Origin of the sequence: Candidatus Poriferisodalis sp. (genome assembly GCF_965198245.1) — a bacterium.
Lineage (GTDB): Bacteria > Actinomycetota > Acidimicrobiia > Acidimicrobiales > Poriferisodalaceae > Poriferisodalis.
In genome coordinates this window covers 2,008,005-2,930,750 of record NZ_OZ240249.1, presented here as the reverse complement: position 1 = coordinate 2,930,750, position 922,746 = coordinate 2,008,005, and the positions used below count along the sequence as shown (strand labels likewise).

Below are 922,746 nucleotides of genomic sequence, written 5' to 3'. Positions count from 1 at the left end.
TGGACATCCGCCTGGTGCCCGCTGGCAGCATCGTGCCGATGTTCGGGTAAGCGCCGGTGTCGCCCACCAGCCGGACCCGTAGCCCGGTGAATGTGCCGTCGTCCCGCACGCCCAACTCGGCGTACTGCACCTGAGCACGGCTGTGCGCCAGCGTGGTCATGTCTTCGCTGCGTCCCGGCGTCCAGGTGACCGGGCGGCCCAGCCGATCCGCCAGCGCTGCCACCACCGTGTGCTCGTGGTAGAGGCCGGCCTTGGCGCCGAAGCCGCCGCCGACATGGGGGGCGATGACGCGCAGCCGCTGCGGCTCCCATCCGAGCGCGCCGGCAAGCTGCATCTTGGTGAGGTGAGGCATCTGAGTCGCGCAGTACACGGTCATGCGACCGTCATCGCCCGGCACGGCGGCGCACGAGTTCGGCTCCAACGGAACCGCGGCCAGTTTCTGGTTCACGTAGCGGCCCCGGACAACGTGGGATGCCCCGTCGAGCGGATCGATGCCAGGCGGGTCGGTGATCTCGGTGGCGACGTTGTTCGGCCGCTCGTCGAAGAGCGCCGGAGCGCCGGGAGCAAGCGCAGCCTCGGCGTCTGCGGCTGCGGGCAGCGGCTCGTAGTCGACCGCAACGAGCTCGGCGGCATCGGTGGCTTCGGCGAGGGACTCGGCCACGACGACGGCCACCGCTTCGCCCACGAAGCGCACCTTGCCGGTCGCCAGCGGGGGGCGGGCGAACTCGTCGGCAACCTTCACGAAGCCGTGGTGGGGGGCAACGCCCAGCTCCGCTTCGGTAAACACTGCAACGACCCCTGGGGCGGTTTCAGACTCGCTTGCATCGATGTCGCCGATGTGCGCGTGTGCGACGGGGGAGCGGACGAATACCGCATGGCACATGCCGTTGGCCGTGTGGTCATAGACGTAGCGCCCGCCGACCGTGAGCAGCTCAGGGTCTTCGGTTCGTCGAACTTCGTTGCCCAGGATCGATCCAGCCATGGGCGGCGAGGCTAGCCACGACCTCGCAAGCCCGGCCGGGATCTCTAGCTCGTTACGCTGCCGCGGTGACCAGCGGCGACGTGTACACCCACGGCCACCAGCCCACTGTCGTGGCCCAGCATGCACGGAGGACCGCGGAGGACTGCGCGGCGTTCGCACGCCACGTCATCCATGCAGACTCGCAGGTTCTGGACGTGGGCTGCGGTCCGGCCTCGATCACCGTCGGTCTTGCCCGCTGGGCAGCGCATGGTCACGTCACCGGCGTCGAGGTAGGCGAGGAGATTCTGGCTACTGCTGCCGAATCGGTCACCGACGCCGGCATCGGCAATGTGACGCTGACCGAAGCGTCGGTGTACGAGCTGCCGTATGCCGATGGCACGTTCGACGTGGCCTATGCGCATCAGGTGATGCAGCACCTGTCGGACCCCGTCGCCGCGCTGTCGGAGATGGCTCGGGTGGTGCGCCCCGGCGGCTGGGTGGCAGTGCGCGACTCCGACTACTCCACGATGCGGGGCTACCCGTCCAGCACCGAGATCACACGCTGGCGGGAGGTGTACCGGAAAGTTTGCCGCCATAACGGGGCTGAGCCCGACGCAGGCCGTCACCTGTTCTCGTGGTTCCGTGCCGCAGGCTTGGCGAACGTGCAGATGTCGGCATCGGTGTGGCAGTTCTGGACCCCCGAGACTCGCCAGAACTGGGGCTATTCGTGGGCCGATCGCTGCCTGCGCACGAGCTTTGCCCGCCAGGCCGTCGAATACGGCTATGCGACGTCCGACGAGATGGAACAGATCGCCGCCGGCTGGCGAACGTGGGCGGACGATCCCGACGGCTACTTCCACTTCATTCACTGCGAGGTGCTGGCTCAGGTCAGCTGATTGCGACGCCATCTGCTCCCCGAATCAGGCGTCGGGGTCCAGTTCCTGCGCGTAGGGCGGGTCGGCACCCGGGCGGGTGCACGTGATGGCGGCAGCTGCGGCGGCACGTTCCGCTATGGCTTGCCATTTCCGCAATTCAAGAGAGGCGAACGCGGTCCGGTCGGCCCTGAGCAGGTTCCAGAGAGAGACCAGCACCGAGCCCACGAATGAGTCGCCGGCGCCGACCGTGTCGACAACTTCAACGGGCGGGGCCGACATGTCGAGCTTGCCTTCAGCCGTGTACACGGTGACGCCGTGGCGGCCGCGGGTCACGATCACCGTTGCGACTCGCCCAGCGAGCAACTCTGCGGCGCAATCGTCAGCTGCACGCCTGGGCCAGATCCACTCCAAGTCCTCGTCCGAGGAGCGGTAGAGATCAGTGACGCTCAGCCACCGTTGGTGAAAGTGATCCCAGCGGCCCCGGTCACCGATGATGGCGGGCCGGACATTGGGATCGAGCGAGACGAGGCCGTCGTGACGCTCGGCGAGCGAGGCAAGCACCTCAGCGGTGCGGCCTCGGAACATGCCCAGCGTGCCTCCGTGCAGGATGTGCGGACCAGCACCCAGCACAGCCAAGTCCGCAGCTTCGAGCGCCGTGTCGGCAGTGTTCTCGCCTTCGAAACGGAATGACGGGCCCGCTGCAAGGCTGATGATCGCCCTCGCCGTCGGTTCGGGGCCGCGCTCGCAGCCACGCAGGTCGACGCCGTTGCTCTTCAGGTGATTCCAGATGTGCTCGCCCGATGCATCGGTGGACACCCGGCCCACGAACGCACTCGGCGCCCCCAGACGAGCTGCCGCTATCGCTGCGTTCATGGGCCCCCCGCCCGGCACGGAACGGGCGTCATCTCCGTCGAGGACATCGACGAGCGCTTCGCCGCAGCACACGATCACTGAGCAGCCTCCATCGCAGCAGTCCCGTTTGCGCCAGCAATGAAGAGGCGCGGGCTAGCCGCGAGACTGTCCGCCATGCCTGACGCCATTCCCGACAACTATCCCGATCTCGTCGACCGGGCAGCGGAACTGTTCGGCGAGTCCGAAGCAGTACGGGACGGCGACATGTCGCTGAGCTTCGCAGACATCAAGCGGCTGTCCGACGAATGCGCAGCAGCGCTGGTGGCATCGGCTCTCGAGCCCGGCGACACGGTGGGCATCTGGGCGCCGAACGCCTGGGAATGGGTGATCGCTTCGATGGGGACGCTGCGCGCCGGCGGTGTGCTCGTGCCCGTGAACACCCGCTTCAAGGGACGCGAAGCCGCCTTCGTGCTGAGCAAGTCCAAGATCAAGGTGCTGTTCACCGTGGCCGGATTCCTCGGCTACGACTACGTGAAGGATCTCCACGAGGCGGCCGACGGGGGTCACACGGTCCCGTCGCTGGCAGACGTTGTCGTGCTGCGCGGTGACGCACCGACGGGCACGATCTCGTACGCGGAATTTGCGTCACGAGCCACGGCAGAGGCCGCAGACGAGGTGGCATGCCGATGCGCGGCGGCCTCGGGCGAGGACCTCGGATTGGTGATGTTCACCTCCGGCACCACCGGCCTGCCCAAGGGCGTGCTGGTGCATCAGGCACCGGTGCTGCGGAACTTCGCCCAGTACGCGGCCGAGCTCGGCATGCGCCAAGGCGACCGGATGCTGGTGGTGAACCCGTTTTTCCACGCGTTCGGCTTCTCGGCGGGGATCACGCCGTGCATCATGCGCGGCGCCACCATCCACCCCCATCCCGTCTTCGACGTCGAATCGGTGCTGCAGCGCGTCCAGGACGAGCGGATCACGATCCTGCCGGGGCCGCCCGCCATCCTCCAGTCGCTCATCAACTTCGCGGGTCTCGACGAGTACGACACTTCCAGCCTGCGTTCGTCGCTCACCGGCGCCGCAGCCATCCCCGTGGAGACGGTGGTGGCGATGCGTGAGCGGCTCGGCTTCGAGACCGTGCTGACGGGCTACGGCATGACCGAGACCCATGGACTGGCGGCGATCTGCGCTTCGGACGATCCGCCCGAATTGGTGGCCACCACCAGCGGCCGGGCGCTTGACGGCGTCGAGCTGCGGATCATCGACGACGAGGGTCGGGATCTGCCCATCGGGCAGCCGGGAGAGATCCTGGTGCGCGGGTACAACGTCATGCAGGGCTATCTCGATGATCCCGTCGCCACCGCCGAAGCGATCGACGAAGACGGCTGGCTGCACACCGGCGACATCTGCGTGATGAACGAGCAGGGCTATATCGACGTCACCGACCGCAAGAAGGACATGTTCATCAGTGGCGGCTTCAACGTGTATCCCGCCGAGATCGAGAAAGTGATGGCCGAGCATCCGCAGATCGGCCAGGTGGCGGTTGTCGGCGTGCCCGACGAACGCCTTGGCGAGGTCGGAGCGGCGTTCGTGGTGCCGTCACCCGCCGGTGTGCCAGAAGCAGATGCGCTGCGTGCGTGGTGTCGTGCGCAGATGGCCAACTACAGGGTGCCCCGCTACTTCTGGAACGTCGAGGCGCTGCCGCTGAACCCATCGAACAAGGTGCTCAAGAACGAGCTGCGGGAAGAAGCTGCCGAGCGCCTCGGCACCTAGCTCGACAGCAGCCCGGGCCTGGCGCAGCAGTATCTCGCGCCCGTTGCGGACGGCGGAGAAGCCCTCTGCTCCGGGGATCCAGCTGGTCCCAACCTCGCAGAGTTCTTCTCCGCCGTCCGCAACTCGTGCCGCCGTCCGCAACTCGTGCCGCCGTCCGCAACTCGTGCCGTCGTGCGGGACGGTTCGTCGCCGTAGCGACGGTTTGGCCGCTTGCTATTGCAGGCGCTGGGCTGCGGTGATGAGGCGGGCCAGTTCTGCCACGTCGGCGTCGCCTCGAAAGTCGCGGGTCAGGGATTCTGCTTCCCTGCGCAGGGTGCGTATGGACGGGTCGTCGGTGAACCAGCTCTGGCGCAGGACCTCTGCGAACTCGGCAGCCACGGCGGCCAGCCTGAAATGCCGGTCAGTGTCGTCGAAGCTGCGGTGTGCGTCGTTTGTCCTGATCGTCTCGGACACTTCTGTGATCGCTTCGCTGGCGGGGCGTTCGTATCGCAGTGTGACTTTGACGAGTGTCTCATTGCTGCGCCGGCTCCTGCTCTCGGGATCGACCAGCGTCAGCTCATACAGCGCCGTGGCGCTCTGAGAGATGGCGACCTCGCCGGCGTCAACAGCGTCGTTGCGGAAGTCTCGATCGGCCACGTCGCGGTTCTCGAAGCCCAGCAGCCGGTAGGCGACCACCGTGTCGGGGTTGAAGATCACCTGGACCTTGGCGTCGCGTGCGGCAGTCGAGACGAACGACGTCACGTCCCCGCCGAGCAGGCGCCACGCTTCGTCGTGGTCGTCGATGTAGTGATACGAACCATCGGCACGGTTCGCCAGCTGCTCCATCAGCTCGTCGTTGAACGGGCCGAGGCCGACGCCGATCGTGGACAGGCCGATGTCGGAGCGCTCGCCCAGTTGCCGGAGGATCCGGTCGGTCTCGGTCGCGCCGACATTGGCGACACCGTCGGAGAACAGCAGCACCAGCACGTTTCGCCCCGCGGCGGCTTCGCTGTCTGCCATCCGATAGCCGGTCGAGAGTCCGGCCGCAACGTTGGTGCTGCCGTTGGGGCGCACGTCTCGCTGGATGCGGCGGATCAGGTCGTCGTAGCTCCTGCCGACTGCGCCGGGTCGGGCGACGATGCGGGCATGGTTCGCATAGGCCACAACACCCACCCGGGTCTCGGGCTCCAGCCCTCCCAGCAGCAGGTCGACGGCGTCGTAGACCAGCTCGATGCGCCGGGTCCTGTCGTTGCTGGTGCCGATCTCTTGGTTCATCGAGCCCGAGCTGTCCAGAACCAGGATGATGCTGTCGGGTCGCAGGGCATCCGACACCACGTGCGGTGCCTGAACGCCCACCCGCAGCAGCAGATCGCCGCTGTCCGCGAACGGCGATGGCGCGGCGTCCACGCTGATCGTGAACTCGTCGATCTCGTCGTCGTAGCCGCCGTCGAAGTAGTTGACGAACTCCTCGACCCGGACTGCTTCGAACGGCGGCAGCTGGCCGCCGTCGAGGAAGTTGCGGGCGATTGTGTACGAGGCGGTGTCCACGTCGAGCGCAAACGTCGAGAACGGGTCGTCGGCGGTGTCGACAAACGGGTTGATGCCGTAATCGACGAACGTGTCGGGTTCGGCGCGTCGCCGTTGCGTTGGCTGATACGGCTCGTGCTCCGGCTCGGCTGACTGCGAGGACTCGTTCTGAGTGCGGCCTCCGCTTGAGGACTGACTCGACGAGGTGTCGTCGGACCCGCCGGCCACAGCCGCCTCGATGACGTCTTCCGAAGCAGCACCGCCGAGCGAAGACTGCTCTTCCTCGTCGTCAGCCTCGTCCATTTGTTCATCCGCTCTGCTAGATGAACTTGCCGTCACGGGTGTGGCGCGATAGTCAGAATCAGTCTGAGCTTCGTCGGCGGTTGCGTCACCTGCGTCGTCGCTAGCCGTGCAGGCCGCCGCCAGCAAGCACAGCGCTGCCAATGCGACAGCAATCCGCCAAGCGGCTTTGCCGGCACTGCGGCAAGTGCGTTTCGGTGTGCGGGTCTTCAACATTCTGTCCCCCTTGTGTCGGATGCCTTCAGCCGCATTCGCCCTGCAGCACTGCCGCTGGAAGTGCGACTTGGTGACCCGACGCCGGTGTGGGGGACTGCGTTCCGTCAATTTCAGATGAGCAACGGTCTTGTCACCGGAACGCAATTTGTGACAGCCGGCTGACACACAAGCGCATCAATACACAGCGTTTGAGGGCGCGCAGTCGCGCCGAGCGAGTCTCTTGCGTTGTGACGGAATCTGGCGACTCCGGGGAGAAACTCCGCGCGGCTCAGTCCTGTTTGGATTTGCCGGCGGCCTTCTTGTTTTTCTTCCAGGCGCGGACCTCGGCGAGGGCGTCAGGACCGTCGATGTCGGCGACCGAACGCGGCTGACGGTCTGCGAATGGGCCGGCCACGGCCTTCCACCCGCGGGGCGCCACACCGAAGCGCTTCGCCAGAATCGCCACGAAAATCTTGGCCTTCTCATCTCCGTAGCCGGGAAGGGCCCGCAAGCGGTCGAACAGCGCTTTGCCGCTGCGCACGTCGGCCCAGACGGCACGGGCATCGCCGTCGTGGTGCTCGACGATGTGACGAGCCAGATCGCCGCAGCGGCGGGCCATCGATCCCGGGAAGCGGTGCAGCGCGGGCTTTTGCTTGAAAGCGGCTTCCAGTTCGTCAGGTTCCATGGCGGCAATGGCCGCGACCGAGTAGCGATCACCGAGACGCTCGGCCAGCCGGGCGGGGCCTTTGAAGGCCCATTCCATGGGGATCTGCTGGTCGAGCATCATCGCCAGCAGCAGCGAGAACGGGTCGTCCAGCACCAGCTGATCAGCCTCGACATCACCCGTGACCGCCAGCGTTCCTTGTTCCGAACCGGTGCCGCTCGCCATAGCGCCGCACGCTACCGCGACAACGTCCGTCGCTCTTGCCGTGCGCACATTGCCAAGGACACCGTCACCGTGTCCAAGGAATGCACGGCGACCAGGTCGTTGGCAATCGCAGCAGGGTCCCGGTTCTGTGCTGCGTTGACGAGTTGTGGTCGGTACTGGTTCTCGTATCAGGCCACGCCGCCAGTGTGATGAGCGACTCTCGAAGCTGTCACACCATGCGCCTACGTTGGATGCGGAACGCATCTGCAGGAGGCCACGAAATGAACGACGACGGTAGAGAACCCGAGTCGACCGTTTCTCGGGAATCCAGTCAGTTCGGAGGACTCTCGTCACTTCAGCAGGAATACGCAATCGCTCAGATGTGGAAAACAGCAGTCGACGGTGCGCCGGACGACGCCGATCGACCTACGAGAGTGCTGACAGCGAGCGACTTCGAACGCCACAACTGGGACTTACAGCCCCTCAGCAAGCCAATGCCAATTCCGCCGCCGGACCGTGTGTGGGCGAGCGCTGAACTGGCTCGTATCGCCTGCGGCTACATGGCCTCGATGATGGAGGAGAAATGGCACGCACTCGTGGACGGGGATCGTTTGCGGTTCCACCGCAGCTGGACTGGCTACGGCATCTACGAGGCCAGGTTCGAACCAAGTGAGGGCGGAGCGGTGATCGTTGGCGCCGCAGTCGAAGGAGACCCGGAGCGTTATTCCCGCTACGACAATGTGACCGAGTCCCAAATGCTCGAATTCCTCATCGACAACTGGTTGCTTGAGCAGCCCGGTAGGTGGCCAGATCTGTGGACGAGCGGGACTGCCGACGCACGGCCGTCTCGGGAGCCGACCGAGGCCGACCCTGAGGTATGGCAGCTGGCCAAGGTAGAGGTGACCTTCGGGGACATCGCTGACGAGAGGGCCGATGCGGTGATCTGCCCGACCAGTCCCGCATTGTCTGGAAGCGGAGGAGCGTCGCGGGCGATTCACCGGGCAGCTGGTCCCCGACTGCGGGAGTATCTGAAAGAGCTTGAAGGTTGCGAGCCTGGCCAGGCGATTGCAACTCCCGGTTTCGACATGGCGGTGCCGTGGATAATTCACACAGTCGGGCCACGTTGGCGCGGAGGGGCTCACAACGAGGCGCATGTGCTGGCCTCGTGCTACCGGGAGTCACTCGCTCGCGCCGATGAAGTCGGGGCGTCAGTCGTGGCTACTCCCGCTGTAGCCACGGGCCGATACGGATATCCCATGCGGGCTGCGGCAGGGACCGCCGTGGGAGTACTCGGGTTCACGCTGACTCATGTCGATACCGCCCGTATCGTTTGTTACAGCGTGCCTTCACTCAAGGACCACCGTGCAGCTTTGGCACAACAGAACGAATGAGACATAGCCGTCGGGCGAAGGCAGGGTGATGGATCTCAGTGACATCGAGACGGGGGCGCGACTTACGGGTGTCGTGGCCAATAGCGACGTCACCGTCGTGGCCGTTCAGATGCACGGAACGGTGTCAGCCACGTTGACCTACCGCACCGCGGACGGCCTTCTCGGGGAACGGCTTGTCACAGCGGCCGATCTGGTCGACATTCGCGAGGCGGCCGAGAGCCATTGGTCGTTTGATGCGGACGGGGTGATGTTCAAGCTGGCCTCAGAAGCCCGTCGCATGCAGATGGCCCATCTCGCCGACCCGTTCGCGGCCGTGGACACCTCCAACATCGACCCGTACCCGCACCAGATCGATGCCGTCTACAACCGGCTGCTCGCCCTCAAGCCGTTGCGCTTCTTGCTGGCCGACGACCCAGGCGCCGGCAAGACGATCATGTCGGGGCTGCTCATCCGCGAGCTGATGTTGCGCGGGGACGTGACCCGGTGCCTCATCGTTGCGCCGGGAAGCTTGGTCGAGCAGTGGCAGGACGAACTGTGGGACAAGTTCGGCCTCAGCTTCGATCTGATGTCTCGCGAGAGCGTCGAGGCGTCGCGCACCGGCAACCCGTTCGTCGAGCGGAACCTGCTCATCGCCCGTGTCGACCAAGTGGCTCGCTCTGACGAGTTGAGGGATCGCTTGAAGGCGTCCGAATGGGATCTCGTGATCGTCGACGAGGCCCACAAGATGTCTGCGCACCGCTACGGCGACGTGCTGCGCCGCACCAAGCGCTTCGAGGTCGGCGAGGTGCTGCGCGAGTGCACACGTCACTTCTTGCTGCTGACCGCTACGCCCCACAACGGTAAGAATGAGGACTTCCTCGCGTTCATGACGCTGATCGATCCCGAGAGGTTCGAGGGGCGCCTGCGGGCCACGGACGGCAGCGGGGCACCCAGCGAGGTGCCCGACGTCAGCGACGTGATGCGTCGGCTGGTGAAGGAGAACCTGCGGACCTTCGAGGGCAAGCCGCTCTTCCCGAAGCGGTATGCCCAGAGTCTGCAATTCGAGTTGTCCGGGCCCGAGAGCGAGCTGTACGAAGCGGTCACCTCCTACGTCCGTGAGGAGATGAATCGGGCCGCGCGCATGACGGCCGAAGGCGACGCTCAGCGCGGTGTGATCGTCGGCTTTGCGCTCGCAGGCCTACAGCGCCGACTCGCGTCCTCGCCTGCGGCCATCTACCACTCGCTGCGGCGCCGGCGCGATCGCCTCGCCAACCAAGCAGCGGAACTTCGACAGCTCGCTGCCACCGGGGCACCAATTCCGGTGCCCGAGCTTCCCAAGGGAGTCCGTATTGCTGATCTTGAGGACTTCGACTTCGATGACTTCGACGAGGCCGAGCTTGCCGAGTTGGAGAATCTGACCGTCGACGCCGCAACGGCAGCAGCCACTGCCGACGAACTCGAAGCCGAAGTGCGAACCTTGGATCGGCTGGTGGACTTGGCTGACGGTGTTCGGAATAGCGGTGTTGATGCGAAGTGGACTCGCTTGCGGGATCTGCTGCGTGCCGAGCAATTCGGTGCCGGAACGTCCAGCACGGCAGATGACGGCGAGGTTGACGCTCGCAAGCTGATTGTGTTCTCCGAGCATCGGGACACGCTCGACTATGTGTCCGGCCGCATTGCGGCCGAACTCGGCAGGCCGGAGGCGGTGGTCACCATCCATGGCGGCCTGAAGCGCCAGGACCGTCGAGTCACTCAGGACCGCTTCCGCGTCGATCCGACGGTGTCAGTGCTTGTCGCTACCGATGCCGCAGGTGAAGGCGTCAATTTGCAGGTCGCCAACATGATGGTCAACTACGACCTGCCGTGGAACCCGAACCGCATCGAGCAGCGCTTCGGGCGCATCCACCGGATCGGCCAGCGCCGGCCGTGTCATTTGTGGAATCTGGTGGCGCACGAGACACGTGAGGGCCAGGTTTTCCAGCGGCTCTTCGCCAAGATCGAGCAGCAGCGCGAGGTATACGGCGATCAGGTGTACGACGTGCTGGGCGACGCTCAGATCAACGTGTCGCTTCGGGAATTGCTGATGAAGGCCATCCAGGCCGACACCGACCCAGCCTATGCAGAGTGGATGAACACCATCATCGACGGCGAGATCGGCGAGCAGCTCCGTGAAGTGCTGGAAGAGCGAGCGCTCGTCGCCGGCATGGCCGATGCCGGGGCGAACGACGAGGTACGCCGCCGCATGGAAGAGGCCCGCGCCCGCAAGCTGCAGCCGTGGTTCGTGCACGACTTCTTCACTCAGGCGTTGCAGCTGTACGGGGGGCGGATCTCTGGCCGCGAGCGCGGTCGGTACGAGATCACGCGGGTGCCGGCCTCGGTGAGGGCACAAGCCGATCCATCGCTGGGCCCCGTCCACGACCGCTACGCCCGGGTGACCTTCGACAAGGACTGCATGCAGCCCGACGCCGAGTCCGCCCGTAAGGCGGGTGGCTCTGGCGACCGAGCCGAACTGATCTCACCGGGCAGCGCGCTGCTGTCGGCAGTGGCTTCCAAGGTGCTCGACGACCACGGTGACGCGATGCACCGCGGCACCGTCCTGGTGGACACCGGCGACCCCTCGATCGAGCCAAGACTGCTCGTCTACTTGGACCATGTGGTCACCGATGGTCGGATGGTGAACGGCGCCCGTCAGGTGGTGTCACGCCGGTTCCAATACGTGGAAGTCGACCGGGAAGGCGCGGCCCGCGACCCCGGCGCTGAGCCCTACCTGGGCTACGAGTCGCTGACCGCTGAACAGAAAGCACAGCTTGCCGGCGACTTGGACACCGCATGGGCGGGCCAAGCGGCCGAATCGGTGGCGCGTGATTGGGCGATCGAGCACCTCGCCGGGCCACATTTTCAGTCGGTGGCGGCTGTGGTACAAGACCGAGTCGACCGCGTGAGCGAGGCGGTGCGGGTGCGTCTGGAGTCCGAGATTCGCTACTGGGATCGACGCACGAACGAAATCAAGGCACAGGAGATAGCGGGCGGCAAGCCAAGGCTGAATTCGGGGCGAGCGCGAGCACGGGCCGACGAGCTGGCATCGCGACTGCTGCGCCGACGTGCCGAGCTCGACTCAGAAGCCGACTTGCACAGCAGCCCTCCCACCGTCGTCGCCGCAGCGGTGGTTGTACCGCAAGGACTGCTGGACCAGCTTGCGGGGGTGCCGCCAGACCCGGCTGCCGCAGCTGACAAGGCCGAGACCGACCGGCGTGCGGTGGCTGCGGTCATGGCTGCAGAGCGAGCACTGGGCCGCCTCCCGACCGAGCAGGAGCATGCGAACCCAGGTTTCGACGTGATGTCAGTCGACCCGGACACCGGCGACCACTACTTCATCGAAGTGAAGGGTCACCTACCCCGCACGGACGAGATTCACGTCAGCGCCCGCCAAGTACGCCAAGCCCAGAACGACCCGGACCGTTGGCGGCTCGCAGTGGTCTCGGTGCCCGACGACTCGAATGCCGAGCCCCAGGTCCACTACCTGGTCAGGCCCTTCGCCGACGCGAACATGCCATCCGCTATGACGAAAGTGGCGCTGAAAGTAGCGGCGCTCCTCGCAGACGCCGGTCCACCCCGCTGATCGGAACGGCCGCTCTCGGTCGAGAAAAAGAAAGACCCGGCACCGCCGCCGAAGCGGTTGGCACCAGATGGGCATCAACGAGCAGATGCGCTGGAACACAGCGTTCCGAGCATCACCATGATTCGCGAGACCGCTCGGCGGCTGCTACTGCCTATGTGCTTGGCCGAGCGGCCACGCGGCCGTAGCGTTCTTCGGCTTCAGCGGCGGTAGTGCCGAGTATCTCGCCGATTCGCTCCCATGAGGTGCCTTCGTCGCGAGCCCAGCAGACGGCTTCGGCGATCTGTTGCCGACTGACATCAGTGGGCGCCTCAATGATCCGCTCGGCTCGCACGGCGAGGTCCAAGTAGACCTCATGTCGGAGGCCTCCCAGTTCGCCCAGCCAGTCGATGGAGTGGAAGTACTCGCAGATCTCATCTGCGTACTCGCCATTGTCGTCCTGTGCCCATGCGGTGAAGTCCGGCTTCGTCATAACGGCCTCAAGTACTGCTGTCGAGCGAACATGGCGTGCAGGATGAAGTTGGTATCGGAGTCAGGATCGTAGCGAAAGCCTACTTCGAGCAGTTCGCCGTCACGTTTGGCACCGGTGATCATGATGAATCCGTCGTCTTGATGCTCGATGGTCATGGCGTTGCGGTAGGCGTGCAGGATGTCCTCGTCGTCGATCCGGTGACGGCGCGCCGCCTCGGTGACACTCACGCGGGGGCTTGGCGAATCCATCTGGGCGGGACCGTACGATTCGGGTCGCCGCCACTCAACTGATTTTCCACCCTTTTCCTTGCTTCCAGCATGCGACCGACGCCGATCGCTGTGCGGCGCTGGCGTTCGTGCAGCGAAGCGATGTGGAGGTTCGCAACTGGTACCGCACAGCGCGCAACGCAGCCGACCGCTCGGAGGCCCACCTCAAGGTGTGGGCCGCATGCGATATCCGCAGTGGTCGCCGGTGGCAGGCTTACGCTCGGGCGATGGCTCGACCCAAGTCCCGACATGGCGGGCGCGTGACGCTCAAGGGCACTCGCCCGAACCCGCGCGGCGGCAAACCCCGGCTCGATGCAGAGACCCGCTACGGGCTCGAACTGTTGGAGGCCAGCGCAGCCGGTCTCGCCCGTCGTTGTTCCGAAGCCGACGAGGCCGACGCTTGGGCCTCCGTCGTGCAGGATTTTGTCGCCTTTCCGAGATCGCCGGAAGGTCTCCAGCCTGCGCTGCTGCTCGCCCACGCCCGAGAGGCCGGAGGAGCGGCTGGCGCTGCCTTGACGTCTGCGCTTGCCGCCTACGGACCGGCGCGGTCGCGGACGGCGGCCCGTCGGCAGCTGGATCAGATGAAGTCGTCGGGCGATGTGCCGCCGTGGGCTGCCGAGATCGGATGTGCAACCCCGATTGAAGCTTTCCTGCGGCGAGACGAATGGGGAGAGGAATGCGAGATCACGATCCACTTTCGGCGCCCGGACGGCAGCCTCCACGGATTGCTTGTCGACATCAATTGGTTCATGTGCGGGGCGGCACGCGGCTTCGATCTCGTGTCCGAGCGTGACCTCGTGATCTGGCGTGCCGACTTGGAGCCGGATGAGCGTGGCAGTTCAGCGGTAGAGCCGGTGAGCTTGGCCGACGCCCGAGCGCTGTGCATGCGGGCGCTGGACATCTACACATCCCTCATTTCCAGCGACGAGTTGGAGATGCTCGAAGACGGGCTCGACTTCGAGGGGATGCACTTGAGTTTTGTCGCCGACCATCGGCTCGACCTGCTGCCCGAAGGTGGCACCGACGCTGCGCTCTTCCCCGCAGAGCCTCCCGACCGCAGCGCTGCGCTGGAAGAATTCAGGCGTGCAGCCCGCCCCGCAGGCGAAGGCGATGACGAATTTTCGGCCCTGATCTCAGGGTTGCAGGTGTTCGCTTCGCTGTGCCGCGACGGCGATGTCCTGCACTGGAACCCATGCAGGGTCGATGCCTTCATGGAGGGCTTCGTTGCGGACTACAGCCCTGCAGACGTTCCGGTGCGTCCGGAGTTTGACGAGTCGCGCCCCGAAGTTTTCGACCGAGTCTTCATGTCCACTGTCGAATCGGCGTTCCCGCGCTGGCTGCGATTCGCCGCCGAGCATTGCGAGCCGAGCAACGAAAACCTAGAAGAGAATCTGCACGCAGCTGCCGAAGGGTTCGAGGACTGGCGAATAGCGGTTCGTGAATACGAAAGGACTCAGATCGGCGCGCCCGAGCTGTGGTTGCCTCGCTCGGCCTGAGCTGCGACGAAACGGGGCCGGCGCCGAAGATTGGCCCAGCGGGCGCGCAATGCATATCGCTATGCTGATTGCATGGCACAGTTCGTGACTCGCATCGACGATGCGGTTGCCGGCCAGATCGACGAACTGGTGGCAGCGGGAGCGGTCGAATCTCGCTCAGACGCGGTCCGGCGCGGCCTCACGGCCCTCATCGACGTGCATCGGCGCAAGCGCATCGGCGATGCCATCGTGGAGGGCTACCGGCGTCATCCTCAAAGCGAGCAGGACGTGGGGTGGGCAGACGCGGCCACGGCAGCGATGATCGCTGAAGAGCCGTGGTGATGCCCGCTCAGGGCGAGGTGTGGTGGGCCGAGGCCAACGACAAGCGCCGCCCGGTGTTGGTCGTTACTCGCAGCGACGCTGTACCGGTGCTGACGTGGATCGTCGTCGCCCCGGTCACGCGCACGGTGCGCTCGATTCCGACTGAGCTCCGGCTCGGCCCCGACGAGGGGATGGCGTTCGAGTGCGCGGCGTCGTTCGACAACCTGCAGCCGATCCGACGTTCGTTCCTCACCGAGCGAATCGGTGCCATCGGATGGCGGCGCATCGAAGTCTGCGACGCGCTCGCGGCACTCGCCGACTGCTAGCAGCGGTTGGCCAGCGCATACGCCCCGGATGTCGAGCGGCATGGCGTGTGGCTACGTCGCGACGGTTCGGTCCGGCGTGTCGGAGAGCATTCTCGTGGCGTCGGTTGTGGACGACGCGTGGGATAGCACGTCTGGGCTCTCGTAGCGCTGCTGGGCTTCGGCGGCGGAGGTGCCGAGCAATTCCGCGATGCGCTCCCATGAGGTGCCTTCGTCTCGCGCCCAGCAGACGGCTTCGGCGATCTGGTTGCGGCTGGCCTCGGTCGGCTTCTCGATGGTGCGTTCGGCTCGCACTGCGAGTTCGAGGTACGTCTCATGGCGGGGACCGGGCAGGCGGCCCAGCCAGTCGAACGAGTGGAAGTACTCGCAGATCTCGTCAGCGCGCGTCGCGAAGCCTTCCTCAGTCCAGTTCGCGAAGTCGGGCTGTTCTATCGCCATGTCAGCCTGTGCACGTATCGGACCTGTGCAGGCATTTCATGGTCGATGCGGATCCCTTGTCTCTCCTCATCGTTCGAGATCCTCAACTCGGTGGGGAATTCGTCTACCCGGACCGATTGAGGGACTCTTCGTACGCCTGCAGGGTGAGAGCGTCGAAGCAGACGAAGTGAATCTCACGGACCTTGGTCGGTGTCGAGCGCACGGTTTTGACAGCGATCTCGGCAGCGGAAGTCCTCGGGTATCCGTGGGCACCCGTCGCGATTGCAGGAATGGCGACCCTCTCGGCGCCGACTTCGTCGGCGCGGGCAAGTGACTCCCGGTAGCACGACTCGAGCAGCACCGCCTCGCCGTACGATCCGCCTCGCCATTGGGGACCCACGGTGTGAATGGCCCACTGCGAGGCCAGTCGAAAGCCCGGCGAGATCTTGGCGCGACCCAACTCGCATCCGCCGACCGTTTGGCAATACGCCCGCAGCTCAGGACCTGCTGCTCTATGGGTGGCGGCATCGACACCACCCCCGCCGAGCAGGTTTGCGCTGGCTGGATTGACGATGGCGTCGACGCGCTCGGCCGTGATGTCCCCGAGCACCGCTTCGAGCAGGGGCTTGCTCTGGATCGGGACCGGCAGCAACGGCGGCATGGGCTCACCGGAAACGTGTGCGATGAGATTGCGGAGCCGCTCGCGCTCGCCCAGGTCGGAATCACGGTTGTAGACGTCAGGGTCGCACTCGATCCGAGCCGAGGTGATCATGAACCAGGTCTCCTTCGCTGCAAAGGTGACCTCGTAGATGCCCAGGCCTGTCCAGCCGCGATGCAGGTAGAGGCAGTCGCCTTCCATGGAGGCGAACCACCTGGCATTTATGTCCACCGGGACATAGCCCATGGCGATCGTCTGCATCTCGGCGCCCGACAGCAGCATCTGCGGGGGCGGTATCGGCACCGGTTGCCGGATGGGCGCCACATCGTTCCAATCACGCCGCGTGGCCGCATCCTCCGACGGACCGCCCGGCCCCCACAGGGCTCTGCTGAACAAACTCAATCCGTCCTGTGACATGCCACCAAGGTAGGTACAGGGTGTCACAAGCTGTCTGGCCGGCAAGCGGACTTGCCGGCCGCTGCCTTCCCTAGGCTCTCGCAGGTGCCGGCCACATCGCTCACCGACTTCATCGCCGGAGGCCTCCTCGGCGTGGCGGCCGGTGATGCGCTCGGCGCCACAGTCGAATTCATGTCAGCGGCCGAAATCCAGCGGCGACACGGTGTTCATCGGGACATCGTGGGTGGTGGGGCATTCGGCTGGCGTCCAGGCCAGGGAACCGACGACACAGATCTCACCTGGGCCGTCGTCGCGGGCTATCTCAAAACAGGCGGCTCGGACAGCCTCGAGGCGATCGCACAGGAGTTTCTGAAGTGGTTCGACTCCGATCCACCTGATGTAGGCAACACCACCCGCCAAGCGCTGCTGCAACTGCGCCACGACGGCGATCCGGCGATCAGCGGCCTCACGTCGGAGCGTTCCTGCGGCAATGGGTCGCTGATGCGGGCACTTCCGACGGCTCTGGTGCGCAGCGATTCCACGGTTCGCCAGGCCGAGAGCGCTCAGATCTCCGCGGTCACCCACGCTCACAGGCGATGTGTAGACAGCTGTGTGGCGTACAACGAGATCGCGGCAGCACTCTTGGACGGGTGCACCGCGGTTGATGCCATCGGCGCCGCCCATGAACTCGATCTCGATGTGGAAGTCCGTCGGGCTCTCGATATTCCTGCGACCTCGGACGTTGAGCAGCTTGGTACGGGCGGGTACGTAATCGACAGCTTGGCTTGTGCAGTGTGGGCGATCCAGCAGTCTCAATCGCTGGAATCGGTGCTCGTCAGCCTTGTCAACCGAGGCGATGATGCCGACACGACCGGCGCCATCGCGGGCGGCCTGCTCGGGGTTCAGCACGGCGTCGACGCCATTCCCAAGCGCTGGCGCGACAAGCTTGAGTACGCCGATCAGATGTGCAGCGCCGCTGCCGAGTTCGCCCGAATGCGATCTGCAACGTAGCGACGCTTCCGGTTGACGACGCTGCTGCGTGCTCGGTCATCGGGCATGTTCGCTATACGGACGACGGCTGGCTGTACCTGCGGCCAATTGGCGACTGGCGGGCCGTGGCAGAGGTTCCGAGCATTTTCCCAGCACGATCCCAGGTGCTGCCGTTCTCTCGCGCCTCTGCGCCGAAGGGGTGCAGGCGCTCATCGGCCGTTCCTTCGACACGCAGCGTGTGTGGCGTGCCGAGCCACAGTCGGTACTCCGCTCCGGACGTCCACTCGCTGAGCTCCAGCGAGTGGACGTAGGCGCACACCTCATCAGCGCGCGTTCCCAATTCCTCGTCAAACCGGTTCTCGAAGTCGGGATACACGGAACTCATCTCGGCTCCTACAGCGGTAGACCTCGGCGGCGGGCCTCGGCTTGGCGGTCGGCAATGCCTGCCTGGCGCTCGTAGTCGCGGGCCAAACCCTCGAAGATTGCTTTCGTGCGGGGCCATTCCTGGTACTTGCGACTCTGTGCCCGATAGCTGTCGACCAGTTCGCGCTCTTGTGCGCCGCCGTCGGTGATGCCGCGGGTTGTGACGCCGCGCCGGTTGTAGATCGCCATCGAGATGCCGCTGTCGATGTCATCGGATTCCAAGCGTTCGACTAGATCGCGCACTGCCCTGGACGGCCAGTCGCCATTCGGATCGCCGGGGCTCGACGTAAGGGCTGTGCCGATTTGTTGGTCGCCGATGTCCAACCGGTCGATCTCGGCAAGGCGCGCTCGGGCACGCTCGACCCACAGTTTGAGAGATGCTGCGTCCATAATCCCCTCGAGCGCCGCCTCTGTGGTGCACCCGGCACTGCCGGTGGCTGCATCCGCGGTGGCACTGATGTCATCGGTGTCAGTCAAGTTCGGAAGGAAGTGGCCTTCAGGCCATTCGCGCAGCACATGCCACGCGTTGAGGGCGAGACGCTGTTCCTCCTCGTCCGGCAGGGTTTCGTCGCCTGCCGAAGTGCTGGCAGGCTTGAACGCCCACTCGACGAGCTGAATGAATAACTCGGGGTCGCTCGCCATCCCTCGGTACAGGTTCGAAGCGGTGAAGCCCGGTTCGTCCTGCAGCAGCGGGTAGTACTGCCATTCCAAGAGTGCAACCCGGCTGGCACCGAGCTGTTCGCGGTGCTTGTCGATCACCTTGAGCAGCTTGGTCAATTCCCAGAGCTCCATGACGTTGTACGTGTCGTCAGCGTCTGAGTGCTTGACCCGCAGCGACAGGAATTCGGCGACCTCTTCGGCAAACGCTGGCTCGGCTGTGTGGTCAAGCGAGGGCCTATGCAGGAGATCGCCCGCCAAGTCGAAGCGGCCAGCGGTTCGCAACCGGCGCGACAGCTCCAACAGTTCGTCGAGATCATCCGGCCAGTCGAGTTCGAAGGAGGTGACGCGCGACCAGTACTCGGCGGCGACATCGGGCCCGAACCGGTCGATGCGCTTCCATGCTTGCGCTGTGCGCGGCGGTGACCTCAGCAGGTCTGCCACAACTCGCGGCGACGGCTGCACGTCGGTGACCAGTCGATCGATGCCGTCCCACCCAAGGGCGCTAAAGCGGGTGTTGAAGTAGCCGAAGGCTGCCCGAGTCATTGCATCAGGCGAGTTTTCCATCGACGTGAGCACTTCTGTGTCGAGTGCGGGATTGCACACCGCGAGGGTCTTGCCGACTTGGTACGGATGCTTCATTGCTTCGGCGAACTCGAGCACCCCGCTCGGACCGCTGGCCAACAGCACGGCGCGAACGGCAGCCTCTTGTAGAGGCCGTGCCGCTTCCTCGATGGCCTCGTGCCCGGCGTCCGCGGCCGTGCCGTCGATGTGCCTCGGCCAGGTATCGAACAGATACCCGTACGCAGCCCCAGGATCCTCAGGCCTCAGATGCTCCAGCACTCGGTCGAAGGGTTCCAGCTCCGTCTCCGAGAGAGCCCACCAGGTGTCGTGGAATTGACGGTGGCGTACGAGAGTCTCGCGAAGCACCGGCCACACGCCGGATTTGAACTGCTCGGTCGGGTCTTCTGCCGCGATCGGGCCCAGCGTCGTCGAAGCATTGGCTCGAGCCGCTGTTGGAAGGCCGCTGAGCTTTGAGAGAAGGTCGATCCAGCGACTGGCATCGGTGCCTGCGTTGTCTACGAGCAAATCCGCGACTGCCTCAACCGTGTCCCAGCGCTCGCGCCTCGACATAGCAGAGCGCGGCGAGCGCCAATCGCGGAACCGGGGGTGCGGACCGTCGAACTGTGTGTCGTGGCTGCGGGGCAACATCGACAGCATGAGTTTCCAAGCGACCGAGTTGTGTGATCGCACCAGCATCCGAATCGCATCGAGCCGCATCTCAGGTTCGGCCGACGTGTGTGGCATCCACGGGCACATGATGGAAGCGAGGCTGTTGGCGGGTCGGTTCATGTAGCTGCCACCGGGGTCGATCTCGGCCAGGCGGGCCAGAACGTCCATCGCGGAGAGGAGGTGGTCGGGCGACCAGGCGACGATCTCCAAGGCGCGCAAGATCGTCAAGTGCGGCGACGCCGGCTTGCTGCTGAACATGTCGTCGTCGCTGTCGGCGAACATCGCCGCTGCGAAGGCATGCGACTTGGCAAGACAGGAGCGCAGCAATTCCAGCACCGCAACGGGCGCAGCTTCGGCAAACAACGGCAGCACCTCCGCGACGGCAGACCACGTGTTCGGTGTCGTGTCCTCGTTGGCCGCCCTCAGCGTTTGCCAGACCACGCTCTCGGCCCATTCGGTCGCCGCAGCGCTGCTCATCGGTACGTCGGACGGCCTGCTGCACGCCAGCGCTAGTGCTGTTGCGATCCCTCGCTTGATCTGAGACGAGTACTCGGCTGTGACGCCTTCGATCCGGGCGTTGAACGCTTCGGTGTCGGACATTTGCCGTAGCGGATCGGCTGCCGTCAGAACCTTCTGCGCGGTCTGGGTGAACGCAGCGAGGTCGGCGGGGGCGAGATGATCGCGCACCAGTGTCCACGAGTCGCCGGGCGAGACCGTGTGCCACAGATCGCCAGTGCGCAGCATGGGAGCATCGCCCGTGTCCAACCGAGTCAACGCTTCAATGACTTCTTCGTAGGGAATGCCTACGACTTGTTCCACCGCCCGATGGTCGCCCTCGCGGGCCTCGTTCCAGCCGCCCAGCAGCAGGCACCGGCGCAGTGACGCATCCGGACCGTCGCTCGCCCACCTCGGCGCATGCAGCCCGGATTGCTTCGCCAGATGCCGACGCAGTGCCATCAGGCTCATCCGAGCCATGGCACCGAGTTGGTAGGCGTCCGAGCCTGTTCCTTCGGCTGCCTCGAGGTGTTTGGTAACGACTTCGCCGTCGACCGGTTCGAGAACAATCTCGGCCTGTGAGCTGCCCGGCAGCGGCACCACCATCAAATGCCGACTGTCCGCAGGCAGACGCTGAGCGAAGTCGCTCGATGGAACAACCATCGCCGCCTTGGGCTGTTCTGGCCCGACGCCGGCTGACGCATCAAGGGATTCGGCGGCGAACAGCTGGCGTGCAGCATCGTCGCTGTCGACGAACAGCATGTCGCCGCATGTATCCGTAGGCTCGCCGTTGAGCAGTGCGGCGGCCACGAAGGCAAGAATCTCGTTACGGTGCACCTGCCCACCGACGGTGATGATCCCGCATCCGCGCTGACACCGCTCGCGCAAGACTTCCGCCGACTTGTAGCGCCCTGCGAGCACGATGGCCGAATCCAGTGGAACCGTCGTCGATTCGAGCCAGTCTCGCCACCATCCCGAGAGCAAACTGATGCCAGCAGTCGGCTTGCCGATCTGTTCCCTCATCCAAACGGTCGTCACTACGGCGCACGAGAGCCAGTCTTCGAGGTTGTCGACGTTCAGGCCTCTGACTCGGTCGAAGTCATCGTCGCCCGTGCGCTCAGACTCGAATGACCGCCGCTTGGTCCACGGGGCGCACGCGGCCGCCACGTATGCAATCTCGGCGCGTTGGCCGGTTGTCGAGCTCTTGACTCGCTTCTCGTAGTCGTCACTGGCTTTCTTCTTGAGGCCGTCCTGTTGCGTCGTGAGCTCCCACACCGATTTGCCGACTGGAACGAAGCGGTTTCCGCGGGCGCATCTCACGACCCCGTCTAAGCCAGACAGCGCCACCCCAGTACCCGCAGGCATGTCGATCCACTCGGCTGACGGCTCGGTCTCGGCGATGAGGCTGCGAACCAGCCGCGGGAACTCCTTTTCCGCGCTTCCGGACTTCGCCCATTGGATCAGGTCATCCCGACTCACCCTCAACGATTCCGGCACGGTCGGTACGAGATGGACGGGAGGCTTCATCGCTCGCGCCAAGTCGCGCGCGAGCCCGCAGTCCTCTTCGGAGCAAAGCGAGAGCAACTCGCTTCCGCGAAGTGACTCCGCTATTCGCCCGAGATCACGGACTCGATTGGCCGGACGGGGGCGTCGGGCAGCGAATTCGTTGAGGCTCTCACCCGATGCGAGCGAATTTCGAAGCTCCGACAGGTCGTCCACGACGTGAGCAAACGCCTCCCGCAGTTCAGCTGCGGTCACCCTCTCCAGTTCGCTGCTGAGCTCACCGTCGCTTCGAAGTCTCACCTCCTCGGCAATCTGATCAAGCCAGCTTCGCCGTGCGACGTCGTCCTGCAGTTCTCCGAACGCGCTCAGCCGCGCGCCGGCAGCCGCCAGGACGCGGTCGCGAGCATCGTCACCGTCGGAGGCCGAAACTATTCGAAGCCCCGTTATCCAAGCGTTCTCGAAGTCGTAGAAGGTTGTCGCCTGCGCGATACCTGCCAGCGCAGCCTTGAGTCCTGAGCGCGCCGAGTCATCCGGGGGTTCGACGACGATGTCGATGGCGCTCATGATGCCTCCCAATCGTAAGAGGTGACAGCCTCAGACCGAACGCTGATTTCGGCTGTCTCGAACGTTTCCTGAGCTATCGCGAGGCCGTCCGCTCCCGGCCGGTAGTGGCCGCTCATGTCATTGAGCGCCGAAACAACGATCTCGGACCCGTGGAACTCCACGCTGAACTCGCCGGCCGCAAGTACAGGACCTCCATTGGCGAGCACGGCGTGCGAGATGTTCTCGCCGTGCTGTCGACGAGGCGCCGCTACGAGCCTGCCATCGGTCAAGACGACGAAGATCATGCGGACTCCTGCAGCTGCTAGGGCCGTGAAGGCAGAGCCGGGAACCTCGACCAGGACAACGCCGGCTTGGCGCGCCGCCTCCAGCTCTTGCTCCAACTGCCGTGGGTATCGGTTGCGGTACGGGGGTGACAAAGCGTCGCTGCTGCCTTCACGGCTTCTCGATTCGACTGCACTCCAGGAAATATGAAAGATAATGAAATTGCATATACGGCGTGGGTGCCGGATCGTGGCATCTGCTGGCAACTCTGACCGGTGGCGTCACTGGCTACCGTGACGGTCCGTGACAGGCGCCGCATACAAGCCGAAGCTGATTGAGGTGGCGCTGCCGCTGGCGGCGATCAACGCTGAGGCTGCTCGGGAGAAGTCGATTCGGCATGGGCACCCGTCGACGCTGCACCTGTGGTGGGCGCGACGGCCGCTGGCTGCGGCTCGAGCGGTGATCTGGGCATCGCTGGTGGATGATCCGTCGGCCGAGGGGTACCGGGACCCGGGTGGCAACTTGCTGCTGACCGCGGATGCACAGGAGGCTGAGCGGCAGCGGCTGTTTCGGATCTTGGAACGGCTGGTCAAATGGGAGAACTCCAACGACGCCGATGTGCTTGCGGTTGCCCGAGCCGAGATCGACCGGGCGTTCCCAGAGGGACCTCCGCCGATCTTGGATCCTTTTGCTGGTGGCGGGGCGATTCCGCTGGAGGCTCAGCGGCTTGGGTTGACGGCTCTGGCGGGGGACCTGAACCCGGTTGCGGTGCTCATCAACAAGGCGATGATCGAAATCCCGCCTCGATTCGCCGGCCTGCCGCCGGTACATCTCGATGTTGACAAGAGCCTGACCACCTGGGAGCGGGCACAGGGGCTGGCGGCGGACGTGGAAGCGTACGGACGCTGGATGCGCGACGAGGCTGAACGGCGAATTGGGCACCTCTACCCGGATGCCATCGGCCCCGACGGCGAGAAGCTGACACCAATTGCGTGGATCTGGGCGCGGACGGTGGAATCGCCCGATCCGAGCTGGTCGGGCCATGTGCCGCTTGTGGCGTCGTGGACACTCTCCAAAAAGAAGGGCAAACCGACCGTCTGGATCGAGCCGTTCATCGACCGAGAGAGACAGACAATCAGCTACGGCATCCGCGAAGGTAGTGAGCCGAGTCAAGAACGCACCGTGAACCGAGGCAACGGAATATGCCTCGCTACTGGAGCTGCGATACCTGTGGAGCGCATTCGATCAGCAGGACGTCATGGCTTGCTGGGCGCCCAGTTGATAGCCGTAGTCGTGGAAGGCCCAGCTGGAAGGTTGTATTGCCCTACTTCGGAGAAGCAAGCTGCAGCTGCACAAGTCCCACTGCCCGATGCTGTTCCAAGGAGTGGGTTGGACCCGTATCCGCGCAGTATTTCGATCGATCTGTACGGCCTCGACGAGTGGTGGAAGCTGTTTACACCTCGTCAGCTCACGGCGTTAACTACTTTTTCGGACCTGCTGTGTGACGTCGCTGCCAAAGTGCTGGCCGATGCAATCGCTGCTGTTATGGCCGACGACGAGACTCGGCTGCGGGATGGCGGCCGAGGAGCGATTGCATACGCCGATGCCGTCGTGACCTACTTGGCGTTTGTGATCGACAAGTGCGCTGATTACTGGTCGACGATCTGCACTTGGCACAACAGTGGCGAGAAGATGCGCAACACCTTCGGGCGGCAAGCGATTCAGATGACGTGGGATTTTGCGGAAGGCAACCCGTTTTCGTCATCCACGGGAAACTGGATGGGGATGGTCAACTGGATAGTCAAGGCGATCTCACACCTCCCTGCAACGAACAGCGGAGCAAACGGAATCGCCACAGAGTGGCCGCATGGCGTGAATATTGCAGGCCAGGACCCGTCAGGCGAATGGAAGGAGGTAGCGGTACAGCGGGATGCCCGCACTCGCGTCGGAGAGCTGGCGGGCGTAGCCGTCTCGACTGATCCTCCGTACTACGACAATGTCGGCTACGCCAACTTGTCTGACTTTTTCTATGTCTGGCTTCGCAAGAATCTGGCGGATGTGTGGCCGGACGAGTGCTCGACGCTGCTGACACCGAAAGCGGATGAGTTGATAGCGAACCGCCACCGGGCCGGATCGAAAGAACAGGCCGCCGAGCATTTTGAGTCGGGTATGGCGGCTTTCATGGCAGCGCTGGCTGCCAAGACGAATGGTGATGTGCCGGCGACTGTGTACTACGCCTATAAGGCCACCGAGTCGGCCGACGGCGAGGTACGCAGTACCGGCTGGGATACCTTCCTGCAGGCGATCATCGACGCCGGCTTGCAGGTCACGGCGACATGGCCGATGCGAACCGAACTTGCCAATCGCCTTGTCGCGTCGGGCACCAATGCGTTGTCGTCGTCGATCGTTTTGACGTGTCGATCTCTACCGGCTCACGCGCCAATGGCGACGCGTGGGGAGTTCATCGCGGCGCTGCGGACCGAGTTGCCCGAAGCCGTGCGCATCCTGCAGTCCGGCAACATCGCCCCAGTCGACATGGCGCAGTCCACGATCGGACCGGGGATCAAGGTGTTCTCCCGGTACGCCAAGGTGGTTGAGGCTGACGGGACGGCGATGCGTGTGTCGGCGGCGCTGTCGATCATCAACGATGTGCTGGGTGAGGTGCTGGACGGCGAAGAAGCCGAATTGGACCGCGACACGCGGTTCGCACTGACCTGGTTCGCCGAGCACCAGTACGAACCGGGGTCCTCTGGCGATGCGGAGAGCGTGGCCAAGGCCAAGAACACGTCGCTTCAGGGGCTTGACGAGTCGGGCATCGGAGAGGCGCACGGTGGCAAGTTTCGGCTCTACCGGCGTGACGAACTCGAGCAGTCATGGTCACCTGCCGAGGACGACCGCTTCACCATCTGGGAGGCCCTGCAGTACTTGGTTGCTGCCTTGGAGCGCTCCGAGTCCGAGACCGCGGACCTGCTCCACACGCTCGGCGGCAACGGCGACCGAGCACGCCAGCTCGCCTACCTGCTGTACCAGAAGGCCAACGACAACGGCTGGGCCGCCGAGGCCAACGCCTACAACAGCCTCATCACTGCCTGGCCCAGCTTGCGGGAGGGTGCCCTCGCAGCCGCCGCTCGCGCCATCGCTCCTGCCCAGCAGGAGCTGCTGTGATCGCGGATGCGTCTGCACTGATGGCGGCGCGCCAGCAGGCGAGTGGTGGTGCCCTGGGTGCCCTGTGCCGATGTCACACCGTCGTGGTTGGGTAAGCGCATGAGTGCGGGCATCCTTCAGCACGCGTGGCCTAGTCCGTCGAGCATTGCTTCAGATGCTGCAACGCAGGCGCACGGTGTCTCAAAGCTCCGTCGGAGCCGAACCGCCTCAGTGTTGGCTGCGCCCGAAGTAGCTTGGCCGGCCAAGCCGTTCGGTAGCCGGGTGTGGCGGAGCTGATCGAGATGGGGCAAGTCGCATGAGCAGCGAGATCGTCCTTGCAGACTTCTTCTCGGGTTGCGGGGGGACCGCGCGAGGCTTCGCCGATGCCGGGGTGCGACCTGCGTTCGCCACGGACTGGGACGAGGAAGCTGTCCAGACATTCAAACTGAACTCTCCCGACGTGAAGACCGTCCAGCGTGACATCCGGCATCTCGGACCCCATGAGGTCGAGTCGGAGGCGCGCCAGATCGGAGAGCACTCCGCCAGCCATGTTGACAAGGCGCGCGGGTCAGGCAGCAGCATCCCGATCGAGCCATCCGAGGCACGGCTCTGCGGTGATGATGTTGCGGCAAGGAACGCGGCATGACTGGGTTCCGAGCCAGTGCGCGAGCGGTCGACATGCTTGGCAGGCAGCAGATCGCCAACCTGCCGACTGCGTTGAGCGAGTTATTCAAGAACGCGCACGACGCGTACGCCACATACGTCATCGCCGACTACCACCGCAAGCTCGACACGCTCGTGGTGAGCGATGACGGCGTAGGCATGGACCTTGCGACGTTTCAGGGGTCGTGGCTGACGATCGCCACGGAGTCCAAGCTGGAGCGCTCGCACATGGCCAAGCCACCGGGTATGCAGCCGAGAGTGCAACTCGGCGAGAAGGGCATCGGCCGTTTCGCCATCGGGGCGCTAGGCAGTCAAGTGCTAGTGGCATCGAAGCGGAGCGGCTACCCGGCGATCGCCGCGTTTGTGAATTGGCAGATGTTCGAGCTGCCGGGCATCGACCTCGACGAAGTGCCAGTGGGCCTGATCGAGCTAGATGCGGATGAGTTCACCGACGCTGACGTTCGTCGCCTCAAGGCCCCCCTGTGCGAGGCGGTGGAGCGTTTTCGGGGCAAGGACGGCTCGGGGACTTGGCAACGACAGCTTGACGACATTCGTTCGACGATTGACGCGCTGCCTGACGATCCACGCCGAGACATTCCAGGCTTGGACATACTCGGTGCGAACGGCACGACTTTTGTTATCTCGCCCGTATCGGACGAGCTCTCGGCCGAATTCGAGTCCCAGGGATCGAACGAGGCCTCCTTGTTCGACCGGACGCTGCACGGCTTCACCGATGACTGGCTCGGAAGCCCGACGACACCCGAGTTCTCAGTTGATTTCGTGGAACATCGCGGCGGGGGTGACAGCGAGAGTCGGCTCGATCCCGGTGATTTCTTTGAATCGCCTGACTTCGGCCGGGCGGATCACCACATACGGGGCGAATTCGATAAGGCCGGCAACTTCGCAGGCACCATCAGGGTCTTCGGTGAAGACGCAACCGGATTCGAGATCCCTTGCCCCGATGCCTCGCCACCGCGATGCGGGCCGTTCACATTTGAGGTCGGGGTCGTGCAAGGCATGGCCAGCGAGTCGATGCTCGATCCCGAAGCGTTCCGGGTCATGAACGCCAAGTTGCGCAAGCTTGGCGGCTTGTACGTCTACAAGGACGGGATTCGGGTGCAGCCGTACGGCAGGCCTGACGTGGACTACCTCGAGATCGAAGAGCGACGATCACTCGGGGCTGGCTACTACTTCTTCTCCTATCGGCGGATGTTCGGGGCCATCTGCCTCTCCAGCCAGCGAAATCCCGGATTGCGCGAGAAAGCAGGCAGGGAGGGTTTCGCCGGCGGCCGCGCCTACTCCGACTACCGGCGGCTGCTTGTGAACCTCCTCGTGGAACTCGCCGCCCGGTACTTCCGCTCCAATGCACCCGAAGTCGGCGCCTACGAGCGCGGCCGGGAGCGTCTCGTGAGAGAAGACCGGTTGCGCAAAGAACGCGACAGGCTGGCCGGTGCCGGCCGACGGAGGCTCAGGGGCCAGCTTGTTGCCGCGGAACGGCACTTCGACGCTACGGACATCGGCGACGAGGCTGCGGGCATCGTGGATGCCCTGCGTGCCGGCCTCGATGCTGCGGAACGCCTGCAACCAGCGACGAGACAAGTGAATGATGCCAAGCGGGCGCTCCAGCGGCTTGTCGAACCGCTGGCTTTCGACGAGCCCGAGGGGTTCGCCCCGACGGACGCGATGCGTCGAGACATGGCTCAGGTTGAGCGCGTGATCTCCGATGTTGAAAAGTCACACATCCAGCCTGCACTGCGAACCGTCGACGAACTAGCTGCGGCGGCCGAGGCCCGGCTCGCGGCCAAGGAGTTGGACGAACGCGAGCGCAGGGAATTTGTCCGGGAGCGCATTGGCTCCGTGCAAAGCCGCGTGCGTGAGGCGGAGAGCGAAGGGACGAGTGCCCTGGCTGCAATCAGCAGCAGTGTGAGGTCTGTTCTCGACGGTCTGCGGACCGACTTCGAACAGCGATTGCGGGCCTTGGCCGAGCCGAGCGCATCGGACGGTCGAGGCTGGATCGAGGAGCAGGCCGAATTCGAGCGAGAGCTCGACTTGCTGGGGGCCGATGCGAGCAGGGCATTCATGAGGGTCGCGAATCTTGTTCGCTCCAGCGGGGCTGTGTTCGACGTTGGCACGCCGACGCCGACCGAGCTCGCTGCTGCGGCGGATGCTGAGATCGTGGAGCTTCGAGAACAAGCAGATGCGCAATTGGAATTCGTGCAGCTGGGCAAGGCGCTGGCTGTGGTGGACCACGAGTTCAGCCAGACGGTGGCCAGCATCCGCAGAGATGTGCGGCGGGTGGGCTCGTGGGCCAAGAAGAACCCGCAGCTCGGCGGTCTCTACGAGGACCTGCGGCGCGACTTCGACCATCTCGACAGCTACCTCACTCTGCTGACTCCGATGCAGCGACGAATTAGACGCACCAAGACGACCATCAAGGGCAGCGACATTTCACGATTCCTCGGCGAGCTGTTCTACGAGCGAATGCGCGTCGCCGAGGTCACCCTCGCGCCCAGCCGTGGTTTTCAGGCCCTCAAGATCGAGGGGTACGCATCGACGTTCTATCCCGTGTTCGTCAATCTCGTGGACAACAGCCTGTATTGGATCGAGCAAGCCGCGCCAGGTGTGTCCGGCGTGATCGAACTCGAATGCGAGGGCGACACGGTTATCTATCGAGATAGCGGCCCAGGCATCGCCGACGACATTGCCGACCGTGTGTTCGACTTCGGCTTCACCACACGACCGGGCGGCAGCGGCCTCGGTCTTGCCATCGCTAGCCAAGTGCTCGACCGGGCGGGCTGGTTGATCAGTCTCGGCGATTGCCGCAATGGTGCTGAGTTCCTGATAGGCCCCCGACAGCCTCCGCGATGACCGCCATCAGTGACTACTTCCGAACTGCGCTGCTGATCGACGACCGCGTGGCCGCCGACTACGGGCCGCTCGAGCGACTTCAGAACCGATTCGTCGAAGACACGGGCAGGGACCCGGCACTGGGCCTCGTTGCGCCACCTGAGGAAGACGAGACACCGGTTCAACCAGCGCAACTGGTTCGCGCGTTCCTTGCATCCGGTGTGGTGTGCAGTGTGCTCGAAGCCGCCGACAGCGAGACGGTGCTGGTGCAGCAGGTTCTGCAAGGCGCGCAGATAGCGGACCTGCTGATACTCGACTGGCTCATCGATGGCGACGACTCGGCGACCGTCGAAGCCATTGACGCGGTAGCCACGCAGTATCCCGAACGTCTCACCGTCATCGTGGTGTTCACCGGAGCGCACAGCCTCAGCGGTGTCGTTCAGCGTCTCATCGATGCAGCCGAATTCGAAAGCGTGGATGACTGCATAGTCCGGCGGGAACACACGGTCGTACTCGTCTTCGGCAAGCCAGGTCCGCAACTGACTGGCGGGGAGGACCGACGGCAGCCCGACGTCGACTACGAGCGGCTGCCGAGAATGATCCGCGACGACCTTGAGTTGGTCTTCAAGGGGCTCATGCCTGAGTTCGCATTCAGCGGCATCAACGCTCTGCGCGAATCGGCACCGCGGATCCTTGCAACCTTCAACTCAGAACTGGACGCGGGTGCCTTGATCCATCGCGCGCTTCTGCCGGACCCCGACGAAGCAGCGGCGCAGTTCATTCGCTTGTTGAGCGGTGACATGGAGCTTGCGCTGCGCGATGCAGAGATGTCCAGCATCTGGGATATCGATGCTTCGTCGGATCCGCTTGCGAGAGCGACCGCATCTGGCGACGCAGGGCCGCTGGCAGCGAAGCTGCGACGTTCGCCGAGAGTTGCCGTTGGTCTCCAGAAGCTCAATGACGACGAACTGGTTCGCCAGGCGATCTCGCAGGGACTCGCCGGGACTGGGCTTGGCGATTCGGCGGTCACGGAGGCATCTGCCGACTTGGCGGCGGCGATGACTGACGCCGGGCCGTCCAACGAGAAACTTGCAGTTCTCATCGACTCGAACGGTTTTGGCGGCGCGCCGCCCCGGCTTGAGCTTGGCGTTGTTCTCAGACGTGAGCCAACGGCAGAGGAACTTCAGCAGGCTGGTCACGATGCCGGCCAGCACATGTGGCTGTGCGTTCAGCCCGTATGCGACAGCGTGCGGTTGCGGGAGCCGCGAGCGTTCCCGCTTGTTCCAGTCCTCGTGGACGCCGACACACCCAAGGCGATGATCTGCCCTCCTGATGGCGCGCCTACTGGCATCTCGTTCGTCACGCATCTGCATCAGCTGGAACAAGTGCGATTCGCGCCGAACATCGCTGAAGCGGTAGTCGCTCAGGGCAGTCCGCCGAACTGGCACTTCACCGACGAGGACGGCATTCGCTATCGCGTGGTCACTCGCTTGAGATCCGACCTAGCGGCTCAGGTGGTCCACACTCTTGGCTCGGCCGCCACACGCATCGGGACTGACCAGTCAGAGTGGCTGCGGCGAAGAGCGCGGTCGTAGGCCGGATTCGATTCGAGGACTCTTTCCGGCCAATTGAGCCGAGCGTCACAGTTTGATGCGGTGTGTCTCTGCCGAGGGGTTTCGGCGACAACGACGAATCGGGAGCGGAACGCGAGTCATAGCGTGTCGGCGTAGACGTTTTCTTGGTGCCAGGCCAGATAGGTGCTGTTGGGCGCGGCACGGCTGGGTGACCGTAGCTTCGACCGCAGCGCATTGCCGAAGTTGTGGTCAACGCCAGCATCGAGTGCCAAGCTGCGCTGCAAAGGCCCTGCTCGATGCACTCGCAGGCCGCCGTTGACCGTGATCAGGCCGACATCGAACGCAGCATCGTGCATCGGGCACGAGGCGATTCCGTTTGCAGCGTCCAGCCGCTCAGCGTTGTTAGAAACCGCCCACGGCTTGATGTGGGATGCGATCAGGAGCTTTTGACGCGGCAGCGAGCGGGGTGCGAAATCGCAAAATGCGCACTGGTGTCCGTAGTTCTCGAGCACATTCCTTGCGAATCGATGCTGTCCGAGTCGGATCTTCTGCTCTGCAACACGGAAAGTCTGTGCGTCATCTGTTGCCAACTGCCTCGCTCTGATCTGGGCGGCAACAGTTTCCACCGCCTCCATCAGAGGACCATGCGGCAAGTTGTCCTGGCAGAGCATCAAGGCGGTACCTGCCGTGTCGCGATCGACGAAGTCGGGCAGACGATCGGGGCCAATGCCCATCTGTCTGGCTGCCCGCACTACGCACTCGTAAAGCGCGGTGAAGTGGACCGGGTCCGCAGCCATCGCGTCGTAGAACGGCACGTCGCTAGCGGCACCGTTCGGACGTGAGTTGTCGAGATTCAGCATCTTGATGTTGATTGATCGCGTCGATCGATTGAACAATTCCGCTAGGTACGCGACTTCCTTTGGAATCAGGTGAATGTTGCGCCCGCCGAAGCGATGGGGATCGACGATGCGGAACAAGGCGCAGCACAGGACAACCTCAACCGAGTTGTACGGTTCCTGCGGCGATCGATGGACCCGCTGCAAGATGCGTCCCCACTGCCCACGTGCCTCGTCATCGGTCAATTCCAGAAGCGCTGCCAGCGAAGGCATGCGACGATGTTAAGCCTGCGACCCGCAGAGGTTGCTGGCAGTCAGGGTCTCCGGTGAGGGGAACCTTCGGTGCGCGACGACCGGTTCACGGTCTGGGAGGCGCTGCTGTACCTCGTTGGCGCCCTGTGTCCCTCCGAGTTCGAGGCCGCGGACTTGCTCCACACTTTCGGCGGCAACGGCGACCGGGCTCGCCAGCTCGCCTACTTGCTCTACCAGAAGGCCGACGACAAGGGCTCGGCTGCCGAGGCCAACGCCTGCAACAGCCTCATCGCCGCGTGGCCCAGCCTGCGCAAGGGCGCCCTCGCGGCGGCAGCCCGCTCCGCAGGGCCGTCTCAGCAGCAGTTGCTCTGATCGCTGCCAGAGCCGGTGCCGGGCCGAGGTGAGCGTGCCGGTTTGCGAGCCGGTCGATGTCGTCGCAGGCTGCGTCGTATGGCCTGTCGTGGGCAAGCATCTCATCACCATTGGCATTCACGTGACACCGCTCTGGTGAGATTCCCATGACGAAGTCTCCAGCCGCAGAGGGGGATCACCATGAACCGATCGCGAACCACCGCAGGTAGCGGACTTCAGGGATTGGGGGGCTGACCGTGGCTGCTGCAGTTGCCTTCCTCTTGCTGGCCCTCATCGGTGGCTGCCTCTTGTACCTGGTCATCAGCATCGCTCGGTGGCTGGGCGGGAGTCACGAGCCGACGTACGTCGTATTCGTCGAGGACGGTTCCGAAGTCCTCGACGATCCGGATGGAGGCGAACTGCAAATCGTTCCTGACAATGTGATTCAACTGCGGCTACCAGAGCGCCGGTCGCCGTACGTTGCCGCTCGCCTTCCGGGCTGATGCTTGTCACACCCCCCTGCTGAGATCGCGCTCGCAAGCACCCGATCTCGGAACCAGGAGACGATATGAGCCGCCGACGCACCGGACCGCAGGCAGCCGGCCCGATCTGCTTCGCGATCGCGCCGCGGGTAGGTCGCCGATGCGAAGCTACCGATGTCCATGCGGACCTGAGCGTGGCGTCCCGTGACGAACTTGCCGAGAGCGAGCTGGAGGCAGCACAGACGTGGGCAGCGCTGATCGAGACCCGCAGCAAACTGGCCTCGTGCAAGCGCGACCTCGACGAAGCCATGCGGGCGAACGATCAGCTTGTCAACCGTATCAGGCGGCTGCGCGGCCGAGTTGTCGAGCAGCACCACGAGTGCCGCCGAATGGGCGCCTTGCTTGCGGCCTCGAACACTGCGGCCGACTCAGCCGAACAGAACCGCGGGATCGCTGTCTACGCACTCACATCGGTCCGACGCGAACGAGATGAACTGGTCGCCGAGAACCGCCGGTTGCGCGCAGAGGCAATTGCGACCGTCTCGGAAGGTCACGACATCGGCACTGCGGGCAGCGAGGACCTGAAGCCGAGTCACACGGCCGAGACCGGTGATGCTGCCGAGCTGCGAATGCGTGTCGCAAATGCCGAACGGCGCACAGTGGAGGCTCTGCAACTTGTGCGCAGCACTCCCGATGGCAACCGGGTCCGCAGTGTCGCCGCGGCTATCGAAGCCGCCCAACAACACCTGCCGACGCTCAGCATTCCCCAAGCCGTAGCCGAGAATGCTGGCAGCACGCTCGACCAGTCAGGGCGTCGCGCCGCCCGAGGCAAGGCGGTGATGCGCGTGTTGCTCGCCCTTCACGCGTACGCGCTTGACGCCCATCGTGAGGGCGACTTCAAGCACTGGTGTGAGCGCCGTGGCCATGAGCACGCATGCAGCGCGAACCGTGTGGCGATGGGCGAATCAGAGTCCGTGACCAACGGGGAGAGATTCTGCAGGTCTCGGCAGCTCCCGGTCGACCAAGTGCTCGATCCGTCTGGTGCACGGCTGATGCCGGCTCACGTCAAGATTGACCAAGGGCCGACGGCGCCACGGCTGCATTTTCTCGACGACACACGAGGTGAGACCGGCAAGATCCACATCGGATACATCGGCCCGCACCTGCCGACCGCCACCGATCCGACGTGAGCCCCATGAGAATTGCCGCCTGCGGCAGCCCCACGCGTGCTACACGAGAGCAGCCTGCCGGACGACGATCACGGCGGGAGTCCGCGAACGCACCGGCATTCGCATCACAACGTTGCGACGCCATGCACGCGAGCCCATGCCGGGCCTCGAAAAGGGAGACAAGGATGGACCGCCGCCAAACACGTTCGGTGCCAGCGACGGCATCGCTCGCACTCATCGGGGAGTGTGACTGATGGCTCGAAAGCGGCGAAGCCCCCGCAGCCGAGTCACCCCCAAGGGCACCCGCCCCCAGGATGTGCCGCGGCTTCGGCAGATCGAATCCGAGACGCAACTTCATCTGCGCATGCTCGGCGAAGACGCTCTGCGTTTCTCCGAGGAGTTGAGCGACATCGACGAGGCCGATGTGCATGTGTCTCGCTTGATCGGCTGTGGCATCGCCACGGACTGGAATCGCGATGGCGTCAGCGCCGGGGCCGCAATGACGCATGCGAGATCCAACCCAGGCCCAGCTGGCGCAGTCATCGCGGCGGCGCTCGCCTCCTACGGGCCGCACGGCATTCGGGACAAGGCTCGTGGCGTGCTCGATCGCCATGTCGCCGACGGGGTCGCGGTGCCTGAGTGGGCAACGAAGCTGGGTATGGCTGAACCGGTGCGTGCCGTGAAGATCCGAGATGAATGGGACGAGCACTGGCAGTTGTTCATCGAGTACGCCCGGCCCGACGGATCGCGCCATGAGCTGTCGTTCGGCGTGCACCCGTTCTGCCTCGGTGTGCTCTTTGGCTTCTCGTTGCAGCCGGCGATCGCGGACAAGGACCGGAATCTTGAACCAGGTCATTCGCTGGAGGAGCTCACCTTGGCGCACGCGCGGACGATTCTCGAACCCGGACTTGAGCAGTTCGACCAGGCGCTGCGCGATCTAGCGGCGAGCGAAGGATGGGATGGCGACTGGGACGATGCCGACTGGGACGATGCCGAAATGCGCTCGCTTGTCGGCCAGCGGATGCAACTGCTGCCGGCCGGCGCGCAAGACGGTGATGTCGGCGGTGCTGATGCCGACCTCGACATCTTGGGCATCGTCGAATTCGTAGCTCAGCCGCTTGCATTGGGCGAGCACGTACAAGAACTCAGCGACCTCATGAGTTCCATGGCAACTTTCTCGCAGGTGTGCAGGGACCGCGATATGTACCACTGGACGCCGCTGAGAGTCGAGACGTTCGTGGCACTGTGGCTGCCTTCGCATGGCTGGATGTGCGACGAGTGCCAAGAGACGCATGAACACCCGCCTTACGAAGAGTGGTTCTCCACGGTCGAGTCGGCGTTTCCGCGCTGGTTGCGCTTTGTCGCGCAGCGCCACCACAGCAGCGAAGAGTGGCTCGAACCAAATTTGGCTGCAGCCCGTTCGTCCCTGCGGATGATGCGGCTCCAAGCCATCGGATCTCTTGGGTGCCTCAGAGTTGGTGCTGGCGCAGCCGGTTGAGGAGAACCGGCCGAATTCAGCCGAATCTTGCCTCGGCGGCTTCCGCCGTCATGTCAAGCAGTTCGCCGATGCGGCCCCAGGATGATCCGACGCTTCGTGCGTCGGCGACCAGCGTGCGGATCCGGTCGTGATCGGGGTTCCCCGTGGCCGCGGCGCGCTGCGCCGCGCACATCAGCCAATAGTCGGCGGCGGGATACACCGGATACTGCGACAGGTCCACCGATTCGAAGTAATCGGCGATTTCCTCGCAGTTGGCGACCATTTCTTCGACTGACATCTGCTGGAGGGTCTTGTCCATTGAGCTACCTCAGAAACCGTGGGCGAACCAGCATTGCGTGGAATATAACCACCGAGTCCGTGTCCACATCGTATCTGACGCCCAATTCGTAGGTGTCTGCCTCAACAGAGCCAAGCGGTTTTGCCCTGCACACACCTTGGGCCGTATCAGGTGTCGTAGCGCGCATGAATGACGTTTCTGGCCGAGCCGCAGACGCGACAGACACGAGGTGCTGCCTGCGGGCGCCGCACAGCCCGACATTGCAGTGGAATGATGTGGCGGCAGGTGAGTGCCGGTCGTCAGGAGGAGCGCAACCGATGGTGATGGCGAACGCTGAACGGGTATCGAAGGCGCTCGACCTGCTGGGCGACGGTCTTCGCCCCGAGTGCGAGCAGACCTGGCGAGGCTTTTACGGCGACGACTGGCTCGAAGTTCTCAGACGCCACATGGACGAACGCCGCGGTGATGCGTCCACCGCGGATGTGGCGTTCGTGCTGCGCGGCATGAAGGCCACGTGGAACGAGATCTTCGGACATGGCTTCTCTCCGTCGATCCGGTCGCTGGTGTTCGAGGTTGCCGATGCTCGCAACAACTGGGCGCACAGGCAGCAATTCACCACTGACGACACGGCGCGGGCCCTCGACTCCATGGAGCGATTGCTTGAGGCATTCGGAAATAGCGACGAGCGGCAGAAGATTCGCGGGCTGCGTCGCGACCTCATGCGGCAGATGTTCGACGAGGAATCACGCGCCGAGCGGCGCCGCACAGCAGCAAAGCCCACCGAGGGTCAGCCGTTGGCCGGCCTGACGCCATGGCGAGAGATCATCACGCCTCACGCCGATGTGGCGACAGGTCGTTTCAATCAGGCGGAGTTTGCTGCCGACCTGTACGAGGTCTCCCAGGGACGCGCCGACGACGAGTACCAAGACCCCGAGGACTTCTTCGCCCGGACGTACCTCACCGCTGGGCTGCGGGACTTGCTGGTCGGGGCGACCCGTCGACTCTCCGGCGGCGATGGCGATCCGGTCATCGAGCTGCAGACCAATTTCGGCGGCGGCAAGACCCACAGCATGATCGCGCTGTACCACCTCGCTTCCGGTATTGCTGCGACGAGTCTGCCGGGCGTCTCGGAGATGCTGGCCGAAGCCGAGCTCGAGCTGCCTGCGGAGGTCAACCGGGCCGTGCTCGTGGGACAGGTCATGTCGGTGTCCCAGCCCAAGCAGGTCAGCCCTGGAACGGCGTTGAACACCATGTGGGGACACCTCGCCTACCAGCTGGGAGGGCAGGAGGGCTACGAACTGGTCCGCACTGATGACGAGGCCGGCACCAACCCGGGCGAGTCGCTGCGCGAGCTGTTTCGGCGCTATGGCCCCGCGGTCGTGCTCATCGATGAGTGGGTGGCGTATGCACGTCAGCTGCCCGACGCCGGGCCCGAGGGTCGGAGGGTTGCGGCGGGCGACTTCGACACGCAGTTCACCTTCGCCCAAGCTCTTACCGAGGCAGCGGCGGCTGCGAACAACGTCGTGGTGCTCATCACGATCCCGGCATCTGACATCGAGACCGGCGGGCCGCGAGGACTCACGGCGCTGGAACGGCTGAAGAACGTCGTTGCCCGCACCGCGACCCAGTGGCAGCCGGCTACGGCAGATGAGTCGTTCGAGATCGTGCGACGGCGGCTCTTCGACCCCATCGCTCCCGATAAAGCACGAGTGCGCGATGGCGTCATCCGCGCCTTCTGCGAGATGTACCGCGATGCGGCCGGCGACTTCCCCTCTGGCACTGGAGAGGCTGATTACCGGCGGCGGATGGAGCTGTCGTACCCGATTCACCCCGAGCTGTTCGACCGGCTCTTCGAGGACTGGTCGGCGCTGGACAAGTTCCAGCGCACCCGTGGCGTGCTGCGGCTCATGGCCACCGCCATCTCTCAGCTGTGGCAGCGCGGCGACCAATCGCTGCTGATCATGCCCGGCAACCTGCCCATGGACTCAGGCACGGTGGCCAGCGAGCTGAAGAAGTACCTCGAGGAGGGCTGGGATCCGGTCATCAAATCCGACGTGGACGGCCCCAACGCGTTGCCGCTTCGCATCGACAGCGACTTCCCCCACTTCGGCCGGCTGTCTGCGACCCGCCGTGCGGCCCGCACCGTGTACATGGGCTCAGCCCCCCGTCCCGAGGGCAAGAAGGGCGTGGACGTCAAGTCCGTCGTTCTGGGGTGCGTGCAGCCGGGCGAGCCCGTGGCGCAGTTCGCCGACGCGCTGCGGCGCCTGTCGGACCGGGCCACGCACCTCTACCTCGACGGCTCGCAGTACTGGTACTCGCTGGTCCCCAACGTCACACGCATCGCAGGGGATCGAGCGGCCTCGAACTTCAGCGACCTCGACGCTGACGACGAGGTGCGGACCCGGATTGCCGGCCAGCGTGACCGGGGGGACTTCGTTGCAATGCATCCGTTCGCAGCGGGACCGGGCGACGTGCCCGACAACGACGACGGTACGCACCTGGTCGTACTGGCACCCGAAGCGACTCACTCCGCGGGCGATGAGAACTCGTCGGCAGTGAAGCTGGCGGCGCGCATTCTTGCCCAGCGCGACGCAGGTCCGAGACTGAACCAGAACCTGCTGGTGTTCGTCGCGGCCGCGGCGAACCGGCTGGCTGAGGTGCGTGTTGCTGCCCGCTCGTTCTTGGCGTGGCAGTCGATCGTCGACGGTCACGAATCGCTGGATCTCACAGCGCAGCAGAAGCGCCAAGCCGACAGCAAGCTCGCAGATGTCTCCAAACAGGTCGACAGCCTGATTGCCGAGACATTCACCCAGGTGCTCGTTCCGTCCCGCGCACCGGGTACGGCTGACATCGTCTGGCAGACAACGAAGGCATCCACCGCCGGTGACCTTGGCGAGCGGGTCAGCCGCAAGCTGGCCAGCGAGGAGAAGCTGATTGCCCGCTACGCCGGTGTGCGCATCCGCATGGATATCGACCGTTCCAACTTGTGGTCTGAGCGAGGCGACATCGCTGTCGGGGAACTGTGGGACGCCTATGCGCGCTTCCCGTACATGCCCCGCCTAAAGTCTCGGGACGTCCTCGAGCACGCCGTCAGCGACGGTGCCGCCAATCTCAACTGGCAGCAAGAAACGTTCGCGTATGCCGAGGCACACGACGGCAATAGCTGGGTCGATCTCCGCACCGCTGAGCACGTTGATCCGACAGTCGGTGGCCTGCTCATCCATCCCAACCATGTGCCGTTACCGGAGCCGACCCTGCCTGTCACCGGCGAGAGGAACGGCGGCGATCCACCTGAACCCGAGCCACCGCCTGAGGGCGATCCACCTGATCACCAACCGCCTGCAGACCTGGAGTTGGCGCCGGCGCAGTTCTACGCGCACTTTCAGCTAGATGCAGTCCGCGGCATCAAGCAGCTCAGTGACATCCTTGACCACGTCGCCGCCCACCTGGGCCCCAACCTTGAACTTGCGCTGGAAGTCCGAGCAGAAAACGCCGACGGCTATGACGACTCAACCCGCAGAACCGTGAGTGAGAACGCCCAAAACCTCAACGCCCAAGCCGCCGAGTTCGAATAGCGACACTGATGCGCGATCGCGGCGAGCAGAATGCCGCTCGTGGACGATTGCATCTTCTGCAAGATCGCGGCCAGTGCCGAGCCGAGCCACGTGGTCTTTGAGGACGAGAGTCATCTCGGGTTCTTGGACATCTTTCCGAACACCGAGGGTTTCAGCGTCTTGATCACGAAGGAGCATCACCCGAGCGACGTCGCGAGAGCGGATGCTGAGGTGGTCTCCGAGCTGATGAAGGCAGCGCGCCTCGTGGTTGCCAAGATCGCTCGTGCCTACGACGATGTCGACCGCTGCGCCGTAGTGATCGAGGGAATGATGATCGACCACCTCCATGCCAAGGTCATACCGATGCACGAGACAGCGGGCCGGCGGCCTGACCCCGGCGACGAGATGACCGCCCGGGGAGATCAATTCTTCGAGGCGTACCCCGGCTACATCACCACCAAGATCATGAATCGGCAGGCTGACGAGGACCACCTGGCTGCGGTGGCCGCGAAGATCAACGCGGCGGAGTGCCCTTAGTTGGATCCTGCGCCGACTGCAAGAGCACCCTGTGAACTGAGCGACCCATAGATTTGTGGTCCATGGGTATCGCGATTCCATTTCCGGAGACGCTGCCACGGGGCTACGAATGGCTCGATGATGAGCCGGCGTTCGATCCCGACCGGCATCTGCAGCTCGAAACGCCCGCCGAGGTGCTCATGCTGGCTGACCTCGGCTACGGCGACGCTGAGATTGCCACGAAGGCCACACCGGTGGCGCTGTCGTCGCCGTTCCGGATGCTGAGCGACGAGGGCGCGGCCGTCATGCTGGACACGGCCCGGCGCCTGCGGTGCTTCGCCCGACCGGCAGGGGAACGGATCGAGCGGACGGTGCGCGGCGGCTGCTACCGCTCACGCTGGCTGCGCGACCTGTGCCTCAGCCCCGAGGTGACAGCGCATCTCGAAGCGATCTACGGCATCGAGATTGCCCCGCACCCGATGCCGGTTCATCTCGGCCACCTCAACTACGAGCCGTCACAGATCGACAGTCCCATCGATAAGTGGCATCACGACACGCTGCCCCTCGACTACGTACTCGCAGTGACCGACCCCGCCGAGGTCGCCGGCGGCCGCTTGGAGTGGTTCCGGGGCACCAAGCACGAGGCTGCGGAACTTGCCGGCGCAGGCCAACAGATACCGGCAAACCGCACCGTCGCTCCCGAATTCCCGGGGCCCGGATACGCCGTCGCGCTGCACGGTGACATGGTTGTGCACCGGGCAGGGCCGCTCTCCGAGATGTGCGAGCGCGTCTCGATGGTGAACGGTTACGTGTCGCTCGACGCCACTGTCGACGAGCAGAGCCGCACCTCCAACCTCATTGACGTCGACGACCACGAAGTGCTCTGGACCGAGTGGGCCAAGTTCGCTGCGTGGCGGACGCAGGGGCGCTTGGCTCGCCTCGTTGAGGGGCTGGAATTCACCTCCGACCCCGACATCGTCATTGCTGAGCTGGAGCACGCGATCGGCGACGCGCAGCGAGCGATGGACGAGATGCGCGCCCGCGAGCGCGGCCTGCACCACTACGGCGACTGATCACCCCTCCACTCGGTCCCCGGCCAGGTCGCCGTTTGGGTCATCGGGCCGTGGCCGTGGCCTGACGGTGGCGCGGAATCAACGGCGGATTTGCGATGCTGGCACGATGCAGACGCAAATGCTCATCGGAGGCAGCTGGCTGGCTGGAGACTCAGCAAGCCGGTTTGACGTGCTCGACCCCGCCACGGGTGACGTCGCGGCAAGCGTTGCGGCGGGAACGCCAGCAGACGCAGCAGCCGCATGCGATGCGGCAGCCGCTGCGCAGCCGGGTTGGGCCGCTGAGCCGCCGCGGGTCCGCTCGGAGATCCTGCGGGAATCCCACCGCATCCTCGTTGAGCACACCGACGAGCTGGCCGATCTGATCACGCTCGAGAACGGCAAGCCCCGCGCCGACGCAGCGGGCGAGGTGGCCTACGCCGCGGAGTTCTTCCGCTGGAACGCCGAAGAGGCGGTCCGCATTCACGGCTCGATCAGCGTCGCCCCCTCCGGTGCCAACCGGATCATCACCCGGCACCCACCGGTCGGCGTCGTGGCGATGATCACGCCGTGGAACTTCCCGGCGGCGATGATCACCCGCAAGCTGGCCCCGGCGCTGGCGGCCGGCAACACCGTGGTCATCAAGCCGCCGCGCGAAGCCCCGCTGACCTCGCTGCGAGTTGCCGAGCTGCTGGCCGAGGCCGGCGTGCCGCCTGGTGTCGTCAACTTGGTGCCGACGTCGAACTCCGGTGCCTGGCTCGATGCCGTCGTCGACCACCGCGCCGTGCGAATGCTCTCGTTCACCGGCTCAACCGAGGTCGGCCGGGTATTGCTGAAGCGCTGCGCCGACCGGGTGCTCAAGGTGGTGATGGAGCTCGGCGGCAACGCGCCGTTTGTCGTGTTCGCTGATGCCGATCTCGAAGCTGCCACCGCTGGCGCCATGGTCGCGAAGATGCGCCACTCGGCCGAGACCTGCACCGCCGCGAACCGGTTCTTTGTCGAAGCGTCGGTGCATGATGAGTTCGTCGAGCGACTGGCGACAGCCATGGGCGATGTGAAGGTTGGCAACGGCCGTGACCCCGGTGTGGGCTGCGGGCCGATGATCAATGCCGCGTCAGTGGACAACATCGATCGGCTCGTGCGCGCGGCGATCGACGGAGGAGCGCAAGCGGTCACCGGCGGCCGGGCGATTGACGGCCCGGGTTTCTTCTACGAGCCGACCGTGCTCGGCGGCGTCGACCCCGCCGCGCCTATCACCCGGGAGGAGATTTTCGGACCGGTCGCGCCCATCTCCAGCTTCACCGACACCGACCAGATGATCGCCGCCGCAAACGACACCGAGATGGGCCTCATCGGCTACGTCTACACCCAGGACCTGGCCAAGGGTCTGGCGGTCAGCGAGCGCATCGAGGCCGGCATGATCGGCCTGAACCGCGGCGCCGTTTCCGACCCTGCAGCGCCCTTCGGCGGCATGAAGCAGTCAGGCCTCGGCCGCGAAGGCGCCAGCGAGGGCATTTACGAGTTCTGCGAAACCCAGTACATCGCCGCCGAGTGGTAGCCGCGATTAACCGCGCCTAGTGCGCGGCGCGGGAGTCTCAGTCCAGGAAGCTGGGGTCGCGCTCGAGGACCTTGTCGTAGATCGGCTGGTAGCTGAACCAGCCACCCAGTGGGCTGCCGACCTGCGTGGCGGTGAGCTTGGCCGATTCGTGGGGGATCGAGATCGGCGTGCCCGCAGCCTCGGCCAGAAGCTGGCTCTGGCAGGTGCGCTCCATGGTGATGAACCACCACGCCGCCTCCTCGACCGTGTGACCGACCGTGAGCAGCCCGTGGTTCTGCAGGATGACTGCCTTGCAGCTGCCGAGCGCCCGACCAATGCGCTTGCCTTCTGACGTGTCGAGCACCACGCCGGTGAAGTCGTCGAACAGGGTGTGGTCTTCGTAGAACGCGCACGCGTCCTGGGTGAGCGGGTCGAGCAGACGGCCCAGGCTGGACCACGTCTTGCCGTAGAGCGAGTGGGTATGGGCCGCCGCGATCACGTCGGGCCGCGCCTTGTGCACTTCGCTGTGAATGGCGAATGCCGCCTGGTTCAGCGGGTAGCGCCCCTCCACGATGTTGCCGTCGTGGTCGACGAGCAGCAGATCCGACACCTTGATCTGGCCGAACCCCACGCCGAAGGGATTCACCCAGAAGTGGTCGGTCAGTTCGGGGTCTCGGGCGGTCACGTGCCCGGCCACGCCCTCTTCGAAGCCGAACAGCGAGAACGCCCGATACACCGACGCCAACCGCTCCTTGCGGTGTTGCCGCTCGGCCTCGACCGTGTCGAACGTCGGCGCTTGGGGGATCGGAATCTCCGTGAAGGGGTTCGCGGCGGTGTCGCAAGTTGTCGTAGTCACAGGGGAAATCGTAGAGCGCGCAGTTCCCGGCGACCTGAGGACCGGGCCACCTACAGTCATCCCGATGAACAGCGCCGACGGTGCCCGAAGCAGTGATTCGCCGGTTCGATGCCTCGATGGGGTCCGTGTTGTCGAGCTGACCACGGGCATCGCCGGTCCGTACGCAGCGCGCCTTCTCGCCGATCAGAGCGCCGATGTGGTGAAGGTGGAACCGCCGAGCGGGGACCCTTACCGCAGCGACCCGGGCTTTCACGCCGTGAGCCGCAACAAGCGCTCGGTGGTTCCTCAGGGCGTCGAATGGGAGCGCGCAGCTCTGACGGGCTGCATCAGCGGACCGCCGGCGTCGCTGCCCGGCATCCTGCGGCCGACAGCTGCATCTCTCGCTGCGCCAATGCTCAGCGAACTGCTGGGTGGCGCCGATGTGGTCTTCGCTCCCGACGGGCCTACCGCGGCCGCCGCCCGCAACGTCGCAGCGGGAGCAGTGATCATCTCATGTCCGACGTGGGGCGACAGCGGGCCCTATGCGACCCGCGCCGGCACCCCATCCCAGGTAGCTGCGGTCACAGGCATCGGCTGGAACCAGATCAGCTACTCCGAAGGACCCGTCGAGCTGGTGGTGCCGCTCGCTTCCTATGGGGCCGGAATGCTGGGCGCGATGGCCGCTGCCGCAGGCCTGTACGCCAGGCGAGCCCACGGGGCGGCGCCCACCTACACCGTGTCGGAGGTGTCCGGCTCAGGTGGCATGCAGATCGGCGACTTCGAGATGCCGGAGATGGCCGGCTTGGATCGCGACGGCTCGTGCCCGCTCGGCTCAGCGGGACGGCTGCCCGTCTACCGGCTGTTCCGCGCCGCCGACAATCGGTGGATGTTCGTTGCGTGCGGAACACTGCCCTTCTACGTGGCGATGCTGCGAGCCATCGGCCGGGAAGACCTGCTGGGAGACGAGCGATTCCCCAACCCGCCGTGGGGTTTGCTCGACCTTGAGCCGCTGGCGGAGATCACGCCGATTCTCGAGGACGCGTTCGCCGCACGCCCGCTCGACGAGTGGCTGGAGATCTTCGGTGCGTACGACGTGCCGTGTCAGCCGACGCAGACCCGTGAGGAATTCATGGCGTCCCCGCTGGCGGCTGCCAACGGACTTGCGACCACCGTGGAGCACCCCGATCTGGGGACAGTGCGAACCCCGCCGCAGCCGATGTGGATCGACAGGTGCGACGCTGTCGAATTGCAGCCGGCCCCACGCCTGGCCGAGCACACCGGCGAGGTTCAAGCCGAGGTCGAAGCTGGCGCATGGGCCGCCCAACCGGGTCCCGACCTATCGGCAACGAGCGACGCGCCGTTGGCGGGCGTGAAGGCCGTCGATCTCAGTTCGTTCATCGCGGGACCTGTCATCACCCGCCATCTTGCGATGCTGGGCGCGGAAGTCACCAAGATCGAGCAGCCCGGCGGCGACCCGTTCCGCATTCTCGGCCCGTACTTCAACGGCTGGAACCAGTCCAAGCGCTCGGTCTGCCTCAACCTCAAAGACGCTGCCGACAACGCCGTCATGGCACAGCTCGTCGCCGATGCCGACGTCATCGTCGAGAACTTCCGTCCCGGTGTGGCCGAACGGCTCGGATGCTCCGACGAACAGCTGCGCCGGATCCGTCCCGATGCCGTGCTGGTCAAGAGCCCGGGCTACGGCCGGGACGAGTCAATGGCAGAGGTGGCGGCGTTCGACCCGCTGCTGCAGGCGCTGGGCGGGATCATGGCCGCGCAGGGGGGCACCGATGAACCGGTCTTCCTGACTGTCCCAGTGCACGACGCCGCCACGCCGATGATCGCCGCGTTCGGCGTGCTGTGCTCGCTGTACCGGCGATTGGCCGACGGCGAGGGCCGGACGGTGCGCACGTCGCTCACCCAGACCGTCATGGCGGCCCAAGCTGCCGAGTTCGTGTCCTATGACGGACGCCCCGAGACCGAGCTGGGCGGTATGGACTACCGGGGCGCCGGCCCCGACCGCACCTACGTGGAAGTGCCGGACGCCGACGGGCCCGGGTGGGTCTGGCACGAGGCGACGCCCGAGGGCACGAGCGATTTGCCCGCAGAGCGACGGGGCTTTGTGGGGTCTGAGGTCGCGTTCGCTAACGGCCACGTAGTCGATCTCCCCGAAACCGAATGGGGACCCATGACCCAGGTCGGCTCGCTCATCGGCGGCATCGACGTGCCGATGGGCCGCGCCCCATTCCTCGACGAGCACCGTGCCGAGATCCACGACGAGCTCACGTCACGGCGGACCGGCGGCGCCCAGCCTGCACCGGTCGACTGACAGGCTCTTGGCAAGGCTCGAAGTCCAGAACCAGCGTCGCTACGGTGACGCCATGAGCACCGCGCGACTCGCCTCAGAGGATCTCCCGATGCTGCGTGGGACGGCGACCTTCACCGCCGACCTGCCGATTCCCGACGGCTGCCTCCACGCCGTGTTCGTGCGTTCAAACGTGGCCCACGGCGAGCTGCGCAGCGTGGACCTGAGCGAAGCCGAACGAGCACCCGGAGTGTTAGCGGTATTGGATGCCCCGGCGCTGGGGCTCGCCCCGCTCGAGTACTACCGGGCCACCACTATGGGCGGGCAGATGGCCCGGCCGCTGCTGGCCCAGGACCGAGTGCGTCTTGTCGGCGAGCCGGTTGCGGTGGTGCTGGCCGATACGCCGGCCCATGCTCTCGATGCCGCCGAGCTGGTCGCCGTCGAGATTGACGAGCTGCCAGCAGTCATCGATGTCGAGCAGGCGGCAGCAGACCAAGTCCTGCTGTATCCCGATGCAGGCACCAACGTGGTGCGCCCGCTGGATCCTCCCGACGGCGGCGGGTTCCTGAGCGCACCCAGCGAGCTCGACGATCCAGCGGCCCCGGCGGCTGAGCCCGGCGAAGACCCCTGCGCCGGTGCTCACTGCGTGGTGGAGCTCACCTGCGAGAACGACCGGGTCACCTCGCTGCCTATCGAGCCGTGCGCGATCATGGCAACGCCGTTCGACCTGATCCGGGGAACACCGCTGGCGCAGGGCGCGTCGCCCGACTGCGAGCTCGACATCTGGAGCACAGGTCAGGGCGTGCACAGCGCGCCGTACTTGTACCGCCGCCTGCTCGGAGTGCCCGTGTCGGCGGTACGGGTTCGGGAGCCTGATGTCGGCGGCGGATTCGGCGGCCGCGGCGATCCCATGCCGGAGTTCTTCGTGGTGGCGCGGGCTGCACAGCAGCTGGAACTCCCCGTGCGCTGGGTGCAGAGCCGGCAGGAGCAATTCGTCTCGATGCCGTACGGCCGCGGCCAGCGTCATCGCATCCGGATGGGCTTCGACGCCGACGGACGGATCATCGGGATCGACGTGATCATGTGGTGCGACGCCGGCGCGTACCCGCACATGGCACCGATGCTGACCGAGGCCAGCTACCGCCAGAGCACGGGCCTGTACCGGGTGCCGCGGCTGCGCTACCGCTACGGCTCGGCGGTGACCAATGCCCCTCCGACCGGGGCGTACCGCGGCGCCGGCCAGCCGGAAGTCAACGCAGCTCTCGAGCGAGCCATCGACGCCGGTGCCCGCAAGCTCGGCCTCGATCCCGCCGAGGTGCGCCGTGGAAACCTGCTGCGCGCCGATGAGCTGCCCTATGACACCGGAACCGGCATCACCATCGACAGCGGCGACCCTCACCGGTCATTCGACACGGCGCAGCAGCTCATTGACGCATCCCGCTGGCAGGCACTCGCCGCCGAGCGCCGGATCGCCGGGGATCGCTCGGCGCTCATCGGCGTCGGCTACGGCTGCTACAGCCAGACCGCTGGCAGCGGCGATGACCCCGACTACGCCTCGCTGGAGCTTGGTGCCGACGGCAGCGTGCTGGTCACCTGCGGAAGCCACGGTCACGGCCAGGGTCATCACAGCCTGTGGGCGCAGATCACGAGCGCAAGGGTCGGGATCGCCCCTGGTGCGGTGCGTGTCAACGATGCCGACTCGGCGACATCGTTCGGCGGAGTCACCGGCGGCTCGCGGACCGCGTCCGTGCTGGGCAGCCAGATTGCTGACGCCGCGACCGAGCTTCGCTCTCGCATCTGCGAGGTTGCAGGCGAACTGCTCGAAGCCAGCCCTGACGACATCAGCCTCACACCCGACGGAGCGCACGTCGCCGGAGTCCCGTCCCGGCTGACCAGCTGGACCGACATCGCAGCAGCCGCTCCGGAGGGCATCAGTGCCACCGCCGATGAGCAGCGAAGCGGCCCGACGCATCCATATGGCACCCACGCTGCTGCTGTTGAAGTCGACGCCGAGACCGGTCGTGTCACGTTGCTGGCGTTCGCAGCGGTCGATGACTGCGGCCGCATGCTGCACGAGGCCTCGGTGGAAGGCCAGCAGCACGGGGGAGCCGTTGCGGGCATCTCGCAGGCGCTCATGGAAGCCGGCCAATGGGATGCCGACGGCACGCCGCGCACCACCACGCTGATGGACTACCTCATCCCGGCCGCCCCAGACGTGCCACCCATTGACACAGCCCGGCTCGCCATACCGACCGACCGCAACGAGCTCGGCACCCGCGGCATCGGCGAGAACGGTGCCATCGCCGCCCCGCCGGCCGTGCAGAACGCGGTCATTGACGCGCTTGCCCACCTCGGCGTGACGCACATCGATATCCCGGTCACACCCCAGCGCGTCTGGGAGGCCGTCAACGCAGCCGAGGCCTCCGCAGGCTGACCGTCTGGTGCCCAGTCTCAGGCGTCGGGTGGCGCCGACGTTCGCGTGCTGAATACTTGAGTTTCCGCACACCGCCCCGGAGGCACCCATGGTCGAGCCGGACTTCCTGCACTTTGACACGCTGGCGCTGCACGCCGGCCAGCGGCCCGACCCGACCACCGGTGCTCGAGCCGTGCCGATCTACCAGACGACCTCGTACAGCTTCACCGACACCACCCAGGCCGCCAGCCTGTTCAACCTCGAGATCCCCGGTCACATCTACAGCCGCATCTCCAACCCCACGGTGGCGGTGCTGGAGGAGCGGATCGCAGCCCTCGAAGGGGGAGTCGGCGCCGTCTGCACGGCCAGCGGCATGGCGGCGTTCCACCTTGCGTGCGCCACCATCGCCTCGGCGGGCGACCACATCGTGGCCAGCCGCAACATCTACGGCGGCACGCACAACATCCTGAGCCTGACGCTGCCCCGCTTCGGCATCACCACGACGTTCGTGGATCCGCGCGACCTTGACGCGTGGCGTGCAGCTATCCAGCCCAACACCAAGGTGCTGTTCGCTGAGACGCTGGGCAATCCCAACATCGAGGTGCTCGACGTGTCGGCCGTAGCCGAAGCAGCCCATGAGGCAGCTCTGCCGCTGATGCTCGACGCGACATTCACGACGCCGCACCTGATGCGGCCCATTGAACTGGGTGCCGACATCGTGATGCACAGCGCCACGAAGTTCCTCGGCGGGCACGGCGTTGCCATCGGCGGCGTCGTGGTCGACGGCGGGCGCTTCGACTGGGCCGCTTCGGGAAAGTTCCCGACCCTCAGCGAGCCGTACGCGGGCTATCACGGCATCGCGTTCACCGACGAATACGGGCCTCAGGCGCTCTCGATGCGGGCCCGGGCCGAAGGCCTGCGCGACTTCGGTGCCGCGATGAGCCCGGCCACGGCGTTTTACCTCCTGCAGGGGGTAGAGACGCTGCCGATCCGGATGGACCGTCACGTTGCCAACACCGAAGCGGTGGTCGAATTTCTGGTCTCTCACGACGCAGTCAGCTGGGTGAGCCACCCGTCGGTGCCGACACATCCCGACTACGAACTCGCCAAGCGCCTGTTGCCCAAGGGGGCAGGAGCGATCCTGAGCTTCGGCATCGAAGGCGGGCGCGAAGCGGGCCGAAGGTTCATTGAGGCAGTGCGACTGGCGTCACACCTCGCCAACGTCGGAGATGCCAAGACGCTCGTGATCCATCCCGCGAGCACCACCCACCAGCAGATGAGCGCCGAAGACCTTGCCGCTGCCGGGGTCGGCGAGGACCTGGTGCGCCTGTCGATCGGCCTGGAGCACCCCGGCGACATCATCTCGGACCTGTCCCGCGCCCTGCGGGCCTCGCAGAAGGGCTGAACGCGTACGGTCGACGACGCGTCTAGAGCCGTAAGTCGTCGTAGAGGTTGGTGGCGACGTAGGCCAAGTCGGCTGGCGTTCCGTTGCGGGCCACCTGCCGCAGCATGTCCACCAGCGTTCTGTCGTCCTTGACAACGCGCCGGGCGTGCTCCGCATACTTGGTCAATTGCTCGGTGGTCATTCCCGTGGACTGCGCGCGTGGACCGGAGCGGGATGGGCGAATATCGCGATCGCGATCGGTTGACTCGGGCATGGCGCGCGGAGAACGATTCGCGACAGACGACTGCACATCGCCGAACGCCTTGCGCTGCCGCGAGACTTCGTCCGAAGATCGACTCTGAAGCGATCTTTCCTCGGTAGCGTCGCGCGCCTTGGGAGGAATCCTTTCGGCACGAGCCTCATTCCTGCGGTCCACGATGCAATTCCCTGCTGCCTGCTTCGGCGGTGTCGGGCGAGACTTGACGAGCAATGTTTGGTTGAAGCAAGTCTTAACCCAACGCCATGCAAAATCGCGGCGAGATGACCAGTAGGGGTCGCCGTCAATCTCGCTGACAGGACCGAGTCCTTCGATGGCAAGGCCATGCTCGTTACGCACCAGCGCGTCCGCTTGCGTGGACGGTGCCGACCATCGCAATAGGTCGGGGTAGGTGTGTCCTGGTCGGGGTTGGCCTGCGGCCAGTGCACGCAAGCGGGCTGCCTCGTCGATCAGAAGACCGGAATCTAGTGGCGCTTGCGGCGGCTCTAGTGCCCTGTCACCCGCACCGAGCAGCGCACCGGCCATCGATGCGATGGTGTCAGTATCGGTTCCCAGCGCGTTGGCGGCAATGACGCTCCCGTTAAACGCGTCATCTGCAATCGCCGCGAGAGCAGCCGCCGCGACGGTCGTCAGAACTCCGCTACCTGCTCGCTGCTTCTCCCTCAGACCGAGATCTCGACAGACCCGCTCGTAGGCATCGTGAGCATTATCTGCGTCTCGTACTGCCGAGCGCGACGTGCTGATGGCATCCACGATCTCACGAACAGCGGCATCCCAGCCTTGGCAAAGAGTCTGACCAGACGTGGCCTCCCACTGGTCAACCCAAAACACGCCGAGGAACTCGTGTCTCTCGATCGTCTGCGCTGAGCCTTCGAGGCTCGTGGCGATGTCTTGAGCTGTGTCGAGGCTTGGCGCATCTCCAGTCATAAGGCAGTGAGCCAGCAAGACGGCATGGAAGCACGCGCCCACGAGTGCCCGCGGGTGGCCATGCGTGCAAACGCTGTCCTCGATGACTGGGACCAAGTAGTCGCGTTCGATCAACCGCTCCGAAGCCCATACATGCGGTTGTATGCGCATGGCGGCACCGTTGCCACCGGCATCAGTCCAGCCCTTGAAGGTGTTGGTGTACCAATGCACGCGAGGGTTCGCGAGGTTCTTTGACGCCGCTTTGGACGCGCGTCCACCTCCGAGGGCATACGAGGGCCATGTGGGCAGCTCCACATTGGCGAACGTCTCGGTGTCAAAGCCACGGTCGCTGAGCGAGCGGCAGACTGCCAGCCGTAACTGTGTGTCGTCCGACCAGCACCCAGCCGGGAGCTGCACCTCCACGCCGCTTCTGCCCCCGACGCGTCGGGACCACGGCATCAGCCTGTCCAGCGTTTCACCGCGAGTCCGGCGCCGCAACAAGCGCTCATCGGCCAATTCGCTGATGAAGCCCAGTGCATCTCCATACGCCGCCCACAGCATTGAGTTGCGCGTTCTGCGAGAGCGCTCATCTTCTCGCGGGCCCAAGTCGAGTGTGCCTGTTGGGCTTCGAGACTCGGTCGAGGCTGCAGGACCTTCTTCCCCGAGCGGCAACGACGGTGTGCATTCAGTCGTGCTCATCGGAACGCTCCCGGGTCACACCTGATGCTAGGGCTCAGCGGCCCCAGGCTCAGGGCGGCGTGAACGCGATCGCCGACATCATCGTCAGGAACGATGACCGTTTGGAGGCCGTCGAGAGCCAGCGAGTGGGGATACAACACCTCAGCCTGTGGATCGGTCGGCACAGCGGACGCGTGCCCATGGCGATGGTGGACATCGCCGTAGTACCCCCAGGGGACGCTGGCGGCGAACATTTGTCTGAAGCCTCGTAGTCCGGTGGCGCGGTGAACATTGGGGTATGCATTGTTTGTCGTGGTGAATACGACGCCTGGGTCACCGAGCACCTTCGGCTCGAAGCTGAGAATGACCCAGTCCTCGTTTGGATGCCACTCTTCTGAGGCCTTCCTAAACAGGCGTGTATTGATGCCAGTCACGGAGAGATTGATGTAGTCATGCCATGACGCGTCGCGACTGCGGTCCGCGGCGTTGGGCTGATATACGAATTCAACCAATTCTTCGGCAGACAGGTAGCTACGGCCCTTTACGTCCATCGTTGTCAGGATGCCGACGAGCCCCGAGTAGCGCGTGAAGTGGACGATGTCAGCAATATCCCGGTCCAGCGCCTCATCGACGACGGCCGGGAAGCATGCCGCCTGCTGTACTTCCGATGCCGTTTGTGGACGGTCCTCCGGTGCCCACTCGCTGCCGCTCACAACTCCACCCGCTCGTAGGTCGCTGGGTCGAGCAATCGAATCAAGGTGGACTCTTCGCCTGGCTTGTATCCGAGCATGACCGACTTGCGGGCCCTGCCGACAGCCATCGCCAACATCCGCCGCAACTGCTCTAAATCGCCGTCACCGTCCTCTGGGCCGTGGGGCGTCACCCGTTGGCTGAGACCCGGAATCAGCACGTGGTCGAATTCGAGACCCTTTGCTGAGTGCATCGTGCACAGTGCGACGTTCTCGTGGCCAGTCGGCCACTCTGATTCTCGCGTCAGCTCGCAGTAGGCGATACCGCGCGCCGTGAGTACCCGCCGTGCTTCGTCAAACCATCCACCGCCGCGAGCCTTGAGCACTGCTGTTGTCTCGGTACGGAGGTCAGCGTTGTGTAGCAACCGGTCCAGCATGAAGGAGAACTGGGCGTTGTACGTGCCGACAGTCACTAGTGGTTTGGCACCCTCGACGGTGCAGGCGGCGAAATCTGGTAGCGCTCCGTCGTCCTCAACATCCAGATCCGCGACTAGCGGCAGCGCGAAACGAGCAATTGCTGCGGTATTGCGGTAATTGCGCGTGAGCTTGTGAGAGATACCTCGCGCGTCGATGCCGACCTCCGGCCAAGCGAGATAGCGCGGGTAGATGCGTTGTATCGCATCAAGGACAAACGTGGTGCTGTGGTCGTCACTCAGGTGGTGCAAGATCGCCCGTACTTGGTTGTTGGAGAAATCTTGTGCCTCATCGACAATGACGATGTCGTAGCGATGCTTCGGGAGTACAGATGCAGTGAGCAGGGCGAGATCGTTCCAGTCGACGAGACTCTGTCTTTTCTTAGCTGCGTCATATGAGGCGATAGGTCCGTCAAGCAAGGCCTGTCGGCGAGGCCTGTCAACTCTGGGAGCCCTACCTCGGCCAACGCGCCGTGCGTCCAGATAGTCATTCAGCTGGCCAGGCGGGAATCTGCCGAGCACGTATTCGATTTCGTCAATAAAGAAGTCGTGTTGGGCGCTGATGCCCAGATCGTCGAGGCCGAGGCTCAGCATCTCTCGAACCTCCGCGCGTTCGAGCACGGACACTCGTCCCGCGAGTTCCCACGACCAGGCACCGAACGTGGAGATCTCTAGTTGGAGCGCATCGTCGCCGTTGTCGGCCTTCCGGGCGAGCTCTTCGATGTATCCCCGAAGCGTGCGATTGAAGGTCAGCACGAGCACTCGAACTGGTTCTTCGGCACTCTCCCGTCGCCGACGGCGGAGCCGCGCCTCCGTCTGAAGACGGAGTTGGAGCAGTGCTGTGGATGTCTTGCCGCTACCCGCTGCACCCCGGATGATTCTGAATCCGGGCCTATTGTCAGCCACGATCTTCCGCTGCTCGGGCGTCGGGTTGAAATCTGGCAAGACACGCATGGCGAGCCCTTAACACGTTGCCGACACCATGGCTTGGCACCATGGGTTTATGAATGTAGCGCCAGCATCGGCGCCATCAGGGGATAGCGTCATCCCTCGGCCAGTCCTGGCCAGAAGGTCATATGTGACGGAACGACGACTGCGCATCTCGCTGCTGCTGCTATTTCTCGCAGGCAGCTGTTCGACAGACGAAGCCGTAGACCTTGGGGCGTCGCCCGAGACCTCGCCAAGCACCACCATCGCCGTTGCCACAGGTGGGCTGGGGGGGCAGCCAAGCTGCGGAGCCAACGACATCGTTCGTGGCGGTGTCGGCCGGATACTCGCATTCGTGCGGGCTGCGCGTCGACGAGAAGGTGATTTGCTGGGGGTCCAATCACTTTGGGCAGGCCGACGTGCCATCGGGTTTGTTCACGGCTGTATCGGCGGGTGGTGCGCATTCGTGTGCTGTGCGCATCGACATGACTCTGGCCTGCTGGGGCTCCGATTCTCACGGGAGCACGAACGCGCTGTCGTCGTGAGCGACTCAAAGTCGTTCGCACGGCCGAGACTCCCGAATAGTTCGAGACCCAGCCAGAAATCCTTGCGTTCACAGTCCCGGCCGAAGTGGACTCTGCCGTCGCTCGCGTGTCGACAGCGCCTACATCGAGAACGGCGCCCCGTCCCGCTGTCGCTCACGTCAAAGACTACGAACTATCTCACCCGAGGCCCAACGACGAAAGGTCACGCCACCTAGACGAACCAGCGAGCCCCATAGGGCCGAAGCTTGCTCCGGATTGGCAACGCGAGAACAAGAACTCAATGCGCTGTAGCGTCATGCTGCTTTGGAGGTTCGGGTTAGGAACTCAAGCCAAAGGGAGCTCCTTATGTTTGAGTTCGCGGTTCGGGGAAACTCCGTCGGCGTGGCCACTGGGGGAGTGATCCCAGATGCGGCGTCGGCGACTGAGGCGCCCGTGGTGCTGCTCGTGCACGGCGCCGGCATGAACCGCACTGTGTGGCAGCTGCAGACTCGCTGGCTGGCCCATCACGGCTACACGCCGCTGGCCATCGACCTCCCAGGTCACGGCGACAGCGACGGCGAACCGCTGGGCTCGGTCGCAGAGATGGCCGGCTGGCTCGGGGACGCCGTCACCGTTGTGTGCGAGCAGTTCAGTTGCAAGGAGGTCCGGCTGGTGGGCCATTCGATGGGCTCGCTCATCTGCACCGAAGCCGCTGCGGCGGATCAGGACAGCATTGCCCGGCTGGTCCTGATGGGCACCGCAGCGGCAATGCCGGTGCATCCGGCGCTGCTGGGTGCCGCTGAGAAGAACGAGCTCTTGGCGCCCGAGCTCATGACCGCATGGGGACACGGCAACCGGGCGCACGTCGCCACCAACCCCACGCCTGGACTGTGGATGGTCGGCGGCGGGGTTGCGTTGCTGCAGCGGGCCGATGACGGCGTGATCCATGCCGACCTGTCAGCGTGTGCCGCATATGAGGCCGGAGACGCTGCCGCACGAGTGACCTGCCCGGTGACCGTCATCGTCGGCAGCGAGGACAAGATGACCCCGCCTCGGGCAGCCGCCCCCCTGATTGCCGACTTCGAGAACGTCGACGTCGTCCACCTCGCTGGCGCCGGCCACATGATGATGAACGAGGACCCCGCCGCGGTCCGCGCGGCCCTCGCCGCAGCACTCACCTAACCAGCTCGGTCGTGCGCGTTCTGGGCTGTGTCGGTCGTGCGCGCTCCGCGCGCGGCTGCCATCATGTTGCGGCGGCATCCCGAATCGAGCAGCCGCGAGAGGAGCCAGACATGGCAGTCGAGCGATTTCCCGTGGAGGCCTCGCACATCCTGATGTTCGCGAGGTCGATCGGCGACACGAATCCGATCTATAGCGACCCCGAGTACGCGGCTGGCACCGAGGTCGGCTCGATAATCGCGCCGCCTACTTTCGCGCAGTCCAGTGCGCAGTTCGATCCCGACTATTTCTTGCGCCCCAAGCCCGACAAGAAGTGGTTCGGCAGCGGCCGCACGGCCTCGGGCACGCTCGTGCGCGACTTGTCTGAGGCAGATGGCACCGACGTCGCCGACGAGCGTGAGGACGACAAGCAGTCGGGTGCGGCTGCGGGCGGCCTGCATGCAGAGCAGCACTTCACCTACCACCGGCACCTGCGGCCGGGTGACGTGCTGCACACGGTCAACTACGAGGGCGAGAAGTGGGAGAAGCAGTCCAAGCGGGCTGGCATTCTCAAGTTCTCCGAGGCCGTCACCGAGTACCGCGACGAGGACGACGAGCTGGTCATCACGGCCAAGGGCGTCGGCGTCGTCACCGAGAAGGTCATCGACGGCTAGGTCGGAGATGACCCATCAAACGCGGATCGACAACTAGCGGTTCGCTGGAACCCACTACCCAGAAAGGCCCACAGACATGGCACTCAGCGCATCGCAGCTCAACGTCGGCGACAGCTACTCCGAGCAGCTCGTCGATGACCTCACTCGCACCCAGATCGTCCAGTACGCGGGAGCGTCCGGCGACTACAACCCTGTCCACACCGACGAGAAGTTCGTCACCGAGGTGGCCGGCTACCCGACGGTGTTCGCCCACGGCATGCTCACCATGGGCATGACCGGCCGCATGGTCACCAACTTCGTGGGCGACGGCCGCCTCACCTACTACGGCGTGCGGTTCACCAGCCAGGTGTGGCCCGGTGACTCGCTCACCGCCACGGCGGAGGTGACTGAGATTCGTGACGAGGACGGCCAGAAAATGGTCGACCTCACCATCACCACAACCAATCAGGACGATCGTCCCGTTCTCACCGGCCAGGCCACCGCCCGCCTCGACGACTGATCAAGTCCGGCGCGGGCAGATCGCGCCTGCGACCTCATTGTGCTACAATGTAGAACATGGCTGAAGTCGGCATCCGGGCGCTCAAGCAGAATGCCTCCGAGGTCGTGGCGCGGGTAGCCGCAGGCGAAGAGATCACCGTGACGAACCGTGGCCTGCCGGTGGCAAAGATCATTCCGATCCGCGGGTCGCGCCTCGGGGAGATGATCGCCGCGGGTAGCGCCCGGCCGGGCAAGGGGAATCTCGCCGACTTGCCTCCGCCCCAGCCAGGACCCAGCCTCTCAGCGGAGATCTTGCGAATGCGAGCCGACGAGCGGTACTGAGCAGTTGCCCCACTACTTCGACTCATCGGCATTGGTCAAGCTCGTCGTCGTGGAGGCAGAGTCGGATGCTCTGCGGACATGGCTCGCCGACGCACACTGGCCCGGCGTCACGAGCGACATCACGATTACCGAGGTGCTGCGCGCCATCCGGCGTGTACAAATTGACCGCTTGGTCGAAGCTCGTCAAGTCTTGGCCCAGGTCACGTTCGTGGCTGTCACCCCGGAGATCTGTGAGCGAGCTGCGTTTCTTGACCCTCTGCTCTTGCGCAGCGCGGATGCGATTCACCTTGCCACTGCGCTCGATCTTGCCGACGACCTCGACGAGTTCGTCACCTACGACGAGCGGCTAGCGGATGCCGCCCGAGCCGCAGGCGTAGCAACGCACTCGCCGGGCTAGCCCTTCGCCCTTCCGGCGAAGCCGAACAGCTTGCCGGCGACCTGCAGCTATTGTCGCATATGTATGTACATCTCTCATTCTTCGGCATGCACGTAGGAGGGTCGTCATCATGAAGCGGCGAAGCAGAACAGCTCCGGACGATCTGACCGAACCGTCCATGGTCGGGCACAAGGCCACTCGCATGCGGGTGACAGCGGTGCTGTGCGTTGTGGTGCTGTGCGTTGCGACACTTGTCGTGGCGACACCGACGCAGGTCCACGCTCAGTCCGATCCCTTGACGGAAGAGGAAACCGATTACGTGACGGGTGCGCCCACCTGCTGCATGTACATGTGGGGTGACACGTGGATCTGGCTGACTTGGGTGAACGCCTCTTCTCACGACAAGCACGGCAATGAGATCACCTATGCCGAGGTTCGGTACATCCGAGAGGATGTGGAGGACAAGTCAGACGAGAACTGGACGGTCGTGAGGGCCGAGACGGACTGGCAGCACGAAGTCACCGGCTTGGAGTTCGAAGTCGTGTACCGGTACCAGATTCGAGCGGGCAGCGTTGCCGGCGTCAGCCCGTGGAGTGATTCGCTCATCGAGGGTGCCCGGACACGCCCGTCGCCGATCTACCAGCCGTCGCTGACGGTCGGCGACGGGTCGCTGGTCGTTTCGTGGGCTCAGCTGCCGGATTCGGACGACATCGACTACGTCGGCTATGAGGTCTACTGGACCAGGACCGACACCCCATTGAAGTACCGGACATGGGCTTGGCCCACGAGCGGGTTCATCTCGAGTCCCGATGAGTGCCATGCCTCAGAGCGGATGAGCTACATCATCACCGGTTTGGACAACGGCCATTCGTACGATGTCCTGGTTCGAGCGAAGAGCAGTTGGGGAGACTGGAGCACGCCCTTCCTCGAGTATGAGCAGTCCTCGAGTGCGACCCCCTATGCCAGCGCCGGAACCCCAGAGCCCATCGCTGCCTTTGCGTCGTGCGATCTGCCACCGCCGGTCATGTCGAGGCAGAGCGTGAGTCTGTACCTGAATCCGGCATTCCTGCGAACGGGGGACGACCCGGTGCCAGATTCGTCACCGTCTGAGGATGTGGCCCCGAATCCTGACTCGACTCCGGATCCCGATCCCGATTCGGGCTCCGATCCGAATCCGGACCCCGATGCAGACCCGGACGAAGAACAGCCGCTGACGGCTGAGTTCGTTGCGGATACGGTGCCGAGGGCACACACCGGCAGCGGGAAATTCACGGTGAGGATTCAATTCAGCGAGGCGATCCGGGTGAGCTACAAGACGCTGCGAGACAATTTGCTCGCAGTAACCAACGGCGCGGTTCGCAAGTTCAAGCGGGTGGACGGGCGCAGCGACCTGTGGGAGATCCACATCAGGCCGAACTCCACTGCCGACGTGACACTCACCCTGCCGGCCGCGACGGACTGCACCAAGACTGGGAAGAGCTACACCCAGGCATGCACGGCAGATGGAACGCCGTTGTCCCATGACGTCACCCTCACCATTCCCGGGCCATCGAGCGGCAGCGCGAGCGTCGGCACGGCGAGTGTCAGGCGCTGGGGTTGAGTTTCGGTGCTGGCAGCCGGTGCTGAGTTCGTGCTGGATGGACGCTGTGCTAGCTCTTCGCCCGCTGGGCGCTGTGCTAGCCCTTCGCCCTTCCGGCGAAGCCGAACAGCTTGCCGGCGACCTTGCGGATCTGGATCTCTTCTGATCCCTCGGTGATCCGGTACCGGCGGTGGTGCCGGTAGATGTGCTCGAAGGGCATGTGGCGCCCGTAGCCGTTGCCGCCGCAGCTCTGCATGGACCGGTCAGCTGCGTCGCAGCAGAACCGGTTGCCGCGGTAGTTGCACATAGCCACCTTGTCGGTGATCTCCATGTGGTCGACGCCTTCGTCCATCTCCCAGGCAGTCTTCCAGATGAGCGCCCGGACCATCTCGGCCTCGGTGTACAGCTCGGCCAGCGGGAACTGGATGGCCTGGTTCTGCGCCAGCGGCTTGCCGAACGTGGTGCGGTTCTTCACATAGTCGACTGCCACGTCGATGCAGTGCAGGCCAGCGCCCACTGACGAGGCCGCCTGGCGGATCCGGTTCTCGTGCACGAACAGCTGCGCTGTCTGCAGGCCGCGGCCCTCTGACCCCAGGATGTCGTCGTTGTGGACCCGCACGTCGGTCAGGCGCACGTGGGCGTGGTCGGTGGGCATGTTGAAGGTCCACATGAACTTCTCGACCCCGAAGCCCGGCGTGTCGACCGGGACGATGAAGCAGGTGATGCCGTGCCCCTCGCCGGGATTCCCCGACGTGCGGGCGAAGATGTAGTCGTGGGTGGCGTGGTGCAGCCCGGTGTTCCAGTATTTCTCGCCGTTGATGACCCACTCGTCGCCGTCGCGCTCCGCGGTGGTCTCCATCCAAGTGGCATCTGAGCCATGCAGCGGCTCGGTCAGGCCGAAGCCGATGCGGGCTTGACCCTCGAGCATCTTGGGAATCCAGTAGTCCTGCTGCTGGGGTGACCCGTAGCGCTCCATCATCAGCACGGTCGGGAAGTTGCCGATGATCGAGCTCTCGTTCTGCAGGTCGTTGTGCAGACCGAGACCGCGGCGGGCCAGGTGCTCCCGGATGATCGCCATGCCCAAGTTGGTCCCGTCGCTGCCGCCGAAGCGCTCGGGCAGGTGCCAGCGCAAGAAGCCTGCCTTGTCGGCCTTCTTGCGCATGCGGACCAGCAGGCCCTCCCACTCCGCGTTCGGCAGGCCGTCGCGTTCCCAGTCGGTGCGCGAGTCCTCCCGGCGGTGGTCGAAGAAGCGGATGTTGTCGTCTTCGTTCTCGATGGGCTTGATGACGTCGGTGATGAACGTGTCCAGGTCGTCGAGCAGCTGCGCGATGTCTGCAGGGATCGTGAAGTCCATGCGCGGCAAGCTACCGGCCACCCGCGAACCCCGCCGGGCCGTGTGCGAGGATGGGACTCGGGAGGCCGAGATGAGTTCCGCATTCGAGAAGATCATGGACGGCCTGAGGGAGGCAGAGGCCTATCTCGAGGGAGAGCGCGCTGGTTTCCGGGTCAGCGAAGTCAAGGTTCCCGAACCCGACGAGCGCGACGGGGAATCGACAGAACAATGACGATGTCGGTTCTGGTGTGGTCGGACTACCTGTGACCGTGGTGCCATCTGGCACGGGCCCGGGCGGCTCGACTGGCTGAACGTCACGACCTCGAAATCACCTGGCTGGCCTACGAGATCCATCCCGAGGTGCCGGCGGAGGGCATCGAGCTCCGTTCAGGGTTCGACCGGGTGGCCGCGCTTGCCGAGGCTGAGGGCATCCGCTTCGTGTCACCCAAGCGCCTGCGCAACAGTGCCAACGCGCACCAGGCCGCGCTGGCGGTCGAGCACGCAGACCCCGACGCTGCCGAGCGTTACCACGATCGGCTCTACGCCGCCTACTGGGAGGACGAACTCGACGTCACCGACCCTGAAGTGCTGGTCACCTTGGCGGCCGATGTGGCTATCGACCCTGACGTGCTGCGGCGCGTTGTCACCAACGACGAGCTATTGCCTGCCCTGCGGGCGTCGATGGCTCGTGCGAACGAGTGGGGTATCAGCGCGACGCCCAGCTGGCTGTTTGACGGGCGGCTCGTCATTCCAGGAGCGCAGGACGACGATTTCATGGCCGACGTCATCGGGCGCCTGCGCGAGCGGCCTGCCCCTGGCACGAACTGAGGTTGCCTCGCAGGTTTCCGCGGCGACGGAGGCCCCGATTCGTCAGCCGTCGGACCCGGCGCCCGCCGTGGGCGGCGGGATTACCGGGAAACCGTGGGATTTCCAGCCGGCCATGCCCCCATCGAGGTCCGTGGCGTTGCCGAATCCCAGGTCCTGCAGGCGAGCGGCGGCGAGGCTGGAGCTGTAACCCTCATTGCACACGATGACCAAGCGGTCGTCGAAGTCGGCTGCTGTGCCCTCGGCGAAACCTGATGCGCCGTCGATGCGCCACTCGAGCACCAAGGGGTCGATGGGCTCGGAGCCCTCGATGATGCCGTTGGCCTCGCGCTGGTCCCGCGATCGGATGTCAATGACGCGCAGCCGGCCGGTGCCGACGGAAGCCCCAGCCTCCAGCAGCACGGCAAGCTCATCAGGCGAGACCCGGTCCAGCCCGGCGCGTGCCTCCGCGAGCAGGTCGTGGACCGTCTTGCGCTGTGGTTCAGGCACAGTTCAACGCTCCCAACGCCGCCGTGCCCCGCAAGCCTAAGAGGCTAGGCCGATAGGCGAAGCCGTGGCCCGAGCGGCCCCCCAGCGTTGCGAACAAGAGCGGGAAGCAACAGGCGCCGCGGCGAGAAGGCCCACCTATTCGCGCATCCCTTCAGGTTCAGGGGCTGTCGATGAACTCGACCCAGTTTCCGTCGGGATCTTCGACCATCCCGACCACCACGCCGGGCCGCGCTTCGAGCCGGCGCCAGATGATGTTGGCCCCGGCCTCCTCGCAAGCGGTCATCACTTCTTCGAAGTTGCCGACGTTGAAGGTGAAATAGCGCAGGCCGGTGGCGCCGGTGATGCCGCCCGTGGCACCGGCAGGCACGTCAGCGACGGGCACCACAAGTTTCAGCATGCTCTTGTTCGCCCACAGTCGGTGCATCTGGGCGATGCCCACCTTCTCCATGTTCAGCGTCTGCTCGAACTCGAGCCCGAGCACATCGCGATAGAACGCGAGCATCTCGTCGCCGTTGCTGGTGACGATGCCGAGGTCGAAGCCTTCCTTGGTCGGTTGCAGTGCCACGTTGCCCCTTGTCTTTCTGCCTGGTTTGGCGGGTGTAGTTGGCGGTTCTCTGGCGTGCGGGCCGGTCTCGTGTCCTCAGTCGTAACTGACGCCGAGGCCGGCACGAGCGTCGGTCTGGATGCCGTACGTCGGGATTGGGTAACGCAGCCCGTTGCGGGACAGCGCCTCCATGCCTTCGACCGCAACGACGAGATCTTCCGGTGTGAGAGCAATCAAGAGCTCGTCCTCCATCACACCGCCGTAGCGGCGCTCGGCGAAGCAGGGAATCGACACGCTCGGCTCTCCTGTGTGCAGCGCCCGGCCCCACGAGTCAGCGCACGCTGACTCGCCGACGCAGCCCCATTCCATCTTCTTGTAGCCACGCCACTGCAGGCCGTTGATGAGGATGATCATCTGGGCGGGCGTGGCATAGATCATGCAGACGTCGGGCGGGTTGAGTCGTTTCGACGACAGCGGTGCAACCACCATCGCCTCGTAGGTGCCATAGGGCACGCAGTCCATGGCGTGCTGGTGCTCGGAGGCATCCTCCAGCGTCTCGAACCACACGCCGGCCATGCGGTCGCCCGACAGCCATTTGTCGTCTTGGGGATGCAGCCCGATGACGGCGCCGCACTGGGCGCCGACGAGGTCGTCCATGGTCACGCCGACCGTCCAGTTGAGCCGGCAGGCCATGCCCACGATCTGGTCGGTGGTGTGGATGGCGTTCGGGCGGCGCACCCGCGGCACGGCCTCCATATCGGCCGTGGTCTCGAAGAGCTTCATGCCGATCGGAGTGGTGCGCAGCCGCAGCACAGCCTGCAGGCGTGCAAGCAAATCGTCCCAGTCGATCGACTCGGTACGCACGTGCGCTGCGGTTTCGGTCGTTGCGTCGGCCACATCGGTCTGGGTCACGGCTGCCCCCTCAGGTATGGCTGGCCTGTTGCTTCCCGATTCTCAGGCCAGCCGGATTCGCAAGGTCACGCTAGTTCGGCGACCACGAGCGTGAGCCGCCGTCAGCGCTGGCTCTGCGGCCGGGGCAGCCATGGCTCGCAGCGTCAAGCGTTGGTGATCGGGTTGATCCAGCTCAGTTCGGCAAATCTCGCGAAGTCGGAATCTGCTGAGACGATTGCCAAGCCATGTTCGATGCACAGTGCAGCGAGCGCCGCGTCGGGAATGAGGTTTGCGCTGAGGTGCAACTCGCGTACGAGCCGCCCGAGGATGTCGCGATGCCCTTGGCCGGGATCAGGAATCCATGCGCTTGGTGCGTCCAGCCAGGCTTCGACAAAGGCCCATGCCGCTGTGGGCGAGAGCGGATTGGCTACCGCTCGGGGATTGGTGACGATCCTCAGAAACCCGGTTAGAGACTGCCACGGAAGCCCGACACGACGCGGTCCGTTCAGCGCCTCTTCGAGCCACGGTCTCGCTACTTCGTGGAAGGGACTGTGCTCGTCGACTGCATAGAGCAGGACGTTGGCATCGACGAGCACCGGCAGCTACCTGGTATGGGGACCTTCGAGCAGGTCGATGGCCTCGGCCACGTTGCTCACGTCGATACGGATGCCGAGCGGGTGGGTCTTCTGGACGAAGGGCTCGCTCGCCGATTCAGCCGCTAACCCTCGGCGAACGAGATGGTTGACGGCCTCGGACACCCCCATGCCGGTTTCCCGGCGCAATCGGGCAAGTGCTTGCGCCGCGTCCTCATCGAATTCGACGGTCGTGCGCATGCAAGAAAGCTAACACGTCAGTGTGAGAAGTTCAGCATGCACGTGTACAGGCCGGGGCACCACTCTGGGGGCCGACTCCGGAATCGGCGAGAGCAGCGGTACTAGCGTGGCGCGCCGGCTCACCGCTGGCGGGCCGGATCGGAGCGGGCGACTACCCGTCGATGCGAAGGAGCATTCGCGACATGGCAGAGGGACTGAGGGTCGAGCGGGATGGGCGCGTCGGGCTGGTGATCATGGATCGCCCGCCCCATAACTTCCTGAGCTACCGCCAGGTGCACGACATCGCCGATGCGCTGGTCGAGCTGGAAGACGACATGGGCATCGGCTGCGCGGTGCTGGCCGCCGAGGGTCGCTCGTTCTGCGCAGGTGCCGACCTGGGCGGCGAGGGCGTCGGCGGTGGTGCCGAAGAGAAGGTCGGCGGCAATGCAACGCTGCAGCTGTACCAAGGCTCGGGGCGGCTGTTCGACGTGACGCTGCCCATCGTTGGGGCGATCCACGGTCCCGCCATCGGAGGCGGTCTGGGACTGGCGATGGTGCCCGACATCCGCATCACCTGCCCCGAGGCTCGGTTTTGCGCCAACTTTGCATCGCTCGGCATCCACCAGGGCTTCGGCATGAGCGTGACGATGCCGGCCCTGCTGGGCCCTGAACGCGCTGCCAAGGTGCTGCTGGGCGCCAAGCGGTACAAGGGCGATGAGGCAGTCGAGCTAGGTCTCGCCGACGAGTGCGTGCCTGCTGATCAGGTACGCGACCGCGCCATCGAAATCGCTGGCGAGATTGCTGCGAACGCCCCGCTGGCCGTACGGGCCATCAAGGCCACGCTGCGACTCGGCCTCGGCGACCGCGTCCGCGAGATCACACAGCGCGAGGCCGCGGAGCAACTGCGCCTCTCGGGCACACAAGACGCCCGCGAAGGCATGGCGGCCGTCTCCGAGCGCCGCCTCGGCAACTTCCAGGGCCGCTAGAGCTCCCGACGGCGCCTCATCGCGCCTTGAGATCCAGCGGGGGTTGCTGGGCGCGCCATGATGAATGACATGCGAGTCGCGATCACGGGCATTCGTGGGCTGATCGGCGGAGCGCTTGCAGCGAGCCTGCGGGCTGACGGCCACGAGGTCGTCGGGGTGTCCCGAAGTCCCGGTCCAGCGCCCGTCGAAGGCAGCGAGAACGAAGCCGCCGGGCAAACGGTCGTCTGGAACGTGGCCGAAGAAACCATCGACGCGGCCGCGCTCGAAGGGCTCGACGCCATTGTCCACCTGGCGGGGGAGAGCATCGGCGGGCGGTGGACCGACAAACGCAAGGCCGACATCATGTCGAGCCGCGTCGAGTCCACCAAGCTGCTGGCAGACACCGTCGGCAAGCTCGATGCCAAGCCGTCGGTGTTCGTCTGCGGCTCTGCTGTCGGGTTCTACGGGAACCGGGGCGAGGAGGAGCTGACCGAGTGGTCGCTGCCCGGTAACGGCTTCCTGACCGAAGTCTGCAAGCGCTGGGAACGCGCCGCGGTGCCGATCGGTGACGCCGGGGTGCGACTCGTTCGCATTCGCACAGGTCTCGTCGTGGGGCGCGGAGCGCCGGCGATTGAACGCATGGCGCGCATCACCCGACTCTGTGCCGGAGGGCCGCTGGGCACCGGTCGCCAGTGGTGGAGCTGGATCAGCCTCGACGACGAGGTCCGCGCCATCCGGCATCTCATCGACAGCGACGTGAGCGGTGCATTCAACCTGACAGCACCCAACCCGGTCCGCCAGCAGGGCTTCCAGCGGGCGCTGAGCTCGGCCCTGCGCCGCCCTTCGTTCATGCCCGCGCCGCCGTTCGCCATCCGGGCTGCGCTGGGGGAGATGGGTCAAGCACTGCTGCTCGACTCGACCCGAGTGCTCCCCGACGCTCTCACCGAGGACGGATTCCGCTTCGAGCATCCCGAACTGGCCGGCGCACTCGCGGAGGCGCTCTAGCCGCGACAAACAAGCTGCCGAGCGAACTCCGGCGTCCTAGCGTGGCCGCCATGACCCAAGGCAGTGGCTCGGACGGCGGTGTCTCAGCGGGCGTGCTCGGCGTGACTATCCGGCGTGACAGGTGGGGCATCGCTCACGCCGAGGCCTCGACGGCCGATGAGGCATTCGCGGCACAGGGCTGGGTGGCGGCCGACGACCGGATCTGGCAGATGGAATGGGACCGGCGCCGGGCGATGGGGCGCTGGTCCGAGGTCGTCGGCATGGCCGGAGCGCGCGAGGACGCCTTCTTCCGCCGGCTCGGGCTCGCCGCGATCGCGCAATCCGACTACGCCGCGCTTGAATCCCGCACCCGAGCGATGTGCGAGGCCTACACCGAGGGCGTGAACCGTTGGCTCGTCGACCATGCAGATGCGCTTCCAGCCGAGTTCGAGCACCACCCAGCGCCGCCAGAGCCGTGGGAACCGTGGCATTGCGTAGCGGTGTACAAGCTGCGCCACATCTTCATGGGAACGCTGACTCGCAAGCTATGGCGGGGGCGGATCATGGCTCAGGCGGGCCCTGAGGCCGTGATCGCCACGGTGGGGGACATCGAGGCTGACTCGGCAATGGTTCCCGGCGACGGGCTTCGTCCCGATCTGCTTGAGGATGCAGCGAGGGTGCTCGACGCGAGCGCAGCCGACATGGCGGCGCTTGCGGCGGCCATGGATTCGGACGGGGCGTCCAATTCGTGGGCGCTCAGCGGCGAGCGCACTGCGAGCGGCAAGCCGCTGCTCGCCGGCGATCCGCACCGCGGCATCGAATTCCCGAATGTGTACCACCAGTGTCACCTGCGCTGCGACGAGTTTGATGCGATTGGCATGGGCTTCCCAGGCGTACCCGGCTTCCCGCACTTTGGGCACAACGCGGAGGTGGCCTGGGGCATCACGCATGGCATGTGCGACGACACCGATGTGTTCGTGGAGCGCTTTGCCGCAGGCTCCTCGCTGGGGGAGCCGTGGCGCACCGAGGAGCTCCACATCCGTGGCGAGGGCACCGTCGAGGTTCTCTGCGGTTCCACGCCCAGGGGGCCGGTGGTGCTCGGCGACCCCGCCGATGGCATCGCGCTGTCATTGCAGTGGACCGGCATGTTCGGCCCTGACACGACGCTGGATGCCCTGTGGCCGATGCTCGTTGCAGGCTCGACGGCTGAGCTGATCGAGGCCGTCCGGCTGTGGGTGCTGCCCGTCAACAACCTGCTGGCGGCCGACCGCTGTGGCGCGGTCGCTTTCAAGATTCGCGGTCGTGTCATCGAGCGCCCGCCGGCGAGCCGCTGGACGCCCGTACCCGGCACCGACGAGTTCGCGTGGGACGGCCTGGCACCGGTGCCATTTGAGGACCTGCCGCAGTGGATCGATCCTGAGCGGGGCTACCTGGTGACCGCCAACAACCGGACGGCCGATGGCGGCCCGTACATCTCGCTGGACTTCGCCGGCCCGAGCCGGCACGACCGCATCTGCGAACTGCTGGCGCCCATGACCGGCGTCACCGTCGCTGACATGAGCGCCATCCACGCCGATGTGACGTCGCTTGTGGCCCCTAGAGTGCTCGGCCTGATCACCGAGTACGCGGTCGAGTGCGGCCACGAGCTCTCACACACGCTGCTCGACATGCTGGCCGAGTGGGATCAGCGCGTGACTGCTGACTCGGCTCCCGCAACCATCTATGCGGTCGTCAAGCGCCGGCTGATCGAAGCCATCGCCGAGCGGCTCGGCATCGCCGGGGCCGAGCTGGGTGCCGGCGGGTGGCCTCCTGCCGCCGAGGCCAGTCGCATGGCCGCGGGCGCCGCGATTCGCATGCTCTGCGAGCGGAACCTCGACGTGGTGCCCGGGCTGGACAACCCCATCTCGTTGCGGATGGCGTTCAGCGCTTGTGTGGACGAGACCGCCGCCGAGCTGACCCAGCGGCTCGGCGACGACCCGCAGTCGTGGAAATGGGAACGGGTTCACCGCATGGCCTCGTCGCACCCGCTCGCATCAGCACTCGCTGCTGCGCGGGATCTGCACCCGCCGATCGACGGCTGTGCGGGTGACGGCGACACCGTGCGTCAGGGCGGGACGGCACCCGAGACAGGGGAGCGGGCCATTCATGGCTCGGTCGCACGGTATGCATTCGATCTCGATGACTGGGACAACTCTGGTTGGGTGGTCCCCCATGGCGTGTCGGGCGTGCGCGGCAGCGGCCACGACCTCGACCAGCGCCAAGCGTGGCTCAACTGCGAGCTGGTCCCGATGGCGTACAGCGCTGCAGCGGTGGAGTCGGTCACCGCCGATGTCCGCGAGATCTAGGCGGGGACCAGAGCGCGGCCCGATCGCGCAACAGAGCGAGCAATGTCGATGAGCTCCACACCTGCTGCTGGCAGCTTTGTCCGCAGGCACCAGATGTCGCCCGAAGCCGCGGCGTACAAGGCCCGGCGCAAGCCGTCGGTGCCGATCCAGATGCCCGATCTGACCGACCATGCTGCGGTCGCGAACTGGCGGGCTGCGACCAATGCGCTGTGGGGCGAAGACGACGATCCTGCGGTGCCTCACCGGCGAGAGGTCATCGGCGGCATCGCATGCCTGGTCGCCGGTCCACCGCCCCGCGCGGGCGCGCCGATCGTGGTCTATGCACACGGCGGCGGCTACGTGCTGGGCAGCGCGTCCGTCGCCATAACGATCACCGCCCGCTTGGCCCGGACCCTGCGTGTCGTCTCGGTCGACTACCGCCAGCCGCCCGAGTGCTCGTTCCCCGCAGCGCTGGACGACGTCCTGGCCGTATATCTCGCGCTCGCCGCCGGTGACACCCCGGTGGCGCTCGCTGGCGACTCATCCGGGGGAGCGCTCGCGCTCAGCGCTGCGGTGACGGCGGCCGCTCGAGGCCTGCGGCCCGCAGCGATCGCTCTGTTCAGCCCCCTGCTGGACCACGTTTCTGTGCCCGGCAGCCCGCTTGCCGACGACGAGGGACGCCGCCTCATCGATTACTACACCGGCGACGCCGACCCTGCCGATCCTCGCCTGTCGCCGCTGCGTGCCGAGCTCGGTGGGCTGCCGCCCGTGCTCATTCAAGCGGCGGCCGACGAGCCGCTCGCAGCCCAAGCCCGCGAACTGCTGCACCGGGCCGCCATTGCCGGTGTCGACATCACTCTCGATCTCTGGGAGGGCATGTGGCACACCTGGCACTACCACGCGCTGCCAGAAGCCGACCAAGCGCTCGCGGAAGCTGCCGCCTTCCTGGCGGCGACGCCCGGTAGCCGTCGAAGCTGAGGTGCGAATCGTCAAGACCGGCAGACACCGCGGTGAATGTTGCCGGGGGTGTCGTCGGGTGGGGATGTCTCGGTTGCGGTGCTGGTTCCTGCGGTGGTGTCTCCGCTGGCGCGTCGTCCCACGAGCTGCGCGGTCACCCAGCAAGCAGCACCGCCGAGCCGTGTCATGTCGCGACCGGTGATCAGCGGCTGGCGCCGATCTCGATCGGGAGCTCGGTCTGCTCGTTCCCGTCGTCGAACACTGCGACGATCCGGAGCTTGCCGCCGAGGCGGGCGATGTAGCTTCGCAGAGTCGAGACCCTGATGTCATCACCTCGCTCGAGCTGGGAGACCGCGGACTGAGAGATCCCAAGAGCAGCTCCGAGGTCGGTTTGCGACCGATCAAGCGCCCGGCGAAGCTCGTAGAGTCCGATCTCGTTGAGCGTCTCGTCGCGCAGCGCTGCGAGGCGCTCGACCGCACCGGGGCGCGACGCGATCTGGTCGTGGAGCATGCGGTAGCTAGTAGTCGACGGCATGGCTTGGATCCTTTCTGGTTTCAACTGTCATCGTCGATGGGGCCTTGTTCGGCCAGTGCCGTGAGGTGGCGGTCGTAGAGGTCGTCGGCTGCGGGGATCGCCGTTCGGTACCAGTCCTTCCAGAGTCCGCTCTTGTCGCCTCCGAGCAACAAGATGGCGTGACGACGGGGATCGAAAGCGAACAACACTCGAAGAGCGCCGCCTCGCGATGCACGCAGCTCTTTCATGTTGGCGTGGCGGGAGGCCTTGATCTCACCAACGACCGGGCGCTTGAGACCCGGCCCAACCTCGGCCAGCAACATGACGCGATCGTCGAGCGCTTCCTGTTGCGCTTCGGTCAGCCCGAGCCACCAATGTTCAAACTCATCGGCGTATTCGACTTCCCACACGCCAATGAGTATAAGAAACATCTTCTATAAGAGCAAGCTTCTATCGCTGCCTTGCCACGAACCTGCCCTACTGAACGTCGCCTCAATGAACTGCGTTCTGATGAGCCGTCGATACGTCAGGGAGCGACGTTCAGCCCTGTAGATGGGCGGCAACCGCCGCCACGACGGCCGCCGGCTGCTCGTAGGGGAGCATGTGTCCGGCGCCGTCAACGAGCTCGACACTGGCGTCAGGCAATGCCCCTTGCCACGCGTCGGCGTATGCCGGTGGGATCAGCCGATCCTGACGTCCCCACACCAGCAAGGTCGGGACCGTCACCCGGTAGGCCCGTTCTGAAAACCTGCGGTTGGGAATAGGGAACAGGATCTTGCCGGCCATGCCCTGCTGGCGGGCCCGGGCCACCATGAACCGCGTCAGCGTGGCGTTGTCGGAGAAGTCGGCGCCGCCCGTCAGCACTTCCTCGCCCACATTGGGGTCGGCGAAGAGCACTTCGGCGAGCTGGTAGGGGAGCATCGCGAAGATGTCGGGGATCGGGTGGTCGCCCAGCCACATCCCCGCGGGGCACAGCAGGGCCATGCGCCCCACCGACTGGGGTGCCAGCGCTGCCATCTCCGCAGCGATCATGCCGCCCATCGAGTGGCCCATCAGGTGCAGGCCGCTGGCTGCGCCCGCGGAGAGCAGGCCCATCTCGGTGGCCACGTCCCAGCCGTGCAGCGCGAAATCGGCCATGTCCGACAGGCGGTCCTCGTCGCCGTGCTCGCTCCAGGCGGGCCACACCGGCGCCACTACTCGTAGCCCAGCCGCCGCCAAGCCGTCGAGCACGGGCTCGCCCTGCAGCCAGCCACCGGCACCGTGCAGCGCCAGCACGGTCGCCGTCGCAGACGTGCTTCCGTTCGCAGCGTCGTCGCTGGCCGGTTCGTAGATGCGCACAGGAGCGGTCACCGAACGCCGTGTCGTCACCACGACCTCGTCAAAGGTCGATGCAGTTGCCGTCACGGTGGTGCTCATGCCACAGGGCCGTTGGGCATCTCGGGGTAGCGCCGGGCGTCGGCCATGGTGTCCTCGGGACGCACCCGCTCGGCCATGGGCTTGCACCACCAGTCCTCGGCATCGGCGAACTCGTCGCCCCAGATGTCCCGCAGCCCACCCATCACCTTCTCGGCGAACAGCTGGCTCGAGTAGCGGGTCTTCCAGTCGGGCATGTTCCCCATGTGCAGCAGGCAGAACACGGTGCCGACGCGCAGCCGCTTGATCATGTCCTCCATGCGCTCGCGCACCGTGTCGGGCGAGCCTGCAATCACATAGCCGCCCTCAACCAGGTCCTTCCAGGTCAGCCGCTTGAACAGCGCCTGGTTCTCCTTGCGGAACTGGTCGAGCTTGCCGGCCTGGATGGTCTTGACCGTCCGGTAGCCGGGCGGGTCGGCAAAACCGGGGAACACATGGAGGCAGCGGTTGAAGAAGTACAGCATGTGCTCGCTGTAGAGCTCCTCGGCCTCGGCGTCGGTGGCCGCCGTGCAGATGATCTGGGCAAAGCCGGCCCGACCGGGCGTCTCGCTCTTGTCCATCTCCGAAACCCGGTTCCAGTACCCGTCCATGAGGGTCTGGCCCGCCAGGTAACCGTTGAAACTCAGGTACGAGTAGTTGTAGTCGTGCTCAAGGCAGAAGTCCCACGTCTCGATCGAACCGCCGCCGGGGATGTAGATCGGCGGATGCGGCTGCTGGATCGGCTTGGGCCAGCAGTTCACGTAGCGCAACTGGGTGTACTTGCCGTCGAAGGCGAACACGTCCGGGTTGGTCCACGCCTCCATGATGAGGTCGTGTGCCTCGTAGTACTTCTCTCGGGTCAGCGCGGGGATCTGGCCATAGGTGAAGTTGGTGTCCATCGGGGTGCCCACCGGGAAACCCGCCACCAGCCGGCCGCCGCTGAGGCAGTCGAGCATCGCGAACTCTTCGGCCACCCGGTGCGGCGGGTTGTACAGCGCGATCGAGTTGCCGATCACGCATATGGCGGCCTGTGACGTCCGTCGCGCCAAGCCTGCAGCGATGATGTTGGGGCTCGGCATGATGCCGTAGGCGTTCTGGTGATGCTCGTTGACGCCGATGCCGTCGAAGCCGAGCTCGTCGGCGAACTCGAGCTGGTCCATGTACTCGTGATAGACGCCGTTGGCCCGCTCAGGATCGAACAGCGACCCGTCGATGTCGACCCACACAGACCGGTGCTCGGTCTTGAAGTCGTCGGGCAGGTCGGGCCAGGGCATCAAGTTGAACCAGCAGAACTTCACGGTCATGTGGGGTTACCTCCGTTCGCGGTGATGGCTCACCGCGCTGGCACAATCCGCAAACCTTACGGGGAAGGTTCGCGCGGAAGGCCGAGCACCCGCTCACCGATGATGTTCCGCTGGATCTCGCTGGTGCCACCCGCGATGCGCATCCCCGGCGCGTACAAGAATGCTTCGGTCTCGGTCCCAGCGAGCATGGCGTCGGCACCACGCAGGCCGGCACCTATCTCCACTTCGTCGTAGCCGAGTTCGCTGTTCGCCAGCTTTGCCACTGGAGCCATGCGCGGATCAGCGCCGTGCAGTTCCATGAGCGCGGCCAAGGCGCTCCCGCGGGCGAGCAGATCGGCAAGCGACTGCCTCCCCAGTGGTCCAGTTTCGCCGGCAGCGGTGATCATCTTCGAGAGGCGCTTGCGGAGGCTGATGACACCCGAGGCGCCCGCACCGCCCCGCTCGTCTTCGAGCACCGCCATCGCGACGCCCCAGCCGCCGCCGCGTTCGCCGAGCAATGCGTCGGCAGGCATCGAGACGTCGTCGAAGAACACCTCGCAGAATTCGCGGTCACCGGTCATCTGCTGGATCGGTCGCACCTCGACGCCGGGCAACTTCATGTCGAGCAGGAAGAAGCTGATGCCGCGGTGCTTGGGGGCATCTGGCTCAGTGCGCGCCATCAAGATGCCGTACTCGGCGAATTGCGCATTCGACGACCACACCTTCTGCCCATTCAGCACGAACCGGTTGCCGTCGGGCACCGCGGAGGTCCCGAGCCCGCCGAGGTCAGATCCGGCGCCGGGCTCGCTGAACAGCTGGCACCACAGCATCTCGCCGGTCAAGGTGGGACGCAGGAATTGCTCGCGTTGGCGGTCGGTACCGGTGCGCATGATGGCCTCGCCGGCCAGCACGATTCCTTGCAGATTCAAGTACGGCGCGACGGCCGCACGCTCGCATTCCTCCCTCCATACGCCGGTGTGGTCTCGGCTCAGCCCGCGGCCGCCACAGGCAGCGGGCCAGTGCAGCCCGGCCCAGCCGCCGTCATAGCAATACCTCTGCCAGCGGCGTGCGCGTTCGTGCAGTGCTGGCACGAGGATGGCTCCGTAGGCAGGGCAGGCTTCACCGGCGTCAACGGCCTCGCTCAGGAACTGCACGGCCCCAGCGCGGAAGGCGTCGAGACTCGTCTCGGTCCCCATTTCCTCAGATCCGGTCTCCATTGACGTCACGGTAGCCGTGAGGTGCCACCGCGGTCCTAACATCGCCCCCATGGGTGACCTGAGCCACACTGACCCCGCACTGACGAACCAGACGGTCGATCTGCTCCAGCAGATGATCCGGAACGCTTGCGTCAACGACGGCACCGTCGCTTCCGGTTCCGAAGTGCGCAACAGCGACCTCTTGCAGACCTACCTCGAAGGCCCGGGTGTCCAGGTCGAGCGCTTCGAGTCGGAGCCGGGGCGTCGTTCGATGGTCGCTCGCATCGAGGGCACGGACCCGGCAGCACCGAAGCTCTGCCTGATGGGACACACCGACGTGGTGCCCGTCAATCCCGACGGCTGGAGCCGGGATCCCTTCGGCGGCGAACTGGTGGACGGCGAAGTGTGGGGACGTGGAGCCGTCGACATGCTGAATCTCACCTCATCGATGGCGGTGGCCTTCCGCCACATTGCCGAGAGCGGCTTCCGTCCGAAGGGCGACCTGATCTACTTCGGGGTGGCCGACGAGGAGGCCGGTGGCACCTACGGCGCAAAGTGGATGGCCGAGCACCACTGGGATGCCATCGCCTGCGACTACGTGCTCACCGAATTCGGCGGCATGCCCACCCACACGCCTCAGGGGACCAAGCTCACGCTCGCGGCAGGCGAGAAGGGCCTGGGATGGCGACGGCTGACGGTACGCGGCACGCCGGGGCACGGCTCGATGCCTCTCGGCACCGACAATGCGCTGCTCAAGGCAGCCGAGATTGTCCGCCGCATCGGGGAGTACCGGCCGGCGCCGCGCCTCACCGAGATGTGGCAGCACCATGTTTCGACACTGACCGTCGACGACGAGACTCGAGAGGCACTCGGTGACCCGGCCCGTGTCTACGACGCCGTTGCCGGAATGTCGTCGCCGGGGCTGGCGCGCCACCTGCATGCATGCAGCCATACGACGTTCAGCCCCAACGTCGTGGCCGGCGGCAACAAGACGAACATCATCCCCGACCGGGTCGAAATGGAGATCGACATCCGCACGGCTCCGGGCGATCCCACCTCGGTTGACGAGCACCTGCGGGCGGCGCTCGGCGATCTGTTCGACGAAGTCGAGATCGAGCACCTGCACGACGATCCAGCAAGTTTCTCGCCGACGAACACGCCCATGTGGCAGTTGCTCGGCGAGCTCATGGCCAAGGCACATCCGGGTGCGCCCCTCATCCCCTCATTGATTGTCGGTGCAACCGATGCCCGTTTCTTCCGCCACAAGGGCGCCGTGGCCTATGGGGCGGGCTTGTTCAGCGACCGTGTGAACTCCAACGACTTCATGCTGCGCTTCCATGGCAACGACGAGCGCGTCGACATCGACTCGCTGGCGCTCACGACGCAGCTGTGGATCGACGTTGTCAAGAATCTGGGCGACGCCGTCGCCAGTTGAGACGATCCGCTGGCTCGGGTTGCCGGAGCGCAGGTGCGCTCAGCCCGTGCAGGCCACCCGGGGCTCGATGTGCGGCAGGCGGCCGGCTCGCAGTGAGATGACCACGCCTTCCTCGTTGACCTCCCACACGACTCGCTTGTCGATGTCGGGAGCGTCGACCGGCACGTACTGGATCGCCGAGAGCCCGGGCCCGTCTTCGATCCGGTCGCCGAAGGCCTCGACGATCTCGCTCCGGGTGGAGCCGATGCCGTAGCCCGAGATGGTCGTGATCGGTCCGGACCCGATGTCGACCCGCACGATCTCGGAGTTGACGGCGAGGAACCGGACACCCTCGGGACCGTTCTGGACGGTGTAGTAGCGACAGGCATCGCTGCCGCCCGGCACTGCAATCATCAGCGCGCCGGAGGCTTCACGGGCGTCGTCGAGGGTGTGGCCGAACTGTACGGGTCCCAGTCCTGCTGTCGAGAGCTTCGACTCGGCGGTCACGCTGGGACCTGACGGTTCCTCTTCGGCCATGTCGTCATCAGCAGCGGTGGTGGTCGGCGCGGCGGTGATGACCGTGGTGGTATCGGTCCCTGTGTCGGGCATAGACCCGTCGTCAGCTGCAGTAGTCGTGGTCGCATCGGTGCTGTCGTCGCTGAGCAAACCGCAGGCGCTGACCAGCAGCGCAGCAGCCAGGGCTGCGGCGAGCGCACGCCAGCGAACGGTGTTGCCTCCGAAGCGGGAGTCGAGTTGGTGCACGGCAGTCGCCCTTCGCAGAAGATTCGGCATCTAGTCGAGAGTACCGAAGCCAAGACAGGGGCGCGGAGACAACTGCGGGCCGGCAGGGGCGGGCCTAAGCTCAGCGACCGGGAACAGGTACGACAAGGGGAGCGCGCGATGTCGCACGACACAGTCATTCGCGGCGGCTTGGTGGTGGACGGGACTGGCGCCGACGCCAAGGTTGCCGACGTTGCTATCGACGGCGAACGGATCACAGCGGTCGGTGAGGTGCCCGATTCCGGGCGCACCGAGATCGATGCTGCCGGCAAGGTCGTCACGCCCGGATTCGTGGACATTCACACTCACCTCGACGCCCAGCTGGCGTGGGACCCCATTGGCTCGAGCTCGTGCTGGCACGGCGTTACCTCGGTGGTGATGGGCAATTGCGGGGTCACGTTCGCTCCGGTGAAGACCTCCGACATCGAATACATCGCCGAGGTCATGGAGTCGGTCGAGGACATCCCGAAGCAGTCGATCATGCAGGGTTTGCCCTGGGACTGGCGCTCTTACGGCGAGTACCTCTCCTTCCTGGACGGCATCGGAAAGGGCATCAATGTGGGCGGCATGGTCGGTCACGTCGCGGTCCGCTGGCACACGATGGGCCCTGACAGCCTCGAAGAGCATCCTGCTTCGCAGTCGCAGGTCGCCGCGATGTGCGAGCTGGTGGACGAGGCGATGGGCTCGGGCGCCCTGGGGTTCTCGACGTCGCGCACGTTGCTGCATCGCACGCCCGACGGTCGTCCGATCCCGGGTACGTTCGCTGACGACAACGAGTTGTACGCGTTCGGCGATGTCTTGGGCCGCCACGGCCGGGGCGTGTTCGAATCAGCTCCCCGCTTCGAGGCCGCCGGCCCGGACTTTGCCGGCGGTCGCCATGAGATCGAGGTGCTCGGCGAGATCACCCGGCGCAGCGGTCAGCCGTGCACCTTCGGCCTGGTGTACTCCGCCCGCAAACCCGAGATGAGCGATCTGGTGCTCGGCTACGTCGCCGACCAGAACGCGGCGGGCGCGAACCTGCGGCCGCAGACCACCTGCCGCGCCATCGGCGTCGTCTTGGGAATCGCGCACCGCACGCCGTGGGACCGCGCCGGTGACACCTGGCGTTCGTTGCGCCACCTCAGCGTCGCCGAGCGACTCGCGGCAATCCGTGACCCCGCCACGCGTGCAGCACTGGTTGCCGAGGCAAACTCGTCGGACGAGAACTCCACCGGTATGGCGAACTCGCTGGTGGACCTGAGCCGCCTCTACCTGCTCGATGCCGTCAATCCGAATTACCGGATCGGACCCGATGACACGCTCGACGCTCAGGCTGCCGCCGCAGGGGTGTCCCCGGTGGAGTTGTTCCTGGATGCGACGGATCGCTCCGACGGCACTGTGATGCTGAGCCTGCCGGTGCTGAACCAGGACTTCGACGCGATCGAGCGGCTGCTGAGCCACCCCTCCATCGTCATGGGTCTCGCGGATGCGGGAGCCCATGTCGGTCAGATCATGGACTCCAGCCAGCCCACGTTCTTCCTGAGCCACTGGGTGCGCGACAACGGGTTCTTTTCCCTTCCCGAAGGAGTGCGCCGGATCACCTCGGACACTGCGGACCTGTTCGGGCTGGCCGACCGGGGTCGGCTCGAATCCGGCCGGTTCGCCGACGTCAACATCATCGACCTCGATCGGCTGTCGTTGTCAGGACCCCAGTACGTCTACGACTTCCCGGGCGGTGCGGGTCGGTACATCCAGCGCGGAGCCGGCTATGAGGCCACACTCGTGAACGGCCAGATGTTCATGCGCGACGGCGAGCACACCGGTGCGCTCGCCGGACGCACGCTCCGCTCCACCGACTGACGGCAAGCGCTCGGGCCTCGAGGCTTGCCGGGCGCGCTTGGATAGCGTCGCAGCCTCATGGCATCTGCACCTCCAATGAACATCAACACCGATGCGATCTGGCGTGTCACCCTTGACACGTCCAAGGGTCGCATCGTCATGGATCTCGACCCGCAGCTGGCGCCGGCCACGGTGAACAACTTCGTCAACCTGGCCCAGGACGGCTACTACACCGGGCTGACGTTCCATCGCGTCGTTCCAGACTTCGTCATCCAGGGCGGCTGCCCCGAGGGGTCCGGGCGCGGGGGCCCGGGATACCGCTTCGCCGACGAACCGGTGAAGGGCGACTACACGCTGGGTGCGGTGGCAATGGCCAATTCCGGTCCTGACACGAACGGCAGCCAGTTCTTCATCTGCATCGACGACTGCCGCGCCAAGCTGCAGCCCGCCTACAACCTCTTCGGCTATGTGACCGAGGGCATGGACGTTGCGCTGGGCATCGCCGTGGGCGACACGATGGACACCGTGACGGTGGAGGCACTGCCTCGCTCGTGAGTAGCGTGGTCGCAGCGGCGTCTGCGAGGAGGATTCAGATGAGCGGCAACCAAACGAATGACACAGTGCTGTACGAGGTTGACGACGGCGTGGCAATCGTCACGCTGAACCGTCCCGAACGCCTGAATGCCTGGACGGGTGAGCTAGGCACCGGCTACTTCGACGCTCTGGACCGGGCGGCAGCCGATTCCGATGTGCGCGCAGTCGTGGTCACGGGCGCAGGCCGAGGTTTCTGCGCCGGGGCCGACATGGACAGCCTGCAGGGAATCAGCAGCGGCCAAGGAGAAGGCACCGGCGGTGGGGACGCGCCGCGCTTGCGTGCCGAGCGTCACGACTATGCCCTGACTATTCCCAAGCCGGTTGTGGCGGCGATCAATGGAGCATGCGCTGGGCTGGGCTTCGTCCACGCCATGATGTGCGATGTTCGCTTCGCCGCCGAGGGAGCCAAGTTCACCAGTGCGTTCGCCCGTCGAGGCCTCATTGCCGAGCACGGTGTGGCGTGGATGCTGCCGCGGGTGGTCGGTCCGTCCCATGCGCTGGACATCCTCATGTCCGGTCGGGTCTTCCTTGCCCCCGAAGCCAAGGAGATGGGCGTTGTCAGCAAGGTGGTGCCTGCGGCGGACCTGTTGTCAACGGCTGTCAGCTATGCCCGCGATCTCGGTCGTTACAGCGCGCCGTGGTCGATGGCGCAGATCAAGCGTCAGGTGTGGGGCCAGCTTGACCAGGCAAGTAACGAGGCGCTCGAGGAGTCGAACGCCCTCATGCGCGAATCGCTCCGACGCACCGACTTCAAGGAAGGCGTCCAGAGCTTCGTCGAGCAGCGCGATCCGAACTTCGAGCCAGTCGTCGCCGACAGCTAGGCGAACGCCGTGAGGCGGCCATGAACGACACGCTGGTCGCATTCGCTGTCCTGGCGTGGCTGGCGTACCTGGCCAGCCGCTTGCTGGCACGCCACAATCTGCCTGAGCTGGTCGCGTTTCTCATCGTCGGCGCCCTGCTCGGCCCCTCGGGTCCGCCGTTTATCCGTCTGATCGACGAGCCGTCGTTGATCGCGCTGCGTCCGGTCACGGAGGTGGCGCTGGCGGTCCTCATGTTCGTGATCGGCGAGCGCGTGTCGGTGCGTGCGCTGCGGGCTGCGCGGTGGACGCTCACGACCGGTGTCATACAGTTCGCCTTGAGCGCAATAGCGGTGTACTGGGTGACAAGCAGGCTCGGAGCAGACCGTTCGGTGGCGCTGGTGCTCGGTGCGCTCGCCGGTGCTGGCGCGCCGATGACCATCGCGCACATCGTGAGTTCCGTACGGGCGCGGGGCAGCTATCCCACCGGCATCGTCGGAACGCACGCGGTGTCCGATGCGCTGGCGACGACCACATTTGCCGCAGTTCTCCCGATTGCGCTGCTGCTTTCCGACGAAGCCGCCGACATCGGCAGCGCTCTCATCAACTTCGTGCAGCTCGGTATCGGCGGTGCCGTGCTGGGCCTCATTCTCGGCTGGTTCATCTCGCGGCTCGGATTCCAGATCGAGACTTCCGGCGAGCTGCTGCTGTTTGTGCTGGTGCACGTCGTCATCGGGTGGACCATCGCGGGCTGGCTGGACATCTCGTTGCCGCTGGCGGCACTGGTTGCGGGAGCGACCGCAGCAACGGTGTCGCCGCAGTCGTTCTCAGTGAGGTTGTTCCGGACCATCAAGACCGTCGAACAGCCGCTGTACCTGCTGTTCTTCGCTCTCGCGGGTGCCTCCATCCACCTCGCCGATGTGCCCAAGGTTGGCGTTGTCGGCATCGCATACGTCGTCGTGCGCGTGGCAGCGAAGATCGTCGGCGGTTTGACTGGTGGCTTGGTGGGCGGCCTCGGCTGGCGCAGGTCGCTGCGGCTGGGTGTCAACCTGACACCTCAGGCGGGTGTTGCGGTGGGCTTGGCAGTCATTGCATCCGAGCGTCTCGGCGCCCCGGGCGCAGAGGCCGCGACGGTGGTGCTGGGCGCCGTCGTGTTGTTCGAACTGGTCGGACCACTGCTAGTTGCCCGCGACTTGCGTGGCTGGTCGTCCGAAGAAGACGAGAACGGGTCCGTTCCAGAGCAGTTCGAGCTGCCAGCCCGCGTCTTGGTCGCTGCACCTGTACCGGTGGAGTTGCCCGAGTGGCTGATCGACCAGGCGGCTCGATGGCGTTCGTCGCTGGTCGTGCTGATGCCGGGAGAGCGTGACGAGCCGCACGCAGCCAAGATCGGGGAGCGATGCGGCAGCAGCGATGTCGACTTCGAATTCCGTTCGCTGCGCAACGAGAGCTTCACGGGCGCAGTGGTGCGTTCACGCAGCCAGCATCATGCAGATCTTGTCGTACTGTTCACTCCGCGACCACCGGCGGGCGCCTCGCGCCTGGTGCTCCTGCCTTCCGAGCGGATCGCCCGCCAGATGTCTGTGCCGGTGTTGACCTTTCCGCTGAATCTGCCTGAATCCGACGAGCCGCCGCGACCTCGACGGCTGCCGTGGCAGAGCCCGGGGCGAAGCGAATGAGCCAGGGGGCCGACGCTCCACCGCGCGGAGATCCTCCCAACGCCAGCGAGTCGCTCGTGGGGGTGGTGCGCGACATCGCTGCTGCTGCGGGAGCACTCACGCTGCGCTGGTTCGGCCAGCGCGACCTCGGAGTCTCCTGGAAACGGGACGGGACGGAGGTGACCGAAGCCGACCAGGCGGCCGAACGTCTCGTCCGGGAGCGGATCGCCCAGCAGTTCCCCGGTGATGCGATCTTCGGCGAGGAGCAAGGCGGTGCAATCCGACCCGATGGGCGGACCTGGATCGTCGACCCCATCGACGGAACCCGTGGCTTCGTGCGAGGCGTTCCGCTGTACGCGACGCTTGTGGCGCTGGTGGACCCCTACGGCCCGCTGGTCGGTGTGATCGACCTTCCCGCGATGGGGTCGACGCTTGCCGCTGGCCGCGGCACTGGTTGCTGGCTCGACGATCATCGCTGCGTGGTGAGCGATCACCCGGTGCTGCGAGGTGCCATGATCAACACCTCCAGCTACGAGACCTTCGAGCCTTCCCAATTCGAGGCATTGCGCGCCGGGGGCGCGATGATGCGCACATGGGGCGACGCCTACGGCTACTTCCTGGTCGCGACCGGACAGGCTGAGGCCATGATTGACCCGGTGTGCGAGACTTGGGATCTGGCGCCGATGCCGGTGATCATGTCCGAGGCGGGCGGGATCTTCACCGATGTCGAAGGTCGGCCCGAGTATCGCAACCGCAACGGGATCGCCACCAACGGGCTGCTGCACGCAACCGTCGTGGCTGCCATGGAGGCCCACCACGGGAGTGCTCATGGCGAATGATGCCCGGCGTCGAAGGGAGCTTCAACTGCCCGAGCGCGATCGCATGCCGCGCTGGGTGCCACGTGCAATCGGCTTGATGATGGCCGCTGTCGTGGGATTGGCCACAGCAGCGTGGCTGCTCGAGAAGCTGCAAACCCTGTTGGTGGTCCTGCTCGTGTCGATGTTCCTGTCGTTTGCGATGGAGCCGGCGGTGAACTGGCTGGCACGTCGAGGCTGGCGCCGGGGGTTCGGCACAGCGGCCGTCTTCTTGGTGTTCGTGCTGGCGGTTGCCGGCTTCACCGCAGCGATGGCGTCGGTGCTGGCCGATCAGATCACCACGCTCATCGACGCCGCTCCCGGCTACCTGTCCCAAATTGAGAACTGGGCGGACGAGCAATTCGGCATCCAGATCAACACCGACGAGCTCGCGGCTGAGTTCACTGAAGGCGGAAGCGCTGCATCCCTGCTCGGCGATGTGGCCGGCAACCTCGTGTCGGTCGGTTCGGCATTGGTGAACGTCGCGGTGCAGCTGCTCACCATCGTCCTGTTCACCTTCTACTTGGTGGCCGATGGGCCGCGGCTGCGCCGCCTTCTGTGCTCGGCGCTGGACCCGGTGCGACAGGCGATGGTCCTGCGTGGCTGGGAGCTTGCCATCGACAAGACGGGCGGGTACATCTATTCGCGCACCCTGCTCGCCGTCGCAGCTTTCCTGCTCCACTGGGGCGCTTTCGCCATCATCGGTGTGCCGTTCCCGGCGCCGCTGGCCATGTGGGTGGGCGTGCTGTCGCAGTTCGTGCCGGTCGTCGGCACTTACTTGGCGGGTCTGCTTCCCTTGCTTATCGCGCTGCTCGATGATCCGATCACCGCTCTGTGGGTCGCGATCGTGGTGCTTGCGTACCAGCAGATCGAGAACTACCTGTTGGCGCCCCGAGTCACCGCCCACACGATGAACATTCATCCTGCGGTGGCCTTCGGTTCAGTCCTGGCGGGCGCTGCTTTGCTGGGCTCGGTCGGCGCGCTGCTGGCGGTGCCGGCGGCCGCGACGATCCAGGCCTTCGTGTCGACCTACATCAAGCGACATGAACTCATCGAATCAGAGTTGTTCGAGACGCACGACGATGAGCCGGACGAGTCCGACGAGGCTGATGAACCCACCGGCGCGAACGGTCCGGAAACGGCTGACGGTGCCGGCAACACAGCAGGAAACGCCGGAGCGTCCACTGGGTCCGACTCGCCCGCCGCCGGCTGAGGTGAGCGCGCCGGGCGTGACTCGCTCAGATGTGTCCCGGGGGCGGCTGCGGCCAAGGCGCCACGTAGTCCAATGGATCGACTGCAGCACCGCCCAGCCGCATCTCGAAGTGCAGGTGCGGGCCGGTGACTGCACCGGTCGAACCAAGTCGTCCCACTCTGTCGCCAGCTTCCACGTAGTCGCCCTCACGTACGTGGATGCCGCTCAGGTGCGTGTACACCGTCGCGACCCGCGCTCCGTGATCGATGATGACTGTGCGCCCGTACGCGGCGTAGTTCCCCGCCGCCATGACGGTCCCCATGCCCGCAGCCAGGACCGAGACCCGCCAGCGCCGCTCCCGGTCGACGAGATCGACCCCGGTATGGGGCAGCCAGCGTCTGCGTACCGGATGGTAGCGACGGCCGAATTCCGAAGTCACGACCGGGTCCGCAAGCGGCATGCGCAATTCGCCGAAGACCGGGATCCGGAGCGGCTCGCAGCCCTGCGTCGCGGTGATGATGGTGGCGATCCAGTCGTCGTAGATGAGTGCGCCTTCGATGGCGGGCCCCAAGTAAGGAGGCGTCGGGAGAGCTGGTTCGGGAAAGCATGCGTTCAGGTGCAGGTTGACCGGCGGCCCCTCGACGGGAACGTCCGTCGCGTGGGCAGCCGGGCCGCCAGCGAGGGCGAACCCGCCAAACGCGAGCACGACAGCTGCTGCTGCGCGTCTCATCGGCATGTGCGATCGACGTACGCGCTGCAGCGGCTGACTCACGCTGCGCCTCCCCCCAGCAGGCGCCCCGGGAAAGAACCAAGCCTATTTCGCCCGTGTGGCCCATGCCGACGGACCGTTCGCGAGCAGGGCTAGACCGATGACGATCCTCGTCGACGAGGCCCGTTGGCCGTGGCGAGGCCGGCGATGGGCCCACCTCGTTTCCGACAAGAGCTACGAAGAACTGCATCAGTTCGCTGCACTCATCGGCAAGCGTCGCGCCGCATTTCAGGGCGACCACTACGACGTCGACGAAGCCGAACGGGAAGTGGCGTTACGAGCTGGCGCCGTTGCCGTGAGCAGTCGCGAATTGGTTTCACGCCTGCGTGCAGCGGGACTGCGTCAGCGAGGACCGCGACGGGTCATTGACAGCGCTTGACGCCGTCAGAACACTTCGAGGTGTTCCATCACGGCGTCGATGAATCCGAAGTTCTTCGGCGTCGCGAAATGGTCGCAGCCACGCAACTCGGTGTATGAGGCGTCCGACAACGCTCCGAGCAGCGGATCTGCGGGTCCAGCGAAGTCTTCGCTGCCGAGGACCACCCGCACCGGATGGGTGATCCGTGCGAACTGTTCGGGTCCGAGCGGTGCGTGCTTGCGGCGCATGAACGCTGCCAGCGCCTGGCCGTCCTGATCGGGTTCGGCGGCATAGCGGGCGAAGGTCTGTGCGTGAACGTCATCGGCTTCGGCTTCGCCGGCAACACCCCGTGCAATGCGTTCGGCCTGCTCGAGGTCTTGGGAGAACAGGTTCCGGCCGACTCCCGAGACGACAAGGCGGCCGAAGCGTTCAGCTGCCATCGCCGCCATGGCGAGCAGCGTGCGTGATCCCATCGAGAAGCCCACGCCATCGACAGCTTGACCGCCGACCTCGTCGGCGAGTCGTTCGACCAGCTTGGCCTCCATGTCGGCATACCCGGCCGGGTCGTGGTGTTTGGGTGCCGAGCCGTGGCCTGGCAGGTCCCACGCGATCACTTCGCGACCGCCCTCGTGCAGCAGATCCATGATGCCGGTCGGCTGCCAGGTGCTCGCAACCGAGCCCGTGAAGCCGTGGAGCAGGAGCACGGGGTTCGCCATGGCGAGAAGTCTGCCAGAACTGCGTTTATCGTCCGAGGACATATGAGCACCACCACCGCACCGCCCATCCGGATCGCCAACTGCAGCGGCTTCTTCGGAGACCGACTCGCCGCTGCGCGCGAAATGGTCTCCGATGGCCCCATCGATGCCCTGACGGGTGACTGGCTGGCCGAGTTGACCATGCTGATCCTGTCGCGCATCGCAGCCAAGCGACCCGGCAGCGGCTACGCCCGCACCTTCGTCACCCAGATGGAGGAGGTCATGGGCACGTGCCTGGATCGTGGCATCAAGGTGGTGTCCAATGCCGGTGGCCTGAATCCCTCGGGCTGCGCCGACGCAGTGGCCGAGGTTGCGGACCGGCTGGGCCTCAACCCGTCAATCGCCTACGTGGATGGCGATGACCTCACCCACCGGCTCGCCGAGCTCATTGAGGCGGGCAACGACTTCGCCCACCTCGACACAGGTCAGCCACTCGGCGAACTGGCGTCCCGGATCGTGACCGCGAATGCGTACATCGGCTGCTGGGGCATCGTCGAGGCGCTCAACCAAGGGGCAGACATCGTCGTTACGGGCCGCGCTACTGACGCAGCTGTGGTGGCAGGACCGGCCGCGTGGCACCACGGATGGACTCGTGACGACTGGGACGCGTTGGCCGGTGCCATCGTTGCGGGGCACGTCATCGAGTGCGGCGGGCAAGCCACCGGCGGCAACTACAGCTTCTTCACCGAAATCGCCGACATGACTTACCCGGGGTTCCCGTGGGTCGAAGTGGCAGCGGACGGCTCCAGTGTGATCGGCAAGCACGCAGGCACTGGCGGGGAGGTCTCCGTCGGCACGATCACCTCGCAGCTGCTCTACGAGATCCAGAGCGAACGGTACCTCAATCCCGATGTGGTGAGCCGTTTCGACACGATCGAGCTGGCTCAGCTTGGGCGAGACCGGGTGCGCATCAGCGGCGTCCGCGGTGAGCCCGCGCCGCCGACGCTCAAAGTGGCGATGAACTACCAGGGCGGCTATCGCAACCAGATCTCGATCGGGCTGACTGGCCTGGACATCGAGGAAAAGGCAGGGCTCATCGAGCGGCAGTTTTGGCATGCCTGCCCCTACAGCCCCGACGACTACGAGACCGTGGTGCGCAAGTTCCTGCCGACGCACAAGGCAGACCCCAGCACCAACGAGGAAGCCGTCGCCGTCTACAAGATCATCGTGAAGGACCCTGACGAACGCAAGGTCGGCCGGGCATTCTCGAATGCGGGCACCGAGATCGGTCTGTGTTCCATTCCCGGGATGTTCGGCACCGGAGGCGGCCCAGGGCCGGGCCAGCCATTCGGGGTGTACTGGCCCGCGCTCATCGACGCGGAGTTGGTTCCCATGGAGGTGGTGGTGGACGGCCGCCGAACCGTGGTGGACAGCACCCCGCCCGATGTCCGGTTCACCGGTGACGAGGTGGCACCCGTCGTGCGCGTCGAGCCTCCAGGCGGGCCGACACGGCCGCTGCCGCTCGGCACGCTGTACGGCACCCGGTCCGGCGACAAGGGGCCAAATGCGAACTTGGGCATCTTTGCCCGCTCGGCGGAGGCCTACTGGTGGCTCTCGGATTTCCTGACCGTCGAGCGACTCGCGGAACTCATGGGTGAGGCCGCCGAGCACCGGGTGGATCGCTACGACCTGCCCAACATCTGGAGCCTCAACTTCATCTTCCACGGACTGCTGGAAGAAGGGGTGGCCGCCTCGACCCGGCAGGATCCCCAAGCCAAGGCGCTCGGGGAGTACCTGCGCGCCAAGATCGTCGACATTCCTGAAGCGCTGCTGGTTTAGGCCGTTGACGCCGTAGCAGGGCCCGTCAGCCGTGCCTAATGGCCTTGAAGGTCCTGTAAGGACAGACGCGGGCCGTGGCGTGGGGGTGCTCCGGCAGACTTGGCCAGTCCCTGCACACGGGCGCGCTGACCGCTGTAGGGCTCGAGCAACTCCAGCATCCGGTCGTCGCCGCCGCGCCGTTCGCCGGCAATGTGCCAGGTGACGTAGCTGGGAATCTGGTAGTCGCCGATGATCACCGAGTCGGGGTCGCCATGGCAGAGCAGCACCACGATGGACGCCGTCCACGGACCGATGCCGCGAACGGTCTGCAACCGATCTCGGGCCGCATCCGGGGCGAGCTGGGTCGCTCTTTCGAGCGCCCTGGCTTTGCGAGCGAACGCGATAATCGCCTCGGCGCGGCGGCGCTCGATGTCAAAGCGATGGAACTCGTGGTACGCGAGTGATGCCACCAGTTCTGGAGTCGGCGGCAATCGCAGCGTCTCAGGGGCCGGCCCGGGAGGGCGCCGCCCCCAGCGGCGCAGGATGCCCTGCCACGAGTTGCGGGCATTGAGCCCGGGCACCTTTTGGCCGCAGACCGTCGGGACTACGTGTTCCCAGACCGTGCCGGTAGCCGTGAGCCGTCGCAGGGGCCAGCGGCGAACCCAGCCAGCCACGATGCTGTCCGCAGGAACGAGCGCTGCAGGGTCGTCGAGGGCGCCGAGCAGCGCCGGCACGCCCGACGAGGCGGCGTTGGCTCCCGGACCCCACCCGGCCACGTCCACAGCACGTTCCGAACGAGTGATGCGCAGTGTGGCTTCGCCTTCAGGTGTGTCCTGCGCGCGCCAGATGTCGGGCCCGTCGTACAGCACCGGCCCCAGTGCGCCCTTGCCGCCGACGCGCCCGAGCGCCTTGCCGATGTCCAATTCGAAGTCGAACTCGAAGCGCTTCTTGAGGTCAGGCGCCCGAAGAGCTCCTGCAGCAGCAGTGCTGGCGCCAGACCGCATCACAACCTTGTTCTAGGCGATGGGCTCCGCAATCACGGGGTTTGTCAACGTGCCGATGCCCTCGATCGTGATCGACACCTCGTCGCCGGGCTTCAGCATGCGCAGCGGATCGAAGAAGAGGCCGACACCGGCTGGGGTTCCGGTGGCGATGATCGTGCCCGGGTCGAGCGTGAATGCCGTCGACAGATGCTCGACGATTTGGTAGCAGTCGAAGATGAGATCGTCGGTCTTGGCGTCCTGGCGGACTTCGCCGCTTACCTCGGTGACCAGGCGACACGAGTGAGGGTCGATCGAGTCGCTGGTCACCAACCACGGGCCACACGGTCCGTGGGTATCCCACGACTTGCCCATCATCATCGTCGGGCTCGCGCGCTGCCAGTCCCGCACGCTGACGTCGTTCATGATCGTGTAGCCGGCGATGTAATCGGGCGCATCGGCCGCCGAAACAGCCCGTGCGGTGCGGCCAATGACCATAGCGAGCTCGCCCTCGTAGTCGACCATGTTCGGCGCCGCTGCCGGGAGGTGGATGGGGTCACCTGGGCCGACGATGCACTTGTAGTGCTTGTTGAAGATGATGGGCACTGACGGAGGCTCCCAGCCACTCTCGGCGGCGTGCGCTCTGTAGTTGAGACCGACCGCGAGGATTGCGGGCGGATGCCCTACCGGGGACAGGAGATCTGCGTCGTCGAGCGGCGTCACCCCTCCTGTGGCCAGTACTCCCACCGCTCCCACCAGATCGCCACCCGATGCGTCGAGCAGTGACGGCAGATCGGTGTGCTCGGTCTGCAGCGTCGCCAATCCGTCCTCGGTCACGATGGCCAGCCTTGGCTGGCCATCCACAAGATGTCGTGCAATTCGCATGCGCCGACGCTAACGCGGGGGCGCATGTTGGATGCAATGCCGACACTGTTGCGGGGCGCCTGTCGGATGCAGCGCTGGCGCTCGGCATTGTGCAAGACGCTCGACAGTGGCACTCTGGCGATCCATGGCTCGCCATGGCGCCGGGGGCTCGGCCCCCGGCGTACTCGACTCTGTGCTGGATCCCGTCACGGGACTCCCAGATGTGCGCGTCTTCGCCGTGTTGCTCGACCGGAAGCTGGCGCTGGCTCGGCGGGCTCTCCAGCCGCTCTCGGTGGTGTTCTTCGAAGTGGACGGCTTCGAACAGCTCAGCGACACGCAGGCCCGGGTGGCCCAACGGCTCGCTGCCCGCTTGGTACGGGGCACGCTGCGTGAGTCAGACAGTGTCTGCCACTGCACCGGGGGGATCCTGGCTGCCGTCCTTGATGACACTCCTCACGGTGGAGCGGTCTGGGCTGCCGACCGGGTTCGACGCGAGGTAGCGGCTCGCTCGTACCACACCGGCATCACGCTCTCGATGGGCGTGGCGAGTTATCCCACGCACGCGCTGGAAGCCGCAGACCTGCGCGATCGCGCCTACGCGGCGCTGTTCGTTGCCCGATCTCTCGGCCCCTCCCGGCTTGAGGTGGCCGAATCACTGCGCCGGTAGCCCATGGTGCCCGAACACCGCTCAGCGGCCCGTCGTGGACCAATGCCACGGCTCTGACGCCAGGTTGTACAAGCCGTAACGATGCGCATTTGCCGCGAGCCACTTGAAACAGCGACTAGTGCGTGTGATGGCGGCGCCCGCCGTCGCGCAGGTGAAGTCCACGGCCAATCCGAACTCGTGCGCTGAGGTTGTCGGCCGCGCCACGGGCGGGTTGCACGAGAACGAGGGCAAGAGCGACAGCTGCAACCAGTAGTCGGCGGCACTGCGAGCCGGCAGCGGGCAATGTTCCCGGCGCAAGCCGATCTGCACGGCCGTGGAGCGCCAGCCCCATCCGCGCAAGATGATGCCGTCGCGTCGTGCTGCGGTGAGCAGCTCACGTAGCGAGCCGGCGAGGCACGTATGTACTTCGATTCCGCGAACGAACACGATCTCGTCCGACGACGCCACTTCGGTGACCGCATCGCACGCCCGGAATGGCTCATCCACCGAGCTGGCGTCACCGATGCCGCCGTGAAGCGACAGCTGCAAGGCTTGAGGCCGGAGGTTTCCCACCGTCATGTCGCCGAGCGTGCGGGCGATGCCGCTGCCTGCACGTGCGCTGACCGCCAGTGCGGAGGCTGGATCCCAGAAGACGAGGCTCGCAGGCTGCGCGCCGCGGGCATTCCTCGAAGTGGCCGCAGCGGCTAGGCATCCTCGCCGCGCGGCGTGCCGGGCCAAAGACCCCAGATGCACCACGGTGTCGCCGTCGAGCCAGAACCCAGCGGTCGCCAACCGGATGTCCGGTGCGTCGGCAACGATGGCCGCAGCGACCCACAGGGCAGTTACGTGGCAGGGTCGAGTCGATTGGCTCGTGCGGTGGCGCATCTGTGCGGCAGCTAGGCGCGCCGCGGCAGCAGTCCTGGGATGGATGCCTGCTGGTCGCCATTGGGCGGTCTCGAACGCGGCAGTCAGCAGATCGAACGCAGTGATGGGCGTTCCCTCGGTCCGTGCGAATGCCTCGAGTTCCAGCGCGCCATAGGGCGCCGGACCGAGTGAGGGCAGCTGGAGTGACGTTGCCGCGGGGCAGGAGAGCGCCTCCGGTGCGAATCCGCCGACGATGCAGGGGACGTTGTCGTCCAGCATCCCGGCGAGGTGGCCCTCGAACGCATCCACTGTCGGGAGATCGCGGCGGCTGGCGTGCGCAACGAGCCGCGACACCCACCGATGGTCGCTCGTCGGCTTGGGAGGCACCTCGGAAATCGAGATGCCATTCAGGTTCGGCTCGACCCGGTCGTGCGTGAAGAAGTAGGCGACACCGATGTCGAGCGTCGCTTGAGCAAAATCGACACGTACCAAGTTGGCAGAGCCGTCTTGCGCTTCAGGCGATGGCTGCCCGCCGGCGGCAGTTGCAGTGGGCGAAATCGCGAGCAGCGCAGCGAGTGCGGCGACACCAGCCACGACCCAACAGTGACGTCTGACGGAGAATCGCGGGCGGTCGCTGGTGTTGACGGAATTCGTGACCTTTGGCGTGCGCGACATTCCCATGAGATCCCTCAGTGCCCCAATCCGTGTGGTGCAGCGATCGCCATGTCGTCAATGCCTCACCGACATGATGCCCAACGGGGTTGCAGTGGCTGACTACCCGGCCAGGTGCCGCTGTCGCTGCGAGGGCCGCGTAGCCTCGGATGGCGTGCACGACCGCAACCGTGTGTTGCGAATGCTGACGGTGTTCGGAGTTGGCGTGCTGCTGGGTGTCACGGCGACGGCGGTGTGGTTGCAACGCACCCAGACGGCTTCCACCGAGACTGTCGTCGCAGGGGCCGCCGCCGATGAGCCTCCTGATCTTGCGACGTCGGACGCGACCGCACCGTCGACATTCGTGCGGCGCGACGGCATGTATCTCGTGGGCTCTGATCTGGCACCGGGTCGGTACGTGACGCGTGGCACTGGCGCTGCCTGCTATTTCGCCGTCACCTCGGACCTGAGCGGATCGCTGCGATCGGTAGTCACGACGTACTTCGGTGACGCCTTCGGCCGCAGGGTCGAGCTGGCTGACGGCCAGTACTTCGAGACCGACGAATGCGGTCGCTGGACGCGCGAAGCGGTGCCCACAGCAGAGGAAGATCAGTAGCCCGCAACCGAACCGGTGAGCGCCCGAGGGTCGGCAGCGCCGGCGAGCACACCGTCGTGCACCTCGATGAGATGCGCGTGCCCGAAGGAGTTGTCGTGAGGGCCGTCGGTGCCGACGTGGTGGCCACGCTGTCGCAAGTCGGTGAGCCCGTTGGCACTCGCCCAGGCTGCGTGCCCCTCGATGCGCAATTCGAGGTTGCCGGGTTCGGCCCACGTGTCGAAGCCTGTTCCTGCGGCCGCTCCCCAGCGCCAGCGCCCTGAACCGATCGAGGCCGCAGGTTCGGAACCGAGACACAGCGAGCGGGCCAGTACCTGCAGCAGCACCTGCGGCTGGGCGTCGCCACCCATCGTCCCCACGACCGAGCGCAGAGAACCGTCGGCGCGCTGGACGACGGCTGGGGCGAGGGTGTGAGGGGGACGGCGCCCAGGTCGGTACTCGGCGGGATGGCCCTCGGTGAGATTGAATCCGATACCCCGGTTGTGCAGGCTGATCCGGTGTGTCGGCGTCCACAGCCCCACACCCCAGCCCCCCGCATTCGACTGGATCAGCGAGACGCCCATGCGGTCGGCATCCACGGCCGCGAGGTACATCGTGTCGCCGGTCCCGGTCCCGGCGCCGAGTGGCGCCACAGTGTCGGGCGAGATCGCTGCACGGCGCGGTGCGAGCCGGTCGGGCGCAATCAATGCGGCCCCGTCAGCGGTGTCTGAGAGCACCGCGGGCCGATCCCAGCCCGCCTGCTTGGCTGCCTCGGCCAGCAGATGGGCGAACAGCGGATCGTCGGGGTCAGGGGGGAGGTTCAGTCCCGAGGCGATCCACGCGCCCGCGAGCGTGAGGTAGCCCTGCGAGTTGGGCGGCACGGTCCAGATGCTGTGCTCCCAGGCATCCGCGCCGAGCGGCGTCACCCAGTCGGCTTGCGAGCGGGCCAAGTCCGCTGCGGTGTACTCGCCACAGCCCAGTTCGATGAGATCCCGACCGAAGTCACCTTCGTAGTAGGCCTCCCGGCCGCCTTCGGTGATCCCACTCAGCGCCCTCGCGACTCCGGGCCGGGTGATGAGTTCCCCTGGCTGGCTCTGGGGCAGGTAGTCCTCGGAGTTCGCGACGCCGTCGAGCAATGTGGCGGCGTCCGCGCCATGAGGCGAGAGGGGAAAGCCGTCACTCGCGAGGTCGACGGCAGGAGCCAGCACATCGCCCAAGGGCGCTTCCCCGAACCGTTCGTGCAGGCTGACCCACCCGTCGACGCACCCGGGAATGGGGACACTTCGGATGTCGGAGCTAAAGCGCATCCGCGTGCGCCCCTGCGCCCGAAGCGCATCTGGATCGGCACCGCTCCCGGCTCGACCGCTTGCATTGAGCGCTGCCGGCGCCTCGCCGTGGGTGTGGTGGACCAGCGCCCACAGGTCGCCGCCCATGCCGCACATGTGCTGCGTGGTGACCGCGAGCACGGCGGAGGCGGCCACCGCAGCGTCGGCCGCTGAGCCTCCGGCACGCAGCAGCGATACTCCGGCTTCGCTCGCGAGGTGGTCGACGCTGCACACCATGCCGCTGCGGGCGTAGCGGGTGGCGAAGGGAACCTGCGGTCGGGAGCGGCTCATGGATCGAACGGTAGACCCACCCAGCGACACATGCGTCCGAACTGACTGGTCTTCGCTGCGGGTCTGTCAGGGCAGCAGTACATGGGGGTTCAGCAGGCCCTCTGGGTCGAGCGCTCGCTTGATGGCGCTGAACGCCGCCAGCTCGGCCTCGGTGCGGTTGAGGTGCAGTTGTCCGAGCTTGGCGGTGCCGATGCCGTGCTCGGCCGAGATGCTCCCGCCGAGTTCGGCGACATAGCGCAGCACTGCATCGTCCACCTCCTCGGCAGGTTCAGCCCCGCCGGGGCCGAGCACGTTGACGTGTACGTTGCCGTCCCCGAGGTGGCCGAACAGCAGCGGCTGAGCGTCGGAGTCGGCCATCCGGACGACGTCGGCGACGCCGTCCACGAACTCGGCGAGACGAGCCGCCGGCAGCGTCACGTCCAGCTTGTGAGGGATGCCGGCCGCCGAGATCGCTTCGGTGACGTTCTCGCGGAATGCCCACAGCCGCTGGCGTGCAGGAGGGTCGAGCGCCACGGCCGCATCGATGAGCAGATCGGCGATCTCATCCACGGCAGTGCCGAGCTCGTCGCTGGGATCGGTGCGCGCCGCGGCCTCGGCGATCAGCCACGCCGCGCCGCTGGCGTTTCTGCTGCCGCTGGAAAGGCTGCCGACAGGAGGATCCACGCCTAGGTGGGCCGACACGAGCGCCATTGCCGAGTCGAAAACGGCTTCCAGCGCGTGCAGCGAACCGACGCTACGGCGCAGCGCTGCGGCGGCGGCGACAGCGTCCTGGGCGGTCTCGAAGGCCAGCAGGGCGGTCGCACGCTCGGGCTGCAGGGGATGCAATCGCAGCCGCACTCTCGTGATGACGCCCAACGTGCCCTCACTGCCCGCCAGCAGGCTTCCGAGGTCGTAGCCGGTGTTGTCCTTTTCCAGGCCTGCCAGATGGCTCACGATCGTGCCGTCGGCGAGCACTGCTTCGATGCCGACAACCTGGGCACGCATGGCCCCATAACGCAGCACGTTGATGCCTCCGGCGTTGGTGGCAACCATGCCGCCGATCGTCGCCGACTCGCGCGCAGCGAGGTCCACGCCGACGCTGAGTCCGGCCGCTGCCGCATGGATTTGGGCATCGGCCAGGGTCACTCCGGCGCCCACGGTCACCTGGGACGCGAGCTCGTCCACTGCCTCGCAGACGTCAAGACGCCGCATCGAGAGCACGGCTTCGCCTGCGAGCGGCACGCTGCCGCCCACGAGTCCGGTGTTACCGCCCTGGGGCACCACGGCGATGCGGGCAGCTGCCAAGACTCCCATTGCGGCGGCCGTTTCGGCGGTGTCAGCGGGACGCACCACCAGCGGCGTCGAGCCGGCGAAACGGCGAGTCCAGTCGATGGAATAACTCGCGGTGATCTCCGGGTCGCTCAGGACGTGCGCCCTGCCCACGATCCCCGTGAGTTCGTCAACGACAGCCGGGTCGATCGCGACGGTGCTCATGCTCCGAAGCTCATGACTCGAACCTCATGAACCGGCGCTCATGGCCCAGTCCCGCCGCCGCTCTCGGGCCGGTTTCGTCGCTCTGCCATGACCTCGAGCAGCACCCTCGGCTCGTCGGTCATGATGCCGTCGACACCGATGTCGAGCAGGCGGTCCATCTCGGCGGGATCGTCGATGGTCCACACGTGCACGGTCAGTCCGGCCCGGTGCGCATAGTCGACTAGGCGGCGGGTCGCGAGCGGGATGGGGCCCTGCCGCAGCGGGATCGAAGCGATGCGGCCACGGAACGGCCGGCTGTCCAGCAGGCGGTTCCGCGACCCGAGCCGCGGCCTGGATCGGGTCTGAATGCCTACTGCGCTGAGCGCCGCGAGGCGTGCGATCTCACGGGGACTGAAGCTCAAGCACACCGCGTCACCGAAGGCTTGGTTCAGACGGGCCAGCCTGGCGTCGGAGAACGAGCCCACACACACCCGGTCCAGCACGCCGGGCCGTCGCAGAGCTTCGATCAGCGGTTCGACAGCGGCATCGGCCTTGGGATCGATGCTGATGCGCACATCATCGAATGCGTCGAGCAGCTCCTCGAGTCTGGGGATCGGTTCGCCGCCGACACGGGCCTGTGACACCTCGCTCCAGGGCATCTCCGAGATGCGTCCGTCACGGTCCGAGGTCAGCGAGAGCACATCGTCGTGAAAGACCGCGAGCACTCCGTCGGACGTCGCCTGCACATCGGTCTCGAGGTAGCGGTACCCGAGCCCGACTGCGCCCTCGAATGCGGCCATAGTGTTCTGCGGCCACACGGCACTGCCGCCGCGGTGGGCGATAGGCACCGGACCCGGTTCATCCAGGTACGGATGATGCGACGTCACAGCGCAAGTATCGCTTCTCGGCTTGTTGGTACATGGGCAGTGCAATGCCGCCGGTACCGTCATGCCGATGTCTGACGGCGAGACTGGGGCCCAGAATCAGTCAGGCGATCATGTGTCGCCGGCAGATGCCTTCGCCACGTGGGCAGCCAGCGAACCGGTGCCGCTCGACCGGGCCGCGCTGAGCATTGCTGCCCATTGCCGCACAGAAGGGGTCGACGAAGCTGCGGCATTGGCCGAGTTGGACCGTCTCGGCGCCGCGGTACGCGAGCCCACGCCTGACGCCGTCGTCGATCTGCTCTTCGACGAGGAAGGGTTCGGCCCGAATCGGGGCCGCTTCGCAGATCCGGCGAACAGCTACCTCGACCTCGTGGTCTCGCGGAGGCTCGGGATACCGATCACACTGGCCGTGGTCACCATCGAGGTGGCCCGCCGCGCCGGTGTCGTGCTGCACGGTGTCGGCATGCCAGGCCATTTCCTGGTCGGCACCCCGGATCCGGAGGTATTCATCGACGCGTTCGACGGCCGCTTCATCGACCACGCTGGTGCCGCGGAGATCTTCACCCGCTTCGAGCCACGGCAGCCGTTCGACACTTCGTTCCTCCAGCTGACACCGCCGGGGGAGATCTTGCTGCGAATGCTGAACAACCTGCGGACGCTGCATATTCGTCAACCCGATGCGCCGTCACTTGTGGCTGTGCTGGAACTCCTGACGCGGCTGCCCGGGTGCCCGCTCGACGAGTTCATGCGGCTGGGCCAAGCGCTGGCAACGCTGGGACGGCCCGACGAGGGTGCCCGGACCCTGGAAGCAGCAGCGCAGCGATTCGGCGGAAGCGATGCCGAACACCTCAACAACGCGGCAGTGCGCCTCTGGGCCCAGCTGAATTAGGGGCAGCGATGGCGCGGCGCGCTGAGTTGACGTGAGCGCCAAGAAAGGCGGCTACAAGCCGATGGCCAGGTCGGGGCGGCCTCGAAGGTGGGTGCGCTCGTTGACCGAGAGCACGCTGCGATGGCCGCGGCTCGAGGCGAAGACCCGTGTCACCGACGTGTAGTCGACGTCGAAGCGCAGGAACGTCTCGGTGCGCAAGCCGAGGCAGCGGGCAAGGTAAGCGTTCACGACGCCACCGTGGCAGGCCACGGCCACACGCTGGCTGCGATGATCAGCGACGATCTCGTCGACGGCGCCGTTGACCGTCGCTACGAAGAGGGCCGACCGTTCCGCATCGCCGAACGAGCCGCTCACCAGCTCGTTCCACCTCGCACGGTCGGTCTCCTTCAGCACTTCCATCGGGACATATGCGGGGGAGTCGCGGTCGAACTCGCTCAGGCCGTCGCGTACCGCCGGCATCAGACCGGTGGCGGCGCCGATGGCCTCGGCAGTCTCCAGCGCTCGGAGCATTGGGCTGCTGTACAGGGCATCGATCCCCATCTCCGCCAGCCACCCAGCGACGGCGCCAGCCTGCTGCCGGCCGACTTGCGACAGCGGCGGATCTGCGGGCCGCCCGTCGTGGCGCACGACACGTTCCGGCTGGCCGTGGCGGACGAAGACGAGTTCCACGGCGGGTGACCCTATTGGGCCGCGGGGAGTCCCGTTGCAGGGCGGCTTGGCCGGAGCGGTACCGTGGTGTCACATGGCAAGACGGACCAAGATCATCGCCAGCGTCGGACCAGCCTGCAGCGACGAGGCGACCATGCAGGCCCTGATCGAGGCGGGCGTCGATGTATGGCGTCTCAGCTTGGCCCACGGCACGCTCGACGAGCAAGTCGCGACGTTCCAGCGGCTGCGTAAGGTCTCGCAGGAATCCGGACGGTACATCGGGATCCTGGTGGATCTTCCGGGCCCCAAGGTCCGCTGCATGCCGTTCCCTGAGGGCGGCTGCGAGGTCGCCCAGGACGCCGTGCTGTCTCTGGGCATCGAAGGCGACGCCAGCACTGCTGACCGGCTGGTCGTCGACTACGAGGGCCTGCTGACCGACGTGGGCCCAGGCGATCAGTTGTCCTTCGGCGACGGCAACGTCGTGCTGATGGTCGAGGATCGTGCTTCCAACGCTCTCAAGACCCGCGTTCTGCACGGCGGCCATCTCGAAGGCCGGCCGGGCTTGCACGTCGACTCGTCCAAATTGCGCATGAGCACGCCGACCCCGCACGATCTGATGCTGTCCGACACGTTCGTCGACTTGGGCACCGACATGGTCGCACTGTCGTTCGTCCGCTCCGCTTACGACATGCGGCGCCTGGGCGTCGAACCGCACCCGCGCGGCCCGCTGCTGGTGGCCAAGATCGAGACCAACGCAGCCGTGGAGAACCTCGATGGGATCATCGAGGCGTCCTCGGCGGTCATGGTGGCCCGCGGCGATCTGGGCGCGGAGTGCAACATCGAGGAATTGCCGCATCTGCAGAAGCGGATCATCGAGGCCTGCGTCGCGCACGGCCGACCGGCCATCACGGCAACGCAGATGCTGGAGTCGCTGCTGCACTCGCCTGTGCCGACCCGTGCCGAGGCCTCCGACATCGCCAACGCGGTGTTCGACGGAACGTCTGCGGTGATGCTGAGCGGCGAGACAGCGATCGGTCACGATCCGGTGAACGCCGTGCGGACCATGGCGCGCATCACCGAGCGAGCCGACGAGCGCTTTGACTATGAGGCTTGGTGGAACCGGCTGCTGTCGGTGCGCCGGCGCGACGATCGCGCCGCCGACTACATGCGCGTGACTGACGGCATCACCCAGGCGGCGTCGAGACTCGCGACCGAGCTGGGCGCCCAGGCGATCATCTGCCTGAGCCGGTCGGGTTTCACCGCACGCAGCATGGCCAGATTCCGCCCTTCGATGCCGCTGCTGGGGCTTACGCCCGAACCCCGAACGGCGATGCAGCTCTCGCTGTCATGGGGGACCCGGCCGCTAGTTTTCGGCGAACGCCTGACGCCGGCCGAATCGGCGCTCGAAGCTGTGCACGCAGCGGTACGAACCGGGATGGTGCGCAGCGGCGACATGGTGGTGGTGGTCTCGGGTACGAGCCCTGAGTCTCACGCCACTGACAACCTGCGCGCCATGCGCGTGCCCTGAGGCTGAGCCCCGGGCCCGAGCGGCCCGTGAGCGAAGCGAACAAGAGCGGAAGACAAGAAGGTCGGCGACGACGGGCTACACGAAGCCGAGGTCGATGTCGAGGTCGACACGGCCCGAATCGATCGGGTCCAGTTTGATGCGGTCCGGCCCGCACAGCGGATTCTGTGGAATCTGCACCGTTCGTCCGAAGACGTCGCACGAGCAGGTTTCTTGACAGTCCCGCAACCCCGACCACTGCACGGCCAGCACTGCAGCGGCGCCGACGAGCACCACCGAGATGAGCACGGCCAGCACAAACCGCCGAATCAACCGCAGAGCCACGATTGCTCCGACCACCAGCGAGGCGATGCCGCCGGCGAGCGCGATGCTCAGACGGTCGGCATCGAGCCATTCGGGCAGCACCCAAACAGAGAGTACGCAGCCTTCCCACGGCGCACGGGGACCGCTTCCGACCCAATCTTGACTCAGTCCCGACGCAGTCCCGGACCAGTCTCAGGGCGCTCAGTAGAGTCCAACTGAGTTCGTTGACGCTCGCGAGGATCGCGCCATGGCTGCCACCCCCATCGACCTGCGCCCCGGCGGTCTGCCCGAGACGGTTCTGGACCCAGCTCCGCCGGCGGCTGCGGCGGCGTGGGAAGCAGCCATGGGACAGCCATTGGCCGAGCGGGGTGCCGCCCTCGCAACGGTTGCGGCCCGCTGGCCGCGGCTGCTGGAGGCCTGGGCGGAGCTGGGCCGTTGCGCTGCGAGCGAGGGCCGCCATGTCGAGGCGTATGCCTATTGCCGGGTGGGGTATCACCGCGGCTTGGACGCGCTGCGGGCAGCTGGGTGGCGGGGCAGTGGCTATGTGCGCTGGGCGGAGCCCGCCAATCGTGGCTTCCTGTGGTCGTTGCTGGGCCTGGGTCGCTCCGCCGCTGCCATCGGCGAACGAGATGAGGCCGACAGATGTGCCGGGTTCCTGGTCCAGCTTGACCCCGGTGGTGAGCCGCCCATAGGTGAGTGGCCGCAGGCGTGAGCCCTGCCGGCGTTGTGCTGTGCGGCGGAGCCTCTACGCGCATGGGCAGCGACAAGTCCACTCTTGAGGTGGCGGGCCGACCGCTCGCCCTGTGGGTTGCGCAGGCACTGCGAGCTGCCGGCGCGCACCCAGTCGTTGCACAGGGCGGCAATCCGCCGCCGCCGCTGGTGGCCGAAGCCGACAGCATGCCGGGAGCGGGCCCGCTTGGGGGTCTCGTCGATTCGCTCGAACGCCACGGCGATGTTCTTGTGTGCCCGACCGACGTGCCGACGGTGCCGCCCGACCTGCTGGTCGCTCTTGTCGAGCTCGCTCTCCAGACGGGCGCGCCGGTTGTTCTGGCGCGGAGCGACCGGCTCGAGCCGCTGATCGGCCACTACGCCCGCGAGTCGCTTCCGGCACTGCGGGCGGGCCTGAGGGCCGGTGCCCGCGGACCCAAGGCCGTCCTCGACAGCACGAGCGTGCCAACCGTGCCGGTCGCAGCGGCCGACGTGTTGAACGTGAACACACTTGCAGATCTCGCCACCGCCGAGGCGATCCTGGCCGCTCGATCGGCGACCGGGTCCCAAGCATCATGAGCAGTCACGTATGGGTGGACTCCCAGGCTGCGTTCGAGGCGCTGATTGCCGACCTTCTGGCGACTGAGCGCATCGGCGTGGACACCGAGTTTCATCGCGAGCGCAGCTACCGGCCCCAGCTTGCTCTGGTACAGGTCGCATTTGATGACCAGGTCGCCCTTGTCGATCCCACAGCGATCGATATTGCGGCCTTGGGTTCCGTGCTGGCTTCCGATGCGGTGATCGTGATGCACTCCTGCGCACAGGACATCGAGGTGCTGTCCCAAGAGTGCGGTGCCATTCCGGCGAGGCTCTTCGATACCCAGGTTGCCGCAGGATTCCTGGGCATGAGCACCCCGTCGCTGGCTGCGCTGACTGAACGCCTCCTCGGAGTGCGATTGACCAAGGGCGACCGCCTGGCCGACTGGTTCCAACGACCGCTGCGAACGGCGCAGCGACGCTACGCGGCCGACGACGTGGCTTACCTAGCACGGCTTCATGACGAGCTTCACTCCCGCCTGACGGAGCGAGGTCGGTGGCAGTGGGCGCTTGACGAGTGCGAGATGTGGCGCCGCCCGCCCGCTCGGCCCCCGGACCCCGAACAGGCGTGGACCCGCATCAAGGGCGCACGCCAGCTCCGCGGCTCTCAGCGTGCGGTGGCGTACCGGCTGGCTGCGTGGCGGGAGCGAACCGCCAGCGATCGCGACCTTCCGGTGCGCTTCGTTTTGTCGGACATGGCACTGCTGTCCATTGCGCAACGGTCACCTGCGAGCGTTCGTGAGCTGCAAGGACTGCGCGGCGTGGACGGCAACCAGCTCCGTGGGGCGGCCGGTGATCGGATCATCGCCGAGGTGAAGCGCGGTCTGGACATAGCACCGGGCGACATCCCCGCCAGTGCGCTGGGCGGGGGACCAAACGTGGATGCTGCACTGCAGCCAGCGGTTCCCTTGGTTGCCGCCTGGGTGGACGAGGTTGCACGCTCTCGTGGCATCGACCGCAGTTTGCTGGCCACTCGCTCCGATATCGCTGCGTTGCTCGCGGGCGACCCAGCGTCCCGCCTCGGGACTGGCTGGCGGACCGAAGCGGTGGGCGATGGGATCCGGTCATTGCTGGCTGGAGAGGCCGCGTTGGCCTTCGATCCGTCGGCGGGTCTGCAGCTCGAACCTCGGCGGGGCGGAGGTGCCTGAGCACTGGGTATGCCACGCAGTGAGGTGCCTTGGACGGTAGGGTGACAGGGCACTTCGTAGAACACAGGTGCCTCATCCGGCGCGGATGTAGGCACATGCCGAAGCAGTCGAAGCAGGCAAGCGAGGCCTCGCAGTCGAGCACGAGGAGCCAGCCGGTGAAGAAGGGTCGACATCGCCGCTATGAGGAGGCTCGCAAATTCCAGCGGGCCACAGCGGAGCGTTTCACCGTCGAGGACTACGACTTCGATAACTCGGACCGTTTCGGCGTGGAGTTCGATGATGAGGATTCGGCTCCCGATGACCAGTACGGCCATCTCGCCGACAAGTACGACGACTATTCGGACCTCGAAGCCAAGTACGCCGACTTCGATTCCAGCGACGACGAAGAAGCTCCGCAGCGCGAGAACGCCTGAAATACAGCGCCGCTGCCGTATCTCGTCGCCAGCGGTGCCTTCGGGGCGGCACGCATCGCGGACTGGTTCAGCTGCGTTGACGAACGGCCGGATGGGGAAGCAGCTGGGCGGAATCGACGCGCTCGTCTAGATCGGAGCACAGCTCGGAGTAGATGACGTCCCCGCAGATGGCCGTCAGCTCGTCGCGTAGGACTTGGTACACAGGCCGGCTGCCGACATGGGCCTGTGCTTGCGATGTGCACCACCACGACACGTCGGTGTCGGGCCCGCCCCAGTCCCGTAGCTCCCATTCCCGCACCATCGTGTAGACGTGGCCGGTGACGGTCTCGTGGTCCTCGCGGCGGAGCGGGGCCTGCCAACAGATCTCGGGCTTGGTGTCCATCGGCCGCCGACCGGTCCGCTGCGCCAGCAGGTGGAATGCGCAGCCGGTGCCGGCGGGATAGCCGGCCCGGTTGGCGAACACGCACGCCCCGTCCACCACGCGGGTACGCCACCAGCCCTCGCCGTCCTGCCAGAGAGCTTCGCCGGGATCGCAGTGAAGCTGCCAGATCTCGGCGTCCAGCTCGGCGATCATCGAGCGGACGTGCGCGAGGTCATCATCACTGGTCACATACGCGCCATGGGTGCAGCAGCCCAGGGCGAGCTCTGGGGCCGGTTCGGGGTCGATGCCCGGGCAGCCAGCGCCGTAGATGCACGTCCAGGTGCTGGCGAGGAAGGTCACGTCGAACAGCCACGTGCGGTGCTCGTGCGGATCCTCCAGCGAGAGCCACTCTCGCGCGTCGCCGCTGGGGCTCCCGCTGTTCGGGCCCGGTCCGATATCGGCGTTGGCGATTTCGGAAGCCATCGGCGGCGAGCCTATGAGGCCGAGCGGGGAGCGAGGCCTTGGCCCGAGCGGCCCGTGAGCGCAGCGAACAAGAGCGGGAAGCAAGGGCGGGCCGATATGCCCACTCGGCCCGCTCTGCCTTTCGGGTACGGTCACGCCGTGGCTCCAGCGGACGATGAGGCGGCGGACGCGGCCCTGCTGGCCGACCTGCGCGGTGTGCTCGGCGACCGGGCACGCGACAACGACTTCGAGCGCGGCCTGTACCGGCGCGACGGCTCGATCGAAGGCAGCCCCCCAGCCATCGTCTGCCTGCCGGACAGCGCCGCAGAGGTCGCAGAGATCGTGCGCATCTGCCGGCATCACGAGCGGGCCTTTCTGGCTCGCGGCTCGGGAACCGGTCTGGCCGGGGGAGCGGTGCCCGTGGGCAGCCCGGTGGTGATCGCCACCACCAAGATGGATCGCATCGTCGAGGTCGACACCGACAACCGTGTCGCCTGGGTAGAGCCGGGGGTGTTGAACCTCGATCTGTCCCGCGCCCTGGCGCCGCTGGGATTCCATTTCGCTCCTGATCCGTCCAGTCAGCAGGTCTGCTCGATCGGCGGGAACATCGCCAACAACTCGGGCGGGCCGCACTGCCTGGCGTACGGGGTGACGACGGCCCACATCGCCGCCCTCGAGGTGGTGCTGCCCTCGGGCGAGACCACCACCTTCGGCGGGGTGGACGCGGAGCCGACCGGACTCGACCTGCGCGGGCTCTTCGTGGGCTCGGAGGGCACCATGGGCATCGCAACCAGGGCGGCGGTGCGACTCACGCCGAACGCGCCGTCGGTGCGCACGCTGCTCCTCGACTTCGAGGACGTCAGCGAGGGCTCGGCAGCTGTCAGTGCGATCATCGCCGCAGGGCTCGTGCCCTCCGCGCTGGAGATGATGGACCAGCGAGCCATCGAGATCGTCGAGGCATTCGCTCACGCCGGGTACCCGACCGAGGCCGCGGCTGTCCTGCTGGTCGAGCTGGACGGTTTGCCGGGCGGTGTCGAGGCGGGCGTGGAGATCATTCGCGAGGTGGCCCAGCGGCACCACGCCGGCCATGTGCGTGTTGCGGCCGACGACACGGAGCGGGCGTTGCTGTGGAAGGGTCGCAAGAACGCCTTCGGCGCCGTTGCGCGGATCAAGCCCGACTACTACCTGCACGACACCGTGGTACCCCGCTCCCGGCTCACCGAGGTGCTCGAGCAGGTGTACCGGATCGCCGACGCGTACGACCTGATTGCGGTCAACGTATTCCATGCCGGCGACGGGAACCTGCACCCGATCCTGGCCTTCGACCGGCGCCAGCCCGGCGTCGCCGAGCGTGTGAAGGCCGCAGGGCGGGACATCATCGCGGCATCCATAGCCGCGGGCGGGGTGCTCAGCGGCGAGCATGGTATTGGTCTGGAGAAGCGGGACTACATGGGGATGCTGTTCAGCGCCCACGACATGTACACCCAGGACCTGGTGCGTGAGACGTTCGACCCCGACGGCTTCGCCAATCCGCTGAAGGTGATACCGACAGGCTCGCGCTGCAGCGATTCGTTCCGCCAGCACGTGCCAGAAGGTGCCTGGGTGTGAGCGCGCAGAGCTCCATCGCCGGTGCGTCGCCGACAACAGGATCGAGCACCCGCCCGGCTGAGGTTGGTGCCAGCCTCGCGGCGAACATCGCGCCCGAAGTCACAGCATTCGCCCGCGAGGTCGGCGACAGCGATCCGGTCACGGTGGTGGGTGCCCGCACGCATACCCGAGTCGGCGGTGAATCGGCAGCCGGCACGCGTGAGGTGCGGGCGCCAGCGGGCGTCTGGGAGCACGAGCCGTCTGAAATGACGGTGCGCTGCGGTGCCGGCACACCCGTTGGCGAGCTGGCTGCGCACCTCGCACACCGCGGCCAGATGGTCCCGCTCGACCCCGCCGACGATGCAGCAACCGTCGGCGGCGTGCTGGCCTGCGGGTTCAGCGGCCACCGGCGGCTGCGCTACGGGCACGTCCGGGATCTGGTGCTGCAGACACGCCACGTCGATGCCGCCGGCAAGGTCGTCACCGCCGGCGGGCCCACGGTGAAGAACGTCTCCGGCTACGACCTGCCCCGCCTGTTGGTGGGATCGCTGGGAACGCTTGGCTGCTTGGCCGAGGTGATCCTGCGCACCTTGCCGGTACCGCCCGCGGCGCAATGGCTGGTGGGCGCCGGCGATCCGTTCGCGGCGTTCGACCTGCTGTACCGGCCCAGCAGTGTCCTGTGGGACAGCACGCGTACCTGGATCTTGCTGGAGGGCGACCCGAGCGACATCGCCGCCGAGACCGCCAAGGTCGAGCCGCTGGGCTTCGGCCCCGCAGATGGGGGGCCGTCGATTCCCGGAACGGGGCGCGAGTCGATGAAACCGTCGGAACTGCGTGCGCTCGCCGGCACTCCGGGAGGGTGGATCGCCGAGGTCGGCGTGGGGCTGGTGCACCGACCCGAGTCGGTTGCTGCAGGAACGGTAGTGCCGACCAACGCAGCGCTGATGACTGAGCTGAAGCGGAAGCTGGACCCTGCGGGCCGGCTCAATCCCGGCCGGAGTGCCTGGTGAGCCCAGTGAACAGATTTGCGCTGCAGCTCGATATCGACAGCGACACGCTTGCCTCGTGCGTTGCCTGCGGCATGTGCCTGCCGCACTGCCCGACCTACCGGGTGACGGGGGAGGAGTCGGCATCGCCGCGTGGACGCATTGCCCTGATGCGTGATGTCGTCGAGCGGGGCGAAGCCGACGCTGCCTTCGTGGAGTTCATGGACGCCTGTATCCAGTGCCGCGGCTGCGAGACGGCCTGCCCCGCAGGCGTGCACTACGGCCACATGATGGAGGTCACCCGCGAAGCGCTCGCGTCCCAGACTCGCTACCAGCCACGGCTGCGACGGGCTGCCTACCGGGTACTGGGCATGCCACGCCTGCTCACGGCGGGTTCCCGACTGCTGGCGCTCGCTCAGCGGCTCGGCCTGCTGCGGCTGGTGAAACTGCTCGGCCGCAGCCGTGCTGCGGCGCGTGGGCTCGGCCGGATCGGGGCGCTTCGATCGCTCGCGACAGCAGTTAACGCGCTGCCGACAGTGCCGTTGCACCAGCGACCGCTCCGAGCGAGCGGCGATGACGTCTGGCTGCTCACCGGCTGCGTCATGGACGCATGGATGCGTGACACGCACCGGGCTGCCCAGGCAGTCATCGAGGCAACTGGTGCTGGAGTTGCGCTGCCGCCGGCCGGAGCCGCGTGCTGCGGGGCGCTGCACACCCATGCAGGACTGCGCACCGAGGCTCGCCGCCTCGCGCGGCGGGTGATGGCGGCGATGCCCGGAGAGGCCCCGATCCTGGTCGACTCGGCGGGCTGCGGAGCTGCCATGAAGGAGTACGGGCACCTGCTGGGCACCCCCGAAGCCCGACACTTCGCTGCGCGTGTCTTCGACGTTCACGAGTGGCTGGCCTCGCGCATCGACGAGCTGCCAGCCGGTTCGGAGAGGCCGCAGGATGCGCGCGGCACAACGCGTGTCGCAGTGCAGGACCCCTGTCACCTGCGGCATGTGCAGCAGGCGCACCTGCCGGTGCGCACCGTGCTCGGCCGCTACGTGGAGATTGCCGAGCTCGACGACGACGGCCTGTGCTGCGGCGCTGGCGGGGCGTACTCACAGCAGCACCCTGACATTGCCGCTGCTGTCCGTCAGCGCAAGGTGGCTGCCATCGGGCGCACTGGGGCAGCCGAGGTTGCCAGCGCCAATCCGGGATGCACCCTGCACCTGCGTGCTGCGGGCCTCGTTGTTCGCCACCCGCTCGAGATCGTGGCCGAGCACCTCGCTGTGAACACGGGTACGCGGGCATGAACGACGAGATCACGGAGCTCGCAGATCGCCTCGACGACACCGCTGAACGGCTCGCCGAGCTGTCCATCGAGCTACTGCAGGGTGCCCTTGCAGATGCCGACACCTCCGAGGCGCGTTCCCGGCTCGAGCGCAGCGTCACCCGCGCCCGCCGGGCCACGATCAAGGCAGCATCGATTCTGCGTGAATCCACGGGCGCATCGGATTCCTTCGACGAATAGCAGCCGCTCGCGGAGCCCTGCGTTCAGATTCCGCCCGAGATGCGATACAGCTCGCCGATGAGGTCGTCATAGCGGCCGATGGCCAGGGTCACGGCGTAGGCAGCGCCGACAATGGCGCCCGCAATGGCGACCGGTCGCCGATCCAGCGCTCTGCCGATCGCGGGCACGCCGTACGGTGCGATCGCGATGAGCAGCACCGGCAGCAGCGCCCCGACCATGTACACCAGCATCAACCCGAAGGTGCGTGCGCCCGAGGTGGCGGCGTTGTTGAGGATGTCTCCGAGACGTGCCCCGACGCAGGGACGCCACAGCCAGCCAGCCAGCGCCCCGCCGACGATGCCTGCGCCGGTCGCGTACGGCGAGGAGTGACTCTGCGCCCGCCACGCCGCTACGTAGGTGCCTGCGGCGAGCAGCCCCGCGATCACGACAGCAGCGCCACGCGCCGAGACGGACCAGTGGCCAGCCGCCGGGGCCCATGCCAGCAGCGCGGCGCCCACCACGTAGTACAGCGCCACCGTGAGCCGGGCTTGCCGGGCGACCAGCACCAGGGCCACCCCTGGCGCGAGAACGGTCAGCGTGCACGCCCAAGTGATCACCCCGATGCCCTCGGTGAGGGTCTCGATAAGCGTGCCCACGGCGGTCGGCCCGCCGATCAGGTCTCGGCGAGGAGCCGCTCGACCGTCTCGTACAGCTCGCGGTAGGTGTGTGCGCCGTCGCCCCGGCGGTCGAAACGGATCTGGTTGTCGCTGTCGATCACGTAGACGCGCGGCCAGTAAGCAGTGGGCCCTTCCTGCCAAACGTGAAAGTTGTACTTGCGAGTGTCGAGCGCGATCGGCCAGACCACACCGAGCTCGGCGGCAGCCTCGATGATGTTGTCGACGTTGGCCTCATAGGCGAACTCGGGGGAGTGAACCCCCACGACTTCGACGCCACGATCCCGGAAGTCGGCATGGAGCTGTCCCAGCGCGTCCAGCGTCTTCTTGCAGTTCCGGCAACCAAACGTCCAGAACTGCACCACCGTGATGGAATTCTGCTCGCGGATCTCCTCCAGCGAGGTGGCGTCGGTGTTGAGCCAGCCATCCAACTTGCTGAGGGTGAAGGCGGTGCCCAGCACCGGGATCGGCTCAGGGAGCACCGTTGTCGTGGGGATCGCCGTGCTTGCGGGCACCTCTGGCGCATCGCCGCCCGTGCTGGTCGGCGGTGCAGCGACCTGCGCGTCCCCTGCGGTGGTCGCGGGTGGGACGGTTGGGGTGCTGGCGGTCTCGGTTAGCTCGGGTGTGGTGTCGGGGTCGCCGATCGCGGCCCAGACGATCAGCGCGACTCCGGCGAGCAGGATGCCGAGCGCGAGGTAGCGCCCAATTGAGGACTTCATACCAAGGCGCAGCGTACGCCTCGCCCCGGCAGCGGCGTCAGCGGGTTGGAGACGATCTCATCCACAACCTCGCGCAGTCGCTAGACGCGACTGCTGCGCTGACTACGCAGTCGCTAGACGCGACTGCCGAGCGATTCGAGCGGGATGAGTTTGCGGTCGGTGGCGTTGTCGGTGGGCCGGAGCACGCGGCTGTGCACCACGGGTGCGCCGTCGGCGTTCTCGTAGCCGGTGAGGCGCTGGCGGGTGCGGCGTCCGAGAGGCTCTGCAATGTTGCGGAAGTCCTGCTCGGTGAGGCCTTGGCCGTGTTGGGCTCCCGCGGCTCGCGAGATGTTCTCGTCCATCAGCGTCCCGCCCATGTCATTGGCACCCGCCCGCAAGATCTGCTGGGCCCCAGGTGGACCGATCTTCACCCACGACACCTGGATGTTGTCGATGAGTCCCCGGTAGGCGATGCGTGGCACGGCGTGCATCAGCAAGGTCTCCCGGAACGTCGGGCCGCGGCGGGCACCCTTGCGCAGGTAGATGGGGCTGGCCATGTGCACGAAGGGCAGCGGGACCCACTCGGTGAAGCCGCCGGTGCGCTTTTGCAGCTCGCGTGTGGCCACGATGTGGTTCGCCCAGTGCTCGGGCTGCTCGATTGACCCGAACATGATGGTGATGTTCGAGTGCAGGCCCACTGCGTGCGCCGCCTCGTGGCACTCGAGCCACTCGGCGGTGTTGATCTTGTCGGGGCACAGCACTGCTCGCACCGAATCGTCGAGGATCTCGGCCGCGGTGCCCGGCAATGACTTCAGCCCCGCTTCTTTCAGCCGCATGAGGTAGTCCACGAGCGACTCGCCGAGCCGCTTGGCCCCTTCGATGACCTCGAGGGCGGTGAAGCCGTGCAGGTGCATGTCGGGCACGACATCGTGAATGGCTCGGCAGACGTCGATGTAGTAGTCGCCGTCGAAGCTCGGGTGAATGCCGCCCTGCAGGGTCACCTCGGTGGCGCCCAGCTCGGCCGCCTCGATCACGCGCTCCTGGATGTCGGCCAGCGTCAGCATGTAGGGCGTGCCCCGCAGATTCAGCGAGAGGGGGCCCTTGGAGAAGCCGCAGAACTTGCACTTGAACGTGCAGACGTTCGTGTAGTTGATGTTGCGGTTGTGCACCCAGGTGACGATGTCGCCCACGGCCTCGCGGCGCAACTCGTCAGCGACCTCGCCGACGGCGACAACCTCGGGGCCGCGTGCCCCGAACAGCGTGACGATCTCTTCGTGACCGACCTGCTGGCCGGCCATCACACCGTCGAGCACCTCGCGCACGGCACCGCGGGCATACGACGGGCCGTCCATGATGGTCGTGGGCAGGTGGCTGGCGCCGCCGGAGTACCACTGGGTGGAGTTCTCGTCGGCCGCCAGCACATCGGCACCGGAACCGGCGTTAAGGTTCTCCATCGTCCGCTCGGGCATCTGGCTGCCTGGATCGTCGCGGCCAAGGCCCTCTGCGTCGGAACGGTCCATGACTCCGAATCGGTTGCCGTCGGACAGCCAGCGCCCGGGTTGCAGTGCGAACTCCGGATAGATCGTGAGCCGGGGAGCGAGCGTGAAACGCCGAGCCTCGGTGACCTCCCCCAGGCGGTCAAGCGCTGGCCAGGGCCGCTCGGGGTTTACGTGGTCGGCGGTGATCGGCGAGACGCCGCCCCAGTCGTCGATGCCGACCTCCAGCAGGCCCCCGAAGTCGTCGGACAGGTTCGGCGGGGCCTGCAGGTGAACGTCAGCAGGCAGGATCAGCCGTGCCAAAGCGATGGCCTGCGCGTACTCGTCGGGCGGGCACGCGGGCATGTTGTGCATGGAGGTTCCCGCCTTGGGCAGGAAGTTCTGGACGATCACTTCCTGGATGTGGCCCCAGCGGGCGTGGCTCGCAGCGATGGCCTCGAGTGCCGCCAGCCGGTCGGCCAGCGATTCGCCGATGCCGACGAGAATCCCGGTGGTGTAGGGGATGGCCAGTTCGCCGGCTGCTTCGAGTGTGGCCAAGCGCCGGGCAGGCTCCTTGTCGGGCGAGCCCCGGTGGCAGTCGAGGTGCGGGTTCAGCGACTCCAGCATCATCCCCTGGCTGGGCGCGACCTCGCGCAGCGCCGCCAGCTCGTTCGCCGTCATCGCCCCGGGATTGGCATGGGGGAGCAGACCGGTCTCGTCACGGACGAGCCGGCACATCTCGACCAGGTAGTGGACGGTGGAGTCCCAGCCGTGGGAGGCCAGCCAGTCCGCCGCTGCGGGGTAGCGCAGCTCGGGACGTTCGCCGAGGGTGAACAGCGCCTCGTGGCAGCCTGCCCGGGCGCCGCTGGCGGCTATTTCCAGCACCTGTTCCGGTGTGAGGTACGGCGAGTCGAGCCGCGCTGGGGGCTGGGCGAACGTGCAGTAGCCGCACTTGTCGCGGCACAGCATCGTCAGCGGGATGAACACCTTCGGGCTGTAGGTGACCCGTGTGCCGAACGTACGGTCACGCACCTCGCCAGCGCGCTCCGCCAGCTCAGCGAGCGGCAGTTCTGCCAGTGCCAGCGATGCCGCCGTCGGCTGCGGCGGCGCAACGACCCCATTGGTCGCTGCGTCGTCGACACCGTGCGATGGATCGATGATGGTCACAGGGACCCTCCGTTCGTGGGCTGGAGTTCGATGGCTCGGGCGCGCGGTGCATCGGAGTGCTGCTCGCCGTGAGATTCGTCACCGAGATGGGCACGGCTGCGAATGCGCGTCGGGTTGACCGGCTCGTCGCACGCAGGGCACCGGGTGGCGATTTCGAGTGCGGTGCCGCAGTCGGCATGCACGAGCACCGTGGGGGCGTCCCCGTCCTGACACCACCGGTCACCCCATGCCATGAGAGCGAGCAGGCTGTTCGACAGGTCGAGCCCTTTGGGCGTCAGGACGTAGTCGTAGCGAACCGGACGGTGCTGGTAGGGCACCTTGGCGACAACGCCGGCATCGGTGAGGCGGCTCAGCCGGTCCGCCAGCATGTTGCGGGCGATGCCCAGGTCATGCTGCATGGCGCTGAAGCGGCGCACGCCGCGGAACAGGTCACGAAGGATGAGCAGCGTCCATCGATCGCCCACGATGTCAAGGGTTGCCTGGATGGAGCAGGCGGGTTGGCCCGACGGGAGCGCTGTCACGGCCGCGCACACTACGGCAGTCAGTTTCGGTTTGCAACTGACTGGCTTGTATCAGGCGAGCGAGTCTGCCCGGCGAGCCGTCAGGCGAGCGAGTCTGCTTTGGCCACGAGCGACACCAGCAGTTCGTCGAAGCTCTTGGTGAACGCCGCGACGCCTTGTGCCTCAAGCGTGTCGGCGACGCCGTCGAGGTCGACGCCATTCGATGTCACGGCCTCGAGCACGTAGCGGGCTGCGGATTGGTCGGCGTCGATAGTGCGACGGAGCTTCCCGTGATCGCAGAAGGCATCCAACGTGGCATCGGGCATGGTGTTGACCGTGTTCGGGCCGATGAGCTCGTCGACATACAGCGTGTCGGGATACGCCGGATTCTTCGTGCTCGTCGAGGCCCACAGCGGACGCTGGACTTGTGCTCCGAGCGCCGCGAGCCGTTCCCAACGTGGTCCACTGAAGATTTCGCCGAAGCGACCGTACGCGGCCTGCGCCTGTGCGACTGCAGTGCGGCCGCGCAGCCCGAGCGCGCTGGTAGTCCCGACCGCATCGAGGAGACGATCGACCTCGGTGTCGGTCCGGCTCACGAAGAACGAGGCCACGCTGGCCACTCCCGAGAGGTCGGTGAGGCCGGCAGCGACACGGTCTTCGAGGCCAGCCACGTACGCCTCGGCCACCTGCTCGTACCGGGCCACGGAGAAGATCAGCGTCACGTTGATGCTGTAGCCCTCGGCGATCATCTGGCGGATAGAGGGGAGGCCCTCCACGGTTCCGGGGATCTTCACCATCAGGTTCGGCCAAGCGATGCCTTGGTGCAGTTCCCGAGCGGCCTTGGTGGTGGCCTCCGTGTCGTGCGCGAGCGATGGATTCACCTCGACCGACACGAAGCCATCCGTGCCGCCCGAGGCCGCATGCACCGGTTCAAGTGCCCGCAGCGCGCCGCGAATGTCGCTGGTCACCAGCTGCCAGTAGGCATCGTCCACCGAGGTCCCTCCGCACACGAGGTCACCGAACTGCTCGTCGTAGTCGTCCGATGACTCGATGGCCTTCTGGAAGATCGACGGATTCGACGTCAGGCCGCGGATGCCCCGTTCCACCCAGGCTTCGAGCTCGCCGCCGGTGATCCATCCGCGGCGGAGATTGTCGAGCCAGGGGCTTTGCCCGCATTCGGAGTACAGCCCCGAGAGCCGCCCGTCGGTAGTACTGCCGTTGCCGCCTTCGGTCATGGGGATCCTTCTGTGAACATTCCTTCTGTTGTGTCTACAGCAGCTTGCGGGCCGCGTCGGCGATGGACGGTGCCGTGAAGCCGAAGTGGGCCATCAAGTCGCTGCCCGGCGCGCTGGCACCGAAGCGATTCATTGACACGGTGGCATCGGCGTAGCGGTCCCAGCCCATGGGAGACCCGGCCTCGACACCCAACACCGGGACGCCGTGAGAGAACACTGACGCGCGGTACTGGGTGTCTTGAGCCTCGAAGAGATCCCAGCTGGGCATCGACACCACCGAGCTGGCGATGCCATCCGCGGCGAGCAGCGCCGCAGCCTCGGTGCAGCACTGCACCTCGCTGCCGGTGCCGGCCAGGATGACCGCAGGGGCCGGGGTGTCGATGAGGACATAGGCGCCTCGGGCGACCTGCGAAGCGCGCTCGGTGCCGTCGAGCACCCCGACGTTCTGGCGGGTCAGCACCAGCGCAGTCGGGCCGTCTCGCTCAACTGCGATCTGCCATGCCTGGGAGGTCTCGTTGGCGTCGGCGGGCCTGATCACGCACAGACCCGGAATGGCACGTAGGGACGCGAGGTGCTCGATGGGCTGGTGGGTGGGTCCGTCCTCGCCCAGACCGATCGAATCGTGTGTCCAGACGAAGACCGTCTTGGCGCCGCTCAGTGCCGCCAGCCGCACAGCCGGCCGCATGTAGTCGCTGAAGACCAGGAAGGTGCCGACGACCGGCAACACGCCTCCGTGCAGTGCCATGCCGTTGGCGACTGCGCCCATGGCGTGCTCGCGGACGCCGAAATAGAGCTTGCGTCCGCCTGGATTCGCAGCCGACAGCACCTCGGCGGTCACGTCGGTGCCGGTGTTGCCGGTCAGATCGGCCCCGCCGCTGATGAGGGAGGGCACAGTGTCCATGGACGCGTCGAAGACACGGTTGGCAGCGACCCGGGTCGCCATCTGCGTGCCGGCCTCGAAGGTCGGAAGCTCGGACAGGCGGCCGCCCAGGGCCCCGGCCGACCACAGCGCGTCGAGCCAGTCGCGGTCGTGCCCGCTCGCCGCGAGCCGGGCTTCCCATTCGAGACGCTCAGCGGCGCCCCGCGCACCGGCGGCCAGGTAGGCCTGCGTCACGTCGTCGTCCACTACGAAAGCGGCTTCGGGATCCATATCCATGGCCTGCTTGGCGGCGGCAATCTCGTCGGCGTCGGTAATAGCGCCATGCGCAGCCGACGTGTCCGATGCGGTGGGCATCGGGTAGCCGATGTGGCTTCGGACGATGACCATCGATGGCCGGTCGCTGACCAGCATTGCCTCGCGCAGCGCCCGCTCGAGCCCGTCCACATCCTCGGCCGCCTCTTTGAGGTCGTTCACGTGCCAGCCGTACGCCTCGAAGCGGCGGGCGGCGGCGTCGCTGAGAGCCAGATCGGTGCTGCCGTCGATGGTGATGTGATTGTCGTCGTACACCGCTACGAGGCGTCCGAGCTGTTGGTGACCCGCCAGCGATGCCGCCTCATGGCTGATGCCCTCCATCAGGTCGCCGTCGCTGACGATGACGAAGGTGCGGTGGTCCACCAGGTCTGCACCCAGCCGGGAGCGGAGGCCGCGCTCGGCCAGCGCCATCCCGACGGCATTGGCGAATCCCTGACCCAATGGCCCAGTGGTGACCTCCACACCGGGAGTGAGTCCACGCTCGGGGTGCCCGGGCGTGATCGAGCCCAGTTGTCGGAAGTCGCGGATGTCCTCCAGCGTGACGCCGTAGCCCACCAGGTGAGCCATGGCGTAGACGAGCATCGAGGCGTGGCCCGCCGACAGGATGAACCGGTCGCGGTCGGGCCAGTCGGGTTCGGAGGCGTCGTAGCGCAGGATGCGGCTGAACAGCACATGGGCCAGCGGCGCCAGCGCCATGGCCGTGCCCGTGTGACCGCTGCGGGCACGCATCACAGCGTCCATCGCCAGCGCTCGGATGGTGTTGATCTGCCGGGCTTCCAATGCTGCATTCATGACGATGCGCTCACGATCTGATGCTCACCCTGTTCATGTGGTTGCCCGATGGCTTGACGTATCGTCGCTGTCGGCAAACAGCGCCATCGAGGCCGTGAATCCATGCACGTACGAGCGTGCGCCGACGGGGCCGATCTCGCCTGCGCAGAACATGCCGGCAACTTCGGCGGACGTGTGCTCGGCGAGGACAGACGCGTCATGATGCGGAGTCTCGAACAGATGGGTGCCGCGCCCGTTGCAGGTGAACAGCAGTGCGCTCTGCGTCTGTGGCGAATGCTCGAGCGCTGCGCGCAGGTCTTCGTCGGCAGTGCGTGCGTCGCGAACGTGGAACTGCACGGTCGCTCCGATCGGCGCCTCGTCGCCGATGGCGATGGCGCCGCTTTCGCGGTCCGCTCCGAGCACGCCGCGGATCAAGAAGTCGCCGGAGCCGAACTCGACCTTGCGCTCGTCGGTGACTCGACCGACATGCAGGCCCCGCTGCACCAGCCGCTGGTCGGTCGGGTCAAGCTTCGAGAACATCTGCTGGAGTCGCTCGAAGGGGGGCAGGCCGCCGAGCGACCGGACGACGTTTCCTTCGGCCTCGGTGATGATGTACGGCTGACCGATGGGCCGGCAGCCCTGAGAGACCAGGTGTGTGACTGTGGCGCTGCCGCCCACGATCAGCGCTGCGGCGCCAGAGCGGTGAACACCGCCATCGGCAACGATGCGGTTGCCGCCCGGCATGGGTGCCCCCGAGGACAATCCGCCGAGCACGCTCACGTGCGGCCAGCGCTGCGCCCAGTGAGCGAGCGCCGCATCGACGGGGTACGAGTACGGGTCGGCCAGGACGATCATTGAGGGATCGCCGGTGGCGTGCACCGAGTCCAGTGCGGCTGCGAGCGCCTCATCGTCGGCGGTCGGATCGGGCACCCCGCTCAGCCAGACCGCACGAGCTCGTGGTCCCTCGCCCGAACCCAGGCTGCCGACCCACAGCACCGCGGCGGTCTCTTCCTCGATCTCGCGCTCACCTGCGGCCACCGAGCAGGCGGTGGTGCCGATGAACGCACCAGGGCTGAGCAGCTCTCCGACCGCCGCAGCAATCTCGTCGGTGTTCGCCATGTGTTCACCCGAGGTGAACAGCAGCGCTACATCGGGCTGCACACCGAGCGATTCGAGTACGCGGCCGACGATCTCACCGGTCGCCACGCCGGGATCGGAGTGCTGCGACAGCCCGACAGTGAACGGCATTGCTGTCCGGGCCGCCTAGCCGCTTTGCTCTGCAGGCGTGCCGGTCCAGCCGCCTGCGGCGGGCGGTGCCTCGCTGGAGGCCGAGGCATCGTCTGCCGGCGGGTTCATCGTCAAGGGCACCACGACCACTTCGCCTTGGTCAATGCGGCAATGGGCCTCGATGGTGGATGGCTCGTCGAAGGTGAGATCGGCCTGGACGAGGTTGTAGCCGAACTTGCCGGGCTCGACGCTGAGCGGTTGCACGTTGCGCGCTATCTGCTCGCCGCCGCGCAGGAACCGCACTTCGAGCGCCGCCAGCCCGGCGTGGGCAGCGGGGCAGCGCACGAGCACGAGCATGTGCGGGGTGATGGTGACCGGGAACGGGCTCGGGGCGGCCATCGAGAAGTGAACGCCGGCGAGATCGATGCGTGCGGCACCGCCCGCCGCCTGGCGCATGTCGAAGTGCTCGATGAACAGCGCGGACATGATCTGCACGTTCAGGATCGTAGGCGTGCCGCACGGCCGGGACGCGAACGCACAATGCGCGCACTGGCACAATCTCGTGAAGGCCTGACGCGGGCTGCGCTCGATGCGCCGCCGTAGATTGCGCCCCATGGCACACAGCGCAAGATTCGACGGCACCTATGCACCGAGCACGTGGGACTGGGTGGCGGACCAGGCAGCGGCGTACGAGTCATCGGCGGGCACCGAGGCGAACACGTTGCGCGACACAGGCTTGCCGATCATCGTGATGACGACCGTCGGGCACAAAACCGGCTTGGTACGCAAGGTTCCGCTGATGCGAGTCGAGCACGAAGGCGAGTACGCGATCGTCGGTTCCAAGGGCGGCGCACGGGCGCATCCGGGTTGGTACCACAACCTGATGGCCGAACCCGCGGTGCTCATCCAGGATGGTCCTGAGCCGTTCGAGACGACGGTCCGGCTCATCTCTGGCGCCGAGCGAGATGCCTGGTGGGAGCGGTGTGTGGCCGCCTTCGCGCCCTACGCCGAGTACCAGGCCAAGACCGATCGCGAGATTCCCGTCTTCATCACCGCAGCGCGCGATTGACCCGCCTGTCCGCCGGGGCCGGCCAGATCTGGGGGTGCTGGCGCTCTAGCGCTTCAGCAGCTGGCGGTAGACGGCGGCAGCGCGTTCGAGCTCGGCGATCTCGACCCACTCGACGGCCTGGTGAGCCTGGTCGATGGAGCCTGGACCGAACACCACGATCTGATCGGCCACCTCGCCGTATCGCAGTGCATTCGTGCCGAAGTCCGCGACAGCCGGCCCATGTCCTGACATCTCGGCGAGCGCCGTCACCAGGTCGCTCCCTGGGGCCTGGAAGAACGCGTTGCTGCCGAACCCGTTCGCCAAGTGCACTTTGACACGGGCCGGTAGCGCTGCGGCACGTATCAGCTCCGTGAGACGGGTGGATTCCTCCTCGTAGTCCTCCCTGTCGGCGATCCGCCGCCCGACGTACAGCTCACAGTGGTCGGGCACGATGTTGCGTGCCCGACCCCCGCTCATCTCGTTGACCGACGCGGTGCCGGCACCCAGTGCGCCGACCTCGCGCTGGTTCGCCAGCCGTTCCTGTTCAGCATCGATCGCGGCCACGATGCGTGCGCCAGCCGAGAGTGCGTTGATGCCGAGGTGGGGCTTGGACGAGTGCGCTGCACGGCCCTCCACCTCGACTTCGAGGCCGAGACCGCCCTTGTGGCCGTACACCGGTGCGCACATTGTCGGCTCGGCGACCACGATCTGCTCGCGGCGTTCACCGCGTTCGAGCAGCCGGTCGCGGTAGGCGGACGCGCCGGCCAGACCGCCGCCTTCCTCGGAGATGGTGCCGACCAGCTCGACGGTGGACATCGGCTGCACTCCGGCGGCGGTCATCTCGCCCATCACGGCGAGCACGACGGCCATGGTCGCCTTGGTATCGACGGCGCCTCGGCCCCAGACGCGTCCCTCGGTGATGCGGCCGTCGAAGGGGTCGCCTTCGGAGTGCTCGACGCCGACAGTGTCGAGGTGCACGTCGACGGCGAGCATCCGCTCGGTGCGGCCGGTGAAGCGGGCGTACACGTTGGGCCGTCCCGGCTCGATCTCGTCCAGCTCGACCTCTGCGCCGAGGGCCTCGGCTCGTTGCGCCACCCAGTTGGCCATGTCGGCTTCTGCGACGGTGCCCGAGCGCGGACCGTGATGCATCGGGTTGACGCTAGGGATGCGCACCATCTCGCTCAGCAGCTCCGCCATCGACTGGCCCGTTGCTGTGCCGCCAGTGGTGCCTGTCGCCGTGCCGTCGTTCATGAGTCACCCCTTCGTGGCGGAGCGTACGCGCAGCGCAATCGCGGCGCAGCGAACCCGGCCTTCCCGTGGAGGTTTATTGCGGGGCGAATCGGGGGACCAAAGCCGTACCGTTAGGGCCCATGTCGAACAGTCCTGCCTCGACTGGCTCAGGCGACGACGCCTCGCCGCCTGCGGGCGCGCCAGCCGCCAGCGGTGCGCGTGTGCTGGCAGAGCTGCCGACCGGCGAACGGGTGGGCATCGCCTTCTCTGGGGGGCTCGACACCTCTGCGGCGGTGGCGTGGATGGCCGAGCGCGGCGCGCTCCTGTGCGCCTACACGGCCGACCTCGGCCAGTACGACGAGCCAGACCTGTCGGGCGTGCCGCAGCGGGCGCTCGACTACGGCGCGCATGCGGCGCGCTTGGTGGACTGCCGGGCCGAGCTCGTGCGAGAGGGTCTGATGGCGCTGCAATGCGGCGCGTTCCATATCTCCACGGCGGGCCGCACGTATTTCAACACGACGCCGCTGGGGCGTGCGGTGACCGGCACGATGCTGGTGGCTGCCATGGCCGAAGACGGCGTGGACATCTGGGGCGACGGCTCGACGTACAAGGGCAACGACATCGAGCGCTTCTACCGCTACGGCCTGCTCGTCAATGCCGGGTTGCGCATCTACAAGCCGTGGCTGGACTCGGCGTTCGTGGACGAGCTTGGCGGCCGTGCCGGCATGAGCGAGTTCCTGGTGTCGCGCGGCCTGCCGTACCGGGATCCCACCGAGAAGGCGTACTCCACCGATGCGAACATCTGGGGCGCCACCCACGAGGCGAAGCGCCTGGAGGACCTGGCCACCTCGATGGAGATCGTCTCGCCGATCATGGGCGTGGCCCATTGGGACCCCGCGACCGACATCGAGCCTGAAGACGTGACCGTCCGGTTCGAGGCCGGCTGGCCGGTGGTAATCGGCGGGCGGACCTTCGCTGCGGGGGGTGCCCCCGGCAGCGACCACGTTGCCCTGGTGCTCGAAGCCAACGCCGTAGGCGGGCGTCACGGCCTCGGCATGAGCGATCAGATCGAGAACCGTGTGATCGAAGCCAAGTCGCGGGGCATCTACGAAGCCCCGGGCATGGCGCTGCTGCACATTGCCTATGAGCGCCTGCTGTCCGCGATTCACAACGAAGCCACGCTGGAGAACTACCGAACGATGGGGCGTCGACTGGGACGGCTGCTCTATGAGGGGCGCTGGTTCGACCCCCAGGCGCTCATGCTGCGCGACTCGCTGCTGCGCTGGGTGGGCTCGGGTGTAACCGGTGAAGTCACACTGAGGCTGCGCCGCGGCGACGACTACTCGGTGCTCGACACCACCGGGCCCGCGCTGACCTACGAACCCGACCGGCTCTCGATGGAGCGCGTCGAAGATGCTGCGTTCGGACCTGCGGACCGCATCGGGCAGCTCACGATGGCGAACCTGGACATTGCCGACAGCCGTGCAAAGCTCGCCGCCTACCGGGAGTCGGGCCGGCTCGGACCTGGCGGTCTGGCCGAACTCGACTCCTGAGCGCTGCGGCGCCCGTGCGCGTCAGCCTGATGAGCCGGAGCGGAAGCTGTCGAGAATCTCGTTGAAGGTCGCGCTGGGTCGCATGGCGGCCTCGGCCGACGCGGGGTCTGGCAGGTAACAGCCGCCGAGGTCGACCGGGGTGCCCTGGCAGTCGACGAGCTCGGCGATGATCGAGCCCTCGTTGGCAGCGAGAGCCGCAGCGAGGGGGGCGAACTGCTCGGCCAGCGCAGCGTCGGTGCCTTGGCGGGCCATCTCGTCTGCCCAGTGCTTGGCCAGGTGGAAGTGGCTGGCGCGGTTGTCGGGCTCGTTCACCCGGCGGCTGGGCGCCCGGCCCTCAGCGAGCCAAGTGCCGATTGCCGCATCGAGCGTGTCGGCAATCAGCTGCGCGGCGGCGTTCCCGGCGACACGGGCGAGGTGCTCGAGCGACACCGCCAATGCCAGGAATTCGCCCAGGCTGTCCCAGCGCAAGTGGTTCTCGGCAACCATCTGTTGCACGTGCTTGGGTGCCGAGCCCCCGGCGCCGGTTTCGAACAGGCCGCCGCCGGCCATGAGCGGAACGACCGACAGCATCTTGGCCGAGGTGCCTAATTCCAGGATCGGGAACAGGTCGGTGTTGTAGTCGCGCAGGACGTTGCCGGTGACCGAGATGGTGTCGGTGCCGCGACGGATGCGCTCCAGCGAGAAACGGCAGGCGTCGGCCGGTGCCAGCGTGTGGATGTCGAGCTCGCCGATTGACGCATCGGCAGCCTGTCGCTGCGCCATGCGGGCATTGACCTTGGCTAGGAGCTGCGCATCGTGTGGTCGTTCGGCGTCCAGCCAGAACACCACGGCAGCCCCACTGAGCTGCCCCCGCTCGATAGCCAAGTCCACCCAGTTCGCTATTGCCGCGTCCTTGGTGGTGCACATGCGCCAGATGTCGCCTTGCGCCACGGTGTGGCTCATGAGCACCTCGCCGGACTCGGACACGACGCGCATGGTGCCGGGGGCGTCGACTTCGTAGGTCTTGTCGTGGCTGCCGTATTCTTCGGCCTTCTGGGCCATGAGGCCGACATTTGGCACCGAGCCCATCGTCGTGGGGTCGTACGCGCCGTGGGTGCGGCAGTCGTCGATGACTGCTTGGTACACGCCTGCGTAGCTCGAGTCGGGAATGACTGCCTTGGTGTCCTGCTGGTTGCCCTCGGCGTTCCACATCTGGCCCGACGCCCGGATCATCGCCGGCATGGAGGCGTCGACAATCACGTCGCTGGGCACGTGCAGGTTGGTGATGCCGCGGTCTGAGTCGACCATCGCCAGGCCGGGGCGCTCGTCGAACACAGCGGCGATGTCGGCCCCGATTGCCTCGCGCTGTGCCGCAGGCAGCGATTCCACGGCGGCCAGCACGTTGGCCCAGCCGTCGTCGGGGTCGGCACCCGCCGCGGCCAGCGTGTCGCCGTGCCGCTCGAACACCGGCGCGAAGAACGCGCGCACGGCGTGGCCGAAGACAATGGGGTCCGAGACCTTCATCATCGTGGCCTTGAGGTGCAGCGAGAACAGCACCCCCGCGGCGCCGGCTTCGGCGATCTGGACATCCAGGAATTCGCGCAGAGCGGTGACGGACATGAAAGTGGAGTCGGCAACCTCGCCCGCATCCACGGGAACCTTGCGCATCAGCCGCACGTTGCCATCGCCATCGACGTGCTCGATGCTCAGCGAGCCGGCACCGGAGACCGTCACCGACTGCTCGTTGGAGCGGAAGTCGCCGCTCGACATCGTTGAGACGTGAGTCCGACTGCTGGGTGACCAGTCGCCCATCGAGTGCGGGTACTGCCGGGCGTATTCCTTGACGGCCCGGGGTGCGCGGCGGTCCGAGTTGCCCTCTCGCAGCACCGGGTTCACCGCCGAGCCCTTGATGCGGTCATAGCGCTTTCGGATCTCGCGCTCGGGGGCGTCCGCGGGGTCATCGGGAAAGTCGGGCACCGCGTAGCCCGCCGATTGCAGCTCGGCGATTGCGGCCTTCAGCTGGGGGACCGAGGCGGAGATGTTCGGCAGCTTGATGATGTTGGCGTCGCGATGCTGGGTCCACCCGCCGAGTTCGGCAAGCGCATCACTGATTCGTTGGTGAGGCTCAAGGATGTCCCCGAAGACGGCAATGATCCGGCCAGCGAGCGAGATGTCGCGCGTCTCGACATCGACACCGGCGGCATCGGTGAAGACCTTGATGATCGGCAGCAGCGAATACGTGGCCAGCGCCGGCGCCTCGTCTGTGTGGGTGTAAACGATCTTCGATGTTGAGTTCTGCGGTGAGGTGGACATCGACATAGCGATGCGACGCTACCGCCCGCCTCTGACCCCTCGCCCGGAGGGCGAGATCAGCCCAGTGCCCGGAGGGTACGAGCAGCTCAGCCGGCTGCGTGCGCAGCGGCGGAGCTTCCTGCCAAGCGACCAAACACAGCACCGGCCGACAGCCCCGAGCCGCCGGGATAGTTGCCGTAGAAGAGGCCGCCGACCAGCTCGCCAGCGGCATAGAGGCCGCTAATGGGGTGCAGGTCGGTATCCAGCACGCAGCCGGTGCCGTCGATACGCAGGCCGCCGAAGGTGAACGTCAACCCGCAGGTCACCCGGAAAGCCGTAAAGGGCGGCGTTTCCAGCGGCATCGCCCAGTTCGTCTTGTCCGGACTGAGGCCCGTCGTGCGACGGCCGTCGAGCACGTTGGGGTCGAACGGGACGCTGCGGTCGACGGCTGCATTGAACTCAGCGATGGTGGCCATGGCCGATTCGGTGTCGACGTCTTCCATGCGCTCGCAGAGCTCCGTGATACTGCCGGCGGTGACCTTGGTGACCTGCCGGATGCGGTACTCGTCGTGCAACAGGTGATCGGTGCTGGCGTCGAAGACCTGCCACGCCGAATGCCCGGGCTGGGCCAGGATTTCCCGGCCGTAGCGGGCGTAGGTGTAGTTGCGGAAGTCGGCGCCCTCGTCCACGAAGCGCTTGCCGTGCTGGTTCAGAACGATCCCGAACGGGTAGCTGTGCTTCTGGAATCCGTCACCGACGGCCAGGTCTCCGAATTCGGGGGCGTTGTAATCCCACGCCACCGCGTGGGCGCCACTCCAGTTGCCGTACGGCATGGCGCCCGCGTCGAGCGCCATCGCGATGCCGTCGCCGGTGTTGAAGCGGGTACCGCGCACCTTGGCGAGATCCCACCCCGGTCCGAGATAGCGGGTGCGCCACTCAGCGTTGGCCTGGAACCCGCCTGCAGCGAGCACAACGGCACTGCACGCGACCTCGACCATGCGGCCCTGTCGCCGGATTCGCAGGCCGCGCACGGCGCCGCCTTCGTCGAGCACCAGTGACCGCCCCGCTGCCTCGTGCCACAGGTCGATGCCGTTGCGATACAGCGCCGCACGCAGCGACTCGACGAGTCCCTCGCCGCCGCCCACCGACTCGACCGTGAGGCCACCCCAGAACTTGAAGCGCCCGTCCACCTTGAAGGCCTGACGTCCCCAGATCGGCGCGAACCTCACGCCGTGGCTCGCCATCCACAACAGGGTCTCCTTGCTGCGGGTGACCAGCGTGTGCGCCAGGTCGGGATCGCATCGGTAGTCGGTGATGCGGCCCAGATCGGCGTAGAACTCGTCTTCGGTGTAGGTGCCGAAGTCGGTCATCTCGACTTCGGCATCGGTGAGGTCGGGCATCAGTGCGCGCAGGTCGGCGATGCCGTCGTAGGCGAAGCGGATCGCACCGGCAGTGAAGCGGCTGTTGCCGCCAGCTTCGGCCTCGGGCGCCCGTTCGAGCACCAGCACCCTGGCACCTCCCTCGTGTGCCCCAAGCGCGGCGCACATGGCGGCATTGCCGGCCCCGACCACCACGACGTCGAAGTGCTGCGGGTGCTCGGGCGTCGGCGCGGCATCTGACTGACTCACGTCGGGCGAGCCTATGTGCGCTAGCGGAGCCGCGATGGTCCCCGCCAGGTCCCACCGATCTCGACTCTGTGCACAGATGCCGCTTCGGACGGCACACGCCGATGGCAAACTCTGTCATCGCGATGCTACGTTGCGTTCGTGGCAACGATGAACGTGTCCCTGCCTGCCGAGCTGAAGCAGTACGTCGATGAGCGGACGAGTTGTGGCAGATACGGCTCGAATAGCGAGTACCTGCGAGAGCTCATCCGCCACGACCAGGCCCGCGAGAACCTTCGGGAGATGCTGCTCGAGGGTGCCCGATCGCCGATTGCAGCCCGAGCCGACAAGCAGTTCTTCGCCGATATGCGACAGCGATTCGGCATCGGTGAAGTGGCTGATGGGGGAGATGAACAAGCGCAATCGGCAACCGAATCGCGTAGGCACGTGGAGTAGTGCCCAAACCGGTTGACGTTGGGCGACGCTGCCTCAGCGACATCGAGAGCGCCGCCGACTACTACCTGCCCCATGGCGGGGACGCTGTCGCCGATGAATTCCTGACGGCCGTCGAGGATGCGCTCGACTACATCGGCGACAATCCACAGGCGGGGTCGCTCAGGTGGTCGTACGAACTCGGATTGCCTGAGGTACGGCATTGGCCGCTTGAAAGATTCGCCTACTTGATTTTCTACGTCGATCAACAGGACCACGTGCGTGCGTGGAGGCTGCTCGATGCGCGGCGCGACATCGCGATGGAGCTGCAGGTACAGGATTGAGGTCGTGACCACCAGTCGGCGCCTCTGAGTTGCTGGCGACCTACGCTGCCGCGATGAGCGAAACCCGCACAACCAGTGACGCTGCGACCGCCGACGTTACCGCCGATCAGCCCGTCGTGATCAACCATGAACGCCTGGCTGGATTCATCGCTGAGATCTTCCGGCATACCACGTGCTCGGACGCCGAAGCCGAGCGCATCGGCCGCAGCCTCGTGGGCGCGAACCTTGCCGGCCACGACAGCCACGGGGTCATCCGCTCAGCGCTCTACGTCGAGCTGCTGGCCAACGGCGTCCAGCTCGCCGACCAGCAGATCAAGGTGCTGATCGACTCGGGTTCGCTGCTGCTGGTGGACGGTCAGTACGGCATGGGCCAGACCGTCGGGCCGGCAGCTGTAGCGCTCGGCATCGAGCGTTGCAAGGAGTTGGGCACGGCCATCGTGGGGCTGCGCAACGCCGGGCATCTCGGACGCATCGGCGAGTACGCCGAGATGGCCGCAGCCGAGGGCCTCGTGTCGGTGCACTTCGTCAACGTGGCCAACAGCCGCCTGGTTGCCCCGTTCGGCGCCAAAGAGCGCCGCATGGGCACCAACCCATGCGCCTACGGCGCCCCGGTGGCTGGCAGGCGACCAGTCATCCACGACTTCGCCACCTCGGTCGTGGCCGAGGGCAAGGCCATGGTCGCGCTGCACGGCGGTCCTGCGGTGCCGGAGAACGCGTTGGTGTCTGCCGAAGGCGAGATCACCGGTGACCCACGGGTGCTCTACAGCTTCGCCGACGGCCAGCGCCCCAATTCGATGGACGGTCCCGGGGCGCTGCGGGCGATGGGGGAGCACAAGGGCTCGGGCATCTCGGTCATGTGCGAGTTGCTGGCGGGCGCTCTGACCGGAACAGGCACCGCAGGGCCCCGCCGCGTCAGGTTCGCCAACGGCATGCTCTCGGTGTATGTCGACCCGGCTCAGATCGATGCTGCTGTCGGCGAGACCGACGACGGCTACAACGGCATCGCGGCCGACTATCTCGACTGGTTCGGTGAGGCCGCGGCGATCAACACCGATCAGCCGGTGAAGCTGCCCGGCGACGTCGAGCACGAACGGCGTCTGCACCGCAAGTCCAACGGCATCACGCTGCCCGCTGAGACGTGGGAGAGCATCTGCGGGGGTGCTCGCGCAGCTGGCGTGCCCAAGGCGACGATCGCCGCTGCCAGCGGCAACTGAGCGCAGCCGGTTTCGAGCCGCGGCTCACTACTCGTCGAGGGTGGGGCCCTGGCCCTGCACTCGGGTCTGACGCATGTAGCGGCGCCAACGGTCGGCGTCGTAGCCGACACCTCGGTGCAGCATGCAGCGGTTGTCGTAGATGACCGTGTCGCCCGAGCTCCAGCGATGCGAGTACACGCCTTCGGGTCGGGTTGCACCCGCGTTCAGTTCGTCGATCAGCCGGCGGCTGTCGATTCCCGACCATCCGACGATGGATCGGGCGTGAGACCCGACGTAGTAGTTCTTGGCGCCGTTGCTCGGATTGGTCCGCACGAGCCGCTGGGGGATCGGCGGCAGCGATGCGGCGTGATTGGGGTCGACCGGGGCCACCTGGGTGCGGCTGAAGACGTAGTCGTGCAGCACCTGGAGTTCGTCGATCTCGGCTTGGAGTGACGGGTCCAGACGGGCGTACGCCGCCCGCTGGCTGGCGTACTCGGTCTCGCCGCCCTCGCCGGGCACTTCATAGGCATGCAGGATCGACACATACGACGGCACGAGCCGGAACGACGAGTCCGAGTGCCAGAGGTTGTTGCCCTTCTGGTTCCGGGTCAGCGGATCTGACTCGTCTCGCTTCGTCTCAGCGTCGACCACGTTGCCGATCGTGCCGAAGTAGACGACCTCACCGGTCTTGCCGAAGACGACGTGATTGGGCTCGGGCTCGCCGAGGCACCGGGTGAGCGCGAATTGCGCCTCGTCGGTCATCTCTTGTTCTGGGAAATGCAAGAGCGAGTGCGTGTCGATGGCTTCGCGCAGCGCGGCGGTCGCCTCGTCGTCGAAGTCCGCGCTCAGGTCGATGCCGGTGACCGTGGCGCCGAAATCGGGATGGATCGGCTCAATCGTCAGCATTGGCTCAGCTCTCGTAGCGGGCCAGCGAGCCGCCCTCGGCCGCCAGCCGCTCCAACAGCGGGCTCGGCGTCCAGTGGTCGCCTCCCAGCGTCTGGTCGTAGTGGCGGATGCGATCCAGCACCTCGCCGAGGCCGATCTCGTCGGCCCAATACATGGGGCCGCCGGTGTACATCGGCCAGCCGTAGCCGTTGATCCAGGTGACGTCGACGTCGCTGCCCCGCAAGGCAATGCCCTCGTCGAGAATCTTGGCGCCCTCGTTGACGATCGGATACAGACACCGCTCCCCGATCTCGGCGTCGGTCACCTCACGCAGCGTCACTCCCCGTTCGGAGGCGAAGTCGCGGATCATCTGGGTGACCTCTGGGTCGGGGGTCGATGCCCGGGTGTCGGGGTCGTAGATGTAATAGCCCCGGCCGTTCTTCTGGCCCCGCCGGCCCGATTCGCACAGGACCTCGCGCACAGTCGAGCTCGACGAGGTGTCGGGGTTCCAGCCCACGTCGAGACCGGCCAGGTCGCGCATGGCGAACGGACCCATCGGGAAACCGAAGTCGTAGACGACCTTGTCGACCTGGGCGGGCGTTGCGCCTTCGAGCAGCATCTGGTCGGCCTCGACGCCGCGCATGAACAGCATCCGGTTGCCGATGAAGCCATGGCACACGCCGCACAGCACCGGCGTCTTGCCGATGCGCTTGCCGATCGACATGGCAGTGGCGATCGCCGTGCGCGAGGTGGCATCGCCCCGCACGACTTCGAGCATCCGCATGACGTTGGCGGGAGAGAAGAAGTGCATGCCGACGACGTCTTGGGGCCGCGACGTGGCCGAGGCGATCTCGTTGACGTTGAGCGCCGAGGTGTTGGTGGCGAGCACGGCCCCGGGCTTGCAGATGTCGTCGAGCTGGGCGAACACGTCCTTCTTGAGTGACATGTTCTCGAACACGGCCTCGATCATGAGGTCGCAATCGGCGAAGTCGCCCATGTCGGTGGAGCCCCGCAGTAGGTCCATCCGGGTCTGCACGTCGTCGGAGGAAATGCCCCCACGGGCAGCGGTCCGCTCGTAGTTGCGCCGGACCACAGCGAGGCCACGCTCCAGGCTCGCCTCGTCGCGTTCGACGAGGGTGACTGGGATACCGATGTTGGCGAAGTTCATGGCGATGCCGCCGCCCATCGTCCCAGCTCCGAGAATGCCGACACGGGCGATGTCGACCTGGGATGTGTCACGCGGCACGTCGGGCACCTTCTGTGCCGCACGCTCGGCGAAGAAGTAGTACTGCTGCGCATTGGCCTGCGAGCTGCCCATCAACTCGCCGAAAATGCGCGCCTCCGCCGCCAGGCCAGCCTCGAAGTCGCCACTGGCAGCCGTGGAGACCGCTGCTTCGACGCAGCGGATGATCCGCTCGGGCGCTTCGAAGCCGCGTGTCCTGCGGGCGATCGAGGCCCGGAACGCGGCGAACTGCTCGGTGCCGAAGCCTTCGAGGCGTTCGTTGCGGTCACGGATGCGAGGCCGGGGCATGTTCTCTGCGGCGGCACGCCGAGCGAACGCCACGGCACCGGCTTCGAGATCGGCCAGCGAGTCGCCCACGATCTCGTTGATCAGGCCGCACTCAAGCGCCTCGGAAGCGCCGATGGGGTCGCCGCTGACCATCATCTCGAGCGCCCGTTGCGGGCCGGTGATGCGAGGCAAGCGTTGCGTGCCGCCGCCCCCAGGCAGCAAGCCCAGCTTCACCTCGGGCAGGCCGAACTGGGCCGAGCTGATCGCCACCCGAAAGTGAGCGCACAGCGCCACTTCGAGCCCGCCGCCGAGCGAGGTGCCATGAATCGCAGCCACGACGGGCTTGCTGCAATTCTCCATGGCCTCCTGGCCGGGTACGAGAGCGGGCGGCTTGGGCGGCTGGGAGAACTCGGTGATGTCCGCGCCGGCTATGAAGGTCCGCCCGTCGCAGATGAGCACGATGGCCGAGGCGTCGCTGGACTCGGCAGCGGCCATGCCGTCGATGAGGCCTTGGCGCACGTGGTAGCTCAGCACATTGACCGGCGGGTTGTTGACGATGAGCAACGCCACGTCGTCGCGGCGCTCGAGTCGGACCGACTCGGTGATCTGGCCCTCGGCAGTTTGACTCTGGTCCTGCTGTGTCATGGGCCGCAGCGTACGCAACGACGGCCCGGCAGTTTCGAGCCACAGGCGTCCGCCTCGCAGAATTCGCCCCTGTGCGATCTCGGCCTGGCGATACGCTTCGAATGTCGGGAGCGCCTGTCCCGCTCGAGCCATACCGAATGGAGTTCTGGTGACCACCAAGCCCGACCCGTTCACGGTCCCATTCGGGACCATCTTCTGTGACTGGATGACGACGGCGCGAGCCGACGACGGGCCGTACGTGTATGGCGGTGCCGCAGAACCGTTCGGCGACTTCACGATCAGCCCCGCGGCGCACGTGCTCCACTACGGGAGCGCCATCTTCGAAGGCCTGAAGGCACATCGGCAAGTGGACGGGTCGCTGGCGATCTTCCAGCTGGACCGCCATGTGAACCGCATGGTGTCCAGCGCGGCTCGGCTGCGCCTGCCCGAGATCGACGGCGTGACGTTGCGCCAGATGATCATCGACGCGGTCGAAGCCAATGCCAGCGAGGTGCCGGACCCGCCCGGCTCGCTCTACATCCGACCGACGCTCATCGGTACCGAACCCGACATCGGCGCTGCTGCCCGCCCGACGCGAAGCGCGCTGCTCTATGTCGTCAATTGCCCGGTAGGCGACTATTTCACTGGCGGTATGCGACCGCTGACGCTGTTGGTGGAAACGTCGACGCCGCGCACCGTGCCGCAGTTCGGCATGGTGAAGTGCGGCGGCAACTACGCCATGGCGCTCGCTCCCACGCTTGACGCCATGGCAGGAAACGAGGCCATCGACCAGATGCTGTTCGCCACCGGAGGCGACATAACCGAGACGGGGGCCTCCAACTTCTTCTTGGCCGATGACGAGCGAGTCGTGACGCGGCACCTCGACGAGTCGTTTCTGCACGGCGTGACGCGGGTGTCGGTGATTGAGCTCGCAGCCTCGCTGGGCTACCAGATCGAGGAGCGATTCATCGACCCCGACGAATTGGTCGAATGGGCCGAGCGCGGTGAAGCATTCCTGTCTGGTACCGCCGCGATCTTGGCCCCGGTGGGGACCATCCTGTATGAGGGCAAGACGCTCACTGTGGGTGACCGGGAGCCGGGACGCAACACGATGCGGTTACGTCAGGCATTGGTTGACATCCAGATCGGCGCAGCGCCGGATCCGTTCGGCTGGCGCACGCCCGTGAAGGGCTGAAGCAGCCGCCTTTCAATTCAGGCACGGTGGCCGATGGCCGGGCGCGGGTGCGCGAACATGACGGTGACGGGGCCGAATCGCTTGGCAGCGGAGGCGCAATGTCTGATCACAGCGCCGCTGACGAGAGTGGCCGCATAGTGTCCTGGACCGCCATGGAAGATGGCACGGCCGAGGACTACGAGCAGTTGATGCCGTGGCACTATGCACACACCCGCTCAGGGCTGGTCGACAACCTGCTCGACATCCTGCAGTGCCTGCGCGGCCCCACACTGGGGTATCAGATCGACCGCTACGACCACAGTCTCCAATCGGCAACGAGGGTGTTGCGCAATGGCGAGTCGACTGACTTGGCGGTGGCGGCCCTGTTGCACGACATCGGTGATTCATTCGCGCCGGAAAACCACAGTGCGGCGGCGGCGGCAGTCCTACAGCCCTACGTCGACGAGCGAACCCACTGGGTGGTGGCCCACCACGGCCTGTTTCAGGGCTACCACTACTTCCACCATTTCGGCGGCAACCGTGATGCTCGCGAGCAGTACCGGGGCTCGCCGCACTACGAGGCCTGTCTGGACTTCTGCGAGAACTACGACCAGAACTGCTTCGACCCGAACTACCCCAACCTGCCGATCGAGGAGTTCCGGCCCTTGCTTGACGAGGTCTTCAGCCGCCCTTCAACGGTTCCCGCCACCGCCCCGCTGCCCCGTTGAGATTGCCCCGCTGGCTCCGCCGTGGCTATCGCGCATGTTTCCGCGACGAGCAACTGAGCCTCATTGAAGGCCACAACATGCGAGTCCCAGATCGCGCTATAGATTATTCCCGAGACGTATTATAATTAGCTCACAAAGTGCGCTATAGAATATACCCGAAGTGCACTACGAAGGTCACGATACTGTGTCTGACAATGCTACGAGGCTCACGATGCCGGGCTACCGGCCCCGTGTGGCCGACCGGCAGATCGACGGCACTCTCCGGCGACGCGGGGCGGTTCTGATAGAGGGCGCCCGTGGCTGCGGCAAGACGTGGGCCGGCCGCAACCATGCTCGCAGCGAAGCCCGGTTTGACGATGAGGTCATGCGCCTGCTTGCAGCAGCCGATCCGTCAGCGGTGCTCGGCGGAGGGGTACCGCGTCTGCTGGATGAGTGGCAGAACGCTCCGGACATCTGGCATCCGGTCAGGCGCGAGTGCGATGACCGTGCGCAGCCGGGGCAGTTCATACTGACTGGATCGGCGAACCCCGCCGATGATCTGACTCGGCATACCGGTACGGGCCGAGTCGGCCGGGTCTTGATGAGGACCATGTCGCTGTACGAGTTGGGGGTCTCCACTGGTGCGATCTCGCTGCGTGAGCTGTTCGAGGACGAGGCGAAATCGTCGTTGCCCAATGCCGAGGTACGGCTGATCGATGTAGTGGGTCACCTGGCCACGGGCGGGTGGCCTGGCAGTCTCACGCTGGACGACGAGCAGGCTCGCCTCGCCGTGGGGGACTACATCAATGAGATCGTCCGAGTGGACGTCTCTCGGGCCAGCGGGGTGCGGCACAATCCGGTGGCGGTGCGCCGACTGTTGCGCTCGCTGGCTCGCAACGTGGCGACTGAGGCCGCCGAAGCGAAGCTGGCAGCGGACATGGACGGCGAGATGCCCGGCCGCAATACCGTCGGGGCGTACTTGGATGCACTGCGGCGCATCTTCGTTGTGGAGGATCAGCCGGCATGGTCGGTGAGGCTGCGATCCCGGGCGTCGCTGCGCAAGCAGGCCAAGCGGCACTTCGTCGATCCGTCGCTGGCCGTATCGCTGCTGCGCGCCTCACCAGAGCGACTGCTGGCTGATGCGCAGACGCTCGGGTTGCTCTTTGAGTCGATGGTGGTTCGAGATCTGCGGGTGTTCGGCGCGCCCGAGGGCAGCGAGGTGTTCCACTACCGCGATGACACTGGACTCGAGATCGATGCGATCGTCGAACGTGACGACGGCGCTTGGATCGCTGTAGAGGTGAAGCTGAGCCCTTCTGCGGAGGTCGTAGACCGAGCGGCCACGTCGCTGTTGCGACTGCGGGACAAGATCGCCTCACACCGCCTCGGCGACATGGCCGGCCTCGTGGTGATGACTACCGTCGGCGCCGCCTATCGCCGCTCCGACGGCGTTCAAGTCGTCCCGATCACCCTCCTAGGCCCCTAGCGGATAGGGGCTTGACGTCGCCGACCCCTGTGGCTCACCACAGGGTGGCTACGGGGAATTCCGCAAATGACCGGTCGGCGGTCACCAGCGTCAACGATTCGATCTCAGCCTGCGCCGCAAGCATCCGGTCGAAGGGATCCTTGTGCGCTGATGCGTAGGCACCGGCGCGCTGGGCGTGCGCGAACGTGATGTGCAGGTGGTTGTAGTCGGCTGCCAAGATCAGCTGATCGAGTCGCGACGCGATTGCTCCAAGCCCGTCAAGCCGGCCGAGGCGATGCTTGGTCGAAATCTCCCAGGCGCTCGCGGCGCTCACGACAATCCTCGCCTCAGGGTCCAAAACAGCAGTCCGGGCCGTCGCAGAGAGCGCCGGGTCGTCTGCTAGGCACCACAGCAGGGCATGGGTGTCGAGCAGGAGTTCGTTCACTCTCCCTCCCACGCAGCGAGTTCGTCGTCGGGGAGGGGATCGAAGAACTCGGGCGGCACGTCGAGGCCGCGGAGCAGGCCAATTCGACGCCCTGTTTGTTCCGGTTCGAGCGGCACAAGGCGCGCACATGGCTTGCCGGCTCGCGCAAGGATGATCTCCTCGCCTGCTTCTACCCGGTTGAGCAGTTTGGAGAGGTGGGTCTTGGCTTCATGGACGTTGACGGGTTCAGACATCGGGTTCCTTCTCTCGGTGCGGCGCTCGATTAGCTTAGTCCACTGACTTAGCTAATCAGCCGGATTCCGAATTGCACTCACCGTGGCGAGTTCGGCAGGTTCACCACCGTTGCGGTTCCGACGTGCGCATAGCGCCCCGGTGTGCATGTGAGGACGATTACTTGGCAGTGCTCTCCGGCTGTGGCTATGGCTGCCCCCATGCGCTGCAGCCGGGACGGGTCACTCCATCCCAGCGCATCGTCGATGACGACCGGTGCGCCGTCTCCGTCCGGGCTCACGATCGCTGCGCACGCCAATCGGGCGAGTATCCCCAACTGTTCCCGAGTGCCGGTGCTGAGCTGATCGACATCGAGGGCGATGCCATCAAGCGTGCGCCGAGCAATACCCAGTTGCTCGTCGAGTTCCACCTCGAACGTCGAGTCGAAAACGATTCGCCCGAATTTCTCGATGCGCTCCTTGAATGGAGCGACATACCGCTGCCGGGCTTCCTGTCGTCGGTTGCCAAACGTCTCGTAGAGGAGTTCGGCAGCGAGTGCCCTTCGTTCGAGGCTCTCGTGGTCACGCTCGAGAAATCGCAGCTCGGTCATGGCGTTGTCGTGCTGGGTGTACAGACCCATCTCGCCTCGAGCCTCCAGCCCGCCGCGCAGTTCGTGCTGCCGACTGCTGTTCTCGGCGAGTTCGGTGGCCATGCGCCGCACGGCGTTACCGGCATTAGTGAGTTGGGCCTCGATGGAGTCGGGGTCCTCTGCCTGCAATCTCGTCTGAACGGATCGTGCTGCTTCCTCGGTTTCTGCGACGGCTTCGTCGGCTTGTGCGAGCGCCACCGCAAGGTCTTCGTCGCTGACTTGTGACCGGGCTGTGGTGAGGCGTTCGCCAGCCTGATCGCGCCCCTCTCGTCCCGACTGCAGCTTGCCGGCCAGCTCTGCTGCGTCCAGCTGAGCTCGAGTGAGTGCCGCGCTTGCGCTCGTGGCTGCCTCGGTGCAGGACTCGAGTTCTGCACTGCGATCCTCGACAGCGGTCTCGAGTTTGGCGACCAAGGCTGCCGCTTCCCGTAGGCCCGCGGGAAGCGGAGGCTGCGACTGCCTGCTTGCGTTGAATTCCTCGATGCGCCCCGAATGCCGATTCGCCATGCGCTTGAGCTCTTCCGCAGTCAGGTCGCGCAGGTTCTCCGTGATGGTCTCGCGGGCATCGTCGCGATCCCGCAGCGCGGATTCCTTCCTGTCATTGGCGGCGCGTGCCGATGCCAGATCGGGAACATTGCCTTCGTCGCAGAGCCGTTGGAGCTCTCGCCGAGCCGCATCGAGTTCCCGGGCGGTTTCTGCAGACCCCTTGCCGGCCAGCACGAGCACCGTCGCACTGTCGTCGATTCTCAGCTCGGCTGCATCGCTGACGGAGACTGCAAGCTGCTGGCCCGCAGCAAGGTCATGTCCCGTCCCGTCCACCTGTACGGCGACGGCGCGCAACGCGGTGGTCGTGACCCCGGCGGCGGCGTTATTGGCCGACGCTTCGGCTCGTACTACAGCGATGTGGGCTTGATCGATGCTCTCGACGAGATCGCCGTCGACACAGATGTTCTCAAGGACGGATTCGGCGCCTGCCAGACGGACTTGAGCATCGTCGATGCGTCCGAGGCGTTCACCGAATTGAGCGACTTCGATCACTCGGCGGTGATGGTCACGGTCGTCACATGCCTGTTTGTGCGCGGCGATTGCTTGATCCAGGGCCTCTTGGGCCGCGTCGCGGCTGCCCTCGGCGTCGGTGACCCGCTGGTCCGCGGCGTTCAATGCGGGAGCTGTCTCTTCGAGCTTGACGTCCAGTGCCGCTAGCGCCTCCTTCTGGCGATCGAGATCGGAGACCAATTCGGTGCGACGAGCGGCCTCGGCCTGTCGCTGGTTGCGTTCGCTCAACGCCGCGCCATGTGCCGCCTCCCGCTGTTGCGCCGCATGCGCCAATTGCTCGACGTGTCTCCAACGCTCGGCCAGTTCAATCTCGAACTCTTGGGCTGACTGATGTTCGTCCTCGAGCTGTCTATGACGCTCGACGAGACCGGAGAGCGTGTCGGCGTCAGCTTGGATCTGGTTCAGGGCCGCTTCGAGTTCCCCGACCCGATCCCGTGCGGCGCGGACCCTGCCCTCCAAGTCCGCACGTTCCTTGGACACCCGACCCGTTGCGGTCCAGTAGCGACCACGCTCGGTTTCGATGCGGTCCCACAGGGCATCGTCGTCACCCGTCGGGCCGTCGCCGCCTGCAGCATGGTCGAGTGCGGTGCCGAGGGAGCGAACGTCGAGCGACGGCAGGCGCAACTCGGTGCCTTGGTGCACTCTCAGGGCCTCCCACAGACTCCAATCGAGCGTCTCGTCGAGCATTTGGCGTACCCGCTCATGGGCTTCACGTCCCGTGAGCGACTCGGACCGGGGTTCGGTGACAGCGAGGGTTGTCTCAGGACGTCGCCTCCAGCGTTTGCGATAGACGAAGCGGTAGTCGCCAGATGACAGCTCCGCTTCGGCCTCTGGGCCGACATCTCTGCCAACGGGTTGGATCGACCGAATACGGGCCTTGTTGGACGAATCCAGCTCGCTGAGGAGTAGGTCGAGGGCTTCGAAAATGCTGGTCTTGCCGATCTCATTGTCACCTTCGACGATCGTCACGCCGTCATCTGCGAACTCCAGCTCGCAGTCGCCGATGCCGCGATAGTTGTGGAGCCGAATTCGATGAACTCTCATTGGGCCGTTCCTGAGAGGCGATGCAGCAACGCCAACCCGTCCCGGGCCGCGAGCGCTTCCTGATCGTCACCGGAACTCGCAAGATCTCGCAGATCGCACAGCCCTTCGTGCGCGAATCCTGAGAGACCGAGGACCTCGAAGTCGGCATCATCAGGTAGGACGACAAGGTCCGTGCGCCGCTCCCAAGGCTCGAAGGCGGCGAGCAAGTCGGTTTGCAACTCGAGTAGTCGATCGAGGCGGGCTCTCTGAGCGACCGAAACCTGCCCGACCGCAGACAGCTTCACGATTGTGCGTTCTTTGTCCTCGAGGGAGGCGAGCCATTCCTCCAATGCGTCGATGTCAGCATCTGACGCCAAGTGAGACTCGTGCCGCTCGAAGGTCCAGGTACCGACTCGATGCGGCCTCACCTCGATGTGGCCCGGTTCGAGTTCTACGACGAGCACGTTGCCGGGGTCGATCTCGTCGTAGTCAGTGGGTTCCGGTGCGCCGGAGTACCAGACGCGGCTGCTGGTGCCTTCGTCCGTTGTGGAGTGGCGGTCGCCGAGCGCGACATAGTGGATCTCTCCGGCCTCAATGCGCTCTTCCAGACGGGCGAGCGTGATGAGCGCCGGGTTGTCAGCGTCCGGTGAACGAGAGTCGAGGGCACCGTGGCCGGCAATGATTCGCAACGCTTCGGTCGGCTCTTGCAGCGTGCACGCCTGATCCACCAGATCGCGGAGCGGACGCTTGGAAGTCAACGGAGCGGCCACCAACTCGACGCCTTCGCCCACTGGGACGGGCTGCGGGCTCTCCAATACGACGACGTTTGCCGGTTGGTGCTCACGGAACCTGCGTGATCGGTAGATCGACGCGGCGTCGAGCGGATCGTGATTGCCTGGCAGGAGGTAGAAGGTCACCTGCGGAGTGGAGGCCATTGCGTCCAGTGCCCGAACGAGTACCTGCCGGTCGATCTGGTTGGATTCGAACACGTCGCCGCACACCAGGACAAACCCGCAACCCTCTTCGGCTGCGAGTTCGCCGATACGCCGCACCGCATCGAGCCGCGCTCCGCTGAACCGCGGCTGCGCCTCTCCGCTAAGAAAATGGCGCGTCATCCCGAGCTGCCAGTCGGCTGTGTGAATGAACTTCATGGCACGCCACACTACGCAAGGGATGTCACGGTCATGCCCTGAATTTGGATCCGGCGGTCAGGTGTGAACCGGCGGGGCGTAGCCATCGGCTACGGGCTGTGGCCGTTCCCACGGTGGATGATGCGGGTGCAGTGGTGTACTGGTGTTCGGCCCGATGTTGGCCCACTGAGTGTTGTTCGGGGCAGCGGGTTGTGCCGGATGCTCGGGCAGGCCGGGGTTGCGCTTGCCCGGAATGTTGCTATGGGCTGCGGGCGGTGGCTGGTGCTCGGGCAGGCGGCCCAGAGTTGTCGTGCTCGGGTGGCAGCAGGCGGGGTCGGCCGTCGGGTGGGGTGTGGATGTGGCGGTCGTGTTGGTGGAGGTCTGTGTGGCAGTCCCAGCACATCGATGCCAGGTTCGGCACTTCGGTGAGGCCGCCGTTTTCGTAGTAGTCGATGTGGTGAGCTTGGGTGTGCTCGCTGGTCAGCTCGCAGCCGATGCAGCCCCCATCGCGCACGGCCAGGATGAGCCGTTGGGCGTCGCTGGCGTTGCGAGCGCGGCCCAGGGCCAGGTCGGACCAGTCTGCTTTGAACATCGCGGGCAGCACCTTCGCGTCGACGCCGTGCTCAGCGAGCATCCGCGCTGACAGCGGCGTGCCGTCATCGAGACGGGGGTTGGCGAGCCGGTCGTTCACAGTGTCGTAATCGGCGATGATCACCAAGCTCGTGTTCGCCCGCCGCACCTTGGCCGTGCCGGCGATGAGGTCGCTGATCGCATCGGCGGTGAGCTGCCGCCGCGTCGGCTCGGTGTCGCTGCTGAGGCTGCCGTCGGCGTCGATGCCGACACCGCCGGTGCCGCTGGCGTCATCTTGGGCGCGGCGCCGCAGCGATCGCACCATGGCTTGGATCGTCGCGTTGACGTGCCGGCCGGTGATGAAATCGAACGTGACCCACAGATGCCACATGCCGTCAGTGCCCAGCCGCATCGATCCCGAGCGCTCGGCGCGCTGCAACTCCAGCTCGGCGTCGATCGGGCCGAGACCCTTCGCTGCGGCCTCGGCCTCGAGATCCGCGTACACCTGCTGGCTCACATAAGCGAACGGGTGACGAGCAACCGTGTCAGAGGGATACGCCCGGCACAGCTCCAAGAAATCCGCCTCGCTGCGACGATGCTTCTTCGGGGTCTCGCGGGCGATTACTCGTGCATGAGACAGCTGGATCTCACCCTCTGCCAACGCGTCGAGTGTGTCGGTCATGTCGTGCTCGACGAGGCTCTCTGCCAACCGGGCTTCTGAGCGAGCCTGCGGTGAGTTCATCCGGGTCAGCTCACGCAGCACATGCGCAGCGCCCTGAGCCCCATTGCGAGACGTCAGCTCCCCCAATGCAGCCAGATACTCAGCCTCGACGCGAGCACGCTCCGCGACCAAACGCACCACACGGTCCTTCAGATCGAGATTGCTCAGCACCGCCAGATCGACATCGGCAACGCCGTCGGGCGCAATCGTGGCCTCGCCGGCTCCACACCTAGCGTCGGCAGCGGCCTCGGCTGAACCGGATGCGTGTGCAGCTGATCCGTTGCCGTAACTGCGATGCGCAGGCGGGTCGATGAACATAGGGAAAGCATACACTCGTATGCCACCAAATGCGAACGTTCGCGCGCACCAATTTCGGCAAACTTCAGGAATCGCGGCGAGAATTCCGGCCACTGCAGATTCGCGGTTGCTTGATTCCGCGATACGCCGATTCGTGCGCCAGATCAGTCAGGGTGACCGCAGCGAACTCATGAAGAGTGCGGTGTGGCCAGAGTTGGTTCGCATGCTGATGGGTCAGGACGATCTGGGTGGAAGAACCAGGAGTCAGTGACTCCGCTCGCAGGTCTGTGTCGGGAATTCGAGCCTTCTAGGCGGCGCCGCGACCTCGCCAGATCTGGCTGACTGAGTCGCCTATGCGAACCGTGCCGGGTTGGATGACTCGGCAGTTGACGCCACGCAGGCGCAGATCAGGTCCCTCGCCGGTGTTCACGAACCGCAAGGCCTCGCGACCGAAGCGTGCTGCGTACTTGGCGCACCCGGCGTGCGGCTCAACAGCCACCTCAAGCACTGCATCGCCGACAGAAAGCTGCGTGCCTGCCGGAAGCGCTTCGTGGCTGATGTCGAGGTCTGCGTAGATCTGGTCGCCCGCCAGCGGCCAGCGTTCGATCGGACCAATGATCGCTGCCGCGACGCGGGAATTCATGATGGTGATCTGCATGTTGGGGTGCGGACCCCCGTCGGCCGACAGCGAGGTCCCGCGCTGGTTCCAGGTGTCACCCTCGATGCCCTCGTCAGCATTGATGCGGGCCTCGCTCAGCACCTCGCGGGCATCTTCGCCGGGGCGGCGGACGATGAGCTGGATCGTGCCGGCACCAGAGGGCGCCTCGCGAATGTGCGGTAGCGCTGCTTCCAGCTCCCCGGTGCTGCGATGGCGAGCCTCGTCGTTGTGGGCAACCGGGTCGGCTGTGGCGGTTTCCGTTGATGGGTTCATGAAGAGCTGCCTCACAGCGTGATCGTCGGTTTCGGGCATGTCATGCCGTCACCAGCGGGAATTATCGCGGCGCATCCGGCTGCGAGGAAATGAATTCCAGCTGCAGGTCGCGTGCGGTGGCCTCCGGGCTGCGATCCTCGGGGTCGCCGAACCCGCCGCCGCCGGGGAATTCCACAAGCAGGCGGCGGTCGCCGGGGATCACCGAGCGGCCCTTGGCACGCACCTCAGTGCCGTCGTCGAGCGACAGTCGGCCCAGCGCACCTGGCCCACCGCCATGGCGGCCACGGGCTGGATACACCGTCCGCTCGTACGTGGCGCTGATCGCGAAATCCCGCCCCTGGCGGTTCTCAAGCTCGATGATCTGGCCCAGCCCGCCCCGGTACTTGCCCGACCCGCCCGAATCGGTGCGGAACTCTTTGCGCCAGAACACCAGCGGCGAGCCGATCTCGTTCACCTCGACGGGCATGTTGCGCACTCCGCTGGGGAATGCCGTGGCCGACAAGCCGTCCGCTTTCGGGCGTGCCCCGGCGCCGCCGGAATGGAAGCTCATGAGGATGTACCGCTCCAGCTTGCGCCGATTGGACTCGTCGCCGGATTGTCCGACCGTCGTCTGGGAGCGATTCGTTGCGCCGACTCCGGTGTCGGGCTGCCACATGCCGGTGCCGAGCAGGTTCCACAGCGACGACGTGCCCTCGGCGGGCACCCGTTCGGGCACAACCTGGCTCAGGCAGCCGAACACGGCGTCGGGAAGCAGTTGACCCATGACGTGGCGCACGTTCACTGCCGCCGGATGGGGTGCATTGAGAATGCAACCCTCAGGCGCTCGGACCCGAACCGCATCCAGTGACCCTGTGTTGTTCGGGATGTCGGATCCGATGATGCATCGCACGCCGAACGACGTGTAGGCGTCGGTGTAGGCCATCGGCACGTTGATGCCCCAGCTGGACTGGGGTCCTGTACCGGCGAAGTCCACCTCGATGCCGTCATCGGTGACGGTCAGGGAGCACACGATGTCAATGGGTTCCTCCATGCCGTCGACCCGCATGGTCGAATTCCAAGTGCCTCCCGGCAGCTCGCCGATGGCGTCGAGCATTGCCCGGTTCGACGACGAGATGACGTGTTCGGCCAGTTCGTCAAGGTCGGCCATGCCGTACTCATTCATCATCGAGATCAAACGGGCCGCACCGGTCTCGTTGCAGGCGGCCAGCGAGTGGATGTCGCCGATGACCTGTACGGGATCGCGCACATTGGCCTCGATGATCGCCACCACGGTGGGATCGAAGACGCCGTCGGTGGCGAACTTCAGGATCGGCAGGTACAGGCCCTCGTGGTACACCTCTTTCGAATCGGTGGTGAAGCCGGCCCCGCCGATGTCCACGACGTGGCTGGTGCAGGCGAACAGCGCCACCAGCTCGCCGTTGCGGAACGCCGGCGTGACCACCACGATGTCGAAGAGGTGGCCGGTGCCCTTCCAGGGATCGTTCGTGAGGAAGATGTCGCCCGGGCGCATCTCCGAAGCGGGAAAGCGGTCCAGGAAGTGCAGGACCGAGTACGCCATGGAGTTGACGTGGCCCGGTGTGCCGGTGACCGACTGCGCGAGCATCCGGCCCTGCGGGTCGAAGATCCCTGCAGACAGGTCGCCTGCTTCGCGAGTTGACGTGCTGAAGGCAGCACGGACCAGCGCTCGCGCCTGTTCCTCGGTAACCGAGATGAGGCGGTTCCACTGCACTGCCAGCCGCACAGCGTCGAGAGCGGCTGCTCCGGCGGCTCGGCTCGTGCCCTCAGAAGTTGTCGCAGCTTCGCCCAGCCGGCGAGTGCCATTCGATGCTGAACCGATTGTGATCCGCAGATGTCCACCCGAAGTGACCGTCGACACGAATCCCTCCGGCACCACCGTGGTGGTCTGGTCCTCGGTGATCAGTGCAGGACCGAACAGCCAGTCGCCTTCTCGCAGCACATCCCGCTCGTAGACGCCATGGGCGACGGCTCGACCAGTGTTGGTGTCGGTGACGAGCGTGGTTGTTGGCGAAGCGACCGGTTCAGCAGCGACCTCGGGGTGCAGCGATGCGGCCTCGGCTTGTGGCGTGCGAACTTCCAGCAGCCAGCTGAGCACCTCGATTTCGAGGTTGCCGATGTGGCGGGTGTAGAGCTGCTGGTAGGCCTTGGTGAAGGCCGTCCGCAGCTGGCTGCGCAGTTCGGCGTCACTGGGGTTGGCCACGTCCTCGAACAGCAGCGCGGCGGCGTCGACCTCGACCGTGATCTCGTGGCCTTGGCCCCGGTAACGCATGAGGGCGCGCACGTGCGTGGTGGTCTCGGCGTCGGGCGCAGCAGCCCGCACGATCGCGTTGGCTTCGTCGGCCATGTCGCCCAGCAGTTCTGCCAGGCTCGTCGCAGTCAGCTCGCTGACGCGGGCATGGCGCGTGCGGACCGATTCGTGGGCCACCGGTGCCCGCAGGAAGCCGATGGCCGAGCCCACGCCGGCCCCGGCCGGCACCACGATGTCGTCGATGCCGAGCTTGGCGGCCACCCGGGCAGCGTGCAGTGGGGCCGCACCGCCGAAGGCGATCAGCGTGCCGCTGCTGATGTCGCAGCCCTGATCGGCAGCGTGAACGCGGCCGGCATTCGACATGTTCTCGTCGACGACTTCGGTGATGCCGATCGCAGCGAACGTCGTCTGCAGTCCAGCCGGTTCAGCCAACACAGCAGTGAGCGCCTTGGCAGAAGCGTCAGGGTCGAACCTGAGCGTGCCGCCGGCGAAGCGTTCGCCCAGCAGCCTGCCCAGCACGGCGTCAGCGTCGGTCACGGTGGGTTCGGTCCCGCCGCGTCCGTAGGCCGCCGGCCCCGGTTCTGATCCGGCACTGGCTGGGCCGACGGTGATGCGGCCGAGTGCGTCCAGGCTTGCGATCGAGCCGCCCCCGGCGCCGATCTCGACCATCTCGATCACCGGCAGGCGCAACGGCAATCCGCTGCCCGCCAGGAACCGGTACTCGCGGCCGATCTCGAATTCGCGGTTCGTGCGGGGATGGCCGGACTCGACGATGCACAGCTTTGCCGTGGTGCCGCCCATATCGAAGCTGAGCGCCCGCTCGCAGTCGAGGCCCCGGGCTATTTCCGACGCGAGGATCGCGCCGCCTGCCGGTCCGCTCTCGATGAGCCGGACCGGGAGGCGCAGCGCCTCGGCGAGCGTTCCCAGCCCGCCGCCGGAGGTCATCAGGCAGAGCTCGCAGCCCAGGCCCAGCGCTGCCAGCCGCTCATCCAGGTCGGTCAGGTAGCGCCGCATGAGCGGCGCGATGTAGGCGTTGGCGCACGCTGTGGAGAAGCGTTCGTACTCGCGGATCTCGGGGCAGACCTCGCTGGACAGGGTGACGCTCACCTCTGGCCAGCACTCCGCCAGGATCTCCGCGGTGCGTTCCTCGTGGCGGGAGTCGAGATACGAATGCAGGTAGCCGACCGCCACGCTGGTGACGCCATCGGCTGCCAGCGATTCGGCAGCGGCCCGGACAGCATTCTCGTCCAACGCCAGCAGCACGCTCCCGTCGGCAGCCAGTCGTTCGGGGATGCCGATACGCCGGTGCCGCGGCACGAGCGGTTCGGGCCGGCGCATGTATAGGTCGTATTGCTCGAACCGGTTCTCGTGAGCCATCTCGACCGAGTCGCGAATGCCTTGGGTCGTCAGCAGCGCCGTGCGTGCGCCGCGGCGCTCGATGAGTGCGTTGGTGGCGAGCGTGGTGCCGTGGATGAACACGCCCACCTCCGCGGGTGTGACACCCGCCTCGCTCAGGACGGCCTCGACACCGGTGAGCACGGCATCGGCGGGCGACTCTGGCGTGGTCAGTACCTTCACCGTGTGCAGCGCTGGATGCGCGCCTGCGCCACCGTCGACCTCCAGCGCGATGTCGGTGAAGGTCCCGCCGATGTCGGCTGCGAGCCGCACGCGTGCGCCTGCCATCGACCCAGCGTAGGCGAGCCGCATTCGGTCGCCGCTAGTAGCTGCGGGGTACCGTGCAGGTGTGGCGAGTGGCGACCAGCGGGCCGGCAGGCCGCCCCCAGGAGCCGGTGCCGGACTCCGTGTCGGCATCGTGCGAGCAACCTGGAATCCCGACATCGTCGATCGGCTGTCGGACGGCGTCGGGCGGGGCCTCGATGAGCTGGGGATAACCGAGGTAACCCAAGTGACCGTGCCTGGGTGTTTCGAAATCCCGCTGGCGGCGAAGCTGCTCGCTGAGGCCGGCCAAGTCGACGCGATCGTCACTATCGGTGCGGTCATCCGCGGTGAGACCACGCACTACGAACTCGTCAGCGAAGGTGCCGCGCAGGGCGTCATGGCAGTTCAGCTCGATACGGGCATCCCGGTCGGCTTCGGCCTCGTCACGGTCGAGAACATCGAACAAGCCCTCGAGCGCAGCGAAGGCCCCGGAGGCCACAACGTGGGCGAGGACGCGGCCTACGTGGCTGTCACGATGGCCCTGCTCGACCGCAACGTCGCAGCCGACGGGGACTGATTGGCGCGGCCTCTAGGCCGGGTCGGGGCGCATGCGCACGAGCACCTTGCCGACGGCTTCTCGTTCATCCAGCAGCCGGTACGCCTCTGCAGCCTGCTCGAACGGCAGTACCTGCCCGATCGGCGGCCGCACGGCGCCCGTGGCGATCATGTCGAGAAGACGTTCATGGATGCGGGCCGGGATTGTGGGGTCAGCGGCCACGGCTTCGCCCCAGGCGGCGCCGATCAGGCTCACGTTGCGCAACAGCAGCCGGTTCACCTTGACGGTCGGGATCTCGCCGGCTGCGAAGCCCACCACGACCAGCCGGCCGAAGCGCGCCAAGGCCCGGATCCCGTCCAGGAAGCGGTCGCCTCCGACGGGATCGTAGGTCATGTCAACGCCACGTCCGCCGGTGAGCTCACGCACTTCGTCCTTCCAGGTGTCGCTGATGAGCACGATGTGGTCGGCGCCAGCGGCCGTGGCGATCTCGCCCTTCGCTTCAGTCGAGACCAGACCGATGACCGGCCCTGCGCCGACCGCCTTGGCCACCTGGATGCCCGAAGTGCCGACGCCGCCAGAGGCGCCCAGCACCAGCACGGATTCGCCCTCGCGCAGGCCGGCCCGGTCGATCATGCAGAACACTGCCGTCTGGTAGTTCATGACCAGCGCGGCGCCTTGCGCGAATGACAGCTCCGAAGGCAGCGCGAACAGGTCACGGGGCCGGGAGGCCACGACTTCGGCGAGGCAGCCGTTCGACCACACGCAGACTCGATCACCGGCGGCAAAGCCCGACCCGGCGGGCGTTGAACGCACTACGCCTGACGCCTCGATTCCTGGCCGGAAGGGCGGATCAGGCCGGTACTGGTAGAGCCCTTGGCTCTGCAGCAGGTCGGGGAATGACACCCCGCCGCAGACGATGTCGACGATCACCGACGCGCCGTCGGGATCGGCCTCCGGTTCAGGAGCGTCGACAACAGCGACGCCGGCGGGGCCGGTCAGGGACTGCACTTCCAATGCACGCATGGCGACACGATTGCACAACGAGCGCCTGCGCCGCCTCTCAGGAGCAGATCGCGGGCCGCTGGTACTGTTGGCCTCGAATTGGCGACCAGGCGCGGCAGCGCCGATGGGGGAGAGCGATGCGGTACTACTCGTGTGACTCGCACGTGGTCGAGGCGGCCGAGATCTACGCAGGGCTGACCGATCGGTTCGGCGACCGGGCACCGTTCATCAGCAAGGGCTACAACGACAAGCCGGGCACCTGGTTGGTTCTGCCGGGCGGCATCCGTCCGGTGCCGGTGGGCCGGCTCGGCATAGCGGGCGCGAGCCTGTCCGATCCGGCAACCCATGCCCGCATCGAGCTGGGCTACGACGGCTTCAACCCCGGCGTGATGGATCCGACGGCGCGCCTCGACGAACAGGCTCAGGACGGGATCGTGGGCGAGGTCATGTACCCCAGCCTGTCGATGTTCACGTTCGCAATCCCTGACGACGAGGTGCGAGACGCCGCGTTCCGGAACCACAACGACTGGGTGCTCAACTATTGCTCGGTGGATCGCAACCGCCTCATTGGCGTCGGCTGCCTGCCGTTGCCAGACGTGGAACGGGCAATCGCAGAGATCGATCGCTCGGCCGAGCTCGGCGTGCGCGGGTTTGCCATCCCCGCTCACATCGACCCAGCCAAGCCCTACTGCCATCCCGACTTCGACCCCTTCTGGGCCCGCACCCAGGAGTTTGGCGTGCCGCTCACCATGCACATCTTCACGGGGTCAAACCTCGAGGGCGGGATGCCCGAGCACTGGGGCACACCAGGCGGCCACCTGAAGGGCTACACGCTGGCCCACACGACCATCGCCAACACGATGATCGACCTCATCTGCGGTGGCGTCGTCGAGCGATTCCCCGAACTGCGCTTCGTATGCGCCGAGTACGAGACCGGCTGGGTGGGCCACTTCAAGCAGCGTCTCGACCACGCTGCGTACCGCACCCCGTGGGAGGTGTCCGACGAGCTCACCATGAAGCCGTCGGAGTACTTCGACCGGAACTTCTGGGTCACCTTCGAAGACGACGTCGAAGGCATCGCCACCCGGCACTCGATCGGCGTCAGCAACCTGCTGTGGGGCAACGACTACCCCCACCACGACTCGATCTGGCCGAATTCGCGGCCAATCCTCGACGAGATTCTCTCGGGCGTTCCCGACGACGAAACCGAACAGATGGTCTGGAGCAACGTCATCGAGCTCTACGGGCTCGATCCAGACGCTCTCCCCGCAGCTGCCTGAGCCTGAGCTGCTCGCGGCTGCGCCGCCTGTGCTTGTTGCTCGCGGCTGCGCCGCCTGTGCTTGTTGCTCGCGGCTACGCCGCGACGAGCGGTTCGAGGTGAGCGCGGATGGCCTCTGCCACCCGTTCGCCGTCTTCCATGGGGCCGAAGTGGCTGAGCTCGGCGAACGCCTCGAGGCGCCCATTGCCGAGAGCTTCGGCGATGGGCTGTGCCACTTGGGGCGGGATCTGGTTCCACTGGGCAACCGAATCGCCACGAGCCACCACCGTCGGGCATGTCACTGTGGCGAAATCGCTGTAGTCGATGGGCACGCCCGCCTCGTAGATGCGTGCCTCGGTATCACCTGAGCACGACAGCCGGACGGCATCGTCGCCTGAGGGGTACGTGCCGATCTCGACGTATGCCCGCACCGCCTCGGGCTCGCAGCGCGAGAACGGGGGTTTCGAGACGAAGCGCTCGTACGCCTCGTCGACGGTCGCGAAGCGAATGCGGCGTCGCCGTGACGCCACCACAAGCTCGTGATCGGAATCAGGCATCGGAAAGCCCTCGGACACGAGCACCGGTTCGTAGAGATACAGCCCCCGGTAAGTGCCCGGCTGGCGCAGCTCGGCGAGCAGGAGACTGGCTGCCCCCAAGGAGTGACCCACTGCCAGCATCGGCTCGCCGCCCAAGGCGTTGACTGCGGCCAGTACCTCGTCGACGAAGCGCGGTCGCTTGACCGACATGGCGTCATGCTGCGGCCGCGAAGCGCCGTGGCCGCGGAAGTCAAGTCCCCAGCAGTGGAACGTGTCGCGCAGATGTGGCACCACCGTCGCCCACATGCCGGCGTTGAGGCCATTGCCATGAGTCATCAGCAGCGGTACCCCGTGCCCGCCGAGGTCGTGCAGCACGGCATGCTCGCCGTCGGAGGTGGTCAGCCGCAGCATCGCCGGGGCACATTACTGGCCTGGCTGTGGATTGTCTCAACGATCGGGTAGCCGTTGCCGCTGCCAGCGTCGCTGTGCTGCAGGCATACTTTCGTCATGGCGAACTTCACACGCGGCTCCGTGGACATCCACTACGACGAGTACGGCTCCGGCTTCCCGCTGTTGCTCATAGCCCCAGGCGGGATGCGTTCGGCAGCTTCGTTCTGGGAATCGACCCCTTGGAATCCGATCACTCAGCTGGCCGACCAGTACCGGGTCATCGCAATGGATCAACGAAATGCCGGCCGTTCGACTGCCCCGATCTCGGCGGAAGACGGTTGGGCGACCTACACCGAAGACCAGCTGGCGCTCATGGATCACCTCGGCTGCGAGCAGTGCCACCTGGCAGGAATGTGCATCGGCGGCCCCTACATCATGGGGCTGATCGGAGCAGCGCCTGAACGGGTTGCCAGCGCCACGCTGTTCCAGACCATCGGGCTCGACGAGAACCGCCACGCCTTCTATGACATGTTCGACGACTGGGCAGCTGCCATCCGCGATGCGCATCCCGACGTTGACGAGGCGGCTTGGAACCAGTTCCGGTCGAACATGTACGACGGCGACAACTTCCTGTTCAACGTGGACCGGGACTTCGTGGCCACCGCGCAGACGCCGCTTCTGGTGCTGCTCGGCAACGACCTGTATCACCCGGAGTCGTCGTCGCGGATCGTTCACGATGTCGCGCCGAACTCGACACTGATCGAGGACTGGATGGAAGGAAGCGGGCGGGCTGCTGCGATGAAGCAATTCGCCGCATTCCTGGCCGACCACACTCCCTGAGCGGACCGAGAGCATGAGCGGATAGGCACTGCCTCCTCCGCAGCGGTCGCAGCGCGTTAGCTTGCGCGCATGACTCCCGCAGCCAACACAGAAAGCTCTCCCAGCACCGATCACCGGCTTGACGGCAAGGTGGCGGTGGTCACCGGGGCGAGCCGTGGCATTGGCGAAGCCAGCGCCCGAGCGCTGGACGCCGCCGGTGCCCGGGTGGTGCTGACCGGGCGGACCACTACGGATCTCGACCGCGTGGCGGCCGTGCTGCGCCATGACCCGGTCACCCTGACCGCCGATCTCGCGCCGGCAGGCGCTGGCACCGACTTGGCTCGTCGCATCCTCAACGAGGTCGACGGCGTGGATGTGCTTGTCAACAATGCGGGCATTCCCATGCGGCGCACGCCCGCACAGCTCACCGAAGCCGATTTCGACCTGGTGTTCTCGATCAACGTGCGGTCCTTGGTGATGCTGAGCACCGGCCTGGCACCGTCGATGATCGCTCGTGGCGGCGGTTCGGTCATCAACATCAGCTCGGTGGCCGGCGTGCACGGTCCGCTCGGCCGTGTTGCCTATGCCGGCACCAAGGGCGCCGTCGACGCCATGACTCGGGCCCTCGCCGCCGATTGGGGCCCTGACGGCATCCGGGTGAACTCGATTGCACCTGGTCTGATCGCCACGGCCATCTGGGAAGAGGCACGCAACAACGTGCCGGGCCTCGTCGAGGACCTTGCCGGCCAGGTAGCGCTCAAGCGCTGGGGCTTCGGCGGCGACATCGCGGACGTCGTGCTGTTCTTCGCGTCCGATGCTTCCCGTTACGTCACCGGCGAGACGCTCGTGGTGGACGGTGGTCTGGCCCGGGTGACCGCAACGAACGCTCCGCCGGCGCTGCCCGAACTCGAAGACTGACAGGCACCCATACGCGCAGAGGGTGCCGAACCGGAGTCCGGCACCCTCTGTTGTGCGCCTGCGCCGTCAGCCCTGACGGGCGACGGCTGCGTTCAGTTGTCTACGCAGCGGCGCGTGCTGCGTCGAGCCAGGCATCGACCGTGCCCCGATTGTTGGCGATCCAGTCAGTAGCCAGATCGGCCGGAGCGGCACCTTCGCCCTGCTCCACGTTGGCCAGCGACACCTCGATCACCGACAGCTGCACTGCTTCGAGCAGCGCTGCCGCCGCCGGGTTGGCGGCGAGGAAGTCGTTGTTAGCAGTGACGAGGATGTCAGCGGCGATCCAGCCGATCTTGCACTGGCCGGTCTCCTGATCCGCTGCCGACGGGCACTGGTCGGGACCGATGGCCGCATAACCGCCTTCGCCGGTGCCACGTTGGTCGTACTCCTCGCCGCCCTCAGTACCGGTCGGGTTGGAGTCGTCCAGGATCTCGTTGACGCCCATCCAGTAGACGTTGTCGCCCGGCCGCAGCTGGGTGATGTACGCGGAGGGGGTCCAGGTGTAGGCCACCATCGGGACGCCCTCATTGGCCGCATCGACAGCCTGGGCGAACATGGCGTCATACCCGGCGATCGTCTGGTTGAGGTTGTCCCAGCCAGAGAAGGCGATCTGCGCTGTGATGATGTTGTCGCAGGTCCACGACTCGGGGCAGCCGAAGATGTCGGCAATGCCGTTGCCCGGCACCGGGTCGGTCGCGTCGAATGCGGCGAGCGCATCGGCGTTCTCGTTCAGCTGATCCATGGTGTAGACGCCGAACTCGTCCGCGAACGACTTGGTGACCAGGAAGCCTTGCAGGCCGCCTGCGATCATCTCTTCGCCGACGATGCTCAGGTGATCACCGACGAGCGAGCCGTCAGGCAATTCGCCGGCCAGCCACGCGAGGTGGCCCGGGTACCAGCTGTTGGCCCAGAAGTCCATCTGGTCCTCGGCCATGGCGATGTAGCCGTTGTTCGGCCCGAGCTCGAGATCGGCCGGATCGGACACCGTGTAGCCGAGTTCCTGCAGCAGTTGCCGGTAGAGCTCAGCCTGGAAGTAACCGGTGCTCCAGTTGGCCCGGCCCATGGTGACGCTGACACCCTCACCAGGCGTCATCGACATCTCGTCGGCCATGTCGTCGTCGGCCATGTCGTCGTCGGCCATGTCGTCGTCGGCCATGTCGTCGTCGGCCATGTCGTCGTCGGCCATGTCGTCGTCGGCCATGTCGTCGTCGGCCATGTCGTCGTCGGCCATGTCGTCGTCGGCGGGTGCGGCGGGTGCCTCTGTCTCTGCAGTGGCAGTGCCATCACCGTCGTCATCACTGCCGCACGCGGCAGCGAATAGCGCGAATGCTGCTAGTAGCAACAGCAGCTTGGTCAATCGTTTCGTTTTCATTTCGGAGATCCTCCCTGATCTGCGACAGATTGCGTCACGCGGCGCACCGTGTTGCGACCACGCATGTGCGGTGCCGTTCGCCCGGCTCGACGAGGGCTCCTTGAATGGCAGCGTAGTCGGGGTGCTGGCGCGCCCTAAACCCTAGACCGCGCATACATGTTCGGATTACGTTGCACGTTTCGGCTCAGCAATTAGCCGGTGTTGGCGGGGATATCGCCGTAGATCTTGTTCCGCTCGAACTCTGACAGGGTTCCCCGGGTCGTGGCGAAGATGGTTACGCCCGCTGTCAGGACGAACACCGAGCCGACGCCGGAAACGAAGTTGGTGTCGGCAACGCGCACAATCGTCACGATCCATGCCAGCGTCACCACTGCGATGCCGAGACCGGTGCCGGCTACGAGCGTGCTCCATCGATAGCGGAATGACTCGTCGATGCCGAGCAGCCCTATGGCGGGAACCGACAGCACGAGCGCAGCCACACCCGCGATCAACATCCAGATGCCGAAGCCGGCGCCTTCGGACTCGAAGCCATCGTGAATGACGTCGCCAGTGCGCTTCGCCGTGGCGATCGTGCTGGCAATATCGGCCGACGCCGCAGTCTCGTCCTTGCGGGCGTCGCTCTCTTTCTTGCGCCACTCGCGTTCGAGCTCGACGTCGCCCGCCGCAGCGGCTTCGTCTCCAGCCACCCGAGCCGCGGCCGCCCGCTGGGCAGCATCTGTGCCAAAGGCCTTGATAGCGTCGATTTCCGCCTGCAATTCGTCGTCGATGACGGATTCGGTTCGGGTGTCGAAGCTCCAACCTGAGTAGCCGCCCATCACCAGCAGCACCACGGCGAACGAGCCGCCGAGCAAGCGGCCCCAGCTCACGTTGGCGGGCAAGGGTCGACGGGCACTCATCGGCGCACGCCACACCCAGGCGCATGCGCCGATGCTCGCAACGAGCGCGCCGATGACACAGAGGTAGACGCCGGCGCCAGCGCTGTAGATGCCGAGTTCCTGCACATTGTCTGGAGGGCGCGCCAGCATGTACGCGGCCGATACGACGAGCGATGCCAGCGAGAACACCACGGCACCGTGAGCGGACAACCAGCGAGATCCCCGGCCCGGCCGCACGAGCGTGTTGAGGGCCCCGAACAGCGCCGCAATCATCATCAACGCAATGAAGATGCCAAACCACGAGCCGCCGGAGGCCGAGACACCGTTGAAGCTGTTGGACGCGAACGAGGTGCTGCCATCGCAGATCAGGTCGCTCCCGCTGGGCGCCAGCGGGTCAAGGGCTCGCAATTCGATCCAGTTGCCGGAGCACTGCTCTGTTCGCAGATCGACATCGGAGGTGCGGGCATAGGCAGACACCAAGCCGGCATCGACGTTCCACGGCAGCAGGAGTGCGACGAGTGCGGCGACAGCGCCAAGTGCAGTGACCATCACGGCGGTCCGCTCGCCGCCGCTCGCATCCACGAAGGCTTCGTCCGGCGTCTCGGGTTCAGGTTCGGGCCTGGCGCCGGTCGAACTGGCCGCTTCTGCTTCAATCAGCAGCTTCTCGGGAGTCCTGCGATTCCTCCATGCGTGTGTGATGCGGCTGAGCAGGTTTCCGGATTCGCCCGCCTCAGGCTGGCTCAGCCGGTCGAGCACGACCGCAACGAGGAAGAACGCAAGACCACACGAGCCGGCCTGCGCCAGATCGAGGTTGGAGATGGCCTGGAAGAGGCAACGGCCGAGACCGCCCGCACCCATGATCGCGGCGATGCCGAGCATCGAGATGGCCAGCAGCAGCGTCTGGTTGAGACCCGTCATGATCGCCGGACGCGCCAACGGCAGCTGCACATCGGCCAGGACGCGCCACTCCGGCGCGCCGTAGGCGCGGGACGCTTCCACCACGTCCTCGGGCACCTGCCTGATGCCGAGGTTCGTCAGCCGGATCAACGGCGGCAAAGCGAACGTCATCGTGACCATCGTCGCGGAGACGAATCCGACGCCGAAGAAGAAGATGAACGGCAGCATGTAGACGAACGAGTGGACGACTTGCATCGCGTCGAGGACGGGTCGCACCACCTTCCAGGCACCATCGACCCGACCGCAGAGAACGCCGACGGGTATCCCGATGACCACGCAGAGCAGCACGGCGACGCCGATGAAGCCGATCGTCAAGGCCGTCTCTCGCCAGAGCTGCTCGCCGAGCAGGCCACAGATCATCAAGCCCAGGAATGACAGGAGTCCGACCTGGAAATTCCGCACGAGCCATCCGAGCAGGAACACTGCGATGCACACCGTCAGCCACGACATCTGCAGCAGCCATTCGTCGACGATGATGTGCAAGAGCTTGGCGAAGGGCCATTCGATTGCTTCGAGGGTGGCCTTCATGTTGTTGTCCACCCAGAACACCACTTGCTCGACCCAGTCGCCGACGGGGATACCCCAATTGTCGAGCACGGTGTTCTGCCGGATCTGCGCGACGACTCCCGACGTTTGATTGACGAGTTCCCCTTCGCTGTCGACAATGGCGTCGCGTAACTTGATTCTCTGGCCGTCGACGGTGTACGGGTGGGTGCCTGAGCTAACAATTGCCTCGGAGCGCAGGCGGTACCACCCCACGGCGACTAGGCCGACAAGACCTCCCGCTGCCAGTCCGTAGCGACGCCCGATAGCGCCCCCGAACAGCAGCAGCGCGGGGATGATGAAGACCGCCAGCAGGATCGCCCACTCGATGCCCGTCGTGAGCCAATCGGCAAGCCGATCGCCCGCTTCGGGACTGGTGACGACGTCGATGAAGCCGTCGACGAAGTGGCCGCTCTCGTCGTCGGCCTGCGCGAACAGTGCAGCGGCGCTCACATGAACACCTCCCGCTCGAAGCCTTCTATGAGCTGCTCGACTCTGCCCATCTCCTCCATGATCAGGCGGGGATCCAGATTGCCGACGAGCTTGCCGTCTTCGTCGACGACGGCAATGGAGAGACCGCGGCCCGCTGATGCATAGAGCTCATTGAGCGTGGCGTCAGGGTTGCACTGGTCGAAATCGGACCGCAGCGCCTTGGCGAGATCGTTGCTGCCCATGCCGCGGGCACGCAGACCGTCGGCTGCCGTCAGCAGCGAAGTCGGTTTGCCGGACGAGTCGCAACAGAAGCGGCCCGCGATGTCACTGCAGAGTGTGAGCGCATCGCTGAGCGACATGTCTGCCGGTATCGGCCGTGGCTCGGACATCACCTCATGTGCCTTGATGACACGCCCTTGGTCGACGTCCTGAACGAACTCGGCTACGTAACCGGTGGCGGGCTCGGTGAGGATTTCCTCGGGCGTGCCGATCTGCACGACCGCCCCGTCCTTCATGATGCAGACCCGGTCACCGATGCGCAGTGCCTCGTTGAGGTCGTGGGTGATGAACAGGATCGTCTTGTGGACCTCGTCCTGGATCTCCATCATCTCGTCCTGCATTTGGCGCCGGATGAGCGGGTCGAGAGCGCTGAACGCCTCGTCCATGAGCAGGATGTCCGGGTCTGAGGCCAGCGCCCGTGCGAGGCCCACACGCTGCTGCATGCCGCCTGACAGCTGGGCGGGCCGGTGTTCGGCGAACGCAGCGAGGCCCACCAGCGACAATGCGCGCATAGCGGCATCGTTCCGCTCGGATCGGTCGACCTTCTGCACCTTGAGGCCGTAGCCGACGTTGTCGATCACGCTGCGGTGCGGAAAGAGGGCGAAGTGCTGAAAAACCATGCCCATTTTTTCCCGCCGGAACTCCTGCAGGTCGGTTCCGTCGAGCTTTTGCACGTCGGTGCCGTCGACGATCACCTCGCCATGAGTGACGTCGTGGAGCTTGTTCACCGTCCGGATGGCGGTCGACTTGCCTGAACCGGACAGACCCATCACTACGAATATCTCGCCACGGTTGATCGAGAAGCTCACGTCGGTGAGCCCGACGACATGGCCCGAGAGCCGTTGCACATCGTTCTTGGGAACGCCAGAACGGGCCAACTCGAACGCGCGGCCTCTCGGCTGCGGCCCGAAGATCTTGTACACCTCGTTCAGGCGGATGATCTCGTCGTCCGCAACGGAGCCGTTGGCTGCGTCGTCGCTCATAGGTTCCTCCTGCTGTATCGGGTGACACGTTAGGCGCGCCGCGGGTACTGGTAGGCAATCCGCGCGCGTCTGGCTGGAAGGGGTGGGCGGAGCGCAGCTGCCCCCTCATGTCCGTCGAAGGAGGTGACCTGTGCGAACCAATGCCTGTGGGGCACCGGGTCGGCGTGCTCGCGGCACTGGTGGGAGTTCGCTCTTCGGGTGAGGCTGTGCGAACCTATGACCGTGACGCGCCTTGGGTTCCTGTTGGACAGCGGAGCGTGCATTGGCTGCCATGCGTGCACGGTGGCGTGCAAGAGCGAGCACGACGTGCCGCTCGGTGTCAACCGGACGTGGGTCAACTACGTCGAGACCGGCGAGTTCCCCCACACACAGCGGCATTTCGCCGTGATGCGCTGCAATCACTGCGACGATGCCCCCTGCATCTCGATCTGCCCGACCGGTGCCCTGTTCCGGGCATCGAACGGCGTGGTGGACTTCGACGACTCCCGCTGCATCGGATGCAAGGGCTGTATGAATGCGTGCCCCTATGACGCGCTGTACATCTCGCCCGAGACGGGTACGGCGCACAAGTGCAATTTCTGCCAGCATCGGCTCGAGGTCGGGCTAGAGCCTTCATGCGTGTCGGTCTGTCCGACGCGCGCCATCACGGTTGTGGATCACGACGATCCCGCTGACCCCACCGCAGAGCGAATTCGCCGGGAACACTTGCCGGTCCGCGCTCCCGAGCGCCGAACGTTGCCGAAGGTGCATTACGCGGGCACGGTGCCCGAAGCCCTCGATCCACTGGCACGCCCCGTGGCCGAAGACGGGCTGATCTGGTCGGATTGGACCGGCAGCGCAACCTGGCCATCGAAATCAGCATCGAGCCCGGCATCGAGCCCGGCGACACGGACGGCGTACACGGTGCCTCACGCTGAGCCGTGGGGGGCCAAGGTCGCTGGTTACTTGGTCACCAAGGGTGTGGCAGCAGGCGTGATGCTCTGGGCCGCCGCTGCTGCGCTGCTGGGCTGGGACGACCGAGCGGCCGTCGCCACGGGGCCAGCCGCGATAGCGCTCGTCGCGCTGGCGGTGACCGGCGTGCTGCTGATCGCCGACCTGAAGCGGCCAGAGCGCTTCTGGTACCTGTTCGCCAAGGGACGGCTTCGCAGCTGGATCACGGCGGGTGCGTGGGTGATCATGGCCGATGCAGCGTTGGTGACGCTGTGGGGCGTCGCGGGCTTGTGGGGCGACTCGACCTGGTTCGTCGTGCTGATCGGCCCGACAGCGGTGTGCTCGCTGCTGACCGCTGCCTACACCGCGTTGTTGCTGCATCAATGCCGCGGCCGTCCGATGTGGGCGGACCGGCCAGTGCTGGTGCTCATCGCTCGACTGACCGGCGAAGCCGTGCTGGGCGGCGGTGCAGTCTGGGGTTCCTACCTCGCCCTGCGAGCCAACGTCGTCGCATTCGCATGGACCCCGGTCATCGCCGCCGCGCTGCTGGCGTGGCTGTGGCGACACGACCGTGAGTACCTGCGTGCCGCACAGACAGCGCCGCTGTCATGACGGATCGCCCCGCCGCCGACACCGCCGGGTCCCCCCGCAGCGGTCCCGAAGGCATCGGGCTCAGCCCGGCGCCGCCGCACGAGCAATGGCATCACTGGACCGAGCTCGACGCAGCCTCCTGGCCCGAGCGCATCGAGCGCAACTACACGCTGGTGCCCACCACCTGCTTCAACTGCGAGGCAGCGTGCGGGCTGGTCGCCTATATCGACCGGGACACCGACGAGGTCGTTCGATTCGAAGGGAACCCCGAACACCCCGCATCGCGGGGACGCAATTGCGCCAAGGGGCCAGCCACGATCAACCAGGTCCACGACACCGAGCGGATCCTGTACCCGCTGCGTCGAACCGGCGAGCGCGGCGGGGGAGGCTGGGAACGCGTCAGCTGGGAGGAGGCCTTGACCGAGATTGCGGCGCGCATCCGCACAGCCATCGTCGAGGACCGACGGGACGAGATCATGTATCACGTCGGCCGACCCGGCGAGGACGGCTACACCGAGCGGGTGCTGACTGCATGGGGCATCGACGGCCACAACAGCCACACCAACGTGTGCTCCTCCAGCGCCCGCGTTGGCTATACGACCTGGATGGGGCATGACCGCCCCTCATCGGACTTTGCCAATGCCGAGGTCATCTTCCTCATCTCGAGCCATCTCGAGGCCGGGCACTACTTCAATCCGCATGCCCAGCGCATCATCGAGGCCCAGCAGCGGGGTGCCACGGTCATCTGTGTCGATCCGAGGCTGTCGAACACCGGAGCCAAGGCCAATCACTGGCTGCCGGCGTGGCCTGGTACTGAACCGGTTCTGCTGCTGAGCCTGGCCCACCTCCTGCTGGAGGCTGGCACATGGGACCGTGCGTTTGTCCACCGCTGGACGAACTGGCAGACCTACCTGGCCAAGACTCGACCCGATCTTCCGCCGACATTCGAGTCGGTCGAGGTGGCCCTGCGCGACGCCTATGCCCGTTACACCCCGGAGCGCGCGGCACACCTGTGCGGGGTGGACGCCGGCGAACTGCGCGAGATCGCCGCGGCGATCGGAGGGGCGTTCGGTCGCTTCGCGTCTTACAACTGGCGGGCCGCCGGGGCGGGCAACCTCGGCGGATGGCAGACGGCGCGCTGCCTGTTCTTGCTCAACGTGCTCACCGGATCAGTCGGCACCGTGGGGGGCACTACTGGGGCGGGCTGGCACAAGATGAAGCCGGCACCGCCGCTGCGGCCGCCGCCGGTCGGGCACTGGAACGAGCTGTCCTGGCCGCCTGAGTACCCGCTCAGCCATCACGAGATGTCGATCCTGCTGCCGCACTTCCTGCGCGAGGGCAGGGGCCGGCTCGACACGTACTTCACCCGCGTCTACAACCCGGTGTGGACGAACCCTGACGGGTTCAGCTGGCTGGAAGCCTTGAGTGATCCTGAGCGCGTGGGCTGCCACGTCTCGCTCACGCCGACCTGGTCGGAAACAGCGTGGTTCGCCGACTACGTGCTGCCGATGGGTGTCGGCTCGGAGCGCCACGATCTGGCGTCATTCGAGACCCACGCGGGCCAGTGGCTGGGCTTTCGCCAGCCGGTCATGCGCCGGTATGCCGAACTGCGGGGCAAAGACGTCGGCCCCGACAGCCGAACGCACGAGTTCAACCCAGGCGAGGTCTGGGAGGAGAACGAGTTCTGGATTGACCTGTCGTGGCGGATCGATCCGGACGGCTCGCTCGGCATCCGCCGGTGGTTCGAGAGCCCGTCCCGGCCGGGCGAGCCCATCAGCATCGACGAGTACTACGAGGCAATCTTCACCGACGAGGTGCCGGGCTTGGCCGACGACGCCGCTGCCGCGGGACAGAGCCCGCTTGAGTTCATGCGGGACCGGGGCGCCTACGCCGTTCGAGGTGATCCCTATGGTCACCATGAGCGCATCGTTCAGCCCTCGCAGCTCGCTGGCACCGTGCTCGGTGACGATGCCGTCTACCGGCCCCAGCACGACACAATCCGTGATGTGAACACCTCGCTGCCCCCGCTCGGGGATGGCTCAGTGGCGGTGCAGGTTGCGGGAGCGGCCCGTCACGGATTCCCGACGCCCTCTCGAAAGCTCGAGCTGTACTCGACGACCCTGGCCGATTGGGGCTGGCCCGAGCATGCGACACCCGGCTGGATTCCCAGTCATGTCCACTGGCAGCAGCTGGATCTGGCAGGCACTGAGCGGATTCTGTTGCCGACCTTCCGCATCCCGACGCTCATACACACCCGGTCTGCGAACTCCAAGTGGCTGTCAGAAATCAGTCATCGACATCCGCTGTGGATCCACCCCTCGGATGCCGAAGCCCTGGGAATCGAAGTCGGTGGGCTCGTGCGGATCACCACCCGCATCGGCCATTTCGTCATCTCGGCGTGGCGGACCGAGGGGATCCGCCCCGGCGTGGTAGCAGCATCGCACCACATGGGTCGCTGGCGGCTCGATCCTGCCGCTGGCTCTGGTGGCTCGGGCACCAATGGTGATGGCGCGAGACCGAGGTCGTGGGCCGGTGGCCCTGCAGAGATTGACCGGCAGGGCACCGTATGGCGGATGCGCCGCACGGGTTCGATGGCGCCGTTTGCCTCCTCCGATCCCGACACCGAGCGGGTGTGGTGGAACGACACGGGAGTGCACCAGAACCTGACGTTCTCGGTGCAGCCCGACCCCATCTCGGGCATGCAGTGCTGGCACCAGCGGGTGCATGTGGGACCGGCCGAAGCCGATGATCGCTACGGCGATGTCGTGGTTGACACGGCTCGCGCCCGGGCCGCCTACGAAGAGTGGCTCGCAATGACACGACCGGCCCCCGGTCCGGGAGGGCTCCGCCGCCCGCTGTGGCTGTCACGCCCACTCAAGCCGCGCGCTGAGGCCTACCGCTTCGACGCCTGAGCCAAGACGAGGGGCAGAGTCGGGGAGTGTGCTCAGCTCGGCTTGTGGGCCTTACGAGAACCCGCTTCCCAATCCTCCATTTCTGGTGTGTCGGTGAGGGTGCCGAGGACGTTCAGCTGCGGGGCTTCACGCAGTGACCGTTTCAGCTCGGCAAAGCCCGGGAAGCGGGCCAGCTCGATGACGGCATTCCACAGCGGCACTGCCTGTTCGTCGGAGGGAACTCGCGAGATCACCGGGCCGAAGAACGACAAACCGTCGGGTGGTTCAAAGGTGATGATCGGCGTGCCGACATCGCGGCCGGTGCGACTGAGCGCCAGCTCGGTCTCGGTGGAGATCTCGGCGTCCCAGGAGTCATCGTCGACCGCAAACGCGTATTCCGTGGGCAGCCCGGCGGTTGCCAGTGTCTCCGCGGTGTGCTCCGCGGTGCCGATGCGATCCCGCAGGCCCGAGCCCTTGGGCATCTCCCAGTAATGCTGGCCCATCGCGTCATACAGCGGACCCATCTGATCGCGGCCCAGCTCTGCTCGCACCTTGGCGGCCACTCGCAGCATCCGCAGACCTGCGGTATGTCCCTGCTCGTACCCCGGCGGGAACTCAGTGGCGTAATCGCGGTGCTGATTCAGGACGCGCAACGAGATGAAGCGCCAGTCCACGGAGTAGCCGGTCTGAGCGATTACCTTCTCCACCCAGCGCGAGGTGATCCAGGCGAACGGGCAGACCGGATCCCAGAAGAACTCAAGATCGGGGGATTGCTCGGCAGCCAGGGCGGCGTCTGTAGTACTCATGCGCGCATGGCTAGCACACACGTCTCGCAGACATGAGTGGACCCGACGGCGGCATCCCGGCACCCGACATGGTCGGTGTGGCCGACGGTGTCGAGCTTGCGCTGCACTGCCTCGGCGGAGCCGGACCGCCGCTGCTATTCGTGCATGCGACTGGTTTCAACGGCTGTTCTTATGGTCCGTTCACGGACCGGCTGGCCGAGCACTTCACGGTGTGGGCGCCCGACCTTCGAGCGCACGGCTGGAGCCCGCCGCCCGCGGGCAGGGACTTCCTGTGGACCACGCTGGCGCGTGACCTCCTGTCAATCATCGACCATCTCGGTATCGCTCCGGGCGAACTGGACTGTGTCGGACACTCCATCGGCGCGGCAACACTGCTGCTGGCTGACGCCCAGCGACCCGGCACCATCCGGCGCATGTATGGCTACGAGCCTGTGGTGTGGCGTGCCCCCGAAGTGTTCGGGCCCGGCGAGAACCCCTTGATCGCGGTCACCACAAATCGCCGGGAAGTCTTTTCCTCACGTGGCGAGGCCTTCGAGCGGTTCGCCTCCCGGCCACCATTCGGCGGGGTGCGGGCCGACGCACTGCACAGCTACATCACAAACGGATTCGAAGACCTGCCGGATGGGACCGTGCGGCTGCGCTGCCGTGCGGCCGACGAGGCGGCGACCTACGACGGCGAATGGACGTCGACGACAACGCGTCTGGCGGGCAGTGAAACGGACGTTGTCATCGGCAAGGGGCTGGAAATGACCTTCGAAGACATCGGCGTCCCTGCCCATGAGGTGCTGGCAAATTCGCGCCTGATCACCTATTCGGGCCTGGGCCATTTCGGGCCCTTCGAAGCACCCGATGTCGTCGCGGCCGATGCGCTTGCGACCGTGCTCGGTCAACCTCGGGTTGACAGGCAGTCCGAAACGAACTCGATCAAGTAACCGGCGATCTTTTCGGGCTGGTCGCGGTGGGCGACATGGCCGCAGTCATCGAGAATGTGCCCGTTTGCACTGTTCATCTGCTGGGTGATGGTCCATACCTGGGCCTCCGTGCCGTACTGATCGCCGTCTCCTTGCAGGACCAGCACCTCGCAAGCGATGCGCTCGAGCAGCGGCCGAATGTCCCAGTGGCGGAACTCATCGGTCAGCCAGACATCGCGCCAGCGCTCGAATGCGAGCCGTGGATCGTCGTGATGGCGGGCGAGTCCGGAAATGACCTTGTCGCGCTCGGTGTCAAGGGCGCGGATGCCCTCAATGCAGATCTCTTCGATGAACGTGTGCGGTGCGATGACGGCCACACCGAGTGGCGTCACGGAACCCAGTGCGGCAGCGATCAGTGCGATCGACGCTCCGTCGCTGTGGCCGATCAGGATGGGTCGGCGCACCGCGAGCCCCTCGAGCACCGCCGGCAACACGTTGGTTGCCTCGCGTTCCATGAAGCCGTCGCTGTAGTTTGCCGGCAGCGGATCGGATCGTCCGTAGCCGCCTCGGTCGTAGGCGACGACTTCGAGTCCGCACTGGCGTGCCAGCACCTCGGGAAGGTCACGCCATTGGGTGATGCTGCCGAGCCCCTCGTGCAGCATCACGATCGTGGGACTGCCGTCGCTGTTGGGGTGCCCAGCTTCGGAGCATTCGGGAGTGAGCCGGCGGTACGCGATGCCGACCGTGTCGACCTGGATGCGACCGTCTTCGACGTCCATTCTGGCTACAGGCGCACGTATTCGTAGGCGACGGGCCGAGTGTTGATGCCTCGACCCGGGGGAGCGATCCAAGCGGCCATGCGCCCCGGCTCATAGACGGGCGACATGAGCGAGTTGATGTAGTCGCGGTCGGCGTCAGTGGGCAGCCAGTCCTCGCACGAATCCTCCCATTCAGCTCTGGCGACGACGCGGCCCTCAGGCGTGATGTCATAGGGCGCGAACACGCCCACAGCGCGGTTGAAGCCAGGGTGCGGGAGCGTCAACTCAGCCTCAATGCCGGCCTCGCCGATCAGCCGGTTCCAGCGCCGCAGCCCCTTCAGGCAGTCCTCGGAGTACGAGTCGCGCAGCTGCAGGTTCACTACCTGCAGTGACGGCCGCTCCACGGTGGCCATGGCGCCGTCGACCACCTCAGTGCAGGCGAACGTGGACGACGTGAGCACATGGTCGTCATCGTAACTGGACTCATCAAAACGGCCTTTGAGTCCGGCGGTGTAGAAGTTCGCGCCGTTGGTGGACGCCTCGGCGCCGAACAGATCAAGCGAGACCGCGTAGTGGAAATTGATGTACTTCTGCAGGGTCACCAGGTCGATGGCGCCGAAGGGGCGAACGTCGTCGGTGTCGTGGGAGACCATCACTTCGCAGGTGCGCTGCACAATCCGGCCGAGGCCGGTAGCGCCGACGAACATGTGATGCGCTTCCTCGCGCAGCATGAATTCGCACGTCCTGGCGAGCGGATCGAACGCCGACTCGGCCAGGGCGCCGAGCTGGTACTTGCCGTCGCGGTCAGTGAAATAGGTGAACGCCAGGAATGAGAGCCAGTCAGAGGTCTTCTCGTTGAAGGCGTTCAAGATGCGGGGATTGTCGGGATCGCCCGAGTGCCGCTCAAGCAGGGCCTCGGCCTCGTCGCGGCCGTCGCGGCCGAAGTGCGCGTGGAGCAGGTACACCATCGCCCACAGGTGGCGCCCCTCCTCCACGTTGATCTGGAAGAGGTTGCGCAGGTCATACAGCGACGGGGCGGTGTGGCCGAGGTGTCGCTGCTGCTCCACAGAGGCTGGTTCGGTGTCGCCCTGGACCACGATCAGCCGGCGCAGCTCGCTGCGGAACTCGCCCGGCACCTCCGGCCATACCGGCTCGCCCATCGACTCGCCGAAGCCGATGCGGCGGTCGGGTTTCGGCGCCGAGAGAAAGATGCCCCAGCGGTAATCGGGCATCTTCACGTAGTCGAAGTGGGCCCAACCCTCGGCACTCGTGTCGGTTGCGGTGCGCAGGTAGACGTCGTTTCCCGAGAAGTCGGCGGGGCCCAACTCGTCCCACCAGCGGGCGAACTTGGGCTGCCAGCCCTCCAGCGCACGCTGCAGCCGCCGATCCTCGGAGAGCTCCACGTTGTTGGGGATGCGCTCGCTGTAGTCGACCCTGGTCATGTGCGTTCCAGCGGGGTGTGCTTGCGCCTCGGGCGTCGCTGCCGTACGGCGAGGTTAGATGCGGGAGGTTAGACGCGGTCTGGGGCGTAGATCGGGCGAGTCCCGGTGCCGTAGCGGGTCAATGCGCCCTGTGGTCCGGTTGCGTTCGGACGAATGAAGATCCAGTTCTGCCAGGCCGACAACCGCCCGAAGATCTTCGTCGCCATGGTCTCGGGGCCACAGAACCGGTGGTTGGCCTCCATGGCCGTCAGCGCATCGGGCGAGAAGGCGGCGCGCTCTTCGATCGTCAACCGCAGATCGTCATCCCAGTCGAGGTCGTCGGGCGTCGCGGTCGCCAAGCCAGCCTCAGCAGCGGCCAGCGCGTCGAGCGGGGTGCCGATGGTGCGGGCGGCTGTGGCAATGGCCGCTTCGTCGCCCCATAGCCGCGACTGCAGCCGTGTGAGGCCGTTGGCCATGGGCATCGTTCCCAAGCTGAGCTCGGAGCACAGCAGGGCGGCGGGCTCATGAGCTCCGATCACCTCGCCTCGCAGGGCACGCACGCGCGCCCCCACGGCGTCGCTGGGACGGACGTCCACGAATTCGCCGTCGAGGATGTACGTGCGGTCGGCAGCCAGTGCCAGCTCGGCAAGGACGCCGGCAAAGCACGAACCAGGCTCGATTGCCGCGATGAGCGTGCGAGCCGTGAGGTCGAGGCGAGACAGTGTCCGGCGCCACAGCAGTGCGGTCTCGCGCTCGGCATGGCTGGCGGGTTGGCACAGCGCACGGTCGTGGTCTGTCACGTCTGCGTGGCTGCCGTCGGTGAGCAGCACGATGGTGCCCAGATCGGTCTCGTTGAAGCGCAGGTGGCACAGCAGCGCATCCAGCTCCCGGGCGGCTCGCAACGGCCATGCGGGATCGGGGCTCGCTGTGATCAGCACTTCGGCGCACGCCCGTTCACGATCCGGTGCCATCGCCACGAACTCGCCGATCATGTTGCCGTCATCGGTGGGCCACAAGCCGAGCGGCTCGAGCGCCACCGGTTCGCTGTTGGCATAGGGGCCGCTGCAGCGGCTGTTCGCGGCCAATTCAGCCGCCCGCGCGCTCACGGCCTCAGCCAACGTCGTTCGCGGCGCCAACTCGTCGACCAGACCCCACTCGAGCGCCACCTGTCCCCGCAATCCCTCGGCCTTGGTGGCGAACACATCGGCCCGGTCGCGGCGAACGTGGCGCTTGTCGGTCAGCCGGGTCAGCCCGCCGGTGCCGGGCAGGACACCGAGCAGCGGTACTTCGGGCAGTGACACTGCAGTGTTGCGATCGTCCACGAGCAGGATGTGGTCGGTGGCAAGCGCCAGCTCGTAACCGCCGCCCGAGCACGCACCACCCACCGCCGCGAGGAATCGCAACCCGCTGAGGACCGAGGCCTCTTCGAGCTCCAGCCGGGTCTCATTGGTGAACTTGCAGAGGTTCACCTTGTGAGCATGTGTGGCGGCTGCCAGCGCACGGATGTTGGCGCCGGCACAGAAGACGCCGTCGTAGCCGCTGTCGATCACGACGCATCCGACGCTCGGGTGCTCGAAGCGGATACGGCGGATGGCGTCGGCGAACTCCAGCTCGACGCCCATGTCGTAGCTGTTCAGCTTCAGCTCGCAGCCGGTGAAGATGCTGCCGTCGGGCTGCACACCCATGGAGAGCGTGGCGACCGGACCGTCCACCCGAAGGGCCCAATGCCGCCACGGACGGTGATCGCCGAAGAAGTCGAGGTACACGTCGTGTTCGGTGCTCACGCGACGAGTGTGCAGCCCGGCCGTCACCCGCACAACTTGAGTCCCGCATGAGTCGCAGCGAATGGCCGAGTGTCGGCACATCGTTAGTGTTCGCAACGACACCGGCATCACCCCGGAGGCCAGGCGTGAACGCGAACGCTGTCTACCGTTTCGTCATTGAGCCAGCGTCGGCCGCGCCCGACGAAGTAGCGGTGGTCGACGCCCCGAGCGGCAGCCAGCTGACTCGGGCCGAACTGGCGCAGCGCGTGCGCTCTGCCGCTGCGGCGCTGGCTGAACGCGGCCTACAGCGCGAGCAGCGAGTGATGCTGTGTTGCGCCGACACCCCGGCGTTCCTGTGGTGGTTCTGGGGAGCCATGTGGATTGGCGCGGTGCCGGTTCCGGTCTCGACGCTGTTTCGTACTGCCGATTACCGGTTCTTGTTGAGGGACAGCCGCGCTGTGGGCCTGGTGTACTCGCCGCCCTTCGCCGCCGAGATCTTGCCGGCTGCCGATGACCAGCCGTTTCTGGGATGGACGCTTGACGACACCGATGACTCCGGTCTTGGTGACCCTGGGACCGTCGGCGATCCGTTCGAGGCCATCGACGATGACGTCGCGTTCTGGCTGTACACGTCTGGCACGACCGGCCATCCCAAGGGCGCCATGCATCGGCACACCGACATGAGCGCTGTCACCGACGGGTACGCAGTCGACATCTTGGGCATGGGGCCCAGCGACACGGTCTATTCGGTCGCAAAGCTGTTCTTCGCCTACGGCTTGGGCAATGCCGGCTATTTCCCTCCCGCCACTGGAGCCAAGGTTGTGCTCAACCCGGCCCGCCCGACGCCTGACGACATCGCCGCACATGTGACCCGGTACCAGCCGACGCTGTACTTCGGCGTCCCGACCTCGTACGCGCAACTGCTTGCGGCAGATCTGCCGGTCGACACGTTCGCGTCAGTCCGCCAGGCCGTCTCTGCTGGTGAACCTCTTCCCGCAGACATCGGTCGGAGATTCCACGAACGTTTCGGCGTGGAGATCCTCGACGGCTTGGGAACCACAGAGATCGCCCACATCGTCATCACCAACCGGCCGGGCGCTTCGGTGCCGGGCACGAGCGGGACGCCGATTGAGGGCTGCGAAGTGTCGCTCCGCGACGAAGATGGCAACGAGGCGCCCGACGGGGAGCCGGGTGCATTGCACATCGCCTTCGAGTCGGTCATGGCGGGCTACTGGAATCGCACCGAGCAGAACCGCAAGGCGCTGCACGGCCGGTTCCTTGCGACTGGCGACACCTACGTATGCAATCCCGATGGCACCTACTCCTGCCTGGGCCGCACCGATGACATGATGAAGGTCAGCGGCATCTGGGTGTCACCCGCCGAGGTCGAGGCCTGCATCTTGGAGATGGAGAGTGTGCTGAGCGTCGCGGTGGTGGGCGCTCTCGACGACGCGGGTCTCACGAAGCCGAGCGCCTTCGTCGTGCCCGCACCCGGCGCGGCCACGGGCAGCCTTCCCGAAGCGGTCCAGGCTCACGTGCGTGAGCGTCTCGCGCCCTACAAGTACCCGCGCTGGGTCAGCGTCGTCGACGAGTTGCCCCAGACAGCGACCGGCAAGATCAAGCGCTACCTACTCCGCGACTGAGAGGCCGCGCGGAGAGGTGTGTCCGCTGCGGAGGCGGCAGAGCCCTCTGCTCCGGGAATCCGGCAGGTTCCAACCTCGCAGAGTTCCCTGCCGCCTCCGCAGCTATGACGTCTGTGCCTATCCGCTCATGGTCTCAGCGCTCAGCCCCAAGCGCGGGTGACCGCGCGGGGCAGTTCCTCGATCCACTGGATGAGGTCGTGCCCGCAGATCCGCTCGGTCCATTCATGGGGCGATTTCGCGAAGTGCAGCCACGCTGCCCACGCCTCGGTGGCTTGGTGGAATCCGCCTTCCAACGTTCCGGCGCACAGGTGAACGAACGGGGCCTCGGCGGAGTTCCAGTCCATGCGCTCGTTCGGCGGCATTCCAGTGGAATAGGCCATGACGTGGCCGAACTTGTCGCGGTGCGTGTGCCCGACGGCGAGCGCGTGCCCGCCGCCATCGGATGCGCCGAACACGCCGCGCTGGCTTCGGTCATCGGAGACGCCAAGAGACTGCTCGGCCCACGCCGTCAGCTCCTCCACAAAGAAGCGCTGATGGCGGTCGAAGCGATCGTTGTCGAAGCCAGGCAGGTACTCGTTGGCCCGCTCATTGCCATAGCCACCCATTGGCGCAGCGTGGGCCGCGACCAGCACGAAGCGGGGCACGGTCCCGTTCGTGATTCCGGCGTCAAGGCGCCGGATGTAGGGGCCGATCATGCTGCCGTCTGTGGCATAGAGCACTGGCAGACGTTCCGAGGCCGTGTGCTGGGGCGGCAAGTACACGGTGGCCTTCCGCCTCGTGCGCAGTGAGGTGCTGTCCACCGTGTGCACCTGCGTCGTGCCTTGCAGTTCGTCGTCGCGGTGTGATGGCACTTCGGCGGGAGCCTCGGGTCCGCGGAAGCGGTGCGGCACCGGGCCGCGCTGACCGCCCAGCAGACTTCCGGCGTCGTCAAGGGGCCAGAAGCCGTAGCCGATCACTGCTTCTGGAAGACGTTCGATGCGCACGCTGAGCGCCCACAGGTCGCTGTCGTCGCCGTTGCCGACCTGCCACATGGGCAATTCGATGACGGGGCCGGGCAGTACGCCGGCGGCGTCGCTGCGGCAGACCAAGGTGAGCTCGTCGCCATCGTTCCAGCAGCCAGCCGGGTCGGCGTCAAGTTGGGCAGCCAGGAATTCGGGACTGGGGTCGCGCCAGACCCGGCATACGCGCTGACCCGGCGGGAGACCTCCCTCAGCGGCTCGCTCTCGGGCAAGTTCCCGGTTTCTCCGATCGATCTCGGTGAGGCGATGCGTCAAGGTGGGCAGGCCCATGCGTGCGCGGGACTCGTCGTCGACCGTGCCGTCGATCGGTGCGAGCACCAGATCGCCGAGGTGTCGCGTGACTACCGTGCCGAATTGCTGGGGCCGACCGCCGAGCAGGCTCATCTTGTCGGCGCACTCGGCGAAGATGACCCCGGCACCGGCTTGGCCGTCGCGGTGTGCTCGTGCGGCAAGCTCCCCGGCGATCGACAGAAGCTGCGGCCCGCCGTGGACGCTGAGCGCACGGGCCGCTCGCAGGGCGGTCGCCCCTTGAGCCTGCTGGAGCTCGGGAGTCCGAGCCAGGAGCTGCACCAGCATCGGGGCCTCGGTCGATTCGGCCATCTCGATGCGAGCGAGCAAGTCGCGGACCTCGTCGCCGCCTGTTCCTTCGCTCGCTGCGGGTGAGCCGTCGCCGTTCATGCCAACCCCAAGTCCGCGGCTGACCCCGGGTTCGCGCCGCGCGGCGAGGCTACTGTCGACGCCGTCGGCGCTGCCGAAGGCATCGAACCCCCGACAGACCGACGACCGCTTCACCGATGGAGGAGACCTCGTGAGCGATGAACCGCTTGTGCTGACCGAACAGCGCGGCTACGTGCAGATCCTGACCTTGAACCGTCCTGATGCCATGAACGCTTTCAACATGGCGCTTTCAGAGGCGCTCGGCGAAGCGCTCGACAACCTCGATGCGAATCCTGACGTGCGGGTCGGCGTGCTGACCGGGGCGGGTCGTGGCTTCAGCGCTGGCATGGATCTCAAGGCATTCGTCAGCGGCGGCGGCATCGATGCCATGCCGAACCCGCCCGGCCGCGGCTTCGCCGGTATCGCCGAGCGCAGTGCCGCAAAGCCGCTCATCGCCGCCGTGGAGCGCTTCGCCCTGGCGGGGGGACTGGAGGTGGCGCTGTCGTGCGACCTCATCGTGGCGTCTGAAGGCACAGTTCTGGGCATCCCGGAAGTTGGCGTGGGCCTGTTCGCAGGCGCCGGTGCGCTGTTGCGCCTGCCGCGCCAGCTTCCCTACAGCCTGGCCATGGAGATGGCCTTGACAGCAGAGCCGATCACGGCTGAAGTCGCGCACCAGCACGGCATGGTCAACCGGGTCTGTCCGAAGGGTGAGGCGGTGAACGTGGCCGTAGAGCTCGGCGAGCGCATTGCCCGCAATGCGCCCATGGGAGTTCGTGCCTCCAAGCGGCTCATCCGTGACGTGCTCGGCGTGTCCGAGGATGACTTCTGGGCGTACCAGCAGCCGACGCTCGAGGAGGTCTTCGGATCGGCAGATGCCATCGAGGGTGCTTCCGCCTTCGCCGAGCGGCGTGATCCGAATTGGGAGGACCACTGAGCCGCTGGGAAGATCGAGGCGACATCCCGCGAGGGGCCGCCTACGACGATCGCTGGGCCCAGATGGCCGAGCGCGGCGAGTCTGTGCACGGCGAAGTGGACCTGGTCACGAGGCTGGCGCCGCCGGGAGCGGCTGTACTCGATGCGGGCTGCGGCACGGGCCGCGTGGCCATCGAGCTCGCGCATCGCGGCTATGAGGTCGTCGGTGTCGACCTGGACTCGGCGATGCTCGATCTCGCCCGCGAGAAAGCACCCGAACTGGCATGGCTGCAAGGTGATCTCGCGAACAGCGTTGTCACTGACTCCGCCGGTCACCAGCGCCTCTTCGACGCCGTGGTGGCCGCCGGCAACGTCATGATCTTCCTCGAGCGCGGCACTGAGGCCGCCGTGGTGGCCAATCTGGCAGCGCATCTGCGGCCCGGCGGAGTGCTCGTGGCAGGCTTCCAACTCAGCGACGCGTACCTGCAACTGCACGTTTACGACGCGCTGGCGCAACGCAATGGGCTTGCGCTCGATTCCCGTTACTCAACGTGGGAGGGCGCCCCGTTCGACGGGGGTGACTACGCCGTGTCCGTGCACCGGGTTGATGCAGCTGCCATCGACCGTTGAAAGCAGCGCTGTTCAACTGAGCGGGCAAGAGGGCTCCCGCGACCGAGCCGATGCACTGCGCAGGGCGCTAGTCAGCGGAGGACATCAGCCGGCGGGTTGGAAGTCCACTTCTGTCCCCACTCTGCGAGCGCTTCCAGTACCGGCCTGAAGTCCTCGGCGGCGGGGGTCGGGATGTATTCGAACCGCGGCGGGCGGTCGGTGTACTGGCGGCGTTCGAGCAAGCCGCTCTCGACGAGGCGATGGAGTCGGCTGGTGAGCACTGTCGGTGCGATGCCGAGATTGGTCTGAATGTCGTCGAAACGGGTGAGCCCGACGAGGACGGTGTCACGCAGGATCAGCGGGGTCCACCACTCGCCGACGAGTTCGAGCGACTGAGCGATGGGGCACACCATGTGCTCAAAACTCTTGCGCTTCATGGGATCAACGTACCAAAAGGCAAGGCTCGAATGCCCCGACAGCGTGAGTGCGGGGCTCAGAGGCTAAGCCGATAGGTGGCGATGCCGTGGCCATCATCGCCGCGCCGATCCCCTGAAGTCCTCGCATGGCGATGAGGACCACCAGCGAGAGTGCGATGGCGGCCAGCGCAGCGCCGATCCCCAAGCAGGCGACTACCTCGACGGCTCGTGGGCCGCGTCGAGGGCTCTCAGTCGGTGGGAAGGCGGGCGAGGAGCTCGATCTTGCGCTCCTCGTACTCGTCAAAGCTGATCTCGTCGTTGTCGAACTGGGTCTGCACCTGTTCGACGAGACGAATCAGATCGGCCGCAGACAGCTCCTCGTCGAGGTTGCCGTCGAGTACGGCGCCAGTGCCGTCAGGTTCGGGATCGGCCGCGACCAGTGGGCCGCTCTGGGGGACCTTGCCCATGCGCTTGGCCCGTTTTGCCTCGGCCTTCGCCTTCTTGGCCCGGTCCCTCTGCAGTTTCTCGAAGGTCGTGCGACCAGCAGCCATGACTCACACCTTGCTGTCGGGATACGGGCTGTAGGGAAACGGCACGCGGGGCGAACCCCGGCGCCAAGCGGCTTGTGACCTCGCTCGGCGCAGCAGTGCCGGCGGCCGCAAAAGCGGCCGGAGCACGGACTCGGCAACGCGGTCCGCGCGTCCGCTTCACATGTTACCGGCGGGGTCATGGCGCAGGTCGGCGCGGACCCGAGCTAGCGCTGCGGCCAGACGTGCTCCGAGTAGTAGGTGCGCAGCGTCTTCTTGTCGATCTTGCCGGTGCCGGTCAGGGGGACCGCGTCGATGACGACGATGTCGTCGGGCAGCCACCATGAAGCGACCCGTGGCCCGATGGCATCGAGCACCGCCGCGTGATCGAGAGTGGCACCTTCGCAAAGTTCGATGATGAGCAGCGGCCGCTCACCCCAGCGTTCGTGCGGCAGGCCGATGACGGCGGCGGCCGCAACCCCCGGGGCCCCAAGGGCGGCGTTCTCCAGCTCGATCGAGCTGATCCACTCGCCGCCGCTCTTGATGACGTCCTTGGACCGGTCCGTGAGGGTGAGATAACCCTCGGAGTCGAGGGCGCCGACGTCGCCGGTGCGCAGCCAGCCGCCTTCGACTTCTCCGAGGTGCGAGTCTGCAAAGGTCTCGGCATCGGCGAGGGCGCCGCGGTAGTACGAGCCGGACATCCAAGGGCCGCGTGCCTGGATCTCGCCGACACTGCGGCCATCGCGCGCCAGGACGGTGCCCTGGTCATCGACCACGCGAAGCTCAATGCCGTACAGCTCGCGGCCGGCCTTGGCCTGGCGGGCTCGCTGAGCGTCGCGGTCGAGTCGCTCGACCCGGTGTGTAAAGCGTCCCGAGGTTCCTTGGGTCATTTCGGTCATGCCCCAGACATGGCTGACCGTGACGCCATAGTCGTCCTCGAGCATGTCGATGAGCACGCGGGGCGCTGCAGATCCGCCGACTGCGACCTTTTCCAGCGAGGGCACGGTGCGACCTGTGGCTTGCAGGTATTGCACGACACCAAGCCAGATGGTGGGAACGCCTGCTGAGAAGGTGATGTCCTCGGCCTCGATGAGATTGACGAGCGCTTCGGGGCTCAGGTCCGGTCCGGGCAGCACGAGCTTTGCGCCGCTCATCGCCGTTGCGAATGGCAGCGCCCAGCCGTTGACGTGGAACATCGGGACCGCACCCAGCACTGCATGACCCGAGTGAATGTCGTGGCCGTCGCCGGTGCAGCACGCCCACGTCTGCAGCACGATCGACCGGTGACTTTGCAGGACGCCCTTGGGATTGCCCGTGGTGCCGGAGGTGTAGCAGAGCGTTGCCGCCGCACGCTCGTCGAATTCGGGCCACGTTGCCGGGCCCGGCACGGCACCCAGCCAGTCCTCATAGCCGATCTCGCCTGGCAGGCTCGCGGGCGAATGAAGGTGTCCGAGCACCACCCAGCGGCGGACGCTGGGTGCGCGGGGGGCGAGACGCGCAGCGATCTCGGCAAAGGAGGGGTCCACCAGCACGACGCTGTCGGCGGCGTCGTTGAGAATGTACGCCAGCTGGTCGTCATGAAGCCGTGGGTTGACGGTGTGCAAGACGGCGCCGATGCCACAGATGCCGTAGTAGGCCTCGAGGTGGCGGTGATCGTTCCAGGCGATGGTGGCCACCCGGTCTCCGGGGTGAATCCCGTCGGCAACCAGCGCAGCGGACATCCGTCGCGCTCGCTCGCCGACCTCGCCCCATGTGCTGCGCGTGGTGATGCCCGCTGAGTCGACGGCCACGACGTCGGTGTCGGCATGGCTGCGGGATGCAGAGGAAATGAGGGTCGACACCAGCAGCGGCCGATCCATGGTGTCGCCGATCATGGTCGGCTCGGAAAGACCAGTCATCATCGGGGGTACCTTCGAGGCGCCGTGTGTACGCCTTGTCTCATCGCAGCAGGCGGAAGAAGGCACGCACGTCGTCGACGAAGAGTTCGGGCTGCTCAAATGCCGCAAAGTGGCCGCCGGCCGGCATCTCGGTCCAGTGCCGGATATCGGAATAGATCGGCTCGGACCAGGCACGCACGGGAGGGATGATTTCCTTGGGGAACTTGGCCACGCCGGTGGGCACGTCCACCGTCATACGGGGCATCTGGCGGAAGCTCTCCCAGTAGAGACGTCCCGACGAGGCCGCGGTGGCGTTGAGCCAGTACAGCATGATGTTGTCGAGCATCTCGTCGCGGTTGAGCGCGTTCTCAGGATGGCCATCGCAGTCTGTCCAGGCCCAGAACTTCTCCAGGATCCATGCGGCCTGTCCAGCGGGAGAATCCGTGAGCCCGTAGCCCAGGGTCTGGGGACGGGTGGACTGCTGCTTGGAGTAGCCCGAGTCCCAGTCGTTGTAGTGCTTCGCCGCTGCGAGGGCTGACAGCTCCTCGTCGTTGGGCTCACGATCTTTCGGGCGGCTGCCGCGCATCACCATGTTCAGGTGGATGCCGATGCAGGTATCGGCATGGCGATTGCCGAGCGCGCTCGTGACGGCTGAGCCCCAGTCGCCGCCCTGGGCACCGAATCGGTTGTAGCCCAAGCCGGCCATGAGCCCGGCCCAGCAATCGGCGATCTTCTCGACGCCCCATCCCGGCTCGGACGGCTTGCCGCTGAAGCCGTACCCCGGAAGCGACGGGCAGATCACGTGGAATGCGTCGGCTGCGTTCCCGCCGTGGGCGACGGGGTCGGCCAGGGGCTCGATGACCTTGTGGAATTCGACTACCGAACCCGGCCAGCCATGGGTGATCACGATCGGCATCGCATCGGGCTCGGGCGAGCGGACGTGAATGAAGTGCACGTCCATGCCGCCGACGTCGGCCATGTACTGGTCGAAGCGGTTGAGTGCGGCTTCGCGTGCGCGCCAGTCATAGGTCTTGGCCCAGTAGTCGCACACGTCCTGGACGTAGGCGAGCGGGATGCCTTGGGACCAGTCATCGACGGGTTCGGGCTCGGGCCAGCGGGTGCGGATCAGGCGGTCGCGAAGGTCGTCGAGTTGTTCGTCCGGGACGGCGATCTGGAACGGTTCGATGCGCATGGGGCGCACGGTAGCCCGCAGGTGATGTCTCGCTCTTGTTGTCAGTCGTAGACGAAACCGAGCTCTGCGGGTGGGGGCAACTCGCCTCCTATGTGGCCGCTGGCTCGGAGGTCGGCGATCTTGTCGGCTGGGAGGCCGGCCACTTCGGTGAAGACTTCGTTCGTGTGCTGGTCGAACAGGGGGGCGGGGCCTGCGGGGGTTGGGCGGGTGCCGTCGAGGGTGAACGGGGACGCAATGTGGCGCCTGTGGCCGGTGACTGGATGCTCGACGACATCGAGGTGGTCGGCCAGCCGGCGATAGTCCGGCGCCGTCCACGGATCCCAACAGAACTCAGTGCGGGCACCGGCGAGACGCAGTGCTGCCTGAAGTTCGGCTCGGGTCTGCACGGGCCGTCCGCTGTTCGCTCTCACCTCATCGAGCAATCCCCGGATGACGCTGACGGCATAGCACTCGGCTGCCGGATCTTCCGATGGCCCATCGGCCCCGGCAGCGTCATGTCCGGCAGCAGGGCCGTCAGCGGGGGCATCGGCGATGACCGCGAGCCAGCCGTCTGTGCCTTCTATGAAGCCACTCCATGCCGTGCCGGGTTCGCGGTTGCCCATGCGGCCGATGTCGCGCCCGGCTGTCGAGGCCAGCACGAGGGCTTCGCCGCTGTGCTGCCAGGTGCCTTCCTGCTGGGAGACGTCGACTTCGACACCTTTGCCGGTGCGCTCGGCGAGGTGCAGGCCGCTCAGCAGGGCGAATCCCGCGGCGATGCCGGCGATGGGGTCCGGGAAGTAGATGTTGGAGATGCGGGCGCCTTCGTGCTCGTAACCCTGCCGGTGGCCGAGCCCTCCCATCGCCTCGATGATCGAGCCATAGCCCACGGCGTTCGCGTATGGACCGTCGATGCCGAACGCAGGCATGCGAACCAGCACGATGCGGGGGTTGACCTCTGCGAGCGTCTCGAAGTCGAGTCCAAGCTGTGGCAACACGTGGGCCGAGAAGTTGGCGACAAGCGCATCGCAGTTGTGCACCAGCTCCATGAACGCGTCCCGGCCCTCGGGCGTGGCAAGCGTCACCACACAGTCGCGCTTGCCCTTGTTGACAGCGTTGAAATGCCCGCCCGCCTCGTAGAAGCGGTTGTCGGCCACGAGGTGTTCAAGACCCGGTGCCATGCCGTGGTCGTAGGGGCGCTGTGTGCGAAAGCCGTCGAAGGGGTTCTGCGCTTCGATCTTGATGACGTCGATGCCGAGCGGCGTGAGCAGGTTGCCGACATAGGGGCCCGCCCAAGCGATGGTCATCTCGATGACGCGTAGCTGGCGGGCTGGGCGTAGCGCAGGAGCCGCGTCACTGCGGGAGCCGTTCGTCAGAGCCGGAAGCGAGTCGGTGCCTCGGTCGTTGACTCGCTGATTCGGCACCGGCAGGCCGACCGCGGTGAACGGTCGGATCGGTCCAACCGCAGAGCCGGCCGGTGTCTCGATGCTGCCGAGGAAGCCGCGAGCAACGAGGTGCTCGTCGCTGAGCGCGTCCAGCGGGGTCATCACCATGCCGACGGCCCACGGCGTTTCGAGTGCGAACTGGAAGAGTTCCCGCTTGGTGCGCGCCTGGTACCACGGTTCGATGACCTCGCGGATTACCTCGATGTGGCGGATCCGGCGATGCCGGTGGCTGAGCTCGGGATCGTCGATCCACTCGGGCACGCCGAGGTGCAGGCACTGCATCTCCCAGTCGTCACGGCGGATCGATCCTGGGCACACGTAACCGTCGGCGCAGCGGATCGCACCCGACGGGTATGCGGTGGGCGGGTGCGGTCCCACCAGCGGCCTCGGCCGCTCGCAGTGCAGCGAATCGCAGTAGCACAGCTCGACCGCCGTCAGCAGCGCCCCCAGCCACGACACATCCATGTGGGTCTCGGGCCGACGCAGGACCAGATGCGCGGCCCACGCAGCGAGGCCGCCAGCGCAGTACTGGGCCTGCCAGCCAGGCAGTCGAAGCGGCTCGGCCCCCTCGTCGCCGTTGAAGCCCAAGAAGCCCGTGGCGGTCTGCACCAGCAGCTCGTCGGCGATGACGCCCGGGTCGTCTGCGTCTGCACCCCAGGCTGTGACCGTCACAAGCTTGGGTGCCGGGTCGCCCGCAGCGACGCGGGCAGCCAATCGCTGCGGGTCCCACGGAGTGCCGGCGAGCCCCGCCAGGGTGTCACTCGCAATCACCACGTCGGGCCACGACGGGTCGAGGTCGTCCGCTACGCAGTTCAGCTTCGCTGCGTTGAGGTGAACGAACAGGGGACTCAGCTCGCCGTTATGCAGCGGGACATCGTCGACCGGCTGGCGCCGGGCAGGATCGCCGTCCGGCGGCTCGACCTTGAGCACCGTCGCGCCGGCGCCCGCAAGCAACCGTCCAGCGAACGGCCCGGCGATGCCAGTGGCCACCTCCAGCACCTTCATGCCGGCGAGCGGTGGCCCCTCAGTGGGACCAGATTCAGTCCGTTCTGGCATCGGGTCACGGTATCGCCCGGCAGCTTGGCCACATGGGGCCCGCCGGCGGAGGAAGCGACGCTTGCGGACGTGGCAGGCGCTGATGGAGGTTCAGTAGGGTCCGCAGATGAGCCCCGAACGACCACCCGATGCCCAGAATTCCCGTGTAACGGTCTGCCTCAGCTTCGACTTCGATGCGATCTCGATCTGGACGGGGCCACGAGGTTCAAGATCTCCGAACCTGACCGCCCGCGGGGAATTCTCCACGATCGGCGCGCACCGGCTGCTTGACCTGCTCGATGACCGCGGCCTTCCCTCCACGTGGTTCATCCCCGGCCACACCATCGACACCTTCGGCGACGTGTGCGCCCGGGTGGTTTCGGACGGGCACGAGGTGGGCTATCACGGCTACTGCCACGAGGCCCCCTCGTCGAAACGTGACGAAGCCGACGAGCGGGCCATCCTGACACGCTCGATGGACTGCCTCGAACGGCTCTCGGGCAGTCCGCCAGTTGGGCACCGGGTGCCGGGCGGCAACTGCGGGGACCGCTGGATCAGCCTGCTCCTCGAGCACGGCTTCTCCTACGACTCCTCCATGGCCCGCAACGACTACGCGCCCACGTGGTGCCGGTTGGGCGACATGCCCACTACCGACGGTCCGCACCAATTCGGCGATGAGGTGGACCTTGTTCAACTGCCGTTCGACTGGATCCTCGACGACTGGCCTTACTTCAGCTACGACGGGCCCACGGTGCAAGGGCTGCGCACGGCCGACCACGTCTATGACGTGTGGTCCGCTGAGTTCGACTACCTCTGCGACCGGGTCGGCAGCGGGGTGTTCGTGCTCACGATGCATCCCCAGTGCATCGGACGGGGCAGCCGCATGCTGATGCTTGAGCGGCTCATCGAACACATGGCATCCCGACCTGGCGTGACGTTCACCACCATGGCGGCTGTTGCTGGCGATTTCCGGGCGGCCGCCACGCCAGGCGATCAGGCGAACCGCTGCTTGTAAACAGTTCCACCCGCTAGCTTGCCGCCGGGAATGGCGACAATGAAGCGGCCGCGTCAAGAACTCAGGAGTGCCAGCGCATGATCGGACGACCGAGAGCGGCCGTGGCGAGCCTGCCCGAATACAAGCCGGGCCGTTCAGCGGCTCAGGCTGCCGCTGAGCACAACCTGGCCGAGGCGGTCAAGCTGGCCTCCAACGAGAACGCCAACGACCCGCTGCCCTCGGTGGCCAAAGCGGTCGCCGAGGCCGCGTCGGTCATGAATCGCTATCCCGATCATCGCTGCATGGAGGTACGGGAAGCACTGGCCGACAGGCACGGCGTCGGACTCGATCAGGTCACTGTCGGCTCGGGATCGGTGGGCGTGCTCCAGCAGCTGTTTGCCTCGTACGTCGATCCCGGCGATGAGGTCGTGTATCCGTGGCGCTCATTCGAGGTCCATCCGGTGTTCTGCGCAGTGTCGGCGGCTCGGGCTGTGACGGTTCCGCTCGTCGACCATGCCTTCGACCTGCACGCCGTCGCCGCAGCGGTGACCGACTCCACGAAGATCGTGATCCTCTCGACCCCCAACAACCCGACCGGCACCGTCTGTTCGACTGCGGAACTGCAGCGCCTGCTCGCAGCCGTGCCCGACGACATCATCGTCGTGGTCGATGAGGCATACCGGGAGTTCGTCACCGACCCTGCGGTGGCCGATCCCATCGAGGCTGTTGTTCCTGGACACCCGAATGCGCTGGTGCTGCGCACGTTCTCCAAGGCGTACGGCCTTGCCAACCTGCGTGTCGGCTATGGCGTCGGCCACCCGGGCCTCATCGGCGCGCTCGACAAGGTGGCGCTTCCGTTCATCGTCAGCGGGATCGCTCAGGTCGCGGCACTGGCATCGCTGGAGCCACAGGCCGCAGCGGAGCTGGGCGAACGAGTGGCAGGCATCTTGGCGGAGCGCGAGCGAGTGAGTGCTGCGATGGATGAACAGGGCTGGCCTGTCGTGCCGAGCCAAGCCAACTTCGTCTACCTGCCGGTGAGAGCTGGGGCCATGGACCTGTTCGTCCGGCTGGAGAAGCAGGGTTTGGTGACCCGCCCGTTCGAGGGCGAAGGCGTGCGGATCAGCCTGGGCACGCCGGAACAGAACGACCGATTGCTGGCCGCCTTGGGCACGTTCGGACCTGCCGGCTAGACGGCGGCCTCGCTGATCGTCTTCCACAGCCGATCCAGGTGCTCGCGATCGGTGCGGGACTGACCGATCGCCACACGGATGATGCTGTGGCCGTCCAGCTTGGAGGGGGTCAGGTAGGCGACGCCGCTGTCGTTCACCTCCGCAGCAACCGCATCGGTGGCGCGGTCCGCGGCTTCTTGTGAAGTCTGGGACTCGTCGGCGGGACTGCAGCGGAAGCACACCAGCGAGAACGGGTGCGGCGCCACGATCTCGAAGCGAGGGTCGTCGTCGAGTCGTTGCGCCAATTCCCGGGCCATGGCGACGTGGTGGCGCACCATCTGTCGCAGCGCCGCGGCACCGTAGCTGCGCAGAACCCACCACAGCTTGAGCGCTCGGAAGCGGCGACCCAGCGGCACCTGCCAGTTGCGGTAGTCGATCACGTTGCCGGCGTCGCTCTGGGCGTTGCGCAGGTACGGCGGTTCAATCGACAGCGCCTCGGTGAGCGCCTCCCGCTCCGCCAGGTAGAAGGCCGAGCAGTCGAAGTTGACCATCATCCACTTGTGAGGGTTGAACACGTAGCTGTCCACCAGCTCGATGCCATCCTGGTGGCGACGGAACTCGGGGCAGATCATGGCCGTGCCCGCATACGCAGCGTCGACGTGATGCCATAGCTCGTGCTCGCGGGCGATGGCGCAAATGGCCCGGACCGGGTCGACCGCGGTGGTGCCGGTAGTGCCGACGGTCGAGCCGACGAACGCCGGCACAAGACCTGCGGCCGCGTCGGCCTCAATTGCGGCACGCAAGGCGTCAGGTCGCATTGCCCTGTGCTCGTCGGTCTCGATGAGGCGCACCACGCCGAAGCCCGCAATGTTGGCGCCCTTCTCCACCGAGCTGTGCGCCTGGGCCGAGGTGTAGGCCACCATCTGGGTCGCGGGCAGGCCGCTGCGAGCGCTAGCGCGGTGGCGGGCCGCGACCAGGGCGACATGAGTCGCGTCCGACGCGCTGCCCTGCAGCACGCCGCCTCCGGTCGACGTGGTCTTCCAGTGGCCCGGCAGGCTCAACAGATCCACCAGCCAGTCGAGCACGTGGCTCTCGATCTCGGTCATCGCCGGCGAGGCCGACCACAGCAGGCCGATCAGCCCGAGTCCCGCCGACACCGTGTCGGCCAGCACCGATGGCGGGGAGTTGTTTGCCGGGAAATAGGCGAACCAGCCCGGATGCTGCCAGTGCGTGACGCCCGGAAGCACCACGCGGTCCAGATCTGCGAGCAGGTGCTCGAACGGCTCGGCCTCCTCAGGGGCGGCGTCGGGCAGCATCGCCCGAATGTCACCCGGCGCGACGGTCGACGCCACCGGCAGCGACTCGACGCGTTCCCAGTAGTCGGCAATCCAGTCGATGACCGCTCGGCCATGCTGCCTGAACTCGTCGGGCGTCATGTGCGGGGGCGGCGACGTCAGCATCTCTGGCGGGTCAGGCACGCTCGGGTCCATGGCGCCGACGCTACCGGTCGTCGCCGCAGCGATTCGTAGCGGATTCGCGGTGCCGGTGCAGCCCTGGGCGCGGATGTGCACAGCCCGCAGCGGGCGCCACCGGTTGCCATAGTGTGTGCGAACTGCGCCAGCCAGCACATCGGCGGGCGCTCGCCGGGTGCAAGGGGGAGACGAGATGGCCGACGAGGCGGCAGGCGATTCAGCGGCAGGCGCTGTCGTCGGGTACGAAGTGCCCGCCGTCGAAGCGTGGATCAGCGAGAACGTCGACGGGCTCGAGCCGCCGTTCACGTGGACTCAGCTGGAGGGCGGCCACAGCAACCTCACCTACAAGCTGACTGCCGCCGACGGCACCACGGCGGTCGTGCGCCGCCCGCCGATGGGGGAGCTGCTGCCTAAGGCGCATGACATGGGGCGCGAATTCACGATCATCAGCGGTTTGGGGCCGACAGACGTGCCGGTCGCCATCGCCTACGGCTACTGCGAGAGCCCCGATGTGACCGGCGCTCACTTCTACGTGATGAGTTATGTCGAAGGCAGGCCCCTGTTTGAATCTGCCGACGCCCGCGAGCACTTGAGCGCCGAAGGCAGGGCACATGTCGGCATGTCGTTCATGGACGTGCTCTCAGCGTTGCACTCGGTGGATCCCGACGATGTCGGCCTGGGCGGTCTCGGCAAGAAGGAGGACTACATCGGGCGCCAGATTCGCACCTGGTACCGGTCGTGGACAGCCTCGGCGGAAGCGGCAAGGTACGACACTCCCGTTGTCCACGAACTGCACGACTTCCTCTCCGAACGCAAGCCAGAGCAGGGTCCGGCGCGCGTCGTGCACGGCGACTACGGCCTCCACAACTGCCTGTTCAATCCCAGCGGCGAACTGCAGGCGGTGTTGGACTGGGAGATCTCCACGCTCGGCGACCCGCTCGCGGACCTCGCGTACGCGCTGAACAGCTGGACCGAGCCGAGCGACGACATCCTGGAGGGCTCGGATCCGCCGACGCTGGTGGACGGATTCGTCGGCCGTGCCGACCTCATCGAGCGTTACCAGGAACGCACGGGAGCGCATCTTTCGCAGTTGGCGTACTACGTCAGCTTCAACCACTGGAAATCGGCGTGCATCATCCACGGCGTGTACGCCCGCTACATGCGGGGCCAGAAGCCCGCTGACGATGTCGACTTGGATCTCTACCGTGCCCGAATCGAGCGCGGTATCGAAATGTCCGCTGCGGCGGCAGCAGCGATCTCCTGACGCTGTGGATCTCAGCTAGCGGGCTATGCCACGCACTGACTGGAACCCGATTCTCCGGGGCGAGTTCGGTAAGCCCTACTGGCCGATCCTGCAGCAATACGTAGCCGACGAGCGTTCCCAGAGCGCCGTGTATCCGCCCTACGATCAGGTCTTTGCTGCGCTTCACCTAACGCCATTCGCCGAGGTGAAGGTCCTGATCCTGGGCCAGGACCCCTACCACGGCCCCGGCCAAGCCCACGGATTGTGCTTCTCGGTTCCCCGGGGGATACCGCAACCGCCGTCGTTGCAGAACATCTTCGTCGAGTTGCGCGACGACCTCGGCATCGAGCCGCCGTCGCACGGCAATTTGGAGGGGTGGGCGCGCCAGGGTGTGCTGCTGCTCAACGCGTTTCTCACGGTGCGTGCCCGCCAGGCGGCTTCGCATCGGTCGGCTGGCTGGGAGACGTTCACCGACGAGGTGATCCGGGCTGTCAGCGCAAAGCCCGAGCGTGTCGTGTTCATCCTGTGGGGTGCGTTCGCCCGCCGGAAGAAATCGCTCGTGGACCTGACCCGGCACGTGGTCATCGAATCCGCCCACCCGTCGCCGCTCAGCGCTCACAACGGGTTCTTCGGCAGCCGCCCGTTCAGTCGCGCCAACGCGGCCCTGGCCGACGCGGGCCGAGAACCCGTCGACTGGCACATTGGGGGCTGAATCGCGTGTGTGGCCGAGCCTCTTGCCCGGCCGGAATCAGCGGAGCGTGACGCGGCCGTTCGGCGTGTCGAGCGTCGCTTCGAGGCTGACGCTGTCGCCTGCGTTCACGTCGATGTCGATGCCGATCGCGGCGTGCAGGGCTCGGATGTGATCGGTGTCGGGGTGCGTTCCGGCCAGCGAGACCAGGGTGCAACCGGTCGGCGTCACGGTGGCGGGATGGGTGGTGTCGCCCCATTCGATGACGAACGGGGCCAGGCCGGCCCCCTCGGCAAGACCGGCGGGGGACAGGGTGAGCGACCAGTGGAGCTCCTCGCCGTCGGGCTTGACGCGGCTCATCGAGATGATCTCGCCGGGGTCCTCGCCGCAGACGCGCATTGCCGCCACCACGTCGTCGATGGTCTCACCGTCCGACGCATGCACGGCGAACGTCACGAGCTTCGGCCCGCTCAGGCTGTCGATCCCGAACGGCCGTGGATTGGCCGGGGCGGGCTGTTCTGGATCGGGCGCGATGATCTCCAGATAGACGTCGTCGCCGAGCGACAGGAGCGTGTTGCGGGTGCCGACGCCCGGATGGGGCCCGCCGGGCGCCGCACGCATGCCGACGAGTGCTTCCACGGCCGCGGTGCCCGCCTCAAGGTCGGGTGCTGCGACGACGATGTGATCGATTGCTGCCATGCGCGCACGTTAGAGGCTGTGCGGAGAGACGGCAAAACCGCCAGATCAGGCCGACCGGCGCGGACTCTGCGCAGAAATGCCGCCTCAGGCGGCAAATTTGCGCACAGATTGCCGCCTGCATCAAGTCTGTGCAGAAACGCGCGCTCAGTCAGCATTTCTGCACAGAGAAAGCTCGCACTGTCGCTGGGCTAGTCGAATGCCTCGGCGGCGGCCAGCTCGGCAACGCGATCGGCGTCGTAACCGAGATGCTCGGTCAGGACCTCGTAGAGGTGTTCTCCGAGAGCGGGAGCGGCGACCTCTGGCCACACTCGGCTGCGCGACATGGTGAACCGGGGCGCCTCGATGATCGTCGAGCCATGCGTCGAGTGGGGAACCTCAACCCAGTGACGCCGATGGGTGATCTGGGGGTCGACTGCCAGCTCGGGACTGTTCTGCACACGGTGCGCAGCCACGCCGGCGTCCTGGCACTGCCGTTCCACCTCTGCTTCATCGAGTTTGCTCGTCCAGGCGGCGAGGGCGGCCTCGAGCTCTGCCCGTCGTTCGAGTCGGTCGCCGACCGACAGCGTCGCCAGGTCATCGCACCCGACAGGTTGCCGTACCCCGCAAAGTTGGCAAGAGGCCCGCTCTGGCCGAACAGGCAGGTCGACAGCATGACGACCGTTGGGTTGATCTCGCGCACGTTGTCGTAGTCGAGACCCCATGAACGCATGGCTCTGGGCGTGTAGGCCTCGCACACCACGTCGGCCCATTGGATCAGGTCGTGCGCGACTTCGAGGCCGGCTGGCGTGCCCGGATTCAGCGTGATGCCGAGCTTGCCCGCATTCATGTTGTTGAACAGGGCGCTGTTCTCGGGCCCAGGGTCGTTGTTGATGAACGGCAGGAACGTACGGCACGCGTCGAGGCGGACTGATGACTCGACCCGGATCACGGTCGCCCCTGCATCGGCGAGGATCCGGGAGAACGTGGGACCGGCCACTGCCCACATGAAGTCGAGCACCTTCAAGCCTTCGAGCGGGCGCTCACATCTGGTCGGCGCCTCCGGGGCGAACACTGCAGGTGTCCGCTGCGAGGCCAGGACAGCGGCCGTGTGCTCGCCGATGGCCGGCACCCGATCGGCCGAGCCGTCGGTGGGTTCGGGCTTCATCCAATGCCCCGGATAGCGCTGCCCGTCAATGTCGTCCCAGTAGCTGCGAGCGGCCAATTGCTCCGATGCTGCGACGTCGGCGGTTGTGGCGACCGGTGCGAGCAGCAGGCGATGCTTGTTGGCGAGGGCGAACAGCTCCTGTTTCGTTCGGGAGGCCGTGAACGCGGCGACGCATTCCTTGATTAGCTCGAACTCCTCGATTGTCTCGCTTCCGTCGCTGAGCGCCATGCCAGCGGTCGTCTGTGAGGTCGAGTACTCGATACGGCGACAGCAGGGTCATGTGCCGCCGAAGACTGCTCGCGTACGGCGAGATCCTCGCTGGGCAAGTGCTTCACATGAAATAGACACAGGCATCCATGAACAGTGCGTCATCTCTCTGTAGTCTCGGCCGGTGTTTTGTCCAGCATCGGGATCGCCACCGGGTGCCATCGGATCGCCCCGGCTCTCAGGGCTCACCTTTGGGCGGCGGGCGGCGGGCGGCGAAGACGATGCGACACGCCTCTCGGGCCCGGTGGGCGGCCCATTTGAGCGCGCAGATCCTCCACGCACGCGGCGGAGCGGGCGGCCGCAGATCGCCGTTTGCACTGCGCTGGCCGTGCTGGCCTCGGTCCTTGTGGCGGTGGGCACGGCGGCGCCCGCAGCAGCAGCTGAGGAGGACGACCAAACCAGTCCTGCGTTGTCGACCGCTGCCACCTCTGAGCTGTGGTCGGCATCGCTGAGTGTGGAGCAGCAGAGCACCGGTGCGATCGGATTCGTCGCCAGCTCCCAACTCGGTGCTGTGTCGAAGGACCAAGTCACCATCGGGGGCACCAGTCACTCGGTGACCGAGTTCACTGTCGCATGTTCCGAGCACAACAGCGAGTGTGGGGTGCGCTTCGCCGTCACCCCTGCCATCGACGGTAGGACCGACAGGCTGGTGCTGCGGCTGCGGCAGGTGTGGCTGAACCTGGCCGACGCGCGGTCCGATGGGGAAGTCCTGACGTGGACCGGCGTGCGGGTCCGGCTGCGTGTTGGCGACATCGTCCCGGTTGCCCTGCGCGAATACCCCGTGTCGTTTGGTGTGCGCTCGCTCGACGGTTGGGGCAACAATGTCGAGAATCCCGAGTTCGGCTCGGCTGGCGCTCAGCTGCTCCGGCTGGCAGCCGCGAACTACGTCGGGCTCTCAGGTGTGCCTGTTGACCTTCCTGGGCCGAGGGCTGTCAGCAACATCGTGGCAGCTCAGGCCAGGTCAATCACCAACGCCGCCCAAGCCACCGACATGGTGTGGCAGTGGGGACAGTTCTTGGACCACGACATCAGCCTGACGCCCGAGCACAGCCCCGCAGAGCCGTTGCCGATCCCGGTTCCGACCGGGGACGCTGTCTTCGATCCCACATCTGCTGGGACTCGCACGATTGCCTTCAACCGGTCGGCTCACGGCACTGCTGCGGGCGGTACCCGGCAGCAGCTCAACGTGGTTACGTCGTTCATCGACGCCTCGAATGTCTACGGATCGTCATTGGGTCGAACGCAGGCGCTGCGAACCAACGACGGCACGGTGAAGCTCCGCACATCGGGCGACGGCCGATTCTTGCCATTCAATGAGTTCGGACTCGACAATGACAGCGGCGGGCGAGGCGCCGGAAGTTCTCGCATTGATCTGTTCGCGGCAGGTGATGTTCGGGCGAATGAGCAGGTGGGGCTTTCCGCAATGCACATATTGTTCGTCCGTGAGCACAATCGCCTCGCCGACCTGATCGCGGCCGCCCATCCCAGCTTGTCCGGGCAAGAGATCTTCGAAATGGCTCGCAAGATCGTTGGCGCTGAGATGCAGGTCATCACTTACAACGAATTCCTGCCGATACTGCTGGGCCCCGATTCGGTCGGCTCCTACGACGGCTACGACTCAGCAGTCGACGCGTCCATAGCGAATGAGTTCTCCGCGGCGGCCTACCGGGTGGGGCACACCATGCTTTCGCCCGATCTCCTCATGGTTGACGAGAACGGCATCGAGAGGACGCTCTCGCTGGCCGACGCGTTCTTCGCGCCGTCACGGGTGACCGACGAGGGCATCTCGGGCTTGCTGCGCGGCCTCGCAACACAGCTGGCCCAGCAGGTCGATACTCAACTGGTCGACCCGGTCCGAAACATGCTGTTCGGCCCGCCCGGCAGCCCCGGACGCGACCTGGCCGCGCTCAACATCCAGCGGAGCCGCGACCACGGACTGGCGTCCTACAACGCGGCCCGCCAGGCGTATGGACTGCCAGCGGCAATGAGCTTCGGCGACATCTCATCTGACCCCCAAGTACAGGCGAAGCTGCGCCAGGCCTACGGTGAAGTCGAGCAGGTCGACCTCTGGACGGGCGGGCTCGCCGAGGACCATGTGGAGGGGGCCATGGTCGGCGAGACATTCCAGACGATCATCGCCGACCAGTTCCGCCGTCTGCGTGACGGTGACCGTTTCTGGTACCAGAACGACACGTGGTTCGCCGCCAACCCCGATGTGCTCGCGGAAGTGGACGCCACGACACTGGCTGACATCATTCGCCGCAACACGCCGATCGGCGATGAGATCAAAGACAACGTCTTCATCCACGCATCGCGGGGCTACGAAATCGCAAGCGTGGGTGAGAGCGACAGCTACGAGGACACATCGTCGAGCGAAGGGCACACGGCCGCGGAAGAGATCGACGAGGACGACGGTCCTGACGAGCCGACCGAGACCCAGTCGGGTGCCCTGAACGCTCAGCCATCGTCCAGCGCCCAGGACCGCTGGCCAGTCCCGCGCTTCGCCCACCCAAACGAACCGATGTAGAAGAGCAACTCCGAGAACCCACCGGCGAGGCCGCAGGATCCTCAAGTGGAGCTAGGGGGAACTTCAGACTCAACCCCGCCTCTGACCTGCGGAAACACAGTCCCCCCTCCGACACTCGAACTGGTGTTCGACAGAGCCAAGGTGCAAGCCTCGCGATTTCGCAGCACCTGTTGGTGGGTCATGCCGATAACGAGCTCGCTGGGCTGACCGCGCCCGTCCCTCACGCAGCGTCGGGGTGGTCGAGACAGCGGATGTGGCCGTCTCGTAGCCCCCAGAACACCAAGGTGAGGACCTTGCGAGCGGCAGCAACGCGTGCTTTGTTGACGCCGCGCCGCTCGGCGACTTGCCGGTAGAAGGCTTGGAGGTGTGGTCCGCCGTGGTTCTTGGAGATGGCCTCGACGGCTGCCCAGCGCACCAGGACGGGACCTTGTTTGGTGATCCGACCGCGCACCACTTTGGTGTCCGATTCCCGGTGGCGGGGAACCAGCCCCGCCCAGCTGCACAGCCGGCGCGGTTCGCGAACCGGTCTATGTCACCGATCTCGGCTACGAACACTGCGCCGGTGACGGGGCCGACGCCGTGGATGGCCTGAATGGCCCGATACCCGTCGTCGTTCGCTACGCGGCGGGCGATGGTCGCATCGAGGGCGTCGATCTGGGTGTCATAGACCTCGATGAGGTCTCGCAGTGACTCGAGGCGCTGCTCGAAGGCGGGCGCCATCTGGGTGCCGTCGAGCCATCTGGCGCCGCCCTGTCCCCACAACCCGACGGGCTGGATCAGACCTTGTTTGCCCAGCACCGCGTGCACCTGGGCCTTGAGGCCCGCTTGGAGTTGGCGGAGCTTGTGGCGATACCGGACCAGCTCCCGAAGCTCCGCGAAGGCAACCGTGCCCTCACGCGCGTCCTCGGAGCGAAACGCGAGCGCCGAATACTCGTGGTAGAGCCTCAGGCCGTCGCTCAGCGACATGTCGCGACCTCGGTACGCCAGCTCCTTTGTCAGGCGGATCGCCATCGGGCCGTTGGCGGCGATGCGTTCGGCGAGCTCGTAGGCGGTCGACAGGAGCTCCCTTGGCGCGGCCACTCGCTGACCAGCCCGATGCGCAGTGCTTCCGCAGCGTCGATGAACTCGCCGCTGAGCAGGAGCCGCATCGCATCGGACATGCCGATCATCGCCGGAAGCCGCAACGCCCCATAGCCGTGCAGGATCGCCCACTTGACCTCGGGGCAGCCGAACTGGGCGGTCTCCGATGCGAGGCGAATGTCGCAGAACAACGCCAGCTCCAGTGCCCCGGCCAGGCAGTAGCCGTTCACCGCAGCGATCGTCGCCTTGCTGCACTCCAGGCCGACGTCGAACCGATCCGGCCGCCACGGCCTCCACTCGCCTCCTCCGGCGAACTCGAGGAGGTCGTGGCCGGCCGAGAACGCTCGATCGCCGGCCCCGGTGACGATGACGCACCGTACGTTCGAGTCAGTGTCGGCAGCCCGGATAGCGTCGCTCATGGCGCCGTACATCTCGTCGGTCATTGCGTTCATCTTCTCGGGCCGATCGATGGTGATACGGGCGACGTGATCGGCGACCTCATAGCGCACGTTCTCGCTCATCTGCCAAGGCTCGGTAGCAACACCGGGCCATGTCGCCTGACGAAGCCAGCGCTTGTCCCAGCGCGGTGGGCTACTATCGGGGTCCATGACCGATCGGCGTACCCGTCTCGCTCAGCTGACACACGAGTTCCTCGACGCGTTCAATCGCTTCGACCTCGAGGCCGCCATGGAGTTCTTCTCCGAAGACGGTGTCTATGAGGAGTTCAACGGACACCGCAACGCCGGTCACACGGAGGTGCGGGCCGCCTTCGAGCCACAGTTCGCAGGGGCCTTCGGTGACATGAAGTTCCTCGACGAAGATCTCTTCATCGATGCCGACACGGGCAAGGTCATGGCGAGCTGGCTGTGCACGCTCGACGTCCATGGTCATCCCACGTCGTGGCATGGACTCGACCTGATCTACTGGGACGACGACGACCACGTCACCCACAAGCTGACCTACGCCAAGGCGAAGGTCCCTCTGTTCGATCCCGCGGTGCCCAAGGGAGCAACGAGCTAGTCCACTGGCCGGTCGCCCCCGAGGCTGCGGGCGTGGACTTCTCGGACGAGGACCCCAGGCGGGCCAGGGTTCGAGCCTGGATCGAGGCGAACCCCGAGCCGACCCCCCGGCAGCTGGCCGAGGCCGGGTGGGTGGCTCCCCACTGGCCCCGGCCGTGGGGTCTCGACGCCGACCCGATGGACCAGCTCCTCATCGACGACGAGTTCGCGGCGGCCGGCATCGAGATGCCCCACAACGGCATCGCCATCGGTTGGGCCGGACCGACGATCATTCACGCGGGCAGCGCGGCCCAGAAGGAGCGCTACCTTCCTCCGATGCTCACCGGCGAGGAGATCTGGTGCCAACTCTTCAGCGAGCCGGATGCCGGCTCCGACCTCGCCCGGCTTGCCACGCGGGCCGTCCGCGATGGCGACCACTACATCGTCAACGGCACCAAGATCTGGTCGTCCGGTGCCCATCAGTCGAAGTTCGGCATCCTGATCGCCAGGACCGACCCCGACGTTGCGAAGCATCAGGGCATCTCCTATTTCATCTGTCCGATGGACGCGCCCGGCATCGAGCTCCGGCCGATCATCGACATGACGACAGCGCACTCGTTCAACCAGATCTTCTTCACCGACGTCGAGATTCCGGTCGCCAACCGCATCGGCGGAGAGGGCGATGGCTGGCGTCTGGCCAGGGTGACCCTCGGCAACGAACGCGTCTCACTGTCAGGCGAGGGCTGCCTGTGGGGCAATGGGCCGACCGCTACTGACCTCGTCGATCTCGTCAGGGAGAGCGGCGGTGTGGACGATCCCGTGCTTCGGGCGCGGCTCGCCAGGGTCTTCATCGAGGGCGAGGTGCTGAGGCTGATTCGGCTCCGGACGGTGGCGGCTCGCTTGAAGGGCGCCGAACCGGGTCCCGAAGCGTCAGTCCGCAAGGCCCTCGCCGACGACCACGGCCAGAACGTCATGCGCCTGGCCAAGGACCTGAGCGGCGCGAGCGGCATGTTGACCGATGCCGGCCCGGTGGGCACCTCGGCGACCGACGTGTGGGTCCACGCCGGCGCCAAGGCGACCGGCAACACCTCGGCCGACGGCGCCAGTCCATCGATCGTCGACGTCAGGATGGACGAGTGGCACTACGGCTTCCTGTTCTCGTCCGCGCTCACGATCGGCGGTGGGACGGCGGAGGTGCAGCGCAATATCGTCGCCGAACGGGTCCTCGGGCTCCCTCGCGACTTCCACGTCGAGTCGGGCCTGACCTGGGCCGAGGCGCGGGCTGCGGACCGGGTCTGAGCTCGGGGAAGGCTGCCCGGTCAGTCGGCTGCGCCCGACGCTTGGTCCCCGGCCTCGGAGCCCCGATCAGAGCCACCGTCACGCTCGTCGGGTCGAGGGTCGGCGGCGGGGCGGTAGGCCCGGTTGGGCTTCGGCGACGACGGGGTCGTGGTCTCGGGCTCCATGCCCGGAATGTCGATGGCCTGTTTGATCTCATCGGTGACCCCGGTAGACATCTTCCGGAGCTCCCTCATCAGGCTGCCGATGGATCGGGCCGCCTGGGGAAGCCGCGTCGGACCGAGCACCAACAAGGCGACCACGAGTATGACCAACAGCTCGAGTCCCGAGATGTTGAACACGCACGCGATGTTATTGGCTCGCGGCTCGGAGCACCCTGGGCAGGTCTCCTGTTCAACAGGTAGCCTCCCGGCGTGAACATCGGTGCCCCCGAGCTGCTCATCATCCTCGTGATCTTGCTGCTCGTCTTTGGCGGGGCGAAGCTCCCGAAGCTGGCCCGCTCGTTGGGCCGGGCCCAGCAGGAGTTCAAGACCGGACTCTCCGAAGCCAGCCCGGGATCGTCCGCTGGCAAGGACGACTCCGCCGACAGCGCTTCATAGGACCTCCACAGCCTCTCACCGTGGGTGACTAGGCTGCGCGACGCCGCGACCGAGGCAAGGCACCGTGCGGGGGATTCGGGTACTCGATCTGAGCACAGATCAACCGGGCGCTTATTGCACGCGCCTGCTCGCTTGTGTGGGGGCGGACGTCGTGGTGGCCGAGTCCCCTGACGGGCACCCACTGAGAGGTGAGCCCCCACTGCTGAGCGATGGGTCGTCTGCGGTCTGGGAGTATCTGCAGGCCTACAAGGCGCTGATCCGCGTCGAGCCGGGGACGCCCGACGCCGAGCTCGTGGACGGGTTCGATGTCGTCGTGCTGTCCGATGAGATCCCCCATCCCGACCTTGCCCATCGCGTGGCCGCTCTGAGGGACGCCCATCCCCGCGTCGTCGTCGTGGCGATCACCGGCTTCGGTCTGACCGGGCCCGCTTCGGGCTGGCGGGCCGGACCGCTGGAGCATTGGGCCATGGGGGGCCATATGGCCCTCAACGGAGAGCGTGACCGCGAGCCGATCCCGGGCGGCGGGCCGTGGGTCAGCCGGCTCGTGGGCGCGACGGCTGCTATCGGCGCCCAGGCCGCTGTGGTGAACAGCCGGGTGGACGGCGTCGGTGATGTGGTGGACGTCGGCGCCATGCAGGCGCTCGCCTCGTGCCACCAGTGGACGATCGTTCTCTACACGCACAACGGGGTTCTGAAGGAGCGGTGGGGCAACCGGCAGGGCGAGCAGCACCATCCCCTCTCGTTGCATCCGTGCGCGGACGGGTGGGTCTGTCTCGGTTGTGTCGCCCGGCATCAGTGGGAGGGCCTCTGTGTCGCGATGGACCACGTCGAGTTGCTCGCCGACGACGATCTCTATACGCCCGCCGTGCGGTTCGATCGGGCCGACGAGCTTGACGTCCTGATCAACGGGTGGACGAGCCAGCACACGGTGGCGGAGGTGGTCGCCGCGGTGCAGGCGAATCAGGGCCCGGCCGGTCCGGTCACGAACCTGATGGACACGCTCGCCGATCCTCAGCTGAATCACCAGGAATACTGGGTTCCCGGGCGGCCCGGTCTCAGGATGCCGGGCGTCCCCTTCGAGATACCGGGCACGACACCAGCGTTTCGGGCCGCTCCCCGGGAGCCCGAGCCCGGCGAGCCAGCCCGGGCCCTCGATCTGGAGAAGGTCCGGCCTCTCTCGGGGGTGAAGGTCGTCGAGTTCTCGATCGCGTGGGCCGGGCCTCTCGTCGGTCGGTTCCTGGCCGATCTCGGGGCCGACGTCGTGAAGGTCGAGCATCCGACGGCCCGTGGGCTCGCCATGCCCGATCCGAGCCTGATGGCCGCCGAGTCCGCGTCGTGGACCTGGGGCGAGCTGCCGAGTGCGTCGTTGCGCAACGGGGTCTTCCCGGACAACGAGGCAGGCACCAGGTGGTGGAACCGCCTCGGGTTCTGGAACAAGATGAACAGGGGAAAGAGGAGCCTCTGCCTCGACGTCAAGGCGCACGGTGGTCGCGAGGTGCTCGAACGCCTCGTCGCCACCGCCGATGTGGTGTTCAACAACTACAGCCCCCGTGGTGTCCGGTCGCTAGAGATCGATCACGAGACGCTCCGGCTGATCAAGCCCGATCTCGTCACCGTCGACCTCTCCGGATACGGCAGCACCGGACCTGATGCCGACAAGGTGTCCTGGGGGCCCATCCTCGACGCGAGCAGCGGCCTCGCCTCGACCACCGGATACGCCGACTCGGGTCCCTACAAGCAGGGCCTCGCTTTCCCAGACGTGTCCGGAGGACTGCACGGCACGACCGCCGTTCTCGCCGCGCTCTGGCAACGATGGATCACCGGTGAGCCCGTGCACGTCGACCTCTCCCAGCTCGAGACCCTCCTGGTCCTCGCAGGCGACCAGCTCCTGGAGATCTCCGACACTGGCGAGCAGCCCCGGCGCAACGGGGCACGCTCACGCTTTCGTGCCCCGTCGGGCGTCTATCGGTGCGCCGGCGAGGACGACTGGGCCGTCCTCTCGGTGCGCTCGGAGAGCGACTGGCGACGCCTGGTCGGCGTCATCGACGAGCTCGACGACGAGAGATGGTCCGATGTCGAGGCCCGGCTCGCCGATCACGACCGGATCGACGAGATCATCTCGCGATGGACGCGCCGCCGGTCCAAGCACGACGTCATGGCAACGCTTCAGGGTCACGGTCTGGCCGCGTCGGTCGTCATGACGAACGTCGACCTCGTCACCGATTCCCAGCTTGAGGCCCGACACTTCTTCGTCGACCTCGACCAGCAGGACTGCGGTCCCCAGACGTTCCCCGGCTTCCCGATCGTGTTCGACAACACGTCTGTGGGCCTGCGGCCGGCTCCCGGCCTGGGCGCTGACAACGACGAGGTGCTGGCCGAGCTCGGCTACAGCTCGGGCGAGATCGTCGAGCTCGCCGCGTCGGGAGCGATCGCTGACGAGCCGCCCGACTGACGACCGCGCCTCAGCCCGCCGGGTGCTCGACCACGACGGGCGCCACGCCGCTCCGGACGACGGCTTCGGTGATACTGCCCGTGAAGAGCTCGGCGATGGGGCGCCGGGAGTGGGTGGCCATCGCGATGAGGCCCGCGCCGACGTCACGCGCGTACTCCACGATCGCCTGGGCGGCGTCCTTGTGGTCGAGGACCACTGCCCGGCTGTTGTCGGGAAAGCCCTCGAGCTGGGCGGTGAGAGCGATCTCGGTGGTCTGCCTCACCCGCCGGATCGCCTGGCCGCGCGGCTCGACGACGGCGCCGATACGACCTTCCTGGCTCGGCATCGTCGAGTAGGCGACGTGGGCGTCGGTGTAGCCGGACTAGTGTTACGGTCATGGCGCGCCCCTTTCGGTTCGGGTCCTTCACTCTCGGCGGTACCTCGATCGGCGAACTGACCGAGCTCGCCCGCAAGGCGGAGGATCTGGGCTTCAGCACGCTGACGTTGCCGGACCACTTCGACGGTCAGCTCGCCGCCGCTCCCGCTCTCGCCGCGGTGGCGGGCGTCACGACGACGTTGCGTATCGGCACCCTCGTGTACGCCAACGACTACCGCCACCCGGTCGTTCTCGCCAAAGAGGCGGCGACGCTCGATGTGCTCAGCGAGGGACGCTTCGAGCTCGGGCTCGGAGCGGGCTGGATGACCGCCGACTACGAGCAGTCCGGGATAGCCCAGGACGGTCCCGGTACCCGGATCGAGCGGCTGGACGAGGCGATCGACGTTCTCGACGGCCTCTTCGCCGATGGTCCCTTCACCTACGAGGGCGAGCACTATCGCATCGGTGGGCTCGATGGGTTGCCCAAGCCCGTCCAGCGACCCCGCCCACCCCTGATGCTCGCGGGAGGCGGACGACGGATGCTGGGCCTGGCGGCTCGGCGGGCTGACATCGTCGGGATCAACGTGAACCTGTCGAGCGGTCGACCCGAAGGTGACGCCTGGGGTGCTGACACGACCCGGGACCGATTCCTGTTGAAGGCCGAGTGGGTCAGGGAGGCCGCCGGGCGCCGGTTCGACGACATCGAGCTGCACTGCCAGAACTACATCGCGATGATCACCGATGACCGCGAGGGCGTGCTCGAGGAGACGGCTCCGATCTTCGACATCACACCCGACGAAGCGGCCGCGTCCCCGCAACTGCTCATCGGGAGCGTCGACGAGGTCGTCGATCAGCTCGAGGAACGGCGGGAGCTCCTCGGCATCAGCTACGTGCACATCCCGCTCGACTCAGCGGACGACTTCGCGCCGGTCCTCGCCCGCCTCGCCGGGACCTGACGCGACAAACCGGTGCTCGATCTCGACCTCTCGGGTCGGCGGGCCATCGTGACCGGGGCGAGCGTTGGCATCGGGGCCGTGACCGTGCGTCTCCTGGCAGACCATGGTGCGAGGGTCGCGTTCTGCTCCAGAGACGAGCGCCGGGTCGCAGACCTCGACGGCTATCAGCCCGCGACGGGTGAGGGCTCGGTCCGCGGCTACGTCGCCGACATGGCCGATCCTGGCTCGGTCGATACGTTTCTCGACGCAGCCGAGCACGACGCTGGCCCGGCGGAGATCCTCGTGAACAACGTGGGCGCGTCACCCACGAGGAACTTCCTCTATATGAGCGACGACGACTGGGAGAGCCCCTTCCAGCTGATCCTGATGTCGCGGTCCGGTGCACCCGCCGATGCCTGCCGGCGATGAGGGCACAGCGTTGGGGCCGCATCGTGATGGTTGCGAGCTCGACTGCGACCTATCCGATCCTGTTCCTCGTCGACTATGGAGCCTTCAAGGCGGGAAATGGTCGCGACGCCAAAGGCGCTCGCCACCAAGTACGGCCGTGACGGGGTCCTGGTGAACTCGGTTCTGCCCGGCTACGTGAGGACCGAGATGCAGGAGCGGGGCGCCGACGAGGTGGGCGAAGTCACAGGGGAGACGAGAGAAGAGGTCATCGCTCGCGAGGCCGAGGCCGTGCCGGTCGGTCGCTATGGGTCACCGGAGGAGGCCGCCGCGCTGATCGTGTTCCTCTGCTCGAACGCGGCGTCCTATGTGAACGGGTCTGCGATCGACATCGACGGCGGCATCGGGGGCCACATCTGACGGGCACTCAGGCGAGCACGGCCACCGCCTCCACCTCGATGAGCCACTGTCGGCCGAGGAGCCCGGACACGACCACACCGGTTGCAGCCGGGAACGGCCGGTCCAGCAGCTCCCTGCGGAGGCCGGCGACGGACCGGTACCCGTCGAAGCCGGCGGGCGCCACGTACTCGATCGTCTTCACGACATCACCGATCGAGCCGCCCGCCGCCTGACAGATCGCTTCGATCTGCTCATAGACGAACCTCGCCTGGGCGGCGATCTCGCCCGGCGCGACGGTCGTATTCGTGTCGGGGTCCCACGCGGTGGTACCCGAGATGTAGAGGATGTCGCCCGCTCGCACCGCAGGGCTGAAGGTCAGATCGTCGAAAGCCGACCAGCCCGGGTTGATCACGCGCTTGGGATGCTCCGATGCCCAGACGTCGAGCGCCACAAGGGCGCCGTCGACGGGCAGAGCGGGCACGAGAACGCCGGTCGATGCTGGGAACAGGGGACCGAGGAGTCGCCGCCGGGCGTCCTCGGTCGATCGGTACTCCCGGCGCGTCTCCGGTGTCGTCTGCTGGACGATTCGCACGATGTGGGAGTGGTCGAGGCCGTGATCGGCGAGGAGCTGTCCGGCCCGATCGAGCACATAGGCCGCCTGGGCGACCAGGTCCCCCCGGGCGACGACCCCACCCTCCTCGTCGACGGGCAGGATCTGGGGGAGGCGGACCTGACCGCTCGGTCCGCCGGCCACCACCTCGACCTCGACCTGGGGCTCGGGCCGAACCAGTGATTCGATGACCATGATCGACCCTGGTCCCGCAGCCCCGGGGCGAGCGCGGGCGATGTCCGCGAGCTCGCCCAGGCCAGCGGTCGTCACGTACTCGACGATCTCGGTGCACGCCGACGTGTCGCTGTCGGCGACACCCAGGACGGCCTGGATCTTGTCCCACGCAACCCTCGCCTGGTCACCGATGCCGGCGGGCAGCGTGGCGCCGTCGGGGCCATAGGAGGCGCCCGTCTCGCCCGCCAGCCACAGCGCGCCTCCACCTTGGACACCCAGCGAGAACGTGTAGCGAGAGGGATCCATCCAAGGGAACTCGGTCGGCCTGAGCTCGGTGATCATCGCCGGTCATCCTCCCAGACAAAGTGATAGGGTCGTCAGCCATGGCCAAACCGGGGGTGTTGGTCTCGGCCGAGCCCGGCGATCGCAAGGCCGCGGTCGAGGTTGCCCAGGAGCTCGAGCGTCTCGGCTTCCCGCGGGTCCTGTGTCCCTACGACTACGCCGTGCCCGAGGGCGACTGGATCTCCGGCATCTCGGAGATCTACGACAGTATGAGCCTGTGCACGGCCATCCTCCAGGCCACGACCGACCTGGAGGTGGGCACGGCCATCACCCTGACCTATACCCGACACCCGGCGGACCTCGCCGCCGCGGCGTCGTTCAATCACGAGATCAGCGGCGGACGCTTCATCCTCGGTCTCGGGACGAGCCACGACGACATCTTGAGGCGCTTCGGGATCGAGCCCGAGAAGCCGTTGAGCCACATGCGGCGATACATCGAGCAGCTCCGCGCTGCCGCGCCGAACCAGCCTCTCCCTCCGATCCACATCGCCGCGCTGCGGCGACGGATGACCCGGCTCGCAGCCGAGATCGCCGACGGTGCGATCAACGCGAACCTGCCGCTCTCCTATGTCCCCGAGCTCCTCGAGGTGATACCGGAGTCCAAAGGCGACACCTTCGTCTTCGCCAACGCTGCTCCGATCTGGATCGACGAAGACCGGCACGAGGGCCTCGCGTTCTTGCGGCGCTTCATTGGCGCCCACATGAACCTCCCGAACTACACGGCGTTGTTCACCGACGCCGGCTACGGCGACGAGGTGAAGCGGGCCGTCGCCGCCGTCAAGGACGGCAACCAGGTGGGCGTCGAGGCGGCGATCTCCGACCGTATGGCCGCCGACATAGGGATCGTCGGCACGAGGTCGCAGATGCGGGAGAAGATCGAGGCGTGGCAGGACGCCGGTGTCACCCTGACCGTCTCGACCCTCTATACGTCCAAGCACCAGCCCGAGGCCACCCGGCAGGTGGCGGAGCTGCTTCGTTAGCACGCCGGGCAGAGAGCCCCAGCCAGCGTGGGGGTGTGGGGGGCGCTGCCCCCCAAGAAGGCGCCCGCAGGGGGCTCTGCCGCCCAGGAGCGTGAGCGCCGGCGGAGCCGGCTCGACCAGGAATCGGGTGGAGAGGGTTTCCCTCTCCACCCGGAGCTTCACTCGAAGATCCCGGTCGCGATGAGGTCGGCGGCCTTGTCCTCGTCGTAGGCGAGGATCTCGGTGAGCACCTCCCAGAGGTGCTGTCCGAATGTCGGTCCCGCCCACGCGATGCGTCCCGGCGTCCGGTGCAGGCGGAAGGCAGGGGCCTCGACATAGGTCGTCCCATGGATCGGGTGGGCGGCCTCGTTGAAGTAGCCCCAGTGCGCGAGCTGCTCGTCGACGATGACCTCCTCGGCCTTCTGGACACGATGAGCCGGCACCCCGGCCGCCTGTAGCTCCGTTTCGAGCTCGGCACCGTCCCTTCCCTCGGTCCACGCCGAGATGAGCTCGTCGAGCTCGGCGCGTCGATCGAATCGCTGTGCCGTATCGAGTCCGGCGAGCTCGGCGGCGCCGAGCAGTCTGGCGAGCGCGTGCCAGTCTTCGTCTGCCTCACACGCGATCGCGATCCAACGGTCGAGTCCCCTGACCGGATAGACCCCGTGGGGGGCCATGTGCGGATCCTCGTTGCCCCGCCGGACGGGAGTGCGCCCGTTGACCTCGTCGTCGAGGAGGCCGGGAGCGAGCAGGTGGACGGCACCCTCGATGTGGCTGAAGTCGATGTACTGGCCCTCGCCCGTCCGCCGGTGCCATTCGAGAGCCGCCATCAATACAGCAACGGTGTAGCGAATCGACGGGTAGTCCGAGTAGGCACCCCACGGACCGCATGGGGTCCGGTCGGGCCACCCGGTCAGCTCGTAGAAGCCGGCTATTGCCCCGCCCATCGTCCCCATGCCGGCGTAGTGCCGCTGAGGTCCGGTCTGGCCCATCATCGAGCTCGACAGGGCGATGATCCCGGGGTTCACCTCGCGGAGGTCGTCGTAGCCGTACCCGAGCGCGGCGAGCTTGCCCGGCGCGAAGGAGTCGGTCACGACATCGGCCCAGCGGACGAGGTCGAGCATGACCGGTCGGGAGCCCGGGGCGGTGAGATCGATCGTGAAGCCGAGTTTGCTCGCGTTGGCGGAGTGCCAGTGCAGCGCATCCTCGGGCCCACCGTCGGCGTGGAGAAAGGGCGCCATACCCCTCATGACATCGACCTTGGTCTGGGACTCGACGCGAACCACGGTCGCTCCGTGATCGGCCAGGATCCGCGTCGCGCCGGGCCCGGCCAGGGCCCAGCAGAAGTCGAGCACATGGACCCCGCTCAGAGGGAGGTCACCCGACCCGGCGCGCCCCGCGCTGGCAGGGACCGACGGCGTGCGGGCCTCGTCGAGAACCTCGGCGGTGTGCTCACCGAGCTTCGGGGCTCGACCGAGCCGCTTCAGCGGAACGGTCGCCTTGGCGAAGGGCCCCGGGTAGCGAAAGCCGTCGACGTCGTCCCAGTACTCCCGGGCGATGAAGTGCTCGAGCTGGAGGACGTCACGAGTCGTCGTGCAGGGTGCGAACAACAGGCCGCGCGTCACGGATTCCTCGAAGAGCTCGGCTTTGGTCTTGGTATCGCAGAACTCGACAACCATCCTGGTTGCCTCGTCGAGCTGCTTGATGACCTCGGGGTCGTCGGTGAGGGCGAGACCGAAGCCGACCCAATCCTTGTCGACCCATTCGCGACCACAGCGGCCCTCCTCGTGGAGCCACTCGAAGAATCGGGCAGTGTAGGGACCGAACATCGGGCCGAAGAGCAACAGAAAGGAAACGGCGCCGTCGCGGCACGGATACACGACTTGAAGGGTGAGGGGCCCGAACTTCAGGCCGCCCGCGATGCGCTCGCTGCTGGACTGGCCACAGAACGGGTACATCATCTGGAACATGTTCGTGCTGATGTACGAGGCCTGAGCCGATACGTCGGTGTGCTGCCCGAGGCCGGAGCGATTGCGCTCCCACAGCGCGATGAGCGCAGCACAGCAGGCGTCGAGCGCAGCGAAGTGCCAGGTCTCCGGGAAGGTGATCCTCACCGGTGGACGGTCGGCGTCGCCGGTGAGGCTCATGGTTCCCGACGAGGCGTTGATCGTGAGGTCGGTCGCCGCCCAATGGGCCTTCGGCCCGTCGCACCCGAAAGGCGTGATCGAGACCGTCACGAGCGCCGGGTTGTCGTCCCTCAACGCCTGGAGATCGACCGCAATCGCCCCCGACTCGATCAGGATGTCTGCACCCCGTGCCAGCTGCTCGAGTTGGCCAGGGTCGTCGATGACGACCGACCGCTTCCCGCGGCTATAGGCACTGTGGGTCAGTGAGCTCTCCGGTCCGATGCGATCGTCCACGAAGGGAGCTTGGCGGCGGGAGCGGTGGCCACCGGGCGGCTCGACAGCGATGACATCAGCACCCAACTGGGCGAGGACCAATCCGGCGTGATGGCCCCTGTCGTCGGTGAGGTCGAGCACACGATAGGGCGACAACACGTCACCCTGTTTACCAGTCGATTACAAGTGTGTCATGCCTGTGGATAGGACCCGCGAGAGCTGGAAGCCCGGGATGGGCTGGGAGAAGGCGATCGAAGACATCGAGTATGTCCGAGCCCTAGCCGCAGAGCTGGGCGGACCCGAGCGCATCGAGCGCCAGCACCGCGGTGGCCGCTACACGATCCGGGAGCGGATCGACAAGATGGTCGACCCCGGGACGTTCATCGAGGCGGGCCCGATGGTCGGCGCGGCCGAGTACGACGAGGACGGCAACCTCCGCGACTTCGTCCCCGGTGGCTACGTCATGGGGCTGGCCGAGATCGACGGGCGGCCGGTGGCCATCGGGGGTGACGACTTCACGATCTCGGGGGGGAGCCCGCACAACGTGCACAAGTATCCCCACGACTTCACCCAACCCCTGGCCATCCAGTACGGCATCCCCTACGTCCAGCTCGTCGAAGGCGTCGGTCACAGCTCCAAGGCCGACGAGGAGGCCGGACACATGGCTCTGCCCCAGGGTGATCTGTGCTAATGTTCGGCCGGGACTTACCTAGGGGGGATTCGTCATGCGCACTACACACAGCCGCGAATCTGAAGACCAGTCGACGCTGAGCCGGCGCGATTTTCTCAAGTACGGAGGCGTGGCCGTGGGTGGGGCAGCCGCCACGGCCGCTCTCGCCGCCTGCGGCGACAGCGACAGCGACGGCGATGGTGCTCCGGCAACGACCGCGGCGCCGGGAACGACGGCGCCCGGGGAGCCGGCGGCCATCGACCGTGATCTGATCGTCGCCCAGCCCGATCTGTGGACGAGCCTCGATCACCTCTTCGACAGAACGAGCCAGGAATCGACGGCCAACCTCGGCGGTCGGCTGTTCGTCTATGACTACGACGGTGTGAACCCGATCATCACCGATCTCGAGAACACGCTCGTCGGCGAGCTGGCCGAGGGCCTCGAGATCAACGCAGACAAGACGCAGTACACGATCACCCTGAAGCAGGGTGTCCTCAGCCATCACGGCAACGAGATGACCTCCGAGGACGTCGTGTACAGCTATGCGCGAGGGGTCGCGGCGGACAGGAGCTTCGGCCTGGACGGATTCCTGCACTCGATTGCGTCCCAGATCACCGACGCCGAGCAGGTCAAAGCGCTCGATGACTACACGGTGCAGATCACGCTCGAGCGGCCGTTCCCGACGTTCTTGCACCACTTCGCGCTGCCGTTCACCGGCAACATCCACGACTCGGAGACGATGCGGGAGAACTCCACCAACGACGACCCGTGGTCAGAGGAGTGGAAGAAGAACAACACCGAGGGCTTCGGTCCGTACATGCTCGAGGACTTCACACAGGGCACCGAGGCGATCTGGGTCGCCAATCCGAATTACGTCCTGTACGACGTGCCGATCAAGCGGGTGATCTGGCGGGTCGTGCCCGTGTCGGCCACCCGACTGTCGCTGATCGAGAGCGGCGACGTGCACGTCGCCAACGCGATGCTCGTGCGCGAGCAGGTCCAGGCCCAGCAGGCCGGTCTCAGCCTGCCGAACGCGGTCTCGTCGTTCAGCCAGTGGACGTGGTACCCGCTCGACGTGCCTCCGTGGAGCCATCCGCTGGTCCGGCGTGCGTACACACATGTGATCCCTTACGACGACATCATCGACATCGTCTATCAGGGCAAGGCACGGCGGGAGTTCGGTCCCGTCTGGGAGCCGGGCGGCGTGCCCTACGCTCATACCGAGCTCTTCGAGCGCTACTACCGGACCGACCCCGACGAGTCGCGGCGTCTGCTGGAGGAGGCCGGCTTCCCCGACGGGGTTTCCTCGGAGCTCTGGTACAACGAGACGATTCCCGACCAGGAGGAGATGTGCGTGCTCATCCGCGACACCGCGGCTGAGGGCGGTTGGGACCTCAGCATCGTGGGCAAGACGACGGCGGCGATACAGGAGGCGAGGATCGACCCATTGACTGTGGGTGGCGCTGGCGCGCCTGCGAACCTGTTCAAGGATCAGATCATCGTCCCGGACATCTTCTACCAGGTAGCTCTCCTTCCGCCCTTCGGAGCGAGGTTCTGCACCCCCGACTCAGTGATCGGTGGTGCCTCGTGTGAGTTGGTATTCGACGATTTCACCGAGGAGCAGATCCTGCTCTACGAGGAGGGCCTCAGAAACGCGCTGGAGAGCGGTGACTGGGATTCACCGGCGGCCACGGCCGGCTGGGAGCAGTCGCTGCGGGCGGTCGCCGACGGCTCTCCGCAGAGCTTCTACCTGTGGTTCGACCCGACATCCATCCATGACCCCAGGCTGACTGGCTGGGAGTATCGGATCGAGAACGCCACCGACTACTCGCGGCTGAGCTGGACGTCGTGACGCTGGGACGAGGACACCGTTCAGTGACGAGCGGAACACCATAGCGACGACCTGACTGGGGTCAGCGGTTAGGAGGCTGCCGCCCAGATGAAGATCGTCAACGCGCTGCTGCGGCCCGTTCGGTGGTTCCGCAGGGGTGGCTTCATCCAGCGTCGCTTGCTTTTCCTGATACCGCAGATCGTGGCGGTGATGCTCATTTCGTTCATCATGATCCGGCTGGTGCCCGGCAATCCGGCTATCCAGATGCTCGGGCCTCAGGCTCCACCGGAATTGATCGAACGCACGGAGACCAAGCTCGGCTTGAACGACTCACTGCCCGAGCAATTCTTTACCTATGTGAAGCTCACGCTAAGAGGCGATCTCGGCGACTCATGGTTCACCTCACAGCCGGTCCGCACAGACATCGCCGAACGCCTGCCTGGGACGATCGAGCTCATGGGCATCTCGATGGGTCTGTCGGTCCTGATCATGATCCCGCTAGGGGTGCGAGCGGCTCGACCAAAGGGACGCCTCATCGACAAGATTCTTGCCCAGTTCATCCGGATCTATGGCCTGCTGGCTGGGTCGTTGGCCGACTTCTGGCTCGCCCTGATCTTCATCTACGTGTTCTTCACGACGTGGAACATCGCGCCAACACCGCTCGGCGCGTTAGACGTCGACCAGATGCGCCCTGAATCGGTGACCAACTTCTTGATCATCGACTCCATAATCGCCGGCGAATGGGGCGTGCTGCGGAACTACCTCGGTCACCTCGTCGGCCCCGTCCTGGTGCTGATGTTCGTGTACGGCGGTCCGATTCTCAAGATCACCTACGTCAAGATGACCGAGATCGAGGACAGCCCCTACCTCCAGAACGCCCGCGTCATGGGCTTGCAACGCAAGACTCTCAACCGATACGCGCTGAGGAATGCACTCCCACCGATCATCACGACCATCGGCGTCATGTACGGCTTCCTGCTCGGAGGGGCCGTGCTCGTCGAAAACGTGTTCAGCATCAACGGGTTCGGTAACTATGGCGTGAAGGCGGTCCTTGAAGCCGACTACGCCGCCGTCCAGGGGTTCCTGCTCGTATCGGCCCTCTTCATCATGTTCGTGTACCTCGTCGTGGACATCCTCCACGCCTGGTCCGATCCGAGGGTTCGACTATGAACACACCATCGACCGAGCCCGCCCGTCGGCGCTGGAACCCCTTCCGTACCCTCGGCCCGGCGGCGACCATCACCTATATCGCGGTCGCGATCTGGATCATTCTGATGTTCATCGGCCCGAGCATCGGCCCGTACGGCCCCGAAGAGATCGACAGCGACTCGATCCTGCAGCGGCCCGGCTCAGAGCACTGGCTCGGCACTGATCGGTCGGGGATGGACATCTTCTCGCGCATCCTGGCTGCGCCGCGTGTGAACCTGTTCATCGCCATCACCGCAGTGATCATCTCCATCGTCATCGGTTTCCCGATCGGCGCGCTGGCCGGCCACATAGCCGGTGTCGGTCGTGTGGAGGCGGCGAGCAGCGAGTTCATCATGCGGTCTATGGATGTGCTCCAGGCCTTTCCCGTCTTCATCTTCGCCTTGGCCCTCGTCGCCGTTCGAGGTCCGTCGACCACGAACGTGATCGTCGCCATGGCGTTCGTCAACATCCCCCCGTTCGTGCGCCTCGGGCGCGCCGAGATGCTCACCGTGCGAGAGCTGCCCTACGCCGACGCGGCGCGCGTGCTCGGCCATTCGGGTCCGCGCATCGTGTTCCGCCATCTCATGCGGAACTCGATTCAAACGAGCGTCGCCACGATACCGGTGGTCATGGGCTTCGTGATCCTGTTCACGGCCAGCCTGAGCTTCGTCGGCGCGGGCGTGCCTCGTCCGACACCCGAGCTCGGATCGATGGTCGCCATCGGGGCGACCAATATGGTCACCGGCCAATGGTGGCCGGCGCTGTTCCCCGGCATCGCCTTGGGCCTCATCGTCCTGTCGTTCGCCTTCGCGGCCCAGGACGTCGGCTTGAGGATCCGGGCCGTGAAGCGGGGCACAGCGGTCGGAATCCAGCCCGGGACGGAGCTCTGAAGGTGCTCGAGCTGAGCCATCTGAACATCGGCATCAGCGATGGCGGTCGAGGCGTCGAACCGATCCTCACCGACATCGAGCTGACGGTCGAGGCCGGTCAGGCCGTCGGTCTGGTCGGTGAGACCGGGACGGGGAAGTCGCTGCTCGTGCAGACGATCGGTGGGCTGGTCGATCATCCCATCGTCGCCGAGGGAGCGATACGCCTCGACGGGCGCGACCTGCTGGCGATGGAGCTCGACGAGCGCCGCAAGATCCTCGGCCGCGAGCTGGCCATTCTCATGGGCGGCGGCCGCTCCCGGCTGAACCCCCTCGAGCGGGTTGGCAATCAGATCGCGAGGGTTGCCCTCGACCACGACGAGTCGCTCGACAGGAAGGACGCCTACGACAGGGCTGTCGAGCTCATCCGGCGCGTCGGCATCCCCGATCCCGAGATCCGGGCGCAGAGCTACCCTCATGAGCTCAGCGGCGGTATGTGTCAGCGCGTGGTCATCGCGATGTCGCTCGTGAACCGGCCTAGGTTCCTGGTCACCGACGACCCGACGACCGGCCTCGACGTCACCGTGGCCCGTCAGGTGCTCGACGACTTCAACTCGCTGATCGAAGATTCTGGACTCGGGCTGCTGATCGCGACCGGAGATCTGGGTATCGTCGCTCAGTACTGTGACCGTGTGGCCGTGCTGAGCGGAGGGCGGCTGACCGAGAATGCCGACGTGAAGACGTTCTTCGAGAATCCAGAGCACGAGTACAGCAAGCGCCTGCTCGAGGTGACAGAGCTTGACCGGGCGCGAGCGGCTGGTGACAAGGGAGGCGGCAATGGGTCCGGAGAGTGAGACGCCGCTCATCGAGATGCGAGGTCTGGTCAAGCACTTCCACATCCCTCACCAGGGCACGCTCGTCGCCGTCGACGACGTCAACCTCTCCATCGCCAAGGGCGAGACGCTGGGGCTGGTCGGGGAGTCCGGGTCCGGGAAGACCACGATCGGCCGTCTCATTCTCCGCCTGACCGAGCCGACCGCGGGCGAGGTGCTCTACAACGGAGAGCGGATCAGCGACCTCAAGGAGAAGGAGTTCCGGCGCTTACGGCCCAAGCTCCAGATGGTCTTTCAGGATCCGTTCCTGTCGCTCAACCCGCGTATGACCATGCGCAACATGCTGAGGGACGCGCTCCACGCGATGAAGCTCTCGCGCGCCGACCGAGCGCGCCGCGTCGACGAGGTCCTGGAGATCGTACGGGTGCCGCCCGGGCTCGTCGATGCACACCCCGAAGCGCTCACGACGAGCCAACAGCAGCGGTTCGCGGTCGCACGAGCGCTCATGATGGAGCCCGACCTGATCGTGCTCGACGAGCCCGTCTCCAACCTCGACGTCGTCGGTCGCGGCGAGATCCTCGGGCTGCTTCACGAGCTCCAGGATCGGCTCGACGTCTCTTATCTCTTCATCTCCCACGACCTGACCGCCGTCCGGAGCGTGAGCAAGCGCATCGCCGTGATGTACCTCGGGCGCATCGTCGAGGTCGAGGAGACCGACGCCCTGTTCGCCCGTCCGCTCCATCCGTACACCCGCTCGCTGCTGGGCGCCGTGCTGTACCCGGACCCAAACGCGGCCGCGCCGACCTACGAGCTGAGCGGCGAGATCCCGAGCCCCATCAACCTCCCGATCGGCTGCCCCCTGTTCTCCCGCTGCCCGGCAGCAGAGATGGAGTGCTCGGGGTGGGAGCCGCAACTCCTCGAGATCTCTGTCAACTCGAGCACCCGCCCGGTCGCCTGTCGCCGGGCCGAGGAGATGCTTCGCGCCGGCTCCGTGTGACGGCAGGAGGTTGGCCACGTGCCAGACATCGTGCTCACGGAGAAGTCAGGTCAAATCGTGACGATCACGTTGCATCGTCCCGAGGTGCTGAATGCCCTGAGCCTCGAGGCGCTCACTGGGCTCAACGAAGCCCTCGCTGCTGCTGACCACGACGCCGACGTGCGGGCCGTCGTCCTCGCTGGCAGCGGCAACGCGTTCACCGGTGGCTGGGATCTCCACGAGGCGGTGTCGCTCGACGAGTCACGGCTCAGCGACGCGATCGACGCCTTTCAGGCCATCACGCGCACCCTGAGGCACATCGGGACGCCCGTCATCGCCGCCATCGACGGGTATGCGATCGGCGGCGGAGTCGAGATGATCTGCGCATGCGACCTCCGCATTGCATCGCACCGCTCCAGCTTCGGATGCCCCGAGGTGAGCATCGGCGTGACGATGACCAATGGCGCGGCCTCCCTCCTCGCTCGAGTCGTCGGCGAGGGCAATGCACGGGAGATCGTCCTGCTGGGCGACGTGATCGACGCCGCCGAGGCACACCGCATCGGTCTCGTGAACCGGGTCGTCGACTCGGGCTCGCTCCTCGACACCGCCAACGAGATGGCCGGGCGGATTGCCAGCCGGGCGCCGCTGGCCGTGCAGCTCTCGAAGCGCCTCATGGACCAGATGCAGCAGGACGAGCTCGAGCGAGCGCTCGAGCTCGAGACCGAGACCATTCACCGCGCGCTGGCGACCAACGACGCCCGAGAGGGCATCACCGCGTTCGTCGAGAAGCGACCAGCTCGCTTCGAGGGCCGCTGACGGGGCGAGCGTCCGGTCCAAGAGCTCGCCCGACCCGTCAGGCGTGGATGGGCGGCACCTTGTCGCTCCATGGCTGGGCCCGTTCGATCTGCGCTGCCAGCCGGAACAGCAGGGAATCGTTGGCGTGCTTGGCGATGAACTGCACGCCGCAGGGCAAGCCCTCGGTGCTCCAATGAAGCGGCAGTGACATGGCGGGCAGACCGCTGACATTGTGCGGGAGCGTGAAGACAATCTCCGGAATCAGTAGCTCGAACTGATAGTGATCGAAGCTCAGGGTCATGTCGTAGTAGCCGACCCTGTGCGGCGGGTTGGGCATTGTCGGCGTGATCACCACGTCATAGGGCAGGCAGTCCTTGGCGATGGTCCAGCCGAAGGCGTGCATCGCCTCGATGTCGTCGACGAGCGCTGCTGCGCTCATCTGCTCGCCGCGCTCGACCATCTCTTGAATCACATTGCCGAGCTCGTCCTGCCGTGGCGCACGCCCGACTCTCCTCGTTGTATCACGGAGGAGGCCGGCCGTCGCCGCGCAGGCCATGCGCGAGAAGACCTCGCTGAGGGAGTCGAAGTCGAAGCTGTATTCCGCCTCCTCGACGTCGTGGCCGAGCGAGCTGCACAGCTCTGCCGCGTTGTGGGCGCCTTCGACGCAATCAGGATGGACGGGCTTACCGTTTGCGGCCTTCGTGATGATCGCGATTCTGAGCCGCCCGGGATCTCTGCCGACCTCGTCCAGGAACGGAAGCTCGGGCCGCGGCAGTGAGTACACATCGCCAGGCGTCGAATACTGGGTCAGGTCGTGATAGGCCGCCTGGTCTCGCACACTCAACGACACACAGCCGTCGACGACGCAGCCGTACCACGGCGCCGCTTGGAGCGGGGCCAACGTCGTGCCACCACGCGATTGCTTGAGTCCGACCAGGCCGTTGTTGGAGGCCGGGATGCGGGTCGAGCCGCCGCCGTCGCTGGCGGTGGCCAGGGGCACGACGCGGGCGGCTACGGCAGCACCCGAGCCGCCGCTGGAGCCACCTGGCGTGTGGTCGCGATTCCATGGATTGCGCGCCGGCGGATAGATGGGCGGCTCGGACGCGGCGCAGTAACCGAGCTCAGGCGTCACTGTCTTGGCGAGCCGGATGAAGCCACCCTCGGCGATGCGCTCGGCGATCACGCTGTCTTCTTCGGCGACGACATCCTGGAGGTAACGGCAGCCGCCCGTCAGAGGCAGTCCTTCGTAGCTGATGCCCAGATCCTTGAGCAGCAGGGGCACGCCGATAAAGGGCCCGTCCGGCAGCGGGCCACTGGCTGACTCCCGGGCTGCGTCGTAGTTCTTGAACATCACGCAGTTGAGCTCGGGGTTGACGCGCTCGATCCTCTCAATCGCCGCGTCTACCAGCTCGATCGGCTTGATCTCCTTGCGCCTGACAAGGTCGGCCAGAGCCAATGCGTCGTACTGCCCTACGTCGATCGCCATTTCCTCATCCCCCTCGTTGCCGCGCGGGCTCCCTGACTCGGAGTCTGGCATCAATGAGCAGCCTCGGTTCCGAGGACCACTCACGCCAGAGGCAGGCCACTAGATTGATCGCGTGCCAGATGTCACTGCTCAGTGGGAGCACGCTGTCCGGGAGGCTGCGATCGCTGAGGCGTGGTGGATCCCGATGAAACACGGCGGAGCTGCCGTGCTGCACCACGAGGGCTACGACGCGACCCTCGCCTCGATGGCTTACGTCAAGCTCGTGGCCGTGCTCGACGCCTGGGCGGAGTCAGCCGAGCCGATAGAAGCGGCCCGTCGGCGTCGCGACGAGCTCGTGCACGGGCCATCGCCGACACCCAGCTCGTGGGACGAGTACAAGCAGACGATCGCCACGCTCGCGCCCGAGCTCCACCGACTCGGTCTGCTCACCAGGGTCACCCCGGAATACGAGGTGACGTTCCGTCGAGACCAGCTCACCTTGAACAAGGAGCCCACCGAGCCCGACGTCCTCTTCGAGCGACAGTGGAACCTCGATGTCCACGAGGGTGATGCCATCGTTGAGCACCACGAATGGACCGAGCGGATCCTGAAGAGCGACCGAGTTGCTCCCGCGCCCGGCCTCATCATGAGGCCGGTCACGGACCCCGGCTCCGCGTCTTGACGAGAGGCTGGCTCCTACGAGCGGCTACGCCATGCGCTGCTCGACCCAGCCCTTGTCGTACGGTGTGTTGAACGCGACGTTCAGCTTGCTCAGCGAGAAGCGCCACTTCCCGTCTTCTTTGCGGTATTCCTCGTCGTAGGTCGCAGCAAACCAGCGGGCTTCACCTTCGACCGTGCACGGCTGGAAGAGGTAGACACTTCCCGTTGCCGTATCGGCAAACGGTTCGACGTTGACGGTGTGCCCCAGCACATTATGAAGGGCAAACTGGAAGACGTCTTCTTGTCCGGTGAAGAGCTCTCGGATCGTCTCCCGACCTTCATGCCGACCGAACTCACCGGTGTCGAAGACCCCGTCTTCCGTGTAGCACTCGGCAATACGATCCTGGTCGTAGCCATCATCACATGCCTGGGCGTACTCGATCTTGAGGCGGCGAATCGCCTCAATGTTTTCCAGTACGTCGACACGCTCTTCAAGAGTCGCCACGATGGATTCCCTTCTCTCTTGTTCCGCTAGAACCGACCGATCACATTTCGTAGATGCCCGTTGACTCGAAGGCGTGGGCAGCGCGCAGCACTGTCGCTTCGTCGAAGTGCTTCCCGACGAGCATCAATCCGACCGGGAGCCCGTCGTGCTTTCCGCACGGAACACTGATTGCCGGATGACCCGTGAGATCGAACGGAGACGTGTTGTTGCCCATCGTCCAGCCGGTAGCGAAGAGCTCCTCGATCGTCGGGTCCGCGATGTGCTTCATGGCGACGCCCTCCGGCGCGCACGTGGGCATGACGAGCAAGTCGACCTCTTCGAGAGCTCTGTCGTACGCGGCCCTGAGAGCGGGCCGCTGGTTCTGCGCCATCGCGTAGAACTGCCCGTTGTACCGGTCCATCATGTAGTGGCCGTGGATGAGCAGGTACTGGGCGGTCGCCGAGAGACAGTGGGCCTTGGTCTTGAAGCCCCGCCCGAAGTGCTCCATGGCGGCCATCGGGTAGTAGCCATTCCAGCCCGTACCGAACCCGTTGCACAGGAACATCTGGATGAACGTGCCCTCGGCGAACATACCGAGGAAGACCGGGAAGCCGTCGAGGTGAGATGGCACCGAGATATCGATCATGTTGGCGCCGAGGCTGTCGAAGTTCGAGATCGCCGATCTGACGACCTCGTCGACGTCCTGCGAGCCTCCCTCCCACCCGAAGCCCTCGCTCATCACGCCGATCGTGAGATCGCTGATGTCGCCGATCAAGGCCTCGGTGTAGGGCTGGACCACGACATCGTCCCGTTGCCGCGGGTCCATCGGGTCGCGGCCGGCGATCGCCTCGAGCAAGAGCGCGACGTCGTGTGTCGACCGGGCCATGGGTCCGAGATGGTCGACGGTCATCTCGATGCCGAAGGCGCCCGTATAGGGGACGAGCCCATAAGTCGGCTTCAGCCCGTAGCAGCCGCTCCAGGACGAAGGCATTCGTATCGAGCCCCCCTGGTCACCACCGATGGCCATGTCGCAATCACCGTTCACGAGGAGGGCGGCACACCCACTCGACGAACCGGCGGTCGCGTACTCGGGGTTGTGCGGGTTCAGCACCGGCCCGGTCGCCGCTGAGTTCGAGCCACCAGTGACACAGAGGTTCTCGCACACCGCCTTGCCGACGATCTCGCCCCCCGCGTCGAGGATCCGTGTCACCACGGTGGCGTCGATATCGGGAACGAAGCCATCGAGCAGGGCCGAGCCGTTCATCATGGGAACGCCCGCCACGCAGACGGCGTCTTTTATGGCGACGGTCTTGCCAGCGAGGATTCCCTCCGGAGCGCCCTTGACCGAGCACCGCCAGTACCAGGCGTTGTACGGGTTCTCCTCGGGTGGCGGTCTATAGCCAGGCGTGCGGGGGTACTTCACATCTGGCCTTACCTCCGGTAGCTCTCTCAAGCGAGAGTAGGCGGGCACGGCCCCCGCGATGACTCCCGCGTGCGACTCGGCTTGATCTGCCGTGAGTGTTATCCCGTAGGCGGCGGCGATCTCGCGCACCTCATCAGCCGTCGGCGGGACGAAGTTGTTGTTGGCCGTCAGTGACTCTGACATGGCGCCCCCCTCCGCTCGGAGAGGAGGAGGTTAGCACATTCCCGACCGGCTTCGCTCTAGTATGGCACCCGGTGCGTTACGGCGATTATGCCCTCGATCCTGGAGACCTGATCAGTCGCCCAGAGATTCATGAGGCCTTCGGCAGCCAACCCCTGGGTTCGGTTAGCCCTTCGGCAACTACGCCAGCAATTCTCTTGTTTAGCGACACGGATGCCGAGCCATTTCGGAAATATATGGACGGGTGGAAGCGGAGTGATAACAACGAACTGTTCTTCCACTTTGTCGGCGAAGGACCCCACGGTGATCAACGTATGGTCCGGGGAAATCTAGCAATTAATCATCATGTGGCCGAGGGCATAAGTCTCGAATTATTCGATCGAGGGCGGGAACTGTGGCGCTTCCAGGGGACGTTCCGGTTCGTCGACAGCTACGAAGCCGATGCGCCCGACGCCACGGCAGCAGAGTTGCGCACCGTGATCGTCTTCCGGCTGGAGGGCATCGACGCACTCGAGCCCGATCCAATGGCTGCGTCGGCGGCGGCCCCGGACCACCTGGTCGTCGAGCAGGTGCCGGTTCACGATCGCAGCACGGAGTCCGAAGCTCAGTGGGCCGGTCGTCCTCGACCCACGTCCGAGAACATTGCCAGCGATCTCGTGCACACCTACGCGAGCTTCGTCAGACGGCAGGGAGGTCAGCCGATTCGCCTCAGGAGTCATCCGCCGGGGGAGGTCGGTCGCGTCATCGCGGATGTGTACGACCCCGACCAGGGGCTGCTTGTCGTGGCGAAGGGCACGACCTCGCGGGAGGCCATACGAGCTGGCATCGGCCAGCTGCTCGATTGCCGACGCTTCACCGACGGCGACCCGCGGCTCGCCCTGCTCCTCCCCCTCGAGCCGCGAGCCGATCTCGTGGCGCTTCTCCACAGTGTGGACGTGACTGCGATCGTCCCCGACGGGCAGGGCTATCGGGAGATCGCGCCCCGGCTCGGGTGGTGAGGCCAGTACTCCGAAGATCTCCCCGAGTTCCCAGATCGATAGCTGGTCATCGGGCCGGATTTCTCCGCCAACTTGCTCGAAGTCGACGTGTCGCTGACCGCGGAGGGCACAGAGATGATCATTCATCCGATGTCGCTGCGTGCCACCCACAGATGCTGCTGGAACGTTGAGCGCCGAGCAGATCTACGGTGACACGAAGTCGGGTAGGCCGATCACCGAGGAGCTCATCGAACATCTCGCGGATGAAGCCGAACGCAGCTACGACGCCGACGAGTTCCTCGCTAGCCGAGGCAAGCCCGGTCGCTTCGCCTCGACCGTGACCTGAAAAGACGTCGTGCGCCTTCCTGAGGACGAAGGAGTGCCCGTGTCAGCAGTGATCCGCTAGGCACTCAGACACCACCTGGAAGCGAGCTGAAGCCGGGCCGCCCCGCCGGTTCCGGGCGCCGGCTCGCTCTCATGCCGAGGCGCCGATCTGTGCGGCAGCCCACCTCTATGACCGCGTGTTCGGTGTGCACGATCGGCACGTGAGCCCCCATTAGGAGGTCCCGTGGAGCGATTAGCCCAGTGCGTTTGCGGCGAGGCGAGCGGCCTGTTCGACCTATTCAAGGGGGCTGTCGGCTCCAATGATGTGGAGCGCGGTCACCGGTCGGCACGACAAGCTGACCAGATCCCTCCGCGCGCAGACCGTCTCAGTCTCAGGGGCCGAGCTTCTCAATCGATCGACCTGATGTTGAGGCAGCCCTCATGCTCTAGCAGGTGGACTTCTTCATTGCGACCGTTGTGGGCAGCAAACTGAACCTGCAGGCTACGGCCGATCGGCCCGCTCGAGTCGATCGGAACGACCCGGGTGAGAGCGGGTTGAAGGGTCGGGGGTGGTGTGCGCTGGTTGTGCCGACCAGGTCGCAGTTGGCCGACCCGAGCTCGGGCTGAGTCATCGAGCGCTCAGAGCTGATGGCCGGTGGATGCAATGCTTGGGGTCGGGACCACGATCGAGGCCCTCTTGACCGACATCGCCAGACATCAGCTCTCCAGCCGCGGTGAGGCGCTGGTCGCCAACCGCCCGCTGCCCCCGTTCATCGACGAGCATTTCGCCCGGGCGGAGGACGCCTGGGATCTTGTGACCAACCCTGACGGGTACGTGTCGATGTGTCTTGCTGAAAACAAGTTGGTGTGGGATCTCCTCGAACCGAAGATGGCGGCCAGCCGTGATGTTCCAGGCCGGGTCATCGGCTATGACGCGATGGTCGGGGCGCTGTCATTTCGCGAGGCGTTGGCACAGTTCCTCGGAGACCGGCTGTTCGGCAGGTCGATCGAGCCCGAGCACGTCATCGCGCTGGCGGGTTCGGGAAGCGTGCTCGAGACGTTGTTTTATGCCATCGCCAACCCGGGCGACGGCATCCTCGTCCCCACCCCGAGCTACACGGGGTTCTGGCCCGACCTCGAGACGCGCGATGAGCTTCAGGTCGTGCCAGTGCACACCACCAGCGCCACGTCGTTCCAGCTCACTGCCGATGTCCTCGACGAGGCGCTAGACGCGGCCGCTGTGCCGGTCAAGGCACTGCTCTTCACCTCGCCAGACAATCCGCAGGGGCGTGTGTATGAGGCTGATCAGATCAACGACATCCTCACCTGGGCCGAACGGCGCCAGATCCATGTCGTGCTCGATGAGCTGTACGCCTTCTCGGTTCATGGTGATCGGGAGTTCGTCAGCGGGGCGGCGCTGCGCCCGGCCCTCGGAGAGCTGATCCACCTCGTGTGGGCCTTCAGCAAGGACTTCGCCGTCAGCGGATTGCGGTGCGGCGTGCTGGTTTCGGAGAACGCCGGCGTCCTGGGCGCGGTCGGCGGGCTGGCGTATTGGTCGGCGGTCTCCGGCGATACGCAGTACCTGCTGGAACAGCTCATCTCCGATCGAGGATGGGTGGCGGGCTTTGTTGCCGAGAACGAGCGACGCCTCAGAGAGGCGTACCGCCGGACCGTCGAGGCACTCGACACCGCATGCATTCCCTACTTCCCAGCCCAAGGAGGCTTCTTCCTCCTCTGTGACCTGCGCCCTTTCATGGACACCGTGACGTGGGAGGCCGAAGCGGGCTTGTGGACCCGGCTCCTCGAGGAAGCGAACGTCAACCTCACCCCGGGCGCCGACTGCCACATCGGCGAACCGGGATTCATGCGGCTGTGCTTTGCCGGCATCCCGACCGATGGGGTCGTAGCCGGGATCGAGCGCCTCGGACGCCTCCTGGACGGGGGCGGGATCTAACGAGTAACGAGGGTGCTGGCCCTCAACCGGCAGAGTCGAGCGGGTCGAGAACCCACGATCAGTGACCGAGGGGATCGGGCCAGACAACTCTCGAGTGCCAGAGGGGCATATCTGCGGCCCTCATACTCGAGAACATGGCTGCGCCCTGTGCCTGACAACTCTCGGTGAAGAACCCCCGTGCGGACTCTGGATCGACCCATTCGGGAAGTGCCGGCGGCCCTCGATGCCCTGTGGGCGATCTTCCAGGCCGCCGCCACCGCCCTGCCGGACGCAACCAACGGTGGCAGCGGGGTCGTCACCGACGTGGTGATGGACCACGAGACCTTCCAGCGGGAGCTCGCCAAGCTGGCCGGCGGGCACGTGGGCCGCCGTGACCCCAACGACGACAGCTACCGGTGCCAGACGCGCAACGGCACCCCCATCGACACAACCGAAGCGACCATCGCAGGCATCCAGGGTCACGTGCGGAGGGTCGTCGTCGGCTCTGACGGCGTTGTCATCGACCTGGGGCGCAAACAGCGACTGTTCACTGGTCGGCCCGCCTGGCGGTGCTGTTGCAGAGCGACGAGTGCATCTGGCCGAGCTGTCATGTCCGGCGACTCGGTGCCAGGCCGATCACACCAAACCGGCCGCTGTCGGCGGGTGTACGTGCCCCGGCAACGGGGCACCCCTGTGTGGGCGACAGAACCGACTCAAACAACACGGCTACAACACGTGGCGAGACCCCACCGGCTCGTGGCACACCTACCGGCCCGACGGCACCGAGATCTGACCCGGCCAGAGGTGGTGGACTGGGCGCCATAATCCACGCATTCGTGGCGTTCAAGCGGCGGCCCGACCTCGACCTCGAGGCCTTCCGCATCCACTGGCAGACGACCCATAGGGAAGTGCTCTGCGCCTTGCCGGGCGTGCAGGAGTACTGGCAGTACCCGACGCTCGACTCGGGCTACCGTAAACACGAGCCGACCTACGACGGTGTCGCCGAGGTGCGACTCGGACCCTGATCCTGACCACCGACCATGTGGTGGTCGACGGCGAGATACCGGCCCATGGCGTCAGCTGGCGTTCGTGAAGAGCCTCCCGGGCACGTCGCCACGACGGGGTCGCCCAGACCTGGTTCGACGACCTGACGCCATGAGAGCAAACGTCGGCTCACCGGAGCTGGCCCGGGTCCGAGACGACGAGCCCGACTTCCTCATCCAGGACCAGCTCGTGATGGCCATCGCGACGCCGCTGCAAATGGCCTAGGACTCTCCGACGAAGCGCTCTGCTTCCCAGCCCTTCTCGTAGGGCGAGAAGAAGGAGACCTCGATCCGTGTCGCGGCGATCTTCCAGTCGTCGCCGACCCGCCGATACCCGTCCAGGTAGGTCGCCGCGAGCCAGACCGCCCCCGCGTTGGCGTCGGTGCATGGCTGGAAGAGCAGCCACTGCCCGTTCGCCTCGTCGCCCTCGACCTCGATGATGGGGTTCATGACCTGGTGACGGGCGAGGGTCATGATCTCGGCCGCTCCCTTGAAGAACTCCCGGATCTCTTCCCGGCCGTTCAGGCTCGGGAACGACGGGCTGCCGTCCCAGGTGCCGTCCTCGGTGTAGAGGCCGGCGATTCCGTCGGCGTCGTAGTCGTCATCGCAGTAGGCGCAATAGCGTGCTTTCAGTTGCTTGATGGCCTCGATGTCCTCGAGCCGTTGCAGCCTCGCTTCGATGTCACTCGAACTCATGATGCTCCTCTCCCTCTCATGCCAGAAGTGGTCACAAGGCCGGCTGCCAGTCACCAGCGGCGACCAGATCGGAAGCCTGGGGCAGGACCTCGCGTCCGACTCGATCGATCTGCTCCCGGAGCTCGGAGAGCTCACCCGATGGGACGTCCATCAAACAGACGGCCAGTGAGTACCCGGCCTTGGCGAAGCCTTCGAGGTCCTCGAGGACCTGCTCGGCCGAGCCCGTGCAGATCATCCTGGGGCTGGCGGTGGCGAGAGCGTCGCTGGCATCGGTCACGTGCATCGTCGTGGCAGCGGCCATCGTGAACGTCTCGTGGGCCCGGCCGACCTGGTCGAGCTCGTCCCGGATGACGTCGTTCAGGGCGTCGTATCTGTTCGGCTCGGAGTACGGATCGAGGAACAGTGGATAGAAGCCATCACAATGGCGCGCTGCCCGCCGGGCGCCCGTGGCGGCCACCCCGCCGTACAGGATGGGTGGTCGGGGCTGCTGTACCGGTTTGGGATCCATCGAGAGGTTCTCGAACCTGAAGTGCTCACCTTCGAAGGCCACGACGTCGTCCGTCCAGCTGCGCTTGTAGATCTCGATGGACTCGATCGTGCGACGGCCACGTTCTGCGAAGTCGATACCCAGCGCGTCGTACTCCTCGGCCATCCAGCCCGCCCCGACACCGAGGATCAGGCGGCCGTTGGACAGGATGTCCACCGTCGCGAACTGCCGGGCGTCGCTCAGCGGGTTCCTGTACGGGGCGATCAGCACACTCGTGCCGAGCCTCAGTCGGGTCGTCACCGTGGCCACTGCACCCATGACCACCGCTGCGTCGAGCATCTCGTGACGGGGCTCGTACGCTCGCTCTCGAGACTCGTTGGCGACGTGCGCGCTCTCGCTCGCCATCGGCATACAGACGTGATCGGGAAACCACATCGAGTGGAAGCCGGCCCGTTCTGCGTCCTGGGCGACGCTCGTGGGATCCAGCAACGTTGCTGGCATGCTCCGCGCGAACAGGTTGATCTCGTCCCGATAGCCCAAGCCGTGCGTGTGCCCGTAGAGACCGATCTGCATCTTGCCCTCCCCTGCTAGCCCACGATCTCACCGTCGACCATGGCGATCACGTCGATCTCGATCATCAGCTCGGGCATCGCCAGCGCACTTACCTCGACGATCGTGTCGGCCGGGTAAGGGGGCGTGAACCACCGCTCACGGAGCTCCAGGATCTTGTCGTAGTAGCCCATGTCCGTCAGATAGATGGTCACCTTGATGATCTGATCGAGGCTCGACCCAGCGCTGCTGAGAACCCACTCGATGTTCTTGAACGCCTGCTCCGCCTGGGCGTCGAAGTCATCGACGCTCACGGGCTCGGCCCCGTCGGGGGTGACGCCCGGGAGCCCGGAGAGATAGACGAGGTCGCCGACCCGGTAGCCAGCGGCCAGATTGAACCGGGCGAAGGGGTCGGGGTCGGTGATGATTCGGTGGGCTTGAACCTTGGCCATGGGACTCCTCAGGTGAAGGGTCCGTGCTCCGCTGCAGGAAGAAGTCTTGCTCGTTCCCAGTCAAGAGACTATACTGGAAATAATCCCGGCGGATCGCGCGAAAACGCGGGTGACCCGAAGGAGGTCCCGATGACCCGCTCATCAGTCGGCACTGACCGACATTTCCAGAATCCCCTTCTCAGGATGAGCTCCCCCGAAGAGCGGGAGTCGCGCTACGGGAGACTGCGCGACATGATGCAGGACGAGGGTGTCGACGCGATGGTGGTCGTGGGGCGCGACGACATCCGCTATCGGGGTCGTACCGCCTACGTCTCCGATTACTGGCAGCTCCTCTCGGACGCCTTCGTCATCGTGCCCATGAAAGGCAACCCGATCTTCGTCGGGCATCCGGTTCTCGGGACCGCCCAGGCCGAGCAGTCCGACTGGCCGAGCGACTTCCGAACGGCCGGCCAGCCCGGGGAGGAGACCGCGCTGATTCTTCGCGATCTCGGACACGCCGCCGGCGAGGTCGGCGTGGTGGGGATGGCCGATGCCCTGTCCCATGCTCACTATCTGGAGATGACCGAGACGATCCCCGACGCCAACCTCCGGGATCTCACTCGACAGTTCGACGCCGTTCGCCAGGTGAAGAGCGACGAGGAACTGGCGAATCATCGTGAGACATCGGCGATCTTCGCTCAGATGTTCAAGGACCTCGAGCCGTCCATTCGACCGGGCGTCACCGAGATCGACCTCGTCGCCGAGGCCCACCAGATCTCGCGGGAGTACGGCTGTCGCTCGTCGATGGTGCTCGTCGGGTCGCCGCCGTTCGGTGCGCCTGCCTTCGGCACCATGAGGGAGATCGCCAAGGACGGTCTCGTGATGGTGTGGATCGAGGGACCGGGCCCGTCGGGTGCGTGGTTGGAAGCGCGTCAGCTGTACCGGCTCGGACCACTGTCCTCGGAGACACAGGACTTCTGGGACCTCCACGTCGAGTCGGTGACCGCTGGTATCGCCGCGCTGAAGCCGGGCGCGATGGCGAGCGACTTCGTGAAGACCACCGGTGAAGGTATGGCGGCTGGCGGCTGGCCGGTCGAGACGAATCCCGACGAACAGCACCACACATACAACCTCCACGGCATCGGCCACGACGCCATCGAGGGTGTCTGGGTGCCGGGGAACGATCGAGCTTGCCAAGAGAACGAGATCGTCAACGTCCATTGCTGGGTCGATTTCGCCGACCCCGCCGACGGAGACAAGCTCGGCTTTGTCGGCGTCACCGACAATGTGCTGGTCACCCCGGACGGGGGCCAGTTCATGACGTGGGACACACCCACGATCAACGAGCTCTGATCCTCTCGAGGTGATCTGGCTCGTCATGCAGAGAAAGGGAGGCCCACCATGCGCTTAGAAGGACGCACTGCGGTCATCACCGGGGGCGGCTCCGGCCTCGCCCGGGCCGTCGCCCTCCGATTTGCCGAGGAGGGTGCCAACGTCGTCGTCGGCGACATCCAGAAGGACCCGATCGGCGGTGGGCAGCCAACCGCTGACATGATCACCGAACAGGGCGGCAGCGCCATGTTCGTCCAGACCGACGTCAGCCGCTGGGACGACGTCGACAATGTGGTCAGCACGGCGGTCGACAGCTACGGCCGACTCGACGTGATGGTGAACGCGGCGGCTGTCTTCGAGGCGACGAACATCCTCGACACGACCGAGGAGATGTTCGACGTCCTCATGAACGTGAACGTGCGGGGCGTCTTCCTGTGCTGCAAGCGGGCGATCGCCGAGATGATCGACCAGCCCGAGATCAACGAGGTCCGGGGGAAGGTCATCAACTTCTCGTCCCAGCACGGGATGATCGGACCGCCCGACTTCTTCGCCTATGCGGTCAGCAAGGGCGCGATCATCAACATGACGCACCAGCTCGCCGTCGACTACGGACGCCACGGCATCATGGTGAACGCCATCGCCCCGGGGCGGATCCTCACCGGGACCCACGGTGACGTCGAAGACGACGACCATCCGTCGGTCGCCGAGTCGTTCAAGCGCACGCCCTTCCGACGCCTCGGACGGCCGGCGGACATCGCCGGTGCTGCCCTGTACCTGGCCTCGGACGACGCCAGCTACGTGTCGGGCATCAACCTGCTCGTAGACGGCGGCCACATGGCGTACTGATGGCGCCCCAGTTCCTCAACAACCAGGACGACTTCGGGTCGGGGCCGAGCCGCGACTACGTCGGCTACGGCGAGCACCCACCCGAGTTCTCGTGGCCAGGCGGCGCATCGGTGGCGATGAACATCGTCGTCAACTACGAGGAGGGGTCGGAGTACTCGCTGCCGATGGGTGACGGGCGCAACGACATGCTCGGCGAGGTGAACCGCCCGCTCGACCCGTCTATTCGCGATCTCGCCATGGAGTCGATGTACGAGTACGGCTCGCGCGTCGGAGTCTGGCGGGAGATGGGGATCTTCGCCGAGGCCGGCATCAACTGCACGTTCTTCGCCTGCGCCGTCGCCATCGAGCGAAATCCCGAGGTCGGTCGCAGGCTGATCGAAGAGGGTCACGAGATCTGCAGCCACGGGTATCGCTGGGTCGAGCACTATGCGATGACCAGAGACGAAGAGCGGGAGTCGATCCGCCTCGCCGTCGAGTCCTTCGAGAAGACTTGCGGTGAGCGACCGGTCGGGTGGTATTGCCGCTACGGGCCGAGTGTTCATACGCGGGAGCTGGTCGTCGAGGAAGGCGGCTTCCTCTACGACGGCGACTCGTACAACGACGAGCTGCCGTACTACGTCGATGTCGGAGGCACGTCACATCTGGTCGTGCCCTACGCGCTCGACCTGAACGACGTCCGCTTCGTCATGCCACAGGGGTACTCCTCCGGCGAGGATTTCTTCTCCGACGGTAAGGCGGCCGTCGACCGGCTCCGTCACGAGGCGGAACGGAGCGGCGTCGCCCGGATGCTGTCGGTCGGCACCCATCCACGTCTGTTCGGCCGGCCCGCACGCGCTGACGCCCTGGCCAGGCTGATCGACTACGCCCAGGGCACCGGTGACGTCTGGTTCGCCCGGCGAGACGAGATCGCCCGGTTCTGGCTGTCCGAGTTCCCGTCCGGCTGATGGCGACCAAGACCATCACCGCCGAGGCGCTGACCGAGGCGAGCTTCCGGGGGTTCGGGCAGGTCCTCGATCCGAACGCCTCCCGGGAGCCCGACTTCCACGGCCTCGGCTCGGTCGGATGGTTCGCCGACTTCCACTGTGGGAGCAGACCCCAGGTCGTCCTGTTGAGAACCGAGTACTTCGGGCTGCGCGTCAGCAAGCTCGAGCGCCACTTCCAGGTGGCCCAGACGTTCATCCCCCTCGAAGGTGTGCCGGCCGTCCTGGCCGTCGCTCCCCCCACCGAGCGCCAGGAGGCGTCGATTCCCGACCCCGACGACGTGCGGGCGTTCCTCATCGACGGCTCGGCCGGCTACCTGCTCAACGCGGGCACGTGGCACTCCCTCGATCGTCTGCCCATCCGGCCCGGCCACTCGTCGTTCGTCGCCATCTCCGACCAGGCGACGACCGACGAGCTGGCGTCGACTGACGAGAAGGACCTGAAGCTGACCCAGCAGGTCGATTACGAGGAGAGCTTCGATCTCGTCTTCGAGATCGACGTCTCCAGGAGCACCGGGTGAGCGAGCCCAGGAGCGCCTAGGGTCGCTCCGCGCTCGCACGACGCAGATCCGGGGTTGTATGAGCTACACGATCACCGTTGACACCGGCGGCACGTTCAGCGATCTCGTGCTCGCGGACGAGCACGAGGTGCTCGGTCTGTACAAGGGGGCCACGACGCCCGAGGACGTATTCGAGGGAATCCAGGTCGCCCTCGAGCTGGCCGCCGAGGACCAGGGTCAGACCGTCGCCGAGCTACTCGGGGACACCCGGACCTTCGTGTACTCCACGACCCACGCCACCAACGCGATCATCGTCGGTACGACGGCTCGCACCGCCTTCGTGACCACCCGTGGCCACCCCGACATCCTCGTCTACCGGGAGGGTGGCCGTGACAACTCCCTGAACCTCGCGATGCCCTACCCCGAGCCCTATGTGCCCCGCTCGCTCACCTTCGAGCTCGACGAGCGGGTCCTGCACGACGGGACCGTCCACATCCCCCTGGACGAGGAGGCGTGCCGACGAGTGCTCGCCCGGCTGGGCGAGCTCGAGGTCGAAGCCGTCGGCGTGTGTCTGCTGTGGTCGATCGTCAATCCCTCCCACGAGGTGCGCGTCGGCGAGCTCATCGACGAGATGCTTCCCGGGGTCGAGTACACCCTGAGCCACGAGCTCAATCCCCTCGCCAGGGAGTACCGGCGAGCCTCGGCCACGGTCATCGATGCGTCGCTCAAGCCCCTCATGCGTGCTCACCTCGAGGACATCGACCACCGTCTCCGGGAGCTCGGCTTCCAGAGCGACCCCCTGATGGTGACGCACATCTCCGGGGGTGTCATGAGGATGGACGAGATGACGACCAAGCCACTGCACAGTGTCGACTCGGGGCCGGCGCTGGCGCCCGTGGCCGGCCAGGTGTACGCCGATGCAGGAGGGGCCTCGGAGATCTCCCGCGACGTGCTCGTCGTCGATGCGGGCGGGACATCCTTCGACGTCGGCCCCCTGCGAGACGGTCACATCGTCTACACCCGTGAGAAGTGGCTCGGCGAGAAGTGGTATGGCCACATGACGGGTCTCCCCGCTGTCGACACCCGGTCGATCGGCGCGGGCGGTGGCTCCATCGCCCAGGTCGACCGCGGTGGGCTCCTCACCGTCGGCCCCCAGTCGGCGGGAGCGCACCCGGGCCCAGCGTGCTACGGCTACGGCGGCGATCGTCCCACCGTCACCGATGCGGCTGTTGCGGTGGGGTACATCGACCCGGCCTTCTTCCTGGGTGGGCGGATGCGTCTCGACGTCGACCTGGCCCGCCGGGCCATCGACGACCATGTCGCGTCCCGGCTGGGAATGAGCGTCGAGGAGGCGGCCAGCGCGATCCTGACCGTCTCGAACGAGAACATGAGGTCCTTCGTCACCGAGCTCACCGTGGCCCAGGGGATCAACCCCAAGGACTGCATCATCGTGGCCGGCGGCGGGTCCTCGGGCCTGGGAATCGTCTCCATAGCGCGGGAGCTGGGTGTGCTCGGCGTGTTCATCCCGAAGCTGGCAGCCGGCCTGAGCGCGGTCGGTGGCCAGTACTCCGACATCACCTCGGTGTTCTCCCAGAGCGTTGCCACCTCGTCGGACAGCTTCGACTACGACCGGGTCAACGCCGCCTTCGCGACGATGCACAAGGCGATGGACGAGGCCGACACCCGCGTCGGGGGGGAGGGCAAGCGGAGCCGCGCCTTCACGGCCGAAGCGCGTTACGCCAATCAGCTCTGGGAGATCGATGTCCCGCTGGGCGATCGGCGAGGCTTCGACGGCCCCGACGATGTCGCTGACCTCCAGGCTCGCTTCGACGACATACATCAGGCCGTGTTCGCCGTGAACGAGCCGGGCGCGCCCATCGAGGTGATCGCCTGGCGCGGTGAGACCCGGACAGCGAGCGCCCGACCGAAGCTTCCCACCCTGCCAACCGACGAGTCCCTGAGGGTCGAGGAGCACAGGGTTGCCTACTTCGAAGGGCGGTCGATCGAGACCGAGATCTTCCGGGCCGGGGGCCTGAGGGACGGCGAGATCATCGAGGGGCCGGCCATCATCGAGGAGGAGACCACGACGATCGTGGCACCCCCGGGGTCGACGATCGAGGTCACCGCAGCCGCATACATAGCGACGCCTGGAGGTGAGTGATGGCTTCGACGGCGACAGAGGTCGATGCGGTCGAGCTGGCGGTGATGTCGAGCCGCTTCGAGGGGATCGTGCGCCAGATGGAGAACACCCTCCTTCGGGCGGCCCGGTCGACGACGTTGGCGATCTCCCGCGACTTCTCGTGTTCGCTTGCCACGGCGGACGGTGACCTGATCGCTGTCGGCGAGGGGCTGCCGGTCCACGTGTACGGCGCTTCGCTCCTCAACCAGGCGATGCTCGAGGCCCATCCCGTTGTCCAGGAGGGCGACGCCTTCCTGCACAACGACCCCTATACCGGCGGCACCCACGCGGCCGACTACTCGCTCATCGTCCCCGTCTTCATCGACGGTGAGCACATGTTCACCGCGATCGCCAAGGGCCATCAGGCCGACATCGGCAACTCGATCCCCACGACCTATATGCCCCACGCGCGCGATGTCTACGAGGAAGGCGCCCTGCTCTTCCCCTCGGTGAAGATCCAGGAGAGCTACGAGGACGTCGCCGACATCATCCGGATGTGCCAGCGGCGGATCCGGGTCCCCGAGATCTGGTACGGCGACTATCTCGCCCAGGTCGCGGCGTGCCGCGTCGCCGAGCGCTCGCTGAATGAGTTCTGCTCGAGGTACGGACGTGAGAAGGTCGTCGCCTTCCTCGAAGCCTGGTTCGACTACTCCGAGATCAGGTGCCAGGAGGCCATTCGCGAGCTGCCGGCCGGCCACATCGAGGCGCGCAGCCACCTCGACCCGTTCCCCGGGCTACCCGACGGGCTGCCACTGATGGCCGACATCGACGTCGACAACACGACGGGCACGGTCACGATCGATCTGCGCGGCAATGCCGATTGCCTGCCGGTCGGGTTGAACCTGAGCGAGGCGACCGCGGTGAACGGGGTCATCGCCGGGACGCTGTACGTCGTGAACTCGCAGCGAGAGAGCCGGACCCCCCGGGTCGAGTTCAACGCGGGATCGTTCCGGTGCTTCGACGTGAAGATCCGCGAGAACTGCTGTGTCGGGATCCCGAGATTCCCTCGATCGTGCTCGATGGCGACGACGACGATCTCCGAGCGGCTCTTCCCGCTGGTCTTCTACGCCTTCGCCGAGCTCGTCGAGGGGTGGGGAGCCGCTGAGCCGTGCTACGGGCACCCGCCCTGCTTCGGCGTCGTGTCCGGCTATGACCCCCGCAAGGGAGGCGACTACATCGCCCAGCTGTTCAACGGTACGGCCGGAGGGCCCGCAACGGCCGAGTCCGACGGCTGGCTCTCCCTGGTCGCGATCAACTGCAACGGTCTGCTCTATCGCGACTCGATCGAGGTGGACGAGGCCAAGTACCCGCTCATCATCACCCAATCGCAGATCCGACCCGACTCCGAAGGGGCCGGTCGCACGCGAGGCGCGCCCGGGAACCTCTGCGAATACGGGCCCCTCCTCGACGAGATGCGCGTTCACTACCAGATGGAGGGAATCGTCCATCCCGCCCGGGGTGTCCGCGGTGGCGACGGGCCGACCGTGTGCTCGGCGGCCGTCGTCGGTCCCGCCGGTGGGGTGACCGAACGGCCCGAGGCGGTGGCGGCCGTCGACCTCCAGCCCGGCGAGAGGATCCTGTCCCGGTCAGCGGGTGGTGGTGGGTACGGCAGCCCCCTCGAGCGCGATCCCGACCTCGTGCTGACCGACGTGCGTGAGCGGTACGTCACGCTCGGCCGAGCCCGCGACGCCTACGGCGTCGTCATCACCGGCGACCCGGATCGCTTCGAGACACTCGAGGTCGACCGGGCCGCGACCTCCGAGCTCCGGGCCGGTCGCCTTGGCTGAGGCCGATCAGCACGAAGCGGTCCGTGAGCTTCGGGAGAAGGCGGTGACCGTCCGCGACGAGATGGGCGGAGCCGAGAAGGTCGAGCGGATGCGGACGGAGGGCACGCCGACCGTCCGGGACCATATCGAGGGGTTCCTCGATGGGGGGAGCTTCCGGGAGATCGGGACGTTCAGCCGCTCGATGCGCCTGGAGGACAGGGACCGAACCCCCGGCGACGGCAAGATCGGTGGGCACGGAACCGTCGAGGGCCGACCGGTCGCCGTCTTCGGCGACGACATAACCGTCCTCCGGGGCTCGAGCTCGATCGTGGGGACCCGCAAGGAGTACCGCCTCTTCGAACGAGCCCTGGCCATGGGCGTTCCGATCGTGCACTTCGGCCAAACGGGAGGGGCGCGCATTCCCGACACGATGGGGGCAGAGGGGATCTCCGAGCCCGGCGACCTCTTCACGATGGCCGCCCGCCACCACCAGGTCCCGATGGCGACAGCGATCGTGGGACAGTCCTTCGGCGGCTCGTCGTTTCTGTCCGCGATGTCGGACTTCGTCGTCATGACCGAGGGCTCGTGTCTGGCCGTGACATCCCCGCGCGTGTTCGAGATCGCGACCGGCGAGATCATCAGCTTCGAGGAGGTCGGCGGCGTCGCCGTCCACGCCGAGACGACCGGCCAGATCGATCTCGGGGTCGAGGCCGATGAAGAAGCGTGGGCGGCGATCCGCCGCTGGCTGAGCTATCTCCCGTCGAACGCTCACCAGCCGCCTCCGCGGGGCGAGCCTCCGGGCGAGATCGAGCCCGACCCCGGGCTCGTTGGACTCGTCCCGACCCAGCGAACCAGGGGCTACGACATGCGTAGGGTCGTCACCCGGCTCTGCGACGAGGGCTCCGTCTTCGAGCTCCAGCCCCGCTATGCCCGCAGCGTCGTGAGCGCGCTGGCCCGCATCGACGGCTTCTCAGTTGGCGTGGTCGCCAACAACCCGATGTTCAACGCCGGGGTGCTCGACCCGGAGTCATGTCACAAGATCATCCGCTTGATGACCGTGTGCGATGCGTTCAACCTCCCCGTCATCTTCATCGTCGACGTACCCGGCTTCATGGTCGGACGCCGGGTCGAGCACGACCGGATGCTCCACTGGGGTATGCGCATGATGCAGGCCCTGCAGCTCGCATCGACGCCAACCCTCACCGTGTGTGTGCGCAAGGCGTTCGGGCTGGCGTGGCAGGCGATGAACGGGTCCCAGATGCCGGCCCACGGCGTCTATGCGTGGCCCGGAGCGGAGATCGGCTTCATGGACCCCGAGGTCGGGGTGAACGTCGCCTACGGGACCAAGCTGGCCCAGATCGCCGACGAGGACGAGCGCGAGGCCGAGCGGGCCCGGTTGGTGACCGAGGTGGCCGAGGCGACGTCGCCGTACGAGGCGGCCGGCACGATGAGAGTCGACGAGATCATCGATCCGGCCGAGACTCGCATGATCCTGGCCGAGGACCTGAACAGCCTGGCCAGCCGTTCCCTGCCCCCACCCGAGTCCAGGCCCCTCAGCTGGTGGCCGAGTTGCTGACTCGCGATCGTCTATAGGCTGTCGGTGACGTCGGAGGTTCACCATGCACGTTGGCTATTCGGCGAACTTTCAGAACCCGGCTGATGCCCTTCCCGACAGTGAAGTCTGGGGTAGTGAGCTCGAGTTGATCGACGAGCTGGAGAGTCTCGGTTTCGAGTCACTCTGGACGGTCGAGCATCACTTCACCGACTACATCATGTGCCCCGACCCGGTGCAGTTCCTCACGTACCACGCCGGCCGCACGGAGAGAATCCTGCTCGGCACGGGTGTCATCGTGTTGCCCTGGCACGACCCCATGCGGATCGCCGAGCAGATCACCATGCTCGACAATCTCTCGGGTGGACGTCTGATCCTCGGTCTCGGCCGCGGTATCGCGCGCGTCGAGTACGACGGCTTCCGGGTCGACATGAACACCAGTCGCGAGAGGTTCATCGAGTACGCCGAGATGATCATCGAAGGGCTCGAACGGGGCTATCTCGAGCACGACGGTGAGTTCGTCCAACAACCCAGACGCGACATCAGGCCCAGACCCGAGCATTCGTTTCGGGGGCGGACCTACGCGGCTGCCGTCTCGCCCGAGTCGATGCCGATCATGGCCAAGCTCGGTGTCGGCCTGCTCGTCATCCCTCAGAAACCATGGGACATCGTCGAGCAAGACTTCGCTGTCTACAACGAGATCTACGAACAGGAGAACGGCTGCGCCGCTCCACCGCCGCTGTCGGGTGGGAGCTGCTTCGTCGACGAGTCGGCCGATCGGGCCGAGGAGATGGCGCACCGGTACATGGGGGCCTACTACGCGTCGATCATGCAGCACTACGAGTTCGGCGATGACCCTCACCGCGGCGTCAAGGGGTACGAGTTCTACACGAACATCACGAAGAACATCTCCCGCCATGGTGCCGAGGGAGCCGCCGACGACTTCGTGAAGCTCATGCCGTGGGGGACACCCGAGCAGGTCATCGAGAAGTTCGAGTTCATCAAGAACACGATCAACGCAGCCGGCTTCATGCCCGGATTCAGCTACGGCGGCATGCCCTACAGCGAGGTCGAGCGGAGCGTCCGTCTCTTCGCCGACAAGGTCCTGCCCGAGCTCAAGTCGTGGGACGCGCCGCCGTTACAGGTGCCCGCCCTCGCATCCGCCGCCTGAGCCGGCCGGGTTGGCGCCGATGACCGACTACAGCTCCGGGTGCGCTTGGGTCGACGGCGAGTTCGTCCCTTATGAGGCCGCCACGGTGCCCATCGCCGACACCGGCTTCCAGCACGCCGATCTCACCTACGACGTGGTCGGCGTATGGGGGGGCGCGTTCTTCCGGCTCGACGACCACCTCGACCGGTTCGAGAAGAGCTGGCAGACGATCTGTATGAACCCACCGGTCACTCGATCGGAGATGAGGGAGATCCTCTTCGAGTGTGTGCGCCGCTCCAGTCTCCGCGAAGCGTTCGTCGACATGCTGGTCACCCGGGGCATCCCCCACTCTCGTACCGCCGATCCGCGGACCTTCGTGAACCGGTTCTACGCCTATGCGATCCCGTACGTCTGGATCGTCCCCGCCGAACGTCAGGAGACGGGCTCGCATCTGGTGATCGCCGAGAACACGATCCGCATCCCGCCCGAAGCCGTCGACCCGACGGTGAAGAACCATCACTGGGGCGACCTCATGCAAGGGATGTTCGAGGCCTTCGACCGGGGCGGCGATCTCGTCGTGCTGCCCGATGCCGCCGGCAATGTGACCGAGGGCAACGGCTTCAACGTCTTCGCCGTCGCCGGCGAGCGGCTCTATACGCCCGATCGGGGCGTCCTCGAAGGTGTCACCCGTCGAACGGTCATCGAGCTCGCCTCCTCGGTCGGTATCGACACCGTGGTGGCACCGCTGCCGGTCGACGACGTGAGAGCGGCCGACGAGCTGTTCGTGACCAGTACGGCCGGCGGGGTCATGCCGGTCACGGTGCTGGATGGTGAGACGATCGGCGACGGGAAGCCCGGGCCGGTCACGACCCGTGTACGGGACCTCTACTGGGCGGCCCACAGCGACCCGGCCTACATCACGCCAGTCGACTACTGACACAACCAGACGACAGGAGGCAGCGATGCCACCGGGCACCGATCTCGACGTGGCTGTCGAGGCCGCTCGTCGCCGGTACGCCGACCGTCGGCCCGAGAGCGCGCGCCTCGCAGCGGCCGCTCGCGAGTTCCTGCCCGGGGGGAACACCCGCTCCGTGCTCGACTTCGAGCCGTTCCCGTTCCGTGTCGTGTCGGCCGAGGGGGGACTGCTGACCGACGTCGACGGTCACACCTATGTCGATCTGCTGGGCAACTACACGGCCGGCCTCCTCGGGCATCGTCCCGAGGCGGTCCGGCGGGCGGTGATCACGGCCCTGGACGCCGGGCTGTCGATCGGCGCCACGCACCCGGCCGAGCTCGAGCTCGCCAGGCTGGTGTGCGAGAGGTTTCCGTCGATCGATCAGGTCCGGTTCACCAACTCGGGGACAGAAGCGAACCTCTACGCCATCGCGACTTCGCTTCACGCCACGGGGCGACCGGGCGTTTTGGTGTTCCATGGTGGCTACCACGGTGGCGTCCTGTACTTCGGGCCGACCGGCAGGCCCCTGAACGTTCCCCACAAGTGGGTCTTCGCCGACTACAACGACACCGAGTCCGTTCGTCGTGCCTTCGCCGCTCATCCCGACGACATCGGCTGCGCTCTCGTCGAGCCGATGATCGGCGCCAGCGGCTGTATCCCCGGCGAGCCCGACTTCCTCGCCGAGCTGAGTGCCCAGTGCGATGCCTACGGAGCTCAGCTGATCTTCGACGAGGTGATGACGTCGCGGCTCTCGCCAGGCGGTGCCCAGGAGGTGCTCGGCATCACCCCCGACATGACGACGCTCGGCAAGTACATCGCCGGCGGTCTGACGATCGGTGCCTTCGGTGGTCGTCGTGAGCTGATGGCTGCCTTCGACCCGGCGGCCGGTGGCGGGCTGACCCAGGGCGGCACGTTCAACAACAACAACACCGTGAGCATGGCAGCCGGCGTCGCGGCCCTGACCGAGGTTCTGACACCAGAGCTCATGGCCCGGCGCCTCGGTGCTTTCGTCGCCGAGCAGTCTCGTTCGGTGTAAAAGCTCCCCATGTCCTACGAGCTGACTGGTCTCCAGGATCGAGTGGCGGTGGTCACCGGCGCAGGACGTATGAGGTCGATCGGCCGCCCGATCGCGGTCGCTCTCGCCCGCGCCGGGTGTGACGTCGTGATCACCGGCACCGGACGAGCACCCGCCGACTACCCCGAGGACGAGCAAGAGGCCGGCTGGCGCGACATCGACTCCGTCGCCGATGAGATACGTGGCGAGGGTCGCAGTGCCCTGCCCGTCGTGAGCGACGTGGCCGATCCCGACGCCGTCCAGTCGCTGCTCGCTCAGATCGTCGACGAGCTCGGGCCGGTCCACATCGTCGTGAACAACGCTGGCGCCGCCAAGGGCGCCGATCGTGTCCCCATCGTCGACCTCGAATTGGCTGCGTGGAACACGGTCATGAACGTGAATCTCACGGGCACGTTCCTGATGTCGAAGTACTTCGCGCGACACATGATCGAGCACAGCGAAGGGGGCTCGTTCGTGAACATCTGCTCGGTCTCGCCGCGCATCCTGGCGCCGAATAGCGCCGCCTACGCGACCAGCAAGGCTGCGGTGGAGACCTTGACGGCGTTCCTGGCCCAGGAGCTCGGTCGCCACGGCATCACCGCCAATGCGATCAACCCCGGGCTGATCGACACGTTCCGCCACGACGACTGGGGCCGGCGGGAGGAATGGACCGACTACATCGACAGTCGGATCGCAATGGAGCGGGCTGGAACGGGTGAGGACGTCGCTCACCAGGTTGTCTATCTGTGCAGCGATCAGGGCCGGTGGATCACTGGGCAGAGCTACACCATCGATGGTGGCATGGCGCCCGCGAGCTGATCGTCGGCCTGACCGGCTCAGATGTCGGGGTGCATCGTGTACCACTTCTCGGATTGCTCGTAGGCCCGTGCCACCTGGAACATCGTCACCTCGTCGAAGGGCTTGGCGGCGATCTGGAACCCGGTGGGGAAGCCATCGGCGTCGAAGCCACAGGGAACCTGGATAGCCGGGAGCCCGGTGAAGTTGAAGATGGGCGTATAGATCTCGAACGCCGAGCCGATGAAGTTCAGTCCGGGCGACTCCTCGGGCACCGGCCCGGGCCCCTGGAAGCCGGCCGTCGGCAACATGAGAACGTCACACTGGCTGGTGAGAGCGGCGCAGAGATCGTCGCGGACCTGGGCTCGGCACCGTGACGCCAGCAGGTAGTACGTGCTGCTGACCAGCATCCCCCACTGGAGAAACTGGCGGGTGTTCGGATTGAACTCGTGTCCACGGTTGCGCACATTGCGAAGGTGGATCGCGGCTGCGTCGGCCCACAGCGTCGGCCACTGGATGGCTTCGAGCTCGGCGAGACCGATGCTCGACACCCTGACGATCTCTGCGCCGAGGCTGCGGTATCTGTCGACCGCCTGCTCGTAGACCTCGAGCACCTTCGGATCACACGTCGCCTCGTAGAGGTCGGTCAGCAGGCCGATGCGCATGCCACCGATGTCCCGTCCGAGCTTCGCCGTGAAATCGGGTACCGGGGCGTTCGCCGAGCCCGGGTCGAGCTCGTCGTAGCCGGCCAGCCCCTGGAGCACGAGCGCCGAGTCCTTCACCGTCCTCGCTAGGGGCCCCGGGTGGTCGAGGCTCCACGCGAGCGGGAGTATCCCCCTCCTGCTCACCCGGCCATAGGTGGCCTTGAGCCCGACGTGCAGCAGACACTGGGCCGGCCAACGGATCGAGCCGCCCGTGCACGAGCCCATCGCCGAGTAGGCCATGCCCGCAGCGACCGCTCCAGCCGAGCCACTGCTCGAGCCGCCCGCCTCCAGGGACAGATCCCACGCACTGCGCACCGGCTCGACAGGCGATTCCAGGCTCTGGACGCCATAGGCGAACTCATAGGTCGCCGTCTTGCCCAGGATCAGGGCGCCCGCGTCCTTGAGCTTCTTGACGGCGACACAGTCCTCCTCGGCCACATAGTCCTGCAGGGGCTGGGAGCCCCAGGTCGTGCGCCCCATCTCGTAGATGTCCTTGATACCCATCGGTATCCCGTGGAGGGGACCGCGGTAGTCGCCTCGGGCGATCTCCTGCTCGGCCCGCTTCGCGTCGTCCATGACCTGCTCGTCGAAGACCGTGTAGTAGGCGTGGATGATCGGGTTCAGCTCCTCGATGCGGGTGAGCATGAGTTCTGTCACCTCGACGGGTGACACCTGCCGCTGCCGGATCCGCTCCGACAGGGACTCCATCGAGGCGAACGCCAATTCCTGTCCCGTGCTCGCCATGGCTACCGGTACCTCTCCAGGTCGTGAACCACGATCGGCTCGCTCAGCGGGAACTCCATGTCGTTGCCCATCGATCGGGTCCGGAGCATGTCCTCCAGGACCCGCTGCCACCCGATCAGGGCTTCATAGGCGGGAATGAGCTCCTCGAGATCCTCTTCGCTGGGTTCGATGCCCCACTCGGAGAGCTTGGCGATGACGATCTCCCGGGAGTCCATGGCCGCTCCTTCATCTCTCGTGAGACGGAGTCTATGGGTCCCCGTGGGGTCGAAGTCCGGGCTCTCACAGCCACCGGCGGAACCACTCGCCGCATGCGCCGGCCACCTCCCGCACCTTGGCCTCGTCGCGGTACAGGCCGAGATGCCCGGAGCGGGGCACGACCTCGAGGTGCTTCTTGGGTGTCGGGATGGCGCCGTAGGCCTCGATCTCGAGGTCCCACATCGTGTGGTCATCGCCTTCGGCCACCACCATCATGGTCGGGACGTCCACGAGGCGCTCGACGAACGGGTAGACGCTGTAGGCGAGCAGCATCTCCGTCGATGCGACCGTCGCCCTGTTCTGGTAGTTGGGGGCCCTGTTCTGTTGGAGCCACTCGAAGGTGTCACGCGACGCGGGGAACGGCCATGTCGAGACCTCGGTCTCGGGGGTCCGCGTGCCGTGAGGGATGTGCGAGTGCTCGCCGGTCACGAAGAGCTTCCTCCGGGCGGCGGCAATGGCCTCTTCCAGTCGGCGCATGCCGAGCGTCCCGTGTGCTCGGCGCAGCGTGCGGAGCCCGTCGACGACGGGAACGATCGACACGACGCATCTCACGCGGGGGTCGGTGGCGCCGAGGATGAGCACGTGGCCCCCTGAATAGGAGATCCCCCAGGCACCGACCCGCGCCGCATCGACGTCCGGGCGCGTCTCCAAATAGGAGATCGCATTGCGGTAGTCCTCGATCTGGTCGTGAGGGTCGAGGTGCTGGCGGGGCTCACCCCCCGAGGTGCCGAGCCGGCGATAGTCGATCAACAGAGCCGCCAGCCCGATGGCCGCGAATGCCTCGGCATAGAGCGGCTGCACGAGCTCCTTGACGTAGCACCATCCCCCCGCGAGCACGACAACCGGTGGCCGCTCGACGCCATCGGGCAGGTAGAAGTAGGCTTCGATAGTATCTCCAGCGCTCGTGAACTCGACGGTGTCACGGGTGAAGGACCCACCATCAGTCATCGTGGTCCTCTTCCTCGAGGAGGCGTGCCGGCATGGACATCGGCGTCAAGATACCCAACCACGGTCTGTTGACCCGAGACGAGACGGACTTCTACCTCCAGCCGATTCAGCCGGCTGACGTCCGTCCCTTCGAGTTCGCCCAGCTCGCAGAACGCCTTTCCTACCACTCGATCTGGCTCTCGGATCATGTCGTGATGGGGGGCGACCTCTCGATGGACTACCCGGTGACCTCGTCGCGGACGAGGGCCTATCCGGAGAGGCCGATGATGCTCGATGTCGCCGTGCTGTTGGGGGGCCTCGCTCACGCGACCGAACGGATCAGATTCGCTCCCTCGGTCCATATCGCGCCCTACCGGCATCCCCTCGCGTCGGCACATCAGTTCGCGACCGCCGACCAGCTCTCCGAGGGCCGGGTGATCATGGGCGTCGGGATCGGGTGGGAGGAGGACGAGTTTCGCGCCCTCGGCGCCGACTTCGAGAACCGCGGTGAGGTCACCGAGGAGTGCATCGAGATCTACAAGAAGGCGTGGTCCGACGACTGGATCGACCACGACGGGAAGCACTTCACGATCCATGGTGTCTCGATGGACCCGAAGCCATACCAGCAGCCCCGGCCGCCGATCGTCTACGGCGCAACGACGCCGATCGGAGCACGACGCGCTGCCCGACAATGCGACGGGCTCTACACCGTTCACGCCGAGCCCCATTGCCCGGTCGACTTCTACGCCGCTGCGAAGCACGCCGCGATTGCCGAAGGCGAGCGAATCGGCAAGGACATGTCGGGATTCTGGTACGGCACGATCTGCTCGGCGCTGCTCTGTGACTCCGACGATCCCATCCTCCGTGGGGCCAACCGGCCGACGATGACCGGAACGGCCGAAGACCTCCTCGAGGAGCTCGAGCGGTACGCCAACGAGGGGTACGGGCACGTGACGCTGATCTTCGACGTTCGGTCGAACACGATCGACGAGCTGTTCGATCTGGTGACCCGGTTCGGTGAGGAGGTGCTGCCGGAGGCCCAGAAGATCGAGGCCGCCCCCTTCGTCTGAGCTGCTGGGGGAGCGCCTGCTACAGCGTCCGCCAGTCGTCGTGCTGCTCGAAGGCGGCGGCCGCCCGGTAGATGGTCGTCTCGTCGAAATGGCGACCGACGAGCATGAGCCCTACCGGTAGCCCATCGCTCAGCCCACACGGCAACGACAGCGCCGGATGGTGGGTGAGGTTGAACGGCCACGTGTTGGTGAGCGACTCATAGGACCGGGTCATGATCTCCTCGCGAGAGGCGTCCGGCCCGGGCAGCACCGACGCCTTCATGGGTGTCGTCGGCAACAACAGCAGATCGACCTCCTGCAGGGCCGCGTCGTATCTGGCCTTCAGCCGCCTGGTCTGGTTGATGGCCTTGGCGACGTACCTCATACCGCTCTCGCGCTTGAGGAGCGCCGCAGCGATCAGGAAGACCTTGACCCCCTCAGGCAGATCGTTCGGTCGCTGACGCCAGGTGTTCTGGACCTCATAGAAGCTCTCGACGAGGGGCTCGTTGCGTCCCAGCGGCAGGCCGTCGTTGGTGTACATGATGTCGATGATCGCCGGGATGAACGCGGCCGAGATGATCGCTGCGTCCCGGTGCATCGACACCGAGATGTCGCCGACCTGGGCGCCCAGCTTGGCGAAGCGCTCGGCCGCCGCTCTGACCTTGGCGTCGACGTCGGGATCCGAGTCGTCGTAGCCGAAACCCTCGGTCAACACACCGATCTTCAAGCCCGTAACGCCCCCGCCGAGGGCCTCGGTATAGGCCTGAGCCTCCTGGTCAGGCTGGCGCTCGTCGAGCCCGTCCGGCCCGGCGATCACCTCGAGCATCAGAGCGTTGTCGCCGACCGATCCCGTCATCGGACCCGTGTGGTCGATGCTGGGGTCCATCCCGAGTATGCCGGTATAGGGCACCAGGCCGTGCGTCGGCTTCAGGCCGTAGATGCCGCAATAGGAGGACGGGATGCGAATCGATCCGCCCTGGTCGCCACCCATGGCCAGATCGACCTCGCCGGCCGCCACGAGGGCGGCGCTGCCCGACGACGATCCGCCGGCCGACCGCTCATGGTTGAGCGGGTTCAGGACAGGGCCGGACTCGCTGATGTGGCTGCCCGCCGAGAAGCAGTACGCCTCACAGACGGACTTGCCGGCGATGGTCGCTCCCGCGTCGAGGAGCCTCGTCACGACGGTTGCGTCGACGGGAGGCACATAGCCCTCGAGGATGTGCGTGCCGTCCATCATCGGCACGTCGGCGACGAAGATGTTGTCCTTGATCGCCACGGTCCGACCGCTCAGCTTGCCGCTGCTCGCTCCCTCGATGTCGGTCCGGACATACCAGGCGCCCAGCTCGTTCTCGGCCGGGTCGGGATACGCCCACTCCGACCGCGGGTACTTCACTTCCACGGGCTCGTCGGGCAGGTCGGCGATGCTCTCGGCCCCCTCGACGGACCCCCGCACGGCCTCGACGAACGAGGCCAGGTCGTCATCGCCAGCGAAGCTCAGCCCATACGAAGCTGCCAGGTCGGCGATGTCACGATCGGCTGCACTTGTCATGCCCTGACTATACGCATCAGCGCCGAGTCCAACCCGGGGTCGAGTCAGATGTGGCCCCCCTCACCCCCGTCGACCACGATCGTCGCACCGTTCATATACGACGCTGCGTCCGAGCAGAGGAAGACAATGACGGCCGCGACCTCATCGGCTGTTCCGTACCGGCCCAGTGGAACACGAGCTGCGTTGCCGTCGAGGACCCCTTGGCGAGTGCCGCCAGTGGCCTCGGCGACCTCGTCAGCGGCCCGATCCCACATGGCGGTATGGATCAGGCCGGGCAGAACAGAGTTGACGAGGACATTGTCCGGCCCGTACTTGCCGGCCAGCGCCTTGCCGGTCGCCACCATCGCGGCCTTGGTGGCCGCATAGTCGATGAGAGCCGCCCCGGGATAGAGCGCTGCGCCGCTGGCCACCATGACGATCCGATCCCACTTCTGGGCGCGCATTGCCGGAAGACAATGCCGGGTGCACCGAACGGCCGACATCAAGTTGAGCTGGAACAGGTCCTCCCAGTCGTCATCGGACATGTACAGGAAGTTGCGCGAGGGCGAAGCGCCCACGTTGTTCACGACGATGTCGGCCGGCCCGATGTCGGCGCCGACCGACGCGAGGAAGGTTGCCACGGAGTCCGGATCGGCCATGTCGGCGACATAGCCGTGAACGGCTCCGCTGGCCGACTCGGGTGCATACTGACTCAGCGCGGCGACACCGTCGTCGTGGCGAGCGCAGAACGCCACCCGGGCGCCGTGGTCGGCGAGCTGGCGCACAGCAGCGGCGCCGATACCGAGGCTCGCTCCCGTGACGATGGCCGTGTGCCCGCTGAGGTCGAGATCGAGCATGGTGTGTCTCCAATCAGACTCGCGCGGCCGGAGTTGCCAGCGACGGTAGGCCGTGTGCACTGACGCCTGCGCAATGTCGGGTGTTCGCGAGGAGCGAACACATCCTGCAGCAACCCGGGCCGTTCGCCGCGGTGCCGAGGCATCGACTGGCCTACCCGGGAGACCAGAGCAGCCTTCCGGACACTGTCCTTGCGCGTCGTTGCTGGCGGCGCGTCGTGGGTCTCAAGCTCTGCGTGATGTGAGCGTCCGCACAATGGAAGTGACCAGGAGCGTCAGGGCGATGCTTCCGCCGACCGAGATCGGCAACGCTGCTCGGCGCAGCGCGACCAGGGCTGCGGTGAAAAGAATGAAGGCGCCATAGGGTCGCATCGGTACTCCTCGGACAGGCGGATCTATCCTGTGACGGCGCCACGACCCCGCCCTTCGTCAGCGACGCTCTCCGCTCACAGCGATGCCACGACCTGGCAACGATCAGGCAACCGAGCGCTGGCCAGCAAACTCGAGCCGATCTGCTCGGCTCGACCTCGAGCCCCGCTCGTGCCGGCCAGATGCGTGCTGGTCCGTGACGCATTCTGGTGATGTTCGCGGGGGCGTTTTGCCGGAACGTGTGCGACGATCGCGCAGTGACCGGCGAGCTGGACCGGGTCTGGATCCGCCATGATTGGCGAGCCCGCGTGGGTTCGCCATGATCCCGGTCGACCCGCACGCCTACCCGATCGACATCGAGCGGTACCGCAACGCCGACCTGCGCTGGCTCGATGAGCTCGACCGGGTCAGCGTGCATGCCGGCGTTCCGTATCAACGCATGGGCACGCGGGGCATCGAGGAGGCGGACTGGCTGCGCGCCGACGAGCTTCGCGCCAGCGAGCTCGCCCTCAAGCGCAGACTCCACGACGAGGCCCATGGGGAGGTGTTCGCTGCGCTCCCCGGGAGCGAGGGCTCTTGCGCCGAAGCAAGCGGGCTCGTCCACGACTGGCTGGCCCGCCACTTGCCTGAAGCGCTGTCGGAGTGGGACGACACGATCGCCCCACCGCTGGCCAGAGCCGGCCTCGCCATACAGGAGGACCTGTGCGTCATGGAGCAAGCCGACGGTGGCTGGCGTTTGACCGCGGGGTTGGTGGGCTTCCCGACCTACTGGGCGACTCGGCGACAAGCTCGGCCGACTCCAGGAGGACGTCCACGGACCCGTCCCCCATTATGAGCATGATCTTGCCACCCGGGTGTCGCGGTTCTTCGACCGGCTCTCCCCGGACCGGATCGTCTCACGCCGCAACTGGGGCTTCAGCGCCCACCCCCTCCTGTTCGCTCCCGACCAGAGCGCGCTTCGTCAGCCCGATGCCTTTCACCCCGACCACCTTTGGCTCCGCAGCGAGCGTCAGACACTGCGACGATTGCCCGCTACAGGGGCCATCCTGTTCACGATCCGCGTCCAGCTCGCACCATCGGCGGCGCTGACAAGGCTCCCTGACCTCGCCGCACGACTCCTCGAAGCGATCAAAGACTGGACTCCCGAACTCGTCGAGAGCCGGGGTGGGCGCTATGGCTGGATCGACGACGTCACCGCCTGGCTGGGCTCCATCAGTACTGGCTGAGTGCCAGTGGACCGCTCCGTTCCCGCAGTACCGAGCGGGTGGTCAGCGTCCCCGGCCCCGGCTGCTGTGAGCGGGGTTCTCGGGGGCGCCGGCGCTTTCGATGCCGGGGCCGGTGAGACTCGCGCCCTCGGACCTCTTCGGTCAGCAACACGCTCGATCGGGCCGCGCTAGACACGTTCGATGGACGATAGGCCGAAGCAGATCACTGGGTACTGCGAGCCGCTCTCACTCCGCGCCGGTGACCACATCAGCCTGAAGGCTTCGAGCCACAGCCCCGGTCCTGCGACCCTTGACATCGTCCGGATCAGCTGCGGTGACCGCACTCGCTATGGGCCGGGATTCTCCGAGACCGAAATCGACAGCAGCCTACCCGACCGGGTCGATCTCTCCGAAGCGGCCCTGATACCGGGGTCCTTTGCGAGCGTCGATCTCAAGGGGCTCACCGCCGCTCAAACATTGCAGCTCGAGTTCGCGCTCATGGCGACCAGGCCGTCCGAGTCGCAGCCGGTCGTCGTGCTGGAGGGAACCACGGGCACAGTGGTCGAAATCGCCCTCGACAGTGGCCACCTGATCGCCCGATCGAGCGTAGCTGAGCTGCGCCTTCGTTCTCGACCTATTGCCGGACGGAGGTGGTACCGCATCGAGCTCGACGTCGACCTCGAAACAGGAGCTATCACCGCTCTGGCTACGACAGCGCCAACAGTCTCACCGGGCCGTGACCTCCTCGAGGTCGATCCCGAGCCGACCATCGGCGACGGCTCAACCGGCCCAGTCGATCTCCAGACGATGTTGCTGGCTGCATCGCCAAGCGGTGGTCGCTTCGACGGGCGCATCTCGTCGCCGCGACTCGGCGTCGATGGTCTGGAGCTCAGCTGGGACTTCAGCTCGGACATCGGCGATCGGACCATCGCGGATCTGGGCGGCGTCGATCGCCCACTCGAGCTCCACCAGCTCCCCGCCCGCGCCGTAACCGGCCCCGCCTGGAACGGCACCGTGCATCGTTGGTGCGACGAGCCGACTCACTACGACGCGATCCATTTCCACAGCGACGACCTGTACGACGCCGGATGGCAGGAGACTGCGTCGTTGGATCTGCCTGCCGATCTGGCCAGCGGGATCTACGCGTTCCGTCTGCGCGGCGACGCCGGCGACGACCGAATCCCGTTCTTCGTGCGCCCGGCGATCGGTGCGCCGACCGCTGACATCGCGCTGCTGATGCCCTCTTGCACGTACATGGCCTACGCGAACCACCGGATGCTCTTCGAGGGGACCGATTTCGTCGAATCAAGGACGCGGCTCCGCCCCGAGCACGAGTACGTGAGGGACCATCCCGAGCTCGGTCTTTCGACCTACGAGAAGCACTCCGACGGCAGCGGCGTCATGTTCAGCTCGAGACGTCGCCCGGTGCTCCAGCTGCGTCCTGGGGCAGACGGCTGGAACTTCACGCCTGACACAGTGATCAATGCCTTCCTCGATCACCTTGCCGTCGGGCATGACATCGTCACCGACGAAGACCTACATGCCGAGGGCGTCGACGCGCTCGCTCCGGACCGGGTGATCGTCAGCGGGTCGCATCCCGAGTACTGGTCCACGGTGATGCTCGACGGGCTCGAGCAGTGGCAGCGCGGCGGTGGAAGGCTGATCTACGCGGGGGGCAACGGGTTCTACTGGCGGGTCGCATTCAGCGACAGTTGGCCCGGTGCGATCGAGCTGCGTCGCGCCGAGGATGGGGTGCGGAATTGGCAGTGCGAGCCGGGCGAGAGCTACCACGCCTTCGGCGGCGAGTACGGCGGGCTGTGGCGGCGACTCGGCCGAGCACCGAACGAGCTCGTGGGGATCGGCTTCGCCGCCCAGGGATTCGACCGCGCCAGCTACTACGAGCGGACTGAGGCGAGCTATACCTCACGGGCCGCATGGATCTTCGACGGGGTACACGGAGAGCGGATCGGGACTTCGGGACTGGGCGGCGGGGCTGCTGGCCAGGAGGTCGACCGCTACGACACTCGCCTCGGATCGCCCGAGCACGCCATTGTCCTGGCATCTGCCACTGACTTCGGGCCGGACATGATCCGCACCAAGGAGGAGTTCGAGGCCGCCGTGACCTTCCCAACGCCCGACCCATACGTCCGGGCCGACATGACGTTCTTCGAGACCCCGAACGGGGGCGCGGTGTTCTCGGTCGGTTCGATCTCGTGGTTTGGCGCGCTGGCCCGAGACGGCTGGGACAACGACATAGCCCAGATCACTACCAACGTCGTGCGGCGATTCCTCGACCAGGCGCCGTTCGAGCTTCCGTGACCCCTCTTCGTCAGCCTGATCGGGATGGCTATCGAGAGCCGGGAGCCTGACGAGACCCTGATCCACAGCGATCACGGCACCCAGGGCCAGTTCACGTCAGGCCTATAGGAGCGTCGAGCCGCCGCTCGAGCTGCGCAGTGAGCGGCGGCGTTTTGCTGCCGTCATGCCGGTACCTCGGCCACGGGTCGAGCCTCGATGATTTCCGACCCCGCCAGCGCTTCGAGCCCCGACGCGTAGCTGGCGCGCTGGCGCTCGTCGATCAGTCCAGCCTCGATGGCCGCGTCGAGGGCGAGCTCGACGCTGTCGTGGTGTTCGAGTGATCGGACGACCTCGACGAGGCCGGTGGCCTTCACGAAGACGAGCCGACGGGAGTCGAAGTGGTAGGCCAGCGCCGAACGGCTCGGCCCGCAATGCGACCTTGGAACTGAGGCGATACGGGGCCTCAGGGTCGAAGCCTTCCGGGGAATCGGGCTGAGCGGAGATGGCTCAGTACACCCCGCACATGCCGTCGATGGAGATTTCCTCGACGAGGAGCTCCGCTTCGACGAGATCGTCCTGCGCGACGGCCTCTCGTGCGTCCTCGTCGCCGGCCACGACCTCCAGTGCTTCGACAGTGTCGGTCACCTCGATATGCATCGGTCTCGTCGTGGTCTGGCGGTCTGTTCGTGGTAATCGGCCTGCCCGCCCCCTCGCCGGCAGGCGTCACACGGGCGGTGGCGGTGCGACCGGGGTCTCGCCTGCTCGAGCTCGGCTGCGAATGTGGCCGGGCGGTTGTCGAGGTACAGGCGGGTGACCGGCTCGAGCTGGTGACGCTCGCCAGGATGAACGGGCCGTCCTCGCCGAGGAGACCTACTATGCGCCTGCCGTGTCACCATCCAGCAGCCCCAGGCTCTGAGCCATGACCGGCGTCGACCTGGCCATCGACTCGACGCGGTTGACCAAGTACTACCGCCGCCAACGCGGAGTCGAGGACGTGGATCTCGATGTGCGGTCAGGTGAGGTGTTCGGCTTTCTCGGACCGAACGGCGCGGGGAAGTCGACGACCATCCATTTGCTGGTAGGGCAAATCCGCCCGACATCAGGCTGCGGGAGGGTGCTCGGCCTCGACTGCTGGCGCGAGCGCGACGCGGTCCAGCGGCGCGTTCCTGCCCGGGGAGTTCGCCTTCTATGAGCGGCTGACTGGGGCCGAGATGTTCGACTACCTCGCAAAGCTACGAGGCGGGATATCACTGCGGCCATTGGCGGATCTGGTCGATCGGTTCGCTGTCGAGCTGGGTCGACCGATCCGGGACCTGTCCATGGGCAACCGGCAGAAGCTCGCGCTGGTACAGGCCCTCATGCACGAACCGGAGCTCATGATCCTCGACGAACCGACACTTGGTCTCGACCCGCTGCTACAACGCGAGTTCCAGAACCTGGCCCGCGAGATCCGTGACGAGGGCCGAACACTGTTTCTTTCCTCACACACCCTCTCCGAGGTGGAGCGGGTGGCTGACCGGGTCGGGATCATTCGCGACGGCTCGCTTGTCGAGGTGGCCGAAGTGAGCCAGCTGAAGCAGATGGCGGTGCGCCGCGTCGACTTCGAGTTCGCGGTGCCGATCGAGCCGACGCGCTTGGAGAGAGTCGATGGTGTGCGCAAAGTCGACATCGACGGGCGAGCCGCCAGGGTCGAGGTGGAAGGGCCTCTCATCCAGTTGATGAAGGTCGCCGCCGACCACGAGATCGTCGACCTCCATGTCCGGGAGGCCGACCTCGAAGACATCTTCCTCGACTACTACCGCAGCGACACCCCACCAGCCGGAGAGAGCCGATGACGGCGGCGGTCGTGGCCCGAGGTCTCCAGGATTGCCGACGCGGGGTGATCGGCTACGGCATCGGCCTCGGGCTGATGATCGTCTGGGTCATGGCCCTCTACCCGAGCGTCGAGACCGAGCTCGCCGACTACGTCGAGGCCATGCCCGAGACCATGAAGTCGCTGTTCGGCATCGAGGACATCACCAGCCTGGCCGGATTCGTACACGCCGAGGTCTTCACCATCATAGGACCACTGGTCTTCCTCGCCTTCCGGCAGGGCGATCTCGATGCCGATCTGCTTCCCGGGGTACCCCAGCGTGGGCCGCTGCGTCCTCGTCGCGGCGCCGTCACATGGCGAGCGCGCATCGGCAGCCGCCGTGCGTGCGTTCGTGGACCATGACGCGTTCGGCGACGAGGATCAGCCCAGCGCCGACGATTGCGCCGCCGATGACATCGGTCGGCCAGTGGGCACCGAGGTAGACGCGGCTCAGGCCGACGGCGACGATCATCGATGCTTGGCCCCGCGCCGCGAACGCGTCGGACACCCGTTTGGGCACGTCCATCGCGACGTTCATGATGTGCGGGTAGTTGGACGGGAGCTCGTACAAGACGCCCTCGAAGCGGTGCTCAGTTCGATCCGTCACGCACGCTCCCCTTGGGCCCCGTGGGGTCGGGTTGGGTCACGCGGTCTGCCGGCTCTTGACCGACGCAGCTTGCGGTGGTTTGGGATCTCCGCCTGCACGGCGACCCCAGAGGACCTACCTCCATCACTGGCACAGCACGGTCCGTGCTGGCGACCTTCTACATCGTCATCACTTCCCTTCAGGACACACGAAGGTGCCCGATACTCGGTCGTGGCTGGTCAGGCGGCGTTTCGGTATTCGTTGATGAGTCCGTCGCAGCGGGTGGATCTGACGACGCGTAGCCGCGGCTGGGAAGCGGCCGCGGTTGATTGTTGGTTGCCCAGCGGGGGGCAATTGTCCGAGAGAGCGGTAGGTGTGGGTGCCAAAAACCCCGTCGTGAGTCTCTGACTAGCGACTTCGCGTCACGCAGCGATCAGTTCGGCGGTCCAGGGGCCGCGTGTACTTAGGGTTAAACTCGCCCCTCCGACACCAGGAACAGGGCGCAGCTATAGCGTCGGGGCTCGTTCGGCCGGGCGCTCGGCACCCTGGTAGAGGAGTTCGCGGAGTGCCACGCCGGCTCGCTGGTGGAACTCGACTGCGACGGGATCGAAGTCTCTTTGTGGTCGCGGGGTCAGCTCGAAGTGACCGTATGTGTCGGTTCCGCGGACGAGGGTGGCGAAGTCCCAGTCGACGAGGCGCTGCTTGGTTCGGGTCGGTATGTACTGCAGCGACAGACCGATGCGGCGGTCGTCGGTGGTGTTCGGTCCCGATCCGTGCGCGAGCCGCACGTTGTGCATGGACATCTGGCCGGGCTCGAGTGCCATCGAGGCGACCTCTCGCTCGGAGACCTCGATCTTGAGCTCCTGGCCCCGAGTCAGCATGTTGTCTGCGTGGTAGGTCTCGTCGTGGGAGAGGAGTTCCCGGTGGCTTCCGGGGAGAACCGACATTGCGCCGGCTGCCTCGGAAGCGGGCGAGAGTGCGATCCATGCGCTGACGAGCTCGTCGTTGTCGAGTCCCCAGTACTCGAGGTCTTGGTGCCAACCGACGTAGCTCGGCGAACCCGGCTCCTTGATCCAGAAGATCGAGTTCCAGCACAAGATGTCGGGGCCGATCAGGTCCTCGACTGCGTCGAGCAGGGTCTCGTGGCGCATAAGTTCGTCGATCCATGGCCACAACAGATGGCCGCCGGCACGCTGAGCGCCGCCGAGCGGGCCGCCGTTGCGGGCCTCGAAGGCCTCGAGCTTCGCCCGCGCCTCGGCCGCCTCGCTCTCGGTCAGAAGATCGACCGGCGCGATGTAGCCGCGGTCGCGGTAGTGGTCGACTTGGGCGGCGGTCAGGTGCTTCGGCATTGCATCCTTCTCTTTGCCTGCCGTGGCTGGCCGGTCTGGCTCGTCGCTGAAACTACTACTCGGGTCTGGACTCACCTCTAGCATCGCCTGCTAGACGACCGTGAGTCCTCGTATTGCACGACCGGGGGGAGGTTCGCATGGTCAGTGCCGATGAGAACCGACTCTTGACCGAGAGCGGACCGGGGACTCCGGGCGGTGACGTGCTTCGCCGGTACTGGCAGCCGGCGGCCCTCACGGAGGAACTCGGCGGCGACCGGCCGGTGGTCCCGGTTCGCTTGCTCGGCGAGGACCTCGTGCTGTTTCGCGACGACCGAGGCCGGCTGGGCATGATCGGGCGCCGATGCCCACACCGCGGCGTCGATCTGTCCTATGGCCGGGTCGAGGACGGCGGCCTGCGGTGCCCGTTCCACGGCTGGCTCTTCGATGTGACCGGGGCGTGTCTCGAGACACCGGCAGAGCCGCCGACGTCGACGTTCCACACCAGGGTGTGTCAGGTCCACTACCCGGTCACCGAGCGCAACGGCATCATGTGGGCGTACCTGGGCGAGGGCGATCCGCCGAAGCTTCCGGGGTTGGATTGCTTCGTGGCGCCGGGCCCGCAGGTGTTCGCGTTCAAGGGCATGTGGGGGTGCAACTGGCTGCAGGCCCACGAGGTCGGGATAGACCCGGCGCACGCGGCGTTCCTGCATCGCTTCCTTGGCGCTGAGGACGGCACGTACGGGCTGCAGTTCCGCGACACCATCGCGGACACCGACGTGACCGTCGCTGAGCTGATGAGGGAGGCCTCTGCGCCGGACATCACCATCGAGCCCACCCCGTTCGGGTTCCGGTTCCGGACGCTGCGCCGTTACCGGGACGAGTTCACCCACGTCCGGATCTCGAACTGCATCTTCCCCAACGCGATCACGATCGCGATGAGCCGGGAGATGAGCATCTTCCAGTGGCACGTGCCCATCGACGATCACCACTGCTACTGGTATTCGATGTTCGTCAGCTACGGCGAACCCGTCGACGCCGAGGTGATGCGAGCCCAGCGCATCAGCCAGGTCACCCTGCCTGAGTACCGCCCGATCGCCGACCAGTCGAACAACTGGGGGTTCGATCCGGTCGAGCAGCGCGAGCGGACCTACACCGGCATGGGCGCCGACATCAATGTCCACGATCAGTGGGCTGTCGAGTCGCCCGGCCCGATCTTCGACCGCACCACCGAGCACCTCAGCCCGACCGACGCCGGCATCCGTACCCATCGCCGCATGTTCTTGGCTGCTCTGCGCCAGCCCGATGCGGACACGCTCATCGGTACGGCCGATCCAGGTGCGCTCCGCGGACCCGGCGCCATCGACGGCGTCACCACCGGCGACGACTTCGACGCCGCGTGGCGCGATCTCGAGACCAAACGACGCGAGGCCTCAGGGTGGGCCCCCGCGCTGGCGGACTGACCGATGCCCGACACCACGAAGCCCGAAGACCGCTGGGATGCGGACTGGGCCGACGCCGCGGCGGCAGTCGAGGATCAGGTCCGCGACAAGGGGCTGCGAAGCGTTCGGGTGTCGTTCGCCGATCAGCATGGGCTGTTGCACGGCAAGGTTCTTGACGCGGCGCACGTCCCGCAGGCGCTGCGCAACGGTGTCGCGTTTCCGGGTTCGCTGCTCACCAAGGACACCGGCGGTCAGTACGCGTTCCGCATCTGGGAGCCCGACGGCGGCCCGACGCTCGCCTCAGCCATGGGGGCGCGCGACATGGTCATGGTCCCGGACCCCACCACGTTCCGCGTGCTGCCGTGGCTCGACGGGACCGGGTGGCTGCTGAGTGACCTCTACAGCGTCGAGGGTGCTCCGATCGTGCTGTCGACGCGCCGGATCTGTACCGAAGCGCACCGCAAGCTGACCGAGCGCGGGATGCGGCTGCGCGCCGGACTGGAGATCGAGTTCCATCTCTACCGCCTCGACGAGCACTCCGGTGAACACCGGCGCATTCACCAGGGGTGGGACCTTCTGGCTGAGGACTATTCCGATCAGATCGAACCGCTGCTCGAGCCGATCCAACGCCACCTCACGGCGCTGGGCCTGCCGCCGCGCACCATCGAGACTGAGCTCGGGCCCAGCCAAGTCGAGCTCACCTTCGCACCCGCCGACGGCGTCGAGCTGGCAGATCAGGCGGTCCTGATCCGCGCCGCGGTGAAGCAGATCGCCAGGCGGCACGGCCTCCATGCGACGTTCATGTGCAGACCGGAACATGACGATGCATTCCCGAGCGGCTGGCACCTCCATCAGTCGGTCGCCGCTGTCGACGACGGCCGCAACCTGTTCGCGCCGACGGTGCCCGGCGAGACGCTCTCGGAGATGGCGAGGCACTACCTCGGCGGGCTCCTCGCCCACGCCGAGGAGTCCTGCCTGCTCACCACGCCGACCATCACCGGCTACAAGCGCTACCGGCCGCACAAGGTTGCTCCCGACCGGATCGTGTGGAGCCGCCAGCACCGCGGTGCCATGCTGCGAGTCATCGACGAGCCCCCGGGCCCCGCGACCAGGATCGAGAACCGCGCAGGCGACCCTGCGGCGAACCCCTACCTCTACCTCGCATCCCAGATCCTCTCGGGACTCGACGGCATCGACTCGAGGATCGAGGTGCCGCCGCCCAGCGAGATGCCCTACGAGGCCGAGGCCGGGCCCCTGTTGCCGCGCACCCTCGGCGATGCCATCGACGCGTTCGATCGCAGCGCCTTCTACCGCAACGCGCTCGGCGACGAGATCGTCGACTACCTCGTCACCCTCAAGCGGTCCGAGTGGTCACGGTTCAGCGGAACCGTGACCGACTGGGAACAGCGCGAGTACTACGACACCTTCTAGCCGAGGCGGGACGGTACCGAGGAGACAGTGAATGGAGTTCGAATTCCCGGCCGAGGCGGAGCAGTTTCGGAAAGAGCTGCGCGCGTTTATGGACGCCGAGCTGCCTGACTGGTGGAAAGGCCTGTTTCACGACGACGACCGCATCTATCCGTTCACCCGAGAGTTCTGCATGAAGCTGGCGGAGCGGGATTGGCTGACGATGTCGTGGCCGGTCTCCCATGGAGGCGTCGACGCCGACGTGTGGAGCCAGATGGTGGTGCGCGAGGAGATGTGGGCGGCCGGTGAGCCCCGCGGCCCGCAGTACATGAGCCTCAACTACATCGGCCCGATGCTCATGGAGTTCGGAACCGCCGACCAGCAGGAGCGGTTCCTGAAGCCGATGGCGGCGGGTGAGGTCATGTGGTGCCAGGGGTTCTCCGAACCCGAGGCGGGCTCCGATCTCGCGGCGCTGTCCACGAGGGCAACCGACGCCGACGGGTGCTTCCTGGTGAACGGTCAGAAGATCTGGACCAGCTACGCGACTGCTGCGGACTGGTGCTTGTTGCTGTGCCGAACCGATCCGGGCGAGCGGAAGCACCAGGGCTTGTCGATGCTGCTGGTCGACATGAACACTCCGGGCATCACGGTCCGGCCGATCGACTCGATGGGCGGCCCCCAGGAGTTCAACGAGGTTTTCTTCGACGACGTCGAGGTGCCCTACGACTGCCTGCTGGGTCCGCGAGGCGACGGTTGGCGGGTCGCGATGTCGACGCTGGCCCATGAGCGGGTCGGGGCTGCGCTCCATGCCCGGGTGAAGGTGCTGCTCGACGCATTGATCGAATACGCGACCACCACGAAGGACGAGAATGGCCGGCCGCTGGCCATGCGCCCGTCGGTGCGGGCTGGGTTGGTGCGGCTGCAGGCCCGGTACCGAGCAGCACGGCTGTTGTGCTACCGCGTCGTGTCGGCCATGGCGGCGGGCGACGCCAACGACGTCGACCCCGCAGTGAGCAAGGTGTTCTCGTCCGAGCTCAACATCCTGATCGGCAATATCGGTCTCGACATTGTGGGCGCCAGGGGACAGCTCCGCACCGGCGACGGCCTCGCCCCGCTCGACGGGCTCATGAACGATCACTGGGTCCACAGCATCCCGCAGCCGATCGCCATGGGCACGAACGAGATCCAGCGGAACATCATCAGCCAGCGCGGCCTCGGCCTCCCCCGGTAGGAGCGACTGCCATGGACCTGATGCTCAACGACACGCAAGAGATGATTCGGGACGGCGCCCGGCGCTTTCTGGCCGACTCGCTCGACGCCGACACGGTGCGAGAGGTCGAGGCAAGTGCCGACGGCGTCAACGCCGAGATCTGGGCTCAGATGGCCGAGCTCGGCTGGACCGCGCTTGCGCTCCCCACCGACATCGGCGGGGGTGGTGCAGGACTCGCCGACCTCTGCGTGCTCGCCGAGGAGCTCGGACGGGCTGCCGCCTCGACGCCTCTCGTCGGCACGGCTGGCTTCGCGGCGACCTTCCTCGCCGCCGCCGAGCCGACGACAGCGACCCGCGACATGTTGAGCACGCTCGCGGCCAGTGGTGCAGTGATCACGCCCGCACTGATCGACGCGGTCGGGCGCGACGAACGATCTGCCTCGTCGAGCGTCCTGTCCGAGACCGACGCTGGCGCCACGATCTCGGGCGCGAAGGCGATGGTGCCGTACGCGTCGGCGGCGCAGGTGCTGCTCGTGTCGCTGACGACGCCGGACGGCGAATCGGCGGTTGTCGCCGTGCACCGCGACACTCCAGGCGTCAGATGGACTCGCCACGGCGCCACGGGCGGGGATCCGCTGTTCCACGTCGAGTTCGACAACGTGGGGGTGCCCGCTGACAGCGTCCTGGCTCGCGGCCGTGCGGCGGAGCGGGCCATCGACGCAGGATTGGATGCGGCCACCGTCCTCGCCACCGCTGAAGCCGTCGGCTGCTGCGAAGGGATGATCCGGCTCGCGTCGGAGCACGCATCGAGCCGTCAGCAGTTCGGGAAGGTGATCGGCAGCTACCAGGCGGTATCCCACCGGTTGGCCGACATGCGCATCAACACCGACGCCTGCCGGCTCTTGGTCGCAGAGACTGCCTGGATGCTGGACCAAGGGCGCGATGCGACCCTCGAAGTTGCCGGGACCAAGGTCTTCGCAAACGAGGTGATGGTCGACATGATCCATGCCGCCCACACCGTTCACGGTGCGATCGGCTACACGACCGAGTACGACCTGCAGCTCTACACCAGACGCGCCAGGGCGTTCTGCCTCAGCCACGGCGACACTGACGTCCAAACTGAGCGCGCCGCCGTCGCACTCGGCCTCGAGCCGAGGAGGCCGGGTCACGCATGACGTCGCCCCTGCAAGATCCTGTGCTCGAGGCACTGCTCGATCGGCTGCACGCCGAGAGCGACGCGCAGGCCAGCGAGACGTCGGCGTTCTTCACCGAGGCGCGGCGGGAGAGCGGCCGGGATCGAACCCAGCGCGGGTTCGACGACGACATGCGCCGGTACCTCGCCGACAAGCTCGTCGCGCTCGATCGCGACAAGGCCACGTTCTGCTATCAGGTCTGCCGTGCTCTGAGCGCTCGCCGCGTGGTCGAGGCCGGGACGTCCCACGGGGTATCCACGCTATACCTGGCCGCTGCCGTGCGGGACAACGGTCATGACGACGGCGTGGTGATCGCCACCGAGTACGAACCGGAGAAAGCAGCGATTGCCTGGGCCAACTTCGAAGAGGCAGGTCTGGCGAGCTGGATCGAGCTTCGCGAGGGAGATCTGCGCGAGACGCTGGTCGACTGCGGGGGACCGGTCGATTTCCTGCTCGTCGACATCTGGCATGTCGCCCTCGACGCGCTCGAGCTGGTCGCCCCCGCCCTGCGCCCCGGCGCGGTCGTCGTCACCGACAACACCGTCTCCTCCGCCGAGGGCTACCAGCCCTACTTCGAGTTCCTCAATGACCCCGCCAACAAGCTCCGCACCATGACCCTGCCCTTCGCCGGAGGACTCGAGTTCACCGTCCGCGTCGGCTAGTTGCGCGTTGTTGTTGGGTTGTCGGGTCTGACCACGTGGTCGCGACCGGTTACGAGAACAGTCGTAACTGTGGCACAGACAGCCTTCGCAATACCGGCAGCCTTCTCGAACACGTCGAGGCTTTCGTCAGACAGCAGCTAGCCACGGGGAGTGAGGTAGTGGCCCAAAGTCAGGTGAACCGAGATGCCGTTAGCGTCAGTCGGCACCACGTTCTACGAGGGGGTAACGAGCGATGGCGACGAGGATGTCACTTTGGCAGCTCAACGACGACGGTAAAGCTGTACCGATCGACGAGAAGCCACTCGCGACCGAAGGTCAGATTGAGGCAGCGATCGAATCCGATCCAAAGCTGCTGGGCATTGATGTCCTGATCATCGGGCGCCAGACGCAGACGCCATCCGGTCCGCTCGACTTGCTTGCGCTCCACAGCGAGGGACAACTTGTCGTTATCGAGAACAAGCGAGACAAGACCCCACGAGAAGTTCTCGCACAGACCATTGATTACGCAGCCTGGGTCGCGAAGCTTGACTTTGGCGAGGTGGATGACCTCTACGCGAAGTATCGGGCATCGATTGGAGACGAAGGATCAGACCTCGCAGCGGCCTTCGAGGAGCACTTCGACGAAGAACTGGGCTCGATTGGTGATGTGCCGCGGATGATTGTGGTCGCGGCGCACCTCGACGACTCGACTGAGCGCATGATCGACTTCTTGAATGAGTCGTTTGACGTTCCCGTAAACGCAGTCCTGTTTCAACCCTTCGAGGGCAGGCTGCTGGGTCGCACTTGGCTTCGGCCCGATGCGATCGGTTCACGGGCCTCCGGCAAGCGGTCGTCCGCGAATGCGGAGGCGCGGGAGCAGGCGCGCCAGTTCTGGGACACTTGGCTGCCGATCGGGCGGGAGGTTCTGACCGAAATCAAGCTTCCAGCCAGGGGACCGAAGGCGGTGTGGGTCAAGCGGAGCATCACTCCCGGAATTCCTGCTGCGCTCCTGATGTTGGTCACGGCCTCGTCCGCTTATGCGGAAGTCCAATTCGACGACGACGACCCCCAGTTCAACGACTCGCTCCTGTGCGCGCTCAAGCAGCGGCGGTTGCAGATCGAGGGCGCTTACGGTGCCGAGTTGGATTGGCGCGGCTTGGAAAACAGCGCATCGCAGACGAGGCGCACAAAGGTCGTTGCGCCGTCGGTAAACATCGGACGACGGGCCGAACCGAACGAAGAGGGCTTGCGGGCGTTGGCAGATTCTGCTCGTTGTCTTGTCGATGCAGTGAGGCCCCACCTCCAGGAGGCCTTCGATGCGGCATCGGCACCGGGTACCGACTAGTCGATTGATAGCGGCGGCGGCTTGAGCGCCTGATCACGACGACGATGCGCTCACCTCGGCGGGGTGGGGTGCGAGCACTGAGCGGTCGTAGAATCCGAGGGAGTTCTCGTAGTCCATGTCGAAGCCGAGGCGGCTGCGCATGGCATCCGGCAGTGCGAGCACGTCGGCGAGGGGGATCGACACGTGCTGGTTTTCTTCCTGGCGGAGCCAGCCGAGGTTGTAGGTGAGGATGATCCCGTAGCGCCAGTCCTCAGGCGTGGAGTTGGCGCCGGCGCCGTGCAGCGTGCCGCCCAGCCAGTACAGGACTGAGCCCGCCGGCATCTCGGCCCGGACGACTTCGTCGGGTGCCGCAGAGCGGTCGGCGTCCCAGCGGTGGCTGCCGGGCACGAGCTGGGTGCCGCCGTTGTCGGCGGTGAAGTCCGACATGGCCCACATCGATGCCAGGATCAGGTTCGGGCGGGGGAGCGGGAAGTACGGGTAGAGGTCTTCCTCCCGATGGAGGATCTGGTCGCGGGCGCCGGGCCCGACCTCCAGCGCTGCAGTCACGTTCAGCGTCCATTTCGAGCAGTTCTGCCCGAGGTGACGGTCGCCGAGCGCTTCGGTGACCGGGTGCATCATCAGCTCGCGCACCGTCGGCGAGCGGTGCATGAGCGCCACCACCCGGCGGGTGAGGCCGGGGTAGAACGCGGTCGGCTTGTCGTCGGCCACCCTGGCGCTGGCCATGTGGTCGACCAGCTCAGTCCGGGCGGCAGCTACCTGGTCAGGGCGCGCAACGTCATGGACGACCACGCAGCCGGCGGCATCGAGCTTGGCGTACATGGCGTCGGGGTCGTCGTCGGCCGAACACGTCGGGATGCCGAGTGACATGGAGTGCTCCCTTCGTGCGCAATTCGCCGGTGGCCTCAGAGGACGCCGGCGAGCCAGTCGCGGGCGTCGACCATCATTTCGATGGTCTGGCTGTGCGCCATGTCGTAGGCGTGGTGCCGCAAGTCCCACCTGCCGTCGCCTAGGGCTGCGATCACTTCCTTGGGCTGGTCTTGGCCGATGAAGATGTCGCGGGTTCCCCACTGGAACAGCGCCGGTCGGCCGTCGCCGCCCGACAGGTCGAGGTCGAGACCTGGTGCGCTGGGAAGGCCGCAGCAGATGGCCCACACGCCGGCGTAGCGGGGCGCGCCGGGCCTGCCGACCAGCGCCAGCGACAGGTAGCCGCCTTGGCTGAAGCCGCCCACGATGCACCGCTCGAGTGGTACGCCTGTCTTGCCGGCCTCGTCCGCGATGAACGACTCGAGCATCTCGAGCGACGGCACGAACTGTGAGAGATCCATTTCGAATGTCTCGAGGTCGATAGACCACCAGCCTGCGCCGTCGCCGTCGGGCATGTCGATCGGTCCCCGCGGCGCGATCGCGGTGAAGCGCTCGTCTGGATCCACCAACGGCACGTACGACGCAAGGTGGTGCTGCTCGGCGGTGTAGCCGTGCATGAGGAAGAGGAGACGGTCGGCGCCGTCGCGGTCGATGCGGTACTGGGTCAGTGGCATGGCGCGGCGCGCTCCTGTGCTCGTCGTCCGATGAACCTGAGTGGCGAGGCTACCCGTGCCCCGAAAATCGGATGAGTTGTGCCGGCTCACTCGCGTTGCCGGCGGAGGCCCGAAATGCCGGTGGCCGGGGCTGCTAGAACCGCGCCCGTGTCGGTGTTCGCTGGGTCAGAAGGTTCGATTCACTACGAGCGATGGGCGCCCGAGGGCGCTCCGCGCCGCATCGTGATGGTCGTGCATGGCTACGCCGAGTACGCAGCTCGGTACCGCCATGTCGCCGAGCGGCTCACTGCGGACGGCGCAGTGGTCTACGGACCAGATCACATCGGGCACGGCCACAGCGAAGGCGAGCGGGCGCTGCTCACTGATTTCTCCCATGTGGTCGCCGATTTGCGGACGCTGGTGGATATCGCTCTGGCTGATCACCCAGGGCTGCCCGTCGTAATGATCGGACACTCGATGGGTGGATTGCTCACATCACGGTTCGCCCAGCAGTACCCGAACGAGGTCGCAGGCATCGTCTTGCTGGGCGCGGTGATCGGGGACTGGAACTGGGCTCGCGAGGCCTTGGCGCGACCGGAGCTGCCGCCGGCCACGACCGACTTCTCGGGAATGTCCCGCGACGAAGCGGCGGTCGAGGCCTACTCCACCGACCCGCTCATCTACCGGGAGCGGTACAAGCGGCCGTTGCTCGAAGCTGAGATGGTCGCGTTAGACCTCTTTGGAGCCAATATCGATCTGCTCACGATGCCGGTCCTGTTCTGCCACGGCACCGACGATCCCTTTGTCGACTACCGCACCTCATTGGCGGCGGTCCAGGCGATGCCGGCCCACGACAAGACGATCCGACTGTACGAAGGCGCCCGTCATGAGCTCGTGAACGAGACGAATCGAGACGAGGTGATCGACGAGATCGCCGCATTCATCGCTCGGGTGGCCGCCAATCGGAGAAATAGGGTCGGGTGATGAGCGACGGGAACGTGATGCACCTCGGTGTGAGTGCCGCCGATCTGGGCGGGGCCTCGTTGGCGATCGTGCCGGGAGACCCGGCCCGGGTGGAGCGGATCGCCGAGACGATGGCCGAGCCGGCCCATTTGGCCTCGAACCGGGAGTTCACGACCTACCGGGCGTCGATCGACGGCGCGCCGGTGGTGGTGTGCTCGACCGGCGTCGGCGGGCCGTCGACGTCGGTTGCTGTCGAGGAGCTGGGCCAGCTCGGTGTGAGGACATTCCTACGGGTCGGCACCACCGGTTCGATTCAGCCCGATCTGCTGATCGGTCACCTGGTCATCACCCAGGCAGCGGTTCGCCTGGACGGGGCGAGCCGGCACTTCGCACCGCTGGAGTACCCGGCCGCCTCGTCGTTCGAGTGCACCCGGGCCTTGGTCGATGCAGCGGTCGCCCTCCATGCCCCTCATCAGGTCGGCATCACGGCATCGTGCGACACCTTCTATCCCGGCCAGGAGCGCTACGACACGGTCGCCGGTGACGTCGTGCCGTGGCTGCGGGGCAGCCTGGCCGAGTGGCGTCGTATCGGGGTGCTCAACTACGAGATGGAGTCGGCCACGCTGTTCACGATGTGCGCGGCCAACGGCTGGCGGGCTGGGTGCGTCGCCGGGGTGATCGCCCAGCGCACCACCTCGGAGGCCGTCGTCGACGAGGACCGCATCGCTGCCACCGAGGAGCAGGCAGTGGGCGTGGTCGTCGAAGCCGCCCGTCGCCTGCTCGCTTCCTGAACTAGTGACAGCTCAGGCTGACCTCGCCGAGGCCTTCGATCGTGAACACCAGCTCGTCGCCCGCAGACGGGAACTGGGTGACGATGCTGCTGCCGGTCATCACGAACTGGCCTGCGCGCAAGCTCTGGCCCCGGGAGTTGAGGTTGTTGGCCAGAAAAGCCACGGCCTCGAGCGGATGACCGAGCGCATCTCCCGTGCGGCCTTCGCCCGCCGGCTCGCCGTTGAGCGTCAGGCGGGTGGCTGCGTCGACCAGGTCGACTGAGCGCCATTCGGTGACGGCATCAGCGAGGACAACTGCGGCGTTCCAGGCGTTCTCAGCGACCAGATCGAACACGTTCAGACTGCTGTAGTCGGCGTTGCGGTCCTCAACCAGCTCGAATGACGCATGGCAGGCACCGACGGCGTCCGCGACGCTCTCGCGGGTATGGGGGCCCGCATCAGCGGTGAGATCGGCTCCCATGCGCACGGCGACCTCGAACTCGACACCCAGGTGGCGGTGATCGTTGAGCCGCACAGCGGCGGGCGAGGCGTGCACCACGTGGTCGAACACCGCACCGGCGAGCGGCTCGTCGACGCCGACGAACTCCTGCATCGCCCGAGAAGTGAGGGCAACTTTGTATCCGGCGATCTTGCGGCCCCGCTCGCCCAGCAGCCGGTGAAAGGCGTCCTGGACCGCGTAGGCCGCGTCGAGTGACTGGTCGGTGGCGAGATCGGCGAATGAACGATGCTGTGCCCGAGCGTCGAGTTCGGCGAGGTACCGGCCTGCCAGATCGTTCGCCTCAGTCTGTTTCAACATCGTGACTTACTCCTCGGTTTGAGGTCGCCTCAGTGGCTCGGCTGTCAAGGGTGGGGTTGCGGAGGCTCGGTGCCGAGGGTTCGCCTGCCGGGCTCGGGCGTGCCGCCGGCGGGAACGTGCTGGAACTCGCGGTTCATTCTGCGGACGGCCGGTGTGATAGCCGCGGCGTAGCCGATCAGGGCGAGGAGGACTCGGCGAGCTGGCAGGAGCACGAAGCAGATGGCCCATGCAGCAGCGAATCCGATGAGTCGTGGTTTCATCGCGGACACACGCGCAGACGGCTTGTCGTCTGGTCGGCCGAGTGGGAATCGCTTCGGCTTGATGAACCAGCCGTGGGCGAACAGCTGAGCGACGAAGTACGGCCAGAAGGCCTCCGGGGCGTCCAGTGGGGGATCGGTGTCCCATGGCGCGTCGGTGTCGATGGCGAGTCCGTCTTGGATGCGAGACCACATATGCGAGGCGGTGACTCGGCCGGAGGCGCCACCGCGGTTCTGATGAGTGGGGCGACAGTGCCACCGGTACAGCACTCGTCGGTCCTCGGCGAGGGCCAGGATCCCGGCCTGGAAGATGCCGTTCGGGTGTGACGACCAGTGTCGCTCCAATATTGCGCCGTCGCCGATGTAGAGATCGAACCGGCCAGCCTCGCGGCAGTCGCCGAGGATCTCGTGGTGGGGGTCGCCTACCGCCTGATAGCTCAGTTCCCATGTGTCCTGTGCTTCGCTCGCGAGACTCTGGGGCTCACTGGAGACGGCGAAGATCTCGCCTCCCGCAGCCCGGATCTCCTCGACGACCCCCGACTTTTCGAAGCCGCGCAACTCGCGACGGCAGGGAGGTCACCACAGGCCGCGGTAGAACACCAAGACGACAAACTTGTGCTTGTCGAGTTGGGTGTTGAGCCACCCGGTGCGAACCCCGATCGGGGGATCGAGCAGCGGCGGGATCAGTGGGTCGTCAACGTCGGCGGCCGACACTCGAAAGCCCTCGGCCGATTGCTCGACCAGCACCTGCTCGCGGGCACAGACGTCGCCGTCGCACAGCACCAAGCCCAGCTCGAAGGACCCATTGCGCGCTTGTGCCACAGTGTCTTCGGCATCGATGATGCCGGTGATCTCGTAGTGCGACCCCTGTGTTGCATTGGTCCACTCAAGGGCGGCCTCCGAAGCGGCCTGCAGCTCCTTGGGGGGTGCTTCGCTCACCGTCATGGGTTGCAGTGCCACCGAGGTCAGAAGCCGAGAATCTTGTCGGCGACGACGTAGCGCAGCGGTTCGCCGGCGAGCAGCCGGCGGCAGTTGTCGGCGACGAGCTCGAAGCGACGCTGGTCGATGTCGGGGCCGACCATCGCCACGTGCGGCGTGATGAGCACGTTGGGCAGCGTCCAGATCCGGTGGTCGGGCGGCAGCGGCTCCTGGTCGAAGACGTCGAGGCCGGCGCCCGCCAGCTCGCCGGCTTCGAGTGCGTCGACGAGGTCGTCGAGCACGACGGTCATGCCGCGCCCGATGTTGATGAACACTGCCGTGGGTTTCATCAGCGCGAACTGCGCCCGGCGGAGCATTCCCTCGGACTCGGCAGTGTGGGGAACGGTCATCACGACCGCGTCGGCCAGCGGCAGCTGCGCCTTGAGCTCGTCTGCGCCGAACACGGCATCGATGGCGCCGCCGGCGGTGGACTCGGGTCGGGCGTCGACGGCCACGACTCTCGGTCCCCACGGCTTCAGGTAACGAGCGGCCTGGTGAGCCACGCCGCCGGCGCCGATGAACAGCACGGTCGCATCGGCGAGGTGCAGGACCGGCGCAAGCCCGCCCCGGTACTCCCGGTTGCGCTGGCTGATGGCGTAGTGCGGCAACCCACGGGCGAAGGCGAGCAGGAACGCCATCACGTGGGTGGCGATGTGGTCGTTGTAGACGCCGCGCATGTTGGTGACGACGACCGGGTGGGCGGCGAGCTCGGGCGTGAAGTAGCCGAGCGGGGGATTGGCCATCGGGGCCTGCAGCCAGCGCAGCTTTGGCGCATGCCAGCCCTGCGGCAGCACGCCGTACGCCGCGTCGGCGTCGTTGAGCTGTTCGAGAATCTCCTCTTCGGTCGCAGCGATGACGACCGCGAGTCCCTCGAACTCGACCCGGAGCTCGGCCGCCCATTGCTCCAGCACCTCATGGTGCGGGATCGCCGGCGCCGAGGGCTGCGCCATCAACACGAACTTGGCCGACGAACTCATGTCAGGCCGGGTCTATCAGCCACTGACGAGATTGCGTTGATCTCAGTTCACCAGGTCGGGCCACGGTTTCGGGTGCAAGTCTTCGAAGCTCTTACCAGTGAGGTCTAAGTACATGGCCGTTTGGTCGAGTTCGAGCGCATCGCCCTTGCCCCAGGCAATTGCCCCGTACGGCCGCACATGCGCAGTCTTGAAGAAGGTCGCGTCCGACCAAGCTGTGAAGACCCCTCGGGTCGACCACTCGGCCAGATTGACGATGCCGCTCACGCCGTCGTCGAATCTGATCCACAACCTGAACGGCTGCCGCGCTTCAACCTCGACAGCCTGAGGTGGCCGCAACAGATCCATGCAGACGACCCTACGTGGGCCCGATGACGGGCATGCGGTTCGTCGCACGCAGGATCGCTGCGAGCTACAGCGTCGCCTTGAGTTCGTCGACGTCGGAGTACTCAGTCAGTTCGTCGAGATTCTGGGCCTGATGCAGGGCATCGACGGTCTCGGCCATGGACTCCCAACCGGGGTCGGCGAGGCGTACCTCAGTGATGCCAGCAATGGACTTGAGTTCGGCGATGGCGGACAGAACAGCTTCGTGAAGAGAGTCGGCATCGCGGTCAAAGTCGGCGAACTGGATGCCGCTGGCCCGGCTGATCAGAGCATCGTCGCAGCCGGCCTCGAACAAGTCATCGACGAGTTCGTCTGATTGAAGATCGGTGCCTTCAACGATCAGGGTGAATGTTTGGGTGGTCATAGTCAGATGTCGATATGTCGGTAGGACTGTGGCTGCGCCGGTCCAGTGCTCGCCGGAACTCCACATCAGTAGCGTGCCACGTTCGGGGTCAAGATTCGGCACGCTGCGTCGGCTGGTGCCGGGTTGGAGTCGCTTCCATCGGTAACGCGGGCCAAAGGTGGTGCCGGTCTTGGAAAACGAGCAGATTCTCGACGGCGTCAAGTCCCTAGAAGCTGTGTTGGTGCGCGCCGGTTATCGGACGCTGATCGAGGCGGTGGCCGAACACACGGTGTTCCTGCACCCCGAGACTGTCGCGCAAGCGCACGGCGAAGCGCTGTTTCCCGTGACACGCACAAAGGACATGGCTCGACGGGGCCGCATCATCGAACGGCCATACGGCGGTCGGGTGATGCTGGACGACAACCGCAGCCCGACGGATGCCTTCGTGTGGGCGGCCCAACAGCGCCGGGGACCAGACGTGCAGTTCAATCACCTATTCACGGTCGCCACTGAGTCCGACATGTATTCGGCCGACCCGGCGATCTACACGGCCCTCTGGAATATCTGCGTGACCCCAGCGTTCTTGGCGAAGCTGACCGACGTTAAGCGCCATGCCCATGTCCTCGCCGCATTGCAGCGCAGATCATTCGATCTCTACGGCTACCTGCCCGCCGGGCAGAGCGCACCAGAGCCGCCGGACGACTACGACAGTTTGACGTGGCGAGATCATCCGCCGCCTGTAGCCGACCTCGAGCGAGCGCTCCGAGACCAGTTACGTCGAGCGCCTCGCAGCAGGCCAGCCCAGGCGTGCCGCGAGATTGGCTGGTGCTTCAGCGGCTGGGAGCCCGACGATACGTTGCGCAATCCAGATCATGATTAATCGTGATGTCATTTCTGGACGGCGCGAGGACGATCGCTGTTAGGAATCGAAGGTCGGTGGGGAAGCTGATCGCGTTACTCACACAAACCGGAAGCTGAGGCCCTTGTCAAGCTCAAATCGGCCCTGAGTGAACCTCACCGGGTTTCACGCAGGCTGTTTGTTGTGAGTCTCGCTTTGGCGGGTTGAGTGTTGTTGACGGTAGTGGAGGTCTTCGGCTTCGGCGGGCGGGACGCGGCCGGTGTTGTGGTGGTGCAGGCGCCGGTTGTTGAACCAGTCGACCCATTCCAGAGTGGCCAGCTCGAGGTCGTCGAGGCCGCGCCAGGGTCCGCGGTTGCGGACTAGCTCGGTCTTGTAGAGCCCGATCGTGGACTCGGCCAAGGCGTTGTCGTAGCTGTCTCCGACCGATCCCACCGACGCGGCGATGTCGTTGGCGGCGAGCCGTTCGGTGTAGCGGATGGACAGGTACTGGCCGGATTCAACCGGTCGTCGCAACACCGGGTTGTTGGAGGGATCGTAGGTGTTCGTCGAGGGCTTCGGCGGGTGTGCGCCAGCCGAGGGTCTTGCGTGGCCGGGTGTTGAGCGTGTGGGCGACGGCGTTGATCTCTTGTGCGGTCCATCGGGACAGGTCGGTGCCTTTGGGGAAGTAGTGGCGCAACAGTCCGTTGGTGTTCTCGTTGGTTCCTCGCTGCCAGGGGCTCTTGGGGTCGGCGAAGTAGACCGCGATGTTGGTCTCGACGGTGAACGCGGCGTGGGCTGAGAGCTCCTTGCCGCGGTCCCAGGTCAGTGACCGGCGCAGCTGTTCGGGCAGCGTGGTCATCGACGCTGCGAGCGCGTCCTTCATGGTGAGGGCGCCGTAGCCGGCGAGGGCCGGCCCGTTCTTGGTGCGGGGGATGACGCCGTAGCCCTCGGCGCGTGGCAGGTGGATCAGCATCGTGAACCGGGTAGTGCGCTCGACGAGGGTGCCGACCGCTGAGCGTTTCAGTCCGATGATCAGGTCGCCTTCCCAGTGTCCGGGGACGGCTCGGTCCTCGACTTCTGGGGGCCGTTGGCTGATCATCACCTCGGGTGTGACGTGAGCCCACGCGGTCTGGCGGGCCCGGGCCCGCGGCACCCGCAAGGCGCGCCCGCTGCGCAGGCAGGCGACCAGCTCGCGCTGCAGCGCTCCGCGGCCTTGCACATAGAGGGCCTGGTAGATCGCTTCATGGGAGATCCGCATGGACTCATCATCGGGGAAATCGACCCGCAGACGGTTCGAGATCTGCTCTGGGCTCCAGGCTTGCACCCAGCCGCGGTCGCCACGATGCGGCTTGTTCTTGCCGTTCCACTGCGGACCCTCGGGGCCCAGCACCCGGCCATCGGATGCCCTGACCCGCCCCGACAGGCGGTCCTGGACATAGCTGCGGAGCCGGTCGTTGGAGGCGAGCTTGGCCGCCTTGGGCCGCCGAGCGCGGCGCTCGGCATGCCACTGGGCGATCGTCGCTTTGTACTCGACACGCCAGGTCCTCGTCGACGCGTTCCGACGCAGCTCCCGCGAGATCGTCGACGGGCTCCGGCCCAGCCGGCGGGCGATCTCGCGCACGCCGACACCCTGGGCCCGATACAGCGCAATCTCTTCGCGCTCGCCGAATGACAGATATCGGCCCGACACCGTCGGGGCAAGGCATGGGTTCACACCGCCAGCGTGGCGGAACCACCGGAACCCAACCGGCGATGACACCCCCGCGACAGCCGCCGCGACGCCGGTCTTGTCCCCACGAGCGATCGCCGCCCAGAACCTCACCCGGTCCTGCCGCCACGCAACCGTCGGCCGCCCTGGCGACGGCACCTGGCCTCGATACAGCTGAACCTCCCGCTGCCTTTCCCGCATGGTCCCCACCTGACACCTCCATCATCGAGGTGTTGCGACGACCACTTGAATCCGGCCTGGGTGCCGCGGTCGGAGTGGTGGACCAGACCGTCGAGGCCGGCGCCGGCTCGGCTGCGTTCCCATAGGGCCTGTTCGAGCGCGTTGATCGCGAGGTCGCTGCGCAGCGATCTCGACGCCTGCCAGCCCACGATGCGGCGGCTGAAGGCGTCGGTGACGAAGGCCACGTAGACGAACCCCGACCAGGTGCGCACATAGGTGATGTCCGCTACCCACAGCCGGTTCGGCGCCGCAGCGCTGAAGCGGCGCTCGACGAGGTCCCCCGGACGCTCAGCTGCGGCGTCGGCGACGGTGGTGCGCCTCGGCTGCCCTCTGGTGGCGCCGCGCAGTCCCAGGTCGCGCATCAGCCGCTCCACGGTGCAGCGAGCCACCCGATGCCCCTCGCGGTTGAGCTGCGCCCACACTTTCGGCGCCCCATAGACCCCGAAGTTCTCCGCATGCACCCGAGCGATCTCAGCCTTGAGCCCGGAGTCGCGCACCGAACGCGCCGAGGGCGGGCGGCGCTTGGCGGACCAATACGTGGACGGGGCGAACTGCAAGGCTCTGCAGATCGGCTCGACCCCGAACCGTTCCCGGTTGGCGTCAATGAAGGCCATCATCGTGTCCGGCCGTCGAGCTCGGCCGCGAAGAAAACCGACGCAGACTTCAAGATCTCATTCGCGCGGCGCAACTCCCGGTTCTCGCGCTCCACACGCTTGAGCCGCTCACGCTCATCGCTCGTGAGCCCCGGCCGGCGCCCCTCGTCGACCTCACAGCGGCGCACCCACTTGCGCACCGTCTCAGGCGTCGGCCCCAGCTTGTCGGCCACCGACGAGATCGCCTCCCACTGCGACCCGCAATCCCGCTGGGCCTCCAAGACCATCCGCACCGCACGCTCACGCAACTCGTCCGGATACTTCCCCCGACGTCTCTGCTCTGACATGGCCCCATCCTCTCAAGGGTCGGAGCCTGCGCAATAGCCGGTGAGGTTCAGGCTGGCGTTCGGGCCTGGGTTTGACTCGGGGTGTGACGGGCTTTGTGCCTTGTCGGTGATCTGTCGGCTCGGTGTCCCGTTCGCTGGCGCGCACCGGCCGGTCGGGCGGACGTGACTTGATAGCGCCTCTATGTCAAGTCGCGGCGTTGTGGTGGGCGCGGGCGGCGTCGGCGGTGAGGGTGCGGTAGATGGTTCTGGTGAGTTGTCGTTTGAGCGCTCGGAGGGCTTCGTTGCGGCTGTTGCCGGCGTCGCGTCGGCGCTGGTAGTAGTCGCGGCCGGGTCCGGGGCGGATGGTCTGGGTGTGGGCGGCGAGGTAGATGGCGTTGTTGAGTTGGCGGTTGCCGCGTCGGGAGAGTCGGTGACGGATGACGTCGCCGCTGCTGGCTTCGATGGGTGCGGTGCCCGCGTAGCTGGCGAGGTGGTCGGCGCTGGGGAACCGGCCGATGTCGCCGATGTGGCCGGAGATCTTGGCGGCGAGCACGTCGCTGATCCCGGCGAGCTGGGTCAGGGTGGTGCCGCTGGCGGCGACGGCGGCTACGCAGCGGCGCCGGTTCTCCGCGAGGGCACCGTCGAGGCGCCGCACGTCGGCGAGGAGGTCTCGGGCCATCTGCTTGCGTTCGGCTTCGACGCCGTCTCCGGGGCGCACTTTGGCGAGTAGTCCTGCGGCGGTCTTGGCGCTGAGCTGGGTTGGCGCGCCGCCGGCGATCAGGTCGCGCAGGTGTCGGTGCAGCCGGTTGATCGTGCGGCGCCGTTCCCTGGTCAGATCGTCGCGCCGATCCGACAGCAGCCGCAGCACGCAGTGGTGATCGTCCGCGGCGACGCGGGGCAGATCGGGGCGCTGGGTGGCGACGAGCGCTACCGCGGCGGCGTCGATGCGGTCGGTCTTGCGGCCGTGGCCCGTGTCGAGGGTCCGCACCCGCGCCGAGAGCGTCGCGGGCACATCGACAACATGCTCACCGGCGGCGACGAGTTGCTGGGCCAGCAACTGGCCCAGGCCGCGGGCGCCTTCAATCGCCCAGCGACGCTCGGGCCACCGGGCCGCCCAGCTCAACAACTCCTGCGGTGTCGAGCGGGCCGCTCGCAGCCTGATCGTGGCGGCCTCGACGGACCCGGGACCGATCGCGGTCGCCGTGTGGGAAGCCTTGTGCGGGTCGATACCAATGACCACCGTCATTTGTCGCTCCTTCGGTTGCCGGACAACTGGCGTCTACGGCGGGCAACCTGAATTCAGGAAACGATCACGCCTCTATTGAGCCACGCCGCAGCGGGCGGCGACCGGCCGGACACGCTATGAGAGAGCCACACCGAAGTGGGCAAGGAGCGTGAGAGCCCAACCGGTCACCGACCTCGCACCCTACGTCCCCGTCAGGACCGGGATGCTGGCCCCACTCAAACAAGTCAGGAGCCTTGGCTATGCACCGTGGCTGTCCTGTCCGCCGTCCCGGCCGGTGGTGCCTCGCTCACCCGATTCGGGAGAAGGGCAGGGGTTCATCATGGCTGATGGTCCGGTCGGCGTCTATGGGGGCGTCGACACTCACAAAGACGTTCATGTCGCTGCGGCGGCCGACCAGGCAGGCCGGGTGCTCGCAGCGGCGTCGTTCGCGGCGGATCTTGACGGGTATCGAGGTCTGCGGGGGTGGCTGGAGTCATTCGGGCCGCTGGTGCGGGTCGGCATCGAGGGCACCGGCTCCTATGGGGCGGGCCTGTGCCGGCACCTGTGGGCCGCGGGTGTCGAGGTGGTCGAGGTGACCCGGCCGGACCGTCAGATGCGGCGTCGCCGCGGCAAGTCCGACACCGTGGACGCTGAGGCTGCTGCGCTGGCGGCTTTGAGCGACGAGCGGACATCTGCGCCCAAGGGCGGCGACGGCACGGTGGAGTCGATCCGCCAGATCCGGGTCGCGTTGTGCTCGACGCGGGATCATCTCACCCGCATCTCCAACCAGGTCCGGGATCTGATCGTGACCGCTCCCGAGCAGCTGCGCAGCGAGCTCGAGCCGCTCACCGCAGCCCAAAGAGCCCAGCGCTGCGCCAGGTTCCGCCCCGGCGACGTCGCCGACCCTGCCCAGGCCGCCAAGCTCGCATTGCGCACCCTGGCCCGCCAATACGAGTCCCTCGCCGCTGATCTCGGCGAGCTGCGAGAACACCTCGACCGGCTCACCGCCGCTGCGGGCCCAGCGCTGCGAGCCGCCAAAGGCATCGGCCCCGACGTCGCGTCGATCCTGCTCACCACAGCCGGCGACAACCCCGACCGGCTCACAAGCGAAGCAGCATTCGCCGCCCTGTGCGGCGCCAGCCCCGTCGAGGCGTCCTCGGGCAAGACCACACGGCACCGCCTCAACCAAGGAGGCAACCGCCAGGCCAACCATGCCCTGTGGCGCATCGCCATGGTCCGCCTCGCCACCTGCGAACGCACCCGCGCCTACGCCGCCCGCCGACAGACCGAGGGCAAAAGCCGACGCGAGATCATCCGCTGCCTCAAGCGCTACATCGCCCGAGAAGTCTTCGCGCTGCTCACCAAACCCCAACCCGCCCCCGTCGTCGCCGACCTGCGAGCACGACGACACGCCACCGGACACAGCCTCGCCCACGTCGCCGACCAGCTCAACACCTGGCCCGCCACCATCAGCGCCATCGAACGCGGCAAAGCACCCCACCACCGGCTCCTGCCCGCCTACCGAAACTGGCTCAACACCCACCAAACCGCCGCTTGACGAACCATAGGAGCATCACCCACCCGGTGCTCCGATTGCACTGCTGGTGGGGGCGTTGTGAACCATGAGTCTTGGCGTCAGCACGGAACTTTCCAGCGTTCTCCAAGTGGTGCATGGGTCCCCGGGACGTCGTCTGCTATTCGCTGCCGATGACGGTCAAAGGGACGGCGTAGGTCTCGGAGAGATAGAGCTCTGTGGTGGCGAGGAGGTCGAGCTGTGCCTGGCTCACGCTTGACTTTGAGAGGCCGGGCTGGACGATGAAGACCTCGAACTCGGGTACGAGGTAGGGGAGTTGGTGGGCCACCCGGTTGAGGACCTCCTGTGACCCTCGTTCGAACCGGCTCACGTTGTGCCGTGCGCTTCGTGATGCGTCGCGTCGTTTCAGGTGTTCGATGAGGTGGTGGCGGTCCTGTTTCCAGTGGACGGACTTCTGCGCCTGGCCGCAGACCTCGTAGAGGTCCTCGACCCGCGCTCCGGGACCGGGTCCTGCTGAGTACTTGCAGTGATAGAGGTGAATCCGCAGCCGCTCCGCCTCGAGGTCGGCGGCGATCGCGACGATGTCAGCTGCCTCGCCCGTGCCGTCGTCGTCCACGATGACGTCCCACATCGGGTCGCGATCGAGTTGTTGCAGCACGCGGTGCTGGATCGTGCTCGCGTCGCGCTCGACGCCCTGAGACTCCCTTCTGATGTTGGTCGGGGTCCAGTCCCACGCCTGGATCTTGTCTGGGTCGTATCCCGCCGAGGGGGACGCCGGAGTGAAGAGTTGATCGCCGGCTAGGAACGCGCCCGTGTGGAAGCGGATGATCGGTGGCTCCTGCAGGAACCACTCGTCGATCGGGACCCACCTAGGGCCGCGTCGGATTGACACGGTTGGGCCGTCAACGTGTCGGTAAGAGGCGCCGTCCGGGCCGAAGTCGATGGCGAAGGTCGACTCGGCAGCTCCGATGACCTGCAGGAGAAGAGGCCCGGTCTCCTCTCGTGGCTGGACCTCGAGTTCGACGTCGAGAAGCGTTGCCTCCGCTGTCCCCTGCAGGATGTGAGTGGTGTGCTCAGGGCGAATCCAGATCTGATCGCTCCACTCGGCATGGAGCGGCACCAGCGGCGGTCGCTTGTCGACGGTTTCTGGCATCAACGTGTTGGCGAGTAGCTCGTCGAGCCTGATTTAGTTGTCGGCCAGCTTGTCGCCGATCTCCGCGCACCACCGCGTCCACTCGCTGATGTCCTCGGCGACTCGGTATGACCAGATTCGTCCCTTCTGGGAGCAGCCAACACTTGCGCGGCTGCCGGCTTCGTAGCCGAATCCAAATAGGTTTGATGCCACGCGATTCTGAAGCTGTGCGTCGCTGATGCCCTGTCGGACGTCGGGTCCCGCGTACATGGTGAAACGCACCGCACGGTTCAGCGCTGCTTTCAGCCCGAGGTTGGCAACGACCAGGCGTTGGATCCCACCGAGCACGCGGAACACACGGTCTCCGCCAACAAGGCTGACGCCCGCGCCAGCGACAGCCTCCGCAAGCTCCTTATGGACACCACGGTTGTCCGAGCTGTGGATGAAGAGAAGTCGCTGATCCTCGTTGTAGTGGATGAGATACAGGTGCCAGGTAGTGTTTCGAAGCCAACGCACGTTTCCCCAAGGCACATTCTCGTCGTCGAACGCAATGACGACCGCCACGTTGCTTCGGAGGTTGATCGCCGGTTCGGCGAACAGCTTCGACTCATCAAACGCTTCCCCGATTCGCTCCGGGTGCCACCGCGCCGCGTCGACCTCGTAGACGACCGTGCTCATCTTCGGGTAGATGGTCTGCAAGGGCAGTTCGTCAGCGCTTTCTCCGAAGCCGTCGAGGAACTCGGCCCTTCTCGCATGTCGACCGAGCGCCCCCTCGCTGATCTCGGAGAGCAAGCCGTTCCAGTCAGAGTCTTGGGCATAGAGGTCGGCGATCGCCGACTCCACGCGGGGATCGGTGATGTTGGCCACGACGCTCGCGTCACCGAGGTCGGGCGTGGTACGCGTGAAGCGCCCGATGAACTGGAGCGTGATAGCGAGGCCTCGGTGATGATCGTGCAGCGCAGCCACCTTGAGCTCGGGCAGGTCGAACCCCTCGCCAAACATGTCGACGCAGATGATGATGCGGGACCGGCGATTGTTCATCGCGTCGAACGCTTCTTGTTGTTCTGACTGGGTCTGTTGGCTGTGAACGAGCACTGCGTCAGTTCGGCCGAGCGACTGGTAGAGGGCGTGCACATGCTCCGCCCGCGTGATGCTCTTGCAGCGCGCCATGAGGAGATGGTCGCGGCCACTCCCCACGTCTTCGTCGAGGATCCCGAGTGCAGCCTGGGCGATCCGTTCGTCGGCAGCACCGGGATCGAACTCATACACCGGGTGAAAAGAGATGGGTCGGAAGTACCCCGCTGCCTGGGCTAGGCGCAGGGGGTACTCATAAATCGACCGCCCGGAGACGTGGCGGCCATCGCCGCGATAGGGCGTCGCCGTGAACTGCACTACTGGCCGATCGGCGAACAGCTGTCGAAACTCCGCCCAGGTCCGCGCTCCGATGTGGTGAGCCTCATCGATGAACAGGTGGCTCGCTTCCTCGGCCAAGGTCGCCTGGACTTCGGGCACCGCCTGGGTCAGCGCCTGCATAGTCGCGACCAGAACGTTGCAGCTGCCCAAGAGCTCACGAGCCTCTGCGGCATTCGCGATCCGGCGATCGATGACGCCGACCACCGGATAGTCAGCGGACGACGAGATGCAACCGACGTCCTTGAGGAGCCCCAGGGACAGGAACTTGTCCGCGAGCTGAGTCCGAAGAGCGCGGCTAGGGACGGCGACGAGTAGGGGCGTGAGGCGCTCTCGTACGAGGGCCGCGATCATCGTGTCCGTCTTGCCGGTACCTGTTGGCATGACGATGGTGGCGACGTCGTCGCGCGCTGTCCAGTACCCCACCAGCGCGTGAAGCGCGCCGAGCTGAGGTGTTCGGAGACCTGCGCTCGAGTGTGAGGCCTCGCGGAATGTGAAGGCGCCTTCCCAGCTCGCTATGACGCTCTCGCACACTTGCGGCAGGTTCCGTGCATCCTGCGGGCGTGGAGGCTTTGGCGCGAGCCACCGCCAGGAGTCCTGATACTCAAGGTAGCTCAGCGGGTCAGCCTCGGTCCCATCGCTCAGAATAACCCCAGCAACCCCGGTAGGTGGGGTGATCCGCCGCGGGCAGATCAGGATGCGACCGGCGGCCTCCGATTCGAGCTGCAGGACCGGGACCCGACCAGCATGGAGAGCCGGCGAGATCCTTACCACGTGATGCGCTGCAGCCACCTCAAGCTGGCGGAGCTTGTTGGCGCCGACGCGCGCGTCCAGCGCGAGCCGTCGCGGCAGCACGACAGTCGCTTCGCCCGCACCCGCTTCGGTGCTCACGATCGCGTCCGGGGAATCATGACCTCCATTGAGCGCGCGAATGTCCGCCGACTGTACGGATATTGACGCTGACAAGGACCTCGAGCGGATCTCGCCAAGGACAGTCCAGCGGCCGGGCGGCCGTTGGCGCTCGGTGGTTCAGCGCACGGTCCGTCCCTGTCAGCTGAGCGAGCCACGGTGTCGCTATGGAGACGTCATCGCAGCCCGAGTTGAGGGGGCGTCGTTTCGCTGGCGGATTGCTAGCGGCAGCGCGCTGCGGTGAACTGCTAGTTATCGGTCGGTGTGAGGTTGTGTGCGCGTGATCTTGTGGGACGGCGACCGCGGTACGGGCGCGGGCACAGATGTCGATGGGATCTGGGTGGTCGAGCGCTGTCTGGAAGGCGTCGATGGTTTCTGCAGTTGGCTGCGGTCGGCCGAACGAGATGGACTGCGCGTCAAGGTATGACGAATTCCGCCCAGTCCTGCATGAGCTGGCGACGCTGGTCCAACAGGTCTGAACGGACGTAGGCGGCTTCGACACTGTTGCCGACGACGTGCGCCAAGGCGGCTTCACCGACGGCCCAGGGGGTGGCGGTTTGTTCGATGCACCAGGTCTTGAAGGCGGATCGGAAGCCGTGAACCGTCGTGTCGAGTTCGTAGGTGCGCAACAGCTTGAGCAGTGCTTGCCAGCTCAGCGGCTCACCTCGGCGAAGTGGGCTGGGGAATACGAGGCCACTGCCGTCGTCGAGTGGCTTGGCCTTTTCCAGAACGTCGAGGGCTTGACTACTGAGAGGCACCCGGTGCTCACCGTTGGCCTTCATGCGTTCAGCGGGAATCGTCCACGTGGTGCTCTCGACATCGATTTCGGACCAGCGAGCCCCTCGTGCCTCGCCGGATCGAACGGCTGTCAGAACCAAGAAGCGCAGGCACAACCTCGACGCTTCGCTCGCCTGGGATTGGGTGATCTTGTCCAGTGCTGCGGCCACCTCTGAGTAGGGGAGTGCTCGCTGGTGGTTCTTGACCTTGGGCATCGATGGGAGTGCACCGTCGATTGCTTCGCCGGCGGGATTGGTATCCACCCATCCGTGTGCCATCCCATACTGCATCACCTTCCGAATGCGCTGGCGCACACGCCGCGCCGTCTCAGGCTTGGTGGTCCAGATCGGTGAGAGGACAGCGATGATGTCGCTGCGCTCGATGCGGTGCAGCGAGGCATTTCCGATGCGGGCAAACGCATAGCGCTCGAGGCTCGAGAGCCACTCGTTGGCAGCTTGCTTGTTGCGCCAGCGCGGCCGGTTCATCTCGTGGACCGTCTTCGCTGCGGTGGCGAACGTCGGCACACGGTCGGCTTGATGAGGGCCGAGTGGATCGCCTCCCTCGGCGGCGTCAGCGCGCATGTCCGCGGCCCGAAGTCGGGCATCGGCGAGGCTGACTGCGGGGTAGCCGCCGATGCCAACGTCGCGTTGCTTGCCGTCGACGGTCAAGCGCACGACCCACGACCGGGTGCCGCTCGTCTTGACAACGAGCGTGAGCCCATCCCCGTCCGCGTGCTTGCCCGGCGTTGCGTGTTGGACTGTCTTGGCGGTGAGCCGCCTGGAGCGTCGCACGAGTTCCCTTTTCTGGTTCCCTTTTTCTAGGGAACTGACGCTATTGCATGGGAACTGCCGAAGCAAGCAATTTGCCAGAAATATCCTCTGACCTGTAGTTTTGGGAACTTCTGGGAATTCTTGGCAAGTCTCTCGGGTGGAGCTAAGGGGAATTGAACCCCTGACCTCTTCCATGCCATGGAAGCGCTCTACCAACTGAGCTATAGCCCCGAGGTTCCACGACGATACCAGCGCGCCGGCGAAATTCGAGGGAGACGGCGAGGTGCGCGACGAGCCGCTGCGGGCGTAACGTCGGACCCATGAGCATCCCCGTGGAGCCGGCCGACATCGGCAATCAGATGGAGCGTTTCGGCATAGCTGCGTACGTGTTGACCGTGCGTGACGACGCCACACCGCACATCGCTCACCTGGCGATGCGCCTCGACGGTGACGTGCTGCGCTGCGGCGCCAGCCGGTCCGCAGCCGCCAACGTGGCCGACCGACCGAACATCTCGGTGCTGTGGCCGCCGTATGAGCCGGGCGGCTACTCGATGATCGTGGACGCCGTCGCCCGGACCATCGAAGGCACCGATGGCCTCGAACTGGAGCTCCGGCCGAGCTCTGGGGTGCTGCACCGGCCTGCGACGCCGGCCACACCGGCCAGCGACACGGGTTGCGAGTCGGACTGCGCCCCGCTGAGCGCCACCGGCACCTGACAAGAACGCAACCGCACTGCGTCACCGACGCTTCGAGCTATCTGGCGCTAGCTCTTCAGCTCGTTGCTGTGTCTAGTGCTTCAGCGACCGTACGAGCGCGCTGGCGCTAGCTCTTCAGGTCGTTGAAGATCGTCTCCCAGCGGGAGCGGTCGCCCTTGTAGGGGGCGTAGAAGCTCACACGGTCCACAACGTCGTCGAAGCGGCGCTTCAGTTCAGCGGCCACGCGCTCTGGCTCGGCAACCACAGCGAAGGCGTCGAGGATGTCGTCATCGACGAGGTTGGCCATCTCGACCCAGCGGCCCTCTTTCGACATGGCGTTCAGCTCGGTTTGCATGTCGCCCCAGCCGTGGCAGTCGAGGACGGGCCGGTACGCCGGCGTGGATCCGTAGAACGCCACCTGCTGCTTGGTGGCCTCCTTGGCCTTGGTCATGTCCTCTTCGGTGCTGCCAGTGACGATGAACGATGGCCCGGAGATCGTGATCTCGCTGGGGTCGCGGCCAGCCCGCGCGGCGCCTCGTTCGAGTGCCGGGATGGTCTCCTCACGCAGGTATTTCTCGGTGGTGAAGCCGTGGCAGAGGAACATGTCGCAGGTCTCGCCGGCCACCTCGGTCATGAGCGGGCCGACGCCGGCCAGCGCCAGGCGTGGCGGGCCGTAGGGGTTCTCACCGGGGTCGAAGAACGGCGTCATCAGTGTGTGCTCGTAGAAGTCACCGCGGAAGTTCAGCTTCTCGCCGTTGTTCCAGCAGTTCCAGATTGCCTTGATCGCCAGGATCATCTCGCGCATGCGAGCGGCTGGCTTGGACCACTCCATCGAGAATCGTCGCGTGATGTGAGGCCGGATCTGGCTGCCGAGGCCCAAGATGAACCTGCCCTCGGAAAGCGTCTGAATGTCGTTGGCGCTGTACGCCAGCGACATCGGGTTCCGGGCGAATCCCACCACGATGCTGGTGCCCAGCTCCACCGTGGAGGTGGCATGCGCCATGAGCGGGAGCATGGTGAAGGGGTCGTGGCTGGTCTCTGGCACCCACAGACCGTCGTAACCCAACGCTTCTTGTTCCCGGCTCGACTCCATGATGTCGTCGAATCCGCTGCTGACTCCGACGCCGCCGTCTACCTTCATGGCGGGGACATTAGTGGCCCGCGTTGGAATTGGCTCAGGCTTCGAGTTGGCTCAGCAGTCGGCGAGCACGGCTTCGGCACGCTCGGCCAGCGCAACAATGCTCTGCGGGAACTGGTGGACCTCGGCAGGTATTTCTGGGATGGCACCGCCCACGTACCGGGCGTGGACGCCTTCGAGGATGCAAGCGAGACGCCAGCTGGCGAAGGCAAAGTGCCAGTCGATTGCCCCGAGGTCTCGGCCGGTTGCCTCTGCGTAGGCATTCGCGAGCTGGTGACGGGTCCAGAATCCCTCCGCAGTAGTGGCGTTGTGGCCCAGGGGGCTGAAACCGTCATCGGGCTCCACCCAGTAACCCAGCAGGAATCCCAGATCGGCCGTCGGGTCTCCCAGCGTGGCGATCTCCCAGTCCAGAACCGCCGCCACATCGCCATCCGCGGTCACCAGGCAGTTGTCGAGGCGGTAGTCGCCATGGACCAGCGCGGCATCAGTCTGGGGCGGTATCGACGCCACCAATCTGTCGTGGACGTGTTCGATGATCGGCAGGTCACGTGAGGTCATGGCGTTGAACTGGCGTTGCCATACGTGCAGTTGCCGGGCGACGTAGTCCGCCGAGCGGCCAAGGTCGGCGAGCCCTGTGGCGTCGAGATCCGTGGCGTGGATCGCTACGAGACACTCCACCAGCCGGGCGGACAGCGCACTACGCGCTTCGGGGCTGAGTTCATCTGCTTCTGAGTGGGAACGCAGCACGCTGCCTTCGACGAAGTCGGTCACGTAGAAGTCGGCACCATTCACCGAGGCATCGGTGCACAGACCGACGACCGGCGGGGTGGGCACGTCGGTATCGGCCAGGCTCGAAAGCAGCCGGTGCTCCCGCACCATGTCGTGTGCGCCGGCCAGCAAGTGGGCCAGCGGTGGCCGTCGGAGCGCCCAACGCCGGCCCTGTGCGTCGGTGACGCGGTAGGTCAGGTTCGAATGACCTCCGGTGATGAGCTCGAACTGCAACGGCGGCGCGACCGTCGCTCGTTCGGCCAGCCAGTTCGTGACCGGCACCGGATCGATTCCCGCAACCGGATCGCCGGCAGGGTCGACTGCAGCTGACGCCATCGTTCCCTCCCGTGGTCGAAGCCCGTCGCGCTCCATCATGGCCTCGGCGGTCGGGCGATGCCCCGCCAGCGGCGAGCGCGGGCGTGTCGGCGGCAGTCGGGAATGGTCCAGCCAAGCACCAGCCCCAATACGCTTCGCCGGTGCTGTTCGTAACGGTCTATGCGACGCAGTTTTTGCTCACGGCCTCCCTGGGCGTCATCTTCGCCTATCTCGCGGATCTTCAAGATCGCTACGACCTCACCAACCTCGAACTGGGCACCATCGCGGCGGTCGGTTTCATCGCAGGGTTGGTGTCACAGCTGCTGCTGTCGCCGCTGGTGGATCGCGGTCACCACCGCGCGGTGGTGTGGGTTTCGGTGCTCTCCGCGGTGGCAGGCGCCTTTGGATTCGTATTAGCGGATTCGACATGGTCCCTGGTGACCAGTCGGGCCTTGGCGGGCGTCAGCTTCGGCCTCTTCGGTCTGGTGGCCCGCAAGGCGCTCATCGGGCACGACATCAGCGGCAGCGGCTCCAAGGTGGGCGGTTTGCTGTCATTCGGCGTCGCCGGCTTCGTCAGCGGTCCGTTTATCGGCGCGGCGCTCAGCGGCGTCTCCTTCGAGGCGCCGTTTCTGGTCACCGGCACCGTGATGGCGCTGCTCGGACCGTTCGCCGCAATCCTGATCTCGAACTCGCCGATCGCCGGCACCGCCGTGGACTACTCGGACCTGCTCATCTTGCTGCGGCGGCCCCGTGTGCAGGCGGCAATCTTGGTGCACGTCGGTGTCTGGGGTCTGGTGGGGATGTTTGACGCGACGGTCGATCGGTACCTGACCGATCTCGGGCTCTCCTCGACTGAGTTCGCAATCGGGCTCCTCATTCTCGGCATCCCGTTCATGCTGCTGCCCCCGCACGCCGGCGCCCTGGCTGAACGTCTCGGTGGGGGTCGGGTCGCCGTGCCCGCCCTCGTGCTGTTCGCGCCCGCGGTGGTGCTGTACGGCTGGGTCGGGGGCTTGTGGACCTTCATCGCAATCGGAGTGGCCGAAGCGATCACGGAGTCTTACAGCGAGATGGGTGCACAGGTCCTGGTGCTGGAGGCAACCGGCGTCGAACAGGCGGCGATGGGCACCGGTGTGCTCGAGGCAATCGGTCTCGCGATGGCTGCCGTCGCTGCTTTCGCAGGCCCGTCATTGTACGGCCAGTTTGGCCCACGCTGGCTCTTCGGTGTCTGGGGCGTTGTCTGCCTGGTGCTCTCGGGCATCGTCATGCTGAGATTGAAAGCAGTGAAAATTCCACCAAAGGGAATCACGCTGTCTCACTAGGGTCGCACTCATGCGGGCGCCGGGCGCTGAGCGCTCTACGGACTGGCGTTCGGTAGCGGCCGAGGCCGCCGGATTCGCCCGGCGGGTCGGCATGGTGCCCGTGCTGGTGCTGCTCGGTGCCATCGGGGCGGTTGTTGCGGCAGGTTTCCTGGCCGGTGTGCGGCACGGTGCGCCCGAGCCGGTCGACCTGCCGCTGGCAGCAGCGGGAGCGCCGCCGCCCATCGCTACCACCCAACCCTCGATGCTGCGAGTCCATCTCGCCGGGGCTGTCGCCAAACCCGGGCTCTACGAGGTGCCGGCGAGTTTCCGTGTGGGCGACCTGGTTGACGCCGCGGGCGGACCGACCGCTGATGCAGATACAGCGGCGGTCAATCTCGCGGAGCGGATGCGTGACGGCCAACAGGTCTACGTGCCCTTCGTGGGGGAGCAGCCCGCCGCCTCGATCGCAGGCCCCGATGCGTCCGGACCACTGGATGTGAACACAGCAACGGCGGCGCAGCTTGAGGGACTGCCTGGCATCGGCCCTTCGCTGGCGGCAGCCATCGTTGCGTACCGCGCTGAGCACGGGCCGTTCGCGACGCTCGACGCATTGGAACAGGTGCCCGGGATCGGGCCATCCAAGCTCTCCCAGCTCCGGCCCCGTGCAACGGTCTAGACCGCCGAGACCGCCGAGTTCGCCGAGTCCGCCGCGAGCGGCGCCCCGGCGCTTCGGGGGCCTCAGCGCTGTCGGCGATCGGTGGCTGATCACCGGAGCGGTCGCGACAGCAGCCGGTGCACTGTGGGCGCCTTCGGTGTCGTGGTGGTGGGGGGCAGCCTTCGTGGGCGCGGGCCTGCGAACCCGTACCCGTGTGCTCGTTCCGGTCGGCCTGCTGGTACTGGGGGCTGCAGCCATGGGGCAACAGATCGCCCAGTTGAGCGCAGCGGTGGGAGGGGACTTCGAGGGCGAAGCGGTCCTGGTCGGCGATCCCCGATGGCGCTCGGGCGCCTTGGTCGTCCCCTTCAGCGAGGTCATCGGCCAAGAGCAGTTCCGGTGGGAAGGCCGCGCACGCGGCCCCGCTGCGTGGAAGCTGGAAGATGCTGCGCTGGGGGAGCGCTGGCTCTTGAGCGTAACCGCGACACCCGCAGAGCCCGCCGACCGGCACTTCGTGTGGCCGCGGCATCTTGCGGGGAACGCCCAGATCCACACGGCCTGGCGCCAAGACGGCGGCAGTGCGCCGTTCCGTCTCGCAAACTCCATGCGCAGCCTGATCGAGGCGTCGAGTGATTCGTTGTCGCAACGGGATGCAGCGCTGCTTGCCGGCTTCGTCTACGGCGACGATCGAGGACAGCTTCCCGAAGTCGTGCACGACTTCCGGGCGACGTCGCTCACCCACTTGCTGGCCGTGTCCGGTTCGAACGTGGCGTTCGTTCTGTTGCTGTTCGCACCGCTGCTGGTCCGGCTGCGGCCAGGGGTCCGGCTTGGCGCTGTCGGGGTTCTGCTCGCTCAGTTCGCTGTGCTGACCAGGGGTGAGCCCTCGGTGCTGCGGGCGTGCGTGCTTGCCACGTTGGCAGTCGGAGCACATGCCGTCGGCAGGCGGGCATCCGCTCCGCGCCTGCTGGCGCTTGCGATCATCGTGCTGCTGCTTGTCGATCCGCTGCTGGTGCGCTCGGTCGGTTTTCAGCTCTCGGTTGCAGCGACGGCCGCCATCGTGGTCGGCGCTCGCCCCATCTCCAGGCTCCTGTGGGGCCCGTCGTGGCTGCGCTTGGCCCTCGCAGCGACGCTGAGCGCCCAGGTGGGAGTGCTGCCCGTCCAGCTTGCCGTGTTCGGCTCGCTGCCGCTCGTGAGCATCCCCGCCAACGTCTTGGCCGGCCCGATTGCAGGACCGGCCATGGTCTGGGGCCTCATCGGCGGTCTGGCGGGGGGCGTGGCGGGCGACGCCGTCGCATCGGTTCTGCACATCCCGACCAGGTTCATGATGGGTTGGGTCGCCGGTGTGGCCCGATGGGGAGCGGCGCTGGGCTGGCCGCACATCGAGCCGTCGGAGATCGCCGCAGCCGTCGCCGTCATCGGGCTCTGCGCAGCCGCTGCGTACCTGCTGCGCGCCTACGGCGTCGTGCCGCGTAGCCTTGCGATTGTCGCTGCTGGGATCGGGATCTGGGTCGTGGCCGGCGTCCACCGGCCGCCGCTTCCCTCGGGTGTGCATCTGTCCGTGCACCGCGTCGACCCCACCGTCGTCGTCGTGGATCGTCCAGATGCAGCGCGGGCCCTCGACCAGCTCGCCACGGCTGGAGTCGACGACATCGACGTGCTGGTGGCCCGCTCGGCCAGCCGGGCAGGGCGAGAAGCGGTGCGGGCATTGGACGCCCGGCACGAGATCGCGAATCTTCTCGCACCGGCGGGCCTCGGAGGCCGTGTCCCGTACAACTCAGTGACCGAACCCGTCGCCGTCGGCGGCCTCGTGGTCGAGCCCGCAGCGCAGCGCCTGCGCGTCTCGACCGAAGTAGCGTCAAATACGTGGGCGCAAGACCCGTGAACCCGGCGATGCACGGGCAGGCCACCCATCGGGGAGCAGGTCGCTAATGCCCGGTGGAAGTGTGCGACTCGTCAGCGGCGCGGACGAGATCCTCACCGCCACCGCAGTGCGTGCGGCGGTCTCTGAATTGGTCGGCGATGCCAACCGGGCAGACGTGATTGACGAGTACTCCGACGATGAGTACGCGCTAGCCGATCTGGTCATCTCGGCATCGACCCCGCCGATGCTCGCTACACACCGGGTCGTTGTCGGCCGCCGCCTCAGCCGCTTCAGTGCCACGGAGCTCGCCCCGCTCATCGACTGGCTTGATGATCCGTGTCCCACGACCGATCTCGTTCTCGAGTGGGACACAGCCCGTGTGCCTCGAGCGCTCGTCGAAGCTGCCGAAGCCGCCGGTGGCCAGCGGATCGCGTCCGACGTGCCCGGCGGGGCGCGCAATCGCCGGACCTGGCTCACCGAGCGTCTCGCGGAGGCTTCAGTCCAGTTCGATGCCCGTGCTGGAGCATGCATCGCCGAGCATCTCGGGGAGGAACTCAGCCGCCTCGGAGCCGTGATCGAAACGCTGGAGGCCATCTACGGCGCAGGTGCCCGCTTGGGGCCCGATGACGTGCTGCCGTACCTCGGTGCAGAGGGTGACGTCCCGCCATGGGAGCTGACCGACGCGATCGATCGAGGTGATGTGGGCGGCGCACTCGCCGTGCTGGGGCGCATGTGGGGCGCTGGTCGACACCCGCTGGCTGTCACGGCAGCCGTGGCTGGACATATCACCCGCGTGGCCCGCCTCGATGGCGCCGATGCTGCGAACGAGAAGGAGGCGGCTCGTGTGCTGGGCCTACGCGGCTCCACGTTTCCGGCCCGCAAGGCGCTTGACGCCGGCCGGCGGCGCGGCAGCGGGGGGATCGCGAGGGCTGTCGAACTTCTGGCGGCGGCTGACGTGGACTTGCGCGGACGGTCCGGACTCGATCCCCGATGTGTTGCCGAGATTCTCTGCGCGCGGCTCGCGGCCGGTGCCCGTTGATCGCTAGCGCGGCGGTCTAGGCCTCGTTGGTCTGCGTTGAACGGGCCACGAGACGGGACTTGCGCCGACCTGCCTCATTGGGGTGGATAACGCCCTTGGCGGCCGCCATGTCGAGACGCTTCTGGACGGCACGCATCAGCTCATCGGTGGGTTCACCGGCTTCCGCAGCAGCGATGACTGCCTTCTCGCGCGTCCGCAATTCTGAGCGAATGGCTCGATTCCGCACCCGGCGCGTCTCGTTCTGGCGGTTGCGCTTGATCTGGCTCTTGATGTTGGCCACGAAGGCGTGCTCTCTGTCTCGGTGGCGGCCACGAAGGCGTGCCCGCTGGGAGTCGGTTGGGTGTATTCGGGTCCTGAGGCGAGTAGCCACGGATTGTCCCGAAACCGGCCTCGCAGGGTACCGTGCGGCCTGCGATGCCCCACGTGCCTCCTGCGTCTGCTGATGGGTCTGCCCAGGGGTCTGACCGTGGGTCTGACCGTGTCGGGCCCGGTTCGATCCGCAACTTCTCGATCATCGCCCACATCGACCACGGGAAGTCCACGCTGTCGGACCGGATCCTGGAATTGACCGACGCTGTGGAGGAGCGCTCGATGCGCGCCCAGTACCTCGATTCCATGGAGCTCGAACGGGAGCGCGGCATCACCATCAAGGCCCAGAACGTGCGGGTGAGCTGGCAAGGGCACACGCTGCACCTCATCGACACACCTGGGCATGTGGACTTCGGGTACGAAGTGAGCCGCTCGCTGGCGGCCTGTGAAGGCGTGGTGCTGCTTGTCGATGCCGCACAGGGCATCGAGGCGCAGACGTTGGCGAACTGCTACCTGGCTCTCGAGTCAGATCTCACCATCGTGCCGGTGCTCAACAAGATCGACCTCCCCGCGGCCGATCCGGATCTGTACGCGTCGGAAATCGAACGCGTGCTGGGCATTGACGCGAGCGAGGTGCTGGCGATCTCGGCCAAGACCGGCGAGGGCGTCGCAGCGCTGCTCGACGCAATTGTGGAGCGCATCCCCCCGCCCGGCGGCGATCCGCAAGCTCCGCTTCAGGCGCTGATCTTCGATTCCCACTTCGACCAGTACCGAGGCGTGGTGTCCTCGCTGCGCGTGATGAATGGTCGGCTGTGCACTGGCGATCGGCTGCGGTTCATGCATGCCGGTGGGCTGCACCTGTGCGAGGAAATCGGACTGCGCCTGCCCGCGGTGACACCGACAGACGAATTGGGACCCGGCGAGGTCGGGTACCTCATCGCGGGCATCAAGGACGTGGCTGAGGCCCGCTCCGGCGAGACCGTCACGTCGGCCACGGCGCCGGCTGATGCACCGCTGGCCGGCTACGACGACCCGAAGCCGATGGTGTTCTGCGGGCTGTACCCCGTCGACGGCGACGAGTACACCGATCTGGGAGAGGCGCTGGCGAAGCTGAGGCTCAATGACGCCTCCGTGACTTTCGAGCCCGAGACTTCAGGTGCGCTGGGATTCGGGTTCCGCTGCGGCTTCTTGGGTCTGCTGCACATGGAGATTGTCCGCGAGCGGCTCGAGCGCGAGTTCGGACTGTCTCTCATCGCCACAGCACCGTCGGTGGCCTACCGGGTGCACACCGACGACGATCGCGAGCTGGAGGTCGACAATCCTTCCGACCTGCCATCCGCGGCTCAGATTGCCGAAATCGCCGAGCCCATGCTGAACGTGTCCGTGCTGACGCCGACTGCCTACACGGGCGCGGTCATGGACCTGTGCCAGTCGCGTCGGGGCTCGATGACCTCCATGGACTACCTGTCGCCCGAACGCGTCGAGCTGCGCTACGAGCTGCCGCTGGCGGAGGTCGTGACTGACTTCTTCGACCAGCTCAAGAGCCGTACCCAGGGGTACGCGAGCCTCGATTACGACCACGCGGGTTACCGGTCTGAGCGCCTCGTGCGCGTTGACATCCTGCTCAACGGCGAACCAGTGGATGCATTCTCTGCCATCCGTCACCGTGATGGCGCGTATCCCTACGGCAAGGCCATTACCGCGAAGCTCGCCGAACTCATCCCGCGTCAGCTGTTCGACGTTCCGATCCAAGCCGCCATAGGCGGGCGGATCATCGCCCGCGAGACGGTCAAGGCGAAGCGCAAGGACGTGCTGTCGAAGTGCTACGGCGGCGACATCACCCGCAAGCGCAAGCTGCTCGAGCGGCAGAAGGAGGGCAAGAAGCGGATGAAGGCCATTGGGCGTGTCGAGGTGCCCAACGAGGCCTTCGTGTCCGCCCTTCGCCTCGACACGTGAGCGGTCGTGCCCGCGCAGCTAGTCCCCCTGTTGGCCGGAATCGGTGTCGGTAGCATCGACATCATCGCCGTCATCCCATGGTGACAGGCTTGCGGCTCGGGCCGCGGAGGAGTGATGGACGAGCGCAGAGCCACGGTGCTGCGAGCGGTGGTCGAGAACTTCATCGAGAGCGCGCAGCCAGTCGGCTCCGCAGCGGTGCTCGAGATGACTCGTCTCGATGTGTCACCCGCGACCGTGCGAAACGACCTCGCCGCGCTCGAATCTGGCGGCTACCTGATGCAGCCGCACACCAGTGCCGGCCGTGTGCCGACTGAGGCGGGCTACCGGTACTTCGTGGACGGCCTCGGACCCGGTTCCCTGGACAGCACAGGCGTCCGGCAGGTAGGTGCGTTCTTCGCCCATGCACAAGGACAGATCGAGGAGCTGCTCGCCGACACCAGCCGCCTCTTGTCTGACCTGACCGAGTATGCAGCGATGGTCGTCGCGCCGAGCCACGACCGCGACAGCATCCGATCGGCCCAGCTGGTGGACCTCGGCGGCGGTCGATTGCTTGTGGTGTTAGTGATGTCGTCGGGCGTCGTGGAGCGGACCTACGTCGACGTGTACAGCAACCCGGACTTGGAGGCGGCGGCCCAGGGGCCTGCTGCAGGTGCAGCCTCTGCGGTCTTGGCCGCAGCGCTTGTGGGAAGGACTCGTACGCAGCCGCCGCTGGTTCGCGAGACCGGAGATGCCCCAACCGATGCACTGGCGGCCGCGGCCCTCTCCGCCCTGGCTGCCGACGAACCGCATCCGAGCGAGCTCTACGTGGGTGGCACGGCCAAGATCACTGAGCAGTTCGAAGCAGTGTCATCGCTGCGTTCAGTCTTGTCGGTGCTGGAAGAGCAGCTGATGGTCGTGACGCTGCTGCGAAGCCTGGTGGATCGCGGTCTCAGTGTGGCCATCGGATCCGAGACCGGCATGAAGCCACTGGCGGAATGCTCGGTGGTGGTTGCGCCCTACGAGGTAGATGGCCGAACAGTCGGCAGCGTCGGCCTGCTCGGCCCGACACGGATGGACTACTCGAAGGCGCTTGCAGCGGTGCATACGGTGAGCCGGAGGCTGTCGGATTCGCTTGGAGATGGCGACGGCGCACATATGCCGGCGGGCTTGTCGCGATCGGCCCAGGAATAGACCCATCACAGATGCCTGCGGACTATTACGAGTTGCTCGGTGTGAGCCGCGACGTTACCGAGAACGATCTCAAGCGTGCATACCGGGGCAAAGCCCGTGAGCACCACCCTGATGCGAATCCCGGCGACGATGGGGCTGAGGCCCGTTTCAAGGAGATCAGCGAGGCCTACGCCGTGCTGTCGGATCCGGAGGCGCGGGCCCGATACGACCGCTTCGGACATGAGGGCTTGCGGGGCGGGATGGGCGGACCCGCGTTCGATTTCGACCTCAGCGACATCTTCGAGTCCTTCTTCGGAGGGAACCCGTTCCGCAGCGGCCGATCGCGCCGCCCGGCAGGTCCACCTCGCGGCGACGACCATGAGACGGTCGTCGACCTCGACTTCGCCGAGGCCGTCTTCGGTACCGACCGGCCGATCGAGGTACGGACACTGGTTCCGTGTGACGATTGCGGTGGCTCGGGCGCCGCAGAGGGCACGTCGCCGACCGTCTGCAGCATCTGCGAAGGCATTGGCCAGGTGCGCCAGGTACGCCAGAGTTTCCTGGGCCAGATGGTGACCACTGCGCCCTGTGCTCGATGCCGTGGGATCGGTGAGGAGATTGCCGAGCCGTGCCGATCGTGCCGGGCCGAAGGGCGCCGTGCAGAACACGTCTCGCTCGTTGTGCGTGTGCCGCCCGGCGTCGATTCTGGCGCCACGCTTCGACTGAGCGGCCGCGGGTCCGTCGGGCCTCGCGGGGGACCCGCGGGCGACCTGTATGTGCATCTCCGTGTCTTGGAGTCTGATGTCTTCGTGCGCCAGGGCGACAGCCTGGTGGCGGAGCTGCCGGTGACGATGCTGCAGGCAGCGCTGGGTACGACGCTGTCGTTCGACACGCTGGACGGGCCGCAGGAACTTGCTGTAGCGGCGGGCACGCAGCCGAACGACACCATCCGGTTGAGCGGACTCGGCGTGCCCCGAGCGAACGGGCGCGGACGGGGCGACCTGCACGTGGTGGTGCGGGTGGACATCCCGAAGAAGCTCTCGAAGTCCGAGGCGGTGAAGCTGAAAGAGGTCGCTGCCGAGCGCGGTGAACCCGTGGACGGCAACGCCGACCCTGTACTTGCGGGGGCGAGCGAGACCCAACCCGACGGCGACCGTCGGCCGGCTGGCCGGCGCAAGCGGCGCCACAAGCACTGAGATCTCCCGGTATGGAGCCAGACGCCGGAATCTCCGAAGTCGACGTCCGATCTGCCCGCCGGCGCCGCTCAGCGGAGTTGGATGCACTGGTAGGAGAGCGGCTGCGTGCCATGCGTCGCCAGCGGCGGCTATCCCTGGCTGATGTGGAGGCGGTGTCTGGCGGCGAGTTCCGGACATCAATCCTGGGGGCATACGAGCGCGGTCAGCGGGGTCTGCGAGTGCATCGCCTCCTGCGACTGGCCGAGATCTACGGCGTACACCCCGCTGCCCTGTTGCCGCAGGAGCTGCCGGTGTCTGGTGGCCGCGAGCCGCCTCGCACACCCAGCGAGGCTCGGACCCCCGCATCGTCCAACTTTCCCCCTGAGGCCGTGCTGTGAGGGACCTGTGAGGGACACTGGGGGATCCAGGGCTCCCGCAGTACAGGAGACGTCGCCCGAGTTCGGCGTGTACTGCCATATTCCGTTTTGCACGCACCGCTGCGATTACTGCGCATTTGCGACGTGGACGGATCGCAGCCATCTCATCGTCGACTACATGGCGAGCTGCCGTCGCCAGGCCCACGAACTGGCGGGGGAGCTTCCGCCGGTGACATCGGTGTTCTTTGGCGGCGGCACGCCGAATCTGGTGGAGCCTTCGCTGCTTGCCGACGTGCTGGAGGAGTTACCGCTGACCGAGGACGCGGAGGTAACAGTCGAGTGCAATCCGGACTTGGTCACGGCGGACCAAATGCAGGCGTACGCGGGCATGGGCGTGAACCGTGTCAGCCTCGGAGTGCAGTCGATGGTTCCCCATGTGCTCGAGGCGCTGGGCCGACGTCATGATCCGCAGATGGTGCCTGCATCGATTGACGCGGTCAGGCATGCGCGCATCGACCAGTTCAATCTGGACCTGATCTTCGGTTCGCTCACCGAATCGGTGTCCGACTGGAAGCGCACGCTGGTCGAGGCCATTGCGCTCGAGCCAGATCACCTGAGCGTGTACGGGCTGACCCCCGAACCCGGCACAGCACTCGGAGACGATCCTTCCCGACATCCCGACGACGACGACATGGCCGACAAGTACCTGCTTACCGACGAGCTGCTGGATCAGGCGGGCTACGAGATCTATGAGATTTCCAACTGGGCTCGGCCCGGCGCGCAATGCCGGCACAACCTGCTGTATTGGCAACAGGGCTCCTACGCGGGCATCGGCTGCGCCGCGCACAGCCACCGTGACCGCCGCCGCTACTGGAGCGTTCGCACACCCGAGCGGTTCATCGCAGCGATCTCGACGGGAACTTCGGTCACCGCCGGCAGCGAGGAGCTGGACTCCGACGACAGCCGCATCGAGGCGCTGCAGCTTGCGCTGCGCACTTCCGCCGGTGTCCCCGCCGATGCGGTTCCCGACGACGTCGCGCACCTGCTCACGCCCGCCAGCCAGGGTCGTCTCAAGCTGACCGCTCGTGGACGCCTCGTCGCAAACGAGGTGGCAATCCGTCTGGAGCTGCCGTCGCGGCGCTAGCGCGACTGCGCGCTCAGTACCAGCGCAGCATCCGCCGCGGGCTCGCGTTGGGACAACGTCAGGTGCAGATCGCCATAGTGCACAACCAGCGCATCGCAAGAAAGATCGTGCGCCGTGCCGAACGACGACGACGACCTCGACACAGCGTCGGCGTGCTGAGGCACAACAGCAATGCGAGCTGGAACGACGTGGCGTTCCGGCGGGGGCCACGAACCGTAGAAGCCGACGATGCCCGAACTGGGCTTCACAACCGCCAACGTCGAACGGCCGTCGCAGTCCCAATCGCCGACCGCGACGAGGTCACCATCGGCACCGAGCGTCCATTCACCGTGCGGAGTGCGCACGGCCGCCGACCGACGATGTGCGGCGGGCATCTCGATGCGGACGGGTACCGGGCAGCCATCCCCGCGGACGTCGGCGTGATATAGCACGACCGTCGCATGGGCACTCGCCTCCTCACTCTGCGGTGGTGTGCTGGGGGGCTCGCTGGGCTCAGCTGAGCCGTCTCTGCCCTCGCCAACATCGAGATCGGCGCCGGTCCACTCGGGGCAATACGCCGTTGCCGTGCTGTAGAGCAAGGTCGCTCCCGTGGACGCGGGCTTCTCGGAGGTGATCGTGGCATCGGGCAGTGCGGTCGAGCCTTGGCCGTGGTCATCGGCAGCTGCCGAGACGCCAGCGAGCTCAAGCGAGGGGGCACCGGATGTAGCAGCAGAGCTCACGGGGCTGCTTCGGGAGCCGATGAGTGGTGCCGTGCCAGGAGACTCCAAATCCGGTTCGCCACCCGCGAGCGCTCGCCATCCGATGAACGCTGCGACCGCCAAGGCCGCAGCGGCCGCCGCATAAGCGCCGACACGCCGCCGGTCCCACGTCGTTGGGTCTCGAAGCTCCGCACGATGGGGCAAGCGAGCGACATCGTCTGACGGATTCGAGGCTGCGACATCTGCTCGTAATCGTTCGCGCAGGCCATCTGGTTCGTGTCCGAACGTCGCAACACGTGCCTGGGGGGATCCGAAGCCATCGGTGGTCACCGGATGTTCCTGTCCGGCTGCGTCGCGAACGTGACGCAGCCGGGTGAGCCACGTCATCAACGCCTCACTGTCGTGGGGACTCGCCGACGCCACAGCAGCGAGGTCCCCGCAGGCAATAAGCGCATCACCGCAGAACTGGCGCTCTGTCGGATCCGACGCCGAACGATCCGTGCGCGCGAGTTCTACCTGCCCGAGAACAGCGAGCGCAGCGAGATCGGTGCCCGGCAGATGCTGACGGTCGTCGGCAGGGCCCGTCGCTTCCCCGAAGCCACAGATCACCGGCCGGCGCGGTCGCGCCACGAGAACGTGCTCGCCCCTGAGTGCACCGTGGCGGATGCCTCGAGCATGCAGTTCGGCGAGTGTCGTGCCGAGATCGATGAGGACATCCAGAAGATCGACCAGACCCAGGGGCGGCTGCTCGGCAAGCGTCGCGGCTTCGAGGTAACGCAGCCGCAGCTCGCATCGCTCATCGACTTCGTCAAACCCGACGGACTCGACCACTCCCTCGATGCGAGCGGCGTTGAGCACTCCGGCCTCGTGGCGCAAACGCGGCCGCTCAGCGCCGATGGCGTGCTTGACCAGGATTGCGCTGCCCGAACCATCGTCGCGAACGGTCGGACTTCTCAGCACATTCAGAAGTTATAAAAGAATAGAAAACTTATTCAAATGAATTGCCCTGAAGTAAGGGGCTCAGCTCGTAAGTTCACCCCGAGAGGCGTACGCGTCCAATGGCCTCGGCAGAGACGTTCCAGTTGGACTGTCCATTCACGTTGCCGATCAAGCCGATGACACGTCGTGCCGAACCCGAGACCGACACCCGCACGGCCCTCGAACCTGCCGCGCTGACCGCTACCGAGACAGAGCCGGGTTCGAAAACTGAGGACAGCCGCTCGGTGGCCATCCGCTGGCCCCAATGACTCAAATGCCGAAGGCGTGAGGCATCGAGCCGGTAGGACCCGTGACGGCGAAGCGCGGCCTCGTCGATGCCAAGCGAGACCAGATCGTTCGCGAGCGAGGACGCTGCTGCTTGGGCCTCACGCTGCGCCAAGAACGCAGCGGCGCTGTCGACGGCGATGCTGGCCAGCAGTGCCACGATCAGCACGCCGGTAGGCACGAGCAGCAGCACCGTGCCCCGCTCGCCGTCACCGGGAACCTTCGGCGAGGGCTCGTGGCGTGCAGCGACCACTGGTCGGACGGGGTCACTGTCCACAGGGTGCCCGTCCGTCCAGACCGTGCCGGAAGGGATCGGTGATCTCGCTGGCGCGAGCCCGGACCGTGAGGGGCGACCAGCCGCCGCCCAACAGAGCGATACGAGGGACTTCCTGCGTCGCTTCGAACATCACCCGATCGCAGCGATGCAACCGGGCTGCACCGACCGGCGCAACGGAGGCCTCACCGTGGAGCCGGTAGCCGGAAATCGCCTGCGTACCTGCGGAGACCGCCGCCTCCACGGCATGTGCGGGGCGAGGTCCAGAGTGCTCGACGAAGGTCCGCGTGGCCTCCCGGGCACCAGCGATCACGGCGATCTTCGCATCCAGTGCCGCCCAGGCTTGGGCGAGCACCAAGGCACCCCCGATGAAGACGAGCACCACAAACGGCAGCACTTCTGCCCCCACGACGCCTGAGGAATCACGCCCTCTGCGGATCACGGGGAGCCCTCGAAGCGTGCCAGTTCGCGTCGCATCTCGAACCGACGCTCGATGCTCCGCAATCCGATCAGTGCCGAAGCGTCGATGAGAACGTTCGGCGGCTTTGCCACCAGATCCAAGGCGACGATTTCGGAGGTCGTGCTCCAACGCAGCGTCACGATGTCCAGTCCTGGACCGATGTTCGAGCGCAACCAGCGCTCGGCATCGACGATCGAGGCGGGGTCAGCGCCCGCGAGCGCAGCCCGGCGCGTTGCGTCGTAGCCGACAGCGGTGACAATCGAGGTGCTGTAGAAGTGCACGGCAACCTGGACTGCGAGCATGAGAAACGTCAGGTACGCCAGCACACCCCACGGCAATGCGACGAGACCGACGCCTTCTTCATCGTGAGCACGCGTCACTTGCCGATCTTTGCGATTTCAGAATTCGTTGTCTCCTCCGCGTTTTCCCACAGTGCCTTGAAGCCAACCCACATGAGGGCGCCGAGCGAGGCGATGATCAGCACGGCGATGGCCGCTGAAATGACTCCTTCGCCACATTCGTTTCGCCCGGAGGAGCCGCGTGCGGCCCAGAACATCGCCGGGTTCTGCCATCGGTCCAGTGTCACGATGCCAGCACTGGCGCAAACCGCGCTGAGCGCAGCGACGGAGGCATCGAACGTCACTGCGAGGGCGGTTTCGAACATAGCGGTCAAGGTGTTGAGGTACACGGGGTTGTCCTTTCGATAAATGCCGGTCATGTCCTTGGGAGGGTTCGCCCGGCTTCGCTGGCGCTGACCGGCGGCTCATAGCGCCGCAAAGCTGCTGAGGGCGTCGCTGAACGGGATCGCCAGCAGGACAGATCCCGGCACCAGCGCGGCGACGGTGACGGGAATCCACACCTGCTCGTTGCGACGTTCGATGTGGGCGATGAGGCGCCGGTGGGCCTCCATGCGGGCTGAGCGGGCCTCGTCGGATACCAGCGCCGCGATGTCGGTCGTTTCCTCGTGCAGGGTGAGCACGCCGACGAATCTTCGAATCTCCGCCGAGCCAGCGTCGTCGGCCCACTCGGCCAGTGCCACCTCAACCGCGATTCCTCCCGAGACGTGGGTGCTGACGCGTTCCAGTCCCGCGGCGCAGATCCCCTGCCCGCGCCGTGCCGCTGCTTCGAGGGCGCTGGTCAGCGACATGCCGCTGGCAAGCAGCATGCCGATCTGCTCGGCGACGACCGGCAGCTCCTCGATGATCTGTGTGCGCCGGTGGGCAACCGATCTCCCGAGGTGGTGCTCAAACGTGCCATATGTCGCAGCGGCCGCGGCTAGCGCCCCGGCGAATCCCAGCAACGGCCTCGCGCCGATGGTGCTGAGTGCAGCCACTGATGCAATGAGCACGGCACCGCAGATCACGTACTGCCGTGTACGAAACTCAGACGGGGATTGGGCAATGCCGGCCTGAGAAAGCCGGGCGCGGAGTTCGGTATCGGAGTCCAGCAGCGTCGCGATGCGCCCTCCGGATCTCGCGGCGCTGCTCATTGGAGGCTCATTGGCCAAATACCCGTTTCCGCAACGGGACTGCCATGATCCGCCCCGCCCACAACCAGCAGCCGACTACGGCGAGCACACTGAGTGCCACGAGCAATTGGCCGTCCGACGCCTCGTAGGCCTGTCGACCGCGTCCGATGCTCAAGCCGATCACGGCCATGAATGCCGGCACCACTGCGACGAAGCTGCGGGCAAACCGCGCTCCGGCCTGTTTGGCGCGAGCGTCCTCGCGGGCAGCAGCCTCGGAATGTGCAGCCTCGGCCAGTGCGCGCAGGCGGGTGTCGAGCCGTACTCCGCCGACCTGGTGCGCGGCCAGCAATGTCTCGCAGATGGCGTCCGCTGTCGGGTCCGCCAGCCATGTCTTGAGCACACGCAACGAGGCTTCGAAATCGGTGCTCAACGCCCATGTGCGTGCTGCTTCGGAGAACGCCGTTCGCATTTCTGTGGGGGCTTGAGCTCCCGCAGCGAACAACGCGGAAGGGATCGACAATCCCCGGTTGGCTACGAGGACGCGAATCTCTGCCAAGAGTCGAGGCCAAGCCTGCCGGGCGTTAGCGACACGGTGTAGGCGCCGTCGCGAAGCTGCACTCGGGGGGATGGCAGCACCGAATGCTGCGACAAGTGCAGGTGCGACGAGCCCGCCGAAGAGGATCCAGGCACCCGTCCATCCGGCAACGGCTGCCGCGACCGCACCCAGCACGCTGCGGAGCAGGTGATCTGATGATCTTCGAGATGCCAATCCCGTCGGGCGCACCATCTTGGGTAACCATCGTGGGGCGAGCGGTACGTCGCCCTTCTTGATCGCCAGCAGCCCGACGCCCAGCGCGCCGGCGATCGTAAACACGAGACCGGTCACTGAGCTGCGTCCGCGGGTGCGCGAGGGCCTGGCATCTCAAATCCCGCGGATTCGATGTGCGACGCCACCCGCCGTGGCACGTTTCCTGTGCTCGCAGGCGTCTGGCCGGTGCGGTCAATTGCGTACAGCACCGTCGTCTCGAACGAGAGGCTGTCACCGCTGCCGGCAGGATCTTCCACCCCCACGATCTCGGTGACCTGCACCCCGGAAGGGTTCCGGCGCAGGTACACCACGATGTCGATCGATTCGGCCACCAATTGGGTGATCGCTGCGACGGGCATGTCACGCACGTCAGGCGCGAGTTGGCACATGAGCCGGAGCCGTCCGAGGGCCTGGCGTGCAGATCCGGCGTGGATGGTGGCGTAGCCAGTCACCCCGCTGGACAGCGTCAGCAACAGGGGAACTGCCTCGCGGTCGCGGACCTCACCCACGATCGCCACGTCGGGCGCCATGCGCAGGAAGCCGGCAACCAAGCGCCGCAAGTCGACAGGTGCGCGCTCGGTCCGCCCAGGCCGGGTCTGCATACCGGCGACGTTGGGCAGCGGTATGTCGAGTTCGAAGACCTCTTCGGCGGTCGCGACACGAAGCTGTGGATCGAGCTCGGCGGCGCAGCACCCCAGCAGCGTCGTCTTGCCGGTGCCCGGAGCGCCGGCAAACAGGATCGACAGCCGGGCACGCACAGCAGTGCGCAGGAAGTCGGCGATCTCGCGGGTCAGCGTCCCGATCGCTGTCAAGTCGTTCAGGCTCGAGAAAGCGATTCCGGTGAACTTCCGGATGTTGAAGATCAGGTGGCCGCCGCGGCCGATGTCGGGATGGACAATGTGAAGCCGGGCACCATCATCCAGCTGCGCGTCCTGCAGTCCCTCGCTCGGATCCAGCTTGCGATGGGACGCAGTCGCGTCGTCGATGATTCTCGTCAGCGTGCGCCGGACGTGCTCGCTGTCGTGGAAGACCTCGTCGTGACGGCCGCTCGGGCCGCGGTGACGCTTGACGAAAATCTCACGCGGGGCATTGACCATGATCTCCCATACGTCGGCATCGGCGAGCAGCGCCTCGAGCGGTCCGTAGCCCAGCAGGTCGCGCTGAATCCGGTCCGCCACTGGATCAGCGTCGGTGACTGCATGGCTGCGTACGCCGCGCTTGAAGTCGATATTCCAGCGCCGCATTTCTTCGTGGGCGAGAGCCATGATGGCGAGATCTGCACCCGGCGCGCGAGGATCCAGTCCGCCGTGGCGAGCCCGTTCCGACACCGCTCGTTCAATCTCGGCGAGCGATTCTGGATCGATCATGACCCGACGGGATTCGAGGCACCCCAGGCCCGGATCAGGGTGATAGCGCCTGCATCTGCGGCGGCAGCGACCGAGACGGCAGCGGCGCGTTCGGGCACCTGCAGCGTGACGGTGATCGTGTTCGAGAGATGCTCCGTGCCCGAGAGGCCGTCGACGTCGAGCACGAGGGCACCGGTCGCCACGACGACTGCTCCGTTCGGGGGGACGCGATCGGTGGCGACGACGTCAACTTGCTCGCCCGCGGTGAGCAGGCCGTTGAGCGCCCGGGAACGATCGAGCTCGACCGAGACGGCATAACCCTCGCGTCGGTCGCTTGCGAACCCAAGCGAGCCGACGTCGCCACGCGTCAGCAATTGCCCGGCGTGCACGGCCCCGACAACGAGGTTGCCGACCACGTCATCTCCGTCACCGAAGACGGTGGCGGAGACCTCAGGCGGCAGTTGGATCGGCACGAGGGCAACGTCGGTTGGCTCGATGACGCTGCCCGGCGCAAGTCGGCTCCGTGCGACGAAGTAGCTGGTCTCGGGTGCCGCTGCCGACTGCTCGAATGCCCACCACAACCCCAGTGCTGCGGCGCCGCACAGGATGCAGCCCGCGATGACTCGCGGCCGAATCGAAGTGTGTGCCGGTGCGGCGCGGCGGCTGGCGCGAGAGGCCGCGGGGACGGCCTCGCGACCGGTCGGCAGCAGCGAATCGGTGGGCACGGCGAGAACCTAGCCAAACTGCTATGAAACAACAAGAAAATTATGGAAACGTCACGTTATTTACCAAATATGTGGAATAAATATGGCGATATAGCGCGCGATATCAATCATCGATGTCGAAATGCACTTTGCCCGGAGGCGAGCGCACTAGCGTGGTTTTCGAGGAACTTGGCGGTTGCCCTACGACGCCAACGGCCGAGCGACAGCGAGGTGCGATGATGCCCGAGGAGCCGACGAGGGCAGGCGACGATGGCGCAACGAGCCCGGAACAGCGCCAGGCCTCCTATGACGAAATCGTCTGGCTGTCCACGCTGAAGGCTGCAAACCGCATGGGCATCACCACTCGGACGCTGTATCGCTTCATTGATCGGGGCGACCTGCCGGCGTACCGGTTCGGCCGTGTCATCCGGTTGCGACTCTCCGATGTGGACAGTTTCGTGGAGCAATGCAGGGTTGAGCCGGGAAGTCTCGAGCACCTCTATCCCGAAGCGCGCCTGTCCGACCTCGACGAAGTACCCGAGACGGCCGACGACGCTTGAGCGGCGAGGAAGTTCCACCCGCTGACGCCGGTGCGCCAGGGGGCGTGTGGAGCACGATCAGCCCGCGCTTCGGCGTCCGCCCAGACTGGCGCAGCGCGGCGGTTCGGGGCCGCTGGCCGGGAGGCCTTGCCCTCCTCTTCGTGATCGGTCTCGGCGGCTCGATCACCTTGCTCGCAGTCTCGCTGATTGCGTCAATGGTGGGCTACGACAACACCCTGGAGTCCGAACTCCTCGAGCGACCCCTCGTCGAGCAATTCGTGCTCGTGGCGCTGCTGGCGCCGGTTGTCGAGGAGCTTGTGTTCCGGCTCCCGCTTGCCGGCCGCCTGCGCTTGGGGGTGCTCGCGGCCACGGGAGCGATCGGAGTCCTGAACTTCGCAGGAGGCGACGGGCCGGTCATCGCCGTCGCTGCGGTGTTCGGGATCATCGTGGTCGCATCCGGCGTGTTGTGGATCCAGTCGCTCATCGTCGGGGTGACGCGAGACGCCGCTGAGAACCAGAGTGCCCCGACCCCCCCGACCTGGCGCGACAGCGCCGCTGGGTGGTGGTCATCTCACCCGGGTTGGCCGGTGTGGTGCTCGATAGCAGCGTTCGGCTTCGTACACCTCAGCAACTACGACGTGAATCTCTCCGTCGCCGCGATCATCGTGGCGCCGCTCGTGGTGAGCCCGCAGATGTGGCTGGGCCTCATGTTCACCATCGCGCGAGTGCGCTATGGGTGGTGGGCGGGCCTGGCCCTGCACGCATTCCACAACCTGGCGGTCTGGGGCGTGACCAGCTCCCTCAGCCAGTCAGCGCTTCCGTAGCTGCTTGGGCGTACTCACGCGGCGGCAAGCGCCGTTCGCCGTCGATGTGGAGGCTGGGCAGCCTTGCCAGCCATCGTGGGAACCACCAATTCGCATCCCCCAGCAGCTTCATCGACGCTGGCACAAGCACCATGCGGATGACGGTGGCGTCGACGGCGATGGCAGTCGCGAGGCTGAGCCCCATCATCTTGAGCACGGGATCTGCGTTGCTCACAAAGCCGATGAACACGGAGATCATGATCAGCGCAGCCGACGTGATGACCCGAGCCGTGTTCGCGATGCCGCTGACGACGCTGTGGGCGTTGTCGCCGCTGGAGAGATAGTTCTCCCGGATGCGGCTCAGCAAGAAGACCTCGTAGTCCATCGACAGGCCGAACAGCACCGCGAAGGTGAACATCGGCAGGAATGAGACGATTGGCACCGGCTCGGCCAGCCCCACCAGGCGCAGGCCCCAGCCCCACTGGAACACGGCCACCATCACGCCGTAGGCGGCGCCAATCGACAGCAGGTTCAAGATCGCTGCCTTGAGCGGGACCAGCAGCGACCGGAACACCAGGATCAGCATCAAGAAGCTCAGCACGACGACTGCGGAAATGAAGTAGGGCAGTCGGTCGGTGACACGCTTCGACACATCAGCGAGGGTGGCCGTGGCGCCGCCAATGTGGGCAGCGTCAGGGTCCCTCAGCACCATCGGAAGGAGCTCGCTTCGCAGCCGTTCGAGGGTCTCGACCGTTGCCTCGTCCTGCGGTGCCGTCGTGGGGAATGCGGTGAGGGCGGCTGCATCACCGACCTGCGAGTACAGCGGCGGCGTTACAGCAGCGATGCCAGGATCGGCCCCCACAGCGGCGGTCAGCTGTGACAGCTCGGCGGGTGTTGTGCGTGTGGTGTCGGCCGCGATGATCAGCGGGCCGTTGAAGCCCGGCCCGAACCCCTCCGCGAGCAGGTCGTATGCCTGCCGCGTCGTGCTGTTGGGGTCGTCGTTGCCTTGGTCGGGAAAACCCAGCCGGAGCCATATGACCGGTGCGGACAGCACGATGAGCAGGGACAGCGTGCCCACGAAGTACGCGCGGGCGTGGGCCGACACGTGCGCTCCCCAACGGTGCCAGACGGGATGAATGTCCCCGGTCCCCCCACGCCACGACTGCAACCTCCTCCGAATCCTGGCGAAGCGTTCCGAGCCGAGTCCGCGGCTGCGCCGGCGGCGGGCGCCGAGGCGTGGCCCTACCCACCCCAGCAGAGCGGGGAGCACCGTGATTGATGCCGCCACCATCAAAGACACGACCACCGAGACCGACACCGCGGCAGCTGTCATGAACGGCACCCAGGACATGATCAGGCCCAAGATGGCGATGACGACGGTGCCGCCGGCGACAATCACCGCCAAGCCCGCAGTGGCATTCGCGCGACCGGCGGCATCGGGAACGGTGAGGCCGTCGGCCAAACCCTCGCGGAAACGCGTGACGATGAACAAGGCGTAGTCGATGCCGACGCCGAGGCCGATCATCATGGCCATGTTCGGCGCCCAGTCGGGAACGGGAAGGCCCAATGCCAGCAAACCCATGAGGCCGAAGACCCCGATGCCGATGCCGAACAGGGCCAAGCCGATCGGCAAGCCCATCGCGACGATGCTGCCGAATGCCACCAGCAGGATGACGACTGCGGCAAGGAGTCCGACTGCCTCGCCCAAGCCGGTCTCGGGTTCTCGGATCTCCCGGTAGAGATCGCCGCCGTAGGTCACCCGCAAGGTCCCGGCACCAAAGTTTGCGATGGCAGCGTCGCCCGTTGCCTCCAATCGTGCCGTGACATGCGATGAGGTCTCGACGTCAGGGCGCAGCCTGACCGAAATCAGTCCAATGGTGCCGTCGGGGCTGACAGCGGGCTGCTTGCGCATGATGCGGGAGCCGTCATTGCTCGTGCCCCCGACCAGGCGCGCCAGGTCGCCCGGGTGCGGCCCGTCCACAAAGGCAACGTCCGGATTCTCGGCGAGGGTTGCGCGCAGCATCGCGATGGCCACGGTCTGCGGCGGATCTGCCAGCGTCGATCCTGCAGGTGCTTGCACGACTACCAGTGCAGTGGTGCCGGAATCGGTTCCGAACTCTGAACGCAGCAACTCGTGGGCGCGCTCGCTGTCCGAACCGGGCAATTCGATGCCCCGACCGAACTCGCCGCCGTAGACATGGTTGGCAACCAGCAGCGAGACGGCTAAGACGACCCAGACTGCGACGGTCCGGAGTCGATGGATGGCACACGCCCGACCGAGCTTGTAGAGGAGCGTGGGCACAACAGCCAGTATGGCGAGGCCTGAGCGCATGCCGTGTCAGGATTTGCTCGCCGTTGTGTGGCACAGGACGGCACTGTGAGGACTCATGGGGAATTTCCAGGGGTTCGCCGTAGAGCTCATCGGTACCCTTGCACCCCGATCGGGACCCCGGCAGCAGTGAGTTTGCAGATCTTCGACACGATGACGCGGCGCAAGACCGCCTTTGTCCCGCGTACGCCGGACGAGGTCTCGATGTATGTCTGCGGTCCGACGGTCTATGACGTGCCACACCTTGGCCATGGCCGCACAGCGCTGACCTACGACATGATGCGGCGCTACCTGTCGTGGGCCGGGTTCGATGTCACGGTCGCATCGAATGTCACCGATATCGACGACAGAATTGTGGAGCGCGCTCAGCGTGAGAATCGCTCAGAGGCCGATGTCGCAACGCAGTTCACGGCGGCATATGACGAGCAGATGGATCGTCTCGGTGTGCTCCGGCCGCATTCGAGGCCTCATGCCACGCACTTCATCTCCCAGATGATCGACGTGATCGCCGCGCTCCGGTCGCTCGGGGCTGCGTATGACATTCCCGGCAAGGGCGTGTACTTCGCCGTGGATTCAGTCTCCGGGTATGGCCAGCTGGCCGGCCGGACCTCCGAGCAACTCGCTGCTGACGCCGGCGCGCGTATCGAAGTCGATCCCGATAAGCGCTCGCCGCTCGACTTTGCGCTCTGGAAGGCCGCCCGACCGGGGGAGCCGCGCTGGGCGACTCCGTGGGGAGAGGGCCGGCCCGGCTGGCATACCGAGTGCGTGGCGATGTCGCTCAGCGCGCTCGGGCCCGGCTTCGACATTCACGGCGGAGGAGACGACCTGGTCTTCCCGCATCACCAGAACGAATGGGCGCAGGTGACTGCTGTTGGCGAGTCGTTCGCTCGTTACTGGGTACACAGCGCAATGGTGAACGTCGGCAGCCAGAAGATGGCGAAATCACTCGGCAACTACACCCAGCTCGCTGACGCCATAGACGCTGCGGGGGCTCGCGCCGTCCGCTTGTTGGTGCTGCAGACCCACTACCGGCGAGCGATGGAGATGGGGTCCGATGCGCTTGCGGCGGCGCGCAGCGCCGTTGGCCGCCTCGATGCGTTCGCGCGCCGAGTCGCGGCTGCAGGCATCGCCCAGGAGGTAGGGGCCACATTGCGACGGCCCGAAATCGAGGCCGGCGCAGCACCCGATCTAGATGTCGAAGCGGCCGCGGCGTTTGCAGCGGCGATGGACGACGATTTCTCCACGCCGACCGCGCTCGATGTGATCTTCCGGCTGGTGCGCCGCGCGAACGCCTCTCTCGATGCCGAACAGCCTCGAGAGGCTGCGCGCTGGGCTCGTACGGCGCTGCATCTGCTCAGCGTCCTCGGTCTCACCTGCGGACACGACGGCGACCGCGTTCGCACCGATGTCGAGCCTTCCGACGCCGAGATCGAGGCATTGCTTGCAGATCGGGCAGCGGCGCGCGCAGCTCGCGACTTCGACACCGCCGACCGCATTCGCACCGACTTGGCCGCTGCGGGCATCGTGGTGTCCGATGGCCCTGACGGCGCGAGCTGGCACCGCAGCTAGGCGCTGAGTTTGCCCAGGTGAGCCGAGCGGCGCCTAGGCGCCGCCTGTGCGATTGAGCCAGTCGTCGATCAGCCAGCCTGCGATCGACATGCCTCCACGCGGGCAGGGAGGCAGATTGTCAGCGGTGTACCAACCGGCTTCGACGATCTCTTCAGGATCAATCTCGATCTCTCCTGCTTGCCATTGGCAAGTGAAGCCGCACATCAATGAGTGCGGGAAGGGCCACGGCTGGCTTCCGAAATAGCGCACGTCGTTCACCGAGATAGCGACTTCTTCGCGTACCTCCCGGAACACGGCATCCTCGAGGCTCTCACCGGGTTCGACGAAGCCCGCAAGTGCGCTGTAGAAGCGTCCGGGGAATTGCCGGCCCCATGCAAGGAGTACCTCGGGGCCACGCTCGACGAGCACGATCATGGCCGGGCTGAGCCTCGGAAACGCCATATGCCCGCACTCGCCGCAGACCTTCGCCCGGTCGGCGGCATTGGTGTTCGTCGGGCTCCCGCAACGTCCGCAATAGCGGTGGGTTCGTTCGAACTCCACGATCTGGGTTGCGCGGCCGGCGATCTGCCAGTGCTCGTCGGGGATGCGGCCGTAGAGCTTTCGCAGCGGAACGGGCTCGAGATCACCCTCGTCCAGCGGCGGTCCGTCAGCGGGATCCATGTCGACTGCCCACACGCCCTGCCCGTCGAGCACTCCCAGGAATGAGGCGCGAGGCGATCCGTCGCCGACTGGTGCCGTCGAGTCGCTGGCCAAGCCGCCTGTGGGATCGGTGAAGACTGTGCCGGATCGGATCGGGATCCACACCCGGGACGTGTTATCGAGATCTTCAGGCGGCTGCGTCAGGACCGTGAACACCAGCCAAGTTGAGCACACGGCGTGCCGAAGCGCCGTGCTACGAGGCCGCGCGGATAGGTGTGCCCGCTGCGGAGGCGGCAGGGCCCTCTGCTCCGGGAATCCAGCAGGCAAAAGATTCGCACCCGCCCGCATTTCTTGGGGCCCGACATCGGGGCTCCGCCAACTTACGGTCAGGCACCGGTTCCAACCTCGCAGAGTTCCCTGCCGCCTCCGCAGCTATGACATCTGTGCCTATCGGCTCATTCTCTACAGGCGCCGGATCACCGTCACCACCTTGCCGTAGATCGTGACCTCGGCGGCGGGGCGGACGATCGGGCGGTGATCGGAATTGGCCGGTTCAAGAACAACTTGATCGTCGGCGCGCCGGTACCGCTTGACAGTGCCCTCCTCGCCATCGATGCCGGCGACAACGATGTCGCCCGATTCGGCATCGGGTTGGTGGCGGGCTACGACATAGTCGCGGTCCCAGATGCCAGCATCAATCATCGAGTCGCCCCGCACTCGCAGCATGAACAATTCACCGCTGCCAGTGAAATCGGCGGGCAATGGCAGCAGTTCTTCGACGTTCTGCTGGGCGAGCACGTCGGTACCGGCGGCGACGTCGCCAATGAGGGGCACATGACGGGTCGGCCGTCGCTCTCCCTTCACGCCCGTCTGCCAGTCGAAGTTGACGATGAGCGCTCTGGGCCGTGACGGGTCGCGCCGGAGCCATCCGTCTGCCTCAAGCGTTCGCAAATGGCGGTGGACGGTTGCAGGCGAGCTGAGGTTGACTGCCTCGCCGATCTCACGCACCGACGGCGGGTAACCGCGCTCGCGCTGTGTCTCGTCTATGAACTCGAGCATGGCGCGCTGGCGCTCTCCGAGATGCGCGACCCGTTGGTCCGCAGCACTAGCTGTCTTCATGGTGATCCTCCTGGGGAAGTACGTCTCGGTGAGCAGTGTCGGGCGAATCCGCTTGGCGAAGCCGCCGAGTTGGCTCACCATCGTCCGTCGAGCCGGAACTCTCGTTCCAAGCACTACACTAGCAACGAATGTTCGATATGGCGCGCATTTGTTCGGGACTTCAGCGCCGGAAGCGGATCCAGCGCACGAAGAGCACACCGTCTTGGGTGATGACGTGCTCCAGCGCGTACTCGCGTGGTCCTGGGGGCGTTGAGCCGCCCACTGGCGCGGTGGCGATGCGTGGGGCCTCGTCTCCCACGGCCAGCGGGGCGTGCGTCAGATTCACTTCGTCTACGAGATCGGCTGCCAGCAAGCTGGCGTTGAGGGCTGGCCCACCTTCGCACAGCACGACGCGGGCTCCCAGCGAGGCGAGGTGCCTCAACGCCGCATGCAAATCCACTGACTCGGTGCCAGCGGGCACGACGTCGGCGCGATCTGCGAGCCGCGCTGCGGCATCAGGGTCAGCGTTTGCAGTTGTCACCACCAGTGGCAACGGTGCGGTCGCCGGATCGGACGGCGACCGGAACAGCGGCAAGTCCGGGTCGACGCTCAGTGAGCCGCTGACCACTGCAATGCGGGCTCCAGATCGCCGCGCGGGGCCATATCGCTCGGCGTTCGCTGTGCGAGCACCGACCAGCACGATGTCGGCTTGCGCGCGCAGGGCGACGAACAACGCCTTGTCGGCCTCGCTCGAGAGTCCCCGCGACAGACCGTCGACCGCGGCGGCACCGTCGATGCTCGCAACCATGTTGAGCATCAGCCACGGACGGTCGGCGTGCGGTGAGCGCCGCGGACCGGCGGCTTGCTCCGCGTCGACGGGTCCCGGAGGCAGCGGGTACAGCCGTTGCACGCGGCGAGTCTGCCACCGTTGGGTCCACCGATCGTCCCGGGCTTCGGCACTCATCCACAGGGGCTGTGGAAAACTTGTTGTCAGAAGCGCCAGATCGGGAGGAAGATGTCTGTGGTGGCCCGACCGGGAGGCCAGCACTATCCCCTGCTCACGGGGCTGTCACGCAATTCCTGCGTGGCGTTTGATGCAGGCACCTCCGTGGGTGGTTGTCCACACCGCTCGCCAGTTGTGCACAGGAATATCCCCATGAAAGCCCCGATGTTGCCCACTTCCATTCCACAGGCAGGCGGCCGTAGGGTGCGCCTGTCTGTGGTGGCCGGAAGGTTCGGCAGCCATGTACCCGCGAATCGATACCGGCTCGCGACACTTGTGCAGGGGGTTGACGGCACGTGGCGATGACCGAGGCGCAGCGAGTGCAGGGGGCAGACCCTGGCCGCCGCCCTGGGGGCGCGCCGATGCGGTTGCGTCGGCATTTCACCGTTGCCGGCACCCACCCTTACAACACCATGCGGTGGGAACGCCTCAACGCCTCCATCACCAACGCGGTCGACGGGTCGGTGGCGTTCTCGCAGCCCGACGTCGAATTTCCTGCCGATTGGAGTCCCACCGCGGTCAACATCGTTGCCCAGAAGTACTTCCGGGGCACCCTCGGCACCCCAGAGCGAGAGCATTCGCTGCGCCAGGTCATCGACCGAGTTGCGGGCACGATCACCCGCTGGGCAGCCAGCGATGGCTATTTCGAATCGCCTGAAGAGGCCACCACCTTCGAGGCGGAGCTGGCGTGGCTGTTGCTGCATCAGCGAGTGGCCTTCAACAGCCCGGTGTGGTTCAACATCGGCGTGCGGGGCGTGCCCCAGCAGGCGTCGGCGTGCTTCATCCTCGCCGTCGACGACGAGATGGAGTCGATCCTGGAGTGGTACGTCACTGAGGGCCGCATCTTCAAGGGCGGTTCGGGAGCCGGCGTGAATCTGTCGGCACTACGGGCCTCGTGCGAGCCCCTGTCGGGCGGTGGGACTGCAAGCGGCCCGGTCAGCTTCATGCGGGGCGCCGACGCGTCAGCGGGGACGATTCGCAGCGGCGGCAAGACCCGTCGCGCAGCCAAGATGGTGCTGCTCGACGCCGACCACCCTGACATTGAGGCGTTCGTGTGGTGTAAGGCACGCGAAGAGCGCAAGGCGCGAGCGTTGTCCGCCGCAGGCTTCGACATGGATCTCGACGGCGTCGATTCGTTCTCGGTGCAGTACCAGAACGCAAACAACTCGGTCCGGCTGTCCGACGAATTCATGGCAGCGGTGGAGGCCGATGCCTCCTGGGAGCTGCGCGCCCGCACGAACGGCGAGGCGACTTCGGTGCTGGGGGCGCGGGACTTGCTTCGCCAGATTGCCCAGGCGGCCTGGGAGTGTGCAGATCCCGGCGTGCAGTTCTCGACCACGATCAACAGCTGGCACACCGCACCGGCTGACGGTCCGATCAGCGCCAGCAATCCGTGCAGTGAGTATGTCCACCTCGACAATTCGGCCTGCAATTTGGCCAGCGTCAACCTGCTGCCCTTCTTCGGGGATCACGCGGGCGCCGCACCTGGCTGCGACTTCGACATCGAGGGCTTTCGCCAAGCAGTGCGAATCACGTTCATTGCTCAGGACGTGCTGGTCAGCCACGCCGACTACCCGACCGAGCTCATCGGCGAGACGTCCCGCCGCTTCCGCCAGCTCGGTCTGGGCTTCACGAATTTGGGGGCGCTGCTGATGGCAGCGGGCGTCCCGTACGACTCGCCGCAAGCGAGGTCGCTCGCAGCGTCGATCACGGCGCTCATGTGCGGGGAGGCCTACGCCACCTCCGCCGATCTGGCTGAACGACTCGGAGCGTTCGGCGGCTACGCACCCAACGCAGAGGCGATGAGTGGTGTGCTACACCGGCATCGCGACGCGCTCGAATCCATCGAGTCCTGCCCAGACCACACCGAGGCCGCCGGCAGCGTTCCCTCAGAGAACGGACTGCCTGCTCTGGTAGCCGAGGTGCGCTCGGCTGCACTCGAGCGATGGGACCGTGCAGTAGATGGTTGCGAGGCTCACGGCGTCAGGAACTCTCAGGCCACCGTCATCGCGCCCACGGGCACGATCTCGTTCATGATGGACTGCGACACCACCGGGATCGAGCCCGACCTGGGCTTGGTGAAGCACAAGAAGCTGGTCGGTGGCGGCGACTTGCGCATCGTGAACTCGACAGTGCCCGTCGCTCTTGGGAGGCTGGGATACTCGCTGCCGGAGATTGCCGATATCGAGGCGCACATCCTCGAAACCGGGCACATCGCCGGTGCGCCGCATCTGTCGGACGCAGACCGCGCCGTGTTCGCCTGCTCGATCGGGGACAACGTGATCTCGCCGCAAGGCCATGTCGCGATGATGGCCGCCTGCCAGCCGTTCGTGTCGGGTGCGATCTCCAAGACCGTGAACCTTCCGGAATCGGCCACCGTGGGCGACATCGAGGCACTCTTGCTCGAGTCGTGGCGGCTCGGCCTCAAAGCGGTGGCGATCTATCGCGATAACTGCAAGGTAAGCCAGCCATTGTCCGTAGGGCCCGCGCACACAGCCGCCGAGGCCCACGCAGCCAACGCTGCAGGGGCGTTGCGGGGAGCGCTGGCACCGCCGCGCAACCGGTTGCCGCGCAGTCGCCAATCGCGCACGTTCTCCTTCCGCGTCACTGACTGTCACGGTTATATGACGGTCGGAGAATACGACGACGGACGGCCAGGGGAAATCTTCCTCATCGTGGCGAAGCAGGGCTCCACGCTGGCCGGGATCATGGACGCATTCGCCATCTCGGTGAGCCATGGACTGCAGTACGGGGTGCCGCTGCGCTCCTATGTCGAGGCATTCACCAACATGCGGTTCGAACCGGCTGGGCTCACCGACGATCCTGAACTTCGGATCGCCACCAGCATCGTCGACTACATCTTCCGCCGCTTGGCGCTCGAGTACCTGTCGTTCGACGAGCGCAGCGAACTGGGGGTGCTCAGCGTCGACGAGCGCACCGATCCGCCATTGCCCGGGCTCGAGAGTGCTTCAGTCGAGAGCGCAATCGGTGCCGAGCCGGCTCCGGATCCTCCGTCGGAACGCTCCGAGACGCGTGGATACCGGGACGCGCCGCTGTGCATGACCTGCGGCGATCGCATGGTGCGCGTCGGGTCATGCTTCGCTTGCCGTTCCTGCGGAGCGACCAGCGGCTGCGGCTGACGGCTAGCCGACCGGCTCTAGGGCACAGCAACCTGACGCGCAGGTGTCAGGTCGTGGACCGAGGCGACCGACCGCGGGCCTGTCGGTTCGGAGCCCAGCGGTCTCTTCGACGAGATCGACGAGCGCCTCGACGAACAGCGGATGAGTGCCGACCGAGCGGGCACGCACCATCGTGATGCCTGCGCGAGCGGCTGTTGCACGTGCCTTGGTGTCGAGGTCGACTAGCACCTCCATGTGGTCTGACACGAATCCGAGCGGCACGACGAGCACGGCGCGGCATCCCTGCGAGCCGAGCTGGGTGAGACGGTCATTGACATCGGGTTCCAGCCACGGAACCTGCGGGGGGCCACTGCGGGACTGGTACACGATCTCGATCTCGCCAGCGAGGCCTGCCAAATCGGCAACGGTCTCGGCGACGTCGCGAAGCTCGGCCTCGTAGTTGCAGGACGCCGCCATCCGGCTCGGCAGGCTGTGCGCGCTGAACAGGGTGTGCACGTCGCTTCGCAGATGCGCTCCGTCAAGCGCCTCGCGAATGCGTTCGGCGACAGCTCCAGCGAACCCGGGATGATTGCCGTAGACCCGAAACCGGGACAGCTGCGGCGCGTTGGGCACGTCGCTTGCGGCTTGCGCAAGATCCTCGTGGTATTGGCGGCAGCCTGAGTACGAGCTGAATGCGGACGTCACCATCACCGCTGCGTGACGGCGACCCTCGGAGACCATCTGGCCGACTGTGTCCCGCAGGTAGGGATGCCAGTTGCGGTTGCCCCAGTAGCACGCCAGCGGGCTGCCTCGTCGAGCCAGCTCTGTCGACACGTCCGCCAACAGCGAGCGGTTCTGCTCATTGATGGGGCTGACGCCGCCGTGGCGGAGGTACTGCATCTCCACCTTGGCAAGACGTTCCGGCGGCACCTCGCGCCCCCGAGTCACGTTCTGAAGGAACGGCATGACGTCGTCGGGGCCTTCAGGTCCGCCGAATGACAGCAGCAGGACCGAATCGATGGCAGCGGGGCCGAGCGTTCCGTACGCGGGAACGTGTACGGGTTCGCCTGAGGGGGGATGAGCGGCTGCCGTTGATATGGGTGGCGGGTGCTGCGTTGCCGCTTGTGGACCAAATGCCGCGGGGCGCGAGCGTGCGAGCCGTTCAGCTGCAATCAGCAGCGGTACGGCAGCGAAGCCCACGAGCATCGCAATGGTAATCGTGGCGTTGTAGCCGCTGGCATCGATCAGCAGGCCGAGTACCGGTGGGCCGATCAACGCCCCGACTCCAGCGGCGGTGTACAGCGCTCCGAGCACGCCGCCGAGCCCGACTGGGCCGAATAACATCGCGGCCACTGCCGGGGACAATGCGATGAAGCCGCCGTAGCTGAGGCCCATGACGATGGCGAACGTGAGCAGCATCCACGGGTTCGCCTCGGAGCCCAGCCACAGCAGATAGCTGAGCGCCATCGTGAAGAACGAGAGCTGATACAGACGCATCAGAGGGACAACGGCCCCGAGCGCCCCCAAACCGAGCCGGCCCACTACCGACGCGCCGCCGATGATGCCCACCAGGGTCGCGCCGCCAGTCCTGCCGAGGCCCGACACGTAGTCGGGCAGGTACACGAAGGGCATAAAGAGGCTCGCGCTCAGGACGAGCACCGACGCGTACAGGAATGTGAACATGAGCACCCGGCCCCGCATCAGTGCGGAGAGACGCGGCAGCTCTGCAGTGTCGGCGTGCATCGGGGGGCGGCGTGCCCCGATTGCCGCCACCAGCATGAGCGCAGTAGCTGCGACCGCCAAGATCCGGTAACTGGATCGCCATCCGTAAGCCTCGACAAGGGCCTCGGCGGTTGGCGATCCCACGAGCGTGCCCACGCCGATGCCGGCAACGGCCACACCCAGCGCAGCAACTCGCCTGCGCTCGAACCACCCGCCGACGACCGCCACCATTGGTACGTAGGCGCAGGCAACGCCGATCCCGACACCGACCCCGTAGGTGAGGTACGCGAGCCAGATGTTGTTCGTCATCGAGGTCAGCCACAGCCCACCCAACATCGCGAACGCGCCGGTGAGCAATACCCGGCGCGGCCCAAAGCGGTCGGCGAGCCTGCCCGTGAAGATCCCCAGCGTGAAGTACGCAAACGTCGTCAGGGAGAAGAGCAGTGCCGTCTGGCTGCGGTCCACGCCGAACTCGGCCCGAACTTCAGCGAAGAAGGCGCCAAAGCTGTAGGCCACGCCGAATACAGCGAACGTTGCGAGCGCAGCCGACAGTGCGACTACCCACCCCGCAGCCGAGTCGAGCCGAGCACCTTGGGCATCAGTGCTCATCGCGACGCCTGAAGTTCTGTGCCCTTCACGCCGTCTTCGGCGACCGGAGAGGAAGTCCTAGCCATGCTGGGTGTGGGCGGCCCTTCGACGCACGGATGCACCGCCGGTGCGGTTACGGCGCGATTGGGCACGTTACTGCCGTACCGTAGGCACCGGCAGAGGCAAACCCCGGAGCGGACCCGGAGCAGCGAAGTGGCCATCCTGAACGTCGCCGTCAATGTCGCGAGCAGTCCCGACGTCATTGAGCGTCCGGACACCCGCGAGACCGAAGGCGACCATGACCGCTTCTCGCATTACGTCAGCAAGGTGGCGCTGACGCGCTCGGCCGTCAGCGGTCGAGAGGTTGTGGCACTGTGCGGCAAGAAGTGGGTGCCCAACCGCGATGGCGAGCGCTACCCGGTGTGCCCGGCGTGCAAGGAGATATATGCGGGTCTGCGGTCCTGAACCGCACAAGTGGCCGATGTGCGTTCTCGGCCGCGGACTAACCTTGGCGATATCGTGACCGCACCATCCGTCGGCACCCCCGATTGCCGTCTTGGCGCCCCGTGTCCATGAACGCTGGGCCGATGAGCGCAGGCGCTTAAGCCCTGTGACCGACACCCAGGTTCGGATTCACGTTCCGGGCAACCACCTCATGGTCGGCGTGCTGGGCCAGCGCGACGAGCACTTGCGGCTCGTCGCGGACCACTTCGCAGATGCCGACATCCATGTGCGCGGCAACGAGATCACCGTGGCGGGCCCGAGCGCAGCGCTCGTCGGGCAGGTATTCGAAGAGATGGTTCACGTCCTCGAGGCCGGCCAACAAATCGAGCCTGAAGTGCTTGACCGCGTCATCGACATGGTCGAAGCCGACGAGAGCCCGAGCGATGTGCTCTCTGCTCCGATCTTGCGCGCTCCCAACGGCAGGGTGGTTCGCGCCAAGAGCGCTGGCCAGAAACGCTACGTGGAAATGATTCGGTCGAACATCGTGACGTTCGCCGTCGGACCCGCCGGCACGGGCAAGACGTGGCTGGCCGTGGCGCTGGCCGTCGACGCGCTGATGTCCAAAGCAGTGCGGCGCATCGTGCTCACCCGGCCCGCGGTGGAGGCGGGTGAGCGACTCGGTTTCCTGCCCGGCGATCTGATGGCCAAGATCGACCCGTACCTGGCGCCCTTGTACGACTCGCTCTACGACATGCTTGATGTGGAAGCCGCCGCCAAGCTTCTCGAGCGCAAGACCATCGACGTTGCGCCGCTGGCGTTCATGCGCGGTCGGACCCTCAACGACAGTTTCATCATCTTGGACGAGGCGCAGAACACCACGCCTGAGCAAATGAAGATGTTCCTGACCCGCATCGGCTTCGGCTCCAAAGTGGTCGTGACGGGCGATCGGACCCAGATCGACGTTCCAGGCGGCAAGAGTGGCCTGATTGACGTGGAGCAAGCGCTGGACGGGATTCCCGGACTTGCCTTTGCTCTCCTCGGCCGGCGCGACATCACCCGGCATCGCATCGTCGGCGACATCGTGGAGGCCTATGACCGACGTGACGCGAAACGCAACGGCAGCGAGTGAGCGAGCCGGGTCGCAGCGCACTGCTGCGAGTTGCGCCGAGCCGGTCGGTGCCTGTGCGGGCTCACCCGGCGAGGGCGGTGTGCTGATTGCAGATCGCCAGAGCGATATCCGACTCGACTCGCAGCGCTATCGAGCGTTGGTGCGCGATGTGCTCGATGCCGAGGGCGTGCCGCCGGGTTCGGAAACCGCTGTGACATTTGTCGGTTCTGAAGAAATGGCACAGCTGAACAAAGCTCACATGGGTCACACCGGACCGACGGATGTGCTGGCGTTCCCGATGGATCTTGTGGCCGGCGCACACGCGTCGAGCGCTCCAGATGCGGGTGATGTTCTGGTCGGCGATGTTCTGGTCGGCGATGTGGTTGTGTGCCCGGCGGTCGCCGCATCGAATGCTGCGGCAGGGGTTGGGTCCCGTCCGGGGCATGATGGCAGCGTCACAGCAGAAATCGATCTCCTGGTCGTGCACGGCGTGCTGCACTTGCTCGGCATGGACCACGTCGAGCCTGCCGCGGCTGCGGTCATGCGCGCCCGTGAGACCGAGCACCTTCGCAGGTTGTGGAGCCGTTCATGAACTGGGTGCTCGGCGCGGTCGCGGCAGCAGTCCTGCTAGCGGCGGCCATGTTCCTGCGATTGATCGAGGCGACCTTCATTCGTCTGGGGCGCGCCCGTGCCTCAGGTCTGGATGAGGCGGACGGAAACAGCGAACGACACAATGGCGACCGCGACAATGGCCACTCGAGCGCCCCTCCGAAGGCGTCGTTGGAACAGCTGGTGGAAGACCGCGAGGTAGTGCTGGGGCCTGTCTCGCTGCTGCGAGTACTGGCGCAGGTGACGCTTGTGGGAGGTGTCACCTGGATCGCCGCAAGCCGGACGGGTGCAGCGGGCATCATCGCCGCGATCGCCGTGACCTCAGCCGCGCTGTTCGTGGTCACCGAGGCGGTGCCCCGCCGTTGGGGAGTCGAGGCGAACGATCGCATGGCGCGGGTGCTCGCGCCGGTCGCACGCGTACTGAGCCGCACCGGGCCGCTCGTGTGGCTGGCCCGACTGCTGGCAGTGCCCGCGAAAGCGCTCGGACCTGCAGCGACGCACGGCGACAGCGGTGAGGTCACCGAGGACGAGTTGGTCGCCCTGGCGTCGGCAGCAGCCCAAGCCAGGCTGATCGAAGACAGCGAGGCCGAGCTGATCGGGCAGATCATGGGACTCGGGGACACGATCGTGCGGGAGGTGATGGTGCCCCGACCCGACATGATCACCGTGAGCATCGGCGACAGCGTCGCCGATGCTCTGGAGAAGGTCATCGCCTCTGGCTTTACCCGGCTGCCCGTGACCGGTGTCAGCGTCGACGATCTCCAAGGCATCGTGCTGGCGAAGGATCTCGTCGCTGCCCACCTGCACGGAATCGGCTCCGACGGAGTGGTGACATGCGCACAGGTGCTGCGCCCCGCCACCTTCGTGCCTGAGACGAAGCGGGTCAGCGACCTGATGCGCGAGATGCAAGAGTCCAAGTCGCACCTGGCCATCGCGGTCGATGAGTACGGCGGCGTGGCGGGACTGGTCACGCTCGAGGACATCATCGAAGAGCTGGTCGGGGAAATCGCCGACGAATTCGACGCCGACGAGGCTCTGGTTCAAGTGCTCGGCGATGATGCGTTCTTGTTCTCCGGGCGGCTGCCGGCGTCGCAACTGGCCGAGGTGTTGGAACTGCGCCTGCCTGAGGGCGACTGGGACACGGTCGGCGGCCTTGTGCTCGACCGCATGGGTCACGTGCCCGAGACGGGTGAGACCACCGAACTCGACGGCTGGTGCCTGTCCGCCCTTGAGGTGGAAGGCAGACGCATCAACCTCGTCGGGGCTCGGCGGGGCGCTGACTCTACGGGTTCTGGGTAGTTCCGGGGCCAGCGATGCGTTCAGGGTTCGTGACACTGGTGGGTCGTCCCAATGCGGGCAAGTCCACCTTGCTGAACTGCCTCGTCGGTGCCAAGGTCAGCATCACCTCCGCCAAGCCACAGACCACGCGACTGCGCGTCATGGGCGTGCGGCATCTGCCAGAGGCCCAGATCGTGTTCGTCGACACGCCTGGCATCGGTAAGCCGGTCACGCCGCTCGGCGAGAAGCTGAACGAGACCGCACGGACTGCGGTAGCCGACCTCGAGCCACCCGATGTGATCTGCATGGTCCTCGACGCCACAGCGCCCTTGGGTCGCGGCGACCGATTGATCTGGGATTCGGTGCCCGCGGACGCCTCCACCGTCATTGCTGTCACCAAGTGCGACCGGGCATCAAGGGCCCAGGTGGCAGCGCAGCTGGCTGCGGCCGCGGAGCTCGATGCCGGCGCCTACTTCCCAGTGTCGGGAAGGACGGGCGAGGGCACCGACGCGTTGCTTGAGCACTTTGCGGCCGGCTTAGGGGAGGGCCCGGCCTATTTCCCTCCTGAGAGCATCACCGATCTGCCCGACGCATGGCGCATTTCCGAGGCCGTGCGCGAGCAGCTGTTGGCACGCTTGGCGGACGAGCTGCCGTACAGCATCGCGGTCCGCGTCACGGAGTGGGAGCCCGACCGCATCCGCTGCGACATCGCCGTGGAACGGTCCTCGCAGAAGGGCATCGTCATCGGACGGGGCGGACGGATGCTGCGAGAGGTGGGCACGGCGGCACGCCGCGAACTCGGTCTCGACGGGGTTTACCTCGAACTGCGGGTACGCGTCGAGTCGGACTGGCAGCGCACTCCCGATGCGGTCGCACGCATGCTCGCGCCAGAGGCGCCTTCGAGTCCGCACCCCTGAGAAGCGCCGGCTCTCAAGGCCGGCTCAGCGGTCGTGGCGTTCCCTGATGGTGTTCAGGAAAGCGAGCGTTTCGGCTCGGTCGATGCTGCGGCGCATCGGCGGCAGGGGGTCGAGCAGCCGCGCCCGGTAGCCGGCAGTCGCGAGTCGGGAGTCCAGCACCGCCACAACGCCGCGATCGACGGTTGTGCGGATGAGCCGGCCCGCGCCCTGGGCCAGCAGATCCGCGGCATTGGGCACGTCGACGGTCATGAATGCGTCGCTGCCTGCCGCTTCGCGCCGGGCCGCCGCGAGCGGTTCGTTGGGACGAGTGAACGGGAGACGATCGATGGCCAGCAGCGACAGGGCCGGCCCGGCGACGTCCACACCCTGCCAAAAGCTCATCGTGCCGCACACGACGGTTGCAGAGTCGTTGCCCAGTGCCTCCAGAAGGGCGGTGTTGGACAGGTCGCCTCCCTGTCGCAGTATTCGGATGTCGCTCAACACCTCCCCGAGCGCGTCCGCAGTGTCGTTGAGTGCGCGCCAGCTCGTGAACAGCGCAAGCGTGCGCCCTCCGACCGCTGAGATCAGCGCGGCTAATTCCTCAGTTGCAGCGGCCCGGTGAGCCTCCTGGGTCGGTGCGGGCAGGTGCTTGGCGCAGTACAGCAGTGCATTGGACCGGTAGTCGAACGGGCTTTGCACTGCGAGGTAGGTGTGGTCGGCGGCTGGCACGCCGAGTCGCTGGACAAAGTGCGGGCCGAGCGTCGCGCTGGTGAGTACACACGCCTGTCGACCCCACAGCCGGCTCGCGAGCAGGTCGCCGACATCGAGCGGGGCGAGCCGAAGCCGTCCCCGCCCTTCCACCAGGATGACAGTGCCCGCGGGAGGGTCAGCGGCGACGCGCAATGCCGTGAGGGATTCAGCCGCCAGCCGAGCGACACGCAGCCGCTCGAGATCGGCACTGTCGGCACTGTCGGCACTGTTGGCAGACCGCAACTCGGCAGCCAATTGCTCAACCCTTCCGTCCGCGACTTCGAGCAAGCTCGCCAGATCGCCCGTGATTGCTCCCAGCCGGGTATCACGCAGCGGCTCGAGTTCGCTCGTCAGGCGTGTCGCCATGTCCGCCACGGCATCTGCCGCCGCGCCGCCTGCTCCCACGCTGCGCGCCTCGGACGCCAGCCGAGCGAAGCCTGCGGGCGTGATCTCCAGGCCGGCAACCTGGGTGACCACTGTCTCGAGCTGGTGTGCTTCGTCAAACACGACGGCGTCGTGGGGACCGAACAGGTACCCGTCGCCGAACAGATCGATGCAATACAGGTGCTGGTTGGTCACCACAATGTCTGCTCGGGCGGATCGGGCTCGTGCTTCTTCTGCGAAGCAGCGATGGCCCTGCGGGCAACGCTCGGCGCCGACGCACTCGGTGCTGTTCACCGACACTGATGACCACACGCGACCATCTGGCGCCACTGCCAGTTCGGACCGGTCGCCGGTGCGCGTCAGGCGGACCCACCGGCCGATCTCGGCGAGCTGTTGACCGCGGCCTATATCGGCGGCAGAGACCGGGCCACCATCAATGTCGAGCTGCTGCTGCGCGTGTTCCTCCCAGCGGTGGCGGCACAGGTAGTTGTTGCGTCCCTTCAGCAGCTCCCAACGAACCGGGCGTCCGAGTCGCTGCGCCAGTCCCGCCGCGACGAGCGGAAGATCCTTGGTGACCAACTGGTCCTGCAGTGCCAGCGTGGCTGTGGCGATGACGACGCGACGGCCGCTGGCAGCCGCGAGCGCTGCCGGCACGAGGTAGGCGAGCGACTTGCCCACGCCGGTGCCCGCCTGGCACAACAGCGTGCCCCCATCGTTGATGGCCGTTACTACCGCAGCCGCCATCTCGGCTTGGCCCGGACGCTGCTCGCCGTCGTGGCCGAGTGCCGAGATCGCATCGTCGAGGGCCGCAGCGGCGTCGTAGGCGTCGGCTACAGGATCGAGGTCCCGTGGCTCGTCGGACATCGGCCTCCCGTCAGTCGGTTGCGGTAACGGTACGAGACGACCGGTTCTTCGATGCGAGGCATTTCCCGATGGGCGTGGTGATCCGCGGCGACCGGGGTTCTACCCTGCGCAGTGTGAACCGAGGTGCGGGAATTGATCTGTCGCGCCTGCCGACTCACGTGGCCTGTGTGATGGACGGCAACGGACGCTGGGCGCAAGCGCGTGGGCTGCCGCGAACTGAAGGTCATTCAGCGGGTGAAGAGGCCCTGATCGACACGGTCGAGGGCGCGGCCGACATCGGTTTGAAGTGGCTCACCGTGTATGCGTTCAGCACGGAGAACTGGCGTCGCCCGCCATCAGAGGTGCGCTTTCTCATGGGCTTCAACGAGTCGCTGCTGGTACGGCGCAGCCAGGAGCTGCACGAGCGGAACGTACGGATCCGCTTCGTCGGCCGGCGCGACACCCGCGTGCCCAAGCGTGTGCAGGCTCGTATTGAGGAGGCCGTCGAGCTCACGGCGGCAAACACCGGTCTCACGTTCACGGTCGCGTTCAACTACGGAGGGCGCGCCGAGATCGCCGACGCTGCCGCGGCCCTCGTGCGCGCCGGCGTGGGTGCAGATGACGTGGACGAAGCGTCGCTGGCGAAGCACCTCTACGACGCGCAGATGCCCGACGTGGACCTCATGATCCGAACCTCGGGCGAGAACCGCGTGTCGAACTTCTTGTTGTGGCAGATGGCATACAGCGAGCTGGTGTTCACTGACACTCTCTGGCCGGACTTCCGCCGGGATGACCTGTTCGATGCCATCTGCGTCTACCAAGCGCGGGATCGGCGGTTCGGCGGCCTGAACCGCTAGAGCCACACCGAGTCAGAACAACACTGGGCCCGAGCCACACTGAGGGGATGCTGCGCAGACGCCGCAGCAGTACTCAGCCGAGACAGCGAGGGGGATGTCCCCGCAGATGCAGTACCGGGACCGGGGAGTGGTGCTCCGCACCATCAAGCTCGGCGAGGCCGATCGGATCATCACGATCATCACCTCGGGGCACGGCAAGGTGCGCGCTGTGGCGAAGGGTGCTCGGCGAACCCGCAGCCGCCTTGCAGGGCATGTCGAGCCGCTGCGCCACGTCGACCTGCAGCTGTATCGGGGCCGGGGCGAACTCGACATCGTCACCGGCGCCGAAACCCTGGACCGGTGGCCCGGGCTTCGCGAGGATCTCGACCGGTTGGGCACCGCTATGACCCTCGCCGAGGCAGTGGACCAGTCAGTTCATGACCGGGGCGATGATCCGGTGCCGTACCAGATGCTGGTGGGGGCGCTGCGCCGCTTGGATCTTGTGAGTTCCGAGATGCTGCTGCCGGCATTCCTGCTGCGCCTGCTGGCCCACGAGGGCACGGCGCCGCTGCTCGACGAATGCGTCGTGGGAGGCGGTTGCGACGACGCGGCCATCGTCGCGTTCGACCCGGCGCAGGGCGGTGTCACATGCGAGACCCACCGGCGTGGGCGCCCCCTGGGGCCAGGGGCGCTCGGTTTGTTGCGGTCGATCATCGCCGGACAGGTGAACTCGGTGCTCGATGCGCCGCGCTCGGCGGACACCCAGGAGGCCGCAGCGGTCGTCACGAGCATGTGGGAGTACCACATGGATAGACGGCTCAGGAGCGCTGACCTGTTGGGCCGTTGACCGCGCGCTAGCGGAAGATGCGGTTGCCGCCCTGGGGGTTCTCGGCGCTCTCGTGGAGACGCTTGAAGCGCTTCTCGGCCCGAGTGTCGGCGGTGGTGCGCCACCAGGTCCTGCCGCGCCACACCGCTCCGGCCAGGGCGAGCAACCCCAGGACAACCTGTGTGCGGGCCAGCGCACCGCACAGCGGATGCTGGCTCTGCGGAGCGATGTATCGCTGGCCGGTCGTGCGTGCGGTCACGTGCGCGTCCGCTACGGCCTCACGCACCTCATCGAGGTTCACGTCGGGTGGAGCCAGACTCGCAAGCGGCATCGAGCAGGTCCACTCGACTTCGCCTTCACGGATGCCCTCGTAGGGACCACCGAATACGGGCATCGGCATGAGCAACGCCACCACGCCGAGGAATCCGCACAAGAAGACCACGGTGGTGTCGCGCAGCCGCATGGCGTCGAGCCTAATGAGGGCCAAGCCGTATCTGAGAACACTGAAACTCCCGGAACCCCGAAATTCTCCCGAAGCTCGCCGAGCCCATCGGTACCCTTGCCGCCCGTGACCCAGACGCCAGACACCGATCCTGATCCTGGGCCGGCTCCCGATCCTGCGCTGTTCGACAAGATCGTCAATCTCGCCAAGCGCCGGGGCATCGTCTTCGGCTCAGCGGAGATCTACGGCGGATTCCGCAGCGCCTACGACTACGGCCCCATCGGCGCCCAGCTGCTGCGCAACGTCAAGGACGCGTGGTGGCGCGTAATGGTGCAGTTGCGCACCGACGTCGTGGGTCTCGACGCCTCGATCCTGGGTCCCCCTGCGGTGTGGGAGGCCTCGGGCCACCTGACGAACTTCACGGATCCCCTGGTCGACTGCACGAGCTGCAAGACCCGCCACCGCGAAGACCAGCTGGCCGATCCGCACCAGTGCCCCAACTGCGGCGAGCGCGACACCTTCACCGAGGCGCGTGCGTTCAATCTGATGTTCCGCACCCAGGCGGGGCCAGTCGAAGGTGCGGGCACCGAGGTGTATCTGCGGCCCGAGACGGCCCAAGGCACGTTCGTGAACTTCAAGAACATCCTCGAGACCAGCCGCAAACGGCCCCCGTTCGGCATCGCGCAGGTAGGGAAGTCGTTCCGCAACGAGATCACACCGGGCAACTTCGTGTTCCGCACCCGCGAGTTCGAGCAGATGGAACTGGAGTTCTTTGTCCCGCCCGCGGATGCTCAGCAGTGGTACGAGTACTGGCTCTCCGCGCGACTCGAGTGGTACTTGGATATGGGGATACCGGCAAGCCAACTGCGCCTTCGCCCCCATGATGCAGATGAGCTCAGCCACTACTCGAGCGGCACCAGCGACGTCGAATACCTGTTCCCGTGGGGCTGGGGCGAACTCGAGGGCGTGGCGAACCGCGGCGATTATGACCTGCGCCAGCACGCTGAGCACTCTGGCCAGAAGCTGGAGTACTTCGATCAAGCCAGCGGCGAGCGCTACATCCCGCATGTCATCGAGCCCGCAGCCGGGGCGACGCGTGCGCTGATGGCGTTCCTGCTGGCTGCGTACCGGGAAGAGACCGTCAACGACGATCTGCGAACGGTGCTGGGACTGCACCCGCGACTGGCGCCCTACAAGGTGGCGGTTCTGCCGCTGTCGCGCAAGGAGCCGCTGACGGCTCTCGCGGCGGATGTGCTTGCGCTCTGCCAGCCGCATTGGATGTGCGATTACGACGAGACCCAGGCCATCGGCCGTCGCTATCGCCGCCAAGATGAGATCGGCACCCCGTTTTGCGTCACCGTCGACTTCGAGTCCATCGACGATCGATGCGTGACTGTGCGTGACCGCGACACGATGAGCCAGGACCGGGTGCCGATCGATTCGCTAGTAGACCATCTCATGGGCCGCTTGGATCTCTAGCGGCACGGGACCGCGGCGAGCGTGTGCTCTCGGGGGTGGCAGTGGCAGATTCTGGGGCGGAACTGAGCAGTCGCCAGCAGCAGGCCGTCGCCGAGCTCAGCGTCGACGATCTGACGGCTGTCTTGCACCCGTCGTTTGCCGACGATGCCCCGATGCTGCTCACAACGGGCTTGGCTGCGTCGCCGGGCGCAGCTACAGGACTCGTGGCTGTCGGATCGCAGGCCGCGCTGGATCTCGTGTCCGCAGGCAGCACGGTCATCTTGGTCGCCACCGAGACGACGCCTGCCGATGTCGCAGCCATGGGTTTGTCTGCGGGGATTCTCACCGCACGAGGCGGCCTTGCGAGCCACGCTGCGGTTGTCGCCCGCGGCTGGGGGATTCCGGCCGTGTGCGACGCCCGAGCGATCTCGGTGCAAGACAGTGCGTTCGTCGTCGGTGGGCGACGCATCGCCAACGGCACGCCGATCTCCATCGACGGGTCGACCGGGGAGGTGACGCTCGGAGACCGTGAGATCTCCCGGTCCTGGGCAGGCCCGATCCTGCCGGCCCCCTTCGCCGAGGTGCTCGACTGGGCCGATCGCATCATGGCCGGCCGGTTCGCCGTGCTCGCCAACGCCGATGCCGGCGCCGACGCTGCTGCTGCGCGGACGCTCGGCGCCCGGGGGATCGGGCTGTGCCGCACCGAGCACATGTTCCTGGAAGCCGACCGGCTGGAGATTGTGCAGCGGGTAATCCTGGAGGACGCCGAGGAACACCTCGACGACCTCGCCGCAGCGCAGCGCGCAGATTTTCTTGAATTGCTCGCGGCCATGGACGGACTCCCTGTCGCGGTGCGGCTGCTTGATGCGCCGATGCACGAATTCCTGGCCGGTGCGGATCAGGCGGCGGCCGCCGAGTGGCACGAGCACAACCCGATGCTCGGCGTGCGCGGCGTGCGACTGGGCCTGCTTCGCCCCGAGCTGTACGCAACACAGGTCCGAGCGCTCGCCGCAGCAGTGGCAGACCATCGCGCTGCGGGCGGCGATCCGCGCGTCGAGATCATGGTGCCGCTCGTGTCCGCTGCAGGTGAATTGGCGGCTGCGGTGCGTGCGGTGCGCTCGGCGTGGGATGGGCAACAAGCCGGCCCAGTGCCGCCTATCGGGACCATGATCGAGACGCCTCGTGCGTGCCTCATTGCAGGAGAACTGGCCGCTGAAGTGGCATTCGCGAGTTTTGGCACCAACGACCTCACCCAGATGGTGTTCGGCTTCAGCCGGGACGACACAGCGACGCGAGTCATCGGGCCCTACGTTTCCGAAGGCCTGCTCGACGCAGATCCCTTTGCCTCGCTCGACCGCGCCGGCGTCGGGGCGCTTGTGCACGGGGCATTGCAGCGCGGCCGGGCTGCCAATCCGCAGCTGCGCGTCGGCATCTGCGGGGAACACGGCGGCGACCCGGCCAGCATCAGCTTCGCGGTGCAAGCCGGGCTGGACTACGTGTCGTGCTCGCCATACCGAGTGCCTGTCGCACGGCTCGCCGCTGCTCAGGCCCTTCTGGCAGCGCCCGTCTAGACGGCCAAATCAGTGACGACAATCCCCGCGTATGGCTTCATGCCGAGGGCGCCGAAAAATGTCGCGCGCCAGACTCACGCTTGTGCCAAGGTGGGCATGTCGGCCGGTGCCTTCCGAGGAGTTGCCCATGCCTTCTCAAGCATTGTCGAATCACCATGCTTACAAGCGCCTCCACCGTGAGCAGATGGAGGCCGAGCACCTCGGCGAGATCGCCCTCCTGCACGACGGCGACGTAGTCGGTGTCTACAGCGACAGAGAATCCGCGTACTCCGTCGGCGTGACCAAGTACGGGTTTGGCGCGTTCTCGTTCGAAGAGATCGGCGCACAGCCCTTGTTCGTAAGCCTCCCTACGGTGGGCCAGGAGCGTTGAATGAACTGACGGTGCCTGTTCGGAATCGTCAGGTTCTAGTCGAGGCGCTTGTCGCAGTCACACCTGAGGCCCCGGCGTACCGATTCCTCGGGCTGGTTGACACAGGAAGCCAGAGATCGGCTGTGTCTGAACGCGTCGTCCATTCGATGGGGCGTGTCGCAGGCAGTTACTAACGTCGGCGGCAGATGAGTATTCGGGATTCCGATGTGCAGCGCGTGCGCGAGGCCACCGATCTCGTCGCGCTCATCGGCCGCAGGGTAGGTCTCAAGCGAGTCGGCAGCCGCCACGTAGGGCTGTGTCCCTTTCATCCTGAGAAGACGCCGTCGCTCAGCGTCGACCCGGTCAAGGGCTTCTATCACTGCTTTGGCTGCAAAGCCTCCGGCGATGCCATCACGTTCGTGCGCGAGACCGAGCACCTGGACTTCTCCGACGCTGTTGAGCAACTGGCGGCGGCAGCGAACATCACGCTCACCTACGACGCGCCCGGCGCGCAACGCGCGAGCCAACGCCGCAAAGAGCTCATGGGCCTGTTGGAGGCAGCAGCTCGCTTCTATCACGAGCGCCTGCTAAGCGGTGCCGATGCTGGCGCGGCGCGCGCGTACCTGCGGCGGCGGGGGTATGACCGGGACACGGTGGTGAAGTGGCGCCTGGGATACGCACCGCCGTTGTGGGATGCGCTGTGCCAGCACCTGGGTGCCCCTGCGCCCCAGTTGGTGGCGGCCGGGCTGGCGTATGCGGACTCACGGCGCGCGAGCCGTGCGAGTCGCAGTAACAGCATCTCAACGAACGACGGAGCAGGCAGGGCCGATCGCGTCCATGAGACCAACGCGACCGACCAGGCCGCCAAGCCCGACCAGGCTGGCGAGGCCGACCAGGCCGGCGAGTCAACCACGATCAATGAGGCCGACCAAGACAATCCTGGTGAGGAGATCCAGGCATCGGATTTCTTCCGGGACCGCGTCATGTTCCCGATCTGCGACGCGAGCGGCAGGGTGGTCAGCTTCGCCGGTCGCATCCTTCCCCGGTCCGGCGAGCCGCCGCCGAGGGGACCGAAGTACAAGAACACCGCCGGCACAGCGGTCTATGACAAGAGCAAGGTGCTGTACGGGCTGCATCTGGCCAAACAGGCGGCACGCACGGCGGAGCGCATCGTGGTGTGCGAGGGCCATACCGATGTCATCGGCTGCGACCTGTCGGGCATCTCTGAGGCGGTCGCCACCTGCGGCACGGCGCTGACCGAGCAGCACGCTGAACTGCTCTCGCGCTCGGCCAAGCGCATCGTGCTGGCCTTCGACGCCGACGCCGCAGGCCAGGCGGCGACCGAGCGGGTGCACCAATGGGAGCGCAAGTACGGACTCGACGTGTTCGTTGCAGCATTCCCATCGGGCGCTGATCCGGGAGACCTCGCAGCAAGCAACCCGCCCGCGTTGCGCAAGGCCTTGAGCGAGGCACAGCCGCTGCACGCATTCCGGGCAGAGCGCATCCTGCACCGCGCCGAACTCGACAGTCCCGGCGGGCGCGACCGAGCCGCTGATGAGGCGGCAGAGGTGCTGGCCGTGTATCCAGACGACGTACTTCGTGAGACCGACCTTGAACCTATTGCCAGCCGCATTCCCATGGCCGTTGAGAGTCTGCGCCGACGCATCACGGAGGCTCGTAGTCGCTTTGCCGATCGTCCGGAGTTCGCCCGCCCCGACCTTGTCGAGGTTCCGCCGCCGCCCGATCCTGGTGATGACTACTTCGAAGACACGTACGGGGAAGACTGGGAGTCGACGCACGAATCCAGCGCCGAGAACGCGGCATCACCACTTGCTCGCCGAGTACAAGTGCGAATCGATCAAGTGAACCGATATCGGGCACAGCGGGAACGGCAGTTGCTAGAAGCCGCAATGGCCCCTGAAGGTGACGCGATATCCCTCATCAGTCCGGAGTTGTTCGTAAGCGACGCTGCACGGGCGGCGTTCTCACGCATCGCTGACGATCAGAGTTCCGACAAGCGAGCGGCGATATCCGACGCCCTGGTGGTGGTGGACGGCGCGCCCGAATCGCCTGATGATCCCGATGACAGCGTGCGCACTCTCTTGGAGGCAGCCGCAGCCGGCGGGGAGAAGTTGTCATCGGCGGTGGCGCTAGGGCGTGTGGCCGACGAGCTGCGCCACTTTGTCGCCGACACAATTCGTCAAATCGGTGCAGGCGCCGATGTTCCTTTCGCCGAGCTCGCACCGGATGTGTCAGATACTGAGCGGTATCACCACCGCCGCGGTTGGCTTCGCTGGCTCCGCGAACGCGAAATCGAGTTGCGCGACGCTCGGCAGCAGGTTGGCGCAGCACCAGTCGTCGCGAAGTGGATCCGAGGGGGATTCGAGGCAGCGGCAACGGGCCCGACCGAGGTGTCGCCAGACGCATGAATTCCCGGTCCACTTGAGCGGTAGGGGGATCGGCGAGTATCGATGTTCCCGGCGCCCCTATTCGGTCACGGCCCACCGGGTCGGTACTACTTGACTGGTGTCGAGCGCAGTCTCAGCCGCTATGCGTGTCCAGTCGCATGACTGATCGAGCACCATTCACCCCTTGCAGTCATTTGCCGACGGGATCGGGGATGAAGTCCTAGTCATGCCCTCCGCTGATGATGAGCTGTCGCGCTGTCTGGCGTTGGACCTTGAAGTCTCTCGCCATGGCGACCGCATCTACGCCCTCGCAGGGGTGCGAGCAGACACGGGCCACAGTGTCGTGTGGGCCAAGAAGAGCCGAATCGCCGACCAGCCCAATGAGCACGTCGTTGCCTATGAGGGCGACAAAATCATCGGGACTAGAACGGCAACATCAGCGAATCAGGCACGCGCCGAACTCGACCACCTGGCCCAGGGAGCGGATTTCGTCGTGGGTCACAACCTGATCCACTTCGACCTGCCTCGCCTGCGGGCCGCAGTTCCCGAGTTGCGGCTGCTGGGCCTTCCGGCGGTGGACACGCTGTGGCTCAATCCGCTGGCGTTCCCGCGCAATCCGTATCACCGTCTTGTCAAGCACTACAAGGACGCGCGGCTCGTCCGAACCGATCTCAGCGATCCCTACTTGGACGCGCAACTGACGCTGCAACTCCTGTCTGAGCAGCAGTCGGCGCTGGCGGAGGCACCTGCAGATCTGCTGACGGCGTGGCATTGGCTGACCACCGGCGGGGAAGGGTTGACCGGGTTTGACCGCTTTTTTGCTGCGTTGCGGGGATCACCGCGCCCCGAGGTCGCCAAAGCTCGAGAGGCGATCCGGAACCATCTGGAGAACCGCGCATGTCGGACCCATCTGCATCGGGCGATTGGAGATGCCGCCGAGCACGGCTGGACGCTCGCGTACGCGATGGCGTGGATCTGGGTGTCGGGTGGGAATTCGGTGATGCCGCCGTGGGTGCGCCATCAATTCCCCGAGGCGGGGCGGCTCGTGAGACGCCTACGCGACGAGGCCTGTCACGACGACCGCTGCTCGTGGTGTCGCAGCCGCCATGACGCCACCGACGAGCTCAAGCGCCTGTTCGGCTTCGAGGCGTTCCGAGCCGAGCCCACGCTTCCCGAGACAGATCAGCCTATGCAGCAAGCGATTGTCCAGGCCGCCATGAGGAGCGAGGACGCGTTGGCGATCCTGCCGACCGGTACCGGGAAGTCGCTGTGCTACCAGCTTCCGGCACTGTCCCGGTACGACAAGACGGGTGCGCTCACCGTGGTGCTCTCCCCGCTGGTGGCGCTCATGGCAGACCAGGTGGCGGGCCTGCAGAAGTTGGGGATTACCTCGTGTGTGACGGTCAACGGGTTGCTGTCGCTGCCCGAGCGGGCGGAAGCGCTTGAGCGGGTGCGTCTCGGTGACGCAGCGATCTTGCTGATTTCTCCCGAGCAGCTGCGAAGTGTGTCGGTGCGCGGCGCTCTGGCTCAACGCGAGATTGGTGCGTGGGTGCTCGATGAGGCGCATTGCCTGTCGAAGTGGGGGCACGACTTTCGGCCCGATTACCGCTATGTGGGCCGCTTCATTCGCGAGCGCGCCGAGAACGAGCGCACACCTCCTGTGCTGTGTTTGACCGCGACCGCGAAGCCGGAGGTCAAGACCGAGATCTGCGAGTACTTCGCTGAGCATCTGGGCGTCGACATGAGGGTGTTCGACGGCGGCAGCCGTCGCACGAATCTCGAATTTGTCGTGATGCCGACATCAGCTCCTGCCAAGCAGCAGGACGTCTTGGCGACGCTGCATCATCACCTCCCGTCGGGCGCGGCAGGCGGTGCGATTGTGTACTGCGCGACACGCAGACGAACCGAGGAGATCGCTGACTTCCTACAAGAACAGGGAATCGCCGCAGATCGCTTCCACGCCGGACTGCCGCCGGAAGAGAAGAAGACCGTCCAGCAGCGCTTCATCGAAGGCGATCTGCGGGTCATCGCTGCCACCAACGCGTTCGGGATGGGCATCGACAAGCCCGACGTGCGATTGGTGATCCACGCGGACATCCCGTCTTCGCTGGAGAATTACCTGCAGGAAGCGGGCCGTGCCGGCCGGGATCAGCAACAGGCGCACTGCGTGCTGCTCTACACCAAGGAGGATGTCGAGCGCCAATTCGGTTTGTCGGCGAGGTCCCGGCTCACCCGGCGGGAGATCCACGGTGTGCTGCGGGCGCTGCGCACCTTGGACCGGCGCGGCAGCAGGCGCGGCGAGGTGGTGGCCACACCAGGCGAGATTCTCACCGAGGACGAAGCGGACGACTTCCAGCGCGACTCGGCGACTGACGACACGCGCGTCCGCACAGCGGTCGCATGGCTCGAGGAAGCGGAATTGCTAACCCGCGAAGAGAACCGCGTGATGGTGTTCCCATCGTCGCTGCGCGTGAGCACGACCCAAGAGGCCGAGAAGAAGCTCGCCGGAGCGAATCTCGATCCTGTCTACCGGCGTGCGCTCTTGTCGGTCGTGGGAAGGCTGATCGACGCAGACCCCGACGAGGGCATCTCCACCGACATGCTGATGGCGACTTCTGGGCTCGGTCCCGATCAGGTGTCAGCCGCGCTCCACAACCTCGAACGGGTCGGTCTGGCGACCAACGACACTGTGGTCACCGCATATGTCCATGTCGGGGTGCGTCGAACCTCCCGCAGCCGTCTCACCGAGGCCGCCGACATGGAGCAGCTACTCATCGACCAGATGCGGGAGTCGGCTCCCGACATGGACGTCGGCGATTCGGCGCCGCTGAATCTGCGCATAGCCGCCCAACTCCTCCAAGATGCCGGGCTCACCGACGCACGGCCCGAGCACGTGACCCGCACACTGCAAGGATTCGCCCGAGACGGGATCGGCCCCGGAGGGTCAGGCGGCAGCGTCGCGCTGAGAAAGCACGGGGCCGAGACCGTGTCGGTGACGCTCAGGCGAAGCTGGGACCGGTTGGTGGCCATGGCCGAGCGTCGCCGTAAGGCAGCCGGGACGCTGCTGAGCCATCTCCTCGAGGAATTGCCCACCGGGAGCCGAGGCAACGATCTGCTCGTAGAGACGACGCTGGGCAAGCTGCAACGCGCCGTCGACGCAGCACTCGAAGCCGACCCCAGCCTGCGCGTCGGTACCCCCGACGCCGAACGCAAGCTCATGGAGCGGGCATTGCTGTGGCTGCACGAGCAGGAGGTCATCAGGCTCAACCGGGGCCTGACGGTGTTCCGCTCGGCGATGACCATCACTCTCGAACGCGAGTCACGCGGGTTCCGCCAGACGGACTTCGCTGAGCTGGAGCACCACTACGGCAGGACCGTCCGCCAGATCCATGTGATGGCCACCTACGCCGAGCAAGGCCTTGACCGCATGGCTGACGCAGTGCGCCTCGCGCTCGACTACTTCACCTTCGGGGACGACGAATTCGTACGCCGCTGGCTGTCTGGTCGGCGTGCCGAGATCGACCGGGAAACGACTCCCGATTCGTGGCAGGCGATTGTGGAGAGCCTGTCCAATCCCCGCCAGCGGGGGCTCGTGGCAGACAACCGCGAGGCCACGAACGTGCTGGTGCTCGCCGGTCCCGGCTCGGGCAAGACGAGGGTGCTGGTGCATCGCATCGCGTACCTGGTTCGTGCGAAACGCCAGAACCCGCGAGGCATCTTGGCGCTTGCCTACAACCGGCATGCCGCGGCGGACATCCGTCGGCGCCTGCGTGAGCTGATCGGTGACGATGCCAACGGCGTGATGGTGCTGACATGCCACGCCCTGGCCATGCGGCTGGTCGGCGCCAGCTTCTCGGGTGCCGCAGCGCAGTCCAGCAACAAGAGCTTCGACGAGCTTCTGGGCGAGGTGATGGGCAAGGCCATCGCGCTGTTGCGAGGCGACGAGCTCGAGCCCGAAGAGGCGGAGGACTCTCGGGTGCGTCTGCTGGCTGGTTTCCGGTGGATCCTCGTCGACGAGTACCAGGACATCGGCGTCGACGAATACGAGCTGATCGCGGCACTGGCCGGACGAACGGCTCCCGACGCCGACACCCGTCTGACCCTGTTTGCCGTGGGCGATGACGACCAGAACATCTACGCGTTCAACGGAACCTCACCTGAATTCATCCGGCGTTTCGAGGAGGACTACAGCGCCAGGACCGAGTACTTGCTGGACAACTACCGATCCAGCGGCCACATCATTGACGCCTCCAACGCAGTCATCGCACCGGCGACTACGAGGATGAAGGCCAGCCAGGCGATCCGCATCAACCGGGCACGTCGGGGAAACCCGCTCGGTGGCGAGTGGGAAACGCTCGACCCGATCGCGAAGGGCAAGGTGCAGGTACTTCACCCGAGTGAAGACTCGGTCACCCAGGCACAGGCCGCGATGGTTGAGCTGAGGCGGCTGGCGGGTCTTGTGCCGAGTTGGGACTGGGCGCGCTGCGCCGTTGTCGCCCGCGAGTGGAGCCACCTCGAGCCGGTTCGGAGCATCTGCGAGCAGGCGGGCATCCCGGTGCAGCTCGCCAACGAGGGCGACGTGAGCCTGTGGCATCTGCGTGAGACCCAAGCTCTGGTGCGGGCGCTTCGACAGCGTCGAGATCTGCTGGGAAACGGCGAACTTCGCCGATGGATCGCCAGCCAGCGGGGCGGGCCGTGGATCGACCTGCTGAGAGAAGCAGTGCAGGAGCACGCAATTGAGACCGGCGGTGCCGAAGTGCCTGCGGTGTCGTTCATTGAGTGGCTGGCGGAGTGGTGTCGGGATACGCGGCGCCGACAGCGAGGGCTTCTGCTGCTGACGGCGCATCGAGCCAAAGGGCTGGAGTTCGATCACGTCGTGGTGCTCGACGGCGGGTGGGCCCGACGCAGCCGCGATGAAGACATCGACGCACCGCGGCGCCTGTACTACGTGGCCATGACCCGAGCCAAGCAGACGCTGACGCTGTGCCGCCTACGCGGCCAGCACGGGTACCACGATGCGCTCGAACCCAAGTCATCCGTGGTGTGGCGCTCGCCGGTAGCCCTGCCGCCGCCGACGCCCGCGATGGCACGCCGATATCGCAGCCTGACGCTGAAGGACGTGTATCTCAGCTTCACCGGTCGTATGCCCGCGGATGATCGTGTGCATCGCAGCATCGCGGCTCTGTCGCCGGGGGACCGTCTCGAGGTGCGACACCACCAAGAGAGGTGGCAACTGCTCGACGGCAACGGCGTGCAGGTCGGGACGCTGGCCAGCAGCTTCGAAGCACCGAGCGACACGCACTGTGTCGAGGCCCGGGTCTCAGCCGTTGCGAAGTGGCGCGCTGAGTATTCCGACGCCGAATACCGGCAGGAGCTGAAGTGCGACGAATGGGAAGTCGTAGTGCCTGAACTCGTCTTCGAGCCCGGCGACTAGTTGTCTTGGAAGCCGCCGAACGCCTTGCCGTCAACCCAGCGGGGGTCTGCTGGCTGGGGGCTGAGGATTCCCAGGGCTGATGATGTGATCTGAGCGGCCTGAGCGCCACGGGGTGCTCCGGGGGTGGGGCTCGAACCCACGACAAACGGATTAACAGTCCGCTGCTCTGCCAACTGAGCTACCCCGGACCGAACGGGTCGATTCCTTCCCGAACGTGCGGCGCAACGATACTGAGTTGTCTTGCGCTGCTGACGGCGCGGTCGGCTGGGCACGCCGACGGCAAGTGGGCCGGGTGGGGATCGAACCCACGACCCAGCGATTATGAGTCGCCTGCTCTGACCACTGAGCTACCGGCCCGGCAGCACGGTACCGGGCCCAAGCGCCGATCTGGGGATAGGTCAGTGGTGTGCTCAGGGGCTAGTAGTTTGCGCGCAGAGCGCCGCGGCGGCGCCGTGAGGGAGGAATGTCCACGATGCATACAGGGGAAGCGCGGCGCGACGCCGAGAAACTCACGAGTGAGCGACGCAAGTCTCTTTCCCGGCGGCCGCTCGGCTGGCGGATCGGGGTCATCGTTGCGGCATTCGCGCTGATCGCAGTTGCATGCGGCGGCGGCGGCGATGACGAAACAGGTGAAGGCCCGAGCGAGCAGCCCGAGACAACCGAAGCCGTTGAGGCTGCGCCCGAGACCACCCCCGATGAGGCGCAAGAAGAGGTAGTGGAAGCCCGTGAGGCTGGCGAGGCCACCGGCGAAGACATTCGCGAGGCGGAGAGCGGTCCTACCTACGGTGGCAGGCTCGTCTACGGCATCGAGGCCGATACGGCCAATCCGTTCGTGCACTACGCATCGTCGTGCGCGATCAGCTGCCGGATGATCTTCCGGTCCATTACCGACTCGCTGTATGTCACCGACAGCGACGGCGAGATCGTGCCGTACCTCGTGGAATCCGAGTCGCACAGCGACGACTACATGGTGTGGACGATGACGATCCGCGACGGCGTCAAGTTCCATGACGGGACGCCGCTGACGGGCGAGGCCGTGGCCTACAACATCAATCTGTGCCGCCTGAGCCAGCTGACGGGGCCGGCGTTCCTGGGCATTGCCGACGTCACCGGCGAGGGCCAGACGGTCACGGTCACCGCCAGTCCCGGACAGCCGCTCGCAGCCGGCCTCGGCCCCGCAGGGCGGGCCGAAACGTGCGGCCAGATGTTCAGCCAGGCGTGGTTGCACACACTGCCGAACAACCCGTTGTATGTGTCACCGGCATCGCCGCTGCCCCAGGAGATGCGCGAAGCGTTGCGAGAAGAAGCCACCGGCGATCCCTCCGCCCCGGTCGGGCTGGGCGCCTTCAAGTTCGTGAGCTACACCCCCGGCAACGGCAACAGCTTCATCGCCGAGCGCAACCCGGATTACTGGCGAGGCGAAAACGGCATCACCGGTGAGAACCTGCCGTACCTCGACGAGATCGAGTTTGTGGTCGCCGTGGACATCCAGGGTCGCTCGAATGGTCTCAAAGCTGGTCAGTTCGACATCATCCACACGGCCAACGCCGATGAGATCTCCAAGTACGAAGGCGAGGACTTCGTGCTGCTGCAGGCCAACGACTACGGCGAGACCAGCCACATGCTCGTCAACGTGGCCGCGGGTGTGAATCCGGTGCTGGCGTTCGTGCGTGGCGCTGCTGAGCCGATCGCGATGGATCCGCTGGGGCTCCAACTCGGTGATCAACCCAACCCGCTGGTGCATCTGAGCTGCCGCAAGGCGCTCGCCCACGCCTTTGACGGCGACCGCTTCGCCAATGAGCGGCACCAAGGCTTGGTGCAGGTGGCGAACGGCCCGTTCCCGCCCGGCAGCGTCGGACACCTCGAGGACTCGGGCTATCCGTCCTACGACCTCGAGGCCGCTGCAGCGGAATTTGAGCAGTGCAAGACCGACAGCGGTCAGAATCCGGTGGCGTTCTCGTTCAACACCACCAACGACGCGTTCAACGTCGAATCGAACGAACTCGTCGTGTCGATGTGGACGGACGCCTTCGGCGACGAGCTGGCCGTGTCGATCCAGCCCATCGAGCAGGGCCAGTACATCAACCTGGCGCTGGTCGGGATCTTCCAGATGCAGGGATGGCGCAACCACGGCGGCGTGGATCCGTCCGAGCAGTGGTACTGGTGGAGTTCCGCGACGGCGAGCCCGATCGATCCTTCCGTGCCCGAGCTGGCGCTGAACTTCGGGCGTTTCCAGGATCCCGCAATCGACGCTGCGTACCAGGTCATCCGCCACAACCCCGACCCTGCTGCCCGGCAGGCTGCTGCCGAGGAGGTCAACCGGGCGTTCGGACGCAATGTCTGGAACCTGTGGACCTACTGGACACTGTGGGGCATCATCGCCAACCCGCGGGTGCAGAACATCACAGACCTGCCCATTCCCGACAACGCGGAGAATGCCTTCCCGGTCATCTCGGGCAAGCACCATCTGACACAGATCTGGTGCACAGAGGGCAATTGTCAAGGCTGAGCTCCCACCAGGACGGCACGGGGGACGGCAATTGGCACGGGCGCGGTCTGTAGCAACTGCAGCGGCGTTTGCGCTGATTGCCGTTGCCTGCGGTGGGAGCGACGGCGACTGTCAGGGTTGAGCATGACTCTGAGCGTTGCCTGGACCACCGGAGTGAGCGGATGAAGCAACTCGCCCGCGACCAACTCGGGCGCATCGTCACCGTCGCTTTGATCGCCACGGTCGCTTGGGCGTGGTTCTTTCGACCCCCGTTCAGCTGGACGTTCGGCGTGCTCGTGGCGATCGGCACGGCGGGCGCGGTAATCGCTGACGGGCGCTATGCGCTCCGTCGGATCGTGAGCGTGATACCGATCCTGGTCGGGGTCTCGTTCGTGGTGTTCGCGCTCATGGCGAGCCTGCCCGGCGATCCGGCGATCAACATCTTGGGGCCCGCCGCGACGCCCGACCAGATCGAGATCGTCCGTACCGAGTTGGGCTTGGACGAGCCCTTCTTCAGCCGGTACGGCAACTGGCTCGGCGGTGTGGTGCTCGGCGACTTGGGGAGCTCGATCGTGCTGCGCGAGGACATCGCTGACGGCATCTCACGATCCATGACACCGACGTTGCAGGTGATGGCCTACTCGGTGGTCATCTCGCTCGCAGTGGCGCTGCCGCTCGGCGTCTGGGCGGGGTACCGACAGGGCTCAGCCTCGGATCGTGCGATCAACAACGTGATGCTGGGATTCCTGGCCACGCCGAATTACGTGCTCGCGGTTCTGCTCGTGCTGTTCTTGGCAATCGGCGGGCTCAGTGTGCTCGGCAACGAGATCGGGTTCCACGCCCTGCCCGCGGCGCGTTACGTACCGTTGGGCGACAACGTCGTGCTGCACTTCAAGCACATGCTGTTGCCCTCGTTGTCGCTGGCGATGGGACAGGCTGCGGTCTTCATGCGGTTGCTGCGCTCAGACATGATCGGCACGCTGCGTCTGCCGTTCATCGATCTGGCCCGAAGCAAGGGGCTGCCGACCAGGCGGATCTTGTGGCGGCATGCGCTGCGGCCGTCGAGCTTCACCCTGCTGACCGTGGTCGGGCTGACGATGGGCCTGCTGATTGGCGGCGCACTGATCGTCGAGTTCATCTTCACGATCCCGGGCGTGGGCGCTTACATCTTCCTGGGCGTGACGCAGCGCGACTTCATCGCTGTGCAGGGCGGGGTACTGGTGATCTCGACGCTGTACATCATCGTGCTCACCATGTCCGACTTCCTCTACTTGGCGCTCGATCCGCGGCTGCGTGGCAGGGAGGTCGGCGCCCGTGCATAAGCGGCTCGGATTCTTCTTCTGGCTGGCCGTGGTCTACCTGGTCGTGCTTGGGCTCGCCGCCATATTTGCCGATGTCCTGCCCATCAAGGATCCCACCCAGACGTTTGCCGGCACGTCCAAGAACGGTCCCAGCCTGTCGCACTGGTTTGGCAACGACGGTGTGGGCCGCGACGTGTTCAGCCGGGTGATCTACGGGGCGCAGGTGAGCTTGGTGATCTCGACGGTCGGCACCCTGCTGGCGCTGGCGATCGGCGGTCTCTTAGGCATGGTCTCGGGGTACTACGGCGGGCGGGTCGACCGCTGGCTGACCGCCACGCTGAATGCCTCCCTCGTGATCCCGCCACTGATCCTGTTCCTGGCGTTGATCCTGTTCTTGGACTCCGAGGCCCGACGCCGCATCTTCATCTTGATCTTCACGTTCGTGCTGCTGGCGATCGCCCCGATAGCCCGGGTGGTGCGCGCTGCCACTCTGTCGTGGGCCGGGCAGGACTTCGTGCTCGCAGCCCGAACGCTCGGAGCTCGAGACGGCAGGGTTCTGTTCCGCGAGGTGCTGCCGAATGTGGCGCCATCGCTCGTCAGCTACTCGCTGATCATCATGGCTGGGCTTATCGTGGTGGAGGGGTCTGCGGCATTCTTGGGCCTGAGTGTCCCGCCGCCTACGCCGACGTGGGGCGACATGATCAACAAAGGCAGGACGAACCTCGACGTCGCTGCGCACATCAGCTTGATGCCCGCGATCATCATGTTCGTGACCGTGTTGGCGTTGAACTTCGTGGGCGACAAGCTGCAGCAGTACTTCGAGCCGCGGGAGTCGGTGCTGTGACTCACAGCACTCGTCGACACGGTCTTGTGATGGTTCCCGCTGGGGGAGTTCGGTAGTGGCAGGCAGCGGCAACGCCCACCTGCGCTCCGGAACGATCCTGAGTGCGCGGGATATGTTCGTGGAGTTCCCAGCAGCGGGCGGCCGCACGGTCCACGCAGTGTCGGGCGTGTCGCTCGACCTGCTCGAAGGCGAGACATTGGGGCTCGTCGGCGAGTCTGGCTGCGGCAAGAGCACGACGGGACGGGCGATTCTGCAGCTGCCGCGGCCCAATTCGGGTTCAGTGCAGCTCACTGGCCGAGAGCTGACTGCTCTTGACGACGAAGCGATGCGGCAGGTGCGGCCGCGGCTGCAAATGATCTACCAAGACCCGATCTCCTCGCTGAATCCACGGCGCACGGTGCGCGACATCGTGGCCGAGCCGTTGTTCATCGCATGGGACAACGCGACGAAGCGAACTGCCATGGCATTGTGGCAGGAGCGCATGGGCGGCCTGCTGGGGAGCCTGTTGCGGCGTGCCGCGACACTGCTGCGCATTGTGGGCCTGGCGTTGTGTGTGGCGTTTGTGCTGTGGATCGTGTCCGAGGCCGTCGAGGAGCGGGCCGCGGAGGGATTACTGGGTTGGACGCAGGTTCCCGCTGCGGTCATCGGCTTCCCGGCACTGGCTGTAGCGCTTCTGATGGCTGCGGTCACTCTCGTGCTGGGCGTGACGTGGGTGATGCTCGCGCTGATGCTGCCCTTCAGCCTGATGTCCCGCCAATTCGGGGAAGTGTCGGCGGCCGTCGGCCTTGCCGGGGTGTTCGTCACCACAGCTGCCAGCGCCTTCTTGGCCTGGCGCACGTGGTCGAGCTTCGGAGGCTGGGCGCAGTGGCTCAACTCGGGTGGGCTGAGCCTGTTCACCGCAGTGCTCATCGTGTGGCTGGTGGCGTCGCTCGCGAAGCCCGAACGTGCAGGCGCCAGCGCCGTGGCTACAACGCTAAGCGCCATGGTGGTACTGCAGGTGTTCTACATCGCAGGTCTCGACGACACGGCGAAGCTGGTTGTCTTGGTCGTCTCCGGTGCCGTGGACTGGTTTCTGTTCTGGTGGGTGCTGCGCCGCTACCGGGCCAACCGTCAGGTCCTGTGGGAGCGCGCCGAACCTCGGGTGCGCGAGGTGCTGACCTATGTCGGGATCAACCCCGAGGACGCCCTGGATCGCCGCCCGTGGGAGTTCTCCGGCGGTCAGGCGCAGCGGCTCTCCATCGCCCGAGCGCTCGTCAGCGTGCCGCAGGTGATTATCTGCGATGAACCGGTGTCCTCGCTGGACGTCTCGGTGCAGGCTCAGATCCTGAACCTGCTCGAGGACCTCAAGAACCTCATGGGTCTGACGCTGGTGTTCATCGCACACGACCTGGCAGTCGTCAAGAACGTGAGCGATCGGGTGGCCGTGATGTATCTCGGCAAGCTGTGCGAGGTCAGCGAACCCGATGCGATGTTCGAAGCGCCGGCCCACCCGTACACCGAGCTGCTGCTGGCGGCGATCCCGCATCCCGACCCTGAGGCCGATCTTGGCGCCGGTCGCATCGGTGGGGAGTTGCCGTCGCCGATGGCGCCCCCGTCGGGCTGCCGTTTCCGCACCCGCTGCCCCCTGGCAGCGCAGCGCTGCGCCGCCGAGGAGCCCGAGATGCGAGAGATCGCACCGGGGCGATTCGTCGCCTGCCACACGCCGCTGTTCGGCGAACACGCGCCGCCGGTGCGGGTCCAGATGAGCTCGGCTCGCCAGGGGGCATCGTGAGTGACCATGCGTCGCTGAGTGCGCCAACGCTCCTTGAGGTAGCGGACCTGCGGACCACCTTTGACACCGTTGCAGGCCCGCTGGTGGCGGTGGACGGCGTCGACTGGTCGCTGGCCGAGGGCGCCCGACTTGGTGTGGTGGGGGAGTCAGGTTCGGGCAAGTCGGTCATGTCGCGCTCGGTTATGCGGCTGCTGCCGAAGTCGAGAGTGATGTCGACGGGGAGGGTCACCTTCGACGGGATCGACATGATGTCGCTGGGTCGCCGTCAGCTGCTCGACATGTGGGGCCCGCAGCTGGCGATGGTGTTCCAGGATCCGCTGGGCTCGCTGAATCCGGTGATGAAGATCGGCCGGCAGGTGGGCGAGGGCCTCCGGGTTCACCGGGATCTATCGGCACGCGCCGCACGCAGGGCTGCGCTCGAGTTGCTTGAAGAGGTGGGCATTCCCGAGCCCCAGCGCCGAATCGACGAGTACCCGCACCAGCTCTCGGGTGGCATGCGCCAGCGCATCGTGATCGCCATCGCGCTGGCATGCAGTCCCCGGCTGCTCATTGCCGACGAGCCCACGACTGCGCTCGACGTGACAGTGCAGGCCCAGATCCTGGACCTGCTGGAGACCCAGCGAGCTGAGCGTGACATGTCGCTGGTGCTCATCACTCACGACTTGGGAATCGTGGCGGGCCGCACCGACGAGGTCGTCGTGATGTACGCGGGCCGGATTGTGGAACGCGCTCCCACCACGACGCTGTTCCGCAACATGAAGATGCCCTATACCGAAGCGCTGTTCCGGTCCATCCCCAAGGTCACCGACGACAGCCACGCCCGCTTGGAGATCATCGGCGGTCAGCCGCCCGAGATGACCCGCTTGGGACCGGGCTGCAAGTTCGCCCCTCGCTGCAAATACGCGCAGGATCTGTGTGTCGCTGAGGAGCCGGCTCTCATTCCCGCCCCTGCCAGCGCCTCCTCGTCCCGGGCGGTTCTCGGCGACCAAGCCGGCGACCACGACGCCGGCGATACGCCAGCGCCGGGCGTCCACGAGTACCGCTGCTTCTACCCAGTCGGCACCGACGAGGCAGCCGAGGCACTCGAACGCAACATCGCCTCAGGCCGTGTCAGCGAGACCGGTGTCGTGATCCAGACCGCCTGACTCTCGCCGACAGCCCCACCGTCGACTCGAAGTCAGCGACTCGAACCACTTCCCGGCACCGGGCGGGTGTGGCCGCGGCCAGCCTGGCCCACTGTTCGCTTCGGGTCGGGTTGGGGGCTGCGGCTGCCAGTGGTGGTGTGTCCTGCATGGGGGACCGGTGAGCCCGGTGTGGTCCTGGGGTCGGGTCATGGGCTGCGGGCTGGGGCTCGGGCGGGGTCCGGGCTGGGGTTTCGGCTGGGCGGTGCCGGGCCTTGGTCTGCGGGGGTGCCAGTCGGGTGGGGCGTGGATCTTGCGGTCATGTAGGTGGAGGTCGGTGTGGCAGTCCCAGCACATCGAGGCCAGATTCGGCACTTCGGTGAGACCACCGTGTTTGTAGTAGTCGATGTGGTGGGCTTGGGTGTGCTCTGAGGTGAGTTCGCAGCCGATGCAGCCGCCGTCGCGTGCGGCCAGGATGAGCCGTTGGGCGTCGCTGGCGTTGCGGGCTCGCCCCAGGGCCAGCTCGGACAGTCGGCTTTGAACACCGCGGGTAGCACTTTGGCGTCGATGGCGTGCTCGGCGAGCATTTGGGCTGACAGGGGAGTGCCGTCATCAAGACGGGGGTTCACGAGCCGCTCGTTCACGACGTCATAGTCCGCAATGATCAACAGGCCTGTGTGTGCCCGCCGTGCCTTGGCGACACCGGCGATGAAGTCGAGCTTGGCCCACAGATGCCACATGCCGTCTGTGCCCAACCGCATCGATCCCGAGCGCTCGGCGCGTTGCAGCTCGTGCTCCGCGTCGATGGGGCCGAGGCCCTTGTGGGCGGCTTCGGCCTCGATGTCGGCGTACACCTGCTGGCTGACATACGCGAACGGGTGACGCGCAACGGTGTCGGAGGGATAGGCGCGGCACAGCTCGATGAACTCCGTTTCGCTGCGGCGGTGCTTCTTGGGTGCCTCGCGGGCGATCACCCGCGCATGAGACATCTGGATGTCCCCGGCGCTGAGCGCCTCCAGCGTGTCGGTCAGCTCATGGGTGGCCAGGCTCTCGGCCAGCCGGGCTTCCGAGCGTGCTTGGGGCGCATTCATCCGGGTTTGGTCTCGCAGCACATGCGCGGCGGAATAGAACAGCTGCTACTCAGGCACCTCGTCGTACCAGTCGTTCGCGTGGTGCAGCAGGTAGTCGCAGATCTTGGCGCACAGGTCGAACGGCGCGCACATGTCGTCCTCGCCTTGCAGCAGTGCTTGGAGCGACAATTCTCTGCGGGCCACGATCATGAGCGTCCGCTTGGTCGGGTCGGTCACCGATATCAGGGAATCGATTGCGGATACCTCCACGGGCAGGGCCGTGCCTCCCAGACCCGCCAGATCGGTGGCCAGCACGAGCATGTCCGGGCTGTGATCCAGCGGCGGGAGCGCCCAGGTGAAGAGCAGCGGCAACCAGAATTCATCGGGCGGAAGATCGTCTTCGGGCATTGCCCACAGGACTTCTTCGAACGACAGGAGCGTGCGCGGGTCAGCTTCCAGTGTGAGGTGCAAGTCGAGCGGGCCGCCGCACGCCTCGGCCGGATGCAGATCGACTTCCCAGGTCTGGCGCAGGCTGTAGGTCTCGATGAACTGCCGCTCGTCGTGAATGTGGAAGCCGTGCGCGTGCGCATGGTCCTTGAGGCTTGCGACGTAGCCCGTGATGTCGATCGCTGCCATCGGGACGCTCCCCACGTGGCGCCGGGACAATGCGCGGAGGCTATAGGGCTGAGGTGGCAGCATTCGACGAGTGAAACCAGAAAGCGACGACTGGCTGGGCCTGCTGCAGCGAACCGCTGATGCAGTTGAGGCTGCTCTCGCCGGATTTGACCGTTGGAATGACGGCGGCGACCGCCCTGATCAGTACGCGCTCGACCAGGTTGCCGATACTGCAGCGCTGGACGTGCTCGTCGCGGCAGGCGTGAGCGTGCTCAGCGAGGAATCAGGTCTGCGCCGTGGGGTCGGCAACGAGACCGTCATCGTGGATCCTGTCGATGGCTCCACCAATGCCTCACGTCGCATCCCGCACTACTGCATCAGCCTCTGCGTCGTCGAAGGTCTCACGCCGGTGGCTGGTCTCGTGCGCCACCTGGTCTCCGGCGAGGAGTTCACTGCGAGCGCTGGCGGGGGAGCCACTCTCGATGGGCGGTCAATCTCGCCGAGCGGTTGCGAGCACGGCGCACGCGCGGTGATCGGTGTCTCGGGACGCCCTGGCCCCGAACTGCCGGTATGGCAGGTGCGTGTTCTCGGTTCGGCGGCGCTGGACCTATGCGCCGTGGCCTGCGGGCGTCTCGATGCGTACCTCGACCTCAACTCCAATCACGGTGTGTGGGACTACGCCGCCGGTGTGCTGATCTGTGCCGAGGCGGGGGCATGGACCGGCGAAGCGGAGGGCAGGGAGCTGTTCCATCTCGAGCACAGCCGACGCCTCGGGCCCATCGCCGCGAGCACCCCCCGACTGGCAGCCAGGCTCGTCGGCGCCTGATTCGACGCCTGCCGCTGTCGAGACCGGCGGTAGCCTGCGAGACCCGGCCGACGGGGGCGCTTAGCTCAGCTGGCGAGAGCACCTCCCTTACAAGGAGGGGGTCGCAGGTTCGAGTCCTGCAGCGCCCACCCCAGCGCCGCGATGGGCCCGCTCAGTAGATGCCGGGAATGATCCGATACCGGACCCGCTCCTGGTACTCCGCCCACTTGCCAGGGCCGTATTTCTCAGCGCAGCGCTTGTCGTCGTCGATCTGGCGGTAGGTGAACAACGCAACGACGTAGGCGAAATATATCCACGCCCAGAGGCTGCCGAAGTGGCCCCAGACCAAGGCGATCGACAGTCCGAAGAACCCTTCGCCCATATAGTTGAAATGACGGGCGACGCCCCAGAAGCCGCTGCAGAGAATCTTGCGCTCGCCGGCCTCGATGACCTCCGGCTCAAAGATCCCGAGGAACTTGCGTTCAGGCCACCGCTTGAACGTGTATTTCTGCATGTTGGCACCACGGGTGATGCACCATCCGATGGCGAACAACGCTGGCGTCCCGATCAACCAGAGATAACGCCATCCTGCCGCGTGCCCCGGATCTGGATGCGCTGCCATGCCCCACATCGGAATGGTGAATATCCAGCCGTATACGATAAGACCCCCCCAGAACATCTTGAAGCCCAGACGCTCGTAGATGACGTCGTATGTATAGAGCTGTACTCGCTCGAACACGAAGTAGTCGAAAACGTAGAAGGTGAAGAACGCCGCGAAAACGAAGACGCCCGGATTTAGGTCTTCGACATTTTCGTAGTGCCAGACCGCGCCAGAGAAGGCGTTGAGCGACAGCATCGTCCCGCCGACCACATAGAAGTACATCTTGAGATCGAAGCGGTCGTTGAAGAACTGCATCTCCTGAGCGCGCCCGAACCAGCACGCCAGGAACTTGTTCTTCACCTCTCCGGGGGGCTGGCTGAAAACCGCGATGAGGGTCAGGATGAGGGCGAGCACCGTGCCGCCGACGACTGCATACAGGGACGACCGGTAGAACCAGTCCCTGGGCATGCCCGTGAGTTCGAACCACCACAGCACTTGGGCCACGACGAACACCAGCAGGCCGTTGAGGCGGTAGCTGCGGGGCAGGCCGGTTTCGCGATCGACGACGTAGCCGGGAACGTGCCGTCCAGGCAGGACCATCTGCAGCACGAAGAAGGCGGCAAATACGAACAGCGGAGTGAGAAATCCCAGCAGCGCCTGTGATGCAGGCAGCTCGACCAAGTGTCCGATACCGAGCCGCTCAAACATGGCGAGCCTCCCTATTGCTCATGAACTAGCAAGCCGGTACTAGTAGATCCCGGGAACGATCCTGTAGGGGACTCGGGCCTTGTACTCGGCCCACTTTTCAGGGCCATACTTCTCAGCACAGCGCTTGTCGTCTTCGATCTGGCGCGGAACGAACAATGACACAATGAATATGGCGTATGTCCAGGCCCACAGATTGGTGAAATGTCCGAAGACAAGTCCCATGGACACTGCGTAGAGTCCTTCGCCGAAGTAGTTAAAGTGCCTCGCCGCCCCCCAGAGGCCGCTGCAGAGGATCTTGCGATCGCCGGCCTCGATGACCTCCGGCTCAATAATGCCAAGAAACTTGCGTTCGGGCCACCGCTTGAATGTGTACTTCTGCAAGTTGGCGCCACGAGAGATCACCCAGCCCACGAAGAAAAGCGCTGTCGAGCCAATCAACCAGAAGTACGTCCATCCGTTCGAGAAACCCGGATCGGCGACCGGGGCCAGGCCCCATAGCGGCAGGACGAACATCCAGCCCCACACGAACGGCCCGCCCCAAGTGAGCTTGAAACCGACATTCTCGTGGATGAGATCGTATGTGTAGAGCTGCACCCGCTCGAAGACAAAATAGTCGAACATGTAGAAAGAATTGATAGCGACGTAGAGAAACAGACCGGGGTTGGCATCGGCAACGTTGTCATTGTGCCAAACCGCCCCGGACCACGCGTTGAGTGACAGCATGGTGCCGCCGACAATGTAGAAGTACATCTTGAGGTCGAAGCGGCCGTTGAAGAACTGCAGTTCTTGCGCACGCCCAAACCACCAAGCCAAGAAGCGGTTCTTCTGTTCGCCTTCTGGCTGAGTGAACACCAAAACGGTGGTCGCGATGATGCCGATGACCAGTCCGCCGGCCACTGCGTACATGGTGGACCGGTAGAACCAATCCCGCGGCATTCCGGTGAGTTCGAACCACCACACGATGTGCGCAAGCACGAACACCGCCAATCCATTGAGCCGGTAGCGGCGGGGCTCGCCGGTCTTTCGGTCGGCGACGTAACCGGTCACGCGCCGCGCGGGCAAGATCATGTGTGCCACGAAGACAGCAGCGCAGACGAACAGCGGCGTCCCGAATCCCAGGACCACCTGGCCACCGGACAACTCGAACAGATGCCCGATGCCGAGCCAATCGATCATGATCTACGCCCCTTCTCGCGCATGCCTGCGCCGACCGCCAGTATTGCCGCACCGGAGGTACGGGGAATGGACTGACCGAACGGCAGGGCGCTACCGGCCGCCGGCGGGCCGGCGAGCCGCGGTGGGAGCGTTGCACTACCGTCCATGTCGGCCCGTGAACAGGGAGGCGCACGAAAGATGAAACTCGATAGCGGAGATCCCTTCCCAACATTGACGCTGAGCGATCTCGAAGACCAGCAGGTCACGATCCCCGGTGTGTTCGGTGACGGCTGGGGCGTCGTGCTCATGTACCGGGGCCACTGGTGACCGTACTGCCGTCAACAGTTGGTTGACTTCAACGGCGCGGCCTCTCTGCTGAAGATGCTGGGTGCGAGCGTGGTGGCGCTGTCTGTCGATGACAAGGACACCACTCAGCAACTCGCGAACAATCTGCAGCTGGGCCCCGTGCGGATGCTGCACAGCGCCGATCCCGACGAAGTGTCGGGGCTGACGGGCGCGTTTACCGAGCCTCAGCGGGGCATCCTGCATGCCACTGGGTTCATCCTGGCGCCGGGAGGCAAAGTCGCCCAAGCCTGTTACGCGACGGGCCCCATTGGCCGGATCACGGCCCTCGACACGATGCGGATTCTTCGCTTCGTCCAGCGACAGCGACAGCGATAGGAACCCGGCGGCGGTGAGCCAACCCGGTCGTCGCTCGGCGGTTACCCGCTCTGTGTTGATGTTCGGCGGTTAGCCGCCGACGATGAACCGCTGGTGGGTGCCTTTGGAGATCAGCGTGTCGCCGTGGGTGACTTTGATGTCGAACACGAGGCGGCGGCGGTCGATCTCGCTGATCTCGCCGGCGACCACGACGTCCTCGCCTGAGGCCACTGCAGCCTCGTGGCTTACGCAGATGTGAATGCCGACCGTGGTCTGATTCTCTGCGAGGTGCGGCTGCACGCCGAACAGGCACGTGCCCTCGATGAGGCGGACCATGTCGGGCGTGGACAGCACCTTGTTGGGCAGATGCGGCGGGGACATTTCGTCGGTCACGCGGTGTGTGTCGCTGACGCTGAAGCCGACCTCGATGGCTGCGCTCATGGCGGCAGACCTTAGAACGTGCACTGCGCCTCAGTGTCGCGATCATCCCCACTAGCTTGCGGGGATGGCTGAGTTGCATCTGCAGTGTGAACCGCTCGCCCCGTTGCTGGGTACTTGGCAGGGCACCGGCGTTGGCCACTACCCGACGATCGACGACTTCACCTATGTGGAGGAGCTGGTGTTCAGCCACGTTGGCAAGCCGTTCGTGTCGATGATCCAGCGCACCCGCAACCGCGTCACAGGCGAGCCGTTGCACTCCGAGGCGGGTTACCTGCGAGCCCTGCCCGATGGGCAACTGGAGTTGACGATTGCCCAGCCGTCGGGCGTCACCGAAACCCATCTCGGCACCGTGCGCACCAGTAACAGCGGCCTCGTGATCGAACTGTCCAGCGAGCAGGTCGGCCTCACGCCGACCGCCAAAGAAGTGACCTCGGTGCGGCGCGAGCTCACGGTCGAGGGGATGAGGCTGTATTCAGAACTGTGGATGGCCGCCGTGGGCTACGGCGAACTCGTCCATCACCTGCGAGGCGAACTCACCAGGCAGGACTGACCGACTCCGAGAGTTCCGAACGCACACCGGCGTAACTCGCTTCACCGGAATCGGCGACGCGCCACGCCCTACGCTGGCTCTTCGGCGGAGGGGGAGTGATGTCACAGGTGTCCCAGGCCAGTGCAACGAACGGGGCGCAAGCGCTCGACTACGGCGCGCCGACGGCCGCTGGCCGACCCGATGTGGACGACGAGACACTCGCGGCAGCAGTGGCCGTTGCGAACATCCCGACGCTGCTGATGGTGCTGGTTCAGATGACGGGCGAACTGCATTGGCTTGAGGACCCGTACCGCCCCAAGCGGCAGCCCGGTCTCGGCGACAACGACAGCGGCGGCTTGACGCCCGAGCATCGCCAGGAAGTGCGCGAGGCGGCGTTCGAGGCGATGAGTGCCTGGCGCGACGGCCGCCCGATGGCGATCCCCGAGCCCGACGACGGCCTGATCGTGCGGATGCTGAGCACGGCAATGGGAGAGCACGTCCCCGACGAATACGGCGCATTCACTGCCGCCCAGCTCGGCCTCGCCAAGTTCCTGGACCACGATCCGGTCAACGTGCCTCCCGGCTTCAAGGTGCTGGTGATCGGGGCCGGTGCGTCAGGGCTGTGCGCGGCGATCAACCTGCAGCAGGCTGGCGTGCCCTACGAAGTTGTCGAGCGCAACGGCACGGTCGGCGGGGTGTGGTGGGAGAACCGCTACCCGGGGGCGGGCGTGGATACGCCGAACCACCTGTACTCGTACTCGTTCGCCCCGCACGACTGGAAGATGTACTTCTGCCTACGCGACGAGCTGCACGGCTACCTCGAGAAGGTCGCCGACGAATTCGATGTGCGCCGCAGCATTCGTTTCAACACCTCGGTCGAGAGCATCAGCTATGACGCCGAGCGCCAGGTCTGGCGCGCCGAGGTGCGCCACGTCGCGGACAACGAGGGGCGCTGGGAGACCGGCAGTCTGGGCTTGAGCGCGACGCCCGACGAAACAGGCCTGCGCCGGCGGGATGACGGCGCGGCCACGGCGCCCGGTGCGAACGGGCACGCTCAGGGCGTCGACGGACCCACGGAGATCATCGAAGCCAACGTCGTCATCAGTGCCGCGGGCATCTTCAACCCGCCGATCCGTCCCAACATCGACGGCCTCGAGACCTGGAGCGGCGAGACCTGGCATACGGCGCGCTGGCCCGCCGATGCCGATGTCAGCGGCAAGCGTGTGGCGATCGTTGGCAATGGGGCAAGCTGCATGCAGACCGCCCCCGAGATCCAGCACGACGTGGAGTCACTCACGATCTACCAGCGATCCAACCACTGGGCGGCGCCGTTCGACCAGTTCCGCAAGGAAGTCCCCGATGCGATGCGGGTGCTGTTCGAAGCCGTGCCGCTGTACCGAGCGTGGTACCGGGTGCGATTGGGCTGGACATTCAACGACCGCATCCACTCGGCCTTGCAGACCGATCCCGACTGGGACCGCCCCGAGCGATCGCTCAATGCCCAGAACGATGCGCACCGCAAGTACTTCACGCGCTACGTCGTCGACGAGCTCGGCGACCGCGCCGATGAACTGCTCGACAAGGTGCTGCCCACCTACCCGCCGTTCGGCAAGCGGATGCTGATGGACAACGGCTGGTACCGGATGCTGCGCAACTCCAAGGTCGAGTTGGTCGACGATGCGGTTGCCGAGATTTCGGGCCAAACCATCCGTACCTCGGACGGCTCCGAACGCGAGGCCGATGTGTTGGTGCTGGCAACCGGCTTCGACGTGCTGCGGTTCATCACTACCTATGAGGCAGTGGGCCGCTCAGGGAGAACGCTGCGCGAATCGTGGGGCGACGACGACGCGAGTGCCTATCTCGGCACGGTGACGCCTGACTTCCCGAACTTCTTCACCCTCTATGGGCCGAACCTGCAGCCAGGCCACGGCGGGAGCCTCATCTTCGTCGTGGAGATGCAGGTCCGATACATCATGGACATGATCGGCAAGATGTGTGCGGCTGGCCTCGGAGCGGTAGAGGTGCGTCCTGAGGTGCACACCGATTACCGGGACCGTGTCGACGAAGCGCACGAGAGCATGGTCTGGATGCACCCAGGCATGACCAGCTACTACCGCAACGAAGCGGGCCGGATTGTCGTGAATTCGCCGTGGCGCAACGTCGACTACTTCGACATGACCAAGGAAGCCAACCTCGACGACTACGTCTGCGAGCCCCGGGCGGCTGGCCGGGAGCTGGTCGCCGACTGAGTGACATCAACCGAAATTCAACGGCGTGACGCCCGAGCGCATGGCTATGTTCGGCACGGGGGCGGGGCCGTCGAAACCCCAAAGTTCGTCCGCTCTGGCGACGGCCCTGCCCTCTATCTGCGGATAGTAGCAACCGGGTGCGCCATGCGAGCCGGGTTTACGTCGCCAATTCGGCCGCAATGGCTTGCAGCGCGGTGTCGACGTCGGCCTCGTTGACGTCGAGGTGCAGCACCATCCGGGAGCGACCGAAGCGCCAGTCGGCGAGGACGCCTCGGCCTTCGACTCGCTTGCCGAGGGTGGAATCGTTCCGTTCGAGCTGTGAGAACACCATGTTGGTGTTGCAGCCGGTGACCGTGATGCCGTCGATGGCTTCGAGCCCTGCCGCAAGTCGCTGTGCATTTGCGTGGTCATCGGTCAGACGGTCGAGGTGATGCTGGAGGGCGTACAGCCCGCCTGCGGCGATGATGCCGGCCTGACGCATACCGCCCCCCAGCACCTTGCGCCAGCGGCGTGCCTTGCCCACCAGCTCGTCGGTGCCGCACAGCACTGAACCGACAGGCGCTCCCAAGCCCTTGGACAGGCACACCGACACGGTGTCGAACGGGGCGGCGACATAGGCGGGGGACAGGCTCAGCGACACGGCCGCGTTCCACAGCCGCGCCCCGTCGAGGTGCAACCCGAGGCCGTGGCGGTCGGCGAAGTCACGGGCTTCCTGATGCTGTTGGGGCGTCAATACTTTGCCGTCGATCGTGTTCTCGAGGCACAGCAGACGAGTACGGGCGAAATGGCTGTTGTCGGGCTTCACTGCCTCCTCGGCCGCTTCGAGATCGAGCATGCCAGTGTCGTCGGTGGGCACCGGCTGGGGCTGGATGCTGCCCAGCACCGCTGCACCGCCGCCCTCGTACATGTAGGTGTGGGCGTGGTGGCCGACGATGTACTCGTCACCCCGCTCGCAATGTGCCAACAGCCCGCACAGATTCGACTGGGTACCGCTCGGCACATACAGGGCCGCCGCGGTGCCGAGCAGTTCGGCGGTGTAGCGCTCCAACTCGTTGACGGTGGGGTCGTCACCCCAGACGTCGTCGCCAACCTCGGCAGCGGCCATGGCGGCCCGCATGTCAGCGGTCGGGCGAGAAACAGTGTCGGAGCGCAGGTCAATCACGGCAGCAAGCCTGCCATGACGCCCGTCGTATGCAACCGGTGAATTGCCGTGGCGCGTCCTGCAGGGATGCTTGGTGTGAGCCGTTCGGCCCTGGCCACGGCATAGCCGACTGCCGGTCGTTGAGCCCTGAGGATCGACTGGTGCCGCCGTCGATGCGGCAGATGAAGGAGCGGCTCAGCCCTTGCCGTTGCGCAGCAGCTTGCCCGGCAGTGGGCCGTGCGGATCGACGGCGTCGGCGCCGTTGCGGCGGATGATGGTGCCGTTCACGACCACTGCATCGATGCCCTTCGCATCAGAAATGAGGCGGTCGGCGCCGGCGGGCAGGTCGTACACCCGGCGCTTGCCCAGATGGCCGACCTCGTCGGCGTCGAACACCACGACGTCGGCGGGCTTGCCTTGCGCGAGCGTGCCACGATCGGAGATGCCGAACACCTCGGCGGGGCGCTGGGTGAGCATGTGGACGGCGGTCTCGAGGTCGAAGCTGCCCCGATCGCGCACGAAGGTCGCCAAGAACTCCGTGGAGTATTTGGCGTCGCACAGCTGGCTGGCGTGCGCCCCGGCATCGGACAGCCCGATCACGGTCGTCGGGTCATGCAGCAGCTCGTCGATGTCGTCGGGGTCGTGATTCAGCACGTCCTGGATGATGCGCATCTCCAGGTCGGCTTCGAGCGCCACGTCGAGCACCCAGTCCACCGGGTCTTGGCCGGCATCGTCGGCCATCTGCTGCACGTTGCGGCCTTCGAGTTCTGGGTTGTGGGGCAAGTAGCTGATTTCGGTTCGAGCCCAGCGGTCGCCGATCTTGCCGCCGTTGCCCGCCTTTTCCTTGAACTGGGCTCGCCAGTCGGCGTCGGCGTAGTAGCGCTTGCGCCCTTGGAGGTCGCTCTGGGACACCGGCATGAAACAGCGCAGGGCTTCGTAGATGAACGGTGCCTTCCAGCTCATCTCGAACTGGATGGGCTGCACGGCAACCTGCGGAAAGACTGGCAGGCCACGCGCGGCGATCTCGCGCGCACGTTCCAATTCGACACGGTGGCTGCCCGGACCTCGTGCCGAGCCCAGCAGCGCCGTCCAGCTCACGTGCGCCCCGGTGGTCTCGGCGATGCGTGCGAATTCGTCGTGGCTCAAACCCCGGCCCACCGTGGCTTGCATAACACCGCCCACGTCGCCCAGCGCCTGAGCGATCTCAACGATCTCGTCAGTGGTCGCGGCGCGGCTCGGCACCGGGCGTCCCTCGTAGCCGACATGGGTAGGTGCCTTGGAGGTTGCGAAGCCGAGCGCCCCGGCTCGCAGCGCCTCGGCCACCAGGTCGCGCTGGGCAGCGATCTCTTCGGGTGTGCCTTCCCGTTCGGTGGCCTCTTCGCCCATGACGTACATGCGGGCCGCGGTGTGCCCGATCAGCGCCGCCATGTTGACCGCAGCGCCGTTCGATTCGAGCGCGTCGAGGTACTGCGGGAAGGTCTCGAAGCCCCAGTCGCCGAGGCCGGCTCGCAACGCATCGACGCTCATGCCCTCGACGTTCTCGAGCGTGCGCATGATGAGATCACGGTGCTCGGGCCGCGTGGGCGCCACCGAGAAGCCGCAGTTGCCCATCACGATCGTGGTCACGCCGTGCCAGGGCGAGCAGCTGACTAGCCGGTCCCACATGATCTGCGCGTCATAGTGAGTATGGATGTCCACGAACCCGGGGCACACGATGCGCCCGGTGGCGTCGATGGTCTGTGCAGCTTCAGCGGACGCCGCCCCGAGCGCTACGACCGTGCCGCCCGAGATGCCCACGTCGCCGACGAAGCGGGGTGAACCCGTCCCGTCGATGATCGTCCCGCCCGTGATCTTCAGGTCATAAGCCATGTCGTACACCCCGTGCTCTAGCTGTTTGAGAAAAATACCCCACGTCGACCGCACCAGGTCGGTCTAACGTCACCGACATGGCGCTGCCGTTCGAGTTCTGCATCGAAGGCCCGCCCGTGTCGCAGCAGGCGAACAAGAAAGCGCGGCGCCGCGACTGGAGGGATGCGGTTCGCTCAGCGGCTAGGAGCGAATGGGACAGTAGTCAACCTATCGACGGTCCTGTCGCCGTGACGATCAACTACATCTACGAAGACGCTTCGCTCGACGTGGACAATGTTCCCAAGCCGATTTTGGACGCGCTCAATAACTTGGTGTACCCGGACGATGAATCACACCGAGTCTTGTAGAGGCTCGGGTTGTTGAGTCACGGCCGGGGTGGCTGTGACGGTTTGACGGTAGTAGGCGGTTTCGTGGTCGGCGGGTGTGGTGTAGTTGCCGCTGCCGGTGAGCAGGGCGCTGTGGCTTCGTCGGTGGTTGTACCAGTCGACGTATTCGAGGGTGGCGAACTCGACATCGCGCAGTCCTTGCCACGGTCCTCGTGAGTAGATCAGCTCCCATTTGAACAGGCCGTTGAACGACTCGATCATGGCGTTGTCGTAGCTGTCCCCTTTGGTGCCGACCGACGCGACGATGTCGTTGTCCGCGAGGCGCTGGCTGTAGCGAATGGAAAGATATTGCGATCCGCGGTCGCTGTGATGAGTGACCGTGTCGATGCCGTGGCCGTCGCGGCGTCGCCCCGAGATGGCCATCTCCAGGGCGTCGAGCGCCAGCTCGGTGCGCATCGACCGCGAGGCCTGCCAGCCCAGGACCCGGCGCGAATAGGCGTCGATCACGAACGACACGTACACCCAGCCGCTGCGGGTGCGCACATAGGTGAGATCGGCGAGCCACAGCCGGTTCGGGGCCGGCACTGTGAAATCCCGGTTCACCAGGTCCGCGGGCCCGCAGGCGTCGGGGTCGCTGGTGGTGGTGCGCACCGTACGCCCCCGGCGGGTCCCTTCGAGGCTCAGCTGGCGCATCAGCCGCTCCACAGTGCAGCGAGCCACCGTGATGCCCTCGACGCGGTTGAGGTGATCCCACACCTTGGCCGCCCCGTACGCGTCGTAATTGTCCCGGTGCACACGAGCGATCTGCTCGCACAACCAGGCGTCGCGCTGCGCCCGAGCCGACGGCGGCCGGCACCTGGCTGCGTAATAGGTGGACGGGGCGATCCCGACGCCGTGCTCGCACAGCACAGCGCAGATCGGCTCGACCCCGAACCGGCCTCGATGGGCGTCGACGAACGCCACTATCGCTTCGACTGGCGGTCGAGCTCCGCCCCGAAGAAAGCCGACGCCGCCTTCAATATCTCGTTCGCTCGGCGCAGCTCACGGTTCTCGCCTTCGAGCTCTTTGATCCGAGCCCGCTCCGCTGAGGTCACCCCGGCCCGGGTCCCGCCGTCGATCTCAGCGCGGCGCACCCACAGCCGCACCGTCTCCGGGGTCGGGCCCAGCTTGTCGGCGACCGAGCAGATCGCCTCCCACTGCGACCCATAGCAGCGCTCGTTGTCGAGCACCATTCTCACCGCACGCTCACGCAGCTCGGCTGGATATCTCCCATTTCCTGGCATCGCTCCATCCTCTCAAGGAACAGAGCCTCCACCAAACCCGGTGTGATTCACGACGACCGAGTGTTCGATCTTGCGTGCCACAAGAGGAGTTCTGGTGGCAAGCTGGCCTTGCCGAATGAGACACCCCTGTTGCAGCAGCATGCGGCGATGCACACTGAGTTCTTGACAGGGGACCCTGATTTGGGTCCGTGAGTTGTGGGTCTGATTCCCTGAGGATGGGAGGATGACCACGATGAAGAGGAAGCGTCATACGCCGGAGCAGGCGGTCCGCAAGCTGCGCGAGGGCGAGAAGCGCTTGAATGCCGGCGAGGATCTGGGCTTGGTGCTGCGGCATCTGGAGATCACCGAGTCGACGTGGAATCGGTGGCGCAGCACCTATGGCGGGATGAAGGCCGCGGATGTGAAAGAGCTCAAGGAGCTGCGCGTGGAGAACGCTCGGCTGAAGACGCTGCTGGCCGAGGCCGAGCCGGGTCAAGGCGATGCTCAAGGACCTCGCGGAGGGAAAATGGTGACCCCGGACCGCCGTCGGGCTGCTGTGGTGCGGCTCCAGGAACGGTTCGGGGTGTCGCAGCGGCGGGCGTGCGCGGTGGTGGGTCAGCATCGCTCGACCCAGCGCCGGCCCCAGCAGCTCGCGCTGACGCGGACGCGGCCTATGGGGAGTGGCTGTGCCGTTTCGCGCAGTCCCATCCGCGCTGGGGATGGCGCAAGGCCCACGACGTCGCCGCCCGCGAAGGCCTGGCGGTCAATCCCAAGCGCACTTTGCGGCTGTGGCGCGCCCATCGTGTTCAGCGGCCCCCGCAGCGGCGCCACAAACGGCAGCGCCTCGGCGACGGCACCGCGGCGAAGCTGCGAGCCGAGCACCCCAATCACGTGTGGGCGCTCGATTTCCAGTTCGACGAGACCGCCGCTCGGCGGCGCCTCAAGCTGCTCAACATCATCGACGAGTTCACCCGAGAAGCCCTGGCCATCCACGTCGGTCACAGCATCGACGCCGACGGCGCCGTCGAAGTCGTCTCGGAGATCGCCGCCCGACGGGGCGCACCGACCCATCTGCGCATGGACAACGGTCCCGAGCTCACCGCCGACGCGCTGCGGGACTGGTGCCGGCACACGTGCACCGACACCGCCTGCATCGCCCGGCACCCCTGGGAGAACGGCTGGATCGAGTCGTTCAACGGCCGCCTCCGAGACGAATGTCTCAACATCGAGGACTTCGCCAACCTGCTCGAAGCCCGCGTCGTCCTCGAAGACTGGCGACACGACTACAACCACCACCGACCCCACCGATCACTCGGCGGACAAACTCCCGCCGCCTACGCTGCCAACCACCAACCGACAACGACTACAACCAAACACCCATAACAACTGGACCAACTCACGGGTCCCCGTCGTTCTTGCATGTGCTCGTCGACCGTGCAGATGTCCTGGGAGGCGTTACCTGATGCAACGAGAGCGAGACGCAACAGAACACACGGTCTTGCTGAGCACTGCGTCTGAGCATCGGCGCAAGGGATACGAGGTTGCGATCGAAGCGCCAGTGGGATTCTTGCCGGGCGTTCGAGCCGACCTCATCGCAACCAAGCAGGACGACAAACGCGTGGTCGAGGCCAAGACGCGATCCATGTTGCAGAACGATCCGTCCGCCGAGACACTGGCTTGCGCGGTCGAGGCGGAGCCCGGATGGAGCTTCGACCTCGTTCTCGTCCCTGAGCAGGTGCGCGTCGACACGCCCGAGTACGCGCAGCCAATTTGGATTGGTCAGTACCGAAACGAGCCGAGTACGCAGGTGCATAGGGTGCAGCCATGAGTGGTGCTGAGCTTGCGGACGAACTGGTCAACCGGGTGACGTGGAAGATCCCCAATGCCCTTGCGCTGGTGGGGTCGAGAGCCGTTGACGAGCGCAATGCCATGACGACCAGTTGGATCACGCAGTTGTCGATGGAACCGGTGCTCATCGGCGTCAGCGTCGAGAATGCCGCCGTCACGCACCGGCTGATCTCCGCCGGGGGCTCGTTCACCGTGAACCTCTGGGATGCAGAGAACACCCGGCCGTTCGTGAAGTTCTCCAAGCCTGCTGCCTATGAGCCCGCCGCCCACGACACGGCGAGCGACGCCGAAGGGCCGGCGACGGGAACCTTGAACGGCTGGTCGGTGTACGAAGCCGCCACCGGGGCGCCAGTGTTCGTCGATGCCGCCGCGTGGATGGACTGCGAGGTGCGCCACAGCGTGGACTTGGGCACTCACACGCTATTCATGGGCGAAATCGTCTCTGCCGGCATCAACAACGACGAGGTGCGGCTCGCCTCGATGTCGGACACCCGCATGAAGTACGGGGGCGTGAAGCGTCACTGAGGGCGGCCTTCCGGCGGCAACCGCGGGCGGCTCCGAGTCGGCTCGGCTACCATGGAACGGCTCGCGCGCTCCGCTGTGGTGAGGCGCTCGGGCGTACAGCCGACCGGGGATACCACGTGCCGAAAGTCAAAGACGACGCCATCTTGCTCGAAGGAAAGACCGTCGAGGCGCTCAAGGGCGGCCACTTCCGCATCGAGCTCGACAACGGTCACGAGGTGCTCGGGCACCTGAGCGGCAAGATGCGCAAGCACCACATCCGGATCCTTCCTGGAGACCGGGTGCAGGTGGAAGTCTCGGCGTACGACCTCAGCCGCGGCCGCATCACCTACCGCTACAAGTAATCCTCATGAGCAGTTCGGCGCAGCCGTCAAACGGCACGGTCGGCTTCAGCATCAACGGCGATGTGGCGACGGTCACGCTCAACCGTCCCGAGACGCTGAACTCCATGAACGACGACTTCATGAACGACATCAGCGAGGCGTTCGCCATGGTGGCGGCCGATGAGGCAATCCGAACGGTCATCCTGACGGGCGCGGGACGCGGATTCTGCTCAGGCGCAGACCTGCGGAATGCCGCTGCCGACGACGCTGAGGCGTTCGATCCTGATGAGGCCGGCGACGCCACCACCGATTCCATGGACAACGCGTTCCATCCGGCGATCCGGGCGGTAGCCGAGTGCCCAGTACCGACAGTGGCCCGCATCAACGGAGTTGCCGCAGGCGGCGGCATCGGTTTGGCGCTCTCGTGTGACGTCGCTATCGCTGCCCAGTCGGCCTTCTTCGTCGCTACTTTTGGGCCTCGGCTGGGGATCGTGCCCGATCTGGGCACTACATGGCAGCTGCCCATGAGGGTCGGTCGGGCACGGGCGTTGGGCATGTCGTTGCTCGGGGAGCGCGTCACGGCCGAGCAGGCCGCCGAGTGGGGCCTGGTGTGGAAGACCGTCGACGACGCCGACCTCGACGCTGCGGTGGGCGAGGTTGTCGACGTGCTTCGGCGCAGTTCCCCGGCGGCAATGGCGAGGATCCGCTCCGCGGTGGATGGCGCCATGCAGCGTGACCTTGCCGACCAGCTCGATATCGAGATGGGTCACCAAGCGGTGCTCATCCCGCGCAACATGTCGCACGGCGCCGAGGCGTTCTTGGCCAAGGCCGATCCTTCGTTCCCGGGCGAGCGTTACTGACCCTCTCGGGATAGGCGAGCCGCTGTTTGCTGCGCAGTGCCAGCGGCTGCGCTGACTTGTTTGCTGCACAGTGCCAGTGGCTGCGCTGACTTGTTTGCAGCACAGCGCCAGCGGCTGCGCCGTGCTGGCAGACTGACGCGATGACCGACACGCTCGAAGCTCCGACGACTGCCGATGCCGCTGCGGCGCGGGTTGATGCCGCCATCGACGAACTGCTGGCATCACAGGACCCCAAGGAGCTGAGCTATGCGGAGTTCCGCGGGGCACAGTTCGACGCCGGTCTGGCTTGGGTGCACTTCGACGAGGGGCACGGCGGCTTGGGCGTCAGCCCCAGGCTCCAGCGCCGAGTCGAGGAGCGGCTGCGGGCGGCCGGCGCCCGGCCCATGAAGCCCGTCACGTTCTTCATGCACCTGGCCGGTCCGACCATTCACACGCACGGCAGCGAAGAGGTCAAGCAGCGCTTCCTGCGGCCGATGTTCACCGGCGAGGAGCTCTGGTGCCAGCTATTCAGCGAACCAGGTGCGGGCAGCGACTTCGCCGGTTTGGCCACGCGGGCAGTGGCTGACGGCGACGAGTGGATCGTGAACGGCCAGAAGGTGTGGAACACGCTGGCCCACCTCGGCGATTTCGGCATGCTCGTGACGCGCACGAATCCCGAGGTGCCCAAGCATCGGGGGCTCACCTACTTCGCACTCGACATGAAGTTGCCGGGAGTAGAGGTGCGCCCGCTGCGCCAGATCACCGGCGAGGCCGAATTCAACGAGGTCTACATGACCGATGTTCGTGTGCCCGATGCAAGTCGCATCGGCGACGTCGGTGACGGTTGGCGGGTGTCGCTGACCACACTGATGAATGAGCGCAATGCCATCGGCACCGGCAGCGGCGGACCGCCCAAGCAGGGATCGGGACCTATCTCGGTGCTGGTGAAGCTGTGGAAGCAGCGCGACGAGGCTGACCGCGACGCCGTGACGCGTGACCGGCTGGCAAAGCTGTGGGCGCGCTCGGAGGTGATGCGCCTTACGAATATGCGTGCAGGGGCCAGCCGGCGCAAGGGCAATCCCGGACCCGAGATGTCCATCGCCAAGCTGGCCTTTGCCGAGCTGAACCAGGCGCTCATGACCTGTGCGGTGGACATGATGGGCGCGGACGGGCTCGTCGGCTACGACTACACGTTCCGCCGCCCTGGAGACTTGTCAGTAGACGGGTCCGACGGCGGCGTGCAGCACGGTTTCCTGCGGGTACGCGCCAACTCCATCGAGGGCGGCACCTCGGAGATCATGCGGAACATCCTGGGAGAGCAGGTCCTGGGGCTCCCGGGCGAGCCACGGGTCGACAAGGACATTCCGTGGATCGAAGTACCGCGTAACTGAGAACCGTCGCTGCCGACGGATTGCTCACGGGCGCGACAGGGGCCAGGCGGGGCGCAAGCCCAGCCCGGTGTGCTGCCAGTTCAGTTGAGATCAGGCGCTGAGGCCGATGGTCCTCAGCTCTTGGCCTCGGTCAGCATGTCCTGCACGATCAAGCCCAGGTCGCCCATCTGCGGGATCAGCTCCAGCCGCGCGTACACCTCCGGCGGCGGGTAGATCCCCGGGTCCTCCAGAATCTCGTCCAGGATGTAGGGCGTTGCGGCTGTGTTCGGGCTGCCGTAGTAGGTGTAGTTCGTCAACGCAGCGCCGTTCTGCGCGTCGAGCAGGAAGTTGATCATGGCGTGGGCCGAGCACACATTGTCGGCATTGTGCGGGATGGCCATCGTGTCCACCCAGCGGACACCGCCCTCGATCGGGATGGTGTACACGTGAGTCTCGTACGCATCGGTCTCGAAGAAGGCCTGGGCGAACCCGCCGCTCCAACCGTGCGCCACATCGACCTCGCCGTTGACCAGGTCGTCGCCGAAGGTCACCGAGTCGTACTTCAGCAGCCGATCATTGGTGGCCTTGAGCAGCGCACCCGCTTCGCGGATCGCCTCCTCGTTGCCGGACTCGATGGTCTCGGTGATGCTGTAGCCCAAGTACTTCAGCGCAGCCGACACGGCCTCGGGCGCGTCGTCGAGCATGGAGATGTCGCCCGGCACCGTCGCCGCCGTCTCAGGATCGAAGATGACCGCCCAGGAGGCTTCGCCGCCGAGCGAATCGAGCACGTCGTAGGTCATGCCGATGCCTGTCGTGCCCCACTGGTAGGCCACGTGGAAGCGGTGCTCGGGATCGAACGGCGGGTTGTCCCACGCGTCGTCGATGTTTGCGGCATTGGGCAGGGCGTCGAAGTCCAGGGGCAGCAGCAGATCCTCGGAGATCATCAACGCCACCATGTAGTCAGATGGAACGACCAGGTCATAGATGGCGGCGCCTGACTCGACCTGAGTGAGCATCTGCTCGTTCGACTCATACACCGAGTAGTCGATGCTGATGCCTGACTCCTCCTCGAAAGCGACCAGCAATTCCTCATCGATGTAGTCGGCCCAGTTGTAGAACACCAGATCGCCGTCGGTCTCGCCGGGTTCGCAGCCGTCGTCGGCAGCCGGACCGTCGGCAGCATCTCCCGCATCGCTTGCAGCGGCAGTGGTGGCGGCGGCAGCCTCGCTGGCATCGTCGTCGTCTCCGTCGCCGCATGCGGCCAGCAGCAGCACAGCCACAACGGTGACTGCGAGCCACCGACTGCGGCGCAGTCGGCCTCCGGTGCTCGCTGAATCGGTCATGTTTCCTCCCTTATGGACGTCCAACGGAACGCCGCTGTGCTTGTCGCTCTGAGTGAGCGTGGTTGTATCGAGTGGTGCCGGTTCACGGCGTGCTGCTCCGGGGCCGCTGCAGTGCCAGCGAGGCCACGACCAGCGTGATCGAGGCGGCCAGCATGAGCGTGGAGATGGCGTTCAACTCGGGCGTGACGCCTTGGCGGATGCTGCTGAAGACGTACACCGGCAGGGTCGTGGCCCCCGGGCCGGCCGTGAAGGCTGAAATGACGACGTCGTCGAGCGACAGCGTCAGCGCCAGCAGGGCACCCGCCGCAATGCCTGGCGCAATCAGCGGCAGCGTCACCCTCCTGAACGTACGCCACGGTGTGGCATACAGATCACGTGCGGCCTCTTCGAGCGTGCGATCGAACTGATCCAGGCGGGCGCGCACCACCACCGCGACGAACGAGATGTTGAACGCGATGTGGCTGAGGGCGACTGTCGTGACACCCAGGGTGAGCCGCGGGCCGAATGTGTCGATGAGCCTGAACGCCTCGGCGAAGAACACCAAGAGCATGACGGCCATCGTGATGTCAGGGATGACGATGGGCAGGTACACCGTGCCGTCGAGCGCTCGCCGTCCCTTGAAGCGGTAGCGGTCGAGAGCGAGCGCCACTGCTGTCCCCAGCACTGTCGACACGATCGTCGAGGTGAACGCGACGACAAGTGACACACGCAGCGCGCTGACGACGTGGGTATTGCCAAGGGCCTCGCCGTACCAACGTGCCGAGAGGCCTTGCCAGACATTGACCCGCTCGGAATCGTTGAACGAGAACACCACCAACACTGCGATCGGCACATAGAGGAACGTGAACACCAGCCAGGCATTCGCGGCCAGCAGCCGTCGAGACGAGCGCTTGGTGCCCGCAGTATCGAGACTGCTCATGGCGCACCTGCTCGGGTGCGTTCGGCGTTCTCCGAGTTGCGCTGGTTGATCGCCACTGCAACGAGCATCGCCACGATCACCAGCACGCTCAGGGAGGCGCCCAGCGGCCAGTTGCGAGCAGCCTGGAACTGGCGCGCCACATACGAGCCGATGAGCAGCGTCTTGGCTCCGCCCAGAATCTCGGGCACGACATAGGAGCCGAAGCTGGGCACGAACACCAGCACGCAGCCCGCCACGATGCCCGAGCGGGTCAGCGGAACCGTCACCCGCCAGAACGCCTTGGCTCCGCTGGCGTAGAGATCGCGGGCAGCCTCGACCAAGCGCCAGTCCATGCGCTCGAGGGCCACATACAGCGGCAGCACCATGAACGTCAGGAATCCGTACACCATTCCCAGCACGACGGCAGTGGGTGTGAACAAGATGCGGAACGTGCCGAAGCCCATGGCCTCGCTGAGCGCTGAGGCCGGGCCGTTCGAGCCGAGCAGGAAGCGGATTGCGAAGATCCGCACGAGTCCGTTGGTCCAGAACGGGATCATCACCAGCACAAGCAGACGGGCTCTGACCCTGGGGGAGCGGGTGGCCAGGTAGTAGGCGAAGGGGTAGGCGACCACCAGGCACAGCACGGTCGTGAGAAAGGCCAGCCAGGCCGAGCGGGCGATGATGCCCAGGATCACGTCGTCGGCGAGGCGCTCGTAGGAGTTGAGGTTCCAGCCGCTGAGCGAGGTGCGGCCCGTAGATGTGCGGGTGGCGAACGAGTACACGGTGATGAGGCCCAGCGGGACCATGAAGAAAATTCCCAGGTACAGCGCGCCGGGAGAAGCGATAAGCGTCCCGATGCGCCGAGCCCGGCGCTGCGTGGCCTGCTCCTGGGGGGTCAGCAGCGCTTCTGCTGGACTGGAACGGCGACGCAGCGTGCCCATCAGTCCGCCACGACGGTTGTAGAGGCCGGGGCCCAGCTCACGCTGACCGGCTCGCCTGCTGCTAGCGCCGCCGCGCCGGTCTCGGCTCGGGCGGTGACCGTCGCCGCGTCGTTGTTCGTGCCGGATGCCGCACCGATGGACACCGTGTAGACGAAGGCGTGGCCGAGGTAGGTGACGTCGATGATGACACCGTCGAGGCACGGAGCACCGGGGGGCACCTCGCCTTGGGGATGCAGCCGCACTTGTTCAGGGCGCACGCTCAACGCTGCCGGGGTGCCCGCGGCCAGATTGCTCTCAGCGGCAACGACTGCCCCAGCACGCAGGCACACCGTCGAGGAACTCTCCACGACACCTTCGAGCAGATTCGTCCGCCCGATGAAGTCGGCCACGAAACGGCTGGCGGGATGCTCGTACACCTCTGCGGGCGTGCCGACCTGCAACAGGCGGCCTTGCGACATGACGCCGACCCGGTCGCTCATCGCCAAGGCCTCTTCCTGATCGTGTGTCACGAACACGAACGTGATGCCGATCTCACGCTGGAGGACCTTGAGTTCCACCTGCATTTCCTGGCGCAGCTTGAGATCCAGTGCCCCCAGGGGCTCGTCGAGCAGCAGCACCTTGGGATGGTTCACAAGCGCCCGGGCCAGCGCAACGCGTTGCTGCTGCCCGCCCGAGAGCTGCGAGGGCCGGCGATGTTCCATGCCTTCGAGCTGAACGAGCGAGGTTGCCTCGGCAACCTGCCGATCGGCTTCGGAGCCACGAATGCCACGCATGTGCAAGCCGAAGGCGATGTTCTGGGCCACCGTCATATGTGGGAACAAGGCGTACGCCTGGAACACGGTGTTGACGGGTCGTCGGTCCGGTGGCGAAGATGCGACTTCTTCGCCGTAGATCAGCAGGCTGCCTTCGCTGGGAACGTCGAGGCCGGCGATCATGCGAAGCGTCGTGGTCTTGCCGCAGCCCGACGGTCCGAGCAGCGCGAAGAACTCGCCGTCGGCGATCTTCAGGTCGACCGAGTCGACAGCGATGACATCGCCGAACCGTTTTGAGATGTCGCGCAGCTCCACAGCCGGTGCACCGGTGCTGGCCGGGGTCTCGTCGGCGGACGTGTTCATGTGAGTCCCACGGGGTTGGGCGAGGCGCCCACATGCACCGCGCGCGTGCAGATGAAGTCGTGCGCGATGGTCGCTGCTGCCAGAGCGGTGATCTCGGAGACGTCGTATGCGGGGGCAACCTCCACCACATCCATTCCGACGATGTCGACCGGCGACAGGCCACGCACGATCTCGAGTGCCTGGGCGGTGGTGAGACCGCCTGCTACTGGCGTTCCGGTGCCAGGGGCGAAGGCCGGGTCGATGCAGTCGATGTCAAAGGTGAGATACGCCTGACGATCCGCAACACGTTCGAGCACGACCTCGACGACAGCGTCAGGCCCATTGCGATGCACCCAGGGCGCGCCGAGCACCGTGAAGCCGTGATCGTCATTGTGGGTGCGGATGCCGATTTGCACCGAGGCCGACGGGTCGATGATGCCCTCACGCAGGGCTCGAAGGAACATTGAGCCGTGGTCGAGCCGGCCCTCGTCGTCGGGCCACGTGTCGGGATGCGCGTCGAAGTGGATGAGTGCCAGCGGGCCGTGCTTGGCGGCGTGGGCTCGCAGGATGGGGTAGGTGACGAAGTGATCACCGCCCAAGGTCACCATCTGAGCGTCGTGAGCGAGAATCTCTGCCGCGTGGTTCTCAATGCGCTCCACGGCTTCGGTCGGGTGGCCGTAGTCGATGAAGCAGTCCCCGTAATCGGCAACCGCGAGGTGTTCGAAGGGGTCGAAGCCGAAGGGGTAGGCGTCAAGTTCGGCGAGGCCAACCGAAGCCGCCCGGATAGCTCGGGGCCCCAGCCGGGCGCCGGGCCGGTTCGAAGTGGCCATATCGAAGGGGATGCCCGACACGACGACGTCGGCCCCGGCGATGTCTCGTGTGTAACGGCGGCGCAGGAACGACAACGCCCCGCCATAGGTCATCTCTGGCAACCGGCCGCGAAGATCTTCGGACCGGAACGCCTGATCGCCTACAGCCTCCGCGCCGGAGCCGGCGATGAGTCCGCCACCGCCCGACGACGACTCGCCAGCGTCGCTCATGTGGCGTCGCCTCGAGAGTCTGGGTTGTGCCACACGATCAGCGCCGCCCAGCTCTCAGTGGCCGGATCAGTGATGTAGTTCGGCAATCCGCACACCGCCTCGAATCCATTCTCGATCTGGAAGCTCAGCGTGCGGTCATAGAGCCGGCCCGCCCGAACTTCCGTGATGTACTCATCGGCGGTCATGTTCGCCTTGTGCTCGGCGTAGCCCGGGATGACGCCTCCCGCGACGATCCCCGCCAGCCCAAGATCGACGCAGACTTGCTTGCGCAGCTCGTACAGCTCGGCTCCGATGCCGCGGCGCCGGTACTCGAGTCTGGTGGCGATGCTGGTGCCGTAGTACCAACGACCCTCCCGAATGTGACCGCTGCCGCTGTGGTCGTCGGGCACGATGTCGGCGATCGTGTGTATCGGATTCGCCAGATCGAAACTGCAGCGGATGCCGACGCCCATGGCGACCAGCTCGTCGCCGTTGAATCCGGCGAAACAGCCTTCGGAGAAATCGCGCGCCAGCTGACCGAACGCGTCGGCGTCGTACAGGTCGTGCGGGTCGGCGGTCGGGTGAGAGGCCAGCTCCAGCGCCTCGAGCTCGGTGGCCCACTCCGGAACGATGCGGGCATAGCGCAAGCCCGAGCGCTCGCCGACAGACACAGCTTCGATCTCACGCATCGCAGACCCCCCGCAGGCACCTGCGGCACCCCGCTGTAGTGCGAGACATTACTGCCGCGACAAGAACCGACTGGTCGCGGCGGTAGTTTCCGCGAGATGGCAACTCACAGTGCTTCTGACGTGTGGTCACTCGAGACGGCGTCCACCACACCGCTGTGGATCGATCGTCTAGAGCCGCCCGTCGTGCCGCGTCCAGGAATCGACGGCGACCTCGACGTTGATGTCGCCGTTGTCGGCGGCGGCTTCAGCGGGCTTTGGACCGCGTACTACCTGAAACGGCTGGAACCCGCGCTGCGTGTGGCAGTGCTGGAACGACACCACTGCGGCTTCGGGGCCTCAGGGCGAAACGGCGGCTGGGCAGTGGGGGAGCTGGCCGGCTCCGTCGCCGATTATGCACGGCGCTCCAACCCGAGCGAATCCAGGCGCCTGCTGCGAGCAGTCTTCGACGCCGTGGACGAGATCGGCCGAGTAGCGGCCGCCGAGGACATCGACTGCGACTACGCCAAGGGCGGAACGATCCGGGTGGCGCGTACCGATCCGCAGGCTGAGCGACAGGTCGCCGACATCGCCGAAGCTCGCAGCTTCGGGCTCACCGAAGACGAGATACGCCTGCTGGACGCCGACGAGGCCCGCCAGCAGCTCAACGCCACCGAGGTGCGCAGCGGCGTGCTGCTCGGCCCGTCTGCCGTCGTGGATCCCGCGAAGCTGGCACTCGGGCTGGCGTGCGCCGTTGAAGCCTCAGGGGTGGAGATCTACGAGCAGACCCGTGCGACGGGCATCGACGGTGGCGCAGTGCAGATTGCCGCCGAAGGCGCTCGCGGTTCGCCGATAGGCCGGGCCCGCTGCGAAGTGCGGTCACCGGTGATCATCCGCGCCACCGAGGCCTACACCCGGGACCTTCGTGGGCGGAGGCGCGACATCCTGCCTGTGTATTCGCGGATGATCGCCACTGAGCCGCTGCCCGACGAACTCTTCGATGACATCGGCCTGGCCAATCGACCCAGCTTCGCCGACGATCGTCGCATGGTCACCTATGGCCAGCGCACCGCCGACAACCGAATCGCATTCGGCGCCACCGGAGTGCCGTACAGCTTCGGCTCCCGGATCGTGCCTGCTGCGGAGGCTCACCTACCGATGCATCGGCGGATTTGGCGTGTGCTGGCCGAGATGCTGCCGCAAGTCGCCGATGCTCGCATCACCCACCGCTGGGGCGGGGTGCTGGGCATCCCGCGGAACTGGCTGCCGGGCGTGCGCTTCGATCCCCGCACCGGCGAGGGCGTGCTGGGCGGCTACGTGGGCGAGGGCGTGGCAGCGTCCAACCTGGCCGGCCACACCATGGCCGAGTTGGTCGCCGAGCGCGATACCGAGCGCACCAGCCTGCCGTGGGTGGGGGTGAGCTCCCGGCGCTGGGAGCCCGAGCCGCTCCGCTGGTTGGGTGTTCGCGCCAGCCGGGCGCTGCTCGGCGCGGCCGACCACCGCGAGCTGCGCTCGGATCGTCCGGACCGCCTGCTGTCAGGAATCGCGAAGCTGCTGCGCGGCGGCCACTAGCACTGCCGCAGAAGCAGCGGCGGCCGGGGGAAGCGTCAGTCGCAGTCGAGGCGGTAGGCGCCTTGGTGGGGGGCCATGATGCCCGCGGTCGGTCCGCCGAAGTGGGTGCCGATCACGAGCGTCTCGCCGTCGGCCCAGTCGCCGAATGCTTCGTGGCGAGTGCGGCGGGCTTCATCGGGGTCCGTGTCGAACATCGAGCTGAGATCGGGGTCGGCGAGCTGCATCGGGGTGTGCGCCATGTCGCCGGTGATGATCGCCCGCTTGCCGCCGCTGTGGACCACAACGGACAGGTGGCCCGGCGTGTGGCCCGGTGTCGACTGGAACGACACCTCCGAGCAGATGCTGTCGGTCGCCTCGACCATGTTGGCTCGGTCGGCTGCTGCGATCGGCGCGACCGAGTCGTCGAACACGGCGTCGCCGAACAAGTCCTCGTGGTTTGCCCAGTAGTCGTACTCGGGGGCGCAGAACAGGTACTGCGCGTTCGGGAACGTCGGCACCCAGTCGCCGCCGGGACCCAGACAGGTATTCCAGCCGACATGATCCACATGGAGGTGCGTGCACACGACGTGAGTGATGCTCTCGGGCGGGAAGCCGGCAGCGGTCATGTCATCGAGGAACGGGCCCTGCTGCTCGTGCCAGAGCGGGTTGGAGCGCTGCTTGTCGTTGCCGACGCACGTGTCGACGGCAATTCGGTGCTCGCCAGCGGAGATCACGCAGGTGTGGATTCGCTGGAGCAGGTAGCCGTCTTCGCTGACGAAATGCGGGCGAAGCCACGGCGCCGCTTCGGCCCGGGCCAGCACGCCGCCCTTGCTCACCCCGTCGAAGAGGAACCGTGGAGACGTGGGCGTGGCCGACTCGGAGATCGACGTGATGTTCACGTCGCCGATCTGCCAGCGAAGCGGCTCGGGGCGCTCAGCGTTTCCGGCGCTTTGCTCGGCGCTCACGGCTGGCGTCCGAGGTAGCCCAGGTAACGCTGCGCCCCGGATGCGCCGCCTGGCACCGGCACCTCGTCGGAGATGAGCTTCCACTTGCGAGGTATGTCACCGAGCGACTTGACCCGAGCGAGGCTGCTCTCGCACAAGTCCTCCGGCAGCTCAACAGCGATGCCCGCGGACTGGCTGAGATCCCACGAGTGGGTGAGCGGGTCCCACTGCACCATGCCCACGAAGTCCTCGAAGCTCATGGGACCGAACCAGTACTGGCCTTCGGCGGACAAGTCGGCACCGTCGAGGGCCTCGGTGAGCCCGTCTCGGGTCTTGATCCAGCGGGCGGCAGGGTCGTCGGTCTCGTCGGCCATCTGGGGCATGTTGACCTCACCGGTGCGGGCGATGTCGGCCAGGGCGTCGAGCACGCCGCACTGGTGGCGCACCAGCTCGGTCGCATTCCACGCCTCGCACGGCGTTGTATTGCCCCAAGCATCGGCGGGCACATCGGCCACGACCGAGTCGAACAAGGCGACCGCTCGCTTGAAATCGTCGATGGTCTCGCTCATCGGCACCTACCTCCCAATCCCGTCGCGTTGCGACGATCTGCAGCGGACGCAGATGGTAGGCCGACTCGCATGCCCGCTGCGGGCGCAACCTGCGTGACTTGGAGGATCGAGATCTATTCCCTTTGACGGGAGTAGTCGAGCCACCAGCAGTTGTGGGTGTCGCGGCGGAGCCGTGCTTGAGAGTCGTGGACTTGGCCGTGGCAGCGTCCGCACAGCAGGACGAGATTGTCAATGTCGGTGGGACCGCGCGCAGGCCGCTGCCACGGAATGACGTGGTGAGCTTCGCACCACTGTGGGCCGGCGTCGCACAGCACGCAACGCCGGTCGCGGGCGACCAGTGCGCGCCATTGGGCGTCGGTGACCGTGCGCACCCGGCGACCGTGCCAGAGGGGCTGTCCTGGGCCATCGAAGACGATGCCGTAGATGTCGGCGTGGCACGCCAGCCGTTCGAGGACACGGCGGGGAAGCGGTCCGCTGTCGGAAATCTCGATGGCGGCGTTGTCGTCTCCGATGGCCGCGCGCAGATCGGCGACAACAAGGACCTGGTTGCGCCGTCGCAGCCCTTCGCACGAGAGGCCTGGCGATTGATCGACCGGCTGATCGGCGATTGCGTGACCCGGGACGCACAGCGGGTATGCGTCAGGCAGGGTCAGGACGTCATTCGCTGTACCGCTCGGCAGGGCGCATTGGTGGGCCGGCGCCAAAGCGGGCAGATCGCGGGGTCGGGGACCCTTCCAATCCACATCGAGCCGGTCCCACAGCCGGTGTGGGTCTTCGTCGTACCAACGCTGGGTCGCTCGGTGCGCATCAGTACCGAGCAGCGCTTCGAGCGCATCCACTCGGCACTGACCGAAGCTGCGCGGCTCGGGTGCGTCGGGGCGTCGATCCGCACGGTCGGCCCCGAAGAAGCGTTGTGCAGCGTCGTCGATTACCGAGCGCAACGCGGCACCGCCGACATCATCCAACAGCACCGTGGCCCGCAGCAGTCCTTCGTCGGTACGCCCGAAACTCATCGTGCGCAGGCGACGCTGGCGGTCATAGCGCTCATCGGGCGTGAGACCCTCGCCCCGCTCCCGTACCCATTCGCCGACGACACGCCGGGTGCGTTCGGGACTGGACGACGAGGCCACGGCCAAGAGCCGTTCGGCGCTGTCTGCCGAGGCAGGATCGGCCATCTCGGCTGCTGTTACGAGGGCGTCGGCATGCTCGGCGGTGATCTCGCCCGCAGCCAGCGCAGCCCCGGTGCGCGGCATCTGGCCCAGCATCCGGCCGCGGCGCATCGTCCGTTTTACGGCGGGAACCGAGCGGCCCAGACTGTGCAGCAGATGTTCGGTATTGATGCAGTGGCTGCCAAGACGTTCCGCTTCGTCGATCAGTCGGGCCTCGACCGCATCGACTGCGGAGCGCAGCTTCGAAACAGCAGCCAAGCCTGCGGCGATTTCGTCCGCGGAGACACCTTCAACGGCCGGCGCGCCGATCATCGATGACGCTGTGCTGAGTGCCGATACGAGTGTCAGGGACTGCGACGGCATTGGGGCATCAGCTAACGGGAACGCTCCTTGATCCGTTCTGCGGGGCATCGCCTGCAACATGATACAAGTATACAAACAGACGTTCTCGAAAACAAACAGTCGCGCGCAGGAATTTGCACCAATTGCGCCTGACGAACGGCTTGGCCGCTCGGCTCAGCCGTGCGGCTCAGCCGTTCAGCCGGCGTCGACGAGGTTGACGCGCAGGCCAGCGAGCGCCACCTGGCTGTCGTTCACGTAGCAGTCCCGCGAGCGAGCCGCAGCCAGCACAGCTTCACGGTCGATGGTGGTGACGTCGATGCCGCCGAGGCCCTCGCCGCGGCCATCGGCCTCGGGCACGAACCTCAGCGTGGCGTTGTCGAGCTGGATCGTGGGGTGGCCGTCGGCATCGGTTCCGAGGTCGATCTGCGCGATCTGACTCCAGCGCTCGGCCAAGCGGCCGGGATCGGGGCTCTGGAGCTCGGCGGCGGCGATGCTGGTCACCTTGGCGGTGTTGACATAGGGCTCCCAGTACTTGCCTGCGGGCGTCCAGGGGCCGCCCACGGCATCGCCCGCTGGTCCAGTCATCTGGTCCATCTCGAAGAACGCGCCGCCAGTGTCGGCGGGGTGCAGCTGCATGCCGACATGGCCCTCTTCGGGGAAGTTCATCTCGAATGCGATCCGGATGCCCATCTCGTCGACGTGGGCGCGGCGGGCTGCGACGTCGCTGACCTGGGTGATGACCATGTAGCCGGTGTCTCCGCCGCGCCGCTGCTGGTACCGGCCGGCGGCAGTGTTGTCTTGAATCGGTGTGACGCACTCGAGGAATTGAGTGCCCACTGGCCAGAGCACGTTCTTGAGGCCGAAGATGCCGACACCGGGATCGGTGAAGCATGGCTCAACGCCGAGGACGCACTGGATGTCCGCCGAGGTCTGGGCCAGGTCGGCCGTGGTCACGGCGATTTGACGGAGACGAATCCACATGCGCGTCACCCTACGGCGTCGTATCGCACCCCTGCTGCGTGTTCGCCGCCATGGATCGGGGCCAGATATCTCAGGCTATGCGAGGCCGCCTGGCTTCGGAGCGGACAGCTCGCGACGGGTCCGCTTGATCGGCCTCGGTCCGTGCCACCAACTCGGGGTTCCGCAGCAGCGCTGCCTCATGTGCCGACATCACGACGGCTGGCGTGCGAGGCGGGGCGTCACCGGTCTCTTCATCCACGGGCCCGATGTTGTCACACCAGCAAAGACTGGAAACCCACTGCACACGCTGCGCGGTCACGGTCGCCGTGTTGCATCGCGGCAGTAGGTTCACCGACCATGTACGAACGTCAGGGTTGGATGCAACGGCTCGATGCCTTCTCGGACTACCTGCGCAGCGAACGGCAGGTGGGTGCGTCGTCGCAGCGCCAGTACCTCAGCATCGTGGAGCGCTGGATCGATTTTGTCTTGCCGCTCGGGCACGACCCTGGCATCTACGACAGAGGCCTCGTCGACGAATTGCTTGATCGCCAGCGAATCCTGACGGACGGTTCACGGGCCGGCTACACATCGAATCTCGGCGTGTGGTGCCGTTGGGTGTCTGGAGATGCTCCGCCGAACGCTCAGTCACCCGCAAGAACCGGTGAGCAGTCTGACGAGACAGCCGCGTGGATGGCGCGGCTTGAGTCATACCTTCATTGGCGCGGCTGGGCCGGCGGCAACGAAGGCGAGGGTGCGAAGCCCGACACGATCAAGACCGTGCGTTCGGTTGTTGCCGGCTGGATTCGATGGGCGTGCGACAACGGAATCGATCCGGGTCAAGCGGACGAACCTGCGCTCGGCACGTACTTGGACTCCAAACAGAATGCGAACGACGACACTCGAGGCGGATACGCGCGCCACACTAGGAGGTGGTGGAAGAGACAGGTTCTCTTCATGGAAGCGCGGCCGGAGCGCTTGGCGAGGCTCGTAACCGAATTCCGCAAAGAGGGGTACGGCGGCGAGGGTTATCCGTGTGAGGAGGATCGACAGCACAAACGGGCGCGCGCCGAATTCGAAGAGATCCTGCGCTCGCTGCCAGACTTGGAATACGAGAACCGTGCAGCGGTCAAGGACGTTTGGAAGAATGCCAGATTCAACTACGGCAATGTTGGCCGTGCCTGGATACATACGAACAGACTTCTCGACGACGTGTCCGAGGCAGAGTGGCCTCGAATCCGAAGTCATCTCTGCGAGCTCTGCTTCGGTGGCAGCGACGCTTCGAGCAGGATAGATGTGGCGATCGGGGAACTCCCCGGTGTGAGGTTTCTGATCGCTACAAAACTGCTGGCGCTCTGCCATCCCGAGCAGATCATCCCGAACTACGTCATTGTTGCCGACAGCTCCAAGTACCCCGGCAAGCTCGACGCGGTCGGTTGCCTCCATAATCTCGCGCTGCTGGATGAGAATGCCTCCGCAGAGGCGACGGCGATCGCACACGACCGAGACGAGTCTGGCGATGGCGGCATCATCGTGATACGGACGAACGATCTGCTCTTGGAGGTACTGCGACCGCAATTTGCCGACGATGTCGAGGTCGACACCTGGGGAATGTCGCAGTTCCTGTATTGGTTGATGCGGAAGTTCGACCTCGCCGACGATGTCCAGCCAGTCAATGGATCGGTGTTCCCCGTCGACGATGACCCAGAGGCCGATGACGACGCTGAGCCAGGCGACGGCGAGACAGCTGATCCGTGGATTAGCGACGCCGAGCTCGTGGAACTGTCCGATGAAGTGCTGTGCGACGTGGGCTTTCTGAGGGACATCGTTGCATTGCTCGATGGCAAGAAGCAGGTTGTCCTGTACGGGCCTCCAGGGACGGGCAAGACGTACTTCGCGCGCCATCTCGCGTGGGCGCTTGCGCGCATTCCGGACGACGGCGAGTACGTGGAAAACGGGCCGTACTCGTTGGTGCAGTTCCATCCGGCGTATTCGTACGAGGACTTCTTCGAAGGGTTCCGGCCGCAGGTCGATGACGACGGTCAGATGACCTACGAGCTGACGCCGGGGCCTCTTGTGAGGCTTGCCGAACGAGCCGCCGATCACCCGGACGAATTGCATGTCATGGTGATCGACGAGATCAACCGGGCGAACTTGCCGCGAGTGCTGGGCGAGTTGCTGTACTTGCTGGAGTATCGCGACGAGTGGACTCAGACTCAGTATCGGCCGGTCGACGGATTCACGCTGCCTTCCAACTTGTGGATCATCGGCACGATGAACACAGCAGATCGCTCCATCGCGCTGATCGACGCTGCGATGCGGCGTCGGTTCAACTTTGTGCCATTCTTCCCCGATCGTGAGCCGACGGCGGGGCTGCTGCGTCGCTGGTGTGAGCGGAACGAGCCAGGACAGGCGTGGATGACTGACCTGCTCGATGCTGTCAACCAACGGCTCCGCGGTGATCTTGGAGGTGACTACATGCTGATCGGACCGAGCCACTTCATGAAGCAAGACCTGGACGAAAACAGCTTGCGGCGAATCTGGGAGTACAACATCGAGCCCCTCATCGAAGACCAGTTCTTCGGGCGGCAAGAGGTGATCGACAGCTATCGGTTTGGCGAAGTCTGGAAGCGCCATGGCCCCAGTGCGGCCGCGCCGGCTTCGGGAATGGGAACGTCGGACGGATCCGGTGAGGAAGCTGCGCCCAGGTCTGCCCACGATGAGAGCCCAGAGAGCGACGGCGACCAGTAGATGTCAATCGTCGATGGTGCGGTGAGGCCGGACGTCTCCGAGATGGTTTGCGAGACGGGCGAAGGTCAGCGGATCGTGCTCCATGAGTGGAGCACCGAGCGTTGGCAACTCGATGACGGAACGGCGCGCCGCCTTGGAGAGACGCCGTGGGTTTCAGTGGCGACTGACCGAGTGCCTGGGTGGTGGAGGGTTTCGACGCGGCAGTGGGTGGGTGCGTTCACGCTGGGTGATCTGCGCATCATTGTGCGGCCGAAGATCAAGCCCGAGAACCTGTTCTTCCTGCTTGAGGTGGGATTGCCGCCCGAGGCGTGGCAGGCCGAGGCCATTGACTACGCCACCAACGACGAGCTGCTGTCAGCGCTGGTGTCGTTCTTCGCCCGCACCGCAGAGACAACGCTGGCACGTGGGCTGTTCCATCACTACCGGTACGAAGAGGACGACCTGCTCGCGCTGCGGGGCCGCATCGACTTCGTGCGGCAGTTCCGTCGGGGCGGCGTGCTGGTGCCGATGGCGTGTTCGTGGGACGACTTCACCGCCGATGTCGACGAGAACCGCTGCCTGACCGCCACAATCCGGCTGGCGCTGCGTGTGCCCGACGTGCCTCACGACGATCGGCGACGGCTTCGCCGACTGCTGGCGGCACTGGACGGCGTATCCGAGCCGACAGCGTCAGAGGCGCTGGATCGTATCGACCGCATCCAGTACACCCGGCTGAACGAGCACTACCGACCCGCACTCCGGCTGGCACGACTGATTCTGGCCAACTGCACCCTGCAGGACCGACACGGCGACGCCGCTGCGTCGGCGTTCATGGTGGACATGAACGAACTGTTCGAACAGTTCGTCACGTCGCGACTGCAGCGCAAGCTGCAAGGACGGCTCGACGTCGCCGCTCAGCTGCGTCCCCACCTCGACATCGATCGACGTGTGCAGATCAGGCCGGATCTCACTTTGCGCCGCCACGGCGAGCCCGTCGGCGTCGCCGATCTCAAGTACAAGCTCACAGACAGCGACACGACCACAGCGGGCGCAGCCGGACCGCTCGCACGCCACGGTGACTACTACCAACTGCTCGCCTACACCACGGCACTGGGCCTGAGCGAAGGCACCCTCATCTACTGCGCCGACGTCAATGAAGGCGAGGCAGTCAAGCAGCAGAGCTCGATTGACTCGTTGGCCAAATCAACGGTCACTGTTCAGCACGCCGGAACGAGACTCCACGTCGCCGCGATTGACCTGTCCGGAACGCCCGCCGACATCGACGCACAGATCACAACCCTCGCCGAACACCTCGCGACGACGTCAGGCTCGTCAGACGGTTGAATATGCGCCGGGGGAAGCGTTTGCGAGGGGAAATGGGTCTACAGAAACTAGGAATAATGCCGTTGCACATTTGGGGAAGAACAGAGTACATTCTGCGGTATGAATGAAGCGGCAGGTGCCTTGCCGGCGCACGGTGGCTATATCGTCCGCGTCGCAGACCGAACGCTCGCAGCCGATCTTGCGTCATGGCCTTCGGTGATGATCACCGGGCCGAGGGCAGTCGGCAAGACCACCACGGCGCTTCGCCACGCCGAGGCCGTGCTGCGTCTGGACCGGCCTGAGGACGCCAGCATCGTCCACGACGACCCTGACGCGGCAATCAAAGTCGGCCCGTTCCCGCTCCTGCTCGACGAATGGCAGCACACGCCAGAGGTGCTCGGTGCTGTGAAGCGTGCCGCCGACGACAGCCGGCACCCAGGCCGCTACATCGTCACAGGCTCGGCGCGCAACGATCTCATCGCCGGCGCATGGCCGGGCACGGGCCGCTTTCTGGACATCCAGATGTGGCCGCTCACCGGCCGCGAGCTGTTCGGCGACGCCAGCGGGCCGTCGCTGTTCGACCGCTGGGACTCGCCTACCCGGTTCGAGGCACCAGACGACCCGCCAGATGTGCTGGGCTACCTGAGACTTGCGCTGTCGGGAGGGTTTCCGGGCGCGCTTGCAGCAACCGAGGACCGGCAACGCGACCGCTGGATGCGCAGCTTCCTCAACGTCACCGCGACACGCGATCTCGAAGAATTCGCCGTGGGACGCGGACGGCCGCGCAGCCCGAGCCGTTTTCGCCGCTATCTGCAGGCGTATGCGCTGCACACAGCCGGCGTTGTGCCCGACAGCGCCCTCATCGAGGCGGCCGACCTCGACCGCAAGACCGCGTCGGGGTATCACGACATTCTCGACGCCCAACGCCTGATCGTTGACACGCCCGCATGGCGTTCCAACCGTCTGCGACGGCTGACGTCGACGCCCAAGCGGTATCTCTGCGATTCCGGTCTGGCCGCTTGGCTGGCGCAGGTCGACTTCGACAGCGCACGGCGAGATCCCGATGCGCGCGGCCGCTTGCTCGACACTTACGTGGCCGCTCAATTGCGTGTCGAGGCGGAATCAGCAGACGTGCCGGTGCACCTGCACCACCTTCGCAGCCAGCGAGGGGAACACGAAATCGATCTCATCGCCGAATTCGGGTTCCGTGTGGCCGCATTCGAGATCAAGTCCACCAGTGCGCCGTCGGCGAAAGACGCGCGGCACCTCATCTGGCTGCGAGACAGCCTGCTGCCCGATCAGTTCGCTGGCGGTGTGATCCTGCACACCGGCCGCCACCGCCGGCGGATCGACCGGGACATCGAAGCTGTGCCCATCGCCGCCCTCTGGGGCCGACGCCAAGCACCAGCTCCTGTCTGAACGAGAGGATCCCGAGCGCCACGCAGCCGATCTCGGCCCGAGCCAGCCACGCATGGCCAGATGGACTCGCTATGAGGCAAAGCCCTTCAGCCCGACGAGATCGTCGGGCGGTGTCGGTCCAGCAGGCTGTTCAGCTCGGCGCCGGCGAGCAGCCCCATCGCCAGCAGGTACAGCCACAGCAGCAGGCTGAGGGCGCCGCCGAGCAGACCGAAGACTGCGTTGACGCCATTCGAGGCGAGCTGCAGGTACGCGCCGAACCCGCCTGAGACGGCCAGCCACCACACCGTTGCCAGCAGTGCTCCTGGCACCTCTCGCCGCCACCTGAGCTTGTGGCGCGGGGCGATCCGGTACACCGTCGCCGCCCAAGCGACAACCGCCACGAAGACAACGGGCCACCGCAGCCAGTCCCACGCCGTGCTGAATGAGCTTCCCGCACCCAGCCGGTCCGCCAGCTCGGAACCGCCGCCGAACAGCGGCCCGACGACCACCATCGTTGCCACCACGACGGCAACCACCAGTGTCAGGAACGTCAGCGCAAAGCCCACGAGGCGGGTCGACAGCCAACTGCGAGCGCCCTGATGGCCGCGTGTCACGTTCAAGGCACGCACTACGGCGATGAAGCCGCGAGACGACGCATAGGCAGCCACTGCCACGCCGAGGGTGATGACCCGAGCGTCGGAGCGGTCGAAGAGATCCGCAACCGTGGCATTGAGAGTGTTCTGATCGCCGAACGTCTCGCTGATGCGTTCGAGCAGCCACGCCTCAGTGTCGGCTGCCGCGCTCTGGCCGATCAGCACATCCAGTGAGCCGAGGAGCGCCGCGAACACGATGACGGCCGGGAACAGGCCCAGCAGGGCGAAGAATGCGATCTCAGCGGAGAGTCCGGCGATGCGCTTGGCAGCCCAGTCTTGGCGGACCTCGTTGGCGATCTGCCCGACACCCCGGGTCAGGGTGCGGAGCCTCGATGGCGGGCCCGCCGGCATTGGTAGGCGATTCAGGATGCGGAGGGTTCCGAGTCGGGTGTGCGAACCAGATCGGCAGCCCGCGCGACGAGGCCGTTGCGGTCGATCTTTGCTGTCGAGGCAAGCGGGATCTCGTCGACGAACCACACGTGACGGGGGTGGGCGTATGCCGGCCCGATCGCGAGTGCGTACTGCTTCACCGCATCGATGGTGAGCGTGCGACCGGGCTCGATGCGTACGAATGCGGCGGGCAACTGGCCCTTCAGCTCGTCGGGCACCGGAACCACGACTGCCTGGTGGACCGCAGGGTGCTTCTCGAGCAGCTGCTCCACTGCGTCTGGATAGATGTTCTCGCCTGCGCAGACGAACATGTCGTCGACCCGACCGACGAAGAAATACCAGCCGTCGGCATCACGGGTCATCAGGTCACCTGTGTGGTACCAGCCGTCGGTCAGCCGCTCTGCGTTGACTTCGGGCAGGTTGTGGTAGCCGGCCATCACCCCGGGCGAGCGCACCCACAGCTCGCCCGCATCTGAGTCTTCCCCGGTTGCAGGGTCGACCAGTCGCAGCTCCACCTTGGGATGTGCGTGGCCGACGGAGATCTTGGGCCGTGGCTTGCCCTGCGGATGGGGCCCGAATTCGAGCACGGCTTCTGTGGTGCCGTAGCCGTTCGATACCTGTGCTCCCGGAAGCAGGCGTTGCACGTCGCTGTGGAGGGCTTCGGTCAACGGCGCCGAGCCGATGAAGGCACGTTGGACCGAGGACAGGTCAGGGATCTGCTCGCCGGCCGCGACGCGGGCAGCGACCTCGGCCGTGACGAGCGCGAACATCGTCGGCACGCCCGAGCACATCGTCACGCTGTGCTCTGTGATGGCGTCGATGTAGCCGGCGGCTGTAAATCCAGGCAGGAGGACCACTGTGCCTCCGTTGGCGAACGCCAGCTTCGAGGACATCGAAGCGTTCTTGTGGTACAGCGGGGCAGAGACGAGCATCACCTCGCCGGGCATCGCCGCGCCGTACTCCAGAACCGTGAAGATGATGTTCCTGTGAGTGAGCAGCACGCCCTTGGGCCGGCCGGTGGAGCCCGAGGTGTAGATGTGCACAGCGATGTCGTCCTCGTGCATGTCTGCGGGGCCTGGGAGCGGTTCGTGCGAGTGCAGCTCATCCCATTGCGGCGACCCGATCACAATGTTCGGCACATCGGGCGGGACGAGTGCGGCGTGCTCACGGTCGGAAATGACCAGCTGCACATCGGCGTCGTCTGCGATGTACGCTTGGGTTTCCGCCGGCAGCTTGGTGTTCAGCGGCACGAATACCAAGCCCGCCGCAGGTGCGCCGAACAACACGTCGTAGAACTCGCCGCAGTTGCCGGCCAGCAGGCCGACGCGCGCCGATGACGCGAGACCGCGTGCAGCCAAGCCTGCACCGCAACGCAGTGCCCGATCTCGCAGCTCAGCAGCGGTGACGTGTCTGGTGGGTGAGGCGGAACGGTCGATGAGCACGACGGCGTCGTCGCGCGCGGCGCGTTCAAGCAGTTCGGCGACGTTCATCGCCATCGCAGGCTACGGCGACGAGCTGGCCAGTGTCCGCGGATCGCGATGGGCCGGTTCGACTTCGACAAGCGTGTCGTGAAAGGCCGCCGAACCGACGTCGGGATCGGGACCGCCGACCGCAGCGTTGGTCAGGACGTTGACGGTGCGCGCATCGGCGCTTCGGGCCCACCAGCCAAAGGGCATTGCCACCAGCCCGGGCTGCAAGCGGTCCGAGATGGTGGCGTCGGTGTACAGCTCGCCGCGGTGGTTGAAGACACGCACCCGGTCACCTTCGAAGATGCCCCGCACCGACGCGTCGGCGGCGCTGATCTCGAGGCGTGGCCGCGGCGGTTCCGGAAGGTGGTGCTCGAAACCGCCGTAGTGGCTGTTGAGGAAGCGCAGGTGCTGCTTCAGCGTCATGAGCGCCAGCGGGTAGCGCCCGGCCAGCGCAGCGTCGCCTGCGGGTGATTCTGCTGCGGGTCGGTAGCGGAGCGCACCGAGCTGCAGCGGGCCCAGTTGGCGACGCGGGGCCCTATGGGCAGCGTCGGCACTCGACGGCGGCGACAGCGGGACCTCCCGTTCGACCAGGGCAGACCAGCCTGTCGGCACGGCCAATCGCGCCCAGCCGTCTCGTTCGAGCCGCTCGTAGGTGATGCCGTCGAGCCAGGGGTGGTCGCTCGCGAGCAAATCCCGCGCCACCTGCTGGTCGCTGTCGGTCAGGCCGGGAGCATCGAGCTTCATCGCATCTGCCAGCCGGCGGAAGATCTCAGTGTTCGCCAAGCACTCTCCGAGCGGCTCGATGGCCGGCAGGTTCAGCGATACGTACAGATGGCCCCACGCGTTCATCAGGTCGAGGTGCTCGATCTGGGTGGTCGTGGGCAGCACGATGTCGGCGTACCTCGCGGTGTCGGTCATGAACTGCTCGATCACCACGGTGAACAGGCCGTCGCGTTCGAGGCCGGCGAGCACCCGGTTCTGGTCGGGCGTGATGGCAGCGGGATTGCAGCCATAGTTCATCAGCACCGTCACGGGCGGCTCGAGGTCGCTGTTGGTGAGCACGTCGCCGAGTGCCGACATGTTCACGGCCCGCTCAGGACCGGGCGGCGGCACAACGTCGGCGAATGCCGTGTCGAAGTACACCTGCGTGGAGCGCATGTAGACAGAACCCGAGACGGCGGCCAGGACGGCGATCGAGCGGTGGATGTCCCGGCCGTGTTCACGGTGCTCCATGCCGATGAGCGAACGCAGCACCGTCGGCCCCGATTGGGCGATGCGGTGCGCCAGCCCAACGATGTCGGAGGGTTCTATGCCAGTGACGCTGGCAGCGTCGTCGAGGCTCATCGCCCGGGCTTCGGCCCGCAGCTCTGGCCAGCCGTCGGCGTTGGCCTCGAGTCTTGCCTCGTCGATCGATCCCTCGCGGTCCAGCACGCCGATGATTCCCAACACCAGGGCAACGTCGGTGCCCGGACGCGGCTGGAGGTGCCAGTCGGCCCGCTGGGCTGTCATGGTGGCGACCGGGTCGACGACGATGACGCTGGCATCGTTGCCGCGAGCCGTTTCGATGAATCGCCACAGGTGACGGTTGGTCAGCAACGTGTTGGTGCCCCACAGCACCACGGTGCGGGCATCGGCGATCTCGGTGGGATCGGCTCCGAGGGGGACACCCAGCACATCGGACGCGCCCAACCACGCAGTCACTCCGCAGATGTCACGGTTCAGGCGGGTGGCCCCCAGTGCAGCGAAGAACCGGTCGGCCAGCACACCCTTCTGCACGAGTCCTTGTGTGCCGTCGAGCGAGTAGGGCAGCACGGTCTCGCCACCGTGGCGAGCAATGGCCGCGGCCGTGCGTTCGGCAATCTCAGCGATCGCAGCATCCCACTCCATCGGCTCGAACCGACCTTCGCCCTTGGGCCCGGCTCGCCGCATTGGCCCCAGGAGCCGGTCAGGGTGGTACACGCGGTCCAGGAACGGATTCACCTTCGGACAGAGCTGGCCGTCGGTGAACGGATGAGTCGGATCGCCTCGCAGGTGCACGGCGACGCCGTCGCGAACCGTGACTTCCCACGCGCAGGTGTCTGGGCAGTCGTGGTGGCACGCTCCGCGCACGATCGTTGGGGAATCGCTCATCGGGAGCTCGCTCCCGGCGGCCGCCTCAAGAATCTCCGTGGGCATCACCCCTAGCATGGCTTACAAGAACCTGCGCGCCCGCATCGAATTCCGGGCACAGCGTGCACGAGGCCATCGCCCCATGTCACAGTCGACGTTCTCGGCGACACCGATCGCCGCGCCGCCTCTTGGCGAGCCGTCGCGCCTGTTCAGCGGCCCGTTCCTGATCCTGAACATCAGCGCACTGTTCTCGGCTATCTCGTTCTCTTCGATGCTGCCGCTCACGGCATTGCTGGTCACCAACCAGACAGGCGGCGGTGACGTGGCAGTCGGCTTCGCCATCGGGGTGTTCGCCATCACGGCCATCGCAGCCCGGCCGCTCATCGGCCGCCTCGGCGACGAGCGTGGCCGCCGCTTCTTGATCGTCCTAGGCGGCTTCACGACAGCGGCGACGTTTTTTGCTCATATCTGGGCCGACACCTATGCGGTGATCCTCACCATGCGCATGCTGACTGGGGCGTTCCAGGGGATGTTCTTCGTGGGCAGCGCCGCGATGATCAGCGATCTGGCCCCTGAGCACCGCCGAGGCGAGGCCATCAGCTGGTTTTCGGTGTTCCTCTATTTCGGAATGGGGCTGGGCCCAGGACTGGGAACGATGATCGAGGAGTGGGGCGACTCCTCGTTCGTGTTCGGGGGCTTCGACGCGGCGTTCGCCCTCGCGGGAGTGCTGATGGCGCTGTCGGCTGTCATCGGCTGGTTTCTTCCGAAGGACTCGCCGAGCGTGCTGGTCCATCACGTCGCCGAGGGAGCTGGCGGCCAGGTGAACGGGGCCTCAGAACATGGCGCTTCGCGACTGCAGATGCGTCTCGCCAGCGCTGCACGTCCACTGGTGTTCCAACTCGTCGGGAAAGAGGGAGGCGCAGTCCGACTGCCCCCGGCAACCCCCGAACATCCGCCGGCGACCACCTCAAACGCTGGCGGGGTTTTCTACAAGCCAGCTCTGTGGCCCGGGACAATCCTCGCGATGGGGATCATCATCATTCCGGCGCTGTACGGCTACCTGCCCAAGCTCGCGGAGGAGCACAGCCTCGGCTGGCTCGGTCCGGTCTTCTTCGTTTACAGCATGCTGGTGCTGGTGCTTCGCATCATCGGGCGCAAGCTGCCCGACAAGCTGGGCACGAAGCGAACGGCGACGTTGGCACTCATCGGTGCGGCCGCCGGCATGGTGGTGATCGGTACCTTTGTGTCGGTACCGGGGCTGTACGTCGGCGTGCTGATCCTGGCCCTCGGCGGCTCACTGCTCTACCCAGCGCTGATGGTCGCCGCTGTCGAAGGCGTCCCGGTCAACGAGCGCGCCCGTGCCATGAGCACCTTCACGATGTTCTTCGAGCTGTCTGCCGGAATCGGCGGGCCGATTCTGGGTGTCACGGCGTGGCTCGTCGGCGCCACGGTCGGCGCCTTCTACGCGGCGGCCGCATGCTCGCTGTTCGGCATCGTGCTGCTGGGCATCTGGCAGCGCGGTGTCACTCCCACGCGTTCCTGAGCTAGAGGCGTTCGCCATTGAACGGCGAATTGTGGCCGCGTTTCGTTTAACTGGTGCCGAGCAGGACCATTGCGCCGATGTAGATGGCGAGCAGGGCGACGCCGTCGATTCGGCTGGCACGCTTGCCGACGAGCGCACCCAGGTAGGCCAGCACGATCACGGCCATCATCGCTCCGATTCCGAGGCCGGTCAGCGAGGGGTCGTCGATGGCTCCCGCACCCACCAGGCCCATGGCCCCGCCGACAGCAAGGCTGTTGAAGACGTTTGAACCGAAGAGGTTGCCCACGATCAGCTCGGTGTGCCCTCTTCGAGCGGCGGCTACAACGGTTGCGAGTTCCGGCAACGACGTGCCCACCGCTACGACCGAGAAGCCGATGAAGCCGTCGCTGAGGCCCCAGTGCTCCGCGAGTTCGGTGGCGCCTTCCACCGCGAGCTGGGCGCCCACGATGACGCCGAACAGCCCCAGCAGCGCCCGGATCAGATTGGTGATCGACCGACCGACGTCCTGAGCGACAGGAGACGTGCCTTTATCGGGCGGAAGGGTCTCGTCGCGCGACGTGCGCACCAGCCACACCAAGGTGATTGCCATCAAAACGGCCAGCAGGCCGCCCTCAAATCGGCTGAGCGTGCCGTCCACGACCAACAGAGCGAATATCGCTGCGGCAGCCACCGACCAGGGAACATCGCGACGCAGCGCCATGCGGGAGAACGGGATCGGCATGAGCAGGGCTGCCACTCCGAGGCCCAGGCTGAGGTTTGCCACGTTCGAGCCCACGATGTTGCCCACGCCGAGCGCGGGCTCGCCATTGATCGCCGCCAGCGAGGACACGACCATCTCCGGTGCGGACGTGCCGAAGCCCAGCACTACCGCCCCGATCACTGCAGGTCGGATGCGCAGCGCGGTGGCGAGCTGCGAGGCGCCCGTTACAAAGTGATCACCAGCCCACACCAGCACCACTAGGCCTGCCAGCAGCGCCAGCAATGCGAGGATCATCGCTGCGACGACCTCGATCCCAATGGCGCGGACCTAGTGATTGTGACGCGGGGTGCCATGGGTGCGAGCGGTGTCGCGGTACTTGACGGCCGGGCGAAGCACCATTCCCTCGTCGAATTGGCTGACAATCGACCGCTGGATCTCTTGCCACGGGGTATGCGATGGCGGCACGGGGTAACCACCGACCTCGTCCAGATCGGCCCGGCGGCGGGCCAGTTCGTCATCGTCGACCAGCATGTCGGCGCTGCCGCGGCGCAGATCGATCCGGACCCGGTCGCCGGTGTGCAGCAGCGCCAAGCCGCCGCCGACTGCCGCTTCGGGAGCCGCGTTCAGGATCGACGGCGAGCCCGACGTTCCCGATTGACGACCGTCGCCGATGCACGGCAGCGAATGGACTCCGCGCACCAGCAGTGCTGCCGGCGGTTGCATGTTGACGACCTCGGCACCGCCGGGGTAGCCGATCGGACCGGCCCCGCGAACGAACAGCATGCAGTTCTCGTCGATGTCGAGATCGGGGTCGTCGATGTTCGCCCGGTACTCCTCCGGTCCGTCGAAGACGATGGCGCGTCCCTCGAACGCGTCGGGATCGTCAGGATTGGACAGGTAGCGGTGGCGGAACTCGTCGGAGATGACGCTGGTCTTCATGATGGCGCTGTCGAAGAGATTCCCTGACAGATTGACGAAGCCGGCATCAGCCAACAACGGCTCGCCAGCGCTGCGGATCACGTCAGCGTCCATGATCTTGGCATCGGCACAGTTGTCGCCGATGCTGTTGCCATTGGCTGTCAGCGCATCGGGATGAGGCAGCAGTCCGGCACGTATCAGCTCGCCGACCACGGCAGGCACACCGCCGGCGTGGTGATAGTCCTCACCGAGATAGGACCCGGCGGGCATCAGGTTCACCAGCAGCGGCACTGCGAAACCGTGCTTCTGCCAGTCGTCGTTGTCCAGCGGGACCCCGAGATGCGCGGCGATCGCGTTGAGGTGGATCGGGGCATTGGTGGATCCGCCGATCGCAGAGTTCACGACGATGGCGTTCTCGAATGCCTCGCGGGTCATGATGTCGGACGGACGCAGATCCTCCCGCACCATCTCGACGATGCGCAGCCCGGTGCGGTACGCCATTTGCGCCCTCTCGCGGTACGGGGCTGGGATTGCGGCGGAGCCTGGAAGCTGCATGCCCAGCGCCTCGGCGAGCGAGTTCATGGTGGTGGCGGTGCCCATCGTGGAGCAGTAGCCCACCGACGGGGCCGAGGACGCCACCAGGTCGATGAAGCCCGTGTCGTCGATCTCGCCGGCGGCATAGAGCTCACGGGCCTTCCACACGACGGTGCCCGATCCGGTCCTGCGGCCCTCGTGCCAGCCGTTCAGCATCGGCCCGACAGACAACGCGATGGCCGGCACGTTCACCGTCGCGGCCGCCATCAGGCATGCCGGTGTGGTCTTGTCGCAACCGATGGTAAGCACCACACCGTCGAGGGGGTATCCCTGCAGCACCTCGACGAGGCCGAGATAGGCCAGGTTGCGGTCGAGCGATGCGGTGGGTCGCTTGCCGGTCTCCTGGATGGGATGCACCCCGAACTCGAAGGCAATTCCGCCGGCTTCGCGGATGCCCTCGCGCACTCGCTTGGCCAACTCGAGGTGATGTCGGTTGCACGGCGACAAATCAGAGCCGGTCTGGGCGATGCCGATGATGGGCTTGCCCGACTGGAGTTCTTCTCGTGTCAGCCCGAAGTTGGCATAGCGCTCGAGGTAGAGCGCCGACATGAGCGGGTCGCCCTCGATGTCGAACCAGGCCGCCGAGCGCAGACCGCCGCGCCCGATGCCGGGGTCGGGTCCGCCGACAGGATGGATCGAACGAGGTTCGGAGGATGAGTGTGAATCTGGTTCGGAAGCCACCGGGCCACACTACGCCTCGCTGCGGGTCGCACAGCAGCCGTGCGGACCCCCGCTGGAGCACACGACGCAGCCACCACGGTGGGCTCACAAGCGCGGAACTAGTGTGTGGCGGGCCGATACCGCGCTGAGGGGGCACGCATGGATCCGAGCCCAGAAGTACTGCTGGATATGCACCGACGCATGGTGCGCATCCGTCATTTCGAGGAGTCTGCCGGGCGGCTGGCCGAGCAGAACCGGCTGCCGGGATTCCTGCACCTGTACGTGGGGGAGGAAGCGGTTGCTGCAGGAGTGTGCGCCAACCTCGATGATGATGACCAGATCAGCTCGACCCACCGGGGCCACGGGCACTTGGTGGCAAAGGGTGGCGACTACAGCCAAATGATGGCTGAGCTGATGGGCAAGGCCACCGGCTACTGCGGGGGCAAGGGCGGCTCCATGCACATCTGCGATCTCGACTTGGGAATGCTCGGTGCGAACGGCATCGTCGGCGGCGGTGTCCCCATCGCTGTCGGCGCCGGGTTCGCGAACAAGTACCGGGGCAACGACCGGGTCTCGGTGGTGTTCTTCGGCGACGGCGCCTCGAATATCGGGGCGTTCCATGAGGCTGCAAACATGGCGGCGGCATTGTCGTTGCCGGTGCTGTTCGTGTGCGAGAACAACGAGTACGGCGAGTTCACGCCGCGTGAGCGCACGATGGCCATCACCGATGTGGTGGACCGAGCTGCCGGCTATGGCATGCCCGGGGCAATCGTGGACGGCATGGACGTGGTGGCGGTGTGGGAGGCAGCCAACGAGGCCGTCAGCCGGGCCCGTCGGGGTGAAGGGCCCTCGTTCATCGAGGCCAAGACATACCGCTTCTACAACCACCACGGGGTGCAGACGCTCGGCATGAAATACCGCTCCGACGACGAGCTCGCACAATGGAAACAACGAGACCCGATCGAGCTGTTCGAAGATCGCCTGGCGGCGGCCGGCGTGCTCGATGCCGACGGTGCTCAAGCCGTTCATGATGCCGCCGAGGCCGACATCGAAGCGGCGATCGCATTTGCCGAAGAGAGTCCGCTGCCCGACCCGGACAATCTGCTGGCCGACGTCTACACCGGCGCCAACTTGACCGCAGCCGCGTACTCAGGAGCATCATCATGACCGCCACTGCCAATGCCACTGCCGGTGCCTCAGGACGCAGCATCGCCTATGGAGCTGCTTTCGCCGAGGGGCTCGCACAGATGATGGAGGCCGACCCGAATGTGTTCGTGGCCGGTGAGGACGTCGGTCGAGCCGGGGGAGTGTTCGGTTCGTTCCGCGGGCTGAACAAGCGCTTCGGCGATATGCGGGTCGTGGACACGCCGATCAGCGAACAGGCCATCGTGGGTCTCGGCACCGGGGCAGCGGTCAGCGGCCTGAGGCCGGTCGTGGACCTGATGTTCATGGACTTCATGCTCGTTGCCATGGATCAGATCGTGAACCAGGCAGCGAAGCTGAAGTACATGTTCGGCGGCAAGGCCACGCTGCCGCTCACGATCACCACGAGTGCCGGAGCAGGGCTGTCGGCCGCAGCTCAGCACAGTCAGAGCCTCGAGGCCATGTTGTGCCACATCCCGGGCCTCAAGGTGGTCATGCCGTCGAACCCGTACGACGCGAAGGGCCTGCTGATCTCGTGCATTCGTGACGACAACCCGACGGTGTTTGTGAAGCACAAGCGCCTGCTGGGCATGCGTGGGGACGTTCCCCCCGACACCTACGAAGTGCCGTTGGGCTCGGCCAGCATCGTGCGGCCCGGCGACGACATCACCGTGGTGACGTACGGCCGGATGGTGCACGAGGCCACATCGGCTGCTGATGCGCTCGCGGCAGAGGGGATCGAGTGCGACGTGATCGACCTCCGCACGTTGCAACCGCTCGATATCGAGACGGTGATCCGATCGGCGCAGAGGACAAACCGCGTCGCCGTGGTGCACGAGGCGGTCCGATTCGGCGGCCTCGGCGGTGAGATCGCGTCGCAGATTGCTGAGGAGGCATTCGACTATCTCGATGCTCCGATCGAGCGCGTCGGCGCGCCGTTCAGCCCGGTGCCATTCAGTCCCGTGCTCGAGAAGGAATGGGTGCCCAACGCCGAGATGATCGGCGAGCGAATCCGAGCACTCGCGGCCTCGTGACCAAGGCTGCTGGCCCGACGGTCGGCATCGTTGCTAACCCGCTGGCCGGCAAGGACCTAAGAAGGCTCACCTCAGGGGCCACACCGTTGCCGGCTTCGCGGCAGGAGCGGTGGTGAGCGGTCTCGGGGTTGCGGCAGAGGTGGCAGCCCAGGCAAAGATCATTGACATCACGATGGAGTCGAGTGGCGGCTCAGATATCGCGCTCGTCGATGTGTGCCTGGTGCGGGGCGCGTTTGTGGGTGCACGCGCCGTGTGGGAATCGGCGTCGGTGAGCGAGATTGTCGCTGCCATCGCCGAGCCGGCATCGGTGGGACTGTCAGCCATCGCTGCGACCGTCGCCCCGGTGGGGCGCCACGAAGCCGGCGGAGTCCATGTCCGCTTGGGGTGCGCGTCGCGCAGTGTGCAACACGGCAGACACATCCGGGCAGCAGTGATGCCCGGCAGCTATTCCGACATCAGCATCGAACATTGCGAGAAGCTGCGATTCGACCAACTGGTCACGTTGCGAGGTCCCGGTGTGCTGACGCTGGACGGAGAGCGCGAGATCGTCCTGGCCCGAGGCGAGAGGGCAGAGGTCACCGTCAATTCCAACGGCCCACAGGTGATCGACGTAGGCGCAGCGGTTGCGGCGGCACAGCGACGGCGCTACCCCGTCGGGCCTGCGGTTGCGAGCGGCTGAGCGAGGGGACGCCGATGGCCACCGAGTTTGCGATGCCGAAGCTGGGTCTGACGATGGAGTCAGGCACGATCTTGCAGTGGCTGGTACCCGACGGTGCCGAAGTCCGCAGCGGCCAAGCGGTGTTGATCGTCGAGACCGACAAGGTCGAAACCGAGATCGAGGCGTCCGGCAGTGGCGTGCTGGCTCAGACGGGGGATGTCGGCGAGGAATACGCCTGCGGCGTGAGGATCGGTTGGTTCTTGGAACCGGGGGAGTCCCCGCCCGAAGCAGCAACCGGACCTCGTCAGGCACCAGCGCAGGCTTCCACGGCGCCGCTGTCGCACACGCAGCCGGCAGCCGCCGCTGCGCCGTCTGCAGCACCGACACGGGTTCCCGGGGAACGTGTCCTGGCGTCGCCTGCAGCCAAGCGTTTGGCGAGGGAACTCGGCGTGGAGTTGGCGGTCATCGCCGGGACAGGTCCCAAAGGCCGCATCACCGAGCGTGACGTGCGAGCAGCGTTGGACGCATCATCTGCTCCGGCCTTGGGCGAAGCAACTCCAATGGCGACAACTGCGCCGGACCTCAGCGCGGCAGTGTCACCGCCAGCAACTCTGGCGGCCCGGCAGCTCGCGGACCTGCTCGGCGTAGACCTACGTATTGTTCGAGCCAGCGCTGCCGATGGCCGTATCTCGCGCGCAGACGTTGCTGTCCACGTACGCGAAGTGCTGGCCCGGCTGAGCCCACCCGTCGAGCCGGCCCGGCCCGCCCCGCCGAGTGCGGCTCCCGAGACGAAGCCCGCCGCAGCGGACGAGGCACCACCACTTGCCCAGACGCCCACGGAGGAGATCCCCTTGCGAGGCATGCGCGGTGTCATCGCGGATCGGATGAGCGCGTCGCTGCGATCAATGGCCCAGCTCACGCTCACGATGGATGTTGACATGAGCGCAGTGGTGGCGGAACGAGCAGCGCTGGCTGAAGCTGACCGCAGCGACAACGGCGTTGGCACCGCCGATGCTGCAGTGCCCGGCTACACCGACTACGTCGTGGCCGCAACTGCCGCTGCGCTGCGTGCCCACCCGCGCATCAATTCCCAGGTCACCGCCGATGCGGTTGCGCTGTTGGGGGACATCCACGTTGGTCTCGCTGTCGCACTCGACGACGGCCTGCTCGTGCCGGTGATCCGTCATGCCGACCGTCTGAGCCTGAGCGAAATCGCAGCAGAGACGAAGCGCCTTGCCGGCGGCGCACGCGAGGGAGCGTTGGGCTACGACGACTTCCAGGGCGCCACGTTCACGGTCACCGCACTTGGCATGTTCGGCGTGGACGCATTCACGCCGGTCATCAACCCACCGAACACCGCCATCTTGGGCGTGGGACGCATCCGCACTGAGACCGACTGGTCAGGTGGCAACCCCGCAGCCCGCCCGGTGCTCACCCTCTCGCTGACCTGGGATCACCGAGCCTTCGACGGCGCCCCAGCCGCCCGTTTCGCCGGCGCAGTGCGCGACTGGCTCGAATCCCGCTAGGGATTGAGGCAGCAGACGGGAACGTCGAGGGCCACGGCGCGGCGGTGACGGTAGTGGCATAGGCAGTCGTAGATGGCGACATGATCGATGTCGCTGACATCGTTGCACGTCGAGAACCCGAACAGCTGGTTGGCCCCGGGGAGGTCGTCTGTTGGGTTCGGTCGGTGTTTGGTTCTTCGGTTACGATCCGCCCTCATCCATTTCTACTCATGAATATATGAGTAGTCTGTGCGTCTGTTGAGGCACCGGCCGTCAGCCGGGTCCGGTGCTGTCGAGGTGTGCGATGAGCCGTTGGCGCCGTTTTGGGGTTGCTGTGGCGGTGGCGGGCGCCCTTGTGGGGCTGTTGGCGCTGTGGGCGCCGGCTGTGTCGGCGAATGTGTCGGGCATTTCGGTGTCGGTGTCGTCTGGTGGGTCGTGTTCGGATGTGTCGACGCCGTCGGGGTTTGATGATGCGTTCTCGTGCTCTTTGGTGGAGGGCGGTTCGTTGGTGGTGGTGGGCTCGGCGACCAGCAATCAGAACTCGTTGCGGTTGTGGTGGTCGAGCACTGGTGGTGTGTCTGATCGGGAGTCCCAGGGTGCGTTGCAGGTGGATGTGCTGCCGGATTTCTCGACTCGGTATTGGCGTGAGAACACCGCCACGCTGACGTGCACGTCTGATGGGACGGCGATTCTGACGGCTCGGGACAGCGCCGATACCGACAGGGTCAAGCTGACGGTCGACTGCGAGGCGCCGCCTGAGGTGTCGATCACGGGTTTCGACGGCGATTCTGAGGATCGGACCGATGGCGATCCGGTGGTGTTGTTGGAGGACTTCGTGGTGTCGCCGTCGTCGGCGTCGTGCTCGCATTCGTGGGTGTCGGGGGTGGGCTCGCAGCGCAGATGGAGGGACAGCAGCGGGTCGGGGCGGCGCCTGGAGGTGGAGATCTCGGCGCTGGAGGGCACCTCGCGGGTGCGGGTGAGCTGCGACGCGACCGGCTATGAGGCAGCGTCGGCTGAGGCCGATTTCGAGGTGGACGCCCCGGAGGTGTCGATCTCGGGGTTCGGCGGTGCTTCGAGGAACGGCCCGGGGCCTGCTGTGGATCCCTTCAGCGTGTGGCCGGGCTCGGCGTCGTGTGTCGAGTCGTTGGTGTCGGGGCTGGATGTGGGTCTGGACTGGGTCGACGACACGACGACGTCGCGCAGGCTGCGGGCGGACTCGGCCGCGGTGGGCACGGGCGCGGCGGTGGTGTCGGTGAGGTGTTCCAAGGACGGGTACGTGCCCGACAGCGACGAGGCGACGTTCACGTTCCGGCGGGTGGCGGTGTCGGTGACGGGGGTGGGCAACAAGTCAGGCACGGCGGGCGGTGACGCGGTGGCTCAGGGGTTCAACGTGGACCCCGACACTGCGTCGTGCGACGCGGAGGCGACGGGCTCGGCGGCGGCGGTGGCGACGGGCTCGGGCAGTCGTCGCACCGTGTCGGTGTCGGCGGCTGGGGCGGGCACTTACACGGTGACGGTGGAGTGCTCGGCTACTCATTACGACGACGGCTCGGCGTCGGCCCGGTACGTGTTCGCCGAGCCTGTGACGCCGCCGGTGGTGATCACGGGTTTCGACGGCGATTCTGAGGATCGGACCGATGGCGATCCGGTGGTGTTGTTGGAGGACTTCGTGGTGTCGCCGTCGTCGGCGTCGTGCTCGCATTCGTGGGTGTCGGGGGTGGGCTCGCAGCGCAGATGGAGGGACAGCAGCGGGTCGGGGCGGCGCCTGGAGGTGGAGATCTCGGCGCTGGAGGGCACCTCGCGGGTGCGGGTGAGCTGCGACGCGACCGGCTATGAGGCAGCGTCGGCTGAGGCCGATTTCGAGGTGGACGCCCCGGAGGTGTCGATCTCGGGGTTCGGCGGTGCTTCGAGGAACGGCCCGGGGCCTGCTGTGGATCCCTTCAGCGTGTGGCCGGGCTCGGCGTCGTGTGTCGAGTCGTTGGTGTCGGGGCTGGATGTGGGTCTGGACTGGGTCGACGACACGACGACGTCGCGCAGGCTGCGGGCGGACTCGGCCGCGGTGGGCACGGGCGCGGCGGTGGTGTCGGTGAGGTGTTCCAAGGACGGGTACGTGCCCGACAGCGACGAGGCGACGTTCACGTTCCGGCGGGTGGCGGTGTCGGTGACGGGGGTGGGCAACAAGTCAGGCACGGCGGGCGGTGACGCGGTGGCTCAGGGGTTCAACGTGGACCCCGACACTGCGTCGTGCGACGCGGAGGCGACGGGCTCGGCGGCGGCGGTGGCGACGGGCTCGGGCAGTCGTCGCACCGTGTCGGTGTCGGCGGCTGGGGCGGGCACTTACACGGTGACGGTGGAGTGCTCGGCTACTCATTACGACGACGGGGAGGACTCGGCCCGGTACGTCTTCGCGGAGCCCGAACCGCCGCCTGAGGTGTCGATCACGGGTTTCGACGGCGACACGCGTCAGTTGTTGCGTCCTGGGACGGTGACGCTGTCGGACGGTTTCGATGTGTGGCCGTCGGACGCGGTGTGCACGTCGGATCAGGTGAACAGCGGCACCCAGGCGTGGGTGGGTCCCCCGGTCGGGTCGGGGTCGCGGCGCACGGTGTCGGTGACGGTGATCGACAGCGATGCGGCGGTGGTGGAGGTGGAGTGCTCGCGGCCGGGTTATGTGACGGCGTCGCGGCGGGCGACGTTCGTGGCGCTTGCCCCGTCGGTGTCGATCACTGCGGTGTTGGGCGACACCCTCGACGGGCCGGGGGCGATGACGGGGTCGTTCACGGTGTCGCCGTCGTGGGCGCGCTGCTCTGCTGAGCACTGGTCGGGCATCACTGCTGAGGTGGACCCCTCCACCGGCACCACCGCGTCGCGCACTGTGTCGGTGGACACGGTCGTGGACGGCACGCCGCGCACGGGCGCGCTGAGGGTGCGGGTGTCGTGCGACGCGACGGGCTATGAGACGGCGACGGCGACGGCGTTGTTCTCGGCGCGGCGCATCGCGGTCGAGGTCGTCGGTTTCGTCGACGCGTCGGGCGACGCGGACAACGACGCGGTCGAGTCGTTCCTGGCGCGGCCCGACACGGCGTCGTGCACCGCTGCGCGGGTGTCGGGCGACCCTGACGCCGATGTGGCGATCGCGGACACCTCGAATCGGGACGAGGGTCTGGTGGGGCATTGGACGGTGAGGGTGGGCTCCGATGTGGTGGGCGCCGTGGGTGTGGAGGTGCGCTGCACCGCGCCCGCGTACTACGCGGGCACCGACACGGAGAGCTTCGTGTTCGCGGCGCTGCCGGCCGTGTCGATCAGCGATCCGGTCGGCGGCTCGCGCGACGGGCCGGGGACGATGACGGGGTCGTTCACGGTGGCGCCCGAGACCGCTGTGTGCACGTCTGGGCACGCGTCGGGGATCGCGGCGGCGGTGGGCGCCCCGGCGGGGGCGGACACCGCGACGCGCACTGTGGGGGTGGACACGGTCGTGGGCGGCACGCCGCGCACCGGCGAGGTGTCGGTGAGGGTGAGCTGCTCGCTGGCAGAAGACCCCTCGGTGACCGACACGCGCGTTTTGTCGTTCGAGGCGCGGCGCGTCGCGGTGTCGATCGTCGGGCTGCGCGGCGAGGTGACCGCCGACGCGGCTCCTCCTGCGGGCGAGGGGTTCACGGTGGCGCCCGCTGCGGAGGGGTTCTTGGTGATGCCGGTCGGTGCGCACTGCACGCCGACGGTGGTCTCGGGCGACGAGAACGCCGTCGCGGTCATCACCGAGGATTCCGATGAGGCAGCGCTGAGGCTGCTGAGCGTGACCTCGGGTGTGGCGGGCACCGTGGGTGTGCAGGTGCGCTGCACGGCGGCTGCCTACCACGACGGCACCGACACGGTCGACGTCGTGTTCGCGGCGCTGGCGGTGGTGGTGATCTCGGGTTTCGAGGGCGCTGTGGGGTCCGCGGCGGATCTGTCGGGCGGTTTCGGGGTGTCGCCCGCGTCGGCGAGCTGCCGGAGGGTCTTCGAGGGCATCGACGCGACGGTCACGTTCACCGACGACGACGGTGCCGATCGCGTGGTGAGGGTTGCGGTGACGGGCTCGGCGACGGGGAAGGTGACTGTCACGGTCACCTGCACCGCGACGCGGCACGTCTCGGCGTCGGCGACTGCGGAGTTCGTGCGCACGGGGGGCTGCTCGACCGATCTGGGGCTGCTGGAGGCGGGCACCGTGACGCGCAGCGGGACTCTGTCGGCGACCGATGGGTGCCGGTCGTGGGTGCGCGGCAGCGAGTCGTCGCCGAACCACGCGCGCCGCTACACGCTGCGGGTCCCCGCGGCGTCGAGGATCACGGTGGACGCGTCGTCGTCGGCGGTGGACCTGTACCTGTACGCGTTGCGCGGCAGCGGCGCCGCGGCGCAGGTGCTGGGCTCGGACAACAACAGCGGCAGCGCGAACACCGGCGACGCGCGCCTCGCCGAGGTCCCGGTCGCTGCTGGTGTGGTCTATGTGATCGAGGTGACCACCAGCACCGCACGCGACACCGGTGCGTTCACATTGACGGTGCTCACCGCCGCGGACCTGCCGCTGGTGCGCATCACCGGGCTCGGCAGCAGGATCGAGCCGGGGTTCGGCACCGTGACCGTCGACGAGGGCTTCACGGTGGATCCCCCCACGGCCGTGTGCTCTTCTTCGCCGCTGGGCGTCGTCACCGAAGGCGCCGAGGCCGCCGACCGGACGCTCAGCGCCGATCTGAGGGTCGGCACGACCACAGCGGAGACGGTGACGTGCTCGGCGGACGGCTACGCCGACGGCACACAGAACGTGCAGCTGAGCGCGCGCTCCGCAGCGGCGGTGTCCAACGTGAGCGTGACCGCGACCGCTCGGGGCAGCTGCACCCCGACGACCGCCGCGGGGTTCGACAAGGCATATGCCTGCACGATGACCCGCGGGGACTCCCTGGAGGTGTCGGCCGCGGCGGACGCGAACACCGGCGGGGCGCGGATCGGGTGGGCTGCGGCGGGCGGGGTCAGCGTCGTCGGGGGCGTGTCGCGGCCGGCGGCCCTGGTGAGCTCGCCCGACGGGGCGGTCTCGTATTGGCAGTCGGCGCGGACCGCGACGGTGGGCTGCACCGCGACCGGCACCGCGACGGTCACGGTCACCCTGGCCGACGCGGCCGACTACACCGCGCAGGTGACCGTCGCGTGCGACGCGCCCGCAGCGGTGCTCATTTCCGGCCTGGACGACACCGACCACAGCGGCGACGCGTCGGCGCCGGTGTCGGACTCCTTCGAGGTGACCCCCGGCACCGCTGGGTGCTCAGCGTCGTCGACAGCGGGCACCGCCACGGTGACAGGCACGGGGAACCGCCGCACCGTCACTGCCGCGGTCGCGTCAGGCACCACGGCGACGGTCACGGTGTCGTGCTCCCAGGCGCCGCTGGCAGGCGACTCGGAGTCTGCGCTGTTCAGCGGCGAGCCCGTTGATGGGTGCAACGACCCCCTCGGCAGCCTGGCGGGGGGCATCACGTCGGCGTCGGGGGTGATCGCGGCCGACGCGGCGTGCATCTCGACGCGTCGGCACCGCATCGCGCTCGGCTGGGCCTACTACACGCGACGGCACACGTTCACTCTCACCGGGCCGGCGACGGTCACGATCGACCTCGGCGACGACCGCTCCGACACCGCCACGCTGGACACGTTCGTGGTGCTGATCGCCGGCGACGACGCCGCGGCGGGCGCCCGCATCGGCGCCGACGACGACGGCGGCGCACGCGGCACCGACAGCCGCCTGTCCGACGTGGACCTCGCACAGGGCGTCTACACGATCGAGGCGACCACCTACGCGGTCCGCGCGACCGGCGCCTACACCCTCGCCGTCGACGTCGCCTATGACAGCGAAGTCGTCATCGACGGCCCGGAGCCCTCGACGCTGGTCGGCGACGTCGCGGTGAGCGGCGCCTTCACCGTCACACCCGCCGCCGCCACGTGCACCGCCGCCTCCACGGTGGGAACCGCGACCATCACGCCCGACACAGGGGCGACGCGCACCGTCACGCTGCCGATGGTCGCTCCCGCCTCTGCGGTGGTGACGGTCATCTGTCGCGCCGACGGCCACGCCGACGGGACCGCGACCGCTGTGTTCGCGGTCACCGAGCCCGCCGAGGTGGCATCGGTCACGCTCGCCAGCGGCGGGGCGTGCACTGCTGCGCCGGGGGACCCCCCTGACGGCATCGACCAGGCATTCGGGTGCACCGTCGATGAGGGCGGCCCGGTCACGGTCGATGTGACCGCGGTCGCGAACCACGCCGCCATCGCGATGGGATGGACAACGTCGGGCAGCGACGTCGTCGCGACGGCGGCCGCGGTGCCCGCCGCGACCAGCCGGCCCGACGGGGACTGGCAGACCACCGCCGCTGCGGACCTGTCGTGCACCGCGGACGGCACCGCCACACTCACGGTCACCGCCGGGTCAGGCACCGATGTCGACACCCGCCTCACCCGGCTCGCCGTCACCTGCCGCACCCCGGTGGCCATCGAGGGCCTTGCCGACACCACCGAGCCCGGCAGCGGCACAGTTGCGGTGGTCGACGCGTTCACTGTCGATCCTGACACGGCGCGATGCTCTGCTTTGCCGGTGGGCACCGTCACAGAGGGCACCGGCGCCCAACGAGCGCAGCGCACCCTCACCGTCAGCCTGCCCGCGGGCACGTCGTCGACCGTGACGGTCACCTGCACCAGCACAGGCAACACCGACGGGGTCGAGAAAGCGCTGTTCACCGCGGACGCAGCCGTCGAGGTGGGGTCGGTCACGGTCACCGGCGGCGAGGCATGCACCGCCGCGCCGGGGGACCTCCCCGACGGCGTCGACGCGGCGTTCGAGTGCGCGGTGGCCCTCGACGGCACCGCCGCCCTGAGTGTCACCGCAGCTGCCAGCCACGCCGCGATCAGCCTCGCATGGACCACCGCCAGCGACGACGTGACCGTCACCTTGGGCACCGTGCCCGACGACGACGCCCCCGGCCTCGACGGCCACTGGCATACCACCACGGCCGCGACGCTGGGATGCACCGCAGCAGGCGCTCACACCGCGACGCTGACGGTCACCGCCGGGACCGGCACCGACACCGACACTCACATCACCCGCTTCACCGTGGTCTGCGGGACCGTCGTGTCGTTGGATGTGGGGGTGAGCGGGGATCACTGCTCTTCGGTGTCGCCGGCGCCGGTGGGCGCGCACAGCGGCTATTGGTGCCCGTTGTCCGATGAGCATCGTTTGGTGCTGAGCGCGACCGCGGATGCGTCCAGCAGGGATATCTCGTTGGGGTGGTCCGCGGGGACGGGCGTGACGGTGGTGTCGCGGTCTTTGGACGCGGTCGCCCCGCTGGCGGGCCCTGACGGTGTTGTTGTGGAGGGCAGCTGGACGCGGTCGGGTGCTGTGACGGTGTCGTGCACCGCGGCGGCGGTGCGCACGGTGACGCTCACGGCGACTGCGGGGTCCGGCGATGATGCGGTCGCTCATGTGTCTGTGGTGAGTGTCGACTGCGCGGATCAGGGTGCGATCACGGGTCTGGACGATTCGTCGGGTTCGGGGACGGGCACGGTGACGGTGACCGACGAGTTCACGGTGAGCCCGGCGGCTGCGGTGTGCACGGCTGATGCGACGGCGGGCAGGGCGGGTGTCACTGCGGGTACTGAGGGCTCGCGCACGGCGCGCGTGCGCCTCGACGCGGTGGCGGGCAGTGAGGTGTCGTCGGTGGTGTCGGTGGACTGCACGCCGCCGGGTCATGCGCCGGTGACGGCTTCGGCGGCCTTTGTGGCGTCGTATGGGGATCCTTGCGACAGCCCGCTTGGTGTGCTGGGGGACGGTGTGACCGAGCGTTCGGGAACGATCGCGACGAGCACCAGGTGCCGGTCGCCGCAGCGGTGGACTGATGGGGGCACCGCTTCGGGCTATTACGCGCGCCGTCACACTTTCGAGCTGATCAATCCTGCGACGGTCACGATCGATTTGGAGTCGGCGTCGTCGAACCGGCGGCGGCTGGACACCTACGTGCTGCTGCAGCAAGGCGCCCCCCAGGACGGCACCGGAACCGTGCTGGGCCGCAACGACGACCGCGCGCCCGGCGATTACGACTCGCGGATCGCAGGCAAGCAGCTCGCCCCGGGGATCTACACGATCGAGGCGACCGCCTATGGGTCCTACCGCACCGGCGACTACGACCTGACGGTCACCGCGCAGCTCGAGGTCCTCATCGAAGGCCTCGACGGCGGCGCGGTCATCGGCACCGGCACCGCACGCGACTACTTCACCGTCACCCCCGCGGACGCGTCGTGCACCCCGGGCTCGGGCACGGTCACTGATGTCGACGACGACGGGCGGCGTGTGCTGTCGGTGGGCCTCACTGCGCTGGGCGACACCGACGTCACCGTGGAATGCGCCCATGACGGCTACACGGCCGCGACGTCGACGTCGACGCTGAGGGCTTTGGTGCCGGTGAGCTCGGTGGAGGTCGACGCGGACAGCGGCGGGACGTGTGCTGATTGGACGGGCACGCTCGACGCCGGCGTGGACCAGAAGTACGCGTGCACGATGACCCGGGGCGACACGCTCGTGGTCGGCGTTGAGGCGTCGGGCCCGTCGAGCCGGATGACTCTCGGGTGGGCCGCGGGGACGGGGGTGACGTTCGAAGGCGCCGACGGGGACCTGGGCGCTGCGGTGCTCAACGGGGCGGTGCAGTGGACCCGGGAGGGAACCGGAGGGGTGACCTGCACTTCCGACGCCGATGTGACCCTCACCGTGTCGATCGATGGGGTCGTGGAGCACACCACGGTGCTGGCGATCACGTGTGTGCCGCCGGTGGAGATCACGAGCTATGTGCCGGGGTCCCGTGACGGGGCGGGGGCTATGTCGGGCAGCTTCGACGTCGCTCCTGCGACTGCGGACTGCTCTGCTTCGAATGCGTGGGGCATTTCGGGTGCGCCGTCTGCGGGGGGCAGCGGTGTGAGCCGCACCGTGAGCGTGTCCACGACCGATACCGGCCGGCTCGGCATTCAGGTCTCCTGCGAGAACGTCGGCTATGCGACCGCTGCCGCGTCTGCGGCGTTCGTGGCGCGTCCCGCGTCGGTGTGTGTTTCCCCGTTGGGAACGCTCGCGCACGCCACCCGGACTGTGTCGGGCACCTTGAGCACCGCGAGCTGTGCCACCGCGAGCCGCGACCCCGACTCGTCGGACACGTTCTATGTGCGCCGGCACACGTTCACGCTCGCCACCTCAGGGTGGGTCGGCATCGACGCGGAAGCCACCGGCACGGGCACGAACGCGCTCGACACCTATGTGGTGCTGCTCGACGGACACGGATCCGGCGGCCAGGTCGCGGGCCGCGACGACAACAGCGGCACCGGCGACAACGCCCGCCTGTCGGAAGTGTTCCTCGCGTCGGGCCGATACACGATCGAGGCCACCACCGCCACAGCCGAAGCCACCGGCGGCTACCGACTGATGGTGGCCGCCGACTTCGCGCCTCAGTCAGACGACCTGCCCGCCACTGTGACCGCGACGGTCGGGCTGACCGCCAAGCACCGCTTCGACTACCGGCCCCACGACGCCACCGTCACTGTGCAGTCGGTGTCCCCCCAAGGGCTCACCGCCGCCGTCACCGCCCTGCACGGCTCCGCTGTGGTCGATCTCACCCCCGACAAAGCCCTCACCACCACCGTCACCTTGGCGTTCACCGCATCAGGACACACCGGCACCGAGACCATCACCGTCACCAGCTACTGCCAGACCGGCTACCGAGCCAGCCCCGACGGCACCTGCCAACCCCTCACACCCGAACTCGACGAATCATGCTTCCAGACACTGCCTGAGGGGCGTACCGATACGTTCGGCCGTCAGTGGCGGAACGTCGTGACTCGGGACCTGTATGCGCAGGACTGCGATTCGGTGTCGGTGACGGGCAAGACGGCGGGCTATTTCCGATTCGACATCCCGGCGGATGAGACGTCTCGATCAAGCTATGGATTGCAGATCGACTTCATGCTGCCTGCCAACGCCCATCCGATCGGCATCGCTCTTCGACCTGGACCCCGTGCTGTCCTGCCGGAGCTCTCTGTGATCGTGTGGCCCTTGGGCACGGACGGCGTGACCGCGCAGACGCCTCCGCTGGCCCTCTCAAGATCGTCAGCTGTCGCCGGAGACGGCAGCGCGCTGCGCTTGTCCGCTGCCGGTATCGGGCCGGGCAGCTATGTCGTCGAAACAGCGGTGCCGCCTGCCACATCGACGGGCAGTCCGCCTTCGCCGCTCACGACGAACAGATTCGTCGTTGCCGTCACGACGCCTTCGGTGGGTGAGGCCTACGAAGACGTCCAACAGCTCGGGAACATCTGGCTCGACGGCGCCGGTGCGACGCTCGATGAGTTCCTTGATGCCCGCGGGACGACGAACTACGGCGAGTCTTCGGAAAACCCGACGAACAACGACGACCTGTTCGACCCCGACAGCCCGCACTATCCGTGGCTGTCGTTCAGCGTCGACAAGTGCAGCATCCCCGAAGGCGTCGTCGCTGCGGGGGACGCGGTGCTCGACAGGCTGTTCGCTGCGCTGTGGGGGGACTGGAGCGGCATATTTACCGGTGAGATCGACGGGACGGAGTTGGAGGATCTGATTCGGGCTGAGTGGTTCCGGGACTATCCGCATTTCGGCAGCGCCGAGGTGGCGTTCGTGTATGCGTGCATGCGTCATGACTTCAATTGGAAGAACCTGCACCGCATGTCATGGCTCAACAAGCACACCACCGAGCCAGCGATTTGGACGGAGGCATCATCCACGGAATCCAACCTCCGAATGCTCGCCGATCTCGAGATCCTATGTAATGCAAATCGAGAATCTGCTATCGAGACCTCCGACAGATTCGATTGGCGAATTATGAGTCGCGAGAGCCTCGTTGACTGCGAACGAACTGCCTATTTCATCAGGTCCGCATTGGACCTCGTGCCGGTCAGCTATTCGTCCTATGATTGGGGAACTCTGTGACCCGCGATGATGTTCTATCAGTGCTCTCATGCTTCTTTGCCGGGAGGCAGCACGGCTAATGTAGTTCGAGGGATCACGACAAGAGAGCTATGTCATGAACAAGAATAGAGCGTTACGTATTGCACTAATAGCGGCACCTATTGCTGTGTTGGTTCTGATCGGATTTTGGTTATTGATGGACGACAATCAAGTCGATCTGCGCAACCTAGACGATGCAGCCTTCCGCGAGCACGTCAACGAAGTTGCAGGCGTCCAGCAGATAGTCAATGTGTATCGGCGGGATCGCAATGCCACATTTCGAACGAATGCCGACAAGCGTGCGTACGACAAGGAAGAGCGCCAGTGGCTCGAGAATGAAGCTACGGACGAAGAACGTCACCGCTGGTACTTCGCGCTCGCCATACAGCTCCAAATAGGCCAAGCCCAAAACTCGCTGCCAGCGGAACTCGGAGAAGGCGGCATACTTCAAGCGTCCTATTACGAAGCAATGCGAGAGTGCGCAGCAGAGCACGGTTACAGTGGCCTGCTGCTGGCTGATCCCCCTCCTGACGAATATGACAGACTCGAATTGGAGGAGGGCATCAGTTTTGACGGGACCTACTACGACCGGCTAGAACCGGACTTTGGAATCACTTTGGATGAGTATTTTGATATACGGCATGGCTGCGCGAACTGGGCCCAGCACTACCCCACACTGGACGAGGCAGAGCGCGACCGACTGCTCAATCTGCGCAACGAGCACTACTGGCAGGAAATCAGGGACTTCTTGTTGAAGAACCCCGACGTCATCATCCCGCGCCTTGACTCGCCGGAATGCACTGCTGAGTTCATTGCCGAATGCGTAGGCAACGTTTCTGGATAGAGCCTGCTATGGGGCAATGCCGACGAACCGCAAGCTTCAGCAGAATGGCTTTGGACCTCGTGCCGGTCAGTTAGCGGAGACAATACATGGCGCACTCGATTTAGCGATCTCCCTCGAATGGGTGCCATTCATCGATATCGATTATCCGCACTACGGTTGAGGCATAGACAGTGAAAATGAGCCACAACCCCTGCGGACCTGCCAGCAAGATTCAGAATCGGATAGCCATGCACTGCTCCAGAGGAATCTCTCGATCGGTCCGACTCGTTGTCTTGTCTGTGGCGTCATGCCTATTGCTCACGCCGGTGCTCGTGAGTTGCACGTCGGGCGGAGACAGTTATACCGAGGAGGACATCGAGAGAGTTGTCGACGATTTCTTGTTCGAATCGAATATAAGCGCCCGCCATCGGGGGTTGTGGGCGCTCGGGTGCTGAGCGCGGAGTTCACCGTGCCCGCCGCGACGGCGATCACGGTCACCTGCACCGGTGTCGGCTACGCGGACGGTGTCGCCGGTGTGGTGTTCGCTCACGCGGGCGCGGTGACGTCGGTCACGGTGACGGCGACGTCGGGAGGGACGTGCGCTGCGGCGGCGGCGCCGTCGGGCGTGGACGCGGCGTTGGACTGCGACATGGCCGCCGACGCGCCGCTGGTGTTGTCGGTCGCTGCGGATGCGTCCGCGTTCGGGCCGTCGCTGGGGTGGGCCACCAGCGGGGGTGTGAGTCGGGTGCGCAGTTCGCAGTCCCAGCGTACGAGTCCGCTGGTGGTGCTGGGGGCGTCGCTGGGCAGCTGGCGGCGCACCGGCACGGTGACGCTGTCGTGCACCCAGAACGGCACTGCGACGCTGACGGTGAGCTTGCCCGCAGCCGCCAGTCATCTCACACAAGTGAGCGCCGATTGCCGGGACAGGGTCCAGATCACGGGCCTGTCCGACACGACACACACGGGCGCGGGCACCGTGACGGTGACAGACGGGTTCAGCGTGGAGCCTGCCGGGGCGTCGTGCACCGCGACCGCGACCGCCGGCACGCCCACGGTCACGGCGGGCACCGGCGGGGCTCGTACCGCAAGCGTGGGGGTGGCGGTGGGGTCCTCAGCAGATGTGACGGTGACGTGCACTCATTCCGGCCGGGCGGACGGCACTGCCACGGTGGCGTTCACGGCTCGGGCCGCTGACAGCTGCGGGGAGCACATGGGCACGCTGGGGGTGGGCACCACGACGCGCACCGGGACGGTCGCGGCTGTTTCGGGATGCACGTCGCCGCAGCGTCGCCGCGACGGCGGCACCTCTGGGAGCTATTACGCGCGTCGTCATGGCTTCACGGTGTCGTCCCCGTTGCGGGTGCAGATCGATCTGGCGTCCGCAGCGACCAACACCAGCCGGCTCGACACCTATCTGTTGCTGCTGGAGGGCCACAGCGCCGACGGGACGGGCGCCGTGTTGGGCCGCAACGACGATGTCGGCTCCGGGCACGGCACTCACCGCTACAACTCGCGGCTCGCCGGGGTTGAGCTCGCGCCGGGCGACTACACCATCGAGGCCACCACCTACGGCAGCCGCCGCACCGGCGACTACACCCTCACCGTGGTCGCTGCTGGGGGCGCCGGCGCGGCATGCACCGACCATCTGGGCACCCTCCCAGCAGGCCGATACACCGCCGCCGGGACCGTCGCGGCCGTACAAGGATGCACCTCGACCCATCGCGGCAGCCAAACCAGCCGGCCATCCGCGCGCTGGCACACGTTCACCCTCGACGCCCCCGCATGGATCGACATCGACCTCGCCAAAGCCAACAGCAGCAGCCTCGACCCGTACCTGCTGCTCCTGTCGGGGCACGCCAACACCGGCACCGTGCTCGAACAGGACAACAACAGCGGCACCGCCGCCGCGGCCCAGATCCGCGGCCGCTACCTCCAAGCCGGCGACTATGCCATCGAGACCACCGCTGCGACGCATACCGGGGTCGCCGGCACCGGCGACTACACCTTGACCGTCACCGTGCCCGTCAGCGGCCTCGCCCAGTCCGTCGACGCCACCGTCGATGAGCAGACCACCGTCAACTTCACCTACTGGCCCACCGACGTAAGGATCGGGTTGCAGTCCCGTTCGGGCGATATCGATTATCTGGCGGATCTGCTGGACATCGGCATATCCGCGTCTGGAGGCGAGGTGTCGCTCTCGCTGGCTGTGCCGCTGGTCGATACGCACGGCTTGAGCGTGACGCGAACCACTGTTGCGGCTTCGAATGGCGCAAGCGGCGCAGGGGGTTCGGCGACTCGAGGCGCTCGGCAGGTTCGGTCTGCGACATCTGTGGTGTCAGTGACATCGGGCTATGAGTTCTCGGTTGACGCGGTGTGCGGCCACGGCTCGGTGGTGAGCCCGAGCAGTGAGCAGCTGTGTGTGTCAGCGTCGTTGCAGAGCAATCCGCGCGAGGACGCGCGCACGGCGCTTGACGGCGGTGCGCTGTATCGGGTGACTCCGGGGGCCTTGGCAGGCACGGTCGCTGCGGCGCAGGCCGGAAAGGATGCGTTCGCGCGCAAAGGCATGGAATGCCAAAACATAAGCGTGAATCGTCTCGCGGCGGTGATGCTCGCGATCCCGTACTGGGAGAACCCGGCATTCGACGCCAACGGCGACCCGACGCGCCTGTTGGCGCGTTCGCCGATGGCGCTGTCCCGCAAGGACGTCGTCCGCCAAGGAGGCAGCATCCAGCCGAAGAACTACCGGCTGTACTCGGCCAACTCGCAGACCTCGGGGCCCGCTCGGGCGTTCTGGCACCCCGGGGTGGGCTGGTGGCAGATCGACGACACCTTCGCCGTCAACGACGACCTCGTACCGGTGCTGGAACTGGATCATGCCGAGCGTGCGGATGCCCGCATCGGCGGGACGCTGGTCGCGGAGCGGCTGCTGGAGACCCTGTGCGGTGTCGACGCCACGAACACAACCGAGTTCCTTGAGAAGCTTGCTCGGGGGTACGGGCCGTGGTTCGGCTGCCGTGGGGAGTCCGAGACCCAGACGTGCCGGGACAATACGTATCTGAAGATGTACGACATCGAGCGCGATGACCTGCTGGTGACCTCTAAGGGCTATACGGGCGAGGGCCCGGTGGACGGCTACGTCCGGGACCACAGCCCCTCGGGCGGGGCGATCGACCTGGACTGCCGCTGGGGCGACACGGGCGCCGCGTTCGACTGCTGGTTCTTCAACCCCGGCAACCGGCAAGGCGCCATGCAGGTGTACGACCCCGAGGCCGACAACGCCGACCTGTGGAAAACCGACCCCGACACCGGGGAGCGGTACCGGTCGCGCACTCCGCTCGCAGCGCCGTTCCTGTCGTTCACTTACGTAGAGAACCAAGTCGGCACGAAGTTCGCGGTGTTTCCCGCGGCGTTCCTGCCGGGCTCGACCACGACATGGTTCAAGGCCGTGCCCGACGGGCACGGTGTCCGCGGTGCGGACTATCCGTGGCAGCAGACCAGCTACACCTTCGGCAGCGGCTCGATCGCCCAGAGCCGGCAACTGCAGGTTCAGGTATGCCGCGCGGAGGGCACACCGCCGGCGGTCCGCTACGACTGCAGCTGGTGGCCGGTGAACAGCGAGAGCCTGGTGAACGTGTTCGCTGCGGCGCACTTGACGAACCGCACACGCGAGGACCCGGTGTACCTGCCATGAACCCAAGCAGGCCGCGTCGGCAGCTGGCGGCGGCGGCCGTGCTGATGGCGGTGTCGGCTGGCTGCACCGGGAACGATCCCGCTGCGGAGCCGCGGCTGCCCCCAGTGGCCAGCACGTCGACGTCGCTGCCGTCCAGCGCGTCGGCGACCCCGGAGTCGGGTCCGGTCGCCACGACAGCCGCCGAGACAGCACAGCCGCAAGCCACAGTTTCCGAACCCGTCAGAGAGCACTTGGCGCAGGTACGCCCATCGGGAGACTACGCGCCCCGCAGGGACGAGTACTTCGACTTCCGTGCTTGGCGTCTCGCGGAGGCTGCCGACCTGCGAGTACCCGCCCAAGAAGAGGACGTCTTGGGTCCGGTGCACCGGCCTAGACGTCCCGATCCGAGGCTCGAGGCGGTGTGGGGCCGCGCATTCGACATGTGCGACGACCGGCAGGCATATGAGGCCATCATGCATGTGCCCTACCAGACCGGCGGGCTGTTACGCCTGCAGGACTACAACCGCCTCCAGGACATGCGCCCGCAGATGGGCTGCGAAGGGCCGCCGCCCGATCCCGACGCGCCCACGCACCGCTACGGCTATGTGAGCGTTCTTGGAGGCTTGGGCTATGCCGAGACCGCCCGTGAGGCGCTTGAGATGTCCGCGCTGTCGGTGGAGGCCCAGAAGGAACGCTGGAAGGACACGCTGTGGGGAGGCGTGGACGCGTTGGGTACCTTCGCGTTCAACTATTCCGATTACAAGGAGATCCGTTTCGCCCCTGCTGAAGCGCCCATTGACGGGGTGCGTGTGCTGCGCGAATCGGTCAAGGTGCGCGACGGGGTGCTGCGGGGGATGGTGCGCAACTGGTCCCGCAGCCTGTTCGCATACGGCGCCACGGTCACCGCAGACGGCGAGTCGTGGCATTGGCCGTTGTCGGTACAGCCCGGCGAGACCGCCCCCTTCGAGATCGACGGCTGGGACGGCCCGGCTGACCCGGCACTGATCGAGTTCGCCGTCGACGCCGAGATGTCGCCCGAGATCGACATCTCCCGCGCATGGTTCATCGACTTTCCGCACCAAGCCAGGACGCACAGCGCGGAGAGCCTGCGCCAATTCGGATACACAGACGCCGTAATCGAACGCGTCCCCGTCACCGGCGGCTTCTGGTTCTACCCATCGCTTATCCGCTACGTGCTGGAGCCTCTGTCGGGTGGCCGCACATTGGTGCGAGGAAACCTGTTCGACTACTGGGGCGCGGTGCACATCGAGGATCTGCGCGCCTACACCGTCGTGTTTGACGGTCAGCACGGCCGAGTGCTCGAAGTCGAGCAGCTCCCGGTATTCGCCAACGAATTCAGTATCGACATGAGCGTCGACGGCGAAGGGTCGACCCACTGGGCTTCCGTCTCCAGCTACCCACACATTGCGACCGCCGATGCGGACGGCCGGACCGAGTTCATTATCGATCTGTGGCTCCTCTGGCACATATCTCCCGGACTGCCATACGACATCGGCAACATGCTCATCTGGATCGGCGGCGCGCATCCCCAAACTCCGCCACCTTGAAGAGCCATAGCGCCCGCGGCAGTTGGGCAATCCTGAGCGGTCAGCAGAGCCTCAAGGCGGCGCGGATGGGCGGCAACGACGACCGGGACCGTTCCGCGGGCGATGACAACTCGCGGCTGTCGGGCGTGGAGCTCGCGCCGGGGGACTACACGATCGAGGCGACCACCTACGGCAGCCGCCGCACCGGCGACTACACCCTCACCGTGGTCGCTGTCGGGGGCGCGGACGCGGCATGCACTGACGATCTGGGCACTCTCGCAGCAGGCCGATACACCGCCGCCGGGACCGTCGCGGCCGTGCAGGGATGCACCTCGACCCATCGCGGCAGCCAAACCAGCCGGCCGTCCGCGCGCTGGCACACCTTCACCGTCGACGCCCCCGCATGGATCGACATCGACCTCGCCAAAGCCAACAGCAGCAGCCTCGACCCGTACCTGCTGCTCCTGTCGGGACACGCCAACACCGGTGCGGTCCTGCACCAGGACGACAACAGCGGCATCGCCACCGCAGCCCAGATCCACGACAAGTATCTCGAAGCCGGCGCCTACACCATCGAGACCACCGCCAACACAGCATCAGGCAGCACCGCAACCGGTGACTACACCCTCACCGTCACCGTGCCCATCAGCGGCCTCGCCCAGACCGTCGACGCCACCGTCGACCAACAGACCACCGTCAACTTCAACTACTGGCCGGTGACCCGCTCGGTTTCGTTCGGCTCGCAACGCTTGAGCACAGACATTCTGTACGACTATTTCGGGTTCGGGCACAGCGCAGCACGCGGATATGGCAGCGTCACGCTCTGGCCGGACCGAAGCGCGCCGCACGAGCTAGCGCTGTCGCTCGGCGCGGTGAGCAGCGGAAGCAGTTCAGGTGCGACTCAAGGTCGATCAAGCACGCGCAGTCCCACGGCTCGCCAGACCCGAACGGTTGACAGTCCTCGCGAATTCCTGTTCCGGGTGTTCTCGAGATGCGGCCCAGGCGAGAAGCTGAGCCCGAACAACCGGATCCTGTGCGTGGATGCTTCGGCGAATGTCGAGGTGCGCACCCCGGGCAAGGAAACCCCGGTCACGGTCGGAACGCTGTTGGCGATCGATCATGTCTCCAAGGAGGCCGTTCGGCTGCACGCCCGACCCTGCAGCAACGGGCTCACGGTGAAGCCTCGTCAGATCGCTGCGCTGCTGATAGCGATCGGCATCTACGAATTGGACATGTCGAGGGTCACCCCTCTGGGTGAGTTCGTCTATCGGTATCCGGCGCGCTCGGCTATGGGTCTTTCGCGGCAGGACTTTGGCTATGCCTTCTATTACTCGCGAGACGCGGCGGGCGTGTTCGGGCCGATGCGGGCGTACTGGCATGTGGGGGCGGGGATGTTCCAGCTCGACGACCGCTTCCGCGACAGCCAGGTCAATGCGATGACTCACGCAGAGCGCGCCGACATCCATATCGGCGGCAAGCTCGCCGCTGAGGACATCGTCGAGCACATCTGCGAGATCTCGGTCGTGTGCGTGCCGCCGGTCGAGATCACCAACTATGTGCCGGGCAGCCGTGACGGCAAGGGTGCCATGGAGGGCACTTTCGACGTCGCCCTCACTGCCGTCGCGTGCACCGCCGCGAATGTGGGGGCATCGCAGGTAGGCCCACAGCGGACACGGGCCGGCTCGACATCGCAGCGGAGTGCGAGGCGACCGGATATGGGACCCGCACCGCGACGGCTCGGTTCGTGGCGCGCTCTGACGCGGACTGCACCTCGCCGCGGGGACGCTTGTCTCACGGGCCGCGCACGCTGTCGGTGTCGCTGTCGACGATGAGCTGCACGACCGCGAATCGCGTGTCGGGATCGACGTTCTATGCGCGCCGCTACACGTTCACCCTCGCCAGCTCGGGATGGGTCAGCATCGATCTCGAAGCCACAGGGACGGGCACGAACGCATTGGATACCTACCTGGTGCTGCTCGGCGGCCACGGATCAGGCGGGTCCCCCCAGGCAAGCGACGACGACAGCGGTACTGGCGACGACGCGCAGCTCGCGGACGTGTTCCTCACCGCCGGGGACTACACCATCGAGGCGACCACCGCTACGAACGGCTATCGGCTCAGTCTCAGATGCTCAGAATCGATTCAGCCGGAATCGATGTAGCTGCGCTTCGCAACCTCTTCGAGCATGACTTCTGTGGCGCCGCCGCCGATGGGCAGCAGGCGCGCATCGCGGCACATCCGCTCGATGGTCGACTCGCGCATGTAGCCGATGCCGCCGTGGAACTGCATGCAGTCGTACATGACCTGATTCACGACTTCGGCGCCGAGCGCCTTGACGCCTGACATCTCTTTGATGGCGTCGATGCCTTGTTCGGTCAGCCAGGCCGCGTGGTACATCGAGGCGCGCACTGCGTCGACCTTGGCCTGGTTCATTGCCATGCGCTGGCGGATTGCACCCAGGTCGTACAGCGTGGCGTCGAAGGCCTTGCGCTGCTGGGTGTACGCGTTGGTCAGGTCGATGGCGACCTGTGCTGCGCCGATGCCCATGCCGACAATCACCATCCGCTCGTTCTGGAAGTTCGCCATGGTGGCGTAGAAGCCCCGGTGCAATTCGCCCAGCAGGTGGTCGTCAGACAGCCACACATCGCGTAGCACGAGTTCGGCGGTGTCCGAGCAGCGCCAGCCGTGCTTGTCGAGCTTGCGAGCCACTTCGAAGCCCTCGGTGTGCGCAGGGACCAGGAACATCGAGATCCCGTAACGGTCATCGGGGTCGGTTCGAGCCGCCAGCACCGTCATGTCGCCGTACACGGCTCCGGTGATGAATGTCTTGGCGCCATTCAGCCGCCACCCGTCACCGTCGCGGACCGCCGTGGTGCGCAGCCCTGCCACGTCGGAACCGGCATCGGGCTCGGTCACCCCGATCGACAGCATGGTGTCGCCGGACTGAATCGAACCCAGCCAGCGCTCAAGCTGTTCGTCGGACCCCGCATTGAGCAGATGGGGCAGCGCCATGTCGGTGTGCACCAGCACATTTGCTTCGAAGCCCGCGTACGTAGAAGTGCCGAGCGCCTCGGAAAATACGGCCGAGGCGAGCGGACCGAGGCCCAATCCACCCCACCGTTCAGGCACCCGCAGCGAGAACATCCCCAGCTCGCCCATCTGTTTGTAGATCTCACGCGGAACTTGGCCGGCTTCCTCCCAGGCATCGCCGACCAGGGTGACCTCGTTGGCGACGAAGGCGACGGTTTGCTCGTAGATCGCTTGCAGCTCGTCGCTCAGGTAGATGTTGCGATGGACTGTGGTGCTCACCGGCTCAGCCGACAGATACTGGGGCGGAACCCTGCTTGACCAGTTCTTCGAGCGGGTCGCCGCGGCGGAAGCGCTCGACCAGCAGGTCGGCGTCGAAGTCCACGCCGATGGGGTTTGCCTCGAAGGTCTCCGAGCGCATGAACTCCATGCACTCGGCCATCGTGGCGTAGTTCTCGATCTGGAACTCCACACCGTTGCCGTCGGGGTCGGCGTAGTACATGGAGGTGGTGGGGCCGTGGTTGATGGTCCGCACCGGCATGATGCTGGCGGCCTTGAGCCGCTCGTAGAGGTCGAGGAGGTCGCCGAAGCTGCCCATCGAGTAGGCGATGTGCTCAAGGGTCCCCTGGCGAGAGTCGTAGCGACCGGGCTGGCCACGGTTCACGAATGCCAACCGGTGATGCTCGTCGTCGTAGGAGATGAACGAGATGAATCCACCGTTGTGGACGACGTCGGCGTCGAGCACCGTGCACCACCACGACTGGAGGCGCTCGATGTCGTCGGTGCGAAAGACGGCGTGCGCCATTTTGATCGGCTTTGCCATGTCCAGTCTCCCCACAGTGGTCCGTGTTCGGGGGCGACGCTTCACCTCTGCTGGCTGTGATATCTCTGCATCGCCCTTCCGCTCAGCTTAGGTCGATGCCTTCGAGGCGACCGGTAGTCCCAGCGGCTGGTGTGAAACGTGTGCCCCTCATAGGAGTCGACGTAGTTCCGGTGGCGCGTGCCCATCAGCGACAGACGGTTTGGTACGCCAAACCGGACACGTCCTGGCACCGACCGGGCAACGGTTCGCGGACAATCGTCCACGGCATGAGAGACTCGGCGCTCGTGCAGAGGGTCATCGCCTTGGACATGGAGGGCGTGCTGACGCCCGAGATCTGGATCGCGGTGGCCGACCGCACCGGGATTGCCGAGTTGCGACGCACGACCCGTGACGAGCCGGACTACGACGCCCTGATGACGTACCGGATCGACGTGCTCAACTCTCATGAAGTGACGCTGAGTCAGATCCGGGAGGTGATCGCTGAGCTGCCGCTGCTGGAAGGGGCCCGTGAGTTCCTCGACGAACTCCGGCGCCAGTGGGTCGTCGTGCTGTTGTCCGACACGTTTGAGCAGTTCGACGACCACTTCCTGGAGCTGATGGGTCACCCACATCTGCTTTGCCACCGGCTCGACGTGGCTGATGGACGCCTGCTGGGATGGCGCCGCCGTGTCGAAGACGCCAAACAACGCGCCGTCGTCGCGTACCGGGAGCTCAACTATCACGTGACCGCGGTCGGAGATTCCTACAACGACCTGACGATGCTGCGAGCAGCAGACGTCGCGAGCCTGTTCAGATGCCCCGCAGCGGTGGCCGAGGCGAATCCGGACCTGCCAGCGGCATCCGACTACGGCGAACTGCTGCGCTGGATCGAGGGTGTGCACGTGCCGACCGAGCAGAGCAACTGCGGCGACTGAGGGGTCCGGGACAGTTCCGGTCGGACCGGACAGCAGCGGCGCGGATACGCTGCGAGCCACGTTTTCCCCGCAAGAAGAACAGGGACGGAGCAGAGCAATGGCGATTGAGGTCGGCAACCAGATTCCCGATGTGGCACTGCGTGTACTGGACGAGAGCGGCATGCCCGCGCCCGTGCAGTCCAGCGAGATGCTGGGCAGCGGCAAGGTGGTGCTGTTCGCAGTGCCGGGCGCGTTTACGCCCGGGTGCACCAACGTGCACCTCCCCGGCTATGTCGAAGGTGCCTCCGAACTTGCCGGCAAGGGTGTTGACAAGGTCGTGTGCGTTTCGGTGAATGATGCCTGGACAATGCACGCCTGGGCCGAGGCCAACGGTGCGCAGGGCATCGAAATGGCTGCCGACGGCAACGGCGAGTTCGCCGAGGCCATGGGCCTCGTCATGGACGGCTCCGGCTTCGGCTTGGGCTCTCGCTCGCGCCGCTACGCAGCGGTTATCGAGGACGGAACCGTGACGGCGCTCGAGGTCGAGCCCGGGGCTGGAATCGACGTCTCGAGCTGCTCGTCGATGTTGGGAAAGCTCTGATCCCAGCCGGACGCGTGGGGGACTGCGACGCCACCGCCAGGCCGACGTCGCAGCGCTCATGACAACCGACGCGCCGACATCTGTCGGCGCGGCAACGTTTGCGACATCGAAGTTGCATCTCGGTTTCGACGTCGGCGGGACCAAGATCTTCGGCGTCGCGACCGATGGCGCAGGCACGCTTCAGCGGACGGTGCGCGAGCCCACACCCAGTGGTGCCGAAGCGCTCGTGGCGTGCCTGGTTCAGATGGTCGGCGGGCTGGCACCCGATCAGGGCCCCGCGTCGGTCGGTGTCGGCATGGCAGGGCTGATCACCAACTCCGGGCGGGTGACAGTCTCGCCCAATCTCGTCGGCGTGGACGGTGCAGACATCGGAACTCGGCTCGGTGACGAACTGGGCATGCCAGTCGCGCTGGACAACGAAGTGAATTGCGCCGCCCGTTGGGAACTGGCGGCCGGGGCGGCGCGAGGCGTCCGCCATGGCGTCATGGTGGCCGTCGGTACTGGAATCGGCGGGGCCTTCATGCTCGGCGGCGAGGTGCTTCGCGGCGCGGTGGGACACGCCGGCGAGCCGGGGCACATGATTGTGGCCGCTGGCGGGCGCGAATGCGCCTGCGGGCGGAACGGTTGCTGGGAGGCCTACGCGTCGGGTTCCGCACTGGATCGGATGGCCAGCGAGCGTCTCGGCGATGGCGCTCGTGGCCCGGACGTGACCAAGGCTGCCCGGCAGGGCGACACCATTGCGCTCGGAGTGCTGGACGAGTTCGCATACTGGCTTGCGCTGGGCATCTCGAATCTCTGCATCCTGACGGACCCTGAAATGGTGGTGATCGGCGGGGGACTCAGCGAGGACTGGGACCTGCTCGCCGGATCGCTGGATGCGCTGCTGACCGAGATACTCATTGGTCGATCGGACACCTCGCGCCCCAAGGTGGTTCCCTCACAAGCCGGCGAACTCTCAGCGGCCCTGGGTGCCGCCCTTGGTGGCGCCCGTGCGGACAGCGCCGCCCTTGGTGGCGCCCGTGCGGAGTCCGATTCGTGCGTGACTGCCCCTCGCGAGTGATGTGAGACCACTGCGCACAGCCGTGCTGGCGTTGTTGACGGCAGCAGCCGGCCTGCTGCCCACTCTGGCGGCCGTGCGCATGAACACCTCAGCCGATGAAGCAGCCGCCTACGCCGCTGCGCTTCGCACTCCGGTGTTCGCTCCTGCGGACCCCTTCGACCCCGACGACCTCGACGATCCCGCTGGCGGGAATGAGGCGTTGGCGTCGGCAGTGCCGCTCCTGCGGGCCGAACGCGCACCGGACGCGTTGTGGCGGGCGGCGCAGGAACACCACATCGGGACCGAGATGGCGGCGTTCAGCTCGGACTGGCCCGAGCCGCACTGCCTCGCGATCTGGATCGACGGCACCGAAGTGTTCTCGAGCGACGTCGAAGTGGTGATTCCCGCTTCGGTTCAAAAGCTCATTACTGCCGCAGCGGCGCTTGCAGTGGTTGACCCTGCTGAGCAACTGGTCACCCAGGTGCTCACCGATGCAGAGATCGTCGACGGCGTACTCGATGGCACGGTCTGGGTCGTCGGCGGCGGCGATCCGCTGATCATGACTCAGTCGTACGCGGATTCGCATCGTCGCCAGCCGCAATTGCGCACGCCGATGGAGGATCTGGCAGACGAACTCGTCGGCCTGGGCATCCGATCGTTACATGGCAAGCTCATCGCCGATGAGTCGCGCTATGACGCGACCCGCTTTCCCGAGACATGGCCTCAGCGCTACGTCACCCAGCTGCACAGCGGACCGCTCTCGGCACTGAGCCTCAATGACGGCATCACTGGCTTCACAACCGCCTTGACCGCGGCCGAACATCCGGCGCGTTGGTTCGTGTCCACGCTGGCGGACCTGTTGACCGTACGTGGCGTCTCGGTCGATGTCGAAATCGACGTCTCAACCGCGCCGAGCGGCATGATCGAGATAGCGCGGCTGACGTCACCGCCGCTCATCGAGATCATCCAGCAGATGCTGCGGGAGAGTGACAACACGACTGCGGAGCTCATGCTACGCGAGATCGGTCTGCGAAGTGCCGGTGAGGGCTCGACCGCAGCCGGCGCTGCCGCCGCGGCGAGGATCGTGTCGGAGATGCTGCCTCAACTGTCACCACCGGTTGTGATGGACGGCTCAGGACTGGATCGTCAGAACCAGTTGTCGTGCAGCTTGCTGGCAGCTCTGCTCGACAGCTTCGGCACTGATTCAGCCGTGGCGGCGGGACTCCCGATCGCAGCGCGCACCGGGACGTTGTCGCATCGATTTGCCGACCACCCGGTGGCGGGCCGGCTGCATGCCAAGACCGGTTTGCTGACCGGGGTCAACTCGTTGGCAGGGTTCGTCCATACCGACAGCGGTACGGTCATGTTCGCCCAGATCCTCAACGGTGTGCCTGTCGATTCCCGACTGGGTCTGGAACTGCAGGAGTCGTTAGTAGGTCAGCTGTTGCGGTACCCCGTGGGCGATGTGGCAGCCCTGCGAGGATTGATGCGTGGCCCCGCCTGAACAAGATCCGGACCCCAGCCAAGGGCGACAGGAGGCTCGCGAGCGAGCTGAGTCCGATGTCGCTCGCGAGCGAGCGATGTTCCCACTTGGTTCCCCGCTGCTGCCTGGTGCCGTGCTGCCGCTCCACATCTTTGAGCCCCGCTACCGGGCCCTCGCACGGCGGTGCACCAGCAACAATGAACCGTTCGGCGTCGTCATGATCGAGCGTGGGAGCGAAGTCGGCGGCGGAGATGTCCGTTCCGACGTGGGCTGCCTGGCGTCCATCGCGCAGCACCAAGAACTGCCCGATGGGCGATGGGTGATGCTCGCCACCGGTGGCCCGCGGATTCGCATTGCCGAATGGCTGCCGGACAATCCCTACCCGCGTGCTATGACGATCATCTGGCCCGACGAGCCTTCCGAGGTGGATTCGCAGACGCGCAGAGCGACGGTGGCGCGGCTCCGCCGGTTGCGAGCATTGGCCTCGGAAATCGGTGCCTTGGGAGTCACCGCAGCTGAGTCAGCAGCGATCGACGACCGCCTCGCGCAGCTTGGGGAGGCCACGACGGAGCCGACGGACTGGTCGTTCCAATTGGCGGCACTCGTACCCGCAGGTTCCTTCGATCGCCACGCCATGCTGAGCGCACCCGATCCCGCTGATCGTGTCGAAGTGATCGCAGGGGTGCTTGACGGCGTGGAAGAACTGCTGGGCGGCCGGTAGCGTCGCCACACGGGCCTGGGCGGCCCGCTCATGTCCAGCGGCGGACAATGTGCCTGAGCAGGCTGCACTCTCGCAGTCTGTGCCCAGCGGATGGTGCCTGAGCGAGTAATGCCACGACGAGACGTCGGCCTGCGAGCCGAGCTTTCCGAATTGGCCGCCATGTTGCGGGCCTACGTCGTTCAGGAAACGGTTGGCCCGCTGCGTGGGATCGGCCGCTACCTGTTGTTCGGATTGCTCGGCGCGGTCGGAGTGAGCCTCTCGGTCGTGCTTGGCGCATTGGCGCTGGTGCGCGTCCTGCAGACCGAGACCACCGTCTTCGGTGCTAACTGGTCCTTCGTGCCGCACTTGGCCGGTGCCGCCGTGCTGATCGTCGCAATTGTGACCATGGCGCGGGTGATTCGGCCCAAGGGCGACGCCGCCAGACTGGTGCCGGATACTGAACAGTTCGGCGACGTGGCAACCGAACGCGGAGAAGACTGAGAACGACGTGGCGGAAACTTTCGAATCCAGCACCGACGGGCAGCGCATCGCACCGCAGGACATTTCCGACCGCGTACGGCAGCTCATCGGTGGGGCCGGCGATGCTGCAGAGCAAGTGTCGAGTGCCGCCGTCGCGGTGGCCGCCGCGATCGGGACGGGCCTTGTGCTGGCCGCGTTCCTGTTCGGTCGGCGTCGTGGGCGCCGCCGCAGCACGATCGTCGAAGTCGTCCGGGTGTAGTCCGGGTTCACGGCATGCGGTGGGCGTGAACATGGCAGCGAAGCGACGCATCGGAGGGCTGAAGGCTCGGACCATGGATGTTCTGTGGCGGCGAGCGCGGTCGGGCAACGGCAAGTGGCTGGCAGCGGCGATCGTCGTCAGTGGGCTCCGGCTGCTCGTGCGAATATCGAGGCGCGAGCGCGAGGTGGTGTTCAGCGGCGAGCTGGCGCCGGGTGAAGAACTCGCGATCCGGCACACCACACGCAGCTACGGCGAGGACAATGCGTCGGCGGATCAGATGTGAGCCACTCCCAAGCCGCGCCCGAGCACACGGCGCGGGACGACGCCGGCGAACAGCGAGGGGGCGAGCTGCGACCGGGTGAGACCGTGCTCATGATCGATAGTCGCCAGCGGCGGTACCTCGTGTCGCTCAGGGAAGGCGACGAGTTTCACACCCACGCCGGAGTGGTGTCTCACGACGAGATCATCGGATCGCCCGAGGGCTCGCAATATCGCAGTGGCTCGGGAGCCCGGTTCATAGCCATGCGACCGACGCTCGCCGACAGAGTGTTGAAGATGCCGCGCGGGGCCCAAGTCATCTATCCCAAGGACCTTGGCGCCATCTGGATGTTGGCCGATCTTGGAGCGGGCATGCAGGTGTTCGAAACCGGTGTGGGCTCGGGTGCGCTGTCGGCGACCCTGCTTCGTGCGGGTGCAATCGTCACCGGCTACGAGTTGCGGGACGATTTCGCCGAACGGGCTGCGGTCAATGTGGCGAGTGCTGAGGGGTCAGAGGCGCTCGACCGCTACGACGTTCAACTGCGCGACGCCTACGAATCAGTCGATCCCCCTCGACTTGGTTCCAGTTCCCAAGCTCGTGCCCCGGGCTCTGGCAGCGCCCAGTACGACCGGGCAGTCCTGGACATCCCTGAGCCTTGGCGGGTGGCGGTGCATCTGCCCGGTCGGCTGCGGCTTGGCGGAATCCTCGTCGCCTACAACCCGTCGGTGACCCAGGTGCAACAACTTCGCCGAACGCTTGACGACGGTCCATGGGCGTTCGTCGAGACCATCGAGGTGCTGCATCGCAGCTGGCACGTGCAGGGGGCCTCGGTACGACCTGACCATCGCATGGTTGCCCACACCGGCTTCTTGACACACGCCCGATTGATCGAGGAGTGACGCGCCCCATCGCCTCCCGCACACGAACCGAACCCCGGCGCCAGGCACGAACACCCCAACGCGCCGCAGCGTGGCTAACGCGGACGCTGTGCGCGGCTCTGCTGACTGCCCCATTGGGAGGCTGCGCTCCAGAACCGGACGATGCCGGACGGGAAGGGTCCCTGGTCGAACCGGTTGCTCGGATCGAGAGCAGCGAGGGACCGTTGTGGCTGGGCGCTCCGCCGGCATCATCGCCGGTCGCCGACGATGTGCTCGCCGCGGCGGCTCGAGGAGTTGTTGCCGTGCGGGCGAGAGGCTGCGGGCCAGTGTCGAACGGCACGGCGTTCGCCGTCGCGCCGGGGGTCCTGGTGGGTGCTGCTCATGTGATTGCAGGGGCATCTGCCATCGAGATCGAATGGTCCCCGAGCGGTGCCACTGATCCGAGCACGTACCCAGCGGTCGTGGTGGGCTACGAGGAGGGACGAGACCTGGTATTGCTGCTGATCGACGCCGCGGTGCCGCCACTCGGCATCGATCAGGCACGGCTGGGCGCATCGGGGGTGGTGCTCGGATACCCCGAAGGCGGAGGGCTCGTGGCCTCACCAGCACGCATCGAGCACTACGTGAGCGCAACTGGGCTGTGGGGTGACGGAACTGCTAGAAGCGTGTACGTGGTTGCTGCCGACATCCGAACCGGACAGTCCGGCGCTCCGTTGGTCGATCAGGGGGGAAACGTTGTCGGTGTGGCGTTCGGCACGGTGCGAGGCCCCTCGGAGATCGGATTCGCTCTCAGCCGGGCTGAGTTGGTGGGGTTCCTTGTCTCGGCGGGGGTCGATGCCCGAGTGGACACCCTTGGCCGCACTGTGATCAGGGCGAGACCTGGAGACCTCAGCGAAGTCCCCAACGGTGAATGCGGCGGCGGGTAATGAGGCTTACGCCTCGATCTGCGGCGTTTTCCTCATCTCGGCTTACGCCTCAATCTGCGCTTCTTGCTTCATCTCGGCTTACGCCTCAATGAAGATGCACTCCCCGGGGCACTCTTCGGCGGATTCGATCACGGCGTCGAGCTGGGAGTCGGAAAACTCGGCGAGACCTTCGACACCGCCCGGTTCGGCGAAGACCTTGTCGCCTTCCTTCACGTAGGCCAAGCCGTCGTCGAGCAGTGTGAATACATCAGGTGCGATCTCTTCGCAGAGCCCGTCACCGGTGCACAGATCCTGATCGATCCAGACCTTCATCGTGTAGCGACCCTTCCTCCGCGACGGCCCGATAGGCGAGCCCGCGCCACTAATGAAATCTACCGAGTCGGCGCACGTACCGCACGGCACCCGCGAGCGCTCCCGCCGCGGCCCGTCGGCCATCCATACTGCGCGTCACGTCTTCACAGTAGTGCGCGGGTAGTGTCAGCCGCGCATGGACCAGAGCGAATCCGAACCTCAGCGCAGCAGCGCAGCCGATGCGGGGGTCCTCCGCAGTCGCCTGCGCGCGCTCGAGGAAGAGGTCGCTCTGCTCCGACGCAAACTGGCCGACACGCCTGCGCGCGTCAGCACCCTCGAGGAGCGTTTGCTCGAAGCGAAGGGGCAACTGTCGGCGGCGGTCTCACAGAACGAAAAGCTGACCTACACCCTGCGCGAGGCACGCGAGCACATCGCGGCGCTGCGCGAAGAGGTCGACAAGCTGACCCAACCGCCCTCGGCGTACGGAACGTTCTTGTCCCGCAACGACGACGGCACGGCGGACGTGCACGCGAGCGGTCGCAAGATGCGAGTCGCCCTGCACCCGGACCTGGCCGAGACTGAACTGGTCGAGGGCAGCGAAGTCGTTCTCAACGAGTCCTACAACATCGTGCTGGCGCGTGGGCCCGAGATCTCCGGTGAAGTCGTCACGCTGAATGAGGTACTCGAAGACGGTTTCCGTGCCCTGGTCACTGGCCGCGCCGACGAGGAACGCATCGTGGAGTTGGCGGGCGACCTGCGAGGTCAGCCGCTGCGGTCGGGCGACAACCTGCTGCTCGACGTGCGCTCCAACATCGTGCTGGAACGCCTGCCTCGGCCCGAGGTGGACGATCTGCTGCTCGAGGAGGTGCCTGACGTCACCTATGACGACATCGGCGGGCTCGATACCCAGATCGAGCTGATCACTGATGCGGTCGAACTGCCGTACTTGCACCAGGACTTGTTCCGCACCTACGACCTGCCGGCACCCAAGGGCATCTTGTTGTATGGCCCGCCCGGCTGCGGGAAGACCCTGATTGCCAAGGCAGTGGCCAACTCCCTTGCCGCCAAGGTCGGCGAGGTCTCCGGCCAGCAGGGCGCGCGCAGCTTCTTCATCAACATCAAGGGCCCCGAGCTTTTGAACAAGTACGTGGGCGAGACCGAGCGACAGATCCGGCGCATCTTCGAACGGGCCAGAGAGAAGGCCTCCGAGGGTTGGCCGGTGATCGTGTTCTTCGACGAGATGGAGTCGTTGTTCCGCACCCGCGGCAGCGGCATCAGCTCCGACATGGAGTCCACAGTGGTCCCGCAGTTGCTTGCGGAGATCGATGGCGTTGAGGGCCTGCGCAATGTCATTGTGATCGGCGCCTCGAACCGTGAAGACCTCATCGATCCGGCGATCCTGCGTCCCGGTCGCCTCGACGTGAAGATCAAGATCAACCGACCTGACGAGCAGGCGGCGCTCTCCATCTTCAGCACCTACCTCACGCCGAAGTTGCCGATCGACCCGATGGAGGTGGCCGATATCGGCGGCGGAGACCCCCACAAGGCCGTTCGGATCATGACCGAGCGCACGGTCGACGAGATGTACCGCCCCGACGACTTCAATCGCTTCTTGGAAGTCACCTACCAGAACGGCGACAAGGAAGTCATGTACTTCAAGGACTTCGCATCCGGGGCGATGATCGAAAACATCGTGCGCCGGGCTAAGAAGAACGCCATCAAGCGGTCGCTCGCAACCGGCAGCAGCGGCATCCGTCTCGACGATCTCATGGGCTCGATCCGTCAGGAGTTCCGCGAACACGAAGACCTGCCCAACACGACGAACCCGGACGACTGGGCCAAGATCTCTGGCAAGAAGGGCGAGCGGATCGTGTTCATCCGCACGCTCGTCGACCCTGACGACAGCGATGCACTGGGCGGCCGGGCGATCGAGCGGGTCCAGACCAGCCAATACCTCTGAGTGCTGAGGCTCCCGCGGGCGCCGTGCGGGTGAGTCCCGTTTGTCCTGTTCGCGGGCCTGACAGCTAGGGTCCGGGGCGGTGGCGGTTCACAAGGTCGTTGGCATCGAGACCGAGTTCGGCATTATCCATCGCTGCAACGGCGACTCGAATCCGGTAGCGGCGTCGTCGATGATCATCAACGCCTACGTCAACGGATTCCTGTGCCAGCGCGTCAGCTGGGACTTCGAGGACGAGCAGCCGGGCACCGATGCGAGGGGCTTCAACGAGTTCGATGCCCTCGCGCCCGAGATCGAGACGCATCTCGTCAACGCTGTGTTGACCAACGGCGCTCGCTACTACGTCGACCACGCGCACCCGGAACTGTCGACACCGGAGTGCTCGGACGCACGCCAGTGCGTCATCTACGACCGGGCCGCTGAGGAAATCCTGATCCGCTCCATGGAGGCTGCGAACAACCTCCTGCCTGACGGCGAGGAACTGGTAATCCACAAGAACAACAGCGACGGCAAAGGCAACAGCTACGGCTGCCACGAGAATTACCTGCTGGACCGCGACGTTCCCTTCGGCCGCATCGTGACGTACATCTTGCCCTTCTTCGTGACCCGCCAGATTTTCTGCGGGGCCGGCAAGCTGGGCATGGAAGTGCCGATGGGTGACCGGTCTCCGACCCCATTTGGGGACAGGCCATTCCAGATCAGCCAACGTGCTGACTTCTTCGAGGAGGAAGTCGGGCTAGAGACCACGCTCAAGCGGCCGATCGTCAACACCCGCGACGAGCCCCATGCGGATACGCGCAAGTACCGACGCCTGCACGTGATCATCGGCGACGCCAACATGAGCGAGGTCCAGACATACCTCAAGCTGGGCACGACATCACTGGTGCTGGCGATGATCGACGACGACTTCATGTCCGAGCCGCTGACGCCTCTCGTGCCGGTTGCAGCACTGCGCCAGGTGAGCTTCGACACCTCCCTGTCGGGATTGATCGAACTTGTCGACGGCCGACACATACGGGCCATCGAGATCCAGTGGGAGTACTTGGATCTGGCCCGCAAATACGCTCAAAGCCAGGGATTGGAGGCAGTCGGCGGTGACGACATCGGCAACGACATCCTGGATCGTTGGGAATCGGTGCTCGGCGTACTCGAGTCTGATCCAATGAGCCTTGCGACACAGTTGGACTGGGTTGCCAAGCTGCGTCTGTACCAGGGTTTCGCACAGCGGCACGACCTCGATTGGGATGATCCGAAGCTGGCCGCATTGGACCTGCAATATCACGACCTGCGGCCGTCCAAGTCGCTGGCGCGACGCGTCGGTCTTGAACGGATCACCACTGACGACGAAGTCAATGAAGCAGTCTCAGTGCCGCCTTCGACGACACGTGCATACTTCCGAGGCCGCTGCCTCGAAAAATTCGGGGACGAGATCGTCGCGGCGAACTGGGACTCGATGGTCTTCGACATCGGGACGGATCCACTGCGTCGAGTGCCGATGCTCGAACCGCTGCGAGGAACCCGGAACCACGTGGGTAACTTGTTGGACGAATGCCGCGATGCAGCCGAGTTGCTGCGCCGGCTGGGCAACTAGCCGGCCACCGAGAAGGCAGACTCGGCGCATCCGCAGGCGGCAATCGGAACGTCCACGCATTCGAGACCCAGGCAATCGAAACCGGAGGAAGCCCGAGATGGCAGAACGCTCCCAGATGCGACGATCGGCTCCGAGGGAGACTGAGAGCACCGCGCCCGAGGACGCATCGGCCGAAGGGGCGACCGAGCTGAAGGCGGAGCTCGACGACCTGCTCGACGAGATCGACGACGTGCTCGAGACCAACGCCGAGGAATTCGTGAAGAACTACGTGCAGAAGGGCGGCGAGTGACTCCCATGCCGTTCTTCGCCCCAGGAGAAGATCCAGGGGCGAGCTTCCTCGAACTGCTGCGACGCACCGGCAGCGAACCGTTCGCCGGGTTCGCCCCGGTCTCTGCCGCTGAGGGCGGCTTCGGGTCCTTCGAGGGGTCCCACGCCACCACCGTGCTCGCAGTGCGCAGCGCCACCGGTGTGGTGGTGGCAGGCGACCGGCGCGCCACCAGCGGTCATCTCATCAGCCATCGCGACATGCGCAAGGTGTTTCCCGCTGATTCCTATTCGGCGGTGGCCATTGCCGGCGCTGCGGGCCCGGCGGTGCAGATGGTCCGCCTCTTCCAGCTGCAGCTGGAGTATTACGAGAAGATCGAAGGCAAGCCGCTGAGTCTGGAAGGCAAGGCGAACCAGCTGGCGGAAATGCTCAGAGCACACCTGCCCCAAGCGATGCGCGGCCTCCCAGTGGTGCCGATCTTCGCCGGCTACGACCCCAGCGATGGGCGCGGCAGGCTGTTCCAGTACGACGTGACCGGAGGCCGTTACGAGGAACAGGACTACGCCACGGCCGGCTCGGGAAGCCTGCACGCGGGGACAGTGCTGAAGCTCGGCTTCCGTGACGACTTGAGCGAGCCCGATGCACTGGCGCTGAGCGTTCAGGCCTTGTGGCATGCGGCTGATTCCGACAGTGCCACCGGAGGGCCCGATCCGGTGCGCGGCATCTACCCGGTGCTTGCTGCAATCGGTCCCAGTGGCTTCCGCCAGCTGAGCGATGCCGACTCAGGGGCGGTCTTCGCAGAACTGCAAGCTGATCTCACTGGTGGCACAAGCGGGGGAGCGGCAAACGCCAATCCAGGCGAGGCACCGCGATGAGCATGCCCGGGCTGTACGTCAGCCCCGAACAGCTCATGCAGGATCGGGCGGATTATGCCCGCAAGGGCATCGCCCGGGGTCGCTCGCTAGTGACGCTGGAATACGACCGTGGCATTGCGCTGGTGGCCGAGAACGCCAGCGCGACGCTCCGCAAGGTGTCTGAAATTTATGATCGGATCGCATTCGGCGGTGTAGGCCGGTACATCGAGTTCGATCAGCTGCGCGTCGCCGGAGTTCGCCACGCCGAGCTGAAGGGCTACCAGTACTCGCGCTCGGACGTCGAGGCCCGCAGCCTTGCCAACCAGTACGCGCAGATGCTGGGGCAGTTCTTCACTCACGAGCTCAAGCCGCTTGAAGTTGAGATCGTGGTGGTCGAAGTGGGGATCGGCGACGAGGCCAACCAGCTCTACCGGATCCAGTACGACGGGACCGTCATGGACGAGGAGGCCTATTGCTGTATCGGAGGCGATGCCGATGCAGTTCGCGAGCGGGTCGCGGAGGGCTACGACCGCGAACTCGATGCCGACGCCGCCATCGGGTTGGCTCGAGGAGCGCTGGCAGGTCCTGAACGCGAGGTGTTTGCAGCGGATCTCGAAGTGGCACTGCTTGAGGCGATCGTGCCCGATGGCACCCATCGTCGGCGTTGCTTCCGGCGCCTGGACGATGCCGAGGTGGAAGTTGCCCTCGGCGACGATGCAGAACAGCCCCAGGACGGTTCTGAGCAGGAAGATTCCTAGATCGGAACTACGGTGAGCGCCGTGCAGCGGCGCATCATGGGTCTCGAGAACGAGTACGGGGTGACGTGCACGCTGCGAGGGCAGCGTCGGCTCAGCCCCGACGAAGTGGCGCGCTACCTGTTTCGCAGGGTTGTCTCGTGGGGGCGATCCAGCAACGTGTTCCTCGCGAACGGGGCGCGCCTGTATCTCGACGTCGGCAGCCATCCCGAGTACGCCACACCCGAGTGCGACTCCGTCTATGACGTGGTGTGCCACGACCGCGCGGGCGAGCGCATCCTCGAACAGCTCGTCGCCAGCGCGACCGAGCGGCTGGCCGAGGAAGCCTTCAACGGCACGATTTTCCTGTTCAAGAACAACACCGACTCGGCCGGGAACAGTTACGGGTGCCACGAGAACTACCTGACCAGCCGCGCCGATGACTTCTCGAACTACGCCGAGGTGCTGATTCCGTTCCTCGTGACCCGCCAGATCTACGCCGGTGCGGGCAAGGTGCTCAACACCGCCAAGGGCGCCCGGTACTGCATCACCCAGCGCGCCGAGCACATCTGGGAGAGCGTGTCGAGCGCGACCACGCGCAGCCGCCCGATCATCAACACTCGTGACGAGCCGCACGCCGACGCCGAGCGCTTTCGACGCTTGCATGTCATTGTCGGCGACTCGAACATGAGCGAATACACGTCATTCCTCAAGATCGGTGCCGCTGCGCTGATGCTGCGCATGCTCGAAGACCCGGCGGTGGTGCTGCGGGACATGACGCTCGAGAACCCGATCCGTGCGATCCGCGAGATCAGCCACGACATCACCTGCCGTCGCAAGGTGCGCCTCGCCAACGGGCGTGAAGTGAGCGCCTTCGACATCCAATCGGAGTATCTCGAGCGGGCACTGCGTTTTGCCGAGACGAACGACCTCACTGCAGAAGAATCGCGGGCGTTGGGTATGTGGGAGCACGCCATGACGGTGATCGGTGACGATCCGCTGCTGCTCGACCGCGAGGTGGACTGGGTCATCAAGCACAAACTGCTCACCAGCTACGCCGACCGCGCCGAAGTTGGCTTCGACGACCCCCACATCGCACTGCTGGACCTGCAGTACCACCATGTCCATTCGACGCGCGGCGTCTTCTATCTGATGCAGCGACGGGGACTCATCGAGCGAGTTCTCGATGACGCCGACGTCCGCCGAGCCACTGAGGAGGCCCCGCAGACGACCAGGGCGCGCCTGAGGGGGGCGTTCGTCCGCGAGGCCAAGGCCCGTCGCCGGGACTACACCGTCGACTGGGTGCACCTGAAGCTCAACGACCAGGCTCAGCGAACCGTCTTGTGCAAAGACCCGTTCCGTTCCCACGACGAACGCGTCGACAAGCTGATCGAATCGCTGTGATGAGCGCTGTCGCCCGCCAGAATCCGCGCTGCAACGCAGTCCCGCGCCGACACGCAACTGGCTGAGGGCAGCCGATGCCGCGCTTTGCGCGCCTGCGAGCCACCGAGGTGCGTGATGTGAGGCCCGGGCTGGCGCGAATGACCCTGTCAGACGGCAGCGAGGCGTATGCCCTCACTGATCTGTGCGGACCGGTGGGGGTCGGCGATGAACTGCTCGTGAACGCCTCGGCGCTGGAGCTGGACCTCGGCAGCGGGGGGGCACATGTCGTCCATACGAATCTGAGCGCGCCCTATGCCGGTGATGATGTCCCGGGACGGGTCATGAAGGCCCGGTATCTCGCCGAGCAGTTGCCGGTCGATGCTTTCGAGGAGGCTGCGGGCACTGGTTCCGATCACCTTGACGTGTCCGTGCTGCCGTCACTGGCTGGCGTCCGGGTCGTGCTGTGCGTGCTGCACAGCCATGCACTGGCGCTGGCCGCCACGGTGCGCGATGCCGTCGGCGTTGCACCGGGCTATGTCATGACCGACGGCGGGGCGCTGCCGTTCGTTCTGAGCGATCTTGCGGCCGTGAGCCTTGAGCGGGGCACGATCGCGACAGCTGTGAGCACCGGGCAGGCCTTCGGTGCGCCGATCGAGTCGGTCACGGCCGCCTCCGGAGTCGCAGCATTGGCGCGCCAGAACATCGACCGTGTCGTCGTCGCGCCTGGACCTGGACACCTCGGCACCGCGAGCCCCCTGGGCTTCTCGGCGCTGGATCTCGTTGGCCACGCCGCCGTGCTGGACGGTCTCGGTGCAGCGACCGCGCTGGCAGTGCGCGCATCGTCGGACGATGAGCGAGAACGACACCGCGGTGTCAGCCATCACACCCGCTCCATGGCCGCGCTGGCCCCCGAACGCACTGTCGTGCCGGTTCCGGCGCGCCGTGCGAAACGTGATGCTGCATGGGTTGAGACTCTGGGAAAGCGGGCGATCCACATGGAGCCGGCCGCGGTCGGTGAAGCGCTTGCCCGCAGCGGGCTGAGCGTCACTTCCATGGGTCGTCCATTGGAACGCGACCAGCAAGCGTGTGAGTGGCTGGGGGCAGCGGCAGCCTGGCTGGCGGCGTCACCATGAGCGTTGCGGGCGAAGCCGGCGATTGCGACCCGGCTGACGGCCGGAGGCCATTAGGTCGCCAGCCGCGTATCGCGCGGGCCATGAGCCGCCGAACACGCAACCTGCTGTCGTGGGCGTGGGTCCTGCTGGCTGCGGTGACGCTCGCATTGCTGATGCGAACGTTTCTCATTGCGGCGTTCTACATCCCGTCCGAGTCGATGGAACCGGTGCTCGAGATCGGTGACCGGCTGTTGGTATCCAAGCTCAGTTACCGCATCGGTGATCCCGACCCGGGCGACATCGTGGTGTTCCGGACTCCCGAAGCGATGCGGCATCCACAGACCTCTGAGCTGGTCAAGCGAGTCGTCGCCGTGGGGGGTCAGACGATCGAGGCCGAAGGCGGACAGCTCATCGTTGACGGCGTTCCGGTGCCAGAGGACTACCTCCCGGCCGATACGTACACCAGCAGCTTCACGCAGCAGCTGATTCCGGCCGGGTACGTGTTCGTCATGGGCGACAACCGGCTCTCGAGCCAAGACAGTCGCTTCTTCGGGCCGATCCCCGAGAACGAAATCGTCGGGCGGGCGTTCGCGCGTTTCTGGCCGCCCACTCGGTTAGGTGGTCTGTAAGACCGCCTGTGCAGGGTTGCGGGGGGCCGATCCGGCAGAGCGGCTGTTCAGGCTGGTTGTGCCTCGCAGATGTCGCCATCCGGTGCCGGTTCGGCTGGTTCGCTCGGTGAAGCGATACCGGCGATCAGCCGGTCGACGTGGTCGCCGTACAAGCCGTCGAGGCCCATGTCGCGCAGTGCTGCGGCCAACCGGATGTGCTGGACATCCCACCCGAAGCAAAGACGTCCGAAGCGGTGGAAGAGCGCCGCGAGTCCTCCGGTCCAGTCCTTGGCGGGGAGGTTGACTGCGTCGATGCCGCTGTCGGCCATCGCCGCGGCCCGGCGTTCCGGACCTTCCTTCATTCGTCGTACGCGGGTCGAGTCGACAATGTGTGCAGTGGTGCGATTACGCAACTCGGCGAGCAGCTCCCAGTCCGCGTGGCACAGCCACAGGCGGTCTTCTGCCCCGGCGGATCGGGCGGCCTCGATGACTGCGTCAGCCGCCGCGGGGTCTTTCACGTCAACCGAGAGCTCGAAGTCGGTACCGCAGGACTGATACACGTCTGCAAGCGTTCCGATGTCGGGACCGATGCGTTCACGAGTGAATGAGCTGAAGGGACGGCGAACGCCCCGGTGCCAGACAACCCCGTCGTGGTCCAGCATCGGATGACCATCTCTGCTCAGCCAGACATCGGTCTCGAGGCCCGTTGCTCCCAAGTCCAAGGCCAAGGCGAACGTCTCAAGCGCGTTATCGGGGCCATGAGCACGCCCGCCCCGATGCGCGAATGTGATCGGTGGCGTGCACAATGACGGCAGCGGCTGCGGCGGCACGGCTCTATCGTGCCAATTTGGATACCGCGTGCCGCGGAATTCACCAGATGTGGTCGATGTACTGCGGTTTACGACGGACGTTTCGGTCGTCTGTCGCGCCGTAGGGTTCGGCTCATGGGGGCGATCTGGCTGCTGCCGACTGTCGCGTTCGGCGTACTCGTCGTTGTCAGCACGCTCATGATCCGGCGGCTGGCCGTCGAGTTGCGGGCTACGGCTGAGGGGCTGGCATCCATCACCGAAACAACTGCTTCGGTGCGCGCCGACGTCGTTCGGGCTCGAGCCGCCATCGACAGCCTGGACCTGCCGTCGGTACGCGAAGCCACGGCCGAAAGAGCGCTCGGCATGGTGGTGCGATGGGCGGCCCGCCGGATGCTGCCGTTCTGAAACGCTGCCGTCTGGACCACCAGGGCCTGTGTGCTCGGCAGCAAAGCAGAACCGCCGCGCAGGGCCGGGGTTCTACCATCGAGCCGTGAGCCTGCAGCCCAACGAGGTGCTGATCATCGCGTTCGTGGCCCTGATTGTGCTGGGGCCCACGCGTTTGCCGGGCGCAATCCGCAGCATCGGCCGCTTCTTTCGGCAGGTGCGGGACTTCTCGACGACCGTTCGTCAGGAGATGGATGACACGCTGTCGCCGCCGAATGTGGAACCTGCATCGTCGCCCAATCCGCCGACGCCTGCAGACCCGGCCGAGGCCCCTGGTGCGCAGGGTGAGGGCGAGTCCTCCCAGTCCGACGCGGCCGATCCGGCGGCGGATCGCTCGACCAGCGACGGCCCTGCGTGAGGCTCTGGCGACGGCGCCGACCTCGGCCGGCCGTGATGGGCTTCTGGGATCACGTCGCGGAGCTGCGTTTCCGGCTCATCTGGGGCATCGTGGCTGTCGGCGGGGGCATGGTGGTGGGGCTCTTCCTCTACGACTGGCTGCTTGCCGAGATCTTCCTGCCGCCGTACTGCAACGTGCTGGAGGCTCAGGAGATCGATCGTCCCTGCAGCCTGGTGATCACGACACCGCTGGAGGGCTTTCGCACCCGCATCAAGGTGTCGGTTTATCTCGGTGTGGTGCTGGCCATGCCGGTGCTGCTGTGGCACCTGTGGCGATTCATCACGCCTGCACTTGATCGCCGGGAGAAGCGCTGGGTGGTGCCGTTCGTGATAGCGGGATTCCTGCTCTTTGCGGCGGGTGCCTTGCTGGCATTCTTCACCTTCGAGCGGGCGCTGGACTTCCTGATCGCCGTCAGCGGTGACGCCGTCGACCCGTTGCTCGGACCTGGCTCGTACCTCGGCTTGGTGACCTTCATGATGCTGGCCTTCGGCATCGGTTTCGAGTTCCCGATCGTGCTGGTTTTTCTCCAGATGGCCGGCATGGTGACGCCGCGGCAGCTGAGCCGGGTCCGCCGTTATGCCATTGTCGGCATCGTGGCCGGTGCGGCGATCATCACGCCGTCTGGCGACCCTGTGACACTCGCTGCACTGTCGGTGCCCCTGTACGTGTTCTACGAGCTGTCGATCCTGGTTGGCTTTGTGATCTTGCGACGCCGCAGCGGGTCTGCGGGGTGGCGATTTGGTCGCCGTCGAGCGCAGGAATCCCGGACACCCGCAGCCAGCGTGACGGACTCCTCTCCGTGAGTGCAACGGACGGTCAAGCGGATCCAGCGGGGCGATGTCCCGAAGCCACCAAGCCAGAGCAGCCGCCACCGCTCGTCGACCTGTTGGTAGCGCGGGGAATCTCGCCTGACGGCTTTCAGATCGAGGCATTCGAAGCGGTCGAGCGGGGCAACTCGGTGCTCGTGGCCGCACCGACGTCGTCGGGCAAGACGCTGGTGGCCGAGTACGCGATCGCAGCGACCCTGCAAGCCGGCAAGCGTGCGGCCTACACGACGCCAACCAAAGCCCTGTCGAACCAGAAGCTGCGCGAACTGCGCTCATGGTTGGGATCAGAACGGGTGGGGCTGCTCACCGGTGACAACGTGGTCCGCCCTGAAGCCGACGTCGTCGTCATGACCACCGAAGTGCTGCGCAACATGATCTACGCCGGGTCGCCGCACGTGGCCCAATTCGGCGTGGCGGTGCTGGACGAAGTGCACTACTTGCAGGATCCGTACCGGGGGGCCGTCTGGGAAGAGGTCATCATCAGCACTCCTGCACACATGCGCTTGGTGTGCCTGTCGGCCACGGTCAGCAACGCGTACGAACTCGCATCGTGGATCGAAGCCACCGCCGGCCGGTGCGAGGCGGTGGTGTGCACGCAGCGGCCCGTGCCCCTCGAAGACCGTTACCTGCTGTTCGAGCGGCACAGTCGGCGTCTGGTGGATCTGCCCACCTTGCGGGATGGTCAGCCCAATCCCGAGATCGAACGGTTGCTGGAACGTGCCCGTTCCCGTTCGGGAGGCCACCGTCGCCAACGTGGCGCAGGTGTGCGACCGGCGAGACCACGGCGCACCGAGATCGTGGAACACCTTGCCACCACCGCAAAGCTGCCCGCAATCATCTTTGTGTTCTCCCGCCAGGGTTGCGACGATGCCGCCCGGGCGCTCGCGGCAGAGGGCGCGGCCTTCCTGGATGCCTCCCAGCAGTACCGGGTACGCCAGATCGCTGCAGCCCACACCGCCTCCCTGGAATCAGGTGACCTCGACGCACTCGGCTACCACGAGTGGCTTGAGGGACTCACCGCAGGCGTCGCAGCCCACCACGCAGGTCTGGTGCCGGCCTTCAAGGAAGCAATCGAAGACTGTTTCGCCGCGGGGCTGTTGGCCGTGGTGTTCGCGACCGAGACACTGGCGGTTGGAGTGAACATGCCAGCCCGATCAGTGGTGATCGAACAGCTCAGCCGCTTCCGTGGGGAGGGCTTCGCCGCATTGACGCCGGGCGAGTACACCCAGCTCACCGGCCGTGCAGGTCGCCGCGGGATCGACGAGATTGGCTACGCCTACACGCTGTGGCACCCGCACACGGCGTTCGGCGAGGCGGCTCGCCTGGCTGCGAGCAACGACTTCGAACTTGAGTCCTCGTTCCGGCCGACATACAACATGGTTGCCAACCTCATCGCCAGCCGAACGCGCGACGAGGCAGTCGAGATGCTGCAGCGGTCGTTCGCCCAGTGGCGGGCGGATCGGCGGGTCGGCGAATGGACCGCTGCGCTCGAAGTCGAGCGCCGGGAGCTGCGTGAAGCACGTGCACGACTGCGGTCGATGGGCGGCGGCCGCGCTCGCCCAGAGGCACACGCCCCGCAGCGCGGAGGTTCGGGAGTTGGTCATCGGCATCGACGCGGCAAACCCACCGATCGGCGCCTGGACCGAGCGCTTGTCGACGCAGAGCGGCAAGCCGAACGAACCGGAGCGCGGGTCAGCCGCTTGAAGGACCGGATCAAGCTCGCAAAGGGGGGCCTGGCCCGGCAGCTCGATGCCATCAACGAGATACTGAACATCTTCGGTTGCGCGGACGGCTGGTCGCTCAATCCGGCGGGTGAGTGCTTGAAGTCCGTGTTCCATGAATCGGACTTGCTGACGGTGCTGTGTCTGCGTGAGGGCGTGTTCGACGGTGTCGCACCGGCTCGACTAGCCGGCCTGGTCTCGGTGCTGACCTACGAGCATCGAAGCAGCCGGCCGCCGCCCGCCCCCCGGTATCGGGACAACGATTGTCGGGATCGGGCGGCGCTCATTCTTGAGCTGGCGACACAGATCAACCGCGCCGAACGCCAGCACAACGTGGTGGCCTCTCGCCCGCCTGATGCCTCGTTCTTCGCTACGGCACACGCCTGGGCGGACGGAGCAACCTACGTCGAGCTGTGGCAGGGCGATCTCTACGGTGGCGACGCACCTGCGGGAGGTGACTTCGTTCGCCAGATGCGGCAGCTGATCGACTTGGTGGACAGAATCGCAGAGGTTGCTTCGAACGGCGCCACACGACGCACAGCGGCTAACGCACGCTCGGCGCTCGACCGCGGAGTGGTCGCAGCAGCGGCGCGGGTCTCCGACGAAACCGTGGGCACGCCAGCTGCGACGGCGTCGGGAGAGGGATTCGTCCCAGCTCCTGTGGTGACCCGTACTCGCAGGCTTCCATGACGATTCAACGCAACCAGCCGTGGGGAACGGCCGCAACGCTGCCCGAGGGGGCACCGATCGCTGGCAGCAACGCGGAACTGCGTAGGTTGATCACCTGTCAGCGAGCGGCGGATCGCCCACCGTCGCCGATCGGCGTGACGGGCGGTGACCTGTGGCGGGTGGTGGGCGCACCAGCGGGCGGAGCGGAACGCCTGCGTTGCGAGATCGCCCGGACTGCACCGGTCGACCTCATCGAGGTGGTGGCCGATGAGGTGGTCCACTGGGCGTGCGTGCACGCCATTGCACGCAACTCGTGGTGGCGCGGACCCGCCATGGCGGCAATGAGCGCCGACCTTGCGGGGGAGTTTCGTCTCGCGCCCGCTGCCCATCCCAACGACGGGCGACTGCACGTGCTCACCACGGGAATCGATCAGCCGGCGCTGAGCTTGGCACAACGAGTGCTGGCCCGGCAGCGCCTGCGGTCGGGAGCCCACCTGCCGCATCCGGCCATCGCGATGCGGCGTGTGACAAGTACGGAATTCCAGTTCGGCAAACCCTTGGGACTGTGGCTCGATGGAGAGCGGGTGGGCAGATGCCTTGAGCTGACTGTCACGATCCAGCCAGACGCCGCGCTGATCGTGTTCTGATCCGCGAACGCTTGCTCGGTGTACCTGTGGCCTGCCGCAACGGGCTGTGCCCCGGCGGCGGCCCGGGAACGAAGGTCCACGGAGGACAGGCCGGTGCGCCATACCATCGGCGCGGTGTCGTCGCTCGAGTTGACCTGCCGGTGATCCACTACGCCGCCGAGACGTTCACTCCTGATGAGCGGGACGTCTTGCGGCGCTATGTCACCAACCTGCGCCAGCCGGTATTCGCCCTCGTCAACCTTCCCGAAGTGGTGAAGGGGGCGTTGTTCGCTCGCTACTCCAGGACGCACAAGACTCTCCGACGGCTCCTGCTTGACGAGTTCGTCGACGATCTCGACATCTCCGGCGATGAGACCATCGACGCCACCGTCGGCGTCGAACGTGCCGAACAGCTCTACCAGCGCGTATTTGTGGAATACGGCGACGACTCGGTGGCCCAGCTCGGAGCAGTGCATCTCGCGTGTGAGCAGGCCTCCAACTTGCTCACCAAGATTCTCGAACGAGGACGGCTGATGTCGTACCTCGAGCAATCCACCCGCTACCTCGCCTACGACGAGCGTGTCCAGGGTCGTTACCGGTATCACCGACCGCCAAGCGTCATGAGTTCAGCCGTCGGAACACGCTTCATCGGCGATGTCGATCGCATGTTCGACGCCTACGGCGACATGGTCCGCCGGATGACCGCATGGCTGACCGACCACCACGACGCCGCCAAAGGCGGTGCTGTGTCGTCTGTGACCGCCAAAGGCGGCACTGTGTCATCTGTCACCGCCAAAGGCGGCACTGTGTCATCTGTCACCGCCAAAGGCGGTGATCTTGCCCGTCGCCGGGCGATTCGAGCTCAGGCTTTCGACGCGGCCCGTGGGCTGCTTCCCGCAGCCAGCTTGTCCAACGTCGGCATCTTCGGCAGCGGGCAGGCCTATGAGGCGCTTCTGCTGCGGATGAGGGCCCATCCGCTGCCCGAGGCGCGCAGTTATGCCCAGTTGATGCTGACCGAGCTTCGCAAAGTCATCCCGTCGTTCCTGCGGCGTGTCGACCAGCCCGACCGGGGGATCGTGTGGTCGGACTACCTGGAGGCCAACCGCGTCGCGATGGACGAGTTTGCGGCCGAACTGTTCGCCGATGAGACACCCGAACCGGTGCCCGAGGTCGTCTTGACCGATTGGGACCCCGCCGGCGAGGAAAAGATGCTCGCGGCGATGCTGTTCCCCTACACCGACCTGCCCGAGTCGCAGATTGCTGCGCGGGTGAGAGAGATGACCGAGGCCCAGCGCTTGGACTTGGTGCAGCGCTATGCCGGTGAGCGAACCAACCGCCGTCACCGACCGAGCCGAGCGCTCGAGCGAATCGACTACCGGTTCGATGTGCTCGGCGACTATGGGAGCTTCCGTGACCTGCAGCGGCATCGCCTGCTGACGATCGAATGGCAGCCACTCGGGCCGCGTCACGGTTACGTCGTTCCCGGTCTCGTCGATGCCGCTGGTGGGGGAGAGGCGTACGACGAGGTCATGGAGCTGTCGGCGGAGATGTATGACGCGCTCGCCGACGCCGTAGGACCGCTGGAGGCCTCCTACGCAGTCGCCATGGCGTACCGGGTGCGCTACAGCATGCAGTTCAACGCTCGCGAGGCGATGCACATGATCGAGCTGCGATCCCAGCCGCAGGGGCACGAGGACTACCGGCGCATCGTGACCGAGATGTATCGCCAGATTGCCGAGATGGCAGGCCATCGCGCCGTCGCTGCGATGTTGTCGCACGTGGATCTGTCCCAAGGCGTGCTGGGGCGTCTCGGTGCCGAGGAGGCCACCGAGCGCCGCCGCTCCGCCGAACCGGCCTGATGGACCCCGCCACATGAGCCCCCCAGCATGGACATAGCGGCCCGCCTCGCCGGTCGGGGAGATCTCGAAGCGCTCGCCGGTCTTGCTGCAGATGCCGTCGCCGAGCAGGTCGATGCACGTGGCGGCTGGGTCTGGTCGCGCCGGGAAGTGCGTGCTCGCCCGTTCGAGATGAGTCTTGAGGCCGCCTTGAGCGACCCGGATCAGCAGCTCTGGATCGGCACGATCGACGGCACTGCGGTTGGCTATGCCACAGCCGCCATCGAGGTGCTGCAAACCGGTGAGCTCCTCGGCCGGGTACTTGACTTGTATGTAACTCCGGGCGCGCGAGAGGTCGCAGTCGGCGAGGCACTCATTTCAGAAGTTCTTGGCTGGTGCGGTGAACACAATTGCGTCGGCATCGATGCGTTGGCGTTGCCGGGAAACCGAGCCACGAAGAACTTCTTCGAGACCTTCGGGTTCACCGCCCGTCTTCTCGTGCTGCACCGAAAGCTGGAAGGTGAACCGCCCGCGAACGCGGGGGAGTGATGGGCCCAAGACCAGAGATCTGCGTCGGGGGCATCGCAGTGCGGGGCCGCTCGGTGCTGCTCGTCAAACGAGCCCGTCCGCCCGCAGTCGGGATGTGGGCGTTTCCAGGGGGTCGAGTCGAAGCTGGGGAGCGCCTGCGTACCGCCGTGGAACGAGAGCTGGCAGAAGAAACGGGACTGACGGTGGAGTGCGGTGATCTGGTCGGCGTCACTGAGCACGTCAGCGCAACGAATCACTTCGTGATCCTGGACTACGCCGTTCGCTGCGGTTCTGACGCGATGCCGATTGCCGGCGATGACGCCGCAGCTGCGCGTTTCGTCAGCTTTGACGAGATCGGCGACGGCTTGATCCCGCTCTCAGGCGGGATGCGCGACTTCCTCGACCGCCACGTCATCAGGGGTTGAGTCGTCGTCCGACTCCTTCGGAGCGGCATCGCCCAACGCTGGGGAAGCGTCGTCGCCTGACTTGGGCGAAGCGTCGTCGGCCAACTCTGGTGAAGCGTCGTCGGCCAACTCTGGTGAAGCGTCGTTGCCTGACTCCGGTGAAGCGTCGTCGGCCGGCGTTTCGGCAGTGTCCGTCTCGGGTGCAGGATCGTCGGCAGTGTCGGCCTTGGGTCGGTCTGCGTCGGCCTTCTTGGACAGAGCGGCGGCTGACTGCTTCTTGGAGCCGCGGCGTGGCCGGCCACCCCGTCGAGCGGCAGTGGGGTCGATCCCGAGCGCCGTGGCGACTTCGGGCAGCCGGTCTGCGATCCTGCGCACGACTTCGAGCAGCTCGGCCTCGGGTTCGTCCGGAATGTTCGGGAGCACGACGTAGGGCCGAACAGGTGAGTAAGCAACTGCTTCGAGCACCACGGCGATCCGATGCTGCGAGGCCCCAGAGCCGAGCGCGGCGTTGGCCTGGCCCGTGAGCTCCTGTGCGATCTCGGGCGGTAAGGGCGCACCGGCCTTAGGCGGACGAGAGCTCAGCCGCAGCGCACGCACAACGCGGCCTTCGGTCAGCGTCAAGCGCAGGTCGTCATGCCATTCACGCTGACTGCGTTCGAGCCGATCGTTAAGGCCGTCTCGAATTCGGTCTGCCAATTCGCGAGCCTCGGCGTCTCGGGCGAAGTCCTCCGCGGCGACGAGAACAGAGCGAAGATCTCGCAGGTCGAGCTTCTCGATCTGGCTGATTGCCGCGTCAGCGCGGTCGCGCCACTCCGCAGATTGCAGTGGGCCGACGAGGGATTCTGCCAGCGAGATCAAACCTTCGGCCGCGACCTCTGGATTTCCTTCGGCTGCAGCTCTTCGATTCTGCGCTTCGATCTCGGTACGTACTGCCGCGAGCCCTCCCCGAGCCACCTGTTCGGCCACGACCTGCTGCTCGGCAGGCAGGGAGGCAATCAGCGCATCCCGATGCTTGCGGTCAGGACGCAGCTTGCGAGCTTTTGGACGAGGCGGGCGATCAGGGGTATCGGGCTTCGGTGCGGAGCGCTTGGATCTCTTGGCGCGATCCGCGGAGAGGCCCCGGGGCGCTCGGTTGTCCCCGTCACGCTGGCGGCGTTGCTTTGGCGCGCTGGCGCGCTTCGCGGTGGCCCCCTCGGGAGCGCCGTCACGATCGGAGCGCTCGCCGCGCGGCTTGCGCCGCGCGCGTGGTCCGCGATCACCGTCACGTCGACCGGTCCGTTCCCCATCGCGCTTGCGGCCGCCTCGGCGCGTACCAACGCCGGATGTCGTGCCCGAGCCGCCTCCCCGCCCGGGCGGTCCGAGCAATTCGATCCGCTCGGATTCCGGCTTGCCGCTTCGGGTCTTGGGCGGCAGCACCGCAGTGACGGTGATCCCGTCGATCTCGAAGTCGGCATCGACCCGCACGACATCGCCCGCAGCAATACCCGCCGGCACCAGTTCGCCGTTGAGGGTTCCTTTGGGCTGCTTGGCTCCCGCAGCGCGCCATGTCCACGAGCCGTCGTCGCGTCGACTTGTCAGTTCGACCTCGATGCGTCGGCTCATCGTCGCTCCGCACGTCGGGCATCCTGCGCTGTGCGCAGCGGGGGCACCGGCTGTGGTGATGGCACGGCCAGCGTGCCGACGACGCAGCGTTGCGTGGGGGCAGCGAATCCCGCCGCAGGCCTCACCGACACGTGCCGGAGGGTAGTCCTTGCTGGCTCGTCAACGGCAATGAGAGCGAGGGGCGGGCCTCGACTGAGCCGATCCAGCGCAATTGACTCAGCGCAGACGCGCAGGGGTCGTACCCTCGCAAGTGCCGGCCGAAATGGTCCTCTGACAAATCAGATCACCTCGGCCGCGATGTTGCGCGCTCGCCGCGCGAGAACACCCAAGTCGCTGCAAGGCCAGCCACAGAAAGGAATCGGTGCTGATGGCCGGTCCGACTGCTCCAACGTCAATCGCCAGCGAGATCCACGAGGTGGATGTCGCTGATGAGATGCGCGACTCATTCATGCCCTATGCGCTCTCGGTCACCACAGCCCGCGCGATTCCGGACGTCCGCGACGGTCTCAAGCCCGTGCAGCGCCGGATCCTGTACGTCATGGACGACCTGGGCTTGCGCCCCGGCACGCCGTTTCGCAAGTCCGCCGGCGTGGTGGGGGAGGTGATGGGCAAGTACCACCCCCACGGCGACGGCGCGATCTACGAGGCAATGGTCCGCATGGGCCAGGCCTTCGCGATGTCCGCTCCGCTGGTGGAGCCCAAAGGGAATTTCGGCAGCCTCGACGACCCGCCTGCTGCGTACCGCTACACCGAGGCCCGCCTGAGCGCCTTGGCAATGACGATGGTTGCCGGCATCGATGAGGGCACGGTCGACCTCGTGTCGAACTTTGACGGCGAGCGCACCGAACCTGCGTGCTTGCCGGCGCTGCTGCCGAATCTGCTCGTGAACGGCGCCAGCGGCATCGCCGTGGGCATGGCCACCAATATGGCGCCGCACAACTTGGCCGAAGTGGCGTCGGCGATCAAGCTGGTCCTGCGCCAACGCCGGCCCAAGCCCACAACCGCAGAGCTGATGAGCCTGGTGCGGGGACCGGACTTCCCCTCGGGCGGCACTGTCATCGTCGACGACGGCCTCGCCGAGGCGTACGAGTCGGGCCGGGGCACGATCCGGATCCGGGCAAAAGCCCACATCGAACCGATCACGTCGAGGCGGGACGGCATCGTGGTGACCGAGTTGCCCTACATGGTGGGTCCCGAACGTGTGCAGGCCAAGATCCGCGAATTGGCCGCAGGCGGCCGGATCGAGGGCGTCGCAGCGGTGAACGACCTCTCTGACCGCAACCACGGGCTTCGCCTCGTCATCGAATGCAGGCCTGGTGTCAACGCCCAGGGTGTGCTCTCGCAGCTCTGGGCGCTGACGCCGCTCGAGGACACTTTCGGCATCAACAACGTGGCACTGGTGGGCGGCGTGCCTCGCCAGCTCGGGCTGAGGGCGTTGTGCGAGCACTACATCGAGCACCGTCTCGATGTCATCATCCGCCGGACGCAGCACCGGCTGGACCGGGCGCTCGAGCGCGAGCACATCGTGGCTGGTCTGCTCATCGCGCTCGACAACATCGACACGGTCATCGCCATCATCCGCTCTGCTTCCGATGTCGCTGCAGCACGGACTGAGTTGATGGCCCGTCTCGACCTGACCGAGATCCAGGCCAATCACATCCTCGACATGCAGCTGCGGCGGCTGACCGCGCTCGAGACCCAGCGCCTGCGGGACGAATTGGGGGAGTTGCGCGATGCCATTGCCCAGTACCGCAGGATTCTCGAATCAGACGCACGACGCCGGACGATTGTCGAGCGCGAGCTGGACGAGCTGGTGGAGGAGTTCGCGGTCCCGCGTCGCACAGAGATCCGGCATCGTGACGACCTCGTTGAGTTCGTGCCGCCATCCCCTCACGCCGATGCCGCAGGCTCGCTCGAATTCGACGGAGAGCGCGAAACGGCCGAGCGAACGAGCGTGATCACGCTCTCGACATCGGGCCTGCTTGGTCGGCGCCATTCCGAGGACCCGCTCAGCGCCAAGCCCGGTCGCCACGACGTCTTGGTGGCCACCGCGGCGGCTTCAGATCTCGATGCGGTGCACCTCATCACCGACCGTGGTCGTGTGCTTCGCACGGAGGTGCGAGCGGTGCCTGAGATGCTGCGCGGCAGCAGGGGAGCGCCCGTTCGCGAGATGTTCTCGTTGGCGCGTGGCGAGCAACCCGTCGCACTGTTCGGCGACGTCAGCGGACCGATCGCGATCATCACCCGAGGGGGCATCGCCAAACGCCTCGATGCGGCTGTGCTCGGCTCTATTCGCAGTGGAAACACGGTGATCTCGCTGAACGAGGGGGACCGCGTCGTGGCTGGCTTCGGGGCACCGGACGGAGGGGAAGTCGCGATGGTGGCCTCGACGGGCCACGTGCTTCGATTCGCCGCCGATTCTGTGACGGTGAGAGGGCCGAACGCTGCCGGGGTCACGGGCATGAAGCTGCGGCCGGGGGCCACGGTGCTGGCGGCTGCGCCGATCGCCTTTGGCACGCTGGTGGCGGAGGTGACCGATGAGGGGGCACTGAAAGTCACGGAGATGTCCGACATCCCGTCCCGCGGCCGAGGTACCTCAGGCTCGCCGACGGTTCGATTGTCAGGGTTCGAGACACAAGTGGCCTACGCGTGGGTGGGCGTGAACCGGCAAGTTGCGGCGATCACGGCACCCCAAGGCGACATTTCGTCGCCCGATCCGACGCCAGTGCGGCCGCAATTGGAGTCGACCCGTCGCAACGGTGCAGCCCGAGGGGCGCAGACCCGGATCGTGACGCTGGGGGAGTACCGATTCTGATGGCCGCGGCCCCCACACCGGTTGGCACAGATTCCCGCGCGGCGACGGAAGGAACACCCCGCAAGATGGCAGACGAAGCTGATCGCGATGCCAGGTCCGAGCCCCCCGCACGCGCTGCCGATTCGAGTGCGGCGGCTGTCTACGACGCCGGCGCCATCGAGGTGCTTGAAGGGCTCGAAGCGGTGCGCAAGCGGCCGGGGATGTACATCGGCAGCACCGGCTCGACAGGTCTCGTGCACCTTCTGTGGGAGATCATCGACAATGCCGTCGACGAGGCTGCTGCTGGCCATGGTCGCAGCATCGAGATCACTCTGCACGATGATGGCTCCTATGAGGTCGTCGACCGGGGTCGAGGGATCCCCGTCGGCGTCAAGCACGACAACATCACCGCTCTCGAAGTGGTGTTCACCGAGTTGCACGCCGGGGGGAAGTTCGGCACTGGGGCGTATGGGTCTTCGGGAGGTCTGCACGGTGTCGGAGCATCGGTCGTGAACGCACTGTCGAGCCACCTCGTTGTCGATGTGAACCGCAAGGGCGTCACCCACCGCCTGGAATTCAAGGATCGAATTGCCGGACACACCGACAGCGCCGGCCGCTTCCGCGCCGGGCACAAGCTCAAGCGGGTCGGACGGGTGTCGGCGGGACGCACGGGCACTCGCGTGCGGTTCTGGCCCGACACCGGGATCTTCGACCCGTCGGCTGTCGTGGATTTCGACGAGGTGCGCGAGCGCATCGAACAGGTGTGCTTCCTGGTGCCCAAGGTCAAGATCACCCTGGCCGACCGCCGGGCGGATCCGCCGGTCGTCGAGCAGGTTGTCTCAGCGGGCGGCTTGGCAGACTTCGTCGACAAGCTGTGCGGCCATGACGCATCGGTGACCGGGCTCATCCGCCTGACCGGCTCGGAGGAATTCACCGAGCGGGTGCCCGTGGACGGCAAGCTCACCGACGTCACGCGCCAGTGCGATGTCGAGGTGGCACTGCGCTGGACGCAGGCCTACGACAGCCGCATTGTCGGGTTCGTGAACACGATCCCGACACCCGAGGGCGGCACGCACATCGCGGGATTCGAACGAGCACTCACGACAGCGGTGAACGCAGCGCTGGCCGAGGCCGACCCGCGCAAGCTGCGGCGCCTGCGCGACGATGCCCGTGCACAGCGAGAGGATGTGCAAGAAGGGCTTGTCGCCGTAGTGCGGGCCACTCTTCCCGAACCGCAGTTCCGGGGCCAGACCAAGCGCGAGCTGGGGACTCCACAGGTGCAGCGGATCGTGGCCAATGTGGTGCGCGAAGGATTGCGTGCGTGGTTCGACGGCAGCGCGGCGGGCTCGAAGAAGGTCCATGTGCGAGCGCTGATCGACAAGTTCGCCAATGCGGTCGTGAACCGTGTGGAGTCGCGTCGAGCCCTCGATCAGAAGCGCAAGGCGGCGTCACTCGGCAATAACGGACTCCCGGACAAGCTGGCTGACTGCCGGCTGCATCCGGCCGGCGAGTTGCTGATCGTGGAAGGCGATTCCGCCGCCGGCCCGGCAAAGCGGTCACGCGACAGCGCATGGCAAGCGGTGCTGCCGCTGCGAGGCAAAGTCGTCAACGCCGGCAAGGGAACCCTGAAGGCGGTTCTGGACAACGCAGAGGCCACGGCGCTGTTCACGGCAATGGGTGCGGGCTCGGGTGCTGCATTCGACCTCGATGCGTGCCGCTACGAACGCCTCATCCTGCTCGCGGACGCAGACGTGGACGGCAGCCACATCCGATGCCTCGTCCTGACGCTCATCTATCACTACATGCGGCCGTTGCTGGCCGCTGGGCGGGTGTACGCGGCGCAGCCGCCGACACACGCGTTCAGCATCGGCACGCAGAAGAAGTTCGTGTACTCAGAGGCCGAGCGGGCAGCGCTTGTCGATGAGCTTGATGCAGCAAACCGGAGGTACCGGCTCACTCGGTTCAAGGGTCTCGGCGAGATGGACGACGACGAGCTCTTCGAAACGACGCTCAATCCGCAGACCAGGGTCCTGCGCAAGATCAGCCTGGGCGACGCCAAAGCGGCCCTGGCACAAGCCGAAGAGGCGTTCAAGGTGATGATGGGCGCCGACGTCGCACCCCGACGAGACTTCATCATCGAGCACAGCCGCAACTACGGCCAGGCCCTCGATATCTGAGTCCGAGGGTTATCCAGCGGCACTCGTGGCACCTGCGACCGTGCCTCAGTGTCGTGTGACGGGACCGCGGTCGATTTGCATAGGAAACAAAAAACCATAAACAAACGTCCGCGCAGATCATCGTCGGCTTCAGGGGTGCTGGCAAGACAGCGGTGCTCAACGCAGCTCAAGAGGCGGCTCAGGCACGCAAGTGGGCAGTGATCAAGCATGACGCCAGCATCAGTGGCTGGCTCGACGACATCACCGCGATGTCGCTCAATCTTCTGTCCCAGACACAAAGAGGCAGGATTTTCAGGCGTTTCAACGGTGTCTAGGTCGTCGGCACTGGCGTTCATCTCTCGCCCGAAGGGCAGCGCACCGAGGATGCGCGCCTGCTGTTCGCCGAGCCGGTGATGCGCGACTGGATTCGCGTCCGCCAAGATAGCGCCCTGCAACAAGCTGCTGCTGTGTCAACGCCGATAATAGACATTATGTAAAGTTGTCTCCGACCCGGCTTGAGTGGGCGTGGCAGTGGCCATACGCACTTGTGCGGCCTATGCCCAGTGTGTCAACGGCGTGGCAACTGTCGCCAGGTTCACTCCCGGCCTGGTGACCGCCGTTGCCTCCACCGCATGGGATAGGCGAGCATGGTTTGTCACCGGAAATGGCGGCGGCGAAGCTAACCGTCCCACGAATTCTTGCAACATGCGCAACCGTCAGGGATGCTGACCCTATGGCAGTCCGGTACCGGTCGGTGCTTCGCCGGCCCCGGCGCCCCAACGGGCAGAATGTTGCGCCAGGCATCGACCTGGGACAGGTGCGACAGGTACTGGTCTCCCCGCTTCGCCAAGGCAATAGTGAAATGGGACGCCAAAGCGGACAAGTACCTCGCACGCGTATCCACGACCAACGACGACTTCACAGCGTGGAATCTGCTCCATAGGCCTGACCCAAGCCCAGCTCGACCAGGCGTGCGCGGACCCCGACAAATCGCCCAAGCTCGACGACAGCAGCGGCCTGGTCTGGAACCCGCGGCCATGTGCAACATGAGCACTCCGAGGCATCGTGGAGGTCGTGCGGTCGAATGCCCGAGGGTTCTTCGCGGGTGGCGGGTCCGGGTATGTGGTGAGACCGCTTCTGCCGTTTGGCTCTTGTGTGCGGGGATCAGAGTTGGGCTGGCGCTGTCCAGGTCTCGATGAGTGTTGCTTGCAGCGCCGATTGGAGCTTCTCGGGAAAGACTGCGTAGACGATGTCGATGCCGGTTGCTGAGGGACCGCGGATGGCTTGGCATTCAGTGTCGAAGGCGGCCTGCCCGATCTGTTGAGTGGTTTGGAGGTCGTCGCGGGCGAGGTTGCTGTGGGTGAGTGAGAGATGACGAAGTGTTGCGGGGTCGGTCAGGTCGAGAAGCACGACGGGTTCAACCGTGGAGATTTCCCACAGCTCGCGGGGCAGCATGTCCGCTATGCGCAGACCTTGTTGTGTCGCGCTTCGGGTCAGCTCCGCCACAGTGCACGCACGTGTCGAGCACAAGTACACCGTGGGGAAGCTCCCGGGCGGGTTGTAGCGGCCGCCCTTGAGCAGAGCTCCTTTCCCGCTGGTTGGGGGGAATCCGGGTGTTTGATTGCGGAACCCGTCCACGCTCGCGAGTTGTCTCGGGCGCGCGCCACCAAGCTGTGGAGGGTGCTTGCCATCTCAGGCGGTGACGCCTTCGGCTAGGGCCAGCAGCAGCCCGACGACCCGCTTGTACTCGCCTTTGGCTATCAGCTCCAGAGGCTTCTCGTAGTCGAGTTCGCTGTTTGGGGCGCGCAGCCACAGTCGCACAGCGTCGCGTTGGATGACTCTGCAGGCGAGGTCGACCACGCTGCGCAGCTCAAGAAGCCTGTCCTCGGCTTCGCGCTGCGGCGCCGTCCCTTCTGTCCGCCACCTTGCAACGCTTCGCGGATTGGAATCGCTGACGAGAGCAAGGTCGGAGGTGTCCACGACGCCGCCGTCGCAGAGTTGATCGAGCAGAGGAGCGATTGCTGACATTGTGAAGGGTCCGTCCTTTCCGGCAAAGAGATGGCGTCCTGATGACATAGTGTATGTCGACATTGTGTCGTCGTGAGCGCCAGACAACGCGGCCGCGGCGAGTCCGGCGACAGCATCCCGATGCGATCACCAGCGCGAACGCGGACAGCTCCCTCGGTGCCTTGATGTCCTCGTCGGAGAACAAGTCCATGGGGTAGCGGTCGCTTCTCGGGGCCTTCGGCCAGAGCCGCGGTGTGCCCAGGAACTTCGTCAGGTAGCCACGCTCGCCGGCGCTGCGATGCACATTTCCGACCGGTTGGCCATGCCAGCCATCCTCCTCACGCCACACCACAACCACCCGGGTGTCGCCAGCGACCCCCCCGACCGTCCTCCGGGGTCCAAGCAGCGACGCTCAGCGTCGTTGCTGGACACATGCGGACATCGCGGAAGTTGTGATCATCACACGGCCAATGGGCGTTTGCCTGCCAAGAATCGCTCAGCCATCACCATCAGAACCACCCAGTACCCGACCCCTTGGAACCAATCATCTAGTGCGCTGTCTGTTGAGCCTTGAGAGCAACAGCTGCGGCTTGGCACGCAGGCGTAGCTCGGCTGGTGTCGTCGAAACACCACGGTTGCCATCCTGCGACGCGCCAGATCTCGTATGCGACTTCGAGGTTTGTCGCAGGGTCGAGCCAGGCATCGCAGGGTGACGGCGGTCGGCGGCCGGTGTCAATGGCTTGCTCTTTGGCGTGGAAGCACCATTGCGCGGTGGGAGTGGCATCAGTGGCGCCATCGCACTGGAGATCGGGCGGGTCGATTCCATCGGGAAGGTGTCTGACACGAGAAAGTCCATCGATGCCTTTTCCGGCCCAACAGGTTGCGTTGAGTTGAAGCAGCCCCCAGTCGTTGGTCGGTGAGACGGCGCGTTCATGGCAGAACGATTCCCGCCAGATCAAAGCGAGGACGACATCGGGATCCCAGTCCCCGGTGTCGGCCACCAAGGATCGGTAGCGATCGCATTCGATGGGAACGCCTGGAGCCACGGTGCGGCGAAACTGGTCTCCGGGTTCTACAACGACGTGGGCGGTGGCGATCGGCGACGGGTGCAGATTTGGGTGCTCTCCAACCGCATCTCCCTGAACTCCGAATCGGCGGGGAAGCTCGGGCCCGGAGCTGTCGAAGACGACCGGAGGCTGGGTCAGGGCACTGCTGGTGGCCTTGACGGAATCAGCCCTAGGTTGGAGCGTCGGCTGTTGGGTGTAGGGATGTGCTGCTGCGGGCGAACCCTCGGCTCGGGTGGTGGCGCCAAGGCTCAGAGCCAGCAATCCAACGAGGACGACCAAGGCGACCGCTGAGGTCACCAAGGAATTGGCCGGAACGTGTCTCCTTTGCCCAGTACCCCGCATGCACCACTCCGCTGTTGCCAAACGGGTCGGAGGCTATGGGGCGCAGGTGACAACTGGTTGTCATTGCTCCGGCGAGCACCCCAGCGCGCGAGTACCTTGAATATGCGGCTTTGGCGCGGTGTTTGCGCGCCCGTGGCCAGTTCGGATGATGCGGGGGCGCGCAATGAGCAGCGAGTACGACATTCACATCAAGGGCGGCACGATTGTTGATGGCACGCGAGTGCCGCGCTACAAGGGCGACGTCTGGATCTCCGACGGCAAAGTGGCCCAGCTCGGCGGTCGTCCCCGAGGCACTGCGGAGCGGGTGATCGACGCCACGGGAAAGATCGTCGCCCCCGGTTTCGTTGACCTTCACACCCACTACGACGCCCAGATTCGCTGGGATCCGTGGTGCACGATCTCGGGCTATCACGGCGTGACGTCGGTAGTGCTGGGCAACTGCGGTTTCGGATTCGCTCCCGTCAAGCCCGAATTCCGCGACCGCTCCATGCTGACCATGACACGCACCGAGGCAATCCCGTATGAGTCCATGCGCCTCGGCATGAACTGGGACTGGGAGACCATCCCGGAATACCTGGATTCGCTCGAGCGGGCCCCCAAGGGCGTCAACGTCATCCAGTACATGCCCACGGCCTCGCTCATGACCTACGTGATGGGACTCGAGAAGGCCAAGGCCGGCGAGCCGGCATCGACCGCAGAGCGCAAGGAGATGGCGCGTCTGTTGCACGAGGGCATGGATGCTGGGCTGTGCGGCTTCTCCATCCAGCGACTCGGTCCCGACAGCGTGCAGGCCGACTACGACGGCTCCCCCATGGTCACCGACATCATGTGCGACGATGACATCTTGAACCTGGCGCGTGTGCTGGCGGAACGGGACGAGGGCTTCATCCAGATCACCCAGGGCACCGGCGACATCCGGGCCGACATCAAGTTTCTCGAGGTCCTTGCAGCGACAGCCCGGCGGCCGATCCTGCACAACGTGGTGGCGCCTGCCCGCAAGGATCCTGAAGTGCACCGCCGTCCGTTGCGTTGGATCGAGAGGTGCTGGTCTGCCGAACTGCCGATCTACGCGCAGTGCGCGACCGGTCGCGCAGGCTTTGCCTTCACGCTCGAGCACTGGAACCTCTATGACGCCTCCCCCGCTTGGCGCACGGTCACCACGGGCACCAAGGAGGACAAGATCGCCAAGATGTCCGATCCCGAGCTGCGCGCCGCGCTCGTGGCTGAGGCCGCCGAGGCAGACCGACGCCTGCAGGTCATCCAGGCTGGTGTGGGCGGCAATCCGAAGGGTCTCGTCGTACAAGGCGTGAACCGCCAAGCTGACATGCAGCAGTACGTGGGCCGCTCTGTCGGCGACCTCGCCGAAGAACAGGGCAAGCACCCCATCGAGGTCATGCTGGACCTGTCGCTCCAGGGCGATCTCAACGTGGAGTTCCTCGGCCCTGACAAGGGCTCAAATGCCGAGTTCATGGGCGAGATGATGCAATCGCCGTACGCCATCCCCGGCGTATCAGACGGTGGCGCGCACACCAAGTTCTTCAGCGGCGGCTCCTACACCACCGACTTCCTGGCGTGGCTGGTGCGTGACGAGGGCACTGTGACGCTCGAAGAGGCCCACTACCGGCTTTCGGCGCTCGCAGCGCACGCGGCAGGTTTCAAGGACCGTGGAACGCTGCGAGAGGGCGCTGCGGCAGATGTCGTGGTCTACGACATGGAAGAGCTCGAGATCGACCCGCCCTGGATTGGAAACGTCGAGTTCGACCTTCCCGGTAACGAATGGCGCCGCGTCCAGCGAGCGAAGGGATACGACCAGATCATCGTCAACGGCGAGGTCACGTTCACCTCCGGCGATTGCACCGGCGCCACCCCTGGCCAGCTGCTGCGCCACGGCCGCGGTTAAAGGGAAGCCTCATGAGCACAATCAATGCAGATAACTACACCGGCCCCACCGAAGTGGATTTCCATTTCGATGTGATGTGCCCGTGGGCGTACCAGACGTCGCTGTGGATGCGAGACGTCCGCGACCGGCTGGGGTTGCAGGTGAACTGGAAGTTCTTCAGCCTCGAAGAGGTGAACTTGCGCGAGGGCAAGAAGCACCCGTGGGAGCGCGACTGGAGCTATGGCTGGTCGATGATGCGCATCGGAGCGATCCTCCGGCGCGATTCCATGGATCTGCTCGACAAGTGGTACGCCACGTCGGGGCGGGCCCTGCACGTCGACGGCAACCGCCCCCACAACCCTGACGTCGCCCGTCACTTGCTTGAGCAGATTGGCGCCGATCCCGACATCGTGGATGTCTCGATCTCCGACGAGACAACCCATGACGAGATCAAGGCGGAGCACCAGCGTGTCGTCGATTCCGGCGGATTCGGTGTGCCGACGCTGTTCTTCGATGACCAGGCAATCTTCGGACCGGTGCTGCTCGAGCCGCCTACTGGCGACGCCGCGCTGCGGATGTGGGACCTCGTCGTGGGCTGGCTGGAATTCCCGCGCCTCTACGAGGTACAGCGACCCAAGATGGAAGATGACGAGCGCGCCATCTACGAGACGTTCAAGCCGTACCTCGAAGCGCGCGACTGGGTCAGCATCAATCGCGGCAAGGAAGTCGGTTTCGAGTCCCAGGCCGCCGGCTGAGCCGCACTACGGGCCACTACTACGGGCCACTGGGCACGCGCGGCGTGCCCCACCACGACGGTCAGGACGCCGTGCGCCCCTCGCCGTCGGGAGCGAGCAGCCCACCCGCTGCGGCGAGGGCACCCGCCATGGCTACGGCGCGCTTATAGACGGCCTCGAAATAGTGCTCCGCAACCGTCTCGCGTCCTGCGAGCGGCGGTTTGCCGAGCGAGCGCACCGTTGAGGTCGGGTCGGTCGTGACCGAGATGCGGCGCGCCTCGGTACCGATATCGGCGTGCGGAACCGCAGCGTCTTCGGTGCTGGCCGTCGTTGCCGCCGAACTGGCGGCAGCATCAGCGTGTTCCGGCGAAATCGCAGCTCTGGTTGTGCCATGCCAGAAGGCTGCGCTCGCCTCAGCAGCCTGCCGTTGCTGGACTTCGGCACCGTCAAGGCGCCGGGTGCGCGAGGTCTTGCGGCGGCGACGGCTGCTCATGACCCACCTGCAACTAAGGCACCGGCAGGCACCAGCTCGGCGATCTCCGGCGTGTCGGCATCGATTCCGTCGAAGTCGTCGGCGAGCAGAGCATCGGCATCGATGCCCAGGGCGTGCCGGAGTTGCTCAGAGTCGAGATCGCCGATGGAGCTGGACTTCGGCAGCACCATGTCGGCGATGCGCCGTTTGCCAGCCACAACCTCTTCCACCCGTTCGTCGACGGTGCCGGGACAGACCAGGCGGTGGCAGATGACTGTGCGCGTCTGGCCGATGCGCCACGCCCGGTCGCGGGCCTGATCCTCCACCGCGGGGTTCCACCAGCGGTCGTAGAGCACCACATGGCTCGCTGCGGTCAGGTTCAGGCCCGTGCCGCCTGCTTTCAGCGAGAGCACCATCGCCCCAGGTCCGTCCCCGGTCTGGAATCGGTGCACCATGCGGTCGCGGGCTGTGCGACCCAGACCGCCGTGATAGCAGTCGATCTGCAGTCCGGTCCGTCGCGTCAGGTGGGTCGCCAGGCGTTCGCCCCAGGTGGCGAAGTGCGTGAATACCAGCGCCCGCTCCCCCGCCGCGAAGACTGCCTCGAGAATCTCGTGCAAGCGGTCGAGTTTGCCGCTGCGTCCGGCGATCTGGCTGTTGATGTCGTCGGGGCGGTAGTTGAGCGGGTGGTTGCAGATCTGCTTGAGCGCGGTGATGGCCGCCAAGACGGCCCCCTTGCGCCTTTCGCCTGCCTGCTCGCTCGCCGCGGTGTCGACGATCAGCTGGTCCAAGACTGCCTGGTACAAGCCGATCTGTTCGGGTGTCATGGCGCAGTGCGCGAGCTCGTCGATTCGGTCGGGCAGCTCAGCGGCGATCTGGGGCTCCACCTTCGTGCGGCGGAACACCAGCACGCCGTTGAGTGCATGCAGGGCTGATTCGGCAGCTCCTCGAGCGTCACCGGGCTGCTGCAGCTGAGCGATGAACGGCGTCCTTGAGCCCACCAAGCCCGGATTGCAGAAGTCCATGATCGCCCACAGGTCGCCGAGCCCGTTCTCGATCGGGGTGCCGGTCAACGCCACACGGATGCGAGCAGACAACCGCCGAAGCTGCTTGGCAGTCTCGCTGGTGTGGTTCTTGATGACCTGTGCCTCGTCGACCACGATGCGGTCCCACGTCACCTCTTCGAGTGCGTCGATGTCGCGCACTGCGGTGCCGTACGTCGTGATCACCACATCGATCTGCCCATTGTCGATTGAACCGGTGCCGTCACGCAGCGCGCGTACCAGCTCTGCGGGTTCGCGCCGAGCCGGACCGTGGTGGATGATCGCTGACAGCCCAGGTGTGAAACGTGCTGTTTCAGCCGCCCAGTTGCCGACGACCGCCGGTGGCGCAATGACGAGTGCCGGCGCTTGGCGCTGGTCTGCCGCGATGCGAGCGAGCACTGTTGGGGTCTTGCCCAGACCCATGTCCAGCGCGAGACAACCCCCAAGACCAGCCCCGTCCAGAAACTCCAGCCACGCGACCGCTTCGGCTTGATAGTTGCGCAGCTCGCCGACGAAACCTTCGGGGCTGGTTCGCGGCGCAGCGGAGATCTCAGCTGCGGAACGCAGCAGGTCAGCCGCCCAGCCACCTCCTGAGATGGTAACGCCGCCACGTACCGTCGGGCCCTCGAGGCCCAGTACCTGGCGCAGCATCTGCGAACCGGTGAGTGCGGTGACGTCTGCTCGTTCGGCAAGCGCAGTAGCCGCTTCGGCCAGGTCGGCATGATCGAGCGCGATCCATTTGCCCCGGTCTCGTACGAGTGGTCGTGCTTGTGAGGCCAGCTCGTGAATCTGATCCGCTGTGAGCTCCACATCTCCAAAAACAGCGGTCCAGCTCACTGCGGTGAGCTGCTGCGCGCCCAGAGCGCTGTCAGTGGCCTCGGTGGCGGTGAGACGCAGCGACGGAGCCGGACGCTCACGCGAGAGGTTCGGGACTTCCACCTTGAAGCCCGCGGACTGCAGCGCCGGGCCGGTGACAGACATCAGTTCCCACGCCTCGTCCTGGCTGAGCACGACCTCCCCGCGTCGCTTGCCGCCAGGGCGCATCAACACCGGCAGCAGCCGTTCAAGGCGGGCGAGCTGGTCGCGTACTTCGGTGCGATGCGAACTGACGCCGCTCACCATCGCCACCTCGACGGGCTCGGCCGTGCCCTCGGGGCTGAGGGCCAGCACTTCCATATGCCAGGCTCCGGCGTCATCAGGCTCGTCGAGCCGCACCACGAGCGACTGGCGCGCGGCATTGGTCACCGGCCTGGCCCACAGCTCGATACGCCGGGCCAGATCCGAGCCTTGAGTAGCTGAACCGACGAAGCGAGTGCCATTCAGGTAGGCCAAGAAGGCCTCTGCCATCTCCGCCCGGCTGCGGGGCTCCGGAGATGCTGCTGGAACGTCAAGGCGCTTTGCGGCGCTCGTCACGATGGCGTCCACCATGCCGGCCAGGGCCGATTGCACCGTCGTGCGCGGCTCTGCTTTCGGTTCGGGAGCCGAGACTGCACCCGGCAAGCGGTCGATGAGCGCTGTCAACCGGTCGGCTTCGGCCGAAGCCGGCTGCCACTGAACCGAGAATTCCGCCGTGTCGGGCCGCTTGCGATTGCGACGCTTTCGAACCCGGTGCAGCCGCGGCACCGTTCGTCCGCCCGCCACCAGTTCCACCGCCATGCGGGCAGTGGTCCGCATCCACAGCGCGCTGGCACTGAGGAGGCGATCGTCGTTGGGGTCGCCGACAGTTCTGTTGAGATGCTCGTTGCCGTGCAAGGATTCGTCGTCGTTCCCCAGACCGTTCTCGGAGATGACGGCAGAGGAAGTCTCGGCCGCTTCCGGAGATGCCGCCCCAGGACTGGTGACCGATCCGTCGAGACCGACCAGCCAGCCCAGGACGTCGCTGACATCGGCCACGACTGCCTCGGCGCTGGTGCCCTCGGGCAGCTTGATATTCGGATGCGGGCGCCAAACGCTGTCCGGCGCGCCTGTAGCGACGAGACGGTCCATGACTCGCTCTGTGGCGTCGGGTTCGGTGCCAGCCCCCGCAGCCCACGCCACGATCCGCCCGGGCTGCCACGACAGCTGCAGCGCCGCTGGCTCCCGCAGCGGTCCCGCAGCGGCACCGGGGGCATCGTCGCTGGCCGTGCCTGAGGGGGTGTCATCGGGTGCATGCGTGGCGTCGAGACCTGTCAGGCGTTCGTAGGCGGCGACAAGCTCACTGAAGTCGGCCTCGAAATCTCGTACCACCTGCCGCCGAATCGGACGCGGCAGACGGCGTGCCCCCGACAGGGAGGCCTCCGTTCGGTCGAGCAGGTCCAGCAGGACCCGTTCCCAGCGCTGCGGATCGGTCTCGAGCGTGGCGACCTCTGCCAGCCCGGCGCTGCCATGCGCCTCTGCCCACACAAGACGAGCGATCTGCTCCCAGCGCATCGACGCCAAGGCAGAGACCGTCGCGCCATTGCGGAGTTCTGCGGCTGCCGTCACGATGACGCCACCGTTGCTGACAGCCGCTGTGGCGCGCGTGAGGACCGCAGGCGCCGGCGCGCCATGGTTCGGAACCAGTGTCTGTGAGTCTTCGTCGCTCATTGCGTCATGAGGGGTACCAACAGGTGCACTACGCCGCCCGTCCGGACTGCGCTGCGCGCTTGGTCCGAGCTGTCGATGCAGGACCCGCTGCGGGCACAGTCACCGTGGTCGGCACTGTGGCCCCGGTCCGCTGCCGAGACTGCACGATTGATGTGCAGTCGTGGCTAGGCAGGGTGAGGGTACTGGACACGCTTCGCATCGCAACGCAACCCTCAGCGCCCCTAGGGCCCCGAATCTGCGAAGTGGTCAAAGCATGTGACGGGTCGCACGCTTACGCTGCGTCGGATGCGATGGTCCGATTCGTTTATCCCGACGCTGCGTGATGCGCCCGCAGAGGCTGAGGCCGTGAGCCATCAACTCCTCATCCGGGCCGGCTTCATCCGTCAGCTGCACTCGGGGCACTACAGCCTGTTGCCGCTCGGTCTGCGAGTGCACACCAAGGTGGCCGACATCGTGCGGGCCGAAATGGACGCCATCGGCGCGCAGGAGTTCTTGCTGCCGGCGATGCATCCCGCCGATCTCTGGCGGCGCAGCGGTCGATTGGCACTCATGGGCTCGGAGATGTTCCGCCTGCGCGATCGCAACGATGCTGATGTCGTGCTGGGCATGACACACGAGGAAGTCTTCGCAACGCTCGCGGCGGAGATGAGCTCGTATCGGGAACTGCCCCAGACCTGGTACCAGATCCAGACCAAGTTCCGTGACGAACCGCGCCCGCGCAGCGGACTGTTGCGCGTGCGCGAGTTCATGATGAAGGACTCCTACAGCTTCGACATGGACGAAGCGGGTCTGGACGCCTCGTTCGAGGCACACCGCGAGGCCTACTTGCGGATCTTCGAGCGTCTCGATCTCGAGGTGATGGCCGTGCAGGCCTCCTCGGGCGCCATGGGCGGCGATGCCAGTGTCGAGTTCATGGTGGCGTCGCCCGCAGGTGAGGACGACGTGGCCCGCTGCAGCTCATGCGCGTACCGGGCCAACGTGGAGCGAGCCCTCGCGGCGGTGCCGACCGTCACCGACCCGCCGTTTGTCACCGCACCCGAACGCTTTCCCACTCCAGGGGTTCGCACGATCGATGCGCTCGCCTCCTTCGACGGCGGCGCGCCGGCTGACCGGCAGATCAAGACCATGGTGATGGTACTCGACGATCAGCTCACCCTCGTGGCCCTGCGGGGCGATCACCAGCTCAACCTGCAGAAACTGGCCGATTGCAGCGGCACCACCGATGTGCGACCCGCCACTGCACCCGAGACGCTTGCTCAGCTCGGTGCCAACCCCGGAAGTCTCGGCGCAGTCGGCGTCGACGATCTGCCGATCTACGCCGATGAAGGGTTGCGCGGCCGTCGGTCCATGACGACCGGAGCCAATGAAGACGACTGGCACCTGCGTGGCGTGGATCCCGAGCGCGACATCATCGATCCGCGTTGGGCCGATCTGCGCGAGGTGTCGGCAGGTGAACCGTGCATCTCCTGTGGCGCTCGGTTGGAGATTGTGCGCTGCATCGAAGCTGGACACATCTTCAAGCTCGGCCGAAAGTACTCCGAAGCGATGGGCGTGTCGGTGCTCGATACGAATGGTGTCGCCCAGACTCCCATCATGGGCAGCTACGGCATTGGGATCGGGCGGGCGATGGCCGCCGTGGCCGAGACGCACCACGACGAGCGGGGCCTGTACTGGCCCGTCGCTGTCGCCCCGTACGAGGCTGTTGTGACCGTCCTCGACCCGTCTGATGATGCGCAGTCGCAGGCTGGCGAGCAGGTCTACGGGACGCTGAGCGACCACGGTGTCGACTGTCTCTACGACGACCGGCCGCTGCGGCCCGGCGTGAAATTGGCCGATGCCGAGCTCGTGGGTATCCCCTACCGCGTCACGATCGGAGCGCGCAGCTTGGCGCAGGGCAACGTGGAGATCACTGAACGCTCGTCCCGTGACACGCGACTGGCAGTGCTCGCAGTCGCCGGTGCCGAAGTCGCTGGGAAGATCCGCGCCAATCGCCGCTGAGATCTGCCGGCCGACGGCTCTGTTTGAGCCCGGCGCGATGTTGCCGTATGTCGACGTTTGCGCAAGGTACGTGATACCGTACTGCTGTACCGTTCTGCGGCACAGTTCCACTATGCGGAACAAACGCTAGGTGGAACAACCCTTCCGCAGGACTCCACGCTGGATGTGAGACAGGCGACCGGGACGGGGGTGCCCGGCACACGTCATGACGATGGCGAGGGGGGCAGGGCATGGCCGACGCGGCGACCGTCGACACCGACGATGCTGATGAAGAGATTGATCTCTCAGCCCTTGACGATGACGATCTCATCGCCCAGATGCACGACGATCTCTACGACGGGCTCGGGCCCGAGATCGTGGAGGGCACAGAACTGTTGCTCGGGCGCGGTTGGGGAGCCGACAAGGTCCTCAACGAAGCGTTGGTCGAGGCCATGCGCATCGTCGGCATCGACTTTCGCGACGGGATCCTGTTCGTTCCCGAGGTACTGCTCGCGGCGAACGCGATGAAGGCCGGCATGGCGATTCTCCGCCCGCTGCTCGCCGAGACCGGTGCCGAACCCATCGGCAAGATTGTCATCGGCACGGTCAAGGGCGACATCCACGACATCGGCAAGAACCTCGTGGGAATGATGCTCGAAGGCGCGGGTTTCGAGGTCATCGACCTGGGCATCAATACCGATGTGGATCAATTCCTCGCTGCTCTCGACGAGCACCGGCCCGACATCCTGGGAATGTCGGCACTGCTCACCACCACGATGCCGTACATGAAGGTCGTCATCGACACGCTCATCGAGCAGGGCTTGCGCGACGACTATCTCGTCATCGTCGGCGGCGCCCCGCTGAACCAGGAATTCGGCGAGGCAGTTGGTGCAGATGCTTACTGCCGCGATGCGGCAGTTGCGTCGGAGACCGCCACTGACCTGATTCGCGTCCGGCGGGCGGCCACGGCCTGAGATGGCCACCCCCAGCGCGCCCGCGGCGATGCCCAGCAGCAGTTCACCTGCTGCGAGCAACGTGCATGCGTCGGCCGAGCGCATCCTCGTGCTCGCCTGTGGCGCGCTCGTCAACGAATTGCAAGCGATTGTCGGCGCCCACGGCCTTGACCACGTGGATGTGGAGTGCCTGCCCGCCAAGCTGCACAACCGGCCCTCGCTCATCGCTGGAGCCGTGCGCGAGCGCATCGCCCGCCTGCAAGCCGCGGGTCGCACCTATTCCCAGGTGCTGCTCGGCTACGCCGACTGCGGCACCTCCGGCGCTCTCGATGATCTCTGCGAAGAGTTCACGGCGAAGTCTGCGACGGGCGATGCTCCTGCGATGTCGCGTATCGAGGGCGCCCACTGCTACGAGTTCTTTGCCACTGCTCAGCGCTTCGCCGAGATGTCTGAGGCCGAACCGGCAACCTTCTACCTCACCGATTACCTGGCCCGGCACTTCGACCTGCTCGTGTGGCGAGGTCTCGGCATCGCCGATCACCCCGAGCTGGCCGAGTTGTACTTCGGCAACTACCAGCGGGTTGTCTTGCTGACGCAGACGCCCAACGGCACGGATCGGGCCCGCATCACCGAGTTCGCACGTGCGGGAGCGGAGCGTCTCGGACTTCCGCTGGAGATCGTCGAGACCGGCTACGGCGACCTTGAGACCGCGCTCACCCACGTCGCAGCACCGAGGGGCCGCTCTGCGATTACCCAGGTGCCCGCGTGACCGACACCATCGTCAGCTCCGCTACGCGTGAAGTCGTCATCGGCTTCGATCGCCCCTTCGTGATGATCGGCGAACGCATCAATCCCACCGGCCGCAAGATGCTCGCAGAGGAAATGCGGACGGGCGACTTCAGCCGGGTTGAAGCCGACGCGCTCGCTCAGGTTGCTGCGGGTGCCCACATGCTCGACGTGAATGCCGGGGTGCCGCTGGCCGACGAACCGGCGATGCTCGCCGCTGCGGTCAAGCTGGTTCAGTCCGTCACCGACGTGCCCCTCTGCATCGATTCCTCGGTGATCGAGGCGCTCGAAGCCGGCGTCGATGCCTACGTCGGCAAGCCGCTCATCAACTCGGTGACCGGTGAAGGCGAGGTCATGGAGCGCATCCTCCCGCTCGTAGCACGAGCCGGGGCAGCCGTTGTCGCGATATCCAACGATGAGACCGGCATCAGTGAGGATCCCGATGTTCGTTTCGAGGTGGCGCGCCGCATCGTGAACGCAGCGGCCGACTACGGCATCCCGCGTCACGACGTGGTGGTGGATCCGTTGGTAATGCCCATCGGTGCCATGGCGACCGCGGGTCGGCAGGTGTTCCAGCTTGTGCGACGCCTGCGAAACGAACTGGGCGTGAACACCATCTGCGGCGCGTCGAACGTGAGCTTCGGCCTGCCCAACCGCAACCTCATCACCGGCACGTTCCTGTCGATGGCGATCGGTGCCGGAATGACCTCAGCCATCATGAACCCGCTCCACGCCGAAGTGAAGGCAGCCGTGATGGCCGGCGATGTCCTGGCGGGTAACGATCAGAACTGCGCGGCGTGGATCTCCGAGCACCGAGATCGCAGTGCCATGGGGGCGAACAACGTTGCCGGTGGCCGAGCCGGCGCCGGCGACCGTCCTCGCCGGCAGGGCGGACGTCGCGCTCGCACCGGTTAGCGAGGTCCCGATGCCACCGGGCCCGCTCCCGCCTGCCGACCTCAGCCCAGGTTCGGTGATTGACGCCGACCGGGTAATCGCAGTGGGCGAAGCGGTGTGTGACGAGGCTGGCGTTGAGACCCTGAGTTGCAAGGTGGTGTTCACCCCCTCAGGCCGAGCGGGCACCGTGAGCGCAGGCACAACTGTGCTCGACGCAGCTCGCGACCTCGGAGTGGATCTCGACAGCGTGTGCGGCGGGCGCGGCATCTGCGGCCGCTGCCAGGTCGTCCCCTCCATGGGCTCATTCCCGAAGTGGGCCATCACGGCCCGTGCCGACGCTCTCAGCTCGCCGGGCGCAACTGAGACTGCCTACGGGGGCCGTCGACCGCTGGGTGCCGATGCCCGACTCGGTTGCCAGGCCCGTGTGTGCGCCGACCTCGTCGTCGACGTGCCGCCTGAGAGCCAGCTGCACGGCCCTGTGGTGCGCAAATCGATCGATGTCGGCGACATTGCGCTGGACCCGCTGTCGACATTGCACGCGGTCACCGTGCCGCCGCCGACATTGGACGAGCGCCGTGGTCTCGCTCAGATCGTGATCGACTGTGTGGCCGCCGAATGGGGCGTTCGCCTCGCTGGGATCCTGCCTGGGGCGCTTGCGGGGCTCCACGCGTCGGTCGCCGCGGGCACTCCCGACGATGCCGGCAACCGGCTGGTCACGGTTGCCGTTCGTTGGAGCGGGCCAGAACCGTCGGAGCGCAACGGAATGGTGGCAGCGGTCTGGCCCGGAGTCGTGACCGCAGCACTCGGTGTTGCCATCGACATCGGCTCGACGACCGTCGCGGGCCATCTGACCGACCTTCACAGCGGCGAAGTGCTGGCCTCGGCAGGCCGGATGAATCCCCAGATACGCCTGGGCGAGGACCTGATGAGCCGGGTGTCGTACGTGATGATGAACCCCGGAGGGGCGCCCGAGCTCACCGCGCTCGTTCGCGACGCCCTCGCAGCGCTGATCGCCGAGTTGTGCGCAGACGCCGGCTTGGAGCCGGTCTCGGTGCTGGAGGTCGTGCTTGTCGGCAACCCGATCATGATCCACATAGCGCTCGGCATCGACCCGACCCCGCTCGGGCAGGCGCCGTTCACCCTGGCGACCGACGCCGCCGTCGAGCTCGACGGATCCGAGTTGGACCTGCCATGCTCAGCGGCTCGGGTCTATGTCGGGCCGGCAATCGCCGGGCACGTGGGCGCGGATGCCGCAGCAGCGGTGCTCGCCGGCGGACCGCACCGAGATGAGGCAATCACGCTCCTGGTGGACGTGGGCACGAACGCCGAGATCGTGCTGGGCAGCTCGAACGGACTGTGGGCAGCCTCCAGCCCGACCGGTCCCGCGTTCGAGGGAGCGCAGATCAGCTGCGGCCAGCGAGCGACACCGGGGGCGATCGAACGGGTACGCATCGATCCGACGACGTGGACGCCCCGCGTGCGCGTCATCGGCTGCGACCTGTGGTCCGACGAACCCGGCTTCGCCGAGGCGATCGAGCGACAGGTGGCCGCCGGTTCTCGCAGTGCTGCTGCAGGGGTGACTGGGATCTGCGGCTCCGGGATCATCGAAGTCATCGCCGAGATGTATCTCGCGGGCGTGCTCTGCGCCGATGGGGTCATCGCGGCGCCGCCGAGCGAGGGCGAGCGGGCAACCCGGGTGATCTCGGTGGGCCGCACGTCGTCGTTCGTGCTGTACGAGCCGCCCGAAGGCACCGGCGGCCCGACCATCACCATCACCCAGAACGATGTCCGGGCGATCCAGCTGGCAAAGGCAGCACTGCGCGCCGGCATCGATCTGCTGTGTGAGCGTGCCGGCATCGCAGCACCCGATCGTGTGCAGCTCGCTGGAGCGTTCGGCGCACACATCGATCCGGTGCGGGCGATGGTGCTCGGCCTCATCGGCGATTGCGACCCGGACGCAGTGTGCTCTGTCGGGAACGCTGCGGGCACGGGGGCAGTTCGAGCGCTGCTGTCAGGCAGTCAACGCGCCGAGATGGAACGGGTGGTCCGCGACATCCGCAAGATCGAGACCGCTACCGAGCCCCGATTCCAGGAGCTCTTCGTGGCAGCCATGGCGCTCCCCCACGCCACAGCCCCCTCTCCGAGGCTCTCGACGGTCATTGAGCTGCCGGAACGAACGGACCCCGGTGCCTCCGGTGGCGCACGCTCTGATCGATCCCCACGCCGCTCCCGGCAGCGACGGCGGCGATGAGTGAAGGTAGGTCTGCAGTAGAAGGTTCTGCAGTGGAAGGCAAAAGCAACGATGACTGAACGAACACGACGGCGAGGAGGCGGGCGGGCGGCCCGGCAGGCTCTGCGGGCGGCCAGTGACGAAGTCACGTACACCCACCTGACCCGCAGGCTGGCCCCGGTCAGTGTGCTGGACTCCGAAGGTCTGGCCCAGATTGAGGCGAATGCCGAGACGATCCTGTCCGAGGTTGGTATCGCCTTTCAGGAATTCCCTCGCGCCTTAGAGCTGTGGCGCGACGCGGGTGCCGATGTTGATGGGGAGCTCGTCCGCTTTCCACGCGGTCTGTGCCGGCAGATCGTTCAGGACAACGCGCCCTCGGAATACATTCAGCACGCCCGCAATCCGGCTCGGTCCGTGCCGATCGGCGGCGATGCGACGGTCTTTGCCCCGAATTACGGATCGCCGTTCGTGACCGACCTCGACAAAGGACGTCGCTACGCCACGCTCGAAGACTTCGAGAACGTGGTGAAGCTGACGTGGATGCTCCCCCACCTGCACCACAGCGGCGGCACCGTGTGCGAGCCGGTGGACGTGCCGGTGAACAAGCGCCATCTCGACATGGTGTATTCCCACCTGCGGTACAGCGACAAGCCGCTCATGGGTTCGGTCACCGCGGCCAAGCGAGCCGAGGACTCGGTCGAGCTGTGCCGTATTGCGTTCGGCGGCGACCTGGGCGACCGCGCGGTGCTGACGAGCCTCATCAATGCATCGTCGCCCTTGCGCTGGGATGCCACCATGCTCGGTGCCGCGGAGGTCTACGCGCAGCACAACCAGGCGTGCGTGATCTCGCCGTTCATCCTGGCCGGGGCCATGTCGCCGGTGACGGTGGCCGCGCTCGCGGCACAGTGCCTGGCCGAGGCGTTGTCGGGCATGGCGTTCTGCCAGCTGGTGCGCCCGGGCGCGCCTGTGATCTTCGGAACGTTTGCCTCGTCGATGTCGATGGCGACCGGAGCCCCGACCTTCGGCACGCCCGAGGCAGGTCTGGCCATCTACGTCATGGCCGAGCTCGCCCGGCGCCTCGGACTGCCCTTCCGTTCAGGCGGGCAGTTCACGTCGTCCAAGGCTCCCGATGCACAGGCTGCCTACGAATCGGCATCCACGCTGCTGCCCACCATGGCAGCGGGCGTGAACTTCGTGCTGCACGCAGCGGGTTGGCTTGAGGGCGGCCTGGCGCTGAGCTACGAGAAGCTCATCATGGATGCCGACCAGCTCGGAATGATGGAGGTCTACGCCAAGGGCATCGACATGTCGCCCAACGGGCAGGCCGTCGAAGCGTTCCTCACGAACCCTCACGGCAACCATTTCCTGGGACACCCGCACACGCTGGAGAACTTCGAGTCGGCCTTCTACCAGTCCTCCATCGCAGACAACAACAGCTTCGAGCGTTGGTCAGACGACGGCTCGCTCGACGCAGCCCAACGCGCCAATGCGGTGTGGAAGCAGATGCTGGCCGACTACGAGCCGCCGCCGATCGACCACGCCATCGACGCCGAGCTGCGTGACTACATCGCCCGCCGCAAGGCCACCGAGCCCGACGCCCTCGTCTGATCCTTCCTCGCGCCCAGTCGACGTCACACGCCCAAGAAGTCTGCGGCCGCCACAGTCGCGCGCGTCTGCGGACTCAGAGGAATTGACAGTGAGCCTGCTGGGTACGCACCGCGAATTCACCGTGTACGACGGTCCAGCGATCAGTACGGTGCGGGCGAGTGGATGGCAAGGAGATTCTCATCGTCGCTGGCCCCAACGGCGCCGGCAAAACAACCTTCGCGCTCGACTTCTTGAACGTCGAGGCACGTGGCCTGGCCTTCGTGAACGCCGACCTCATCGCCGCAGGCCTGGCACCGATGGAACCGTGGCACGCCGATATACGTGCGGGCCGCTTGATGCTGACCGAACTCGACCGGCTTGCGGCGGAGGGCCGCAGTTTCGCCTTCGAGACCACGCTGTCAGGGCGCGGCTATCTCCGCAAGATCCGTCGATGGCGCAGCGACGGCTACCGGGTCAGGCTGGTTTTCCTCTCGCTGCCGTCAATCGACGACGCCATCGCTCGGGTTCAGCTGCGCGTCTCCCGCGGCGGGCACAACGTTCCGGAGGATGTCATTCAAAGGCGCTTCCGCGCAGGCTTCGACAATTTCCGGCGCGAGTACTCCGCTATGGTTGATGAGTGGATACTCTTTGACAATCAAAGAGACGAACCCCGGGTTCTCGAATGGAGCATCCGCATTGACTGAAGCAGCCACAGCGAATGCAGCGGGTCAACTTGGCGGCGACCCGAGCAGCAACGGCAACGGTCTTCCCTCAGGGGACGAGTTCATTGCGAGTGTCACCAGGTCACTCATCCGGGCAGCGAAACAGGCGCATCTGATCGCCTACCAGACAGGCACGGGCGTGGCCTATTCGCGCGACGGCGTGTTCGGCGTGTACAAGCCCGACCCAGCGATGTACGAAGACCTCATCCCGCCTCCTTTCGAAGACGAACGGGTGCTGCACGTCGAATCCTGAATCTGGTGCGGGGCGCTGGGCATCGATGCTCGAGGCGGCCCTCGCGCTGTCACGTGCGACTGCGGACAGACCGCTTTCGGCGAGCTGAGACAGCTCAGGACGCGACGACGGCAGCGACGCCCACCACGGCAGCGGCGATGCCGATGGCTTGGCGCATGTTGATGGGATCGTTGTAGGCGGCCCGGCCGACGAGGACGCTCATCACCGGGAACATGGACGCGCCCACGACGGTTGCCGGCGCGTCGAACCAGATGCCGACGATGAAGAAGATGGTGGCACCGGCGCTAGCGATTCCCGTCAGCACGGCGTAGCCCATCACCTCGGGCGGAGGCAGTGCCGGCAATCGGCGGATCGCAACCAGCGCAGCCATGGCCGCCACCGAGGAGAGCCGTTGCCCGACTCCCGGCCAGGCACCCGAGCTCTCGGAGAGGTCCACCAGGATCCCGAGTCCCACCCCGTACGCGAGACCCGACACCAGTGCCCATGCCGTTCCGGTCGCCACGTGAGTGCCGCGGGTGCCCCCGGCGGTCACCAGTCCAAGGCCTCCGAAAGCCACCGCCGCGCCGACGATGGCGATGAGCGGCGGGTCGTGGCCTCGCAGCGTGGTGTAGGCGAACGGGATGACGGCTGACAGCGTGGCGACGATCGGTGCAGCCACTGCCGACCCGGCCCGATCCAGCGATGTGTAGTAGCAGGCAAGACCCGTGCCCAAGCCGACGCCCGAGACCAGGCCGCGCAGGAAGTCGTCGCTGGCGAACGATCCTGGAACGAAGGGCACGATTGCGAGCGAGATGATCGCTGCGGTGCCCTGAAACGTGATCATCGCCGAGAGGACGTGGCACCGCATCACCACACGGCGTCCGAACAGGTCGCTGGTGCCGATGCTCACTGAGGTGAGCAGACCGAACAGTGCCCCCATCGATCCTGCCTAGGGCCGTTGCGCCATCACCGGCGCCGGCGCAGCAGCGCAGCCACCGCAGCGGAGGCCCGTGCAGGGATCGGGAGGAACTGGCCCTGCTGTGCCACGGTCGGACCGGCAACGAGCAGCATGCGGGCAGCGACGAACACTGCGACCGAGACATACGCCGCCGCCATGACGAAGTAGAACGCGTTGAGCGTGACCGACATAGCGATTGCCGCACAGATCGGGCCCACCGTGGCGCCGACCCCGTTCATGCGCACCAGCACAGCACTGGCCCCGGCTCGCTGGGAACCCCGAAGCCAATCGTTCGTCTGTGCCACAGCCATCGAATAGATCGGGTAGGCGAACGCTCCCATCACTCCCATGACGACGATGCCTGCGAAGCCCCGCTCGTCGAGAGCGAGCATGACCAGGCAGGCGGCGCCGGCAATGGAAGCTGCCGCCACGATGACGATGCGCCGAGGCACGCGATCTGAGAGGCGACCGAGCGGGATCTGCCCGAACAAGCTGCCGATCATCGGGGCTGCAACGAACAACGCGACCTGCAGCGGCGACAATCCCCTTGATGCGGCGTACACCGACCCGATGCCGGAGATGGATCCCAGAGCGGCGCCGACCAGGAAGGCCACCACCACGCCGGTGGGTGCGGTCCCCATGAGCGTCCGCAGGCCGACTGATTCATGCTCCATCACCGGCGGGTTGGCAGATGCGGACAGCGACATCGGCACCAGCGCCAGCGAGACCAGCACGGAAACCACGGCGAACAGGGCGAATCCGTTGGTGTCGGCGACGACCACCAAGAGCTGGCCCGCGGCAATGGCGCCCATCGTGATGACCATGTAGCGGGCCACCATCCGGCCGCGATTCTCGTTTGTCGCCAGCTCATTCAGCCACGTCTCGGCAACGACGATCAAAGCGGCGAAACACACCCCCCACATAAAGCGACATGCACCCCAGGTCAGTGGGTCGACGAAGACCGCCTGGACGAGCACGACGCTGCTGCCAGCCGATGCCCCCGCAGCGAAAACGCGTACGTGACCGACTTGACGCAGGAGATGAGGAGCCAACGCGGAGCCCGCCAGGAAGCCGACGAAGTTCATCGCCATGACCAGACCCGCAACGGTCGAACCGAAGTCTTCCGAGGTGGCCCGAACTCCCAGCAAGGTGTTCTGCAGTCCGTTGCCGGCCATCAGGAGCGCGATGCCGGCAAAGAGGGCTGTGCTGCGGGCGGTGTGTGAAGCGAGAGCCGGGCCGCCCACGTGGGGTTCGGCGACTGTTGCGCGGGCGATCTGGGGAACATAGCCAGTTGCCATCTCATGTGCGCGGTGGAGGGCACGTTCGCGGCGGCTGATCCGTACCGTCGTCGAAGCGCCGTCTTCGGCGCCTGTACCGGATGCGCCGCCTTCGGCGCCTGTGCCTATTGCGCCGCCTTCGGCGGCCGGGGTCGGCTCGTTCGCCGACACCTGTGGCTAGTGCTCCGCTGTGTCAGTCGTCGGTGGCTCGAAGGCTGGCGCGTGTACGTACTGCCAGCCGAATCGACCCTTGATGCACAGGTGGCCGCTCGTCACCGAGTGATCCGCGGGCGACATCACCTTGACGATCTGCTCGTCTTGTACATGCAGTTCGAGATTGCATCCCACGCCGCAGTACGAGCACACGGTGCGGGTGACGGACTGGTCGTCGGGGCGCCACTCCCCCACTGCGCGCAGATCGAACTCGCTCCGAAATTGCAGCGCCCCCGTCGGGCACACCGCAACGCAGTTGCCGCAATAGACACACGCACTCTCGGGCAATTCGACGTCGTACTCGGTACGGATGCGGGCATCGAAGCCACGCCCGGCCACGGCGATGGCGAAGGTGTGCTGGGCGTCATCGCCGCATGCTTCGACGCACTTGTAACACAGCACGCAGCGGTCGTACGCGCGGATGTACAGATCGTCCTGGATGCGGACGGGATCGTCGACACGGGCGGGTTCGGAGGTGGCCTCGTCTCGGGGCGCCGAGCTGTACCGATCCGGGTCGGCGCCGTAGTGCTGTGACCATGCGTTGATTTCGGAGGCTTGGCTGAGGTCGTTGGCAGAGCCCAGAAACTCCAGCACCATGCGCCGGCTGTGACGCACCCGTTCGGAGTCCGTACTGATCGCCATGCCGTCTTCGGCGGGTCGTGAGCAGGCGGGCACCAATGTGCGCGACCCCTCGAGTTCTACGACGCAGACACGGCAGACGTTGACCGGGGTCAGATTGGGGGCCCAGCAGATGGTGGGCGTCTCCACTCCGGCTTCGGTGCAGGCGGCCAGAATCGTCTCACCCGCGGGCACCGTGACCTCACGGCCGTCGATGCTCAGCGTGACAGGCGTCTCATCAACGTTCTCACCGGATGCGTTCATGCTTGATCGTCTCCTAGCAGACCGAGCCGCATCGCCGAGAGCACCGCTGAAGCCGCCGTGTGGCCGAGACCGCAGATGGACGCATCGCCCATGGCGGTGGCGATGTCCCCCAGCAGCTCGCGCTGGGGGTCCGTCGGCGCGCCAGCCACGCGGATCTTCCTCACCAGCTCGTGCTGACGGACGGTACCCACCCGGCACGGCACGCACTGCCCGCACGACTCGTCCCGGAAGAACTTGGCCAGTCGCTCGATCACGGCGCCCATCTCGGCGGTGTCGTTGAAGACCATCACCGGGCCTGAGCCGAGCGTCGTGCCCGCAGCACGCGTGTCCTCCAGCGAGAGCGGAAGATCGGTGGCGTCGGGTCCGACGAAGCTGCCCGCAGCGCCGCCCAGCAGGACTGCCTGCAGCGTGCCTTGCACGCCACCGGCCAGCGTCAGCAATTCACCCAGGGTCATCCCGAAGGGAGTTTCATAGAGCCCTGGTCTGCCGACGTGTCCGGACAGGCAGAACAGCTTCGTCCCCGGCGAACCCTCGGTTCCCATGCTGCGATACGCCTCGGGACCGATTCGCAGGATCTCGCTCACGTTGAGCAGCGTCTCAGGGTTGTTCACGACCGTGGGACGGCCGAATAGCCCGTGCGTGGTGGGGAATGGCGGCTTGTTGCGAGGCTCTCCCCGGAATCCCTCGAGCGAGTTGAACAGAGCGGTCTCCTCGCCGCAGATGTAGGCACCGGCACCTCGGCGCAACTCGATGTCGAAGCGCTGGCCCGATCCCGCCGCATCGTCGCCCAGCCAGCCCGCGGACCGAGCCTGTGCGATGGCGTGCCGCAGACGCTGCGTGGCCAACGGGTACTCCCCCCGGATATAGATCCAGCCCTGCTCAGCACCCACGACCAGACCGGCGACCGTGATGGATTCCACGATCGCCAAAGGGTCCAGCTCGCACAGCAAGCGATCTTTGAACGTGCCGGGCTCGGACTCGTCGATGTTGGCCACGACGTGCTTGGGGCCGTCTCCGTCGGCCACCGCCCGCCACTTGATGCCGGTGGGAAACGCCGCTCCGCCCCGGCCGGACAGCCCCGCTGCGCTGACCTGTGAGATCACCTCGTCAGGTCCGAGGCGCAGCGCTGCGTCGAGCGCTGCGCCCCCACCGCGGTCCTGGTAGGCCTCCATCGAGGTGAACTCATCTGGGCCCCAATGGCGTCCCACCAGGTGTCGCAGCAAGCTGGGCGCCTCAGGGGTTGAAGCGGTGACGCTCACCAGCAGTGAGTCAGGTCCGCCGTCGTCAGCCGGCACTCGATCGGGTTCACGGCGACCTTGGATGAACACCGCCGGAGCGCGTTCGCATTGCCCAAGGCACGGCCCTTCGTGCACCGCGTGGCCCTGAGAGCGGAGATGCTCTGCCAACGGTGCCGCGCCGGCGAGTGCGCAGATTGGGTCGACGCAGACGTGGCGGACGCTGAGCTCGTGAGATGGGGCGTCGGTGCGGAACATCTCGTAGAACGTGGCCACCCCGTAGGCCTCAGCCGGCGGCACACCCAGCGTGCGACCCACAAAGTTCAGACCGCCTGGCGAGATCCACCCCGCCTCTCGTTGAAGGGTATGCAGGGCGGGCAGCAACAGGTGCCGCATCTGCTTGCGGCGGCGTGTGCCTCCCCGTACGAGACGGGGGTGATCTACCACGACGGCGCCATCGCCGACATCGGTAACGCTGAGCGCGGCCATTACCGCTCGTCGTTCCGATGCGGTGGGTTCCGCATCGGAGAAGAACAGGTCAGCCACCAGCGCCACCTGCCGCAGCAGCTGGGCTTGATGCGTCGCCTGCGGCGTCCGGGTCCAATGCGCCGCCTGCGGCGGCTGGGTCCAATGCGCCGCCTGCGGCGTTCGGGCCGGATCTCAGCGGGTCGATGCGTACCGCTGCAGCCTTGAATTCGGCTGTCCCGCTGCGCGCGTCCCAGGTGTCATTGGTGAGCAGGTTCGAATCGACCAGATCCGGGAAATGGAACGTCGTGAACACCAGGCCGGTGGGCAGGCGATCGGTGACGTGCACCTCCATGTCCACCGAACCGCGGGGCGAGCTCACCCGGACCGCATCGCCTTCGGCGATCCCGAGATCTGCCGCGTCGGCGGGACTCACTTCGATCGCGTCGCCGGATCGGATCGGCGAGGAATAACCGGCTGACTGCGCGCCCGTGTTGTACGAGTCGAGGACCCGGCCGGTGGTCAGGCGCAGCGGGAACTGCTCGCTCAATACCTCGGCGGGCGGGCGATGTGTGACGACCGAGAACGGCGCAGGAGCGTGACCCCCCAGATCTGGCTCCCAGAGCCACTCGTGGAGGAACTCCGTGCCCGGATGGTCCTCGTCGGGACACGGCCACCGCAGGCCGCCGCTTTCGGTGAGCCGCTCCCAGCTCATGCCGCCGTGCAGCGGCGACAGCGATCGCAGCTCGTCCCAAAGTCCTTCCGGCGAGGTGGTGGGCCACTGCGCCCCCATGTGCAACGCCAAGTCGCTGATGATCCGCACATCGTCGCGTGCATCACCTTGCGGCGGCACTGCGGCTCGCACCCGCTGGACACGGCGTTCCGAGGACGTCACCGTGCCCTCGCTGGATGCCCAGCCCGCTGCCGCAGGCAGGACCACGTCGGCCATGCGGGCGGTGCGTGTCAGCGAGATGTCCTGCACGATGAGCAGATCGAGCCCCTCGAGCAGCTTGCGGGCGTGCGCCACGTTGGCCTCAGAGTCGGCTGGGTTCTCCCCAATGACGTACAGGGCTCGAAGCTCACCCTCTTCCATGGCTTCGAACATCAAAGTGAGATGCTTGCCGGGTACAGGGTTCAGCTCGCAGCCCCACGTGCTCTCGAACTTCGCCCGGGCCTGCGGATCCACGAGCGGCTGGAATCCAGGCAGACGGTCTGGCAACGCGCCCATGTCACCGCCGCCCTGAACGTTGTTCTGGCCTCGCAGGGGCACGAGGCCCGAGCCGCGACGTCCGACATGTCCCGTGAGCAGCGACAGGTTGCACAGCGAAAGCACGTTCTCGACAGCCGTGTGATGTTCGGTGATGCCCAGCGTCCACAGGATCTGCGCTCGGGGAGCAGTGGCGTATGCATATGCCATGTCCGCAATGGCCTGAGCCGGCACGCCAGTCAGCCGCTCGCCTTCGTCGAGCGTGAATGGTTCGACCGATGCCGCGAAGGCATCGAAGCCCGTGGTCGCATGGTCGATGAAGGACTGGTTGTGCAGGCCCTCGGCAATGATCTCGCGGGCCATGGTGTTCGCCAGAGCGATATCGGTACCCACGTCGAGACCCAGCCACACGTCCGCAAACTCGGCCGAGGAGGTGCGGCGGGGATCCACCGCATACATTTCGGCTCCGTTGTCGAGGCCTCGCAACAGATGGTGGAAGAAGATCGGGTGCGCCGCGCGAGCGTTCGATCCCCACAGCAGGATCACATCGGCCTCGTGGATCTCTTGGTAGGAACTTGTCCCGCCTCCGAGACCGAACACCGTCGCCAGACCGACGACAGAAGGCGCGTGTCAGGTGCGATTACAGGAGTCGATGTTGTTGGACTTCAGCACCGTTCGCATGAACTTCTGGGCTGCATAGTTCATCTCGTTCGTGCTCTTCGAGCATGAGAACATGCCGACGCCACCGGCTCCGTGTTGCTGCGTGGCCGCCGCCAAGCCCGTTGCGGCACGGTCGAGCGCGTCGTTCCAGCTCACAGGCCGCAGGACGCCGCCGTCGCGAACCAGCGGCGTGTCGAGCCGGGGCAACGATCGGTTGCGGTTCCTCAATCGTGAGTTGATCCGCTGTGGCATCAGCCTTCCCCCCAATGGATGACCCCGTCGCGCGCTCGGCCCCGATAGTAGGACGCGGACACGTCACCGTCCGTCACCTGTGTCCCGATTTGTTCCACAGAGCAGAACAGTTCCACAATACGGTACAAAATGGCGGTCAGGAGACGGGCCTGTGTCGCACGCGGGGTACGGTGGTGAGAGTGCAGTCCATCTCTCGTGCGTTTGCGGTGCTGCGCGCGCTGGCCGTCGGGCCCCAAGGCGTCACCGACGTTGCGGACAGCGTCGGACTGCCCAAGAGCACGGTGGCGCGACTGCTGACATCGCTTGAAGCCGTCGGTGCGGTCGCTCAGGACGACACCGGCGGCGACTACCGGATCGGGCAAGGGCTCATCGACATCATCGGTGCTGCTGGTGACGACCGAGGTCTGCTGGCTGCGGCGCGCCCACACCTGCACAGCCTGGTCAACCAGGTCGGCGAGACGGCGGGAGTGAGCGTTCGTGCGGACCGGACGGTCTATTACCTCGACCAGGTCGAACCCGAATCTGAAGTGCAGGTGCGCTCGTGGATCGGTGAGTACTGCCCATTGCACCTGGTGCCCTCGGGACTGGTCTACCTGGCGCATCTCAGTCCCGAGTCCTTGGAGGAGTACCTCGCAGGCGGCCTCGAGGCGACGACCGCGAACAGCGTGGTCGACCCAGACGCGTTGCGGACCCGGCTGGTGCAGATCGCCAGCGCGGGCTATGTCTGGGTGTACGAGGAGTTCGCCGCCGGCATCAACTCGGCGGCGGCACCGGTGCTGAATGAGGAAGGCACCGCGGTGGCGGCGCTGCACGTGCATGGCCCCGCCTACCGGTTCCCCGATCCGAACCGCACCCACGACATCGGCCTCATGCTGATCGCGGCGGCATCGAATCTGGCCGAGCACCTCGCCGGCCGGGCACCCCTGTCGATGTGAAGCCGGGCTAGCTGGGGCGGTCGCGGCGTCGCCGGATCTCGTCGGAGATCGCCGGCACCACTTCGTGCAGATCGGCGATGACGGCGTACCCCGCCTTGGTGACCATGTTGGCTTCAGGGTCGATGTTGATGGCGAGGATGTTCTTCGATCCCATGGCACCCACCCAATGCTGGATGGCGCCCGAGATGCCGCACGCGATGTAGATCTGCGGAGCAATGCGGGTGCCGGTCTGGCCCACCTGATCGGCGTGATTCCGCCAGCCGTTGTTCGTGACAGCACGAGAGCAGCCGACGCGGCCGCCGAGCAGCTCGGCAAGCTCTTCGAGCTGGGCGAATCCCTCCGCGGAGCCGACGCCGCGGCCGCCAGACACCACGACCGGCGAGGTCGACAGCGTGATGCCCTCGGTCAGGGTGACCCGGTCACGAACCAAGGTGCGCCGCGCCTCGGCGCCCACCTCGGGCTCGAAGTCGACAACTTCGGAAGCGACGACGTCGCCGGGTACCTGTTCGGCCTCGATGGCGTGCTGGGCGTAGGTCAACAACGGCAGAGTCGTGTCCAGCGTCACGTCCTCGAGCAGCGATCCGCCCCACTGGATCCGGGTGATCTGCCACGGTTCGCCTCCAGCCGACACGCTCACGCAGTTGGCCACGAGCGGCAGATCGATTCGGGCCGCCAGCTGGGCCATCGCTTCGGCTCCTCGATCGGTGCCCGCCGCGACCACCGCGGCGGGCTGTGAGGCGTCGAGGAACGACGTCAGCGCAGCGCCCCAGGCATCGGGCCCGTAGTCGGCCAGCAGCTCGTGGCGTCCGCAGTGCACAGTCGTTGCGCCGTAAGCCGCACAGGCAGCGGTGAGCTCGGCGCCGTGGGACTCGAACAGCGTCACGTCGCCCAACACGACTGCCTCGGTGGCTACACCGAGATCGCAAGCCAATGCCCGGGCAGCGGTGAGGGCCTCAAGGGCACCGCCGGAGGGCACACCACGGTCGTGGTCGATGAGCACAGCGACGCCGCTCACAGCACGCCCAGTTCGTCCAGCAGGTCCACCACGGCGGGAGCAGCTTCGGCACTGTCGCCAAGCACGACCGTGGTGCTGGCACGCTCGGGCGGTCGGTGCAGCCGCACCCGGGCCTGCCCTCCCGCTGCAGCGTCCTGCGCACCCTCGAGCAACTGGATCTGTGCCTTGCGTGACGCCAACCGTCCCTTCATCGTCGGGTAGCGGGGCAGGTTGATGCCCTCCTTGACGCCCATGGCGCAGGGAGCGTCCAGCTCGTACACCTCATAGCCGGCGTCGGTCTCGCGGCGAGCCACAAAGCCGTTCTCTGCGATGTCGATGCCCTTGATGCCGTTCACGATCGGGCGGTTGAGCGCGTGAGCGACACGGATGCCGACCTGGAAGTTCCCGCCGTCAGCCGACTCGTTGCCGAACAGGATGAGATCGAATTGCCCGCCGGCCGCCTCGAGTACCCGCACTGCGTCGGTGATGGCGACTGCAGTGCGCTGGGGATCCCAGTCAAGTCCGCCGGGGGCAGTCACCAGCGCTAGTGCGGTGCCTCCGACGCTGGCTGCGTAGCGCAACTGCTCGGTCGATTCTTCGGGTCCCAGGGTGAGCACGACCACGGCATGGTCGTCGCCGTCGAGCCGCTCGGTGATCTGCGCGGCTTCCTCCACAGCGCATTCCTCGTGGGGGCTGGTGGTGAAACCCAGGTGCGCTGTGTCGACCTGGCTACTGTCGGGGGTCACGTTGATGCGCGAGCCCACCGCCGGAACTCGCTTCACACAAACCAGGATGCGCACTGGCGTGCCCTTCAGGCCTTCATGGCGCTGTCATCGGGATCGAACAGTGCGAGGTTCGATCCGGTGGCCGCCACCGTCACCGGATACAACTCGTTCTGGTACATCACTGAGAGCTCGGTGCCCGCCGTCGCCAGCTCGCTGGGCAGGTAGGCCATCGCCAGGTAAGCGCCGAGTGATGGCGCGTTGCCAGCGGTCGTCACGCGGCTCACCCTGCCGTGCGAATCGGTGATCCGTTCGCCCGCCGGCGTCAGGACCGGCTCGTTGCCGGCTCCCATCGGGAAGCGGTCGTAGCCCTCGGCGCAGCGCAGACTCTCGAAGCGCAGCATTGCCAGCCGGGCGACGGGCGGTGCCTCGCGGGCTGCAAGGTAAGCCTCTTTGCCGATGAAGTCTGTGGCCTTCACGCGGGGCCGTGCCAGGCCCGCCTCCACCGGGTTGTACTCGTTCTCGAGCTCAGCGCCCATGAGCCGGTAACCCTTCTCGAGTCGCCCGGTGGTGCCGTAGACACCTGCTCCGACCGGTCGCAGGTTGAAGTCTTGCCCGGCCTCGGCAATGGCATCCCACAAAGCGAGACCGGCGCTGGTGGCGCAGTAGATCTCGAAGCCGGCATCACCGACATAGGAGATACGGAACATCTGCGCCGGGATCCCGGCCAGCAGCGCGTTGCGCACCTGCCCGTAACCGAACGCCTCCTGGGACAGGTCCGTCTCGGTCAGGGTCGCCAGCAGCGCGACAGAGTTGGGACCCCACACGCCATAGGTGGCGAGGGCCTCGGTGCGATTCTCGAAGGCCACGCCGCTGGCGGGCAAGTTGTGCCGGAACCAGTACTCGTCGCGGCCGCCGTCGAACGCACCGGTGGCGATGCGGTACCGGTCCTGCGCGAGGCGCACGATGGTGAGGTCCGAACGGAAGCCGCCGTCCGGTGTGAGCACAGGGGTATAGATCGACCGCCCGACGGGCAGGTCGCACTTGTTGACGACCATCCTCTCGATGTAGGGCACGACATCGGGACCCGACACCTCGAACACTTGGAAGGGCGAGATGTCCACCAGACCGCAGTGTTCGCGCAGGTGCAGATGCTCGGCATCGGTGATGGGGCTCCACCAGCGGGCATCCCACTCGTGAGTGCGGCCTCCGATGCCGTAGTGCTCGACGAGATCAGCGTTCGAGGAGTACCAATGCGGTCGCTCCCAGCCGCCGGCCTCGAAGTAGAAGGCGCCCAGCTCATCGGTGCGGGCCTTCGCAGGGCCGCACGTCACGTTGCGTCGAGTTGCCCACTGCTCTCGTGGGTGCACGATTCCGTAGGTCTTGTTGAAGTGCTCGTCGGCCCGGGCTTCGATGTGGTGGACGTTGCGATCCTGGTTGTAGAACCTCGTCACGTCCGAACTGTGCGGATCGGTCAGCCGCGGGTAGCCGTAGGTCATCCATTCAGCAACCAGACGGCCGACGCCGGGGCCTTCCTTGACCCAGACTGCGGCCACCGACCACAAGTTCTCTACTTCGACGGTGGGTCCGAGCAGTGGGCCTGCGTCGGGTGTGAGTGACAGCAGGCCGTTGATGGCGTACTTGATCTCGCCGTCGCCCAGGAACTCCATCAGCTCGATGGCCTCTTCGAGCTGCTCGTCAAAATCGTCAGGTGTGAATGGCATCTCCGTGGGGCTGAGGGCCGCTTCCTCGTTCGAGGGGATGTCCTCGACGCGATGCAGGATCGGTCGATGGGCGTAGCTGCCCACCTCCATCGAGCCAGCGGACTGCCGCTCGTAGCAGAACGTGTCCATGTCACGGACGATCGGGTAGGCCAACTCTTGATTGGTTTCCACCAAAATATCGAAGGGGCCGACGTCGACCATCTGGTGCACGGCAGGCGTCAATGGAATCGTCGCCCCCGCCATCTCGGCGAGCTTCGGGCTCCACACGCCGCAGGCGATCGCAACCGTGGAGCATTCGATGCGTCCCTTGTCGGTCACGACGGCCGCCACCCGCGCACCGTTGGGACCCGGGGCGGTCTCGATGTCGAGTACCTCGGTGTTCGCATGCACCGACAGGTGCCCGGCATCCTGGGCACGCTTGCGCATCTGCGTGCCCGTCTCCAGGGAATCCACCGCGGACACGCTGGGCGTGTAGAAGCCGCCCAGAATGACGCTCGGATCGATGAAGGGCACCAGCTCGACGACCTCGTCGACGGTGAGCAGCTTGGACTCGATCCCCCAGCACTTGGCAGAGGTCATGCGTCGGCGGAACTCTTCGAGGCGTTCGGGTGAGCGGGCCACCTCGAGCCCTCCGCAGGTGTTCTGCAATCCGAGGGCCTCGTATTGCCGCTGGCTCTCCACCGTGAGGTCGACGATTTCTTTCGAGTGGTCGACGGGGAAGATGAAGTTCGATGCATGCCCCGTCGAGCCCCCCGGATTGGGCAGGGGACCCTTGTCGAGCAGCACGATGTCGGTCCAGCCGAGGTCGCTGAGATGGCCGACTAGGCAGTTGCCGACGATTCCTGCGCCGATGACGACACAGTCGGCCCTCTCGGGAAACTCGCTCATGCCAACCCCCTCCAACAGACAAGCATGCAACCGATATTCGGCCCTGGGCGCCGCCAGAGTACGACATGCGAGAGTGACCGATCCGGCCAATGCTGTTCTGTATGATGGAACAGTTCCGCTCAGTGGAACAGACTAGCGCGGAAGGGTAACTCAGGAACGCGCTGATGAGCGACACTGAGGGAACGTGAAGCGGCTGAGGGGCCGCATCCGTCAGCACGGCACAGGGGGCGCGCGCCATGACAGCAGCCAGTGAATTTCCGAGCGACCTGGAGATCGCCTCTGCGGCGACAATCCGACCGCTCACCGAGATTGCAGACGAGGCGGGCATTCCGTCGGAGTACCTCGAGCTGTACGGCACGGGCGTCGCCAAGATCAAGCTGGAGGCAGCCCAAGCAATGGCCGACCGGCCTCGAGGGCGCTATGTGGTGGTCACCGCCATCACGCCGACGCCTCTCGGCGAGGGCAAGACAACGACGACCGTGGGTCTCGGGCAGGCCTTCGCCCACATCGGCCGCACCGCCACGATTGCCATCCGGCAACCGTCGATGGGGCCCACCTTCGGCATCAAGGGAGGTGCAGCCGGCGGCGGCTACAGCCAGGTGGTCCCGATGGACCTGTTCAACCTGCACCTCACCGGCGACATGCACGCCGTGACGGCTGCACACAATCTCTGCGCTGCCATGCTCGACGCGCACCTGTACCACGGCAACGAATCGGGTCTCGACATCCACAACATCACCTGGCGGCGGGTGCTCGACGTCAACGACCGGGCGTTGCGCAACATCACCCTCGGGCTCGGCGGGCGCCTCGACGGCATTCCCCGCGAATCCGGTTTCGACATCACCGCTGCGTCCGAGGTGATGGCGACCCTGGCGCTGTGCACCTCGATGGAGGACTTGCGGGCCCGGCTCGGCCGCATCGTGCTGGGCTACACCCGCTCGGGCGAACCGGTGACCGCGCAGGACATCGGCGCAGCCGGCTCGATGGCGGTGCTGCTGCGCGAGGCCATCAAGCCGAACCTGATGCAGACCTTGGAGGGTTCCCCGGCGCTCGTGCACACGGGGCCCTTCGGCAACATCGCCACCGGCAATTCCTCGATCGTGGCCGACCGCATCGGCATCCACTCGTCCGAATTCCTGCTGACCGAAGCCGGATTCGGCGCCGATATGGGCGCCGAGCGCTTCTTCAACATCAAGTGCCGCTATTCGGGCGTCTCCCCCGACGCGGCCGTCATCGTCGCAACCGTGCGGGGCCTCAAGGCGCACTCGGGCAACCACCGCATCGTTGCGGGGCGGCCCCTGCCCCCGGCCCTGCTCGAAGCCAACCCCGACGAGGTCCACGCCGGCGGCGACAACCTGCGCAAGCAGCTCTCCAACGTGCGGATGCACGGGGTGTCGCCGGTGGTTGCCATCAACGAGTTCCCCGGCGATCACGGAGTCGACCTCGACGCCATCGCCGAGATCGCATCGGAGTACGGCGCCCGCTCGGCCCGGTGCACGCACTTTGCGAATGGCGGAGCAGGCGCAGCCGAGCTTGCCGGCGCAGTGGCCGAAGCCGCAGAGGAACCGACGGACTTTGCGGTGCTCTATCCCGACGACATTTCGCTGCGGGACAAGATCAAGGCCGTGGCGACCAACGTGTACGGCGCCGACGACGTGAGCTACACCGCCCGGGCGAATCGTGAACTCGACAGCTACGAGCGAAACGGTTTCGGCAACTTGCCCGTGTGCATCGCGAAGACCCACCTGTCGATCTCGTCGGATGCGTCGCTGAAGGGTGCGCCGACGGGCTGGACACTGCCGGTGCGCGAGGTGCGTGCGTCGGTGGGTGCCGGCTTCGTGTACCCGATCTGCGGCGACATGCGCACCATGCCCGGCCTCGGCCGTGACCCGGCCGCCCGTCACATCGACCTCGACGCCGACGGCGAGATCGTCGGCCTGAGCTGAATGGAGGCACGCCGCAGGCTGCTGGCTGAAGCCCAGTGGGAGCTCATCCCGCTGCGGAACCTCGCCGAACAGCTCCCACATCTTCCGCCCCAGTCGCCGGTGTCGGTGACCGCTTCGGCCTCCAAGACGCTCGAAGACACGCTGGACCTGACCGCGGAGCTGTGTTCGCTGGGCCATCGCCCGGTGCCCCACATTGCTGCTCGCATGGTCGCCAGTCGTGATCACCTCGAAGAGCTGCTGGGCCGGATCGAATCGATGGGCCTCAGCGAGATCTTCCTGGTCGGCGGCGATGTCACCTCCCCCGCCGGCCCATTCGACAGCGCAGTCGGGCTGCTGGAAGCGCTGCGCGAGGTCACCCATTCGCTCATCCACATCGGCGTCACGTCTTACCCGGAAGGGCATGCGCTCATCACTGACGCCGTGCTGCACGAAGCGCTGCATGTCAAACAGGTGCTGTTGGCCGAGGCGGGCATCGAGGGCCATGCATCCACCCAGATGTGCTTTCACCCGAAGGCCATCGTGGAATGGCTGACCGCCGAGCGTGACAGCGGGTTCTCGCTGCCCGTACACCTCGGCATTCCCGGATCGGTTGATCCCTCACGCCTGCTGCGGATCGGCAGTCGCTTGGGGGTCGGCGCGTCACTGCGTTACCTGCGCAAGAACACTGGTGCTGTGGCACGCCTGTTGCGCCCCGGCGGCTATGACCCGAGCGGGCTGGTCGACAAGATCGCGCCCCACGCAGATCGGCTCGACGTCGCCGGCCTGCACGTGTTCACCTTCAACGCCATCGCCGACACGGTCGCCTGGCGCGATGCAGCCTTGGCGAAGAATTCCTCGCACCGCAAGCGAGCGAGAGGTGTCTGACATTGCCGGCGGGACTGTTGGCGGCACTGAAGATTGCGCTGCTCGCGGCCTTGGGCATTGCACATCGCCAGTATTGGCACCCCAGCATCGGGTTCACGTATCTGGTCCTGGCCCTGTTCCTCTCGACCAACCTCGTGATCTGCTACTTGAATCACACCGGGTTTGGTGGAGGCTCTGTTCCTTGAGAGGATGGAGCGATGCCAGGAAATGGGAGATATCCAGCCGAGCTGCGTGAGCGTGCGGTGAGAATGGTGCTCGACAACGAGCGCTGCTATGGGTCGCAGTGGGAGGCGATCTGCTCGGTCGCCGACAAGCTGGGCCCGACCCCGGAGACGGTGCGGCTGTGGGTGCGCCGCGCTGAGATCGACGGCGGGACCCGGGCCGGGGTGACCTCAGCGGAGCGGGCTCGGATCAAAGAGCTCGAAGGCGAGAACCGTGAGCTGCGCCGAGCGAACGAGATATTGAAGGCGGCGTCGGCTTTCTTCGGGGCGGAGCTCGACCGCCAGTCGAAGCGATAGTGGCGTTCGTCGACGCCCATCGAGGCCGGTTCGGGGTCGAGCCGATCTGCGCTGTGCTGTGCGAGCACGGCGTCGGGATCGCCCCGTCCACCTATTACGCAGCCAGGTGCCGGCCGCCGTCGGCTCGGGCGCAGCGCGACGCCTGGTTGTGCGAGCAGATCGCTCGTGTGCACCGGGACAATTACGACGCGTACGGGGCGGCCAAGGTGTGGGATCACCTCAACCGCGTCGAGGGCATCACGGTGGCTCGCTGCACTGTGGAGCGGCTGATGCGCCAGCTGAGCCTCGAAGGGACCCGCCGGGGGCGTACGGTGCGCACCACCACCAGCGACCCCGACGCCTGCGGGCCCGCGGACCTGGTGAACCGGGATTTCACAGTGCCGGCCCCGAACCGGCTGTGGCTCGCCGATCTCACCTATGTGCGCACCCGCAGCGGCTGGGTGTACGTGTCGTTCGTGATCGACGCCTATTCGCGCCGGGTCCTGGGCTGGCAGGCCTCGCGGTCGATGCGCACCGAGCTGGCGCTCGACGCCCTGGAGATGGCCATCTCGGGGCGACGCCGCGACGGCCACGGCATCGACACGGTCACTCATCACAGCGACCGCGGATCGCAATATCTTTCCATTCGCTACAGCCAGCGCCTCGCGGACAACGACATCGTCGCGTCGGTCGGCACCAAAGGGGACAGCTACGACAACGCCATGATCGAGTCGTTCAACGGCCTGTTCAAATGGGAGCTGATCTACTCACGAGGACCGTGGCAAGGACTGCGCGATGTCGAGTTCGCCACCCTCGAATACGTCGACTGGTACAACCACCGACGAAGCCACAGCGCCCTGCTCACCGGCAGCGGCAACTACACCACACCCGCCGACCACGAAACCGCCTACTACCGTCAAACCGTCACAGCCACCCCGGCCGTGACTCAACAACCCGAGCCTCTACAAGACTCGGTGTGATTCAACTGGGAGATCTGCCTCTTCTTTCGACGGGACTACGTCGAATCTCGCACCGTCTATTGGCGTGAGAGACGGCAGGAAACCGGCCGGAGCCCGGCGGCCGAGTTTCTCAAGACCAAGGTTCCGCTGAAGGCTGCGCTCTCACCGACCGTTTGGGCTGATGTGTGGGCGACGTACTCCACCTACGACGGTTCATTCGCGGATCGTCGTAGCTATGGGTTCAACGTCGACGTCGGCAACGGCTTCGTGACGGCCGTCCCTTCGTTGATCCTGTACGCAGCTCTTGCGACGGAATTCTTGCCACCGATGGCGGCGGGAATCGTCGGCATCATGCTGTTCTGGCAATGGACGTATGCGACCTCGGCCTACCTGATGAGCTTCTTCGTCGCGAAGCGTCACCGGAGCATCAGAAGAAGCGAGCTCGCTGCTCTGATCCTGGGCATCAACGCTCCCTGGGTTCTGTGCCCGCTGGTAGGCCTGTACGCCTCCATCCGCTTGGTCGTGGATGACAGCTACAGTGTCCTCGGCGGCTGAACGCACGCGGCACCGACAACTCGTAGAAGCTCCCGAGCTCCATTGCGCTGCTCGACGCAGCCGACGGGGACCCGATAGTTGGTCCCCCTACTGGCCCGGCCCGCTGACGGTGACGCTGAGAGGCCGCGCGGATAGGTGACGTCTCGGAAAGTTGCTGTCACGCCTTCTTTGTGCAATTTTGCCGTCTGTGGCGGCATTTCTGCGCAAAGTCCGGGCCGTGGGGCTGCCGGACGTCGCCACCTATCCGCTCACGCTCTTAGCGAGTTGGACAGCTTCCTGAGGTCGCTTGTCTTGGTGCAGATCGCTCCGCTGGCTGTGCAGTCCGTGGTGGCCGCAAGCTTGGGGGTGTGCGGTTAGAGCGGTTCGTCGTGGGTGTCGGTGTGCAAGGTGATGCTCACGCTCACGATTTCTGTTTCGAACCACTGCAGCGAGGCGCGGGGCCACTGGAATACCGTCGGGTAACCGTAGCGGTGAACGGTCGCGTCTGCGGAATTGAACTGGCGGTCGCCGGTTTCGAGCGTGAATGTCTGTGGGGGTGCACCACCGAGCGTGAGCCACAGGGTGTCGCCGACGGTTGCGAGCACCCCGACGGTGGTGTAGAGGGTGTCGCTTATGGCGAACTGGGTCGATGTGAGCGACCCCACCGGACCGACGATGCTGTATCCGTGGAACGCCTCGTCGCCCAGCCGGCTGGCGCCCACTGACATCAATGCCGTCCATGTCGCCTCGGCGGGCTCGCCGGCCGCAGCGGTGCCTTTCACTTTGATCTTGAAGCTGGCTGTCTCGTCGTATTCAGTCCATGTCCGGGTGTCGGAGCTGACGGAGAGGTAGTAGGACTTGTCGGCGATCGACCAGCCCTGCGCACCGCCCGGGTCCTCTTCGGTGGCGGCTGATTTCTCGGTGGGATAGGTCTGCGGAATGACTGCGAATGCGCCTGTTCCGCCCGGCTCGAGCCACTCGACGACGACGAAATAGGTGGTTTCTGCCGCCAGTTGCTGGCAGGGGCCTTCACCCGTTGGCGCCTCGAAGGCGATCACTCCCGGTGTCGAGAAGCTCCACGGATTGGTCAGGGTGCAGTGCTCGTCGCCCGGCGTGCCTTCGCTGGTGACCCCGTTGATCGTCACCCGAAACTGGTCCGCCGCGGTCGATTCATCGTAGAAGTGCGACACCCCGATGTCGACGGCGTCGAGTGCGTACCCGTTGGTCTTCGAGCCCGTCACGAATGCTTGGGCAAACCCTGATCGAGCCGCGTGAAGGGTGCGCTGAATCCCGCCGGCGCCTTCGACTCCGACGCCCAGGTTGCTGACCAGGAACTGCGGCCTCTCGCTGACTTGCGCCCTCGCGGCGCTGGTCAGTGTCTCGCTGTTCCCGTTGTCGTCGATGAATGACACCTTCACCTTGATGGTCTTGTCCTGGTCGTCGTCGGTGAGCGTGTAGGTGGAATCGGTTGCTTCCGCGATGTTGGCGTCGTTGCGTATCCACTGGTAGTGGTAGGAAACGCTGTCCAGTCCGTCCTCGTCAGCGATGGCTGAGGTGTCCGCCGTCAGTGTCTCGCCTACCTGGGCCGTGCCGCTGATGGTGGGGACGCCCGTGGCCTGGGTGTTGGCTTGTGCTTGTGGAGCGTCGATTTCGGACGTCAGCACGATGTGTACGCGGATGAGTTGCCCGTCTTCCCAGTCGACGTCCACGCCAGTCCACTTGAAGTTGCTGGCGCCCGAGCTGTCCGCAGGAAATTCCAGGGAGAGGTCGCCGACCTGCAGGGTGTAGTCCGCGGCGTTGGGAATGTCCTCCTGGAATGCCAAGCGCAGATCGCGGCCCGGTATGTGGGACCAGAGCGACTTGATCTGTAGGTTCCCGCTTCCGCCGACGTTGGAGAAGAGGTCGGCGCTGGTTGCCCCGACCGAGACGGAGCTGTACTCCACCACCGTCATGTCGGCCGACCAGACCGGCTCTGCAGCCTCTTCGGTGTCCGCCGACGCCGGCGTCGTCCAGACGGCCATGCTTGCCAGCGCCATTGCCAGCAGGGCCACCACGACGCCCCGGTGAGTGCTCAGGGCCCCGGTCGACGGTTCAAGGAGAGGCGCAACCCTGGGGACTGAGCCGATCCGTTTGATGCGTATCTTCGATGTCATCACATCGTCCTTTGGGGGAGGGTTTCTCGAGGACCTCGCAAGGTCGGTTGCGTGGTAACGCCGGCGATCCAGCTCATCTCTCGGGGACGATCGTGAAGACGGGCGAGATCGCGTAGAGCGACAGCAGCGTCTCCCGCGTTACGCCGGCGATGGTGAAGAAGTAAGGGCGCGCCACGTATCCGGAACTCACGTCGACGGCACCCAGGGGGGCGTTGTTGGGTTCGGGATCGTTCGGTGTGCCGACGGCGACCATCTCCATGGGCGAGTTCGTGCCCATCGGGAGTTCCGGATGCGCGGCGCCTTTGGCGTCGCACCCGGTCCAGATCGTGTGGCTCGTGTCATCGCCCGGGTCGTCGCCCGGGTCGAAGTAGGCGGTGTTCCCGGTGACGTAGGCACCAGAGTCGCTGTTGACCCACACGCCGCCGTAGAACTGGTCATAAGAGTTGGCGATCAGCGTGGGGCGATCCTCCCAGCCGCCGTCCAGCCAGCGGATCGTCACGCCCAAGGCGTCCGTCATTCCGGTGTTGGTCCGCGCGTCGACCGCAGCGGTGCACACCACCGCCTTGAACTGCGAAGCGACGCTGCGTATCACCGGATCGGTGAACGGCCCCAATGTCTCATCCCGCTTGCTGCGGCCAGAGGCTTCGAATTGGACAAGTTCGTTGTATTCCTCTATGTCCCCGGACCTGGCGTCCGTTGCGTGGTGTGTGACGAACACCACCCTGAACTGGTCCCCGACACGGGCGTCGTGCGGTGTGTGCAGCCAGTCCGGGGTCACCTGGTAACCGCCGCCCACGAAGCGGGCACTGCCCACGAAGCTGCCCTCAACCGCTTCGCCGTAGACGGCGATCTCGAGTACGTGGCTGCTGGCGGACGCGGTCAGGCTGGTCAGGGAGCTGCCGCGGTAGAACACGTCTGCCACGGCGAAGCCATTGAGCCTTCTGGGGTCGTCCTCCTCGTCGTCGCTCAAGGTCCGCCACAGCCGGTGGTCCTCGCCGTTGAGCTTGGTCCACACCATCACATAGGACGTGTCGGGGTCCAGCCTCGTCCCCGGCGGTGCTTCGAAGAACGCCAGCTCGCCGGCTGCGTAATGGCCGGGGCTGACCAGGTCGAACAGCTTGACGCCGGGCTTGCCGTCCGATTTGGCGGCGTGCACGGCCACCGACACCGACGAGGGTCCGTCGGGTATCTGCGGGTCGCTGTCGGAGTCGTCGGAGCCCTCGACGTCGACGCCGATGCCCTGCAACCGGTACCCGTACGCGCTGGGTCCGGTTTCAAAGCCCTGCGATATCACGTCGTTGGTGGACGTGGCGGTGGCGTAGCTGTCGTTGTCCTGGTCGAGGTTCGCCACCATCGCGACAAGCGGCTCCCCGTCCACAGCCATCGACGGCGTGGTGCAGGCGAGGTCGCCATGAGCTGCGAGGGTCACGCCCGGCACCGACGGAGTGTCCGTGTAGTTGGCTAATTCGGAGCAATATACGCGGCCCACAGTGATGCCTCCCCTCGTGTGAGCCACGGTGTCCCCAGTGATGCTCCGGATGTTCATGTGGAAGGTGTATGACTTGCTGCCGGCCACGGTCGCGCCTTGGGGCGCCGTCCAATCATTGAGCCCTGGGGGGGCAGTCAGGTGCAATGGGGCCTCTGCCAAGGCTCCTTGGGCAGAGGCATAGGGCAGGGTGAACAGCGTCTCGTCCGAGCTGTTCTGCAGCTCGAACTCGAGGCCGAAGAAGCCGCCTAGAGGGGTTGTGTCGTCCGCCGCCACAGTAACGCCGCGAATGAGGTAGCGGTCCGCTGATCCGACCGCGATATCGAAGCAGCAGTCATCGCCCACCGAGACCTGTTCAAAGTTGGTGCCCGTGGCGCCCGTGAAGTTCGCAGCCAGGATGCCGCGGCCCCGCCTCGAGCCCTCGAGGGCCAGGCGCAGCACACGGCCGCCGCTGCGCGTCGAGGGGCTGTCCCAGCGTCCGGTCGAGCCCAGCGCTCGGACCACCGCATTGTCGAACAGCACGGCGTCGGGCTCGCCGCCGGGGTCCTCGTCGTCTGATGCGGTCTCTGTGATCGACAGCGAGGAGCCGAAACCCGACAGCACGATGAAGTAGTTGACATTTGGGTACGCGAAAGCCCCTGCGGGCGCCGTGAACCTGTTCAGGCCGACCTCGAAGGAGCCCGGGTTGTCGAACTCGAACAGCTTGCGTTGCGCCCTCGAAGCGTTGATAGTCGTCCCAGGAGGGCCGCCGCTCCACAACGACACCGTCAGACCAGACGACGGCACCGCCGCCAAATCGACCGACACACCAGAGATCTCATAGCCCTGGCCGTGGCTGCCCAGCCGGAACCCCAAGGCGTACTGCTGGGTGATGCTTGCGGTGGCCGAGCGCGACTGGCCGACATTGCTCACCAGCAGCGGTCCGTCGGGGACCTCGATGTCGCTGACCGGCCGCGGCTGGGCCAAGAACGCAGCGTCGATGGCTTCGCCGTAGACGGCGATTTCCAGTGCGTGGTCGTCTGAGGATTTGGTCAGGTTGTTCAGATCGGCACCGTGATAGAAGGCGTTCGCCATGGTGAAGCCGTCGAGCGTCCCGCGTCCGTCCTCGTCGTCGCCCAGGGTCCGCTGGAGGCGGTGCTCCTCGCCGTTGCGGTAGGTCCAGACCATCACGTAAGAGGTGTCCGGCGCCAGCGTTGTTCCCGTCGGTGCTTCGAAGAAGCTGATGTCGCCCGCCGCGTATCCGTCGGGGCTGACGAGGTCGAACAGCTTGGCGCCGGGCTTGCCGCCGGAGTCGGCGTGCACGGCTACCGACACCGACGACGGTCCGTCGGGTATCTGCGGGTTGTTGCTCGTGTCGTCGGAGCCTTCGACGTTGACGCCGATGCCCTGCAACCGGTAGCCGTACGCCCTGGGCCCGGTCGAAAAGCCCTGCGACACCACCACGTCACCGGTGGCTTTGGCGGTGACATAGCCGTCGTCGGCCTGACGGAGGTTCGCCACCATCGCGTGGAGCGGTTCCCCGTCCACGGCCATCTGCGGCGTGGGGCAGGCGATGTCGCCATGATCTGAGAGGGTCACGCCCGGCGCCGACGGAGTGTCCGTGTATCTGACAATGTCGGAGCAACCTATGCGGGACAAGACGACGCCTCCCCTCGTAGTAGCCAGGGTGTCTCCCTCGATGCTGCGGATGTTCATGTGGAGGACGTATGTCTGGTTGCCGGCCACGGTTGCGCCTTGGGGCGCCGTCCAGTCAGACATGCCTGCCGGGGAAGTCAGGCGCAGCGGGCCGTCCACCAGGCTTCCTTGGGCGGATGCATAGGGCAGGGTGAACAGCGTGTCGTCCGAGCTGCTGTTCCGCATCTGGAACGGGATGCCGAAGAAGCCGCCCTTAACGGTTGTGTCGTCCCCCGGCACAGAGACACCCCGGATGAGGTAGCGGTCCGCTGATCCGACCGCCATCTCAAAGCAGCAGTCATCGCCGACTGAGATGATCTCCTGGCCGCCCGCGGCGCCCGTGAAGTTCGCAGCCAGGATGCCGCGGTCGCGCTTCGAGCCCTCCAGGGCCAAGCGCAGCACGCTGCCGCGCGTCGCGGGACTGTCCCAGCGTCCGGTCGAACCCAGCGCTCGGACCACCGCACTGTTGAACAGGATGGCTCCGGGCTCGACGCCGGGGTCCTCGTGGTCTGATGCGGTCTGCTTGATCGACAGCGAGGAGCCGAAACCCGACAGCACGATGAAGTAGTTGACATTCGGGTACGCGAACGCTCCCTCAGGAGCGGTGAACTTGTTCAGGCCGGCCTTGAACGAGGCCGGGTTGTCGAACTCGAACAGCTCGCGCTGCACATCCGAAGTGCCGTCAACAACGGTCATCCCGTCAGGGCCGCCGACCCACAGCGACACCGCCAGATCAGACGGCACGGCAGCCAAATCGATCGACACGCTCGAGATCTCATAGCCCTGGCCGTGGGTGCCCAGCCTGAACCCCAAGGCGTACTGCTGGGTGATACTTGCGGTGGCCGAGCGCGGCTGGCCGACATTGCTCACCAGTCGTGTGGTTGGTGCGGACAGCAGCACCAGCACTGTGGCGGTGTTGGACGGGCGGCTGGTCACGCCGTTTCTGATTGCCTTGACCTGGTAGTTGTAGCGGACTCCGGGTTCGGTGGCGGTGGTGTCGAAGTACGTGGTGTCGGTGGTGGCGGTGTCGGACACCAGTGTCGTGAGCGTCTGTTCGCCCTGGTTGGGTCGGCGGCGCAGGATCTCATAGCCGTCTACGGATTCGTCATTTTGGGCGGGCCGGTCCCATGTGAGTTCCACCCCGCCTCGCACCAAGCGGGCCGCAAGGTTGGAGGGTGGCGTGCGCTCGTTTTGGGACTGGGCTTGGGCCGTTGCTCCCGGGACGATCAAAGCGGCCAGCACCGCCGCAGCGATGAGCAGGATGGACAGCGGCGCCAGGCGCCGCGAGCCGGTCACGGCCTACCCTCGGCCTGCGGACACTCGCCATATCTGGGGGGGGGGGGGGGGTATCGGGCGCGGCGATCGATCCAGGCCCCGAGAACTCGATGGAGGACCCCTGCGCTGTCTGGGTCGACGCACCCAACATTGCGTGATGCTTATTCATGAAAATCTGAGGGTAGCCCATAGCACCCATGACGGGTGCCCATGAGCCGGTCCACCAGTCTTTGATGTCATCACATCGTCCTTTGGGGAAGGGTTTCTCGCGGATTTCGCAAGGTCGGTTGCGCGGCAAGGCTGACGAGCCGGGTCACCTCTTGGGGACGACCGTGAAGACGGGCGAGATCGCGTAGAGCGGCCGGTACTTGCTCAATAGAATGGCGACCGCGCCCTTACTGGAATCGGAGGGGCCAATCGGAGCATTGCTGGTGTTCACATCTCCCGGCGTGCCCAAGGTGGCCAACCCATCGGGCGAACCCACGAAGTACATCTGATGTGCCGTTCCTGTGGAGTTGCACCCGGTCCAGATCCCGGTCCGGATCTTGTCGCCCTTGTTCGCCTCGTGCGAGGAGATCTCGTACAAGGAGGCGGAGTTCCCGGTGACGTAGGCGCCCCACTCTTCGTTTTGCCACTGGGGGCCGAAGAACTCGTTGTAGGAGTTGGCGATCAGCGTGGGGTGATCCTCCCAGCCGCCGTCCAGCCAGCGGATCGGCACGCCTAAGGCGTCGGTCATCCCGGTGTGCGTCCGCGCGTCGATCGCGGCGGTGCAGACCACCGCCTTGAACTCCGAAGCGACGTTCTGAATGACCTCATTGGTGTACCCAGCGGCAACTCCTGGGCGCGTGGACTCGCCTCTGGCTTCCATCTGGACAAGGGCGTCGTAGTCGGCGATGTCCCCAGACGTGGCGTCTATTGCGTGGCCTGTAACGAAGACCACCCTGAACTGGTCCCCGACACGGGCGTCGTGCGGTGTGTGGAGCCAGTCCGGGGTCACCTGGTAACCGCTGCTCACAAAGCGGGCGCTGCCCACAAAACTGCCCTCGACCGCTTCGCCGTAGACGGCGATTTTGAGTGCGTGGCTGTCTGTGGACTCGGTGAGGCTGGTCAGGGAGCCGCCGAGGTGGAACGTGTTGGCCAAAGAGAAGCCTTTGAGTCTTCTGGGGTCGTCGTTCTCCTGGTCGTCGCTCGCGGTGCGGTCGAGCCGGTGGTCCTCGCCGTTGAGCTTGGTCCAGACCATCACATAGGACGTGTCGGGATCCAGGTACGTTCCCGGCGGTGCTTCGAAGAACGCGAGCTGGCCGGCTGCGTAGTGGTCGGGGCTGACCAGGTCGAACAGCTTGTCGCCCGGTTTGCCGTCCGATTTGGCGGCGTGCACGGCGACTGACACCGACGACGGCCCGTCGGGTATCTGCGGGTCGCTGTTGGAGTCCTCGGAGCCCTCGACGTCCACGCCGATGCCCTGGAACCGGTACCCGTAGGTGCCGGGTCCGGTCGAAAAGCCCTGCGATATCACACTATTGGTGGAGTTGGCGGTGGCATAGCTGTCGTTGTCCTGGTCGAGGTTCGACACCATCGCGACGAGCGGCTCCCCGTCCACAGCCATCGACGGCGTGTCGCATATGACGTCGCCGTGGCTTGAGAAGGTCACGCCCGGCGCCGAGGGAGCGTCGGTGTAGTTGGATGCTGCGGCGCAAAGAACGCGGCCCAGCACGACGCCTCCCCGCGATGAGCCCTGCACGTCGCCGGCTATGGAGTCGATGGTCATGTCGAAGACGTATGTCGCGTTGCCGGCCACGGTCGCGCCTTGCGGGAACGACCATTCAGATATGCCAGGCGGACCGGTCAGGCGAGCCGGGCCAGTTGTCAGGTCTCCCCGGGCAGACGCAACGGGCAGGGTGAACAGCGTCGTGCCAGACGCGGTCTGAAAATTGAACGGGATGCCGGGGAACCCGCTGTCCTTGCCGGTATGGACACCGCCCAGAGCAATGAGGTCCGGATCAGTAGTGGTGTAACCGGTGCCTGCGGAGTCCGCCGCCACAGAGACATTGCGGAGCAGGTAGCGGTCCGCCGGCCCGACCCTCATCTCAAAACAGCAGTCATCGCCCGTTGAGATGATCTCCTGATCGTCGAACACCGCTGGTGCCAACGCCGAGGCCAAGATGCCGCGGCCGCGCCGCGAGCCCTCCACAACCATCCGCAGCGCACCGCTGCGCGCCGAGAAGCTGTCCCACTGCCCCGTCGAGCCCACATCACGGACCCGCGCCCCGTTCAACACGACAGCACCCGGCTCGCCGCCGGGATCCTCATCACCTGATGTCGTCTCTGTGACCGACAGCGACGACCCGAAACCCGACAGCACCACGAAATAACTGACACCCGGATACGCGAACGCCCCCTCAGGCGCCGCGAACCTGTTCAGGCCGACCCTGAAGGAGCCCGGGTTGTCGAACTCGAACAGCTCACGCTGGGGAGCCCCGCTGCCATCAAGATTCCCATCAACGCCACCGACCCACAACGACACGCTCAAACCAGACGGCACAGCAGCCAACCCAATCGACACACCAGAGACTGCGTAGCCCTGACCGTGACTGCCCAGCCGAAACCCCATCGCGTACTGCTGAGCAACAATCGCCCCGGACGCCGACTGGCCGACATTGCTTACCAACCGCGGCCCGTCGGGGATCTCGATGTCGCTCTCCAGTCGCGGCACGGCCAAGAATGAAGTGTCGACCGCTTCGCCGTAGACGGCGATTTTGAGTGCGTGGCTGTCTGTGGACTCGGTGAGGCTGGTCAGGGAGCCGCCGAGGTGGAACGTGTTGGCCACGGCGAAGCCTTTGAGTCTTCTGGGGTCGTCGTTCTCCTGGTCGTCGCTCGCGGTGCGGTCGAGCCGGTGGTCCTCGCCGTTGAGCTTGGTCCAGACCATCACATAGGACGTGTCGGGATCCAGGTACGTTCCCGGCGGTGCTTCGAAGAACGCGAGCTGGCCGGCTGCGTAGTGGTCGGGGCTGACCAGGTCGAACAGCTTGTCGCCCGGTTTGCCGTCCGATTTGGCGGCGTGCACGGCGACTGACACCGACGACGGCCCGTCGGGTATCTGCGGGTCGCTGTTGGAGTCCTCGGAGCCCTCGACGTCCACGCCGATGCCCTGGAACCGGTACCCGTAGGTGCCGGGTCCGGTCGAAAAGCCCTGCGATATCACACTATTGGTGGAGTTGGCGGTGGCATAGCTGTCGTTGTCCTGGTCGAGGTTCGACACCATCGCGACGAGCGGCTCCCCGTCCACAGCCATCGACGGCGTGTCGCATATGACGTCGCCGTGGCTTGAGAAGGTCACGCCCGGCGCCGAGGGAGCGTCGGTGTAGTTGGATGCTGCGGCGCAAAGAACGCGGCCCAGCACGACGCCTCCCCGCGATGAGCCCTGCACGTCGCCGGCTATGGAGTCGATGGTCATGTCGAAGACGTATGTCGCGTTGCCGGCCACGGTCGCGCCTTGCGGGAACGACCATTCAGATATGCCAGGCGGACCGGTCAGGCGAGCCGGGCCAGTTGTCAGGTCTCCCCGGGCAGACGCAACGGGCAGGGTGAACAGCGTCGTGCCAGACGCGGTCTGAAAATTGAACGGGATGCCGGGGAACCCGCTGTCCTTGCCGGTATGGACACCGCCCAGAGCAATGAGGTCCGGATCAGTAGTGGTGTAACCGGTGCCTGCGGAGTCCGCCGCCACAGAGACATTGCGGAGCAGGTAGCGGTCCGCCGGCCCGACCCTCATCTCAAAACAGCAGTCATCGCCCGTTGAGATGATCTCCTGATCGTCGAACACCGCTGGTGCCAACGCCGAGGCCAAGATGCCGCGGCCGCGCCGCGAGCCCTCCACAACCATCCGCAGCGCACCGCTGCGCGCCGAGAAGCTGTCCCACTGCCCCGTCGAGCCCACATCACGGACCCGCGCCCCGTTCAACACGACAGCACCCGGCTCGCCGCCGGGATCCTCATCACCTGATGTCGTCTCTGTGACCGACAGCGACGACCCGAAACCCGACAGCACCACGAAATAACTGACACCCGGATACGCGAACGCCCCCTCAGGCGCCGCGAACCTGTTCAGGCCGACCCTGAAGGAGCCCGGGTTGTCGAACTCGAACAGCTCACGCTGGGGAGCCCCGCTGCCATCAAGATTCCCATCAACGCCACCGACCCACAACGACACGCTCAAACCAGACGGCACAGCAGCCAACCCAATCGACACACCAGAGACTGCGTAGCCCTGACCGTGACTGCCCAGCCGAAACCCCATCGCGTACTGCTGGGTGATGCTTGCGGTGGCGGTGTGCGATTCGGGCTGGCTGGTGTTGCTGACGAGTCGTGTGGTTGGTGCAGACAGCAGTACCAGCACTGTGGCGGTGTTGGAGGGGCGGCTGGTCACTCCGTTTCTGATTGCCTTGACGCGGTAGTTGTAGCGCACTCCGGGTTCGGTGGCGGTGGTGTCGAAGTATGCGGTGTCGGTGGTGGCGGTGTCGGGCATCAGTGTCGTGAGCGTCTGTTCGCCCCGGTTGGGTCGGCGGCGCAGGATCTCATAGCCGTCCACGGATTCGTCATTTTGGGCGGGCCGGTCCCATGTGAGTTCCACCCCGCCTTGCACCAAGCGGGCCACGAGGTTGGAGGGTGGCGTGCGCTCGTTTTGGGCCTGGGCTTGGGCCGTTGCTCCCGGGACGATCAGGGCGGCCAGCACCGCCGCAGCGATGAGCAGGATGGACAGCGGCGCCGGGCGCCGCGAGCCGGTCACGACCTACCCTCGGCCTGCCGACACCGTCCATAAGTGCGGGGGGGGGGGGGTACCGAGCGCGGCGATCGATCCAGGGGCCAAGGAACCGGATGGAAGACCCCCGCGCTGTCCCGGTCGAGGCGCCCAGCAGTGCGTGACAACTATTCATGAACGTCTGAGGTTAGCGCATAGCGCCCATGACGGACACCCATGAGCCGGTCCATCAGGGCTCAAAGCAGCGACCCCTGTACGCCTCCATCCGCCTCGTTGTCGAGGACAGCTACAGCGTCTCGGGCGCCTGATCAGAGAGTCAACGGGCCGTGTGTGCGCTGAATGCGCACGTGAGCCGACGGATCACGCTGCTCGGGGGAACCGCGAGTGACCAACGTACGGCAAATGTGGTCATTTGCGGCCAGTAGCGACCATATTTGTGCTGATTGGCTAGGGTGCGGAGCGTGGGTCGGTTGCTGCACCTGGACTACCACTACTGGCGGGGAACCACGACCACCTCAGTGCCATATGCAGCTTACGTTCCTCATCCGCTTGAGGGGTGGGCACCCGTGCCTTCTCCTGAGACGAGAGAGCGGGTGAGAGACGCAGAACGCCGCCTTACCGAAATGCACCATGCGGTCTCGCCCACATCGTCGCTGAGATGGTGTCTGGGTCGCGCGGAAGGAATCTCCTCGAGCAGCGTCGAGGGCATCGTTACCACTTTACGGTCGTTGACTTTGCTGGAGTCGCTGCGAGGCAGGCGCCGCCATGAGACCGATGCTCGGGACAGGCAGGCGCACGGCAGTGTGCTCATGAACAGCCACGCGCTCGATCTCGGGGACCGCACCACTACCCAAGTGGATGTCTCAGACATCGAGAGGCTGCACCGGGACTTGTTCACTGACACGGACCAGCAGTTCGACGCCGGCAGGCTGCGAGACGAGCAGGTCTGGATCGGCTCTGGGCAAAGAACACCGGAGCGAGCGCACTTCGTGCCGCCTCCGCATACAGAAGTGCCGCCGCTGGTGACGGATCTGGCGGCATACATATCTGACTCCGCGGTATGGGTGTCCCCGGTGGCCAAGGCGGCCATCACCCACACCCAGTTCGAGACAATTCATCCGTTCACGGACGGCAACGGTCGCATCGGGCGAGCGCTCATGCACCTGGTGCTGCGACGCGAGGGGCGCTTGCCGCTAGCCGTTCCGCTCTCCGCTGCGATCGATGCGCGCCGCGACGAGTACTACCGCAGCCTGCGCCCCTATTCGACGTTCATCGGAGACCCAGACGACGAGGGGCGAGCGGCGGCGATGCACGCCTCCACGCAGTACATCGCAGATGCGGTGATCGTGGCATGCGACTACGCCGAAGCAGCAGCACGATTCATCAATGACTGGGAGCATCGCTGCGCGGTCGCACGACTGCGGAACCGATCGGCGGCTCGGGAGATCATCGACGCAATGGGGGAAGCTCCGGTTGCGACTCTGCTTTTCCTGTCAGACAAGACTGACCGGCCGAGGAGATCCGTCGCTCGTGGTCTGAGTCATCTCGTCGACATCGGGCTCATCGCCGAGAGCCGCGACATCGAAAGCGGTGCGCGGGTATTTGAGATACCCGAAGTGCTGTCCGTCGTCGACAACCGCAGCGAGCTTCTTGAGGAGTCTTGGGGACTCAATCTCGCAGGAGCGCACGACATCGCCGAGCAACTACACGAACTGTCCGCAGCGAAGGCAGCAGAGCACACAACAGGCATGGTGGCGCAGCCAAGATGCGACCATGTCGGCGTACGCAACGGAAAGACATGCGTGCGGCGCTCCGGTCACCCAGGCGATCACTCCTACTGATCAGCCCGCCGATCCCACACCACGTCACCGACGCGGGACACGGTTTCGATGGCGAATCGGGTTCAGCAGGATTTGATGAGGCGTAGCCCGTAGATGGCTTCCATTTCGCGCAGCTCGTCGAGCACTTTGCGTGGCGGCTGGCGCGACACGCGGATGGTGGCAACGGCTGCATGGTGCTTCGGCCCGGCCAAGATCTCGTTGCGCATTTGCAAGACGTTGATCCCGCTCGCCCTCAACGCCATCAGAATGCCTGCGAGCACACCCACCTGATCACGGTGTCGCACCACGATGGTGCTGCGACCCAGGGGCCGCTCCGCACGATTCACGCAGTTCAGCACTTCGCCGGTCGAGAACGCCTCGAGGACTTCCACGACACCGTCGGCAATGTCCTCTGTGGCTTGGGTAGTGGAGGCCCCGATGTGATGGGTGCCGGTCACGCTTGGGTGCGACGCCAGCGGCGAGCGCCAGTTCGGCTCGGCTCCAGAGGGCTCCCCCTGGAAGACGTCGAGCCCTGCGCGCATGCCCCGCTCATCGAGTGCCCTCAGCAACGCCCCCTCGTCGACGATCTCGCCGCGGGATGTGTTGAGCAGGATCGCACCGTCGGGCATCTTCGCCAGAAACTCTGCATCCACGAGGCCGGACGTCTCGGGGTTGGCAGGCAGGTGCAGCGAGACGATGTCGGCCCCGGCCAGCAGGCTGTCCCAGTCGGGAACGACCTCAATCTCGTGCCGCTTCATCTCGGCGAGCAAAGCGTTCGAGCGATCCGAGCGATACAGCGCCGACACCTCGATGCCGAACGCGACGGCACGGCGGGCTACCTCGATGCCGATGGCGCCCATGCCCACGACGGCCATTCGCCGACCCTTCAGGCCAGAGGCGCCCATGTACTGGGCCTTGTTCCAGCGACCCTCGTGCAGGTCCGAGGTGGCGTCGGGGATCTGGCGGTCGATGGCCAGCAGCAAGCCCATCGTCAGTTCGGCAACCGCCACGGCGTTGCGCCCTGGCACATTGCAGACGTACACGCCGAACTTGGCGGCCCCGTCGCAGTCGACCGTGTCGGTTCCGGCGCCGGCGCGCAGCACCATGGCGAGCCGATCGGCAGCCTTGAACACCTTCCGCTTCACCTCGGTGCTGCGCACGACCAGGACTTCGACGCCCTCGATGTGCTCGGCAAGTTCCTCGGCGGTCAGCTCGGGCTTGACGATGCAGTGGTGGCCCGAAGCCTCGAGCCGGCCGAGACGGCCGGTATCGATCTTGTCGGCAAAGAGAATGTGCATCGGCGTCACCGCTGGGACAGGGCTCGCGGTCATAGCGCCGCCGCAGCGGCCGGGACATGTACCCGCATGTCTAGCCAGTGTGCCAAACGCGCGGCCCTGCGCGGTGACACCTGTGTTTCCCCCTCTTGCCCGCTGTGCTCACGGGCCGCTCGGCCTCTAGAGCAGCTGGCCCATGTCGAGAATGAGCAGGATCACCAGCAGCACGATGATCCCGGCGTTGAGCACGCTGATGGGCCATTTCCAACGGTGATCGGAGTTCCAATGCCGCCTGATGCTGGCGACGTTCGCCCACAATGCGACCAGCGAGATGGGAATGCCCACGGCAGGTCCGACGCCCGGCGCCAGCCCGATGAACGGTGCGACGAACGGGAGGATCACGTAGGCGAGCGTGCAGCGGATTGCGGAGATCAGAATCGAGAACCGCAGCGATCGGGCGCTGGCCTCATCGAGCTCTGAAGCTGCCGCTGCAGCGGTCCCGGTCACGGTGGCCCATTCTCGCAGCCCGTCCCCCCGGCACCACCCAGGTTGCAGGCGCAGCAGGCTTCGGGGCTGCCGCCAGGACGCTGGCAGGCGGTTGGCGAAGCGCCACTACCATCATCGGCAATCCACGGACTCAGGGGGAAGCATGGCCGGTGCACTTGACGGAATTCGCGTTCTGGACCTGTCCACGCTGGTGCAGGGTCCCCAAGCCGCCGAGATGCTGCACGACCTCGGCGCCGAGGTGATCAAGATCGAGCTGCCGGGCATCGGCGACGTGGGCCGCCACGTGGACATGCTCGAGGATTTCGGCCACACGTCAGTGTTCATTGCCTGCAACCGGGGCAAGCGATCGGTGTCGCTGGATCTTCGCGTCGAGGCGGGGCGTGCGGCATTCCTGCGCCTGGTGGAGACCTCCGACGTGGTGCTGTCGAACTTCAAGCCGGGCACGCTCGACGAGTGGGGCCTGAGCTACGACGAACTGGCCGAAGTGAACCCCAGGATCATCTGGGCGGCGGGCAGCTTCTTGGGCCCTGTGGGGCCTGACGCCCAGCGCGAGGGCGCCGACATTGCGGGGCAGGCCTCAGGCGGCGTGATTGCCTCCAGCGGGTATGACGGCGGGCCGCTGTCGACCTATGGCTCGCTCGTGGCCGACCATTGCGGCTCGCAGAACCTCCAGACCGGGGTTATTGCGGCGCTGTACGCCCGGGAGCGCACGGGCCGGGGCCAGCGAGTCGACGTCAGCCTGCTGGGCGGGCAGATCTGGCTGCAAGCGGTCGAATACACCCATCTGCTGCTCACTGGCAACGAGGCAGGGCGCTCGAACGGCGGGCATCCCCTGGTGCATGCGCTCTACGGCATCTTCCCCACTGCCGACGGCTACATCGCCATGGCGGGCTGCCCCGAGCACCTGTGGCCAGGCATGTGCAGGGCCATCGAGCGTCTCGACATGGTGGACCATCCCACGTTCAACGCCTATTTCGTGAGCCGGGAAGTGGCCGCCGAGATGCGGGCGTTCTTCATCGAGGTCTTCCAGACACGGTCCACCGAGGAATGGTCGAAGCGGCTTGAGGCCGAGGAGCAGAGGTTCTGCCCGGTGCGTTCGCATTCCGACGTAGTGGCCAGTGACCAGCCATACGCCAACGGCTACCTGGGCAAGCTCGATCATGACGAATGGGGCGAGCAGACCTGGGTGGGCTGCCCCATCACCATGAGCGACACGCCCACGCGGTTCAGCAACCAGGTGGCCGAGCTCGGACAGCACACCGAGGAGGTGCTGCTCGAGGCCGGCGCCGAGTGGGAGGAACTCGAGCACTGGCGTCAGGCCGGTGCCTGGTAGCGGTGTGAGGCGGGTGCCTGGTAGCGGTGTGAGGCCGGTGCCTGGTAGCGGTGTGAGGCGGGTGCCTGGTAGCGGTGTGAGGCGGGTGCCTGGCAGTGGTGTGAGCCACAGCTGAGCCGCGGCCGCGTCGTCGAGGACGAGCCCTCCGCTCAGTGCCTCAGCCGAAGGGCGGCGATGCCCGGCAGCCCCGACGGCCTGGACTTTGCGCAGAAATGCCGCCACAGACGGCAAAATTGCGCAAAGAATGCGCGACAGCACCTTTCCGACACATCACCTATCCGCGGGCCGCTGAGCCGCAGAGCTCACCGCCCGATACCACGGGGCGGCCGGCCAGCACAGTGTGACGCACCTTGCCGGTGAGTTCGCGACCCGCCCATGGCGTATTGCGGCTGCGGGATTGCAGCTCGTCGGCGCGGACCGTCCAGCGCTGAGCAGGGTCGAACACAGCGAGATTGGCGGGCCTCCCGACATCGACGCGATGACCGTGCTCGGCGATGCCGGCGATGCGTGCCGGCGCAGCCGAGACCACCTCGACGAAACGGGCGGGCGACATTGCCCCCGTCGCCACCAGCTCTGACCAGATCACCGACGCCATCGTCTCGACACCGGTCATGCCCGGGGCGGCATCACGCAGCGATGTGTCCTTGAGCGAGGCGTGATGCGGCGCGTGATCGGTGGCAACCGCGTCGAGAGTGCCGTCGACGATGGCGCGGCGCAGCGCTTCCACGTCGCTTCGGAGCCGCAATGGCGGATTCATCTTGCCGGTCGTGCCGAGCCGCTCGACATCGTCCTCGGTGAGCACCAAGTGCTGTGGCGTCACCTCGGCGGAGACGGCGAAGCCTTCTCGCTTTGCCTGAGCGACCTGTTCCATCGCCTCGGCTGTCGAGAGGTGCAGGACGTGGTAGCGGCCACCGGTGCCCCTTGCTAGCCCGATGTCACGCTGCACCACCGAGATCTCGGCGAGCGCGGGACGCCCCTGCACTCCCATCCGTTCCGCCACAGCCCCGGCATTGATGACTCCACCAGCGACCATCTCGGGGTCTTCGGCGTGCTGGCTGACCACTGCGCCGGGCAGGCTCACGGTGGCCGCCAGCGCCGCTTCCATGAGCGCGTCGTCGGCCACGCAGTCGCCGTCGTCGGTGAAGACCCTGACGCCGGTGTCATACAACGCTGCAAAATCGGTGAGCCGCTCCCCCGCTCGTCCGACCGTGATGGCAGCCGAGGTCCGGACATCGCACGGCGCTCCAGTGGCCATCGCCAGCACGTCTTGGACCATGCCAGGAGTGTCGATGGGCGGATTCGTGTTCGGCATCATCACGCACGCCGTCACACCGCCCATGGCGGCTCCCGCTGCCCCCGAGGCGATGTCCTCGCTGTCGGTACCGCCAGGCGTGCGGAAATGCACTTGGATATCGACGAATCCGGGCATCACCCAGGCATCCGACGCATCCAATGTCCGTCGGGCTTGAGGCGCTTCCCCTACCGGCACCACCGCCGAGATGCGTCCGTCCTCGACGACCACGTCGACTCGTTCACCGCCATGGGCGGAATCGGCCAGCCTTCCACCGGAGATCACCAGATCGGCAGCCATCGCCTCACCCTATGGCTGAGGGGAACGACCACGGTGTGTGGCGGCGATGCGCCGCGCCTTCTCTGCGCAATTTTGCCGTCTGTGGCGGCAATTCTGCACAAAGAACTCAGACAGCATCTTCTCTGCGCAAATCTGCTGTCTGTGGCGGTAATTCTGCACACAGAATCTCGGCGGCCGTACCCGGTACGGTTTCTCCCATGACGCTCGCAGAAGCTCCCCCGAAAGCAAGCGAACTCATCACGGACGCCCAGCGCTCCGACTACGAGGCGAACGGCTACCTGTGCTTGCCTGGGTTTGTCGGAGCTGAGTGGCTCGATGAGCTGCGGGCCGTCACGGCGGAGTTCGTTGAGGCCAGCCGGGCGGAAGCCTCCTCGGGCAAGGTGTTCGATCTGGAACCCACGCACACGGCTGACGCGCCGAGACTGCGGCGCCTGAACTCGCCGGTCGACCAGCATCCGACATACGCCCGGTTCACATTCGAGGGGCCGACGGCGCAGCTAGCTTCTGCGTTGCTCGGCGGCCCGGTGCGCTACCACCACTCGAAGCTCAACTTCAAGTGGTCCGAAGGCGGTGAGGAGGTCAAGTGGCACCAGGACATCCAGTTCTGGCCCCACACCGACTTCACGCCGCTGACCATCGGGGTGTACCTCGAAGATGTCGATCCCGAAATGTCGCCGATGGGCGTGCTGCCAGGCAGCCATCTGGGACCGCTGTACGACCTGTACGCGCCCGATGGCAACTGGGCCGGTGCGATGAACGACGCCGACGCTGCCCGGCTCGACCTTGACGCCATGGTGTACCTGGGAGGTCCGGCGGGCTCGGTCACCGTTCACAACTGCTGCATGGTGCATGGCTCGATGCCGAACGACTCGCCGCGGCCCAGGCCGCTGCTGCTGCAGACGTACTCGGCAATCGACTCCTACCCCATCTCCCACGTCGGTGCGAACGGCGTGCTGGGCTCGAGCGGCGGCCGCCTCTGCGGCGGGGAGTCTTCCCAGATGCTCACCATCGACGGCCGGCAGATGCACGGGGCGCCGGACTGGTCACTCAAAGGCCCGCCGACGATCTTCGGCTCCCAGCAGAAGGACGGCTGAGCCGCTGCAGGACCCGATGCGCTCTTGTCGAGGGGTTTCGCAGCCATGAGCGACGACCGCCAGCACGCGCTGCCCGAATTCGCTGAGGCTCTGGACGCTGTGCTGCGGCGCGAGATCGACGACTGCGAGGGGCTGGTCTCGGCCGAGCGGCTCAGCGGAGGGGCGAGCATGGAGTCGTATCGGCTTCGGTGTCGCCGTGCTTCGGACCCTGATGGTGTTCTTGACATCTGCCTGCGTCGGGGGCCTGACGGCATGGACCGCGAGGGCGACAACGTCACCGGCGTCGAAGCTGAAGCTCTGTGCATGAGCACGGCTCGTCTGGCGGGCGTGCCTGAACCCGAGGTGCTGTATGTGCTGACGCCTGCCGACGGGATCGGTGCGGGGTTCTTGATGGAGTGGCTGGACGGCGTAACGCTCGGCGCCCGCATCGCTCGGTCGCCTGAGCTGGAGGAGGCACGCTCGAAGCTGGCGTTTCAGTGCGGGCAGGAGATGGCCCGCATCCATGGGATCGATGTGGGCGCGACCGGCCTGGGTGATGCGCTGCGGCGTGCGCAGCCGAGTGAGTACCTGGCGGAGACCTGGGACCGGTACCGGGAGCTGCCGACGCCACAGCCGATGATCGACTATGCCGCCCGCTGGTTGTCCGAACAGCTCGAAGGGCAGGATCCGGTCGAGCTCACGCTGGTGCACAACGACTTCCGCAACGGCAACGTGATGGTGGACGCCGACGCCGGGCTTGTCGCGGTGTTGGACTGGGAGACAGCCCACATCGGCGACCCGATGCGGGATCTGGGCTGGATGTGCACCAATTCGTGGCGCTTCGGGCAGCGGCATCTGCCGGTTGGCGGCTTCGGGCGCTATGAGGACTTGTTCGCGGGTTACGCCGATGTGGCCGGGGCGCCGGTGGATCCCAAGCGGGTGCAGTACTGGGAGGTGTTCGGGTCGTTCTGGTGGGCCGTGGGATGCCTGGGGATGGCCGATCGGTACCGACAGGGCTCTGATGCGACCGTGGAGCGTCCGGCCATTGGGCGCCGGAGTTCTGAGTGCCAGCTGGACTGTGCGCATCTGATCATTCCAGGGCAGGTCGAGTTCGTGCCTGCGGTGCATGCGCTGGGTCTGCTTGAGTCCGATTTCGGGCGCCGGGCGGCGAAAGTGTCGGCACTCGGGGGCAGTACGACGAGCGCGGAGGCGAACGCTGCGGCTGGGGACATGCCTCGTGTCGACGAGATCCTCGAGAGCGTTCGGGATTTCCTGCACACCGAGGTGCGGCAGGCAACCGAGGGGCGGACGAGTTTCTTGGCGCTGGTGGCGGGGAACTCGATTGACATTGCGCTGCGCGAGCGGCTGATCGGCCCGCAGCTGCATCGCTATGAGCTGGAGCGGTTGGTCTCGTTGATGGGCTCTCCTGCTGAGGAGGTCGGTGGCGTAGTTCGGGCTTCGGCTGGGGCTGGTAATGATGCTGCGGCTTCGGCTGGGGCTGATGCTGAGGTTGCCGAGCAAGTCACCGAGCTGCGCTGGCGGCTAGTGCATCGGCTGCGGGACGGCTCCATGGCGCTCGACGCTGACGGGCTCGCCGAGTACCTGCGGACCTCAGTGGCCCATCAGGTCGCAATCGATCAGCCGAAGTATTCGGCATTCCGCCACCTCGCTGCGCAGGCCAGCGAGTAGCTGTTCGACGAGTAGCGCCGAACCAGCAGCACGCCCAGCCGGCGGCGGTCGCCCGCGAGCACCGCAGCAGTCTCGAAGTGATCGGCGGCTGCGAATGCGGCATGGATATCGGCGGTAACCGCAGCCCTTAACGATCCAATCAGAATGAGGCGGCGACGCGCGCGCCCGTGCTGGTCTTTCCGACGCCTCTGATGCCCTCGATCACACAAGCGGGATGGATGGACAGCAGATGTGCCAACCGTGCATCTGCATGCCGTCGCAAGTACTCCATGCAAAAGGGGCCAATTGCTTATCCATTAGATGGATATCCAATGAGTCGTTTATGCGAGTCGCCAATGAACGCAACTCGTTGGGGTTGTCAGTCATCGCCCGAGCGCGCTCGCTGACGACACCAATCCCAGAACTGTCACAGCGCTATGGGCGTGTTGATTGCAATGCTGTCAATGCATACTCTGCATACAAGAGATACGGAGACGGGTTCATGGCCAGTATCACAGTGCGCAATCTTGACGATGGGCTGAAGCGACGACTGCGCATACGCGCAGCAGAGCATGGTCGCTCGATGGAGCAAGAAGCTCGCGACATCCTCAAGGCAGCGTTAAACGAAGATGCGGCGCCGTCAACGAACCTGGGTACAGCCATCCATCGGCTCTTCAGACCCTTCGGCGTCGAGAACCTGGAGATCCCACCTAGGGAGCCCATGCGCGAACCCCCGCAGTTCGACTGAGGGCCGCGACGTTGTTGATTCTCGACACCAATGTCGTCTCCGAGCTCATGCGCGAGCATCCCCGGTCTGAGGTTCTGGCATGGATCGACCGCCAGCTCACTGATGACCTTTACGTCACTACTGTGACGGAAGCAGAGATCCGCACGGGCATTGCAATATTGCCCGAAGAAACGCGGCGCCGTGGACTGACCGCTGCGGCTGCACATGCTTTCGAAGTGCTGTTCGCCGAACGGGTCTTGCCCTTCGACAGCGACGCAGCTCAGGCGTTCGCAGCAATCGCCGCGACGCGCCGTTCCGTCGGCCACCCAATTAGCCAGGCCGACTGCCAGATAGCTGCCATTGCCCGCTCGGTCGGCGCATCGATTGCAACGAGGAACGTGAGCGACTTCGAGGGCTGCGGAATCGACGTCGTCAATCCCGAGAACTGAGACTGCCCATCGGCGCTGTCGGCTAGCGCCACAGAGCCAGCATCACGCCGATCACGCAGTACGAGATCAGCGGGTAACCGGCGTTGATCGCGAAGAGCCGCAAGCTGCGGCCTTCGAACGTGTAGTTGATGCCGTTCGAGGTAAGCACGAAGCCGACCGCAACCAGAAGGCCGAGGCCCAACCCTTCGCCGAAAGTGTCGACGTCGAGGCCCTGCGCCAGCAGTGCCAGGCCGAGCGTGAACACCAGGGCCAGCACGATTGCGACGACGTACGGGTACCACTGGCGCGGGGTGCCCTTCATCGCTTCCATGTCCTCGTCGGTCAAGCCGACTTCGGCCATCCACGGCTTGGCGAGCATGCTGTACCAGGCGGCGCCCAGCGTCTGATTGAAGACGATCGCAACGATGATCGCCCACCAATTCAGGCTTCCCAGGTCCATCGCTTCCATGTGCACTCTCCCCGAGTCCCGACAGCCCGAGCTCAGCTCTCGTTCGGAGCATATGTCTCCAGATCTGCATGCCCGCCGGTCAGTGCATATGCGCCCCTCCAGATCCGAGCTCCGCATTTCGGCCACGGAAGGCACTTCGGACACGGGTCGCGGTCCACGGCAACAGGCGTGATTGCTCCCGCAATGCGTGCCCATTCGGCGGGGGGCACGTCACAAGCTGGCTGTCGTTGAGCAACGCAGGCCCGCCGCAGCGATGCGTGCCTATCCGCAGGGAGGTGCGCGGCGCGGTGTGCCGTCGGGCGGTGTGTCGATGGCCCAGTGGCGTTGGTGATGGTCGAGATGGCAGGGCACGCACAGCATCGCCAAGTTGGGAATCTCGGTGAGCCCGTCGTCCTCGTAGTGCTCGATGTGGTGGGCATGGCAGCGCTCGGTATGGGTGGCGCAAGCAATGCAGCCGCCGTCCCGGATCGCCAGCACGATGCGCTGCGCCTCGCTGGCGCTTCGGGCACGCCCCAAGGCAAGCTCGGACCAGTCAGCCTTGAACATCGCCGGCAGCACCTTGGCATCAGCGGCAAACTCGGCAAGCTGTCTCGCCGACAGCGGAGTGCCATCGTCGAGCCGAGGATTGTCGAGACCGCCCGACACCGTGTCGTAGTCGGCGACGATCACCAAGCTCGCCTGAGGCTTTTGGCGACCCAGGATCAATTCGCACAACGCGTCTGCGTTGCGCTGCGGATAGGTGAGATCACCGGCATCGTCTCGTTGCCGCACCGCCCGCTCAGCCGCAGCAAGCTGCAAACTGAGTTCGCGGCCGCTGATGAAGTCCAGATCGGCTCGCAGATGCCACATCCCGTCATCGCCGAGGAGCATCGAGCAGCGACGCTCCTCGCGCTGCAGCGACAGCTCGGCATCGACCGGAGTGCGATCGTTGGCTGCGGCTGCGGCTTCGAGGTCGGCAAACACCTGCAAGCTCTCATAGGCCAGCGTGTGACGGGCAACCACATCGGAGGGATGCGCGCGGCACAGCTCGAGGAACTCTTCCTCGTCGCGACGGTGCTTCTTCGGCGACTCCCGAGCAATCACCTTGGCATGAGATATCTGGATCTCACCCGCGGACAGCGCATCGAGTGTGTCGGTGAATTCGTGCTCGACAAGAGCTTCGGCCAGCCGTGCCTCACTGCGAGCCTGCGCTGAGTTCATCCGCGTGTACTCACGCAGCTGCCACGCAGCCGACTGCGCACCATCCCGGGACACCAGCTCGCCGAGCAGAGCGACATATCGGCCCTCCAACCGGGCACGCTCCGCCACCAGATCCACCAACTCATCGACCAAGTCGCCGTGCTTCAGCATTCCGAGGTCGACTGCGTCGACGGGACCGTCATCGACACTGCCACTGTGGGACTGGGCCCCACCGGCAGTCGCGGCAACCAGCACAGCAGCATCGCCATCGGGGCGAACTGGCGGGGCCTCCAGCAACATAAGGCAAGTATACATACATACGTTCTCAAATGCAAACACTCGCGCGCTCGAATTTCGTCAACACATGCCAGAGGAGACACGGCGGGTTTGGCGCAACACTGTTTCTCGGGCGCCCGCTGAGCAATTGCCCGGATCGTCGGCCCGAGAACGCAAAGCCGCAGGTCACGGTGTCGCTCGTCGGTCCCACTCCGGGCGATTCAGCGATCTCGGAGTTCGTATCCCACCCGAGCACCCGGGGGCGGCCTAGCTTGCGCGACGATGCGGGCGCACACATCGAACCGTGTCCCTGCTGAGGTCCAGCGATCTCCCATCGGAGCCTGCCTCGTTGGCGCCGTTCTCGCGCTGGCCGCGTGCGCCCCGGCCCCCGATACGTCCCGAAGCCAACCCGACGTCGAGACTGCCCGGGCCAGCTCGACAAATTCAGACTCACCGATCGTCACGCAGCAGCCTGCTGCGGACGCCACCTCGCGCTCGGAAGCCACAGGCGGGACAACCCCTTCAGACACTGCCCCTTCAGACACTGCCTCCGCTGCTACACCAGACCGTTCAGACACTGCCCCTTCAGACTCTGCCGCCGGCGAGGGCGGCGCGGCCACGGGCGACGAAGGCGCGGCCACGGCCGGGGATGGCGCGGCCTCAGGCGAGGGCGGCGCGGCCACGGCCGGGGATGGCGCGGCCTCGGCCGGGGATGGCGCGGCCTCGGGCGAGGGAGGTGCCGACTCGGGCGAGGAAGGTGCAGCTACCAGCGACGACGGCACACAAGTGCTGCCACCGGTCACGTTTCCTGATGCGAGCATTCGGGATCCTGAAGCCGAAGCCGCTGACCTCGAGCGGCGCAGGAGCGTCATCGGCCTGTTCGAGCGGTTGCGAGTCGAAGCTGAGCAACGTCGGGGCTACGACCGCGATGCCGTGTTTGGCGGCTGGCTCTACAGCAACGGACGCTCCACCCGAGACCGAGTCCTCGCAGCGGAGCGACGTCCCGATAGCACTTGGCTGTCGCTGTACGACAACGTCAGCGTGAGCTCGGCATCGGACTTCGACATCGACCACATGGTGCCCCTTGCCGAGGCGTGGGAATCCGGCGGGTACCGATGGACCGCCGACACCTGGACCCGATTCGCCAACGATCTCGGCGATCCCCGCTCGCTCATTGCCGTCACGGCGTCGTCCAACCGCAGCAAGAGCGCTCGGGATCCTGCGCAGTGGTGGCCTCCCGAAGACGCCTACCGATGCCAGTACGCAGCAGATTGGGTCGCAGTGAAGGCTCGTTGGGATCTCGCTGTTGACTCCGTCGAGCAACGAGTTCTCGATGACGCACTCGACTCGTGCACCGGAGGCGAATTCGACTTCAGCGCCCCACAACCGGCAGCGACGACATCACTGACGGGGGAACCCGAAGACTCCACAACAGACGAAGCCGTAGCAGACGAAGCCGAAGCAGACCAAGCCGAAGCAGACGAAGCCGAAGCGGGCGAGGGCGAACCAGGGGACGGCGAATCTACGGACGCCGCCGAGAACGCCAGTGCCGGTAACGACTGCCACCCCGCCTACGAACCGTGCCTGCCGAACCTTCCCGGCGATGCGATCAACTGCGGCGACTTGACGGCCGCCCAGAAGCCGGTGATGGTCAAGGTCATCGGCGAGGACCCGTACCGTCTCGACCGGGACGGCAACGGCGTCGGCTGCCAGTCCTAGGCAGCCCGAGCGCTACCCCACTGCGGCTGCCAGTCCTCGGCAGCCCGAGCACTCCACCTCTGCGGCTGCCAGTCCTCGGCAGCCCGAGCGCTACCCCTCGGCGGCGGCCTTGATGGCAGCGAGGGTCGTGGCCATACCGGCACGGACTACATCGGCACGCGCCGCCAGCTGCTCGGCGCTGAGCGGCTGCAAGGTGGGCGGCAGCGACAGGACGTCCCAGGCTTCGGTCAACCTCGTGCCGCCCGCATCGTTGGACGCCATGCGGTAGGTCCAGCGCACATAGGGGCCTTCGGGATCCTCTGGCCGGGTCACCCATTCGAAGCACTCGCCGGGCTGCGCCACGGTGACGGTGCACGGCACGCTCCACTCCTGTTCGCCGATGCGGTTGTGCCCTTCGAACGTGGAACCCTCGGCTCCTGGCGTGCCGCTGGTCCAGTCGGCTCCGGCGTTCTCGGGGCTCCAGTCCCCCATGCGCGGCACGTCGGAAACCATGGCGAAGACGGCTTCTGGCGTGGCGGCGATCTCGACGGTGGCTTCGTGCTGCATTCCGTGAACGGTCATCGTCGAAACCGTAGTTCCGTGCGCCTGCCTGCGAGCAGTGCAGAGCACCGCGCACGAGGCCGCTGCGCCATACCATTGCGGCGACCGCGAACGGCCCAACCGAAGCTGTTCGTGCACGAACGCACAGACAACAGGAGCGTCGATGGGCGAGATTCCCCGTACTGAAGACCGTCGAAGCCCGATCCGGCGCTTGGGCCGCACGGTCGAGCCGATCCACACGGTGGCCTACTACTCACCGGAGATCTACGGATTCAACGACGACGGTTTCAAGGGCTGGTGGCATGCGTACTTCGCGTATCGCTCGGCGCCGATGGGCAGGCCCAGCGCAGCGACCGTGACCGCGGTGTTCTACAACTTCGCTCCTCGCATGGTGGAGCGAGCGGTGCCGGGCTGCTGGGACATCATGGAGCCAGACGCCGTCCGTGCCCGGCAGCTGGAGTTCACGACCGCCTCGATGCAACGGGCCTTGGGCGAGTACCCGGATCCGGGCGATATCGCCGCGGCTGCAGCCGCGCTGCGCAGCTTCGCAGGCGATCTGCCCATCGGGGCACGACCGCTCTATGCAGGGTGGACATCGGAACCGTGGCCGAGCGACAGCACCGGCGGCGGGGACGTCATGGACCTCTGGCACGGCTGCACGCTGCTGCGCGAGTTCCGCTTCGACGGCCACAACATCGCGCTCGCCGCCGGCGATCTCGACCCCGTCGAGTGCCACGTGATGATGACCACGGGCGGCCACGGCAACGGTGCCACCATCCAGAAGATCCGCGGCTGGAACGCAGACGAGTGGGATGCCGCGTGCCAGCGGCTCGTCGACCGGGGCTGGATCACCGCCGACGGCGAGCAGACCCCCGACGGCAACGCTGCACGCCGAGCCGTCGAGCACGACACGGACCGGCTGTCTTGCGCCGCAGCCGACGCACTGCCAGCGGACGAACTTGAGGCCCTCTTGGGCCGTCTCGAGCGCATCATGGGCTACCTGGTCGAGGCCGGCATCGTCGCAGGCATCTGGCCGCCGCCGCACGTCACCGTCGCTGCCTGAGGAGCCGTGCCCTCCCGCTCTGCCGAGATCAGTCCTGAGCCAGACGACGGCAGCGGGCGCGACTTCATTCGCGATCTTGTCGTAGCGGACCTCGCCTCGGCGCGGTTCGCGGGCCGAGTGCAGACCCGCTTTCCGCCGGAGCCGAACGGGTACCTCCACATCGGGCATGCCAAGGCCATCTGTCTCGACTTCACCGTCGCTTCCGAGTTCGGCGGGCACTGCGTCCTCCGCTTCGATGACACGAATCCGGCCACCGAGAGCCCTGAGTATGTCGATGCCATCGTTGACGACGTGAGGTGGCTCGGATTCGAGCCACATGAGATCCGTTACGCCTCGGACTACTTCGAGCAGCTGTACGCATGGGCCGAGCTGTTGATCGAGCGAGGCCTTGCCTACGTCGATGATCAGGACGCGGACGCCATCTCGGCTGGCCGCGGAGGCTTCGGCAGCGCAGGCACGGAGAGCCCGTACCGCGACCGGCCGGTCACCGAGAACTTGCGCCTGTTCCGCGAGATGGCAGCCGGCCGGCATCCCGAGGGCAGCCGGGTGCTGCGTGCCCGCGTCGACATGCAGCACGAGAACATGCAGATGCGCGACCCCGTGATGTACCGCATCCGGCACGAGCATCACTACCGCAGCGGCGATCGCTGGTGCATCTACCCCACCTACGACTGGGCGCACGGCCAGAGCGATGCCGTCGAAGGCGTCACTCATTCGCTGTGCACGCTGGAGTTTCGAGACAACCGGGCGCTCTATGACTGGTATTTGGAGCACCTGCCGCTGGGCGAGCTTGGCCATACCGGTGAGCGGCCCTACCAGACCGAGTTCGCCCGGCTGGAGCTAAACCACACGATCACCTCCAAGCGGATCCTGCGCCGGCTGGTGGAGGGCGGCCATACCGACGGCTGGGACGATCCCAGGCTGCCGACGCTGCGAGCCCTGCGGCGGCGCGGGTATCCCCCTGCAGCCATCCGGGAGTTCTGCGCCTCTATCGGGGTTGCGCGTACCAACAGCCGCCATGCTCCCGAACTGCTGGAATCGTTCGTGCGGACGGAGCTGAATGCCGTGGCGCCTCGCCGTATGGCCGTACTGCGGCCGCTGAAGCTCGTCATCACCAACTGGCCCGCTGATGACGACGGCGTGCCCGTCACCGAGTATCGGGAGGCGGTCAATAATCCTGAGGACCCGGCCGCGGGCACCCGGCAGGTGCCCTTCAGCGGGACCCTGTGGATCGAGCAGGACGACTTCCGGCTGGAGGCCCCGCCGAAGTACTTCCGGCTCACGCCTGGTCGGGAGGTCCGGCTGCGGGCGGGCTACTTCGCGCGTTGCACCGACGCAGTGACCGACGACGAGGGCAATGTCGCCGAGGTGCACTGCACCTATGACCCGCAGACCTCAGGCGGCCAGGCGCCGGACGGCCGGAAGGTCAAGGCCACCATTCACTGGGTCAGCGCACAGCACGCCGTGCCCATCACTGCTGCGCTGTATGAGCGGCTCTTCGATGCCGAACTGCCAGGTGACCGCACCGGTGATCCCCTCGACGACCTGCATCCGAGCTCCCGGGAGGTTCTTGCCGGTGTTGCAGAGCCGGCAATCGCGGATATTGCTGCTGGCACCGTGGTGCAGTTCGAGCGACTCGGCTATTTCTGCGCCGACAGCCCCGTGTCGGACAGCCCCGTGTCGGACAGCCCCGTGTCGGACAGCCCCGTGTCGGACAGCCCCGTGGCCTCGCTGTTCCACCGCACTGTCGGGCTGCGAGACGAGTGGGCGAACATCCAGAAACGTCAGGCCCAAGCCGCCAAGCAGGGCGGCAAGCGGGGCTCCAAGGGCGGCGGCGAACGGGGCGGCAGTCAGGGCGGCGAGACAGGCGGCAGTCAGGGCGCAACAGAGGGCGGCGAGCAGCCGCAGAAGGAGGCCACGTGAACGCACCCCAAGCAGGCGAATCGGGAACTGCTCCAAATGACGCTGCTCCTGGCGATGCTGGCTCGAACAACGCCGGAACCCGTGACCGGGTGGCAATCATCACCGGAGGCGGCACCGGTGTCGGCAAGGCCTGCGCGCTGGCGCTCTCGGAGGCCGGCTGGAAGGTGGTCATCTGCGGCCGTCGCCGAGAGCTGCTCGACGAGGTGGTGGATCTGTGCGCGGATGAAGCACTCGCCGTCACCGCTGACGTCTCGGAACCGGACCAGGTCGATGCTCTGTTCGCAGGGACCACAGACCGGTTCGGCCGTGTCGACCTGCTGTTCAACAACGCCGGCATAGGCACCCGTCCCGTTCCGGTTGATGAACTGGCAGTCGCGGACTGGATGGCCACCGTCGGGGTGAATCTCACCGGCTCATGGCTGTGCGCCCGTGCGGCCTTCGCTCAGATGAAACGCCAGCGGCCCTCCGGCGGTCGCATCATCAACAACGGGTCGGTGTCAGCGCAGACCCCCCGCCCGCATTCGTCCCCCTATACAGCGACGAAACACGCCATCACTGGGCTGACCAAGGCACTGTCGCTGGACGGGCGGGAACATGGCATCACCGTCGGGCAGATCGACATCGGCAACGCCGAATCGCCCCTGACCGCGGCCATGGCCACCGGCGTCCCCCAGTCCGACGGGAGCATCCGGGTCGAACCGCTGATGGATGTCGACGACGTGGCCGGCGCCGTCCTCTACATGGCGGAGCTGCCGGCCGACACCAACGTTCTGACGATGACGGTGATGGCCAACGGAATGCCCCTGGTCGGACGCGGCTGAGAACGTCAACGGATAGGCACAGACGCAATCGCGGCGGAGGCAGCAGGGAACTCTGCGAGGTTGGGACCTGCTGGATCCCCGGAGCAGAGGGCCCTGCCGCCTCCGCCGCGGGCACACGCTTCGCCAGCGGGCACACCTGTCAGCGTGGCACACCTGTCAGCGTGGCACACCTGTCAGCGTGGCACTGAGGACTCGAGCGAGTAGGTGCGGGAGGGCGCCTCGAACCGGTGGTCGCCCAGCGTCTGGCGTCGGTGGCGGCTGCGGAGCTCGTTGGGTCTGGTGGAAACTGCCGGGGATGGCCTTGGCTGAGTTTTCGTGTAACAGGGTGTGTTTACAGTCCATGTCATGAGGTTCACGGACGTTCGCAGCGATTCGGCGGCCGGATCGGCGCCGGGTTCGACGCCATCGGGCGAGTCTGCTGCCGCCGTGCCGGCGGGAAGGTCGTTGCCGGCCGAGTCGGCGTCGTCGGTCGAGCCAGTGCTGGCGGTGGGTGCGTCGCTGCGTGAGGCCGGGACGGTGCCGCCCGCCCATTCGACGCCACCAACTCTGGTACCCGCGTCCGGGCCGGTGTTGTCGGCGGGGTCGGTGCTGGTGGCCGAACCAGCGCTGTCGGCGGGGTCGGTGCTGTCGGTGCTGCGCGGAGCGCGTGACGTAGTGGCGCGGGCGTCGCTGGTCCCGCTCGAGGGTGCGCCCAGCGACACGCTCGCCCAGGTGGTCGAGCAGGCTGAACGGCTGCGCTCGGCCGCGGGAGTGTCCGATGTTCTGTGTAAGCGGGCCGGTCGGTTGGTCATTTTAGGTGAGCGGGAGTCGTCCTGGGTAGCGGACGGCGAGCTGGTTCAAGCAGCGTTTCCATCCGATGGTTCCTGTTCCTTGTGGTCCTCCTCTGTTGGTGGTGATGTTCCTCACGGCGAGGTAGAGCAGTTTGAGGGCGGCTTGCTCGTTGGGGAAGTGCCCTCGGTTCTTGGTGACCTTTCTGAGCTGGCGGTTGATGGACTCGATCATGTTGGTGGTGTAGATGACCCGGCGGGCTTCTGGGGGGTAGTCCAGGAACGGGATGAACTGTTCCCAGCTCGACCGCCACAGGCTGACCACGGCGGGGTATCTGGCGCCGATGCCGGCTTCGAACTCGTCGAGCGCCGCCTCGGCGGCTTGGGCGTCGACGGCGGCGTACACGGGCCGCAGTTCCTTGGCGACTTGTTTGCGGTCGTTCCAGGTGACGTAGCGGTGGGAGGCTCGAAGCAGGTGCACCACGCAGGTCTGCACGGTGGCCGCGGGCCAGGTCGCCTCGATCGCGTCGGGGAGGCCTCGCAGGCCGTCGCAGCACACGATCAGCACGTCTTGGACGCCTCGGTTGCGCAGCTCGGTGAGCACCCCCAGCCAGTACTTGGCGCCCTCGCCGTCGCTGTCGCCGATCCAGATGCCCAGCACATGCTTGCGGCCGTCGAGATCGACGCCCACGGCGAGATAGGCGGGCCGGTTGGCGACGTGGCCGTCGCGGATCTTGACGTTCAGCGCGTCGATGAAGATGATCGGATAGACAGCATCGAGGGGCCGGCTGCGCCACGCCTCGAGCTCGTCGAGCACCCCGTCGGTGACACGGCTGATCAGGTCATGGGACACCTCCACGCCGTAGATCTCGGCCAGATGGGCCGCCACGTCGCGCACGGTCATGCCCCTGGCGTACAAGGCGATGATCTTGTCGTCGAACCCTTCCAGGCGCGATGTTCCCTTGGGCACGATCCGAGGCTCAAAGGAGCCGTTGCGGTCCCGGGGAGCGTCCACATCCACGGTGCCGACGCCGGTGTGCACCCGCTTGGGCGTGACGCCGTTGCGCGAGTTGCCCGACCCCGCTCCCGCAGGGTCGCCCTTCTCATAGCCCAGATGATCGGTCAGCTCCTCCGCGAGCGCCCGCTCGAGCACCGCCTTGGTGAGCTGGGTCAAAAGCCCGTCCGCGCCCAGCAGCTCGGCGCCCTCGGCGCGGACGCGTTCCATCACCGCGTCCAGCGCCCCCTCAGGCACCAGCGGCGTCGTGTCCGCCGCCGGCCTCGCCGGCAGCCTCTCTCGATAATTCTCAGTCATTGCGGTCCTTCCTGTCGCCTCGGCATCCATCACCGACACGACACTCTCAGACCAACCCCCTTACACAGAGGATCTGACACTCTCTCGGCCGCTCAGGCGATGCTGCTGAGCGCCACCGCCGCGCTGGAAGCCTCACAGGCAGGAGCGGGCCGCTCGGCGCTGCGCGAGCGGGCACGGCAGAGCAGCCGCAACGCCAAGCGCACCACACAAGACAGCGAACAGATCGCGCAGATGCCGAATGTGGCACGCGGCCTCGCGGTGGGCGATCTCACCGTCGAGCATGCCGAGGTGCTCGCGGACGCGGCCCGACAGACCAGCCCCGATGCCGTCGACACCGCCGCTGACCTGCTCGAGACCGCCGCTGCGGTGCCGCCCGAGGTTCTGCGCCGCGACGCCCGCGACTTCGCCGCCCGCTATGACCCCGACTCGGTGCGATCAGTGCTTGCGCGCCAACGCCGCGAACGCAGCGCCGCATTGTTCGTCGACCACACCAGCGGCATGGGAGTGCTCAACGCCCGCTTGGACCCGATCAGCTTCGCGTTGATCCAACAGGCAGTCGAGAACTACAAAGAGGCCCTGTGGCGACAAGACGGCGGACGCGACGGCACACCCAACCAGATCCGCGACAACAAACAACGCCTCGCGGACGCCGTCTTCGAGATGCTCACCGACCGTAACGCTTTGGTCACTATCGACCACCCCACGGCCCCAACGCCACAGGCACAGCACCACTCCCCCAACAGCACCGACACCGACCCGGGCCGTGACGTTGCCGAACCCGGGCGCACTGGTGATGCCCGACATGACCGCAGCGGCACAAGCGATGCCGAGCGCGACCGTGATGGCCGCGGCGAGCACGAACACGGCTACGATGCGACACCCCCTTCACGCAGCGATGCGACACCCCACACACACAACGATGCGACACCCCCTACACACAGCGATGCGACACCCCCCACACACAGCGACACCGTGCCGGTCGGCGCCGCGGGCCGCTCGATCCAGTGCTGGCGGCCTGCCCAAGCACCCAACCAGCTCGTCATCGTCGCCGAGATCGGCGTCATCGACGGCACCACACCCCACGGACGATGCGAAGCCCTCGGCGTCGGGCCCGTACCGGCCGAGATCCTCAACAACCTCTCGCCCGACACACGCATCAGCGGCGCACTGTTCGACACCGCAGGCCAGCCGCTGTGGCTCGGGCGCAGCCGACGGCTCGCCACCGCAGCCCAACAGCTCGCCGTCGCCATACGCGACCGCGGCTGTGTTCTGTGCCGTGCCCCGATGCATCGCTGTGAGTACCACCACATCGACGAATGGAACGCCGACGGCGGCACCACAGACCCTCCCAACCTCGCAGCACTGTGCAACGACTGCCACAACGGCCTGCACGAATACAACCGGCGACTGCGCCGACACCCCACCACCGGCCGCTGGGACACCGAACCCCGCGACGACCCCACCAGCACAGGCGGGGCCAAAAGGAACACCGGCCCGGCGAGACCCCGCGGTGAACCCGACAGCGCAAACGGCGCCGCAGAGAACACCGGCCCGGCGAGACCCGGCGGCGAACCCGACAGCGCAAACGGCGCCGCAGAGGACACCAGCCCGGCGAGACCCCGCGGCGAACCCGACAGCGCAAACGGCGCCGCAGAGGACACCAGCCCGGCGAGACCCCGCGGCGAACTCGCCAGCGGCGAGCGAGGAGGCAACCCGCCATGACCAAACCCCTGCGTCTCCATCGAACAGTGAAGATGTGCGCGGGGAGTGGGCCGTCGGCTTCGGCCGCAACCACTACATCAAGTTCCGGTAATGGCACTCCAGTAATGGCACCCCGGTAATGGCACCCCGGTAATGGCACTCCGGTAATGGCACCCCAGGACCCGAGCGAGCAGGTGCCGGAGGACATCTTGAACCGGCGGTCGTCCAGAGTCTGGCGACGCCATCGGCCGCCTACCCGCGCAGCTCCTTAGGCTGCGCGCCATGAAATTCGGGTACCTCACTGGCAATCATCACGGCGGCATCGATCCAGGCGATCTGGCCCAAGAGCTCGAAGAACGGGGCTACTACTCGGTCTGGTACCCCGAGCACACCCACATCCCAACATCCCGCCAGAGCCCGTACCCCAATGGCGGGCAGCTGCCGGGGACCTACTTGCACATGATGGACCCGTTTGTCTCCATGGGCGTTGCGGCTGCGCGGACTCATACGATCAAGCTGGGCACGGGCATCTGCCTCATCCTGCAGCACGACCTCATTGATCTCGCCCGGACCGTGGCGTCGACCGATGTGCTGTCGGACGGTCGCGTCGTGCTCGGCATCGGCGTCGGTTGGAACGCCGAGGAACTGGCCGACCATCGGCCCGACATGCCGTTCCGCCAGCGATACGGCGCCATGCGCGAGCGTGTGGCTGCCATGCGGTCCATCTGGGCGAACGATCCGGTACCGGCCTTGGACGGCCGATGGGACAGCCACAGCGAGTCGTGGATCTACCCCAAGCCGGCGAATGGCTCGGTTCCGATCGCGCTCGGCAATGCGGGCCCGCTCGGCATCGGGCACGCAGCGGAATACGCGGATGAATGGTGTCCCATCGATGTCGGTGTGATGAACGTCACCGGCAAGCCCGACGTGATCGGCGGCATCGAGCGATTCCGCCGGCTCGCCGCCGAGGCAGGGCGCGACGACGCCGACGACATTCCCATCACTCTCTACATCTGGGGACGGCCGCGTCTGGACCGGCTCGAGGCCTACGCCACCGCAGGAGTCAGCCAATTCGTGTTCACGCCTGTGAATTTCGACCTGCCGTCGGCAGACGAGACGCTGCAGTACCTCGACGAACTGACGCCCACGCTCGAAGCATTCAATAACTGAGACTCCCTACCGGGCCCGACGAAGTACGCTTGCCAAAGAGGCCAGCCTCAGCCGGGTGGTGGCCGAGTCCGAAAGGCGCTTCCCACCCGGAGAGGTTGGCCCTAGCGCGAACGCAGCGACGCACTCGTGCCCGAACCCAGTGAATTCCGCGCAGGCTTGAGCGCCGGTAGCTGACGGGCGCATTCGGGCTAGAGGCCTGAGTGCCTGGGTCTAATGGTTGCGTTCGGGCTAGAGGCCCGGGCGCCAATGTCTGATGGTCACCTTCGGGTTAGAGGCCTGAGTGCCTGGGTCCGATGGTTGCGTTCGGGCTAGAGGCCCGGGCGCCAATGTCTGATGGTTGCGTTCGGGTTAGAGGCCTGAGTGCCTGGGTCCGATGGTTGCGTTCGGGCTAGAGGCCTGAGCGCTCCAGGATGTGCACGCCGCAGCTGGAGCCGAGGCCGATGACGTGGGCCAGACCGACCTTGGCGTCGGGGACCTGACGATCGCCCGCCTCGCCACGAACGTGCGTCGCGACCTCGAACAGGTTGGCCACGCCGGTCGCGCCGATCGGATGCCCCTTGGACAGCAGGCCACCCGACACGTTGACCGGGATCTCGCCGTCACGCCACGGACCACCCCGGTCGATCCACTCACCGGCGCCGCCGGGTTCGCACAGGCGCAGGTTGTCGTAGTGCCGCAGCTCGGCCGTCGCGAAGCAGTCATGCAGTTCCACGAGGTCGAGATCGGCTGGGTCGACGCCCGAGTCCTCGTAAGCAGCGTCGGCTGCGTTGCGGGTCAGCGTGTTGACATCAGGCTGGACCTGGCAGCCCTCGGTCCAGGGATCTGAGGTCAGCACCGAAGCCGAGACCTTGACGGCGCGTCGTTGCTGCTCAAGTGGCAGCGTCTTCAGTTTCTCGTCAGAGACCAGCACGACCGCTGCAGAGCCGTCACCGGTGGGGCAGCACATCAACAGCGTGTTCGGGTAGGCAATCACCTCGGAGCCCATGACCTCTTCCAGCGTGAACGCCTTGCGGTACTGCGCCAGCGGGTTCAGCGTGGAGTGCTCGTGGTTCTTCTGAGCCACCTTGGCGAACTGCTCGAAACCCACGCCATCGTTCTCATACGCGTACTCCATGCCGGCCTGGGCAAACACGCCCGGCATCATGTTGGTGCCCAAGCGCCCCTCGACGCCGACCACCGAGCCGAAGCGGCCCTTGCGCTCGAACACGTTCTTGTCGGAGCGGGCGGCCCGATCGCCACCGAGCATGCCCATCTTGCCCATCTGCTCGACGCCCACAACAAGGCCCATCTGCGCCTCACCGGATTTGATCGCCATCATCACCGTGCGGACCGCTGTGGCGCCGGTAGCGCAGGCGTTGGCCACGTTGTAGACGGGAATGCCGGTCTGGCCGATCTGCTTCTGGAGGCGCTGTCCGACGCCGCCGTTGGCTTCGTAGAGGCAGCCCGCCGCCAGGACATCCATGTCGGCCATGGTCACCCCGCCGTCGTCCAGTGCTCCCAGCGAGGCCTGCGCTGCAAGGTCGATCAGGTCTTTGTCGGCGTAACGGCCGAACTTGGTCATGGATGTGCCGAGAATCCAGACGGGGTCCTGATTGCTCATGGCTGCTCTCCTGTGGTGAATGGTGGTGCTGTTGGTTGTCTGTGTCGAATGCTGTCTGTGTCGAATGCTGTCTGTGTCGAATGCTGTCTGTGTCGAATGCTGTCTGTGTCGAATGCTGTCTGTGTCGAATACGGTCGTTATGCGGTCGTTATGCGGTCAGATCGGTGTCGCTATCAGCGGCCCTGCTGGCGCCGTCAGGCTGCAGAAGGCTCGTATCCGAAAGCAACGGCTTCGTTGCCTTCGTCGTCGGTAGTGGCCACGTAGGTTGCGAGGCGCACGCGCATCCCGAGGCTCACGTTCTCGGGCGTGGGTTCGACATTGACGATGTTGCTCTTCACGCGCCCGCCTCCGTCGAGATCGACCACCGCGGACACATACGGCGCCGGCACGCCCCGCGCAGCGCGGTGCACGATCGTGAACGCCCGCACCGCGCCCGTGTTGGCCAGCCGGGTCGTCGAGAATTCGCGAGTCCCGCACGCGGCGCACGCGTTCCGTCGATCGAAATAGGTGACCCCACAGGCATCGCAGATGTTGGCGACCAAGTGGGGGTCGTCGCCGAGCTGCAAGTACTCGACCATGGAGATTTGGTTCGGCCCAGTCTGGTTGGGTTCAGCTTGTTCGCCCACGTCAGCGTTCCTCGGGGGTCATGTCGGTGTCGTCGTGGGAGATCGGTGGTTGGGTTCAGCTTGTTCGCCCACGTCAGCGTTCCTCGGGAATCATGTCGGTGTCGTCGTGGGAGATCGGTGGTTGGGTTCAGCCTGCTCGCCCACGTCAGCGTTCCTCTCACGTCGAGATCAGTACAGGGGCTGGGCGCAATGCCAGCACCGAGCCGACTCGCGCCAGCACGGCCGCCCCGCAGCAACTTACCAGTGCCCCAGCCAGTGGCCCCGATGAACCAGCGGGCGATCGACCGTCGCGTTCAACGCTTCGGGATCGGGTTCGTTCGCTTCGGCGAAGAGCGGACGCCGAGGTCTGCCCTGGCTCGCGGCGGGTCCGCTCGCAGCCTCAGCTGATCGATCAGGCCATCCCACAGCAACCACACCGACGGGTTCATGCGACGGCGGGACGCCGAGCGCCCCAGCAACTGCTTCGGCCTGTTCGAACATGCCGAAAAACAGCACTCCGAGACCTGCGTCTATCGCGGCGTACTGCAACGCCATCGCAGCGAAGCTCGCATCCACCGTCCAGAACGGCGTTGACCAGGCATCAGGGCCTTCGCCGAGCCCCGTGTGTGCTTTATCGGACTCTGCGTAGCGCTCGACGTACGCCCCTGGGTCCGCCCAGACGGTGATCAGGACCGGGCAGGCGACCAAGCTGGCCCAACGAAAGCTGTCCCGACGATCTGCCGGCAGCGTCGCGTCCCAGTACCGAGCCGTCTGGGAGGCCCCGCTGAGCACGACGAAGTCGAAACCCTGCGAGTTGCCGGCCGAGGGGACGCGCCGGGCCGCATCGAGGAGCCGCGCCAGGAGCACATCGTCAACAGGGTCCGGCATGAAATGCCGGGTCATCCGCCGTCGGCGGGCGAGTTCGCCGAAATCCCCGCTCACAGGATCAGGTGCTCAGCCCGTCCGGGACCCAATGGGCCGGGAGCGCTACAGCAGCTTCGCGAGGTCTTCCCGGGTGGCCCAGCCGAAAGCGATCAGCGCATCACCATTTGCTGTGTCGAAGCCGTCAAACAGTGCGATCAACGCCGGATCGACCTTCTCGGGCCGTGGTGCGGTGTGGTTCAGCACGAACGAGGGCCCACCGTCGCCATAGACCTTGAACTCTCGAGCCTTGTACTCGCCCTGAACCTCGAATCGCTTTGCGAGTCGCCGCCCCCAGGCGCGGTCCTCGCCGTTAGGCCCGTAGCCGGGACGTGGCACCACCCGATCGAGCGGCTTGAACGCCGTGAAGGCAGCTGCGTCGGCCATCTGGCAGGCCACCAGCACGTCCTCGTCGGGGAACGCCAACACGGCGCGGCGAAGTTGATCGGTCACCATCGCACGCAGTGCGCTGTCACGACGGGCCGAGCGCCGTGTTGCACCAGCACCCATCAGCACGGTGGGATCGCCGCCGACGCGCTCGAGGGTGCAATAGCCGTATGCGGCGAGCTTGGTGCCGTCTCGCACGTGGGTGATGAGCACCCAGGCATCCCGTTGCTTGGAGAGATGTCCGACGTCGAAGTGAACGTTCTCACCCGTTACCAACTCGGCCATCTCGGAGATCTCGGCATCGCTGAGTGCCGTGCAGTCCCTTGTCTCTACTTCGAGCGCCATTTTGGTTCTCGCTCCCTGCGGTGCTCGCTGACCGAACCCCAATGGCCGGCCAGACAAATCCTTCAGTGCTAGCTCAGTGCGCGGAAGCGCCCTCTGTCACAGCGATGCCAGGCATGCAACGACTGCCGCCGACCGATCTCGCCCCGATCACAGATAGACACCGCCACGCTCTGCTGTCCTCGCTGGACTGGGCTGGCCGCCGGCCTCGAGGGCATTGCCACGCATGCTGCGCAGTTGCCGCTCAGCCATCATCTGCTGCGCCGACACTGCTGCCTGGATGCCGTGGAACAATCCCTCGAGCCATCCCACGAGTTGGGCCTGAGCGATACGAAGCTCAGGGCCAGAGGGGATTTCCTCGTCGAATGGCAGCGCAATCCGGTTCAGCTCGTCAGCGAGCGGTTCGGACAGCGCCGTTGCCAGCTCCTCGACGGACAAGTGGTACACGTCGCGCATGCGGTCGCGACCTGCTTCGTCGAGTTCCGCATGGCGGACTTCTTCGAGCAGCTTGCGAATCATGGCGCCGATACGCATGAGCTTCGCCGGTTCAGGAACGAAGGGCTCATCGTCGGCGTTATCTTCCGTGAGCGGTCCGCTATTCAGCAGTTCACCTTGTTCTGGGTCCTGAACCGAATCGCCGACCACCATCAAAATGCTATCTGGCGAGGGCGCGATCCCCGTCGGCGAAGCCTTAAGAAAGCCCCGTAGACACTGGGCACACGTCGCATCACAGCCAATCGGCAGCCGCTTGTGAGCCTGGCTACAGCTGTGCGAAGGGCACCATCATTTCTTCTGAGGTCAAGCCTCCGTGCCGGCCGATCAGGCCATGATGCGGCTGGTCTTCATCGGGCATGGTGAAGGCCTGCAGGCCTCGGGGAACGAGCGCGACATCGCCGAGACGGCCCCTGGCCGCCTTCGAGACATGGTTGCCCAGCCAACGTTCGTCTAGCACCTGGCTCACGGGAGCGATCTCTGCGAGGGCGGCGTATCGCTCACACGCACCAGCGAGTTGGGGTTCCGCACCTGGGCGAGCGTGCAGCCACAGCATCCTGGCCTCACCCGACCAGCCGGTGGTGAGTTCGGTCACCTCAGGGTCGATCATGACGAGCGGTTCGAGCACTTCGACGAAGCCGTGGTCGGCCGTGACGATGAGCGGAGTGTCGCCAGGCAGTCCGGTACGCAATTCAACGGCGAGGCGTTCCACCTCAGCGAGTGCAGCTCGATAGTGGTCGCCCAGTCCGAATTCGTGAGCGACCTTGTCGAGGGTGTCGTAGTACGCGAACACCAGCCGAAACCCCGCGGCAACTGCGCTCAAGACGCATTCGGCAATGTCGTTCGCGTCGCGCCAGCCCCAGAACGCGCCGCCCCGCAGGTGAGCCATGGTGAATCCACTGTGGCGAAACTCCGCCCGCGTCACCACCGCCGCCGGCTGACCGCAAAAGGGCACGACGGGTTGCAGTTCGTCGGCTGGCAGCGCAGCGCGTACGTCGGTGCCGCCGGCGCGCCAGCGAAGAGCATTCAGCAGTCCCAGCGGCGTTGGCACCCGATACCCGACAAGGCCGTGTTCACTCGGCGCAGCACCGGTTGTGAGAGATGTCAGGGCCGTCGCAGTCGTACTCGGCGCAACGGTGGTGATGGGTGGCGTGCGGTCGCTTGCTGCTGCGAGCACCGGGGCCAGTGATCTGTTGCGGCGCAACTGATGCCATCCAAGACCGTCGACCACCAGCATGACCACGGTGGGAGCGGAAGCGACGGGATCGCCGATGAGTTCCGTTTCTACGCCAGCGAGGATCCCTGGAACTACCGCAGTGATGCATCGACCGCCATAAGCGGGCAGGACACGCTCGAGTACCAGCGGCTCGCTGTCGACGGCGCTGCCGAGGGCACTGTCCATAGCGCTGACCCTACGAGCACCCGTGGAGGCGGGGCTACGCTGCCAGCGTGGCAGTCTCGACGCGGGGAGACTACGCAAGCCGCGCGTTGCTGTCCCTGGTCCTCAACGACAACGGCAGGCCGACCTCTGTGCGCGACATCGCGGAGCGCACCGGTCTGCCCCAGCCGTATCTAGAACAGATCTTGCTGGCGCTCAAGGGGGCCGGGTTGGTCCGCTCCAAGCGCGGTGTCGGGGGTGGGTACGTGATGGCACGCGACCCTTCCGAGATCACGATCGGGATGATCGTTCGGGCCGTCGACGGCCCGATTGCCCTCGGCGATTTCGGCCAGCCCCATCAGGACGGTGCCTGTGACCACGAGGGGCAATGCGTGCTGCTCGCGATCTGGGACTCAGTCGGGCATCGCATGCGTGCCGAACTCGATTCCTACAGCCTCGCTGCTGTGGCAGAGGTGGCCCGCGGCCGCGCGCCGTGGCCCGGAATCGCCTTCGAGACGCCGTAGCGAGTTAGAGGCCGCGCGGAGAGGTGACGTCTCGGAAAGTTGCTGTCACGCCTTCTTTGCGCAATTTTGCCGTCTGTGGCGGCATTTCTGCGCAAAGTCCAGGCCGTCGGGGCTGCCGGGCATCGCCGCCTCTCCGCTGAGGCACTGAGTTCGCCGGCTCAATTCACCGGCTCAGTTCATCGAGAATGCCGACGGGTCCGAACCGAACTCTCGCAGTGCTTCGACGAAGTCTGCGGGCATCGGAGCGGCAACGCTCATCTCGGCACCCGAGGTGGGGTGCTGGAACGTCAGCTGCGATGCATGCAACAGCGGACGGCTGATGCCGAAGGGATCGGGCACGCCGTAGGCGAGGTCCCCGAGCAGGGGCAACCCGATACTGGCCAGATGCACCCGGATCTGATGCGTCCGACCCGTGGAGAGCTGGCAGCGAAGCAGGGATGCCTCGACGGGGTGCGTGAAGAGCTCAACGCTGCTGTAGTGCGTGCGAGCCTCGCGTCCGGTGGCCATCACCGCCATCAACGTGCGGTTGTGAGGATCTCGGCCGATGCGGGCATCGATGGTGCCCCTGGGCGAGGGCGGGTGTCCGCGTGCCAGGGCTGCGTAGATCCGGCGAACCTCTCGCCGCGAGAGCTGTTCGATAAGGCCTTCGTATGCCAGTGGGCTGCGGGCGCACACCAGAGCCCCGCTCGTCCCCCGGTCCAGCCGGTGCACGATGCCCGGCCTGTCAGGTTGACCGACTTCGGCCATGTCGGGGAACCGCGCGACGAGCGCGTCAGCGAGCGTTCCGCTGGAATGGCCGGTGCCTGGATGGGTGACCACGCCGGAGGGCTTGTTCACGACCACGACATCGGCATCGACATGCAGGACATCGAACGGGACGATCTCAGGCTCCCGCTCTTGAACGGCATCGGGAGCCCGATCTGGCAACACCTCGACCACTTCGTCAGGCGAGAGTCGCCTCGAACCGACAGGTGACACCTCGCCGTCGATCAGGACACAGCCGTCGGCCACCATCTTCGCCGTCTCGGACCGTGACCGTCCTGTCAGCAGCGACAGCGCCCGGTCGAGGCGTTCCCCTGCCAGGGAGGCGGGGATCTCGAACCTGCGGCGTCGCTCGTTCACTCAGGCGCCCCCTCCGGGGTTCGGAGGGAACGCCTCTCAGTGCGATACAGGTGGAACAGCACGATGACGAGCCCGACGGTGATCGAGGCGTCCGCCAGGTTGAAGATCGGCCACCACCCAAGATCGACAAAATCCACGACTGCACCCCGACCCCAGCCCGCCCCGCGAAACAAGCGGTCGGTGAGATTGCCCAGTGCCCCGCCAATGATCCCTCCGAGACCGCTCGCAGCCCATCCTGCTCGGACGCGCCGACGTGACGACCACAGCACGCCGATGATCACGATGGCGGCCAGCGCCGGTACGGGACCGAGACCGCTCCCTGCCGAGAAGGCGAAGCCGGTGTTGTGGACGAGTCGCAGGCGCAGCGTCCACACCAGATCGATGATCCGATCGTCGAGTGCAACGACGGCCCAGGCTTTCGTGATCTGGTCAATACAGAGAACGACGAGCGAGGAGATCGCGACCTTGAAATTGCGCGCCAAGCGATCTCGTGAGGCAGCCGGCCGGTTCGCGAACACCTGGGGCCCAGCTAGGGCCGCCGCCACGCCGGACCGCTGCTCTTGACCTCCACACGCATTGATGCGTGCGGGATGGCCTCTAAGCGTTCCTTGGGGATCGGCTTTCCCGACACGATGCAGATGCCGTACGTGCCGTCTTCGATACGCGCGAGCGCAGCATCAATCTCGGCGATTTCCTCGCGTTCTCGAGCAGAGATCTGCAGTGCCCGATCGCGCTCGACGGCGATGGAATCTCCTTCGCCGGACTCCTCGTCGAATTGCACATCACCGGGCTCGCGCTCGTTGACAAGCTGCTCGGCTTCGGCTTCGTATCGCTCCGCGTGCGCGGTGTAGCGGCGACGCTCTGCCAACAGCGCCTGGCGTTGCTTCTCCAGGAACACTTCGCCAAAGCGCGGCTTCGCCGGTTTGCGGTGTGGTGCGGTCTTCTTCGCAGCCGTCTTTGAGGCGGCGTCGGTCTTGCGGGCGTCGGTCTTGCGGGCGTCGGTCTTCTTTGCAGCAGCATTGGCGCCGGAAGGGTTCGCGGCATTCTTGGGTGCCGGAGCCTTCTTCGCGGCAGTCTTGCGGGCAGCAGCCTTCTTCGCAGTAGCCATGGCCCCTCCCCTGCTCAGCGAAGCGGCAGTCTAGGTCTCCACTCCTCGGAGCGGGTGGCGGATATGGGTTCCGTCGATTTCCGTGTCCCAGGGGTACCCTCACCATCTCGTGGGCCAGCCCGCACCATCGCTGGGACGATGACACAGCCTGCAGGAGGCCCTGGTGATGCGAGAGCCGACCGACACCTTGTACCCACGTGTATCTGCCCAAGCTGATTTCCCTCGAATCGAGGAGAGAATCCTTGCGCGCTGGCAGGACGAGGGAACCTTCGAGGCGTCGATCTCCAACCGCCCCGCGGACGCCGAGTTCGTCTTCTACGACGGACCTCCTTTTGCGAACGGTCTGCCCCACCACGGTCACCTGCTGACCGGCTACGTCAAGGATGTAATCCCCCGTTACCAGACGATGCGCGGCCACCGTGTCAACCGGCGATTCGGCTGGGACTGCCATGGGCTGCCCGCCGAGATGGAGACCGAACGTGAACTCGGCGTGAGCGGGCGGGCCGCCATCACCGAATTCGGCATCGAGCGCTTCAATGCCCAGTGCCGCGACTCGGTGCTGCGGTACACCGCCGAATGGCGCAAGACCATCACGCGACAGGCCCGGTGGGTGGACTTCGACAACGACTACAAGACGATGGATCTGCCCTACATGGAATCGGTCATGTGGGCGTTCAAGCGACTCTGGGATCAGGGCCTCGTCTACCAGGCATTCCGGGTCATGCCGTACTCGTGGGGCGCCGAGACCCCACTGTCCAATTTCGAGATCCGGCTCGACGACGCCACAAGGCCACGCCAGGATCCCGCCATCACGGTCTGGTTCGAGCTTGACGACGCCGATGACACGGCTGGCGCAGCCGGCGCAAGCGACACAGCGGGCGCAAGCCACACAGCGGGCGCAAGCGACACAGCCGGGCCCCTTCGGCTGCTGGCGTGGACGACGACGCCATGGACCCTGCCTTCCAATCTGGCGATCGCCGTCGGCGGGGACCTTGCCTATGCCGTTGTGGAGTCTCCGGCGCTCGGTTCTGGTCGTTACGTGCTGGCATCTGACTGTCTCGAGCACTATGCCGCAGACCTTGAGCCGTTCACGGTCGTCGGAACGCTGAGCGGCGCTGAGCTGGCGGGGCGTCGCTATGCGCCGATGTTCGAGTTCTTCGACCATCGCAGCGAAGCCTTCCGGGTGCTCAGCGGCGACTTCGTGGACACTTCAGAGGGCACCGGCGTTGTTCACTTGGCGCCAGGCTTCGGCGAGGACGATCAGATCATCTGCGAAGCCAACGGCATAGAGATCGGCGATGCCGTCCCGGTGGATGATCGCGGTTGCTTCACCGAGCCAGTGTCGCCGTGGGCGACCCTGAACGTCTTCGAGGCGAATCCGCAGATCATCACGGAGCTGAAGAGTCGCGACCGGGTGCTGCGACACGACAGCTACGAACACAACTACCCGCACTGCTGGCGCACCGACACGCCGATCATCTACAAGGCCATCAGTTCGTGGTACATCAAGGTCACGGCGATCTCGGATCGCTTGGCGCAGACCAACCAGCAGATCAACTGGGTGCCCGACCACGTTCGCGACGGCCGGTTCGGCCACTGGCTGGCGGGCGCTCGCGACTGGTCGATCAGCCGCAACCGATTCTGGGGCTCGCCCATCCCGATCTGGGTCAGCGACGATCCCGAATACCCCCGTATTGACGTCTACGGCAGCCTCGACGAGCTGGGGGCTGATTTCGACGTGCGTCCGACCGACCTGCATCGGCCCTTCATCGATGAGCTGACGCGACCCAATCCCGACGACCCCACAGGCCGCTCGATGATGCGGCGGGTGCCTGAGGTTCTCGACTGCTGGTTCGAGTCGGGTTCGATGCCTTTCGCGGCGGTGCACTACCCGTTCGAGAACTCTGAATGGTTCGAGAAGAACTTTCCAGCCGACTTCATCGTGGAGTACATCAATCAGACGCGCGGCTGGTTCTACACGCTCCATGTCCTGGCGGGAGCGCTGTTCTCCCAGCCAGCGTTCCAGAACGTGATCTGCCATGGGATCTTGCTGGCGGCTGACGGCAACAAGCTGTCCAAGCGGTTGCGGAACTACACCGAGCCCACCGACATCTTTGCCAATCAGGGCTCAGACGCCCTGCGTTGGTACTTGATGGCGACAAATATCGTCCGGGGCGGTGACACGCGTATTTCAGACGCCGGCATCGATGAGGTCGCCCGCCAAGTACTGATCCCGATTTGGAACGCGTACGCGTTCTTCACGCTGTATGCGAACGCGGACGGCTACGAGGCGCAGTTCCGTGTCGATTCGGACAACGTGCTGGATCGCTACCTGCTGGCCAAGACGAGGGCCACGCTGGAGTCGGTCACGGCCAGCTTCGACGCGTACGACCTCCCTGGCGCGGCCGCCGAGTTACAGGCGTTCATCGATGCCCTCAACAACTGGTACATCCGCCGCAGCCGTGGTCGATTCTGGGGCGAAGCCGCCATTGGTTCACCTGTAGGCGCCGGCCGATCGACCGGCGATCTTGACGCCTTCGACACCCTGTACACGGTGCTGCGCATTTTCTCAGCCATGGCAGCCCCGCTGCTGCCGATGATCACCGAGGAGATCTACGGTGGGCTGACCGGCGGCGACAGCGTTCATCTGAGCGACTGGCCGGATCCGGTGGCGCTGCCGCGGGACCCAGAGCTGGTCGAGCGCATGGACGCTGTGCGCGCTGCTGCCTCCGCTGCGTTGCGGGTACGCGAGGACGCAGGCTTGCGAGTGCGGTTGCCGTTGCGGCGCGTCACGGTGGCCGGAGCGGGGGCCGAGCAGCTTGAACCGTTCGCTTTCTTGCTGGCAGAAGAAATCAACGTCGCAGAAGTTGTGCTGAGCGACCAGTTAGGCGCGGTGGCGACGCTCGTGTTGCGTCCTGAGGGATCCGCGCTCGGGCCCCGACTGGGCGGCGCAGCACAAGAGGTATTCGCCGCTGCTCGTTCGGGTGATTGGCGTTCCGAACCGGATGGCACCGTTGTTGCAGGCGGGCACCAGCTGCGCGAGGGCGAGTTCCAGTTGAGCCTGCAACCCGCCGACCCCGCCACAGCCTCAGTGCTCGACGCTCAGCAGCTCGTCGTCGTGCTTGACACCGCGGTCACACCCGAACTCGAAGCCGAGGGCGCCGCGCGCGATCTGATTCGCAATATTCAGCAAACGCGCAAGGAAGCGGGTCTCGATGTCACCGACCGGATCAGCCTGAAGATCCGCTGGACTCCACCGAACTTGGACGACATTCGTCGTCACGAGCTCTTGGTGACAGCTGCGGTCCTCGCTGAAGAGATCGACTGGCTCGGCGGCGGGGACGCGCCCGAGATTGAGCTCGCTGTATTTGCAGAGGCTGCTGGCTCCTAGGCCTGCTGGCTCCTAGGCTTGCTGGCTCCTAGGCCTGCTGGCTCCTAGGCCTGCTGGGTCCTCCGCCGGCCGTCTCCTAGGCCGACAGGGGTTCCTTGCGAATCAGCGCATCCAGGAAGGGATCGTCGAGTTCCGCGAGCGCGAGCGGCGGCCGGTCCGCATCGACGACGAGGTCGTCAACGTCATCATCGTCAACGTCGTCGTCAACGTCATCATCGCCGAACCCAGAACTTGCTTCACGGATCGACGCTGCGTCAATCGACTCTGGGGCGGCCTCAGTCCGGCCAGCAACTCCAGCGGAACTGGCGGCGAGCGGTGTGACGATGGATGGCATGGCGGCCGGCTCGGGGCCAGAGCGCACTGACGCCGCCACGGGTTCGACATCGGGCAGATCCTGGCCGATCAAGTCCTCTTCGGCCTGGTCATCCTCGTCGGCCTCGACTTCGACGGTCCCAGCGGTCGCTCCGGTGCTCGCCGGGAAGGGCTCGAGGGCAATATCGGGTTCCACTGCTTCGATGACGTCAACGCTGTAGCCGGCGTCGGAGAGCGACCTGGAGATCTCGGCCCGCACGAGACCCGACAGCGCCTCGGTGAGATCGTCAGTCGCTGATTTGAAGACGGCATCCAGTGCTTGAGTACCGGCTGCCTGGAGCTCCGCAAGAGTCTCGACGATCTGTGCGACGGTCTCGGGCGAGAGCTGAACCTCCACCGGACGCGATGGCGATCCCGATTCCACGCTGGTCATGCGATGGTCGATCTCAGTGACCTGTGCCGCAAGAGACGCGATCTGCGCACCGAGGCGCTCAAGCACAGCAGCGCCTTCGGTGCTGGGGGTTTCGACGGGTGGGGGTGTCGGGCTCGCCATGGCGCGGAATGTACCAGCGTCTCAACAGCGCAGCAGCATGCCGGACACGAGCACCTGCAATCCGATGATCAGCACGATCGGCGAGAGATCAAGCGCAACCCGGCCCAGTCGTATCGAAGGCAGTGCCCGCCGAAGCGGCCCCATGACCGGCTCGGTGATCCGCACCAACCAGGTCCGCACCACCATCACTGGACTGTCCGGGGACAGCGGGATCCAGCTGAACAGAACGCGAGCGAAGACTGCGAAGACGTACAAATTCGTCAGCGTGCACAGCAGGCCTCTCATCGTTCGGCCAGGTGGCCCGCGCTGGAGCGTTTCAGCGGTCGACGCCCTCTGTGGGAACCGTTTGATGTTCGCTGTCGCTCACCACGACATTTGCCGGCACGAGCATGTAGACGGCGTTCGCAACCTTTCGCATCTCCCCATCGCGGGCGTAACACAGGCCGCTGGCGAAATCCAGCAGCCGACGTGCTGTGTCGCGGTCGAGTCCTTGCAAGTTCAGGATGATCGGTTGGTCGCGCTTGAAGCGATCGCCGATCTGCTGCGCGTCGTCGAACATGCGGGGCATCAGCACGAACGGCTGTGCTGTCGATGTCGCCACCCGGCGCACAGCCGATGTCGGTACGGGCGCCCCCGAGTGCGGTGTTGCCGACGGTGGTCGTTCGACCACCGTGACGCCGCTCTGGCTGGTTTGATCGGCGAAAGCATCCGCCGCTGGCATTTCGCCCGGCAGGGCGCGCTCGGCCGGCAGAGCATAGCTGTCGTCGGGCCCGAGGCCCAGATAGCTCATCGCCTGCTTCATGAACGAAGCCATGCAGTACCTCAACAAGAGCAGCCTCGATTGGAGACTGTCTCGGTTGCAAAGGGTACCGACTCGCCAAGATGCGGTCAGGCACCCCGTGTAGAGGCGACCCGCGGCGGTCGATTGCCGAATAGGGCGGTCCCGATACGCACCATCGTCGAGCCAGCCCGGATTGCTTCCTCGAGGTCAGCGCTCATTCCCATGCAGCGGTGCTCGAGATCGTGGCGATCGGCAAATCGGGCGACCTCGGCAAACGCTGCTTCGATCTGCGATGACGCGCCTTGAGGCCCGATCGCCATACAGCCCTGAACATCGAGTCCCGACTGGCGGGCGGCGCCAACCAGCGACGGAGCCTCCTCGAGCAGGCAACCGCCCTGGGTGTTCGTGCCGCTCACATCGAGTTGCACAAAGACCGCGGCTCGGGGACTGTGCCGTGCAATCTGTTCGACAAGCCGTGTCCGGTCCACGCTCTGCCACAGATCCACGACGTCTGCCAGCTGTCGCACTTTGTTGGACTGCAGCCGTCCGATGAAGTGGACGTCGATCGTGCTCCTGGTCTCCGGCAGCAGCTGATCCCATTTTCCTTGGAGTTCCTGGGCGTAGTTCTCGCCGATCATTCCCAAGCCGGCAGCTGCCGCGGCGTCGATTGCAGAGGCGTCGAATCCTTTCGTCACAGCCACGATGCCGATCCGAGCTGGGTCGCCCCCGGCGTCAGCAATCCGGTGCTTGACACGTTCGACGCGTTGGCGGACCTGTCCGGCATCAATCACCGGACTCGTCTCCTGCTCCGTGGGCGTCCAGGCAGATCAGCAGCGCAGTCCGGCCCTTCTCGGCACGAGCTCGGTGCGAGAAGTAGCGACCATCGCAGGCCGTACAGCGGCCCAGCTCGGTGTCGAGAATCGCTCCCCCGCTGCGAAGCGTCCGGCGGGCAATCTCGCCAAGGTCAAGCGCCGGCGTTCCCCACGCAGTTCTGCTCGCCACTGAGGGGCCGAAGGAACTCACTGCAGCGTCGAGTTCATCTGTCCCGAATTCGTAGTGCAGGCGGCAGATGTGAGGCCCGACGACCGCGCGGATGTGGCGGATCCCGTGACGTCCGAGTTCCGCGAGCGTCGCCCCCACGACGCCGCCGAGCAGACCGCGCCATCCCGCGTGAACCGTCGCGACAGCACTCAGACCGCTCGCATCTGTCCCGTACAGCGCGATCGGCACACAGTCCGCTGTGCGCACTGCGAGCGTCGCTCCAAGCGCCGTGGTCCACGCAGCGTCGGCGTTGGTGCCGCGATGCTCCCCAGGATGGAACACCCGGACGACGTGGGTGCCGTGGGTCTGCTTGAGGACGGTGACCGTGCTGGGACCGAGCCCCACCAGGGGGGCGCAGTCGCCGTCGCTGCGTTCAGTGACGGCGATGCGCACCGTGCTGGCTCCGCAGCGCCGGCGCAGTATCAGCATTGCGAGTGCCGACCCGTTCGGCTTACGCCGTTCCGCAGCCGCGTGGCCACGCCAACGCGCGGCATCGCTGTGCCGTCGTTCGACGGGGATGCACCCTCGCCCGGGGCGTCACCGCAGGAAGCTGGGTACGTCGAACGATTCGTCGTCCTCGTCGAGGTCGCCGAATGGGTCGGCCAAATCGTCAGCTTGTTCGGAGCCTGCGTAGTCGCCCAGGGCGGTGCCTCCGGAGCGAGACGGCGCGTATCGGTCAAAGCCCGCCGCGATGACGGTGACACGGATTTCTTCTCCGAGCGAGTCGTCGATCACCGTGCCGAAGATGATGTTGGCCTCGGCGTGTGCCACCTCGCGGATCACTTCCGCCGCCTCGTTGACCTCGAACAGCCCCAGTTCGGGTCCGGCGGCAATATTCAGCAAGATGCCGCGGGCTCCATCGATGGACTCCTCGAGCAGCGATGACGACACCGCTTGGCGAGCAGCGTTCTTGGACCGGTTCTCGCCATGTGCACGGCCGATTCCCATCAGGGCCGTGCCGGCGTTGGACATAATCGCCTTCACGTCGGCGAAGTCGGTGTTGATGAGGCCAGGAGTCGTGATGAGGCCCGAAATGCCGGACACGCCCTCACGCAGCACGTCGTCGGCCATCCGAAAGGCATCGATGATCGACGTGTGCTCGCTCGCCACCGTCAACAGCCGGTCGTTCGGGATCACGATCAAGGTGTCGACTCGTTCCTTGAGCCGTTCGATGCCCTGCTCAGCCTGGATCTGACGGCGCTTGCCTTCGAAGGCGAAGGGGCGGGTGACCACGCCGATGGTCAGTGCACCGACTTCCTTGGCGATTTCTGCGACGATAGGTGCACCACCGGTTCCGGTGCCTCCGCCTTCCCCAGCGGTGATGAACACCATGTCCGCGCCCTGCATTGCTTCTGCGATCTCATCCCGGTGTTCCTCGGCCGCCCGGGTGCCGATCTCGGGGTCGCTCCCCGCTCCAAGTCCGCGCGTCAGCTGGCGACCGATGTCCAGCTTGACATCAGCATCGCTCAGCAGCAGCGCTTGAGCGTCGGTGTTGATGGCAATGAATTCGACGCCGCCAAGGCCGACATCGATCATCCTGTTGACGGCGTTCGAGCCACCGCCGCCGACGCCCACCACCTTGATGATTGCCACGTAATTCTGTGGTGAGGCCACAGGGCTCCTCGCGTTCGCTGGCCGGCCGCGACATCAATCGTGCCGTCGGCAGGCACCTCCTAGGCAAAATAGCGCAATCTAGGACAGTACCGATGCCTCCGTTGATGGGCAAGACCTGCCGAATGGGACGATCTGGCCGATCAGTTGGCTCCGCGGACCACCGGGAGATGCGGAACCGATACATCGAGGATGTCATCTGAGTGCTCGAGATCGGAGATGACTGCGGCAATTGCGGCCGTCTTCGCACCGATCGCCGACTCGTCTCCCAGCGCCACCTCGAAGGGGGCACCGCCCGGCTGTTGCCGGACGCGTGCCCTCACGTCCCCGCGCCCGTCACGCCACAACGCAACGACTGTGAAACCGTGCTGGCCGCGCGCTGCGTCGAGGACCCTAAGCAGGGCTGCGGCATCGCTGGCGAGGTAGCCGCCTGGTTCCGGCGCAGCGGAAATCCCCGACAGCCGCGGCAGTTCGGGTGGAGCTGCGAGCGGTGATGTGAGGATTCGGCCCTCAATATCGGTCAGCACCCAGCAGCGGGGCGCGGCGAGTGCCAACGCCACCGCTGTTCGCTCGACAACGTCCACTTCCACCGTCGCGGGCCATCGCCGGCGGATTCGAGCGTCGGCTATCCACGGCAGTTCCTCGAGCGATTGCTCTCCATGTTCGGTGTCCAGGGTTCCCATGAAGTCACCGGCGCCAATGCCTGCTGCCCGGTACGCCTCGTCGTAACTCACTCGATGCAGACCGCTGAAGTGGATCCGACCGACCTCAAACGTGCCTGCGGCGAGAATGATCGTGCCGATCGAGAGCACGAGCGCTGTGAGCGCTGCTCCGATCAGCCAACGCTTGGGGCCTTTCCCTCCCGGTGCGGTGGCCTCCGCAGGTTTGCCAGGCACGCTCAGGTAGGGACCGGTGCGGCACCGAACCCCACCATGCGAATCTCGGGCTGCAGCACGATGCCCGACGAATCCGCGACACGGTGGCGGACCTCGGCCATCAGCGCGACGACATCGGCTGCAGTTCCGCCGGGGTCCGAGACGATGAAATTGGCGTGCAGGCGCGAGATCTCGGCCGTGCCGATGCGCAAGCCGCGCAGACCTGCCTGATCGATGTGTGCGCCTGCGGACTCTTGTGGCGGGTTCATGAAGACCGAGCCGAAGTTCTGGCCGCCTGGCTGGTGTTCTCGGCGCCAGCGGACAATTTCCGCGATCTGGTCGGTCACCTTTGAGGGAAGTGCGCGATGCCCTTGCAATCGCGCACTCACCACGACATGGCGGTTTGCCAAGCCGCTGCGGCGGTAGCCCAGATCGAGAGCATCGACGGGGCGAGGCTGCTGCGTTGGGGGCGCTGAGGAGCCTTCCAGGTCGGCAATGTCGGCGTCGATCAGGCAGGACGCAATGTCGCTTCCATGCCCTCCTGCGTTCATGCGCACGGCCCCGCCGACAGAACCCGGTACTCCCACGGCCCATTCGAGCCCGCCGATCCCTGCCGCGGCGCATTGGCGCGCGAGCACTGGCAATGCCACCGCGGCACCAGCGGTGACCGTGGCGTTCGCGTGATCGAATTCGATGGTGCTGTAGGCATCTCCAAGCAGCAGTGCGATGCCTTCAAAACCCCGGTCCGCGACCAGCAGGTTCGATCCTCGCCCGACAACGAGGATTTCCAGCCCGGAGGCTGCGCTGGCTTCTCGCACCCGTTGCAGGTCGGCGAGGCCATTGGCCACGAACGCGACCGCTGCAGGCCCTCCGACTCGCGACGTGGTGATCGAGCCCAACGGTGCATCGATGCGAGCGTCATCGCCCAAGACTGTTGCGGCTCGTCGGACCGCATCGGGATCGGACCATCGCTCAGGTGGCATGCAGCAGCTCATCTGCGAGCGTTGTCAGGTCTCCCGCTCCCAGGGTGAGGCACAGGTCGCCGGCTCGCAGGTTCGCACGCAGGTACGAACGCAGCTCAGCCCGCCCCGGGAGATACGCCACGGAGGCGTAGGGATGCGAGTCGAGAACGGCGCCGAGCACGAGTTCTGTGGACACGCCAGGCCGTGGCACCTCGCCGGCGGGGTAGATGTCGGTGAGGACCAACTGGTCGGCGCCCCCGAATGAGTCCGCGAAGTCCTGCCACAGCGCTGCGATCCGCGAGTAGCGATGGGGTTGGAAAACCGCAACGATGCGATTCCAGTCCCCGCTGCGAGCCGCAGAGATTGCGGCCGTCACCTCGGCCGGAAGGTGCGCATAGTCGTCGATGAACGAGATGCCGTCGCGCTCGCCCCGCCGTTCGAATCGCCTGGCCACACCCGCAAAGCGCCCCAGTGCCTCGATCATCGGTGAAGCTGTGGCGCCGAGTTCGAGTGCTGCGGCCAGCGCACCAGCGGCGTTCGTGACGTTGTGCAGCCCAGGCAGCGGCAGTTCGCAGCGCCCGATCGACGTGGTGCCCGCGAACAACTCGAACTCCGCACCGCTGCGTGAACTTCGTGCGCCAATGATCCGGTACTTCGCCTGCTCAGATCTTCCGTACGTCACGCAGCCGCCGACGCGCTCCGCCATCTCGGCGGCCTGTGGGTCATCGGCGCACACCACGCGCGGCCCGTTCGCGCTGCTGCAGAAGCGCTCGAATGCCCCGGTAAGCGCGTCGAAGCTGCCGTAGTGATCAAGGTGATCGGGCTCGATGTTTGTCACGAGCACCGCGTCGGCGCCGAGTTGGAGGAAGGTTCCGTCGGACTCGTCGGCTTCGACAACGAACCACTCCCCCGCCATGTCCCAGACGGCGCCCGAGCCGATCTCGTTGAGCTCACCGCCAACCAAGAACGACGGGTGCTCACCGGCAGCAACGAGACAGAGCGCCAGCATCGACGACGTGGTCGTCTTGCCATGGGTCCCTCCGACCGCCAGTGTCCTCTTGCGTTGGCAGATCTGGCTGAGCAGTTCGGCCCGACTGAGGACCGGTATCCCCCGGCGCCGGGCTTCGGCGAGTTCCACATTGCTCGAGGGCACAGCGCTCGAATGCGCCACGATGTCCGCGGAGCCCACATTGACGGCGTCGTGGCCAATCGCTGTTCGAGCTCCGTGGGCGGCGAGCCGCGTCATTCCTGGGCCCGGTCTCAGATCACTGCCGCTGAGGGCATGACCCATCTCCGCGAGCACCAGCCCGATCGCATTCATTCCCGCACCCCCAGCCCCTACCAGGTGGATGCTGCGAGATTCGGCGAGATCGGGCTGGGTCCTGGTCACGATGTGGATTCCTTGCGCGAGCGCGCCCTCATCACGACAGAGCCCGGGATCACCGAACTGTGCTCGATCACAAGTTGTGCGACGCGTTCTGCAGAGTCTCGACGACCGAAGGTCGCAGCGGGGGCAGCTTGCGTTCCCCTGTCAACTCCCCTGGCGCCGCTGAGCTCTGACATCTGGTCGATCTCGGCAAGCATCCGTTGCGCATCGAGTTCGGCATCAGGCACCACTCGTGCCTGACCGATCGACACCAAGTGCTCGGCATTGCGGCGCTGATGGTCGTCGGTTGCGATGGGCAAGGGCACGAGCACCGCCGGTGTGCCGATCACCGACAACTCGGCAACGGTTGAGGCTCCGGCACGGCAGATCGCCAGGTCAGCTGCAGCCAGCGCCAAGGGCAGCTGCTCGTCAAAGGGCACAGCGCGGTACCACTCGGTGACGTCCGAACCGTTGGGGCGCGGCGGCGGGTGCGGCGGGCGGTCATCCCAATCTCGTTTGCCTACGACGTGATACACGAATACGCCGTCGCGGCCGCGCAGTGACGGAAGCGCCGACCACACCGCGGTGTTGATTCGAAGCGAACCCAGCGAGCCGCCGAACACCACGATGACGGTCGCATCGGTGGGCCAGCCGAGCCGGATGCGGGCATCAGCCGCCTCGAGCGCTGCCTGGGTGACCTCGGGGCGCACGGGATTGCCCGTCACCACCTCGCGCTGCAAGCCGGTTCCGTGTACTGGCACCGCAGCCGCCCGTGCGAAGCGACCCAGCAGTCGGTTCGTTGCCGAGGCGACAGCATTCTGCTCTGCGATCACCAACGGCACTCTCCAAACCACGGCGCCGACCGTCGCGGGCAGCGCGGCGTAACCGCCCAGCGACAGCACAGCGGCAGGTCGGCGTCTTCCGACAAGCGCGACGCCGCGCAACGTTGCCCAGGCCAAGCTCGCTGCCGCCAGTGCATTCGTCAGGTTGATTCGCCTCGCCGTGAGGCCTCGGCCACCAAGTGCGGTCAGACCGAAGCCCGCTGCCGGCACGATTTGTGCGTCCATTCCTCTGGTGCTGCCGACGAAATGGATCGCGCCGGCGGGCCACCCGCGTTCAGTCAGTGCGGTGGCCACGGCCAGGCCCGGCATGAGATGTCCGGCAGTTCCGCCCCCGGCGATCAGCACGCTTGGTGCCGCAGAGGCTCTGTCGCGTGCGGGCACGGCTCAGTCGGACCGCCGGGTCACGTTCAGCAGCAACCCGGCGGCCGCTGAGGTGACCACCAAAGAGGAGCCGCCAAAAGAGAGGAATGGCAGGGTCACACCGGTCACCGGCAGCAATCCAACCACACCGCCGACGTTCACCAGCGTCTGCAGCACAAACCAGATCGAGATGCCAGCGGCCAGCAGCGAGCCGAACAGGTCAGGCGCCTTCTGACTCGTCCGGAAACCGCCGATGCCGACGACGCCCAACAGCGTGAGGAGCCCCAGCGCACCAAGGAGTCCCATTTCTTCGCCCACGATGACAAAGATGAAGTCTGTGGGGGCATTGGGCACCCATCCCCACTTAGCCTGACCTGCTCCGAGGCCGGTGCCGCGCAGTCCGCCTTGTGCCAGGCCGACCAGGCTCTGGAACGTCTGGTAGCCGCTCGAGGCACGCTCGGAGATCGGATCGAGGAAGCCCGCGAGGCGCGCTCGGCGGTACGGCGCCGCATACGCCAGCAAGGGCGCTGCAACTCCGACCATCAGGGCAATCTTGCCGAGATCCCGGCCCGGCAGGCCTGCGACGAACAGCATCCCGACCCCGATGCCGACCAAGATCAGTGTGGTCCCGAGGTCCGGCTGCAGCAGCACGAGGGAACAGCCAGCCGTCAGCAGGAGCATCGCCGGGCGCAGGATCCGATCGGGACGGTCGATCTGATCTTTGCGAGCGTCCAGGAACGCGGCCAAAGCAACGATGAGGGCCAGCTTCGCGATCTCCGACGGCTGAACACTGAGTTGCCCGATCTCGATCCAGCGACGAGCACCGCCCGCGCGTTTGCCCACCGCCAGCACGACGACCAGCAGACCCACGCTGAGGGCTGCAAGAGGCAGCGCCAGGCGTCGCCAGCGCCGGTAGTCGATGCCGAGCGTCACCAGCAGCACGCCCACGGCGATGGCCGCCGACCACAGATGTCGTGTGAAGTACTGCAGGGGGCGGTCGGGCCCCTCGACCCCGGTCGCTGAGGTGGCAGACAGCACCAGGACCACCCCGGTGAGGAGCAGCAGGAAGACCGCGGACAGGAGTGCGGCGTACCGCACCGAAGGTCCCGATTGCGCGCACCGAAGATCCAGCCGGCTCATTGCACGTCTCCGGAGCAGGTCTGGGGGTCAAGGCGCGATGCGAGATCCGATACGGCTGCGATGAAGTGCTCGCCCCGTTCGTGGTAGCTCGAGTACCAGTCGAACGACGCACATCCGGGTGACAGCACGACGTCTCCGGCCGGTTGGGCCATCCGGTAGGCGATTTCCACGGCCTGCGACATCGAGTCCGCCACGGAGAGCTCGATCCGACCATGCACGGGTCGGCTGAAGCAGGCGATCACATCAGAGGCAGCCTCGCCGATCGCTACGACACCGCGTACATGGGCAGCCACCGCAGCGAGATCGCCGAGATCGAGACCCTTGTTCCGCCCTCCCGCGATGAGGACCGCATCGGGGAATCCCCGGAGCGCGGCCACGGTGGCATGAGGTGCTGTCGCTTTGCTGTCGTCATGGAAGCTCACCGCTCCGATTCGCCCTGCGCGCGCGAGGCGGTGCGGCAGACCGTCGAACGAGTGCAATTCAGCCGTCACTGCCTCTGCGGAGGCCCCCATCTCCAATGCGATCGCCGCTGCTGCTGCGGCGTTCGACAGGTCGTGCGGCCGACGCCGCGGCAGGTCTGCAGCCGCCACGAGCGCTGTGTGATGCGCTACCAGGACGCCGTGCTCGTAGCGCACATCGCAGGCTGCATCGAGCGACTGAGGCGTCGCAAATGTCACACGGCGTGAACGGATCCCCGACGTCCATGGCTCGACGTCGGGATCGTCGAACGGCACCACCGCGACATCGTCAGGGCCTTGGGCGGCCCAAATTCGCGCCTTGGAAGCGGCATAGTCCCCGAGATCGACATGCCAGTCGAGATGGTCGGGTGCCAGATTCAGCCACGCGGCCACAGCAGGGGCAAAACTGCGGGCTCGGTGGAGCCTGAACGACGAGGCCTCCACGACGAAGGTTGAGACGTCCCGGTCGATCGCATCCACCAAGGCAACATCGGTGTTCCCGGCGCCCACTGCACTGATCCCGCTCCGGTTCAGCATTCGTTCGGTGAGCACCGTGACCGTGGTCTTGCCATTCGTACCCGTGATTGCGGCAAGCGGGCGGTTGTCCCACTGTGCCGCCAGATCCAGCTCGCTCACTACCGGCACTCCGGTCGCATCGGCGAACGTGTAACTGGGGTGCCGTGGCGGGACTCCTGGAGAGGGGACCACAGCGGCAGCATTCGACACCAGAGCGCTGAGCAGACCGTGATCGGTGGAGTCGTGGATCTCCACGGAAGCGAGCCCTACCGAGGCAACCCTCGCGGCAGCCCCCTCGGGGCGGTCGTCAGCCACGATGATCTCATGGCCTCGAGCCCCCAGCGCCGTTGCCACCGCGCATCCCGTCACGCCCATGCCGACGACCAGCACCGGTCCGTCGTCAGGACGCAGGGCGTCGAGCATCGGGCGGCGGGCATCCGAGGGATGATTGGGGCTCACAGCGAACCTGCCGGCAGTTCGACCAGGTCGAGACTCAAGAAGTCGGCGTAGTAAAGGCCGAGCGCGAGTGCCACGAGCAGGCTGTTCACGACCCAGAGGCGGATGAGCACGGTGGTCTCCGGCCACCCGCCTAACTCGAGGTGATGGTGCATGGGGGCCATCCGGAGCAGGCGGCGGCCGAAGAGCCGGAACGAGCCGACCTGAACGATGACAGACGCCGTCTCGATGACGTACAGGCCGCCGATGACGGGCAGCAGCAGATCTACGTGCAGAAGCATCGCCAGCCCGCCCATGGCGGTGCCGATGGCCAGCGAGCCCGTGTCGCCCATGAAGATCCTCGCCGGCGGCGCGTTCCACCACAGGAACCCCACGCAGGCGCCAGCCATGGCAGCAGCGACGATGGCGAGATCCAGCGGATGCTTGACGTCATAGGAGATCGGGTGACGGAATGCCCAGTAGCCGACGACCACGAACGCGGCGAAAGCCACTGAAGCGGCGCCTGCGGCAAGGCCGTCCAGGCCGTCGGTCAGGTTCACGGCGTTGGAAGTGCCCAGAATGATGAGCACAGCCCACAGGATCCACACAGCGGCGGGGACTCGCAGTGCGTTTCCGCTCAGCCGAGTGAAGCCAATCGCCGCGTCGAGATTTACCCACCACACCGACGCAGCCGCGAATCCGACGCCCACTGCGACCAAGCCGATCAGCTTGGCCCGCTTGTTCAACCCCAGATTGCGTTCACGGCTCACCTTGATCCAGTCGTCGGCCAAGCCGACGAGGCCCGCAGCGCTGACTGCCGCCAGCAGCACGATGCCCGAGCGCGTCATGACCGTCTCGGCGCGCAGGTGACTGACCACGTAGCCCACCACGGCGGCAGCCACGACGGCGGCGCCTCCCATTGTCGGCGTGCCGGCCTTTGTGATGTGCCCTCGGGGACCGTCGAGGCGAATCGGCTGGCCGACGCCGCGTGCCTGCAGCCACGGCACGAGATAGCGCGTGCCGATGAGCGATACGAACATCGCGGAGCTGGAGGCGATGAGCAGGGCGATCATTGCTTCGCACTCCTGCGAATCTGCAGTGCGTCGGCCGCCACGGTTGCGTCGTCGAACGGCGTTGAACGGCCTGCGGTCACCTGGGTGGTCTCGTGACCCTTCCCTGCCACCACGACGACGTCCCCAGCCCGCGCACCCTCGATGGCAAGCGAGATGGCCAGGGATCGATCGAGCTCGACATGCAGGCCGTCGCTGGTGTCATGTCGCCCGCCGGCACCAGCGGCGATCTCTGCCGCGATGTCGGCGGGATCCTCGCTGCGAGGGTTGTCGGAGGTCAGGACCAGCATGTCCGCATGGTGATCTGCTGCGGCGCCCATGGGTGCCCTCTTGGATGGATCACGATCGCCACCCGCACCGAAGACCGCCCAGAGGCGGCCATCGGGACCACTCAGTTCGCGAGCACTCGCCAGTGCCGCGGCGAGTGCTTCGGGCTTGTGGGCATAGTCGACGAGGACGGTGATGTCATCGCCGGGACCGTTCACGGGCCACAAACGCCCTCGCACCGGTTTCACCTCGGCGATAGCGGGTGCAATGGCGCTGTTGTCGAATCCGAGCGCGCTCGCTGTTGCCGCTGCAGCCGCCACGTTCGCCGCATTGAATCGTCCGAGCAGCCCGCACTGGATCGGTCGGCCGCGCCATCGACCACTGAGCCCATTGACGCTCACGGTGACGTCCTCAATGTCGGAGGGCTGCCATTCGACCACTGTGCCGGTTGTACCAGCGGCCATGGCTGCCAACCGGCGACCCCATCTGTCGGCCACGTTCACCAGTGCTATTTCGCAGCGGCCGTCGAAGAGTCGCGCCTTTGCGTCGAAGTAGTCCTCCATCGTGATGTGGAAGTCGAGATGCTCATGACTCAGGTTGGTGAAGACACCGGCCGCGAAGCTGGCACCGTCGACCCTGCCGAGTGCGAGGGCGTGCGATGACACTTCGAGCACGACCATCTCAGTTCCCGCATCTGCGGCTTCGCTGAGGCGTCGGCACACCTCTGGCGCTTCCGGTGTGGTGTGGCGCCCAACCAGGGTGCCCATCACCTCGCATGAGGTTCCGCAAGCGCGTGCTATGGCGCCGATCGCGTGCGCCACCGTGGTCTTGCCAGAGGTTCCGGTAACCCCGACGACCGCGCAGCGACGCCACGGCTGGCCCCATACCGCAGCTGAAGCAGGACCCAGCGCACCTCGCACAGTGGGCACGGCGATCTGGGGCACACCAACATCGAGGATGCGCTCGACCATCAGCGCAACGGCGCCCGCCGTGATCGCCTCAGACGCAAACGCGTGACCGTCGTGGTGCCGTCCCACAACGCAGCAGAACATCATCCCGGGCGCGACTGAGCGGCTGTCGTGGGTGATGCCGTGCACGAGCGCGGCTCCACCGTATGTCTCGTCGGCGTGGCGACCCGACGGCGCAACATAGGTTCCGCCGATCTCGGAGGCCAGACGGTGCACCGACATCGGGATCGCAGAGCGCGGCGAGCTCATGGGCACTTCTCACGCATCGGGCGATACCTGCAGCATGCGCAACGCGTACTCGGCAACTTCAGCGAACACCGGTGCAGCCACGATGCCGGCCCGGTACTCATCGGGTTCATCGAGCACGACAACCACGGTGAGCTCTGGATGATCAGCCGGGAGGAAACCTGCAAATGAGCTCGTGTACGCGTCGGAGCTGTAGCCGCCGTCTGGACTGGGCTTCTGCGCCGTGCCGGTCTTGCCGGCTACCCGGTAACCGTCAATGGCGGCCCGCTTGCCCGTTCCTTCAGCGACCACATCGGCCAGGATCGATTTCATTTCCCCAGCTGTATGCGGCGACAGGACCCGGCGCGTCACAGCAGGATCAGCCGGCCGCAGCGCTCCGTTGCTGTCCACGCTTCCCAGGACGAGCCTGGGCGTGACATAGACGCCGTCGTTGGCAATGGTGTTGTAGGCAGCGGCAAGCTGCACCGCTGTCACCGCGATGCCCTGACCGAACGCAATCGTGGCCAAATCCGTGCCTCGCCATTGGTTCGCGGCACGCAAGATGCCGCGGCTCTCGCCGGGCAGCGCTGGGGCGCCCTCAGCGCCGGTCAGGCGACCGAAGCCGAACGCCCGCAAGGAGCGCTGCATCTCGGCTGCGCCGAGTCGTTCGGCCAGCCTGATCGTGCCGATGTTTGACGAGTGGATGAGGATTTCCGCCGTCGTCATCTGGCGGTCAACGTCGGAGTACGGCTCGGTGAATTCCTTGTCGGCGAACATGTAGGCGGCTGGTGTCGAATGGCTCTCAGTGGGCGTGGTCACGCCCGCTTCCAGCACGGCGGCGACCGTGAAGCTCTTCGCGACCGAGCCTGGCTCGAATGCGTCGGTGTATGCCGGGTTGTACGCCACCGGCCCGATCTGTCCAGTCTCGGAGTCGCGGGCCACGCCAGCCAGTGCAAGCACATCGCCTGTGTCGGTCTGCATCACCACCACCATGCCGCCGCGCGCTCCGGTCGTGTGGACTGCGGTACTCAGCGAGCGCTCGGCAACCCATTGCATCTGGGTATGCAAGGTGAGGACCACGTCGTCGCCGTGGCTGACCGGCTCAAAGAGCTCGGTCCCCGTTGGGAGCGGCATCCCGCTCTGAGCGATCCGAGCGACCTCTAGACCGTCTGTTCCGTCGAGCATTTCGGTGAACTGCTTCTCGGCACCTCCCAGCGGGTTCTGGTCGATGTCGACAGCTCCGAGCAGACCGCGAGCGAAATCGTCCCCGTTGGGCCGCAACCGTGAGGATTCACCGCGCACACCGACACCTTCGAGCTGCAGCTCCTGTACGGCCAGCCCATCCGATGGACTGACCTGGCGCGCCACGTAGACGAAGTGCCGATCGCTCGCCAGCCTTTCGGCGATGACACCGATGTCAATGTCCAACACTGACGCCAAGGCTGTCGCAGTCTGATACGGGTCGGTGACGAGGCGAGGGTCAGCCCAGATTGTGGGCAGGTTGTCGGACACTGCGAGAAGGTTCAGGTTTCGATCCAGGATCGCTCCACGTACCGATTCGAGCTCCCACTGAGCGGTCCCCTGGCGCTCCCCCAGCGCGGCGTAGGTCTCGCGGTCGAGCACCTGTACCTGGACCAGGCGGGCCGCAAGGGTGGCCAGGGCAATGGCTGTCGCGATGATGAGCAGGAGCGCTCGGCGACGCGGCGGGCCGGTTCGAACCTTGCGTCGGTGCGACTTGGGCGGCGCAGAGTCAGCATCAGCCGTGCGCCCGGATTCGAGGGCCGATCCAGGCGCGCCGACCGATGGGTGCCAGTGCAGTTCGGCTGCCCCATGAGATCGCCGAGTGGTTGTGGAATCGGCGGACGCAACAGGCGGACGCAACCCTGGCGGGGCACCCATCGATGGGTGCCAGGGCGCCGGGGCTACGCGGCGTTCGTCTCGGTCAAGAACGTCGGTCATGCGCTGTAGACGCATCGGTCAGCAGCGTCTTGATCGAGAGCCAATCTCCGCCCTGGTGGGCGGTGCGTGACGGGGGCGACACCGCAGCGATGTGACGCGGCTCGATCCGCACGTCGATCGGATCCGCCGCGTTGACGAGGCCGAGCGCGCCAATCCCCATCAACTCGATTTCCGCCGGTCCATGAAGTGTCTGAAGCTCGTAGCGAAGATCGATCAGGCGCTCCCGCTCGACCGCGATCTCCGATTCCAGCTCGGAGAGGTGGTACTGGCCTGCAGCCAGCATCGAGTGGAACACACCTAATCCCGCAAGCACGGCGATCGTGGCAGCCGCCAGGAGCGCGGTGACGCCCACGAGCCGCAGGCCCACGGCGCGACGTCCGCCAATGCGCACCAATTCTGGCGGCGCATCCGCGACGGTGAGGTGAGCAGTGGCCAGAGCCATCGAACGCTGTTCGGTTCAGGGGCCGCTCGCAGATCAGCGGCTGGCGGGGTCGAGCCGTTCAGCAGCCCGCATCATGGCGCTGGAGGCGCGGGAGTTGCTCTCGACCTCGTTTGCGCTGGGCCGCACGATCTTGCGACGCAACAGCCGAACCGTCGGTGCGGCGCCGCAGATGCACGGCAACGTCGACGGGCACTCGCAGACGCCGTCTGCTGCTTCTCGCAGAATGATCTTCACGATGCTGTCTTCTCCTGAGTGATAGGCGAGAGTTGCAAGGCGCCCACGTGGTTGCAGGCGCGCGAGCGCAGCTCGCATTGCGGGTTCGATGAGGTTGAGTTCGTCATTCACTTCGATGCGGATCGCTGCGAATGTGCGCATGGCCGGATGGCGCCGGCCACGACGAGCCGCTGCGGGCACGGCTGCCCGGACCGTGTCGGCCAGTTGCACAGTGGTGTGCAGCGGTCGTGCTGCGACGATCGCTGCAGCGATGCGGTTCCCATGACGCTCTCCGGCGTTGTGCCGCAACAGATTGCGCAGCTCGGTGAGGCCGTAGGTGTTGACGACGGTTCCCGCATCGAGTCCCGCCCGGGGGTCCATGCGCATGTCCAGCGGGGCGTCGTGACGGTGCGCGAAGCCACGCTCAGGAGCATCCAGTTGGTGGCTGCTGACGCCGAAGTCGAACAGTGCGCCAACGAGAGGACCTTCCTCGCTGGCATCGACCAGTTCGCCCAGACGATCGAAGGGTTCGCAGCAATAGGTGACGCGATCAGCGAAGGGCGCGAGCCGTTGTTGTGCCGCTGCGATCGCCGCGGGATCGCGGTCGATGCCGAGCAGTCGCCGTTCGGGATGCTGCCCCAGGAGTATCTCCGCGTGGCCGCCGCCTCCCAGGGTCGCGTCGACGAACAATCCGCCGCCAAGCGGCGCGAACACCTCGGCGATCTCGGAGACCATGACTGGTTGGTGAAACGACCTGGTGGCCGCCGCAGCGCTCACGACTGCTCCGATGCTGTGCCGCCGCTCTCGGGCGCGGCCAGGAGCGATTCGCCTTGGGCGTTCATCTCCTGCCAGCGGCCGGCATCCCAGATCTCGACCTCGTCGATGGCACCGATCACCACGCATTCGCGCTGCAGGCCTGCAAAACGTCGCAGTTCCTCAGGAATGGCGATCCGACCCTGCTTGTCAGGCAGGACCCGTGCCGCCCCCGCGCCGAATGAGCGCTTGGCGGCACGTCCATAGGGCCCGCCTGAATGTGAACGCTCGGACATCTGTGCTGCGATCTCGCCGAATCGGTCTGGTGTCATCAGTGCGAGACAGCCTTCGCTGTGCTTGATGAGGAAACCCGATGGCTCGAACGCGCCGCGGAAACCCGCCGGGAGCACGATGCGGCCCTTGGCATCGAGCGAGTGCTCATGCCGGCCGACGAAAAGACTCTCCACCCCACGGCCTCCGCAGCGTCCGATTGGGAACCTGGATTGTATGGGCACGGGTACCCCTGCAAACCACTTCGCACCACTTTATGGGTAAAACACCCACAATGTCCACCCCACGTGCGTCAGATCATCCAAGTCGGCTGCCAACACCGTCGCGGAAACCAGGTCCCGGCCCCGGCCCCGGGGCTGCCGGGCAGGCCCGGTGAAATGCTCAGGTGTCGTGCGCGGTAATGAAGCTCACGACTAGCTCGGCCATCCCCGACGGAGTGACGTCGACGCCGAGGTCTGCCCAGCCAACGGCCCGGTCGCGGACCCATGCGGCAGTCTCTGCGTCCAGCAGAGGCGCCAACGGGCCGAGATCGAACCGTTCGTAGGCGAGGCACTGGAAACGGCTGCCCTCGCGGGTGCGGCGCTGGGAGATACCGATCAGTTTCCGGCCGCCCACTGCCACCTCGCCTGGGCCAAGCGAGGCGAAGCACACCAGGCCGCCCGACGGGCCAGCCTCGTAGGGGCCACGATGCACGTTGGCCAACACGCCGACCGAGGAGAACGCCGCAGCCAATCGGCGGCCCAGCCAATCGAAGGCTTCGCCGACGTCTGCACGCCAGAGCTGATCATCAGCCGGCACGAACACATCCACCCAAGTGCACGCATCGGAATCCAGCCACACGAGTCCCCCACCACTGCGACGCCGCACGACATCGGTGCGCGTGCCGTTGAAGGGGTCAACGGTCGCAGATCCCAGGATCAGTGCCGGCTTGGTCGGGCAGAGCCATGAGACGCGCCGACGGCGGTCCTGCGGCATTGGGCGGGCGTGCAGCAGTTCGGCGCTCGCCTGCCATTTCTCGCGGATCCACTCGCCCACCGGTCCACGATGGCAGACCCGCCGGCGACGTTGGTCACCAGGGACTGTGCGCGGGACTGATCAGCCGGACTGGTCAGACGAGTTGGTCAGACGAGCTGGTCAGACGAGCTGGTCAGACGAGCTGAGGACGCAATTGGGGCAAGTAGTCGGTCCACTCCGTTGGAGCATCGCCTCGCATGGCGGCCACGACGGCGAGCGGCTCGGGAGCGTACGGCGTCCTGCGCAGCCGGTATCGGCCCGCCGACAGGAGCGAGTCTCCCTTGCCCACGTTGCAGGACCGGCAGCAGGCCACCACGTTTTCCCAGGTGTGCTCCCCGCCACGGCTTCTCGGGTGGACATGGTCGATGCACTCCGCCCGGCTCCCGCAGTACTGGCACCGGTATGCATCACGTGCAAAGACTGCTCGCCGGTGGAGTGGAGCCCGGCGGCGGTACGGCGCCCGCGCGTGGTATGTCAGCCGGACGATCGAGGGCACCGACATCGACATACGCGGTGAGCGAATGCTCCCAGGCCGGGTGTGGATGACGTCGGCCTTGCCCGCCAGCACCAGCAGAAGAGCTCGTCGCACGGTGGTGATGGACAACGGCTGGTAGGTGACGTTGAGCACCAGTGCCCGTTCGGACAGAACCGAGCGGACCCGTGAGACCTTGCCGTGGGGACGAGCCGGGTGGCCGTTCGCGCCAGCGCGTCCGTTGACCGGATCGGCGACAGATCGCCGCGCATACGCGACGGCTCCTGGGGAGGTCATGTCACCGTGATGCCGCAGCGGCGGCTGGCCAGCGTCGGCACCATTCCAGCCATTGGATCAGATCTTCGGGTTCGCCAGATGCAGTTCCATCATCACCGAGGGCAGTCAACAGTCGGAATCGCACGTAGTCTCGGTGAGGAACCGGCAGGAACGGCGGCCGGGTCCACCAACGCATTGGCACCAGCCGTCTCATGGCGCCAGCAGCCGCAACCCACAGTCGAGGGCGCGCCACAACCGCAGACAGCGCCCCAAACAAGCGGAGGCGGCGCGGTGTCCGATGTCGGCGCACCGGGCCACTCTAGAAGCGAACGTGCCCCCGACGGTGACGGTCAACAGACGCTGAGTAGCCTCAGAGCGTTCGGGAGGCTGGGAACCCAGAGAGTTGGCTGCTGTGCGCAATCACACAACCCCACAGACGTACCCGGCCGATGCTGAGACGTTCCACCGCACATTCGAACGCATCACCGCGAACGTGGAACGCGTTATTCGCGGCAAGCCCGACGCAGTCGGCCTCTCGCTGCTGTGCTTGCTGTGCGATGGGCACCTGCTCATCGAGGACGTGCCTGGCGTCGGCAAGACGAGCCTCGCGAAATCATTGGCGTCTTCGATTGATGCACCCTTCGGCCGGATCCAGTTCACCCCTGACGTGCTGCCGTCAGACGTCATCGGCGTGAATGTGTGGGACGAGCGCGAGCGCACATTCGACTTCCGGCCCGGTGCACTCTTCTCGAGCATCGTGCTGGTCGACGAGATCAACCGGGCCTCGCCCAAGACACAGGCGGCGCTGCTCGAGGCAATGCAGGAACGGCAGGTCACCACTGACCGCACCACGCGCCCGCTCGGCCAGCCGTTCATGGTCATTGCTACGCAGAACCCGATCGAGCACGAGGGCACCTACCCGTTGCCTGAGTCGCAACTCGACCGTTTTCTCATGCGCATCAGCATCGGCTACCCCGACGCCGACTCGGCCGTCGAGGTGCTCGACCTTCACGACGGCACAACGGAAATCACGCTCGAAGCGGTCGCGACGGCCGGCGAAGTGCTGGCAATGGCACGCACCGTCACCGAGGTACACGTCGCGCCGGTCTTGCGCCGCTACATCGTGGCCGTGGCCGATGCGTCTCGACGGCGCGGCACGATCACGCTGGGTGTCAGCCCACGAGCCACGCTCGATCTGCAGCGGGTGGCACAGGCGCGTGCGCTCGCCGCCGGTCGGAACTACGTGGTGCCCGACGATGTGAAGGCTGTGGCCGAACCGGTACTCGGCCACAGAATCCGACTGAGCCCCGACGCGCAACTGCAGGGACTGACCCCGCAATCAGCGCTGCGCGACGTCTTCGAGGCCGTCGCGGTTCCCACCGCCACCGGCTGAGAGGCGAAGCCGTGGCCCGAGCGGCCCGTGAGCGCAGCGAACAAGAGCGGGAGATAACAAGTGTTGCGCGAGAAGGCTCACCAATCCGCCTAGGCACTAGGACCCTCGCTGCGATGCCCCGAGGGCCCGCATGCTGACTCGGCGGGGCTGGGCCGTCGGGATCGGTTCATTCGTCGCCGCTGGCGCCGGACGCTTCTTTGGCATCGGGGAATTCTTCGTTCTCGCAGTCGCCGGGATCGCGCTGGTCTCGGGGGCCACCATCTGGACCCGTACGCGCAGGATTCGCCTGCGGATCCAGCGTTCGGTGCAGCCTGTACGCGTTCACGCCGGCGGGCAAGCGCGGGTGGAGCTCGGCGTTACCAACCTCGGCGGACCCACCCCGGTACTTCAGCTGACCGACCCCGTCACCGGCACGCTCGGCGCGCGCTTGGGAGTGGGCCCGCTGCTTGGGGCTGAGCGCGTCAACGCCACGTACTTGCTGCCCACCGAGCGCCGAGGTCGGCTGAGGGTCGGTCCCGCCGATGTCGCGGTCGTCGATCCGCTCGGGTTGTCGCGCACGCCAATCGGTGCCGGGCCGCTGACGACGCTCGTCGTCTATCCCGCCACGCAGACAATCGTGCCGCCTCGACTGGCCCGTGGTCCCGAACCGCTGGGAATTGCGGCTGACATTCACACGTTGCAGCGCATTGGCGAGGATTTCTACGCCCTGCGGGACTACACGGCTGGCGACGACGTCCGCCGGATCCACTGGCCTTCGACGGCGCGCTTGGGTCGTCCAATGGTGCGGGAAGACGAGGTTCCCCGCCGGAGCCGAGTAACGGTGGTGCTCGACACTCGCAGCACAGCCTTCGATACCGAGCGCTTCGAACTCGCAGTGTCCGCGGCCGCCAGCGTCGTCCTCGCCAGCGCCTCACGACATGATCCGCTGCGGCTGTTGACGGTGGCCGGAGCAGACACCGGTTTCGTCACCTCAGGGGAAGGCCTGGCGCAGCTGTTCGATCACCTCGCCGAGGTGTCCACGTCAGGCATGGGCTCGCTGCGTGGCGTGCTGGCAGCGGCGACAACCTCCGTGGTGGGTGCAGTGGTCGTGGTGCTCGGGGGCACAGCCTTTGACGCAACTCGGGACATCGAAGCGATCACAGCGGCGGGCTCGCGCAGCTCATCGTTGACGGTCATCCGCGTGTGCGGAACCGGTGAAGTGCTCCCATCGGCCGGTTCGGCCTATGTCGACATCGCCACCGCTGCCGAGCTGTCGCCCAAGTGGGCTGCGGCCCAGACGGCCCAAGAGTCGGGGACGATTCGCGCATGACGCGACGAAGCCTGTGGCAGGTCGAGATCTCGCTGTGGCTGCTCACGCTGCTGGCGGTGCTGATGGCTCGCCGCCTGTTCGACTCGTGGGATTACGCGCCCTTGTGGCTCATCTTGGCAATGGGAGGTCATGCGACAGCGGCGGTGACGAGACGGCAGCACTGGCCGTTCGCAGCTGCCGCTACGGCTTCTGTGGTGATGCTGATCATCGTCGAGGGGCTGGCGCTGTACTCCGACACGTTGTGGCTGCGACTGCTTCCCAGCGCCGAGACACTGCGGCAAGCGTCGACCGATGTGGCCGCCGCCTGGGAGGCGTTCGGCATCGTGGAAGCGCCGACGCCGGCCACTGCCGGCTTCCTGCTGGTCGGCGGCGCGGCAATCTGGCTCACGGCGTTCATCGCGGACGCAGCGGCGTTGCGTGCGAAAGCTACCGGCGAAGCCCTGCTTCCCGCCTTCGTCGTGCTGGCGTTCATCGGGGCATTGGGCACCGATGCATGGCGTGTCCGCAGTGCTGCGGCGATGATCGTGTGCGCGGTGGCGTACGTGGCTGCTCACGGCATCCACCACACCGGGAACCGGATGCCGGTCGGCGCTCCGGAGCGGCGTCGCGCAACCGTGCCCATGCGCACTGCACTGCGCTTGGGAACTGCTGCCGCTGTAGGCGCGGCGCTGCTCGTACCGTTGCTGCCCGGCAGTGACGCCCGGGCGATCGTGTCGTGGAAGGACCTCGACGGAACCGCACCCGCATCGAGGGTGACGATCAGCCCGCTCGTCAATGCTCAAGGCCGCCTGGTGGGCACTTCGGGCGCTGAGTTGTTCCGTGTCCGAGCGGATGCACCCGCGTACTGGCGAGTCTCGGGTCTCGGCCAGTTCGACGGAACCTTTTGGGGATCCGAGCAGCTGTATGGCGATGCGTCTGAACACTTGGACGGACGCTCGTCTTCGGAGCTGCTCACCCAAGAGTTCACGATCGGAGCGCTCGACAGCATCTGGCTGCCCGCTGCATACGAGCCGGTCGCCTTTGACGGTCCCGATGCGCTGTACGACCCTGAGTCCGGCACCCTGGTCACCGAGCACAGCAGCGTGCTCGAGCCGGGGTTGACCTACACCGTCAGCTCGAAGGTCGACATTCCATCGGTTGGGGGGCTCGTGGCTGCAAGAGGCGACGTTCCGCCCGACATTGCAGAGAAGTACCTGGCCCTGCCGGAAGGCTTCAACCAACGTGTGACGGACCTCGCTGCCGACGTCACGGCGGATGCCACAGGCCCCTACGCAAAGGCCCTGGTTCTGCAGAATTTCTTCCTCGAGAACTTCGTGTATGCGTTGAAGGTGCCAAGCGGGCATGACACCGATCGCATGGAGCAGTTCCTGTTCTCGGAGCGGCGCGGCTATTGCGAGCAGTTCGCCGGCACCTACGCGGCGATGGCCCGGGCGATCGGGTTGCCTTCGCGTGTTGCCGTGGGCTTCACCCCAGGGGAATTGGTCGAAGGCGAATACGTGGTCAGGGGCGAGCATTACCACGCGTGGCCCGAGATCTGGATTGGTGGCCGCTGGGTGTACTTCGAGCCGACGCCAGGGCGGGGCGCCCCTGGAGCCGTCGTCTACACAGGAGTGCTTGCCCAGCAAGTCGTGCCCGGAGACCCGAACGCAGCGGGCGAGGAAGGCTCAGGTTTCATCGGTGCGTTGGGTCTCGAAGATCTCGAGGGACTGTCGGGTGACCTCGAAGGCTTCGTGGACGTGCTCGACTTCGAAGGCTCGGCAGCGCCTACCGGGAACTGGTCGGAATGGCTCGTTGTCCCCTTCTATGCGGTGCTGGCGGTCGGCGTGCTGTGGCTCATCACGGTGCCGTCGGCTGTACGAATCCGCCGAGCGCTGCACCATCGCCGCGCACGTCACGATGCGCGCGCTGCGGTCGGCGCTGCCTGGGACGACGTCGCGGAGACACTCTTCAACCTCGGCATCGACCAGCGGGCCACCGAGACGCATACCGAATTCGCCGGTCGTGTCGACCACCGACTGCGGATCGATTCAGGCGAGCTGTACTCACTGGCCATTGCTACCCAGGAGGCCGCCTACGCGGCGGAGCCTCCCTCACCCCAGACCGTCGTGGGGGCGAGGCTGAACGCTCAGCACCTCGAAATGCGTATCCGCTCTGCGCGCAGCAGGTGGGATCGCATCGGCACCGCGTGCCGTCCTGGCGCCCTGGTGGCAGGACCTCGCTCGCGCCGCCGCGACCGGGCATACCTCAACGGCGCGGAAGTGGGCAGCCACTGACGCCGCGCTCCGTGGTAGCGCGGCAGCGTTGGTCGAAGATGGTCTAGCTGGGGTCGTTGCGGAAGCGGCGCCGCATGCGGTCGCCGAATGAGTCGGCGCTGTTCGGTCGCGAGCGCTTTGCGATGGAATCCGAGACTTTCTCGAGACCCAGCTTGCCCATCTTGCGAACGTTTCGCTCGATCACGACGGCGCTCGCGAACACCACCAGAAACGCAACAAACGACAACCCGAAATGGACTTGCAGACCCAAGCCGATGCCGATCAAGCCCAAGATTCCGCCGAGCACTGCCCATCGGATGTTGCGCAGGGCATGGCGGGTCAGCGTTGTCTCCGAGACCTCCCGCGCGAATTCCGGGTCGGTGTCGTAGAAGTCCTTCTCAATCTCGAGGAGGATGCGTTGTTCGTCGTCCGAAAGCGGCACGCACAGACTCCAAATGCTGTATTGCCGATGTTGCTGCCAGTGTAGGACCGCTCTCAGTGCTACTACCACGCACCCCTGTTGTGTTGCGCCCGTGGGGCGAAGTGCACAGCGACATCTTCAGCGGCCCCAGCGGCGTTCGCCTGGCACACCGTCACCCAGGGCCGCCGAGCCGTGAGCGATCACAGCTCGGCCGAAGCGGCTGCGAATGGCGTCGAGAGCTTCGGCCAGCTTGCGGTCGAGTTCGGAATCGCCAGTCGGGCCGTGGTGCGCATCGCCGCCGGGCCCACTCTCAGCATCTGGCGGCAGACCCAAATCGAATGCAAGCTGGAACGGCTCTGGCGACTCTGCCCGGTTCTCCCCCCGAAGTCCCGCCCCGGCCACCGATACCGCAGATACCGTCTCGGACAGATTCGACACTGCGACCCCCAGCAGGCGAATCCCCCTGCTGGTGTCCAGCGTGCCGACCAGCCGGTGCGCCACGTGGGCGAGCGTCCGGCCAGTCTGGAACGGCTCTGGGAGCGTGTGCGCCCGCGTTCGCATCGCAAAGTCGGGATGCCTGATCTTGACCGTCACCGTCCGCCCCGACAGCCCGTTGGCCCGGAGTCGAGATGCGACGGCATCGGCGAGGCGAACCGTTTCGCCGCGTATGAGATCGGGATCGTCGAGGTCGGTCTCGAATGTTTCCTCGTGACTGACTGAACGCGGGATCCCGCCTGGGTGCACAGGCCGGTCGTCGATTCCCTGCGCCAGCGCGGCGAGGTGCGCGCCGTGGGCAGCTCCTACAGCCGCAACGAGCTGCTCCTCCGGCTTGTCCGCCAAGTCGCCGACCGTGAACACGTCGATCTCGTTGAGCCGTCTGAGCGTCACCGGGCCCACGCCCCAGAGCGCCTCCACACGGTGAGCCCACAGGAAATCCAGCTGTTCGGCAACACCGACCACTCGAACGCCGAGTCCCGGCTCCGGTCCGGTCGATCGCACAGTCGGTTTCGCCGCAACCGAGGCAAGCTTCGCCAAGGTCTTGTTCGACGCGACGCCGACAGAGCAGTCGAGTCCCACGGATTCGCGTACCGCATCGCGGACAAACCACGCAATCTCCGGAGATGTGCCGAACAGCCGGTGAGCTCCGGAGACATCCAGAAAGGCCTCGTCCAGCGCGATCGGTTCCACGTGGGGTGTGACCGATTCGAAGACCTCTGCGATGGCCGACGAGGCCTCGATGTAGCCGGAGAAGTCAGAAGTGACTACGACGGCGGTGGGGCAAAGACGGCGCGCCTGGGAGGTCGGCATAGCAGCGTGCACGCCCAACGCGCGCGCTTCATAGCTGGCCGAGGCCACGACGCCGCGCCTGCCGGACCCCCCGACGATCACCGGGCGTCGGTTCAGCGCCGGGTCACGCTTGCGTTCGACCTCCACGTAAAACGCGTCCATATCGACATGCAGGATCGGAAGCTCGTCGGAATCCGACCCGCCGGGGAGGTCATGGCGTGCTCCACTCATGGGCTGCCCAATCGGACTGATCTGGGCGAGTCCGCCTTCGGGGATCGATCCCCAAGTCTCATCGGCCGCTCTCAGGGCATCGCGGGCGTTACCACCAGACCGGTCCGGTGGTCGCCAGTCACGGAGTACCGGAACTCATGGCCTCGTGGAGCACCTCCGCCCAGGTAGGCCAGCAGCGGCTCAGCCATCCACGCGAACTGACCGGTGAGCAGGTCTTCGACTTCACCGACTCGTACCCAACGGGCCTCGAACACGATGCCGTCGGGATCCGCGACATCCAGTTCGCCGCTCCACTGCTGAGCCTCGTGAACTTCCACCTTCAGCAACCAGCCAGGTCCATTTCGACCATCAGCTTCGACGGTGTACAGCGGGCCATCCCAGCCCGACACCTGCAAGCCAGTTTCTTCTGCGACCTCACGCGTCAGTGCTCCGAGCACCGTCTCGCCCGGATCCACCACCCCGCCCGGCGTGCTCCAGTCGGTGCTGCCATTGCGCCGCCGGTTATTGACCATGAGCACTGCACCGTCGCGCGCGAGGATCCCCCCGGCAACTGCCCATCGGTGCACATCGGTCGGCACTCAGGAAGTCTGCCACGGAGGTGTTGACTGCCGGGTGGTCGGAGAGGCATCTGGCGGTTCGTTGTCTTGGGGCAGACCGTCTCAGGGGTGACAGCCCATCATGTGCGTGGCCGTACCATGGCACGGGTGAGCACGCAGGGCGACAACGAGCGGCACAGTCGTGCGAAGACGCCGGTCACCGCATTGGGTGCCGACGATGCTCTGCTCACTGCGGCGCCGACTGCTCTGCCGTCGGTGCTGGCCCGGGCTGTCGCCTTCGGTGCGATCGTCATTGCCGCAGTGTGCGGAGGCCTCGCGGGCTATGCGACGAGCATCCTTCAATGCGCTGAGGGGTGCACCGGCCCGACGCTCGGCGGTTCGGCCATCGGTGCAGCCATCGGTGCTCTGGCTGGCGCAGCAGGCGTCGCTGCGCTCGCGGCTCTGGTGCTGCGCTCGATGAGCGAATGGGCTGACCAAGCCCCAGCACGGCGCCGCCAGCACAGCTCAGCGAGGCTCCGCCGGCACGGTTCGCGAACGCGGCGGGGTCCAAGCGACGCGCAGTCCCACGACAAGGCGGTACGGCATTGACGACCAACGTTCTTGCAGTCGAAGACGACGAGCGGATCCGGACGGCGCTGCGCCTTGCACTCGAGGACGAGGGCTGGCGAGTCAGCGAGGCAGAGTCCTGCGAGGAGGCCTTGGAGCGCTTTACGCCCGACGGCACTGACGTCGTGCTTGTCGACATCATGCTGCCCGGTCTCGACGGGTTCGAGCTGTGCCGGGCCATCCGACGGATCAGTCATGTGCCGATCATCATGGTCACAGCCCGCGATGACACCCATGACGTCGTGGCCGGGCTCGAGGCGGGCGCGGACGACTATCTCACGAAGCCTTTCGCTCCCAAGGAGCTGTCTGCGCGTATCAGAGCCCTGTTGCGGCGGAGCCGGACCGTGGACGGCAGCGGATTGCCCCGAACTGTCGGCGATCTCGAGATCTATCCCGACGAGGGTGTCGTCCGCAAGGGCGGTGAAGAGTTGCACCTGACCAAGACCGAGTTCCGCCTGCTCTGCGAGCTGTCGGACAATCCCGGCAAAGTGATGAGCCGCGAGCAGCTGCTCGAGCGAGTCTGGGGGTACGACTACTTCGGGGACGGCCGTCTCGTCGACGTGCACGTGCGCAGGTTGCGCCTCAAGATTGAGGATGACCCGGCCAACCCCCGTTACGTAGCGACGGCACGCGGCATGGGCTACAAGCTGCGAGCCTGACATGAGGCCTCGCTGGCCGCGCCCGCTGCGCCGGCTGCTGTGTCCAATGGCGGCAGCCGATCGCAGGCGAGAACCATGAGGCCTCGCTGGCCGCGCCCGCTGCGCCGGCTGCCGCTTCGCGCCCGTGTCGTCGGTGCCTTCACGCTCGGTGCGATGCTGGCGGCGTTCTTGCTCGTGGTGATGACATACAGCCTCTCCCGGGGTTCGATGCTGGGTCTGCGCCACGATTCCTCTGAGGCCCAGTTCTTCGCCAACGCGACCCAGGTGCAGAGTTCGCTGCGTGCGGAAAGTCCCGACTTCGCCGTGTTGCTCGAGTCGCTGCCAAGTCTCAGCGGCAGCCGTTCCATCGTCCGCACCGGACCCGATACCTGGCGATCCCCGTCGCTCGTTCCCAGCGATCTTCCAGACCAGTTAGTGGCTGCGCTGGAGCGATCCGACCAGGCCCATGCGATGCGATATCGCCTCGACGGCGTCCCACAGCTCGCACTCGGTCTGCGGTTGCGTCCCTCAGCGGTTTCCCAGCTCAGCGAGACGCTGTATTTCGAAGTTGTCCCGCTCTCGGAGATCGAGGCCACCCTCGCAAGCCTGCGCCTCATCCTGGGTGTCGGAGCAGCGCTGGTAGTTCTGATCGGCGTGGCAGTCGGGGCATGGGCAGGAGGGCGCTTGCTGCGACCGCTTGCGACCGTCTCCGACGCTGCGAATTCGATTGCTCATGGCCGTTTCGACACACGCGTCGAGCGCAGCGACGATCCCGACCTCGCCGTGATCGTGGAGTCGTTCAACGACATGGCCGATGCCATGGAGCGCCGCATCGCTCGTGATGCCCGATTCGCATCCGATGTGAGCCACGAACTGAGATCACCCTTGCAGACGCTGCGAAGTTCGATCGACTACCTGAACGGACATCGCGACGAGCTGTCGGCGCAGGGAGCCACGGCGCTCAATCTGCTCGCTTCAGAAGTTGACAGGTTCCAGCAGCTGGTGCAAGACCTCTTGGAGATCTCCCGGCCCGATGCCGAAGGGTCGGTCTTCGAACGAGGGCTCGTCAACGTCACCGAATTGGTGCAGCATCGTGTCGGCGAGCACCGTTCGGGCGAGCACCGTTCCGGCGAGCTCGGCCCGGAGGTGGAGCTCGTCATCAGCCCCGCCGCAACAGATGCAGTCGTGATCGGCGACAAGCGAGGTCTCGCACAGGTCTTCGACAACCTGCTGCGCAATGCCGAGAAGCACGGTGGCGGTGTCACCAGAGTGGAGATCTCCCGGCCCGGTTATTCCGTTCGGGTTGCCGTGGAGGACGACGGTCCGGGTGTCGCGCCTTCGGAGCGCGAGTTGATTTTTGAACGCTTCGCTCGCGGCGCCGCGGCGCGCAAGCGAGGTGCCGGCTCCGGCGCGGGTCTCGGGCTGGCGCTGGCGTACGAGCACACCCGGCGCCATGGGGGTTCGGTGCGCGTCGAATCCCGCGTCGACGGCCAGCGCGGGGCACGTTTCGTCGTCGAACTGCCGATTGCGGGACACCGGTGAGGTTTCGCAACGGCGCGCTGAAGTGCGTGGGCGTGTCCCTGGTATGGGTCATCGCGCTGGCGGGGTGCGGCCTGCCGACCGACGAGACCCCGAGGGGTGTCGAAGTGCCAGCGGGTGTCTTCCCCGAGCGTGATGACCAGTCAGTTGTTGGTGCGGCGGCCCAGACCCCCACGACGTCGCTGCATGCGGTGTATTTCCTGCGCGACGGTCTTCTCGTGGAGCTGCAGCGGCCGCTCGCCGCACCTGTCTTCCTCGATGCGCCGCTCAACAATCTGCTGGCCGGCCCGACGCCGACTGAAGCCGAGAACGGCCTCGAATCCGCAATCCCCGCAGGCACCGAAGTGGTGGACGTGCAGCTGCTGCGCAACAACGTCGTGTCGATCCACCTCAATGAGGTGTTCTTCGAGGTGGAAGGCGCACAGCGAGTCCGCGCCGTGGCACAGCTTGTGCTCACCGCTTCCGCGCTGGCACGTGACAGCCAGGGCGTGCTGTTCTACCTCGACGGCGTGCCACAGTCACTGCCCGACGGAGCGGGGACCATCGCCCAGGTACAACCTGATCAGCTGCCGCGTGTGCTGCAGGTCGAGAACTTCAGCGAATTGATGCCGCTTACTCCGCTACGTGCTGTCTCGAGGGCTTGACTCGAGGCTTCCAGCTCCGGTGGCCCCTGAGGCGACGGGGTCCACGATGGGCGGCCAGCCGGCTGTAGCGCGAGCGGGTTCCCGCGCGCATCAGCGCCACGAACATCAGCATCGTCGGGAACACCTCGAGCCTGCCGAAGAGCATGAGCGCCATCAGCACGGGCCGCGAGTGACGCTCGAACTCCAGTGCCGTATCAGTCGGACCTGCTGCGCCCATGGCAGGGCCGACGTTGCCGATGGCCGACAGTGCGCCGGAGAACCCCGTCTCGAGATCATTGCCTAAGGCCGTCATCGTCGCCCCGCCGACCACGGTGAGCCCGAGATACAGCAGCACGAAGCCCAGCGCCCGAGCCGCGACCTCTTCGGCCACGACCGTGTCGCCGATGCGCATCGGCAGCACCGCTCGGGGGTGGCGCGCCCGGATCACCTCACGCACGGCATAGCGGGTCACGATCTGGAAGCGGAGCACCTTCATGCCGCCGGCGGTCGAGCCGCTCATTCCCCCGACCACCATCAGCACCAGTAGCACGACCTGCGCTGACGGTGCCCAGAGGACGTCGCTGGTGTAGTCGCCGGCGGCGTAACCCGTATTCGACCCCAGCGACACGGCGTAGAAGACCGAGTCGCGCACGTTGGCTCCGAAGCCGGACCGCGTGATGTTGAGCACGGTCAGCACTACAGCGGACCCGACGATCAGGCCCAGGTACCAGCGCAGCTCCGAATAGCCCCGCAGCATCGATCTGCTTCGCATGATCGTGTGCCAGTGCAACGAGAAGCTCGCTCCGCCGATGATCATCGCCGCGAAGAGCACGAGCTCGACCGAGATCGAGTCGAAGTGCGCAATGGAGGCCGAATGGGTGGAATAGCCGCCCGTCGCGACGGAGGTGAAAGCGTGAGCGACGGCATCGAACAGGCTCATCCCGGCGATCACAAGCGCCAACGCAATGGCAAGTGTGAGCCCCCCATACAGGATCCACAGCCGCCGGGCGGTGGCTGCGATGCGGGGCGTGAACCGATCGGCCGTCGGGCCAGGGGCCTCGTTGGCGATCAGCTCCAGGCCGCCGATCTTCAGCGCGGGCAGCACCCCCACCGCCAGCACGATGAGGCCCATGCCGCCGAACCACTGGGTCATGCTCCGATAGAACAGGATCCCATGTGCTACGCCGTCGATGTCGGCCAGGATGGTGGCGCCGGTGCAGGTGAAGCCCGAGATCGACTCGAACAGCGCATTGTCGGCCTCGCTCCATGGGATCACCTCGCTGAGCAAGTACGGCAGCGCTCCCGCCACCGACATCGCCAGCCACGCCCACGCCACCGAGGCGAAGGCAAGCGGCGAATCCGCTCGCGACGATTCAGTGGCGCTGTCCATCATGGCGCCGCCCACGCCGGCGGTGACCGCGGCGGAGACCAGCAGCGCCATCGTGCCGCCGCCCCCGTCGATGAATGCGACGCCGGCCGAGATCACCATGCCGATGGCGACGAAGACCAGCGCGGCCCCGCTCACCCGCACCGGCGTGGACTCGATGCGTCCCCCCAACACTCCCGAGGTGCTGCTCATCGCATCGGGGCCCGCAAGGGGTGACGTCGCGTCCAGTAGCCGTGACGCACGGCTGAAGCCACCGGGTAGATCGCGACGCTGAGTGCCACCAGCGCCGCTGTGACCGACATTCTCCCCAGCAGCATGAGCAGACCCGCGATGAGGTGGCCGAGCCAGCCCATGGCGGCGAGGTGTTCCATGGAGCCTGCGTCCCCCGCAGCGGGGCCGACGTTCGACAGCGCGGAGACGGCATAGGTCAGCGCATCGACGACGTCCAGGCCGCTGGCACCGAATGCGGCCGCGGCGGGGATGACCACGAAGGCAGTGAGCAGCGTCTCCCCCACGATGCGGCTCATGGTGGTCTCCGAGATCGAGGAGCGACCCAGGTGCAGTCGTCGAGCGAGCGACGGCTGGGTCGCGCGGCGCAGTTCGCGCCCGATGTAGGACGCAAGCGTCAGCACGCGCACCACCTTGAAGCCGCCCGCCATCGAAGCGCTCATGCCGCCCACCACCATGAGCATCACCAGCATCGCCTGGCTGCCAGCCGACAGCTCGACCATCGGGACCACTTCGAAGCCGGTTGTGGAGATCGCCGAGGTGACCGAGAACAGCGACCTGCGCAGGTGGTCGTGTCCGAAGTCGCCGCCGGTCCACAGCGTAACGCCGGCGGCCGCGAGGACGATCAGGGTGACGTACAGGCGGAACTCGTAGCTGCGCACGAATCGAGCCGGGTCACGACGCCGGAGTGCCACGAACATCAGCGGCAGGCTCACGCCTCCCGCAGCCATGCCCAAGATCGCCACCCACTCGACGGCGGCAGAGTCGTAGACCGCAAGCGAGGCGGCGTGTGTGGAGAAGCCCCCAGTCGAAGCGGTGGTCAGCGCATGCAGCCCGCTGTCCAGCAATGGCATGCCTGCGGCTGCGTACCCGATCGCTATTGCCGCCGTGAGTGCCCCGTACAGCAGCAGCAGCCGGCCCACGGTGCCCGCGCTTCGCGGCGCCAGACGCCGAGCGGCGCGAGTCGCCACTCCCCCGTCGGCGTCGAGGCCGCCGACGCCCAGATGCGGCAGCACACGCACCAGCACGACGATGAAAGCAGCGCCGCCGAGCCATTGCACTGTCATCCGCAACGCCAGCATCCCGCCGCCGAGCTCGTCGGGGACGATCGTGGTGCTGTTCGTCCCGGTCACCGCGGCTGCCGCCTCGGCGAATGCGGTGGCCAGCGCGGTGGGCTCGACAGCGCCCGTTGCCAGGTGAGCCACGGCGACGACGACGACAGCAGCGAACGACGCCAATACCAGCGCCGTGAGGGCCTGGCGCTCGGTGATGCGTCGCTCGAAGCGGCACAGCCGCAGCAGTCCCACAGCGATCACCGCGATGACGCCGCCCGAGATCAGCAGTGCCACTGCGTCCGAGCCTGATTCCCCGCTGCCCGCGACCCACCCGCCGACCAACCAGTCGAATGCCGCGCACGCCGCGAAGACGGGCAAAGCCGAGGCCAGGACCACCAGGGCCGCCACTGCAAGCGTCGATTCGTAGGGACCCCTCGCCCATGAGTGCAGCGCGCTGTCTGCTGCGCGCACCGCGCGCACCACCAAGTGGCGGATTCGTTGGCGCTGCGGGGCCCGGCGAGCCGGACGCGGGGTCACCGAAAGGCCTGCTTGACCTCGTCCACGCAGTCGGGCGTCACGAAGGCGACCACATGGTCCCGCGCCCTGAGCTCGCTGTGGCCGCGGGCAATGCGAGCCTTGCCGTCGCGCAGGATGGCCGCCAGCAGCATCTGGCCAGGAAGGTGCAGATCGCGCACCAGCGAACCGTCAGCCCGCGAGCCCGCACCCACTTCGAACTCCAGTATCTCCACGTTGCCCTCAAGGAAGGTGGCGACCGCGGTCACGTCGCCGCGGACCATGCGCAGCACCATGTTGGCGCTGGCGGTACGGGGCGACAGCGCCGCGTCGATACCGACCTGTTCCAGCAACGGCAGCAGCGACAGGCGGTGCACCACGGCGATGGTCTCCGCAGCGCCCTCGGACTTGGCGTAGAGACAGGCCAACACATTGGCATCGTCCTCGCCGGTGGCTGCGACGACCGCATCAAAGCTGCCGATGTCCTCACGAGCCAGAACGTCGATGTCGGTGATGTCGCCGTGCAGCACCAGCGCACCGGCATGGCGCTCGCTCAATTCCAGGCATCGTTCATGGAGGATCTCGATGATGACCACATCGATGTGCCGCTCAAGCAACCGGCCGGCCAGCAGCCCGGCGGTGCGACCGCCGCCCAGGATCATGACCCGGCGCAGGTCGGAGTGGCTCAGTCCCATGATCTGCACGAGTTCGCGGCGACCTTGGCGGCGGCAGACAACCCGCACGAGATCATTCGGCTGCAGCGTGGTTTCCCGCCTCATCACGGCGACCTCGCCGTCGCGTGCCAAGGCACCGAAGATGAAGTCCCATTCCGGTTCGTAGTACGCGCCGATCTCGGCGATGGTCTTGCCGACCAGGGGGGCATCGGGGGCGAGGCGAGCACCGACCACCAGCACCTCGCCGTTCGCGAGCTCGTTGATGTCGGACGCGCCGTGAAAGACGAGCAAATCCATGATCGCATCCGCGGTCTGCTCGTCAGGATCGAGCACCAGATCGACGCCGATGGCGCTTCGCAGCTCGCGGCCCGCAGCGCCACGCAGGTCGCTGTCCTGCAGGCGCGCCACGGTGGCCGGCACGCCCTGCTGTTTCGCCTGCATGCACGCGAGCAGATTGACCTCGTCGGAATCGGTGACCGCCACCACCACGTCGGCTCTGTCCAGCCCGGCCTCGGCGAGCACGTTGGGGTTCGTGCCGCTCCCGTTTACCGTGAACAGGTCAAATTCTGATGCGAGCGCGTCGAGCGGACCCGAATGCTGGTCGACGACGACGACGTCATTTCCCTCTCGACTCAGGCGCTCGGCGATGTAGCTCCCGACCTCGCCGGCCCCCACCACGAGAATCCTCACAAGTGGCGACCCTACTTCGGGGCATGCTGAAGGGCGTTCATCTTGAGCGGGGACATCACGGGCAGGAGAACTACATGGCACTCGTGATAGCGATCGATGCCGGCACGACCGGTGTGCGCTCCATGGCAGTAGGTGAATCCGGCGACGAAGTGGCCTACGCCTACCGGTCGTTCCCGCAGCACTATCCCGGGCCGGGTCTGGTCGAGCACGACCCGAATGAGATCTGGGAAGCCACGGTTGCCGCTCTCGATGAGCTGTGCACGCGGCTTCGAGCGCTTGGTGACCCCAAGATGCCCGCAATTGCCGCTATCGGCATCACCAACCAGCGTGAGACGGTCGTTGCATGGGATCGTCGAACCTCCGAGCCGCTCGCCCGTGCCCTCGTCTGGCAGGACGTCCGCACCGCGGCGCGCTGCAGCGAGCTGGAGGCTGATGGACACCTCGCCGAGGTCCGGCGCCTCACTGGTCTCGTGCTCAGCCCGTATTTCAGCGGCACCAAGATCGAATGGCTGCTGCGCCACGGCGGCCTGCCAGCGAGCGGTGACCTGGCCACGGGCACCGTGGACAGCTGGCTGATATGGAAGCTGAGCGGCGGAACTGCGTTCACGACAGACGTCACGAATGCCTCGCGCACCCTGCTGTACGACATTGCAGCCAACGGATGGTCACAACCGATGTGCGAACTGCTGTCTGTGCCAACAGCCGCTCTGGCCGAGGTGCGCCCATCGGTAGGTCGGTTCTGCCGGACTGGCGACACCACTCCGCTCGGCCCCGGCATTCCGGTGAGCGGCGTCGCCGGCGACCAGCAGGCGGCACTCTTCGGCCAAGGCTGCCATGAGGTCGGTATGGCCAAGAACACCTACGGCACAGGATCGTTCGTGCTGATGAACGTCGGCGGCGCGTGCCCGGAGCCGATCGAGGGGATCCTGACCACCGTGGCCTGGGACCTCGGCGAGGGTCCCACGTATGCCCTGGAAGGCTCGATTTTCGCTACCGGAGCCGCTGTGGGCTGGCTCACCGAGATCCTCGCCGGAGCGGTCGATCCGGCGGGCGCCGAATCGCTGGCCCGCAGCGTGCCCGACAGCGCCGGGGTCGTGGTGGTGCCCGCCTTCGCTGGCCTCGGCAGCCCCTGGTGGGATCCGAGCGCACGTGGAGCGATCATGGGCCTCACGTTCGCAGCCAAGCCGGCCCACATCGCACGCGCCACGATCGAGTCGATGGCGTTGCAGACCCGAGACGTCGTCCAGGCAATGAGCGCGGGCGCCGGCCGAGACATCGCCGAGCTGAGAATCGACGGCGGGGCAGCAACCAACGATCTGTTGTGCACTATCCAAGCCGATCAACTCGGTGTCCCCGTCAGCCGACCAGTGGTGACCGAGACCACCGCCTTGGGGGCGGCGATGCTGGCCGGGCTGGCAGAAGGGGTCTGGACCTCGCCTGACGAGGTTGCATCGCTGTGGCGACTCGACCAGCGCTTCGAGCCGTCGGTTGACCGGGCGGCTGCTGACAGACTTCATGGGTTGTGGCGCCACGCAGTCGGACGGTCATTGCGCTGGTCGCCCGTCGAGGAATCTTCGTAAGCGGCACGGGACGTGGCGGAGGCCGCAACGTCCCCGGAGGTGCTCAGCCGGCGGGAGTCAGCTTGTCCAAGGCAACGCGTAGCTGGCTGATTGCCTGACGAATGCGGTGCTCATTCTCGACGAGTGCGAACCGCACGTGGCCCTCGCCCCCCGGTCCGAAGCCCACGCCTGGCGACAGAGCGACGTTGGCCTCCGTTACCAGCAGCTTGCAGAAATCGACCGATCCGAGATGGCGATAGGGCTCAGGAATCTTGGCCCAGGCAAACATTGTTCCCTTTGGCGGTGCGATGTCCCAGCCGATGCGGCCGAGGCCGCGCACGAGAACGTCTCGCCGTTCGCGGTACGTCTCGCGGACCTGTGAGGGAAAGTCTTGGTCCTCGTTCATGACGACCGTGGCGGCAATCTGGATCGGCTGGAAGGTGCCGTAGTCGAGATAGCTCTTGAGCTTGGCGAGCGCAGCGATCATCTCGGCGTTTCCCAGGCAGAACGCCACTCGCCAGCCGGCCATCGAGAACGACTTCGTCAAGCTGTAGAACTCGACTGCGACCTCCTTCGCGCCTTGGGCCTGCAGGATCGAGGGTGGCTCGTAGCCATCGAAGCCCAATTCGGCGTATGCGAAATCGTGCACGAGCAGCACCTCGCGCTCACGAGCGAAGTCCACGATCCGCTGCATGAACTCGAGATCGACGCACGCCGTAGTTGGATTGTGCGGAAACGACAGCACGATCACCCGTGGCCGAGGCCATGAGTATTCGAAGCGCTCCACCAGGCGTTCGAAGAAGGTCTCGCCGACGTCGAGCGGTACTTCCCGCACGCTGGCCCCCGTGAAGAGCGGCCCGAAGATGTGAATCGGGTAGGAGGGTGCTGGTACCAGGCAGGCGTCGCCAGGCGCAAGCAGCGTCCACATGAGGTGAGAGAACCCCTCCTTCGCACCGATGGTGTTGATGACCTCGGTGTCAGGGTCGAGTTCGACTCCCCACTTGCGCTGGTACATGTCGGCAGCGCCAGCGCGCAGCTTGGGAATGCCGCGGCTGGCCGAGTAGCGGTGATTGCGTGGATTGAGCGCGGCCTCTGCCAGCTTCTTGACGGCGCGCTCGGGTGACGGCAGATCAGGGTTGCCGAAGCCCAAGTCGATGACATCGGCACCTGCGCGCCGACGTTCGATCTTCAGCGTGTCGATGATCGTAAAGACGTACGGCGGCAGGCCACCGATGCGGCGAAACTCCATGGTGCGTGTAACGACCTTCGGCCCTTAGGCCACGGGGCCGGTCTCGAGCCGCGCCGCGAAGTCAGCCAGCGCGGTGTGGGCGATACGGCGCTCCGCACGACGCTTGACGAAGCCGGGCAGGGGAACCGCCAGCTCCAGGGCGAGTTGGTACAGCACCTCGGTCCGACCGGGTTCGGTCATGGGGTTGAACTCGTACCTGCCGTCGAGCTGCTTGACGACATCGCCGTCGACGAGCTTCCACGAGATCTGGTGGGGAGCCCCGCCGTGGTCGTAGGCGAGCGTGTACCTGGCCGTCCGCCCCAGCGCCTCGACGCGGAACGAGGCTTGAGCGATCCGGCCGACCGGATCGCTCTCGATGACGGTCGCGGAAGAAATGTCGGTAGCCCACTCGGGGTAGCGCTCGATGTCGGTGATCAGCGCATAGCAGGCTTCGGGGGACGCCGCCACAACTGTGGTCATTGTCATCTCATCGATCATCTGTGTGTCCCTGGTCTCGCGCGCGCTGTCGGGGGCCATTGTCTCAGGGTCCAACCCGACTGTGGCTCATTCTCGCAGGATGACGTGGCCGCTGACACTCGCGGCACGACACTCACCGCAGGGCCGCCTCGAGTTTTGCTGCCAAACGTTCATAGGAGAAGCGCTGTTCCGCCTCCGCACGCGCGGTGGCGCCCATTTCCGCTCTGCGAGCGGGAGACGACAGCAGCTCGTCGATGGCGGCAGTCACCTCGTCGATGCTCGCAGGCCGATCAACGACGAGTCCCGTCCGGCCGTGAGCGACCGCCTCGTGGCTGCCACCCGAACGACCGGCAACGGCTGCCACGCCGCACGCGGCCGCCTCGACGAACACGATGCCGAACCCTTCCTGCTCCAGTCCTGCCCACCTGCTGCGGCACGGCGCAGCAAAGACGTCTCCCATCGCCATGAACTGCGGCACGGCATCGGCGCTGATGCGACCCAGGAACGTGACCGGAGCAGCGAGACGGCGCCCGAGCCGTTCCAGCCGCGGTCGATCTCGCCCTGCGCCCGCAATCGCCAACTGGAGTCCGGGATGCTTCGAGCCCAAGCCTGACACCGCTTCGATGACTCCATCGAAGCCCTTGCGCGGCACCAACCTGCTCAGACCCACCACGAGTGGCCCCGAGCCCAGACCGAAGCTGCGGCGAGCGGTGTGGCGCTCATCGGGCCCGAACGGCACGAACCGGTTCGTATCGACTCCGGGGGGAATCTCGGTAACGGGCAGCTCTCGCGACGCACATCGCTGTGCCTCCGCTGCGCCATATCCGCCGGCTGAAATCACCATCGAGGCCGATCGCAGTACGCGAGCCAGCACGCCAGACAGGCCGGGCAGTCGCGTCGGCACTGTGACCTCGGCACCATGGAGCACCACGCCATAGGGCATGCCGAGACGCGGGCCCAGCGCGCCGAGGGGCAAGGCGGGGTCAAGCAGCACGATCTCGGCGCCGACCTCTTCGGCCAGAGCACGGATCCGCCTCCCCAGGCCCGGATGCGGAAGCAGGACAGGATCGGGGGTACGCACGATCCGCATGGGCTGGGCGGCGTCAAATGGGGCCGCGTTGCGGTGGGGTGTCGTGAGCACCGTCGTGGCGTCCGCCGGAAGGCGGCGCCACAGCTCCCACAGGTAGTTCTGTATCCCTCCGATCTTGGGCGGAAAGTCGTTCGTGACCAGCAGATGAGGTCGCATCAGCCACCAACGAGCCGTGGCTGCACCACCGACGCAAGCTCTGTAGCCACCAGCCCGTCCGGATCGTGCTCGCCGAGGCCCTCAGCTCGTGCACGGTCGACGAGATCCTCCCGCCCGAGCCGGCGGGCTGCCCACACCGCATGGCCGGCGACGACAGCCGACGGCGACGCCAGAGATCGACACAGCACGTCTTCGGTGGCCGCCGAGTCGGGATCGCCTACGTTTCCCAGCACAACCAGCGCATTGCGTCGCAGGTACTCGGGACGCCGGCGCGGGATGTACCAGTGTCCGAAGGTTGCCATGAGGGTGTCGTCAGTCATCCGGAGCATTTCGACGACATCGACGTAGGTGCTGCGCGCCGCACGAGGGCTTCCGAGCGACACCGCCACGCGCCGTGACTCCGATCTACCCGTCGCCGGATCGTTGAACGGGCAGACAACCTGGCAGTCATCGCAGCCGTACAGGCGGTCCCCCAGGGCAACGCGGAACTCGGTCGGGAACGCACCGGGAGCCTGGATCAGCCATGCCAGGCAGCGGTTCGCATCGAGTACCCCAGCGGTATCCAGCGCACCGGTGGGGCACGCCACCTGGCAACGACGGCAGGTGCCACAGCCGTCGGGCTCGACTTCACCCGGGATTGCGAGTTCGGCCGTCGTGACCACCGAGCCGAGCACGGTCCACGAGCCGAGCTCACGAGACAGCAGCATCGTGTTGCGGCCCAGCCAACCCAGACCCGCACGGGCTGCGGCAGCTCTGTCCACCAGGCGGTTGTCGTCGTAGACCGCAACCGCCTCGAAGCCGCTGCTGTGCAGGACCTCGCTCACGCGCTCAAGACCTTCACGCAGCGCGCCGTAGGCATCGGTCGCCACGTAAGCAGCCACCGATCCGCGGACGCCTGCCCAGGGTGCGTCATCTGGTGCGCCGCGCTCGTCGGGTGGCCTGTAGGTGCGTGCGCACACCACCACGCTGCGTGCGCCCGCCAAGATGGCCGCCGGCGTGGTGGAACGCTCGGGCCGTCCGTAGGTGAACCACATGCCTGCATGCAGGCCGGCCGCCTTGCGCTCGGAGATTGCATGCCGCTCCTCGATGAACGGCGACACATCGGTCACGCCGAGTGCATCGAGGCCGGCGTCGGCGCCAGCCCGTTGAACCCGCGCCAGCAAGGTTCGGTCGGCGGCTGCAGCCATCTCTCAAGTGTGCCGTGAGCTTCACGCCGTACGCCGCCGGTCAGGGTCGCGGCCCGGCTCAGACCGGTTCTCTTATGCTGGAAGCGGCGCTCAAGCCGCCGTCGGTGCGATGTACGAAGACCAAATTGACGTCTGGGTCGGCCGCCAGTACGGCCCTTACAAGATCACCGGGTTGCTGGGTCGCGGCACCGTGGCGCACTGCTACCGGGCAACGACGATGCGAGGAGACGAGGTCGGTCTCAAGGTGTTGACGCCCTTTGCTGAGGCCCGGGCGGAAATCCGGTCGCTGTTCGAGCAGGAATACGAGCTGATGGCCCGTTTGGACCATCCGCACGTGCTCGCCGTCCACGGTGCCGGTGTGATCGGCGGCGCTCACTTCATGGAAATGGAGATTGTGGACGGCGAGACCCTGGCCGACCGCTGCGGCAGCCGCCACCCCCCGACCCTGACCGCGGGCATCGCCGTGATCCAGCAGATCTGCGCGGCCCTCGACCACGTCCACGAGCACCGGATCGTTCATCGCGATGTCAAGCCGTCGAACATCATGCTCGAGACCCGGCCCGACGGCAGCGACCGTGCGGTGCTCTTCGACTTCGGGCTGGCATACGACCTCGACGGGCCTCCGTCGCCACCGGGCCGGGTGTACGGCTCGCCGATGTACCTCTCCCCCGAGCAGGCGTTGGCGAAGCCTGTGGATGCTCGCACCGACATCTACGGTCTCGGGTCGACGCTGTATGTCCTGGCTGTGGGCTCGGCGCCGTTCTACGGCGAGCGGAACGACCTTCTGCACGCACACGTGCGCACACCGCCGCCCGATCCCGCTGAACGTGGCGTGTCGGCCGCGCTTTGCGAGATCATCCTGACCGCCATGGCGAAGTCGCCCGAGGATCGCTTCGCGAGCGGTGCCGACCTTGCCGCTGCGCTGGCAGCAGTGGAAATCCCCCAGCACGAAGGCGAGCGCCGCCGGGGGCTCCTACGCCGGCTGACAAGCCGGGCATAAGAGGCCGCGCGGAGAGGTGACGTCTCGGAAAGTTGCTGTCACGCCTTCTTTGCGCAAATTTGCCGTCTGTGGCGGCATTTCTGCGCAAAGTCCAGGCCGCCGGGGCTGCCGGGCATCGCCGCCTATCCGCTGAGGCACCAAGACACAGCGGGACGCTGTGTTCAGCTCATCCCGTGGCGGTAGCGCTCGACGAGCTCCGCCTCGTCGACGCCGTACACCAACACCGTCTGCGGTGGGCCCCCGTCGAATGCGACGATCGCCATCACCCGACGGTCCCCCGGTCGTACGCCGACCACAGTGCCCGTTCGTCCGACCAAGCAGGAACGGCGCTCGTCGGCTGTCTCCGCCAAGCGAACGACATCACCGACGCCGAAAGGGAGCGAGAGGCCGACAACCACGCTAGGTGCCGTCTGCCGCCAGCCGCGTCGTGAGCTCGATCGCCGCTTGGAGCTTTGCAGCTGCACGCCCGTCAACCACAGCGTCGCGAGCCAACTCGAAGCCTTCCGCGAAACTCTCAGCCAGTCCCGCGACGACCAAACCCGCACCAGCGTTGAGCTCCACGATCTGAGCTCTGGGTCCGGTCTCTTCACCGGCAACGATCGCCCGCAGGATGTCTGCGTTCTGCTGCGGGGTGCCGCCCCACAGAGCGGCTCGATTGACGCGTTCGAGGCCGATCGACGTCGGATCGAACTGGAACTCGTCGGTGATCTCTCCCTCGCGTACTTCGTAAATGCGCGTGAGGTCCGTCAACGTGATCTCATCGAGGCGGTCTGCGCCATGGACAATCAGCGCCAGTTCCGCACCCCGGGCCGCGAGCACCCCGGCGACGCGTGGCGCCATCACCGGGTCGCTGACCCCGAGCACCTGACGTTTCACGCGGGCGGGGTTTGCCAGCGGTCCTAGGAAGTTGAATGTGGTGGGCACACCGAGCTCGGTGCGCACCGGCCCTGCGAAGCGCATTGCCGGATGAAATTTCTTGGCGAACGCGAATCCCAATCCGATCTCCGAGATACACCGTTCGACTGCGGGCCCGTCCAGATCGATCGCAAGGCCCAGCGCTTCGAGGGTGTCGAACGAACCCGACGACGATGTGGCTGCCACCGAGCCGTGCTTGCAGATCACCGCGCCAGCGGCCGCCGCAACGAACGCCGCCATGGTGGAGACGCTGAGTGCGTGTTGCTGCCGTCCCGGGGCTCCGCCACTGCCGACGATGTCGATCGCGCCGTCGGGGGCCGTCAGCGGGACTGCCGCATCGTGCATGGCGTCCACGAGACCCGTGAGCTCTGGGACCGAACCGCCCTTCATTCCCAGAGCGATGATGAAGCCGGCCAACTGGGCATCGGTGGCGCTCTCGCGCAGGATGCTGCCGAGCGCTGCGCGCGCCACTTCTGGGCTCAGGTCTATGCCTGCCACCAGATCTGTGAGGACGGCCTTCCAGCCGCCGAAGTGTGCGAGCGGATGTGCAGGGACCCCGTCAGGATCATCCATGTCCGAGGCGTCAGTCTCTGTGGTGTCAGTGTTCACGGTTCGGAGACTAGCGATGTGTCCAAAAGCGCCTGGTCGCGCCTCTCGCCGCGCGCGGCACGGGCGCGGCGGTCCCGATCAGGTCGTTCAGTTCGAGCTGGCAGCCGCCTGCGCGTTGCGAGCGCGCGCCGCGGCGCGGCGTCTCCGGCGAATGATGCGTACACGTTCGGCGGCCGTCTGCCCGCCCCAGACGCCCTCCTTCTCCCGAACTGCAAGCGCGTATTCGAGGCACTCGCCCGATACCGCGCACGCCGCGCAGACCGCTTTCGCCTCGAAGGCACCCTCTTCGTCACCCGTTCCGTCGTTGTCAGAGGGGTAGAAGATCTCGGCTTCGAGGCCTCGACAGGCAGCGTCACGCTGCCATGCGAGCAAGTCGGTGGCGAGGCCACCGTACTGATCCACGACGACCCGGATGGGGTCCGTGCTCGCGGGTTGTGATCTCGCGGCCCGTGGGCTGACGTGGGCTGTTGCTGTGACAGAAGGCATATCACGCGCAATCTTGCCGATGCATTGCGTCTTGTCAAGGGCTTATCGAGCGTTCAGTAGCCCTCAAGGACCCTGATGCGTGAGCCTTGCGCTGAGGGCGCAGACTGATCCCCGACGCCCTTGGACACACCCTTGGCCCTCGACAACCTGATACCTCACGCCGCAGGCGGAAAGCCACACCATGCGCAGTTTCTTGCAAGTCTTCGGTCAAAGCGTCGAGCGTCGAGCGGTCGTGCCTGGCGCGCTCGTTTCGGTTGGTACCGCGCTTGTGGTGGGCGTCGCCCTCGGGAGTCTGGTGCCGGAGCGGACTGCCGCGGCGTACGCCGTCAACGGTCTGCTGTTCGTCGGACTGATTACCGGGGGTGCTGTCGCTGCGGCCAAGGCTCGAGACAATCACCTGCTGTCGGCGATCCTGACCTCGGGGCCCGTGATGGTCCTGGCCGTGGTGGTGCAACTGATCCGTCGCTTCGGTTCCGGCGAGACGGTTGCACCCCTGGGGCTCCCGCTCGTGATGCTGCTGGCGGCGTCGCTGGCGACTTTGGGCGGCGTGCTCGCCGGCATCGTGCGACAGCGTCGACGTTCGTTGCTGGATCCAGAGGAGTCACACCGTTCGCGTAAGCGCTGACCGGCCCCATGGTGCTCCATTGCCCGCTCTCGTTCCCTGCGCTCACGGGCCGCTCGGGCCCTGACTACCCTTGTTGGCTGCGGTGAGTCGGCCGGGTGGCCGCGGTTCGGCTTCGCGTCATTGACCCGAAGCCGGCCCGAGGAAGGTCGGGACTCCACAGGGCAGGGAGCTGGCTCGCAACCAGGCGCCGCGAGGCGACGGAAAGTGCAACAGAGAGCAGACCGCCGATGGACCGGGCTACCCGTCCGGTCACAGGCAAGGGTGAAACGGTGCGGTAAGAGCGCACCATCGCCGGGGGCGACTCCGGCGGATCGGCAAACCCCTCCCGGAGCAAGGCCAAGCAGGGATCGGACGGCCCGTCCCATGATTCCGGGTAGGCCGCTCAGATGGATGGCCACCCCGGCGGCAGCAGCCGACGGACAGAATCCCGCCTACAGGCCGGCTCACCGCCCCCCACTGGCCAGCGGAGAGTTACGACGCTCAGCTACTGGTACGAGGCCCGCCGGGTTCCAAGTGCGACGTGTCGTTGAACGCACTGAGCACTGGCGCACCTGACCGGAAGCCGATCCGAGTGATCTGGGCCTGGGCGACATGCATGCGCCAGCCGATCTCTTCGGCGGTGCCGAGGGCCCACCGAACCGCCGATTTGATCGGTGAGACGTGCGTGAAGACAGCGATGTTCAGCTCTGCTGCCTCGGCGGCCACGACATCGCACGCTGCAGCGACCCGAACATTGAGAGCTGCCAGCGACTCGCCTCCTGGCAAGGTAAATCCGGGATCGGCACGCCATTGCCCCCACATCTCGGCTCGCACCTCCGAGATCGGGACTCCGTCCCACTCGCCGTAATCCAGCTCTGACCAACGCTCGTCAATGGACATCTCGAGCCCCAGCAGCTCACTGGTGGCATCTGCGGTCTGGCGCGCTCGCAGCAGCGGTGAAGAGACGATCCTGTCGGGCCGTTGATCGCCACGCGAGAGCGCAGCAGCGATCTGATCGGCTTGCTGAACGCCGACCTCGTCGAGCTCGTTGTCGACGCGCCCCTGCAACAGTCCCGCCGCGTTGGCACTCGTGCGCCCGTGGCGCACGAGGATCAGCATGGGCACCCGTGGCGCACGAGGATCAGCATGGGCGCCCGTAGCGCACGAGGATCAGCATGCTCAACCTCCTCGCCGCCGATACTGCGGACCCTCACGGTAGGCCAAGCGTCCAGATCGCCAGAAGTCAGTCCGGGCCGCCGAGCTGTGCGCCATGCCGCTGGCGCGCCAGATCCACCAGCACCCGGCCAGACCTACGAGTTCCATGATGCCGATCAGCCACACGCTCCGGGTGGCCAGCGGCAGCGTCGCGCCTGCCGTGTCGCCTCCCACGGGCCACCAGAACAGCGCGGGCTGGATCCAAGCGCCTTCGAACGCCTGATGCCAGAAGAAACCGATCGGCAGTGCCAACCAGCGGCGACGCGCCCGCCGACGCCCGACGGTCGCCAGCATCACCGCCACGAGTCCGCCGGCCGGCAGCGCCAATGAGTGAACGAAGGGCGCTCCGCCAGTTGCAGCATGCATGACGTCGGGCAGCAGTGCCCCCGCCACGATGAGGCGATGGTCGATGGCGGGATCGCCGAAGAACCAGCGCATTGCCGTCAGAGATGTCGCCACGAACCACAGCAACATCAGCGCGTTCCCCTGCGTGGCTGGGCCAGTGGATCCACCGGCTCAGCGCACGAGCAGTGCCCCACACTGGGGACACTCGGCCAAGACGTCGGGTTCGAGGTGCACGATGCGCTCGAACTCGACCGAGGGGACTTCGAGGTGACACGCGCTGCAGGTGGTGCCGACGAGCCGACCCACGACAGGAGCGCCCCGGCCAACCGCCCGGCGCTCCTCATAGACCGACACCAGATCGGGATCGGCTGAGCCGACGAGCGCCTCCCGCTCGGCGATCACGTCGTTGTGCTGAGTGCTGGCCTCGCTCTCTGCGGCGGCGATTGCAGCGTCGGTTGCTGCCATGCGTTCCGTCGCTGCTGCGTGGCGCCTTGCCAGATCGGCTCGGGCGCTGCTGAGCGGCTCAAGCTGTTCCATCAATTCGAGGATCTGGTCCTCGATCTCTATCTGACGCCGTCCGAGCGACTCTGCCTCTGCAGTGAGCGCTTCCGCCTCCTTGGGCGACGTCAGGTGGCTCTCGTACAATCGCTCGGAGTTGTGCGCACGCTTGGCCTCGATGCGTGCGACCTCATCTTCGTGCCGGCGCTGCTGGCGTTCCAGGTCCCCGATCTGAGCGTCAAGCAGCCTTGCCTCAGATACCAGTTCGGCAAGCTCGGCCGCGATACCGGTGCGGGTCTCGCGCTCAGGCAGGTGCTTGACGTGATGATCGATCTGTTCCAGCCGAACGTCGAGGTCCGCGAGCTGGCCGAGTGCTGCCAGCCCGCTCGACGAGGCGCCGGGGTCATCGGTGGGAGCACCTGGCTCGGAAACGTCTGAGGTCATCGGTGTCCAGTGGTCGAGTGAACGTGCATCGGGCTCAGGCCTGGTCGTCTTGTGTTCCGTCCCCGCCGGGATCTCCACCAGTTTGATCTGTGCTGTCCTGCGGGATGGATTCGTCAGTATCGCCCACGGGTTCGGTCGCTCGCGCCCTGAGCTCGGTTGCGATCTGGGTGCAGCGGATCCACTCGAACCTCGTCTCGCCATCGGCTGCCGGCACTGCAACCTTGCAGAGCGCATCGGGCAGAGGCTCGAATTCGTTGTCCTCGGTTGGGCGAACCATGCTGCATGGCAGGTCGAATTCGAGCGGAGGCTCCGACGGCGTCACCGCTACGGCGATCGAGCAGGTATCCCCGGACAGGAACAGGTACTGGCTGGCTCGAGACGGGGGCGGCGCGGGCGGGAATCCTCGCAGTTGCGTGTCCCCCAGAGCCCGTTCCATGTAGGCGGACCAGATGCGCGCCGGGATCCAGCCCCCGGTGGCCCGCCGACTCTGGATTTCGCCCATCGGGACCTGCTCGTCGGGATGGCCCATCCACACTGCGGTCGACATGTGCGGCGTGAAGCCCACGAACCAGGCGTCATGAAAAGACTGCGTCGTGCCGGTCTTGCCGGCGGCGGCCTGTCCGCTCGCAAGCTGCGCCCGCGTCCCGGTGCCAGATCGCACATTTTCCTCGAGAACCGAAGTCACCCAATCGGCTGTGACCGACGACACCACCCGCCGTCCGTGCGGCGCATGCTCGTAGAGCACCTCCCCGAAGTTGTTCTCGATGCGGGTCACATAGAACGGCTCCATCCGAACTCCGCCGTTGACGAACGTGCCGAAACCCAAGGCCTGTTCGAGCGGCGTGATCTCCTGCGCGCCCAGCGAGATGGACGGATACGGCAGGTAGCTGTCCTCGCCCGACCGGCCGATGAGGCGATTGGCCATCCCGACGACCTCATCCAGACCCGTGACCAGGCCCAGTCGCACGAACGCGCAGTTCGAGCTGGCCGTTGCCTGGCCCTCCAGCGTGGCCACCCGACCTGGACTGTTGGCAAAGTTGCTCACCTTGTAGTCCTCGAGCGGTGGATTGGGGAACACGCATGGCCCCTGCCCGCTGATCGTGTCGAACGGATAGAGGCCGGCGCGCTCGATCGCGGCCGCGAGGACGTAGGGCTTGAACGACGATCCGGGTTGGCGCCGGCCTTGGGTGGCGAGGTTGAATTCCGAAGCGCTGAAGGCAGGGCCGCCGATGAACGCGAGCACCGCTCCGGTCGATGGATCGACGCTGACGATGGACACCTCGAATTCGCCCGTGCCCTCCGGCAGGACCTCCGCCACGGAGGTGCGCATAGCCCTTTGCAGCTCGGGACGCAGCGTCGTCCACACTCTCAGACCGCCGCCGAACACCTGGCTGAAGCGGGCTTGGTAGGTGTCTCCGAGAGCTGGGTTGGCCAGCAGGGCCCGCCGCACTTCGACCAAGAAGTAGTCACGTCGAAGCGTCACGTCGGTGCGACGCGGCGACAGGTTGCGACTTGGCAGCGGCCGCCGTTCGAATGCGTTCCGCTGGGCCTCCGTGATGATCCTTGCATCGACGGCTTGCTGCAGCGACCTGCTGCGGCGTCGGGTCATCGTGGAGATGTTCTGATCGAACCCGTCAAACAGGCCGGGGCTGCGAATGAGACTTGCCAAGAATGCCCCATCGCCCACGTCGAGCGTCGAAACGTCCTTGCCGAAGTAGGTCTCGGCCCCGGCTTGCAGTCCGTACGCCCCGTTTCCGAGATACACCTCGTTGACGTAGAACTCGAGGATCTGTTCCTTGGAGAAATCTTCCTCGAGCCGGGCCGCAATCACCGCCTCGCGGATCTTGCGGTTGAAGCTGCGCTCGCTGCCCACCACACGGAGCTTGACGATCTGCTGGGTGATCGTGGAGCCACCTGACGCAATCCCGCCAGCGGACACGTTCGACACCAGTGCGCGTGCAGTCGCCCGCAGATCCACACCGTTGTGGAGCCAGAACTTGCTGTCCTCCACCGCCACGATCGTGGCAAGGACTTCGTCGGGCACCTGGTCGAGCGTGATGATCTCACGGTCGATGTCATTGAGCAGGATGCCGATCGGATTGCCGTCGGAGTCAAATACCTGGGTCCGCTGAGCCCCGGGCCGCAAGTCGATCGTGATGTGATCGCGGTCGCGTTCGACGGCGTCGAGGGTGCTTGCGACATGGGGCGCGGAGGCGCGGGCGCCGATCGTGACGACGGCTGCGCAGAGCGCGATCATCACGGCGAGTAGGGGCAGCCGGGCCAGCCGGCGGGCGATGTCCACGTTGAACTGCAAGGTACCGGGCCGACATCGCGCGCCCGGCGCGCCGCAAGCCGGCCGCTTCCCATCACACTGGTGCCATGAGTCCGGCTGCATCTGGCGAGTGGTCCGCCGACGGGGCACACCTCGATGCCCACTGCGTCTGGATCATCGACGGCGGTCCCAGCGCGCCTCGTCGACTCCCGCCCGGCGAGCCCACCTGCGTGATTGCCGTAGATCGTGGCTTGGCCCACACGCTGCGGCTGGGCTTGCGACCCCACGTTGCCGTCGGAGACTTCGATTCGGTCGATGCCGGAATGCTGGCGCGCACGCGTGACGAGTGGCCCGACCTCGTAGTCCAGCGACACCATCGGCATAAGGCGCACAGCGATCTGGACTTGGCCCTGAGCTTCGCGTGGGGGCTCGACCCCACAGAGATCGCGCTGGCGAGCGGTGCCGGCGGCAGGCTCGACCACATGATGATCTCGGTGACGATGCTCGCACGGCCTCGCTATGCCGCGCTGCCGCTCGTGGCCTACATCGGCACGAGTGTCGTACGCGCTGCAACCACCGGCATGACCATTGCATTGCCGTCGGGCGACGGGAATCTGCTGACGCTGCTCGCCGTGGGCGGAGCCGCCAGCGTGCGTACGACTGGGCTGCGATGGAACCTGACCGGATCGGCTCCGCTCCTCAGTGCGGCGTCGCTCGGACTGAGCAACGAACTCACTGCACCCTCGGCCCACCTCGGAGTACAAGCGGGCACCGTTCTTGCGATACAGACACATGGCAAGCCCCTTCCGTGAGCGACTCGCCGGGAGTGGCGCCCGGCGAGTTCGGATCTTCGCCGCATTCGCGTGCGCAGCGGTCGTCCTTGCCGCTGGCTGCGCGGACACGGACCGGGGATCTGCTGCGGTACGCGTCCTGACATATCGCGACTTCCACCTGCCCGCCGACGCCCTCGAAGCATTCACCGCCGAGACGGGCATCGAGATCGTGGTGTTCCGGGAGGACACGCCCGACGATGTCATCGAGTTGCTGGAACGCAGCCGTACCCATCCCGTGGCCGATGTTGTGGTGGGCATCGACACGCTTGACCTGCAGTACGTCATCGACAGTGGCCTCACCCAGCCCTATGCGCCGTTGGCGCCAGGTCCGCTGGTCGAAGACCTCGCTGTCGACGCCCACGCATTGACGCCGATCAGCTATCTCGATGCCTGCCTGAACTACCTGCCGTCGTTCTACGTCGTGCCCGAGCGTCGCATTGACGAATTGCCCGACGCTGAACGCCTGCCGCCACCGGTGCCGCGCGGCCTCGACGCTCTCCACGATCCCGCCCACGCCGGAACTGCGGTGATCCCGGACGCCGCAACGAGCCGGATGGGCGTGTATCTGCTGGTTGCACTCGAGCGGCTGTATCCCGAACGCGGCGGTGACGAGGTGACACCGTGGCCCCAGATTCTCGACCAGATGCTGCGTTGGGGCGTCGAGCTTGCGCCGAGTTGGGAGATCGCGACCTTCGAGCGCTTTGCCGGCGGGGAGCCTCCCCCGCCGCGGCCGATCAGCCAGGATGATCCCGATCCTGTGACGCTGGAGTCGCTGCGTGGTCGACGGCCGATGACGTGGGGCACCACGGGGCTGCCGTCGGTCTATGCCAAGTACCAACCCGGCCTGCCCGAAGCACTCGACATAGCGGTGGTGTCCGATGACTGCGTTCGCATCGGGTTCTATGCCGGAGTCGTCGCCGGAGCGCAGAACCAATCCCTCGGCGGGCGACTGATCGACGCCATGGGCGAACCTCTCTTCCAATTCGGCGTGAGCGATCGGTTCGGTTCGCGCCCGGCGCGCAGCGACATCGTGAGCACACCCGAATGGCAGGAATTCGGGGTGAGGGTGCACCCGTACCGGCCCGACCCTGCATACGTGGGTGCCAACTGGAAGGTGTGGCAACTCACCTGGAGTCAGGTCGTGCGGAACTTCCAGACAGGCCCTGCCCCGCTTGAGCCCGAGGTGACGGTGACACTGCCCGGCAACTAGAGCGTGGCGGAGCGGCTGGTCAGAGGTTGGCGAGGATGCGGCGTGCGGCGCGGGCGGCGGTGTCGGTGCGGGTGGCACCGGTGATGCGGCGGATGTCGGCACTGTCGGGGGCGGTCTGGGTGATGGCTGTGCGTACGTTGTTGGCGATTGCGGTGCGGCCGCCGATGATGATGATCTGGGTGGGTCGGTAGTCGTGGATGAATGCTGTGGTGGTGTCGGGCAGGGTGTCTTGTGCGGTGTAGGCGACTGCGGCGTTGGGGGTGGCGGCGGCGAGTGCTGCTGCGACGCCGATGTCGGGCGGGGACCAGCCGTTGGCGATGACCAGGGTGATGCTGTCGGGGGCTGCGGCGGGGTTGCCCAGGACTCGTCGTGCTGTGGCGGCGGCGGTGTGGGTGCGGTCGGTGCCGGTGAGCCGTGTGATGTTCGTGTCTGTGCCTGCGGCGGCGGCGATCTTGTCGTGCACATCGTCGTTGATGGCGGCGGTGCCGCCGATGAGGATCACTCGTGCGACCTCATAGTCGGCCAGCAGTGCTGCTGATGGCGTGGGCAGTCTGGCGGTCTGGGTGTAGAGCACTGCTGAGCGGCTGCTGCGCGCGGCCAGGGCGGCGGCGGCGCCGATGTCTGGGGGGGACCAGCCGTTGGCGATGACGAGCGTGACGCGGCCTGCTGTGGCGGGTGTGCCCAGAATGCGTCGTGCTGTGGCTGCTGCGGTGTCGGCGCGGTCCTGCCCGGTGATGCGTGTGAGGGCCGATTCAGATGACGCGGCGCGGATCTGGGTGCGCACATTGCGGGTCACTGCTGTGTTGCCGCCCACGATGATCACCTCGGCGGGCAGTGTTTCGCGCAGCAGCAGCCGGGTCTGTTCTGACAGTTCGTCGCCTGCGGTGTAGAGCACCGCTGCGTCTGCGGTGCGCGCTGCGAGCACCGACGCGGCCCCGATGTCGGCGGGGCTCCATCCGTTGGCCACCACGAAAGTCGCGACACCCACATCAAAATCGCCGCCTCCGCCTCCGCCTCCGCTGCCGCCTCTGCTGCTGCCGCTGCTGCTGCCGCTGCTGCTGCTGCTGCTGTTGTTGTTGGTGTTGGTGGGGGCCGGCACAGAGTTGATCGTTACCGCTGCTGGGGGTCTTTTGTCAGGGGCCTCGCTCTGATCGTTCGGGCTGTGGGCGTCCTTGTAGGCGACATCCACCCGCAGCCAGTGGCCCGCATCGGCGGCGACAGGCCGGTAGGTCGATGCCGTCGCGCCGTCGATGAGCTCCCAGCTTGCCGGATCGTCGCGGTCCCCAGAACGGCGCCACGTCCAGTCGTGAGCAGTCAACGGCTTGTCGGGGTCGTCCAAGACCGCCCTCAGCGGCTTGCCCACCTCAGGCAGCGAGCCCGACAGCTCCAGCTTCAGTGTCCCGGGCTCTTCGACGTCGGTGACCGTGACCGTGACCGTGAGGGCGCCGTCAGTGTTGCCGTCGGACGCTTGCACGACCACCGCATAGTCGTTGCCCCGGTCGGCGTCGGCACGCTGTTCGTAGTCGGGTGGCGCGACCCATCTGAGGATGCCGGAGTCGTCGATCTCGAAGTCCTCGCCGTCGGGGCCCCCGAGCGACCACGTGACCGACACGCCCTCGGGATCGGCGCCGGAGAAAACGCCGACGACCCCGTCGCGCTCTTCTCGCCACGAGATGGCCGTGTGGCCGCTTTGGACGTCGTGGGCGCACCGGCTGCTCACACAACTGACCGTCGGCGTCTCATTCACATCAGTCACCCGCACCGTCACCGAATATTCGCCGGGCAACTGCTGTTCGTCCTCGGCCACGACGACGACCTCGTAGTCGTTGTCCCGGTCGGCGTCGGCACGCTGTTCGTAGTCGGGCGGCACGACCCACCTGAGGCTGCCGGAGTCGTCGATCTCGAAGTCCGCGCTGTCGGCGCCTGCCAGGCTCCAGGTGACCGCTTCGCCTTCGGGATCGACCGCCGTGAACGAACCAACAGCATCAGCACGGTCCTCGGCATAGACCTCCACGTCGCCTCCGGTGATCACCGGCGCCTCGTTCACATCGGTCACCGAGACCGCGACCTGCTGGAAGTCGGTCTCGCCCGACGGATCACGAACCGTCACCGTCACCTCATAGGACGACCTCGCCTCGTGATCCAACACCACCCCGCGCCGAGTCAGCAACCGGCCTGAGGCCGCGTCGATATCGAACAACGCTGCACCGACAGGCCCCAACGAATAAGTCAAGAACCCCTGATCGGCAGCGTCAGGGTCGCTCGCCTCCACCGGCGCCCCGATCGAGGTTCCCGCCGGCGAGTCCTCCGGGACCACCCGGACGACCGTAACCGCATATGGGAACGTCGGCGGCTGATTGGTGAGCGGCGCCGCGAGCACCGGCCCCAAAGACGAGGACATGACCCCCTTGCCGGGACCCTCACGGTCCCGATACGACACCGACACCCGCAAATAACGACCCACATCGCCGCCCACGGGCTCATAGGAACGCGAACCCGCGCCGCTGATCAGCGCCCATCCCGACCGCGAACCGACCTGCGAACGCTCCCACGACCACACCGCCCCGCCCACCCCGCCATCAGGATCGCTCAACACAGCCGTCAATGCCGTACCCGCCTGCGGCCGCGAGAACGGCCCGAACCCGCCGAGCTCGTCCACGTTGACGACCGACACCGTCAGACCGCGCGTGTCCTCCAACGACCCAGCAGTCGCAACCACGACCACCGCATAGGAATTGTTCCGCCCAGCATCGACCGGCGCCTCAAAATCCGGCACCGGATCGAACCCCACCACACCGAACTCGTCGATCCTCAACGCCGCCCCATCGGGACCCCTCAGCGTCCAAGACACAATGTCGCCCTCTGGATCTCGGGCCGCATAAGCGAACACGCCCACGGCGCCCTCCGACACCGACCCGCCCACAGGACCCGAGGTGATCACCGGCGCCTCGTCGACATTGGTGACCGTGACCGTCACATCGAACCGGTCATCAACCGACGAATCGAGGCTGCCCAGTCCGTTCTTGCCGTCCGACGCCTCCACCGTGACCCGATACGTGTCGCCCCGCGCCGCCTCGTGATCCGGCGGGCCAGCCGACTCGGCGAACCGCAGCACCCCACCCGAATCGATCTCGAAGAACCCCCGATCCGCGCCCGACAACGACCACGCCACCCGCTCGTGCTCCTCCGGATCGTTCGCGCTGAAATCAGCAACCACACCGGTGCCGTTCTCGGGATAATTCCTGGCCGGCGGCCCCCCGATCACCGGAGGCTCGTTCACGCCCTCCACCACAACGACAACCGGCAGCGACTCCAAGTTGGCGCCGTCAGAAGCCTCCACATCGACGTTGTAAGTGTTGTTGCCGCCTTGATCGGCCGGCATCTCGAAATCCGGCGGATCCTTGAACGCCAACACCCCACCCGAAATATCGAACACCAGCCGATCCGCACCCGACAACGTCCACACGATGCGATCACCCTCCGGATCATCCACACTGAACGACAAACCCGTCACAGTCCTGCCCTCGACCACCGTCGCCATATCAGCAACACCAGTCGGGAACACCGGCTTCTCGTTCACATCGGTAACAGTCACCGTTACATCGAACCGGTCATCGACAGACGAATCGAGGTTGCCCAAATCGTCCTTGCCGTCCGATGCCTGGACCGTAACCCGATACGTGTCGCCGCGCGCCGCCTCGTGATCCGGCGGATCTGCGGACTGGGCGAACCGCAGCACACCCCCCGAGCTGATCTCGAAGAACCCCCGATCGGCACCCGACAACGACCACGCCACCCCCTCACCCTCCTCCGGATCATTCGCGCCGTAATCGGCGACGACGCCGGTGCTGTTCTCGGGAAAATTCCTGGCCGACAACCCGCTGATCACAGCAGGCTCGTTCACCCCCCGCACCACAACGACAACCGGCAACGACACCAAATTCGCACCGTCAGAAGCCTCGACATTGACGTTGTAGATGTTGTTGCCGCCCCGATCGGTCGGCATCTCGAAATCCGGCGGGTCCTTGAACGTCAACACCGCGCCGGAGACCCCGCCGGAGACGTCGAAATCGGGCTCGTCCGCGCCCGACAGGGTCCACTCGATGCTGTCGTTCTCGGGGTCGTTCACGCTGAACGACAGACCAGTCGCGATGCCGTTCTCATCCACGGTCGCTATATCGCGGCTGTCATAGGTGAGCGTCGGCGCCTCGTTCACGTCGGTGACGGTCACCGTTACATCGAAGGTGGTCGTGTGGCGCCCGTCGGAGGTCACGATCTGGATCTCGTAGACGTTGTCGCCGTTCGCATCGAGGCGATCCTCGAAATCGGGCCTGACGTGGTCGGGATCCTGCCGGAAGCTGATCGGAGCGCGACCAGTGAAGTGGAATGTCGCTCTGTTGTAATCGAACTCCGCTGCGTCGGGCCCTTCGATGTCCAAGCCGGAGATGTCTTGGCCCTCCGGGTCGGTCACGGTGTAGCTGCCGACGGGCGTCTGCGTGCCCTCGACAACATCGATTGCAGGCGGCCCTACCACGATGGGCGGCTCATTGTGATCGATGACCACGACGCTCACGGCGATCGTGTCGTCGACCGCAGAGTCGGCGTCGCCGGCGGCGTCCTTGCTGTCGCTGACCGAGATCGTGACCGTGTATTTCTCACGGCTCTCGAAATCCGGATCGAATGCCGTCATGATCTGCCCCGTCGAGGCGTCGAGCTCGAACGACGCAGCATCGACACCGCTCAGGCTGTAAGTGAACGAATCGCTCTCGGCATCCGACGCCGTGACCGCCGAGCCGACATCAGCACCCGAGCCGACGTTCTCGGCAAGCATGCGGATCGTGCTCTCGCCGTCGACGAAGAACGGCTCGCTGTTCGTGGCGCCGGGTGTACCCCGCGCGGTCGTGGACCATTCGCCTGTTCGATCGCCGACCGCCCGTACCTGCACATCCCGCTGGACGCCGTCGGTCAGGTTCTCGATGGTGTGGCTGCGGCTGCTGAGAGAACCGGCGCCAGTGATGACCGTCCAGTTCGCGTCCGACTTGTCGGTGGCGTCGCTGCGGATATGGCGCAGGTCGTACCCGGTGAGCGGCGATGTGCCCGTGCTGTCGGGTCCATCCCACGCCACGATGAGCGAACCCGAAGCGGGCTGCACATACCGCAGCGGCACCGGGCCGGGCGCCTGGCGATGGCCGTACACCTTCAAGTCCCACGAACGCACGACGTTGGCCGTACCGCCGGCAACCCGGTCGGACACGCGCAGCGTCCATGTGCCGCGGGGATCCTCGCCGAGATGGCGGGCCGACCCGAACCTGAACTCACCTGTCAGCGCACAACTCGTCGCTGGACGTCGGCAGTCGAAAGAGTTCCGCTCCGTCAGCACCGATGTCGCGCCCGACGGCGACACCAGTTCGATGTTCAGGTCACGGAAAAAGGGTGCATTGAAATCGATGTTGATCTCGACGAACTCCACGAAGTCCACATCGCCGCCGAGATCCACCGTGCCGGTGGCGGTGCCGTTCGTGCTGGCAATTCTCCGGCGCGTTGCGTCGGCGGCGGTCGCGGTGCGCATGTCGGCCACGTTGGTCCAGTTCTGGGCCAGCGCCACCGCCGCCGAGGCATCCACCACGCCGAAGCCGTATTGGTGATTGAAGCTGTAGCACTCACTCGGGGTGGTGCAGTCCGACGCCGTCGAGCCGTACTTGCGGGCACCGGCCTCCCAACCTGAAATGGTCGCGTTGTTCGTGCGGGCTGACGCAGCGAGAATCAGCTTCACGTCGCGCCACGTCAGCGTCGGGTTGACCTCTCGGACCAGAGCGACAACACCCGACACGATCGGCGCTGCGGCGCTGGTGCCGCCGAAGGTGTCCCTGTAAGTGCTGTAGGGCCGTGTGGTCATGATTCCCGGCGTGGTTACGATGCCCAGCGGATGGTCCTTGGGGGTGCTGTCGGAGGGCGCGCACACCCACAGGTTCGGACCCCACTCGGAGTAATAGGACCGCTTGCCCCGGTGGTCGACGGCACACACTGCGATCACGCCGTAGTACGTGACAGCCTCCGCCAGCGAGGCGTAGTCGCCGTTGTCGTCGCCATTGCCCGCGGCCCACACGTAGACGACGCCCTTGCCGTCGTCCCCCTCGGTCACGCCTGCATCGATCGCCATCTCCCAGAGCCGAGTGGCCCGGCTCGCACGAGGGCTGTCCGGCACCCCGTAGCTGTGGTTGGACACCGATGTGGTCTGGCGGTCCCGCGCCACCGCATCGGCGGCATTGAGCGAGCTGCTGGCGCTCACCAGGTCATACCCGTAGATCGTTACGCGCGGCGCGACGCCACGTACGCCGCTGCTGTTGTCACCCGCTGCGATGAGTCCGGCCACCGCGGTGCCATGACCCGACGGATCGCTGAACACGTCTCGAACGCTTCGGTAGCTGTGGTTCTTGTCTGTGTCGACGTTGTCGAGCAAGTCCTCGTGCAAGTAGTCGAGGCCTGAGTCGACGACCTTCACGTTGATCCCCGAGCCCGTGGCGATGTCCCAGACGCTGCCGAGCACGGCATCGTCGATGTTGATGTCTTCGCCCGCCGTGCCGCCGAACTGCCCGTCGTTGTCGAGGTGCCACTGGCACCCATACAGCGGGTCGGCAATGTCAGCAGGGGTCGAGGTGCGAGCCTCCGAGCAGATGTCCGCCAGTCGTTCGTAGCCTGCGTCGGGGCGCAGCAGCACCAGGTACTCCCCGGTGTCGCCCGGCTGGTCGCCGTCGACCTTGAGGTAGTACGTACCGGCCTCGAGCGTGTCGAAGATCGCGAACGCATAGAGGTTCCCCGAGAAGAACCTGTGGACCAGCGCGTAGTAGTTGAGGCCCAGCACTTGGCCGGCCGAGTCCTGCACAGTGGCCTCGATGTTCGCCTCGCCGACGCCTACGAGGACTATCCGGGTCGATCTGTCGAGCGTGAACGTGAAGTAGTCGCTGGCCGAATCGATCGTCCCGCCGGCAGTCGTGCTGGTGCCGATCTCGGCCGCTGTCGGCCTGGAATTGCCGGGGTCGGGTGACTCGTAGACGTGCAGGTAGTACAACCCGGCCGCGTCGCCTTCGAACGGCTTGACGCGGATGTAGTACGTGCCCGCGGCCAGTGTCGTCCTGAGTGCGAATTGCTCGTGGCTCGGCTCGAGCCATGCGTCGTCGTTGGAGGCGACGACGCTGCCGTCGGCGTCGAGGATCGCTCCGACGGTGTCGGCGACAAAGCCGCTTGCACGTGCGGTGATCGTGGTCGCGGTTGCCAGTTCGAGCTTGAAGAAGTCGACATCGCTCAGCTGGCTGGTACTGGTCGCCCCGGTGCCGTGGAATACCGCCACCGAGGAACTGTCGAGATCTATGCCGGTCGCATCGCTCACGCCCGTCGTATCGGCGAAGGTTTGCAGCCACAGCGTGTAGTCGCCGGTGGCGTCGTCGGCACCGGTGACCTTGAGGTAGTACGTGCCGGCGGACAGCTTCCCGTCGAGCTTGAAGTTCAGCGGTGCGCTCGTGAGGTTCGAATCGTCGTTGAAAGCAATGGGGACGATGGTGCTGCCGCGATAGAGCGTCCCGTAGGTGTCGGTGTCGCCCGTGGTCACGATGACGTACTCCCGCTCATCGCTGATCGAGAACAAGAACCAGTCGTCGTCGGCGCTCGAATCGAGTACGCCGCGCACCGGCAGCTCGTCCACGATGGCGGTCGCATTCTCACGGGACGAACCCGGATCGGTCGGCGTCCCTGTCTCGGTGCTCGACCAGTCGCCTTCGCTGGTCGTCACTGCACGAACCTGGACGTCGTAGGACGTGTCGTTGACCAGCCCGGTCACGATGACGCGCAGGCTGCCCGCTTCCCACGCAGGGTCGAGCGGGCGCCAGTTGGCATCGTCGGCTTTGTCCGCTGCGCTCGAACTCGAATCGATGAAGCGCAGGTCATAGGAACTGATGCCGGTGACACCAGCCGGGGCGCTCCACGCGACGGTGAGTGCCTCATCACCGGGACCCACCGCGGTGATCGTGGGTGCGGCGGGCGGCGTCTGCGCCAGCGCGTCATCGCCCGTCAGCACCGGCAACGCGAGCGTTCCTGCGAACAGGAACACCACCAGCGCGGCGCGTTTGAGTCGCGCCACTGTCAGATGACCCAACAGTGACCCTGATGCCTTCACTGGGTGTCGCGCTCGATCCCCAAGTCCGGGCTCGGCAGCTCGACGCCATCATGGCCGCCGGGCCAATTGGCCAGAATCGGTAACGGGATTCCCGGCTCGGTCTCGATCAAGTAGCCGTCTGCCACAAAGCCGCTTTCCGTCAGCCGACTGACTTCGACAACCTCACGCCAGTTGTGTGTCGCCTGGAACCATGCATTGCGAGCAGTATATCCATGTGCCTATTTCATGTAATGAACTATGAGGATGCGCGACGACACCTCCAAGACCGCCAACTGGCCTCAGATCGACGCCTGCGGTGGTCGCCCGCGGTGGGTCGTTCAAGGGTTGGCGAGGATGCGGCGTGCGGCGCGGGCGGCGGTGTCGGTGCGGGTGGTGCCGGTGATGCGTCGGATGTCGGCGCTGTCGGGGGCGGTTTGGGTGATCGCGGCTCGTACGTCGTTGGCGACCGCTGCTCGGCCGCCCACGATGATGACCTGGCCAGGCCGGTAGTCGCGGATCAATGCTGCGGTCGCTTCGGGCAGCGCCCCCTGTGCGGTGTAGGCGACTGCGGCGTTGTCGGTGGCCGCTGCCAGTGCTGCGGCGACGCCGACATCGGGCGGGGACCAGCCGTTCGCGATCACCAGGGTGACGCCGTCGGGGGCTGCGGCGGGGCTGCCCAGCACACGCCGTGCTGTCTGCGCGGCTGTGTCGATGCGTTCGTCGCCGGTGAGCCGCGAGATGCTCGCATCGCCACCCGCCGCTGCGGAGATCGCGTCGCGCACGTCGTCGCTGATCGCGGCAGTTCCGCCGACGAGGATCACCCGCGCCACTTCGTAGTCGCGCAGCAGTGCCGCCGAAGTCTCTGGCAGCCTGGCGGCCTCGGTGTAGATCACCGCAGAACGGCCGCTGCGCGCAGCCAATGCGGCGGCGGCCCCGATGTCGGGCGGCGACCAGCCGTTGGCCACCACCAGCGTCACCCGGCCTGCTGCTGCGGGCGTGCCCAGGATGCGTCGTGCTGTGGCTGCTGCGGTGTCGGCGCGATCCGCGCCGGTCACACGCGAGATCCCCGACTCAGACGACGCCGCCCGGATCTGAGTGCGAACATCACGCGACACCGCCGCATTGCCGCCCACGATGATCACCTCAGCAGGCAACGCCTCGCGCAGCAGCAGCCGCGTCTCTTCTGACAGCTCATCGCCTGCGGTGTACACCACCACCGCACCAGAAGTACGCGCCGCCAGCACCGACGCCACCCCCACATCAGCAGCACTCCACCCATTCGCCACCACAAACGACGCGACACCCACATCGAAATCGCCGCCACCACCACCGCCGCCGCTGCTGCTGTTGCCGCCGGAGGCGCTGCTGCCACCTCCCAAGCCGGAGCTACTGCCCGCATTGCCGCCGTTGTTGTTGTTTGGCGGAGCCACGGGGTTGACCGTCACGGCTTGGAGGGTCTTGACGGCGAAAGGGGCCACATTGGGGTCCGCAGAGTCCGCGGGGTTGTGGACGTCGCGGTAGGTGACACGTACTTGCAGCCACAGGCCCTCGTGCCCGCCGCCGTCAGGGTCCCCGTCGTCGGGGTTCCCCGCAGCGGGCTGGTAGCTCAACGACGCTGCACCGTCGATCTGCACCCATCCGCCGGGTCCGCTGCTGTCCCCAGAACGCCACCACGTCCACTCAGGACCAGTCAACAGCTCGTCGGGATCGACCAGGGTCGCCGTCAGCGGCTTGCCCGCCACAGGCTGGGTCGGCTCCAGTTGCAGTCCCCCCGGCTCGTCGATATCGGTCACCGTGACCGTCACGCTCTTGGTGGCGGATTCCCCTGAGGGATCCGTCGCGGTCACCGTGAACACGTACGACGACCGGCTCTCATGGTCCAGCGGCGCCTCGGTGCGCAGCTGACCGCTGCCGGGAACGACATCGAACACCGCGCCGTCCCTACCGCTGAGCGTATAAGTCAGGAGATCACCCGGATCGGTCGCAGCGACCGGCAAGCCGAAGGCTTCGCCGCTCGCAGTGTTCTCAGACACCTCCCGCAGGCCGGTCTCGTCCTCGGGGAACACCGGCGCCTCATTCATCACCGGCGATGCGGCGACCACCGCGCTGTCAGTCACGACGCTGGCCCCCTTGAGAGAATCCTGCTGATTGAGTGGACCGTGCCGGTCCCGATACGACACCGACACCTGCAAAAAACGACCCAAATCGTCATCGACCACCGTGTAGGAATCAGAGACCGCGCCGCCGACCACGTCCCAGTCCGACCGTGAGCCCGACTGCGAGCGCTCCCACATCCACACAGCGCCGCTCACGCTCCCGTCGGGATCGCTCAGCGTCGCCCTCAACTCAGCGCCGACCTCGGGATCCCGCGGCGAGAGCCGCACCCTGCCGGGATCATCGCCATTGACGACCTCCACCACCACCGGCAAAGTGCCCGCCCGCCCTCTGTTGTCAGAGGCCACGACATCGATGTTGTAAGTGTTGTCGCCGCCTTGATCGGCAGGCATCTCGAAATCCGGCGGATCCTTGAACGTCAACACGCCGCCGAACACATCGAAAACGAGCCGATCCGCACCCGACAGCGACCACTCGATGCTGTCGCCCTCCGGATCGTCCACGGTGAACGACAAACCGGTCGCGGTGCTGTTCTCGACCACGGTCGCCATGTCGGAAACGCCAGTCGGGAACGCCGGCGCCTCGTTCACATCATTCACCCAGATGATCACCTGCTGAGCATCGGTCAGCCCCCGCGGATCCGTCGCGGTCACCGCCACCGCATAGAACAACTCGGTCTCGAAATCCAATGCCGCTTTGGTGACAAGCTGCCCGCTGTCCGCGACGATCCCGAACGACGCCCCGTCGAGGCCGCCCAGCGAATAAGTCAAATCATCGCCGTCAGGATCACTCGCTACGACAGGGTCACCGAATTCGGTGTTCGGGCCGGCGCTCTCATCGACACGACGCGCGACCGTCCCCGCAGCCGGGAACACCGGTGCCACATTGTCCGCCCGCACCAGGAGCGCAGAGACAACCTCCGCAGACTTGCCCGGACCCTGGGGATCTGAATAGGACGCCGTCACCCGCAAGAAACGGCCCACATCGTCATCATTGGGAACGTACGTCGAGTGACGCCACCCCCACTGCGGCACACCGGTAACCCGAGCCCACCCCAACATCGAACCCGGCGCCGAACGCTCCCACCGCCACTTCGTGCCCCGAATCAAACGGTCAGGATCATCAGGATCGCTCAGAAACGCACTGACACGATCGCCCGCCCGCGGCTGCGACACCGACAACGACACCCCGCCCGGCTCGTCCACGTTGACCACTGCAACGGTCACCGCGATGACATCGTCGACCGCCGTGCTCGCTGTGCCGTCGTCAGCCTTGCCGTCGCTCACCGACACCGTCACCTCAAAGCTGTTGCGCGCACCCTCGAAATCGGACACAAACCCCTCCCCAGTCGTGAGCTGCCCGCTCGAAGCGTCGATCACGAACAGCCCAGCGTCGTCACCAGCCAAGCTGTAGACGAACACATCAGGCTCCGCGTCCCGAGCAGCCACAGCCGGACCCACAGCGACACCCGAACCGGCGTGCTCGTCGACACCGCGCGTCGTGCGCTCCCCGTCGACGAAGAACGGCTCACCATTGGCGGCACCCGGCGTCCCGCGCACCGTGAACGACCACACGCCCGCCGGAGTGCTCACCGCCCGCACCTGCACATCACGACGCACCCCATCGGTCAGCCCGGTGATCGCAGCACTGCACGAACCCGCCACACACGAACTCGACACCAACTCCCACTCGCCATCGGACTTGTCCGCCGCATCGCTGCGAATGTGACGGATCTCATAGCCAGCGACACCGAAAGTCCCGGTGGCCAAAGGCTCATCCCACCCCACCGTGAGCGAACCCGACCCCGGCCGCACAAACCCCAACAGCACCGCCCCAGGCGCCAACGGACGATGCCCGTACACCTTCAGATCCCACGACCGCACCGTGTTCGACGACCCACCCGAGACCTCATCGGCAACCCGCAGCGTCCATGTCCCCCGCGGATCCTCACCGAGATGCCGCGCCGAACCGAACCGGAAGGTGCCCGTCAGCCCGCAGATGTGAGTGTCACGGAAGTAGCAGACGGTGTCGTAGCTCGACGTCACCAGCGCTGGGGTCAGAATCGAAATATTGCCCGAAGGCGATTCGAGCTCGATCTTGAGATCGCGAAAACGCGGCGCATTGAAGTCGACATTGACCTCGACGAACTCGACGAAGTCGACCTCTCCGTCGAGATCAACGGTCGTCGACACGCTGCTGCCCGAGCTCGGAATGGCGGTCGACGTGTCAGCCGACGCTGCAGCGGTGCGCATCTCGGGCACGTTGGCCCAGCTTCCGGCGAGCGCCACCGCCGCAGAGGCATCCACCACGCCGAACCCGTACTGGTGATTGTAGCTGTAGCTGTCGGTTGCCGAGCCGTATTTCAGCGCGCCGGCCTCCCAACCGGCGTCGTCGGCATCGTTGCGGCGGGCTGACGCCGCCAAGATCAGCTTGACATCGCGCCAGCTCAGCGACGGGCCGACCGAACGTACCAGCGCGACCACACCCGACACCATCGGCGTGGCGGCGCTGGTGCCACCGAATGTCGCCCTGTATCGGCTGAAGGGCAACGTCGTTGCGATGCCGCTGTTGCTCGAGCCGCCAGCCGAGGGCGCGCAGATCCACAGGTTCGGGCCTTTCTCGGAGTGATCCACATGATTGCCGTAGTCGTCGACCGAGCACACCGCGGTGACGCCGTAGTGGTTGAGATTCTCGTCCAAGGAGGCCCAGTCGAATTGTTCCCCCCCGTTGCCCGTGCCGAACACATAGACGATGCCCTTGCCGCCGTCTCCCTCTCTCAAGCCTGCTTCGATCGCCTGCTTCACCATTGACGACTGGGGTCTGGCGCTTGGCCCTGGCACAGGTGACCAGCTGTTGTTGGAAACTGAGGTCGCAGCGCGGTTTCGGGACAGCGCATCGGCGGCATTGTTGAGGCTGAAGGAGTTCAGCAAATCGTGCGCGTAGATCGTTGCCCGCGGAGCGACACCGCGCATGCCGACGCTGTTGTCGCGAGCGGCAATAATCCCGGCTACCGCGGTCCCGTGAGCCGCCGGGTCGATGCGCAGGTCGAGGTCGCTGCCGTAGCTGTGGTTGCCGGACAGCAGCACATTGTCTGTCAAGTCCTCATGGAGATAGTCGAGACCGGAGTCGACCACCGCGACATTGACCCCGGCGCCCTTGGTGATGTCCCACACATCGCCGAGGACGCTGTCCCTGATGTTGATGTCCTCGCCGGACGTGCCGTCGAATTGACCGGTGTTGTCGAGATGCCACTGGCATCCATACAGCGTGTCGTCAATGCCCGAAGGCGCTGCAGGGCACTTGCCGAGCAACCGTTCATAGCGATCGTCCGATCGCAGGAGCACGATGTACCCGCCGGTGTCAGTCGGTGGATCGGCTTCGATCTTGAGGTGATAGGCGCCGGCTGCCAGCGTGTGGGATATCGCGAAGACAGAGACGGTCTCTTGGGCGCCGACTGAGATGTCGGTCTCGTAGTCGATCACATCGAGGACCGTTCCGGTGGAGTCCTCCAATGTGGCGGTGATGTCCGCTTCGGTGCTCGAGCCGACGAGTGCCACACGGGTCGACTCGTCAAGCGTGAAGGTGAACCAGTCGCCGTCCGGGTCGGTTGTGCCGCCGGCCGCATCGCCCATGCGCAACTCAGCCGCTGACGTCTTCACACTGCCAGGTTCGGGGGATTCGGCGACGCGCAGGTGGTACCAGCCGCTGTCGGGAAATCCGGAGGACTTGACTCTGATGTAGTGGACGCCCGCTGGAAGTGTTTCCCGCAGCGCGAAGTACTGGGGGGTCGGATCCAAGTATGCGTTGTCGTTTGTCGCCACGACCGTGCCTTCGGAGTTCAGAATTGCGCCGACGGTGTCCAAGACGAAGCTGGCGACATACGCAGTGATCGCCGTCTCGGCGGTCAGTTCAAGTTTGAAGTAGTCGGTATCGCGAGAGTCCTCGAAGAACGACGTTGTTGTGCTGTCGAGCCCGGTCGGCACAGCGTTCCCGATTCCCGTGCTGTCAACCTCTGACTGCAGATGCAGCGTGTAGGGACCCGTACCAGCGGTGCTGGGGTAGGCGCCCGTGACTTCGATGTAGTACGTCCCGCTTTGCAGCTTGGCGCTGAGGCGGAAGTTGCGGTTGTCGCCGATGAAGTCGACATTGTTGTTACTGGCGATGACCTCACCGCTGTTGCTGGCGTTGATATTGCCGCTGCTGTCGAAGAGCTGGCCCGATGTGTCGGTGTCACCCGTGGTCCAGATGACGACCTCACGTGTTCCGGTGACTTGGAATGAGAAATAGTCCCAATCGCTGTCGTCGTCGGGGCCGATGACGCCGTGTGCCGGCAGCCCGTCCACGATGGCAGTCGCCCTCGCACGATTGAAGCCGGGTTCGGATGGCGTCCCGGTCGAGGTTGCCGACCAGGCGCCCTCGGTGGTCACGCCGTTGCTGGTCGTGACCGCCCGAACCTGCACGTCGTAGGAAACGGGATCGAAGCGTGCGCCGTTGCTGAGGCCGGTCACGATCACGTGCAGGTCCCCCGATTCCCATGCGGGGTCGAGCACGTTCCAGTTGCCATCGTCGGCTTTGTCGGCGGCGCTCGCGCTCGTCAAGATCCAGCGCAGGTCGTAGGACTCGATGCCGGTGACGCCAGTCGGGGCAGTCCACGCCACGGTCAGGGCCGTGTCGCCTGAGGCCACTGCGGTGATCGTGGGGACGGCCGGCGGCGTCTGCGCCAGCGCGTCATCGCCCGCCAGCACCCCCAACGCGAGGGTTCCTGCGGCGACGCACACCACCAGCGCGACGCGCATCAGCCGCCCCATTGACAGATGACTCAACAGCGACTTTGCTGCCTTCACTGTGTGTCGCGCTCGATTGCCCTGTCCGGGCTCGACACCTCGACGCCAGTCGCGTGTCGGCTGACGCCATGCATTATGAGCAGGGTAGCCCTGCAGATGACTCATGCAATGAACTCTGGGGACATTCGACGACACCTTCCAATACCGCCAACTGACCCCAGATCGACACCGGCGGTGGTCGCCCGCGGCGCGGTCGGGTCTCAGAGGTCGGCGAGGATGCGGCGTGCGGCGCGGGCAGCGGTGTCGGTGCGGGTGCGGCCGGTGATGCGCCGCACGTCGGCGCCACTGGGCGCGGCTTCGGTGATGGCTGACCGCACGTCGTTGGCGACTGCTGCGCGACCGCCCACGATGATGACCCGGCCGGGCCGGTAGTCCCGTATCAGCGTCGCGGCCGCTTCGGGCAGCGTTCCTTGGTTGGTGTAGGCGACCGCAGAGTTCTCAGTAGCCGCTGCCAAAGCCGCCGCGACGCCCACATCGGGCGGGGACCAGCCATTGGCGATCACCAAGGTGACGCCGTCGGGGGCCGCGGCGGGGTTGCCCAGCACACGCCGTGCTGCCTGCGCGGCAGTGTCGATGCGATCAGCGCCAGTCAGACGGGAAACGCTGGCCCCGCTGGCCACCGCGACGATCTCGTCGTGCACCTGCTCGCTGATCGCCGCAGTGCCCCCGATGAGGATCACCCGCGCAACCTGGTAGTCGCGCAGCAGCGCCGCCGACGCTTCGGGCAGCCTGTCGCGCTCGGTGTAGATCACCGCCGAGCGGCCGCTGCGCGCAGCCAGCGCCGCAGCGACCCCGATATCAGGCGGCGACCAGCCATTGGCCACGACCAGCGTGACCCGGCCAACACCCGAAGGCGCCCCCAGGATGCGACGCGCCGTGCCCGCTGCTGTATCGGCACGATCCGCCCCCGAGACGCGCGAGATGTCCGAATCGGGTGATGCGGCGCGGATCTGGGTGCGAACATCGCGCGACACCGCCGCTGTGCCGCCCACGATGATCACCTCTGCAGGCGAGGCCTCTCTCAGCAGCACTCTCGTTTCTTCGGGTAGCTCGCCGCTCGCGGTATAGACCACCACCGCGCCATCGGTTCGGGACGCCATCACCGAGGCCACCCCCACATCAGCAGGACTCCACCCATTCGCCACCACAAACGTCGCGACGCCCACATCAAAATCACCGCCGCCGCCTCCCCCACCGCCGCCGGGGCCAGTTGGACCGGTCCGGCCAGTCGGGCCAGTCGGGCCGACCGGTCGTGTCGGGGCGGCCATTGCCTGCACTGAGTTGATCGATTCGGCAAAGAGAATCTGGGAGTTGAATGCGTCGGCATACTTCACTCGGACTCTCAGCCAGTAGCCCAGATCGTCAGCGACAGGCCGGTAGCTCGACGACACGGCGCTGTCGATCAGCTCCCACCTGCTCGGGTCGTTCCGGTCATCGGAACGCCACCACATCCACTCGTGATCGGTCACCGGGACATCGGGCTCAGTCAGGACCGCTCGTAGCGTCGAGCCCACCCCAGGCAACGTCGCCGAGAGCTCCAACATCCCGAGCTCGTCTTCGTTCTCGACCGTCACCGTCACCCCAAGCGTGCCGTAGTGGGTGCCATCGAAGGCACGCACGGTGACTTCGTAGTCATTGCGGCGGTTCGAATCGGCGGGTTGCTCGTAGTCGGGCGGTGAGGCGAACTTCAACTCGCCGGAGTCGTCGATCTCGAAATCGCCACGGTCGGCCCCCGCGAGCGACCATGTGACCACCACACCCTCCGGATCGACCGCCGAGTAGAGGTCGACCTCCCCTTGCTGGGTCTCCTGCCACGTGACGGTCGTCTGGCCGTTCACCACCGGCGGCTCGTTCACGCCGGTGACCCGGACCGTCACGTCGAGCGTTCCGAACTCCGACTGGGTGCCGTCGTCGGCACGGACGGTGATCTCGTAGTCGTTGTCGAATGCAGTATCGAAATCCGGCTGGTTCCTGAAGCTCAGCACGCCCGAATCCTCGTCGATCTCGAAATCGGTCCGGTCGAGTCCCCCAAGCGACCAGGTGACGTCCTCGCCCTCGGGGTCGCGTGCCGTGTATGTCGCGACCGCGTCGGTGCGGGTCTCGGCATAGCTCGGCACCAGCGGCCCCGTAACCGTCGGCGCCTCGTCCACGTCTTCGACGGCGATGGTCACCCGCTGGGTTGCTGTCAAGCCCGAAGGATCCCTCGCAGTGACGATCATCTGGTACGACGACTTGCGCTCGTGATCCAGCGCCACGCCGTCCTTGGTTTGCATCTGACCCGTCTCCGAGTCGATGTCGAACAGTGCTGCATCGGCGGGCCGCAGTGAGTACCGCAGATGGGCTCGGTCGTCGGGGTCAGGATCGGTGGCCACCACCGGTGCTCCGATGTCGATGCCTGCCAGCGAGTTCTCCGGAACTTCCCGGGTGATCACCCCCGAGTCCGGGAACTCCGGCGGATGATTCGTGTTGGGGTTGAGACGGACCGGATTGGCCGATTCGGCTTGTGCCGACCTTTGCTGCTGTGTTTGCTGCCTTCTGCTTTCGCGATCCGTATACGACGCTGTCGCTCGGAGGAAATAATCCTCGTCGCTGACGGCCGGCATATGCCAGGACGATGTTGTTCCCGACGTCGCTCCGGTGATCGACTCCCAACTCGACTGGTCCTTGTGACGGCGTTCCCAGGTCCATGTGGTGCCCGAAATACCGCCGTCGGGATCGCTGAGCGTCGCAATGAATCGAGTTCCGTCCTGAGGCTGGGTGGTCGAGAACGTCACGGTGCCGTCTTCAGCCACGTTGGTCACGTTCACCGTCAGCGACTGGGCTGCTGTCAGCCGGCCGTCGGAGGCCTGCACGGTCACCACATAGGAGTTGTTGCGCCCCGAATCCACCGGAGCCTCGAAATCCGGCATGGCTGCGAAGGTGACGACGCCCGTAGAGCGCCCGATGCTCAGATCCTCACGGTCGGTTCCAACCAGCGTCCAGATCACATCCTCGCCTTCGGAATCTTCTGCCTCGAACCTGGTCACCTGACCCGCGTGACCTTCGACAACGCTCTCGCTGGTCGGACCCAAAGTGATCATCGGCGCTTCATCGACATCGGTGACCGTGACCGAGACGTCGAACCTGTCATCGACTGCCGCATCAGCATTGCCCTGAGCGTCTTTGCCGTCGGAAGCTTCCACAGTGACGCGATACCCGCTCTGGGCCTCGTGATCCGGTGGGTCCATGAATCTGAGGACTCCGTTGCGGTCGATTTCAAAGTCGAGATGGTCGCTGCCCGAAAGCGTCCAGGTGACGCGCTCCCTGTCTTCAGGGTCGTTCGCCTCGTAATCCGCAACGCTTCCTGTGGTGTTCTCAGCGAAATTCCTGGTGGATGGACCGGTGATGTCCGGTCGCTCGTTCACGTCCTGCACCTCGACCTCCACCGAGACGACGTCGGCGTTTTCGCCATCGGAGGCCTCGACATCGACCTGGTACTTGTTGTCGCGGTCGCGGTCGTCGGGCATTTCATAGTTCGGCGGATCCTTGAACCTCAAGGAACCCCCGGCGATCTCGAAGTCGAGCCGGTCATCGCCCGAAAGCGTCCACGTGATGCTGTCGTTCTCAGGATCGTCGGCGCTGAAGAACAACCCCGTCGAGGTGCTGTTCTCGTCGACCGCGGCCATGGCGTCGCCGGTCAGCGTCGGCTTCTCGTTCTGGTCGGTGACCGTTACCTCGATCTCGAACTCGACGGTGGTCGTGCCGTCGAACACTTCGAGGATCAGGTCATACACGTTGTTGCGACCGCTGTCGGTGGGCGCTTCGTAGTCGGGGACACCGTCGAAATAGAGCCTGCCCAGGCTGTCCATGTCGAACTCCGCAGCATCGGTGCCCACCAGGTCGAGTTCGACGATGTCGGTGTCAGGGTCGTCGACGTCGTAGTCGAAGATCACCGCGTAGTTGCCCTCGGGGTAGTCGATCTGGTGCGGGCTTGCTAAGTCGACGCAGACCCCTGGCTCCGTGCAGTGCACCAGCTTCGGGGGCTCGTCGGTATCGATGACCTCGACGGTCACGGTGATGGTGTCGTCGACCGCTGTGTCAACCGTGCCGTCGTCTGTCTTGGTGTCAGCGACCGACACTGTGACGGTGTAGGTGGAGCGATCCTCGTAGTCGGGATCGAACGCGGTTGTGATCTGCCCCGCCGAGTCGATCGCAAACAAGCCCGCGTCGGTCCCGCCCAGGGTGTAGGTGAACGTGTCGTTCTCTGCGTCACGCGCTTGCACGGTTGAGCCGACCGCTGCACCCGCACCGGAGTTCTCTGCGATCGAGCGCGTGGTGCGCTCGCCGTCGGCAAAGAACGGCTCGCTGTTGGCTGCGCCTGGCGTTCCTCGTGCGGTCACCGACCAGTCGCCCTTCCGGTCGGCCACGCCGGTCAGCGCTCGGACCTGCACGTCGCGCCGGATCCCGTCGCTCACCTCCGAGCCGTCCAGGACATGTATGCAGCTGCTGGCGGTGCATGAACTCATGTCAGAGGACCACCGAGCGTCCGACTTGTCGGAAGCATCGCTGCGAATGTGCCGCACCTCGTAACCGGTGATCGCCGAAGCACCCGTGAAGTCGGGCTCCTCCCACGCCACCGTCAGCGAGCCGGAGCCGGGCTGCACGTAGCTCAGCGATACGGCATCGGGAGACTGGCGGTGGCCGTACACCTTCATGTCCCACGAGTTCACGGTGTTGCTGGCGCCGCCTCGCGCCTTGTCGGTGACGCGCAACGTCCAGGTGCCGCGGGGGTCCTCGCCGAGGTGCCTGGCCGAGCCGAACCTGAACACGCCGGTGAGCGGGCATGGGCGATTGGAGGTGCAGTCAGTCGAGTTCTGGACCGTCAGCACCGAGGTTGCGCCCGACGGGGATTCCAGCTTGATCTCCAGATTGCGGAAACTCGGCGCGTTGAAGTCGACATTGACCTCCACGAACTCGGTGAAGTCCACCCCGCCTTCGAGGCGGACAGTGCTCGTGACGGCGCGGCGGGTGTCGGGGATGCTGCGCGCTGAGGCGTACGACGCCGTCGCAGTGCGCATCGCGGGCACCTTGGACCAGCTCCCGGCAAGTGCCACCGCAGCCGAGGCATCCACCACGCCGAAGCCGTACTGGTGATTGAAGCTGTAGGTGCCTGTCGTTCCGTACTTTGATGCGCCTGTTCCCCAGCCCGTGTCGGTGTCGTCGTTCGTGCGGGCCGATGCCGCCAGGATCAGCTTGACATCGCGCCACGACAGCGTGGAATCGACTTCTCGGACAAGCGCAGCGACGCCGGACACGATAGGAGCAGCCGAGCTCGTGCCGCCGAAGCGGTCGGTGTAGCGGCTGTAGCGCCAGGTGGTCGCGATGCCCGGGTACACCTTCTCCGTGCTGTCGGAGGGCGCGCAGACCCACAGGTTCGGCCCTTGCTCGGAGTAGTCCGAGCGCTTGCCGTCATTGTCCACGGCGCAGACCGCAGTGACGCCGTAGTAGTTGGCGACCTCGTCCAGCGAGGCCCAGTCGCCGTCGTCGTCGCCGTTGCCGGCTGACCAGACGTAGACGACGCCATTTCCGCCGGATCCCTCGGTCACGCCGGCGTCGATCGCGCGTTCCCACAGCCGTCCCGCACGGGAAGCCCGCGGACCTTCTGTGGGTCCCCAGCTGTTGTTGGAAATCGACGTCGTGACGCGTCCCTGCGACGCAGCCCTGGCAGCGTTGAACGAGCTGAATGCACTGAGCAGGTCGTAGGCGTAGATGGTCGCTCGGGGTGCCACGCCGCGCATGCCGATGCTGTTGTCGCGCGCTGCGATGAGGCCCGCCACCGCGGTGCCGTGGCTCGACCGTTCGCCGAAGACGTCATCGACGCGGCGATAGCTGTGATTCTTGGCCCTGTCGACGTTGGTCTCCAGATCCTCGTGGAAGTAGTCCAAGCCTTGGTCCACGACGGCGACGTTGATGCCGGTGCCCTTGTGGGTGTTCCACACCGTGCCGAGGTTGATGTCCTCGTTGGCCGTGCCCCCGAACTGTCCGGTGTTGTTCAGGTGCCATTGGCACCCGTAGAACGTGTCGTCAATGCCGGCCGGTGCCGCGGGGCAGGTTTCCGTCAACCGTCCAAAGGCGTTGTCGGGTCGCAGGAGCACGAGATAGGTGCCTGTGTCGCTCGCCTGGTCGGCCTGCACCTGCAGGTAGTAGGTGCCAGCCGCCAGCGTGTCGTAGATGGCGAAGGTGTCGATTGACCCGATCGAGATGCTGTAGCTGTTCACATTGAGATCGGCACCGAATGAGTTCTGCAGCGCTACCTCGATATCGAGGTCACGGCTGGACCCGACCAGCGCCATGCGCGTGGACTCGTCGAGCGTGAACTCGAAATAGTCAGCGTCGCCTGCCGGGCTGATCTCGCCGCCGGCGGTCTGACTGATGTCGATTTCGTGTGCTGTCGCCCGAGAGCTGCCCGGTTCCGGCGATTCGTAGACGAACAGGTAGTACAGGCCGTAATCGTCGCCGAAGAACGGCTCGACCCTGATGTAGTAGGTGCCCGCGGCGAGCGTCTCGCGCAGGGCGAATTGGCGGCGAGTCGGCTCCAAGTACGCGTCGTCGTTCGTCGCGACGATGGAGCCGTCGGCGTTCAGAATTGCGCCGTAGGTGTCGGCCACGAAGCCGCTGGCACGTGCAGTGATCGTGGTCTCGGCTGCCAGTTCGAACTTGAAGTAGTCGATGTCGCCGTCGTCGAGCAGGGACCTCGCCCCGGTGTCGTGCAGGACCGCCCTGGTGACGCTGCCGAGCTCGATGTCGGTCGCATCGCGCAGGCCGGTCGTGTCGGCGGCGGTTTGCAGGTGCAGCGTGTAGGCACCCGTGGCGCCGCCGTAACCGGTGACCTCGATGTAGTAGGTGCCGCCGGTCAGCTTGCCGTCGAGCTTGAAGTTCTCCGGGCCGCTGGAGAGGTTCGAGTCGTCGTTGCTGTCGATGAGGCTGCCGCTGCTGCGATACAGCTTGCCGTGGGTGTCGGTGGTGCCCGTCGTCAGGATGAAGTACTCACGAGTGCCGCTGACCGGGAACCGGAAGTAGTCCACGTCGCTGGCGGAGTCGAGCACGCCCCGCACCGGCAGCTCGTTCACGATTGCCGTCGCTGTCCCGCGTGACGAACCCGGATCCCCCGGCGTCCCTGCCACGCTCGTCGCCCACGCCCCGTCGCTCGAGGTCACAGCGCGCACCTGCACGTCGTAGGAGGTGCCATTGGTGAGCGGGCTCACGATGACACGCAGTGCCCCAGTCGACCATGCATTGTCGAGGACGATCCACTTGGAGTCGTCGGCTTTGTCGGTGTCGCTCGCGCTGGTGGAGATGTAGCGCAGGTCATAGGCCGTGATGTCGGCGACAGTGACACCGTCGGGGTGGCCCCAGGCCACCGTCAGAGCCTGATCGCCGGATGCCACTGCAGTGATCGAAGGCGCTGCGGGCGTCTGGGCTGCGGCGAGGCCGTGCCCGAGCCCCGGCAATGAGAGCATCCCCGCCCCCAGGCACACGACCAGCGCTGATCGCCCCAGCCGGGCTATCGCTGAACGAGAGGGGCGCCGTGCTGGTGTCTTCACTTGGTGACGCGCTCGATCCACCAATTAGGGCTCGACAGCTCCACGCCGTCCTGGCCGGCAAGCGAATTGGCCAGGTCGAGCGACGGCAAGCCCGGTTCGGTCTCGATGAAGTAGCCGTTCGTCACAAAGTCGAGTTCGGTCAGGCGGCCCGTGTCGATCCCGTTGCGCCCGAAGAAGGCGTCGACCGCCGAATAGTCCCAACTCGGGTCGAGCACCAGCACCGCACCGCCCGGCAGCGCCATCAGCTCGCCCGACTCAGACCAGAACACCGGATCGCCCTTGGAGCGCGCGTCCTCGCTGGCAGCACCTCGCGCAACCACACCGACACCGGTGTCCGCAACGATGTCGTCCCGGGAAATGCCGTCGCCGTCCGACTGCACCGTGAGATTCGGGTCCAGCCGCACCTGCAGGGTGCGATCGCCGTCGTGCCATGTGTAGGTATCGCCGAGCGTGGGATCGGGGAGCTGTGGTGCGGGCGTCTTGGGCCCGGCGCCGGCGCCGCTCGACTCCACCTCGGCCGGTCCAATGTCGTCCTTCGGGCCCGCCGTCGCGCTGAACGCTGCGGCGGATGCCACGGACTCGAGTGGCGGCAGTTCAGCCGAGTACGCACGCGCCGGCGCCGCAGGCAGGTCGGCTGGGATTGCTTGAGCAGCGTCGTTGGGAAGTGGCGCGCCGGCGCTTATGACGACTTCAGTCGTGGCCTCGCTCGACGAGGACATCACCTGTGAACGCCAGTACACAGCAGCGGCGATCGCGAGCACCGCCATGGCAGCGGCTGTAATCCGCACCAAGGGTGTTGCAGTCGTAGTTGCCTGCACGGGACTACGACGCTACAGGTGTCGCCGACTCGCTCTCTTGGCCCCTGACGCAGCTCAACGTTGCCCCCGCATGGATGGGTCTTGAGCCCACCACCGTCCGAGACACCAAGGTAGTAACGGTGATTCGGTGCGAAGCATCCATTTGCGGTGCTTCACAATGCTTCCATTGCATCAATTCATTCGAAATCGTGAAGTCGGCATAGGGCCTCAGCGGATAGGCGGCGATGCCCGGCAGCCCCGGCGGCCTGGACTTTGCGCAGAAATGCCGCCACAGACGGCAAAATTGCGCAAAGAAGGCGTGAGCAACTTTCCGAGACGCCACCTATCCGTGCTGCCTCTTAGGGATTGTCGTGAGCACACCCGAATGACAAGAAACCGGGGTGACGGTGCACCCGAATCGGCCCGGTCCTGTCTATGCGGGAGCCAACTGGAAGCAACGGCGGATTGTCAGAGGTTGGCGAGGATGCGTCGTGCGGCGCGGGCGGCGGTGTCGGTGCGGGTGTGGCCGGTGATGCGCCGGATGTCGGCGCTGTCGGGGGCGGTCTGGGTGATCGCGGCTCGTACGTCGTCGGCGATGGCTGCGCGGCCGCCCACGATGATGACCTGGGTGGGCCGGTAGTCGCGGATCAATGCTGCGGTCGGGTCGGGCAGCGCTCCCTGTGCGGTGTAGGCGACTGCGGCGTTGTCGGTGGCGGCCGCCAATGCTGCGGCGACGCCGACATCGGGCGCGGACCAGCCGTTGGCGATCACCAAGGTGACGCCGTCGGGGGCTGCGGCGGGGTTGCCCAGCACGCGCCGCGCTGCCTGCGCGGCTGTGTCGATGCGGTCGTCGCCGGTCAGCCGCGAGATGCTCGCATCGTCGCCCGCCGCTGCGGCGATGGCGTTCTGGGTGTCCTGGCTGATTGCGCCAGTTCCGCCGAGCAGGATCACTCGCGCGACCTCATAGTCACCCAGCACCGCTGCTGATGGTGCGGGCAGCCTGCCCGCCTCGGTATAGAGCACCGCCGAGCGGCCGCTGCGCGCAGCCAGCGCCGCCGCCGCGCCGATGTCTGGCGGGGACCAGCCGTTGGCCACGACCAGCGTGATCCGGCCCGCTGCTGCGGGTGCGCCCAGGATGCGTCGTGCGGTTCCTGCTGCGGTGTCGGCGCGGTCCTCGCCCGACACACGCGAGATCCCCGACTCTGACGACGCGGCGCGGATCTGGGTGCGCACCTCACGCGACACCGCCGCGTTGCCGCCCACGATGACCACCTCAGCAGGCAACGCCTCCCGCAGCAGCAGCCGCGTCTCCTCGGACAGCCCGTCGCCAGCGGTGTAGACCACCACCGCGCTATCAGAACGCGCCGCCAGCACCGACGCCACCCCCACATCAGCAGGACTCCACCCGTTGGCCACCACAAACGTCGCGACGCCAACATCAAAATCACCGCCGCCTCCGCCACCACCGCCACTGCTGCCACCGCCGCCGCTGCCGCCAGAGGCACCGCCACCGGAATCACCTCCCGAGTCGGAACCACCACCGTCACCCTCGTCGCCGTTGGTGCCGCCGTCTGGATCGATCACCGGGACCGACGTGTCGTCGCACGCGCTCAGACCCAGATCCTGCCCATCCAGCAGATCCGTCAACGGAAGCGGAATGCAGCCGGACAACTGATTGCTGTGCAAGTCGAGGATCGTGAGGCTGGCGAGGTTGCCCAGCTCAGTCGGGATCGACCCCGACAACTCATTGTTGTAGAGGTCGAGGATCGTGAGGCCGGCGAGGTTGCCCAGCTCAGTCGGGATCGGACCCGACAACTCGTTGCTGTGCAAGTCGAGGATCGTGAGGCTGGCGAGGTTGCCCAGCTCAGTCGGGATCGACCCCGACAACTCGTTGCTGTGCAAGTCGAGGATCGTGAGGCTGGCGAGGTTGCCCAGCTCAGTCGGGATCGGACCCGACAACTCGTTGCTGTGCAAGTCGAGGATCGTGAGGCTGGCGAGGTTGCCCAGCTCAGTCGGGATCGACCCCGACAACTGATTGCTGTCCAGGTAGAGCTCGGTGAGGCTGGCGAGGTTCCCGAGCCCGGACGGGATCGGATCCGACAACTCATTGCTGTCCAGGTAGAGCTCGGTGAGGCTGGCGAGGTTCCCGAGCCCGGACGGAATCGGACCCGACAACTCGTTGCTGTGCAGGTCGAGAATCGTGAGACTGGTGAGGCCGCCGAGCCCGGACGGGATCGACCCCGACAACTGATTGCTGTCCAGGTAGAGCTGCGTGAGGCTGGTGAGGTTGCCGAGCTCAGTCGGAATCTCACCTTGCAGGCCGTAGTCCCCGAGCCACAGCGCAGCGACGCGGGTAGAGCTGTCGTTCAGCCCCACGCCGTGCCAGGCTGCCATGGAGAGTGAAGTGCTCCAGTTCAGCGTGGTTGAGCTGTCGCCCAATAGGTCCGGCTTCGCAGCGAGCAGGGCATTGCAATCGGCAATGAGTCCGGTGTCGGTGGTGGTGTGCGAGACAGCGGCGGAGCCTGAGCAGCCCGTGGACTGCGCGGAAGCGACTGTTGCCAAGCCAATCGCCGCCGCGGCGGTGAACGCGAGCGTCAGTGCCGAGACACCGACCATGAGCAGCCGCCTGCGCTGCACGGCACTGCGTGCCCTGTAGATGTCCGCGGCGTGGGTGTTGCCGGCAGGCGTGTTGTAAGTCATCAGCGAGGAGTCCTCCGCAGGGAATGGTTGAACATGGTCAGCGCAGTAGTCCTGTGCTCAGAGACTTGCGAGGATGCGGCGTGCGGCGCGGGCGGCGGTGTCGGTGCGGGTGCTGCCGGTGATGCGCCGCACGTCGGCACCGTCGGGCGCAGTCTCGGTGATCGCGGTCCGCACGTCGTCGGCGACTGCTGCGCGGCCGCCCACGATGATGACCCGGCCGGGCCGGTAGTCGCGGATCAGCGCTGCGGTCGCGTCGGACAGCGCCCGCGGTTCGGTGTAGGCAACCGCAGCATTCTCCGTCGCGGCTGCCAACGCTGCGGCGACCCCGACATCGGGTGCGGACCAGCCGTTCGCGATCACCAAAGACACCCCGTCGGGGGCTGCAGCTGGGTTGGCCAGCACCCGCCGTGCGGCCTGCGCGGCAGTGTCGATGCGGTCGTCGCCGGTCAGACGCGACACGCTGGCGCCGCTGGCCGCTGTTGCGATCGCGTCGTGCACGCTCGGTGCAATCGCCCCGACGCCCCCGATCAGGATCACTCGCGCGACCTGGTAGTCGCGCAGCAGCGCCGCCGACGCTTCGGGCAGCGCGGCGTCCTCGGTGTAGATCACCGCCGAACGGCCGCTGCGCGCAGCCAGCGCCGCAGCCGCGCCGATGTCGGGCGGCGACCAGCCGTTGGCCACCACCAGTGTCACCCGGCCCGCTGCTGTGGGCGTGCCCAAAATGCGACGCGCCGTACCCGCCGCCGTGTCGGCGCGATCCGCCCCCGAGACGCGCGAGATGTCCGAATCGGGTGATGCGGCGCGGATCTGGGTGCGGACATCACGCGACACCGCAGCGTTGCCGCCCACGATGACCACTTCGGCAGGCAGCGTCTCGCGCAACAGCACCCGCGTCTGTTCGGACAGCTCGTCACCCGCGGTATAGACCACCACCGCGCCAGAAGAACGCGCCGCGAGCACCGACGCCACCCCCACATCAGCCGCACTCCACCCATTGGCCACCACAAACATCGCAACACCCACATCAAAATCGCCACCACCACCGCCGACGCCGCTGCTGCCGGAGGCGCTGCTGCCGCCGGAGGCGCTGCTGCCACCTCCCGAGCCGGAACCACCGCCGCTGCCACTCGTACCGCCGGGATCACCCGAGCCTGCGAGCCTTGGCGGCACCGGCACTGAGTTGATCGATACCTCCTCTAGCACCTTGTCAGGCGCCAGAGTCGGGTCGTCAGAGCTGTGGACGTCCTTGTACGCGACACGCACCCGCAGCCAATGGCCCGCATCGGCAGCGACGGGACTGTAGGTCGACGTCGTCGCCCCGCCGATGAGCTCCCAACTGTTCTCATCGTGCCGGTTCATAGAACGCCACCAGCTCCATACATGGCCCGACTCCCCGCCGTCAGGCTCCGACAGGACCGCTATCAGCGTCGAGCCCACAACGGGCAGCCGATCCAACAGCCAGAGCGTCCCGGGCTCATCGACGTCGGTGACCGTCACCGTCACCGCCAAGGTGCCGTCGTCTGGGTCGTCGTTAGCGCCGTCGAACGCTCGCACGATCACCGCATAGTCGTTGCGGCCATTCGAATCGGCAGGCTGCTCATAATCAGGCGGCTCGACGAAGCGGAGTCTGCCGAGATCGTCGATGTCGAAGTCCCCACTGTCCGCTCCTTCCAGCGACCACGTGACCGCCACGCCCTCAGGATCGACCCCCAAGAACTCGCCGACAACTCCGCCGGGCCCCTCCTGCCACAAGATGCTCGTCTGGCCGCTTTGGATGTCGCGGACGCACCCACTGCTTCGGCAACTGACCACCGGCGCCTCGTCCACATCGATCACCCACACCGTCACCCGGTATTGGGCGCTCAACTGCCGCTCGTCCTCGGCCACGACCACGACCTCATAGCCGCGGTCCCCGTCGTCATCACCCGGCATTTCGTAGTCCGGCTGACTGCCCGGCCTGAAACTCAGCACACCAGAGTCCTCGTCGATCCGGAGGCGGCCCGCATCTTCACCCTCCAGGCGCCACGTGACAGCCTCGTCTTCGGGGTCGTCCGCTGTGTACGTAGCGACAGCATCGGTGCTGTCCTCGTCATACCCGTGCGTCTTGGATCCTGAGATCACCGGCGCCTCGTTCACGTCGGTCACCGAGATCTCCACTTGCTGGGTGTCGGTCTCGCCCGAAGGGTCACGAACAGTCACCACCACCACATACGACGACCCCGTCTCGTGGTCCAACGCCACGCCTTCTCGGGTCAGCAGCTGACCTGAACCCGGGTCGATGTCGAACCGTGCGTCGACGACAGGTCGCAGCGAATACGTCAGGTACCCCTGATCGGCAACGTCGGAATCGGTCGCCGCCACCCGCGCCCCGATGAGGGTCCTCGCTGGAGAGTTCTCCGGGACCTCCCGGGTGATCGTTCCCGTGTCGGGGAATACCGGCGCCACATTGCTGGCCGGGGCAGCGAGCACGACTTCGGGGAACCCGAAACCCGCCTGCTTATCGGGGTTCTGCCCGACCGGCGGGCCCTCGGGGTCGCGATAGGACACCGATACTCGCAAATAGAGCCCCACATCGGCAACGACCGGGGTGTACGACGAGGAAACAGCGCCGCTGATGACCGCCCACAACGACCGAGACTCCGAGCGTTCCCACATCCACGTGCTGTCGCTCACAGCGCCGTCGGGATCCGTCAACTGCACCGACAGTGGAGTTCCGACTTGGGGCCGCGAGGAAGAGGAATCGGCAAGCTCCAGCTCGCCGGGCTCGTCCACGTTGGTCACCGACACGGTCAAGTCCCGCTCAGCTTCCTTCGACCCAGCAGTAGCCACCACGGTCACCACATAAGAATTGTTCCGCCCCGAATCGACCGGCGCCTCGAAATCCGGCGGCGGGTCGAACTCCACGACTGCGGTGTGGATGGACCCGATCCTGGCGGTGGACCCGATCCTAAAATCGTCCCCGTCAGGGCCCTCCAGCGCCCAGCTCACGAGGTCGCCCTCTGGGTCTTCAGCCATATAGATGAATGTGCCGCTGTCGCCCTCCGAGATGGACCCACCGACAGGACCCGAGGTGATCACCGGCGGTTCGTCGACATTCGTGACCGTGACCGTCACATCGAACGTGTCATCGACCGACGTGTCAGGGTTGCCCAGGGCGTCGTTGCCGTCCGATGCCTCGACCGTGACCCGATACGTGTAGCCGCGCGCCGCCTCGTGATCAGGCGGGCTAGCCGACTGGGCGAACCGCAGCACCCCGCCCGAGCTGACCTCGAAGAACCCCCGATCCGCGCCCGACAACGACCACGACACCCGTTCGTGCTCCTCCGGGTCGTTCGCGCGGTAATCGGCGACGACGCCGGTGCTGTTCTCGGGATAATTCCTGGCCGACAGCCCGCTGATCACGGGAGGCTCGTTCACCCCCCGAACCTCCACGACAACCGGCAGCGACACCAAATTGGCGCCGTCGGAAGCCTCGACATTGACGTTGTAGATGTTGTTGCCGCCCCGGTCCGATGGCGAAGTGCTGCGCCGATCGGTCGGCATCTCGAAATCCGGCGGGTCCTTGAACGTCAACACCCCGCCGAAGACGTCGAAATCGAGCCGGTCCGCACCCGACAGGGTCCACCCGATGCTGTCGCCCTCCGGGTCATCCACACTGAACGACAGGCCAGTCGCGATGCCGTTCTCATCCACCGCCGCCATCTCGCCGCTGTCAGCGGTGAGCGTCGGCTGCTCGTTCACATCGGTAACGGTCACCATTACATCGAAGGTGGCCCTGTGGAGCCCGTCGGAGACCACGATCTGGATCTCGTAGACGTTGTCGCCATCCTCATCGAGAGGATCCTCAAAGTCGGGCCTGACGTGGTCTGGATCCTGCAGGAAGCCGATCGGCGCAAGCCCATTGAGGTACGTCGACGCTGGGCTGATGAAGAACTCCCCTTCGTCGGGCCCTTCGAGGCCGAATCTGACGTCCACGCCCTCGGGGTCGGTCAACGTGTAGCTGCCGATGTTCGTCTGCGTGCCCTCGGCAACCTCGATGGCGTCGGGGCCCTCGATGACGGGCGGCTCGTTGGTGTCGATGACCTCGACCGTCACCGTGACGGTGTCGTCGATGGCCATGTCCGCCGTGCCGTCGTCAGCCTTGCCGTCAGTGACCGAGACCGTGACGGTGTAGGTCTCGCGGCTCTCGAAATCCGGGTCAAACGCCGTCGTGAGCTGCCCCGTTGAACTGTCGAGCACGAACGAGGCCGCGTCGGCACCGCCGAGGCTGTAGGTCAACGGTTCGCTTGACGAGTCGCTTTCGGCATCGGAAGCCGCGATCGCCGCATCGACCTCGGCGCCCGAGCCGATGTTCTCGTCGATCTTGCGAGCAGTGCTCTCGCCGTCGATGAAGAACGGCTGGCTGTTGGATGTGCCGGGCGTTCCCGACGCCGTGGCCGACCAAGCGCCGGCACGACCGCCGACCGCCCGCACCTGCACGTCGATGCGCACGCCATCGGTCAGGTTCGAGATCGTGTGACTGCGGCTGGAGGCGTTGTCCATTCCGGTGATGACCGTCCAATTGCCATCGGAACGGTCTGCGGCGTCGCTGAGAATATGGCGTATGTCGTAGCTGGCGATGTCCGACGCGCCGGTGTCGTCAGGCTCGTCCCAGGCGACGGTGAGCGAACCCGACCCGGGCTGCACGTACCGCAGCGGCACCGGGCCGGGCGACTGGCGGTGGCCGTACACCTTCAAGTCCCACGAACGCACGACGTTGACCAAGCCGCCGGGAACCCGGTCGGACACAGTCAGCGTCCATGTGCCGCGAGGATCCTCGCCCAAATGCCGTGCTGAGCCGAACCGGAACGCACCCGTCAGCGAGCAGGTCGCCGTTCCTTGGCAGTCTGCCGAATTCGGCTCCGTCAGCACCGATGTCGCGCCCGACGGCGACACCAAATCGATGTTCAGGTCACGGAAGCGCGATGCATTGAAATCGATGTTGATCTCGACGAACTCCACGAAGTCCACATCGCCGCCGAGATCCACAGTGCCGGTAGCGGTGCCGTTCGTGCTGGCAATTCTCCGGCGCGTTGCGTCGGCGGCGGTCGCGGTGAGCATGTCGGCCACGTTGATCCAGTTCTGGGCCAGCGTCACGGCGGCCGAGGCATCCACCACGCCGAAGCCGTACTGGTGGTTGAAGCTGTAGCAGTCACCGGCGGTGCTGCAATCCGACGCCGCCGAGCCGTACTTGCGGGCACCGGCCTCCCAACCTGAATCGGTCGGGTCGTTCTTGCGGGCTGACGCAGCGAGAATCAGCTTCACGTCGCGCCACGTCAGCGTCCGATTGGCCTCTCGGACCAAAGCGGCAACACCCGACACGATCGGCGCTGCGGCGCTGGTGCCGCCGAAGGAGTCCCGGTAACGGCCGTAGGGCCGCGTCGTCGTGATGCCCGGGTGGCGCTTGGGAATGCTGTCCGACGGCGCGCACACCCACAGGTTCGGACCCCGCTCGGAATAGCGGGACCGTTCGCCTTGGTGATCGACGGCACATGCTGCGATCACGCCGTGGTACGTGACAGCCTCCTCCAGCGAGGCGTAGTCGCCGTTGTCGTCGCCATTGCCCGCGGCCCACACGTAGACGACGCCCTTGCCGTCGTCCCCCTCGGTCACGCCTGCATCGATCGCCATCTCCCAGAGCCGAGTGGCCCGGCTCGCACGAGGGCTGTCCGGTACCCCGTAGCTGTGGTTGGACACCGATGTGGTCTGGCGGTCCCGCGCCACCGCATCGGCCGCTTTGAACCTGCTGTATGCGCCCAGCAGGTCATACCCGTAGATCGTTGCGCGCGGCGCGACGCCACGTACGCCGCCGCTGTCGTCACGCGCTGCGATGACTCCGGCCACCGCAGTGCCATGACCACTCTTGTCGGCGAACACGTCTTGTATGGATCGGTAGCTGTGGTTCTTGTCTGTGTCGACGTTGTCGAGCAAGTCCTCGTGCAGATAGTCGAGGCCTGCGTCGACGACCTTCACGTTGATCCCCGAGCCCGTGGCGATGTCCCAGACGCTGCCGAGCACGGCATCGTCGATGTTGATGTCTTCGCCCGCCGTGCCGCCGAACTGTCCGTCGTTGTCGAGGTGCCACTGGCACCCATACAGCGGGTCGGCAATGTCAGCAGGGGTCGAGGTGCGAGCCTCCGAGCAGATGTCCGCCAGTCGTTCGTAGCCTGCGTCGGGGCGCAGCAGCACCAGGTACTCCCCGGTGTCGCCCGGCTGGTCGCCGTCGACCTCGAGGTAGTACGTACCGGCCTCGAGCGTGCCGAAGATCGCGAACGTGTAGATAGTCCCCGAGGAGCCTCCGAGGGCTACCTGGTAGCTGTTGACGCTCAGCGCCTGGCCGGCCGAGTTCAGCACAGTGGCCTCCATGGGCGCCTCGCCTGCACCGACGAGGGCTACCCGCGTCGACCTGTGGAGCGTGAACGTGAAATAGTCGCTGGCCGAGTCGACTGTCCCGCCGGCAGTCGTGCTGATGCCGATCTCGGCCGCTGTCGACCTGGAATTGCCGGGCTCGGGCGACCCGTAAACGTACAGGTAGTACAACCCGGCCGCGTCGTACCGAAACGGCTCGACGCGGATGTAGTACGTGCCCGCGGCCAGTGCCGCCCTGAGTGCGAATTGCCCGCGATTCGGCTCGAGCCATGCGTCGTCGTTGGAAGCGACGACGTTGCCGTCGGCGTCGAGGATCGCCCCGACGGTGTCGGCGACAAAGCCGCTTGCACGTGCGGTGATCGTGGTCGCGGTTGCCAGTTCGAGCTTGAAGAAGTCGACATCGCCCGGCTCGATGAAACTGGTCGCCCCGGTACTGTGCATGACCGCCGCCGAGACGCTGTCGAGTTCGATGTTTTCCGCATCGCTCAAGCTGGTGGTATCGGCGAAGGTTTGCAGGTACAGCGTGTAGTCGCCGGTGGCGTCGCCGACACCGGTGACCTCGAGGTAGTACGTACCGGCGGACAGCTTGCCGTCGAGCTTGAAGTTCAGCGGCCCGCTCGTGAGGTTCGAATCGTCGTTGAAAGCAATGGGGACGATGGTGCTGCCGCGATAGAGCGTCCCGTAGGTGTCGGTGTCGCCTGTGGTCAGAATGAAGTACTCCCGCTCATCGCTGATCGAGAACTGGAACCAGTCGTAGTCGCTGCTCGAATCGAGTACGCCGCGTACCGGCAACTCGTTCACGATGGCAGTCGCATTCTCACGGGACGAACTCGGATCGGTCGGCGTTGCTGTCTCGGTGCTCGACCAGTCGCCTTCGCTGGTCGTCACTGCACGAACCTGGATGTCGTAGGACGTGTCGTTGACAAGGCCGGTCACGATGACGCGCAGGCTGCCCGCTTCCCACGCAGGGTCGAGCACAGTCCAGTTGGCATCGTCGGCTTTGTCCGCTGCGCTCGAACTCGAATCAATAAGGCGGATGTCATAGGAACTGATGCCGGTGACACCAGCCGGGGCGCTCCACGCGACGGTGAGTGCCTCATCACCGGGACCCACCGCGGTGATCGTGGGTGCGGCGGGCGGCGTCTGCGCCAGCGCGTCATCGCCCGTCAGCACCGGCAACGCGAGCGTTCCTGCGAGCAGGAACACCACCAGCGCCGACCGACCCAGGCGCTCAGCTCCCGAACGAGGCGCCAGTCTCTGGATGCTGATCACCTGGTGACGAGCTCGGTCCACCAATTCGGGCTCGACAGCACCACGCCGTCCTGGGTCGCAAGCGAATTGGCCAGATTCAGCGACGGGAAGCCCGGCTCGGTCTCGACAAAATAGCCATTGTCGATGTAGTCCAATTCGGTCACGCTGCTGTAGCCGATCCCGTTGCGCTCGAAGAACGCATCGACGGTCTCGTAGTCCCAGATCGGATTGAGCGCGAGCAGAACACCGCCCGGCAGCGCCATCAGCTCGCCCGACGACGACCAGAACACCGGACCGCCCTTCGGCTCAACGGATTCGGTGGCCTCGCCGCGCCCCTCGACGCCGCTGCCGGTGCCGACGACGATGTCCTGCCGGGTGATGCCATCGCCGTCGGATTGGACGACAAGGCTCGAATCGAGCCACACCTCGAGGGTGCGATCACCGTCCTGCCACGTGTACATCTGGCCCGGTGCCGGCTCTAGTGGCCCCGGCGGCGAATCCTTCTCGGCTGCTGCGAACACCTCGTCGGCGAGTTCCGCTTCGGGTGTCACAAGCGGCGCTGCGGCGGACTTCGCCCGCACTTCGGGCACGGTTGCGGGATCGACCGGTTCGAGCACCGGCAGTTCTGCTGGCAGTACCGCCGCGGGCTCGCCAACAGAGCCACCTAGGGCCGCCTGCGGGCCACCGGCCTCCGCTGGCGCTCCGGCTCGAACGATGGCGTCGCGCTCATGGCTGTCCAGGAATCCCGTGGCCCCCAGGCCCCAGTAGGCAAGCCCGGCGAGCCCACCGATGAGAGCGAAAATGGTCGCTGCTCGTGCCGCCGTGTTCGCGCCAACTGCATGCATCTAGCTCATACTAGATATGCACGAGACGGGATCAACGCATTATGGGACCCGCTTGGTCGACAGATTACCGGCCGACGAGTGTCGGATCGTACAGCACCGGCCTGCCAAGACCGTCGCGACCGACCAACGTGCATGCAAAAACGCCCTTTGCACGCAGCACGTTGGTAGCTGCATCATCGAGACGCTCGAGGCTGAGTCGGCCCTCGGCGACCGCCGCCTCGATCTCGGAAAATGCGGCGGCAGCATCCTCAAGATCGCCGACAAGCGCAAGATCTGCGCCGGCGGTGATCGCCAGCAGTGCAGCTTCGCTCACCGACCACTGGCTGCGGATTGCGCCCATGACCAGCGAGTCGGTCACGACCAGCCCGCTATGACCCAGCTCGTCGCGCAGCAGGCCGTTGATCGCCGCTGGCGACAGGGACGCCGGCATCCCGCCGGTCAGTCCGGGGACGTTGAGATGTCCCACCATGACAGCCGCATCTGTTGCCCCGACGACGGCTGCGAAGGGAATCAGGTCGCGCTGGCGCAGCTCAGAGAGCGGCGCGGTGGATGCGAGTTCCTCGTGAGTGTCCGCAGTCGCCCCGCCGTGACCTGGGAAGTGCTTCACGACGGGAACCACTCCCCCGGCACTGAGGCCTTCGACGGTGGCCATGCCATAGTCGGTGACCGTGGCGGGATCGTTGCCGAATGACCGATCCCCGATGCCTTCCCCGGCGCCGACATCGATGACCGGTGCAAAATTCATGGTGAAGCCCAGCGCTGCCATCTTGCGGGCGTGACTGGCCGCCTGGTCGGTTACCTCAGCCGGGGACTTGCCGGTCTGCGCAGCCGCTGAGGGCAACCGACCCACTACGCCGGCGAGTCGTTGCACTCGGCCGCCCTCCTCGTCGACGGCGAAGATCAGCGGGATACGGTCAGCGAAGTCCTGCAGCTCGGCAATACGGCGCCAGACATGCTCGGTGACAGGGCCCTGGAGCAGGATGCCGCCGATGCGACGGTCACGTGCTTCTTCGACGGCGAAACCAAGCGAGCGCTCACCCAGCGCCGTCATGATCGTCTGTCCGACCCGGACCGGCAGCGACAGCTCTGCTGTGCACCATTGATCGACATCGGTCCACCACGCCCCCGAGAGCAGCTGGCGAACCCCGACACCCGAGAGCCAACCCAACGGTCGTTCCTCACCGGTGAGCACGGTCGGTCCCGGATCGCCGACCGCTACCTCGCTGTTGTCAGCGAGCTGCAACCACACGCCAAGCGCCCCGGGCGCACCGAGGCGCGCACCGACGACATGGGTATGGATCGGGGGCTGATCCCCGACAATCGGCAGGATGGTGGTGCCGATGGGCTCGATCGAGCCGTCGGCGTCGATCACCCAGTAGCCCACGCCGCCCGGTCCCCGCAGCACTGACACGATCCGGGACGCCGCTGGCGCCCCGTCTGACCCAGGGATCTCCTGTTCGGGCGCCACCGTGACCAGCGGCGGCAATTCGGAATCGCTGCTGGACTGCGCTGCGGCACCCGGCGGCGCAGTCAGCCAACTGACCACGCTGACCAGCACTGCGAGGCCGAGCGCTGCCCGCACCGAACGTGATGGCGGCTGCCGCCGAGATGCGGGCAGCGGTTGGCCCGGCGCGCTGATGCCGCAACGCGTCATTGCGACGACAGGCGTTGATCCAGCTCCTCGGCCGACAGCAGCTGATGCGGCAACTCGACACTGCTGGCGCCGTCGGGATCCACGTCGATCGGTGCGGTGAAGTTCACATCGCGGATAAGGCAGAACGTCTCGTCCTCAGCCGGGCAGTAGAACACGACAGCGGTGGCGCTGAGCACGGCTGTACCCGAGTCTGCTTCTACTGTGGCGGCGAGCCGCACAGGCATCTCCGGACCCCGGGCCTCGTAGCGAGCACTCCCTTGCGGATGGACCAACGCAGTGTCGTCTGGTGACCATTCGAACTCGAACAGTCCCTCGACATTGAACTTGTAGCCCTCGGGCACCGTGAGTTCGAGCACGATCTCGATGGGCCCTGGCGCGACTCGCTGTGGCAACAGCACTACCTCGTCGTCGATCACGCCGGTGGCCGTCACCGTGGCGATCTCCAGGTTCGACAGCGCCAAGGTGGTCAACTCTCCCGTCGCAAGATCGAGCATTCGTATGCGGTGGTTGTTGGTATCGGCCACGTACAGCGTGTCCGAGGTAGCGCTGAGACCGCTCGGCTCGGCCAGTTGGGTTTGGGTCCCGCTGCCGTCCCGCAGCCCTGCCGTCCCGTCGCCCGCGACGACTGTCGAAGTCATCGTGTCGAGGTCCAGCACCTTGATGCGATGGTTGTACGTGTCTGCGACATAGAGCAGGCCCTGCCCGGGAGCGTCGCCGACGTACTCGATGCCGATGGCGTGCTGCAGGAGCGTCTCTTCAAAGCTCCCGACCTCGTCCCCCCACACAAAGAGGTGTCGGCCAACAAGTGTGTCGAGCTGGCCTTCTGGGCCGAATGAGACCTCCCTCACCGCGCTTGCTTCGGGATCGGTGAAGTAGAGCGAGGCCTCGTCCGAAGCCAGCCCTGATGGCTGCGAGAGGGTGGCCGTCAGCCGGTAGCCGTCGTCGAGACCTTCAGCCCCGGTGCCGGCGAAGAAGTCGAGTGCGCCCCGCGTCAAGTTGAGCAACCAGATCTGGTGGCGTCCAGCACCAGCGATGTACAGAAGATCGCCTCGCAGATGCAGGTCCCATGGCGACGCTATGGCCGTTGCGGTTGCGGGGCCGGGCCCAAAGGCGGTGACGGGTTCACCGGTCCCGGCCACCGTGGTCACCTGGCGAGTACCCAAGTCGGCAGCCCGGATGAGATGGTTCTCACGGTCCGCGATGTAGAGCGTGCTGCGGTCGGCATCCAGGGCCATGCCCTGCGGCCTTCGGAACGTGGCCGCGGCGAACCCGCCGTCGGCTCGGCCTTCTCCCCCTGTGCCGATCACATCGATGAGCTCGCCGTCAAGCTTCGCTACGAGGATCCTGTGGCGTCCTGTGTCGGCGATGAAGAGCCGGTCACCCGCTTCATCGGCAAGCACCTTGCCAGGGAAGCTGAGCACTGTCGGCAACGCGGGAGTGATGTTGAGCAGTTCGCCGAGCGGAGTGGGGTCGATCAGCCCGTTGTGGCCATACTCGGCGGCCATCGTGGCGATGACCGGTTTCAGACGGTCGTAGACCCCTTCGCCGGCGACCGTGCCGACCACCTTGCCCGTAGGGTCGACGACTGCCACGGTCGGCCAGGCGTTCACGCCGTAGGCAGTCCGCAGCAGCTCCAAGTTGTCGTTCACGATGGGGTGCTGGCGGCCGTACCGGATCGATGCCTCGCGCACAGCCTCGGACGTGCGCTCGGTGTCGAACTTCGCCCAGTGCACGGCGACAACGACGATCTCGTCGGGGTGCTCGCGCTCAAGTCGATGGAGGTCGGGGATGATGTGGATGCAGTTGATGCAGCCCTGGGTCCAGAAATCGAGGATGACGATCTTGCCACGCAAATCGCCGCTCATCGACAGCGGCCTGCTGACGTTGAACCAGTCGTAACCGGCTGGGAATTCCGGCGCGGCAACGTTTCCCTCGAACGTCAGCGGCACTGGCCCGGCCTCGGTGGTTGTCGTCGCTGCAGTTGCCGAATCCGCCTCTTCACCCGGGGTGCCTGTTGCCGGCTGAGAAGTGCTCGTGCTGCTCTCGGCAACCTCGGTCGTCGCGGTCGTTGGTTCACCGGCCTCCTGGGAGGCACAGGCACTTGCAAGCAGCAGCGCCGCGACAGCCGCGGCGGTCCAGCGCCGCGCCGACCTGCGTTGGGCCCAGCGGTGTCGAGGTGAGCTGCGGGGCCTGCGAGCGACGCCTCCGGTGGCGTCCCGCATCGCCTTTAGGCCCTGCGAACAGCGCGGCGCGAGTCCACCACGCCGGTGTCAAAGCCGGCGCGATGCAGGCCACCGTGAAACCGGGCGTGCTCGATCTTGAGACAGCGGTCCATCACGACGTCGAGACCCGCGTCATGGGCCAGCTTGGCGGCCTCCGAGCTCCACAGGCCGAGCTGCACCCAGAAGGCCTTGGCGCCGATCTCGACAGTCTCGGCCGCCACACCTGGCAGATCAGCCGGCCGGCGGAACACGTCGACGAGATCGGGCACCACCGGCAGGTCGGCAAGGCTCGGGTAACACGGCTTGCCCAAGATCTCATCGGCCACCGGGTTGACGAAATACATGTCAAAGTCGGTGCTGGAGCTGAGCAGGTAGGTCGCGACGAAGTTCGACGGCCGTGCCGGATTCGCCGAAACGCCGACCATCGCCACGGTGCCGGTGCGCCCGATGAGCGCCAGCCGCTCGGCAGCGCTGGGCTCGGTCCAGCCCTCGACCGGCTCATGGACAATCGTCATGCGGGCACCGCCTTCGCGAGGGCTTGGTCCAGATCCCAGAGGATGTCGTCGAGGTCTTCGAGGCCGATCGACAGCCGGATCATGTCGGCGCCGACGCCTCCGGCTGCCAGTGCTTCTTCGGACAGTTGCTGATGTGTAGTGGAGGCTGGATGGATGACCAGCGTGCGTGCATCGCCGACGTTCGCCAGGTGGCTGACCATCTGCAATGCCTCGATGAAGTCGGCACCTGCTTGGCGCCCGCCCTTCACGCCGAAGGTGAAGATGGCGCCGGGTCCCTGGGGCATGTACTTGCGTGCAAGTTCCCAGTAGGGGGAGGACGCCAGGCCCGAGTAGCTGATCCAGCTCACGGCGGGGTGGGCTTCGAGGTGCTCGGCAACGGCCTGCGCGTTGGCGACGTGCTCGTCCATGCGCTGGGGCAGCGTCTCGAGACCCTGCAGCAACAGGAATGCATTAAGCGGTGACATGGCAGCGCCGATGTCACGAAGCTGCTCGACCCGCAGCTTCGTGCAGAAGGCGTACTCGCCGAAGTTCTCCCAGAAGCGCAGATCGTTGTAGCTCGCCACCGGTTCGGTCATGTTGGGGAACCGCCCGCTGCCCCAGTCAAAGCGGCCTGATTCGCTCACCACTCCGCCGATCGAGTTGCCGTGCCCGCCGATGAACTTCGTCGCCGAATGCAGCACGATGTCGGCCCCGTGCTCCATGGGCCTGCACAGGTACGGCGTGGCAAACGTGGAGTCGACCACCAGGGGAAGGCCATGGGCGTGCGCAACCCCGGCGATCGCAGCCAGATCAGGAATGGATCCCGACGGGTTGCCGACGATCTCCGTGTAACAGAATTTGGTGCGGTCATCGATGGCGGCGGCGTACGCATCGACGCTGTCGCCATCGACGAATCGAGCCTCGATTCCGAAGCGTCCCAGCGTCACGTCGAACATCGTGTGGGTGCCGCCGTAGAGCGCCGACGAGGTGACCAGGTTGTCCCCGGACTCGCACAGCGCCGCTGCGGTAAGGAACTCCGCGGACATTCCCGATGCGGCGGCGACGGCCCCGATGGCGCCTTCGAGACTTGCGATCCGTTCCTCGAACGCATTGACGGTGGGGTTCGAGATGCGGGTGTAGATCGTGCCGTATTTCTGGAGGGCAAACAGATCTGCAGCGTCGGCAGTGTCCTCGAACACAAAGCTCGTGGACTGGTAGACGGGAACCGCGCGGGCTCCTGTGGCTGGATCGGGACGGCCGCCCGCGTGCAGGGCGCGTGTGCGGAACCCGAACTGGTGATCGCTCATCGGACGCAGCCTACGACGGGCTCGGAGCCCAGTGAGTTCGCCCGATCCACGGTTTGGCTGAGCGAGGCCAGTTCAGCGAGGTCGACCGGCGGCATACAGACGGGCACGTTCGAGCGCCTCAGCAGGCTCGACAGCGGCCACGCCCGCCATCCAGCAGGCAATCGGTGCAGCGATCCGCTCCGAATCGTGCGCTGCGACACCAGCGAGGTTCAGGAGTGCTTCGGTGACTTCGAGGCCGGGCGCAGGTGCTCCGATCGCCTCGGCAAAGCCCGCCAGCCACTGCTGTGCTGTCGTACCCGGCTCTTCAGAACCCGTCTCGTCGCTCATGACCCCAGCGTACGTATGGCAAGTCGAGACGCTCCAGCGACCACGCCAAGCACACCAGGCCGACCACACCGGGCGATCACACCATGCCAGCCACACCAAGCCGGCCGCATCGGGTCTGTGGCATGGGCTCGCTACGGTGCACCTCGACCGGGCGGCACCGACCGCAGAAGGGACAGCGATGAGCGATGACGAGGGCATCTTTGGACCGGAGCTGTACGAGTTCTTGGAAGAACTCGAGGCCAACAACAACCGAGAGTGGTTCAACGAGAACCGCGAGCGATACGAGGAGGAGGTGCGTGAACCCGCCTTCGACCTCATCCGTGCAGTTCGGCCGCTTCTCGCCGAGATCTCCCAGCACATGACCGCTCGCGACACCAAGGTGGGTGGCTCGCTCATGCGCGTGTTCCGTGACACGCGCTTCTCGGCCGACAAGACGCCCTACAAGACCAACGTGGGCATCCAGTTCCGGCATCGGCGCGCCAACGACGTTCACGCTCCCGGCTTCTACGTGCACCTGTCCACCGAGAGCTGCTTCTTCGGCGCCGGCAGCTGGATGCCCGACCGGGATGCGCTGGCTGCCTACCGGGTCGCTATCGACGAGCGCCCTGAGAAGTGGATCGCCGCCCGGGACACCTGCCAGTCCGATGGCTGGCGGATGGAGGGCGACCGGCTCAAGCGTGCGCCGAGGGACTGGTCCATCGATCACCCCATGATCTCCGATCTCAAGCGCAAGAGCTTCATCACCGTGCGTGACTTCGACCCCGACCTGGCACTCAAACCCGAATTCTCGTCGGTGATCACCGCGTGGTGTTCCGAGACACGGCCGCTCATGGCCTTCCTCTGCGGGGCAGTGGGACTCGACTTCTGACCCACCAAAGTGCATCCGTATGACGATTCCGTAGAACCGGCAAAGCTCAGGCATTCACATCGACAGCGTGGGCCCCGGAAAGATACTCGTGTGCGGGAATGCCGGTGAGCCGCAGATAGAGCGCATCGAGGCACACATCGATGTCATCGCCCCAACAGATTGCGCGTGCGTCGCCAATCCGAACCGACTCGAACACCGACCGATCGGACCAGGCCGCGAATACACCGCGGCCCGCAAGATCAGAGAGGTCGACCTCCCCCTTGACGCCGTCAGAGAATCGGAGCCAGATGCGGCAACCGTCACACGCTCGCACCTCGACCGGGCGCACGAGATCCGTCGCGCTGCTCATCAAAATTGAGGCTACCTGCGAGGGCTCTACGAGTCTGATCGGGGACTTCGCGCGTCAAACGACCGCCCCGGGATGCGCGGAATGTGGCGCTCATTCGCGGCGGAGCGACGGCAGCTTTGGGGACCGAGTGCTCCCACGACTGCTGGCACGCGCCGCCCATCACCAGCAGATCTCCCGACGCCAGCGTGAAGGCACGGCTGCGACCGCCGCCCTTGGGCCGCAGCAGGAAGCGACGGGGGCCGCCGAGCGAGACGATGGCGACCAGCGAATCGGCCGGGTCGAGGCCGATGCGGTCGCTGTGCCACGCCACCGAGTCGCGGCCGTCGCGGTAGTAGTTCACCCAGACCGAGTTCAGGTCCTCGCAGTATCGCTCGCCCAGGGCGGCAGCCATCGAATTCACGATTGCCGGTGACCCCTTAGCCGGGTACTTCAGTTGGGCGCCGAGTCGAGGCTCATCGACCATCTGGCCGTACATGGGGCGCTGCGCGGCAGTCCAGCGAAGCCGTGAGGCCAGTTCCACGAGGAGTTCGTCGGCCCCGCTGAGCCAGTGTGATGAGACATCGAGCCAGCTGCGATCGTCCAGCACATGACGCTCATAGTCGGCGCCGGCGTTCAGCACGGGTGATCCCGCGGCGAACAGGTCGGTCTGGTAGTCAGCGACCCCGGGCGTGTCGGGTGGTGTGGCTGTCCGATTCCAGCCCATGGATTGGAACCGTATCAAACGCGCGTTCGCTGCGCACGCTTGTTCGCTCGCCCTAACTCGGCTCCGTCGCCACGGTGCCGGTGCGCTGGACCTGGATTTCTAGATCAGCAGCCTGACCGTTGATGTTCGGGCCTACCCCTTTGAGCGGAGCTTGGGGTCAAGAGCGTCGCGCATTCCGTCGCCGATGAACGTCACGCTGATCACGGTGATCGAGATCATGATGCCAGGCCAGAGCACCCGCCACATGTTGATTGACAAGTAGTCCTTGGCGTCGAACAAGAGCCGGCCCCACGTCGGGAAGTCGGCCGGGAAGCCGAGGCCCAGGAACGACAGCGCCGACTCGGTGAGGATGGCATAGGCAACGCCGAGCGATGCGGCGACCGTGACCGGGCTGAGCACGTTGGGAAGGATGTGCCGGGTCACGATCTTGCGCGACTTGGTACCGATCGAGCGGGCCGCCAGGACGAATTCTTCTTCCTTGATTGCGAGCACGTCGCCGCGCACGATGCGCGCCGTCTGCATCCAGTTGGTGGCACCGATGACGACGACGACCAACAAGAAGATGCCGAGGTTGGGGCCAAAGCGGTCCTTGAGGTCGTCGCGGAACAGCACCAGGATCACGAGCAGCAAGGGCAGCAGCGGAAGCGACAGGAACAGATCGGTCAGCCGCATGAGCGGACCGTCCATCCACCGGAAGAATCCGGCGAAAAGACCGATGGCCGTTCCGACGAAGACCGCAACCAACATGGCGGTGACGCCGATCAGAAGTGAGATGCGTCCACCCACGAGCACTCGGGCCATCACATCACGACCGAGGTTGTCGGTGCCCATCATGTGTGCCCAGGAAGGGCCCTGATTGGCACTGCTCACATCGATTGCGAAGGGATCCAAGGGGTACACGAACGGCCCGATGAAGACGGCCACGAGGACGATGGCCAAGATGACGAGGCCGATGACGGCACCACGGTGACGCCGAAACTGACGCCACACATCGGCACGGAGCGAGCGATATTCGGGCAGGTCCGCGGGGTCTGTGGGTCCGCTGGCTCCGTTGCCGAGACGATGGTCCGTTCTGAGCTCGAGCGGATCAGTGGCCGAGGAACCGACCGCCTCATCTGGCATCTCAGTCATAACGAATCCGGGGGTCGAGAAGGCCGTAGATCACATCGGCGACCAGGTTGAACACCACGGTCAGGAACGCCGTGAAGAAGGTGATCGTCTGCACCATCGGCAGATCACCGTTTCCGATCGAGACAATCAGGAGCTGACCAATACCGTTTATTCGGAACACGGTTTCGGTGATGATCGCACCACCGATCACGTTCGGCATCGACAGCGCAAGCAGGGTGACCACCGGGATCAGGCTGTTGCGCATGACGTGTCGGTTGACGACGATCGTCTCGCTCAGCCCCTTTGAGCGGGCGGTGCGCACGTAGTCCTGGTTCAGATTGTCGAGGGTCGATGCCCGGGTGAACCGGGCGAACACCCCGGCGAACAAGAACGACAGCACCGTCACGGGGAGGAACAATTGTTTTATCTGGATCCAGATGCTCGACCAACTCGTCAACTGAACATCGTGGGTCGTGTCGTAGAACGATGGGAACCATTTGAGTTTGACGCTGAAGATCACGATGGCCAGCAAGCCGGTGAAATACACCGGAGTCGACAAGCCGATCATCGAGACCAGCGTGCCGGCATTGTCGAACAGCGAGTACTGGCGGTAGGCGGAGTAGATACCGACGAGGATGGCGAGCATCACACCGAAGAAGAGGCCGAGGCCGCTGACCCACAGGGTCTGTGGGAGCCGCTGGTAGACCGTGTCGAGCGCCGGTCCCCGAGATGACCACGAGATGATGCGGTCTCGGGCGTCGCAGTCACCGAAGCAGGTGCCGGTGATCTGCAATGCCTCCATTGCAGGCATGGGCGTCGGGTTCGGGCCCACGCTCTACAGCATCGGCAAAGCCGCTGTCATCCTGCTGACTCGATGCACAGCGATAGAGCTTGCGGAATTCGGCGTACGGGTGAATTGCATCTCGCCGGGCGGCATCCTGACGCCCATAGTCATCGGCGGGCACAAGGATCACGGCATGACGGACGAGGACGCCGAACGCGCCTTGAGCCGCATGAGCGATTACTTCGAGGAGACATACGCCCTGAAGCGGGCAGGTACGCCCGAAGACATCGCGTACGCCGCCGTGTATCTGGCATCCGACGAAAGTCCCCATACCACCGGAGAGAATCTTGTCGTCGATACCGGGATCAGGCTGGGCAGGAGCGCGCAGCAGCAGGCGGAAAGAGGTGCCGCCATTCAGAAGGCGATCTCCGGCGCTTAGAGCGTCATGTATGTCAAGTCCGCTGGGGCAGTGCCCGATCGGCCGTACGGGTGAACACGTCAGTGTGATCGGTGTGGGGTCTGATTGCCCGCAGTTGCACTGCTGTGTCGAAGTGGCAAGATTTCCGGCGGTGTGTAGGACGCGACCGGCGGCGGCTTGTCTTCGTATCGCTCCACCTCGACGAGGCACGTGTGCGCCGAGGGTCCCTGGCCCAGTCGGCTGGTGCCGACGTCCGCAGTGAGTGTGTTCGGATTGCCCGCACGGCAAGTGCCATCAGGCGCAGGGTCGTACCAAGCGCCGGTGGAGAGCTGAACCGCTTCAGGGAGGAGCGAGTCGTCGAGCACGGCACCGGCCAGGCAGGCGCCTCGATCGTTGTACAGCCGCACCACGTCGCCGTCCGAGATGCCGCGGGCGGCTGCGGTTTCGGGGTGGATGCGCACCGGTTCGCGGCCTGCCACTTTCGTTGCCTGGCTGGGCGCCGCATGGTCGAACTGGCTGTGCAGTCGCGCCACAGGCTGATTGGAAACCAAGTGGAGCGGCCAGCGGTCACTGCCGGCACCGCCGAGGCGCTCGAAAGGCTCCATCCACGCCGGGTGCGGCGGGCAGTCGTCGTAGCCGTACTCAGCGATCTTGTCGTTCCACAGCTGGATTCGGCCGCTTGGCGTGTGTAGCGGCTTGCCGTCGGGATCGGAGCGGAATGCTTCGAGAAACACCTGCTCGGGATCACCCATCAACGCCATGCCCGGTGCCATGACGTAGCCCTCTCGTCGGAACTCTTCGTACGGCGGTGCCTCGGGATCGGCCGCGCGATGAATCTCGTAGATGACTTCCACCCACTCATCGGCCGTGCGGCCCTCGGTGAACTGTTCTCCAAAGCCCAAACGCTCAGCCAGACGAGCGAAGATCCAGTAGTCGTCCCGTGACTCCCCCACCGGCTCTGCCACCGCGGCCATAGCGATCAACATGGTCTCGGCACCGCCGATGTCGTTGCGCTCGAGCGGCGTTGTTGCCGGCAGCACGATGTCGGCACGACGTGCCACGGACGACCAGAACGGCTCCTGGACGACGATCGTCTCGGGTCGCTGCCACGCCTGCATCAATCGATTGAGGTCTTGGTGGTGGTGGAACGGGTTGCCGCCGGACCAGTAGACGAGTCGGACATCGGGGAAGCGCCCCGTGCGCCCGTCGAAATCGAACGGTTCGCGCGGTCCCTCCAGCATCTCGGTGATACGTGACACAGCGATCGTCGGGGGCCCGGGCTGGCGCATCGGCACCGGGAGCCCAGGGATGCGGGCACGCGTCTGCCCGGCACCGGTGTTGCCCTGGGTGCCGAAGCTGAAGGCGTATCCGCCGCCGGGCAGACCGACTTGGCCGAGCACGCATGCCAGTGCAAGCGCCATCCAGTACGGCTGCTCGCCGTGGTGAGCTCGCTGGGTGGACAGGCTCAGATTCACGAGGGTGCGCTTGCGAGCCATCTCGTGGGCGAGCGCGATGATGTCGCTGGCGTCGACGCCGGTCACCTCTGAAGCCCATTGCGCCGTCTTCGGCGTGTCGTAGTCGACTGCATTTGCCCACGGCGTGGGACCGCGCCAGTCGCCGCAGGCTGCCGCGAGGCCCCCGCCGAGCACGTGGGCTCGCAGCCGATCCCAGCCGTGGCAGTAGGTCGTCAGAAACTCCTCGTCGGCGAGGCCGTCGGTCACGAGCGTGTGAATGATCCCTGCCATAAGGGCCACATCGGTGCCGGGCCGTATCGAGAGCCAACGCGCATCGGCCGACTTGTCCAAGTCGTCGCGCAACGGCCCCACGTTGAGGAACTGCACGCCCGCCTTGCTTGCTCGGGCAACCCAGTCGTTGTGATGATGTGGGCCCTGACCGCCATAGGTCACGTGGCTGTTGCTGGCACGCATGCCGCCGAAGCACACGAATAGCTCCGTGTGCTCGCAGATCACCGACCACGAGGTCTGCCGTGCCAGCCCGGCGTGGTAGCCAGTGCCGACCATGTAGGGGAAGATCGCCTCAGCAGCGGCCGACGAGTACGTGCCCTTCTGGTCGGTGCAACCGCCGAAGAAGCGCATGAAGCGATGCTGTTGGCTTGAGGCAAGACCGAAGCGGCCCGCGGATCCCCACCCGTAGGACCCGCCGAAGACAGAGGCATTGCCGTGGTCGTCGCGCACCCGGGTCAGCTCTGCGGCCACCAGGTCGAGTGCTGTGTCCCACTCGACCTCCACGAACGGGTCGTCGCCCCGCAGCTCAGTGGCCGCCCCGGGTCCGTCGCGCAGCCACGACTGCCGTACGGCGGGTCGCATCACTCGGTTCTCGGCGAAATGGCGCAGTGACTCCCCGAGGTGCGACGGCTCGGGATCGGTGGGATGGCCACGTACGGCTACCACTTCGCCGTCTCGCGAGTCCACGAGGAAGGACCCAAAGTGCGTTCCGATGGCTGTCGTGCGCACGCCTGCGGTGGGGATATCGCTTGCTGCGCTCACGCCGATGCCGCCGCAGTGTCGGCTTGGGGGGTCGCATCCCGGGTGTTCGCTCGCTGTTCCCAGGCCTCGGCCAACAATTCAAGGCTGGTGATTCGCTCGGGGAGCCCGAACGTCGACGTGTGAATCATCAACTCGCCCGCTCCGGTGGCGACAGCAAGCTCGGCCAGACTCGCCGCAGCGTCGTGGGGATCCCCGACAATGGCATTGGTCGGCATAGTGGCTGCACGCTCCCACTCTGGATGCGACATCGCCTCGTCCGGTGGCAGCAGCGGCCAGAACCTGCCAGTGCGGATGCCCCACCGCCGCAGCAGCGACGGCGCAGCGTGGTACTGGGCAGTGGCAGCGTCGGCCGCTGTGACCAGTCCGACGCTCACGATCACGAACGGCTCGTCGAGTACCGGTGAGGGCTGGAACCGCTGGCGGTAGAGATCCAAGGCCCCGAGCACACCGTCGCCGTCGAAGTGATGTGCGAAGGCAAACGGCAGGCCTAGGTACCCGGCCAATTGCGCCGAGTAGCCGCTCGAACCCAGCAGGAGCACCGGCGGCGCCGACGTGGCCTTCGGGGTAGCGCGGAAGTCGATCCAGGGTCCTTCTGTGGTCCGCACATCGCCGAGATATGCCATGAGATCGATGAGGTGGCTCGGAAAGTCGTCCACTTGCCAGGGGTCGGGTACTGCACCGTCTTCGGTGGGACCCCGCACAGCGGCGGCGGTGATGCGATCGCTGCCAGGTGCTCGCCCGACACCGAGGTCGACGCGCCCGGGATGCAACGCCTCGAGCATCGCGAACTGCTCAGCGACGACGGCCGGGCTGTGATTGGGCAGCATCACACCGCCCGATCCCAGCTTGATCCGTTCGGTGTGGGCAGCAAGGTGCGCCATCAGCACAGCGGGCGAAGTGCTCGCCACGGTGTCGATGTTGTGGTGCTCCGCGACCCAGAACCGCTCATAGCCCAGCCGGTCAGCCGCACGCGCCAACTCCGTGGTCTCGTCGAGCGCCTGCGCGCTCGTGCCGCCCTCCGAAACGGTGGCCAAGTCCAGCACCGACAGCGGCAATGCCTGCACAGAGTCGTCCGCAGAACTCACAGCCTCAGGCTAAGAGGCCGCTCGAAAAGGTGTGCCCGCTGTGGAGGCGGCAGTGCCCTCTGCTCCGGGAATCCAGCAGCACTCAGATTCGCACCCGTCCGTATCTCTTGAACATGCGTCGTCCACGCTCGGATCGCTCAGGGTTGGGGATTGGTTCCAACCTCGCAGAGTTCCCTGCCGCCTCCACAGCTATGACATCTGTGCCTATCCGCGGATGCTCTGAGGCGTGGTCATGGGCTGCGGGAGGCGACGGGTCCTCGGGCGGGCGGTCCGGTGCCTTCGGGTTCGGGCGGTTGCAGGCGAGGTCGTCCGTCGGGTGGAGTGCGGATCTGGCGGTGGTGTTGGTGGAGGTCGGTGTGGCAGTCCCAGCACATTGATGCGAGGTTCGGCATGTCGGTGGGGCCGCCGTGTTCGTGATAGTCGATGTGGTGGGCCTCGGTGTGCTCGGGTGTGAGTGCGCAGCCGATGCAGCCTTGGTCGCGTATGGCGAGGATGAGCCGCTGGGCGTCGTTGGCGTTGCGGGTGCGCCCGAGTGCCAGCTTGGACCAGTCTGATGTGAACACTGCGGGCAGCACGTTGGCGCCGACGGCGTGCTCGGCGAGCATCTTGGCCGAGATAGGCGTGCCGTCATCGAGGCGGGGGTTGACGAGCCGGTTGTTGACGATGTCGTAATCCGCGACGATCACCAGGCTCGTCTTGGCCCGGCGGATGTTGGTTGTGCCCGCGATGAGGTCGCTGATCGCGTCGGCGGTGAGCTGCGCACGCGTCGGCACGCGCCCAGCGCCGCTGTCGGTGTCGGTTTCGCTGTTCGCGTCGAGCTCGCCAGCAAGGGTGCCACTGCCGTTCGCGCTGGTGTTGTGGGCGCCGTCGTCGGCGCTGTCGGTGTTCTCGGCGCGGCGTCGCAGAGATCGCACCATGGCCTGCAGGGCGATGTTGACCTGGCGTCCCGCGAGGAAGTCGAACTTGCCGTTGAGATGCCACATGCCGTCGTCGCCGAGCTTCATCGACCCCCAACGCTGCGCGCGCTGCTGTGCGAGCTCGGCGTCGATCGGGCTGAGATTCTCGGCGGCGGCCTCGGCTTCGAGATCGGCGAACACCTGCTGGCTCTGATAGGCGAGCGGGTGGCGGGCCACGGTGTCGGAGGGATAGGCCCGGCACTGCTCGATGAACTCCGCTTCGCTGCGACGGTGCTTCTTGGGCGCCTCTCGGGCGATCACTTTCGCATGGGACATGCCGATCTCGCCGGCTCGCATCGCGTCCAGCGTCGCTGTCATGCCCTCGGTGACCAGGCTCTCGGCCAGGCGGGCCTCAGTGCGTGCCTGCGACGCGTTCAGGCGCGTCTGGTCACGCAACACAAATGCCGCTGACTGCGCCCCGTTGCGCGATGCGAGCTCGGCTACCGCTGCCAGGTAACGGCCCTCCGCACGTGCTCGCTCAGCGGCCAGCTCGACCACGAGATCTTTCAGATCGCCGTAGCCCAACGACCCCAAGCTGTCGCTCTCATCAAGGCCGGACCGAGCCTTGGCGGTGTCGCCGCAGCCGGCCGAGGGCTCGGGCACCGCACCGCTACCACTGCACCGCAGCGAACCGTCCCGCCCGGCAACAGAACCCGCCATGCCGCCCGCATCACCCGGCGACCCAGCCGCATCGGCCGCATCGGCCCGGCCCTGGTGCGAGTTGTGGTGCGACTCGTCGAAGCGCCAAATGGCCGCCGGATCCGGCCACGCCGGCGCCGAACCGGCAGTGTCGAAGCCGGTACCGGCAGGCTCCGAGCCGTCGGCGTCGAGCCGGTACAACAGGTCGGCGAACATGACAATAGCATACATATGTACGCTGTCAATCACAAGCAAATATGCACCCGAATTTCAGGAAATCTTCTCGGGAGGAGGTACGAGAATCAGGCCCCATCACCCCCGTCGATTAGCAGAATGCTGCAAGAGTCGGTTACCTCGCCGCCGGTCGACTCACCGACCAGCGGTCTTGCGTTCGCTAGTCGGCGATCTCGGCATCTATTCAGCAGTCTGCTGGAGACGATCCCAGTAATTGGCACGGGCTTCACTCGGCTCGTGATACGCATTTCTTCGCTGGTAGTCTTCATGCAACGGATGGAAGCACAAGACCCCTATACCAGATCTGGTATAAGAAAAAGACCAGCCTCTGGGGCACCCCCTAAGCGCTATCAGGGCTCTCGTCTCTGACCATGTCAAACCTTGGCATGCACTTCTATCGGTATCATAAATACCGCTATTACCTCTATGGGCACTTATCATTTCTCCCAAGGTTGCCAGACCCTCATTACTCCCCATAGTTCTCGCGAAGACTATAATTTCCTGACGTACTGCAACCCAATCTGGGCTGGGTAATACGGGTTCAGTTACTACAGTGATCTCCTCAGATTCTTCAGTCTCGTCCGGTTCAGTTCCCTCCGCCTCGTTCTCGCCGCCGGATGGCTCGGTTGAGGTGCTTGTTCCGGCGGTGAGCTCTCAACCCAATGCGCCCGCGGCGGCGGCGTCAGCAATCTGCTCGTCGGTGAGCCCCAGTTCAGCGCTCAGGACGTCGAACGTGTGCTGGCCGAGCATGGGCGCTGCAAACCTTGGTCCGTGGTCGTAACCGGCGATCTGGTACTGGTGACCGGAGTAGGGCACGGTCCCCATCCGGGGGTGCTCCAACCACCGGTGGAAGCCGCAGCGCGCATACTGCGGATCTGCCAGCAAGTCGCTGCTGCGCTGCACCATGCCCGCCGCAATCCCAGCGCCTGCCAGCAGTCGTTCCAGTTTCACGGCGTCCTGGGTGACCGTCCAGGCGGAGATCTCGTCGTCGAGCCCATCGTGGGCTGCGAGACGGCCCTCCAGCGACGACAGCTCGGCCGCCTGCGCCCAGCGCGGAGCGCTCAGCTCCACGAGCGTCTTCCATTGCGCATCGTCGGCAATCGTGATGGCGCACCACCGATCGTCGCCCTTGCACGGGTACACGCCCTGGGGTGCCACATCGGGACTCCGGTTGCCGTTGCGGGTCGCCACCGTCCCGCTGTCGGCATAGTCAGCCAGTTCAGGTGCCAGGAATTGCAGGCCGCATTCGAGTTGTGCCGCTTCGATGACACAGCCCTCGCCCGTGCGGCGCCGGCGATCCAGCGCTGCGAGCAGCGTGGCGGTGATGATGCGCGGCGAGATGGTGTCGGTGTAGGCCAGATACGGCCCGTCCGGTGGCAGATCGGGCCATCCCACGATGGGATAGAAGCCGGCGATGGCCGCAGCGTGATATCCGAAGCCGCCCATTTTGGACAGCGGACCGCCGCTGGCCAGGAGCGACGTATGCACCACGATGGCGTTCGGGTTCAATTCGGCGATGAGCTCATCGTCGGCGATGTTGCGATCGAAGGTGCCCGGCGTCCACGATTCCACGACCACATCGGCCCAAGCGATCATCCGGCGAGCGATGTCGACGCCGGCAGGCGTCTTGAGATCGATGTCGATGCTGAGCTTCGACGTGTTGAACGTTCCGAAGAAGTGCGCCATGTCGACATCGATGACGCCGTCCTTGAACGGCGGATTCGCACGCAGACCGTCGATGCGACCGGCAGATTCGATCCGCACGACCGTTGCGCCGTGATCTGCGAGGGATTTCGCCGTGATCGGGCCGACTCCGATCCAGCTGAAGTCCGCGACCCGCAGCCCGGCGAAGGGCAACTCGTCGTTCCCGACCTTCCAGGCAGCCGGTTCCCCCGCCGACTCCGGCGGCTCGGCCACGCCAGCAGTTCGAGTGGTCTCGCCAGCCCGGGCAGCTTCCGCCCGGATCTCAGCGCCGTGCTCGTCGAGCAGCGGCGGCTGTCGCCGCCTGCCGATGCGAACGCCGTCGATGGTCGCCGGTCCGCCGGGGAGTTCCACCTCCGACGTCCCTGCAAGCTCTACGGGACGCCAGAAATCCCGCGCCCGCAGGTGTTCGAATTCGACCAGATCAGCCACCGTGTGAACCGGAGCGATGGTCTCGCCCAGCTCCACCGACCGCTGCAAGAGCTCAGCGTTGGTATGCCGCTTGCACAGTCCCACCATCGCCTCGTAGAGCTCATCGAACGTGCGGCTGACCGGCTCGCCCTTCGACGCGCGCAGGTCGTAGGTGTCCCAGTCCTCGGCATGCCAGCTCTCGTCGGCCAGCCCTTCTTCGATGTACCACTCGAGCAGCCGACCGGTCGCCACGCCTCGAGCAACACCGATCGCCCAGCCGTCCTGCGTGCGATAGCGCATCTGAAGCGGCGCAGCGAGATTCACCATGGTGCCCGAGCGCTGGAAGTCTCGGCCGCAGATGGCATGGGTTTCCATGGCGTTCAGCAGTGTCCACGTCATGGCGGCCTGCGCCGCCACGGCGACGTGCTGCGCGGCGCCGTCGACACGCATCCGGGCGTGTGCCATCAGCCCCGCTGCGGCGGCCTCAGCACCGGCGTGTCGCCATGCTTGGGCAATTGACGCCTTCACCGGGGCCCGCTCGTAGACGCCCTGCATGTTCGCGGAGCCACCGAGCGCCGCCAGGGACAGCTCCGAAGCAGCATCGGCGCTGCGAGGTCCGTCCAGTCCGAAGGGCGTGACCTGGACGTGAATGATCCGTGCGTTCAGCGAGCGAAGATCATCATGGCGGTAGCCGGCTTCGGCAAGGGTGCCGGGCACGCCGGACTCGTAGATGAAGTCGGCATGGCTGACGAGCCGTTCGAAGACAGTGCGATCGGCGGGATCTTCGAGGTCGAGCACGATCGCCCGCTTGTTGGAGTTGTACGCACAGAACTGCCAACTGCGCATGCCCGGCTCCGCGTCATCGGGTGCCCTCAACGGCAATGCCATGCGGGCTGGGGTGCCGCCCGGCGGCTCGATCTTGATCACGTCGGCGCCGAGCTCTGAAAGCATCCACGGCCCGATCTCGCCCCGATGATCGGTCAGGTCCAGCACCCTCAAGCCGTCCAGCGGAACCGTCGCAGCTACCGGGGCACTATCAACGTGTGCGTTCATGCGCCGTCCGTGGGCTGGTCGCCGGCCAAGTGCCGACGGGCATCGCCCCACGACGATACGCAGGCGCTCACCGCTTGGCTGCGGTTAGCGTGCCCGGATGGCCCACGCTGAGTCTCCGCTGCGCACGGCGGGACCTCCTGAGCTCAGCGGCGAACTGCTCGCCCGTGTCCGGGCCGGCGGCGCCGACAGCGACGCCGAACGAAATCCTGACCGGGAGATCCTGGCTGAGATGGGGCGCCGGGGACTGATGCGGATTCTCGTACCCGAAGAACTCGGCGGACTGGGCCGCCACCCTGGGGAGTTCATCGAGTTCACCCACCGGGTGTCCTACGAGCATCCCTCCACCGGCTGGGTCGCCATGACCTGCAACGAGGAAGCCGAGATCTTTGCAGCCCACCTCGAGCCCGAGACCGTAGCGAGCTTCTATGCCGAATATACCGATGTCGTCATTGCCGGCTCCGGGGTGCCGCGCGGCATCGTGAGCCAGGTCGACGGCGGCTGGAACGTCAACGGGCGCTGGACGTTCGTCAGCGGATGCACCGGCGCCGACTGGTGGGTGGTCGCCAATGTCGTCGAAGGCACCCAGCCCAAGAAGGTCTGCCACGTACTCGTGCCAGCCGATCCGTCATTCATCGAGGACACCTGGCACACCGTGGGCTTGCGTGGCACCGGAAGCCACGATGTCGTCCTGGACGACTGCTTCGTGCCAGCCGATCGCGCAGCGGTTGTCGAGAACTACTCACTGCCCAAGCCCAACGAGCATCCCTTCTACCGGCTGCCCTCCGGACTGCGGTTCCCGTTTCCCAAGACGGGCGTGGCGTCGGGGATCGCCCGCCGCGCCATCGACGAGTTCGCCGCGCTGGCTGACACGAAAACCCCGCTCTTCGCTAGCTCCAAGTTGGCGGGGAGACCCGACGCGCATGCTGCGATGGCCCGTGCCGAAGCCTTGCTCGGTGCCGGCCGGGCCTTCGTCGCCGATCAGCTCGACGAACTGTGGACGACGGCATCAGCCGCAGGCGAGGTCACGTCGCAGCAACACGCCCGGGCCCGCCTGGCGTGCTCGTGGAGTGTTCAGAACTGCATCGAGGCCGTCGAAACCCTCGTGACAGCCGCGGGCAGCACGGCGAACTTCACGGCATCGCCGCTGGGCGGCCTCCTGAACGACGTTCGAGCGGTGGCCGGGCACTTCATGGTGGGCAGCTACCAGATCGACACCGCGGGCCGAGTGCTGCTGGGTCAGGATTCCGGGGACCGCAACTTCTGACTTGCGAGCAGGCTTTCGCGCTGCGATCGATGGGACGTCCGAGGCGCGACCCGTACCATCATCGGCTGAGAAGGCAAAGAGCTGATGGACGGCACCGGCAGATGAGACAGTTCGCAAGCCGCATCGATACCCGTAGCAACGACTATCTGAAGAACGCCGCTGCCTACGGCGAACTGCTCGCCACGCTGCGAGATCGTCAGCAATTCGCCATCTCAGGCGGCGCTGGTCGGGAGCGCTCGATCGAGCGGCACCACGCTCGGGGCAAGATCCTGCCTCGGGACCGCATCGATCTGGTGTGTGACACCGACACGCCGTTCTTGGAGCTGTCCACGCTGGCTGGCTGGGAGCTCTATGACAACAGCGCCCCCGGAGCGGGGATCGTCACCGGCATCGGCGTGGTGTGCGGGGGGCCGTGGATGTTCATCGCCAACGACGCCACCGTCAAGGGCGGCTCGCTGCTGCCGGTCAGCATCAAGAAGCACGTACGCGCCCAGGACATCGCCGCCGAGAACGGCCTCGGCGTCATCTACCTCGTTGACTCCGGCGGTGCATTCCTGCCCCTGCAGGACGACATCTTCCCCGACAAGGACCACTTCGGCGGCAGCTTCTACCGGCAGGCTCGGCTCTCCGCGATGGGCCTGCCGCAGATCTCTGTGGTGCTCGGCGGCTGCACCGCCGGTGGCGCCTACGTGCCGGCGCTGAGCGACGAAGTCATCATGGTCGCCGGCATCGGGCGGATCTATCTGGGCGGCCCGCCAATCGTCAAAGCAGCACTGGGCGAGATCATCGAGCCCGACGACCTCGGCGGTGCCGCTCTGCACACTCGCGTCTCGGGCGTCTCGGACTACATGACCCCGGACGAGCGCTCCGCCTACGGCAAGCTGCGCGAACTATGCGCTGCTGTGAACCAGCGTCCGGTTGATCACCGGGAGGGCTGGATGTCATGGGCTGAGCCCGAGGTGCCTCTCTACGATCCGGCCGAGATCTATGGCGTCATCTCCGCGGATGACCGCATCGGCTTCGACGCCCGCGAAATCATCGCCCGGCTCGTCGACGGCTCTCGCTATGGCGAATTCAAGCCGGAATGGGGCAACGACATCACCTGCGGCTTCGCCCGCATCTGGGGTCATCAGGTCGGCATCATCGCCAACAACGGGATTATCTTCTCCTCCGACGCCCTCAAAGCCACGCACTTCATCGAGCTGTGCGAGCAGCGCCGGGTGCCGTTGCTGTTCCTGCAGAACACGACCGGCTACATGGTCGGCAGCGATTCCGAGGCAGCGGGCATCGCGAAGCACGGGGCCAAGATGGTGTCTGCGGTGGCAAACGCCACCGTGCCGCGTTACACGGTGCTCATTGGCGCCTCCTACGGGGCAGGGAACTACGGCATGTGCGGGCGGGGCTTCAACCCCAGATTCCTGTTCGCGTGGCCCAACAGCCGCATCGCCACCATGTCCGCCGAGACGGCACAGACTGTGCTCGTCGACATCAGGCTGGCCGGAATGCGAGGCGCCGAGACCACCGACGAAGAGATCGCTGCAATGCGGGCAGAGGTGGCCGACCAGTACGAACGCCAGAGCGACCCGTACTACGCCACAGCCCGCCTCTGGGACGACGGTCTCATCGACCCGGTCGACACGCGCGATGCCCTCGGGCTGTGTCTTGCGCTGGCAGCCCGCCAGGACGCCCCTGCCCCCGGCGGCGGCCTCGTGTACCGGATGTAGCTGGAGGCCGTCCCCTTTTGTGAGCCTGACGTCATGAAGCTGCTGGTCGCCAACCGGGGAGAGATCGCGACCCGGGTCTTCGCGACCGCGCAGCGCTTGGGATGGCGCACCGTCGCGGTGTGGGCCGAGCCCGACAGGGATGCGCCGTTCGTCCGTGAGGCGGATGAATCACGGTGCATCGGCCCTGCGGCGCTCGACCAGTCGTACCTGGACGTCAACGCCCTCCTGACCGCAGCAGCCGAGACTGGCGCCGATGCCGTCCACCCTGGGTACGGCTTCCTGTCGGAGAACGCGGGACTTGCGCAGGCCGTCGTGGACGCCGGGCTGACCTGGGTGGGCCCGAACCCTGATGCCATCGCCCAGATGGGCGCCAAGGTGGAAGCGCGAGCAATCGCAGAATCCGCAGGTGTCCCGATCATTCCCGGCGCCGCAGCCGGAGACCTGAGTGCCGCTGCCTTGCAGATCGGCTATCCGATGCTGGTCAAGGCATCGGCCGGCGGCGGTGGCAAGGGCATCCGCATCGTTCGTTCCCCGGACCAGTTTGAGGCTGCGCTGGCAGCGGCACGCACAGAGGCGCTGCGATCCTTCGGTGACGACCGGATCATTGTCGAGCGGTACATCGAACGTCCGCGCCATGTCGAGGTGCAGGTGGTCGGCGATCAGCACGGCAACGTCGTTCACCTCGGCACGCGCGACTGCTCCTCGCAGCGCCGCTACCAGAAGCTGCTCGAAGAGGCGCCGGCACCGAACCTTCCCGACGCCACCCGAGAGGGACTGCACGATGCTGCCGTGGACCTTGCCCGCCATATCTTCTACGACAACGCCGGGACGGTGGAGTTCATCGTCGACGCCGACACAGGAATATTCTTCTTCCTGGAGATGAATACCCGCCTGCAGGTCGAGCATCCGGTCACCGAGGGGATCACCGGACTCGATCTCGTGGAACTGCAGCTGCGCGCCGCTAGCGGCGCGCCTCTGGGCATCACCCAATCCGAGGTGACGTTCGCAGGCCACAGCATCGAAGCCCGCATTAACGCTGAGGACCCTGCCGATGGCTTCAGCCCCCGAGCGGGTCCGGTTCGCCACCTGAGCGTTTCCTCCGGTGTGCGCTGGGATTCAGCGGTGGAACTCGGCAGCGAGATCACGCCCTACTACGACCCTCTCATCGGCAAGCTCGTGGTCAATCGTTCCGAGCGGGCAGCGGCGCTCGACGCGATGAGTGACGCCCTCGATGATCTCGTGCTGGGACCGGTTCCGACCAACGCCGGCTTCCTGCGCTGGCTGGTGAACACGCCCCTGCTGCGTGATGGGGAGATGACCACCAACGTGATCGACTCGCTCGCCTCGGGCGAAATGCCCGCACCTCCGTCCAGCAGCGACGCCGCTGGGGTTGCCGCGGCGGCTTGGCTGGCCTCCCAGCAACGACAGCGAATCTCACTCGACAGCGGACCTTGGGCGGCTCTTGGACCGTTCCGGCTGACCGATCACCGAACACTGGCAGCAGTGCTGCTCAGTGACGCTGCGGGTGATCTCCACGAAGTCCCAGCGGCATCGATCAACGGCGCGGATGCGAACTCCGTAGTCGCCAGCAGCACCGATGCCGGCTCGGTGGCAGTCAACTTGGACGGCCACACGGTCACGTTCGATGTCCCCGATCGGTCCGACGCCTGGGCGCCGACGGCAACCGACGACACCGGTTCGGTTGACGCCGTCGCTGCACCGTTCCCCGCCGTCGTTGTCGAGGTGGCCGTCGTGCCCGGCGACGTCGTGGCCATGGGCGACACGGTCGTGGTGGTGGAAGCCATGAAGATGCTCCACTCGCTGAGCGCTCACGGGGCCGGCACCGTCGCCGATGTGCGCTGCACCCCCGGCGATGCCGTTGAGGCGAACCAGGTGCTGGTCAGCTTCGCCCAGCACTGAACGATCGGCAGAGTCACTCAAGAGGCACGCAGGAGAGGCGACGAATCCGCTTCGGGCGAGCACCTCGTCGTCGCTACGGTGAGCCGCTGTGAGCGTCAAGGAGATTCTGATCGTCGCCGGGCCCAACGGCACCGGCAAGACGACGTTCGCGCGCGATCACTTGGATCTCGAAGCCCGCGGGCTGACGTACCTCAATGCCGATCTCATCGCTGCAGGGCTCTCCCCTGGTGAACCCGCCCTCGCAGATCTGCGAGCCGGCCGGCAGATGCTGGCCGAAATGGATCGGCTCGCAAGCGACGGCCACAGCTTCGCGTTCGAGACCACTCTGTCGGGGCGGGGTTACTTGCGGCGCATCCGACGCTGGCGTGCCGACGGCTACCACGTCACACTGCTGTTCCTGTCGCTGCCGTCAGAGGAACGTGCGATCACTCGCGTGCGGCGGAGGGTCTCCCTCGGCGGGCATCACGTGCCAGACGAGACGGTGCGCAGGCCGTACCATGCGGGCTTGGAGAACTTCTGGCACCTGTACTCGCCCGTCGTCGACGAGTGGGTGTTCTGGGACAACCGGGGGGAACGGCCGCTGATGATCGAACGGAGCACCAGCCTTGCCTGATCCTGTCATCGCGAGCGATGGATGCGCCCAGCAGAATGGCTTGAATGCCAATGGCCGTCTGCGGTTCTCGGGCCCCGAGTTCACGGCGAGCGTCGAGCGGTCCCTGATTCGGGCGGCGAAGAATGCACATCTCGAGGCGTACCTCGCGGACGAGGGCGTTGCGTACGACCGCGACGGCGTGTTCGGCATCTACAAGCCCGATCCGGCCATGTACGAAGACTTGATCCCGCCGGACATGGACAGAAGCCGCATCCCGCCCCAATTCGAAGACGAGCAAATAATCCCCGACGTTCCGACGACGTTTCCGCAGGAAATCCTGGACGGACTGAGGGCGCTAGCCAACAACTCCCGACCGACCGAATAACCCGAGCGGCAAGGTCGTCAGCACCTCGTTGCCGGTTGCGGTGATCAGTACTTGGTCCTCCAGCTTGACGCCCTCGCCGCCGCTGCGAGGACCGACGTAGGCCTCCACACACACGACCATGCCGGGTTCCAGCACACCGTCATAGCCGACCCGATCCCACTTGTGCCGGAACGTCACCGATGGGTACTCGTCGCACAGGCCCACGCCGTGTGCCAGCGAGGTGTAGTGGCGGTACTCGTCGGGATCGGGATACCAAGCTGCCTCGGTGAGCTCTCGAAAGGGCGTCCCAGCTTGGAAGAGCTCGGTATTCCGCTGGATCTGCTCTGCTGCCAGCGACCAAGTGTCGTGCTGCGATGCCGAGGGGCGGTCGTTGCCGCACAGCCATGTGCGGGACATGTCCACGCACATGCCGTAGGCACCTACCAGGTCGGTGTCGAAGCCCATCAGCTCCCCCGCCTGCACCCGCCGGCTGCTCGCCTCCTGGTACCAGGGATTTGTCCTCGGTCCCGACGACAGCAGCCGCGTCTCGATCCATTCGCCGTAACGACGCAAACTGCCCGCCCACAAAGCCGCCCAGAGGTCCAATTCGCTTACGCCGGGCTCGAAGATCGCTTCCATCTCGCCGATGGCGGCCTCGCACGCATGTACCGCGCAGCGCATGGCCCGGATCTCATCGGCGCTCTTGACCGTGCGGGCAGTCTCCATGAGCGGCTCCCCTGCCACGAGTTCGATGCCGTGCGACTCGAGTGCACGTGCGGCGCCCAGATCCAGCCGATCCACAGCCAGACGCCCACCCAATCGACGGCTCGAGGTTCGGGCATGCTCGCTGACGAGATCGGCGACCTCGACGGCCCAGCGCTGGGCGATCTCGGGTGCCCGCGGGCCGGCGAGAAAGTGCGTGTACGACGGCGCCGGGCGGATCTCGTCGACGGCCTCGGAGTGCGCATCCAGGAACTCGCCATCGGAGAACTCGAACACGACGACGGGTCCGTCGGTGTTGACCACAGCGAAGCGGACTGCGTTGTGCATGGTCCACAGCGACATGTTCGTGGTGTCGGTGGCGTAACGAATGTTGACTGGGTCGTACAGCAGCGCTGCGTCGCAATCGGCACTGCGCAGTCGCTCGCGGACTCGTTCCAGCCGGTACTTGCGCATCGCCGGACGGTCAGGAAGCTCCAGTCCAGCGGTCAGCCATTCGGCTTCCAGCTCCGCGCCGGGGCCGAGCGCGTGCATGTTCAGCTCCGTGTGGTCCAGCAGCCATTCGGGCGGCTCGGCTCGGGCAATCCCGATCTTGGGCCGGTGCCGACTCTCGAAGGACTGCTCTGCCATAGCGGACTGCTCTCGCCTGCCCTGCGTGCTGAAGCCGGCGCCTGACGCCGAGGTACTGCGCCGGCAACGCGCGGCGAGCCTAGGGTCTGACCATGACAACGGAGAGCCACCCTGAGGGCACGCTCACAGGGATCACCATCCACCCCATCAAGGGCTGCCGGCGCATCGAACTCGACTCGGTCGTGGTCTCAGCAACAGGTCTCGATGGCGATCGCGCATGGCAGGTGGTGACGGTTCCTGACCATGACGGCGCCCTCGGTAAGGCGGTCACGCAGCGCCAGAACGCAGCGCTCGCCACGGTTTCGCCAGTTCCCATCGACGGTGGGTTGACCATCAGCGCGCCCGATGCCGGCACGATCGACGTGAAGCGGCCTGAGGCCAACGACGTCACCGTGCATGCGCTCATCGGCGACGAGGTCGCCTGCGCAGATGCGGGTGACGAAGCTGCAGAGTTCTTCAGCGAGGTCTTGGGATTCCCGGCTCGGCTCGCTGCCCTGACTCCCGAGTCGTCCCGCCCAGTGCGACTCTTCCGGGGACGGCTCACCGGCTTCGCCGACGCAGCTCCGGTGCTCGTCGCCAACACTGCCTCCCTCGATGACCTCGTAACCCGGGCGACCGAGCCCTTCGGGATCGAACGATTCCGGGCAAACCTCATCGTCACCAACGATCATCCCTGGTCAGAAGACACCTGGACCGAGTTCTCAATCGGCGATGCCGACCTCGTCGCTCGGATCGCGTGGCCCCGCTGTTCCGTCCCACAGATTGACCAGGACACGGGCGAGCGACACCGCGAGCCCGCTTTGGTACTGCGCAAGCACCGCTGGTGCTACTCCGCCGAAGGATTCTCGCCCGGCATGCGGGGAATGCTGGAGGGCAACGCCATGTTCGGCATCGCCTGCACCGTCGATCCCGAAGGCACTGTGCTGTCGGTGGGCGATCGAGTCACGGTCGCGTCGACCGGCCCCCCACTGCTCAACGCGCCACGCTGAGGCACCGACGGGCAATCTCCAAGAGAACGGCCCGGTCGACTGGAACGCCGTGTGAATGCCGTCGGACATTCGTTCGTAGCGAATGCATGAACCATGCAAGCGACTGCTCATGTCAAACCGGCGACTAGTGATCTCGCCACTCGTACTGGCTGAAGTCGACTATCTGGCTGCGAAGATTGTCGGTATCGACGCCGAATTGGCGATGCTGTCAGAGCTGTCCGCGGGCGCATATGAGTTGGCATCCCTCGATCGTGTCGACCTCATTCGGACTCGGGCAGTCGTCGAGCGGTATCGAGACCTGCCCCTCGGCCTCACCGACGCCTCCCTCGTCGTCCTCGCTCACCGCTACGAGACCGACTCCATCGCAACGTTGGACGAAAGACACTTCCGCGTGGTCCAGTCGCTCAAGGGACGCCCATTCGCAATTCTCCCCGCTGATCGATCCCCGGCCTAGCTGGATGCTGGTCACCGTCGGTGGCAGCGAGCTGCCGAGCAGCCTGCGTTGTATCGGCCTGCCTGAGCCTGAATTCTTGTAGGGCCGAAGACCTCTAGGGCCGAAGACCTCCGGTTCAAGCGAATTGGGCGACCTCTGCCTGATGAACACGTGCGGACGCGCCCTTTGGCGGTTGGTTCTGGTGGGCATCTGCGGCCTGCATATGTGAATCAAGTACATGTTTACATGCGTTATCGTTCATGTGTCATCCAGTCAATGTCAGTTCGAGCCCCAGCGTGGTGCTGTGCGGCAACGAGCTGTTGTGGGCCTGCAGCAGGCCCTGAAGCCCTCTTGGAGTGAAGCCCGTGACCTCTGACGCACTGCGATCCCATACCCCCCCCCCCCCGCGGAATGAGGCCCCCCAGGCGCAGACGGGCTGTGCCCGCAGCATTGGCGGCGATGGCGCTCGCAGCAGCAGTGCTGTCTCCTGCCGCGGGGGCGTCTGCTAGCTCGCTGCATCCCAAGGGCCTGTCCACTTCGCTGGCGGACGGGACAGTCACCCTGAGCTGGAACGCGCCCATCGACGACGCCGAGGGAGTCACCGGCTACCAGATCCTGCGTCGCCGCCCCGGGGTGGACGCAGTCGGCACGTTCCACGTCGTGGCCGACGACACCGCCACCGGCGACGTCTCGTTCACCGATCGCTGCGCGGACCAGCCCGGCACCGCCTACACCTACCGGGTCAAAGCGCGCCGCGGCGACCAGCTCAGCCGCTGGGGCAACTACTCACGCATCGACCTGCCCGCAAGCTACGTCGCTGCTGACCCGCAGACCGGCTGTCACCCCGACACCGGCACACCCCCCACCACCACCGACGGTGACAGCGGCAACGATGATGGCGGCGACGGCGACGGCGACAACGATGACGGGGGCGATCCCGACAACGGCGACGGCGACAACGATGACGGGGGCGATCCCAACAACGGCGACGGCGACGGCGACAACGATGACGGGGGCGATCCCGACGACGGCGACGGCGACGGCGATGACGGGGGCGATCCCGACAACGGCGAGGGTGGTGTTGCTGGTTCGGCGGTGTCGGTCAAGTCGGACGCGAACTACCAGCAGAACAACCAGGACAACAAGCAATTCGTGCCCCCGCCCGACGACAACGACGGCGAGGGCGTCGTGCCGCGGTCCTCGCTGCAGAACACCGGCTCGGCACAGTTCCAGGACCGCTCCACGCTGTCGGGCCTGCCCGCGAGCTACCCGAACGCGCTCGGCTTCGATCCCGGCCCTCCCCCCGCTTTCGCCCGTGCCGAGCACGTCGCCCCCTATGACGCTTCGGAGAGGACCGGCGTTGACCCTTCGAGATTCGTTCCTCGCGATGTCGTCGCGGTGCTGATCGATGACGGCATCACGGTCAGCTGGCAGTTGCCCGCGGACTTTTCCGCCTGCGCCGAGTACGACATCGAGCGGGTGCCCGGCACCCGGGCTGTGACCTCCTACATCCGTCCCGACGGCCTCAAGGCCTGGAAGATCACAGAGACCGGCGCCTACTACAAGTACACCTGCATCGACCGGCGCGAGAATCAGGGCTTTGAGATCTACCGCACCTCATTCGGGCACGTCTACCGCAACGGCACAGTGGAGCTGCTCTCGGACAGCCAGCCCTACCTGATCGGCACCGTCTTCGCCCACGTCACAAGGTTCACCGACCGGAGCCGCGATGCGCTGGTCGGCCCGCGCCGGCACATCTACCAAATACGCGCGCTGTACGCAACGCACGGGACCGCCGTCGGAGGCGACGTCGTCATCGACCGCGATTTCGGCAGCCGCCTTTCCCCCGACGCCTTCATCGAACGCGAACACGACGCCGCACAACCCAACGCACAGTCACCCCGGAGCCTCACGGTCTCGATCCCCACCAAAGAAGACGTCGCCGCCAACGGCGCCACCCTCGGTATCCACCTCGACTGGGACCCACCCACAGCCGACACATCATCGGTCACCGAATACGTCATCCAACGCCGCATCGTCAGCGCTCGCGACCGAATGCTGCCCTATGAGGACGTCCGCACCATCACTGACACCGGCACCACCTCATGGGTCGACACCACCACACCCGACGTCGTCGACACCGCCAACCAGCGACTCCTCCGATGGAGGCAATTCTTGTACCGGATCGTCGCCGTACGCGGCACCGACCACAGCAACCCCTCCGCAGCGGCCTCCACCGACTCCGACCGCCAGCTCGCCGCAGACGGCCTCGTCACCACCATCGGTGTCTCGCGCACCGGCGCCGGGTTCCGCATCAACATGAGCGGCAACGACGTAGACGGCAACCAACTGTCCGATCCGGCCAGAAACTGGGTGAGGTACGCCGGATACGCCAAGCTCCTGAGCGTGAGCATCGGCACCAAGAGCTGGGGCCATTACCCGCCAGCCGACCACTCCGTCAGCCCACCGAGACAGCAGGCGACTCCTGCCGTCGTGGACATGTGGGTGCAGGACTTGAATCCGAACACGACCTACACGGCCGAGGTCGCGTTCTACATTCCGGCCGAGGAAACGAAGGCGCAGGGGTACGTCCCGACGCATACAGGTGGATTCAACTCTGGGGGAATCTACGGGCCGAGGCATCTGGTGGGCATTGTCACCTTCACGACGCTTTCTTGAATGCCGCGTCGCCGCCCGGTGCGACTGTTCCAAGGGTGCCGCACAGGATTCGCCGATGCCGCACCGGGCTGGTCGCCAACGTGGCCTCACGGGACGACCTCGTGACGTGAACCATATGGTGCAGAGTTTCAGTCAATTTCAATAATTCTGACGAGGCGCCGCTGCAGGGCTGCTACCGTTCGGCACATGGACCTGAGCGCGCTCGCGCAAGTTGGCACGATGGTGCTGGCGGCATTGGCGATCGTGTGGCACCAGCAAAGATCCAACGACAAACTCCGTGACGACATGAGCGCTCAGATCACCGGGGTACGCGACGAGCTACGCGGCGAGATCACCGGGGTACGCGACGAGCTACGCGACGAGTTACGTGGCGAGATCGGCGGGGTACGCGACGAGCTCACCGGGGTACGCGACGAGTTACGCGACGAGTTACGTGGCGAGATCGGCGGGGTACGCGGCGAGATCATCGGGGTACGCGACGAGTTACGCGACGAGTTACGTGGCGAGATCGGCGGGGTACGCGACGAGCTCACCGGGGTACGCGACGAGCTCGGCACAGTGCGTTCGATTGTCGTCGAGAACGGCCAGCGTCTTGCACGTATTGAGGGTTATCTGGGTATCGGCATGCCGTCAGAGGCTGCGACGGCTGCGGCCGGTGCCCGCGTAGCTCAGCAAGCCAAGCTCCCAAGCACTGAAGAAGCAAGCGAAGCGCCCTGAGACCTCGGGCGGCCCAGCGCTCTTCACGAGGCCGGTCAGATCAGCTCAACTCGCTGAGCACTTCGTCGGTGTGCTCGCCCAGGATCGGGGCGCGCTGCCAGGCCCACCAGTCGACATCGGTGGTGAACGGCGAACCTGGAACCGTGAAGGTGCCGAGCACCGGGTGCTCCTCGGAGCGCCACCAGCCGACCGCTTCGAGGTGCGGGTCGTGGCGCAAATCGCCCACGGTGTTGACCGGCGTGATGGGAATGCGTCGCCGCTGACCTTCGACGAACAACTCCTGCTTGGTGAACTGAGTTGTCAGTTCCTCTACCCACGCGTCCACTGCCTCAAGGGCCTCGCGGCGCACCACGATGTCCACGAAGATCTCGTCGAGAATGCCCTCGTTGCCGGTGAGCTCGTTCACCCACTGTGCCACTGCATTCCAGTGCGTCGGCTGGATAGCGATGATGGCGACATAACCGTCGGACGCTGGGTACATGCCCATCGGGCTCGTGACCGGCCGGCGGTTGCCGGCCCGAGGCCTCGGCACCTGGTCGTCGAGGTACAGCGGCACGCCCGTCTCGGGCGAGAGCCACAGCCCGACCTCCTGCAGCGACAGATCGATGGTCTGGCCCAGCGCCGGCTCGCCGGCTGCCGTGGCTTGGTTGCGCGCACGCACCGACATCATCGAGCCGATCACCGCATGCAGCGACGCACCGTGCATCAGCACGCCGATCTCGCCCGCCGGTGTCAGCGGCGGACCGTGCGGGAATCCCACGGTGGACGCCAACCCGCACGAAGCCCAGCCGATGAGGTTCGACGAGCGCCAGCCGCGACGCGGCCCCGTCATGCCGAACGGCGTGATCGACACCCACGTCACGTGCGGGAACCTCGCGACGATGCCGGCCACTCCGAGGCCTCCCTGGTCGCTGTCTGCCAGCCACGGATAGGAGTCCTGGATGGCGGGCAGCGCGTCGTCGAGCACCACGTCGGCCGACCCGATCAGGGCCACCAGCGCCGCGGCATCGTCGGCATCGGTTGGGTCGAGCACGACGCTGCGCTTGGTCGCGCCGTAGTAGGCCCACCACAGGCTCGCTTCGGGACCCTCATGGCCCGGCGCCAGCGGCGGCATCCTGCGAATCGGACTTCCGTCGGGCGGCTCCACGCAGATCACATCGGCACCGAGCGCCGCCCACACCCGGGTTCCGTACGCACCCGACAGCCCGGTCATGTCGAGTACCCGCACGCCGGCCCACGGGCCCTGCCGTTGGGGTGCAGCGATCACGCCGCACCACCGGTGACGTTGCCATCGGCGTCGTAGAAGTCCGCTATCCCGACCGATTCGTACCACCGGTCGAACGGGCGCTCCAGGATGACTTCGGGCCGGGCATCGGCGAATGCCACCCCGTCGGCAACCATTTGCGCCGCTTCGCTGTCCGAATAGCCGAGCTCGGTGAGCACATCGACCGTGTCGCCGCCCATGTTCGGACCCGCTCGCGTGACATAGGGCGGCGTTCGGCTCATGCGCAGCGGATTGCGAACGAACAGGTCCCGTCCCAATCTCGGGCTTGGCACCACCGAGTACGGGCGGCGGTCGTGCACTTGGGGATCGGCCATCACGCCGCGATGATCGAGCACTTCATAGGCCGCAACGCCAATGGCCTGCAGTTCGGCGGCGGCCTGCTGCGCGCTGCGGCGGGCGGTCCACAACGACAGCTCAGCGTCGATGGCGTCGTGGTTGGCGATGCGGTCGGCGAGCGTGTCGTGCGGGTACCTCGACAGAGCCGGCTGCCCGCTGCGGTCGTGCGCGTCGATTGCGGACCATTCGGCGAGCGCGGCAAGCGAACGCCATGCGTCATCGCTTTGCACCTCCACGGCCACCCAGCGGTCGTCGCCGGCACACGGGTAGATGCCAGCGGGCGCTGCCCACGACACCCGGTTGCCATTGCGGAACGGTTCAGGCACGCCCAAGTCCTGGCCGACCAGGTACGGCCCCAAGAACGACACCGTGGTCTCCAGCTGGCTGATGTCGATGAATCGGCCCTCCCCGGTGCGGTCCCGTTCATGCAGGGCGCTGACGATGGCCAGCATGGTGTGCAGGCCGCCCATGTAGTCGGGCGGTGCGATCGAGGGAATGCCGGCAGGCTCCTCGTGGGGGAAGCCCGTGAGCGCATCCCATCCCACCAGCGGGGCCTGGTTCGGCCCGAAGGCACGGAACGGGTAGTACGGCTTGTCCGGGTCCACGCCGAAGCCGGTCATGCCCGCATAGATGATGTTCGGGGACACCTCGACGACCGAGGCGTAGTCGAGTCCGAGCTCGGCAATGCCGGGTGCCGCAAAATTCGTCAGGAAGACGTCACAGGTGGCCAGCAAGCGCTTCGCTGCTTCGAGTGCCTCGGGGTGCTTCAGCTCGAGGCCCACCGAGCGCTTGCCGGCAGACATTTCGGGCACGTACGGGCCGGTGTCGCAAAAGACGTCGGCCAGCTCGGGGTCGCGGGCCCATGCTGAGCCGAACGCTCGCGCCACATCGGGATAGCTGCGGGCCTCAACTTTGAAGACCTCCGCCCCATGGTGGGCCATTGCCTTGCCGCAGCACGGTGCCGCCACGGCGATGCTGATTTCGAATACCCGGACCCCCGCAAGTGGTCGGTTGTCCCCCGTTGCAGCTTCGGACTGCTGCTGTGGTCCCATAGTTCGGTGACCTTAGACGCAGCGCGTATGGGCAGCCCCCTCCCGACAGCCACTCGTTCGCTGCGCCAAGGCTTCGGGGCCATGAGTCCTCAGCTCGGCCCGGCCGCCGCCCCACTCCCGCAATCTCGCAGACCGCCGCTGCGGCACCGGATCACGCTGCGTGCTAGGAACAGGCCGTTGGCGGCTGAGTACGTCAGCCGCCCCACCCTAGGAGCAGCGCAGTCATGTCAGAACACGACCATTCCGGCGACTCGCCCACCGAAGTTGTCGCCAACTTCATCGCCGACATCGAGGCCAAAGACCTCGACGGAGCGATGTCGCACGTCGCAGCGGATGTGTACTATGACAACGTCCCGATCGGCGACATGAACGGCCGTGACAAGATGCGCGAGTTCCTGACGCCGATGCTGGGCGGTGCTGGCCCGGTCGAGTTCGAGGTCATCCGCGAGACCGCCACCGCAAACACCGTCATGAACGAGCGAGTCGACCGCTTTCACACTGGTTCGGGTCGACAGATCGAGCTGCCTGTCATGGGCATCTTCGAAGTCAACGACGGCCTCATCACCTTCTGGCGCGACTACTTCGACAACGGCACGTTCATGCGCCAGATCAAGAGCGGTTGAGCCGGCCGTGGCCTATCAGTACGACGGCTTCGACCTGACCGGCAAAGTCGCGGTCATCACAGGCGGCAACGGCGGCATCGGACTCGGCTACGCCCGCGGCATCGCAGCCGCGGGGGCCGACGTCAGCGTCTGGGGCACGAATCCCGACAAGAACTCGGCGGCCGAGGCCGAGTTGCAGCAGATCAACCCGTCCGCCAGCGCGCTTCGCTGTGACGTCTCCGACGAGGAGCAGGTCGAGAACTGCATGGCTGCGGTGATCGAGCGCTACGGGCGTATCGATGCCTGCTTTCCGAATGCAGGCATCGGCACGCAGAACCGGCAGGGCTTCCACGAGCACTCCAACGAGGACTGGTACAGCGTCCTCGACGTGAACCTGCACGGCGTGTTCTTCACGTTGCGCGCCGCAACTCGCCAGATGATCGCCCAGGGCGAGGGCGGATCGCTGGTGCTGACCTCGAGCGGCACCGCCATCCAGGGCTCGGCACGCGGCCAGGCCTACGCGGCCACGAAGGGTGCGATGCTGGCGATGATGATGAGCCTGTCGGTCGAGATGGCTCGCTACAAGATCAACGCCAATGCCATCATCCCCGGCTGGGTCGACACTGCCATGACCCAGCGGCTGTTCACCTGGGACAAGTTCGTCGACAACGTCATGCAACGTATTCCCATGCGCCGGTGGGGCGTGCCGGACGACTTCGGCGCCATCGCCGTGTACCTGATGAGCGATGCTGCGCGTTGGCACACGGGCGACGTCATCAAGATCGACGGCGGTTTCAGCATCTTCTGACGCCATCGCCAATGCCACCGACAGCATGAGGTTTGGGGCGTGGGCTATGTCGTCGATGTCGAGTGCGTGTGCTTCGGCCAGGCGGAGCATGGCGTCGGCCATGACGGCGATGAGCGCGGCGACTCGGCGCCCGGCGGGCGTGTCGCCGGCGACTGAGGTGTCTGCGATGCGGGACAGCGTGGCGGCTAGTGCGGAGTCGTCCAGATAAGCGCCCGGCGGCAGCTCGGCAGCGAGCGTGTCAAACCGGGCGGCGTAGCGGCGCTGAGTCGACGGGGCGAGTCGGTCACTGACAGCGGCTGCGACCCTGGGCGTGATGGGTCCATGCGGCAGCGTCGCCGGGTGGCACCGCGCTCGTCTCTGGGCCGCGGACAGCGTGGCGGGTAACTGGTCCGCATAGCGGGGAGTGCTCATTACCTGTCGCAGCCGCCGGCGGCGAGATCAGCATTCTGAGCGCGGCAAAGACATCTCAGCGTGCCAGCCGTCGCGGCAGCCAGCACGCAGCCCCTCGATCCATCGGATGAACTCGGAGCGGCTGTCTCACGTTTCGCGCCAGTTCGCGGCGAACTCCGGCATCGAGCTGCGCAGATCTTCACAGCCTCCGGTTAGCGCAGCCCACGTCGCCGCCTCGACGTCAGCGATGGCCGTGATCTGCCGGTAGAGCGATCTGACCGTTGCCGTGCGACCCACGTCCGCAGCATCCGCGGCCTCCCCGGTGAGCCCGTCGATCTCCCTCATCATTTCGGCATCGGCCACAGCGAACGCCATGCACTCTCGGAGTCGGGTCGCGTCCGTCGCTGGTGGCGCCGCGGCAACTGTCGTGGTGGTGGTCAGGGCTGCCTTCGTGGTGGTCGGGGCCAGGGCTGCGCTGCCGTCGGTACCGCCGCCGGTGCAGCCGGTCATGATCAGCCCGAGCGTGACGACGGCCCACAGTGCGACGAGCGCTGCAGCGGACTGTGGCCGTGGTGTCGGTGTCATGGCCACGACGCTAGGTGCGCGCAGCGTGACGGCGGCTGCGACGGCGGGCTGGTGGCGGGCGGGAAGGTCAGCCACGCGAAGATGCCGCCCTCTGAGTCGGTCACCTATGCTGGCCCGCCGAGCGCGTGAATGCCGACAAGCCTCACCGGTCACTCATGCAGCCTTGGGGAGGCCACATCGACGGGCCAGCAGTATGACCAACGAGCCTGAGCGTCCGTCGCCGTGATCTTCACATTGGTACTCATACTCGCTGCGCTGATTCTTGGCGCAGCAGTTCGGTTGCCTCGCCGCGAACCCGAAGGTTGGCTTGAGCGCACCTGCGGGTGGCTCGGTTCCGGGCTGTTCGTGTTCGTCTTCTTGGGATTGCCGGGCTGGGACGAAGGTCCAGCGCACCTTGTGAGGACCGTCATGTTCTGGGTGATCGTTAACGGTGTCCTGGAGATGCGGCGGCGCTACGAGTTCATGGTCGTGCGCCGCGATCGACGGGGTAGTCAAGACAGCGCATAGCGACGCCTGGGCAACACATAAGGGTTGCCCTACGGTCCGCACGAAATCACATTGCGAACAACGTGATGCCGCGCATACCCATGCGCCGGTGGGGCGTGCCAGACGACTTCGGCACCATCGCGGTGTACCTCATGAGCGACGCAGCCGCAGGTACACCGGCGGCGTCATCAAGATCGACGGCGGTTTCAGCATCTTCTGACGCCCCGTGCAAGCGGCGATCCTCATGATATGCCGGAGACTCAAGACGACTTCGCCTAGCTTCAAGCTTGTGACCCAACGCCCTCCGTCGACAACTGCTGAACGGTTCAAGATCTCCGAGCTCGTCGCGTTGGTGGCCGGAGGCAAGATTCGCATCCCGAAGTTCCAAAGACCTCCGCGCTGGGATCGCAACAACCGGTTGGAACTCTTCGACAGCATCTATCGTGGCTACCCGATCGGCACGTTGCTGTTTTGGCGTCGCCCTGCGCCCGAGCAAACCATCCGTCTGGGAACGCTGCGGATCAAGGCTCCCAGCTTTCCGGATACGCTCTGGGTCGTCGATGGCCAGCAGCGTCTGCGCACGCTGGCATTGACTCTCCTGCCGCCTGGGCTCCACGACGGCAAGCCGGAGGAGGAGATCCTCTTCGACGTCGCAACCGAGAACTTCATGACGGCGGCGCGCAGCGCGCCTTCCGCCAAGCGGTTTCCTCTCAGGGGGGCACACGAAACGCGAGGCACCGTGCAGTGGCTTCGGGAGCATGAGGTCGGCGACGTCGAATACGACCGGATTACCCACCTCAGTGACCGGTTGCAGAACTTCGAAGTGCCGGCGTACATCGTGGAAACGGAAGAGGAAGCCGATCTTCGCCTGATCTTCGACCGCACCAACACATCGGGCAAGCGTCTGAAGCGGGCCGAGGTTTTCCACGCCTTGAGCACATCCAACCTCTTGGACGCCAGCGATCAGCCGAACTTGAGGCGCCTTGACCCCATGGCGGAGGACCGCTCCTTTGGAACCATCGCTCCCGACACGCTCCTCAAGTGCGTCCTGGCGATGGGGTCACCGGACATCACCCGGAACTTTCGCGCAGAACTCGATCGGCCCGCTTCCGAACGCTCAGAGGACATCGAGCGTGCTGCATCGGCGCTGGGGCACGCTGTCCGATTCCTGCAAGAGGACGCCAAGATCCCGCACTATCGCCTGTTGCCCTACCAGTTTCTCCTCGTCTGCCTAGTTCGCTACTTCGGATTCCATCCCGATCCCCATCCGTTCACGCGCGTGTCTCTGCGGCGCTGGTTCTGGCGAACCGCGGCCGTGGGGCCGCCCGGTCGCAGCGGGCACACGGGCTTCATGCGTCAACTGCTCGCCGCAGTCGAGGGAGATGACGCTGAAGCCTCGGCGGAACGACTTCTCAATCTCGTGCCGGTCGAAGGCCCCGAAAATTTGGGCATCGACGGTCGATTTGGGCTGAACAGATCGCAGTCGCGCATCGCTGCAGCGGCTCTCGCTGCGCTCAGCCCGGTCGATCTCGACGATCTCTGCCCCATTGACGTCTGCTCGACGCTCGAAGAGCATGGGACTAATGCCCTGCTCCGCATTCACCAATCTGCCTTGTCCCGGGATGAAGGCGAACGCGACGACGCGTTGGAGCCCCAGGAATCACCGAGCGGAGCGAAGGGAGCGGCGGACAGTCGAGTAGTGCTGGGCCAGACCGTTGCGAACCGCGTCTTTGTCTCGTCGCAAGCCCTCACTTCAGGAGCCGGCAGCGAAGAACTCGGCGATGCGCTCTCCCGCGTCGCCTCAGCGACCGCCATCGACGCACCTAGCGATGTGCTCGGCAGTCATGCGATCCCGGTCGATGCTGTGTCCTGCCTCGTCGATGGTCGTGTTGAGCAGTTCTTGCTGATGCGCCACGAAGCCCTGGCCGCGGCGGTTGTCGCATTCGTTAATGCTCAAGCCGAGTGGCAGCACGGCCGGCGCCCATCAATCGAGACCCTGCTCAGGGTGCCTCTGCACCGATGAGGCGGAGTGACCGAACAGAAGCTCACATCCTGCTGCATGGCGAGGCCATCGGCCTCCTCTGGCAAAGCCACGGTACGACGACATTCGAACTCGCGCAGAGCTACTGGGACAACCCCGACCGAGCGGTGCTTGGTCAACGCTTCGAGGAACAAGATCCGTCATTTCTCCGGCAAGGCGGCGGGCGCCTCCCCGTGTGGTTCTCAAACCTCTTGCCCGAGGGCCGGCTTCGAAGCGTCATGGCCGATCACTACGGATTCAATGAACGAAATGAATTCCGGCTCCTGCTGGAACTGGGCGTCGACCTTCCTGGGGCGATAACTGTTGACACTGAAGGCGCGTACTTCGATGACGTGACAACTGTCGACAGCTCAGCAACGCTCGACGATGATGACGACAACGAGTTTCGCTTCTCGATCTCGGGCGTGCAGCTCAAGCTCTCGATGATGCAGGACGGGATTCGCCTCGTCATGCCGCCGAGCGGGCATCGAGGCGGTTTCATCGTCAAGTTCGCGAGTCCTGAGTATTCGGATCTAGCCGAAAACGAGTTCTCGATGATGAGCTGGGCGCGTGCCGCGGGAATCGTCGTCCCGGCATGCGAACTGAGGCGAATTGCCGATCTTGGGCCGCTTCCACATGGTTTCGAACCGCTTGCCGACACGAACGCATACGTGGTGGAGCGTTTCGACCGTGCTCTCGATGAATCGAGACAGACGACCGTCCACATGACCCACATGGAGGATTTCAACCAGATTGTGGGACAGTGGCCGGAGCGTAAGTATCGAAGCATCAGCTTCGAGCGGCTCGGACTACTGGTGTTCGCGCTCTGCGGTCCCGAGGATTTTGATGAATTCGTTCGACGCTTGATTTTCTACATCGTCATTGGCAACGAGGACGCTCATCTCAAGAACTGGTCTCTGTGGTATCCGGACCGAGTGCAGCCGAGACTGAGTCCGGCCTACGACCTCATTTCGACGTGCGTGTACCCCGATCTCGGCCGTGGCATGAGCCTTCGCCTGTTTGGCGATGGCGATCCACGATCTGTCCGGATCGAGTCGTTGCGCCAACTGGCATCATCAGTCGGCGGCTCCGCGAGCCGCATCGAGGCCGTTGCACAGCAGACTCTTGAGCGCATCAGAGACGCCTGGTCGCAGATCGGTGGGGACTTGCCGCTGTCGCAGGACTTTGTCGGCAGACTCAGCCAATATCAGGAGAGCCTGCCGCTCTGCGGCGGCTCGTCGATTCTGCGCGCATAGCCAACCGAGCACGGCTTCAGCATCTTCTGATGCGCCGCGGCATGCGCGGCAACCGTTTTACGAAGCTGTGTTAGATTTTGCGTGAGCGGGGGATCCGGCTCGCGCCGTCCGAACGACCGCGCTGTCCCACAGCGATGCGCCTTTCGGTGCCGCAGCGAGCCGGGCGCTGAATCACGAGGGGGACATCGTGGAGGAATACGACGTTCACATCACCGACGGCACCATCGTCGACGGGACTCGGGTGCCGAGCTTCCGGGGAGACCTGTGGATCTCCGACGGTCGCATCGCCCAGGTCGGCGGCCGCCCGGACAAGCCGTCCAAAGAGGTCATCGACGCCGGCGGCTGCATCGTGGCCCCGGGCACCATCGACCTGCACACTCACTACGACGCGCAGATCCGATGGGATCCGTACTGCTCCATTTCGAGCTGGCACGGAGTGACGTCGGTGGTGCTGGGCAACTGCGGTTTCGGATTCGCACCGTGCAAGCCCGAATTCCGCGAGCGGTCGATGCTGACGATGGTCCGTACCGAGGCGATCCCGCTCGCAGCGATGCAGGAAGGAATGCTGCCGAAGTGGGACTGGGAAACCATCCCGGAGTACCTGGACTCGTTGGATGCGGCGCCCAAGGGCGTGAACGTCCTGCAGTACATGCCGACCGCTTCGCTGATGATCTACGTGATGGGCTTGGAGGCTGCGAAGTCGCGGCCGGCCAACAACGCGGAGCGCAAGGAGATGCAGCGTCTGCTGCACGAGGGCATGGATGCCGGGCTCTGCGGCTTCTCGATCCAGCGCCTCGGCCCCAATTCCACCCAGTCCGACTTCGACGGCACGCCGATGGTCACCGACACCATGATCGACGACGACATCTTCATGCTGGCCGAGGTATTGCGCGAGCGCGACGAGGGCTTCATCCAGCTGACGCAGGCCACGAGCGCCGATGTCAACAACCCAGAGGACCTCTCCTTCAAGCGGCGGCTGGCTGAGGTCTGCGGCCGGCCGATCATCGACAACGTGGTACCGGTCAGCCAGCGCAACCCGCGAGTGCACGAGGAACGGCTCGAATGGCTCGAACAGGCGCACAACGACGGGCTGCGCATTTTCGGTCAGGGTGCCTCGATCCGCACGGGCTTCGCCTTCTCGCTCGACGAGTGGAACCTGTACGACTCGAGCCCTGCGTGGCGCGAAGCCACCACGGGCTCGCTGGAGGACAAGATCCGCAAGATGTCCGATCCGGCCATCCGCGAACGGCTGCGTGCCGAGACCGACGAGGCTGCGACGCTGTTCGCCAACACCCAGGGCGCCGTCGGCGGGCCTCCCCGCAAGCTCGTCGTGCAGGGCGTGGCCCGGCGCGAAGACCTGCAGTCCTACGTGGGCAGGTCGCTCGGCGAGATTGCCGAAACCGAAGGCAAGCACTACATCGACGTGATGCTGGACCTCTCGCTCGAGACCGATCTCCGGACCGAGTTCCTGGGCCAGGGTCCCGAGTTCAACGTGGACCACATGTCCGCCGTGTACACCGACTCGCCGTACACGATCCCTGGCGTGTCCGACGGCGGGGCGCACACCAAGTTCTTCTCCGGCGGTGCGTGGACGACCGATTTCCTGGCCTGGATCGTCCGGGACCACAAGCGCGTGACCGTCGAGGAAGCGCACTACCGGATGTCGGCGCTCGCAGCCCATGCAGCCGGCTTCAAGGACCGTGGCGTGCTCAAAGAAGGCGCCCCGGCCGACGTGCTCGTATATGACATGGACGAGCTGGCCATCGATCCCGAATGGATCGGCGAGGCGGTCTACGACCTGCCAGGGGGCGAGTGGCGGCGCGTCCAGCGTGCACACGGCTACCGGCACATCCTGGTGAACGGCGTCGAGACCTTCCAAGACGGCGAGTGCACCGGGGCCACCCCCGGCAAGCTCCTGCGCCACGGCCGCGGCTAGCGGCGAGGCTGACAGGCCCCGTCTTCCCGACTTTGTGCAGAAATGCCGCTGTAGGCGGCAATCTTGCGCAGAGAATTGCTTGGCGTCGGACTTTGTGCAGAAATGCCGCCGCAGACGGCAAATTTGCACAAAGAAGGCGTGAAAGCAGCGTTCCGAAACGTCGCCTATCCGCGCAGCCGCTTAGTTGGCGGCGATCACCTCGGCGAGGGCAGCAACGCCGTCGCGGATGTCGTCGTGGGACAGGCTGCCGAAGCACAGGCGCATGCGCCGCGCACCCCACTGCGGGTCGACTGACCAGGCCGCGCCCTCGTTGAACTGGATTCCCCGCTCAGCGGCGGGCGCCAGATAGCGGGCGGTGTCGGTGCCGGATGGAAACGTCAGCCACACGAAGATGCCGCCCTTGGGATCGGTCACCTGCACAGGCCCGCCGAGCTTGATCGCCACCTGCGACAACGCGCCGAAGTGCGTCGCCACGGCGTGACGCATGACGCGGCACTTCTCGCGCAGCGTGGCCCGCAGTTCGCGCACGTGGTCGACGAAGTGCGCCGCCGAATATTCCGCCAGAATCAGCTGCTCGACAGCGCCCGTGCCGGCATCGTCCTTGAGCGCCAAGAGCTGTCGCATCACCGGTGCTTCCGCAGCGATGAAGCCCACACGCAACGCCGGCGCTATGGACTTCGAGAAGGACCCGCAGTACACAACCCGGCCGACATCGCGGCCGTCGCGTGCCAGCGCAGCGATGGCCGGCGGGCGCTCGCCATCCCACTGCAGATCGGCGTAGCAGTCGTCTTCGAAGATCACGACATCCCACCGCCGGGCAACCTCCAGCAACTGGTGCCGTCGTTCGGTCGGCATGACCGAGCCGGTCGGGTTCTGCACGGTCGGGATCGTGTAGATGAGCTTGGGAAGGCGGTCTTGCGAGGCCAGCTCACCGAGCAACCGATCGAGCGCTTCGGGCACGATGCCGTCATCGTCGAGTCGGGCCGGCTCACAGCGCGCTCCCGCCCGGGTGAGCTTCGAGATGATCCCGCTGTAGGTGGCTTCTTCGGCAACCACGACATCTCCTGGTTCGACGAAGGCTGCAATCACCAGGTCCAGTGCCTGCAGCGAACCGGAGACCACGAGCACGTCGTCGGCGTTGATGGGCAATGCAGCGTCGGCTGCCAGACTTGCCGCGATGAACTCTCGCAGTGCCTCGTAGCCCTGCGGGTTGCCGCCGAGGTTGTAGGTGGCGAGCGCCGGGCCGTGCCTGTTGATGGCGTTGACGGCCGCTTCGGCCAGACCGCCCACCGGCACGCTTGGCGAATCGTTGTTTCCGCCGACGAAGCTGTAGCGCGGGATCGGCGTCCAGGTGGGTGCGGAAGGGGGCAGGCCCGACGCCATCTTTGATCGCACGTCGAAGGACGCGTGTGTCGGTTCCTTGTGCGACATCGTGCCCGGGCGTCCAGTGATCAGGCGTCTGAGACGACGATTCGCTGCGCGAACAGCCACCGGCCGTCGACCTTGCGCACGTCGTCGTCGTAGTGCCCCACGAGCAGGATTCTGCCGCCGTCGGGCAGGGGCTTGACCATCTGGAGGTGGCTGAACACGGTGGCTTCGGCGCCGTCGCCATCGGCAACGATGTTGGTCACCCAGTGCTGCGCAGAGGCGAACTCTGCGTACTGCTCCTCGGTTGCGTAGGCGGCGGCAAAGGCCCGCAGCTCGTCCCGGCCGTTGAACGTGCCGACGATCCCGATGAACTCGCCGTCCGGCGTGAAGGTATTGGCGTAGCCGTCGGCATCGCCTGTGTCGATCGCCTTGTTGTAGCGAGAGATCAGATCCCGGATCTCGACCCGGTCGTCATTTGTCAGCGCCACAGCTCTCCCCCAGTGCATTGCCGGCGTGTTGGCGTCAACCTACTTCGACACCGGTCGGGCTGGCTTCGCCCGCCGGATCCGTTAGTCATGCCTATCGAGATCCAACAGGCATAGCCATCACCGGGCATTCACCTATCTGGATACCGGCCGACGCCCTTGCTTATACTGCGTTCGGTGCGCACCGTCCGGGCATTTCGGTCGAAGCGAGATCGGCGACTCGCTGGTTCTGCTGCGTTGGATGGACCTGCCCCTCAGGTCCACGAACGGCATTGGCCAACGGCACGCTCGATCACGCTCGAGAGCGTTTCTCACTCCTACGGCCAAGCTCAGGCGCGACGTCCGCTCGACGGTGATTCGCCCAACCATGACGGCTACTCAGTCCGCGACTTGTCTCTGCATGTCGACCCCGGCGAGTCGGTGGCCTTGCTGGGACCGAGCGGGTGCGGCAAGACCACCCTGCTCCGCCTGATCGCGGGGCTCGAACGCCCGCTCGCAGGCACCATCGGTCTCGGCGACCGGCTCGTTTCGGGTCCGCCTGGGCGAGGCGGCACCTGGGTGGCACCCGAGTCACGCCGCATCGGGATGGTGTTCCAGGACTGGGCGCTGTTCGGTCACCTCACCGTGGCTCGCAACGTCGGCTACGGGCTCGAACGGACCAAGCGAACGCCCCGCCGAATCGCCGAAGCGCTCGACTTGGTGGGTCTTGCCGGTTTCGAGGAGCGCCTGCCATCGACCCTTTCCGGCGGTCAGCAACAGCGCGTCGCGTTGGCGCGGGCTCTGGCGCCACGGCCCGGAGTGCTGCTCTTGGACGAGCCCTTTTCGAATCTCGACGCCTCGCTGCGTGAGGAGGTCCGCAGCGAGGTCCGCCGGCTGTTGATCGAACTCGGCATCACCGCCGTGTTCGTCACCCACGACCAGGACGAAGCCTTCGTCGTCGGCGACCGTGTCGGCGTGTTGCGCGAGGGCCAGCTTGCCCAAGTGGACACCCCGGACGGCCTCTACCGCCGACCTGCCGATCCGTTCGTGGCGGACTTCGTGGGCACAGCGTCGTGGCTGCGCTGTACGGCATCCGCCGGCGTCGCACACACGGCGCTTGGCCGCCTCCCGCTCGGCGGCGCCGATGCTCCCCACAGCAATGGCATCCATTCCGGAGATCCAGTGACGGGCACGGTGGACGTCATGCTGCGCCCAGAGCAGCTCCGCCTCGCGCCGGGAGCGTCAGCCGAAGTCGAACTCGTGGAGTTCTACGGGCACGACTCGATGGTGGTGGCGAATCTCGATGGCACGCAATTGCGAGTGCGCTGTGGGCCCGATCCACATGTCAGCCGCGGCGATGCCGTGGCAGTCGAGTTCATCGGCACCGACGTCGTGGCGTTCGTACCCCATGGCCAGTCCGCTCACAGCCTCTACGAGGAAACCTTGGAACGAGCCGAGTTGCGATCGCCGGCGGGGACCGAGGGCTCACCCACCCCCGCCGAACTCGAACTGTTCGCCGACTGAGCGCTCGCTCGGAACGGGGCGGCTAGTGCGCTCCCGGCACAAGCTCAGCCGGTGCTGGCCCGCAGTGGGGCGATGACCTGCTCGGCGAATCGATGGGCGGGCTCTGCGCTGTCAGGATTGCCGAAGTCGAGCACAAAGTGCCGGATGCCAACCTCGATGAGCGAGGCGAGAAACTCGGCGTAGGAGGCTGACTCGCTGTCAGTAGTGGGCAGCGCTCGCTCGACGGTGGTTGACATCTCCAAACCAGACGGGTCGCGCCCGAGGCGCTCAAGCTCGTCGAGCACGATCCCGCACTTGCGATGCAGCGACTCCAAGTCGCGCCGCCAAGGTGTGTTCCAGATATCGGCATGCCGGGCGGCGACCTTGAGCCCGATCTGCTCGCCTGAAGCCCCGACGCAGATCTGCGGCGGGATCTCCGGCAGCGGTGGCGCTGCCGCCCCGTCGATGCGGTAGTGCTCGCCCTCAAAGCTCGGGTCGTCGGTGGTCCACATCAACCGGCAGATCGTGATGACCTCTTCGAGCTGGGCAAAGCGCACCTTCGGTGCCGGGAATTCGTATCCGTACGCTCCGTACTCGTCACCTCGCCACCCGGCCCCGATGCCCAGGATGAACCGGTTGCCCGACAGGTATTGCAGCGTCGCCGCCATCTTCGCTGTCAGCGCCGGCGGCCGGTAGCCGTGCCCGAGCACGTGGTGGCACAACTGCACGCCGTCGAGGCGCGCAGCGCACCAGGTGATGGTGGTCCAAGCCTCGAGGAAGGGATCGGTCTTTGCGTCGAATCCGTAGAAGTGATCTGCGATCCACAGCGAGTCGAAGTGCCCGATCACTTCAGGCAGGAGCCATTCCACCTGGTCGGCCACGATCGGCCGGTGATCGCTCCACCGGTTGCCGATGCACGGCGACAGCCATCCGAATCTCAACGCGCCTGATGCGTCCGCAGTGTCGTTCACCGCGTCACGCTAGTGCTCTGGTCCCCGATGTCTGAGTTTGTGCTCGTCGAAATCGAGCTCCCTGTGACTGCTCGCCCAAACGGATCGGCTTCACAGCGGCAGCGTTCCGGCGATTGCTCGCAGCGCAGCCTTGCGTTCGTTGACATCCGGGAGCACTGAACTCACGAGTGCCCAGAAATCGGGTCCATGGTTGAGTTCGGTGAGGTGGGCCAGTTCGTGAACAACGACGTAATCGAGCAACCTCGGTTCGAGCATCACGAGCCTCCAGTTGAACCTCAACGGGCCATCGGCAGCGCAGCTCCCCCATCGTCTGCGCTGATCCCCGATGAGCACTTCAGGCTTGGAACCTCCGCCCATTTCCGGCCACCATCGATCAACGCCGATCGAGACGTGCTCGCAAGCACGAAGCCAGTACCACTCGGCGACAGCACTGCGGATCTGCGGTGCCGCATCGGCAGGATCCACATCTACCGGCAATAGCACCTGCAATTCCCACGGTCTGAAGCGCACGTCAACGTCGACGATGTCGTCGCTGCCAACGGTCAAGCTCAGGCTGCGTCCGTGGTATGGAAGCGTGCCAGGCAGCTGGGGCGGAGCTTGCTCGGCTGGCTCAGTCGCAAGGCGGTCCAGGACCCATCGCGCCTTGCTTCGCACGAACGCCGCGATGTCTTCGGGGCGCGTTGCTGCCGGGACCGCCACACGCACGCCGTTCGGACCGGCGGTGATCTCCAGGGTCTTGTGCCGACGCGCGCTGCGCCTGATCTCATAGTCGATGACGGCGTCGCCGAATCGAATCCAGTCAAGTTCAGGTCTGTCCACTCACTGATTGTGCCCTCGAACGAACGCGGGACGGTGGTCATTTTCCGGCGTTGCTCGCCAACGTCGCACAGGACGATTCGTTCGTGCGACTCAAGGTCGAACGGCGCGCTTGCCCGTTCGCTGTGCGAGTTCGGCGAGCGCCGGCTGGGCCAGCTTGACGAACGTGCAGGCCAACCTGCGGGTCTCGCGCGGATCAATGAGGTCCACGACGTCGCCAGCCATGGCGGCCTTGAACGGCGATCGGAGCCGCAGCAGCCGTTCCTCGATCATTTCCCGGTGCGCTTCTGGGTCGGGGGCGGCGTCGATCTCGCGCCGGTACGCCGCCGCTACACCTCCCTCGATGGGAATGCCGCCCCACTCTCCCGCCGGCCATCCGAATCGGAGGTTGAGCGCGTGCGGCAGGCCGATGCTGTTCGGCGCATCGGCAGCCACCCCGTAGGACTTGCGGACGTTGAACTCCACCTTGGGCACGCTCGCCTCCGCTGAGGCGATCAACGCACGCACCCCGCGGCGCATGGTGGCCTTGCGTTCCGCGGCCGAGCCCAGCATGAAGCCGGGCATATCCAAGAAGATCACCATCGGCAGATTGAAGGCATCGCACAGGTCGACGAAGTGGGCGTACTTATCGGCGCCGTCGCCATCCATGGCCCCCGCCAGCCGCATGGGATCGCTGCCGACCACGCCGACGCTGTAGCCGTCGAGCCGGGCGAACCCGGTGATGATCGCTCCGGCGTAGTGGCGACGCATCTCGAAGAACTCACCGTTGTCGACGACGTGCCCGATGAGCGCCCGGGCGTCGTAGCCAGCTCGACGGTTCGTGGGAATGATGTTCAGCAGCTCTTCGGGCCGGCGATCCGGCGAGTCGCCGGTGTCCACCCGTGGCGCCACCTGCGAGACCGTGTTCGGCAGGTACGACAGGAACTGCTTGATCTGGTCGAACGCGTCTTCCTCGCTCTCTGCCACGTTGTCGACCTGGCCGCTCTGGTACACGTGCATCCGGTAGCCGCCGAGCTCCTCCTTCGACAGCATCTCGCCGGTCGCGCGCTGCACCACTGGAGGACCAGACGGGAAGATCTGCGACTGTCCTTTGACCATCACCGTGAAGTGCGACATCAGCGCCGCTGCCGCTGGCCAACCCGCCACCGATCCCATGATCCCCGCAGCTACCGGAACCTTGCTCAGCATCTCGACGCCTTGCCACCACATGTCGCCTTCCGGCAATGCCATCTGGCCCGATTCCTCGTCGGACCGCGAGCTGTGCCCCACGCCCTCTCGCAGTTGCACGTACGGGATGCCGTAGGTGATGGCCAGCGGCTGGGCGAACTGGTGCGGGATCTTGTGAACGTTGTGGGGGCTGCCGCCTGAGATCGTGAAGTCGTCGCCGCCGATGGCGACCGGCCGGCCGTCCAGTTCGGCAAGACCCATCACGTAGCCGCCGGGGGTGAATCCGATGATGTTGCCCTCGTCGTCGTATTCCGGACCGCCCATGAGGCCGCCCATCTCGACGAACGAGCCGGGATCGGCCATCTTGGCGATGCGCTCGCGCACCGTGTACCGGCCGCCCTGGTGCTGACGCTCGATGCGTTCGGGTCCGCCCATCTCTGAGGCGAGCTCCTTGAGGTAGGCGATTTCCGCGATCGCCTCCTCCCAGCTCATCCCCGGCTTCCAGGTTTCCCGATCCGGATCAATAGGCATCTTTCCGCTCCGATCTCCTCACAGAGACATCGCCTCGCACCCTACGGCTACGCGAACCGCGTGTAGTGCGCCTCAGCGTCGCTACGAATGTATGGGGCGCTGATCGTCTATGCCGAGAACTCGTCCTCGGGGGCAATGTGCTCCAAGAAGCAACTCGGATGACTGATGCCAGCTGTGAAGCTCGAGCCCGTATTGCCGCTCTCGGAGTAGCCCTCCACAATTTCGCCCTCTCGCAGCAGGATCGGCTCTCTCGCGTCGCGGCGTGACTGGCTCGGGTGCAGGTGCCGGTCGACCTCATCCCCAGAGTCGACGACGACGAAGATGCAGTCGGTGGCAGAGAGCTCGTGCCACTGCCACCAGCCTGCCAGGATCCCCTCTCCGACGACGCATGAAACCTCTGGGTGCTGAGTACCGGGTTCATCCCTCCAGTCGAGCAGATCTACGGGCTCGGGTCCGCTGTGCGCCCGGCACTCCCAGCTCGTGTCTCCCTCGAATTCGCCCGCAGACTCCGGCTCCTCTGCCGGGATGTCGTCGCCACCCTCCACGCCGCCGCTGCCCGAATCGTGGCGACGCGCATAGGTCTCCTCGTCAGGAACGCTGTGGTCGCCGGTTCGCTCAAGGAAGCACTCGGGACGAGACGTCGCGGAGATCATCCCGTCAATGTTCGCTGACGAGTTGTAGCCGATAACGGCCTCGCCGCTCGCGAGGGCGACCGGATCGCGCGCATCGAGCCACCACAGGCGTTCCACATCATCCTGGTAAATGGGTCGCTGCGGTTCACCTGGCCCCGAAGACCATGGCTCCGGCGCCACGGCGACGAATATGCAACTGCCCGCCGAGAGTTGAGACCATTGCCACACCCCTGGGGCGATGTCTCGTCCGACGACGTACTCAACGGGTCCCTCGGCGTCTGAGTCGTCGTTGTCGTGCCTGAAATCAACCAGCGTGGCCAGGTCTGAGGCGTGGGCCGGGTCGTCTTCGGTATCGCTCGCGGCTGAATCGGGGGGTGCCGTGCTCGGCGCGGGTGCGGAGGCGTCGGTGGTTGCCGAGTCCGACTGAGTGGTCGACGTGGCCGCTACCGGCGTGCTCTCGTGGGGCGCGGCCGTGCTGGTCGACGCTGCGATGGTCGGCGCAACCCCAGCCGGACCTGCGTCGGGTTGGTCACTCGCGCACGATGCAGTCAGACACAGCGCAATGACAGCTGCGCCAAGCCATCTCCTCGACACTGATGCGGACACGACATGGAGATTAGATGCACGCTGGTGACGGCCGATGGCGACCGCAGTAAGTTTCGGCATCTAGGCGCGGGGTTCGCGGCGCCGTCGAGAGCGACAGGGGATCACCATGGAACTGGGACTGTTCACCATGCCGAGCCATCCGCCCGAGCGCGACCTGCGCGAGGGCTGGGAGTGGGACTTGCAGGTCATCGAGTGGGCTGACGAGTTCGGGTTCGGCGAGGCGTGGATCGGCGAGCATCACGCCGCTCGGTGGGAGCCGCACCCAGCCCCAGACCTGCTCACGCTCGAAGCGCTGCGTCGGACCAAGAACATTCGCATCGGTCCGGGCGGATTCCTGATGCCCTACTACCACCCAGCGGAGCTGGCCAACCGGATCTCGCTGCTGGACCACATCTCCGAGGGCCGTCTCAACTTCGGCGTTGCCGCCAGCGGCCTGCCCAGTGACTGGGAGATGTTCGGGGTTGACGGCATGGCCGGCGAGAACCGCGAGATGACCCAGGAATCGGTCGAGTTCATCTTGAACCTCTGGAGCCAGGAACCCGGCTGGACCCACGAGGGCAAGCACTGGAAGGGCTCAGTGCCCCACGGCATGCCCGACATGGACCTCGTGCATCACCTGCGGCCGTTGCAGCAGCCGCACCCGCCGATCGGCGTGGCGGGACTGAACTCGCCGTCGCCGACGCTGGAGATGGCAGGCGAGAAGGGCTGGATCCCGATGAGCCTGAATCTCAATCCGCAGTACGTCAGCGGGCACTGGGACTCATACGAGGCGGGGGCTCGCCGGGCGGGACGCGAGGTCAGCCGCAGCGACTGGCGCATGGTGCGCGAGGTGTTCGTGGCTCCCACCGACGAGGAAGCCTGGGAGCTGTCCTACGGCGGGATGATGGGCCGGATGATGACCGAGTACTTCATCCCCCTGCTCGGCGCCTTCGACTTCCACAAGTTCCTCATCGACGAGCGCAACCCACCCGCCGACGGCGTGGTCACCGTCGAGTACTGCGCCCGCAACAACTGGTTCGTGGGCTCGCCCGAGACCGTCGCAGCCTCGATCGAGAAGGTGTACGCCGACGTCGGCGGATTCGGCCACCTGCTGCTGTTCTGCTTCGACTATGCCGACAACCCTGAGGCGTGGCGACGTTCGATGGATCTGCTGGCCAACGACGTCATGCCCCGCGTGGCGCACCTGAGCGGCGACTGAGGCGCCGATGCCTGCCCGTCCGACGCTGGAGCACACGGCTCGAGCGCTGGTCGGGCGCGTGCGAGCGCGTGTGGCGCAGCACACGGGCATCGGGAACCGGCAGATCGCCCGGCGCCCGCCCGGATGGCCACCGCTGGCTGAGCTGCCCAAGGGCGACCCGCGGCTCGGGCTCCGAGACCGCTGGTACCTGCTGGGCACTGCCGAGTTGGTACTCGACGAGCCGGTGGCCACCCGCTTGCTGGGCGAAGACCTGGTGCTGTGGCGCGACGGTTCCCGAGCGCCCCACCTCATGGCTGACCTGTGCCCGCACCGGGGAGCCAGGCTCTCGATCGGCGATGTCGTGGGCGACGAACTGCGGTGCGGTTATCACCATTGGCGCTTCGACGGGAGTGGCCAGTGCACCTCGGTGCCCTCTCAGGGCGGAGCATGTTCGCTGGCTGAGCGCACCAAGGTAAGCGTGACCTACCCGGTCACCGAAGAGGCCGGCTACCTGTGGGCCTGGATCGGCGAGTCGTCGCCGGCGGCGCTCCGCCTGCCGGCCGAATTCACCGACGATCGCTATTCGACGTTCCCCGAGACCGTCGAGTGGGGTGCGAACTGGATGCTGGCGCTCGAGAACCTCGTGGACCTCATGCATGCCCCGTTCCTGCATGCGAGCTCGATCACGCTGAACGAGGGCATCACCCATGACCGTGTCATGGTTGACGATCACGACGACGGCTTCGAGGTACGGCGCCGCGACCAGGCCGGGACGAACTTCGACTGGATCGACATCCACACGGGCTCGCTGGCATACGTGCGACTCGACATCCCGCTGCCTCGCAGCGCCGGGCCCGGTCCGCCGCTGCGGATACTGGGGTTCCTGACGCCACGCGACAATGCCGCGACGCTCGTGCACTTCCCGCGTTTCCGTGAGGTCACCGGACGTGAACGTCGGATCTGGCGGACGCTCTACCGGCTGCGCCTGCGAGGCACACACCTGCACGTGCTCAACCAGGACAAGGAGATGCTGGAGAGCCTGCGCACGACTGATGAGGCGAGGCGCGACGAGCATCTGGCGCAAGCGGACCGGCCTGTGGTGCACTTGCGTCGGGCGTTCGAGAGCGAGTTCGAGGCGCAACGGGAGCGATTCGGGCTCGCACCTGAGCTGTCACCGACCCCCATCGCCCTCGCAGACTGACTCGCACCCACCGACCGCCGCACCCGTCGACCGTCAACCACCACAGGACACCAACGATGAGCCAGACCGCTGCCGACCCGGTTGAGACAGCAGAAGCTGCCGACCTCGAGGCCCGTATCGACTCCATGTGCGCCATGCGCGGCACCCGGCGGGAGGACTGGGACACTCTCGCGTTCCAGACCAAGGCCGGCCCGCAGTACCGGCGTGCCCAGATCCGCTACATCGGCTCGGGCGGCACCGGCAATCACGAGGGCGACGATCGGGCACTGGCCGCGGAGCACTTCACGTTCTCCAACATGCTGCTGCCGCCGGGAGCTGAAGGCCCCGAGCACACTCACCACGACGTCGAGGAGGCGTTCTTCGTGCTCGAAGGCGAACTCGAGATCACGATTTACGATGGCGACGGGTCGGCCACCCGGCTGCTCGGCTACCGCGACCTCATCAAGATCCCAGCCGGCACCGCGCGCTCGTTGCGCAATGTCGGTGACACCGACGCACTGTTCGTGGTGATGCTGGGAGCGTCGAAGCCTCAGTTGCCCACCTATCCCCCGCACTCGCCCATGGCGGGAATCACGCGGGACTGAGGCTGAGCCGAATGGCGAAGCCGCGGCCCTCGCGGCCCGTGAGCGGAGCGAACAAGAGCGGGAAACGACAGGCAGCGCGCCAGGAGGGCTCACCAGTCCGCGCATGCTTGGCGCCGCTCGCACGACCGGCTCCGTTATGAACCTGGACGGCCGCCGCGTCGTCGTCACGGGCGCCGGGCGCGGGCTCGGCGAGGCGATGGCGCATGCGATCGCCGGCTTCGGGGGGCACGTCGTGGTAGCAGAGTTGTTTCCCGAGCGCGGCGAGCAAGTCGTCAGCAACATCACCGACGCAGGCGGATCGGCCGAGTTCTCTCCTGTGGACGTGAGCGACCCGGCGTCGGTCAGCGAGTTGGCCCAACGTCTTGGCGTAATGGGACCCATCTGGGGTCTCGTGAACAACGCCGGTCTCGCCGATGCCGTGGGAGGCAAGACCTTTTGGGATATCACCCCTGAGGAGTGGGATCGGATCCACACCATCAATGCCCGAGGGCCGTGGCTCGTGAGTCGAGCGTTTGCGCCGCAGCTGCTGGCAGCGGGCGAAGGCCGGATCGTCAACATCGCCTCGGACGCTGCGCTGTACGGCTCGCCCCGGCTGGCGCACTACGTCGCTTCGAAGGGAGCGCTCATCGCGCTGACGCGGGCCATGGCACGCGAGCTGGGCGACCACGGCATCACCGTCAACGCCGTGGCGCCGGGGCTAACCGAAGGACCGTCCGCAGAAGAGATCCCGGCTGAACGCCACGCGCTGTACGCCCAGAACCGAGCGATCAGCCGACCCCAGCAACCAGACGACGTCACAGGCGCCGTGGTGTTCCTGCTCTGTGACGCGGCCGCCTACATCACCGGGCAGACCATCGTGGTGGACGGCGGCTTCGTGATGCCATGAACGGGGCCTTGCCGCGAAACGGTGGCGATCTGCTCGTCGAGGTGCTGGGATCGCTCGGCATCGACACTGCCTTCGGGGTGGTGAGCGTCCACAACCTCCCGCTGGTCGATGCCCTGACGCATCAGCTGCGATGGGTGCCCACCCGCAGCGAGGCGGCCTCGGTGAACGCAGCCGACGGCTACGCCCGGGTGCGCGGCACACCCGGCTGCGCGGTGACGTCGACCGGTACCGGCGCAGCGAATGCTGCGGGAGCACTGGTGGAGGCGCTCTCGGCTGGCTCGCCGGTGCTGCATGTGACGGGCCAGATTCCCAGCGAGCATCTCGGCGCAGGCCGCGGAGTCATTCACGAGACCCGCGACCAGCTGGGGATGCTGCGGTCGTGCTCGGTCTGGGCGGCAACGGTCGCGACGGCACCGTCGGCCGATTTCTCCCGGGCAGCCCGGAGGCTGGGCACCCACCCACGCGGCCCGGTCAGCCTGGAGTGGCCGATCGATCTGCAATACACCGAGCCAGCCCTCTGGGACCATCTCCCCGATGACGCTCCCACGAGTCTTGGCTTGGACAACACCGGCGGTGGGCCCGAGCCCATCGAAGCAGCCGCACTTGTCAGCGGCTCCAGTGGCGCAGCTGCGCATCATGACTCGACGAACCTTGGTGTCGCGACCAAACCGGACGATGCTGTGTTGGACCGGGCTGCCGAGCTCATCCTCGCAGCGGAACGACCCTTGGTGTGGGCAGGAGGCGGTGCCACCGGCTGCACCGTTGCGATCGACGATCTGTTGCGCTGCACCGGCGCTGGCTTGATCACCTCGAACGCAGGGCGCGGTGTCGTGCCCGAGACCGACGACCGCGTCATCGGCAACTTCGCAGCATCTGCGACCGGTGCCGAGTTGCTCGCACAAGCCGACGTGCTCATCTCGATCGGCACGCATTTCCGCTCGAACGAGACCCGCAGCTACCGGCTGGCCCTGCCCGCCGCGCACATCCAGATTGACATCGACCCGGCAGCGATCGGTCGCGCCTACCCCGCAGAAGTCGGGATCGTGGGCGATGCCCGCACGTTGGTCGCCTCGCTCGTCGAGCGGCTCTCCGATCGCCGCTGTGCCCTGCAGCCGGAATGGCACGAGAGCATCACTGCCGCCCGTGAGCAGTGCCGAGCCCAGCTGCGACGAGATATCGGGCCATACGCAACGATCTGCGACATCATGGCGGGCGTGCTCAGCGACCGTTCACCCCGTGTGCGCGACATCACCATCCCCAACAGCTCGTGGGGCAATCGCCTGCTGCCAGTGATCGACCCATCCACCAACGTGGTCCCCCGGGGAGGCGGCATCGGACAGGCGGTCGGGATGTCGATCGGTGCCGCCGTTGCCCGTGCCGATGAACCGACCATGGTGATGGTCGGCGACGGCGGTCTCGTCCCTCAGCTCGGCGAACTGGCCACGCTGGCCCAAGAGCAGCTGCCCGTCACCGTTGTGGTCTTCGACGACGGCGGGTACGGGGTGCTGCGCAATACCCAAGACCGGCACCTCGGTCGTCGCTCCGGAGTGGACCTGGTCACCCCAGATCTGGCCGCGACAGCATCTGCGTTCGACTTCGGCTTCCTCGATGTGTCGACGCCCGCAGAGTTCGCCAGCGCATTCGAGACCGCGACGGCCGCGGGATGCCCGCAGATGATCCGTGTGGACTGTGATGCGCTGGGGCCGATGCCGGTCCCGTTCGTCCCGCCCGTCGAGATGCCGACGACAGCCGGGCCATGAGTCCCGAAATGAGCGGCGTCCAGACATGAGTGTCGAGACCGACCCCGCTCAGCACGCGGCACCGGACGGGCTGATCTCCCGAAGCCACCTGGGCATCGAGCCGTTCGCGTTGTACCGACCTGGCTCGCTGGCGGACGCCGCTTCGATGATCGCCGCCGGTGCATGGGCGCACGCGGGCGGTATCGACGTTGCGCAACGGCTTCGCAATGGCGAAGTGGCACCCGCCCTCGTCCCGCTGTGCAAGCCCGGACGAAGTTCTCCCAGCGGGCTCGAGGTGCTCGACGAGATCTCGCTGGGAGACGGCGTGCTGTTCATCGGCGCGGCTGTCACCCACGCCCGGATCGAAACCGACCGACTCGTACGGACGGTGCGGCCGGACCTCGCTGATGCATGGCGGACTATCGGCAACGTGCGCATCCGATCCGCCGGGACGCTGGGGGGCAACCTCATGGCGTTCGACTCTGGCTACGACGCAGCGCCGATCCTGGCTGCCGCCGGTGCCGAGCTGATCTTCATGGAACCCGATGGCTCTGGGCGGCGCTGCGCTGTGGCGGACCGGCCACACGATCGCCTGCTCGTCGGCTGCGAGGTGCCGCTTGCCGGCTATGTCGTCTATGAGCGATCGCTGAAGCCAGTCGCTTCTGTGGCTGTCGGCGACAACCACATAGCGATCGGTTGCGCCTATCCCGAGGTCGAGGTGCTGCCCAGCGGCGCCGCGGACGCCGCTGCCGCACGCGCTTTGCTCGGCGCGCTGCCCGACCCGACCGATGACGTCTTCGCTTCGACTGCGTACCGGCGCCGTGTCATCGACGTGCTCGTCGGCCGTTGCCTGGAGCTCCATGCAGCAGGTGCGATGAATGATGGCGGCCTTGGCAGTGATGGCGCGTACCCGCCTGATGCCTCGCGCAGGGAAGCCGTCGTATCTACCGGGCCCCCAGCAGCATCCCTGCCGGACGACTCAGAGCCTCAGCGGATAGGCGGCGATGCCCGGCAGCCCCGACGGCCTGGACTTTGCGCAGAAATGCCGCCACAGACGGCAAAATTGCGCAAAGAAGGCGTGACAGCAACTTTCCGAGACGTCACCTATCCGCGCGGCCTCTTAGTGGACATCGAGCTGCGGCTCAATGGGGAACCGTTCAGCGCGTCCGCCCCGGCGTCGGAGATGCTGGTTGACACCATCCGATCACGCGCTGGACTCGGCGGCACTCGCGTCGGATGTGATCAGGCCGTCTGCGGTGCCTGCACCGTGCTCGTCGATGGCGAACCCACAGCTTCGTGTTCCACGTTCGCGTGGCAATCCGACGGTCGCGACGTGCTCACGATCGAATCGGGCCACATGACAACGGCAGGCGACCTGACGACCGGCCCTGCGGCCGCGCTGCCCGAGGTCCAGCGAGCCTTCGCCGAGTTCAGCGCCTTCCAGTGCGGCTACTGCACGCCAGGTCTGATCCTCACCGCGAGCGCCTTGCTGGCCCGCCATCGGGACCCCGACCGCACAACCATCTGCGACTGGCTCGATTCGAACGTGTGTCGTTGTACCGGCTACCTCATGGTCATCGAGGCGGTGGAGGCAGCCTCAGCTGCACTGCGCTCCCCCAGCAGCCCGATGCAAGACGGTGCACCATGACGCGCTCAGACGCCGCGGCGAAGACGTCCGGCACCGCTTCGTACGCGGTCGATGTCGCGCTCGGCGGTATGCTGCACGCCAAGGTGCTGCGCTCGCCCCACCCACATGCGCTCGTCACCCGCATCGACACCGTCGCGGCCGAGCAGGCCCCCGGTGTTCGGGCCGTCCTGACACGGCGGGACCTGCTCGACACTGAGCTTCGAGAACGTTGGGCTGGCGACGACCTGCAGCACCGCCCTGTGGCCGGGCCACTGGTGGCCTCGCACAGCTACGGCTACTTCGTGAAGGACCAGCCGATCCTGGCGCTCGACCGGGTGCGCTACATGGGCGACGCCGTCGTCGCGATCGCAGCGGACACCGAGCTCGACGCGGCGCGGGCCCTGTCGCTCGTACAAGTCGACTACGAGCCGCTGCCGACCGTGGCCGACTTCGATGCCGCTCTGGCCGATGGCGCGCCAGAGTTGTTCCCCGAAGCGCCGCTGGCCATGGCTCCCATCTACGGCCAAGGCGCCAGCGGCGGCACCCGGCCCAAGCCGAACGTCTGCTACCGCTTTGCCTACGAGACCGGCGACCCAGCGGTCTTCGATCGCTGCGACCACATCTTCGTCGACGTGTTCGGCTTCGACGGCCGGCAGCAGCACCTGCATCTTGAGCCGTTCGTGACGGTCGCCCGATGGTCCGGACCCCGCTGGTCGGCCCCAGCCGCGGACAGCGGCGACAGCACAGACGAAGGCGACGACAGCACAGCTGACAGCAGCCGTCTCGAGCTCTGGTCGAGCTGCCAGAACCCGTTCCCGGTGCGCAAGGAGATGGCTCGCCTGCTGGGCATCGGCGAGCACCGGGTGCGCATGCAGGTCAGGTACCTAGGCGGCGGCTTCGGCGCCAAGAACGGCTGCAAGACCGAGCCGATCGCCGCATTGCTGGCCCGCAAGGCCGGCGCCCCCGTCAGGTACTGCCTCACGTTGGACGAGGGCTTCTTGACGATGCGCCAGCACAACGCACGCCTGAGGTTGCGGACCGGCGTGATGTCCGACGGCACGCTCGTAGCCCGCGACGCCGAGGTCCTGCTTGACGCAGGCGCCTACGCGGACGCGAGCCCCTTGGTCGCGGAGAAGGCGGGCTACCGGGTCGCGGGGCCGTACCGGTGGCAGCACATCCGCTCGGTCACCGATGCGGTGCTCACCAACACCACTCCTGCGGGCCCGTTCCGCGGGTTCGGCGGCACCCAGGCCAACTTCGCCTGCGAGAGCCAGATCGACATGATCGCGGTACGGCTGGGGTTTGACCCCGTCGAGCTGCGCCGCCGCAACCTCATCGGCCTCGGCGACGCCTACGTGCCGGGTGAATCGGCCATGGACTCTGACCTTGCCGAGGGTCTCGAGCTCGTAGCCGACCGCATCGGCATGGACCAGGCGCGCCCTGCTGGCCGGGGCCGGGGTGTGGCAGTGGGCTTCAAGGACTCCGGTGGGGTCAACAAGCCGGCGCAAGCTCGGGTCAAGGTCGCCACCAGCGGCGATGCGTGGGTGCAATGCGGCACCGTCGAGATGGGTCAGGGCGCCCAGACAGCGTTGCGTGAGGTCGCGGCGCGTGTGCTGGACGTGCCCCGATCGCGTGTCCATTGGTCTGACCTCGACACCGATCACACCCCGTTCGACCAGGGCACCAATGCCTCCTCGTCCATCTCGGTGATGGGTCAGGCGGTGCAGAAGGCCAGCGAAGCTGCTCGTCTGCGCATCCTGCAGTTCTCAGCCACAGCGTTGGGGGTGCCGGTCGCCCGTGTCGACTTCACCGACGGCATGGTGCTCGTCGCACCCCAGGACGGCACCGGCGAGCCGAACCGCCGACCGCTTGCCCCGCTCGTCATGGGTACCTATGGCGGGACCGGTTACGAGTTCACCGGTGAAGGATTCTTCAAGGCCCCCAGCGACAGCCGGGCCCCGTTGGAATCACCGTGCGTGTCGTGGGAGTACGGCTGGGGGGCTGCGGAGGTTTCGGTGGACGCCGATACCGGAATGGTGACCGTGCACCGTCTGGTCGTCTCCGGCGACGCCGGGGCCGTGCTGCACGAAGGAGCCTGCCGCGGCCAGGACGAGGGGGCAGCGATCATGGGGCTCGGCGGTGCTCTGTTCGAGACCATGCGTTTCGACGGCGGGGTGCTCGCCAACGGCCGGCTCGTCGACTACCGCGTGCCCCGGTCCAGCGACCTGCCGGCGGAGTTCATCTCGATCACCCAGGAGCAGGGCCACGGACCGGGTCCCTTCGGATCGAAGGGCTTGGGTGAAGGAGCGATGCTGCCGGTTGCATCGGCCATCGCGAATGCCGTCGCCGATGCGACCGGAGTGCGCGTGACCTCGATGCCCCTGACCGGTGAGACGGTGCTTGCTGCGCTCGATACCGCCCGGGACACACTGTGACCACCCCGCCCAGGACACGCCGTGACCACCCCCGCCTACGACACGCCATGAGCACCCCCACCCAGGACACGCCGTGACCACCCCCGCCTACGACACGCCATGAGCACCCCCACCCAGGACACGCCGTGACTACCCCCGCCCCGCCGACGTGGGCAATCACCCACCTGCGCCACATCGCGCTGGGATGCAGCGCCTTTGACGAGTGCCTCGACTACTACGCCGGCCCGTGGGGACTGCGGCGACTGGGCGACTCTGACGACCAGAAGGCAGTCCTGCGAGCCACCGGCGCCGAGCACCACGTGCTGGAACTGCATCGAGCCGACCGCAACGGCATCGACCACATCAGCCTCGGCCTTGCCGACAATCGGTCAGTCGACGAAGCAGCGACCGCTCTGGCGGGCCGCGGCGTGACCCTGCTCAGCGAGCCAGCCAATCTGGACCGGCCGGGCGCCGGCTACGGGTTCCGCATTGCCGATCCTGAGGGACGAGTCGTCGAGATGGCTGCGCGCACCGAGGCCGTGGCAGCTTTGCCAGCCGATGCCACACCGACCAAGATCGCTCACGTCGTGCTCAACACCGCCGACATCGAGGCGCTCTGCGACTGGTGGTGCGAGGTGCTGGGTTTCCGGGTGAGCGACTGGAGCGAACGCCAGATGGTGTTCCTGCGCTGCAACGCCGACCACCACTCCATTGCCTTCAACCAGGCCGAGTGGGCATCCCTCAACCACGTCGCGTACGAGGTCGCCTCGCTCGACGCCTACATGACCTCGCTCGGACGGCTCGCCCGGGCGGGACACGCCATCGGCTGGGGGCCGGGCCGCCACGGGCCGGGCAACAACGCATTCGGCTATTTCGTGGACCCTGCGGGCACGGTGCCCGAAGTAACCGCCGAGGTGCAGCAGGTCGACGAAGCCACCTGGGTGCCTCGGACCTGGCCACGCACCCCCGAGCTGTCCGATCGCTGGGGCACAGCCGGACCGCCGTCGGCAAAGATGCGCCAGCACATGGCCGGATCGCCCGAGTAGCCGGACCGGCCTGCTTGGCCGACGTTTCGGCTCGTCGAGGCTGCGCTGAGTGCCAGCAGCGTCTCTGTGGGCGATCGCCGGCAGCGATCCGAGAGTTCAGGAATCTCGCCAGAGACGATGCCAAACATATGCCTGCCATATATGACAGTTATGACGGTCATATGCTGGCCGCCTGGAAGTCGCCCCCAGCGCCGAGGCAGTCATGGTCGAAGGCAATGGCTTCCCGTATCGAGTCGGCGAGAGCATCGTGCGTGAATCCCAGGACGCCATCAACGATCGCAAGATCGCCTACCGGCGCCGTGGCTACGAGCAGCGAATCTGCTTGGACGCAACACTCGACGACCTGGACATGGGATTGGCTGAACGATTTCTTCAGCGCGTTGCCGAAGCCGGGCGGCCCGTCACCGAAGTCATGCACCGGTATGGCCTGATCCACCCAGGCGGACCCGATCGCGTGCGCATCACGAACGCAGCGCTTCTGTTGTTCGCCCGCGAGCCGATCTTGCGATGGCATCCCCGTGCCGACGCTCGGCTCTTCCGCGTCGACGGGACCGAGCGCCACCACGGCAGGCATCGGAATGTGCAGCAGATCGCCCATCTCGATCTGCCCATCGCCTCGATGATCGGAACGCTCAGAGACGCCGTTCGAGGGCAGGTCCGGCGTTCCGAACAGCTCAGCGATCTCTTCTTCGAGGACACGCCCGAATATCCCGATTTCGCATGGCAGGAAGCGCTCGTGAACGCCGTCGCCCACCGCGACTACGACGACTTCGGGCGAGGCATCGAAGTGTGGTTCTACGACGACCGGATGGAGGTGCACAGCCCCGGCGGTCTCGTGCCACCCGTCACACTCGAAGCGCTCCGCACCGGTGCGCCCGCGCATGCCAGCCGCAACCCGATCCTCGTGCGGGTGCTTGCGGCGGCAGGCATCATGCGCGACGAGGGCGAGGGCGTACCTCGCATGTTCCGCGAGATGCACGGCATGAACCTGCCGCCGCCTGAATTCTGCTCGGACCACGGCAGTCACATCGTGCGGCTGCGCAGCAGTCCTGAGCGATCCTCTAACAGGGCACCGAGCGACACGAGTGACAGGGACGATCACGGCGACAACGACTGGAACTTGCGCCGGGAAGCCGAAGCTCAGGAGTCCCGGATCGCGCAGTTGCGTGTGCGGATGATCGCCCTCGGCAAGATCCTGGACGACAAGGGCGCTGTCACCAACACCGATTATCGGGAGCTGTTCGGCGCGGACCGCCGGCGAGCCCTCGCTGACCTGAACACACTCGTTGACCTTGGTTGGCTGGTGAGACGCGGCGAGCGCCGCGGCACCCGCTACGTCCGACCGGTTTGAGCATGCTGCGAAACGTCCTGAATGGGCTCTCTTGCAATGCGACGTACTCATGACGGCGCACGGCCGGGCCAGCAGACGCGGCCGGCTAGCCGAGGCTCCGCAGCGAGGCCGCGGCCCTTTCGACCGCTTCGGGGGAATCGCCGATCAGCACAATCACCGGGTCAAGCAGCCGGGATGCAGGCTCGATACGCCAGCTTCGCCCCACCGCCTGCACTTCGTGGCAGCCACCGCCGGGACTGTTGAACCACCCCTTCGCTCGCAACAGCGAGAGCGGCGGAGATTCGAACCAGCGAGCGACTTCGGTCACCTCCCACGGTCCCGCTGGTGTCACGGCCGCGCTCGCCACGTTGAAGAGGTGCTCGCCTGCATCAGCGCGGAACGTCGCTCCGTGCAGTGCAGCGCCGAGCAGCACCCGGGGGTCGATGTGCCCATGAACCGAAGGAACGACCATCCGGCCGGGCGCAATCTCGCCGATGCGGCCCGTCAGGCTCACAACGTCGTCGCCGTCCATCTCGTCGACCTTTGACAGCACCACCACGTGCGATACGTCGATCTGGCGGCGCACCGCGGGAGCGATGCGCGTGTCCCCCAGTTGGGATGGGAGTTGCTGTGCATCGGTGACGGCCACGACGCCGTCCAGCGTGCAGCCTGCGGCAGACTCGACTGCCAGCGCCAGCGTGGCTGGGTCGGCGACCCCGCTGGCCTCCACCACGATGGCATCGCTCGTCTGGGAGTTTGCGAGCCGTTCCAGGGTTTCAGCGAGGTCGTCCACCAAAGCGCAACACGCGCAGCCATTGGTGAGTTCGACTCGGTCGGGTGTTCGTGACGCCACCGGCAGCCCGTCGATTGCAGCCGCATCGATGTTCACGGGCCCGATGTCGTTCACGACCGCAGCAATTCGCAGGCCGGCGGGTGCGGCCAGCAGCCGGCGCAGCACCGTGGTCTTGCCGCTGCCGAGGAATCCTGTCAGCACCGTGACGCCGACGGCTTCCCCAACGCCGTCATCGGACTGCCGGCGTGCCGCTGCGATCGAGCCGACAGCGGCCTGCCACGCAGTGTCGAAGTTGTCTGGCGGCACATGCGTTGCGTCTGTGGGGCGGGGATAGTTCATGTCGATAACGGTGACCGCGCCTGCGGGCGCACACTGCCTCCATCGAGGGTTCTATCGGATGATGTCCCTCAGCACGACCAGCAACCCCGATGACGGCCCCAAACTCCTGTTCGCCACTGTGCAGTGCCTGGCCCACGCATCCGTTCAACCTCTGCGCATATCGAAAACATGAACGTTGCGCATAGAGATCAGAGTAGAATTGGTGTCAATGTGCGCCAGCCAACCAGAGGCCTGCAATTCCGCCGCGTGCGCCACATCTGTCCGCAATTGGTGCCACGATTCCCGGTGTTGGCCCGACGCGGCTCCCTCAGCCAAGTTGCCGCGTGGATGATTGCCCGACGTCGGCCGATCCTTCCACGGGGGGGGGGGGGTCGCAGATTCGGCGGCTGCTCGCATTGGCTGCAGCGGCGCTGCTCAGCGGGTCCCTAGGACTGTTTGCCGGCACTAGCGCCAGTGCGCAGGTGGCCAGCCCGGCGATCTCGTCGGTCTCGATCTCCTCGTCGCCCGCCAACACACTGTTCTACCTGACCGGGGAAACGATCCGGTTCTCGGTGAACTTCACTGCTGTCGTGGAGGTCGAGGGCTCCCCCACTCTCGCCGCTGACGTCGGCGGGACCGAGCGCGAGGCTGCCTTCGAGTCGGTCCGCGGCAGCGAGATGCTGTTCGGTTACACGGTCACTGACGACGATTTCGACAGCGACGGGGTGAGCGTGGGCGCCGACTCGCTCAGCCTCGGCTCCGGTGGCGCCATCGCCGACTCCGCCAGCCGCGTCGCGTCGCTCACTCACAGCGCCGTGGCCGCCGGCACCGGACACCGAGTGAACATGAGCATCGTGACCGTCGCGGCCGACAGCGGTGACGTTCCGGTGCCGGAGAACGAGAGCGCAAGGTTCACGCTGTCCCGGACGGGGAGCCTGTCGCGAGCGCTGACCGTCTCGCTGCGGGCCGAACGACGGCAGTACTTCGTCTACACGTCGAGGGTTCCGTCGGCTGTGGAGTTCGAGGCGGGGCAGGCGACGGTTCAATTCGAGGTGCCGTTGCACAACGACTCCGACGTGGAGACCGAGGACGGCTCGCTCACCGTCATCGTGGCGCAGGGCGAGGGCTATCTGGTCGGGTCGCCGGGTTCTGCCGTTGCGCTTCTGACCGACGACAACGACTACCTGTTCACAATTAGTTCGAGCACCGGCGGCCACATTATCGAAGGGCAGCGATCCAGCGTCACGATGACGGTGACGCTGCGTAGCGACGGGCCAGTACGGGACAGGCGTCCGGATCCCATCGGTTTCCTCGTTGCCGCAAGAAACATCGAAACGACGAGCACCAGACAACCTTCCCTGCACCCGGGGGACATTATGGGCTTTGCTGCCGAAATTGGAGTGGAGCCCGAGGACTGGGAAATCTTCACCACACAGGATCCCTTCGGGCGACCCCTCGATCAGTACGGCATCACTATCCCTGTACACACGACGATCTTCGATGATCTCGAGCCGGAGATCCCCGAGCGGTTCCGGGTGATCGTCGACAGATCGCGCTTCACTGCGCGAAGGACGTTTGTTGGAATCCTTCCGATCGAATCGGTCTTTCAGATCGTGGACAACGAAGGCAGCTTCGATGTCCGCGTCGATCGGCCTCGCGTGATGGACATCGTGGAGGGCGACGTGTTGGAACTCGGACTCACGGCCGTGTCACGATTTCGATTTGTCCCGCCCGCGTCCACCGCCGTGGAGGTCGAGCTCGAGTTCGAAGACGGCACCGCCTCCCACGGGACCGACTTCGTGCAGCTCGATCGTTCGACATCGGCCACCGAGACCGTCGAGATCACCGGTTTCGGCACGGTCGACCTCGGCGATCATAGGCGCCACCAGGCAACCAGCACCGTGAGAATCAGCGCCATCGACAACAACGACGTGGACGCCGTACGGGAGTTCGGGGTGCGTTTCGCCAAGACACCCATCGCACCGGACGATCAGGACTACGACGCCGACGAATGTGCAGGCGATCCGCCACCCGACACACCGACCTGTTACGGCCAGAATCACTTCCTCGATTTCTTCCCGGCCGATCTCGACGGCGACGCCGGGCTGTCCGGCTATTCCATGGTCGTGCGCATCCACGACAACGACGCCACACCGGTCGCGGTCGCAGCGGACGCGTCAAGCATCGACGAGGGCGAGGACGCTGTGTTCACCGTGACGCGCAATCCCTCCGCTGCCGATCTCTTGGACCCGCTGACGGTCAGCTTCGACATCACCGAGACAGCCGGCTTCATCGACTACAGCGACGGGTTCGTGCTTCCCACCTCGGTCACCATCGCCGCCGGCGACACGACGGCCACGATCACGATCCCGACAGTGGACGACAACGTCGGTGACGGCCCCGGCGAGGTCGTCGCCACGCTCCGACCGGGGACGGCTGAGCCGGGCAGCAGGTACTCCTACACGCTGGCCGGCAGATCCGCGAGCGTCGCAGTGTCCGAAGACGAGCCGGTGATGACCATCGCGGATGCGTCGGTCTCGGAGGGCGCGGGCACCGTCGATCTGGTCGTCACGCTGTCCGGAACGAGTGCCGATGCCATCGGCTTTGCGTGGGCGACCGAGACCGGAACCGGCGACTCCGCCGCCACCGCGGGCCAGGACTACGAATCCGCCGGCGGAACCGCGGAGATTCCGGCCGGCCAGACCTCCGCAACCCTCACGGTGACGATCACCGACGACGCTCTCGACGAACCCGACAGCGAGACGTTCGCTGTCGATCTGTCAGCCGTCACAGGCGCGTCGGTAGCGCAGCCACGGGCGACGGTGACCGTCACCGACAACGACGCCCTGCCGGGATTCTCGATCTCCGATGCCGAAGCCACCGAAGGCTCGGGTGCCTCAGTTGAGTTCACTGTCAGTCTGGACGCGCCGAGCGGGCGGCCCACCGAGGTGGAGTGGCTGGCGGTCAGCGACGAGGACGACGACTGGCCGGCGTCGGAGGACTTCGACTACCAGAGGATCGGCGGCACGCTCGCGTTTGCGGCCGGCGAGACGGAGGCGACCGTCTCGGTGCAGTTGCTCGACGACGGCGATCACGAGCCGACCGAGACGTTCGAGCTGCGTCTCGCCAACGCGACCAACAGCGTCATCACCGACGACACCGGCGAGGGTCGCATACTCGACGACGACACTCCCACGATCAGCATCGACGACCTGTCGGTCTCCGAGAGCGCCGGAACGGCACAGGCCACGGTCCGTCTGAGCAGGCCCGCCTACGGCGAGGTCACGCTTCGTTACGGGACCGCCGCCGGCACAGCCATAGCAGTCGGGGACTACACGGCGCAGAGCCAGGTCGGGGTGACCATTCCCGCCGGGCTGACTACCGCGACCGTTGCCGTGCCCATCGTGGCCGACGACATGTACGAGGCCGATGAGAGCTTCTTCGTGGACCTGAGCGGCGCCGACGGTGCCGATCTGGGGAGCGACACGCGGGCGGTGATCACCATCGTTGACGACGACGCGCCGCCCACGCTCTCGGTCGCCGACGCACAAGCCGTTACCGAGGGCGCCGGGCCGCTCGTGTTCACCGTCACGAGAGCCGGCCAGACCAGCCTGCCGGCGACCTTCGCATGGTCTACGGCCGACGGCAGCGCCGAAGCCGGCTCGGACTTCACCGCGGCGAGCGGCACAGTGACCATCCCTGCGATGTCGTCTTCGGCGCAGCTGCGGGTGCAGGTCGTGTCCGACTCGGTGGCCGAGGACGACGAGACGGTCGCGGTCACGCTGAGCAATCCGGTGAATGCCGTCATCATCGACGGTGCCGCCACCGGGGTGATCCTGGACGACGACCAGACGGGCACCAGAACGCCGGGAGTGGTGGTGAATCCCTCCGCGGTGACCGTCGAGGAAGGCGGTACCGCGAACTACGCGGTGAGGCTGTCATCGCAGCCGGCGGCGGAGGTGACGGTGGCGATCGCCGGCCATTCCGGCACAGATCTGTCCCTGTCGGGAATGAGTCTGGGCAGCGATGACACGCTGACGTTCACCACGGCGGATTGGAATACGGACCAGACGGTGATGATCAATGCCGCCCCGGATGCCGACGCCGTGGACGACGCGACGGTGACGCTCACCCACATCGCGACCAGCGGCAGTCACACCTCGGCGCCGGTGGCCGTGGCCGTGACGATCAACGAGACCGACACGGCCGAGGTGGTGGTGGCCCCCGCCAAGCTGGAGGTCGCCGAGAACGGGAGCAGCACCTACACCGTCCGGTTGGCCACCCAGCCGTCGGCCGACGTGACAGTCACTGTCACCGGTCACACCGGCAGCGATCTCACCGTGTCCGCCGCCAAGCTCACCTTCACACGCGACAATTGGAGTACCGACCAGACGGTGACGGTCACCGCGGCGTCCGACGCCGACGGCGTGAACGACGAGGTGGCGCTGGCGAACACCGCAAGCGGGGGCGGGTACGGTGCCGCGGAAGCGGCGATCGTGGACGTGACGGTCATCGACGACAGCTCGGCCGCGATCGTGGTGAAACCGTCGCCGATCACGATGGCCGAAGGCAGCAGCTCGAGTTACACGGTGGAGCTGGCGTCGCTGCCGTCGGCGGATGTGACAGTCACCGTCTCAGCCCCCGAGGGCGACCTGACGATCCTGCGCGTCGATCCGAGAACTCTTCGCTTCACGCCGTCGGATTGGGACCAGCCCCAGACGGTGACGCTGACAGCCGGCTACGACGTGGACACCGCCGACGACATAGTGACGCTCACCCACAGCGGCGAGGGCGGTGGATACGACGGGCAGTCGGCGGAACTGCCAGTCACCATCTCCGACGTTGAGAGCCGTGCCGAAGTGCTGGTGATACCCGCTTCGCTCTCGATCCACGAGGGCGACCCAGGCGGGCAGACCTACTCGGTGGCGTTGGGCGCCCAGCCGACGGGGGACGTGACGGTCACCATCAGCGGCCACGCCGGCAGCGACGTGACGCTGTCGGGGGCGACGTTGACCGACAACGCGTTGACCTTCACCGTCACGAACTGGGATGCCGCCCAGGTTGTGACGCTCACCGCCGCCGAGGACCCCGACACCGCGAATGACGATGTCACATTGACCAACACCGCCGCTGGCGGCGGCTACGGCACGGCCACGGCGAGCGACGTGGCGGTGACGGTTGTCGACAACGACGCGCCAGGGCTGGTGGTGACCCCCACCGAGGTGCGGGTCACCGAAGGCGACGACGCCGGGGCGAGCTACGAGATCTCGCTGGCGAGTGCACCGACGGGCCTGGTGCGGGTATCGATCTCGGCCAACTCCACGGCCGTTTCCCTGGTCGACGCCGTTTGGTTCACGACCACGGACTGGAGCGATCCCCAAACGATCATCGTCACGGCGGGCAACGACGCCGACCTCGCCGACGAGAACGTGAGATTGAACCACCGCGTGACATCCGGGAGCTACGGGGCGGCGGCAGTCCAAACGCGACTGATCGTCGAAGACGACGACGTGCCGGGGTTGGCCGTGAACCCGCAGATGTTGAGCATGATCGAGGGCGCTTCGGCGACCTACGAGGTGAACTTGACGGCGGCGCCGTCGGAGAACGTGACGGTCACGATTAGCGGTCATGGTGACAGCGACGTGACGCTGACGGGCACCACGTTGGCCGCCGATGCGTTGACGTTCACTACCGCTGACTGGAACCAGGCGCAGTCGGTGACGGTGGCTGCCGGCCAGGATGCCGACACGACCGACGACATGGCGACGCTCAGCCATACGGCTAGCGGCGGCGGATACGACTCCCTCGAACCGGTCGGCGTGCCGGTGACGGTCATCGACGACGACAGGCCGCGGATCGTCGTGCCAGGGGCGGTGACCGTTGTCGAGAACGCCTCGGCCACTTACGGCGTGAAGTTGGCGGTCCAGCCATCAGCGGAGGTGAAGGTCGCGATCAGCGGCCATGCCGGCAGCGAAGTGACGCTGTCAGGGAACACCTTGAGCGGCGGCGAACTGACCTTCACGACGTCGAACTGGGCCAGCGCGCAGACGGTGACGGTTGCCGCGGCGGACGACGATGACGCGGTGAACGAATCGGTGGTGCTCACCCACACGGCCGGTGGCGGCGACTACGCGGGCCTGACGGCGCAGGTAGCAGTCACCGTGATCGACGACGACGAGCCGGAGATCATCGTCAGCGAATCCGAGGTGACCGTTGACGAGGCCGACCCCGACGGGGCGGTCTACGAGGTGCGGTTGGGGACCGAGCCGTCCCAGCAGGTGGATGTGGTCATCACCGGCGCTGTTGGTACCGATCTCGCGCTGACTCCAGAAGTCCTGACGTTCGACTCCTCGACGTGGGAGACGGCCAAGACGGTCAAGGTCACGGCGCCGCCTGATGTCGACACAATGCACGAAGAGGAGCTCATCGACCACCGCGGGAGCGGCGGTGAGTACGAAGGCGCGAGCAAGACGCTGACCGTCATCGTGCAGGACGACGACATCCCTCCGGGGGTGCTCATTGCTCCCACGGCGCTGACCGTGGCCGAGGGCGACATGGCGGGCGCGGATTACACGGTGGTGCTGACCTCGCAGCCCGCCGGGGACGTGACCGTCACCGTCAGCGGCGATTCGGGCACCGATGTCGCGGTGTCGGGCGACACCCTGACCAGCGGCGTGCTGACGTTCACCACGGCGAACTGGGCGACCGCCCAGACCATCAAGGTGACCGCCGCGGCCGACGACGACGCCCTCGCCGACGCCGACGTGACCCTGACCCACGCCATCGCCAGCGACGACGACACCGTCTACGACGCGCTGGCCGACCAGACCGTCACCGTGACAATCACCGAGAAAGACGCCGCCGGAGTGCTCATCGCCCCCACCACGCTGACCGTCACCGAAGGCGACCTGGCGGGCGCCAACTACACGGTGGTGCTGACCTCTGAGCCCGCCGGCGACGTGACGGTGACCGTCAGCGGCGACTCGGGCACCGATGTCGCGGTGTCGGGCGACACCCTGACCAGCAACATGCTGACGTTCACCACGGCGAACTGGGCGACCGCCCAGACCATCAAGGTGACCGCCGCGGCCGACGACGACGCCCTCGCCGACGCCGACGTGACCCTGACCCACGCCATCGCCAGCGACGACGACACCGTCTACGACGCGCTCGCGGACCAGACCGTCACCGTGACAATCACCGAAGATGACGCGGCCGGAGTGCTCATCGCCCCCACCACGCTCACCGTCACCGAAGGCGACCTGGCGGGCGCCAACTACACGGTGGTGCTGACCTCTGAGCCCGCCGGCGACGTGACGGTGACCGTCAGCGGCGACTCGGGCACCGATGTCGCGGTGTCGGGCGACACCCTGACCAGCGGCGTGCTGACGTTCACCACGGCGAACTGGGCGACCGCCCAGACCATCAAGGTGACCGCCGCGGCCGACGACGACGCCCTCGCCGACGCCGACGTGACCCTGACCCACGCGATCGCCAGCAACGACGACACCGCCTACGGCGCGCTCGCGGACCAGACCGTCACCGTGACCATCACCGAGAAAGACACCGCCGCGGTGCTCATCGCCCCCGCCACGCTGACCGTCACCGAGGGCGACCCGGCGGGCGGGGACTACACGGTCGTGCTGACCTCCCAGCCCGCCGGGGACGTGACCGTCACCGTCAGCGGCCACGCCGGCACCGATGTCACGGTGTCGGGCAGCACCCTGACCGACGGCGTGCTGACGTTCACCAGGGCGAACTGGGCGACCGCCCAGACGATCAAGGTGGTCGCGGAGGAAGACGACGATGCCGACGGCACGCTCGACACCGGCTTCGGCACCGCCGGCACAACCACCACCGACATCGGGAACGACAGCTCCGACGCGGCGTGGGCGGTGGCGCTGCAGACCGACGGCAAGATCATCGCCGCCGGAGAATCCGCTAACGATTTCGTGGTCGTGCGCTACAACGCCGACGGCACGCTCGACACCGGCTTCGGCACCGCCGGCACAACCACCACCGACATCGACAACAACAGCTCCGACAGGGCGTGGGCGGCGGTGCTGCAGCCCGACGGCAAGATCATCGCCGCGGGACATTCCTGGGCCGATTTCGCGTTGGTGCGCTACAACGCCGACGGCACGCTCGATACCGGCTTCGGCACCGCCGGCACAACCACCACCGACATCGACAACAACAGCACCGACGCGGCGTATGCGGTGGCGCTGCAGCCCGACGGCAAGATCATCGCCGCCGGAGACTCCGAAGGCGCTTTCGTGGTCGCGCGCTACAACGCCGACGGCACGCTCGACACCGGCTTCGGCACCGCCGGCACAACCACCACCGACATCGACAACAACAGCTTGGACGTGGCGCATGCGGTGGCGCTGCAGACCGACGGCAAGATCATCGCCGCCGGAGACTCCGGTCTCGATTTCGCGTTGGTGCGCTACAACGCCGACGGCTCGCTCGACACCGGCTTCGGCACCGCCGGCACAACCACCACCGACATCGACAACAACAGCTCCGACAGGGCGTGGGCGGTGGCGCTGCAGACCGACGGCAAGATCATCGCCGCCGGACAATCCGAAGGCGATTTCGTGGTCGTGCGCTACAACGCCGACGGCTCGCTCGACACCGGCTTCGGCACCGCCGGCACAACCACCACCGACATCGACAACAACAGCTCCGACGGGGCGTGGGCGGTGGCGCTGCAGACCGACGCCAAGATCATCGCCGCCGGACAATCCGAAGGCGATTTTGTGGTCGTGCGCTACAACGCCGACGGCTCGCTCGACACCGGCTTCGGCACCGCCGGCACAACCACCACCGACATCGGGAACGACAGCTTCGACGTGGCGCTGGCGGTGGCGCTGCAGACCGACGGCAAGATCATCGCCGCCGGATATTCCGCTAACGATTTCGTGGTCGTGCGCTACAACGCCGACGATGACGTGACGCTGACCCATGCCATCGCCAGCGCCCACGACGCCGCCTACGACGCGTTGACGGACCAGACCGTCACCGTGACCGTCAAGGCCGCCCCGGGGGTGACCATCTCGCCCACGACCCTGACGGTCGCCGAGGGCGACGCCACGGGAGTCAGCTACACGGTGGTGCTGAACAGCCAGCCCGCGGGGGACGTGACGGTGACGATCAGCGGCCATGACGAGACGGACCTGAGCATCGCGAGCGCGGGACTGAGCGCTGACGACGAACTGACCTTCACCACGGCCAACTGGGGCACGGCGCAGACGGTGACGGTGAAAGCCGCCGAGGACGACGACGCGGTGACCGACGCCGACGTCACCCTGACCCACGCCATCGCCAGCAACGACGACACGGTCTACGACGCGCTCGCGGACCAGACCGTCACCGTGACCGTCACCGAGAACGACGCCGCCGGGGTGCTCATCGCTCCCGCCACGCTGACCGTCACCGAGGGCGACCCGGCGGGCGGGGACTACACGGTGGTGCTGACCTCTGAGCCCGCGGGGGACGTGACGGTGACCGTCAGCGGCGCTTCGGGCACCGATGTCGCGGTGTCGGGCGACACCCTGACCGGCAACGTGCTGACGTTCACCACGGCGAACTGGGCGACCGCCCAGACGATCAAGGTGACCGCCGCGGCCGACGACGACGCCGTCGCCGACGCCGACGTGACCCTGGCCCACGCGATCGCCAGCAACGACGACACGGTCTACGACGCGCTGGCCGACCAGACCGTCACCGTGACCGTCACCGAGAACGACGCCGCCGGGGTGCTCATCGCCCCCGCCACGCTCACCGTCACCGAAGGCGACATGGCGGGCGCCAACTACACGGTGGTGCTGACCTCCCAGCCCGCCGGGGACGTGACCGTCACCGTCAGCGGCGACTCGGGCACCGATGTCGCGGTGTCGGGCGACACGCTGACCAGCGGCGTGCTGACGTTCACCACGGCGAACTGGGCGACCGCCCAGACGATCAAGGTGACCGCCGCGGCCGACGACGACGCCGACGCCGACGCCGACGTGACCCTGGCCCACGCGATCGCCAGCGACGACGACACCGCCTACGGCGCGCTGGCCGACCAGACCGTCACCGTGACAATCACCGAGAAAGACGCCGCCGGGGTGCTCATCGCCCCCGCCACGCTCACCGTCACCGAAGGCGACCCGACAGGCGCCAACTACACGGTGGTGCTGACCTCCCAGCCCGCCGGGGACGTGACCGTCACCGTCAGCGGCGATTCGGGCACCGACGTCGCGGTGTCGGGCGACACGCTGACCAGCGGCGTGCTGACGTTCACCACGGCGAACTGGGCGACCGCCCAGACCATCAAGGTGACCGCCGCGGCCGACGACGACGCCGACGCCGACGCCGACGTGGCCTTGGCCCACGCGATCGCCAGCGACGACGACACCGTCTACGACGCGCTGGCCGACCAGACCGTCACCGTGACGATCACCGAGAACGACGCCGCCGCGGTGCTCATCGCCCCCGCCACGCTGACCGTCACCGAGGGCGACATGGCGGGCGCCAACTACACGGTCGTGCTGACCTCTGAGCCCGCCGGCGACGTGACGGTGACCGTCAGCGGCGATTCGGGCACCGACGTCACGGTGTCGGGCGACACGCTGACCAGCGGCGTGCTGACGTTCACCACGGCGAACTGGGCGACCGCCCAGACGATCAAGGTGACCGCCGCGGCCGACGACGACGCCCTCGCCGACGCCGACGTGACGCTGACCCACGCGATCGCCAGCGACGACGACACGGTCTACGACGCGCTGGCGGACCAGACCGTCACCGTGACCATCACCGAGAAAGACGCCGCCGCGGTGACCATCTCGCCCACGACCCTGACGGTCACCGAAGGCGACGCCACGGGGGTCAGCTACACGGTGGCGCTGAACAGCCAGCCCGCGGGGGACGTGACGGTGAGCGTCAGCGGCGATTCGGGCACCGACGTCGCGGTGTCGGGCGACACGCTGACCAGCGGCGTGCTGACGTTCACCACGGCGAACTGGGCGACCGCCCAGACCATCAAGGTGACCGCCGCGGCCGACGACGACGCCCTCGCCGACGCCGACGTGACCCTGACCCACGCGATCGCCAGCACCGACGACACCGTCTACGACGCGCTCGCGGACCAGACCGTCACCGTGACGATCACCGAGAAAGACGCCGCCGCGGTGCTCATCGCCCCCGCCACGCTGACCGTCACCGAAGGCGACATGGCGGGCGCCAACTACACGGTCGTGCTGACCTCTGAGCCCGCCGGCGACGTGACGGTGACCGTCAGCGGCGCTTCGGGCACCGACGTCACGGTGTCGGGCGACACGCTGACCAGCGGCGTGCTGACGTTCACCACGGCGAACTGGGCGACCGCCCAGACGATCAAGGTGACCGCCGCGGCCGACGACGACGCCCTCGCCGACGCCGACGTGACGCTGACCCACGCGATCGCCAGCGACGACGACACGGTCTACGACGCGCTGGCGGACCAGACCGTCACCGTGACCATCACCGAGAAAGACGCCGCCGCGGTGACCATCTCGCCCACGACCCTGACGGTCACCGAAGGCGACGCCACGGGGGTCAGCTACACGGTGGCGCTGAACAGCCAGCCCGCGGGGGACGTGACGGTGAGCGTCAGCGGCGATTCGGGCACCGACGTCACGGTGTCGGGCGACACGCTGACCAGCGGCGTGCTGACGTTCACCACGGCGAACTGGGCGACCGCCCAGACCATCAAGGTGACCGCCGCGGCCGACGACGACGCCCTCGCCGACGCCGACGTGACCCTGACCCACGCGATCGCCAGCGACGACGACACCGTCTACGACGCGCTCGCGGACCAGACCGTCACCGTGACCGTCACCGAGAAAGACGCCGCCGCGGTGCTCATCGCCCCCGCCACGCTGACCGTCACCGAAGGCGACATGGCGGGCGCCAACTACACGGTCGTGCTGACCTCTGAGCCCGCCGGCGACGTGACGGTGACCGTCAGCGGCGCTTCGGGCACCGACGTCACGGTGTCGGGCGACACGCTGACCAGCGGCGTGCTGACGTTCACCACGGCGAACTGGGCGACCGCCCAGACGATCAAGGTGACCGCCGCGGCCGACGACGACGCCCTCGCCGACGCCGACGTGGCCTTGGCCCACGCGATCGCCAGCGACGACGACACGGTCTACGACGCGCTGGCGGACCAGACCGTCACCGTGACCGTCACCGAGAAAGACGCCGCCGCGGTGCTCATCGCCCCCGCCACGCTGACCGTCACCGAAGGCGACATGGCGGGCGCCAACTACACGGTGGTGCTGACCTCTGAGCCCGCGGGCGACGTGACCGTCACCGTCAGCGGCGATTCGGGCACCGACGTCGCGGTGTCGGGCGACACCCTGACCAGCGGCGTGCTGACGTTCACCACGGCGAACTGGGCGACCGCCCAGACCATCAAGGTGACCGCCGCGGCCGACGACGACGCCCTCGCCGACGCCGACGTGACCCTGACCCACGCCATCGCCAGCGACGACGACACCGCCTACGACGCGCTGGCCGACCAGACCGTCACCGTGACCGTCACCGAAGATGACGCCGCCGGGGTGCTCATCGCCCCCGCCACGCTCACCGTCACCGAAGGCGACCCGACAGGCGCCAACTACACGGTCGTGCTGACCTCTGAGCCCGCCGGGGACGTGACCGTCACCGTCAGCGGCGATTCGGGCACCGACGTCACGGTGTCGGGCGACACCCTGACCAGCGGCGTGCTGACGTTCACCACGGCGAACTGGGCGACCGCCCAGACCATCAAGGTGACCGCCGCGGCCGACGACGACGCCCTCGCCGACGCCGACGTGACCCTGACCCACGCGATCGCCAGCGACGACGACACCGTCTACGACGCGCTGGCCGACCAGACCGTCACCGTCACCACCACCGAGAAAGACGCCCCGAGTCGACGCCTCCCGCCAGCCCCGAGGCAGTTCTGGCAGTACAGCGCAACTCAGGACAGCATCGCCGTGGCATGGTTCTCAGTGCGCACAGCAGCGGAGTACGCGCTGGAGATGCGAGCGAGCGGCACGACCGCCTGGAACCGGATCAACGGGGATTTCGACTACCTGCCCAGCAGGACCGACAATCGCCGGATCATTGCGGTAGCCACGGGCCTCAACTGCGACATGGCATACGAGTTTCGAGTGGCCGCACGCGGCGACGGCGGAAGGTACGACCGTCAATTCGGCCCCGAGTCATTCGCCGTGGGACGAACCGAACGATGCCCTCAGCCCGACGAGATCACCAATCTGCTCGTCACCATCGAGTTGGATTGCGCCGTCCTGACCTGGACGGCACCAACAGGAACCAGAGCCACTGGCGTGCAAGTGGTCCGCAGCCGCTTCGTCGACTATCCGGTCCCAAGTACGGCGCCGCTCGATCCCTCTGCTGATTACGAGTACCTGAGTTCGGCCGTCGTGTTCGAGAGTCTGTCGAGCACTGTGACCACCTATCAGGATTGCTCGACGGACTACCCAGTTCCGGGTTACGCGTACTCCTATGCCGTGTACGCCCTTGATACTGAGGGCCGAAGGTTCGGCCACTACCCATCGGGCATCATGCCCTACGGGCCGTCGAACAGGCCCGAGAGAGTCGCAAACGTGCGACTCACGGCATCCACTGCCGCATCGCGGCAACTTGAGTGGAATCCTTCGCCAGATTGGAGACTTGCCATCAAAACCACGGTCAGACAGCCAGGATCAACATCAGATCCGCGGTCGTGGGCGCCCAATCCCGACCCATGGATCACGGGGTATCGCGTTGAGCGCCGCGAATACTCGCCCAAGCCGTCGCCGACGCCATTTGTACGCGGTTGGACGCTGCTGGGTGATGACTGGGAGGTCGTTCGCCACGAGGCCGATGGGGACACCTCGACGGTCTTCATCGACAACGCAGACGCTGGCGACAGGCTGTACGTCTACCGAGTCTGGCCATACAACAAGTACGGCACCTCGCGCTACTCCCCCAAGGCCTTTGAATGGGCCTTCATGGAACCGAGCTGACGCTGCATCGCCCGAAGCCTCGCACTCCTGAACTTCGAGTGGCGTGTCCGGTGCCTCGCTCCGTACCCAGGCATCACCGCATCATCGCCGGGACAAACAACCATGATCGCGTCTGATGCGTCAGTAGACCCGTGGCACGATGCGCCACGGCACCTTTGCGCGGTACTGCTCCCAGAGACTGCCGTACTTTCTTGCGCATCGTCGATCGTCGGCACGCTCCCGCGGGACCAGCAGCGCTACGTAGTACAGCGGGTACAGCCAAGGACCGAGCACCAGCGGCCAGCCGAGAGCCAGCGCTAAACCGGTCGCCATGGCAATCTCGCCGAGGTAGTTGACGTGCCGTGACAGACCCCAGAAGCCGCTGCACAGCACACGGCGCTCACTGTCTGTGAGCGTTCGGGGAGCCAGACCCAGAAATGCCCGTTCGGGGTCCTGCTTGAAACGGAACTTCTGCAGGTTCGCGCCCCGCGACAGGGTCCACCCGGCAAAGAACACCAGCGTCGCCGTGACCATCAGCCAGACGGGCATGTGCGGATTGGGGCGATCTGCCACCGACCACAAGCCCACTGCGTAGAAGAACGGATACCAGCAGAGGCAGCCCCACACGAGCTTGAACCCCACGCGTTCCGCGAAGAGGTCATAGGTGTAGAGGTGGACCTGCTCGAAGACGAGGTAGTCGCACACGAACCAGGTGAACAGCACGACGTAGAGCACGACTCCTGGCGATGGATCGTCGGGGTAGGCCATGAAGTGGTGGGCCGCGAACGAGAGCAGGTTGAGCTCGAGCAGGACGGCGCCCGCCAGATACAGGAACATCTTTGTGTCGGCGCGGCCGCCAAATGCCTGTGGGTTGATCCGGCGCCCGAGATAGAGCTCCGCCAGCAGGCCTCCTCCCCTGGAAGTCGCACTCAGCACCACCGCAGCCGATGCCAGCAAGCCCAGGATCAGAGCACCCGCAGCGCCCGCCCAGCGGTGCTGCCAGAACCAATCCCACGGCATGACGCCCGAGGAGCACGCGGTGATCCAGAGCCCTAACGTGACCACGAGCACCGGTAGACCGTTGAGTCGATAGCGCAGCACCTCACCGCTGTGCTCATCGCGCACGTATCCCGCCGCACGCCGCGCCGGCAGCGCTAGGTGCAGCACCCCGATGAGAGCAAGAACAGCCCAAGGCGCAAAGAAACCCGCCACGAGGTTGGTCACGTCAGGTGTCTCGTGTTCCTGCCGATAAGCCGGATCGCCGCCTTCCGAGAAAGGAGACGCCCCATGAGCACAGCCGTGATCCGGTTGACAAAGCCCGGCACCAGCCGCGGCCCTCGGCCGAGCCCATCGAGTGTTCGGCGCGCAGCCTCATCGGGAGACAGCATGCCGGGCACGTCGCGGCCGAACGATCGCATATACCCCGGGGTGCGCATCGCGCCGGCGCAGCAGGCGACAACGTCGATGCCGTGCGATCGCAGTTCGTACCAGAGCCCCTCGGCGAGAATGAGGTTGAACGCCTTGCTGGCCGCATAGACAGAAATGTGAGGTGTCCCTTGCAGGCCAGATAGCGATGACATCAGCACCACCGCGCCCCTGCCGCTGCTGCACATGAACGGCACCAGCGCGCGCAAGGCCAGCAGCGGTCCGCGCACGTTGACGTCCACCGCCTGGGAGATCTCCTCGTCGGGGGCTTCCAGGAACGGGCCCACCGGTGTGAACGCCGCGTTGTAGACGACGATCCCGAGGTCCAGCCCAGCGACAGCGTCGGCGAGCGCCCCGGCGAATGCGGGGTCGGCCAGATCCAGAACCACGCATCGAACTTCGACCCCGTGTTCGGCGATGAGCTGTTCAGCGCGTTCGGCCAGCAGGTCACCCCGGCGCGCCACCAGCACCAGGTTCATGCCGCGTACGGCGAGCTGAGTGGCGAACGCTGCGCCGAGCCCTTCCGAGGCACCGGCCACGACGGCCCACTTCCCGTATGTGCTCGCGAGGGAACGATCCCGCCCCAGCGATCTCCCAAAAACCGGCACCCGTCCTCCCGCGGTCAGGAATTGCCGCTTGCCTCAATTCACGATGTGGGCTCGCCTCCGAGCACAGTGTCGTGCACGGCAATGTCTCGCAGTGCCATCGGATCGACCTCGTAGGGATCGTCGTCAAGCACGGTGAAGTCGGCGAGCTTGCCGGCCTCGATCGAGCCCAACCGATCGTCGCGGGCCAGCACATGGGCTGCGTCGATGGTGATGGCGCGCAGTGCCCGATCCACTGAGATCCGCTCCCCCGGTGCCATCACGGTTTCGCCGTCTGCGCCCACTCGATTGACGGCACACCACGCAGCCAGCAGCGGCGACAGCGGCGTCACGACCAGATTGAAGTCGCTGTGCAGCGCAAACGTAGCGCCCGCCCGTACCAGCGAACCCAGTCGGGCCGTGGCCTCACTGCGGTCGGGGCCGAACCCGTGATCTGAATGCAGCTGCGCCCGGAAGTGCACGAAATAGACGTTCACGCTGGCGAGCCCGCCCAATGCCGCGAGCCGCTTCGCCTGCGCTGGTGTCGAGATGCAGTAGTGCTCGATCGTGAAGCGATGATCGAAGCGAGGGTGCTCGGCCTGAAGCGCAGCGAGCGTGTCCAGCGTCATGTCGACCGTGCGATCGCCGTTGGCGTGGGAGTGAATCTGAACGCCTGCCTGCCAGAACGGCCGCATCCGCTCCACCATGTCCTCCCATGGCACCTCACCGGTGTGGGCAGTGTCTTGGTCGAGGTAGCCCGGTGCGTTCATGACCAAGGTCATGGACGGGTAGGAGCCGTCGTTCACGTATTTCACGCCGTGGGTGTTCAGCCGATCGTCGCCCTCGGCCCGCTTCGCGGCCAAGAAGTCGAGCATGTCGCTGCCGTAGCTGCGCACCAGCTTCGGCTCGAAGGGAATCATGTAGATGCGCAGCGGGAACGTGCCATCGGCGATGGCCGCTGCATGGTCGTTCCATTCGGGTTCGAAGCCGTCCGCCATCCCCCACATCAGGTCTGCCGTGGTGGTGACACCGGCTGCCCGGGTGACCGCACCCATGCGATCGATGGCCGCACGGCCAGTACCCGGTCCGTACACCGAAGCGGCAACCGGGCGCGTCGCCCGGGCCGTTGCCTCGGTCTCCACGAACCAGCCATTCAGCCGACCGTCGGGATAGCGGCCCAGTCCGTGGCCGATGCTGTCATCGTCGACGCCGATGAGCTCCAGCATCGGGGAGTTCACATAGACAATGTGCGGCGCGTACGCGCAGACCCACATCGGCACGGTGTCGCTGATCTCGTCGAGCATGTCGCGGTCGAGGTGGCCGTCCTGGCTGGCGGGGTCGTAGCCCCAGGCGGTCAGCGGCTCGCTGGGATCGGCGTGCTCGGCGACCAGTGCCCGCAGTTGGTGCAGCACTGCGTCACGGCTCGGCAGTCCCTTGCGCAGCCCGGTCGGCGACGCCGAGTCGATCGGGCCGACGTAGTGCAGGCCCATGTAGGTGCCGCTGAGGCGCAGGTGGGTGTGCGGGTCGATGAAGCCCGGAAGGATCACCTTGCCGGCGTAGCGATCGTCGACATCGAAGGGGTAACGCCGCAGCCACGGTTGCATCGATTCCATTGACCCCACCGACACGATGCGACCGTCTGCGACGGCGACGGCGCTGCCATGAGGTCTGCCGGGATCCATCGTGTGAATCCGGGCCGCCGGGTACACGGTGATGCGTTCCATGCAACCCCCAATCAGGTCATAGTGGAAATGGTCTGCTCGGACCGCGATGGTGCCTCACGCTCAAAGCGCGGGTAGTCGGTTGAGCATTTCGCAAGGCCCGCACCGACAGTCTCCTAACTGTGAACGACGAATGCCTGCCGTCGGCCGAGGCCGAAGCGGTAGATCGAGAAGTCGGCGTCGAGGGCCACGGCCTCCCGGATGCCCAGCCGCTGCATGATCGCCCAGCTCGTGCGATCAACCAGAGAGAACCGTTGGTCAGCAAACGCCTCGCCGATGCTTGCCGCTGCCTCAAGATCTGCGACGATCGCCGGCTCGATGCGGGCAATGCCCATGCGGATCCCGTTCACGAGTCTCTCCGCGACGGCGATCCCGAGGCGCCTCGTGGCAAGGAACCAAGTCTCGACGATGACATGGTCGCTGGTCACCAACACGCCAGCGAACTCCTCGAGTCGACGTGCTGCCCTCACATGACCGGCGTCGTCGACGTCTGCGGCTGCGTACCACGCTGAGGTATCGACGAAGACGCTCACTCGCGACTGCGGAGCGTCGCTACCGCCTCTGCCACAGCCATCACCGTGCCTTCAGCGGCAATGTCGCTACCTCCCGAACTCCCGATGCCGACGATGGCTGAAACATCAGCATTGGTATCGACCCTGCCGAGGTCGCGATCGACCAAGCGCCGGATGTACTCGGCCATCGTGATCCCCAAAGAGGCCGCCTTCTGTTTCACCTGCACATGTTGCTCTGGTTCCAAGGCGATCTGTGTACGCATGATGTTACATCATAACAGCACTCACGCCCGTCCACAGCTCGCAGGACCGTGTTGCAGTGCGAAAGCCAAATGCTGCCGCCATCCGAGGTCCAACGACGAGGGACCGCGCCGGAAGTTCCGGCTGGGTTGTTGCCGAGATCGAGCCCGCTCAGGTCACCGAGGTGATGAAGGTCTCCAGCGCCTCGATGTGCTCTGCGGTGCTCTGGCAGTTCGCAGCGGGGTTGCCACCCCACTCGCACGTCGTGCTCTGGCAGTTGACGGAGAAGTGCGTGAAGCCAGCGTTACGGGCCTCGGCGACCAGCCCTGTCCACCGATCCGGGCCGATGCCGTAGTTGGCCTCGGCCTCAAGGGCGAAGTCAGCCGGGTCGCGGCCTTGGGCTGCGAGCATTTCCCGCAAGGTCTCCGCCAGCGCCACCGTGTCCGGCCCCGAGTCGCCGAACGTGAACCTGTCCCCCCCATCGGGCAGCCCGTCGCAAAGCGGCAGGCGTGTAGCCGCCGAACCAGATCGGGATGCGGCGGGCGGACCGCGGCCGGATGCCGGCCCGGTCGATCCGGTGAAACTCGCTCGTGTAGTCGATGACGTCGTGCTCCCAGAGCGCACGGATGACCGTGATCTGATCGTCGAGCAGGGCGCCGCGCCGCTCCTAGTCGGTGCCGAGCGATTCGGCGGCTTGGGCCCAGCCGTGCCCTGGAGGCATGAGCCGGGCGGGACGCGTACCTTGGTGGCGTGCCGTTGTCGGTGATCGGGATGATCGGCGTGTCGCCGCCCAAGGACGACTCGACCGTGCACGTCATCGAGGGCGGGCTGTCCCGCCAATTCCTCGAGGACTTCAGCCGAGCACACGATGAGGCCGGCTTCGACCTGGTGCTGGTGGGCTACACCTCGACGTCGGCCGACGGGTGGTCGGTGGCAACCCACGCGGCTTCGGTGACCGAGCGTCTCGGCTACCTCGTCGCACACCGGCCGGGCTTCGTAGCCCCCACGCTCGCAGCCCGCAAGGCGGCGACGTTCGACCAGCTCAGCGGCGGCCGCTTCGCCCTGCACATCATCGCCGGGGCCAGCGACAAGGACAATCAGCGCGACGGCGACTACCTGCCGAAGGCCGATCGGTACGCCCGCGCTGGCGAGTACATCGACGTCATGCGCCGGACGTGGACGGCGACGGAACCGTTCGACCACGAAGGGGCCTATTACCGATTCAGCAATGTGCGCGCAGACGTGCAGCCCCTCCAGCAGCCTTCACCACCGATCTTCTTCGGGGGTTCCAGCGGTGAGGCGCTGGAGATGGGGGCCGAGCGCTGCGATGTGTACGCCGTCTACGCCGAGCCCCGCGCCGCCATCGCCGAACGCTTCGACGACTTCCGCCGCCGGGCCGCCGCCTACGGACGCGCGCCGCGTTTCTCGATCAGCGTGCGGCCCATCTTGGGTGACACCGAAGGCGAGGCTTGGGACCGTGCTCATCGCATCTTGGGCGGCATCGAGGCTGCCGGCACAGACAAGCTGACCGTGGCGGGCAGTCATCGGGGCAAGCCCTACGACCACGGCGGCGAACGAATGCTGGCCTATGCCGCTGCGAGCGACGTGCACGACGAGCGGCTCTGGCTCAAGATCGCCGAGGCCACCGGCGCTCCTGGCAACACTTCGTGCCTCGTTGGCACGCCAGAGCAGGTGGCCGAAGCCATCCTGCGCTATTACAAGCTCGGACTGCAACCCGGGGGCGGACTCAGCGACGTGGGTTACGTGCTGATCCGGGGGTTCGATCCCTTCAACGACGCCGTGGACTTCGGCCGCGAGCTGATCCCGCGGATCAAGGCTGGCGTGGCGGAGCTCGATGCGGCATCGGACCACAGCGAGGCGGCTGAAGATTCCGGAGTGGCTGCCTTGGCCGCTGCCGATTGAGGCATCGGGCCGACAACAGGCCCACCGGACGATCGAACACCGCACAATCAGACCATCGAAATTGAGGGAGGAACCCATGCTGGACTTGGATCTTTCGGGGCGGGTAGCACTAGTGACCGGCGGCTCGAAGGGCATCGGCAGAGCGTCGGTGCAACTGATGGCCGATCACGGTGCGACGGTCGGCTTCTGTGCTCGCGGCCCGCAGGCGGTCTTCGATCTCGACAACTACCAACCCCGGTCGGGGACCGGGTCAGTACACGGGTACTTCGGCGACATGTCTGAGACGGATGCCGTGGAGGAGATACTCGAAGTTGCCGCGGATCAGATGGGTCCGATCGACATCCTCGTCAACAACGTCGGCGCCTCGCCGTCGCGCAACTTCCTGTACATGTCCGACGACGACTGGACCGACCTGCACCAACTCAACCTCATGTCGGCAGTGCGCTGCACCCGGTTCTGCCTGCCGCACATGCGCGAGCAGAAATGGGGTCGGATCATCATGATCGCCAGTGGCGCCGCCTTCTTCCCCAACGCAGCGCTCATCGACTATGCCGCCACCAAGGCAGCCATGGTTGCCACCGCCAAGGCTCTGGCGGGTAAGTACGGCGCCGACAACGTGCTCACCAACACGGTCATCCCCGGGCTCATCCGCACCGACATGTGGGAACGGGCAGCCGCCGAGATCGCAGAGTCGAACAACACTGACGCCGAGGCGATCTTCGCCCGGAACTCCACCGGCGTCCCCCTCGGCCGCTACGGCACCGCCGAAGAAGTTGCTTCGGGCGTGGTCTTCTTGGCCAGCAGCGCTGCCAACTACATCAACGGCACCTGCCTGACGATCGACGGCGGGGCCGGCACCCACGTCTGAGCCGGCTGCGATCTGAATCGGCCAACCCCGAGAAACGCGGCTCCAAAACTCCGTACAGCCGCGGGCTAGCTTCAGGGCACACGGGCGCCCGCTACTTTCTGGGCGCGAACCGCACGCACAGGACTGGAGCGAGACAATGGCGCACGCCTACACCAAGAAGGGCCTCGAGACGCAGGAGGCTGTGCAGTCGTTCATGGACGACCACATTTATCCCAACGAGCAGGAGTACCACGAGCAGTACGCCGAGCTCGCCGCCGCGGGAGACGTGCACGCCACGCCGGCGATCATGGAGAAGCTCAAGGCCGCTGCCCGCGAACGTGGGCTGTGGAACCTGTTCATCCCCCACCTCGACCCGCAAGCGCCCGGCACCAAGCTGTCCAACCTGGACTACTCGCCGATTTCAGAACAGCTCGGCAAGGTGACGTTCAGCTCCGAGGCGCTGAACTGCTCCGCGCCCGACACCGGCAACATGGAGATCCTGAATCTGTACGGCTCCGAGCGGGTCAAGCAGCAGTATCTGGCTCCGCTGCTCGAAGGCGAGATCCGGTCCACCTTCTCGATGACCGAGCCCGAGGTCGCCAGCTCTGACGCTTCCAACATCCGCCTGCGGATCGACCGCGACGGCGACGATTACGTGCTGAACGGCCGCAAGTGGTTCTCCTCAAATGCGCTGCGGCCCGAGTGCCAAGTGCTGATCGTGATGGGCAAGAACGACCCTGACGGGCCGCGTCACCGCCAGCAGTCCATGATCGTGGTCCCCCGGCATGCCGAGGGCATCTCGGTGGAACGCGACCCGCGGGTGTTCGGCTTCCATGACCGGGGCGGTCACCCTGAGCTGGTCTACGAGAACGTGCGCGTGCCCGAGGACCACATCCTGGGCGGCGAGGGCGAGGGCTTCGCCATCAGCCAAGCCCGCCTGGGCCCTGGCCGTATCCACCACTGCATGCGATCAATCGGCGTGGCCGAGCGTGCGCTGGAATGCATGTGCCTTCGCGCGCTCGAACGCGAGACCTTCGGCAAGTCGGTCGCCCAGCAGGGCCTGATCCAGGACTGGATCGCCGATGCTCGCATCGAGATCGACCAGGCCCGCGAGTACGTGCTGCACGTGGCACACCTCATGGACACGATCGGCAACAAGGCTGCGGCTCAGGAGATCTCCGGCATCAAGGTGGCCGTGCCGAACATGGCGCTCAAGGTGATCGACCGCGCCATCCAAGTGCACGGTGCTGGCGGCGTTACCCAGTTCTTCCCGCTGGCCGAGATGTACGCCCACATGCGCACGCTGCGGATCGCGGACGGCCCCGACGAGGTTCACAAGATGACCATCGCCCGCCGCGAACTCCGCCGCCACGATCCCGACTTCAGGATGCGTTAGCACATCCGAAACATCAGACACAGCCGATGAGCTGGTGCCGTGCCAGCAAACGCTTGCCGGTGTGGCGCTTCTCTGTGCAAAATCACTCGCTCAGCGAACATTTCTGCACAGAGAACTGATCCTGTCGAGGCTGGCGCGAGGCATTCAGCCCGCCTCAACCACGCAAACGTTTGTGGCCACGGAACTAAGTTGGCGCGATGCTCGCAGTTGGCGATGTGGAGTCGTTCTACGCCGACGGCTTCGTCACGGTCGACGCGCTGATCGACCGGGCTCTGGTCGATCCCCTGAAAGAGCGGTTCGAGCGGCTGTTCCGCGGCGATTTCGAGACGGGCATCTCTCCAGACGAAGTCAACTGGCTCGAAGACCGCAGTGATCCGACGCTGACGCGCCAGATCTGCAATGGCTGGAAGGCCGACAGGCTCATTGCGTCGACTGTGCTCGACGCTCGCCTGGGTGAGGCCGTTGCCAAGTTGGCCGGCTGGCCCGGTGCTCGCATCGTCCAGGACAATGTGCTGTGGAAGCCGCCAGGAGCCCGGTCGCTGGGATTCCATCGCGACAACGCCTACCTGTCCTGGTACACGCCGACGGAGATGTTCTCGTGCTGGATCGCTCTGGACGACACGGTGGCGGGCGGAGGCACCTTGGAGATTGCGCGGGGCTCGCATCGCTGGCCTACCGCAGGCGACCTGTTCGGGGAGTTTCATGCCCCCGACGACTACCGGGCCCCGGTCGCGGCAGCCGCTGAAGCCGCGGGCGTCGAGTTAGACATCGCGCCGGTCGAAGTGACCGCGGGAGGCGGGTCATTCCATCACGGCTGGGCCTGGCACGGCTCGGGGCCCAACAGCTCCGACCGTCACCGGCGAACCCTGGTGCTGCACTGCGCCAGCAGCGACGCCCGGTTCAACCGGGACGGCTTCGGCGAGGGCAACGGACCCATCTACTCCCGCTACGCCCGCCTCGCCGACGACGAGATGGACGAGAACCACTTCCCGATCCTGTGGCGCAACGACGGATACCGAACCCCCGGCATTTAGGGGCGGCGCGGATAGGTGACGTCTAGGAAAGTTGCTCACGCCTTCTTTGTGCAAATTTGCCGTCTGTGGCGGCATTTCTGCGCAAAGTCGAGAACCGCGGGGCTGCCCGACATCGCCGCCTATCCGCTAGGGCTCTTAGCTCGGTGACCACAAGTCATTGCGTCGTAGCGGCGACCCTCGGCGTGGTGCCGTGTGTGGTTGGGGTCCCTATGACGGTCCGAGCGCTCGGCGTGCGATGGCTGCGGCGGTCTGGGTTCGGGTGGCTCCGCTGTGTCGCAGCACGGTTGCGTCGGGCAGGATTGCGCGGGTCTGATCCTTCACTGCTGCGGTGATCGCGGCGGGCCCGCCGATGAACACCACTCTGGTCGGCCGGTAGTCGCGCAGTATCTCGGCGGCTTCGACCGAGAGTCGCCCACCTTCGGTGTAGAGCACCGCGGAACCCGCGGTGCGCGCCGAGAGCGCGGCTGCGGCGCCGATGTCGGGCGGACTCCAGCCATTGGCCACGATGATCGTCAGCTCACCGGTTGGTGCCGCGAGGTGCGGGCCCAAGAACCTCCGGGCCACCCCTGCGGCTGTTGCGGTTCTGGTGGCGCCGCTGACGCGCTCAATGATCGCACCGGGCACGGCGTTGCTCATTTGCGACACTGCGGCAGGCTCCACGGCGGCCTCGCCGCCCACGATGAGCACGCGGGCCGGTCGGTAGTCGCGCAGCAGTCGCTGTGTCGCATCGGGCAAAGCGCCCGATGTGGTGTAGGCGACGGCTGAGCGAGGTGTGCGTGCAGAGAGTGCCGCGGCCACGCCGATGTCGGCGGGGCTCCAGCCGTTCGCGATGATCACGGTCGCCCCGCCCGCCTCGGAGGCGTCCAGGATCCGTCGCGCGACGCTGGCTGCGGTGTCCGATCGTGTCGCGCCGGTGATCCGCTCAACCGAGTCCGATTCCGAGGCGCGCCGCATCGAGGTCAGCGCTGCGGCGCTCACAGCGGTCTCGCCCCCCACCACGATCACGCCCGCAGGCAGATAGTCGACCAGCAAATCGCGTGCAGCCACTGACAATCGGTCGCCTGCGGTGTAGATCACCGCAGAGTCCGGCGTGCGTGCCGACAGCGCTGACGCGACACCGATATCAGACGGACTCCATCCACTGGCCACGATCACCACCGCAGTGCTCGGCTCGAAACCGCCGCCGCCTCCACCACCACCGCCACCGCCAGCGCCTCCACCGCCACCACCCCTGAGGGGCCCTGTTCCCGGCGTGGTTCGTGGGGCGGTGACGGTCACGATGACGGTGGTGCTGGCTCTGGCACCGTGGGGGTCGGTTGCTTGGACTCTGAGTCGGTAGCTGGGCTGGGTTCGGCGGTCCGGCACCGTGTCGGGCCCGACGCCGATCTGGCCGCTGCCAGAGTCGATGGTGAACGACGGCGCATCGACTTCGAAGAGGCGGTACGTGAGCGGTTCAGCGTCGACGTCGGTGGCAGTCACCGGGTGGCCCACTGGTGCTGCGGCTGAGGCGCCTTCGGCGATCGTGCGTGTTGTGGACGCTGTCGGGAACTTGGGCTGGTCGTTGACCGCGTTGACGGTCACGGTCACCGTCGTCTCGTCGCTCAGACGGCCGTCGGAAACGACGTACGTGAAGATGTCTCTGCCGTTGAAGTCGCTTGTGGGGGTGTAGGCGAGGGTGTTGTCGGCCTCGACGCTGACACGTCCGTGCAAAGACGCGTCGCCGAGTGCCACGGTGAGGATGTCGCCGTCGGGGTCGGCGTCGTTGGTCAGCACTGCGATGACCACTCGACTGTCCTCAGCGGTGACGGCGGTGTCCTCTGCGGCGACGGGCGGCTCGTTGACGTCGGTGATCCTGATGATGACGGTGACGTCGTCGCTGGCGCCTGAGGGGTCCGCAGCGGTGACGGTGACGGAGTAGGGCCTGCCGGCGGACTCGTGGTCCAGCACCGCGGCTGAGCCGACACGGATCTGGCCTGTGGAACCGTCAATGGTGAACAGGTCGTCGTCTGGAACCGACAGCGTGTAGATGAGCCTGTCGGCATCGCCGGAATCGCTGTCGGTGGCTGTGACCGTCGCACCCACAGCGGTGCCCGGCGGCGAGTTCTCCGCGACCGAGCGCGCGACGGGATCGTCGCCGAAGTCCGGCGCGTTGTTGAGCGCTATGGGCGCGGCGCGCACGGGGTAGGCAGTTTCCGCCGCCACGGTGTCAGTGCCGGTGCCGGTGCCGTCGAGGTAGGAGACCTCGACTCGCAGGCGATAGCGCTCGTCGGCGGCCACAGGTGTGTAGCTGCCGGTCGTCGCTCCCGCGATGTCGCCCCAGGGGCCGCCGCCGAGGCGGCGCTGCCACGTCCACTCCTGTGCCGCCAAGAAGCCGTCGGGATCGACGACCGCGGCCCCCACAGGTGTGCCGACCTGGGGTTGCGGCGGCGACAGCACCAACATGCCGGGCTCGTCCACATCGTCGACCGTGACCAGCACATCTCTCACGACGAGATCGCTGGCACCGGCACGAGCCTGGACCTGCACCACATACTCGTTGTTGTTGTCGTCGTCGTCGGGATGCTCAAAATCCGGCGGGCGCTCGAAGCTCACCACACCGCCGCTGCTGATCCTGAACACGGCAGCGTCGACAGCGCCCAGCGACCATCTGATGGTTGCCCGCTCAGGATCTGTCGCGGTGAACGCGGCCACCGGTGCCATGTCGTTCTCGTCGTAGCTGAACTCGAAAGACCCCGAGACGCTGGCAATGATGGCCGGCTCGTCGACATCGGTGACCGTCACTGTCACGTGATGGCTGGTGGTGCCCTCGCTGTCGGAGGCCTGCACCGCGACGTCATAGACGTTGTCGGCGCCGGCGTCGGCTCGCATCTCGAAGTCCGGCGGAGAGCGGAACCCCAACTCGCCGGCGGCGGTGTCGAACCGGAACCGAGCGGCATCCGCGCCGCCCAGCGACCAAGTGACCGGATCGCCCTCGGCGTCGGTCGCGGTGAATGTGGCCACTGCCGCATTCCCGTTCTCTGCGAACCGCACATCGCTCGGTCCCATCACCATCGGCAGCTCGTTCTCGTCGATCACCGTCACCGTGACCGTCGCGACGGACTGACCGTCGTGCAGAACCGCAAGCACTACCGCCTCGCCGTCGTCCTCCACCTCGTCGATGGCCGCCGCGATCCCAAAACTCGTCGACCCCGCACCAGCCCCGAGCGTCAACTCATAGGGCGCCACCAGCTCAGTGCCGTCGGAATCGGTCAGCACGAAGTCATCGCCGACAGCGGCACTGCCTGCCACACTCACCGACAGACTCTGGGCCTGAGCGAAGGTGACCCCGCCGGTGTCAACCGTCACCGTCACCTCGGCGCCCTCGACAATCGCAGGGAGGCCCACGGACACCCCGAAGCGCACAACGTCGTTGTCCCACACGGCGACCGTGGCACGGTTGGGCGAGCCGGTCACATACCTCGCCGGGCTCGCGGTATCAGCGCGCACCAGTGCTGTCACCGTCGCTGGGTCCTCCACGACGGAGTCGTCGACGGTCCCCGCTCGCACCTCCGCTGTGCTCTGGCCGGCTGCGAACGTCACCGTCGACGCCGACGCGCCGCTGAGGATCCCGCCGGTCGCGGTCACCTCGACGCTCACGGTGAGCGCCTCGGTCAACGGGGTTCCCAGCGTGGCGGAGCGTGCCAGCGTGAACACCGCATCGTCGCCCTCGGTCACGGTCCCGCCTCCGGTGATCGTCACCTCGGGCGTGCCCAAGTCGCTGGCAGGCACAGTGACGGTGCGCGACCCGATCAGCGCGCCCGTCGACGCCAGCCGGGCGCTCAACACGACAGTCTCGGCCAGCTCGGCATCAGAATCGTCCACCGCCCTCAACCCTGCTGTGACCGATGTGGCGCCCGCCGCCAGCGTGACCGAGTAGGGCGCCGAAAGCGTCCGGTTCACCGAGTCCGTGAGCACGAAGTCGTCCCCGGCGTCAGCCGACCCGGCCGCTGCGATGCCGATGGCCTGGTCCGCCGCGAACGTGACGCCGTTGGTGACGGCGAACGTCAGCTCAGTCTCGCCCCCCTCAGCGACCTCGTTGCTCGCGGCGCTGAACCCGATCACAGCCGTGTCGGTGTCGGTGATCGTGACCGTCGTCTCAGCGTTCATACCCGCCGAGAATCCCGACGCCAACGCGCCAAAGCTCAGCACCACCGTCTCGGAACCTTCCACCACGGCATCGTCTCCCGCGTCGAACGACACCGTCTTGCGGGTCTCGCCAGCCGCGAAGCTCACACCGGAAGCCACCGTGAACTCGCCGAACGAGGCGCTGAGGGCCGACGCGACGATCGGCACCTCGATCTCCAACCCGCCGCCGTGAGCTCTGCTCAGCTCCACCGACACCTGCAGTGTCGCGCCCTCAGCCACGCTGTACGAGGCGGCACCGAACGTCACCGTCACCGGCGGGCCGATTACCACAGCCGGGGGCACGCTCGCCAGCATCATGCCGTCGGCTGCGCAGACACCGCCATCGTCACACGCCTCGCCGGCGACGAACGCGACGGAGATGGCGCCCGCACCCGCTGGAGCCAGCGTCACCAAGTACGCATTCGCCGCCTCGCCCGCCACCAGATGAGGCACCACCGTTGTGACCGTCGCGCCTTGAACGCTCAACGACGGGCTGGACTTTGCGAAGTCCGCCACCGGCCGGTTGAACGCCACCGCCACCTGCGGGGCATCGCCCACCCCGGAATGGGCCACCGACGTGTAGCTGCCCGCCAGTACCCGCGCCTCGGGCGGCGCAGGAGCCCGCGCCAACGCTTCCGGCGCCATGACCGTGGCCTTGTTGGTGCGGGTACCGCCCACTGACAGCCATTCGCTGCCGGTGTCCGGATCCACTTGGGTGAACACGTCAGAGGTAGCGGCGAAGGGGACGGTTCGATTCGCGCCTCCCCAGCTGATCAGCCAATGGCCGTTGCCCAACCCCTCGATGTGCCCGCCCCGATAGCCCAGTTCGCTCTTGGTGCCGTGCAGCGAATGGTCGCGCACGAACACCGCCTCGCCGTTGTCGAGATCGAGGGCGTACTCCAGGCCGCGGCTGTACATGTCGTTCTCCCGGAGCAGATTCTGAAGCGTCCAGGGGTTCTTGGTGCACTCCACGCCATTGTCGTAGAGGATCAGGTTGCCGTTGGGCAGCAGCGACGACGCGTGCTGGCCGCAGAACTGCTTCTCGGGGTCGCCGATGATGTCCAGCGGCGGCGGCCCGATGTCGCGCTCGGCCCACTCGGCGTCGCTCAGGTTCGAGGGCCCCACCCTCCAGAGGACATCGCCGGTCACGGCGTCGATGGCCAGAACTCTCGAGCATCCCCGCATCGACGCGATGATGCGCCCGTCGGCCATCTGCATGGTGTTCAGATGCGCATAGTCGCCTTTGACGGGCGGGAACCGGTGCTGCACGCAGTCCTCGAGAGCCATGTGGTCCCACGAGTTCCATCTGAACGTCTCGCTGCCGCCCGGGGTGACGATCTGGATGACCGAGTCCTCCACATAGACATCAGTCCCGAAGGGCGCGCCGCTGCTGTCGTCGAATGTGAGATAGGACGGGTCGCGCTCAGCCCCCTGATAGGCCATCAGCATGTAGTTCCCGTTGTCGAGCAGCCGGAAGTCATGGCCGTCCTGGCGTGTCAGGGGCGGCACCGTTCTCGCCACTGCGAGCTCGTCCAGGTTCTCGTCGAGAATCCAGGTCAATCGACGCTGGTAGGAGTAGCGGGGCTCGCCGTTGATGTCGGGATAGAACCGGAAATACCCGCCGGCCGCCTGGCCGACGCGGCGAAGCACGCGGGGAACCCCGTTGTGGTCCATGACGATCAAGTGATTGCTCTGCGAGAAGAGGATCAGCTCGTCGAGCGCGCCCGCCTCGCCCAGCGGCTTGTGGACCAGGATCGGCCGCACCTCGTCAGCGAAACAGTGCACGACGTAGTGGGTCACAGCGCCCTGCGCGTTGGAAAGGGCGACGCGCACCGAGCTGGTGCCTGTCACCGGCACCGTCGCGGTCACCGCGACGCCCGCGCCTGCATTGGCAACTTGGGTGCCGTCCACCGAGATCCGGCTCGTCGCATCAGCGGGGTGCATCGTCAACGTCATCGTGTCGGTGTCGTTGCAGCCCACGGAGTAGTGCAGCGTCTGCGCATCGAAGGCCGGCCGCATCTGCCGCCAGGCGTCCGCTCCGATGGCCAAATCCGAGTCGTCGGTGCTCACCGACAGGCCGCTGAGCTGAGCCGCCGCCGCAACCTCGGTCGCCGTCGCCTGGGCGTGCGCATCGCTGCCGTGGTTGTCGCTGTAGGACACGCCGACCCGCAAGAAGCTGCCTGCATCGGCCGCCGCCGGCGTGTAGCTCGACCCCTCCGCCCCCGCGATCGCGGCCCACTCGTTGTACCCGACGCTGCGTTCCCACACCCACGTCGCCGAGTCGTCGACCACACCGTCGGGATCGTCCAGCGCCGCGGTGACGGCCACGCCCGTTCGGGGACGCTTCGTCGACAACGACACCGCACCGTCCTCGTCCGCGTCGGTCACCGTCACCGTGACACTCAACGCCGTATCAGCCGTCGCCGAAGCTGACGAAGCCAGAAGCGTCACCACATAGGCGTTGTCGTTGTCGCTGTCGACCGGCACCTCAAAATCGGGCGGCTTCGCGACGATCACCGGCGCCACCGGGTCAAGGTCGAACCGCAGCGCCCCCGACGGCTCGTCGATGCTGAAGTGCGCCGCGTCGTCACCCCCCAGCGTCCAGGTGATGCCGTCACGGTCCTGCGACGACGATGCCGTGAACGTCGCCACCTTCGACCAGCCGTTCTCCGCGAAGCTCACCTCCGAGGATCCTTGGGCCGCCTCGAGCTCAATGACATTCCTCAACGTCACCGACACATCCGCGGTGACGTCGTTCGTCCCGTCGCTCACCTGCACTGTCAGCTCATAGATGCCGTCGGCGCCGATGTCGTCGGGTTCCTCGTAGTCGGGGGCCGCGTCGAAGGCCAACACCCCCGACTCGCTCAACACGAACCTGGCTGCGTCCGCGCCGCCCGCCACAGTCCAGACCAGATCGGACTCAGCCGTGTTGTGGTCCGTGGCGCCAAGCGTGGCTATCGACGTCGCGCCCTCGTCGACCTCATACGAATCAGCGCTCGTGATCGTCGGCGCGCCCGGGAACCCGGGCAGCGGCACACCGCTGAAATCGAGCGTCGCGGTCGCTGGCATCGAATAGATACCGGACCACGCCGAAGTACCCGCCGAGTTGACCGCCCGGATCCGCACCTCGATGCGGCGTTCGTTCTCCAGCCCGTCGAGGATCACGCTCGACCCGCTGAATATCGCCAAGATCCCCTGTGTCGCGCTGGGCAGCCTCAGCCAGCCCTGACCGTCGAAGTACTCGACCTCGTAGGAATCAGCGTCCGCAGCATCGTCCCAATCCAGCGACACCCTGCCGTAATGCAATGCCACACCAGCGATGTTCTGCGGAACCTCTGGAACATCGTCTGAAGCCGCGGCGGCCTGCCCCACCGTCAAGTGCCCGACAGCCAACACCGCTACCAGCGCTGCCAGGGCGAACACGTTCCAGCCAACGCTCCGGCCGGAACCGCCCGTTGCACGCCGTGTCAGCGCACCGAGCATCTGGACACGCCGCTCCCGGACGTCACGCTCATCGCAACAACCTCACCACGACCCAAGTATCTCGCACTATGTTCAATTATTAGTGCGTTATGTTCATATATGCGAACCACTTCGGCGAGGGCAACCGACCCTTCTGCTCCCGTTCAGCAATCTGCCGACCGGACGATGCGTGGATGCCGATTGCTTGCTTTTTCGGGGGGGGGGGGGGGGTACGCTCTCGATCCGTTCACATGTGTTGCAATCATATATAGCTGTGCCATATGACAGCAAGTCCGGGTAGCGATGGGGAGGTTTTTGATGAGGATGACGTATCGAGGCTGCGTGCGGCAGCGTGTCCAGACGTTCTGTACGGGCTTGTGGCGTGCGTCGGGTGGGTTTGCCCGGGGCACAGTGCTGGTCAGCGTGCTGGCCGTCGGGGTGCTGACGGTGGGGCAGGCGGCTGCGTCCTCGGGTGACATTCCCGAGGCGCCTCAGAACATCACCGGCGTGGCTCTGCATCACGGGATGGTGCATCTGGACTGGGACGATGTGATCGGCGCGGACTCCTATGAGATCGAGCTCTTCGACGGCCAACACGGCTGGCAGCGGCTGCCGAGTCCCGAAGATGGGATCATGGCGGTCTTCACCGGTTCCAGCGTGATCCTCGACGGCCTCGACGTTGAGCGCTACATGCAAGTGCAGATTCGGGCTGTCAACTCCGCCGGCGCCTCCGCGTGGTCCGAGATCTACTCGATGCCGGGGACTTCGACGTTCAGCTTCAGCGGCCTGCCGCGGCCGAGGCTTGTCGGCGCGCCCAGCGTGCCGACCGGTGTCGTCGCGAGTGCCGAGCTGCCGTCGCGTATCGACATCATCTGGGCTGCCCCGCTCGATGCCGGCACCAGCGACGTGACTGACTACCGCGTCGAATTTTCCCTGAACCCCGACTCGGACTACTCTTGGAGACTGCTGGGCCATACCGGCGGCCCGACGACGATGATGAGCCATACGGAGTTGCAGAGCCGTCGGAGCTACGCGTACCGGGTCTCGGCAATCAACGACTCGGGGCGTGGCCCGCACTCGGTGGTGGCAACCGGCTCGACACAGGCGCCTTCGGACCAGCGACGCATCTGCTCTGACGCTCCCGAGCATGAGGTCGCGCTGAGTTCGGGGCTGGTGCCGTCGGGCCATGGGCTGGAGGCCGGGGACCGTTTCCGGCTGCTGTTCGTGACCTCGGAGCACCGCAACGCTGTGCCTACCGACATCGGCGCCTACAACCGTTTCGTGGGGGACGTCGCCTCACGCGGCATGACGGCGATTCAGCCCTATGCGTCCGACTTCCGGGTGGTCGGCAGCACCAGGGCGGTCAGCGCACGCTCCAATACCTGCACCCAGTGGACCGAGGACAGCTTGGGTCACCCGATCTACTGGCTCGGCAACGCTGGTGCTCGCGCCGCCGACGACTACCGCGACTTCTACGACGGCAACTGGGACAACGCCCGCAAGATCAATGAGCGAGGAGAATCGAGCGGGTTCGAGTTCGGCAACTACAAGATCGCCACGGGCAGCACACACGCCGGCTCACCCAAGAGACTCAGCATTCCTTTTGACCCCGACGATCCTGTGGACGTCGAGGAACTGGGCCACCTGTCGCATCCGTGTCCTTGGCTGACTCTGGGCGAGAAGCTCGATCAGGCTCCCCAGGATCCATATTGTCAAGCTGTCGAGACGGGCGCTAGCACATCCAATACCGAGCCCGACTGCGCTTGGAATACCAACTGGGGCCAGCGCACCTGGTTCTGTCAACAGTGGGGGCCGCTCGAGGATGTTCGGGGCTACCACGACGGATTCGGGTTTCAAACGGTGTTCTGGCACCAAGGCAAGCATGTCCGCGACAACGAGTTCTATTACTACGCGATGTCGCCGGTGTTCCGGATCGAGGGCGGCTGCGATTCTCTGTGGTGCGGCACTGGCACCGTCCAGCCGGTCTCAGACAACAGTCATCTCACGTCGTTCACCTTGTCGGAACCGTTCGCCTATGACGGCGTGGACTATGAAGTGACCGGGTTCTCAGCGGATGTGTCGGCGAACGAGGTCAGCCTCACCGTGAGCCCGTCGCCTGCGGCGAACGCGTTCGACTTCCTCACGCTGAACAGCGACGAGCTGCGTTTGCTCCTGAAGGATGCCGGGCAGTCCGACGGCACGTTCACATGGACGGCGCCGTCATGGATAGGCACTGACGGCGGGCTGTTCAGCGACAACGCCGACTTCACGGTGACCTTGGACGTCGATCTCGTGCCTGGCGCCCCGACCGGGCTGTCCGCACAAGGGCAGGGCCGCGAGGCCATCGATCTGCAGTGGTCTGCGCCCGCCGATCCGGGCGGTGGAGAGATCAGCGGCTACCGGATCGAACTGTCCCTGAACGGCGGCTACGACTGGAACCTTCTGGTCCCCGACACCGGCACGGCCGACACGACGTGGACGCACAGCGAGCTGAGCGCCGGCGCACGCCACTACTACGCGGTCTCGGCGATCAACGGGGGAGGTTTCGGTCCACGCTCGGAGACCGCGTTCGGGGCGACCACTCCCGCACGCGTGCCAGATCGGCCGATCAACGTCGAGCTGACCAAGGCCGACGACGAGCCGCACATCCTGGTATGGGACGCACCCGCCGACGACGGCGGCACCGACGTGACCGATTACCTGGTGGAGCGCTCATGGGACGGTGAGAGCTGGGAGCGGCTGCCCAATATCCGCTCGGACGAGCTCTTGCTGTTCAGCACCACATACCTCGACGATGTGCAGCTCGACCGTTCGCTGCGCTATTACCGCGTCTCAGCGATCAATCGGGTCGGCACCGGCCCGGCCAGCGCCATCCTGCAGGACGGCACCGCGGTGATCACCCCGCCGGACAAGCCCTCGGAGCTGTCCATGCAACGCTCCGGCGACCTGATGACGCTGAACTGGAAGCCGCCCGCCGACAACGGCGGCGGCGCCATCACGGGCTACAAGTTCGAGAGTTCGCGGAACTGCGTCGAGTGGGATCTGAGCGAGTCCGAGACAACCGCGACCTCCTACAGCGAGGAGGCACCATCTGAAGCTGTGGTGTACTGCTTCCGGGTTGCAGCAGTCAACGCTGCCGGCTCGAGTTCTGAGTACGCCTTGGCCAGCAGTGGGGCCAGCGCACCGGGTGGGCCCCAGAGCCTGTCAGCCGCGGCGACACAGACGCAGATCACGCTGTCGTGGGAGGCGCCCTCCGACAACGGCGGAGCGAACGTCACCGGCTACGACATCGAGTGGTCGCCGGACGGGGCCGATTGGATCCTGCTCGAACAGCAGACTGTGGACCCCGAGTTGGTGACCTTCGAAGCCGTGCAGCAGGGTCCCTTCGAAGCTGTGCACAGCTCCCTGATCCCCGACACCGAGTACCACTACCGGGTCGCTGCGCAGAATTCGGCGGGCACGAGCGTGTGGGTCAGGCTGACCCACTCGACCGAACCCGACGTGCATGATGCCGCGACGTGGTCGGCGCTCTTGACAGTGGGCGCGGCTCAGTTCGGCGGGGATGCGTTCATGGGGTACAGCGTCTTCAACCCGGGCACGCCGCTGGGGTCGCTGTCGTCGACCAGCTTCTGGGTCGATGAGAACGGCCACACCATCGGGGTCCTGGCAGTCGTTGGCGACACCTTGTGGCTAACTCTCGGCCACGCGACAGCACCGGAGTCCTTCACGCTCATGATCGAGGATCAGCAGTTCAGTTCCGCGGACGCGACGGTGCCCCGCCAATCCACCGTCTCCACGATTTACCAGTGGCCCGGCACCCCGCTGGACTGGTTCGAGACCGACATCGTGAGGGTCAGCCTCACCCTCGACTCCCCCGCCGAGGAGACAGATCCCACCGGCTTGCCCGAATCCGCCGAGTAGATCGAACCTGCTGAGCCGCGGCAATCCCGTATTGCCGGAACAGAATTCTCCCAGCCGGCCGCTGCGTCGGCAGCGGCCGGTCGAGAACGCCTAGCGTCTCGTGGCAGCGACGGGAGGGGCGTCGATGGCACTGACCGTGCAGAGATCGCCGGCAACGAACGACTACCGGCTCCTCGTGCAGGACGACCGGATCCACGGCAGCCTCTACACCGATCCGGGCGTGTTCGCGGACGAGATGGCGCGCATTTTCACCGACGGCTGGGTCTTCGTGGGCCACGAGTCCGAAGTGCCCGACATCGGCGACTGGGTCTCCCGGCGGCTGGGTACCGAGCCAGTGCTCATGGTGCGAAACCGTGACGGCGCCATCAGCGTCGTTGCCAACCGCTGCGCGCACCGCGGCACCACCCTGTGCCCGCAGAACGACGGCAACGATCGCAACTTCCGCTGCTCCTACCACGGCTGGACCTACGACCTTGACGGCACGCTGCTCAGCGTTCCCGGGCCGAAGGGCTTCCACAAGGACACCGCCGATCTGGGGCTGGACCGGCCCGGGCAGATCGACGACTATCGGGGTTTCGTGTTCGCCAACCGCAGCGGCACCGCTGGGCCGCTGAGCGAGCATCTCGGTGCAGGCGGCACCGAGATGCTCGACCGCACGGCGAACATGTCGCCAACCGGCCGAGTTCGACTGGGCGCGGGCTGGATCGGCCAGCGGATCGATTCGAACTGGAAGATGTGGCCCGAGAGCGACAACGACGGCTATCACCTCAACTTCACCCACGCATCGATGGCTCGGGCAGTCCCGGACACCTATTACGACGAGATCGTGATGACCGGCGAGGGCGCCTCAGCCTCAGTCACACGGGCCTACGACGGCGGTCATCTCGAGCTGGACTTCCGCCGCGGCTACACAGCCGAGCTGGCCTGGCTCGGCACCACGCGCGAGAAGGTCGCCGACTACTGCGAGGCGCTAGAGCAGTCCTACGGACCCGAGAAGGCCAAGGCGATCATGTGGGACGGACCGCCGCACGCGCTGGTGTTCCCGAACCTGTTCCTGGCCGAGATGAACATCGCCCGGATCGAGCCCGTGGCGCCGGGTGTGACGGTGCACCACCACACTCCCCTGCTGGTCGAGGGCACCGATGAGAGCGTCAACCGCCGGCTCGTGCTGCAGTCAGAAGCGGCGATGGGTCCCGCATCGTTCTTCCTGACCGACGACGCGGTGATCGCCGAGCGCATGCACCGGGCCTTCGAGGGAGCAGTCGTCGGCAACGACGGATGGGTCGACCTCAGCCGGGGCCTCGAACGCGAGCATGCAGAGGACGGGCAGCGCTGGAGCGACATCACCGACGAAACCACCAATCGCGGCTTCTGGCACCATTACCGCGACGTCATGGCTCATGGCATCGGGGACAGCCCCGCCAACGGAGCCTGAGACCCCGCCATGACGACCCGCGACCGGATATCAGGGGGCGTTCGCCAGACCGGTCCCGCCAACGGAGCCTGAGGCACCGCCATGACGACCCGCGACCGGTTATCAGGGGGCGTTCGCCAGACCGGTCCCGCCAACGGAGCCTGAGCCACTGCCATGACGACCCGCGACCGGTTATCAGGGGGCGTTCGCCAGACCGGTCTCGCCAACGGAGCCTGAGCCACTGCCATGACGACCGTCGGTGAGCCAACGCGCCGCGACATCGAGGCGTTCGTCTACCGCGAAGCCCGACTCGCCGACGAGTCCCGCTATAACGAGTGGGAAGCACTGGTCACCGACGACATCCACTACTGGGTGCCGTTCGGTCCCGGCAACTATGAGCCCGGCACCCGAGTCAGCTACATCAACGACAACCGGGCACGCCTCGGCACCCGCATCCGCCAGCTCGCAACCGGCGTTCACCACGCGCAGGATCCCCCGTCGTCGATGCGCCGGGTCGTGTCCAACATCGAGATCCTGAGCGCCGAGGGCGACGAGTACGAGGTCGGCAGCAACTTTGTGCTCTACGAGCACGCAGTCCAGGCAACCGGGCACCTGCGCCTGTGGGCGGGGCGTGCGACACACCGCCTGCGACGCACGCCCGACGGCCTCCGCATGGCGGCCAAGAAGGTGGAACTCGTCAACTCCACATCGCCCCTGCCAAACCTGCCCTTCATCATCTAGCAGCACGGCCGTTTCAGCCAGTGCTGATGAGCACCAGAAAGTACGGCTGACGTGGGGTCTTAACCCGGATCCGGGCAAAGGCGGGGTGCGCCCCGAGGTGGGCTCTGCGGGGCGTGCGGGCTGCGTGCCGCCGCCAAAGTTCGCAAAGCCCGCCAAGGCCACCGGCAGCAGAACTAGGGCGGGCTGCGTGCCGCCGCCAAAGTTCGCAAAGCCCGCCAAGGCCACCGGCAGCAGAACTAGGGCGGGCTGCGCCCCGAGGTGGGCTCTGCGGGGCGTGCGGGATAGGTGGCGTCAGCCGAGTGCGGAGAGCCGGGCTGTGCAGGGATGCCCGGGTGTGAGGGGTCTGTGGGCCGTGGCACGGTGGTCCAGGTGCCGTTTGTGGGGTCGTGGTGGAGGCGTTGGGCGTTCTTGTGGAGGCTGTCGTGGCAGCCCTTGCACAGCGCCGCGAGGTTGGGGATGTCGGTGGTGCCATTGTCGGCGTTCCATTCGTCGATGTGGTGGTATCTGCAGCGGTGCATCGGCGCGCAGCACAGCACACAGCCGCGGTCGCGTATGGCTATTGCTAGCTGTTGGGCTGCGGTCGCGAGCCGGCGGCTGCGGCCGAGCCACAGCGGCTGGCCCGATCCTGAGAACAAGGCTCCCGTGATGTGAGTGTCGGGAGAGAGCGTGCTGAGTATCGAAGGGGGCACGGGCCCGACGCCGAGGATCTCGCAGCGTCCGTCGGGGCTGGTGCCGTCGATGACGCCGATGTCGGCGACGATCACAAGCTGGTTCGGTGCGTGCGCGGGAGCCCACCGATCGACTGATCGTCCCTCGTCACCGACACGACCGCCGCAACGGCACTTGTCACCAGCTTCGCCGCTCTCGCTTTCCAGATCACTCCGGTTGCCGACGCCCGCGACACCGGCAGGGTCCGCGCCCGCGACACCGGCAGGGTCCGCGCCCGCGACACCGGCAGGGCTCGCGAGGGGAATGCCGGCGTCGGCAGGGGTAGGGGCAGCCGCACCCGCGGCCGCAGCGGCAGCGGAGGGCTCCATGACAGCGAGCGCGTTGCGGCCGGTCAGCATCTCGAAGACGCTGTCGGCGAGGCGCTGGCGGTTGTCTCGCACTTGGCCAGGGGTGCCGTCACGGCCTCCGTCCTGACGCCACAGGGCGTCGTTGTAGTTCTCGATTGCCTGCATGGCCAGCGCAAAGGTGACCGGGTCGAAGCGGGCATTGAGCACACCCATGCCCGTGACGTCGTCGGTGAACAGCGTCGCACTGCGATCCTTCCGCTGCCGGCTGAGCTCGCTCTCGGCAGCCGCAGGATCGTGCTGGGCCACAAACTCGCGAGCATCGCGGCGCAGCACATCGGGCGGCACCCGCGCCGCCGTCTCGAGCAAGCCGACCGCAGCATCCACGGCCCCGGGGCTGGTGCGCCGGGCCGCATCGGCGAGGACCTCGGCGTGCTCGGCCGTCAGCTCCCCACAGGCCAAGCCATGCGCCACGTTCGGCATCTGGGACAGCTGCTCGCTGACGGCCACTTTTAGGGCGGCGCCGCGAGCACTCAAGCGAGCCCTCTCGCGCAGCGCAGCACGCCCCGACCCCGTCCGGCCGGCCTCCAACGCCGCCGTCGCCGCCAGCAGCACTGCCTCTACCGCCGAGCGCAGCCGTCCGCCCGCAGCGACCACCCGTGCCAGCACCTCGCCGTCGGCACCGGCCAGCGGTGCCTGTGACGCCATCGCCACCAACTCCCACGCCCTGTCCAACCCCGCCACCACCTGCTCAACCGCCGGCGCCGACCCGCCGTCCGGCATCGGCGAGAGTCCACCGTCCAGCCCCACCGACCCACCGTCCGGCATCGGCGAGAGCCCACCGTCCAGCCCCACCGACCCACCGTCCGGCAACGGCAGAGACGCCGCAGCAGCCACCGGGCCTGCCTCCGGCCCACGATCTACAAGTGTGCGAGTCACGGTCCAAACCCTAAGAACGGGGTGTGACATCAATCAAAACACCATGAGAACTACCAATGTCTCAACTGCCCCAACGACGCGAAGGAACTGGGCGCCGAGTGCCCCGCAGCCAACGCTTCGCAGCCGCGCGCGCCCCGAAGATGAGCCGCTGCGCGCGACTGGCGACACATCTCAGGCCAGACGCACCGTTGGCGTCGTCGTCGTCGAAGGCGACGCGGACCTTGAGCTTGTTGCCCACGTCGTCGTCGGTCGGGACATAAGTCGGGGCGGTCTGGCCGTCGAGCTCGGTCACGTTCGTGCCGTCGACGCGGAACCACTGGTAGTGAAAGCGGGCGTGGGCGACGCCGTCTGCGTCGCTGATGCCCGAGACGTCCGCCGTCAGCGCCACGCCCCTTTGGGGCTCGCCGGTGATGGACGGCGCGCCGGTCGCGGGGGTGTTCGCGTCCTGCCCGCCCGGCAGGTCGTAGGCGTACAGCCTGCGGTCGTTGTCAAGCGCCCACAGGACGCGTCCGTCGAACCACAGATCACGGGCGTCGGAGTTGGCGGAGCGCAGCGTGATGCTCTTGGCGGAGTCCCGGGACTCGTCGGAATGCTTGTAGGCATGGACCTTGTCGTCCTCGTCGTCGACCACGAACATCCTGGTGCCGTTGGACCACAGGCCGCGGGGCTGTGTGGCGTTGTCGGAGCCCGCAGCGGTCGAGTCGTAGAGGGTGTCGAAGTCCTTGGAGGAATCCCGCGAGCCGTCCGAGCGCTTGTAAGCGAAAATCTTGTTGTTGGCGGCGCTGGCGTCGTTGGCCACCCACACGGTGCTGGCGTCGCACCAGATACCGGTCGGGTCGGAGTTGCTCGAGTGGAGCGAGATGTCCTTGCCCGAGTCGTGCGACTGGTCCGACATCTTGTAGGCGTAGACCTTCCGGCCGAAGTCGTCGACGACAAACATGGTGGTTCCGTCCGAACAGATCCCGCGCGCGTCGGTGTTGCCGGCCCCGGCCAAGGTGGCGAAGTCCCTGCCTGTGTCCCGCGAGCCGCTGTTGCGGTCGTAGGCGTAGATCCTGTTGGAGGTGTCGCTGGACACCCACACGGTCGCGTCGTTGCCCCAGATGCCCCAGGGAGCCTGGACCGCGCTGGACATCTGAAAGTCCGACAGGGCGATCGCGCCGCTGGCATCGTCACGGATCCGGTAGGTGTGAACCTCCTTCTTGTCACTGCTGACAACGAAAAAGGTCACCCCGTTGGACCAGATGCCGTGCGGGGATGTGGTTTCGGGGCGCAGGTCGAACTCGAGGTGCTCCAGTCTGGCGCCGTCGGACATGTCGATGGCATAGACCTTGTCTTAAGAGCGGTCTGTGACCCACAGGATGTCCCCCTCGCGATGGAACCCCCGGCCGCCAGCGACGGGCAATTCAATGGTCCGATCGGGGTCCGGGGTGCCGTACTCGTCGGCAGGTGTGACGGGATCGTCCTTGAGGTGGAAGGCATGGAGATCGGGCGTCGAGTTGGCCAGATAGATGTAATCCCCGTAGACCACCAGGCCATAGCACAGGACGATCTCTCCGGCATCGGCATCTGGTACCTCGCTGCGATAGCCGAAGTCCTTGGACGGGGCGCGGGTCCGGTCCGCCCGGTTCCACACCAACACCCCTGCGACATTCCCCGCAAAATCCCCCCCCCGCCTGAGGAGTTCTCGCAGCCGTAGAAATAGTCATCGTCCGCGGTGAACATCTCCACCTCGTCCGACGGGGAATCTGTGATGTCCTTGGCCGAGTCGCGGGTCCCGTACCCGCTCGCCAGGTGATATGCGTAGATCTTCGAGTTGCCAGCGCCCTCGATGACCCAGAAGGTCGTGCCGTCCGACCAGATGCTCCAGGGACCCGCGGCCGCCGAGATGCTGAAGCTGGGGTAGCGGGTGTGGTCGGCGCCCGCGGCCGGCACTGTGCTCTGGGCCTGGACCGCCCTGGGGATGAGCAGCACCGGAGGGAACAGCAGCGCAACGGCGAGGGTCGCCAGTCCGACAAGCATCAGAGGGGGCCGCGCAACGAGCCGGGCCCGTCGCTGGGTCAGCCGCCTACGTCGACCGCTGGACACACCAACACCAACCGACGCCCAGAGCACCTGGACTCACCAACGGGTCCCCCTCCGAGCCGCACAGCACTCAGACGCTGCCGCATTGAACTCAACTAATAATGAGCCTTTTGCATGTCAGCGGAACGAAACCCCCCCGTGAATGCAAGAGCTGGCCGTCACAGAAGCGAGCTGGCCAACGCGATCTTCGAGTATCTGGCACAACCGGCAGCGACGCCACACCTCGCTTGGCGTGCTGACACCCATCGAGTTCGAAGCTCGACACCAACACAAACCGGCAGCATGAATCCAACATCACGCCTACACCGAACCCAAGGACCCCCAGACTGATTCGCCCCGGGTCTTGCACAGTTGGCTGACTCCGCCTGAGCCTCTGACGCCGTCGGACAGCGCGGGGTAATCTCGGCTGCGATGGTGCTAGCCGCCGACGCTCCGATCGTTGGAACCGGCAGGGACTACACGCACCTGGTGCAGGACTAGCGAGTGCACGGAAGCCTGTACACCGACCCTGCGGTCTTCGCCGACGAGATGAAGCGCATCTTCACCGACGGCTGGGTGTTCGTGGACCACGAGTCCGAGATACCTGACGGCGGCGACTGGGTTGCCCGGCGGCTCGGCACCGAGCGAGTGCTCATGGCCCCTACCCACGACGGCGAGATCAGCGTGGTTGCCAATCGGTGCGCGCACCGGGGCACCACCCTGTGCCCGGAGTCCGAGGGCAACGGCCGCAACTTCCGCTGCCCGTACCACGCCTGGACCTACGACCTCGACGGGACGCTGCTGGCGTTCGTGTTCCCGAACCTGTTCCTGGGCGAGATGAACATTGCCAGGATCGACCCGCTTGCACCCGGGCTGACCGAGCATTTCCACACGCCGCTGCTGGTGGAGAGCTCGGATCCTGGCATCAATCGGCGTGTGATCCTGCGGTCCGAGGCGGCGATGGGACCAGGCGGCGCGAGATCTCCGAGTTCCTCTACCACGAGGCGGTGCTCGCAGACGAGTCCCGGTATGAAGAGTGGGTTGAGCTGGTCACCGACGACATTCATTACTGGGTGCCGTTCGGGGCCGGTGACTACGAGCCGGGCTCCCGGGTGAGCTTCCTCAACGACAACCGCAACCGGCTGACCACCCGCATCACCCATCGGCTGCGCTGCACCCCCGACGGCCTGCGCATCGCCCGCAAGAAGGTCGAGCTGGTCAACTCCACCTCGGCGCTGCCGAACATGGCGTTCATCATCTGATCGACGCCATGACGCACGCCGCGAAGCGCTCCCTGAAGCACGCCCTGAGAGACTCCTTGAAAGACCAGTCGTGCATCGTCGGCGTCGGCGAGACGGCATTCGTGCGGGGATCCGGCCGGACCGTGCTGAGCCAGGTGGCGGAGGCCTCCAGCCGGGCCATTGCCGACGCCGGGCTTGTCGGCAGCCAGGTTGACGGGCTGGTCCTGTCGGGCAGCAAGGTGTTCGGCGAGGCGCTGGCCGCAACCGTGGGCTTGAGCGATCTCACCTACATGGCCTCGGTCCACCTCGGCGGGGCCAACCCCGTCGCCGCACTGCAGAGCGCGGCAATGGCCATCACCACCGGGGTGGCGACGGCGGTGCTGGTGCCCTACGGCTGGAACGGCTACTCCGAGACGCGGATCAGCCGGCGCGAGGAGGGGCAACCGGGCACCGACGCCGCATCCGGCGCAGAACCCGTTGCCGGCGACGACACCATGAGCCAGGCAGTGGCCAACGCCTATGCCCCGACGGGGGTGTTCGGGCCGGTGCAGTTCTACAGCTGGCTGGCGACGCGCCACAGCCAGCTCTACGGCATCACACCCGAGCACACGGCAGAGATCGCACTGCTGAGTCGGGCAAATGCGCAGTCGAACCCCAAGGCGTATATGCGCGGGCGACCGCTGACGTTCGAGGACTACATGGCGTCGCCGATGATCTCCTCCCCGCTGCGCATGTACGACTGCTGCTTGGAGACCGACGGGGCGTGCGCAGTGGTGGTGACCGCGGCCGGGCGCGCCGCCGACGGACCCCATGCGCCCGTGTACATCAGCGGCGTCGCCGAAGGGCATCCCTTCCCCGCTGACGACTTCGAGAGCCGCGCCGACCTGGCCGACATCGGCTTGGTGCGCGCAGCGCCGCGGGCCTTCGCCATGGCCGACGTGAGCCCTGCGGATCTGGACTTCGCCCAGATCTATGACTGCTTCACCTACGTGGTGCTCCTGCAGCTCGAGGCGCTGGGCCTGTGCGGCACGGGCGAGGTCGGCGACTTCGTGAGCGGAGGTCGGTTGCGCATCGACGGCGAACTGCCCATCAACACCCACGGCGGGCTGCATTCCGAAGCCCATGTGGAGAGCCTCAACCACATCGTCGAAGCCGTCCGGCAGCTGCGCCACGAGGCCGACCTGCAGGTCGACCGCTGCGAGGTCGGTCTGGTCACGGGCTGGGGCAACTTTGCCGAAGGCTCAGCCGCGATCCTGCGCCGATGACTTCGGCAATGGGCGACGCAGCCGAGTCCGACGGCGGCAGCGCCAAACCGCTGGCTGCATCCGACGGCGGCAGCACCAAACCGCTGGCTGAGTCCGACGGCGACAGCGCCAAACCGCTGGCTGAGTCCGACGGCGGCAGCGCCAAACCGCTGCCGCGGGGCGAGGGCCTCTGGGGCGAGTTCTTCGCCTTCTGCGGCCAAGGCGAGCTGCGATTCCAGCGCTGTGAGGACTGCGGAACATGGAGGCACATGCCACGCGACGGGTGCCGCAACTGCGGTTCGACGCAGTGGACCTGGCAGCGCTCCAACGGTCGCGGCCGCATCTACACCTGGACGGTGACCCACCGGGCCCTGCACCCCGGCTTCGCTGACGACGTTCCCTACGCAGCAGTCATCGCCGAGCTGGACGGGGGCGTGCGCATCACCGCTCTGGCAGACGGGATCGACGCCGAAGACCTCCGGCTGGGTATGCCGGTGCAGGTCGTCGTGCGCGATGACGGCACCTACCGGATCACCCCGCGCTGAGCCACGACTCTGACCCACGACTCAGACAGCAGCAGGTTCATTCTCGCTGACGCCGGTCATGAGCAGGCCAACACGATCGGTGGTGGCCTCGGCACGTGGCAGGTCGCACATCGCACGGCCCTCATACAGCACGACTACGCGGTCGGAAAGCTGCATGGCCTCATCAAGATCCTCGGTGATGAGCAGGATCGCCGCACCGGCGGCCCGCTTCTCGAGCAGCCGTTCGTGCACGTACTCGGCGGCGCCGATGTCGATGCCACGAGTGGGCTGAGCCACGATGAGCACGTCGGCCTCAGCGCTGAACTCCCGGGCGATGACCACCTTCTGGATGTTGCCGCCTGACAGATGTGACGTCTGGGTAGCGATCGACGGCGTCTTGACAGCGAAGCGCTGCACGAGGTCTCGACAGCGCTCCGCGATGGCGCGGAACTGCAGCAGTCCGGCGCGCACGTAGGGCCGCTGCTCGTATTCGACGAGCATCAGGTTCTCCGAGACCGTCAGCTCCCCCACGGCGCCGTGCCGCATGCGCTCCTCGGGCACGAACGCCACACCCCGACGCCGCACCCGCTTCGGCGATGGCGTATCGATCGGCACGCCGCCGACCTCGATGGCTCCAGATTCTGCGGGCCGCAGCCCGAAGATCGCCTCGGCCAGTTCTCGCTGCCCGTTGCCCGACACTCCGGCAATGCCGACGATCTCGCCACTGGCGACTCGCACCGAGAAGTCCTCCAGCGCTGCGTTGCCCCGGTCGCCTTGAACGCGCAGGCTGTCGACGACGAGCAGGTCGTCCCCGGCTGGCTGCGGCGACACATCGCGGCCGAGCCGTACTTCCCGGCCCACCATCATCGAGGCCAAGCCCTCTCGGGTCGTTTCCGCGGGAGTCGTGCGGCCCACGACGCGGCCGTCGCGCAGCACGGTGATCTCGTCGGAGATCTCCATCACCTCCGCCAGCTTGTGGGAGATGAAGATGAGACCGCGTCCCTCGTAGGTCAGCGAACGCAGCGTGGCGAACAGGTCAGTGACCTCCGGCGGGGTCAGCACTGCCGTGGGCTCGTCGAGCACGAGCAACCGGGCGTCGCGGTACAGCGCCTTGAGGATCTCGGCTCGCTGGCGCTCCCCGACCGCAAGCTGCCAGATGTACGCATCGGGATCGATGGCCAGGCCGTGCTGTTCGGAGACCTCGGCGAGTCGCTGGCGCACCGGGTTCATGTCAGCGAGGCCGCGACGCCCGTGCAGTCCGAGCGCCACGTTCTCTGCCACGGTGAGCGTGGGCACCAGCATGAAGTGCTGGTGGATCATGCCGATCCCGTGGCGGATGGCGTCCGCAGGCGAAGTGACGTCAATCTGTTCGCCCTGGATGGTGACTGTGCCTTCGTCCTGCCGGTACAGCCCGTACAGGATCTTGACGAGTGTGCTCTTGCCGGCGCCGTTCTCGCCGAGCAGCGTGTGCACGTGCCCGGGCTGCACGACCAAATCGACATCTTCGTTGGCGATGACGCCAGGGAACCGCTTCGTGATGCCGCGCATCTCCAGCATCGGCGCCGCCGGGGCCCCGCTTGATGGCGAAACCCCGGCGGCCGTCGTGCCGTCGTGCTGATTCATCTGCTGTGCCACGGGATCATTGACAGGCAGATGTCACGTGTTTGTACACCTCGTCAAACTTCCGCAGCCCGAAGCAGCGGCCTATTCGATGCCCGTGGAGATCGAGCCGTCGGCGATGCCGGCAGCAACGGCCTGGGCCGATTCGAGAATCGAGGCATCGAGGCCGTAGCCGTCGTTGAACTCGATCACGATGCCGCCATTGGCGAGCGTGGCGACCATGACCTCGCCGCCGAGCGTGCCGGCTGAGATCTTGTCGACCATGTCCGCCAACAACACCTCCCAGTGGTACACCTGCGAGGCGACCACGATGCTCTCGCCGAGCGCCGTCTGGTTGGCCTGCGTGCCGAACCACGCAACGCCCTTCTCCTTGGCGACCCCGGTGGCACCGACCACCATCTGTGCCGACCCGGTCAGGACATCGGCATCGTTGGAGATGTGGGCCTCGGCCGCTTCGGCCGCCAACGCAACGTCGCTGAATGAGTCGGTGTACACGATGTTGGTCGTCACCGAGGAGTCCGTTGCTGCGACGCCGGCGGCGAAGCCGTCGACATAGAGCTTCGCGTCGCCGACCGGGATCGGGCCGATGACGCCGATCACGCCGGATGCGGTGATCTGCGCTGCAACAGTTCCGGACACGTAGCCGCCTTCGTCGGAGCGGACCGTGTAGGCGAAGACGTTGTCGTGGCCCATGTAGTCCGCAGCAGTACCCCACGCGAAGGAAGTGTCCGGGAAGTCCGGAGCGATCTCCCCAAGCGGTCCGCCGTACTGGCTGCCGTGCGCGATCACCAAGTGGTAGCCGTCCTCGGCGTAACCACGGATCGCCGCAGCCGCCTCCTCCACGATGAAGGTGCCATCGGTGACGGCGATCTCGATCTCGCGGGTTGCTCCGATTGCGTTGACCGCGTCGACCATGCTTTGCGTGAACGCCAAATCGTTGCTGGCGCTCGGCGCCACGATCGCGATTCGAAGAGGTCCTTCGTCGACCTCATCGGCGCCGGTGCAGCCTGCAGCCAGCAGGACAAGCACGGCGAGTGCCGCCAACAATGTCGTCAAGCGACGACACTCTCGCCCATTCCGTGCGTCCTTCGACGCGGTACGTGTAAGCATTTGGTCCTCCCAGATAGTCCCGGCCGGAAGTCGCGTCCCGCGGGCGCGATCCGCGACAGACCGCGGTCTCCGACTGCCCCGCGATGCTAGGTCAAGCTCGGCCCCCTTGATGCCGCACGCGGTCAACATCGGGTTCCAGTCGTGTGTCAACTGAGGGTGCACCTGTTGGCGCTGCCTGTTGTGAATGCCAACGCCGAAAATCCGCAGTCCCCGCTTTTCGGCCCGCAGTAGGATCGGCTCATGGACTGGGGGTCGGTGCCGCCGCTGCTCACCGTCGTTCTGGCGTCGGTCGTCGCCTTGGCGGGAGCGATGTGGGCTGTGGTGAGAGTGATCCACAGCGAGATCTCAGAACGCTTCGACTTCCGCTTCGACTCAATCGACTCCCAATTCGAGGCGATGGATACGAAATTCGATTCCCGGTTCGACGCGATGGATGCGAAATTCGAGGCCCGGTTCGACGCGGTGGATGCGAAATTCGAGGCCCGGTTCGACGCGGTCGATTCCCGGTTCGACGCGGTCGATTCCCGGTTCGACGCCGTGGACTCGAAATTCGATGCGGTGACAGATCGAATCGATGGGGTCGACAAGCGGATCGACGGCATCGACCGTCGGATCGACGAGTTTCGGGCTGATTTTCGCACCCTGACGGAGCGGGTTGACCGGTTGGTCGAGGGACTTCCGGGGTTGCAGCTCGCGTAGCGCCCGACGGCGTGCAGGTCGCCCCGATCACCGCACTCGGCCCCTGATCCGCGACGATCTGCTGCTAGGAGACTGCTGAGCGATTGCCAGTCACGCCGAATCGCGACGACAAAGCCGCAGGTCAGAGCGTCGCGGATATGCTCAATTCGAATAGATCAGCAGTCTCCCAGCGCCGTGTCCGTATAGGTGCGCGTGGGTTGGGGTGCGCGTGGTGGGGTGTGGTTTGGTCGGGGGTATGAGTGAGCGTGTTCGAGTCCGCCGGTCGACCCGTGAACCGTGAACAAGGCCGGGCGTTGCAGCAGATCGTGCGTCGCGGCGGCGGCCAGTCGTGGGGGTCTCGTGTGCGCTGGCGGCGTGCTGTGGGGCGTCGTGCGGCACCGCAAATCCACGGCCAACACCCTCGCAGCGCTGGGGACCATCCACGACCGCCGGCCCGCCAGCGAGCCGGTCTATGTGATCTTGGACAACACTCAGACTGCGGGCGCCAGTGAACAAGCGCGCGCGAGCGGCTTTACGGACCTGACGGCGGCCGGCTCACGACACGCGCTTCGTGCACCATGATGCCGATCGGTTCAGTCTCGGTGTAGTTGCCGGCCTCGCTCGTCACGCACCAGAAACGCAGGTCCACCGGCGGGCATGCCGCGGTTGAGGCAATCGATGCGTCGTACATCCAATCCAAGTCGGTCGCCGACACTGGTATCACCACAGCCTCTTGCGTCGCGTCGGCAAATCTGAGGCCAAGATCCTCAACGGTCCGATTCAACGTCGGGTACCTGGAATTGATATCGGCGAGGTCATCGAGCAGCTTCTGGCGTCGCATCTGGCCGTCGGCTGTATCGTTGAGGTAGGTAAGCAGACCCGAGGTGTCATTGCGCCGGCGCTCGTATTGGTGCATCCGCCAAGCGCCGCCGACATGCACCACGTAGAAGCCAGGCCTGCTCGGCTGCCATCGACACCAGAGGTAATGGCTCTCCTCGCTCAAGTCATGGTCGCATGGCAGCTCTGTGGTGAGCGCCGTGCGCCGTGCGTCTCGAATGACATCGTCAAGAGGGTCATCGAGCCAGGTCAGGCCATGTGCGGCTGTGCGGCTCTTGCGCTGGTCTTGGCTCAGGGCGCACCACCATCTCAAAGCGTCTGAGCCGAACAGAGCAAGCATCATCTCGGCATCATTGCCGTCGGGGACGGGGACGGTGCCTGAGTACACGCAGTCAGCATTGCCCTCGTCGTAGGTCGGGCCGTCATCGGGCCAGAGTTCGCGCACCACCAGCCTGAACGTCGGCGCATGTTGCGGAACGCACTCGCTCTTGTCGGCAAGTTCACTGACCGTGGCGAACGGTGTCGAGTCGTTCGCTGTATTCCATGTGCGCACAGCTACGTCAGCCTCATCGCCGTCGTGGTAGCGCACGCGCCAACGGGCGTTGTAGGAGTCGGGGCCCGCCAGAGGCGGATCGGTGGACACGAGGAAATGCCGAGGCGGTCTGGCTTCCCAGCGATAACGAATATCAGACACATGCACCAGCACTGCGCTGTTGACAACGGCGAGTCCGGAGTGGTGTGTGGGCGACGATGTCAGACGACCCGCAGGCGGGTCGGCGCACTCACCATTATCATCCTTTAGCCGGTGCAGCTCTTTGTGCTGTGTGGACTCGTCATACTGCTCTATTCCGTCGATACGCACACCCTTGCTGAAGCCTTGCCGCGGTGACGCATACATGTCTGTCGGGCATGTTCTCAGGCCTGTCACGCGCAAGGGGTCTTGCCTGCCATCCTTGCGCATTCGCTGGAACGGATTGACATGACACGGCGAGCATCCGTTGATGCGCACTTCGGCCAGCGTCATCGTGTCGGGTTCCTGACGCCAAGCAACCTCATATGCCCGACAGCGGATCACCTGCGCAACGGCATCGCAGCCACCAGTCTGGCTCGCACGTCGCAGGCACAAGGCTGACACCGGCGGGTCGCAGTCGGCAAGGCGGCGGCTGTCAGTGCGATGGCAGACCGAACGCAGCAACTGAGCGTCGTGCTGGCACCAGTGCGGGTTGGCTGTGTTCGCGAGCGTGATCTGGGCAGCGCCTGCGATCACCAGGTCGCCCGCAGAGTTGATGACAGGCGTATCGGTGCTGTAGGCCCCCAGGCAGTCGTCGGCAGGACTGTCCACGAAGTCCGCGCCCACGTATTCCTCGCAGGTCCCGACTGCGAATACCGGTGCACCGGTGCCGCAGACTGGGTGGTTCAGGGCGGATCCGCCTGCGTCCCTGTAGCAGCTATTGAACTCGTTGCGCGGTATGTCCCCTGCCATCGCGCAGGTCCACATGCGACGCTGCACACCGCGGCAAGTGGTAGCCGTGACCTGCTGAAGTCCCGCAGGGCAGCGAATCGGTGTGAGGATGCGGCAGCCATCGACACCGCCGTCGATGTAGGACTTGACTGCGACACCCGTTGCGTTCTGGCAAACCGAGTATTCGGCCTCGGTGTCCAGCACTCGTTCCTCACAGAAGTGCTGGTAGCGCTCCAATCCGATGTCCGTATACAAGAGATCGCCCGGATCGAGGTCGGGAAACTGAACCGCAAAATCCGTCGGCGGCACCGAGAGACGCATGAAGCCAGAGGCATACAGATAGCTCTCAGGGCACGCCGGCAGCTCCAGCACACACTCCGACTGCGTTCCATAGTCAGCATCGCCGGGCTGGGGCGACCAGTCGGCGGGAGCTGTCGGGCAGGCCTCAGGCATCCCAGGCACCACCGTCGGCGGCGGCGGCGTCTGCGCCTGTGCTTCGTCTGCGCCCAAGAGGTGCTGCAGCGGCTCTGGGAGCAGACCGGATTCCCACGGCGACAGCACCGATCCCACGGCGACTATCGCGCAGAGCAACGTACGCCAGCCCGCCCCGACGGCGGCGCTGCGACGCGACCGGCTCATGTCGGCCATTCCGCGGGGCATTCCCGGGGTCCCTGCGGCGGAGGGTTCTCACATATGCCCGTGGTGGTGAACGTTCGCTCGACTCGAGTCCAGATCTGCCCTTCGGACAGCCACGCCGCCACTTGGGCGTCCCAGCGCGCCTCCCACGTCTCGTCTCCGCTGCAGCCTTCGCTGTCGTGCTCCTCGACGCGAGCCACGCGGTAGGAGATGTCTGCGACGCGATCTTCGAGACCGCTCGCAACCGCCAACAGATACGCGCGGAGCCTTCCAGGGTTGCCATCAGTGTGCCCAAGCACGTCCGCAGATGCGGACACGCGATCTGGACCGCACGCCACCGCCAGCGCCGCGGACGGACCGAAGGCAATGACCGTGACCTTGTCGACGAGCGTCGTCTCGGCACCGGCCGCCGGTGTGCCCTCGAGACCGGACCCAAGAAGCGCCAGCGCATCAGCACGAGCAGGTCCCACCGCTGCGACGGCGACACAGAGCTGGCCCACAGGCAACGGTGCTGCCAATGCCCGCGAGAGCTGATGTTCGTACCGCATGACACCGAGTGCTGCCATCGTCGGCGGGTCGCCATAGTGCGACGCGTCGACACCGGAGACGGGCACGGCGATTGCATCGAGTTCCCACGCGCTGCCGCAGACGGCCGGGGGGAACGCCGCGTCGAACTCAGGCGTCCACACAGGCAGGTGGCGGGCTCGTAGCTCGCCAAGCTGCGTCTGGGGGTCAGCAGCGGCGTCGAGCATCGGCAGATCCCGCCACCCTGGGGGCGCAGCCGGGGGAACTTCGACCGCGGACCGCTGCCGCACAGCAGTCGCACTCTCGCCCAAAGGGGCCTCATGCGCCCCAAGCTGGGCCAGCTCGTCAGCACCCGCAGTGCCGCTGCATGACGCGGGAAGGACCGCAGCAGCGAACAAGCAGCCGCAACGTGCCAGTAGCTTGTATTCGCGCTGACGAGTTCGACACCGACCTCTCTTGGCGGCGGCTCGCCTGAATGGGCATCGCGTCGGCACAGCTGAACTAGCGGCGCTGGTCGCCGAAGCGCACGGCCGCCTCCATCGAATCGAAGCGGCGCAGCACCTCTGACTCCACCGCCCGTACGGCGGGATCGTCGGCTCGCCGCGGACGCGGCAGGCTCACCGGGATGTCATCGAATACCACGCCGCCGGGGCGCAGCATGAGGATCCGGTCGGCGAGCTCGACCGCCTCGCCGACATCGTGAGTGACGAACAGCGCCGTCTTGCGGGTGTGCAGCCAGATCCTCTGCAGGTAGTCGCGCAGCGAACGACCCGTCAACGCGTCCATGTGACTGAAGGGCTCATCCATCAGCAGCACATCGGGATTCACCAAGAATGCCCGCGCGATGCCGACGCGCTGTTGCATGCCTGCGGACAATTGGGCGGGGTACAGGTGCGCGACATCGCTCAGACCCACCATCGAGAGATAGAACTCGGCTTCGCGCTTGGATCGGTCCGACTTGCGGTTCTGCACATACAGCATGTTGTTGAGCACCGTGCGCCACGGCAGCAAGCGCGGCTCCTGGAACACGTAACCCACCTGCGCCGGCACGCCGTCCTGTACGACGCGCACTGCGCCGGCGGTCGGCTCCTCGACACCTGCCACGATGTTGAGCAGCGTGGTCTTGCCGCTGCCTGAGGGCCCCAGCACAGCAACGAAGACGTTGCCCGTCACCGACATGGAGACTCCACCCAGTGCCTGCACCTGGTTGGGATAGGTCGGTGTCGGCGGATACACCTTGGTCAGATTCTCAATCAGGATGGTGGCCATCTCGTCCTCTCTCGCTCAGCAAAATCTGCTGCCGCCCTTTGGCAGCCAGTCAGGGGCAGTCGGTCAGGCGACCTCGTCTTCGGCGAATGTCAGCGTCGGCTGATGCTGCCAGCGGGCCACGCGCTGCTCCCAGCGCCGCAGCACCAGCCAGTCCATCAGCGTGATGAACACGACGAACAGCAGGATCCACGCAACAAAACCGGGGAAGCGCAGCGCGTCGTACCAGAACCGTGCACGCCACCCCACTCCGGAGGTGGCACCGAACCACTCCACGATGAGCAGGCTGTTCCAGCTCGTCATGAATGCGAAACGAACGCCGGCTACCGCACTCGGCAAGGCGCCCCCCAGCAACAGGTGTGCCAGCCGTCGTCTGGACGGCACCCCGAACGAGCGCGACATTTCTGTGAGTCCGGGATCGAGAGCGGCAATGCCCGACCTCAGGTTGAACGCCATGAACGGAACCGCCGTGAGCACGACCGCAACGACCGGTGCGGTCGCGCCGAACCCGAACCACAGGGATGCGGTGAACGCCCACACCACCGACGGCAGCACGAGCAGCACCAGGACGGTGTCGTTGAGCACCGCCCGGATCAGCCGTGAGGCACCGATCAGCAACCCCAGCACCGCACCCAGCGGCAGACCGATGGCGAGACCAATCAAGTACCGCTGCAAGCTCACCGACAGCGGTGCCCAGAACTCCCCGCTGATGGCGCCCCCGTGGGACTCGCCTCGCATCTCGATGAGCAAGAACGATGCCACTTCGTCGAGGGCAGGAACACGGTCGTTTGTTACCGCGAAGTACTGCCAGGCGCCCAGCAGGATCAGCACCGCCAAGGCATTGATGAACCATGGCCGGCGCGTCCATCGTGACGGACGGTATGGGGCCCGCGTAGCTGGCCGGTCCATCCCAAACCGGTCTGGCGGCAGTCCCGGATAGTCGCCCAGGAAGCTCATCGCTGTGGCTCCGTGCGCGCGGCGGCGTGCGCACCGCCGAAGGCTCGCCGCTCAAGCTGACGGAAGACGAAATTCTCGAAGAAGAACATGACTCCGATGAACAGCGCTGTCCAAGCGAGCATCCCGCGCACGTCATAGCTCTCGAAGCTGCGCCTGATCTGGAAGCCGACACCGTCGGAGGCGGCGAACACCTCGGTCAGCAGGGAGATTCGCCAAGCGAGCGCGAACGCCTGGCGCGCGCCTCCGATGACCGCCAGGACCGACGACGGCAGCAGCACCCCAGTGATGATCTGGGCTCGTGTCCGTGCAAAGGACTCGCTCATCACGATGAGCCGACGGTCGACCCCGGTCAGGCCATGTGCAACGCTCGACATCACATGGGGCGTCGCAACCAGCGTCGCGGTCAGCATCGGTCCGATGTCCGACACGCCGAAGATAATGAGCGCCAAGATTGCGAGCGCAACCGTCGGGATGCTCACAAAGAACCGCGTCAAGCTCCGAATCAGCGCACGCCACCAATTGCTGTAAGCGATGACCATGCCGAAGACGATGCTTGCCAGCAACGCCAGCAGGCAGCCGCCGACGACTCGCACGACGCTCGCCCACAGGGTCGAGCCGAACCCCTCTCCGGTGGCGATCTGCCAAGCCTCGGACGCCACGACATGCGGCGGAGGCAGCTGCTGGGTGCCGAGCGCGAACTGCGAGACGGCATACCAGACGCCCAGGAATGCCACCCAGCCGAACACCACGCCGAGCCGGAAGCCCCAGCGTCCCATGACCGAGCGTCGGACTTCCCGAGCCCCGAGCTCGGCAACAGCATCGGGCGTGACCGAGACATCGAGCGACATCGCTACTCCCTTCCCGTCATTGTCAAACGTTCCGTTGAGACCAACGGGGTTCGAGCGTCAGACTCGATGAGGCCGCTGCTGCGCAGACGGTCCAGCGCTGCGGCGTACGCATCCGCATCACCTTGGGTGGGGTACACCGACGGGGTGATCCAGTTGTTCGCAGCCACGTAGTCGATGAGCCAGGCGATCTCCTCGTCGGACTGCACTGACAACAGCTCTGGGTACTGGCCGATGAGCTCGGCGTAGTTTCCGTGCCAGTGCCGCACAGCCCGTTCCCACAGGTTCAAGAACGCTCTCACAGCTTCCGGATTCGCCTCGAGCCATGCCCTGTCCACCAGGAAGATCTGGCCAAGGAGGATCTGCTCGGGGGTACCGGAGAGTTCCGCGAACAGGCGCGCTGCCGACGCGCCGTTGTACAGCGGCCGCAGCGTCCCGCTGCTCAGACCAGCGACACTCTCATCGGGCAGGCAGATGCAGGCATCCGCATTGCCGCTCTCGACGGCGTCGGCAATGCCGAACGTTGCTATGAAGAAGTCGAAGTCAGGGCTGCGGTAGCTGAGATCCAAGCCGTGAGCCGCCTCGACGATGAGTGCCCAGAGGAGCGTGGAGCCGAGATCGCCGTCCACGGCGATCTCGCCCTCGACTACGCCCGCCATGTCGGTTGCCAGCGAGGTTCGCTTCGTCGCAGTGATCGACCGGTCGGCCGCGTACTTCCCGATGATCACCGGATCAATCTCAAACCCCTGTGCGAATGCGGGGATGTCGAGAGCATCAATGAGAATGACGTCCGCGTGGCCGCTGACGAAAGCCGTGAAGGGTCGGAAGGGGTGGCTGGCTTCGATCTGCATGCCGTGCTGCTTCTCCCACTGGGCGAGCTCCCCCGAGTCGACGAGCCACTGCCACAGCGGCTCGCTCGGCAACGCGAGCCGGATGGGCGGCGGCGCGTCCTGCGAGGGTGCCGTCGCGGCCGGTTGCGCTTCGGGTCCGCTGTTGCTGCCAGCGCCCCCGCAAGCTGCTGCGACGATCACTAGCGCAATCGTCAATGCTGCCGCCCGCAGCGTTCTGCGACGTGATGTCTGCCGCGGCTCTTCGCTGTAGATGGTTCTCATGATCAGATCTCTCATGACCAGATCACTCCGCAGAATCCCGTGCCTCGACAAGCGGTGCGAGCCACCCGGTCAAAGCGCGCATGCAGCCCCAATCGTTGAGCAGGCAATCCGGGTCGGCTTCGAGCACCCGGAAGCGGTCAGCACCGGAGGAATCGTCGCCCGCGAAGGTGATGTGTCCCCCATGAGCCACCTGGTAGTCGGTCTGGCGAAGTGCTGCAACGAATGTCTCGCGGGTGAGCGGGTCGCTCGCCCGGGTCAGTGCACTGAATGCAACGTCCAGCAGATCGCAGGTGGCGGTGATGACGCTCCAGGCATCAGTGTGATGACGGTGCGAGAAGGGCGCAGCCGACATGGCCGCATTCCGCAGCACGACGCAGTCGCGGTCCAGGTCGGGCACTTCGTCGCCTGCTGCACGTCGAGCGCTGACAAGCACGAATCGCTCCACTTGGCTGGCGGGTGCGCCGGTCAGCGTCAGCGTTGCCCCTTGAATGTCGCTGGCGATCCACCACGGATGCCAGTCGATGAGGTCCGCAGCGCGCATCAGGCGGCGCAGCTCGAACCATGACGCCGTCGAAACCACGACCTCCACGTCGGCGTCGCGGTAGTCGATGGCGGCATCGAGATAGAACTGCTCGATACGGTCGAGCAGTTCCGCCGTCGCCGGCGACATTGAAGCGCGAGCCTCATCCGCAGCCGCTCGCTGGGTGACGCTCAGGTCTGAATGCAGCAGACCTGCCTGCTTTTCCGGCAGCAGTGTGGAGTACTCGCCAAAGGCGGCCGGAAGGCTCGCTACCGAGTTGACATCGATGCCGTACCTGCCGATCAGCGACAGCAGACCGCCGGGTCCTATCAAGGTCAACGTGACGGCTGCCTGATCCTCGCTGGCCGAGCCGGCGCCGCGCAGAAATCCGATCCGGGCATCCGCGGACAGATGGCCGGCTCGCAGCGCCACCTCAATGCTGTTCCCGAGCAGATACTTGTGCGTGCCATCGTCGAGGAACAGGCGGCCATTCGCAAAGGCCACCATCTCCGATGGTGCCGACGCGTACAGTCCCAGCGTCGGTATGTCGCCGTCGATCGTCAGGCAGTTGATTCCCTCGATGTCGCCGAGGAGGTTGAGCACGACCAGAGGCTCCGCCTCGGGCAGCTCAGCGCAGATCCGGCCATATGAAGCGTCGGGATCGGCCGGATCCCACAGATGCACGGAAGCGCGGACGCAGCGTCCCACGACACCCCCTGCGAGGTTGACTGCGTCGACGTATGCGTCGATCAGGATCGACGGTTCCTCGATGACCAATTCCTCGAGACCGATCGCATCGAGCCGGGCGAGATCGGGACCCAGATATGCGATTGTGATGGCGTCTTCGGCTGAGCACGGCTGACTCCCGCCCAGCGCGGCGGGGTTTCCTCCGGCGGCCACGATGCCGTCCCAAGGGCGCAATGAGGTCGCCTCGAGCGCAGGCGCCTGTGTGGCTGCGCCTGCCCCGCCGACCGCGGGTGCGTCCGATATTACTCCGCCGCCGCAAGCGCCCGCCATGAGTCCCATCGTTCCCAGCAGTGCGACGCGTCGCAGCGCCGTGCCGATGCGCACCGCGCCGCTCCGTACTTGGCCGCAGCGCTTGGGCGGCGGGTTCATCGCTGGCCAAGCGGATCAATTCCGCCATGCATCGCGCCGCTCATCTCAGCGAGCATGTCTGGCGACAGGGCCTGTGCTGCGGTCATCGTGATAGCGATCGGATGCACCACCGCAGTGGCCGTGCTGTCGACGTGAATGCTCCACGGCCAGCGTGTCCCTACCGCCGACGTCGCCCCGACCAAGGCCAGATGCGAGCCCGGCACCGTCGCGACCTGCGCAGCGCGCTGGATCAGCAGGTCATTGCCTGGCCCGATCACCACGATGTCGGCCCGATCGCCGTCCCTGCCGGAGGCCATCGACAGCATCTGCTCAAGCTCGGGAGAGTCGAACCGGGCAAAGCGCACGCGCTCCCATCCGACAAGCCCTGCGGCGGCCTCGAGGCCCACAGCAGTGATCTGCAGTTCCTCAGCCATGGGCGAAGAGCCGAGCGTTGCGACGATGGCGCCGAGCAGGCTCGTCGCTGCCGTACCCGGTCCTGAGACCGCCAGGCAGCCGACCTGGTCCAGATTGAGCAGCAACGGTCCCTCGAAGGTGTTGCCCACAGGCACGAGAGCCGGGCACAGCGGTGGCCCGAGGCCGACAGCCCCAAGATCGTGCGCCGTGGTCCCTGACGGGAGTTCGAGCACGTAGCCGCCTGACGCGGAACGCCAACCGGGTGGCGTTTCCGCAGGCCGATCCAGCAACACCTCGAATCCATAGGTGCCGAAACGGACTGCCAGCACAGCCGGCTCGGGCCGTCCTTGGCCTACGGTCACGGCCCGAAGGTGCCGCATGGCAGCGTCGATGAGCGCGAGCGACTCGCTGCCGGCGGTCTGCTGCAGCGACAGCTCCAACGGACCGAGCGCATCGGCACCCCGGCGGCTGTGGCGGCGGCGGCGAGCGAGCTGCCAGAGCATCATTGCGTCGCCGACGGCCGTTCCTGCAAGGCTGCGGCCGATTGGGCTCACCCTCGCTGCTGTGCCATGCCCCATCGGTCCTGCACCAGTGACCGAGGGCAGGAAGTGCGGCACCTGGGGTGCCTCCATTTCGGGCGGCGGACCGAGCTGATCAGAACCCATTGGCTGAGCGGAGATCGCCGCGGGATCAGCGCTTGGAGGCACCGGGGTTGCCGCCCAGTCGTCGAAGAGCGGCGGCGGACCGAGGCCTTCGACCGGCGCTGCCGACGCTGCTTCCTCTGTGACCGGAGCATCTGCTGCCGGCACCGCAGCCGGCTCATCTGCGACCGGAGCATCTGTCACTGGCGCCGCGACCAGCTCTTCTGCGGCTGGAGCATCTGTCACTGGCGCCGCGACCAGCTCTTCTGCAGCGGGCACCGCGGCCACATCTTCGGCCCAGGCACCAGAGGGTCTATCGACATACGCCGGCAGTGGTTCGTCCACAGGTGCCTCGACGATGTCCACAGCCTCGTCCACAGCCAAGGCAGGGTCGGCGACGCGAAGCTCGACTTCGAGATCCTCAACGAAGAGATCGTCAGCTTCGAGATCTTCGACTTGGAGATCGCCGACTTCGAGATCGCCGACTTCGAGATCGCCGACTTCGAGATCTTCGACGTGGAAGCCTTCGACAGTTTCTATGAATTCGGTTTGCTGGTCGACTTCACCGGCTACGTGATCGACGACGGCCTGCGGCGGTGCTGCGTCACCAAGATCGACTGCCGCGTCGCCGACTGCTGCGTCACCAAGATCGACTGCCGCGTCGCCAACTGCTGCGTCACCAAGATCGACTGCCGCGTCGCCGACTGCTGCGTCACCAAGATCGACTGCCGCGTCGCCGACTGCTGCGTCACCAAGATCGACTGCCGCGTCGCCGACTGCTGTATCTGCAAAGACGGGCGGCATCTCCAGCGCCGACGGCGGCGGGATTGCGGGTTCGCCCGGCACGCTGCTGCGCATCCCAGGCGCCGCGATCCCCGGCAGCTCGGTGCCGAGTTCCGGTGGCTCGGCACCCTCGGGCAGCGCTCCGGCAGTGAGTCCCCGCCAAAACGGCACCACTTCCTCAGGTGTCGGTTCGCGGCCCCATGCGGTGAACAGGAACGTCTCCGCCAAGGTCCACAGGTAGACCGGATCAGGCCTGCCCCACAGGAGCGGATCGCCCGGCAGCGCCACGGCCGCGCCTTCGGGAAGCAGGGTGTCGGGACCGGCTTGAGCGATGCCCGGATAGGCGGCATTGAGCGAGCGCAGCTCGGACCAACGCTCGGGTGCATTGAGGAATTGCGCGGCCACGCTGCGCAACGTGTCATGGATCCGTGCCAAGTAGTAGCCGCGGATGGGCACAATCGTCGGCGGGTCGGATTGCAGCAGGCCAGTCGCCGCAGCAGGCTCGATGTCGGCCACCGAAGCGTCGCCAGATTCGCCGTCAGGAACGTCGGCGAGCACCGGATCGCTGTCGTCAGGCTCACCCGCGTCAAACTCGCCTGCGTCAAGCTCGCCCGCATCAAACTCACCTGCGTCAGATTCACCGACATCGAATTCGGCGGCGTCAAGCTCGCCTGCGTCAAACTCACCTGCGTCAGATTCACCGACATCGAATTCGGCGGCGTCAAGCTCGCCCTCGTCCGGGTCCTCGGCAAGCGTCGCCTCGCCGCCGGCGTCGGTGTCATCAGCGCTGGCGTCGGTGCCGTTGGCATCGTCGTGGTGCGGAGGGAGGGGGGGGGGGGGTTCGAATGGTCCTGACACAGGATCGACAGGCTCGATCCGCTGGATCATCGGGACGGACGCAGGCAGTGGACCGCCAAGCTGCTCAGGTCCAGGTCGAAGACGGAACGGATCGCTGCCAGATTCGTCCCTGGCGTCGTCCCCGGGTCCCTCAGCAAGTGCCTCGGCCGAAACCGGCGCTGGTCTGTCCAAGAACGACTCCTCGAATATCGGACCGGATTGGCGGTACCACGCCTCGCCAGATGCCTCAGCCGGCGGTACCGCACCCGGCGGTACCGCATCCGGACCGACCGCAGGCGGCGGAGGGCCGAGCGGCGTGTCTCGACGACCTCGACGACCTCTGCGCCCCTTGCGCGCACTCGGCGCGCCAGCGAATCGCTTGCGGCGGAACATGCGTGAACGGAAGCGGCGGCGACTCACAATGCCATGCACGTTACTCATGTCGCCGAGCTTGATGCGAACCGCTGCCGTTTGATGTCGTCCGGCGACTTGCGACCCGGACATCGGTGCGGCTGTTCTGCCAGTGCTAACTGGTGAGACGGCATCTACGCACCGCCGATGTCAGCCTGGTCAATGCAGCAGGGGGCACTCGGGCAGGTACGCGAGCTGGATCGGTCCTCCGCTCGGCCCCACCAGCACTGCTTCGGCCGCGCCCACCGCCACAATCGGCTGCGACTCTCGGAACACCGCCAGTGCCGAGCGGTTGCTGTATGAGGTGACCACCGTCGCTTCGACCTTGGTGCCCACGCAGCTGAGCGCGCCGAGAAGCACCGGGGTGCCATAGAGCGGTGACACCGAGGCGAGCCGCTTCTGTGCAGCATTGCGAGCCTGGTCGATCGTTCCGCCAGACGCGATGGTGGCGGCGCCAACTCGAGCCGCCTCGTTCGCGCTGTGCGCTGCGTGCTGGCGTGCAGTGATCAACCTCGGAGCGTCATACGCGATGCCTCCGAAGAGCAGCAAGGCCGAGGCGATCACGGCAATGAAGATTGCGTAGTCGCCCCGCTGGTCATGTCTCGACGCTGCAGCGGCTCGTCGCACTCTCATGGATGCCGGCTGCCCACTGAGCCGAATCGGTGTGCGCCCGATCATGGCGTCCCGACCTGCGCGAACCGCTGCCGGTACGGATCGACCGTGGCGCTGCCCACCGCTCGCCGATGGACATCTGAGGTCACCAGCGAGAATGCTCCCAGCCGGCTCGAGGACAGGCGGCAGCTCAACAGGACGGTGACCTGCCCGCCTGCGGGAACCAGGTTCGGGTCGCCGTTCACGTCGAGCTCTGGCACCGCCGCGCCGCTGACGTCTCGGAATGCGACCAATGCGTCATCGGACACGTCGTTGGTGCAATTGCGGCTGCTGCCCGGCACGTTGCGCTCGTGCACCTCGACGCTCTGCTGCGCAGCCAGGAGCGCTTCGTCGATGTGCATGCAGCACAGCACGGCTGTGTGCGCTGCCCGGTCCGCGATGGCTTGAAGGGTCTGCTCTGTGCGAGTTGCAGACGTGATGCCTTGCAGGGCAACGATGACCAACATCAGCACCGGGAACATGATCGCGACCCCGATCGCTGTTCCTGACCCGTCCTGAGAGGCACCGCCTCGGTCAATTCGGGCGGCCTTGAGGACCGCCGGCACGGCTCGGCTCAACATGCCGACATGTCCGCCCGAACCGGACCCGGTTCCGAGACGGCATCGAGCGGACCGCAGGCCCGACCAACGACCTCGATCGCGCCGAGCACCGGCGAAAGGACCGTTCCGAAGGTGTATACCGCCACCACGCCGGCGCCCTCGTCAACCGAAACCGCCGGAGGTCGCTGCGTGGCAACCATGCTGCCTGACGCCGACATCGCTGCCCACGCCGCGAGCAAGCCGGCGCAATACCGTTCGCTGTCGGGAGTCACAGTGCCGATGGGTCTCGTGATGGTGCCGCAGCTCGAATCGGCGGGTGGCGCCGATTGGGCGGCGGTCACGCCTTGATCGGCCGCCGCCTGCACTGCCGTGCGGCCGACCGACACCAGCACGACATGCACCCCGACCAAGATCGTGAGCAGCACCCCCCCGAACAGGATCGCTACCGGAAAGACCTCCCCACGCTGGTCACGCAGCCGGTCGAATGCACTCGAGACAGCGGACACGACTCAAGCACCGACTCTCGGCGACGAGTAGCCGTTCCAGAGAAGCACTTCCCCTCCTCCCGTCGGCCGGCCCAATCGGCGTGGCTGCAGCTCAGTACGCCATACCTACAGAACTGCAGCCACGCCAAGAGAATCTCGACGAGGCACGTCGATGGTGGATGACCGCGACGACTAGAAGGTCACCTGGCACTGGCCACCGACATTGGAGGTCGAAGTCAAGGCGGTGGAGCCGTCGAGCGCACCTGCAGCGATGCCCGTGGCAAAGAATTGGCCACCCCAGATGCGGCAGGTCCCGGCCGAGAGGGGATCCGCGGTCGTACCAGTCCATGTGCATCCGATTCCATTCGTCGGAGTGAGGACTCCGGCGATCCCATTGTCCATAAGCGTCGTGCAGTTGGCAGCTGTGACCGAGCCGACATCCTGACCCTCCAAGTCAGCGATGACATCGCCGCCGCGGCTGAGCAGTACGCCTGCGACGCCGCCTGCGATCACAAGCATCACGACGATGACGATGACGGTTTGCAGTGCGATGCCGCGGATGTCCGCTGCCAGAGCGGGCCAGCGTCGGCGGCATCTCCAACAAGCCAGCGCCAGAGCAACCGGCACACCGACTGAAAGGGCAAGCGTTACAGACATCGTGGGTCTCCTTCCGATCCCGATGAGACCCCGCAGCTACCCCCCCCCCCCCCCCCCCAACGGACGGTTCGTGGGATAGATGAGCAGTCTGCACCTATCGATGAATCTACTACACGTTCTCCGGTTGCGCGATACTGCCGCTCGGACACTGGCATTCGTGTGCGTAACGCGCGCGGCGCCTACAGGCCGGCTACCTGGGACGTGTCCGCGATGCTCGCCAACGGCGGATAGCCCATCAGCATCATGAACGCGCCGCCGATGAGTGCAAGCGGGGCGCCCATCTTCTCGCTGGCAGAAGCTGCTTTCGCATCGGCTTCGTGCAGTGATTTCGAACGCGCTGCGTCGACCTGGGACAGGATCGACTGGCGCGCGCCGGCACCCGTTGTGCCAGCGAGCTCGAGCGCAGCGATGAACGGATCAAGGAACCGGAGCCGGCGTGCGTCGGCCATCCGTCGCAAGCCCTCCCACGGCGGTTCGGCCCTGGCCGAGGCCTCGTTCAGCGCATCGCGGATCGCGACGAACGCAGGCTGGCTGCTGTAGGTGGCAGCGATGCCCAGAGCGGCGTGCGTGTCGGAACCGGCGGTCACGAGCTGGGCCACCAGCTCAAGCCACGCCTCAGTCGACTGCTGGAAGCGGACACGCTCGGCTTCGGCCTCGGTCTTCAGCAAAGAATCGGGCAGCCACCATCCCAGCAATGCCGCTCCAGCAGCAATCGCCACCAGCAGCAGCAGCGGGATCTGCACGCCCACGGCCACGTTGAGCATCACTCCGACGAGCGCCACCAGGATTGCTGCGCCTGCCATGCCGCCGAGCTTGCCGAGCCCATGCGATTCGAGGCTGCGACCGATCATGGCGGCGTCTTGGAGCAGCAGGTGCTTGCGCTCCAGATCGCCCTTGACAAGGCTTGCGATTTGGTGTGTCACGCCCTTGACTCCGCCGCCTGCAGGCAGCACGGCCGCGGCACCCTGGTCGGAAGTGACGATCTCCACCGATTGCCTGCGCACACCGGCGATCACCAAGGTTGCCCCGATGCCCGCAGCGGCCGCAATCGCTGCCACTTGCACGATCACGATTCGGTGCCTTCGTTCATCAACGCCGCAACGTCACTGACACCCGCGAGCCCGCGCTCGTCCAGCAAGCGGATGGGTACACCTGAACCCGACAGCTGCAGCACCCAGAACACGTTGCCGAAGATCAGCACGCCCACAATCAACAGGATCAACTGGCCCACAGTGCTGCCGAACGGATCGAAGAAGCCACGATTGAAGACGAACATGAGCAACACCGACACCACAGTGATGCCCAGAATCGAAACCACCTGCGTCCAGGTACGAGCATTCGCGACCTCGTTGCGGCGACGCATCTCCACCTCAGTGCGCATCGAGCGGGCGGTGGTCTCGAATGCCTCGGTGACCCGCGCACCCGATTCCCACGCAATGCTCAGACCCAGCACCAAGCGGTCGGCGTAGGGCGATTCCATGTGCGCGGCAAACCAGTTCATCGCCGCCTTGAGGCCCACTGAACCTGCCAGCGAGGCCATCTGAGCGACGTGGGGTCGCAGCAGCGGAGGCGCGCTTGGCGCCGACAGTGTCACTGCCTCGAACAGCGATCCGCTCGCGGACACCAAGTCACGTATCTGCTCAGTCCACTGCGAGTACGCCTCGATCTCGTCGGCGACGGCACGGCGTTGGCGTGGCGCCGCGATCATCTTGGGCGTCACTACCCCCGCCGCGCCGCCGAGCAGTGCGGCCACCGGCCAGCCCGTCGCGTACCACGCACCGAAGCCAAGGGCCGCGGTCAGAGCGACGGTTATCAGCATCTGCGTCGCCGCGTCGGAGTTGCGAGACCGCATATTGCTGGCACGGAACTCTCGCAAGCGCGGCACCGCTCGCTCAGGAACCCTCCGCAGCCCCGCACTGATCGTCACCGCTCCGAGGGCGGCGACAACACCACACAAAATCGCTAGCGAACCCTGCACAGCTAGTCGCCTCGCTGCCGTACAGGCGGCACCGGCCGCAGCGGTTGCGGCCGGGGCGCGGGCTGAGGCTGGGGCGCGGGCTGAGGCTGGGGCGCGGGCTGAGGCCGGGGCGCGGGCTGAGGCCGGGGCGCGGGCTGAGGCTGGGCGTGGGCGGGTGCATGCTGAGCAGCGCCGTGCTGGTTCGAGCCATGGGGCTGGCGGTGGCCGGGCATCGGCCCCTCGTATCCAGGCGGCGGCGCGATGGTCGGCCGGTGCCTCGGCGGTTGGGGCGCGGTGCCGTTGAACGGCTGCGGCGGTCCGAGCATCGCCGGATCGAATCCGGTCGCCGTCAGGCGGGCGAGCGCCTCGCCATCAGGCTTGAACGGCCGCGTGTACACAGCGACGCCGTCGGGACCGGGAGCGAAGACCTCGTTGGTGGACACTTCGCCATCCGCGTAGCCGGTGATCTCCCGGATTGACGTGATGGCGCGCCGCCCGCTGGGCAGCTTCTTGATGTAGACGAGCAGATGCAGCACCTCGGCGATCTCGCGCAGCACCGAGTCGGGCGTCGGCGCATCCGGGGAACGCTGCGCGTAGATCAGGATCTTGTTGATGGCCGCCTCTGTGCTGCCAGCGTGAATCGTGCCGAGAGAGCCGTCGACGCCGATGCCCATCGACTGGAGCAACTGCATGACCTCGCCGCCGCGCACTTCGCCGACAATCACACGATCCGGCGACATCCGCAGCGCGGCCTTGCAGAGGTCGTACATGGTGATCTCGCCGGTGCCCTCGGTATTGGAGGTACGGGTCTCCAGGGCGAGGGTGCGCGTATGCAGGCCGGATTCACGCAGGTGCAACTCGAGAGTGTCCTCGATGGTCACGATGAGATCGGACTGCGGGACCTCCGACAGCAATGAGCGGATGAGGGTCGTCTTGCCCGCACCAGTGCCACCGACGACCAGCATGTTCGCCGGGTCGGGCGGCCTGATTGCGGCCCTCAGCACTGGCACCATCTGCGGTGTGATCGTGCCGGACTCGAGCAGCCGGTCGAGCGATGCCGACAGCATGCGGTGACGCCGGATCACCATCGATGTTCGCTCGGCAACGGCGGTGACTGCGAACAGCCGGTGGCCGGATTCGAGCCTCAAGTCCAGGATTGGCGAGGCGTTGTCGAAGCGGCGTGACGTGTGCCCTGCGGTGGCCGCGAGGTGGCGGATCATCGTCACCAGTTCTTCCTCGCTGCCCGCGAGCGGAGGACCCGCGATGCGGCGGCCATCGGCAAGCGAGAGAATCACATTGTCATGCCCGAGCACATGGATGTTCTCGACATCGGGTTGCTCGAGCAAGGGGACCAACGCGCCGCCGCCCATCAGACCGCGGACGTTGGCTCGGAAGTCGCGCCGGTCGCTCGCATCCAGCGTCGGCTCGCCGGCCATGACTGAAGCCGTGTCGTGCTCCTCGACCATCTGATCGGCAATCGCCATGAGACGCCGCTCGATTTCCGGCGGCGGCAGCTGTCCGCGCTGCAGCTCCAAGTAGTGGCGGAGCAGGTGCTCTCGCACGCGGTCGAACAACTCGAAACCGCGGCGGTGCCAGACGTCTTCGGTCACAGTCGATCTCTCATGACTGGTGCCGCGTGTCGCACACTCGACATTGGCGCACGCCCAAGCGGCTCATGCCGAGACGTTCCCGCCGACTGGTGGCGTGCCGACATCGCGATGTCCCTCCGCTTCCGCTCCATGGAGCATGGCGGCCCACGAGCGGAACGAACCAGATGGCGTGGCAGGTACATCGCCGACGTCTGGGGGCTGCGTCGATATCGACGACCCCGACGCCTCGCCGGCTTGCTCGGGCCAGCTCGCGCCACCGACCGTTCCGCCGGCTGGGTAGCCGACGGGCGGGATGTGCATTGCGGAGGAGTTGTCACCGCCATGATGCTGCGGTGGCATCTGCTGGAATTCCTGCCCGGCGTAGCTGCTCGAAGTCAACGGCTGCGCCAGGTAATCGGTCTGACCATGCGCATCACCGGCTTCGGCGTGCATCTGCCCACTTGGTTCGGCCGAGTGGTGCGCAGGGGGCGGATGCCCTTGGGGATGAGCCGGCGCCGTAGGCTCGGCGGGACGCCTTCGTGGTCGGGAAGTCGTTGCTGCGCCAGGATGCGCGTGCTCGTACAAGCGGTCTGCGATCTTGTCGAGGCTGTGGCGTAATTTGCGCGATGACCGTTTGCCGCGCGACATGAACATGGAAAGGTCGGTAGTGCCGCCGCGTGCAAGGTCAATGCTGCCCACATAGGCGAGCCCGAACTGCTCGCGCCATTCGTCTTCGCTGAACGGCGAGGCGCTGACGCACAGCGACAATCCTTCCGGCCCGGCCTCGGACGGATCCGCGGCAAAGACGCCGCCAAGATGCTCGAGGCTGGAGAGCTGAGTGTTCTCGCGTGACACCACAAGCACTCCGGCTGCGCATGTCGTCAACTGCGAAGCACTGGCTTCGGAAGTCAGGCGACCTCCATCAATGACGACGGCCATATCGCTGTCGGAGATGTCACGCAGGCTGTCGCCCATCGTGGCCAACACTTGGGCCACCGACTGCGCTCCCACCGGGCTCGGTGGTGCCGGCATGATGTGGAGATCGCTGAACAACACGTCCTGCGCGTGCTCGATCAGATTCTCCGCTGTTGTCGGCTTTCCTGACGCCACAAACGACGCCGTTCCAGGCGTGAACTGCATGCCCAGCTTCTGACCCATCGAGCCGGACGCGGCATCAGCCTCGATGAGCAGCACCTGGGAGCCCTTCGAAGCCCACGATGCAGCCAGATAGACCGCAGTTGTCGATGCTCCCGGCGAACCATAGGTGCTGTAGATCGTCAACATGCCGTCACCAAACGCTCGTGTCTCCACGGGTCACGGGACCGCTCGAATGCAGGTCTCGTCTCTTGGGCCGATTGCTGCTGTGGTCGTCTCGCTTCTGCCGCTTCTCTTGCGTCTGTTCTCTCCGGCGATGCCCGCCACGCATGCACTAACATCATGTGTTCATGACGTTGACTCTGTCGTCACCGTAGCACCATCTCCGCGAAGCGCTCTCACCAATTGCTCGGCCGTCACATCGATGCCGATCTTCCACATCTTGCGGTCCGCAGCGGTCAGGTAGCGGTTCACCATTCTCTCGATGCGCAGCGCTTCGGCCGGCTCTTCGATGTAGTAAATGTTGCCGCCCTGGACCATGTCCAGCCGAAGAATGCCGATGAGACCGAGCGGGACCTGCGATTCCCCAGCGAACTCGGCGAACTCATCGCCAGGCACGCTCTCGCGCCCCAGCAGCGCGATGGTGTCGCCGGTCTCGAGGGTGCCGAATGCCACTTCGCCGGCAGGCAGGCTGATCTGAAGAATGACCCGGCCCGCCTCTGCTGGCCCCGACAACGGCGGCGGCGCGAACATTCCGGGCGTGATCAGCGTGCCCTGAGGAACACGGCCCGTGGCCCAATTGCCAACAATCGCGCCGACCTGTGACGGAGTCATCGCCACTGCGTCGCCGACATTCGCCTCGACGGCAGTGAGGTCGGCCACACCGAGGCGCTCCCACCGCTCGATCGCCCGCGCCGCCACCACATATTGCTCGCGCTCATCCAGGCTCTGGACGACGTACCAGAACCCGATGCCAGCCCCGACGACGAGGAGCAGGCCCACAATGGCCAAGTTCAAGCGACGCTTGCCCTTCGTGGCCGTCGGGTTGAAGACTTGTCGCTTCTGGCGTGGAGCGGCTGAAGATGAATCCGACATCAGACCGGACATGATTGCATGAATGGCGTTCGCCCCGCGCACCGAGGTGCACCGATCATGCGGCAACGCTCCTGCTGCGACGCTCGACTTGGCGTCGCAGCAGGACCAGTTCTGATGCCGGAGACCCGGGCTAGCGAGCCGCTGTGAGCGCGGCCGCTACCCTCGTGCTTGCAGCCGCCTCGGTTTGGCTCACTGCAGCTGTCTCGCTCTCGATCATCGACCAGCGCACCAGAACGCTCCCGACACGCGTGATCTGGCCGACTGCTGCAGCCGTATGGATGCTGTACTCGATTGCAGCTCTCATATCCGGCGTGCCGGGTGGTCTACGCGATGCCGCGATCGGAGCATTGGTATGCGGCACGCCGCTCGTTGCGATCCACCTGATCCATCCCCCGTCGATGGGCTTCGGCGATGTCAGGTTCGGCGTGCTCAACGGGCTGCTGTGCGGATGGTGGGGATGGCATGTCGCTCTGGTCGGCCTGACCGCGGGCTTCTTCATTGCGCTTCCCGAGGCACTCGTGGTGATGGTGCGGCACGGACCGCGCTCAGGTCGCCCCCTCGGGCCGTACCTGGCCGCCGGCACCGCCGCTGCCGTGGGATGGGCGATGGCTACTTCGGGCGTGGTGCCGGCCGGTTAGCCATCACGTTCGAATGGCACCGTCAAGGCGGCCGGTGCGCCGATGCGACGGCTGACGAGCACCAGGACCACGATGGTCAGGACCGCCGGTGCCATCGCAGCGATCGTCGAGGACGCGCCCACGATGACGCCGAGGGTCTTGAGCTGGAGCACGGTGGATGACACGACGCCAAACAGCAGTGCCCCTGCCATCACACCGCTGGATCGCCAGGCCCCGAAGTACACCAGCGCCACCGCGATGAACCCCTGGCCAGACGTGAGGTTCTGCTGGAAGATGCCCACATCGAGGGCCAACGTGCCGCCGGCCAGTCCCGCCATCACGTTGCCGATGATGATTGCCTGGGTGCGTACGACGTTGACCCGCACACCGAGCGTGTCGGCCGCCTCAGGTGTCTCGCCCACGGCGCGGACGTTCAGGCCGAACGTCGTCTGATTCATCGCGAACCAGACCACGGGAACGAGTGCGAACGCCACATAGGTCAGCACGCTGTGCTGGAACAGCAACTCCCCGACCACCGGCAGATCCGAGAGGCCGGGAATCTGCACAGAGCCCAGCCCGTCGATGGGCACCGGCGTGCCCACCTGCTTGCGGAACAACAAGTCGGTGAAGCCCAGTCCGAACAGGAAGATGCCGATGCCGCTGATGCCCTGGGTGGCATGCATCACCACGGTGATGAACGCGTACACCGCTCCCATTGCCGCACCGGCCGCCAGCGCTGCGACAACACCGGCCAGCGCGCTGCCGGTGCGCAGCGCGGTGATGTAGGCGGCGTACGCGCCGATCAGCATCACGCCTTCCACGCCCAGGTTCAGCACCCCGGCGCGCTGGCCGATCGTCTCACCCAGCGCTGCCAGCAGGAACGGTGTCGCCAGCCGGATGCCTGAGGCCAGCGTGGCCACGAGCACGCCCACGGTGAAGAAGTCGCTCACGCCCTGCCCCCGTAGCTCTTGACCTCGCCTGCCCATGTCCTGAGCCGGTCGCGCAATCGCAGGCTGCCTACTACGAACACCACCACCACGCCGTTCAACGCCACCACCAGTGCGGCGGGTACCTGCACCGCGCGTTGCAGGTCGTTCCCGCCGGTGAGCATCCCGCCGAAGAGGAATGACGCGGGCACGGTGAAGAGCGGGTGCAGCCCGCCGAACAGTGCCGCCACGATGCCGTTGAAGCCGGCATTCTGCGTGAACGCTGCGGCGCCGCCCTCGCCGATCAAACGGTGCGATTCGCTGCCGAACACGAGCACTGCTCCGGCGATGCCGCAACAGGCTCCGCTGAAGGCGAGTGCTTGCGTGATGCTGCGCTTGACGGCCATGCCGGCGTATTGGGAGGCATCAGGGTTGTGGCCCACGGATCGCAACCGCATGCCGAGTGCGCTGCGGAACAGCAGCAGGTAGCCCAACACCGCTACCAGCACCGCAACCAACACGCCGATGTGCAGCCGGGTTCCGCCAGGCAGCAGCGGCAGATCGGCATTGGCGCTGAGGCGGCGCGTCTGCTGGATCTTGATCGCACCGGGTTCGATGAGCAGGTCCTGCAGCAAGAAGCTCAGCAGGTGCGCAGCGACGATGTTCATCATGATCGTCGAGAGAATCTCGTTGACGCCTGCGTACGCCTTGAGCGCGCCGGGGATCGCTCCCCAGAACCCGCCGCCGAGCGCTCCCGCGATGATCACCAGCGGCACCAGCAGCACCCGGGGCAAGTCGTCAAATGCCATCGACGTGGCCGTAGCCGCGATGGCACCCAGGATGATCTGTCCCTCGCCTCCGATGTTGATGACGTCAGTGCGGAATGCGATGCAGATCCCTACGCCGACCAGGGCAAGCGGCATGGCCCGCACCGCTGTGTCAGCGAGGTTGTCGGCGCTGCCGAACGCGCCGGTGATCAGCTTGCCGTAGGCAAAAAGCGGGTTGGCACCGAACGCAAGCAGCATGACGGCGCCCACGATGAGCGCCGCGATCGTCGCGACGGCAGGCACTGCGATGCCCACAAACGGCCGTAGCAAGCGAGCTAACCGGCCCGCCGCAAATTCGGGGGGCGCGCCGTCGTCGCCGGTCGTTGGAGATGTCAGCGCCATGCCCCTCTCGCCTTCTGCATCCCTGCTAGTGACTACTCGAATTTCGCAGGGCGCTTCTCCACGAACGCCCGCTGGGCCTCTCGAGCGTCACTGCCGTGGAAGGTCTCGCCTTCCAGGCTGAGCGACAGCGGCAGGATCTGGGCCGACATCTGCCGGATCCAGTTGTTGATCGGCACCTTGGAGGCGCTGATGGCTTTCTGGGGCCCTGCGGCGAGCTGTGCTGCCTTCTCGAGTGCTGTGTCCCCAATTGCGTCGTCGTCCACCAGGAAGTTGACGAGCCCCATGTCGTAGAGCATCTGACCGGTGACACGTTCGCCGGTCATGAGATGCCATTTGGCCCGGTTCACACCCATCAGCAGCGGCCAGATGACCTGTCCCCCATCGCCGGCGCCGATGCCCATGTTGACGTGGGTGTCCGCGAACACCGAGCTGTGCCCCGCCACCACCACGTCGCACAGGAGCGCGATATTGGCGCCGAGGCCCATGGCATAGCCCTGCACCGCCGAGATGATCGGCTTGCGCAGCTCGAGGAGATGGTCGACGATCTGGCGCCCCTCCTCGAAGCTGACGGCCGGTCCGCCAGCGTCACTGAAATCGCCGCCGGCGCAGAAGGCACGGCCTGAGCCGGCGAGCACGACGACCTTCACGTCGTCGTCGGTCTGCGCTTCTCGAGTGAATGTCGCCATTTCGTGGTGCATCTGGCCGTTGACCGCATTGAGTCGCTCAGGACGATTCAGCGTGACGACAGCGACGCCGTTGTCCCGCTTGTCGATGAGCATGGCCTGGTAGTTCTCTTGATCGAGCGGCATGGCGAGTCTCCCCCTGTTTGCCAACGCTTGGTGGGCGCTCAACGTACTGCGGTCAGGACCCGGCCGACCTCGGTGTGGGGCCGGCCGACGATGCGTTCGTAGTTGGCCGGGTCGGTGGCGCCTTCGGTGACCATGACGAGCACTGTTGCGTTCTGCGGGTCGTCGAGTGCGCTGCAACCCTCAGGATCCCCGAGCAACGCTCGCAGGCCCGCCAGAGAGGCACTGCCGGTCTCACCTGCCACTACCTGTGATCCGGCCAGGTCGGCCATGGCCCGGCCGGCAGCGTCGCTGTTCACCGAGACGCACCAGTCGACGCCGCTGGCCAGCATCGGCCATGCCAGCGGCGAGGGGACACCGCAGTTCAACCCCACCATGATCGAGCGGTGCGGACCCGGCGTCTCGGTGATCTCCCCTGCCATCGTCGAAGCCTGCACGCAATTCGCATCGTCGGGCTCCACCGATACCAGCACCGGGCGGTGCTCGCCGCTGCGGTAGTGGGTGACTGCAGCGGCCATGAAGGCACCGACTCCCACGGGGACTGCGACGAGATCGGGTTGGGCGATCCCGTTGGCGGTAAGCGCATCGTCCACCTCGGAGAAGATCGTCGTATAGCCCTCGGCGACGTTGGCGGGGATGGTCTCGTAGCCCGGCCACGAGGTGTCCGACACGACTAGGCAGCGCTCACCGGCCATCTCGGCGCTCTGGGTGATCGCATCGTCGTAGGTGCCGTCCACCACGGTCACCGTCGCGCTCTCGTCCCCGATGGCGGCGATACGGGCCTCCGCAGTGCCGTCGGGCACCAGGATGTGCGCGTCGAAGCCCAGAAGCCGTGCCATGAAGGCAACCGCCCGTCCGTGGTTGCCGTCGGTGGCGGCCGCCAGGGTCATCGGCCGAAGGTGAGCCAGGCTGGCTGCCAGCGCGTTGATGTTCGCCCACGGCGGAGGTTCGCCGCCCAAGTGCTCGCAGATGGCGCGGTACGACGCCCACGACGCGCCCAGGATCTTGAACGACGGCAGACCCATGCGCTGGGTTTCGGCCTTCACAAGGACCCGCCCGACGCCGAGGCTTTCGGCCAGACACGGCGCATCGATCACCAGCGTGGGTGCGTAGGCGGGCAGCCGGCGGTGGAACGTACGCACCTCAGGCGGCGCGGCGGGCCAGTCCCGCCCGTCGAACAGCGTGTTGCGGGTCACCTGTGCAGCCATCGTCGGTCTCCTCAGTCGAGTTCGTCGAGCGCGGCGAAGAGCCGCTGGGCTTGCTCAGCGGCTCGGGCACGCACCTCAGCGGGGTCGACGCGTGTGGCAATGCCGTTCGAGAGCACCTGCTCGCCGTCGATCGTGACGTCGAGGGCCCCGACGCCAGGCGTGTAGGCGAGATGCCAGGGGTCGGCGCTCGGATACGACCAGCGCACTGAGTCCTCAAGCGCCTCGGGCATCAGGTTCCACCCGTTCGCGAGCCATTCCCACGGTGTGTCTGGCCCGGCGGTCACGTCGTGTTCCCGCAGGCGCACATAGGCGACTCGGAACTCGTCGAGCATGTCGGCGCCGATGCCGTCAGTGCCCAGCGCTATGGGGTTCGTTGCAGCGAACCGGGCCGGATTGGCGTAGCCGACGGCGTTGTTCATGTTCGAGCGAGGGTTGTGCACGATGGTGCCTTCGAGGCCGTGATCGGTCGGCAGATGAACTCCGTGGATGAGCAGCCAACGCTCGTCGCTCAGGTCCGCCAGCCGCTGAGCAGCGTCGGCATCGGGCGGCCCTTCTGCGACATGGATGTGCACGCCGACATCGTGCTGTTGGGCCAGATCTGCGGCTGCTTCCAGGGTGTCGTCGGTGCAGGTGAACGCCGCGTGGACGCCCACGTACCCCCGACCGCCTGCTGCGAGGTAGCGGTCGTTCTCTGCGAGGCCGCGCCGAGCCCCGTCCGCACCGTGGCGGTCGGTGACGCCGTAGCAGCAACTGATCCGAACGCCTACCTCGGCGCAGGCCGCTGCGATCACGTCGAGCGAGCCTTCGATGGCGTTGGGCGACTCGTGATGATCGACAATCGCCGTACAGCCTGATTCGAGTGCTTCCAGCGCACCGAGCTTCGCCGACCATTCCAGCATCTCGAGGTCGAGTGCTCGGTCGAGACGCCACCACACCAGCTCCAGGATCTCGGCAAAGCCGCCTGGGGTGCGCGGCGGGGCAGGCATGCCTCTCGCCAGTGCCGAGTACAGGTGGTGGTGCGCACACACGAGTCCCGGCGTCGTCGCACCCCCCTCACTCACGGCTGCGAGCGTAATCCCGGCCTCCGAGCCCGCTGAGCCGCCCTGATGTCCCGAATTGGTCAGGCCGGGGTGATGAGGTCAGGTTGATCAGGTGCGCAGTTGGGGGAGCAGCTCCACGAGACGGTCGAGCTGGGTGTCGACGTCGGGCGATGCCAAGCGGATGCTGATGTGCTCGCAACCGGCGTCGATGTAACTCTGCAGCCATGCCATGATCTCGGGCTGCGTACCCGACCGGGTGCCCAAGAGCCGGCGCACCACCTCGAACTCGACGCCGTAGTACAGCCTCGAGTGTTGGTCTACCTCGGCTGCTGCGGTGTCGGGATCGCCGATGTTGACGGTCAGGTAGGCCGCTGCAGTGATGGACGCCGGATCTCGTCCAGCGTCGGCCGCGTGGGAGCGCATCGTCACGAGCTGTTCGGCGAACGCGTCGACCGCAGGGGCGGTCGGGAACCAGCCGTCGAAGTGCCGACCGGCACGCTCGAGCCCGCGTGGCCCCGAGCCGCCCAACCACATGCGGGGACCGCCCTCGGTTGCGCACACTGGCTGGAGCCGCAGTTCTGCTGGTGTGTCTTCCGCCCGCCAGAGTTCACGAGCCTCGTGGACGACCTGCATCATCCGGCTGCCCCGCCGGTCGAAGTCGGCACCGACGAGATCGAAGTCCGCGTTGACCTGGGGTCCGGGCGGACCTGCGCCGACGCCCAGGATCAGCCGGCCGCCCGACAGCGCATCGACCGTTGCGGCCTGCTGAGCGAACTGGGCGGCGTTGCGCATCGATGCGAGCAGCACCGCGGTGCCGAGGTCGATGCGCTCGGTGGCCGCTGCAACAGCAGCCAGCACCGAAAGCGGTTCGGCCCGAGGCTTGGCCAGCAGCGAATCTCCGATCCACGCAGCGCCGAAACCGAGTTCCTCGGCCCGCACCGCCAGGTCGACGAGTCGGAGGGGATCCCCGTCATGGGGCGCATACATCGCGAACTCACGCGAGGGCAGCAGCAGGCCGAACGTGACTGAACCAGGTGACGTCATGGCGTGAACTCTGCCACTTCGATCACGCGGGCCGCAGAGTGGCGCCGCATAATTGCATCTAACACATTGTTCCATGAGCTATGCTTCATGTATCAGCCAATCAACTATCAGTTCGGGTCGACGGTGTGATGCCGTGCGGCAGTGAGCTGAATCCCTCTTGGAGTAAGGCCCATGACCTTCGAATGCGTTGCGGTGCCGCGTAGCAGCGCCGCAAACCCCCGCGGAACGAGTGCCCTCAGGCACAGACGGGCTCTGCCGGCGGCGCTAGCTGCGGTGGCGCTCGCGGCGGCGCTGTTGTCACCTGCTGCGGGGGCGTCTGCCAACGCGCTGCGAGACATTGACGTCGGCGGGACAGATCCGACCGGAATCTGGTCGGACGGCACCACGATGTGGGTGGTCGACGATGGCGAGGACAAGATCTTCGCCTATGACCTGGCCACAGGTGATCGCAAGTCCGATTCGGACATCGACACGCTCGACGACGCCGGCAACAACCGGCCTGGCGGGCTTTGGTCCGACGGCACCACCATGTGGGTCTCTGACGGGTGGAACGAGATGATCTCGATCTTTGCCTACGACCTGGCTACGGGCACCCGGCAGGGAACTGACGACTTCTACGCCTGGACCCTCGGAGACGCTGACAATCTCAGCCCCAAGGGTCTGTGGTCCGACGGCGCCACCTTGTGGGTGTCCGACTTGTGGGACGGGAAGATCTACGCCTACGACCTGGCCACCCAGTCGCGCCAGCCGAGCAAAGACCTCAACACCCTCAAGAATGCGGGCAACAGCCGCCCCGCAGGGCTGTGGTCTGACGGCACCACCATGTGGGTGTCCGACGAAGATGACGACAAGGTCTACGCCTACGAGCTGAGCACCGGCAACCGGCTCGCCCATCTGGATTTCGACACGCTCAGCGGTGTCGGCAACAACGCGCCCGACGGTCTTTGGTCTGACGGCACCACCATGTGGGTGGCCGATCAAGGGGACGACAAGATCTACGCCTACACCATGCCCGGCCGCACCCACCTGCAGTCGCTGGAGCTCGACGGCTCCGACCCTCAGACCTTTGACCCGGCGTCGGAGGCCTTCGACCCGTCGGACACTGACTATGCGGTGCGCGTCACCAGTGACACTGCCACGATCACTGTGACCGCGAGCGCGCAGTACTCAGACGCTGAGGTCTCCATCTCGCCTGCCGACGAAGACACGAGCACTGACGGTGCTCAAATCAGTCTGGTCGCCGGCGAGAACACCATCACCGTCACAGTGACCCGCGGTTCGCACACCCAGACCTACACCGTGGTCGTCACTAGATCCAACCTGGCCGTCATCCGCAATGACGCCACGTTGAGCGCTCTCGCCCTCAGCGACCTGGACATCGGCACGTTCGATTCCGCCACGGCCCGCTACACCGCAGACGCGGCCAGCTCCGTGGCAACCACCACCGTTGCGACGCAGCGCAGCGATACGGGTGCGACGGTGACGATCTCCCCCGATGATGCCGACACCGACGCGCAGGGACACCAAGTCGCCTTGAACGAAGGCCTCAACACCATCACGGTTGCCGTGGTGTCGAACGACTCCACGGTCACCAAGACCTACACCGTCGTTGTCGCTCGGGCTTCCACCGAAGCGTTCGGATGGGCCGTGCTGTCAGACATAGACGGACTCGCTGAGGGCAACCGCATGCCTCGAGCCACGTGGTCCGACGGCACCACCATGTGGGTGACCGACCTCAGCGGAGCCCTGTTCGCCTACGACCTGGCCACCGGTGCCCACGACTCGTCCAAGGACATCACCACGCTGGCGGATGCGGGCAATCACAATGCCAATGGCCTGTGGTCCGACGGCACCACTATATGGGTATCGGACGATCGCGACCAGAAGTTGTACGCCTACAGCCTGACGGCCGGTGCCCGTGACACCAGCAAAGAGTTCTATACCGGCGAAGACGACCGTACGCTGCTGGGCTCGGCACGACTCGAAGGCTGGAATTGGGTTCCTAAGGGTCTGTGGTCCGACGGCACCACGATCTGGGTGTCCGATCCAAAGAACAACATCAAGATCTTCGCCTACGACCTGGACACCGGCGAACGGGACTCAAGCAAAGAGCTGACGACGCTCTGCTCAGCTTTCAGCGACGATCCCCGTGCATCTGGCAACTGCCACCCTGCGGGGCTGTGGTCTGACGGTGAGACCATGTGGGTGGTGGACACGGCGGACAAGAAGCTGTACGCCTACGACCTCGACACCGGCGATCGACAAGCTGACCTCGACTTCAATGGTCTGAACGAGGCCGGCAACAACAGTCCGAAGGGAATCTGGTCCGACGGTGAGACCATGTGGGTGCTCGACAACCACCAGGGCCGGATCTACAGCTACAACATGCCCGCCGAAGGCGAAGAGCAGTAGGCGGCAACAACTGCACTTGTGAACCCATGAGTGTGGCTGTGGGCAGCATCTCGCTGGCCACAGCCACACTCCTACGACTGCGTGAAGCTCGTAGGGGAAACGGTTCAGACCCAGGCGTCGGCTCGCTCGCGGTTTGACGGGTTGCGCATTGGCAGTTCGTTGTGCCAGACGCCTTCGTACTCGCGGATAGCCGCTGCGACGGCACCCGCCGTGGGCACGAGCCCGATCTCGCCGACGCCCTTGATGCCGTAGGGAGCGCCGGGCTGGGGCGACTCGACCAGGATGACGTCGACATCGGGCATGTCCTTGGGCCGGATGATCGCGAGGCTGCGCAATGTGGCGTTGAGCGGTCGTCCGTCGGCGTCAGCGGGGAAGCCCTCGCTCAGCGCGTAGCCGAGCCCCATGTGCACGCTGCCCTCGATCTGGCCCTCGCACATCACGGGGTTCACGGCTCGGCCGACATCGTGCGCGGCGATGACCCGCTCCACGATGCCGCTGTCCGGGTCGAGGATGACAACCTGAGCGGCGTACCCGAAGGTCGAGTGGATGACCGGGTTCTCCAGGCCTTCCGACAGCGAGTTAGTCCAGTCCACCCGGTACTCGCCCTCGTAGTCCACTTCGGGCCGGCAGCCGTCGGCCAGCGCGGCGCGGCAGGCATCGGCCACGGATCCTGCGCCCATGAGCGTGCCGCGGCTGCCCGTGGTCTGGCCGGCGCCGAGCTCACGGGTGGAGTCCACGATGACCCTCACCGCTTCGGGGTCGACGCCGAGCTCTTCCACCGCGACCTGCAGTGCGACGGTGTGCACGCCCTGGCCCATTTCAGTCCAACAGTGTCGGACTTCGAGGGTGCCGTCAGCACAGAAACGCACCACAGCCTTGGCGATCTCCTTGAAACCGTTGCCGAGGCCAGAGTTCTTCAGCCCCAGCCCGATCCCGACGGGCTTGCCGGCTGCACGGGCCGCCTCGTAGGGCTCGCGCACGGCGTCCAAGCAGGCCTGAGCGCCCAGACAGCCGTCGTCCATGATCTGGCCCGGTCCCCACACTCCCCCGGGCACGACCACGTTGCGCTGACGCATCTCGAAGCCGCTGATGCCCAGGGCTTCGGCCAGCCGGTCCATCACGCCTTCCATGGCGAACTGCGCCTGGTTGGCGCCGAATCCCCGGAATGCGCCGCACACGGGGTTGTTGGTGCGCACCGCGACCGACTCGACGTCCACAGCCGGCACCAGGTAGGGCCCGGTGGCGTGCCCTGCCGACCGTTCCAGCACCTTCATGCCGACCGAGGCGTACGGGCCCGAATCTCCGAACATGCGCGCCCGCACTGCGGTGAGCTTGCCGTCGGTATCGCAGCCGACCTCATAGGTCATGCGGATGGGGTGTCGCTTCGGATGCATGAGCAGCGATTCCTCACGCGACAAGGTGATCCGCACCGGGCGGCCAGTCAGCCACGCCGCCAGCGCGGCGTGCGCCTGGTTCGACATGTCCTCCTTGCCGCCGAACGCCCCGCCATTGGAGACCAGCTCTGTGGTGACCACCGACGGGTCGAGCGCCAGTACCGCGGCGATGTCGTTGCGGTCGTCCCAGATGCCCTGCCCGCCGGTGTACACGTGCAGTCCGGCGGGGACCCCGTTGGCAGGGGTGGGCACGGCAAGGGTCGACTCGGGCTCGAGATAGGCGTGCTCGATGCGCTGGGTCTGGAACGTCTCGGTCACCGTGTGTGCCGATGCAGCCAGCGCAGCGTCAACGTCGCCGCGGGCGTAAGTCGAGCGCGACAGCACGTTGCCGTCGAGCTCCCAGACGGCATCGATGTCGCTGTCTTTGACTCGCACCGGGTCGGTCATCGGCTCGAGGACGTCGTAGGCCACATCGATCAGCTCTGCGGCGCGCCGGGCAGCGGGCCGGTTGTCGGCCACCACAGTGGCGAGCACGTCGCCGAGGTAGGACGTGCGCCCGCCCACCGGGATCATCACCGGCCAGTCCTTGTGGATGAGGCCCACCCGCAGCACGCCGGGGATGTCGGCGGCGGTGAACACGGCCTGCACCCCGGGCACTGCTTCGGCTGCGCTGGTGTCGATCGACAAGACATCGGCGCGGGCGTGGTCGGCGAAGCGCAGCGCCCCGTGCAGCATGCCGTACGGGGCCGTCACACCGCTGATCGACGAGTCGATCACGATGTCGTCGATGTACGGGCGGCTGCCCAGCGTCAGCTCGCGAGCCTCGTAGCGCACGCCCGAGCTGCCCACGCCCTTGGGCGGCAGGGCCACCGGCACCTCCCCTGCCGCCAGCGATTCCACCGCGTCGAGGATTTTGGTGTAGCCGGTGCAGCGGCACAGGTGGCCGCCCAGGTGACGGCTGGCTTCTTCGCGAGTCAGCGCGGAGCCCTTGCGGTCGAGAAGGGCCTTCAGCCGCACCACGATGCCTGGCGTGCAGAACCCGCACTGCAGGGCACCGTGCGCTGCGAACGTGTCCGCCATGGCGTCCACCTCGTCATCGTCGAAGCCCTCGACGGTGGTGATCTCGGTGCCTGCTGAGCGCTCGAGACTGGTTTGGCAGGCCACCCGTGCCCTGCCGTCGACCAGCACCGTGCAGCAGCCGCATTGGCCCGACGGGGCGCACCCGTCCTTGGGCGAGATGATTCCCAGCTCATCTCGCAGTGCCGCAAGCAGATGCTCATGGTCGCTTGCGACCGTGACCGGCGAGCCGTTCAACACGAACTCGGTCGTCATCGGCAACCTTTCTCCGGGACCTAGGGATTATCTGTCCCTTCCCCGCTGGCTATTGTCGCACCGCCGCGCGGTGATTCGCACCACCACGATCCGCCGAGGGGCGCGCACCGATCCCGCGGACGCAGTGCGCCCGACAGCCTGACGTCCGCCTGAGGTCCGCCGATCACGACGAGTCGCCGGCGGTCTGGTCCGCCACCGCAAACGGGTTCGTGACTCTCACCGTGCCGTACAGCCGGCCGTGTTCGAAGTCCTCCGACAACAGACCGGTAATGCCGTTGACTTCGGCGTACGCCCAAAGGTGCGCATCGAACCACGACATGCCGTAGGCGGCGGCGCCCCGCAGTGCCGTGCGCACAACAGCCGCGTCGGCGTAGATGATCGGGAACTGAGTCATCAGCTCCTCTGCCTCGCGGGCGGCCTCGGCGACATCGAGCAGCCTGCGCTCAGGCCCGCCTCGGGTGGTGGCGGCAACGAACTCGATGACGGACTGGTGGGCGATGTACGCGTTGCGGGCTTCGATGCCAGCGCGCATGTGCTCGGTCGAAATCTGCTGCTTGTCCGGGAACCGGGAGTCAACCCGGTACACGAGGATGTTGGTGTCAATCAACAAGACGGTCGCCGCGTTCATACAGCTCGTCGCGGGTCCAGCCACGCGAGGTCGCATCGACCGACGCCGAGGCGACCTCCCGCCGCCGCTGCCGCTTGGTTGCCGCATCGAAGAGGCGCAAACGAGTCTCCATGTCCGCCAGCTCGACTCGTGCAGGCACAGACCCGGGCACCACCCGGATGACCTCGCCGGCTTCTTCGAAGCGGATCTCGTCACCGGGCCGGATGCCGTATCGATCCGCCAACGCCTTTGGCACGGTCACCTGGAGCTTGCTCGTCACCTTCGCCATGTCCTTACTCTAGCAAGGACTATTTCCTTGATTCAGCAACTTCCCGTGTCGCACCGAGTCGGCAGCCCAGCGAGACAGCCGGACACGGACAGGCGGGCGCTGGCTACGAGGGCGGGACCACGCCCTTGCGTTCGCTGATGAGCTGGTATGTCTCGGGTCGGCGGTAGCGGTCGAAGTTGAACACCGTGTCCTTGTACTGCGAGCACCAGTCCAGGTCGCACCTGGCAGTGATGAGTTCGTCGCCGTCGGTGACGGCTTGGGCCACGATCTGGCCCGACGGTGCGATAACTGCCGAGTGCGCCAGCGACTCGACGCCTTCCTCGGTGCCGCCCTTGGCGACCCCGACCACCCAGGTCCCGTTTTGGTAGGCGCCCGCCTGCATCACGAGGTGGTTGTGGAAGGCCTGCAGCGGGTCCTGGATCGGGTCGGGCGCGTAGTGCAGCGGCGTGTTGTAGCCGATGAAGATCATCTCGACGCCCTGGAGGCCCATCACGCGGTAGGTCTCCGGCCAGCGCCGGTCGTTGCACAGGGCGATGCCCATGACGCCGCCGAATGCCCGCCACACGCTGAAACCCTCGGAGGATTCCTCGAAGTACCGGCGCTCAAGATGCTGGAAGGGGCGTTGGGGTTCGTGCTCTTCATGTCCCGGGATGTGCACCTTGCGGTACTTGGCGACGACTGTGCCGTCGCGATCAACCAGGATCGCCGTGTTGTAGCGATGCCCGTCGGGCGTCAGCTCGGCGTACCCCAGGTGGAAGCCGATGCCCAGCCGCTTGGCCTCGTCGAACAGCGGCTGGGTGTCCGCCGATGGCATCTCGGTCTCGAAGTACGACGCCAGCTCGGGCGAGTCGTCTGGAAAGAACCAGCGGGGGAAGAAGGTGGTGAGTGCCAACTCGGGGAACACCACGACATCGCAGCCCCGCTCGGCGCCCTGGCGCAGCAGCGCGATCAAGCGCTTCACCACGCTGGTACGGGTCTCGTAGCGGGCGATCGGCCCGAGCTGCGCGGCGCCGACGGTGAGCGGCCTCATCGAGTCATCCCGTTGTCCGCGGCATCTGCTCGGCCGGAGAGCACGTCGTCGATGTCGCCGCTCGCGAGGCGCCACACCACATCGGCCAACAGGTTCGCGCCTGCCTCGATGTCCTCCGGTGCGGTGTACTCCGCCGGGTTGTGGCTGACGCCGTCGAAGCTGGGCACGAAGATCATCGCGGTCGGGCAGACACGGGCCAGCATCTGCGCGTCGTGCCCTGCGCCCGAGGGCATCCGACGATGGCTCAGGCCCGACTCGGCAGCGCAACGTTCGACGAGGTCGATGACGCCCGGATGGAAGACCACTGGCTCGAAGCGGGCCGTGCGCCGCATGGCGGACTCAAGATGCTCGCCATCGGCGATGCGGGCCACGATCTCGTCAAGACGTGCCTCGGCGTGCTGCAGCATGCCTTCGGAACTGTTGCGGAGATCCACCGTCATCGTGGCCGAGCCCGCAATGACGTTCACCAGGTTCGGCACGAGCGAGATCGACCCCACGGTGCCGACCTGCGAGTCGCCGATGTTGTGCGCCATCTCGCGGACCTCGCCGGCAATGCGACACGCAGCCAGCCCCGCATCACGGCGCAGCGGCATCGGCGTGGTGCCGGCGTGGTTGGACTGCCCGCGCAGCGTGACTTCTGTCCATGAAATGCCCTGCACGCCTTCGACCACGCCGATCTGGATCCGGTGGAACTCGAGCACCGGACCCTGCTCGATGTGCAGCTCCATGTAGGCATACGGCACGGTGCCCGGCACCGGCGCCGAACCGCGATAGCCGATGCGGTCCAGCTCGTCGCCGACGACGATGCCGTCCCGGTCGGTGACTTCCAGGGCCTCTTCGAGGGCCATGCCGCCCACATAGGCAAGGCTGCCCAGCATGTCGGGAGCGAACCGGCTGCCTTCCTCGTCGGTGAAGTACGCCACCGACAGGGGGCGGGCCGGCTTACGACCGCTTGCCAGCACCGACTCGATGACTTCCAGGCCCGCCAGCACGCCGAGGTTGCCGTCGTACCGACCGCCGGTGGCGACTGTGTCGATGTGACTGCCGATCATCACTGAGTCGGCGACGCGTCCCGGCTCGGTGCAGGCCACGACGTTGCCGAGGCCGTCGATCGTGACTTCCAGCCCGAGGTCGGCCATCCACGTGCCGACCAGGTCGCGACCGGCGCGGTCCTCGTCGGTGAGCGCCAGCCGGCAGTTGCCCTGCGTCCCCTCGATGGCACCGATCTGAGCCAGCTCATCGAGGCGCCGCATCAATCGGTCGCCGTCGATCCGCGGCGCTCCCCCTGCAGATCCGCTCATGGGTTCATTCTCTCATTAGCGCAACGCAATCCCGCCCGCGCGAGCCAGTCGCGTGCCCCTGTGCACCCGAGAGCGCGAAGACGACCTGCGGTCGGCAAGCGCCTCCGTCGTCCCGCTCAGATGCCTGAGGGTATCCAACCGAAATGCGTGGCCAAGATCTGCGCCGATAGGGCGATTCCCACCGAACCTACGAACCAAGTGGACCTCTTGCGGTCCGCCTCGCGCTGCGCAGCCATTTCCGCCCGATCCGCCTCACGCTGCGTAGCCATCTCCACGCGGTCCGCTTCGCGCATCAGGAGCAATCGGTCGAAGCGCGACTCAAGCTTGCCCATGTCGGATCTGACCTTGCCGATATCGGACCTCAGCACGGCCACTTCGGACTTGATCTTGCCGACATCGGACTTGGTAGCCACATCGGTCAGCGGTGCGGGCAGCAGGCACGACATCACATATTCCGCGAGGTGCTCGCCGGTCTGCTCACGCAGCCAATCGTAAAGGCTGGAACGATCCTGTTCAGACACGGCGGACTCCCTGCACCGGGGACACAGCGCAGACCGTACGGCCGCACCTTCCGCTGGCAAACTGAATTTCAATGTCTTTCGCGACAGGACCGTGATCGGCTGGCGTCAACAACTGCGACTCAACTCAAGCTCGACGCTGAAAGGTGATCTCACACGAACGTGGCGGCGACCTCGTCGTCGAGATCCGAACCCGTTGGCGCCTACTGGCGCAAGTGTCCAAACACAGCCAGCAGCGCGGCATCGGATCGTCTGCTCATTGTTGTCATGTCTACATGTGGACTATGCATAGTCTGTTGTCTTGGTGCGCCGCGTTGACGCTCGCTCGAAGTCGGAGATGCCATGACACGAGTCGTGGCAAGAACGGATACGTAGCCGGTGTTCCGTGCGGCGGCTTATGTCGTGATCGTCGCGGCGGTGCTTGCTGTCGTCCCCCTCTCCCCCAGTTCGGCATCGACATCTGACGCGTCTCCAACCAACCTCACTGCCACCATCGTCGCCAATGGGATCGCCTTGGAATGGGCTCCCCACCGAGAACGCCGACAGCGTCGACGGCTATGAGATCCTGCGGCGCCGGCCCTATGAGGGCGAGAGCACCTTGGCGGCGCTGGTGGCCGACACCGAGTCCACGGCCACCAGCTACACCGACGCCACCGCCACCGAGGCGGGAGTGCTCTACGTCTACCGGGTCAAGGCCCTGCGCGACGGCGTGAAGAGCCGCTGGTCCAACTTCGTCAGAATCAAGCTACCCCACGACTACGAGCCCAACCCCACGCCCGACCCTGCGCCAGACCCTGCGCCAGACCCTGCGCCAGACCCTGCGGACTTGCGGCCCACCGACCTCACGGTAAGCCTTACGGAGAACGAGGTGGCTCTGTCGTGGGTCGCCCCGGCGGAGCAGGCCGACCGCGTCGACGGCTATGAGATCCTGCGGCGCCGGCCCTATGAGGGCGAGAGCACCTTGGCGGCGCTGGTGGCCGACACCGAGTCCACGGCCACCAGCTACACCGACGCCACCGCCACCGAGGCGGGAGTGCTCTACGTCTACCGGGTCAAGGCCCTGCGCGACGGCGTGAAGAGCCGCTGGTCCAACTTCGTCAGAATCAAGCTACCCCACGACTACCGGCCCAACCCCACGCCGGACCCTGCGCCGGACCCTGCGGACCTGCGGCCCGCGGGCCTCATCGGCGCCAAGGAGTTCGTCAGCGATCCCGACCTGTCGAAGCAGGCGGTTATCGACACCTCCCGGCAGATGGTTCAGACGGACCAGGACCTCTCAGCCCAGGAGTTCAGCACCCTTCAGGCTGCCGGGAACACCGAACCCCGAGGTCTTTGGTCGGACGACACCACCATGTGGGTGCTGGACCACTTGGACAACAAGGTCTACGCCTACAACATGGCCACCAAGGCCAGAGACGCCAACAAGGACTTCGAACTCGACGAGCAGCACAGCGACGGCGGCGGAGGACTGTACGGCAACGGCGGTGCCGGAGGACTGTACGGCAACGCCGACACCCTGTGGGTGTCCGACACCGCAACAGACGCGGTATTGGCCTACACGATCACGGCCGGCAGCTCGTACGGAACCCGCGATACAGGCAAGGACTTCGACCTTGACGCCGACGACAGCCTGAAAGCGCTCGTCATGCCGATGGGCATGTGGTCCGACGACTCAACGATGTGGCTCATCAGCAATATCCGTGAGGACATCTACGCCTACAACATCGGTTCCACTGGAACATTCGGTACCAGAGAGACTGCCAAGGAGTGCAGCCTGACTCCCGAATACTCCAAGCCCAACGGGATGTGGTCCGACGGCAGCACTATCTGGGTAGCCGACAGCGACGAAGACCGCATATTCGCCTACGCACTCGCCCCCAGCGGATGCGGAGCACGCCAACCCCTGCGGGAGATCACCCTTTCCCAGGACAACGGCGACCCCTGGGGCATCTGGTCGAACGGCAGCACCATGTGGGTCGCAGACAGCGACGACGACAAACTGTACGCCTACGTCCTGCCCCCCGCACCCAGCGGCGACGTAACCGGCGTGTCGTTCGTTCACCATGACCTGAACGAGACCGACGTCACCGTAACCATCGCCAACGCCGCTTCCGAATCCAAGACGGTGAACCTCGCCCATTGCCAGTCTCCTTGCACCGACCCGACAGAAGCGGTCGACACAACGGCCACGACGACCACCACCACTGCAACATTCAACCTGACGGGACTCGAAAAGGGCGAGCGGTACACCGTCGACATACAGGTGGATTCAGGAACGGTGGCACACACCGGCTTCAGGTCGCTCCACGAGGACGACGTCATCCAGAAGAACCTCAGAACCCTGCTGGTCGAAGCAAAAGAGGACGACCATCCATGGGTCCGGGAGACCTACAACGGGATGCGCCAACAGCGCGTGATCATTCGCCTAACGAACAGACCCGGCTTTGCTGGGTACGTATCGTCCTCAACAGACACACTCGCCATTGCATGGTTCGCCCGAGAGAATCTTATTACCTTATCCCATGAACTGGCTCATGTCCATACTCTGGGAGGAGCAGCATTCGTCGATGAACCGACCGAGTTCATAGGAGTCGGCTCGGTCTATTTCTCGCAACTCACGTTGGGTGGAACAAACTGCAGACCGCTGGAACTGTACGCGGACACCTTCCCGGCCGTGCTCGGAGTCGATTCAAACAGATTTCGTTCCTCCTATTTCGACGACTGTTCCAACACGGGACGCCTCCCCTCAACCGCAGACGTCGCCGTGCTGACCAGCCTCCTTGACCGAACCTATCCCCCCTGGTTCACAGACAGGTACGAGAACGACAACCTGCGATACAAGACGTCGGACGACGACAGGTACCAGCGCAACTATGACCTAGAGAAGATCTACCGTGACCTAGAAACGCTAAGAAGGCGCTTCCCCTTCACCGACGGACCGAGGGCCGTACGCCTGTTCAAGAATGCCTTCGGCGGCTTTTGCGGTGGCGAGCACACGGAAGGCACCAGAAACCCGTGGCGACACGGCGGCTGCATAGCACAGGCCCCGATAGCCACCGTCGGCGGCGACGGGGCGGGCTATATCACTGTGAGATGGGCCGAACCCCCGTACGACGGAGGTTCGGCGATCACCAAGTATCAGGTGGAATGGCGGTCTCCCGGAGAAGACTTCGATCCCGCTCGGTCGGTCGACCTGGGCCCGTCGGTGCGCCGGCATCGCCTGTCCAGCTTGGCACTTGGGTCAGCCGTGCGGGTCAGTGCCCACAACCCCAACGGCAAGGGCGAGGTGTCGCTCTTGGAAGATGCCGGGAAGCCTGACGTCCCGGCCAACGTGAGTTTCACCGCCGGCGACAAGTTCATCATTGTTGGGTGGCACCGGCCAGCCGGCCGCCCGGGCCGGTACCACGTGCAGTGGAAGACCGAAGACGAGTCATGGGAGCAGTCGTCGCAAGCCACGCTCGACGGCGCGGCCGACCGGTACAAAATCGCTGGGCTCGTCAACAACACGGCCTACGACATCAGGGTCATCGCAGAGAGCCTGCTCGGCACACAGACCATCTCGAACGAGGTGAGGGGCAAGCCGTACTTGATACCCGAGGTGCGGAACCTGGCGTACGCTACCGAGACCGTGACGCACGCCGTCTCCCAGCGATGCCTGATCTGGCAGAACGGCAGCGCGGGACCCTGCGAGGACGATGTCCCGTGGTGGCAGGCCCGGGTAAGGCTCACATGGGACCAACCCGCCGACACCTCGAACATCAGCGTGTACCGCATAGAACGCAAGAACACGGTCATCTGGGTAGGGCCCCGAATCCAGTCCATCGACCGCGATGCCAACACGCTGTCCGTCATCGAGGCCCCCGACATCGACGTCACCGAAACCGCCTTCGTGGATGTCGGCCGGTACGGCTCGGGAATCTTCTTCAGCGGGTTCCCCGGCGAGGACCGCTACGGTCCCTACACCTACCGGGTCACGAGCCTCGGCCCGCTGGGCGAGCCCGGGAACACCGCCGAGGTCATACTCGAGCGGCGACCCCAAGGTCCGGGCAGACCCACCAACATGACGGCCGCCGTCCGGGCCGCAAGAGACAGCGCCCACGACGTGACCCTCTCGTGGGACCCGCCTGACGACGGCGCCGCTGTTACCGGATACCGGGTCTACCGCTACTCCCGCAAGCAGTTCACCGAGGTCGGCTGGCAAAGGTTCGGCGACCCCATCGCCGAGCTTGGACCAGATCAAACTGGCTACACCGATGCCGCGGTCCCCGGGATCATCAGCGAACGCATCAACTACACCTACACCGTTCGGGCCGTCAAAGACGGCCATTCGGGACTGCGTTCAAGCCTAATCAAGCTGAGCCGAGGTCTCTACTCGGTCGACATCGCCATCGGCTCGTGACGTCCAGTCGGCGTTGAGAGCACCCACCCACAGAAACGAACGGAGGTCCGAACATGAAGACAATCGGAGCTAGGAAGATCGGGATAATAGCCGTGCTGACGCTGGGGCTCATAGGTGTCGGAATACCGCCGACATCCGCCCAAGGCGACACAACCCACTGAGGAGCTGCTGTGGTCGGCCGACGTGCAAGTGGAACAGCTCGCCTCGGTTTCCATCGGTGCAGCAACGTCTGAACAATTCACAAATATCAGGGGCAGCTTGGGGCTTCAGGTACGGAGTTTCTTCTATCACATCCCCGGGCGCGCGCTTCGCTTGAGGTTCGCGACTGGCGTGCCGGGCGAAGCTGACTTGATGCTGCAAGTCGGCGACGACTTGGAGCTTCCATTTCAGGCCGGGCATCCCAGCTATGCCTGGCAAGATGTGGACATTGACTGGGCAGCCGGCCAGACCATTGCAGTACGCATCGTCTCGGCTGGAGGTCCCAACACCCGGGCGACGGGTGAGCCGACGATCAGCGGCACAGCCCAGGTGAACGAGACGCTGACGGCGGGCACCGCGGGCATCGCCGACGCCGACGGGCTGGAAGATGTCGAGTTCACCTACCAGTGGGTCACCAACGGAACGAGCGCCTACGCGGAAATCAAGGATGCGACCTCGAAGACCTACACCGTGGCTGCTGGCGATGTCGGCAAGGCCATCAAGGTGCGGGTGAGCTTCACCGACGACGCCGGCTACAAGGAATCCCTCATCAGCGCGGCGTCGGCGGTCGTCGTTGTCGCTCTCAACATTTTGCCCGCCGGGCTGCCTGCGGTCAGCGGCACGCCTGCGGTGAACGAGACGCTGACGGCGGACACGTCGGCCATCTCCGACGCCGACGGACTCGAGGACGTCTCCTACCGCTACCAGTGGATACGCAACGACGGGTCCGACGACACCGACATCGCAGGCGAGACCTCCAAGACCTACACCGTGACGGCTGGCGATGTCGGCAACACGATCAAGGTGCGGGTGAGCTTCACCGACGACGCCGGCTACGACGAATCGCTCATCAGCGCGGCGTCGGCGGTCGTGGCGGGGTCTGCTCCTACAGCATCGCCTGGGGCGTTGCAAGTCAGCACAGGGGCGAGCCAGGAGCTGATCGTCTCTTGGGAGGCGCCCCCGGATGGGCCGCCAGCAACGGGTTACAAAGTGCAGTGGAAATCTGGTGCAGAGGAGTTCGACGGGTCGGCGACTTCAACTCGGCAGGCCGTGCTCACTGGCATTTCTGCGCTGACCTACGCCATCACTGGGCTGACGGACGGCACCGAGTACTCAGTGCGAGTCATCGCATACAACGCATCCGGGGACGGACCCGCTTCGGCTGAAGAAACCGCCACCCCTCGACTGCCGAATGTCGTCATCATTTTCGTGGACGACATGGGATACGAAGATGTCAGCTTCAACGGCGCGACCCAGATCCAGACAACGAACCTGGACCGTCTCGCCAGCGAAGGGGTGACCTTCACCAACGCCTATGTAACATCGCCTGTGTGCAGCCCTTCGAGGTCGGGGCTGCTCACTGGACGTTACCCGGCGCGATTCGGCATGGAGGCCAACCTCGCCTATAATCCGTATGATCAATCGCTGGGGCTGCCCGTGACGGAGACGCTCGCCACGGAATACCTCCAAGCCGTCGGCTACCATACAGGTATAGTCGGGAAGTGGCATCTGGGCGCGGCGCAAAAAATTAAATCCCCTCAAGCGCGGATTTGACTACTTCTACGGCATGTTAGCAGGCGGTCACAACTATAAAAAGATCGACGCCAGCGCAACCCAGGACACGTATCTGGCTCCGCTGTTCGAGAACACAGACACGGCATCCTTCACTGGATACTTGACTGATGCGCTCACTGACAAGGCCATAGAATTCGTCAATGAAGACAGGACGCAGCCCTTCTTCTTGTATCTTCCCTACAACGCCCCGCACGCTCCGTACCAAGCACCCAAAGACTTGGTAGACAAGTACTCGCACATCACGAACACCAAGAGACGCACCTATTTGGCGATGGTGGACTCAATTGACCAGAATGTGGGGCGCTTGCTGGAGGCTCTGGAGCAATCAGGCGAACGCGACAATACCATCATCTTCTTTCTCAGTGACCACGGTGGTCTTGAAAACGGGCCGATGGACAATGGCGACCTCCGCGATAGCAAGGGATCGCTCTATGAGGGCGGGCTTCGAGTTCCCCTCGTAGCCTCGTGGCCCCGAAGGTGGCCGCAGGGACAGGAATATGACCCCATGGTCATCAGCCTCGACATTACCGCCACTGTACTGAGCCTCGCCAAGGCCACCGTCACTGATACATCGCGCCCCATAGACGGGGTGAACCTCGATCCGTACCTGCGAGGAGACCAAGCAGGCTCTCCGCATGAGGCACTCTATTGGCGCAAATCGACGCCGGATAACGACATCAGGGTCGTTCGATCAGGCGACATGAAGCTCATCCAGAAAGGAAGCGCATCGCCCCAACTTTTCGACTTGTCAACGGACATCGGCGAACAGAATGACTTGTTCGCGAGCCAAAGGACAACGGCGAGGAGATTGGCTGCGCTCTGGAATACGTGGAATCAGGCAAACACCAAGGGCTCGTATATTTGGGGAATCGTGAATTATGAGACGGAACTCAAGGAATTGCTCGAGGAACATAAGCAGGAGCGAGAGAATTGGGTAAACGGGCAGACACGACAGAGAATAGTAGTCCGATAAGCAGACAATGCAGAGCTTAGGTACGCTCTTTCGGCATCAAACTGCGCACATGTAGGTAAGTGAATTGAGCCGCCTGATACAGCGTTGGGGTCGGGCAAGCTGTTCCGTCAAATCGACGGGCAGGCGGTCGATGCTGACGTGGTTCTGGGCCATGGCGTCGCGGTCGTGCACCGTCACCGCATCGTTGTCGAGGGGCTCGAAGTCGATCGCACCGCAATGGCTACACGAAGGTGGCAGAGACCTCGTCGTTGAGATCGTTGATCATCTCGTCCCAGAGTCGGGGAAGACCCCGCAGCGAGTCCCAGAATGCCTGGTCGCGGCGGGCTTCGAAGTCCTCCAAGGGGACGCCCTGCTGCTCGACCCAGGTGTAGTAGCCGAGGTTGAAGATGCGGTCGCGGCCCCGGTCCGTCAGCACCTCAATGTGGGGGGCATGGCCGCTGCGGGCGTCTGGTGCCAGGTGACGCTCGAGGATGCTGCGGGCAGCGCCCGCATCGAAGCTGCCTGCGTGCCGTTCGACGAGATGGCGGTCTCGCTCGGAGTAGTACATCTCGAATCCGTCAGTGGCGACGGTCATGACGACGTCGTCGGGCCCGAGTCCCAGCTCGTTCGCAGCACGAGCGGCCGCCAGCGTGTTGCAGATCGACGAATAGCCGAAATGCCCGAGCTCGTCGAGCACCCACGACGACGCCCCGAGATGCTCACGGAGTGCGTCACGGCCGGCCTCGGTGTTGAACACCAGTCCGAGCCCGTCGGTTGCCCGGTCGCTGACGCCGACGATGACGTCGGTGTTGGTGACGTTGTGGATGAGCGGGATGTGCTTGTCGCCGATGCCCTGGATGTTGTGCTCGCCATAGCCGTTGTAGAGCATGGTCGGGCACTCGAGCGCCTCGACCGCCACGATCTGAGCACCGTGGGTGTCCTTGAGCCGGTCGCCGGCGCCGAGCGTGCCCGCCGAGCCGCTGGCCGCGACGAATGCCGCCAGATTCGGCTCGCTCCCCTCAGGCGTTGCCTGGCGCAGATGCTCGAAGACCGCCAGCAGCGCGGCACCGGTCACCTCGTAGTGGCCGATGTGATTCGAGAACTCGCTGAACTGGTTCAGGATGAAGTTCGTCGGATCCTGCTCCAATTCTGCGCAGGCGTCGTAGATCTCTTTGACGTTGCTCTCCGAGCCGGGCGTGCGAATCACGTCGGCAGGGTCGGCGACCCAGTCGGCCAGCCAGTCGAATCGTTCACGGCTCATGTTCTCGGGCAGCACGGCGACGCCTCGGCAGCCCATGATCCGGCTGATAGCCACGCCTCCCCGTGCGTAATTGCCAGTCGAGGGCCACACGGCACGGTGGCGCACGGGGTCGAACTGGCCCGAGACCACTCGCGGCGCGAGGCAGGAATACGCAGCGAGCACCTTGTGCGCGCCGATCATGGGGAACCGGTTGCCGAACAGCACCACGACCTTCGCGTCTGTTCCGGTCAGCTCGCTGGGGAGCACGACGTGTTCGGGCACCTCGGTCCGCCCGCCGGCACCGTCGTTGAACCAGTGGACCCGGAACAGGTTCAGCGGATCGGCAAAATCTTGATCGACCGTAGTGAGCGCCTCGTCGATGTCGGGATCGATGAGCGAGGGATCGGCGAGTTCGGCGAAAGTCGGCAGCCGGATGCCTTGTTCCCGAAACCGCTCGACAATGTGAGCTCGGCCACCGGCGTCGGTGACCTCGGTGGCCAACTGGGCGGCATAGCTGGTGGGAAATGGACCGGCGGCACCGGAAGGGGTGCCCGTGGAGGTGCAGGAGACCATCGGGATCTGAGGCTATGTTCCGCGGACAGCGCCTGACGCCCGCGGGGACTTCCGCAGCGGGGCGCATTGGACGGCCCGGATCGATGGCGGTGAACCGATGACTTCAACACGCGTTGCGCTGTACCTGCAAGACGCCCACCCGATCGGTGAGGCAATGGGCTTTGCGCAGTACGCCGAGGAACGCGGTTTCGAGGCCGTGTGGCAGGCCGACTCTCGGCTGGTGCGCGAGGCCAGCGTGCCGATGGCAGCGTTCGCTGCAACGACCTCCCGTATCAAGGTGGGAGCAGGCGTCATCGACATCTGGTCGCGCAACGCCGCACGGCTGGCGTCGATGTTCTCCACGCTCGACGACCTCGCGCCGGGTCGCATCATCTGCGGTCTGGGCGCGTGGTGGGACCCGCTCGCCGCGAAGGTCGGCATCAGCAGGGCCCGCCCGCTCGGCGCGATGCGAGAGGTCACCACCGTGGTGCGGGCGCTGCTCGCCAACGAGAACGTCACCTTTCACGGCGATCACGTCCACCTCGACGACGTCGAACTCGACTACGTGTACCAAGAGCGGCGGCCCAAAGACGTGCCGATCTACATCGGCGCCACAGGCATGAAGATGATGGAGCTGTGCGGCGAGATCGCCGACGGCGTCGTGCTGAACTACCTGGTCTCGCCTGACTACAACAGCCGTGCCATGGAGGCGCTCGAACGGGGCGCCGAATCAGCCGGCCGCAGCGTCGACGATCTCGACCGCCCCCAGCTGGTGGTGTGCTCGGTGCACGAAGACCGCTCAACGGCGCTCGACATGGCCCGCAACATGGTCACCCAGTACCTGGGCCAGCAGCCCCACATCATGAAGGCCTCGGGCGTACCCGAATCGCTGCTCGAAGAAGTCGGCAAGGTACTGACGTGGCCAGCCACGGCCGAACAAGTCGAAGCAGCGTCACAACTCGTTCCCGACGACATCGTCCAGATGCTCACTGCCTCGGGCACGCCTGCGGAGGCTCGCGAGGCCGTCGACGGCTACTTGGCCAACGGTGCCACCTGCCCGATCCTGTACCCCCTCGGCGACGTCGAGGCCATGATCGACGCCTTCGCTGCCTGAGCCCGCGCGGGCAGGTGACCAGCAGCGTCACGGCATCCCCGGCGCTCGGGGAATCAATTCGCCCAAGCTCACCTACCCGCTCAGCTCTTGAGAGGCCGCGCGATTGGGTGTGTCCGCTGCGGAGGCGGCAGGGTCCTCTGCTCCAGCAATTCAGCGGGTTGCAACGTCGCGGAGTTTTCTGCCGTCTCCGCAGCTATGACGTCTGTGCCTCTCCGCCGACGCTCTGAGACTGGGGCCGCATGACCTGGGAGGGTGAAGACATGAGCGGCTCGTGTCAAAGGTGCCGAGCATTGTCGTCGGGCGGTCCAGTGGGGAGTTTGCCGATGCGCGTTCGAGGTCGACGTTGGGTTTCTGCTCTGTTGGCGTTGGTGCTCGCGGTGCCGTTGGTGCTGCCCGCTGCGGCAGGTGCCCAAATCGGGCGTGCATTTCTCGGCGGTGCGGAGCCGTGGACCGAGTCGGACTGTGATGATGATGCACCGATCGTGGTCGGCTCTGACGCGGCTGCGCAGTCCGACATCTACAGTGCCGTCACCCTCGCAGGGGTGGTCGGCACTGGCTGTGTGGTCCTCGCTGGGCCACGCGACGGCGCGATGCCCGCTGCTCAGCAGGCACGTCTCGACGCTGCTGCCGATGGCGGGTTCGTGCTGGGCGGCATTGCCGCGGTGCCCACCAACAAGCTCGTCGGTCGTGACATGACACGTCTCGGGGGCGCTACCCGCTGGGAGACAGCGCAGCTCGTCGGACGACGCGCCAGCGGCGACACCACCGCCGGAACAAGCAGCTCAACCGAGCCGTCCGGTGTCGAACCCGAGGAGACCGGGACCGAAGAAGAAGAAGAGCCGAATCCTGTACCACCAAGCCCCGCTTGGCTTGCAAGGTTTCAAGAGATAGAAGCCCTCTCAAGAGGGGGCGGGAGTATCCAAGTCATAGAGGAGATGATCAGTGATCATATCGGCAATGGGTGTGTTTTTGATGTCCGACAAGGTACATGTCAGGGTCTGTCAGGCGCAGAGACATGAGCTTTGGAGGCCCTGAGGGCATGCCCTAGGGCCCGGTCTCTCGTTTACGATGATCAACTCTTGTGCTTCCATCCGTTGCATGAGGATTATGACCAAAGAGCTGCGTATCACGGCCCGAGTGAAGCAAGTACAGAAGTCGTATATCCTCCATACTGAGGCTCAACCCGTCACCTCCCGCGCCTTCCGCTCCCTCTTCCTGATAGGCCAGGAAGGAGCGAGTACGGTGCAGATTGGCCAGTGTGACAAAGTGCTGAGACCCGATGATCTTGGCCGTGAATTCTCATATATCTTGTGACAACGTCGTCATCGACCGATTGTGAACGCCTTGTCCCCAGTTGGGTCTTCCTGTGAAGGTCTTGCCATTTGACGGTGCCCGGACCGTTGTCAGTATTCGGTATGCAAGACCAACGCCGAGCTAGAACTTCAGGAATTCAGGTGACCAGTGTCTCGGTCAATCCTCTCTGTATTGGAAGGAAGAGACCGGCGTTCTTGACGCTGGTGAACCCGGTCTACCTCGCTGCGAGCAGGCCACGCATTACGCAGTAAAATCGTTGTCCCAACGCGGCAATCGACGAGAAAGGCTGAGAGAGCCTGGTTCCACTTATTGGCCGACTTGTTGCCGAGCGGTTTCGCTGTCTCGAATCGGCGGTATCGGTCCTTTGCCAGCGGCCTTCTCTCGATATGTTTCTCGTACATGCGGTGCAGATATATCCCGAAACTCGTGGCTGTTTTTGCGTGTGATTGGTGCGGTACATGTGTATGCTATTTTCATGTTCGCCGACCTGTTGTACCGGCTCGACGCCGACGGCTCGGAACCTTCCGAGGCCGGGTTCGACGCTGCAGGTGCCGAGTCGGCGTGGCCGGACCCGACGGCCATTTGGCGCTTCGACGACTCGCACCACGGCTCGCGGTACGGCTGGGCCGATACGGCTGGGTCGCCGGGCGATGCTGGCGGCACGGCCGGTTCTGTAGTTGCGCGGGACGGTTCGCTGCGGGACGGTGGGTTGCGGGACGGTGGGTTGCGGTGCAGTGGTAGCGGTGCGGTGCCCGAGCCCTCGGCCGGTTGTGTCGACACTGCCGCAGCTGGGTGCGGCCTTGATGAGAGCGACGGCTTGGCGTCGTTGGGTTACGGCGATCTGAAAGATCTCGTGGTCGAGCTGGCTGGCGAGCGGGCGCGCATCGAGGGCCGTTATCTGGCCGCGGTGGGCGAGTTCGCGTCCCGCAACGGGGCGCAATCGGCGGCGTACGTGTTGCGTGACCAGACGCGTCTGAACGCGTCGCAGGCACGCACCGAGGCCCGTCTGGCCGAGAGCCTCGTCACCGAGGGCATGACAGCGACGCTCGACGCGTTGCAGGCCGGTGAGATCGGGATGTCTCATGCGAAGGTGATCGCCCGCGAGGCGCCCAAGAAGCATCGTCGCAGCGAAGCGGAGTTCATCGAGCTGTGTCGGGCCTATCCCTCCGACACGGTGGCCCGCCACCCGCTCGCCTATCAGAGCCAGCAGGTGTTCGCCGATCTCGACGCCGAAGCCGCCGCCGAGAATCTCGGCCCGATCGACGCGGAGCTTGCACAGCAGCGTGCGCAGCGTTGGGGGTCGATGAAGCTGGGCGACGACGGCATGTGGCATCTCAACGGCAAGTTCGACTTCCTCGCCGGACGCCAGGTCAACATCGCCCTGCAGGCCATGGCGCGGTCGCTGCGACGCCGCGCGGAGAACGCCGACGACACTCCCAACGACGGCGACGCCACCGACCACAACGCGACCGGCAACGGTCTCGCCGCGGGCCTCCCCGACCCGAACGACGGCACCGATGCTGGCGGCGCTGGGGTTGTGCCGACGCGTGCGCAGCTCACCGCGGACGCGATCAGCGACCTCATCGCCGGCACAGCCAACATCCGTCGGCGCAACACAAGCCTGGTGATCATTGCGGACTACGACATGGTCAACGACCGACTCGTCAACCCTCGCCTCGATGACGGCACCCCATTGTCAGCCAAGATGCTCGTCGACCACGCGGTCGACGCCAACGTGCTGCCCGCAATGTTCAAATCGGACTGGTCCGAACTTGCCTTGGGGCGCACCCGCAACGCCAACGACGCCCAACGGCTCATCCTCGCAATGCGCGACCAGGGCTGCATCGGCTGCGACCTCACTTCCGAGCACACCGAGGCTCACCACATCGACTACTACGAGAACGGTGGCCACACCGAGGTACCGAATCTCGCATCGCTGTGCTTTGACTGCCATGCCGACCTCCACCAACACGGTCGCCGGATCGACACACCACCCGACGGAAAACCCCGCCTGCAACCACCCGAACCCCAAGGCACCGGACCGCCCAACCGGGCACCCACAGCTCCCGCCGCCTCCCGTAGCCCATAGACACGCCTCAGGACGCACACCCCGCGGCCAGCGAACCCGTCTGCTAGCACTCGCTCCGAGGCACCGGACCGCCCGAAGACGTCCTCACGCATTCGCCGCTTGACAAGGGAGCGACGGACAGGCCCGTTCCAGCACCCGACAGCACCGGCCGAAGCAGCCAGTCCGGGGGCCGCCTAGTAGCCCAGTTCGGTCGCCGCGCGTTCGAGCGCCACGGTGACTGACCAGTGGGTGCGCGCCAGGCGCAGATCGTTGTTCGAGCCGTCGGCGTACAGACCAGCAGCGCTCATCCAGAACGCCGCTGAGCGCATGGCGTAGAGGAGCTGGTAGTAGGCGCAGCGCTCGGGGTCGATCTCGATGCCGGTGGCCTGCTGGTAGCGCTCGAAGAACAGTTCCCGGGGCACGACATTCGAGAGCAGGTCGGTGCCCTCCCGATTGAGCTCGGTCAGCATGTAGGCCACGTCGTACATGGGGTCGCCGATGACCTGCAGCTCCCAGTCGAGAATCGCCGACACCTGGTCGTCGTGGATCAGGACATTGCCGGTTCGATATGCGCCATGCACGAGCGTGAGCTGCTCAGTCGTCGGCGCGTTGTGCTTCAGCCAGCCGATCAGGTCAGCGAGGATCGGATGGCCCGGATGTCCGGAGTCGTCGATGAGCGCCTGCCACTTGGCGATCTCGCGCAGAGCGAAATCGTTGCCCTGGCCTGGGACACCGAGGAAATCGAGACCCACCCCCCGCCAGTCGACGTTGTGCACCGCCGCCAGGGCATCGGTGAAGCTCGCCGGCAGCACGCCGCGCCCGGCCGCCGCGGCGTAGTACTCACGGCCCGCCCGGCGCCACGGGCTTGGGCACTCGCCGCCAACTCTCTCCATGACGATGGCGGGGGCTCCGAGCACCGCAGGATCGGCCTCGTACCAGTACGCCCGAGGTGCAGGGACGTCGGTGGACTCGAGGCACCGCAAGACTCGGAATTGCTCGGCGAGGTCAGATTGCTCTCGCAGCAGTGCATTGCCGGGATCCCGACGCAGGCAGAAGCCCTGTCGCTGCTCTCCGACACTGTCAGCCCACACCGCCTCGAAGAGCCACGTCTCGTGAGACCAGCCCACAGCGATGCGCTCCGGGTTCACGATGTCGACTGGGCCGCTCGCTCCGAGGCGCTCCTGCAGGTACTCGCCGAGTACGCCCGACAGGTCTTGTTCCCCGGACCCGAGGTCGCGGTCCCCCGCCGCGGTCACCGCGCGATATCCATGCGTCGGTCAATATCCCGGCGGAGCATCTGCCGGATGGCCGCCAGCGCCGAAGCCGCTTCGGGCCGTTCGGGCCCCCACTGGTACACGGCGTCGATGACGTCCGACGCTGCCGCAATCGACACTTGGGTGCGCATACGAGCGACGGCGTCCCGAATCTCGGAAGGGACGTCGGTCGTGGCATCCGCTCCGGCAAGCAGCGTGTCGAGTTCGTCCGACAATGCGGCGACGTCGCCGGACTCAGCGGCGCCATGCTCGCTCCCGAGCCGGGCCTGCTTCGCAAGTCGCTGGAGAATCACTGCCGCCATGAACGCCTGCGTCCGGGCGTACTCGTCGCTGACCGCTGGTGCGATGTCGCTGTGCACCGTGTCAGCCAGCCGTGACAGCAGCTCGTGGTCCTCGGGGCTCACGACGCGGGTCTCATCGTCGGGACCCGAGAAGCGACCAGTCACTGCTGCGCTTGGCTGCAGCGAACCGATGCACGGGCCACATGTCCTGATCTTCGCCCCACCAGGTGCCGATGCCGTCGACCTCCCACCGAATCAGGCTGTTGATGTCGATGAAGCTGTGGCGGTTGATCACGATTCGGCTGACCGAGCGTCCCGAAGCCACGAATTGCGCTCCCGAGGCATCGACGGCATTGATGTGCAATTCGGTCACCCATCCATCGGGATCACGCACGACGGTCCGTTCGCCATCGACGAGGCTGACTTGTGAGTCTCCGTGCTGGACGAATCCGTAGGCCACTCGGTCGGTGCCGTCGCGAGTGTTGGTGACAGCCAGGAAGCCCGAGCCGTCATCACCAGCACCGGTCACGTAGGCCGCCTGGCGTGGACGATCTTCTGGCCGCCGCCCCCACGTTCGGTCGCGCATCGACCAGCAGTCGATTTCGATGGCTTCGCCGTGGAGATCGATGGTCCCAGTCACCCTGCCGATCTGGTCGAAGTGCGCCGAGTGGCCGAACGTCGAGCCCCCCGCCGTGAGCGGCCGCGGCGGCAGTACGGCCTCATAGCGCAAATCGGCCGTGAATCGGCCCGGGTCGTCGTAGCCGAGCCGGTACGCCATCGTGGGAGTCTCGACACGGACGCTCACACCGTTCGGCAGCGTCGCATCGCGCAGGTCGAGTTCTGGCGGCAGCCGCAGAGCGGTGAGATTGGAGCTGTAGGGCACTTCCCAGGGCAGGTGCGCTGTGGCGTCCCACACCCATGCCCCGCCTGAGATCGTGCCGATGTTGTGGCGCGCCAAGGTGTAGAGCCATCCCCCGAGGGCTCGTTCGCGTTGATGGAACGAGAACCACGCTGTCTCGGTGAACCACCAGTCGTCGCCCCTCATATGCGCGTGGAAGCCGTCGTCGTCGGGTGTGAAGACGGGGACGCTGTCGGAGGGCTGACTCACCTGGCGCAGCGTAGAACGACCCGCTGGGTCGGCACCGGGTGCACGGGTGAGTGGCGCTGCAGCGGGCGCAATGCTCGATCGCCGATACTGGCGTTGTGGCAGCGGTTCAGGGACTCGATCACATCGTGCTCAACGTCACCGACGCCGAGCGCTCGCTGGCCTGGTACCGGGACCGGCTGGGACTCATACCGGTTCGGTACGACGAATGGCAGGCGGGCGAGGCGCCGTTCCCCTCAGTGCGCATCGACGAGGGCACCATCATCGACCTCGTGGAGACTGTTCGCAGCGGCGAGAATCTCGGGCACTTCGCCCTGTGGATCTCTGGCGATGCCGAAGAGATTGCTGCACATCCAGACGTCGAGGTCGTCCGACGTTCGCCACGGGTCTACGGAGCACGTGGCTGGGGCTCGGCCGTCTATGTCCACGATCCCGACGGCAACGAGGTCGAACTGCGCACGTACGGCCCCACTGAACCGCTGAACGGCGTCTAACAGTGAGTTTCGGTAAATTCTGTTGCTTTAACTTCTCGCGACTGTTGTCATGCGGCCATGGCATCGACAAGCAGACACCGACACACGCACGGCACCCCAGGCGATGACCAATGACGGGGGCGATGGACGCGTTGCTCGCCGTTGGGGTACCAAAATCAGCACTCGTCGTCGGGTCCGTGCTCGTCACGATGCTCAGCATCGGAGGCCAGTTCGAACTGCTCCGCCGCTACCGCCGCCAGGTCACGCGTAACAAGGCGGAGCTGCGGGCGCTCCGCCAACATTTGACGGACTTCAAGCGCGAAGTAGATGCAGATCTCGCGCGCATGCAGGCGGAGGTGGACGCGCATGTCGTGTGGAGCGAGGCCAGCAGCCGGTTCCTGCATCACGGCCTGGTGGCAATCTCGCAAAGGAGCAGTTCGAGCGGGTCTACGGCCCATCGCGCCTGCGTCACCGAGCACCGGGGCACCCACGGTCGCCGAGCAGCGTCGTCCACGTGGCGACCGATTCGCCAGACTTCTCGGGCCATTCACCTCCGCCGTGACCTATGCCGGTGAGGTATCACCAGCCCACGGAGGGAGCCGTGCCGGCGGCGGTCCTGCCACTGGGCCCACACTGTAGCAAGCCGTGCTACACTGGCCTGGTGGAACGTGAGATCAGTCAGCGCGAACTCCGCAATGACAGCGGGAAGATCATGCGCTCTGTCGGGATGGGCGAGTCGTTCATCGTCACCAGCAACGGCGAGCCGGTAGCGCGCCTGTCCCCTGTAGGTCGCCGCCTTTTTGTGCCCGCCCACGAGGTGCTCGACGCATTCAAGGGCGCGCCGCAGATCGACTACGCAGAGTTGCGAGCCGACCTCGACGCAATCATCGACCAAGACCCCTGGCCTCGTGCTTGAATCGCCGCAGTCCGCGATCGGATTGCTCGACACCTCGGTCGTGGTCGACTTGCGGAGTCTCGACACGGCGGCCCTGCCAGCGGTGCATGCCATCAGCGCCATCACACTCGCAGAACTGGCAGTCGGCCCACCCGTCGCGCCGAATACAACCGAGCGAGCCGCGCGACAACAATTTCTCCAGCACGTCGAAGCCACTTTTCACCCCATCGCATTCGATGTTGACGCTGCTCGGGCATACGGTCGGGTTGCGGCGACGGTCGCGGCCGCGGGCCGCAAGCCCCGCGGTAGCCGTGCGGTCGATCTGCTTATTGCCGCCACCGCGATGGCTCATGGACTGCCCTTGTACACGCGCAATCCCGACGACTTCGTGGGCTTGGAGCATCTCATCGAGATCGTCGCCGTCTGAACTGTGTATCGGCGGTGCGGTAGCCCGTGAGACGAGTCCGGCGGCCCATCCCGCCGACGCGTACTGTTGCGGCATGGCTGAGCTTGCACGATTCACGCTGGACAGCAACGAAGACGAGATTGCCGAAGTGGTGCGGATCGACGGCGGCGCCATCATCGAGGACGCCATCGATCTGCACATGGTGGAGCGGCTCGAGACCGAGTTACGGCCATGGATCGACAAGACACCCGGCGGGCTCGACAACTTCTCCGGCCACAACACCACCCGTACAGGAGCGCTGGTAGCTCGCTCGGCGGCGTGCCGTGAGCTGGTGATGCACGACAAGATCATCAGCATGGCCAACCGGTTCCTGGGCCCCTACACCAACAAGATCCAGCTGCACCTGACCCAGGTCATCAACATCAAGCCGGGCCAGGGCACCCAGCCGCTGCATCGAGACCGCTTGGCCTGGGGCGGCTACATCCCGGATCAGATCGAGCCGCAGTTCAACACCATGTGGGCGCTCACCGATTTCACCGACGAGAACGGCGGCACTCGGATCGTTCCGGGAAGCCCTGGTTGGGACGAAGAACGCCGGGCCACCGATGACGAGAAGACCCAGGCTGCGATGGGTGCCGGGTCAGTATTGCTGTACTCGGGCTCGGTGATCCACGGCGGGGGCGAGAACCGCAGCGACGCTGACCGCGCCGGCGTCAATATCACCTACACGCTCGGCTGGCTGCGCACCGAGGAGAATCAGTTCCTGTCCTGCCCGCCCGAGGTCGCCAAGGACCTTGATCCGGAGCTGGCAGATCTGATGGGGTACTCGATGGGCAACTACGCCCTCGGCTACTACTCGGAGCCGCATGGCATGCCGGGGCCAGTCGACCTGCTCACACCGGAGATCGTGCTGGGGCGCAAGCCGAGTTCCAAGCACTCCAACTCTGCGCTCCTGACGCCCCAGGAGTGAACTCGCCGCTGCGCGCTGCACTGCCCGCGCCCGCGGGCTGCGATGCCTGGGGTGCGTGCGCATGAATTCGACATCGAGCCTGCCGCTGCAAGCTCGGCGGGATCAAGCGCTGGGCGCCGGCGCGCCGCTCTTCTATTCCGAGCCGCTGCACATCGTGCGGGGCGACGGGGTCGAGCTGTTCGACGCAGACGGCCGCCGCTACATCGACATGTACAACAACGTGCCCTGCGTGGGGCATGGCAACGCACGTGTTGCCGAGGCGATGGCCGCCCAGCAGGCCACGCTGAACGTGCACAGCCGGTATCTGCACGAGGGCATTGTCAGCTTCGCCGAACGACTCGTAGGCCTGCATGCCGACGGAATCGAGAGCGCCGTCATCAGCTGCAGCGGCACCGAGGCCGTCGAGGTGGCGCTGCGGATGGCGCGGCTGGCAACGGGCCGGCGGGGTGTGATCGCTACTGATGCCACCTACCACGGCAATACCGAGGCGGTCATCGCGCTGACGCTGGCGGCGAGGCGGCCCGATGAGCACCCTGATATTGCGACGATTCCGTTCCCCCAGCGCTTCCGGCCCATCACCGACGGGCTTGACGACGACGAGCTCGCCGACGCCTATCTGGAAGAGCTCGCTGCTGCCATCGATCACTTGGAGGCATCGGGACAGGGGGTCGCGGCGATCATTCTGTGCTCGATCCTGGCCAACGAGGGCCTGCCGGACATCCCCGGCGACTTCATGGCGGAGGCTGCCCAGATGGTCCGCGACGCGGGCGGCCTGGTCATCTCTGACGAAGTGCAGGCCGGCTACTGCCGGACCGGCCGCTGGTGGGGCTACGAGGTCACACGATTCGAGCCGGACATCGCAGTGATGGGCAAGCCGATGGGCAACGGCCTGCCGTTGTCGGCGACGGTCGCCAGCCGTGAGCTTGTCGAAGGATTCCGTGCGGGCACCCGGCACTTCAACACCTTCGCCGCCAGTCCCCTGCAGGCCGCCGTGGGCCACGCAGTCATCGACGAGATCGAAGACCGCGGCCTCGCGACGAGCGTCACCAAGATCGGCGCTGATCTGAAGGCTGCTCTGGCCGAGCGGGCCCAAGGGTGCCCCTGGATCGGCGACGTTCGCGGGCACGGGCTGTTCATCGGCGTGGAGATGGTGGTGCCCGGTGATGACCTGGCGCCCGACCGTGCCCGAGCGGTGGAGGTCACCGACCGGCTGAAAGACCGGGGCATTCTGGCGTCGAACGCCGGCGCGTTCGCCAACGTGCTGAAGCTCCGGCCGCCGCTCGCGCTGCAGCAGTCCCACGCAGACCAGTTCTTGGCAGCATTCGACGCTGTGCTGGCGGACCTCGATGGTTGACGGGGCTGCGGCCCCGTACGAATCGCCGGCCCGCGAGGCGCTCCGAGCGTTCGGCCTGGATTCGGCACGCCTGCAACTGATCGGCATCAGCGAGAACGTCACGTTTCGCGCTGACGACGATCGCTCACCTCAGGCCTACGTTCTGCGATTGCACCGGCCCGGCTACCACACCGTCGACGAACTCAATTCCGAACGCGTGTGGCTGGAGGCGCTGCGGGGCAGCGGCATTTCCGTGCCGACGCCGGTTGGGGCGCCCGACGGCCGTTACTTCGTACCCGTCGAAATCGACGAAGAGGAGACACGACAGGTCGGCCTCAACCGCTGGGCACCGGGAGAGATCGTCGGTGAGCTGCTCACTGCGCACGACAAGAGCGCCGACGCAACAGAACCGGCCGAGATCACCGAGCCGTTCGGGCAGCTCGGTGGCCTGATGGCAGCGATGCACAACCAGGCGGCCAACTGGACACCGCCGTCATCGTTCCGGCGCCACCGCTTGGACTTGGACGGCTTGCTGGGCGATGCACCCTTCTGGGGCCCATTCTGGGAGAACCCGGTGCTCGATGGGCGCGAGCGGGACCTGCTGATTACGGCCCGCGATCATTGCCGGGAACGGCTTCGTCGCTATGGCGAGCCGCGCCGGACCTTCAGCATGATTCATGCCGATCTGCACCTGGCAAACCTGCTCACCCACAACGGGCAGCTCAGCGTGATCGATTTCGACGACGCTGGCTTCGGGTGGCACCAGTACGACATCGCTGTGGCCATGTTCCATTCGAGAGGTACGGCGGATTTTCGGGCTGGCCGGCAGGCGTTCCTGCACAGCTACCGAACAGTCCGCCCCATCAGCGATGACGACTTGGCGCTCGTGCCGATGTTCGAGCTCATCCGCGGCATGGCGATCCTCGGCTGGAGAGCCCAGCGGCCCGAGGTCCCGTGGCCCGACGGCCAACTCGAGATGTTCCGCGAGGGCGTCGTCTCTGGTTGCGAGCGCCTGCTCAGCGGTTCAACGGCCTCGGCCTAGGGTGCGCAGATGCATCAGCTCATTGGGGGCGAGCGGCGCATCGGCCGCAGCATCACTGCGCTTGCCGTCGTCGAGCCCGCCACTGGTGCCGTGCTTGCTGAAGTTGACACAGCGTCGCTCGCAGACATCGACGATGCCGTCGCCGGTGCGAACGAAGCTGCGAACGAGCTGGAGTGCCTGAGCTTCTTTGACCGGGCCGAGCTGCTGCATGCTGCGGCGGGGTGCATCGAGGCGGCAGCGGGACCGCACGCTGAGCAATTGGCTCGCGAGAGCGGCAAGCCACTCACAGCAGAGGCTGCCGACGAGTTGGACGAGTCGGCCGAGATTTTCCGGTTGGCCGCCGAGGAGATCAAACGGCTCGAGACACACGTTCTGCCGAGCGTCGACCCGCGCAAGCGAGTGTTCACCCACCGCAAGCCGAACGGCGTCTACGCCTTGGTCACGCCGTGGAACTTCCCGATGAACATCCCCGCAGAACTGCTCGCGGCCGCGCTCGCCGCAGGGAATCCAGCGGTGATCAAACCATCCGAGAACGCCCCGCTCTCCGCGCTGGCGCTCGCCGAGGCCGTCGCTGAAGCGGGGTTCCCGCCCGGGGCTGTGTCGGTGGTGATGGGCCGCGGCGAGGTGGGAGAGGCCTTGGTCTCGCACCCGGGCGTGGACGGCGTCGGATTCGTGGGCTCGCAGGCGACCGCTGAGGCAATCGTGGCTGCCGCGGGCATGAAGCGCACGATCATCGAAGCGTCAGGCAACGGGCCGCAGATCGTGTTCGACGACGCCGACCTCGCCGCTGCTGCCGACGCCGCGGTGTTCGGCGCCCATTTCGTGTCTGGACAGTGCTGTGTTGCGACCGAGCGCCTGCTGGTGCACAACTCGATCCACGACGAACTGGTCGCGCTGGTCATGGAACGCGCCGAAGGCGTCACGCTTGGCGATCCGCTCGAAGACACCACGTTGATGGGCCCGCTCAACAACGAGGCGGTCGCAGCTCGCATGGATGCCCATGTGGCCGATGCCCAAGCCCAGGGTGCCCAAGTGCTGCTGGGCGGCGCCCGCGAGGCCGACCGTCCGACCGGCTTGTTCTACGAGCTCACGGTGATCGACGACGTCATACCGACCATGGATGTCTTTCGCGACGAGACGTTCGGTCCGGTAGTGCCCATTACCGAGTTCGAATCCGATGACGAAGCGTTCGCCCTCGCCAACGACTCCGACCTCGGCTTGCAGGCGTCGGTGTTCACGGCGTCGCTGGCCCGTGCATACCGGGCGGTCGACGAGCTGCGCACTGGCACCGTGCTGGTCAACGAGGGAACCGCATTCTGGGAACAGCACCCGCCCTTCGGCGGCGCCTCACGCACCGGAACCGGCTGGGGCCGCATCGGCGGGAAGTACACGATCCTGGACATGACCGACCTGCGCACCGCCATCATCGACACGGGCGATCGCGGCTGACCCTCATTCCTCCGGTGGGATCAGACTCGAGGATCGAGCAGCGTTACGAGGCTTGATCGGTCACCCCAGGCCGCGATCTCACGGTCGGCGGTGGCGAGGCGGAATCCGCCGACGATTGCGGTGGCCACGATGATGCGGTCGGCCGGGTCACCATGAAAGCCCTCGTCACCCAGTTCGACGGATCGAAGAGCGATTTCATCGTCAACGGGCACAGATACCAGACCGTCAGCCACCAACCGCTGCCGCAACGCCTGCAGCGGCTGGCTGAGTTCAAGTCGGCCAGCAGCACGCAGCTGCGCCAGTTCCCAGAACGTGAACGCCGACACGGCGACCTCGCCGTGCTCCCACGCCTCCTGAATCCGGTTCCGGGCCAATTCGCCGAGGCGCGACACAGCCGCGACGAGCCACACCAGCACATGGGTATCGAGGAGGATCACTGCTGCGATGATCGATCGGGGTCCAGGACCCGATCCGGATTGCTGACGACCTCCCAGTCGCCAGCCGGAACCGCGGGTGCGACAAGGTCGTCAAGAGCCCGGATGTGCTCCTTGTAGCGCCCCCACATCTGAGGAACCGACCGGCTCGCGGGCACGAGTCGCGAAACCGCCCGGCCGCGCTTGGTGATGACAATCTCGATCCCGGTCTCGTTGACCTCGTCCATCAAGGCGAGGCAGCGGTTCTTGAATTCACCAGCAGGAATTGTCCGTTCACCGGCCCCGCCTAGGGACATCCGACTACCTCCGCACATCAATCGCCGTGTCCATTGTAGCCATAGCCAGTAGCCATAGCTATAAATATCGAATGAGACCCCCTGCGACGCCACTAGAACAACTGATCGACACCGGTCAAGCGTCCTAGAGGTCGAGGTGGAGGCGAAGGGCATCGTCGAGTCGCTCTATGAGTTCGAACGGCAGCACACCGATGGGGCGCCCAACACGCTGCACTGACACCGATCGGACGTGTTCTGCTTGGACCTTGGAATCCGATGCCAGTCCAGTGTCCGAGGCCTCTGCGAGCACCTGAAACGGGAGGATCTTGTCGGTGTGAGAAGTCAGCGGCACCACTACGACTACCCCTCGTCCCGTGATCCCCGCACCTGCGTTCGCGGCATCGTTGCTCACGATGACTGCGGGACGTCGGCGGGCTGCCTCAGAATCCAAGGCGGGACCGAAGTCGACAATTCGGATCTCGCCGCGTCGCATCAGTCAGTCTCAAGACCATCGCCTGCGACCGTGTCCCAGAGCTCAGCATCTTCATCGGACCACTCCTCGAATGCCGCGACGTAATCGAGCACGAGGTTGGAGGTTCGCAAGAGGCGGATCCCACGCCGGATCGCCGCTGAACGAGAGGGCAGCTGATGCGCTTCTGTGTATGCATCGAGCGTTGCGACGTCCTCGTCAGGAATGCTCACGCTGATCTTCATACCAAAATCCTACCTGGGTAGGAAAATGGTTTTCGCAGATCGGAATGGCGGCGCGGGGTAGCGTCGGCGGTTGCTGCGTCGGCGGGCGGCAGGAGGGGCGCTGTGTGGGAGATCACCGAGCCTGATCTGGCGCCGATTGCGTTGGGGGCAGCTGTGCTGGGCACTGGTGGCGGTGGGAACCCCTACCTCGGGCGACTACGGGTCCTCCAAGTGCTGCGAACCGGAGGGCGGGTGCGGGTCATCGAGCCCGACGAGATTGCTGACGACGACTTGCTGGTGGCCGTCGGGGGCATGGGTTCGCCGATGGTCAGCCACGAAAAGCTCGCTGGCGGCGAAGAGGAGACCGTGGCGGCCCGGGCACTCGAGCGCCACTTGGGGCGGAAGTTCGACGCGATCGCCCCGTTCGAGATGGGCGGCAGCAACTCGATGGTGCCGATGGTGGTGGCTGCCGCGATGGACATTCCCATCGTGAACGGCGACGGCATGGGGCGGGCCTTCCCCGAACTGCAGATGATCACCTACCTGATCTACGGCGGGAGCCCCTACCCCGCCGCCATTGCCGATGAACGTGGCAGCCAGGTCGTCATTGCCGAAGTGCCCGACGCCAAATGGCTTGAGCGCATTGCCCGGGCCGCCACTGTCGAGATGGGTGCGCACACCGGGCTGGCATCAGCCGTCATGGACGGCGCCTACTGCCGTCGCTCGATCATCCCCAACACACTGCGGCTGGCCAGCGAAATCGGGCACGCAGTGCATCACGCCCGTGAAGTCAAGGACGATCCGGCAGAGGCGATCCTGGGCGTCGCAGGTGGCATGCGGTACCTGCGCGGCAAGGTCACCGACGTGCATCGGCGCAACGCAGCTGGTTTCGCGCGCGGTCAGATGACCGTGGCGGGAACCGGCGACGACGCCGGCCGCACCATCCGCATCGACTTTCAGAACGAGAATCTCGCCATCTACGAAGACGACGAGCCCAAGGTGATGGTGCCCGACCTCATCACGCTGGTTACGACCGACACCGGCGAACCGATCACGACCGAGCTGCTTCGTTTCGGCGTGCGGGCAGACGTGCTGGTGCTCCCAGCGCCTGACCTGCTGCGCACGCCCGAGGCGCTGGACGTCGTCGGACCGCACGCCTTTGGCATCGACGCCGACTACGTCCCCGCCGTCTGAGGGGCCACCAAAGTGGCAGTTGATATGCCAACAATGTGGCAGTTGAAACACCAACAACGTGGCAGTTCTGCTGGAAGCGAATTCCCGGCAGCAAATTCAGGTGCGGGGCAGTACCTCGTTGGCGGTGAGGTTGATGATCTCCGCCAGGCGGTCGGTGGCAAGCGGGAACAGCGCCACCGAGTCGGCACCTCCCGCCCACAGCGCCTGAAGCTTGGCGGCGCACTCGGCCGGTGTGCCGGCCACGGTCAAGTCGGCAACCCACTGATCGGGCATGCCATCTCGCACTGCCTTGTAGCCGCCCTGTTCGATGAGGACCTGCAGCTCGTCGGAGATCCCGTACACGTCGGTGAGGGCATTGGGTCCGTGCTGGCGGTAGAAGGCGAGCGAGGCCCGGGCGGAATCTCGTGCTGCTTGGCCGTCTTCGTCCACGGCATACAGCGCGAACACCGTGATCGGGTGGGAGTCGGTACGGCCTGCGAGCTCGCGACCCTCGTCGATACGTTCGGTCGCCCATTCCAGGTACCGCAGGCTCGAGCAGACCGACAGCACAGTGCCATCGGCGATCTCGCCGCTCAAGCGGAGCATGTTCGGGCCGGATACGCCGAGTCGCACGGGCATCGGCGGGCCCGATTCGGCATAGGTGAGCTTGATGTTGTTGAACTCGAAGACTTCGCCCCGATGATCGAGCGTCTCGCCAGCAAGCAGGGCCTTGACCGCCGTCACGCATTCCCGCACTGCTGTCAACGGCGACCGGGGATGCAGGCCCATCTGGCGAACCCACACCGGAACACCCAGTCCCACGCCTGCCACCAGCCGCTGCGGGGATGAGCGGCTCAGCGTTGCCAGCTCCATTGCCAGCACCGATGGGTGGCGTGCCACCGCCGACACGACACCGAGGCCCACCGTGATCTCATTCGTGGCACCGAGCACTACCGAAGCACCTGAGATGCCCCCGGTGAAGAAGTAGTCCTCGGCCAGCCAGATCTCGTCGAAGCCGCTCGACTCGGCCTGCGCTGCTGCAGCTGCGATGGCCTCGGGTGCTATCGCGCTGCCCAGGATGAGCCCGATCGATCCCTGGTTGCTCATGTACCCGTCTCCCGATTCGACATGCCGTTCGTGGCTGCGGTCAAGAGATCTCCGACCGCTTTCACGCGGATCCGAATCGCGTGCGACGGCAGGTACGTGAGCGGGATCTCGTCCACGTCGGTGATTTCGATCGTGGCCGGGTCGGCGCCTGTGTCGACCGCACGCTGTGCGGTGACCGACCGGGCTTCGGCCATCGCCTCGTCGCGGGTCATGGCCGCCATCGAATAGACCCGGTCGGTCTCTGCGCCGACTTGGGCGATGGCTGCGCCGATCGCGCTGGCGACCGAGAAGTGGTCCGGCCGGATCGTGTCCGATGCACCGGCCAAACCGTCGCGCACCAGCACTCCCCCACCACCGACCACCACAACGGGCACCGGGTCGGCCGAGGTCTTCATCTGCTCGACCGCAGTGGCCAGCATGTCCTGCATGCGTTCGACCGCACCGCTCACGACCTCAGCATCGAGAGCCCCCACCGAGGAGGGATCGCCGATATCAGCCATGCCGGCGGCAGTTGCGATGTCAGTGGCAGTCAACTCCTCGCCGCCGAACACCAACGCCCGCTCAGTGAGCTCATAGCCGACGCTGTCGGGACCAACTGTCACACCGTCGTCCTGGCCGTTGCCTGGCCGCACCAGGCTCCCTCCGCCCAGTCCCAGCGATAACACATCGGGCATCCGGAAGTTCGTGCGCACCCCCGCCACCGAGACGGCTGTCGAAGCCTCACGCGGGAAGCCGTGTACCAGCACGCCGACGTCGGATGTGGTGCCCCCCACGTCCACGACGACACCCTCGCGGATGCCGCTCAGGAAGGCCGCCCCGCGCATCGAGTTCGTCGGGCCCGACGCAAATGTGGCCACGGGGTATCGCCGGGCGAAGTCGACGCTCATCAGCGTGCCGTCGTTCTGGCTGACGTGCAGCGGGCAGTCGAGGCCGAGCTGGACCAGCGCCGCGGTCAGCCCCGCCACGGTGCGTTCGGCCAGCGGGCGCAGGCACGCATTCACGATCGCTGCGTTTTCGCGTTCGAGCAGTCCGAGCCGTCCAATCTCGCTCGACAGGCTGATGTCGAGCCCCGGCACCTCGTCGAGCAGGACCTCTTGGGCTTCGGCTTCGAAACTGGCGTCGACCGGCGAGAAGACCGACGCCAGCGCCACCGATCCCACGCCCTTCGAGGCGATGTCTCGCGCCGCGGTGCGCAGCTCTTCGTGGTCGATCGGGCTGATCAGGCGGCCGTCAAACTCGTGGCCGCCATGGCAGAGATAGACGTGGTCGCCCAGCACGGCACGCAGCCGATCTGGCCAGTCGATGAAGGGCGGCAATCCCTTGGTGGCGGGCAGCCCAAGGCGCACCACCGCCGTTGGCACGAGCCGGCGTCCCTCCACCAGTGCGTTCGTGAAGTGCGTCGTGCCGATCATCACGGCGCCGATGGTGTCCGGAGACAGGCCATGGGAACCGAGCAGTGTCTGGACAGCCGTCACGATGCCGTCGGTGACCTCGGGTGTCGTCGTTGCCTTGGCCCAGCCCACCACGTCATTGCCCGACATGGCGACGGCATCAGTGTTGGTGCCGCCGACGTCGACGCCGATCCGCAAGGTTCCTGACGGCGGAGCCGGTGACACGCTCACCGTGACCGCTCCAAGGCATCGAGCACGGCCTCCGGGGTGATGGGCAGCGTGTCGATCGGTGCGCCGATGGCGTCGGCGACGGCATTGGCGACAGCAGCCGCCACCGGGACCACGGGCGGCTCGGCTGCACCCTTCGCGCCGTAGGGGCCAGCAGGGTCTGCGTGTTCCATCACGACCATCTCCACCTTCGGGACATCTGCGGCCAGCGGCAGGCCATGTTCCTTGAACGTGCGTTGGACGTAACGGCCGTGATCGAGATCGACACGCTCGCTCAGCGCAAAGCCCAAGCCCTGAGCGACGCCGCCTTGGATCTGGCCCGCTATGGCGTCAGGGTGAATGGCCCGCCCGACCTCCTGGCACACCACGTAGCGATCCACCGTGACTCGCCCGGTGACCGGGTCGACGCTGACCTCGGCCTGATGCAGGTGATAGGTGGGCGTCGGCCACCCCTTGATCAGCATGCCGGTCGCGCACATGGGGTCATGCGGCGGCGTTGGAGTGGCATACGAAGCGCCTGCCGCTATCGGTCCCTGCGTCCATGTGGCTGCCTGGGCGACCTGGCCGAGTGTGAGGCTCGCGGCAGGAACACCGGCGACCGTCACGACACCATCTGTGATCACCAGGTCCTCGGGAGCCGCTTCGAGCATCTGCGACGCCCGGTCAAGCACCTGGCCGCGAACGTCCGCGGAGGCGTCGGCGATAGCGCGGCCGACCACGTGGGTGGTGCGACTGCCCTGGGATCCGGCGTCGTAGCCCGTGGCGTCGGTGTCGGGCATCGTGACCAGCACCTGATCGGCTGCCAGTCCCAATGACTCGGCTGCGATTTGCCGCAGCGCAGTCGCGACTGCCCCCGAGCCGTTCTCGGTCGCCGAGGTGATGACCGTGGCGGTGCCGTCCTCATTCAGCTTCACCGTGGCGTGGCCTGGCATCGGATTGGTCAGCCAGATCGCTGCCGCCATACCGACGCCGCGCAGCTCGCCGCCCCCAGCCTGCTCCGGCCCTGCATCTCGCGACACGACGTCGCGCCAGGGCGCCAGTTCGTCGACTCGTTCGAAGGCCTCGTGCAGTATCGACACCTGTTCAAGCGGCTGCCCATTGCGCATCAAGTGGCCGTCCTGCGCCAGCGACGAGAGCCGGAACTCCCGGCGGTCAAGGCCGAGTGCATCCGCAATGGCGTCCATGTGGCGTTCGTTTGCGAACACCAGCCAGGGTCCGTTCACGCCCCGGTATGCGCCGGTGGGAGAGGTGTTCGTGTACACGTTTCGGGTCCGGATTCGGGCAGTGCCCACTCGGTAAATCGAGCCGAAGACGAACATCGGGATGGCCGACAGCGCTGGGCCGTTGTTGGCGTATGCGCCGCTGTCGGACACGGTTTCGACCTCTGTGGCCAGGATCGTGCCGTCACGCCGCACCGCGGAGCGCACCGATACCAGCGCGTTGGCTCGGCAGGGCGCCACCAGACGCTCTTCGAGCGCGCTGTGCTGCATGCGGACGGGGCGGCGGTAGCGCTGGGCCAGCAGCGCCGCGAACGCTTCGAGGCCGACATCGAGCTTGGCGCCGAAACCGCCCCCGATGTGATGACCGACCACTCGCACGGCCGAGGGCGTCACGCCCAGCATCTGGGCGACTCGGTCTCGCAGCCGGAACGGGTACTGGTGCGAGACCTCGATGGTGTAGCGACCCGACTCGTAGGTCGCGAGCGCCATCTTGGGCTCCAGATGCGCCTGGTATTGCCGGGGCGTGCGGTAGGTGCCCTCTACCACCAGGTCTGCTTTCGCGAACGCCGCATCAAGATCGCCGGGGTGATGGACCACTTCGGCCACCACGTTGCCGTCGCGTCCGACGTCGGCGCCGCCGGCGACGGCGAAGCGATTCCAGCCGGGATGGACCAGGCGCGCGCCTGGCGCAAGGGCCTGTTCGGGCGTAGAAATCGGTTCGATCGGCTCGATGTCGGCAGCCACGGCGCTCGCGCCGGCCTCGGCTGCGCTTCGGTTGTCCGCGACCACGATTGCAATCGGCTCTCCCTCGTAAGCCACGTAGTCGGCAGCCAGGAAGGGAGCATCGGACACGATCACGCCAGTGCGCCAATCCGGCACGTCCGCCGAGGTCAGCACATCGAGCACACCGTCGATCTCCAGCGCCGGGCGTGCGTCTATGGCACTGATCTGGCCGGCGGCCACGGGCGATCGAACCAGCGAAGCCCACAGCATCCCCGGCCGCACGAGGTCGGCACCGAAGACAGCTTCGCCACGCAGCTTCGCGTCGGCGTCGCTGCGGGGCGGGCTGACGCCGAGCGCGCTCACGATGACACCGCCGTCGCAGCATCGAGCGCTGCCTCCACGATCTGCTGGTAGCCCGTGCAGCGGCAGATATTGCCCGCCAGTGCCCGGCGAACCTCATCCTCGGTGGGTTGGGGCACCTCGGCGAGCAGGGCCGTGAGGACGATCAGCACCCCGGGCGTGCAGTAACCGCACTGCACTGCCGCGTGGCTCACGAATGCCTGCTGCAGCGACGTCAGTTCGCCCGCCCCGGCAAGTCCTTCAACTGTGTGAACGGTGCGTCCGTGGGTCGAGCCAGCGGCCAATATGCACGACGCTGCCGGACCGCCGTCCACGAGCACCGTGCAGGCGCCGCACTCGCCCTCGACACAGGCTTCCTTCGAACCGGTGAGCCCGAAACGATCTCGAAGCGTGCCGAGCAATGTCTCGCCCGCACCGACTTCAAGCAGGTGCGCTCGGCCGTTCACCGTGAGCCGGATGGCGACGGGCTGCTCAGACGGACCGGCGGCCGTCATTCCCCCGCTCCGAGGATCTCGTCGACGCAGTGCTGTGCGAGACGGTTCAGCAGACCGGGGAGCACACGTCGCCGGTACTGGGCAATCTCGGTTCGCTCCGGTGCAGCCGCGTGGGCCAGCTCTTCGCCAGCCTCGTCGAGAGCGACCGGGCCACCGTCGATCTGTGTGCCCAGCATGGCCGTCTCCGCCGCCCGCGCCCGATGCGGAGACTGACTGCCCCCGCACACCGCGACCCTGGCATCGCTCACCGTGCCGTTCGGCGCTGCCGACAGCCGCAGCGCCAAGCCCACGACAGCGCGATCCATGGCACTGCGACGACCCACCTTCAAGTAACCCTCAGCGCAGCGCTCGCCGAGCGGTTCAATCTCGACGGAACGCAACAACTCGGTGGGCCGCAGAACCGTGCCGCCGGTTCCATCGAGAAACTCTTCGAGCCCAAGGCGTCGGCGCCCCGACTTGGACACCAACGCCAGCTGGGCATCGGAGATCAGCAGGGCGGGCAGCGTGTCGGCGGTCGGTGCGGCGCCGCACACATTGCCGCCCAGCGTGGCCACCGTCTGGGTCTGCCAAGCGCCCACGGCAGCGGCGGCCTGGGCCAGCGCCGGATGCTCCAGCGCAATGAGCGAAGAGGTGGCGAGCCTGCGCAATGTGACCAGTGACCCGATGCTCGTCACACCGCCGACCTCGGACATGCCGCGCAACCCATCGATGCCACCGATGTCGATCAAGGCCGCCGGTGCCCGTTCGCCGCGCAGGTACTGCGGCATCACGTCGGTCCCGCCCGCCAGGACACAGCCCTCGTTGCCCCACCGGCTCAGCTCGTCAACCGCCTCTGCGACGCTGCTGACCCTGCAGAACCTCATCGTCGCCTGCGTCTCTCAGCAACTCAATGCGTAAGCGATTGTCCGACAGACAGACCCCATGGTCGTTTCCCCCAGTTCGCCGACGCACTCGCCCAGCGAGGCGCGCCGAACGGTATGCAAGCCATCGCAATTGATGACGGATTCAGACGGAAGGTTGACCTCGGTGGCGTCGAGCGGAACCTCAACAGCGAGCCCACGAATCGCCGTGGTTATCTCGGCAACCGTCACCAGCTCACGCACATCGATGACTTCTGAACGCGTCAAGACGAGCACCGGTCGCCTCTTGCTGCCAGCATGAGCCCACCTCACCTCGCCTCTGTTCATTCGTTGCCCCACGCCTCGGCATCGTCCCAGAAATCATCGGGTTCTTCCGGGAAACGCTCGTACGCAGCTCGGTCGGACGCACCGAGGGCTCGTCTCACGGCGACCCCCACGCCTTCTCGCGCCGCTGCAGAAATGTTGATGCCCAGTTGGTGAGCCTGCTCGACCAGTTCCCGGTCCAACGTGAACGTCGTTCTCGTGGTCGCCATCACTCAGTTATAGCACTAGATGCTAGTAATCTCATGCAGCATTTCGCGCGAGTGACACCGCCGGTGGCATGCACAAGCCCCAGGTACAGCTCAGTCTCGTCCGGAATCTCCACAGCGCTGAGCGGCCCGAAGTATGCGGGGTCGTCGCGTTGCTTGGGCACCGGCAGGTGGACCCAGTCGACCCGTCGAACCGCTGGGCTGGACTGCTCAGCGCTCCACACGCTCCCGTGCGGCCTCGGGTGTCTCGGCTTCCTGCGAAGCGGCAATGCCGGCCTCACGATCGAGCGGGAACGTTGCCATGCCGTCGGGTCCGGGCGGCGCCATCTCGGGCGGGAACATCGCGAACCCCGACTCGTCCCGTGGCTTGCGGTCGAGGTTGAGGCCCCGGGTGTTCGCACCCTTGGGCGGCTCGACGGGCACATTCTCGAGCACCTCGATGTCCACCCACCATTTCTTGGCCTGGTTGATCTCGCCCCGGCCGAGCTTGTCGTCGAGCCGGGCGATCCACGCCCGGGCGAACGGCAGCTTCATGGCCGCCCACTGGAACGGGCGCTCGGCCAGCACGCCCTCGACGTTGTAGGGGCACGTCTTCATGCAGCGCCCGCACACCGAGCCGCGCATGTTGGTGATGCGGTAGCGGGCGCAGCGGTCCACGTCGGGCTTCCACATCTCGTAGCCGTTGAACATCACCTTGTCGCCGAAGCGGATGGCCCCGACCGGGCACTCGCGGGCGCATTTGGTGCACTTGGTGCAGAAGTCCTGCAGCCCGAAGTCGATCGGGCGGTCGGATGTCAGCGGCATGTCGGTGGTGACCGCACCGGACTTGAAACGGGGCCCGACGAAGGGATTCAGCACCAGCTCGCCGATGCGCGACAACTCACCGATGCCCGCCGACAGCAGCAACGGGATGTGGTTGATCTCGTCGTCGGCGGCCGTGTGGGCTTGTGCTGCGTAGCCGAGCCGGCGGATCTGCGCCGCAATGGAGTTGGCGATGATCGATGCCCGCAGGTAGGCCCGCATTGACTGGGCGCCGCTGATCCAGTCGTCGCCCGAGGCGCCTTCCATGGTCTCGAAGCCCTGGTCGAGCACGAACACGATCGCGTTGCGGTGCTTGGCTTCGACCGGCGAGCCGTCGGGGCGATGCGAGTACCAGGCGTACTCGGGTGCCTCGCACACGCCGGTCATGTCGGCGCCGATGAAGTGACCCAGCGCCTTGATCGCATCAGCGTTCGCATCGGCGTCATCGGCGCCGGGACCGATCTCGGGTGCCGGCTCGCCGCGCTACAGCGGGACCAGTCGCCGCAGCATCTCCTGGGAGGCGATGCCATGGGGCGCCTTTCGGATGAACCTGGCGACCTCCTTGCGGGGCCGCGGCCCCAAGTCGCCAGCCCCGGCCCGCACGAAGAAGTTGTGCCGTGCCGCAGGCCGCTTGACCTCGTCAGGAATGACGAGCGTGGTCGGCTCGTCGACGCGCCTCACCTTCTCCATCGGGTAGCGGCCGAGGTGCCACGGCCGGTTGCGCCCGTCGAGTCGGCTCCATCCCGGCCGCGTTCCGCCCCAGCCCAGCCAATGCTTGATGGCGATGCCGAGGTTCTGCACCATGTTGCGGGGAGCGAGCGGTCCGTCCGGGCTCAACTCAAGGCTGGTGGTGACCACTGCGACCGCGTACCCGCGCCGCAGGAACGGATGGCTCAGCCCGCTCCGCCCGGCTTCGAGCACTCCTGCTTCGACAGCTGCCCGGTGACGGTCGACATCGGAGGCCGCCGTTGTATGGGCGGTGGCGGAGTACCCCAAGGTGCCCAGATAGCGGGTGATCACGGTTGCGATCTCGGTCGCTCGCAGGTCGGCGTTGTCCTGCTCGGAACCGCTGATCCACCCGTACCCCGGCTCGTCGGGACGGATCGGCCGTCCGTGCCCGACGACGATCGCGATGGCGTTGCGGTGGCCGTCGATGGGCTCGTCAGCCCAGCACGCCGCCGACGTCTCGCAGATGCCGGCAAGGTCGGCGCGGCGGCTGCGGCAGTTGCCTCGTTCCATCGAGTGCTCCGGGTGCGAGTCGTGGCAGCAGCTCGGTGGGCAGCGGGCCGGCTGCCGCCGGACGCTTTCGATGTGAGAAGAGACGCATGGGACTCCGTTCGCGTACGTGTCAGCCGCGACCGCAGCCGAGCGTCAGGCCCGTCCTGGTACCGATCCTGAGCGGGCTGATCGGACCGCTCAGTCCACCGCGACTGGCGGCGTGGTCTCGCTCATCCGGTCCCACACCACTTGGTCCGGCAGGCTCATCACCGTGTCGTAGTGTTCGGTGGGCATCAGCCGTGGCCTGCCCGTGGTGGACGAGGGCTGCGGGACCGGCTTGCCGGGACGGGTGTATTCCGCCGGGTACTTCAACGCCTCGAGCTCAGCATCGGAGATCTCGCAGAGCCCTTGGACCTCAGGATCCACCCATTGCTCGACGGGAATGGCCGACCCGCAGGCCACCTCCAGCGCCAAGCCCTCGGGCCCGGCGAAGTAGATCGACTGGATGAAGCCGTGGTCGATCGGCCCGAAGACCTGCACGCCCCGGTCGCGGATGCGGTCCCGCAGCGCCATCAATTCTTCGAAGGTGTCGACGTTGAAGGCCACGTGCTGCATCGTGCCCGCCGTGACCGGCTCGCCGGGGCCGCCCGCATGCGTGACGCCCAGCTCGATGTCCTTGGCGTTGTCAGGGTGCTGGACGAACGCCACGTAGCTGTCAGGCGCCAGCTCCACAAAGCCGTGGTAGGTGCCGTCCACGCCGTGCATCCAGTACAAGGCCTTCAGCGGCAGCCCAAGCACGTCGCACCAGAATTCCAGCTGGCCCTTCATGTCGCGAGTGGACAGAGCGAGATGGTTCACGCCGTTGGGATGCAGTGCGGTCATGTGAGCAGCCCCTCCTGCTGTGTGTTCAGCGGTCCCGCAGGTGCGAAACACCGCGGCAGGCATAGCGCGGCAGGAAACCCCGGGCCCTTGCCTGCACCGTTGACTTTAGGCTTCGGCCTCGGCCTGCTCTGCGAGCGTCGCCTTGAGCCGCTCATAGTTCTCCATCATCTCGATGAACCGAGTCGGGTTGTAGATGTCTTCCTCGTAGCTCCACAGGCCGTCTCCCGCGTACTTGAGCAGCGTGAAGTTGTGCTCCCGGAGGATCGAACCGTCGCCGGGATCGGCCATGAGATTCCAGATCTGGCACACGACCCAGCCCCGCTCGGGATCGATGATGTACCACTCGATGGGGAACTGGATCATCTCGGAGCCGGGCCACTCGCTCATCGTCGATTGGATCCAGCTGTAGATGGCCTCGCGCCCGACCATCGTGCCGAAGAAATGCTCGACGTACGTGGCGTCGGGAGTGAACTGGTCGGCCCACTCGCGCCATTCGCCTGACGCCGCCGCCCGCCGGCCCAACTCCTGGTAGCGGGCGAACGCCTCCTCGATCTCAGCTCGGCTCCAGCGGCTCACGGTTGATGCTCCTGGGTGTCTGGTCTGCCGAAGCCGGAGCGTAAACGCCGTGGCCGCGACCCACTCGCTCGCCGCAACAGATCCGCTTCCTGGCGACAACCTTGGCTCAAGTTCAGAGATGCAAGAGGTCCGCTCTGACCGAGGGAGGATGCGGACCGCTTCGCGTGGCGTGCTTCATTCCAATCATCGCGCCAGCGCCACTGCCAGTCCCGTGCGGGCCACAGCATCAAGAAGCCGCTGATCGCCGCTGACGAAGACAGTGTCGCCGTCGCCGATCATCTCGGCCGCTGCGAGGTGAACGGCGTCGTAGCCGCGGAGCTGGTGTACCTCAGCCATCTCTCCCGCCGCACGGGCAAGACTCTCGGTGATCTCGACGCAGTCGAGCTGATCAACGAGCACGTCAAGCTGCTCCACAGCAGCCGTCAACTGGCGCCGGGAGAGCCGTCCCATCCGTTGTGCCCTAGCGAGTGCCGCTCGAGCCTCCGGGTACAAGATGCGCACACTGACGGCTCTGGTCGCCTCATTCCAGAATTCCAAGCAGATTGCCGACACCGGCTCGTCGATCACCAGCGGTATGAACGCAGAGGTGTCGAAGTAGGCGATCACCTTCGCTGGACAGCCACGAGGTCACTGACAGGCGCTGTGCCTGCAACCGCAGCTGCCTCCAGCCGCTGCCTGGCGACGGCTGCTGGCGTCACCACTCCCTCGGCGATCAGGCGGTCGATGGGACGGGGTCGGTCAAGCGGGATCAGGCGGGCGAACGCCTTGCCGTGGTCAGTGACCACGATCTCCTCTCCGGAGCGGACCGCCGCCAAATACTTGCTGAGATGGTTGCGCAGTTCACGTATGCCCGTTTCCATGAACCAATTGTAGTGCTCTTCTCTTGGATTTTGTCGCCATATTGCGCTCTGTCGGCCGTACGAGGACGCCGCCTTGAAGAACAGTGCCTCGCCTCGCTGGAGAACGATCTCAGGATGTTGCCAGTGGGGCAATCACGTGCTCGGCGAACAGGTCGAACGAGCGGTCCACTTCGTAGGCGGATAGATCGCCCCAGGCGAACACGCCCACGAAGTAGTCGGTGCCAGCCTCCTCGGCGAATCGTTCGCAATGCTCACGGATGGTCTGGGGCGAGCCGACGACGACGGCCTCGAAGTGCTTGGCCTTGTCGTAATCGCCGCCAAGCGTGGGGTCATTCGGCGGGATCATCTCGTAGCGGCGGAACAGCCGGGTGAGGTGCTCGGTGAATGCAACCCACGTCCTGCGCCCGATCTCATCGGCTTGGGCATCGGTAGGAGCCACAACCAGTCGGCGGAGCCCCCCGATCATCGGCGGGTGGTGCCTGCCGACGCCGTCATCGCCCAGGAGCTCGTGGTAACGGGCCGTGCTCGCGGCCACGGCAGCGAGCGGCCCAGCAGCCATCGTGCGCACGCGCATTTCGGCGGCTGTCTCAAGCTGGCCCGGGCGCCACAGCGGCGGGTAGGGCTTCTGGTATGGCTCGAAGGTGATCGGCATATCGGCGAACGAATGGAACTGCCCTTCGAAGCTGAAGTTCCCTGTCGTCTGCATGGCAGCCAGGATCAGATCCAGCGACTCGTCGGTCTTGGCGATGGCATCGTCAGGGTCGAGGCCCCACAGCAGGTGCTCGGGCACGCTGATGCCTTTGCCGAAGCCGATCTCAAGGCGGCCTTCGGAAAGCTGGTCGAGCATGCACAGCTCTTCGGCGAGCCGGATCGGGTGGTAGAAGGGCAACAGGTGCACCAGCGAGCAGATGCGGATGCGGCTGGTGCGCTCAATCGCGGCGGCCAGGAAGACATTGATGCTGGGCGCGGCGTCAAGCGGGATCAGGTGGTGCTCGGACTTGTGCCACCCCCACACCCCGGCCTCCTCGGCCCTCACCAGCAGGTCAAGCCGGTGCCGGTAGAGCTCGTGCGGGGGCACGTCGCCAGGTTGCTCCAGCTGGTCGAAGATGCCGAACCGCATGAGCGGCGAGAGTACTTGTGCGCCGGCCCGTCGGCCGCAGCGGACGCGAGATTCAGCGAGGTCACAGAGCTCATGGCCGCACGCCGCACCGTCGGCCGGGGTGGCCCGGAGCTAGGTCAGATGATGGCGCTCTCGACGAACGGACGGTTCTCGACGATGCGCTGATACCCGAGCGGCGTGAGGTCCAGCGTCCGGTACTCGCCATAGGCGATCCATTCAGAGACGGCACGGCCGATCGCCGGGGATTGCTGCATGCCGTGACCGGAGAAGCCGTTGGCGAAGATGAAGTTGCCGATCTCGTGGTGGGGTCCGACCACGACGTTGTGATCGAGCGTGTTGTAGGCGTAGTGGCCAGCCCATTGGCTGGTGATCTTGAGGCGTTCGAACGCCGGGACCCGGTGGACCAGCACCGGCCATACCTTGTCTTCGAAGATGTCGTGGTCCATGGAGAAGTCCTCGTAGTCGACTACTGGATCGACATCGGGTGTGCAACCGCACATGTACGCGTCGCCGTCGCTGCGCATGTGAATGCCGGTTGGGTCGATGGTGAGCGGCAGGGAGCCGTCGAGCGGCTCAGCAGCCTCGAAGACGAACGTGTAGCGCTTGCGCGGCTCGACCGGCAGCGTTGCGCCTGCCATCGCGGCCACCTCGACCGCACGCGGGCCCGCTGCGTTGACCAGCGTCCCGCACTTGACGGTCTCACCTGAACTCAGCACCGCGGCGTTGACCTGGCCCTGCCCGATGACCACGTCAGCGACCTCGCCAGTCACGTACTCGACGCCGTTCTGGCGGGCCTTGCGGCGCCACCAGTCGAACATCGTGCCCGAGTCGAAATAGCCCTCGTCGATCAGGTTGTGGCTGCCGCAGACGATGTCATCGACGTTGTAGAAGGGGTAGTCGGCCTTGATCTCGGCGGGACTCATAATCCGGGTGCCGGCACCGAGTCCGGACTGGATGGCCTGGTTGCGACGCAGGATGGCCGCGAACTCTTCGTCGCTCGCGAGGTACATGTAGCCGAAGTGATGCACGAACAGGTCGGGGACTTCGGGGTCGCCGCCGAGATGCTCCCGGAAGTTCCGCACGAAATCGGCGCCGAAGCGCGAGATCTGCACGTTCAGCGGGTTGGAGAACTGCTGGCGCATGCAGCTGTTGGTGAGCGATGTCGAGGCCTGCGAGTAGGTCGGATCACGCTCGACCACCAGCACGCTGCCGTCAAAGTCATCGTTGGCCGACAGCGCCCAGGCAATGGACGAGCCAATGACGGCACCGCCGACGATCACGACGTCGTAGGCGTCCCGCAAGGGCGCATCGTGGGCAGTTGGCATTCGTTACGGTCCTGTGGTGAGCGGGGACGAATCGGCGCTGTCAGATGATGGCAGCACGGGACACCCGCGCGACATCACCGGACACTGCTGCGGGGCACTTGGGGACGATCGGGGGCTGGCACATGAGATTGCAAGGCAGGGTGGCGCTGATCACCGGAACCGGCAGCGGGATCGGGCGTGCCACGGCCCTGCGCTTCGCCGCTGAAGGAGCGCGCATCGTTGGCGTCGACATTGCCCCTTCGAACGAAGAGACGGTGGACGCGGTCCGCGCGGCGGGCGGTGAGGCAATCGCGGTACGTGCTGATGTCGCTGTCGAATCGGACGTGGCAGCTGCGTTCGGACGCGCCGAAGCCGAATACGGCGGGATCGACGTGGCGTTCAACAACGCCGGGATCATGCTCGATGCCGACACCGACGCCATCGCGACCGCCGACGAGACCATCGACCGAACCTTCGACGTCAACGTGAAGGGCGTGCTGTACGGCTGCAGGTACGCCGTCGAGGCGATGCGGCGACGCGGCGGCGGCTCCATCATCAACACCGCTTCATTTGTTGCGTCGGTCGGCGCAGCGACCCCACAGATCGCCTACACGGCATCCAAAGGCGCTGTGCTGTCGCTGACCCGGGAGCTCGCCGTGGTGCATGCCCGCGAGAACATCCGCGTCAATGCGCTGTCGCCGGGACCGCTGCGCACCGAGATGCTCATGTCGTTCCTCGACACACCCGAGAAGCGTCACCGGCGGCTAGTCCATGTGCCGATGGGCCGCTTCGGCGAGGCCGATGAGATGGCGTCCGCGGCGCTGTTCCTGGCGTCCGACGACTCTTCCTACATGACCGGCGCGAACCTGCAGGTCGACGGCGGCCTGACCGCCGCCTACGTCACCCCGGAATAGTGCCCCTGACGGTTGAGGCGCCATTCGCCTCTTTCGGACAGTTCAGCTAGCAGCACTAGTGTCCGGGCGCAGGAGCGGCGGGAGCCGACGACTGCCGCACGATCGAGGCCTTGGGGGGCGAGATGCTGGGTCCGTATCGCGTGCTGGATCTCACCGACGAGCGCTGCTGGTTCGCCGGCAACCTGCTGGCCCAGCTCGGCGCCGATGTGGTGCTGGTGGAACCCCCGGGCGGATGGCCACGCGGCTACGCCCACGATGCGTACAACCGTGGCAAACGCTCTGTTGTCGCCGCCACCGCCAACGAGGTGGCAGCGCTGACGGCCGGGGCCGATGTCGTGCTGCACAACGACGCCACGCCCTTCGAGCTCGACCTCGCTGCCCTGCGAGACGCCAACGACCAACTCGTCACAGTCCGCATCACCCCATGGGGCGAGACCGGGCCGAAAGCCGACTGGAAGGCAACGGACCTGACCCTGTTCGCATCCAGCGGCCAACTCGCGGTGACCGGCGACAGCGACCGTCCCCCGGTGCGCATCAGCATCCCGCAGGCATGGCTCCACGCCGGCGCCCAGGCAGCGGTCGCCGCGCTGGTGGCACTCGAGCACCGGGCCCGCTCGAGGCACGGCCAGCACGTCGATCTGTCCACGCAGCAGGCAGTCTGCGAGACGGCCCTGTCCGCGATCTACTACGCCCCCGCCGGCCTGGAAGAGGTGCAGCGGGAGGCAGGCGGAGTCCGCTTCGGCTCGCTCATGCTCCGCACGATCTATGCGTGCAAGGACGGCTACGTCATCGTCACCGTCGCCTTCGGTCCGATGATCGGGCCGATGGTGAGGCGATTCCTGACGTGGATGAACGAAGAGGGCTACTGCGACGATGAGACTCTCAACAAGGACTGGGTGGACTTCGCGCTGCACCTGCAGTCCGGTGAGGAAACCGTGGACGTCATCGAGGGATTGATGGACGACATCGCCCGCTTCTGCATGACCAAGACGAAGGCCGAGATGATCGAGCGAGGCCTGCGCGACTCGCTGCTCATCTGTCCGGTCAACACCCTGCAGGACGTGCTCGACAGCCCCCAGCTCGGCGCTCGCGACTTCTGGGACGAAGTCGGCGGCACCAAGCTTCCGGGGCGTTTCGTGCTGGCAGGCCGCACCCCGCTGTCGCCCCTCGGTCCGGCGCCCGAGGCGGGCGCACACACCACCGAAGTACTGGCCGGCCCCAGTGCGGGTCTGCCGTCAGTGACGGAGCCCCTGCCCACCGGTGCCCGCTCGGACAAGCCGCTCGCCGGCCTGAAGGTCGCGGACCTGGCTTGGGTTGCCGCCGCTCCTCTGGCAACGAAGATCCTGGCGCATTGGGGTGCCACCGTCGTGCGGGTCGAGACGCAGAACCGGCCGTGCCTGCTGCGTGGCGCCCTCGGCCATCGTGACGATGTGCCTGATCAGGAGAACGCCATCGCCTGGCACTCCACGAACGCCAATAAGATGACGATCTCGCTCGATCTGTCCAAGCCCGAAGCTCGCGACGTCGTCCGCGACCTCGTCGCATGGGCCGACGTGGTCGTCGAGTCGTTCACACCCGGCACGATGGCCGCCTGGGGACTCGGCTACGACGACCTGCGCGAGATCAACTCCGACCTGGTCATGGTGTCGAGCTGCGTGATGGGCCAGAGCGGCCCGCACCGGGACTTCGCCGGCTTCGGCAACATGGCCGCTTCGGTAGCTGGCTTCTTCGACATCACCGGCTGGGCAGACCGCGGGCCCGCCGGGCCGTACCTGGCCTACACGGACTACTGCTCGCCCAGGTTCACCGTGTGCGCGCTGCTTGCCGCGCTGGACCACCGCCGACGCACCGGTGAAGGCCTGCATCTGGACTTCTCCCAGATGGAGGCAGCCGTGCACATGCTGGCACCCGCCATCGCCGAGATGCAGGTCACCGGTGTGCGGCGCACCCGCCGGGGCAATGAGGACGACCACATGGTTCCCCACGGCGTGTACCCGGCTGCCGGCGACGACGAATGGATTGCCGTCGCAGTCGAGAACGACGAGCAGTGGCGGTCGTTGGCGATCGAGATGCGACGGGAGGATCTCGCCGATCTTGACGTGCCTGCCCGCCGGGCCCGCCAGGACGAGCTCGACGAGATCGTCACCGCCTTCACCGCACGGCAGAACGGACCCGGCCTCATGCATCGCCTGCAGGCGCACGGCGTCCCCGCCCACTACGTCCAGAACTCGGGCGCCTGCATCGACGATCCTCAACTCGCCCATCGCGGCCATTTCCAATGGGCGCCGCATTCCTACGCCCGCCGCACCATCGTCGATGCGGTGCCCTACACGCTGTCGGCAGCGCACAACGGATTCGACTGGGCCGGCCCCACCTACGGCGAGCACGCCATAGAGATCCTCGGCGACCTGCTCGGCTACGACACCGATCGCATCGCCGACCTGGCCGCCGCCGAGGCGCTTGCCTAGTTCAACCGACCGGCGGCTGCGCTGGGCGCCGCGCGCCACGCTCGCGACGTCGCGGCGAACCGGGGTTTCAGCTTGTAGATGCGATGAAATCGGCCAGCACAGCGGCCAGCTCGGGGCCGCTGTCTTCCTGGACGAAATGCGCGGCGCCCTCGAGAGTTGTGTGGGCTTGACCCTGTGCGCCGGGTATCCGAGCCCGGAACGGCTTGTCAGCACCTTGAGTGACCGGGTCACTGTCGCTGAAACAGCAGAGGAACGGCTTCGTGAACTGCTCAAGCAGGCCCCAGGCCTCACGGTTGGCAGGAGCCTCGGGATCGTCGGGCGAAGTGCAGACGAAGGACGGCCAGATGCGTGCGCCAGCCTTGTAGGAATCGTCAGGGAACGGCGCGTTGTACGCGTCGACCTCCTCCGCAGAAAGGTCGGTCAGGCAGCCGCCGTTCACGATGTCACCGATCGGGAAGACGGGCGATTCCTGGGAGTACTTCTGCCACGCCATGAACGCATCGCTGGGCCTGCGGTCCCCTGTGGGCAGCCCGGTGTTGGAGATCGCCACACGAGCGAAGCGATCGGTCTGGGCCGTCACGAGACGCAGGCCGATCAGACCGCCCCAGTCCTGGCCGAAGAACGTGATGTCACCCAGATCGAGGCAGTCGAACACAAGGCTCGACATCCAGTCGACGTGACGGGCGTAGCTGTAGTCGGTCATCTCGGCCGGCTTGTCACTGCGCCCGAAGCCAACCTGGTCGGGGACGATCACCCGATGGCCTGCATCGACGAGCGGCTGAATCATGTGCCGGTACAGATACGCCCACGAGGGCTCGCCGTGCAGCAAGAGCACTGGCGCGGCGCTAGCTGGCCCTTCGTCCAGGTAGTGCACCCGCAGCGTGCCGCCGACACCGTCGGGGACTTCGGCGTAATGCGGTTCGAAGTCGAAGTCGGGAAGACCCTCGAATCGTTCGTCGGGTGTGCGCAAGGTGTGCATGAGCTCAGTCTCCGTTGTCGGTTTCGGATGGGACTTCGACACGATGCAGGTCGTCGCCGACCTCGATCACGCCGTCGAAGTGGGCTGCCGCCATGTCGTGCCATTCAGCTCCGCCGCCGGGCGGGAACGGCGGCAGGAAATGCGTGAGGATGAGGGTGCCCACGCCCGCTCGCTGGGCGGTCTGGGCCGCCTCGGCTGGCGATGAGTGGTACCCGAGGGTGTCCTTGATCCGCTGGAACGGCAGCTGAGCGATGACGTTCTTGTTGATCACCGTGTGCACGAGCGCATCGGCACCGTCGCACAGGCGATCCAGCCCATCACACGGCACCGTGTCACCTGCGGCTCGAACGTCATCACCCACCGGGTCGTGATGATGTCGTTGAGGTCAGTGATGTGGTCGCTGTGCAAGTGTGTCAGCAGCACCGCACACAGGTTCGGCGCGCCCACACCGGCGGCTGCCATCCGCATCAGCACGCCGCGCCCGGCGTCCACCAGGTAGTGCTCGTCGCCCGCCGAGACCAGCGTCGACGGACCAGCCCGGTTTGGATCGGGCAACGGACTGCCCGTACCCAGCAAAGTGACAGCGAGGCTCATGCGGCGATCCGATCGTGAACTTCGAAGCCTCGGCCCGCGAGCACCCCATGTCCCGACGCGTCGTCCTCGGCGCGCCAGAAGCTAGTGGTGAAGCCATGTATTGCGTGTCTGTTGCTGCACACTGTCACATGGTCCAATTGGTCACATCGCCGAGGAATCGAGCGCCCCACTGATGACTCAGCCGACAATCGACAGCATCCCGGTCGCCTACACACCCCCGGGTGGGTACAACGCCTTCCCTGCGCCGGTGCTTGCTGGATGCGTCGAGCCGATCCCCGATGGGGCACCAGCCATCGGTGGGTTGTGGGAGACGGTCGATGTGGTTGTCGATGGCGAGATGGCGAGCACATGATGTGGGAGTACCTCGGCTACACCGCTCGACTTCGCCGCATCGGCCCGCTCCTTGAGGTGGTGCTCGGCGACATCACTGTTGAACGCGTCGACGCAATCGTCAATGCCGCAAACGAGACGCTGTTGGGCGGCGGCGGTGTGGACGGCGCGATTCACCGCGCGGCGGGGCCAGAACTGCTCGCACACTGCCGCACACTCGGGGGCTGTCCCACCGGGCAGGCCAAGATCACGCCGGGTTTCGGGCTGCCTGCCCGTTGGGTGATCCACACCGTCGGTCCCATCTGGGGTGGCGGCTCTCGCGGCGAGGCCGAACTGCTGGCCTCGTGCTACCGGGAATCACTGGCCAGGGCCGACGAGGCGAGCGCTCGCGCCGTTGCGTTTCCGGCCATCTCCACCGGCGTCTACGGCTATCCCATCGCGCCTGCCACGCAGATTGCGGTCGATACCGTCCGCAGCACACCCACCGAGGTCGAACTCGTCCGCTTCGTCTGCTTCAACGACGAGGCCCTCAGCGCCTACCACGCCGCCCTCGGCCCCACGCCATGAAGGCGCAGCGGTCCCACGCGTTTGCTGTCGCGGTTCTCGCAGCGTCCCTCGTTGCCTCGGGATGCGGCTCCAGGGATGCAACGTCGGAGGCCGCGATCGGCACTCAGGCCGATTCGACAGCAAGCGCCGACGCTCCCGTCGACGGCGCGGCGACCTACCAGCAGTACTGCGCTGAGTGCCACGGCGTCGACCTGCGCGGGACCGACAAAGGCCCGTCGCAGTTGTCCATCATCTACGAACCCGGCCACCACAGCGACTACGCCTTCCGCTCAGCCATCAGCGAAGGCGCGCCCGAGCACCACTGGTGGTTCGGTGACATGCCGCCAGTCGAAGGCATCTCCGATGACGAGATCGAAGCGGTCATCTCGTTCGTCCGCGCTGAACAAGAACGCCTCGGCTTCGAGGAATAGCCCGCTGCGCCTACGCCGTGGCTGCGTCGATCTGCTCGCGGGTCAGCTCGATGCCGAAGCCGGGTGCGTCGCTGGGCACGAGCCTGCCATCTTCGGGGAGTGACATGCCGGGGGTGGAGCGCCAGGCATTCATCAGCGACTCGCCCGGCGGGCAGCCGACATACATCTCCGCCCAGCAGTTCTGAGGCAGCGCGTGACAGAGGTGCTGGCCGTAGCTGTCATTGCAACCTCCATGCAAGGCCAACTCGATCCCCGATGAGGCGGCGATAGCCGCTATTCGGAGCACAGCCGTAGCACCACCCACCCACTGAATGTCCGGCTGCAGCACATCCACGAGTCGCTGCTGGGCGGCGTAGGCGAAGGCCCGGTCGGTCAGCCAGCGCTCGCCCGCGGCCAGCATCTGCGTGGGCAATCGTCGGCGCACGTCGGCGTATCCGGGCCAGTCGTCGGGCTGGGCGTAGTCCTCGATCCAGGTCAGCCGGTACGGGGCCAGTGCGTTGCCGAGGCGCACGGTGTAGGAGGCATCTAGCGACGACCAGCAGTCGAGCATGATGTCGGCATCGGGCCCGAGTTCTGAGCGAGCGCTCGCCACCAGACGTTCGGTCTCGGTGATGCCGGCAGTGGCTGATCCGGGCCCGACCGAGCCGGCCAGCTTGAAGGCGTCGAATCCCCGGCTGCGCGAGTCGTCGAGGTCATTGCCGGTGGCGTAGCAGCGTGTGCGTTCCCTGGCCGGGCCGCCGATGAGCTCGTAAACGGGTCGGTCCAGAACCTTGCCCTTGAGGTCCCACAGGGCCAGGTCGATCGCGCTGAGGGCGTATGCAGCCAGGCCTGCCGCCCCGAAAGCGCTGTTAGAACTCCGGCTCATCATGTTCCACAGCCGTTCGATGGAGAGAACACTCTCGCCGGCGATCATGGGGCCGAAGAAATCGTTGATGATCGGTACAACCGGCCCTGCCTGGCTGGTCATGCCGACGCCGAAGCTGCCATCAGAGGCAGTGACGACGCACAGTACGTCGTCCCAGCGAGGCTCGAATCGCATCGCCTGGCCGGCAAAGCTGCGGTCGCTCGACAACGCATGCATCATGCCCGTCGAGTCCCACGACACCGTGGGCGGAGCGGTTCGCCCGAGCACTTCAGGCCGCCGTAGCGGCGCCGCCGTCACCTCGACGATCGTCGCGGTCATCGTCGCAGCGTACGGGCGCCCGCTTTGATGATGTGTCCTGCAGCCGGCTCTGCGGCACTGGTGACCTAACGTCTTCTGCGGCGTGCCGGGCACGCCACAGACTGGCGTCGGCACCACCGCGCTGCTTGTCACCAGATGAGGGTCAGCTTCGATGACATCTGCAACTGGACTAGTACTCACATCACCCCGCTCGTTCGAGCAGCGCAGCTTCGACCTGCCGGACATCGGCGCCAGCGACGGCCTGCTGCGCATCGAGGCATGCGGCCTGTGCGGCACAGATCACGAGCAATACACCGGTCACATCACCAACCCACAGGCGTGCATTCCGGGTCACGAGGTGATCGGCGTGGTGGAGGAACTGGGCAACCATGCCGCTGGGCGCTGGGGTGTGAACGCTGGTCAGCGAGTCGCCGTTGAGGTGTTCCTGTCCTGCCGGGAATGCGGGCAGTGCCAGGCAGGCGTGTATCGGCGCTGTGAACGCAACGGGCTGCGCACGATGATCGGCTTCACCGATGCCGACACGCCGCCCGGCTTGGGCGGCGGCTACGCCTCGCATCTGTATCTGGGACCCGACTCGATGTTGATGCCAGTGCCGGACGAGCTCGATCCGGTCACTGCCACGCTGTTCAACCCGCTCGGTGCCGGCATCCGCTGGGCCGTGGAGATCCCCGAGACCCAGCCGGGTGACGTCGTGGCGATCCTCGGACCGGGTGTTCGGGGTTTGTGCGCTGCTGCGGCCGTGAAGGACGCCGGCGCGAGCTTCGTCATGATCACGGGCCTCGGAACTCGCGATGCAGAACGGCTGGCCCTTGCGCCCGCGTTCGGTGCGGACCTCGCGGTAGATGTCTCGGAGACCGATCCGAACCGTGCACTGCGGGAAGCAATCGGGCGCAAGGCCGACGTCGTGGTCGATGTCACAGCGAAGGCGCCCGCTGCATTCGCTCAGGCCGTTCAGCTCGCCCGCCCCGGAGGCACCATCGTGCTCGCCGGCACCCGCGGCTCGCCCGAGACACCGGGCTTCGAGCCCGATCACATCGTCTACAAGGAGCTGCGCATCATCGGAGCCCTCGGCGTTGACGTCGGCGCCTACCGCAAGGCGCTCGACCTGCTGGTCTCAGGCCGCTACCCATTCGAAGACCTGCCCCGCCAAGTGGCCGGCTTCGACGACCTCGAGCCGCTGATTCAGCTACTCGCCGGAGAACGTTCCGGCGTGCCGCCCGTGCACGGCGTCTTTGCACCTGATCCTGCCCAGTCCTAGGAGCGATCCATGAGCCGACCGGTCTTCGAAACCTTCAACTCCGAATGGGCCGACAAGGTCATTGGCCGGGTGTCGCGCAGCGGCATTGACGGCTATCTGGGCATCAAGGCAGTCGAGTTCGAAGCGGGCCGTCTCGTGTGCGAGATGCCGATCACCGACGAACTGATCACCACCATGGGCACCATGCACGGCGGTTGCCTCTCGGCCATGTGCGATCACGTGCTCGGCGTGGTCATGTACCCCGTCATGCCTCCGGGCTACTGGGCTGCGACGACCGAATTCAAGATAAACCTGCTTGCACCGGTCACCGGCGGCACCTGCGTGGCCACCGCCGAGATCATCTCGATGAGCAAGCGACTCGCTGTCGTGCGCGTCGAGATCACCAACGGCGAGCGGATGGTCGCCGTTGCTCAGGGCACCACCACCATCGTCGCCCCGAAGACTTCAGGCTGACCGCAACGGGCGGCGCGCCGCTGCGTACTACCGCCTACTGACGGGCCATCTCGGCTCTGGCGGTGGCGGTGACGTCGGCTGCTGTGCGCTCCGAGAGGTTGATCTCCACCTCGTGCAGAGTCCCCGAAAACGGGAACGAGCCCTCGTAGTGCTCAGACACCGTTGAACCGTGGTCGTGGCCGATGCTGGAACCCACCGACGAGACCATCCGCATGATGAACGGCAGCTCAGCAGTGCCAGCCGGCTGGCCGTCAACCGCCAGTTCGATGACTCCACCCACCTGGTCGGTACGACGGAGCCGCACCGACAGCTCGCAGTCGTCGTCGGGCACCTCGATGGTCGACTCCACGACTGTGCGATCTGCGAACGCGTTGTAGTCCACAACGAGGCGTTCGTTCTGGACGAAGACCGACACGCCGGCACCTGCGGTGCCCGTCGCCCAGATGACGCCCTCGTCGCCCGCACCCCGACTCACCCGGGCTGTGAGGTCGAACGAATTGCCACCGGCAGACGGGGACGCCCCCATGGGGATCCGGGACAGCGGCGGCCGGTACACATAGCGCCGGCTCGGCGGGTGCGGCGAGTTCTCGCGCAACCGTGCCCCGAACAGCAGAATGCCGCGGCGGTCGTCAAGCGGCAGCACGCCGTTGCGCTCGGCTTCGGACCACCACAGGCCGATCAGCTCTTCGAGACGCTCGGGTTGGTCGGCCGCAAGGTCGTTGCATTCGGAGGGATCCGCCCCGAGGTCGAACAGCTCCCACGGCTCGGTGTCGAAGTCGTCGTCCGGGAGGTGCCGCACGACGGCCTTCCACCAGATGCCGTCGAGGCACGCGACCAGGGCACGCGACCCCGAATTCTCGAAGTACTGCAACGTGTTCGTGGCCTGGGCATCAGGGTCCGCCAGTACCGGCGCGAACGAGTTGCCGGTAACCGGGAGCTGGACCAGTCCTCGGTACGTCTCGGGCGGCGTCACACCGAGGAGCTCGTAGACCGTGAGGGTCACGTCAGACACATTGACGAATTGGCTCCGCTTCGTCCCTTGCTGATCGGCGGCGATGCCGGCTGGCCAGTGCACAACCATCGGCACGTGCACACCGCCCTCATGGGTGTTCTGCTTGTACCAGCGGAATGGCGAGTTGCCGCATTGGGCCCAGCCCCACGGGTAGTTGGTGTGGCTGTTGGGCCCACCGATGTCGTCGAGCCGCTCGACGACATCGTCGATCGACTCAGCCAGTCCGTTGAAGAACTTGAATTCGTGCATCACGCCGGTCGGTCCGCCCTCTTGGGATGCACCGTTGTCGGCCATCACGATGAAGATCGCGTTGTCGAGCTGGCCGAGATGTTCGAGCCCGGCAACGAATCGTCCGATCTGGTCGTCGGTGTGATCCAGGAAAGCGGCAAAGGCCTCTTGCAGCCGGCAGGCCAGCTTCTGCTCGTTCGCTGACAGCTTGTCCCACGGCTTCACGCCCGGATTCAGTGGCGCCAGCGCTGTGTGCGGCCCGATGACGCCCATCTCGATCTGCCGGTCGTACCAGCGCTGCCGCACCACATCCCAACCCTCGTCGTAGCGGCCCCGGTACTTCGCGAGGTACTCCGGCGGCGCCTGATGCGGAGCGTGCGTGGCGCCGAAGGGCACGTAGGCGAAGAACGGCCGGTCGGGACGCACTCCCTTGCTGTTGCTGATCATCTGCAGCATCTGATCGACGAGGTCTTCGCTGACGTGATACCCGTCCTCGGGACGAGCAGGCGGGTCAATCGGGTGATTGTCACTGACAAGTTCGGGGAAGAACTGGTCGGTCTCGCCTTCGAGGAACCCGTAGAAGCGATCGAAACCCCGGCCAAGGGGCCATTGGTCGAACGGGCCGGCGGCGGAGCTGTCCTCCGTCGGCGCGAGGTGCCACTTGCCGGTGCAGAACGTGGCATAGCCCTCGTCTCGCAGCACCTCTGCGACGGTCGCAGCGTGGTTGGTGATGTGCCCGAGCTGATTCGGGTAGCCGGTCTGAAAGTTCGACACCGATCGCATGCCGACGGCGTGCTGGGCCCGGCCGGTCAGCAGTGAAGCCCGTGTCGGCGAGCACAGCGGCGCTACATGGAAGTTCGTGAACTGGACGCCGTCCGCAGCGAGGGCATCGATGTTCGGCGTGTCGATGTCAGACCCAAAGCAGCCGAACTGGGCGAACCCGGTGTCGTCGAGCAGCACGAACACCACGTTCGGCGCCCCGGTAGGTGCCTGGGGATGCTGTTCGAACCAAGGCTCAGACTCGGCAACTGTCCGACCGATCCGGCCTTGGAAGGACGGGAGTGCGCTTGGCGTGGCCATGGTGAGCCTTTCCTGGGCAATTGCACCGGGACACTACGCCGCGATGTCGGGAACTACCGTCCAGCGGTGGCGCTCGACACCGACGTCGCCCCTTCATGAGAGGACCACGAGGCCAATGCCCACCCAAAGCCGGCTCACCTACGTCCAGCACATGGTCCTGATGATGGTGATCGCCGTCATCGGCTGGGCCGTGTTCCTGGGGCTGTTCCTGCTGATCTTCACCGATAACTACGAACCGTCGGATTCCCGCACCGTGTGGTGGGTCTGGCTGATCGTCGGGACGATCGTCACCGTTATCACCATGTTCGTGTGCTTCCGGGTGCTGCAGACTCCGAGACAATGGCGCAGTTCAGCCGCAATAGCGCTCTTCGCGCCCGCGATGATCCTCGATGCGATCACCACCACCTATTTCAACGACTGGTTCGATCAGGGCATCCACGACGACACTGCGTACTCGGCGCTCATTCTCGGGGCCGCTGGCATCGGCCTGCTGCTTGCCATGTTCATCAACAAGCCGACGGCCGACAAGCCGTAGACCGACTCTGTGCGCATTGCGGAACGGCACGCCGACCCGCCACGCGCCTATTGGCTGGCCAGATCCCCGAGCGGCTGTCCGCCACCGTCATCATCGCAGCGGAAAGTCGGGCGCTCACCCGCTACCTCACCGGTGCGGCAACAGCGCGCGCAGGAACATCACGAAGCCGCCGGTGAACAGGCCCGTGCCAAACACGGTTCCTTGCATGTTCGCGATGTCGTCTTCGCCCGTGCCGAACACGAACCAAAGGCCCACTGCCACTGCAAGCAGCGACAGCACGGCGACAAGTACCCGTAGGTCTTCCGGCTTCCAGTACTTGGGGCGCGAACTCTTCCCGGCTGCAGGCGGCGACCACATGGCCGGGTTGTCGTGCCCGTGCCGTTGGCGCGCTCGTTCAGCGGCACGAATTATCGGGTCGTCGTGTTCCTCGCTCATGCGTAGCGAGGCTATTGCGGGGTCTCTGTGGGTACGCCTCGTAAGCAGAACCGCTAGTTCTTCAACGTTGCGCTCCAAGACGAAGGCGCCGCGTCAGGCATCAAGCTCACGCGGCGCCCTTCGACGTATCCCGTCGGCGCGGACCTGCTCGGCGGCAATCTTGTCGAGGCGGCGTTGTTCTTCGAGTTCCTCTGAAGTGACCTTGCCGAATTCGTCCTCGTAGTCCGCGATCGCCTCGCCGAGAGCCTTGAGGCGACGTCGATGCTCGTTCTTGTCCACCATCGCCTCGTTTATCCAGGCGCTCACCGACGAAGCGTCGCCGTCACTCACTGCAGTGCTCGCAGCCTCGATGTGGTGCTCATCGACGGTGACCGTAATGCGGCGCTTCGTCATACCTTTGTCGCACTAGGGCGCTCGCTCAGGTCTGCGACCATCACACTGGCAGGATGTTGACGTCAAGCCCCGCCGCTTCCGCGAGTGCCGCAAGATCGTTCGGGTCCGACGTCAAGATCTCGTCACCGTGACTGCACAGTGCGACGAGCGCTGCATCGATGGCGTCGTCCAGACCTGACCGTGCCAGCAGCACCCCGGCCGACCGGCCCATGACATCGTCGAGCGGCGCTACTCGGGTGCCGCGCAGCGCCGCCGCCAGCCGGGCCTGGCGCCCAACTCCGCCCCTCCACACCTGCGCAACTACCCCACCGTGCGTCATCAGTGGCCGGCCTGTCCGACCTGCAAGACGGACCAATGCCCAAGTATCGGGATCATTGCGCTCCAGAGAGATGAGCGCCCCGGCGTCAAGCAGCAGGCTCACCGGACGGACTCAGTTCACGCGTTCGTGCCCGAACTCGTATAGCTCGTTGCGAGGCCAGATGACGTGCTTCTTCAACCTGCTCGTCGGTGATCGGCCCGAACTCGGCCTCGTAGTCCGCAATCGCCTCATCGAGAGCCTCTAGGCGACGTCGATGCGCGCTTTTGTCCGCCATTGCCTCGTTCACCCAGGCACTGACCGACGAAGCGTCGCCGTCGCTCACTGCAGTGCTCGCAGCCTCGATGTGGTGCTCATCGACGGTGACCGTAATGCGGCGCTTCGTCATACCTTCATCTTATTTCCGGGGCGCCCTCCGGCGAACCGCTCGGGCGCACCGACGATGATTACGCAGCGCTCGGCTGTCGGCGCAGCAGGCGCTTGAGACGCTTGACGGCCGGCGTCCAGATCCAGTCGGGTTCTGTGAACCGGCGATGGTTCTCATCGGGCAGTTCCATGGGGTCGTAGTAGTTCTTGTCGGTGTTCTTGCGCAGGTACTTCGACTTCTTCAGCACTTGCAAGTTCGCGTAGATGGTTCCCTTGTGGGTCCAGCCCTGCCGGTGATAGTTCCAGTTGTCCGGTGCCAGTCGCTGCGCGGCGCCAAAGTGCCGCAGTGCACGCCCGCTGTCGCCCGCTGCTTGGAAATGCAACGCCAGCTTGAATGTGGGCTCCGCCAGCAGGGTGTCGTCGTCGACGGGCTTGAGACGAGCGGCCAGCTCCTCAGGGGACCAGACGAACTCACTGTCAGCGCCACGCTCGATCCAGTCTCTCGTGGCATGCGCGAAGGCGTCGTTGCCGAGGCGGACCTTGCCGAGCCCGAACTTGATGGTGGTCTCATCGGGGAACACGCCCTCGTTGCTGCGAACGATGCGCCCTTCCTCGTCGATCCACGCTCCTGACGGCACATTGACCCAGCCGAACAACGAACTGATCCGGTGTGTCGGGTCGACGATGCATCGGAACGTCGGCGACGCTTTATCGAACCACTTGCCGGCAGCAGCCTCGCCTTGGGAATCCTCAGCAACGCTGATCAATTCGAACCGGTCGGTGCCGATCGATTCGTACAGTTCCTGCCAGACCGGCAGGTTGGTCCGGCACCCTCACCACGAGGCCCACGAGAACAGCACCACCTTGCTGCCACGCAGGTCCGACAGCCGCAGCGTGTCGCCGTTGCGATCAGTCATCTCGAAATCGGGAGCGAGCCCCGACTCCAGCCCCATACGACGGACTTCGGGCACCGAGCCGAGGCTCCACACGCCATCGTCGTTCACGTACTTCTGACCGATCTTGTCGGCAAAGGCCGAGTAGCAGAACCACACCCAGTCGTCGGCATCGGCGATCCACGCTTCACGCTCGGGTTCGAACAGCGGCACGCAGATCTCCCCGAGGCACACCCCCTCAGGCTTCAGCTGCCAACCAGTGGCCTCGGGGAGCTGATCGACCCGCACCCACAGCTTCTGCGTGTCATCGCTTCGCTGAGCGATGTCGCTGGTGCTCTCACTCGTCAAGACAATCACTGCTGACCCCTGCTCTTGCGCCCCATTTCAGCCGACGGCCGCTGCTATGGGAGACCGCCGCCTGGGTCGAGACCCAGTACCACGCGGCCATAGCTTTCATAGCCGACATCGGAGACCATGAGGTGTGACTGCACGGTGTAGATGTCGCGCAGGATGCGCTGCATGTCGTTCGCCAACATGACTGCGCTCCCGCCTGCGTAACGGAACAGTTCGCTCACCACGTCGACTGCCTCATCGGTGCACCACACCGCGGCTGCTTGGGCTTCGGTGGCGAGCGCCGGATCAGGCGGTCCGTCGGCCGCCGAATCGAACATGCGCTCGAGCGCCTCGGCCATCCCGGCCGCGCAGGCGTTCATCCGGATGGTGCCTTGGCCGACGGCCCGCCGGAAGATTTGCCGATCGGCAACGCTGGTTCCGCTGAGGTAGCCCCGCTTCTTCTCGATGGCGGCCTTGCTCACCGTTCGCAGCGCCAGCCGGCCGAGGGCGTAGGCGAAGCTGCCGTGCTCGTTCACGACGTATGCAGGCAGGCCCAGCCGGTACAGTGCCCCTCCGCGCAGCAGATCGGTGCCCAGCAGGTCGGTCGCGAACCGGTCAGGCACGAACACGTCGTCAAGCTCGTAATCGCAGCTGCCCGTGCCGCGCATGCCAAGCGTGTGCCAGTTGTCGTGCAGTGTGACCTCGCTGGTCGGCACCAGCGCCCTGATCAATGGCGGGTCGTCGCAGAACACCGGCACCATCACCCAGTCGGAATGCTCGACACCGCTGCCCCACGCCCACCGGCCTGACACCTGGTATCCGCCGTCGACCTTTCTGGCAATTCCTCCGGTCCGCAATGCTCCGGCCATGAAGGGGAAGCCGTCGGCAAGCACCTCGTCGACGGCGTCGTCGGGTAGCTGGGCCAAGGAGGCGCCCGACACCGCCGATGTGATGAACATGCACCATGCCGCGGCCGGGTCGATCATGACGACCGCCTCGATCACGTCCATCTGGACGACCGGGTGGGCCTCCGCGCCGCCCACCTCGCGAGGTGTCTTGAGCATGAACAGCCCTGATTCGCGCAGCGCCTCCACCGATGTCGACGAGAGCCGGCGTGCTTGCTCGGAATCGTCCCGGCCTGCGGCCAGTGCATCTGCAGCCGATTCGACGGACGCGAGCAGATACGCCCGGTTGGCTTCTCGATCCTCGGGGAACTGGTTCTCGCGGGAGCTCACCGCCGGCTCAGATCCCCTCGACGATGTGCTGTACCTCGCTGAGGTCCCTCGACAGCAACGACGCACGGACTTCGTCGGGCAATTCCGCGAATTTCGGGTCGCACTGGGGGCCGTTGAGATGGTCAATGCCAGATTCCTCGACGGTCGGGCCCCACTGGCTGCCGCCGTTGAAGCCCATCTGGCCCGGATCGGTCATGTCGATCGTGTTCGGTCCGTAGTCGGCATCCACCCGGTCGCCATCGCACATGTGCTCGTGGACGTGACCGTAGGGATCGTGCCAGTAGTCATAGATCTGCGAGCCGTAGACATGGCGTCCGATGCCCCACGCCAGCGAGTAGGGCGCACCCTCGGCCTCCCGCTCCCGGAAGTGCATGTGCCCCCGGAAGACGTCGTCCATGCTGAACACTTCGAACGCGGCGTGACTGAACTGCGCTTCGGGTGTTCCGTCCATGAGCGGCAGCACCAAGATGCTGTGGTGGTCGGTCTCGGCAGAGCCCCGGTCCATCCGCATGAACTGGAACATCACGTCCGAACCGGTCGCTTTGATCAATTCCCCGAGCGGCGGCGGGAAGTGCTCTTCCGCACCGGGCGGGATGATCATCCGAGCGGCATCGCTCACGAGCATGCCGAAGGTGTTCTCCAGGACCTTCATGAAGGCTTGATGCGCCCCGGGAGGCACAGCGGCCACCACGTGGCCCAGCCGGTACACCTCAGCGGGGCCGGGGTCCTTCTTGATCGGGTAACGGTTCCCGACGACGTCCTGCTCGACGCCTACACGATCATCCACGCCGGCATGGTTGTAGGTGTGCCTGCCGCGCCGTGGCGCGAGCGGTTCGGCCTGCTGGCCGTGCACCGCTTCCAGGACGAACCCGCTGACCGGCTCCACGAAGTGGACTCGCTTGCCGCCGCCGAGCTGGCCCTCGGCACCGCCGATGTCGTGAACGGGCGAGCAGCCGGGCACTGCATTGGCCAACGCAGCCAGATCGTCCTCGGAGTCGACTTCGAATGCCCAGCCGATGAACTTGGCGGGACCCCGGTGCACGACGTGCAGAAACGGCATGGGCTCGAGGCCCCGCGAGATCAGCACGTCGTCGTCGCGGTGGGCGACGACGAGACCGAAATCGTTGACAAAGGCCTCCATGGCGTCAAGATCGGGGGCCGAGAATCGGATGTAGGCGACGTCGGCTGCCTTCACAATCGGCGCCGCTGTTTCCGGCAGTGTTGCTGTGTCAGCCATGTCGTCTCTCGGAGCGCAAGTACGGTAACCCAGCGGCGGAACTCACGACGAAGCCCGAGCTGCAGCCGCTGGGAGCGTGATTGCCATGGACCTCGGACTTGACGGTCGTTCAGCGATCTTGATGGCCTCCAGCCGCGGGCTGGGCCGCGCCTGTGCTCACAGCGTGGCCCGCGAGGGCGTCGATGTGGTGATCAATGGCCGGACAGCCGCCGACGTCGAAGCAACTGCGAACGACATCGCCTCGGCCTACGGCGTGAACGCGCAGGCGGTGGTGGGAGACGCGACCGAGAGCAACATCCAGATGTCTCGCCGGGGCATCTCCTACGAAGAGGCACGTGCCGAGCAGGAGGCGACGATCAACGCCGGGCGGCTGGGGCGGCCCGAGGAATTCGGCGACGCGTTCGCCTTCATGTGCTCAGCCCAGGCCGGCTACATCAGCGGCCAGAGCCTGCAGCTCGACGGCGGGAGCTACGGCGGCGTCTTCTGAGCCAGCGCCCGCCCCCGCCGCCGCCGATCGCGGCGGCAGCGTCGACCGCGGTGCGCACCCGGCGGATCATCGACACCGTCCCAAAACGCGAGCCTCTCAGACCGACTTGCTCAGCAGACTCCTAAGAGCGTGAGCGGATAGGCGGCGATGCCCGGCAGCCCCGACGGCCTGGACTTTGCGCAGAAATGCCGCCACAGACGGCAAAATTGCACAAAGAAGGCGTGAGCAACTTTCCGAGACGTCACCTATCCGCGCGGCCTCCAGGCACAGTCCAGGCGGCATTTCCCTATTGCATCCATGAGGAAACTTGTTGCAAAATCTGATTGCACTGCATGCTTTCGGCGCGGACGCGGCCAGGTTCAGGTTCTTGCGAGTTGACGATGTGGAGATCGATGTAGATGGCTGCGATGAGAGCTGCCCAGGTCACTGCTGCTGTGCTCGTGCTTGGCGCAATCCTGACCGTGCTGCCGGCGGCCGAGGTTGCGCAAGCCCAGAGTGATGCCACTGCGCCCTCGAACCTGACCGCCCAGATAGACGACGACGGCCACATCAAGCTGAGCTGGGACGCGCCGACACAGGACCATGCTTCGGTCATTGGCTACCGCGTGCTGCGCAGACTGAGGGGGGGGGGGGGTCTGGCCGAGCACGAGTACGACACCGAGCGCACGGAGACTTCGTACGTTGACAAGTCAGCCACGCGACCGGGAGTGACCTACACCTATCAGGTCCAAGCCTGGCGCTGGACAGTGCTGAACGGCACAGTGCTGGGCGGCGGCTCCGACGAGGCTTCGGCGGCGGTGCCGCAGTCCTGCGTGGGCGTGTCGTTCAACACGGCACCCGCAGACGTGCCGGTCGCCGCAGTCCCCATCGTGGTCGAGTCCACGGCCGCGGACTACTTCGTGCTCTTTGTTCGGCCCGACCTCGGCAATGATGCCGAGTTCCCGATCTCGATGACGCTGGGAACTGCAGGCGAGACGACATTGACGGATCGGCTCTCGGCCCTGCCCGTCGAGCACTACCGAATAGAGAAGTACCCGGTTGACAATCCCGCTGACGTGGACGGCGATTGCACAAGTGATATCGCCGAGTTCGCCAGCATCGGATCGATGAACCCGCTCAATCGCGCCCCTGAAGTCGACCTCGAAGACGGGACTGTGGCGATCCCCGACCGCGCGACGTTCGAGCACCTCTCCTACCAAGGAGAGGAAGTGTTCAACGACACTCACCTTCGCGACTGGGAGTTCGTCAAGTTCTTCATCTATTACTTGGATACCGACCGCCCTGCTGTCCATTTCATGAACACCGAGACGCACCGGGCGCACTCCTTCTTCAGCGAAGAGATCGAGTTCCGAGTGTATCCATCGATAAGAGGTGAGATCGTTTATCACCCCGATGTCGTGGCGCCCAACGGCACGATGGGTACGTACCGCTTCGCGTTCCAGCCATGGTATAGCCGCCCCTTTTGGCAGGTGCAGCGGGCATATGAATTGATGGTTGCCAATATGCCGTTGCTCGACGGCGACCTCTACTACTCCCCTTGGCCTTCAAGATTGCTCGCGCTCTACGAAGATGAGCGTGATCTCTACGACAATTCACGGATCGAGATCCTGTTGGAAGAAGACGTCTCGCCCGATGCCGACTACACCGGGTTCAACTTCGGAGAAGGCTATGGGCTGTTGCGCGTCATCTCTCTGGATGAGCGCCCCAACCCTCGTGAAATCGTGATCTATGAGTCGCTGCCCAACGATCTGCCCCGTGTGGCTGGAATCATCACCACGGTGCCTCAGGCCCCGCTCTCCCATGTCAACTTGCGCGCCATACAGGACCGGATACCGAATTCTTTCGTCCCCGGCGCCCTCGAAATCGAAGAGATCGATGACTTGATCGGCAGCTATGTCCACTACCGCGTGACGCAAAATGGGTACGAGATCAGCAGCGCAACCAAGGCGGAAGTCGATGCTCACTATGCCGAATCTCGCCCGTCGGTGACCCAGATGCCCGAGCGGGATCTCACCGCCACCGAGATCACCGCGCTCAGCGATATCGAGTTCGACGACTGGACCGCATTCGGGGTCAAGGCAGCAAACGTGGCTGTGCTGGGCACGCTGGACTTCCCTGTCGGCACCGTTCCAGACGGGTTCGCTGTGCCGTTCTATTTCTACGACGAATTCATGAAGTCCAACAACCTGTACACCGTCATCGATGAAATGCTGGACGACTCAGAATTCCAGACGGACTACGACACCCAAGAGAAGATGCTCAAGACTCTGCGCCGAGCGATCAAAGACGCAACGACGCCGGACTGGATCATCACCGCGCTGACCGACATGCACGGCACATTCCCCGACGACACCTCACTGCGATACCGGTCCAGCACGAACAACGAAGACCTGCCCGGATTCACCGGTGCCGGGCTGTACGACTCCAAGACCCAAGATCCCGACGAGACAGAAGAGGACGGCATCGACAAGTCGATCAAGGGAGTATGGGCGAGCCTGTGGAACTTCGGCGCCTTCGTCGAACGCGACTTCCACCGGATCGACCACTCCACGACAGCGATGGGCGTGCTGGTACACCCCAACTACTCAGACGAGAAGGCCAACGGCGTCGCCGTGAGCTATGACCCGATCGGCGATCGAGCCGATCTCTACTACGTCAACACCCAACTCGGCGAAGACCTGGTCACCAACCCCGAACCGCTCTCATTGCCAGAGGAAATCCGGCTGCAATCCGACGGTAGTTACGAATTGCTGGCCGCGTCGAGCGAGACGGCACCCGGCGAGCGGCTGATGAGCGACGCGCAAATGGCACAGCTGCGCCTTCACCTGGACGCCATTCACGACAAATTCAAGGAGCTGTACAACCCTGCCCAAGACGAGCCCTTCGCCATGGAGATCGAATTCAAGATCACCTCTGAGAACATCCTGGCCATCAAGCAAGCCCGCCCATGGGTGTTCCGCACGCGCAATGCAGCACCCGAGTTCCCGCCCTCCGAGAACGGGATCCGCTCAGTCGACGAGGGAATGCCGCCAGGCACCGGAATCGGCGCGCCGGTGGCAGCAACAGACGCCGAAGGCGACGACCTGACCTACGACTTGGGCGGCCCGGACGCCGCGCACTTCACACTGGACGCCCCGACGGGGCAATTGCGAACTCAGGGCCCACTGGACTACGAAGATCAAGCTGTCCATGTCGTCACGGTGTCGGTTCGCGACGACACAGGCGCCCAAGGACAAGCCGATGCGTCCATCGAGGTGACCGTCGAGGTCTTCGACGTGAACGAGAGGCCGACCGTCACCGGCGACTCCGACTACACCGTGGATGAGAACTCAGGCACGTATCTGGGCCGGTACAGGGCTGTGGATCCTGAGGACGACTCAATCGTGTGGTCGGTCGGCGGCGCCGACGCCGGCGCCTTCGAGATCGATGAATACGGCGCGCTGAGCTTCGAATCGAGTCCCGACTTCGAGATGGCCACCGATCAGGGCTCCGACAACAAGTACGCGGTGTCGGTACAAGGGTCCGATGGCGCCAACACTGATTCGATTGCGGTGACGGTCACGGTGCTCGATGTCGACGAGGCGCCGGTGCTGGCCGGCGATCGCACCCTCAGTGTGGCCGAGGGGACGACTGGAGTGCTGGGGCGCTATCCGGCCTCGGATCCCGAAGGCGCCGATGTCGTGGTGTCACTGAGCGGACGCGACGCTGCGCATGTGGAACTCGACGGCGACCTGTTGAGGTTGTCGACCCAGACCGACTTCGAGCTTCCCTCCGATGCCAACCGCGACAATGTCTATGAAGTGACGCTCGAGGCCGACGACGGGTCGCTGCACACGGAGCGATCGATCGAGATCGCCGTACGCGACGTGAACGAGCCCCCGACGCTCAGCGGCGATACCGCCATTGAGCGTGCCGAGAACGAGGTCAACGATGCCGCCATCGTCGGCACCTACATGGCCGACGATCCTGAGAAGGCAGACATCAAGTGGCGCCTGTCAGGCCGTGACGCCGCCAATTTCACGATCGACCGTTTCGGCAACCTGAGATTCACATCGGCCCCCGACCATGACGCCCCTGAGGATTCGAACCGCGACAGCATCTATGAGATCACCGTCGAGGCGTCGGACGGCACGTACTCCGCGAGGTCTGACGTGCGTGTCGCCGTGACCAACAGCGACGACCCCGGCGAGCTCCGCCCGTCACTGCTGCACCCGGAGGTACACGGTCTGCTGAATCTGCAGCTCCTCGATGCCGACGGGGGCACCGAGAACTTGGCCTGGTCGTGGGAGAGCTCGACGAACCGGTTCAGCTGGTCGAATATTGAGGCCGCGACATCAAGCTCCTATACGCCCACGACTTCCGCTGAGACCCTCTACCTGCGTGCCACCGTCACCTACGACGACGCGCACGGCCCGGGCAAGTCGGCAAGCTACGAATGGCCGCACAGGGTGCGCGCCGCGCCGGACGCGAACGCCGCGCCGCATTTCCCGCCGTCGGAGAATGGCCAGCGTGCCGTCCGCGAGAACCGCCCAGCCGGAAGCCCGATCGGCAGTCCGGTCGTTGCCACCGATACCGACGGCGACCGACTCACGTACTCGATCTCGGGCACCGGCACCAGCCTCATCGAGATTGACGCCGCCACCGGACAATTGGCAACCACTGCCTCACTAGACCACGAATACCTTGCCTCGATCAGCGTCATCGTCTCTGCCACCGATCCCTCCGGCGAGCGAGCCAGCCGCCAAGTCGTCATGACCGTCGAGGATGAAGACGAGACTCCCGTTCTTCGGGGTCCGACGAATTTGAACACTCGCGAGGGCGGGACCGGGCCGCTCGCATACTTCAGCGCGCGCGACCCAGAGGGCAAGACGATCACGTGGTCGGTCGAGGGAACCGACAGCGACGACTTCACCATGGGCACGTCAGGCCAGCTCTCCTGGAGGCAGACTCCTGACTTCGAATCCCCGACCGACTCAGATCGGGACAACGCCTACCGCATCACCGTGCGCGCCTCGGACGGGAGCCGCGCCGCCACGCACGACATGACGGTCACCGTGGCGAACGACGACGAACCCGGTGTCGTCGACGTGTCGATAGACCTGTTCGACGCCGACACGCGAATCGCATCGCTGAGCGATCCCGACGGCGACATCACCCGCACACAATGGGAATGGCAGCGCTCGGCGAACTCCCGCACATGGACGCCGATCCCCGGCGCGACATCGAACAGGTACACAGTTACCGGACGCGACAGCGGCCACCGCGTACGCGCCGTCGCCGTGTACGACGACGGTCACGGCCCCGCAAAGAGCGCATCGAACATCGCCGCCCAAACGCCAACCAGCGCAGTGTCACCGACACCGACACCAACGAACACCGGCGGAGGCGGCGGTGGCGGAGGCGGCGGCGGAGGCGGAGGCGGAGGCGGAGGCGGAGGCGGCGGTGTGGACGGTGTGGAGGGCACGACGCTGTTCGTCGCGAACGGCTGGAGCCCGCCCGACATCGGCGTCGCAACGGCATTCGCGGCGCGTACCGATGGCAGTGCGGTCGTCTACACCGAAGACGACGAACTGCCCGCTGCGGTCGAGGCGCTCCTCGGAGTGCGCACTGTGCACCTCATCGTGCTCATCGGCGGCGAGACCGCGATCTCCCCGACAGTGCGCACAGCACTCGCCGCCGCTGAGCCCTTCGCCGACATCAAGCGAGTCGCCGGAAGCGCACGAGTCGACACAGCAGCACGCGCAGCGCGTCTCGCTCTCGACGGCGTGCGCGACCAGAACGCTGTGCTGATTGTCGCCAACGGCTGGAGCCCGCCCGACATCGGCGTCGCAGCGGCACTCGCGGCGCGACTGGCGCACTCGGCGGTCCTCTACACCCAAGCCGGAAAGCTACCCGAGCAGTCACGCCAGGTCATAGCCGACGTATCCCCTCGAAGCGTTCTGGTCGTGGGCGGCACGGCCGCGGTGTCCCAAGCAGTGGAGGGGGAGCTTCGCGAAGTGGCCGCCAGCGCCAGCTTGGAACGGATCAACGGCTCATCGCGCACCCACACGGCTCAACTCGCCGCCCAGTATCTCGACCAGCGAAGCCCGCCAGTACCTGCAGGCGACCGGACCGTCATCATCGCCAACGGCTGGAGCCCACCCGACATCGGCGTCGCAGCCGCACTCTCGGCACGCACGCCAGGCGCCCTCGTCGCCTACACCGCACCCGAAGCACTGCCCACTGAGAGCAAAGAACTGCTCGCACGCGTCCAGCCGGGACTGGTCCGCATCATCGGCGGGACCGTCGCGGTTCCCGACACAGTGCTGAACCAGATCACCGCTGTGCTGCCAGCCGGCACCCGAACGCGGCGCACCAGCGGCTCTACCCGAACCCACACCTCCGCCAGCGTCGCCCGCAGCATCCTCCCCCGCGACTAACACCGTGTCAGGCAACCTTGGGAGTGACGCAGTGGATCGGGCCGAGCACGAAGTCCCAGCTTGATCACGACCGCACGGCCGCCGCCGCCGCCAACGGCGGCCGGCGATCAGATGAGAGGCGTGTTCGGTTTCAAGCCGAGCAGTGACCGGCCCATCTGCTCGCGGCACATGTCCGCCTCGAAGAAGGCGTGCGTTGCCAGCATGTTGATGTCCCGGAAGAACCGCTGCACTGGCGAGTCGTCGGCGAAATTGGATGTGCCCGAGTGGTGGATGATGTCGTTCACCGCCCGGCGGCAGTGATCCACCACGAAGCCTGCTTGCGCCTTGAACCGGATGCGGTCGGAAAGGCTGAACGTGTGGCCCGACAAGGCCAGCTCGATGGTCTCGTGTACCTGGTCGGACACCAGCCGTTCCGCCACATGTGCCGCCGCGGCGGCCTCGCCGAGCTGGGTATGCGCGAGCTTGTCGTCTGCCACGACGGCTCGCGAGTGCGTGCGCACCCGGTGTTTGACGATGTGCTCGAACGCAGTGGCCGCTCCCTGCAGCCCGCCTGAGAACACCGGCATCGCCTCGCAGTAAATGAACGGCATGAGCGGCAACAGGTACACGGGGTCGTCGTGCAGTCGTGCGCCCGGCGTGTCGCCGTTGACGAAGTCCAGCAGCCGCAGCACCCGGTGCTCGGGAACGAAGACATCGTGTATCTCGAAGTCGTTGCTGCCGGTACCCGACATCGCGGCCATGTTCCAGTTGTCCACCAGCGTGGTCTCCTCGGCACGCATCGCCACGATGTAGATGTCGCCGTCGGTGCCCCGGCCGCCCGTGCACACCCAGTCCGCATGCACGATTCCTGTGCCCCACGGTGAGCGTCCCGAGGCGATCACCCCGCCATCGGTCGGCTCGATGCGGATCGTGGGCGCCGTGGTGACCGGGATGAGGGCGTAGTTCTTGCCGTCGAAGAACTCCGCCTGGGCCTCTTCGGAGAACTTCAGCGCCATCCAGTTGTGGCCGCTGTAAAAGGCGAGGATCCATCCGGTGGACATGCACGCTGCGCTGATGATCTCGACGACCTCACGATGGGTGTGCAGCGAGCCCTGCAAGCCGCCCCAGCGCCGTGGCACGAGAATCGAGAACAGCTCCGCTTCGATGAGCTCGCGGATCGTCTCGTCGGGCGGGCGACGCATGGCTTCCGCACCTGCTGCCCGCTTCGCGATGACGGGCGCCAGCTCGCGAGCCCGGCCGACGAGCTTGGCGTGGTCGGTCATCTTCTGTGTTGCCGCCGGGAGTTCAAGTCGTCTCGGGCGGGGCGACAGCTTCGTCGGGCACCCAGTTGCCGTGGAAGCCGTAGGGCACCCGTTGCGGCAGCGGGACCCGGGCCACCGGTGAACGGCTGAGGTCGCTGGCGTCGAGGATGACCAGCTCGCTGCCGTCGGTCGTCTCGTCGTAGACGAACGAGATCAGCCAGCCGTCGTCCTCGGCGGTGCCCTCGGGATCGACAACGAAGACAGCCTCGCCGCTCCCCCGGCCGGGACCGTGATCGTGAAATACAGCGATGCCGGTGTCGTAGTCGACCTTGTAGTTGGCGCCCCCGATGAGACCGTCGCCCACGCCCACCGTGTAGCCGAAGCGGTGCTTGCGGGCGGCTCGATCGCCCCGGACCTGGGGGAACTCGTGGAACCGGTCGTCGACTCGCTCTTCGGTGACCTGGCGAGTGGTGGGGTCGATGATCCAGCGGTCGAGCGTCGGGCTGGAATCGCCGGCGGGGCCCAGCAGGTCCCGGTCGAACATCTTGTCGTAGCGGCACAGGTCGATCACCACGCGCCCGTCGCTGTCCTCATAGGCATTCAGCGGGTGGAAGACGTAGCAGAGCCCGACGTCGCTCCAGATGATCTCGTCTGCTGTGCCGTCGCGGGGCAGCAGTCCAATGCGGGCGCCGTAGCCGGGATCCCACCGGAACGGGAACGACGACTTCCCGCTCAGCACGATGTCGAGGTCGACCGTGACGGGCAGGTCGTACACCACCGCGTAGTTCTCAGTGAGGGACATGTCGTGGATCATCGACATGCCGGGCAGCGGGATGTCGACCGTCTTGCGCACCCGGCCATCTGTCCCGATCACGACGTACTCGATGTGATCCAGCAGGTCCTGCCACGCGTAGCAGATGGCGTGCATCTCGCCGGTAGCGGGGTCGACCTTGGGATGGGCGGTGAAGCCGGTCTGCAGCGATCCGAAGAAGTCGTTGCGGCACACCGTGTCCAGCTCGTAGCCGAGCTCGGCCGGCAGCGCACCCGCCTCGACCAGCGCCCACGTGGTGCCGGCGTAGCCGCCGACGCTGGTGTTGGGCGAGAAGTCGAGGCCACGGGTGGGTCCTGGGACTGCGGGCTCGCCGAACAGCTCGGTGACCTCGTGGCCGCGCACCCAGCGGTTGCGGTACCACTCGGCGCGGCCGTCTCGCAGCCGCACGCCGTGCACCATGCCGGTGCCGGTGAACCAGTGGCTCGTGGCGGGATCGGTCGGCACCACCGGATTCGGGCCGTTGCGCAGGTAGCGGCCCTCGAAGGCTGCAGGGATCTCCCCGATCACTTCGAGATCGAACGCGGTGACCTCTTCGGTGACCCTGGCGAAGTTGCCCTCGGTGTAGTTGCTCTGAGGCTGTGCCTCGGCGGCGTCGGCGGTCTTGACCGTCTCGACTGTCTCGGTCATCAGGGACTCCCCGGTTTGCCGCCAGCCAGATCGACGTACCGGCCTATGACGTTGCGAGTCACGGTAGCCACGTCGTCGTGCTCGAGGCCATAGGCCCAGTCGGTGCAGCCTGTTGTGAAGACCTCGCCGTGGCCCCGCCGGAACCATCCCATCACGGCTGCTCCGTAAGCGAAGCGTTCCCGGTTCTCAGGAGTGTCGCCGCCGCCGAGGCGCTCGGTGACCCAGTTGAGTTCTCCGACGTAGCTTTCGGGCAGCCCTGGCGGTGCCTCCGAGGTCTCCCACAGGTGCGCCGGCGCCGTGCCCAGCACCTCGAAATTCGCCGGGGTGCCACCCGATCCGGTGCTGACCGGCAGCCCGTCGACCAAGGCCAGCTCGCAGCCGTCGCACTCGTAGCCGACGACCACCGGCTCTGCGCCCACTACGTCGCCCGCTATCAGCCTCAGTCCGTCGAACGCCCAGTGCTCCGGTCGCCAGATCGTGTACCCGCCTGAGCCTTTCGGTGCCCGCCGGCAGTGGGCGTAGCCGCCTCGGGTGAACGAGACGCCGGTCATCTCGGATTCGGGCCGGCCGGTGAGCGGGTCGCTCCACATGGTGGACACCGTGTGCTCGGCATCGGTTCCCATCACCGGGTCGAGGTGGAAGTCGAGCTTGTAGCCGATCACCCGGTCGTCGTCGCCGAAGCGGACCTGCCAGAACGAGGTGTTGCCCGAGAAGAAGGCGACGGCACCGCCGGTCTCGACCCAATTCTCGACGTGGTTGCGCATTTCGGCCGACCAGTACTCGTCGTGCCCGACACTCAAATAGAGGCGGCGCCCCACAAGCAGGTCGGGTTGGGTGTGGAGGTCGAGGCTCGTCGCGTAGTCGAGGCTCACGCCGTTGCGCTCAGCCCAGCTGACGAAGAGCCGTTCCCAGTTAGCCCATCCTGCGGCCGTGGACCAGAACGAGTAGTTGTCGAAGTAGTCGGCGACTTCGGCACGGGGCAGCTGCCCGAACCGGGCGACGCGGTAGCGATGCGGATCCGGCTTGTCGAGGAAGCCGCGTGGCAGCGGCCGTTGCTGGGAGGACTCGTGGCCGCCGGTGTAGAAGCTCGGCCCGCCCCAGTCGTTGTAAGCCGCCCATGTCGAGGTGGACAGCACCAGCAGAGTTTCGCCCGGCTCGGCTGCCCGAACGACGAAGAACGCCTCCGCGATCTCGCCGTCGGGGCCGTGCAGGCGAACGAGATGGAAGCCCGGCTGCCATGCCGGATCGATCTCGAGCGAGAGCGACGGGGCCCAGCCGCAGCCTTCGGTAGCGCAGTCGTCAGGCACCGGCTGTTCGGTGACCGGCACCTCCCAGAAAGCCACCGAAGTCTCATCGGCACCGATTCGCAGCACCTCGACCCCACACGATCCGCCGGCGGCGCTGATCATCAGGTCGATGGTGTCTCCCGCAACGCCGCTCTGTGGCCAGCAATAGCCCGCAATCATGCGGCGACCGTAGCGACCGTTCCAGCGCGAGGCTTCGGCAGGTCAGCCAACGGTCAGCTGGAAGGCCGTTCGGTAGGCATCGCACACCGAGCGCTCTGCGCCGCTGGCGAAGCGGCCGAGCAGCACGCTGTTCTCGAGCATGGCGACATAGGCGGACTCGCCGAAGAGCGCCTTGTGCTGGCGCTCATCGGGGATCACGAACGTTGCCCCCTCTGACTGCGTTCGCGTGCCGTCGACGACGGCGTAGGGATCGGGGCGGATGGAGGCGGGCAGCGATTCGAGACTGTCGAAGATCCCTGATGCGATCGGTCCATCGGAGACGATCTTGGCCCGCTCGGGATGCAGCACGGTGAGAAAGGTCGCGGGGCGGCGCCGACCACGACCGCGTCGGAGTGCGGCCGATCAGCGAGCGTCCCTGACACCGCCGAAACCATAAATGGAGGTGGTGATAGCAGTTGCTGGACCAGCGCCGCGGCTCAGTCTTGGCCGGCCGGAGTGTGCTCGAAGGACAGGTCTTGGTGCAAGAACTGGTTGACGGTGATCCGCAGCACGACGCTGTCGTCGCCTCGCGATGGGAACGGCTTGCCCGTGTACTTGTGGCTGAGCTCATCCAGCGTTGCCATGTCGGGGTCAGGCTCTACCACGCAGGTGCCGCGCAGCTGGAGCTCTTCGTAGGGGTTGTCAACGTCCACGATCGAGATGGCGACACGCGGGTCTCGCAGCACATTGCGAGTCTTCAGCGAGTCCTGTCCGGTCGCAATGGTCACGGTGGATTCGTCGGTGAGGTCGATCCAGACCGGGTCGAGTTTGGGCGACCCGTCCGCACGCAGGGTCGCGAGGTGCGCGAAGTTCGGCCTGCGCACCAAGTTCTGGGCTTCAGTACTCATGATCTTCGGCGTTGGTGTGGGCATAGGTTCTCTCGCTTTGTGGATCAACCGGATGGGCTCACCGTAAGCGAGGGCGCCTTGCCGACACCACAGCGCGGTCGTTCGAGTCTGCGGCGGTCAGGTGCGCTACTGGACGGTGATAGCTGCAGTAGTCGGGTGCGCTACTGGACGGTGATGGCTGTGGCTGCCGGATGGGCTACTGGACGGTGATAGCTGCAGTAGTCGGGTGGGCAACTTGACGGTGATGGCTGCGGCTGCCGGATGGGCTACTGGACGGTGATCGCCGCAGCGATGTGCGCCTCGCCGAGCCGGCGACGGCCGCCGAGGAATTCGAGTTCAAGAACGAACGAGAAGCCGACCAGGTCGCCGCCGCCAAGCGTGACCAGTCGGGCAGAAGCAGCAGCAGTGCCGCCGGTGGCCAGCACGTCATCGACGATCAGCACTCTCGCCTGGTTGGCGACGGCGTCGGTGTGCATTTCGAGCCGCTCTGCGCCGTACTCGAGTTCGTAGTCGGTGTGCAAGGTTTCGCGCGGAAGCTTGTCCGGCTTGCGCAACGGCACGAAGCCGGCGTCGAGCCGATCCGCTGCCATCGCACCGATCACGAAACCCCGAGCCTCAGGCGCCGCCACGAGATCGATGCCGCTGTTCTCGAATGGCGCAACCAACTCATCGACGCACAATCTCAGCCCCGCCGGGTCCGCCAGCAACGGTGTGATGTCCTTGAAGACGATCCCCGGCCGCGGGAAATCCGGCACATCCCGAATCAACAACTGCCACACAGCATGAATGATTGCAGCGCTGTCAGAGCTTGGTAGCGATTTTCTGCAGCGTGTTCCAGTTGCGTGCCGTGGCGACCACGCCGAGCCTCTTCTCCAGGTACGCGTACGAGAGGGTCGTTGCCTTGACGCCGTCCGGCGTCCAGACGAATGCCTCGGTGCCTTCGATCGCAAGGGCCTCGGGGCTGTGGTCCTCCGCCAAGAGCGCGGCCACCGCCTCGGAATCAGGCGTCTCGGAGAGGAAGTTCACCAGGTAGCGCGAGCCGTCGGTGACGACCTCCTGCAGGGGATTGCGTTCGAGCACCGCACGAACTTGGTCCGCCGTTCGGGTGACGCAGGGGACGTTGACATCGAACGCCTCGCTGAGCAACCGCTGCACGGACGCAGCGATCTGGTCAGGCCCCGACGATTCGGCCGAGACAATCACGTTCCCGCTCTGCAAGACGGTGGCGACGTCGGCGTAGCCCTCATCGGTCAGCATCGAACTGAGCTCCGCCATCGGCACCCGGTTGCGAGTCCCGACGTTGATGCCGCGTGGCATCACGAGATGGCGCTCAGCCATCGTTGTCCTCACAGTGCTGCCCGGTGAACAGCTCGGAGATGTAGGGGATTTTCAGATGGCCTGACGGGTAGTGGTGCTCAAGGAGCGTCTCGATGTGCCTGATGGCTTCGGTTTCGCCGATCGCTTCGACTGCGGCTTTCATCTTGGTTGTCGATCGGAAACTCTCGATGACCAACTCATGGGACATCGGCCGGGTCCACTCGGTGGTGGTCAACGTGACGCCGACAAAGCCCGCCTCGTTCAGCTCGCCCGCCACGTCGAAGTCGCGGCAGTTGCGTAGATAGCCCGGGCTGTTCGCTTCCAAGAAGTCCTCGTAGTCGTCCAGAAATGACGAGAGATTCCGCGCACGGTTGTTCTGAATGATCCCAATCGATCCACCCGAGGCCAAGACCCGTCCTGCCTCGGAATAGAAGCGCTGTCGATCGAACCAGTGCAGGGCCTGTGCTGCGATCACAAGACCTACCGAGCCGGATTCAAGAGGCAAGTCCTCGGCACCACCTTCGCGGAATTCGATCTCTGTGCCGCGGCTGTCAACAATGGCCTGAGCACGCATGCCGGTACCAGGTTCGATCCCGATGATGCGCCAGTGAGGCAACGCTGACTTGAGCTGGCGGGACGCGATGCCCGTACCCGAACCGACATCGGCCGCCACGAGCGGAATCGGACGGTCAGCGAGCGCAGCGCTCAATGCCCTCCAGAGCGGCTCGGGATACTCCGGACGAGCCCGGCTGTACGCGTCGGCAATCTCGTTGAATGCCTGCTGACGCGCAGTCACGGAGCGGTGGAGCGGCGACGGCTCACGCTTTGGCGTTCACTTGGGCAGTCCGTATTCGTCGTAGAGCACATCCCCATGCTCGACCGACGACGGACCGTCGCCAACGAGTGCGGCACAGCGCCTTCCGATCGAGCGCAGATCACGAGCGGTGGCTTCGACGCGTCGACGGCGAGGTTGACCTTCACAATTCGGCTCGGTAGAGAAGGTCGGCATCTCTAAGGAGCCTAAGTATGCGTGGCCATCGCGCGCGGGTGAGCAAAGCCGTCACGGCAACGATCTGCCTCTAACCGGTTCGAGCCGGGAGTTTGGCGAGTGCTGGTGTCGATGACGGAGTGTGCGCTTGTGTCCACAGCGACTAGGTGTCGTGTGCTTCCAGCGCTTGGCGAAGTAACCGTTCCGCTTCTGGGGACTTCTTCCAACCAATGTTCGGTGCCCGCCAATGCGCGTAGAAGTCATCAGCAGAGGGGAACTCGCCTGCGCCGTTCTCGATGTCATCGATTCTCGACACCGATCCGATGTACTCCCGCGTGGCCGACGCTCTCCTCCGGGAGGCGATGCGCCATGTCTCGTGGACAGCGACGTTCACGTCCTTGATGCGCTCCAGAAGTGACGCGTCGTAGGTGTAGAGCACCACAACTGACACATGTTCCGAGTACTCGTCGAAGGGACGCAAGATGCCAGAGAACTTGAGCTGAGGCCACAAGAAGTAGGTGTTGCCTGTGTAGAGCGCGATTCGGTTGTTCAGACTGCCCGTGGGCGCTCCCGACGCGGACAGTTTCCGTCGAGCGCACTTGATGTCGACGGCTCGCGTCCCTTCCCCGAATGGCTCCCCGAAGAACTCAAGATCTGGGTACGACCGCTGCGTGCCCTCTTCGATGTGTGCTCCCGACAGCTCCTGTACCTGGCGCGTCAGGTGCTGTCGAAGCTCGATTTCCATGACATTGGCAAGTGCAGCCGGCTCACTGGGCAACGGCAACAAGTGGCCGAGATCTGTCAGCTGCTTGCGAAGGTGGCCGGGTGACCGCGCTGTGAGCGGCCAGCTGCCGTGGGCCGCATCTTCACGAAACACACCGACGATGGATGGGCGCCAGTCGAGAGTCTGTTTGCGGAGCCAGGTCAGCAGCGGGGAGTCCACCACACAAGTGTGCAGGTTCCCGTGCAGGTGCGCTCGAGCCGCTGAACGCCGAACTCGACGTCAAGCCACCGCCGCGATTCCTGCAGCAACCTGTCTTGCCAGCAGTGGAGGCACTGCATTGCCGACTTGGGACTGGATCGAGGCACGCTTGCCTACGAACTCGAAGTCGTCCGGGAAGGTGAACAGCCTCTTCAGCTCGGGCACTCGCAACCGCCTGTTCTCCCAGTGAAATGGACCCACATTGGGTCCCGGCTGGGCCTGGATCGTCGGTGACGGGCGCCCCGGGTCCAGTTTGAGCAGGAAGGACCAGAAACGCGAGCGCCACTCAAAGACTGGATCGGGATGCCCTCGCTTCGCTGTGAAATACAGATAGTTGCCCCCTGGCGGAATCTCGTCGAGAAGGTGGCCCCAGCGTCCTCTAACCACTTCTTCGGATTCGGGCGCGGTGACGAGGCCTGCCAGTGCCTCACCTACCGTCACGTGAGGCAACGGACCGCCAATCGTCTTGCGTCGCTCCCAGTCTCCATGGTGGGTGGGCGCAGGAAGTTCAGGGGTGGCTTCGCCCTTGCGAGCACCGACGACGAACAGTCGAGGGCGGGACTGCGGGACGCCATAGTCGGCAGCGTTCAGCACCTCGCAGTGGTAGTCATAGCCCGCGTCGCCGATCTCTCTACGAAGCCGTTCGAATGCGGGACGGCTGGCCTTGTTGTTGAAGGTGAGCGCGTAGACGTTCTCGAGGATGAAGAAGCGTGGCTGCGCTTGCGCGAGCACTGCTGTGAACGCCTGCAAGAGACTCGCAGCGGGATCGACACCGTCGCGCTTCCAGTCGAGCCAGAAGCCGGACTTTGAGAAGGCAACGCACGGCGGCCCACCGACGAGCAGATCGGGTCGCTCCCCAGGAGCGAATCCACCCGCACGCAATATCTCCCCTGTCGTCACACCTGTGTCCCGTCCCGTCGCAAGCGGGTGCAAGTCGGCGCGGATGACCTCTTGGAGGCCCGGGAAATGCGTATCCGCGTTCTTCTCCATGGTGTCTGCTGCGTCTGCATCCCACTCGACCGCGACGGCGGTACGGAACCCGGCCTCCTCGACACCGAGATCCAGCCCTCCGGCACCGGAGAACAGCGAGATGGCGGAACCGAGCTCCATCGACTCAGTGTGACCCGTGCGCGCACCCGGGGCGCGCATACGCAGGAGTGGGCTCAGACTGAGCTGCACCCCATTCGTAGATAGGTCCCTCCGATGAGCATCCATGAACTCACAGTAGAAATGAGGTGTGACAGCTACTCGATTCGGTCGGGGATGTCGATGAGGCGGCCTCGTGGGATGAGGCGGTCGGGGTCGTACATCGGCAGCGTGCACAGCTCTCCCCGCAGCATCATGCCGTCGTAGGACTCGACATCGAGCTGAGTGCCCGGTCCGTCGGCTGGATCGTCCATGCGGACGATGGCGACACCGCACTGCAGGTACGGCGACCAGGCGGTCGAGCAAAGTTGACCGATCGGCACATCATCGCGGCTGATGGCCCGGCCGAGCTGCGCGATGCCGCCCTCGGTACGCAGCCCCCACGTGCGGCATGCACGGTCGGCCCGCTCCAGCGCGGCTTTGCCGATGAAATCGTCCTTGCCGAATTCGACGAATCCACCGAGCCCCGCTTCGAATGGGGTGACGGTGCGGTCGAAGTCGGAGCCGGCGTTGAGCAGCCCTGCCTCGATGCGGCGGGCCCGGAACACCTGCGCCGAGGTGATGATCATTCCGAACGGCCGGCCGACCTCGAGTATGCGGTCGCCGACAGCTTCACGGTCGATGTCGGGTCCGAGGTAGAACTCCCAGCCGAGCTCGTTGGTGAAGCCCGAGCGGGTGATCGTGACTGGCTGGCCCGCAATGGACACCTCGGCGATGTCGAAGTAGCGGAACGGATCGGGCGGATCGCCATCGACGACCGCGGCGAGCACCTCCAGCGAATGCGGCCCCTGAACTTGGCTCACCCACACGTCAGGATCACGAACCTCCACGTCGAGATCCGCCGCGTGGGCCCGGTACCAGCTGTAGAGATCTCCGTCGGCCTGGGCCATCCAGAAGCGGTCGTCGGCCAGTCGCAGCATGACGCCGTCGTTGATCATGCCGCCATCGTGATAGCAGGCGAACTGGTAGCTGCACCGCCCGACCCGCACCTTGCACACGTCCCGAGGGAAGACACGGTTCGCCAGCCGCTCGGCGTCGGTGCCGACGAACTCGATCGGCATCTCGCCCGTGTGCCGCAAGACCACCTCGCGGCGCACCTTCCAGTACATCTCGTCGGCCGTCACGTCGGCGAAGCGCACCGGCGTCAGCCGGTCGTTGTAGAGCTGGTACTCAGGATCGTGAGGCAGTTCCTGGTACATCAGCGGATGTGGCGCCATCGTCCGAGCGAACTCGCTCGGCGCTACGCCCTCGGTCGACAGCGCCTTCACCACGAACCTCAACGACGGCATCGTCACCGGCACAGCATGCCAACGGTATTGACGAGCTGCTGCCGATCGGGCACCTCAACGCTGCGCTCGTTCGAGCCACCACACGAGCGACTCCACGTCATCGAGAGCGCCGCCCTGCTCGGCAAGAAACTGGTCGAGGGCATCGATCAGGGTCGGCACATGATCGCCAGCCCAACGAGGAAACCGGCGCGAATGAGTGAAGACCACACCCGAGTGCCGTTGCCCGGTGGCGATGATCGACTTGTGAAGAGCGGCGAAGTCCTTGACGTTCTCGGTGACGATCGCGCGCCCGTCTGAGGTCGCAGCGAGCAGCAATTCGACATCCGGCAGCCCTGTCAACTCGCCACGCTCCTTGACGGCGAGAACGTCGTGGCCGAACCGTCGCAGCTCAACCGCAACCGCGGGAGCATGCATCTCATCCAGTTGTGCACGATGACATCGCCCGTCCCGGCATCGTGCCTGCGAATGTCGTAGTCGCCGGGGTTGTCGTCGACCGCAGGCGGGTTAGTCGCGGACGAGGCGGAAGACGGGGATCTCGCGGCCGTGCTCGCCGGCGCTCTTCTCGTACTCGGCGAACTGCGGCATGAGCGCTGCTTGAGCGTCGAAGAGCCGCTTGCGCTCATCGCCCTCGGTGAGGTGAGCGGTGGCTTCCCACGTGTCAGTGCCCACCTCGAGCGTGACCGTCGGGTTGGCGACGAGGTTGTAGTACCACAGCGGATTCTCAGCAGCGCCACCCTTGGAGGCGATGACCACGATGTCGTCGCCGTCGGTCGAGTACACGAGCGGCGAGCACAGCTCACGGCCGGTCTTTGCGCCCGTCATCGTGACGAGGATCATCGGCGCACCTTTGAGCCAGCCGCTGCAGTTGCCCTCGTTCTCGCGGAACTCCTTGATCACAGGTTCGTTCATCTTCAGGAAGTCCATCGGGTGCTCCTGTCTGCCGGACGAGCCTTGCCTCGTCGAGTCCTGAATGGCGCGCTACAGCGCCGACGGCGCACGCTACCTGCACGCTGCGGGGTTGTTCAGGCCTCGCTGGCGCAGTCAAGCCTCAGTTCGACCTGCCGTCTGAGCGCCGTCGAGTTCCGTCTCTGCGGCCCGGGGCAACTCCAGGAGCACCGCAGCACCGCCCAGAGCAGCCGATTCGCCGATCTCGACCGTTCCGGAATGCCGATCGACGATTGCTTTGACCAACGACAGTCCGATACCGGCGCCGCCTGAGTCACGCTGCCGGGACTCGTCGAGACGTACGAACCGGTCAAACACCCGCTCTTGGTCGGCTGCGGCGATGCCAGCCCCGTCATCCTCGACGGTTGCCCGCACGGCGTCCGCGGAGCTCATCGTGGTGATCTGCACCCGACTCGCGGCGTGGCAGGCGGCGTTCTCCACGACGTTGAATACCGCACGTTCGATCTGTGTGCTGTTGCCAAGTGCCAGAGCGGACACATTGGAGGAGACAGCGATGTCGATATCGGCATCGTCCAGCCGGCTCGCGACCTCCCTGCACACCGCCGAGAGATCGACAGTCGAGAAATCCCGGTCATCGCGCTGTGCGTCGAGTCGAGCCAAGTCCAGCAGGTCTGCTGCCAAACCCTGCATTCGCAGGGCCTCGGTCTCGATCTTCGGGGCCAGCGCAGCGAGCCGCCGGGGATCGCTGCTGATCTGGGCAATCTCCGACACGGCGACGATGGTCGCCAGTGGTGATCTGAGTTCGTGACTGGCGTCTGCCACGAACGCTCGCTGGCGTTCGGCGGCGGACTCGAGCCGGTCCAGCATCTCGTTCATCAATCCAGCCAGCTCTGCTATCTCGTCGTCGCCGCTGGGTTCCGGTACTCGTTCATCAAGTGTCGACCCGCTGATCGCTGCGACGCGGCGGGAAATGTCGCGCACGGGTCGCAACGTCCGCCCGACAGTGACCCAGGTCGCGGCGCCGAGGAGCAGCACGACAACCGGCACGATGATCTTCAGCGCATCTGCCACGGCGTCGACGCCGTCCTGAACCTCTTGGATTGATGCCTCAGCAAGTTGCTCGTTTCGCAGATCGCTGCTTGAGGCTTGCTCTGGGTCGCCAGCAGAGCCATCGGCATCCCGCTCGGCCATGGGTGCGCCGTCGTCGTGGGCTGCACCGCCTGCGCCACCCTCTGCGCCGTCGCTTTCGCTGGACCCTTCGCCGCTGGCCGCATGCGAAGCCGACTCCAGTGCATCGCCCAGTGCAGCCCATGCATTGTTGGCAAGGTTCCGCTCCACGAGTTGCACGATCACTATCGAGGCCGTCACCAGCACGAGCGCGGTCGCCACCGTTGCCGCCAACGTGGTCCGAACCTGGACAGAGCCGAGCCTCGGGAGCCTCATGTTGCCGGCTCGACTATCCGATATCCGACGCCCCGCTGGTTGGTGATCGTCCTGACTCCGAAGGGCTCATCGAGTTTGCGACGCAAGTACCCGATGTACACCTCGACGATCTTGGGGTCCACGTCAGTGTCGAATCCCCACACCCTGGCGAAGATCTCCCGTTTCGATACGGGTGCCCCGCCGGCGCGCATCAACACTTCCAGCACTCCCAGCTCGGTCCGGCTCAGGCCGATCTCGTGACCCTGACGCCGAACTGAGACAGTCGCCGGATCGAACACCAGGTCCCCCACCTCCAGCACCACCGGCCGGGGAGTCGGCGGCCGGCGGGCGAGAGCCCGCAGACGGGCCAGCAGCACGACGAACGAGAACGGCTTCGCCAGGAAATCGTCTGCACCGGTGTCGAGCGCCTCGGCTTCGTCCCACTCGCCGTCTTTCGCGGTCAGCATCAGGATCGGTGTCCAGTCGCCTTCTTCGCGCAGTGTCCGACAGATCAGATAACCGTTGAGGCCAGGCAGCATGATGTCCAGCACAATCACGTCGTAGCTGCCTTCGCGAGCCCGCCACAGACCCGCAGCGCCATCATGCTCGACGTCTGCATTCATTCCGTGCTCTGCCAGACCGTCGCGGATCACTTCCGCCAAGTTGACTTCGTCCTCAACCAGCAGAACACGCACGTGCCCATCTTGGCCGAGATATGCCTAGAGGAAGCTGAGAGAAAACTGAGGAGACAGGCGGTCGTTCTTACCGGTCTCTCAGGATTCGGGAGCGACCATGCGTCTCGATAAGGCCGCTTCCGCGATCGAAACCAAGGAGTTCTTCACTCATGACCAATCGCAAATGTTCTGTTGTCGCCACGTTGGCCCTGTGCTTGGGCCTGCTGCTCGCCGCCTGCGCAGGCGACAACGAAGCCGAAGGCGAACACGCCGGCGGCGAATCCTCCGGCGAGCACGGCGGCTCGGAGGACGCAAACACCATCGCCGCCCGTGAAGACGGTGCCGAGGGCGGTTCTGCCCCTGCGTCGGCTACGTATCTGACCACCAGCGAGATCAGCCGCGGGGTCTTCTCAGGCCCGGAGGTGCAGGCCGACGACTACTACGCCGACAAGCTCAACGGCCTCGAGTTCGCTCTTTCCTATGACGGCGCCAGCGGGTCATTCTTGGGTCGGGTCAAGAACGAAGCCTCCGAAGGACTCTGCGATTCAAGGATCAAAGTGATACTTGACGGCGACAAAGCCAATTCTCAGAGCCTGGTGATCCCGTCGCTGGAGGTTCGCGAGAGGGCCACCTTCACTCTGACGGCGGATTCTGGATCATTCGCGACCTGGTCCGTAGAGACAGAAACATTTACCTGCAACAACACGCCCGTACACGGTTCATTCGAAGGCGACGAGGGCGGCGAAGGCGGGTCCGAAGGCGGCGAAGGCGGCCACGAAGGCAGCGAGGGCGGCGAAGAGAACGAAGGCCTCGGCTTATCGATCGATCAGCCCGCGGTGGCCAACATCAACGGCTTCGATCTGAATATCGTCTTTGACCCGACCGCCAAGGCGTTCACGGGCGTGATGACCAACAGGACGAGCCAGCTGATCTGCGGCGGTCGCCTTGAGATCCATGTCGGCCGCAGCGGTTCGACCCTCGAACTCGGCCCAACCGTCGATGTCGACTGGGCGCCCGGTCAGGCTCGCACGGTGGTCTTGGGATTTGATGCAATGCCCGGCGACACGTACAGCCTCCACCCAGAGGTCACTCCCTGCCCCGGCTCGTCGGCTGCAGAGAGCGCTGAAGGCGACGAGGAATCCGGCACCCGCTACGCCAAGGACGAGACGCACGACGAGAGCCGTAGGGGTGCCCGACTCGTCCTTCGCTACGACGCCGACCAAGATGCCTTCGTGGGGACCGTCACCAACACAACCGACGCTGTCCTCGACCGAGTCCGCGTCGAAGTCCACCTGTCCAACGGAGTCGAACTCGGACCTACCACCCCAGACGACCTGCAACCCGGTGAGTCAGCCCAGATCACCCTCCCCGCGGACGGTGAGCAATTCGACGCCTGGAGCGCCCATCCCGAATCAGGCAGCGACGAGCACGGCACCGAGGGAGACGCCGAGCACGACGAGTCGTCCAACTAGATCGCGGCTCACGTGTCGCCCGAGGACGGTCGGCTCAGGCTGGGTTGCCGTCCTGGGTCACCACGTCCTGCATCTCGCGGACGTGACGCAGCCAGAGGCCACCCCCGTTGAACGGGCGAGGGTCGTAGGAGCGGTGCCCGAGCAGCCGCTGGACACGCTCGCTGCACCCGGACAGCTCGCCGAGGCTGAAGTCCAACGGACTGGCTTCCTCAGGGGTCAGCCAGCCAGCTACGAAGCTGACGTGCATCGCCCGGCGCCACTGGTCGGCCGTGAGATTGGCTCCGCCCCCGTGGAGCACATATCCCGAGTAGACCAGCGCGTCGCCGGGCCCAAGCTCAGCCGGCACCGAGGGGTGCTCCTCATAGCGAGCAAGCTCGGCCTGCCGATGGCTGCCCGGCACCACCCGGGTCGCGCCGAGTTCCTCGGTGATCTCATCGAGACCGATCATGGCGCTGACGGTGACCTCCGGGGAATTCGGCCATGTCGCCTTCACGAACGCCCACCAGTTGTTTGCGTCGCGGTGCAGCATCTGGGACGGCTCCCCCGGCCCGATGTACATCACCTGCGCCGTGTTCAGCCAGTACGAGCCGCAGACAGGCAGCAGCATCGCATCGGCGATCGCTGCATACAGCTCGTTGTCGAGAATGTCGAAGAACGCCGGCGAGAGCCGGGCCAGGCTCGAAAAGCGGATCGTGTTCGCCCCAACGAACCGCTTACCGTCTTCGCCGAGTCCCTGTGTCGCACCTCCTGGCTCGACACCCTCGGCGAATTCGTCGGCAGCGGCACGTATCTGGGCAATGTGTTCGGCTCCGAACATCCCCTCGACAATCACGCCTCCGTCGTCACGCAGCGCCCCGAGGATGGGCTCGAGCCCGGCTGTGGCCGGGGTCCTGCGGAGCGAACGAGTGGCGGTCATGCTCATGGCAACACGTCTCATCGTCTCTCGCCCGCACATCGAGCGATTTCCCTAGAAACTACCGCTCGGCCGGTCAGCCACAGCGGCCGCAATCGTCGCCGCTGACGCGGAATCGGGGCGGGGCTAGCGTCGAGGGTTGACGGCAACGTGCGACCTTGGGGGTACCGATGGACATCGTCAACGTTGACCACGACCGGGCTGCGCAGTTCACCGACGAGGTCGTGGAGCTGGTCTACGCCACCGGACCGTCGACCTATGACTACCAATTTGGCTCCCGCACGGCGTTGGACCGCCTGCTGGGCGACTCGTGGCTCGCCAGAGGCACGCTCTATGGCTTCGACGAGACCATGCTCGCCCTCGACGGCGACGATCTGCTGGGCATCGAGATCGGGTTCTCCGGTCCGGAGTTCGACCGTCGCAAGAAGACCCTGCGGCCACTGTGGCAGCCGATGCTCGACGACGGCGTGGTCACGCACGACGAGCTTGCCGAGATCGGCCGACGCTCCTACCTCGCCAGCTACCTCAACGTCGTCATCCCCTCAAGCGCCTACTACATCCATGCGCTGGCGGTCCGGCCTGACCGCCATCGCCAGGGCATCGGCGCCGCACTGATGAAGGACGCCATCGAACGTGCCACCGACGAGGGGTACCGGGTGGTCCACCTCGATGTGCTGTCCGACAACCCAGCCGTCAAGTTCTACGAGGCCTTCGGGTTCGAGGCGCTGGCACAGACCGTCGCACCCATCCCCCACAGCCACGGCGTCCCGATGGAACAGCGAATGGCACTCGAGCTGCGCTGACCCGCAGCCGAAGCTGGCATTGTTCGCCGGTTCCGACAAATCCCAGGGGGATGACCGTGACTGATTTCGTTCGCACCGACGACGCGCACTTCGACGCACTCAGCGACTGGAACTACGAGCCCCGGTACCACCAGTGGAAGGACCTGCGCGTCCACTACATCGACGAGGGGCCGAGCGACGCACCCGTCATGCTGCTCCTGCACGGCATGCCGACGTGGGCGTACCTCTACCGGACAATGATCCCGGGCCTCGTCGACGCCGGATATCGCTGCATCGCTCCCGATCACCTCGGCTTCGGCCGCAGCGACAAGCCGACCGATCCGAACTGGTACTCGATCGCCCGACACACCGAGGTCCTGACCTCGCTCGTCTGCGGCCTCGATCTCTCAGACATCACCGTGGTCTGCCAGGACTGGGGCGGCCCGATCGGGCTCGCCCAGGCGGCGATGATGCCGGAGCGATTCAGCCGGCTCGTCATCATGAACACCTGGCTCCACCACCCAGAGTTCGAATACGACGAGAGCTTTCTCAGGTGGATCGACGCCTGGCGTCCCGGCGGCCGCTATGCGCATCCGCGCCCGAGCATCGGGCTCGTGCCCCTGCTGGCCGGCCGCGTCGTCCGCTCACGCGACGTGGTTCCCGCGATCAAGGCCGGCGTCGAACCGGACCTCGAAGGCGACGCTGCCCTGAGGTACGCGGGGTTCTGCGCGCCCTTCCGCGGTTTGTCCGAAGAAGGATTCAACGGCGCCCGCTGGTTCCCGCTGTCCATTCCCGTCGGCGACCACGACAGCGGCAACGGCGCCGGGCAGGCCCTGCACTACCGGGTGCTGCTGGGCTGGAATAAGGCCACCCACTTTGTGTGGGGTGCCCAAGACGAAGGCTTCAACGAGGAGTGGGGCCGCACATGGGCCCAGCAGATGAACGCACCGATCGACGTGTTACCCGACGCCGGTCATTTTCTGCAGTTCACCCACGGCCCCCAGATCGTCGAGCACATCCTGCGACGCGCCCACGACTGAGCGGACCTTCAGCCGGAGCCTGCCGGCCGAGGCATTCCGGGGTTGCCTACTCCTTGTAAGCGACCACTTCGATCTCGATGAGCGCCCCGGGAATGACGATCCCAGCGATCACGGTCGTGCTTGCGGGCGGGTCCGTCGGGAAGTACTTCTTGCGAGCTGCGCTGTACTCGCCGTACTGCTCGATGTCGGTGATGAACGCCTGCAACTTGACGACATCGGCCATCGAGAAGCCTTCCTCGCTCAGCGCGAGGCTCATGTAGTCGAAGATCTCCTCGGTCTGCCCGCCCATTCCTTTGCTCAAGTCGTTCGCGATGGAACCCGAGATGTAGATGGACGGTCCGGCTCGCACCGCTACGGAGAAAGCCCCCGATCGGATGAGCTCAGGAACCGGATGGGCCTCGATGAGTGCTTCTGAAACTATGACCTTGCCAGCCATCAATCATTCCCCCTTGTGATCGGATGAGATTCTTGGTCTCGTCATGTTCCCACGACCATCAGGTCAAGAACCGAGGCTTCTCCACGCCGTAGTCGCCCCACATCGATTGTCGTCTGATGGCGTTGGGTCCGCGGAACTCCGGTATCACGTACTTGCCGATGAGCTCGATCGCCTTCAGGTGCTGTGAGACGCCGAGATCGTCGATACGCAAGACGATCTCGTCGACACCCATCGCCTCGAGACGCTTGATTCGCTCGACAAGGTCGTCGGGCGTGCCGATCATGATCGTCGGGGTGAACTCTCCAAGGGCCAGGGGATCGTTTTCGTGTTCCTTCATCTTGCGGATCTCGTTGATGCCCTCGAAGCCCGACCGCTGATCCAGCTGGTCGTACATGTCATACGTGCTGCGGAAGAACCTGATCACGTCGTGGCGGGATTCCTCGACGGCCGCTTCCCGAGTTGCAGCACAATGACTCGTGAGAGGGCAGAAGCAGAGCGACGTGTTGACCGGGTACTTCGCAATCGGCTCAGGTGTCTTGCAAGCGTCGCGGTACAGCCCAATGAGCCCTTCGAGGTAATCCCAGCCCAAGTACGAGTCGTTGGTAATGGCCCCAAGGCCCATGTTTCCCGCAATCGTGTGTGTCTCGGGACTGATGGTGACCACCCAGATCGGAAAGAGCTCCTCGCGGTAGAGCCGCGGGGTCACCTCGATCGGCGGGATCTTGTAGAACTCGCCGTGGTGCTCCATCGGGAACTCCGTGAGCGCCTTCACTGTCACTTCGAGGCCTTCGCGCCACTGAGCCCGGGTGTCGGAAGGGTCGACCTCGAACGGATCCAGCGTCTTGACGTTGTTTGATCGAGCCGTGCACAGCTCGACTCGACCGTGAGACAGGATGTCGACTGTCGCCAAGTGATTCGCCACCTTGATCGGGTGGTTGAACTTCAGCATCAGGATCGACATGAATCGGAGCTTGATCCGGCTCGTGCGCATCGCGACTGCGCCGTAGAGCGTCTCGGGCGCAGCGATCGTGGCACCAGGGGCAAAGTGCTGCTCAGAGGTTCCCCAGAAGTCCCACCCCATCTCCTCGCACAGCTCCGCCTCGCGGATGACCTCGTGCAGCCGGTGATGATGCGTCATCCCCCGCGGTGTCGTTCCCTCACTCAAGAACCCGAACCGCATGAGTCAACTCCCCCTGCGTGCGCGCTGTGATGCCCCGGCGCAGCGCAATCATCCTCGCACAGGCCTCATGCGGAGGCCCCGTGGCGCGCAGATCGTCGAGCACATTTTGCGACGCGTCCAGCGCTAGCAGGGCGCTGAGAAAGTCCCGATTCGAGGGCTGCTCGATGACAAACCCGCAGGTCAGAAGCTTGCAGTTCTTGCGAGACCTGCGTTCTCAGCACCCCGCTAGACACGGCGTCTTGACTGTTCAGTGACTATTCGTCGATGTATATGCCGATCACATCGACATCGCTGAGTGTTGACAAGAGGCTGACGCCGCCCACCTCGGGACGGTGCGCCATCAGCGAGGCCGGGGTGCACACGGCGACCGTCAACTGCTCATCGACCAGGAGCTGGGCCATCTCGTGATAGAGCGGCGCACGGTCAGCCTCGTTCGTCGCTGCTTGGGCCCGAACGTGGAGGTCGAAGACCCCCGGCACCTCGTAGCCGCCAGGATTGAATGGACTCTGGGGAAGCCAGATCGTCGCGACGAACTTGGCCGGATCGGCAGCACCCGGATTGAGTGACCAATAGGCGTCAGCCGTCTTGTTGACGACGAAACCCGAGATCAACTCGGGAATCGGCGTCGGAGCCACGTTGATGGTCACGCCGACATCGGCGAAGAAGGCCTGGATCGCCTCGGCCATAGCCACAAAGCTCGGAATGTTCGCCGTGATCACCGTGAACTCGAGATCGGTCACCCCCTCGGCTTCGAGAATCGCCTTGGCCCCGTCCGGATCGAAGGGGTGGTAGTCGGCATCGATGTCAGGGTTGTGCGCGAACCATCCCTTGCCGAAGACCTGATCTATGGGAGCGCACTCGCCGTTGAACAGTGCCGCACCAAACGCCTCCTGATCAATCGCCATCGCCAAGGCTCGACGCACTGCGGGGTTCGACAGCTCGGGCACTCTTTCGGTGTTGATGAAGAGCTGATAGAGAGCCGTCGAGAATCGCTCGGAAATGACCAAGCCAAGGTCCGCGACATCGTCGCGAGTGAACACGACGGTGTCGAGCACCCCGCCATCGACCTCTCCCCCGACCGTGGCATTGACCCGGGTGGAGGGATCGAGCACGAACCGCAGTTCGAGGTTCTCGACTTTGGGAAACTCAGGGTTCCAGTAGTCGTCGAATGCAACGGCGAACATTGCCTCATCGACGCGGAACTCGGTCGCTACGAACGGACCTGCTCCCACTGGCATAGTCGCCAGATCCTCATTGTCCATCGCTGCGGGCGAGATCATCATGCCGGCTTGATCAGACAGGAGTGCCGGCAGCGCGCCGCCGGGCGCCTTGAGGTTGATCTGAATCGTGTAGTTGTCGATCACGTCGACCGAGTCGATGGCCAACAGATCGACGAATGTTCCGCCGCTCACAGCCGGATCGCGTGCCCGGTCAATGTTGATCTTGGCTGCTGTGGCGTCGAAGCTCGTGCCGTCGTGGAACAGCACACCTTCACGAAGGTCAAACGTGAGGACCGAACCGTCGCCCGAGAACTCCCAGTTCGTGGCGAGCATGGCCTGAACGTCGCCGTTGCCATCGATCCTGGTGAGGCGGTCATAGAAGGGGTACATCCACGACCGGCCGAAAGGATTGGTCGCCTTGTGGGGATCGAAGAAATTTGCCCCGTTCGAACCAAGCGCCCACTTCAGCGTTCCGCTTCTTCCTTCGGGCGCCGCCGGCTCATCGGCCTCGGCCGCAGCCTCTCCCGACACGTCATCGGCGGTCGCGTCCTGGTCCGCCGCAGGCGCCGTGTCATCAGACGGAGCATCAGATGGAGCATCAGACGTGGCATCGTCGTCGGAGCCGCATGCTGCGGTGATCAGAGTGAACGCCAGCAATAGGGCCAGCAATTGAACCCATTTCTTCTTCATGGTGACATCTCTTTCTTCATGGTGACATTTCCTCTCGGGTTGCTTGAATTCACGGCGCGAACCGCTGCCTGAACTCTCTGATGTCTGTGTCAGCGACGGGCGTAGTGCGCCATGCCCAGCAGGAGCTCGGGGATGGGGGGCAGCTCACCCGCCGAATCGAGTTCGGCGTACACGGCCTGTACGTTGACCACGAGTCGCTCGCTGTCGCCCCAGTCGGCGAACTCGCCGAGATCGATGTCGTTCACCGCGTCGTGAGCGGACATGCCGCCAGCGTGGCGAGCCGATGCTTCTCGGTGCACGAACTCGAGATAGTTCTTGACCATCTGAGCGCCCTGCTTGTCGGTCACCGGACCGTGTCCGGGGACGACGGTGTCGACATCGAGCTCGATGATCCGATTGCACGCCGAGATCCAGTTGGCGAATGGGCCAGCCCACACGATCGGCGTGCCGTAGATGAACAGGATGTCTCCTGTGTAGACGGTCTTGGAGTCGGGAACGTAGGCGAGGAGGTCGCCTTCGGTGTGGGCAGGACCGACCTCGATGAGCTCGACCGTGCGACCGCCGACCGACAAGCGCAGTGACTCAGTGAACGTGCGCGTCGGTGGCGTCATCACGATGCCACCGAAGTCGAACGGGCCAAACGCTCCGCGCAGGAACTCATTGACAACCGGATCTCCGTAGTCAGCTTCGATCAACCCGGCGAGTGCCTCGGCGGGCACGTCGAAGAACTCTTCGGCGCATGCCTCGGTGGCAATGATCTCCGCGCCGTCGAGCAACTGGTTGCCGAAGGTGTGATCTCCGTTGGAGTGGGTGTTGACGAGCGTGGCGATCGGGCAGTTCGCGGTCACTGCGGCTATGCCGTCGAGCATGTCCCGAGTGAGCTTGAGGTCAAAGAGCGTGTCGACCAGCAGGGACGCGCCATCGCCAGTGACGAGCCCCGCATTGCTCCAGCCCCAACCGCCATCGGGCTGGAGCCAAGCGAAGGTTCCGTCACCGATCTCGACGAGTCCGAGGTCGTAGTTCCGGTCCATCGTTTTCCCCCTTATGAATGACGGCTCAGAATCCCGTGCGCAGCCGATGAACCTCGGCCGCAGGCAGGATCGTTTGCGAACATTTGCCCAGTTCCTGGACCTCGAGCCGGACCTCATCGCCGGGCACGAGCCATCCGGGAAAGTCGTCAGCCCCTTGAACCGCGAAGTGCTCGAACAGACAGCCGGTGGGCACGGTGCCCGAGCAGATGGCCTCGCCGGGCCGCAGGGCCGTCCCCCGAGATGCATAGGCGATGATCTCGCCGAAGGACCAGTCCATCTGGTCCATCCATCCGTACGAAATCTGGTCGCCGTTGACGTAGGCGGCCATCTCCAAGTGATAGGAGTTTCCGGCGCGGAAGGATTTCAGCTCATCGGCGGTCACGAGCATGGGGCCGAAGGTGTTCGCACCGTCCTTGCCCTTGGAGGGGCCCAGACTGAGCTTCATCTCACGCATCTGCAGGTCGCGGGCGCTCCAGTCGCAGAAGATCGTGAAGCCGGCGATGTGCGACTCGGCCTCGTCTGGATGAATGTCGCGACCACCCCGGCCGATGATCGCGGCGATCTCGAGCTCGTAGTCGAACCACACGCACCCTGGCGAGATCTCGACGGGGTCGTTCGGGCCGATCACCGAGGATGTATTCGAGAAATAGAACGCGGGGATCTGCTCCCACAGAGAGTCCATGTCGATCCCGGCCGCGGCCTGGGCATTCCTGAGGTGGTCGAGGAAGCAGAGAAAGTCGCGGACTTGGGGTGGCCGTACCGGCGGCGCGAGATCTGCGGTAGCCAGGTCGATGACCTCGATCGGATCATGCTCGGCCCGCTCAGCTGCGCTTGCAAGTTCCGACCCATCGTCGCCGAGGAGATCGATGAGCGCGGTGTCATCGTCGAGGCCATAGATCGAACTGTCGCGGACGAGTCCGACCCGTTCCGACGAGTCGCTAGCTCGGTAAGTCACCCATTTCATTCTCAGTTCCTCTGTCGCTGCTGCCGCATGCTGACGCCCAAGATCATCTGGCGGCAGCCGGCTCGTGGTCGTGAACAGCTGCGGACAAGTCCATGAACCCCTCTGCCCGCGCCCGCGCCGTGATTGAGCGCGCTGTCAGCCGAATGTGCTCTTCGAGAAGCTGACACGCGCTAGTGACATCGCGATCCAGCGCCGCCTGTGTGATCAAGCGATGCTCTTCTGCGACGGGTCGAATGTCACCCTCATCGGCTGGCTGGGACCACCGGCGATAGAGCTCGCCCGAATCCCGCAGCGCTATGGCAACGGAAATAAGCCGCTTCGAGGGGCACCCTTCGAGCAGCACTTCGTGGAATTTGCGGTGCACGACCGTCCACGGTTCATTTCGACTGCTTGCATAGTCTGCCAAATCGAGCGGCGTGCGTTCCAACGCATGGTGCACCGCCACCAGCGAGGACTCCCAGGCCAGGTCGCCATGCTCGATTGACAGCTTCAGGGCTTGAATCTCGATCACACACCGTGCGGTCACCAGATCTTCGAGGTCTGCGATGGAGATCGGGGCGACACGATAGCCCTGCTGGGGCTCGGAGCGGACGAGACCCTGCTCGACAAGGCGGGACAGACCTTCGCGGATGACGCTGGCGCTGGCCCCGTAACGTTCCGTAAGCATTGCAGACGGGAGCTTGGAACCCGGTTGGAAGGTACCGCCCACAAGGTCGGCCTTGATGCGCTGGTACACCTTCTCACCGCGAGTTGAGCTGCCCGATGCCATGCCGCGGACGCTAGTCGCCTCCTGCGACATTCACAACTATTCTCGCTTTTACCTTGACATTTCGAAATTCTTGACACAGGCTGTCGCCGAAAGGAGCAAACATGTCAAACGTCCAGCCGCTCAAACGTGAGGATCTGCCCCAATTCGAGGAAATCTTCAACATGATCGACGCGCACATGGGATTCCTCCCGACCTCGCTCCTCACGATGGGTCGCGTGCCCGAAGTCCTGGGCGGCTTCCTGGCACTCGGCGGCGCCATTCTCCAGAATCCGGTGGTCGACAGGGAGCTGAAGAGTCTCGTCTCGCACGCTGCGAGCGCTGCGAATGGGTGCCGCTACTGCCAAGCGCACACCGGCGCGACGGCCGCCCAGCAGGGTACCGACCCGGTAAGGGTCGCTGCGGTGTGGGAGTTCGAGACCTCCGACCTGTTCACCCCCGCCGAGCGCGCCGCCCTCAGGCTGGCCTTCCACTCAGGATCAAGCCCGAACGCAGCCACAGCGGAGGACTTCGAGGAGTGCCGCAAGTACTACTCGGAGGAACAAATCGTCGCGATTGTGGCTGTATGCGCCCTGTTCGGCTACCTCAACCGCTGGAATGACACAATGGCCACCCAGCTCGAATCCGAGCCCAGCGAGTTCGGGACCGATCACCTGACCGCCGTCGGCTGGCAAATCGGCCGGCACGCCTGAAGGACCGCCGATGCCGAGAGCCATGCACCCGGACTCACTGCTCATCGAGTGATCGGAACCAATGCTCCGCTTAGCCGCTCAACGGCTGCTGAAAGTCATCCCGCTCCTGGTGCTCGTGAGCTTCGTTTCATTTGGGCTGCTGAATCTGGTTCCAGGCGATCCCGCTGTACAGATTGCGGGCGAGTTCGCCACCGACGAACAGATAGCGGGAATACGCATTGATCTCGGGCTCGACCGTCCCTGGCCGGCCCGCTACGCCTCGTGGCTTGGCGACGCTGTCAGGGGCGACTTTGGGGTGTCCCTGTTCTCGAAGGTGTCAGTGGGGTCCCAGATCCTGGACCGGCTCGGGGCCACGGTGTCGCTCATTGGCTTGGCGCTGGTGGTTTCGGCGCTGATCGGCGTCCCTGCCGGCACGTTCGCCGGCTGGCGGGAAGAATCGACCCTCGATCGCTTCCTGACCGTCGGCACAACGGTGGGTGTCGCCGTCCCGGTATTCGTTGTGGCCCCGATCCTCATCCTTATCTTCGGTCTCAAGCTGCAATGGTTGCCCGCCACCGGCTATGTCGCAATCACTGAGAATCCCATCGATTGGGTACGGGGCCTCATGCTGCCTGCCGTTGCGCTAGCGCTGACGGGGGCAGCGGAAATTGCCCGCCAAACGCGGGCTGGCGTGATCGACGTAAAAAAGCAGGACTTCGTACGGACTGCGCAGGCCAACGGGCTTGCAACGTGGCAGGTGCTGGGAAAACACACGCTCAAGAACGCAATGATCCCCGTCGTCACGGTGATCGGCCTGCAGATTGGGCGGCTGTTCGGTCTGTCGGTCCTGATCGAGCAGCTCTTCAATATCCCGGGACTGGGCAGCCGCCTCGTCACAGCGGTCTTCGAGAACGACGTCCCCTTCATTCAGGGGACCGTGCTGATACTCGGGACGGTGATTGTGCTGGTGAACGCAGCCGTGGACATCTCCTACGGGTATTTCAACCCCAGGGTTCGAGGCTCATGAGCGCCGCCGGCCACGAGGTTGCGGTTGCCGAGATGGCTCCGGTGACGACGGAGACGAGGTGGGCTCGGTTCCTGCGCCGTTTCGGTCGCCAGCGTTGGGCCATCGTCGCGCTGGCCTTCCTCGCCGTCGTCATTGTCTGCGCGATCTTCGCGCCGTGGGTAGCACCGCACGACCCGGCCAATCAGAATCTCTCGGACAGCTTCGCCGGGATGAGCGGCGAGTACTGGCTCGGGGCCGACCGTCTCGGTCGCGACACATTCGCCCGGTTGATTTTCGGGGCCAGGTTCTCTCTGCTCGCAGCCGCGCAGGCGGTGCTCGTGGCGACCGTCCTCGGCGTACCGATCGGCGTAGTGGCAGGGCTGGCCCGGGGGCGGGTCGACGCCATCGCGTCGCTGGTGGCCGACGCAATCCTGTCGATTCCGGCAATTGTCCTCGCTCTCGCCATCATTGGTGTGCTGCGACCCAACCTCACCAATGCCATGATCGCCATCGGAATCGTGTACGCGCCGCGCCTGTTCCGCGTTGTGCGCAGTGCCGCCATCTCAGTGAGGGAAGAGACCTACATCGACGCGGCCAGAGCGAGCGGCGTCGGCATGCTGACCATCGCCCGCACGCACGTGATCCCCAATGTCCTCTCGCCGCTGCTCGTCCAGATCTCGCTGGCGCTGGGCTTTGCGGTCCTCGCAGAAGCCGGCATCAGCTTCCTCGGCCTTGGGGTCCAGCCCCCCGACGCCAGCTGGGGCGTGATGCTCGGCCAGGGAACCGTTCAGCTGGAGGCACAGCCGCTCCTCATCTTGGCCCCCGGCGCGGCCATCATGGTGACGGTATTGGCATTCAACATCCTCGGCGACGGCCTCAACGACTCGCTCGGGCGAGAGATCCGGCGTGAGTAGCCGCGGGGCGCCCGCCGCCGAACCAGTGCTGCAGGTCGAGGACCTGGCTGTGGAGTTCTTCACTGAGCACGGCTGGCTGTCCGTGGTTGACGGCGTGTCATTCGAGGTCGGTCGCGGAGAGACAGTCGGTTTGATCGGCGAGTCCGGGTGCGGGAAGTCGGTCACTGCTCTAGCCGTTATCGGGCTCATCCCGCGCCGGACAGGCCGGATCTCGCGCGGCCGCATCCGGTTGGACGGACGCGACCTGCTCTCGCTGGATGAGAGGGACCTGCGGGAGATCCGCGGACGCAAGGTCGCGATGGTCTTCCAGGAACCAATGACCAGCATTGATCCGGCGTTCACCGTTGGCAAGCAGATGGTTGAAGTGCTGCGCCGCCATCTGCCGATGTCCAAGACGCAGGCGCGACAGCGATCTATCGAACTGCTCGACCGGGTCGGCATAACCGATCCCCATCGCCGGATCGACAGCTTTCCCCACGAGCTCTCAGGCGGGATGCGCCAACGAGTGCTCATCGCCATGGCCCTGTCGTGCGAACCAGATCTGCTCATTGCCGATGAGCCCACCACGGCTCTGGACGTCACCGTGCAAGCCCAAGTGCTCGACCTCCTCGCCGGCCTCCAGGCGGAGATGGGCACGGCGGTGCTTCTGGTCACGCACGATCTCGGCGTGGTGTCCGAGAACTGCGAGCGGGTCATCGTCATGTACGCCGGCGAGGTCGTCGAGACTGCCGGCACCGGCGATCTGTTCGGTCGGCCTCGCCATCCATACACCGCCGCCATGCTGGGGAGCTTGCCGGGGCTGCACCCCGATGAGCCGCTCGATCCGATACCCGGCATCGTCCCGCCCCGTCATGCGCTCCCGCCTGGTTGCTGGTACGAGCCACGCTGCGAGCACGCGATCGAGGTGTGCGCCTCGGGCCATCCCACACTTGTCGATATCGAAGAGCGAAGCGTGAGATGCCTGCGTGCTGACGAACTCCGATTGCCGGGAGTCGGGGCGTGAGCGAGGCCGCGACCGGAACGGCGACGTCGATACTCGACGTGTCCGATGTGTCCAAATCGTTCCCCGCCTCGAAAGACCTCTTGGGACGTGTCACGGCCCGCCTGCAAGCGGTCGTCCAAGCGTCCCTGTCGATTGCCCCAGGCGAGACACTGGGACTCGTCGGAGAATCGGGTTCAGGAAAATCGACGCTTGGCCGGCTGGTGATGCGGCTCCTCGATGTCGACGCCGGTCGAATCGTGCTCGAAGGTTCCGATATCACCGAGGCTCGTGGGTCCGAGCTCCGCGCCGCCCGGCGCAAGATGCAGATTGTCTTCCAGGATCCGCAGTCATCGCTCGACCCGAACTGGCTCGTCCGCGACATCATCGCCGAGCCCCTGCGGGCCTACGGAGTCACCCGAGCCGAGCGGGAGGCGGCCACCGAGCGGCTGCTGGTAGACGTCGGCCTCGAGCCGACGCACGGTGCCCGCTACGCGTCGGAGTTCTCCGGCGGCCAGCGCCAGCGTGTGGCCATTGCCCGCGCACTGGCTCTGGAACCGAATCTGGTCGTTTGCGACGAACCAGTGTCGGCACTCGATGTCTCCACTCAGGCGCAGGTGCTCAGCCTGCTGGAATCGCTGCGCGACCGGCGCGGGCTCGCCTACCTCTTCATCGCACATGACCTGGCCGTCGTGCACCACATCAGCCATCGCATCGCCGTGATGTACCTGGGGCGGATCGTCGAGGTGGGACCGGCCGACGAGATCTGCAGACGGCCACGGCACCCGTACACCGAGGCACTGCTGTCAGCTATGCCGAGCCCCAATCCAGCGGACCGCCGCCAGCGGATCCTGCTGACCGGAGAGATGCCGAGTCCCGTCAATACCCCACCGGGCTGCCGGTTCCAGACACGCTGTACGCACGCCATGGATCGGTGTCGCGAGATTGAGCCCGAGCTGGTGGCATTTGGCGACGTCGAGGTGGCGTGCCACTTGCACGACTCGGGGCCGATCCTGGCTGGAGCGAGTGTGACGGTGATTCCGCGAAAGTGATCATCTCCCGTCGAAACCCATTCGTCGTGAAGCCCGTCACCGGGAAGCTTCACACCTAACGAGCGCCATCTTCCACGAGTGGCCGGCCCGAGATGCCACAATCTGCGGCCCACGGTTGCCTTGGCCGTGGTGTCTCCGGCTATTCGCGATTCAGAAAGGGCGGTCGCCGATGAGGGTCACCCGCTCCATGCGCCGGTGCATGCCGCCGTGGTCTGGCACGGCGTAGTGCTGGGTGCAGCGGTTGTCCCACTGCGCGATCGACTCCGGCCGCCATCGGAACCGGCACTGGTACTCGGGCCTGCTCGCCTCGTCGTACAGCCGCCGTCGCAGCGGGCGGCTCTCATCTGGGGTCATCCCGTCGTTCGTGAGAGTGAAAGGGCGGTTGACGTACAGGCTCTTGCGCCCAGTGACAGGGTGCGTCCGCACGATCGGGTGCTTCTGGTGGCGCAAAGGGGTGAATCTCCAGTTCGCCCAGTGCCCGCCCGTAGGCCACATGTTGGACCTGAGTGAGGTGCTGATCCCGGAAGAACAGCACCTTGTGGGCCAACCAGGCGTCCTGCAGCTCGGCGATCAGCTCGCAGTCAAGTTCACGCAGGTCGACGTCGGCGATCTCGGCACCGATCGAGCCGGTGAGCGGCTCGACTCGGATGCGGTTGTAATCATTGGGCTTCACCGCGTCGACACGCACGTCACTCCCCGTTGGAGGCTCGGGACACATACTGTCAGCAATGGTCAAGTAATCGCGCAAGCGAGTGTGGATGAGCAGAACGACACTTCCGGCAGATTCCGCGTCGCTTGGCCGGCCGGACTGGCTGTACCAGGTCGTCGTCGACTATGCGGGCTTCGGCGCGCACCTGACAGGCACAGCTGCAGATCGATCCACAGCCGACTGGCTCATGAGTCTGATCTCCGAGATCGGCGGAACGGCGACGCTCGAGGCCTTCGCCTTTGACCGATTCGATGTTCGGGCCGAGCTGCTTGGCGACGGTCGAGCGGTGCCGTCGGTCCCGCTCTACTACAGCTCCACGGGCAGCTTCGACACCGACGACGTGCAGGTGGTCAGGTTTGGCGCCGGCCTCGCTGGCTCCGCCCTGGCATTCGACGAGCGGCTGCGCGAACTGGACCCGCGAGCCGAGGATGCGAGTCGGTGATGTCAGGTCAAGCCGATGGCAACATCGACGGTCCAGGACCGGCGATCTCGTCGGGTCGCCGGATTCTCTTGGGCATGAGCACACCTCCTACGCTGAACCCTTCAGTCCGACGCACACGCTCTGGCGACCACTTCACGAACTGACCCGCACGATTCACACAAAGGAACGCTTGATGACCGACACGGCACCTGTTGACGATTGGGACACCGACTACGACATCTTCGACCCGAGATACGTGACCGATCCGGCCCCTGTGTGGGACGAACTGCGGGAAGGATGCCCGGTCGCCCACACCGAGCGCTGGGGCGGCTCGTATCTTCCCACCCGATACGACGATGTCCAGGCCCTCGCCAAGATGGTTCCCGGGCTGTCGAGTGGCGACCCCCTGGTGACGACGCCGCCTCCGGAGATCATCGAAGAGCTTCTCGCGGACCCGGTGTTCGAAAAGTACGGAGCGAATGCCGCCCCGATCTCCGAAGACCCGCCCGTCCACGGCTGGACTCGCCGCCTGCTGCTGCCGCACTTCACGCCCAAAGCGGTAGAGATGCACCGTCAGTACACGCTCGATCTCGCCAACAGCCTGATCGATCAGTTCATCGATGCGGGCGCCGTCGATGGGGCCGGCCAGTATGCCCAGCAGATCCCGCCCCGAGTCATCGCCCATTTGATGGGTGTCGACGAGAGCCGGGTGGATGATTTCACCTACTGGGTGCAATGCATCTTGGAATTGGGGCTCGCAGACATCGAACTCCGCCTCAAGTACCGGAAGGTGATCCGGGACTACTTCCGCGACGTCGTCGAGGAGAAGCAGGCCAATCCGGACGACGGCTTCGTCTCAGCGCTGCTGGCGGGAAGCGACGACGAGGGCGAACCCATCGATCCCATGAGGGTGGTCGGCATGCTCAATCTGCAGCTCATTGCAGGCATTGACACCACATGGAGCTCGATCGGCTCGGCCCTGTGGCACTTTGGCACTCACCCTGCCGACCGTGAACGCATGGTGGCCGAGCCCGACCTGTGGCCTTCAGCCATCGAGGAGTTGCTGCGCTTCTACGCACCGGTGACGATGGGCCGCCGTGCCACCGAGGACGTGGAGGTACGCGGCGTCACGATCCCCAAGGGGAGCAAGGTGCTGATGAACTTCCCGGGTGCCAACCGCGACCCCGAAATGTTCGAGCGACCCGACGAGGTCATCCTGGATCGCCCCCACAATCGCCACATCGCGTTCGGCGCGGGCATCCATCGCTGCGCGGGCTCAAACCTGGCCCGCCTCGAGATGGACATTGCGCTGCGCACCTGGTTCGAGCGCATCGGGGACTTCGAGGTGAGCAAGCCCGACCAGGTGACTTGGGCCGGTGGGCAGGTCCGCGGCCCCCGCTACCTTCCGATCCGCTTCCCGTCCATCGGCTGACGCTACGCAGCTGCGGCGTGCCCTCCATGAATAACGACGACAAAGCGGCCAGCGCCGATCCGAAGGATCCAAAGGCGCCGACGCCGTTCACCGCCTCGGCCAACTCCGCGGCGGCTGCGATCTCCTTCGACGACCCGGGCGACTTCGACCGAGCCACCCGGGGACTCATCGCCCAACTCGACGGCGGTCGAGTCACCCTCGGCGACCACGTCGTGTTCGACGTCGCGCGCCACTCGTTCGTCACAGAGACAGACGAGGCACCGTCCTCAGTGCATCCGGGGCTGTGGCGTCAGGCCCGCCTCAACGTCAACCACGGGCTATTCGAGGTGGCCGACGGCGTATGGCAGGTCCGGGGCTATGACATTGCGAACATCACGTTCATGGTCGGCACCGACGGCTGGCTGGTCATTGATCCGCTGACCAATGCGGCGGCGGCTGCGGCCGCGCTGGACTTAGCCAACCGCACCCTCGGCGCTCGCCCGGTGACCTCGATTATCTACACCCACTCCCACGTCGACCACTTCGGCGGCGTGCTGGGCGTGACGACTCACGAAGCCGTAGCCAGCGGCGATGTCCAGATCGTCGCCCCCGTCGGATTCCTGGAAGAAGTAATCAGCGAGTTCGTCCTCGCCGGACCGATCATGGGCCGGCGGGCGGCCTACCAGTTCGGTCCCCTGCTGGCGCCCGGACCGCTGGGGCATGTCGACTGCGGCTTGGGCTCGGCGATGGGCTTGGCACGGTCAGACCTGCTGGCCCCGACCGACACCATCACCGAGACCGGCGAGGAACGGACCCTCAGCGGCACCCGGATCGTCTTCCAGAACACGCCCGATGCCGAGGCGCCCGCCGAGATGAACTTCTTCTTCCCGGACAAGCGGCTGCTGTGCATGGCCGAGAACTGCACCCACACACTGCACAACCTGTACCCGATCCGGGGAGCGCAAACCCGAGACGCACTCGCATGGAGCAAATACATCCAAGAAGCGATGGACCTGTGGGGCGCTGACACCGACGTCATGTTCGCAAGCCACCACTGGCCCCGGTTCGGCAAGGACGACGTGCGGGCCTTCCTTTCCTTGCAGCGAGACGTGTACCGCTGGATGCACGACCAGACAATGCGGCTGGCCAACCAAGGGTTGCGGCCCACCGAGATCGCAGCCCAGCTTCAGCTGCCCGCCGAATTCGACCAGTCCCACGTGCAGGGGTACTACGGCACGGTGTCGCACAACTGCCGCTCGGTGTACAACCGCTATCTCGGCTGGTACGACGGCAATCCCGCCAACCTGGATCCGCTTCCGCCAGTTGAGGCAGGCTCGAACTACGTCGAGTTCATGGGCGGTGCCGAAGCCGTGCTGGAGCAGGCGCGCCGATGCTTCGAGCGGGGCGAATACCGCTGGGTTGCCCAAGTCGTCAATCACGTGGTCTTCGCCGACCCGTCAAACCGGGAAGCTCGCAACCTGCAGGCCGACGCGCTCGAACAACTCGGCTACCAGTCCGAGTCGGCGACGTGGCGCAACGCCTATCTCATGGGTGCAAAGGAACTCCGCGAGGGCAGTCCGGACTGGGGCCGAGTTCCCACCCGGGACATGTCAGGGGCCATGACCGCCGAGCATCTGTTCGACGTGATCGGCGTCCGCTTTGATCCTGCTGCGTTCGACGCAGGTCCGGTCACGTTGAATGTCCACCTCACCGATCTCGGTGAGAACCACATGCTCGGCGTCGGCCGCTCGGCCATCCACCACAGGCCCAATGCCGTCGATCCCGATGCCTCGGCTTCGATCCGCACCGACCGGGCGACATTGGCTGCGGCGCTCAACGATGTGGCAGCGCTCGAGCGAGCCGAAATCTCCGGCAATCAGGAGTTGGTGCAAGCGCTGCTCGAAAGCCTGACAGTCTTCACCACGGCACCCCTGATCGAACCCTGACCCCGGCAGCCTGGGAGACAACCATGCCGCTCGACAAGCCCTACCTCGACGTGCCTGGCACCACCATCTTCGACACCGAACAGGCCCGGAGGGGCTACTGGCTCAACCAGTTCTGCATGTCGCTGATGAGCGAGGCGAACCGCGAGCGGTTCCGTGCCGACGAGCGTGCCTACGTCGAGGAATGGAACATGTCCGATGAGCAGAAGACCGGTGTGCTCGACCGCGACTTCAACCGGCTGATCGGCCTCGGCGGCAATATCTATTTCTTGGCAAAGATCGGCGCCACCGACGGCTTGTCCTTCGTCCAGATCGTCAGCTCAATGACCGAGAACGACGAGGAGGGCCACAAGGCGATGATGCTCGCCGGCGGCCGATCTCCCGACGGCAACCGCTACCTGAGCGAGTGGGAGGCGCAGGAGTGAGCGCACGCATCACCGCCAGTGTCTTCACGAGCCACGTGCCCGCCATCGGCGTCGCCATCGACCAGGACAAGACCGGCGAGGCTTACTGGCAACCCCTGTTCGCGGGGTACGAACCGGCCCGAGCGTGGATCCGGGAGAACACGCCCGACGCCGTGATCCTCGTCTACAACGACCACGCCAACGCATTCGGGCTCGAGATGATCCCGACGTTTGCTCTCGGCCTGGCAGCGAGCTACGAACCAGCCGACGAAGGATGGGGTCCCCGGCCCGTGCCGACCGTCCACGGCCACCCGGAGCTGGCGGCGCACATCGCGCACTCCGTAATCCAGCAGGACTTCGACCTGACCCTGATGAACGAGATGACGGTCGACCACGGGCTCACGGTCCCGCTGTCGATCATGTTCGGCCAGCCCCCGGCATGGCCCTGCCCGGTTGTGCCGCTCGCCGTCAACGTCGTGCAATACCCGGTCCCATCGGGCCGGCGCTGCCTGCAGCTCGGCCAGGCCATCCGGCGCGCCGTCGAGAGCTTCGACGACGACCTCGACGTTCAGATCTGGGGCACCGGCGGCATGAGCCACCAGCTCCAGGGGCCCCGCGCCGGTCTCATCAACCAGCCGTGGGACAAGGCGTTCATGGACCGACTGGTCGCCGATCCCGCCGATCTGGCTGACATGCCCCATATCGACTACGTCCGCGAGGCCGGCTCCGAAGGCATCGAGCTGGTCATGTGGCTCATTGCACGAGGGGCGATGGCCGACTGTGCTGATGTCGCCGACCCGGCCGGCCGTGCCGACAGTGCCGCGCCCACAGTTGTCCACCGCCTGTATCACGTGCCGGCCAGCAACACCGCCGTCGGCCAACTCATCCTGGAAGATCACTCCTAGCGCTCTCGCGCATGCGCCCGGCGACACTGAAATTCCGGCGTTACCAGCGTCGCTAGCGTTAGACGACGATGTCGATCACGGGTGACCCAATTCTCGGCGAGGACGCCGACCTCGACGTCACCGAAATGGGCAAACGCCAGCGCAACAAGCTGGACAAGCAGCGGCGCATCGTTGCCGCTGCCACCGCCCTCTTCCAAGAAAAGGGCTTCGAGGACACCACCACCGCGGAAATCGCCACGGCCGCAGGAATTGGCGCAGGCACGCTCTATCTCTACGTCGAGTCGAAGGAGGAGTTGCTCGTCAGCGCATTCGTCAACGTGGCAGGCGAGGCGTGGACCGAAGCCTTCGAGCTCGTCGACCGCTCAGCAAGTGTGGTCGATCAGATCATGACGCTGCTGCTCCACGTCACCGACCACCACGAAGCGGATCGCCGACTGGCTCGATCGTTCTTCAAGGAGCTCCCCTATGTGAGCAGGTCCGGCCGTGCCGGTACCGAAGCATTCACTGACTGGTTCTCCAAGCGGCTCGCCTCGCTGCTCGACGACGCGAGCGCTAACGGCATGCTCAACCCTGATGTGCCCAAAGCCACGCTCGCCTTCAACCTCTATTCGCTCTGGCAGGTCCTCATGCGGCGCCTCGTCACCGACAGGATCGCCTACGACGAGATGGTGACCGAGCTCGAAGACGCCGTCCGAGTCGCGGTGTGGGGATTGACGCCAGAAGCCTGAGCCCTCACGCAACCTTTCGCTCAGACCGTCGGCCGCAATTCTCTGTGCAGAAATGCCGCCTCAGGCGGCAAAATTGCGCAAAGAACCCGAAGGCTTCGTGATTCAGGCCGTAACGTCTCCGCGCCGCCTGTCAGGCGAGGTTGGCGCCGCCGTCACTGTGGATGAAGCGGCCGGTCATGCCCCGTGACGCTTCGGATGCGAGGAATACGTAGCTCTCGGCGTGGTCCGCGGGGCCGAGAGCGACATCGAGGGGGCTGCGCTGGCGGATGGACTCGGCTCGATCCGGTTCCTGCCCGAGCGATCGGTCGTGCAAACCCAGGGAGCGAAGGCCACGCAGGTCGGTGCTGTGCGTGCCGCCTGGGGCAACCCCGTTCACCCGTATCTCCGGTGCAAGCTCGTGGGCGAGCGACATCACGCAGCCCCGCACGGCGAACTTGCTGGCCACGTACAGGATTCCCCCGCGGCCGGGCATGAAGCTGCTGGTCGAGCCGGTGAGAATGATCGACCCCCGGCTCTCGCTCAGAGGCTCGATGGCAGCCCGGACCGCCAGCAGCATGGAACGCACATTGACGTCCATGGCCTCGGTGAACGCTTCGTCGAGGACGTCATGGGGAAGGTCGGCAAGCCCGAGGTAGTAGTCGAACAGCCCGACGCATCCCACCAGCGTGTCGAGGCCGCCGAAAGCGTCCAGCATCACCGCTACAGCGGCGTCATTGTCCTGCGCGCTCGTGGCGTCGCCGCAGATCACCGGCCCATCGGACAACTCCACAAGCGCCTCGCACTTGCGAGGGTCGATCTCAAGCGCTCCAACGTTGGCACCTTCGGCCAGGAAGGCTTCGTGCACGCCCCGGCCGATACCCGAGCCGGCCCCGATGATCAAAGCTCGATTGCCGGTCAGCCTGCTCATCGCACGGCCACTGCAGGCACTGCCACCAACACGAACACGACGGCGCCGGACAACACAGCGCCGGACAACACAGCGCTCACAGGAAGATCGCCAGGTTCTGGGTACGCAGGACCGACTCGTCGATCTGGATGTCCCTCGATCGCAGGCGCATCCCGTGCGGCGTCGGCACCAGAACGTCGGTGCGGCCGGCGGACAGCAAGCTCGGCGCCGTCCGGTCGCCACGAGAGCGGTAGAGCAACACCGCCGATTCCACGATGAGCTCGTCGCCGTCGCCCTCGAAGGTCCGGACATTGGAGATGTGGTGGCGAATCCGGCTCTGGGGATCCTCGGTCCATGCGTAGTCAGTTTGGAATCGCTGCACCCGCTTCTGCAACGAATACCAGTCCTCGTCGAAGTGATCCATCGTCTGCACGTCGGCCTCGTCGGCTGCTTTCACGGCCGTCACTCGCACGGGCATCCGGTAACGGATCTGCGGATCCATGAGCCCGAGCCATCCCTCGAAGTCGGCGCTGTCAAGAAGGTGCGCTTCCTCCACCAAGAATTGCGCAGCGGCCTGGTGCCGCGAGTCGTCGTATGGCAGCGGGGCTCGGGCCCGCTGCGAACTCATGTGAGCGTCTCCCCCATGCCGAAGGCGATCATCTCGCGTTCGGGTGCTGGCCGGGAGACCAGGTCGGCCCACATCGAGAACCAGTGGCGCTGGTTGTGCTCGCCGAAGCCCTGGTAGGCCGTTCCTGGGCCAGCGAAGCCCTCGAACTGGTCAACGATCGGATCGCCGGCGAGCGTCAGGCCCATGCGGTTGTTGAGGAGCAGATTTCGTGCCATCGACCCTCGTGCCATCGTCGTGATCGACACCCAGTTCTCGACATCGTCCTGCTCGAACATCCCCGACGACCCGAAACACATCAAGTACGCCTTGTACGACGCGGCCTTGTAGTCGTCCGGGGCGTCAGCCGCCACGCAGAACCACGAGTACACCTCGGTCTCGGCCGGTCCGACAGGCTGCCACAAGCGCACCGAGATGAACGGCGTGATCCGCCCCTCGCCGTCGGTCTGGGGCCAGTTGTGGACGAAGCTCAGGTTGGGGAACAGCGTCGCCGCCGACGGCATGAAGCCCGACTCCCCTGCCAGCGCACGCTGGGGAGCACTCAGCCTCTCCTCCATGCGGTCGATCATCTCGTCGGGGTAGCCGACGTACTGCAGTCCTGTTCTGAACCCGTTGCCCGCCGGCAGCTTGTAGGTGGTGCCGCCGCCGGGTCCCGCGTGCCACAGCACGCCCTCCTTGCGCTTGTAGGGCTTCGGCTCGCCGAAGAGCTCAATGTCGACCACGCTCGCGTGGGTGTGGGGCGTGTGGTAGCTGTCGCCCATGAAGTTCTCGGCGCCGATCTTCCAATTCGCCTCGATGCGCCAGCGCTGGGGACCGCGGAACTCCATCCCCGCCGCGCTCTGGCCGGTGTAGAAGTCGAGGTAGAAGGCGAAGTCCCCCAGCCAGGTCTCGAAGTCGGGGGCGTCCGGGTCGAGGCTGGCGAAGATCATTCCATTGCGAACTGCGATCGACGGGGCCGGCAGGAGTGCCTGACCTTCCTTTATGAAGCCCGCATCGCCCCCGTACGCGTCCGTATGGAAGGGCAGTCCGACGAGTTGGCCGTCGTTGCGGTACGTCCATGCGTGATACGGGCAGCGGAACGTGCGGGCGCTGCCACGTTCGGCACGGCAGACCTGCATGCCGCGGTGGACGCACATGTTGAACATCACGTGGATCTGCCCGTCGCTGTCGCGGGTCACCAGGAACGAATCGTCCCCGATGTTGCGCACGACGTAGTCGTTTGGCCGAGCGATCTCGGACTCGTGCGCCAGGAAGTTCCACGACCGGCCGAACAGCCGAGCCCGTTCCAGCTCGAATACTTCGGCGTCGTTGTACAGGTAGGCAGGAATGAGGCCCTGACGCACCGCTGTGGTGACCTCGTCGATCTCCATAAGTCCTCCCCGTGCCCTAGTTCAGCCCAAGTCGGTCCAGGTCCAGGGCCGCCAGGTGGTGCCGCCACAGCGTCTCACGGTTGAAGGCCCCGCCGAGGTCCGGGAGTTCGGCCAGATCCTCGTCTGGTATCGCATTGGGGATCGCTCCCGCATTGCGAACCCGCAGGTGCACCTGCGCGAGGGTGTCGACTTGCAGCGCCCGCAGCACCGCCTCGGCAACGTCTGAGCCAGTGGTCACGACACCGTGCCCCTTCAGCACGAGGGTGTCGGAGCTGCCGAGCGACGCCGTCATCTCTGCGGCCAGCTCATCGGTGCGGATCAGGACCGAACGCGGATGCACCGGAACGCCCACAGCAGCGAGATGGGTCGCCGGGATGTCGTAGGCGCCGAAGATCGGCTCGAGTGCGAACCCCGCAAGGCTGGCCACCACGACATCGAGCGGATGGGCGTGCACCACACAGGCAACGTCAGGACGGGCTCCAAGCACCGACGTATGGATCGGCAGCTCGCTCGGCACCCTGTAGTCGCCACCGGGATCGTCGATGATCTCGCCCGAGTCGACATCGACGACACGCACATCTTCTGGCGTCGTGACCCGAAGCCCCGCTTCCGCGGGCCCACGGCACCGCACCAGCGCCCGGTTGCCGTCGAGCCGCAAGCTGATGTGCCCCAAGATGTTCTCGACCAGCCCGCGATGGGCCATCACCCGGCACCCCACGGCGACATCCCGCCGCAGTTCATCGAGGCCGTCAGTCACATTCCGAAGCTATATCCGATCCACCGCCTCGAATCTCAGACCTCAGCACTATCGTCCGAATCGGACGTCACCGCGTCACTCGAACTCGCGGAGCAGACTTCCCAGCACGAGGTGACCTGTGAGGCTTCAAATCGATACGAAAGCCGATGCCCTCTACCTACGGCTCGATGATTCAGACATCGTGGAGTCAAGAGAAGTTGCGCCGGGTGTGGTGCTCGACTTCAATCAGGCCAACGAGGTCGTGGGTGTCGAGATGCTCCACCTGTCGACACGCTCACCGGGTCTCGATACTTCGGCGCTGCAATTCGAGACCGTCTAGGAGCGTCTCGGATCGCGAGCTGGTGCAGGGGATTCGCGAGGATCGAGAGCTCAATCGTGCTTTCCTTTAGCGGGCGCCGACGACCGGGAGCCAGATGAGCACAGGTGAGACCGCTGCGGGGCCGTTGTCTGGGATCCGGGTTCTTGATCTGTCGTCGGTGTTGATGGGTCCGGCTGCCACGCGCACGCTCGGGGATCTCGGCGCCGATGTCATCTTCGTCGAGCCTGCGAAGGGCGACCGCAACCGCACCATGGGGTCCGGCCCGGCCGAGGGGTTCTCGGGCATCTCGCTCAATCTCCTGCGCAACAAGCGCAGCGTTGCGATCGACCTCAAGCAACCGCGTGGGCGCCAGGCATTCCTGGACATCGCCGCGACGTGCGACGTGATGATCACCAACCTCCGTCCCGGCCCGCTGCGACGCCTCGGCCTGCATTACGAGGCGGTACGGGAAGTCCGAGACAACATCGTGTTCTGCCGGGCACACGGCTACCCGTCGTCAAGCGATCAGGCGGACGCACCCGCCTATGACGACATCATCCAGTCCGCCAGCGGCGTCGGCGACCTCTTCCGTCGAATGGGTGGCGAGCCGATGCTGCTGCCGAGCCTCGTTGCCGACAAGGTCTGCGGCCTGACCATCGCCAATGCCGTACTTGCCGGTCTGTACCACCGATCCCTCACCGGTCAGGGGCAATGCATCGAGATCCCGATGATCGATGTCATGCGGGCCTTCGTGCTCACCGAGCACGGCTCGGGCGCGATCTCCGAGCCCCCCGTTGCAGACGCCGGCTATGCCCGCATCCTGACGCCCGAGCGCAAGCCGCAGCAAACCGCCGACGGCTGGATCAACATCCTCCCCTACGACCAAGCCCACTACGTCGCACTCTTCGAAGCCGGAGGTCGCCCCGATCTCGCATCCGATCAACGTTTCGCGACGCCCATCGAGCGAGTCGTCCACAGCGACAGCCTGTACCGCGACGTCGCGACCGTGCTCACCCAGCGCACGACCGCCAAGTGGCTGGAATTCTGCGAAGCGCACGGGATCCCGGCGACTGAGGCGGCCACGCTCGACGAGCTCATCGAGCAGCTCCCGGTCGACACCCATCCCGTCGCAGGTCCGTACCGGGTCATCCCGCCGCCCGAGCAGTTCTCCGAGACACCGGCCGGCATCCGGCGCCCTGCGCCCGGCATCGGCGAGCATGGTCGCGAGATCCTGGCCGAGGTCGGTTACGACGCTGCGTCGATCGACGACCTCGAAGCCGAAGGCATCCTCGCGTCACCCTGAGCGCTGAGCGCCGGGGGTGCTCGCCAGAGCCTGACCTACGATCCGCTCACGGGAGAACGTCTCCTAGCGGAGCGATTCACGACAGAACGGAGTGACGATGCGTTTTGGCGGCAAGCGGGTGATCGTGACCGGCGGTGCGTCCGGCTTCGGGCGAGCGATCAGCCAGGGGTTCGCCGGCCGCGGCGCCCAGGTGATGGTGACCGACATCGACATCGACGGTGCCGAAGCAGTCGCCGCCGATCTGGATGGGGCGCTGACATTCCGGCTCGATGTCACCGACGAAGACGCCCATGCGGAGCTGGCCCAGCTGATGACCGACACCTGGGGCGGCATCGACATCGTGGCCACGAACGCCGGGTTCTCGCACCGGGCCGGCTACACGCTGAACGTTCCCACTGACGAGTTCGACCTCATGTGGGCGGTCAACACGCGCAGCATCTACTTCGCAGTGAAGCACTTCACGCCGCACATGGGGCCGGGGAGCTCCATCGTGAGCACGGCGTCGATCGGCGGGAAACGGCCTCGCAAGGGCTTCACGCCCTACAACGCGTCCAAGGCGGCGGCGATCATCCTGACGAGAGGCCTGGCCGAGGAGTTTGCGCCCGACATCAGGATCAACTGCGTCGCACCCGTGGCTTCGGAGACTGCGTTCTTCGTTCGGGCGACCGGCAGCGACACGCTGCCCGATCCGCTGAAGCAGTCGATCATCGACGGCATCCCAATGGGCCGCATGACCGACCCCACCGACGTCGCCAACGCCGTGATGTTCCTTGCCTCCGACGAGGCCAGCTTTCTCACTGGCGTCTGTCTCGACGTCGACGGCGGCCGCAGTATCAGCTAGGGACGCAGTGATGTTCGCTCGCTCCGGCGTCGCACCGCTTCGGTAGGGTCCCGAGGGTGAAATTCGCCGCATTCCTGGCCCCCCACCATCTCCCCGGGGAGAGCCCTACGCTGCAGCTGCAACGGGATCTCGACCTCGTCACCCACCTCGACCGGCTGGGCTACGACGAGTTCTGGTGCGGCGAGCACCATTCGACCGGCTGGGAGACGATCGGCTCGCCCGAGATGTTCCTGGCCGGCGCCGCCATGCGGACCAGCCGCATCAAGCTGGGCACCGGCGTCACCTCCATCCCCTACCACCACCCCTTTAGCGTCGCCCAGCGCATCGTCCAGCTTGACCAGATGAGCTTCGGGCGGGCGATGCTCGGCACCGGCCCGGGCGCGCTGCCGTCCGATGCCCACACCCTGGGCATCGATCCCATGCTGTTGCGCGACCGCCAGGACGAAGCCATCCCGGTCATCAAGCGGCTGCTTGCAGGCGGCGAGCGCTTCACCTACGAGTGCGACTGGTTCTCGATGTACGACGCCAAGCTGCAGATCCTGCCGTACCAGCACGAGATACCGATGACGACGGCGTCGATGATCAGCCCGTCGGGCATGACGCTCGCGGGCAAGTACGGCATGGGCGTGCTGTCGATCGGGTCAATGTCCACCGACGGTCTGGCATCGCTCCCGCTGCAGTGGAGCTTCGCCGAAGAAGCCGCGCAGAAGCACGACCAAGTTGTGGACCGGGCCAACTGGCGGGTGATGTTCAACTTCCATGTGGCTCCCACCCGCGAGCAGGCCCATCGCGAGGTTGAGCACGGGCTGCTGCGGTGGCACAACGAATACAACGTCGACACGTTGCAGCGTCCGGGCCTCGAACCGCTGGCGTCCACTGCGGAGGCCATCGACTTCTACGCCAACCCTGACACCGCCGCGGGCGTCATCGGCACGCCGGACGACCTGATCGAGAACATCCTGCGGATGCAGGCGGTCACCGGCGGGTTCGGCGTGATGATGGGCTTTGTCAATGACTGGGCCGAACCCGAGGCCATGTTCCGCAGCTGGGACCTGGTGGCGCGCCACGTCATCCCCGCGGTCAACGGTCAGCTCGCGTCGATGCAGGAGTCGAACGAGTTCGTGATCGAGAACCGGGAGTACTTCGACCGGGCGGGCAAGGCCATACTTGCGAAAATCTTCGACAACGAACGAGCCGCCGCCGCGCTCAAGGGAGGCGGCACCGGCAAGACCGCATTCACGCCTCGCCTCGGCGCCGACACCGACTGACAGCCGCACCCGCCAACCCGCGCCGGCGCCCGACTGGGGCCAACGCTGGCCCGCCTAGGGTGCGGGAATTCTGACTCCCGGGGATCCCAAGCGGCTCGAAGCCGTCATCGGTGTCACCTCACCTGTGCTGCAGTCGGGCATGGGGGGCGTAGCCGGCCCCGAACTCGTCGCTGCGGTGAGCAACGCCGGAGGCCTCGGGATCCTGGCCGCGCTCAATCTTCGGCCCGACGCCGTGCGCTCGGCTATCGAGCGAGTGCGGCAGCTCACGGATCGGCCATTCGGCGTCAACATCTGGCTGCACGACGACGTTCGCACGCCGCCTGACGTCGCCAACCACTCGGACCTCGTCCGCTCGGTGCAGAGCGTTCTCAACGAACTCCGACCCAGATTCGACCTTGCCTCGACACTCGAAGCACCCCGGCCGATGCCCGATCTCGTCGATGCCGCGCTCGCGGTGATGATCGACGAGCGCATTCCCGTTTTCTCTGCGGGTCTCGGTATCCCCGGGGCTGAGCTGGTCGAGCGGTTCCACGAAATCGGGACTCGCGTTGTGACCATGGTGGCGACGACAGCCGACGCCGCCAGCGCCGTCGCTCACGGAAGCGATGTGGTGATCGCGCAGGGTCTCGAAGCAGGCGGGCACCGCAGCCACGGCCGCAAGCTGCCTGCCGCCGAAGCCGTCGGTACCGGGACGTTCACCCTGGTCCCCCAGGTTGTCGAGGCGATCGATGACCAGGTTCCGGTGGTGGCGGCCGGCGGCATCGTGGACGGGCGAGGCTTGGCAGCGGCGACGATGCTCGGTGCGGCCGGCGTGCTCATGGGCACACGGTTCGTTGCCACCGCCGAATCGCAAGCCAGCCAACTCTGGAAGGACCGGCTGATCTCCGGAGCCGGCACCACCGTGCTCACCGACGGGTTCACCGGCCAGTGGGCCCGGGTCCTGAAGTCGGAATTCACCGACCACTGGGCAGACCATGACGGACTGCCGCTGCCCGGACTGTTGCAGGCCGCGGCGCGCGCCGACCTGCAACGAGCCGCCGTGAATGCCGACGACGACCAGATGCAACCCCTCTATGCAGGCGCCGCGTTCGACCTGCTCAGGGATCTGCCGAGCGCCGGCGACGTCGTCACCAGCGCTGTTGAGGAGGCGAGACAGCTCCTGGGCCGGTGACAGCGACGGTTGCCGCTCACTCGACCCGTCGGCGGTGCTCGCCAAGCCGGGCCGCAGTCGAGATTCAGTATGAGGACAATCGCGCTGGTGCGCTCGCCATGACGCGGCGCCGTCTGATCAATCAAGTGCCGCAGCCAGCCAGGCAGCCAGTTCCGGTTGGCGCTGGCACCAGTAGGACGAGACTGTCGTGAAGCTTGCCTCCGGCGCTGCTTCTGCAAACCATGGGTCGTCAGCCACGTCGTCGAAAGAGCCGAGTGCCATCACAACGTGCGCCACGCTTGGGTGATCCAGACCGATTCCGTACCGCTCGGCGTACAGACGTAGCCCCATGCTCGGGCTGATGCCGGCATCGACGGTGATGCACATGAGGTCGAAATAGTCACGAAGCTCGCCTCGATCGCCGATCACCTTGTACCTGGTTGCTGCGATGTCGCGAACCGATCCGACAGCCAATCCCTCGATGAGTCCCGGCGGATCGATCTGTCTCTGGTCGCGCGCATGCAGGAACTGCACCTTCACACCATCTGCCTGGCACTTGAGCGTGCCGTCCGCGACTGACATGACCGAGACCTCTGCGATCGCTCGCAGGTCGTCCAATATCGCTCCCGAGTCGAACACCTCATGCACGAAGACATCGAGGTCTCTGCTGCGGCGGTGCCGCAGGTGCACGGCCAGCGCGGTACCGCCCACCAGCACGCCCGACGGCGGGGTGACCGCTGCGACCAGCGGCCAGCAAGCGCGGGTCTCCGGGTCGAGCACATCGGACCAGTTCTCGAGAGAGTCGCTACCGGGCCCCTCAATGCCGGATTCGCCACTGCCGGGTTGCTCGCCGAGAGAATTCACTGCGGCGCAGTACAGCGATGCGCCAGCGCGTTCTCTATGAGTGCACGCGCCGTGGGCTGGGTCGATCTCAACGGCAAGCAGTCTCGGAGCGCACTGGTGGACATGCGCACTGACGCCCACAACGCCGCGCGCGCCGACGGGCCATTGAGCAGCCGGTTGGCGACGTAGGCCTCATCGTCGGGCAGTCGCAGCGACGACGGATCTGGGTGGTTCCAGAACAGCGACCAGAATTCGGATGGCAAGTGCCCCGCATGCACACGTTTCGGCGATGGCGGAGGCAGGCCTACACCTTTGGCCTGAGCAAGCAACTGTTCAAAATCAGGGGAGGCAACGGCAGGCTCCCAGACACTGACCTCACATACGCCACTGCGGCGGCCCCGCTCCGAGGCACGAATTCTCACCGTGCCGCGTGCGGACAGCGTGTCCAGCGCGTGGCGCGTCGCTGACCATGACACCCTTGCGGCCCTGGCAACGCCCGCAACGCTGCGGAGACTGGCGGACGACGTCACCGCAGCGAGCACCAAGCGTTCGACTCGGCTGAGCTGGTCCGGTGACTCGGCACACGAAGCTCCGACGTCGTCCGGCTGCCGCCCCTCCACAGTCCTGCACCGCTCCCGGGCCGCCTCACGGAGGAAGCGCGCAACTGTCTCGCCGGAAACAAGTGCGGCCTCGCGGATCCGGTCAAGATCCTGTTGACCGATCCTCAGCGACAACTGCGCCGAACGGAGTTGCGCGGCCATGGATTCATCGTATCAATAGCATCTCGCGTTTATATATACATTCGCGACCAGCTCCCCTTGACTCATGATGCGGCTCGGGGGGATACGCCGATCTCGACTGGATCACTGCAGTGAACGCCAGATCTTCTCGGGTGTCAGCGGCAGGTCGAGATGCTCGACGTCGTAAGGCGCCAATGCATCGAGCACTGCACTGTGAATCGCGGGGGTCGCGACGACGGTCCCGGACTCGCCGATGCCCTTAACCCCCAGTGGGTTGAGGGGCGAGGGAGTCTCGGTCTCGTCGCACTCGAAGAAGGGAAGCTCCGCAGCGGAGGGCAGAAGGTAGTCGGCGAGGCCGACGGTCATGGGAATGGCCTCGTCGTCGTAGAACATCTCCTCGTACAGCGCAGCCCCGACAGCCAGTGCCAAGCCACCGTGTACTTGCCCGTGGGCCAGGACCGGCTGCAGGATCACGCCGGCGTCATCCACGCTCACCAGGCGGCGCACCTGTACTTCGCCGGTGGCGGTGTCAACCTCCACAGCGGCCACACAGGCGCCGAACGAGAACGATCCGGCTCTGCCCTCCGGTTGGAAGTGGTGGTCGACGCTGAGCTCGCCCAGGTCGGCCCAGCCGAGGGATCGGGCCGGGGTGCCCACCACGTGGAACAGCCCGCGACCGGTGTCGAGCGTCACGTCATCGGGGTCGGCTTCAAGCAGTTCGGCTGCGCGCTCGCGGGCCGCCGCCACCAGGTCAACCGCCGCTCCATGGGCGGCCGAACCGCCGAGCTGCGCCGAACGGGACCCGATCGTGCCCCCGCCGATGGGGGAACGGTCCGTGTCGTCGTGCGAGATGGTGATCTGGTCGACATCAAGGCCGAGCTGGGCAGCCACCACTGGAGCGAACGTCGTTTCGTGGCCCTGGCCGTGAGGTGACGTGCCCACCACCACATCGACTCGGCCGTCCGCATCGAGCTGCGCTGTCGCCCGCTCCCCTTCGCCGCCGCCGGTGATCTCGGTAGTGCAACTCACGCCGATCCCGAGCAGCACGTCGCTGTTCCCGTTCGCTCGCCGTTCTTCCTGTTCCGCACGCAAGCCCGCGTAGTCGGCGATTGCTGCCGCCTGCTGCAGCGCTTCGGGATAATTCCCGCTGTCGTAGGTGGCTCCGACGGCCGTGCGGTACGGGAACTGGTCGGCTGGCACCAGATTGGCCATGCGGACTTCGAGCGGATCGCGACCGATTACCCGGGCGAAACGGTCGACTGCTCGTTCGATTGAACAGGCCGCTTCGGGCCGACCGGCGCCCCGGAACGCCACCGTGGGAGTCGTGTTGGTGACCACTGAGGTGCCCCGAAGCGTTGCGTGAGCAATGTCATAGACACCCGTGCCGCTGTTGCGGAGGTTGGTGGTGACGTTGGTGCCCATCGCGGGGTACGCACCGCTGTCCTGCAGGGCGTCGACGGCGTAGGCCACGATGACGCCGTCACGGTTGCCGCCGATGCGGATGCGATGGCGGGAGGCCCGCCCGTGGCCCATCGCCAAGGATGCCTCCGAGCGGGTTTGCGCCCAACGGATCGGCCGCCCGAGTTCGCGTGCCGCCCAGGCGACCGCCACATCTTCGGGATAGCAGCCCCAGCCGCCCTTGGCGCCGAACCCGCCGCCGACGTCGGGCGAGATGGCCCGCACCATTCCCGGTTCGAGGCCGAGCAGTGTTTCGATGACGTGCTTGGCGCCCGCTGGCCGCTGCGAGCACACCCAGGCCGTGCAGCGCCCATCGGTTCCCCAGCTCGATGCGCCGGCAAGCGGCTCGATCGGGTGCGGACCCAGCCTCGGGTGTACCAAGTCGAACTCGACGGTGACGTCGCAGCCGTCCCATACCTCGTCGGGGACTGGATCGAGCTCCCAGGCGAGGGCGACGTTGGTGCCGGCGTGCTCATGCAGCAGCGTCGCGCCGTCGAGACTCGCATCGAGGTCGACGACTGGAGGCAGCGGCTCGTAGTCGACGATGACAAGCTCGGCTGCGTCCACTGCTGCGGCACGGGTCTCGGCGATGACCAAGGCGATGGGCTCACCGACGAAGCGCACGGTGTCGTAAGCCATCAGCGGGCGCCACAGGTCGCGGTTCATCGACGGGAGGCGAGGCGGGAACGGCCAGCCGTCCACCTCGGGACCGAGATGCACGGCGAGCACCCCGTCGGCCTCCCGAGCCTCGGTCACGTCGACCGACGCGAGCCGCGCATGGGCTTCAGCCGAGCGTACGAAGACGGCTTGCGCCGCTCCGACCAGCTCGGGGACATCGAGTCCGTCGATGTAGGTGCTCTGACCGCGCAGCAGCGGCTCGTCTTCGCGCCGCCCGCTAAATCCTGAAGTAGCCACGGCTGCAACGTAGCTTGCCGCTCCTACGGCGAGCGCGGCGCTCCCGGACAGCGGGCTTGCTGCCCGGCTGGCCGCTTGATTGAAGCAATCTGTTGCCGAACGCGTGGCCGAGCACTCCCGGCCGGGACCGCCGCGGCCCTGGCGGGGCGCTCGTACCGGGAAACGCGGACGACCAGCGTGCAATGATCGACGCCGCACGGCGGACGATCGGAGCTGCCGATGGAGATCACACTTGACACCAGGGGCGGCCCCTCGAATGGTCCGTACTTCGAGGATGCTGAGGGCTTCAACATGCCCGAGCCGCCCGGCAATGGAAGTCGCCGGATCCCGCTGGGTGACTTCCCGACCGGCCCCGAGGTGGGATCCCGCCTGCCGGACATCGTGGCGACGGACCAGTCAGGCCGCCGGGTCGATGTGCACGCTGACCAGGCGGGTCAGCCGGCTGTGGTGGTGTTCTACCGCTCGGCAGTGTGGTGACCGCCATGCCGCACCCAGCTGGTCGAGCTGGAACGAGGCATGGATGCCTACCGGGCAGCGGACGTGCGCCTGTATGCGCTGAGCTATGACGAGCCCGACGCCTTGGCCGACTACGCGGCGGCCCATGACACCACCTTCACCATGCTGTCCGACCCCGACAGTGAGGTCATCCGGTCGTTCGGGATCCTCAACACGCTGATCCCGCCAGATGACCACCCGTGGTACGGCCTTCCGTTCCCCGGGTCGTATGTCGTCGATGCGGACGGGGTCATCGTGGCGAAGTTCTTCGAGCACAACTTCGCTGTGCGCTCAGGTCCCGAGCAGATGCTCGCTGCTGCGCTCGGCCAGGAGTTCGAAGCTGGGGCTTCGGCCGACGGGCTGCCGGTCGACCGGGTCACTGCGGACGTGATGGTCGACGGCGATCGGCTGCCGATGGGCGTCGCCCGCCACATCGTTGCCACATTCCGGGTGCCCAACGGCCAGCACCTCTACGGCGAACCTGTGCCCAAGGGCTTGGTGGCTACAGCGATCGAACTCGACGACAGCGACGGAATCCTGTCCTACGAGCTGCTGGCGCCGCCGACCTGGCCCCTGACGCTCGCCGAGTCGGGCGACACGCTGCAGACCTACGAGGGGGACGTGGTGCTGCGGCTGCCGGTCGCACAGAACGCACGCCAGATGCGCAAGGACGACGATGGCCGTTATGTCACGATCAGCGGTCAGCTTCGCTGGCAGGCCTGCGATGACGTCGAGTGCTTCTTGCCCGAGTCGATGCCGTTCAGCTTCCGCGTGGACGCCGGCTTCCCGGTGCTGGGCGACATGGGCCCCGGCGTGGGCCGGGTGCCAGCCATGAACGGCGCACAGCACTGCCAGAAGCTGATTGACCGCCGTGCCAGCAATGGGTCCAGCGCCGACGACGAGTAGCCGAGCAAACGGAGTATTCGATGGCTGACGACAACCCCTTCAGCAAAGGCTGCGCCTGGATCCAGGGTGAGTTCGTCCCGATCGGCGACGCCAGGATCCCGCTGCTCGACGTCGGATTCAGCCGGTCAGATGTTACCTACGACGTCGTTGCGGTGTGGGACGGGAAGTTCTTCCGCCTCGACGAGCACCTGGACCGGTTCGAACGCAGCATGAAGCACCTCCACTTGAACCTCGACGTCGACCGCCAGCAGATCGCGCAGATCCTGCATGAATGCGTTCGACGGTCGGGGCTGCGGGAGTCCTACGTCGACATGATCGCGACGAGAGGGTGGCCCGGCCATGAGAGCCGCAACCCCTGGACCTTTCGGAACCAGTTCTACGCCTATGCGATTCCCTACGTGTGGATCGTCGAACCCGACAAACAGGAGGCTGGATCACACCTGATCATCGCCCGGGACACGGTGCGCATTCCCGAGACCTCTGTTGACCCGACGGTCAAGAACTTCCATTGGGGCGATCTGACCCGCGGCGCGTTCGAGGCCCGCGAGCGGGGCGGCAGTGTGGTCGTGCTGCCCGACCTGGAGGGCAACCTCACCGAAGGGCCCGGGTTCAACATCTTCCTCGTTGCCGACGGCCAGCTGTGCACGCCCGACGCTGGGGTGCTCGAAGGCATTACCCGCAGGACGATCCTCGAGCTGGCCGCCGAGCTGGGACTGCCCACCCATGTCGCACCCATCCCGATTGGCGACGCCGGCCGAGCCGACGAAGCATTCATGACCAGCACGGCTGGTGGGGTGATGCCGGTCACGATGATCGACGGCCAACCGCTGGGCGATGGAACCCCGGGGCCAGTCACGACCCAGCTTCGCCAGGCCTACTGGAACGCCCACGACGATCCTCGTTGGACCACGCCAATCTCCTACTGAACCCGTCGCAGGGGGTTCAGGCGTGTTTCCCGTCGAGATCAGCTGAACAGAGCTATGCGACGGCCGATGGAGCCAGCTCGATCTCGCCTTCCACGAGTAGCGTGTCGACGATCAGGCCTCGTTCAGTCGAGCTCACCGTGGCACCTTCCGGTCCGGCGATCTGCCATGACCCAGGGGCAGCGCCGACGACCCTGAACGTCGTCCGTTGACGTGGCTGGGGGTGCAGCGGTGCCAGGTTGAGCCGCAGCGTGCTGCCGACCCATTCGGCCTGCCTCAGGGCGACACGGGGAAAATCGACGTCGACCACTTGGGGGCAGCGCTCGAGCGGCGCTGCCGACAGCGCTGTCCACCGGCCCGGTCCGCCCGCTTCAGCGGTCGCCAGGAATGCGTTGAACTGGCCCCTCGGGTATGCCTCGTTCAAACCCATGCCCCAGGTGAACTCGCCCCGATCGTGGTCCCAGGTCGGTTCGTATGACGCTTCGATGGCTGCAGCCAGCCGTTCGGCAAGGTCGGTCATGCCCCATTCACGGGCCAGCACCAGCGACGAAGGGACCCCGCGGCCGGCGATCAGGGGCAGGTCGAGGTCGCCGTCGAGGCGGGCCGACCGGCAGGCTGCCTCGAACAGGCGCCGCGCCTCGTCAGACTGCTGAGGGGCCACATAGAACGACGTGGTCAGCGCGGCCCGGACCGGCAGGCGGTGGTGCACGTCGATCAGCGGGTCGTAATACATGGTGGTGGTCGTGGGCTCGGCCTCTCCGACCAGATCCAGGTAGTGCTCGCGGGCGTACTCCCACCAGGGGCCGAAGGCGGCGGGGTGATGGTCAGTGCCGTAGCGGTTGTCGTGAAGCCTCAGACCGAGGCCGGCGCCGGCCAGTCAGAACGGCCAGATCTTGGTGTTCTCTCAGTGGCAGCCGATCGGGGCAGCCAGCCATTGCTGCCGCAGGTGAGCGGCGATCTCGGAGTGAGTCCACGTGAAGGTGTGCTCGCCGTCACAGATCATCTCGAACGGTTCATTCCAGTGGCTCTCGGCGGCGATCATCTCGCGGATGCCGAGCAGCACCAGGAAGAAACCCTTGTAGAAGAGCATCCCGGCCGCAGCGACGGGGTCCATCTGGACGCCCCACGGCTCGGTGCCGTTGGCGGTCCAGCCGGGCACGTCGTAATCGCCCCAGAGCTGGCGCGGGATGAACGGCCGGTAAGCGTCGGGATAGTTGGCCCGGTCGGGGTCGGGGCCGAACTGGGTGAGCCAGTCGGCGGCGGACCACCAGCCGGTGTGGCGCTCGATCAGCTGGTCCAAGACGGCTACGTAGCGCTCCGTCCACGCTGGTGTGCGGTGGGCCATGAGGCCGAGTGCGTAGGACGAGTCGACCAGGTCGAAGCGATGCCAGCTCGCCATGGGCGGGTCGGAGCGGTCGTCCCAGTGGGGATGCGGCTGGCCGGTGCGTGACCAGTCGTCGGGAGTGTGGGCCTTGCGGTCGAGGTACCGGAGCCACCCCAAACTGCGATCGGACAGCATCAGCACCCCTCCCTGTTCTTGGTCAGCTACTCAGCGGTGTGGACGTCGATCCCGTTGGCTTGGACCATTCGCTCGGCCATGTCTCCCCCGGGTGCCCGATTGCCGCGGCCCCGACGCTAGCCCTCGCCCACGAGCGGCATCCTTGCCGGCCACTCCCTCAGGCGGTTGCGAGCGGCCACCGCTACAGCAAGGGGGCTCTGAGTCTGACGGGCGGTATCAGGCGCTGGCCAGCGAGACCACCTCGAACAGCGACTCGTAGCCGGCGAGTCCGGGCGGATCGGTGCGCTGGGGCAGCCGGTACAAGATGATCTCGTCGGCCAGCCCGTCGTAGTCGGCGATGCGTGCGGCGCACTGGGCCGGGGTGCCGGTGATGCTCATGGTGTCGACGACTTCGTCGGGCACCAGGTCCATCGCCTCGCGCATCTGACCCTGGGGCACGAGGTGTGCCGCTGCGTCGGCGAACTCGTCGAAGCCGAGCTGGCGCAACTGCGAGTCGTAGTACGGGTGCGGCACCGGGTGGAACAGGCCGCAGATGGTGGCTTGGGTGACCTTGCGTGCCAGCTCGGGGTCCTCGTTGATGCTGATGAACGACCCCATGGGAAAGTCCAGTTCGTCGGGGTCGCGACCGGCGTCGCCGGCAGCCTCCCGTGCTGCCGGCCGGACGATGTCACGCATGAATTCGACCGACGACATCACGCCGACGCCGACCCCGTCGGCAACCTCACCGGCCAGGCGGACCATCTTGGGTCCCGAAGCCGACAGGTACACCGGGATCGAGGGCCGTGTCGGCTCCCAGGTAGCCCGCCAGCGGATGCGGTGGTGCTCGCCCTCGTAGCGCACCGGCTCCCCCGCCCGGCCGGCGACCGCACTGCGGACAATCCCGATGTAGTCGCGCAGCTTGCCGAGCGGGCGGAAGTCGTCGATGCCCATGTACCACTCGTTGAAGTGGCGGTTGCCGGTGCCGAGTCCCAGCGTGAACCGTCCCTCGCTCATCTCGTCGAGATCGCGGGCCGCGATCGCCGTGAGCCACGGCTCACGGGCATACGCATTGGCGATGTAGGTGCCGACGGCAACCCGCTCGGTCGCGGCGATGACGGCGGCTGCCGACACAAACGCACTGCGACCGGCTTCGACGGTGTACATCGAGTCCATCCCGGCGGCTTCCCCTTGCCGGGCCAGCTCGACGAAGTCAGCCATCGAGTCTTCAAATCCGAGCAGCAGGCCAAGCGCGGGTTTCGACATATCTGGTGCTTCTCCGGGTCGGGACCTAGAAGATCTTGCCGACGAGGTCGGCCTTCTCGACAGCACCCATGAGATCGTTCCAGCCGTCATCGGTGGCGCGCACCCATTTGGAGACGTGCTCCATGCGCATCATCTCGGCGATCTCGGGGTCGTCGGGATCCATGGCCACGAGCAGCTCCACGAACTGCTCGCAGGTGTCGTCGCTCAGGCCGGGGCCGGAGGTGAAGGCGCAGTGGCAGTAGGGACGGGTGCGCCACACCTCGACGATGTCCTCTTCGGCCAGCTCATGGCGTCGCTTCAAGTACCCGAGCCACGGCTCGAATATCACCCCGGCGTCGGCTCGTCCGTCCATGACGGCGCCGAAGATCGTCCGGTCATCCACCCAGGACTGCAGGTTGGAGTACTCCGTGGCTTCCAGCTCGACGAGCTCGCAGTCCGATCGGACGTTGAACCCGTCCTCCGCGAGCTGAGCGACCGGCAGCAAGTACAGCTCGCTGGAAGTGTCAACGCCCAAGGCGAGCCGCCGCCCACGCAGGTCATCGAGATCGGCGATGGCGGCGTCGGCCCGGGCGACGATGAGCGAGTGGACGTCCTCGTCGGTGTCGCGCATCGCCAGCGTCCGGCAGGCGCCCGGTGACTGCAGCAGCAGCTGCACATGTGCCATGGGCGCGTTCCACGCGATGTCGACATGGCCATCCAGCACCGCCGTGCACAACGCGTCGTAAGTGGAATACAGCGCGTACTCCGTCTCCAGTCCGGCCTCGTTGAAGTACTTGCGGATGGCGTTCCAGATGTAGACGGCTCGCTTCGGATCAGCCGCCGTGGCGCCGATCATGAGCGGTCGTGGGCGTGCGGTCATGGGCTTATCCCCCGCCGCCCAACGTAGCGCCGCTCTCGGCGGCGATTCCTCAGCTCAGGTCGAACCGGTCCAGGTTCATGACCTTTGTCCAGGCCGCCACGAAGTCGCCTACAAACTTCGACTCGGCGTCGTCGCACCCGTAGACCTCGGCGATGGCCCGCAGCTGGGAGTTCGAGCCGAACACCAGGTCGACGGCACTCGCCGTCCACTGGAGCTCGCCAGAGTCGCGGTCGCGGCCTTCGAAGATGTGCTCGGTGTCGGACATCTGCCATTGGTTGCCCATGTCCAGCAGATTCACGAAGTAGTCGTTGGTGAGCGACCCGGCCCGGTCGGTGAGCACGCCGAGCGACGAGCTGCCGTTGTTGGCACCCAGCACCCGCAGGCCGCCGACAAGCACGGTCATCTCCGGCGCTGTCAACGACAGCAGGCTCGCTCGGTCCACCAGCATGACCTCGGGGCGGCGTTTGTCATCGTCCCGCCAGTAGTTGCGGAATCCGTCGGCAGTCGGCTCGAGCACGGCGAAGGACTCGGCGTCGGTCTGGCCCGCCGACGCGTCTGTGCGTCCTGGCGAGAACGGAACCACGATGTCATGGCCGGCGTCGCGGGCCGCCTGCTCGACCCCGGCGCACCCGCCCAGGACGATCAGATCGGCCAGGGACACCCGCTTGTCGCCGCTCTGAGAGCTGTTGAACTCAGACTGGATTCCCTCCAGCGTCACCAGTACCTCAGCCAGCTCAGCGGGGCCGTTGGCCTCCCAGCCGTTCTGAGGTGCAAGCCGGATGCGGGCACCGTTGGCCCCACCTCGCAGGTCGCTGTCGCGGAACGTCGACGCCGACGCCCAGGCCGTCTTGACCATCTGTGAGACCGACAGCGGGGAGCTGAGGACTTGAGCTTTGAGCGCCGCTATGTCGGCACTACCGACCAGATCGTGGTCGACGGCCGGTACCGGGTCCTGCCAGATCAGCTGCTCGTTGGGGACCTCGGGTCCGAGGTACCGGGCGACCGGGCCCATGTCGCGATGGGTGAGCTTGAACCATGCCCTCGCGAACGCGTCGGCGAACTCGTCGGGATGGGTACAGAAGCGCCGCGAGATCGGCTCGTAGATGGGGTCCATCCGCAGCGCCAGATCGGTGGTCAGCATGACCGGCACGTGGCGTTTCGACGGGTCGTGCGCATCGGGCACGGTGCCTTCCGCAGCGGGATCGGTCGGGACCCACTGCCACGCCCCCGCCGGGCTCTGGGAGAGTTCCCACTCGTAGCCGAACAGGACCTCGAAGAACGTGTCGTCCCACGTCACCGGCGTGGGCGTCCAGATGCCCTCGAGCCCGCTGGTGATCGTGTCGCCCGCCTTGCCGCTGCCGTAGGTGCTCGACCACCCGAGGCCCTGCTCCTGCAGGCTGGCGCCTTCAGGCTCGGGGCCGACGTGCTGGTCGCCGTCGGCGGCGCCATGCGTCTTGCCGAAGGTGTGGCCCCCGGCGATGAGGGCAACGGTCTCTTCGTCGTCCATGGCCATGCGGGCGAAGGTCTCCCGGATGTCCCTCGCCGCCGCGAGCGGGTCAGGCGTGCCGTTCGGCCCCTCAGGGTTCACATAGATCAGACCCATCTGCACGGCGCCGAGCGGGTCGGCCAGCTCACGGTCGCCGCTGTAGCGCTCGTCGTCGAGCCAGACGGTCTCGGGACCCCAGTAGATGTCCTCCTCGGGCTCCCACACGTCCACCCGGCCGCCGCCGAAACCGAAGGTCTCAAAGCCCATCGATTCCAGCGCCACGTTGCCGGCCAGGATCATCAGGTCGGCCCAGGAGATCTTGCGGCCGTACTTCTGCTTGACCGGCCACAGCAGCCGGCGGGCCTTGTCCAGGTTGGCGTTGTCGGGCCAGCTGTTCAGCGGTGCGAACCGGTGCGTGCCCGAGCCGCCGCCGCCCCGTCCGTCATGGATGCGGTAGGTGCCGGCGCTGTGCCACGCCATGCGGATGATGAGCGGCCCGTAGTGGCCGAAGTCGGCCGGCCACCAGTCCTGCGAGGTGGTCATCACCTCGGCAAGGTCCGCCTTCACCGCCGCGAGGTCCAGGCTCCCAAACTCGGCGGCGTAGTCGAGCCCGTCGTCGGTGGGGTCGATCAACGGCGAGTTCTTGCCGAGCGGCCGCAGGTTCAGCTGCTCGGGCCACCAGTGCTGGTTCGCGAGCGAACCCATGGCGCCGGCGGGCTCATGCAGCACAGGGCATCTGCCGTTCGTCGAGGTTGTTGAATTGGCGGTGCTGGTGTCAGTCATTGCTGCTCCTTGGCTGAAAGTTGGAGTGATGGGTGGCTTTGCAGAAGTGCTCGTCGGGCCGGTCCTGGACCTGGTCGGCGAGCTGGATTGCTCGCCCTCATGCGCCACTCGTCCCGACCGCCGGCTGGCAGTCCCCGCAGTAGCCCCAGTAGATGACCTCGGCCTCGTCGATCGAGAAGCCGTTGTCGTCTGCGGCCTCGAGGCACGGCCGGTACCCCACAGCGCAGTCGACATCGACCATGCCTCCGCAGGCCCGGCACACCAGGTGATGATGGTTGTCGTCGACCCGGTCCTCGTATCGGGCCGCCGACCGTGCCGGCTGGATGCGCCGGATGAGACCTTCTTCGGTCAACATGGTCAAGGCGTCGAACACTGCCTGTCGGGATACTGACCCGATACTGGCACGCACATCGTCGACCAGATCGTCAGCAGTGGCATGCGGTCGGGCCGACACGGCACCGAACACAGCCAACCGCTGTGCGGTCACTTGTATCCCTCGCTCCCGCAACATCTGCTGGACTTCGATCACGCCGAAAGGATACATGATTCTGGACTTAATCCAATATCAGCATACATCTTGAACTACATGACCATCCAGCAGGCGAATCGAGCGGTCGGCAAAGGCTGCGGCGCGGGCGTCGTGAGTCGCCATGACGATGGTGCGGCCGTCGTTGGCGAGAGTCCTCAAGAGACCGACAATCTCGTCAGAGCGCACGCTGTCCAGGAATGATGTCGGCTCGTCGGCCAGGAGCAGCTCCGGTTCGTTGTAGAGCGCCCGAGCGACAGCGACCCGCTGGGCCTCCCCAGTCGACAGCCGTGAGGCAACGGTGTGGGTGCGGTCAGAGAGCCTGACCGCATCAAGCAATTCGGTGGCCCGAGCCCGCCCCTCGGCCATGGCACGGCCGTCGAGGAGCAACGAGATCGCCACGTTCTCCCAGGTCGTCAGGGTCGGGACGAGCTCTACGATGGGCAGCACGATGCCGATGCTGCGCCGACGTAGCCGGGTGCGCTCGTTGTCGGTCAACGCAGCGAGGTCGACACCGCCGAAGCGCACCGTGCCTGCGGTCGGCATGTCGAGCCCGCCCAGCAGGTGGAGCAGGGTGGACTTGCCGCACCCGCTCGGTCCCTGGATTGCGACGAATTCGCCGCCAGAGACGCTGATCGACACATCGTCGAGTGCCGTGACGACCCCGTCAGTGCCGAAGACGCGGGTGACGCCGACGGTCTCGACAATCGGCATCACAGGGCGAGCGCACGCCGGAGCTCGCCGAGCCGCTGGGCGGTGTGGTCCATCCAGCGCAGGTCTGCCTCAAGGTGGAACAGGGCGTAGTCGAGCAGCGCACGCTCGTGTTCGCCGGCATCGTCTTTGGCCTTGGTGAGCTTCCGCATCCGACCTGTATGGCTCTCCCGTTGCGCTTCGATGATCTGCCTGGCGTCTCTGCCCGACAGCAAGGCGAGAGTGACCTTCAGGAACAGCGCACTGTCGATGGGTGACTGGGCTGGCTCAGGCTCGCCATACCATCGCTCAAGGTCAGTGACGCCCTCGGCGGTGATGGCGTAGGTCTTGCGCTCGGGACCCTGTCCGGGGGCGGTCTCGGCGAGTTCGACGAGGCCGTCGCGTTCGAGGCGTGAGAGCGTTGCGTAGACCTGACCGAAGCGCAGCGGTCTCATCTCGGCGAACAAGCTGTCGTACGAGCGCTTCAGGTCGTAGCCATGTCGTGGAGTGGACTCCATGAACCCGAGCAAGGCGTGTTGCACGCTCATCGACACGAGTGTGGCACAAAACTGCCATCAATACACATTCGGTATACACAGATAGAATAGTTGCCGATGAACATTCACGCCATGAACCTGAGACGTGTCCACCGACGCGACACCCACGACATCGTCGCCCTCGACGACGTGTCGCTAGACGTCCACCCGGGCGAGTTCGTGACCGTCACCGGTCCCAGCGGCTCGGGCAAGTCGACGCTGCTGCACCTTCTCGGACTCATCGACAACCCCACCGCCGGGACGCTGCGCATCGACGACGTCGACACCGCCAGCCTGTCCGATGATCAACGCTCAGAGTTCCGGCGCCGCACATTCGGGTTCGTGTTCCAGTCGTTCCTGCTGCTGCCGGGCTTGGCCGCCTGGGAGAACGTCGCCCTCGCCGAATTGCTCGACGGCAAGTCGCTGCGCACACAGCGTGCGAGGGCATTGGCGCTGCTCGACGACGTGGGACTGGCAGATCGATCGGACCATCCGCCCCATGAGCTCTCAGGAGGCGAGCAGCAGCGTGTCGCCATCGCCCGCTCGCTCATGACGGATCCAGAAGTGGTGTTCGCCGACGAACCGACCGGGGCACTCGACCAAGCCAACTCAGCGAGCATCCTGGCGTTGCTGAAGGGGCTCACCATCGACCGGAGGCGGAGCCTCGTCGTCGTCACCCACGAACCCGCCATTGCCACCAGTGCCGGTGCCAGGATCATCAGCCTGCGCGACGGCAGGGTCGCCGACGACCCGGTACCGACATGAGGCTCGACCGGTTCCGGTTGCTTCACCTTCGTCGTCTGCGGGACCACCGCTTGCGCACGGCCGTGTCCGTCCTGGGGATCGCCTCAGGCGTTGGCCTCATCGTCGCCATGTCGTCGCTGCTGACGTCCGCGACTGCAACGGCCGATGCGACCGTGGCCCTTCTCGGCGGGGCCCGCTATGAAGTCACGGTCGCCACAGCGGACCTCGAACGGGCACGCGACGCAATCGCAGACGTAGAACGAGTGGAGGGTGTCCGCCACTTCGTCGAAGTGCCCATGATGATTGACGACGTCCAGGGATGGCTGGTCGCGCTCGAAGACCGTGACGGGCTGACGACGCGCCCGGCAAAAGCCCTGGCGGCAACCACGGGCATCCGGACCGGGTCGGCCCTGCCGGTGTCTGGTCGTCATGTCCTCACTGGTCCCACCGGGCAACCCATGGCCGGCCAGATCGCAGGCCGAGCCGAGCCCGAACTGCGGGATCGGTACGGCGGGCGCGTCGCGGTCGCTGACCTCGAGACTGCGCTTCGCCTGCGTGGACGCACCGGGACCGAGACGCTGCTCGTCCATGGCCAGCCCGACCCGACCGCCCTGGCGACCGCTGCGGGCGATGCGGACATCCGCGAGGCAGCCAACAGGGTCATCCAAGCCCGCAACACCATCGGCGTCATGTTCACCATGCTGTCGATCTTGGGAGCCATGGGGCTCGTTGTGGGCGGGTTCCTGCTGTTCAACACCATGAACATGACCGTTCTCGATCGGCGGCACGAGATTGCATCGCTGCGAGCGCTCGGCGGCGACCGCCGAATGATCCTCACCGGCGTGCTCGCCGAAGCCGCAACGCTGGGGGCGGTCGGCTCGGCGCTCGGCCTGGTGCTGGGGACAGCTATGGCTCGCTCGGTGATCGCCACGGTGCCTGATGCGTTCGCGCGCGCCATCGGAACACCGCTGCAGACCTCGGTCCCTGCGACACTGCTCGTTGTCGCATGGCTCCTGGGTGTTGCCACCGCCATGGCATCCGCAATCGTCCCCGCACGCCGGGCGCTTCGGATCGAACCCCTCGAAGCGCTCCGTCCAGAGGTGCAGCCTTCCGAGCATCACCTCACCCGCCGCTGGTGGCTCATCGGTGCGGGCGTCCTGCTCTTCGTGATCCCTAGCGGCCGGATGGCCTTCGGAGCGGCCATGGCGGGGCTCCTGTGCATCGCCGCCGGTGCCGCCCCGTTCATCATCGCGATGACGGTTGGCATCGCTCGACGGCTGGGTGCCAGCGGCGAGCTCGCAGCCACAGCGCTGAAGCGTTCGGGGCGGCGCGTGTGGGGCACCACAACGGTGGTGATGATCGCTGTCGCCATCGCCGTCACCACCTCTGGCCTAGCTGTCAACCTGCGGGACACCACCAATGAGAACCTGTCCACGATCCTGGGAAGCGACTTCTGGATCGGTACTACGTCCGGTGACAACATCGCTCTCGTCGGCCTTCCAACGGCGTGGACGACCGAGTTCGAATCCATCGAGGGCGTGCGTTCGATCGCCGCCAACACCTGGGTCCCCGCCGAGTCAGGACCCCACATCGTCGGTGTCCAAGGTGTCTACGGCGACAGCGCCTACTCCTTCACCCGGCTCGCCACCGATGACGCACGTGCCCGGATGGCCGCCGGAGAAGGCGCCGTTGTGATCAAGCAGACAGCGCTCACGTTCGGCTACGAAGTCGGCGACATCATCGACATACCGGGCGCGACACCTTCCCTGCGACTGCCGATCGTCGCCATCACCGGCGCTATCGCTCCTGGCAGCGGCGGCATGGTCAACATCTCCCACGATCTCTTCGCCGCCCACTACGGAATCGACAGCTTCGCCCGTTACGAAGTCCAACTTGAACCCGGGGCCGACCCGAGCGCTGTCCGCGAGCAGCTCGACCGGATCACCGCCGGACATCGGGTCCAGATCTTCACCGGCGAGGAGTTCGGGGCGGACGCTCGCCAATCCTCCGACCAAATCCTCGCCCTCATCGCAATGATGCTGCTCGTGATTGTCACCTGCGCCGCAGTAGCGCTCCTCAACACGCTGCTGGCATCAACGCTGGAGCGCACCAATGAGTTCGCGGTGCTCCGAGCCATCGGCGCTACCAAACGACGCATCGTCACGAGCGTTGCAACCGAGGCCCTCGCTATCGGCCTGACCGGGGCAGTACTCGGGGCAGTCGCTGGTTCCGCCTACCACGCCAGTCTCGTGAGCACCATCCGGGCCATAACCGCGTTCGACATCGACTACGCCTTCAGCCCCGCCGCCTTCGCTGCCGCCATCCTCACCGGCATCGCCATCGCCGGAGCCGGCGCAATCCTGCCGTGCCGCCGGGCCAACCGACTCGACATCCTCAACGCACTCGCCCGCTGAGCTCTGCTCCTTCAGAGCAGGTCGGTGGGTGCGGGGTCGAGGCCGAGTTCCAGCTTGCCGGCGAGCTCTGCCGTGCGATCCCAGTCGAAGACCATGTGCCCTCGCAGCGTCAGCAGGTCGCGGGAAATGCGCTGCAGCGGCGAATCGGAGAGGTGCACCGACGCGCCCGACCCCTCCAGCACGGTGCCGACTGCCTCGATCGATAGGCGAACCGTCTGGGCAGCTGCGAGCCGTACTCGCCCACGGTCGACCGTTTCGAATACTCCTCCCCCGTCGTAGACGTCGCACACCTGGCTCACCGCGCCGTCCCACACGAGTCGAGCGGCTCGCACCGTGGACAGTGCCTGCGAGAGGCGCACCTGAGCTGCCGGCTGTTCCGCCTGGCGATCGCCCATCGAGTACGCCAGCACCCGCGAGGTCAGGCGCTCACGGAAGAGCCCGACAGCGGCTTCGGCCCCGCCTAAGGCTGCTGCAGCAGCGACGAGCGTCAGCACAGGCACCATCGGATAGCGCACGAAGGGATCGGCGCTCAGTTCCGCACCCGGCGGGAAGTTCCCGGCAAGCTCGAGGGCGGCGAGCGTCTGGTGGGCAGGGACGAACACCTGATCAGCGACCACATCGTTACTGCCGGTCCCTCGCATGCCCGAGGTGTGCCACACGTCGACGACCTCGACGTTCGCTATCGGCAGCACGAAGAACCGCGCCTCGGGGCCCTTGTCCCCCCGTATGAGCCCGTTAAGCATCACCCAGTCGGCGTGCTGCACTCCCGTCGCCCACTGCCACCGACCGGTGAGTTCGTAGCCGCCGTCGACCGGCGCGGCGGTCCCCGTCGGAGTGAGCGTGCCGGGCATCAGCACGTATGGCCTACTGCCCCAGACCGCTGCCTGGAATTCCTGCGGCCCTCGTGCCACGAACCAGTTGTGCAGCACCAAGAACAGCAGCGTCCACGCAGAGGAGACGCAGCCATGGGCGAGGATGCGTGTCATCTCGCCGAGTGACCGCAGCCCGAGGCCGTGGCCGCCGCGCTCGCTGGGCACCAGCATCTCGAAGACTCCGCTCGCAACGGCGTCGTCCATCGTCGCCCGGGGCAGTTCGCGCAGCTCTTCTGCCTCAGCGGCTCGTTCCGACAGCCGCTCGACCATCGACGTCGCCCACGCCACGACATCGTCGTGCGACAGTCGCCCGGCCGAACCCCCCTTGCGCGTCACGCTCACCGTTTGGAACCTAGTTGTCGACCTGGCATCGACTTGCAGGCTGCAGCCGTTTGGGAAGATGCCGTTGTGGCTGGCGTCATCGACGAGCTGCTTCGGCGCATTGCAGGGTTCCACCGCAGCCGCTCAGCGGTTCCCGAGTACCCGATGGTTGATGAAGTGCTCGGCGCGCTCGACGAGGCGCGCAGCCCTGCCCTCCTAGAGCCCCGCAATCTCCCGGTGCTGCGGCACCTCGACACCGTGGAACGCAGCGGCGATCCCGCCATTGACGCGGTGCTCGAGGAATTTCTCTCCCTCGCCCCCGCACTGCCCTGGATTCAGACCGCCGGCTACCGCGGCGTGCTGAGCGATGAGTTCCACGAGAACTACGGCTACGTGCAGCTAGTGGGTCCGAATTCGATCGTCGAGCATCGCTGCGTGCGAGTCGGCATCGCCGTGTGGGGCCCGAACCTGCACTACCCCAGCCACCACCACGAGGCCGAAGAGCTGTACCACGTGCTGGCCGGCGAGCCGTCGTTCACCGGCAGCGACGGAGCGAGCAGGATGATGCGGCCCGGCGATTCCGTGCATCACGCACCATGGCAGCCTCACCAACAGGACTTCGGCGCAACGCCAACGGTGCTCCTCTACTGCTGGACCGGGGCCGTAGTGGCCGACGCCGCCCTGACAGACGCAACGCTTGCCGGGAGCGAGTCGCTTCTCAGGCCTCGGCGACGGCCTTGAGGTTCTTCAGCGTCTGGGCGATGTTCTTCACCAGGAGGCTGTGACGGTTGTGCTTCTGGAAGAACTCCATGTCGAGAATCGGCGAGTCGAAGCTCTCGGTGACCCGGCAGCCTGAGCCAGTCGCCTCGATCTCGTAGCGCCACAGCGTGCGGCGGCCGTCCTGGGCAGGCACCTCGAAGGCCCATTCCCGACCCGGCTCGGCGGCCACGACGACACAGCCGGCGTCCCACTTCATGTCGCCGTTCTGGTTGTAACCGCGGAACTTCACACCGACTGAGGGACCGGTCGAGCCGTCCTCCCACTCGGACTTGTAGCACTCGGGGCTGATCTCGCTGATGCGGGACAGGTCCGTCAGGATCCCGTACACCGCCGCTGGGCTCGCGGCAATGTCGATGCTGGTGCTTGCGGTGGTCTCAACCATGTGCGCTGTCCTTCTTCGGGAGTGGGAGCAGCGAGAGGCTATCGACATGCAACCCGCAGAATTGCATTCGATTCCAGGTGAGGCCATCTGGCAACATGCGAAGCCGGGCCAAGACCGGTCGCCGAGCACCTGCTCGTGCACGCGCACTATGAGACCCCACCCATCGAGAGGATTCGCCTGCCATGAGCACTGCCGGACCGCTCTCGGGTCGCGTCGCACTGGTGACAGGAGTTTCCCGGGACGCGGGTATCGCAGCTGCCCTTGCGCAGCGGCTGCATAAGCTCGGCGCCACGGTCGATGCAACCGGCTGGCCCGCTCACGACGCCGAGATGCCGTGGGGCGAACAACCCCTGTCGCCGATGCCGTTCGTCGTCCACCGCCACGATCTCGAACAAGCCGAGACGGCCAACTCCCTAATCGATGAGGTCATCGAGAGGCACGGCCGGCTGGACATTGTCGTCGCAGCTCATGCCCGCAGCTCGCACCAGTCGATGTCCGAGGTTGAGGCAACGGAACTGGACCGTTGCTGGGCCGTCAACGTGCGCAGCATCGTCCTGCTTACCCAGCGATTCGCACAGGTTCACGAACCAGCACCGCCGTCAGCGCCGCCTGCCGGTCGAATGATCTGGTTCACCAGCGGCCAGCACCTCGCACCGATGGACGACGAGATCGCCTACGCCGTTTCCAAAGGCGCGCTGCATCAGATGACAGCGTCCATCAACCACGCGCTCGCAGCCACTCGAATTGTGGCCAACTGCATCAACCCGGGCCCAGTTGACACCGGGTACGCAACGGCCGACATGCACCAAGAGATGCGTGAGCGCTTCCCCGACCAGCGGTGGGGCGCCCCCGATGACATCGCCAACCTCGTCGAGTTCCTGGTCACCGACAGCGGCGGCTGGATCCGAGGCCAAGTCATCGACGCCGAAGGCGGCCTCGACCGCGCCCCTCGCCCTCGCCAGGACGATGCCGTGGCGGAGTCTGCTGGAAAGCCAACCGGCGTCCATCGGAGGAATGAGATGGAACAGCTCCGCTCCGAGTGGGATTGACGTGACGCACTGCGGTATCGGCTGACGGTCGTGCGGATTTCCCGCTCGAAATGGTGACGGACGTTGGCGGCGCCCCCGTTCCGCCCAGGACACAACGTCAAGGTGGCAGAGAAGGCCGCTAGATGAAGGGGGGAGGGGGGGTCTTGGCAAGTTTCTGAAAGGTGTCATGCCATGTCCACCGGCCAAGCTGGCGACCAGACCGCTGGCGCGTGGAGTCAAGTCCTAGACGAGGCCCGGGAGATCCGGAGCAAGCAGGACAATCGCCTCGCGAATGCGCAGCGACAATCTCAACTGATTGTCGCAGGGTTCCTCGCCATGACGGCGATCTTGGTGACCGCCGTCTCCGTTTCCGTCGCAGCTCGACCAGAAGCCGCCGACACCTCGGTTTCCGAAGGCGAACTGGCGCCCTACGTTGCTGGTGCCTTCGCGGGGTTCGCACTCGTCAATGGCGTCACATGGATGCGTACCCACACCTTGGCGCGACACTGGAGAGAGGTCGCCGAGTTCGACGCGCTGACGAGTTTCCCCGGAAGCGTTGACGCAGTGCCACGGCTACAGCGCCACCTCGTGAACACCTACTTGGACCACTTCAACCACAACGAAGAAATTCTGACGAAAGTCCAGCGACGGGTCGGCGCCCAAGCAGTTCTGACTCTCCTATTCGTCTACACGGTTCCACTTGGGTGGGTGTTACTGTGACGATCGTGGGCTCAAAGACGGCGCTCAGGGATCGCGGGACGCGCTACCCAGGCGCCGATGTCAGCCGTGGATTGATATTCGACTTCGGGCTGCCATCTTTGTGGCGGCGAGTGTGGGGCCGTCTCAAGCGTGATCGGCGTCCTGAGCGCGTTCGGAATGGCGACGCTGCGCGTCACCGCAGCCAGTCTTGCGACGTCAGTCGAACTTGATCACCGACCGGACGACCCTGCCTGCGCGCATGTCAGCGAAGCCGTCGTTGATCTGATCGAGGGTGACCATCGCCGACACCCATTCGTCGAGATGCAACCGGCCTTGGAGATACAGCTCGACGAGCCGCGGCATGTCAATGCGGAATCGGTTCGATCCCATCGCCGATCCTTTCAGCGTGCGCCCCCGCAACAGGTGCATCCCGTCAACGGAGATCTTCTGATCCGCCGGGATAATGCCGACGATCGTGGCAGTTCCGCCCAGGACCAGCATGTTGAATGCCTGCTCGGCAGTGGTGTTCATGCCCAGGCATTCGATTGCGTGGTGCACTCCCCCGCCGGTCAGGTCCAGCACCGCCTCGACAGGGTCTGATTCGAGTGGGTTCACCGCATCGGTTGCGCCCAGCATGCGCGCCAGCTGCAGCTTGTCGGGATTCGTGTCGATGGCAATTACTCGGGCCGGTCCCATTCCAGGTGATCGCTGGCACCAGGAGGCAGCTTGACCGTGATGTCCGAGCAGGTGGACGGCTGTCCCGACAAGCAGCGTTCGCACTCGCCGCAGAAGACGGAGAGACAGGTGATCACATGGTCGCCTGGCTTGACATACGTGACGTCGCTGCCGACCGCTTCGACGACTCCGGCCGCTTCGTGACCAAGCACTGCCGGCAGTGGATGCGGGAAGAGCCCCTCAATGAAGTGCAGGTCGGAATGGCAGAGGCCGGCATAGGCGGTGGCGATCAGGACCTCACGAGGACCAGGGCTGCGTGTCGCGACTTCAGTGATCTCCATCGGCTGGTGCGTCTTGTGCAGGACTGCCGCCTTCATGTGGGCGCCTTTCGATCGGATTGTCTCTCCGGCCCGGGGCCGCTCTGTCAGCGAGGTTGGTACAAGACATAGGACGCGAGTGCGGCCCACTGCTCAACGCGCGATCCACCAAGAGAGTGGGTTCGCTGAACTGGCTCACACCCCGAATTGGACCTCGGTGAGCTCTTGTGACGCGTCCCACAGCCGCCGTTGCAGCTCCGCATCGCGTGACCGGGCGCTTGAGGGCACCAAGACCGGATGGCCGCGCATCTCCATGAAGCCGTCCGGCCCGTAGAACTGGCCGCCGGAAGCGGCGGGATCGGTCGCGGCCCGCAGCGTCGCGAGGGCGCCCATGGCTGCGCTGTGCCGCAACGGCCCGATCAGCGGATGGACAATCCGTATGCCCGGGAAATGTCGCAGGATCCCCGTTTCGGACCAGCCCGGATGGGCCGCCAACGCTACAGTCGGAGCCCCTGCAGCCACCAGCCGGCGCTGCAGCTCGCGGGTGAACAGCAGGTTCGCCAGCTTCGACCGGCCGTACGCAGCGGATTGGCTGCGGCCTTGCGCGACTCCGAAGCGTTCGAAGTCAATCCGTGAGCGGTAGCGGTGAGCGTTGCTGCTCACCGTGACAACCCGCGAACCGGCAACGGGTACCAGCCGGTCCAGCAACAGGCCAGTCCAGGCGAAGTGGCCGAGGTGGTTGGTGCCCATCCGGATCTCGAACCCGTCGGCGGTCTGACGGCGCGGAGTGTGAAAGACCCCTGCGTTGTTGACGAGCAGGTCGATTCGCTCGAACCGATCCCCGATGGCTGACGCCGCTTCACGCACCGAATTCAGCGACGCCAGGTCGAGCTCCTGCAGCACGAGGTCAGCACCGGGATGTTCGGCCCGGATGGCATCGACCGCCGTTCCCCCCTTGTCGAGATCCCGCACCGCAAGCACCACCATCGCACCACGGCCTGCCAAGGCCCGCGCCGTCTCGAGACCGTTCCCCGAGTTGGCGCCCGTCACAACCGCCATCCGCCCCGATTGATCAGGAATGTCCGTCGCAGTCCACTTGTCGCTGGTCACAAGATCAGTCAGTCTGGCGGTAGCCCGCGAAGCGTCGGAGACGGAGGCTGTTGGTCACGACGAACAGCGACGATATGCCCATGGCACCTGCAGCGATCATCGGGTTCAGGATGCCAAGCGCCGCAAGCGGGATCGCAGCGGCGTTGTAGGCGAAGGCCCAGAACAAGTTGCCCTTGATCGTCGACAGTGTGCGGCGCGACAGCGCGATGGCATCCGCGACGGCACGCAGATCGCCGCTCACGACGGTGAGATCGGAGGCCTCGATGGCCACGTCGGTACCAGTCCCGACGGCAATGCCGAGATCGGCCTGCGCGAGCGCCGGGGCGTCGTTGATGCCATCGCCCACCATCGCCACGCGCTTCCCGTCGGCTTGGAGTTCTTGCACGACGGCGGCTTTGTCACCCGGATAGACCTCGGCGATCACAGACTCGATGCCGACCTTGGCTGCGACCGTCCGGGCAGTGCGCTCGTTGTCACCGGTGAGCAGCGTGACCGCCAGACCTTGGTCGTGCAGTGCCGCAATCGCCTCCTGCGAGGTCGACTTGATGCGGTCGGCGACCACCAGGACAAGCTCGGCTGAGCCGTTGCGACCGGCAAGGACGGCTGTCGCCCCTGCGGCCTCGGCGCTCCCGGCCAGTTCAGCGACAGGTCCGGGCACGTTGTCGAACAGGCTGCGTCGGCCCACTCGAACCTCCACGCCGCCGATCGTCGCCGTCACCCCGGAGCCCGGCGTGGTCTCAAAGTCATCCACCTTGGCCAACCCGTCGACGGAGCCAGCAATCGCTTGAGCAATCGGGTGCTCCGACAGCGCCTCGGCCGATGCCGCCAGCCGGTGCACCTCGTCACGCTCGGCGGCCGGAAGCTCGCCCGCATGGACGCCGGCGAGCGTCATGGCTCCCTCGGTGAGCGTGCCGGTCTTGTCCACCAGCACGACGTCCACCGAGCGTGTGTCCTCGAGGACTTCGCCTCCCTTGATGATGACCCCGAGCTGTGCGCCGCGACCGGTCCCCACCATGATCCCGAGCGGCGTCGCCAACCCGAGGGCACAGGGGCAGGCGATGATCAGCACCGCTACGGCCGCGCTGAACGCTTCACTCGCCGCGTTGCCCAGCGCCGACCACGCCACCAGCGTCACGATTCCCGTCACAAGGGCGAAGGGCACGAACACCGCCGCGACCCGATCGGCGAGACGCTGCACCTCTGCCCGGCTGCCTTGGGCCTGGGTGACGAGCCGGATGATCTGGGCCAGCGCCGTGTCGGCGCCCACCTTCGTCGCCTCGACGACGAGCGAGCCGTTCGCATTGATGGTGGCGCCGATCACCTCATCGCCGGGCCCTACCTCGACCGGCACCGGCTCACCGGTCACCATCGACGCATCGACCGCCGAACGCCCCTCGGCGACCACGCCGTCAGTGGCGATTCGCTCCCCCGGCCGGACCACGAACCGCATCCCGACCGCCAGATCAGCGAGCGCGACCTCGCGCCCGTCGACCAGCCGAGCTGTCCGGACACCCAGATCGGCCAACACCCGGATCGCATCGCCGGAGCGGCGCTTGGCTCGAAGCTCCAGCCATTTTCCCAGCAGGATGAGCGTCACGATCACGGCGCCGGTCTCGAAATACACATGGCCGTCGCCGACACCGGCAGCCGACACGGTCAGCGACCAAGCCAGCGCCGACAGCGACCCCATCGACACGAGCGTGTCCATGGTGGTGGCGCCGTGCCGCAGGTTCACCGCTGCCGCCCGATGGAACGGCCACCCCGACCCCACGATCACCACCGTTGCCAGCACTGCAACCGGCCATTCCCAGCCGCCGAACTGCAACGCCGGGATCATCGAGACCAGCGCCGACGGCACCGTCAGTGCCACACCGATGACCAGGCGAGTCAGCAGGTCTGCTTGGCGTCGCAGCTCGGATGCGGCACCTTCGCCGGCAGCGATGACTGAGTAACCCAGCGCATTGATCTCGGCGGCGACGATCGCCTCGTCGAGCGATCCGTCATGGGTGATCGTGGCGCGCCCGGTGGCGAAGTTCACATTCGCTGCAGCCACGGCATCCAGGTGGTCGAGCCGACTCTGGATCCGGCTCGCGCAGGCGGCACAGGTCATCCCGTCGATTGCCAGGTCGGATCGAACGGTTGCCTCGGCGGCCACGCGTCCAACCTAGAGGTTCCACTCGGCTGGAAGGTCAAGTCGACTAGCGGGATCGGCTGATCACCTGGCAGCGATTGGGGTCAGTGCATGATGCCGGGTCGAGCCCTTGTGCCCGCCTCAGCAGCGCAGCCAGCTCTTTGCGGGCCGACCGCAGCTGGGCGACTTGGGCGTCGATGGCATCCACGTGGGCCTCGATGAGCGCCGTGGTGTGCGCGCACGAACGCTCGCCGACGCTCTTGAGCTCAAGCACCGAAGAAATCTCGGCCAATGACAGACCAGTGGCCTGCGCATCCCGGATGAACCGCAAGCGCGCCACCGCGTCGCCCTCGTACTCGCGGTACCCGCTCGCTGTGCGGTCTGGTTCATCCAGCAGACCGATCGACTCGTAATATCGAATCGTCTTCGTGGTCGCCCCGCAGCGATCGCCCAGCTCCCCGATCCTCATACGCACGACCGTACCTGACCTCCCCGCCTCAACCTTCCAGCCAGAAGGAATCCCGACGGAGGAGCCGCGTTCAGCCTCGGACGAACTGGGCGACCGTCTCGATGTTGAGCTGACCGGCGAGCCCAGCTGTGCGGTGCACAGAGGCTGCCCGCCACTCGTCTGAGGACGACATTGCCAGCAATGCGCCCCGGTTGGGGTACTTGGCGATCGCGACTTCGTCCCACAGCTCCTCGACCTGGCCGAGTGCCAGGAACGTCACGTCCGCCGCGAACTGGATCTCGCCGCCGTAGTCCTGGATGATCTTCATGACCGCTCGGCCGTAGAGCTGGTACGCCTCGTAGCCGGTGAGATCGGTTTCCCGCCCGTCCTCGTACTCGGCCTTGTCTTTGAACTTCAGCAGGTTGACCATGTAGATCGGCCCGTCGGGACCGGGCTGCATCATCTCGTCGATGCGCCCCGGGCTCGTGGGCATCACCTCGTTGACGACCTCCATCAGGTCACCCTCCTGTCGTGGACGTGGATCCCATCAGTCAACAACATCCATGGGCCAGAGACCTAGGGTCGGTTCCTCACGACATCGGGGGGATCCATGGCCGATCTGGTGACACGAACCCAAGCAGCGCCCGTCGTGTTGGGTGCAATTGCCTTCGGCAAACCCAAGGAAACGACTCGCGACCATCCCCTGGCAACCGACGACTCCTGCAATGATCTGCTTCGAGCCTTCATCGAGCTCGGCGGCGAGGAGCTCGACACGGCGAGGCTGTACCAGAACGGCCACAGCGAGGCGGTCATCGGCCGGCTGCCGGCGAGCGCCCCCATCAGGGTGGGCACCAAGTATCACCCCACCCTCGACGGAGGCCCGGTCACGCAGATGGAGCAGTCGCTCACAGCCTTGCAGCGCGACTCGGTGTCGATCTACTACATCCACATGCCCTCGACAGCGATCCCGCTCGAAGACACGCTCGCCGAGATCAACGAGTGCCATGCTGCCCGCCAGTTCGAGCGGTTCGGCCTGTCGAACTTCCCCGCTTGGCAGGTTGTCGAGATCGCTCAGTACTGCCAGCGCCAGGGGTACGTGATGCCGACCGTGTACCAGGGGGTGTACAACGCCCTGAACCGCACAGCGGAGTACGAACTTGTCCCGGTGCTTCGCAACTACGGCATCAGCTACTACACCCACGGGTCGCTCGCGAGCGGGTTCCTCACCGGCAAGTACCGCAAGGGTGTCGAGCCGGTGAAGGGGGTCGACCGCTTCGCTCAGCCGCGCCGCGTCAGGCAGTACCAGGAGCGCTACCTGCACCGGGATGAGATGTTCGCAGCGCTCGATGCCATCACAGCCGCCGCGTCAGCAGCCGGCCTCAGCACGCTCGAAGCGGCCGTGCGCTGGACCCAGCATCACTCCGCCGTCGATGCATCGCTGGGCGATGCGGCGCTCATCGGCGTGTCACGCATCGAACAACTCGAGCCGATCATGGCGGCGTCAGGGGGCGGACCGCTGCCAGATGCCGTCGTCGAGGCATTCGACATGGCGCACGACTGCGTGAGGATGAAGTCCGAGTACTACATGCAGTACCCCTACCCCACCGAGGGCAGTCCCTGGCGCTCGCGCTATTGACGCGGCGCTGGCGCCGCCGCCTATCGCAGACTGCTCGAGAGGTCGGTCTGGTCAGGTCCGGCCGACGAGCAACGTGAGCTGCCCGCGTTGCTGCTTGCCCGTCTGCAGTACTCGTCCCGTCGGCACTGTCTCGATGGAGACCATTCCGTCGTCGAATCCTGCGCTGACGGATTCAGCGACGAGGTCCATGTCGCGCATCGGGCCCCAGAAGGGCTCGTGGTTGTTGTAGGTGTCCCAGTCGATCATCGCCTGAGTGACGGGATCGACGCCCGCGTACCCGGCGAAGTCACCGTGCACCATGAGCCCGCCCGGAGCGAGCAGACGGCGGCACTCGGCCAGGGTTCTCCGCAGCGCCGCAGGGGCAATCTCGTGAATCACGATGTGGGACACGATGAGATCGAAGCTGGCGTCGGGGAAATCGGTGCACTCGGCGTTCTGCTGGGAGAAGTGCACCGCCCGGCCCAGCAACTCGGCTCTCGCATGCGCGTACCGCAGCACTGGCGCGCCCAGGTCGATGGCGTGGACCTCGGCGTCACCGAACGCGTCGACGTAGGGCAGCGTGGAATTGCCGGCGGTGCAGCCCATGTCCAGAATGCGCCGCGGCGAGAACTCGGGGTGCGAGACCGCCAGGAAGTTCTGGCAGATCGACTGCCCGTAGTCGTCATTGAGGGCGCCCATCTGGCCCATCGCGTACACGTAGACGCCGCGGTCGAACACCGCTCCGGCCGACACGTCGTCGTCGGTGTACTCGCCCCGGTAGCCGCCTGGCATGGCATGGATGTCGACCTCGGCGTTGTACCAGGGGATCTCAAGATCGGGGTCGAGGCGCAAGGACCCAAACCCTGCATCGGCTGCACGCGCACGCTCCGCGAGATCGTCGGCCTGGCGAGCCACGGCATCGCCGACCGAGCTCCACAGCAGGTGCTGGCTGGACCGCCGCACCGAGCTCCACAGCCGGTAGTACGTGTCCGAGCTCAGTGCTTCGCGGACTTCGTGGCGATCGGCCGGTTCGGCGCCGTGCTCGGAGACCCACCGGTCCCGCACCCGACAGTCATAGATCTCCCGCACGCCGGGGCTGACCCGGGTCGCGATGTGCGACTTCAGCGCCTGGACGAAGCTCTCGCGTGCGACCTCGTCGTGCGTCTCATCGGGAAGGAGTGCGTGTCGTTGCTGGCTCATCTGGCTGTCCCCTGTCTATAGCTCCGCGAAGGCGCGGTCGACGATCTCGAGATACCGGTCCTCGGTCTCGCCAGCCAGCGCCTCTTCGCGCATTTCCTCGAACACGCGGTACACGCGACCTGCGAACGCCGCCGCCTCGACCGCTCGGGCTGCGATCTGGTCGCCGTCGGGTCGGTACGCCTCGATCGCCTCTGCCACCTCGATGCCGGCGTCGGCGAGCACCGCTTCGAGCGTGGTCTGCCGCTCCCGCAACGCCCACACCTCAGCCGCCAACGCCGTCACGATCGCCAGGACGGCATCGGTCGCACCTTCGTCATCGAAGAACGTCGGCCGGGCGCCGCGCGCCATTGTCGGATAGCTCCGCCCTTCGGTCGGCTGAGCTTGCGGCGCTACGGGTTCGCCCATCACTCCAGCTTCCCAGAAACTCATTCGCCCGGCCGACTGCCCTGTCCGTATTGTGCCTCGTCGGTGCCGGTCATCGGGCGGGCTGTCGCTATACACCTCAATACACCACTAGGTGTAAAATGTACCCATGAGCCGGACAAACATTGACATCGACGACGAGCTGATCGGACGAGCGATGAGCAGATACGGGCTTAGAACCAAGCGCGATGCAGTGCATTTTGCGCTGGAACACCTCGTCGGAGGCGAACCGATGAGCATCGAGGAGCAATTGGCCACCAGGGGCATCGGTTGGGACGGTGACCTCGATGCCATGCGTGCCGACCGGTTCGGAGACTGGGGACAAGAACCCGATGCTTCTGGCTGACTCATCCGCGTGGGTCGAGCACCTGCGCGGTGCCGATTCCGATGTCGCGTTCGCACTGCTCGATTCGATTGAGCAGCACGAAGTGTCGGTTATCGATCCGGTCGTGCTCGAAGTCATGGCTGGCGCCCACGCCGGGGCTGTCGGCCGAACTCAGCGAGTCTTGGAAGCTCAGCACTTCGAAACTCTGGAACCCTGGCGAGACTTTCTCTCCGCGGCAACGATCTACCGGGAGCTGCGGCGGCGAGGCATCACCATTCGCTCCCAGATGGACGCTGTGATCGCTGCAGTGGCCATCCGGCTCGACACTCCTGTCCTCCACCGCGACCGCGACTTCGACGTCATCGCACTGCACACGCCCCTGCAAATCGTGACTGTCTGAATCAGCTCGACCTCAACATGGGTCACCATTCAGAGGATTATGTAGTAACATTACTACATAACTGGAGGCAGGATGTCCACGATCAAGCTCACCAGCCGCGAGTTCAACCAAGACACGGGACGCGCAAAGAAGGCAGCGCACGACGGACCGGTCTACATCACCGACCGCGGACGGCCCTCTCACGTCCTGCTCACGTTCGCCGACTACACACGCCTCGCCGGAAACCGAGCCAGCATCATCGACCAGCTCGCCGACCCTCCAGGAATCGAGGACATCGATTTTCATGCGCCTGCGTCGCGCCAGACGGCTCAGCCCGCAGCGTTCGATTGATGTTCGTCCTCGACACAAACATCGTCTCCGAGCTCCGCAAAGCACGCTCAGGCAAGGCCAACCGCGGAGTCACCGAGTGGGCGAGCGCTGTGCCCACCGCGCTCATGTTCATGTCGGTCGTCTCGCTGCACGAACTCGAACACGGCGTCCTCCTTGCCGAACGGCGTGACCCGGCGCAGGGCGAACTTCTTCGGACCTGGCTCGACGGCAGCGTGAGCTCGGCCTTCGAAGACCGGCTTCTCCCCGTCACTGCCGAGATCGCCCGCATGGCAGCGGCACTTCATGTTCCCGACCCAGCGCCCTTCCGAGATGCACTCATCGCTGCGACTGCCCTCCACCTCGACATGACCGTTGTCACCAGAAACCTCAGCGATTTCGAGCGATTCGATCAGCTCCGAGTCAGCAATCCTTGGGACTGATCCGTCGGCCGGCGGCGAACACGTCGAGGATCCAGGTGGTTGCCGGCGAGTAGACATCGATGAACACCGCCGGCTCGTCGCCGAGTACTTCGCCGCCGTGCGGCACGCCGCCTGGCGCATACCAGCCGTCGCCCGGCCCGATCTCGGCGGTTTCCTCGCCCAGTGTCAGGAGCATGTGACCCGACAGCAGCAGGCTGAACTGCTCGTGGGGATGACTGTGCATTTCATAGGTCGCACCCGGCTCGTAGACCGCCCGGATCAGGTGCATGTGCTCGCCGGTCACGATCTGCGCTTCGACCTGATCAGCGTCCCAGCGCGTCGTGTCGAGCTCGTCCCAGCGGAAGATGCGCAGACCCGTGATCTCAGCGCCGTGCTCGTTGTAATGCGTCTCGTTCAACAGCGGTTCGTTCATGCCGCTCCGTTGCTCCGACTGAACCGAAATGCGTCTTTCGCCGTTCTCGGCGCCGAACATACACTGGTGTCAGTGGCAGGCTCGCAGACCCGCCGACAGCCGCTCGAGGCACCTTGTGGGTGATGCCGTGCCCTCGTCGCCCGCTGGCGCTCGCACGATGTGGAACTACGCGCCGGAGCTGCCGCTGCGATCGGCGCCATTCCTGCGCTGGCCTCCCCGACCGGGCGCCATCGCAAAGCACCTCGGCCGCACGTGGCTCCCCCTGCGGTCCCGCTTCTTCATGCTGGCGGTGTCGTTCGGGATCTGGGCATGGTTCATGCCATCGCTCGAACGCACCCAGCGCTTCGAGCTCGGCTGGATCTTCGAGGTGTGGCTTCGCAACCTGATCCTCGTCACGATCGTGGCGGGCGGGCTTCACGTCTGGTTCTACGTCATCCGCCGCCAGGGCGACGCCCTGCGCTACGACGCCCGGCCGTTCGGCCGGAACAAGCGAGTGTTCCTGTTCGGGAACCAGGTGCGGGAGAACGCCTTCCTCACGCTCGTACCCGCCGTGCTGATCTGGACCGGGTTCGAATCACTGCTGTTGTGGGCCTACGCCAACGGGTACGCACCGACGATCGCTCTCAGTGACAACCCGGTCTGGTTCGTGGTGTTCCTGGCGATCATCCCGTGGTGGTCCGTCCTGTATTTCTCGGCCCACCACCGGTTGCTGCACACCGGCCCGGCGTACCGCCGCGTCCATTCGTGGCACCACCGCAACGTGAACGTCGGTCCGTGGTCCGGGCTCTCGATGCATCCCGCCGAGCACCTCGTCCTGTTCTCCGACGTGGTGCTGCTATTGCTGGTGCCGTCTCACCCGGTGCACCTCTACTTCATGACCATGCACCACGGCATCGGGGCACCGTTGTCGCACACCGGCTACGACGCCCTGTTGCTGGGGCCGCAGAAGCGCCGGCAGGCCCGCTTCGAGCTGGGCGATTTCCACCACCAGATCCACCACCGGTTCATCGAGTGCAACTACGGCGGACCCGAGTCGCCACTGGACGAGTTGATCGGCTCGTTCCACGACGGAACTCCGCAGGGCGACGGGGTGCTGGCTCACCGCCATCGCGAGCGGTCGAGCACCCGCACGACCAGAAAGGACACCAGAAGGGATCACGGTGCCGGAGCCGGCTGAGCGGGGGGCTCACAGATGTTCTTGATCCTGTGGGCCACACCCCGTTCGATCTCGACGGCGTTCGAATGGATGATGCGCCAGCGAGGCGACTTCGAGTGCTTCCACGAGCCGTGGAACGAGCTCTACTACTACGGCGAGGACCGCCGGTCACAGCGCGACGCCCATGTCCCCGCACGGCCTGGCCACGGCTATGCGGCGTTCTGGGACGAGATCTCCGCGCTCGCCCAAGCGCAGAACGTGTTCGTGAAGGACTTCGCCTACTCCGTCGAGCGCAACCTCGACGATGCCAAGCTCTCGGCGATGACGCACACGTTCCTGATCCGGGACCCGAAGCGGGTTGTCCAGGGGCTCGGCCACTATTGGCCCGACTGCACGTGGGACGAGGTCGGGTTCGGGTCGCTGCATCGCCTGTTCCGCCGTATCGCCGACCGGGACGGCTCGCCCCCGCCTGTCATCGACGCCTCCGATCTGACCGGCGATCCGGAAGGAACCATCCAGGCCTATTGCGCCGCGGTGGGCATCCCGTTCATCGCCGAGGCGCTCTCGTGGGAACAGGGCGAGCGCGCCGAGGTGAGCTGGTACGGCGAGGGCACCGGTCCTTGGCACGACAAGCTTCGCCAGAGCACCGGCATCCAGCCGCCTCGCACCGAATACCCGCCGCTCGAGGAGACTCCTCGCCTTTACGAGTTCTACGAGCGATGCCTTCCACTGTTCGAGGACATGGCGACGTACAAGCTCGATCCGGCGGCGCAAAGGGCGTGAGTCCAGCGGCCCTCCGTTCTTCTCGATCCCGAGGCAGTTACGTCGGCGACACAACAGCGACGGGCAGACCCGGGCTTGTGCCGGGTCGGCCGCCTCTGTAGACGTAGGCCATGCGACGGCTCGCGATCGGTCTCCTTGCAGCGTTTCGAAGGGTCTCGGCATTCGTCCGGCAGGTCCGCGGCAAGACGCTCGACGATGTTGCCGACCAGCGCGTCACAAGCGGCCAGTCCTGGAACGAGTTCTGCGATTCGCTGAAGGCGGCGGGAGCTGCGCTGAATTTCCCCGGCGCTCCGCGGGACCCATTCAGCCAAGCCGAGGGGTACCGCTACCTGAGCCGTCTCGCTCGTGCGGGCCTGAATGCGTTCGTCGAGCACGCCGACCCCAAGGCGCCCGTGCTGCATCGCGTCGTTGACGAAACCACCAAGCTGGGCGCCGACAATCCCGACAACCACTACCTGACCGCTGCGCTCGGCGGGAGCTACGAGTACAAGATCACCGGAAAGCGCAACGACATCGCCTATCTGAGCTTCGGAACACAGTCCGGCAACTACGGCCAAGGCCGCGGCTTGCCTCCCACCGGCTACATCGAATCCGATGAGATCGAGATGGACCCCGACGGGAACTTCGAGCTCGTGCTCAGCAGCACTCCCCAGGGCGCCAACTGGCTGCCGATGACGCCGGAGACCGGAACCCTGGTGGTCCGCCAGACCTACGGGGACCGCAGTGCCGAAACCCCGGCGGATCTGACCATCGAGCGCATCAACTGTCCTCCCGACGAACGCCGCCCCTCTCACCTGACTGCACGGGCGCTGGATGAAGGCTTGAAGAAGGCAGGCGCGCTGGTGATGGGTGCACCCTTGCTGTTCGCCAAGTGGGTACGCGACTTCGCCAAGCACAGCAACGAGCTGCCGATGTTCGACCCGGACGTGTCACTCGCGGCGGGCGGGGACCCGAACATCACCTACTACCACAGCCACTGGGCGCTGGCGCCCGACGAGGCACTAGTCATCGAAGTCATGCCGCCCGAGTGCGAGCACTGGAACTTCCAGCTCAACAACTACTGGATGGAATCGCTGGACTACCGCCACTTCACGATTCATACGAACATGGCCCTGGCCCACTACGAATCCGACGGCTCGGTGCGCCTGATCGTGGCGCACGACGATCCTGGCCTGGCGAACTGGCTCACCACCGCCGGCCATTCGTCCGGCACGATGTGTTTCCGGTGGGTGCGGGCGGCCCAGCATCCCCAGCCGGGGTGCCGGGTGGTCAAACTGGCCAGCCTGCGGGACTAGCCCATTGCCAGGACTCCCCTGCAGCCGGAAGGTGTCATGACTTCCACCGACTACGAGCATCCCTATCGCCCCATCCCGGTCAGGATCTTCAACCGGGTTGGCACCGCAGGCCTGCATGTCGGGCTCTCGGACCGCCTCGACGTGGGCACGCTGCGTGATGCCGCGCGACGCAAGACGGGCTTGGGGGACTTCGGCGACGACGGACACCTGGGTGCCCTCGAGGTGCTCGTCGAGTCAATCAACGACGAGGCCCGCCTGACCCCGACCGGCCGCCAGATTCAGAAGGCACGGCTCGTCGGGGCGCTGGTCCATCGGCTTCGCATCCAGGACCTGCTCAAGCGGCATCCCGAGATCGACGACATCGATCTCGGCACGATCATCCTGGTCACCGGTTTGCAGCGCACCGGCACCACGCTGCTGCAGCGCTTGTTGAATTCCCATCCGGAGGTCCGGGGCATCTCGGGGGCCGAAGCGCTGGTGCCGGTGTCGGCTGCCGACGAGCGGGCGCAGCGGGCTCGCCGATGGCGTGCGGTGCTGGCCCAGCGGACCGTCTCCTACCTGGCACCGGAGTTCATGGCGATCCATCCGGTCGGGCACGACCAGGCGGAAGAAGACGTCCTGCTGCTCGATCTGAACTTCATGAGCCAGTCGGCCGAAGCCATCATGGGGGTGCCGAGCTATTCCCGCTGGCTCGAAGAACAAGACCACACCCAGACCTACGAGTACTTCCGCCGGGTCCTGCGGGTGCTGTCGTGGCAGCGGCCCGGCAGCACCTGGGTGCTCAAGACCCCGCACCACCTGGAGTACCTGGACGTGTTCGGGAAGGTGTTTCCCGATGCGACCGTCGTACAGACCCACCGGGATCCCCGGGTGACTCTCGCATCGTTCTGCAGCATGGTTGCCCACGGCAGAGGCATCTTCAGCGATTCGGTTGGCCCGACTGAGATCGGGCGGCATTGGTGCTACAAGACGCATCGGATGGTGGAGCGGGCCATGCAGACCCGCGCTGAGACTTTGGGCGGTCGATTCGTCGACGTCTCCTACTACGAGCTGACGGATGACCCGATCGGCGAGGTCCGGCGGATCTGCGAGCTGGCGGGGATCGGTCTCGGCAAACGTGCCGAGCGGGAGGCCGAGCAGTACCTGGCGGCGAACCCGCAGAACCGGTTCGGCAAGCACAACTACCGGCTTGAAGACTTCGGCCTGAGCGAGCAGGTCGTCGACGAGACGTTCGCTGCCTACCGGGAGGCCTACGCCATCCCGTTCGAAGCGGCCGTGCGTGAGCCGTCAGGCACCGATCTGTCGTCGGCCGGCGAGACATCTGCTTCGCAAAAGCGGGGACGACCGCAGATCGGCGACGGCGGAATCGTCAACGCGGTGACTGCAGCGGTGCGCGATCTCGGCAACCCGAAGACGCCGGACATCGAACCGGTCCCCGAAGACGTGCGGATCGACGGCAAGACATGTCTGGTCACCGGGGCCAACAGCGGACTGGGCAGGGCTGCTGCCATCGAGCTTGCACGGCGCGGCGGCAACGTGATCCTGGCCTGCCGCCCCGGTCATGAGGGCATCTGCGACGAGATCAAGCGAGCGTCCGGATCGGACACCGTCGAGCTGTTCGAGGTGGACCTCGCAGATCTCAGCTCCGTGCATCGTTGCTGCGACGAGTTGGCGCAGCGAGGCACCATGATCGACATCGCGCTCTTGAACGCTGGCCTGATGGCACCCACCTCTCAGCAGACCCCGCAGGGCTACGACGTCATGTTCACAGTCCACTTCCTGGCCAGCCGGGTGATGATCGACCGGTGGCTGGCCGACGGAGTCCTCTGTCCGTCGGGGCGGAACGGCGAGCCTCCGAGGATCGTGTTTGTCTCGTCGGAATCACATCGGTCGGGGGCGACCATCGATTTCGACCGTCTCGGTGCGTACTCCGACTACGGCATGAAGGACGCTATGCGGCACTACGGGCTCAGCAAGCTCGTCCTCTGCACGTTCGCCACCGAGCTGTCGCGTCGCCTGAACCCGGGCGAGGGCACCTCCGTGGCCGTGCATGCGCTGTGCCCGGGAGGTGTCGCCACGAACATCGCCCGCGATGCCCCGGCGGTGTTGAAGCCGGTCCTCGATCCGGTGCTGCGGCGCTTGTTCCGATCGCCCACCGAGGCGATCGCGCCGATCACTTACCTCTGCTGTGCCCCTGAAGCGGGCGGCTCGACCGGGCTCTACCTGCACCTCATGCAACGCAAGCAGGTGTCAGAGAGCGCAGCGGACCCTGTCAACGGGGCCAAGCTGTGGGAAGCCAGCCAAGTCCTGGTGGACGAATCGAGAGCTTCCGGATGACCGACACGCTGCCAGCCGAGCTGCGGCTGAGCCACCTCCAGCAGCTGGAGTGCGAGGCCATCGGGATCATGCGCTAGGTGGTCGCCCAGTGCGAACGACCGGTGATGCTGTACTCAATCGGCAAGGACTCGTCGGTCTTGCTGCACCTGGCCCGCAAGGCGTTCTTTCCCGGCAAGGTCCCGTTCCCGCTCCTGCACGTGGACACGACGTGGAAGTTCTCCGAGATGATCTCGTTCCGGGACCGGATGGCGGACGAGATCGGGTTCGAGCTGATCACCCACACGAACCCCGACGGCGTCGCGCAGGGCATCAACCCGTTCGATCACGGGTCGAAGAACTACACCGACATCATGAAGACCCAGGCGCTGCGCCAAGCGCTGGACGCGGGCCGCTTCGACGCGGCGTTCGGCGGCGCCCGGCGCGACGAGGAGAAGTCACGGGCGAAGGAGCGGGTGTTCAGCTTCCGGGACTCGCACCATCGCTGGGATCCGAAGAACCAGCGGCCCGAGCTGTGGAATCTCTACAACGGGCGGGTCAAGGCGAGCGAGTCGATCCGGGTGTTCCCGCTGAGCAACTGGACCGAGCTCGACGTGTGGCAGTACATCGAGGCCGAGAACATTCCCGTCGTGCCGCTCTATTTCTCAGCGGAGCGGCCGGTGGTGGAGCGCGACGGCGTGCTGATCATGGTGGATGACGACCGGTTCGTCTTCGAGGCGGGCGAGGTGTCGGAGCTGCGCACGGTGCGGTTCCGCACGCTCGGGTGCTACCCGCTGTCGGGCGCCATCGAATCGACAGCCACCACGCTGCCCGAGATCATCGGCGAGATGGCGGCGGCAACACGCTCCGAACGGGAAGGCCGGGTGATCGACTTCGACCAGTCGGGCTCGATGGAGGAGAAGAAGCGCGAGGGGTACTTCTGATGGACCCTGAGCACGACCTGCTGCGTTTCCTGACCTGCGGCAGCACTGACGATGGCAAGTCAACCCTGATCGGCCGCCTGCTGGCCGACTCGAAGCAGATCTATTCCGACGTGCTCGCGAGCCTCGAAGCTGACTCGGTCACCCAAGGCTCGGCGGGCGACCGGGTCGCCCTGGCGCTGCTGTTGGACGGTTTGCGGGCCGAGCGGGAGCAGGGCATCACCATCGATGTCGCCTACCGCAACTTCTCCACGGCCCGGCGCACATTCATCATCGCCGACACCCCGGGCCACGAGCAGTACACGCGCAACATGGCGACCGGCGCATCGACCTGTCAGCTGGCGGTCATCCTGATCGATGCCCGCCACGGGATGCTCCCCCGGACCAAGCGCCACAGCTTCATCATCAGCCTGCTGGGCATCCGCCATGTCGTCGTCGCAGCCAACAAGATGGACCTGGTCGGCTGGTCCGCCGAGCGGTTCGCCGAGATCTGCGAGGACTACCGGTCCTTCGCCAAGACGCTCGACTTCGGCGAGCCGTATTTCCTACCGTTGTCGGCCCTGCTGGGCGACAACGTGGTCGTTGCGGGCGACAACCTCGGCTGGTTCGACGGGCCGCCGCTGCTGGAACATCTCGAGACCGTCGATGTCGATGCCGATGTGGACCTGGAGCACCTCCGCATGCCGGTGCAGATCGTCACCCGGCCGAACCCTGAGTTCCGCGGGTACGCCGGCACGGTTGCTTCGGGGGTACTCCGGCCAGGCGAAAAGGTGGTGGCCCTGCCATCGGGGCTCGGCTCGGCAGTGGAGCGCATCGTGACCTTCGACGGCGACCTCGACGTCGCCGGACCGGGCCGGGCGGTGACGGTGACCCTCGCCGATGAGATCGACATCAGCCGCGGCGACTTGTTCGTGAAGCCTGGCGACGAGCCGCAACGTGCTCACGAGCTCGATGCGATGGTGGTGTGGATGGACGACGCCGAGATGGAACCCGGCAGCTCGTACCTGCTCCAGTCGGCCAACACTGTTTCGAATTGCACGATCCGCAGCCTGCGGCACCGGGTCGACATCAATACCGGGGCCCATGAGCCGGCGCTGGGGTTGGGGCTCAACGACATCGGACGCTGTGTTGTGGCGTCGGACCGGGAGCTGGCGTTCGACCCGTACCGGTCCAACCATGCAACCGGGTCATTCGTGCTCGTGGATCGGCTCTCGAACGCCACCGTGGGTGCGGGGATGATCGTCGGCGCCGCCTCTGCGTGGGATCACGCGCCCGACGCTGCGCTGGTCCGGCAGCGCTCAGAGATCAGCGACGCCGAGCGGGCCATACGGTTCGGCCAGCAGCCGTGCACCATCCTGCTGACGGGGCTCACTGCTGCGGGCAAGTCCACCCTTGCCACCGCGCTCGAGCGTGAGCTGTTCGACCGGGGCAAGGTGTCGATCCGCCTCGACGGCGAGAACGTCCGCATGGGCATCTCCCGGGATCTGGGCTTCAGCGCCCAGGAACGCTCGGAGAACCTGCGCCGGGTGTCGGAAGTCGCCCGGCTGGTGAACGGTCAGGGGCTGATCGCGATTGCCGCCCTGGTGGCGCCCAACGGCGAGGTGCGCCAGCGTGCCCGTGACTTGGTGGGCGTCGACCGCTACGTGGAGGTGTTCGTCGACACGCCGATCGAGGTGTGCCGCGAGCGTGATCCCCACGGCCTGTACGCGATGGCCGACAGCGGCGAGATCCTCCGGTTCCCCGGCGTTACAGCCCGCTACGACCGGCCGGCAGACGCCGACCTGCGTGTCGACACGTCCACCGAGAGCGTCGACGAGTGTGTGGCAGCGATCGTGCGGGTGCTCACCGAGCGAGGCTTCCTCCGAGGACCGAGCACGCCGTGAACGACGGCGCTGGGGACGGGGACGCCGCGAACCAACCCGTCTCGCGCAACATCGTCCGCGCCGAAGGGCGGGTCAGCGGCGCCGACCGCGAGGCACACTTCGGCCACGCCGCCGTGACCGTGTGGTTCACCGGGCTCTCTGGCAGCGGCAAGTCCACCCTGGCGTTCGCCCTCGAAGAGGCGCTGCTGGAGCGTGGCGTCGCTGCCTACGTCCTCGACGGCGACAACGTCCGCTTCGGGCTCAACCGTGACCTCGGTTTCTCACCTGAGGACCGCACCGAGAACATCCGCCGGATCGGCGAGGTGTGCCGTCTCTTCCAGGATGCGGGCATCGTCGTGCTGACAGCGTTCATCTCCCCCTACGTCGCCGATCGCGACCAGGTGCGTGCCATCCACCCCGAAGGCACGTTCATCGAGGTGTTCGTCGACACGCCGCTGGAGGTCTGCGAAGCCCGCGACCCCAAGGGCCTCTACGTGAAGGCTCGCGCCGGCAAGATCCCCGATTTCAGCGGTATTTCCGCCCCCTACGAGCCGCCGCCATCACCCGAGATCACCATCGACACGACCCAGCCCCTCGACGCCTGCATCGCCCACCTCCTCGCAGCGCTCGGCGCAGCGCTTTGAGCCTCATTCCTTGCAGATCTTGGCGATCGTTTGGGGCGAGGCGTTCGCGACAGCGGCGATATCCCGCAGCGATGCTCCGTTTGCCTGGGCAAGCCGGATCGCAGTTGCCCATTGCGATGCCAGATCTTCCTTTTGACGGGTCAGTCTGCGAACGACGTTGAGAGCTGCCCCCTCTGAACTCGTGGCCATGTCGAGGCCAGAGAGATCCCAAATCGACTTGACGTTGCTCATCGTGCCTCCTCGATGCTGCGCAGCAGCTTCGCGATCACGTCCCGGATGATCACCGCTGCGACAAGCTCGTCGCTTCGACGTTCCACGATCTCGACGACCGCACCGAGTGCCTCCAGAGTGTGCGCCAGCTCCGATTCGTCGAGATCAACAGTGATCCGCACGCCGAGGAGCTTAGCCCTAGGATGTCCAATTAATTGACAGTGCGTCTATTCAGCGAACACGTCAAAGACGGCATACAGCCCCTCGGCATGCCCCTGATGTCTGACGCACCGTTCCTCGTCGCGCAGCCGGTCAACCGCAGCGCCGACCCCGGCGACATATCGAGGTTGAATGCCCGCTTCGAGGTCTACTGACCGCAATGCGCGGCTAGTCCCAGGTGCCGAATTGGAAGGCTTCGCTGGGCAGTGTTCGCCAGTGCTCCCAGACTTCCGGGTCGCCGGCTGTGACCTCGATCCCCGTGTGCGGTCGGCCCCACAGTCCGAGCAACACTTGGATCGGCGGCCCTTCGACGACCACGGCTACCGGCAACGCTGACTCAGGCAGCGGCTCTATGTTCACGCTGCCGACCTCGCTGCCGACCTCGCTGCCGACCTCGCTGCCGGCATCGACGAGCCGAGCAGTGAGCCGACCCGGGTCGCGTTCGAGCACGCGACGCATCGCCTGCAGGAAGAACCGGCACGTGTAGTCGGCGGCATCGAGCGCCTGTACCGGGGTCATGGAGTGTACCGGCGTCATGGAGTGCTCGTGACCCAGCGCCGACTCGACGTCGAGGCGGTGCATGCCGAGCTCGGATGCCGCGTGCCAGGCCCACAGCCGTGCGGTGCCTTCCCCGCCGGTCATCGAGAAGTAGCACTGCCGATCGGGATCGTCCACGAGGTGGTCGATCGCCGAGTGGGCCCACGCTGCAAGCTCTGCCTTCGGGGTGCCGGCGGGCTGGCGACCGCTCCGCTCGTACCCCCGTGCCCGGGACTCGGGATCATCGGGGGACGACGTGATCATCTCTTCCCACGCGATCCCGACGCGACCGATGTGCGAAGCAGCGTTGTACACCGTCCAGCCAGGACAGTTCGGAACCGGCACCGCCTGCTCTTGTTCGGTGCGGCCGTAGATGTAGTCAATGGCAGACCGCGCCGCCGCGACCCGCTCAGCATGATCCAGCATCGTCGACCCTTCTCGCCGCCACTATTCTCGGCGCGTACTTCGCCGATGCGACATTCCCACTCGCCGCGTGGTCAACCGATCCGACTATCCAGACAGCAACACGACACAGGGAGCCATGCCATGGGACAGATCAACGAGACGGCCGCCGCGTTCTTCGATGCGTGTGAGACCGGTCAGGGCTGGGACGGCTGTGCCCAGTACTGCACGCCCGATGCGTCGTTCGCTGCACAGTCCGAAGCGATCGGCGACCTCACCGACCTGCGCTCGTATGCCGAGTGGATGAAGGGCACGCTGATGATCCTGCCCGGCGCGACCTACGACCTGAAGTCGTGGGCCATCGACGAGGGGCGCAGCAGCGTCCTGGCCTATGCCGTGTTCAACGGCACCCACACCGGCGAGGGCGGCCCGGTGCCGCCGACCGGCAAGTCGGTCAGCTCGGACTACGTCTACGACATGCGGTTCGAGGGCGACAAGATCGCCCACATGACCAAGATCTGGCACTCCGGCGTCGCCCTGCAACAACTCGGCTGGGCCTAAACTTCGACGCCAGCGCTACCACCAGATCCGCCGGGGTCGAGGTGTGCCAGGAGACCAGATCGTGACGCCAATGCGGACGAACTGCCCACGTGACTGCTACGACAACTGCGGGATCGTGGTGCGCTCCGGCAAGGGCGGTCGGGTCATCGTCCAAGGCGATCCCGATCATCCAGTCAGCCGAGGAACGCTGTGCGCGAAGTGTGCAACGGCCTACAACGGCGTGTGGCAGGACCCCGAGGCCCGCCTCGCCACTCCGCTCCGCCGGGTCGGCCCGAAGGGCGAAGGCGCATTCGCACCCATCAGCTGGGAAGACGCCCTGGCCGAGACCGCGGAACGCACGCAGCAGGTCGTCGACGAGCGCGGCCCCGCGGCCGTGCTCCACACCCACTACTCGGGAACGATGTCGATGCTGGCGTTCATGTTCCCGCTGCGGTTCTTTCACCGCTTGGGCGCGACCGAAGTAGAGCCGGATTCGATCTGCAATCTGGCCGGACATATCGCGTGGACGTACATGTTCGGCACGTCCGTTGCGGGATTCGACCCGCGCACCGCGGCCGATTCATCGTGCATTCTCGTGTGGGGCGCCAACCCCTCTCACAGCGCCCCGCACATGGACAAGAACTGGCTGGGAGACTTCGACGGGTCCGTCATCGTCGTGGATCCGATACGCACGGCCACCGCGGCTCGGGCCGATCTTCACCTCCAGCCGTACCCCGGCACCGACGCCGCGCTGGCGTTTTCCATAGCGCACGAACTCGGCGCCATGGCGGCCTTCGACACCGAGTTCATCGCTGACCATGTCCAAGGCGTCGCCGAAGTGCTCCCCGCCATCGAGACGTGCACGCCGGAATGGGGTGAGGAACAAACGGGTGTCCCGGCTGGTGACATCAGGCAGGCTGCGCGGCTCTATGCGGCCGGGCCGGCGCTTCTGTGGGCCGGTCAAGGACTCCAACGTCAGCCCACGGGCGCAAATGTCATGCGTGCCGTCGGCTTGCTGCCGGCGCTGACTGGCAACATCGGCAAGCCCGGCGCAGGAATCAGCTACCTCAATGTTGCGGCGGCCATGCTGGGCGCGGACTTCGACGAGCTGTCCGGCACGTCACTGGCCCAAAACGGCGCTCCCAAGGTCAACCACATCGGCCTTGCAGCCAAGCTCGAGAACCCCGAACGATTCGGGGCGTTGTTCAGCTGGAACACGAACCCGGTCGCCTCGGCTGCCGAGCAGGACAGGCTCCGCTCGGCACTGTGCCGTGAGGACCTGTTCACCGTCGTCGCGGACTGCTTTGCGACAGACACGGTCGACTATGCCGACATCGTGCTCCCCGCCGCGAGCTTCCTGGAATTCGACGACCTCACGTTCAGCTATATGTCACCGATCGTGGGAGCGCAGCAAAAAGTCCGAGAGCCAATCGGCGAGGCGCTGTCGAATCAAGAGATCTTCCGCCGGCTCGCTGGGGCGATGGGCCTTGACGAGCCAGAGCTCCACGAGACCGACGACGTGTTGATCCAGCGGCTCCTCGACCAACTCGACCTCGGCCTCTCCTTTGCCGAGCTGGCAGAGCGAGGCCACGTGTACCTGGGCCGTGAGCCAGTCGATTTCTTCGCCGACCGACGATTCCGCACCCCGTCGGGTCGAATCGAGATCGCATCTGACGCTGCAACGGCGGCCGGTTTGGGGCGGGCTCCGGTCCCAACGGCTGACGCCCGTGAAGCCGACGGGATCTTCCGGCTTCTGTCGCCTGCCTCACAGTGGCGGCTCAACGACTCCCACGCCAACGACCGCACCATTGGCCGGCGAGCTGGTCCTGCAACCGTCACGATCCACCCTGCAGACGCGGCCGATCTGGGCATCGCGCACGGCGACCCGGTCCGCATGCAGAACAGTGCCGGCCAACTCGAGGTCGAGGCGAACGTGGCGGACATCGCACCTCGTGGCGTTCTTGTCAGCTACAAGGGACGTTGGCCCAAGCTGGAACCCAGCGGGGCCAACGTCAATGTCCTCCACGAGGCCATTTCTTCCGACATCGAGGGCTGCAGCGCAGTGCACGCCACGCGGGTCACGCTTGAACTAGCTCAAGGCTGACAATCTGCCGCAGTTCCGGTAGGGGACTCGCTCGCGTCTTGTTACGCGACCGCCGTCGGACCGCGCTCGGATGCCTGCCTGACGTCTACATCGATCTCGATGCCGTCCGGCGCGATGTCAAGCAACTCGGCGATCACCGATCGCGCAACACGCTCAACGTCACTCCTGCGGCGCGCCTGGCTGACACCCAGCATGTTGCGAGGCAGACCATGGGTGATCTCGATCTCCCACCAGTCCCCGTTTCGTTCTGCAACGGCCCTAAAGGGTGCTCTCACGAGTCCTCTCCTTGCGCCACGCGCTCAAGGTGCGCCTCCGGCTGGTTGAGAATCGTCCGTGCGGTTCCATCTGCAATTCCTCGGTGCCTCGGGACTGGAAACCGAAAGCCAGCACACTCCCAGATCTCATGCTTGCCCTGGCGCAGGACGACGGCGGTACAGCCATACGCATCGGCGAGCCGCCGGATTCGACGCACCAACTCCGTTCGCCTTGGCACGGTAGTTGTCTACGACAGCCGAGACAAGAAGTACAAAGGGATTCTTCAGAAAAACGCCGCGAGACCTCAGAGGCCGAGCACCGCTCGGAGGCCGTCGTCGATGGCGTCGATGAGCGCCCCGGGCAGCTGCCCCGCTGCGTCGGACAGCCACGAGCGGTCGATCAACTCCAACCCGAGCGGCGCCGCGACGGAGTCCGTCGGCAGACCCGTCACTGCGGCGTTGAGCAGCACGTTGCCGGCGAGTCCCGCCCGATCGATATTCGACGTCAGAGGTACGACATGTGTCTGCCAAACCTCGGCTCGATGGCTCGCCGCTGCGGTCGCGGGCGGCGAAGCAACCCTCGTTTATGTTGAATGAGGGGCCACTATGCGACGAGAGATGCATCTGAGTGCCTTCATCCAGGCGTCTCCGAATCATCAGATCAAGGGGATGTGGAAACACCCTGCGGACGAGACGTCGTGGGGGTACCGGACGCTCCGCTGGTGGCAGCATCTCGTGCGCATCCTGGAGAGGGGTTGCTTCGACGGGATCTTCTTCGCTGACGTGCTGGGCACCTACGACGTATACGGGGCGAGCCGCGAGGCTGCGTTGCGTGGTGCGGTCCAGATTCCCGGCATCGACCCCACGCTGCTGATCCCCGCGTTGGCGGCGTGCACCGAGAACCTCGGTTTCGCAGTGACTATGTCGACCAGCCACCACGCTCCCTACCACACGGCCCGGCTGTTCTCGACTCTCGACCACCTCACCGCAGGCCGTGTCGGCTGGAACATCGTGACCTCGTACCTGTCCGACGCCGAACGTCAAGGACTCGGCGAGATCTTGCCCCACGACGCTCGTTACGACCGGGCCGACGAGTACGTCGATGTCTGCTTGAAGCTGTGGGAACGCAGCTGGGAAGACGGCGCGATCGTCCTCGATGCCGAGGCCGACACGTTCACCGACCCGGCCAAAGTGCACGAGATCAACCATTCCGGTGAATGGTTCACGGTCGAAGGGCCCCACATGGTCGAACCCTCCCCCCAGCGCACACCGGTGCTGTACCAGGCAGGAAACTCGGCGCGCGGTGTCGAGTTCGCTGCGAACACGGGAGAGGTCGTGTTCATGTCTGTGCCAGGCAACGACCGGGGTGCCGCTGTTGTGGCATCGCTGCGCGAGCATGCCGTGGCAGCCGGCCGAGATCCCGAACAGATCAAAGCCCTGCAAGTGGCGCGGGTTGTGGTCACCGAGACCGATGCGCAAGCCCGGGCGATGCGAGACGAGTGGTCACGGTTGTTCTCCGTCGACGGCTACCTCGCTCTCTACGGTGGCTGGACGGGCATCGACTTGGGCGGTCACCCGCCGGACACGCCGATCGACGACATCGAGGCGAACGCGATCCGCACCCAAGTCGAGCGCTGGAAGCTGGAAGACCCTGACAAGACCTGGACCGTCGGCGATGTCGCCCGAAGGCTTTCGGAGACCGCCGGCGGGCTGGGGTTTGTGGGCTCACCGGCCACCGTTGCCGATCAGATGGAGGCATTCATCGAGACCACCGGCGTCGACGGTTTCAACGTGACGACGGCTCCGGTCCCATGGGGCTTCACCCAGGTGGTCGACTGCCTGGTGCCCGAGCTCCAACGGCGCGGCCGGTTCCGCACCAGCTACGAGGGCAATACCTTCCGGGAGAACTTCTTCGGCGCCGGCCAACGTCACCTGCACCCCACCTACCCCCGTCCGAAACGAAACAAGATCAGACCATGATGCCTGCCACCAACCCGTCGATCGACTCAGCCCGCGTCCGTGCCCTCGTCGTCGAAGCCGTCACCCAATCGGCCGAACTCATAGCCGCCCCAGCCACAGCCGAGCAATGGGACCAGCCCTCGGCTCTCGAAGGCATGACGGTCGGAGCACTCTGCGCCCACCTCGTACGCGCCGCCGGCGCCACCATCGCCTACCTCGACCGCACCCCACCCGACCGGCGCCCCGACGGCGACCTCCTCACCGCCGTCACCTACTTTCACGCTGCGGTCGACTCCCCCGTCCACGACCAGATCAAGGACGTCTCCGCTGCCGAATCGGCCATCGGTCACGAAGCCACCGTGGACAAATGCCGCCAACTGGTCGCCGACCTGGAAACACGACTGGCCGACGAACCCACCGACCGCCTCGTCGCCGCACTGGGAGGCCGACTCCTCACCCTCGACGACTTCTGCCGCACCAGACTGATCGAAGTACTCCTCCATCTCGACGACCTCGCCGTCAGCACCGGCCAGACCCGCCCGACCACCGACCCACTCGGCCCAGCCATCGTCATCGAGATCTGCATCGACATCGCCCGAAACCGCAACGGCGACTGGAACGTCCTCTACGCCCTGACCCGAGCAGAACGCTCAAGCGACACCGCCGTCTTCCCCGTCTTCTAGTGCCCGACCGACGACACAGCGGCTCGTCCGTGCCGATCTCCCTCTCCACCACCGGAAGCCATATCTGACATGGACACGACCGCAAAGTTCGTGTTGATGGACCCGCCCTCGGCGCCGGGCATCCCGTCTGCGACGGTGCTTGAGACGTGGGCGCAAGAGCTCCGCGCCGAATGCGAAGAACTCGAGGTTGTCGTCGCGAGAACCGACGCGGAGGTGCTCGAGCAACTCGTCGATGCCGATGCCGCGTACGGCGTGCTGCCGCAGGGTTGGCACGCGCCGCGGCTGCGCTGGCTGCAGGCCCCGATGGCCAACCCGCCGCTGGGTTACTTCACCCCTCAGATCGCTGAACATCCCGTCGTCGTCACCAACATGCGCGGCGTGTACAACGACCACATCGCCACCCACGTGATGGCGTTCATGCTCGCCTTCGCCCGCGGGCTGCCGCACTACGCACACGGCCAGCGCAACCGGGAGTACCGGCGTGGGGTTGCCCCGGTCCTGCACCTGGCGGACTCGACCGTGCTGTTCATCGGCGCCGGCGGCGTCGCCCACCAAGCGGCCCGATACCTGCAGCCATGGGGACCAAGGGTCGTGGCCGTCGACGCCCGCCCCGAGACCACGGCAGGTGGGGCGATCGGCACCGTGTTCGACGCCGATGCCCTCGAATCCCAGCTGCCGCTGGCCGACGCAGTTGTCATGACCGTTCCCCACACACCGGACACTGAAGGAATGCTGGAGCGGCGGCACTTCGCGCTGATGAAGCCCACGGCGGTATTCATCAACATCGGGCGGGGCCAGACCGTCGTGCTCGACGACCTCGTCCACGCGCTGGAAGCCGGCGAACTGGCGGGCGCCGGCCTCGACGTCTTCGATCAGGAACCGCTGCCGCCCGACCACCGCGTCTGGACACTGCCCAACGTGCTCATCACCCCGCACGTCGCAATGGTCGGCCCCGACATCGACCAGCGCCGGTACGAACTCATCGCCGACAACTGCCGCCGCCTGCTCGCCGGCGAGCCGCTCCAATTCGTAGTCACCGACAAGATCCTCGGCTTCTGACGACAACCACGTGCATCCCAAGATCTCTACGCGTCCCGATGCACTCGTTGAGCCGAACGGTGTTCTCGGTCATTCGATCGCCTTGAACACCGAGATCAGCCCACGACGCCGGCCGCCGGTGTCAGGCAACGTCGAGGAACTTGCGACGAGCAATCCGGATGATCTCGCTGGTGGTGGTGTGATCGGCTTCGGCTCGAGTTTTGGATCGCCGCCTTCAGCTCCTGTTGCCGAATTCACGTCATCGTGACGCCGTCCCGGCTCGCTGGTGGAAGCGTCCCTATTCGGTACAGAGTTTCCTGGCGCAGCTCGCCACGAGCTGCCGCTGTCACAAGAGCATCTTCAAGGTCCTCCTGCTCGACGTCTAGCTCGGTGGCTAGGCCCTCCGCTGTCATGGGTATTCCCGACTGCAGGATCGCTCGCGCCCTCTCGACGAGATCAGTGATCACTTCTTCCTCGGCTTCCTGCCGTGCATGCACTTCGGCCAGTTCTTCGATTGCGTGACCCATCAAATTGAGGATCGTTTGGTGTCGGATCAAGGCCGAGACCTGATCTGCGAATCCGTCATCTTCGGATTCGGACGATTCGTCGATCGCATACGCCAGTAGCCCAGCCGAGACGCCGTTGAGGGCGATGAGCATGCATTGAGCGGGATCAGTAAGACCCGAGTCTGACGGTCCGGCCCACACAAAATCGATCGGTGCGAGGCTCTGGATGTTCCAAGTTGTGCCCTTTGGGGTCGCGTGCGTTCCATGAGAGGCCATCCGGTAGAACCCTCGCCAGTGGTCCAGCTCGACACGCTCTTGGAGATGCTTGAACCTTGGTGCGCGACCTTCGAATAGCGGAGCAGCCCATCCGTAGTCCTTCAAAAAAGCGGAACCGAACTCGTTCTCCAGTTCTGCTCGAATCTGGTCGCGTTCCGCAGCCGTCCAATCGGGAGGCTCGAATCCAAGGGCTTCCCATGTCTCTTCGTAGTCCTCCTGTCCCCTGAGGCTCTCGATGCCCTCATGAGCGAGATAACGCCGACTCAATTCCTCACTGCCGTCCACCAGCAGCAGAAAGACGACCCAGACCTCGTGCAGTGTCCGCCATCTAGCAAGCGCCCCTGACGAATAGCCGCTTCGGAGCAGCACCATGACCTCGCGAGCGGTCATGACGGCTTTCCCGTGAAGTCGAATCAACGCTTCAAACTGCTCGTGGTTATCTGTGGTCGCCAGGACTCGGAGACGGTCGTTTACCCAACTACCAAATTCGAAGGCTTGGTCGACCACAAGGTCCGCCAAGTCAAGGCCACGTCCCCATCGGGCTTCGAGGCGAGCCTCGAACGCGGCCACCTGCCCCACAAGTTCGCCATGCGCTTGCCGAGGTCGAGCAACTGCATTTGCTGTGATCTCGTCTGCAGCACGCCGACACATCTCGACAAGGTCCCCCGGTTTCGAGTCTTCGGTTGAAACCGTTTCTGCCCAGGCGAGTAGTTCGGCGGAAAAGGCGTCGGGCCAATAGCTGTCGTCGTCAGACACAGGTCTAGCTTGCCTTGATCGAGTGGCCGATGAGGAGTTGCACATCGAGTGCTCTGTGACGCATGAGGTCGGCGATCAGGTCGCCCCTCCTCCACCAAACCAGCGCTGCTCAACCGACAACGTGGCCCAACTGAGGCAAGTGCAACATCGCGACGTTTGCCTGCCAAACGCTCGCGACATGGTGTCCGGCGTCCGTCGTCGGGCACCTGTCGGGAGAAAGGCACCTCCATCGAGCTGATCATGCAAGAGGGATCCTCGACCAGCCTCTCGCTTAGGTTCGAGACTGACGGATTTCGTTGAGCGCAAGTAGCTCCCGGAGAACGTCGTCATCCGAGAGGTCAGCTGGCCAGCCGTACGCTGCAGCCACCGCCTCGTCAAGGGAACCATGTGCGTCGGCCAGCCACTGCGGGCGAGTGTTGTAGAGGTTGGTCAGCGTGCGCTTCTTGAGCGCCGTTGTCGCCTCTTCGTCGCGAGGAATGGGCCTCGTCGGATACCCGGGGACCGGTTCGTCGATCCACTCGACCCATTCGGGAGGGTTGAGCCAGCGGTCACGCAGCTCGACGAGACGTCGAGCCGCCGCGGCAATGGCCACGGCGCGCGGATCAGAGTCGTAGTCGGTTGCCGGTACGTTCGGCGCCAGACCGGACGGGAACGGGAACGTCGCGAAGGTGGATGTCGGTGTATAGCGCGGGTCGTTTCCCTTGCCGAGCCATGTGCCGCGGCGTAGGGACCAGATCTCGTGGAAGCGGCTGTGCAGTATTCCGAAGGTCGTGTCGTCGTCACGAACGACGACGATCAGCTGATGGTCGGGACAGACGCGAGCATCGAGCCAGACGAACAGGCGGTGCTTGGCAACGGTGGGAGTGGCGATGTAACGCTGCAGGTGTTCAAGCGCTTGCCGCATTCTCGGTCGTGGTTCCGCGTGGCGCCACCAGTACTTGCGGTATGAGTCGCGCCGGTTTTCTAAGCGGCCAGGGCGAACATGCTCGACGACCCACTCGAACGGTTCTTGATACAGGGCCGCTTCGGGCTCGCCTGTCTCGACCCCGAAGTCGATGACCCACTTACCTGCCGGCCGCCGGGTCACGTCCATCCCGTTGGCCCACGGTTTGAGTACGTCTGCGTTCGTCCGTCCGTGCGGGTTCGCCGGCAATCGGAGCCACTCTCGCGCCCGGTCGCCCTCGATGTCGAAGGCGCCTCCTTTTGTGTTGCCCATGAAGGCCACGCCGGCGTTCTCGGCAAGCCGGGAGGCTTTCGTCAGATCGACGCCGACCCCGCCGCTTTGTGCCGTCAGGTCTGTGTAGATCACATCCGCCGTCATGCCATCGAGGCGCGAATCGATCACGAAGTCGTCGTCGGTACGCGAGAAGCAGACCAGCGACACCCGCACCGCCGCTCCGTCGATCATCCACGGCTCGTCGCTCCACGCCTCGAAGATCCGCCGATTCTCCGTCGCAGCCTCCAAAGCCCCGCGGTTCGCGCCGCCTCGAATCGAATTGGTTGCAACAAGCCCGGCCCTGTTCGCCCTGCCAGACGCGATCTGCTGGCCGGCTTTCTCGAACCAGTAACAGACGAGGTCCGCTTCCGCCGGCACGCGGCCGGCGTAGGTCGCGAACAACTGCGACACGTAGTCCTCGCCCAATCCGCCGATCAAGAGCTTGCCGCCCAAGAACGGTGGGTTGCCGATGACGACATCGGCTTCTGGCCAGTCCGGTTCGGTGTTGTCCGGTGTCAGGATGGCATCGCGGCACTCGATGGTGTCGAGCGGCTTGAGGATCGGGTCGCGCGACTCGGCGAACCCGTTGCGCCGCATCCATTGAATCTCGCCGATCCACACCGACACACGCGCCAACTCCGCGGCGTAGGGGTTGATCTCGATGCCCTTCACATTCGCTGGACCGATCTCAGGGAACGCCCGCTCCAAACCGAGCGCCTCTGCTTCGAACTGCACCCGGTGCTCCAAGTCCTTGAGCGCCTGCAGGGCCAAGTACAAGAAGTTCCCCGAGCCACACGCAGGATCAAGCACCGTGAACGATCTCAACCTGTTCAGGAACTTGCGATACCGCTGTGCGGCCTCATTTCGCCGCCTGGTGCGGACAGCAGACGCAGTGGCGGCATCCGCACGCTCCAGGTCCGTAGCGATCACCTCTTTCTGCGCTTCCCACTCTGCGAGCAATGGGCGGACCACTACCGGCTCGACGATCATCATGATCTTGTCGCGGTCCGTGTAGTGCGCACCAAGCTGTGCGCGCTTGTCGGGGTCCAGTCCACGCTCGAACAGCGTGCCGAGGACCGACGGATCGATCTCCGACCAATCGAGATTCGACGCAGCCAGCACGGTGTCGATGTCGGACGTTTCCAGCGGCAGCGCCGCATCATCGTCGAACAGGCCGCCGTTGAACCAGGCGACCGACTCGAAGCCGATCCGTCCTCCGGTGGCCATCACCCGGAACAGATCGCCGGCGAGGTCCACGAACTGCGCCGGAGCCCGACGCGCCTCCTCCAGCAGCCGGGTGAACATGCGGTCGGGCAGGAGGCCAACATCCTCCGCGAACATGCAGAACACGAGCCGGTTGACAAAGTGCGCGACCTCGTGCGGGTCGTACCCGCGTCCCCGAAGCGTTTGCGCGACTGTCGAGAAGGAATCCGCCGCCTGCTCAGTGAGTGCTTGCCGGGTGTTGTCCGGCCGCAGGCGCTCAGGGTCTGAAAGAGCCCACTTGAGCAGGTCGCGGGTCTCCGCATCAGCAAGGTCCGCAAGGTCGAACTCATAGACCTTGCTGACGCTGTTCGTCCAATTGGTGCGGATGCGGAACCGCTCCATGTCCGAGACGATCAGCAGAGGCGGATTCTCCAGCGCCAGGGAGTACTGCCGGAGCTGCCCGAATGCAGTATCGAGGCCCTTCCGCTTGCCCTTGTACTCCCAGGCGAAGTGATGGCGCTTCCACACATCGGCCCAGCCGTCGCCGCCAGAGTCCTTGCGAGCTCCGCGCTCGAAGCAATATGACTCGCCGTGCGGGTCCACGTCCGCTGGCTTGGGCTCGCCGAGCAACTCGCAGAGATCGAGGAAATGCTGCTGCGACGCTGAGCGCTCGGTCAGCGTGGATGCTCGCCACTTACTGATGAAATCGTACGGCGTCACGCGAACTCTCAGAGTATCCGGTCCGCGATGGAGGCGGCATATGCCCAACGGCCTCCGGTCGTCGGCCAAGGCAGGTGTGCTGACCGTGTCGCTCCGCCTAACTCAACGCCCCCCCCAAGAGCCTGCGTGAAAGCCGATGAGACTCAAGGGGCAGCCCCATCCGTGCGGTCATGCGGGCGCAGCGCGGCGCCTGCCGGAATCCCGAGCCCGCGACTTCGCCGCACATAGGCTGCGGCTCATGTCAGAACCGGTCGACCTGAGGCTCATTGCTGCGAACCGATTGGTTCATGCGCTCACGGAATTCGAGGATGCAGTACAAGACGCGATGCGACTCGCGGGCAGCGCTCCACCGATCAACTTCACAGACAGCACGGCAGAGACCCCGGCGGACGTGGCACACCAATCGCTGCTGTTCTTCGGCCCCGCCGTCGTCGCGAAGCTACGAGACAACCTCGACGCCTAGGCGTCTGGGCCTGTCAGATGCTCCCTTGATCTGCGCGGGTTGCTCGGCTCTACATGGCTGCGGCTCAACTTCAGCGCCGACCCCATGACACGCGGCAGCGTCGGCGCCGAGTGCATCTCTCGAGCACCTAGGCGTGCGCGACGATGCTCAACGTGATTGGGCGCCCCTACATCGACTCGCTCGTGAGCCACGTCCCTGAACGGGCACGTCTCGTTCTCGGCGGATGCCGGATGGTTGTCACCAAGGTCTTCTGGAGCTACTGGTACCTCGCGGCCGAACGCCAAGCGATGTTCATGAAGAGGACCGCCGGGGAACCCGCACCGTGGACCACAGATCCGATTCTCGACTCGTACCGGTTCACCAACGCGTACCGAGCGTCCGACCGAGTGAGTCAGTCCCTGCTACAAGATGTCATCTATTCCGGCAGCTACGACTGTCGCGACACGATACTGCGCGTGCTCCTGTTCAAGATCTTCAACCGGGCCGAGACCTGGCAGTGCCTCGTAGACGACGTTGGCCAGCCCTCGGCCGCCACATTCGACCGAGCCACCTACACAGCGGTCCTGGATCGGCAGTTCGAGTCCGACAATCGCCTCTATTCAGGGGCGTACATCATGCCCGCCCCTCAGCTCGGCTACGAGCGGAAGCACGCCAACCACATAGCTCTCCTCGAGCAAGTCCTCGGTGATGGAACGATCGAAGCGATAACCCGTGCGTCGTCACTGCATGAGCTGTACAGGGAGCTGCTGACGATTCCCTCGTTCGGCTCGTTTCTCGCGTACCAGTACGCGGTCGATCTGAACTACAGCCGCCACTTTGAGTTCGACGAGATGGAGTTCGTCGTCGCAGGCCCCGGCGCGCTGAGGGGCATCGAGAAGTGCTTCGCCGACACCCGTGGGCTTGATCCCGCAGACGTCATCCGCGCAATGGCCGACTCAGCGGAGGTGTACCTCGCCGACAGCCCTGTCGAGTTCAGCGATCTGTGGGGCCGGCCGCTGCAGCTCATCGACTGCCAGAACCTGTTCTGCGAAGTCGACAAGTACGCACGCGTCGCCCACCCGGATATCGGCGTCGGCGGGCCGTATCGCATCAAGCAAACCTTCCGGCCAGACGAACGCCCTCTGCGTCTCGGCTATCCGCCCAAGTGGGGCCTTCCGTGGTCTGCTGAAGAGCCGGTCGAGTTCGGATCGGGTGCGGAGAACCGTAAAATACTGTCGTATTTTCCGACAAACAGGTGCTATGGTGTCGCGATGCCCGACATCACAGAAGCGGCCACGCTGCCCTCAACCAAGACACCCACTAGCGAACACCTCGACATGATTCGAGAGCTCATCCTGAGCGAGCTATCGCGGCTGCGGATCGATCGCAACAGCATCGAGTCAGCGATGGGATCTGGCTCCGACACCCGAATTCCATCCCGCAAGGCGATGGTTGTCATAGCCCGCGTTTGCAAGAGCCTCGGGGTCGGCAATGTCGTCAAGAAGGCCGACCTCACGCCCGATCAGGTGACGAACGTCGCAAACCTGATTGATCTCCTGGCCCGCAGGACCCAATCGAAGATGGCACAAGCGTGATCTGGATCAACCGACGAACACTCTCGGAGGCCTGGATCGACACCTTCGGCGCAGTGCTCGACGCAGGCGGCTCGGCGGTCAACGCGATCACCCGCTGGAACGCCGATGATGAGATCCCGGCTGTAGGGAATGTCCTCGACGACTTCATCACCAGCCGACCAGAATCTTCAAAACCGTGGCCACGTTGGCCAGTCGAAACGGTAGCCAACACCATCTTTGCCGCCGAGCTCTACGAAGAAGAACTGGGCATTCGCGCCCTCGAAGAGTTCAGCGACCTGTATCTCGAAGGCTTCGAGATCGCCAGAAGGGCTTCACCCTCCGGCGAGTACTGCCACCGCATGGTCGCCTGGCCCAGTCCCGACGGAGCGCCCTTCAACCAGCTTGTCGAAGTCGCCTCGAAGCTTCGCCGTTACGCCGATCCCGACCACTCGTACCACTACAGCAGCGACTACGAGATCGCACTCGAAGACCCAGTGCTCGGCCTTCGTACCCAGCTGCCAGGCAGCAATCGGGATCCCTACGGATTTCCGTGCCTCAGCCACATCTCGCTGACAGTGCAAGAGGGAACGGTCCACATCACTGCCCTCTACCGCAACCAGCACCTCATCAAGAAGGCGTACGGGAACTACCTCGGGCTTGCCCGATTGGGCCGCGCCCTGTGCCACCACTCCGGACTTGAGTTCGGCACTGTGACCGTGGTCGCAACTCATGCCGACGCAGAAGTCCATGCGGCCAAAGGGTTCGGCCTGAACGAGTTGCGCAAGCTTCGACATCATGCCGTCGCCGCTCTCCCCACATTCTCGCCATGTCGACGAACGCTGACAGCGTCTCGGCTTGCGGCCGCTACTGCTGCAGCGGCGGGCAGAACCATCGACCCGACAGCGACGGCAGTGGGCGTGGACGCTGTCAGCATCGCTGATTTTGAAGCTGATGTCCTTGGAGACCGTTTCGTGCTAGAGACGATCTTCGCCGAGAGCGAACTCGCTGACTGCGACGATGACTACGAACGACTCGCGGCACGGTTCGCGGCAAAGGAGGCAGTGCTCAAAGCCATCGGAACAGGCATCCGCGGGCTGGACATGCTCGACGTCGTCATCCACACAGCAGATGACGGTCAGCCGACAACCCGGTTGAGCGAAGCTGCCGCAGATCTCGCCGCCAGGTCAGGCTTGTGCAATTTCGAGTGCAGCCTCACCCACGAAGAAGGCTTTGCCATCGCCGTTGCGACTGCAAGCAGATCTGCGGGTCGCGACGCCCGACTGGACGCTGCAACTGCCGCTACTGGGATGTCGACATGAAGGCGTCGTCCCAGAATCCCGTGTTCTCTGAACCCGAAGCACTCGGCAGACGTCTGAAGGAAGCGCGAGAGGCAATCGGTCTCCCTCAAGCGGTAGTCGCAGACCACTTGAGCATTCCTCGCGCATCGGTCTCTGACATGGAGACCGGACGTCGGAGGGTCACATTCTTCGAACTCAAGCAACTCACGGCGCTCTACCGGAGGCCTTTCTCCTATTTTTCCGGGGATGATGAGGACGCTGCTGTCGATGCGACGGCACAGGCCCTCTACCGCACGACCTCGGAACTCTCTGAGGATGACCGGCAACAGGTCTTGCGCTTTGCGCAATTCCTACGTGAAGCAGGCCGTGCCCGCCCTCCGGAACGTGGCGGCCCGGAGGCAGGATGAATCGGCGAAGCCTCGAACGCGAGGCCGTCCTCGCTGCGGAATACGTACTCGCCGAATCCGACATCACGCCCGGCGATCGCGTTCCTGTATTCGACCTGATCGAAAACCGCGGGATTTGGCTGAGCTTCGAGCCGGAGCTTGACCGTCTGCTCGGCGTCTACCAGCGCATCGGAGATGTCACCGGCATCGCCATCAACACTGCCCGGCCCGTTGCCTTGCAACGGTTCACCGCAGCACACGAGCTCGGCCATCACGAGTTGGGACACGGGTCACACCTCGACGCCGAAGCCACCATCACGGAATCGGCGCACGATCCAAAGGAAATTCAGGCACAGACCTTCGCTGCGAGCCTGCTGATGTCCGAACTCGCCATCGAGACCCGGCTCGAGCACCGTGGCCACGACCCTGACCGTCCCAACCTGAGTGCGATCGACGTCTACCTCATTGCCGCAGAACTCGGCGTCAGCTACCAAGCCGCAGTCACACAGCTGCGGGTACTGCACAAGATCTCGTTTGCCCAGGCACGAGAATTCGCCAAGGAGTCACCGCTCCGACTGAAGCAGGTGCTGTTAGGAGGCCGCCGCCCGGACAATCCTCGCGCCTCGGTGGTGCAACTCACGTTCGCCGACAACCGACGCGAAATCGTGCTCGATGTGGACGACGAAATTGACGTTGCGCTGCCTGAGATGCCCGCGTCAGGCTGCGAGTGGACCCTTCCCTCTGCAATTGGCGAATCGTTCGTCCTCACCAATGACCGAAGCGAGACGACCGATGGCGGCACGGGCGAGATGCTGTTCGGCAGGGCGCGGGCCCGTCACGTAACGCTCAGGGCACACACGGCGGGACGCACGCGCCTCGACTTCCGTCCTGTGCAGCCGGCGAGTGAATCTCAGGACGCTGCCCCCCTTACGATCTACGCCGTCACGCGAACCGCCCCTGTATCCGAAGAGGGGCGAGGCATATCGGTCAATCAGCATGACCAACTCTTGGAACGAGCCAGTGCCTAAGGGGGCTGCGTGGAACGTGCTCGATCCGATGCAGAATCGTCGCGAGGCGCACTCATCGGTGCCCGCCGGCATGACTGTCAGGCGGCCGCTAGGCACGTTCTAGAGGTGCTCGCGATTGTGTAATCCTCTAGTTCCTCCGACCTTCCCAAGAGGCTTCGATCGTGGCCGCACGAGTCAGGGACCGAGATGCTCCCCGCACCGCATTCTTTGGCTGGACGTATGGACCTGGTGGAGCTCGGCGAGCGCCGTCTGGCGTCGAGCGGCTTCAGGCTCGGACTTCTGAATCCCGGTCGGACCTCAATGTGCTTGGCGCTAGAGTTACCGGCATGTAATTTCGGAGCGGGTTGAACATGGTCATCGACGACTCCCGAACAACTGATCGAACTGAGCCTCGCGAGGCTGAGCTCACGAACGCGGCTCATGCCTTGGTCCGTTCCGCAGCTGCCTGTGCCGCGTTCTGCGAACACATCGAACACAACGAACCGGCGACGACTCACCAAGTCGTTGCCGCCGCCGACACGATGCGACGCATAGCAGCACAGCTAGCCGACCAATCTGGCCTGTCCCTTCGTCAGCTGTACGAGGACAGGATCCGAGGAGTGGAAGCGTCCAGCCTCCTCGCCCACAGCCCCGGTGCGGGCGGGATGGAAGTCGTAAGAGCCGACGCCCTCGCCGAAGCTCATAGCTGGGACGAAGTCCAGATCGCGCAGGTGGAGCATGACCGTCGATTCCACCCTGACGTGTTTGGGCTCTCGAAGGTCGACCAGTTGCGGCACTACACATTCCACGTAACGAAACTGGCGGGCCTGCTCATCGATGCAGTCGACGGGGGCGCCTGGGACTCGTTCCGCGACGAGCGGCTTGCGGACGTAGCCGTGTTCGGAGTCAAGCTCGCGACCGTGTGCAACGAACGCCTTCCGTCTGTAGAAGTCGACCTGACCTAGCGAACTGCGCTTTCCACTCGGCAGTTGGCTGAGAGGGCGCTCTCGCTTCGACCCCAGACAGTATTCGGAGGAACGCACATGACCGGCTTCTGGTCGTCAGAGACGATGCGGGCGCGCTTCGTTAGCGAGCGGTTGATAACGCCATTCGATCCGAAGCGCATCGAGAACTGCGCATATGCGCTGTGCATGGGCCCGCAAGCGCTCCTCACGGGCGAAGACAAGATTCGCTATGAGCTCAGCGAGGGCGAGGAGTTCATAATCCCACCTGGTCAATTCGCACAGCTGCTGACCGAAGAAGTTGTACGCGTCCCAGCCGACGCTCTCGGGCTGATCTCCATGAAGTCAAAGATCAAGACCTTGGGTCTGGTGAACGTGTCCGGTTTCCACGTCGACCCTGGATTCAAGGGACGGCTCCGTTTCTCCGTCTACAACGCGGGCCCGACGCCAGTTCGCATCTCACGCGGCACACGTACCTTCTTGATTTGGTTTGCAGCCCTAGATACGCCCACGCAAGACCTATACAACGGCGAAGGAGGTCGGCCTGCCTTCACTGACGAAGACGCCATGGCGATGCAAGGAGATGTCGCGACGCCACAAGCGTTGGTCAAGCGGGTGGTTGCTCTCGAAAAAACGATCGGCGTGTGGAACAAGTTCTTGTGGGTATTGGTTGCGGCCGTCGTCGCAGGTCTCATCTCGATCTTCGGACCGCGAATTCTCGATGCGTGGACCTCCGACGGTGATGTGGACCCGCCAGAAGCGCCTTCGGAACAGCAGCCCTAGGCGGATTGACGCGGCTGCTGCGGTTCAGAACTGCAGCAGGCTGCATGACTGATTCTCTGAGTCGCGTGCTTTGGCAATATCGAACGTCGGCCGCGTGGACGGTACCACGTCTCCATGACGCAGCACGAATGGCAACCGAAACGAACTTCCAAGGAGTTAACGGTGCAAACTGCTGTCGGTTTGCAGGTATGTGCTCCCCTTGGCACCACGTTCCCGAACGAGACGTCGACGCGTGACCATGACCACACACACTTTCACTCTGATCATCGACGGCCCCGACCTCCAAGCAGACGCACTCATCGATGACGTGTTCGAGGCCGGCTGCGATGATGCCCTGATCGGCCGAGCTGACGGCATCCAGTTCGCCGACTTCGACCGCGACGCCGACACCTTCCAAGACGCCGTGCTGACCGCCGTCGCGGAGCTCGAGTCCATCAGGAGCGTCACCGTGATGCGCCTCGCCAATGCCGGATTGGTGTCCATGGCCGACATCGCAGCCCGCACCGGACGAACCCGCGAGAGCGTGCGACTCCTCATCACCGGCAAGCGGGGACCCGGCGGGTTCCCACCGCCCGTCACCGATCCCCGAAGCCGCTACCGGCTCTGGCGCAGCGACGAAGTCGCAGCCTGGCTCCGAGAAAATCTCAACGTGCTCCTCAGCGACACCGCCGGAGACCACGTCCGAGCGGCCATCAGCGCCACCCTCGAACTCCGCCACCACCGGACCCACCTCAACGACGCAGAACGCTCGGACCTTCGAACTCTCGTCGACAGCTAGCTGAGCTCCTATGTCAATGGTGTGGTGTTCAGGTGGGTCCAGATGCGGTCTGATATGCGTCGTTTGAGCGCTCGGATGGCTTCTCGTTTTGTCTTGCCGCGGGTGAGGCAGCGTTCGTAGTAGCGGCGGCGGTCGCTGTGGGGTCGGGCGATCGCCAGCGCGTCAATGGGATCGTGGTGTGCGCCGAGGCCGTTCCATCGGCCGGAGACCCTTACGGCCGTCGACGCTGACCGGGAACTTCGCTGGGAACGCCGCTCTAGCATTCGATCGTGGATCAGATTTGCGACGATCTCGAAGCTGAAACTGGGGCTCTGACCGCCGTCGTCGGCCACTTGAGCGAAGAACAATGGCGTTCACCTACTGTCGCCGCGGGCTGGGACAGCCACGAGACTGTCCTGCATCTCGGCGCCGGCGATTGGCTCGCGCATCTCACGCTGACCGATCCGACGTCATTTGCCATCGCTCATGGCCGACTGTCGAGAGGTGAAGCATCGGTCAACTCGTTGGTCGGCCCAGAAGTGGGGTCTCTTTCGGGAGCTGATCTGTGGCGGTGGTTCCTCGATGTGCGTGCCGTCATGATCAACGCACTGCGCAGGCGGGATGCTCGGGATCGCATTGCCTGGGTCGGCCCTGAGATCGGAGCACGGTCGATGGCGACGGGTCGACTGGTGGAGACGTGGACGCATTCCCACGATCTGGCGGACACTCTCGGCGTCGAGTATCCCCAGACTGACCGGTTGCGCAACATTGCACACCTTGGCGTCATCACCCGCGACTTCAGTTACGTCAATCGAGGATTGACACCGCCGGTCGATCCGGTTCGAGTTGAGCTCACCGGCCCAAGGGGAGACATCTGGGCCTGGGGACCCGAAGATGCTGCAGACCGAGTAACTGCCACCGCCTATGAATTCTGCCTGGTCCTGACACGGCGTCGACCGCTGTCGGATTCTGCAGTCCACGCGCGGGGCCGCCTCGCCATCGAATGGATGGAGATCGCCCAACCCTGGTTCGAACCGCCACGGATCAGCGATATGGCCTAGAGCATGAACGTGAGCGAAGAAACCCCCAGTGAGCTTCAGGCCGCTTCGGAGGCCGCTCTTGAGTGGATCAACGCAACGCAAGAGTCGCAATACGAGATCACCGGAATAGTCGACGCCGAGGACACCGTGGCACAAGCACGAGAAGGGTCCTTCGAACTGGGCTTGGTGCTGTGCGACGGCGACGTCTGTGCCCGTGAGCAGGTGGTGGTCGAACGATCCGCCGAGGGCTTTCGAGTGTCGGCCGCCGACGTTGGCGATCCGCTGATCCCGCCCCTGCTCGACCCGCCGATCGGGGTACGCACCGGGTGGCTCAACGCCCAACTCGACAAGCACAAGTTTGTCGTCCTGGTGTTCTACCGCGGCCTGTGGTGACCTCCATGCCGCCGCGAGTTGCGCGGCTTTGGAAAGTCGGGAGTCGTCGAGGAGATCCGCGCTGCGGGCGGCGAGATCTTCGCCGTCACCAGCGAACCCCAGAGTCTCGCGAGCGAAGCACAGGACATATGGGAACTGGAATACCAAGCCGTAGGCGACCCGCACCACGAGATCCTCGGAGACTGCCGTGAGACTGACCGGTTCGACCTCTACATCGGCGACACCGCAGTATTGGAGCGACACTGGTCCTCGCACCCGAACGGCATCTTCCAGGCCGGGATTCTGGCCCTCACCGAGGACCAGCGAGTGCTGTACCGGTGGCACTGTCGCCCAACTCATCAGAATCGTGGTGGCGCCTCCGGTCGAGTCACTGCGTCGCATGTGTGGTCTCGCATCCGAGACGGACTAGCCAGCGACACCGACGCCGCATGGGATACCGATCCCCCACTCGACGCCCCAGAGGCCTTCTGGCCGTACTTCGTCGCTCAGCTGTTTGCCCATGGATGGTTCATCAAGCCGAAGCGGTTCCCACTCGGCCGACCCGACGACAAGCCGTCTGCGCGCGTGTCCGCGATGAAACCACGACTCATTGGATTCGCCGCGGCGTGGGCCATCTGCTTCCTGCTCCTGCCAGCTCGCCGAGTCCTCCTCGCTCTGGCCGGCTACGCCGTGGCAATCACGCCGGCCGTCCGCCGAGTGAATCACGGTTTCCAGCACATTCCCGCCGGCAGCACGCCCGAGCCAGGCGGGCGAAGCCTCGGCACCGAGCCCCCGAAGCCCCACCCTCGACAGCCGAGTCGCTGAGACGGTAGGGCGAATCGAGTTACTCGAACGTGCGCCTGGCCGTTTCCCAAGCATTGATCTTGTCCCAGTCGTACTCCACTCCCAGCCCCGGGCCAGTGGGCACCGCGACGCATCCATCAGCATCCACATCGTCGAGGCCATCGCCATAACCGTCTGCGTAGATCGGCGGTTGCAGGCAGTTTTGCGATGTGTCGGGATTGACCAAGCCGAGTTCGTAGAAAAGCGTGTTGGGTATGGCGGACATGCAGTGTCGGTGCATCGGGCCGGCCGTGTGGAGCTGTACCTCCATGCCGATGGCGTCGCAGAAGTGGGCCAGTCTCATCGTGCCGGTGATGCCGCCGTCCAACTCGGGATCGATGTGCATGATGTCGGTGCCACGAGCCAACACGAAGTCGGCCTTTTGCTCGAATCCTCGGATGTGCTCGGCAATGAGCATCGGTGTGCGGACGAAGTCTCGTAGGCGCTTGTGAGCGGCGGCGCTCGAAGAGGCATCGCGGTACGGGTCTTCGTACCAGAGGAATCCCAAGTCATCGCAAGCCCGACCGACTTCTACGGCATCCATGAATGACCCCAAGGACGACGCGGGGTCTGTCATCAACTTCATCGTGGACCCGACGCGATCGCGAACCGCTGTCATGATGCCGATCTCGTTGTCCACGTCGCCGTCGAAGAAGCCGTGAATCTTGAACGCCGGGAAACCGCGTTGCTGGCATTCCTCCGCGAAGTCTGCGTACTTCTCGATGCTGTCTAGGCCGCCGGGCGTCTTTTGGCCCGGTGTCGTGCTCGCATACGTCGGCAGCCGTTCCCGGTACCCGCCCAACAACTGGCTGATGGAGGCGGCGTACTTCTTGCCCGCGAGGTCCCACAGGGCTGTGTCCAATGCTGCGATACCGACCTTGTCGTAGTGCCGGAACTGCAGTTTGAGGAGCTCGAATATCCGTTCGCGCTGCTCTGGGTCCCTACCGATCAGGAGTGGCGCCATATCGCTGACCTGCGCCAGTGCGTGTTCGGTTGCGCCGAAGTGAGGTGCGTAGCTTCCCGTGTGACCGTCGTCGGTCTCGATCGACACCATGAACTTCGAGACGCTCAGCTCTGCCCCAGGCGAGTAGGTCACGATCGACGGACCGACGTCGGGGAGTTGATACGTGTAGGCCTGAACGACGATGCGGCTGATCTTGCTCACGGTGCACCTCGATGAGATTTCTGTTGAAGCAGGCGCCGGGCCGCCTCGACGACCACCCCGACCGCCCGTTCCTCGGTGGCAGCAATGCGATTCTCGTCGACGACAGCCTCGGATTCGGTGCGCTGAGCGATCACCCCGGCGACGCACCCGGCCCGCCAGCCGTTGGCCGCACACATCGTGAACAGGGTGGCCGACTCCATCTCGTAGTTGAGTACGCCGATGCGACGCCACTCCGCCAAGCTGCCCCGCAGCCACCCGACGACATCGCCAGCCACGGTGTCGTAGCGCTCCTGGCCGGGGTAGAAGGTGTCGCTCGACGCCGTGATCCCGACCTGATGGGGAGCGTCGAGGGCAACCGCTGCATCGACCAAGGCCCGGGTGCACTCGAACGACGAGGCGGCCGGGTACTCCAGCGGCGCGAAGTGCCGGCTCGCCCCGTCGAGGCGCACCGCTGCCTGGGTGATGACCAGGTGACCGATCCGCAGATCAGGCTGGATCGACCCGGTGGTGCCGACCCGCAGGAATGTCCGCACGCCGAGCTGGGCCAGCTCCTCGACCGCGACCGAGGTCGACGGCCCGCCGACACCGGTCGAGCAGACCACCACCGGCTGGCCGTCGACCGACGCCCGATAGCTCGTGAACTCCCGGTTCGAAGCCAAGTGGACCGGCTCGGCCATCGTCTCGGCGATCCTCGCCACCCGGGCCAGGTCGCCCGGCACGATGGCGAGCGAGGCCCCGCCCAGATCGGCGGCACTCACACCCAGGTGCATCACTCGCTCTTCACTCATCGCCCGACCCTATTTCTCAGCCGTCGACTGGGTGGCCGACGATCACAGATCCAGGACGGCTCGCAGTCCGTCATCAATGGCATCGACCAGGGTCCGGGGCAGTCGGCCCGCACGCTCCCCCAGCCATGAGCGATCGACCAGCTCCAATCCGAGCGGCACCGCTACGGAGTCGGCGGGCAGGCCGGTCACCGCAGCGTCGAGCAGGACATTGCCGGCGAGACCAGCCCGATCGAGATTCGATGTCAGCGGCACGACATGGGTTTGCCACACGTCGACATCGAGAACATCGTCAGACGACACAACCACACACGGTCGCCGCTTGTCGAGATCGATCCAGTACACCCCGCCACGCACTACCACGGCGCAGATCGCTCCATCCGCTCGCCAACCGCCAGGGCGTCCCCGGCGGTCAGTCCCTCGGGAGCGGCTAGCGCCGCATCCGCCACGAGCTGATCGGCGAACGACATGGTCGACTGGGCTGCATAGCGCCGGAGCTGATCGGTCACCCACCTCGAGAACGGCACGTGCAGGCTCTCGATGATCGGCACGACGTCTTCAGGCACACTGATCGTCTTGTTTGGCACGTACGTATTATACGTACATATCACGGCGTACGCTCGGCGAGAGGTCATCGTCTGCGGCTTGTCGGCGTGGCCGCCATCGAAGTCGCCACCCGTCCAGGAACAGATCGAATGTGCTCGGCGAGCACCCGTTGATCTGGCGCCGCCATACTGCCGGGCAGGCGATCGAAGGGACAGCCGTGAGCGATTCTCGCCAGAGCGAAGTAGTGGTGCTGGGTGCCGGGGTGTCAGGCATCTACCAGATCAAGCGCCTGGTGGACCTCGGAATCGACGCCGTGGTCCTCGAAGCCGAGGGCGATCTCGGCGGCACTTGGTACCGCAACCGCTACCCGGGCTGCCGGTTCGACTCCGAGAGCTACACCTACGGCTACTCGTTCTCCAAAGAACTGCTGGACGAATGGCACTGGAAGGAGCGCTTCAGCTCCCAGCCCGAGAACCTGCGCTACCTGAACTACGTGGCCGACAAGTTCGACTTGCGTCGCCACATGCGCTTCGGCAAGCGGGTCGAACGCATGGCGTGGGACGAGAGCGAGCGCAGCTGGCACCTCTCGCTCGCCGACGGCGACACCCACAACGCTCGCTTCGTGGTCACCAGCCTCGGTCCGCTGTCGGCACCGACCCTGCCCGCCTACCCCGGCATGGACGAGTTCGAAGGCCCGTCATTTCACACGTTCTTCTGGCCCAACGAACCCGTGGAGCTCGCCGGGCAGCGCGTCGGCGTCATCGGCACCGGGGCCACCGGCATTCAGGTGATCGGCGAGATCGCAGACAAGGTCAGCGAGCTCAAGGTGTTCCAGCGCCGGCCCAACTGGAGCACGCCGCTGAACAACTCCCCCATCTCCGAAGCAGAGATGGACGCAATCCGCGATCGCTACGACGAGATCTTCGCCAACTGCGCTGCCTCGCCCCAAGGCTTCGAGCACGTACCTCGCTGGGGATTCTGGGACATGACCGCCGACGAGCGCCGCGAGCTGTGGGATGAGCTGTACACCCGGTCTGGTTTCGCCATCCTGGCGGGCAACTTCGCTGAGATCTTCGTGGACGAGGCCGCGAACCGGGAGATGTCGGAGTACATCGCCGAGCGGATCCGCCAGCGAGTCCACGACCCTGCCGTGGCGGAGAAGCTCATCCCCACCGACCACGGCTTCGGTCTGCAGCGGCTGCCGCTGGAAACCGACTACTTCGAGGCCTACAACAACCCCAACGTCGAGTTGGTGGACCTCTCGGAGACACCCATCGAGCGCCTGACCGCAACTGGCATCCAAACCACCGACCGCCAATACGACCTGGACCTGATCGTCTACGCCACCGGCTTCGACGCCATCACCGGGGCATTCGACCGGGTGGACATCCGCGGCGTCAACGGCACCACACTCGGCGAGAAATGGCGTAACGGCCCCAGCACCTACTGCGGCCTGCTGTCGCACGGCTTCCCCAACATGGCGATGGTGGCCGGACCCCAGAGCGTGTCGGGCTCCACCAACTTCCCACGGGCCATCGAGGGCGGCGTCGACTGGGTGACGGGATTGCTCGAATACGTGCGCGAGCACGGATACAGCCGGGTGGAGGCGCAGCCCGAGGCCGAGCAGGAATGGGTGGACGAGGTGATGCGGTTCCACGAACGGCTGCTGTTCCGGCGCAGCAAGGGCTGGTTCACCGGCTACAACTCCAATGTCGCCGGTCACGAGGAAGGCAACGTCCGCTATCAGGCCTACTTCGGCGGGGCCACCCGCTACACCGCCAAGGTCACCGAGCTTGCTGCGAACGGCTACCCCGGCCTCACCATGGCCTGACACGTCCCGACAGGTGCGCGTTGCCGATCCCATACCTGCGCCCAGCTGCTCAGCTCGTGCGCCGACCGCGCGCTCGCCACAGAGGATTCCTCTCCTACCCAGTAGCGGTGTGAACTGCCTCGCACTTCCTCGGGTCACCTGAGCAACCGAGCCAGGGGCTTACGCTCGCTTCGCAGCGCGACGACCGACTGCCCGCAGGGCCCGGACGGTGGGAGCGGCACTCGCCATCACGGTCAAGCTGATGCCCTACTAAGTTTCCGATAGCGGCGTGAATTCCGCATTGCGGAACCGTGGGGAATGGGGGGGACGCGATGTCAGATTCGTCCGAGATAGATCCGGCAGGGACCAAGGTCGCGTTGGACCAGGCGACCCATGCGCCGGGCGCGATCTATGCCAGCCCGGAGATCTTCCGTCGCGAGGTGGCCGAGTATTTCAAACGCGAGTGGCTCTACGTAGGACGGGTCGAGGAGCTGGCCGATCCGGGTGACTACATGGCGCTGCGCCTGGTCGGCGAGCCCGTACTGCTCTCGCGCGATCGCGACGGTCAGCTACACGCCAACTACAACATGTGCGTCCACCGAGGTGTCGAGGTTGCGTACGGATCGGGCAATCTCAAGGCATTCAGCTGCCCGTACCACGGCTGGGTATACGGCCTTGACGGCCAGCTGAAGGGCGCCGCCTACATGGCGGAGACCAAGGGTTTCGACGTCGCCGATTGCGCCCTGACACCACTGCGGCTCGACGTCTGGCGGGGCAACATCTTCATCAACTTCGATCACGATGCCGGACCGCTGGCTGATGCGATGGCCGGGATCGACGAGGAGTTCTCTTTCCTCGGGTGGGAGAAATGCCGCCTGGGTAACAAGCTCGAAATCGACCTCGCGTGCAACTGGAAGTTCATACACGAGAACTTGATGGACTTCTACCACGTCGGGGTGCTGCACGCGGACAGCTTCGGCGCCAACTTCAAGTTCGAGCCCGACCACGTGAACGTCAAACCCGACGGCGGTCTTTCGATCTTCTACGATGCCGGCCCTCCCACGCCGGGGGCCGAGCCACTGCTCGGCAAGATGCCGTGGCTTACCGACAGGCCGCACAGTTTCGCCTGTACTGCGTTCACTTCGCCCAACCTGACGTTTTTCGGCCGCATCGATTGCATTCGGCCGATGATCGCGTGGCCGATCGACGAGGGCCGCACCCGGGTGGTCATCTACCACCTGTTTCCCGAGGAATTCTTCGACAGGCCGGACTTCGCTGAGACGCTGAAGATCTACCACGACTTTCAGATCCTGGTACTCGAAGAAGACCGAATCATGATCGAGTCGATGCAACAGGCGATGAGTTCACCCGCCTACCGGCCGGGGCGTATGAGCACCCTGGAGAAGGGCGTTCACAACTTCCTCAACGGCTATCTGGACCGCGTGATCGGTGGAGCGACCCCATGACAGCCACTGTTGCCGGCGCAGCGGACGTGCTGATGCGCGACTACATGGCATTGGAGCCGAACGAGACCGTCCTGATCACCGCCGACACCGACAGCGACGAGGTGGTGTGGCAGGCGGTGCTCCAAGCATCACTGCTCGCCGGTGCCAATGCATCGGTCCTGTTGATCCCGCCGCTTCCGTATCAAGGCCGCCTTGCCGACCCGTACCTCACTCCGGCGGTTTCGGCCGCAGCGCTGGCTGCAGATGTGTGGATTGATTTCACGTTCCCCTACCTCGCTGGCTCGGAGCTTCACGATCAGGCGATGGAGGGCGAACACATCCGCTATCTGCTGGGTGCCGACCTGAACGCCGGGGGCCTGTTGAGGCTGTTTGGGCAGGTCGATCTAGACCGCTACTTCGCGGTACACCATGCCTTCGACGCGCTGGTGAACGAAGCGGTCGGCAAGACCGTGCGCATCACGGACAACGCTGGCACCGACGTGAGCTTCATTCTCGGTCAGCGTGGATTCTCCAAGCCGCGACGAGCTGACAAGCCAGGGACGGTCTTGGTGCCTGGGCAATGCACGTTGTTCCCCGATGTCGAAACGGTCAAGGGGCGCATCGAGGTCGGCGCCATCTTCCACGAGTACTACACATCGCTCGCTGCACCCATGACCCTCGAGATCGATGGCCGCATTCGGGCCATTGCGGGCGGAGGCAATGAGCGATTTGTCGCCGACCGAGCGCTGCGGCGGGCAGGTTCGGACGGCGACTACGGGTATGTCATTCACTTCACCCACGGCATCCATCCCACGGCCCGCGTCACCGGCGACTCGTTCATCGAGGACACACGCGCCCAGGGCAACAACGCCATCGGCATGGGCATGCCGTGGTGGGACCCCGGTGGTGGTGAGAACCACCCTGACGCTGTCTTGTTCTTGCACACGATCGACATCGATGGTCGACGTGTCGTCGAAGACGGTGCGATCGTGGGCCCTGAGTCGTTGGTGGCTCTCGCAGCCGAGCTGCGGCCCGTCGTCGGCTGAGTCTCCATGAAACCCGCACCGTTCTCGTTTGTTGCTCCCGAGTCGCTCGAAGCGGTAGTCCGAGCCCTGGCCGAGCACGGCGATGACGCCCGGATCCTTGCAGGCGGCCAGAGCCTGGTTCCGCTCATGAATCTCCGGCTGGCCCGACCCGAGGTGCTCGTGTCGATCAACCGCTGTCACGAGCTTGACTACATCGCTGTCTCGAACGATCGCCTCGTCGTCGGTGCGCTCGTGCGCCAGATCGACGCCGAGACCGACCCGCTGGTCGAAGCCGAGTGCCCGCTGTTGGCCAAGGCGCTCCCCCACGTCGGGCTGCCCGCCACGCGCAACCGTGGCACCGTCTGCGGCAGTCTGGCCCACTGCGACCCGCTAGCCGAGTTGCCGGCCGTTGCGCTCGCGTTGGAGGCCGATCTGGTGCTCACGAGTGCCGCCGGCGAACGTCGGGTTCCGGCCCACGACTTCCTCGTAGCTGACATGACCACCAGCATCGAGACAGGTGAGGTCGTTTCGGCGGTCACGTTCAAACGCCAGGATCCAAGCGAGCGAAGCGCCGTGGCTGAAGTCTCGAACGGGGGCCACGTGTTCCCGGTGGGCGGGGTGGCACTGCGGTGGGCCAGCGTGGACGGCGTCTGCACGATGGCACGCATCGCGGCGTTCGGCGTTGGGTCGGTGGCCCAGCGTTTGATCGACGCCGAGGGCGCGCTGGTCGGCTCCGACCTCGGCCCAGCGGCCATCGCAGCCGCCGTTGCGGCGGCCCGCAACGCAGTCAATCCGACCGGCGACATCCACGCGGACGCCGACTACCGGCGACACCTCGTCGGCGTCCTGCTTGAACGCGGCCTGCTGGAAGGCGAGGGTCCATGACAGACGAAGTCCAGGTGAGGGTCACCGTCAACGGGCGTAGCCACCAATCCCGAGTGGAGCCTCGGCGGCTGCTTGCCGACTTCCTGCGACACGATCTCGGCCTGACAGGCACCCATATCGGCTGTGAGCAAGGGGTGTGCGGTGCGTGCACGGTGTTGCTCGACGGCCGCACCGCCCGCAGCTGCCTGCACTTCGCTGTGGCGGTTGACGGTTCGGACATCCGCACCGTGGAAGACCTCGCAGGCCTCGATGAGCTCCATCCGATCCAAGAGATGTTCCATCAGAAGCATGCCCTCCAGTGCGGTTTCTGCACACCGGGATTCCTCCTCACGGCGGTCGAGCTGCTGGAAAGCAACGCCGACCCCGACGAGGCCACCATCCGGGAGGCACTGATGAACAACGTCTGTCGCTGCACCGGCTACGCCAACATCGTCGATGCGGTAGCTGAGGCCGCGGTGGAGCTGCGAGGGGGGCATCGAGCATGAGCAGCGACCCCCAAGGCGCTGTTGGCCAAAGCGTCTTGCGTCGAGAGGACGACTACCTCCTACGAGGCCAGGGCCGCTTCGTCGACGATCTGCCCGCGCCGCTCAACACCCTGCACCTTGCCTTCGTGCTCAGCCCCTACGCCCACGCCCGGATCTTGTCGATCGACGTGAGCGAGGCGCTTGCGCTCGATGGCGTGGTCGACGTCCTCACCGGCCCCGATCTGGCAGCCATGGTGAAGCCGATCGCTGCTCAGATCGAGCTGCCCGGCTACCACCTCAACACCCGCGACGTGCTGGCTGTCGACGAAGTGCGGTTTGCGGGCGAGGCGGTGGCCGTGGTCGTGGCCGAGAGCCAGTACATCGCCGAAGACGGCATCGAGCTGGTCCAAGTCGACTACGAGCCGCTTCCTGTGGTCACCGAGATCGGCGAAGCGACCGATCCCGCCGCCCCGCAGGTCAATCCAACAGTGCCGGGCAACGTCTACTACGAGGGTCGATTCACAACCGATGGCGTGGCCGCTGGTTTCGAAGCGGCGGCCCATGTCATCTCCGAAAACTTCCACTCGAACCGTGTGACCGCTGTTCCGATTGAACCCCGAGGGTGTCTTGCTGTGCCCGAGCAGGCGGGCAACCTTGTCTTCTACTCCTCGACCCAGATACACCATCTGCTGCGGACTGCCCTGGCCGAGTTCCTCGACGTTTCAGAGTCAACCCTGCGGGTCGTGGTCCCCGACGTCGGCGGCGGATTCGGCATCAAGGCGGCCCTCT

General features: G+C 65.9%; 776 protein-coding genes, 4 tRNA genes, 1 other RNA gene, 15 pseudogenes and 3 other annotated features (2 of these 799 running past the window's edge). Of the genes and pseudogenes, 389 read left to right on the top strand and 407 right to left on the bottom strand.

Annotation, left to right across the window (positions count from 1 at the left end; translation table 11 throughout):
• Window positions 1–982: the start of a xanthine dehydrogenase family protein molybdopterin-binding subunit gene (locus ACOCMM_RS13185; protein ID WP_419553601.1), read on the bottom strand. Its footprint begins 1,457 nt before the window's first position; only the first 982 of its 2,439 coding nucleotides appear in the window; it begins with the start codon at window positions 980–982; its stop codon lies off the left edge, out of view.
• Between the two features lie 65 nt (window positions 983–1,047).
• Here ACOCMM_RS13185 and ACOCMM_RS13180 point away from each other — a divergent pair, with 65 nt between their 5' ends.
• Complete coding sequence (locus ACOCMM_RS13180) at window positions 1,048–1,857, top strand: methyltransferase domain-containing protein (protein WP_419553600.1); 810 nt, start codon at window positions 1,048–1,050, stop codon at window positions 1,855–1,857.
• Between the two features lie 24 nt (window positions 1,858–1,881).
• On the opposite strand, the gene ACOCMM_RS13175 is transcribed toward ACOCMM_RS13180, so the two are convergent.
• A complete protein-coding gene (locus ACOCMM_RS13175; protein ID WP_419553599.1) occupies window positions 1,882–2,787 on the bottom strand; it encodes a PfkB family carbohydrate kinase in 906 nt (301 codons plus the stop codon).
• 75 nt (window positions 2,788–2,862) lie between these two features.
• Between ACOCMM_RS13175 and ACOCMM_RS13170 the strand changes: the two genes are divergently transcribed.
• Complete coding sequence (locus ACOCMM_RS13170) at window positions 2,863–4,461, top strand: AMP-binding protein (protein ID WP_419553598.1); 1,599 nt, start codon at window positions 2,863–2,865, stop codon at window positions 4,459–4,461.
• Window positions 4,462–4,674: 213 nt separating this feature from the next.
• On the opposite strand, the gene ACOCMM_RS13165 is transcribed toward ACOCMM_RS13170, so the two are convergent.
• Together ACOCMM_RS13165 and ACOCMM_RS13160 are read right to left on the bottom strand one after the other, a co-directional pair.
• Window positions 4,675–6,270: a YfbK domain-containing protein gene (locus ACOCMM_RS13165; protein ID WP_419553597.1), complete on the bottom strand. Its 1,596-nt coding sequence runs from the start codon at window positions 6,268–6,270 to the stop codon at window positions 4,675–4,677.
• A 481-nt stretch (window positions 6,271–6,751) separates the two neighbouring features.
• Window positions 6,752–7,351 (bottom strand): HhH-GPD-type base excision DNA repair protein, encoded by a 600-nt coding sequence (locus ACOCMM_RS13160; protein WP_419553596.1) that lies wholly within the window; start codon window positions 7,349–7,351, stop codon window positions 6,752–6,754.
• A gap of 260 nt (window positions 7,352–7,611) precedes the next feature.
• On the opposite strand from ACOCMM_RS13160, the gene ACOCMM_RS13155 reads away from it, so the two are divergent.
• Together ACOCMM_RS13155 and ACOCMM_RS13150 are read left to right on the top strand one after the other, a co-directional pair.
• Window positions 7,612–8,721, top strand: coding sequence for a macro domain-containing protein (locus ACOCMM_RS13155; RefSeq protein WP_419553595.1), 1,110 nt, complete (start codon window positions 7,612–7,614; stop codon window positions 8,719–8,721).
• Between the two features lie 28 nt (window positions 8,722–8,749).
• The gene (locus tag ACOCMM_RS13150) at window positions 8,750–12,319 is read left to right on the top strand and encodes a helicase-related protein (RefSeq protein WP_419553594.1); all 3,570 of its coding nucleotides are present in this window, start codon (window positions 8,750–8,752) and stop codon (window positions 12,317–12,319) included.
• Between the two features lie 151 nt (window positions 12,320–12,470).
• Here ACOCMM_RS13150 and ACOCMM_RS13145 read toward each other — a convergent pair whose 3' ends face one another.
• Together ACOCMM_RS13145 and ACOCMM_RS13140 are read right to left on the bottom strand one after the other, a co-directional pair.
• Entirely contained in the window at window positions 12,471–12,788 is a 318-nt protein-coding gene (locus ACOCMM_RS13145) for a hypothetical protein (protein WP_419553593.1), read from the bottom strand.
• The gene (locus ACOCMM_RS13140; RefSeq protein ID WP_419553592.1) at window positions 12,785–13,036 is read right to left on the bottom strand and encodes a hypothetical protein; all 252 of its coding nucleotides are present in this window, start codon (window positions 13,034–13,036) and stop codon (window positions 12,785–12,787) included. The genes ACOCMM_RS13145 and ACOCMM_RS13140 overlap by 4 nt, the downstream gene beginning before the upstream one ends.
• 245 nt (window positions 13,037–13,281) lie before the next feature.
• Here ACOCMM_RS13140 and ACOCMM_RS13135 point away from each other — a divergent pair, with 245 nt between their 5' ends.
• From ACOCMM_RS13135 to ACOCMM_RS13125, 3 genes are all read left to right on the top strand, one after another.
• On the top strand, window positions 13,282–14,550 hold the full coding sequence (locus ACOCMM_RS13135) for a hypothetical protein (RefSeq protein ID WP_419553591.1): 1,269 nt from the start codon (window positions 13,282–13,284) through the stop codon (window positions 14,548–14,550).
• Between the two features lie 72 nt (window positions 14,551–14,622).
• Window positions 14,623–14,871: a hypothetical protein gene (locus tag ACOCMM_RS13130; RefSeq protein ID WP_419553590.1), complete on the top strand. Its 249-nt coding sequence runs from the start codon at window positions 14,623–14,625 to the stop codon at window positions 14,869–14,871.
• Window positions 14,871–15,176 (top strand): type II toxin-antitoxin system PemK/MazF family toxin, encoded by a 306-nt coding sequence (locus ACOCMM_RS13125; protein WP_419553589.1) that lies wholly within the window; start codon window positions 14,871–14,873, stop codon window positions 15,174–15,176. Before ACOCMM_RS13130 ends, ACOCMM_RS13125 begins: the two co-directional genes overlap by 1 nt.
• 51 nt (window positions 15,177–15,227) lie before the next feature.
• Here ACOCMM_RS13125 and ACOCMM_RS13120 read toward each other — a convergent pair whose 3' ends face one another.
• On the bottom strand, window positions 15,228–15,611 hold the full coding sequence (locus ACOCMM_RS13120; protein WP_419553588.1) for a hypothetical protein: 384 nt from the start codon (window positions 15,609–15,611) through the stop codon (window positions 15,228–15,230).
• Window positions 15,612–15,714: 103 nt separating this feature from the next.
• Window positions 15,715–16,665 carry a macro domain-containing protein gene (locus tag ACOCMM_RS13115; RefSeq protein ID WP_419553587.1) on the bottom strand — a complete coding sequence of 317 codons (951 nt, stop codon included), beginning with the start codon at window positions 16,663–16,665 and terminating at the stop codon, window positions 15,715–15,717.
• Window positions 16,666–16,749: 84 nt separating this feature from the next.
• Between ACOCMM_RS13115 and ACOCMM_RS13110 the strand changes: the two genes are divergently transcribed.
• Window positions 16,750–17,655, top strand: coding sequence for an ADP-ribosylglycohydrolase family protein (locus ACOCMM_RS13110; protein ID WP_419553586.1), 906 nt, complete (start codon window positions 16,750–16,752; stop codon window positions 17,653–17,655).
• A gap of 52 nt (window positions 17,656–17,707) precedes the next feature.
• Here the strand turns inward: ACOCMM_RS13110 and ACOCMM_RS13105 are convergent, their stop codons facing one another.
• The 3 genes from ACOCMM_RS13105 to ACOCMM_RS13095 are packed head-to-tail and all read right to left on the bottom strand — an operon-like array spanning window position 17,708 to window position 22,889.
• On the bottom strand, window positions 17,708–18,019 hold the full coding sequence (locus tag ACOCMM_RS13105) for a hypothetical protein (RefSeq protein ID WP_419553585.1): 312 nt from the start codon (window positions 18,017–18,019) through the stop codon (window positions 17,708–17,710).
• Between the two features lie 8 nt (window positions 18,020–18,027).
• Window positions 18,028–22,509: a hypothetical protein gene (locus ACOCMM_RS13100; protein ID WP_419553584.1), complete on the bottom strand. Its 4,482-nt coding sequence runs from the start codon at window positions 22,507–22,509 to the stop codon at window positions 18,028–18,030.
• Window positions 22,506–22,889, bottom strand: coding sequence for a hypothetical protein (locus ACOCMM_RS13095; RefSeq protein ID WP_419553583.1), 384 nt, complete (start codon window positions 22,887–22,889; stop codon window positions 22,506–22,508). The genes ACOCMM_RS13100 and ACOCMM_RS13095 overlap by 4 nt, the downstream gene beginning before the upstream one ends.
• 184 nt (window positions 22,890–23,073) lie before the next feature.
• On the opposite strand from ACOCMM_RS13095, the gene ACOCMM_RS13090 reads away from it, so the two are divergent.
• From ACOCMM_RS13090 to ACOCMM_RS13075, 4 genes are all read left to right on the top strand, one after another.
• Window positions 23,074–25,935, top strand: coding sequence for a DUF1156 domain-containing protein (locus ACOCMM_RS13090; RefSeq protein WP_419553582.1), 2,862 nt, complete (start codon window positions 23,074–23,076; stop codon window positions 25,933–25,935).
• A gap of 295 nt (window positions 25,936–26,230) precedes the next feature.
• Window positions 26,231–26,560, top strand: coding sequence for a DNA cytosine methyltransferase (locus ACOCMM_RS13085; protein WP_419553581.1), 330 nt, complete (start codon window positions 26,231–26,233; stop codon window positions 26,558–26,560).
• Complete coding sequence (locus ACOCMM_RS13080; protein ID WP_419553580.1) at window positions 26,557–29,445, top strand: ATP-binding protein; 2,889 nt, start codon at window positions 26,557–26,559, stop codon at window positions 29,443–29,445. The genes ACOCMM_RS13085 and ACOCMM_RS13080 overlap by 4 nt, the downstream gene beginning before the upstream one ends.
• Window positions 29,442–31,019: a response regulator receiver domain gene (locus ACOCMM_RS13075; protein ID WP_419553579.1), complete on the top strand. Its 1,578-nt coding sequence runs from the start codon at window positions 29,442–29,444 to the stop codon at window positions 31,017–31,019. The genes ACOCMM_RS13080 and ACOCMM_RS13075 overlap by 4 nt, the downstream gene beginning before the upstream one ends.
• A 116-nt stretch (window positions 31,020–31,135) precedes the next feature.
• On the opposite strand, the gene ACOCMM_RS13070 is transcribed toward ACOCMM_RS13075, so the two are convergent.
• Complete coding sequence (locus tag ACOCMM_RS13070) at window positions 31,136–32,107, bottom strand: HNH endonuclease (RefSeq protein ID WP_419553578.1); 972 nt, start codon at window positions 32,105–32,107, stop codon at window positions 31,136–31,138.
• 69 nt (window positions 32,108–32,176) lie between these two features.
• On the opposite strand from ACOCMM_RS13070, the gene ACOCMM_RS13065 reads away from it, so the two are divergent.
• The 4 genes from ACOCMM_RS13065 (at window position 32,177) to ACOCMM_RS13050 (ending at window position 35,586) form a co-directional block, all read left to right on the top strand.
• Window positions 32,177–32,458: a hypothetical protein gene (locus ACOCMM_RS13065; protein ID WP_419553577.1), complete on the top strand. Its 282-nt coding sequence runs from the start codon at window positions 32,177–32,179 to the stop codon at window positions 32,456–32,458.
• 236 nt (window positions 32,459–32,694) lie between these two features.
• Window positions 32,695–32,940: a hypothetical protein gene (locus tag ACOCMM_RS13060; RefSeq protein ID WP_419553576.1), complete on the top strand. Its 246-nt coding sequence runs from the start codon at window positions 32,695–32,697 to the stop codon at window positions 32,938–32,940.
• A gap of 65 nt (window positions 32,941–33,005) precedes the next feature.
• Window positions 33,006–34,109: a hypothetical protein gene (locus ACOCMM_RS13055; protein ID WP_419553575.1), complete on the top strand. Its 1,104-nt coding sequence runs from the start codon at window positions 33,006–33,008 to the stop codon at window positions 34,107–34,109.
• Between the two features lie 232 nt (window positions 34,110–34,341).
• Window positions 34,342–35,586 (top strand): hypothetical protein, encoded by a 1,245-nt coding sequence (locus tag ACOCMM_RS13050; RefSeq protein ID WP_419553574.1) that lies wholly within the window; start codon window positions 34,342–34,344, stop codon window positions 35,584–35,586.
• Window positions 35,587–35,602: 16 nt separating this feature from the next.
• On the opposite strand, the gene ACOCMM_RS13045 is transcribed toward ACOCMM_RS13050, so the two are convergent.
• Window positions 35,603–35,884 (bottom strand): hypothetical protein, encoded by a 282-nt coding sequence (locus tag ACOCMM_RS13045; RefSeq protein ID WP_419553573.1) that lies wholly within the window; start codon window positions 35,882–35,884, stop codon window positions 35,603–35,605.
• A 296-nt stretch (window positions 35,885–36,180) separates the two neighbouring features.
• On the opposite strand from ACOCMM_RS13045, the gene ACOCMM_RS13040 reads away from it, so the two are divergent.
• The 4 genes from ACOCMM_RS13040 (at window position 36,181) to ACOCMM_RS13025 (ending at window position 42,540) form a co-directional block, all read left to right on the top strand.
• On the top strand, window positions 36,181–39,438 hold the full coding sequence (locus tag ACOCMM_RS13040; RefSeq protein ID WP_419553572.1) for a DUF499 domain-containing protein: 3,258 nt from the start codon (window positions 36,181–36,183) through the stop codon (window positions 39,436–39,438).
• Window positions 39,439–39,477: 39 nt separating this feature from the next.
• Window positions 39,478–39,954 carry an HIT family protein gene (locus ACOCMM_RS13035; protein ID WP_419553571.1) on the top strand — a complete coding sequence of 159 codons (477 nt, stop codon included), beginning with the start codon at window positions 39,478–39,480 and terminating at the stop codon, window positions 39,952–39,954.
• A gap of 62 nt (window positions 39,955–40,016) precedes the next feature.
• Window positions 40,017–41,006 (top strand): hypothetical protein, encoded by a 990-nt coding sequence (locus ACOCMM_RS13030; protein WP_419553570.1) that lies wholly within the window; start codon window positions 40,017–40,019, stop codon window positions 41,004–41,006.
• 106 nt (window positions 41,007–41,112) lie between these two features.
• A complete protein-coding gene (locus ACOCMM_RS13025; RefSeq protein WP_419553569.1) occupies window positions 41,113–42,540 on the top strand; it encodes an NAD-dependent succinate-semialdehyde dehydrogenase in 1,428 nt (475 codons plus the stop codon).
• Between the two features lie 37 nt (window positions 42,541–42,577).
• Here ACOCMM_RS13025 and ACOCMM_RS13020 read toward each other — a convergent pair whose 3' ends face one another.
• The gene (locus tag ACOCMM_RS13020) at window positions 42,578–43,375 is read right to left on the bottom strand and encodes a class II aldolase/adducin family protein (protein WP_419553568.1); all 798 of its coding nucleotides are present in this window, start codon (window positions 43,373–43,375) and stop codon (window positions 42,578–42,580) included.
• Window positions 43,376–43,439: 64 nt separating this feature from the next.
• Between ACOCMM_RS13020 and ACOCMM_RS13015 the strand changes: the two genes are divergently transcribed.
• From ACOCMM_RS13015 to ACOCMM_RS13005, 3 genes are all read left to right on the top strand, one after another.
• Complete coding sequence (locus tag ACOCMM_RS13015) at window positions 43,440–45,683, top strand: CoA transferase (RefSeq protein ID WP_419553567.1); 2,244 nt, start codon at window positions 43,440–43,442, stop codon at window positions 45,681–45,683.
• 52 nt (window positions 45,684–45,735) lie between these two features.
• Window positions 45,736–48,093, top strand: a complete 2,358-nt coding sequence (locus ACOCMM_RS13010) for a xanthine dehydrogenase family protein molybdopterin-binding subunit (RefSeq protein ID WP_419553566.1) — start codon at window positions 45,736–45,738, stop codon at window positions 48,091–48,093.
• An 88-nt stretch (window positions 48,094–48,181) separates the two neighbouring features.
• On the top strand, window positions 48,182–49,477 hold the full coding sequence (locus tag ACOCMM_RS13005; RefSeq protein WP_419553565.1) for an O-acetylhomoserine aminocarboxypropyltransferase: 1,296 nt from the start codon (window positions 48,182–48,184) through the stop codon (window positions 49,475–49,477).
• A gap of 22 nt (window positions 49,478–49,499) precedes the next feature.
• Here the strand turns inward: ACOCMM_RS13005 and ACOCMM_RS13000 are convergent, their stop codons facing one another.
• Genes ACOCMM_RS13000 through ACOCMM_RS12990 form a run of 3 tightly spaced genes read right to left on the bottom strand, consistent with a single transcriptional unit; the run spans window position 49,500 to window position 53,433 of the window.
• Window positions 49,500–51,338: an ADP-ribosylglycohydrolase family protein gene (locus ACOCMM_RS13000; protein ID WP_419553564.1), complete on the bottom strand. Its 1,839-nt coding sequence runs from the start codon at window positions 51,336–51,338 to the stop codon at window positions 49,500–49,502.
• Window positions 51,335–52,030: a DarT ssDNA thymidine ADP-ribosyltransferase family protein gene (locus tag ACOCMM_RS12995; protein WP_419553563.1), complete on the bottom strand. Its 696-nt coding sequence runs from the start codon at window positions 52,028–52,030 to the stop codon at window positions 51,335–51,337. Before ACOCMM_RS12995 ends, ACOCMM_RS13000 begins: the two co-directional genes overlap by 4 nt.
• A complete protein-coding gene (locus ACOCMM_RS12990) occupies window positions 52,027–53,433 on the bottom strand; it encodes a 3'-5' exonuclease (RefSeq protein ID WP_419553562.1) in 1,407 nt (468 codons plus the stop codon). The genes ACOCMM_RS12995 and ACOCMM_RS12990 overlap by 4 nt, the downstream gene beginning before the upstream one ends.
• 254 nt (window positions 53,434–53,687) lie before the next feature.
• Here ACOCMM_RS12990 and ACOCMM_RS12985 point away from each other — a divergent pair, with 254 nt between their 5' ends.
• The 7 genes from ACOCMM_RS12985 (at window position 53,688) to ACOCMM_RS12955 (ending at window position 58,557) form a co-directional block, all read left to right on the top strand.
• Window positions 53,688–53,951, top strand: coding sequence for a hypothetical protein (locus ACOCMM_RS12985; RefSeq protein WP_419553561.1), 264 nt, complete (start codon window positions 53,688–53,690; stop codon window positions 53,949–53,951).
• A 345-nt stretch (window positions 53,952–54,296) separates the two neighbouring features.
• Complete coding sequence (locus tag ACOCMM_RS12980; RefSeq protein ID WP_419553560.1) at window positions 54,297–55,112, top strand: alpha/beta fold hydrolase; 816 nt, start codon at window positions 54,297–54,299, stop codon at window positions 55,110–55,112.
• Window positions 55,113–55,222: 110 nt separating this feature from the next.
• Window positions 55,223–55,762 (top strand): FAS1-like dehydratase domain-containing protein, encoded by a 540-nt coding sequence (locus tag ACOCMM_RS12975; RefSeq protein WP_419553559.1) that lies wholly within the window; start codon window positions 55,223–55,225, stop codon window positions 55,760–55,762.
• 76 nt (window positions 55,763–55,838) lie between these two features.
• The gene (locus ACOCMM_RS12970) at window positions 55,839–56,261 is read left to right on the top strand and encodes a MaoC/PaaZ C-terminal domain-containing protein (protein WP_419553558.1); all 423 of its coding nucleotides are present in this window, start codon (window positions 55,839–55,841) and stop codon (window positions 56,259–56,261) included.
• 56 nt (window positions 56,262–56,317) lie between these two features.
• Window positions 56,318–56,581: a type II toxin-antitoxin system Phd/YefM family antitoxin gene (locus ACOCMM_RS12965; RefSeq protein WP_419553557.1), complete on the top strand. Its 264-nt coding sequence runs from the start codon at window positions 56,318–56,320 to the stop codon at window positions 56,579–56,581.
• 4 nt (window positions 56,582–56,585) lie between these two features.
• Complete coding sequence (locus ACOCMM_RS12960) at window positions 56,586–56,978, top strand: type II toxin-antitoxin system VapC family toxin (RefSeq protein WP_419553556.1); 393 nt, start codon at window positions 56,586–56,588, stop codon at window positions 56,976–56,978.
• Window positions 56,979–57,087: 109 nt separating this feature from the next.
• The gene (locus tag ACOCMM_RS12955) at window positions 57,088–58,557 is read left to right on the top strand and encodes a fibronectin type III domain-containing protein (RefSeq protein ID WP_419553555.1); all 1,470 of its coding nucleotides are present in this window, start codon (window positions 57,088–57,090) and stop codon (window positions 58,555–58,557) included.
• A 76-nt stretch (window positions 58,558–58,633) separates the two neighbouring features.
• Here the strand turns inward: ACOCMM_RS12955 and ACOCMM_RS12950 are convergent, their stop codons facing one another.
• Window positions 58,634–59,890, bottom strand: coding sequence for an acyl-CoA dehydrogenase family protein (locus ACOCMM_RS12950; RefSeq protein ID WP_419553554.1), 1,257 nt, complete (start codon window positions 59,888–59,890; stop codon window positions 58,634–58,636).
• 70 nt (window positions 59,891–59,960) lie between these two features.
• Between ACOCMM_RS12950 and ACOCMM_RS12945 the strand changes: the two genes are divergently transcribed.
• Window positions 59,961–60,101 (top strand): hypothetical protein, encoded by a 141-nt coding sequence (locus tag ACOCMM_RS12945; protein WP_419553553.1) that lies wholly within the window; start codon window positions 59,961–59,963, stop codon window positions 60,099–60,101.
• Window positions 60,102–60,148: 47 nt separating this feature from the next.
• Window positions 60,149–60,697: a DsbA family oxidoreductase gene (locus ACOCMM_RS12940; RefSeq protein ID WP_419554881.1), complete on the top strand. Its 549-nt coding sequence runs from the start codon at window positions 60,149–60,151 to the stop codon at window positions 60,695–60,697.
• A gap of 42 nt (window positions 60,698–60,739) precedes the next feature.
• Here the strand turns inward: ACOCMM_RS12940 and ACOCMM_RS12935 are convergent, their stop codons facing one another.
• From ACOCMM_RS12935 to ACOCMM_RS12915, 5 genes are all read right to left on the bottom strand, one after another.
• A complete protein-coding gene (locus ACOCMM_RS12935) occupies window positions 60,740–61,183 on the bottom strand; it encodes a rhodanese-like domain-containing protein (protein ID WP_419553552.1) in 444 nt (147 codons plus the stop codon).
• A 157-nt stretch (window positions 61,184–61,340) separates the two neighbouring features.
• A complete protein-coding gene (locus ACOCMM_RS12930) occupies window positions 61,341–61,748 on the bottom strand; it encodes a VOC family protein (RefSeq protein ID WP_419553551.1) in 408 nt (135 codons plus the stop codon).
• Window positions 61,749–61,823: 75 nt separating this feature from the next.
• Window positions 61,824–62,591: a DUF169 domain-containing protein gene (locus ACOCMM_RS12925; protein ID WP_419554880.1), complete on the bottom strand. Its 768-nt coding sequence runs from the start codon at window positions 62,589–62,591 to the stop codon at window positions 61,824–61,826.
• 191 nt (window positions 62,592–62,782) lie between these two features.
• Window positions 62,783–63,214 carry a type II toxin-antitoxin system VapC family toxin gene (locus tag ACOCMM_RS12920; protein WP_419553550.1) on the bottom strand — a complete coding sequence of 144 codons (432 nt, stop codon included), beginning with the start codon at window positions 63,212–63,214 and terminating at the stop codon, window positions 62,783–62,785.
• Between the two features lie 6 nt (window positions 63,215–63,220).
• Window positions 63,221–63,451 carry a CopG family transcriptional regulator gene (locus ACOCMM_RS12915; protein ID WP_419553549.1) on the bottom strand — a complete coding sequence of 77 codons (231 nt, stop codon included), beginning with the start codon at window positions 63,449–63,451 and terminating at the stop codon, window positions 63,221–63,223.
• Window positions 63,452–63,633: 182 nt separating this feature from the next.
• On the opposite strand from ACOCMM_RS12915, the gene ACOCMM_RS12910 reads away from it, so the two are divergent.
• From ACOCMM_RS12910 to ACOCMM_RS12895, 4 genes are all read left to right on the top strand, one after another.
• On the top strand, window positions 63,634–64,416 hold the full coding sequence (locus ACOCMM_RS12910; RefSeq protein WP_419553548.1) for an enoyl-CoA hydratase/isomerase family protein: 783 nt from the start codon (window positions 63,634–63,636) through the stop codon (window positions 64,414–64,416).
• Window positions 64,417–64,485: 69 nt separating this feature from the next.
• The gene (locus ACOCMM_RS12905) at window positions 64,486–65,400 is read left to right on the top strand and encodes a TIGR01777 family oxidoreductase (RefSeq protein WP_419553547.1); all 915 of its coding nucleotides are present in this window, start codon (window positions 64,486–64,488) and stop codon (window positions 65,398–65,400) included.
• Window positions 65,401–65,450: 50 nt separating this feature from the next.
• The gene (locus ACOCMM_RS12900) at window positions 65,451–67,724 is read left to right on the top strand and encodes a penicillin acylase family protein (RefSeq protein ID WP_419553546.1); all 2,274 of its coding nucleotides are present in this window, start codon (window positions 65,451–65,453) and stop codon (window positions 67,722–67,724) included.
• A 48-nt stretch (window positions 67,725–67,772) separates the two neighbouring features.
• A complete protein-coding gene (locus tag ACOCMM_RS12895; RefSeq protein ID WP_419553545.1) occupies window positions 67,773–68,681 on the top strand; it encodes an alpha/beta hydrolase fold domain-containing protein in 909 nt (302 codons plus the stop codon).
• Between the two features lie 181 nt (window positions 68,682–68,862).
• Here ACOCMM_RS12895 and ACOCMM_RS12890 read toward each other — a convergent pair whose 3' ends face one another.
• The 5 genes from ACOCMM_RS12890 to ACOCMM_RS12870 form a co-directional block, all read right to left on the bottom strand.
• A complete protein-coding gene (locus ACOCMM_RS12890; protein ID WP_419553544.1) occupies window positions 68,863–69,195 on the bottom strand; it encodes a helix-turn-helix domain-containing protein in 333 nt (110 codons plus the stop codon).
• A gap of 20 nt (window positions 69,196–69,215) precedes the next feature.
• The gene (locus tag ACOCMM_RS12885) at window positions 69,216–69,584 is read right to left on the bottom strand and encodes a type II toxin-antitoxin system RelE/ParE family toxin (RefSeq protein WP_419553543.1); all 369 of its coding nucleotides are present in this window, start codon (window positions 69,582–69,584) and stop codon (window positions 69,216–69,218) included.
• Window positions 69,585–69,714: 130 nt separating this feature from the next.
• Complete coding sequence (locus ACOCMM_RS12880) at window positions 69,715–70,590, bottom strand: alpha/beta fold hydrolase (protein ID WP_419553542.1); 876 nt, start codon at window positions 70,588–70,590, stop codon at window positions 69,715–69,717.
• Entirely contained in the window at window positions 70,587–71,870 is a 1,284-nt protein-coding gene (locus tag ACOCMM_RS12875) for an LLM class flavin-dependent oxidoreductase (RefSeq protein WP_419553541.1), read from the bottom strand. Before ACOCMM_RS12875 ends, ACOCMM_RS12880 begins: the two co-directional genes overlap by 4 nt.
• A 56-nt stretch (window positions 71,871–71,926) precedes the next feature.
• Window positions 71,927–73,066, bottom strand: coding sequence for an acyl-CoA dehydrogenase family protein (locus tag ACOCMM_RS12870; protein WP_419553540.1), 1,140 nt, complete (start codon window positions 73,064–73,066; stop codon window positions 71,927–71,929).
• Between the two features lie 49 nt (window positions 73,067–73,115).
• Between ACOCMM_RS12870 and ACOCMM_RS12865 the strand changes: the two genes are divergently transcribed.
• A complete protein-coding gene (locus tag ACOCMM_RS12865) occupies window positions 73,116–74,480 on the top strand; it encodes a M20/M25/M40 family metallo-hydrolase (RefSeq protein ID WP_419553539.1) in 1,365 nt (454 codons plus the stop codon).
• 39 nt (window positions 74,481–74,519) lie between these two features.
• Here the strand turns inward: ACOCMM_RS12865 and ACOCMM_RS12860 are convergent, their stop codons facing one another.
• The gene (locus ACOCMM_RS12860; RefSeq protein ID WP_419553538.1) at window positions 74,520–75,251 is read right to left on the bottom strand and encodes a hypothetical protein; all 732 of its coding nucleotides are present in this window, start codon (window positions 75,249–75,251) and stop codon (window positions 74,520–74,522) included.
• A 108-nt stretch (window positions 75,252–75,359) separates the two neighbouring features.
• Here ACOCMM_RS12860 and ACOCMM_RS12855 point away from each other — a divergent pair, with 108 nt between their 5' ends.
• From ACOCMM_RS12855 to ACOCMM_RS12830, 6 genes are read left to right on the top strand one after another with little or no spacing between them, the layout of a single operon-like run.
• On the top strand, window positions 75,360–77,078 hold the full coding sequence (locus tag ACOCMM_RS12855; protein WP_419553537.1) for an N-acyl-D-amino-acid deacylase family protein: 1,719 nt from the start codon (window positions 75,360–75,362) through the stop codon (window positions 77,076–77,078).
• Between the two features lie 57 nt (window positions 77,079–77,135).
• Entirely contained in the window at window positions 77,136–77,612 is a 477-nt protein-coding gene (locus ACOCMM_RS12850) for a peptidylprolyl isomerase (protein ID WP_419553536.1), read from the top strand.
• A gap of 38 nt (window positions 77,613–77,650) precedes the next feature.
• Window positions 77,651–78,472, top strand: a complete 822-nt coding sequence (locus ACOCMM_RS12845) for an enoyl-CoA hydratase (RefSeq protein WP_419553535.1) — start codon at window positions 77,651–77,653, stop codon at window positions 78,470–78,472.
• Between the two features lie 20 nt (window positions 78,473–78,492).
• Entirely contained in the window at window positions 78,493–80,124 is a 1,632-nt protein-coding gene (locus tag ACOCMM_RS12840) for a cation:proton antiporter (RefSeq protein ID WP_419553534.1), read from the top strand.
• Window positions 80,121–80,942: an inositol monophosphatase family protein gene (locus tag ACOCMM_RS12835; protein WP_419553533.1), complete on the top strand. Its 822-nt coding sequence runs from the start codon at window positions 80,121–80,123 to the stop codon at window positions 80,940–80,942. The genes ACOCMM_RS12840 and ACOCMM_RS12835 overlap by 4 nt, the downstream gene beginning before the upstream one ends.
• Complete coding sequence (locus ACOCMM_RS12830; protein ID WP_419553532.1) at window positions 80,932–82,170, top strand: AI-2E family transporter; 1,239 nt, start codon at window positions 80,932–80,934, stop codon at window positions 82,168–82,170. Before ACOCMM_RS12835 ends, ACOCMM_RS12830 begins: the two co-directional genes overlap by 11 nt.
• A gap of 25 nt (window positions 82,171–82,195) precedes the next feature.
• On the opposite strand, the gene ACOCMM_RS12825 is transcribed toward ACOCMM_RS12830, so the two are convergent.
• Window positions 82,196–82,879: a M23 family metallopeptidase gene (locus ACOCMM_RS12825; protein ID WP_419553531.1), complete on the bottom strand. Its 684-nt coding sequence runs from the start codon at window positions 82,877–82,879 to the stop codon at window positions 82,196–82,198.
• A 139-nt stretch (window positions 82,880–83,018) separates the two neighbouring features.
• Here ACOCMM_RS12825 and ACOCMM_RS12820 point away from each other — a divergent pair, with 139 nt between their 5' ends.
• Window positions 83,019–83,297 carry a DUF4031 domain-containing protein gene (locus tag ACOCMM_RS12820; protein ID WP_419553530.1) on the top strand — a complete coding sequence of 93 codons (279 nt, stop codon included), beginning with the start codon at window positions 83,019–83,021 and terminating at the stop codon, window positions 83,295–83,297.
• A 5-nt stretch (window positions 83,298–83,302) separates the two neighbouring features.
• Here the strand turns inward: ACOCMM_RS12820 and ACOCMM_RS12815 are convergent, their stop codons facing one another.
• Complete coding sequence (locus ACOCMM_RS12815; RefSeq protein ID WP_419553529.1) at window positions 83,303–83,992, bottom strand: alpha/beta fold hydrolase; 690 nt, start codon at window positions 83,990–83,992, stop codon at window positions 83,303–83,305.
• Window positions 83,993–84,034: 42 nt separating this feature from the next.
• Between ACOCMM_RS12815 and ACOCMM_RS12810 the strand changes: the two genes are divergently transcribed.
• Complete coding sequence (locus ACOCMM_RS12810; protein ID WP_419553528.1) at window positions 84,035–85,810, top strand: acyclic terpene utilization AtuA family protein; 1,776 nt, start codon at window positions 84,035–84,037, stop codon at window positions 85,808–85,810.
• A 35-nt stretch (window positions 85,811–85,845) separates the two neighbouring features.
• On the opposite strand, the gene ACOCMM_RS12805 is transcribed toward ACOCMM_RS12810, so the two are convergent.
• Window positions 85,846–86,796, bottom strand: coding sequence for a DNA-3-methyladenine glycosylase family protein (locus ACOCMM_RS12805; RefSeq protein ID WP_419553527.1), 951 nt, complete (start codon window positions 86,794–86,796; stop codon window positions 85,846–85,848).
• A gap of 9 nt (window positions 86,797–86,805) precedes the next feature.
• Window positions 86,806–87,654, bottom strand: a complete 849-nt coding sequence (locus ACOCMM_RS12800; RefSeq protein WP_419553526.1) for a fumarylacetoacetate hydrolase family protein — start codon at window positions 87,652–87,654, stop codon at window positions 86,806–86,808.
• Window positions 87,655–87,778: 124 nt separating this feature from the next.
• Here ACOCMM_RS12800 and ACOCMM_RS12795 point away from each other — a divergent pair, with 124 nt between their 5' ends.
• The gene (locus tag ACOCMM_RS12795; RefSeq protein ID WP_419553525.1) at window positions 87,779–88,300 is read left to right on the top strand and encodes a GGDEF domain-containing protein; all 522 of its coding nucleotides are present in this window, start codon (window positions 87,779–87,781) and stop codon (window positions 88,298–88,300) included.
• Window positions 88,301–88,321: 21 nt separating this feature from the next.
• On the opposite strand, the gene ACOCMM_RS12790 is transcribed toward ACOCMM_RS12795, so the two are convergent.
• On the bottom strand, window positions 88,322–89,737 hold the full coding sequence (locus ACOCMM_RS12790) for a D-alanyl-D-alanine carboxypeptidase family protein (protein WP_419553524.1): 1,416 nt from the start codon (window positions 89,735–89,737) through the stop codon (window positions 88,322–88,324).
• Window positions 89,738–89,969: 232 nt separating this feature from the next.
• On the opposite strand from ACOCMM_RS12790, the gene ACOCMM_RS12785 reads away from it, so the two are divergent.
• Window positions 89,970–90,410: a hypothetical protein gene (locus ACOCMM_RS12785; protein WP_419553523.1), complete on the top strand. Its 441-nt coding sequence runs from the start codon at window positions 89,970–89,972 to the stop codon at window positions 90,408–90,410.
• Here ACOCMM_RS12785 and ACOCMM_RS12780 read toward each other — a convergent pair.
• The 3 genes from ACOCMM_RS12780 to ACOCMM_RS12770 all read right to left on the bottom strand — a co-directional run bounded on the left by ACOCMM_RS12780 (window position 90,404) and on the right by ACOCMM_RS12770 (window position 94,341).
• Window positions 90,404–92,002, bottom strand: a complete 1,599-nt coding sequence (locus tag ACOCMM_RS12780; protein WP_419553522.1) for a gamma-glutamyltransferase — start codon at window positions 92,000–92,002, stop codon at window positions 90,404–90,406. The two genes, ACOCMM_RS12785 and ACOCMM_RS12780, sit on opposite strands and share 7 nt — an antisense overlap.
• Window positions 92,003–92,068: 66 nt before the next feature.
• Window positions 92,069–93,475 (bottom strand): FAD-binding oxidoreductase, encoded by a 1,407-nt coding sequence (locus ACOCMM_RS12775; RefSeq protein ID WP_419553521.1) that lies wholly within the window; start codon window positions 93,473–93,475, stop codon window positions 92,069–92,071.
• A 38-nt stretch (window positions 93,476–93,513) separates the two neighbouring features.
• The gene (locus tag ACOCMM_RS12770) at window positions 93,514–94,341 is read right to left on the bottom strand and encodes a glycerophosphodiester phosphodiesterase (RefSeq protein WP_419553520.1); all 828 of its coding nucleotides are present in this window, start codon (window positions 94,339–94,341) and stop codon (window positions 93,514–93,516) included.
• A 67-nt stretch (window positions 94,342–94,408) separates the two neighbouring features.
• On the opposite strand from ACOCMM_RS12770, the gene ACOCMM_RS12765 reads away from it, so the two are divergent.
• Entirely contained in the window at window positions 94,409–95,227 is an 819-nt protein-coding gene (locus ACOCMM_RS12765; RefSeq protein ID WP_419553519.1) for a SirB1 family protein, read from the top strand.
• 51 nt (window positions 95,228–95,278) lie between these two features.
• Here the strand turns inward: ACOCMM_RS12765 and ACOCMM_RS12760 are convergent, their stop codons facing one another.
• Entirely contained in the window at window positions 95,279–95,896 is a 618-nt protein-coding gene (locus tag ACOCMM_RS12760; RefSeq protein WP_419553518.1) for a histidine phosphatase family protein, read from the bottom strand.
• Between the two features lie 73 nt (window positions 95,897–95,969).
• On the opposite strand from ACOCMM_RS12760, the gene pyk reads away from it, so the two are divergent.
• Window positions 95,970–97,403 (top strand): pyruvate kinase, encoded by a 1,434-nt coding sequence (gene pyk / locus ACOCMM_RS12755; RefSeq protein ID WP_419553517.1) that lies wholly within the window; start codon window positions 95,970–95,972, stop codon window positions 97,401–97,403.
• A 75-nt stretch (window positions 97,404–97,478) separates the two neighbouring features.
• Here the strand turns inward: pyk and ACOCMM_RS12750 are convergent, their stop codons facing one another.
• The gene (locus ACOCMM_RS12750) at window positions 97,479–97,805 is read right to left on the bottom strand and encodes a hypothetical protein (RefSeq protein WP_419553516.1); all 327 of its coding nucleotides are present in this window, start codon (window positions 97,803–97,805) and stop codon (window positions 97,479–97,481) included.
• Between the two features lie 145 nt (window positions 97,806–97,950).
• Here ACOCMM_RS12750 and ACOCMM_RS12745 point away from each other — a divergent pair, with 145 nt between their 5' ends.
• The 4 genes from ACOCMM_RS12745 (at window position 97,951) to ACOCMM_RS12730 (ending at window position 100,569) form a co-directional block, all read left to right on the top strand.
• A complete protein-coding gene (locus tag ACOCMM_RS12745; protein ID WP_419553515.1) occupies window positions 97,951–98,415 on the top strand; it encodes a DUF3151 family protein in 465 nt (154 codons plus the stop codon).
• Window positions 98,400–98,990 (top strand): molybdenum cofactor guanylyltransferase, encoded by a 591-nt coding sequence (gene mobA, locus ACOCMM_RS12740; RefSeq protein WP_419553514.1) that lies wholly within the window; start codon window positions 98,400–98,402, stop codon window positions 98,988–98,990. The genes ACOCMM_RS12745 and mobA overlap by 16 nt, the downstream gene beginning before the upstream one ends.
• Window positions 98,987–100,156, top strand: a complete 1,170-nt coding sequence (locus ACOCMM_RS12735) for a ribonuclease D (RefSeq protein ID WP_419553513.1) — start codon at window positions 98,987–98,989, stop codon at window positions 100,154–100,156. The genes mobA and ACOCMM_RS12735 overlap by 4 nt, the downstream gene beginning before the upstream one ends.
• Window positions 100,157–100,311: 155 nt before the next feature.
• Window positions 100,312–100,569 (top strand): hypothetical protein, encoded by a 258-nt coding sequence (locus ACOCMM_RS12730; RefSeq protein ID WP_419553512.1) that lies wholly within the window; start codon window positions 100,312–100,314, stop codon window positions 100,567–100,569.
• 67 nt (window positions 100,570–100,636) lie between these two features.
• On the opposite strand, the gene ACOCMM_RS12725 is transcribed toward ACOCMM_RS12730, so the two are convergent.
• Complete coding sequence (locus tag ACOCMM_RS12725) at window positions 100,637–101,413, bottom strand: hypothetical protein (protein WP_419553511.1); 777 nt, start codon at window positions 101,411–101,413, stop codon at window positions 100,637–100,639.
• A 138-nt stretch (window positions 101,414–101,551) separates the two neighbouring features.
• Here ACOCMM_RS12725 and ACOCMM_RS12720 point away from each other — a divergent pair, with 138 nt between their 5' ends.
• The 4 genes from ACOCMM_RS12720 to ACOCMM_RS12705 are packed head-to-tail and all read left to right on the top strand — an operon-like array spanning window position 101,552 to window position 105,481.
• A complete protein-coding gene (locus ACOCMM_RS12720; protein WP_419553510.1) occupies window positions 101,552–103,000 on the top strand; it encodes an FAD-binding oxidoreductase in 1,449 nt (482 codons plus the stop codon).
• Window positions 102,997–103,989 (top strand): FAD-binding protein, encoded by a 993-nt coding sequence (locus tag ACOCMM_RS12715; RefSeq protein ID WP_419553509.1) that lies wholly within the window; start codon window positions 102,997–102,999, stop codon window positions 103,987–103,989. The genes ACOCMM_RS12720 and ACOCMM_RS12715 overlap by 4 nt, the downstream gene beginning before the upstream one ends.
• The gene (locus ACOCMM_RS12710; protein ID WP_419553508.1) at window positions 103,986–105,263 is read left to right on the top strand and encodes a (Fe-S)-binding protein; all 1,278 of its coding nucleotides are present in this window, start codon (window positions 103,986–103,988) and stop codon (window positions 105,261–105,263) included. The genes ACOCMM_RS12715 and ACOCMM_RS12710 overlap by 4 nt, the downstream gene beginning before the upstream one ends.
• Window positions 105,260–105,481: a hypothetical protein gene (locus ACOCMM_RS12705; protein WP_419553507.1), complete on the top strand. Its 222-nt coding sequence runs from the start codon at window positions 105,260–105,262 to the stop codon at window positions 105,479–105,481. Before ACOCMM_RS12710 ends, ACOCMM_RS12705 begins: the two co-directional genes overlap by 4 nt.
• 23 nt (window positions 105,482–105,504) lie before the next feature.
• Here the strand turns inward: ACOCMM_RS12705 and ACOCMM_RS12700 are convergent, their stop codons facing one another.
• From ACOCMM_RS12700 to ACOCMM_RS12665, 8 genes are all read right to left on the bottom strand, one after another.
• Window positions 105,505–106,116, bottom strand: a complete 612-nt coding sequence (locus tag ACOCMM_RS12700; RefSeq protein ID WP_419553506.1) for a hypothetical protein — start codon at window positions 106,114–106,116, stop codon at window positions 105,505–105,507.
• 17 nt (window positions 106,117–106,133) lie between these two features.
• On the bottom strand, window positions 106,134–106,853 hold the full coding sequence (locus tag ACOCMM_RS12695; RefSeq protein ID WP_419553505.1) for a redoxin domain-containing protein: 720 nt from the start codon (window positions 106,851–106,853) through the stop codon (window positions 106,134–106,136).
• A gap of 113 nt (window positions 106,854–106,966) precedes the next feature.
• The gene (gene cofH / locus ACOCMM_RS12690) at window positions 106,967–109,465 is read right to left on the bottom strand and encodes a 5-amino-6-(D-ribitylamino)uracil--L-tyrosine 4-hydroxyphenyl transferase CofH (RefSeq protein ID WP_419554879.1); all 2,499 of its coding nucleotides are present in this window, start codon (window positions 109,463–109,465) and stop codon (window positions 106,967–106,969) included.
• A 5-nt stretch (window positions 109,466–109,470) separates the two neighbouring features.
• Window positions 109,471–109,995, bottom strand: a complete 525-nt coding sequence (locus tag ACOCMM_RS12685; protein WP_419553504.1) for a winged helix-turn-helix transcriptional regulator — start codon at window positions 109,993–109,995, stop codon at window positions 109,471–109,473.
• Window positions 109,996–110,075: 80 nt separating this feature from the next.
• Entirely contained in the window at window positions 110,076–111,209 is a 1,134-nt protein-coding gene (gene tal / locus ACOCMM_RS12680) for a transaldolase (RefSeq protein ID WP_419553503.1), read from the bottom strand.
• Window positions 111,210–111,243: 34 nt separating this feature from the next.
• Entirely contained in the window at window positions 111,244–113,193 is a 1,950-nt protein-coding gene (gene tkt / locus ACOCMM_RS12675; RefSeq protein ID WP_419553502.1) for a transketolase, read from the bottom strand.
• Window positions 113,194–113,226: 33 nt separating this feature from the next.
• The gene (locus tag ACOCMM_RS12670) at window positions 113,227–114,420 is read right to left on the bottom strand and encodes an FIST signal transduction protein (protein ID WP_419553501.1); all 1,194 of its coding nucleotides are present in this window, start codon (window positions 114,418–114,420) and stop codon (window positions 113,227–113,229) included.
• A gap of 15 nt (window positions 114,421–114,435) precedes the next feature.
• Complete coding sequence (locus tag ACOCMM_RS12665) at window positions 114,436–114,894, bottom strand: hypothetical protein (RefSeq protein ID WP_419553500.1); 459 nt, start codon at window positions 114,892–114,894, stop codon at window positions 114,436–114,438.
• Window positions 114,895–115,012: 118 nt separating this feature from the next.
• Between ACOCMM_RS12665 and ACOCMM_RS12660 the strand changes: the two genes are divergently transcribed.
• On the top strand, window positions 115,013–115,468 hold the full coding sequence (locus ACOCMM_RS12660; RefSeq protein WP_419553499.1) for a nitroreductase family deazaflavin-dependent oxidoreductase: 456 nt from the start codon (window positions 115,013–115,015) through the stop codon (window positions 115,466–115,468).
• Window positions 115,469–115,513: 45 nt separating this feature from the next.
• On the opposite strand, the gene ACOCMM_RS12655 is transcribed toward ACOCMM_RS12660, so the two are convergent.
• On the bottom strand, window positions 115,514–116,698 hold the full coding sequence (locus tag ACOCMM_RS12655) for a M20 family metallopeptidase (protein WP_419553498.1): 1,185 nt from the start codon (window positions 116,696–116,698) through the stop codon (window positions 115,514–115,516).
• 119 nt (window positions 116,699–116,817) lie between these two features.
• Here ACOCMM_RS12655 and argG point away from each other — a divergent pair, with 119 nt between their 5' ends.
• Window positions 116,818–118,230, top strand: coding sequence for an argininosuccinate synthase (argG, locus tag ACOCMM_RS12650; protein ID WP_419553497.1), 1,413 nt, complete (start codon window positions 116,818–116,820; stop codon window positions 118,228–118,230).
• 21 nt (window positions 118,231–118,251) lie between these two features.
• On the opposite strand, the gene ACOCMM_RS12645 is transcribed toward argG, so the two are convergent.
• Complete coding sequence (locus ACOCMM_RS12645) at window positions 118,252–120,528, bottom strand: NADP-dependent isocitrate dehydrogenase (protein ID WP_419553496.1); 2,277 nt, start codon at window positions 120,526–120,528, stop codon at window positions 118,252–118,254.
• An 80-nt stretch (window positions 120,529–120,608) separates the two neighbouring features.
• Entirely contained in the window at window positions 120,609–122,048 is a 1,440-nt protein-coding gene (tcuA, locus tag ACOCMM_RS12640; RefSeq protein WP_419554878.1) for an FAD-dependent tricarballylate dehydrogenase TcuA, read from the bottom strand.
• Window positions 122,049–122,276: 228 nt separating this feature from the next.
• Here tcuA and ACOCMM_RS12635 point away from each other — a divergent pair, with 228 nt between their 5' ends.
• The 3 genes from ACOCMM_RS12635 to ACOCMM_RS12625 are packed head-to-tail and all read left to right on the top strand — an operon-like array spanning window position 122,277 to window position 124,095.
• On the top strand, window positions 122,277–122,561 hold the full coding sequence (locus ACOCMM_RS12635) for a type II toxin-antitoxin system ParD family antitoxin (RefSeq protein ID WP_419554877.1): 285 nt from the start codon (window positions 122,277–122,279) through the stop codon (window positions 122,559–122,561).
• Window positions 122,561–122,881 (top strand): type II toxin-antitoxin system RelE/ParE family toxin, encoded by a 321-nt coding sequence (locus tag ACOCMM_RS12630; protein ID WP_419553495.1) that lies wholly within the window; start codon window positions 122,561–122,563, stop codon window positions 122,879–122,881. Before ACOCMM_RS12635 ends, ACOCMM_RS12630 begins: the two co-directional genes overlap by 1 nt.
• Window positions 122,882–122,934: 53 nt before the next feature.
• The gene (locus tag ACOCMM_RS12625) at window positions 122,935–124,095 is read left to right on the top strand and encodes an Ldh family oxidoreductase (RefSeq protein WP_419553494.1); all 1,161 of its coding nucleotides are present in this window, start codon (window positions 122,935–122,937) and stop codon (window positions 124,093–124,095) included.
• Between the two features lie 27 nt (window positions 124,096–124,122).
• Here ACOCMM_RS12625 and ACOCMM_RS12620 read toward each other — a convergent pair whose 3' ends face one another.
• Window positions 124,123–124,980, bottom strand: coding sequence for a TauD/TfdA dioxygenase family protein (locus ACOCMM_RS12620; RefSeq protein WP_419553493.1), 858 nt, complete (start codon window positions 124,978–124,980; stop codon window positions 124,123–124,125).
• Between the two features lie 4 nt (window positions 124,981–124,984).
• On the bottom strand, window positions 124,985–127,114 hold the full coding sequence (locus tag ACOCMM_RS12615; protein ID WP_419553492.1) for a 3-hydroxyacyl-CoA dehydrogenase NAD-binding domain-containing protein: 2,130 nt from the start codon (window positions 127,112–127,114) through the stop codon (window positions 124,985–124,987).
• A gap of 205 nt (window positions 127,115–127,319) precedes the next feature.
• On the opposite strand from ACOCMM_RS12615, the gene ilvE reads away from it, so the two are divergent.
• The 3 genes from ilvE (at window position 127,320) to ACOCMM_RS12600 (ending at window position 130,460) form a co-directional block, all read left to right on the top strand.
• Window positions 127,320–128,288, top strand: coding sequence for a branched-chain-amino-acid transaminase (ilvE, locus tag ACOCMM_RS12610; RefSeq protein ID WP_419554876.1), 969 nt, complete (start codon window positions 127,320–127,322; stop codon window positions 128,286–128,288).
• Window positions 128,289–128,440: 152 nt separating this feature from the next.
• Complete coding sequence (locus ACOCMM_RS12605) at window positions 128,441–128,995, top strand: HD domain-containing protein (protein WP_419553491.1); 555 nt, start codon at window positions 128,441–128,443, stop codon at window positions 128,993–128,995.
• Between the two features lie 184 nt (window positions 128,996–129,179).
• Complete coding sequence (locus tag ACOCMM_RS12600) at window positions 129,180–130,460, top strand: ATP-binding protein (RefSeq protein WP_419553490.1); 1,281 nt, start codon at window positions 129,180–129,182, stop codon at window positions 130,458–130,460.
• A 34-nt stretch (window positions 130,461–130,494) separates the two neighbouring features.
• Here the strand turns inward: ACOCMM_RS12600 and ACOCMM_RS12595 are convergent, their stop codons facing one another.
• The 7 genes from ACOCMM_RS12595 to ACOCMM_RS12565 all read right to left on the bottom strand — a co-directional run bounded on the left by ACOCMM_RS12595 (window position 130,495) and on the right by ACOCMM_RS12565 (window position 141,417).
• Window positions 130,495–130,884, bottom strand: a complete 390-nt coding sequence (locus tag ACOCMM_RS12595) for a type II toxin-antitoxin system VapC family toxin (protein ID WP_419553489.1) — start codon at window positions 130,882–130,884, stop codon at window positions 130,495–130,497.
• Window positions 130,881–131,117, bottom strand: coding sequence for a type II toxin-antitoxin system Phd/YefM family antitoxin (locus ACOCMM_RS12590; protein WP_419553488.1), 237 nt, complete (start codon window positions 131,115–131,117; stop codon window positions 130,881–130,883). Before ACOCMM_RS12590 ends, ACOCMM_RS12595 begins: the two co-directional genes overlap by 4 nt.
• Window positions 131,118–131,194: 77 nt before the next feature.
• Window positions 131,195–133,840 carry an AAA family ATPase gene (locus ACOCMM_RS12585; protein WP_419553487.1) on the bottom strand — a complete coding sequence of 882 codons (2,646 nt, stop codon included), beginning with the start codon at window positions 133,838–133,840 and terminating at the stop codon, window positions 131,195–131,197.
• Window positions 133,837–134,970, bottom strand: a complete 1,134-nt coding sequence (locus ACOCMM_RS12580; protein ID WP_419553486.1) for a metallophosphoesterase family protein — start codon at window positions 134,968–134,970, stop codon at window positions 133,837–133,839. Before ACOCMM_RS12580 ends, ACOCMM_RS12585 begins: the two co-directional genes overlap by 4 nt.
• A gap of 238 nt (window positions 134,971–135,208) precedes the next feature.
• Window positions 135,209–136,558, bottom strand: coding sequence for an HNH endonuclease signature motif containing protein (locus ACOCMM_RS12575; protein ID WP_419553485.1), 1,350 nt, complete (start codon window positions 136,556–136,558; stop codon window positions 135,209–135,211).
• Window positions 136,559–136,844: 286 nt separating this feature from the next.
• Complete coding sequence (locus ACOCMM_RS12570; protein ID WP_419553484.1) at window positions 136,845–137,468, bottom strand: MOSC domain-containing protein; 624 nt, start codon at window positions 137,466–137,468, stop codon at window positions 136,845–136,847.
• Between the two features lie 61 nt (window positions 137,469–137,529).
• Window positions 137,530–141,417, bottom strand: coding sequence for a hydantoinase B/oxoprolinase family protein (locus ACOCMM_RS12565; RefSeq protein ID WP_419553483.1), 3,888 nt, complete (start codon window positions 141,415–141,417; stop codon window positions 137,530–137,532).
• Window positions 141,418–141,478: 61 nt separating this feature from the next.
• Here ACOCMM_RS12565 and ribH point away from each other — a divergent pair, with 61 nt between their 5' ends.
• The gene (gene ribH, locus ACOCMM_RS12560; RefSeq protein WP_419553482.1) at window positions 141,479–141,970 is read left to right on the top strand and encodes a 6,7-dimethyl-8-ribityllumazine synthase; all 492 of its coding nucleotides are present in this window, start codon (window positions 141,479–141,481) and stop codon (window positions 141,968–141,970) included.
• A 12-nt stretch (window positions 141,971–141,982) separates the two neighbouring features.
• On the opposite strand, the gene ACOCMM_RS12555 is transcribed toward ribH, so the two are convergent.
• Window positions 141,983–142,972: an NADPH:quinone oxidoreductase family protein gene (locus ACOCMM_RS12555; RefSeq protein WP_419553481.1), complete on the bottom strand. Its 990-nt coding sequence runs from the start codon at window positions 142,970–142,972 to the stop codon at window positions 141,983–141,985.
• Between the two features lie 116 nt (window positions 142,973–143,088).
• On the opposite strand from ACOCMM_RS12555, the gene ACOCMM_RS12550 reads away from it, so the two are divergent.
• Window positions 143,089–144,231 (top strand): amidohydrolase family protein, encoded by a 1,143-nt coding sequence (locus ACOCMM_RS12550; RefSeq protein ID WP_419553480.1) that lies wholly within the window; start codon window positions 143,089–143,091, stop codon window positions 144,229–144,231.
• 73 nt (window positions 144,232–144,304) lie between these two features.
• Here the strand turns inward: ACOCMM_RS12550 and ACOCMM_RS12545 are convergent, their stop codons facing one another.
• Window positions 144,305–145,156 carry an alpha/beta fold hydrolase gene (locus ACOCMM_RS12545; RefSeq protein WP_419553479.1) on the bottom strand — a complete coding sequence of 284 codons (852 nt, stop codon included), beginning with the start codon at window positions 145,154–145,156 and terminating at the stop codon, window positions 144,305–144,307.
• Between the two features lie 96 nt (window positions 145,157–145,252).
• Here ACOCMM_RS12545 and ACOCMM_RS12540 point away from each other — a divergent pair, with 96 nt between their 5' ends.
• Complete coding sequence (locus ACOCMM_RS12540) at window positions 145,253–145,975, top strand: alpha/beta fold hydrolase (RefSeq protein WP_419553478.1); 723 nt, start codon at window positions 145,253–145,255, stop codon at window positions 145,973–145,975.
• A 69-nt stretch (window positions 145,976–146,044) separates the two neighbouring features.
• Window positions 146,045–146,872, top strand: coding sequence for an SDR family NAD(P)-dependent oxidoreductase (locus tag ACOCMM_RS12535; RefSeq protein WP_419553477.1), 828 nt, complete (start codon window positions 146,045–146,047; stop codon window positions 146,870–146,872).
• A gap of 100 nt (window positions 146,873–146,972) precedes the next feature.
• Here ACOCMM_RS12535 and ACOCMM_RS12530 read toward each other — a convergent pair whose 3' ends face one another.
• The 3 genes from ACOCMM_RS12530 to ACOCMM_RS12520 all read right to left on the bottom strand — a co-directional run bounded on the left by ACOCMM_RS12530 (window position 146,973) and on the right by ACOCMM_RS12520 (window position 152,352).
• Complete coding sequence (locus ACOCMM_RS12530; RefSeq protein WP_419553476.1) at window positions 146,973–148,283, bottom strand: glycine betaine ABC transporter substrate-binding protein; 1,311 nt, start codon at window positions 148,281–148,283, stop codon at window positions 146,973–146,975.
• 191 nt (window positions 148,284–148,474) lie between these two features.
• Window positions 148,475–151,111 (bottom strand): ABC transporter permease, encoded by a 2,637-nt coding sequence (locus tag ACOCMM_RS12525; protein ID WP_419553475.1) that lies wholly within the window; start codon window positions 151,109–151,111, stop codon window positions 148,475–148,477.
• Window positions 151,108–152,352, bottom strand: a complete 1,245-nt coding sequence (locus tag ACOCMM_RS12520) for a quaternary amine ABC transporter ATP-binding protein (RefSeq protein WP_419553474.1) — start codon at window positions 152,350–152,352, stop codon at window positions 151,108–151,110. Before ACOCMM_RS12520 ends, ACOCMM_RS12525 begins: the two co-directional genes overlap by 4 nt.
• Before the next feature lie 222 nt (window positions 152,353–152,574).
• Between ACOCMM_RS12520 and ACOCMM_RS12515 the strand changes: the two genes are divergently transcribed.
• Window positions 152,575–153,894, top strand: coding sequence for a 4Fe-4S dicluster domain-containing protein (locus tag ACOCMM_RS12515; RefSeq protein WP_419553473.1), 1,320 nt, complete (start codon window positions 152,575–152,577; stop codon window positions 153,892–153,894).
• Entirely contained in the window at window positions 153,891–156,785 is a 2,895-nt protein-coding gene (locus tag ACOCMM_RS12510) for a molybdopterin-dependent oxidoreductase (protein WP_419553472.1), read from the top strand. The genes ACOCMM_RS12515 and ACOCMM_RS12510 overlap by 4 nt, the downstream gene beginning before the upstream one ends.
• A gap of 32 nt (window positions 156,786–156,817) precedes the next feature.
• Here the strand turns inward: ACOCMM_RS12510 and ACOCMM_RS12505 are convergent, their stop codons facing one another.
• A complete protein-coding gene (locus ACOCMM_RS12505; protein ID WP_419553471.1) occupies window positions 156,818–157,570 on the bottom strand; it encodes a hypothetical protein in 753 nt (250 codons plus the stop codon).
• Between the two features lie 32 nt (window positions 157,571–157,602).
• Between ACOCMM_RS12505 and ACOCMM_RS12500 the strand changes: the two genes are divergently transcribed.
• Entirely contained in the window at window positions 157,603–158,502 is a 900-nt protein-coding gene (locus ACOCMM_RS12500; RefSeq protein WP_419553470.1) for an alpha/beta fold hydrolase, read from the top strand.
• Here the strand turns inward: ACOCMM_RS12500 and ACOCMM_RS12495 are convergent.
• From ACOCMM_RS12495 to ACOCMM_RS12485, 3 genes are all read right to left on the bottom strand, one after another.
• Window positions 158,457–159,260 carry an alpha/beta fold hydrolase gene (locus ACOCMM_RS12495; RefSeq protein WP_419553469.1) on the bottom strand — a complete coding sequence of 268 codons (804 nt, stop codon included), beginning with the start codon at window positions 159,258–159,260 and terminating at the stop codon, window positions 158,457–158,459. The genes ACOCMM_RS12500 and ACOCMM_RS12495 overlap by 46 nt on opposite strands.
• 5 nt (window positions 159,261–159,265) lie before the next feature.
• Window positions 159,266–160,681 carry a benzoyl-CoA 2,3-epoxidase subunit BoxB gene (boxB, locus tag ACOCMM_RS12490; protein WP_419553468.1) on the bottom strand — a complete coding sequence of 472 codons (1,416 nt, stop codon included), beginning with the start codon at window positions 160,679–160,681 and terminating at the stop codon, window positions 159,266–159,268.
• A 68-nt stretch (window positions 160,682–160,749) separates the two neighbouring features.
• Window positions 160,750–162,444: an enoyl-CoA hydratase-related protein gene (locus ACOCMM_RS12485; RefSeq protein ID WP_419553467.1), complete on the bottom strand. Its 1,695-nt coding sequence runs from the start codon at window positions 162,442–162,444 to the stop codon at window positions 160,750–160,752.
• Between the two features lie 125 nt (window positions 162,445–162,569).
• Here ACOCMM_RS12485 and ACOCMM_RS12480 point away from each other — a divergent pair, with 125 nt between their 5' ends.
• Window positions 162,570–164,066 (top strand): benzoate-CoA ligase family protein, encoded by a 1,497-nt coding sequence (locus ACOCMM_RS12480; RefSeq protein ID WP_419553466.1) that lies wholly within the window; start codon window positions 162,570–162,572, stop codon window positions 164,064–164,066.
• A 140-nt stretch (window positions 164,067–164,206) separates the two neighbouring features.
• Here ACOCMM_RS12480 and ACOCMM_RS12475 read toward each other — a convergent pair whose 3' ends face one another.
• Complete coding sequence (locus tag ACOCMM_RS12475; RefSeq protein ID WP_419553465.1) at window positions 164,207–165,763, bottom strand: alpha/beta hydrolase; 1,557 nt, start codon at window positions 165,761–165,763, stop codon at window positions 164,207–164,209.
• A 130-nt stretch (window positions 165,764–165,893) separates the two neighbouring features.
• Here ACOCMM_RS12475 and ACOCMM_RS12470 point away from each other — a divergent pair, with 130 nt between their 5' ends.
• Both ACOCMM_RS12470 and ACOCMM_RS12465 read left to right on the top strand, forming a co-directional pair.
• The gene (locus ACOCMM_RS12470; RefSeq protein WP_419553464.1) at window positions 165,894–166,676 is read left to right on the top strand and encodes a crotonase/enoyl-CoA hydratase family protein; all 783 of its coding nucleotides are present in this window, start codon (window positions 165,894–165,896) and stop codon (window positions 166,674–166,676) included.
• Window positions 166,673–167,284: a class I SAM-dependent methyltransferase gene (locus tag ACOCMM_RS12465; RefSeq protein ID WP_419554875.1), complete on the top strand. Its 612-nt coding sequence runs from the start codon at window positions 166,673–166,675 to the stop codon at window positions 167,282–167,284. Before ACOCMM_RS12470 ends, ACOCMM_RS12465 begins: the two co-directional genes overlap by 4 nt.
• A gap of 71 nt (window positions 167,285–167,355) precedes the next feature.
• Here the strand turns inward: ACOCMM_RS12465 and ACOCMM_RS12460 are convergent, their stop codons facing one another.
• The 5 genes from ACOCMM_RS12460 to ACOCMM_RS12440 form a co-directional block, all read right to left on the bottom strand.
• Window positions 167,356–167,700 (bottom strand): winged helix-turn-helix transcriptional regulator, encoded by a 345-nt coding sequence (locus ACOCMM_RS12460; RefSeq protein WP_419553463.1) that lies wholly within the window; start codon window positions 167,698–167,700, stop codon window positions 167,356–167,358.
• Window positions 167,701–167,927: 227 nt separating this feature from the next.
• On the bottom strand, window positions 167,928–168,230 hold the full coding sequence (locus tag ACOCMM_RS12455; RefSeq protein WP_419553462.1) for a hypothetical protein: 303 nt from the start codon (window positions 168,228–168,230) through the stop codon (window positions 167,928–167,930).
• A gap of 203 nt (window positions 168,231–168,433) precedes the next feature.
• A complete protein-coding gene (locus ACOCMM_RS12450; RefSeq protein ID WP_419553461.1) occupies window positions 168,434–170,107 on the bottom strand; it encodes a long-chain fatty acid--CoA ligase in 1,674 nt (557 codons plus the stop codon).
• 37 nt (window positions 170,108–170,144) lie between these two features.
• Window positions 170,145–171,275, bottom strand: a complete 1,131-nt coding sequence (locus ACOCMM_RS12445; protein WP_419553460.1) for an epoxide hydrolase family protein — start codon at window positions 171,273–171,275, stop codon at window positions 170,145–170,147.
• Between the two features lie 41 nt (window positions 171,276–171,316).
• The gene (locus ACOCMM_RS12440) at window positions 171,317–173,752 is read right to left on the bottom strand and encodes a CoA transferase (RefSeq protein ID WP_419553459.1); all 2,436 of its coding nucleotides are present in this window, start codon (window positions 173,750–173,752) and stop codon (window positions 171,317–171,319) included.
• 106 nt (window positions 173,753–173,858) lie between these two features.
• Between ACOCMM_RS12440 and ACOCMM_RS12435 the strand changes: the two genes are divergently transcribed.
• Together ACOCMM_RS12435 and hisC are read left to right on the top strand one after the other, a co-directional pair.
• Window positions 173,859–174,746, top strand: coding sequence for a polysaccharide deacetylase family protein (locus tag ACOCMM_RS12435; protein ID WP_419553458.1), 888 nt, complete (start codon window positions 173,859–173,861; stop codon window positions 174,744–174,746).
• Between the two features lie 77 nt (window positions 174,747–174,823).
• Complete coding sequence (hisC, locus tag ACOCMM_RS12430; protein WP_419553457.1) at window positions 174,824–175,915, top strand: histidinol-phosphate transaminase; 1,092 nt, start codon at window positions 174,824–174,826, stop codon at window positions 175,913–175,915.
• Here hisC and ACOCMM_RS12425 read toward each other — a convergent pair.
• The gene (locus tag ACOCMM_RS12425) at window positions 175,912–177,384 is read right to left on the bottom strand and encodes a pyridoxal-dependent decarboxylase (protein ID WP_419553456.1); all 1,473 of its coding nucleotides are present in this window, start codon (window positions 177,382–177,384) and stop codon (window positions 175,912–175,914) included. The genes hisC and ACOCMM_RS12425 overlap by 4 nt on opposite strands.
• 175 nt (window positions 177,385–177,559) lie before the next feature.
• Here ACOCMM_RS12425 and ACOCMM_RS12420 point away from each other — a divergent pair, with 175 nt between their 5' ends.
• Together ACOCMM_RS12420 and ung are read left to right on the top strand one after the other, a co-directional pair.
• On the top strand, window positions 177,560–178,630 hold the full coding sequence (locus ACOCMM_RS12420) for a phosphotransferase family protein (RefSeq protein WP_419553455.1): 1,071 nt from the start codon (window positions 177,560–177,562) through the stop codon (window positions 178,628–178,630).
• Window positions 178,631–178,655: 25 nt separating this feature from the next.
• Window positions 178,656–179,321, top strand: coding sequence for a uracil-DNA glycosylase (gene ung, locus ACOCMM_RS12415; protein ID WP_419553454.1), 666 nt, complete (start codon window positions 178,656–178,658; stop codon window positions 179,319–179,321).
• Window positions 179,322–179,357: 36 nt separating this feature from the next.
• On the opposite strand, the gene ACOCMM_RS12410 is transcribed toward ung, so the two are convergent.
• The 3 genes and pseudogenes from ACOCMM_RS12410 to ACOCMM_RS12400 all read right to left on the bottom strand — a co-directional run.
• Window positions 179,358–179,996, bottom strand: coding sequence for a VOC family protein (locus tag ACOCMM_RS12410; RefSeq protein ID WP_419553453.1), 639 nt, complete (start codon window positions 179,994–179,996; stop codon window positions 179,358–179,360).
• 188 nt (window positions 179,997–180,184) lie between these two features.
• Window positions 180,185–180,697: a CoA transferase gene (locus ACOCMM_RS12405; protein WP_419554874.1), complete on the bottom strand. Its 513-nt coding sequence runs from the start codon at window positions 180,695–180,697 to the stop codon at window positions 180,185–180,187.
• Window positions 180,580–181,368 (bottom strand): annotated as a pseudogene (locus ACOCMM_RS12400) (CoA transferase); the annotation flags it as partial. The gene ACOCMM_RS12405 and the pseudogene ACOCMM_RS12400, both read right to left, overlap by 118 nt.
• Window positions 181,369–181,531: 163 nt before the next feature.
• On the opposite strand from ACOCMM_RS12400, the gene ACOCMM_RS12395 reads away from it, so the two are divergent.
• A complete protein-coding gene (locus ACOCMM_RS12395) occupies window positions 181,532–183,934 on the top strand; it encodes a peroxidase family protein (RefSeq protein ID WP_419553452.1) in 2,403 nt (800 codons plus the stop codon).
• A 220-nt stretch (window positions 183,935–184,154) separates the two neighbouring features.
• Here the strand turns inward: ACOCMM_RS12395 and ACOCMM_RS12390 are convergent.
• Both ACOCMM_RS12390 and ACOCMM_RS12385 read right to left on the bottom strand, forming a co-directional pair.
• Window positions 184,155–184,654 (bottom strand): annotated as a pseudogene (locus ACOCMM_RS12390) (transposase).
• Between the two features lie 275 nt (window positions 184,655–184,929).
• Window positions 184,930–185,535: an enoyl-CoA hydratase/isomerase family protein gene (locus tag ACOCMM_RS12385; protein ID WP_419553451.1), complete on the bottom strand. Its 606-nt coding sequence runs from the start codon at window positions 185,533–185,535 to the stop codon at window positions 184,930–184,932.
• Between the two features lie 85 nt (window positions 185,536–185,620).
• Between ACOCMM_RS12385 and ACOCMM_RS12380 the strand changes: the two genes are divergently transcribed.
• Together ACOCMM_RS12380 and ACOCMM_RS12375 are read left to right on the top strand one after the other, a co-directional pair.
• Entirely contained in the window at window positions 185,621–186,034 is a 414-nt protein-coding gene (locus ACOCMM_RS12380) for a nuclear transport factor 2 family protein (protein WP_419553450.1), read from the top strand.
• Between the two features lie 32 nt (window positions 186,035–186,066).
• On the top strand, window positions 186,067–187,311 hold the full coding sequence (locus tag ACOCMM_RS12375; protein ID WP_419553449.1) for an acyl-CoA dehydrogenase family protein: 1,245 nt from the start codon (window positions 186,067–186,069) through the stop codon (window positions 187,309–187,311).
• A gap of 20 nt (window positions 187,312–187,331) precedes the next feature.
• Here the strand turns inward: ACOCMM_RS12375 and tatB are convergent, their stop codons facing one another.
• On the bottom strand, window positions 187,332–187,649 hold the full coding sequence (tatB, locus tag ACOCMM_RS12370; RefSeq protein ID WP_419553448.1) for a Sec-independent protein translocase protein TatB: 318 nt from the start codon (window positions 187,647–187,649) through the stop codon (window positions 187,332–187,334).
• A gap of 72 nt (window positions 187,650–187,721) precedes the next feature.
• On the opposite strand from tatB, the gene tatA reads away from it, so the two are divergent.
• Window positions 187,722–187,907, top strand: a complete 186-nt coding sequence (tatA, locus tag ACOCMM_RS12365) for a twin-arginine translocase TatA/TatE family subunit (RefSeq protein ID WP_419553447.1) — start codon at window positions 187,722–187,724, stop codon at window positions 187,905–187,907.
• 64 nt (window positions 187,908–187,971) lie between these two features.
• A complete protein-coding gene (locus ACOCMM_RS12360) occupies window positions 187,972–190,359 on the top strand; it encodes a CoA transferase (RefSeq protein WP_419553446.1) in 2,388 nt (795 codons plus the stop codon).
• Window positions 190,360–190,369: 10 nt separating this feature from the next.
• Here the strand turns inward: ACOCMM_RS12360 and ACOCMM_RS12355 are convergent, their stop codons facing one another.
• A complete protein-coding gene (locus ACOCMM_RS12355) occupies window positions 190,370–190,684 on the bottom strand; it encodes a universal stress protein (protein ID WP_419553445.1) in 315 nt (104 codons plus the stop codon).
• 50 nt (window positions 190,685–190,734) lie between these two features.
• On the opposite strand from ACOCMM_RS12355, the gene ACOCMM_RS12350 reads away from it, so the two are divergent.
• The 4 genes from ACOCMM_RS12350 to ACOCMM_RS12335 are packed head-to-tail and all read left to right on the top strand — an operon-like array spanning window position 190,735 to window position 192,474.
• Complete coding sequence (locus ACOCMM_RS12350; RefSeq protein WP_419553444.1) at window positions 190,735–191,670, top strand: TIGR03621 family F420-dependent LLM class oxidoreductase; 936 nt, start codon at window positions 190,735–190,737, stop codon at window positions 191,668–191,670.
• A 12-nt stretch (window positions 191,671–191,682) separates the two neighbouring features.
• Window positions 191,683–192,078 (top strand): SDR family NAD(P)-dependent oxidoreductase, encoded by a 396-nt coding sequence (locus ACOCMM_RS12345; RefSeq protein ID WP_419553443.1) that lies wholly within the window; start codon window positions 191,683–191,685, stop codon window positions 192,076–192,078.
• The gene (locus ACOCMM_RS12340) at window positions 192,075–192,218 is read left to right on the top strand and encodes a hypothetical protein (protein WP_419553442.1); all 144 of its coding nucleotides are present in this window, start codon (window positions 192,075–192,077) and stop codon (window positions 192,216–192,218) included. Before ACOCMM_RS12345 ends, ACOCMM_RS12340 begins: the two co-directional genes overlap by 4 nt.
• The gene (locus tag ACOCMM_RS12335; RefSeq protein WP_419553441.1) at window positions 192,175–192,474 is read left to right on the top strand and encodes an SDR family oxidoreductase; all 300 of its coding nucleotides are present in this window, start codon (window positions 192,175–192,177) and stop codon (window positions 192,472–192,474) included. Before ACOCMM_RS12340 ends, ACOCMM_RS12335 begins: the two co-directional genes overlap by 44 nt.
• 7 nt (window positions 192,475–192,481) lie before the next feature.
• On the opposite strand, the gene ACOCMM_RS12330 is transcribed toward ACOCMM_RS12335, so the two are convergent.
• Window positions 192,482–193,579 carry a RidA family protein gene (locus tag ACOCMM_RS12330; protein WP_419553440.1) on the bottom strand — a complete coding sequence of 366 codons (1,098 nt, stop codon included), beginning with the start codon at window positions 193,577–193,579 and terminating at the stop codon, window positions 192,482–192,484.
• A 41-nt stretch (window positions 193,580–193,620) separates the two neighbouring features.
• Between ACOCMM_RS12330 and ACOCMM_RS12325 the strand changes: the two genes are divergently transcribed.
• Entirely contained in the window at window positions 193,621–194,559 is a 939-nt protein-coding gene (locus ACOCMM_RS12325) for an LLM class flavin-dependent oxidoreductase (protein WP_419553439.1), read from the top strand.
• Window positions 194,560–194,717: 158 nt separating this feature from the next.
• Here ACOCMM_RS12325 and ACOCMM_RS12320 read toward each other — a convergent pair whose 3' ends face one another.
• Window positions 194,718–197,093: a CoA transferase gene (locus tag ACOCMM_RS12320; protein ID WP_419553438.1), complete on the bottom strand. Its 2,376-nt coding sequence runs from the start codon at window positions 197,091–197,093 to the stop codon at window positions 194,718–194,720.
• 34 nt (window positions 197,094–197,127) lie between these two features.
• Between ACOCMM_RS12320 and ACOCMM_RS12315 the strand changes: the two genes are divergently transcribed.
• The 7 genes from ACOCMM_RS12315 (at window position 197,128) to ACOCMM_RS12285 (ending at window position 204,114) form a co-directional block, all read left to right on the top strand.
• A complete protein-coding gene (locus ACOCMM_RS12315; RefSeq protein WP_419553437.1) occupies window positions 197,128–197,625 on the top strand; it encodes a carboxyl transferase domain-containing protein in 498 nt (165 codons plus the stop codon).
• 34 nt (window positions 197,626–197,659) lie between these two features.
• Window positions 197,660–199,456, top strand: a complete 1,797-nt coding sequence (locus tag ACOCMM_RS12310) for an ABC transporter substrate-binding protein (RefSeq protein WP_419553436.1) — start codon at window positions 197,660–197,662, stop codon at window positions 199,454–199,456.
• 87 nt (window positions 199,457–199,543) lie between these two features.
• On the top strand, window positions 199,544–200,605 hold the full coding sequence (locus ACOCMM_RS12305; RefSeq protein ID WP_419553435.1) for an ABC transporter permease: 1,062 nt from the start codon (window positions 199,544–199,546) through the stop codon (window positions 200,603–200,605).
• Window positions 200,602–201,513, top strand: a complete 912-nt coding sequence (locus ACOCMM_RS12300) for an ABC transporter permease (RefSeq protein WP_419553434.1) — start codon at window positions 200,602–200,604, stop codon at window positions 201,511–201,513. The genes ACOCMM_RS12305 and ACOCMM_RS12300 overlap by 4 nt, the downstream gene beginning before the upstream one ends.
• A gap of 2 nt (window positions 201,514–201,515) precedes the next feature.
• Window positions 201,516–202,343: an ATP-binding cassette domain-containing protein gene (locus ACOCMM_RS12295; RefSeq protein WP_419553433.1), complete on the top strand. Its 828-nt coding sequence runs from the start codon at window positions 201,516–201,518 to the stop codon at window positions 202,341–202,343.
• Window positions 202,327–203,319 carry an oligopeptide/dipeptide ABC transporter ATP-binding protein gene (locus ACOCMM_RS12290; protein ID WP_419553432.1) on the top strand — a complete coding sequence of 331 codons (993 nt, stop codon included), beginning with the start codon at window positions 202,327–202,329 and terminating at the stop codon, window positions 203,317–203,319. Before ACOCMM_RS12295 ends, ACOCMM_RS12290 begins: the two co-directional genes overlap by 17 nt.
• An 18-nt stretch (window positions 203,320–203,337) precedes the next feature.
• A complete protein-coding gene (locus tag ACOCMM_RS12285) occupies window positions 203,338–204,114 on the top strand; it encodes an enoyl-CoA hydratase/isomerase family protein (RefSeq protein WP_419553431.1) in 777 nt (258 codons plus the stop codon).
• 37 nt (window positions 204,115–204,151) lie between these two features.
• On the opposite strand, the gene ACOCMM_RS12280 is transcribed toward ACOCMM_RS12285, so the two are convergent.
• Window positions 204,152–205,630 carry an amidase gene (locus ACOCMM_RS12280; protein WP_419553430.1) on the bottom strand — a complete coding sequence of 493 codons (1,479 nt, stop codon included), beginning with the start codon at window positions 205,628–205,630 and terminating at the stop codon, window positions 204,152–204,154.
• Window positions 205,631–205,691: 61 nt separating this feature from the next.
• Between ACOCMM_RS12280 and ACOCMM_RS12275 the strand changes: the two genes are divergently transcribed.
• A complete protein-coding gene (locus tag ACOCMM_RS12275) occupies window positions 205,692–206,240 on the top strand; it encodes a hypothetical protein (RefSeq protein WP_419553429.1) in 549 nt (182 codons plus the stop codon).
• Between the two features lie 24 nt (window positions 206,241–206,264).
• On the opposite strand, the gene ACOCMM_RS12270 is transcribed toward ACOCMM_RS12275, so the two are convergent.
• Window positions 206,265–206,723, bottom strand: a complete 459-nt coding sequence (locus tag ACOCMM_RS12270) for a nuclear transport factor 2 family protein (RefSeq protein ID WP_419553428.1) — start codon at window positions 206,721–206,723, stop codon at window positions 206,265–206,267.
• Between the two features lie 40 nt (window positions 206,724–206,763).
• Entirely contained in the window at window positions 206,764–208,308 is a 1,545-nt protein-coding gene (locus ACOCMM_RS12265) for an amidase (RefSeq protein WP_419553427.1), read from the bottom strand.
• 71 nt (window positions 208,309–208,379) lie between these two features.
• Here ACOCMM_RS12265 and ACOCMM_RS12260 point away from each other — a divergent pair, with 71 nt between their 5' ends.
• From ACOCMM_RS12260 to ACOCMM_RS12240, 5 genes are all read left to right on the top strand, one after another.
• Entirely contained in the window at window positions 208,380–209,303 is a 924-nt protein-coding gene (locus tag ACOCMM_RS12260) for a hypothetical protein (protein WP_419553426.1), read from the top strand.
• Between the two features lie 139 nt (window positions 209,304–209,442).
• On the top strand, window positions 209,443–209,628 hold the full coding sequence (locus tag ACOCMM_RS12255) for a hypothetical protein (protein WP_419553425.1): 186 nt from the start codon (window positions 209,443–209,445) through the stop codon (window positions 209,626–209,628).
• Window positions 209,629–210,270: 642 nt separating this feature from the next.
• Window positions 210,271–211,560 carry an aminotransferase class I/II-fold pyridoxal phosphate-dependent enzyme gene (locus tag ACOCMM_RS12250; RefSeq protein WP_419554873.1) on the top strand — a complete coding sequence of 430 codons (1,290 nt, stop codon included), beginning with the start codon at window positions 210,271–210,273 and terminating at the stop codon, window positions 211,558–211,560.
• Window positions 211,561–211,737: 177 nt separating this feature from the next.
• Entirely contained in the window at window positions 211,738–212,364 is a 627-nt protein-coding gene (locus tag ACOCMM_RS12245) for a hypothetical protein (protein ID WP_419553424.1), read from the top strand.
• 11 nt (window positions 212,365–212,375) lie between these two features.
• Window positions 212,376–212,564, top strand: coding sequence for an EthD domain-containing protein (locus ACOCMM_RS12240; protein WP_419553423.1), 189 nt, complete (start codon window positions 212,376–212,378; stop codon window positions 212,562–212,564).
• A 240-nt stretch (window positions 212,565–212,804) separates the two neighbouring features.
• Here ACOCMM_RS12240 and ACOCMM_RS12235 read toward each other — a convergent pair whose 3' ends face one another.
• The 3 genes from ACOCMM_RS12235 to ACOCMM_RS12225 are packed head-to-tail and all read right to left on the bottom strand — an operon-like array spanning window position 212,805 to window position 214,766.
• Entirely contained in the window at window positions 212,805–213,278 is a 474-nt protein-coding gene (locus ACOCMM_RS12235) for a nuclear transport factor 2 family protein (RefSeq protein ID WP_419553422.1), read from the bottom strand.
• A 31-nt stretch (window positions 213,279–213,309) separates the two neighbouring features.
• The gene (locus ACOCMM_RS12230; RefSeq protein ID WP_419553421.1) at window positions 213,310–214,338 is read right to left on the bottom strand and encodes a TIGR03619 family F420-dependent LLM class oxidoreductase; all 1,029 of its coding nucleotides are present in this window, start codon (window positions 214,336–214,338) and stop codon (window positions 213,310–213,312) included.
• A gap of 14 nt (window positions 214,339–214,352) precedes the next feature.
• On the bottom strand, window positions 214,353–214,766 hold the full coding sequence (locus ACOCMM_RS12225) for a RidA family protein (protein WP_419553420.1): 414 nt from the start codon (window positions 214,764–214,766) through the stop codon (window positions 214,353–214,355).
• A 183-nt stretch (window positions 214,767–214,949) separates the two neighbouring features.
• Here ACOCMM_RS12225 and ACOCMM_RS12220 point away from each other — a divergent pair, with 183 nt between their 5' ends.
• The 11 genes from ACOCMM_RS12220 to ACOCMM_RS12170 are packed head-to-tail and all read left to right on the top strand — an operon-like array spanning window position 214,950 to window position 227,878.
• Complete coding sequence (locus tag ACOCMM_RS12220) at window positions 214,950–216,098, top strand: M24 family metallopeptidase (RefSeq protein WP_419553419.1); 1,149 nt, start codon at window positions 214,950–214,952, stop codon at window positions 216,096–216,098.
• A 48-nt stretch (window positions 216,099–216,146) separates the two neighbouring features.
• The gene (locus tag ACOCMM_RS12215; RefSeq protein ID WP_419553418.1) at window positions 216,147–216,923 is read left to right on the top strand and encodes an SDR family NAD(P)-dependent oxidoreductase; all 777 of its coding nucleotides are present in this window, start codon (window positions 216,147–216,149) and stop codon (window positions 216,921–216,923) included.
• Window positions 216,923–217,867, top strand: a complete 945-nt coding sequence (locus tag ACOCMM_RS12210) for a polysaccharide deacetylase family protein (RefSeq protein WP_419553417.1) — start codon at window positions 216,923–216,925, stop codon at window positions 217,865–217,867. The genes ACOCMM_RS12215 and ACOCMM_RS12210 overlap by 1 nt, the downstream gene beginning before the upstream one ends.
• Window positions 217,867–218,424 (top strand): ureidoglycolate lyase, encoded by a 558-nt coding sequence (locus ACOCMM_RS12205; RefSeq protein ID WP_419553416.1) that lies wholly within the window; start codon window positions 217,867–217,869, stop codon window positions 218,422–218,424. Before ACOCMM_RS12210 ends, ACOCMM_RS12205 begins: the two co-directional genes overlap by 1 nt.
• A gap of 58 nt (window positions 218,425–218,482) precedes the next feature.
• On the top strand, window positions 218,483–220,564 hold the full coding sequence (locus ACOCMM_RS12200; protein WP_419553415.1) for a hydantoinase/oxoprolinase family protein: 2,082 nt from the start codon (window positions 218,483–218,485) through the stop codon (window positions 220,562–220,564).
• The gene (locus ACOCMM_RS12195) at window positions 220,564–222,369 is read left to right on the top strand and encodes a hydantoinase B/oxoprolinase family protein (protein ID WP_419553414.1); all 1,806 of its coding nucleotides are present in this window, start codon (window positions 220,564–220,566) and stop codon (window positions 222,367–222,369) included. The genes ACOCMM_RS12200 and ACOCMM_RS12195 overlap by 1 nt, the downstream gene beginning before the upstream one ends.
• Entirely contained in the window at window positions 222,362–223,924 is a 1,563-nt protein-coding gene (locus ACOCMM_RS12190) for an acyl-CoA carboxylase subunit beta (protein WP_419553413.1), read from the top strand. The genes ACOCMM_RS12195 and ACOCMM_RS12190 overlap by 8 nt, the downstream gene beginning before the upstream one ends.
• Window positions 223,925–223,967: 43 nt before the next feature.
• Window positions 223,968–225,071: an LLM class flavin-dependent oxidoreductase gene (locus ACOCMM_RS12185; RefSeq protein ID WP_419553412.1), complete on the top strand. Its 1,104-nt coding sequence runs from the start codon at window positions 223,968–223,970 to the stop codon at window positions 225,069–225,071.
• Window positions 225,072–225,090: 19 nt separating this feature from the next.
• The gene (locus ACOCMM_RS12180) at window positions 225,091–225,987 is read left to right on the top strand and encodes an aminotransferase class IV (protein ID WP_419553411.1); all 897 of its coding nucleotides are present in this window, start codon (window positions 225,091–225,093) and stop codon (window positions 225,985–225,987) included.
• A gap of 25 nt (window positions 225,988–226,012) precedes the next feature.
• Entirely contained in the window at window positions 226,013–227,041 is a 1,029-nt protein-coding gene (locus ACOCMM_RS12175; protein ID WP_419553410.1) for an aspartate aminotransferase family protein, read from the top strand.
• A gap of 9 nt (window positions 227,042–227,050) precedes the next feature.
• A complete protein-coding gene (locus ACOCMM_RS12170) occupies window positions 227,051–227,878 on the top strand; it encodes an SDR family NAD(P)-dependent oxidoreductase (RefSeq protein ID WP_419553409.1) in 828 nt (275 codons plus the stop codon).
• A gap of 17 nt (window positions 227,879–227,895) precedes the next feature.
• Here the strand turns inward: ACOCMM_RS12170 and ACOCMM_RS12165 are convergent, their stop codons facing one another.
• The 3 genes from ACOCMM_RS12165 to ACOCMM_RS12155 form a co-directional block, all read right to left on the bottom strand.
• Entirely contained in the window at window positions 227,896–229,302 is a 1,407-nt protein-coding gene (locus ACOCMM_RS12165; protein ID WP_419553408.1) for an amidase, read from the bottom strand.
• A gap of 2 nt (window positions 229,303–229,304) precedes the next feature.
• Window positions 229,305–229,517 (bottom strand): hypothetical protein, encoded by a 213-nt coding sequence (locus ACOCMM_RS12160; protein ID WP_419553407.1) that lies wholly within the window; start codon window positions 229,515–229,517, stop codon window positions 229,305–229,307.
• 64 nt (window positions 229,518–229,581) lie between these two features.
• Entirely contained in the window at window positions 229,582–230,505 is a 924-nt protein-coding gene (locus tag ACOCMM_RS12155) for an alpha/beta hydrolase (protein ID WP_419553406.1), read from the bottom strand.
• Between the two features lie 32 nt (window positions 230,506–230,537).
• On the opposite strand from ACOCMM_RS12155, the gene ACOCMM_RS12150 reads away from it, so the two are divergent.
• Complete coding sequence (locus ACOCMM_RS12150; protein ID WP_419553405.1) at window positions 230,538–231,554, top strand: LLM class flavin-dependent oxidoreductase; 1,017 nt, start codon at window positions 230,538–230,540, stop codon at window positions 231,552–231,554.
• A 19-nt stretch (window positions 231,555–231,573) separates the two neighbouring features.
• Here the strand turns inward: ACOCMM_RS12150 and ACOCMM_RS12145 are convergent, their stop codons facing one another.
• Together ACOCMM_RS12145 and ACOCMM_RS12140 are read right to left on the bottom strand one after the other, a co-directional pair.
• Window positions 231,574–233,082 carry an amidase gene (locus tag ACOCMM_RS12145; RefSeq protein ID WP_419553404.1) on the bottom strand — a complete coding sequence of 503 codons (1,509 nt, stop codon included), beginning with the start codon at window positions 233,080–233,082 and terminating at the stop codon, window positions 231,574–231,576.
• Between the two features lie 44 nt (window positions 233,083–233,126).
• Entirely contained in the window at window positions 233,127–233,918 is a 792-nt protein-coding gene (locus tag ACOCMM_RS12140; RefSeq protein ID WP_419553403.1) for an SDR family NAD(P)-dependent oxidoreductase, read from the bottom strand.
• A 685-nt stretch (window positions 233,919–234,603) separates the two neighbouring features.
• Between ACOCMM_RS12140 and ACOCMM_RS12135 the strand changes: the two genes are divergently transcribed.
• The 3 genes and pseudogenes from ACOCMM_RS12135 to ACOCMM_RS12125 all read left to right on the top strand — a co-directional run bounded on the left by ACOCMM_RS12135 (window position 234,604) and on the right by ACOCMM_RS12125 (window position 237,808).
• Entirely contained in the window at window positions 234,604–235,119 is a 516-nt protein-coding gene (locus ACOCMM_RS12135) for a heme-dependent oxidative N-demethylase subunit alpha family protein (RefSeq protein WP_419553402.1), read from the top strand.
• A gap of 10 nt (window positions 235,120–235,129) precedes the next feature.
• Window positions 235,130–235,510: pseudogene (locus tag ACOCMM_RS12130) on the top strand (heme-dependent oxidative N-demethylase subunit alpha family protein); the annotation flags it as partial.
• Between the two features lie 180 nt (window positions 235,511–235,690).
• Entirely contained in the window at window positions 235,691–237,808 is a 2,118-nt protein-coding gene (locus tag ACOCMM_RS12125) for a N,N-dimethylformamidase beta subunit family domain-containing protein (protein WP_419553401.1), read from the top strand.
• Between the two features lie 161 nt (window positions 237,809–237,969).
• Here the strand turns inward: ACOCMM_RS12125 and ACOCMM_RS12120 are convergent, their stop codons facing one another.
• Both ACOCMM_RS12120 and mftA read right to left on the bottom strand, forming a co-directional pair.
• The gene (locus ACOCMM_RS12120) at window positions 237,970–238,161 is read right to left on the bottom strand and encodes a hypothetical protein (protein WP_419553400.1); all 192 of its coding nucleotides are present in this window, start codon (window positions 238,159–238,161) and stop codon (window positions 237,970–237,972) included.
• Window positions 238,162–238,294: 133 nt separating this feature from the next.
• Complete coding sequence (gene mftA / locus ACOCMM_RS12115) at window positions 238,295–238,444, bottom strand: mycofactocin precursor MftA (RefSeq protein WP_419553399.1); 150 nt, start codon at window positions 238,442–238,444, stop codon at window positions 238,295–238,297.
• Between the two features lie 262 nt (window positions 238,445–238,706).
• Here mftA and ACOCMM_RS12110 point away from each other — a divergent pair, with 262 nt between their 5' ends.
• Genes ACOCMM_RS12110 through ACOCMM_RS12100 form a run of 3 tightly spaced genes read left to right on the top strand, consistent with a single transcriptional unit; the run spans window position 238,707 to window position 240,002 of the window.
• Window positions 238,707–238,979 (top strand): ATP-binding cassette domain-containing protein, encoded by a 273-nt coding sequence (locus ACOCMM_RS12110; protein WP_419553398.1) that lies wholly within the window; start codon window positions 238,707–238,709, stop codon window positions 238,977–238,979.
• 19 nt (window positions 238,980–238,998) lie between these two features.
• A complete protein-coding gene (locus tag ACOCMM_RS12105) occupies window positions 238,999–239,622 on the top strand; it encodes an AAA family ATPase (RefSeq protein WP_419553397.1) in 624 nt (207 codons plus the stop codon).
• Window positions 239,619–240,002, top strand: coding sequence for a hypothetical protein (locus ACOCMM_RS12100; protein WP_419553396.1), 384 nt, complete (start codon window positions 239,619–239,621; stop codon window positions 240,000–240,002). The genes ACOCMM_RS12105 and ACOCMM_RS12100 overlap by 4 nt, the downstream gene beginning before the upstream one ends.
• On the opposite strand, the gene ACOCMM_RS12095 is transcribed toward ACOCMM_RS12100, so the two are convergent.
• Both ACOCMM_RS12095 and ACOCMM_RS12090 read right to left on the bottom strand, forming a co-directional pair.
• Window positions 239,950–240,246, bottom strand: a complete 297-nt coding sequence (locus ACOCMM_RS12095; RefSeq protein ID WP_419553395.1) for a phosphatase PAP2 family protein — start codon at window positions 240,244–240,246, stop codon at window positions 239,950–239,952. The two genes, ACOCMM_RS12100 and ACOCMM_RS12095, sit on opposite strands and share 53 nt — an antisense overlap.
• Window positions 240,247–240,731: 485 nt before the next feature.
• The gene (locus tag ACOCMM_RS12090; RefSeq protein WP_419553394.1) at window positions 240,732–241,574 is read right to left on the bottom strand and encodes a phytanoyl-CoA dioxygenase family protein; all 843 of its coding nucleotides are present in this window, start codon (window positions 241,572–241,574) and stop codon (window positions 240,732–240,734) included.
• 137 nt (window positions 241,575–241,711) lie between these two features.
• Between ACOCMM_RS12090 and ACOCMM_RS12085 the strand changes: the two genes are divergently transcribed.
• The 6 genes from ACOCMM_RS12085 to ACOCMM_RS12060 all read left to right on the top strand — a co-directional run bounded on the left by ACOCMM_RS12085 (window position 241,712) and on the right by ACOCMM_RS12060 (window position 248,788).
• Complete coding sequence (locus tag ACOCMM_RS12085) at window positions 241,712–243,013, top strand: Rieske 2Fe-2S domain-containing protein (RefSeq protein WP_419553393.1); 1,302 nt, start codon at window positions 241,712–241,714, stop codon at window positions 243,011–243,013.
• A gap of 3 nt (window positions 243,014–243,016) precedes the next feature.
• Complete coding sequence (locus tag ACOCMM_RS12080; RefSeq protein WP_419553392.1) at window positions 243,017–244,423, top strand: glutamine synthetase family protein; 1,407 nt, start codon at window positions 243,017–243,019, stop codon at window positions 244,421–244,423.
• A 31-nt stretch (window positions 244,424–244,454) separates the two neighbouring features.
• Window positions 244,455–245,630: an acyl-CoA dehydrogenase family protein gene (locus ACOCMM_RS12075; protein ID WP_419553391.1), complete on the top strand. Its 1,176-nt coding sequence runs from the start codon at window positions 244,455–244,457 to the stop codon at window positions 245,628–245,630.
• Between the two features lie 11 nt (window positions 245,631–245,641).
• A complete protein-coding gene (locus tag ACOCMM_RS12070; RefSeq protein WP_419553390.1) occupies window positions 245,642–246,784 on the top strand; it encodes an acyl-CoA dehydrogenase family protein in 1,143 nt (380 codons plus the stop codon).
• A complete protein-coding gene (locus ACOCMM_RS12065; protein ID WP_419553389.1) occupies window positions 246,781–247,464 on the top strand; it encodes an O-methyltransferase in 684 nt (227 codons plus the stop codon). The genes ACOCMM_RS12070 and ACOCMM_RS12065 overlap by 4 nt, the downstream gene beginning before the upstream one ends.
• Window positions 247,465–247,708: 244 nt before the next feature.
• Entirely contained in the window at window positions 247,709–248,788 is a 1,080-nt protein-coding gene (locus ACOCMM_RS12060; protein ID WP_419553388.1) for a DUF4268 domain-containing protein, read from the top strand.
• Window positions 248,789–248,821: 33 nt separating this feature from the next.
• Here the strand turns inward: ACOCMM_RS12060 and ACOCMM_RS12055 are convergent, their stop codons facing one another.
• The gene (locus ACOCMM_RS12055; protein ID WP_419553387.1) at window positions 248,822–249,655 is read right to left on the bottom strand and encodes a phytanoyl-CoA dioxygenase family protein; all 834 of its coding nucleotides are present in this window, start codon (window positions 249,653–249,655) and stop codon (window positions 248,822–248,824) included.
• Window positions 249,656–249,690: 35 nt separating this feature from the next.
• Window positions 249,691–250,326: an alpha/beta hydrolase gene (locus tag ACOCMM_RS12050; RefSeq protein WP_419553386.1), complete on the bottom strand. Its 636-nt coding sequence runs from the start codon at window positions 250,324–250,326 to the stop codon at window positions 249,691–249,693.
• A gap of 147 nt (window positions 250,327–250,473) precedes the next feature.
• Here ACOCMM_RS12050 and ACOCMM_RS12045 point away from each other — a divergent pair, with 147 nt between their 5' ends.
• Together ACOCMM_RS12045 and udp (ACOCMM_RS12040) are read left to right on the top strand one after the other, a co-directional pair.
• On the top strand, window positions 250,474–251,289 hold the full coding sequence (locus ACOCMM_RS12045) for an alpha/beta hydrolase (RefSeq protein ID WP_419553385.1): 816 nt from the start codon (window positions 250,474–250,476) through the stop codon (window positions 251,287–251,289).
• On the top strand, window positions 251,289–252,059 hold the full coding sequence (udp, locus tag ACOCMM_RS12040) for a uridine phosphorylase (protein ID WP_419553384.1): 771 nt from the start codon (window positions 251,289–251,291) through the stop codon (window positions 252,057–252,059). Before ACOCMM_RS12045 ends, udp (ACOCMM_RS12040) begins: the two co-directional genes overlap by 1 nt.
• 1 nt (window position 252,060) lies before the next feature.
• Here the strand turns inward: udp (ACOCMM_RS12040) and ACOCMM_RS12035 are convergent, their stop codons facing one another.
• The 6 genes from ACOCMM_RS12035 to ACOCMM_RS12010 all read right to left on the bottom strand — a co-directional run bounded on the left by ACOCMM_RS12035 (window position 252,061) and on the right by ACOCMM_RS12010 (window position 255,812).
• A complete protein-coding gene (locus ACOCMM_RS12035) occupies window positions 252,061–252,855 on the bottom strand; it encodes a 2-keto-4-pentenoate hydratase (protein ID WP_419553383.1) in 795 nt (264 codons plus the stop codon).
• Between the two features lie 44 nt (window positions 252,856–252,899).
• Window positions 252,900–253,670, bottom strand: a complete 771-nt coding sequence (locus ACOCMM_RS12030) for a hypothetical protein (RefSeq protein WP_419553382.1) — start codon at window positions 253,668–253,670, stop codon at window positions 252,900–252,902.
• A gap of 18 nt (window positions 253,671–253,688) precedes the next feature.
• Entirely contained in the window at window positions 253,689–254,051 is a 363-nt protein-coding gene (locus tag ACOCMM_RS12025) for a hypothetical protein (RefSeq protein ID WP_419553381.1), read from the bottom strand.
• A gap of 26 nt (window positions 254,052–254,077) precedes the next feature.
• A complete protein-coding gene (locus tag ACOCMM_RS12020; RefSeq protein ID WP_419553380.1) occupies window positions 254,078–255,067 on the bottom strand; it encodes a D-2-hydroxyacid dehydrogenase in 990 nt (329 codons plus the stop codon).
• A gap of 42 nt (window positions 255,068–255,109) precedes the next feature.
• Window positions 255,110–255,412: a DUF2442 domain-containing protein gene (locus ACOCMM_RS12015; protein ID WP_419553379.1), complete on the bottom strand. Its 303-nt coding sequence runs from the start codon at window positions 255,410–255,412 to the stop codon at window positions 255,110–255,112.
• 64 nt (window positions 255,413–255,476) lie between these two features.
• The gene (locus ACOCMM_RS12010; RefSeq protein WP_419553378.1) at window positions 255,477–255,812 is read right to left on the bottom strand and encodes a hypothetical protein; all 336 of its coding nucleotides are present in this window, start codon (window positions 255,810–255,812) and stop codon (window positions 255,477–255,479) included.
• 160 nt (window positions 255,813–255,972) lie between these two features.
• Here ACOCMM_RS12010 and ACOCMM_RS12005 point away from each other — a divergent pair, with 160 nt between their 5' ends.
• On the top strand, window positions 255,973–256,671 hold the full coding sequence (locus ACOCMM_RS12005) for a hypothetical protein (protein WP_419553377.1): 699 nt from the start codon (window positions 255,973–255,975) through the stop codon (window positions 256,669–256,671).
• A gap of 144 nt (window positions 256,672–256,815) precedes the next feature.
• On the opposite strand, the pseudogene ACOCMM_RS12000 reads toward ACOCMM_RS12005, so the two are convergent.
• From ACOCMM_RS12000 to ACOCMM_RS11980, 5 genes and pseudogenes are all read right to left on the bottom strand, one after another.
• Window positions 256,816–257,139: pseudogene (locus tag ACOCMM_RS12000) on the bottom strand (integrase core domain-containing protein); the annotation flags it as partial.
• Between the two features lie 7 nt (window positions 257,140–257,146).
• Window positions 257,147–258,538, bottom strand: coding sequence for an IS30 family transposase (locus ACOCMM_RS11995; protein WP_419551995.1), 1,392 nt, complete (start codon window positions 258,536–258,538; stop codon window positions 257,147–257,149).
• The gene (locus ACOCMM_RS11990; RefSeq protein WP_419553376.1) at window positions 258,448–259,194 is read right to left on the bottom strand and encodes an IS3 family transposase; all 747 of its coding nucleotides are present in this window, start codon (window positions 259,192–259,194) and stop codon (window positions 258,448–258,450) included. The genes ACOCMM_RS11995 and ACOCMM_RS11990 overlap by 91 nt, the downstream gene beginning before the upstream one ends.
• Window positions 259,120–259,230: a sequence feature (AL1L pseudoknot), on the bottom strand. It overlaps the preceding gene by 75 nt.
• Window positions 259,191–259,517, bottom strand: a complete 327-nt coding sequence (locus ACOCMM_RS11985) for a transposase (RefSeq protein WP_419553375.1) — start codon at window positions 259,515–259,517, stop codon at window positions 259,191–259,193. Its footprint overlaps the feature before it by 40 nt. The genes ACOCMM_RS11990 and ACOCMM_RS11985 overlap by 4 nt, the downstream gene beginning before the upstream one ends.
• Before the next feature lie 184 nt (window positions 259,518–259,701).
• Complete coding sequence (locus tag ACOCMM_RS11980) at window positions 259,702–260,742, bottom strand: IS110 family transposase (protein ID WP_419553374.1); 1,041 nt, start codon at window positions 260,740–260,742, stop codon at window positions 259,702–259,704.
• Window positions 260,743–261,061: 319 nt separating this feature from the next.
• Here ACOCMM_RS11980 and ACOCMM_RS11975 point away from each other — a divergent pair.
• Window positions 261,062–262,099 (top strand): annotated as a pseudogene (locus ACOCMM_RS11975) (IS110 family transposase); the annotation flags it as partial.
• Between the two features lie 316 nt (window positions 262,100–262,415).
• Here the strand turns inward: ACOCMM_RS11975 and ACOCMM_RS11970 are convergent.
• From ACOCMM_RS11970 to ACOCMM_RS11955, 4 genes are all read right to left on the bottom strand, one after another.
• Complete coding sequence (locus ACOCMM_RS11970; RefSeq protein ID WP_419553373.1) at window positions 262,416–263,408, bottom strand: hypothetical protein; 993 nt, start codon at window positions 263,406–263,408, stop codon at window positions 262,416–262,418.
• A gap of 33 nt (window positions 263,409–263,441) precedes the next feature.
• Window positions 263,442–265,688, bottom strand: a complete 2,247-nt coding sequence (locus ACOCMM_RS11965; RefSeq protein ID WP_419553372.1) for a DEAD/DEAH box helicase — start codon at window positions 265,686–265,688, stop codon at window positions 263,442–263,444.
• 434 nt (window positions 265,689–266,122) lie between these two features.
• Window positions 266,123–267,274, bottom strand: coding sequence for a tyrosine-type recombinase/integrase (locus ACOCMM_RS11960; RefSeq protein ID WP_419553371.1), 1,152 nt, complete (start codon window positions 267,272–267,274; stop codon window positions 266,123–266,125).
• A gap of 137 nt (window positions 267,275–267,411) precedes the next feature.
• Window positions 267,412–267,484: transfer RNA gene (locus ACOCMM_RS11955), tRNA-Ala, on the bottom strand.
• 89 nt (window positions 267,485–267,573) lie between these two features.
• Between ACOCMM_RS11955 and ACOCMM_RS11950 the strand changes: the two genes are divergently transcribed.
• Window positions 267,574–267,969 carry a hypothetical protein gene (locus tag ACOCMM_RS11950; protein ID WP_419553370.1) on the top strand — a complete coding sequence of 132 codons (396 nt, stop codon included), beginning with the start codon at window positions 267,574–267,576 and terminating at the stop codon, window positions 267,967–267,969.
• Window positions 267,970–268,075: 106 nt separating this feature from the next.
• Here ACOCMM_RS11950 and ACOCMM_RS11945 read toward each other — a convergent pair whose 3' ends face one another.
• Window positions 268,076–269,089 (bottom strand): LLM class F420-dependent oxidoreductase, encoded by a 1,014-nt coding sequence (locus ACOCMM_RS11945; RefSeq protein ID WP_419553369.1) that lies wholly within the window; start codon window positions 269,087–269,089, stop codon window positions 268,076–268,078.
• 51 nt (window positions 269,090–269,140) lie between these two features.
• Window positions 269,141–270,190 carry a phosphotransferase family protein gene (locus ACOCMM_RS11940; RefSeq protein ID WP_419553368.1) on the bottom strand — a complete coding sequence of 350 codons (1,050 nt, stop codon included), beginning with the start codon at window positions 270,188–270,190 and terminating at the stop codon, window positions 269,141–269,143.
• A gap of 140 nt (window positions 270,191–270,330) precedes the next feature.
• Between ACOCMM_RS11940 and ACOCMM_RS11935 the strand changes: the two genes are divergently transcribed.
• From ACOCMM_RS11935 to holA, 4 genes are read left to right on the top strand one after another with little or no spacing between them, the layout of a single operon-like run.
• A complete protein-coding gene (locus ACOCMM_RS11935) occupies window positions 270,331–271,488 on the top strand; it encodes an MFS transporter (RefSeq protein ID WP_419553367.1) in 1,158 nt (385 codons plus the stop codon).
• Window positions 271,489–271,498: 10 nt separating this feature from the next.
• Window positions 271,499–272,143: a helix-hairpin-helix domain-containing protein gene (locus ACOCMM_RS11930; protein ID WP_419553366.1), complete on the top strand. Its 645-nt coding sequence runs from the start codon at window positions 271,499–271,501 to the stop codon at window positions 272,141–272,143.
• Window positions 272,130–274,001, top strand: a complete 1,872-nt coding sequence (locus ACOCMM_RS11925; RefSeq protein WP_419553365.1) for a ComEC/Rec2 family competence protein — start codon at window positions 272,130–272,132, stop codon at window positions 273,999–274,001. The genes ACOCMM_RS11930 and ACOCMM_RS11925 overlap by 14 nt, the downstream gene beginning before the upstream one ends.
• A 46-nt stretch (window positions 274,002–274,047) precedes the next feature.
• The gene (gene holA / locus ACOCMM_RS11920; RefSeq protein ID WP_419553364.1) at window positions 274,048–275,019 is read left to right on the top strand and encodes a DNA polymerase III subunit delta; all 972 of its coding nucleotides are present in this window, start codon (window positions 274,048–274,050) and stop codon (window positions 275,017–275,019) included.
• A 16-nt stretch (window positions 275,020–275,035) separates the two neighbouring features.
• On the opposite strand, the gene rpsT is transcribed toward holA, so the two are convergent.
• The gene (gene rpsT / locus ACOCMM_RS11915) at window positions 275,036–275,299 is read right to left on the bottom strand and encodes a 30S ribosomal protein S20 (RefSeq protein ID WP_419553363.1); all 264 of its coding nucleotides are present in this window, start codon (window positions 275,297–275,299) and stop codon (window positions 275,036–275,038) included.
• A 134-nt stretch (window positions 275,300–275,433) separates the two neighbouring features.
• On the opposite strand from rpsT, the gene lepA reads away from it, so the two are divergent.
• The 5 genes from lepA (at window position 275,434) to hemW (ending at window position 281,129) form a co-directional block, all read left to right on the top strand.
• A complete protein-coding gene (lepA, locus tag ACOCMM_RS11910) occupies window positions 275,434–277,284 on the top strand; it encodes a translation elongation factor 4 (protein ID WP_419553362.1) in 1,851 nt (616 codons plus the stop codon).
• Window positions 277,285–277,398: 114 nt separating this feature from the next.
• Window positions 277,399–278,454, top strand: a complete 1,056-nt coding sequence (gene hrcA / locus ACOCMM_RS11905) for a heat-inducible transcriptional repressor HrcA (protein WP_419553361.1) — start codon at window positions 277,399–277,401, stop codon at window positions 278,452–278,454.
• 11 nt (window positions 278,455–278,465) lie between these two features.
• Complete coding sequence (dnaJ, locus tag ACOCMM_RS11900) at window positions 278,466–279,629, top strand: molecular chaperone DnaJ (RefSeq protein WP_419553360.1); 1,164 nt, start codon at window positions 278,466–278,468, stop codon at window positions 279,627–279,629.
• 11 nt (window positions 279,630–279,640) lie between these two features.
• Window positions 279,641–280,006 (top strand): helix-turn-helix domain-containing protein, encoded by a 366-nt coding sequence (locus ACOCMM_RS11895; RefSeq protein ID WP_419553359.1) that lies wholly within the window; start codon window positions 279,641–279,643, stop codon window positions 280,004–280,006.
• A gap of 7 nt (window positions 280,007–280,013) precedes the next feature.
• Entirely contained in the window at window positions 280,014–281,129 is a 1,116-nt protein-coding gene (gene hemW / locus ACOCMM_RS11890; protein WP_419553358.1) for a radical SAM family heme chaperone HemW, read from the top strand.
• Here hemW and ACOCMM_RS11885 read toward each other — a convergent pair.
• The 9 genes from ACOCMM_RS11885 to ACOCMM_RS11845 all read right to left on the bottom strand — a co-directional run bounded on the left by ACOCMM_RS11885 (window position 281,126) and on the right by ACOCMM_RS11845 (window position 288,171).
• Window positions 281,126–282,787 (bottom strand): hypothetical protein, encoded by a 1,662-nt coding sequence (locus ACOCMM_RS11885; protein WP_419553357.1) that lies wholly within the window; start codon window positions 282,785–282,787, stop codon window positions 281,126–281,128. The two genes, hemW and ACOCMM_RS11885, sit on opposite strands and share 4 nt — an antisense overlap.
• Window positions 282,788–282,860: 73 nt before the next feature.
• Window positions 282,861–283,367 carry a hypothetical protein gene (locus ACOCMM_RS11880; protein WP_419553356.1) on the bottom strand — a complete coding sequence of 169 codons (507 nt, stop codon included), beginning with the start codon at window positions 283,365–283,367 and terminating at the stop codon, window positions 282,861–282,863.
• Window positions 283,357–283,806 carry a hypothetical protein gene (locus ACOCMM_RS11875; RefSeq protein WP_419553355.1) on the bottom strand — a complete coding sequence of 150 codons (450 nt, stop codon included), beginning with the start codon at window positions 283,804–283,806 and terminating at the stop codon, window positions 283,357–283,359. Before ACOCMM_RS11875 ends, ACOCMM_RS11880 begins: the two co-directional genes overlap by 11 nt.
• A complete protein-coding gene (locus ACOCMM_RS11870) occupies window positions 283,803–284,204 on the bottom strand; it encodes a hypothetical protein (RefSeq protein ID WP_419553354.1) in 402 nt (133 codons plus the stop codon). Before ACOCMM_RS11870 ends, ACOCMM_RS11875 begins: the two co-directional genes overlap by 4 nt.
• The gene (locus tag ACOCMM_RS11865) at window positions 284,201–284,512 is read right to left on the bottom strand and encodes a hypothetical protein (RefSeq protein ID WP_419553353.1); all 312 of its coding nucleotides are present in this window, start codon (window positions 284,510–284,512) and stop codon (window positions 284,201–284,203) included. The genes ACOCMM_RS11870 and ACOCMM_RS11865 overlap by 4 nt, the downstream gene beginning before the upstream one ends.
• Before the next feature lie 75 nt (window positions 284,513–284,587).
• A complete protein-coding gene (locus ACOCMM_RS11860; RefSeq protein ID WP_419553352.1) occupies window positions 284,588–285,313 on the bottom strand; it encodes a type II secretion system F family protein in 726 nt (241 codons plus the stop codon).
• A 7-nt stretch (window positions 285,314–285,320) separates the two neighbouring features.
• Window positions 285,321–286,166, bottom strand: a complete 846-nt coding sequence (locus ACOCMM_RS11855) for a type II secretion system F family protein (protein ID WP_419553351.1) — start codon at window positions 286,164–286,166, stop codon at window positions 285,321–285,323.
• 8 nt (window positions 286,167–286,174) lie between these two features.
• Window positions 286,175–287,467 (bottom strand): CpaF family protein, encoded by a 1,293-nt coding sequence (locus ACOCMM_RS11850; protein WP_419553350.1) that lies wholly within the window; start codon window positions 287,465–287,467, stop codon window positions 286,175–286,177.
• On the bottom strand, window positions 287,464–288,171 hold the full coding sequence (locus tag ACOCMM_RS11845) for a hypothetical protein (protein WP_419553349.1): 708 nt from the start codon (window positions 288,169–288,171) through the stop codon (window positions 287,464–287,466). The genes ACOCMM_RS11850 and ACOCMM_RS11845 overlap by 4 nt, the downstream gene beginning before the upstream one ends.
• Window positions 288,172–288,386: 215 nt before the next feature.
• Here ACOCMM_RS11845 and ACOCMM_RS11840 point away from each other — a divergent pair, with 215 nt between their 5' ends.
• Together ACOCMM_RS11840 and ACOCMM_RS11835 are read left to right on the top strand one after the other, a co-directional pair.
• Window positions 288,387–288,710 carry a helix-turn-helix domain-containing protein gene (locus ACOCMM_RS11840; protein WP_419553348.1) on the top strand — a complete coding sequence of 108 codons (324 nt, stop codon included), beginning with the start codon at window positions 288,387–288,389 and terminating at the stop codon, window positions 288,708–288,710.
• Between the two features lie 44 nt (window positions 288,711–288,754).
• Window positions 288,755–289,513, top strand: a complete 759-nt coding sequence (locus tag ACOCMM_RS11835; protein ID WP_419553347.1) for a hypothetical protein — start codon at window positions 288,755–288,757, stop codon at window positions 289,511–289,513.
• Here the strand turns inward: ACOCMM_RS11835 and ACOCMM_RS11830 are convergent.
• Window positions 289,491–291,794, bottom strand: coding sequence for an MMPL family transporter (locus ACOCMM_RS11830; RefSeq protein WP_419553346.1), 2,304 nt, complete (start codon window positions 291,792–291,794; stop codon window positions 289,491–289,493). The two genes, ACOCMM_RS11835 and ACOCMM_RS11830, sit on opposite strands and share 23 nt — an antisense overlap.
• A 156-nt stretch (window positions 291,795–291,950) precedes the next feature.
• Between ACOCMM_RS11830 and cysS the strand changes: the two genes are divergently transcribed.
• Window positions 291,951–293,390, top strand: coding sequence for a cysteine--tRNA ligase (gene cysS, locus ACOCMM_RS11825; protein ID WP_419553345.1), 1,440 nt, complete (start codon window positions 291,951–291,953; stop codon window positions 293,388–293,390).
• Window positions 293,391–293,423: 33 nt separating this feature from the next.
• Here the strand turns inward: cysS and nudC are convergent, their stop codons facing one another.
• From nudC to ACOCMM_RS11810, 3 genes are all read right to left on the bottom strand, one after another.
• Window positions 293,424–294,245, bottom strand: coding sequence for an NAD(+) diphosphatase (gene nudC / locus ACOCMM_RS11820; RefSeq protein WP_419553344.1), 822 nt, complete (start codon window positions 294,243–294,245; stop codon window positions 293,424–293,426).
• A 246-nt stretch (window positions 294,246–294,491) separates the two neighbouring features.
• Window positions 294,492–295,229 (bottom strand): transcriptional repressor LexA, encoded by a 738-nt coding sequence (gene lexA / locus ACOCMM_RS11815; protein WP_419553343.1) that lies wholly within the window; start codon window positions 295,227–295,229, stop codon window positions 294,492–294,494.
• Window positions 295,230–295,308: 79 nt separating this feature from the next.
• Window positions 295,309–296,037 (bottom strand): dihydrofolate reductase family protein, encoded by a 729-nt coding sequence (locus ACOCMM_RS11810; protein WP_419553342.1) that lies wholly within the window; start codon window positions 296,035–296,037, stop codon window positions 295,309–295,311.
• Between the two features lie 395 nt (window positions 296,038–296,432).
• On the opposite strand from ACOCMM_RS11810, the gene ACOCMM_RS11805 reads away from it, so the two are divergent.
• Entirely contained in the window at window positions 296,433–299,270 is a 2,838-nt protein-coding gene (locus ACOCMM_RS11805; protein ID WP_419554872.1) for a vitamin B12-dependent ribonucleotide reductase, read from the top strand.
• Window positions 299,271–299,273: 3 nt separating this feature from the next.
• Here ACOCMM_RS11805 and hemH read toward each other — a convergent pair whose 3' ends face one another.
• A complete protein-coding gene (gene hemH / locus ACOCMM_RS11800; protein ID WP_419553341.1) occupies window positions 299,274–301,580 on the bottom strand; it encodes a ferrochelatase in 2,307 nt (768 codons plus the stop codon).
• Between the two features lie 192 nt (window positions 301,581–301,772).
• Between hemH and ACOCMM_RS11795 the strand changes: the two genes are divergently transcribed.
• The 5 genes from ACOCMM_RS11795 (at window position 301,773) to era (ending at window position 305,915) form a co-directional block, all read left to right on the top strand.
• Window positions 301,773–302,024, top strand: a complete 252-nt coding sequence (locus tag ACOCMM_RS11795) for a DUF3039 domain-containing protein (protein WP_419553340.1) — start codon at window positions 301,773–301,775, stop codon at window positions 302,022–302,024.
• Window positions 302,025–302,169: 145 nt separating this feature from the next.
• Window positions 302,170–303,132 carry a PhoH family protein gene (locus ACOCMM_RS11790; RefSeq protein WP_419553339.1) on the top strand — a complete coding sequence of 321 codons (963 nt, stop codon included), beginning with the start codon at window positions 302,170–302,172 and terminating at the stop codon, window positions 303,130–303,132.
• On the top strand, window positions 303,095–303,703 hold the full coding sequence (gene ybeY, locus ACOCMM_RS11785) for an rRNA maturation RNase YbeY (RefSeq protein WP_419553338.1): 609 nt from the start codon (window positions 303,095–303,097) through the stop codon (window positions 303,701–303,703). The genes ACOCMM_RS11790 and ybeY overlap by 38 nt, the downstream gene beginning before the upstream one ends.
• On the top strand, window positions 303,700–305,019 hold the full coding sequence (locus ACOCMM_RS11780; protein WP_419553337.1) for a hemolysin family protein: 1,320 nt from the start codon (window positions 303,700–303,702) through the stop codon (window positions 305,017–305,019). Before ybeY ends, ACOCMM_RS11780 begins: the two co-directional genes overlap by 4 nt.
• A gap of 14 nt (window positions 305,020–305,033) precedes the next feature.
• Complete coding sequence (era, locus tag ACOCMM_RS11775; RefSeq protein WP_419553336.1) at window positions 305,034–305,915, top strand: GTPase Era; 882 nt, start codon at window positions 305,034–305,036, stop codon at window positions 305,913–305,915.
• A gap of 24 nt (window positions 305,916–305,939) precedes the next feature.
• Here era and ACOCMM_RS11770 read toward each other — a convergent pair whose 3' ends face one another.
• Window positions 305,940–307,892, bottom strand: coding sequence for an ATP-dependent DNA helicase (locus tag ACOCMM_RS11770; RefSeq protein WP_419553335.1), 1,953 nt, complete (start codon window positions 307,890–307,892; stop codon window positions 305,940–305,942).
• Window positions 307,893–308,005: 113 nt separating this feature from the next.
• On the opposite strand from ACOCMM_RS11770, the gene uppS reads away from it, so the two are divergent.
• Together uppS and recO are read left to right on the top strand one after the other, a co-directional pair.
• A complete protein-coding gene (gene uppS, locus ACOCMM_RS11765; RefSeq protein WP_419553334.1) occupies window positions 308,006–308,728 on the top strand; it encodes a polyprenyl diphosphate synthase in 723 nt (240 codons plus the stop codon).
• Window positions 308,729–308,822: 94 nt separating this feature from the next.
• Window positions 308,823–309,554 (top strand): DNA repair protein RecO, encoded by a 732-nt coding sequence (gene recO / locus ACOCMM_RS11760; protein ID WP_419553333.1) that lies wholly within the window; start codon window positions 308,823–308,825, stop codon window positions 309,552–309,554.
• Between the two features lie 7 nt (window positions 309,555–309,561).
• On the opposite strand, the gene ACOCMM_RS11755 is transcribed toward recO, so the two are convergent.
• A complete protein-coding gene (locus ACOCMM_RS11755) occupies window positions 309,562–309,996 on the bottom strand; it encodes a hypothetical protein (protein WP_419553332.1) in 435 nt (144 codons plus the stop codon).
• 105 nt (window positions 309,997–310,101) lie between these two features.
• Here ACOCMM_RS11755 and ACOCMM_RS11750 point away from each other — a divergent pair, with 105 nt between their 5' ends.
• The 5 genes from ACOCMM_RS11750 (at window position 310,102) to ACOCMM_RS11730 (ending at window position 321,195) form a co-directional block, all read left to right on the top strand.
• The gene (locus tag ACOCMM_RS11750) at window positions 310,102–311,454 is read left to right on the top strand and encodes a glycine--tRNA ligase (protein ID WP_419553331.1); all 1,353 of its coding nucleotides are present in this window, start codon (window positions 310,102–310,104) and stop codon (window positions 311,452–311,454) included.
• A gap of 41 nt (window positions 311,455–311,495) precedes the next feature.
• A complete protein-coding gene (locus tag ACOCMM_RS11745) occupies window positions 311,496–313,004 on the top strand; it encodes a putative PEP-binding protein (protein WP_419553330.1) in 1,509 nt (502 codons plus the stop codon).
• Between the two features lie 127 nt (window positions 313,005–313,131).
• Entirely contained in the window at window positions 313,132–313,374 is a 243-nt protein-coding gene (locus ACOCMM_RS11740; protein ID WP_419553329.1) for a hypothetical protein, read from the top strand.
• Between the two features lie 185 nt (window positions 313,375–313,559).
• Window positions 313,560–315,782 (top strand): DNA primase, encoded by a 2,223-nt coding sequence (locus ACOCMM_RS11735; RefSeq protein ID WP_419553328.1) that lies wholly within the window; start codon window positions 313,560–313,562, stop codon window positions 315,780–315,782.
• 205 nt (window positions 315,783–315,987) lie between these two features.
• Window positions 315,988–321,195: a RecQ family ATP-dependent DNA helicase gene (locus tag ACOCMM_RS11730; RefSeq protein ID WP_419553327.1), complete on the top strand. Its 5,208-nt coding sequence runs from the start codon at window positions 315,988–315,990 to the stop codon at window positions 321,193–321,195.
• Between the two features lie 115 nt (window positions 321,196–321,310).
• Here ACOCMM_RS11730 and ACOCMM_RS11725 read toward each other — a convergent pair.
• Window positions 321,311–321,383 (bottom strand) — tRNA-Asn (locus ACOCMM_RS11725).
• A 96-nt stretch (window positions 321,384–321,479) separates the two neighbouring features.
• Window positions 321,480–321,552 (bottom strand) — tRNA-Ile (locus tag ACOCMM_RS11720).
• Window positions 321,553–321,667: 115 nt separating this feature from the next.
• On the opposite strand from ACOCMM_RS11720, the gene ACOCMM_RS11715 reads away from it, so the two are divergent.
• The 6 genes and pseudogenes from ACOCMM_RS11715 (at window position 321,668) to ACOCMM_RS11690 (ending at window position 328,744) form a co-directional block, all read left to right on the top strand.
• Entirely contained in the window at window positions 321,668–323,704 is a 2,037-nt protein-coding gene (locus ACOCMM_RS11715) for an ABC transporter substrate-binding protein (RefSeq protein ID WP_419553326.1), read from the top strand.
• A 161-nt stretch (window positions 323,705–323,865) separates the two neighbouring features.
• Window positions 323,866–325,005, top strand: a complete 1,140-nt coding sequence (locus ACOCMM_RS11710; RefSeq protein ID WP_419553325.1) for an ABC transporter permease — start codon at window positions 323,866–323,868, stop codon at window positions 325,003–325,005.
• Window positions 324,998–325,828: an ABC transporter permease gene (locus ACOCMM_RS11705; RefSeq protein ID WP_419553324.1), complete on the top strand. Its 831-nt coding sequence runs from the start codon at window positions 324,998–325,000 to the stop codon at window positions 325,826–325,828. The genes ACOCMM_RS11710 and ACOCMM_RS11705 overlap by 8 nt, the downstream gene beginning before the upstream one ends.
• Before the next feature lie 55 nt (window positions 325,829–325,883).
• Window positions 325,884–326,279, top strand: a pseudogene (locus ACOCMM_RS11700) (ATP-binding cassette domain-containing protein); the annotation flags it as partial.
• Between the two features lie 687 nt (window positions 326,280–326,966).
• A pseudogene (locus ACOCMM_RS11695) lies at window positions 326,967–327,599 on the top strand (oligopeptide/dipeptide ABC transporter ATP-binding protein); the annotation flags it as partial.
• Window positions 327,596–328,744: an ABC transporter ATP-binding protein gene (locus ACOCMM_RS11690; RefSeq protein WP_419553323.1), complete on the top strand. Its 1,149-nt coding sequence runs from the start codon at window positions 327,596–327,598 to the stop codon at window positions 328,742–328,744. The pseudogene ACOCMM_RS11695 and the gene ACOCMM_RS11690, both read left to right, overlap by 4 nt.
• On the opposite strand, the gene ACOCMM_RS11685 is transcribed toward ACOCMM_RS11690, so the two are convergent.
• Together ACOCMM_RS11685 and ACOCMM_RS11680 are read right to left on the bottom strand one after the other, a co-directional pair.
• A complete protein-coding gene (locus ACOCMM_RS11685; protein ID WP_419554871.1) occupies window positions 328,700–329,128 on the bottom strand; it encodes a hypothetical protein in 429 nt (142 codons plus the stop codon). The two genes, ACOCMM_RS11690 and ACOCMM_RS11685, sit on opposite strands and share 45 nt — an antisense overlap.
• A 728-nt stretch (window positions 329,129–329,856) precedes the next feature.
• Entirely contained in the window at window positions 329,857–330,426 is a 570-nt protein-coding gene (locus ACOCMM_RS11680) for a hypothetical protein (RefSeq protein ID WP_419553322.1), read from the bottom strand.
• 70 nt (window positions 330,427–330,496) lie between these two features.
• On the opposite strand from ACOCMM_RS11680, the gene ACOCMM_RS11675 reads away from it, so the two are divergent.
• Together ACOCMM_RS11675 and ACOCMM_RS11670 are read left to right on the top strand one after the other, a co-directional pair.
• A complete protein-coding gene (locus tag ACOCMM_RS11675; protein ID WP_419553321.1) occupies window positions 330,497–331,231 on the top strand; it encodes an inositol monophosphatase family protein in 735 nt (244 codons plus the stop codon).
• Between the two features lie 54 nt (window positions 331,232–331,285).
• Window positions 331,286–331,359, top strand: a tRNA-Val gene (locus ACOCMM_RS11670).
• Between the two features lie 23 nt (window positions 331,360–331,382).
• Here the strand turns inward: ACOCMM_RS11670 and ACOCMM_RS11665 are convergent.
• The gene (locus tag ACOCMM_RS11665) at window positions 331,383–332,519 is read right to left on the bottom strand and encodes an ergosterol biosynthesis protein (RefSeq protein ID WP_419553320.1); all 1,137 of its coding nucleotides are present in this window, start codon (window positions 332,517–332,519) and stop codon (window positions 331,383–331,385) included.
• A 39-nt stretch (window positions 332,520–332,558) separates the two neighbouring features.
• The gene (locus ACOCMM_RS11660) at window positions 332,559–333,695 is read right to left on the bottom strand and encodes a DUF1295 domain-containing protein (protein ID WP_419553319.1); all 1,137 of its coding nucleotides are present in this window, start codon (window positions 333,693–333,695) and stop codon (window positions 332,559–332,561) included.
• 177 nt (window positions 333,696–333,872) lie between these two features.
• On the opposite strand from ACOCMM_RS11660, the gene ACOCMM_RS11655 reads away from it, so the two are divergent.
• Both ACOCMM_RS11655 and ACOCMM_RS11650 read left to right on the top strand, forming a co-directional pair.
• A complete protein-coding gene (locus ACOCMM_RS11655) occupies window positions 333,873–334,001 on the top strand; it encodes a hypothetical protein (RefSeq protein ID WP_419553318.1) in 129 nt (42 codons plus the stop codon).
• A gap of 12 nt (window positions 334,002–334,013) precedes the next feature.
• Window positions 334,014–334,355, top strand: a pseudogene (locus ACOCMM_RS11650) (peroxiredoxin); the annotation flags it as partial.
• Window positions 334,356–334,424: 69 nt separating this feature from the next.
• On the opposite strand, the gene ACOCMM_RS11645 reads toward ACOCMM_RS11650, so the two are convergent.
• Window positions 334,425–334,775 carry a thioesterase family protein gene (locus ACOCMM_RS11645; protein ID WP_419553317.1) on the bottom strand — a complete coding sequence of 117 codons (351 nt, stop codon included), beginning with the start codon at window positions 334,773–334,775 and terminating at the stop codon, window positions 334,425–334,427.
• 64 nt (window positions 334,776–334,839) lie between these two features.
• Between ACOCMM_RS11645 and ACOCMM_RS11640 the strand changes: the two genes are divergently transcribed.
• Both ACOCMM_RS11640 and ACOCMM_RS11635 read left to right on the top strand, forming a co-directional pair.
• The gene (locus ACOCMM_RS11640) at window positions 334,840–335,325 is read left to right on the top strand and encodes an FABP family protein (RefSeq protein WP_419553316.1); all 486 of its coding nucleotides are present in this window, start codon (window positions 334,840–334,842) and stop codon (window positions 335,323–335,325) included.
• A gap of 98 nt (window positions 335,326–335,423) precedes the next feature.
• The gene (locus ACOCMM_RS11635; protein ID WP_419553315.1) at window positions 335,424–337,553 is read left to right on the top strand and encodes a flavin-containing monooxygenase; all 2,130 of its coding nucleotides are present in this window, start codon (window positions 335,424–335,426) and stop codon (window positions 337,551–337,553) included.
• Window positions 337,554–337,710: 157 nt separating this feature from the next.
• Here ACOCMM_RS11635 and ltaE read toward each other — a convergent pair whose 3' ends face one another.
• The gene (gene ltaE / locus ACOCMM_RS11630) at window positions 337,711–338,670 is read right to left on the bottom strand and encodes a low-specificity L-threonine aldolase (protein ID WP_419554870.1); all 960 of its coding nucleotides are present in this window, start codon (window positions 338,668–338,670) and stop codon (window positions 337,711–337,713) included.
• Window positions 338,671–338,889: 219 nt separating this feature from the next.
• A complete protein-coding gene (locus tag ACOCMM_RS11625) occupies window positions 338,890–340,563 on the bottom strand; it encodes an N-acyl-D-amino-acid deacylase family protein (RefSeq protein ID WP_419553314.1) in 1,674 nt (557 codons plus the stop codon).
• Between the two features lie 77 nt (window positions 340,564–340,640).
• On the opposite strand from ACOCMM_RS11625, the gene ACOCMM_RS11620 reads away from it, so the two are divergent.
• Window positions 340,641–340,910 carry a RusA family crossover junction endodeoxyribonuclease gene (locus tag ACOCMM_RS11620; RefSeq protein WP_419553313.1) on the top strand — a complete coding sequence of 90 codons (270 nt, stop codon included), beginning with the start codon at window positions 340,641–340,643 and terminating at the stop codon, window positions 340,908–340,910.
• Here ACOCMM_RS11620 and ACOCMM_RS11615 read toward each other — a convergent pair.
• Window positions 340,893–342,172 (bottom strand): IS3 family transposase gene (locus ACOCMM_RS11615; protein ID WP_419551710.1). Its coding sequence is split into 2 segments (ribosomal slippage): window positions 340,893–341,893 and window positions 341,893–342,172, totalling 1,281 coding nucleotides; the frame shifts between segments, so codons are not numbered across the junction. The two genes, ACOCMM_RS11620 and ACOCMM_RS11615, sit on opposite strands and share 18 nt — an antisense overlap.
• Window positions 341,766–341,894: a sequence feature (AL1L pseudoknot), on the bottom strand. Its footprint overlaps the gene before it by 129 nt.
• Before the next feature lie 223 nt (window positions 342,173–342,395).
• Between ACOCMM_RS11615 and ACOCMM_RS11610 the strand changes: the two genes are divergently transcribed.
• The 6 genes from ACOCMM_RS11610 (at window position 342,396) to ACOCMM_RS11585 (ending at window position 347,074) form a co-directional block, all read left to right on the top strand.
• A protein-coding gene (locus tag ACOCMM_RS11610; protein ID WP_419553312.1) for an IS3 family transposase occupies window positions 342,396–343,534 on the top strand; the annotation gives its coding sequence in 2 pieces (ribosomal slippage) (window positions 342,396–342,789 and window positions 342,789–343,534; 1,140 coding nt in all).
• Between the two features lie 79 nt (window positions 343,535–343,613).
• Window positions 343,614–343,979 (top strand): hypothetical protein, encoded by a 366-nt coding sequence (locus tag ACOCMM_RS11605; protein ID WP_419553311.1) that lies wholly within the window; start codon window positions 343,614–343,616, stop codon window positions 343,977–343,979.
• A complete protein-coding gene (locus ACOCMM_RS11600; protein ID WP_419553310.1) occupies window positions 343,976–344,524 on the top strand; it encodes a flavin reductase family protein in 549 nt (182 codons plus the stop codon). The genes ACOCMM_RS11605 and ACOCMM_RS11600 overlap by 4 nt, the downstream gene beginning before the upstream one ends.
• Before the next feature lie 116 nt (window positions 344,525–344,640).
• On the top strand, window positions 344,641–344,865 hold the full coding sequence (gene infA / locus ACOCMM_RS11595) for a translation initiation factor IF-1 (protein WP_323672860.1): 225 nt from the start codon (window positions 344,641–344,643) through the stop codon (window positions 344,863–344,865).
• A 5-nt stretch (window positions 344,866–344,870) separates the two neighbouring features.
• Complete coding sequence (locus ACOCMM_RS11590) at window positions 344,871–345,704, top strand: enoyl-CoA hydratase/isomerase family protein (protein ID WP_419553309.1); 834 nt, start codon at window positions 344,871–344,873, stop codon at window positions 345,702–345,704.
• A 140-nt stretch (window positions 345,705–345,844) separates the two neighbouring features.
• Entirely contained in the window at window positions 345,845–347,074 is a 1,230-nt protein-coding gene (locus ACOCMM_RS11585) for an acyl-CoA dehydrogenase family protein (RefSeq protein ID WP_419553308.1), read from the top strand.
• A 113-nt stretch (window positions 347,075–347,187) separates the two neighbouring features.
• On the opposite strand, the gene ACOCMM_RS11580 is transcribed toward ACOCMM_RS11585, so the two are convergent.
• The 6 genes from ACOCMM_RS11580 to ACOCMM_RS11555 form a co-directional block, all read right to left on the bottom strand.
• On the bottom strand, window positions 347,188–348,396 hold the full coding sequence (locus ACOCMM_RS11580) for an ABC transporter substrate-binding protein (protein ID WP_419553307.1): 1,209 nt from the start codon (window positions 348,394–348,396) through the stop codon (window positions 347,188–347,190).
• 82 nt (window positions 348,397–348,478) lie between these two features.
• Complete coding sequence (locus tag ACOCMM_RS11575) at window positions 348,479–349,315, bottom strand: ABC transporter permease (RefSeq protein ID WP_419553306.1); 837 nt, start codon at window positions 349,313–349,315, stop codon at window positions 348,479–348,481.
• The gene (locus ACOCMM_RS11570; RefSeq protein WP_419553305.1) at window positions 349,312–350,235 is read right to left on the bottom strand and encodes an ABC transporter permease; all 924 of its coding nucleotides are present in this window, start codon (window positions 350,233–350,235) and stop codon (window positions 349,312–349,314) included. Before ACOCMM_RS11570 ends, ACOCMM_RS11575 begins: the two co-directional genes overlap by 4 nt.
• Entirely contained in the window at window positions 350,235–351,350 is a 1,116-nt protein-coding gene (locus ACOCMM_RS11565; protein WP_419553304.1) for an ABC transporter ATP-binding protein, read from the bottom strand. Before ACOCMM_RS11565 ends, ACOCMM_RS11570 begins: the two co-directional genes overlap by 1 nt.
• A complete protein-coding gene (gene speB, locus ACOCMM_RS11560; RefSeq protein ID WP_419553303.1) occupies window positions 351,347–352,369 on the bottom strand; it encodes an agmatinase in 1,023 nt (340 codons plus the stop codon). The genes ACOCMM_RS11565 and speB overlap by 4 nt, the downstream gene beginning before the upstream one ends.
• On the bottom strand, window positions 352,366–353,037 hold the full coding sequence (locus ACOCMM_RS11555) for a GNAT family N-acetyltransferase (RefSeq protein ID WP_419553302.1): 672 nt from the start codon (window positions 353,035–353,037) through the stop codon (window positions 352,366–352,368). The genes speB and ACOCMM_RS11555 overlap by 4 nt, the downstream gene beginning before the upstream one ends.
• Window positions 353,038–353,133: 96 nt before the next feature.
• Here ACOCMM_RS11555 and ACOCMM_RS11550 point away from each other — a divergent pair, with 96 nt between their 5' ends.
• Window positions 353,134–354,585, top strand: coding sequence for an NAD(P)/FAD-dependent oxidoreductase (locus ACOCMM_RS11550; protein WP_419553301.1), 1,452 nt, complete (start codon window positions 353,134–353,136; stop codon window positions 354,583–354,585).
• A gap of 35 nt (window positions 354,586–354,620) precedes the next feature.
• Here the strand turns inward: ACOCMM_RS11550 and ACOCMM_RS11545 are convergent, their stop codons facing one another.
• From ACOCMM_RS11545 to ACOCMM_RS11525, 5 genes are all read right to left on the bottom strand, one after another.
• Entirely contained in the window at window positions 354,621–355,529 is a 909-nt protein-coding gene (locus ACOCMM_RS11545; protein ID WP_419553300.1) for an MBL fold metallo-hydrolase, read from the bottom strand.
• Entirely contained in the window at window positions 355,526–356,077 is a 552-nt protein-coding gene (locus ACOCMM_RS11540) for a TIGR03086 family metal-binding protein (protein WP_419553299.1), read from the bottom strand. Before ACOCMM_RS11540 ends, ACOCMM_RS11545 begins: the two co-directional genes overlap by 4 nt.
• Window positions 356,078–356,190: 113 nt before the next feature.
• Window positions 356,191–357,609, bottom strand: coding sequence for a DUF222 domain-containing protein (locus ACOCMM_RS11535; RefSeq protein WP_419553298.1), 1,419 nt, complete (start codon window positions 357,607–357,609; stop codon window positions 356,191–356,193).
• 174 nt (window positions 357,610–357,783) lie between these two features.
• Window positions 357,784–358,569: a hypothetical protein gene (locus ACOCMM_RS11530; RefSeq protein ID WP_419553297.1), complete on the bottom strand. Its 786-nt coding sequence runs from the start codon at window positions 358,567–358,569 to the stop codon at window positions 357,784–357,786.
• Between the two features lie 70 nt (window positions 358,570–358,639).
• A complete protein-coding gene (locus ACOCMM_RS11525) occupies window positions 358,640–358,807 on the bottom strand; it encodes a hypothetical protein (protein WP_419553296.1) in 168 nt (55 codons plus the stop codon).
• A 98-nt stretch (window positions 358,808–358,905) separates the two neighbouring features.
• Here ACOCMM_RS11525 and ACOCMM_RS11520 point away from each other — a divergent pair, with 98 nt between their 5' ends.
• The 3 genes from ACOCMM_RS11520 (at window position 358,906) to ACOCMM_RS11510 (ending at window position 364,017) form a co-directional block, all read left to right on the top strand.
• Window positions 358,906–361,296 (top strand): McrB family protein, encoded by a 2,391-nt coding sequence (locus ACOCMM_RS11520; protein ID WP_419553295.1) that lies wholly within the window; start codon window positions 358,906–358,908, stop codon window positions 361,294–361,296.
• Window positions 361,297–362,619: an McrC family protein gene (locus ACOCMM_RS11515; RefSeq protein ID WP_419553294.1), complete on the top strand. Its 1,323-nt coding sequence runs from the start codon at window positions 361,297–361,299 to the stop codon at window positions 362,617–362,619.
• Window positions 362,620–362,718: 99 nt separating this feature from the next.
• Window positions 362,719–364,017, top strand: coding sequence for an ATP-binding protein (locus tag ACOCMM_RS11510; protein ID WP_419553293.1), 1,299 nt, complete (start codon window positions 362,719–362,721; stop codon window positions 364,015–364,017).
• Between the two features lie 86 nt (window positions 364,018–364,103).
• On the opposite strand, the gene ACOCMM_RS11505 is transcribed toward ACOCMM_RS11510, so the two are convergent.
• Genes ACOCMM_RS11505 through ACOCMM_RS11495 form a run of 3 tightly spaced genes read right to left on the bottom strand, consistent with a single transcriptional unit; the run spans window position 364,104 to window position 368,638 of the window.
• Window positions 364,104–365,000: a YihY/virulence factor BrkB family protein gene (locus ACOCMM_RS11505; RefSeq protein WP_419553292.1), complete on the bottom strand. Its 897-nt coding sequence runs from the start codon at window positions 364,998–365,000 to the stop codon at window positions 364,104–364,106.
• 11 nt (window positions 365,001–365,011) lie between these two features.
• A complete protein-coding gene (locus ACOCMM_RS11500; protein ID WP_419553291.1) occupies window positions 365,012–366,529 on the bottom strand; it encodes a class I adenylate-forming enzyme family protein in 1,518 nt (505 codons plus the stop codon).
• Between the two features lie 12 nt (window positions 366,530–366,541).
• Window positions 366,542–368,638 carry a molybdopterin-containing oxidoreductase family protein gene (locus ACOCMM_RS11495; protein WP_419553290.1) on the bottom strand — a complete coding sequence of 699 codons (2,097 nt, stop codon included), beginning with the start codon at window positions 368,636–368,638 and terminating at the stop codon, window positions 366,542–366,544.
• 55 nt (window positions 368,639–368,693) lie between these two features.
• Between ACOCMM_RS11495 and ACOCMM_RS11490 the strand changes: the two genes are divergently transcribed.
• Window positions 368,694–370,160 carry an MFS transporter gene (locus ACOCMM_RS11490; RefSeq protein ID WP_419553289.1) on the top strand — a complete coding sequence of 489 codons (1,467 nt, stop codon included), beginning with the start codon at window positions 368,694–368,696 and terminating at the stop codon, window positions 370,158–370,160.
• A 46-nt stretch (window positions 370,161–370,206) separates the two neighbouring features.
• On the opposite strand, the gene ACOCMM_RS11485 is transcribed toward ACOCMM_RS11490, so the two are convergent.
• Together ACOCMM_RS11485 and ACOCMM_RS11480 are read right to left on the bottom strand one after the other, a co-directional pair.
• Window positions 370,207–371,154 carry a calcium/sodium antiporter gene (locus ACOCMM_RS11485; protein WP_419553288.1) on the bottom strand — a complete coding sequence of 316 codons (948 nt, stop codon included), beginning with the start codon at window positions 371,152–371,154 and terminating at the stop codon, window positions 370,207–370,209.
• Window positions 371,155–371,187: 33 nt separating this feature from the next.
• The gene (locus tag ACOCMM_RS11480) at window positions 371,188–372,978 is read right to left on the bottom strand and encodes an IlvD/Edd family dehydratase (protein WP_419554869.1); all 1,791 of its coding nucleotides are present in this window, start codon (window positions 372,976–372,978) and stop codon (window positions 371,188–371,190) included.
• Window positions 372,979–373,191: 213 nt separating this feature from the next.
• On the opposite strand from ACOCMM_RS11480, the gene ACOCMM_RS11475 reads away from it, so the two are divergent.
• The 10 genes from ACOCMM_RS11475 to ACOCMM_RS11430 all read left to right on the top strand — a co-directional run bounded on the left by ACOCMM_RS11475 (window position 373,192) and on the right by ACOCMM_RS11430 (window position 396,599).
• The gene (locus ACOCMM_RS11475) at window positions 373,192–374,199 is read left to right on the top strand and encodes a thiamine pyrophosphate-dependent dehydrogenase E1 component subunit alpha (RefSeq protein ID WP_419553287.1); all 1,008 of its coding nucleotides are present in this window, start codon (window positions 373,192–373,194) and stop codon (window positions 374,197–374,199) included.
• Entirely contained in the window at window positions 374,196–375,209 is a 1,014-nt protein-coding gene (locus ACOCMM_RS11470; protein WP_419553286.1) for an alpha-ketoacid dehydrogenase subunit beta, read from the top strand. The genes ACOCMM_RS11475 and ACOCMM_RS11470 overlap by 4 nt, the downstream gene beginning before the upstream one ends.
• 112 nt (window positions 375,210–375,321) lie before the next feature.
• The gene (locus ACOCMM_RS11465) at window positions 375,322–375,888 is read left to right on the top strand and encodes a hypothetical protein (RefSeq protein WP_419553285.1); all 567 of its coding nucleotides are present in this window, start codon (window positions 375,322–375,324) and stop codon (window positions 375,886–375,888) included.
• A gap of 14 nt (window positions 375,889–375,902) precedes the next feature.
• On the top strand, window positions 375,903–377,393 hold the full coding sequence (locus ACOCMM_RS11460; protein ID WP_419553284.1) for a 2-oxo acid dehydrogenase subunit E2: 1,491 nt from the start codon (window positions 375,903–375,905) through the stop codon (window positions 377,391–377,393).
• 283 nt (window positions 377,394–377,676) lie between these two features.
• Window positions 377,677–388,380: a hypothetical protein gene (locus ACOCMM_RS11455; protein WP_419553283.1), complete on the top strand. Its 10,704-nt coding sequence runs from the start codon at window positions 377,677–377,679 to the stop codon at window positions 388,378–388,380.
• Window positions 388,381–388,474: 94 nt separating this feature from the next.
• The gene (locus ACOCMM_RS11450) at window positions 388,475–389,242 is read left to right on the top strand and encodes a hypothetical protein (protein WP_419553282.1); all 768 of its coding nucleotides are present in this window, start codon (window positions 388,475–388,477) and stop codon (window positions 389,240–389,242) included.
• A 427-nt stretch (window positions 389,243–389,669) separates the two neighbouring features.
• Entirely contained in the window at window positions 389,670–392,912 is a 3,243-nt protein-coding gene (locus ACOCMM_RS11445; protein ID WP_419553281.1) for a hypothetical protein, read from the top strand.
• On the top strand, window positions 392,909–394,459 hold the full coding sequence (locus ACOCMM_RS11440; RefSeq protein WP_419553280.1) for a hypothetical protein: 1,551 nt from the start codon (window positions 392,909–392,911) through the stop codon (window positions 394,457–394,459). Before ACOCMM_RS11445 ends, ACOCMM_RS11440 begins: the two co-directional genes overlap by 4 nt.
• Window positions 394,456–396,270, top strand: a complete 1,815-nt coding sequence (locus ACOCMM_RS11435; RefSeq protein WP_419553279.1) for a hypothetical protein — start codon at window positions 394,456–394,458, stop codon at window positions 396,268–396,270. The genes ACOCMM_RS11440 and ACOCMM_RS11435 overlap by 4 nt, the downstream gene beginning before the upstream one ends.
• Window positions 396,267–396,599 (top strand): hypothetical protein, encoded by a 333-nt coding sequence (locus ACOCMM_RS11430; RefSeq protein ID WP_419553278.1) that lies wholly within the window; start codon window positions 396,267–396,269, stop codon window positions 396,597–396,599. The genes ACOCMM_RS11435 and ACOCMM_RS11430 overlap by 4 nt, the downstream gene beginning before the upstream one ends.
• Here the strand turns inward: ACOCMM_RS11430 and ACOCMM_RS11425 are convergent.
• The gene (locus tag ACOCMM_RS11425; protein WP_419553277.1) at window positions 396,581–397,747 is read right to left on the bottom strand and encodes an acyl-CoA dehydrogenase family protein; all 1,167 of its coding nucleotides are present in this window, start codon (window positions 397,745–397,747) and stop codon (window positions 396,581–396,583) included. The genes ACOCMM_RS11430 and ACOCMM_RS11425 overlap by 19 nt on opposite strands.
• A 4-nt stretch (window positions 397,748–397,751) precedes the next feature.
• Window positions 397,752–398,288, bottom strand: a complete 537-nt coding sequence (locus ACOCMM_RS11420; protein WP_419553276.1) for a VOC family protein — start codon at window positions 398,286–398,288, stop codon at window positions 397,752–397,754.
• Between the two features lie 266 nt (window positions 398,289–398,554).
• On the opposite strand from ACOCMM_RS11420, the gene thrH reads away from it, so the two are divergent.
• The 10 genes from thrH (at window position 398,555) to ACOCMM_RS11370 (ending at window position 405,806) form a co-directional block, all read left to right on the top strand.
• Window positions 398,555–399,202, top strand: a complete 648-nt coding sequence (thrH, locus tag ACOCMM_RS11415) for a bifunctional phosphoserine phosphatase/homoserine phosphotransferase ThrH (protein ID WP_419553275.1) — start codon at window positions 398,555–398,557, stop codon at window positions 399,200–399,202.
• Window positions 399,203–399,299: 97 nt separating this feature from the next.
• A complete protein-coding gene (locus ACOCMM_RS11410) occupies window positions 399,300–399,782 on the top strand; it encodes a peroxiredoxin (RefSeq protein ID WP_419553274.1) in 483 nt (160 codons plus the stop codon).
• A 58-nt stretch (window positions 399,783–399,840) separates the two neighbouring features.
• Window positions 399,841–400,842 carry an ROK family protein gene (locus ACOCMM_RS11405; RefSeq protein WP_419553273.1) on the top strand — a complete coding sequence of 334 codons (1,002 nt, stop codon included), beginning with the start codon at window positions 399,841–399,843 and terminating at the stop codon, window positions 400,840–400,842.
• Between the two features lies 1 nt (window position 400,843).
• The gene (dacB, locus tag ACOCMM_RS11400) at window positions 400,844–402,325 is read left to right on the top strand and encodes a D-alanyl-D-alanine carboxypeptidase/D-alanyl-D-alanine-endopeptidase (RefSeq protein ID WP_419553272.1); all 1,482 of its coding nucleotides are present in this window, start codon (window positions 400,844–400,846) and stop codon (window positions 402,323–402,325) included.
• A complete protein-coding gene (locus ACOCMM_RS11395; RefSeq protein WP_419553271.1) occupies window positions 402,312–403,025 on the top strand; it encodes an LON peptidase substrate-binding domain-containing protein in 714 nt (237 codons plus the stop codon). The genes dacB and ACOCMM_RS11395 overlap by 14 nt, the downstream gene beginning before the upstream one ends.
• Window positions 403,026–403,175: 150 nt before the next feature.
• Complete coding sequence (locus ACOCMM_RS11390; protein WP_419553270.1) at window positions 403,176–403,505, top strand: hypothetical protein; 330 nt, start codon at window positions 403,176–403,178, stop codon at window positions 403,503–403,505.
• 7 nt (window positions 403,506–403,512) lie between these two features.
• Window positions 403,513–403,743, top strand: coding sequence for a hypothetical protein (locus ACOCMM_RS11385; RefSeq protein WP_419553269.1), 231 nt, complete (start codon window positions 403,513–403,515; stop codon window positions 403,741–403,743).
• Window positions 403,744–403,774: 31 nt separating this feature from the next.
• The gene (locus ACOCMM_RS11380; RefSeq protein ID WP_419553268.1) at window positions 403,775–404,026 is read left to right on the top strand and encodes a hypothetical protein; all 252 of its coding nucleotides are present in this window, start codon (window positions 403,775–403,777) and stop codon (window positions 404,024–404,026) included.
• Window positions 404,023–404,901, top strand: a complete 879-nt coding sequence (locus tag ACOCMM_RS11375) for a tRNA (adenine-N1)-methyltransferase (protein WP_419553267.1) — start codon at window positions 404,023–404,025, stop codon at window positions 404,899–404,901. The genes ACOCMM_RS11380 and ACOCMM_RS11375 overlap by 4 nt, the downstream gene beginning before the upstream one ends.
• Before the next feature lie 305 nt (window positions 404,902–405,206).
• Complete coding sequence (locus ACOCMM_RS11370; protein ID WP_419553266.1) at window positions 405,207–405,806, top strand: S1 family peptidase; 600 nt, start codon at window positions 405,207–405,209, stop codon at window positions 405,804–405,806.
• 78 nt (window positions 405,807–405,884) lie between these two features.
• On the opposite strand, the gene ACOCMM_RS11365 is transcribed toward ACOCMM_RS11370, so the two are convergent.
• Window positions 405,885–406,118 carry a ferredoxin gene (locus ACOCMM_RS11365; protein WP_419553265.1) on the bottom strand — a complete coding sequence of 78 codons (234 nt, stop codon included), beginning with the start codon at window positions 406,116–406,118 and terminating at the stop codon, window positions 405,885–405,887.
• Window positions 406,119–406,293: 175 nt separating this feature from the next.
• On the opposite strand from ACOCMM_RS11365, the gene arc reads away from it, so the two are divergent.
• From arc to lepB, 8 genes are all read left to right on the top strand, one after another.
• Entirely contained in the window at window positions 406,294–408,057 is a 1,764-nt protein-coding gene (gene arc / locus ACOCMM_RS11360) for a proteasome ATPase (RefSeq protein WP_419553264.1), read from the top strand.
• 79 nt (window positions 408,058–408,136) lie between these two features.
• Window positions 408,137–409,645, top strand: a complete 1,509-nt coding sequence (dop, locus tag ACOCMM_RS11355) for a depupylase/deamidase Dop (RefSeq protein WP_419553263.1) — start codon at window positions 408,137–408,139, stop codon at window positions 409,643–409,645.
• A gap of 97 nt (window positions 409,646–409,742) precedes the next feature.
• Window positions 409,743–409,934, top strand: coding sequence for a ubiquitin-like protein Pup (locus ACOCMM_RS11350; RefSeq protein WP_419553262.1), 192 nt, complete (start codon window positions 409,743–409,745; stop codon window positions 409,932–409,934).
• 5 nt (window positions 409,935–409,939) lie between these two features.
• Complete coding sequence (gene prcB / locus ACOCMM_RS11345) at window positions 409,940–410,785, top strand: proteasome subunit beta (protein WP_419554868.1); 846 nt, start codon at window positions 409,940–409,942, stop codon at window positions 410,783–410,785.
• Complete coding sequence (gene prcA, locus ACOCMM_RS11340) at window positions 410,782–411,522, top strand: proteasome subunit alpha (protein ID WP_419553261.1); 741 nt, start codon at window positions 410,782–410,784, stop codon at window positions 411,520–411,522. Before prcB ends, prcA begins: the two co-directional genes overlap by 4 nt.
• 21 nt (window positions 411,523–411,543) lie before the next feature.
• Window positions 411,544–412,902: a Pup--protein ligase gene (gene pafA / locus ACOCMM_RS11335; protein WP_419553260.1), complete on the top strand. Its 1,359-nt coding sequence runs from the start codon at window positions 411,544–411,546 to the stop codon at window positions 412,900–412,902.
• A gap of 74 nt (window positions 412,903–412,976) precedes the next feature.
• The gene (locus ACOCMM_RS11330) at window positions 412,977–414,014 is read left to right on the top strand and encodes a DUF3866 family protein (protein WP_419553259.1); all 1,038 of its coding nucleotides are present in this window, start codon (window positions 412,977–412,979) and stop codon (window positions 414,012–414,014) included.
• A gap of 80 nt (window positions 414,015–414,094) precedes the next feature.
• Window positions 414,095–414,622 carry a signal peptidase I gene (lepB, locus tag ACOCMM_RS11325; protein WP_419553258.1) on the top strand — a complete coding sequence of 176 codons (528 nt, stop codon included), beginning with the start codon at window positions 414,095–414,097 and terminating at the stop codon, window positions 414,620–414,622.
• Between the two features lie 47 nt (window positions 414,623–414,669).
• Here lepB and ACOCMM_RS11320 read toward each other — a convergent pair whose 3' ends face one another.
• Window positions 414,670–415,431 carry a glycerophosphodiester phosphodiesterase gene (locus ACOCMM_RS11320; RefSeq protein WP_419553257.1) on the bottom strand — a complete coding sequence of 254 codons (762 nt, stop codon included), beginning with the start codon at window positions 415,429–415,431 and terminating at the stop codon, window positions 414,670–414,672.
• A 114-nt stretch (window positions 415,432–415,545) separates the two neighbouring features.
• Between ACOCMM_RS11320 and ACOCMM_RS11315 the strand changes: the two genes are divergently transcribed.
• From ACOCMM_RS11315 to ACOCMM_RS11280, 8 genes are all read left to right on the top strand, one after another.
• Window positions 415,546–415,815 (top strand): hypothetical protein, encoded by a 270-nt coding sequence (locus tag ACOCMM_RS11315; RefSeq protein WP_419553256.1) that lies wholly within the window; start codon window positions 415,546–415,548, stop codon window positions 415,813–415,815.
• 85 nt (window positions 415,816–415,900) lie between these two features.
• A complete protein-coding gene (locus ACOCMM_RS11310) occupies window positions 415,901–416,212 on the top strand; it encodes a twin-arginine translocase TatA/TatE family subunit (RefSeq protein WP_419553255.1) in 312 nt (103 codons plus the stop codon).
• A 35-nt stretch (window positions 416,213–416,247) separates the two neighbouring features.
• The gene (gene tatC, locus ACOCMM_RS11305) at window positions 416,248–417,054 is read left to right on the top strand and encodes a twin-arginine translocase subunit TatC (protein WP_419553254.1); all 807 of its coding nucleotides are present in this window, start codon (window positions 416,248–416,250) and stop codon (window positions 417,052–417,054) included.
• Window positions 417,051–419,489, top strand: a complete 2,439-nt coding sequence (locus tag ACOCMM_RS11300; RefSeq protein WP_419553253.1) for a DEAD/DEAH box helicase — start codon at window positions 417,051–417,053, stop codon at window positions 419,487–419,489. Before tatC ends, ACOCMM_RS11300 begins: the two co-directional genes overlap by 4 nt.
• Window positions 419,486–420,115, top strand: coding sequence for a hypothetical protein (locus ACOCMM_RS11295; RefSeq protein ID WP_419553252.1), 630 nt, complete (start codon window positions 419,486–419,488; stop codon window positions 420,113–420,115). Before ACOCMM_RS11300 ends, ACOCMM_RS11295 begins: the two co-directional genes overlap by 4 nt.
• 140 nt (window positions 420,116–420,255) lie before the next feature.
• Complete coding sequence (locus ACOCMM_RS11290) at window positions 420,256–421,953, top strand: FAD-dependent thymidylate synthase (RefSeq protein WP_419553251.1); 1,698 nt, start codon at window positions 420,256–420,258, stop codon at window positions 421,951–421,953.
• A gap of 27 nt (window positions 421,954–421,980) precedes the next feature.
• Complete coding sequence (locus ACOCMM_RS11285; RefSeq protein WP_419553250.1) at window positions 421,981–422,478, top strand: N-acetyltransferase family protein; 498 nt, start codon at window positions 421,981–421,983, stop codon at window positions 422,476–422,478.
• Entirely contained in the window at window positions 422,478–422,882 is a 405-nt protein-coding gene (locus tag ACOCMM_RS11280) for an NUDIX hydrolase (RefSeq protein ID WP_419553249.1), read from the top strand. The genes ACOCMM_RS11285 and ACOCMM_RS11280 overlap by 1 nt, the downstream gene beginning before the upstream one ends.
• Here the strand turns inward: ACOCMM_RS11280 and ACOCMM_RS11275 are convergent.
• On the bottom strand, window positions 422,835–424,463 hold the full coding sequence (locus ACOCMM_RS11275) for a hypothetical protein (protein ID WP_419553248.1): 1,629 nt from the start codon (window positions 424,461–424,463) through the stop codon (window positions 422,835–422,837). The two genes, ACOCMM_RS11280 and ACOCMM_RS11275, sit on opposite strands and share 48 nt — an antisense overlap.
• A gap of 367 nt (window positions 424,464–424,830) precedes the next feature.
• Between ACOCMM_RS11275 and ACOCMM_RS11270 the strand changes: the two genes are divergently transcribed.
• The 3 genes from ACOCMM_RS11270 (at window position 424,831) to ACOCMM_RS11260 (ending at window position 429,748) form a co-directional block, all read left to right on the top strand.
• Complete coding sequence (locus ACOCMM_RS11270) at window positions 424,831–427,278, top strand: DNA gyrase/topoisomerase IV subunit A (protein ID WP_419553247.1); 2,448 nt, start codon at window positions 424,831–424,833, stop codon at window positions 427,276–427,278.
• A gap of 65 nt (window positions 427,279–427,343) precedes the next feature.
• Complete coding sequence (locus ACOCMM_RS11265) at window positions 427,344–429,434, top strand: DNA gyrase/topoisomerase IV subunit B (RefSeq protein WP_419553246.1); 2,091 nt, start codon at window positions 427,344–427,346, stop codon at window positions 429,432–429,434.
• Window positions 429,435–429,550: 116 nt separating this feature from the next.
• Complete coding sequence (locus ACOCMM_RS11260; protein ID WP_419554867.1) at window positions 429,551–429,748, top strand: GTP-binding protein; 198 nt, start codon at window positions 429,551–429,553, stop codon at window positions 429,746–429,748.
• An 829-nt stretch (window positions 429,749–430,577) separates the two neighbouring features.
• Here ACOCMM_RS11260 and ACOCMM_RS11255 read toward each other — a convergent pair.
• The 3 genes from ACOCMM_RS11255 to ACOCMM_RS11245 all read right to left on the bottom strand — a co-directional run bounded on the left by ACOCMM_RS11255 (window position 430,578) and on the right by ACOCMM_RS11245 (window position 432,421).
• Complete coding sequence (locus ACOCMM_RS11255; protein WP_419553245.1) at window positions 430,578–431,051, bottom strand: RES family NAD+ phosphorylase; 474 nt, start codon at window positions 431,049–431,051, stop codon at window positions 430,578–430,580.
• Window positions 431,052–431,105: 54 nt separating this feature from the next.
• A complete protein-coding gene (locus ACOCMM_RS11250) occupies window positions 431,106–431,441 on the bottom strand; it encodes an antitoxin Xre/MbcA/ParS toxin-binding domain-containing protein (protein ID WP_419553244.1) in 336 nt (111 codons plus the stop codon).
• Between the two features lie 527 nt (window positions 431,442–431,968).
• On the bottom strand, window positions 431,969–432,421 hold the full coding sequence (locus ACOCMM_RS11245; RefSeq protein WP_419554866.1) for a transglycosylase SLT domain-containing protein: 453 nt from the start codon (window positions 432,419–432,421) through the stop codon (window positions 431,969–431,971).
• Here ACOCMM_RS11245 and ACOCMM_RS11240 point away from each other — a divergent pair.
• The 3 genes from ACOCMM_RS11240 (at window position 432,353) to ACOCMM_RS11230 (ending at window position 435,463) form a co-directional block, all read left to right on the top strand.
• Window positions 432,353–432,778 carry a hypothetical protein gene (locus ACOCMM_RS11240; RefSeq protein WP_419554927.1) on the top strand — a complete coding sequence of 142 codons (426 nt, stop codon included), beginning with the start codon at window positions 432,353–432,355 and terminating at the stop codon, window positions 432,776–432,778. The genes ACOCMM_RS11245 and ACOCMM_RS11240 overlap by 69 nt on opposite strands.
• 214 nt (window positions 432,779–432,992) lie before the next feature.
• Window positions 432,993–434,729: an N-acyl-D-amino-acid deacylase family protein gene (locus tag ACOCMM_RS11235; RefSeq protein ID WP_419553243.1), complete on the top strand. Its 1,737-nt coding sequence runs from the start codon at window positions 432,993–432,995 to the stop codon at window positions 434,727–434,729.
• 11 nt (window positions 434,730–434,740) lie between these two features.
• Entirely contained in the window at window positions 434,741–435,463 is a 723-nt protein-coding gene (locus ACOCMM_RS11230; protein ID WP_419553242.1) for a DsbA family protein, read from the top strand.
• 61 nt (window positions 435,464–435,524) lie between these two features.
• On the opposite strand, the gene ACOCMM_RS11225 is transcribed toward ACOCMM_RS11230, so the two are convergent.
• Together ACOCMM_RS11225 and ACOCMM_RS11220 are read right to left on the bottom strand one after the other, a co-directional pair.
• A complete protein-coding gene (locus ACOCMM_RS11225) occupies window positions 435,525–435,935 on the bottom strand; it encodes a hypothetical protein (protein WP_419553241.1) in 411 nt (136 codons plus the stop codon).
• A complete protein-coding gene (locus ACOCMM_RS11220; RefSeq protein ID WP_419553240.1) occupies window positions 435,932–439,519 on the bottom strand; it encodes a DEAD/DEAH box helicase in 3,588 nt (1,195 codons plus the stop codon). The genes ACOCMM_RS11225 and ACOCMM_RS11220 overlap by 4 nt, the downstream gene beginning before the upstream one ends.
• A gap of 285 nt (window positions 439,520–439,804) precedes the next feature.
• Between ACOCMM_RS11220 and ACOCMM_RS11215 the strand changes: the two genes are divergently transcribed.
• The 8 genes from ACOCMM_RS11215 to ACOCMM_RS11180 all read left to right on the top strand — a co-directional run bounded on the left by ACOCMM_RS11215 (window position 439,805) and on the right by ACOCMM_RS11180 (window position 448,921).
• On the top strand, window positions 439,805–441,517 hold the full coding sequence (locus ACOCMM_RS11215; RefSeq protein WP_419553239.1) for a proline--tRNA ligase: 1,713 nt from the start codon (window positions 439,805–439,807) through the stop codon (window positions 441,515–441,517).
• Between the two features lie 230 nt (window positions 441,518–441,747).
• Complete coding sequence (locus tag ACOCMM_RS11210; protein ID WP_419553238.1) at window positions 441,748–442,470, top strand: corrinoid protein; 723 nt, start codon at window positions 441,748–441,750, stop codon at window positions 442,468–442,470.
• A 1-nt stretch (window position 442,471) separates the two neighbouring features.
• Window positions 442,472–443,218, top strand: a complete 747-nt coding sequence (locus tag ACOCMM_RS11205) for a DUF1638 domain-containing protein (RefSeq protein ID WP_419553237.1) — start codon at window positions 442,472–442,474, stop codon at window positions 443,216–443,218.
• On the top strand, window positions 443,215–444,150 hold the full coding sequence (locus tag ACOCMM_RS11200; RefSeq protein WP_419553236.1) for a dihydropteroate synthase: 936 nt from the start codon (window positions 443,215–443,217) through the stop codon (window positions 444,148–444,150). Before ACOCMM_RS11205 ends, ACOCMM_RS11200 begins: the two co-directional genes overlap by 4 nt.
• Before the next feature lie 10 nt (window positions 444,151–444,160).
• The gene (locus ACOCMM_RS11195; protein ID WP_419553235.1) at window positions 444,161–446,380 is read left to right on the top strand and encodes an ASKHA domain-containing protein; all 2,220 of its coding nucleotides are present in this window, start codon (window positions 444,161–444,163) and stop codon (window positions 446,378–446,380) included.
• Between the two features lie 51 nt (window positions 446,381–446,431).
• Entirely contained in the window at window positions 446,432–447,967 is a 1,536-nt protein-coding gene (locus tag ACOCMM_RS11190) for a trimethylamine methyltransferase family protein (RefSeq protein ID WP_419553234.1), read from the top strand.
• A gap of 158 nt (window positions 447,968–448,125) precedes the next feature.
• The gene (locus tag ACOCMM_RS11185) at window positions 448,126–448,650 is read left to right on the top strand and encodes an AAA family ATPase (protein ID WP_419553233.1); all 525 of its coding nucleotides are present in this window, start codon (window positions 448,126–448,128) and stop codon (window positions 448,648–448,650) included.
• Window positions 448,643–448,921, top strand: a complete 279-nt coding sequence (locus tag ACOCMM_RS11180) for a hypothetical protein (protein WP_419553232.1) — start codon at window positions 448,643–448,645, stop codon at window positions 448,919–448,921. The genes ACOCMM_RS11185 and ACOCMM_RS11180 overlap by 8 nt, the downstream gene beginning before the upstream one ends.
• 94 nt (window positions 448,922–449,015) lie before the next feature.
• On the opposite strand, the gene ACOCMM_RS11175 is transcribed toward ACOCMM_RS11180, so the two are convergent.
• Genes ACOCMM_RS11175 through ACOCMM_RS11155 form a run of 5 tightly spaced genes read right to left on the bottom strand, consistent with a single transcriptional unit; the run spans window position 449,016 to window position 456,049 of the window.
• Window positions 449,016–449,840 carry an EamA family transporter gene (locus ACOCMM_RS11175; RefSeq protein ID WP_419553231.1) on the bottom strand — a complete coding sequence of 275 codons (825 nt, stop codon included), beginning with the start codon at window positions 449,838–449,840 and terminating at the stop codon, window positions 449,016–449,018.
• A 26-nt stretch (window positions 449,841–449,866) separates the two neighbouring features.
• On the bottom strand, window positions 449,867–451,306 hold the full coding sequence (locus tag ACOCMM_RS11170) for an MFS transporter (RefSeq protein ID WP_419553230.1): 1,440 nt from the start codon (window positions 451,304–451,306) through the stop codon (window positions 449,867–449,869).
• Window positions 451,307–451,312: 6 nt separating this feature from the next.
• On the bottom strand, window positions 451,313–452,230 hold the full coding sequence (locus ACOCMM_RS11165) for a 2Fe-2S iron-sulfur cluster-binding protein (protein ID WP_419553229.1): 918 nt from the start codon (window positions 452,228–452,230) through the stop codon (window positions 451,313–451,315).
• A complete protein-coding gene (locus tag ACOCMM_RS11160; protein ID WP_419554865.1) occupies window positions 452,227–453,954 on the bottom strand; it encodes an NADH-ubiquinone oxidoreductase-F iron-sulfur binding region domain-containing protein in 1,728 nt (575 codons plus the stop codon). The genes ACOCMM_RS11165 and ACOCMM_RS11160 overlap by 4 nt, the downstream gene beginning before the upstream one ends.
• 49 nt (window positions 453,955–454,003) lie before the next feature.
• Window positions 454,004–456,049, bottom strand: a complete 2,046-nt coding sequence (locus ACOCMM_RS11155; RefSeq protein ID WP_419553228.1) for a molybdopterin oxidoreductase family protein — start codon at window positions 456,047–456,049, stop codon at window positions 454,004–454,006.
• A gap of 179 nt (window positions 456,050–456,228) precedes the next feature.
• On the opposite strand from ACOCMM_RS11155, the gene ACOCMM_RS11150 reads away from it, so the two are divergent.
• Window positions 456,229–456,984 carry an IclR family transcriptional regulator gene (locus ACOCMM_RS11150; protein WP_419553227.1) on the top strand — a complete coding sequence of 252 codons (756 nt, stop codon included), beginning with the start codon at window positions 456,229–456,231 and terminating at the stop codon, window positions 456,982–456,984.
• Between the two features lie 7 nt (window positions 456,985–456,991).
• Here the strand turns inward: ACOCMM_RS11150 and ACOCMM_RS11145 are convergent, their stop codons facing one another.
• From ACOCMM_RS11145 to ACOCMM_RS11135, 3 genes are read right to left on the bottom strand one after another with little or no spacing between them, the layout of a single operon-like run.
• Complete coding sequence (locus ACOCMM_RS11145; protein WP_419553226.1) at window positions 456,992–457,999, bottom strand: electron transfer flavoprotein subunit alpha/FixB family protein; 1,008 nt, start codon at window positions 457,997–457,999, stop codon at window positions 456,992–456,994.
• Window positions 457,996–458,760 carry an electron transfer flavoprotein subunit beta/FixA family protein gene (locus ACOCMM_RS11140; protein WP_419553225.1) on the bottom strand — a complete coding sequence of 255 codons (765 nt, stop codon included), beginning with the start codon at window positions 458,758–458,760 and terminating at the stop codon, window positions 457,996–457,998. The genes ACOCMM_RS11145 and ACOCMM_RS11140 overlap by 4 nt, the downstream gene beginning before the upstream one ends.
• 29 nt (window positions 458,761–458,789) lie before the next feature.
• Window positions 458,790–461,312 carry an FAD-dependent oxidoreductase gene (locus ACOCMM_RS11135; protein ID WP_419553224.1) on the bottom strand — a complete coding sequence of 841 codons (2,523 nt, stop codon included), beginning with the start codon at window positions 461,310–461,312 and terminating at the stop codon, window positions 458,790–458,792.
• Window positions 461,313–461,548: 236 nt separating this feature from the next.
• Here ACOCMM_RS11135 and ACOCMM_RS11130 point away from each other — a divergent pair, with 236 nt between their 5' ends.
• The 4 genes from ACOCMM_RS11130 to ACOCMM_RS11115 all read left to right on the top strand — a co-directional run bounded on the left by ACOCMM_RS11130 (window position 461,549) and on the right by ACOCMM_RS11115 (window position 466,133).
• Window positions 461,549–463,258 (top strand): formate--tetrahydrofolate ligase, encoded by a 1,710-nt coding sequence (locus ACOCMM_RS11130; protein WP_419553223.1) that lies wholly within the window; start codon window positions 461,549–461,551, stop codon window positions 463,256–463,258.
• Entirely contained in the window at window positions 463,259–464,122 is an 864-nt protein-coding gene (locus ACOCMM_RS11125; protein ID WP_419553222.1) for a methylenetetrahydrofolate reductase, read from the top strand.
• A 197-nt stretch (window positions 464,123–464,319) separates the two neighbouring features.
• Window positions 464,320–465,599 (top strand): IS3 family transposase gene (locus ACOCMM_RS11120; RefSeq protein ID WP_419551710.1). Its coding sequence is split into 2 segments (ribosomal slippage): window positions 464,320–464,599 and window positions 464,599–465,599, totalling 1,281 coding nucleotides; the frame shifts between segments, so codons are not numbered across the junction.
• Window positions 464,598–464,726, top strand: a sequence feature (AL1L pseudoknot). Its footprint overlaps the gene before it by 129 nt.
• Window positions 465,600–465,761: 162 nt before the next feature.
• Window positions 465,762–466,133 (top strand): hypothetical protein, encoded by a 372-nt coding sequence (locus ACOCMM_RS11115; RefSeq protein ID WP_419553221.1) that lies wholly within the window; start codon window positions 465,762–465,764, stop codon window positions 466,131–466,133.
• 353 nt (window positions 466,134–466,486) lie between these two features.
• Here ACOCMM_RS11115 and ACOCMM_RS11110 read toward each other — a convergent pair whose 3' ends face one another.
• The 3 genes from ACOCMM_RS11110 to ACOCMM_RS11100 all read right to left on the bottom strand — a co-directional run bounded on the left by ACOCMM_RS11110 (window position 466,487) and on the right by ACOCMM_RS11100 (window position 477,486).
• Window positions 466,487–468,265, bottom strand: coding sequence for a choice-of-anchor R domain-containing protein (locus ACOCMM_RS11110; protein WP_419553220.1), 1,779 nt, complete (start codon window positions 468,263–468,265; stop codon window positions 466,487–466,489).
• Window positions 468,266–468,338: 73 nt separating this feature from the next.
• Complete coding sequence (locus ACOCMM_RS11105) at window positions 468,339–472,721, bottom strand: choice-of-anchor R domain-containing protein (RefSeq protein ID WP_419553219.1); 4,383 nt, start codon at window positions 472,719–472,721, stop codon at window positions 468,339–468,341.
• Between the two features lie 292 nt (window positions 472,722–473,013).
• Window positions 473,014–477,486 (bottom strand): choice-of-anchor R domain-containing protein, encoded by a 4,473-nt coding sequence (locus ACOCMM_RS11100; RefSeq protein ID WP_419553218.1) that lies wholly within the window; start codon window positions 477,484–477,486, stop codon window positions 473,014–473,016.
• A gap of 701 nt (window positions 477,487–478,187) precedes the next feature.
• Between ACOCMM_RS11100 and ACOCMM_RS11095 the strand changes: the two genes are divergently transcribed.
• Window positions 478,188–479,300, top strand: coding sequence for a Fic family protein (locus ACOCMM_RS11095; RefSeq protein ID WP_419553217.1), 1,113 nt, complete (start codon window positions 478,188–478,190; stop codon window positions 479,298–479,300).
• Between the two features lie 62 nt (window positions 479,301–479,362).
• On the opposite strand, the gene ACOCMM_RS11090 is transcribed toward ACOCMM_RS11095, so the two are convergent.
• On the bottom strand, window positions 479,363–480,577 hold the full coding sequence (locus tag ACOCMM_RS11090) for an NAD(P)-dependent oxidoreductase (RefSeq protein WP_419553216.1): 1,215 nt from the start codon (window positions 480,575–480,577) through the stop codon (window positions 479,363–479,365).
• 156 nt (window positions 480,578–480,733) lie between these two features.
• A complete protein-coding gene (locus ACOCMM_RS11085; protein ID WP_419553215.1) occupies window positions 480,734–481,060 on the bottom strand; it encodes a hypothetical protein in 327 nt (108 codons plus the stop codon).
• A 142-nt stretch (window positions 481,061–481,202) separates the two neighbouring features.
• Between ACOCMM_RS11085 and ACOCMM_RS11080 the strand changes: the two genes are divergently transcribed.
• Entirely contained in the window at window positions 481,203–482,393 is a 1,191-nt protein-coding gene (locus ACOCMM_RS11080; protein ID WP_419553214.1) for a CaiB/BaiF CoA transferase family protein, read from the top strand.
• Between the two features lie 274 nt (window positions 482,394–482,667).
• On the opposite strand, the gene ACOCMM_RS11075 is transcribed toward ACOCMM_RS11080, so the two are convergent.
• Complete coding sequence (locus ACOCMM_RS11075; protein WP_419553213.1) at window positions 482,668–483,984, bottom strand: dihydroorotase; 1,317 nt, start codon at window positions 483,982–483,984, stop codon at window positions 482,668–482,670.
• Window positions 483,985–484,181: 197 nt separating this feature from the next.
• Here ACOCMM_RS11075 and ACOCMM_RS11070 point away from each other — a divergent pair, with 197 nt between their 5' ends.
• The 4 genes from ACOCMM_RS11070 to ACOCMM_RS11055 all read left to right on the top strand — a co-directional run bounded on the left by ACOCMM_RS11070 (window position 484,182) and on the right by ACOCMM_RS11055 (window position 487,901).
• The gene (locus ACOCMM_RS11070) at window positions 484,182–485,078 is read left to right on the top strand and encodes a phytanoyl-CoA dioxygenase family protein (RefSeq protein WP_419553212.1); all 897 of its coding nucleotides are present in this window, start codon (window positions 484,182–484,184) and stop codon (window positions 485,076–485,078) included.
• Between the two features lie 45 nt (window positions 485,079–485,123).
• On the top strand, window positions 485,124–486,746 hold the full coding sequence (locus tag ACOCMM_RS11065; RefSeq protein ID WP_419553211.1) for a phosphotransferase family protein: 1,623 nt from the start codon (window positions 485,124–485,126) through the stop codon (window positions 486,744–486,746).
• Window positions 486,747–487,227: 481 nt separating this feature from the next.
• Window positions 487,228–487,473, top strand: a complete 246-nt coding sequence (locus ACOCMM_RS11060; protein ID WP_419553210.1) for a FitA-like ribbon-helix-helix domain-containing protein — start codon at window positions 487,228–487,230, stop codon at window positions 487,471–487,473.
• Window positions 487,474–487,484: 11 nt separating this feature from the next.
• Window positions 487,485–487,901, top strand: a complete 417-nt coding sequence (locus ACOCMM_RS11055) for a type II toxin-antitoxin system VapC family toxin (RefSeq protein WP_419553209.1) — start codon at window positions 487,485–487,487, stop codon at window positions 487,899–487,901.
• A 22-nt stretch (window positions 487,902–487,923) separates the two neighbouring features.
• On the opposite strand, the gene ACOCMM_RS11050 is transcribed toward ACOCMM_RS11055, so the two are convergent.
• Together ACOCMM_RS11050 and ACOCMM_RS11045 are read right to left on the bottom strand one after the other, a co-directional pair.
• Window positions 487,924–488,349, bottom strand: coding sequence for a DUF1761 domain-containing protein (locus ACOCMM_RS11050; protein WP_419553208.1), 426 nt, complete (start codon window positions 488,347–488,349; stop codon window positions 487,924–487,926).
• Window positions 488,350–488,610: 261 nt separating this feature from the next.
• Window positions 488,611–489,828 carry an HNH endonuclease gene (locus ACOCMM_RS11045; protein ID WP_419553207.1) on the bottom strand — a complete coding sequence of 406 codons (1,218 nt, stop codon included), beginning with the start codon at window positions 489,826–489,828 and terminating at the stop codon, window positions 488,611–488,613.
• Between the two features lie 258 nt (window positions 489,829–490,086).
• On the opposite strand from ACOCMM_RS11045, the gene ACOCMM_RS11040 reads away from it, so the two are divergent.
• Window positions 490,087–491,523, top strand: a complete 1,437-nt coding sequence (locus ACOCMM_RS11040) for an HNH endonuclease family protein (protein WP_419553206.1) — start codon at window positions 490,087–490,089, stop codon at window positions 491,521–491,523.
• A gap of 90 nt (window positions 491,524–491,613) precedes the next feature.
• Here ACOCMM_RS11040 and ACOCMM_RS11035 read toward each other — a convergent pair whose 3' ends face one another.
• Window positions 491,614–492,084: an SRPBCC family protein gene (locus ACOCMM_RS11035; protein WP_419553205.1), complete on the bottom strand. Its 471-nt coding sequence runs from the start codon at window positions 492,082–492,084 to the stop codon at window positions 491,614–491,616.
• Window positions 492,085–492,226: 142 nt separating this feature from the next.
• On the opposite strand from ACOCMM_RS11035, the gene ACOCMM_RS11030 reads away from it, so the two are divergent.
• From ACOCMM_RS11030 to ACOCMM_RS11020, 3 genes are all read left to right on the top strand, one after another.
• Complete coding sequence (locus tag ACOCMM_RS11030; RefSeq protein WP_419553204.1) at window positions 492,227–493,126, top strand: SCO6745 family protein; 900 nt, start codon at window positions 492,227–492,229, stop codon at window positions 493,124–493,126.
• Window positions 493,127–493,132: 6 nt separating this feature from the next.
• Window positions 493,133–495,049, top strand: coding sequence for a glutamine--tRNA ligase/YqeY domain fusion protein (locus ACOCMM_RS11025; RefSeq protein WP_419553203.1), 1,917 nt, complete (start codon window positions 493,133–493,135; stop codon window positions 495,047–495,049).
• A gap of 89 nt (window positions 495,050–495,138) precedes the next feature.
• Window positions 495,139–495,870: an SDR family oxidoreductase gene (locus tag ACOCMM_RS11020; protein ID WP_419554864.1), complete on the top strand. Its 732-nt coding sequence runs from the start codon at window positions 495,139–495,141 to the stop codon at window positions 495,868–495,870.
• 173 nt (window positions 495,871–496,043) lie between these two features.
• Here the strand turns inward: ACOCMM_RS11020 and ACOCMM_RS11015 are convergent, their stop codons facing one another.
• A complete protein-coding gene (locus tag ACOCMM_RS11015; RefSeq protein WP_419553202.1) occupies window positions 496,044–496,571 on the bottom strand; it encodes a hypothetical protein in 528 nt (175 codons plus the stop codon).
• Between the two features lie 91 nt (window positions 496,572–496,662).
• The gene (locus tag ACOCMM_RS11010; protein WP_419551637.1) at window positions 496,663–497,949 is read right to left on the bottom strand and encodes an IS256 family transposase; all 1,287 of its coding nucleotides are present in this window, start codon (window positions 497,947–497,949) and stop codon (window positions 496,663–496,665) included.
• Window positions 497,950–498,048: 99 nt separating this feature from the next.
• On the opposite strand from ACOCMM_RS11010, the gene ACOCMM_RS11005 reads away from it, so the two are divergent.
• Complete coding sequence (locus tag ACOCMM_RS11005; RefSeq protein ID WP_419553201.1) at window positions 498,049–499,671, top strand: DUF222 domain-containing protein; 1,623 nt, start codon at window positions 498,049–498,051, stop codon at window positions 499,669–499,671.
• Window positions 499,672–499,932: 261 nt separating this feature from the next.
• Window positions 499,933–500,820 carry a TIGR03619 family F420-dependent LLM class oxidoreductase gene (locus tag ACOCMM_RS11000; RefSeq protein WP_419553200.1) on the top strand — a complete coding sequence of 296 codons (888 nt, stop codon included), beginning with the start codon at window positions 499,933–499,935 and terminating at the stop codon, window positions 500,818–500,820.
• A 388-nt stretch (window positions 500,821–501,208) separates the two neighbouring features.
• On the opposite strand, the gene ACOCMM_RS10995 is transcribed toward ACOCMM_RS11000, so the two are convergent.
• The 6 genes from ACOCMM_RS10995 to ACOCMM_RS10970 all read right to left on the bottom strand — a co-directional run bounded on the left by ACOCMM_RS10995 (window position 501,209) and on the right by ACOCMM_RS10970 (window position 506,569).
• Complete coding sequence (locus ACOCMM_RS10995; RefSeq protein WP_419553199.1) at window positions 501,209–502,420, bottom strand: thiolase family protein; 1,212 nt, start codon at window positions 502,418–502,420, stop codon at window positions 501,209–501,211.
• Window positions 502,421–502,614: 194 nt separating this feature from the next.
• Complete coding sequence (locus ACOCMM_RS10990; RefSeq protein ID WP_419554863.1) at window positions 502,615–502,998, bottom strand: Zn-ribbon domain-containing OB-fold protein; 384 nt, start codon at window positions 502,996–502,998, stop codon at window positions 502,615–502,617.
• A 285-nt stretch (window positions 502,999–503,283) separates the two neighbouring features.
• The gene (locus ACOCMM_RS10985) at window positions 503,284–503,928 is read right to left on the bottom strand and encodes a nitroreductase family protein (protein ID WP_419554862.1); all 645 of its coding nucleotides are present in this window, start codon (window positions 503,926–503,928) and stop codon (window positions 503,284–503,286) included.
• 84 nt (window positions 503,929–504,012) lie between these two features.
• Window positions 504,013–504,678, bottom strand: coding sequence for a hypothetical protein (locus ACOCMM_RS10980; RefSeq protein ID WP_419553198.1), 666 nt, complete (start codon window positions 504,676–504,678; stop codon window positions 504,013–504,015).
• A 147-nt stretch (window positions 504,679–504,825) separates the two neighbouring features.
• On the bottom strand, window positions 504,826–505,323 hold the full coding sequence (locus tag ACOCMM_RS10975) for a proteasome activator (protein ID WP_419553197.1): 498 nt from the start codon (window positions 505,321–505,323) through the stop codon (window positions 504,826–504,828).
• A 112-nt stretch (window positions 505,324–505,435) separates the two neighbouring features.
• Window positions 505,436–506,569, bottom strand: coding sequence for an alkaline phosphatase family protein (locus ACOCMM_RS10970; RefSeq protein ID WP_419553196.1), 1,134 nt, complete (start codon window positions 506,567–506,569; stop codon window positions 505,436–505,438).
• Window positions 506,570–506,616: 47 nt separating this feature from the next.
• Here ACOCMM_RS10970 and ACOCMM_RS10965 point away from each other — a divergent pair, with 47 nt between their 5' ends.
• Window positions 506,617–507,069, top strand: coding sequence for an RrF2 family transcriptional regulator (locus ACOCMM_RS10965; RefSeq protein ID WP_419553195.1), 453 nt, complete (start codon window positions 506,617–506,619; stop codon window positions 507,067–507,069).
• Between the two features lie 171 nt (window positions 507,070–507,240).
• Here the strand turns inward: ACOCMM_RS10965 and ACOCMM_RS10960 are convergent, their stop codons facing one another.
• The 3 genes from ACOCMM_RS10960 to ACOCMM_RS10950 are packed head-to-tail and all read right to left on the bottom strand — an operon-like array spanning window position 507,241 to window position 509,299.
• Entirely contained in the window at window positions 507,241–508,191 is a 951-nt protein-coding gene (locus ACOCMM_RS10960; protein ID WP_419553194.1) for an RluA family pseudouridine synthase, read from the bottom strand.
• Complete coding sequence (lspA, locus tag ACOCMM_RS10955) at window positions 508,188–508,673, bottom strand: signal peptidase II (protein WP_419553193.1); 486 nt, start codon at window positions 508,671–508,673, stop codon at window positions 508,188–508,190. Before lspA ends, ACOCMM_RS10960 begins: the two co-directional genes overlap by 4 nt.
• A 47-nt stretch (window positions 508,674–508,720) precedes the next feature.
• Entirely contained in the window at window positions 508,721–509,299 is a 579-nt protein-coding gene (locus ACOCMM_RS10950) for a TraR/DksA family transcriptional regulator (RefSeq protein ID WP_419553192.1), read from the bottom strand.
• A 166-nt stretch (window positions 509,300–509,465) separates the two neighbouring features.
• On the opposite strand from ACOCMM_RS10950, the gene ileS reads away from it, so the two are divergent.
• On the top strand, window positions 509,466–512,690 hold the full coding sequence (ileS, locus tag ACOCMM_RS10945; RefSeq protein WP_419554861.1) for an isoleucine--tRNA ligase: 3,225 nt from the start codon (window positions 509,466–509,468) through the stop codon (window positions 512,688–512,690).
• Between the two features lie 76 nt (window positions 512,691–512,766).
• On the opposite strand, the gene ACOCMM_RS10940 is transcribed toward ileS, so the two are convergent.
• The 20 genes from ACOCMM_RS10940 to ACOCMM_RS10845 form a co-directional block, all read right to left on the bottom strand.
• The gene (locus ACOCMM_RS10940) at window positions 512,767–513,555 is read right to left on the bottom strand and encodes a hypothetical protein (RefSeq protein ID WP_419553191.1); all 789 of its coding nucleotides are present in this window, start codon (window positions 513,553–513,555) and stop codon (window positions 512,767–512,769) included.
• Between the two features lie 21 nt (window positions 513,556–513,576).
• Window positions 513,577–513,810, bottom strand: a complete 234-nt coding sequence (locus ACOCMM_RS10935; RefSeq protein WP_419553190.1) for a YggT family protein — start codon at window positions 513,808–513,810, stop codon at window positions 513,577–513,579.
• A 61-nt stretch (window positions 513,811–513,871) separates the two neighbouring features.
• On the bottom strand, window positions 513,872–514,369 hold the full coding sequence (locus ACOCMM_RS10930; RefSeq protein ID WP_419553189.1) for a cell division protein SepF: 498 nt from the start codon (window positions 514,367–514,369) through the stop codon (window positions 513,872–513,874).
• 74 nt (window positions 514,370–514,443) lie between these two features.
• Window positions 514,444–515,127, bottom strand: coding sequence for a YggS family pyridoxal phosphate-dependent enzyme (locus tag ACOCMM_RS10925; RefSeq protein WP_419553188.1), 684 nt, complete (start codon window positions 515,125–515,127; stop codon window positions 514,444–514,446).
• On the bottom strand, window positions 515,120–515,806 hold the full coding sequence (locus ACOCMM_RS10920) for a polyphenol oxidase family protein (RefSeq protein ID WP_419553187.1): 687 nt from the start codon (window positions 515,804–515,806) through the stop codon (window positions 515,120–515,122). Before ACOCMM_RS10920 ends, ACOCMM_RS10925 begins: the two co-directional genes overlap by 8 nt.
• Before the next feature lie 108 nt (window positions 515,807–515,914).
• Complete coding sequence (ftsZ, locus tag ACOCMM_RS10915; protein WP_419553186.1) at window positions 515,915–516,991, bottom strand: cell division protein FtsZ; 1,077 nt, start codon at window positions 516,989–516,991, stop codon at window positions 515,915–515,917.
• Window positions 516,992–517,131: 140 nt separating this feature from the next.
• Window positions 517,132–517,884, bottom strand: coding sequence for a cell division protein FtsQ/DivIB (locus ACOCMM_RS10910; protein WP_419553185.1), 753 nt, complete (start codon window positions 517,882–517,884; stop codon window positions 517,132–517,134).
• Window positions 517,885–517,886: 2 nt separating this feature from the next.
• Window positions 517,887–518,846, bottom strand: coding sequence for a UDP-N-acetylmuramate dehydrogenase (murB, locus tag ACOCMM_RS10905; RefSeq protein ID WP_419553184.1), 960 nt, complete (start codon window positions 518,844–518,846; stop codon window positions 517,887–517,889).
• The gene (gene murC, locus ACOCMM_RS10900) at window positions 518,836–520,215 is read right to left on the bottom strand and encodes a UDP-N-acetylmuramate--L-alanine ligase (RefSeq protein ID WP_419553183.1); all 1,380 of its coding nucleotides are present in this window, start codon (window positions 520,213–520,215) and stop codon (window positions 518,836–518,838) included. The genes murB and murC overlap by 11 nt, the downstream gene beginning before the upstream one ends.
• Window positions 520,212–521,414, bottom strand: coding sequence for a UDP-N-acetylglucosamine--N-acetylmuramyl-(pentapeptide) pyrophosphoryl-undecaprenol N-acetylglucosamine transferase (locus ACOCMM_RS10895; protein WP_419553182.1), 1,203 nt, complete (start codon window positions 521,412–521,414; stop codon window positions 520,212–520,214). The genes murC and ACOCMM_RS10895 overlap by 4 nt, the downstream gene beginning before the upstream one ends.
• Window positions 521,415–521,417: 3 nt before the next feature.
• A complete protein-coding gene (gene ftsW / locus ACOCMM_RS10890) occupies window positions 521,418–522,533 on the bottom strand; it encodes a putative lipid II flippase FtsW (protein ID WP_419553181.1) in 1,116 nt (371 codons plus the stop codon).
• On the bottom strand, window positions 522,530–523,966 hold the full coding sequence (murD, locus tag ACOCMM_RS10885) for a UDP-N-acetylmuramoyl-L-alanine--D-glutamate ligase (protein WP_419553180.1): 1,437 nt from the start codon (window positions 523,964–523,966) through the stop codon (window positions 522,530–522,532). The genes ftsW and murD overlap by 4 nt, the downstream gene beginning before the upstream one ends.
• Window positions 523,963–525,015, bottom strand: coding sequence for a phospho-N-acetylmuramoyl-pentapeptide-transferase (gene mraY / locus ACOCMM_RS10880; RefSeq protein ID WP_419553179.1), 1,053 nt, complete (start codon window positions 525,013–525,015; stop codon window positions 523,963–523,965). The genes murD and mraY overlap by 4 nt, the downstream gene beginning before the upstream one ends.
• A complete protein-coding gene (locus ACOCMM_RS10875; RefSeq protein WP_419553178.1) occupies window positions 525,012–526,496 on the bottom strand; it encodes a UDP-N-acetylmuramoyl-L-alanyl-D-glutamate--2,6-diaminopimelate ligase in 1,485 nt (494 codons plus the stop codon). The genes mraY and ACOCMM_RS10875 overlap by 4 nt, the downstream gene beginning before the upstream one ends.
• A gap of 9 nt (window positions 526,497–526,505) precedes the next feature.
• On the bottom strand, window positions 526,506–528,431 hold the full coding sequence (locus ACOCMM_RS10870) for a peptidoglycan D,D-transpeptidase FtsI family protein (RefSeq protein WP_419553177.1): 1,926 nt from the start codon (window positions 528,429–528,431) through the stop codon (window positions 526,506–526,508).
• On the bottom strand, window positions 528,415–528,873 hold the full coding sequence (locus ACOCMM_RS10865) for a hypothetical protein (protein ID WP_419553176.1): 459 nt from the start codon (window positions 528,871–528,873) through the stop codon (window positions 528,415–528,417). The genes ACOCMM_RS10870 and ACOCMM_RS10865 overlap by 17 nt, the downstream gene beginning before the upstream one ends.
• A gap of 33 nt (window positions 528,874–528,906) precedes the next feature.
• Window positions 528,907–529,863 carry a 16S rRNA (cytosine(1402)-N(4))-methyltransferase RsmH gene (gene rsmH / locus ACOCMM_RS10860; RefSeq protein ID WP_419553175.1) on the bottom strand — a complete coding sequence of 319 codons (957 nt, stop codon included), beginning with the start codon at window positions 529,861–529,863 and terminating at the stop codon, window positions 528,907–528,909.
• On the bottom strand, window positions 529,860–530,306 hold the full coding sequence (locus tag ACOCMM_RS10855; protein ID WP_419553174.1) for a division/cell wall cluster transcriptional repressor MraZ: 447 nt from the start codon (window positions 530,304–530,306) through the stop codon (window positions 529,860–529,862). Before ACOCMM_RS10855 ends, rsmH begins: the two co-directional genes overlap by 4 nt.
• A gap of 205 nt (window positions 530,307–530,511) precedes the next feature.
• Window positions 530,512–531,165, bottom strand: coding sequence for a lipoyl protein ligase domain-containing protein (locus ACOCMM_RS10850; protein WP_419553173.1), 654 nt, complete (start codon window positions 531,163–531,165; stop codon window positions 530,512–530,514).
• Between the two features lie 112 nt (window positions 531,166–531,277).
• Window positions 531,278–531,913 (bottom strand): HNH endonuclease, encoded by a 636-nt coding sequence (locus ACOCMM_RS10845; RefSeq protein ID WP_419553172.1) that lies wholly within the window; start codon window positions 531,911–531,913, stop codon window positions 531,278–531,280.
• A 391-nt stretch (window positions 531,914–532,304) separates the two neighbouring features.
• Here ACOCMM_RS10845 and ACOCMM_RS10840 point away from each other — a divergent pair, with 391 nt between their 5' ends.
• From ACOCMM_RS10840 to ACOCMM_RS10830, 3 genes are all read left to right on the top strand, one after another.
• Window positions 532,305–533,285, top strand: coding sequence for an AAA family ATPase (locus tag ACOCMM_RS10840; RefSeq protein WP_419553171.1), 981 nt, complete (start codon window positions 532,305–532,307; stop codon window positions 533,283–533,285).
• Window positions 533,286–533,415: 130 nt separating this feature from the next.
• Complete coding sequence (locus ACOCMM_RS10835; protein ID WP_419553170.1) at window positions 533,416–534,594, top strand: DUF58 domain-containing protein; 1,179 nt, start codon at window positions 533,416–533,418, stop codon at window positions 534,592–534,594.
• Window positions 534,591–536,867 carry a transglutaminaseTgpA domain-containing protein gene (locus ACOCMM_RS10830; protein ID WP_419553169.1) on the top strand — a complete coding sequence of 759 codons (2,277 nt, stop codon included), beginning with the start codon at window positions 534,591–534,593 and terminating at the stop codon, window positions 536,865–536,867. Before ACOCMM_RS10835 ends, ACOCMM_RS10830 begins: the two co-directional genes overlap by 4 nt.
• Before the next feature lie 43 nt (window positions 536,868–536,910).
• Here the strand turns inward: ACOCMM_RS10830 and ACOCMM_RS10825 are convergent, their stop codons facing one another.
• The 3 genes from ACOCMM_RS10825 to ACOCMM_RS10815 all read right to left on the bottom strand — a co-directional run bounded on the left by ACOCMM_RS10825 (window position 536,911) and on the right by ACOCMM_RS10815 (window position 539,363).
• Window positions 536,911–537,288: a DUF3040 domain-containing protein gene (locus ACOCMM_RS10825; protein WP_419553168.1), complete on the bottom strand. Its 378-nt coding sequence runs from the start codon at window positions 537,286–537,288 to the stop codon at window positions 536,911–536,913.
• 117 nt (window positions 537,289–537,405) lie between these two features.
• Window positions 537,406–538,785, bottom strand: coding sequence for a DNA polymerase IV (gene dinB, locus ACOCMM_RS10820; RefSeq protein ID WP_419553167.1), 1,380 nt, complete (start codon window positions 538,783–538,785; stop codon window positions 537,406–537,408).
• Window positions 538,786–538,856: 71 nt separating this feature from the next.
• The gene (locus tag ACOCMM_RS10815) at window positions 538,857–539,363 is read right to left on the bottom strand and encodes an NUDIX hydrolase (RefSeq protein WP_419553166.1); all 507 of its coding nucleotides are present in this window, start codon (window positions 539,361–539,363) and stop codon (window positions 538,857–538,859) included.
• Window positions 539,364–539,489: 126 nt separating this feature from the next.
• On the opposite strand from ACOCMM_RS10815, the gene ACOCMM_RS10810 reads away from it, so the two are divergent.
• From ACOCMM_RS10810 to ACOCMM_RS10795, 4 genes are all read left to right on the top strand, one after another.
• The gene (locus ACOCMM_RS10810) at window positions 539,490–539,930 is read left to right on the top strand and encodes a hypothetical protein (protein WP_419553165.1); all 441 of its coding nucleotides are present in this window, start codon (window positions 539,490–539,492) and stop codon (window positions 539,928–539,930) included.
• Window positions 539,927–540,607, top strand: coding sequence for a response regulator (locus ACOCMM_RS10805; protein ID WP_419553164.1), 681 nt, complete (start codon window positions 539,927–539,929; stop codon window positions 540,605–540,607). Before ACOCMM_RS10810 ends, ACOCMM_RS10805 begins: the two co-directional genes overlap by 4 nt.
• A gap of 75 nt (window positions 540,608–540,682) precedes the next feature.
• The gene (locus ACOCMM_RS10800; protein WP_419553163.1) at window positions 540,683–542,128 is read left to right on the top strand and encodes a sensor histidine kinase; all 1,446 of its coding nucleotides are present in this window, start codon (window positions 540,683–540,685) and stop codon (window positions 542,126–542,128) included.
• Window positions 542,125–542,769: a GerMN domain-containing protein gene (locus ACOCMM_RS10795; protein ID WP_419553162.1), complete on the top strand. Its 645-nt coding sequence runs from the start codon at window positions 542,125–542,127 to the stop codon at window positions 542,767–542,769. The genes ACOCMM_RS10800 and ACOCMM_RS10795 overlap by 4 nt, the downstream gene beginning before the upstream one ends.
• On the opposite strand, the gene ACOCMM_RS10790 is transcribed toward ACOCMM_RS10795, so the two are convergent.
• Genes ACOCMM_RS10790 through trkA form a run of 3 tightly spaced genes read right to left on the bottom strand, consistent with a single transcriptional unit; the run spans window position 542,738 to window position 547,295 of the window.
• Window positions 542,738–544,327 (bottom strand): TrkH family potassium uptake protein, encoded by a 1,590-nt coding sequence (locus tag ACOCMM_RS10790; protein WP_419553161.1) that lies wholly within the window; start codon window positions 544,325–544,327, stop codon window positions 542,738–542,740. The two genes, ACOCMM_RS10795 and ACOCMM_RS10790, sit on opposite strands and share 32 nt — an antisense overlap.
• Window positions 544,324–545,955, bottom strand: a complete 1,632-nt coding sequence (locus ACOCMM_RS10785) for a TrkH family potassium uptake protein (protein WP_419553160.1) — start codon at window positions 545,953–545,955, stop codon at window positions 544,324–544,326. Before ACOCMM_RS10785 ends, ACOCMM_RS10790 begins: the two co-directional genes overlap by 4 nt.
• A complete protein-coding gene (trkA, locus tag ACOCMM_RS10780) occupies window positions 545,952–547,295 on the bottom strand; it encodes a Trk system potassium transporter TrkA (RefSeq protein ID WP_419553159.1) in 1,344 nt (447 codons plus the stop codon). The genes ACOCMM_RS10785 and trkA overlap by 4 nt, the downstream gene beginning before the upstream one ends.
• Window positions 547,296–547,318: 23 nt before the next feature.
• Between trkA and ACOCMM_RS10775 the strand changes: the two genes are divergently transcribed.
• Window positions 547,319–548,875, top strand: coding sequence for an FGGY family carbohydrate kinase (locus tag ACOCMM_RS10775; RefSeq protein ID WP_419553158.1), 1,557 nt, complete (start codon window positions 547,319–547,321; stop codon window positions 548,873–548,875).
• A gap of 43 nt (window positions 548,876–548,918) precedes the next feature.
• On the opposite strand, the gene ACOCMM_RS10770 is transcribed toward ACOCMM_RS10775, so the two are convergent.
• The 4 genes from ACOCMM_RS10770 to queG all read right to left on the bottom strand — a co-directional run bounded on the left by ACOCMM_RS10770 (window position 548,919) and on the right by queG (window position 552,992).
• The gene (locus ACOCMM_RS10770) at window positions 548,919–550,103 is read right to left on the bottom strand and encodes an aminotransferase class I/II-fold pyridoxal phosphate-dependent enzyme (RefSeq protein WP_419553157.1); all 1,185 of its coding nucleotides are present in this window, start codon (window positions 550,101–550,103) and stop codon (window positions 548,919–548,921) included.
• Between the two features lie 24 nt (window positions 550,104–550,127).
• The gene (locus ACOCMM_RS10765; protein WP_419553156.1) at window positions 550,128–550,619 is read right to left on the bottom strand and encodes an SRPBCC family protein; all 492 of its coding nucleotides are present in this window, start codon (window positions 550,617–550,619) and stop codon (window positions 550,128–550,130) included.
• Between the two features lie 73 nt (window positions 550,620–550,692).
• Entirely contained in the window at window positions 550,693–551,805 is a 1,113-nt protein-coding gene (locus ACOCMM_RS10760) for a glycosyltransferase family 4 protein (protein ID WP_419553155.1), read from the bottom strand.
• Window positions 551,805–552,992: a tRNA epoxyqueuosine(34) reductase QueG gene (queG, locus tag ACOCMM_RS10755; protein ID WP_419553154.1), complete on the bottom strand. Its 1,188-nt coding sequence runs from the start codon at window positions 552,990–552,992 to the stop codon at window positions 551,805–551,807. The genes ACOCMM_RS10760 and queG overlap by 1 nt, the downstream gene beginning before the upstream one ends.
• A gap of 109 nt (window positions 552,993–553,101) precedes the next feature.
• Between queG and ACOCMM_RS10750 the strand changes: the two genes are divergently transcribed.
• Complete coding sequence (locus tag ACOCMM_RS10750) at window positions 553,102–553,992, top strand: serine/threonine-protein kinase (protein WP_419553153.1); 891 nt, start codon at window positions 553,102–553,104, stop codon at window positions 553,990–553,992.
• 399 nt (window positions 553,993–554,391) lie between these two features.
• Here ACOCMM_RS10750 and trpD read toward each other — a convergent pair whose 3' ends face one another.
• Together trpD and ACOCMM_RS10740 are read right to left on the bottom strand one after the other, a co-directional pair.
• Entirely contained in the window at window positions 554,392–555,516 is a 1,125-nt protein-coding gene (trpD, locus tag ACOCMM_RS10745; RefSeq protein ID WP_419553152.1) for an anthranilate phosphoribosyltransferase, read from the bottom strand.
• Window positions 555,517–555,603: 87 nt separating this feature from the next.
• Window positions 555,604–555,918 carry a WhiB family transcriptional regulator gene (locus tag ACOCMM_RS10740; protein ID WP_419553151.1) on the bottom strand — a complete coding sequence of 105 codons (315 nt, stop codon included), beginning with the start codon at window positions 555,916–555,918 and terminating at the stop codon, window positions 555,604–555,606.
• A 265-nt stretch (window positions 555,919–556,183) separates the two neighbouring features.
• Here ACOCMM_RS10740 and ACOCMM_RS10735 point away from each other — a divergent pair, with 265 nt between their 5' ends.
• The gene (locus ACOCMM_RS10735) at window positions 556,184–556,627 is read left to right on the top strand and encodes a hypothetical protein (protein WP_419553150.1); all 444 of its coding nucleotides are present in this window, start codon (window positions 556,184–556,186) and stop codon (window positions 556,625–556,627) included.
• Window positions 556,628–556,710: 83 nt separating this feature from the next.
• An RNA gene (gene rnpB / locus ACOCMM_RS10730) (RNase P RNA component class A) lies at window positions 556,711–557,077 on the top strand.
• Window positions 557,078–557,107: 30 nt separating this feature from the next.
• Here rnpB and ACOCMM_RS10725 read toward each other — a convergent pair.
• Genes ACOCMM_RS10725 through ACOCMM_RS10710 form a run of 4 tightly spaced genes read right to left on the bottom strand, consistent with a single transcriptional unit; the run spans window position 557,108 to window position 561,410 of the window.
• Window positions 557,108–557,725 carry a histidine phosphatase family protein gene (locus ACOCMM_RS10725; RefSeq protein WP_419553149.1) on the bottom strand — a complete coding sequence of 206 codons (618 nt, stop codon included), beginning with the start codon at window positions 557,723–557,725 and terminating at the stop codon, window positions 557,108–557,110.
• 60 nt (window positions 557,726–557,785) lie between these two features.
• Window positions 557,786–558,295, bottom strand: coding sequence for a hypothetical protein (locus tag ACOCMM_RS10720; protein ID WP_419553148.1), 510 nt, complete (start codon window positions 558,293–558,295; stop codon window positions 557,786–557,788).
• Between the two features lie 42 nt (window positions 558,296–558,337).
• Entirely contained in the window at window positions 558,338–559,108 is a 771-nt protein-coding gene (locus ACOCMM_RS10715) for a zinc ribbon domain-containing protein (RefSeq protein ID WP_419553147.1), read from the bottom strand.
• Window positions 559,109–559,142: 34 nt separating this feature from the next.
• The gene (locus ACOCMM_RS10710) at window positions 559,143–561,410 is read right to left on the bottom strand and encodes a transglycosylase domain-containing protein (RefSeq protein WP_419553146.1); all 2,268 of its coding nucleotides are present in this window, start codon (window positions 561,408–561,410) and stop codon (window positions 559,143–559,145) included.
• A 77-nt stretch (window positions 561,411–561,487) separates the two neighbouring features.
• On the opposite strand from ACOCMM_RS10710, the gene ACOCMM_RS10705 reads away from it, so the two are divergent.
• Both ACOCMM_RS10705 and ACOCMM_RS10700 read left to right on the top strand, forming a co-directional pair.
• Window positions 561,488–562,192, top strand: a complete 705-nt coding sequence (locus ACOCMM_RS10705) for a thiamine diphosphokinase (RefSeq protein WP_419553145.1) — start codon at window positions 561,488–561,490, stop codon at window positions 562,190–562,192.
• Entirely contained in the window at window positions 562,173–563,423 is a 1,251-nt protein-coding gene (locus tag ACOCMM_RS10700) for a hypothetical protein (RefSeq protein ID WP_419553144.1), read from the top strand. The genes ACOCMM_RS10705 and ACOCMM_RS10700 overlap by 20 nt, the downstream gene beginning before the upstream one ends.
• A gap of 19 nt (window positions 563,424–563,442) precedes the next feature.
• On the opposite strand, the gene ACOCMM_RS10695 is transcribed toward ACOCMM_RS10700, so the two are convergent.
• The 13 genes from ACOCMM_RS10695 to ACOCMM_RS10635 form a co-directional block, all read right to left on the bottom strand.
• On the bottom strand, window positions 563,443–571,557 hold the full coding sequence (locus ACOCMM_RS10695; RefSeq protein WP_419553143.1) for a S8 family serine peptidase: 8,115 nt from the start codon (window positions 571,555–571,557) through the stop codon (window positions 563,443–563,445).
• Between the two features lie 32 nt (window positions 571,558–571,589).
• Window positions 571,590–571,718, bottom strand: coding sequence for a hypothetical protein (locus ACOCMM_RS10690; RefSeq protein WP_419553142.1), 129 nt, complete (start codon window positions 571,716–571,718; stop codon window positions 571,590–571,592).
• A 192-nt stretch (window positions 571,719–571,910) separates the two neighbouring features.
• A complete protein-coding gene (locus ACOCMM_RS10685; protein WP_419553141.1) occupies window positions 571,911–578,483 on the bottom strand; it encodes a S8 family serine peptidase in 6,573 nt (2,190 codons plus the stop codon).
• Window positions 578,484–578,731: 248 nt separating this feature from the next.
• Window positions 578,732–586,030: a S8 family serine peptidase gene (locus ACOCMM_RS10680; RefSeq protein ID WP_419553140.1), complete on the bottom strand. Its 7,299-nt coding sequence runs from the start codon at window positions 586,028–586,030 to the stop codon at window positions 578,732–578,734.
• 80 nt (window positions 586,031–586,110) lie between these two features.
• A complete protein-coding gene (locus tag ACOCMM_RS10675) occupies window positions 586,111–586,881 on the bottom strand; it encodes a hypothetical protein (protein ID WP_419553139.1) in 771 nt (256 codons plus the stop codon).
• Between the two features lie 498 nt (window positions 586,882–587,379).
• Window positions 587,380–589,611 (bottom strand): cell wall-binding repeat-containing protein, encoded by a 2,232-nt coding sequence (locus tag ACOCMM_RS10670; RefSeq protein WP_419553138.1) that lies wholly within the window; start codon window positions 589,609–589,611, stop codon window positions 587,380–587,382.
• Between the two features lie 57 nt (window positions 589,612–589,668).
• The gene (locus tag ACOCMM_RS10665; RefSeq protein WP_419553137.1) at window positions 589,669–597,291 is read right to left on the bottom strand and encodes a S8 family serine peptidase; all 7,623 of its coding nucleotides are present in this window, start codon (window positions 597,289–597,291) and stop codon (window positions 589,669–589,671) included.
• The gene (locus ACOCMM_RS10660) at window positions 597,288–598,115 is read right to left on the bottom strand and encodes a hypothetical protein (RefSeq protein ID WP_419553136.1); all 828 of its coding nucleotides are present in this window, start codon (window positions 598,113–598,115) and stop codon (window positions 597,288–597,290) included. Before ACOCMM_RS10660 ends, ACOCMM_RS10665 begins: the two co-directional genes overlap by 4 nt.
• A gap of 64 nt (window positions 598,116–598,179) precedes the next feature.
• On the bottom strand, window positions 598,180–599,697 hold the full coding sequence (locus ACOCMM_RS10655; protein WP_419553135.1) for a glycoside hydrolase family 3 protein: 1,518 nt from the start codon (window positions 599,695–599,697) through the stop codon (window positions 598,180–598,182).
• Between the two features lie 68 nt (window positions 599,698–599,765).
• Window positions 599,766–601,718: a thioredoxin-like domain-containing protein gene (locus tag ACOCMM_RS10650; RefSeq protein WP_419553134.1), complete on the bottom strand. Its 1,953-nt coding sequence runs from the start codon at window positions 601,716–601,718 to the stop codon at window positions 599,766–599,768.
• Window positions 601,719–601,996: 278 nt separating this feature from the next.
• Entirely contained in the window at window positions 601,997–602,506 is a 510-nt protein-coding gene (locus tag ACOCMM_RS10645; protein WP_419553133.1) for a CoA-binding protein, read from the bottom strand.
• The gene (locus ACOCMM_RS10640; RefSeq protein WP_419553132.1) at window positions 602,503–603,792 is read right to left on the bottom strand and encodes an O-acetylhomoserine aminocarboxypropyltransferase/cysteine synthase family protein; all 1,290 of its coding nucleotides are present in this window, start codon (window positions 603,790–603,792) and stop codon (window positions 602,503–602,505) included. Before ACOCMM_RS10640 ends, ACOCMM_RS10645 begins: the two co-directional genes overlap by 4 nt.
• A 72-nt stretch (window positions 603,793–603,864) precedes the next feature.
• Window positions 603,865–604,119, bottom strand: coding sequence for a DUF6457 domain-containing protein (locus ACOCMM_RS10635; protein WP_419553131.1), 255 nt, complete (start codon window positions 604,117–604,119; stop codon window positions 603,865–603,867).
• A gap of 178 nt (window positions 604,120–604,297) precedes the next feature.
• Here ACOCMM_RS10635 and ACOCMM_RS10630 point away from each other — a divergent pair, with 178 nt between their 5' ends.
• The gene (locus ACOCMM_RS10630; RefSeq protein ID WP_419553130.1) at window positions 604,298–604,987 is read left to right on the top strand and encodes a TIGR02453 family protein; all 690 of its coding nucleotides are present in this window, start codon (window positions 604,298–604,300) and stop codon (window positions 604,985–604,987) included.
• Between the two features lie 46 nt (window positions 604,988–605,033).
• Here the strand turns inward: ACOCMM_RS10630 and ACOCMM_RS10625 are convergent, their stop codons facing one another.
• The 4 genes and pseudogenes from ACOCMM_RS10625 to ACOCMM_RS10610 all read right to left on the bottom strand — a co-directional run.
• Window positions 605,034–605,336, bottom strand: a complete 303-nt coding sequence (locus ACOCMM_RS10625; RefSeq protein WP_419553129.1) for a DUF2442 domain-containing protein — start codon at window positions 605,334–605,336, stop codon at window positions 605,034–605,036.
• Window positions 605,287–606,039: an alpha-ketoglutarate-dependent dioxygenase AlkB gene (locus ACOCMM_RS10620; RefSeq protein ID WP_419553128.1), complete on the bottom strand. Its 753-nt coding sequence runs from the start codon at window positions 606,037–606,039 to the stop codon at window positions 605,287–605,289. The genes ACOCMM_RS10625 and ACOCMM_RS10620 overlap by 50 nt, the downstream gene beginning before the upstream one ends.
• Window positions 606,040–606,171: 132 nt before the next feature.
• Entirely contained in the window at window positions 606,172–607,170 is a 999-nt protein-coding gene (locus tag ACOCMM_RS10615; RefSeq protein ID WP_419553127.1) for an ABC transporter permease, read from the bottom strand.
• A pseudogene (locus ACOCMM_RS10610) lies at window positions 607,163–607,930 on the bottom strand (ABC transporter permease); the annotation flags it as partial. The gene ACOCMM_RS10615 and the pseudogene ACOCMM_RS10610, both read right to left, overlap by 8 nt.
• Here ACOCMM_RS10610 and ACOCMM_RS10605 point away from each other — a divergent pair.
• Window positions 607,890–608,372: an SDR family oxidoreductase gene (locus tag ACOCMM_RS10605; protein ID WP_419553126.1), complete on the top strand. Its 483-nt coding sequence runs from the start codon at window positions 607,890–607,892 to the stop codon at window positions 608,370–608,372. The pseudogene ACOCMM_RS10610 and the gene ACOCMM_RS10605 overlap by 41 nt on opposite strands.
• A gap of 59 nt (window positions 608,373–608,431) precedes the next feature.
• Here ACOCMM_RS10605 and ACOCMM_RS10600 read toward each other — a convergent pair whose 3' ends face one another.
• From ACOCMM_RS10600 to ACOCMM_RS10585, 4 genes are all read right to left on the bottom strand, one after another.
• Complete coding sequence (locus ACOCMM_RS10600) at window positions 608,432–610,858, bottom strand: molybdopterin-dependent oxidoreductase (protein ID WP_419553125.1); 2,427 nt, start codon at window positions 610,856–610,858, stop codon at window positions 608,432–608,434.
• On the bottom strand, window positions 610,855–611,943 hold the full coding sequence (locus tag ACOCMM_RS10595) for an LLM class flavin-dependent oxidoreductase (protein ID WP_419553124.1): 1,089 nt from the start codon (window positions 611,941–611,943) through the stop codon (window positions 610,855–610,857). The genes ACOCMM_RS10600 and ACOCMM_RS10595 overlap by 4 nt, the downstream gene beginning before the upstream one ends.
• A gap of 230 nt (window positions 611,944–612,173) precedes the next feature.
• Window positions 612,174–613,754: an HNH endonuclease gene (locus ACOCMM_RS10590; RefSeq protein WP_419553123.1), complete on the bottom strand. Its 1,581-nt coding sequence runs from the start codon at window positions 613,752–613,754 to the stop codon at window positions 612,174–612,176.
• Between the two features lie 672 nt (window positions 613,755–614,426).
• Window positions 614,427–616,937: a CoA transferase gene (locus ACOCMM_RS10585; RefSeq protein WP_419553122.1), complete on the bottom strand. Its 2,511-nt coding sequence runs from the start codon at window positions 616,935–616,937 to the stop codon at window positions 614,427–614,429.
• 97 nt (window positions 616,938–617,034) lie between these two features.
• Here ACOCMM_RS10585 and ACOCMM_RS10580 point away from each other — a divergent pair, with 97 nt between their 5' ends.
• The 5 genes from ACOCMM_RS10580 (at window position 617,035) to ACOCMM_RS10560 (ending at window position 622,822) form a co-directional block, all read left to right on the top strand.
• Window positions 617,035–618,201, top strand: a complete 1,167-nt coding sequence (locus ACOCMM_RS10580; RefSeq protein WP_419553121.1) for an acyl-CoA dehydrogenase family protein — start codon at window positions 617,035–617,037, stop codon at window positions 618,199–618,201.
• Window positions 618,202–618,302: 101 nt separating this feature from the next.
• Window positions 618,303–619,925, top strand: a complete 1,623-nt coding sequence (locus tag ACOCMM_RS10575; RefSeq protein WP_419553120.1) for a carboxyl transferase domain-containing protein — start codon at window positions 618,303–618,305, stop codon at window positions 619,923–619,925.
• A 33-nt stretch (window positions 619,926–619,958) separates the two neighbouring features.
• Window positions 619,959–621,845, top strand: coding sequence for an acetyl/propionyl/methylcrotonyl-CoA carboxylase subunit alpha (locus tag ACOCMM_RS10570; RefSeq protein WP_419553119.1), 1,887 nt, complete (start codon window positions 619,959–619,961; stop codon window positions 621,843–621,845).
• An 88-nt stretch (window positions 621,846–621,933) separates the two neighbouring features.
• Window positions 621,934–622,458, top strand: coding sequence for an AAA family ATPase (locus tag ACOCMM_RS10565; protein WP_419553118.1), 525 nt, complete (start codon window positions 621,934–621,936; stop codon window positions 622,456–622,458).
• Window positions 622,451–622,822 carry a hypothetical protein gene (locus ACOCMM_RS10560; RefSeq protein WP_419553117.1) on the top strand — a complete coding sequence of 124 codons (372 nt, stop codon included), beginning with the start codon at window positions 622,451–622,453 and terminating at the stop codon, window positions 622,820–622,822. Before ACOCMM_RS10565 ends, ACOCMM_RS10560 begins: the two co-directional genes overlap by 8 nt.
• On the opposite strand, the gene ACOCMM_RS10555 is transcribed toward ACOCMM_RS10560, so the two are convergent.
• Window positions 622,793–624,151, bottom strand: coding sequence for a M24 family metallopeptidase (locus ACOCMM_RS10555; RefSeq protein WP_419553116.1), 1,359 nt, complete (start codon window positions 624,149–624,151; stop codon window positions 622,793–622,795). The two genes, ACOCMM_RS10560 and ACOCMM_RS10555, sit on opposite strands and share 30 nt — an antisense overlap.
• Before the next feature lie 92 nt (window positions 624,152–624,243).
• On the opposite strand from ACOCMM_RS10555, the gene ACOCMM_RS10550 reads away from it, so the two are divergent.
• From ACOCMM_RS10550 to ACOCMM_RS10535, 4 genes are all read left to right on the top strand, one after another.
• Window positions 624,244–625,140, top strand: a complete 897-nt coding sequence (locus ACOCMM_RS10550) for an MOSC domain-containing protein (RefSeq protein WP_419553115.1) — start codon at window positions 624,244–624,246, stop codon at window positions 625,138–625,140.
• A gap of 82 nt (window positions 625,141–625,222) precedes the next feature.
• On the top strand, window positions 625,223–625,594 hold the full coding sequence (locus ACOCMM_RS10545; protein WP_419553114.1) for a type II toxin-antitoxin system VapC family toxin: 372 nt from the start codon (window positions 625,223–625,225) through the stop codon (window positions 625,592–625,594).
• 438 nt (window positions 625,595–626,032) lie between these two features.
• Window positions 626,033–628,252, top strand: coding sequence for a fibronectin type III domain-containing protein (locus ACOCMM_RS10540; protein WP_419553113.1), 2,220 nt, complete (start codon window positions 626,033–626,035; stop codon window positions 628,250–628,252).
• A gap of 186 nt (window positions 628,253–628,438) precedes the next feature.
• Window positions 628,439–628,969: a hypothetical protein gene (locus ACOCMM_RS10535; protein WP_419553112.1), complete on the top strand. Its 531-nt coding sequence runs from the start codon at window positions 628,439–628,441 to the stop codon at window positions 628,967–628,969.
• Window positions 628,970–629,009: 40 nt separating this feature from the next.
• Here the strand turns inward: ACOCMM_RS10535 and ACOCMM_RS10530 are convergent, their stop codons facing one another.
• On the bottom strand, window positions 629,010–630,236 hold the full coding sequence (locus ACOCMM_RS10530) for a CaiB/BaiF CoA transferase family protein (RefSeq protein WP_419553111.1): 1,227 nt from the start codon (window positions 630,234–630,236) through the stop codon (window positions 629,010–629,012).
• A complete protein-coding gene (locus ACOCMM_RS10525) occupies window positions 630,233–631,642 on the bottom strand; it encodes a CaiB/BaiF CoA transferase family protein (protein ID WP_419553110.1) in 1,410 nt (469 codons plus the stop codon). The genes ACOCMM_RS10530 and ACOCMM_RS10525 overlap by 4 nt, the downstream gene beginning before the upstream one ends.
• Before the next feature lie 224 nt (window positions 631,643–631,866).
• Here ACOCMM_RS10525 and ACOCMM_RS10520 point away from each other — a divergent pair, with 224 nt between their 5' ends.
• Complete coding sequence (locus ACOCMM_RS10520) at window positions 631,867–632,265, top strand: limonene-1,2-epoxide hydrolase family protein (protein ID WP_419553109.1); 399 nt, start codon at window positions 631,867–631,869, stop codon at window positions 632,263–632,265.
• Window positions 632,266–632,272: 7 nt separating this feature from the next.
• Window positions 632,273–633,052 (top strand): SDR family NAD(P)-dependent oxidoreductase, encoded by a 780-nt coding sequence (locus ACOCMM_RS10515; protein ID WP_419553108.1) that lies wholly within the window; start codon window positions 632,273–632,275, stop codon window positions 633,050–633,052.
• Window positions 633,053–633,589: 537 nt separating this feature from the next.
• Here ACOCMM_RS10515 and ACOCMM_RS10510 read toward each other — a convergent pair.
• Window positions 633,590–634,102, bottom strand: coding sequence for a hypothetical protein (locus tag ACOCMM_RS10510; protein ID WP_419553107.1), 513 nt, complete (start codon window positions 634,100–634,102; stop codon window positions 633,590–633,592).
• 147 nt (window positions 634,103–634,249) lie between these two features.
• On the opposite strand from ACOCMM_RS10510, the gene ACOCMM_RS10505 reads away from it, so the two are divergent.
• Window positions 634,250–634,534, top strand: coding sequence for a hypothetical protein (locus ACOCMM_RS10505; RefSeq protein ID WP_419553106.1), 285 nt, complete (start codon window positions 634,250–634,252; stop codon window positions 634,532–634,534).
• A gap of 46 nt (window positions 634,535–634,580) precedes the next feature.
• Here the strand turns inward: ACOCMM_RS10505 and ACOCMM_RS10500 are convergent, their stop codons facing one another.
• Complete coding sequence (locus tag ACOCMM_RS10500; protein WP_419553105.1) at window positions 634,581–634,745, bottom strand: hypothetical protein; 165 nt, start codon at window positions 634,743–634,745, stop codon at window positions 634,581–634,583.
• Between the two features lie 57 nt (window positions 634,746–634,802).
• On the opposite strand from ACOCMM_RS10500, the gene ACOCMM_RS10495 reads away from it, so the two are divergent.
• The 3 genes from ACOCMM_RS10495 to ACOCMM_RS10485 all read left to right on the top strand — a co-directional run bounded on the left by ACOCMM_RS10495 (window position 634,803) and on the right by ACOCMM_RS10485 (window position 639,725).
• Complete coding sequence (locus ACOCMM_RS10495) at window positions 634,803–636,536, top strand: DUF262 domain-containing protein (protein ID WP_419553104.1); 1,734 nt, start codon at window positions 634,803–634,805, stop codon at window positions 636,534–636,536.
• The gene (locus ACOCMM_RS10490) at window positions 636,533–637,789 is read left to right on the top strand and encodes a type II toxin-antitoxin system HipA family toxin (protein WP_419553103.1); all 1,257 of its coding nucleotides are present in this window, start codon (window positions 636,533–636,535) and stop codon (window positions 637,787–637,789) included. Before ACOCMM_RS10495 ends, ACOCMM_RS10490 begins: the two co-directional genes overlap by 4 nt.
• Window positions 637,790–637,976: 187 nt before the next feature.
• Entirely contained in the window at window positions 637,977–639,725 is a 1,749-nt protein-coding gene (locus ACOCMM_RS10485; RefSeq protein ID WP_419553102.1) for an N-acyl-D-amino-acid deacylase family protein, read from the top strand.
• Window positions 639,726–639,905: 180 nt separating this feature from the next.
• Here the strand turns inward: ACOCMM_RS10485 and ACOCMM_RS10480 are convergent, their stop codons facing one another.
• Both ACOCMM_RS10480 and ACOCMM_RS10475 read right to left on the bottom strand, forming a co-directional pair.
• Window positions 639,906–641,108, bottom strand: a complete 1,203-nt coding sequence (locus ACOCMM_RS10480) for a PLP-dependent aminotransferase family protein (RefSeq protein WP_419553101.1) — start codon at window positions 641,106–641,108, stop codon at window positions 639,906–639,908.
• A gap of 68 nt (window positions 641,109–641,176) precedes the next feature.
• A complete protein-coding gene (locus ACOCMM_RS10475; RefSeq protein ID WP_419553100.1) occupies window positions 641,177–641,581 on the bottom strand; it encodes a nuclear transport factor 2 family protein in 405 nt (134 codons plus the stop codon).
• Window positions 641,582–641,755: 174 nt separating this feature from the next.
• Between ACOCMM_RS10475 and ACOCMM_RS10470 the strand changes: the two genes are divergently transcribed.
• Window positions 641,756–643,081 carry an ABC transporter ATP-binding protein gene (locus ACOCMM_RS10470; RefSeq protein ID WP_419553099.1) on the top strand — a complete coding sequence of 442 codons (1,326 nt, stop codon included), beginning with the start codon at window positions 641,756–641,758 and terminating at the stop codon, window positions 643,079–643,081.
• A 44-nt stretch (window positions 643,082–643,125) separates the two neighbouring features.
• Here the strand turns inward: ACOCMM_RS10470 and ACOCMM_RS10465 are convergent, their stop codons facing one another.
• The 4 genes from ACOCMM_RS10465 to ACOCMM_RS10450 form a co-directional block, all read right to left on the bottom strand.
• Complete coding sequence (locus tag ACOCMM_RS10465; RefSeq protein ID WP_419553098.1) at window positions 643,126–644,031, bottom strand: LLM class flavin-dependent oxidoreductase; 906 nt, start codon at window positions 644,029–644,031, stop codon at window positions 643,126–643,128.
• Window positions 644,032–644,121: 90 nt separating this feature from the next.
• Window positions 644,122–644,850, bottom strand: coding sequence for a M48 family metallopeptidase (locus ACOCMM_RS10460; protein ID WP_419553097.1), 729 nt, complete (start codon window positions 644,848–644,850; stop codon window positions 644,122–644,124).
• A 90-nt stretch (window positions 644,851–644,940) separates the two neighbouring features.
• Window positions 644,941–646,545: an acyl-CoA carboxylase subunit beta gene (locus ACOCMM_RS10455; protein ID WP_419553096.1), complete on the bottom strand. Its 1,605-nt coding sequence runs from the start codon at window positions 646,543–646,545 to the stop codon at window positions 644,941–644,943.
• Window positions 646,546–646,652: 107 nt separating this feature from the next.
• Complete coding sequence (locus ACOCMM_RS10450) at window positions 646,653–647,783, bottom strand: hypothetical protein (RefSeq protein ID WP_419553095.1); 1,131 nt, start codon at window positions 647,781–647,783, stop codon at window positions 646,653–646,655.
• Between the two features lie 106 nt (window positions 647,784–647,889).
• Here ACOCMM_RS10450 and ACOCMM_RS10445 point away from each other — a divergent pair, with 106 nt between their 5' ends.
• From ACOCMM_RS10445 to ACOCMM_RS10405, 9 genes are all read left to right on the top strand, one after another.
• Complete coding sequence (locus tag ACOCMM_RS10445) at window positions 647,890–648,981, top strand: LLM class flavin-dependent oxidoreductase (RefSeq protein ID WP_419553094.1); 1,092 nt, start codon at window positions 647,890–647,892, stop codon at window positions 648,979–648,981.
• A gap of 7 nt (window positions 648,982–648,988) precedes the next feature.
• Window positions 648,989–650,161 carry a Rieske 2Fe-2S domain-containing protein gene (locus tag ACOCMM_RS10440; protein ID WP_419553093.1) on the top strand — a complete coding sequence of 391 codons (1,173 nt, stop codon included), beginning with the start codon at window positions 648,989–648,991 and terminating at the stop codon, window positions 650,159–650,161.
• 56 nt (window positions 650,162–650,217) lie between these two features.
• A complete protein-coding gene (locus ACOCMM_RS10435; RefSeq protein WP_419553092.1) occupies window positions 650,218–650,745 on the top strand; it encodes a cupin domain-containing protein in 528 nt (175 codons plus the stop codon).
• A gap of 103 nt (window positions 650,746–650,848) precedes the next feature.
• Entirely contained in the window at window positions 650,849–651,631 is a 783-nt protein-coding gene (locus tag ACOCMM_RS10430) for a 3-oxoacyl-ACP reductase family protein (protein ID WP_419553091.1), read from the top strand.
• Window positions 651,628–653,391: a thiamine pyrophosphate-binding protein gene (locus ACOCMM_RS10425; protein WP_419553090.1), complete on the top strand. Its 1,764-nt coding sequence runs from the start codon at window positions 651,628–651,630 to the stop codon at window positions 653,389–653,391. The genes ACOCMM_RS10430 and ACOCMM_RS10425 overlap by 4 nt, the downstream gene beginning before the upstream one ends.
• A gap of 25 nt (window positions 653,392–653,416) precedes the next feature.
• Window positions 653,417–655,018, top strand: a complete 1,602-nt coding sequence (locus tag ACOCMM_RS10420; protein ID WP_419553089.1) for a 2Fe-2S iron-sulfur cluster-binding protein — start codon at window positions 653,417–653,419, stop codon at window positions 655,016–655,018.
• A complete protein-coding gene (locus ACOCMM_RS10415; protein ID WP_419553088.1) occupies window positions 655,015–657,432 on the top strand; it encodes a xanthine dehydrogenase family protein molybdopterin-binding subunit in 2,418 nt (805 codons plus the stop codon). The genes ACOCMM_RS10420 and ACOCMM_RS10415 overlap by 4 nt, the downstream gene beginning before the upstream one ends.
• A gap of 125 nt (window positions 657,433–657,557) precedes the next feature.
• Entirely contained in the window at window positions 657,558–658,457 is a 900-nt protein-coding gene (locus ACOCMM_RS10410) for a VOC family protein (protein WP_419553087.1), read from the top strand.
• A gap of 202 nt (window positions 658,458–658,659) precedes the next feature.
• On the top strand, window positions 658,660–659,808 hold the full coding sequence (locus tag ACOCMM_RS10405) for an ATP-binding protein (protein WP_419553086.1): 1,149 nt from the start codon (window positions 658,660–658,662) through the stop codon (window positions 659,806–659,808).
• An 85-nt stretch (window positions 659,809–659,893) separates the two neighbouring features.
• Here the strand turns inward: ACOCMM_RS10405 and ACOCMM_RS10400 are convergent, their stop codons facing one another.
• Entirely contained in the window at window positions 659,894–660,919 is a 1,026-nt protein-coding gene (locus ACOCMM_RS10400) for a CobW family GTP-binding protein (RefSeq protein WP_419553085.1), read from the bottom strand.
• Window positions 660,920–661,380: 461 nt separating this feature from the next.
• Between ACOCMM_RS10400 and ACOCMM_RS10395 the strand changes: the two genes are divergently transcribed.
• On the top strand, window positions 661,381–674,943 hold the full coding sequence (locus tag ACOCMM_RS10395) for a Calx-beta domain-containing protein (protein ID WP_419553084.1): 13,563 nt from the start codon (window positions 661,381–661,383) through the stop codon (window positions 674,941–674,943).
• A 120-nt stretch (window positions 674,944–675,063) separates the two neighbouring features.
• Here the strand turns inward: ACOCMM_RS10395 and ACOCMM_RS10390 are convergent, their stop codons facing one another.
• The 7 genes and pseudogenes from ACOCMM_RS10390 to ACOCMM_RS10360 all read right to left on the bottom strand — a co-directional run.
• Window positions 675,064–676,146, bottom strand: coding sequence for a DUF1295 domain-containing protein (locus ACOCMM_RS10390; protein WP_419553083.1), 1,083 nt, complete (start codon window positions 676,144–676,146; stop codon window positions 675,064–675,066).
• On the bottom strand, window positions 676,143–676,886 hold the full coding sequence (locus ACOCMM_RS10385) for an SDR family NAD(P)-dependent oxidoreductase (protein ID WP_419553082.1): 744 nt from the start codon (window positions 676,884–676,886) through the stop codon (window positions 676,143–676,145). The genes ACOCMM_RS10390 and ACOCMM_RS10385 overlap by 4 nt, the downstream gene beginning before the upstream one ends.
• Window positions 676,887–676,993: 107 nt before the next feature.
• Window positions 676,994–678,655 carry an amidohydrolase gene (locus ACOCMM_RS10380; RefSeq protein ID WP_419553081.1) on the bottom strand — a complete coding sequence of 554 codons (1,662 nt, stop codon included), beginning with the start codon at window positions 678,653–678,655 and terminating at the stop codon, window positions 676,994–676,996.
• Between the two features lie 113 nt (window positions 678,656–678,768).
• A complete protein-coding gene (locus ACOCMM_RS10375; protein WP_419553080.1) occupies window positions 678,769–679,185 on the bottom strand; it encodes a type II toxin-antitoxin system VapC family toxin in 417 nt (138 codons plus the stop codon).
• Window positions 679,182–679,427: a hypothetical protein gene (locus tag ACOCMM_RS10370; RefSeq protein ID WP_419553079.1), complete on the bottom strand. Its 246-nt coding sequence runs from the start codon at window positions 679,425–679,427 to the stop codon at window positions 679,182–679,184. The genes ACOCMM_RS10375 and ACOCMM_RS10370 overlap by 4 nt, the downstream gene beginning before the upstream one ends.
• A gap of 148 nt (window positions 679,428–679,575) precedes the next feature.
• Entirely contained in the window at window positions 679,576–679,842 is a 267-nt protein-coding gene (locus tag ACOCMM_RS10365) for a hypothetical protein (RefSeq protein WP_419553078.1), read from the bottom strand.
• A pseudogene (locus tag ACOCMM_RS10360) lies at window positions 679,784–680,059 on the bottom strand (LLM class flavin-dependent oxidoreductase); the annotation flags it as partial. The gene ACOCMM_RS10365 and the pseudogene ACOCMM_RS10360, both read right to left, overlap by 59 nt.
• Window positions 680,060–680,154: 95 nt before the next feature.
• Here ACOCMM_RS10360 and ACOCMM_RS10355 point away from each other — a divergent pair.
• From ACOCMM_RS10355 to ACOCMM_RS10340, 4 genes are all read left to right on the top strand, one after another.
• Entirely contained in the window at window positions 680,155–681,327 is a 1,173-nt protein-coding gene (locus ACOCMM_RS10355) for an LLM class flavin-dependent oxidoreductase (RefSeq protein WP_419553077.1), read from the top strand.
• 76 nt (window positions 681,328–681,403) lie between these two features.
• Complete coding sequence (locus ACOCMM_RS10350) at window positions 681,404–682,195, top strand: SDR family NAD(P)-dependent oxidoreductase (RefSeq protein WP_419553076.1); 792 nt, start codon at window positions 681,404–681,406, stop codon at window positions 682,193–682,195.
• A gap of 136 nt (window positions 682,196–682,331) precedes the next feature.
• Window positions 682,332–683,570 (top strand): acyl-CoA dehydrogenase family protein, encoded by a 1,239-nt coding sequence (locus ACOCMM_RS10345; RefSeq protein WP_419553075.1) that lies wholly within the window; start codon window positions 682,332–682,334, stop codon window positions 683,568–683,570.
• Between the two features lie 197 nt (window positions 683,571–683,767).
• Window positions 683,768–684,604 (top strand): phytanoyl-CoA dioxygenase family protein, encoded by an 837-nt coding sequence (locus tag ACOCMM_RS10340; RefSeq protein ID WP_419553074.1) that lies wholly within the window; start codon window positions 683,768–683,770, stop codon window positions 684,602–684,604.
• A gap of 207 nt (window positions 684,605–684,811) precedes the next feature.
• Here ACOCMM_RS10340 and ACOCMM_RS10335 read toward each other — a convergent pair whose 3' ends face one another.
• Window positions 684,812–692,191 carry a cadherin domain-containing protein gene (locus ACOCMM_RS10335; RefSeq protein ID WP_419553073.1) on the bottom strand — a complete coding sequence of 2,460 codons (7,380 nt, stop codon included), beginning with the start codon at window positions 692,189–692,191 and terminating at the stop codon, window positions 684,812–684,814.
• Window positions 692,192–692,548: 357 nt separating this feature from the next.
• Between ACOCMM_RS10335 and ACOCMM_RS10330 the strand changes: the two genes are divergently transcribed.
• From ACOCMM_RS10330 to ACOCMM_RS10320, 3 genes are all read left to right on the top strand, one after another.
• Entirely contained in the window at window positions 692,549–696,151 is a 3,603-nt protein-coding gene (locus tag ACOCMM_RS10330; RefSeq protein ID WP_419553072.1) for a fibronectin type III domain-containing protein, read from the top strand.
• 124 nt (window positions 696,152–696,275) lie between these two features.
• Window positions 696,276–697,586, top strand: coding sequence for an aromatic ring-hydroxylating oxygenase subunit alpha (locus ACOCMM_RS10325; protein WP_419553071.1), 1,311 nt, complete (start codon window positions 696,276–696,278; stop codon window positions 697,584–697,586).
• A gap of 225 nt (window positions 697,587–697,811) precedes the next feature.
• Window positions 697,812–698,306 carry an aromatic-ring-hydroxylating dioxygenase subunit beta gene (locus ACOCMM_RS10320; protein ID WP_419553070.1) on the top strand — a complete coding sequence of 165 codons (495 nt, stop codon included), beginning with the start codon at window positions 697,812–697,814 and terminating at the stop codon, window positions 698,304–698,306.
• Between the two features lie 236 nt (window positions 698,307–698,542).
• On the opposite strand, the gene ACOCMM_RS10315 is transcribed toward ACOCMM_RS10320, so the two are convergent.
• The 3 genes from ACOCMM_RS10315 to ACOCMM_RS10305 form a co-directional block, all read right to left on the bottom strand.
• Window positions 698,543–700,258: an HNH endonuclease gene (locus ACOCMM_RS10315; protein ID WP_419553069.1), complete on the bottom strand. Its 1,716-nt coding sequence runs from the start codon at window positions 700,256–700,258 to the stop codon at window positions 698,543–698,545.
• A 61-nt stretch (window positions 700,259–700,319) separates the two neighbouring features.
• Window positions 700,320–701,570 (bottom strand): hypothetical protein, encoded by a 1,251-nt coding sequence (locus ACOCMM_RS10310; protein WP_419553068.1) that lies wholly within the window; start codon window positions 701,568–701,570, stop codon window positions 700,320–700,322.
• A gap of 21 nt (window positions 701,571–701,591) precedes the next feature.
• A complete protein-coding gene (locus ACOCMM_RS10305) occupies window positions 701,592–701,891 on the bottom strand; it encodes a hypothetical protein (protein ID WP_419553067.1) in 300 nt (99 codons plus the stop codon).
• A gap of 932 nt (window positions 701,892–702,823) precedes the next feature.
• Here ACOCMM_RS10305 and ACOCMM_RS10300 point away from each other — a divergent pair.
• Genes ACOCMM_RS10300 through ACOCMM_RS10285 form a run of 4 tightly spaced genes read left to right on the top strand, consistent with a single transcriptional unit; the run spans window position 702,824 to window position 705,349 of the window.
• Complete coding sequence (locus ACOCMM_RS10300; protein WP_419553066.1) at window positions 702,824–703,435, top strand: aromatic ring-hydroxylating oxygenase subunit alpha; 612 nt, start codon at window positions 702,824–702,826, stop codon at window positions 703,433–703,435.
• On the top strand, window positions 703,327–703,581 hold the full coding sequence (locus ACOCMM_RS10295; RefSeq protein WP_419553065.1) for an aromatic-ring-hydroxylating dioxygenase subunit beta: 255 nt from the start codon (window positions 703,327–703,329) through the stop codon (window positions 703,579–703,581). The genes ACOCMM_RS10300 and ACOCMM_RS10295 overlap by 109 nt, the downstream gene beginning before the upstream one ends.
• 8 nt (window positions 703,582–703,589) lie before the next feature.
• Window positions 703,590–704,825 carry a thiolase C-terminal domain-containing protein gene (locus ACOCMM_RS10290; RefSeq protein WP_419553064.1) on the top strand — a complete coding sequence of 412 codons (1,236 nt, stop codon included), beginning with the start codon at window positions 703,590–703,592 and terminating at the stop codon, window positions 704,823–704,825.
• Window positions 704,822–705,349: a Zn-ribbon domain-containing OB-fold protein gene (locus tag ACOCMM_RS10285; RefSeq protein WP_419553063.1), complete on the top strand. Its 528-nt coding sequence runs from the start codon at window positions 704,822–704,824 to the stop codon at window positions 705,347–705,349. Before ACOCMM_RS10290 ends, ACOCMM_RS10285 begins: the two co-directional genes overlap by 4 nt.
• 21 nt (window positions 705,350–705,370) lie before the next feature.
• Here ACOCMM_RS10285 and ACOCMM_RS10280 read toward each other — a convergent pair whose 3' ends face one another.
• A complete protein-coding gene (locus ACOCMM_RS10280) occupies window positions 705,371–706,951 on the bottom strand; it encodes an ABC transporter ATP-binding protein (protein ID WP_419553062.1) in 1,581 nt (526 codons plus the stop codon).
• 81 nt (window positions 706,952–707,032) lie between these two features.
• Window positions 707,033–708,004 carry a BMP family protein gene (locus ACOCMM_RS10275; RefSeq protein WP_419553061.1) on the bottom strand — a complete coding sequence of 324 codons (972 nt, stop codon included), beginning with the start codon at window positions 708,002–708,004 and terminating at the stop codon, window positions 707,033–707,035.
• Window positions 708,005–708,298: 294 nt separating this feature from the next.
• On the opposite strand from ACOCMM_RS10275, the gene ACOCMM_RS10270 reads away from it, so the two are divergent.
• Window positions 708,299–708,757, top strand: coding sequence for a hypothetical protein (locus tag ACOCMM_RS10270; RefSeq protein ID WP_419553060.1), 459 nt, complete (start codon window positions 708,299–708,301; stop codon window positions 708,755–708,757).
• Between the two features lie 511 nt (window positions 708,758–709,268).
• On the opposite strand, the gene ACOCMM_RS10265 is transcribed toward ACOCMM_RS10270, so the two are convergent.
• The 17 genes from ACOCMM_RS10265 to ACOCMM_RS10185 form a co-directional block, all read right to left on the bottom strand.
• Window positions 709,269–711,674 carry a hypothetical protein gene (locus ACOCMM_RS10265; RefSeq protein ID WP_419553059.1) on the bottom strand — a complete coding sequence of 802 codons (2,406 nt, stop codon included), beginning with the start codon at window positions 711,672–711,674 and terminating at the stop codon, window positions 709,269–709,271.
• On the bottom strand, window positions 711,671–712,423 hold the full coding sequence (locus tag ACOCMM_RS10260) for a hypothetical protein (RefSeq protein ID WP_419553058.1): 753 nt from the start codon (window positions 712,421–712,423) through the stop codon (window positions 711,671–711,673). Before ACOCMM_RS10260 ends, ACOCMM_RS10265 begins: the two co-directional genes overlap by 4 nt.
• Window positions 712,424–712,697: 274 nt before the next feature.
• Window positions 712,698–713,465: an ABC transporter ATP-binding protein gene (locus ACOCMM_RS10255; protein ID WP_419553057.1), complete on the bottom strand. Its 768-nt coding sequence runs from the start codon at window positions 713,463–713,465 to the stop codon at window positions 712,698–712,700.
• A gap of 63 nt (window positions 713,466–713,528) precedes the next feature.
• Window positions 713,529–714,419 carry an ABC transporter permease gene (locus ACOCMM_RS10250; protein WP_419553056.1) on the bottom strand — a complete coding sequence of 297 codons (891 nt, stop codon included), beginning with the start codon at window positions 714,417–714,419 and terminating at the stop codon, window positions 713,529–713,531.
• Window positions 714,416–715,267, bottom strand: a complete 852-nt coding sequence (locus tag ACOCMM_RS10245) for an ABC transporter permease (protein ID WP_419553055.1) — start codon at window positions 715,265–715,267, stop codon at window positions 714,416–714,418. Before ACOCMM_RS10245 ends, ACOCMM_RS10250 begins: the two co-directional genes overlap by 4 nt.
• A gap of 2 nt (window positions 715,268–715,269) precedes the next feature.
• Window positions 715,270–716,391 carry a hypothetical protein gene (locus ACOCMM_RS10240; RefSeq protein ID WP_419553054.1) on the bottom strand — a complete coding sequence of 374 codons (1,122 nt, stop codon included), beginning with the start codon at window positions 716,389–716,391 and terminating at the stop codon, window positions 715,270–715,272.
• A 7-nt stretch (window positions 716,392–716,398) separates the two neighbouring features.
• Window positions 716,399–718,012 (bottom strand): hypothetical protein, encoded by a 1,614-nt coding sequence (locus ACOCMM_RS10235; protein WP_419553053.1) that lies wholly within the window; start codon window positions 718,010–718,012, stop codon window positions 716,399–716,401.
• Window positions 718,009–721,107, bottom strand: coding sequence for a hypothetical protein (locus tag ACOCMM_RS10230; RefSeq protein ID WP_419553052.1), 3,099 nt, complete (start codon window positions 721,105–721,107; stop codon window positions 718,009–718,011). The genes ACOCMM_RS10235 and ACOCMM_RS10230 overlap by 4 nt, the downstream gene beginning before the upstream one ends.
• Before the next feature lie 129 nt (window positions 721,108–721,236).
• Complete coding sequence (locus tag ACOCMM_RS10225) at window positions 721,237–721,710, bottom strand: hypothetical protein (RefSeq protein ID WP_419553051.1); 474 nt, start codon at window positions 721,708–721,710, stop codon at window positions 721,237–721,239.
• Window positions 721,711–721,751: 41 nt separating this feature from the next.
• Complete coding sequence (locus ACOCMM_RS10220; RefSeq protein WP_419553050.1) at window positions 721,752–722,309, bottom strand: pilus assembly protein TadG-related protein; 558 nt, start codon at window positions 722,307–722,309, stop codon at window positions 721,752–721,754.
• Complete coding sequence (locus ACOCMM_RS10215; protein ID WP_419553049.1) at window positions 722,303–722,794, bottom strand: hypothetical protein; 492 nt, start codon at window positions 722,792–722,794, stop codon at window positions 722,303–722,305. The genes ACOCMM_RS10220 and ACOCMM_RS10215 overlap by 7 nt, the downstream gene beginning before the upstream one ends.
• A gap of 171 nt (window positions 722,795–722,965) precedes the next feature.
• Complete coding sequence (locus ACOCMM_RS10210) at window positions 722,966–723,430, bottom strand: hypothetical protein (RefSeq protein ID WP_419553048.1); 465 nt, start codon at window positions 723,428–723,430, stop codon at window positions 722,966–722,968.
• 179 nt (window positions 723,431–723,609) lie between these two features.
• On the bottom strand, window positions 723,610–724,500 hold the full coding sequence (locus ACOCMM_RS10205; protein WP_419553047.1) for a type II secretion system F family protein: 891 nt from the start codon (window positions 724,498–724,500) through the stop codon (window positions 723,610–723,612).
• Window positions 724,497–725,315 (bottom strand): type II secretion system F family protein, encoded by an 819-nt coding sequence (locus ACOCMM_RS10200; protein ID WP_419553046.1) that lies wholly within the window; start codon window positions 725,313–725,315, stop codon window positions 724,497–724,499. Before ACOCMM_RS10200 ends, ACOCMM_RS10205 begins: the two co-directional genes overlap by 4 nt.
• A 95-nt stretch (window positions 725,316–725,410) precedes the next feature.
• Window positions 725,411–726,997: a CpaF family protein gene (locus ACOCMM_RS10195; protein WP_419553045.1), complete on the bottom strand. Its 1,587-nt coding sequence runs from the start codon at window positions 726,995–726,997 to the stop codon at window positions 725,411–725,413.
• 63 nt (window positions 726,998–727,060) lie between these two features.
• Window positions 727,061–728,260 carry a hypothetical protein gene (locus ACOCMM_RS10190; protein WP_419553044.1) on the bottom strand — a complete coding sequence of 400 codons (1,200 nt, stop codon included), beginning with the start codon at window positions 728,258–728,260 and terminating at the stop codon, window positions 727,061–727,063.
• 159 nt (window positions 728,261–728,419) lie between these two features.
• Window positions 728,420–729,166 (bottom strand): SAF domain-containing protein, encoded by a 747-nt coding sequence (locus tag ACOCMM_RS10185; protein ID WP_419553043.1) that lies wholly within the window; start codon window positions 729,164–729,166, stop codon window positions 728,420–728,422.
• A 143-nt stretch (window positions 729,167–729,309) separates the two neighbouring features.
• Between ACOCMM_RS10185 and ACOCMM_RS10180 the strand changes: the two genes are divergently transcribed.
• Complete coding sequence (locus ACOCMM_RS10180) at window positions 729,310–729,804, top strand: prepilin peptidase (RefSeq protein WP_419553042.1); 495 nt, start codon at window positions 729,310–729,312, stop codon at window positions 729,802–729,804.
• On the opposite strand, the gene ACOCMM_RS10175 is transcribed toward ACOCMM_RS10180, so the two are convergent.
• The 6 genes from ACOCMM_RS10175 to ACOCMM_RS10150 form a co-directional block, all read right to left on the bottom strand.
• Window positions 729,801–730,733, bottom strand: a complete 933-nt coding sequence (locus ACOCMM_RS10175; RefSeq protein ID WP_419553041.1) for an ABC transporter permease — start codon at window positions 730,731–730,733, stop codon at window positions 729,801–729,803. The genes ACOCMM_RS10180 and ACOCMM_RS10175 overlap by 4 nt on opposite strands.
• A complete protein-coding gene (locus tag ACOCMM_RS10170; RefSeq protein WP_419553040.1) occupies window positions 730,730–731,878 on the bottom strand; it encodes an ABC transporter permease in 1,149 nt (382 codons plus the stop codon). The genes ACOCMM_RS10175 and ACOCMM_RS10170 overlap by 4 nt, the downstream gene beginning before the upstream one ends.
• A 32-nt stretch (window positions 731,879–731,910) precedes the next feature.
• Window positions 731,911–732,687 (bottom strand): enoyl-CoA hydratase/isomerase family protein, encoded by a 777-nt coding sequence (locus ACOCMM_RS10165; RefSeq protein ID WP_419553039.1) that lies wholly within the window; start codon window positions 732,685–732,687, stop codon window positions 731,911–731,913.
• A 38-nt stretch (window positions 732,688–732,725) separates the two neighbouring features.
• Window positions 732,726–733,892 carry a diaminopropionate ammonia-lyase gene (locus ACOCMM_RS10160; RefSeq protein WP_419553038.1) on the bottom strand — a complete coding sequence of 389 codons (1,167 nt, stop codon included), beginning with the start codon at window positions 733,890–733,892 and terminating at the stop codon, window positions 732,726–732,728.
• Between the two features lie 11 nt (window positions 733,893–733,903).
• Window positions 733,904–734,953 (bottom strand): amidohydrolase family protein, encoded by a 1,050-nt coding sequence (locus ACOCMM_RS10155; protein WP_419553037.1) that lies wholly within the window; start codon window positions 734,951–734,953, stop codon window positions 733,904–733,906.
• Window positions 734,954–735,040: 87 nt separating this feature from the next.
• Window positions 735,041–735,976: an LLM class flavin-dependent oxidoreductase gene (locus ACOCMM_RS10150; RefSeq protein ID WP_419553036.1), complete on the bottom strand. Its 936-nt coding sequence runs from the start codon at window positions 735,974–735,976 to the stop codon at window positions 735,041–735,043.
• Between the two features lie 273 nt (window positions 735,977–736,249).
• On the opposite strand from ACOCMM_RS10150, the gene ACOCMM_RS10145 reads away from it, so the two are divergent.
• Window positions 736,250–738,388: a cadherin-like beta sandwich domain-containing protein gene (locus ACOCMM_RS10145; RefSeq protein ID WP_419553035.1), complete on the top strand. Its 2,139-nt coding sequence runs from the start codon at window positions 736,250–736,252 to the stop codon at window positions 738,386–738,388.
• A 104-nt stretch (window positions 738,389–738,492) separates the two neighbouring features.
• Here the strand turns inward: ACOCMM_RS10145 and ACOCMM_RS10140 are convergent, their stop codons facing one another.
• The 6 genes from ACOCMM_RS10140 to ACOCMM_RS10115 all read right to left on the bottom strand — a co-directional run bounded on the left by ACOCMM_RS10140 (window position 738,493) and on the right by ACOCMM_RS10115 (window position 744,862).
• Window positions 738,493–741,114 (bottom strand): molybdopterin cofactor-binding domain-containing protein, encoded by a 2,622-nt coding sequence (locus ACOCMM_RS10140; protein ID WP_419553034.1) that lies wholly within the window; start codon window positions 741,112–741,114, stop codon window positions 738,493–738,495.
• 163 nt (window positions 741,115–741,277) lie between these two features.
• Window positions 741,278–741,742: a PIN domain-containing protein gene (locus ACOCMM_RS10135; protein WP_419553033.1), complete on the bottom strand. Its 465-nt coding sequence runs from the start codon at window positions 741,740–741,742 to the stop codon at window positions 741,278–741,280.
• Window positions 741,714–742,010 carry an AbrB/MazE/SpoVT family DNA-binding domain-containing protein gene (locus ACOCMM_RS10130; protein ID WP_419553032.1) on the bottom strand — a complete coding sequence of 99 codons (297 nt, stop codon included), beginning with the start codon at window positions 742,008–742,010 and terminating at the stop codon, window positions 741,714–741,716. Before ACOCMM_RS10130 ends, ACOCMM_RS10135 begins: the two co-directional genes overlap by 29 nt.
• Window positions 742,011–742,113: 103 nt before the next feature.
• Window positions 742,114–743,040: an N-carbamoyl-D-amino-acid hydrolase gene (locus tag ACOCMM_RS10125; RefSeq protein ID WP_419553031.1), complete on the bottom strand. Its 927-nt coding sequence runs from the start codon at window positions 743,038–743,040 to the stop codon at window positions 742,114–742,116.
• Window positions 743,037–744,341, bottom strand: a complete 1,305-nt coding sequence (locus tag ACOCMM_RS10120) for a Zn-dependent hydrolase (protein ID WP_419553030.1) — start codon at window positions 744,339–744,341, stop codon at window positions 743,037–743,039. The genes ACOCMM_RS10125 and ACOCMM_RS10120 overlap by 4 nt, the downstream gene beginning before the upstream one ends.
• A 116-nt stretch (window positions 744,342–744,457) precedes the next feature.
• Window positions 744,458–744,862, bottom strand: coding sequence for a hypothetical protein (locus ACOCMM_RS10115; protein WP_419553029.1), 405 nt, complete (start codon window positions 744,860–744,862; stop codon window positions 744,458–744,460).
• A 499-nt stretch (window positions 744,863–745,361) separates the two neighbouring features.
• On the opposite strand from ACOCMM_RS10115, the gene ACOCMM_RS10110 reads away from it, so the two are divergent.
• Both ACOCMM_RS10110 and ACOCMM_RS10105 read left to right on the top strand, forming a co-directional pair.
• Window positions 745,362–749,258 carry a fibronectin type III domain-containing protein gene (locus ACOCMM_RS10110; RefSeq protein WP_419553028.1) on the top strand — a complete coding sequence of 1,299 codons (3,897 nt, stop codon included), beginning with the start codon at window positions 745,362–745,364 and terminating at the stop codon, window positions 749,256–749,258.
• A 351-nt stretch (window positions 749,259–749,609) separates the two neighbouring features.
• Window positions 749,610–752,004 (top strand): annotated as a pseudogene (locus ACOCMM_RS10105) (sulfatase-like hydrolase/transferase).
• Window positions 752,005–752,224: 220 nt separating this feature from the next.
• Here ACOCMM_RS10105 and ACOCMM_RS10100 read toward each other — a convergent pair.
• Window positions 752,225–753,796 carry a pyridoxal-phosphate dependent enzyme gene (locus ACOCMM_RS10100; protein ID WP_419553027.1) on the bottom strand — a complete coding sequence of 524 codons (1,572 nt, stop codon included), beginning with the start codon at window positions 753,794–753,796 and terminating at the stop codon, window positions 752,225–752,227.
• Between the two features lie 97 nt (window positions 753,797–753,893).
• Here ACOCMM_RS10100 and ACOCMM_RS10095 point away from each other — a divergent pair, with 97 nt between their 5' ends.
• From ACOCMM_RS10095 to ACOCMM_RS10085, 3 genes are all read left to right on the top strand, one after another.
• On the top strand, window positions 753,894–754,889 hold the full coding sequence (locus tag ACOCMM_RS10095) for an LLM class flavin-dependent oxidoreductase (RefSeq protein ID WP_419553026.1): 996 nt from the start codon (window positions 753,894–753,896) through the stop codon (window positions 754,887–754,889).
• A gap of 323 nt (window positions 754,890–755,212) precedes the next feature.
• Window positions 755,213–755,908, top strand: a complete 696-nt coding sequence (locus ACOCMM_RS10090; RefSeq protein WP_419553025.1) for a hypothetical protein — start codon at window positions 755,213–755,215, stop codon at window positions 755,906–755,908.
• Between the two features lie 770 nt (window positions 755,909–756,678).
• Window positions 756,679–758,292, top strand: a complete 1,614-nt coding sequence (locus ACOCMM_RS10085) for an HNH endonuclease signature motif containing protein (protein ID WP_419553024.1) — start codon at window positions 756,679–756,681, stop codon at window positions 758,290–758,292.
• A 173-nt stretch (window positions 758,293–758,465) separates the two neighbouring features.
• On the opposite strand, the gene ACOCMM_RS10080 is transcribed toward ACOCMM_RS10085, so the two are convergent.
• From ACOCMM_RS10080 to ACOCMM_RS10070, 3 genes are read right to left on the bottom strand one after another with little or no spacing between them, the layout of a single operon-like run.
• Window positions 758,466–759,527, bottom strand: a complete 1,062-nt coding sequence (locus tag ACOCMM_RS10080) for a phosphotransferase family protein (RefSeq protein WP_419553023.1) — start codon at window positions 759,525–759,527, stop codon at window positions 758,466–758,468.
• Window positions 759,524–759,949 carry a hypothetical protein gene (locus tag ACOCMM_RS10075; protein ID WP_419553022.1) on the bottom strand — a complete coding sequence of 142 codons (426 nt, stop codon included), beginning with the start codon at window positions 759,947–759,949 and terminating at the stop codon, window positions 759,524–759,526. The genes ACOCMM_RS10080 and ACOCMM_RS10075 overlap by 4 nt, the downstream gene beginning before the upstream one ends.
• Window positions 759,950–759,959: 10 nt before the next feature.
• Entirely contained in the window at window positions 759,960–760,934 is a 975-nt protein-coding gene (locus ACOCMM_RS10070) for a DUF7065 domain-containing protein (protein ID WP_419553021.1), read from the bottom strand.
• A gap of 95 nt (window positions 760,935–761,029) precedes the next feature.
• Between ACOCMM_RS10070 and ACOCMM_RS10065 the strand changes: the two genes are divergently transcribed.
• Window positions 761,030–761,425, top strand: coding sequence for a VOC family protein (locus ACOCMM_RS10065; RefSeq protein ID WP_419553020.1), 396 nt, complete (start codon window positions 761,030–761,032; stop codon window positions 761,423–761,425).
• A gap of 155 nt (window positions 761,426–761,580) precedes the next feature.
• On the opposite strand, the gene ACOCMM_RS10060 is transcribed toward ACOCMM_RS10065, so the two are convergent.
• Entirely contained in the window at window positions 761,581–761,811 is a 231-nt protein-coding gene (locus ACOCMM_RS10060) for a hypothetical protein (RefSeq protein ID WP_419553019.1), read from the bottom strand.
• A gap of 254 nt (window positions 761,812–762,065) precedes the next feature.
• Here ACOCMM_RS10060 and ACOCMM_RS10055 point away from each other — a divergent pair, with 254 nt between their 5' ends.
• From ACOCMM_RS10055 to ACOCMM_RS10030, 6 genes are all read left to right on the top strand, one after another.
• The gene (locus ACOCMM_RS10055) at window positions 762,066–762,320 is read left to right on the top strand and encodes a type II toxin-antitoxin system Phd/YefM family antitoxin (RefSeq protein WP_419553018.1); all 255 of its coding nucleotides are present in this window, start codon (window positions 762,066–762,068) and stop codon (window positions 762,318–762,320) included.
• Entirely contained in the window at window positions 762,313–762,726 is a 414-nt protein-coding gene (locus tag ACOCMM_RS10050; protein WP_419553017.1) for a type II toxin-antitoxin system VapC family toxin, read from the top strand. Before ACOCMM_RS10055 ends, ACOCMM_RS10050 begins: the two co-directional genes overlap by 8 nt.
• Before the next feature lie 73 nt (window positions 762,727–762,799).
• Complete coding sequence (locus ACOCMM_RS10045) at window positions 762,800–763,675, top strand: phytanoyl-CoA dioxygenase family protein (protein WP_419553016.1); 876 nt, start codon at window positions 762,800–762,802, stop codon at window positions 763,673–763,675.
• Window positions 763,676–763,736: 61 nt separating this feature from the next.
• Entirely contained in the window at window positions 763,737–765,029 is a 1,293-nt protein-coding gene (locus ACOCMM_RS10040) for an aspartate aminotransferase family protein (protein WP_419553015.1), read from the top strand.
• Entirely contained in the window at window positions 765,022–766,050 is a 1,029-nt protein-coding gene (locus ACOCMM_RS10035; RefSeq protein WP_419553014.1) for a phosphotransferase enzyme family protein, read from the top strand. The genes ACOCMM_RS10040 and ACOCMM_RS10035 overlap by 8 nt, the downstream gene beginning before the upstream one ends.
• A gap of 9 nt (window positions 766,051–766,059) precedes the next feature.
• Window positions 766,060–767,499 (top strand): aldehyde dehydrogenase family protein, encoded by a 1,440-nt coding sequence (locus ACOCMM_RS10030; protein ID WP_419553013.1) that lies wholly within the window; start codon window positions 766,060–766,062, stop codon window positions 767,497–767,499.
• Between the two features lie 20 nt (window positions 767,500–767,519).
• Here ACOCMM_RS10030 and ACOCMM_RS10025 read toward each other — a convergent pair whose 3' ends face one another.
• The 4 genes from ACOCMM_RS10025 to ACOCMM_RS10010 form a co-directional block, all read right to left on the bottom strand.
• Complete coding sequence (locus tag ACOCMM_RS10025; protein WP_419553012.1) at window positions 767,520–767,936, bottom strand: type II toxin-antitoxin system VapC family toxin; 417 nt, start codon at window positions 767,934–767,936, stop codon at window positions 767,520–767,522.
• On the bottom strand, window positions 767,933–768,229 hold the full coding sequence (locus ACOCMM_RS10020) for a type II toxin-antitoxin system Phd/YefM family antitoxin (RefSeq protein WP_419553011.1): 297 nt from the start codon (window positions 768,227–768,229) through the stop codon (window positions 767,933–767,935). The genes ACOCMM_RS10025 and ACOCMM_RS10020 overlap by 4 nt, the downstream gene beginning before the upstream one ends.
• Window positions 768,230–768,353: 124 nt before the next feature.
• Window positions 768,354–768,701 carry a type II toxin-antitoxin system PemK/MazF family toxin gene (locus tag ACOCMM_RS10015; protein ID WP_419553010.1) on the bottom strand — a complete coding sequence of 116 codons (348 nt, stop codon included), beginning with the start codon at window positions 768,699–768,701 and terminating at the stop codon, window positions 768,354–768,356.
• Window positions 768,701–768,922, bottom strand: coding sequence for a ribbon-helix-helix domain-containing protein (locus ACOCMM_RS10010; protein ID WP_419553009.1), 222 nt, complete (start codon window positions 768,920–768,922; stop codon window positions 768,701–768,703). The genes ACOCMM_RS10015 and ACOCMM_RS10010 overlap by 1 nt, the downstream gene beginning before the upstream one ends.
• Window positions 768,923–769,024: 102 nt before the next feature.
• Here ACOCMM_RS10010 and ACOCMM_RS10005 point away from each other — a divergent pair, with 102 nt between their 5' ends.
• Window positions 769,025–770,095, top strand: coding sequence for a DUF917 domain-containing protein (locus tag ACOCMM_RS10005; protein ID WP_419553008.1), 1,071 nt, complete (start codon window positions 769,025–769,027; stop codon window positions 770,093–770,095).
• Window positions 770,096–770,191: 96 nt separating this feature from the next.
• Here the strand turns inward: ACOCMM_RS10005 and ACOCMM_RS10000 are convergent, their stop codons facing one another.
• The 15 genes from ACOCMM_RS10000 to ACOCMM_RS09930 all read right to left on the bottom strand — a co-directional run bounded on the left by ACOCMM_RS10000 (window position 770,192) and on the right by ACOCMM_RS09930 (window position 783,769).
• Window positions 770,192–771,181: an LLM class flavin-dependent oxidoreductase gene (locus tag ACOCMM_RS10000; protein WP_419553007.1), complete on the bottom strand. Its 990-nt coding sequence runs from the start codon at window positions 771,179–771,181 to the stop codon at window positions 770,192–770,194.
• Window positions 771,178–772,770, bottom strand: a complete 1,593-nt coding sequence (locus ACOCMM_RS09995; protein WP_419554860.1) for a hydantoinase/oxoprolinase N-terminal domain-containing protein — start codon at window positions 772,768–772,770, stop codon at window positions 771,178–771,180. The genes ACOCMM_RS10000 and ACOCMM_RS09995 overlap by 4 nt, the downstream gene beginning before the upstream one ends.
• Window positions 772,771–772,799: 29 nt before the next feature.
• A complete protein-coding gene (locus ACOCMM_RS09990) occupies window positions 772,800–775,106 on the bottom strand; it encodes a xanthine dehydrogenase family protein molybdopterin-binding subunit (RefSeq protein ID WP_419553006.1) in 2,307 nt (768 codons plus the stop codon).
• Window positions 775,103–775,597, bottom strand: a complete 495-nt coding sequence (locus ACOCMM_RS09985) for a (2Fe-2S)-binding protein (RefSeq protein ID WP_419553005.1) — start codon at window positions 775,595–775,597, stop codon at window positions 775,103–775,105. The genes ACOCMM_RS09990 and ACOCMM_RS09985 overlap by 4 nt, the downstream gene beginning before the upstream one ends.
• Window positions 775,594–776,460 (bottom strand): FAD binding domain-containing protein, encoded by an 867-nt coding sequence (locus ACOCMM_RS09980; RefSeq protein WP_419553004.1) that lies wholly within the window; start codon window positions 776,458–776,460, stop codon window positions 775,594–775,596. The genes ACOCMM_RS09985 and ACOCMM_RS09980 overlap by 4 nt, the downstream gene beginning before the upstream one ends.
• A gap of 15 nt (window positions 776,461–776,475) precedes the next feature.
• Window positions 776,476–776,784: a type II toxin-antitoxin system PemK/MazF family toxin gene (locus ACOCMM_RS09975; protein WP_419553003.1), complete on the bottom strand. Its 309-nt coding sequence runs from the start codon at window positions 776,782–776,784 to the stop codon at window positions 776,476–776,478.
• Window positions 776,781–776,990: a type II toxin-antitoxin system CcdA family antitoxin gene (locus tag ACOCMM_RS09970; RefSeq protein WP_419553002.1), complete on the bottom strand. Its 210-nt coding sequence runs from the start codon at window positions 776,988–776,990 to the stop codon at window positions 776,781–776,783. The genes ACOCMM_RS09975 and ACOCMM_RS09970 overlap by 4 nt, the downstream gene beginning before the upstream one ends.
• A gap of 207 nt (window positions 776,991–777,197) precedes the next feature.
• Window positions 777,198–778,175 carry a 4Fe-4S dicluster domain-containing protein gene (locus ACOCMM_RS09965; RefSeq protein WP_419553001.1) on the bottom strand — a complete coding sequence of 326 codons (978 nt, stop codon included), beginning with the start codon at window positions 778,173–778,175 and terminating at the stop codon, window positions 777,198–777,200.
• A gap of 96 nt (window positions 778,176–778,271) precedes the next feature.
• Window positions 778,272–779,027, bottom strand: coding sequence for a hypothetical protein (locus ACOCMM_RS09960; protein WP_419553000.1), 756 nt, complete (start codon window positions 779,025–779,027; stop codon window positions 778,272–778,274).
• Between the two features lie 177 nt (window positions 779,028–779,204).
• Window positions 779,205–779,888 carry a VOC family protein gene (locus tag ACOCMM_RS09955; RefSeq protein ID WP_419552999.1) on the bottom strand — a complete coding sequence of 228 codons (684 nt, stop codon included), beginning with the start codon at window positions 779,886–779,888 and terminating at the stop codon, window positions 779,205–779,207.
• 105 nt (window positions 779,889–779,993) lie between these two features.
• The gene (locus tag ACOCMM_RS09950; protein ID WP_419552998.1) at window positions 779,994–780,464 is read right to left on the bottom strand and encodes a nuclear transport factor 2 family protein; all 471 of its coding nucleotides are present in this window, start codon (window positions 780,462–780,464) and stop codon (window positions 779,994–779,996) included.
• A 183-nt stretch (window positions 780,465–780,647) separates the two neighbouring features.
• Window positions 780,648–781,070 carry a type II toxin-antitoxin system VapC family toxin gene (locus tag ACOCMM_RS09945; protein WP_419552997.1) on the bottom strand — a complete coding sequence of 141 codons (423 nt, stop codon included), beginning with the start codon at window positions 781,068–781,070 and terminating at the stop codon, window positions 780,648–780,650.
• Window positions 781,067–781,324 carry a type II toxin-antitoxin system Phd/YefM family antitoxin gene (locus ACOCMM_RS09940; RefSeq protein WP_419552996.1) on the bottom strand — a complete coding sequence of 86 codons (258 nt, stop codon included), beginning with the start codon at window positions 781,322–781,324 and terminating at the stop codon, window positions 781,067–781,069. The genes ACOCMM_RS09945 and ACOCMM_RS09940 overlap by 4 nt, the downstream gene beginning before the upstream one ends.
• A 109-nt stretch (window positions 781,325–781,433) precedes the next feature.
• Window positions 781,434–782,444 (bottom strand): LLM class flavin-dependent oxidoreductase, encoded by a 1,011-nt coding sequence (locus tag ACOCMM_RS09935; protein ID WP_419552995.1) that lies wholly within the window; start codon window positions 782,442–782,444, stop codon window positions 781,434–781,436.
• Window positions 782,445–782,560: 116 nt separating this feature from the next.
• A complete protein-coding gene (locus ACOCMM_RS09930; RefSeq protein WP_419552994.1) occupies window positions 782,561–783,769 on the bottom strand; it encodes an NAD(P)/FAD-dependent oxidoreductase in 1,209 nt (402 codons plus the stop codon).
• A 122-nt stretch (window positions 783,770–783,891) separates the two neighbouring features.
• On the opposite strand from ACOCMM_RS09930, the gene ACOCMM_RS09925 reads away from it, so the two are divergent.
• Together ACOCMM_RS09925 and ACOCMM_RS09920 are read left to right on the top strand one after the other, a co-directional pair.
• Window positions 783,892–784,662: a glucose 1-dehydrogenase gene (locus ACOCMM_RS09925; RefSeq protein WP_419552993.1), complete on the top strand. Its 771-nt coding sequence runs from the start codon at window positions 783,892–783,894 to the stop codon at window positions 784,660–784,662.
• Window positions 784,663–784,784: 122 nt separating this feature from the next.
• Window positions 784,785–787,130, top strand: coding sequence for a CoA transferase (locus ACOCMM_RS09920; RefSeq protein ID WP_419552992.1), 2,346 nt, complete (start codon window positions 784,785–784,787; stop codon window positions 787,128–787,130).
• 67 nt (window positions 787,131–787,197) lie between these two features.
• Here the strand turns inward: ACOCMM_RS09920 and ACOCMM_RS09915 are convergent, their stop codons facing one another.
• Both ACOCMM_RS09915 and ACOCMM_RS09910 read right to left on the bottom strand, forming a co-directional pair.
• Window positions 787,198–788,109: a haloalkane dehalogenase gene (locus ACOCMM_RS09915; protein WP_419552991.1), complete on the bottom strand. Its 912-nt coding sequence runs from the start codon at window positions 788,107–788,109 to the stop codon at window positions 787,198–787,200.
• 4 nt (window positions 788,110–788,113) lie between these two features.
• Window positions 788,114–788,703 (bottom strand): annotated as a pseudogene (locus ACOCMM_RS09910) (MBL fold metallo-hydrolase).
• A 172-nt stretch (window positions 788,704–788,875) separates the two neighbouring features.
• Between ACOCMM_RS09910 and ACOCMM_RS09905 the strand changes: the two are divergent.
• The 3 genes from ACOCMM_RS09905 to ACOCMM_RS09895 are packed head-to-tail and all read left to right on the top strand — an operon-like array spanning window position 788,876 to window position 790,010.
• Complete coding sequence (locus ACOCMM_RS09905; protein ID WP_419552990.1) at window positions 788,876–789,055, top strand: hypothetical protein; 180 nt, start codon at window positions 788,876–788,878, stop codon at window positions 789,053–789,055.
• A complete protein-coding gene (locus tag ACOCMM_RS09900) occupies window positions 789,052–789,600 on the top strand; it encodes an O-acetyl-ADP-ribose deacetylase (RefSeq protein WP_419552989.1) in 549 nt (182 codons plus the stop codon). The genes ACOCMM_RS09905 and ACOCMM_RS09900 overlap by 4 nt, the downstream gene beginning before the upstream one ends.
• Complete coding sequence (locus tag ACOCMM_RS09895; RefSeq protein ID WP_419552988.1) at window positions 789,597–790,010, top strand: c-type cytochrome; 414 nt, start codon at window positions 789,597–789,599, stop codon at window positions 790,008–790,010. Before ACOCMM_RS09900 ends, ACOCMM_RS09895 begins: the two co-directional genes overlap by 4 nt.
• A 10-nt stretch (window positions 790,011–790,020) precedes the next feature.
• Here the strand turns inward: ACOCMM_RS09895 and ACOCMM_RS09890 are convergent, their stop codons facing one another.
• On the bottom strand, window positions 790,021–791,193 hold the full coding sequence (locus ACOCMM_RS09890; protein ID WP_419552987.1) for a mandelate racemase/muconate lactonizing enzyme family protein: 1,173 nt from the start codon (window positions 791,191–791,193) through the stop codon (window positions 790,021–790,023).
• Between the two features lie 151 nt (window positions 791,194–791,344).
• On the opposite strand from ACOCMM_RS09890, the gene ACOCMM_RS09885 reads away from it, so the two are divergent.
• Window positions 791,345–792,451: a zinc-dependent alcohol dehydrogenase gene (locus tag ACOCMM_RS09885; protein ID WP_419552986.1), complete on the top strand. Its 1,107-nt coding sequence runs from the start codon at window positions 791,345–791,347 to the stop codon at window positions 792,449–792,451.
• Between the two features lie 9 nt (window positions 792,452–792,460).
• Window positions 792,461–792,904: a PaaI family thioesterase gene (locus tag ACOCMM_RS09880; RefSeq protein WP_419552985.1), complete on the top strand. Its 444-nt coding sequence runs from the start codon at window positions 792,461–792,463 to the stop codon at window positions 792,902–792,904.
• A gap of 34 nt (window positions 792,905–792,938) precedes the next feature.
• On the opposite strand, the gene ACOCMM_RS09875 is transcribed toward ACOCMM_RS09880, so the two are convergent.
• Window positions 792,939–795,224, bottom strand: coding sequence for an arylsulfatase (locus ACOCMM_RS09875; protein WP_419552984.1), 2,286 nt, complete (start codon window positions 795,222–795,224; stop codon window positions 792,939–792,941).
• 115 nt (window positions 795,225–795,339) lie between these two features.
• Between ACOCMM_RS09875 and ACOCMM_RS09870 the strand changes: the two genes are divergently transcribed.
• Window positions 795,340–795,759, top strand: coding sequence for a DUF5367 family protein (locus tag ACOCMM_RS09870; RefSeq protein ID WP_419552983.1), 420 nt, complete (start codon window positions 795,340–795,342; stop codon window positions 795,757–795,759).
• Window positions 795,760–795,885: 126 nt separating this feature from the next.
• Here the strand turns inward: ACOCMM_RS09870 and ACOCMM_RS09865 are convergent, their stop codons facing one another.
• The 7 genes from ACOCMM_RS09865 to ACOCMM_RS09835 form a co-directional block, all read right to left on the bottom strand.
• Window positions 795,886–796,194, bottom strand: coding sequence for a hypothetical protein (locus ACOCMM_RS09865; protein WP_419552982.1), 309 nt, complete (start codon window positions 796,192–796,194; stop codon window positions 795,886–795,888).
• A gap of 93 nt (window positions 796,195–796,287) precedes the next feature.
• Window positions 796,288–796,587, bottom strand: a complete 300-nt coding sequence (locus tag ACOCMM_RS09860; protein WP_419552981.1) for a hypothetical protein — start codon at window positions 796,585–796,587, stop codon at window positions 796,288–796,290.
• A gap of 40 nt (window positions 796,588–796,627) precedes the next feature.
• On the bottom strand, window positions 796,628–797,008 hold the full coding sequence (locus ACOCMM_RS09855) for a hypothetical protein (RefSeq protein ID WP_419552980.1): 381 nt from the start codon (window positions 797,006–797,008) through the stop codon (window positions 796,628–796,630).
• On the bottom strand, window positions 796,992–797,291 hold the full coding sequence (locus ACOCMM_RS09850) for a hypothetical protein (RefSeq protein WP_419552979.1): 300 nt from the start codon (window positions 797,289–797,291) through the stop codon (window positions 796,992–796,994). The genes ACOCMM_RS09855 and ACOCMM_RS09850 overlap by 17 nt, the downstream gene beginning before the upstream one ends.
• 58 nt (window positions 797,292–797,349) lie before the next feature.
• Window positions 797,350–798,519: a redoxin domain-containing protein gene (locus ACOCMM_RS09845; RefSeq protein ID WP_419552978.1), complete on the bottom strand. Its 1,170-nt coding sequence runs from the start codon at window positions 798,517–798,519 to the stop codon at window positions 797,350–797,352.
• 44 nt (window positions 798,520–798,563) lie between these two features.
• Window positions 798,564–799,730 (bottom strand): hypothetical protein, encoded by a 1,167-nt coding sequence (locus ACOCMM_RS09840; RefSeq protein ID WP_419552977.1) that lies wholly within the window; start codon window positions 799,728–799,730, stop codon window positions 798,564–798,566.
• Between the two features lie 7 nt (window positions 799,731–799,737).
• Window positions 799,738–800,967, bottom strand: a complete 1,230-nt coding sequence (locus ACOCMM_RS09835) for a hypothetical protein (protein WP_419552976.1) — start codon at window positions 800,965–800,967, stop codon at window positions 799,738–799,740.
• Window positions 800,968–801,052: 85 nt separating this feature from the next.
• Here ACOCMM_RS09835 and ACOCMM_RS09830 point away from each other — a divergent pair, with 85 nt between their 5' ends.
• Window positions 801,053–801,454 carry an SDR family oxidoreductase gene (locus tag ACOCMM_RS09830; protein WP_419552975.1) on the top strand — a complete coding sequence of 134 codons (402 nt, stop codon included), beginning with the start codon at window positions 801,053–801,055 and terminating at the stop codon, window positions 801,452–801,454.
• A 407-nt stretch (window positions 801,455–801,861) separates the two neighbouring features.
• On the top strand, window positions 801,862–807,873 hold the full coding sequence (locus ACOCMM_RS09825; RefSeq protein ID WP_419552974.1) for a cadherin domain-containing protein: 6,012 nt from the start codon (window positions 801,862–801,864) through the stop codon (window positions 807,871–807,873).
• Window positions 807,874–807,980: 107 nt separating this feature from the next.
• Here ACOCMM_RS09825 and ACOCMM_RS09820 read toward each other — a convergent pair whose 3' ends face one another.
• The 16 genes from ACOCMM_RS09820 to ACOCMM_RS09745 form a co-directional block, all read right to left on the bottom strand.
• Window positions 807,981–809,135 (bottom strand): acyl-CoA dehydrogenase family protein, encoded by a 1,155-nt coding sequence (locus ACOCMM_RS09820; RefSeq protein WP_419552973.1) that lies wholly within the window; start codon window positions 809,133–809,135, stop codon window positions 807,981–807,983.
• A 22-nt stretch (window positions 809,136–809,157) separates the two neighbouring features.
• A complete protein-coding gene (locus ACOCMM_RS09815) occupies window positions 809,158–810,573 on the bottom strand; it encodes a carotenoid oxygenase family protein (protein ID WP_419552972.1) in 1,416 nt (471 codons plus the stop codon).
• The gene (locus ACOCMM_RS09810; RefSeq protein ID WP_419552971.1) at window positions 810,573–812,039 is read right to left on the bottom strand and encodes a N,N-dimethylformamidase beta subunit family domain-containing protein; all 1,467 of its coding nucleotides are present in this window, start codon (window positions 812,037–812,039) and stop codon (window positions 810,573–810,575) included. Before ACOCMM_RS09810 ends, ACOCMM_RS09815 begins: the two co-directional genes overlap by 1 nt.
• Window positions 812,040–812,081: 42 nt before the next feature.
• Window positions 812,082–812,387, bottom strand: coding sequence for a hypothetical protein (locus ACOCMM_RS09805; protein ID WP_419552970.1), 306 nt, complete (start codon window positions 812,385–812,387; stop codon window positions 812,082–812,084).
• 128 nt (window positions 812,388–812,515) lie between these two features.
• The gene (locus ACOCMM_RS09800) at window positions 812,516–812,926 is read right to left on the bottom strand and encodes a PPOX class F420-dependent oxidoreductase (RefSeq protein WP_419552969.1); all 411 of its coding nucleotides are present in this window, start codon (window positions 812,924–812,926) and stop codon (window positions 812,516–812,518) included.
• 266 nt (window positions 812,927–813,192) lie between these two features.
• Window positions 813,193–813,714, bottom strand: a complete 522-nt coding sequence (locus ACOCMM_RS09795) for an adenine phosphoribosyltransferase (protein ID WP_419554859.1) — start codon at window positions 813,712–813,714, stop codon at window positions 813,193–813,195.
• 13 nt (window positions 813,715–813,727) lie between these two features.
• Window positions 813,728–814,264 (bottom strand): DUF1697 domain-containing protein, encoded by a 537-nt coding sequence (locus ACOCMM_RS09790; RefSeq protein WP_419552968.1) that lies wholly within the window; start codon window positions 814,262–814,264, stop codon window positions 813,728–813,730.
• Entirely contained in the window at window positions 814,257–815,039 is a 783-nt protein-coding gene (locus ACOCMM_RS09785) for a class I SAM-dependent methyltransferase (RefSeq protein ID WP_419552967.1), read from the bottom strand. The genes ACOCMM_RS09790 and ACOCMM_RS09785 overlap by 8 nt, the downstream gene beginning before the upstream one ends.
• Before the next feature lie 36 nt (window positions 815,040–815,075).
• Window positions 815,076–815,252: a hypothetical protein gene (locus tag ACOCMM_RS09780; protein WP_419552966.1), complete on the bottom strand. Its 177-nt coding sequence runs from the start codon at window positions 815,250–815,252 to the stop codon at window positions 815,076–815,078.
• A 142-nt stretch (window positions 815,253–815,394) separates the two neighbouring features.
• Complete coding sequence (locus ACOCMM_RS09775; RefSeq protein ID WP_419552965.1) at window positions 815,395–816,174, bottom strand: type II restriction endonuclease; 780 nt, start codon at window positions 816,172–816,174, stop codon at window positions 815,395–815,397.
• Window positions 816,175–816,234: 60 nt separating this feature from the next.
• Window positions 816,235–817,323 (bottom strand): DNA cytosine methyltransferase, encoded by a 1,089-nt coding sequence (locus tag ACOCMM_RS09770; protein ID WP_419552964.1) that lies wholly within the window; start codon window positions 817,321–817,323, stop codon window positions 816,235–816,237.
• A gap of 134 nt (window positions 817,324–817,457) precedes the next feature.
• Window positions 817,458–818,648, bottom strand: a complete 1,191-nt coding sequence (locus ACOCMM_RS09765) for an aminomethyltransferase family protein (RefSeq protein WP_419554858.1) — start codon at window positions 818,646–818,648, stop codon at window positions 817,458–817,460.
• Window positions 818,649–818,702: 54 nt separating this feature from the next.
• Entirely contained in the window at window positions 818,703–819,062 is a 360-nt protein-coding gene (locus ACOCMM_RS09760) for a DUF5615 family PIN-like protein (RefSeq protein ID WP_419552963.1), read from the bottom strand.
• 90 nt (window positions 819,063–819,152) lie between these two features.
• Window positions 819,153–819,572, bottom strand: coding sequence for a nitroreductase/quinone reductase family protein (locus ACOCMM_RS09755; protein WP_419552962.1), 420 nt, complete (start codon window positions 819,570–819,572; stop codon window positions 819,153–819,155).
• A gap of 117 nt (window positions 819,573–819,689) precedes the next feature.
• Window positions 819,690–820,943 carry a sensor histidine kinase gene (locus tag ACOCMM_RS09750; RefSeq protein WP_419552961.1) on the bottom strand — a complete coding sequence of 418 codons (1,254 nt, stop codon included), beginning with the start codon at window positions 820,941–820,943 and terminating at the stop codon, window positions 819,690–819,692.
• Window positions 820,944–820,993: 50 nt separating this feature from the next.
• Complete coding sequence (locus ACOCMM_RS09745) at window positions 820,994–821,671, bottom strand: response regulator transcription factor (protein WP_419552960.1); 678 nt, start codon at window positions 821,669–821,671, stop codon at window positions 820,994–820,996.
• A gap of 149 nt (window positions 821,672–821,820) precedes the next feature.
• Here ACOCMM_RS09745 and ACOCMM_RS09740 point away from each other — a divergent pair, with 149 nt between their 5' ends.
• A complete protein-coding gene (locus ACOCMM_RS09740) occupies window positions 821,821–823,122 on the top strand; it encodes a hypothetical protein (protein ID WP_419552959.1) in 1,302 nt (433 codons plus the stop codon).
• 34 nt (window positions 823,123–823,156) lie between these two features.
• Here ACOCMM_RS09740 and ACOCMM_RS09735 read toward each other — a convergent pair whose 3' ends face one another.
• Window positions 823,157–824,044, bottom strand: coding sequence for a phytanoyl-CoA dioxygenase family protein (locus ACOCMM_RS09735; protein WP_419552958.1), 888 nt, complete (start codon window positions 824,042–824,044; stop codon window positions 823,157–823,159).
• A gap of 161 nt (window positions 824,045–824,205) precedes the next feature.
• Here ACOCMM_RS09735 and ACOCMM_RS09730 point away from each other — a divergent pair, with 161 nt between their 5' ends.
• Together ACOCMM_RS09730 and ACOCMM_RS09725 are read left to right on the top strand one after the other, a co-directional pair.
• Window positions 824,206–824,838, top strand: a complete 633-nt coding sequence (locus ACOCMM_RS09730) for a GNAT family N-acetyltransferase (protein WP_419552957.1) — start codon at window positions 824,206–824,208, stop codon at window positions 824,836–824,838.
• Window positions 824,839–824,894: 56 nt separating this feature from the next.
• Window positions 824,895–825,857 (top strand): alpha/beta fold hydrolase, encoded by a 963-nt coding sequence (locus ACOCMM_RS09725; protein ID WP_419552956.1) that lies wholly within the window; start codon window positions 824,895–824,897, stop codon window positions 825,855–825,857.
• Between the two features lie 46 nt (window positions 825,858–825,903).
• Here the strand turns inward: ACOCMM_RS09725 and ACOCMM_RS09720 are convergent, their stop codons facing one another.
• The 6 genes from ACOCMM_RS09720 to ACOCMM_RS09695 all read right to left on the bottom strand — a co-directional run bounded on the left by ACOCMM_RS09720 (window position 825,904) and on the right by ACOCMM_RS09695 (window position 832,147).
• Window positions 825,904–826,293, bottom strand: coding sequence for a RidA family protein (locus ACOCMM_RS09720; protein ID WP_419552955.1), 390 nt, complete (start codon window positions 826,291–826,293; stop codon window positions 825,904–825,906).
• A gap of 58 nt (window positions 826,294–826,351) precedes the next feature.
• A complete protein-coding gene (locus ACOCMM_RS09715) occupies window positions 826,352–827,473 on the bottom strand; it encodes an LLM class flavin-dependent oxidoreductase (protein WP_419552954.1) in 1,122 nt (373 codons plus the stop codon).
• A gap of 254 nt (window positions 827,474–827,727) precedes the next feature.
• Window positions 827,728–829,383: an ABC transporter substrate-binding protein gene (locus ACOCMM_RS09710; RefSeq protein WP_419552953.1), complete on the bottom strand. Its 1,656-nt coding sequence runs from the start codon at window positions 829,381–829,383 to the stop codon at window positions 827,728–827,730.
• 89 nt (window positions 829,384–829,472) lie between these two features.
• Window positions 829,473–830,414: an MBL fold metallo-hydrolase gene (locus ACOCMM_RS09705; RefSeq protein WP_419552952.1), complete on the bottom strand. Its 942-nt coding sequence runs from the start codon at window positions 830,412–830,414 to the stop codon at window positions 829,473–829,475.
• A 25-nt stretch (window positions 830,415–830,439) separates the two neighbouring features.
• Entirely contained in the window at window positions 830,440–831,378 is a 939-nt protein-coding gene (locus ACOCMM_RS09700; protein ID WP_419552951.1) for a fumarylacetoacetate hydrolase family protein, read from the bottom strand.
• A 43-nt stretch (window positions 831,379–831,421) separates the two neighbouring features.
• The gene (locus tag ACOCMM_RS09695; protein WP_419552950.1) at window positions 831,422–832,147 is read right to left on the bottom strand and encodes a GntR family transcriptional regulator; all 726 of its coding nucleotides are present in this window, start codon (window positions 832,145–832,147) and stop codon (window positions 831,422–831,424) included.
• 101 nt (window positions 832,148–832,248) lie between these two features.
• On the opposite strand from ACOCMM_RS09695, the gene ACOCMM_RS09690 reads away from it, so the two are divergent.
• The 5 genes from ACOCMM_RS09690 to ACOCMM_RS09670 all read left to right on the top strand — a co-directional run bounded on the left by ACOCMM_RS09690 (window position 832,249) and on the right by ACOCMM_RS09670 (window position 836,766).
• A complete protein-coding gene (locus ACOCMM_RS09690) occupies window positions 832,249–832,836 on the top strand; it encodes a carboxymuconolactone decarboxylase family protein (protein WP_419552949.1) in 588 nt (195 codons plus the stop codon).
• 61 nt (window positions 832,837–832,897) lie between these two features.
• Window positions 832,898–833,842 carry an ABC transporter permease gene (locus tag ACOCMM_RS09685; protein WP_419552948.1) on the top strand — a complete coding sequence of 315 codons (945 nt, stop codon included), beginning with the start codon at window positions 832,898–832,900 and terminating at the stop codon, window positions 833,840–833,842.
• Window positions 833,839–834,735, top strand: coding sequence for an ABC transporter permease (locus ACOCMM_RS09680; protein ID WP_419552947.1), 897 nt, complete (start codon window positions 833,839–833,841; stop codon window positions 834,733–834,735). Before ACOCMM_RS09685 ends, ACOCMM_RS09680 begins: the two co-directional genes overlap by 4 nt.
• Complete coding sequence (locus tag ACOCMM_RS09675; RefSeq protein WP_419552946.1) at window positions 834,728–835,738, top strand: ABC transporter ATP-binding protein; 1,011 nt, start codon at window positions 834,728–834,730, stop codon at window positions 835,736–835,738. The genes ACOCMM_RS09680 and ACOCMM_RS09675 overlap by 8 nt, the downstream gene beginning before the upstream one ends.
• On the top strand, window positions 835,735–836,766 hold the full coding sequence (locus ACOCMM_RS09670; RefSeq protein WP_419552945.1) for an ABC transporter ATP-binding protein: 1,032 nt from the start codon (window positions 835,735–835,737) through the stop codon (window positions 836,764–836,766). Before ACOCMM_RS09675 ends, ACOCMM_RS09670 begins: the two co-directional genes overlap by 4 nt.
• A gap of 150 nt (window positions 836,767–836,916) precedes the next feature.
• On the opposite strand, the gene ACOCMM_RS09665 is transcribed toward ACOCMM_RS09670, so the two are convergent.
• Entirely contained in the window at window positions 836,917–837,192 is a 276-nt protein-coding gene (locus ACOCMM_RS09665; protein ID WP_419552944.1) for a TauD/TfdA dioxygenase family protein, read from the bottom strand.
• Window positions 837,107–837,454, bottom strand: a complete 348-nt coding sequence (locus ACOCMM_RS09660; protein ID WP_419552943.1) for a TauD/TfdA dioxygenase family protein — start codon at window positions 837,452–837,454, stop codon at window positions 837,107–837,109. Before ACOCMM_RS09660 ends, ACOCMM_RS09665 begins: the two co-directional genes overlap by 86 nt.
• 70 nt (window positions 837,455–837,524) lie before the next feature.
• On the opposite strand from ACOCMM_RS09660, the gene ACOCMM_RS09655 reads away from it, so the two are divergent.
• The 6 genes from ACOCMM_RS09655 (at window position 837,525) to ACOCMM_RS09630 (ending at window position 843,287) form a co-directional block, all read left to right on the top strand.
• Window positions 837,525–837,917, top strand: coding sequence for a hypothetical protein (locus ACOCMM_RS09655; RefSeq protein WP_419552942.1), 393 nt, complete (start codon window positions 837,525–837,527; stop codon window positions 837,915–837,917).
• Between the two features lie 172 nt (window positions 837,918–838,089).
• Window positions 838,090–839,328: a cytochrome P450 gene (locus ACOCMM_RS09650; protein WP_419552941.1), complete on the top strand. Its 1,239-nt coding sequence runs from the start codon at window positions 838,090–838,092 to the stop codon at window positions 839,326–839,328.
• Between the two features lie 26 nt (window positions 839,329–839,354).
• Window positions 839,355–841,253 carry an alkyl/aryl-sulfatase gene (locus ACOCMM_RS09645; protein ID WP_419552940.1) on the top strand — a complete coding sequence of 633 codons (1,899 nt, stop codon included), beginning with the start codon at window positions 839,355–839,357 and terminating at the stop codon, window positions 841,251–841,253.
• Window positions 841,254–841,276: 23 nt separating this feature from the next.
• Window positions 841,277–841,675 (top strand): protocatechuate 4,5-dioxygenase subunit alpha, encoded by a 399-nt coding sequence (gene ligA, locus ACOCMM_RS09640; protein WP_419552939.1) that lies wholly within the window; start codon window positions 841,277–841,279, stop codon window positions 841,673–841,675.
• Entirely contained in the window at window positions 841,672–842,559 is an 888-nt protein-coding gene (locus ACOCMM_RS09635) for a class III extradiol dioxygenase subunit beta (RefSeq protein ID WP_419552938.1), read from the top strand. The genes ligA and ACOCMM_RS09635 overlap by 4 nt, the downstream gene beginning before the upstream one ends.
• Window positions 842,560–842,627: 68 nt before the next feature.
• Window positions 842,628–843,287, top strand: coding sequence for a TetR/AcrR family transcriptional regulator (locus ACOCMM_RS09630; protein WP_419552937.1), 660 nt, complete (start codon window positions 842,628–842,630; stop codon window positions 843,285–843,287).
• 130 nt (window positions 843,288–843,417) lie between these two features.
• Here the strand turns inward: ACOCMM_RS09630 and hcaB are convergent, their stop codons facing one another.
• The 4 genes from hcaB to ACOCMM_RS09610 form a co-directional block, all read right to left on the bottom strand.
• Window positions 843,418–844,194: a 3-(cis-5,6-dihydroxycyclohexa-1,3-dien-1-yl)propanoate dehydrogenase gene (gene hcaB / locus ACOCMM_RS09625; RefSeq protein ID WP_419552936.1), complete on the bottom strand. Its 777-nt coding sequence runs from the start codon at window positions 844,192–844,194 to the stop codon at window positions 843,418–843,420.
• 76 nt (window positions 844,195–844,270) lie between these two features.
• Window positions 844,271–844,801 carry a 3-phenylpropionate/cinnamic acid dioxygenase subunit beta gene (locus ACOCMM_RS09620; protein ID WP_419552935.1) on the bottom strand — a complete coding sequence of 177 codons (531 nt, stop codon included), beginning with the start codon at window positions 844,799–844,801 and terminating at the stop codon, window positions 844,271–844,273.
• Window positions 844,798–846,168, bottom strand: a complete 1,371-nt coding sequence (locus tag ACOCMM_RS09615; RefSeq protein ID WP_419552934.1) for an aromatic ring-hydroxylating oxygenase subunit alpha — start codon at window positions 846,166–846,168, stop codon at window positions 844,798–844,800. Before ACOCMM_RS09615 ends, ACOCMM_RS09620 begins: the two co-directional genes overlap by 4 nt.
• A 16-nt stretch (window positions 846,169–846,184) precedes the next feature.
• Entirely contained in the window at window positions 846,185–846,925 is a 741-nt protein-coding gene (locus ACOCMM_RS09610) for a class II aldolase/adducin family protein (RefSeq protein WP_419552933.1), read from the bottom strand.
• A gap of 118 nt (window positions 846,926–847,043) precedes the next feature.
• On the opposite strand from ACOCMM_RS09610, the gene ACOCMM_RS09605 reads away from it, so the two are divergent.
• The 5 genes from ACOCMM_RS09605 (at window position 847,044) to ACOCMM_RS09585 (ending at window position 851,806) form a co-directional block, all read left to right on the top strand.
• Window positions 847,044–847,244: a DUF2283 domain-containing protein gene (locus tag ACOCMM_RS09605; protein ID WP_419552932.1), complete on the top strand. Its 201-nt coding sequence runs from the start codon at window positions 847,044–847,046 to the stop codon at window positions 847,242–847,244.
• A gap of 94 nt (window positions 847,245–847,338) precedes the next feature.
• Window positions 847,339–848,526, top strand: a complete 1,188-nt coding sequence (locus ACOCMM_RS09600) for a CaiB/BaiF CoA transferase family protein (RefSeq protein WP_419552931.1) — start codon at window positions 847,339–847,341, stop codon at window positions 848,524–848,526.
• Between the two features lie 97 nt (window positions 848,527–848,623).
• Window positions 848,624–849,367 (top strand): SDR family oxidoreductase, encoded by a 744-nt coding sequence (locus tag ACOCMM_RS09595; RefSeq protein WP_419552930.1) that lies wholly within the window; start codon window positions 848,624–848,626, stop codon window positions 849,365–849,367.
• Window positions 849,368–849,423: 56 nt separating this feature from the next.
• Window positions 849,424–850,635 (top strand): LLM class flavin-dependent oxidoreductase, encoded by a 1,212-nt coding sequence (locus ACOCMM_RS09590; protein WP_419552929.1) that lies wholly within the window; start codon window positions 849,424–849,426, stop codon window positions 850,633–850,635.
• 67 nt (window positions 850,636–850,702) lie between these two features.
• Window positions 850,703–851,806, top strand: coding sequence for an NAD(P)H-dependent flavin oxidoreductase (locus ACOCMM_RS09585; RefSeq protein ID WP_419554857.1), 1,104 nt, complete (start codon window positions 850,703–850,705; stop codon window positions 851,804–851,806).
• A 117-nt stretch (window positions 851,807–851,923) separates the two neighbouring features.
• Here ACOCMM_RS09585 and ACOCMM_RS09580 read toward each other — a convergent pair whose 3' ends face one another.
• From ACOCMM_RS09580 to ACOCMM_RS09570, 3 genes are all read right to left on the bottom strand, one after another.
• On the bottom strand, window positions 851,924–852,649 hold the full coding sequence (locus ACOCMM_RS09580; protein ID WP_419552928.1) for a nucleotidyl transferase AbiEii/AbiGii toxin family protein: 726 nt from the start codon (window positions 852,647–852,649) through the stop codon (window positions 851,924–851,926).
• A complete protein-coding gene (locus ACOCMM_RS09575) occupies window positions 852,646–853,389 on the bottom strand; it encodes a hypothetical protein (RefSeq protein ID WP_419552927.1) in 744 nt (247 codons plus the stop codon). The genes ACOCMM_RS09580 and ACOCMM_RS09575 overlap by 4 nt, the downstream gene beginning before the upstream one ends.
• Window positions 853,390–853,491: 102 nt before the next feature.
• Window positions 853,492–855,741, bottom strand: a complete 2,250-nt coding sequence (locus ACOCMM_RS09570) for a xanthine dehydrogenase family protein molybdopterin-binding subunit (RefSeq protein ID WP_419552926.1) — start codon at window positions 855,739–855,741, stop codon at window positions 853,492–853,494.
• 219 nt (window positions 855,742–855,960) lie between these two features.
• Here ACOCMM_RS09570 and ACOCMM_RS09565 point away from each other — a divergent pair, with 219 nt between their 5' ends.
• The 4 genes and pseudogenes from ACOCMM_RS09565 (at window position 855,961) to ACOCMM_RS09550 (ending at window position 858,068) form a co-directional block, all read left to right on the top strand.
• Window positions 855,961–856,218 (top strand): hypothetical protein, encoded by a 258-nt coding sequence (locus ACOCMM_RS09565; RefSeq protein ID WP_419552925.1) that lies wholly within the window; start codon window positions 855,961–855,963, stop codon window positions 856,216–856,218.
• Between the two features lie 12 nt (window positions 856,219–856,230).
• Window positions 856,231–856,500: pseudogene (locus ACOCMM_RS09560) on the top strand (redoxin domain-containing protein); the annotation flags it as partial.
• Between the two features lie 42 nt (window positions 856,501–856,542).
• A complete protein-coding gene (locus tag ACOCMM_RS09555) occupies window positions 856,543–857,142 on the top strand; it encodes a protein-disulfide reductase DsbD domain-containing protein (protein WP_419554856.1) in 600 nt (199 codons plus the stop codon).
• 20 nt (window positions 857,143–857,162) lie between these two features.
• A complete protein-coding gene (locus tag ACOCMM_RS09550) occupies window positions 857,163–858,068 on the top strand; it encodes an aminotransferase class IV (RefSeq protein ID WP_419552924.1) in 906 nt (301 codons plus the stop codon).
• Between the two features lie 52 nt (window positions 858,069–858,120).
• Here the strand turns inward: ACOCMM_RS09550 and ACOCMM_RS09545 are convergent, their stop codons facing one another.
• The 8 genes from ACOCMM_RS09545 to ACOCMM_RS09510 form a co-directional block, all read right to left on the bottom strand.
• Window positions 858,121–858,798, bottom strand: a complete 678-nt coding sequence (locus ACOCMM_RS09545) for a hypothetical protein (protein WP_419552923.1) — start codon at window positions 858,796–858,798, stop codon at window positions 858,121–858,123.
• Between the two features lie 171 nt (window positions 858,799–858,969).
• The gene (locus ACOCMM_RS09540) at window positions 858,970–859,584 is read right to left on the bottom strand and encodes a hypothetical protein (protein WP_419552922.1); all 615 of its coding nucleotides are present in this window, start codon (window positions 859,582–859,584) and stop codon (window positions 858,970–858,972) included.
• Between the two features lie 216 nt (window positions 859,585–859,800).
• Complete coding sequence (locus tag ACOCMM_RS09535; RefSeq protein WP_419552921.1) at window positions 859,801–860,781, bottom strand: LLM class flavin-dependent oxidoreductase; 981 nt, start codon at window positions 860,779–860,781, stop codon at window positions 859,801–859,803.
• A 70-nt stretch (window positions 860,782–860,851) separates the two neighbouring features.
• Window positions 860,852–861,685 carry a phosphate/phosphite/phosphonate ABC transporter substrate-binding protein gene (locus ACOCMM_RS09530; protein WP_419552920.1) on the bottom strand — a complete coding sequence of 278 codons (834 nt, stop codon included), beginning with the start codon at window positions 861,683–861,685 and terminating at the stop codon, window positions 860,852–860,854.
• Between the two features lie 49 nt (window positions 861,686–861,734).
• Window positions 861,735–863,954, bottom strand: a complete 2,220-nt coding sequence (gene katG, locus ACOCMM_RS09525) for a catalase/peroxidase HPI (RefSeq protein WP_419552919.1) — start codon at window positions 863,952–863,954, stop codon at window positions 861,735–861,737.
• A 97-nt stretch (window positions 863,955–864,051) separates the two neighbouring features.
• Entirely contained in the window at window positions 864,052–864,465 is a 414-nt protein-coding gene (locus tag ACOCMM_RS09520; RefSeq protein WP_419554855.1) for a Fur family transcriptional regulator, read from the bottom strand.
• A 54-nt stretch (window positions 864,466–864,519) separates the two neighbouring features.
• Complete coding sequence (locus tag ACOCMM_RS09515; RefSeq protein WP_419552918.1) at window positions 864,520–865,194, bottom strand: ABC transporter ATP-binding protein; 675 nt, start codon at window positions 865,192–865,194, stop codon at window positions 864,520–864,522.
• A complete protein-coding gene (locus ACOCMM_RS09510) occupies window positions 865,194–865,718 on the bottom strand; it encodes a PadR family transcriptional regulator (RefSeq protein ID WP_419552917.1) in 525 nt (174 codons plus the stop codon). Before ACOCMM_RS09510 ends, ACOCMM_RS09515 begins: the two co-directional genes overlap by 1 nt.
• Window positions 865,719–865,784: 66 nt before the next feature.
• On the opposite strand from ACOCMM_RS09510, the gene ACOCMM_RS09505 reads away from it, so the two are divergent.
• A complete protein-coding gene (locus ACOCMM_RS09505; protein WP_419552916.1) occupies window positions 865,785–866,471 on the top strand; it encodes an ABC transporter ATP-binding protein in 687 nt (228 codons plus the stop codon).
• Window positions 866,468–868,864: an FtsX-like permease family protein gene (locus tag ACOCMM_RS09500; RefSeq protein ID WP_419552915.1), complete on the top strand. Its 2,397-nt coding sequence runs from the start codon at window positions 866,468–866,470 to the stop codon at window positions 868,862–868,864. Before ACOCMM_RS09505 ends, ACOCMM_RS09500 begins: the two co-directional genes overlap by 4 nt.
• A gap of 11 nt (window positions 868,865–868,875) precedes the next feature.
• Here the strand turns inward: ACOCMM_RS09500 and ACOCMM_RS09495 are convergent, their stop codons facing one another.
• A complete protein-coding gene (locus ACOCMM_RS09495; protein ID WP_419552914.1) occupies window positions 868,876–870,078 on the bottom strand; it encodes an acyl-CoA dehydrogenase family protein in 1,203 nt (400 codons plus the stop codon).
• A gap of 3 nt (window positions 870,079–870,081) precedes the next feature.
• On the opposite strand from ACOCMM_RS09495, the gene ACOCMM_RS09490 reads away from it, so the two are divergent.
• Window positions 870,082–870,798, top strand: coding sequence for a dimethylsulfonioproprionate lyase family protein (locus ACOCMM_RS09490; RefSeq protein WP_419552913.1), 717 nt, complete (start codon window positions 870,082–870,084; stop codon window positions 870,796–870,798).
• Here ACOCMM_RS09490 and ACOCMM_RS09485 read toward each other — a convergent pair.
• Complete coding sequence (locus ACOCMM_RS09485) at window positions 870,776–871,219, bottom strand: SRPBCC family protein (protein WP_419552912.1); 444 nt, start codon at window positions 871,217–871,219, stop codon at window positions 870,776–870,778. The genes ACOCMM_RS09490 and ACOCMM_RS09485 overlap by 23 nt on opposite strands.
• A 182-nt stretch (window positions 871,220–871,401) precedes the next feature.
• Between ACOCMM_RS09485 and ACOCMM_RS09480 the strand changes: the two genes are divergently transcribed.
• Window positions 871,402–872,268: an SDR family oxidoreductase gene (locus tag ACOCMM_RS09480; protein ID WP_419552911.1), complete on the top strand. Its 867-nt coding sequence runs from the start codon at window positions 871,402–871,404 to the stop codon at window positions 872,266–872,268.
• Between the two features lie 171 nt (window positions 872,269–872,439).
• Complete coding sequence (locus ACOCMM_RS09475; protein WP_419552910.1) at window positions 872,440–872,967, top strand: hypothetical protein; 528 nt, start codon at window positions 872,440–872,442, stop codon at window positions 872,965–872,967.
• A gap of 195 nt (window positions 872,968–873,162) precedes the next feature.
• On the opposite strand, the pseudogene ACOCMM_RS09470 reads toward ACOCMM_RS09475, so the two are convergent.
• From ACOCMM_RS09470 to ACOCMM_RS09450, 5 genes and pseudogenes are all read right to left on the bottom strand, one after another.
• Window positions 873,163–873,998, bottom strand: a pseudogene (locus ACOCMM_RS09470) (zinc-binding dehydrogenase).
• 135 nt (window positions 873,999–874,133) lie between these two features.
• Window positions 874,134–874,997 carry an oxidoreductase gene (locus ACOCMM_RS09465; RefSeq protein WP_419554854.1) on the bottom strand — a complete coding sequence of 288 codons (864 nt, stop codon included), beginning with the start codon at window positions 874,995–874,997 and terminating at the stop codon, window positions 874,134–874,136.
• 55 nt (window positions 874,998–875,052) lie between these two features.
• Complete coding sequence (locus tag ACOCMM_RS09460) at window positions 875,053–877,203, bottom strand: heavy metal translocating P-type ATPase (RefSeq protein WP_419552909.1); 2,151 nt, start codon at window positions 877,201–877,203, stop codon at window positions 875,053–875,055.
• A gap of 43 nt (window positions 877,204–877,246) precedes the next feature.
• Window positions 877,247–877,648 (bottom strand): heavy metal-responsive transcriptional regulator, encoded by a 402-nt coding sequence (locus ACOCMM_RS09455; protein WP_419552908.1) that lies wholly within the window; start codon window positions 877,646–877,648, stop codon window positions 877,247–877,249.
• A gap of 70 nt (window positions 877,649–877,718) precedes the next feature.
• Window positions 877,719–878,141 carry a DUF1330 domain-containing protein gene (locus ACOCMM_RS09450; protein WP_419552907.1) on the bottom strand — a complete coding sequence of 141 codons (423 nt, stop codon included), beginning with the start codon at window positions 878,139–878,141 and terminating at the stop codon, window positions 877,719–877,721.
• A gap of 96 nt (window positions 878,142–878,237) precedes the next feature.
• Here ACOCMM_RS09450 and ACOCMM_RS09445 point away from each other — a divergent pair, with 96 nt between their 5' ends.
• A complete protein-coding gene (locus ACOCMM_RS09445) occupies window positions 878,238–879,263 on the top strand; it encodes an aldo/keto reductase (protein ID WP_419552906.1) in 1,026 nt (341 codons plus the stop codon).
• A 51-nt stretch (window positions 879,264–879,314) separates the two neighbouring features.
• On the opposite strand, the gene ACOCMM_RS09440 is transcribed toward ACOCMM_RS09445, so the two are convergent.
• Both ACOCMM_RS09440 and ACOCMM_RS09435 read right to left on the bottom strand, forming a co-directional pair.
• Window positions 879,315–880,442, bottom strand: coding sequence for a methyltransferase domain-containing protein (locus ACOCMM_RS09440; RefSeq protein ID WP_419552905.1), 1,128 nt, complete (start codon window positions 880,440–880,442; stop codon window positions 879,315–879,317).
• Window positions 880,443–880,457: 15 nt separating this feature from the next.
• A complete protein-coding gene (locus tag ACOCMM_RS09435; RefSeq protein ID WP_419552904.1) occupies window positions 880,458–880,847 on the bottom strand; it encodes a hypothetical protein in 390 nt (129 codons plus the stop codon).
• A gap of 127 nt (window positions 880,848–880,974) precedes the next feature.
• Here ACOCMM_RS09435 and ACOCMM_RS09430 point away from each other — a divergent pair, with 127 nt between their 5' ends.
• The 4 genes from ACOCMM_RS09430 (at window position 880,975) to ACOCMM_RS09415 (ending at window position 882,339) form a co-directional block, all read left to right on the top strand.
• A complete protein-coding gene (locus ACOCMM_RS09430) occupies window positions 880,975–881,211 on the top strand; it encodes a type II toxin-antitoxin system VapB family antitoxin (RefSeq protein WP_419552903.1) in 237 nt (78 codons plus the stop codon).
• A complete protein-coding gene (locus tag ACOCMM_RS09425) occupies window positions 881,198–881,590 on the top strand; it encodes a PIN domain-containing protein (RefSeq protein WP_419552902.1) in 393 nt (130 codons plus the stop codon). The genes ACOCMM_RS09430 and ACOCMM_RS09425 overlap by 14 nt, the downstream gene beginning before the upstream one ends.
• A 72-nt stretch (window positions 881,591–881,662) precedes the next feature.
• Complete coding sequence (locus ACOCMM_RS09420; RefSeq protein WP_419552901.1) at window positions 881,663–881,920, top strand: type II toxin-antitoxin system Phd/YefM family antitoxin; 258 nt, start codon at window positions 881,663–881,665, stop codon at window positions 881,918–881,920.
• Entirely contained in the window at window positions 881,920–882,339 is a 420-nt protein-coding gene (locus tag ACOCMM_RS09415; RefSeq protein WP_419552900.1) for a type II toxin-antitoxin system VapC family toxin, read from the top strand. The genes ACOCMM_RS09420 and ACOCMM_RS09415 overlap by 1 nt, the downstream gene beginning before the upstream one ends.
• Here the strand turns inward: ACOCMM_RS09415 and ACOCMM_RS09410 are convergent.
• Window positions 882,320–882,751 carry a cupin domain-containing protein gene (locus ACOCMM_RS09410; RefSeq protein WP_419552899.1) on the bottom strand — a complete coding sequence of 144 codons (432 nt, stop codon included), beginning with the start codon at window positions 882,749–882,751 and terminating at the stop codon, window positions 882,320–882,322. The genes ACOCMM_RS09415 and ACOCMM_RS09410 overlap by 20 nt on opposite strands.
• A gap of 127 nt (window positions 882,752–882,878) precedes the next feature.
• Between ACOCMM_RS09410 and ACOCMM_RS09405 the strand changes: the two genes are divergently transcribed.
• The 7 genes and pseudogenes from ACOCMM_RS09405 (at window position 882,879) to cysC (ending at window position 891,745) form a co-directional block, all read left to right on the top strand.
• The gene (locus tag ACOCMM_RS09405) at window positions 882,879–883,928 is read left to right on the top strand and encodes a sterol desaturase family protein (RefSeq protein WP_419552898.1); all 1,050 of its coding nucleotides are present in this window, start codon (window positions 882,879–882,881) and stop codon (window positions 883,926–883,928) included.
• A gap of 15 nt (window positions 883,929–883,943) precedes the next feature.
• Window positions 883,944–884,690: a sulfotransferase family protein gene (locus ACOCMM_RS09400; RefSeq protein ID WP_419552897.1), complete on the top strand. Its 747-nt coding sequence runs from the start codon at window positions 883,944–883,946 to the stop codon at window positions 884,688–884,690.
• Window positions 884,691–884,800: 110 nt separating this feature from the next.
• Complete coding sequence (locus ACOCMM_RS09395) at window positions 884,801–885,985, top strand: DUF1214 domain-containing protein (RefSeq protein WP_419552896.1); 1,185 nt, start codon at window positions 884,801–884,803, stop codon at window positions 885,983–885,985.
• A gap of 36 nt (window positions 885,986–886,021) precedes the next feature.
• A complete protein-coding gene (locus tag ACOCMM_RS09390) occupies window positions 886,022–888,322 on the top strand; it encodes an SDR family NAD(P)-dependent oxidoreductase (RefSeq protein ID WP_419552895.1) in 2,301 nt (766 codons plus the stop codon).
• A pseudogene (gene cysD / locus ACOCMM_RS09385) lies at window positions 888,319–889,242 on the top strand (sulfate adenylyltransferase subunit CysD). Before ACOCMM_RS09390 ends, cysD begins: the two are co-directional and overlap by 4 nt.
• Window positions 889,242–891,122 carry a sulfate adenylyltransferase subunit CysN gene (cysN, locus tag ACOCMM_RS09380; protein WP_419552894.1) on the top strand — a complete coding sequence of 627 codons (1,881 nt, stop codon included), beginning with the start codon at window positions 889,242–889,244 and terminating at the stop codon, window positions 891,120–891,122. The pseudogene cysD and the gene cysN overlap by 1 nt, the downstream one beginning before the upstream one ends.
• On the top strand, window positions 891,119–891,745 hold the full coding sequence (gene cysC / locus ACOCMM_RS09375) for an adenylyl-sulfate kinase (protein ID WP_419552893.1): 627 nt from the start codon (window positions 891,119–891,121) through the stop codon (window positions 891,743–891,745). Before cysN ends, cysC begins: the two co-directional genes overlap by 4 nt.
• Before the next feature lie 3 nt (window positions 891,746–891,748).
• Here the strand turns inward: cysC and ACOCMM_RS09370 are convergent, their stop codons facing one another.
• From ACOCMM_RS09370 to ACOCMM_RS09360, 3 genes are all read right to left on the bottom strand, one after another.
• Window positions 891,749–891,976, bottom strand: a complete 228-nt coding sequence (locus ACOCMM_RS09370) for a hypothetical protein (RefSeq protein ID WP_419552892.1) — start codon at window positions 891,974–891,976, stop codon at window positions 891,749–891,751.
• On the bottom strand, window positions 891,973–892,137 hold the full coding sequence (locus tag ACOCMM_RS09365) for a hypothetical protein (protein WP_419552891.1): 165 nt from the start codon (window positions 892,135–892,137) through the stop codon (window positions 891,973–891,975). Before ACOCMM_RS09365 ends, ACOCMM_RS09370 begins: the two co-directional genes overlap by 4 nt.
• Window positions 892,138–892,342: 205 nt before the next feature.
• Window positions 892,343–893,137 (bottom strand): maleylpyruvate isomerase N-terminal domain-containing protein, encoded by a 795-nt coding sequence (locus ACOCMM_RS09360; RefSeq protein ID WP_419552890.1) that lies wholly within the window; start codon window positions 893,135–893,137, stop codon window positions 892,343–892,345.
• Window positions 893,138–893,257: 120 nt separating this feature from the next.
• Here ACOCMM_RS09360 and ACOCMM_RS09355 point away from each other — a divergent pair, with 120 nt between their 5' ends.
• Together ACOCMM_RS09355 and ACOCMM_RS09350 are read left to right on the top strand one after the other, a co-directional pair.
• Window positions 893,258–893,674, top strand: coding sequence for an ester cyclase (locus tag ACOCMM_RS09355; RefSeq protein ID WP_419552889.1), 417 nt, complete (start codon window positions 893,258–893,260; stop codon window positions 893,672–893,674).
• A 70-nt stretch (window positions 893,675–893,744) separates the two neighbouring features.
• Window positions 893,745–895,757 carry a molybdopterin-containing oxidoreductase family protein gene (locus tag ACOCMM_RS09350; RefSeq protein ID WP_419554853.1) on the top strand — a complete coding sequence of 671 codons (2,013 nt, stop codon included), beginning with the start codon at window positions 893,745–893,747 and terminating at the stop codon, window positions 895,755–895,757.
• Between the two features lie 41 nt (window positions 895,758–895,798).
• On the opposite strand, the gene ACOCMM_RS09345 is transcribed toward ACOCMM_RS09350, so the two are convergent.
• Both ACOCMM_RS09345 and ACOCMM_RS09340 read right to left on the bottom strand, forming a co-directional pair.
• On the bottom strand, window positions 895,799–896,032 hold the full coding sequence (locus tag ACOCMM_RS09345) for a hypothetical protein (protein ID WP_419552888.1): 234 nt from the start codon (window positions 896,030–896,032) through the stop codon (window positions 895,799–895,801).
• A 284-nt stretch (window positions 896,033–896,316) separates the two neighbouring features.
• Window positions 896,317–896,481 carry a hypothetical protein gene (locus tag ACOCMM_RS09340; protein WP_419552887.1) on the bottom strand — a complete coding sequence of 55 codons (165 nt, stop codon included), beginning with the start codon at window positions 896,479–896,481 and terminating at the stop codon, window positions 896,317–896,319.
• A 136-nt stretch (window positions 896,482–896,617) separates the two neighbouring features.
• Between ACOCMM_RS09340 and ACOCMM_RS09335 the strand changes: the two genes are divergently transcribed.
• The 3 genes from ACOCMM_RS09335 to ACOCMM_RS09325 all read left to right on the top strand — a co-directional run bounded on the left by ACOCMM_RS09335 (window position 896,618) and on the right by ACOCMM_RS09325 (window position 899,712).
• The gene (locus ACOCMM_RS09335; RefSeq protein WP_419552886.1) at window positions 896,618–897,991 is read left to right on the top strand and encodes an LLM class flavin-dependent oxidoreductase; all 1,374 of its coding nucleotides are present in this window, start codon (window positions 896,618–896,620) and stop codon (window positions 897,989–897,991) included.
• Window positions 897,988–898,653, top strand: a complete 666-nt coding sequence (locus ACOCMM_RS09330) for a maleylpyruvate isomerase N-terminal domain-containing protein (RefSeq protein ID WP_419552885.1) — start codon at window positions 897,988–897,990, stop codon at window positions 898,651–898,653. The genes ACOCMM_RS09335 and ACOCMM_RS09330 overlap by 4 nt, the downstream gene beginning before the upstream one ends.
• Window positions 898,654–898,722: 69 nt before the next feature.
• On the top strand, window positions 898,723–899,712 hold the full coding sequence (locus ACOCMM_RS09325; RefSeq protein ID WP_419552884.1) for a D-2-hydroxyacid dehydrogenase: 990 nt from the start codon (window positions 898,723–898,725) through the stop codon (window positions 899,710–899,712).
• A 233-nt stretch (window positions 899,713–899,945) separates the two neighbouring features.
• On the opposite strand, the gene ACOCMM_RS09320 is transcribed toward ACOCMM_RS09325, so the two are convergent.
• Window positions 899,946–901,124 carry a DUF5677 domain-containing protein gene (locus tag ACOCMM_RS09320; protein ID WP_419554852.1) on the bottom strand — a complete coding sequence of 393 codons (1,179 nt, stop codon included), beginning with the start codon at window positions 901,122–901,124 and terminating at the stop codon, window positions 899,946–899,948.
• 376 nt (window positions 901,125–901,500) lie between these two features.
• Window positions 901,501–904,368, bottom strand: a complete 2,868-nt coding sequence (locus ACOCMM_RS09315) for a class I SAM-dependent DNA methyltransferase (protein ID WP_419552883.1) — start codon at window positions 904,366–904,368, stop codon at window positions 901,501–901,503.
• A gap of 238 nt (window positions 904,369–904,606) precedes the next feature.
• On the opposite strand from ACOCMM_RS09315, the gene ACOCMM_RS09310 reads away from it, so the two are divergent.
• The 11 genes from ACOCMM_RS09310 (at window position 904,607) to ACOCMM_RS09260 (ending at window position 913,814) form a co-directional block, all read left to right on the top strand.
• Window positions 904,607–904,831: a hypothetical protein gene (locus tag ACOCMM_RS09310; RefSeq protein WP_419552882.1), complete on the top strand. Its 225-nt coding sequence runs from the start codon at window positions 904,607–904,609 to the stop codon at window positions 904,829–904,831.
• 143 nt (window positions 904,832–904,974) lie between these two features.
• Entirely contained in the window at window positions 904,975–906,405 is a 1,431-nt protein-coding gene (locus tag ACOCMM_RS09305) for a nucleotide kinase domain-containing protein (protein WP_419552881.1), read from the top strand.
• A complete protein-coding gene (gene acpS, locus ACOCMM_RS09300) occupies window positions 906,402–907,703 on the top strand; it encodes a holo-ACP synthase (RefSeq protein WP_419552880.1) in 1,302 nt (433 codons plus the stop codon). The genes ACOCMM_RS09305 and acpS overlap by 4 nt, the downstream gene beginning before the upstream one ends.
• Window positions 907,700–908,089 carry a helix-turn-helix domain-containing protein gene (locus ACOCMM_RS09295; RefSeq protein ID WP_419552879.1) on the top strand — a complete coding sequence of 130 codons (390 nt, stop codon included), beginning with the start codon at window positions 907,700–907,702 and terminating at the stop codon, window positions 908,087–908,089. Before acpS ends, ACOCMM_RS09295 begins: the two co-directional genes overlap by 4 nt.
• Window positions 908,086–909,096 (top strand): ImmA/IrrE family metallo-endopeptidase, encoded by a 1,011-nt coding sequence (locus tag ACOCMM_RS09290; RefSeq protein ID WP_419552878.1) that lies wholly within the window; start codon window positions 908,086–908,088, stop codon window positions 909,094–909,096. The genes ACOCMM_RS09295 and ACOCMM_RS09290 overlap by 4 nt, the downstream gene beginning before the upstream one ends.
• 599 nt (window positions 909,097–909,695) lie before the next feature.
• Window positions 909,696–910,040, top strand: coding sequence for a hypothetical protein (locus tag ACOCMM_RS09285; RefSeq protein WP_419552877.1), 345 nt, complete (start codon window positions 909,696–909,698; stop codon window positions 910,038–910,040).
• 78 nt (window positions 910,041–910,118) lie between these two features.
• Window positions 910,119–910,820 (top strand): dCTP deaminase, encoded by a 702-nt coding sequence (locus ACOCMM_RS09280; RefSeq protein ID WP_419552876.1) that lies wholly within the window; start codon window positions 910,119–910,121, stop codon window positions 910,818–910,820.
• A gap of 238 nt (window positions 910,821–911,058) precedes the next feature.
• Window positions 911,059–911,598, top strand: a complete 540-nt coding sequence (locus ACOCMM_RS09275; protein ID WP_419552875.1) for a helix-turn-helix transcriptional regulator — start codon at window positions 911,059–911,061, stop codon at window positions 911,596–911,598.
• A 269-nt stretch (window positions 911,599–911,867) separates the two neighbouring features.
• Window positions 911,868–912,638: a TIGR03084 family metal-binding protein gene (locus ACOCMM_RS09270; protein WP_419552874.1), complete on the top strand. Its 771-nt coding sequence runs from the start codon at window positions 911,868–911,870 to the stop codon at window positions 912,636–912,638.
• Between the two features lie 9 nt (window positions 912,639–912,647).
• Window positions 912,648–913,010 carry a hypothetical protein gene (locus ACOCMM_RS09265; RefSeq protein WP_419552873.1) on the top strand — a complete coding sequence of 121 codons (363 nt, stop codon included), beginning with the start codon at window positions 912,648–912,650 and terminating at the stop codon, window positions 913,008–913,010.
• A gap of 18 nt (window positions 913,011–913,028) precedes the next feature.
• Window positions 913,029–913,814, top strand: coding sequence for a hypothetical protein (locus ACOCMM_RS09260; RefSeq protein WP_419552872.1), 786 nt, complete (start codon window positions 913,029–913,031; stop codon window positions 913,812–913,814).
• A gap of 19 nt (window positions 913,815–913,833) precedes the next feature.
• On the opposite strand, the gene ACOCMM_RS09255 is transcribed toward ACOCMM_RS09260, so the two are convergent.
• From ACOCMM_RS09255 to ACOCMM_RS09240, 4 genes are read right to left on the bottom strand one after another with little or no spacing between them, the layout of a single operon-like run.
• Window positions 913,834–914,997, bottom strand: coding sequence for an enolase C-terminal domain-like protein (locus tag ACOCMM_RS09255; protein ID WP_419552871.1), 1,164 nt, complete (start codon window positions 914,995–914,997; stop codon window positions 913,834–913,836).
• Window positions 914,994–915,785: a uridine phosphorylase gene (gene udp / locus ACOCMM_RS09250; protein WP_419552870.1), complete on the bottom strand. Its 792-nt coding sequence runs from the start codon at window positions 915,783–915,785 to the stop codon at window positions 914,994–914,996. The genes ACOCMM_RS09255 and udp (ACOCMM_RS09250) overlap by 4 nt, the downstream gene beginning before the upstream one ends.
• Window positions 915,786–915,827: 42 nt before the next feature.
• The gene (locus ACOCMM_RS09245) at window positions 915,828–916,145 is read right to left on the bottom strand and encodes a type II toxin-antitoxin system PemK/MazF family toxin (protein WP_419552869.1); all 318 of its coding nucleotides are present in this window, start codon (window positions 916,143–916,145) and stop codon (window positions 915,828–915,830) included.
• Window positions 916,139–916,369, bottom strand: coding sequence for a hypothetical protein (locus ACOCMM_RS09240; RefSeq protein ID WP_419552868.1), 231 nt, complete (start codon window positions 916,367–916,369; stop codon window positions 916,139–916,141). The genes ACOCMM_RS09245 and ACOCMM_RS09240 overlap by 7 nt, the downstream gene beginning before the upstream one ends.
• Window positions 916,370–916,545: 176 nt before the next feature.
• Between ACOCMM_RS09240 and ACOCMM_RS09235 the strand changes: the two genes are divergently transcribed.
• From ACOCMM_RS09235 to ACOCMM_RS09210, 6 genes are all read left to right on the top strand, one after another.
• On the top strand, window positions 916,546–918,159 hold the full coding sequence (locus tag ACOCMM_RS09235; RefSeq protein WP_419552867.1) for a flavin-containing monooxygenase: 1,614 nt from the start codon (window positions 916,546–916,548) through the stop codon (window positions 918,157–918,159).
• A 311-nt stretch (window positions 918,160–918,470) separates the two neighbouring features.
• Entirely contained in the window at window positions 918,471–919,604 is a 1,134-nt protein-coding gene (locus tag ACOCMM_RS09230) for an aromatic ring-hydroxylating oxygenase subunit alpha (protein ID WP_419552866.1), read from the top strand.
• Window positions 919,601–920,629: a hypothetical protein gene (locus tag ACOCMM_RS09225; protein WP_419552865.1), complete on the top strand. Its 1,029-nt coding sequence runs from the start codon at window positions 919,601–919,603 to the stop codon at window positions 920,627–920,629. The genes ACOCMM_RS09230 and ACOCMM_RS09225 overlap by 4 nt, the downstream gene beginning before the upstream one ends.
• 6 nt (window positions 920,630–920,635) lie before the next feature.
• The gene (locus ACOCMM_RS09220) at window positions 920,636–921,493 is read left to right on the top strand and encodes an FAD binding domain-containing protein (RefSeq protein WP_419552864.1); all 858 of its coding nucleotides are present in this window, start codon (window positions 920,636–920,638) and stop codon (window positions 921,491–921,493) included.
• Entirely contained in the window at window positions 921,490–921,978 is a 489-nt protein-coding gene (locus ACOCMM_RS09215; protein WP_419552863.1) for a (2Fe-2S)-binding protein, read from the top strand. Before ACOCMM_RS09220 ends, ACOCMM_RS09215 begins: the two co-directional genes overlap by 4 nt.
• Window positions 921,975–922,746, top strand: partial view of a xanthine dehydrogenase family protein molybdopterin-binding subunit gene (locus tag ACOCMM_RS09210; protein ID WP_419552862.1) — the beginning only. It continues 1,592 nt past the right edge of the window; only the first 772 of its 2,364 coding nucleotides appear in the window; it begins with the start codon at window positions 921,975–921,977; its stop codon lies off the right edge, out of view. Before ACOCMM_RS09215 ends, ACOCMM_RS09210 begins: the two co-directional genes overlap by 4 nt.

Bases quoted from the DNA above. Each gene is read 5' to 3' on its own strand.
- tatC (WP_419553254.1), top strand. From the start codon at position 416,248: ATGGGCTTCTGGGATCACGTCGCGGAGCTGCGTTTCCGGCTCATCTGG.
- ACOCMM_RS12500 (WP_419553470.1), top strand. From the start codon at position 157,603: ATGAGTGGACCCGACGGCGGCATCCCGGCACCCGACATGGTCGGTGTG.
- ACOCMM_RS11640 (WP_419553316.1), top strand. From the start codon at position 334,840: ATGGCTGAGTTGCATCTGCAGTGTGAACCGCTCGCCCCGTTGCTGGGT.
- ACOCMM_RS10130 (WP_419553032.1), bottom strand. From the start codon at position 742,010: ATGGCGAAGGTGACGAGCAAGCTCCAGGTGACCGTGCCAAAGGCGTTG.
- ACOCMM_RS12990 (WP_419553562.1), bottom strand. From the start codon at position 53,433: ATGCGTGTCTTGCCAGATTTCAACCCGACGCCCGAGCAGCGGAAGATC.
- ACOCMM_RS11330 (WP_419553259.1), top strand. From the start codon at position 412,977: ATGCCGCGCTTTGCGCGCCTGCGAGCCACCGAGGTGCGTGATGTGAGG.
- mftA (WP_419553399.1), bottom strand. From the start codon at position 238,444: ATGCATATCGAGGTGACCGACACTGTCGAAGCACTGGAGGTCGTGGCC.
- ACOCMM_RS09455 (WP_419552908.1), bottom strand. From the start codon at position 877,648: ATGAGGATCGGGGAGCTGGGCGATCGCTGCGGGGCGACCACGAAGACG.
- ACOCMM_RS10870 (WP_419553177.1), bottom strand. From the start codon at position 528,431: ATGACCGACGTTCTTGACCGAGACGAACGCCGCGTAGCCCCGGCGCCC.
- ACOCMM_RS12625 (WP_419553494.1), top strand. From the start codon at position 122,935: ATGAGCGAAACCCGCACAACCAGTGACGCTGCGACCGCCGACGTTACC.
- ACOCMM_RS10350 (WP_419553076.1), top strand. From the start codon at position 681,404: ATGCTGGACTTGGATCTTTCGGGGCGGGTAGCACTAGTGACCGGCGGC.
- ACOCMM_RS09930 (WP_419552994.1), bottom strand. From the start codon at position 783,769: ATGCCAACTGCCCACGATGCGCCCTTGCGGGACGCCTACGACGTCGTG.
- ACOCMM_RS11495 (WP_419553290.1), bottom strand. From the start codon at position 368,638: ATGAGCGATTCCCCAACGATCGTGCGCGGAGCGTGCCACCACGACTGC.
- ACOCMM_RS09370 (WP_419552892.1), bottom strand. From the start codon at position 891,976: ATGAGCAACGTCAAGTCGATTTGGGATCTCTCTGGCCTCGACATGGCC.
- ACOCMM_RS12810 (WP_419553528.1), top strand. From the start codon at position 84,035: ATGAGCACCACCACCGCACCGCCCATCCGGATCGCCAACTGCAGCGGC.
- ACOCMM_RS10100 (WP_419553027.1), bottom strand. From the start codon at position 753,796: ATGGTCTCCTGCACCTCCACGGGCACCCCTTCCGGTGCCGCCGGTCCA.
- ACOCMM_RS11225 (WP_419553241.1), bottom strand. From the start codon at position 435,935: ATGAGCAGCCGTCGCCGCCGCAAGACCTCGCGCACCCGGCGCCTTGAC.
- ACOCMM_RS09435 (WP_419552904.1), bottom strand. From the start codon at position 880,847: ATGGGCGAACCCGTAGCGCCGCAAGCTCAGCCGACCGAAGGGCGGAGC.
- ACOCMM_RS11605 (WP_419553311.1), top strand. From the start codon at position 343,614: ATGCAACGAGAGCGAGACGCAACAGAACACACGGTCTTGCTGAGCACT.
- ACOCMM_RS09500 (WP_419552915.1), top strand. From the start codon at position 866,468: ATGAGGCTCGACCGGTTCCGGTTGCTTCACCTTCGTCGTCTGCGGGAC.
- ACOCMM_RS12410 (WP_419553453.1), bottom strand. From the start codon at position 179,996: ATGGCAGCAATCGATCACATCGTCGTCGCAGCACCCGACCTTGAGGCG.
- ACOCMM_RS10480 (WP_419553101.1), bottom strand. From the start codon at position 641,108: ATGGCGTCGGGCCTGCCCCCTTCCGCACCCACCTGGACGCCGATCCCG.
- ACOCMM_RS13000 (WP_419553564.1), bottom strand. From the start codon at position 51,338: ATGAGCACGACTGAATGCACACCGTCGTTGCCGCTCGGGGAAGAAGGT.
- ACOCMM_RS10535 (WP_419553112.1), top strand. From the start codon at position 628,439: ATGGACCTGAGCGCGCTCGCGCAAGTTGGCACGATGGTGCTGGCGGCA.
- ACOCMM_RS10230 (WP_419553052.1), bottom strand. From the start codon at position 721,107: ATGAGTAACGTGCATGGCATTGTGAGTCGCCGCCGCTTCCGTTCACGC.
- ACOCMM_RS13015 (WP_419553567.1), top strand. From the start codon at position 43,440: ATGAACAGCGCCGACGGTGCCCGAAGCAGTGATTCGCCGGTTCGATGC.
- ACOCMM_RS12735 (WP_419553513.1), top strand. From the start codon at position 98,987: ATGAGCAGTCACGTATGGGTGGACTCCCAGGCTGCGTTCGAGGCGCTG.
- ACOCMM_RS10675 (WP_419553139.1), bottom strand. From the start codon at position 586,881: ATGGCGGTGCTCGCGATCGCCGCTGCTGTGTACTGGCGTTCACAGGTG.
- ACOCMM_RS11590 (WP_419553309.1), top strand. From the start codon at position 344,871: ATGAGCAGTTCGGCGCAGCCGTCAAACGGCACGGTCGGCTTCAGCATC.
- ACOCMM_RS09325 (WP_419552884.1), top strand. From the start codon at position 898,723: ATGGACACGACCGCAAAGTTCGTGTTGATGGACCCGCCCTCGGCGCCG.
- ACOCMM_RS12250 (WP_419554873.1), top strand. From the start codon at position 210,271: ATGCTTGGGGTCGGGACCACGATCGAGGCCCTCTTGACCGACATCGCC.
- ACOCMM_RS10015 (WP_419553010.1), bottom strand. From the start codon at position 768,701: ATGCGACGCGGCGAGATCCGAATTGTCGACTTCGGTCCCGCCTTGGAT.
- ACOCMM_RS09865 (WP_419552982.1), bottom strand. From the start codon at position 796,194: ATGAGCGAGGAACACGACGACCCGATAATTCGTGCCGCTGAACGAGCG.
- ACOCMM_RS12950 (WP_419553554.1), bottom strand. From the start codon at position 59,890: ATGGACTTCACGATCCCTGCAGACATCGCGCAGCTGCTCGACGACCTG.
- ACOCMM_RS09520 (WP_419554855.1), bottom strand. From the start codon at position 864,465: ATGTTGCGGGAGCGAGGGATACAAGTGACCGCACAGCGGTTGGCTGTG.
- prcB (WP_419554868.1), top strand. From the start codon at position 409,940: ATGCCGTTCTTCGCCCCAGGAGAAGATCCAGGGGCGAGCTTCCTCGAA.
- ACOCMM_RS12575 (WP_419553485.1), bottom strand. From the start codon at position 136,558: ATGTTCATCGACCCGCCTGCGCATCGCAGTTACGGCAACGGATCAGCT.
- ACOCMM_RS12315 (WP_419553437.1), top strand. From the start codon at position 197,128: ATGCCTGTGGATAGGACCCGCGAGAGCTGGAAGCCCGGGATGGGCTGG.
- ACOCMM_RS11840 (WP_419553348.1), top strand. From the start codon at position 288,387: ATGATGCCCGAGGAGCCGACGAGGGCAGGCGACGATGGCGCAACGAGC.
- ACOCMM_RS10220 (WP_419553050.1), bottom strand. From the start codon at position 722,309: ATGTTGAGCCGAGCCGTGCCGGCGGTCCTCAAGGCCGCCCGAATTGAC.
- ACOCMM_RS09730 (WP_419552957.1), top strand. From the start codon at position 824,206: ATGGACATCGTCAACGTTGACCACGACCGGGCTGCGCAGTTCACCGAC.
- ACOCMM_RS13040 (WP_419553572.1), top strand. From the start codon at position 36,181: ATGGTGATGGCGAACGCTGAACGGGTATCGAAGGCGCTCGACCTGCTG.
- ACOCMM_RS12455 (WP_419553462.1), bottom strand. From the start codon at position 168,230: ATGGCTGCTGGTCGCACGACCTTCGAGAAACTGCAGAGGGACCGGGCC.
- ACOCMM_RS12090 (WP_419553394.1), bottom strand. From the start codon at position 241,574: ATGCCGAAGCACCTGACCGCCGCCCAAGTCGACCACTACCGCGACCGC.
- ACOCMM_RS12565 (WP_419553483.1), bottom strand. From the start codon at position 141,417: ATGGCAGGCGCACGCGTGCGGCTCGCAGCCGACATCGGCGGGACCTTC.
- ACOCMM_RS10660 (WP_419553136.1), bottom strand. From the start codon at position 598,115: ATGCATGCAGTTGGCGCGAACACGGCGGCACGAGCAGCGACCATTTTC.
- ACOCMM_RS09890 (WP_419552987.1), bottom strand. From the start codon at position 791,193: ATGACCGCGACGATCGTCGAGGTGACGGCGGCGCCGCTACGGCGGCCT.
- ACOCMM_RS12890 (WP_419553544.1), bottom strand. From the start codon at position 69,195: ATGCCGTCGACTACTAGCTACCGCATGCTCCACGACCAGATCGCGTCG.
- pyk (WP_419553517.1), top strand. From the start codon at position 95,970: ATGGCAAGACGGACCAAGATCATCGCCAGCGTCGGACCAGCCTGCAGC.
- ACOCMM_RS09395 (WP_419552896.1), top strand. From the start codon at position 884,801: ATGCGACGGCTCGCGATCGGTCTCCTTGCAGCGTTTCGAAGGGTCTCG.
- ACOCMM_RS11045 (WP_419553207.1), bottom strand. From the start codon at position 489,828: ATGTTGCTGGAGGCCCCGCCAGTTCGCCCCGATGGCGATGCTGCTGTG.
- ileS (WP_419554861.1), top strand. From the start codon at position 509,466: ATGCGAGAGCCGACCGACACCTTGTACCCACGTGTATCTGCCCAAGCT.
- ACOCMM_RS10770 (WP_419553157.1), bottom strand. From the start codon at position 550,103: ATGGAGTTTCGCCGCATCGGTGGCCTGCCGCCGTACGTCTTTACGATC.
- ACOCMM_RS11215 (WP_419553239.1), top strand. From the start codon at position 439,805: ATGCGATGGTCCGATTCGTTTATCCCGACGCTGCGTGATGCGCCCGCA.
- ACOCMM_RS10125 (WP_419553031.1), bottom strand. From the start codon at position 743,040: ATGAGGCCGCTCACCGTCGGCGCCGCGCAGCTCGGGCCGATCGCCCGC.
- ACOCMM_RS10940 (WP_419553191.1), bottom strand. From the start codon at position 513,555: ATGGCGAGCCCGACACCCCCACCCGTCGAAACCCCCAGCACCGAAGGC.
- ACOCMM_RS11665 (WP_419553320.1), bottom strand. From the start codon at position 332,519: ATGTTTGAGCGGCTCGGTATCGGACACTTGGTCGAGCTGCCTGCATCA.
- ACOCMM_RS11565 (WP_419553304.1), bottom strand. From the start codon at position 351,350: ATGAACACGTCCGCCGACGAGACCCCGGCCAGCACCGGTGCACCGGCT.
- mraY (WP_419553179.1), bottom strand. From the start codon at position 525,015: ATGATCGCCCTGCTCATCGCCTCCAGCTCCGCGATGTTCGTATCGCTC.
- ACOCMM_RS11970 (WP_419553373.1), bottom strand. From the start codon at position 263,408: ATGCCAGAAACCGTCGACAAGCGACCGCCGCTGGTGCCGCTCCATGCC.
- ACOCMM_RS12350 (WP_419553444.1), top strand. From the start codon at position 190,735: ATGGCGCGCCCCTTTCGGTTCGGGTCCTTCACTCTCGGCGGTACCTCG.
- udp (WP_419552870.1), bottom strand. From the start codon at position 915,785: ATGAGTGAAGAGCGAGTGATGCACCTGGGTGTGAGTGCCGCCGATCTG.
- ACOCMM_RS11075 (WP_419553213.1), bottom strand. From the start codon at position 483,984: ATGGCTGCCGATCTGGTGATCTCCGGTGGAAGGCTGGCCGATTCCGCC.
- ACOCMM_RS12825 (WP_419553531.1), bottom strand. From the start codon at position 82,879: ATGAGACGCGCAGCAGCAGCTGTCGTGCTCGCGTTTGGCGGGTTCGCC.
- ACOCMM_RS10415 (WP_419553088.1), top strand. From the start codon at position 655,015: ATGACGCGCTCAGACGCCGCGGCGAAGACGTCCGGCACCGCTTCGTAC.
- ACOCMM_RS11730 (WP_419553327.1), top strand. From the start codon at position 315,988: ATGCCCTCCGCTGATGATGAGCTGTCGCGCTGTCTGGCGTTGGACCTT.
- ACOCMM_RS09975 (WP_419553003.1), bottom strand. From the start codon at position 776,784: ATGAACAGAGGCGAGGTGAGGTGGGCTCATGCTGGCAGCAAGAGGCGA.
- ACOCMM_RS13005 (WP_419553565.1), top strand. From the start codon at position 48,182: ATGGTCGAGCCGGACTTCCTGCACTTTGACACGCTGGCGCTGCACGCC.
- ACOCMM_RS12540 (WP_419553478.1), top strand. From the start codon at position 145,253: ATGGCGAACTTCACACGCGGCTCCGTGGACATCCACTACGACGAGTAC.
- ACOCMM_RS10045 (WP_419553016.1), top strand. From the start codon at position 762,800: ATGGCTGAGCTTGCACGATTCACGCTGGACAGCAACGAAGACGAGATT.
- ACOCMM_RS09825 (WP_419552974.1), top strand. From the start codon at position 801,862: ATGAGAGCTGCCCAGGTCACTGCTGCTGTGCTCGTGCTTGGCGCAATC.
- ACOCMM_RS11980 (WP_419553374.1), bottom strand. From the start codon at position 260,742: ATGACGGTGGTCATTGGTATCGACCCGCACAAGGCTTCCCACACGGCG.
- ACOCMM_RS11440 (WP_419553280.1), top strand. From the start codon at position 392,909: ATGAACCCAAGCAGGCCGCGTCGGCAGCTGGCGGCGGCGGCCGTGCTG.
- ACOCMM_RS12860 (WP_419553538.1), bottom strand. From the start codon at position 75,251: ATGCCGAATCTTCTGCGAAGGGCGACTGCCGTGCACCAACTCGACTCC.
- ACOCMM_RS11220 (WP_419553240.1), bottom strand. From the start codon at position 439,519: ATGAGCGACGAAGACTCACAGACACTGGTTCCGAACCATGGCGCGCCG.
- ACOCMM_RS12440 (WP_419553459.1), bottom strand. From the start codon at position 173,752: ATGCCAGAACGGACTGAATCTGGTCCCACTGAGGGGCCACCGCTCGCC.
- ACOCMM_RS10700 (WP_419553144.1), top strand. From the start codon at position 562,173: ATGGCAAGCCCCTTCCGTGAGCGACTCGCCGGGAGTGGCGCCCGGCGA.
- ACOCMM_RS12965 (WP_419553557.1), top strand. From the start codon at position 56,318: ATGGCTGAAGTCGGCATCCGGGCGCTCAAGCAGAATGCCTCCGAGGTC.
- ltaE (WP_419554870.1), bottom strand. From the start codon at position 338,670: ATGCGGGCCGCCATGGCCGCTGCCGAGGTTGGCGACGACGTCTGGGGT.
- ACOCMM_RS11570 (WP_419553305.1), bottom strand. From the start codon at position 350,235: ATGGGCACGCTGCGTCGCCGTTCCAGTCCAGCAGAAGCGCTGCTGACC.
- ACOCMM_RS09575 (WP_419552927.1), bottom strand. From the start codon at position 853,389: ATGGCCGCGCAACTCCGTTCGGCGCAGTTGTCGCTGAGGATCGGTCAA.
- ACOCMM_RS12830 (WP_419553532.1), top strand. From the start codon at position 80,932: ATGGCGAATGATGCCCGGCGTCGAAGGGAGCTTCAACTGCCCGAGCGC.
- lepB (WP_419553258.1), top strand. From the start codon at position 414,095: ATGAGCCGCCGAACACGCAACCTGCTGTCGTGGGCGTGGGTCCTGCTG.
- ACOCMM_RS11575 (WP_419553306.1), bottom strand. From the start codon at position 349,315: ATGAGCAGTCTCGATACTGCGGGCACCAAGCGCTCGTCTCGACGGCTG.
- ACOCMM_RS12705 (WP_419553507.1), top strand. From the start codon at position 105,260: ATGAACGACGAGATCACGGAGCTCGCAGATCGCCTCGACGACACCGCT.
- ACOCMM_RS13045 (WP_419553573.1), bottom strand. From the start codon at position 35,884: ATGGACAAGACCCTCCAGCAGATGTCAGTCGAAGAAATGGTCGCCAAC.
- ACOCMM_RS10430 (WP_419553091.1), top strand. From the start codon at position 650,849: ATGCTTGGCGCCGCTCGCACGACCGGCTCCGTTATGAACCTGGACGGC.
- ACOCMM_RS12160 (WP_419553407.1), bottom strand. From the start codon at position 229,517: ATGGACTCCCGGGAGATCGTCATCGCCAAGCTCTCCGAGTGGGGCATC.
- ACOCMM_RS10750 (WP_419553153.1), top strand. From the start codon at position 553,102: ATGTACGAAGACCAAATTGACGTCTGGGTCGGCCGCCAGTACGGCCCT.
- ACOCMM_RS10615 (WP_419553127.1), bottom strand. From the start codon at position 607,170: ATGACTGAGATGCCAGATGAGGCGGTCGGTTCCTCGGCCACTGATCCG.
- ACOCMM_RS11410 (WP_419553274.1), top strand. From the start codon at position 399,300: ATGGCGATTGAGGTCGGCAACCAGATTCCCGATGTGGCACTGCGTGTA.
- ACOCMM_RS10455 (WP_419553096.1), bottom strand. From the start codon at position 646,545: ATGCCTATTGATCCGGATCGGGAAACCTGGAAGCCGGGGATGAGCTGG.
- ACOCMM_RS10255 (WP_419553057.1), bottom strand. From the start codon at position 713,465: ATGGCCACCATCCTGATTGAGAATCTGACCAAGGTGTATCCGCCGACA.
- udp (WP_419553384.1), top strand. From the start codon at position 251,289: ATGAGCGACGGGAACGTGATGCACCTCGGTGTGAGTGCCGCCGATCTG.
- murB (WP_419553184.1), bottom strand. From the start codon at position 518,846: ATGCCACCTGAGCGATGGTCCGATCCCGATGCGGTCCGACGAGCCGCA.
- ACOCMM_RS11530 (WP_419553297.1), bottom strand. From the start codon at position 358,569: ATGTGGATTCGTCTCCGTCAAATCGCCGTGACCACGGCCGACCTGGCC.
- ACOCMM_RS12510 (WP_419553472.1), top strand. From the start codon at position 153,891: ATGACGGATCGCCCCGCCGCCGACACCGCCGGGTCCCCCCGCAGCGGT.
- ACOCMM_RS11000 (WP_419553200.1), top strand. From the start codon at position 499,933: ATGAAATTCGGGTACCTCACTGGCAATCATCACGGCGGCATCGATCCA.
- ACOCMM_RS12970 (WP_419553558.1), top strand. From the start codon at position 55,839: ATGGCACTCAGCGCATCGCAGCTCAACGTCGGCGACAGCTACTCCGAG.
- ACOCMM_RS11710 (WP_419553325.1), top strand. From the start codon at position 323,866: ATGAAGCAACTCGCCCGCGACCAACTCGGGCGCATCGTCACCGTCGCT.
- ACOCMM_RS12100 (WP_419553396.1), top strand. From the start codon at position 239,619: ATGACGGCGGCGGTCGTGGCCCGAGGTCTCCAGGATTGCCGACGCGGG.
- ACOCMM_RS13025 (WP_419553569.1), top strand. From the start codon at position 41,113: ATGCAGACGCAAATGCTCATCGGAGGCAGCTGGCTGGCTGGAGACTCA.
- ACOCMM_RS10035 (WP_419553014.1), top strand. From the start codon at position 765,022: ATGGTTGACGGGGCTGCGGCCCCGTACGAATCGCCGGCCCGCGAGGCG.
- ACOCMM_RS10240 (WP_419553054.1), bottom strand. From the start codon at position 716,391: ATGAGAGATCTGATCATGAGAACCATCTACAGCGAAGAGCCGCGGCAG.
- ACOCMM_RS10555 (WP_419553116.1), bottom strand. From the start codon at position 624,151: ATGGCAGAGCAGTCCTTCGAGAGTCGGCACCGGCCCAAGATCGGGATT.
- ACOCMM_RS11080 (WP_419553214.1), top strand. From the start codon at position 481,203: ATGGCCGGTGCACTTGACGGAATTCGCGTTCTGGACCTGTCCACGCTG.
- ACOCMM_RS10265 (WP_419553059.1), bottom strand. From the start codon at position 711,674: ATGAGCCGGTCGCGTCGCAGCGCCGCCGTCGGGGCGGGCTGGCGTACG.
- ACOCMM_RS12545 (WP_419553479.1), bottom strand. From the start codon at position 145,156: ATGCTGCGGCTGACCACCTCCGACGGCGAGCATGCCGTGCTGCACGAC.
- ACOCMM_RS13125 (WP_419553589.1), top strand. From the start codon at position 14,871: ATGCCCGCTCAGGGCGAGGTGTGGTGGGCCGAGGCCAACGACAAGCGC.
- ACOCMM_RS10575 (WP_419553120.1), top strand. From the start codon at position 618,303: ATGAGACAGTTCGCAAGCCGCATCGATACCCGTAGCAACGACTATCTG.
- ACOCMM_RS11285 (WP_419553250.1), top strand. From the start codon at position 421,981: ATGGACATAGCGGCCCGCCTCGCCGGTCGGGGAGATCTCGAAGCGCTC.
- ACOCMM_RS11755 (WP_419553332.1), bottom strand. From the start codon at position 309,996: ATGCGGCTGCGCGACACCACCGTGGTCTTCTTGTGCGGATTCCTCGGC.
- ACOCMM_RS09355 (WP_419552889.1), top strand. From the start codon at position 893,258: ATGGGACAGATCAACGAGACGGCCGCCGCGTTCTTCGATGCGTGTGAG.
- ACOCMM_RS10640 (WP_419553132.1), bottom strand. From the start codon at position 603,792: ATGAGCGATCACCAGTTCGGGTTCCGCACACGCGCCCTGCACGCGGGC.
- ACOCMM_RS12605 (WP_419553491.1), top strand. From the start codon at position 128,441: ATGGAAGATGGCACGGCCGAGGACTACGAGCAGTTGATGCCGTGGCAC.
- ACOCMM_RS12135 (WP_419553402.1), top strand. From the start codon at position 234,604: ATGATCCCGGTCGACCCGCACGCCTACCCGATCGACATCGAGCGGTAC.
- ACOCMM_RS10280 (WP_419553062.1), bottom strand. From the start codon at position 706,951: ATGAATCAGCACGACGGCACGACGGCCGCCGGGGTTTCGCCATCAAGC.
- ACOCMM_RS09770 (WP_419552964.1), bottom strand. From the start codon at position 817,323: ATGGAGCTCGGTTCCGCCATCTCGCTGTTCTCCGGTGCCGGAGGGCTG.
- ACOCMM_RS09970 (WP_419553002.1), bottom strand. From the start codon at position 776,990: ATGGCGACCACGAGAACGACGTTCACGTTGGACCGGGAACTGGTCGAG.
- ACOCMM_RS13170 (WP_419553598.1), top strand. From the start codon at position 2,863: ATGCCTGACGCCATTCCCGACAACTATCCCGATCTCGTCGACCGGGCA.
- ACOCMM_RS11460 (WP_419553284.1), top strand. From the start codon at position 375,903: ATGGCCACCGAGTTTGCGATGCCGAAGCTGGGTCTGACGATGGAGTCA.
- ACOCMM_RS12425 (WP_419553456.1), bottom strand. From the start codon at position 177,384: ATGGACCCGAGCGTGCCTGACCCGCCAGAGATGCTGACGTCGCCGCCC.
- ACOCMM_RS09955 (WP_419552999.1), bottom strand. From the start codon at position 779,888: ATGACCGCACTGCATCCCAACGGCGTGAACCATCTCGCTCTGTCCACT.
- ACOCMM_RS12845 (WP_419553535.1), top strand. From the start codon at position 77,651: ATGAGCGGCAACCAAACGAATGACACAGTGCTGTACGAGGTTGACGAC.
- ACOCMM_RS11990 (WP_419553376.1), bottom strand. From the start codon at position 259,194: ATGATGGCCTTCATTGACGCCAACCGGGAACGGTTCGGGGTCGAGCCG.
- ACOCMM_RS10545 (WP_419553114.1), top strand. From the start codon at position 625,223: ATGCATGAACCATGCAAGCGACTGCTCATGTCAAACCGGCGACTAGTG.
- ACOCMM_RS11540 (WP_419553299.1), bottom strand. From the start codon at position 356,077: ATGAGCGAGACCATCGACGATTTCAAGCGAGCGGTCGCCTTGTTCGAC.
- ACOCMM_RS12780 (WP_419553522.1), bottom strand. From the start codon at position 92,002: ATGAGCCGCTCCCGACCGCAGGTTCCCTTCGCCACCCGCTACGCCCGC.
- lexA (WP_419553343.1), bottom strand. From the start codon at position 295,229: ATGGTGAGCCAACTCGGCGGCTTCGCCAAGCGGATTCGCCCGACACTG.
- ACOCMM_RS10090 (WP_419553025.1), top strand. From the start codon at position 755,213: ATGCGCGTTCGAGGTCGACGTTGGGTTTCTGCTCTGTTGGCGTTGGTG.
- ACOCMM_RS10085 (WP_419553024.1), top strand. From the start codon at position 756,679: ATGTTCGCCGACCTGTTGTACCGGCTCGACGCCGACGGCTCGGAACCT.
- ACOCMM_RS12035 (WP_419553383.1), bottom strand. From the start codon at position 252,855: ATGTTGAAACAGACTGAGGCGAACGATCTGGCAGGCCGGTACCTCGCC.
- ACOCMM_RS11600 (WP_419553310.1), top strand. From the start codon at position 343,976: ATGAGTGGTGCTGAGCTTGCGGACGAACTGGTCAACCGGGTGACGTGG.
- ACOCMM_RS09320 (WP_419554852.1), bottom strand. From the start codon at position 901,124: ATGTGTCGGCGTGCTGCAGACGAGATCACAGCAAATGCAGTTGCTCGA.
- ACOCMM_RS10985 (WP_419554862.1), bottom strand. From the start codon at position 503,928: ATGACCCGGCATTTCATGCCGGACCCTGTTGACGATGTGCTCCTGGCG.
- ACOCMM_RS11950 (WP_419553370.1), top strand. From the start codon at position 267,574: ATGAGCATCCCCGTGGAGCCGGCCGACATCGGCAATCAGATGGAGCGT.
- ACOCMM_RS09765 (WP_419554858.1), bottom strand. From the start codon at position 818,648: ATGCCGTCGTTGAGGTTCGTGGTGAAGGCGCTGTCGACCGAGGGCGTA.
- ACOCMM_RS10000 (WP_419553007.1), bottom strand. From the start codon at position 771,181: ATGAGCAACCAGGGATCGATCGGGCTCATCCTGGGCAGCGCGATAGCA.
- ACOCMM_RS12300 (WP_419553434.1), top strand. From the start codon at position 200,602: ATGAACACACCATCGACCGAGCCCGCCCGTCGGCGCTGGAACCCCTTC.
- ACOCMM_RS09215 (WP_419552863.1), top strand. From the start codon at position 921,490: ATGACAGACGAAGTCCAGGTGAGGGTCACCGTCAACGGGCGTAGCCAC.
- ACOCMM_RS09800 (WP_419552969.1), bottom strand. From the start codon at position 812,926: ATGAGTACTGAAGCCCAGAACTTGGTGCGCAGGCCGAACTTCGCGCAC.
- ACOCMM_RS12290 (WP_419553432.1), top strand. From the start codon at position 202,327: ATGGGTCCGGAGAGTGAGACGCCGCTCATCGAGATGCGAGGTCTGGTC.
- ACOCMM_RS11265 (WP_419553246.1), top strand. From the start codon at position 427,344: ATGGCAGACGAAGCTGATCGCGATGCCAGGTCCGAGCCCCCCGCACGC.
- ACOCMM_RS12420 (WP_419553455.1), top strand. From the start codon at position 177,560: ATGGCCGACGAGGCGGCAGGCGATTCAGCGGCAGGCGCTGTCGTCGGG.
- ACOCMM_RS11625 (WP_419553314.1), bottom strand. From the start codon at position 340,563: ATGGCTTATGACCTGAAGATCACGGGCGGGACGATCATCGACGGGACG.
- ACOCMM_RS12870 (WP_419553540.1), bottom strand. From the start codon at position 73,066: ATGGAGACCGGATCTGAGGAAATGGGGACCGAGACGAGTCTCGACGCC.
- ACOCMM_RS13135 (WP_419553591.1), top strand. From the start codon at position 13,282: ATGGCTCGACCCAAGTCCCGACATGGCGGGCGCGTGACGCTCAAGGGC.
- ACOCMM_RS10250 (WP_419553056.1), bottom strand. From the start codon at position 714,419: ATGAGCTTCCTGGGCGACTATCCGGGACTGCCGCCAGACCGGTTTGGG.
- hemH (WP_419553341.1), bottom strand. From the start codon at position 301,580: ATGAGCACTGATGCCCAAGGTGCTCGGCTCGACTCGGCTGCGGGGTGG.
- ACOCMM_RS09685 (WP_419552948.1), top strand. From the start codon at position 832,898: ATGCTCCGCTTAGCCGCTCAACGGCTGCTGAAAGTCATCCCGCTCCTG.
- ACOCMM_RS12200 (WP_419553415.1), top strand. From the start codon at position 218,483: ATGAGCTACACGATCACCGTTGACACCGGCGGCACGTTCAGCGATCTC.
- ACOCMM_RS12210 (WP_419553417.1), top strand. From the start codon at position 216,923: ATGGCGCCCCAGTTCCTCAACAACCAGGACGACTTCGGGTCGGGGCCG.
- ACOCMM_RS12835 (WP_419553533.1), top strand. From the start codon at position 80,121: ATGAGCCAGGGGGCCGACGCTCCACCGCGCGGAGATCCTCCCAACGCC.
- ACOCMM_RS12405 (WP_419554874.1), bottom strand. From the start codon at position 180,697: ATGGGGTCTCGACTACGACAACGTGCGCGAGATCAACCCAACGGTCGT.
- queG (WP_419553154.1), bottom strand. From the start codon at position 552,992: ATGGCTGCAGCCGCCGACCGAACCTTGCTGGCGCGGGTTCAACGGGCT.
- ACOCMM_RS10605 (WP_419553126.1), top strand. From the start codon at position 607,890: ATGATGCGGTCTCGGGCGTCGCAGTCACCGAAGCAGGTGCCGGTGATC.
- ACOCMM_RS12795 (WP_419553525.1), top strand. From the start codon at position 87,779: ATGGCTCGCCATGGCGCCGGGGGCTCGGCCCCCGGCGTACTCGACTCT.
- ACOCMM_RS10120 (WP_419553030.1), bottom strand. From the start codon at position 744,341: ATGAGCGGATCTGCAGGGGGAGCGCCGCGGATCGACGGCGACCGATTG.
- ACOCMM_RS10800 (WP_419553163.1), top strand. From the start codon at position 540,683: ATGAGGCCTCGCTGGCCGCGCCCGCTGCGCCGGCTGCCGCTTCGCGCC.
- ACOCMM_RS10680 (WP_419553140.1), bottom strand. From the start codon at position 586,030: ATGCTCTCATTGCCGGGGCTCGGGCACGGCCTCGCCGCAGCCCAGACG.
- ACOCMM_RS10865 (WP_419553176.1), bottom strand. From the start codon at position 528,873: ATGGCTCTGGCCACTGCTCACCTCACCGTCGCGGATGCGCCGCCAGAA.
- ACOCMM_RS13075 (WP_419553579.1), top strand. From the start codon at position 29,442: ATGACCGCCATCAGTGACTACTTCCGAACTGCGCTGCTGATCGACGAC.
- ACOCMM_RS09810 (WP_419552971.1), bottom strand. From the start codon at position 812,039: ATGATTGCGGGCTATTGCTGGCCACAGAGCGGCGTTGCGGGAGACACC.
- ACOCMM_RS09595 (WP_419552930.1), top strand. From the start codon at position 848,624: ATGCGTTTTGGCGGCAAGCGGGTGATCGTGACCGGCGGTGCGTCCGGC.
- ACOCMM_RS12070 (WP_419553390.1), top strand. From the start codon at position 245,642: ATGGACCTGATGCTCAACGACACGCAAGAGATGATTCGGGACGGCGCC.
- ACOCMM_RS11930 (WP_419553366.1), top strand. From the start codon at position 271,499: ATGCGGGCGCCGGGCGCTGAGCGCTCTACGGACTGGCGTTCGGTAGCG.
- ACOCMM_RS11240 (WP_419554927.1), top strand. From the start codon at position 432,353: ATGGCAGAACGATTCCCGCCAGATCAAAGCGAGGACGACATCGGGATC.
- ACOCMM_RS12215 (WP_419553418.1), top strand. From the start codon at position 216,147: ATGCGCTTAGAAGGACGCACTGCGGTCATCACCGGGGGCGGCTCCGGC.
- ACOCMM_RS11740 (WP_419553329.1), top strand. From the start codon at position 313,132: ATGCCTTCTCAAGCATTGTCGAATCACCATGCTTACAAGCGCCTCCAC.
- ACOCMM_RS09450 (WP_419552907.1), bottom strand. From the start codon at position 878,141: ATGGAGGTCGTCAACGAGGTGATGCCCACGAGCCCGGGGCGCATCGAC.
- ACOCMM_RS12820 (WP_419553530.1), top strand. From the start codon at position 83,019: ATGACGATCCTCGTCGACGAGGCCCGTTGGCCGTGGCGAGGCCGGCGA.
- ACOCMM_RS10570 (WP_419553119.1), top strand. From the start codon at position 619,959: ATGAAGCTGCTGGTCGCCAACCGGGGAGAGATCGCGACCCGGGTCTTC.
- ACOCMM_RS09850 (WP_419552979.1), bottom strand. From the start codon at position 797,291: ATGACGAAGCGCCGCATTACGGTCACCGTCGATGAGCACCACATCGAG.
- ACOCMM_RS10285 (WP_419553063.1), top strand. From the start codon at position 704,822: ATGACTTCGGCAATGGGCGACGCAGCCGAGTCCGACGGCGGCAGCGCC.
- ACOCMM_RS10670 (WP_419553138.1), bottom strand. From the start codon at position 589,611: ATGACTTACAACACGCCTGCCGGCAACACCCACGCCGCGGACATCTAC.
- arc (WP_419553264.1), top strand. From the start codon at position 406,294: ATGGACCAGAGCGAATCCGAACCTCAGCGCAGCAGCGCAGCCGATGCG.
- ACOCMM_RS09820 (WP_419552973.1), bottom strand. From the start codon at position 809,135: ATGACCGACCACGCCAAGCTCGTCGGCCGGGCTCGCGAGCTGGCGCCC.
- lepA (WP_419553362.1), top strand. From the start codon at position 275,434: ATGCCCCACGTGCCTCCTGCGTCTGCTGATGGGTCTGCCCAGGGGTCT.
- ACOCMM_RS09330 (WP_419552885.1), top strand. From the start codon at position 897,988: ATGATGCCTGCCACCAACCCGTCGATCGACTCAGCCCGCGTCCGTGCC.
- ACOCMM_RS11420 (WP_419553276.1), bottom strand. From the start codon at position 398,288: ATGGCAAAGCCGATCAAAATGGCGCACGCCGTCTTTCGCACCGACGAC.
- ACOCMM_RS11125 (WP_419553222.1), top strand. From the start codon at position 463,259: ATGGAGGCACGCCGCAGGCTGCTGGCTGAAGCCCAGTGGGAGCTCATC.
- ACOCMM_RS11135 (WP_419553224.1), bottom strand. From the start codon at position 461,312: ATGAGCGAGTTTCCCGAGAGGGCCGACTGTGTCGTCATCGGCGCAGGA.
- ACOCMM_RS11735 (WP_419553328.1), top strand. From the start codon at position 313,560: ATGAGTATTCGGGATTCCGATGTGCAGCGCGTGCGCGAGGCCACCGAT.
- ACOCMM_RS13080 (WP_419553580.1), top strand. From the start codon at position 26,557: ATGACTGGGTTCCGAGCCAGTGCGCGAGCGGTCGACATGCTTGGCAGG.
- ACOCMM_RS09350 (WP_419554853.1), top strand. From the start codon at position 893,745: ATGCGGACGAACTGCCCACGTGACTGCTACGACAACTGCGGGATCGTG.
- ACOCMM_RS13100 (WP_419553584.1), bottom strand. From the start codon at position 22,509: ATGAGCGCCATCGACATCGTCGTCGAACCCCCGGATGACTCGGCGCGC.
- ACOCMM_RS12975 (WP_419553559.1), top strand. From the start codon at position 55,223: ATGGCAGTCGAGCGATTTCCCGTGGAGGCCTCGCACATCCTGATGTTC.
- ACOCMM_RS12010 (WP_419553378.1), bottom strand. From the start codon at position 255,812: ATGACCACCCAAACATTCACCCTGATCGTTGAAGGCACCGATCTTCAA.
- ACOCMM_RS11940 (WP_419553368.1), bottom strand. From the start codon at position 270,190: ATGGCGTCAGCTGCAGTCGACCCTGCCGGCGATCCGGTTGCGGGAATC.
- ACOCMM_RS11455 (WP_419553283.1), top strand. From the start codon at position 377,677: ATGAGCCGTTGGCGCCGTTTTGGGGTTGCTGTGGCGGTGGCGGGCGCC.
- ACOCMM_RS11065 (WP_419553211.1), top strand. From the start codon at position 485,124: ATGAGCGACGACCGCCAGCACGCGCTGCCCGAATTCGCTGAGGCTCTG.
- ACOCMM_RS10260 (WP_419553058.1), bottom strand. From the start codon at position 712,423: ATGCTCGACGCCGCTGCTGACCCCCAGACGCAGCTTGGCGAGCTACGA.
- ACOCMM_RS12615 (WP_419553492.1), bottom strand. From the start codon at position 127,114: ATGACACAGCAGGACCAGAGTCAAACTGCCGAGGGCCAGATCACCGAG.
- ACOCMM_RS12380 (WP_419553450.1), top strand. From the start codon at position 185,621: ATGACCGATCGGCGTACCCGTCTCGCTCAGCTGACACACGAGTTCCTC.
- ACOCMM_RS12570 (WP_419553484.1), bottom strand. From the start codon at position 137,468: ATGAACCCATCAACGGAAACCGCCACAGCCGACCCGGTTGCCCACAAC.
- prcA (WP_419553261.1), top strand. From the start codon at position 410,782: ATGAGCATGCCCGGGCTGTACGTCAGCCCCGAACAGCTCATGCAGGAT.
- ACOCMM_RS10420 (WP_419553089.1), top strand. From the start codon at position 653,417: ATGAGTGTCGAGACCGACCCCGCTCAGCACGCGGCACCGGACGGGCTG.
- ACOCMM_RS12050 (WP_419553386.1), bottom strand. From the start codon at position 250,326: ATGCCACTGACCCAGTACCGCATCGACCGCGACGGCGCCGACCGTCTC.
- ACOCMM_RS12900 (WP_419553546.1), top strand. From the start codon at position 65,451: ATGACCCAAGGCAGTGGCTCGGACGGCGGTGTCTCAGCGGGCGTGCTC.
- ACOCMM_RS12150 (WP_419553405.1), top strand. From the start codon at position 230,538: ATGGACATCGGCGTCAAGATACCCAACCACGGTCTGTTGACCCGAGAC.
- ACOCMM_RS10735 (WP_419553150.1), top strand. From the start codon at position 556,184: ATGCGCAGTTTCTTGCAAGTCTTCGGTCAAAGCGTCGAGCGTCGAGCG.
- ACOCMM_RS09690 (WP_419552949.1), top strand. From the start codon at position 832,249: ATGTCAAACGTCCAGCCGCTCAAACGTGAGGATCTGCCCCAATTCGAG.
- ACOCMM_RS11645 (WP_419553317.1), bottom strand. From the start codon at position 334,775: ATGAGCGCAGCCATCGAGGTCGGCTTCAGCGTCAGCGACACACACCGC.
- ACOCMM_RS12325 (WP_419553439.1), top strand. From the start codon at position 193,621: ATGGCCAAACCGGGGGTGTTGGTCTCGGCCGAGCCCGGCGATCGCAAG.
- ACOCMM_RS10010 (WP_419553009.1), bottom strand. From the start codon at position 768,922: ATGAAGATCAGCGTGAGCATTCCTGACGAGGACGTCGCAACGCTCGAT.
- ACOCMM_RS11280 (WP_419553249.1), top strand. From the start codon at position 422,478: ATGGGCCCAAGACCAGAGATCTGCGTCGGGGGCATCGCAGTGCGGGGC.
- ACOCMM_RS12855 (WP_419553537.1), top strand. From the start codon at position 75,360: ATGTCGCACGACACAGTCATTCGCGGCGGCTTGGTGGTGGACGGGACT.
- ACOCMM_RS10835 (WP_419553170.1), top strand. From the start codon at position 533,416: ATGCTGACTCGGCGGGGCTGGGCCGTCGGGATCGGTTCATTCGTCGCC.
- ACOCMM_RS11520 (WP_419553295.1), top strand. From the start codon at position 358,906: ATGTACGAACGTCAGGGTTGGATGCAACGGCTCGATGCCTTCTCGGAC.
- speB (WP_419553303.1), bottom strand. From the start codon at position 352,369: ATGAGCGACGCTGGCGAGTCGTCGTCGGGCGGTGGCGGACTCATCGCC.
- ACOCMM_RS12495 (WP_419553469.1), bottom strand. From the start codon at position 159,260: ATGGACGTCGAAGACGGTCGCATCCAGGTCGACACGGTCGGCATCGCG.
- ACOCMM_RS12815 (WP_419553529.1), bottom strand. From the start codon at position 83,992: ATGGCGAACCCCGTGCTCCTGCTCCACGGCTTCACGGGCTCGGTTGCG.
- ACOCMM_RS11235 (WP_419553243.1), top strand. From the start codon at position 432,993: ATGAGCAGCGAGTACGACATTCACATCAAGGGCGGCACGATTGTTGAT.
- ACOCMM_RS09835 (WP_419552976.1), bottom strand. From the start codon at position 800,967: ATGGCTGACACAGCAACACTGCCGGAAACAGCGGCGCCGATTGTGAAG.
- ACOCMM_RS11635 (WP_419553315.1), top strand. From the start codon at position 335,424: ATGTCACAGGTGTCCCAGGCCAGTGCAACGAACGGGGCGCAAGCGCTC.
- ACOCMM_RS10620 (WP_419553128.1), bottom strand. From the start codon at position 606,039: ATGGGCTGGAATCGGACAGCCACACCACCCGACACGCCCGGGGTCGCT.
- ACOCMM_RS09715 (WP_419552954.1), bottom strand. From the start codon at position 827,473: ATGCGGTTCGGGTTCTTGAGTGAGGGAACGACACCGCGGGGGATGACG.
- ACOCMM_RS10830 (WP_419553169.1), top strand. From the start codon at position 534,591: ATGACGCGACGAAGCCTGTGGCAGGTCGAGATCTCGCTGTGGCTGCTC.
- ACOCMM_RS13010 (WP_419553566.1), top strand. From the start codon at position 45,736: ATGAGCACCGCGCGACTCGCCTCAGAGGATCTCCCGATGCTGCGTGGG.
- ACOCMM_RS12165 (WP_419553408.1), bottom strand. From the start codon at position 229,302: ATGGCGAGCACGGGACAGGAATTGGCGTTCGCCTCGATGGAGTCCCTG.
- ACOCMM_RS12620 (WP_419553493.1), bottom strand. From the start codon at position 124,980: ATGCTGACGATTGAGCCGATCCATCCCGATTTCGGCGCCACGGTCACC.
- ACOCMM_RS09305 (WP_419552881.1), top strand. From the start codon at position 904,975: ATGCTCAACGTGATTGGGCGCCCCTACATCGACTCGCTCGTGAGCCAC.
- ACOCMM_RS10995 (WP_419553199.1), bottom strand. From the start codon at position 502,420: ATGAGCAATCAGGACCCCGTCTGGATTCTCGGCACATCCATGACCAAG.
- ACOCMM_RS12445 (WP_419553460.1), bottom strand. From the start codon at position 171,275: ATGCGCATCGAACCGTTCCAGATCGCCGTCCCGGACGAACAACTCGAC.
- ftsW (WP_419553181.1), bottom strand. From the start codon at position 522,533: ATGAGCCGGCTGGATCTTCGGTGCGCGCAATCGGGACCTTCGGTGCGG.
- ACOCMM_RS10685 (WP_419553141.1), bottom strand. From the start codon at position 578,483: ATGCGCGTCGCGCTGGTGGTGTGCGTCGCCGCAGGAACCCTCGCGTTG.
- ACOCMM_RS09860 (WP_419552981.1), bottom strand. From the start codon at position 796,587: ATGACGAAGCGCCGCATTACGGTCACCGTCGATGAGCACCACATCGAG.
- ACOCMM_RS11555 (WP_419553302.1), bottom strand. From the start codon at position 353,037: ATGCGTGAGATCGAAGCTGTGTCTGTCGGCGAGCGCTCGGGCTTGCGC.
- ACOCMM_RS09755 (WP_419552962.1), bottom strand. From the start codon at position 819,572: ATGGACTTCCTGAAGATGAACGAACCTGTGATCAAGGAGTTCCGCGAG.
- ACOCMM_RS11160 (WP_419554865.1), bottom strand. From the start codon at position 453,954: ATGGCCGCGCTCAGCGTTACCGATGTCGGCGATGGCGCCGTCGTGGTA.
- ACOCMM_RS12475 (WP_419553465.1), bottom strand. From the start codon at position 165,763: ATGAACGGCGACGGCTCACCCGCAGCGAGCGAAGGAACAGGCGGCGAC.
- era (WP_419553336.1), top strand. From the start codon at position 305,034: ATGCGTTCAGGGTTCGTGACACTGGTGGGTCGTCCCAATGCGGGCAAG.
- ACOCMM_RS09780 (WP_419552966.1), bottom strand. From the start codon at position 815,252: ATGCCGACCTTCTCTACCGAGCCGAATTGTGAAGGTCAACCTCGCCGT.
- ACOCMM_RS10635 (WP_419553131.1), bottom strand. From the start codon at position 604,119: ATGAGCGACGAGACGGGTTCTGAAGAGCCGGGTACGACAGCACAGCAG.
- ACOCMM_RS09960 (WP_419553000.1), bottom strand. From the start codon at position 779,027: ATGGAACGAGGCAACTGCCGCAGCCGCCGCGCCGACCTTGCCGGCATC.
- ACOCMM_RS12310 (WP_419553436.1), top strand. From the start codon at position 197,660: ATGCGCACTACACACAGCCGCGAATCTGAAGACCAGTCGACGCTGAGC.
- ACOCMM_RS12305 (WP_419553435.1), top strand. From the start codon at position 199,544: ATGAAGATCGTCAACGCGCTGCTGCGGCCCGTTCGGTGGTTCCGCAGG.
- ACOCMM_RS11585 (WP_419553308.1), top strand. From the start codon at position 345,845: ATGACCGACACGCTCGAAGCTCCGACGACTGCCGATGCCGCTGCGGCG.
- ACOCMM_RS09510 (WP_419552917.1), bottom strand. From the start codon at position 865,718: ATGAGCGTGCAACACGCCTTGCTCGGGTTCATGGAGTCCACTCCACGA.
- ACOCMM_RS12435 (WP_419553458.1), top strand. From the start codon at position 173,859: ATGAGCCCCGAACGACCACCCGATGCCCAGAATTCCCGTGTAACGGTC.
- ACOCMM_RS09925 (WP_419552993.1), top strand. From the start codon at position 783,892: ATGAGATTGCAAGGCAGGGTGGCGCTGATCACCGGAACCGGCAGCGGG.
- ACOCMM_RS09335 (WP_419552886.1), top strand. From the start codon at position 896,618: ATGCGACGAGAGATGCATCTGAGTGCCTTCATCCAGGCGTCTCCGAAT.
- ACOCMM_RS11275 (WP_419553248.1), bottom strand. From the start codon at position 424,463: ATGAGCCGACGCATCGAGGTCGAACTGACAAGTCGACGCGACGACGGC.
- ACOCMM_RS12865 (WP_419553539.1), top strand. From the start codon at position 73,116: ATGGGTGACCTGAGCCACACTGACCCCGCACTGACGAACCAGACGGTC.
- ACOCMM_RS09720 (WP_419552955.1), bottom strand. From the start codon at position 826,293: ATGGCTGGCAAGGTCATAGTTTCAGAAGCACTCATCGAGGCCCATCCG.
- ACOCMM_RS09410 (WP_419552899.1), bottom strand. From the start codon at position 882,751: ATGAACGAACCGCTGTTGAACGAGACGCATTACAACGAGCACGGCGCT.
- ACOCMM_RS13070 (WP_419553578.1), bottom strand. From the start codon at position 32,107: ATGCCTTCGCTGGCAGCGCTTCTGGAATTGACCGATGACGAGGCACGT.
- ACOCMM_RS10580 (WP_419553121.1), top strand. From the start codon at position 617,035: ATGGCCCACGCTGAGTCTCCGCTGCGCACGGCGGGACCTCCTGAGCTC.
- ACOCMM_RS11620 (WP_419553313.1), top strand. From the start codon at position 340,641: ATGGCGCTGCCGTTCGAGTTCTGCATCGAAGGCCCGCCCGTGTCGCAG.
- ACOCMM_RS10585 (WP_419553122.1), bottom strand. From the start codon at position 616,937: ATGAACGCACACGTTGATAGTGCCCCGGTAGCTGCGACGGTTCCGCTG.
- ACOCMM_RS10150 (WP_419553036.1), bottom strand. From the start codon at position 735,976: ATGACGTCACCTGGTTCAGTCACGTTCGGCCTGCTGCTGCCCTCGCGT.
- ACOCMM_RS09655 (WP_419552942.1), top strand. From the start codon at position 837,525: ATGAGCAGAACGACACTTCCGGCAGATTCCGCGTCGCTTGGCCGGCCG.
- ACOCMM_RS09535 (WP_419552921.1), bottom strand. From the start codon at position 860,781: ATGGCTGACTTCGTCGAGCTGGCCCGGCAAGGGGAAGCCGCCGGGATG.
- ACOCMM_RS13115 (WP_419553587.1), bottom strand. From the start codon at position 16,665: ATGTCACAGGACGGATTGAGTTTGTTCAGCAGAGCCCTGTGGGGGCCG.
- ACOCMM_RS13050 (WP_419553574.1), top strand. From the start codon at position 34,342: ATGGCTCGAAAGCGGCGAAGCCCCCGCAGCCGAGTCACCCCCAAGGGC.
- ACOCMM_RS12075 (WP_419553391.1), top strand. From the start codon at position 244,455: ATGGAGTTCGAATTCCCGGCCGAGGCGGAGCAGTTTCGGAAAGAGCTG.
- ACOCMM_RS09310 (WP_419552882.1), top strand. From the start codon at position 904,607: ATGTCAGAACCGGTCGACCTGAGGCTCATTGCTGCGAACCGATTGGTT.
- ACOCMM_RS12205 (WP_419553416.1), top strand. From the start codon at position 217,867: ATGGCGACCAAGACCATCACCGCCGAGGCGCTGACCGAGGCGAGCTTC.
- ACOCMM_RS11165 (WP_419553229.1), bottom strand. From the start codon at position 452,230: ATGAACGCATCCGGTGAGAACGTTGATGAGACGCCTGTCACGCTGAGC.
- ACOCMM_RS12355 (WP_419553445.1), bottom strand. From the start codon at position 190,684: ATGCCGAGCCAGGAAGGTCGTATCGGCGCCGTCGTCGAGCCGCGCGGC.
- ACOCMM_RS12980 (WP_419553560.1), top strand. From the start codon at position 54,297: ATGTTTGAGTTCGCGGTTCGGGGAAACTCCGTCGGCGTGGCCACTGGG.
- ACOCMM_RS10520 (WP_419553109.1), top strand. From the start codon at position 631,867: ATGTCAGAACACGACCATTCCGGCGACTCGCCCACCGAAGTTGTCGCC.
- ACOCMM_RS13085 (WP_419553581.1), top strand. From the start codon at position 26,231: ATGAGCAGCGAGATCGTCCTTGCAGACTTCTTCTCGGGTTGCGGGGGG.
- ACOCMM_RS09430 (WP_419552903.1), top strand. From the start codon at position 880,975: ATGAGCCGGACAAACATTGACATCGACGACGAGCTGATCGGACGAGCG.
- ACOCMM_RS10400 (WP_419553085.1), bottom strand. From the start codon at position 660,919: ATGAACTATCCCCGCCCCACAGACGCAACGCATGTGCCGCCAGACAAC.
- ACOCMM_RS09870 (WP_419552983.1), top strand. From the start codon at position 795,340: ATGCCCACCCAAAGCCGGCTCACCTACGTCCAGCACATGGTCCTGATG.
- ACOCMM_RS11040 (WP_419553206.1), top strand. From the start codon at position 490,087: ATGCGGGCGCACACATCGAACCGTGTCCCTGCTGAGGTCCAGCGATCT.
- ACOCMM_RS10525 (WP_419553110.1), bottom strand. From the start codon at position 631,642: ATGGGACCACAGCAGCAGTCCGAAGCTGCAACGGGGGACAACCGACCA.
- ACOCMM_RS10270 (WP_419553060.1), top strand. From the start codon at position 708,299: ATGGACTGGGGGTCGGTGCCGCCGCTGCTCACCGTCGTTCTGGCGTCG.
- ACOCMM_RS09445 (WP_419552906.1), top strand. From the start codon at position 878,238: ATGGCCGATCTGGTGACACGAACCCAAGCAGCGCCCGTCGTGTTGGGT.
- ACOCMM_RS10210 (WP_419553048.1), bottom strand. From the start codon at position 723,430: ATGTCTGTAACGCTTGCCCTTTCAGTCGGTGTGCCGGTTGCTCTGGCG.
- ACOCMM_RS09920 (WP_419552992.1), top strand. From the start codon at position 784,785: ATGCTGGGTCCGTATCGCGTGCTGGATCTCACCGACGAGCGCTGCTGG.
- ACOCMM_RS10445 (WP_419553094.1), top strand. From the start codon at position 647,890: ATGGAACTGGGACTGTTCACCATGCCGAGCCATCCGCCCGAGCGCGAC.
- ACOCMM_RS12220 (WP_419553419.1), top strand. From the start codon at position 214,950: ATGAGCTCCCCCGAAGAGCGGGAGTCGCGCTACGGGAGACTGCGCGAC.
- ACOCMM_RS12590 (WP_419553488.1), bottom strand. From the start codon at position 131,117: ATGTCTGAACCCGTCAACGTCCATGAAGCCAAGACCCACCTCTCCAAA.
- ACOCMM_RS12945 (WP_419553553.1), top strand. From the start codon at position 59,961: ATGAGTTCCGCATTCGAGAAGATCATGGACGGCCTGAGGGAGGCAGAG.
- ACOCMM_RS12230 (WP_419553421.1), bottom strand. From the start codon at position 214,338: ATGCAGATCGGTCTCTACGGGCACACGCACGGCTTGGGCTATCGGGAC.
- ACOCMM_RS12585 (WP_419553487.1), bottom strand. From the start codon at position 133,840: ATGAGAGTTCATCGAATTCGGCTCCACAACTATCGCGGCATCGGCGAC.
- ACOCMM_RS12450 (WP_419553461.1), bottom strand. From the start codon at position 170,107: ATGATGACTGGTCTTTCCGAGCCGACCATGATCGGCGACACCATGGAT.
- ACOCMM_RS12530 (WP_419553476.1), bottom strand. From the start codon at position 148,283: ATGAAAACGAAACGATTGACCAAGCTGCTGTTGCTACTAGCAGCATTC.
- ACOCMM_RS11490 (WP_419553289.1), top strand. From the start codon at position 368,694: ATGGCTTACAAGAACCTGCGCGCCCGCATCGAATTCCGGGCACAGCGT.
- ACOCMM_RS12170 (WP_419553409.1), top strand. From the start codon at position 227,051: ATGTCCTACGAGCTGACTGGTCTCCAGGATCGAGTGGCGGTGGTCACC.
- ACOCMM_RS09505 (WP_419552916.1), top strand. From the start codon at position 865,785: ATGAACATTCACGCCATGAACCTGAGACGTGTCCACCGACGCGACACC.
- ACOCMM_RS11945 (WP_419553369.1), bottom strand. From the start codon at position 269,089: ATGAAGGTAGACGGCGGCGTCGGAGTCAGCAGCGGATTCGACGACATC.
- ACOCMM_RS12185 (WP_419553412.1), top strand. From the start codon at position 223,968: ATGCACGTTGGCTATTCGGCGAACTTTCAGAACCCGGCTGATGCCCTT.
- ACOCMM_RS09940 (WP_419552996.1), bottom strand. From the start codon at position 781,324: ATGGAAACGGGCATACGTGAACTGCGCAACCATCTCAGCAAGTATTTG.
- ACOCMM_RS09895 (WP_419552988.1), top strand. From the start codon at position 789,597: ATGAAGGCGCAGCGGTCCCACGCGTTTGCTGTCGCGGTTCTCGCAGCG.
- ACOCMM_RS12580 (WP_419553486.1), bottom strand. From the start codon at position 134,970: ATGAAGTTCATTCACACAGCCGACTGGCAGCTCGGGATGACGCGCCAT.
- ACOCMM_RS11405 (WP_419553273.1), top strand. From the start codon at position 399,841: ATGACAACCGACGCGCCGACATCTGTCGGCGCGGCAACGTTTGCGACA.
- ACOCMM_RS11715 (WP_419553326.1), top strand. From the start codon at position 321,668: ATGCATACAGGGGAAGCGCGGCGCGACGCCGAGAAACTCACGAGTGAG.
- ACOCMM_RS11470 (WP_419553286.1), top strand. From the start codon at position 374,196: ATGACCGCCACTGCCAATGCCACTGCCGGTGCCTCAGGACGCAGCATC.
- ung (WP_419553454.1), top strand. From the start codon at position 178,656: ATGCCACGCACTGACTGGAACCCGATTCTCCGGGGCGAGTTCGGTAAG.
- ACOCMM_RS10725 (WP_419553149.1), bottom strand. From the start codon at position 557,725: ATGCTGATCCTCGTGCGCCACGGGCGCACGAGTGCCAACGCGGCGGGA.
- ACOCMM_RS11985 (WP_419553375.1), bottom strand. From the start codon at position 259,517: ATGTCAGAGCAGAGACGTCGGGGGAAGTATCCGGACGAGTTGCGTGAG.
- ACOCMM_RS12910 (WP_419553548.1), top strand. From the start codon at position 63,634: ATGGCAGAGGGACTGAGGGTCGAGCGGGATGGGCGCGTCGGGCTGGTG.
- ACOCMM_RS09620 (WP_419552935.1), bottom strand. From the start codon at position 844,801: ATGAGTTCGCAGCGGGCCCGAGCCCCGCTGCCATACGACGACTCGCGG.
- ACOCMM_RS09415 (WP_419552900.1), top strand. From the start codon at position 881,920: ATGTTCGTCCTCGACACAAACATCGTCTCCGAGCTCCGCAAAGCACGC.
- ACOCMM_RS09280 (WP_419552876.1), top strand. From the start codon at position 910,119: ATGACCGGCTTCTGGTCGTCAGAGACGATGCGGGCGCGCTTCGTTAGC.
- ACOCMM_RS10380 (WP_419553081.1), bottom strand. From the start codon at position 678,655: ATGGAACGCATCACCGTGTACCCGGCGGCCCGGATTCACACGATGGAT.
- ACOCMM_RS11500 (WP_419553291.1), bottom strand. From the start codon at position 366,529: ATGAACGTCGCCGAACTGCTTGAACGCGCCGCGCGCGACGACGCCGTC.
- ACOCMM_RS09485 (WP_419552912.1), bottom strand. From the start codon at position 871,219: ATGGTTGAGACCACCGCAAGCACCAGCATCGACATTGCCGCGAGCCCA.
- ACOCMM_RS12555 (WP_419553481.1), bottom strand. From the start codon at position 142,972: ATGCGTGCATTGGAAGTGCAGTCCCTGACCGGCCCCGCCGGCGTCGCT.
- ACOCMM_RS09915 (WP_419552991.1), bottom strand. From the start codon at position 788,109: ATGCACACCTTGCGCACACCCGACGAACGATTCGAGGGTCTTCCCGAC.
- ACOCMM_RS12520 (WP_419553474.1), bottom strand. From the start codon at position 152,352: ATGAGCGACGACGCAGCCAACGGCTCCGTTGCGGACGACGAGATCATC.
- ACOCMM_RS11270 (WP_419553247.1), top strand. From the start codon at position 424,831: ATGGCCGGTCCGACTGCTCCAACGTCAATCGCCAGCGAGATCCACGAG.
- ACOCMM_RS09225 (WP_419552865.1), top strand. From the start codon at position 919,601: ATGACAGCCACTGTTGCCGGCGCAGCGGACGTGCTGATGCGCGACTAC.
- ACOCMM_RS10590 (WP_419553123.1), bottom strand. From the start codon at position 613,754: ATGTTCGCCGACCTGTTGTACCGGCTCGACGCCGACGGCTCGGAGCCT.
- ACOCMM_RS11060 (WP_419553210.1), top strand. From the start codon at position 487,228: ATGGCCAGTATCACAGTGCGCAATCTTGACGATGGGCTGAAGCGACGA.
- ACOCMM_RS10160 (WP_419553038.1), bottom strand. From the start codon at position 733,892: ATGGCTGCACAGGTGACCCGCAACACGCTGTTCGACGGGCGGGACTGG.
- ACOCMM_RS12015 (WP_419553379.1), bottom strand. From the start codon at position 255,412: ATGGATCTGTTGCGGCCACCTCAGGCTGTCGAGGTTGAAGCGCGGCAG.
- recO (WP_419553333.1), top strand. From the start codon at position 308,823: ATGTCCCCGCAGATGCAGTACCGGGACCGGGGAGTGGTGCTCCGCACC.
- ACOCMM_RS10135 (WP_419553033.1), bottom strand. From the start codon at position 741,742: ATGAACGCGGCGACCGTCTTGTTGATTGACACCAACATCCTCGTGTAC.
- ACOCMM_RS09360 (WP_419552890.1), bottom strand. From the start codon at position 893,137: ATGCTGGATCATGCTGAGCGGGTCGCGGCGGCGCGGTCTGCCATTGAC.
- ACOCMM_RS10325 (WP_419553071.1), top strand. From the start codon at position 696,276: ATGGCACTGACCGTGCAGAGATCGCCGGCAACGAACGACTACCGGCTC.
- ACOCMM_RS09420 (WP_419552901.1), top strand. From the start codon at position 881,663: ATGTCCACGATCAAGCTCACCAGCCGCGAGTTCAACCAAGACACGGGA.
- ACOCMM_RS10790 (WP_419553161.1), bottom strand. From the start codon at position 544,327: ATGAGCAGCACCTCGGGAGTGTTGGGGGGACGCATCGAGTCCACGCCG.
- ACOCMM_RS12080 (WP_419553392.1), top strand. From the start codon at position 243,017: ATGCCCGACACCACGAAGCCCGAAGACCGCTGGGATGCGGACTGGGCC.
- ACOCMM_RS10630 (WP_419553130.1), top strand. From the start codon at position 604,298: ATGAGCGATGACGAGGGCATCTTTGGACCGGAGCTGTACGAGTTCTTG.
- ACOCMM_RS10330 (WP_419553072.1), top strand. From the start codon at position 692,549: ATGAGGATGACGTATCGAGGCTGCGTGCGGCAGCGTGTCCAGACGTTC.
- ACOCMM_RS13160 (WP_419553596.1), bottom strand. From the start codon at position 7,351: ATGGCGAGCGGCACCGGTTCGGAACAAGGAACGCTGGCGGTCACGGGT.
- tal (WP_419553503.1), bottom strand. From the start codon at position 111,209: ATGACCGAAGGCGGCAACGGCAGTACTACCGACGGGCGGCTCTCGGGG.
- ACOCMM_RS11995 (WP_419551995.1), bottom strand. From the start codon at position 258,538: ATGCGGGAAAGGCAGCGGGAGGTTCAGCTGTATCGAGGCCAGGTGCCG.
- ACOCMM_RS10320 (WP_419553070.1), top strand. From the start codon at position 697,812: ATGACGACCGTCGGTGAGCCAACGCGCCGCGACATCGAGGCGTTCGTC.
- thrH (WP_419553275.1), top strand. From the start codon at position 398,555: ATGAGAGACTCGGCGCTCGTGCAGAGGGTCATCGCCTTGGACATGGAG.
- hrcA (WP_419553361.1), top strand. From the start codon at position 277,399: ATGGACGAGCGCAGAGCCACGGTGCTGCGAGCGGTGGTCGAGAACTTC.
- ACOCMM_RS12110 (WP_419553398.1), top strand. From the start codon at position 238,707: ATGACCGGCGTCGACCTGGCCATCGACTCGACGCGGTTGACCAAGTAC.
- ACOCMM_RS11210 (WP_419553238.1), top strand. From the start codon at position 441,748: ATGGCCGACGCGGCGACCGTCGACACCGACGATGCTGATGAAGAGATT.
- ACOCMM_RS12340 (WP_419553442.1), top strand. From the start codon at position 192,075: ATGAGGGCACAGCGTTGGGGCCGCATCGTGATGGTTGCGAGCTCGACT.
- ACOCMM_RS09540 (WP_419552922.1), bottom strand. From the start codon at position 859,584: ATGCTGTCCGATCGCAGTTTGGGGTGGCTCCGGTACCTCGACCGCAAG.
- ACOCMM_RS09735 (WP_419552958.1), bottom strand. From the start codon at position 824,044: ATGAGCATGACCGCCACTCGTTCGCTCCGCAGGACCCCGGCCACAGCC.
- ACOCMM_RS10370 (WP_419553079.1), bottom strand. From the start codon at position 679,427: ATGCGTACACAGATCGCCTTGGAACCAGAGCAACATGTGCAGGTGAAA.
- ACOCMM_RS09440 (WP_419552905.1), bottom strand. From the start codon at position 880,442: ATGAGCCAGCAACGACACGCACTCCTTCCCGATGAGACGCACGACGAG.
- ACOCMM_RS10435 (WP_419553092.1), top strand. From the start codon at position 650,218: ATGAGCCAGACCGCTGCCGACCCGGTTGAGACAGCAGAAGCTGCCGAC.
- ACOCMM_RS09980 (WP_419553004.1), bottom strand. From the start codon at position 776,460: ATGAGGTTCTGCAGGGTCAGCAGCGTCGCAGAGGCGGTTGACGAGCTG.
- ACOCMM_RS12505 (WP_419553471.1), bottom strand. From the start codon at position 157,570: ATGAGTACTACAGACGCCGCCCTGGCTGCCGAGCAATCCCCCGATCTT.
- ACOCMM_RS10170 (WP_419553040.1), bottom strand. From the start codon at position 731,878: ATGGCGCTGACATCTCCAACGACCGGCGACGACGGCGCGCCCCCCGAA.
- ACOCMM_RS12850 (WP_419553536.1), top strand. From the start codon at position 77,136: ATGGCATCTGCACCTCCAATGAACATCAACACCGATGCGATCTGGCGT.
- ACOCMM_RS12905 (WP_419553547.1), top strand. From the start codon at position 64,486: ATGCGAGTCGCGATCACGGGCATTCGTGGGCTGATCGGCGGAGCGCTT.
- ACOCMM_RS10975 (WP_419553197.1), bottom strand. From the start codon at position 505,323: ATGGTGGTCGGCGATTCGGTTCAGGACCCAGAACAAGGTGAACTGCTG.
- ACOCMM_RS09480 (WP_419552911.1), top strand. From the start codon at position 871,402: ATGAGCACTGCCGGACCGCTCTCGGGTCGCGTCGCACTGGTGACAGGA.
- ACOCMM_RS09875 (WP_419552984.1), bottom strand. From the start codon at position 795,224: ATGGCCACGCCAAGCGCACTCCCGTCCTTCCAAGGCCGGATCGGTCGG.
- ACOCMM_RS10225 (WP_419553051.1), bottom strand. From the start codon at position 721,710: ATGAGAGTGCGACGAGCCGCTGCAGCGTCGAGACATGACCAGCGGGGC.
- ilvE (WP_419554876.1), top strand. From the start codon at position 127,320: ATGACGACGGCGCGAGCCGACGACGGGCCGTACGTGTATGGCGGTGCC.
- ACOCMM_RS12085 (WP_419553393.1), top strand. From the start codon at position 241,712: ATGGTCAGTGCCGATGAGAACCGACTCTTGACCGAGAGCGGACCGGGG.
- ACOCMM_RS11365 (WP_419553265.1), bottom strand. From the start codon at position 406,118: ATGAAGGTCTGGATCGATCAGGATCTGTGCACCGGTGACGGGCTCTGC.
- ACOCMM_RS10715 (WP_419553147.1), bottom strand. From the start codon at position 559,108: ATGACCTCAGACGTTTCCGAGCCAGGTGCTCCCACCGATGACCCCGGC.
- ACOCMM_RS10760 (WP_419553155.1), bottom strand. From the start codon at position 551,805: ATGCGACCTCATCTGCTGGTCACGAACGACTTTCCGCCCAAGATCGGA.
- ACOCMM_RS12660 (WP_419553499.1), top strand. From the start codon at position 115,013: ATGGCACACAGCGCAAGATTCGACGGCACCTATGCACCGAGCACGTGG.
- ACOCMM_RS10095 (WP_419553026.1), top strand. From the start codon at position 753,894: ATGACTTCAACACGCGTTGCGCTGTACCTGCAAGACGCCCACCCGATC.
- ACOCMM_RS09885 (WP_419552986.1), top strand. From the start codon at position 791,345: ATGACATCTGCAACTGGACTAGTACTCACATCACCCCGCTCGTTCGAG.
- ACOCMM_RS10765 (WP_419553156.1), bottom strand. From the start codon at position 550,619: ATGGCCCCCGACAGCGCGCGCGAGACCAGGGACACACAGATGATCGAT.
- ACOCMM_RS09815 (WP_419552972.1), bottom strand. From the start codon at position 810,573: ATGACCGAGACAGTCGAGACGGTCAAGACCGCCGACGCCGCCGAGGCA.
- ACOCMM_RS10405 (WP_419553086.1), top strand. From the start codon at position 658,660: ATGGTCGAAGGCAATGGCTTCCCGTATCGAGTCGGCGAGAGCATCGTG.
- ACOCMM_RS12645 (WP_419553496.1), bottom strand. From the start codon at position 120,528: ATGTCGATGTCCACCTCACCGCAGAACTCAACATCGAAGATCGTTTAC.
- ligA (WP_419552939.1), top strand. From the start codon at position 841,277: ATGCCGCTCGACAAGCCCTACCTCGACGTGCCTGGCACCACCATCTTC.
- ACOCMM_RS11380 (WP_419553268.1), top strand. From the start codon at position 403,775: ATGGCAGCGAAGCGACGCATCGGAGGGCTGAAGGCTCGGACCATGGAT.
- ACOCMM_RS10190 (WP_419553044.1), bottom strand. From the start codon at position 728,260: ATGTTGACGATCTACAGCACCTATGGTTCGCCGGGAGCATCGACAACT.
- ACOCMM_RS11295 (WP_419553252.1), top strand. From the start codon at position 419,486: ATGACGATTCAACGCAACCAGCCGTGGGGAACGGCCGCAACGCTGCCC.
- ACOCMM_RS13055 (WP_419553575.1), top strand. From the start codon at position 33,006: ATGAGCCGCCGACGCACCGGACCGCAGGCAGCCGGCCCGATCTGCTTC.
- ACOCMM_RS09680 (WP_419552947.1), top strand. From the start codon at position 833,839: ATGAGCGCCGCCGGCCACGAGGTTGCGGTTGCCGAGATGGCTCCGGTG.
- ACOCMM_RS12330 (WP_419553440.1), bottom strand. From the start codon at position 193,579: ATGATCACCGAGCTCAGGCCGACCGAGTTCCCTTGGATGGATCCCTCT.
- ACOCMM_RS12535 (WP_419553477.1), top strand. From the start codon at position 146,045: ATGACTCCCGCAGCCAACACAGAAAGCTCTCCCAGCACCGATCACCGG.
- ACOCMM_RS11580 (WP_419553307.1), bottom strand. From the start codon at position 348,396: ATGACCGATTCAGCGAGCACCGGAGGCCGACTGCGCCGCAGTCGGTGG.
- argG (WP_419553497.1), top strand. From the start codon at position 116,818: ATGTCGAACAGTCCTGCCTCGACTGGCTCAGGCGACGACGCCTCGCCG.
- ACOCMM_RS10550 (WP_419553115.1), top strand. From the start codon at position 624,244: ATGACAACGGAGAGCCACCCTGAGGGCACGCTCACAGGGATCACCATC.
- hisC (WP_419553457.1), top strand. From the start codon at position 174,824: ATGATCGGACGACCGAGAGCGGCCGTGGCGAGCCTGCCCGAATACAAG.
- ACOCMM_RS09425 (WP_419552902.1), top strand. From the start codon at position 881,198: ATGCTTCTGGCTGACTCATCCGCGTGGGTCGAGCACCTGCGCGGTGCC.
- ACOCMM_RS13130 (WP_419553590.1), top strand. From the start codon at position 14,623: ATGGCACAGTTCGTGACTCGCATCGACGATGCGGTTGCCGGCCAGATC.
- ACOCMM_RS10235 (WP_419553053.1), bottom strand. From the start codon at position 718,012: ATGAACCCGCCGCCCAAGCGCTGCGGCCAAGTACGGAGCGGCGCGGTG.
- ACOCMM_RS11315 (WP_419553256.1), top strand. From the start codon at position 415,546: ATGGGGGCGATCTGGCTGCTGCCGACTGTCGCGTTCGGCGTACTCGTC.
- ACOCMM_RS09555 (WP_419554856.1), top strand. From the start codon at position 856,543: ATGCTCGCTGCTGCGCTCGGCCAGGAGTTCGAAGCTGGGGCTTCGGCC.
- dnaJ (WP_419553360.1), top strand. From the start codon at position 278,466: ATGCCTGCGGACTATTACGAGTTGCTCGGTGTGAGCCGCGACGTTACC.
- ACOCMM_RS09790 (WP_419552968.1), bottom strand. From the start codon at position 814,264: ATGGCTGAGCGCCATCTCGTGATGCCACGCGGCATCAACGTCGGGACT.
- ACOCMM_RS11110 (WP_419553220.1), bottom strand. From the start codon at position 468,265: ATGACATCGAAGATACGCATCAAACGGATCGGCTCAGTCCCCAGGGTT.
- ACOCMM_RS12225 (WP_419553420.1), bottom strand. From the start codon at position 214,766: ATGGCCAAGGTTCAAGCCCACCGAATCATCACCGACCCCGACCCCTTC.
- ACOCMM_RS10705 (WP_419553145.1), top strand. From the start codon at position 561,488: ATGAGTCCGGCTGCATCTGGCGAGTGGTCCGCCGACGGGGCACACCTC.
- ACOCMM_RS10290 (WP_419553064.1), top strand. From the start codon at position 703,590: ATGACGCACGCCGCGAAGCGCTCCCTGAAGCACGCCCTGAGAGACTCC.
- ACOCMM_RS12335 (WP_419553441.1), top strand. From the start codon at position 192,175: ATGGTCGCGACGCCAAAGGCGCTCGCCACCAAGTACGGCCGTGACGGG.
- hcaB (WP_419552936.1), bottom strand. From the start codon at position 844,194: ATGAGCAGGCTGACCGGCAATCGAGCTTTGATCATCGGGGCCGGCTCG.
- ACOCMM_RS09650 (WP_419552941.1), top strand. From the start codon at position 838,090: ATGACCGACACGGCACCTGTTGACGATTGGGACACCGACTACGACATC.
- ACOCMM_RS12265 (WP_419553427.1), bottom strand. From the start codon at position 208,308: ATGTCAGAGTCACTGACGGCCAACAACAACTTCGTCCCGCCGACGGCT.
- ACOCMM_RS11350 (WP_419553262.1), top strand. From the start codon at position 409,743: ATGGCAGAACGCTCCCAGATGCGACGATCGGCTCCGAGGGAGACTGAG.
- ACOCMM_RS12745 (WP_419553515.1), top strand. From the start codon at position 97,951: ATGGCTGCCACCCCCATCGACCTGCGCCCCGGCGGTCTGCCCGAGACG.
- ACOCMM_RS09400 (WP_419552897.1), top strand. From the start codon at position 883,944: ATGTTCTTGATCCTGTGGGCCACACCCCGTTCGATCTCGACGGCGTTC.
- ACOCMM_RS12765 (WP_419553519.1), top strand. From the start codon at position 94,409: ATGTCTGACGGCGAGACTGGGGCCCAGAATCAGTCAGGCGATCATGTG.
- ACOCMM_RS11535 (WP_419553298.1), bottom strand. From the start codon at position 357,609: ATGCCGTCGCAGTCCCTGACACTCGTATCGGCACTCAGCACAGCGTCA.
- ACOCMM_RS12060 (WP_419553388.1), top strand. From the start codon at position 247,709: ATGTCACTTTGGCAGCTCAACGACGACGGTAAAGCTGTACCGATCGAC.
- ACOCMM_RS11895 (WP_419553359.1), top strand. From the start codon at position 279,641: ATGGAGCCAGACGCCGGAATCTCCGAAGTCGACGTCCGATCTGCCCGC.
- ACOCMM_RS10245 (WP_419553055.1), bottom strand. From the start codon at position 715,267: ATGTCGCTCGATGTCTCGGTCACGCCCGATGCTGTTGCCGAGCTCGGG.
- ACOCMM_RS10625 (WP_419553129.1), bottom strand. From the start codon at position 605,336: ATGAGCAGCGCGACGGATCTCGTGCGCCCGGTCGAGGTGCGAGCGTGT.
- ACOCMM_RS12175 (WP_419553410.1), top strand. From the start codon at position 226,013: ATGCCACCGGGCACCGATCTCGACGTGGCTGTCGAGGCCGCTCGTCGC.
- ACOCMM_RS13150 (WP_419553594.1), top strand. From the start codon at position 8,750: ATGGATCTCAGTGACATCGAGACGGGGGCGCGACTTACGGGTGTCGTG.
- cysN (WP_419552894.1), top strand. From the start codon at position 889,242: ATGGACCCTGAGCACGACCTGCTGCGTTTCCTGACCTGCGGCAGCACT.
- ACOCMM_RS11770 (WP_419553335.1), bottom strand. From the start codon at position 307,892: ATGTCCGACGAGCCACGGGACCTCGATCCTGTAGCCGACGCCTACGAC.
- ACOCMM_RS09230 (WP_419552866.1), top strand. From the start codon at position 918,471: ATGTCAGATTCGTCCGAGATAGATCCGGCAGGGACCAAGGTCGCGTTG.
- ACOCMM_RS11680 (WP_419553322.1), bottom strand. From the start codon at position 330,426: ATGGCAGCGATCGACATCACGGGCTACGTCGCAAGCCTCAAGGACCAT.
- ACOCMM_RS09615 (WP_419552934.1), bottom strand. From the start codon at position 846,168: ATGGAGATCGACGAGGTCACCACAGCGGTGCGTCAGGGCCTCATTCCT.
- ACOCMM_RS11860 (WP_419553352.1), bottom strand. From the start codon at position 285,313: ATGAGCAGCGCCGCGAGATCCGGAGGGCGCATCGCGACGCTGCTGGAC.
- ACOCMM_RS12875 (WP_419553541.1), bottom strand. From the start codon at position 71,870: ATGACCGTGAAGTTCTGCTGGTTCAACTTGATGCCCTGGCCCGACCTG.
- ACOCMM_RS12695 (WP_419553505.1), bottom strand. From the start codon at position 106,853: ATGAAGTCCTCAATTGGGCGCTACCTCGCGCTCGGCATCCTGCTCGCC.
- ACOCMM_RS13165 (WP_419553597.1), bottom strand. From the start codon at position 6,270: ATGGACGAGGCTGACGACGAGGAAGAGCAGTCTTCGCTCGGCGGTGCT.
- ACOCMM_RS11030 (WP_419553204.1), top strand. From the start codon at position 492,227: ATGGGCGAGATTCCCCGTACTGAAGACCGTCGAAGCCCGATCCGGCGC.
- ACOCMM_RS09475 (WP_419552910.1), top strand. From the start codon at position 872,440: ATGTCCACCGGCCAAGCTGGCGACCAGACCGCTGGCGCGTGGAGTCAA.
- ACOCMM_RS12880 (WP_419553542.1), bottom strand. From the start codon at position 70,590: ATGAGCACCACCGTGACGGCAACTGCATCGACCTTTGACGAGGTCGTG.
- ACOCMM_RS10345 (WP_419553075.1), top strand. From the start codon at position 682,332: ATGGCGCACGCCTACACCAAGAAGGGCCTCGAGACGCAGGAGGCTGTG.
- ACOCMM_RS10020 (WP_419553011.1), bottom strand. From the start codon at position 768,229: ATGTCCCTAGGCGGGGCCGGTGAACGGACAATTCCTGCTGGTGAATTC.
- ACOCMM_RS12955 (WP_419553555.1), top strand. From the start codon at position 57,088: ATGAAGCGGCGAAGCAGAACAGCTCCGGACGATCTGACCGAACCGTCC.
- ACOCMM_RS09935 (WP_419552995.1), bottom strand. From the start codon at position 782,444: ATGCGGTTCGGCATCTTCGACCAGCTGGAGCAACCTGGCGACGTGCCC.
- ACOCMM_RS09600 (WP_419552931.1), top strand. From the start codon at position 847,339: ATGAGCACAGGTGAGACCGCTGCGGGGCCGTTGTCTGGGATCCGGGTT.
- ACOCMM_RS11655 (WP_419553318.1), top strand. From the start codon at position 333,873: ATGAAACTCGATAGCGGAGATCCCTTCCCAACATTGACGCTGAGCGAT.
- ACOCMM_RS09965 (WP_419553001.1), bottom strand. From the start codon at position 778,175: ATGACCGGCGTGTGCGAGGCACCCGAGTACGCCTGGTACTCGCATCGC.
- ACOCMM_RS11010 (WP_419551637.1), bottom strand. From the start codon at position 497,949: ATGACTGAGAATTATCGAGAGAGGCTGCCGGCGAGGCCGGCGGCGGAC.
- dinB (WP_419553167.1), bottom strand. From the start codon at position 538,785: ATGAGTGGAGCACGCCATGACCTCCCCGGCGGGTCGGATTCCGACGAG.
- ACOCMM_RS11510 (WP_419553293.1), top strand. From the start codon at position 362,719: ATGAATGAAGCGGCAGGTGCCTTGCCGGCGCACGGTGGCTATATCGTC.
- tcuA (WP_419554878.1), bottom strand. From the start codon at position 122,048: ATGTGCGCCGCGCTTGGGGCACACGAGGGAGGTGCCAGGGTGCTGGTG.
- ACOCMM_RS13120 (WP_419553588.1), bottom strand. From the start codon at position 15,611: ATGGCGATAGAACAGCCCGACTTCGCGAACTGGACTGAGGAAGGCTTC.
- ACOCMM_RS12055 (WP_419553387.1), bottom strand. From the start codon at position 249,655: ATGTCACTCGGCATCCCGACGTGTTCGGCCGACGACGACCCCGACGCC.
- ACOCMM_RS10185 (WP_419553043.1), bottom strand. From the start codon at position 729,166: ATGTCGGATTCATCTTCAGCCGCTCCACGCCAGAAGCGACAAGTCTTC.
- ACOCMM_RS12065 (WP_419553389.1), top strand. From the start codon at position 246,781: ATGACGTCGCCCCTGCAAGATCCTGTGCTCGAGGCACTGCTCGATCGG.
- ACOCMM_RS13155 (WP_419553595.1), top strand. From the start codon at position 7,612: ATGAACGACGACGGTAGAGAACCCGAGTCGACCGTTTCTCGGGAATCC.
- ACOCMM_RS10165 (WP_419553039.1), bottom strand. From the start codon at position 732,687: ATGCCGCTCGATCAAGAGAACTACCAGGCCATGCTCATCGACAAGCGG.
- ACOCMM_RS12775 (WP_419553521.1), bottom strand. From the start codon at position 93,475: ATGAGCACCGTCGCGATCGACCCGGCTGTCGTTGACGAACTCACGGGG.
- ACOCMM_RS10920 (WP_419553187.1), bottom strand. From the start codon at position 515,806: ATGCTGATACTGCGCCGGCGCTGCGGAGCCAGCACGGTGCGCATCGCC.
- ACOCMM_RS11250 (WP_419553244.1), bottom strand. From the start codon at position 431,441: ATGTCAGCAATCGCTCCTCTGCTCGATCAACTCTGCGACGGCGGCGTC.
- ACOCMM_RS09705 (WP_419552952.1), bottom strand. From the start codon at position 830,414: ATGGACCGGAACTACGACCTCGGACTCGTCGAGATCGGTGACGGAACC.
- ACOCMM_RS10310 (WP_419553068.1), bottom strand. From the start codon at position 701,570: ATGTCCGACGGCGCCAGACTGGAGCACCTCGAGTTCGACCTGCGCCCC.
- ACOCMM_RS09515 (WP_419552918.1), bottom strand. From the start codon at position 865,194: ATGCCGATTGTCGAGACCGTCGGCGTCACCCGCGTCTTCGGCACTGAC.
- ACOCMM_RS13145 (WP_419553593.1), bottom strand. From the start codon at position 12,788: ATGACGAAGCCGGACTTCACCGCATGGGCACAGGACGACAATGGCGAG.
- ACOCMM_RS11090 (WP_419553216.1), bottom strand. From the start codon at position 480,577: ATGCACATTCTCTTTGCCGACAAGATCGATACCGGCCGTCTCGGCCGG.
- ACOCMM_RS11850 (WP_419553350.1), bottom strand. From the start codon at position 287,467: ATGATCGATCCAGAATCGCTCGCCGAGATTGAACGAGCGGTGTCGGAA.
- ACOCMM_RS11205 (WP_419553237.1), top strand. From the start codon at position 442,472: ATGGCCACCCCCAGCGCGCCCGCGGCGATGCCCAGCAGCAGTTCACCT.
- ACOCMM_RS10720 (WP_419553148.1), bottom strand. From the start codon at position 558,295: ATGTTGCTGTGGTTCGTGGCGACATCTCTGACGGCAATGCGCTGGTTC.
- ACOCMM_RS12915 (WP_419553549.1), bottom strand. From the start codon at position 63,451: ATGCGCACGACCGTCGAATTCGATGAGGACGCGGCGCAAGCACTTGCC.
- ACOCMM_RS11660 (WP_419553319.1), bottom strand. From the start codon at position 333,695: ATGATCGATTGGCTCGGCATCGGGCATCTGTTCGAGTTGTCCGGTGGC.
- ACOCMM_RS11550 (WP_419553301.1), top strand. From the start codon at position 353,134: ATGGCAACTCACAGTGCTTCTGACGTGTGGTCACTCGAGACGGCGTCC.
- ACOCMM_RS11485 (WP_419553288.1), bottom strand. From the start codon at position 371,154: ATGATCCTCGCATTGCTGGCGCTGCTGGCAGGCCTAGTGGTGCTGGTG.
- ACOCMM_RS11050 (WP_419553208.1), bottom strand. From the start codon at position 488,349: ATGGAAGCGATGGACCTGGGAAGCCTGAATTGGTGGGCGATCATCGTT.
- ACOCMM_RS09545 (WP_419552923.1), bottom strand. From the start codon at position 858,798: ATGTATTACGACCCGCTGATCGACGTGCACCACCGCCTGCCGGTCCGG.
- ACOCMM_RS11190 (WP_419553234.1), top strand. From the start codon at position 446,432: ATGACTGAACGAACACGACGGCGAGGAGGCGGGCGGGCGGCCCGGCAG.
- ACOCMM_RS13105 (WP_419553585.1), bottom strand. From the start codon at position 18,019: ATGAGTTCCGTGTATCCCGACTTCGAGAACCGGTTTGACGAGGAATTG.
- ACOCMM_RS12670 (WP_419553501.1), bottom strand. From the start codon at position 114,420: ATGCCGTTCACTGTCGGGCTGTCGCAGCACTCCGATCCCGGCGTGGCG.
- ACOCMM_RS10845 (WP_419553172.1), bottom strand. From the start codon at position 531,913: ATGACCTCCCCAGGAGCCGTCGCGTATGCGCGGCGATCTGTCGCCGAT.
- ACOCMM_RS10990 (WP_419554863.1), bottom strand. From the start codon at position 502,998: ATGGTCGAGTACTTGCAGCTCGGCGACGACCCCCACTTGGTCGCCAAC.
- ACOCMM_RS11195 (WP_419553235.1), top strand. From the start codon at position 444,161: ATGCCACCGGGCCCGCTCCCGCCTGCCGACCTCAGCCCAGGTTCGGTG.
- ACOCMM_RS12460 (WP_419553463.1), bottom strand. From the start codon at position 167,700: ATGAAGCGCAAGAGTTTTGAGCACATGGTGTGCCCCATCGCTCAGTCG.
- katG (WP_419552919.1), bottom strand. From the start codon at position 863,954: ATGACTGACACCAGCACCGCCAATTCAACAACCTCGACGAACGGCAGA.
- ACOCMM_RS09830 (WP_419552975.1), top strand. From the start codon at position 801,053: ATGGACCTCGGACTTGACGGTCGTTCAGCGATCTTGATGGCCTCCAGC.
- ACOCMM_RS13140 (WP_419553592.1), bottom strand. From the start codon at position 13,036: ATGGATTCGCCAAGCCCCCGCGTGAGTGTCACCGAGGCGGCGCGCCGT.
- ACOCMM_RS13030 (WP_419553570.1), top strand. From the start codon at position 40,017: ATGGGTATCGCGATTCCATTTCCGGAGACGCTGCCACGGGGCTACGAA.
- ACOCMM_RS09710 (WP_419552953.1), bottom strand. From the start codon at position 829,383: ATGAAGAAGAAATGGGTTCAATTGCTGGCCCTATTGCTGGCGTTCACT.
- ybeY (WP_419553338.1), top strand. From the start codon at position 303,095: ATGACCGACGTGACGCGAAACGCAACGGCAGCGAGTGAGCGAGCCGGG.
- ACOCMM_RS12145 (WP_419553404.1), bottom strand. From the start codon at position 233,082: ATGACAAGTGCAGCCGATCGTGACATCGCCGACCTGGCAGCTTCGTAT.
- ACOCMM_RS12840 (WP_419553534.1), top strand. From the start codon at position 78,493: ATGAACGACACGCTGGTCGCATTCGCTGTCCTGGCGTGGCTGGCGTAC.
- ACOCMM_RS09290 (WP_419552878.1), top strand. From the start codon at position 908,086: ATGAATCGGCGAAGCCTCGAACGCGAGGCCGTCCTCGCTGCGGAATAC.
- ACOCMM_RS12105 (WP_419553397.1), top strand. From the start codon at position 238,999: ATGTTCGACTACCTCGCAAAGCTACGAGGCGGGATATCACTGCGGCCA.
- ACOCMM_RS11070 (WP_419553212.1), top strand. From the start codon at position 484,182: ATGACGCTCGCAGAAGCTCCCCCGAAAGCAAGCGAACTCATCACGGAC.
- ACOCMM_RS10030 (WP_419553013.1), top strand. From the start codon at position 766,060: ATGCATCAGCTCATTGGGGGCGAGCGGCGCATCGGCCGCAGCATCACT.
- ACOCMM_RS12725 (WP_419553511.1), bottom strand. From the start codon at position 101,413: ATGGCTTCCGAAATCGCCAACGCCGATATCGGACCGGGCCCGAACAGC.
- ACOCMM_RS10425 (WP_419553090.1), top strand. From the start codon at position 651,628: ATGAACGGGGCCTTGCCGCGAAACGGTGGCGATCTGCTCGTCGAGGTG.
- ACOCMM_RS10970 (WP_419553196.1), bottom strand. From the start codon at position 506,569: ATGGACAGTGCCCTCGGCAGCGCCGTCGACAGCGAGCCGCTGGTACTC.
- ACOCMM_RS09275 (WP_419552875.1), top strand. From the start codon at position 911,059: ATGACCACACACACTTTCACTCTGATCATCGACGGCCCCGACCTCCAA.
- ACOCMM_RS10110 (WP_419553028.1), top strand. From the start codon at position 745,362: ATGGGATCGCCTTGGAATGGGCTCCCCACCGAGAACGCCGACAGCGTC.
- ACOCMM_RS09905 (WP_419552990.1), top strand. From the start codon at position 788,876: ATGACTCAGCCGACAATCGACAGCATCCCGGTCGCCTACACACCCCCG.
- ACOCMM_RS09295 (WP_419552879.1), top strand. From the start codon at position 907,700: ATGAAGGCGTCGTCCCAGAATCCCGTGTTCTCTGAACCCGAAGCACTC.
- ACOCMM_RS12195 (WP_419553414.1), top strand. From the start codon at position 220,564: ATGGCTTCGACGGCGACAGAGGTCGATGCGGTCGAGCTGGCGGTGATG.
- ACOCMM_RS09465 (WP_419554854.1), bottom strand. From the start codon at position 874,997: ATGGCGGTTGTGACGGGCGCCAACTCGGGGAACGGTCTCGAGACGGCG.
- ACOCMM_RS09565 (WP_419552925.1), top strand. From the start codon at position 855,961: ATGGAGATCACACTTGACACCAGGGGCGGCCCCTCGAATGGTCCGTAC.
- ACOCMM_RS11035 (WP_419553205.1), bottom strand. From the start codon at position 492,084: ATGACCGTTCACGGAATGCAGCACGAAGCCACCGTCGAGATCGCCGCC.
- ACOCMM_RS10930 (WP_419553189.1), bottom strand. From the start codon at position 514,369: ATGGCTTCGTTCATGAAGCAGGCGATGAGCTATCTGGGCCTCGGGCCC.
- ACOCMM_RS09530 (WP_419552920.1), bottom strand. From the start codon at position 861,685: ATGACCGCACGCCCACGACCGCTCATGATCGGCGCCACGGCGGCTGAT.
- ACOCMM_RS12655 (WP_419553498.1), bottom strand. From the start codon at position 116,698: ATGAACGACGGCACGGCGACAGGCACCACTGGCGGCACAGCAACGGGC.
- ACOCMM_RS09390 (WP_419552895.1), top strand. From the start codon at position 886,022: ATGACTTCCACCGACTACGAGCATCCCTATCGCCCCATCCCGGTCAGG.
- ACOCMM_RS10645 (WP_419553133.1), bottom strand. From the start codon at position 602,506: ATGACGATTGTCCATGAGCCGGTCGAGGGCTGGACCGAGCCCAGCGCT.
- ACOCMM_RS09760 (WP_419552963.1), bottom strand. From the start codon at position 819,062: ATGCATGCTCCCGCGGTTGCGGTTGAGCTGCGACGGTTCGGCCACGAC.
- ACOCMM_RS11780 (WP_419553337.1), top strand. From the start codon at position 303,700: ATGAACTGGGTGCTCGGCGCGGTCGCGGCAGCAGTCCTGCTAGCGGCG.
- ACOCMM_RS12385 (WP_419553451.1), bottom strand. From the start codon at position 185,535: ATGAGCGAGAACGTGCGCTATGAGGTCGCCGATCACGTCGCCCGTATC.
- ACOCMM_RS11005 (WP_419553201.1), top strand. From the start codon at position 498,049: ATGCTGCTGAGCGCCACCGCCGCGCTGGAAGCCTCACAGGCAGGAGCG.
- ACOCMM_RS10950 (WP_419553192.1), bottom strand. From the start codon at position 509,299: ATGGCTACTGCGAAGAAGGCTGCTGCCCGCAAGACTGCCGCGAAGAAG.
- ACOCMM_RS10140 (WP_419553034.1), bottom strand. From the start codon at position 741,114: ATGACGACCGAGTTCGTGTTGAACGGCTCGCCGGTCACGGTCGCAAGC.
- ACOCMM_RS11450 (WP_419553282.1), top strand. From the start codon at position 388,475: ATGAACAAGAATAGAGCGTTACGTATTGCACTAATAGCGGCACCTATT.
- ACOCMM_RS12235 (WP_419553422.1), bottom strand. From the start codon at position 213,278: ATGAGTTCGAGTGACATCGAAGCGAGGCTGCAACGGCTCGAGGACATC.
- ACOCMM_RS12180 (WP_419553411.1), top strand. From the start codon at position 225,091: ATGACCGACTACAGCTCCGGGTGCGCTTGGGTCGACGGCGAGTTCGTC.
- ACOCMM_RS09550 (WP_419552924.1), top strand. From the start codon at position 857,163: ATGGCTGACGACAACCCCTTCAGCAAAGGCTGCGCCTGGATCCAGGGT.
- ACOCMM_RS12895 (WP_419553545.1), top strand. From the start codon at position 67,773: ATGAGCTCCACACCTGCTGCTGGCAGCTTTGTCCGCAGGCACCAGATG.
- ACOCMM_RS09880 (WP_419552985.1), top strand. From the start codon at position 792,461: ATGAGCCGACCGGTCTTCGAAACCTTCAACTCCGAATGGGCCGACAAG.
- ACOCMM_RS10980 (WP_419553198.1), bottom strand. From the start codon at position 504,678: ATGGCGCTCGAAGTAGAGACAAGGGACTGCACGGCACTCAGCGATGCC.
- ACOCMM_RS09700 (WP_419552951.1), bottom strand. From the start codon at position 831,378: ATGAAATGGGTGACTTACCGAGCTAGCGACTCGTCGGAACGGGTCGGA.
- ACOCMM_RS12125 (WP_419553401.1), top strand. From the start codon at position 235,691: ATGGACGATAGGCCGAAGCAGATCACTGGGTACTGCGAGCCGCTCTCA.
- boxB (WP_419553468.1), bottom strand. From the start codon at position 160,681: ATGACCAGGGTCGACTACAGCGAGCGCATCCCCAACAACGTGGAGCTC.
- ACOCMM_RS10440 (WP_419553093.1), top strand. From the start codon at position 648,989: ATGCCTGCCCGTCCGACGCTGGAGCACACGGCTCGAGCGCTGGTCGGG.
- ACOCMM_RS11175 (WP_419553231.1), bottom strand. From the start codon at position 449,840: ATGGGGGCACTGTTCGGTCTGCTCACCTCAGTGAGCATCGGCACCAGC.
- ACOCMM_RS11430 (WP_419553278.1), top strand. From the start codon at position 396,267: ATGAGCTGCACGACCGCGAATCGCGTGTCGGGATCGACGTTCTATGCG.
- ACOCMM_RS09985 (WP_419553005.1), bottom strand. From the start codon at position 775,597: ATGACGGCCGCCGGTCCGTCTGAGCAGCCCGTCGCCATCCGGCTCACG.
- ACOCMM_RS12140 (WP_419553403.1), bottom strand. From the start codon at position 233,918: ATGCTCGATCTCGACCTCAGCGGGCACACGGCCATCGTCACGGGAGCG.
- ACOCMM_RS10775 (WP_419553158.1), top strand. From the start codon at position 547,319: ATGCTGAAGGGCGTTCATCTTGAGCGGGGACATCACGGGCAGGAGAAC.
- ACOCMM_RS09645 (WP_419552940.1), top strand. From the start codon at position 839,355: ATGAATAACGACGACAAAGCGGCCAGCGCCGATCCGAAGGATCCAAAG.
- ACOCMM_RS11230 (WP_419553242.1), top strand. From the start codon at position 434,741: ATGAGCACAATCAATGCAGATAACTACACCGGCCCCACCGAAGTGGAT.
- ACOCMM_RS10875 (WP_419553178.1), bottom strand. From the start codon at position 526,496: ATGAGCTCGCCGCGCTCTGCGATCCCGATGTCGGTGCACCGTCTGGCC.
- ACOCMM_RS09900 (WP_419552989.1), top strand. From the start codon at position 789,052: ATGATGTGGGAGTACCTCGGCTACACCGCTCGACTTCGCCGCATCGGC.
- ACOCMM_RS09630 (WP_419552937.1), top strand. From the start codon at position 842,628: ATGTCGATCACGGGTGACCCAATTCTCGGCGAGGACGCCGACCTCGAC.
- ACOCMM_RS09740 (WP_419552959.1), top strand. From the start codon at position 821,821: ATGACCAATCGCAAATGTTCTGTTGTCGCCACGTTGGCCCTGTGCTTG.
- ACOCMM_RS09695 (WP_419552950.1), bottom strand. From the start codon at position 832,147: ATGGCATCGGGCAGCTCAACTCGCGGTGAGAAGGTGTACCAGCGCATC.
- ACOCMM_RS11515 (WP_419553294.1), top strand. From the start codon at position 361,297: ATGTCAATCGTCGATGGTGCGGTGAGGCCGGACGTCTCCGAGATGGTT.
- ACOCMM_RS11130 (WP_419553223.1), top strand. From the start codon at position 461,549: ATGACAGCAGCCAGTGAATTTCCGAGCGACCTGGAGATCGCCTCTGCG.
- ACOCMM_RS10340 (WP_419553074.1), top strand. From the start codon at position 683,768: ATGCTCGCAGTTGGCGATGTGGAGTCGTTCTACGCCGACGGCTTCGTC.
- ACOCMM_RS10040 (WP_419553015.1), top strand. From the start codon at position 763,737: ATGAATTCGACATCGAGCCTGCCGCTGCAAGCTCGGCGGGATCAAGCG.
- ACOCMM_RS11505 (WP_419553292.1), bottom strand. From the start codon at position 365,000: ATGCCGGCGGGCCCGCCATCGAGGCTCCGCACCCTGACCCGGGGTGTC.
- ACOCMM_RS11475 (WP_419553287.1), top strand. From the start codon at position 373,192: ATGGATCCGAGCCCAGAAGTACTGCTGGATATGCACCGACGCATGGTG.
- ACOCMM_RS12155 (WP_419553406.1), bottom strand. From the start codon at position 230,505: ATGACTGATGGTGGGTCCTTCACCCGTGACACCGTCGAGTTCACGAGC.
- ACOCMM_RS12020 (WP_419553380.1), bottom strand. From the start codon at position 255,067: ATGAGTTCGTCGGCCAAGTTCGTGTTGATGGCGCAGCCCTCGGCGCCG.
- ACOCMM_RS09220 (WP_419552864.1), top strand. From the start codon at position 920,636: ATGAAACCCGCACCGTTCTCGTTTGTTGCTCCCGAGTCGCTCGAAGCG.
- ACOCMM_RS10540 (WP_419553113.1), top strand. From the start codon at position 626,033: ATGGCGCTCGCAGCAGCAGTGCTGTCTCCTGCCGCGGGGGCGTCTGCT.
- ACOCMM_RS12550 (WP_419553480.1), top strand. From the start codon at position 143,089: ATGCGGTACTACTCGTGTGACTCGCACGTGGTCGAGGCGGCCGAGATC.
- ACOCMM_RS11805 (WP_419554872.1), top strand. From the start codon at position 296,433: ATGACCGAGGCGCAGCGAGTGCAGGGGGCAGACCCTGGCCGCCGCCCT.
- holA (WP_419553364.1), top strand. From the start codon at position 274,048: ATGCCCGGTGGAAGTGTGCGACTCGTCAGCGGCGCGGACGAGATCCTC.
- ACOCMM_RS12635 (WP_419554877.1), top strand. From the start codon at position 122,277: ATGAACGTGTCCCTGCCTGCCGAGCTGAAGCAGTACGTCGATGAGCGG.
- tkt (WP_419553502.1), bottom strand. From the start codon at position 113,193: ATGAATGCAGCATTGGAAGCCCGGCAGATCAACACCATCCGAGCGCTG.
- ACOCMM_RS10490 (WP_419553103.1), top strand. From the start codon at position 636,533: ATGAGGCGGAGTGACCGAACAGAAGCTCACATCCTGCTGCATGGCGAG.
- ACOCMM_RS12800 (WP_419553526.1), bottom strand. From the start codon at position 87,654: ATGCGAATTGCACGACATCTTGTGGATGGCCAGCCAAGGCTGGCCATC.
- ACOCMM_RS12280 (WP_419553430.1), bottom strand. From the start codon at position 205,630: ATGCCAGACTCCGAGTCAGGGAGCCCGCGCGGCAACGAGGGGGATGAG.